Below are 914,637 nucleotides of genomic sequence, written 5' to 3' on the forward strand. Positions count from 1 at the left end.
CATGACCAGCTCGGCGTACTCGCCGGCCAGCTTGCCGAGGCGGGCGAGTACGGCCACCGTACGGTCGCGCATCAGCTCCAGGGAGAGCCGGATCTGCAGCTGCTCGACGTTCTCCGTCAGATCGCGGGAGGTCATGCCCTTGTGCACGTGCTCGTGCCCGGCGAGGTCGTTGAACTCCTCGATCCGCGCCTTCACGTCGTGCCGCGTGACCTTCTCACGCTCGGCGATCGAGGCCAGGTCGACGGTGTCGAGGACCCGCTCGTAGTCGGCGATCGCCGCGTCCGGCACCTCGATCCCGAGGTCCTTCTGGGCCCGCAGCACGGCGAGCCAGAGCTGCCGCTCCAGCTTCACCTTCTGCTCGGGCGACCAGAGCGTGGCGAGCTCGGCGGAGGCGTAGCGTCCGGCGAGGACGTTGGGGATGCGGGGCTTGGCGGGCGCGGCTGAAGTCACGTGTACGGATTCTACTGGCGATTCGTGCAGGCCAGCGCCGCAGGCCTGCACGTGCGAACCTACGAGAGCAGCGTCACGGCTGTGGCAGGTCGGCCAGGTCCGCCAGGACGTCCGCGTGGCAGAGCTCCGGCGCACACCAGCACGCCAGTCTCTTCCCGCGCAGTTCGGACACCAGTTCCAGCAGCTCGGGCCGCTCCAGCAGGTAGGCCCGGTACATCGCCATCACCGCGGCGCGGGTGCCGTCCCGCCGCTTCTTCGGCGTGTCGTAGGCGAAGGGGTTGGAGAGCGGGTGGCGGGGCAGATCCCAGCCGCCCAGGGTCCAGCGGCGGCCCACGTAGACGACGTCCGCGGGGGCGTGTTCCAGCCGGGGGCCGAACTCGTGGATCCGGCCCCTCACATTGATCACCCGCGTACGCACAGGAACGACGCTACGCCTCGTACGGCAGCAGCTCCGGCCGCTTCGGTGCCCGCCCGTCGCCCGAGGAGCGGCCGGTCAGGCGGCGGCCTATCCACGGCAGCAGGTGCTGCTTGGTGAAGCGGACGTCCTCGATCCGGCGCGCCAGCCAACCGGGCGGCGGTGTGGCCGGCATGGGCGTGCGCCACTCGGTGTCCTCGGGCTCGTAGCCGAGGGTCTGCCAGACCGCCTCGGCGACCCGGCGGTGCCCCTCGGCCGTCAGATGCAGCCGGTCCACGTCCCACATCCGGGGGTCGGCCAGCGAGGGTGCCCCGTACAGGTCGACGACGAGGGCGCCGTGGCGTTCGGCCAGCGCGTCGACGATGCCGAACAGTTCCTCCATGCGCGGCCGGAACCGGTCGAGCACCGGGCCCTGGCGGCCGGGGCTGCGCATCAGCACGAGCTGTTCGCAGGCCGGGGCCAGCCGTTCCACCGCCTCGGTGAGCAGATCCCGGACCTGGCCCATGTCGCATTTGGGCCGCAGGGTGTCGTTGAGGCCGCCGACCAGTGTGATCACGTCGGGCCGCATGGCGATCGCCACGTCCACCTGCTCCTCGACGATCTGCCCGATCAGCTTGCCGCGCACCGCGAGGTTCGCGTAGCGGAAACCGGGCGTGCCGGCGGCCATCCGTTCGGCGAGGACGTCGGCCCAGCCGCGGTAGGAGCCGTCGGGCTTCAGGTCCGACATGCCCTCGGTGAAGGAGTCGCCGATCGCGACCAGGCTGGAGTGTGCGGGAAGCACTGGGTTCTTCTGCATGGCGACAGAAATGGTATCCCGGGGCTCATACCCGCCGGTCGGTCGCTCCCCGGGGGCCGGGCATGCGGGCCGGAACAGCTCCCCGGGGGCCAGGCGTGCGGCCGCACCGCTCCCCGGAGGCCTAGGCATGCTGCCCGAACAGCTCCCGCAGCACGTCCTCCATCGTCACCAGACCCGCCAGCCGCCCGTCGTCGCCGAGGACGCCCGCCAGATGGGTGCGGCTGCCGCGCATCGCGGTGAGCACGTCGTCCAGTGGGGCGTCCTCCCGTACCCGCGCGATGGGCCGCATGTCCCGCAGCCGGAACGCCTCGTTTCGGGGCGAGGCGTCCAGCGCGTCCTTGACGTGCAGATAGCCGACGATCCGCCGCCCCTCGTCGACCACCGGGAAGCGGGAGAAACCCGACTCCGCCGACAGCCGCTCCAGCTCCTCCGGGGTGACGCCCACGCGCGCGTAGACGACACGTTCCAGCGGTACGACCACGTCCCACACCGGCCGGCGGCCCAGCTCCAGGGCGTCGTGCAGCCGCTCCTGCGCCCGGTCGTCGATCAGACCCGCCTCGCCGGCGTCCTTGACGATCTCGGCGAGCTCGGTGTCCGTGAAGGTCGCGGCGACCTCGTCCCTGGTCTCCACCCTGAGGAGCCTGAGCAGGGTGTTGGCGAAGGCGTTGACGGTGAAGATCACCGGGCGCAGCGCCCGGGACAGCGCCACCAGGGGCGGTCCGAGGAGCAGCGCGCTGCGCACCGGCTCGGCCAGTGCCACGTTCTTCGGCACCATCTCGCCGAGGAGCATGTGCAGATACGTCGCCAGCGTGAGCGCGATCACGAAGGACACGGCGTGGCCCGCGCTCTCGGGCACGCCGATCGCGTGGAACACCGGCTCCAGCAGATGCGCGATCGCCGGCTCCGCGACCACACCCAGAACCAGCGTGCACAGCGTGATGCCGAGCTGGGCGGCGGCCAGGAGCGCGGACACGTGCTCCAGCCCCCACAGCACGCTCTTGGCGCGCCGGTCGCCCGCCTCGGCATGCGGCTCGATCTGCGAGCGGCGTACGGAGATCAGCGCGAACTCGCCGCCCACGAAGAACGCGTTGACGACCAGCGTCGCGAGACCGATCAGCAGCTGTACCGCGGTCATCGCTCCCCCTCCCGATCCTGCCCGCCGGCGAGCGGCGCGTGCAGCAGCACCCGCGACGCCCGCCGCCCGGACGCGTCCACCACGTCCAGCCGCCATCCGGCGACCTCCACGCCGTCCCCGACCTCGGGTATCCGGCCCAGCTCGGTCGCGACCAGCCCGGCCAGCGTCTCGTACGGCCCCTCGGGCACCCGCAGGCCCACCCGCGCCAGCTGGTCCATGCGGGCTGCGCCGTCCGCCGAGTAGAGCGCGCGGCCCTGTTCGTCGGCGCCGGCGGGAGCGAGGTCGGGCGTCTCGTGCGGATCGTGTTCGTCGCGGACCTCGCCGACGACCTCCTCGACGATGTCCTCCAGGGTGGCGACCCCGGCCGTACCGCCGTACTCGTCGATGACGACGGCCATGGTGCGCCGGCCGCCGAGCCGGTCCAGGAGGCGGTCGACGGTGAGGGACTCGGGGACCAGCAGCGGTTCCCGCATCAGCTGGGCGACCGACGTGTGGGCCCGGTCCTCGGCCGGCATGGCCACGATGTCCTTGATGTGGACGGTGCCGACGACCGAGTCCAGGCTGTCCCGGTAGACCGGGAAGCGCGACAGCCCGGTGGCGCGGGTCGCGTTCGCCACGTCCTCGCAGGTCGCCCGGAGCTCCAGGGCGACGACCTGGACGCGCGGGGTCATCACGTTCTCGGCGGTGAGGTCGGCGAGGTTCAGCGTGCGCACGAACAGCTCGGCGGTGTCCGCCTCCAGCGCGCCCTGCTTGGCGGAGTGCCGGGCCAGCGCGGCCAGCTCCTGGGGCCCGCGCGCGGAGGCGAGCTCCTCGGCGGGTTCCAGGCCAAACCGCCGTACCACCCGGTTCGCGGTGTTGTTCAGATGGGTGATGAAGGGCCGGAAGGCCGCGCTGAACCAGCGCTGGGCGTTGCCCACCCGCTTGGCGACGGCCAGCGGCGAGGAGATCGCCCAGTTTTTGGGCACCAGCTCGCCGACGACCATCAGGAACACCGTGGACAGCGCGGTGCCGATCACCAGGCCCAGCGAGCTCGCCGCCGACGCCGAGACGCCCACCGCCTCCAACGGACCGGCCAGCAGCTTGGCGATCGAGGGTTCGGCGAGCATGCCGACCACCAGATTGGTGACCGTGATGCCGAGTTGCGCCCCGGAGAGCTGGAACGTCAGGTTCCGCACGGCCTTGAGAGCGCCCGCCGCCCCGCGCTCGCCGCGCTCCACGGCACGCTCCAGCTCACCGCGCCCGACCGTGGTCAGCGAGAACTCGGCCGCGACGAAGGCGCCGCAGGCGAGCGACAGCAGGATCGCCACCAGCAGCAGGAGCACTTCGGTCATCGGGTCACCTCCGTCCCATGATCGGACAGGGCGGACGGGACCGCGCGGTGTTGTCGGCGGAGTGGACCGGGAGGCTCGCCCATGGGCGGACGCTCACACACCTTTCATAGAGGAAGTCATCGGAACGCAGAGGACCCCTCAATGGTAAAGGATCGGCAAAGCTCCTCGGTCGGTACCCTCAGTCGGTGGCCGCCGCCAGCGGTTTCACCCATCGCCGCCACTTCTCCTCCGGCTCGTACCCGGCCGCCCGCCAGGCATGGTGCGCGGTCTCGTTGCGCACCAGCACCATGGCGTCCCCGCGTCGCCCGCCCAGCCGTACGAACCGCTCCTCGGCGGCCGCCAGCAGCGCCGAGCCGATGCCCCGGCGGCGTCGCTCCGGATGCACCGCCAGCCGGTACAGATGGCAGCGCCAGCCGTCGAAGCCCGCGATCACCGTGCCCACCAGCTCACCGTCCAGCTCGGCGAGGAGCAGTGCCCCGGGGTCCCGGGAGACCAGACGGTCCATCCCGCCCCGGTCGTCGCTGATGCTGGTGCCCTCGGCCGCCGCCTTCCAGAAGGCGAGCACGGCGTCGATGTCGTCGGGCTCTGCGGCCCGGATACGAAGATCGGTCATGCCGTGATCCCAGCACGGCCGACTGTGCGGATCCGCCCATTCCACTATGCGGACAGGGCGGCGATCACCGGGGCCAGCGCCTCCATGGACGGCTCCAGGACGGTCAGATACGAGAACCCGTAGCGCTCGCGCAGCCCGCGGACCCGTGCGACGACCTCCTCCAGCGTGCCGACCAGGACGACGGGCAGAGCGAGGGCCTGCTCCAGCGTCAGCTGGGGCTGCCGCTCCAGCATCGGTGCCAGCACCGCTCCGGGATCGTCGGTGACCGCCACCGACTGGATCAGCAGGTTGCGTTCGGCGGGTTCCGCGCGGTCGGCCGCGAACTGCCCGTAGCGGCGGACTCGTTCGTCGAGCTCCGCCGCGGAGACCGGCTCCAGGCGGCCCACCGTGCTGCCCGGCACCAGGCGCGCGCCCGTGAACGCCGCGATGTCCGCGTGCTCGGCGGTCAGCCGCAGCATCCGGTCGCCGTTGCCGCCGATCAGCAACGGCACCTCGCACCCCTCCGACTTCAGCAACTCCTCGACCGTGTACCGCAGATGGTCCACCCGCTCGCGCGGCGAGCCGAACGGCAGCCCGGCCCGGTCGTGTTCCGCCTGTACATAGCCGGTGCCCAGACCGAGTTCGAGCCGGCCGCCGGTCAGCGCGTCGGTCGTCGCCACCTCGCGGGCCAGCAACACCGGGTTCCAGAAACCGGCGTTGAGCACGAACGTGCCCAGGCGGGCCCGCTCGGTCGCCTCCGCCGCCGCGACCAGCGCCGGGAAGGGTGCGGGCATCCCGAGATGGTCGGGGACGAGGATCACGTCGTACCCGAGTTCCTCGGCGCGCCGGCATTTCGCGCGCCATTCGCCGGCCGACGCGGGCGTGAGGAGGTTGACCCCGAAACGGAACGGACGCGGCATGAACTCTCCTCGGCTAAAGGTGACTTGAGTGGTCCGTGGGGATTCCGTCACTCGTGCGCGATGGCCGCCAGCACGTTCATGCGCGATGCACGCAACGCCGGCAGCAGCGCGGCCACGATGCCGACGACCGCCGAGCCGATCACGACCGCGACGATCGTGCCCCACGGGACGGCGAGGGCCTTCATGCCCTGGAGCGCGAGGACCTGCTGTGTGCACACGCCCCACACCAGGCCGAGCGCGAGCCCCAGCACCGCCCCGAACACCGCGATCACCACCGATTCCAGCCGGATCATCCGGCGCAGCTGCCGTCGGGCCAGTCCGATCGCGCGCAGCAGTCCGATCTCGCGGGTGCGCTCCACGACGGACAGGGCGAGGGTGTTGACCACACCGAGCACCGCGATCACGATCGCCAGGCCGAGCAGCGCGTAGACCAGGTAGAGCAGCACGGCGATCTGGTCGTGGACCAGTTTCTTGTAGTCGGCCTGGTCACGTACCTGCACCTGCGGGAACGGGGCGAGGGTCCGGTCGAGGTTCTTGCGGAGCTGGTCCGGGCTCGTGCCCGAGGCCCGGTTGACGTACAGCGAGGAGTCCTGGCCGTTCGGCACGTACTTCTCCACGGTGGCGATGCCGAAGAACAGCCCGCCCTGGGTGCCGAACCCGCTGCCGCTGTCCTGGTCGGTGAGGGCGCCCACCTTCATCTCGGCGCTCTTCCCGCCCGGGAACTCGACCGGGAGCACACTGCCGAGCCGCACCTTGTGGTCCTCGGCGAAGTTGACGTCCATGCCGAGACTGCCGTCGGCCAGTGCCGCCGCGGTGTCGCCGCCCTTGTAGGCGACATGGGCGACGGCGTCGACCTGCGGGTCGTACCCGGCGGCGGTGGTGGTGACCCGCTTCCCGTCCGGCAGCCGTACCGCCACGGGCGTGAACCGCTGCCGTACCACCAGGCCCACTCCGTCGGCGGCGCGCACCTTGTCGGTGATCTCGTGGGTGAACGGCAGGAAGTTGCCGTTCTGGATCACGAAGTCGGCGCCGAGGGTCTTGTCGATCTGCTGGTCGAAGGACTTGGACATGGAGGCGCTGGCCACCGACATCCCGCCGACGAGGGCGAGGCCGACCATGAGCGCGGCGGCGGTGGCACCGGTACGGCGGGGGTTGCGCAGCGCGTTGCGCTGGCTCATGCGGCCGACCGAGCCGAAGAGCGCGGGGAAGACCGCGCCCAGGACCCGGATCACGGGGCGGACCAGCAGCGGGCCCGCGATGACCGTCGCGATCAGGGTGAAGACGACTCCGAGGCCGAGCAGTGAGGCGGCGGAGGCCGTCTTCGTGGCCGCCGCACAGCCCGCGAGGGCCGCCGCGCCGATCGCCCCGACGACCGTGCCCACGATCGCCCGCGTCCTCAGCGGTTTGCCCACACCGGCGATCTCGGCGTCCGCGAGCGCCGCCATCGGCGACACCGTGGCCGCGCGCCGGGCCGGCAGATAGGCGGCGACGAAGGTGACGCCGACGCCCACGGCGTACGCGGCGACGGGCGTGCCCCAGCCGATGACCATCTCGGTGGCCTTCAGGTTCATCCCGAACGCGGTCATCAGCTTGATCAGCCCGAGGGCCAGCCCGATCCCGGCACCCAGACCCACCGTCGAGCCGACGAGGCCGAGCAGCACCGCCTCGGTGAGCACGGACCGCCGCACCTGCCGCCGGTCGGCGCCCAGGGCGCGCAACAGGCCCAGTTCGCGGGTGCGTTGGGCGATGAGCATGGAGAAGGTGTTGACGATCAGGAAGACGCCCACGAGCGTGGCGATGCCCGCGAATCCCAGCATCACGTACTTGATGACGTCCAGGAAGCCGCCGAGGTCGGCCGCCGAGGACTTCGCCTGTTCGTCGGCGGTCTTCAGGTCGTAGGTCCCGGTACCGATCGACTCGCCGATACGGTGCTTGAGCTCGGCGTCGGTGACGCCCTTCGCCGCGTCCACCGAGATGCTGGTGGCCCGGCCGGGGGAGCCCAGCAGTTCCTTCGCGGCGACCGACGGGTCGAGGAAGACCAGGGCGGCGCCGGGGTTGGTGGTGGTGAAGGTGGCGATGCCGACGATCTCCACCTCGAAGGTGCCGGGCTGGGCCTGCACGGTCAGCGTGTCGCCGATCCGGACGTGCTTCTTGTCGGCGGTGTCCGCGTCCAGGAGCGCCTGCCCGGCGCCCTGCGGGGCGTGCCCCGAGGTGAGCTTCACGGGGCTGCGGTGGGTGAGGTACCAGTCCGTGGCGATGGTCGGGGCGCCGGTGGTCGGGCCGACCGACTTGTTGTGGCTGTCGACCACCACGATGTTCTGCACGGACACGTCCGCGTGCGTGTCCGCGACCCCGTCGACCTTCGCCACCCGGCCCGCCAGCGTGGCCGGCACGGTCTGGACGGCGCCGGTCGGCACCGACGACTTGAGGTCCTGCTTCGGCTCCACCGTCACATCTGCGGAGGTGGAGGCGAACAGCCGGTCGAAGGTGCGGGTGACGGTGTCGGAGAAGATCAGGCTGCCCGCGACGAACGCCACGGACAGGACGATGGCCAGCGCGGACAGCATCAGCCGTCCCTTGTGGGCCAGGAAGCTCCGCAGGGTCGCCTTCAGCACCGGCTCTCAGCCTTCCTCGGGGTCCGCGGACCCGCGTCCCACGTCGAACCGCTTCATGCGTTCCAGCACGGCGTCCGCGGTCGGATCCGCCATCCGGTCCACGATCCGGCCGTCCGCGAGGAAGAGCACCAGGTCGGAGTGGGCGGCGGCGCCCGGGTCATGGGTCACCATGACCACCGTCTGGCCCAGCTGGTCGACCGCGTCCCGCAGGAAGCCCAGCACCTCCAGGCCGGCCCGGGAGTCCAGGTTGCCGGTCGGCTCGTCGGCGAAGATCAGCTCGGGGCGGGAGGCCAGCGCCCGGGCGCAGGCCACGCGCTGCTGCTGGCCGCCGGAGAGCTGGGCCGGCCGGTGCTTGAGCCGGTCCCGCAGCCCCAGGGTGTCGATGACCTGGTCCAGCCACTTCTCGTCGGGCTTCTTGCCCGCGATGTCCATGGGCAGGGTGATGTTCTCGGCCGCGTTCAGGGTCGGGATCAGGTTGAACGACTGGAACATGAACCCGATCCGGTCCCGGCGCAGCCGCGTCAGCTCGCGGTCCTTCAGACCCGTTATCTCGGTGCCGCCGAGCCAGACCGCACCGGCCGATACCGTGTCCAGCCCCGCCAGACAGTGCATCAACGTGGACTTGCCGGAACCGGACGGGCCCATGACCGCGGTGAAACGGCCGCGCGCGATGTCCACGTCCACCGAGTCGAGCGCCAGCACGGCCGTCTCGCCCGCTCCGTACGCCTTGGTCAGCCCGCGTGCGCGGGCCGCCGGCCCGTCGGCGGCGGGTGCCTCCGCAGCTGCTGTGGACAAGACTGCCTCCCCGATCGCGCGACCTCTTTGTCCGGGTCGAGCGTAGTGTGACCCGTCCCACAGGCGGTATCACTTTTCGATTCCGATGCACACTTGCCGCTGCTAGCGGTTCAGCGCTAGCGTCGTGGTATGGCTAAGACCCAGCTGAACGTGCGGGTGGACGAGGGCACCGCCAAGGTGGCCCGCGAACGCGCCCTCGCGCGCGGCATGAGCGTCAACCGCTACATAGAGGAACTGGTCATGCAGGACACGGGTGAGGCGGGCCGGACATTCGTCGAGGCAGCCGCCGACTTCATGAAGCAGTACGAGTCCGTCTTCGCGGAGGAATTCGGCGAGACGCTCGGTACCGACACGTCTGACAAGACCGAAGGCCGTCACTGATCCCTTGAGCGACCTGACCATCGACCTCGCCTGGCTCCTCATGCTCGCCGAACAGAAGACCCCGGGTGACCCGCAGGTCACCGACTGGGGCGCGCTGATCGCGGCCGTCGCCAGGCACCAGGCCGAGATATTCGACGTCCCCGTCTACGACACCCCGCAGGCCCGTGCCGCGGCTCTGCTCCAACTCCTCATCCACGTACCGGCGTTGGAGCGCTCGAACGCCCTGTTCGCGTCCTCCGTCGCCTATGCGTACCTGGTCGCCAGCGGCCTGAAGGTCGCCACCTCGCCCGAGCAGGTCCGCGACCTTGCCCGGCTGGTCAAGAACGGCCAGGCGGGCGTGGCCGACATCGCCGAGGAACTGCGCAGCTGGAGCCTGTGAGCCGGACCCGGCATTCCCGGGGAATCGGTGATCAGGACTCCGGAGGCCGGCGCGCGACGCCCAGCACACAGTACGAGGACGGCAGCCGCGGCCCGTTCTCCGGAACCAGCACCGGCCGGTAGGGACCGAGTTCGAAGCCGGCCGCGCGCAGCGCCCCGATCGGCTCCCGGGACAGATGACAGCCGCCGCTCAGCAGCGGCCACACCGTCCGGTCCAGGGTCCGCTGGGTGAGCCTCATCGCCGGGCCGCCGCCCGAGCCGTGCTCGAAGAACCGCAGCTCACCGCCCGGCCGCAGCACCCGCCGAGCCTCCGCGAGAGCCCGTGGCACATCCCGGACACTGCACAGCACCAGCGAGAGCACCGCCGCGTCGAAGGCCTCGCTCTTCACCGGCAGCGCCTCCGCCGCGCCCGGCACCACGTCCACCGGGACCTCGGCGCGGACGGCGGCATCCGCCGCCAACTGCCGCAGGGTGCGCTCCGGTTCGATCGCGACGACCTCCGCGACCGAACCGGGATACCGGGCGAAATTGAGCCCGTTGCCCGCGCCGATCTCGATCACGCGCCCGGACAGCCCGGAGAGCAGCCGCTCCCGGATCGCGGCCATACCGAGTCTGGTCTCGGCGGTCACGCTGCAGCGGGCGTAGAAACGGGCGAACAGCGGGTGGTGGACGGGATCCCGCACCGGTTTCCCGGCGCCGGCGGACAACAGCCGCATGACGGACCTCCAGCACGAAAGCAGGTCTACGGTGATTGTCCCCCGCACGGGCCCCGCGCACCCCCCGCCGCGCCATCAAGGCGGAGAACCGCCCCCCGACCGAGGGATGAACGACTAGGCGATGAAGTCGCGCACCTGCTCGTACACGCCGTAGTCGTTGTTCATGTCGGTGTGCGAGATGCAGCCGACGTCGACGTTGGTCGCCCCGCTCAGCTCCGCCGAGGTGTCCGGGTCGATCGCCGCGTCGCAGTCCGACCAGTACGCCGCGTACGAGACACTGCCGGGCGTCTCGTCACCCGAGTTCAGGGCGGTCAGGAAGGAGCTGCCGGTCGTCATCTCCTTGCAGGACGTGTACAGCCACCCGCACAGCGAGGCGACGCTGGTCCCGTGGTTCACCCCGGCGACCGACACGAAGTGGTCCACGTACGACGTGCCGCCGAGGTTCTTGAGGTAGTAGCGGCTGTTGAGAGCGCCCATGGAGTGGACCACCAGGTCGACCTTGGAGGCGCCGGTCTTGGTGAGGACGGACTGGATGTAGGTCGACAGCGTCGAGGCGGTGGTGACGTTCGACTTCGTCCAGTCGTACGAGATGGCGTAGAGCTCGGAGGACGAGTAGCCGTCCGCCTCGAAGTCCGCGATCCAGTCGTCCCAGCTGCTGGAGTCGCTGCTCAGACCGTGCACGAACACGATCGGGTCGTGACTCGCCGCGTGCGCGGGAGTCGTGGCCAGGGGGAGTGACAGAAGGAGCGAACCGGCAATCGCCGACAGAGCCGTAGCGATGCGACGCTTGGCGCGTTGCATGATGCCTCCTGAAACGGGTGGGGTTGTTCAGGAGTGTCAGGACGGGTCTACGCGCGCCGCATCGGCGAAGTCGCCAGTCTTTACGAGTCAACTAACCCGCCAGTAACGTCTTTGGTGTGGTGATACCGGTGAACCCCCCACCTCTTGACCGCAGTTCGCCACCGCAGAGGACCGACGCGGGGCCGTGCGCTGCTTCGGCGCTCCCCGAGGGCGTCCGCGCCCGGGTGCTCCGTGTCGTATACGAGGACCCGCGCGCCGTGGCCGAACTCGTGCCGCGTCTCACCGAACGGCAGGCGACGGGAGTCGACCCGCTGCCCGTCGAACCCGCCGAGCTGGCACCGCGGTTGCTCCAGGCCCTGCGCCGGGAGATCCGCGCACTGCCCGACGACACCCGGCTGCTGCTGCTCCTTGCCGCCGCCGACCAGTACCCGGTCGCCACCCACGCCTTCCTGCGCGCGGTCACGGCCGCCCGGATCGACACCCGCCCGCTGGAGGCCGCCGAGACCGCCGGGGTCGCTCATGCCGGCGCCGGTGGGGTGTTCTTCCGGGACATCTGGACCCGGATCGCCGCCTACGGGACCGCCTCACCGGCCGACCGGCGCGCGGCCCACCAGTTGCTCGGCCGCGTACTGGGCGGCAAGGCCGAGACGACCCGCCGCTCCTGGCACCGGGGCGCCGCCGCGCTCGGTCCCAGCGCCCGGCTCGCCGCAGAGCTGCGCACCGCCGCCGACCGGGCCCGCGCCGAGGGGCGGCCCGCGCTGGCCCGCGCCCTCGCCGAGCGCGCAGCCGACCTCTGCCCGGATCCGGCCGAGGAGGCCCGGCTGCTGGCCCGCGCCGCGGCCGACGCCTGGCGCTCCGGAGAGCCCGACCGGGCCAGACGCCTCGCCGCCCGTACGGACAGCTCCGCCCTGAACGGCGTGCTCGCCCTCAGAGCGGGCGACGCCTCCGAGGCCTTCGACGCGCTGCTCACCGCGGCCGTCCGGCAGGAACGTTCCGCCGACTCCGCGGAACTGCTCGCCCTCGCCACCGAGGCCGCCGTCTACACCGGCGACCTGAGACGCTGCCGTGAGGCCCAGGTCGCCGCCCAGCGACTCGGCCTTCCCCAGTCCGGGGTGCTCGCGGGCCTCGCCGCCGCCGTCGACGGCCGCTACGAGGACGCCCGTCTTCTCCTCAAGGGCACCGCCGGCCGCTGCGGGCCCGGCGGCGAACCCGGGCCGCTGATCCACTCCGGCATCGCCGCGCTGATGCTCGGCGACCACACCCGCACCGTCACCGCCACCCTCCAGGCCGCCGCCTCGGCCCGCGCCCACGGCAACCCGGCGACCGCCGCCCAGGCCATGGAGTTCCGCGCCTACGCCGACTTCTGGACCGGCCGCACCCGGGCCGCCGAGGCCGCCGTCCAGGAGGCCCTGCGCCAGGCCCACGCCACCGGCCAGGAGAACGGGGCCTGCCATCTCCAGGCCGCGCTCGCCATGTTCGCCGCCGTCACCGGCGACGAGGAGGCCTGCCGGGAGCGCGCGGCCGCCGTCCGCTCCCATGCACTCGCGCACGGACTCGGCCTGCCCGCCGCCCTCGCCCAGTGGGCCCTCGCCTTCCTCGACCTGACCCACGGCCGCTTCCCCGCCGCGGCCGCCCGGCTGCGCGCCCTCGCCGGGTTCGGCCCCGGACACGGTCACCGGGCCATCCGGCACCTGGCCACCCCGCACTACGTCGAGGCCGCGGTCCGCACCGGCGACACCCGGGTCGCCCGTGCCGCGCACGCCGACTACCACCACTGGGCCACCGCCGTCCGCAGCGCCGACGACCTCGCCCTCAGCGCCCGCTGCCGGGCCCTGCTCGCCCCCGGCGCCGAGGCGATCCCGCACTACCGCACCGCACTCGATCTGCACGCCCGTGGTACCCGCGACTTCGAACGCGCCCGCACCGAACTGCTGTTCGCCGGCGCTCTGCGCCGGCTTCGACAGCGAACCGAGGCCCGCGACCGGCTGCAGAGCGCCCTGGAGGCCTTTGAGTCCTTCGGTGCCCCGCACTGCGCCGCCCAGGCCCGGGCCGAACTGCGCGCCCTGGGCACACCCTCGGTCCCGAGCTCCGGCGCCGACCCGGCGGCCGTCCTCACTGCCCAACAGCTCATGGTCGCCCGGATGGCCGCCGACGGGGCCACCAACCGTGAGATCGCCGACCGGCTCAACCTCAGCCCGCGCACCATCGACCACCATCTGCGGGGGGTCTTCAGCCGGTTGGGGATCCGGTCCCGGATCGAACTGGTACGACTGCTCGGCGAGTCGCCCTAGGGAGCAACTCCGCGAGGCGGGTGGGCCGTCGGTCGGGTGCGGCTCTGTGGGGGCTGCTCGCGCAGTTCCCCGCACCCCTTCGGGGCGCGCCGCACCCGACCGACGGCGTGCCGCCCTACGGCGCTTCCCGTACCCGGAACGCCTCCGCGTCCCAGGTGCCGTCCAGGCGGGCCGACAGCCAACTCGGCGCCACCGCACGGAAGTCGGTGGGGGCCAACGCCCCTGCCCCGGCGGGCAGGGCACCGAGCAGCGGCGCCCCCGCCACCTCCGGCAGGTCGGCCACATTGCACCGCGAGGCCAGGTCGGGAGAGTCCGGCCAGCTGCCGATCACCACTCCCAGCAACTCCAGCTCACGGAAGCGCAGTTCACGGGCGGTCAGCTCGGTGGTGTTCAGGGTGCCGAGCCCGGCCGACGCCACGAGCAGCACCGGCGCGTTCAGCAGCCGGGCCACGTCCGCCAGGGTGCCGCCCGTCGCGTCGAAGCGGACGAGCAGTCCACCGGCGCCCTCCACCAGCACCAGATCGTGCTCGGTGGCCAGCTTGGCGGCCGCCTCCGCCACGTCCTGGGGGCGGACCGGGGCGAGCCCCGCCCGACGGGCCGCCGTGCCCGGCGCCAACGGCTCGGGGAAACGGGCGACTTCGGCCGCCGTCACGGCACCCGCGAGCCGCGCGACCTCGTCGGCGTCCCCGCGCTCGTCCGGTCGTACCCCGGTCTGCGCTGCCTTCAGGACCGCCACCGAGCGGCCCGCCGCGAGCGCGGCGGCGGCGACCGCGGCCGTGGTGACCGTCTTGCCGACCTCCGTGCCCGTCCCCGTGATCACCAGGATCGGCATGCTCATCCCTCCCGCGCCGCGGCGCACACCGCACGCGCGATCCGTGCCACGTCCGCGTCGTCGGTGACGTACGGCGGCATCGTGTAGACCAGGTCGCGGAACGGCCGCAGCCACACGCCCTCGCGCACCGCGGCCGCCGTCGCGGCCGCCATGTCGACCTCGTGGTCGAGTTGTACGACCCCGATGGCACCCAGAACGCGGACGTCCCGTACGCCGGGGATGTCCCGTGCGGGCGCGAGCCCGTCCCGCAGGCCGGTCTCGATCCGCTTGACCTCGGCGGGCCAGTCCTGCCCGAGCAGCAGCTCCAGCGAGGCACAGGCCACGGACGCGGCAAGAGGGTTGCCCATGAACGTCGGCCCGTGCGCCAGCACCGGCACCTCGCCCCGTGAGATCCCCTCGGCCACCCGGGGCGTGCACAGCGTCGCCGCCATCGTCAGATAGCCGCCGGTCAGCGCCTTGCCCACACACATCACGTCCGGCGTGACGGCCGCGTGGTCCGCCGCGAACAGCGCGCCCGTACGGCCGAAGCCGGTCGCGATCTCGTCGAACACCAGCAGCACGTCATGGGCGTCACAGGCCTCGCGCAGCACCCGCAGATACACGGGGGAGTGGAACCGCATCCCGCCAGCGCCCTGCACCACCGGCTCCACGATCACCGCGGCCAGTTCGTGCGCGTGCCGCTCGATCATGGAGCGCAGCTGGTCCGCGTACGACTCCTCGTACTCCGTCGGCGGCGCGTCCGCGAAGACCTGGCGCGGCAGCACCCCGGACCACAGGTCGTGCATCCCGCCCTCGGGGTCGCACACCGACATCGGCTGCCAGGTGTCGCCGTGGTAGCCGCCCCGCCACGTCAGCAGGCGCTGCTTCGCGGGGCGGCCCAGCGAGCGCCAGTACTGCAGGCACATCTTCACGGCGACCTCGACCGACACCGAGCCGGAGTCGGCGAGGAAGACGTGTTCGAGGCCGTCCGGTGTGATGTCGACAAGCAGCTTCGCCAGCCGGACGGCGGGCTCGTGGGTGAGCCCGCCGAACATCACATGGCTCATCCGGCCGAGCTGCGCGCTCGCGGCCTCGTTCAGCACCGGGTGGTTGTAGCCGTGGATCGCCGACCACCAGGACGACATGCCGTCGACAAGCTCGCCCGAGCCGTCCGCGAGCCGCAGCCGGACCCCGCTCGCCGACTCCACGACGAGCGGTTCGGCCCGGCCCGGCATCGGACCGTACGGATGCCAGACGTGCCGCCGGTCGAGGTCCAGCAGCTCGGGGACGCTCAGGTCAGGCATTGGGCGCGAGATCCGTTCCGGCACCGCGACGGCGGACGGCGACCAGGTCGGTACGCGGTTCGGTGGCGGTGGCGGCGACACCCCCGTGGGAACCGCAGCCCGACCCGCATCCGGCGTCGGCGTGCGATCCGCACCCCGCGTCCGCGTGCGAGCCGCAGACGGAACCCGCGGCCTCGGCTCGGTGCTCCGGCAGCGTCACCTCGTCGGCCCCCTCCACCACGAACCCGGCGTCCGCGATCATCTCCAGGTCGGCCTGGCCGGCCTGGCCCTCGGTGGTCAGATAGTCGCCGAGGAAGATCGAGTTGGCCAGGTGCAGCGCAAGGGGCTGCATGGTGCGCAGATGCACCTCACGGCCGCCCGCGATCCGCACCTCCACGTCGGGGCAGACGAACCGCACCATCGCGAGGATGCGCAGGCAGCGCTGCGGGGTGAGGTTCCACTCCTTGGCCAGCGGGGTGCCCTCGACCGGGATCAGGAAGTTGACCGGCACAGAGTCCGGGTCCAGCTCGCGCAGCGAGAAGACCACGTCGACCAGGTCCTCGTCCGTCTCGCCCATACCGGCGATCAGACCGGAGCAGGCGGACAGGCCCGCCGCGTGCGCCTTGTTGACGGTGTCCACCCGGTCGGCGTACGTGTGGGTGGTCGTGATCTCCCCGTACGTCCCCTCGGACGTGTTGAGGTTGTGGTTGTAGGCGTCCGCGCCCGCCTCCCGCAGCCGCTCCGCCTGGCCGTCGGAGAGGAGACCGAGGCAGGCGCACACCTCGACGCCCTCGTTCTGCTCCTTGATCGCCTTGATGGTGCCGGCGACCCGGTCCACGTCCCGGTCCGTCGGACCGCGTCCGGACGCCACCAGGCAGACCCGCTTGGCGCCCCCGGCGAGCCCCGCGGCGGCCGCCTTCGAGGCCTCGTCGGGTTTCAGCCAGGAGTACTTCAGGATCCCGGTCGAGGAGCCCAGCCGCTGCGAGCAGTAGGAGCAGTCCTCAGGACACAGGCCCGACTTGAGGTTGACCAGGTAGTTGAGTTTCACGCGTCGGCCGAACCACTGCCGGCGCACCTTGCCGGCCGCGGCCACCACATCGAGCACGTCGTCGTCGGAGGTCGCCAGTACGGCGAGCGCTTCCTCGCGGGTCGGCAGCTCGCGCCGAAGCCCCTTGTCCACCAGCGTGTTCAGCAGGTCCATGAGAGCCGATCCTGTACTACAAGGCAGCTCCGGGCCAAGGAGAGTTTGCACAACCCTGTCAGTTCGACGTGTGGGTATTGCCACACACTGGGTGACTGGTCGTCCCGCTAGGGTCTGTCCACTGCCTACAAAATCACCGGAGGGGTCATGGCGTTCGGCTGGATCGACGAACAGGCGGAACTCCGCCGCCGCGCCGGACTCGTACGGACCCTGCGCCCCCGTCCCGCCGACTCGCCGCTCCTGGACCTGGCGAGCAACGACTACCTCGGCCTCGCCCATCACCCGGAGGTCGCCGAGGGCGCGGCCGAGGCGGCCCGGACCTGGGGCGGCGGCTCCACCGGCTCCCGGCTGGTCACCGGCACCACGGAACTCCACACCGAGCTGGAGCGGGAGCTGGCCGAATTCTGCGGGTTCGAGGCGGCCCTGGTCTTCTCCTCCGGCTACGCGGCGAACCTCGCCGCCGTCACCACGCTCGGCCCGCACGGCTCCCTGATCGTCTCCGACGCCCTGAACCACGCCTCCCTGATCGACGGCTGCCGGCTGGCCCGGGGCACCACCCAGGTCGTGGCGCACTCCGACCCGGACGCCGTACGCAAGGCGCTCGGCACGCACGAGGGGACCGCGGTCGTCGTCTCCGACACGGTGTTCTCGGTCGACGGCGACGCGGCACCGCTGGCCGCACTGGCGGAGGCGTGCCGGGAGCACGGCGCCGGGCTGCTGGTCGACGACGCCCACGGACTCGGGGTCCTCGGGGAGGGCGGGCAGGGAGCGCCGTACGCGGCCGGGCTGGCCGGCTCCGACGACGTGGTCGTCACGGCGACCCTGTCCAAGTCCCTGGGCAGCCAGGGCGGTGTGGTCCTGGGCCCGGCCCGGGTGATCGACCATCTGGTGAACGCGGCCCGGACCTTCATCTTCGACACCGGCCTCGCTCCTGCCGCGGCGGGAGCGGCGCTGGCCGCCCTGCGGCTGCTGCGACGCGAGCCCGGGCGCGCGGCCCGGGCCCGCGAGGTGGCCGCCGACCTGCACGCACGGCTGACCGCCGCGGGTCTGGAAGCGGTACGACCGGACGCCGCGGTGGTCTCCGTGCGGGCACCGTCCCCGGATGAGGCCGTGCAGTGGGCGGCCGACTGCCGGACGGCAGGCCTGGCCGTGGGCTGTTTCCGTCCGCCTTCCGTGCCGGACGGCATCTCACGGCTCAGGCTGACCGCCCGTGCCGACCTCTCCGGGGCCGAGATCGAACGCGCTGTACGTGTGATCGGCGAGACACGACCATGAGTCGGCGTGACACGGCCGGGCCTTGCCCATATGCGGATACGGAGTCGGTCGTCAGCTGATCAGTCGGTGAGCGTGGCCACGAAACCCGCCCAGCTCTCGGGGGAGAAGAGCAGCGCGGGTCCGGCCGGGTTCTTGGAGTCGCGCACGGCGAGCAGTCCGGCCGGTGGGCCGGAGTGCGGCCGTGCCGTCTCCACGCAGTTGTTCGCTCCGGTGCTGTAGCTGCTGCGCAGCCACCGCGATCCGTGCAGATCAGCACTTGAAGGTACGTTCCGAGGCAGTGCAGTCATGGTGCCTCCTTACGCGCCGTCACCTATCCCGGCGATGTAATCCAACGAGTCCTCGGGCGAAAGGGCGTGGATCTGAAGGGTGTTGAAGGCCTCCGCGTAGGCCTGGAGGTCTTCTTTCCGTTCCAGATAGAGGCTACTCGTCAACTGGTCGAGAACAACCACATCCAGATCAGAAGTGCTCGGAAATGAGAAGATTACGAAAGGCCCGGTGATGCCCACATGCGCCCCGGCCGCGAACGGCAGTACCTGGAGCCGTACTTGGGGCAGCCGGGCCGCTTCCACCAGCCGCTCCAGCTGCCGGGCCATCACGCCCGGGCCGCCGACCTCGCGGCGCAGCACCGCCTCGTCGAGGACCGCGCTCAGCTCCAGCGGCGGCTCGTTGCGCAGTACGTCCTGCCTGGCCAGACGCACTTCCACCAGGGCGTCCAACGCCTCGTCGTCGAGCCCGTCGGCGGCCACCCGGGTCACGGCACGCGCGTATTCGGGCGTCTGCAGCAGTCCTGGTACGACCGAGGTCTCCAGCGTGCGCATCGCGCTGGCCTGTGACTCCAGACTGATGAAATCCCGGTAGGTCGGGGGCAGTACGCCACGATAGGCGTGCCACCAGTGGTGCCGGCCCGCGGTATCCTCCGACCCCGCCAACACCAGCAGCAACTCCCGAAGTTGTCCCTCGATCACGCCGTACGCGTCGAGCAGTAACCGCACATCGGCCGGTTTCACACCGCTGGCGCCGGTCTCGATCCGGCTCACCTTCGACTGATGCCAGCCCACCAGACGGGCGGCCTCTCCGCTCGTGAGACCCGCGCCGGTGCGCAGCATGCGCAGTTCGGCGCCCAGTTTCCGGCGGCGTACCGCGGGACCGTTCTGCATGGGCTACTCCTTACTCCTTCCGAGCCGCCCAAATACGGTCTGGGGTAGCAGAGTTCACCGCTTCGAGCGACAGATATATGCATATCTTGGTGGATCGCTCCCCGTGACCGGCCCGGTAATGGCAGTCTGACGAAGAAGCACCAGTCCGGGACCGTACTCGAACCATCCGCACCGTGTCGGACTCCGGTCCCGAGGAAAGGGACGACCTCGCCATGGCAGACCATCTGGAAGCATCCGTCACTCTGCCGAGCGATCCCGCCTCGGTCTCCACGGCCCGCTCCTATGTGCTGTGCACCCTGGAGGAATGGGGACTGCCACCGCAGACGGAGACCGCGGACACCATCCGCCTCATCGTCTCGGAACTCGCCACCAACGCCGTACAGCACACCTTCGGGCAGTCACCCACCTTCACGGTGGACCTCGTCCTGGACCGTGACGAACACCTGCGCATCGGCGTCACGGACAGTCATCCGCGCTTCCCCAAGAGACTTCCCGCCGCGGTGCAGCAGGACAACGGACGCGGCATGGTCATCATCCGCTGGCTCACCGCCGAGTGCGGCGGCAAGCTCCGGGTGCGCCCCACCCGGGAGGGCGGCAAGACCGTCTTCATCGAACTGCCCTGGACGGTCCCCGCCGAACCCGTCACGACCGCCGGCCAGCAGGAGCCGTAGCCCTGAGCCCCTGCCGGCCGACCGATCGAGCGGATCAGCTGACCCGGCCGTACCAGACGCTCTTGGTCCAGATCTTCTGGAGCTTCACCACGTCCCCGGTCTTCGGGGCGTGCCAGATCTTTCCCTTCCCGGCGTAGATGCCGACGTGGTACACGCTGGAACCCGAGTGGAAGAAGACCAGGTCCCCGGCCTTGCGGTTGCCGGCCGAGATGTGACGGGTCTTGTTGTACTGCTGGGCCGCCGTACGCGGCAGGGTCTTGCCCGCCTTCTTGAACGAGTACAGCGTGAGCCCGGAGCAGTCGAACCGGTTGGGTCCGGTGGCGCCCCACCTGTAGGGCGCGCCCTTCTTCGAGGCAGCGACCTGCAGTGCCTTCGTCCCCATCGTCGCGGCCGAGGCGTCGGAGGCGACGCCGGGGATCACGATCGAGCCGCCCACTGCGGCGATGGTCAGCGCCGAGGCCGTACCGGCCCGGGCCATGAGCGACGGAACACGATTGAGCGCAGTCATGCGCAACCCTTCGTCAGCCGCCTGTGAAGGATGACCTGTCGGATTCGGGCTGGCGAAGTTGCCCGGCCGTGTCGCCACGGCTTCACCCCAAGGGCAGCTCGGCCCGGTCATGGCGTGACCGTTCCGGCGACCCGTCGTGCTTGGGTCCTCCACTCCTGCCGATGCACTTCTGTCGACGGGTCAATCCGGGCGGCGGCAGGACTCGGCGTCCGCCCGGACCGCCCCGCCGCTGTGGCGGGGGCTTGTCGTCAGACAGGGATCTTCACTCACTCGTGTCCGAAAATCCCAACGGAATCGGGGATTTGTGGGGTTACTCACCACCCACCCGTTCGGGTGGACAGCCCTTTGTTCGATTCTCCGTCAACTCCCCTGCGTAGCCCCGGACCTGCGCCGAAGCGTCATGCGGGTGTCTCCGAACGGGCGTCCTGAGCGACCTCTTCGGTCAGGTAAAACCACGCCACACTCCGCCGAACGGCAGTAACCCCTTTGGGTCGTTTCAACTCCGGCCCGGGCGTGCCGTCGACGCGCCGCCCCGGACTCCTGCGGGCATCACCGTACGCAGTCGGGCGGGAGTGCGACGCGAGCGGTCCGGCGCTCACCGTCGAGCACGCGCAACGCCCGTGCCAGCGTGTCCCCGTGAAGCTCCGTCTCGCCCCGCCGATGCATCAGGGCGAGCGCGTCGCGCAGCTCGGACGCCGCGCGCACCAGCGCCTGCGCGGCGCGCAGCCCTCGATAGGTGTCCTCGTTCTGCGCCGGGTTGATACGGCCCAGCAGGTCGACCACGTCCAGGTAACGGTCGATCAACTCGCCCTCGGCCCGGGTCAGCGCGGGCAGCGGCGGAAGCTCCGGTGGCAGCATCGGCGCCTCACCCCGCGTCCGGCAGACCGAGCGAGGTCCTGCGGCTGGGCACGATCCGGTCCACCAGCCCGTACGCCAGCGCCCCGTGCGCGTCCAGTACCAGGTCCCGGTCCAGATCCTGATGGACCTGCTCCGGTGTGCGCCCGGTGTGCTTGACGAGCATGCTTTCGAGCAGCGCCCGGACCCGGTCCAACTCCGCCGCCTGGATGGCCAGATCACTCGGCTGGCCCTGCACCGGTTCCGGCAGCGACGGCTGCTGGAGCACGATGCGTGCGCCCGGCAGCACGGACCGCTTGCCCGGTGCGCCGGCCGCGAGCAGCACCGCGGCCGAAGCACCGGCCTGCCCCAGGCAGATCGTCTCCACGTCACAGGTGACGTACTGGACCGTGTCGTAGATCGCGGCCATCGCGCTGAACGACCCGCCCGGAGAGTTGATGTACAGCGCGATGTCCTGCTCCGGGGCGGCGTGCTCCAGATACATCAGCTGCGCCATCACGTCGTTGGCCGAGATCTCGTCCACGGGCGCGCCGAGAAAGACGATCCGCCCCTCCAGCAGCTTCGAGTACGGATCCAGGGTGCGCTGTCCGGAGCTGGTGCGCTCCGTGAACTCTGGCAGCACATAGCGGGCGGACGGTCGGGTCATGGCATACCCCTCCTCGCGGCCGAGGCGTCTCGGCGGCCGGACTCTCTGTAAAAAATGTACAGGACGTACAGAGCCTCGGGTGGGTGTTCCGCTGTCGCCGAACAAGATGTGTTGTCCGAGGTGCCCCGTAAGCTGGGTTCATGGCCTACGAGATTCCGGTGACGCAAGCCAGGGCTGAGCTCGCCGAACTGATCAACCGGGTGGTGTACGGCGGTGAGCGCGTCGTGGTGACGCGGCACGGCAAACCCCTGGTCGCCCTCGTCTCCGCCGCCGACCTGGAGCGCCTCGAAGAGCTCTCGGAATCCGCCGAGGACCAGGTGGTCAGCTCGGTCTCCACCGTGCGCGAGACCGCTGCGGTGCGCCCGGAGCGCGGCCGCTTCGGCATCGCGGCGGAGCACCGGGGGGCCGCGGGCTCCTGACCCCGGACATGCCATCGGCCCTCCACCGGAGCATCCGGGGGAGGGCCGATCGGGTGTCATGGGGCGTGCCGCGGGGCGTCGGGCCACGGTGCCGCCTCCGTCGGCGGGCAGGATCGAGCCGGTCATATGGATGACGTCGACGAGACGGCGGACGACGGCGACATCCCCGGGGCGCCCCACCCGTTCGGCCGACACGGTGTCCGCCGCCGGGGCGAACTGCGCCTGCCGCCGCCCGTCGGGCAGGAAGTCATAGCAGTCCGCGTCGACCGCGCCCGACGACACCGCGTTCACCTCTACGGGCGCGAGCCCGGCGGCCGACGGGGACACGATCCGCTCGACGGCGCCGCCGACCGCTGCGAGGGTCACCGCCCCGCGGCACCGCGCGACATCCTCGATCGGACGAGCGCGCGCGGCGAGATCGCCGCCGATGCGGACCCCGGACTCGTCACCGACGTCGTCCACGGGGTGTGCCGAGAGCCGGTCCGGTGTCCCCGTGCGGCGGTCCCGGTGCGGTTAACGTCGTTGAAACTCCGGCGAACTAGCCTGCCCATCCACGCCACCAGCGGTTTTGTGTCCGTACAGGTGGCTGCGGCAACCGGACCCCGCACGGTCCGGAGCGAGGACTGTGAGGTGGGACGTGCAACTGACCCCGCACGAGCAAGAGAGGCTGCTGATCCATGTGGCGGCCGACGTCGCCGAGAAGCGCCGGGCCCGCGGGCTCAAGCTGAACCACCCCGAAGCCGTCGCCCTCATCACCTCGCACATCCTCGAGGGCGCACGTGACGGCCGTACCGTCGCCGAGCTGATGGCCTCCGGACGCAAGCTGCTCACCAGGGACGACGTCATGGAGGGCATCCCCGAGATGATCCATGACGTCCAGGTCGAGGCGACCTTCCCGGACGGCACCAAGCTCGTCACCGTCCACGACCCGATCGTCTGAGGGGGCCGCCGATGATTCCCGGAGAGATCCTCTTCGCCGACGAGCCCATCGTGTACAACGAGGGCCGCGCCGTCACCCGGATGACCGTCCTCAACGCCGCCGACCGGCCCGTCCAGGTCGGCTCCCACTATCACTTCGCCGAGGCCAACCCCGGACTGGAGTTCGACCGGGACGCGGCCCGCGGCATGCGGCTGAACGTCGCCGCCGGCACCGCCGTCCGCTTCGAGCCCGGCATCCCCGTCGACGTCGAACTCGTCCCGCTCACCGGCGCCCGCGTGGTGCCCGGACTGCGCGGCGAGACCGGAGGTGCCCTCGATGCCTGAGATCTCCCGTGCCGCCTATGCCGACCTGTTCGGGCCGACCACCGGGGACCGGATCCGGCTCGCCGACACCGACCTGCTCGTCGAGATCGAGGAGGACCGTTCCGGCGGGCCCGGTCTCGCCGGGGACGAGGCGGTCTTCGGCGGCGGCAAGGTCATCCGTGAGTCCATGGGCCAGTCGCGTGCTACGCGCGCAGAAGGCACCCCCGACACGGTCATCACGGGTGCCGTGATCATCGATCACTGGGGCATCGTCAAGGCCGACGTCGGTATCCGCGACGGCCGGATCACCGGCATCGGGAAGGCCGGCAACCCCGACACCATGGACGGGGTGCACCCGGACCTGGTGATCGGGCCCGAGACCGAGGTCATCGCCGGCAACGGGCGGATCCTGACCGCCGGTGCCATCGACGCCCATGTCCACTTCATCTGCCCGCAGATCGCCGACGAGGCGCTGTCGGCGGGGGTGACGACCCTCGTGGGTGGTGGCACGGGACCTGCCGAGGGTTCCAAGGCCACCACCGTGACACCGGGGCCGTGGCACCTCGCCCGCATGCTGGAGGCGATGGAGCAGTACCCGCTCAACATCGGGTTCCTCGGCAAGGGCAACACCGTCTCCCACGAGGCGATGATCTCCCAGATCCGGGGCGGGGCCCTGGGGCTGAAGCTGCACGAGGACTGGGGCTCGACCCCGGCGGTCATCGACGCCGCGCTGACCGTCGCCGACCGGACGGGTATCCAGGTGGCCATCCACACGGACACGCTGAACGAGGCGGGGTTCGTCGGGGACACGCTCGCCGCGATCGGCGGACGTGGGATCCACGCCTACCACACCGAGGGTGCGGGGGGCGGGCACGCGCCGGACATCATGACCGTCGTCTCCGAGCCGCACGTACTGCCGAGCTCGACGAATCCGACCCGGCCCTACACCGTCAACACCGCCGAGGAACACCTCGACATGCTGATGGTGTGCCATCACCTGAATCCGGCGGTGCCGGAGGACCTGGCCTTCGCCGAGTCGCGGATCCGGCCGTCGACCATCGGGGCCGAGGACGTGCTGCACGACCTCGGTGCGATCTCGATCATCTCGTCCGACGCGCAGGCCATGGGGCGGGTGGGTGAGGTGATACTGCGGACCTGGCAGACCGCGCATGTGATGAAGCGTCGGCGGGGCGCGCTGCCGGGGGACGGGCGCGCCGACAACCGCCGGGTACGGCGGTACGTCGCGAAGTACACCATCAACCCGGCGCTCGCCCAGGGGCTGGCCCGGGAGGTCGGCTCGGTGGAGACCGGCAAGCTCGCCGACCTCGTGCTCTGGGAGCCCGCGTTCTTCGGGGTCAAGCCGCAGCTCGTCATCAAGGGCGGGCAGATCGCCTACGCGCAGATGGGCGACGCCAACGCGTCGATCCCGACGCCCCAGCCGATCCTGCCGCGTCCCATGTACGGGGCGATCGGACGGGCGCCGGCCGCCAACTCCTTCAACTTCGTCGCCCCGCTCGCCATCGAGGACGGGTTGCCGGAGCGGCTGCAGCTCGGCAAGCGGTTCGTCGCCATCGAGTCGACGCGTGCGGTGACCAAGGCGGACATGCGCGAGAACGACGCTCGTCCCTCGGTCCGGGTCGATCCCGACAGCTTCGCCGTGCATATCGACGGGGAACTGGTCGAGGCGTCACCGGCCGCGGAACTGCCCATGGCCCAGCGCTACTTCCTGTTCTGAGAGCAGGTGGTCGTGATGTCTCGGGCGGCGTTGCTGGTGTTGGCCGACGGCCGCTTTCCCGCCGGAGGGCATGCGCACTCCGGCGGGGCCGAAGCGGCGGTCAAGGCCGGGCGGATCAGCGGGGCGGCGGATCTGGAGGAGTTCTGCCGGGGGCGGTTGCACACGGCGGGGCTGATGGCGGGCGCGTTCGCCGCGGCTGCGGTACTCGGTGCGGAGGTACGGGAGCTGGATGCGGCAGCCGATGCGCGGACGCCGTCGCCCGCGCTTCGGGGCACGGCTCGCAAGCTCGGGCGGCAGCTGCTGCGGGCCGCTCGGGTGACTTGGCCGGGGCCCGAACTCGACGCCGTTGCCCGGGAGTTTCCCAAGGGGGCGCATCAGCCGGTGGTGTTGGGGGTGGTCGCTCGGGCGGCGGGGCTTTCGGTGGCGGATGCGGCGTACTGCGCGGCGTATGAGTGCGTGAGCGGGCCGGCCACGGCGGTGGTGCGGTTGCTGAGTCTGGATCCGTTCGAGGCGACGGGGGTGCTGGCTCGGTTGGCGCCGGAGGTGGATCGGGTGGTCGACCAGGCGGTGGAGGCGGCGCGCGGGGCGGCCGGGGGTGGGGTGGATGTACTGCCCGCGGGGTCGGCGCCGTTGCTGGAGATCGGGGCGGAGTGGCATGCGGGGTGGGGGGTGCGGTTGTTCGCGTCCTAGTTTTCTCGCCCCCGCCGCCCCTACCCGTCCCATCACCAGGGGGCTGCGCCCCCTTCGACCCCCGCCGCGCCCTGCCGGGGGCTGCCGCCCCGGACCCCCGTTTCGGCCTGAACGGCCTCGTCCTCAAACGCCGGACAGGCTGGAAGGGGTGCGGACCGGTCTTTGTCCTCAGACGTCGGACGGGCTGGAGGGGGTGCGGGCCGGTCTTCGTCCTCAGACGTCGGACGGGCTGGAGGGGGTGCGGGCCGGTCTTTGTCGTCAGACGTCGGACGGGCTCAGAGTGGGCCAATCATATGAAGGAGCCGTATATGCACCTCGATCACGATCATCACGGTCCCGCCGTCCTGAGCGCCGACGCGCGTCGGCCCGATGGGGCCCGGCGTGCCCTTCGGATCGGGCTCGGTGGGCCCGTCGGGTCCGGGAAGACCGCTACCGTCGCCGCGCTCTGCCGGGCTCTGCGTGACGAGTTGTCCCTCGCCGTCGTCACCAACGACATCTACACGCGCGAGGACGCCGAGTTCCTGCTTCGGGAGGCCGTGTTGCCGCCCGAGCGGATCACCGCCGTCGAGACGGGGGCCTGTCCGCACACCGCGATCCGCGACGACATCTCAGCCAACCTCGAAGCCGTGGAGGACCTGGAGGACGAGGTCGGGCCGCTGGACCTCATCCTCGTCGAGTCGGGCGGGGACAATCTCACCGCCACCTTCTCCAAGGGGCTCGTGGACGCGCAGATCTTCGTGATCGACGTGGCCGGCGGGGACGACATCCCCCGGAAGGGCGGCCCGGGGGTGACCACCGCCGATCTGCTGGTCGTCAACAAGACCGACCTCGCTCCCTACGTGGGTTCCGATCTGGCGCGGATGGCCGCCGACGCCAAGGCGCAGCGGGCGGAACTGCCCGTCGTCTTCCAGTCGTTGCGCGGCGAGGCCGGTGTCGGGGACGTCGCCTCGTGGGTGCGGGAGCGGCTCGCAGCGTGGACGGCGTGACCGCCACCGGTGTGCGGGCGACCGCGCGGATCGTCGCCCGGGAGGACGGGCGGGGCGGGACGTCGTTGCCTGTGCTGGAGGGCCAGGGGCCGCTCGCGCTGCGGCGCACCCGGGGGAGCGGTGCCGAGGCCCGGGTGATGGTCGTCGGGGCGATGAGCGGGCCGCTCGGTGGCGACCGGTTCTCGGTCGAGGCGACGGTGGAGCGTGGGGCACGGCTGTGTGTCGGGTCCGCCGCGGCCACCATCGCTCTGCCGGGGCAGGCGAAGGGCGAGGCCCGGTACGACGTTCGGCTCGATGTCGCCGACGGCGGTGAACTACGGTGGCTGCCCGAACAGTTGATCTCGGCGAAGGGGAGCGATCTGCACGTCACGACCCGCGCCGACGTCGGAGCCGGCGGGCGGCTCGTGCTGCGTGAGGAGCAGGTGCTCGGGCGGGCGGGGGAGGAGCCCGGGCGGCTCACCAGTCGGCTCACCGTGCGCGTCGCAGGGAAGGCCGTACTGGACCAGGAGCTGGCCTGCGGTCCCGGGGTGCCCGGTGGATGGGACGGGCCCGCCGTGCTGGGGGGACATCGCGCGGTGGGGCAACTCGTCGTCGTACGGCCGGAGTTCGAGGCCGAGCCGGTGGCGGCGAGGATGCTGGGGGAGTGCGCCGCCCTCACTCCGCTCGTCGGGCCCGCCGTTCTGGTGAGTGCGGTGGCAGTCGACGCGCTGCGGCTGCGGCGGGTGTTGGACGAGGCGTTGGGTCATCTCTCTGGCTGATCCGCTCAGCGGGACGTGATCGTCCGGTTATCGGATTGGTAACGACGGCTGTCACACCCTGTTCTCAGGAGGTTCACAGCCGGAAGGATCCCCTCTGACTATTCGTCACCATGTACGGGGAGGGGCCCACTTGAGGGACAACTTCAGATCGAGGAGCCGGATGCTGGCGCTCGGTTCCGCGGGCGCGCTCGTCACGGCGACCCTGATCACCGGTGCGCTCGCGGCGCCCGCGTCCGGTGCCGAGGCGCACAAGGGCGGCCAGGACCGTGCACAGTGGGGCGCTTCCGTCGCCGCCGCGCGTGCCGCCAAGGCCGGCATCGACTGGGCGGACTGCCCGGCCGACTGGGGCTTCGAAAAGCCCATCCAGTGCGGCTGGGTCAGCGTGCCGCTCGACTACACGAACCCCTACGGCAAGCAGATCAAGCTGGCCGTCGACCGAATAGGCAACACGGGGACGAAGGCGGAGCGCCAGGGCGCGCTCGTCTACAACCCCGGCGGCCCGGGCGGTTCGGGGATGCGCTTCCCGCGCCGGGTCACCACCAAGAACCCGCTGTGGGTCAACACCGCGAAGGCGTACGACTTCGTGGGCTTCGACCCGCGTGGCGTCGGCCACTCCGCGCCCATCTCCTGCATCGACCCGCAGGAGTTCGTGAAGGCGCCCAAGGCCGACCCGGTGCCGGACACCGAGGCCGACAAGACCGCCCAGCGCAAGCTCGCCAGGCAGTACGCGGACGGCTGCGCCGCGCGCACCGGCCGGGCGATGCTCCAGCAGATGACCACCCCGAACACCGCACGCGACCTGGACGTCATCCGGGCCGCGCTCGGCGAGAAGAAGCTCAACTACCTCGGGGTCTCCTACGGCACGTACCTCGGCGCCGTGTACGGGACGCTGTTCCCGGGGCATGTGCGCCGGATGATCGTCGACAGTGTCGTCAACCCGTCGCGGGAGAACATCTGGTACCAGGCCAACCTGGAGCAGGACATCGCCTTCGAGGGCCGCTGGAAGGACTGGGAGGACTGGGTCGCAGCCAACGACGCCGCCTTCCACCTCGGGACCACCCGCGACGCCGTCCAGGCCAAGTGGCTCCAGCTGCGCGCCACCGCCAAGGCGAACCCGATCGGCGGGGTCGTCGGACCGGCCGAGCTGATCTCCTTCTTCCAGAACGCGCCGTACTACGACTCCTCGTGGGTCCCGGTCGCGACGGTGTTCAGCAAGTACTTCGCGGGTGACACCCAGGCTCTGGTCGACGCCGCCGCCCCGGACCTCACCGACACCGCCGGCAACATCACCTCGGAGAACAGCAACGCCGTCTACACGGCCGTCGAGTGCACCGACGCCAAGTGGCCCACCAGCTGGAAGAAGTGGGACCGCGACAACACCGAGCTCAACAAGCAGTACCCGTTCATGACCTGGGCCAACGCGTGGATGAACCTGCCGTGCGCCACCTGGCCGGTCAAGCAGCAGACCCCGGTCGAGGTCACGACCCACAAGGGGCTGCCGCAGGTGCTGATCGTGCAGTCCACCCGCGACGCCGCCACCCCGTACCCCGGCGCCGTCCAACTGCACAAGCGCTTCAAGGGCTCCCGTCTCATCACCGAGCAGGGCGCCGGCTCGCACGGCGTGACCGGCCTGGTCAACCCGTGCATCAACGACCGCGTGGACGCCTACCTGCTTACCGGCAAGCTGGACAGTGCGGACGTCACCTGCACACCGCACGCGACTCCGAAGCCGTAGCCACAGCCACAGCCGTTTAGCCGGTGCGGGCGGCGGGGAGCATCTCCCCGCCGCCCGCACTCATACCCTCAACTGAGCGGCGCGCGCGGGAACCTGCGTTCCTTCCCGCCCTTCTCCGCGGCCTGATCGGCCTTGACGACGGCCGCGTACTGGTCGACGTACTCCTGCCCGGAGAGGGACAGGATGGCGTAGATGATCTCGTCGGTGATGGCGCGCAGGACGGCCTTCTCGTCCTCCATCCCGGCGTACCGGGAGAACTCGAGGGGCTTGCCGAAGCGGATCACCACGGGGTGGACGTTCGGGATGACCTTGCCGGGCGGCTGCGCCTCGAAGGTGCCGATCATCGCGCACGGGATCACCGGGACCCCGGCCCGCAGCGCCATCACGGCGACACCGACCTTGCCCTTGTAGAGCCGGCCGTCGTGCGAGCGCGTGCCCTCCGGGTAGATGCCGAGCAACTCGCCCTTGCCCAGCACCTTGAGCCCCTCGCGGATCGCGGCCTGGCCCGCCTCCTTGCCGGAGCGGTCCACCGGGATCTGCCCGGCGCTGCGGAAGAAGAACGCGGTCAGCCGGCCCTTCAGACCCGGCCCGGTGAAGTACTCGGCCTTGGCGAGGAAGGTGATGCGCCGCTTCAGTACGGCCGGCATCAGGAAGTGGTCGGAGAAGGAGAGGTGATTGCCCGCGACGATCGCGGGTCCGGAGGCCGGCACGTGCTCCAGACCTTCGATGCGGGGGCGGAACACCAGTCTCAGCAGCGGCCCCAGGAGCACGTACTTGAGAAGGTAGTAGAACACGGCTGGCAGCCCCCAACTCCACGAGGTGACTTCAAACTGACGTTCTCCCAGGCCGGGGCCCACTTGTATGAATAGCACAGTTGGGGGACGTCGCCAGTCCGCTCGGCCCTCCCGCCGAGGAGTGTCACGGCTCTTCCGGGGTCAGCCGGACGATCTGGAAGCCGGCGGTCGCCAGCACGGACGGGAGTGCGCGCACGGCATCGCGGTCCCGGTCCCGTACGGATTCGCCGAGCAGCTCCCATTCCACGAGGTCGGGCCGGGTTCTGGCCGTGTCGTCACGGACATGGCCGTATGTCCAGCCCTCCCGCTGCCGAGCCGCCAGCCAGCGCCGGTGCTCCATGACGGCCAGCCGGCCGATCTCGTCGTCGCGGAAGGCGAACGGCGGCTTCGGCGCCACCCGAGGAGCTATCGCGCAGTCGATGGAGCGCAGCTTGGGGCCGATGTGCCGGGCCGCGGCCCGGTTGTCCTCCTGGAGCCGGCCGGGCAGCCGTTCCCAGGGGACCATGGACGGATTGGCCGCCACGACGTCCCCGTGCCGGCGGCGGGCCAGTACATACTCCTCGTGGAAGGCCCGGGCGAGCTGCTCCATCAGGTCGTCGTCGAGGAGTTCGGGCCGGCAGGCCGCGTCCAGCACCCCGAACGGCCGCAGCCTGCCGCCGAGATCGTCCAGCATCGCCGTGTCGCCGTCGCCGAGGGAGGCGCCGTAGGAGCCGGCCTCCTGCAGTTGGAGGGTCAGACCGTCCGGCGTGGTGGGCCAGGCCCTGACCGCCGTCAGCGCGGTACGCAGGGAGACGTCGTCCGGTCGGCAGCAGACGTAGACGCGTCCGGGCACGGTCGCCGGCTCGGCCGAGCGCAGCTCGGAGAGCAGCTCGTTGACGGCGTGTCCGGTCTCCGGCATGTCCCGTGGGGTGAGCCGGCACACCTCGGCCAGGAACTCGTACCGGGTGCACAGAGCGGTGAGCGCGGCGGTGGCGGAGTCACCGGCCCAGGTCACCGGAAGCGGCCCGGACGGGTGCTCGCGCAGCCGCCAGCGCCGGGCCAGTTCGACGAGGAGGGCGCGGGCGAACGGGGAGACCCCGACGATCAGACAGCCCGCCGGAGCGGCGGCGTCCTGGGCCTCGAAGCCTTCCTCGGCGGCGAGTTGACGGGCCGCGAGGACATCCACGTTGAAGAAGTCGAGGCGTACCCGGCTCTGTGCCGTGCCCACCAGGTGGCGGGCCTGCAGGGCGGTGCACATCTCCTGGTCGGCGACCGCCGCGTGCACCCGCAGCGGCTCGCGGGAACGGGTGGCCAGGTCCCGCACCGCCGCGGCGATCAGGACGTTGGCACCGTAGTCCTCGTCGCACGCGTAGACGGCGGCCGCGCGGACCGCTCCGGCCCTGCGGAGCGTCTCCGGGCGACGGCCGTCCCCGACCACGTTCAGCACCCCGTCGTCGTTGCCGGCGGCGGAGACGACGACCACGGTCTTGCCCGCCGCCCGCAGCCGGGCCGCCAGCATCCGGGCGGTCCCGCCCGACCCGCAGACCACGCAGTGCCCGCGCAGCCGCGCCATCCGCAGCCGCAGCAGTTCACCGGCGCCGAGGATCCGGACCGTCTCGGCGAGCGCGTAGACCGTGGTGAGCGGGGCCGCGTACCGGGCCACGTCAAGTGCCAGGGGGAGCGGACCGCCCCTGTCCAGCGGTGTGGCGGACAGCACGAACAACTGGCAGGAGTAGTAGAGGAGGTCGGCCGGGCCGTGCCCGAACTCCGGGCGTTGCCGCAGATAGGTCCGGAAGCCGACGCAACCGAGCACCACCGCCGCCACGGCCAGGGCGGCGAAGCTCAGCCTGAAGACGGTGAAGGGACGTAAGGGCAGCTCGTCCCGCTCTCGTGTGACCATTGCGCACCCCCGTGAGCAACCGCGCCATGCGCACCCCATGGTCGGTGCCCTCCCGCGGCGCGTCAATGCGCACCATCGCGGCGGGGCGGCCGCGCTCCCGGGCGCGGCCGCCGTCGTACGCCGGCCGGGGGTCAGGCCGTCAGGACCTTCTCCAGCGAGCCCAGCGCGGACCGCAGTTCCTCCGCCGTGATGGTCAGCGGCGGGGCCAGCCGGATCGTGGAGCCGTGCGTGTCCTTGACCAGGACGCCCTCGCGCATCAGCCGTTCGCTGATCTCGCGGCCGGTGCCGATCGCCGGGTCCACGTCGACGCCCGCCCACAGCCCTCGCGAGCGGAAACCGACCACACCCCTGCCGACCAGCTCCGCCAGACCGTCCCGCAGGATCACGCCCGACTCCGCCGCCCTGCGCTGGAACTCGCCGCCCTCCAGCAGCTCGACCACCGCCGTGCCGACGGCTGCCGCGAGCGGGTTGCCGCCGAACGTCGAGCCGTGCTCGCCGGGCCGCAGCACGCTCATCACCTCGCGCCGGGCCACCACCGCCGACACCGGCACGATCCCGCCGCCGAGCGCCTTGCCGAGCAGCAGCACGTCCGGCACGACATCCTCGTGGTCCACGGCGAGGGTACGGCCGGTGCGGCCGAGACCCGACTGGATCTCGTCGGCGACGAACAGGCAGCCCGCCCGCCGGGTCAGTTCACGGACCCCGGTCAGATAGCCGTCGTCGGGGATCATCACCCCGGCCTCGCCCTGGATCGGCTCGATCAGCACGGCCGCCGTCGTCTCGTCGACCGCCGCCTCCAGCGCGGCCAGGTCGTTGTACGGCACGATCCGGAAGCCCGGCGTGAACGGACCGAACCCTGCCCGGGCCGTCTCGTCCGTGGAGAAGCTGACGATCGTGGTCGTACGGCCGTGGAAGTTGTCCGCCGCGACGACGATCGTGGCCTGGTCGGTGGGGACGCCCTTCACGTCGTAGGCCCACTTGCGGGCCACCTTGATGCCGCTCTCCACCGCCTCCGCGCCGGTGTTCATCGGCAGCACCATGTCCAGGCCTGTCAACTCCGCGAGCCGCTCGGCGAATTCGGCCAGGCGGTCGTTGTGGAAGGCGCGGGAGGTGAGGGTGAGCTGGTCGAGCTGGCGGTGCGCGGCCTCGACCAGGGCCGGGTGGCGGTGGCCGAAGTTGAGGGCCGAGTAGCCGGCCAGCATGTCGAGGTAGCGGCGGCCCTCGACGTCCTCCACCCAGGTGCCCTCGGCACGGGCGACCACGACGGGCAGCGGGTGGTAGTTGTGTGCGAGGACCGGTTCCTCCGCCTCGATCAGTTCGGCGGAGGAGCGTGTGTGCGCGGGTGCGGTCATCAGTGGGGTCTCCTGGTCCTCAGCGGATTTCCTGGGTGCAGCACTTGATGCCGCCGCCGGCCTTGTGGAACTCGGACAGATCGACGGGGACGGGCTCGTAGCCCTGGTCGGCGAGGCGGGCGGCGAGCGCCTCGGCCTGCGGCGCGATGAAGACATGGCGGCCGTCGGAGACGGAGTTCAGGCCGAACGCCATCGCGTCGTCGCGGGTGGCGAGCACCGCGTCCGGGTACAGGCGCCGCAGTACGTCCTGACTGCCGGGTGAGAAGGCCTCGGGGTAGTAGACGATGTTCTGGTCGTCGAGGACGAACAGCGCGGTGTCCAGGTGGTAGAAGTACGGGTCCACCAGGGTCAGGCTGATCACCGGGTGGCCGAAGAACTCCTGCGCCTCCCGGTGCGCCTCACGGGTGGTGCGGAAGCCGGTGCCGGCGAGCAGGCAGCGGCCCGTCCAGACCAGGTCGCCCTCGCCCTCGACCACCGAGGCCGGGCGGTGCACGTCATAGCCCGCCGTCTTGAACCAGAGGTCGTAGTGGGTGGACTCGGGGCGCCGCTCGGGCGCGTGGAAGAGGGAGCCGAAGACGCGGCCGCCGACGACGACCGCCGAGTTCGCGGCGAAGACCATGTCGGGCAGGCCGGCGACCGGCTCCAGATGATCGACGCTGTGGCCATGAGCACGGTATGCGCCGATCAGCGCGGTCCACTGCTCCTGGGCCAGGTCGATGTCGACCCTGGTGTCGGGGTTCATCCAGGGATTGATCGCGTACTGCACGGCGAAGTGTCTGGGTTCGCAGACGAGGAAGCGCCGGACGCGCGGCACACGGCTTTCGGACACAGAGGTGTTCCTCCGCTTTCCTGCGGTGTCGACTGAGGGTTGACACCAAGGTAGAAAGCGACAGATCCGCACGACAAGAAATAAATGTTGCGCATCTGTGCAGGAATACTGCGTATCCGATCGTACAAACGCAGCATTGATGCGTTTACTCGGGCACGGGCTGTGTCGCGCCCGCCTCCGGGCTCTCCGGGAGCAGGTGCGACAGCACCATCACGCTGATCGTCTTCCGGATGAACGGCTCGACGCGGATCCGCTCCAGCACCTCCTCGAAGTGGTCCACGTCCCGCGCCCGCACGTGCAGCAGGGCGTCCGCGCCCCCGGTCACCGTCATGGCCGCGGTGATCTCCGGATGGTTGCGGACCACCTCCGCGAGCCTCCTGGGCGGGGCCGCGCCCTCGCAGTACACCTCGACGTACGCCTCCGTGCGCCAGCCGAGCGCCGACGGCTTGACGGTGGCCGTGAACCCGGTGATCACACCGGTCTCGCGCAACCGGTCGACCCGCCGCTTCACAGCGGTGGCGGAGAGCCCGACGGCCGCGCCGATCTCGGCGAAACTGGTCCGCGCGTTCGCCATCAGCGCGGTGGTGATCTTCCGGTCGAGTTCGTCGAACGGGACGGTGCCGCTGTTCATGTGCGCACTGTATCCACGCGCGCAGACGGTTCAGGAGCACCACTTCATCCGGCGCGAACGTCCACGTCCGGTACATGTCCAGCGCCCCGCCGAGCCGCCTACACTCCGTTCATGCTGCGCGCCCTCGCCGTCGACGACGAACGCCCCTCGCTGGAGGAGCTTCTCTACTTACTCAACGCCGATCCGCGGATCGGCAGTATCGAGGGCGCCGGGGACGCCACCGAGGCGCTGCGCCGCATCACCCGCGCCCTGGAGTCCGGACCACAGGGCCCCGAGGCGATCGACGTCGTCTTCCTCGACGTCCAGATGCCGGGCCTGGACGGCCTGGAGATGGCCCGCCTCCTCACCGGCTTCGCCCGGCCCCCGCTGGTCGTCTTCGTCACCGCCCACGAGGACTTCGCGGTGCGGGCCTTCGACCTCAAGGCGGTCGACTACGTCCTGAAGCCGGTACGGAAGGAACGCCTCGCGGAAGCGGTACGCCGGGCCGCCGAACTGCGCGGCGCCGCACCCCGGATATCCGTGCACGAACCCGACCCCGACCACATCCCGGTCGAACTCGGCGGTGTCACACGGTTCGTGGCCGTGGACGACATCACCCACGTCGAGGCCCAGGGGGACTACGCCCGCCTCCACACCGACCGCGGCAGCCACCTCGTCCGCATCCCCCTGTCCACGCTGGAGGACCGCTGGCGCTCCCGAGGCTTCGTCCGCATCCACCGCCGCCACCTCGTCGCCCTGCGCCACATCGGCGAACTCCGCCTGGACGCGGGCACGGTGAGCGTCCTGGTCAGCGACGAGGAACTCCAGGTGAGCCGGCGCCACGCACGCGAACTGCGGGACCTGCTGATGAGGAGGGTCTGACGATGCCCGCGGACCCCGCCGAGCGCCGTGTCACCGTCACCGGCCCGCCGCGCCGCAGCCGCCGTACCTCCGGCTACTACCGGCCGCGCACTGAGATCGACGAGCAGACCACCCTCGGCCACACCTATGTCCGCTCCCTCATGCGCACCCAACTCCGGGCCGCTCTGGTCGTGTTCGCGGTCCTCGTGTTCCTCGTCGGCCCGCTCCCGCTGGTCTTCGCGGCCGCCCCCGAGGCGCGCCGCCTGGAGTGGCTGGTGCTCGGCTTCTGCCTCTACGCCCCGCTGATCCTGCTCGCCCGCTGGTACGTGCGCCGCGCCGAACGCAACGAGGAGGACTTCGTCCGCCTCGTCGAGGACCGATGAGCCGTCGCATGCCAGCACCGGTCCTGAACTCCCGCCGGGACGAGGCCGGATGAACTCCGGATACGCCGTCCCGGCCGTCGCCCTCGTCGTCGTCGCGACCGTCCTGGTCGGCGCCTTCGGCCTGCGCATCTCCCGTACGACATCCGACTTCTACGTCGCCTCGCGCACCGTCGGCCCCCGCCTCAACGCGGCCGCGATCAGCGGCGAGTACCTCTCCGCCGCCTCCTTCCTGGGCATCGCGGGCCTGGTCCTCGTCCAGGGCCCGGACATGCTCTGGTACCCGGTCGGCTACACGGCCGGCTACCTGGTGCTGCTCCTCTTCGTCGCCGCCCCGCTGCGCCGCTCCGGCGCCTACACCCTCCCCGACTTCGCCGAGGCCCGGCTCGCCTCACAGGCGGTACGACGGCTCGCCGGGGCGTTCGTCGTGGGCGTCGGCTGGCTGTACCTGCTGCCGCAACTGCAGGGCGCGGGGCTGACGTTGGCGGTGCTCACCGGCGCCCCGGACGCGCTCGGCGGCCTCATCGTGGCCGTCGTCGTCGTGGCCACCGTGGCCGCCGGGGGGATGCGCAGCATCACCTTCGTCCAGGCCTTCCAGTACTGGCTGAAGCTCACCGCGCTCCTCGTCCCCGCCCTCTTCCTGGTCCTCGCCTGGCAGGGCGCCGGCGCCCCCACCCACGCCTTCGACGAGCCCGCCACCTTCCGCGACCGGCGCACCGTCGACGTCCAGGACACCCTCGCCCTCAAACTCGACCGCCCCCTCACGATCACCGTCACCGGCACGGTGGACGGCCGCCCGCGCGAGGATGCCAGGGTCACCCTCCCCGAGGGCACCCACCGCATCGCCGCCGGCACCCGGCTGACCTTCGCCGAGGGCACCCGCGTCCCCGCCACCGACCGCGGCACCAACGGCGGCATGTCCACCTCGCTCGCCGAGAGCCGCGAGGAACGCCCGCTGTACGCCACGTACGGACTGATCCTCGCCACCTTCCTCGGCACCATGGGCCTGCCCCATGTCGTCGTCCGCTTCTACACCAGCCCGCACGGCGTCGCCGCCCGCCGCACCACGGTCGCCGTCCTCGCCCTGATCGGCCTCTTCTACCTCCTGCCACCCGTCTACGGCGCCCTCGGCCGCCTCTACACCCCGGAACTCACCCTCACCGGAGACGCGGACGCCGCCGTCCTGCTGCTGCCCGACCGGGTCGTCGGCGGCGTCGGCGGCGAGCTGCTCGGCGCGCTGGTGGCGGGCGGCGCCTTCGCCGCGTTCCTCTCCACCGCCTCCGGGCTCACCATGGCGGTCGCCGGAGTCCTCACCCAGGACGTCCTCCCGTCGCGCGGCGTACGGCACTTCAGACTCGGGACCGTGCTGGCGATGGCCGTACCGCTCGCGGCCAGCGTGCTGGTGGGCGGGCTGCCGGTGGCCGACGCCGTCGGGCTCGCCTTCGCCGTATCGGCCTCCTCCTTCTGCCCGTTGCTGGTTCTCGGCATCTGGTGGCGGCGGCTGACCCCGCCCGGCGCGGCCGCCGGGATGCTGGTCGGGGGCGGCTCGGCGTTCTGCGCGGTGGCCGCGACGATGGCCGACTTCCCGGGCACCGGGAACCTGCACGCCCTGCTCGCGTGGCCGGCCCTCTGGTCGGTGCCGCTCGGCTTCCTCACCATGATCCTGGTGTCCCTCGCGACCGCGAGCCGGGTGCCGCCCGGAACGGCCGCGATCCTGGCCCGCTTCCACCTGCCGGAAGAGCTGCACGCGGAGGTCAAGGCGTGACCGCGTCCCTCCGAGGCGAGACCGCGCCGCCGTCTCCCGGGGGGAGGCCGTGACCGGTTTCCTGGCCGGCCTCCTGGTCGCCGTACTCCCGCTGCTCGCCGCTGGTTTCTGGCTGGGCCGCCGCACCGCGCGCCCCGAGGGCCTCGGCGGCGGCCTCGGCACCCCCGTCGAGTACGCCACCTTCGAGACCCTGCACACCGCGTCCCTGGCCGCACCCCCGCTCCGCGCGGGCCTCACCGAGGAGACCGCCCGCCGGTCGGCCCGTCGGCTGCGCACCCTGCTCGGCACCGACGCCCTCTGTCTCACCGACCACGAGAGCCTGCTGGTCTGGGACGGCGTCGGCGGCCACCACCGCACCGAGATCATGGAACGCCTCGCCGGACCGCTGGAGTCCGGCCGCGGCGAGGCCTTCCGGCTGCACTGCGAGGTGCCCGACTGCCCGGTCCGCTGGGCCGTGATCGCCCCCCTCACCGTCGACGACCGGGTCCACGGCGCCCTGGTCGCCTGCGCCCCGCGCGAGTCCGCCGTGCTGGTCCGGGCGGCCGGCGAGGTCGCCCGCTGGGTCAGCGTCCAACTGGAGCTGGCCGACCTCGACCGCTCCCGGACCCGCCTCATCGAGGCCGAGATCCGCGCCCTGCGCGCCCAGATCTCCCCCCACTTCATCTTCAACTCGCTCGCGGTGATCGCCTCGTTCGTACGCACCGACCCCGAGCGCGCCCGCGAACTGCTCCTGGAGTTCGCCGACTTCACCCGCTACTCGTTCCGCAGGCACGGCGACTTCACCACCCTCGCCGACGAACTCCACGCCATCGACCACTACTTGGCGCTCGTCCGGGCCCGGTTCGGCGACCGCCTCACGGTCACCCTCCAGATCGCCCCCGAGGTGCTCCCGGTCACCCTGCCCTTCCTCTGCCTCCAGCCCCTCGTCGAGAACGCCGTCAAACACGGCCTGGAGGGCAAGACCGGCACCTGCCACATCCAGATCACCGCCCAGGACACGGGCGCCGAGGCCCTGGTCGTCATCGAGGACGACGGCGCCGGCATGGACCCCGTGCTGCTGCGCAGCATCCTGGCCGGCGAGACCAGCCCCTCGGGCGGCATCGGCCTGTCCAACGTCGACGACCGGCTCCGCCAGGTCTACGGCGACGACCACGGCCTCGTCATCGAGACCGCCCCAGGCGCGGGCATGAAGATCACCGCCCGGCTGCCCAAGTACCAGCCCGGAGTGCACCGGACCGCCCGCCTGACGACGGACTGAGCGGTCAGCCGCTCTGCTGGGTCATCACCATCGCCAGCGTCAGCAGCCCCAGCACCACCCACCCGAACCACAGCCAGCCGTTGCTGCCGAGCGCCACCGTGTAGGCCGTCACCACCACGAGACCGCCGACGGTGAGCACCCCCATCGCCTTGGTGGAGCCGTTGGAACCGTTCGAACCGTTCGCAGAACCGGGCATCGCGACACCCTCCTCAGGGTCCGTCCCCCTCCATGGTGCCCCCGTTCTGCTTCCGGACGGTGCAGACGGCGAAATGAAAGCCGGCCGTCCACGTGGCCTGACTCGTCCAGGAGTGCGCCTCGTACACGGAAGGATCGAATCCGTACTCCTGGGGCGGTACGTCCCGTGCGCACGCCTGGTCCTGCTGTTTCCCCGCTTTGGCCAGCGTCAGGTCGGCGGCCAGCCGCGTGAACCCGAGCACCTCCTCGTCGTGCGGCCCCGAGCAGGAGACGAGCTCAGCGGTCCGCCTGGGCGGCAGCCGGAGACAGTCCCGCTTCTGCATGGTGGCGTTGCCCACGAACGAGGCCCCCATCGTGCGGTACCCGTCGAGCGGCCCGTAGACGGGTCCGTGCGCCCCCAGCACCAGACAGGCCACCCGCCCTCCGGTCGCCTCGAACCCGTCCCCGCTCGGTACGACGGCGACGGGCCGCACATCCGCGAGCTTGCCGCGCAGCTCCCTGGTCCGCTCCTCGCACCCGGCGGGCCCCTTCTCACGAGCCTCCGAGGCGGAGGCCACCGGCACGAACGTCATCACCTGGCCGTCCGGCGCCCTGTCCGCGCAGGTCGGGTCGACGGTGAGGGTCGGGGTGCCCACGAAACGCGTCCCGCTGGACCACTCGGCGACCACACAGTCACCGCCCTTGAGGGGCTGCGCAAGGCCCACCAGGCTGCCGTACGGCGGCCCGGCCGCTGAACCGTGGCTCTCGTGCGCGATCGCCCACCAGATCCCGGCCCCGGCCAGCACCAGCCCCAGGGCGGCGGCGATGGCGGCACGCAGGGCATGCGGGTACGGACCGCGCCGGTGGCCGGGGCGGTGGCCGGACGGGGGGTCGGCCGGGGCGTCGGGCCGGGGAACGGGCGACGGGACCGGGCTCGACACGACGTCGGGCGCTCCGAAGCCGGGCACCTCCGGTGCGTCGCCCCAGGGCGGTGCGGAACCCGGATCGGTGCGCGTACGGACGTACGCATCCGCCTGCGACGACACGATCAGCGACAGCGCGGCCTCGGCCTCCACCGCCGACATCCGCCGCTCCGGATCCTTGACGAGCAGCGCGAGCAGCACCGGCGCCAGCGCACCCGCCCGCACCGGCGGACAGGGCTCGTCCGTCACCGCGGCGGAGATCTCCGAGTAGTCCGAACCCCGCTCGAACGGCCGCCGCCCCTCCACCGCGTGGTACAGCGTGCACCCCAGCGAGAACAGATCGGCGGCCGGCGTGGGCGGCCCGGCCATGACCCGCTCCGGCGCCACATACCCCGCCGTCCCGACCAGCGCCGACGGCTGCGTGTACCGGGTCTCGCCGCCGTACGGCTGCACCGAGATGCCGTAGTCCGTCAGCAGGACACGGGCATACGGCGCCCCGGTACGGTCGGGCGCCAGCAGGATGTTCGCCGGTTTCACGTCCCGGTGCATCAGACCCCGCTGGTGTCCGGCCGTCAGCGCGTCCAGGACGGCGAGGCCGATCCGGGCGCACTCGGCGGGCGGCAACGGGCCGCCCCGCCCCACCAGCACCCGCAGATCGACCGCGTCCGGCACGTACTCCATCACGATCCACGGCAGCCCGTCGTGCTCCAGCACGTCGTGCACGGTCACCACATGCGGATTCGCGCGCAGCCCGGCCGCGTGCCGCGCCTCCGCCCGGGCCCGCGCCACCCGGTCGGCGCGTTCCTGCTCGTCCGGACCCTGCAGCACCAGCTCCTTCAGCGCGACCTCGCACTCCAGGACCGGGTCGTGAGCGAGCCAGACATGCCCCATACCGCCGCTGCCCAGCTGCTTCAGCAGTACGTACCGGCCGCCGATGACCCGGCCGTCTCCTGACACAGGGGTTCCTTCGCCCATCCAGTCACTCCCGGGTTCGCGTTCGCGTGCGGTGTCACGTGGTGCCGGAGCCGGTACCGTCCGCCGGCACCGGTTCGCCGGGCGCGGCCGGTTCCGTTCCCGACGGAGAAGGGCCGGTGGCGCTGTGGGTGACGGACGGGGAGTCCGGCGGGCGCGCGGAAGCCGAGTCCGGCGGTGGATCCGAGGAGGCCGGCGGGGCGGGGGAGGCCCCCTGGTAGGCGGAGGAGGGCGGGTCCGAGGGCGGCAGCGGACCCGAAGCGAGGGGCGAGGACGCACGGGACGGCGTACCGGAGTCCGACGGCGTGTCCGACGAAGACACCCCCGACGGCGACGAGGACGACGATGACGTGGACCCCGGATCCGGCGACGTGGACCCCGGATCCGATGACGAGGACCCCGGATCCGATGACGTGGACCCCGGATCCGATGACGTGGACCCCGGATCCGATGACGACGAGGACCCCGAGATCTCCCCTCCCACGGATCCGGAGGACGACGATCCGCCGGACTCGTCGCCGCTCGTGCCCCCGGCCACCCGCAGGGTGACGTACTCCCCGAACGTCAGCCGTGTCCCCGCCACCGGGTCCGAGGCCAGTACCCGGGCGTCGTCGGGCGGCGGCTCGGCACTGTCGTAGGCGGCGGCCAGCTCCGCGCCGGAGAGCCGTCCGCTCGCCGCGCCGAAGGACAGGCCGACGACATCGGGGACGGCATGCTGCTCGCCGGTGCTGAACACGGTGTCGTGCGAGCCCGTCGTGCCGACCGGCCGCTCGAAGCCCCGCTCGGGGTCGGCGACATCGACGAGCGCGAGTTGCCTCAGCGGCCGCGCGGCGGGTCGTACCGCCGTCACCTCGTGCTCGTCGTACCCCGGCCACACCTTGTTGCCGTGCTCGAAGTCGACCTTGATGCGGCCGGCGTCGCCCTTGAAAGGCCGCAGCGGATTTCCGCACGAGCACTTCACGGCGGGCTGTCCCTGCTGATCGACGAGAACGGCGATTCCGGCCTGGAGCAGGGAGTCGTAGGACACTGCGGTGCCGCTTTTGTAATCGTGGTTTTTCACGAGGGTGTCGTGACGCAGGAGTACCGGAGTGAGTCGGTCGAGAAAATCAGGAATGTGTTCGGTCGAGATTTTGAAGACACCGGCCCATGCCTGTGCCTTTCGGTGATTCGCGGGATCGGTGAGGAATTTCTTGAGTTTCTCGACGTCGCAGATCGTCGGCTGCCGGGTTCCCCCGTAGAGACCGGGCGCGTCCCCCTGCTGCAGGTTGCCGCGCACCGGCAGTGAAGGGGCCTGTTTGTCGTGGCCGACCCCCTGGCCCTCGTCGAAGAACGGGTCGAGCGCCGGCACACCGACGGCGGCCGCCTTGACGTCGTGCGAGTCCCGCCCGCATCCGCTGAGTATCAGTACCGGCACCAGGACAACAAGCACACATGCCTGGTGCAAGAAAGCGCGAAGTGTCATCACCGCTCCCCCCGGCGGTTATCCCATCGCGCTTTATGCTACTGAACGAAAACCCTTTCAGCCCTTGCGTGCGTTCAGTGAGGCCAAATAGGCGTTGTACGCCTCGAGTTCCTTGTCGCCGTCCCGGTCGGCGGCCCGGTCCGTACGCCGGGCCTGGCGCTGCTCCGAGCCGTACCACTGGAACAACAGCGCGATCAGCACCAGCACGGACGGAATCTCACTGAACGCCCAGGCGATCCCGCCGGCCGCGTTCTGGTCGGAGAGCGCGTCGATGCCGAGCGAGGCGGCCGGGTTCTTGAACGTCTCCACCATCGGTTCCGACGCCATCATCAACGCGATACCGAAGAAGGCGTGGAACGGCATGCCCGCGAACAGCTCCAGCATGCGCATGAGATACCCCGGCCGGTGCGGCCCCGGGTCCACGCCGATGATCGGCCAGAAGAAGACGATACCGACGGCGAAGAAGTGGACCATCATCGCGATGTGCCCGGTCTTCGAGCCCATGAGGAAGTCGAACAGCGGTGTGAAGTAGAGCGCGTACAGGCTCGCGATGAACAGCGGGATCGTGAAGGCGGGGTGGGTGATGACCCGCATGTAGCGGCTGTGCAGCAGGGCCAGCAGCAGCTCACGCGGCCCCTTCCGGCCCTTCCCCGCGACCGGCAGCGCGCGCAGTGCGAGGGTGACCGGGGCGCCCAGCAGGACGAAGATGGGCGACAGCATGCTGATGATCATGTGCTGCACCATGTGCACGCTGAACATGACCATCCCGTAGTCGTTCAGCCTGGTGCACATCACGAGCATGACGGTCAGCACACCGACGACGAACGACACGGTCCGCCCCACGGACCACGAGTCCCCGCGCCGCCGCAGCCGCACCACACCCCACCCGTACAGAGCGAGCCCGGCCACACAGGCGACGAGAAAGAAGGGATCCGCCGACCACTCCAGCCCGCGCCCCAGCGTGAACGGCGGCAGATCCATGGTCATGCCGTGCCCGCTGTGATCCATCCGGCGGCTCCTGATTCGTGGGGGGTTGTGCGTTTCCTGCCGACCCCAGAGTAGAACCGCCCCCGACCGCACTTGCGACCGGGGGCGAGTGTCCCTACCTCCAGGAAGGCGCGGGGTTGTGTCAATATGCGGCTCCGCCGCGTGGGCGCGAGCAACCACGCAGGATCCGCACCCGGCGACGAACCGGCACCCCCTACGGCCCTGCCCCTACAGCACCGTCTCCGCCTCGTCGTACCGCCCGGAGGGAACCGTCTTCAACGTCTCCACGGCCTCGGCGAGCGGCACCATCACGATGTCCGTCCCCCGCAGCGCGGTCATGTGACCGAACTCGCCCCGGTGCACCGCCTCCACCGCATGCCACCCGAACCGCGTCGCCAGCACCCGGTCGTACGCCGTCGGCGTCCCGCCCCGCTGGACGTGCCCGAGGATCACCGGCCGCGCCTCCTTGCCGAGCCGCTCCTCCAACTCGATGGAGAGCTGCCGGGCGATCCCGGCGAACCGCTCATGGCCGTAGATGTCCTTGCCGCCCTCGTCGAACTCCATCGTGCCGGCCTTCGGCTTGGCCCCCTCCGCCGCGACGACGATCGCGAACCGCTTGCCCGCCTCGAACCGCTCGCCGACCCGGCGGGCCAACTCCTCGATGTCGAAGGGCCTCTCCGGTACGACGATGGCGTGCGCGCCGGCGGCCATGCCGGAGTGCAGGGCGATCCAGCCGGTGTGCCGCCCCATGACCTCGACGACGAGCACCCGCTGGTGGGACTCGGCGGTGGTCTTGAGCCGGTCCAGGGCCTCGGTCGCCACGCCCACGGCCGTGTCGAAGCCGAAGGTGACGTCGGTGACAGCGATGTCGTTGTCGATGGTCTTCGGGACGCCGACGATCGGCAGGCCCGCGTCGGACATCAGCCGGGCCGCCTTGAGCGTGCCCTCACCGCCGATCGGGATGATCGCATCGAGGCCGAGCTCGGCGACATGGCCCTTGGCCCGCTCCACACCGTCGCGCAGATGCGAGGGCTGGACGCGGGAGGAGCCGAGGATCGTACCGCCGCGGGCCAGGATGCCGGCCACGGCGTCGAGGTCGAGCTTGAGATAGTCGCATTCCAGGAGGCCCTTCCAGCCGTCCCGGAAGCCGATGACCTCGTCGCCGTGGTCGACGACGGCACGGTGCACGACGGACCGGATGACGGCGTTCAGGCCGGGGCAGTCGCCACCGGACGTGAGGACACCAATGCGCATAGCCCGAAACAACCTTCTTCACGTGGGCCGAGGACCGGACCACGCTGTCCGGCTGACAACGCGGCCACCCTACCGGCGTGAGGGGGTGCCTCCCTAGCGGGCGTCCGCCTGCTGGACGCGCCCGCACATGTGAGCGGACGCGCTGTCAGGCGGGCTCGGAACCGTGCCCGTGACGGCGCCCGGAACCGACCCCGCCGAAACGGTCAGGCAGGCTGCTGCGCGGACGCGATCCGCTCGTTGCGCAGGGCCTCGTACCAGCGGTCGTCGATCGGCGGCAGCGCGTTGACGTCGAGCGCCAGCTTCAGCAGCAGGTCGGCGATGAGCGGGTTGCGGGCGAGCACCGGCCCGTGCATGTACGTGCCGAAGACGGTCTCGTTGTACGCGCCCTCCGTGCCGTCCCCGGTGCCGTTGCCCCGGCCGAGCTGGACCCGGGCGAAGGGGCGGGCGGTGGGGCCGAGCTGGGTGACGCCCTGGTGGTTCTCGAACCCGGTGAGCTGGGGCAGCCCGAGCCGCGGGTCGATGTCGGCGAGGACGTCGCCGACGCACCGCTCCCCGGTGCCGCGCACGGTCGTCACGTCCAGCAGCCCGAGGCCCGGCTCCCGCTGCCCGAGGTCGTTGATGAACTCGTGCCCGAGGATCTGGTACCCGGCACACACGGAGAACACGATCGCGCCGTTCTCCACCGCCCGGTACAGATGCCCGTCGCGGCGCAGCCGCTCGGCGGCGAGCCGCTGCGGACGGTCCTCGCCGCCGCCGATCAGGTAGATGTCGCCGGAGGTCGGGATCGGCTGGTCACTGCGCACATCGAGCCGGGCCACGTCGAGACCGCGCTGCCGGGCCCGGCGCTCCACGACGAGCGCGTTGCCCTGGTCGCCGTAGGTGCTGAGCAGGTCCGGGTAGATCCACACCAGCCGCAGTTGGTTGTCGCTCATGAAGTCTTCGTCCTTCGTGGTCAGTTGCCGACGCGGCGGCGCAGGTCCTGGAACGCGGTGTAGTTCGCGATGACCTCGATACGGCCCGGCGGGCACATCTGCACGGCCTGGTCGAGCGAGTCGCAGACCTGGAAGTGCTGGTTCGCCACCTCCAGACGCACCGCGAGGTCCAGCTTGCGGTCACCCAGCACGAAGATCGGGTGGCCGGTGAGGCGCGTGTAGTCCACGTCCCACAGCCAGGAGGTGTCGGTGCCGTCCGCGCCGCGTGCGTTCACGGAGAGGATCACCGGGGCCGGCGGCGGGTCGATGAGCGAGAACGTCTCCAGCCAGCCGGCCGGATTCTTCGCCAGCAGCAGCCGCAGATCACGGTTCTGGAACTGCACGACGTCGTAGCGTCCCGCGACCGCCTGCACCTGGTACATCCGCTCCAGGGCGACCTGCGGCGGCACCCCGAAGACGGCGGCGACGGCGGCCGAGGAGGCGGCGTTCGCCTTGTTGGCACGGCCCGGCAGCTGCAGATGGATCGGCCAGGCGGAACCGTGCGGGTCGAGCACGTGGTCGCCCGACAGCACCCAGCTCGGGGTCGGCCGCCGGAACCCGCACTCGCCGCAGAACCAGTCGTCGCCCGGGCGCTGCATCACGCCACCGCAGGACGGGCAGGACCAGGCGTCGTCCTTCCACATCTGCCCGGCGGCGACCCAGACCACGTTGGGGGAGGACGACGCGGCCCACACCACCAGCGGGTCGTCGCAGTTCGCCACGATCACGGCCTTCGACCCCGCGAGGCCCTCCCGCCAGTTCTCGGCGAGCATCCGGGTCTCGGCGGCGCGGTCGAGCTGGTCGCGGGAGAGGTTGAGCAGGGCGATGCACTTGGGTGCGGTGTCCCGGGCCACCCCGGCCAGGTACTTCTCGTCGACCTCGATGACACCGAACTTCGAGTCCGAGCCACCGGCCAGCGCCGAGGTGATGCCGGCGGGCATGTTGGCGCCGAGCGCGTTCGAGACGACCGGCCCCGCGGCCTTCAGCGCCTCGGCGATCAGCCTGGTGGTCGTGGTCTTGCCGTTCGTCGCCGAGACGAGCGTGACGTCCAGGTGGGTGGCGAGCCGGGCGAGCAGGTCGGGGTCGAGTTTGAGTGCGACCCGGCCACCGATCACAGATCCGCTGCCGCGTCCCGCCGCCCGGGACGCCGCCGCGACCGCCTTGCCCGCGGTCACGGCGAGCTTGGCCCGCGGCGTGAGCGGGTCCGAGTTGCCTGCCATCAGTTCTCGATCCTCCTTGCGTACGCGCCGCGCCTCAGCCATCCGGCAACGTGGTGTGAGGCCAGCCTATCGAGATCCATTCGCACACCCGAATTCCGGCCCTCGCCTGCGCGGCGGGCAGGGCCTGATCCGAACCGTACCCTTGCGGCCATGCGACACGGTTCCATTCCGGGCTCCCGCGGGCGGGTCCGGCCCCTCACCCTGCTCGGCGACCCCGTTCTGCACGCCCCCTGCGCGGACGTCACCGACTTCGGCCCCGAACTCTCCCGACTGGTGGAGGACTTGTTCGCGACGATGTACGCGGCCGAGGGGGTGGGCCTGGCGGCGAACCAGGTGGGGGAGTCGCTGCGGGTGTTCGTCTACGACTGCCCCGACGACGAGGACGTCCGCCACCTGGGCCACGTGGTGAACCCGCGCCTGGTGGAGGCCGACGGCGTGACGATCCGCGGCCCCGAGGGCTGCCTGTCCCTGCCGGGCCTGGAGGCGGGGACAGAACGCTACGACCACGCGGTGGTCGAGGGCTTCACGGCGACGGGGGAGCCGATCACGATCCACGGCACGGGCTTCTTCGCGAGATGCCTGCAACACGAGACCGACCACTTGGAAGGCCGCGTCTACGCCGACCACGTCACGGGCTGGCGCAAGCGCAAGCTGATGCGACAGGTGGCCAAATCCTCTTGGCACCGGTGAGCGAATGCGCCCCGAAGGGGCGCTGGGCTGTATCGATATGCGGCTCCGCCGCGTGGGCGCGACCAGCCCCCACCGGCCGTGACACGGCGCACGACCGTCAGAACCCCGGACCACCTATTTTGTCCCCCGCCGCAGCCAGCCGCCCCCACAGCAAATCAGCCAGACTCTTGACCAGTTCGGCACGGGAACACGGCTGTTCCCCCAGCCACCAGTCCCCGGCCGCATGCATCATCCCGACGATCCCGTGCCCCCATACCCGGGCCAGCTGCTGGCTGTTCGGCCCCAGATCCAGCCGGTCCTCGATGACCTGAGCCAGTTCCTCACCCATCCTGCGCAGCAACGGAGCCGAGTGCTTCCCCACGTCAAACCCCTGCTCGGCCCCCGTGCTGCCCTCGGCAGGGTGCATCAGGAACCGGTACACCTGAGGCCGCGCCTCGATCGCCGCGAGGTACGTGTCCAACGTCGCCTCGACCCGCTCACGGCGCTCCGCCGGAGCGTCCAGTGCGGCCCGCAGTGAGTTCAGCAGCGCGTCCGTGTGCCGCTTGGCCAGCGCCGCGTACAGCCCGCCCTTGTCGCCGAAGTGGCGATAGAGGATGGGTTTGGTGATGCCGGCCTCGGCCGCGATCGCGTTCATGGAAGCCTGTGGACCGTCGCGCAGTACCACCCGGTCGGCGGCCTCCAGCAGCTCGCGCCGTCGGCGGTCGGCGGACCGCTGTTGTTCGGTCCGCTGTGTGGTGTCCATGTGCTCTCCCCACCCCGTGCTGTTTCGGTACTGCTCGCGCAAACTAACACCTGACAGCCATCCCGTATCGAACTGGCTGCCGAGGTGACCTCGGGAGTTGACTTTTCCTACCGACCAGTAACAGACTCGGGTTACCGCTAGTAACACATTATGCGCCGCCGCTGGAGGGGTCATGGCCGAGTTCACCATGGAGCTCAACGACGAACAGAAGGAGGTCCGGGACTGGCTGCACGGTTTCGCCGCCGATGTCATTCGTCCCGCGGCCGCCGAATGGGACGAGCGTGAGGAGACTCCCTGGCCGGTCATCCAGGAGGCCGCGAAGGTCGGTATCTACTCCCTCGACTTCTACGCCCAGCAGTACTTCGACCCCACCGGCCTCGGCATCCCGATGGCCATGGAGGAGCTGTTCTGGGGCGACGCGGGCATCGCGCTGTCCATCGTGGGCACCGGTCTCGCCGCCGTCGGCGTCCTCGCCAACGGCACCGAGGAGCAGATCGGCACCTGGATCCCGCAGATGTACGGCGACGCCAACGACGTCAAGGTCGCCGCGTTCTGCTCCTCCGAGCCGGACGCCGGCTCCGACGTGGGCTCCATGCGCACCCGGGCCGTCTACGACGAGGCCAAGGACGAGTGGGTGCTCAACGGCACCAAGACCTGGGCGACCAACGGTGGCATCGCCAACGTCCATGTCGTCGTCGCGGTCGTCGACCCGGAGCTCGGCTCCAAGGGCCACGCGTCCTTCATCGTCCCGCCGGGCACTCCGGGACTCGCCCAGGGGCAGAAGTTCAAGAAGCACGGGATCCGCGCCTCGCACACCGCCGAGGTCGTCCTGGACAACGCCCGCGTGCCGGGCTCCTGCCTGCTCGGCGGCAAGGAGAGGCTGGACGAGCGCCTGGCCCGGGCCCGGGAGCGGGCGAAGTCGGGCGGTGAGCGCGTCAAGAACGCGGCGATGGCGACGTTCGAGGCAAGCCGGCCCGCGGTCGGGGCGATGGCCGTCGGCACGGCACGTGCCGCCTACGAGGTCGCCCTCGACTACGCCATGACCCGTGAGCAGTTCGGGCGGCCGATCATCGACAACCAGGGCGTGGCCTTCCAGCTCGCGGACATGCGTACGTCCATCGACGCGGCCCGGCTGCTGGTGTGGCGGGCGTCCTGGATGGCGATCAACGGGAAGCCGTTCACGGCCGCCGAGGGGTCGATGTCGAAGCTGTTCGCCAGCGAGACGGCCAAGAAGGTCACCGGGCAGGCGATCCAGATCCTCGGTGGCAACGGCTACACGCGGGAGTACCCGGTGGAGCGGATGCACCGGGATGCGGCGATCTACACGATCTTCGAGGGTACGAGTGAGATCCAGCGGCTGGTGATCGCCCGGACGCTGTCGGGGATGCCGATCCGGTAGCCGCCGTTCGGGGTGCTGCGCGACACGGTCTGCGGGCGCGTCGTGGCTGGTCGCGCAGTTCCCCGCGCCCCTTTGGGGCGCATCCACTTACCGGAGTTTCAAAGGCGTCAACTGCTCGATGTCGTAGCGCTTGCGGAGTGCCTCGATCGCCTCGTGGTCGGGGGGACCGCCGCTTCCCAGGATCTCCAGCAGCTCCTCGAAGTAGCGCTCGTGATCCGGTGGCGGGGAGGCCTGGAAGAACATCCGTGCCGGGGCCTTTGTCGGGTTGGCGAAGGCGTGTGGGCAGCCGGGCGGTACGACGATCACCGTGCCCGGGGTCGCCCGCATCACCCTGCTGCCCGAACTCGACTGCCACTTCTGCCAGTTGTCGGGGGTGCGGATGCGGGGCTCGAAGGCGAGGACGTCCAGCTCGCCTTCGAGGACGTAGAACAACTCCTCGCTGCGGGTGTGCACATGGGCGCCCACGTCGAAGCCCGGCGGGACCTCCACCTCGAAGGTGGATGCGCTCCGCGAGTGCGTGCCCGTCACCTTGAAGGTGACGCGCTGGGCCGGCGTGTGGACCACACGCCCATGACCAGGTGGCACAAGGAGTCCCTCGGTCGTCGTCATGGGGCGCTCACCACGTCACCGGAAGGGCCTCGGGCCCCCGGATCAACGCCCCCTTCTTGAAGGGGACCTGGTCCGGGGGTACCGCGAGCCGCAGCCCGGGCAGCCGGTCGAGGAGGGTGTCGACCAGCAACTCCTCCTCCAGCCTGCCGAGCTGGCCGCCGGGGCAGTAGTGCGGGCCGAACCCGAAGGAGATGTGCGGGTTGGGACTGCGGGCGAGGTCGATCGTCTCGGGGTCCGCGAAGACCTCCGGGTCGCGGTTGGCGGCCAGGTACGAGACGTAGACCGCATCGCCCGCCCGGATCCGTACGCCCCCGATGTCCACGTCAGCCATGGCGATCCGGGACAGCCCGACCGCGCTGCGGTGCGGGATGTAGCGCAGGAGTTCGTCGATCGCCCGGGGGCGGATCGCCGGCTCGGTGCGCAGCCGGTCGAGGAGGTCGGGCCGGGCGAGCAGCAGGTAGAACATCTGCCCGCTGTTGTTGGTGACCGCCTCGCCGCCGATCTGGAGGAGGACGGCGAGACCGACGGCCTCCTCCAGGGTGATCTCACAGCGGCCCACGGCGGTGCCGAGCAGGGAGGTCACGTCCTCGCCGGCACTGCCGTCGCGCAGCGCGATGAGGTCACCGAAGTAGGCGCTCATCTCACGCTTGGCCCGCTCGCTGACCTCCTTGCCGTGGCTGGAGGACAGGATCAGCTGGGTCCAGAGGTGCATGGTGTGCCGGTCGGCGGCAGGGACGCCCATCACCTCGCAGATCACCGCGATGGGGAACGGGCTCAGGACCGTCGCGGTGAGATCGGCGGGCGGGCCGTCCTGGACGAGTTTGTCGACGAGCTCGTCCAGCATCCGGCGCGCCTTCTCCCGGACCCGCTCCACGCCCTTGGCGGTGAGCGCGGCGGCCACCGAGCGGCGCAGCCGCGTGTGGTCGGGCGGGTCCAGGAAGCCGACCGCACCGCGATCGGGGATGAAGTGCGGGGCGAGCCTGGTGACCGGGTGGTCCAGCACCGCCTTGCGGCTGAACCGGGGGTCGTTGGCCACCGCTCGTACGTCGTCGTACCGGGTGACCAGCCACGCCCAGCCCTCGCCGTTCGGCAGCTGGATGCGGGTGATCGGACCCTCCCGCATGAGTTCCGCCAGGGTGGGGTCGAAGTCCACCCCCGTCAGGTCCGGCACTTCCCAGTACCGGACCGGACAGGCGTCCTCGCCAGGAGCTTCGTCGGCGGGGTCGAGTCGTTCCGTGAGTGTCATCTCGGTCAGTCCGCCCCTTCGTCCGAACGCCGCCAGCGACCCAGCGACATCTCCGCGGTGATGCCGGGACCGAACCCGGCGAGCAGTCCGCGCGCCCGGTGCTCGGCACCGCCCTCGTCGAACATCCGGCGCAGTGCGTCCAGGACGACGGCGCTGGCGATGTTGCCGTACTCGGTGAGCGTGGCCCGGCTGAACCGGAACGCGTGCGGATCGACCTGGAGGAACTTGCTGAGGTCGTCCAGGATCCGTGGGCCGCCCGCGTGGACTATGTAGAAGTCCAGGTCGGAGGCGTCCCAGCCGTGCAGTCCTGCCAGGTCCTGGAGCGCCGGTGCGAGCGGCTCCATGGTCGCCGGGACCCGCTTGTCCAGCAGGAAGTGGAACCCGGTGGCCCGGACGTCGTACATGATCCACTCTTCGGTCTTGGGGATCAGGTACGACCCGTTGCGTTCGAGCTCGACGCCGTCGCCGCCCTTGCCGCGGACCACGGCGGCGGCGATGCCGTCACCGAACAGGCCGTTGGACAGGAGCGAGCCGACACCGAGGTCGGTCGGCTGGTAGCACAGCGAGCAGAACTCGCAGGCCACGATGAGCGCGTTGGCGTCCGGGTACGCCGAGCAGAAGTCGTGCGCCCGGTTGATCGCCGCCCCGCCGGCCGCACAGCCGAGCTGCGCGATCGGGATCTGGCGGGTGGTCGAGTCGAAGTCCATCTCGTTGATCAGCCACGCCGTGAGCGAGGGCATCATGAAGCCCGTGCACGAGACGTAGATGATCACGTCGATGTCGCTGGTGAGCAGTTCGGCGTCGTCGAGTGCCCGCTGGATGACTGCGGGGACCCGGGCCTTGGCCTCGACCTCGTAGAGCTTGTTGCGCTCCTCGAAGCCGGGGTGCTTGAGGGTTTCCTCGATCGGCTGCACGATGTGCCGGGTACGAACGCCCGTGTTCTCGATCAGTCTCAGCGCCAATGGCAGCTGCGGGTTGTTCTCGTGGTGGGAGCGCGCCAGTTCCAGCGTCTCCTCCATCGTGATCACGTACTCCGGGACCGACACTGAGGGCTTGCACAAAGTCGCCATGAACCGTGCCTGCTTTCAGCCTTCCGGCGGGTTTGGGCCCGCCGGCCAGAAGGTGGTTCACCTCAGGAGGTGGTTCCCTCACGATCACCCGTGAGGGCGATGATCTCGCGCCGGACTACTCCGAACCGGTGACCCCGTGTCAGGGTCGGATCAGCACAGAGGTACCTCGACGAGGAGGACGCGATGCCCGGCACGGCCGCGGAAATGCTGAAAACCACCAGGTCAGAGCTTGCCCCGGACCCGAACGCCAATCCATTGGTCCGCTCGTCGCCAGCGGCCGGGCGAGTCTGGGGACACTCGCCGCACTGGCCCTGGAACAACACCGGGTGATCCCCGCCGACCGGCGCGCGTTCCTGCATCTGGCGCAGCGCGCCGACGGGGAGCAGGCGGCCGCAGGGTTCTTCACCATGCTGGCCGAGGGCGAGGAGCTGGCGGCAGAGCGGCTGGGCGCGTTCATGGTGGCGTGCGAAGTGGATCAGCGACGCATGCAGGCGTACGAGCCCCTGCCGGGCTGCCAGGCGTACCCGGCGTACATCTCCTGGCTCGCCCTCAACGCCGCCCCGACGGACGCGGTCCTGGCCATCACGGCCAACTTCGCGACATGGGGGACGTATTGCGCGCGCATCGCCCAGGGCCTGCGCGCGCACTACGGCTTCACGGACGAGGCCTGCGCGTTCTTCGACTTCTTCGCAGAACCGGCCCCGGCGCTGGACGAGCAGGCAGAGGCAGCGGTGCGGGCGGGACTGGACACCGGCCGCCTCGACACAGGCTCGGCGTACACCTACGGCCGTCTGCTCCAGGCCTATGAGGCGATGTTCTGGTCGGCGTTGGGCGAAATTCCCTAGGGGCGCGGGGAACTGCGCGAGCAACCCCCGCCGACCCGCACCCGCCGAACTACCCCTGCTGCCCACTGCTATGGGCGATACAAGCCACGTCGATCCGATCCGCAAGCTTCGCGAGCTCAATGGTCAGAGCGGCAACCGTGTCCTCGTCGAGCCCACTCTCCCCGGCCTCCACAAGCCGCAGCCACCGCCCGCCCATGGTCCGCAACAACTTACTCACGTCGGCCGCAGCCACCTGCAAGGTCCCGCGGTCGTCGACGACCAGAGGCAGAGTCACTTCGCGGTTCACACCCGGATCGTAGCCGCGTAACCGTCACGCACCCTGCCAAACGGTGGTGATGTTGCAGAACTCCCGGATTCCGTGCCCGGACAGCTCACGCCCGTATCCGGACCGCTTCACACCCCCGAAGGGAAACGCCGGGTGGGAGGCGGTCATGCCGTTGACGAACACGCCACCGGCCTCCAGATCCCGTACGAACCGGTCCACCTCGGCCTCGTCCCGCGTCCAGACGTTCGAACTCAGTCCGAAGGGCGAGTCGTTGGCGATGAGCACCGCCTCGTCCAGGTCCCCGGCCCGGTACAGCGTGGCCACCGGCCCGAACGCCTCCTCGCGGTGGATGCGCATGTCGCGGTGGATCCCGGCGAGTACGGTCGGCGGATAGAACCAGCCGGGCCCGTCCGGCCGCTGCCCGCCGCACAGCACCTGAGCACCCGACCGCTTCGCGTCCTCGACCAGCTCCTCCAGATCCTTCCGCCCCTGCTCGCTGGAGAGCGGCCCGACATCCGTCCCCTCGTCCATCGGGTCACCCATGCGCAGCTCCGCCATGCCCGCCACGAACCGCTCGGCGAACGCGTCGTAGACGTCCGTGTGGACGATGAACCGCTTCGCGGCGATGCACGACTGCCCGTTGTTCTGCACGCGCGCGGTGACCGCGATCTTCGCGGCCCGGTCGATGTCGGCGGACGGCATCACCACGAAGGGGTCGCTGCCGCCCAGTTCAAGCACCGTCTTCTTGATCATCTCCCCGGCGGTGGACGCGACCGCGCGGCCCGCCGGCTCGCTGCCCGTGAGCGTCGCCGCCCGCACCCGCTCGTCGCGCAGGATGTCGTCGACCGCGCCGGAGCCGATCAGCAGCGTCTGGAAGCAGCCCTCGGTGAAGCCCGCCCGGTGGAAGAGGTCCTCCAGGTACAGGGCGGTCTGCGGGACGTTCGACGCGTGCTTGAGCAGGCCCACGTTGCCCGCCATCAGCGCGGGCGCGGCGAACCGGACCACCTGCCAGAGCGGGAAGTTCCACGGCATCACGGCGAGCACCGGCCCGATGGGGCGGTAGCGCACCCGCACCCGCGAAGCGCCCGAGTCCTTCACGTCCGTCTCCGCCGGCTCCTCGTCGGCCAGCAGTTCCTCCGCGTGGTCGGCGTACCAGCGCATCGCCTTCGCGCACTTCGCGGCCTCCGCGCGAGCCTGCTTGACCGGCTTGCCCATCTCGGTGGTCATCGTGCGCGCGATGTCCTCCTGGTCCGAGTCCAGCAGGTCCGCGGCCCCGTGCAGCAGCCGGGCGCGCTCGGCGAACGTGGTCGTGCGGTACGTACGGAACGTGGCCTCGGCGAGTTCGAGCCGGCGTTCCAGCTCGTCCTCGTTCATGGCCTCGAACGTTTCGAGCGTCTCACCGTTCGCCGGGTTGACCGTCGCGATGGGCATGGCTGACCTCCCTGGGAGCGGGCTTGCTAAGACCTTCCCGCGCGGCTCCCGGGACCGCAACGCGTGGGCGTCCCTTCAGCCCGAGTGCTCCGCCAGCCGGTCGAGAAACGCGGCCTGCGCCTTGACGATCAGCTCGCGGGCCCGGTCGGGGGTCAGCCAGGCCACCCGGTCCAGCTCCGGGAACTCCTGGATCCGGCCCGACCGCGGCGGCCACTCCATCTCGAAGGTGCCGGGGGCGATGGCCGCCGGATCCAGGTCCGCCTCGATCGCCCACGCCGTCACGATCTTGCCGTTGGTCTGCCGGACCTCGCCCAGCTCGATCGCCTCGCCGTCCGGCGGCGGCAGGCCCAGCTCCTCCTGGAACTCGCGGCGGGCCGCCGCCCAGGCCGGCTCCTCCGGCCCGTACTCGCCCTTGGGGACGGTCCACGCACCCGCGTCCTTCTTCGCGAAATAGGGGCCGCCCATATGGCCGAGCAACACCTCAAGACCCTCACCGGTATGCCGGAACAACAGCAGTCCCGCGCTTCGCTTCGGCTCCGTCAACGCCGTACCTCCGGGTGGGCGGCCAGCAGGGACTCCACCGTATCCGCCTCCTCCGGCCGCTTGTCCTCGCGGTAGCGGACGACCCGGGCGAAGCGCAGGGTGACTCCGGCCGGGTAGCGGGTGGACCGCTGCAGACCGTCGTAGGCGATCTCGACGACGAGTTCGGGGCGTACGGTCACCACCCAGCCGTCGTCCGAGACCTCCAGCTCCTTCAGCCGGGCGGTCTGCCACTCCAGCATCGCGTCGGTCATGCCCTTGAAGGTCTTGCCGAGCATGGCGAAGGTGCCGTCCGGGGCGAGTGCGCCGAGGTGGAGGTTGGAGAGCTTGCCGGTGCGCCGGCCGTGTCCCCATTCGGCAGCCAGGACGACCAGGTCGAGGGTGTGCACCGGCTTGACCTTCAGCCAGGAGGCGCCCCGGCGGCCCGCGCTGTAGGGCGCGTCGAGGGCTTTCACGACCACGCCCTCGTGACCGCGTTCCAGGGTGGCGGCGAGGAACTCTTCGGCCGCCGGCGTGTCCGCCGGCCCCGACACCAGCGCCCGGCGCACCCGCATCGGCTCGGGGACCAGCCGGGCCAGTTCCGCGTGCCGTTCGGCGAAGGGGAGGTCGAGGAGATCGTGGTCGCCGACCGAGAGCGCGTCGAAGAAGACGGGGGAGACCGGGACCTCCTCCGCGGCCTTCGCGACATCCACCCGGGAGCCGACCCGGCCCGCCGTCTCCTGGAAGGAGCGGGGGCGGCCGGCGGCGTCGAAGGAGATCACCTCGCCGTCGAGGATGAACCGGTCACCCGTCAACTCCCGTGCTACTGACGTCACTTCGGGAAGGCGGTCGGTGATGTCGTCGAGCGTGCGGGTGAAGATCCGGACCATGTCGCCGTCCCGGTGGACCTGGACCCGGATGCCGTCCAGCTTCTCCTCGACCACGCACGCGCCCAGCTTCGCCACCGCCTCGGCGACCGAGGAGGCGGTCTGCGCCAGCATGGGCAGCACCGGCCGCCCGACGGTGAGGCGGAAGCGGGCGAGGGCGGGCGGGCCGTCCGCCAGCAGCGCCTCGGCCACCGCCTGGAGCGACCCGGCGAGCATCACGGCCCGCCGGACGTCCGCCGGGTCCGCGTCCGTCGCCTGCGCGAGCCCTTCCACGGCCACCGCGTCCAGGGCGCCCTGCCGAACCTCACCCGTGATCAGGCCGAGCAGGAAGCACTGCTCTTCCGCCGTGGCCGCGCCCATCAACTCGCCCACGATCCTGCCGCGTTCGGCCTGCGAGCCGGGTCCGGAGACCTTACCGAGACCGGTGAGGCGGGCGTCCACCTCGCGCACGGTGAGGGATGGTTCGGCGGCTGCCGCGACCGGTCGGCCCAGCACCTTCCAGCCGACACCGAGGCGGCCCTGCGGGAGCCGCCCGGCCAGGTAGGGGATGACGATCGGCACGTCGTCGGGGGCCGTCTCCCGGAAGAGCTCGGCGAGCAGCGCGGTCTTGCGGGACCTGGCCGCGGTGGCGGCCACCTCCCGGGACACTTCGGCGAGCCGGGTCAGCAGCATGCAGCCATGGTGCTACGGACGGGGCCCGACGACACCCGTACGTCCCCGCACGGCGTCCGCGTGGGGGTCACGCCGAGGCGGTTCCGTACACCTGCGCGGCGTTGGGGCGCGGCGCGGGGCGGTGGTGGGCCGCCGGGCCTTCGGCGAAGGCGCGCAGCAGGTTCTCCGTGGTGCGGGTGACGAAGGCGCGGGTAGCCGCGTCCATGCCATGGTGCCGGCTGCCGTCGCCGGTGGCCGCCATCAGGGCCTCCACCCAGCGCATGGTGCCGGTCGCGAAGACCCCGGCGCCGCTCGGCACGGTGTAGTACGCCGAGTCGCCGTGGCTGCGCCGGCCGTCGCACACCAGGGGGGAGTGGGCCGTGATCTCCAGCGGGCCGGGGGCGGCCGTGCCGGGGAGGACCCGGTCGTACTCGGCGCCCACGAGATGGCCGAAACCCTCGCCCGCGTGGACTCCGGTGCCCTCGTACAGCCAGTGGTCCGGCGCCGTGACGATGTAGGGGGCGTCCACCGGGTAGCCCTCGTAGAGCACTCCGGTGAGCGAGGACTCCGGGTTGGCGCCCGGTGCCGCGCGGAAGTCGGTCGTGACCAGGGCGGGCCGGGCGGGGAAGCAGGGGTCCGCGGTGTACGAGGACTTGTAGCAGACGACGGTACGGCCGGGGCCGGTGTCCGACGCCTCTATCCGGACGCGCCGGAAGCAGGTGTTGGCACCGAGGAAGGCGATGTTGGTACCCGCGTCCCGGGCGGCCGTGACATGGCGGCGCTGCTCGGGCGTCCAGTACTCGTCGTGCCCCAGGCAGACGACGGCGGTGGCCCCGGCCAGCACCCCGGGGTCGGCGTGCACGTCCGTCCCCGTGGTGTAGGCGAGCGGGATGCCCAGCCGCTCGGCCAGTACGACCGCCGCCCACTCGTAGACCAGGAACTTCTCCGCGCCGTTCTGGTCGTAGGGCCGGTCGAAGGTGACGGCCAGCGAGCGGCCCGCGTAGCCGCCGTCGGAGCCGGCGTAGAGGCTGAGCCCGCCCCACCTGTTGTACGCCTGCCAGGTCGCCGGGGCGTGCAGGAGGACGGTACGGCCCGCACCGTGCGTGGAGCGCAGGACCAGCGGGACGTACCGCTGATGGCCGCTCTCGGCCTCCAGACGCAGCAGGTACGCGCCCTCCGGCCAGCCGGTCGTGTCCACGGTGAGCGTGCGCGGCCAGTCGGCGCGCACGGTGCGGGTGGCGGAGAGGATCCCCGGAGACCGCTGGGCGCGGCCCGGGATGCGCGGGGAGAACCAGACACGCCGGGCCTGTTTCCCGCCGTACCAGCCGACCCGCAGCGCCGAGACCCGGAAGGCGGCGGCCGTGGTCGAGACGGACAGGCCGAACTCCTCGCCCGGCGTCACGCTCACCCGGTCGGCGTAACCGGCGATCGCGTCGGGAGCGCCGAGGGACCCGATGCGCCAGTCGGCGGTCCCCGGACGGCCGCGCTCCGCCTCGGGCAGCCGGGCGTCGTGGGCGGCGGACCCATGGGCCGGGGCCAACTGCTCGCAGGCCGCCGCCGCGCCGAGTCCGACGCCCGCGCACAGCCCGAGGAACCGCCTGCGCGCGGGCCCGGACCCGGGCACGGACGACGACTCCTGCCGCTCCGGACCGTCCACACCGCCTCCTCGGCCCCCGCTCGCCGTCACTGTCCCGGGCTCCCCGGTCCCGGCGCGTCGTCACTGTCCCGGGCTCCCCGGACCCGGCGCGTCGTCACTGTCCTGGGCCTCCTGGGCCCGGCTCGTCGTGGGGTCCGGGCCGCCTGGGCCCGGGGCGTCGTCCGCGGTCCCGGCCGCCCCGCCCCGGCTCTCAGGCAGCGGCCCGGCCGCCCTGGACCCGGCTCCCCATCACATTCCCGATCGCCCCTGTCGGCGGCCGGGTGCGCTTCGGTGACCGTAACCCTCGTGGCCCGGCCGTGCACGGCGTGCCGCTGCCGGATTGACAAACGGGGGTTGCCGAAACTGCAATGCCTTGCATGACTACGGACGACGTTCTCGCAGAGGTCGGACCACGGCTGCGCCGGATCCGCAAGGAGCGGGAGGTCACCCTCGCCGCTCTCTCCGAGACCACCGGTATCTCGGTCAGCACCCTCTCCCGGCTGGAGTCGGGGCTGCGCAAGCCCAGCCTGGAGCTGCTGCTGCCGATCGCGCAGGCCCATCAGGTGCCCTTGGACGAACTGGTCGGCGCCCCGCCGGTCGGCGACCCCCGGGTGCGGGCCAAGCCGATGGAACGGTACGGCCGCACCTTCTGGCCGCTCACTCGGCAACCGGGCGGCCTCCAGGCCTTCAAGGTGGTCGAACCGAAGCGGAAACTCGACCCCGAGCCGCGCACCCACGAGGGCTACGAGTGGTTGTACGTGCTGGCGGGGAAGCTGCGGCTGGTGCTGGGCGAGCACGATGTCGTCCTCGCACCGGGGGAGGCGGCGGAGTTCGACACCCGGGTGCCGCACTGGTTCGGCTCGACGGGGGAGGGGCCGGTGGAGTTCCTCAGCCTGTTCGGGCCGCAGGGGGAGCGGATGCATGTCCGGGCGCGGCCCAGAAGCAAGGAGTGACGCTGTTACCTCGGACACGGTTCCCTCGGCGGCAAGCGACCGCTTAGTATGCGGTGGACCCTGACGAAGCAGTCTGTGGAGGCACCGCATGCAGGCATGGCAAGTGCACGAGAACGGTGAGCCGAGCGAGGTGATGCGGCTCCAGGAGGTGGAGCGGCCCACGCCCGGCGACGGCCAGGTCCTGCTGAAGGTGCGTGCCGCCAACATCAACTTCCCCGATGTGCTGATGTGCCGGGGCCACTACCAGGTGCGGCCCCCGCTGCCGTTCACCCCGGGCGTGGAGATCTGCGGCGAGACCGAGGACGGGCGCCGGGTGATCGCCAACCCCGTGCTGCCGTACGGCGGTTTCGCCGAGTACGCCGTCGCGGACGCCGCCGCCCTGCTGCCCGCGCCGGACTCGCTGGACGACGCCGAGGCCGCCGCGCTGCACATCGGCTACCAGACGGGCTGGTTCGGCCTGCACCGCCGGGCCGCGCTCCAGGCCGGCGAGACGCTGCTGGTGCACGCCGCCGCGGGCGGGGTCGGCAGCGCAGCCGTACAGCTGGGCAAGGCGGCCGGGGCGACCGTCATCGGTGTCGTCGGCGGCGCCGACAAGGTCGCGGTGGCCCGCGAGCTCGGCTGTGACGTCGTCATCGACCGGCGTGCCGAGGACGTCATCGCCGCCGTGAAGGAGGCCACCGGCGGCCGGGGCGCCGACGTGATCTTCGACCCGGTGGGCGGGGAGGCCTACACCCAGTCGGCCAAGGTCGTCGCCTTCGAGGGCCGGATCGTCGTCGTCGGCTTCGCCAGCGGCACCATCCCGAGCCCGGCGCTCAACCACGCCCTGGTGAAGAACTACTCCATCCTGGGTCTGCACTGGGGCCTGTACGCCACCAAGAACCCCAAGCTGATCCCGCACTGCCACGAACAGCTCACCGAACTGGCCGCGAGCGGTGCCATCAAGCCGCTGGTGAGCGAGCGGGTGCCGCTGTCCGAGGCCGCGGCAGCCGTGCAGCGGGTCGGTGACGGTGTCACCACCGGTCGCGTCACCGTCGTACCGAAGGGAGCCGCAGCATGACCGACGCTGCCGAACTGGGGCGCCGCACAGCCGAGTTGCTGGCCGCGCACCCGCCCGCCTCGACCGAGAAGCTCGACTTCCTCAAGGCCCGGTTCGATGCCGGGCTGGCCTGGGTGCACTACCCGGAGGGCCTCGGCGGCCTCGGCGCCCCGCGCTCCCTCCAGGTCGTCGTGGACGCCGAGTTGGAGGCCGCAGGCGCCCCCGACAACGACTCGCGCCGCAACGGCATCGGGCTCGGCATGGCCGCGCCGACCATCCTCAAGTACGGCACGGAGGAGCAGAAGCAGCGCTATCTGCGGCCGCTGTGGATCGGGGAGGAGGTCTGGTGCCAGCTCTTCAGCGAGCCGGGGGCCGGCTCCGACCTGGCCGCGCTCGGCACCCGGGCCGTCCGTGAGGGCGACGAGTGGGTCGTCAACGGGCAGAAGGTGTGGACGTCCGGCGCGCACAACGCCCGCTGGGCCATCCTCATCGCCCGCACCGACCCCAACGTGCCCAAGCATGCGGGCATCACCTACTTCATCTGCGACATGACCGACCCCGGCGTCGATGTCCGCCCGCTGCGGCAGGTCACCGGCGAGGCCGAGTTCAACGAGGTCTTCCTCACCGACGTCCGCATCCCCGACTCGCGCCGCCTCGGCGCGATCGGCGACGGCTGGCGGGTCGCGCAGACCACGCTCAACAACGAGCGCGTCGCCATCGGCGGTATGCGGCTGCCCCGCGAGGGCGGCATGATCGGCCCGGTCGCCCAGACCTGGCGCGAGCGCCCCGAGCTGCGCACCCACGACCTGCACCAGCGGCTGCTGAAGCTGTGGGTCGAGTCCGAGGTCGCCCGGCTCACCGCCGAACGGCTGCGCCAGCAGCTGGTCGCCGGACAGCCCGGCCCCGAGGGCGCCGGCATGAAGCTCGCCTTCGCCCGCCTCAACCAGGAGATCAGCGGCCTTGAGGTCGAACTCCGCGGCGAGGAGGGCCTGTTGTACGACGACTGGACCATGCGCCGGCCCGAACTCGTCGACTTCGTCGGCCGGGATGCGGGCTACCGCTACCTCCGTGCCAAGGGCAACAGCATCGAGGGCGGGACCAGCGAGGTCCTGCTGAACATCGTCGCCGAGCGCGTCCTGGGCCTGCCCTCGGAGCCGCGCACCGACAAGGACGTCGCCTGGAAGGACCTCGCCCGATGACCGACCTGCTGTACTCGGAGGAGGAAGAGGCGCTGCGAGCCGCGGTGCGGGATCTGCTGGCCGACCACTGCGACGCGCCCGGTGTCATCGCCCGCACCGAGTCCGACGCCCCGCACGACCTGGCGGCCTGGAAGGCCCTCACGGACGGCATGGGCCTCGCCGGGCTGCTGGTGCCGGAGGAACTGGGCGGCCAGGGCGCCTCGCACCGCGAAGTCGCGGTCGTCCTAGAGGAGTTGGGGCGGGCCGTGGCGCCCGTGCCGTATCTGACCAGTGCCGTGGTGGCGACCGAGGCGCTGCTGGCCTGCGGCGACGAGGAGCTGCTCGGCAAGCTGGCGTCCGGGCGGACGATCGGGGCCCTGGCCGTAGGGCTGCAGGTCGCTCCGGGGGCCGCGTACAAGGCCGTACGCGTCGAAGACGGGCGTCTGTACGGCAAGCTGAGCGGGATCGCGGACGCGGTCGCCGCGGACGTGCTGCTCGTGCCCGGGGACGACGGCGGGCTGTACGCGGTCGCCGCGGACGCGGTGGGCATCGCTCCGCAGGTCGCCTTCGACCTGACCCGGCCGCTCGCCACGGTCACCCTCGACGGGGCGGCCGGGCGTCGCGTGGGTGACGCGGAGCCCGCGGTACGGCGTGCGCTGCGGGCCGGTGCCGGGCTGCTGGCCTCCGAGCAGTTCGGGGTCGCCGAATGGACGCTGACCGAGACCGTGCGGTACCTCAAGGAGCGCAAGCAGTTCAACCGGCCGGTGGGCGGGTTCCAGGCGCTCAAGCACCGGCTGGCGCAGCTGTGGCTGGAGGTCGTCAACCTGCGGGCCGCCGCGCGGGGGGCCGCCGACGCGCTGGCCTCCGGCGAGGATGCGGATGTGTTGGTGGCCGTTGCTCAGGCCTACGCGGCGCCGGTCGCGGTGCATGCGGCTGAGGAGGCGCTGCAGTTGCATGCGGGTATCGGCATGACCTGGGAACATCCGATCCATCTGTATCTGAAGCGGGCCAAGGCGGATTCGATCGCCTTTGGTACGGCGGGGGCACACCGGGAAGCCCTGGCCGCTCTGGTGGATCTTCAGGCGCCGTGATGTGACAGTTTTCGGGTGCGGGTGTGTGGGGGCTGGTCGCGCAGTTCCCCGCGCCCCTTCGGGGCGCCTGTGCCGGGGTTCGTATGACATGAACCGGGGGTGGCAGTCCGGCCAACCTCCTGTGCAGGTGCGCCATTTGGTGCTTGCTCGAACGCATACTCCCTGGGGTCACCTATGGCCCTACAAGGGAGGCAGAACGTGGCCCTCACCACCCGTCGCAGAGCCCTCACCACCCTCGGTGCCGCCCTCGCGGTTGCCGTCGTGCTGCCCGGATCGCAGGCCCGGGCGGTCGGCGGTCACCGCGGCCGGCAGCCGCTGTTGCGTGCCCACGCCCACAACGACTACGAGCACACCCATCCCCTCTTCGACGCCCTCGGCCACCGCTTCGGCAGCGTCGAGGCCGACATCTTCCTCGTCGGCGACCAGCTCCTCATCGGCCACACCGTGGACGACCTCGACCCGAGCCGCACCCTGGAGTCCCTCTACCTCGACCCGCTGGCCGCGATCGTGAAGGCCAACCACGGTTCCGTGTACCGGGGTTGGCGCCGACCCCTGCAGCTGCTCATCGACATCAAGACCGAGGGCTCTTCGACGTACCTGGAACTCGACCGGCATCTGCGGCGCTACCCAAACCTGTTCACCACCTACGTCCACGGCCGTGTTGTCCCCGGTGCCGTCACCAACGTCATCTCCGGTGACCGTGCCGCCCGTACGCCGATGGAGGCGCAGACCGTGCGCCGGGCCTTCTACGACGGCCGGCTCACCGATCTCGGCACCTCGGCGCCCGCCTCCTTCGTCCCGCTGATCAGCGACAACTGGACTCTCAACTTCACCTGGCTCGGCGAGGGCAACTTCCCGGAGGCCGAGCGGCAGAAGCTGCGCGGCATCATCCAGGAGGCGCACGCGAACGGGCAGAAGGTGCGGTTCTGGGCCACCCCGGACGCGGCCGGACCGGCGCGCGACGCGCTGTGGAGCGAACTGTTCGCGGCCGGCGTCGACTACTTCAACACCGACGACCTTGCCGGCCTGGAAGTCTTCCTGGACGCCCACCCGGCGTCGTAAGACCACCCGAACGGGGGACGTGTCTACCGCACGGGCCCACCCTCCGCTGCGCCAGACTTGCGGCCGAACGCCCCGAAACGGGCGTGGCGGAGGAGGTTCGCGATGGCCGTTTCCATCTCTGTGGTGCTGCTGCTCCTGTTCGTGGCGGTGCTCTTCATGCGCCAGGGCGGGCTGAAGATCTCGCACGCCCTGGTCTGCATGGTGCTCGGCTTCTTTCTGGCCAGTACCAGCATGGCGCCCACCATCAGCAGCGGTCTCACCGCGACCGCCGATCTGGTGAGCAGTCTGCGGCCCTGAGCCGGACGCTCAGGGCCGCAGACGGGCGGCTGTCGGTCAGCGGTCGCCGGTCACGGTTTCCAGAAGACCCCGATCCCGTTCGCCACGGCCCGCTCCGGGCTGTCGGTCGGGTGGTTGACCACGCTCACCGTCTTCGCCCCCTCGGCGCGGGCCACCATCGTCGTGGAGCCGCCGCCGTCCAGGCTGAAGGCATCGGCTGCCCCCAACGCCCGCATCTCGGAGGCGACTTCGGCGATGGTCATGCCACTGCGGTAGGCCGCCGCGCCGTCCAGCGCGAGCAGCAGGAGTTCGTGTCCGCCGTTCGCGTAGCCCACGGCCGTGCGCACGGCCGAGGCGGTGTTGTTCAGCCCGGCCAGCGGCTCGCCGTCGCGCAGCACCGGGTAGCCGCCGACCGCGAAGCGGAACGGAATCCTGGACGTGGACGCCTGCATGCGCTCCCACACCCTGACCCGCTCGCCCTTGGTGAGCTCGCGCAGCCGGTCCGCGCCCGCCTCCCGGCCCAGCAGCACGGTCGTACCCGCCGCGATCGCCCCGCTGCCCGGGGTGGTGGAGGTGGCGACGACCCTTCCGTCACGGACCTCCACCTCATAGGTGTCCGTGCTGCATCCGGCCGCCCGGTCGGTGTCCGAGCCGCAGGTGGCGCGTCTGCGGGAGGCCGAGCCCCAGACCGAGGTGTAGGCGCCGACGGAGTCCTGCGCGAGTGCGTACTGGTTGAGGCCCCGCAGGGCGAGGTTCCCCGCGGGGGTGCGGACCGTGCCGATGAGCGCCAGCCGGTCGAGCCGGGCCCGGTGGTCCGCACCGACCCCGAAGACGTCCGTGGTGTCGGTGCCGGGCGGCAGTGCCGGGCCGAACCGCTGGGCCGTCGGCACCGCGGACTTGAGGACCCGGCCGTGGGCGATCGCGGGGCCGACGCTCGCGCCGGTCGCCTCGACACCCGGGTGCTGGGTCTCGCTGATGTTGAAGAAGTCGCCGTTCACGCCCGCGACCGCGCCCGCCGCGTCGGCCATGGTGGACACCCGTGAGCGGGCGGCCACCGCGCCGGGGGAGAGCAGGTCCACCCGGACGTGCGGGTCCATCAGGTCGACGGTCAGCAGATGCGCGTGGACCGTGCCCTTGGCCGCGGGGACGTCGAACTGCCGGTAGGTGATGCCGGACGAGAGCCGCCGGGCGTCCGGCACGGCGCCGGCCGGTGCCGCCCCCGCGAGGGCCGCACCGGCCAGCACGCCGGACGTCGTGAGAATCGTGAACAGAGTTCGGGCCGTCGCTGCAAATCGCCTCTGACGATGCGTCACTACATCCCCTGATGTCTCGTCAAGTTCCTCAGGACACAGGGAAGTGCAGCAGATCCGGGTGACCGGCGGGGCGGCTAGACGTCGACTACACGAGAACGGGTGAGAAAACGCACCCCCTCGGGTGCCTCCAGCGAGAAACCGCTGCCCCGTCCGGGTACGACGTCCACGATCAGCCGGGTGTGGCTCCACACCTCGTACTGGCTGCGGGACATCCAGAACGTGACCGGCGCCTCGACACCGTCCACCGCCAGCTCGGCCAGCAGCACATCCGAGCCGCCGGTGCGGAACTCGCCGTCCGGGTAGCACATGGGGGCGCTCCCGTCGCAGCAGCCGCCGGACTGGTGGAACATCAGCGGGCCGTGCTCGGCGTGCAGCCGGCGCACCAGGTCGGCGGCCTGCGGCGTGAGCTCGACGCGTGGGGGTGAGGTCATCTCGTCCATGGTCACCGTCCTGGGGCCGGGGCGTCGGATCCCCCCAGTCTCGCCTCGGGCGGTCCGACCGTCAAAGGTCTGTTCGGACAAGGCAGTTGTGTCAGAAGTGGTGACCGGTCCTCTGGCCATCACCGGGCATCTGCTGTCGGCGGGGCATCGGCGGATCGTGTTTCTCGGCGGGCTGCCCGGCAATACGGCGCTCGACGCGCGGGTGGCCGGCTATCGGGCAGCGCTTGCGGAGTACGGGCTGCCGGAGGATGCGGCCCGTGTCGTCGACTGCGGGCTGGGCAGGAGCGCCGGGTTGCGGGCGATGACCGAACTCCTCAGGCGGGAGCGGAAGTTCACGGCCGTGGTCGCGGGGGACGACATGGTGGCGGCGGTGGCGCTCCGCGCGATCGCCGATGCGGGGTTGCGGGTGCCTGAGGACATATCTGTCGTCGGGTACAACGACATTCCGCCGGCCGAGGATTTCGATCCGCCGCTGACCGCCGTGCGCACGCCCGCCGAGGAGTTGGGGCGGGCTGCTGTGCGGTTCGCTCTGCGGGATTCCGAAGAAACCGCTGGAGCACGTCACTTGCTCGCAACGCGCATTGTCGTGCGAGGGAGTGTTGCGCCCGTCGAGAGGCCGTCGTGACAGTGCGGGTGCGCTGTGACTGGTCGCGCCCACGCGGCGGCAGCCGCAAGTCGAATGTAGCCCCGCACCCCTGAGGGGCGCGCAACAAGCCGTCGGATGAAGGAGGAACCTTTTTGCTGCTGCCGTCCGACCATGTCCTGTCGCCCGTCACCGGGTGGACCCGCGCTCACTGGGAGGCCATGGCCGGCCGTCTTCTGGACGGTCTGCTGCCTTACGCCTCACCGAAGTTCGCCCAGTACCGGCTGCCAGGACGGACCAGCCACTCCGGGGAATGGTCCGACGGGCTCGAAGGGTTCGCGCGGTCCTTTCTGCTCGCCGCCTTTCGGATCGCGGGCTCCGAGGGACAGGCCGGACCCGCCCTCGTCGAGCGGTACGCCAGTGGGCTCGCCGCCGGTACCGATCCCCGGCATCCCGAACACTGGCCGCCCATCACCGATCGGGGGCAGCCGATGGTCGAGGCCGCCTCCGTCGCCGTGGCGCTGCACGAGTCGCGGGTGTGGCTGTGGGATCAACTCGACGAGCGGGTGCGGGAGCAGGTCGTCGCGTGGCTGGCGGACTTCGTCGGTGCCGTCGTCAACGACTCCAACTGGCGGCTCTTCCAGGTCATCGTGGAGGAGTTCCTCGCCTCCGTCGGAGGGCCGCACCGCCGTGGCGAGATCGACGCGGGGCTGGCACGCCTTGACGACTGGTACCGGTGCGGGGGCTGGTACACCGACGGGGACGGGTGGAAGTTCGACTACTACAACTTGTACGGATGGGCGGCCGGGCGCTGGCCGACGACACGGCGCCCCTGGAGACGGAGTGCGGGTCCGGCTGGGCGCTGGCCCGGCGCGCGGACGGACTGACCACGGTCCTCGCCACCCTCATCGGCCCGGCCGACAGCACCCCTGTCATCGAACGTGCCCGGGGGCACAACGCCTTCGGCGAGCACTCTGCCACCCCTCTGGTCACCGTCCCGCACCCCGGCGGCACCCTGTTGCTGGCCACCCTGGTCGTCCTGACCGCGGATCCGGCCGTCCACGGGGACCCGTACGCCCTGCGCACCGGCACCCGGGCGACACCGACGGCCGGCGGCGGGGCGGAGATCTGCTTCCCGGACGGGACCGAATCGCTCGTGGCACCCCTACCCTGAAAGGGACCGGGGCTCGGGACGGGGGCGGGGCCGGATGCAGTTCATCGAGGTGACCGAGCTGGCGGGGGTGCGCTCCGCCGTCATACGGTTCCGACGGCCGGACTCGGGGCTGGAGTTCCTGCTCTTCCCGATGATTCATCTGGGCGAGGCCGGGTTCTACCGGGAGGTCGCCTCCCAACTGCGCGGTCGCTGTGACCTGGTGATAGCGGAGGGCGTGGGGAAGGGGTCGGCCGGCGCGGACGCGCTGGTGGCCTCGTACGCCCGGCTGGACCGGCACGAACGGCTGGGGCTGGTCGTGCAGGACATCGACTTCGACAGCCTCGGGGTGCCGGTGATCAACCCCGACATGAGCGGGGCGCAGTTCGAACAGGGCTTCCGCCGGCTGCCGTTGAAGGAACGGGTGCTGCTGGCCGCGATGGTGCCCGCGGTCGTGGCCGGCATGCGGATGTTCGGCACCCGCCGTTATCTCGCCCGCCATCTGACGACCGAGGATCTGCTGACCGACGCCGAGGAGGCGGCGGAGGACGCCCTGCCCGGTGTGGACGATCTGGTGGTGCGACGCAGGGACCGGTTGCTCGCGCGGGCCCTGACCGATGCCCACCGGGCCTGGGGCGAGCGGTCCGGGACCTTCACGGCCGGGGTCGTCTACGGCGCCACGCACATGCGTGCCGCGTCCCGCACCCTGAGCGAACTGGGCTACCACGCGGCGGACGCCGAATGGCTCACCGTGTTCCTGCTGGAGCCGCCGGTTTCCGGGTGACCTCGGGATTCCTCGCGCGCACCCATTGACCTGAGCATGCCCGCATCCCTAGCCTCCGTCTCCATACGTAGATGTTGTCTCTGTATGCAGGCGTCATTCAGGCATATGGACGTGACGCCCAGTTCAAAGGGGAACTGGCTTGCCTCTGGTCGTCGTAGGGATCAGCGTGCTGGTCCTGCTCTTCCTGATGACGAAGCTCCGGATGAACGGCTTCGTCGCGCTGCTGCTCGTCGCCGTGGGTGTCGCCGTGGTCCGGGGGATCCCGCTGGAGAAGATCCCGGGCACCCTCTCGGACGGCATCGGCGGGCAGATCGGTGACACCATGCTCACCATCGGCCTGGGAGCCATGCTGGGGCGGGTGATGGGCGACTCGGGCGCGGCCCAGCGCATCGCCGACAAGCTCCTCGCCGTCAGCGGCCCGCGCGGCGTGCAGGTGGCCATGGTGCTCACGGCCATGATCATCGGCGTCACGATGTTCTACGAAGCCGCCTTCGTGATCATCGTGCCGGTCGCCTTCACCCTCGTCCGGGTCACCCGGTCGAACCTGCTCTGGGTCGGCCTGCCGATGTCCATCGCCCTGTCCACCATGCACAGCTTCCTGCCCCCGCACCCCGGGCCGACCGCCGTCGCCGCCACCTTCCACGCCTCGGCCGGACTCACCCTCTTCTACGGCCTGTTCATCGCCGTCCCCGTCGGCGCGCTCATCGCCCTGGTGTGGCCCCGGCTGCCTTTCGTCCGGTCGATGAACCCGGAGGTGCCCAAGGGACTGGTGAGCGAGCGGGTCTTCGAGGACGACGAAATGCCCGGCATCGGCTGGTCGCTGGCCGTCGCCCTGCTGCCCGTCGTCCTCATCGCGGGCTCCGCCGTCACCGACCTGTCCACCTCGGCAGACACTCCGGTCGTGCACTTCGTCGACTTCGTGGGCGCCGCGCCGGTCGCCCTGTTGCTGACCCTGCTCGTCTCCATGTGGGCGTTCGGGCCGCGCGTCGGACGCACCACGGAGGAGGTCGCCCGCTCCTGCCGGGAGGCCGCACAGGCCATGGCGATGATCCTGCTGGTCATCGGGGCCGGCGGCGCGTTCAAGCAGGTACTCGTCGACGGCGGGATCTCCGGCTACATCAAGGACTTCACCGACGGCTGGTCCGTCTCGCCGATCATCCTGGCGTGGCTGATCGCCGCGATCCTGCGGGTCGCGCTCGGCTCGGCGACCGTCGCCGTGGTCACCGCCTCCGGCGTCGTGCTGCCGCTGCTGGCGGGCAGCGGGGTCCATCCCGAACTCATGGTCCTCGCCGTCTCCTGCGGCTCGATCGCCTTCTCCCATGTCAACGACCCGGGCTTCTGGATGTTCAAGGAGTACTTCAACCTGTCGGTCCTCGACGCCATCAAGGCCCGTACGACCTACACGACCGTGCTCGCGATCCTGGGCCTGGGCGGCGTGCTGCTCATGGAACAGATCCTCGACGCCCTCAGTGTGTAAGTTCCCTCTCCCGTAAGGACGTTCGCCCATGAGTGGTCAGCCCGTCGTCACCCGCTTCTCCGTGTACCCGGTGGCCGGCCGGGACTCCATGCTGCTCAATCTCTCCGGCGCCCACGCCCCGTACTTCACCCGCAACGTGGTGGTCGTCGAGGACTCCGAGGGGCGGACGGGGCTCGGGGAGGTGCCCGGCGGGGAGGCGATCACCCGGACTCTGCGGGATGCGGAGCCCCTGGTCGTCGGCGCACAACTGGGCGACTACAAGAGGGTGTTGCGGGTCATGGGGGAGGAGTTCGGCGGGCGGGACGCCGGTGGGCGTGGTGCGCAGACCTTCGACCTGCGGACCACCGTGCACGCCGTCACCGCCGTCGAGTCCGCCCTGCTCGACCTGCTGGGCCAGCACCTGGAGGTGCCCGTCGCCGCCCTGCTCGGCGACGGCAAGCAGCGCGACTCGGTACGCGTCCTCGGTTATCTCTTCTACGTCGGCGACCCCGGCCGCACCGACCTGGACTACCTGCGAGAACCCGACGCCGATGTGGAGTGGTACCGCATCCGCCGCGAGGAAGCGCTCACCCCGGAGGCGATCGTCCTCCAGGCCGAGGCGGCGTACGACCGCTACGGCTTCCGTGACTTCAAGCTCAAGGGCGGGGTTCTCGCGGGCGCGGAGGAGGTGAAGGCCGCACGGGCTCTGAAGGAACGCTTCCCGCAGGCCCGGATCACCCTCGACCCCAACGGCGCCTGGTCGTTGCGGGAGGCCGTCGAGCTGTGCCGGCCGCTGCTCGGTACCCTCGCCTATGCCGAGGACCCCTGTGGCGCCGAGGACGGCTACTCGGGGCGGGAGATCCTCGCCGAGTTCCGCCGGGCCACCGGGCTGCCCACCGCGACCAACATGATCGCCACCGACTGGCGGCAGCTCACCCACGTCCTCGCCCTCCAGTCCGTGTCGATCCCGCTCGCGGATCCGCACTTCTGGACCCTGCGGGGCTCGGTGCGGGTGGCGCAGCTCTGCCATGAGATGGGGCTGACCTGGGGCTGCCACTCCAACAACCACTTCGACATCTCCCTGGCCATGATGGCCCACTGCGGTGCCGCCGCCCCCGGCGAGTACAACGCCCTCGACACGCACTGGATCTGGCAGGAGGGCCGGGAGCGGCTCACCGTCGAGCCGCCGAGGATCGCCGGCGGCGAGGTCGCCGTCACCGACGCCCCCGGGCTCGGTGTCCGGCTCGACATGGACCGGCTGCTCGCGGCCCATGCCCTCCACCAGGAGAAGAACCTCGGCGCGGGGCGGGACGACGCGGCCGGGATGCAGTACCTGGTGGAGGGCTGGAGCTTCGACGCCAAGCGGCCCTGTCTGGTGCGGTGAGCGGCCGTCGGGTGCCCTGCCTCTTCGGGCCGGGCCGTCAGGCGTTCTGCTCGGCCGGGGTCTTCTCGCCCGTGGTGTGTCCCGCCGCCCTGAGCGTCAGCCGCTGCCGGGGTGTGCGCAGCAGGACCGCCGCGACCAGGGCGGCCAGCAGCGTGAGGCTCCCCGCTGTGATCAGGCACAGGCGCAGCCCGTCGAGGAAGGAGTCGCCGAGCGCTCCGAGGGCCTGGCCGGTCCGGGGACCCAGGTCCAGCTGGGCGACCGCGCCGAGGCCGTCCGTCCGCGCGGTCGTCACGATGCGGTCCTGCGCCGCGCCGGTGACGCCCGCGTCGGTGAGGTGACCGGGCAGCGCGTCGACCGCCCGGGTGCTGAGCAGCGCGCCCAGGACGGCCGGGCCCAGGGCGCCGCCGACCTGCCGGAACGCGTTGTTGCCCGCGGCGGCCATGCCGGCCAGCTGGTACGGCACGGAGGCCACCGCCGTCGCCGTCATCGGCGTCATCACGAAACCCATGCCCAGGCCGAGCAGAGCGAGCCGCCAGGCCACCGAGGCGAAGGAGGTGTCGGCGGTCAGGCCGATCAGCGCGAACTGGGAGAAGGCGACCAGCAGCAGCCCGCCGGTGATCATCACGCGTGCCGAGACCCGGTGCATCAACCGGCCGGCGGGGCCGCCGACCAGCAGGGCCGCCCCGGTGACCATCAGCAGCCGCCACCCGGCGTCCAGGGTGTCCAGCCGCTGCACCATGCCGAAGTACAGGCTCAGGACGAAGAAGAACCCGATCATCGCCAGGAAGCTGATCATCGCGACCAGCGTGGTGGCGGTGAAGGCAGGACTGCGGAAGAGGCTCAGGTCCAGCATCGGGCTGTCGCTGCGCCGCTCCGCCAGTACGAAGGCGACACCGGCGGCCACGGCCGTGAACAGCGCCACCAGCACCTTGACGTCGGTGAACGAGTCCGCGCCGCCCTCGATCACGCCGTACACCAGCGCGGTGATCGCGAGCGTGGCGGTGAGCTGGCCCGGCCAGTCAAGACGGCGGCCGTGCGGAGCCCGGGAGTCGGACAGCCGCCGGGCCGCGACGGCGACGGAGAGGAGCGCCACGGGAACGGTCGGCAGGTAGATCCAGCGCCAGGAGAAGTGCTCGACGACCACACCGGCGATCACCGGACCGACCGCCAGGGCCGCCATCAGGCAGGTGGCCCATATACCGATGTACTTGCCACGCTCCCGGTGGTCCGGCACCGCGTGGCTGATCAGCGCCAGGGTCGTGGGCAGCAGCGCGGCCGCGCCGATCCCGGCCAGCGCCTGCCCGGCCCAGACCACCTCGATGGAGTGCGCGCACAGGGCGGTGCCGGCGCCGGCCGCAGAGAAGAGCAGCCCGGCCTGGAACACCTTCTTCCGCCCGTGCACGTCCCCGAAGACACCGGCGGTCAGGATGAAGGCGGCCATGGGCAGCACGAACGCGTCCTGCACCCAGGACAGTTGCGAGGTCGAGGCATTCAGTGCCGCCTGCAGGGCGGGCAGGCTCACGGAGACGGTGGTGACAGGAAGATAGGCGACGAAGACGCCCAGGCAGGCCATGACGATCGTGGCCGCCCGCCGCTCGACCGGCGCGCTCGCCGGTGTCGTGACGTTCACGGAGATTCTCCTTCGCGGCGCGCACCGCGCCGCGGTCGAGGCCACCGGCGTACCCGGCGGCCTGGTGTCGTACGGAGTTCCGACGGGAAGTCCGCCGCCACAGCATCCGGTCCGCACACCCGTAACCGCCAACCAACAGCCACCTCACGTACAGAAGCCTCCATAGGAGGGCGCCAGCTGTGGCACACTTCCGCCATGCTCGACCACGTGGACAGGAAGATCCTCCGCGCCCTGCAATGCGCTCCCCGGCTGCCCTTCCGCAGGATCGGCGAGGTGGCGGGCGTCTCCGAGCAGACCGCGGCCCGCCGCTACCAGGCGCTGCGCCGCGACGGCGTCCTGCGGGTGCTGGGACTCGTCAACTCACGGGTGTACGGCTCCGCGCAGTGGATCGCCCGCATCCGCTGCCGCCCCGACCGGGTCGGCCCGCTCGCCGACGCCCTCGCCCGGCGCCCCGACATCGCCTACGCCCATCTCGCTTCGGGCGGTTCGGAGATCTTCTGCGTGATCCGCGCGCCGCTCGACACCGAGCGCGGCGAACTCCTGTTCCGGCAACTGCCGAGGTCGGCCTCGGTCCTGGACGTCAGCATCGATCTGCTCCTGCACGAGTACGGTGCTCCCGGCACCGCCGAGTGGACCGGCTACGGCGACAACCTCGACGCCGAGCAGGTACGGATGCTCACGGCCGACCGGCCGCCGCTCGCCCCCGGACCCCCGCCGCAGCCCCTGGACGAGGACGCCCCGCTCTTCGACGCCCTCGCCCAGGACGGCCGTACCACCCATACCCGGCTCGCCGAACTCACCGGCTGGTCACCGGCCCGGGTGGCCCGTCGGCTGGAGTCCCTGGAGAGCTCCGGCACCCTCGAATACGAGGTCGAACTGCTCCCCGAACGCCTGGGTCACCCCCTCAACGCCACCCTCTGGCTGAGCGTGGCACCCGCCCAACTGGAACGGGTCGGAGAGGAGTTCGCCGGCCACGAGGAAGTCCCGTTCGCCGGGGCGGTCAGCGGCGAGCACAACCTGATGGTCAGTGTCGTCACCCGCGATCCCGACGACCTCTACCGCTATCTGACCACCCGCGTCGCCGCGACCCCGGGCATCGACGGCTACAGCGTCAGCATGCGGGTCCGGCCCCTCAAGAAGGCCGTGTCCCTCATCTCCCGGGGACGACTGGTGCCGCTGACGTCCGGCTAGGCGGGTTCCCCGGCGGCCACGGCGGATACGGGCGGCCGCCGTACCCCGTGCATCAGCAGGCCCGGGGCCCACTCCAGGTCGGCCTCGGCGACGGCCAGTTCCAGGCTCTCCACCTGCTGGACGAACGCGGTGATCACGACCTCGACCTCCATCCGCGCCGGCGGTGCGCCCAGGCAGTGGTGGACGCCGTGTCCGAAGGCGAGATGGCCGCCTGCCGGGCGTCCGAGGCGGAAGGAGTCCGGTTCCTCGAACCGGGCCGGGTCCCCGTTCGCCGCGGCCAGGGACACCAGCAGCATGTCCCCACGGCGCGCGGGGACATCACCCACGTGCATGTCCTCGGTGGCGAAGCGTTCGGCCGCCGTCACCACCGGGCCGTCCAGGCGGAGGAACTCCTCGACGGCCGTGGGGATCAGACCCGGATCGGCGCGCAGCGCCTTCAGCAGGCCGGGCCGGCGGGCGAGGCCGAGGAGTACGGCGCCGATGAGGTTCGCGGTCGTCTCGTACCCGGCGATCAGCAGCAGGAACGCCATGCCGACCAGCTCCGGGTCGGTCAGCCGGTCGTCGTCGGCCAGCGCGCTCAGCAGGTCGGCTCCGGGCTCGGCCCGCTTGCCCGCGATCAGCTCCGCCAGATACCCGCTCATCCAGACGTAGGCCTCCTCCCGGTCCGCAACGGCGACCGGGGCCACCACCTGCTCCGAGGCCCAGCGGAACCGGTCCCGGTCGTCGAGCGGCACGCCGAGCAGTTCGCAGATCACGGAGATGGCGGGGTGCAGGGCGTTGGAGATGGCGAGGCCGGGGATCGGCTCGTACACCGAGGTGGACAGCACGAATCCGATCACCCCGCCCTCGCCGAGCTGCGCGGCGACGGCCCGAGACAACCGCACCGCGCCCAGGAAGTCCGACTCGAAGGAGGCCCGCCACTGTTCGTCGTCGATGGCGGCCGTGGTGCCCGTCGGCGGCCCGCCGACGCTGATGAGCACACCGTCCAGCCCCGACGCCCTGCGCAGGACTCCCTCGGTGACCTGGGAGCACTACCGGCACGAGGAGGCGGCCGCGTTCGCCGCCGCGGGCGACGCCGCGGTCACCGGCACGCTCGCGGTCTGCGCCGGCAGCTGCCGACCGGGCAACCTCCACCTGGTCAACGGGCTGTTCGAGGCACAGCGCAGCCGTGTCCCCGTCCTCGCCATCGCCGCTCACATCCCCGGGGCGGAGATCGGCACCGGCTACTTCCAGGAGACCCACCCCCAGGAACTGTTCCGGGAGTGCAGCGAGTTCTGTGAACTCTCCTCCACCCCGGAGCAGTTCCCCCGTCTCCTCGACATCGCCCTGCGCACGGCGGTCGAGCGCAACGGGGTGTCCGTCCTCGTGGTCCCCGGCGACGTCCTCCTGCACCGGCTCGACCACCAGCGCACCCTGGCCGCCGTGCGGCCCGCCACGGCGGTGGTGCGCCCCGCCGACGCGGAGATCGACCGCGCGGCCGCCCTCCCGAACGACTCCCGGCGGATCACCATCCTCGCCGGCGCCGGCTGTGCGGGCGCCCACGACCAACTCGTCCGGCTCGCCGAGGCGTTGCGGGCCCCGGTCGTGCACACCATGCGCGGCAAGGAACACGTCGAGTACGCCAACCCCTACGACGTCGGGATGACCGGACTGCTGGGCTTCACCTCCGGCTGCCACGCGATGGAGCGGTGCGACACGCTCCTGATGCTCGGCACCGACTCGCGCGAGCGAGATCCAGGGGCAGTTCGACCAGTACCGTCCGTTCGACGTGATCGCCGAGATCGTCGAGCAGGCCTGAGAGCCCGGGGGGCAGGGGCGGTCCGGCAGCGTTGCGGACCGCCCCTGACGTGGTCCGGAAGCTTGAGATTCCTTGCTTGAGCACGCTATTCTGCTCTGATGACCCCCGAGGATCCGCTGACCGCCCAGGAAGAACGCCTCTGGCGCGCCCTGATGCGCGTCATCGTCGCGCTGCCGCGCTCGCTGGACGACGATCTGCTGCGGTCCACGGGGCTCACGCTCACCGAGTACGTCGTCCTGATGAACCTCTCCGAGGCCGAGAACCAGGAACTCCGGATGACGGACCTCGCCTCGGCCACCGCGCTGTCGGCGAGCCGCATCACCCGTGTCGTGGACGCGCTGCAGAGCCGCGGACAGGTCGTCAAGAGGCGCTACGAGGGTGACGCCCGCGGGAATGTCGCGACCCTCACCCCGGAGGGGCTGAAGCGCCTGCAGGACGCGTACCCCATCCATCTGGCGAGCGCCCGCAAGCGGGTCATCGACCTGCTCGACGGACGGTCGGTGCCGGCCATGGGGCGGCAGTTCGAAGCCGTGGTCGAGAAGCTCGACTGAGCTCCGCCGCCCGGCGCGGAGCATGGGAAAGGTCCTGGATGAGAGGAGTGCGTCCGGGACCTTTCGCGTAGCCCGCCGCTGTTCCCCGGACTGTTAATGTACAAGTGTCAAATAGTTGCCCGAGGCGCAACTCCAGCCCATGCCCCGGGGAGATGTGATGCAGCAGTGATCTCGGCCGGGACCGTCGGCATGACCCCGCGACCGGAGAGACAGCCGAACTGGGCCCGGCTGCGCCGGTAGCTGTGGCGGCCGCCGCGCGCGCACGGGGAGCAGCCGCGGCACCGGGTGGTCGGTCCGCTGGAGCACTTCTACGACCTGATCCTGGTCGTCCTGGTCGCCCAGGCCGCCCACCATCTGGCGGCGCATCTCACCGCCCGTCCTGGACGGGGCACCGGCCCTGAACCGGGGTCAGTGCCTGCGGCGGGCCTCCAGCAGCAGCGGCAGCAGGGACACCACGACGATCACGGCGACCAGCGGCAGCAGGTAGTTGTCGATGTGGGAGACGGACGACCCGAGGGCGTACCCGGCGAGGACGAAGCTCTGCGACCAGAGCAGACCGCCGACCGTCTGCCAGACGGTGAACGTCCGCAGCGGCACCCCCAGCGCCCCGGCCGCCGGATGCAGCACCGACCGCACCATCGGTACGAAGCGGCCGATCACCAGCGCTTTGCCGTACCCGTACCGGGCGAGGAGCTGCTCCGCCCGGACCACCCCCGCCCGCACCCGCGGTCTGGAGCTCCGGGACAGCAGCGGCCGCCCGCCGTGCCGCCCGATGAGATAGCCGACCTGCCCACCCGCCACCGCGCCGACGGCCGCGCACACCAGCACCTGCCACAGCTCCAGCCGGGGCGGCCGGTCCGCGGTCGCCGCGCACAGCACACCGGCCGGGAAGAGCAGCGTGTCACCCGGCAGGAAGAAGCCGACGACCAGCAGCGCGGACTCGGCGAAGATCACCGCCAGGACGCCCAGTGCGCCGAAGGCAGCGAGCAGCGAGGCGCTGTCCGTCGGATTGACGGCGATCACCGCTCTCGCCTCCCGGCCCTGCTCGTCGGTCGCCTTCCCCAAGTGTCACGTGGCGGCGGCCGGGGCGCGCTCCGGCGGGTGCGGGGTTCAGGCCGCGGAGTACCCGAGCTGGCGCCGCATATAGGGCGTCATGAGGTTCTTCGCCTTGGCCACGGCGGTGGTGCGGGTGCCGAGCACCGCGGTCTCGCCGAGCGGCACGGGCAGCATGGTCACGCCGTCGGCCGGGCCGAAGGGCACGATGAGCGGGGTGCGGTGCACGGCCCGGTAGGAGCGCGACTTCTTGCTGTGCCGCCCCGGACTGCGCAGGTAGGACAGGATGTTGTGGGCGGCGACCTCCGCCTGGGCGAGCGCGGCGGGGGTGACCTTGAGCTCGGCGACGTCGTTCACGTCGCCGACCGCGAACACGTCCGGCCTGCCCTCGACCCGGAGCGTCCGGTCGACCTTGACGTGCCCCGATCCGTTCAGCCAGTCGCCGTGCCCGGCCAGGCGCAGCCAGAGGGTGTTGGGGGTGGTGCCCGTCGCCCAGAAGGAGAGGTCGGCCGCCAGGACGCCGCCGTGGGCGTCGCGGTAGGTGGCGAAGTCGTGGCCGGGGGACATGAAGGAGTCCAGGCGTACCGCCACGTCGTGGGACTCCAGCCAGGTCCGGGCCTTGCGGCCGGCGCGGGCGCTGCCCGTGGAGTGCAGCAGTTCCTGCCCGGAGTGCGCGAGGGTGACCCGGGCGTCCGGCCGGGCCAGCCGGATCTCGGCGCTGAGCTCGACACCGGAGGGGCCGCCGCCGACGACGAGGATGTGCTCGGCGGTGGCGATGTTGTGCTGATGCTCGGCGAAGGCCTTGGCGGCCTCGTCGGGGCTGGAGCCGACGAAACGGGCCGGCTCGGGGTAGTCGGCGCCGGTGGCGACGACCAGGACGTCGTACGGCAGCCGGTCGCCCGTCGCGAGGACCACCTGGCGTTCGACGGTGTCGACGCGGACCGCCTTGCCCACGACTACACTCCCGTGCGTCAGCAGCCGGTCGTACGGGATGAACGGGGCCCCCGTCCACTCCGGACGCACACCCGCCCGCAGGGAGGCGATGCGGTGGAAGAAGACCTCCTTGCGGTCGACGAGCGTGACATGCGCCGCCGCGTCCAGCTTCTTCGCCAGCCGTATGCCCGCGTAACCGCCGCCGATCACCACTACATTGCCGTCCCGCACAGTGATTCTCCTGAGCCAGGGTGGGGGGAACGGCCGTGAGCCTAACATTTGAAACATCAAGCATGCGGCGGGTTCTGTGAGAGTGCTGTAAAGAGTACCCGGCACGTGATCCGGGCGGTGCTGGACGAAGGCTGGGTCTGTCCGTGTTCGGCCGTCTTCCGCACTCGTCGGTGGCTAGGGTGAGGCCGTGGCCGGTGACTGGAGGGCGGATCGGATCGGGGCCGCTCTGCGAGGCGAGAACCCGACCGTGCTGCGGCGGCTCGAAGCGGGGTTCGCGGTGATCGGCGATGTCCAGTTCCTGCCGGGGTACTCGGTCCTCCTCGTGGACGAACCCGGTGTCCAACGGCTCTCCGACCTGCCCAGGACCAAACGGCTTTCGTTCCTGGCCGACATGGACCGGCTCGGGGAAGCGGTCGAGCGTGCCTGCCGACGCCTGGACCCGGATTTCCGCCGGGTCAACCTGGAGATCCTGGGGAACACGGACCCGTTCCTGCACGTCCACGTCTGGCCACGGTTCGAGTGGGAGCCGGCCGAGTTGGTGGGCAGGCCCGTGTGGCTGTACCCCGGTGACCGGTGGACCGACGGACGGTTCAGGCTGAGCCCGCGCCATGACGTGGTCCGCGACGAGATCCGGAGCGAACTGGACCGGACGTGACGTCGGTTCGCACCGGCGGCAAAGCGCTCCGCCCCTGTCGGTCGGCAGCGGCCAGCAGCAGCGTCACGGCGAGTGACGCGCCTGCCATGAGCGTCATCGCGTCGGCGGGCGAGGCGAGTTGGGCCACCGAACCCGCCAGCGCGGCGCCCACGCCCTGCATGGTCAGCATGCCGGCCGAGTGCAACCCGAGGGCGTGACCGCTGAGTTCGTCCGGGGTCAGCTTCATGAGCCGCTCCTGCTGGACCAGGCTCGCGCCGAACCCGACCGAGGCGACCGCGGCACAGCCGGCGGCCGGCGCCAGCGGCGGGTGCAGGGCGAACACCAGGTAGGGAGCGGCCAGCAGCAGGAGCAGCGGCGTGGCCATGCGGCTGCGCACGGCGGGCGGCAGCAGCCGGCCGACGGTCACGTCACCGGCCAGCATGCCGAGGGCCGCGCAGGCGAAGAGGGTACCGGCCGAGTCCGGGGCGTACGACACGTACAGCGACTCGCAGCCGACGACCAGCCCGTTGGGCAGCCACAGCCCCAGGTAGGTGAGGCGGCGCGGCCGGGAGGACCACAGCACGGCGTTGGTGCGCCAGGTCGCCGCGACCGAGGGGCGGCCGGCGGAGCGGGGCGGGCGGGCGGTCAGACCGAGCCGCAACACGACCGCGGAGGTCAGATACAGGGCCGCGGCGAGCAGCAGGCAGGCGCGCGGGGAGACGGTGGCGAGCAGGGCGCCGCCGGTGGCGTAACCGGCGATCTGCACCAGCCCGCTCATCATGTTGAACAGCGAACGCCCGGGCAGATAGCCGTCCTTGGCGAGGATCTCGTTCAGCAGCCCCCAACGGACCCCGCCGCCGAGCGAGGCGACGAGCCCCAGCAGCAGCACGACGGTGAGCAGCGCGCCGGCCGGGAGCCCGGGCAGCGCCATGCCGGCGGTGGTGACGGCGAAGGCGAGGGAGATCGCCGCGAGGGTGGTGCGCGGGGGCAGCCGGTCGGCGCCGGAGAGCAGGAAGGTCGCACCCAGAACCTGCGCCAGCGAGGGGCCGAACATGCTCAGCGCCGACAGCAGCGGCGAGCCGGTGGCGCGGTACACGAGCGTGCCGAGGGCGAGCCCGCCGACGGTACCGGCGGCGTTCTGGGCGGCGGAACCGAGGAAGAGCGGGGTGAACTCGGGGGTGCGGAAGAGGGATCGGTAGCTGGTGGCCATGGTGGGGAGTCTGGGGAAGGGCCGGCGCGGTCGTTATTGTTTCGCGTGCGGGCGAAAGGTTCTGACAACTCCGACAACCAACAGGGGGACCCCGTTGGGATGGTGGCAGGTCAACGCGGACACTCTCGCCCGCAGCCGTTTCCTGATCTCCCCTCTCGCCGAGACCTTCGCCGGCCTCAAGCTGCTGCACTCCGGCACTGCCGCCCACCCCGGCGAGCGGCGCTGGCTCGGCGACCATCTGCCCGCCTACCGGGCGCGGCTCGCCGCCGACCCCGTCACCGCCCAGCTCGTCCGCGCCGGTCTCGGCCGCCACTGGATCGCCGACTTCCTCACCCCCACTCCCCGGGACGACGAGAGCGCCGAGGCGGGCATCGCCCGGGTGCGCGCCGCCCGCCCCGACGCGGCCCGCGCCAACCTCCGTACGGCCCTCGCCGGTTCCCTGCCCGCCGCCCTGGACCGCGACGACCTGCCGGACCGTGCGGCGGACCTGCTGACGTACGTGTGGGAGGCGACCCTACGGCCGTACTGGGAGCGCCGGCGGCGGATCCTGGAAGCGGATGTGGTGGCCCGGACCGCGCGGGTGAGCCGGGGCGGCTGGGCCGAGGTGCTGGACTCGCTGCGGCCGGGCCGGACCCGCTGGCTCGGCGCCAACCGGCTCCAGGTCAACCTCCACGAGTACCCGCCCCGCGAGATCTCCGGCGCCGACCTCCTCCTCGTACCGGTCACAGCGCGGTGCGGCTGGGTCTCCTGGGAGGAGCCGGACCGGTACGCACTGGTCTACTCCTGCGCCGGTGCGCTCGCCGACCCCTCGGCGCGGGCCGTTCCGGCCGCCCTGGAAGCGTTGCTGGGCGCCGCCCGCGCCGGGGTGCTGGTGCTGCTGGACGCCCCGATGAGCACGACCCAGCTGACGGCGGTGACCGGGCAGGCGCTGGGCTCGGTCGGCCGCCATCTGAAGGTCCTGCTCGACGCCGGGCTGGTGGAGCGGCGCCGGGCCGGCCGCTCGGTGCTGTACTCCCGGACGACGGCGGGGGACGTGGTCGTCGCGGCCGGGAAGGGCTCCGGCAGCGCGTCCGTCGTCTGACGGTCGTGGCCCCCGCACATTCCCGTTTCCCGGTGCGCGATGGTAGGACGGGGGCTGCGGCCGGCGTCGCGGACAGCAGCCCGCGCAGCCGAACCAGGGTGCAGGGGACGGGAGTTGGGTATGGCGGCGGAGAACATCGACGACGTCGTGGACGGACTTGCCGGGATCGTGCGGGAGGCCGTCGACGCCGGTGACCGGATCGGATACTTCGCGGCGCTGTACCGGCAGGTGACGGTCGAGATCCGCTCGGCCATCCACCGCGGACAGTTCGACGACGGCGCCCGGATGGACCGCTTCGACACACTGTTCGGCAATCGCTACTTCGACGCGTACGACGCCTGGCGCCGTGACCGGAGCGGGCCGCGGTGCTGGCGCGAGACGTTCGGGCTGCTGGACGACGCCGACACCGTCATCGTCCAGCACCTGATACTCGGCGTGAACGCCCACATCAACCTCGACCTGGCCGTCGCCGCCGCGCGCACCGGCCCGGGCGAGGACATCCAGGCGTTGCGGCACGACTTCCTGCTGATCAACGACATCCTCGCGGGGGTGGTGCTGGCGGTGCAGGACTCGCTCGACGCTGTGTCGCCACTCCTGTCGCTGCTGGACCGGGTCGGAGGCCGCACCGACGAGCGGATCCTCGACTTCAGTGTCCGGCAGTCCCGCGAGGAGGCGTGGCACAACGCCGTCCTGCTGGCCGGCCAGAACGAGCAGGAGCGCGCGGCCACCATCGAACGGCTCGACGTCCGGGCCACCGCGCTCGCTCGTCTGATAGCAAGACCGGGCGGCCTCGTCCGGCCGGCCCTGGAACTCATCCGGGGCACCGAGAGCCATGACGTGCCGGCCGTCATCACCCATCTGGACAACGCCATGGAACGGCCCTCCGCCCGGCAGGCGACGGGATGAGGGACGGTGCCGGTGCGACCTTGGGGCTGCCGGCCGCCTGGACGGTGCACGACCTGGAGGAGGTGGCCACGGTGCCTGGCTGGGCACGCGAGCAGGTCCCCGTGCTCAGGCAGCGTTTTCCGCAAGTGCCGGAACGGATGTGGCAGCTGATGGAATCCACCGACGGAGGGGAGTTCGCGGTGGCCGTCGCCGGGATGGCCGTGGTGACCGCCGCAGCTGCCGCCGACGGGTACCGCGCGGGTGGCCGATCCGCGTTCTACCGGGCCGCCCTCAACGGATTCGGGCTGCACGCGCTGGTGCATCTGGCCCAGGCCGCCACCGTGCGCGGTTACACACCCGACGTGGTCACCTCACCCCTTCTGGTCATCCCCTTCACCCGGTGGGCGCGCGGCCGGCTCCGGGGAGCCTGCGTCCTGCGGCCCACACGGCCACGCGAAGCGGTACAGGGGCTGGCGCTGGCCGCGGTGGCGACGGCCGGCTCGCACCTGGCGGCGCGACGGCTCGTGCGCCGGGTGCGGTCGGCGCCCCGCACCTGAGCCCACGGCCCCTCCCTGCCCCGACCGTGCTACACCGGTGCGCGGTCGGCGGCCCGCTCCAGGCGGATGATCACGCTCTTCGAGGTGGGGGTGTTGCTGATGTCGGCGACGCTGTCGAGCGGCACCAGGACGTTGGTCTCCGGGTAGTAGGCGGCCGCCGAACCCCGGGGCGTCGGGTAGGCGACGACACGGAAGGCGTCGGCACGGCGCTCCGAGCCGTCGGTCCAGACGCTGACGAGGTCGACGAGACTGCCGTCGTCGAGGCCGAGTTCGGCGAGGTCGGTGCCGTTGACCAGGACGACGCGCCGGCCGCCCTTGATGCCCCGGTAGCGGTCGTCCATCGCGTACGGGATGGTGTTCCACTGGTCGTGCGAGCGCAGCGTCTGCAGGACCAGGTGGCCCGGCGGTGCCTGGAGCATGGTGAAGTCGTTGACGGTGAAGACGGCCTTCCCGGCGGGCGTACGAAACACCCTCTCGTTGACCGGGTTGGGAAGACGGAAACCGCCGGGGCGCCGTACCCGCTCGTTGAAGTCCGCGAAGCCCTCGACCACCCGGGAGATGCGGTCGCGGACCAGGTCGTAGTCGGCCTCGAAGTCCGCCCAGGGGATGTCCGGTCCGGAGCCCAGGACCTTGCGGGCGAGGCGGCTGATGATGGACACCTCGCTGAGCAGGTGCGCGGAGGCCGGGGCGAGCCGGCCGCGGGTCGCGTGGACCTCGCTCATCGAGTCCTCGACGGTCATGAACTGCTCGCCGCCGGCCTGGACGTCACGGTCGCTGCGCCCGAGTGTGGGCAGGATCAGGGCGGTGCCTCCGCACACCGCGTGGGAGCGGTTGAGCTTCGTCGATATGTGCGCGGTCAGCCGGCAGTTGCGCAGGGCCCGCTCGGTGGCGTCGCTGTCGGGCGACGCCCGGACGAAGTTGCCCGCGACGCCGACGAACAGCTTGGCCCGCCCGTCGAGCATGGCCCGGACGGAGTCGACGGAGTCCAGGCCGTGCCTGGCCGGCGCGGTGAAGCCGAACTCCCGCCCCAGCCGGTCGAGGAACGGCTGGGGCATCCGCTCCCAGATGCCCATGGTGCGGTCGCCCTGCACGTTGCTGTGCCCCCGGACCGGGCACACGCCGGCGCCCGGACGGCCGATGTTGCCGCGCAGGAGAAGAAAGTTGACCACCTCGCGGATGGTGGGCACCCCGTGCTTGTGCTGGGTCAGGCCCATCGCCCAGCAGACGATGACACTGCGGCTGGCCAGCACCCGCTCGTGCACCCGTTCGATCTCGTCCCGGCTCAGGCCGGTGGCCTCCAGGACGGCGTCCCAGGACGTCGCACGGATGTGCTCGGCGAAGGCGTCGTAGCCCGTGCTGTGCGCCTCGATGAAGTCGCGGTCCAGGACGGTGCCCGGCTCCTTGTCCTCCGCCTCCAGCAGCAGGAGGTTCAGTGCCTGGAAGAGGGCCAGGTCGCCCCCGGGCCGTATCTGCAGGAACTGGTCGGCGATGTCCGTGCCGCGGCCGATGATCCCGCGTGCCTTCTGCGGGTGCTTGAAGCGGAGCAGGCCCGCCTCGGGCAACGGGTTGACGGCGACGACATGACCCCCGCGGCGCTTGGTCTCCTCCAGCGCGGACAGCATGCGCGGGTGGTTGGTGCCCGGGTTCTGGCCCACCACGAAGACGAGGTCGCAGTCGTAGAGGTCGTCGAGGCTGACGCTGCCCTTGCCGATGCCCAGCGTCTCGTTCAGCGCGGAGCCGCTGGACTCGTGGCACATGTTGGAGCAGTCGGGGAGGTTGTTGGTGCCGAAGGCCCGCACGAACAGCTGGAGCAGGAAGGCCGGTTCGTTGGCCAGCCGGCCGGAGGTGTAGAAGAGCGCCTCGTCCGGGTGGTCCAGGGCGCGCAGTTCGCCGGCGAGGAGGTCCAGGGCCTCGTCCCAGCCGATCGGCTCGTAGTGGGTGGCGCCCTCGCGCAGCACCATCGGTTCGGTCAGCCGGCCCTGCTGGTTGAGCCAGTAGTCCGACTTCCGGCTCAGCTCGTCCACCGAGTACTGCCGGAAGAAGTCCGCGGTCACCCGGCGGGAGGTGGCCTCGTCACCGATGTGCTTGGCGCCGTTCTCGCAGTACTCGTTGCGGTGCCGATGCCCCGGACCGGGCTCCGGCCAGGCACAGCCCGGGCAGTCGAAGCCCTTGGTCTGGTTGATGTTGAGCAGGGTCAGCGCGGTGCGCTTCGGCGAGGTCTGCCCGAGCGCGTACTGCAAGGCGTGTACGACGGCGGGAGCACCGGTCGCCCAGGTCTTGGGAGCCGTCACCGACAGCTCGGACTCGTCCGGTTCGCCGACATCCCGCATCGCACACCACGCCCTCTTCGTCCCGGGACGAGTACGTTCGCGGCACACCCCCGCCCACTGTTCGCCCTCACTTTTCGGCAGCGCTTCGGGGCGGGTCAAAGCGGAAGTTCCGATCAGCTGACAGGCGCCGCCGATCACAGCAGCTCGGCCGGAGGGCCGCTCCGGGCCGCGTGACCGGCGCCACGCGGCCCGGCGCGGGGGATCATGGACGCGTGCTGCTGCGCCAACTCGAATACCTCGTCGCCCTCGCCCGCGCCCGCCACTTCGCCAAGGCGGCCCAGGCCTGCCACGTCTCCCAGCCCACCCTGTCCGAGGGCATCCGGAAACTGGAGGACGAACTCGGCATCCCCCTCGTCCAGCGGGGCCGCCGATTCGACGGCCTCACACCGGAGGGCGAGCGGGTCGTCCTGTGGGCACAGCGCATCCTCGCCGACCGCGATGCGATGCAGGGCGAGATCCAGGCACTGCGAGCCGGACTGAGCGGCCGGCTGCGCATCGGCACCGTCCCGACCGCGTCCACGGCGGTCGCCCTGCTGACCCAGCCGTTCTGCGCGGCCAACCCGCTGGCGACCGTCCAGGTCTTCGCCGACCTGCAGGCCGAGGACATCGTGAACCGGCTGCGGGCTTACGAACTCGACGCCGCCGTCACCTACCAAAGCTCCATCGCCGGGCACGACTTCACCTTCGTACCGCTGTACCAGGAACGCTACGTCCTGCTGACCCAACGCACCGCGCCCGACCCCGGCCCCGCCGAGATCTCCTGGGAGGAGGCCGCCCAGTACCCCCTGTGTCTCCTGCACCCCGTGATGCAGGGGCGTCAGGTGCTGGACGCCGTGTTCGAGACCGTGGGCGTGACCGTGACACCGCGGGTCGAGACCGACTCCATCGCCTCCCTGTTCGCCCAGGTCAGGGCCGGTCAGTGGGCGAGCATCGTGCCGCACGCCTGGCTGCATGTCTTCGGCGTGCCCGCGGGCATGCACACCGTGCCACTGGTCCGCCCGGTCCGCACGGAACGCATCGTCCTGGTCCTCCCGGCCCGCCGCCCGGTCTCCGTGATCGGGCAGGCGCTGATCGACGTCGTCGGACGGGCGGCGGTCGCCGCCACACTGGAACGGCTGCCCGTCTAGCGATGTATCTCCGGCCGAGCCGTGCGGGGAGGCGGGAGGCAGGATGGTGCCGTGCCCACCATGGTCGTCGAGATCCACGTGCCCCTGCTGCCGGCGTCCGGCCTGCCGGACGGCTCCTACCCGTTTCCCTGGATCGAGGACGTCGAGGACTTCCTGTTCGCTCTCGAAGAGCGAGGCGACGTGGAGATCTTCGACGAGGGAGAGGACGACGACGACATCTACGTCTTCATCGTCACCGGAGCGGGCGAGGAGGAACTGCTGGCGGTGGCGTCCCGCGTGGCCACGCTGCCCGGGGTCCCCACGGGAGCCGTCGCGGTCGTCAGCGACGACGAGGCCGAGGAGTTCGGCCTGGGACGATGGGTGTCGCTTCCGCTGCCGGTTGGGGACTGAACTCAACTCCGCACGCCCGACGGGCCACTACTGTTCCCGCTGTCCCCGGAGAGGAAGCCCTCGCGCAGTTGCAGGGGCGCCATACCGTGCCAGCGGCGGACCGCCCGGCGCAGGGCGCGTTCGTCGGAGAAGCCCGCCTGGCGGGCCACCTCGCGCAGGGTGAGGTGGGGGCGGTGCAGGAGGTGTTCGACGCGTTCACGTCGTACGCCCTCGACGATCGCCTCGTAGGAGGTGCCGCAGTCGGCCAGCCGGCGGCGCAGGGTGCGTTCGCTCGACGCGTGTCTGCGGGCCTGCTCGGCGAAGGAGGGGACGTCCGGGAGGCTCTGCGCGACGGAGATCTCCAACACCTCCAGGAGGTCCTGCTGCCGGCGGCGCGAGGCCATCTGCGCTTCGAGCAGTTCGAGGATCGAGGCGTAGGTGACGGGATCGCGGCCCGGCATCGGCCGGTTGATCCATGCCTGCGGCACCACCATGCGGTTGCGGGCGGCGCCGAAGTGCAGGGGGCAGCGGAAGAGGTCGTGGAACGGCCGGACGTGGTGCGGAGCGGGGAAGGCGAAGCGGACGTCCTGCGGTGCCAGGTCGGCGCCGGCGGCGAGGCGGCCCAGCGTGACGACGCTGGAGAACGCCTCCTCGACGAGGAAGACGGCGACGTTCGGGTCGAGCACCGGATCCGGCAGATCGGCCCGCACCACGTAGTCGGGGCCCTCCCGGCCGGCCGACCAGACCGTCATGGCCCCGGACACGTTCTGGAAGCGCACGCCCGTCTCGATGGCCATCTGGAGGGTGTCGGCGGCGAGCATGGCGAAGCCCAGCAGCCCCCAGGCGGTGAGGTGCTGCGCGGCTCCGACCCGCAGGCCCAGGGTCTCGTCCCCGGTGAGCTCGACGGCGCGCCGGATGACGGCACTGCCCTGGCGGTAGGAGACGCGCAGGGCCGCCGATCGCATCAGGTTCTCGGTGAGGCCGACCTGTGTCAGCTCCGGCCCCAGGTCGACGCCGTACTCGGTGGTGACCTGGCCGAGGTAGCGCAGGATGTTCGGCGAGATCGTCGCCGACGTGCTGCGCGTGGTGCCGTTCTCCGGATCGGGTGCCTCGGGCATGACTTCTCTCCAGGGCCGTACGGCCGTACTGACGACCACCTTAGGCAGCCGCGTCCGGGTTCCGCCTTGTCAGCGGGTGCGGATCCAGACCGTCTTCTCCCTGGTCCACTGGTCGAAGGCGTTGGTGGAACGCTCCGCCCCGCCGAAGCCGGACTGCTTCCAGCCGCCGAAGGGGGAGGTGATGTCGCCCTCGCTGTAGGCGTTGACGGAGACCACTCCGGCCTGGACGCCGCGGGCGAGGCGGAAGGCGGTGTCGAGGTCGCGGGTCCAGACGGAGGCGGCGAGGCCGTAAGGCGTGGCGTTCGCCGTCCGGATCGCCTCCTGCTCGGAGGCGAAGGTCTGGACGGTGACCACGGGGCCGAACAGTTCCTCGGTGAGGACCGTGCTGCCGTCGGGGGCGCCGCCGACCACGGTCGGCGGGTGGTAGGCGCCGTGCGGGTGCAGGCCTTTCGGCAGCCCGGCGGTGTGGGCCACGGCTCCGGCGGCGACCGCCTCGGCCACGGCGTCGGCGACCCGGTCGCGTGCCGCGACGCTGATCAGCGGTCCCGTCCGGGTGTCCGGCTTGGCGGGGTCACCGATGACCAGGGCGCCCGCGGCGGCCGTGAACCGTGCGACGACCTCGGCGGCGATGTCCTCGTGGACCAGGATCCGGGAGCCGGCCGTGCAGTTCTGCCCCATCGTCAGGAACGCGGCCTCGATCATGTCGTCGATGAGTTCGGCGCCGAAGCCGAGCGCGTCCGGCATCAGCACCTGGGGGCTCTTGCCGCCCATCTCCAAGGAGACCCGCTTGAAGTTGGTCTCCGCGGCATCGGCCAGGACCCGCCGCCCGGTCGCCGTCGAGCCCGTGAACGACAGGGCGCCGATCCCGGGGTGGCGGGCGAGGGCCCGGCCGGCTTCCGTGCCGTAACCGGGCAGGACGGTGAGCGTGCCGTCCGGCAGCCCAGCCTCCGCCGCCAGCCGGGCCAGGTGGAGGGCCGAACGGGGTGTTGCCTCGGCCGGCTTGAGCAGCAGGCTGTTGCCCGCGGCGAGCGCGGGGCCGATCTTCCAGGCGGCCATGGCGAGCGGGTAGTTCCACGGGAGGATAGCCGCGGCCACCCCGACGGGTTCCCGGCTCATCAGGCCGAGGTGGTCGTGGCCGGTGGGTGCGATGCGCCCGAAGACCTTGTCGGCCGCCTCCGCGAACCAGCGGATCGACTCGATCGCGCCGGGCACGTCCCCCGTGCGGCAGTCCGTGATGGGTTTGCCCGCGTCCTCGCAGTCCAGCCGGGCCAGGATCTCGGCGTCGCGTTCCATCAGGTCGGCGAGGCGCAGCAGGACCGCGGCCCGCTCCCGGGGCTGCCGACCCGCCCACACCCCGCTGTCGAAGACCCGGGAGGCCCGGCCCACGGCCGTGTCCACCTCGTCGGCGGATGCGGCGGGCAGGGTGTCGAGCGTCTCTCCGGTGGCCGGGTTGACGACCCTGAGCAGCCGGTCGTTCGTGTCCGTGGTCACGGTCATGCCTCCTTCACCAGTTCCCAGCGGCCGTCGACCTGCCGGGCCAGTCCTCTGCGCCGCAGGTCCTCCAGGTACCGGGCCAGGCCACGCTCGCCGCGCCTGCGGAACAGCGGGAGGAGTCTGGGCAGGAGGTTCGGCACCAGCATGGAGAAGCGGACCAGGCGGGATTCGCCCGCGCGTGGATACGCCTCCAGTCGAGGCCGGTCGAGCATGCTCACCACCGCGGTCACGACGTCGGACGGCTGCTGCGGCGGGTCCTGGAACTGCAGGGAGTTGCCGCCGTCGACGGCCTCCTGGCGCAGCATCGGGGTGTCGGTGGCCGACGGCAGGACGGAGCCGACCCGGATGCCCTTGGCGCCCAGGTCCAGGGCGATCGACAGCATGGCACCGCGCAGCCCGAACTTCGACGCCGCGTAGATGGGGGTCTCGCCCTGGGGGAAGATGCCCGCCAGGGACACCGTGGTGATGACCCGGGGGTCGGCGGACGCCCGCAGCAGGGGGATGGCGAGCCGGGTCGCGACGAGCGGGGAGACCAGGTTGAGGTCGATCTCCCGCTCGATGCTCTCCACCGCGCGCACGTCGAACCGCTCGGTGCTGGTCATGCCGACGTTGTTGACCAGCACGTCGAGGCGGCCGAAGGCGAGGGCGACATGTTCGAAGAGGTCCGCCACCCCCGCCCGGTCCAGCAGGTCGCAGCCGAGGCCGAGGTGACCGGCGCCGGGCAGGGCGTCCGCGACCCGCTTCGCACGCTCACCGTCGATGTCGACGACGACGCACACCGCGCCGCCGATCGCGAACCGCCGGCACAGCGCGCTGCCGATGCCGCCCGCGCCGCCGGTCACCAGCATCACCTTGCCGGTGCAGTCGTAGCCGCTCATGCCACGGTCTCCCGGCTCCGGACGACCGGCACCGCCGGCGGGCGTCCCTCGGTGGGCCAGCCCATGGCGGCCGCGACCTTCTTGAGGTACTTGGTGTACGCGGCGCTGTCGACGTAACCGGTGTGGCGCGGGGAGTCCACGAACCTGAGGCCGCCGGACAGGTCCGGGCGGTCACTCCTGATCATCTGCGCGAACCGGTCGGCGTTCGGCATGCCCCGGCGTGTGTCCTGGACGAAGCCGGCGATCAACTGCGCCTGAGCGTCGAACAATTGGTAGGCGCCCGAGTTGGTTTCGATGAAGCCGACGCCGAACAGCCCCTCGTGCTCCCGGGAGAACGACGACAGGTACAGGTCGGGATGCTGCTCGTCGCCGAAGTAGCGCTGGGCGACCGGCACTTTGTGCACGTAGCCGGTCGCCAGCAGGATCAGGTCGAAGTCGTTGCTGCTGCCGTCGGCGAAGCGGACGGTACGGCCCTCGGTGCGCACGATGCCGGGCCGTGCGGTGATGTCGCCGTGCTGCAGGTGGTGCAGGAGCAGCGAGTTGACCGTCGGATGGGTCTCGAAGAGCTTGTGGTCCGGCTTCTGCAGACCGAGGCGGCGCGGATCGCCGTTGACGATCCGCAGAAGTGCGCCGAACAGCTTCTGCTCCAGCCACTTCGGCATCCGGGGACCGACGCCTTCGAGGGTGTCCACGGGCCTGCCGAACACATGCTTCGGGATGAACCAGTAGCCACGGCGCATGCTGATCTCCGCGTGGTCGGCGGCGCGGGCCGCGTCACAGGCGATGTCACAGCCGGAGTTGCCCGCGCCGACCACCAGGACCCGCTTGCCGCGCAGTTCGTCGCTGCTGCGGTAGCCGACGGTGTGCCGGATCTCGCCGCTGAACTCACCCGGAATCTCCGGGATGTTGGGATGCCACTGCGAGCCCGTGCAGACCACGACCTGCCCGTGCCGGCTGGTGCGCCCGTCGGCACGGGTGACCGTCCAGGTGCCGTCCTGGTTCTTCGCCACGTCACGGACCTCGGTGCCGAACTCGATCCGCTCCGTCAGCCCGTAGGCGTCGGCGAAGGACGTCAGATACGACAGGATCTGCCGCCGCGGGGGGTAGTCGGCGAAGTGGTCGGGCATCGGCCAGCCGCCGAAGCCCGAGAGGGTCTTGCTGGAGATGAAATGCGCCGACTCGTACATCGGGCTGCCCGGGTTGTCGATGTCCCACAGCCCACCCGGACCCGTGTGCCGCTCGATGTGTGTGTACGGAAGCCGTCGCTCACCGAGCGCCCGTGCCACTGCCAGCCCCGCGGGACCCGCACCGATGACACATGTGTCGAACTCGGACTCCTTCACGAGTCCACCTCCTCTCGTCGCCACGTTTCGGCGTGGGAGGAACTTAGGCAGCGTGCAGGCACCCGCGGACTGGCCTGTGCGGCCACAAAGAGGACTCCAGCGGCCAGCCCACTGACCGCCCCGGCGCGACACGGGCCGGAGACCTCGCCGCTCGGCCGGTGGTGAAGCGGGGCAGCTCCGCCGGCGGTCCGCCGGTCACCTGAGGTACTACCGCCCGGGTCATCCCGCTCTTGGCCGCGAGGGGCCCCGCCACTGGCCGCCAGGGTCCTTCGTGTGGCCGTCGGTGTCCTCCGTCGGATCGGTCCGCGTTCCTACGGTTGCTCCAATTCGCGCACGCCGGCCCGTCCACGGTCCGTGACAGGACCCGTCCAAGGTCCGCGACAGGACCCGTCCACGGTCCGTGACAGGAAGAGGGGCGTCCCCATGACCGCATCCGTCGGAGCGCCGGCTCCGCCCCGGTCCGTGACAAGTGGCCCGCTCGCGGGAGCCCGCCGCGTCACGGCCACCGTGTTCGCCGCCCAGGGCGCGTCGGTGGCCGCCGTGTCCACCACCGTGCCCGCTGTGGAGAGCCATCTGGGACTGTCGTCCCTGGCGATGACCGCGCTCACGATCGCCCTGACCCTGGCCGCGGGCGCCGGCAGCTTCGCGGGCCTGGCAGCCGTGCGCCGCTCGGGTCCCGTCGCCGTCATGCGCGCGGCGGTGCTGACCGCGGCCGCGGCCCTGCTGGCCGTGGCGTGGGCACCCGGCCGGGCTGTCGCCTCGGCGGCGTACGTCCTCTTCGGGCTGGCGCTGGGTGCCATCGACGTGTCCGTCAACACCCGCGCGGCCACCGTCGAACGCCACTACGGGCGCAGCATCCTCTCCTCCTTCTACGCCGCCTGGAGCGCCGCGGGCGTGGCGGCCGCGCTGCTCACGGCGGGTGTCTCCCGGCTGGGCTTGCCGGTCCAGTACGTCCTGACCGCGCACGCCGCACTCGTGGCCCTCCTGGCGCTGACCGTCCGGCCCCATGTCCTTCCGCCCGCGCTCTCCTCGTCCGGCGACGGTCCGACGCCGGTCGAGGAGGTCCTGGGCCGACGGGTCTGGGCGCGGCTCGCCCCCTTCGGCGTCGTTCTCCTCGTCGCCTACGTCGTCGACTCCACGGTCTCGGCGTGGTCGACCGCCTACCTTCACCAGACCCTCGCCGCGTCCCTGGCGGCCGCGCCGCTCGCGTACGCGGCCTACCAGGCGGGCACGGTGACCGGCAGGGCGAGCGCCGACCTCATGGTGCGCCGAGTCGGGCCGGTGGCGGTGGTCCGGGTTGCCGCCGTGCTCGCGGCCGCCGCCTTGGCCGGTCTGGCAGCGGCCCCGAGTTGGCCGTACGCGGTGGTCGCGGCCGGGTGCGCAGGTCTCGGAGTCGCCGCCCTCACTCCGTTGTGCGTCGCCGCGACGGGCCGGCTGCGGCCCGGTGCCCCCGAGACGGTGCTGGCCCGGCTCAACGTCTTCAACTACGTCGGCGTGCTCGTCGGAGCGGGTGCGAGCGGCGGCCTGGGGGCGACGGGCCACTTCCGTATCGCCTACGCGATACCCGCCGCACTGGCCCTGGTCCTGGTGACCACGGCACGTTTCTTCCGGACCGACGGCACCCGGGCCGCCGCAGGCGCGGACACCACGGCTTCCGGGCTCGGCTGACGTCCGCCCCGTGGGTGTAGAGCATGACCGCGATTCCCGCCGGCCCGCACCTTTTGCCGCCGCGTCCGTCCCCGCTGCCAGGCCGGCGCGGGTCACCGAGTTGCTGGAGACGGTCGGCCTGCCGGGTCTCGCCGACGCCCGCCCCGCCCGCTTCTCCGGCGGCCAGCGTCAGCGCGCCGCCATCGCCCGCGCGCTGGCCGTGGAACCCGACATCCTGCTCCTGGACGAAGCGGTCGCGGCCCTCGACGTCTCCGTCCAGGCCCAGATCCTCAACCTCCTCGCCGACCTGCGCGAACAGGAGGGAACGACGCTGGTCTTCGTGACCCACGACCTGGCCGTCGTCCGCCAGCTCTGCCAGGAGACGGTGGTGATGCGGGGCGGCCGTGTCGTGGAAGAAGGCCCCGTCGCCCGGATCCTCACGACACCGCAGCATCCGTACACCCGGGCCCTGCTGGACTCCGTCCCACGGCCGGGCTGGCATCCGCGCCGGACCCGTCAGACGGACGTGAGCCGGTGACAGCATGACTCCGGGAACGGCGCGGGCGGCCGAGCGGCCGGCGGCCTTCTGGCCGGACCTGGTCGGCGTCCGGATCAGGAAGAGACGAGGCAGTAGGCCATCTCGGCGCCCGCCGGGGACGGTAACGGCCCGGGCGCGAAGAAGGGTGCCCGACGAGAGATTTTCCAGTCCGCGCACCCTTTGCTGTGCCTCTGGAAGAAGCCGAGCTTGCGCGGTGAGTACGAGACCGATCAGTCGCAGCGGAACCGTTCGGACGCTGCGGAGGCGGAAGCGGGAGCGGCAGCCAGGGGCACTAGGCGTTGCTCCACCCGGTCGTGCTGGAATACGAGTCCAGCAGGTCCACCACGAAGACCAGGGTCGAGCCCGCCGGGATCAACGGCGAGGGCGACTGATTGCCGTAGCCGAGACGCGCGGGAACGATGATCTCGCGCCGACCGCCGACCTTCATCCCCCTTACCCCCCGGTCCCAGCCCTTGATGACCTTGCCACTGCCCAGGGCGAACTTGAACGACTCACCCCGGTCCCAGGAGGCATCGAACTCCTTCCCGGACTCGAAGGCCACCCCGACATAGTGGACCCTGACCACCATGCCCGGCTTCACCTCAGCCCCGTCCCCGACGACCAGGTCCCGGATGGCCAGCTCGGTAGGAGCGTCACCCTCCGGAACGTCGACCTCGGGCTTCGTCAGTTCACTCATTGCAGCCTCATCACTCTCCGTCGGAAGCCGTCGCACGGACCAGCCGGACACCTGGACGCTCCATGCAAGACGGTCACGCTACCGAGGATGCCGGTCCCCGGAGCACACCGGATCCAGCGGTCCCACGTGATGATCTTTCGCACAGCCGATGAACGCGACTGGCACGCACAGGTCACGCAGTGATTACGGGACTGCCCTTGGCCCCGGCGGTGAAAGGATCCCGACGAACCAAGAGTCCACGGTCTGGCTGCGCCACCACGCCCGCTTCCGGCAGCAGCGCCACCGTCGGCGGCCCCAACCCCTACTGGCAGACCTGGACCTACGCCGCCGACGGCCAGCGCCAGACGCAGACCGACCACGACACCGCCGGCAACAGCGTCAACGACACCACCACGACCTACCACTACCCGACCGCGGGCTCCGCGACCGACCAGCCGCACACGCTCGGCAGCACCACCGCCACCGGGCCGGCCGCGTCCGCGAACACGGCGTCCTACCACTACGACGCCTCCGGCAACACGACCTCGATCCAGGGCGGAGCACTGGGCGACCAGACCCTGACCTGGAACCACCAGAACCGGCTGGACACCGACACCACGTCGGCCGGCGCCACCAGCTACCTCTACGGTCTCGACGGCGGCCTGGTGCTGCGCACCGACCCCACCCAGGCCACGCTCTACCTGGGTGACGAGGAACTGGTGGAGAACACCGCCACCAAGGCGGTGACCGGCACCCGCTACTACTCCGTCAACGGCACCACCGTGGCTGCCCGTTCCAGCAGCGGGAACATCCAGTACCTGATCCCCAACCGGCAGGGCACCGACTACCTGTCCGTCGACTACCAGACCCAGGCGGTGACACGGCGTCAGTACCTGCCCTTCGGCGGTACCCGCGGCGCGGCCCCGTCCTCCTGGCTCGGCGACAAGGGCTACGTCGGCGGCACCACCGACACCGCGACCAGTCTGGTCAACCTCGGGATGCGCGAGTACGACACTCAGACCGGCCGCTTCGTCAGCCGCGACCCGCAACTGGAGGCCACCGACCCCTCACAGCTGACCGGCTACGACTACGCCGCCAACAACCCGGTGACCGGGAGCGACCCGACCGGACAGCGCTGGTTCAGCTCCCTGTCCAACGCGGTCTCCAGCCTGGCGGACACCGCCCAGCAGGTCATCGACCGGACCAACGCCCCCATGGCCGCACTCGGCTTCGGACAGCTGCTGCTCGGCGCGGCCGCGGACGGCCTGGGTGGCGCGCTCATGGCGACCGGCATCGGGGCACTCGGACCGGGCGAGGCACTGATCCTCGCGGGCTCCGCACTCGCCGTCACCGGCACCGCCACGGTGGCCTTCTCGGTCGCCGCACCGAACATCGCGTATGCCGTGCAGAACGGCGACGGCGGCGGAGGGGGCGATGGGGGTGGGTCCGACAGCTCGTCCTCCGAGGATCCGAGCCGGGACGCGGATGCACAGAAGCTGGCCGATGAGCACGGCGAAAAGGAAGGGCGCGAGGCGCCGCTCACCCTGGACAAGGCGTACCGCTCGCTGGACGGTGCCCCGGAGGGCACACGGGCTCGGGCCATGCCCAAAGAGAACGAACTGAAGGCTGAGCCGGGCGAACAGGTGGAGAACCCGGACATCGAGTACCTCGACCAGCAGGGCAACATCGTCGGCTACGGCGAGATCAAGACGATCATGAAGAACAGCTTCAAGAGCTTCAACGGCCAACTCAGAGAGGCTGTCAAGCAGCTGCGCTGGCGCCAGGACTGGGCAGGGGGCACGGATGTCAACGAGGTCTTCATACAGGTCCCGGACCTGGTTGATGCCTCGGAGGTGAAGGGGTGGGTCCGCCAGTACCGGAATCTGCGGATCAAGAACAACGGCGGCCTCGCCAAGGTCCGCGGGTTCCGTCTGCGGGTCTACAACGAAAGCGGTGACAGTCTGGGCAACTTCGATCTGGGCACCAACGCCGACGAAGGCCATTACGACGAACGTACCCATACCTACTATTCGTCGAACGGGTACTCGTACTGAATCGCCTGCTGTTCTCTGACCGCAGGCTGTGAGCCAGGACAGCGGCGGATGCGTACCGTGAAGGCGCGTCCGCCGCTGGTCCTGTCCGAAAGGCGCGTTTCTTGCCCTCGATGCTTTACCGAGTACGCGAGTTTTTTCCCGACGCGCCGAGTGCGCTGGCGCCGGCGCGGGAGATCTCGCGCGAGCTGGCCGACTGGGTCTCCATGGCCACGCCCCGAATGGAGCCGGTCACCACGGCGGAGCGGTACGCGTACGCCCTCTCCGCTTCGACACCGCCCGCGTCTACGGGAACCAGGCAGAGCCCGGCGTCGGCCCCTGCCTGGACGAACTTCGGCGCCGCACCGTCGTGACGTTCGGCAACGAAGAGCCGAACTCCTGGTTCGCCGGCTACGTGACACTCCGCGCCGACCCGACCGACCTCTGGCCGCTGGGCGAGGGGCTGGCCCTCACTCTCTGGATTCGGCCTCGCCCTTCGGTGGTCCCTACAGCGAGCCGGACCCCGACTGCACCGATGAGGAACCGGATGAGATGGTGTCCCTTCTTGGCCCGCTGTCTCTGGACGTGAGCTGGGACTGCCGCTGGCGGGGTCTGTCGGAGTTCAAGGACTGCGGCGTGCAACTCTGCCTGAGTGGCGTCTGGAGGCGGGAGATCTTCGAGCCGTCCCCGGCGAGTTCGGCATCTGGGTCTCCCTCGGCAACCGCATCGCCTGGACGACCGAAGGCGAGAACTGGGGCCGCGAGTGCGGACTTTCGCTGGGCGAACCCCAGCCGGGTGGGTGACCCGGACGCCCGGATTCGCCAGCGATCAAGCAGCGGGTCCGCAGTTACGGAAGAGCCGCTGGTGCGGTATCAGGTCCGTCAACTGGCTCTCTCTGCGAAGCTACAGCGAAAGCGGCGGCAGTCTGGGCGCCTTGACCACTGGTCCGGAAGCACTGGTCAGGAGGGGCCCAGTCGTGGGAGGAATTGGGAGTTAGCGTGCAAGCCGGACTCGGTCGAGGGCGGGTGAGCGAAGGGCTCCTGACGGGTGAAAACCCAGGTCAGGCGCCATTTCGCAGGTGCTAGAAGAAGCCCAGCCTCTTCGGCGAGTACGACACCAGGAGATTCTTCGTCTGCTGGTGGTACACCATGCAAGGCGCCTTGACCAGGGGAAACGAAGGCCGGACTCACTATGAGTGGGGTCGTGGCCCGTGCATGGTCCGGAGTCCGGAGGCGGCGAATAGACGACTGGTCTACTCGGGTGCTACGGTCCTTGCATGCCAGTCGCCACGCGCACCGCGGACACCCGTCGGATCATCCTCGATACCGCCCAGCGGATCATGGCCCGCAAGGGCTACTCGGCTGTCGGTATCAATGAGGTGCTCGCGGAGGCCGGCGTGCCGAAGGGGTCCTTCTATCACTACTTCGCCTCGAAGGATGCCTTCGGTGAAGCGATCCTCAAGAGCTACTTCGCGGACTACCTCACGGACATGGACGGTATTCTCGCCCGCTCCGGCCAGTCGTCGGCCGAGCGGCTGATGGCCTACTGGCAGCAGTGGCGCGAGACGCAGAGCATCGAGGACTGCCAGGGCAAGTGCCTGGCCGTGAAACTCGGCGCCGAGGTCGCGGACTTGTCCGAGCCGATGCGTCTGGCCCTGAAGGAAGGTACGGGCGCCATCGCCGACCGCATCGAGCAGACGATCGTCCGCGGCCTGGAGGACGGCTCCCTCTCGGTCGACGGTGAGGCCCGCGATGTCGCACAGGCCCTGTACGACATGTGGCTCGGCGCCAGCATCATGGCCAAGATCCACCGTAGTCCGGCCCCGCTCGACACCGCCACAGCGACAACCCGCAGGCTTCTGCACCTGTAGAAGACCCGCACCCCATGTCTGTCCGGTCATGGGGCCCCCGTTTCACCGTTATTAGTAGACTGGTCTACTCGCCCTAGGAGTGTGTCATGAAGGTTCTGATCGTTCTCACCTCGCACGACGAGCTGGGGGACACCGGCCACAAGACCGGGTTCTGGCTGGAGGAGCTGGCGGCGCCGTACTACCGCTTCAAGGAGGCCGGCTGGGAGATCACCCTCGCCTCACCGAAGGGCGGACAGCCGCCGCTGGACCCCAAGAGCAACGAACCCGGCTTCCAGACCGACGACACCCGGCGCTTCGAGGCCGACCCGGAGGCGACCGACGCACTGGCGAACACCGTGCGCCTCGACGTGGTCGCGGTCGGCGGCTTCGACGCGGTCTTCTACCCCGGCGGGCACGGACCGCTGTGGGACCTGGCCGAGGACACCGTCTCCGCGCGGCTGATCGAAACCACTCTCCGCTCCGGCAAGCCGGTGGGACTGGTGTGCCACGCCCCCGGCGTCCTGCGGCACACCGTCAACGAGGACGGCACCCCGCTGGTCTCGGGCAAGAAGGTCACCGGATTCGCCAACTCGGAGGAGGAGGCCGTCCAGCTCACCGATGTCGTCCCCTTCCTGGTCGAGGACGAACTCACCAAGCTCGGCGGCGTCTACTCCAAGACCGGCGACTGGCAGCCCTATGTCCTGCAGGACGGTCTGCTGATCACCGGGCAGAACCCGGCGTCCTCGGCTCCTGCAGCCGACGCCCTGATCGAGATGGTCACCAAGGGCGGCGCGTGAGCGCCTGGGGAACGCCTAGGCGGTCATGCGCCGCGAGCGCGTGACGGACCCGGACCGAGCCGGCCCTCTACGCCGGCTCGGCCCAGGGGAGCCGGGCAGCATGGCGGGGTGACCGACCTGCTGTGGGATGACGTGAGGTGCTTCTTCGACCCGGACTTGATGGGGTCGTTGCCGGACGTACGTGTTCCGGGCGCCTCGGTGGAGGCATGGCAGGCAGTACTCGATCTCCTTGTGGAGAAGGGTTGGAGGTGCCAGTACTCCGAAGGAGAGGTGGTGCTTCCGGTGCCCCGGGCGGAGGCCGTGCTGTCCCGATCGGCGGATGCCGAGTGCCCGGAGCTGCGAGTCTATCTCCCTGCGAACCCAGTCCTCCGGGTCGTGCAGTCTCGTCCGGAAGTTCGTCCAGTCCGGCCCCACGACGGCCAGTAGGAGGTAACTGCGTCGCAGCGCGGTGAGCAGGGAGTCGGGATAGGCCTCGCCGGGAGCGATCGACCGCGACGCACGGAAGACGTGCTGCGGGCCGAAGCGGCGTGACAGCTCCTGGTCGATCAGGGCAGCGTTCTTCTCCCCGTCGCCTGTGCGGTAGTTGATGAAGACCTCTTTCATAGTGGTATCTCCCTCAGGAAGTGGACGAGCGCGATAACGTGCCGAGCCGCGGCCCGAGCTGACGTACGGAAGGATGATCCGAATATCGGGACAGGACGCCGGCCAGACGGCGCAGGTCGGTCGTGACGGTCGCTGAGCGCGCGGTCGCCACGCCGTCGAGCAGTGGCGCCGTCAGCGCACACGCATGGTCGATCTCGCCCGCCGATGCGTAGGCGAGCGCACGACGCACGCCGTACCGGACCTGCATACGCACCGCGTCCGGGCCGACCAGGGCGAGCTGCCGATCGAGTTCCTCACCCGCTTCCCGTGGCCGGCCGAGATCGACCAGGCACCAGCCGGTGACCATGCCGACCGGGTCGGGAAGGTCCATGGAGCCGATCAACGGCCCGTCGGAGCCGTCCTCCTGGCGGGCGAGGCGACGGCTCATGAGCATCGAGCTCTCTTGAAAATCACCTGCGGTGATACGCGTCGGCGCGGTTCACGTGGTCTGTTCGCGTGAGGTGATGGTGACGCCCTTGCCGAGGGCAGCGAGTTGGGCGATCAGGCGTCGGGTGTGGCGTTCTTTGCCGAGGCGGTTGGTGAAGTGATCGGGGCCGAGATCGCGGTAGGGCACGAGGTCGTGGAGGATGTGCCAGGCGGCGACGAGGATGGAGTGTCCGACGGCGAGGGTCGCGCGCTTGGCTCCCCGGTGCGGGACCAGCCGCCGAAATTACGCTCCCAGGTAGGTCGTCTTGCTGTGGGAGGCGCTGGCGCCGGCGATGAACAGAGCGGTCTTGAGCCAGGTGTCGCCGTGGCGGGTGCGTCCGGACAGCCGTCTGCCGGCTGACTCCTTGTTGCCGGGACACACTCCGGCCCAGGAGGCGAGGTGTCCGGCGGTGGCGAAACGGGTCATGTCGATGCCGATCTCGGCGATCAGGACCTGGGCGAGGGTCAGGCTGATCCCGGGAATGGTGATCAGCAGGTCGACCTGCTGCCGCAGGGGCTGCAGCTGGCGGTTGATCTCCTCGCTCAGGCAGGAGATCCGGTTGTCGGCCTCGTCGATGGCCCGCAGCATCGAAGCGATCATGAACGCATGGTGCTCGTTGAAGTCACCGGTCAGGGCGCGGGTCAGCAAGGGGACCTTGCTCTGCGGACTGCCCAGGGCGAGGGACGCCAGCACCTGCGGGTCCCGTTCGCCCGCCACCAAGGCATCCAGCATGGCCCGCGCCGAGCGGCCGGTGATGTCGGTGACGACCGAGGACAGCTTGATCCCGGTGTCCTCCAGGAACATCGCGAGGCGGTTCACGTCGCGGGCCCGGTCCCGGACCGTCTCGGTGCGATACCGGGTCAGGTCCCGCAGCTGACGGATGTCACGCGGGGGAACGAAAGAGGGGCGGACCAGGCCGTGTTCGACGAGCTTGCAGATCCACTGGCAGTCCTTCACGTCGGTCTTGCGGCCGGGAACGGTCTTGATGTGCCGGGCGTTGAGCAGCCACGGCTCGATACCCTCAGTGGCCTCGAGCAGGTAGAACAGCGGTTTCCAGTACGACGCCGTCGCCTCCATGCCGATCCGGGCGATCCTGTTCTCCACCAGCCAGTCCCGCAGCTCCAGCAGGCCGTCGTTCATCGTGGAGAACGTACGGACCTCATAACGGGCGCGCTTGCCGGTGCCCGGAACCCGGATGCATACCTTGACATCCGCCTTGCCCAAGTCGGCGCCCCCGCACCGCTCCTCGATCACATCCATGTCCCGCCCCGCCCTTCCTCGCGTGCACCAGTAGCGGTGCCCGCCCATCAGGGACCACAGGATTCGAAGAAGCTCTCTTGCGTGCTCGCGGCAACACCACTGGACTCCTGCGCTCGGCCCCCGCGTCCGACTACCAAACGGGCTCAACGTTCGGCACCAAGCTCTATCGACGTCCTCCGGACGGGCACCAGCCCCGATTTTCCCGGCCACGGGGCGGGACCGACAGGGCCCGGGATGACTACCAAGGGGCCCTGCACTCATGCATCCACCCGACCGAGATCACCCGGCCAAGTACCGTGTTGGGGTGGGACTATTCGCCTGGGCAGCCCTCATCCTTGCTGCTAACAGGCGCGGTGCTGGTCAGGGAGGAAGCGCCGCAGTGCGTCTCGAACGGGGTACTCAACTTGACCCCCGTCCCGTCCAGTCTGTCGTGCGGTGTGACCCGACGCCGTGCTGGTGGCCGGGCCACAGAAGGTACGCGACCATTGGTACGCCCCTCGGTCTGAAGCGGAGCTGCGCGTAATGTCAGTCGGTGCAGGTAGCGGTGGCGGGCGTCGGACGACCGCAAACCCCATGCCAACAGCATGCCGGTGGACAGTGCTGTCACGTGGCCGACGGGAGTGACCCCCAGCGTGGTCAGGCCGCTCGTGATATGCGGTGCGCGCCCCGCGAGCGCGGCGAACGCGGCCCATCGGTGCCACCGTCGGGCCCCCGCTGCCACCACGGCGGCCAGGGCCGAGACGATCACGTAGGACGGGCCGACGTCCAGCGTCGTACGCAGCGCCGGGTCTGCTTGGCCCGCCGCGATCCGCGCTGCCAGCAGCCCCTCGCTCACCAGTGTGCCGAAGACTTGGCCGGCCGCGATCAGCGCGACCGCCCGCATGTTGCCGAACCGGAAGACGAGGAACGCCAGCACGGCCCCGGCGAAGGCGATGCTGCGCAGACAGGCCCAGGGATCGGCGCCGAACAGGAAGGCGGAGGCGATGAGCGCCTCCACAGGATGATCACCCATATTGGCCAGGTTGGTCGACGCCCAGACGTTCACCGCGTGATCACCGCCGTACGTCAGGGACGACACGGCGGCGAGCAGGGCGAAGCCCCAGGGCACAGGGGAGAACCATCGGCGGGCGGGCGTCCGGGAGAAATCCATGTGGCCGACCCTGGCAAAGGGTGCCCGCCCCGCGGATCTGGCCATGGAATGACCAGCTGATCTCTGTCTCTGGACAGAGGCGGATGATCGCCCTCCCCGCTAGGGTCGGACGCGTGCGAGGCATGACGGTGAGGCATGACGCGGCGTCCTTCGCCCGAGGGCTGACGCTGACTCAGCCGGTCGGGCTGGATGTGCTTTTGGCCATGGTCCTGATGGCGTGGAACGTCTTGTGGTGGACGCTTGGCACGCACCGCACGGGCTGGCCGGCATGGCAGGCCGTGCTGACGTGCTCGTTGGTCCTGGCTGTCGCCGTCCGGCGGCTGCTGCCACTGCCGGCACTGGCGGTGGCGTCGGTGACGATGGCCACCGAGGCCGCAGTCGGCGTGTCGGGGATCCTGGCGACTGCCTTGCTGGTGTACGAGGTAGCGGTCACCCGGCCCGCACGTGTCGCGGCGTACGCGGTCATGGTGGCAGGCGCCGCACAACTCGCCTTGACGATCCCCCTGCAGGGCATAACAGGGCACTCCTGGGGGTGGCCGGGGATGATCCAAGTCCTCATCGTCGAGGGCGCCGCCTGGGCGATCGGATGGTCCATCAGACAGAGCCGCGCCTACACCCGTGGCCTGGTCGAGCAGGCCGAAGAGCGGGCACAGCTCCTCCTCGCCGAGGAACGCATCCGCATCGCCCGGGAGTTGCACGACGTAGTCGCGCACAGCCTGAGCATCGTCGCGGTCCAGGCAGGCGTCGGCCACCACGTCATCGGCAGCCGGCCCGACGAGGCCGCGAAGTCCCTCTCCGTGATCGAAACGACGAGCAGGGCAGCCCTGGGAGAGCTGCGTTCACTGCTGGGCGTCCTGCGCGATCATGACGATGCCGAATGGCTGCCCGGCGGCCTCGACGACCTCAACACGCTCCTCGAACAGACCCGACGGGCCGGCGTCCAGGTCGAGTTGACGATCAGCGGTCACCCGCACGCCCTGCCCCGAGGTCTGGACCGCGCCGCCTACCGCATCTTGCAGGAAGCCCTGACCAACGTCGTCAAGCATGCCCGCACCAGCCACGCCCAGGCGACGGTCGACTACGCACCGGGCGAGGTCGCTCTCACGGTCGTCGATGCCGGAGCCGGCCGCACGTCCACCCCGGTCACCGAGGGCCACGGCCTGACCGGCATGAAGGAACGCGCCGCCCTCTACGGCGGCGAGGTTCACGCGGGCCCGCTCTCGCCGCACGGCTTTCGCGTCAACGCCCGGCTGCTGTACGCCACGGACGAGCGAACAGCCCAGCTCCCCGTGGGCGCCGATCCGGAGGACGCATGACGGTGCGAGTCGTCGTGGTGGACGACGAGACGCTGGTGCGTGCCGGGTTCCGTGTGCTGATCGAGTCGGAAAACGATCTCCAGGTCGTCGGAGAGGCGGCCGACGGGACCCAGGCGGTCAAGGTGATCCGCGAACTGCGCCCCGATGTAGCCCTGATGGACATCCGGATGCCCGGGCTCAATGGCATCGAGGCCATCCGCACGCTGCTCGGCGGCCCGTCTCCGGTGCCCGTCCACGTCCTGGTGCTCACCACCTTCGACCTGGACGAATACGTCTTCGAGGCGCTCCGTGCAGGCGCCGCGGGCTTCCTCCTCAAGGACACTCCACCCGCACGCCTGATCGACGCCGTGCGGGTGATCGCCACCGGGGAGTCGCTGCTGTCACCCGGCGTCACTCGCAGGCTCATCGAGACCTACGTCCGCCGCCCCGGCTACCCCGGCCCGGTCACCCATGCCCTGGACGGGGTGACCGGCCGCGAGCGTGACGTGCTGGGCCTGATCGCACGTGGCCTGTCCAACAACGAAATCGCAGCCGAGCTGTATCTGACCGTTGGCACGGTCAAGACCCACGTCAGCCATCTGCTGACGAAGCTGGGGGCCAGGGACCGGGCCCAACTCGTCATCGCCGCCTACGAAAGCGGGCTGGCCGGGCCCGCACGTCGTTGAAGCAGGACGAGCAGGACCCCTGGCGAGCCGGACGTACCCCACCCGACGCCCTTGAGTTAGCTTCGCAACCCTCGTGCTGCATGGCAGGTCCTGCTTTCATGCGCCCACCTGGCCAAGATTCCCCGACCAGGGACCCCGTTCGATCAGAACCGTCCTCATAATCGATAGGGCAATGGCTTCTGAGCTTGACTCTGTCGGGGATCTTGGAGTTGCCGAGGTCAGGTGCCTAGGGTTCGCCAGGACTTCGGCCGGGGTAGTTCGTGCTGGTCGAGGTAGTTCTGGAAGGCGGTCGGCTGGCGGGGTGTGGGTGCTTCCTCGGTCGGTGTCAGTCCGCTGAGGCGCTCGATGTTCACGGCGATGGCCGTCAAGACGTGCTGGATGTGGGCCTTTCCCTGTCCTCGGTAGCGGCAACGGCGCATGCCGTGGCCGTGGGCGAACTCGTTGACGGTTCCCTCCACCCCGGAGCGCACCGCGTAGCGGGTCTTCCACTCGGGTGTCTGCTGCTCGGCGCGGACGCGGAGTTGCAGGTCGCGAAGTTCTCGCGGGGGAAAGCCCACGGTCCGGGCGCTGTCGGCGGTGGTGGTGCAGCGGGTGCGGGCAGGGCAGGGGCGGCACTGGCTCTTGGTGAACCGGGCCACGATCAGCGGGGCGGCGGTGGGCGAGGAGGTCGGGTAGGGGCCGTGCCAGCCTGCGCTGATCTGGCCCTGGGGGCAGGTGACCTGGCGGCGGTCGAAGTCGATGTGGAAGTCGTCCCGGCCGAAGCCTTCGTTCTTGCGGTGTTGGCGGGTGGGGTTGCTGCGCAGTGGCCCGGAGACGGTGACCTGGTGCTCACGTGCGGCTTGTTCCAGGTGGGGCAGGGAGGTGTAGCCGGCGTCGACCAGGTGCTCGGCGGGCAGTAAGCCGCGGCGCCGCAGTCGGATGTGGATGCCGGGCAGGACCTGGCTGTCGTGGGTGGTGGCCGCGGTGGTGGCCACGTCCGTGATCACGTTGGGGCCGTCAGGAGCACAGGTCTCGGTCAAATGGGCTGAGAACCCCTTCCAGTTGATGATGTGTCCGTGCCGTGCGTAGCGGGCCGAGGTGTCGTAGGGAGAGACGATCGCCCGGGACGAGGGCGGCAGTCCGGGCCCGCCTTCCGTCTCGGCAGTGCGTCAGCGCAGGTGTCCTGCGGCGTCACGGTGGTAGTTCTGCACCATGATCTGGCGCAGGGCCTGGACACGCGGGCCCGACGCGCGGTCCGCTCCGTGACGGTAGAGGTGCTCCAGGAGCCGGACGGCGTCGTTTCCGGTGGCGAGGATCCTGGTCTTGGGTTTGGTGGGGTTCTTGCCCAGACGGACCGGTCGGGCGTAGCGGCGTCCCCAGTCCTCATCGACCAGATCGTCCAGCAGGTGAGGAGAGATACCGGCGACTTCTTCCAGTGCAGCGCGGACCGCCTCGGTGACCAGCTCCATTCGGGTGAGATCCCGTACCGCGGCCAGGACATGGGTGGAGTCGGTGCGCTGCGTGGTGCGTTCGCGCACCAGGCCGGCCTCCTTGAGGCGGGCCAGCGCCAGGTCGAGCAGGTGGTCGGCACGGCCCTCTTCGGCGAGACGGTCGCGGAAGTCGGCCAGCACACTGTGATGGAAGCCTGGGTCGTCCAGTTCCATGGCCAGCGCGTACTTGAAGTCGATGCGGCAGCGAACCGCCTCGGCGGCCTGCCGGTCCGACAGGCCGAGCACGAACTGCAGCACACAGACGGTGGCCAGCTGGGCGGGCGAGAGACCCGGACGCCCGTCGCGCGGGTACCAGTCGGCGAAGTCCTCGTCGCACCACAGCCCGTCGAGCCGGTCGCGCACCCATATCGCCGTCGTGCCGTCCGGATTGCTCGCCCGCGCGATCTGCGCGGTCAGAGACGGGACTTGTTCACCGGAACGGGGACGGAGGGACAACGAGCACCTCGACAATCGCAAGGACCTTTGGAACAGCCCCGAGCATGCCCGTTGATCACGCTGCCGTACCGGGAAACTCCAAGATCCCCGACAGAGTCAAGCTGAGCCTGTCGGCCCAGCGCATCGAGCAGCTCACCGCACAGATCGATGAGCTCAATCAGCGCCTGACCCGCTCGTCGAACGCCACGCCCCGCAGTTGCTCGTGCCGGTGGGCATCGGCCCGGACAGCGCCGTCACGCTCCTGATCACCATGGGAGACGACGTCGAGTGGCTGAACACGGAGGCGTTCCTTCGCCGCTCTGTGCGGGGTCAGTCCCGTCGAGTACTCCTCGGGCCGTCGAACTTCGCGCCGGCTCAACCACGGCGGCGACCGGCAGGCGAAAAACCGCCCTGTACCGGATCGTGTCCACCCGGCTGTGCCACGACCCGCGCACCCAGGCGTACTGCCAACGCCGCACTCAGGAGGGCAAAACCCGGCGTGAGATCATCCGATGCCTCAAGCGATATGCCGCCCGAGAGGTCTTCAACCTGGTCAGACCGGTATCCAGCGTCCCTCCGTTATAGGGGCGTCCGTGATGCCCCGTACTCTGTCCTCCGCATCACCATCACCCACGTGATGATGAACCTGCGCCACTTCACCGTCGGCGGCCTCGAACGCGTCCTGTTCTCCCACGGCCGGTGGACCTGATCGAGAGCCTTCGTCGCGGTTTGGTCACTTCTGCGCCAGCAGGATGTTTGACGGTGGAGAACCCTGCTGAGATGAGTGATCTGACTGCCGCACACCGCGGCTACGAGTACCAGGACTTGATGGAGGCAGGCCGCGTCGTTGACCTGCTGCTCGGCGGGATCGTCAGGGTCCATGTCGACGAGAAGCTGGTGCCGGACGACCGCTTCGACGACCTCACGGTGATCAACGCGGACGGATCCCGTGAGCGGGCGCAGTTCAAGCACTCGGACGAGGACAACCCCCTCGGCTACACCACGTTCACGATCGACGACCGTGGACTGAGGCTGGACCGCCTTGTGGCGGCTGCCGTCGCCGACCGGGACGGACCCGGTGCGAGCGCCACCGCCCACCGGTTGCGCATCGTGATGCGCGATGCGCCTCCGGACGACGACGCACTGAAGGCGGTGATGGTGCCCGCCCGCTTCTCCGACGCGCCGTTCCTTCCGGGGGTGAACACCACACTCCTGCGGTTCGATGGGAAAGCCCTCTGGCGAGGGTTCGACCGCTCCTCGGCCTCGACCGCGACATGACCGCCGCCGCAGACGCCGCCCAAGGCCTGGGCCTGCCCGGCTTCGCACTTACACCCACCCCGTGGCTGCGTGCCGCACTGCCCCTGACGCCCGGAGCCCTGCTGACACTGGAGGACGACCGAGGTCCGGCCCTGCGGCTCGTCTGCTGGCGCACCGAGTACGAGCGGAGTGCCTACCGCCTGCCGTGGCCGCGGACGACCGGCTGTGCCGTCGTGATCCGCCCCGACCTGCTGGACATCCTGTCCGAGCGGGCTTCCGCACCGATCGTCACCCGAGAGGTCTTTATGCGGCTGACGTCGACGACCGCCGGGGCGTAGCCGTGGTCGATGGCGCCGGGCCCCAGGGCCCGCTGCCTCATCGGCGCTCAGCTCAAAGACCACGCGCCACGCACCGTGGCGGTGATGGAGCTCAAGCGGCGACTGGAGAACCTGCTGCGGCAGCAGTCCAAGCACCGACCGGTGCGCAGGCCAAGGCCGAGCGTCACCCCCGCGCGCGGGATGATTCCGTGTCGTCCCGGTGCTCATGTTGGGACCGTGCGTTCCGCTTCAGCGAACGGCCCGACCGGGACTGGAATGAGGCCGGGGTCTGGCAGCGCCTGCACGAGCTGCTGCTCTGCGAGCTGCGGTCGACTCCAGCCACATCCGCGCGATGAAGGGCGGGCCGGCTACCGGTCCGTCCCCGGTGGACCGGGGCAAGACCGGCGGCAAGCACCACCTGATCGTCGAGGCACACGGCATCCCGCTCGCGACGATCACCACCGGCGGCAACCGCAACGACATCACCCAACTGATCCCGCTGATCCAGGCCGTCCCGCCGATCCGCGGCAAGCGCGGCCAGCCACTGCGCCGCCCCAAGCACCTCTACGCCGACCGCGGCTATGACCACGAGGACTACCGGAACAAGGTTCGCCGGTTCCAGATCACCCCGCACATCGCCCGGCGCGGCGCCGGGCACGGCTCCGGCCTGGGCGTCTACCGCTGGGTCGTGGAAGGAGCGATCGCGCTGCTGCACTGGTTCCGCCGCCTGCGTACCCGTTGGGAGATCCGCGACGACATCCACCACGCGTTCGTCACCCTCGGCTGCGCCGTCATCTGCTGGCGACGACTGCGCACCGCACTGTGCTGGGAGTGAGGGCAGGCGATGTGCTTGAGGAGATGGCCCACTCGATGCGTCGACACGCACTCGTAGCAGCCGAGTCCGCACAGCCTCACAGCCGGGATTTCAGCACGTCGACCTCACATCGTCCGCAGGGCCCGCTCGGACGCCGCGTCGCGGCCCGGTTCGTACTCGATGGATGCCGGCTCGGTGTTGCGCGTCAGCGGTGGTCGACGTAGGCGACGAATCCGCCCACTGTCAGACCCACCGCGCATCCGCGGCGGAAGGCCGCGTAGCGCATGCGCGGGGTGTGCTGCGCGTCGGTCATCGCATACGGTGCGCGGATCCCCAGTTCCACGCCGCACAGGCACACGACGTAGCCGTGACGCAGGGCGGCGGCCGCCCACTCGGGGTCGTGCGCGACCCAGGTCCGGGAGTAGATCTCACCGTCGGGCGTCCGCAGTTCCAGCCGGGAGTAGGTGTACCCGAAGCGCTGCCACAGCTTTGGCTGTTCATCGGGTATCTCGTGCAGCTCCCATCCAGGGATCAGGCGCAGGTCGGAGAACTCGGGCGGCAGGCGCCTCATGCCGAACAGGATGGCGCCTTCGATCTGCGGTTCCTCGGGCATGTCGTCGAGCGAGGCTCCCTCCGGCATGACGAACCCGAAGTCGCCCACGGCGCGACGGAACTCGAAGAGGGCAGTGGGCATGTGACGTGTCCGCATGTGATCGAGGGTGACCGTGCCTTCCGCGGTGTCCAGAACCATCAGCACGCGCCCGAGCCGCAGCGCGGGGTCGTCGCTGAACAGGATCCGCCCGTGGTCGTCGACCTGTTCGAACTGATGCCGGCTCATCTCCTACAGCCCTCCCGTTGGTTGCCGCCGTTCCGCGTCCGCGAAGCAGACGATGGGACGTTGAACCATCCTATTGAAGGATCGTTCAACAATCCACGCATTGGAACGCGTGCACCACCAGGCCGGCGGTTTCGTCGAAGGCAGGGGTGAGGATGAGCGCGCACGAAGCAGGCAAAGGGCGGACAGGCGTGGGCCGGCGGGTGCTGGTAGGCGCCGCAAGCACCGGCGCGGCGTTGGCGCTGTGGGCGGTCGTCCGCCTGATCGTGCGCATGGCCTTCGTCGCGCACGCTCCGTGGATCGACGCGCTGTGCGCGCTGGCGCTCCTCCTCGGATGCGTGTTCCTGTGCATGTGCTGGTACTTGGGCATCCGGTGGCTGCTGTGTGCGGTGTGCCTCCTCGGGGTGCTGTTCCTGCAGAACCGGGAGCTGGATCAGCAGGTACTGCACCAGCACGGGCGTACCGAACACGTCAGGGTCCGACAGATTCAGTGGTCCGCCGGCGACGGCATGGGTGACAGCGCCCACCTCTACACGGTCACCGTCCTCGACGGCCCACCGCTGGCTCCGATCGAGGAGAACGGGCTCATGGGATGGAAGTGGGTGGTAGGCGGCACCACCGGGGGCCCGGGCTTGCCCCCCCGCCTGAGCGGGGCACGGCCCTGCGGATAGACGGTCACCGCATTCCCCCGGACCATACACGGACCGTTCCGTACCGATGGGGGACTCACCTGGTGGTCGACGCTCAAACGTCGCCGACGGGCGACGTCCAGGTCGAGGCGATGGCTTTGGCGCCGGTCCCGACCCCGGAAGTCCTGTGGCACAAGCCGCCCGTGCTCGCGATCGCCTCGGCCCCGGGGTGTGATCGAGCGAGGTGGTTGGCACTCGGGCGCGACATCTGTCACTCCTGCGGCGCCCACAACGTGCGCAGTGAGCTGTGACACGACAGTTGGCGCTTTGTCACGAGGACTGGAACCGCCGTGGGTGACAGAAAGCTCGAAAAGTCTGCGTATTTTAGGCCGGTCGTCACGACAGCGAGCGGGACCGGATCAACCGAGACGACGCCGACCATCCGCACTCCCGGGATCAGCGGGTGAGAATGTCGGCGCCCCGGCGCCGTCAGCCAGACCCACTCAGCCATAGGGGGCTGTGACCGAGCGGACGACCGTGCAGTCGCTCAAGGTGCTGACATTGTGACGCATGGTAACTGTCGTGTAGGTTGTCTGGAGACCGATGGCGTCTCCAGACAACCGGTTTGAGTCCTAGAAGAACCCGAGCTTCTGTGGACTGTATGAAATAAGAATGTTCTTGGTCTGCTGGTGGTACATCGCACGCGCGGCGCTGACCTGCGCGAATGCGGGGTTTGCAGAGAGCTGGCGGGAGTTGGTCCGTGTATGGTCCGGAATCTTGATGGTGTCTCCTTGCCGGCCTGCTCCGGCAGGAGCGGCCTGGGAGCGAGCGCACCGATAGGGCGGGGCCATCCTTGTGAGTAACTCCGCGGATGTCCCCGGCAGGCCGGGCGAGTGGCGAAGCTCGCGAAGTGCTGGGGGTCCCGGATCTGGACTCGGTCCCTGACACGGAGCCGAGGGCCGCCACCGGAGACAGCCCCAAGCGCCATCCGTGGAGGTCAGGACCGCGCGGCGACCTCGGCGTGGGCAGCGCGCAGCGAGACCTTGTCGATCTTGCCGACCGGGTTCTTCGGGATGGCATCCACCACGAAGAACGCGGTCGGGCGCTTGAAGCCGGTGAGGCTGCGCGCGCAGAGGGACTGCAGTGCCGACGGATCGACGGCCGAACCCGGTCGGGGCTGGACGTAGGCGACGACGACCTCTCCCCATTTCTCGTCGGGGACGCCGATCACGGCGGCCTCGAGCACCGACGGGTCACCGACGAGGACGTCCTCGATCTCCTTGGGGTAGATGTTCTCCCCACCCCGGATGATCATGTCTTTCGACCGTCCGACCAGGGTCAGGTATCCGTCGGCGTCGAGTCGGCCCACGTCGCCGGTGTGCAGCCAGCCGTCGACGATGATCTTGGCTGTCTCCTCCGGGCGGCCGAGATAGCCCCGCATGACGTTGGGGCCCCGCACGACAACCTCTCCGTCCGCGCCCGGCGGCACCTCGCTGCCGTCGGCGTCGACGATCCGGATCTCCTGGCCGGGGAAGGGCAGTCCCACGGTTCCGGCGCGTCGAGGGCCCGCGACAGGATTGATGGTGGAGCCGCAGGTTCCCTCGGACAGCCCGTACCCCTCGACGAGCGGGAACCCGTAACGGGCCTCGAACCGGGTCAGCAGCTCGGCGGAGGCGGGTGCCGCGCCGCAGACTCCGAAGCGCAGGGACGACGTGTCGGGGCGGACCTGGTCCGGGAGCGCCGCGAGCATGCTGTAGATCGTCGGCACGGCGCTGAAGAACGTGGGGCGCTCGCGCTCGACCACGTCGAAGAACGTCTGGGGATTGAACCGGTCGGCGATGGTGACGCTCGCGCCCGCCAGCAACGGTACGAGAGTGCTGACCACGATGCCGTTGACGTGGAAGAGCGGCAGGATCAGCAGACACCGGTCGGCCGGACCGACCTCCAGCGCCCGACGCCCCATGTCCGCCATGGCGTCGATGTTGGCGTGATCGAGCATCACCCCCTTGGGAACCCCGGTCGTGCCGCTGGTGTAGATGAGCAGGGCCAGCGCGGACGGGTCCGGGAGGGGGGCCTCATCCGGCTCCGCCGCTGCGTCGTCGTGCAGTTCGCCGACGGCGAGAACGGCAGTCCCGTCCGCCACCGCGGCCTCGCCGTCCTCGCTCACCAGAAGGCGTGCACGGGAGTCCTTGACCTGTCGGGCCACTTCGATGTCGGTCATGCTCGGGTTGACCGGCGTGATGGTGGCGCCGAGCCGCCAGGCGGCGAACAACAGAAGCACGAACTCCACGCGATTGGTGAGCTTGAGAGCCACGACATCGCCGGGGCCGATCCCGAGATCCTGGAGGTGACGTGTGGCCGCCTGGACGCGACGCAGCAACTGGACGTTGGTGAGGGCCTGGCGGCCGTCCGAGACCGCGGCCCCGTCGGGGTCGAGGGACGCGCGGCGGTCGGGCAGAGATGCGAAATTCATGGCGAGGGCGTACCTGTCTGGGTGTGATGCGGTCCGGTCACGGAGCTGACGCGGCGGCTGCCGGCTTCAGCTGGCGGGTGAGGAACTCGATCTGGTCGCGCACCAGTACTTCGAAGGTCTCGCCGGTGTAGAAGTCGAAGTGGCCGGCGTCGTACCTCTTGATCTCTCCCTTGGGTGCGGTGCGCGCGTAGCGGAGGGTCTGGGCGGGAGGCGTGACGGAGTCGGTGTCGCTGACGCAGAAGAGGATCGGCATGGCGATCTTCTTGGCCGCACGCCCGGGCCGGTAGGTGAGGATGGTCGGGATGACCCGCGCCGCCACCTCGTTGCGGAACGTCGTTCCCGGAGGCTGGAGCGCCTGGTATCCGGGCAGGGCGTCCGGGGCGTTCATGAGGGCCGACGAGCCGGGGGTGGCGGCGATCGGCACCATCACGGGCGGCTTTCCGCGGCCTCTGGCCGCCAGGTCGCGGGCGACCACGGGGAGGACCTTGAGTGAGGCGACAGGGCCCAGCGCGAGCGCGGAGGCGAGACCGTCGGTGAAGGGGCATTGCGACACCGCCGCGCGCAGTTCGGGGTGGCGGGAGGCGACGGTGATGGCATGGCCGCCGCCGAACGAGCTGCCCCATACGGCGATGCGGGCCCGGTCGACGTCCGTGCGGGCCTTGACGTAGGCGATGGCGGCGTCCCAGTCGGCGAGCTGACGCTTGATCGACAGGAGCTGGCGAGGGTGGCCGCCGCTGTCGCCGAAGTGCCGGTAGGTGAAGGCCACCGCGGCGATGCCGGCCTGCGCGAAGCGCTCGGCGAAGGCGTCCAGGCGCATCTCGCGGACGGCGCCCAGGCCGTGCCCGAGGATGACGACGGGCGCAGACGTGACGCCCGTGGGGAGGTAGAGCCAGCCGGCGCAGTTGCTGTCGCCGGAAGGGAACGTGATGTCGTGACGGGTGAAGGACTGCTGAGTGGTCATCGTCGGTTCACCGCCCGCTCGTCGAGCGACCGCCCGGCACGCTGCCCGAGGCGAGGGCTCGTGCGTAGGTGCCCGGCGTGTAGAGCGGGAGTTCGCCGGTGGCGGCGGTCGTGGCCTGGTAGTCGAGCATCAGCCTCTGGCCTTCCTCTGACATGATCTGGGCGAAGAACTCGGCGCGTTCGACGTGCAGACCGTCCTCCAGTGACATCGAGCCGCCGAAGTACACCGACCTCTTGGCCGCCGCGACCGACCCCTTCGACCGCTTCCCGAAGTGCTCGGCGAGTTCGACCGCCTGCGCGACCACCTTGTCCTGCGCGACGACCTTGTCCACCGCCCCGTTGGCGAGGGCCTCCGCGGGCGTGAACGGCTTGCCTTCGAGGATCGCGGCCAGGGACCGGTGGGTGCCGATCAGGCGGGACAGCCGCTGGGTGCCGCCACCGCCCGGGATGATGCCGAGGAGGATCTCCGGCTGGCCGATGAAGAATTCCCCCTCGGCCATGACCCGCAGATCGCACGCCCAGGCGAACTCCGCGCCGAGGCCGAGAGCGGAACCGTTGAGGGCGGCGACGTAGAGCACACCGCTGGCGTTCATCCGCAGGAAGGTGGTGTGCAGACGTTCCAGCTGCAGGGCCCCTCGCATCGGGGTCCTGCGCAGCAAAGGCGCGAGGAGACGGGACCGGTCCACGTGCTTCGCCATGCGGACGACGGCCGCGGCACCGCGCCGTCCGACCGTGGGGCTCGCGGCGCCCTCCTCCTGCAGCCACCGGACCGCGGCATGACTGACGAACCGCTTGGGATGCGCCCCGGTGAAGACGACGGCACGGACGTTCGGATCGCGGTCGGCTCGGGCCACCAGCCTGTCCAGCTGCTGGGCGATGTCGAGGCCGAACTCCTGGTGCGGGCCGCCGTCGACCCGGACGATCAGGACGGCCCCGCGATCTTCGATCGTCAGACGGCCCTTGTCTTTGTATGGCATGAGTTCTGCTCCCGTGCTGAGTTCATGGCGATGGGAAAGTGCGTCGGGACGGCCGCGGATGCGTGTGGCAGCGATGAGGTCGGGTTCGCCCGACACGCTGTGCCCGCACAGGCGGCAGGAGACTGGACCAGCGCGTGATGACGTGTCCGAAGGCGGACGCGTGTATCGACGGCGGCACGTCACATGCGATGTGTACTATTGCCGTGAAGAATTACATAACCAAGTTATTTCTGGTGTGTCAACGGTGGAGGCGTACGGAACATGGCAGGGCGGGCGAGGCTCGAAGACGCGCCGGAACGACTTGTGCAGGCGGCCATCGGCCTGCTGGCCGAGCAGGGTCCGTCGGCTGTGAAGGCGCGCACGGTGGCCTCAGCGAGCGGACTGTCGACGATGGTGGTCTACAGCCACTTCGGCGGGATCCCCGAGCTGATGAGCGCTGTCGCCGACCACGGGTTCAAGGAACTCGGCGCGGCGTTCGCCCGGGTACCGGTGACGGAGGACCCGATCGCGGATCTCTTCGCCATGGCCCTGACCTGCCGTCGGCAGGCCCGCGAGAACCCTCACCTCTACGACCTGATGTTCGGACTGTCCACTCGGGCGACGTACCGGCCGCTGCCGGATACGGACCGCCGCCTGAGCGGGCATTCCCCGGCCTTTCGGGAAGCCCACGCCCATGTCACCGCGGCATGCGAACGGCTCCTGCGCTCCGGCAGGGTCGAGCGGCAGGAACCCGAAGTCATCGCCGCCCAGCTGTGGAGCTACGTGCACGGTTACATCACCCTCGAACTGGCTGAGCACTTCGTCGAGTTCGACGACGCCGTGGCGCAGGTGCTCGTGCCGATGGGTGTGAACTTCACTGTCGGACTCGGTGACGAGCGCGAACGTGCCGAAGCCTCCCACGAGGCCGGCGCGCGCCTGTACGACTCGATCGTCCAAGGCCGCTGAGAAGCCGGGCGGTTGGGTGCTGCCCCAGGCCCTAGGACGACCTGGTCTCCGCGGCAGGGGCATCTGCGCCCGGCGTGACCTGGTCCTGCCTCCCCAGCGCCGCGACCTCCCGTTCGAGGGACGGCACCGCCCGGGCCGCGAAGCGCCGCGCCCAGGGCCAGGCCAGCGGTGAATTCAGCGCCGCCTTGGCCCAGTTGGCCACGACGACCGCACGCGGGACATACACGCGGCTGCGTCGGCGCACGAGCCCGTCGACGATCGCTGCGGCCGCCCGGTCCGCGCTCGTGGTGACGTTGCCCGGATAGGGCAGCCGTGTGCGCAGGTCCTGGAACGAGGGGAGGTCCGCCTCGGCGCCCCGGACGAGATCCGTGTCGATCCAGGAGGGGTGTACCACGCCGACCGTGACTCCGAGGTGGGCCACTTCCTGTCGGTAGGTCAGAGCGAGCAACTCGGCCCCGGCCTTGCTCGCGCCGTAGGAGGCCATCGCGGCCAGCGGCATGAACGACAGCGCGGACGCCACGACCAGCACATGGCCACGGCTGCGCTCCAGATGGGGCGTCGCGTACTTGAGGGTGCGGAAGACACCATTGAGGTTGATGTCCAGAACCCGCTCGAACGACGCCTCGTCCGTCTGTCGCACCGTCCCGTACGCCACGACGCCGGCGTTGGCGACCACGCGGTCGACGCCGCCCATGACCTCGGCGGCCTCGTCGATCGCCGACCGTAGAGCAGCCCCGTCGCGCACATCGGCCTCACGCCAGCCGGCGCCGGCACCCAGCTCGTCGGCGAGGGCGCGCAACCGATCGGCTTCGAGGCCGATCACGGTCACCTGGGCCCCTCGGGCGGCGGCCAGGCGGGCCACCTTCTCACCGATGCCGCGTGCCGCTCCGGTAACAACCAGCTTCTTGCCCAGCAAGTCACGTTTCATGGCGGCAACATAACTTCGTTATTGATGGAGCACAAGAGACTGCGCACCGGTCGCTGTTCGGTTCACCTGCTGGGTCTCACGACTGGACGAACCTATGCTGGCCGTCATGAGACGGACATCCTTTGCGCAGTGGCCCTGCTCGATCGCGCGCACCATGGACCTGCTCGGGGACTGGTGGACGCCGCTGGTGCTGCGTGAGGCGTTCTACGGGATCCGGCGGTTCGACGCGTTCCAGGAGTCGCTGGGGATCGCCCGCAACACGCTGACGGACCGGCTGCGCCGGCTGGTGGAGGAGGGGCTGCTGGAGAAGCGGCCCTACCAGACGGAGCCGGTCCGCCATGACTACGTGCTCACCGAGAAGGGGCGCGACTTCTATGGCGTGCTGCTGGTGATGAACCGGTGGGGGGACCGCTGGCTCTCCGGCGAAGCGGGCCCGCCGGTGACGATGCGCCACGAGGCGTGCGGGCAGGAGACGCATGCCGAGGTGGTGTGCGCCGCCTGCGGCGAGCCCATGACCCTGGACAACACCCACCCCCGGATGGGCCCCGGCTACCCACCGCACCTGGCCGAACGGCCGGATGTGCGGGCCCGGTTCACGGGCTGACCGGGCAGCGCCCTGCACGGCAGGTCACCCTTGACAAGTGGGTCTACCTACGCAACTTTACTGGTCAGACGCTCATTCGAGCGCTCTTGGCGACAGAGGGGCTGCGGGTTCATGGAGTGGACGGGCGCACGCTATGCGGACAAACCGACGGTTGAGGTCCACACCTGGATCGCCGCACCACCGGCTCAGGTGTGGAGGCTGGTGTCCGACATCGAACTGATGCCGCGCATGAGCTCCGAGCTGCAGTCGGTGGAATGTTTGGACGGCGGCGGGCCTGCTCTGGGAGCCCGGTTCGTCGGCCGGAGCAAGCACGAAGCGTTCGGGGAGTGGGCCACCACGTCCCACATCGTCGGCCCTCACCGGACCCGATCCGTACGAGATGACGGGATCCCTCCTGGCGTGGGGCGCCGCCCACGCGGCTCAGCCGGATGCCGTACTCAAGCCCGGTGCGCACGGCCCGGTCGCCGCCTTCGGCCTCGACACTCTCAGGCTCGGTGCCGCCGAGGCCGGAGTACACGAAGTCGACGGGGCGTCGGCCCGCCGTCGATGACGGCTGAGCGGGCATAGATCACCACGCCGCGGCGCTGAAGCTGACGTTCGGGAAGCCGCCGAGACGGTGGACCATACGGCCGCCTCCACCGGTTCCCCGCGCGGCGGGCGGTGGCGGATGCCGCCGCCGGCGGGTTGGTGAACAGATGGTTCGATCGGGAGTGAGTCCGCCCCTCGCGGGGGCCGGCCGCACCAGTGGAAAGGAAGCCGTCCATGGACGAGCAGGGTGAGCGCTTCGACGTCGTCGTACTCGGCGCGGGCCCCGGCGGGTACGTTGCCGCGATCAGGGCCGCACAACTGGGCAAGCGGGTCGCGGTCGTCGAGGAGAAGTACTGGGGAGGCGTCTGTCTGAACGTCGGCTGCATCCCCACCAAGGCCCTGTTGCGCAACGCCGAACTCGCGCACGTCTTCACGCGCGAGGCGAAGACCTTCGGCATCAAGGTCGACGGCGAGGTCTCCTTCGACTACGGCGAGGCGTTCCGCCGCAGCCGGAAGGTCGCGGACGGCCGGGTCAAGGGCGTCCACTACCTGATGAAGAAGAACAAGATCACGGAGATCAGTGGGCGCGGCACGTTCCTCGACCCCCATACGCTCCAGGTCGTGGACTACGACGGCAACACCCGAACCGTCGGTTTCGACCACTGCGTCATCGCCACCGGAGCGACGCCCAAGCTGCTGCCCGGCACCCGCCGCACCTCGCGTGTCGTGACGTTCGAGGAGCAGATCCTCGCCGAGGACCTGCCGCAGTCGATCGTGATCGCGGGAGCCGGCGCCATCGGCGTCGAGTTCGCGTACATCCTGCACAACTACGGTGTGAAGGTCACCATCGTCGAGTTCCTGGACCGGATCGCCCCGCTGGAAGACGCCGAGGTCTCCGCCGAACTCGCCAAGCAGTACCGGAAGTCGGGCATCGACGTCCTCACCTCGACCCGCGTCGAGTCGATCGACGAGTCGGGCGCGCAGGTCCGTGTCACGGTCACCGGCAAGGACGGCGCCCAGCAGGTCCTTCAGGCCGACAAGGTCCTGCAGGCGATCGGTTTCGCGCCGAACGTCACCGGCTACGGCCTGGAGAACACCGGAGTGCGGGTCACCGAACGGGGCGCGATCGACGTCGACGGCCGCTGCCGCACCTCCGTCCCGCACATATACGCCATTGGTGACGTCACCGCGAAGCTGATGCTCGCGCACGCCGCCGAGGCCATGGGCGTGGTCGCCGCGGAGACGATCGCGGACGCGGAGACCATGGAGCTGGACTACGTGATGATCCCGCGGTCCACCTTCTGCCAGCCTCAGATCGCCAGCTTCGGCTACACCGAGGCACAGGCCAGGGAGAAGGGCTTCGACGTCCAGGTGGCCAAGTTCCCGTTCACCGCGAATGCCAAGGCCCATGGCCTGGGCGATGCGACCGGGTTCGTGAAGCTGATCAGCGACGCCAAGTACGGCGAGCTCCTCGGCGGCCACCTCATCGGCCCCGACGTCACCGAACTCCTCCCCGAGCTGACCTTGGCCCAGCAGTGGGACCTCACGGTCCACGAGGTCGCCCGCAACGTCCACGCCCACCCGACCCTCGGCGAGGCGGTCAAGGAAGCCGTCCATGGCCTCGCCGGCCACATGATCAACATGTAGCGTTATGAGGGCTCGACATGGGTGACGCTCTCGCGGAGGCGTGCTGCCGGCGGCTTTCGAGAACTGCCGGATCGGTGTGTTCCTCGCCTACGCCACCGGCCGCGGACGCACGCTGATCGACCGGCGGCTGTATCTGCCCACCTCCTGGACGAACGACCGCGAGCGCTGCCGACGGTAGGGCGACGTGTCGAAATCCTTGCGGCGTGAACCGGAGGTCCGGAGTTCAGGATCCGGTGCCGTAGCGGCTGAGCATGAGGGCGACCGCTTCGTCCACGATCGCGGCGTCGGTGGGGTTGGGCGGGACGAAGTCGGTCCGTACGAGTTGAGGCCACAGGAACTGACTGCAGATCATGCCGAGGAACTGTTCGGCCACTTCGGATGCCGACAGCGGCTGTCCGTCGGCCGAACGGAAGTCGAGTGTGCCGGCGTGTGCTTCGGCCTCCAGGTAGTCGCGGAGCCGGTCGAAGAAGGGTCCGCGGTCGATGGCGAAGCCGGTGCCGACGATGTCGGCGAGTTCCGGCATCTGGGGAAGCTCGGTGATGATGAGGCGGCACAGCGCCGCCGTGCCGGGCCGCGCGACCAGGCAGGCGTAGTCGCGGCCGATGTGGTCCAGACCGTACCGGGGGTCGCCGGGCGGTGGCGGCGCGGCGTACTCCACATCCAGCTGCCATTGTTCGGAGGTGACGGCCGCGAACAGCGCGGCCTTGGAGGGGTACCGCTTGAAGAGGGTGCCGGTGGAGACGCGGGCCTGCTTGGCGATCTGGGCCAGGGAGGTCTTGTCGTATCCCCGGGCGAGGAAGAGGTCGCGGGCGGCGCGGATGATGCGGGCGCGGTTCTCCGCTTTGATCTGCGCGTGATACCCGGCCTGGCTCGCTTCGCCACCGGTTTCCGCTCGTTCCGCCACCGCCATGCCCTCGCCCCTCGCCCGTTTCCCGGCCGCGTCCTCGCTGTCAGAGGACGGTCTGGCCGCCGTCCAGGATAAGGTCCTGGCCCACCGCGAAGGCGGAGGCGTCGGAGGCCAGGTACACGACGGCTTCCGCGACCTCCTCGGGCAGACCCATGCGGCCCAGCGGGATGCCGGCGCTGATCCTCTCCAGGACCGCCGCCTGGACCGCGGGGTCCTCGATCCCGAGCTTGGCGTAGAGCGGGGTGTCCACCGGGCCGGGGCTGACCGCGTTGAACCGGATGCCGTGCGACTTGAGCAGGTCCGCGTTCCACGACCGCATCAGGGAGCCGACAGCCGCCTTCGTCGCGGCGTAGGCGTTCGAGTTCCCGTAGCCGCCGTGCGCGCTGCTGGACGCGTTGAGGATGACCGAGGACGGGTTGGCCAGCATCGGCACCAGGGCCTGGGTGAGGAAGAAGACGCTCTTGACGTTGATCTCGAAGAGCCGGTCGTAGCTGTCCTCCGTGTGGTCCTCGAAGGGCCGCCAGTCCGAGACGCCGGCGTTCAGGAACGCCACGTCCAGCTTTCCGAAGTGCTCACCCACCTGCTTGGCCAGTGCGCGCTGCGCATCGAGATCGCGGGCGTCGGCCTGCACGACGGGCACCTTGTCTCCGAGGACCTGCCGGGCCCTGTCGATGCTGGCCGGGGTCACGCCGGTGACCAGCACGTCGGCCCCCTCCGCGAGGAACCGCCGGGCGGTCTCCAGACCGATCCCGCTCGTGCCGCCGGTGATGAGGGCGCGCTTGCCCGCAAGACGATTCATGTTCCCTGTTCCTTGCCGAGAAGTAAGGTAAGTCGATGAACTCACCATCGGAAGGTAACTCCCACACCACCCTTAAGGCAAGTCGATCCACTTACCATCGGTGGTCGCGGGGGGTGGTTCTGCTGAGCCGGGAAGGTGGCCGGCACCGGCTCGAATGCCATGTCGCGGCCGCCCGTGAGGAGCCGGGCGATGATGGCCTTCCCGGCGCCGGGCGGTCCTGGACGGTGGCGCTGAGGCGCCGCTGGGCGACCATACGGGCCCAGAAGCGGAGTCGGCGGCCGGGGCCAGGAGGTGGTCCTGCCTGACGATGTCTTCCAGCTTTGCGCGCAGGCGGTCGGCGACTGGCTGGGAGGGCTCCTCGTCGAAGAGCGGCAGGATCGCTACGGTCGCTTCCATCGGCCCCTCGGGCCACAGACGGGCATGCCCGGCGGGGCGGACTGCCGCGCTGCCAAGTATTCGGACCAGTTCCCGCCCGCGAGGGTGGCCCAGGGTTCGGCTGCCTTGGGTTGGATGCCGAGCAGGTCGGTGATGACCATGGGCGGCAGGTCTACGAGGGCGTCCATCATGGCGGTGTTCCGGGCTGCGCGGGCAGGCAGACCGTGCTGGCTCAGGGCGTCGGCGAAGCCGAGGGGGTTGCGCGGGTGCCCAGGCTGTGACCGGGCAAGAGTATCTGCACCCGGCCGTGTTGCTGGGGCGCTCCTGTCCGCAACCGCCACAACGCGCCGTTCACGACCTGCCGGTGTTCCCGCCAAGACCGCCCACGACCATCCGCACCCGGCAGCAGCGGAGCTATCCGCTTTCACGCCGCATCCGGCAACTCACCCCGACCAACCACAAGATCAATTATCAGACACGGCCTAGGTCGGGGAGCACGTCAAGCCCTTTTCGCGCCGCTCTGCTCGCGGACGGCGTCGAACATGGCGGTGAGAGCGGGACTCTCGGCAAGGCTGCTCAGCAGGGCGTGTAGCGAGTGCCGCTCAGTGGTGCCGAGGTCGGGGAGGATTTCGGTGTCGAGGCCGACGAGTGTGCGGTTGAGGTCGGCCAGGACCTTGCGCCCGTCGTCCGTGATGTTGACGGCGTAGCGGCGTCGGTCCTGCGGATCGCGTGTCCGCTCGGCGTATCCGGCCCGCTCAAGGTCGTCGAGACTCGTCACCATCGTTGCCGGGTCGATGCGCAGGAACGAGCCGAGCGCCAGCTGCGGCATGGCCCCGTTGTCGGCCAGGGCCTGCAAGACGCTGTAGTGGCGCACTCGCAGGCCGGTACCGCTGATGCCGTCTTCGGCGATCCTGAAAGCCACCTGCCCGAGTTTGACCAGCAGGCAGATGGTGTGTTCAGCCACTGTCCCCGGTACCAGCGGAGCCTCGGACATCGTTTATCCCGCCTATGGTTAGGCCTGCGTATCGTCTGGGTCCATCCTACGAGAAGGCCTGAGGTGGCCGGACCGGGGCAGCGATCTCGGCGCGCGGAATCGGGGCACGCAGGGCAGGGGATGCGCGGGGCCGTCAGCCGACGATGGTCCGGCCGAAGATCTGCCGGGCGATGACCCACTTCTGGATCTCGTTGGTGCCCTCGTATATCTCGCCGATCTTGCTGTCCCGGTAGATCGCCTCGACAGGGCCGGGGCTGCCGTCGGCACCCAGTTCGCGGGCGAAGCCGAGGCCTCCGAAAGCCTGGACGGCGTCGCGTGCCATGTCCACCGACAGCTTGGTGGCGTAGTACTTCGCCATCGCGGCCTCGGGTTCCGGAGACGGGTTGCCGGCGTCCAAGCGAAGGGCCGCCTTGGTGACGAGGGTGCGGGCGTTGTCGATCTCGGTGGCCCGCTCGGCGAGCAGGAACTGCCAGTGCTGGTTGGCGGCCACCGGCTTGCCGAAGGCGTGGCGCGTCGACAGGTGGGCCACGGTGTGATCGAAGGCGGCCTGTGCCATGCCGACCCCGACGGCCGCGATGCCGATCCGGCCGTAGGTGAGGGTGGTCAGTGCGTGGCGCAGTCCGTGTCCCTCGGTGCCGCCGAGGAGGTCGTCGTCGGACAGGTGTACGTCCGAGAAGCGGATGTCCGCGGTGAGCTGGCCGCGGTTGCCCATCTTGCGGTCGGCGAGGCCGACTTGAACGCCCGGAAGTGCTGTGTCGACGATGAACATGCTCAGCCGCTCGCCGGTGCGGGCGAGAACCACCACGAACGCGGCCACGGGCGAGTTGGAGATCCACCGCTTGTGGCCGTTCAGCACCCAGCCGGTCTCGGTGCGTACGGCCTCGGTTCGAACGGCCTGCGGAGACAGGTCGCTGGAGGCGTCCGGCTCGGTGGTGGCGAACGCGCCGACCACGGAACCCTCCGCGACCTTGGGCAGCCAGCGCTGCTGCTGCTCCTCGGTGCCCTGCCGCAGTGCGTTGCCCGCCAGGATGCAGTGCACGTCGAAGACGGCCGCGACGCTGCTGGAGTAGTAGGCCAGTTCCTCGATCGCCGCGGCGGTGGCGGTCGCCGGGTGGGTCAGACCGTCGCCGCCGACCTCGCCGGGGAAGGGGATCCGGAAGACCCCCGCCGATGCGAGCGCGTCGAACACCTGCCGGGGGAAGCCGTCGGTGCGCTCGTCGCCGTTCGCGATCGCTGCGGCGTGCGGAGCCACTTCTTGCTCCGCGATCCGGCGCACGGCGGCGCGTACGGACTGGGTCTCTTTGGGGGCGAGGAGCTCGTGGTAGAGCCGGTCGCTCTGACGTGCGGGAGTGGAAGTGGAAGTCATGCGCGGACCATATCATTCGTATCGCATATGATTAGTTCACCAATCGATTTTGGAGGTTCGACCATGACACGGACGCTGGCCGGCAAGACCGTCCTGATGTCGGGAGGCAGCCGCGGCATCGGACTCGCCATCGCCCTGCGCGCGGCCCGCGACGGTGCGAACGTGGTGATGCTCGCCAAGACCGCCGTACCGCACCCGAAGCTCGAAGGCACGGTTCACACCGCGGTCGAGGAGATCGAGCGCGCGGGCGGCAAGGGGCTGGCCGTCGTCGGTGACGTCCGCAACGAGGACGACGTACGCACCGCCGTCAACGCCGCGGTCACTGCCTTCGGCGACATCGACATCGTGGTGAACAACGCCAGCGCGATCAACCTGTCGTCGACGGAGCAGCTGGAGATGAAGCGGTACGACCTGATGCAGAACATCAACACGCGCGGCACGTTCCTGCTGAGCAAGGCCGCGATCCCGCACCTGCGGGAAGCGGACAACCCGCACATCCTCACCCTCTCGCCGCCGTTGAACCTCGCGCCGCACTGGGTGGGCAGGCATCTCGGCTACACGCTGTCGAAGTACGGGATGAGTCTGTGCACCATCGGGCTCGCCGAGGAGCTCGCCGCCGACGGCATCGCCGCCAATTCGCTGTGGCCGCGAACGCTGATCGACACGGCCGCCGTACGCAACGTGGTCGGCGGCGCCGGGCAGGCCCGTAGTCCGCAGATCATGGCTGACGCCGCGTACGCCGTCCTCACGCGTGACGCGCGCAAGTGCACCGGCAACCTGTTCATCGACGACGAGGTCCTGTCGGACGAAGGCGTCGCCGACCTCTCCGAGTACAGCCCTGCCGGCTTCGAGGGGGATCTCGCCCTCGACATCTTCGTCGATCCGGCCTGATCCCGCTCCGCTTCGGGGCGTGGGCGGAACTCCCCCTCTCGGACGGCGACGATCCGCGCCCCGGTGCGCAAGGCGTGCGCGACACCCCGCTCACGGCTGCGCTACTCGGTCTGCGCGATCGCAGTCGTGTTGGCGCTGGAGGCGCAGCTCGGGATGACGACGGTCGAGCCGGGGTGCAGGGTTCTGACCGTGCCCGCCGCCCGCGCCACCGTGATTGCTGCGCTAATTGTGCGGGCATTGCCTGCGCCTGTGGCGTGACCTGCCTGGAGGGGTGGTGGGTGCGTGACCGCTTCAGGGCCGTGCTCGGCGGGGGCGGGAACGGGCGTTGTCTGATTCTCGGCGCCGCCTGGTCCACGTCCGGCGACCGACGCCCGCAATCGCCACTGGTGGTCCAGGTCGTCCCGGCGGCGACCGCCAGAACGCGGACCCGGGCCGGACCGGGCGAGCGCGAGCGCACCTGGTCGGACCGAGCCCGTCGCGAGCTCCCGGCGCCACCGCGCTCAGTTCACTCGGCGGGCCTCAGGCGAAAAGCGGGGCCGGGGATGCTCTCGATGTCTTCCGGCTGTACGGCGTGGCCCTGGTCGCAGCGGATCTGGGCGTCGACATGCGCGCCGCATCCACGGTGCCGGGACAGCATGGCCGGGCCCTCCGGGTCGGCGCGGTAGCGGTCCCCCCACTGCAGGAGCCCCATCACGGCCGGGACCAGATCCGCACCCTTGGGTGTGATCACGTACTTCGGCCGACTCCGCGAGCCCGGCTCCTGGTAGGTCTCGGTGGCCAGGATCCCTTCCTCCACGAGCATCTTGAGTCGCGCCGCGAGGAGGTTGCGAGGACAGCCGAGGACGCGTTCGAACTCGCTGAAACGGGACGAGCCGTACCAGACCTCGCGCAGGATCAGGATCGTCCACTTCTCGCCCACGACCTCAAGGGTGCGGGCGATCGAGCAGTTCGACGTGTCCCGGTCGAGATGGGGAAACGTGCCGGCGTCGTCCTGCAGGGCTTCGGTCGTTGCGTCCATGGGGGTGATTCTAACCTCCTCTGAGTTTACTTTTCCATACTCAGCTAGTACTGTCATGATCGGCACGTCAACCCGGCCGCAGACGAGAAGCAGGCGCACAGGGGGACCGTCCCAAGAATCACACCGACCACCGAGACACCCACGCAGAAAGGCGGCCGCCATGAAGGCATTCGTCGTCGAGAAGTACGGCAAGGACGGCGCCCGCGCCGCCGACGTGCCCGAGCCCACCGTCGGAGCCCGCGACGTTCTGGTCAGAGTGAGCGCCGCCGGCATCAACCCGCTGGACAAGATGGTCCGCAACGGGGAGTTCAAGCAGATCCTGAAGTACAAGCGCCCGTTCGTGCTCGGCCACGACGTGGCCGGCGTCGTGACACAGGTCGGCTCCGCCGTACACGGCTTCAAGGTCGGCGACGAGGTCTACGCCCGCCCGCGCGACCTGCGGGTCGGGGGCTTCGCGGAGTTCATCGCGATCGACGCGGACGATGTCGCCCCCAAGCCGGCCTCACTCTCCCTGGAGGAGGCGGCCGCGGTGCCGCTGGTGGCCCTGACCGCCTGGCAGATCCTCGTCGAGCGCGCGCACGTGAAGCCGGGGCAGAAAGTGCTCGTCCACGCCGGAGCCGGCGGCCTCGGGTCGACGGTCATCCAGCTCGCCAAGCACCTCGGCGCCACGGTGGCGACGACCGCGAACACCAGGTCCGAGGAGTTGGTCAGGAGCCTCGGCGCCGACGTCGTCGTCGACTACACCAAGGAAGACTTCTCCAAGGTGCTCTCGGGCTACGACCTGGTGCTGGACTCCCTGGGCGGGGCGAACCTCGAGAAGTCACTGACCGTACTGAAGCCCGGCGGCCTGGCCATCAGTGTCGTCGGCCCGCCCGACGCCGGTTTCGCCAAGCAGCTCGGCGCACCCTCCGTCCTGGGCCTGGTCATGAACACCCTCAGCCGCAAGATCCGCAAGCGGGCCAGGGCGCTGGGCGTGCGCTACGAGTTCCTCTTCATGCAGGCCAACGGCTCCCAGCTGCGCAAACTCGGCGCCCTCTACGACAGCGGGAAGCTCCGCCCGGTCATCGACAGCACCTTCCCCTTCGACCAGACGCTCGAGGCGATGGCGTACGTCGAGCAGGGCCGCACCAAGGCCGGCAAGGTCGTGGTCTCGATGGTGCCCGACGGCGAGTGAAACCGTGCGGGCCGAACCGGTGGCCGTTCACCCATGCGGGGGGCTGATCGTCACGCGAAGGCCGGAGGGGGCTGGTAGCCCTCGACTTCCCGGCCCAGGAGCTCGGCGAACTTGATGGTGGTGAGGTCGCCGCCGCTCGGCCCCATCGCCTGCAGCCCGACGGGCAGACCGTCACGGCCCGTTCGGACGGGGATGGTCGTCGCCGGAGAGCCGGCCACATTGGCGATGGCGCTCCACTTGACCTGATCCCAATAGGAACGGGAATGCCCGTCCACCTGGATCCGCCGGCCGAACCTGTCGATCGGCTTGGTGTGATGAGGCGGCGCCGTGGTCGGAGTCACCGGCATGAGCAGGACGTCGAACTCACGGAAGAACTCGGCCCACCGGTGCCGGAGTTCATGGCGTGCGACGTCCGCTTGCAGCCAGCTGTAGTGGGACTGGAAGGTTCCTCTCACCGCGTCCAGCACCTCTCCACGAGGGTGTTGGACAAGACGCGCGAGGGTCGCGGCGTTGGAGGCCGCTGTCAGTCCGGACCGGTCGTAGGTGAAGGCGCCGAAGAGCAGGCGCTGGAACAGGGCATGACTGGTCGTCATGTCGACGGGCAGGCTGGTGGGCCGTACTTCAACCTTCGTGCCCGCCGCTTTCAGGGCGCTCAAGGCGTCGTCCACTGCGGCAACGACATCGTGATCTATCGGGCATGACGCGTCCTCAGTCCACACCGCCACGCGGAAGGCGCCGAGTTCGTTCGCTCGTGGTGGTGCGAGGGTGTAGCTGAAGCCACCGTCGCGCTCCGGCGGTCCTACCGTCGCGTGGAGGATGGGGACCAGGTCGCGTGCGTCGCGCACTTGGGCGCCGGCACAAGCGAGGTCGATCTCCGAAGGCCGTCAAGGACTTCGATCGCGCCTACGGCGCGAAGTGGCCCAAGGCGGTGAGGAAGGTCACCGACGAGACCGATGAACTCCTGGCGTTCTACGACTTCCCCGCCGAACACTGGGTCCACCTCAGAACGACGAACCCGATCGAATCCACCTTCAGCACCGTCAAGTTGAGGACCCGGGTCACCCGCGGAGCTGGCAGCCCCGCAGCGGCCCTGGCCATGGTGTTCAAGCTCACCGAGTCCGCCCAGGCCCGCTGGCGCGCGATCACCGGGGCCCAGCTCGTCGCCCTCGTCCGCGCGGGAGCGAGGTTCGAGAACGGCGTCCTGATCGAGCGTCAGGACCAAGCCGCATGAGACCCTACGACGCCCGCAGGAAGAGCCGGCTGAGTACCTGCGTTTCGTTGCCCACCTTCGCGAGTTCGTGCAGGTCGCCGGCGGCTGAGGAGACGGCTCTGGTCAAGAAGGTCCTCACCGATCCAGATCAGACCATGGCCCAGTCCGCTGTGCTGCGGCGCCTGGGCCACAGGGCCACCGCCCTCCGCCTCGGCCTCGCCGTTGAACCCGTGGGCCGAGCGCCCCTTGCTCGAAAATCGCGTGATGGTCACCGAGTAGGCCCGCGTTGCAGCGCCTCCAGCCCATCGAGGATGGCCTGAAGGCCGATTTGGAAAGTGTTGTCGGGCGCCGCGCCGTAGTCGGCGCTGTGGGTGTCGAGGCGGGCGCGCAGCCGAGGGAATTGTGCGGCGATCTCGCGAGCCTCGGCCTGGGCTTCGCCGATGGCCTGTTCGGCGTCACCGCTGCCTTCGCGCCGCAGTTTGCGGGTGAGTGAGGCTGTCGCGGCTGGGCCGAGGGCGTTGCCGAGGACGAAGGTGAAAACGGCGGCCGCGGCCTGGTCGGCTGCGGGGCCGGCGAATCCCGCGGCTTCGTAGATGGCGAGGAGGTGGTCGTCGTGGCGGGCCTTGCCGGGGCCGAACATGAGGAGGGAGCCGAAGGACTGCAGCAGCCACGGGTGGCGGGTGAGCATTGCGTACAGGTCGCTGGCCATGATGGTGGCCGCCGTGCGCCAGCCGACCCCGTCAGGGTCGGGCAGCGCGATTTCGTGCCACAGCTGGTCGCCGGCGAGGGCGATGAGGTTGTCCTTGCTGCCCACGTGCCAGTAGACCGCGGTGGCCGCCGAGCCCAGCCGCTGGCCCAGTGCCCGCATGCTCAGGCCCTCCAGCCCTTCGGCGTCCAGCAGGGTGATGGCGGCAGTGAGGATCTGTTCGCGGGTCAGTGTGTTGCGGGGCATGGATTCACGATAGTCCTCGACTTGCACGCCGTTCAACAAACCACTTGCACAGTGTTCAAGTCGTTCGCTAGCCTCCCCTTGAACACAGTGCAAGTCGCCGCGACGCCCGATGGGCAGTTTGGCGCCGTGCGTGAACCACACCGATCGAGGGGGAATCGAGATGTCACACGATGCGCTGGCGGAGTTCGTCGAGGAGAAGGCCAAGGAGCTCGGCATCCCGGGTGCAGCGGTGGGAGTCCGGGTGCACGGACGGGAGCTGACCGTCTGCCACGGCGTGACGAGCATCGACAACCCGCTGGCCGTCGACCGGGACACACTCTTCGTGCTGGGCTCGGTCACCAAGACGTACACGGCGACCGCGATCATGTGCCTGGTCGAACAGGGGCGGGTCGAACTGGAGGCGCCAGTGCGCCGCTACGTTCCCGAACTCCGGCTCCCCGATGAGGACGCGGCCGCGCAGATCACCATCCTGAACCTGCTCAACCACACCGCCGGGCTGGACACCCGGATGGTCTTCGACAGTGGAGACGGAGACGACGCACTGGCCCGCGAGGTGACCAACATGGCCGAGGTGGCGATGATCGGCCCAGTCGGCGGCCGCGCCTCCTACAGCCAGCTCGGCTACAACCTGCTCGGCCGGGTCGTCGAGAACGTCACCGGCGAGACCTACGAGGCCGCTGTCGCCTCACTCGTCCTGGAACAGGCCGGCATGACCGACAGCGTCTTCACCGCCGGACAGGCCATCACCCGCCGGTTCGCCGTGGGCCACAACCTCAGCGAAGGGGCGCTCAAGGTCGCCCGGACTTGGAAGGACACGCGCGGCAACAACCCGGGCGGCGGCCTGGCGTCCTCGGTCTCCGACCAGTTGCGCTGGGCCCGGTTCCACCTCGGCGGCGGTGACCTGGCGCGGCGCATGCAGGAGCCGACGGTGGAGCTGCACGGCTCCACGCTCGGCGACGCCATCGGCCTCGGCTGGTTCCTGCGCGACGTGGACGGCGTGCGCACCATCGGGCACGGCGGATCGACCAACGGCCAGTTCGCCAACCTGCTGCTGGTCCCGGAGCGGGACTTCGCCGTCGTGGCGGCATCCAACGCTGGGCCTGACAACGGCCTGGAGTTCAACCAGGCTGTGCTCCGCTGGGCTCTCGAACACTACCTCGGCGTAGTCGAGCGCGACCCCGACCCGCTCCCGTACGACCCGCAGCGCGCCCAGGAGATCACCGGGCACTACGAGAACGAATTCATGACGCTGATCATCGACACCGACGGCGACACGATGACGGTCGAATGCCGGATCAAGCCGGAGATCCGCGCGGCGGCCGACAGGGAACTGCCAGCGGACCTGCCGCCGGCCAGCCTCGGCCTGCTCCCCGGGAGCGGCGACGAGTACATCGTCACCGGCGGCGGCCTGATCGGCCAGCGCGGTTTCCTCACCCGCGATGCCGACGGCGCCATCATCGGGGCCGACATGGCCGGACGGTTCTTCAACCGGGTCTCCTCGACACCCTCCGAGTGACACCTTGGGAACCCCCGGAGAGCACCGCAGGCGAGGCTGGCACAGCTTCGCCCAGGTCCACAACATTTGACAATTACTCAGATGTTGCGACATGTCACTGCGTGCCAACGGGCCTCCCAGGCTGCGCCCCTGAGCGCCCTTGCCACACGAGTGGGGGCGGCTCACGCCACGGCGACCGGCGCCGGCAATGCCTCGGTGCGCGGGGGAACCCTTCGCCCTACGGGCTCGACCGAACTGTCCCTTCTGCGGCCCGTGCGAAGGCTGCTCGCCTGCTGGTGCAAAGAGTTGACGCGGCGTGCGACGGGAATCGCCGGTCAGGCGTGCCTGGAGATGCGTCCGTTCACTGCCTTCGAGACGACAGGAATGCACACCGTCTGCGGCCGTACGGATCTGAAGAACTACGTACCCGACCAGGCCTCCGAGGCGGTCAGAGGGCTGCGTTCGGCGGGCGCCGTCATCATGGGCAGGAGCAACATGCCGGCGGGCCACCAGGACGTCCAGGCCGACAACCCCGTGTTCGGCCCCTCGTCACACCCGTGGGACACGGCCCGTACGTCGGGCGGGTCCGCCGGAGGCGGTCGTCCCACTTCACCGGCCTGTACGGGTACGAGTCGACAAGGCGATCGATCCCCCTCATCGGACATGTTCCCTACGGCCCGGGGCCGGGACGGTGGACAGAGGCCGACATGGCCTGAGGCGGCGCACAGGTCCGCGACCACGTGACCTCGTCCCGATCCTGCAGGCGGTGGTCGGGCCGGCGGACCACGACGTCGGCTTCACCTGCACACTGCGCCTCCGCGCGCGACCGGACTCGCTGATTTCCGGGTCGCAGTACGGAGTGAGGATCCGGCGTGCCTCATCGACGACGACGTGGCGGAAGCCGTGGCGGAGGCGATCGGTACGGCGGGCAGCGGGGCCAAGGTCGTGATGCAGCGTACGAGCCGTCATTGTCGACAGGGTTTTACGTTGTCCGTTGTCCGTCGCGAGCCGGTTGTCGGTGCCCTCGGGGTGAGGTCCCGGCGGTGTCCGTCAGGAAGGGCGGCTTGGGTCCCGGCGCGGATTCAGATCCAGACGGGCGCGTGGTCCTCGGAGTAGCGGGCGCCGAAGCCGCCGTGTGCAGAATCTCGTCGATCGTGGCGAGGTCGTCGCCCCTGGTCAGAGGGACATCGACGGCGCGGGCGGGCCGGCTGGGAGACGGTGATGCCCTTGGTCGCGGCCAGGTTGCCGAGCTTGCCCACGGCTTGGACGTCCTTCTCGACGTTGCCGGGCTGCCGGCGGGGGTCGACATTGCGCATGTCGGCTACGTCGCGTTCGCCGGCGGGTGTGGCGGTGCCGGTGATGAAGCCGCGGCCGAGAGGTGAGTAGGCGACGAAGCCGACGCCCAGTTCGTCGAGGACCGGGAAGAGCTGCTCGACGTCCCACTCGAACAGGAGTGCCAGCCTGAAGGACGGAGGCCGGCCGCACCACCTGCGCCCCGCGGATGGTCTGCGGGCCGGTCTCGCTCGGGCCGAAGTGCTTGGCCTTGCCCGCATCGATCAGTTCCTTGACAGTGTTCCGGCAAGAGGCCCGGCTCAGCGTCATTCACCAGGCGGATCGGTTGCGATCACTGACTCGACCTGCTTACTCTTACGATCGTAATTTAATGGACCGGGGCCGCGTCGGGTCACGCCATCAGCGCTCTGGTCATCTCCTCTCCACTTCATCGGGAACCTTCATGGACCTCTCCGCCAGCACCGCCCTTGTCACCGGAGCGAACCGGGGCTTCGGCCGGGCCCTCGCCGCCGAACTGCTCAACCGCGGGGCCACCGTCTACGCCGGCGCCCGCAACCCCGACCAGGTCGACCTGCCCGGCGCCAAGCCGATCGCGCTCGACATCACCGACCCCGCCTCCGTCGCGGCCGCCGTCGCGGCCACCGGCGATGTGACCATCCTGGTCAACAACGCGGGATCTTCCACCGGCGCCGACTTGCTCACCGCCGACCTGGACGACATCCGCCTGGAGATGAACACCCACTACCTCGGCACCCTGACGGTGGCCCGCGCCTTCGCACCCCAGATTGCGGCCAACGGTGGCGGGGCCATGCTGAACGTCCTGTCCGGCCTGTCCTGGGTCAGCTTCCCGGAGTTCGGCGCCTACTGCGCCGCCAAATCCGCGGAGTGGTCACTTACCAACACCCTGCGCGTGCAACTGGCCGACCAGGGCATCCGCGTGGCCGGTCTGCACGTCGGCTACATGGACACCGACATGGTCCGAACCGTCGACGCGGCCAAGTCCGACCCGGCCGACATCGCGCGCATCGCCGTGGACGGCATCGCCGCCGGCGCCTACGAGATCCTCGCCGACAACGCGGCCCGCCAGGCGCAGGCGGCACTGTCCGGGGGTGTCTCGGCGCTCTACCCGCAGCTCCCCTGAGGAGGGCCCGCCCTCGCCGGCCAATCGCCAGGCGCGTCCGCCAAGGGGGCGTCCTGACACGGCATCACAAGCAACCGGTTCGGGAGGCAGTGCCGTCGAGGCCGCGGTCATGACCGGGATGGCCGGAGTCATCACCGCGCTCGACAACCTGATCGTCACCGCCACCCTCCCCTCCATCCGCTAAGACCTCGGCGGCGGCCTCGCTCAAAAGCGAGGAGCTCTTCTGCCCGCCTGGCCTTTCCCGCTCTCGTACGCCGCCGGACGGTCTCGACGGCTCGGTTCGCCGGTCGGCCATCCAGGCGAAAACGGCTGGCCGGTGGCTCGCCCCGTGTGTCGGGTCTTGCCTGCTGAGCGTTTCCCGGCCTATTGTATTATGACCGTAAGGTAAATGATGGGAAACGAGCGATGGCTCGCCATCAGCTCGAACGAACAGAGCCCACACCATGCCGCACAGGTGCAGGCGGGGCCGGCCCAGCCGACGCCGCTCCGACGGACAAGTCGGCGAAACCCGCACCCCACCAGGCGCAACAGCTCCGCGGTCGCCGGACGCGATCACGGTCATGCAAGCCCGAGCCCCTATGAAATGGAAACCACGTCATGAGCCAGCCCGGCACGATCCGCCTGGAGCGGACGACCCCGCGGACCGCGAGGATCACGTTCTCGAATCCTCCCGTGAACCTGGTGATTCCCGAGTCCATCGTGACGCTGCACAAGATCGTCTCGGAGCTGGAGAACGACCCGGACATCCAGGTCGTCGTCTTCGCCAGCGAACTTCCCGACTTCTTCATCAACCACTTCGACGCCGCCGCGGCCGCCGACCTTCCCGTGCCCGAGCACGAGGACGACAACCCGCTGTGGACCGACATGGTCCTGCGGCTGAGCAAGGCTCCGTTCGTCAGCATCGCGGCCATCCGAGGCCGTACCCGCGGCGCCGGCAACGAGCTGGCCCTCGCCTGCGACCTGCGCTACGCCAGCCGCGAGAAGGCGTTCTTCGGCCAGCCCGAGGTCGGCCTCGGCCTCGTCCCTGGCGGAGGCGGCGCCGAGCGGCTCCCGCGCTCCATCGGCCGCGACCGCGCCCTGGAGGCCATCCTGACCAGCGCCGACTATGACGCCGACCTGGCCGAACGCTGGGGATGGGTTACCCGGACCCTGCCCGACGCGGAACTCGACGCCTTCGTCGACGCGACCGTCGCCCGCCTCGCCTCCTTCGACCGGCATGCACTGGCGACCGCGAAGTCCCAGGTCAACCGGGCGACACTGCCGCCGGACGCCCACCTGGTCGCCGCCTTCGGCGAGTTCGCGGGCACCCTGACGCAGCCGGGATTCGCCGCGCGTGCGGTCGGACTCGGCGCACTGGTTGCCGAAAGGGGCCTCGACGTCGAGTACCAGCTGGGTGAGTACATCGGCCGGGTCAGCGAAGCCCTCTGATGGCCCCGGCCGCGCCCACGACCGACCGTAGCGCCCCACTGGGGGCCCGTAGGCGCCGCGACAGCCTGGGGCGGTGCCATCCTCGGCGGCCCACCAGGGTCCCTGCGGCGGCCGGGCACGCCCAACGGCAGCCCCGGCCGCCGGCTCCCGGCCGGAGGGCCGCGCCCCGCCCGCCGGGGTCCGAACCTCGAGACTGTGTCCGGCACCTCACCGAGAGGGTCGCTGCCCAGCTCAAGGCGACTCTTCGCTGGGGAAATCAAGCACCGATGGACTTCTCCTTGATCCGGCATCCCGTTCTGGTCGCGTACGGCGAGGACGACCGCAGGCTTCCAACACGAGCATCGTCCGACCTCGCGCATCGCCTGCCCAACGCCTCACTTCGGATCTACCCCGATGTCGGCCATGGCGGCGTCTTCCAGCACCACGAGCACCACGAGCAGTTCGTGCCGCATATTCCGGAGCTTCTTCGATGAGCTGCCAAGCCGGAGGTATCAGAAAGATGCGTCTGAAAAAGCTGGTTCTTGGTTCCGCGGGCCTCGGGATCGCCGTGATCGGGTTGATCTATCTCTTGGCTCCCCACCTCTTGCTCGACGTCTACGGGGTCGACATCCAGTCGCCATCGGAGGCGAACATCTTCAGGAGCGGTTCCGGGTCACTGTTCGTAGCCATGGCGATCTTGTTCTGCCTGGGAGCCTTTAACACGCGTTACACCAGGACTTCGCTCATCACGCTGTTCACCTTCATGAGCGGCCTGGCTGTGGGGCGCCTGGTCAGCATCGTGGCGGATGGGTGGCCCCATGCTCTGCTGATCGCCGTTCTTGTCGTCGAGGCTTCCTACGCCGGGGCTGCGGCCTATGTGTTGCGGGTGGAGGACTCCTCCCCGCAGCTGAAAGAGACCGCCTGACAGTAGTGTCGCGTGATGCCGGCCGCACCATCTGATGGCTCGTTCTCGCAATACAGAGGCGTGACCTGCGAGAACGGGGACCTGCGGCTCGATCGCGCATTGGACCAGCGACACCCGGATCGGCGAGCTAGGGCAGTACGCAATTGATCAGCCGACGTTCCACTGCCACTTCGTCCCGGACCCCGACGGCTCTCGAACAGCCCAGGCCGTCAAGCCCGCCCGCGTGCGCTGCCGGCCTCAACGAAACCGCCGACCATAAAGGACTTCCCAATAGCGGACGTCAAGCCGTAGCCGCGAGCGAGGGGCGGGGTTCGTAGGAGGTCTGGTCGCGGATCATGGCCCAGAGAACGTTGAGGCGTCGGCGGGCCAGAGCGAGGACGGCCTGGATGTGGCTTTTACCTTCGTTGCGTTTGCGATGGTAGGAGCGCTGAGAGACGGGACAGCACCGGATGCTGGCCATCGCGGCGACAAGCTGACTGCCATACCCGGAGTCCTCGGGCTTCACCGATCCTACGAATGGCCGGCGTGAGCCCGCGCTAGAACCGTAGGACAAGCTCAGGCTTCTGGGCTCAGTGCCGCCGGCTGGTCCTCGCTGCCGTGCGCCAGCGAGGCGAGAATTTCCTTGCGGCAGACATCGAGGATTTCGTCCGCCAGCGGAGAACCGTCCGGGCATGCCCGCGACAGCATGACCGCGCCGACCGACTGAGCGAGCATGTCGATCAGCGTGGTGCGGTCCACGCGCTGGTCCGCATCCCCTGGCGTGTCGCTCAGGGCCTGAAGGGCCGTCAACAGGTTCTCGATCCCGGCCGCGAACTCCGTTTTGATATCCGCCGACTGACGTGCGGCATCGCCGCTGAGGGCCGCGATGGTGCCACCGTCACTGCGCCCGTCGCGATGCTCCCGGGAGACATAGCGCTCGACGAACTCGGCGGGGCCCAGACCTTCCGTCCGTGCCGCGATCTGCGAGAGCCCGCTCGCGGACGCTTCGGCCATCAGGTCGGCCTTGGAGCCGAAGTGCTTGTAGAACCCGCCATGGGTGAACCCGGCGGCTGCCATCAGTTCCGCCACGCCGACAGCGTCATAGCCGCGCTCGCGGAACAGCCTGGCAGCTGTCGCGACGATGTGCGCACGGTTCTGTTCCGCCTGGGCCCTGGTGACCCGCATGTCCAGCTCCCTTCCACGGTCGACGCTCGACGGTCAAGCATACATAGATGTCGATCGACATCTATGAGGTTGACTTTTTAAATTACGACCGTCATTGTATTGCTCGCCCCCTCCAGAAAGGCTCAGGTCATGAGTGACACGCATGTGACCGCACCGACCCAGTACATCGAGGTCGACGGTGAACGGTTCGCCTACCGCCGCTGGGGCAAGCCCTCCGACGTCCCGATCTTCCTCGTCCAGCACTTCCGCGGGGGAATGGACAACTGGGACCCCCTGCTCACCGACGGCCTGGCCGAAGGCCGTGAGGTCATCCTGTTCGACGGGCGCGGTGTCGCCTCGTCATCCGGCCTGCCGCGCAACCGGGTCGAGGGCATGGCCGACGACATCGCCGCCGTCATCCGGGCGCTGGGGCTGGAGCGGGTCGATCTGCTCGGCTTCTCGCTCGGCGGTTACCAGGCACAGGAGGTCACGCTGCGCCACCCCCAGCTGGTACGCAAGCTCCTCCTGCTCGGCACCGGCCTCCGCGGCGGGGACCCGACGATGGACCCCAAGGTGCCCGAGGTGGCGCTGAACCCGGTCCCCACCCTGGAGGACTTCCTCTTCCTGTTCTTCGGCCGCTCACAAGCCGCGGTCGAAGCGGGCCGGGCCTTCTGGGAGCGACGCCGCCAGCGGGCCGACCAGGACCCGCCGAGCTCGCCCGCAGTCGGGCAGGCGCAGTTCGAAGCGTCCATGGCCTATGCGGAGCCGCTGCCGGGCGAGAATCCCTACGCCTACCTGAACGCGATCACCCAGCCGACGCTGGTACTCAACGGCGAGAACGACGTGATGATCGCCTCGATCAACTCCTGGCACCTCGCCCAGAACATCCCCAACGCCCAGCTGCTGATCTACCCCGACGCCGGACACGGAGCCCACTTCCAGTACCCCGAGCGGTTCCTCAAGCACGCCCTCCAGTTCCTCGACGAGTAAGTAGCTGCGCGCCAAGGCCGAACGGCACGTCCTCGGCCGACGGCGGTCCCGGTCGTTCCTGCGCCGCCCGCCACCCAGTAAAGTATTACGTACGTAATGTAATTTATCCATGCGCATGGCGGATGCCTCATCGGATTCACAGTCCGGGACGTAGGTCTGCCGGATGTCCGCCACCAACAAAGGAGGGGCGGTCGCGCCGGGCAACAGCCAAGGCCGCCATGCGAGCCCGTGGCCTGCCGTCCGCTGGGAGGCAGATTGACCGCACAATCACCTGTCGATCGTAATATTACGTGCGTCAGGCCATGGATTAGGATGGGATCACGAGGCAATGCCCGGCAAAGTTGAGGGAGACACCCTGTGGCGCGCTACGCCAAAGAGCACAAGCAGGTGACGCGGCAGCGGATCATCGAGCGGGCCGGCCACCGGTTCAAGCAGGACGGCATCGACGGCTCCGGCATCTCCACGCTGATGTCCGACGCCGGACTCACCAACGGAGCCTTCTACGCCCACTTCGAGTCCAAGGACGACCTCGTCGCCAATGTCGTCGCCGAGCAGTTGCGCGCGCAGGTCAAGCAGTACGACACGCTCCGGCCCGGCCGTGAGGGAGTTGAGGATTTCATCCGCGGGTATCTGTCGCCCGAGCACCGGGACAACCCCGGTGACGGTTGCCCGTCCGCGGCCCTGCTCGACGAGATCGGCCGCTGCGGTGACGCGACCAAGGACGTCTACACCGACGGCGCCAGGGCCATCCTGGACGAGCTCGCCGCCCGCCTGGCACCCGAGGATCCGCAATCCGCCCGCGGTCAGGCCATCGGGCTCTACACCATGGCGGTGGGAACGTTGCAGCTGTCCCGGGCGCTCTCCGACCGGAAGTTCTCCGACGAGGTCCTCGAGCAGGGAATCGAGAACGCCCTCACCTTCGCGCAACAGCGGTCGGTACCGGCTGGCTGACCACCTGGCAAGGGCCGGGACGCCGGTGCCGCGCACCCGCGATTTCGGCCGTCAGCGTGAGCGGGCGGTCGCCGGGACAACTGCGATCTCGGAAGCGACACCGATGCGGCGATCCTCCGCTCGTACGGCGCATGACGCTCCACTCATTCGATACGCCGTAGCGGACCGGCGCAGACGGGATATCGACCACGCCGGTCTCCGCATCGCCGTCCGCACAAAAACCGTCTCGGCGCCGTATGACTGAGAAGCGAGCAGCTTCGGTTACGTCGAACAGGTGCCGAGAGCCGTGACGCCCGCCGGGCGTCACGGCTCTGAGTCGGCGTCCTCGGCCCGTACGCAGACCGCACCGCGGCCCTACGGCCGGCCGAAGAACTCGAGCGCCGTCGGCACGAACTGCTCGTGGTACTGGAAGATGCCGCCGTGGCCGCCGTCGGGGTAGATCACCAGCTCGGCGTTGGGCAGTCGCCGGGCCAGGTCGTGCGAGTTCGACGTCGGAACCATGCGGTCGTCGTCGCCGTTGGCGACGAGCACGGGCTGCTGGATGCGGGAGAGATCCTGCGGCTGTGCCAGTCCCCAGCGGTGGATGGCCTTGAGCTGGGAGAAGTAGGAGGTGGGGCGGATCGCCTTGTCCCGGTCCTTGGTGCGCTCCTTCAGGCGGGCCAGGAACTCCTTGCCGGCCCGAATCCCGTTCGGGGTGCGGGTGAAGAAGAGGAACTGCTTCACGTCCTGAAGGGTGAGCAGTGCCCGCAGGGTGTCGTAGTGGGAGATCCGGGTGACGTTCTTGATGCCCTCGCCCCCGGCCGGACCGGTGCCCGCGAGGATCAGCCTGCGGATGAGCTGCGGATCGGTCTGGGCGATCACCTGGGCGATCATGGCGCCCATCGAGAAGCTGAGGACGTCCACCTGCTCGAACCCCAGCGCCCGGATGAAGGTGACGGCGTCCTTGGCCATCTCCTCGATGGTCTTCGGCGTCTTGCCGCTGGACGCGCCCACGCCCCTGTTGTCGAACGTGATCACCCGGTGCTTGGCGGCGATGCCGTCGACGACCCGCGGGTCCCAGTTGTCCAGGACCGCGGCGAGGTGGGTGATGAAGATGACCGGCATGCCGGTCCGGGGGCCGAGGTCGCGGTAGGCGAAGGTCACTCCGTCGGCGGTGACGGTGCGGGTCTGCGCGTTCTTGTACGACGTCACCACGTCGCCGTCGTTTCGTGTTTCGCGTGCGTTCACGGTCGTGCCCTTCGATGTGTGGGTTACCGCCGCTGTGCGCCAATTTCTGCTTCCTCGCGAGTGAGCGCAGAGCGGTTCCCGGTCTCCCGGCTGCGACTGCAGTCCGGAGTCGACGGTCAGAGGAGGCCCAGGAGGTGGGAAACCCCTTGGATCAGGCCTGAACAACCCGCCGACTATTGAAGTATGACCGTACTTTAATCGGGGTGCAAGTGGTGGAGTCGAACTGGATGCACAGCTGTGGAATCCCGAGTTCCGCCAAGCGTCATGGCGCATAGCACAACGCGCCACCAGGGCAGGAGCGGCTCACCTACGCCGACGGCCACGAGACGCTGATCGTGACCGATGAGTCGTGGACGTCCGGCCCCGGAGCGGTGACAACGACGGTCAGGACATCGATGCCGGCGTGACGACGACACCTGGCTGCGCCCCGGAATCCAGGACGAGGGCTGAGCCGGAGCCTGCACCGGCTCGACAACGCCCGCCTCAGCCCCGATCCCGCGCCGCCGGTACGGCGCATGCCCACGTGCACCTGCGGCGGATCTGACGCGGCGCTTCCGGGCCCCCCTTCTCCTCGACTTCGGACAGAACACCGTGGGCCGGCTCAAGCTCCGTGCGCGCGGAGTGGCCGGGACGGCATCACGGCGCGGCCCCCGGGGTCCTTGAGGACAGTGAGGGGTTCTTGAGCGCAGCGAGCTGTGCGTACGGCCGCTGCGTTCGGCCCTGGCGACCAACCACTTCACCGTGAGCGGCTGCGAAGACGCCTTCGAACCGGCCATGGCCTTCCACGGGTTCCGCTGCGCCCAGCTCACGGGCGGGCCCAAAAGGCATCCCGGCCGGTGACGTGGTGGGCGTCGTCGTCATCGACGTCCGCCCCGACCTCGAACTGTCGTGATGTTCACTCCTGCTCCTGCGCAACACCGTCGTGGTGCGCAGATCGGCCGGCTGATCCCCGATCCGGTCGATCCCGCCCGCCAAGGTCGGCGAGGCCGAACTGCCTGAGGCGGTGGCGGTCGCGTCCCAGGCGGACTACGTCGTCGCGGTCGTCCGCGACACCGTCGGTCTGACCGGGGAAAGGCCGCTCCACGGCGACGCTGGAGCTCATGGTGAGTCAGATCGCGCTCCTCGACGCCCTCCAGAAGCTCTCGACCGGCCCCTCGTCGTCGTTCTGATCCAGGGCAATCCCTCGACGCTGCCCGCCTCGGAACTCGGCGCGGACGCCATCATCCAGGCCTTCAACCCGGGATGCGGGGCGGTCGGGCGATCGCCGAGTTCATGCTCGGGTGCATCGAGCCGAGTGGGCGGCTGCCGCTCGGCGTTCCCCGCCCTGCCGGACAGCTGCCGGTCTACTGCGGCCAGGTCCGGGGGCATCACAGCCGCTTCGGCGAGGGCCTCAGCTACACGACGGTGAACCACTCGGAACCGGCAATCCAGAATTGTCACGTCGCTGGTACGCACCGACTGCCCAGCCTCGATGGCGACGCCGGTCAACCATCGTGCAAGCGCCGCCTCACGGCTGTGAGGCGGCGCTTGCACGACTGCCGGCCAGCCGCCGGGGTTCGGGATCGGCGGTGCGGTCGGCGTGCTCAGGCGGCGAGGAAGTCGGTCACCTGCTTGGTGAAGGCCTTGGCGTGCTGGAAGAGGAAGGCGTGGCCGGCGTCGCCGTAGAGGAGGAGGGTGGCGTCGGCCAGGTGCTGGACGGCGACGTAGGACGCGTGGGCGGGGACCATCACGTCGTGCAGACCGTTGGCGTACAGGACGGGGTGCTCGATGGACTCCAGTTCGGCCCGTACCTCGTCGAAGGGGGCCGCCAGCAGCTGGCCGATCGCGGCGAGCATGCCCTGCGCCGTCGCCTCGGTGACCGCGGGGCCGCCGGCGGCGAGCCGGGTCGCGACGTGGGCGAAGTGCCTGTGACCTGAGGCGCGGGCCGCGTCCGTCTCCGGGTAGAACAGGTACAGCATGTCCTCCTGGTCGGCGTCGGGCTTGGCCATGATGCCCAGGACCTTTTCGCTCGCCTCCGGCGCACCGGGCACCCAGCCGGTCGGGCCGCTGCCTGCCACGATGATCTTGCGCACCAGCTCCGGGCGTCGCGCGGCCAGGCGCTGGGCCACGAAGCCGCCCAGTGACCAGCCGAGCAGGTCGGCCTGCGTGAGGCCGAGTGCCTCGATGAACTCGGCGGCGCCCTCTGCGAATCCGTCGAGGGAGTCGCGCGGCTCTCCGGTGGTGTAGCCGACGCCGACGTTGTCGAAGACGATCACGTCGTGGTCGGCGGCCAGGTAGTCCAGGAACTCCGGGTCCCACCAGTCGATGGTCGCGCGGAAACGCTGCAGCAGGACCAGCGGTACGCCGCCCTGCGGTCCCATGCGCCGGTAGGTGAAGGTCGCGGAGGGCCCCTCCATGGTGAGGTTCTCGGCCGTGTCGGCCAGATATGTGCTCATGACGTCCTTCTCTTGTTGGCGGGTGCCCGTCGGTTCTGGCGGGTCTGCTCACGCAGCACACGGGGAGGCGTGCTGGGCCTGTGGGGCCGCTGCCGTTGGCCGGCGCTCGAAGAGGCGAGCCGGAGTTGTGGATCAGGCCGACGATCCGATCCGCTCGGATCGCTCGACACCCTCTCGACCCCTGGGGTCACCCAGGTGGCTTCCGGCGCGCTCCGATCGCCTCGGAATCCACCGTGCCGAGCCGCGAGGCGATTGAATTATGCTCATAATATTAAGCAGGGATGCTTCTGGCGCACAAGGGGGTCCCTGCGGTGAGCGGGGCTCGCGGTCGGCTGTGGAGCCGAATGCGGACCGGCAGTGCAAGCGGTTCAGCGCGACAGGGGCTGAGGGGCTGTGGCCCCGCCCCGGCTGCGAGGGTGCTGGAATCCGGGGCTATTAAATTACGTTCACAATACAATACCTTGGGGGAGCCGATGGAGGGCGAGCTGCCCGCCCGGTACGTAGAGGAGTGTGTGGTGCGATACGGGAGAGAGCACAAGCAGGCCACCCGGCAGAGGATCATCGAGACGGCGGGCCGTCGCTTCAAGGAGGACGGCATCGACGGCTCGGGCATCGCGGCGCTCATGAGGGACGCCGGGCTGACCAACGGCGCCTTCTACACCCACTTCACGTCCAAGGACGAACTGGTGGCCACCACGATCGCCGACCAGCTGCAGGCCCAGAACGCGACTATCGTCGCGCACGCGGAACCGGGCCGCGCCGGCCTCGAACAGATCGTGCGCTGGTACCTGTCCCCCTGGCACCGTGACAGCCGTGACGTCGGCTGCCCCTCCGCCGCCCTGCTCGACGAGATAGGGCGCTGCACACACCCGACCAAGCAGGCCTACACCGACGGCGTACTGGTGGTCGCCGACGGCATCGCCACCCGCCTGGCGCCCGACGACCCGCTCTCGGTCCGCCCCATGGCACTGAGCTCGTACGCCATGATGGCCGGCACACTCCAGCTCTCACGGGCCCTCGCCGACCCGCAGCTCGCTGATCAAGTCCTCGAACAGGGCATCCACAACGCCCTCGCCCTCCTGGGCATCGAGCACGGAGAGGACACCAGGACGGCGCACTGACCGGCGTGCAAGGGGACACCGCGGAGCGGGCGCCGCGCCTAGGCACCGCGCCAACACCTCACCTGCGGCGCGACATCCGTACGGGAAGAGGTGCCCACTCGACACACGGAGCCTGCACGCGGCCTTGTCCACCCCCTACGTACGGGCGCGACGTCGCGGGCCTCGCCTGCCGCGTCGGACCCGCGGTGCACGGGTTCAAGGCGGGCGATGAGGTCTACACCCGACCTCGCGACGCAGCGCCACTCTGCTCGTGGCGGGCACACCAACCCTGAACTCGCTTCCGACCGATCGCCTGCCGGTGACGCTTCACAAATGGCCGTCAGAGCAAAGGCATGAGAACGGCGTCGACGATCGCCACGTGGTCGCAACCCCGGAATCGGTGGTCCGCGCGCCCAAGGGGGCCGACCTGACGGCGGCGTCGACCCTCCTGATGAACGCGCTCACCGCGCGGATGGCGGCGCTGGACGCCCTTGAACTGCCCCCGGAGCGACGGTCGCGGTGACCGGCGCAGCCGGCGCCGTCGGCGGTTACGCGGTGCAGCCGGCCAAGGCCGCCGGGTTGACAGTGATCGCCGACGCGGCGGACAAGGACCGCGACCTCGTCACCGGCCTGGGTCCCGATCACGTGCTCCCCCGCGGGGACCAATTCGCCGAACGAGTCCGTGAACTGCGCTCCGCCGGCGCGGGCGGGATCATCGGCGCCGGGCTGATGAACGCGGCGGTGGCCGCAGGGGTGCGCGACGGCGGAACCATCGTGACCCTTCAGGGGTTGTGAACAGGTGGTGGTCGACGGTGTTTGAGTGTGTTCTGGCATGCATGAGTGAGCCTTCGGGAGGTTGCAGGCACGCCTGTTCCGGGTGGGGAACGAGAGTTCCTGCATCGAATGGGTGACCTTCTGTGGTGGTGGTCGTTGGGTGGGGTGACGGATTTCTGCGACACGGGCCCGGGGGGTGTGAAAAGGGTGGGTGGGCTGCGGGAGGTGGCGGCGCCGTTCGTGGTGCCCGGCCCCTCGGGTGTCACGGTCCGTACCCGGCTCAAGGGCCTGACCGTGGTGGACGAGACGGTGCTGTACCTGGTCGGCGATCTTCTTGGTTCGCTGGCGTCCCGTGATCTGAGGGCGCGGTGTTCGGCCGGGCTGGAGCACGACAGCGGGCAGTGGGCCGAGCGCAAGCGTGTCCTGACCGCAGAGTCCTCCTCGCGCTGGGCGGGGTCGGTCACGAAGGCCATCCACGACCAGTGGGCGCTCGCCCGGCGCGGCCAACTCGCGCACGTCCACAGCCTCCAGGCGGGCGTGCGTACGATCAGGCACCGGCTGTCCCTGCCCGTCGGTGAGAAGGGCTCCAGACATGCGCCGGGCGGCTATCGCAGCAGGAAGGAGTGGTTCGCCAAGTCCCGCCGCCTGCGCGTCCTCGAAGACCGGCTGAGGGCGGCGCGGGCCGACTGGCAGGCCGGGGCCGTGCGTGTGGTGCGCGGCGGCAAGCGGCTGCTGAACACCCGACACCACCTGGAGGCCGCCCACCTCACCCACGAGCAGTGGCGCGCCCGGTGGCAGGCCGGACGCCGGTTCCTCGAGGCCGACGGCGAGTCCGGCAAACGATTTGGTAACGAGACCATCCGCGTCACGCCCGACGGTGAGGTCTCCCTCAAGCTCCCCGCACCACTTGCACACCTGGCGAACGCGCCGCACGGCCGGTACGTCCTCGCCGCGAAGGCCTCGTTCGCGCACCGGGGCGAGCAGTGGGCCGACCGCGTCACCTCCAACCGGGCCGTCGCCTACCACATCCACGAGGACGCGGACCGTGGCCGCTGGTACCTGACCGCATCCTGGACCATCCCACCGACCAGGACGGTGCCGCTGGAGACGGCCCGCGCGAACGGCCTGATCGGCGTGGACACCAACGCCGACCACCTCGCCGCCTGGCGCCTCGACCGGCACGGCAACCCCCTCGGCGAACCACTCCGCTTCGGCTACGACCTGACCGGCACCGCTTCGCATCGTGACGCGCAGGTCAGGCACGCGCTGATCCGTCTGCTGCACTGGGCCAGGCGCCATGGCCTCGCGATCGCGGTCGAGGACCTCGACTTCACCGGCGAGACCAGCCGTGAGAAGCACGGGGGCCGTAAACGCTTCCGTAAGCTGATCTCGGGCATGCCCGTCTCCCGGCTGCGGGCCCGGCTGGTGAGCATGACCGCCGAACTCGGCATCCCCGTCATCGCTGTCGATCCCGCCTACACCAGCCGGTGGGGTGCCCAGCACTGGCAGAAACCCCTCACCGGCAAGACTCGCAAGACCACTCGCCACGACGCGGCAGCGGTGGCGATCGGAAGACGCGCCCTGGGGCATCCGATCCGGCGTCGGACGGCACCGCCCCGCACCCACCAGAGCGATGGGTGCGGGCATCGGACCGTCCAGGCCGAACCGGTGGCCCCAGGACGTGAGGGAAACCGCCCCCGCGTCCCCGGACCACGGACACGATCCGTCGGCGCCGGACGCGGAGCGAACGCGGTCGACCAGAACGCCCAACACCGTCCGGGGCGTTCGGCTGAGCACGAGTCCTGGCAACAGGACTCACTCCCGCTCAGTCTCTAGGAACGGTTTACCGGGACCACGGACCGTGGTGTGCGCCGGCTCCCCTTGTTCGTGGGGGACCGGCTCCGGGACACGGCAGCCCTGACGGAACTACGCGACCAGGCCGAGTCCGGCATCCTCACACTCCGCGTCGCGGCCACGTTCCCAGCCGAACAGGCGGCAGAGGCGCACCGTCTCTTCGAAGTGGGCGGTGTACGGGGGCGCCCCGTACTGCTGTTCTGAGCCAGGCCGTGACCGTACGACGCGGCCAGGACTACACCCCGCGCGTCAGCGCCACCCCAGCGGCACACCGCCAACTCCTCGACCGCTGCCAGCCGCACGCGACAACGCCACAGCGATCCCTCGGCCGTCGGACTGATTCGGACTGATCAGGAACGGCTGACCTCCGGGTACGCCCAGGTCGTCCAGCCGTTGATCCAGATCGCCGAACAGCTCATTGAACTCCCGTATGAATGGGCTCACTTCCCTCGGCCACGCGAGGTCTCGCCGGGTGAAGTGCACCCGCCACCCTGTGATCGACATGACGCTGGACGACAGCCGCGGACAGCTCAACAGCGCATAGCAGAAGATGGACGGTCATACGGCGCGGCCTGCGCGTCGAAGGACAGGGCGGAGAGCCTCGATGACACTCGCGTCGTCGACGGTGGAGGGGATGGGTTCGTCGAGGCCGTCGGCGATGCCGCGCATCGTCTTGCGAAGGATCTTTCCCGATCGGGTCTTGGGCAGGGCGGCCACGACCGCCACGCTCTTGAGCGAGGCGACGGCACCGATGCGGTCGCGTACGAGCTGGACGAGTTCGGCCTCGACCTCGGTCGCCTCGCGGCTGATGCCGGCTTTGAGGACGACGAAACCGCGCGGCACTTGCCCCTTCAGTGCGTCGGCGACCCCGATGACGGCACATTCCGCGACATCGGGATGAGCCGCCAGGGCTTCCTCCATGCTGCCGGTGGACAGTCGGTGTCCGGCGACGTTGATGACGTCGTCGGTGCGGCCCATGACGAAGACGTAGCCGTCGTCGTCGAGGTGGCCGCTGTCGCCGGTGAGGTAGTAGCCGTCGTAGGCGGAGAGGTAGGAGGCGACGTAGCGTTCGTCGTCGTTCCACAGGGTGGGAAGCGCGCCCGGCGGCAGGGGGAGCTTCACGACGATGGCGCCGTCGACGCCCGCGGTCACCGGATCGCCCGAGGGGTCGAGGACGCGGACGTCCCAGCCGGGCAGCGGGCGGGTGGGGGAACCGGGCTTGACGGGCGCGGCCTCGATGCCGACCGGGTTGGCGACGATGGGCCAGCCCGTCTCCGTCTGCCACCAGTGGTCGATCACCGGAATGTCCAGAAGGGTGCTTGCCCAGCGGTACGTCTCGGGGTCGAGGCGCTCGCCCGCGAGGAAGAGGTGGCGCAGGCCGGACAGGTCGTGGTCCGCGGCGAGCAGACCCTTGGGGTCCTCCTTACGGATGGCCCGGAAAGCGGTGGGCGCGGTGAACATCGTCTTGACGCGGTACTCGGCGGCGACGCGCCAGAACTGCCCCGCGTCCGGGGTACCGACCGGCTTGCCCTCGTACAGGACCGTGGTCGCGCCGACCAGCAGCGGGGCGTAGACGATGTACGAATGGCCGACGACCCAGCCGACGTCCGAGCCGGTGAACATCGTCTCGCCCGGGCCCACGTCGTACACGGCGCCCATCGACCAGTGCAGGGCGACCGCGTAGCCGCCGCTGTCACGCACAACTCCCTTCGGTTTCCCGGTCGTTCCGGACGTGTAGAGGATGTACAGGGGCGCGTTCGCCGGGACGGGAACGCAGTCGGCCGGCGGTGCCGCGGCGACCAGGTCGGCCCAGTCGAGATCGTCGGCCCCCAACTCGGCCCGCTCCTGCGGACGTTGCAGGATCACGCTCTTCTCCGGCTTGTGGACCGCGAGTTCGATGGCCCGGTCGAGCAGCGGCTTGTACGCGATGACCCGCTTGCCCTCGATGCCGCAGGAGGCGGAGACGACCACCTTGGGGGCGGCGTCGTCGATGCGGAGGGCGAGTTCGTGCGGGGCGAACCCGCCGAAGACCACCGAGTGCACGGCGCCGATGCGCGCACAGGCCAGCATCGCGATGGCGGCCTCGGGGACCATCGGCATGTAGATCACCACTCGGTCGCCCTGTTCCACACCGAGTTGCGCGAGCCCTCCGGCGAAGGCCGCCACCTCGTCCCTGAGTTGGGTGTAGGTGTAGGTGCGCCGGGTGCCGGTCACGGGTGAGTCGTAGACGAGTGCGGGTTGATCGCCGCGGCCCGCGTCGACGTGCCGGTCGAGCGCGTTGAAGCAGACGTTCAGCCGACCGTCGGGAAACCAGCGGTAGAAGGGTGCGCCGGAGGCGTCCAGGGCGCGTCGCGGAGCGACATCCCAGTCGATGCCTTCCGCCGCCGTCAGCCAGAAGTTCTCCGGGTCTTCGGTGCAGGCGCGGAAGACGTCCTCGTACTTTCCCATTGCGCACTCCTTTGTGGCGTCCAGGGACCGGGGGAGGGGCGGCGTGCAGAACGCTGCCTCAACGCATACCTCAGGTTGGCCGCAATGGCCGAGCAGGATGCCGATGACCCGGATTCCCGGTCACCGGCATCGCGTCACGTCATGGTTGGCGAGCCCTTGTCGGCAGGCCCCGCACTCATGCTCTGGTCAGGCGCCGAGGTGCGTGCGGAGCCACTGCCCCATCCGGTCGATCGCCGCGTTCACCTCGGGCACGCGGCCCGCGCCCAGGACGAACGAGTGCTGACCCTCGGGAACCCCGTGGGTCTCGGAAGTGACCTTGAAGTCGGCGAGCCGGAGCCCGAGCACGGCACCGTCGTCGGCAAGGGTCTCGTACTCGCCGTAGTAGACGAGCGTGGGCGGCAGGCCGGTCAGGTCGGCGTTGGCGATGCTGACCCGGGGGTCGGCGGGCTCGATGGCGGGGTCCTGCACCCAGGCTCCGCGGAAGAGCTCGAGGGTGGCGCGGCTGAGCATCTTGTCGTGCGCCTCGTTGGCGTCCACCGACTTGTTCTGGAGGGTGAGGTCGGTCCAGGGCGAGACGCTGACGATCGCACCGGGGGTGGGCTCGCCCTTGGCCAGCAGACGCAGCGCCAGCATGATCGCGAGCGTGCCGCCGATGGAGTGGCCGGTGCTGCCGATGTTCCGGGGCTCGTAGCCCTGGGAGAGCAGCCACCGGTAAGCCGTCTCGACGTCGTCGAGCTGCGCCGGGTAGGGGTGCTCCGGCGCCAGGCGGAAGTCCACGACCAGGGAGCGGACTCCGGCGGCCTTCGCGATGTGGCCGGCGGCCTTGCGGTCGGAGTGCATCGAGGCGGCGACCGATCCGCCGAAGTGGAAGTGGAGCAGCGCCTTGTCGGGGGCGGCGCCCTCGGGGATGGCCCAGAGGGCGGGTACGCCGTCCGCGTCGACCTCGGCGTAGGTGACGCCTTCCGGTTCGGTCGACGCCTTGTGGTTCGAGTCGACGATGTCGCGGATGACGCTCAGGTCGAGACCCGGTGTCGCGGACTTCGCGCTCACGCCGGCGAGGAACTCCGCGAACTCGTGTGCTTCTTGGCTGACGCCCATGATGGCGCTCCTTCTCAGATGGGTGCCGTGACAGGTGTCCGTGCGGCAGCCGGATCGATGTACCGGTGACGCTACCTTCTGGGTATAGAAAAGTAAACTCAGCTTCGATCGGCGTCAGTCCTGTCGGTGCGCGGACTTCCCGTCCAGGCGCGTCAACGGTGTTGGTGACACGGACGTGACAGATGTTGACCCCCGTCCGTGTGTTTGGGCGGGGGGTCTGCCCCTTGTACCAGGGGTTGTGGATCAGGCCCTGTTCTCGGATCCCTGCCCCGTCACCCGAGGAAGCCCCGGTGGTGCGGAAATTGAGGGTCATGCCGGTCTGGGTGGCGGCGTGGCGGCGGGCGCGTTCCCGGCCCCGGGGCTGCGAGCGGCATCGTACGGGCTCGGTGATCCGGTCCTGCACCGCTTCGGGCGGGTTCTTGCGGGGTCTCCCTGCGGTAGCCGGTCCACCGAGCCCGCGGCAACCCCGATCTCCGCCGCGACCCCGCGGGAAGCACACCATCCGACATGGACGCGTGCCGGGCCCGTCGACCTGGTCGACGGGCCCGGCCGCCTTATCGGCAAGACCGTTTCTTGCGGATTCCGCTACGTGAGTTCCCACTGCGACCTTGCACCCTGCCTTTGCTTGCGGTGGTCGTCCTGGCGTTCTCCGATGTTTCCGGACAGCAACGACCACCCAAGAGGACGCGACCGGGGTGCCCGCGGCGGCCGGTGTTCTGGTGGCACTCGACGGCAAGCTGCCCGGCCCCGGTGCCATCACGCGCAAAGCTGCTGAATCCCGCGGACTTCTTCGCCGCCCTGCGGCTGGTCTCCGTGGGGGGAAGGGCTTGCGAAGCAGTTGCATGAATGCCGAAGGTGCCGGGCCGTCGCAGACACAGTCACTACCGGTTACGGCTGTAACGTCTGTGAGCCTCTGAGTCCATCGAACGGTTGAATCCGGTCTCGGCGTACGGGCGACGCGGATCAAGGCTGCGCTCGGCGAGACTTGGCGGGCCGTGGCGCCCGAGTCGCCGACGGCGATCGCAGATGAGGCACAAGGAGAGGATTCCCACCATGTCCACGAACTTCAGCAGGCGTCGGCTGCTCGCCGCAGGCGCGGGCGTCGCGATCGCCGGGGCCGCTGCCGGCCAGGCGTCGGCCGCACCGGGCGCCCGGAGTTCGGGGGCTTCCCTGCTCGGCGCCCGAGAGGAGACGCGGTCGCTGGAGGAGCTGTACGAGGCCGCGGTCGCCGAGGGCGGCAAGCTCGTCCTCTACCAGGGCGGCGACGTCGACAGCCAGGCCGCGGGCGTCCGGACAGCCTGGGCCGCAGCCTTCCCCGAGGTCGATCTCACGGTCGTCGTGGACTACAGCAAGTACCACGACGTCCGCGTCGACAACCAACTCGCGACCGGCACCCTCGTCCCCGACGTGGTCCAGCTGCAGACCCTCCAGGACTTCACCCGCTGGAAGCGCCAGGGCAAGTTGCTGCCCTACAAGCCCGCCGGGTTCTCCGAGGTCCACAAGGGCTTCAAGGACCCCGACGGCGCGTGGACGGCGCTGATGGTCATCGCCTTCAGCTTCATGTACGACATTCAGGCCGCCGGCGCGAACGCGCCCAGGACCCCGGCGGACCTGGTCGACGTCCGGTGGAAGAACGCCATCGCGTCCTCCTACCCGAACGACGACGACGCGGTCCTCTACCTCTACTCCCTCTACCAGCTCACCTACGGCTGGGACTGGGTCGCTCAGTTCGCCGCGCAGCAGCCGCAGTTCGCCCGAGGCACGAACACTCCCGGCGCCGCGGTCACGGGCGGGCAGAAGACCATCGGCGTCGGCGGCTCCGGCAGCGCGGTCTCCACCTCCACCACCCTGAAGTGGGTGCTCCCGGAGCGGGCTCCCTTCATGGCCTGGGGCCAGCGCGCCGCGATCTTGAAACAGGCCGCCCATCCGGCCGCGGCCAAGCTCTACATGAACTGGCAGCTGTCCGAGGCCCGCCAGAGGGCCGCCTTCAACGGCTGGTCGGTCCGCGAGGACATCACCCCGAACGCGAGCCTCAGGCCCGTCTGGGACCTCCCGAATGCCAACGTCGACGGCTTCCCGAAGTTCATGGAGGACCGCGCCGAGGTCGAGCGGCTGAAGCAGACCTTCGCCCTGTACTTCGGCGAGGTCAAGGGAGATCCGTCGCCGGGATGGCTGGGGCTGCACCCGGGGCGGTGACGGCGGCAGAACGCTGTTTACCGGGGACGTACAGGGCACGCCTTACACTTCTGGCACAGTTGTCAACTGCGTCCGGCCCGTCGCAGGGAGCCAGAGTGTCCCCCACTACCCCCGTCGTGCCCAGTCGGCTGTCCCTGTCGGCGCGGCGGCTGCCCCACCTGGTCTTCCTGGTCCCGGTCGCGGGCACCCTCGTGCGGCTCGTCGAGCTGCACAGGGAGCTGTGCTGGGTGGTCGCACCGCCGATCGCCGCCCTCGGGCTGCTCTACCTCGCCGGGCCGAGCCGCTGGGACCGGTTCGGCGTCGCGGGACGACCGGTCTGGCTGGGCACACTGGTACTGCTGTGGGCGTGGGTGTCCTGGAAGCTCCCGGTACCGCTCGCCTTCGCCTACACATGGCTGGCCGTCCCGCTGGCGGTGCTGGCGCTGCGGATGCCCGGGCGCCGGGTGACGGTGTCGGCGATCGGCGCGATCGCGGCCGGGCTGTTGGCCTCGCTGGTACGGATCGGTGGCGGAATTGACGCCGACGTGCTGGCGCCCCCGCTCGCCGCTTTCTGCGGCACGGTTGTCCTCTACCGTGCCCAGCAGCGCCTGAACGCGCAACTGGCTGAGACCCGGGGTGAGTTGGCGCAGCGTCAGCGCGAGGCCGGGCGACTCGCCGAGCGGACCCGGATCGCCCGGGACCTGCACGACACCCTCGCCCAGGAACTCGCGGGCAGCCGCATGCTCCTGCAGGCCGCCGAGCGGGACTGGGAGCGCGATCCGGACGTGGCCCTGCGTCAGGTCCGCGCCGTCTCCCAGGCCCTCGGCGCCCACCTGGAGGAGACCCGCACCATCATCGGCGACCTCACTCCGCCCGCCCTGGAGCGGGACGACCTGGAATCTGCGCTGCGCGGCCTGTGCACCCGCCCCCGGCCCCTTGCCGGTGCCGCGCACATCACCTTCCGCACCGAGGGAGAGCCGCACCCCCTGCCCACCGATCGGGCCGTCACCCTGCTGCGTGTGGCCCAGGGACTCCTCGCCAATGCCCTCGAACACGCCCGGGCAACGCACGTTCACCTCACGCTGACGTATCAGGACCACATGGTGACCGTCGAAGTCGGTGACGACGGGCGGGGCTTCGACTCGCGGGCCACGCAACCCGCCGGCCTCGACCGGGGCTTCGGGCTCGCCGCCGCCCACGACCGCCTGAGCGCCCTGGGCGGCAGGCTCTCCGTGGACAGTGCGATCGGGCGCGGCACTCGGGTGCGCGCCGAACTGCCTGCTGCCGAAGGCGTACTGGCCAGGACACCGTGACCAGGGGCGCCCTGGGGATCCTGGTCGTCGACGACCACGCCGTCGTACGGGCCGGCCTGCGCGCTCTGTTGGAGGGAGAGCCCGGCTTCGACGTGATCGCCGAGACCGGGGACGGCCGGGATGCCGTCCGCCTCGCTCAACGCCTGCGGCCCGACGTGGTGCTCATGGATCTGCGTCTGTCGGACGCCGCCGCCCCGGACGGCGGCTTCGGTGGCATCGAGGCCACTCGCCGCATCACCGCGGCCGTACCGGGCGCCAGTGTCGTCGTGCTGACCAGCTACAGCGGCCGCGGCGATGTCGTCCGTGCGGTGGAAGCGGGCGCCCGGGGCTATATCCTCAAGGCCGGCCCGCCCGAGGAACTGTTCCGCGCCGTGCGTGCGGCGGCAGCCGGGGGCATGGGGCTGGCCCCCGAGGCGGCGGCCCGCCTCGTCGGCCGGACCGCCGACCCGGGACCGGCGCTCAGCGAGCGGGAGACCGAGGTCGTACGCCTGCTCGCCCAGGGCCACAGCAACCGGGCCATCGCCTCCGCCTTGTTCCTCACCGAGGCCACGGTCAAGACCCACCTGGTTCGGATCTACCGCAAGCTGGGCACCGAGAACCGGGCCGGTACGGTCAGCGAGGCCCTCAGGCTCGGACTGCTTGAACTCGACGCGGGCTGACCGCTCGGGGCGGACTGCCGTGCTTGCGGACGTCGGTGGTCACGGTTCATCGGGCGGCGGGTTCCGACGCCGCTCTCGGCACGGACGTGCTCCACAGGTCGGTCGACCGCGCACAGTCGGCGGACCGGCATGTCGGCGGTCTTCTGGTGCTCATGCTCGTGGCCACGCGGGCTCTACCGCCTGTGGTCGAAGGTGCGGACAGGTCGCCCTGTCGTGTGGGCGATGGTCTCCACGTCGCGGTCGTGGTGGAGCAGGGCGAGTTCCGCCTCTTCCGCGGCGGCCGCCGGAGATCGATTGGGTGTGAGCTGATCACTGAGCTGCAAAGGATCGTGCTGCGAAGCGATGCGGTGCGCGGCGCCGATGACCACTCGTTTTTCGGCCAACTATCTTCAGATTTAGGCAAGTTGGTGGTCGCGACGGGTCTCGACCGGTTCTTGAGTCTTGACGGGTCGGGAGGAAGTCCTCAGTCTTCTTCCGACAGAGTCGCACATCCCTCAACAACATTCCGCAACAGTTTCCCCCGGAAGGGGCCTCAATTCGGGGAGCAGCCATGCCCACTCGCGCGTTCACCCGCAAGTCGGTCATCAGCGGCACGGGCTACAACGACAACGTGACCGGCGTCGGAGCCTCCTCCGCCCTGAACGGCACAGCAGACCGAGACCCACTGGCTCAGTGGGTAACCGTAGGGTTCGTTCAGCGGCTCGAAGGGCGGTCATGTCGGTGACCGTGCCGACGCTGGTCTTCTCCGTCCAGGCGCGGACGGCCTCTTTGAGCCGCACGGTCATCTCGTCCATGGCGGCCGCATCCTGTCCCGAGAATCTCCGCGCGGCAGACGTCGAGGATTTCGTCCGCCAGCGGAGAACCATCCGGGCAAGCCCGCGACATCATGATCGCGCCGACCGAATGGGCGAGCATGTTGATCACCAAGGTGCGGTCGGCGCGCTGGTCTGCGTCCGCCGGCGTGTCGCCGCCGCCCTGAAGCGCAGCCAGCAGGCTCTCGATGCCGGCGGCGAACTCCGTTTTGGCGTCCGCGGGTTGGCGGGCCGCGTCGCCGCTGAGGGCTGCGATGTTGCAGCTGTCGGCGCGGCCGTCGCGGTGCTCCTGAGAGACGTAGGTCTCGACGAACTCGGGGGCGGCGTCACCAGCGGGCGGACCAGGATACGCCGAGCTCGCCCGTGCTGATGATGGCGCGGCTGGAAGCGGTCACGGCCTATGAGAAGGCGCTGCCGGGTGACAATCCCTTCGCCTACCTGAACGCGATCACCCAGCCGACGCTGGTCCTCAACGGCGAGGACGACATCATGATCCCCACGATCAACTCGTGGCACCTCTCCCGGAACATTCCCAACGCCCAGCTGATCATCTACGCCGACGCCGGGCACGGGGCGCAGTTCCAGTACCCCGAGCGGTTCCTGAAGCACGCCATTCAGTTCCTTGATGAGTAGGGTCCACCCCCAACTCGGGTGAGCCGTCACCCATCCGATCGCCGTTTCAGTGCAGCTGGAACGAGCCTGGGGGGCCGCCACTGAGTGGCGGCGGCCCCTCGTGCGGCATCCCGTGGGGACGAGAAGCGACGCACCCCTCAGAGGCTCGGCCATGGCCCCCTGTCGGTGGGAGACGGGTGGCCGAGCTCCGCATGGGCACCGTCCATGCCGCCGTCCATCCTCCTCGTCCCATACCGTGGCGATGATGGCCGACTTCATCACCAGCTGACAGCGAAGTCCCCAGCACCATCTTCGGAGTCACCCCCCGAAGGACTTCCGGAACCGACCACTAAGGCAGTTGCACGCTCTACCCACGCCGGAGTTCGGCCTTCCCCGGTGGGAGCCCATCCGGGAGATGCGCGAGCGCCTGGCCGATTCGTCGGTCCTCCCTCCCGGGGACCATGCGTGGCTCGGTGACAGTGTTGACGAACTCGACGAGCAGCTCGGCGACCTCACCTACCCACTCCCGCACCCGGGCGGGGTCATCCACGGTGACGCCTATATCGGAAACCTGCTCCGCGGTCCCCGTGGCGAACCTGTGTTGTGCGACCTGGACTCCTTGTGCCGCGGCCCCGCCGAATGGGATCTCATCCCGGAGCTGGTGGCCTGCATCCGGTACCGGCGCCCCATAGCCGACTACGACCTCCTGTGCCAGCTCTACGGCGCCGACATACGGACCTGGTCCGGCTGGACCGTCCTCCGCCGACTGCGGGAACTCAAGGTCCTCACCGCTGTCCTGCCGGTCCTCGACAACAGCCCCGGCCTCGCAGAACAGGTCCGCCTCCGCCTTCACGGTCTCCGCGAAGGCTCCGAACCCCCGTGGACCCCCTTCCGCATGACCCACTGACCACCCGCTGAAGGCGAACCGGACAGGCAGGGCACGAGTGGATCTGATCTGACGTCAACGGGCGTACCGCGTCGGCTATCCCCGCTAAGGCTCACACCTCGTCCACAATTGCTCTCGGCGGGGGTTTTGTTCGTGTCCGCGGTTGCTGCCCGTCGTGCTTCGGACCCGATCAGGATCGGGCGTTTCGGGGTAGTTGGGGTGCTGGGTGCGGGCGGGATGGGCGCGGTGTATGCCGCTGTGGGGGAGCGGGTCGAGCGGGCTGCGGTGAAGGCCGTGGATGCCGGGCAGGCGGCGGATGACCAGTTCCGGGCCCGGTTCCGGCACGAGGTACAGGTGCTGCGGCGGGTTTCGGCCCGTGTCTGGTGCCGCTGCTGGACGCCGACCCGGAAGCGGAGATTCCCTGGCTGGCCACCGCTTTCCTACCCGGTCTGACGCTCGGCAATCACGTCGCGGCGCATGGGCCGCTGGCGGGATCCAGTTGCACCTGTTCGCTGCGGAGAAGGCCGGGGCGCTCGCGGCCGTGCACGTCGTCGGGGTGGTCCACCGCGACCTGAAGCCCGCGAGCGTGATCCTGGCGCCGGACGGGCCCCGGGTGCTGGACTTCGGCATCGCTCAAGTCGCCGACGGCACCGCGGTGACCCGCACCGGCATGCTGACCGGTACGCCGGGCTAGGTGAGCCCCGAGTACTACCGGGGCGGCACCGCCGGGCCGTCCGGGGACGTCTTCGCCTGGGGCGCGCTGCTCGCCTTCGCCGCTACCGGCCGCCACCCCTTCGACACCGGCAACGCCGAGGCCGTCGCCTTCCGCGTCCTGAACGCCGACCCGGACCTCGGCGGCGTCCCCGACGACCTGCTCAGCCTGGTGACGACGTGCCTGGCCAAGGAACCTGGCCGCCGGCCCTCATCCGCAGCCGTCGCGCAGCAGAGTGCCGAACTGCTCGGCGAGCAGGCGACCCAGGTCCTCGCCGATGTCCACGACCGGCCTACCGAAGTCCCGAACCTGATCGCCGAGCAGTGGCACCCCCCCGACCGTCGAAGACCCCGTCTGGCCCGCTCCAGCCCCGCGCCGTCCAGGCCGGCGGACCCGGATCGCTGCGGTGGCAGCCGCCGCATTCACCGTGGCCGCCGTCGGCACCTGGGTCGCACTGGCCCCGGACCACGGTGCCCAGGTCCAGCGACTTCGGTCGCTTCTTGCGCGCGTAGTACGCCGACTCCGACAGCCCCAGCACCCGGCAGGCGAACCTCGTTCGCCCGCCTCAACTCCGCGTTTACCCGGCGAAGTTGCCTCAGTTCTTCCTGCTCGGTGGTGGTCAGCCGGTCGTCGCGTTCACCGGTGTCCGCCTCGGCTTGGCGGACCCAGCCGCGCAGGGACTCCTTGTGGATGCCCAGGTCCTTCGCGACGTGCCCGATCGGATGACTGGTGGTGCGGACCTCGCGGACGGTTCGCTCGCGGAGCTCGTCCTGCTTCATGGACTCCACGAAACGGGGTGCAGCTCACCGCAGGTGGGTTATTGGGGGCCGACACCGGGGGAGCCGGGTTGGTGTGCCAAGCGGCGTGATCAGCGCGCGTGGTTGAAGGTCAGCGGAGGGTTGGCGTTGCCGGCGAGGGTGTGGGCGAAGTCCGGCCACCAGGCACCGGCGGGCGGATCCTCGACGCCGCCGTACTCGGGGTCTCCCGGTCCGGCCGTGCCGCGGTGGCAGGTGCCGTCGGACTGGCCGATGGTCTTCACGTACAGGTACGCGTCGGCCAAGGGGGCGCCGGTTTGCGTCGTGGGGCGGTTGCCGACTCCGCGGCCCGGGGCGTTGCACCAGGGTTCGTCGTCGGTGTACTTGCCGGGCGGGGCGGTCCATGCACCCCGTCCGTTTCGGCTGGTGTCCAGGACGTAGTGGGTGAGCCGGTCGGTACGAGGTGTGCCGACGTTGCTGTCGTACCAGGCGTCGGTCCAGTGCCAGGTCGAAGGGTCGTCGAACTCGACCGCGTCGCCCGGGAGCCCGTCGTTGGGGGCAGCCGAGGAGTAGTACTGGCTGGCACACTGGTCGGCCCGCCCAGCGGGGTCAAGGGATTCCGTGGCGTACCAGACGCATTTGGACACCCATGTGCCATAGCGGTTGAGCTGGTCGGTCGGCTGGTAGTTCGAGATGTTGAGGGCGAATCCCTGCGCCTGCCGCAGGCCCGCGTCGATCAGCCGGCCGGTGATCTCACCGACGGGCTGCCACTTGCTGTTGCCGGCGTCCAGGTAGACGGAGGTCGCAGGGTCGGCTTCCAGGGTGCCGACGGCCGATCTGACCTCGGCGATACGGGCGGTGGTGAGCGAACCTGTCGGGTCGGTGTCCGGGCCGCAGTCCTTGGGGAGCAGCGCGAGTGAGTCCGGTTCGACGATGACGACGGCCTTGTAGGTGCCGATGGCTCTGGCGACAGCCTTCACCCAGGCGTCGTAGGCGGCCGAGTCGGCCGCGCCGCCGGCCGAATAGGAGCCGCAGTCCCGGCCAGGAACGTCGTACAGGACCAGCAGTGGGACGGAGCGGGTCGCCTTCGCGGCCTGGACTATGCCTCGGACGCGATCGCCGACTTGCTGGGGGGTTCCGTCGGTCAGCCAGACCGCCTCGGGCCAGCTGGCGAGTTCGGCCATGTTGCGCGCGTCGGCCAGATGGCCGGCCCGCAGGTCGGAGAGGGCCTGGTGAGCGGCTTCGCTGTGTGGATCGACGTAGAAGCGTGTACCGCTGCCCAGTGTTCGGCTCGGTGCTGGTCCGGGGGTGGCTTGTGCGCCGGGGGTGAGGCCTGTCACCACGAGAGCCGCCGCACAGGCCGCGAGGGCCAGCCGGCGGAGCGCTCTGCCATTCATCATGGGGTGGAGTCTCCCTTTCAGTACGTAGGTGTGGGTGAGCCGGGCGACTGCACCGACGGAGCCTCGAATCTCACGGCTCTCCGCCATGCGGCGCACGGTTGGGAGCGCTTCCAGGTTGGTGATGATTGAGCGCACGAGAGCCCGTGTCAAGACTGAAGTGGATGATGTATACGGCTGCATGAGGAACGAAGGCGTGCGGTCGCGTCGTCTCACCTTTGCATTCACGCGCTGAACTCGGTGACCCGCAACGTCCGGCTCGGCACTGCCTTCAGTTCAATCGAGCTCGCTCAACGAAGCGATCGACCCGTTCTCGTTCAACAGTTGAAGTCGAAGCTATTGACAGGAAGTTACGGCGCTGTCATGTTCACCGTCATCGGAGCGAAGTGCCACCTTTGCTGGAAGCGCTTCCAAAATGCATCCACGGCCGAGCAACGGAGCTCACCATGCCAGCTGGTTTCTTCACGTCGGTTCGCAGCGCGGTCACGTTGGTGACGGCGTGCCTGCTGCTGCCCTTCTCCGCTCACCCGGCGCATGCCAGTTCCTGGGGGAGTCCCCAGACCGTCAACTCGTGGAATGTCATCAACGGGAGGTGGACCGCCAACAACGAGCTGGAGACGTACACGCCGAACTGCGTCTGGTACGACGGCGGCACCCTGATGATCAAGACATACAAGGCCGCCGACGGGACGTACTACTCGGGTCGCGTGGAGTCGAAGGCGCTCTACGGCTACGGCACCTACAGCTTCACCGCGAACATGCCCGACGGACGCGGGCTGCTCCCGGCGGTGTGGGCGGCCTACCTGAACCCGTGGCTGCCCGAGTTCGACGCCGCCGAGATCGTCGGCCAGAACAACCACACCGTGTACCAGACACTTCACGACCAGAACAACGGGCAGACTCAGTACTCGAAGAACAACTCCTCGGGGTGGACGAACGCGTTCCACACGTATTCGTTCACGTGGTGGCCCGACCACGTCGACTTCGCGGTGGACGGCACCATCACGGGCTCGAAGCCCTACACCACGCCGGCCGGCACCGGCATGCACTTCATCGTCGACACGGCGGTGGGAGGCGACTGGCCAGGCAATCCGGACAACTCGACCTGGGCAACGGCGGACGGCGCCCGCTACCTGAAGGTCTCCTCGATCACGTACACGCCGTACTACCCGTGACCTGACCGGCGGCCATCCTCCGGGATGGCCGCCGCCCGTGCGGGATCCCGCGAGGGTGGTCCGCACGGTCAGGCGCTGGAACGCACCACCAGATGAGACGGCAGCAGCAGGGGAGTGGGGTCTGCGCCCTCGATGACACCGACCAGCATGCGGGCCATCTCCCGCCCCAGGGCACGGATCGGCTGGTGAACGGTGGTCAGCGGCGGGTGTGCGATCTGCGCCACAGGGAGATCGTCGAAGCCCACGACGGCGACGTCGTGCGGAACCGAGCGGCCGCCTGCGCGCAGTGCACGCAGGGCCCCCGCCGCCATGTTGTCGTTCGCCGCGAACACTCCGTCCACGGCGGGATGTCTCTCGAGCAGCCTGGCCATGGCCAAGGCCCCGCTGGGCTCGTTGAAGTCCCCGGTCTCGGGGGCGTGCGGCCTCCTCCCGGCGAGCAGCAGCGCTTCCCGGTACCCCTGGTAGCGTGCACGGCCCACCTCCGTGTCCAAAGGCCCGCAGATGGTGGCGATGTCGGTGCGTCCGCCGGCGAGCAGATGCTCGGTAGCGCGCCGTGCGCCGGCGACGTTGTCTATGTCCACGTACCAGCGCGGGTCGGCGCCTCCGGGGCGTCCGCCGAAGACGACCGGCAGCTCCGTCTCCGCTGCCAGGTGTGCCAGGGGGTCGTCGGCGTGCAGCGCCATCATCATCACGCCGTCCACGCCTCGGGACCGCAGCAGGTCCCCGACCCGCTTTCGGGCCCGGTCGGAGGCGGCCAGGCAGAGCATGAGATGCAGGTCGGCCTCTTCGAGGACACTGGAGACTCCGGCGATGACCTGTCCGAAGAAGGGGTCCGCGAGCACTGAGGGATCGTGCTGCGAGATGACGAGAGCCGCTGCTCCCGCCTGGCGCGTGGCCAGCGCCCGGGCCTTGGGGTTCGGCACGTATCCAAGTTCCCGTACGGCCCGCTCTACCGCCTCGCGTTTGGCGCGGCTGACATGCGGAGCGTTGTTGAGTGCCCGGGACGCGACGGAGCGGGAGACCTCGGCGAGCGCGGCCACCTCGTCGAGCGTCGGCCGTCCCGACCGTGAGACCTCATTCATCACGTGCCCCTTCATGTCACCGCGTACGTGGAAGCCCTTCCATTCTTGTCTGCTCCGTCCTCCGACGCTTCTCTGCATGCATGGTCTCTACGCTACGAGGGGGTGCGCCACGAGGCGTTGTGATCCGCGTGCGGGTGTCAGACCCGCACCGTCGTTCCGTCGCAGCGGGACGGCAGAAGCAGGGGGTAGCTGGGTCCGGCGAGTCGGCCGGGTCTGGTGCAGAGCAGCCCCGACAACGACGGGACGCCCCGGAACTACCGGACGGTGCGGGTCCGGCAAGCGAGACGGGAAGGTGGACGCGAGGAACCAGCGGTGTAAGGGCGACCGGCAGTAGGCCCTGGAGAGCTGAGTGGCAGCGCGTCAGTCAAGGTGATGTACCCGAGGGCTGAACCGGGGGTTTGGTCCGTGACTGGTCCGGAAGCACTGGTCAGGATGGGTGCAGTCGTGGGAGGAATTGGGAGTTAGTACGCAAGCCGGGCCCGGTCGAGAGCGGGTTGCACGAAGGGCGCCTGACGGGTGAAAACCCAGGTCAGGCGCCTTTCCCCGTGCCTCTAGAAGAAGCCGAGCTTCTTCGGCGAGTATGACACCAGCAGATTCTTCGTCTGCTGGTAGTGCTCCAGCATCATCTTGTGGGTCTCGCGGCCGATCCCGGACTGCTTGTAGCCGCCGAACGCCGCGTGTGCCGGGTACGCGTGGTAGCAGTTGGTCCACACCCGGCCCGCCTGGATGGCGCGGCCCGCGCGGTACGCGGTGTTGATGTCACGGGTCCAGACCCCCGCGCCTAGGCCGTACAGGGTGTCGTTGGCGATCTTGATCGCGTCGTCGAAGTCGTCGAAGGACGTCACCGACACGACCGGGCCGAAGATCTCCTCCTGGAAGATCCGCATGCGGTTGCCGCCCTCGAAGATGGTCGGCTGGACGTAATAGCCGCCCTTCAACTCTCCGTCGTACTCGATGCGTTCGCCGCCGGTGAGGACCTTCGCGCCCTCCTGCCGGCCGATGTCCAGGTAGGAGAGGATCTTCTCCAGCTGGTCGTTGGAGGCCTGCGCGCCGATCATCGTCTCGGTGTCGAGGGGGTGGCCGGGCTTGATGAGGCGGGTACGGGCGACCGCCGCCTCCATGAACTCGGCGTAGTGGCCGCGCTGCACGAGGGCCCGGGACGGGCAGGTGCAGACCTCGCCCTGGTTGAGCGCGAACATCGTGAAGCCTTCGAGGGCCTTGTCGCGGAAGTCGTCGTCGTGCGCCCAGACGTCGTCGAAGAAGATGTTCGGGGACTTGCCGCCCAGTTCGAGCGTGACCGGCTTGATGTTCTCCGAGGCGTACTGCATGATCAGCCGCCCCGTGGTGGTCTCGCCGGTGAAGGCGACCTTCGCCACCCGCGGGCTGGACGCGAGCGGCTTGCCCGCCTCCACGCCGAACCCGTTGACGATGTTCACCACGCCCGGCGGCAACAGGTCCGCGATCAGGCTCATCCAGTAGTGGATGGAGGCCGGGGTCTGCTCGGCGGGCTTGATGACGACCGCGTTGCCGGCGGCGAGGGCCGGCGCGAGCTTCCAAGTCGCCATCAGGATGGGGAAGTTCCACGGGATGATCTGCGCCACGACCCCGAGCGGCTCGTGGAAGTGGTACGCCACCGTGTCGTCGTCGACCTCGCCCAGCGAACCCTCCTGCGCGCGGATCGCCCCCGCGAAGTAACGGAAGTGGTCGATCGCCAGAGGGATGTCGGCGGCCAGCGTTTCGCGCACCGGCTTGCCGTTCTCCCAGCTCTCGGCGACCGCGAGCTGTTCGAGGTGGGCCTCCATCCGGTCGGCGATCTTGAGGAGGATGTCGGAGCGTTCCGTCACCGACGTACGGCCCCAGCCCGGCGCGGCCGCGTGCGCCGCGTCCAGCGCCCGCTCCACGTCCTCGGCGGTGCCCCGTGCGACCTCGGTGAACGGCTGCCCGTTCACCGGCGACGGGTTCTCGAAGTACTGCCCCTGGGCCGGCGGCACGTACTCGCCGCCGATGAAGTGGTCGTAGCGCGCCTGGTAGGAGACGATCGCGCCCTCGGTGCCGGGCGCCGCGTAACGGGTCATGGTGGCCTGCCTCCTTGCAGATGCGCTGCCCGCCGTTGGGCAGCTCTCGGCGCGGAGGGTAGCGACGCGGACGTTGCGCCCACGTTGCGCCGCAGGTCAGCGTCCGGGTGCCGCCAGCTCGGACTCCAGCGCGGCCAACCGGCTCCGTACGACCGCCGTCGGCCGTACCGCCGCGAGCGCCCGCCACACCTCGACGTCGTCCTCGCCCCAGGCGGCGTGCGCCCACCGAGCCAGAAGATCGGGGTCCTGGCACGCGATCAGCGCGGCCCGCAGCCCGTCCGCCAGCCTCTGCCTGAGCCGTACGACCGCGGGCGCCTGCGAGCCCGGCAGCAGGGGCCCGGTGTACGCCCCCACGGCCGCCGTCACCGCCCCGGCCTCCAGCCGTCGCTCCACCACGGCCGCGTCCGACTCCACGGGAGCGGTCAGCCGGTACGGCCGGGAGGCCAGCAACCCCGGGCCCAGCAGCCGCCGCAGCCGGGCCAGTTCGGCCCTCAGCGTCACCGGGGTCACCGACTCGTCCTCGTACAGCGCACACAGCAGCTCGTCGCCGGTCAGCCCCTCCGGGTGCCGGGACAGCAGCACCAGCAGCTCGCTGTGCCGGCGGCCGAGCCTGATCCGGCGGCCGTCCAGCCGGAGCTCGGCCTCGTCACGGCCGAGCGCCGTCAGCGCGGGCGCCTCGTCGGCCGGCGTCGGCGGATCGAGCAGCGCCAACTGCGACTCGGCGGCCCGTGCCACCGCCTGGACGAAGCCCAGGCTGTGCGGATGCGCCAGCCGGTCGCCGCCGGTGATGTCCACCGCTCCCAGCACCCGCCCGGTCCACGGATCGTGCACCGGCGCCGCCGCGCACGTCCACGGCTGCACCCGGCGGACGAAGTGCTCCGCCGCGAACACCTGCACCGGCCGGTCCACCGCTACCGCGGTCCCCGGGGCGTTCGTCCCCACGGCCGCCTCCGACCAGCGTGCGCCCGGCACGAAGTTCATACCGTCCGCCCGTCGCCGGGTCGCCGGATGACCCTCGACCCACAGCAGCCTGCCGTCCGCGTCGCACACCGCCAGCAGATGCTCGCCGTCCGCCGCGAACGTGCCCAGCAGCTCCCGGAACAGCGGCATCACCCTGGCCAGCGGATGCTCGGCCCGGTAGGCCCCGAGATCGCCGTCCGTCAGCTCCACCCGCGCCGCGGCGTCCGGTCCCACCCCGGCCCGCGCCGAGCGCCGCCACGACTCGGCCACCACCGACCGCACCGGGCGCGGCACGGTGCCCACGGTGGTGAACGTCTCGTGCGCCCGGCGCAGTGCCCGGACGCGTTCGGCAGGGTCGGCCCCCGGCTCCAGGGCCACCCATGGATCGGTCAACTCGGCCTCCCGACGGCAATGCGACTGGGGACATCGTCACTCGGGGTGTTCGCATCGACAACCGTTTCGACCGCCCTCAGTCCGAGGACAGGCTCACCAGTCTCATGTAGCGGACCCAGTCCCAGTGCTTTCCCGGATCGGTGTGATCGGTCCCCGGCACCTCCACATGGCCGATGATGTGCCGGCGGTCCTTCGGGATGCCGTATCTGTCGCAGATCGACGCCGTCAGCCGCGCCGACTCCGTGTACATCGTCTCGGTGAAGTACTCCGGCTTGTCCACCCACCCCTCGTGCTCGATGCCGACGCTGCGCGTGTTGTAGTCCCAGCTCCCCGCGTGCCAGGCGACATCGGACTCCCGGACGCACTGCGCGACATGGCCGTCGGCCGAGCGGACCAGATAGTGCGCGGACACCCGCGCCTTCGGGTTCTGGAAGGTGGACAGCGTGCCGGCGTACGACTGCTGTGTGACATGGATGATCACCCGGTCGATCGCGTACTGGTCCGGGCGCTGGGCGGGCGTGCGGTTCTCGCCGCTCGCCGCCTGCCATTCGGCCGACGGATAGTCGACGACTCCGGTCTGCGCGCCCGCGCGGCCCGCGGGGAGCAGCGAGTACGGGACGGCGGCGAGAGCTGCGCCCATCAGGAGCCGTCGCCTGCTGGGGAGCGGTCGTGCCCGGTCCATGGATGGGATGCCTTTCGCGAGCGTGATCGGTGCACGGGGAAGCGCGGTCAGGGGCGAAGTGCTGCCGCCGTCTCGCGCAACCGCGCGTGCAGTCCTCGATAAGTCTCGCCTCCGGGCAGCCACTCCTTGCGCATCTTGGCCACGCAGGTGTAGTTGGTGTCGCACACGTTGGCCAACGGCGATTCCACCGCCTGCGTCACGTACTGGTACGCGTCCAGCTCGCCGAACCCGTAGTCGCGCACCAGCCACTGCACCAGGTCGAGCTGCGATATCCGGAAGGCGTCCTCCAGCGGACGGGCCGAACCCGTCGAGACGATGTGCGTGTCCGACTCCAGCCGGGGCCACGGAGTCGCGATCCCCTTCAGGAGCTCGACGATCACCACCGTGTTCATCGCGCACTCGACGGCCACGCCGCAGGTCTCGCCCTCGCCCTGCCGTGCGTGCCCGTCGCCGAGGCTGAGCAGCGCGCCCTCGACGTTCACCCCGAGGTAACAGGTGACGCCGGCCCGCATCTCGGGTGTGTCCATGTTCCCGCCGTGCGCGTCCGGCACCAGGGCCGAGCGGACCTCCAGGTTCGCGGGCGCCACCCCGACCGTGCCGTGCATCGGGTCCAGCGGCAGCTCCAGCTCGATGTCGCCCTCGCGCGCCCGGAACAGGGCCGTGCGCCGGGTCCGGTCCAGCTGCCAGATCCAGACCGTCTCCGGCAGCGGTGGCTGGAGGGTGGCCGTGGTGTGCGTCGAGGTGAGCGCGCCGAACAGGGGGACCGTGGTCGACGCGGCCCAGTCCCGCGCCGGTTCGATCGACACGAAGTGCACGGCGACCGTGTCGCCCGGCTCCGCGCCCTCGATGTGGAAGGGACCGGTCTGCGGGTTGAGGAACGGGAACTCGCACACCTCGGACACCAGGTCCTTCTCGGACCGCACCCGTCCGGCGAAGCAGTCCTCCGTGTACAGGTCGAGCACCGTGCCGGGCGTGATCCGCGCCACCGGCGGCGCTCCGCCGAACGTCCACGCGTAGTCGTCCGGTCCGGGCCGGACGGTGAGGATCCGGGGGTCGGTCATAGCGGAAGGTCTCCGTTCTCCGGGGTGGTGACGCCGGGGTCGTCCTCGTCGAGATGGACCCGGGCGGTCTCGGCTATGCGCTCGGGGTGACGGCGTATCAGCACCAGGAGCACGACCACTCCGGCGGCCATCCAGACGCCGACCACCGGACCGGCGTACGACACCGGGGCGGTCAGCTTCGTCACGAAGTCGAAGACGGGCAGCCCTGCGGCGGTGAGCAGGGCGGGCACGAACGCCACGATGCCCAGCAACGGAAGGAGGAGGTGCCGTACCGGTTCGAGGGATGCGCGGCCGCGGCGCAGGAAGTAGCCCGCACAGGCGAGGTTGACGACGATGTAGACGCCGATGACGACCGTGACGATCACCGTGGCGAGAAGCAGGAACGCGGTCACCGGGTCGTAGCCGAAGCCCAGCCCCAGCACGGCGCCGACCGCCACGACCGTCTGGACCGCGATGCCGGCGACGGGGGAGCGGTACCGGGGATGGAGCGTGGCGAGGACGCGGGGGAGGACCCGGATGCGGGCCAGCGCGAAGGCCGTGCGCGTGGACACGTTGGTACAGGCGTTGGCGTTGGCGATCGTCGAGTTGACCACCGCGAGGAACACCAGGATCCAGAAGAGCCCGAAGGAGGCCCGGGCGACCCCCTCCCAGGAGGCCGGGCCCGCCGCCCCGAAGGAGGCGAACCGGTCCGGCCCGAAATACACGGTCATCGCGTAGGTCGTCACCACATAGAACAGGCCGATGCCCAGAGCCGCGCCGAGCACCGCGCGGTGCATCGTGCGGCGTGGGTCGCGGGTCTCCTCGGCCAGCGGCGCGGCCGCCTCGAAGCCGGCGAACGCCAGGACGGTGTAGACGGAGCCGGCGAAGACCCCGCTGATGCCCCGGTAGCCCTCCGCGGTGTGCGAAGTACCGAACACGGAGAGGGTGTTGGCGCTTCCCGCCCTGACGATCAGCCACCCGGCGAAGACGAGGAGGACCGCGATCTCGAAGATCCCGAGGGCCGTCCCGAAACGGGCCGAGGCACGGACCCCCAGATACCCGGTGACGGCGATGACGGCGGCGCCGGCGAGCGACCACGGCCACCACAGGTTTGCCGGGTAGGAGGCCCACTCGTCATGAAGGGTCCCCGCCGTGGTGAACCCGAGCTGGAGCAGCAGCAACGGCGGAACCAGCGCCTCCACGAACACATAGCCCCAGCCGACCAGGAACCCCACGGCCGGATGCAGCCCCCGCGCCGCATAGGTGGCCACGGAGCCCGCCGCGGGTAACTCCCGCGCCAGCTCGGCCACACAGGAGGCCGTGAACAGACAGGCCACCAGGGCGATCACCACGGCCAGCGGCAGACTGCCGCCCGCGAAGGCGGCCCCCGAGGGAATTGAGGCGGCGACGGCGGCGGCGGGCGCCATCGCCGTGACGCTCTGGAACAGGACCTCCCGCAGACCGACCGCGTCCCGTCGCAGCCCTGCGGCCACCTCTCCGGCCATACCCACCCCCCGACGTGCGTGAATCCGCCGATCCGACGGATCGCCCCGCGTGCATCACGGTACGGCGCTTGCGGGTTGGGCAGAAGAGCGCCGAGTGCTTCCGTGGACGGGGCGAAGACTGTGGAAAACCCGGCCACCCGAATGAGCGAAGGGGAGCCGGGCGAGTGTCACACGGGCTTGCCTTCCCGCAGGTAGGCGAAGGTGCCCGAGCGGGCGGCGGAGTAGAGCGCGGCGAGCGACGGAAGGTGTGCGGCCAACGGTGTTGCGGCCAGCTCCGCCATGGAGAACAGCGCGTGGTCGTCGTGCTCGTCACTGAGCCGGACCGTCGCGTCGTCCGAGAGGATCCCGCCGTCGAAGAAGCAGTCGAGAACGGGCCCGGTGCCCAGTACATCGGCCCGGTGGTCGATACCCAGCAGCGCGGGCACCGGGCCGAGAGCGATACCGGTCTCCTCCAGCATCTCCCGCCGTGCCGCCGTCCAGGGATCCTCGCCGTGGTCGAGCATTCCGCCGGGCAGCCACCACGTTCCCGCGGCGGGCTGACCGGCGCCGTACCGCAGCATCAGCACGCGATCGCGCTCGTCCAGCATGAACACGCATGACGCGATGAGTGCTTGGGGCTGGGTCCTGATCCATTCCGCGCGGGGCAGCCACTCGGCCACGCCAACCTCCCGGAGTCCGGCGAATTCCCAGGAGTGGCTCCCCGCGGTGGACTCGTCCCGAACCACCGGTCCGAGTGGTTAGGGCCGGGCGGGCCCCGGCGCCGTCAGACCCGCTCCGCCACCGTCGCCGGATCGTCCAGGACGGCACGGACCACCGAATGTGCCGCACCCAGGAGAGGACCCTCGGGGCCCAGGCGGGAGACGGAGACCGGGCAGGCCGGGCCTGTGGTGCGGTCGGCGAGCTCGGTCTCCAAGGAGGGGAGGAGCCAGGGGGCGAGGCCCGCCAGGGCTCCGCCCAGGACGACGGACTCGGGGTCGAGGAGATTGACGGCGCCGGTCAGGGCGATGCCCAGGGCCGTACCGGCGTCGTGCAGGGCGCGTCGTACTCCCTCGTGGGCCTCGCCCGCCTGCTGCGCGAGCAGGCCCACCGCGTCCTCGCGGGACTCGAGGCCGGCCGCGCGCAGCACCGCCTCCTCGCCGGCGTACTGCTCCAGGCACCCACGTCCGCCGCAGGCACAGCGCGGCCCGTCGGGGTGGACCGGCACATGGCCGAGCTCGCCCGCGAAACCGCGCCTGCCGCGCAGCAGCCGGCCGTCGACGACGACCGCGGCGCCGATGCCGATCTCCGCGGACACATGCAGGAAGTCGCGTGGGGTGGCGTCCCCGAGCCACAGCTCGGCCAGGGCACCGAAGTTGGCCTCGTTGTCCACCGTCAGCGGGAGGCCGGCCGGCAGCAGCGTACCGAGGTCGGTGTCGTGCCAGTCGAGGTTCGGGGCGTGGACGACCGTGTGCCCGTCGCGGTCCACCAGACCGGGGACGGCGACCGCGAGCCCGGCCGGCCACAGACCGTCGCGTTCCGCGTCCGCCACAACCCGCCGGACCAGAGCCGTCAGCTCCTCGACCACCGGCCGTGGATCCCGGCCCCGGTTCCTGCCGTGCCGCACGGCACGCGCGCGTACCTCGCCCCGCAGGTCCACCGCGCACACGGCGAGATGGTCGACCCCGACCTCCGCCCCGATACCGGCCGGGCCGCGCCCGCTCACCGCGAGCGCCGAACCCGGCCGTCCGACGCGGTTGGGCCGCTCCGGGCCGAGCTCCTCCAGGAGCCCCCAGCGGACCAGCTCGTCCACCAGGGTCGACACCGCCGCCCTGGTCAGCCCGATGCGCGAGGCCACCGCGGCCCGCGACAGCGAACCCTCGGCACTGACCGCGTGCATCACACGCGCGAGGTTGCGCCGGCGCATGCCCTGCTGGGTGTCCGGCAGGGCACGGCCGGTCGCCGTCGGGCGGGCCTCGTGCAGCGGTGCGGTCATGCCTCCATCAGTCCTCTGGACGGTTCTCTGCCGATCAGCCCTCTGGACGGTCTCTGCTGATCAGCGGTTCTGCGGCGCCCGCTCCAGCAGCGGGGCCGCGTCGGAGAGTACCCCGGAGATCCTGGCCAGCGTCGCGGAGTCCCGCTCCACCGCGTCCAGCACCGGCCCGGCGGCGGTGTTCCAGCGCCGTGCCACCGCCGCCGGGTCCTCGCCGGTCAGCAGCCCGGCCGCCTGCGCGGCGGCGCCCAGCGCGACCAGCTCCTTCGCCTCGGGCACCTGCACCGGACGCCCCGAGAGCCGCCGTACCGTCTCCTGCCAGGCACGGCCGCGGGCGCCGCCGCCGATCAGCAGCAGCGGGGTGGTCCGGTCGGCGTCCTCGTCGAGCACCAGGTCCAGCGCGCCCAGCAGCGCGTGCACGGCGCCGTCGTAGGCGGCCTGGAGCAGCTGGCCGGCGGTGGTGTCGTGACGCAGGCCGTGCAGCAGACCGGAGGCGTTCGGCAGATTCGGGGTGCGCTCGCCGTCCAGGTACGGCAGCAGGGTGACCGACGTGCCGGGCTCGACGGCCTCGCGGTCCAGGCCGAGAAGGGCCGCGACCCGGTCGACCGCGAGGGTGCAGTTCAGGGTGCAGGCCAGTGGCAGCCAGTCGCCGTGCGCGTCGGCGAAGCCGGCGACGGTACCGGTCGGGTCGGCGGGGCGGTGCTTCGAGACGGCGTACACCGTGCCCGAGGTGCCCAGGCTCAGCACCGGGGTGCCCGGGCGCAGCCCGAGGCCCAGCGCGGCCGCCGCGTTGTCGCCGGTGCCGGGGGCCACCAGGGTGCCCTTGGAGAAGGGCAGGTCGTGGCTGTCGCGCACGGTGCCGGCGATCTCGCCGGGCCGGACCACCCGGGGCAGGAAGGCCGGGTCCAGGCCCACGTGCGCGAGGGTCTCCTCGTCGTACGCCTCGGTGGCCGACGCCCACCAGCCGGTGCCGGAGGCGTCGCCGCGGTCGGTGGTGCCCTGCCCGGTCAGCCGCTCGGTGAGGTAGTCGTGGGGGAGCCGTACGGCCCTGGTCGCGCGGACCGCCTCCGGCTCGTGCTCCGCCAGCCAGGCCCACTTGGTGACCGTGAACGACGCGCCCGGCACACTGCCGGTGCGCTCCGCCCATGCCTTCGGGCCGCCCAGCTCCTCGATCAGCCGCTGCGCCTGGGGCGCCGAACGGACGTCGTTCCACAGAATCGCGGGCCGCACCGGCTCGCCCCGCTCGTCCAGCGTGACCAGACCGTGCTGCTGTCCGCCGATCGACACGGCCGCCGCCTCGTGCGCCGCGTCCCCGCACTGGCGCAGCGCCTCGCACAGTGCGTCCCACCACTGGCGGGGATCGCTCTCCCGGCCCGCCCCGGAAGACACGGTGTGCGGCGCCTGACCGCTCGCCACGACCTGTCCGGTGGATGCATCGACCACCAGCGCCTTGGTGGACTGGGTGGACGTGTCCACGCCGACGACGAGCGGACCCTCGGCTGCTGACATCGGTCTCTCTCCCTTTTTTCCGCGCCTCGCGGTTCCCTGACCTGCAGTTTTCCTGGTTCACCGGGGTGTCGCGACCCGGATTTCATCCCTTCGGGACAGGGTGACCCTTCCCAGGGATGCATCGGCATACTAATTTGTAAACGGCCATGACGAAATAGTCGGCCCGACAGTCATTCGCACATTCATCAAGCACAGGCATCAAGCAAGGAGCCGCGGCATGAGCTTCCAGCCCACCCCCGAGGACAGGTTCACCTTCGGCTTGTGGACCGTCGGCTGGCAGGGAAGGGACCCCTTCGGCGACGCCACCCGCCGCGCCCTCGACCCGGTCGAGACGGTGCAGCGCCTGTCCGAACTGGGCGCCTACGGTGTGACGTTCCACGACGACGACCTGATCCCCTTCGGGTCCTCCGACACCGAGCGCGAATCGCACATCAAGCGCTTCCGCCAGGCCCTCGACGCGACCGGCATGACCGTGCCGATGGCCACCACCAACCTCTTCACCCACCCGGTCTTCAAGGACGGCGCGTTCACCGCGAACGACCGCGAGGTGCGCCGTTACGCGCTCCGCAAGACCATCCGCAACATCGACCTGGCCGCCGAGCTGGGCGCGAAGACGTATGTCGCCTGGGGCGGCCGCGAGGGCGCCGAGTCCGGCGCCGCCAAGGACGTCCGGGTCGCCCTCGACCGCATGAAGGAGGCCTTCGACCTCCTCGGCGAGTACGTCACCTCCCAGGGCTACGACCTGCGCTTCGCCATCGAGCCCAAGCCGAACGAGCCGCGCGGCGACATCCTGCTCCCCACCGTCGGCCACGCGCTCGCGTTCATCGAGCGCCTGGAGCGCCCCGAGCTGTACGGCGTCAACCCCGAGGTCGGCCACGAGCAGATGGCGGGCCTGAACTTCCCGCACGGCATCGCCCAGGCCCTGTGGGCGGGCAAGCTCTTCCACATCGACCTCAACGGCCAGTCCGGCATCAAGTACGACCAGGACCTGCGCTTCGGCGCCGGCGACCTGCGCGCCGCCTTCTGGCTCGTCGACCTCCTGGAGAGCGCCGGCTACGAGGGCCCGAAGCACTTCGACTTCAAGCCGCCGCGGACCGAGGACTTCGACGGCGTGTGGGCGTCGGCCGCCGGCTGCATGCGCAACTACCTGATCCTCAAGGAGCGCGCCGCCGCCTTCCGCGCGGACCCGGAGGTCCAGGAGGCCCTGCGCGCCTCCCGTCTGGACCAGCTGGCCCAGCCGACCGCCGCGGACGGCCTTCAGGCGCTCCTCGCCGACCGTGCGGCCTTCGAGGAGTTCGACGCGGACGCGGTCGCCGCGCGCGGGATGGCCTTCGAGCAGCTCGACCAGCTGGCGATGGACCACCTCCTGGGCGCCCGGGGCTGAAGACGCACGCGCGCGTGGGGGCCGCCTTCGCGGCGGACGCCCTCACGCGCGCGTGTCGTCACCTGTACTCGCATGGCCGGTTCTTGCGGGAAATGCTCCGGAATCATGCGGTCCAGGGCATGAGTCCGTATCAACTCCCGCCAGGGGCTCGCGCGATGACCGGTACACGGTGACTCTTGGTGGTATGGCCACGCCGCCCGTACCGCCCCGACCGCCCGGCCCGCCGGGGGGCACTCCACCCTCGGACGGGGGCTACGACCCGCCTCGACACGGGGGTTTCGGCCCGCCGTCGGACGGGGGCTTCGGCCCACCCGCGGGCGGCGGATTCGGACCGCCACCCGACGAGGGTTACGGTCCTCCTTCCGGTGAGGGTTCCGGAACGCCTTCGGGCCACGGGTACGAGCCGCCCCGGCACGGTGGTTTCGGGCCGCCCCCGGACGACCGACACGAGCGGCCCCTCCACGACGGCTTCGGCGCCCCGCCCGGGGACTACGACCCACCCACCGCCGTCGGCTGGACGCCGCCGCCCCCGGAGCCGCCCCGGCGGCGCAGGGGCCCGCTGTTCGCCGTGCTGGCCGTGGTGGTGGCCGCCGTGGCCGTCACCGTCATCGTCCTGATGGCGTCCGGCGGCGACGGCTCACCCGGCAACAAGCCCACCACGAGCAGCCCGAGCACCTCGGGCTCGCCCCGGCCGTCCTTCAGCCTCCCGACCGAACTGCCCAGCAGCCTGCCGTCGCGACTGCCGAGCGGACTGCCCTCGGAGTTCCCCTCGGAACTGCCCAGCGGGTTCCCGAGCGGTCTGGACTCCCTGCTGCCCTCACTGCTGGGGTGACTACAGCCCCTTGGGCAGCCGGACGTACACCAGGGTGGTCTCGATACCGCTGTCGACCAGGCGGCCCTGGGCGTCGAACGCACTCGCCCCGTCCGTCATCCCGAAGTCGTTGTCGTTGATCAGAGCGAGCGTGTCGTGATCCACGCGCGCGATGCCCTCGATCTTCAGCGGCACCCCGGTCACCGTGTTCAGGTCGACCACAAGACGCTTGCCGAGCACCGGCACTCCGGCGGCGGCCGGGTCGTCCAGCTGCTCCAGCGAGGGGGAGGTGGTGTCGTCGTCGTAGGCGCCCCCGAGGATGTTCGACCTGCGGTCCAGCTTCACCTCCTCGAGGCGCGCGGCCTTGTCGGTGCGCTCCTCGACCAGCAGCCGGTCGCCGCCCACCGCCACGATCGACGAGATCTTCAGCTCCGAGGTGTCGTCCTCGCTCGGGTCCACCACGTTCACCGGGTCGAACCGGTAGGCGTACTCGGCTGTGACCGCCTGCCTGCGGGGAGAGAAGCGCAGCAGACGGGTCGTGCGCGAGGCGTCCCCGGCGTCCCCGTCGGGCAGGGACAGCGGGCTCTGCACGGCCATCACGAGATCCCCGTCGGGCAGCAGGGCGAGGCCCTCGAAGCCGCGGTTGATCTTCCGGTGCAGGAAGACGGACGGCAGCGCCTCCACCACCGGGTAGTCGGTACCAGTGAGGTTCAGCCCCTTGGGCACGTAACGGGTGAGCACCTTCCCGCGCGCGGAGACGTGCACCAGCGACGGCCCGTACTCGTCGACGAGCCAGAAGGATCCGTCCGCCGCGCGCACGATGCCCTCGGTGTCCAGACCGTTCGGGTTGTACGACAGCGGGGTCTTGGCGTCGTAGGAGTACGGCGCCTCGTCGCGGCCCGCCTGGTTCGACAGTCCGGTGACGGCCTTGCCCGAGGAGGTGGTGACCGGGATCGCGTCGATCACCTCGAGGCTGCCGCCGCGGACCTGGATCTTCACGATCGCCGGGTCGAATCCGGGCACCGGGAAGGTCCGGCGCTTCTTGCCGTCGACCTTGATCTGGCCGTTGGGGCCGCGGTCGGTGACCGTCCAGTATTCGCCCTTGCGGCCGGCCGGGTAGATGTCGCTGCCGATGCCGCCGAGGTCGATACCCCGGTCGTTGACCACGCTGCCCGGCAGCAGCGTGTTGCTGAAGGCGCCGAGCGGGATGTCGCCGAGGGTCGCCGTGCGGACGACCCGCGCCGCGCCGGACGGGGCGGCGGTGGCGGTGCCCGCCGCCACGAGGGCGGCGGCCAGGGCCAGGGGCAGACCCGTCGCGACGGAACGGTGGACGCGGCGGCTGCCGGCGGCGTGCGGGGACATCGAGCCTCCTGAAGACAAGTCCGTTGGCAGCGGCCAGAGTTGGGCCTCAGGGGGAATGCTTGTCGACGAGTCGGTGAACGCAGGGCGACTGCCACTCGGCGGATCACCGGTTTTCGGCCTCGGGACGGCGGACTGTCGGATTCCGCCGCCCTGGCTGCGCGGTTCTGTCACCCCAGAGCACTGAACCAGCGCACCACCGCGGCGGTTCCGGCCTGCTGGGAGCCCAGGTGCCGGGAACCGCCGTAGTCCGGCGTCCCGAGGTCGACCACTGGGGCGTCGGCCCCTCGGGCGCGCTGTGTGGCGTGACAGTGGGCGTGTTCGCGTTGACGGCCTGCTCGTCCCGGTCGGCGAAATAGAGCCGGACCGGCGCCTTCGGCGCCCAGTCGGTGCACACGCCGTCCGTGATCCTCAGGGTCGCCGCCAGCCGCCCGGTGGGGTGCGCCAGCATCGCCCGGCCCCGGGCGGTCAGCAGCCCGTCGAGGGACTCCGGCGTGCCGGCCACGACCTCCTGACCGGTGTGGGTGCCGTCCAGCAGGCCCTCGATCGTGCCGTCGTACGGTGCCCGGAACACCTGGGAAGGCGCGTCGTACAGGTGGTGCAGGCGGTTGAAGGCGACCAGGGTCAGTGCCGTGTAGATCACGCTCGCCTTCGGCTTCGTCCGCCCGGCCAGCAGCGCGGGAAGCTCGGCGTCCCGGAACGCGTACGCACCGCTGACGGGCGCCACCGCGCGGAGACGGAACCATCCGTCGGCCCTCTCCTGCAGCGACCGGGCCAGTCCCAGTGCCGCCGAGGCCCCTTGGGAGAAGCCGGTGACCAGTACCTCGCGCCGCAGCTCACGGCCCCGCGCCGACACGGCGGTGCGGGACGCGCGCAGCATGTCGAGGGCGGCCGTCGCCTCCGAGGGCACGTCCATCCAGGGATGGGGGCCGGGCCCCAGGCCCAGACCGAGGTAGTCGGGGAGCGCCGCGGCGAACCCGGCCGAGGCACAGGTCAGCGCGGGAGCCTGGTCCCAGACGTCCGCCGAGACGGAGGCGACATCGCCCTTGAAGAGCTCGGTGCCGTGGGTGAAGGACACGGTGCGCAGCCGCCGTTCACCACTGCGGGGCAAGGCCAGCAGCCCGCTGGCGGTGGTGGGCCGGCCATGGGGATCCACCGTGTGGTACACGATCCGGAAGGGTCCAGACCGTAGCGCACGGCGCCGGTGTCCCAGGCGCCCGCCGCGTCTACCGCCAGTTCCGCCGCGACCTCCCGGGCGGTCAGCGTCCGCAGATGCTCGACGGACACGAGCGTGCCTCGCGACACGTCCGCCGTCGTCGGCGCGGGAACGGCGGCCCGGGGGCCGGCCGCTCCCTGCGCAACCACGGCCGTCGCGGTGCTCGCCATCAGTGCCACCGACACGGCCGAAATCACCAGTACCCTGCTCATTCGCTTCATACCGTGACCGTACGAATCCCGGGTGCGGTCGCCCGTCCGGCCAACCGGCCTGTGCGAGTGGGGTTTTCCGCAGGGGCGCGTCGTCGGCCCGGCGGGCGCGGGGCGACCACGTCCCGGCTGGATCGGCCGCAGGCCCACCGGGAATGGCTACGCTGAGAGCCGGAGCACTTCACAATCTGTTCGACCCGGTACCCGGGGGCCAGTAAGGGTCGCTCGTCAGGGATGTCTCAGGGTCGCGCTCCGGAACCGCGGGAAGCGCGCACCCGTTTTCAGATCAGAGAGCGGCAACGGCCGCGAAGGAGGCGACGCTGATGTCGAAGAACGCGAAGATCGCCGCGGGAGGTGTGGCGGTCGGGTTGATCCTGTTGATATGGCTGCCCTGGTGGGTGTCGTTCCTGATCGTGGTGGGCGTCCCGGTGGCGGCGTACCTCACCCTCGACCCCTCGCAGCGGCGCAGGCTGCGCAGGGTCACGCGCAAGGAGATCGGCCACTGAGCCACCGTCCCGAGGCCGCGCCCCCGACCGGCGGGAAGCGGCCCGGGACGGCTCACAGGGGGCGTACGGCCATCTTGTCGAGGGCCTCCAGGAGGCCGGGGAGCTCGGGACCCCGGCCTACGGGCAGCACTTCGCCCGGCTCCTCGTCGAGAAGCACGAAGGCCATGTCGTCGGTGCGGGCCACCATCGACCAGCCGGGCCCGTCGGCGCGCAGCGTACGGGCGTCACCCGGGGCGAACGACGAGCGGACCCGCCCCAGTGGCGGAGGCATCTCCACATAGGCCCATGCCTCGGCCAGGACCCGCCGGATCCCGGCGTGCCCCTTGGGGGCCGCCTCGGTGCCCTCCGAGGCCTCCTCGGGGGCCTCCTCGGAGGCTTCCGAGGTGCCGGCCGCCGCTGGTGCCGCCGCCGGGAAGTGGTCGTCGCTGATCTGCTCCCGCCAGATGGCCCACTGGAGGGCGATCTCGTCCGCGCCGAGCCGCCGTTGTGCCGCACCCCAGGAGCTGGTGTCCGGTGGGGTCAGCGGGGTCCGGTCCGCCACCTCCGGGCCGGGATCGTGCGGCGGGGGCACGTTGGGAGCCGCCACGGCGACGGCGAGCGGCCAGCCGGGCAGTGCGGCGACCACCGTGCGCTCGTCCGGCGACAGGTCGTACTCCATGCCGCAGTCCCAGGACGCGATCGCGACCGCGACCAGCGAGACGTCGTCGATGACGACCGTCCAGCGAGCCCCTTCCCCGTCCTGGCCGAGCACCAGGCCGTATCCGTCGGCGCGCGGCGCCAGCTCCAGCGCCGCGCAGGCCTCCGGATAGTCGTCGCCCAGCACGCTCGGAAACTGCGCCGGCGTCAGCAGCACCGCCGTGAGCACGTACAGCGCCTCGTCCGCGGCGGCGACGACCTCCTCGCCCGTATCGGCCATCACTGTCTCCCAGTCGTTCGTCCAACGGCGCGCACCCTAGTGCGACGGGAAGGCCGTTGTCACGACCGGCAGCACACGCGGAGCTGCAGCTTTCCACCGGGACGGGACGAATCGGCCTCGTCGGCACCGAAGGTTCACACGACCGGCAGCCCCAGGAGGTCACGCGCCACCGTCCGCGGCGACTCGTCGCGCTCTCGCGCCAGTGCGACGACGGCCCGGCACGCCAGCTCGCTCACCCCGAACGACAGCGCCTCCGGCGACACCCAGCCGGACACCTCCTCGATCCGGTCCTGGTCATCCTCCGCGCGGGCCGTCACATAGGCGGCCGCGGCCTCGAACAAGTTGTGCGTGCGCCGCTGCGGTGTCTGTGCGCCCCCGGCGCCACGAAATCTGCCTGCGTACCTGCGGATCCGGTCGAACACGCGGGCCACCTTCCCCTGTCGCTTCCGAACAGTCGGCTTCCTCCACCGAACGCAGGGTTGAAGCTCCGGCAACAGAAGAGGGCGACCCCGCGGCCCTCGCCGCGGCGGTCGCCGGCTAGCGCCCGCGGACCGCCAGGGTCAGGAAGCGGGCGTCCTCGTCCACGTACGACGTCATGCGCCAGCCCGAACCGGCCAGCAGCGGGCCGAGGTTGCCCTCCGCACGCAGGTCGCCCGGGGTGATCTGCCGCCCCTGGCGGGCCGCCAGGGCGGCCCGGCCTATCGGGTGGAACAGGGCGAGCGTGCCGCCGGGGCGGACCACGCGTGCCAACTCCCGCAGATTATCGGCGGGCCGGGGCAGGTGGGCTATCAGGCCCGCGGCGAACACGGCGTCGAGCGACTCCGACCGCACCGGCAGCGCCGCGACGTCGGCGAGCAGCAGGCACCCGGCGCGGTCCCGGCCGGCCCGTACGGCGGCCTGCAGCATCGCCGGGGTCAGATCCATTCCGAGGACCACACCCGACGGCCCCACGGCCGCACGCAACGGCGGCAGTGCGCGTCCCGTGCCGCAGCCCGCGTCGAGCACCCGATCACCCGCGCGCAGCCCCAACTCGGTCACGGCGGACGCGTACGCGGGACCGTCGTCCGGAAACCTGCTGTCCCAGTCGGCCGCCCGCTCGGTGAAGAACTCCTGGACATGTGTGTGGTCGTCGCTCATGTAACGCATGATCTCTCACTGTCACGGAGGACGTCCTTGCGCGCACGTTCGAGCGGGACGCGATCGTTCCGGCGCATATCTGAGTCATATTGCAGCACCTTTCGAAATGCGCCCCCTTTGTGCGCCCATGCCCCCTAGCGTCCCTGGGCCATGGGACACCTGGACCACGCCACCTTCGGCTGGCTGACCCCCGTGCTGTCGTACGTCATGGCCTGCATAGGCGCCGCACTGGGGCTGCGCTGCACCGTCCGCGCACTCGGCAGCACGGGCCGCTCGCGCCGCAACTGGCTCCTCACCGCCGCCTCCGCGCTCGGCACCGGCATCTGGACCATGCACTTCGTGGCCATGCTCGGCTTCAGCGTCAGCGGTACCGACATCCGCTACGACGTACCGCTGACCATCCTCAGCCTGCTCGTCGCCGTGGTCGTGGTCAGCGCCGGCGTCTTCGCCGTCGGCTACAGCCGTGACCGCAACCGGGCGCTCCTGCTCGGCGGACTCACCACCGGACTCGGCGTCGCCAGCATGCACTACCTCGGCATGGCGGCCGTCCGGCTGCACGGCGACGTGCGCTACGACCCGATGCTCGTCGGGCTCTCCGTGCTCATCGCCGTGGTCGCCGCGACCGCGGCCCTGTGGGCGGCCCTCAACATCAGGTCGCCCGTCGCCGTCACCATCGCCTCCCTGGTCATGGGGGCGGCCGTCAGCAGCATGCACTACACCGGGATGTTCGCGGTCAGCGTGCACGTCACGCCCTCCGGCACCCCCCTGACCGGGGCCACGGCGATGCAGTTCATCTTCCCCCTCGCCGTCGGCCTCGGGTCCTACCTGTTCCTCACCTCGGCCTTCGTCGCGCTCTCGCCCACGGCCGGTGAGCGCGAGGAGTCCGCCTCGGCCCAGCGGCCCGTGACGCCCGCCACCCGCTGACCCGGCCCGGCCCAGGGCCCCGATCCACTCCCGAGCGAGGAGGCCATGCGTACACCCCGTAGGACCCCCACAACAGGCCCGGAGACAACGTCCCCGCAGCCGCGGCGCGGCCGCCGTGCACACGCCGGACCACCCGCCGACGAACCCGTCGACGATCTCGCCGACACCGCGGAGGACGGCGCACCCGCACGCCCGGGCGGCTGGCGGATCCGCCCCCGGACCGTCCGGGCCAAGGTCGTCTGCCTGCTCATGGTGCCGGTCATGTCCCTGCTCGCCCTGTGGGCGTACGCCACCGTCACCACGGCACAGGACGTCTCCCGGCTCCGCCAGTCCCAGCGCGTGGACGCCGCATTGCGCACCCCGGTCGCCACCGCCGTGGCCGCGCTCCAGGCCGAGCGCGCCGTCGCCGTCCGCTACGCGACCGACCCGTCTGCCGAACAGTCCGGCGACCTCAAGGCACTCGGCACCCGCACCGACCAGGCCGTGGCCGCGCTGCGACTCGGCAAGGGCAGCACCGTCGCGGACAGCGAGGAACTGCCCGCCGGTGTCGCCCAGCGCCTGGAGACCTTCGTCACCGGCGCCGAGCACCTGCGCACGCTGCGGACGGCGGTCCGGAACCGCAGCGCCCGCTGGGACGAGGCCTACGGGCAGTACACGCAGACGATCGCCACGGCCTTCGCCGTGGACGGCGCCCTCACCGGCATCCAGGCCGACGACATGGGCTCCGACGCGCGCGTACTGCTCGAATTCTCCCGCGCGGGCGAAGCGCTCGCCCAGGAGGACGCGGTCCTGGCCGGCGCCCGGCCGAACGGCGGCCTCGATGGCGAGCGGCTGCGGCTGTTCACCGGGGCCGTCGAAACCCGCCGTGTCCTCACCGACGCCGTCGTCGCCGACCTGCCCGGTCCACAGCGCACCGCCTGGCGCGACCTCGCCGCCGGCGACGACTACAGCGCGCTGGGCACCGCCGAGGACAAGATCCTCGCGAGGGCACCCGGAGCCAAAGGGCCCGACGCGGCCCAGGCGGCCACCTGGAACACCGCTCACGCGCGCGTACAGGACGGTATGCAGACCATCCAGGCCGACACGGCACGCGCGGTCGCCGGCCGCGCCGACCCGTTCGCGCGCGGTCTGCTCACCCCGGCCGGCGCCGCTGTCATCCTCGGACTCCTCGCCGTGGCCGCCTCGCTCGTCATCTCCGTACGCATCGGCCGCGCCCTCGTGGTCGAACTCGTGAGCCTGCGCAACAGCGCACTGGAGATCGCCCGCCGCAAACTCCCCGAAGCGATGCGCAGACTGCGGGCCGGTGAGGAGATCGACGTCCGTGCGGAGGCACCCCCGGGGCCGCCCGCGGAGGACGAGACCGCCCAGGTCGCCGAGGCCCTCGCCACCGTGCACCGCGCCGCCCTGCGCGCCGCCGTGGAACGCGCCGAACTCGCCAGCGGCATCTCAGGGGTCTTCGTCAACCTCGCCCGCCGCAGCCAGATCCTCGTGCACCGCCAGCTGAGCCTGCTGGACAGCATGGAACGCCGCTCCGACGACCCCAACGAACTGAGCGACCTCTTCCGTCTCGACCACCTCACCACCCGCATGCGCCGCCACGCGGAGAGCCTGATCATCCTCTCCGGCGCGGCCCCCGGCCGGGCCTGGCGCATGCCCGTCTCCCTGACCAACGTCGTACGGGCAGCCGTGTCCGAAGTCGAGGACTACGCGCGCGTGGAGGTACGACAGCTCTCCGAGGCGGCCGTCATCGGCGCGGCCGTGGCCGACCTCACCCATCTGCTCGCCGAGATCGTGGAGAACGCGGCCCAGTTCTCGCCGCCGCACACGCGCGTGCGCGTCACCGGGGAACCCGTCGGCAACGGCTACGCCGTCGAGGTCGAGGACCGCGGCCTCGGCATGGGTCAGGAGACCCTCATCGAGGCCAATCGGCGCATCGAGCAGTCCGAGGCCCTCGACCTGTTCGACAGCGACCGGCTCGGCCTGTTCGTGGTCAGCCGGCTCGCCGCCCGCCACGGCATCAAGGTGCACCTGCGCACCTCCCCCTACGGCGGCACCACCGCCGTGGTCCTGCTGCCGAAGGCCCTGCTGCACGGCGGCCCGGCGGAACGTTCCGGCCGCCCGGCGGCCGACACCGGACAGGTACCGGAACGCGAGTACGCGCGCGTGCCCGGCGCCGAGCTCCCGGAGGCCGCCCCCGCCGACCGGCCCGCCCTCGCCGTCACCGCCCGCCCGTCCCCGCACCCGGCGCCCGAGCCGCCGCCTCCCGGAGTCACCACCTTGAGGCCGCACCGCCCACCGCACACCTCCGAGTCCCCGGACGACGACCTCCCACGCCGGGTGCGGCAGGCGAGCCTCGCACCCCAACTGCGCGATCCGCGCGCCGAGGAGCCCGCCCCCGCCCGCCGGCCGGACGAACGCACCCCCGAAATCGTCCGCGACCGTATGGCGGCCTACCGCGACGGCTGGGCGCGCGGCGGCGGCAGACAACCCGGCCGTGGAGCCGCCCCGGAACCCGACGAGGGCACCGACAGCACCGAAGGAGACCGCGCATGATCCAGGACCCGAGCCCGAGGGCAGACCGGCGCTCCGGCGAACTCGACTGGCTGCTGGACGACTTGGTGCTGCGCGTCACCGAAGTACGGCACGCCGTCGTGCTGTCCAACGACGGTCTCGCCGTCGGCGCCTCGACCGGTCTCAAACGCGAGGACGCCGAGCACCTCGCCGCCGTGGCCTCCGGCTTCAACAGCCTCGCCAAGGGCGCCGGACGGCACTTCGGCGCGGGCGGGGTGCGTCAGACCATGGTCGAGATGGACGATGCCTTCCTCTTCGTGGCCGCCGCCGGCGACGGCTCCTGCCTGGCCGTGCTCACCGCCGTCACCGCCGACATCGGTCTGGTCGCCTACGAGATGGCACGACTGGTCAAGCGCGTCGGCGAGCACCTCTACACGGCGCCGCGCGTCACCGCGCGGCCCCCCGCGGCCGGATGACCGGAAGACCGCCACCGATGACCGAGTACACGACCGGCATCCCGCAGGAGCCGGGCAGCCAGTGGTACGACAGCGAGGCCGGGCCCCTGGTCCGTCCCTACGCCATGACCGGCGGCCGTACCAAACCCGGCCCCACCGGGGTGCGGTTCGACCTGATCGCCCTGGTCACCCTCGACCCGAACGCGCCCGTCGCCGACGACGACACCGCGCTCGGTCCCGAACACCGGGCGCTGATCGATCTGTGCCGGGTGGAGACGCAGTCCGTCGCCGAACTCGCCGCCGGAGCCGACCTGCCCGTGGGCGTGATCCGGGTGCTGCTGGGCGACCTGCTGGAACTGGGCTGCGTCACCGTGAGCCGCCCGGTGCCACCGGCCCAGCTCCCCGACGAACGGATTCTGCGCGAGGTCATCGCGGGATTGCGGGCACTGTAGATGAGTATTCGGAACCAACCGGGCGGGAGCAGGTCACAACAGATGTGTTCCGGTCCAACCACCCACGACGCGGCGGCCGTTGTCATGATGCTGGCTTCGCGTCCCGAGCACCGCGAGCGTCCGGACGTCGGCCGAGGTCGGCCCTCCCGAGAGAAGTGATCATGGTCTCCGAGCATTCCGAGCCCGCCACCGACGACACCTCGGCGATGGCGCTCAAGATACTGGTCGCCGGCGGCTTCGGCGTCGGCAAGACGACCCTGGTGGGCGCCGTCAGCGAGATCCGGCCGCTGCGCACCGAGGAAATGCTCAGCGAGGCCGGGCAGTTGGTGGACGACACGGACTGCGTGGACCAGAAGGTCACCACCACCGTCGCCATGGACTTCGGGCGCATCACCATCCGCTCCGGGCTCTCCCTGTACCTCTTCGGCACCCCGGGCCAGGACCGCTTCTGGTTCCTCTGGGACGAGCTGTCACAAGGCGCCCTCGGCGCCGTCGTCCTCGCCGACACCCGGCGCCTGGAGGACTGCTTCCCGGCGGTCGACTACTTCGAGCACCGGCACATCCCGTTCGTCGTCGCCGTCAACTGCTTCACCGGCGCCCGCACTTACGGCGCCCTCGACGTCTGCCGCGCCCTCGACCTGGACCAGGGCACGCCCGTGGTGCTGTGCGACGCCCGCGACCGGGACTCCGGCAAGGAGGTGCTGATCCGGCTCGTCGAGTACGCCGGGCGGATGCACACCGCCCGGCTTCTCGACTCGGTGGGCTGACCTTCAGCCCGTCAGGTCCTTGAGCGCCACCACCTTCTCCACGGTGACCCGGACCAGCAGCTCGCCCGGGACGCCGTTGCGGGCACCGAACTCCTCCGCGCGCTCCTCTCCCATGTAACGAGCCGCGATCCGGGTGGCCGAATCACGCAGCGCGCCCGGCTCCTCCGAAAGCCGGGCGCGCCCGTTCAGCACCACGAAGTGGAAGGGGGGCCGGTCGTCGTCCACGCAGAGGGCGACACGCCCGTCACGGGCGAGATTGCGCCCTTTCACCGTATCCCTGCCGGTGTTGAAGACCAGGTCGTCACCGTCCAGCAGGAACCAGACAGGGGCCACATGAGGGCTGCCATCTGCGTTGACGGTGGACAGCTTGCCGGTGCGGGTGCCGTACGAGACGAACGCCCGCCATTCGTCGTCGGTCATCTTCTGTGCCATGTCCCCATCCTCCTTGCCCGGACGGCGGTGGTGGGGAAGGCTGGCGGGGAGATCCTCCAGCCAGGGGGAGGGGACGGCACACGGGGAGACGCTACGACATGGCGCAGAACCAGGGACTCGGCTGGCTGCTCGACGACCTGACCGAGCGCGTGGAGCACGTACGGCACGCGCTGGTCCTGTCGAACGACGGACTGGTCACGGGGGCGAGCACGGGCCTTCGTCGGGAGGACGCGGAGCATCTGGCCGCCGTCGCCTCCGGGCTGCATAGCCTCGCCAAGGGCTCCGGACGCCACTTCGGCGCGGGCCAGGTCCGCCAGACGATGATCGAGTACGACGACGCGGTCCTGTTCGTCACAGCCGCCGGAACCGGTAGCTGTCTGTGCGTGCTCAGCGCGGCGGAGGCCGACATCGGCCAGATCGCCTACGAGATGACCCTGCTCGTCAACCGCGTCGGCGAACACCTCGGCGTGGACGCCCGGCAACCGGAGCGGTCCTCCATAGCAGACCTCTGACCTGCGGGTTCGCCCCTCGGTGCGGGGTTATCCACAGGCTCGCCACAGGATTCGCCGGAACGGCTACGGTTTTTCCACGGCGAGCGCACCCGGCGCGAGCCACCCGCTCCACGGGGGAGACCGAGCATGCCCGGCACCACGACCATTGCCCAACCCCACCCGCTCAACTACGCGTTCGGCCGCGCGGCCCGTGAACTGGATCTCAGGCGGGGCGAGTTCGACCTCGCGGTGCACCTCGGCCGGATCCGCACAGTGCCCGACGAGGGCGGCGGAGGCCGCCGTGTTCCATGGACCGAGATCGAGCGGCTCCGGGACCGGACCGAAACCCTCCGCGAGAGCGTGAAAGCCGTGGGTACGACCGAGGGCGCGGCCCTCATGGAGATTCCGCCGGGCAGGTTCACCCGCTTCGCGAAACTCGGCCTGGTGACCCCGGTGAAGTGGTACCCGAACCGGTACCGGGCCGTGGTCTGGCTCTATCTGGCGGAGGAGCTACGGCAGTTCGCGGCAGACGAGAAGAACGCGCGGCTGCTCACCGGCCGGACGCCCGAGGAGTTGCGTGACCGGCTGAGGGCGGGAGCGGACCAGCGGGCCCGCAACTGGCGGGGACGGCACTGCGGTTTCCTGCTGAGGCAGACCGAGGGGCCGTGGCAGCGGGCCGGGGTCGTGGCCGGCTTCCTGGACCCCGGTGAGATCGACGACCTCCTCACGGACCCGCACGAGCGCGCGTATGTGCGGGCTTTCCTGCCGGTCCCGCCCGCCCACGGCGCGCCGGGCTCGCCCGTCGCGCTGCTCGCCGAGGAACTCATGACGGCGGACGACCCGGACGAGATCGACTGGTTCCGGAACGACCTGGCACGGGAAGTCGCGGAAGCCCGCACGCTTCGGCCGGCGCCCCGCCCCGCCGCACCGCCGCAGCTCACCGTGCCCGCGGAGCCGCGGCCCGCGCATGCTCCCGCCCGGCCGAAACACCCGCGAGGCCTGCGCGGCTGGCTGCTTCGCAGAAGCCCCCGCCCCACCCACCCACTGACGGGCCCGGACCGCGTCGGCTAGAGCGCCCGGAACAGCCCCTCCTGGACGACCGACACCAGCAGCCGCCCCTCCAGGTCGTAGACCCGCCCGCGGGCCAGGCCCAGACCGCCCGTGGCGACGGGGGACTCCTGCTCGTACAGGAACCAGTCGTCCGCGCGGAACGGCCGGTGGAACCACATGGCGTGGTCCAGTGAGGCGATGTCGAAGTTCCGCTGCCCCCACAGCGGTTCGACGGGCACGCGGACCGCGTCCAGGAGGGTCATGTCGCTGGCGTAGGTCAGCGCGCAGGTGTGCACCAGCGGATCGTCGCCCAGCGGACCCACCGCGCGCATCCACACCGCGCTGCGCGGCTCGGCGCCCGCTATCTCCTCGGGGTGCCAGCGCAGCCGGTCGACATAGCGGATGTCGAAGGGCTGGCGGCGCGCCATCCGCTCCAACTGCTCGGGCAGCTCGCCCAGATGCTTGCGGATCTCCTCGGCGAGCGTCGGCAGCGACTCCGGGTGCGGCACCTCGCGGGCCGGCGGCAGCTGGTGCTCGAAAGCTCCCACCTCAGGCTTGTGGAAGGAGGCGGTCAGATTGAAGATCGTGCGGCCCTGCTGCACGGCGGTGACCCGGCGCGTCGTGAACGAGCGCCCGTCCCGGACCCGTTCGACCTGGTACACGATCGGCACGCCCGGCCGGCCCGGGCGCAGGAAGTACGCGTGCAGCGAGTGCACCGGACGGTCGCCCTCCGTGGTGCGGCTGGCGGCGACCAGCGCCTGGCCCGCCACCTGGCCGCCGAAGACCCGCTGGAGGGACTCCTGGGGGCTGCGGCCGCGGAAGATGTTGACCTCGATCTGCTCCAGGTCGAGCAGGTCGACGAGTCTCTCGGCCGGGTTGGTCATGGGTGGGGTTCTCCTGTGGTGGGAGCCGGTCGGGTCGGGTTCGCCAGGGTCAGAGCTGGCCGACGTCGGTGACGCGGACGACCGCCCGGCCCTCGGCGTCGGAGGCCGTCAGGTCGATCTCCGCGCTGATGCCCCAGTCGTGGTCGCCGTTCGGGTCGTCGAAGATCTGGCGGACCCGCCACAGCGCGTTCTGCGGCTCCTCCTGGATCACCAGCAGCTTGGGGCCGCGCGCGTCGGGCCCGGTACCCAGGTCCTCGTACTCGTCCCAGTACTTGTCCATGGCCTCGCCCCAGGCGTCGGCGTCCCAGCCGGACTCCGCGTCCATCTCGCCCAGCTCGTCGACCTGGTCGAGGGCGGCCAGCTCCACGCGCCGGAACATCGCGTTGCGGACCAGGACCCGGAAGGCGCGCGCGTTGGCCGTGACCGGCTTGACCTCGTCGGCCTTCTCCTGGGCCTGCTCCGCGGTCATCTCCTCCGGGTTGGCGAGCTGCTCCCACTCGTCCAGCAGGCTGGAGTCGACCTGGCGGACCGTCTCGCCCAGCCATTCGATGAGGTCCTGCAGGTCCTCGGACTTGAGGTCGTCCGGGATGTTGTGGTCGAGGGCCTTGTAGGCGCTGGCGAGGTAGCGCAGCACGATGCCCTCGGTGCGGGCCAGCTCGTAGAAGGACACCAGCTCCGTGAAGGACATCGCCCGCTCGTACATGTCCCGGATCACCGACTTCGGCGACAGCGGATGGTCGCCGACCCACGGGTGGCTCTTGCGGTACGTGTTGTACGCGTGGAAGAGCAGCTCCTCCAGGGGCTTCGGGTAGGAGACGTCCTGGAGACGCTCCATGCGCTCCTCGTACTCGACGCCGTCCGCCTTCATCGCGGCCACGGCCTCGCCCTTCGCCTTGTTCAGCTGGGCGACCAGGATCTGCCGCGGGTCGTCGAGGGTGGACTCGACGACGGACACCATGTCGAGCGCGTACGACGGCGACTCGGGGTCGAGGAGCTCGAACGCGGCCAGGGCGAACGTGGACAGCGGCTGGTTGAGCGCGAAGTCCTGCTGGAGGTCGACCGTGAGGCGGACGATACGGCCGGTGGCGTCCGGTGTGTCCAGCTTCTCGACGATCCCGCCGTCCACCAGCGAACGGTAGATGGCGATCGCCCGGCGGATGTGCCGCAGCTGCTGCTTGCGCGGCTCGTGGTTGTCCTCCAGCAGATGGCGCATCGCCTCGAAGGCGTTGCCGGGGCGGGCGATCACCGACAGCAGCATGGTGTGCGTCACCCGGAAGCGCGAGGTCAGCGGTTCCGGCTCGGACACGATCAGCTTCTCGAACGTGGTCTCCGTCCAGCCGACAAAGCCCTCCGGCGCCTTCTTGCGCACCACCTTGCGCCGCTTCTTCGGGTCGTCGCCCGCCTTCGCGAGCGCCTTCTCGTTCTCGATGACGTGCTCGGGCGCCTGCGCCACGACCAGTCCGGCCGTGTCGAAGCCCGCGCGGCCGGCGCGGCCGGCGATCTGGTGGAACTCACGGGCGCGCAGGGTGCGCACGCGGTTGCCGTCGTACTTGGTCAGGGCGGTGAACAGGACCGTGCGGATCGGCACGTTGACGCCCACGCCGAGGGTGTCGGTGCCGCAGATGACCTTCAGGAGACCGGCCTGGGCGAGCTTCTCCACCAGACGCCGGTACTTGGGAAGCATGCCCGCGTGGTGTACACCGATGCCATGGCGGACGTAACGGGAAAGGTTGCGACCGAACTTGGTGGTGAAGCGGAAGTTGCCGATCAGCTCGGCGATCTGCTCCTTCTCCTCCTTCGAGCACATGTTGATGCTCATCAGCGCCTGCGCCCGCTCCACCGCCTGCGCCTGCGTGAAGTGCACGATGTACACGGGCGCCTGCCTGCTGTCCAGCAGTTCGGTGAGCGTCTCGGTGAGCGGGGTGAACTTGTACTCGTAGGAGAGCGGCACCGGGCGGGTCGCCGAGCGGACCACCGACGTCGGGCGGCCCGTACGGCGGGTGAGGTCCTTCTCGAAGAAGGAGACGTCGCCGAGGGTGGCCGACATCAGGATGAACTGGGCCTGGGGGAGTTCGAGGAGCGGGATCTGCCAGGCCCAGCCGCGGTCGCCCTCCGCGTAGAAGTGGAACTCGTCCATGACGACCTGGCCGACGTCCGCCTGCCTGCCGTCGCGCAGGGCGATGGAGGCGAGCACCTCGGCGGTGCAGCAGATGACGGGGGCGTCGGAGTTGACGGAGGCGTCGCCGGTGAGCATGCCGACGTTCTCGGTGCCGAAGATCTTGCACAGCTCGAAGAACTTCTCCGAGACCAGTGCCTTGATCGGGGCGGTGTAGAAGGTGACCTCGTCCCGGGCCAGCGCGGCGAAGTGAGCGCCCGCGGCGATCATGCTCTTGCCGGAGCCGGTCGGTGTCGACACGATCACGTTCGCCCCGGAGACCGCCTCGATCAGCGCCTCCTCCTGGTGGGGGTAGAGCGTGAGACCGCGCTCCTGCGCCCAGGCCTCGAAGGCTTCGTACAGGGCGTCGGGGTCGGCGGTCGGCGGCAGCTGATCGATGAGGGTCACGCCCCCATCTTGCCTGGCCCACCCGCCGAGGGGGGAATCGGCTTCGAGCAGGAAGATCACGACCGCTACGCTGTGGCGCCGACGGAGCGTCAACGCACCCGGTCAACTGGACAGCGGCATACGAGGAATGGGGCGGACAAGGGCCATGATGGGACCAGCACACTCACTGTCGGGAGCCGCCGCCTGGCTCGGCGTCGGAGCCGCGGCCGCCGCGGCCGGCCACCCGATGCCCTGGCCGGTGCTGCTGGTCGGCGCGCTGATCTGCGCCGGCGCCGCGCTCGCTCCGGACCTCGACCACAAGGCCGCCACCATCTCGCGCGCCTTCGGACCGCTCTCGCGCTGGGTCTGCGAGATCGTCGACAAGCTCTCCTACGCCGTCTACAAGGCGACCCGCAAGCCCGGCGACCCGCGCCGCAACGGCGGGCACCGCACACTGACCCACACCTGGGTGTGGGCGGCGCTGATCGGCGGGGGCTGCTCGGCCGCGGCGATCCTCGGTGGCCGCTGGGCGGTGCTGGCGATCCTCTTCGCGCACATGGTGCTGGCGATCGAGGGGCTGCTGTGGCGGGCGGCCCGCGGCTCCAGCAGCGATGTGCTGGTGTGGCTGCTGGCGGCGACCAGCGCCTGGATCCTGGCGGAGATCCTGGACAAGCCGGGCAACGGTTCGGACTGGCTGTTCACCCAGCCCGGCCAGCAGTACCTGTGGCTTGGGCTGCCGGTGCTGCTGGGGGCGCTGGTGCACGACATCGGGGACGCGCTGACGGTCTCCGGCTGCCCGATCCTGTGGCCCATCCCGATCGGCCGCAAGCGCTGGTACCCGCTGGGCCCGCCGAAGGTGATGCGGTTCCGCGCGGGCAGCTGGGTCGAGCTGAAGGTGCTCATGCCGGTGTTCATGGTGCTGGGCGGCATAGGCTGTGCGGCCGCGCTCAACGTGATCTGACCCGGACGCCGACCGGCCCCCGGCGCGCTGCGCGACGACGGCCGGCGGGCCTGTGCCCCGACGTGCTCCGAGGGTCAGCCCGCCGTCCCGGAGCCACCCCCGTAACGGCGCTCGAACGCGGCGACACGGCCTTCGGAGTCCACCGTGCGCGCCTTGCCGGTGTAGAAGGGGTGACTCTCCGAGGAGATCTCCACATCGACCACCGGGTAGGTCTGGCCGTCGTCCCAGTCGATGGTCTGGTCGCTGGTGGCGGTGGACCGGGTGAGGAAGGCGTAGCCGGCGGCGCGGTCACGGAAGACCACGGGGTGGTAGTCGGGTTGCTTGTCCTGCTGCATGGCGGCTCCTCGAACTATGCGGTCGGGGCGGTCGGGCAGGGTGGACCGGCGTCAGCCGTAGGCGGTGTCCTCGTCGACGATGTGCATCGCGGCCTCCTCGGCGGAGGCCCCGGCGCCGTCGATACCGACGTCGGTGGCGACGAGGCCGTTCTCGTCGTCCTCGTGCGCCCCCTCGTTCGGGGCCACGAGCCGGCCGGAGCGCAGATCGCCGACCTCGTTGTCCAGGGGTTCGCCGTCGCTGCCCTGGCAGTCGCCGATGCCGTCGCCGTCGGGGACGGCCGGCTCGGGGAGCTCCTCGGCGAGCCGCTGGTCCAGGGTCTCGCCCCGGTGGCGCTCCGCCGCGGTCACCCCGGTGTGCTCCACGGCCCAGGGCCGCTCGGGCGGGGACCAGCCACGGTCCAGGGGATCGCTGACGCCGTCGGACTCCAGCGTGTCCTCCACGTCGAGCAGCCCCGTGTCCTCACGGATCTCGGATCCGTCGGGCTGGTAGACGTCATCCCCCCATCCGTCGGCGGTGGTCACGGCTACCTCCAGGGAGTGAGGACGCGGTCCGCGGGGCGGGCCGCCGGCACGCTCGGCACGGGTGCGCGGCGCGAACCGTACGGTTCCCGGCCGGTCCCCGAACCGGTGCCGCTCTCCAGCCTTCCACCCCTGCTCGCACCCGCGCAACGGCACGGGGCCCGACCTGCGGCGCGCACCCCGTGCCGCGGCCCGTCACCCGTGCCACGACCGCCACAGCGCCGCGTAGGCGCCGTCGGCGGCCACCAGGTCGTGATGGCTGCCGAGCTCGCTGATCCGGCCGTTCTCGACCACGGCGATGACGTCCGCGTCATGGGCGGTGTGCAGCCGGTGGGCGATGGCGACCACGGTGCGGCCGTCCAGGACCCGGGCCAGGGACCGCTCCAGATGGCGGGCCGCGCGCGGGTCCAGGAGCGAGGTCGCCTCGTCCAGGACCAGCGTGTGCGGGTCGGCCAGCACCAGCCTCGCCAGCGCGATCTGCTGGGCCTGCGCCGGGGTCAGCGCCAGCCCGCCCGAGCCGACCTCGGTGTCCAGGCCCTCCTCCAGGGCCCGCGCCCAGCCGTCCGCGTCGACCGCGGCCAGGGCGGCCCACAGCTCGGCGTCCTCGGCGCCGGTCCTCGCGAGCAGCAGGTTGTCCCGCAGGGAGCCCACGAAGACGTGGTGCTCCTGGTTGACGAGGGCGACATGGGAGCGGACCCGTTCGGCGGTCATCCGGGACAGTTCCGCGCCGCCCAGCGTGATCCGGCCGTCCCGGGGCGCGTAGATCCCGGCGAGCAGCCGGCCCAGGGTGGACTTGCCCGCGCCCGAGGGACCGACCAGGGCCAGCCGGGTGCCGGGCGCGACCTCCAGGGAGACCTGGCGCAGCACGTCGACGCCCTGCAGGTAGCCGAAGCGGACCTCGTCGGCGTGCACCTCCCGGCCGGAGGGGGCCAGCGCGGCGTCCCCGGCGTCCGGCTCGATGTCGCGCACGCCGACCAGCCGGGCCAGCGACACCTGGGCGACCTGGACCTCGTCGTACCAGCGCAGGATCAGGTTGATCGGTTCGACGAGCATCTGCGCGATGAGCGCGCCCGTGGTCAGCTGACCGACGTCGAGCCGGCCGTGCAGGACGAAGACCCCGCCGAGCAGCAGGACCGAGCCGAGCACCGTGGTGTGGGTGGCGTTGAGGGCCGGGAAGAGCACCGAGCGCAGCCACAGGGTGTAGCGCTCCCAGGCCGTCCACTCCTTGATCCGGCGCTCGGACAGTGCGACGCGGCGGGCACCGAGGCGGTGTGCCTCGATGGTGCGCCCGGCGTCCACGGACTCCGCGAGGGCGGCGGCCACGGACGCGTATCCGGCTGCCTCGGAGCAGTAGCCGGCGGGCGCCCGTTTGAAGTACCAGCGGCACACGACCACCAGGATCGGCAGGGCGAGCAGCACGCTGGCCGCGAGCGGCGGAGCCGTGACGGCGAGCCCGCCGAGCAGCAGTACGACCCACACGATGCCGATGGACAGCTGCGGTACGGCCTCGCGCATGGCGTTGCCGAGCCGGTCGATGTCGGTGGTGATCCGGGACAGCAGGTCGCCCGTGCCCGCCCGCTCCAGGACGCCCGGCGGCAGCCCGACCGACCGGACAAGGAAGTCCTCGCGCAGGTCGGCCAGCATCCGCTCGCCGAGCACGGCACCCCGCAGCCGTACCTCGCGCACGAAGACGGCCTGGACGGCGAGCGCGAGCACGAACAGGCCGATGGTCGGCCCCAGACGGAGTTCACGGGCACCGTCGGAGACCCGCTCGACGAGCCCGCCGAGCAGGTACGGGCCGGCCATGGAGGCGACCACGGCCACCGCGTTGACCGCGATCAGCAGGAAGAAGGCCCGGCGGTGCCGGCGGAACAACTCGGCCACGTAGGCACGCACGGTCGCGGTGGCGCCGACGGGCAGGGTGGTGGCCGTCGTCGGGGCCGCCGGGTCGTAGGCCGGTGGCGCGACGCCGATCATGCGCTCTCCTCGATCTCTTCCAGGGCGCCGCTCCGCAGCGCCACTTCCTCGTCCAGGGAACCAGGCAGGGCCGCTTCCTCGTCGGTCTCCCGCGTCACCACGGCCCGGTATCGGGGCTCGGTGCGCACCAGTTCGCGGTGCACGCCGACCGCCACGACCTCGCCCTCGTGGACGAGCACGACCCGGTCGGCCCGGTCGAGCAGCAGCGGCGAGGAGGTGAACACCACGGTGGTACGGCCGGATCGCACCTCCCGGATGCCCTCCGCGATCCGCGCCTCGGTGTGGGAGTCGACGGCGGAGGTGGGCTCGTCCAGGACGAGCACCCCGGGGTCGGTGATCAGCGAGCGGGCCAGGGCGAGCCGTTGGCGCTGGCCGCCCGACAGGGAGCGGCCCCGTTCGGTGATCCGGGCGTCCATCGGGTCGGTGATGTCCAACGAGCCCTGGACCAGGGCATCCAGGACGTCCGTGCACTGGGCGGCGGCCAGCGCGTCCTCGGCCCGCACGGCCCCGGAGGCCGGCACGTCGAGCAGTTCGCGCAGCGAACCGGACAGCAGCACCGGGTCCTTGTCCTGGACCAGCACCGCGGTGCGGGCAGCGGCCAGGGGCAGTTCGTCCAGCGGCACCCCGCCGAGCAGCACGGAGGTGCCGGCCTCGGCCGGGTGGCCGCCGAGGCGTTCGGCGAGGTCTCCGGCCGTGTCGGGGTCGCCGCAGACCACGGCCGTCAGCTGTCCCGTGGGCGCGAGCAGACCGGTGGCCGGGTCGTACAGGTCGCCGGCCGGAACCGTGTCCGCTCGCGAGCCGCCGGTGTCGGTGGCCCGCTCCAGGGAGAGCACCCGCGCGGCCCGTTTCGCCGAGGGACGGGAGAAGGAGTACGCCATGGCGATCTCGGTGAAGTGCTGCAGCGGGTAGTTGAGGATCATGACCGCGCTGTAGACGGTGACCAGTTCGCCGACGGTGACGCGGCCCTGCCGGGCGAGCTGGACGCCGTGCCAGACGACGACGATCAGCAGCAGCCCGGGCACCAGCACCTGGATGGCGGAGATCAGCGCCCACATCCGGGCGCTGCGCACGGCGGCGTGGCGCACCTCCTGGGAGGCGCGGCGGTAGCGGTCGAGGAAGAGGTCCTCGCCGCCGATGCCGCGCAGCACCCGCAGCCCGGCGACGGTGTCCGAGGCCAGCTCGGTGGCCCGGCCGGCCTTGGTGCGCTGGAAGTCGGCGCGCCGGGTCGCCCGGGGCAGCAGCGGCAGCACGGCCAGTGCCACCAAGGGCAGGCCGACGGCGACCACCCAGCCGAGGGCCGGCTGGTAGAAGAGCAGACCGACCCCGACCAGGACGACCGTCACCGCGGCGGCGGTGAAGCGGGAGACCGCCTCGACGAACCAGCCGATCTTCTCGACGTCGCCGGTGGAGACGGCGACCACCTCGCCGGCCGCCACTCGCCGGGTCAGTGCGGAGCCCAGCCGGGTGGCCTGGCGGGCGAGCAGCTGCTGGACGCGGGCGGCCGCGGTGATCCAGTTGGTGACGGCGGCCCGGTGCAGGAAGGTGTCGCCGACGGCGATCGCCGTGCCGCACAGCACCAGCAGACCGCCCGTCAGCGCCAGCCGGGTGCCGGAGCGGTCGACGACGGCCTGCACGGCGAGGCCCACACAGAACGGGAGAGCGGAGACGGAAACGAAGTGCAGCAGGCCCCAGGCCAGGGCCTTGAGCTGGCCGCCCAGCTGGTTCCGCCCGAGCCACCACAGGAACCGGGGACCCGAACGCGCGTCCGGAACGCCAGGGTCGGAATACGGAAGATCTTGAATGTGCATGGCGTCCCAGCGGCTCGTGTCGGGGGAGGTGGCGACAAGCCGTGACAGGTTCGCGTCGGAGCGTGCTCGAAATCAAACGGTTTTCTGTGGTGGCCGCCGAAATCCGCTGCCTTCCGGCCAGGGCCTGCTGCCCAACACGCGCTGACCGTCATGCGATTGAGCCGACGGGCCGATATGCGCTGCCCGGCCGGCCTATGGCCTGGGCGCGCCTCCGGTGGTGGTGCGGGCGTCCACCAGGTCCACGTCGTTCGCCCGGACGTAGGCGAGCCGGTGGCCGAGCTGGATCTCGTAGTACTTCTCGTGGCCCACCACCACTGGTTGCGGTGTGTCGGAGAAGAACGACCTGTCGACGTAGGAACTGCCGACGCCGGCCTGTGTCACATACCGCTGTCCCGCCCGCATGCTGTACGGGAGCGGCGACTCGTCCTCCTCCTCCACTCCCTCCGGGTACGCCTCCTCCTCGGGGAGGGCCCGCCCGAACACCGGGACCTCGTCCAGGCCCTCCTTCGGCGTCACCATGCGGCCGCTCGCGCCGACGGCCGTCGGGTGGTCCGCGGGATTCTTGAACCAGGCCTTCTCTCCCTGGTACCAGATCGCCGTCCACTCGCCGCGCCGCTCGGCGACGGCGAACGTCTGGCCGGTGGAGACGCGTGATCCCAGATCGCTGACGTCCTCCGTGGATTCGTCGCCGTCCGGTCTGCGGCCCGGGTCCTGGATCAGCGGGGAGTTCTCGTCCGGTTCGGTGTACAGGCGGACGGCGCTGGACCCGTGCGGCGCGCACGGCTTGCCATGGCCGTCGCACCCCGTGTACCGCGGCTTGTGGGTGGCGTAGTCCGGAAGGATCATCACCATGGGGCTGTCCGGTCCGGCCGTGGCCTTCAGCGGTGCGCCGAGCAGGTCGAAGTAGTGGCGCCAGTCCCAGTAGGGGCCGGGGTCCTCGTGCATCTCGGGGATGCTGTCGGTGGTCGGGGACGGCACGTTGTCATGGCCGAAGATGTGCTGCCGGTCGAGCGGGACGCCGTACTTCTTGGCGAGGTAACGCACCAGGCGCGCCGAGGAGCGGTACATCTGCTCCGTGTACCAGGTTCCGGGGTGGGCGAGGAATCCCTCGTGTTCGATACCGATCGAGCGGGCGTTCACGAACTTGCTGCCCGAGTGCCAGGCCTCGTCCTTCGTCCTGACGTGCTGGGTGACGTGGCCGTCGCTGGAGCGGATCGAGTAGTGCCACGACGCCTCCGTCGGATCCTGCACGGTCTGGAACATGTTCGGCAGCTTCGCCTCGGTGTCGTGGATGACGATGTACTCGATCCGCTGGTCCCTGGGCCGGTCGGCGAGGTCGTGGTTGCCGTAGTCGCCGTCGTCGTCGATCTGCACGTACGGCGCAGCCAGCCAGTCGCAGGCCAGCTCCGGAGGGCACTCGACGTTCTTCGGCCGGGGGGTGCCCTGCAGGCCGGGGTGCGGTCTGACACCGGGGGCGGCCGGGAGGGTGACGTCCTGTCCTTCGGCGGTGGTCCGGTGCGCTCCCCGGCGGATGAGGCCGAAGACATCGTTGGCGTACGTCGTCGCCGACGTGATGTCAGGTGTACCGGGGAAACGTTCCACCGCCTGCCACCAGTCCGCGGGGTCGGCGCTGAGCGGCTTGCCGAGCCGGCGCTGCGTGGCGGCCAGGATCGCCGCGCCGCCGCGTACGTTGGCTACGGCGTCCGTCCGCAGCTGTCCGGCCGGGATCCGGATCAGCCGCGCGGCGCGTTCCAGGTCCGCCGGCTGCACGGTGTGGGCGCCGGGTGCGCCCGCTCCCACCTCGCCCGGCACGGCCGTACCGCTGTTGGGCGTCGCCGGGCCCGGCGACGGCGACGGGGCCTGCATGCGCGCGGCGTCCACCAGGTGCATCGGCCCGTAACCGCCCGCGACGCTGGGGGTGCCGGGATGGGAGTCCCAACGCGACTGCATGTAGGACACACTCATAAGCACGCTGCGCGGCACATGGAACTCGCGCGCGGCGTCCGTGAAGGCGTTCTGCAGGCGCTGGTCCTCGGCGTCGCCGGAACTGCACGCCGGGAGCATCAGCAGTGGTGGCAGCAGCGCGGCCGTCGCGATCAGGCAAGCCGTCCGGCGGCAGATGCGGACCTTGTCGGGCACTCGTGGAGTGACAGTTCTTCTCATACCAGAGGGTCTCCAACCGCTTGCTGAGGGTCTCCAACCACACTCGTCGCAACCGGGGCAAGGGTGTTGCCCTTCACGTCACCCCTCGTACGTTTCCGTGCCGGGCGCGACCCGGCGCGCCGAGCGTCGACCGGGTGGCCCAGCGACCCGGCACAGGCCACCCGGTCGGCGGCAGCGGCTCGGCGTCCGAGAGGGCGGCCACGAGCCGTGCCGGCTCAGTCCTCGACCGGGTCCACGTGCCAGTCGGGGTGGCCCGGCATCGGCGGGGTGTGGGGCCCGTACAGCCAAGGGGTCAGAAACGGCGTCAGATCCTTGCCCGCGACCCTGGAGGCGAGTGCCACGAAGTCCTTGGTGCCGGCCGCGCGGCCCCGGTACTCGGTCACCCAGGCCCGCTCGATCCGGCCGAACGTCTCGTCACCGACCTTCTCCCGCAGGGCGTACAGCACCAGCGCCGAGCCGTCGTACCGCATCACCTTGAACAGCGTCGGCTCGGTGGGCTCGGCGGGCGCGCCGTCGTCGTGGCGCCACTGGTCGTGCTGTTCGTAGGCCGCCCGCATAGCGTCATCCATGCTGACGCCGCCGTGCTCCTCGGAGTACAGCCGTTCGTAGAAACGGGCGTGACCCTCACTCAGCCACAGGTCGGACCACCGCCGGACGGCGACGCTGTCACCCGTCCAGTGGTGGGTCAGCTCGTGGACGAGATTGCGCTCGGCGTCTACGCGGTCACCCAGCAGGTCGTCCTTCGGCACGAGGGACAGCGACTGCGTCTCCAGCGCCACCGGCAGATCGGTGTCGCCGACCAGCACGCCGTAGCTGCGGAACGGATACGGGCCGAGCCGCTGCTCCAGCCAGGCGAGGTGCTCCGGGGTGAGCGAGCGTTCGGCCTCGGTGTCGGCGACCAGGTCGTCCGGCACCACGTCCCGCACGGCCCGCCCGCCCGGCCCCCGGCCGGCGACGAACGTGAGCTTCCCGATCGCCAGCTGGACCAGCTGGGCCGCGATGGGCTCCTCGGAGTCGTACGTCCACTGCACCCGCCCGCCGGGCTCCCGGACGCGTTCCACGAGCCGGCCGTTGGCCACCGCGCTCAGGCCCGGCGGGGTCGTGATGTGGAAGGTGAAGGGCGCCCGCAGGCTGGGGTGGTCGTCCGCCGGGAAGATCATCTTGGCGCCGTCGGGCTGGGCACAGACCACCGTGCCGTCGGGGGTGGGCACCCAGCCGTACTCCCGGATCGCGTCGTCGCGATGCCGTCGCTGGGTGGGGTCGGCCGTGTAGGCGACGTGGACGGTGAACGTGCCGCCGCGCGGGATCGGCTTCGCGGGCGTGACGACGAGTTCGTCGCCGTCGCGTTCGGCGGTGGCCGGGGCGCCGTCGACGGTGACCTTGTGCAGGGTGTTGCCCGCGAAGTCCAGGTCGAAGCGGGACAGCGCCTGGGTGGCGGTGGCGCTGATGGTGGTACCTGCCGCGAAGGGCGTCCCGGGTGCCTGCCAGTCGAAGTCGAGTGTGTAACGGCGGACTGTGTAGCCGCCGTTGCCGTCCAGCGGCATGAGCGGGTCGCCGATCCCCGGTGCGCCGGGGGAGGGGGCGGGGCCGGCCGAGGCGCCGGGGGCGGGGGAGCCGTGGTCCCGGTGCGGGTCGCCGGCGGAACAGCCGGTGCCGGTGAGCGCGACGGCGCCCGTCAGGGCGAGGGCGGCGCGGAGTACATGGCGCCGATGCCGGGGAGCCGGGTGTGATGGTGGCGGCTTCACCGGACAGGTCCGTCGTGAACTGGGCGCAGGGCTGCGCTGCCATGAGCGGTCGTGATCTCCATGGCAGCACTGTGGCAGTAAGATCGTCTTATAGCACTATATATACCTCTTGTGTTCGTCCGCTCGGGTCATGGGACGGGCGGCCGGTCTCCCCATTGCGGTCGGCGGCCAACTCCCCGTAGAACACCGGCCATGAGAAGACGGATCGTCATGTCCATGCTCGCCGGGGTGACTCTCCTGGCGAGCGCGTTCCTCGGCACGGGTGCCCCCGCCGCCCGGGCCGCCGACGTACCGGCCGAGTTCGGCACCGACTGGCACGACCCGGTGACCGCCGCCCCGCCGGTGTCCGTGCCCAAGGGTGCCAAGTCCTGCCAAGTCACCCTGGCGCAGGCCCAGTTCCGTGACTTCACGCCGTACAAGGGAACGTACACACCCCCACAGGGCTGCGGCGACCGCTGGAGCAAGGTGGTGCTGCGGCTCGACGGCAAGGTGAAGGGCCGTCAGTACGACCGCCTCGGCTATCTGCACGTGGGCGGGGTGGAAGTGCTGCGTACCTCCACCCCCGAGCCCTCGCCGGACGGCATCGAGTGGCATGTGCAGAAGGACGTCACCCGCTACAGCGACACCTTCCGCAGGGCACAGGACGTCGAGATGCTCATCGGCAACGTTGTCGACGACACCTACACCGGCGTCATCGACGTCAAGGTCACGCTCACCTTCTACGAGGGGCACCCTCGGGCCGATGTTCCCGACAAGGTGCTGACCCTCGCCGGCGGCACCACCCTCACCACCCCGCGCAACAGCGAACGCATCGTCGCCGAGGTGTACGCCACCGGATCCGGCGGCGGCTGCGAGGAGTTCTGGTACCTGACCGTGGCCGACCCGGCGTCGTACTCCTGCAAGGCGGACAAGGGGCCCTACCGGGAGGTGCAGATCAAGGTCGACGGCCAACTGGCCGGAATCGCCACGCCGTTCCCGAACGTATGGACCGGAGGCTGGTCCGACCCCTTCCTCTGGTACGTCATTCCGGGCCCCCGCGCCTTTGACGTCAAGCCGATCGACTTCGACCTGACGCCGTTCGCGGGGCTGCTCGACGACGGCCGTCCGCACCAGGTCGAGGTCTCCGTCGCCGGGGTGCCCGAGGGGCAGGCCGGCTGGAGCGCCCCCGTGAACGTACTGGTCCGGCAGGACGCGCACCGCGCCCATGTCACCGGGAAGCTCACCGCGGCCAAGGCCACCGAGCCCGTCAACTCCTCCGTGTACACCCCGGGTTCGGGGGAGTACCGGGTCGACACGGACGCCGGGCACCGGCTCGCCGTGTCCGGATACGTCGACACCTCGCACGGCCGGGTGACCACCACCGTCAGCCGGACGCTGGCCAACACCTCCGTCCACCGCTGGAACGACGGCGAGACGACGGACGCGCTCGACGCCACCTGGACGGACGACCAGAACGTCACGGTGGAGGCGGGCGGGGTGCGCCGGGCGACGCGCACGCTGTGGACGTACACGATGAACGGCGCCACCACCATCGGCACCGACGACCGGCTGCGCACCGAACTCACCCTCGGCGACCGGGCGTCGGTCCATCGGGCCGGGGGCGGCTGGTCGCGGCTCGACGACACCTACAGCGGTGACGCGACGTACACCCTCGGTGTGCCGCGCGACCAGCGGCACGCGGTAGGTACGTCGAGCGAGCGCTACCGGCTGTACGGGTCCGGCGATTGCTACGACCGTTCACTGGCCACCGAACAGGGGGTGCTGACCGAGGACCGCAGCGGCTGCTGAGGCGAGTTGTGTGCGATGCGTCACTCGGCAGGTGATTTACACGGCTGATACACGGCGGTCTCGGACGGGATCAAGAAGGGCTTCAGAGTGACCGATGCGGAAGCCGCTTTCCGCATCGCAGAAGTCCCGCTCGGCTTCCGCGAGTCGACGTCCCCCCACCAGGAGTGCCCGTGCCGCAGTCCGTACCGTCGCTGCCGCGACGCATCGCACGCATACTGCGTACCTCCCTCTTCGCGCAGGTCGCCTGCGCGCTCGTGCTCGGAATCGTCGTCGGGAGGCTGTGGCCCGGCTTCGCCTCGGACCTGCAGCCGCTCGGCGACGGTTTCACCCGGCTCATCAAGACGATCATCTCCCCGCTGGTGTTCTGCGTGGTCGTCGTCGGCATCGCCAAGGCCGGTGATCTGAAGGCCTTCGGGCGGATCGGGCTCAAGGCGCTGATCTGGTTCGAGGCGGCCAGTACGCTCGCGCTGCTCATCGGACTCGTCGCCGCCAACGTCGTCCAGCCCGGCTCCGGGATGCGTGTCGACCCGGCCACGCTGAGCGCCAGGGCGGTCGACGCGAAGACGGGCGGCGGCTCGCTGCCCTCGACGACCGAGTTCGTCCTCAACGCCCTGCCCACCAGTTTCATAGGCGCCTTCGCCGAGAACTCCCTGCTCCAGGTACTCGTCCTGGCCTGTCTGGTGGGCGCGGCCCTGCTCCACCTCGGCCACACCAAGGTGCCGCAGGTGCTCCCCGCGATCGAGCAGGCCCAGGAGATCATCTTCGCGATCGTCGGCTTCGTGATGCGCCTCGCGCCGATCGCCGTCTTCGGCGCGATGGCCGTGCTGATCGGCCAGTACGGCCTCGGCGTCATCGAGACCTACGCCAAGCTGATCGTCCTGTGCTACGCGGCCGCCGCGCTCTTCGTCGCCCTGCTCGCCGTCGCACTCAAGGCGCTGACCGGGCTCAGCCTCTGGAAGTTCGTCCGCTACATCCGTGCGGAACTGCTGCTCGCCCTGGGCACCGCCTCCACGGAGTCCGTACTGCCGCGCGTGATGCAGAAGCTGCGCAAGGCCGGCGCCCGTGACGACGCGGTCGGCCTGGTGCTGCCCACCGGATACTCCTTCAACCTGGACGGCGCCTCGCTCTACCTCTCCATCGGCACCCTGTTCATCGCGCAGGCCGTGGGCGTCGACCTGAGCCTGAGCCAGCAGATCACCGTGGTCCTGGTGCTGATGCTCACCAGCAAGGGCATGGCCGGCATCCCCGGCTCGGCGTTCCTCGCCCTGTCCGCGACCGCCTCCTCGCTCGGGGCGATCCCGGCCGGTGCCGTCGCCCTGCTGCTCGGCGTCGACCGCATCATGGACTCGATGCGCGTCGTCACCAACCTGCTCGGCAACTGCGTCGCCGTGTTCGCGGTGTCCCGCTGGGAGGGTGCGCTGGACATCGAGCGGGCGAAGGCGGTGCTGGGCGGTGAAGTCGCGCCGGCCGAGGAAACGACGGCCGCGACGGCCGAGGAAACGACGGCCGCGCCGGCCGGGGAGTCGGTGCACCGGAGCTAGACCGTACGGCGAAGAGCGGCTCCCCTGCCTCAGAGGCAGGGGAGCCGCTCTTCGTCATGTCACAGCAGCTTCGCCATGTCTCAGCAGCGCTTCGCCGCCACCGGCCCGTCGACCAGCGTATCCAGCAGCCCGCCCAGCACCACCCGCTGCTCTTCCGACAGGGGAGCGAGGATCTCCTCGGCCGCCGATCTGCGTGCCGCGCGCAGCTCGCGCAGGGTCTCGCGGCCTTCGTCCGTGATCTCTATCCGGGTCACCCGGCGGTTCGTCGGATCCGCAACCCGGCGCACCTTGCCGCTCGCCTCCAGGCCGTCGACCAGGGTCGTCACCGCGCGCGGCACCACCTCCAGGCGTTCGGCGAGGTCGGCCATGCGCGGGGGCGTGTCGTAGTGCGCGAGGGTGCGCAGCAGCCGGGACTGGGCCGGGGTGACGCCCAGATCGCGCGCCTCGAGATGGCGTTTCTGGATGCGCCACACCCGGCGCGTGAGGCGCAGCAGCTGCTCGGCGAGCGGGCCGTCGGAGTCGGGGGTGCTCATGCGGGAATAATATCAGGACCTAGTTCATTGTGAGCATAGGTAACAGTGAGCTATGCTCCGTGAGTCCGTACACACCACACCCATCCGTAGGAGCCATGCCCCGAGACGAGATCAACTGGACCCCCGACGGCGCTTCGGCCGGGCAACCCCGCCAGGTGCGCCGCATCCTCGGCCTCTTCCGCCCCTACCGCGGGCGGCTCGCGATCGTCGGCCTGCTGGTCGGCGCCGCCTCCCTGGTGTCCGTCGCCACCCCGTTCCTGCTGAAGGCGACCCTCGACACCGCGATCCCGCAGGGCCGCACCGGACTGCTCAGCCTGCTCGCGCTGGGCATGATCCTCAGTGCCGTCCTCACCAGCGTCTTCGGCGTCCTGCAGACGCTGATATCCACCACCGTCGGCCAGCGTGTCATGCACGACCTGCGCACCGCCGTCTACGGCCGGCTGCAGCGCATGTCGCTGGCCTTCTTCACCCGCACCCGCACCGGCGAGGTGCAGTCCCGCATCGCCAACGACATCGGCGGTATGCAGGCGACCGTCACCTCCACCGCCACCTCCCTGGTCTCCAACGTGACCAGCGTGGTCGCCACGATCGTCGCGATGATCGCCCTCGACTGGCGGCTCACCATCGTCTCGCTGGTCCTGCTCCCGGTCTTCGTGTGGATCAGCCGCCGGGTCGGCAACGAACGCAAGAAGATCACCACCCAGCGCCAGAAGCAGATGGCCGCGATGGCCGCCACGGTCACCGAGTCGCTCTCCGTCAGCGGCATCCTGCTCGGCCGCACCATGGGCCGCGCCGACTCGCTCACCGCGTCCTTCGCCGAGGAGTCCGAGCAACTGGTCGATCTGGAGGTCAGGTCGAACATGGCCGGCCGCTGGCGGATGGCCGTGATCACCATCGTGATGGCCGCGATGCCCGCCGTCATCTACTGGACCGCCGGCATGGCCCTCCAGATGGGCGGCCCGCAGATCTCGCTCGGCACCATCGTCGCCTTCGTCTCTCTCCAGCAGGGCCTGTTCCGCCCGGCCGTGAGCCTGCTGGCGACCGGAGTCCAGATCCAGACCTCCCTCGCGCTCTTCCAGCGCATCTTCGAGTACCTCGACCTGCCCATCGACATCACCGAGCGGGACGAGCCGGTGCACCTGGACCGGGTGAAGGGCGAGGTCCGCTTCGAGAAGGTCGAGTTCAGGTACGACGACAAGGGCGGCCCCGTCCTCGACGGCATCGACCTCACCGTCCCGGCGGGCGGCAGCCTGGCCGTCGTGGGCCCGACCGGCGCCGGCAAATCCACGCTCGGCTACCTGGTTCCCCGGCTCTACGACGTCACCGGAGGCCGGGTCACCGTGGACGGCGTCGACGTCCGGGACCTCGACTTCGACACCCTCGCCCGTGCGGTCGGCGTCGTCTCCCAGGAGACGTACCTCTTCCATGCCTCGGTCGCCGACAACCTGCGCTTCGCCAAGCCGGACGCCACCGACGAGGAACTGCATGCGGCCGCCCGCGCGGCCCAGATACACAACCACATCGCCTCGCTGCCCGACGGCTACGACACGGTCGTGGGCGAGCGCGGACACCGCTTCTCCGGCGGTGAGAAGCAGCGGCTGGCCATCGCGCGCACCATTCTGCGCGACCCGCCGGTCCTCATCCTCGACGAGGCGACCAGCGCCCTGGACACCCGCACCGAACACGCCGTCCAGGAAGCCATCGACGCGCTGTCGGCCAACCGGACGACCATCACCATCGCCCACCGGCTGTCCACGATCCGCGGCGCCGACCAGATCGTCGTCCTCGACTCAGGGCAGGTGGCCGAACGGGGCACGCACGAGGAGCTCCTGGAACTCGACGGACGGTACGCGGAACTGGTGCGGCGCGACGCCCGGCTGGAGCCGGCGAGCGAGTCCGTGGTCGAGTCCGCGGCGGAGCCGGCCGCGGTCGAAGAGACGGCCCGGTGGGAGACGGCGCTTCGGCCGGGGCGGCGAAGGGGCGACCGGGGGCGTCAGCCCACGACTCCGCCGACAAGCTGAAGCCGACGAGCCGAAATCCCCAACGTGACGTCGACAAACTGAAGATATGTCGGGTTTATGGGTATCTGCGGGCTAACGTTCGCGCATGCAGATGAACACTCCGCCACGGAAGACGATCCGACGGAAACCGATTCGACTGACGCGCCGGGGCAGGCTGCTCCTCGGAGTGACCGGCGCCGTCGTGGCCGGCACCGCCGTGGCGGTGCCGCTGCTGTTCCTGGGGCGCTCCGCGCCCACCAGGCCCGCTGTCCTGGTCATCCCGGAGGGCTGGCGTACGTCCCAGGTCTACGACTCGGTCGACAAGGCCCTTGCCCTTCCTGCCGGCAGCACCAAGCAGGCCGTCGGCACCGCGGGCCTGAAACTGCCCGGCGAGGCCCAGGGCAACCCGGAGGGTTATCTCTTCCCGGCCAGCTATCCCCTGGCGAAGGGTTCGACGCCGCAGTCGGTGCTGCGGTCCATGGTCGAGACCGCCAACCAGAAGTTCGAGATGGCGCCCGTCGCGGCCGGTGCCCAGCGCAACGCGATGAACGTCTACCAGGCGGTGACCATCGCCAGCATCGTCCAGGCCGAGGCCGCGAACCCGGCCGACATGGGGAAGGTGGCCCGGGTCGTCTTCAACCGGCTGCAGAACGGTATGCCGCTGCAGATGGACTCCACCCTCAACTACGGCCTCAACCGCAACACCCTGAACACCACTGTGAACGACACCCGCGTCCAGAGCCCGTACAACACCTACCAGCGCATGGGCCTGCCGCCCACGCCGATCGACAGCCCGGGCGAGGACGCCATGCGGGCCGCCCTCAACCCGACGCCGGGCGACTGGCTGTACTTCGTCACGGTCAAGCCGGGAGACACCCGGTTCACCGCCGACTACGCCGAACACCAGCGCAATGTCGCCGACTTCAACGCCGTGCAGAGCAGCAAGGCGCAGCGGTCGCCGCACGCCTCCCCGTCGCCCCGCTGAGCCGGCCGGTGTGTCACGCGGCGACGGGCTCCCCGGCCAGCAGTCGCCTGATGTCCCGTACGGCCTCGCGCCCCGCCCGGTTGGCGCCGATGGTGCTGGCCGAGGGGCCGTACCCGACGAGGTGCACGCGCGGATCGGCGACCGCGCGGGTCCCCTCGACCCGGATCCCGCCGCCCGGCTCGCGCAACCGCAGCGGTACCAGATGATCGAGGGCCGCGCGGAAACCTGTGGCCCAGAGGATGACATCGGCGTCGACCCGGCGGCCGTCGTCCCACTCCACCCCGTCCGGGGTGATGCGGTCGAACATCGGCTGCCGGTCCAGGACGCCGTCCTCCAGGCCCTTCCGGACGGCGTCGTTGAGCGGCAGCCCGGTCACGGACACCACGCTCCTCGGCGGCAGCCCCTGTCGCACCCGCTCCTCGACCAGCGCCACCGCGGCCCGGCCCGCACCCTCGTCGAAGGGACCCTCACGGAAGACCGGCGGCCGCCGGGTGACCCAGGTGGTGGCGGCCGCGTACGGGGCGAGCTCCAGCAGATGCTGGGTGCCGGAGGCCCCGCCGCCGACCACCACCACCCGCTTCCCGGCGAACTCCTCGGGCCCGGCGTACTGCGCGGTGTGCAACTGCCGCCCTCGGAAGGTCTCCTGGCCCGGGTAGCGCGGCCAGAACGGCCGGTCCCAGGTCCCGGTGGCATTGATCAGCGCCCGAGTCGACCAGTTCCCGCCGTCGGTCTCCACGAGCAGCCGCCCGCCCTCGCCCTCGCGCACCGCGCGGACGTCCACGGGACGGTGTACCCGAAGGCCGAAGGTGCGCTCGTAGTCGGCGAAGTACTCGCCGATGACCTCGGCGGACGGCCGCGCCGGATCCGCCCCGGTCAGCTCCATGCCCGGCAGTGCGTGCATTCCGTGCACCTTGCCGTACGTCAGTGAGGGCCACCGGAACTGCCAGGCGCCGCCCGGGGCGGGGGAGTGGTCGAGAACCACGAAGTCGCGGTCCGGCACGAAACCGGTGCGTCGCAGGTGATAGGCGCTGGACAGACCGGCCTGACCAGCGCCTATGACGACTACCTCGACCTCACGCAAGTTGTTCACGCTTCTAGCAACCGAGGGGTGGCCGTGGATCTTCCCGGCACCGCCGCCCGCACGGCCGGCCCGGCCCATGCGCGAGGATGGGGGCATGTCGGACGCCTTCACCACACGAGTGCTCCATGTCGCCACCGGTAGCCGCGAGCGGGTCGTCGACCTGACCGGCGACTGCGAGGCCTTCCTCCGCGAGACCGCGGCCGGCCGCGACGGACTGCTGAACATCTTCACCCCGCACGCCACGGCCGGTATCGCCGTCATCGAGACTGGCGCCGGCAGTGACGACGACCTGCTGGCGGCGCTGCACACCCTGCTCCCAGCCGACGACCGCTGGCAGCACCGGCACGGCAGCCCCGGCCACGGCCGCGACCACGTCCTCCCGGCCATCGTGCCCCCGCACGCCACCCTTCCGGTGATCAACGGCCGCCTGGAACTGGGCACTTGGCAGTCGGTGTGCCTGGTCGACACAAACAGGGACAATCCCGAGCGAAAGGTGCGCTTCTCCTTTATGGCAGGCGCCTGAACCCGGCCCTGGCCTTGGGGTGACGGCTTCGGCGGAGCTGTTCGGTGCATCGCCCCTCCATCGGATACCGACGCTCAGCTGCTGGGCTCCGGAAAGCAAGGCTGTCTTCTGGAGCGCGGATGTGAGGGTGCTGCCTGCCGAACGCAGGCAACTACGCGGCGTGCAACCGGGCAAGAGCCACCACCGCCCCGGCCGATCCCATGGGCGAGGCCGGTCTCGGGCATCGCCGTACGACTTCTCCCGGCACTCGTGGATGAGTCCGGGTGCGCGTCTCACACCGCCGGACCGGGCGTGCAACGCACTGGACGAGGTCCGACGCCGTGTCCAGCCCGGTCTGTGCCGGGGTGCCGACGCAGGGGGCGATCGGCTCCACGACGGGGGGCTGTCACTCTGTGTTAGCCTTGGAGCTTTGTGTACTCGTGACGGTTGGCGATTCCGGCTGTTCGGTTTCCCCTGTTCGTCGGCTGCTCGTTCCTACCGGGCCTTCCTCGGTACGTTCCCCATGCGGAAGGTTCCTCATGAATCACCCCGACCGCCCCGGCACCTCCAACGGCGATCTCGCCCCGCCCGTGGCCACTGCCCCCATGGTGCCCCCGGTCGCTTCCTTCGCCGACCTGGACCTGCCGGCCGAGGTGCTGCGAACGCTTGGCGAACTCGGTGTGCGTGAGCCCTTCCCGATCCAAGCAGCCACGCTGCCCAATGCCCTCGTGGGACGCGACATCCTGGGGCGCGGACGCACCGGATCGGGCAAGACCCTCGCCTTCGGCCTCCCGCTGCTCACACGGACGGCTGGGCGGCACGCGGAACCGAAGCAGCCCCTCGCTCTGATCCTGGTTCCCACCCGGGAGTTGGCCCAACAGGTCACCGAGGCGCTCGCGCCGTACGCCGACGCGCTCCGGCTGCGGATGGCCACGGTCGTCGGCGGCATGTCGATCGGCCGGCAGGCCGCCGCGCTGCGCGACGGGGCCGAGGTCGTCGTAGCCACCCCCGGCCGTCTGCACGACCTCATCGAGCGCAGGGCCTGTCGCCTGGGACGAGTGCGCATCACCGTCCTCGACGAGGCCGACCAGATGTGCGACATGGGCTTCCTGCCGCAAGTCACCGAGGTGCTCGACCAGGTGCACCCCGAGGGTCAGCGGATGCTGTTCTCGGCCACTCTGGACCGCGACGTCGACCACTTGGTCCACCGCTACCTCCACGACCCCGTCGTCCACTCGGTCGACCCTTCCGCGGGCGCGGTCACGACGATGGACCACCATGTTCTGCTCGTCCACGGCCCCGACCGGTACGCCGTCGCCACGGAGATCGCCGCCCGCGACGGCCGCGTGCTGCTGTTCCTGGACACCAAGCACGCCGTCGACCAGCTCACCCGGCACCTGCGGGCCAGTGGGGTGCACGCCACGGCCCTGCACAGCGGCAAGTCCCAGCCGCAGCGCACACGGACCCTTGCGCAGTTCAAGAACGGCCAGATCACCGTCCTGGTGGCGACCAATGTCGCGGCCCGTGGCCTGCATGTCGACGACCTCGATCTTGTTGTCAACGTCGATCCGCCGACCGACCCCAAGGACTACGTGCACCGCGCCGGCCGCACCGCCCGAGCCGGTGAGTCCGGCAGTGTCGTCACGTTGGTGCTGTCGGGCCAGCGCCGCGAGATGAGCCGGCTGATGGCGGAGGCCGGCATCGAGCCGACGATCACCAAGGTGCGCTCGGGCGAGGCGGAGCTGAGCCGGATCACCGGGGCCAAGGCCCCCTCCGGCATCCCGCTCGACGGCGGGCCGGCCGCGCCCCGGCCCAAGAACACCAACGCTCCCTTCCGTGGCCTGGGCACCAGCAAGGACACCTCCCGCGGCGCCGGCGGCAAGTCACGAAGGGCCGGCGAGGCCCGCAAGCTCGCCGAGGCCCGCAGGGCGGCCGAGGTGCGTCGCGGCCGCTGAGCCGTTTTGAACGCTCTCGTGGTGTGCCCGGCCGCGAGGGGCGCCCGCCGAAGCCGGAGCCATCATGTTGCCGGCGCCCCGCACCGCGCCCGGCATGACAAGCTGTGCTTCCCACCGCCGAACCCAGGAGGTCGCCATGACCGCAGAGTCTGCATCCGAAGAAGGTTCGGAGCCGACCGACCCCGAGACGTCCGCTCTGGTGCCCGACAGCGACGGCAACTACGACCTGAAGCGCAAGTTCCGGGAGGCCCTCGCGCGCAAGCGTGGTGAGCAGACGGACTCCGCCGACCTCGCTGCGAACGTCGATGCGTCGAAGGTCCGTAGGGCGAACGGCCCGGCTGCGAGCCAGCGGTCGTTCCGGCGCAAGAGCGGCGGCTGAGTCGATCAGTTCCGCGATCCGGCCGCCCTGCAACACAGCCTCTGGGTGCCGTGGAAGGATGCTCAGGGGCCACGCGGACAGGGACAGACGGTCGAGATCCAGGCGCCCCGGCGCGGCTGCCATGACGACCTTCGTGCCGGGGCCGGTGGCGGCGAAGTTCCGGCCGATCGGGTCGGGAGCTGGGACGGCACTTGCTGTCGTGTGGCTGCCCGGCCCCGACAACCCGGCAGCCACTTCGGCCTCTTGGGCGGCGCGGGCCTTCTTCGGCCAGTCCCGCAGGGACTCCGAAGTGATCCCGAGCTCCCGGGCGGCTTCGGTCGCCGTTCGGCCCGACGACCGCACGAGCTCGATCGCGTCCCGCTTGTGCTCCTCCGAGCACAGCTTCGTGGACTTGCCTCCCACCTGAAACTGTTTCCTCTGGAACCTGAGATGGGCTGGTCGGTGATGCGGCCATGAAAATGGTTGTCGGACCTGTGCGGATCGTGAACCGTCGTCACCCACCCGCGGTCTCACCTCTTGCCCGACCTATCGAAAAACGATAGATTTCCATCGCAACTCGATGGAAGGGTGAGCCATGGGAAAGCTGGCGGTGGGTGCGCTGCGTGTCGTGCTCGGGGTGGTGTTCCTCGGCACCGTGTTCGTGCAGGCGGGGATGGTGTGGGCGTTGGCCGTCAAGCCGGACGACGGGTCGCTCCCGCTGACCCCGCTGCGCGTGATCACGATCCTGGGCATGGCGGCGGTCCAGGTCGCCCTGGTCTGCGTATGGCGGCTGGTGACGATGGTGCGACGCGGAACCGTGTTCTCCCACGCCGCCTTCCGGTACGTGAACGGCGTGATCGGCGCGATCGTGGCGGCCGCCCTCGTGTGGTTCGCGGTCACGGCCATCAACGCGCCGGGCCAGCGGGACGACCCGGGCGTCAGCGTCATCATGGCCGGCATCGGCCTGGCCATCCTGGGGGTCGCGCTCATCGTGCTCGTGCTGCGGATGCTGCTCGTCCAGGCCGTCGCGCGCGACGTCGAAGCGGCGGAGATGCGGGCCGAGTTGGACGAGGTGATCTGATGCCGATCGCCGTCGACATCGACGTGATGCTGGCCAGGCGGAAGATGTCCGTGGGCGAACTCGCGGACCGCGTGGGGATCACACCCGCCAACCTGGCGGTACTCAAGAACGGCCGCGCCAAGGCGGTGCGCTTCGCGACGCTCGCCGCCCTGTGCGAGGTGCTCGAGTGCCAGCCGGGCGACCTGCTGCGCTGGGAGGCGGGGGAGGCGGGGGAGGCCGTGGCCGGATGACATACCCCGGGCGGGCATGAGAACGCATGCCGAGTCCGGTCCCGGGGGTGGCCCGCCGTGTCGCCCGGCCGAGTTCCACCACGACCGCCTGGACCGGCGGGGCGACCGGAGCAGGACGGCCCGCCGGAACCTGGGTTCGGGCGGGCCGTCGGGGAGGTCAGGGATCAGGGATCAGCAGAGACAAGGATCCGTACTCCGGCCCAGGGTGAGGATGTCCCGGTCCCTCAGTGCACCGGAGTAGGCCTGTACCTCGTCCACGTCGCCGTGCAGGTACTCGCCCCAGCCGTCGCCGACCTTGGCCCGGCCGATCTGGAGGGCGCCGGTGCTGTGCCAGCCGTCGGGGAGGGTCGCGGTCGCCTGGGTGTTGGTGTAGCCGTCGAGGTACAGCTTGATCGTGTCGGTGGCGTCGTCGTAGACCACGGCGAGGCGATGGCCCTGGCCCTCGCCCCCGTCCGCGCCCTCGATCTGGGACACCACCCTCTCGGGGGCTCCGGCCTCGTCCTTCTCCGGCATCACCAGTTGCCAGGTGTGCGTGGACGGCTCGTAGCGCACCTCGAAGGCGTCGGTGTGTTCACCGGCCTGCGAGAGCACGGTCATCGGGTGGGCGGGCCCGGAGTCCGCGAGGCGTACGACCACGCCGAGAGTGAAACTGTCCCCGGTGTCCACGACGGGCCCGTCGGCAGCGGCGTACCCGTTCTCGCCGTCCAGACGCAGATGGCCCTCGCCGACGAGCGGCGGCGGTACATAGGTGCAGTCGGGGTCGATGTCCGGGATACAGGAATCGTCGGAGCCCCGGTAGATCGAAGCCCCCGTGCCGAGCCGCAGTGGCGCGCCGCCCGACTGCTCGGGGCTCACGCCGTCCGTCGCGTTCTCCAGCGACCAGTGGCCGAGCAGCTTCGGCTTGCGGTAGGCCAGTTCGGCCACCTCGTTCGGCACCACGACCCGGTCGTGCACCTGTACGTCACCGATGTCCCCGTGCCACCGGTCCCGATAGCCGGCAGCCCCGCGGGCGCGCCCGATCTGGAAGGCGCCCGCCGCCTCGGCGGGAGTCGCGTCGGCCGCGGTCCCGGCCTCGTGGCCGTTGACGTACAGCCGCGCCTTTCCGGTCTCCGCGTCGTAGAGCCCCAGCAGATGGGTCCACTCGCCGGTCTCGGGGGCGCCGCCGGACACCTGCGCGCCGCCGATCGCGAACGACCAGGCGGGCCCGGAGTCCTGACGGCACAGCCCCAGGCTGAAGCCGGGTGCCCCGTCGGCGTCCTGGCTGACGACGGTCATGGTGCGGTCGGTCTCGGCGGGCCGTACCCAGGCGCTCACCGCGAAGGTCTTGCGGATGTCGGTCGCCGGGGCGGCCGGGGTGAGAAAGCCGTGGCCGCTGCCGTCGAGGCTGACCGTGGCGGTGGTCGTGGTGCCCGCGGGTGCCGGGCCGCCGAAGGTCACGCCGGTCCCGGCACGGGCGGCGGTGCCGGTCTCGGCGGCTGCGGAGCGGGAATCCGCCGGGTCGTCCAGCCTCCAGCGGGCGACGGGAGCACGGCCGTCCTTCACGTTGAAGTCGTAACGCGACTCTCCGCTGCTGCGGCCCGACCGGTCGATCGCGTGGACCGTCAGCGACTTGGGTCCCGAAGTCAGGGGCAGGTACGGGATGGTCACGGCCGCGCCCGGCCGCTCCGCGGAGACGGTTCCGTAGGGGCCGCCCAGGAAACCGTACGTGTACGACACCACGTCGTCGGAGGGCGAGTCCACGGTGAAATGGCCGTAGACACCCACTCCGTCCACCCAGAACACGTCCTCGGGCTCGGGGTAGTCGGGCGAGGTGATCGTGGCCTTCTCCGGACTCACGTCGTCGTACACGAACGAGCAGACCGAGCCGTCGCCCTCGTCGCTCCACGGGGAGGTCGACTTGCCGTCGTTCGCGCGGACATGCCAGGAGATAACGGTGTTCGCCGGGATGTCGTTCGGCATCGTCCAGTACTGGCTCTGCCCCGACGTCAGGGTGATGGTGGTGTAGGTGCGCCGCTGTTCCACGCCTGCCGTGTCCGTCCACCAGGCTTCGAACTCGCCGCTGACCGGGCTGGCCTCGGAGGGCTGGTTGTCCTCCTCGGGGTCGTACAGCACTGCGCTGAGCCTGGGCGGCGCCGAGACGTACGGCGTGTTCTCGCCGGTCGAGCAGGCCTTGCCTCCCGATTGGAGGTCTTGGACGAGTGGCTGCTTCGGCGGCAGGTTGTCCACTGCGTGTGCCGTCCCGGCAGCCGTGGCCAACAGCGCCGCCGCACAGCTCCCCACCACCGTCCGTCTGCGTCTGCCCGTCCCGCTGAACCTGGTCAAGTGCCCCTCCCCTGTTCGCTCTTGAGACTCGTGGATCACACGAGCGCACGAAGCTAACAGAGATGACCGACAACGGCGGAAGGGTTTTCGCGGCCGACCTGTCACTCGCGTGGGCCGACGCGGTCGGCGGTGAGGCGGGCCTCGAAGCCGTCCAGAACGCACTGCAGGCCGAACTCGAAGGTGTTGTCGGGCGCCGCGGCGTACTCCTTGGCAGCCGCGGTGTCGAGGCGTTCACGCAGGCGAGGGAAGTGCATGGCGGTCTCGGTGGCGCGTGTCATGGCGTCGGCCATCAGTTGTTCGGCGTCAGTGCCGTTCTGGCCGAGCCGGCGGTTCAGTGACACCTCCGCGGCCGGGCCGAGCGCGCTGCCGAGCACGAAGGTGAACACGGTGCCGGCCGCCCGGTCCGCGTCCGCGGCCTCGAAGCCCGCCTTCTCGTAGATGGCGAGGCCGAGGTCGCTGTGCCGGGCCTGGCCGGGCCCGTGCAGGAGGTGGCTGCCGAATGCCTGGACGAGCCAGGGATGGCGCGTGAGCATCGCGTGCATGCCGGAGGCGTGGGCGGTGGCGGCCGTGCGCCAGTCCGCGGCATCGAGATCGGGCACCTCGACCTCGTGCCAGATCGAGTCGGAGGCGAGCCGGACGAGGTCGTCCTTGGTCTTGATGTGCCAGTAGACCGCTGTGGCGGCCGAGCCGAGCCGTTTCGCCAGGCTTCGCATGTTGAGGCCGTCCAGTCCCTCGTCGTCGAGCAACTCGACGGCTGCACGGACGATCCGGTCTGCGGTCAGTGTGTCTCGCGGCATGCCACGACCCTACTTGAACTTAGTGCATGTCGAGTCTTGCACTTAGTTCGAGTGACGGCCTACGCTGCTTCTCGTACTTAGTTCAAGTCTCTGGAGGGGGAGCAATGCCGCAGGACAAGCTGTCGGAGTTCGTCAAGGCGCAGGCCACCGAGCTCGGTGTTCCCGGTGCCGCTGTCGGAGTGCTCGTGGACGGCCAGGAGATCTACGCCTCACACGGCGTGACGAGCCTCGCCAACCCGTCGCCGGTCGATCGGAAGACGCTGTTCCATCTGGCGTCGGTGTCCAAGACCTTCACCGCGACCGCGCTGATGCGCCTGGTCGCCGAGGGGAAGGTGGACCTGGACGCGCCGGTGCGGCGCTACGTGCCCGAGCTGGAGCTCGCCGACGAGCAGGCCGCGGCGCAGATCACCGTCCTGAACCTGCTCAACCACACCGCGGGCCTGGACTGGAACCTGATCGACGACGGCGAGGGCGACCGCTCCCTGGCCGGGCTCGTGGCGAAGCTGCCCCAGCTGCCGCTGATCGCACCGCCCGGCGCCCGTGCCTCGTACAGCCAGGCCGGATACAACCTGGCCGGGCGGATCGTCGAGAAGGTCACGGGCCTGCCCTTCGAGCAGGCCATGGTCTCGCTCGTCCTGGAGCCGGTGGGCCTCACGGACACCGTGTACGGCCTGGCGGAGGTGATGGTCCGCAAGTTCGCCGTGGGCCACAACCGCGGCGACGACGGTGAACTGCGCCCCGCCCGGCCCTGGGGAGCGTTCAGGGAGGGCGCGCGCGGCGACAACCCCGGTGGCGGCCTCGCCTCCTCGGTGAGCGACCTGCTGCGCTGGGCACGGTTCCAGCTCGGCGACGGTGACGGCGTGTTGCCCGCGGCGGAGCTGCACCGCATGCGGGAGCGGACGATCGAGCTGCGCGCCAGCACGCTCGGCGACGGCTTCGGCATCTGCTGGTTCCTGCACGACCTGGACGGCCTCCAGGGGTTCGGGCACGGCGGCTCGGGCAACGGTCAGTTCGCCGAGCTGCTCATCGTGCCCGAGCGCAACTTCGCGGTGGTCTCCCTGGCCAACGTCGGCCCGGACGGCTACCCCTTCAACCAGTCTGTCGTGCGGTGGGCACTCGAGCACTACCTCGGAATCGTCGAGAAGACGGTGGAGCCGCTCCCGTACGACGAGGGACAGGCCCGGCAGGTCGCCGGCCGCTACGAGATCGACGCGATGAACCTCGACATCGCATCCGACGGCATCCGTCTCGCCCTGGCGGTCGGGATCAAGCCGGAGATCCGCGAGGCGGCGGACGAGGAAATGCCCCCGGACTACCCGGCCGCGGGCATCGGCTTCCTCCCCGGTGACGGCGACGAGTACATCGTCACCGAAGGCGGCCTCAAGGGGCAGCGCGGCTACTTCTCCCGTGACGCCGACGGCGCGGTCACCGGCGTCGACCTCGCCGGCCGCCTCTTCAAGCGGGTGGCGCAGGCATCCTGACCCGACGCGGGCTGGTGCGATCCCACACGGCCGGCCCGGCACCGTGAGGTGCTGCCTGGGTGAAGCCGCCCGTGTCAGCCCTCGAAGCCCTGGTCACGCAGGATCCTGTCGATGCGGGTGCGGTGGGCCTCCTCCCATGCGTCGAGGGTCTCGTCGGCCTCCTCGGCCAGCCGGGCCCGGGCGGCGGACAGGGTCTCCCGTGCGCGGGCGGACGGGACGACCACCACGCCCTCCTCGTCGGCGACGACGACGTCGCCGACGTTCACCGTGACTCCGGCGCAGCGCACTTCGGCGTTGAGCGGCGCGACGGCCTTCTTGCCTCCGGGAACGGGGATCACCCCCCGGGCGAACACCGGGAAGCGCAGGTCCCGGACCTCAGCGAGGTCGCGGATCAGACCGTCGGCGACAAAGGCCGCAACGCCGCGGCGTTGCGCCACGGCGCACACGTTGCCGCCGGCCAGCGCGTAGTCCAGGTCGCCCGATTCGACGACGATGACGGCGCCCGGGGCGGCGCGGTGGATGGCTGCGTGCAGCATGAGGTTGTCGCCGGGAGGACACCTGACGGTGAACGCCGGTCCGGCCACACGCGGCACCGGCGACCACAGCGGGCGGATGCCGATGTCCATGACCTGCTCGCGGCCCAGGACATCGGCGAGGGTGGTGGTCGGAACGTCCGCGAACGGGGAAGCGGCGGCTTCGGTGGCGTCTGCCATGACTCCTGTGTCCTCCAGCGTGGCTGTGCGGCCGCGCCTTTTCCGGGGTCGTAGCAGTGCTGCACCCAGGTGGCGCCGCCGTCCGGCGTCGACAGTACGGTGCCCCCGTCGCCCGCGATGCACCAGTGCCGGTCCGGGGCGGGAAGACGCGCGACGGCTCAGCCTCACGCCCCGGCCATACCGCCACCGGTGAGGCCTGGAGCCAGTGCCGGGACCCAGAAGACGGCGGCGGCCAGGGCGATCGAGGCGATTCCCACGGCACGGGCCACCAGACGGCCGCCCGGAGCCAGCTTCTCGGTGGTGATCACGGCGGCCACCACCGCCATGGCCCACAGGTTCATCGCACCGAACGCCGCCAGCACCACCATCAGCGACCAGCAGCAGCTCAGGCAGAAGGCCCCGTGGTGGGCTCCGGCACGCAGATCGCGCGAGGGCCCCGGGTACGAGGCGTAGCGCAGCATCAGCCCGATCGGAGAGCGGCACTTCGCCAGGCAGCGGTCCTTGAGGGGCGTGAGTTGGAAGACGCCGTTGACCGCGAACACGGCCGCGGCCACTGCGGTCCCCGCCAGGGCGGAGAGGCCGGCCGCCCGGCCCAGGCCGGTGGCGAGCCAGTACGCGGGGATTCCGGCCGCGGCCCAGACAAGCAGGTAGGCGATCGTGAAGACGACCATGCGCGCGGCCCGGTGCACGGTGATGGTGCGTGCGTACAGCGCGGCGACGGGCGCCGTGGCGGGCAGCATCATCGCGGCCATCATCAGCGTCCACACGGCCAGGAAAGCCGGCAGACCCACGCCCATGGTGCCCGGCATCGCCTGCATACCGCCCCAGTGCGTCACCACCCAGATCCAGGCCGCAGCCGCCGCGACCAGCAGGAGTCCGGCGGGCCCCGCCGTGCTGCGGACGGTGACCGGCCGACCGGTCACGCGGACCACGCGAAGGGCGCCGAATGCCCGTTGCCGCCGGAGAAGTCCCAGGACCGGCCGTACACGCCGTCGCCGGCCGCCCGGGTGGAACGGGCGATGGTCAGCGTGCTGTTCACCGGATGGAACATGCCGGTCAGGCCCATGACCGGACCGTCCTCGCCGAACTGCGGGGCGACCTGGTCCTCGATCTCGATGTCGATGGCGTCGCCCACCCGTGCGGCGTGACGACGGCCGTCGTCACGGTAGTCGATGGGCACGCGCTCCACGCCGAGGACCTCTCCGATGAGCGGAGTGAGCGCCGCCATCGGCCCGCCGGCCTGGCCGGAGAAGACCCTGCCCAGCGCCTCCGCCTGGCCGTCGTCGGCCGAAGCGTCGAGGTACAGCGCCACCTGCCAGCCGCCCTCGGCCATCACCCGGGGCGCGTCGATGAAGACGGCGACGCTGCGGTCGGAGACGTCCACGCCGTCCACGCTCCCGCGGTCCACGTGGAACGCGAAAGTCACCTGGCAGCGCTCCTGGTCGGCCGGGGCGGTGAGGCCCGAGGTGGTGCAGGGGCACACCACGTCGCAGTTGCAGCTCTCCAGATACGTGCCGCTCAGATTCCAGGGCATGGCTCTTCGCCTCCCTCTTCTCCGCCCCCTCGGCAAAGGGAATGCATCGGGAGGCTCCGTCCCGTCCCGGTGCCGCTCCTCTCCAGGCTATTCCCGACGACCGCCGTGGCGCAGATCCGCCGCCGCTACGCGTGGATGCCGTACGGCGGTTCCTCGTCGTGGTGGACGGCCAGGAGGTTGGCCACGGCCATCTCGGCCACCCTGGTCAGGGCCTGGGCGCTGTTGAAGGCGCTGTGCGGGGTGATGAGGAGGCGGGTCGGGGCGAAGGAGAGGAGGCCGTGCGGGTCGGCGGTGGGGGGTGGGGTGGGTTCGCTGTAGTAGCCGTCCAGGGACGCTCCCGCGATGGTGCCCTCGGCCAGGGCGGAACGCAGGGCCGAGGGGTCGACGAGTTCGGCGCGGGACACGTTCACCAGGTACCCGGCGGGGCCCAGCGCGCGCAGGTGTTCGGTGCCGATGATCCCGTCGTTCCCGCCCGGTTCATGGGTGAAGCTGACGCTCACCACGTCGGCGGCGGCGAAGAGTTCGGTCAGGGAGGGGACCGTCGTGTACGGCAGGGCGTCCAGCTCGGGACGGGGGGATCGGTTCCAGTAGAGGATCTCCGTGCCGAACGCGGCGTGCGCCATCCGGGCCACTTCGCGGCCGACGTGCCCCATGCCCGCGACGCCCAGTCGGGCTCCGGCCAGGGAAGGGGTGGTCCGTTCGCTCCAGCGGCCGGCGGCGACCTCGGTGGCGGTCCGGGTGACGGACCGGACGAGGTCGAGGATGTGGGCGACGGTCATCTCGGCGACCGCGACGGCGTTGGCGTGCGGGGTGTTGGCGAAACGGATCCGCGAGGGGCCCGTGGGCAGTTCCATGAAGGAGCTGTAGCCGGTGCCGAGGAAGCAGGCGACGGCCAGCTCGGGAAGCCGGTCCCAGGTCCTGGCGGACAGCCGCTCGCTGCCGCCGAGGAGATAGCCCCAGGCACCGTCGAGGGCCTTGACCACCCCTTCCTCGTCGAGGTCGCCGGGGGCGCCGGTGACCTCGATTCCGGCGGCGTGCAGCGTGCGGACGGCGGACTCGGGGAGGGCGGGGCCGGTGACGACGATCCGGCGTCCGGCCTGGGCGGGTGCGGTCACTGCGGGGGTTCTCCCGTGCTGGTGGAGGTGTGCGGGGGCGGGGCGGGGAACGGCGGCGTCACGGCTGTCCTCCCGCCGTGGCCGCCGTGCTGGTCGTCGCCGCGGGGCGGACGGACAGCGCCCGTTGGAAACCGCGGATCGTCAGTGGCAGGAACACCGCTCCGAACAGGGCCAGCGGCACGGTCAGCAGGGCGGTGAGCCGCTGTGGACCGACCGTGCCGCCGACGGCCGCGAGAAGCGCACCGGCGAGGGGGAAGGCCAGGTCGTTGATGATGAAGAACGAGCCCATGACCTTCCCCAGGTGCTCCTGGGCGATGACCCGCACCCGCTGGGTGCGGTTGAAGACGTTGAAGTACGCGGCGGCGACCAGCATCCCGACGAACGCCGACGCATAGGCGGTGAAGGACGACGCGAGGCCGAGCAGCAGCGTCGCCGCGCACATCCCGGCGAAGCCGGTCACGCCCAGCGCACGGACGTCGAACCGCCGTAGCAGCAGCGGGATGAGCAGCAGGTTGACCAGGCCCATGACACCGACGCATGTGTTGAGCAGCGCGAAGGACGACTCGGGTGCCTTGAACACCCCGGTGACGACGGCGGCGTTGGCGGCCAGTGCCACCGACAGCACCAGGTTGATGGCGAAGTTGAAGCCCGCGAGCATCAGGACGGGCCGGTTGCGGACCATCAGCCGCCAGCCCTGCCGTATCTCGGCCACCGAGTCCCGCAGGGTGTTGCCGGCCGGCCGTTCCACCGGATCGGGGCGGAACCGGGGCAGTGGCAGCCAGCAGGCCGCGGCGGCCGCGAACATGGCGCCGGCCAGGCCCAGCAGCCCCACCTTGCCGAGGACCAGCACGGCGCCCACCGCCAGCCCCGGGCCGAGCGCCATGGCGAGCAGCTCCATGTTCTGCACCAGGGACTGGGTCCGGGCCAGCTGCTCGCCCGCGGCCAGCCGCGGCACGACCTTCTCCACGGACAGGTGCACACCGGCCATGGCCGTGGAGAGCAGCGCCCCGTTGGCCATGAGTACCGGCGTCGACCAGCCGGGTCTGGTCAGACAGAGCGTCAGCGCGGCGCCGAGCAGCACGGCGCGGGCCACGTTGGCGCGGGAGAAGAACCGTACACCGCCGTCGCGGTCGACGAGAACCCCCGCGAAGGGGTAGGCGACCAGGTTGGGCAGCCACTCCAGGGCATAGGCCAGACCCAGCGTGGAGACCTCGCCGGTGTCCCGGTAGATGATCAGAGGTACGGCGAACAGCACGAGCTGCTGGGCCAGGAGCCCGGTCAGCACGCCGGCCGAGAAGCACGCGCGCCGGGCACGGTCGCCGGCCATCACACCGCCTGCCGGCCGGGAACGAGCTCCGGCAGCTCCCGCTGTTCGAGCGCGCGGACCAGGGGCAGGACACGGGTGAAGAAGCGCCGCATCTCGTCGCGGGCGGGCCAGCCGGAGAAGATGAACTCGCTGACACCGGCCGCCTTGTACGCGAGGACGGCCTCCGCGACCTCCTCGTAGCTGCCGGCCAGACAGAGCGCCGGCCCCCCGCGGTAGGCGACGACACCGGAGTACAGCACCGGGTTGAGCCAGCCGTGGCCGGCCTCCTCGGCGAGACGGAAGGAGTTCTTCACGGCCTGCGAGTCGCCCTGCTCCACGAACTCGGCGACCCATCTGCGGTGCTTCTCGTCGCCCCCGGCGACGACCGCGGCCAGATCGGTCAGGGCCTCCTCGCGGGTCTCGCGGGCCAGCACCTGCATGCGCAGCCCGACCCGGCAGCCCTGCCGCAGAACGGGTTCGGCGGACCGGGCGATCGCCTCCGGGGTGTCGGCGTACCGGAACCAGCAGTCGCCGTACCGTACGGCGTTGGCCTGGGCGACGGCCGAGGCGCCGCTGATGTAGATCTCGGGCCGGCCGCCCCCGTGGAAACCGAGGCCCAGCCGGGCGTCCTTGACGCGGTAGTGGGCGCCCTCGTAGTCGAAGGGCGTGTCCGGGGTGCGCCAGAACCGGTGGACGACGTCCAGGAACTCGGCGGCACGGGCGTAGCGCTCGTCGTGCGGCAGGAAGTCGCCGTAATAGGCCTGTTCGGCTGGGGAGATGCCGGCGATCACATTGAGCGAGACACGGCCGCCGGACATCCAGGACAGGGTGTTCACGACCTGGGTGAACAGGGTTGGCGACAGGAGTCCGGGCCGGTAGGCGAGGATGAACTTCAGCCGCCGGGTCTCACGTGTGAACACCCCCATGATCGGGAGCGGGTCCGGCAGATCGAAGCTCTGGGCCATCAGCAGGGAATCGACGCCGAGTTCGTCGGCCTCGCGGGTGAAGTCGACGGCTCCGTCGAGGTCCAGGACGTCGGAGGCGTACTTCTGGGCGGTCTTCTCCTGGCCGTCGTCCAGCGCGGAGCCCCAGTGGAAGCGCAGCCGGCTCATGCGCCGACCTCCACGGCGGCGGGCTCGGCCACCAGCCGGTAGCGGGCGACGGCCTCGTGGACGGCCCGGCGCACCGCGGCCTGGCCGGCGCCGCGCAGCAGGAAGCGGCCGCCGGCGTGGTCGTAGCCGCCGTCCCCGTCGAAGACGTGGCCCACGGCGGGCAGCGCCTCGGCGTACACCTCGGGGACCTCGCCGAGCAGGGAGCCGCGGGCGGCGACCCGGGCCGGCAGGGGCCGGGGCTCGGGGAAGACCAGCCAGCCGCCGGAGGCCTCGACACGGCGCAGTGCGGCCTCGTCGGTGAGCGGCGGCAGGCCCACGGCGGCGCGGACGGCCTCGCAGTACAGATCGATGCCGAACAGGTCGCGGTGGACGAACGGCACACCGGCGCCGCCCGGGCGCAGGCCGACCTCGAGGAACACCGGTTCACCGGAGGGCGGGAGGATCAGCTCCAGGTGGAAGGGGCCGTCCCACAGCTCCAGGGCGTCCAGGCAGTCGGCGGCGAAGCCGCTGAGTTGCTCGTGCAGCGGGCCGCGGTCGAGGAGGACGGAACCGAGCGGGGTGCCGCCCGTGAAGTCCAGGCAGGTGTTCACGTACTCCGAGACGCTGGCGAAGTGGAAGCGGCCGTCGGTGCGGATGCCGTCCACGTGGTGGATCCGGCCCTCGACGTACTCCTCGGCCTCGTAGCCGGGCAGGCTCTTGCGGCCGATCTCCTCCAGCGCCGCGGCCAGTTCCGCCTCGGTGCGGACCAGCCGGACTCCCCGGGAGGCGGCGCCGTCGCGCGGCTTGAGGATCAGCGGCAGTCCGGGCAGTCCGGACCCCGGATCGAGCACGGTGCCGGCGGTGGCGTCGGCGTCCAGGGCGAGGTAGCGGGGGGCGCGCAGCCCCGCGAAGGTGACCCAGCGCTTCATGACCGTCTTGTCACGGAAGCGGGTGATATATTCCAGGGTCCAGCCGGGCACGCCCAGGGCCGAGCGGAGCCGGGCGGCGGTGAGCAGGTCGAACTCGGAGGGGCCCACGATCCCGGCGAGCGGCCCGTGCGTCTCGGCGATGCGCCGGGCGTGGGGCAGCAGGGTGGCGTACTCCAGGTCGGGTACGACGACGGTCTCCACGGCCGTGGCACGGTCCAGCGGGGGCAGGCCGTCCTCGGTGGTGAGGTAGGCCAGCCGGTGGGTGTCGCCGGGCAGGAAGCGGTGGTACTCGCCGAACTCGTCGTCGAAGCGGTTGATGACCAGGAGCAGCGGTGGGGATCCGGGCGCGGGCAGGGGGTCGGTGTCACTCAAAGGTCACTCCACGGTCGATGACGTGCCCGAGCTCGACGGCGTCGGCGTACGAGTCGGCGGTGTAGACGGCGTGCCCGATCCGGCAGCGGAAGTCGGGGTCCGGCGGGATCGGCTCGCCCGGCTTCAGGTACAGCTGGACGTCCAGTACGTCGGGCCGCGCCCGAAGGGCCGTCAGGCCCGAGACGGTGCGGTAGTCCGTGCGGCCGGGCGCGATGAGGAAACGGATGCCGGCGTGCTTGGCGCGCGGCGCGCTCGCCGGGACGCCCTGCGGCAGCCGGCCCGGATCGAGGGACAGGCCGGTGTGCGCGGCCACCGCGAGGTGCGGCAGGGACACACCGGTGGCCAGCCGGACCAGGTCCGGAATGTGGTCGCCGCCCATCCGGGCGCCGAGCTCGATCAGGACCGGTTCGCCGCCGGGCAGCCTCAGTTCGCAGTGGAACGGCCCCACCCGCACCCCGAGTGCGGCGACGACATCGGCGACGTACGCCTCGACGGCCTGCCGCTCGACGGTGCTCAGATCGGCCTGGACGATGTGGCCCAGCTCCACGAAGTGCGGTTCGGGGCCGAGGAACTTGCGGGTGACGGCCACGACCACCACCTCGCCCGAGGCGGTCACACAGCCCTCGACCGACACCTCGGGTCCGTCGAGGTACTCCTCCACCAGTACCCGGCCGTCGAGCCGGCGACCGAGGTCGGGGCGGAGGTCGGCGGTCAGCAGGGCGTGGGCCCGGTGGAGTTCGGCGCGGGTGTCGGCCCGGGTGACATGGACGCTGCCGGCCGAGTCGGAGGGCTTGAGCACACAGGGGAAACCCACATGGTCGGCGGCGGCGTCGAGCTCCGCGGCCGACGCTGCCGGGGCCCAGCGCGGTACCCGCAGCCCGGCGGCGTCGATCCGGCGGCGCATCGCGGTCTTGTCACGGACCTGCTCGACCGAGTCCTCCGCGAGCCCGGCCAGCCCCAGCCGCGCGGCGATCCGGGCGACCGCGGGGACGTAGAACTCGAAGCCCGGCAGGACACCGAGGAGGCCACCGTCCTCGTGCAGTCGCAGGGCGGCCCGCGTCAGGGCGGTCTCGTCGGCGGTGTCGACGGTGACCAGGGTGTCGATGTCCGGCCGGACCGAGTCCGGCAGTCGGCGGTCGTCCCGGTCGAAGGATGCCACCACGGTCCTGAGACCCAGGTCACGGGCGGCGGTCAACAGCGCTGTCCCGGACGAGACCGGCTCGACGACCAGCACCCGGTCGCCGGCGTGTGCGTCGCGGAGGTCGGTCGTCATGTCAGACTCCGGCCGGCACCGTCTCGCGGGCCCCGACCGTGGACTCGTACAACTCGGTGAAGTAGTCGCCGATGAGGTTGACGAACACGGTCAGATAGGCCTCAGCCTGCTCGGGCGTGCTGAACTTCTCGACGGCGCGGGAGACGGTGCGGAACATCAGCTCGTCGTGGTCATGGGACTCGTCGAAGGCGATGTGCGCGCGGGTGCCGTGCACGTACTCCTTGCCGAACTCCTGGGCGGCCTTCTCGGTGATGACCGGGTTGTACCGGTCCGAGTACCACTCCACGAACCAGTCCCAGATGGTGGTGGGCGCCGGGCCGGAGCGGTCCGCCTCCAGGCGCAGGTATCCCATGAGCTGGGCGGTGGAGGGGAAGACCGGGGTGGCGTTCAGCTCCTCGATGCTGAGGCCGAACTTCTCCAGGTCGCGGGTGAACATGTTCTCGTGCCCGAACTCCTCGGCGAGGTAACGGGCGAGCTTGGCGGCCAGGGAGTCGTCCTGGGAGCCGACCTTGTAGAGGGCGTAGCTGTCGACCTCGTTGTTGAGACGGATCCGCAGAACCGTTTCGGTGATGTGCCGGACGTAGTAGTCGCGGTCGATCCATTCGCCGCGGTGGAGTTCGCGGAGCTTGGGCACGCGGGCGAACTGCTTCTCGAGGAGTTCGGCGGCCAGGGATTCGAGACGTGCGCGGTCAAGTTTGGACATGGTGAACTGACGACCCTTCTTCACTCTTCACTCGGATTCGCCGTGCTGTCAGCGGCGTCGTGAGAGGGGGATCGAGTGCAACGCACCCGTGCCTGGAAGGTGCCTTGCTTCCCCCGTACTGCGTCACAGGCACATCAAGCCGCCGGTCCTGCCCTTGCTGCGGCTTCGTCCAGACCGTACACAGCTCTTCAGAGGCCAGTCAAGGATCTTCTTGACTGGCCTGGGATGGTTGAACGGACCATGGAAGTGGACGTCATGAGTCCGTGGCGGCGATGTCGGATTCGAGGATAAGGCCAGTTCAAGGCTGCGATGTCAGGCCTGCCGGGGAGCTCACATGTCATGTGTGTGAAGTGTCGAGGGTTTTGATTGACAGTGAATCTTGACTGGGTGAGCGTTGCTTTCGATTCATTGCCGGGGTGCGAGAGACGCCCCACAGGGGGAGGATGAACATGCAGATGACATGGACCCGACATATCCCGGTCGGATTCGCCGTCGCCGTTCTGGCGGCACTCCTGGCACTCTCGCCTCTGGCGGGCGCCCGCGGCACGGCCCTCCGGTCCCAGTCCGACGGCCCCGGCCCCTGCTGCGCGGCCGCCCTCAGCCAGTAGTGGCCACAGGGTGGTTCGGGCGGGTCGCCGGCAGCGGGGTGGGGGGTCTGACATCCGCGCAGTCGGCCATGCGGCGGTAGGACTCCAGAGCCTGGGCGGGGTCGCCGTGGCGGGCATGCAGCTCGGCGAGTTCACGCCAGGCCTGAGCGGCTTCGAGTCGGGCTCCCAGGGACTGGAGCTCCTCGGCGGCCGTCCAGCACTCCTCGACACCCGCGGCGTTCCGGCCGTCCGCCACCATGGCCAGACCCAGCACCCAGCGGGCCCGGCCCGCCTCGACGGCCGTACGCCCCTCCAGCCGGCCCATCGCCCGCAGCGCCATGGCGATGGCGTCGGCCGGGCGGCCCGACAGCAGCTCCAGACGGGCCAGTTCGGTCTCGCAGGACGCCAGGTCGCCGGAGTCCGACGTCCGCAGGAAGACCTCGTGCGCCTGTGCCAGCAGCGGCGCCGCCCGCCCCGGCTCCGGCGGATCGGCACGCAGCAGCAGCCAGCCGTAGGTCAGCCGCAGCCGGGCCAGACTCCGCTCGGAGTCGTCCTCGGCCATCAGGGCGAGAGCCTTGTCCACCAGCTCCAGGGCCAGTCCGAAGTCGCCCCGGGCCTCGGTGACCAGCGCCGCGTTCCAGTACGCCGAACCACGGGCCCAGCGTGAGCCGTTGTGCTCGGCGCGCTCGATCACCCGGGCCGCGAGCCGCTGCGCGGTCGCCAGGTCGCCACGGCCCCAGTAGGCGGCGACCAGCGTGGATGCCAGCCGGATCTCGTCGTCGGTGCCCTCCAGGCCCAGTCGGCGCACCTCCGTCAGGGCCTGTTCCCCCAGCTCGATGCTCCGGCCGAAGTCACCGGCCTCGCTGAGCAACCGGCAGCGCATCATGAGCAGCGGCAGCAGCCCGACCGGCAATGTCTCACCGCGCCGGGCCGCGGCGATCAGCCGCTCCAGCCCGTCCAGCGCCCTGTCGGTCTCGCCCAGCGCCTCGTGCGCCCGGGTCAGCGCCCAGAGCGTGTCCCAGATCAGTTCGTGGTCGCCCTCGCGGGTCAGGTCGAGCAGCCGGTCGCGGGCCTCGGTGGCCGCGCCGTTGGCGAGTGCCAGCTCGGCGAAGCGCAGTTTCAGCAGCCGCTCGTCCAGTTCGGTCCGGTCCCGGCCGGTCAGCAGGTACTCCACCGTCGTGCCCAGACGTTCCGCCAGCAGCTCGACCACCGGCGGCTCCGGGGTGCGGCGGCCGGACTCGATCAACGACACGTAGCTGGCGGAGACGGTGCCCCCCGCCAGATCGGCCTGGCTCAGGCCCCGCTCCCGGCGCAGCGCGCGCACGCGCTGTCCCAGCGTGCTGGCGGACATGGTCATCGCGGGCCTCCTTCGCCGGTACCGAGGCGTGGTGGGACAGCGTAGCGGGTCATGCCGCACAGTCATATCGCCGTGCACAGCAGGGGCGGAGTGTGATTCACCTGTAACGCATGGTCGCGACTGCCCTTCCTCGGCCGCGGCTACGACGGCTTCCGCCACACGGAGATGTGCTTCGTGGAGTCCTGGACGAACGGGGACCCGTCCCAGTCCGCGACGCGCCGTTCCAGTTCGAGGCCCGCGATCCGGGCCATCAAATCCAGCTCCGCCGGCCACGCGTACCGGTGCCGGGAGCCGCCTCGGCGGTAGCGGCCGTCCGCGCCGTCCCGGGTGAGGTGGTGCGAGACCAGGATCTGCCCGACCAGGTCGAAGGTGTCGAAGCCGAGGTGCCCCTCGGAGACGTCGAACGGCACCGCGACCTGTCCGGGCGGCAGCAGCCGCAGCGGCGGCACCCCCAGCTCGATCACGAACCGGCCGCCGGGCGCGAGATGACGTGCCGCGTTGCGGAAGCACTCGACCTGCTCGTCCTGGGTGAGCAGATTCGAGATCGTGTTGTAGACGAGATAGACCAGGGTGAACTCACCGGGCACGGTGGTCGTGGCCATGTCCCCGATCACGACCGGCAGCGTCTCCTCGTCGGCCTTCCGGCGCAGCACCGCCGCCATGTGCTCGGAGAACTCGACGCCCACCACGGGCACTCCGCGCTCCCGCAGCGGGACCCCGACCCGTCCGGTACCGATGGCGAACTCCAGCGCCCGGCCGTCTCCGGCGAGTTCGGCGAGGAAGGCGACGGTCGGCCCGAGCACGGCGGCCGAGTTCATCTCCGTCTCCTCGGCGTCGTAGCGGTCGGCGTCGGCGCGGCTCCACAGCTCACTGCTTGTCACGGGCGGCCACTCTGCCGGGCGGGCCGCGGCGCTGTCCACACGATTACCCGATCGCCGAGCCCCTGACCGTTGTCGTGGCCGGGGCCGGCACCAGTCCCAGCCGCTGGGCGTGCAGGACGGTGCCGAGCCGGTCGCGGGTGCCGAGTTTGCGGTAGATGTTCTCGATGTGCTTGTGCACCGTGCGAGCCGAGATGCCCAGACGCCGGCCGATCGCGTCCGCCGTCAGGGCGTCGGTGAGCAGGAGGAGGACGGTGAGTTCCCGCGGCGTCAGCGCGCAGTCCGCCGCCCGCTCCTCCGGCTCGCCGGCCGTCGCGGCCAACCGGCGCCACTGCTCCAGCAATTGGCGCTGCTGCTCGACGGCGGCGAGCAGCGGCTGCGCGCGCTCGGCGATCCGCACGTGGTCGTCGGTGAAGTCCGCGCCGGACCGGTAGACCAGGCAACCCGTGATCGGCGCGACCGTCCCGGGCAGCGGCAGCGCCAGGACCTGGTTCAGGTCGAGGGCGTCACCGAGGACCCGCGCGGTCTCGCTCACCGGCCAGGCCCCGCCCGCGATCTGACGGGCGGTCGCGGGGGTACGGCCGAGACCGGCCGCGTAGTGGTGGGCGAACGGGTAGCCCGAGCGCAGCACGCCCAGCGCCTCGTCGCCGAGCCGGTCCAACTCGGCGGCGGCTGCGGGCACCAGACCGAGCCTGCCCTTGTCCTCGCTCCAGTCGTCCAGCTTGTAGATCAGCGTCTCCCCGCCGCACAGGCCGGTCAGGGCAGCGGCGAGCAACGGCCACAGCTGCTCGGGGTCGCGTTCGTGCAGCGCGGCCACGGCCAGCTCGGTGAGACGTTCGTAGGCCCTGTCCAGCCCCAATAACGCGAGTTCCTCTCTGCTCCTGCCCCTACGCAGTTATACGCATACCCACACGACGGTCGGCTGTCGCATGCTTCAACCGGGCACCGAGACCGGATCGACGACTCCGGTCGCGCGGGCCGCCGACACGGGGGAGCGGCGGCCCGCATCCGGCCCGCGTCCCAGTCATCCGCCCCAGGCAGCGGCACACAGCGCACGGCCGACCTCGTCCGTGTAGCGCGCCGCCGTCAGCCACGCCCGGGCGAAGCGTTCCCGGTCCGCCGGGAGGAGCCGCCCGAAGGCGTCGCGCGAGCGGTCCGCCGCCGCGGCGAGCAGCGCGTCGAGGATATCGCCGGCCGTGACGAGACCGTGCCGGTCCAGGCGCCGGGCGTCCGCCCCGGAATGGCCCGGGAAGGCCAGCACGCGCCGGCCGCCCGAGGTCGCCTGCTCGACCCGGCGGCGCAACAGGTGCACCGGAGCCTCCTCGGCCGCGGGCACCGCGGTGCCCGCCACCGGACTCGGCAGATCCGCCTGCTGCAGCCGGTCCAGGCCCACGTCGACACGGCTCCCCGCAAGCGTGGGGTGCTCGGCCGCGAGCAACTGCGCGCGGGCGTGCGGAGCCGGAGCGAGACGCGCGATCACCCGCAGCCGGCTGCCCCGGGCCGCCGCCAGCAGCCGCAGGTTGTCGCGGTGCGGCAGCGCCGGATGGTCGTGCGCCGCCGTCAGCCGCAGCGGCACACCTGCGCAGTCGGCCAGCAGACAGTCGCCCGCCGCCTCGCGCACCGCGCCGACCGGAGTCACCTCCAGGAACAGCAGCCCGTGACCGCCGCCCAGGGCTCGCCCGACCTGCTCGGCCACGGGCACCGCCCACAACCGGTCCAGCGGCTCGGCCCGCCAGCCAGCACCCGACGCGCGCACCGCCCGTACCCCCGAGCCCGCGCCCAGCCGTCCGCTCGGCGACACCGTCGCCCCGGACACCGCGAGGCCCGCCCGCGACAACTCGCGGTGCGTCAGCGCCGTGTCACCGATGCGTACGGCGCGGTCGGCGGCGCCCACCGCCCGGCCCGCGCCGCCCGGGGCCACGTCCGAGACGGTGTACAGGCGGCCGTCGGCGTCGGCGGTCCAGGTGACGGCACCCGCGTACCCGCTTGCGGTGAGCACCGGCTCGGAGAACAGGCCGTACAGCCGCAGCGACCCGTCCGGGGCGTACGGCTGCCGTACGGTGCCGCGCAGTTCGGTCAGGTCCGTACCGCCGGCATGCGGGACGCGAAACGCCACGTACAGGCTTTCGGCGAGGGCCGCGACCAGGTCCGGCAGCCGGAACGCCGGGTCTGCGGCGCGGGCCGCGCGCAACGCGGTGACCACGGAGACCGCCGCCGCGGCCGCCCGGGGGAGACCCGCGAGCCGCGCCGTGTGGGCGGCGCGCAGCAACTCCGCCTGGAGCACGGCACCGGAACCGTCCGAACCGGCGTCCAGCACGGCGGCCGCGGCGGCGAAAACGGCCTGGGCCGCGGCGCGCTGAGGAAGAGTCGCGGTCTCATCGGCGGCGGGAGTGGGGGTGGGGGCAGGGCCGGGGGCCTCGGGAGTGGTCGAGCCGGGTGCGGGCTTCTTCTCGACGGACCCGGACGCATCGGCCACCGGATCCACCGGATCCACCGGATCCACCGGATCCACCGGATCCACCGGATCCACCGGATCCACCGGATCCACCGGATCCACCGGATCCACCGGATCCACCGAACCCACCGGAGCTGCCGAAGCCGCCGCCGCGCGGTGCAGGCAGTCCGGGGCCAGCAGACAGCCGCAGCGAATGGCCGCCGCGTCGGCCACGACACCCCCGGGGGCGTGCAGTTCGAGCTCGGAGCCCTCGTCGTCGACGGTGATGCGCACGGTGTCGCCGTCTTGGACGAGCGGGCGGCCGGCGAGCTTGGCGACGCCCGCGTCCAGCCGCTTGCGCAGCCGGGGCGAGAGAGCCGCGACCAACTCGGCGGTCACGGCCGGGGCGACGGCGGGCAGTTCCCGTTCCGTGCTCATGCGATCTTCTCCCCTACCCAGCGGGCGAGTTCCAGCGGGCTGAGCGCCGCGACCGGCATCCCGGCGGCGACCAGCTGCCCGGCGACCCCGGTCGAGTAACGGGGCCGCCCCGAGTCGTCGAGACTCGCGCAGCCCAGGACGTGACAGCCCGCCCCGACCAGCGCCCGGACCTCGGCGAGCAGTCCGCCGACCGGATAGCCCTCCTCGAAGTCGCTGACCACCACCACGAGCGTGCGGGACGGCACGGTCACCAGCTCACGCGCGTGCCGCAGCCCGGCCGCGATATGGGTACCACCGCCCACACTGACCTCCAGCAGCAGCGACAGGGGGTCCTGGACGTGGTCGGTGAGGTCGATGACCTCGGTGGAGAAGGCCAGGAAGTGTGTGGACAGCGTCGGAACCCCGGCCAGTACCGACGCCGTGAGCGCCGTCCAGATCGTGGACGCCTCCATGGACCCCGACACGTCCGTCACCAGGACCAGCCGCCAGTCGGCCGCCCGTCGGGCCCGCGTCCGGAAGACGGGACGCTCCGGGATCACCCGGACCGTGCCGTCCGGCGCCCGGCGGGCGGTGGCCAGGTTGACCCGCAGGGTACGCGGCAGGTCGAGGCCGCCTCCCGGGCGCCGACTGGGGCGCGGCAGGGCGGTGCCGTGCAGCGCGGGACGCAGCCGGGTCGCCAACTCCCGCGTCAGCGCGTCCACCAGACGCCGTACCAGTGGGCGCAGCGCGGCCAGCCGGGCCTCCGGCAGCCCGCCCGCGTGCCGCAGTACCGACCGCAACAGGTCCACGGAGGGGCGCACTCCGTCCGGGTCCAGCTCGGCCAGCACATCCTGGCGGCCCGTCGCGGCGGCCGCAGCCAGCACCTCCTCCCGAATGCCCGGCCCGAACAGCGCCGCCAGTTCCTCGGACCACTCCCGCACCCCGGGATACGGCGCCTCGCGACCGCCCCCGCCGCCGAGGTCACCGCGGCTGCCCTCGCCGCGTCCACCGCCGTACAACTCGTCCAGAGCGGTGGCCAACGCGCGTGCCGATCCAGGTAGTTGATCGGTGCGGCGGCCGAGGAGCAGACGCCAGCGATCCGCGGGCGCCAGCCGGTGGTCCTCCGTCCGTACGGTGGCGGTGGCGGTGGGCTCAGGCTCCGCGTGTGCCCGGGGCGGGGGCAGCAGGCCGAGCGCGCCCAGGGTTGCGCGGGCGGCGAGGTCGGCGCTGGTCCAGATGGCCAGTGCGGCCGGGTCGGTCGCGCCGGTGTCGGCCACCCGGTCGATGCCGAGACGCTCCTCGACACCGGCCAGCAGCCGGCCGCGGTCGGCCGGACTCAGTGTGTCGAAACCGCCGCGCAGGGCCGGGAGCCGATCGAGGAAGTCCCGGTCGGACAGCTCCGACACCCGCTCGACCAGGGGTTCCAACGCCGGGGCTGCCGCCTCCAGCAGGCGCCCGGCGGCCGTCAGCAGCCCGGTGAGACGGGCGGTGAGCGCGGTCCGGGACCCGGCGTCGACCGCCCCGTCCACCCAGGAGACGACCCGGCCGCCGAAAGCAGCCGGCTCCTCCTGCCCCAGCAGCACACGGACGGCTCCGGCGGCGCCCCGCATCAACGGGGAGCCGTCGGCGGCCAGCCGGGCCAGGGCGTCGGCGAGCCGGATGCCGCCCGACAGGTCCGCGCGATGGGCGAGTTCGAGCAGGGCGTGGGCGTCGGCCGGATCCTCGGAACCGGTGAGGCCGTCCACCTGGCGCACCGCCGCGACGGTCAGCAGCTCGGCCACGGCGAAGGCCCTGGCCGTACGGTCCTCGTCCGCCTCCAGGCCCGCGATGTGACCGGCCCGCAGCAGGTCCAACAGGGCCAGCCCGGCAAGGAGTTCGGGCAGGGTGCCGGAGCCCGGGAGCACGTCGGCGGTGGCGTCGAGCCCCTCGTCCACGAGTCCGGGCAGACCGCAGTGTGCCGCCTGTCGCAAGCCGTCGAGCACCTGCGTCGCCGTGGGCCCGCCGGCGTCCCGCTCCTTGCGGCTCCGCTCCCGCAGCAGGCCCTCCGCCGCCTGGGCCAGGGTGACTCCGCGCACCCCGGCCGCCGTCAGCATCGCCGCCGTGGCCGGCGTCCAGCGGACCTCCCAGCGCGAGGTGAGCGCGTCGGCGCCCCCGGTGCCGGTCACCGGCTTGGACTCGGCGTACGGCACCGAGCACAACTCCAGTCGGCGCAGGAGCAGTTCACGGCGGCGGTCGAGATCCGAGCGGAGGGGATCGAGCCGGAGGTCCCGGGCGGCGCGGGAGACGCCGTCGGCGGGGCCGGGCAGGCCGAGGGCGGTGAGCTCCGCTTCCACAGCCGGGGCGAGACCGCTGCGGGGCGCGCGGGGCGCGGGGCGGCCGACGCGGTCGCCGACCAGGACGCTCTCCATCGCCCTGGCTACCGCCCGGCCCCGGCCGTAGGGCTCGCCTTGTGTCAGCACCGTCTGGACGGCCTCGACCAACTCGCCGCGGCCTGCGGCGGGGAGGTTGCGGAGGCGGGCGAGGTCTCCGGCGAGGCGGGTGATCTCCCGTGCGTCGGCGGGGCCCGAGGGGTGGCCCAGCTTTCTCAGTTCGGCGCAGATTTGGACTGAGGCGCTGGTCAACGCGTGTTCCAGGGAACCGGGATCCCCTGCTGCCTCCAGAACCATGTGCTGCCACTCGGGGTCGCGGATGCCGGCGGGGTAGCCGGAACGCTCGTCCAGGAGGGCGTAGGTGTAAGGGATGAGGGAGGTGGTCCATTCGGGTGCCGGTGGGTGGGGGCTGGTGGCGCCCACGCGGCGGTAGCCGCACATCGATTGCAGCCCCGCGCCCCCAAGGGGGCGCACCAGCGCCGGAGTATGGAAGGCGCCGACCACTGCGGCTGCTCGCTCGCCGTTCTTCGTCGAGGCGGCCAGCTGCGAGCGCATCCACTCCTCCCGCCGCAGATCCACCTCCGAAACAGCCGACTCCTCCCGCAACGCCCAACCCGTCAGCAGCGCCGCCCGTCGCAGTGCCTCCGGTGCCGAGCCGGGTGCGGTCGCTTCTACCAGCCGGTCCCAGAGATCGTCACCGGGGCGGCCGGTAAGCCGGGAGCGCAAGGCGTCCGAAAGCCGGCCAGGCTCCTGCGCCGAGGTACCCCTTTCCCGCCACCCCCGGTCCGCCAGCGGCAGATCGCACGCCACGACCGGCACCTGTCGCCGCCCGGCCCACCGCACCGCCGCCAGTTCCGGGGAGAAGTCCGCGAACGGATAGAACGCCGGGCCGCCGCTGCCGTCCGCCGGTGCCGCGGCGAGGGCCACCGGGGCGCGGGTCTCCTCGTGGGCCAGCCACGGCAGCCACTCCTGCAGCTCCGCGGGCAGCTCGACGAGCAGCACGTCCGGCTTCGCCGCGTCCAGCAGCGCGGGCACCGCTGCCGCCAGGGAGGGCGCGTGGTGCCGTACGCCGATCAGATACGGCGCAGCTGGGTCGGTGAGGGCCGCGAGAGCCACCTCGGGGGTGTCGGACATGGGGTCACGCCTCCAGGACCGTGCGCAGGTCCCACAGCGTCCGCCAGGTCGCCGAGCCCTGTTCCGCGCGCCGTCGTACCGGACCGTCCCAGTAGCCGCGCAGCCGGGCCGCGTCGGCGGGATCGTCCTTGCGCACGACACCGAGGAGGTGGCCCGGGAGCAGGCCGAGGACGTCACGGTCACCGGGGAAGTAGGCGGCCGCCAGGGCCAGTGCGCCCGCCACCGAGACGGCCTCCGCCGTGCTCATCACCGTGGAGGGGCGCTCCACCTCCCAGCCCTCGGCCGACCGTCCCTCGCGCAGGTCACGGAACGCGGTGACCAGGGCCTCCAGGACCGCGTCGTCGACCTGGAAGGGTGCCCCGGCCCGCTCCACCGACGCCCGGGCCTGGCCCCGCACCAGGGCGGTCTCGGCGTCGAGGTCCGGGATGGGGCCCACGGTCTCGAAGTTGAAGCGGCGCTTGAGCGCGGCCGACATCTCCGAGACACCCTTGTCCCGCAGGTTGGCCGTGGCGATGAGGTTGAAGCCGGGTGCGGCGTGTGCCAACGCGTCTTCGGTGCCCGCCAGTTCGGGTACCGCGATGCGTCGCTCGGACAGCAACGACACCAGGGAGTCCTGGACTTCGGGGAGACACCGGGTGACCTCCTCGACACGGGCGATGGCGCCCCGGGACATCGCGGTGAGCACGGGGGAGGACACCAGCGCCTGGCGGCTGGGGCCCTGGGCGAGCAACAGGGCGTAGTTCCAGCCGTACTTGAGCTGGTCCTCCGTCGTGCCCGCGGTTCCCTGCACGACCAGCCCGCTGGTGCCGCACACCGCGGCCGACAGCAGTTCGGACAGCATCGACTTCGCGGTGCCGGGCTCGCCGACCAGCAGCAGACCCCGCTCGCCCGCGAGGGTCACCACACAGCGCTCGACGAGGGCCCGGTCGCCGACGAACTTGCCCTCCACCACCAGCCGGCGCGTTACGCCCTCCGGTACGTCGGCGCCGTCGGGGAGCCGCAGCGCCTGGCCGGCGCTGCCCATGACGAAGGTGACGACGGCCCGGGGGGTGAGCCGCCAGGCGGGCGGGCGCGGCCCGTCGTCGTAGGCCGCGAGGAAGGCCAGTTCGGTGGCGTACCGGTCCTCGGGCGGGACGATCTGGCGGAGCGGAGCGGTGCTGGTGGTCATCGGTGGCTGTCCTTCGAGGTGGTGCTGCGAAGCGGTACGGATCGTGGTCATCGGCGGCGGCCTCTGCGCGTCGCGCGCGTCGTCAGCTGCTCGTACGAGGGAGCGTCTCCCGCCAGTACGCGCTCCCAGGCGCGGGCGAACAGCTCCGGCACCGGGACCAGCGGGAGGGTGCGGTCGTTGTCGGAGACCGGGTAGAGGGCTTCCTTCCAGGTCTCCACCGGCAGGGCCGGGGCCTTCAGGTCCCGCCAGCCGCAGGGCAGGAAGAGGGTGCGGCCGGCGCGCGGGCGCTTCGCCTCGACGACCAGGTCGGTCGCCGCCAGTTCGGCGCGCGCCCTCTTCATGCGGGCGGGCCTCCAGCCGGTCCAGCGCGCACAGTTGCGGTCGGTCGGGTCGGGCAGCGCCAGCAACTGGAGGTAGAGCGCGGCCGCGTCCTCCCCGAGACCGTGGGCCGCGGCGACCTCGGCGACCAGCCCGGGCACGCCGACCGAGGGGTCCTGGGCGTACCCCGCGGGCCCCTCGGCGGAGAGGGCGCGGGCCAGGTCGTCACCGAGGATCGTCCGCAGCGTCCGTGGACCGGATCGGCTTCCCGCACCGACCAGGCCTTCGAGGAGCCCGAGGACCGGGTCGTCCGGGCCGCCCAACGCGGCGGGCCGGACCAGTACGGTCTCCATGTCCCGGTACCAGGGGCGCAGCACCAGCGCATCCCCGGCCCGCGTCCAACCGTGCGCGTCACCGCCACCGGTCTGCGGAAGGCCGTACACCTTGCGCAACTCGACCGCCGTCGAACCGCCCTTCTCCGTCCATGCGACACCGAGATCGAGCAGCAGCTCGGGGTCGGTCAGCCGATGGCGCAGCGCGGTGAGTCCCTCCGGCAGCGCGGCCCGCAGCGGATGTCCGTACGGCAGGACGTACGCCAGGGCGGCGAGACTCTCCACCGCGCCGGACAGCGCGTGCCGCGCGGGCACCGCCGAGGGGTCCTCGGGGACCAGGTCGCCGTCCTTGTCGGAGCGCAGCATGGTGGTCCGGCTGAGCCAGGGGGTGCGTGCGGGGTTGAGCACGGCCTCGGCGTACCCGCCGCCGGCTCCGGCGAGTTCGGCGCTCAGGTCCTCGGGCAGCCGTATCAGCGTGCCGAGCCGCTCGGCCCACAGGCGGCCCGCGGTGGCCGTGTCCGGTCCGGTCGTCCACAGGTCGGCCGGGTCGTCGGGCAGCAGTGCGCCGAGCAGCGCCCGCTGTTCCTCGCCGCCCAGCGAGTTCAGCAGCTGGGCGCCGAACTCCCTCTGACGGGGCTTCAGGCCGATCGCGGTGAGGTCTTCGGTGGCGGGCGCGTGCGGGAGGCCGGCCAGCAGCACGGTGGCCTGGAGGGGGCCGAGTCCGCCGCCGGTCGCGGCCACCACAGCCTCGGGGGCGTCGGACCGCCAGGGTGCGGCGCCCTTGTCCCGGACCAGCCGGGCCAGTTCGGCGAGCCGGTCCGCCGGGATCCCGGTGGTGTACCGGGTCTCGCCGGTCAGGGTGAAGTGCCCGACAGGGCCGAACGTGCCGGACGGGTCGTGGTCCAGCGCCAGCCAGTTGATCCGGCCCAGCCGGGGGTCGACGCTCTGGCAGCCGAGGACGACCACCGTACGGCCGTCGCGGCGCAGCACCTGTCCCGTCCGCTGCTGCTTGTGCTGCTCCTCGCTGAGCACGATCTCGCGCAGCGTGTCCCCGAGCGCCGGGAGCGGCCCCTCGGTCAGTGCCTCGAACAGCAGGAGCAGGGGCTCTCGCCGGGCGTCGGTGAGGGTGGGCGACGCGGCGCGGTAGGCGAGCGGCCGCAGGACGCCGAGGAGAGGCGGCCACACCATCCCGATGCCGGGGATCGTGTGCTCGTCGCTCCGCCAGCCGTCGCCGAGGGCGAGCGGTTCGCGGTCGGGCAGCGGCTTGCCGTCGGCGGGCTTCCCGGAGAGCACATGGTTCACCGCGCGGATCTGCCGCAGTGCGGTCCAGTCGCTCTGCCAGGTGTTCTGCAGACCGACAACGCCCGAGACGGCCTGGGACAGGGCGGGGTCCTCGCCGTGCGGCGGCCGGTAGTCGGCGAACATGCCCTCGGTGCGGTGCCGGGGCTGCCGTGGCCGCTCCTCGGGAGGCGTGGCGAGGGTCGCGGCCGACTCCGCGACCCGCAACGCGGCCCGGACGAGAGCGGCGACACCGACCAGTAGCCGCCGGTCGGTCAGTTCCGGCAGCGCCCGTGCCACCGCGGTCACGGCGACCTCGTCGGCGGCCGGCACCGCGGCCCTGGCCCTGTCGTCCTTTCCGGCCCGGGCCAGCGCCTCCCGCCGTTCGGTGAGCGCCGCCGCCGTCGCCCGCATCAGCTCACCGGCCGCCTCGTCGCCCAGGGTGCGCAGCACGGCCGACCCGCGCTCGTCGCGGGGACGCAGCGCGTGCCAGAACGCGACCGGCGGCACCAGCCGGGTGCCGGCCGCGTACGCCCCGCCGGACTCACCGAAGGACACCCGCCCCAGTTCGGTGCCGTCGTCCGCGTGCAGGGCGACGCTCTGGTACGTCTGCGCGGCGATCGGCTCGGCCCCGCCCGGCAGCCGCAGCGAGCCCAGCGGCACCCCCGGCACCCGGCCGTTGCGGCCGGCCTGCAGGGTGACCGTTCGTCCGTCCGGAGTGCCCGCGGCGGTCTCCTCGCCCTCCGTGCGCACCCACCGCCCGAGCACCGTGCCGTCGGTGCCGAACGGGCTGTTCTCCAGCCCGGGTTGCAGGGGCAGCACCTCGCAGGAGCCGTGCAGCAGCTTGGCGTCCTCGCGGACGGCCGAGGCCAGCAGCGCGGGGAGCGAGGCACGTCCGTGCTCGCCGCTCACCGGGTCGTACTCCAGCCACACCGTCTGCTTGCCGTGCCTGCCCTGGCGCCAGTACGTGGTGCCGTCGCCGATGACCGGACGGCTCGGCGGCAGGACCGTGTCCCCGGCATGCAGGGTGCGGCCACCCGTGGCGCGGCCGCCGCCGGGCAGCGGGATCGACGCGTTGGCCGTGTCGGTGCCGGACCGCCAGACCGGGATCTGCTCGCCGCCGGCCGGGAACACCTCGGTCGGACGGGCCGACCAGTAGCCGTACTGCTTGGCCCCCTGCCGCCACAGCACCAGCAACTCGCCGTCGGTGTACCGGAACACGGGCCGCTGCCAGCTGTCCAGATCGGCGGGCAGCCGCAGGTCGTGCGTGAGCAGTACCCCTTGCGGGCCGACGACGACCGCCTTGCGCCCGCGCGCCAGGATCAGTGCGGGCCAAGCCTCCGTGACCGAAAGGGAGTTGTCCTGGTTCTTGCGGACCTCGGCGTCGAGCAGCACCAGCGCCTCGTCCAGCGCGGGCCAGCCCAGCTCGTCCAGGATCCCGGCGCGAAGGGTGCGGCCGAGCACGGGTACGACGTCGTACTCCACGAGGCGCCGTACGGAGAGTCCGCTCTTCTGCATCACCGGACGGAAGGGCCGCAGCCGTTCCAGCTCCGTGTCGACCCCGGGCAGCCCCGTGGCGGAGGTGAACTCCGCCGTCGACACCTGCAGCCATTCGACCAGCACATCGCCGAGAACCGGGTGCTCGGCCACCTTGAGCAGATCCGTCGCCCCCTGCCCCCGGCCGAGCCCGGCGACGGCCCGGAACAGCAGGGTCCGGTAGCGGGATTCGGCCGCGATGGCCGTCAGGTCCCGCTGTCCGGGCCGCTTGTCGCGCAGCCAGCTGCTCAGCGGCAGATACACGTCCGTGTCCGCGTCGGGGACGGCCAGCGGGATCCGCTCCGCCACGCACAGGTCCAGCAGGTCGAGGTCGGCCCCGCTCTGCCAGCGCCCGGTGAAGAGGTCGACGGGCCGGCCGGTCGCGCGCAGCCGGGGCGCCATCCGTTCGACGAGGGCCAGTGTCGCGGGGGAGCGGTGCGGGGCCGCCGCCCCGTGCTTGCGGTGCAGCGTCCAACGGCCCAGCCAGTCCGCCGCGTCGGCCTCCCCGCCCTCGTCCGTCAGCAGCAGGTCCGCGCCGCACTCAGCCAGCAGCGCCAGCCAGAGCTCGTCGTCCTCCACCTGCCGGCCCAGCCCGGCCGGCATGATCTCCAGCAGCCGTGCCCGGACCTCCGGCCGGCGCTCGGCGACGGTCGGCAGCACGCTCCGGTAGGCGTTCCAGAAGGCGGCCGGCGCCCGCACGGCGGCAGGGGAGGCGAGCAGGTCGGCCACCAGCGCGCACTCCTCGGTGACCAGGTCCAGCTTCGCCGCCTTGACCAGCCCGCGCGCGTCCTGCGGGAGCGAGGCGTACGGCGGCATCCCGGCCGCGCAGCGCTCCACCGTCAGCTGCCGGAACTGCGCCCAGGCGGTGGCCGGTTCGAGCCGCCGGGCGAGGTCCTTCACATACTCCTTGAGCGCCTTCACCGTGAGCGCCCCGGCGAATGCGAACTCCAGGAACACCGCCCGCTGCCGCTCCTCGTCCACCGCGAGGGCGTGCACACGCTCGGCCTCGCGGGCCTTGCCGAAGAAGGCGGCCGCGTAGGTCGTGTTCTCGTACTGGAGGAAGACCCGTGCGGCCTGTTCGTAGAAGGTCGGCAGGAAGTGCGGGACCGCACGGCCGAGTTGCCCGCCGAGCGCCTCGAAGCCCTCCTTCGCGTTGCCCGGCTTGGACTTGGCCTGCCGGGCGAGTCGCTCGACGTCCTTGACCAGGGCGAGGGCGTGATGGCCGTTGGCCGGGTCGTGGACCAGCGCCCAGGCCGGGAAGCCGAGGGTCTCCCGGCGCACCTGGCCGACCTCGGGCGCCTCCGGATCACGGGCGAGGCCGAGGAACTCCAGGGCCAGGTCCTCGGCGTCACCGAGGGTGCCCGGCACCAGGCGGACCACCGCGCGGTCGTCCAGGGCCGGGTGGGTGTACGTGCGGGCGGTCAGGACATCGGCGTCCTCCCGCCCGGTCGTGCCCACGGGCAGGATCGCGCCGACGTCGAGCAACGCGGCCGCAGTGATGTCGTCGTACGTGCTCATGCCGCCCGCTCCTCGTCCTCGATGTCCCGCCCGGCGTACAGTGCCGCCGCCATCCGCATCCCCTCCGACCAGGCGACCGGCCCGACCTGACCGAGCTTCAGCGACCGTCCTGCCGGATCGGTCCACACCAACGGGCCGGTCTCGGTCTCGTAGTAGCCGTCGAAGTCGCCGACCCAGACCCGGGCCTCGACCCCGCGGCCGTCCTCCAGTACGGAGCACACCGCGTAGCCCCCGCGCACGCGGTACCCCAGCTGTGTGGCCCTGCCGTGCAGGAACCGCAGCTCCTTGAACACCCCGCCCGCGTACTCGTCGACCTGGCCGGCCTCCGGGTCCAGGGCGGCCGGGCGGTGCCAGACCTCGCGGAAGAGCTGCCGGGCCTTCTGCTCGACGCCGAGTTCGACGGCGAACTCCCGCAGTTCCTCCAGGTCTTCGAGAAGCACCGGGTGCGGCAGCCGGACCAGCTCGGGAGCGATGCGCACGGTGTCGCCGTCGAGGTCGACCAGGCCGAGCCCGCGCTCCGCGTCGGCGTCCCGCAGGAATCCGGCGACCTCGCCGTCGGCGCCGGTGACGACGAGGTCACGCAGCGCGGCCTGCCAGGCCGGATCAGGCCACACTCGGGCGAGAACATCCATCGGCACCGGCAACGACCGGGTCATCCACCGCTCCACGTCGGCCAGGCACTGCCGTTCGTGCCGTTCCAGCCACTCGACGAGCTGCCGCAGCCCCACCACCGCCGGATCGTCCGCCAGCTTCGAGGGCACGGACTTCAGCCGCCGCCCCGCCGCGTTGCGGCAGACCACCTTCCCGTCGTCCAGGGCCACTTCGTAGTCCCCGGCCGTCACCCACCCCATGCGTGCCTCCCCGCACCGCAGTGATCAAGTGATGGGGACTTTAGGGGAGGCCACTGACAACGCCCTCCACGATCACCGCGGGGACGGGAGCAGGTCGTCGAGGGCGAGCGGCTGTGGATGAGACCGATGGACGTCGAGGCCGAGGGGAGGAGCCCAGGGGAGGAACCGAAGGGAGGAGGGGACCGGGACGGATGCGACGGGTGGCGGCGCGGGCCGAGGCCGGAACGGCAACGACTCCGGTACGGCAACGACCCCGGCGCGGACGTGAAGAGCGTCCGGACCGGGGCCGTATGAGGATCGGGCGAGCCGTCAGCCCTGCCCAGACTCCTTCTCCCGCTTCAGGTTCTTCAGCCGTGCGCCCTCCTTGCGGACCTCGGCCTGCGTGGTGCGCTCCTTCTCCAGCCACTCGGGCTGCTCGCGCTTGAGCTCCTCGATCTGCTCGGTGGTGAGCGCCTCCGTCACTCCGCCGCGCGCCAGCCCCGCGATGGACACGCCCAGCTTGGCCGCGACCACCGGACGCGGGTGCGGACCGTTCTCCCGCAGCTCGCGCAGCCACTCCGGCGGGTTTGCCTGGAGCTCGTTCAGCTCGGCGCGCGAGACGACGCCCTCCTGGAAGGATGCGGGCGTGGCGGGCAGGTACACGCCCAGCTTCTTCGCCGCGGTCGCGGGCTTCATCGTCTGGGCGGTCTGGTGCGAACTCATGAGGTCAAGGGTATCGGCCGGGCGCAGAAGCCCCGACCACGGCCGATGACGGGCGGCCGGCCAAGGCCGCGGGCAGGCCGCCCACCGCGGCCGATGCGGGGCAGCCGTCCGCGGCCGGTTAACCTGGCCTGGTGACAGGCTCGGAGGAAACACCGTCGTTCCGGCTCGCGTACGTTCCCGGCGTGACGCCCGCCAAATGGGTACGGATCTGGAACGAGCGCCTGCCCGACATCCCCCTCACGCTCCACCAGGTCCCGCCCGCCGAGGTGTCCGACGTGCTGCGCGCGGGCGACGCGGACGCCGCTTTCGTACGGCTCCCGGTGGACCGTACGTTCTTCAGCGCGATCCCCCTCTACACCGAGACCACGGTGGTCGTCGTACCGAAGGACCACGTGATCACGGCGGCCGAGGAGGTCACTGTCGCCGACCTCGCCGACGAGGTGCTCTTCCACCCCCTCGACGATGTCCTCGACTGGGACGCGCCGCCCGGCGAGCCCGCCTTCGAGCGCCCGGCCACCACCGAGGACGCGGTGGAACTGGTCGCCGCCGGCGTCGGCCTCCTGGTAGTCCCGCAGTCCCTGGCCCGCCTGTACCACCGCCGGGACCTCACCTACCGCCCGCTCACCGACGCCCCCGAGTCGACCGTTGCCCTGTCCTGGCCCGAGGAGGCCACCACGGACCTGGTCGAGGACCTCATCGGCATCGTCCGCGGCCGCACGGTCAACAGCACCCGCGGCCGTCAGCCGGCCCAGGCATCCCCGGCATCGCAGGAGAAGCCCAAACGGGTGCAGAAGCCGGCGGCCGCCAAGGCGGCGTCCGCCGGGCGTACCGCCGGCGCCCGCACCACCGGCGCGAAGTCCGCCAAGTCTGCCAAGACGGCGAAGACCGCCAAGCGCGGAAAGCCCCGCCGCCGGTCGTAACGCCCCGCAGGGCCCCGCATCCGCTCCCGATCTGCTCCCACACGCCCTGATCACCTCCCCGGACTCGGGCCCGTGCGATGTCACGATGCCTCCGGACATCCCGGACATCCACCGCTGGAGGCGCCCGTGAGCCCTGAAGCAGCCCCGGACGAAGCCGTCGACCCCCGTGCGTCGTCCGCGTTCCTCGTCAACGAATCGCTCGGCTACCTGTTCCCGGCCGCTCTGCGCGTCGCCGCGGTCGTCGGTGTGGCCGACCACCTGGCGGGCGGGCCCCGCACCGCGGCCGAACTGGCCGAGGCCACCCGCACCGACGCGCGGAGCCTGTACCGGGTACTCCGGCTGCTGGCCACGCGCGGCATCTTCGTGGAGGACGCCGGCGGCCGCTTCCGGCTTACCTCCGTCGGGGACACCCTGCGCAGCGACGCACCCTGTTCGGCGCGTTCCGCCGTCCTGATGAACACCGACCGCAGCATGTGGCTGCCCGTCGCGGACCTGAGCCGCTGCGTGAGCGAGAGCACGTCGGCGTTCGAGCACCTCTTCGGGCTGCCGTTCTTCGAGTACTTCGCGCAGGATGAGGACACCGCCGATGTCTTCCACACCGGCATGGCCGCGATGTCCGCCGCGGAGAACGAGCCCATCGCCGCCGCCTGCGAGTTCCCGTCCACCGGCACGGTCGTCGACGTGGGCGGCGGCCACGGCGGCTTCCTGCTGGCGGTTCTCGACCACCACCCCGGTCTGCACGGCGTCCTGCTCGACCAGCCGCACGTTCTGGCCGGCCACCTCCTGGACAAGCCGGGGACCGCCGGCCGCTGGAGCATCGAGTCCGGAGACTTCTTCACCGCCGTACCGGAGGGTGACGTCCTCGTGCTCAAGCGGATCCTGCACGACTGGGAGGACGACCAGTGTGTGACCCTCCTCGACCGCTGCCGTGCCGCACTCGCGCCGGGCGGGCGGATCATGGTCGTCGACGCGGTGGTCCCGCCGGGCAACACACCCCATCAGGCCAAGACGCTGGATCTGCTGCTGATGGCGGTCCTGGTGGGCCGGGAACGCACCGAGCCGGAGTTCGCCGCGCTGTTCGAGGCCGCCGGTCTGAAACTGTCCCGGATCGTGCCGACCCCGACCGTGCTCTCGGTGGTGGAGGCGGTGGCCGCCTAGCTCCGGGCCCGGCCGGGCTCAGTCCTCCGGTACGTCCGGCCGCTCCTGCAGATCGGCGACCGCCAGGCCCAGCGCCACCAGGATGAATCCGACGGACGTGAGCAGGCCGAGCTGGAGCGCCTCGGTGGCCGGGCCGTGGTGGGCGAGGTGGGCGAAGTACACCGAGCCCACCACGGCGATCCCGGCCGCCGAGCCGACGCGCTGGCCGGTCTGCAGCACTCCGCCGGCCGCGCCGGCCCGCTGCACCGGGACCCGGGTGAGCGTGAGCGTCGTGTTGGGGGAGACCGTGATGCCGGAGCCGATCCCACCGACGATCATCGGCACCGCGGCGGCCCAGCCGATGCTGTCCGACGGCACCAGCTGTACCACCGCGATGATCCCGATCAGGCCCAGTGCCACCCCGCTGAGCCCGATGACGACGAGCGTGCGCCCGTGGCGCACCACCAGTCGGCCTCCGAGCGCGGCGCCGACCGCCGAGGCGGCGGCGAAGGGCAGCACGGTGACACCGGCGGCCAGCGCGCTGTATCCCGCCGCGTTCTGCAGGAAGAGGGCGAGGACGAAGAAGACCGTGGTGAAGCCCGCGAAGTAGCTGAAGCTGATCAGCGCGCCGAGTGTGAAGGACCGCAGCGAGAACAGGTTCAGATCGATCAGGGGTGCCCGTCCGAGCCGCCCCTGCCGTCGCTCCCAGGTCCAGAACAGTCCCAGCAGAACCGCGCCCACCGGCAGCAGCGCCCACTTCTGCCGGCCGGTCCACTGCTGCTCCTGCACCAGCGGCAGCATGAGCGCGAGCACGCCGGAGCCGAGGAGCAGCACGCCGATCGGGTCGAACTGCTCCCGTCTGCCCGCCGACCCGGGGAACCTGGGCAGCAGCCGTAGTCCTGCGATGAACGCGGCCACCCCGATGGGCACGTTGACGAAGAACACCCAGCGCCAGCCGTCGTCGGTGCCGACCCCGTCGATGATCAGACCACCCGCCAGCGGGCCCACCGCCGTGGAGACCCCGATGACACTGCCGAGCAGACCGAAGGCCTTGGCCCGTTCGGCGCCCTGGAACATCTGCTGGATCAGCCCCGAGGTCTGCGGCGCGACCAGGCCCGCCGCCGTGCCCTGGAGCAGCCGGAACGCCACCAGCAGGTCGGGGCTGGCCGCGAGCCCGCAGGCCGCCGAGGCCAGCGTGAACACGGCGAGCCCGATCAGGAACGCCTGGCGCCGCCCGCGCATGTCTCCGAGCCGACCTGCTGGCACGAGCGCCAGTCCGAAGGTCAGGGCGTACCCGGAGACGACCCAGGACTGGGCCGCCTCCGTGGTGCCCAGTCCCCGCTCCATCGAGGGCAGCGCCACGTTCACGATCGAGGTGTCGAGCAGCGAGATGAAACCGGCCGCGAGACAGACCCCTAGGGCCGGCCACCGCCGTTCGTCGGTGGCCGGCTGCTGCGGCTTTGCCCAGGTCGTGGTCATACGGCCACGCTATGCAGTCATTCCGGTCATCGCACGACCGGCGGAGCGAACGGCTGGCCCACTGCTCCTTCCGGGGGGGCTGCCGGCTTCCGCCCGGCGGCCGACCCGTGGCGACGATCAACGGTGTCGGCGCCACGGTGTCGGCGTGCTATGTCGGGGCGCGGTGTCGGGGCGCTGTGTCAGCGCGCGTACGACGCCTTCCGCGCCGTGGCCACGATCCGGTCGCCGTCCGCCTCGCCCAGCAGCCCGTGCCCTCGCAACAGGTCGTGCCCTGCTTGGGTGTGTAGTCCCGCACATGCCCGGGCGTCAGCCCGATGAAGTACGTGACCAGCGGCTTCTCGGCATCGGCCCGGTCCTGCTTGGAGCCGAGCACCTGGTTGTACAACGCCCGCTCGTAGTAGTCCATGTACGCCGGATCCTGCTCGTGGAAGCACAGCGCCCGGCTCAGCTTCAGCATGTTGTAGGCGCAGCAACTCTCTGCCGTGGTCGCGCCGATGGTCCCGGCGATGACGTCCCGCGCCTTCCAGAACTCGCCCGTACTGGTGCCGCCGATGCCGTACATGCGATGCGGTACGACCATGCCCCAGAAGTTCTTCGCCGCGGTGAGGTAACGCTCCTCGCCGGTCGCGTCGTACAGCCGGACCAGACCGGTGAAGGCCGGGATGTGCTGGTTGGCGTGCAGGCCGTTCAGCGCGTCGGTGTCCGCGGCGCAGGCGTCGATGAGGCTGTCGAGGTCGAACAGCCGGGCCAGCGCGAGATGTTCGGCCTTCCCGGTGAGCTGGTGCAGGTCGTAGACCGCCTCGACGATCCCGCCGAACTCACCGCTGGAGAAGATCCCCCACATCCGCTGGAGGGTGGCGGCGGGCAGCACGGACAGCCGGGAGTACATCCAGTTGCCCATGCCGGAGGCGAGGTCCAGCGCCCGCTCGTCGCCGGTCGCGGTGTGGGCGTCCAGCAGGCCCCGGAGGATCTTGTGCGCGGTGTAGTACGGCGCCCACACCTTCGTGTAGTCGCTGCCGGTCATCGACTCCAGCAGGATGAACTGCATCTCCGGACAGGCCGCGAGGAACCCGGGTGGCTGGGCCCGCCCCAGGTGCGGCGCAGGACCGCGTCGAGGCCGCGCCCCGAGGTGTCCCGAAAACCCGAACGGCGTACGGATAGCCGACCAGAGGATAAGGAGGAGGCGGGTGGGGGTCAACGGTTCCGGAGCGGCGGACTCGGACGACGGCCGGCCGACTCGACGTGGCGGCCCGCTCACCAGGTGTCGACGAACGGGCGGTGCCCCGGCTGCGGAAGCGGGCATCCCTCCAGCGCCGCCAGGATCCAGGCCCGCGACCCGGCCGGGTCGAGCACCGCGTCGATCTCCAGTGCGGCCGCCGTGTTGACGGCCTTCCCGCGTTCGTACAACTCGGCGACCCGCTCCTCGAAGACGCGGGCGCGCTCGGCCGGGTCCGTGATCGCCTCCAACTCCCTGCGGTGACCGAGCCGGACGGCCCCCTCCAGCCCCATCCCGCCGAACTCCCCGCTCGGCCAGGCGGCCGTGGCCAGCGGAGCCCGCGTGGAGCCGCCCAGCATGGCCATCGCCCCCAGCCCGTACGCCTTGCGCAGCACCAGACCCACCAACGGCACCCGCAGATTGGCGCCCGTCACGAACAGTCTCGCGAAGTGCCGTACCGTGGCCGTCCGTTCGGCGTCCGGGCCGACCATGAAGCCCGGGGTGTCGCACAGCGAGACCACCGGCAGCCCGAACGCGTCGCACAACTGCAGGAAACGCGCCGCCTTGTCGGCCGCGTCCCGGTCGATCGCCCCGCCCAGATGCATTGGGTTGCTCGCCAGCAGGCCGAGCGGCCGCCCCTCGACCCGCACCAGACACGTGAGGACACCGACCCCGAACTCCGGCCGCAGCTCCAGCACCGAGTCCGTGTCCGCGAGCCCCGCGACCGCCGCCCGCATGTCGTACGCCCGCCGCCGGTTCTCCGGCACCACCCGCCGCAGCAGCCGCTGGTCCGGCGCCCCCCAACTTCCCTGCCCCGACTGGAAGTACGACAGATAGCGCCGCGCCAGCCGCACGGCCTCCGCCTCGTCCGCGGCCACCAGGTCCACGACCCCGTTCGGTACCTGCACCGACAGCGGCCCCACCTCCTCGGGCCGGAACACCCCCAGCCCGCCGCCCTCGATCATCGCCGGCCCGCCCATCCCGATGGTCGCGTCGGGAGTGGCGATCACCACGTCACAGCAGCCCAGCAGCGCCGCGTTCCCGGCGAAGCACCGCCCCGAGACGATGCCGACCAGTGGAACCGTGCCGCTGAGCCGCCCCATCCGCTGGAAGGTGGCCACATCCAGCCCCGCCACGGCCGTGGTGTCCGTGTCCCCGGGCCGGCCCCCGCCCCCTTCCGCGAACAGCACCACGGGCAGCCGCCGTTCCCCGGCCAGCTCCAGCAGCCGGTCGGTCTTGCGGTGGTTCTGCAGCCCCTGCGTCCCGGCCAGCACCGTGTAGTCGTACGACATCACCACGCAGGGCCGGCCGTTCACCCGCCCGGTGCCGGTGACCATGCCGTCCGCCGGCGTGGAGCGGATCAGGTCGTCCAGGGAACGCCTCCTCCGCTGGGCGGCGATCGCGAGGGCGCCGAACTCGGTGAAGGAGCCGCTGTCGCACAGGTCCTCGATGTTCTCCCGGGCGGTTCGCCGCCCCAGCGCGTGCCGCTTGGCCACGGCCTCGGGCCGGTTCTCGTCCAGCCCGAAGGCGTGGCGCCGCACCATCTCGGCGAGGTCGTCGCGGACGGAGTCCGGATCGAACCCCTGCTCGGCGGGGGCGGCCGCGTGGTCGCCGGTCAACTCGTCCATGATGGCCAACGGCGAGCCCTCGGTGACGGTTTCGCCCACCCGAACGTGCAGCGTCCGCACCGTTCCGGAGCCGGGCGCGCGCACCACGTGCTCCATCTTCATCGCCTCCAGCACCAGCAACTGCTGCCCGGCGCACACCGGTTCACCGTCCGATACATCGACCGAGACGACGGTCCCGCCCAGCGGTGCGACGACGGAGCCCTCCAGAGACGGGGCGGCCACGCCCGTGAAGCCCTGCGCGAGCTCGGCCGCCACACCGGTGTGCGCCCAGAAGCGGGGCCGGGCGAGCACCTCCCGCAGGAGCGGGATCCCCGTCCGCACCCCCTCCACGCCGAACTCGCCCAACGCCCGGCGCGCCCGCGCGCAGGCCGCCTCGACATCGCCGTGCGGGACATGTGCGACCACCTTGGCCAGCAAGGGGTCGTATTGCAGGCCGACTTCGGCCCCGGACCTGACCGCCGTGTCCACCCGCACCCCCGGCCCGGTCGGCACGTCGAAGCGGGTGATCCGCCCCGCCCCCTCGGCATTCACCCGGGCCTGCACGGCGAACCCGCGCGGCGGGGCCGGAGCCCCCGACAGTCCGAGGCCGGCCAGCGTTTCCCCGGCCGCGAGCCGCAACTGCACACCGACCAGGTCGAGTCCGGTCACCTCCTCGGTGACCGTGTGTTCCACCTGGATCCGGGGATTCGCCTCGATGAACCAGAACTCCTGCTCCCTGACCAGGAATTCGAAGGTGGCCAGACTGGAGCAGCGGACCGCACGGGCCAACCGCAGCGCGCAGTCCAGGAGCCGTTCCCGCACCGGCTCCGGGAGGTCCGGAGCCGGAGCGATCTCGACCAGCTTCTGGTGGCGCCGCTGCGCGCTGCAGTCCCGGTCCCACAGGTGTGTGACGGCGCCGGTGGCGTCCCCGACGACCTGCACCTCGATGTGCCGGGCCCCCTCCAGCAACCGCTCCGCGTACAACTCACCCCGTCCGAAGCCCTGCTGCGCCTCCGAACGGCACCGCTCCCACGCTTCGTCCAGCTCCTCGGCCTGCCGCACGACCCGCAGCCCGCGACCGCCGCCCCCACCGACCGCCTTGACCATCACGGGCCCGCCCGCCAGCAACTCCCGTGCCCCGTCCGGACCGTCGGCACCGGCGAGCACCGGAACCCCTGCCCCGGCGGCCAGCTCGCGGGCCCGCGCCTTGTCCCCGAAGACCGCCAGCACCTCCGGCGAGGGGCCCACGAAGACGACCCCGCCCGCCGCGCACCGACGGGCGAAATCCGCGTCCTCGCTCAGAAAGCCGTAGCCGGGGTGGAGGAAGTCGCACCCCGCGCTCCGTGCCGCGGCGAGCAGCGCGTCACCGTCCAGGTAGCCGTTCAACGGCACGGCCTCGTCGGCCAGTTGTGTGTGCCCGCCGTCACCCTCGACGTACACCGCGACCGTACGCAGCCCGGCCTCCGCCGCGGCCCGCAGCACGCGCACGGCGATCTCGCCACGGTTGGCGACCAGCACGGCGGCAGCACCCACGAAAACCCTCCAGGTCACGGACGTCGACAACCGGCCAGGCCATGCTCATCGCCCCCGGCACCGACGTCAATGCGGTCACCGGACCGATCGGAGGAGCCAGTCGAACGCCATCTGTGCCGTGAACTCCGGCTGGCCGCCCGGCAGGAGCAGGTCGGCGTCGGCGAACTCGGGAGCGTCGGCCTGCGCGGCGACGTACGGGATCGCGATGCAGCGCATCCCGGCGGCGTGCGCCGCGGCCGCGCCCGGGGCCGCGTCCTCCAGGACCACACAGTCGGCCGGGGCGGACCCGAGACGGCGCGCCGCCTCCAGGAAGACGTCCGGCGCCGGCTTGCCGTGCGGCACCTCATCGGCCGAGACCGCCGTCCGCAGCTGCGCGTCCAGCCCCGTACCCGACAGGATCGCCGCGATGGCCTCGGGGGAGGAGCCGGAGGCCACCGCCATGGGCACGCCCTCGGCCGTCAGCAACTCCACGAGCTTCCGCATCTCCGGATACGCGGGCGTGCGGGTCCGGGCCAGCTCCAGATAGTGCCGGTTGGTCTCCGCGAGCAACTCCGCCACCGGGGGCCGGAGTCCGTACCGCTCCCGGAACAGGGCCAACGTCTCCAGTGTGCTGATGCCGACGAAGCGCTCGTGCTCCGCCCACGTGTAGTCCGGGACACCGTGCGCGGCCAGGGTCAGCCGGGTCGCCTCGTAGTAGTTCGGCTCGCTGTCCACGAGCGTTCCGTCGAGATCGAAGATGACCGAGAGGCTGCCGAGATGACTCATGGGACCAGCATGCCGTCACCCGCGTGCTGCCCGGCCGACCGACTCCACCAGCGGCAGCAGCCGGTGCGGGACTCGCTCGCGCAGCGCCACCTCCGTGCGGGTGCGCACCACGCCCGGCAGACTGATCAGCTTCTGGATCACGTCCTCCAGATGCGCGTTGTCCCGCGCCACCACCCGCGTCAGCAGATCCCCGCCGCCCGTGATCGAGAACGCCTCCACGATCTCCGGTACGGCGGCCAGCGCGTCCCCCACGTCGTCCAGGTGGCCCTGGGTGACCTCGATGTGCACGAAGGCCAGCACCGGGTGGCCGAGCGCGGCGGGGGAGAGAGTGGGGCCGGAGCCGGTGATCACACCGTCCCGCTCCAGCCGGTCCAGGCGCGCCTGCAACGTGCCCCGGGCGACCCCGAGCACCCGGGCGTACTCGCGCACGCTGGTACGCGGCTGCTCCAGCAGCAACCGCAGGATGCGGGTGTCGAGCTCGTCCACGGCCATGATGAACGACTGTACCAATGGCTCAGGGCACTGTCCGTCCGACCTGGTCCATTGGCCTTCTGGATGACAGCCGCTGTCGGCTATTGCTGGACCATTGGCCCAGCGATTTTGAAGACACTTGAGCCAGTAGCCCCGGCGATGCTCTCATGTCCGTGTCGATGGCGCTGCGGATCCCCGCGGCGCCATTTCTGTGCCGTCCGGTCCGAGTCGTCCGTGAGAGGGGAAGCAGTGCTGAAGAGGGTGTTCACGGCTCCGGACCCGGGGCGGGTGCGGCTGCGCTTCGCCGCGCGGGCCGTACTGGGGATCGGCCTCGCCGTCGTGGTCTGCGGACTGGCCGGGCACTCCCTGGTCGGCGCCGTCACCGGGGGGCTCGCCGCGCTGCTCACCTTGTTCACCGTTGCGGACGCCACGGTCCGCGGGCAGACGGTCACCACCGCGCTGCTGCCCGCCGTGGGTCTGCCGGTGCTCGCCGCCGCGGCCGAACTGCACGACGTACCGGTCGTCCGCGACCTGGTCTTCCTGGCCGTGGTCGGTGCGGGCGTGTACGCGCGCCGGTGGGGACCGCGCGGCCACAGTCTCGGCGTGTTCGCCTTCATGACCTTTTTCGTGGCCCAGTTCCTGCACGCCACCCCGGGACGGCTGCCCGAGCTGTACGCCGCCGTCCTGCTCTCCGTGCTCAGCGCGGCCGCCGTCCGCTTCGGTCTGTGGTGCTACGAGCGCCGGCTGCCCCCGGTGCCCGTGCCCGCCGCACCCGCCGGCACCGGCCTGGCCCGGGTGACCACCCGGCAGGCGGTCCAGGCGACCGCGGGTGCGGGCTTCGCGCTGGTCGTCGGCCAGCTGGTGTCGGGCCAGCGCTGGTACTGGGCGGTCGGCGCCACCTGGTGGATCTTCGTCAACACGGCCTCGCGCGGCGAGACGCTGGTACGAGGCTTCCGCCGGGTCCTCGGCACGGTCATCGGTATCGCGCTGGGCCTGCTCGTCGCCGTCCCCGTGCACGGCGCCCCCGTCCCGACCGCCGTCCTGGTGGCGGTCGCCGTGTTCGGCATCTTCTACACGGCCGCCGTCTCCTACACCTGGATGATGCTCTGGGTGACCCTGCTGGCGGAGCTGCTCTACGGTCTGCTCGGCGTCCTGAGCCCCGGCCTGCTGGCGCTGCGGCTCGCCGAGACCGGGGTGGGCGCCGTCGGTGCCGTACTCGCCGTCCTGTTCGTGCTGCCGGTCACCACCCACCTCACCACCGACGCCTGGATCCAGCGTGCCCTGCGCTGTGTCCACGCCTGCACGGCCGAGGCCGCCGCCCGCCTCGCCGGTGCCGTCACCGCCGACCCGGCACCCCGGGTGGCCGAACTCGAACAACTCCTCGGCCGGGTGCGGCTCTCGGTCGCCCCTCTCGTACACCCGCTCAACCCGATGCCCGGCCGTAAGCGCCGCGCCCGTCTGGTCCTCGCCCTGCTGGACGACTGCGCACGGGAGATCCGCGGCCTGGTCGCCGTCGCCGCCGACCCGGAGGCCTCGCACGACGCCCGCCTGGCCGCCGCCTGCTGGCGTGTCGAGGCGGCCGTGGCCGCCCTGACCAAGGGCTCGGAGCACATCACCGGCCCGGCCGAGCCGCCCACCGAACCCGCGCTCGCCCACCTGCACGGCCTGGAACGCGCCCTGGCCGAACTCGCCGAACCCCTGCGCGCCCCCTCGGGCTCCCCTCTGGTCGGCGCCTGAGACGCGCCGCCCCGGACGCCTTGGTCTAGACCTCAAGCTGCTACCGTCGGCCCGGGACTGGCTTGTACTGACTCGTACCGGCTCGTAGCGAGAGGGGACAGCGGTGGCAGAGGGCGGCAGGCGGCGGAGGGCGTTCATCGGCTCGTTCACGGCGGCGGGCGGCCCCGGGGTCGTCGCGGCAGCGGTCCATCCGTACAACGGCGCCCTGGCCCTCCTGGAGAGCGTCGACGGCGTGCCCGACCCGTCGTATCTCGCGCTCGCACCCGGCGGGCGCACGCTGTACGCGGTCAGCGAGACCGCCGACGGCGCGGTGGCCGCGTACCACGTCCACGACGACAAACCACGGCTCGCCGGACCGCCGGTCCCGGTCGACGCCAGCGGCCCCACCCATCTCAGCGTCCTCGACGGCCATGTCCTGACCGCCAACTACGGCTCGGGCAGCGTCACCGCCGTCCCCGTCCGCCCCGACGGCACCCTCGCCGGCGCCGCCTCCGGGGTCCTCCAGCACACCGGCTCGGGCCCGCACGAGCGCCGCCAGCGCGGGCCGCACGCCCACCAGGTGCAACCGGACCCCAGCGGCCGCTGGGCGGTCAGCGTGGACCTCGGCACCGACTCGGTCCGCGTCTGCACCCTCAAGGCAGGCAGCCTCACCCTCCACCGCGAGATCGCCCTGCGCGCCGGCTCCGGTCCCCGTCACCTGGCCTTCCACCCCGGCGGCGGATACGCCTACGTCGTCAACGAACTCACCCCGACCGTCACGGTCTGCCGCTGGGACGCCGGCACCGGCTCCCTGAAGCCCCTGACCGAGACCCCGGTGCTCCCCGGCGCCCCCGCCGGCGACGCGTACCCCTCCGGCATCGCCGTGTCCCCCGACGGCCGCTTCGTCTGGACGGCGACCCGAGGAGAGGACGTCCTGACGACGTTCGCGGTCGAGCAGGACCACCTGCACCTGACGGCGACGGTGCCTTGCGGGGGCCACTGGCCACGGGCGCTCACGGAGTCCGGCGGCTTCCTGTACGCGGCGAACGAGCGCTCTGGGAACGTCACGTGGTTCGCGGTGGACCAGATCACCGGCCTGCCCCGCTACGACGGCTCGGTGGAGGTCCCGGCGGCGTCCTGCATCGTTTTCGACTGAGGTTGCCTGGAGCGCCCCTGCAGGGGCGCGGGGCCGTATCGATATGCGGCTCCGCCGCATGGGCGCGATCAACCCCCACCGGCCTGCGGTCGAGATCGGTCCGCACCACCCCGGAAAACAGCCGACGGGGCCCTCTCGGAGAAAGGACCCCGTCGGGAAACACCTGCCCGCGTCAGCGAACCGGCGTCCCCTGCGGCTGCTGCGGCGCAATGCCGAGTGCCGTCGTGTACTTGGCCAGCGCCAGCTTGCCGATCGCCGGATACGGCCCCAGCGGTTCGGCGGTGGCACAACCGGCCTCCTCGGCAGCCGCGGCCAGCAGCGCGGCGTCGATCTCCGGCCCTATCAGGTACGGCGCCAGCGCCAGCTGCTGCGAGCCGGAACCGCGCAGCTGCTCGGCGACGGACGCGATCGAGCCCTCCTCGTCCAGCGCGGCGGCCATCACCGGCACGGCGAGGCGCGCGGCGAGCAGCATGCCAGTGATCCCGGCGGCCTGCACGGCCTCGTCGCCGCCCACGGAAGCGAGGACGATGCCGTCCGCGGCCGTCGCCACGGTGAACAGCCGGGCGCGGTCGGCGCGGGCCAGGCCCGCCTCGGAGAGGCGCACGTGCAGGGCCTCGGCGAGCAGCGGGTGCGGGCCGAGGACGTCGGTCAGGTCGGCCGCGACCCGGCTCTCCATGACAGCCTGGCGGAGCCGGCGCAGCAGCGCGCTGTCCGGGCCGGCCAGCAGCGGCACGACGACGGCGACCGGGCCGTCGGGCGCCTTGATGCCCTCGACACCGGCGGCGACGGCCTGCTCGTAGCGGGCGGTGCGCTCCTCGGCGGCATGGGCGAGCACGGACTGGAGGGTGGGGAACTCCCCGTCGTCCCCGTCCAGGTACCCGATCCGGGCATCCAGGCCGGGCAGCTCGGAGCGGGCGATGCTTACGACCTCCTCGGCGAGGCCGCGCGTGGCCGCGCTGGGCGTACCCGGCACCGCGAGGACGAGCGCGGGCGCATCCTCGGGCGCCACCAGCGGCTCGGGGCGGCGGTGCCGTCCGGGCTGGCGGGGGCGCGGCATTCGTACTGGCAGGCCGGCGGGCCCAGTGGGGGAGCTCATGGCGCCGCATGTTACTGGCTATCTGGGCTCCCCTGTTCGGGGAGGGTGCAGGTGAGCGGTATCCGTCCGGTTTTGTCTGATGAGTTACGCATGATTCGGAGGTGATCCCATCAACTGTCGGACACTTCATGTCCCGATGGGATCAATCACCTTTTGTGTGTACCACGGAGAACATCCGCTCATCACTCGGCAGGGTGAGCAGCCCGCTGACCAGGTCACTCGCCAGGCGCACCGCCCCGTGCAGCGGATCGCCCGCCGCCGGGACCTGCCGCGCCTGCGGCAGCAGAGCGGTCAACTTCTCAGCCAGTGGCAGGAGAAGCGGGTCGCCCAGCTGGCGCAGTCCGCCCGTGAGGGCGACTCGGGGTTCGCCGGCCGTGGGACAGACGGCGGCGGCAGACTCGGCCATGTGCCGGGCCGCCGCGCGCAGGATCCCGGCCGCGACCGGGTCGTGTACGGCGCACTCCGCGACCTGCGGGGCGAACGAGGCCAGTACGGCGGGCCGGTCCGTGCGCGGATAGAGCTGGCCGGGCAGCCCGGCCAGCGGCCCGAACCGCTCCTCGGCACACGCCCGCAGCGCGGCCGAGCCGCCGTCCCGCCCGTCGAAGGCACGCAGCGCCGCCTCCAGCCCTGCGCGGCCGATCCAGGCCCCGCCGCCGCAGTCGCCCAGCAGATGCCCCCAGCCGTCCGCCCGCCGCCATCCGGCCAGATCGGTACCGATCGCGATCAGCCCGGTACCGGCGGCCACCACCGCCCCCGGACACGGGCCCAGGGCGCCGATGTACGCCGTCACGGCGTCGGCGGCCAGCGCGACCGTCCGCACACCGAGCTCACGCGCCAGCGCGCCCGGCAGTTCGGCCCGCAGGGCGTCCCCGAGACCGGCCATCCCGGCCGCGCCGACGACGACCGTCTCCACCCGGTCCAGCCCATACTCGGCGATCGACGTCCGTGCCATGGGCAGGAGTTGTTCCAGCAGATGCCCCGGATCGATCCCCCGCGCCCCGGTGCGCACCGGCTCCCGTGAAACGCGCGGCACCGAGGGCTCCCGGCCCGGCAGGCCTACGACGGCCCGCAGCCCGGAGCCTCCGGAGTCGACGGCGAGAAAGCCGGCGGCGGGGGCGTTGCCGCCCGGTCCGCTCACGACAGGCGCCGGTCCGCCGGCATCGGCGAGGGGTGCGCGGACTCCGTCGCCGACCGGGGCGGGTTCACCGTGGGTGCGGGAGTGCCAGGATCCGGGCACCGGCGGCGAGCGGCTCGCCAGGCCCGATGACCATGACGCAGTGGCTCGATCACTGGCTGCAACGGGCTCCCCTCCTTCCCGGTGTCCGGCGGCGCGATCCGCTGGATCGGCTCGATGACCTTGATGCGGAGGAAGGGTAGCGCCGGGGGCGGCGGCCGTGCGCGGGGGCGTCCGCGGTTGTGCGGGACCCCGGTGTGTGCCAGTAGGGTGACGCGCTGTGGCACCACGACCCTTGCATGAACTTGTTGAAGCAGGCTGGGCGAAGGCTCTTGAACCTGTGGCCGAACGCATCGCCGCGATGGGGGACTTCCTCCGGGCCGAGATAGCGGCGGGCCGGACCTACCTTCCGTCCGGGGCGAATGTCCTGCGGGCCTTCCAGCAGCCCTTCGACGACGTTCGCGTCCTGATCGTCGGCCAGGATCCCTATCCCACGCCGGGGATGGCCATCGGGTTGAGTTTCGCGGTCTCGCCCGAGGTGCGCTCCTTGCCGGGCAGCCTGGAGAACATCTTCCGGGAGATGCACACCGACCTGGGGCTGCCCAGGCCCTCCAACGGGGACCTCACGCCGTGGACCGAGCAGGGGGTGCTGCTGCTCAACAGGGCACTCACCACGGCCCCGCGTAGCCCGGGCGCCCATCGCGGCAAGGGCTGGGAAGAGGTCACCGAGCAGGCGATCCGGGCGCTGGCGGCGCGTGGCAAGCCGCTGGTGTCCATTCTGTGGGGCCGCGATGCCCGTAATCTCCGCCCGCTCCTCGGCCAGTTGCCGGCGGTGGAGTCCGCTCATCCCTCGCCGATGTCGGCGGACCGGGGTTTCTTCGGATCGCGGCCGTTCAGCCGGGCCAACGACCTGCTGGTCCAGCAGGGGGGACAGCCGGTGGAGTGGCGCCTGCCGTAGGCCGACGACGTTCCGAGTGAACGTCTCTCGGCAGGTCCAACGGCTGGGCGGCCACGGTTCGTTCCCGATGTGGATGTGATGCTTCGCCCAGTCCGTTGGCCTGTCACAGCACCTCTGACCAGCCCATACTCCAGAACCTGACGAACCGGTAGGGTGGAGTGGCACGATGAGCGCAGCGGCGGCGGCAGGGACCTGGAAGCTCGGGGACCTGGAGGTGAACCGCGTCGGGTACGGTGCGATGCGGCTCACCGGCAACGGCATGATGGGCAACTCCGACGGCACGCCGACCGACCGCGACGCCGCGGTGCGGTTACTGCACAGCGCGTTCGAGCAGGGTGTCAACCACGTCGACACGGCTTCGTTCTACTTCTCGCCGCTGCGCTCCGCGAACGAGCTGATCAACCGCGCCCTCTCGTCCTGGCACGGCGACGTGGTCGTGGTGACCAAGGTCGGCCCGGCACGCGATCCCTCCGGCGAGTGGCTCCACATGGTCCGCCCCGACCAACTGCGTGGTCAGGTCGAGGAGAACCTGCGCCGGCTCGGCCGGGACCACCTGGACGTGGTGAACCTGCGCGCCGGCGGCCCCCGCACAGCCTTGATCGCCGAGCACTTCGGCGCCCTCGCCGAGCTGCGCGACGCCGGCCTCATCCGGCACCTCGGGCTCTCCGCCGTCCGGCCCGAGCACGTGGCCGAGGCCCGGACGATCGCGCCCGTGGTCTGCGTGCAGAACTCCTACGGCCTGGACTGGCGCCGCGCCGACGAGAACGGGCTGGTGGACCTCTGCGGGGAGCAGGGCATCGCCTTCGTCCCGTTCTTCGCGGTCGCCGGCCTGCGCCGGGAGGCGGCCGCGGTCCAGGAGCAGGACGCGCGCGTCCACGCGGTCGCCCGCGCCCATGGCGCGACACCCGCCCAGGTACGGCTCGCCTGGACCCTTCACCGCGGTCCGCACGTACTGGCCATCCCCGGCACCACCGACCCCGCCCATCTCGCCGAGAACATCGCCGCCGGCGCCCTCCGCCTGACCGAGGAGGAGCTGACCCTCCTCGACAGGCCGGGTGTTGCCGACAGCTGAACGCCCCGCCGTTCGCGAGGTACTGGACATCGTTGATCCAGCCGTGCATCAGCTGGCCGCTGCGCGGCCCGGTGCCGGCCAGCACCAGCCGGCGGACCAGCTGCGGGCGGATCAGAGTGAGCTCCCGGGCGACCATCCCGCCGATGGAGAACCCGAGAAGATCGATCCGGTTCGGTTCGAGCGCGTCGACGAAGGCGATGACATCGCGGGCCATCCGGGTGATGGTGGGCGGCACCAGCCCGGACGACAGACCGACGCCGGCGTTGTCGACCGTGATGACCTCACGGTTGGACGCGAGGGAGCCGAGGAGAAGCGGATCCCAGTTGGCCAGGTTGCCGCGGAAGTGCACCAGCATCACCAGCGGGACCGTCTCCGGAGCGGGAGCGCCGAACCGCCGGTAGGCGTATCTCACTCCGTTGGCTGCCTCGGCGAACTGGTTCGGGGCGGTCAGCGCGATGTCGACGGCGGACATGGTCGCTTCCCTTCAGCCGCTCACGGATCCCGCCCCTTCGCAGACGCTTCCTGGGTTCGTGAATACCCGCAGTGCCCCCGGCACGGCGACGCGCGCGGCTCCCGTCCGGCCGTAGACGCAACAGGAGACCCGCACCACGATTCCGCTCTCGCGACGGTGCCGCATCACGTGGGGCGCGTAGTGCCGGCGGGCCGGCAACCACGCGGGACCGGATCGATCAATGGCCCGGCGCTGCTAGAGGAACGGCGTCCCGGCGTCGAGCCCCGACAGCACCCTGCCGTACAGCTCCAGGTTGGCGGCGGGGTTGACGAACGAGTGCAGGCTCAGGGCGTTCAGGTCCCGCACGATCCGCTGGACGGGCACTTCCCGGTGCAGGGACGAGGCACCCGAAGCGGACCCGATCAGGTCGGCGGCCTCCTTGCACAACCGCGTCAGGTACCCGCACTGCGCCCTGATCCGCGCACGCTCCTGCATCGTGCAGGGCTCCCCGTCGGCCGCCCTGGCCTCGATCAGCCCCACGAAGTCGGCGGCGATCAGTTCCGCGGAGGCGACCTTCATCGTGGCCTCGGCGAACTGGAGATGTGTCACCGGGGCCTCGTGCTGGCGCTCGTAGACGGTGTACGTGATGCCCCGCTGATGGATGCGCTCCCCGAACTGCGTCAGAGCCGCCCGTGCCAGACCGAGGGCGTTCGCGGCCGTCCAGGCGCAGAACAGCAGCAGCACCGGCATCCGGTAGAAGGGGTCGGCGCTGTTGCGCCGCGACTCGGACACGCCCGCCAGCAACGGCCCGACCGGCAGGACGCGATGGGCGGGCACATGGACGTCCTGGGCGACGACGGTGTTGCTGCCGCTGGCGGCCAGACCGGAGACGTTCCAGTCGTCCAGCACCTTGAGCTCCGCCATGGGGATCGCCAGCCACAGCATCTGCGGCGGTCCGTCCCCGATGTGGGCCAGCGCGGTCAGCAGATGCCAGTCGGCGTCCTGGCAGCCGGTCGCGAAGGGGGAGCTTCCGCTCACCACGTAGCCGCCGTCGGCCGCGACGGCCCTCGAGCCCGGGATGAGAGTGCCGCCGACCCGTACGTCGGGACCGGTGAAGATCTCGTCCTGGGCCCGGTCGGGGAACAGGGCCGCGATGAACGCGCACCCGGCCTGGATCAACGCCATGAACCCGGTCGACCCGCACGCGGCGGAGACCTCGCTCAGCACGTCGACCTGGGTCCGTAACGAGGTCTGGTAGCCCCCGAAGCGGCGGGGGACATTCATACGGTGGATCCCGGCACCGGTGAGAGCCTGGACGACCTCGCCCGTCACCCGCCCCTGCTGCTCCGCGCGCAGGGCGTGCGAGCGGATGAGCGGCTGCAGCTCGCGCACGCGTTCGACTAGGTCGGTGTCCGATCGAGGTGCTGACGAACCGGCCAAGGGACGACCTCCGGTCTCGCGCCACGGGAGAATTCTCACCGTCGCGCCGATCCCGGCGACTGTCAACGCCCCGCCAGGGCAGCGAAGTCGAACCGCTCTCCGCCTGTGTGTCGAATTTCTCGAACACTTCTGGGCCCAGGCGTGCCGTTGTACAGTGACGGGCGCCTCCGACCTGCAGAAAGCGGGCGGAGAGCCGTCTTCTAGGAGTACGCGATGCTGCGCACCATGTTCAAGTCCAAGATCCATCGAGCCACCGTCACCCAGGCCGACCTGCACTACGTGGGATCGGTGACCATCGACGCGGACCTCCTCGACGCGGCGGACCTGCTCCCCGGCGAGCTGGTCCACATCGTCGACATCACGAACGGCGCCCGGCTGGAGACGTACGTCATCGAGGGCGAGCGGGGCTCGGGGGTCGTCGGGATCAACGGGGCGGCCGCCCACCTCGTCCATCCCGGCGACCTCGTGATCATCATCAGCTACGCTCAGGTCACCGATGCCGAGGCGCGTACGCTTCGGCCGCGGGTCGTGCACGTCGACCACGGCAACCGGGTCGTGGCCCTCGGCGCCGACCCGTCCGAGCCGGTCCCCGGATCGGACCAGGAGCGCAGCCCGCAGGCCGTATCGGCCTGACCGACGGACCAGGAGGGCGACATGAGCGACATCGAGATCCGCGACGACCGGGAGGCCGGCCGTCTGGAGGCGGTCGCCGACGGCGAAGTCGTCGGCCATGTCGAGTACTTCGTGCTGGAGTCGCCCTCCCGGGCCCTCGTGCCCGTCCACACCATCGTGGAACCGGAGCACGAGGGGAAGGGCATCGCGGGCTCCCTCGCCCGTGAGCTGTACGCGATCGCCGAGCGCGAGACCACCCCAGTGGCCCCGCTCTGCCCGTACGTCGTCAGGTGGGCCGAGCGCCACCCCGAGGTGGCCCCGGCGGCCGACCCCGAGCTGCTGCGCGCGGCGAAGGAGTGGCTGATCGCCCACCCCGGCCGCTTCTGAGCATCCGCACCGGTCCGGTCCGTCCCTCCCGTCTTCGACGCCCCGGGCCAGGGCATGGTGGCACCGGGCGGGCGTCGCCGCGGCGCGGAAGCGGGCGGCGGCGGACGGCTTACGCGCGATCCTCCGGCGACGACCGGCGACCGGCGAGGTCGCGGAGCGGGCCGCCACCGAGGCGGCCGTCCCCGACAGTCCGCGGCGATCGCCCGACGGCGGCCCCGGCCCTGACGGCCGCGGTACGGGCGGTGCGGCCACCCGGGGGAGTGCGCGAGCGCTGGTCGGGTACGTGGGGCAATAGGCCCCCAGAGGCGATGTCGAGCCACTGGCCGGAGGACACCATGACCACCCCACACCCCCCGGACCCCTACCCCAGCCCGGTACCCACCCCCGAACCACCCCCGGGTCCCGACCCGACCCCCACCCCACCACCCCCGGGCCCGGGTCCCACCCCGCCCCCGCAGCCCCCGGACCCCTCACCGTCCCCGATCCCCCCGGGTCCGGAACCCACACCCGCCCCGGAACCGGGCCCACCCCTGACCTGACAGCAACAGGCAGCCCATTCAAAACGCGCCTGATCGAACGTACCCCCCTGGGGCGCGGGGAACTGCGCGAAATCCACAGCGCACCCGCACCGGAGCGCCGTGCTCAGCCCCGACGCACCCCCCTGGGGCGCGGGGAACTGCGCAAAATCCACAGCGCACCCGCACCGGAGCGCCGTGCTCAGCCCCGACGCACCCCCCTGGGGCGCGGGGAACTGCGCGAAAACCACAGCGCACCCGCACTGAACCGACGTGCTCAGCCCCCACGCAACTGAGGGGTGCGGGGAACTGCGCGAATCCGCAGCTCCCCGCACCCCTCACCGACGAACGGCCGGGCTCACGCCGTGACTTCGCTCCGGTCTCCGCCCCACAGCGTGTGGAACGCGCCCTCACGGTCCACCCTCCGGTACGTGTGCGCCCCGAAGAAGTCCCGCTGCCCCTGCGTGAGCGCCGCAGGCAACCGCTCCGCCCGCAGCGCGTCGTAGTACGCCAGCGCCGCCGAGAAACCGGGCACCGCCACGCCCTCCCGGGTCGCCGCGATGATCACCTCGCGCCAGTCGTCCTGCGCCGCCGCGATCTCCCGTGCGAACGTCTCGTCCGACAGCAGGCTCGGCAGGTCCGCCCGCGCGTCGTACGCCGCACGGATCCGGTCCAGGAACGCCGCCCGGATGATGCAGCCGCCCCGCCAGATCGCGGACACCGCACCGAGGTCGATGTTCCAGTCGTACTCGTCGCTGCCCGCCTGGATCTCGTGGAAGCCCTGCGTGTACGAAACGATCTTCGACGCGTACAGCGCCTGCTCCACCCGGTCCGCGAACGCCGCCGCCTCCGCCTCGGACAGCGCCGTCGGCTTCGGACCGGCCAGCCCGCGGGACGTGGCCCGCAGATCGGCGTGGCCCGACAGGGACCGCGCGAAGACCGCCTCGGCGATACCCGACACCGGCACGCCCAGGTCGAGCGCGATCTGGACCGTCCAGCGGCCCGTGCCCTTCTGCTCCGCCTGGTCCACGACCACGTCCACGAACGGCTTGCCGGTCGCCGCGTCCACGTGCGCCAGCACCTCCGCCGTGATCTCGATCAGGTACGAATCGAGCCGGCCGGTGTTCCAGGTACGGAAGATGTCCGCGATCTGCGCGGGGGAGTACCCGGCGACATCGCGCAGCAGCTGATAGGCCTCGCCGATCAACTGCATGTCGGCGTACTCGATGCCGTTGTGCACCATCTTCACGAAGTGCCCGGCACCGTCGGGGCCGACATGCGTCACACAGGGCGCGCCGTCCGCCGCCTTCGCCGAGATCTTCTCCAGCATCGGGCCGAGCGAGTCGTACGACTCCCTGGGGCCGCCCGGCATGATGCTCGGTCCGTGCAGCGCGCCCTCCTCACCGCCGGAGACGCCCATGCCGACGAAGTGGATGCCCTGCTCGCGCAGCGCCTTCTCCCGGCGGCGAGTGTCCGCGAAGTGCGCGTTGCCGCCGTCGATGATCATGTCACCGGGTTCCAGCAGCGGCGCGAACTCCTCGATCACCGCGTCCGTCGGACCGCCCGCCTTCACCATGATGACCAGCCGGCGCGGCCGCTCCAGCGCCTGGACGAACTCCTTGGCGGTCTCGGCCGCGATGAAGTCGCCCTCGTCCCCGAAGTTCTCCACCAGCTCGTGTGTCTTTGACACCGTGCGGTTGTGCAACGCCACCGTGTAGCCGTTGCGCGCGAAGTTCCGGGCGAGGTTGCGGCCCATGACCGCCAGACCCGTGACGCCGATCTGCGCCGAAGTGCTCATACCGCCTGCTCCTCAAAGATCAAGTCGATCCCGTAGCACGTGCAAGGGATGCTGCCGCCGCTCATGACCGCCAGTATTGCCCAAAGGCCATCCTGACTCGCCGTCCGACCGGCCGCACTTGCAGATACGGACCAGACGGTGCCGACGCCTCAGTAACCTCGCGAAACGCTTCACGGAGGCACTGAGTGGCCGACAGGAATTGACTCCATGTCAACTCCGTCCGTCGCCCGGCCGGTTCGGTGCGTGACGGCGCGTGACGGCCGTGCGTGGAGGGGCGCGAGGCGGCTGATTGCCGTCTTGTCATGGCCTGTTCGGGGCACTTACTTTTGGCCTTCTTGACGCGCGTGGCGAGGGGGCATCAGACATGGCCGAACGCGGCCGGCACCGCCGGTACCAGCCCAACAGGATCAACCGTGCCTCGCTCACCGTCACGGCGGGCGGTGCCGGGCTGGCGATCCCGCTCGCCGCCGCCACAAGCGCCGACGCGGCCTCCATGTCCACCTGGGAGAAGGTCGCCGCCTGCGAGTCCAGCGGCGACTGGGGCATCAACACCGGCAACGGCTTCTACGGCGGGCTCCAGTTCACCCAGTCCACCTGGGAGGCCTACGGCGGCACCGGATATGCGCCGCGTGCCGACCTGGCCACCAAGGACCAGCAGATAGCCGTCGCCGAGAAGGTCCTCGACGGCCAGGGGCCGGGCGCCTGGCCCGTCTGCTCGGTGCGGGCCGGTCTCACCCGCGGCGGCGGCACGCCCGACGTGCACACCGAGAGCGTCCACACCCGCCCGGCCAAGAGCTCGGTACGGGACGTACGGCCGCAGACCACACCGCAGTCCCGGGCCGGCAAGGCCGAGATGTACACGGTGGTGCGCGGCGACACGCTCTCCGGGATCGCCGAGGAGCACGATGTCGCCGGCGGCTGGCACCGCCTGTACGCGGCCAACCGCGCCACGGTCGGCTCCGACCCCGACCTGATCCTGCCGGGCCAGCGGCTGAGCCTGACGGGCAAGGCCGCGAAGGCCGAGTCCTCGGCGAAGAAGGCCGCCACGAAGACGAAGGCGAAGAACAAGGCGAGAACCACGGAGAAGACCGAGGCGAGGAAGGCCTCCACACACTCCGGGCACTCGCTCGTCGCCCCGGTCGACGCCGCCATCGGCACGCCGTACCACGCGTCCGGCTCGCACTGGTCGAAGGGCTACCACACCGGCGTCGACTTCCTCGTCCCCACCGGGACCTCCGTCAAGGCGGTCGAGGCCGGGGAGGTCGTCACCGCGGGCTGGGGCGGCTCGTACGGCTACCAGGTGGTGATCCGGCACGCCGACGGCCGCTACACGCAGTACGCCCACCTTTCGGCGATCTCCGTGCGGGCCGGCCAGAGCGTGTCCACGGGCCAGCGCATCGGCCGCTCGGGTTCCACCGGAAACGCCACGGGCCCGCATCTGCACTTCGAGGTACGGACGGGGCCCGAATTCGGCTCGGACATCGACCCGGTCGCCTATCTCCGGGCCGGCGGTGTCACGGTCTGAACATCGTCTCCCGGCCGCCGTCCGGATCCGACGGGCGGCTCCCGACCCGGGGAGGCGTCGGGAACCGAACCGGCCAGGGTGTCCCGGCTCGGGTCCGTATCGGGAACCGAGCCCCGTCTCGCGGCCCGGTGTGTCGTCAGGATTTGACCCGTGTGCGGTGTCGGTCCGCCAGCGGACCGTGCACATAGCCGGCGGCGGGCAGCAGCACGTCGGCCACCTCCGCCGTGGACGCGGTGCGCTGCTGCGGCATCTGGAGCAGGGCCGGGCGCGTCTCGCCGTCCGCTGCTTCGGCGAGCATCGCACGGGTCGCCGCCGACCGGGCTCCCGCCACATCCGCATCCGCCAGACCGGCTTCCGCCAGCTCGACCAGCGCCTCCACCAGCGGCTCGGGCGAGGCCCCGGCGATGGGCTCCGGCTCCACCGGGTGCGGGGTGCGCTCGATGCGCTCGGTCGTCAACAGGATCAGGCCGCCCGCCGCCACCACACCGCAGCCCAGTGCGAGCAAGGTGCCGGTGGCGCCGTAGCGGAACGTCTCGCCGAACATCGTGATGCCGACCGCGGCGGCCAGCACCGGGTTGACCACCGTCAGCGTGGCCAGCGGCGCGGCGAGGCCGCCGCCGCGGTACGCGGCCTGGGAGATCAGGACACCGGCGACGGCATAGGCGCCGATCACGCTCAGCCAGAGCACGTCGGCCGTGGCGATGCCGCCGTCCCAGTCGATCGCCACGACCTTGGTGAACACCGAGGACATGCCGAAGGCTATGCCGGACGCGGTCGCGAGCAGCACGCTGCGCACCGCCGGGTGCCGGTGCGCGGCCCGTCCCGCGATCATCAGCGCGACGACCGCCCCGCCGGTGACCATCGCGACGCCGATCCGTCCGGCGGAGTCGAGGGCGTGCGAGTCGGAGGAGCCGACCAGGGAGAGCAGACCGGCCAGCCCCACGGTGGCCATGATCGCGCCCCGCCAGGCGGTGGCACCCGCCCGGCGGCCGACGAACAGGGCCGCCATGGGCAGCGCGAACACGATGGTGAGCGCACCCAGCGGCTGGACCAGGCTCAGCGGGCCGTAGGCCAGAGCCACGACGTGCAGCAGGCCACCGATGCCGTTGAGCGCCATCGCCCCCCACCAGCTCGGGCGGCGCAACGGCGCGTACTGCTCGGCGGGAGAGGAGACCGCGACCTGCTCCTGCACGATCGCTCCGCCGGCGTAGGCGACGGCGGACACGAAGGACAGCAGCACGGACAACGCGAGGGCGCTCATGTACGGCTCCTCTGCGTCGGACAGGACCTCTTGGTCCCGTGCGGTGATCGGTCGGCTTCCATGAGCAACACTCTGCCCGCCCCGCTGCTTCCCGTCGTCGTACCTGAGCACCCAATGCGTCGTACTACCGATGGAGTACGGCAGGACCCTGATCATCCCCAGGGTGGGTAACGCAGGGTGGAGGACCGGGCGGCCGGACTCTCAACAGTCCTGGTACTACTGCTGTTCGTGGATCTGGACCCCGACCTCGCCGCGCTCCGGCCGCTCGGCGGCTTCTTCGTCCTGCGCACGGCCCGATCGGCGGCCGGAGGCCCGGCGCGGGCGCGCATCGACGGGCTGCCGACCCTCGAACAGGCCTACAGAACAGAGATATCGGATGATCAACGGGATGTGGTGACTTTCCGCGTGGAGACGGTCAAACAGCGTCTGCGCGCGTCCGAGCCCCGGGTCGCCGCCTCCATCGCCCAGCAGGGGCTGGCCGCCCGGCTCTGGTCCGTGGCGCTCGGCTGCGCCGTCCGGTACGGCCGCCTCCCGGACCTCGACCCCCGGCTGCTGCACTGGGACACCGGCGCCGGCGCCCCCGACGACCTCTGGCTCGCAGCGGTACGCCCGCTGCCCGGCACCGCCGAACCGGCCACGCTCGCGGCCGCCGTCCTGCACGGTCATCTGCAACCCCTGGGGGAGGCCCTGCGGGCCCGTTACGGCGTCGCCGGCGGCCTGTTGTGGGGCAACGCGGGGTCCGCGCTGGCCGGAGCCGCCCGCGAACTGGACCGCTGGGCGCGCGCCCACGGACGTAGCGACGTCGCCCACCGGACCCGGACCCTCACCGCCGCCCTCTTCGCGCACCCCCTGCTGAGCGCCACCGGCACCCGCACCGGCCCGGCCTTCCGGCGTCGCAGCTGCTGCCTCTACTACCGGGTACCGGGCGGCGGGGTCTGCGGTGACTGTTGTTTCACACAACCGCCGCGCTCTTCCCCGCGCGCCGTATCTGGGTGACCATGGACCAACCGGGCGTGGAGAGCGAGGGGTTGCGGGTGCGAGTCGGACTGCTGACCCGGGAGTACCCCCCGGACGTCTACGGCGGTGCTGGTGTTCATGTCGAGTTCCTCGCCCGGGAGTTGCGGCCCCTGGTCGACCTGGAGGTGCACTGCTGGGGCGAGGGCCGCGGGGTCGGCGTCGTCCGGCACCGCCCCTGGTCCGCGCTGGACACCGCCAACGACGCGCTGCGTACCTTCTCCGTGGACCTCGCCATGGCCGCCGGCCTCGAAGGCCGCGAACTGGTGCACTCCCACACCTGGTACGCCAACCTCGCCGGCCATGTCGCCAAGATGCTGTACGGCGTCCCGCATGTGGTGACCGCGCACTCGCTGGAGCCGCTGCGCCCCTGGAAGGCCGAGCAACTCGGCGGCGGATACGCCCTGTCGAGCTGGGCCGAACGCAGCGCCATCGAAGCGGCCGACGCCGTGATCGCCGTCTCCGGGGCCATGCGTGCGGACATCCTCGGCTGCTACCCGGCGCTGGATCCGGCCAAGGTCCACGTCGTGCACAACGGCATCGACACCTCCCTCTACCGGCCCGACCGCTCCACCGACGTCCTCGCCCGGATCGGTATCGACCCGGGCCGCCCGTACGTACTGTTCGTCGGCCGTATCACCAGGCAGAAGGGTGTGCCCCAGCTGCTGCGCGCGGTACGGGACATCGACCCGGCGGTGCAGGTCGTGTTGTGTGCCGGGGCGCCCGACACCCCGGAGATCGACCGGGAGTTCCGCGAGCTCTTCGAGGAGCTCAGCCGGGTCCGTGAGGGCGTGCACTGGATCCCGCAGATGCTGCCGCGCGCGGACGTCATCCAACTCCTCACGCACGCCACCGTGTTCGCCTGCCCCTCGGTGTACGAACCGCTCGGCATCGTCAACCTGGAGGCAATGGCCTGCGGTACGCCGGTCGTCGCGTCCCGGGTCGGCGGTATCCCGGAGGTAGTCGAGGACGGCAAGACGGGCCTGCTGGTCGATCTCGACGACGACTTCGAGTCGGGCCTGGCGCGGGCGCTGGACGAGATCGTCGGCGACCGGGAGACGGCCCGGCGGATGGGCGAGGCCGGACGGGAGCGCGCCGTGGGGGAGTTCGGCTGGGACGCCGTGGCCCGGCGCACGGTCCGGCTCTACGAGCAGATCCTGAAACCGTCGTAACCAGAGATTCACAGGCAGGCGTAACTAACAGGCCGCCTGTTCGACGAGATCCCGATGCAGGCTTAGCGGGAGTGCTCCGAGGGCAAGGATGGAGCACCAGGGTGAGGGGAGCGGCCATGCGTCGTGGTGGGCCTTCGGTACTCGGGATCGTGCTCGCGGGCGGGGAAGGCAAACGCCTGATGCCGCTGACCGCCGACCGTGCCAAACCAGCTGTGACCTTCGGCGGGACATACCGCCTGGTCGACTTCGTTCTGTCCAACCTGGTCAACGCGGACGTGCTCCGCATCTGCGTGCTGACCCAGTACAAATCGCACTCGCTGGACCGGCACATCACCACCACCTGGCGGATGTCCAGTCTGCTCGGCAACTACGTCACTCCGGTACCGGCCCAGCAGCGGCTCGGCCCGCGCTGGTACCTGGGCAGCGCCGACGCGCTGTTGCAGTCCCTCAATCTCGTCCACGACGAACAGCCCGACTACGTCGCGGTGTTCGGCGCCGACCACGTCTACCGCATGGACCCGCGGCAGATGCTCCAGCAGCACATCGAGGGCGGCGCCGGGGTCACGGTCGCGGGCATCCGCATCCCGCGCGCCGAGTCCTCGGCGTTCGGTGTGATCACCCCGGGCTCGGACGGGCAGACGATAGAGACCTTCCTGGAGAAGCCGGCCGACCCGCCGGGGCTGCCGGGCGCCCCCGACACCGTGTTCGCCTCCATGGGCAACTACATCTTCACCACCAAGGCACTGGTCGAGTCGCTGCACCGGGACGCCGAGGACGACGACTCGGTGCACGACATGGGCGGTTCGATCCTGCCCCAGCTCACCGCCCGCGGCGAGGCCCAGCTCTACGACTTCGGCACCAACCACGTGCCCGGCGAGACCAGCCGCGACCGCGGCTACTGGCGGGACGTCGGCACCCTCGACGCGTACTACGACGCCCATATGGACCTGATCGCCGAGCGGCCCGCCTTCAACCTCTTCAACCGCAGCTGGCCCATCTACACCCACTCCTACCAGCTCTCCCCGGCCCGTTTCAATGCCGGCGGCATGGCGAGCGAGTCCATCATCAGCGCGGGCTGCCTGATCCGCGGTCAGGTCACCCGGTCCGTGCTGTCACCGGGCGTACGCGTGGACCCGGGCGCGGTGGTCCAGGGGTCGGTGCTGCACGACAACGTCATCGTGGGGCGCGGTGCGGTGGTGCGCGGCGCGGTCCTCGACAAGAACGTGGAGGTCCCGCCCGGCGCGACCATCGGCGTCAACCCGGAACGGGACGCCGAGCTCTACACCGTCTCGAAGGGCGGGGTGATCGGCCTCGGCAAGGGGCAGTTGGTCTCGTAGCCCCGCCACGTCCGATTTCACAACCCCACTACGTCCGATTTCACCGCCCCCATCGTCACGGGCCCGGCGCGCTGTTCCCGCGCCGGGCCTGACTTTTGTGCGACGCGCCGCGCGTGAAAACCCCTATTTGCGGGGCTTTTCGGCTTTCCCCCCTCACGATGCAGACAGCGATGTCGAACTTCGGAGGTCATCCGACATGAGAGGGACCCGGCGCACACGGCTGTGCCTCGCCGGGGTGCTGACAGCGTCCGCGCTGCTCACCGCCCCCGCCGCAGGAGCCGCCGAACCGGCCGACGGCCACCTCGCCGACCTGGTGGACCCCTTCATCGGCAGCCAGGACGACGGCAACACCTTCCCCGGCGCGGCCGTGCCCTTCGGCATGGTGCAGCTCTCCCCGGACACCGGACACAGCACCGGCTACGACTACTCCCAGCACCGGATCCGCGGCTTCTCCCTGGTCCACCTCTCGGGCGTGGGCTGCGCCATCGGCGGCGACCTGCCCGTGCTGCCCACCACCGGGTACGTCACTCAGACGGACTACGCCAAGTACGCCGCCGGCTTCCGCCACGCCGACGAGGCGGCGAGCCCCGGCTACTACCGCGTCGGCCTCGACTCCGGAGTCCGGGCCGAGCTCACCGCGACCGCCCGCACCGGCGTGCAGCGCTACACATTCCCGGCCACCACCAAGGCGAACGTCCTGCTGAACGCGGCCCAGGCGCTGCACAAACCGGTGAGCAGCAAGGTCGAGATCCTCGACGACCACACCGTCCGCACAAAGATCACCGGCCACGGCTTCTGCCGGGACACCGCCCCCTACACCGTCTACACGGTCACCCGCTTCAGCCGCCCGTTCACGGCGTACGGCACCTGGCACGGCACCACGGTCACCCCCGGCGCCCGCACCGGAACCGACGGCGCCTACGTCCGCTTCGACACCACCCGCGACCGTACGGTCGAGGCGACCACCGCCCTGTCGTACGTCGACGCGCACGGCGCCGAGGTCAACCTGCGTGCCGAAGGCGGACGTTCGTTCGACAGCGTGCGGCGGCAGGCCCGGGACGCCTGGGAGCGGCGGCTCGCCGGCGTACGCGTCCGGGGCGGCGGTGCCACCCTCCGCCGTACCTTCTACTCGTCCCTGTACCGCACCTTCCTCGCGCCCACCGTCGGCGGTGACGCCGACGGACGCTACACCGGCTGGGACCGCCGGATCCACCGCGCGAAGGGTTTCACCTACTACCAGAACTGGTCGCTCTGGGACACCTACCGCACCCAGGCCCAGCTGCTCGCGCTGCTGGCTCCGCGCGAGGCCCGTGACATGGCGCTGTCGGTGCTGAAGATCGACGAGGAGGGCGGCTGGCTGCCCAAGTGGGGCTACGCCACCGTCGAGACGAACATCATGACCGGCGACCCGGTCACCCCGTTCCTGACCACCGCCTACCAGATGGGCCTGTTGAAGGGGTACGAGGAGCGGGCGTACCGGGCGCTGAAGAAGAACGCCGACGGCGTGCCGCCGGCCGCCAACGCCGGGGTCGGCCGCGAGGCCAACGCCGAGTACCTCGCGAACGGCTTCGCGCCGTACGTCAAGGGCCGTCCGCACACCAAGGTCGGCGACTCCGACTACGACCACGGCGCCTCCGTCACCCTGGAGTACGCCCTCTCCGACGCGATGCTCGCCCAGATGGCCCGGGACCTCGGCCATGTCGCGGACGCGGCCCGCTATGCCACCCGGGCCCAGTACTACCGCAACGTCTTCGACCCCTCCACCGGCTTCTTCCGCGCCCGCGACGCCTCCGGCGCCTTCACCGGGAACCCCGACCCGGCCCGCGGCATCGGCTTCCACGAGGGCACCGCCTGGCAGTACCAGTGGCTGGTCCCGCAGGACCTGCCCGGCGTGATCTCCCTGATCGGCGGGAAGCGCGCGACCAACGCCCGGCTGGACTCCTTCTTCGCCTACGGCAAGCTGCTCGCCGACCCAGCGAAGACCGCGCGCCAGGTGTGGGTGCACGGCAACGCGTACGCCTACTACAACGCGGCCGTCTACAACCCGATGAACGAGCCCGACCTCATCGCGCCCTACGCCTACCTCTCCACCGGCCAGCCCTGGAAGACCACCGACGTGGTGCACGCGGCGCTCACCCTGTTCACCGACGGGCCGAACGGGATGACCGGCAACGACGACCTCGGCACCATGTCCGCATGGAACGTGCTGTCGTCGATCGGTCTCTTCCCGGTCCAGCCCGGATACGACACCTGGGGACTGTCCACGCCCGTCTTCGACCGGATCGACGTCCGCCTGGACCGCCGCTACTGGCCGAGCGGCGGCTTCACGGTCACGGCCCCCGGAACCTCGGCCACCGCCCGCTACATCCAGCGGGCTCGGACCGACGGGAAGGGGTACGGCCGGACCTATCTGACGACGGGTTCGCTGCGTTCCCTGCGCTCACTGGCGTTCACGGTCGGCCCGCGCCCGTCAGAGTGGGGTACGTCACCCGAGGCGGCGCCACCGGCGCTGAGATGACCTCAGGTGTCCCTTGAGCCCCGCCTCTTTCGGAGGAGGCGGGACTTAATCTGCTGTTAACTGAGCGTAGCGTGATCGTACTTGACCGTAATCAGGTGTCGGCGTTTGACTGCTCATCCACACCTTCGTCGACGCGAGGCAAGCCCCTTGACTGCTGACCTGCTCGCTCCTCTCGACCTGGCGTTCTGGAACATCGAGTCCGACCGGCACCCGATGCACCTCGGCGCGCTCGGCGTCTTCTCGGCGCACTCGCCGACCGCCGGCGCCCACGCCGCCGATCTGCTCGCGGCCCGGGCCGCCGCCGTGCCCGGACTGCGCATGCGCATCCGCGACGTCTGGCGGCCGCTCGCGTTCGGCGGCGCCGCCCGCGAGACCGACCCGGACTTCGACCCCCTCAATCACGTCCGGCTGCACGCGCCGACGGCCGACTTCCACGCCGTCGCCGGCCGGTTGATGGAACGCCCGCTGGAGCGCGGCCGGCCGCCCTGGGAGGCGCATGTACTGCCCGGCGAGGACGGGGTGTCCTTCGCGGTGCTGTTCAAGTTCCACCACGCGCTCGCCGACGGACTGCGCGCCCTCAAACTGGCCGCGGGTGTCATGGACCCGCTCGACCTGCCCGAGCGCACCCCCCGGTCGATCGAGCCGCCGCGCCCCATGCTCGCGCTGCCCGACGTACGCAGGGTGCCCGAGCTGGTACGCGGCGCCCTGTCGGACGTGGGCCGGGCCCTGGACATCGGCGCCTCGGTCGCCCTGTCCGCCCTCGGCGTGAGCTCGTCCTCCGCGCTCAAGTCCACGCCCACCGGCACCCGCTCCATCGCCGGGGTCGACCTCGACATCGACGACGTGCACCGAGTCCGCAAGGCCGTCGGCGGCACCGTCAACGACGTCCTGATCGCCGTCGTCGCCGGCGCGCTGCGCCGCTGGCTGGAGGAGCGCGGCGACGGCACCGACGGCGTCGCCCCGCGCGCCCTGATCCCCGTCTCCAAGCGCCGTCCGCGCACCGCCACACCACAGGGCAACCGGCTCTCCGGCTATCTGATACGGCTCCCGGTCGACAACCCCGACCCGCTCGCCCGCCTCGACCGCGTCCGCACGGCGATGGTCCGCAACAAGGACGCGGGCCCCAACCGGGGCGCCGGTGCCGTCGCCCTGCTCGCCGACCATGTGCCGGCGCTCGGGCACCGGCTCGGCGGACCGCTCGTCGGCCAGGCCGCCCGGCTCTGGTTCGACATCCTGGTCACCAGCGTGCCGCTGCCCGGCCTCGGCCTGCGCCTGGGCGGCGACCCGCTCACCGCCGTCTACCCCCTGGCCCCGCTGGCCCCCGGCCAGTCCCTCGCCGTCGCCATCTCCACCTACCGCAACCAGGTCCACTACGGCCTGGTCGCCGACGCTTCCGCCGTCCCGGACCTCGACGTACTCGCCCGCGCGGTGACCGACGAGGTCGACTCGCTGATCGCGGTCTGCGACCAGTGACGGCGGTCCGAAGGAGGGGCTGAGCCCCGCCTGCCCGCGGTGTCCACCGCGGGCAGGCGGGGGGTTTTCGGCCCCGTCCGCGATCCGGCATTCGGGCGGGTTTGGTGCTGGGGCCCGGTGCTCCGTAAAATTCCCCGTTCGAAAGCGGGCGCGAGTCGGAGCGCCGCTGGTTGACCAGGGAAGCGGCAGCGCGATGACGGTGACACAGGACGGCTCGACGGCCGAGGACGCGGTGGACGCGGTGGTCTACGGCCCCGGCATCGACCCCGAGCGGCTCGCCGTCTGCCTCAGCGTGCTCGACGAGCTGGACAAGCTGGACGTCGACCACCCGGACGCCATCGCGGTGCGCCGGGCCACGGCCGGTATCTACCGCACGGTGAAGCAGCGCCGCAGGCAGGAGCGCCGGGCCGCCAAGACCGCCCACGACAAGTCGGTCACCGAGGCCACCGCGACCGGCTCCGCCCAGCGCATCGACGACGAGACCGAGGGCATCCTGCCGTCGTCGGTCACCGAGGCGGGCCGGATCGCGGGGATACTCCAGCGCCCGCGCTCCTGCTACACCTGCAAGACCCGCTATGTCGAGGTCGACTACTTCTACCACCAGCTCTGTCCGGACTGCGCCGCTCTGAACCGCGCCAAGCGCGACGCCCGCGCCGACCTGACCGGCAAGCGCGCCCTGCTCACCGGCGGCCGCGCCAAGATCGGCATGTACATCGCGCTGCGGCTGCTGCGTGACGGTGCGCACACGACGATCACCACCCGCTTCCCGAAGGACGCCATCCGCCGCTTCAAGGCGATGGAGGACTCGGCGGACTGGCTGGACCGCCTGGAGGTGGTCGGTATCGACCTGCGCGACCCGGCGCAGGCCGTGGCGCTGGCGGAGCGGATGACCGAGGCGGGCCCGCTCGACATCCTGATCAACAACGCCACCCAGACCGTACGCCGGCTGCCCTCCGCGTACGCGGCCCTGGTCGACGGCGAGAGCGCCCCGCTGCCCGCCGGTGAACTCCCCGCCCACCACGTGATCGGCGCCTTCAACTCGGGCGCCGTGGACGGCATCGCCGCGCTGCCCATCGGCACCAGCGGCCTGGACGCACAGAAGGTCGCCGACCTCGCCCTCGTCGCGGGCAACGCCAGCGTCGCCCGGCACCTCGACGGCACCGCCATCGACGCGGGCGGGCTCGTCCCCGACGTCGTCGAGTCCAACACCTGGGTGCAGACCATCGACCAGATCTCCCCGGTCGAGCTCCTTGAGACCCAGCTGTGCAACTACACATCGCCGTTCATCCTGATCAGCGCCCTGCGCCCGGCGATGGCGGACGCCGCGAAGAAGGCCGGCAGCGGCCGTGCGTACGTCGTCAACGTCTCCGCGATGGAGGGCGTCTTCGGCCGTGGCTACAAGGGCGCCGGGCACCCCAACACCAACGCGGCGAAGGCGGCCATGAACATGGTCACCCGGACCAGCGCGACGGAGATGTTCCAGACCGACGGCATCCTCATGACCTCCGTCGACACGGGCTGGATCACCGACGAGCGCCCGCACTTCGACAAGCTGCGCCTCGCCGAGGAGGGCTTCCACGCACCGCTCGACCTCGTGGACGGCGCGGCCCGGGTCTACGACCCGATCGTGCTCGGCGAGCAGGGCGAGGACGTGTACGGCGTCTTCCTGAAGGACTACGCACCCGGCAAGTGGTGAGCCCCGCGCTCAGCAGCCCTGACGGAAAAGGGGAGGCTATGGGCGACATCGTTCCGAGGGAGCTCATCTCTCTCGCGGACGACGAGGGGAACAGCGTGAGCGTCGACGTCCTGGGGCGCAGCCCCACGTGGTCCGGCGGGCTCGATGCCGAGATCGTCGTCGCGACACCCTTCGTGTCCGGCCGCTGTCACCTGGTGTTGTCCGTTTCGAAGCTGCAGAGCTGGTCCGACGCACTGAACAGGCTCGACGCCGGCGAGGATGTCGCCTGGATGGAGATGAGCAGGGGGGCGTCCATCTCCATCCGGCTCATCGGCGAGCGTGACTGTCCGGAGGTCGTGGTGGAGGACGAGTCGGGATCCATGGTCACCGTGCGCGTACCGATCGCCCTGCCGGACGGCTGGATCGCCGACCACCGACGGCGTCTGCACCAGCTGATGGAGCACTGGGTTCCCGTACTCTCGGCGTAGGGAGACGAGCCGCCGCCGGCAGATGCGTGCACGTCCTGGGGTCAGGTGCGAAGGCGCGCCCCACGACCTGGCGTGGGTGCCCGATCCCGAGCCGTGCCCGGCGCCGCGGAGCCCGGCGAGGAGAACCTCCGGAGCCGACTGACCGCGATATCCGCTGAATCCGGCAACCCCGTGCCCCTAAGTCGGTGTGCGTGCCGCTCGTACCCGGGTGCCGCCGTCCACCACCACGTCGGCACCGGTCACCCAGCCCGCAGCGTCCGACACCAGCCACAGCACCGCCCCCGCCACGTCCTCCGGCTCTCCGATCCTGCCCATCGGCAGCCCCCGGGCGATCTCCGCCTCCCGCGGCTCCCACATGAAGCGTGCCATCTCCGTGCGCACCAGCCCCGGCGAGACCGAGTTGACCCGTACCCGGGGTGCCAGTTCCCCCGCCAGCTGCTGGGTGAGGTGGAGCAGCGCGGCCTTGCTGGTGCCGTACGCGCCCACGTCGGGGCCGACATGCGCGGCACCCTCCGTGCAGATGTTGACGACCGAGCCGCCGTGTTCGCGCATCCAGCCCCGCCATGCGCACTGCGTCAGCCGCAGCGGTGCCTCGACGTTCACCGTGAACGCCTCCCGCCACACCCCGAGGTCCGCGTCCATGAGCGGTCCGTACGGCCGGTTCGTGGCCGCGTTGTTGACGAGGATGTCGAGCCGCCCGAACTCGGTGAGCGCCAGCCGGGTCAGCTCCCGGGCGTGCTCGGGCTCGGCCACGCTGCCGGCCAGGCCGATCCCGCCGAGCTCCGCGGCCGTCCGCCGGACCTCGTCCGCGTCCCGCGCGCTCACACACACCAGCGCACCGGCCGCCGCGAACGCCTCGGCGACCGCACGCCCGATCCCGCGCGTGCCGCCCGTGACGACGGCCGCCCTCCCCCTGAGCCCGTACGACGACGTCATCGCCGTACCGTCTCATGACGGACCGTCAGTCGACAGCCCCCAGGCGGGAGTTGTGGGCAGCGACCAGTTCGAGCACGGTCCGCCAGTCCTCCAGGACACCGGCGTCGAAGCCCGCGGTGCGGCTCTCCTCGTCGGCCTGGCGTAGCCGCAGCGCATCGTCGTCGGCGCCCCCGCCGACGTCACCGCGGACGAGATGGTAGACGCGTTCTCCGAGCAGGTGCCGTACGGCGTGCGCGGCGCCGTCGGCGGGGCCCAGCAGTTCCTCGATGCCGTGCACCAGGCCCGCGACCTGCAGCTCCTTGTCGGCGGGGCGGCTGCGGCGCAGCAGCGCTGCGGTGCGCAGTGCGCGCTGGTGCCGGCAGGCGTACAGCAGATCCATCAGCTCCTCGACGCTGCGCAGCTCCATGCGTCAGTCCTTCCGCGAGACAGCCGTTGTCCTGCGCCATCGGATCATGTCGAGTTTTCGACCCGGCCAACGCAACCTGAACTGCACAGCCTGTGAAGGGAGCGGCGATCTGCCGACTCGAAGATGTGTTCGTTCGTATAGGCCGGGCGAGTGGATCGCAATCGGGGCATCATGTTACGGACAGGTGCAATTCCGGACCGCTGAAGTACGGAGCGACTCGCGATAGTTACACCAAGTTTGCACTCCCTATCGAGCGGACCCGCGCTCATTTGGTTAATCTATACGGGACGGACAGCAGTACGGGGTCCCACCCACACCCACGGTCCGTCCCGGGACAAGCCGGTAGACAACGGCCTGCTCTCTTCTGAGTTACCGGCGCCACCGCGTCCGAACTGGCCTTCCATCCAGACCCGAGCGGGCGCCCGAGCACCGGAACGCAGGCTGTCCGGCACGCCCCGAGGGTGACCGACACATAAGGAGTGCGCGGTGACACCTGAGAAGACGAATCGCGAGCAGCGCCCCAAGGAACGCACGGAGCGCGTGGGCAATCGGCCCGGACAGCTCGGCAGCCTCGACGTGTGGGCCCGGTCCGCCCCGATCCGCCTCGCGGGTTACGAGGACGACCTCGCCGAGCCCCATATCCTGCCGAGCGTGGACTGACCGGCCGGTCAGTCCTGTCGCGATCGCCGACGCGCATGGGCGTGCGAGACTCACGCCCATGCTGATCAGAGAAGCCACCGCGGCCGACTGGCCGCAGATCTGGCCCTTCTGGCACCGGATCGTCGCCGCCGCCGAGACGTACACCTGGGATCCCGACACGTCGGAGGAAGCGGCCCGCGCCCTGTGGATGAGCCCGGCGAAGCGTGTCTACGTCGCCGAGGACCCCACCGGAGCCGTCGTCGGGTCCGCCTACGTCACCCCCAACTACGGGGGCCCCGCCGCCTGCGTGGCCAACGCCGGTTTCATGGTCGACCCCGACCACGGCGGCCGCGGTGTCGGACGCGCACTCGCGGAGCACATCCTCGCCGAGGCCCGGACGCACGGCTACCGTGCCATGGTCTTCAACGCCGTCGTCGAGACCAATCCTGCCGTGGCCCTGTGGACCTCCCTCGGCTTCACGGTCATCGGCACGGTCCCGCAGGCCTTCGACCACCCGAAGCACGGGCCGGTCGGCCTGCACATCATGTACCGCGCCCTCTGAGGCGGGTCAGCCGACCAGCGCCTCGGACACGGCCCACAGCCGCGCCGCGTTGTCCCGGTCCAGGGCGTACGGCGCGACACCGCCGACCGAACCGGCCCGCTCGGTGACCGGCTTCGCCTCCGCGCAGTCCTCGAAGTAGCCGCCGGTGACGCCCGCCACCGTCGGGGAGGCGGCCAGCAGCACCGAGGTCGCCGCGCCCTGCTCCACCGTCTTCTGCGGAGGCAGGACGAGCTCGCCGGAGGCGATGAAGTCGGCGACCTGCTGCATGTCCATGTGCCGGGCCAGGTTGGTGTCGGCGATGTTGCCCGGCATCAGGGCGTTGGCCGTGATGCCGTCGTCGGCCCAGCGCTCGGCCGCGGCGACCGCGAACAGGATGTTGGCGGTCTTCGACTGCCCGTAGGAGGTCCACGGGTCGTAGGGGCGGAACCGGTAGTCCAGGTCGTCGAAGACGACGGGGGAGAAGAGATGCCCGGTGGAGCTGACCGAGACGACCCGTGCGCCGTCCGCCGCCGCGAGAGCGGGATGGAGTCCGACGGTGAGCGCGAAGTGGCCCAGGTGGTTGACGCCGAACTGCTGCTCCCGGCCGTCCGGGGTGCGGGTGATCTCCGACGGCGCCATCACGCCCGCGTTGTTGACCAGGATGTGCAGCGGGCCCTGCCAGCCGGCCACGAAAGCCGCGACCGTCGACCGGTCGGCCAGGTCAAGCCGTGCCACGGTCAACCTGCCCGACTCGGGCGGCAGTTCGGCCTGCAGACGGGTCACCACCCGGTCGCCGGCCTCGGTGTTGCGCACGGCCAGAGTGACGTCGGCGCCGGCCGAGGCGAGCGCACGGGCCGTCTCCACGCCGATGCCGGAACTGGCTCCGGTCACCACGGCCCTGCGGCCGTGCAGATCGACGCCGTCGACGACCTCGGCGGCGGTGGTGGTCACGCCGAAGGCTCCGGAGTTCGGGGATACGGACATGAGAGGTGTCTCCTGTGGGTGTGGGGGTCTGCGAGTCGGGACGGGCGGTGCCCGGCGGGGTCGTCGGGGTGCCGTCGGGGCTCAGCCGTTCAGGGTGCCCATGTGCTCGGGCGCGTAGCGGTCACCGGCGACCGTGCCGTGCGGGGCGACCGCCTCGATGGCGGCGAGGTCGTCCGCGGTGAGCGTGATGCCGGTCGCGGCGATGTTCTCCTCCAGGTAGCGGCGGCGCTTGGTGCCGGGGATGGCGACCGCGCCCTGGTGCTGGACCCAGGCGAGCGCCAGCTGGGAAGGGGTGACGCCCTTGTCGGCCGCGATCCGGCGGACCTCGCGCACCACGTCGAGGTTGCGCCGGAAGTTCTCGCCCTGGAAACGCGGGTCGGTACGCCGCCAGTCGTCCGCGGCGAAGTCGTCCGGGCGGGTGATCGCGCCGGACAGGAAGCCGCGGCCCAGCGGGGAGTAGGCGACCAGGCCGATGCCCAGCTCCCTGAGGGTGCCCAGGACGCCGTCGTGCTCGATGCCCCGCTCGAAGAGGGAGTACTCGATCTGCAGGGCGGCGACCGGGTGGACCGCGTGGGCCCGCCGGATGGTCTGCGCGGACGCCTCGGACAGGCCGATGTGCCCGATCTTGCCCTCGGCGACCAGCTCGGCCAGCGCGCCGACCGTCTCCTCGATCGGCACCTGGGGGTCGATGCGGTGCAGGTAGTAGAGGTCGACGTGGTCGGTGCCTAGGTGGCGCAGCGAGCGGTCCAGCGCCCGGCGCACATAGGCGGGGGTGCCGTTCAGGCCGACCACCTGGCCGTCGTCGGTGATCTCGACGCCGGTCTTGGTCGCGACCGCGGCGGCTTCCCGGCGCCCGGCCAGCGCCTTGCCGAGCAGCTGCTCGTTGACGAAGGGGCCGTAGCTCTCGGCGGTGTCCAGCATGGTCACGCCGAGCTCCAGCGCCCGGTCGACGGTGGCCAGCGACTCGGTCTCGTCGGTGGCGCCGTAGAAGGCGCTCATGCCCATGAGGCCGAGGCCCTGGACGCCGACGGTCAGCCCCTGGCCGCCCAGTGCGCGTTGTTCCATGAGGTTTCCTCAATTCCATAACTAACTGGATAGATACCTTGACGGTAGACCCGGCGCGGCCTTCATGTCAATAACTAGATAGTTACTTGGTAGGGTAGTGCGCATGTCACGGGATTCCAGTGCCACCAAGGCCCGGCTGCTCGACGCCGCCTTCACCGAATTCGCCGCCTACGGCATCGCCGGTGCCCGGGTGGACCGGATCGCCGAGACCGCCGGGGCGAACAAGCGGCTGATCTACGTCTATTTCGGCAACAAGGAGCAGCTCTTCGACGAGGTGCTGCAACGGGCCATGACGGCGGGCGCCGATGCCGTGCCGTTCGACGTCGAGGACCTGCCCGGATACGCCGGCGCGGTCTTCGACCACCTCGTGGCACGGCCTGACCTGATGCGCCTGCGCCTGTGGAAGCTGCTGGAGCGCCCCTCGGCCACCGGACTCGAACAGGACGCGTTCCGGAACAAGGCCGCGCTCGTGGCCGAGGCGCAGCAGCGCGGCGACCTCGACCCGGCGATGGCACCCGACGACCTGCTGACCCTGGTGCTCGCCGCGGCCCAGGCCTGGTTCTGGGCCGCCGAGGGCGTCGACCCCAAGGAGGCCGGCGAGTCCTGGCCGGAGGAACGGCTGGCCCTGCACCGCTCGGCCGTCGTCGAGGCGGCCCGCCGGATGACCGAGCCCAAGCCCTAGCGGGTCTCAGCCGAGCGGCGCCGTCCGCTGCCACGGCCGCAGGGTCTCCAACTGCTGGGCCACCTCCAGTAGCACCGCCTCCGAACCCGGCCGCCCCACCAGCTGTACGGCGCAGGGGGCGCCCGAGGGCAGGGTGCCGAAGGGGACCGACATCGCAGGCCAGCCGGTGAGGTTCCAGGGCGGGGTGAGCGGCGAGTAGTTGGTGTTGACCAGCACATTGCGCAGCCAGCCGCGCTCGTGCCAGGGGCCCGCCTTGGGGGAGCGGCGGGCCAGGGCGGGGGCCAGCAGGACATCGTGCTCGGCGAAGAACGGGGTGAGCCGGGCCCGTAGCCGGTCACGGGAGTCGCCGCCTCGCACCGCGCCGAGGAAACGGCGTCCGATCGCCGCGTGCACCCGCGTCCGCCGTGCCAGCAGAGCCGGATCCAGCCCCGCCGCGTCCACTGCTGTACCCGCGGTCCAGTGCCGGAGTGAGGTCACGCTCAGCGACATCGGATACGGCGGCTCGGCGGGCCGCGGCTGATGTCCGGCGCCGGCCAGCAGGCCGGCCGCCTCCCGTACGGCGTTCGTATACGGCTTGGTCACGCTCACCCCGGCCAGCGGACTGCGCACCGAGACGGCGATCCGGTACGACGACCGTTCCGCCGCGCTCTCGAACCCCGTCTCCGCCAGGACCGAGAGCATCAGCCGGGCGTCCTCGACGCTGGTCGCCAGCGGCCCGTTCTCGGACATGCCGAACCAGTCGCCGTTGCCGATCCCGGCCGGCACCACCCCGAACCCCGGCTTGATGGTGACCAGGCCGCAGTTGGCCGCCGGGATGCGCAGCGAACCCATGCCGTCGTTGCCGAGAGCGATCGGCACCAGCCCGGCGGCGACCGCGGCCGCGCTGCCGCCCGAGGAGCCGCCGGCGTTGCGTGCGGTGTCCCACGGGTTGCGTGCGGTGCCGTGTACGCCCTCGGTCGTACCGAAGATGCACAGTTCGGGCACGTTCGTCAGCCCGACGACCACCGCGCCCGCCGCCCGGAGCCGCGCCACGGTGACATGGTCGGCATCGGCGGGTGTGTCCGGCGTGGCGGCCGAGCCGTCCCGGTGCGCCTCACCGCGCACCGCCAGATTGTCCTTCACTGCCAACGGCACACCGGCGAGGGGGAGTTCGGCGAGATCGGTGCGGTCCGCGACCTCGTCCGCCTCCGCGAGCGCCGCCTCGGTCCGGACCTTCCGGAACGCGCCGATCCGCCCGTCCAGCCGGGCGATCCGCTCCAGATGCTCGGCCACCACCTCCCGGGGAGTGACCCGCTTCTCGCGTACGGCGGCGGCGATGTCGGTGGCGGTCCGGCCGACCCAGCTGGTCACGGGCGCTCCTAGAGGTGCGGAAAACGGGCTTACTCGTCGGTACGAAAGGGCACTCTGCCCCGCCGTGTGCCCCCGCGTCGAGAGTGGCGGCCGAAGGGGCCGACACCGGGCCCGCCCTCGGCCTCGATGCTTTCCCTGCAGGTCATCCGATCACTGCCTCAACTCCCGCGCGTGCATGCCCCATTGACAGTCCCCTGGACCCGCTCAATCATCAGACATCCGATGAATGGAGCCGCGCATGAGCATGTCTCCTTTTCCGCGACGCCAGGTCCTGGGGGCAGCGGCCGGTGCCGCCGCAGCAGCAGCCCTGCCCCTCGCCGTGACGCCCGAGGCGCACGCCGCCGAGCCCACCGGCGCCGCGGCAGCTGACCAGGCCGCATCGCCATGGGTCCCCGTCCCCGCTCCGATCCCCGTACCGCTCGACTCCCTCTACGACAACGACGGCATCGACACCGCCGCCGCCCGGGGCGGCGACTTCGACGGCTCCGGCTACACCTTCCCGGGCGAGGAACTCCCGTCCGGCCGCGTCGAGGTGGACGGCGTCCCCTTCGACTTCCCCGCCGCGACGGCGGGCGCCAAGAACAACGTTGTCGCGCTCGGACAGCGCGTCGACCTGCCGCAAGGCAGCTACCTGTCCGCCGTCTTCCTCACCGCGGGCAGTTACGGCAACGCATCCGGCACCGCCACCGTCCACTACGCGGACGGCTCGACCACCACCGCCAATCTGAGCGGCGGCGACTGGTATGCGGTGGGCGGCCCGCTGGCCTCGCCGTACCGCTACCGGCCCGACGGCGGCAAGGACGAGCACAGTGTGGGGATCGGCACCTCGGAGGTGTGGATCGACCCGCAGCGCGAGGCCGTCGCCCTCACCCTGCCGGTGACCGGCCCGGCCGAGACCGGCACGACCGCCCTGCACGTCTTCGCGCTCTCCCTCCAGCCCGTCGCCCAGGGGCGGGCGCTGGCCCTGCGTGACGCCCGCTCCATCAGCTCCCTGCTGGCCGCCACCGGCGCCCAGAGCGTCGAGGCCACCGTAGTCAACGCGGGCACCGTCGCGATCCTGGCCGGCGACGCGGTGTCCGTCAGCGTCGACGTCCCTGGCGCCCGCACCGTGGGGCCCGCCCGCATCCGCCGCCTCGACCCCGGCGAACAGGCCCGGGTCCAGGTCGGCATCCGCAACCGCACCGGCACCGCACCCGGGACCGAGCAGGACGGCACGGTGACGGTCCGCGGCCGCGGCAGCCAGGTCGCCACCGGCAGACGCACGCTGACCCTCGGCACCGCCGACTACCAGCCCACCGAGGCCTCGTTGGCCGGCCACCGGGCGCCCTACTGGTTCAACGACGCCAAGTTCGGCATCTTCATCCACTGGGGCGTCTACTCGGTGCCCGCCTGGGCGCCGGTCGGGGTGCAGTACGCCGAGTGGTACTGGGACCAGATGCAGGACCCGAACAACCCCACGTACACCTACCACCGCGACACCTACGGCGAGGACTTCGCCTACGACGACTTCATCCCGCGCTTCACCGCCGAGAAGTTCGACCCCCGTGCCTGGGTGGAGCTCTTCCGGGACGCCGGCGCCCAGTACCACGTACTGACGTCCAAGCACCACGAGGGCTTCGCCCTGTGGGACACCAAGGTCTCCGACCGCAACGCGGTGAAACTCGGCCCGAAGCGGGACCTGGTCAGGGAACTGTTCGAGGCGTCCCGGCGCCACACTCCGGAACTCCACTGCGGCCTCTACTTCTCCATGCCCGAGTGGTTCAATCCCGACAACCCCTGGATGGGCCACGCCCCGCGCAACCCGTACACGCTGGAACCGCTGCCGTACACCGGGTACACCGCCGGCAAGGACTATGTGAAGGACTTCCAGGCCCCGCAGATGCTCGAACTGATCCACGGCTACGACCCGGAGATCATCTGGTGCGACATCGGAGGCGCGAACGACAGCGTCCACGTCCTCGCCGAGTACTTCAACCACGCGAAGAACCGCGCCCGTCCGGTGGACGTGACCGTCAACGACCGTTCGGGCATCGGCTTCCACGACTACACCACGCCCGAGTACACGACGTACGCCGACACCGTGGTCGCCAAGTGGGAGGCCAGCCGGGGCCTCGACCCGCGCAGCTACGGCTACAACCGGGCGACCCCGGACGACGCCTACATGACGACCGAGGAGGTCGTGCACAGCCTGGTCGACATCGTCTCCAAGAACGGCAACTTCCTCCTCGACATCGGCCCGCGCGCCGACGGCACCATCCCGGAGATCATGCAGACCCGGCTGCGCGAGACGGGCGCCTGGCTCGCGGCCAACGGCGAGGCGATCCACGGCACGACCTACTGGTCGCGCATGGCCGGACTCGGCGATGACCTGAGGTTCACGGTCCGCCCGGACGAGGCCTTCTACATCCACTCCCTGACCCGGCCGGGCGCCAAGTTCACCGTCGAGGCGCCGGTACCCGTCCGCAGCGGCGACAAGGTGACCATGCTCGGCCATGACCGGCCGCTGACCTGGACCTTCAGCAAGGGCGCGCTGGTGGTCGACGTGCCCGAGGCGGCCCGAAGGGCGGGACAGCATGTGTGGGTGTTCAAGGTGGCATGGCGTGGCTGACGTCCTACGAAAGGGACTGTTGCGGCTGCTCGGGGTCGTGGCGGTGCTGACGCTGCTGACGGCACCGACCCCGGCGGTCGCACAGGAACCGCAGCGGACACCGGTCACCGTGCCGGCCCTCTCCGACTGGACGCCGGAACAGGGGAGTTACGCATTCGGCGCCGGGACGCGTCTGGTCGCCTCCGGCGCGGCCGCGCGCAGGGTCGCCGACACCCTCGCCGACGATCTCCGCTCGGCCGGGCATGGCACGGTTCCGGTCGTCACGGGCGCCTCCCACCCCGGCGACATCGTTGTTCAGGTCCGCCCGTCGGCCGATGCCGCGCAGGGCCCCGAGGGATACGAACTCCGGTCCGGCGAGTGGCTGTCGGTGACCGGCGCCACCGAGACCGGCGCCTTCTACGGCACCCGCACCCTCCTCCAACTCCTCGCCCAGGGCGACCGAGTCCCGGCCGGGCGCACGGTCGACGTGCCGCGCTACCGCGAGCGGGGCGTCGGCGTCTGCGCCTGCTACATCCACATCTCCCTGCCCTGGCTGGAGAACCTCGTCCGCGAGATGGCGTACCACAAGCTCAACCAGCTACTCCTGGAGCTGAAGGTGAAGAGCGAAGCCCATCCCGAGGCGAACACCTGGGGCTACTACACCAAGGACGAGATACGCCGGCTGGTCGCCCTCGGCGACCGCTACCACGTCGAGATCATCCCCGAGATCAACTCCCCGGGCCATATGGACCCCTGGATCGAGAACCGCCCCGACCTGCAACTGACGGACTCCGACGGCAACAAGCAGCCCGCCAGGCTCGACGTCACCCAGCAGGCGGCCTTCGACTACTACACGAGCCTGATGGACGAGTACGCCCAGGTCTTCACCGCCAAGTCCTGGCACATGGGCGCCGACGAGTACATGCTCGGCTCGGACTTCGTCAAGTACCCGCAGATGTTGAAGTACGCGCAGGAGAAGTACGGCCCCGGTGCCACCCCGCAGGACGCGTACGTCGACTTCATCAACCGTGTCCAGGCCCACGCGGCGAGCAAGGGCCGCCGGCTGCGCATCTGGAACGACGGCCTCACCGGCGCCAACACCGTCCCCGTGACGGCCGGGACGACGGTGGAGCACTGGCTGAACGTTGCCGTGAAGCCGAGCCGGCTCATCACCCAGGGGTATGACGTGATGAACGCCTCGTACTCCCTCTATCTCGTCCGGGGCGGCTTCCACAGCGACACCGAGGCGCTCTACGACCAGAGTTGGGACCCCCGATCCTTCGAGGGCGAGAGACTCACCTCCTCCGCCGGCATCACCGGCGCGAAGATCAGCCTCTGGCCCGACAACGGCCGCGGCGAGACCGAGAACGAGGTCGCGGCCGAACTCTGGCCCGCCCTGCGCCACATCGCCCAGGCGACCTGGGGCGACCCGCATCCCGACGCCACGTACGCGGAGTTCACGGCGCGCGGCGCAGCGGTCGGACACGCGCCCGGCCGACGGGACCTGACCCGGGTTCCGGTGCCGGACGGGACGTACACCTTCCGCGCGGACGGAGCGTCGTACAGGGTGGCCGTGCAGCGCACGGCGGACGGCTACGCGACCCTGCGCGGCACGGACGGCTGTCTGGAGATACGCGGCGGCAAGCTCACGCTCAACGTCCCGCTGCAGCCCGGCGTCGAGGCGACCTGGGAGCCCTGTGACGGCGCGAACACCCTGCAGCGCTGGGAGTTGGAGCCCGCGGCCGGCGGCTACCACCTGATCAACGCGATCACCCGCATGGCGGTGACCGTGACGGACGACGGCCGGCCGGTCCAGTACCCGCCCGACCAGCGTACCCCCGCCCTCTGGCACCTTTCCTGACCCGAGGAGCACCCGCATGGATCTCTCAAGACGTGTCTTCGTCACCTCGGCCGCCGTCGTGGCGGTGACGGCCGGCCTTCCGGCCCTCCCCGCCACCGCCGCGGACACAGATCTCTCCCGTATCCCCGTGGGCTCCGGCGACACCCCGGCCGACCTGGTCCGCAAGGCCTCCCGAGTACGCCCCACCGTACGGCAGATCGCCTGGCAACGGCTGGAGCGCACCGCCTTCCTGCACTTCGGCGTCAACACCTTCACCGGCCTGGAGTGGGGCACCGGCGACGAGGACCCGAACGTCTTCCAGCCGACCGGCCTCGACACCGACCAGTGGGCACAGGCCCTCCGCGACGGCGGCTTCCGGCTCGCCATCCTCACGGTCAAACACCACGACGGCTTCGTCCTCTACCCGTCCCGGTACACCGACCACACGGTGGCATCGAGCAGTTGGCAGAGCGGCCACGGCGATGTCCTGCGCTCCTTCGCGGACTCGATGCGGCGACACGGCCTGAAGGTCGGCGTCTACATCTCCCCGGCCGACGAGAACCAGTACCTGCACGGCGTGTACGCCAACGGCAGCGCCCGCACCACACACACGATCCCGACCCTCACCGAGGGCGACGGCCGCACCCCCGGCCGCCTCTTCGCCCTCGACGCCACCGACTACGGCGCCCATATGCTCAACACCCTCTACGAGGTGCTCACCGAATACGGCCCGGTCGACGAGGTGTGGTTCGACGGTGCCCAGGGCCACATCCCGCCGGACAAGGTGGAGAACTACGACTGGGACAGCTGGTACACGCTGGTGCGCACGCTCGCCCCGGACGCGTCCATAGCCGTCACCGGCCCGGACGTGCGCTGGGTCGGCAACGAGGGCGGCCTTGCACGCGAGGACGAGTGGAGTGTCATCCCGGTCAAGGAGAACCAGTACGGCCGCACCGACTGGGCCCTCTCCTACGACACCGCCGACGAGGGCAGCCGGGCCGCACTGGTCGTGGCGCAGCCCAGGACCGACTACCTCCAGTGGTGGCCGGCCGAGTGCGATGTGTCCATCCGGGACGGCTGGTTCTACCACGCCGACCAACAGCCCAAATCCGTGGACGAGTTGACGGAGATCTACTTCGGATCGGTCGGCCGCAACGCCGTGCTGCTGCTCAACGTCCCGCCGGACACCGACGGTCTGCTGCACGCCACGGACGTGGTCCGGCTGCGGGAGTTCCGGGAGCGGGTGGACCGGGAACTGCCCGAGGACTTCACCTCGGGTGCGCGGAAGACGGTGACATCGGGCGGTGTGACGGTCGACCTGGGCCAGGAGCGGGAGGTCGACCGGGTCCGGCTCGCGGAGGACATCCGGTACGGGCAGCAGGCGGAGGGTGTCGTGGTCGAGGCGTACTCGGCCGGTGCGTGGGCCGAGGTGGTCACGGCCGGCACGGTGGGGGCGAGCAGGATCCTGCGGCTGGCGGAGCCGGTGATGGCCCGGAGGTGGCGAGTGCGGGTGACGGCGGCCCGGGGGGCCGTACGGATCTCGGAGTTCGGGCTGTACCGGTCACGAGGCTGACCGCGACGGCGCGTCGCGGTCGGCGGCGGGTGCCGTGCTGCCCCGTACGGTCAGCCGGGGCACCGGCACCCGCACGGCCCGCGCCGAGCCGCCGTCCAGCAGGGCCGTCAGCTCCCGTGCCGCCGTGCGGCCGAACTCCGCACTGTCCCGGGAGAGCGCCGACAGCCAGGGCTTGACCATCCGGCACAGGGCCGAGTCCTCCCAGGAGACGACGGAGACGTCGTCCGGTACGGAGTAGCCGAGTTCGGCCGCCGCGGCGACCCCGGCCACCGCCATCACGTCGTTGTCGTAGATCAGGGCCGTCGGAGGCGGGGCCGCGCGCAGCACACGGCGGGTGACGGCCGCGCCCTCGGCGTCGGAGTAGTCGGTGGTGACGGAGCGGACCTCGGACAGGCCGCGCCGGTCGGCCTCGGCGCGCAGGGTGCGGACCCGGCGCTGGGTGTGGGCGAGGCCCGGCAGGCCCGCGATGTGCACGATCCGGCGGTGGCCCAGGGCCGTGAGCTCGTCGACCACCGACGCCATCGCGGCCGCGTCGTCCGCCCACACCGTCGACAGCTCGGGGTGGCGTTCGTCGGGGGCGCCGCCGATCACCACGGCGGGCAGGCCGAGTTCGTCGAGGAGGCCGGGGCGGGGGTCGTCGGCGCGCGGGTCCACCATCAGGATGCCGTCGACGCGGTGCTCCGCCCACCAGCGGCGGTAGACCGCGCACTCGTCGGCCACGTCCTCGGCCATCTGGAAGAGCAGACCGAGATGGCGCTCGGCCAGTACCTCCTGGATACCGGAGACCAGTTGGAGGAAGAAGGAGTCCACGCCCAGGGAGTGCGCGGGGCGGGCGAGGACGAAGCCGACCGTGGCAGCCCCCTCGCCCGACAGCGCACGGGCCGCCGTGCTCGGCCGCCAGCCGAGCTGCTCGGCGACCCGGTGGACCCGGGCCCTGGTCGTCTCGGAGACGCCGGGGCGGCCGTTGAGCGCGAAGGAGACCGCGCTCTCGGAGACTCCGGCCCGGCGTGCGATGTCCTTCATCGTCGGCCGGCGCGCGGGTGAGCGTTTCTCCGCCAAGACACTGCCTCACTCGGTTCGGGGCGTGATCCGCTAATGCGCTTGAGCAGAAACAGCCTAAAGCGCATTAGCGATCGGCCGCAATACCTCGCAAGCATCTTGCTGAGCAGGAGCTTTGTGCCACTAATGACTTTAGCTGAGCCGAATCCATTGACTTGTCGTGGAAACGGCGTGCAAGGTCTGGCGCGGCACCTTCGGTCAACCCCACCGCAAAGGAGTCACGGACCATGCACATCTCCCGCAGAGTCTTCGCCCTCGCCGCTGCCGCCCTGCTCGCTCTGCCGCTGAGCGCCTGCGGTTCCGGGGAGGACGGCGGCGGATCCACCGACGCCTCGGGCAAGGTCGAGGGCGACATCACCTTCCAGACCTGGAACCTGCGCGCGAACTTCAAGCCGTACTTCGACGGCCTGATCTCGGACTTCGAGAAGAAGTACCCGGACACCCATGTGAAGTGGATCGACCAGCCGGCCGAGGGCTACGCCGACAAGATCAGCGCCGACGCGGCCGGCGGCACGCTGCCCGACGTCGTCAACGTCTCCCCGGACCTCGTCGCCCCGCTCGCCAGGGCGGGCCTCGCCCTCGACCTCGACAAGGCGGCGGCGAAGTACAGGTCCGAGTACCTGGACGGGGCTTGGGCCAGCCACCGGATACCGGGGATGAGCGGGACGTACGCCTTCCCCTGGTACCTGAACACCGGGCCGCTCTTCTACAACAAGTCCCTGTTCAAGGAGGCCGGGCTCGACCCCGCCCAGCCGCCGAAGACATACGACGACCTCTTCGCCGACGCCCTGAAGATGGCGAAGCAGAGCGGCGGCAAGGTCGCCACCCTCGCCAACGTCCCCACCATCGAGGACTTCGGCCGCTACGGCGTCGAGCTGATGAACAAGGAAGGCACCGGGTTCGCCTTCAACGACGCCAAGGGGGTCGAACTGCTCACCAGGTACCAGGAGTTGTACGACGCCAAGGCACTCGACCCACAGGCGCTGACCGCGACCCCGGAGTCCTCCGGCAAGAAGTTCCTCACCGAGGCCGTCGCCATGAACCCCGGCAGCGCCCTCGACCTCGACAACTTCAAGAAGCAGGCGCCGAACCTGTACAAGAACATCGGCATCACCGACCAGATCACCAGCACCGGGCACGTCAACATGTACGTGATGGGCGTGATGGTCAACACCAAGACCAGGCACACCCCGGCCGCCGTCGCCTTCGCGCACTTCGTGACCGACGCGCAGAACCAGATGTCCTTCGCCAAGCAGGTCGCCATCTTCCCGAGCACCGCCGGCTCCCTCGACGACCCGTACTTCACCGAGGAGGACGGCACCGACGAGACCCGGGTCCGGATCGCCGCCGCCAAGTCCCTGCAGAACGCGGTCAACTACACGCCCGTGCTGTTCAGCGACCAGATGAAGACCGCGCTGCGCAACGAGGTCGCCAAGGCGTTGCTGGGCAAGGAGAGCCCCAAGGCGGCCCTCGACAACGCTGTCAAGGCCTGCGACCAGCTCCTGCAGCAGCAGGGGTGACACGGATGGCCGGTGTGTCGCGAGTGCGGCGTCAACTGCCCACCAGTCCGTGGTTGTTCGCTGCCCCCGGGCTGCTGGTCGTCGGCGCCTTCGTGCTCTATCCGTTCGTCTCGACGGTGGTCAATTCGTTTACTGACCGCCGCACCCTGATCCCCGGCCGGTTCGTCGGCCTCGCCAACTTCCGTGAGCTGATCCACGACGACATGTTCTGGACCGGTCTGCGCAACAGCACGCTGTACATCGTGGGCGTGGTGCCCGCCCTCGTCGTCCTGCCGTTGCTGCTCGCCCTGCTGGTGCAGAAGAACATCCCCGGCATCACCTTCTTCCGGTCCGCCTTCTACACGCCGGTCGTCGCCTCGATCGTCGTGGTCGGGCTCATCTGGGTCTGGCTGCTCGACGAACGCGGACTGGTCAACTCCCTGCTGGAGACCGTCGGGATCGGACGGATCGGTTTCCTCAGCGACCAGTGGCTGCTCCTGCTGAGCGCGATGGCCGTCACGGTCTGGAAGGGCCTCGGCTACTACATGATCATTTACCTGGCCGCACTCGCCAATGTCCCGCGCGAACTGCACGAGGCCGCCGCCGTGGACGGCGCGGGAGCGGTGCGCCGCTTCCTCACCGTCACCGTGCCCGCCGTACGCTCGACGATGGTGCTGGTCGCCGCGCTCTCCTCGGTCGCCGCCTTCAAGGTGTTCTCCGAGGTGTACCTGATGGCGGGCCCGAGCGGCGGCCCGGCCGGCGAGGACACCACCCTCGTCATGCTCGTCCAGCGCACCGGCACCGGACTGACCGGCCGGGTCGGCTACGCCTCGGCGCTCTCCGTCGTCGTCTTCGTCGTCACCGTCGTGCTGATGCTCCTCGTGCTGCGCGCCGACCGGAGGGAGCGCACATGACCGTCACCGAGGAGCGGGTCCAGGCCGTGCCCCGGGCCAAGGATGCACGCGTCACCGACGAGCACGGGCGCCGGATCCGGATCGGCGAACTGCTCTGGCGGTACACCCTGTTGCTGCTCGTCCTCGCCCTCACCGTCGGCCCGTTCCTGTGGCAGCTGTCCACGTCCCTCAAGGGCCCCACCGAGGACATCTTCAGCTCACCGCCGAGCTTCCTGCCCGAACATCCCACCCTGCACAACTACCAGCGGGTCGCCGACACCATCCCCGTCTGGGACTACGCCCTCAACTCGCTGAAGGTCGCGAGCGCGAGCGTGGTGACCAACTGCGTCGGCTCGGCACTCGCCGGATACGCCCTCGCCCGGCTGCGCTACCGGGGCCGCCGGATCGCCACCCTGGTCTTCATCCTCGCGATGCTGGTACCGGTGGAGGGCATCATCATCGCCCAGTTCACCACCATGCGGGAGCTCGGCCTCAACAACACCCTGATCGGGGTCGTGCTGCCCGGTTCCGTCGGCGCCATGAACGTGCTGCTGATGCGCAACGCCTTCCTCAACCTGCCCTACGAGATCGAGGAGGCGGCCTACGTCGACGGCGCCGACGTCTGGCAGCGGTTCCTGCGGATCGCCCTGCCGTCGGTCAAGGGCACGGTCGCCGTTGTCGCGATCTTCGCCTTCATGGGCGCCTGGGACGACTTCCTGTGGCCGCTGATCGTGCTCAGCGATCCCTCCAGGTTCACGCTCACCATAGGCCTCAACTATCTGCACGGCACCTTCGCCAACGACGAGCGCCTCGTCGCCGCCGGCACCGTGATCGCGGTGGCCCCGCTCATCGCCCTGTTCGCCTGCCTCCAGCGGTACTTCTTCCGCGGGGTCGGCGAAGGCGCCGTCAAAGGCTGACCACCGTTCCCGCAAGGAGACCGCATGCCTCCTGCCGCGCCGCGCTTCGGCGTCAACTACACCCCCAGCGAAGGGTGGTTCCATCACTGGCTCGACTTCGACCTGGACTCGGTACGGGCCGACCTGGACTCGATCGCCGCGCTCGGCCTGGACCACATCCGGGTCTTCCCGCTGTGGCCCTACTTCCAGCCCGACCGCACCCTGATCCGCCCACGCGCCGTCGAGCAGCTGGCCGCCCTCGCCGACGCGGCGGCGGAGCGCGGCCTGGACGTCAACGTCGACGGCCTGCAGGGGCACCTGAGCAGCTTCGACTTCCTGCCCGCCTGGACCCGGACCTGGCACCGGCGCAACCTCTTCACCGACCCGGACGTGGTCGACGCGGAGGCCGCCTATCTGCGCACCCTCGCCGCCGCCCTCGCGGACCGGCCCAACTTCATCGGGATGACCATCGGCAACGAGGTCAACCAGTTCGCCGCCGGCCCTCATCCGGACCCGGACCGGATCACCGAGGAGGACGCGGAGCGCTGGCTGGTACGGCTGCTGGCCGCCTGCGCCGAGGGCGCGCCGGCCGGGCTCCACCTGCATGCCTGCTACGACGCCGCCTGGTACCAGGACGACCAGCCCTTCACCCCCGCCCACTCGGCCCGCCTCGGCGACGTCACCGCCGTGCACTCCTGGGTGTTCAACGGCACCGCCCAGCGGCACGGCCGTACCGCCCTCCAGACCGAGCAGCACGCCGCGTACCTAGTGGAGTTGAGCAAGGCCTGGGCCCATCGGCAGCACCGGCCCGTCTGGTTGCAGGAGGTCGGCGCGCCCGCCCCGCTGATCCCGGCCGAGCACGCCGCCGCCTTCGCCGAGGCCACGATCACCGCCGTACTGGACTGCCCCGACCTCTGGGGGGTCACCTGGTGGTGCTCCCACGACGTCAGCCGAGGCCTGGCCGACTTCCCCGAACTCGAATACGGGCTGGGCCTGTTGACCAACGACCGCAAGCCCAAGGACATCGCGCGCGTCCTCGCGGCGGCCGAGCCCAGCACGGCACCTGAGCGCGGTACGGCCCTCGTCGTGCCCTCGGCCCCGGCCTCGCGCTCCCAATGCGCCCCCGGCGGGCCGGTCTTCGACGCCTACTTCCGGCTCGTCGCGGACGGCGTCCGCCCCACCACCGTCCTCGACACGCGCGCGGCCGACCAGGACCATCTGACCGCACGCGGCATCACCGAAGTCGTCACTCCCGATCAGGTACTCCCCACCCCACAAGGAGGCACCCGCTCGTGAACCCCAGCAGACGCACCGTCCTGATCGCCGCCACCGCGGCGGCGTTCCTGCCCGCCCCGGCCCGCGCCGCCGTCCCGAAGGCCGCGGCGGCCGCCACCGCACCGTACGCCTCGTACTGGTACCCGGACTCGTTCCCCTCCGGCAGCCCGGGCACCGGCATCACCTGGCGCAGTCTGAAGAGCTGGACGGCCGCCGGTGACACCGACCTCGCCTTCAACGCGGCCTCCGTACCGCTCGCCGCCCGCTTCACCCCGACTCCGGCCAACACCACCGCCCGCTCCGGGCAGGCCCGCGTCCAGGCACTGGTGTCGTTCGGCCCCACTTCCAGCAACCCCTCCCAGGGCGCGGCCACCGCCGACTACTACGCGCTCACCCACTGGGCCTACCTCGACGAACTGGTCTTCTGGGGCGGCTCGGCCGGCGAGGGCCTGATCCTCGCCCCGAACGCGCCGATCGTCGACGCGGCCCACCGGCACGGCGTGCCCGTCCTCGGCAACATCTTCCTGCCGCCCACCGCGTACGGAGGCCAGCTGCAGTGGACCCGCGACCTGGTCCAGACGGACTCCACCGGGCACCATCCGCTCGCCGCCCAGCTCGTCGCCGTGGCCGCCGCCTACGGCTTCGACGGCTGGTTCGTGAACGCCGAGACCGGCGGCGGCAACACCGTCCTCGGCACCGCCATGCTCGGTTTCGTCAAGGAGCTCAAGTCCCTCGCCGCGGCCCGAGGACAACGGGTGACCTGGTACGACGCGATGACCGTGAACGGCACGGTCAGCTGGCAGGGCGCACTGAACAGCCAGAACCAGGCCTTCTTCCAAGCCGCCGACGACATGTTCGTGGACTTCCGGTGGAGCGCCTCGACGCTCGCCTCGTCGGGCACCAAGGCGGTCCAACTCGGCCGCAGCAGATACGAGTTGTGGGCCGGTGTCGACGTCGAGTCCAACGGGTCCAACACCTCCGTGAACTGGGACGCGATCGTGCCCAGTGGCTCGGCGCACGTCACGTCGATCGGCTTCTACCGGCCCGAGTGGACCCGCAACCACCTCCCCGCGAGCCGCACCCCCGGCGACTTCCACGCCGCCGACGACCGGTTCTGGACCGGGCGGTCACTGGACCCGTCCGGGCCGGACAGCACGGACCCGTGGCGGGCACCGGCGGTGTCGGTGGCGGACCGGTCGACGGTCACGGCGGTGCCGTTCGCGAGCGTCTTCAACACCGGGCACGGGCTGCGCTGGTACGAGGACGGCCAGGTCACCTCGGACACCGCCTGGAACCACCTCGGCCTGCAGGACCGGTTGCCGTCCCGGCGATGGGCGGTCCGGACGGACGGCACCCGCCCCACCGTGACCTTCGACTTCGCCGACGCCTGGCGGGGCGGCAGCAGCGTGCTGGTGGCCGGTGATCCGGGCCGGCCCGTGGTGCTGGACCTGTATGAGACCCGGCTGCCGATCGGCGACCAGACGGTTGTCGAGCTGACGTACCGGACCGACGCCGGGAGCGTGGACGTCGAGCTCGCCGTCGCCACCGCCGAGCCGGGCAGCGCCGGTGCGGCACCGCCGTACACCTATCTGCCGGTGGACCACGGCGACGGCTGGTCGACCGCGACCGTCCCGCTCACCGGACTCTCCGGCACGATCCACGCCCTCGGTGTCCGGCTCACGGCGAGTGACGGGCCCGTCCAGTGGCGGCTCGGCGGCATCGCCGTCCGGGACGCGGTGAGCACCCCCGCCGCGCCCGTCGGCCCGCAGGTCACCGCGGCCACCGGCGGCGACCTGCGCCTCGCCTGGGACGCGGCTCCCGGCGCGGTGCGGCACTACACGCTGCACCGGCTGCTCCCCGACGGCACCCGGCGCTTCCTCGGCGCCACCGGGCAGCGCGCCTACTTCCTGACCGGGCTCCAACCGGAGCAGGGTGAGGACACCGCACGGTTCGAAGTACGTGCCGTAGGGGAGCTGTACACCTCGTCGGACCCCGTGACCGTCACGCACACCTGGTAACCGGTAACGATCAAACGGAGCACCCCACATGCATGACGACCGCAGCCTGATCGAAGCCCGCCTCAAGCGCGTCCTCGACGAGCGCATCCGCCCCGCCGTGTATCCCGAGTCCGTGCCGCTCGACGTCGCCGTGTGGCACGCGCCCGGTGAGCCCGTGCCGGTCGCCGAGGGACTCGCGGCCGAGCCCGAGCCGATCGCGGTGGGCGCCCGGTGGGGTGCTCCGTGGGGCACCAGCTGGTTCCGGGTGACCGGGACCGTCCCCGAGGAGTGGGCCGGGCGGACCGTGGAGGCACTGCTCGACCTCGGGTTCGACGAGAACATGCCCGGCTTCCAGTGCGAGGGACTGGTCTACCGGCCCGACGGCACTCCCGTGAAGGGCCTCAACCCGCGCAACCAGTGGGTCCGCGTCGGCGCCCCGGTGGAGGGCGGCGAGGAGGTGCGGCTGCACATCGAGGCCGCCTCCAACCCCGTCATCCTCGACTACCACCCCTTCCGGCCCACCTCGCTCGGCGACAAGGACACCGCCGGGCAGGAACCGCAGTACACGCTCACCCGGATGGACCTGGCCGTCCTCGACGAGACCGTGTGGCAGCTGGTGATCGACCTGGAGGTGCTCGGCGAGCTGATGGCCGAGCTGCCGGCGGACGCGGCGCGCCGGTACGAGATCCTGCGCGCGGTCGAGCGGGCCCTGGACGCGATCGACCTCCAAGACGTCAACAGCACGGCGGTGCGGGCCCGTTCATGCCTCGCGGACGTCCTTGCCGTCCCCGCCGCTCCCTCCGCGCACCGCATCAGCGCGGTCGGGCACGCGCACATCGACTCGGCGTGGCTGTGGCCGCTGCGCGAGACGGTCCGCAAGGTCGCCCGCACCACCGCCAACATGACCGCGCTCATCGAGGACGAGCCCGACTTCGTGTTCGCCATGTCCCAGGCGCAGCAGTGGGCCTGGGTGAAGGAGCACCGGCCCGAGGTGTGGGCGCGGGTGAAGAAGGCGGTCGCGGAGGGGCGGTTCGTGCCGGCCGGCGGGATGTGGGTGGAGTCGGACACCAACATGCCGGGCTCGGAGGCGATGGCCCGTCAGTTCGTCCACGGGAAGCGGTTCTTCCTGGACGAGTTCGGCATCGAGAACGACGAGGCCTGGCTGCCCGACACCTTCGGCTTCGCCGCCGGGCTCCCGCAGATCATCAGGGCGGCGGGCTCGACACGGCTGCTCACCCAGAAGATCTCCTGGTCCCAGACGAACAGGTTCCCGCACCACACCTTCTGGTGGGAGGGCATCGACGGCACCCGGATCTTCACCCACTTCCCGCCCGTCGACACCTACAACTGCTCCATGAAGGGCAGCGAACTCGCCCACGCGGCCCGCAACTTCAAGGACAAGGGTCGGGCCCGGCACTCCCTCGCGCCCACCGGCTGGGGTGACGGAGGCGGTGGCACGACCCGTGAGATGGTCGCCAAGGCGGCCCGGGTGCGCGACCTGGAGGGCTCGCCGACGGTCGTCTGGGAGATCCCGGAGGAGTTCTTCGACAAGGCGGAGGCCGAATACCCCGATCCGCCCGTCTGGGTCGGCGAGCTGTACCTCGAACTCCACCGTGCCACCCTCACCAGCCAGGCGAAGACCAAACAGGGCAACCGGCGCAGCGAACACCTCCTGAGGGAGGCCGAGCTGTGGGCGGCGACGGCTGCCGTGCGCGCCGGATTCCCCTACCCCTATGAGCAGTTGGACCGGATCTGGAAGACGGTCCTGCTCCACCAGTTCCATGACATCCTGCCGGGCTCGTCGATCGCCTGGGTGCACCGGGAGGCGCGGGCCACGTACCAGCGGATCGCCGCCGAACTCGACGGGATCATCGACGCGGCCCAGCGCGCACTGGCGGGCGAGGGCGACCGGCCGCTGCTGTTCAACGCGGCGCCGCACAGCCGGAACGGCGTGCCCGCCGGGGGTGCGGGGGAGGAGCGGTCACCGGAAGGGGCGACGGTGTCGGAGCGGCCCGAGGGCGGGTACGTCCTCGACAACGGCCTCCTGCGCATCGGGATCGACGCCCGGGGCCTTGTCGTGTCCGTTTTCGACCCGGCCGCCGACCGCGAGACCATCGCCCCCGGCACGGCCGGCAACCTGCTCCAGCTGCACCCGGACTTCCCCAACATGTGGGACGCCTGGGACGTCGACGCCTTCTACCGCAACGCGGTCACCGACCTCACGGACACCGACGGACTGGCCCCCGGCGAGGACGGCCGGTCCGTCCGGATCGTACGGTCCTTCGGCTCCTCCCGGGTCACCCAGGTGCTGTCCCTGCCGCCGGGGGAACGCCGGCTGCTGATCGACACGGAGGTCGACTGGCACGAGACGGAGAAGTTCCTCAAGCTGGCCTTCCCCCTGGACCTGCACGCCGAACGGTACGCGTCCGAGACCCAGTTCGGTCACTTCCACCGCCCGACCCACACCAACACCTCCTGGGAGGCGGCGAAGTTCGAGGCCTGCAACCACCGCTTCGTCCAACTGGGGGAACCGGGCTGGGGCGTGGCGGTGGTCAACGACTCCACGTACGGCCACGACGTGACCCGCAGTGTCCGGACCGACGGCGACCGGGGGACGACGACCACCGTGCGGGTCTCGCTGCTGAGGGCCCCGCGTTTCCCGGACCCCGAGACCGACCAGGGCATCCACCGCTTCCGGCACGCGCTGGTAGCGGGTGCCGGCATCGGCGACGCGGTACGCGAGGGCTGGCGGATCAACCTGCCCGAGCGGCGGGTCACCGGCGCCCACGAGGTCGCCCCACTGGTGACGGTCGACGACGACGCGGTCGTGGTCACGGCGGTGAAGCTGGCCGACGACGGCAGCGGGGACCTCGTGGTCCGGTTCCACGAGGCCCACGGCGGCCGGGCACGAGCCACCCTCACGGCGGGCTTCGCGGTCGCGGACGTCACGGTGACCGACCTCCTGGAGCGGCCGACGGACACCCCGGCGCCGGACCGGGCGGGCGACGCGGTGTCGCTGCGCCTGCGGCCGTTCGAGCTGGTGACCCTTCGGTTCCGGCGGGCCTGAGACGGCGGAGCGCACGTCCGGCCGACCGGGTCCGCCGGGCGTGCGCTCCGAACCCGCTTCCACCCGCGCCGTCCGGCCCGCGATGATGTGGCGATGACACGGAGAACCGTCGCCGACGAGTCCTGGGCCGCCGAGCCGGATCCCCTGCTGGCCCTCGCCCGACGGGAGTTGGGGTTCTACGCGAGGACCTGTGCCCGGGCCCGGCGGCTGCACTACGGCACCGAGGTCGGTGCGCTCGGCACCACGTCGGTGACGGTGGTGGCCGCCGGACTGCACGCACCGGCCTGGCTGACCGCGCTGATCGCGGGCGGTGCCGTCTTCTTCACGGGGCTGCGGCAGCTGTTCGCCCCGGGGGCGCGCTGGGTGCTGGCCGCCCAGGCCCGGGAGACGCTGCGCCGCGCCGTCAACCGGTATCTGCTCGTGCCCGAGCCGGACCGTGACGGGGCGGCCCGCCAGGCCCTCCGGTCGGTGATCGAGGAGGTCGGCGACAACGAGCTGCGCGAGTGGTCCGAGAGCCAGGGGCACAGGCCGGACCCGCCCGTACCCGCGGCCGGGGGCTGAACCGGCGCGCCGGTTCAGCCCCCGGCGCTCACGTCTGTCCGCCCAGCTGGGTCCGCAGCCACTGTTCCACCTCACCCACATGCGCGGCCGCCGCGGCCCTCGCCGCCTCCGGGTCCCGGGCGACGAGGGCCCGGTGGATGGCGGCGTGCTCGCGGCGCGTCCGTGCGAACGCCCCCTCCTCCTCGTACCCCCGCCACACCCGGGCCCGGAACGTCCGCGAGGACAGCCCCTCCAGGATCGCGGCCATCGTGTCGTTGCCCGCTGCGCCCGCGATCACCCGGTGGAACGCGAGATCGTGCGCGAGGATCTCCTCGGGATCGTCCGTCGCGTTCATGGCCGTCAGGTGCTTCTCCACCTCCGCCAGCTGGTCGGCCGTGATCCGCGCCGCGGCCAGCGCCGTCGCCGTCGACTCCAGGACCCGCCGTACCTCCAGCAGCTCCACCAGCCGCGGCCCGCGTGACAGATCGGCGACCACACCGAACGTCTCCAGCAGGTCACCCGCCTCCAGTTGGGTGACGTAGATACCGGAGCCGTGGCGGGCCTCCAGCACGCCCAGGACCGTCAGCGCGCGGATCGCCTCGCGCATGGAGCTGCGGGAGATGCCCAGCTGGACGGCGAGATCCCGTTCCGTCGGCAGCCGCTGGCCCGGCTCCAGCCGGCCCTCCGCGATCATCGCCTTGATCTGCTCGATGGCGCGCTGCGTCACCGTGCCCTTCTGCGGGGCCGTCTCGTCCACACCGTTCCTCCTGTCGCCCGTGAGCCGCAGTCTAATCAGCAAGGTGGTCGGACCACTACGGCTCATTCGACGGTTCTTCGACGGAAAATTGCGGTCCGCAGGGTGTTGAAGGCGTCGAGTGGTCTGATAAGTATGCCGTCATCTGCTCGAACACGCTCGATGAGGAGCTGCCAGATGCCCGGCAGAACACTGAGGAAGCGGAACAGGTCCCGGATCATCGGCGCGACGGCCCTGGCCGTCGGTGCCTCGCTCATGCTGGCCGCGTGCGGCAGCACCAAGGACACCGGCAGCGGCAGCGCGGGGGGCGGCGGCACCGGCAAGGTCGGGGTGGTCCTGCCCCTGCTGACCTCGCCGTTCTGGCAGTCGTACAACGACTACGTGCCCAAGATGGCGAAGTCCGAGGGTGTCGACGCGCTGAAGACGGTCAACTCCAACAGCGACCCCTCGCAGCAGATCACCGACATCAACAACGAGCTCAACCAGGGCGTGAAGGGCCTCGTCGTCGCGCCCCTGGACAGCGCCGCCATCGAGGCGGGCCTCGACCAGGCCGAACGCAAGGGCGTGCCGGTGGTCGCCGTCGACGTGGCCCCCGACAAGGGCAAGGTAGCCATGGTCGTACGCGCCGACAACGTCGCCTACGGCGAGAAGGCCTGCGATTACCTCGGCCAGCACGTCACCAGCGGCAAGGTCGTGCAGATCATGGGCGACCTCGCCTCGGTCAACGGCCGCGACCGCTCGGAGGCGTTCCGCTCCTGCGTGAAGAAGAAGTACCCGAAGCTCAAGGTCCTGGAGATCCCCGCCAAGTGGGAGTCCGACACCGCCGCCTCCCAGCTGGGCACCCTGCTCAACGCCAACCCCGACATCAAGGGCATCTACATGCAGGCCGGCGGTGTCTACCTCGCCCCGACCCTGCAGACCCTGAAGTCCAAGGGCATGCTCAAGACCGCCGGGCAGAGCGGGCACATAGTGATCGTCTCCAACGACGGCATCCCGCAGGAGTTCGACGCCATCCGCAAGGGCGAGATCGACGCGACCGTCTCCCAGCCCGCCGACGCCTACGCCAAGTACGGCATGTACTACATCAAGGCGGCGATGGAGGGGAAGACGTTCAAGCCGGGTCCGACCGACCACGACTCCACGATCGTCAAGCTGTCCAGCGGGATCCTGGAGGACCAGCTGCCCGCGCCCCTGGTCACCAAGGACAACGTGGACGACCCGAAGCTGTGGGGCAACACGGTCAAATGATCACGCCACTTGTTGAGGCCCGGGACGTCGTCAAGCGGTACGGCCCCACCGTCGCCCTCGCCGACGGCCGGCTCACCGTCCTGCCCGGCGAGTCCCACGCCCTCGTCGGCCGTAACGGCGCCGGCAAGTCCACCCTGGTCAACGTCCTCACCGGCCTCCAGGCCCCGGACGAGGGCACGGTCCGCTTCGACGGCGAACCCGCGCCCCCGCTCGCCGACCGGGACGCCTGGCGGCGCAAGGTCGCCTGCGTCTATCAAAAACCCACGGTCGTACCGGAGTTGACGGTCGCCGAGAACCTGTTCATCAACCGGCAGCCGCTGCAACGGGGGTTCATCAGCTGGCGGCGACTCCACAAGGAGGCCGCCGCGCTGCTCGACACCTGGGACGTGCACGTCGACCCCGAGGCGCGCACCGCCGACCTCAAGGTCGAGGACCGCCAGATGGTCGAGATCGCCCGCGCGTTGAGCTTCGGCGCCCGGTTCATCGTCCTCGACGAGCCGACCGCCCAGCTCGACAACCGGGAGATCGAGCGGCTGTTCAGCCGGATCCGGGCCCTCCAGGGCTCGGGTGTGACCTTCCTGTTCATCTCGCACCACCTCCAGGAGGTCTACGAGGTCTGCCAGACCGTCACCGTGCTCCGCGACGCCCGCTGGATCACCACCGCCCCCGTCGCCGACCTGCCCAGGCCCGCCCTGGTGGAGGCGATGGCGGGGGAGGCCGTCACCGGGAGCGCCCAGCAGGCGCGGGACGCGGTTCCCGGGGACGCGCCCGTCGTCCTCGACGTACAGGGGCTGAGTTCCGAGTCGTACGACCACATCGACCTCACCGTCCGCGGCGGCGAGGTGGTCGGGCTCGCCGGCACCAGCGGCAGCGGCAAGATCGAACTCGCCGAGACCGTCGCGGGGTTGCGCACCCCGACCGGCGGTACGGCCCGAGTACAGGAGAAACCGCTCCCGTTCGGCGATGTACGGGCCGTGCTGAAAGCCGGCGTCGGCTTCGTGCCCCGTGACCGGCACGACCAGGGGCTGGTCTCCGGCATGAGCATCGGCGACAACGCCACCATGACCGTGCTCGACCGGCTCGGCCGCCGCGGGTTCGTCGGCACCGACCGCAAGCGCCGCTTCGCCACCGGGCTGATCGAACGCCTCGACATCCACGCCGAGGGCCCCGAGCAGCCCGTCTCCGACCTGTCCGGCGGCAACGCGCAGAAGGTCGTCATGGCCCGCGCCCTGGCCTCCGACCCCCGGCTCCTGGTCCTGGTCAACCCCACCGCGGGCGTCGACGTGAAGTCCAAGGAGTCCCTGCTGGCCCGTGTGGACAGCGCCCGCGAGGACGGCACCGCCGTACTGGTCGTCTCCGACGAACTCGACGACCTGCGCCGCTGCGACCGCGTCCTCGTCCTCTTCCACGGCCGGATCGTCGCCGAACACCCGGCCGGCTGGCACGACCACGAGCTGATCGCCTCCATAGAAGGAGTGGACTCCATGCCCGAAGGAGTGGACCATGGCTGAGACCAAGGCCCCGCCGATCACCCCGGTGCGCTCCCCGGACACGCGCGCGGCCCGTACCGTCATTCTCCGCCGGGCCCGTGAACTCGCCCTCGTCCCGGCCCTGTTGCTGCTGATGGTGCTCGGTGCGGTGGTCAACGACTCCTTCCTCACCGAGCGCAACCTGATCTCCATCCTCGGCGCCTCCGCCGCCCTCGCGATGGTGGTGCTCGCCGAGTCGCTGGTGCTGATCACCGGCAAGTTCGACCTCTCCCTGGAGTCGGTCGTCGGTATCGCGCCCGCCGTCGGCGCCCTCCTCGTGCTGCCGTCGGCCGAATCCGGCTGGGGCACCGGGTTCCCCGCCGCCCTCGCGATGGTGGCGATCCTCGTCGTCGGCGGGGCGGTCGGTGCCTTCAACGGCATCCTGGTCGTCAAGTTCAAGCTCAACGCGTTCATCGTGACGCTGGCGATGCTGATCGTGCTGCGCGGTGTGCTGGTCGGCGCGACCAAGGGCAAGACCCTGTTCGGGATGCCCGACAGCTTCTTCACCCTGGCCACCACCACCTTCCTCAACGTCCCCCTCTCGGTGTGGCTCGCGGCGGTCTCCTTCGCGGTCGCCGGACTGGTGCTGAAGTACCACCGCGTCGGGCGCGCCCTGTACGCCATCGGCGGCAACGCCGACGCGGCCCGCGCCGCCGGCATCCGCGTGGACCGCGTGATGCTCGGGGTGTTCGTCGTGGCAGGCGTTCTCGCCTCGGTCGGCGGGATCATGCAGACCGGTTACGTGGGTGCGATCAGCGCCAACCAGGGCAACAACATGATCTTCACGGTGTTCGCGGCGGCGGTGATCGGCGGCATCAGCCTGGACGGCGGCAAGGGCACCATGTTCGGCGCCCTGACCGGCGTACTCCTTCTGGGTGTCGTACAGAACCTGCTCACCCTGGCGCAGGTGCCGTCGTTCTGGATCCAGGCCATCTACGGCGGCATCATCCTCGTCGCCCTCATGATCGCCCGTGTCACCACGGGAAGGGCGCAGGACTGACCGACGGCGGCACGCCGGCCGCCGACGCGAGCCACCCGCGTCCCGCACTCCCCCCGACGGAAAGGCAATCCGTGTCCCCGAGCCCCGGCCCCTCGTACCGCGTCTCCGCGCTCGAGACCTACGACATCCGCTTCCCCACCTCGCGCGAGCTCGACGGCTCCGACGCGATGAACCCGGACCCCGACTACTCGGCCGCCTATGTCGTGCTGCGCACCGACGCGGGCGACGGACACGAGGGGCACGGGTTCACGTTCACCATCGGGCGGGGCAACGACGTCCAGGTCGCCGCGATCGACGCGCTGCGGACCCACGTGCTCGGCCGACCGGTGGACGAGATCTGCGACGACCCCGGATCCCTCTACCGGGACCTGATCGGCGACAGCCAGCTGCGCTGGCTCGGCCCCGAGAAGGGCGTGATGCACATGGCGATCGGCGCGGTGATCAACGCCGTCTGGGATCTCGCCGCCCGCCGCGCCGGAAAGCCGCTGTGGCAGCTGCTCGCCGACGCCGAGCCCGAGTGGATCGTCCGTCAGATCGACTTCCGCTACCTCACCGACGCCCTCACCCCCGAGGAGGCCCTCGCCCTCCTGCGCCGGGGCCGCGAAGGCGCGGACGAGCGCCGGGCCCGCCTCCTGGAGCGCGGCTTCCCCGCCTACACCACCTCCGCCGGCTGGCTCGGCTACGACGACGAGAAGCTCACCCGGCTCGCCGCAGAGGCGGTCGCCGGCGGCTTCGGGCAGATCAAGCTGAAGGTCGGCGCCGACCTGGACGACGACATCCGGCGCTGCCGGGTCGCCCGCTCGGTCGTCGGCCCGGACATCCGGATGGCCATCGACGCCAACCAGCGCTGGGACGTCGACGAGGCGATCCGCTGGACCAGGGCCCTCGCCGAGTTCGACCCGTACTGGATCGAGGAGCCCACCAGCCCCGACGACATCCTCGGGCACGCGGCGATCCGCCGCGCGGTCGCCCCGGTCAAGGTCGCCACCGGCGAACACGTCCAGAACCGGATCGTCTTCAAGCAGCTGCTCCAGGCCGGCGCCCTCGACATCGTCCAGATCGACGCGGCCCGGGTCGGCGGCGTCAACGAGAACCTCGCCATCCTGCTGCTCGCCGCCAAGTTCGGCGTCCCGGTCTGCCCGCACGCCGGCGGGGTCGGCCTGTGCGAACTCGTTCAGCACCTCTCGATGTTCGACTACCTCGCGGTCGCCGGCACCACCGACGACCGGGTCATCGAGTACGTCGACCATCTGCACGACCACTTCCTCGACCCGGTGGTGATCAGGGAAGGTCACTACACGGCACCCACCGCACCGGGCTTCTCGGCCGCCATGCGACCGGAGGCCGTCGCGGAGTACACCTATCCGGGCGGCACCTTCTGGGCCGCCGACGCGGAAACGCAGAAGGGACAGGCGGCATGACCGACTTCGAGGGTCTCAAGGCCCTGGTCACCGGCGGGGCCTCCGGGATCGGCCGGGCCACGGCCGAACTCCTCGCCGAGCGCGGCGCCCAGGTGGCCGTCCTCGACCTCGACCCGTCCTCCGTCGAGAAACCCCTCCTCGGCTTCCGGGCCGACGTCACCGACGACGCCTCCGTGCGTACGGCCGTGGAGAGCGCGGTCGAGGCGCTCGGCGGCCTCGACGTCCTCGTCAACAACGCGGGCATCGGCGCCCAGGGTACGGTCGAGGACAACGACGACGACGAATGGCACCGCGTCTACGACGTCAACGTCCTCGGCATGGTCCGCGCCACCCGCGCCGCCCTCCCGCACCTGCGCCGCTCGGAGCACGCGGCCATCGTCAACACCTGCTCCATCGCCGCCACCGCCGGACTGCCCCAACGCGCCCTGTACAGCGCCACCAAGGGCGCGGTGTACTCCCTCACCCTGGCCATGGCCGCCGACCACGTCCGCGAGGGCGTCCGGGTCAACTGCGTCAACCCCGGCACGGTGGACACCCCGTGGATCGGCCGCCTCCTCGGCAAGGCCGCCGACCCGGTCGCCGAACGCGCCGCCCTGGAGGCCCGCCAGCCCACCGGCCGCCTGGTCTCCGCCCCCGAAGTCGCCCTCGCCATCGCCTACTTGGCGAGCCCGCTGTCCGGCGCCACCACCGGCACCTCCCTTGCGGTCGACGGCGGCACGCAGGGCCTGCGACTGCGTCCGGTGGGACAGTGAGCGGCCTCGGCCGCAGCGGCGTCCAGGTCAGCCCGCTGGGCCTCGGCGCCGCCGTGATCGGCAACCTGTACACCGAACTCCCCGACCAGCAGGCGCACGACACCGTCACCGCCGCCTGGCAGCAGGGCATCCGCTACTTCGACACCGCCCCGCACTACGGCCTCGGCCTGTCCGAACGGCGGCTGGGCGAGGCGCTGCGGGAGTACGACCGGACCGCCTACACCCTGTCCACCAAAGTGGGCCGGCGTCTGGAGCCGGGGCCCGGCGACGGCGACGACCTCGCCAACGGCTTCGCCGTGCCCGACACCCTCCGTCGCGTCTGGGACTTCACCGACGAGGGCATCCGCCGCACCCTGGAGGCGAGCCTGGCGCGGCTCGGTCTCGACCGGGTCGACGTCGTCTACCTCCACGACCCCGACGACCACGCCGAACAGGCCTTCCGCGAGGGCTACCCGGCCCTGGAGAAGCTCCGCGCGGAGGGTGTCGTGGGCGCGATCGGCGCCGGCATGAACCAGACCGCGATGCTCACCCGTTTCGTCCGCGACACCGACATCGACGTGGTGCTGTGCGCGGGGCGTTACACCCTCCTCGACCAGAGCGCACTCGCCGACCTGCTCCCGGCCGCGGAGGAGCGCGGTACCTCGGTGGTGATCGGCGGCGCCTTCAACTCCGGTCTGCTGGCCGACCCGAAGCCGGACGCCACCTACAACTACGCCCAGGCGCCTGACGAGTTGCTCGCCCGGGCCCTGCGGCTCAAGGAGCTCGCCGAACAGCACGGCACCACCCTCCGGGCCGCCGCCCTCGCCTTCTGCGCCGCCCACCCGGCCGTGGCGAGCGTCCTGGTCGGTGCCCGCTCGGCGGCCGAGATCGAGGACGGCGCACGGCAGTTCGGCACGCATGTACCCGCCGCCTTCTGGCAGGAGCTGCGTGCCACCGGACTCCTGCCCGCCGACGCCCCCGTCCCCACGGAGGAGCCGTCATGAGAGTCGCCCTGCACACCAAGGTCCGCGCGGAACGCATCGCCGAGTACGAGGCCGCCCACCGCGAGGTGCCCGCCGAACTCACCGCCGCCATCCGGGCCGCCGGCGCCACCTCCTGGACCATCTGGCGCAGCGGCACCGACCTCTTCCATCTCCTGGACTGCGCGGACTACGGCCACCTCCTCGCCGAACTGGAGAAGCTCCCGGTCAACCTGGCCTGGCAGGCCCGGATGGCCGAGCTTCTCGACGTCGTCCACGACTACTCCGAAGCAGGCGCGCAGGCCGGCCTGCCCGTCGTATGGGAGCTGCCATGACCGTCGACGCCCACCACCACGTCTGGGACCTCTCCGTACGGGACCAGGACTGGATCGCCGGACCCGAACTCCAGCCGCTCAGAAGGAACTTCACCGTCGAGGACCTCGACCCCGAGGCGCGGGCGGCCGGCGTCACCCGCACGGTCCTCGTCCAGACGGTCACCGCGCCCGAGGAGACCCCCGAGTTCCTGGCCCTCGCCGACGCCCACGACCTGGTCGCGGCGGTCGTCGGCTGGACCGACCTGACCCGCCCGGACATCGCCGACGAACTCGCCCGCCTCCGCGAACTCCCGGGCGGTTCCTACCTGAAGGGCATCCGCCACCAGGTCCAGGGCGAGCCGGACCCGGAATGGCTGCTGCGCCCGGACGTACACCGGGGCCTGGCGGCGATCGCCGACGCGGGGCTCGTCTACGACCTGGTCGTCCAGCCCCACCAGCTCCCGGCCGCCGTCAAGGCGGCGGAGTCCCACCCCCGCCTCACCTTCGTCCTGGACCACCTGGGCAAGCCCCCCATCGCCTCCCGCGCCCTCGACCCCTGGGCCACCGCCGTGCGTACCCTCGCCGCCCTCCCCAACACCGTGTGCAAGCTCTCCGGCATGGTCACGGAGGCCGAACCCGCCTCCTGGACGGTGGACGACCTCCGCCCTTACGCCGACATGGTCCTGGACGCCTTCGGCCCGCAGCGCCTGATGTTCGGCTCGGACTGGCCGGTGTGCACGCTGGCCGGGACCTACGCCGAAGTCTTCGACGCCGCCGCCCGGTTGGTGACCCCGGCCGACCGGACTCACGTCTTCGAGACCACCGCCACCCGGGTCTACGGCCTCTGAGGCACCCGCCGCCGGCAGGCGCCGCGCGTCACGCCGTACTCCCGTGTGAAGCCGCGCCGAAGGCGAAGAACCCCGAGCGGCACCCGACGCGGTGCGCCACGGTCGTGAGCGGAGCGTCCGAGGCGCAGAGCAGCCGTGTGGCCCTGTTCAGCCGCCACCAGGTCGGACAGGCCAGCGGCGGGCGGCCGACCGCAGCGCCGGATACCGGCCGAGGCCGGCCGGCAGATGCACGATCTCCGGGAGCTCGCTCAGCAACGGATGCAGTTGGTCCGGTCCACCCCGGTGTCCTCGTCCCGTCCCAGGCCTTCCCCGCCGAAGACTTCCTCAGCAGCCTGGCCCCCTACGGAGTCCGCTGGAGCGTCGAAGACCCCGGCTGAGTCCGTACGGCGCGAAGCCCCGGCTGAGTCCGCCCGGCGGGTCAGTCGCGCTCGACGGCCGAGGTCGCCAGCCGCGTCGGCGGCATGAACTCGCGCACATACGTCCGCTGCCAGCACGCGCCCGTCTCCCGCAGCTCCCGCCAACCGGTGTAGCGGTAGCGGAAGAGGCGGGCGCGGACGAAGCGCGGGGGCCGGTCGGGCGGGAACGGGGAGCGGCGCAGGAGGCGGAGTGTGTCGCGGTCGTTCTCCAGGAGGCGCTCCACCAGGCCGCCGAACCAGTCGCCGGCGTACGCGGGGGACAGGGCGGCGAACCACATCAGCCAGTCCAGGCGGAGGTGGTAGGGCGCGAACTGGCGCGGCCAGCGCCGGGGGTCGCCCGGCTTGCCCTTGAACTCGTACTCCCGCCAGTCCGAGTCCTCGCGCGGCGAGTCGTCCAGGGTGCCCTCGACCACCACCTCGTACCGGACCCGGCTGACGCTGCCGAACGCACCGTAGGTGTTGACCAGGTGGAGCGGGTCGAAGGAGCGGTTCATGACCTGGCGGCGGGAGACCATGTTCAGCACCGGGTGGTAGCTGAGGTAGACGAGCAGCGCGGCCACGGCGAGGACGACGATCTCGTACCAGAGCGGGGCCGACGGGGCGGTGGTGTGGCCGGTGGGGAGCTGGAGGGCGGACAGGGCCAGGACGATGGTGATCCAGTTCAGCCAGGAGAAGTTGCCGGAGACCACCAGCCACAGCTGGGTGAGGATCATCAGGGACGCGGCCGCCGTCGCGATGGGCTGCGGGGTGAAGAGGAGCACGGGGACCACCAGTTGGGTGAAGTGGTTCGCGGCCACCTCCGCCTTGTGCACCGGCCCGGGGAGATGGTGGAAGAACCAGCTCAGCGGCCCCGGCATCGGCTGGGTCTCGTGGTGGTAGTGGAGGCAGGTCAGTTTGCGCCAGCAGGCGTCCCCGCGCATCTTGATCAGGCCCGCCCCGAACTCGACCCGGAACAGGATCCAGCGCAGCAGGAAGAGGACGACGACCGGCGGGGCCACCTCGTCGTTGCCGAGGAGGACGGCCAGGAAGCCGACCTCCAGGAGCAGGGACTCCCAGCCGAACGCGTACCAGGTCTGGCCGACGTTCACGATGGACAGGTACAGCGCCCAGGGGATCAGCCAGAGCAGCATCCCGGCCCAGAGCGGCAGTTCGGAGTCCGCGCCCGCCAGCAGCGCCGCCGACACCGCACAGCCCGCCCAGGCGCAGGCCGCGAAGAAGCGGTCCGAGTAGTGCAGGTGGAACAGGCTCGGCGCCCGCCTGAAGGGGACCCGGGCGACGAACCCCGGGATCGGCAGCATCCCGCGCTCGCCCAGCAGGGCCCGGAACTGCAGCGCGGCCACCAGGAACGCGAAGAGATACACACCGGCCAGAGCCCGCTGGAAGACCAGCCGGCTCAACCAGTACCCGGGTGCGGTGAACCAGTCCACGGCCGTGCGCTCCTGCCTCTCTCCATTGTGCGGCCCCCCGGTGCGAGAGGGACCTGTCACCCTGTGTACCGCGTCCCTCTGCTTGCGTAACCCGGGCGGGTGAAGTGGACAATATGGGAGGAATTGCCCGGAAAGGGTTCCCCTGGCAAGGTGGCCCCATGGCTGATCGGGGAGCGAGTGCTCCGTCCCTCCCGGACGACTGGCCCGCCCATCCGGAACACCCGATCCTGGCGCTCAACCGCATGGGCACCTTCGACTGGGACCTGGACACCGGTCTGTTCCACATGGACGCCCAGGCGTACGAGGTGTTCGACCTGACCCCCGAGGAGTTCGACGGGCGCCCCGAGGGCCTCGCGCTCCGGGTTCCCCCGCTGGAGTCCAGCAGGCTGGACGCGGTGGTGTCCCAGGCCATCAAGGACGGCAGCGAGAACTACGGGACGTACTTCCGCATCCGCCGCCGCGACGGCGGCCCGCGCTGGACGCACACCCAGGGCTACATCCGGCGCGACGCGACGGGCCGCCCGCGCCGGGTCGTGGGGATCGTCCGGGACGCCACCAAGGAACTGGAGGACAGCGAGGCACGGAGCCTGCGGGACGCCCAGGGGCAGGCGCTGCGCCGGCAGACCGACGTCGTCCAGGTGATCACCGCCGCGCTCGCGCACGCCCGCAGCGTCCAGGACGTCATCGAGGCCCTCAAGGACGCCCACGGCATCCCCAACCTGGGCGCGACCAGCCTGGTGATGGGGTTGGTGGAGGCGGGCCGGATCCGGCTGGTCGCCGAGGGACCGGCGGGCAGCTTCGTACCGGGCACCCGGATAACCCGGATCGAGGAGCCCTACCCGATGGGTGAGGTGGTGCAGACCCTCAGCCCGCGCTTCATCGAGTCACCGGACGAATTCGCCGAGCGCTACCCGATACTGTGGCCGCACATCACCGGCCTGCACATCACCTCGGCCGCCTATCTGCCCCTGATCGCCCAGGCCCGCCCGATCGGCGCCATGGGCCTGCTCTACAACGACCGGCTCGGCTTCTCCTCCGAGGAGCGCGCCGTCCTGGTCGCCATCGGCAGCAGCATCGCGCAGAGCCTGCAGCGGGCCATGCTCTACGAGCAGGAGAAGGACCTCGCCCAGGGCCTCCAGCAGGCGATGCTGCCGCGCACCATCCCCAGCGTGCGCGGCGCCGACATCGCCGTCCGCTACCGCTCCGCGAGCGCCGGCGGCTCGCTGGGCCGGGACATCGGCGGCGACTGGTACGACCTGATCCCGCTGCCCGGCGGCCGGGTCGGCGCGGTCATCGGCGACGTCCAGGGCCACGACACGCACGCGGCGGCCGTCATGGGCCAGCTGCGCATCGTGCTGCGCGCCTACGCCGCCGAGGGGCACACCCCGGCCACCGTGATGGCCCGCGCCTCCGTCTTCCTGGACGAACTCGACACCGACCGCTTCGCCACCTGCCTGTACGCCGAGGCCGACCTGGCCACGGGCGTCGTCCAGGTGGTCCGCGCCGGGCACATCGACCCGCTGGTCCGGGCCACCGACGGGAGCTGCCGTCGTATCCCCGTCGAGGGCGGGCTGCCGCTGGGGCTGTCCGCCGAGTTCGACAGCCTCGACTACCCGGTGTCCACCCTGGAGCTGGACCCGGGCGAGACGATGCTGCTGTGCACCGACGGGCTCGTCGAGCAGCCCGGCACCGACCTCGGCGTGGGGATACGGGCCCTGACCGAGCAGGTCGAGCAGGGCCCGGAGGACGTGCGGGGCCTCGCCGACCGGCTGATCGCGGTCGCCGAGGAGCGCGGCGGCGACGACGACGTGGCCCTGCTCCTGCTGCGCCGCCGCGGCCCGGACACCGCCCAGGCCGTCGGCCGTCTCCAGCAGCATGTGGCCTCCGGCGACCCCGAGGCGCTCGCCCTGGCCCGGCACATGATCCGGGCCGCCGTCCGGGCCTGGGGCGCCGGGGACCGGGCCGACGAGATCGAGCTGGTCGCCGACGAACTGATCACCAACGCGCTGATGCACACGGAGGGCTCCGCGATCGTCACCCTCAGGGTCCTCACCGGCAGCGACCGCCGGCTCCGCGTCGAGGTGGAGGACTCCTCCAGCGCCCTGCCGCGCCGCCGCGACGCCGGGGAGGACGGGGTCTCCGGCCGGGGTCTGCTGCTCGTCGACCAGATCGCCGATGCCTGGGGTGTGGAGGCACGCGGCGGCGGCAAGGCGGTCTGGTGCGAGTTCCGGATGCCGCAGAAGTCCGACGGGGACTGACCCCGGGGGCCCCGGATGGCACTCTGGACCCATGCCCGAACTGCCCGAGGTCGAAGCGCTCAAGGACTTCCTGACCGAGAACCTGGTCGGCCACGAGGTCGTACGCGTGCTGCCGGTCGCCATCAGCGTGCTGAAGACGTACGACCCTCCCGTCGGCGCGTTCGAGGGCAGTGAGGTCGTCGCCGTGCACCGGCACGGCAAGTTCCTGGACATCGAGGGCGGCGGCGGTCTGCGGTTCGTCACCCATCTGGCCCGCGCGGGCTGGCTCCAGTGGAAGGACCGGCTGCCGGACGGGCCGCCCCGTCCGGGGAAGGGCCCGCTGGCGCTGCGGGTGGCCCTGGAGAACGGCGCGGGCTTCGACCTCACCGAGGCCGGCACCCAGAAGAAGCTCGCCGTGTACGTCGTACGGGATCCGCAGGACGTGCCGGGCATCGCACGTCTCGGCCCCGACCCGCTCGCCGCCGACTTCGACGAGGCCCGCCTCGCCGCCCTGCTGCGGGACGAGCGGCGGCAGCTCAAGGGCGCCCTGCGCGATCAGAGCCTGATCGCCGGGGTCGGCAACGCCTACAGCGACGAGATCCTGCACGCCGCGAAGATGTCCCCGTTCAAGCTGGCCGCGGCCCTCACACCCGAGGAGGTGCACGGGCTGTACGAGGCGCTGCGCACCACCCTCACCGAGGCGGTGGAGCGCTCCCACGGCCTGGCGGCGGGCCGGCTCAAGGCGGAGAAGAAGAGCGGGCTGCGCGTCCACGGCCGTACCGGCGAACCCTGCCCGGTCTGCGGGGACATCATCCGTGAGGTCTCCTTCAGCGACTCCTCGCTGCAGTACTGCCCGACCTGCCAGACCGGTGGCAAACCGCTCGCGGACCGCCGGATGTCCCGGCTGCTGAAGTGACCGGCGGTCATTTGGGGTCGATGGTCACGAGGCGCTGCCCGTCCGCGCTGCGTACCTCGTAGTGGTCGATCTCGTCGGGGTGCATCGAGGAGCCGCCCGACATGGTGCTCACCCGGTCGTCGTGGTCCCGCTCGGCCCAGGTGGTGACGATCTGCTCGGAGCCGTCGTTGCCGACGGCGATCAGCCGGCAGGAGCCCGGCCCGTTCGCGTCCTTCACCTTCAGCTCGATCTCGGCGCCCGAGTCCGTGTCCGCCTCCTTCACCTGCGCCCAGACCCCCGACTGCGCGTCGGTGGTCGCGGCGACCTGAACGGTCGGGACGGACTCGTGGCCGACGTACGTCATGATGCCGGGGCCCGCGATCGCAAACACCACGGAGGCGGCGAGGCCGTACAGCAGCTTGCGGCGTTTGGCGCGGTGCCGGCTCGCCACCTCGGCGAGCAGTCGGTCCAGCAGCCGGGGACCCGGCTGGGCCATGGGGTGCACGAAGCGCGGCGTGGCCCGGCGGTACAGCATCAACTGCCGTGCCGCGGGGCCGAATTCGGTCACGTGCGCCGCGCAACGAGGGCACTCCATGAGGTGGTCCTCGAAGCGGAAGGCCTCCGCCTCGTCCAGCACGCCGAGCGCGTACGCGCCGACGTCGCGATGCCTTTCCTGGGACCTCATGCCGAATCCTCGTGCCGAAGGGTGGGGGTGGGGTAACTGATTGCTCCTTGCTCCCACCCGTACGCAGTCGGCAGAGGATTCACTCAAGGCACGTACAGAATCGTAACCAAAGGATTCGGAGCGGCCCGGCCTCCGGATTGGTCCTGAATCAAAAAAGATGGATGGCGAGGTGCCCGAGGGGCAGACCGAGCCGCCAGGCGGGGGTCCACACCTTCGGTCCGTCGTCCTCGCCGAACACCGAACCGCCGCCCGGCACCGCGTCCAGGTCGGGCGCCAGGAGCTCGGTCTCCTCCAGCCAGCGCCAGGCGGCCGCGGCCAGATCCAGGTCCGGTGACGGGCCGCCCGCCTCGGCCGCCTCGGCGTTCACTACGGCCATACGTTCGCCGACCCAGTCCTGCCACGGCTGGTCGTACGCCGTGAGCGAAAGCCAGGTCTCCAACTGGGACACGACCCGGATGCCCGACAGTTCGCCGTCCGTGTCGGAGAGGAAGATGGTCAGCGCCAGCGCGTCACGGCCGGCCCGGAACTCGAAGGACGTCGGTGGCATGAGATCGCCGGTGCGCAGCAGCTCGTCGGCGATGTACTCGGCGTACAACCAGGCCATCGGGACCGCCAGTTCCCCGCTCCCGGCCCCGCCCGTGCTCTCTTGACCTCTGTGCAGCATCCCGTCCTGCCTTCCTCCGGTGCGCGCGTGGCCCCGACCCCGGGTCCGTCCCTCTCCCGGTGCGGAACACGGATGAAGACAGCTGATTGCCCAGACATGGTCCTCAGCAAGGCGCTTTACAAAGGCTTTGCTCTGCCTACGGTTTCATCCCAGGTCGGGTGCGTAACCGGGAAGGACCCGGCGCAGGGCGCGCAGCGCGTAGTAAGCGCGCGACTTCACGGTACCGGGTGGAATCCCGAGGGCCTCGGCGGCTTCCGCAACACTCGCCCCCTGGAAATACACCAGCACCAGGACTTCACGGTGCTCCGGGGTGAGAGTCTTCACAGCCTCCCGTACGTCCAGGGCCGCGGCGGCGCGTTCGGCGTGGTCGCCGATCGCCCTGGTGTTCTCCAGGACGGCGTCGTGCACCTCGGCGGGCCGCGCCTGCCGGGCCCGGCGCGCGTCGATGGCGAGCCGTCGGCCGACGGTCAGCAGCCAGGGCAGCACGGAGTCGAAGTCGTCGGCGCGCAGCGCCTCGGGGTGCTGCCAGGCGCGTACGAGGGTCTCCTGGACGAGGTCCTCGGCCCGCTGCCGGTCCCCGTCGCTGAGCCGCAGCAGCAGCGCGAAGAGCGGTCGGCCGTGCTCGCGCTGGAGTGCGGCGAGCTCGTGCTCGGCGGTCGTCGACCCGTGGGGAGGCCCGTGGGGGAGTCCGGGGGGAAGCCCGTGGGGAAGGGTGGTTCCGGCCGTCATGGCCGTATGGCATCGCAGGGCCGGACCGGGGGACAGGGGGCGTACAGGGATCTGCGGCGGACGGTCGATCGCGTCGGCGAACGGTGCGACGAACGGTCCGTCACACCCCGAACCCGACCCGGATGGGTCAATCGGGGCGCCTGAGTTGTTTGCGGTCCCGCTCACCTTCGTACCCATTGTTCTGTAAATAGGACAAGGCTTGCGACTCTGGGGTGCTCCTGATGATCAATCGCAGACGCCAGGCGGCCCTGGCCCTGACCGCCCTCCTCGCCACCGCGGCCGCCTGCACGAACCACCAACGGCAGGAGGGTGCGGCCCCGCCCGTCCCCCCGGCGCCCGCCGCGGCCGCCGCCGGCGGCTTCACCCTGGTCGCCTCCGGCGACCTCCTGCCGCAGAGATCCGCCGTCGACCACGCGAACCTCGACGCGGGCGGCGGCGGCTACGACTTCCGCCCGATGCTCGCCGGCGTCGCACCCGTCGTCTCCCGCGCCGATCTGGCGCTCTGCCACCTGGCGACCGTCTTCGGCGCCGACGGCTCCGGCCTCACCACACCGCCGCAGCTCGTCACGGGACTCGCGGGCGTCGGCTACGACGGCTGCTCCACCGCCTCCGACCGGGCCCTCGACGGCGGCGCCGCCGGCATCGCGAACACCCTCGCCGCCATGGACCAGGTGGGCCTGCGGCACACCGGCACCGCCCGCACCCAGGCCGAGGCCGGCTCCCTCACGCTGCTCAACGCGGGCCGCGCCCGGGTCGCCGACCTCTCCTACACCTACGACGTCAACGGCAACCTTCTGCCGCCCGGACAGCCCTGGGCGGTCAACCTCCTCGACGAGAACCGCATCCTCGCCGACGCCCGCGCCGCCCGGCAGGCCGGTGCCGACGTGGTCGTCGTCTCGGTGCACTGGGGCACCGACGGGCAGAACGCCCCCGACCAGCAGCAGCTCGACCTCGCCAAGCGGCTCACCGCCGCGCGGACCGGCGGCCGCCCCGACATTGACCTGGTCCTCGGCACTCACGCCCACATCCCGCAGGCGTACGAGAAGGTCAACGGCACCTGGGTGGTCTACGGCCTCGGCGACCAGATCGCCGGCGAGATGAAGGACAGCAAGGGCCGGCAGGACCCGCGCGGCAACGAGTCCACCCTCGCCCGCTTCACCTTCACCCCGCCCGCCCGTCCCGGGGGCCGCTGGGAGGTGGCCAAGGCCGAGTTCATCCCGCAGCTGTACGACCTCGACGCCGGCCGGGTCGTCGACCTCAACGCGGCCATCGAGCAGGGCGCCGACTACACCGCCGTACGCGACACCATCCGCGACGTCGTGCTCAGCCGGGGAGCCGCCAAGGACGGGCTGCTCATGGGGGAGTAGCCGGGGTCACTCCACGTCGACGTGGTCGAACGTCTCCAGCAACTGCTTCAGCACCCGGACGCACGCGGTGATCTCGGCGTCGGTCAGATCGCCGCCGATCTGCCGGTTCAGGGCGTGCTCGCGGGCGAGGACCGCCGTGATGACCGTCCGGCCCTCGTCCGTGAGCCGGATCAGGGAGGAGCGCTGGTGCGCGGGGTTGGGGATGACCTCCGCCCAGCCGCGCGCCACCGCGTCGTTCACCATGCGCTGCACGAACTGCCGGCTCAGCGCCATGATCCGGCCCATCTGAGGCACCGTCATGGGCTCGTACCGGCGCAGCAGATCCAGCACCGAGCGCACGCCGACGGAGGCCCCCTCGATCTGCTCGCCCTGCTCGATCTTGCGGAAGGCGCGCCGGTAGAGCGGGCCGATCAGATCGAACACCTCGGTGATGCGGTCGCCCAGCTCGTCGGGGGCGAGGGGCTTGTCGATGTCGTTCACCCGGCCATCATGCACCCCGGATCATCATGACAACCTAGTTGTCAAAACCCCAAGAAGATGACACCTTGGTTGTCATGAATGGTGATGCGGACGTCCGCTTCCTCCCGTCCTCCGACGGCGACCTCGCCTACCTCGACACCGGCTCCGGCGACCCGGTGGTCCTGCTCCATTCCGGGTATGTCGACCATCGCTTCTGGCACGAGCAGCTCCCCGCGCTCGCCGCCGAGTTCCGGGTGATCGCCCCGGACACGCGCGGCCACGGCCGGTCCGCCAACGCGAGCAGGCCCTTCCGCTGGGCCGACGACCTCTCCGAGCTCCTGCGCGGTGTCGACGCCGGGCCCGCCGTGCTCGTCGGCCTGTCCATGGGCGGGGTGATCGCCACCGACACCGTGCTGGAGCACCCGGAACTGGTGCGCGCGGTTGTCACCTGCGCTGCCGTCACCGGCGACTTCCGGTACACGGACGCCTGGCACGAGGAAATCCGGGCCGAGTACGCCCGCACCCTGGCCGCCGGCGACCTGGAGGGCTGGCTCGACGCCTTCGTGAGGGTCGTACCGGGGTGGCAGCGCACGATGGACGACATCGACCCCGAGATCCCGCGCCGGCTGCGGGAGATGGCTCTCCGCACGATGTCCAAGCACACGCCCGGCGAGCGGGACTGGCTTGTCCCGGTGACCGACTCCTGGCCCCGGGTACCGAAGATCGACGTGCCAGTTCTCGCGATCAACGGCGGCCTGGAACCCGCCGACCTGCTCGCCGCCGCCGAACGCCTCGCCCGCGAGGTCCCGGACGGCCGCGCCGAGGTCGTCGAAGGAGTCGGCCACTATCCGAACCTGGAGAAGCCGGAGGTCTTCAACACCCTCCTGCTCGACTTCCTCCGCGCGCTCTAACGCCCGGCCAGCCGCGACCGCTTGTACGAGTAGCCGAAGTAGACCACGCACCCGATCAGGAACCAGACGGCGAACCGCACCCAGGTCTGCCACTTCAGGAACGTGATCAGCCAGATGGAGAAGACGACACCCAGCGCCGGCAGGAACGGCATCCACGGCGTGCGGAAGCCGCGCGGCAGCTCCGGCTGCCGGTAGCGCAGCACGATCACCGCGCTGCACACCACCACGAACGCCAGCAAGATGCCGATGTTGGTGAGTTCGGCCGCCTCGCCGATCGGCACGAAGCCGGCGAGGAGCGCCGATGCCACCCCGACGATCCAGGTCACCCGGGTCGGCACATGCCGCGTCGGGTGCGTCTTCGCGAACCAGGAGGGCAGCAGCCCGTCCCGGGACATGGCGAACCAGACCCTCGTCACACCCAGCATGAACGTGAACATGACCGTCAGGATGCCGATGATCGCACCCACCGCGATCACATCCGCGAGGCCGCTCAGCCCCACCGACTTGAACGCCGTCGAGAAGCCGCTCTCCGGGTCGATGTCCTTGTAGTTCTGCATACCGGTCAGGACCAGACAGGCCGCCACGTACAGCACCATCGAGATCGCCAGCGAGTAGATGATCGCCTTGGGCATGTGCCGCTGCGCGTCCTTCGACTCCTCGGCCGCCGTCGACATCGCGTCGTACCCGAAGACCGCGAAGAACACGGTCGCGGCGCCCGTGAACGCCCCGCTGATGCCGTACGGGAAGAACGGGTGGTAGTTGGCCGAGTCGATGTGGAACACGCCGACGCCGATCACCAGCAGCACGACCAGCACCTTCAGCGCGACCACGAACGTCTCGAAGCGGGCCGCGCTGCGGATGCCCATGGTGAGCAGATAGGCGATCAGCAGACAGAGCAGGGCGGCGAACAGATCGACCCGGTGGCCGTGCCCGGTGCCGGGGGCGCCGAGCATCCAGTGCGGCAGGTTCGCGCCCATCTCCTCGACCAGGAAGCTGAAGTACCCGGAGATGCCGATCGCGACCACCGCCACGATCGCCGTGTACTCCAGGAGCAGGTCCCAGCCGATGAACCAGCCCGCGAACTCACCGAGCACCGCGTAGCCGTAGGTGTACGCCGAACCGGCCTTCGGGATCATGCCGGCGAACTCGGCGTACGACAGCGCCGCGCAGGCGCTCGCCAGGCCGGCGATGAGGAACGACACCAGGACGGCGGGACCGGCCGTCTCGTTGGCCACCGTGCCGGCGAGGGTGAAGATGCCGGCGCCGATGATGCCGCCCACACCGATCGCGGTCAGCTGCACCAGCCCCAGCGATCTGTCGAGCCGAGGGCCCTCGGTGACCTCCGTCTCCTCGATGTGTTCGATGGGTTTGCGACGGAGAATTCCTTCACCCATGCGGAGCTTGGCCATGTGCCTCACCTCTTCGCCGATCGCGAACGGCTGACGGCCGATCATGATGGCCCAGGCACATAACAGACGGAAGACGCCACGCACGCCCCCCCGCCGAGCCGAAGCCCCGCCAAGGGCCGCCCTCGCAGCCGCGCATACCGGCCATGTCCGGCCAAGCTGCCCGGCCCGGGCGGCGCCCCGGACCGGCATACGCCGGGCCCGCCCGCCACCGACCACACGACCGCTGTCCGCCCACCACCGCGCCGGCCGTCCTGCCGAGTCGCCGACCGCCCGCTTCCGAGGCACGCGCCGTCCCTGCGGTCGTCCTGGTGCCCTGCCGACTGCATGGCCGCGATCCGCCCGCCACCGCTCCCGCCGACCTGCCGAGTCGCCGGACGTCGGCCGCCCGCTTGTGTGCCGCCCGGCGCCGTTCCGGCCGTCGTGTCCAGTCGTCTGCCGTCGGCCGTGCGCCCGCCGGCCGGTCGGTGCGGGCGGTGTTCCTGGTGGGGCGGAGTCGCGTCGTGGAAGTACAACCGGTGGTTGTGGGTGGGTGCTCTGAAGTTGTTTGATCCGGTGGTCACCTGCGCGTTTTCATGTCCCGGGTCAACGGGAGGTTGTGCATGGGGCGGCGGTTCGGGTGGCTGTGGGCCGCGTACTCGGTGAGTGCGCTCGGTACCTATCTCGCCTTCGACGCGTTCTCGGTGATCGCGGTCATCGCGCTGCACGCCGGGTCCGCCGAGGTGGCGCTGCTCGCCGCCGCCGGGCCCGCCGTGGGCGCCGTGGCGGCGGTGCCGCTCGGACCGTGGGTGGAGTTCCGGCGCAAGCGGCCGGTGATGATCGCCATGGACCTGGCCAGGTTCGCCGCACTGCTCACCGTTCCCGTCGCCTACGCGCTCGGCGGCCTCGGACTCGGCCAGATGCTGCTCGTGTCCGTCGTCGTGGCGGCCGCCGACATCACCTTCAACGCGGCCTCCGGCGCCTTCCTGAAGTCACTCGTACCGGCCGACCGGCTGCTCACCGCCAACGCCCGGTTCGAGTCCACCAACTGGACCGCCCTCGTCCTCGGACCGCCCCTCGGCGGTGCCGCGATCGGCCTGTTCGGACCGGTCACCACGGTCGTGGCGAACGCCGTCAGCTTCCTGCTGTCCGCACTCGGTATCCGGGCCGTCGGCGGCGGCGAACTCCGCCCCGAGCGCGGGACCGCGGAACGCCTGCGCGCCGCCGACCTGCTCGACGGCTGGCGGCACATCCTCTCCAGCCCGGCCCTGCGCCCGCTGTTCTTCAACAGCCTCGCGGGCAACGCCCTGATCATGGTCGCCATCCCGCCGCTCGCCGTCCTCATGCTCGGACCGCTCGGCTTCGCCCCCTGGCAGTACGGCCTGGCCTTCGCCGTGCCGTGCCTCGGCGGCCTCCTCGGCTCCCGGATGGCTCGCCCGCTCGTCACCCGCCACGGCCGACGGCGGGTGCTGCACACCGCCGGCACCCTGCGCGCCGTCTGGCCCGTGGGGCTGGCCTTCGTCGGGCCCGGGCTGCCCGGACTGCTGCTGGTGATGGCCGTCGAGTTCGGGGTGATCACCAGCTCCGGTGTCTACAACCCGGTGTTCGCCACACGCCGCCTGGAGTGCACCCCGAACGACCGGGTCGCCCGCACCCTGTCCGCCTGGTCGATCACCGGCAAGGCCACCACGGCGGCCCTGACCGCCCTGTGGGGCCTGCTGGCGACCCTCACCGGCCCCCGCACCGCCATCGCCCTGGCCGGCGTCCTGCTGCTGGCGACCCCGGTGCTGCTCCTGAGGGAACCCCGGGAGGTCACGGCACCACCGTCACCGGCCACCGTCCCGCCTTCACCAGACGGATCGCCACCGAGCCGATGATCCGGTGGCCGGCCTGCTCGGAGGCGCCCACCACGACCGCGTCCGCCTTCAGCTCGTCCGCCGCCTTCACCAGGCCGTTGTAGGCGTCGCCGCGGAAGGTGTGGAACTCCCAGCGCACCTCGAATATCCCCTTGAGCCGCTCGGTCGCCTCCCTGACCTCCTTGATCAGGTCCTCTGCGATCTCGTCGGTCGTCTCCGCCACCGGAGCCCCGAGCGCCGCCCCGGCCGCCAGCACCGGCTGCACGTACACCACGGCCAGCAGCGCGTGCTGCCGCCGGGCCAGACCGCCGGCATAGGAGGCCGCACGCCACGAGGAGTCCGAGCCGTCCACTCCGACCATGATGACCTTGGGCCCGTCTGTGCCCCGCTCGAACCGGTGCTGTTCCGCCACGGTCCGAGGCTATCGGAACACGCAGGTCCGGTGGGTCTCCGGGGGCCGCTCGACGGGCGAGCCGGGCGGGCCCTTCCTACAGTCGGAACATGAGTGCCGCCGTGGAGCCCGCCACGGGCAGGGAGACGGCGGGCCCGATACGCCCGCCCGGCGGCGGGCGACTGACCTGGGTACCGGAGGCCTTCGGGACCTTCTTCGGCGCCCTCGCCCTGCTGTGCGCCCTGCTCTCCTTCATCGCCCCGCTGCGCGTGCTGCTCCACCCGGTCGTGTACTTCCTCGACGCGGTCGTGGTGCCCGTCAGCCCCAACCTCGCCTACGCGGTCTTCCTCTTCCTCCTCGGCGGCGCCACCGCCGCCCGCAAGAAGGTCGCCTGGTGGCTGTTGGTGATCTACTTCGGCCTGCTGGCGCTGGTCGACGTCCTGGCGGTCGCCTTCGGCTTCGACTGGTACTCGTTCAGCTCACTGCTGGTGTGCGGGCTCGCCCTGACCCTGCTGATCGTGGCGAGACGGGAGTTCTACGCCGCCTCCCGCCGGGCCGCCGTACGCAGGGCCCTCGCCGTCCTCCTGATCGGCCTGGTGGTGGCGATCCTGGCCGGCTGGGGCCTGGTCTCGCTCTTCCCCGGCACGCTCCCGCACGGCCAGCACCTGGTCTGGGCGGCCGACCGGGTCTGCGGCGGCCTGGTCCCCGTCCACACCTACGCCGGCCGCCCGCCCCGCTCCGTCGCCTTCCTCCTCGGCCTCTTCGGCGCCCTCGCGCTGCTCAACGCCGCCGCCACCCTGTTCCGTTCACAACGCCTGGAAGCGGCCCTGCACGGCGACGAGGAGGCCCGTATCCGCGCCCTTCTCAAGGCCTACGGCGACCGGGACTCCCTCGGCTACTTCGCCACCCGGCGCGACAAGGCCGTGGTCTTCTCGCCCAGTGGCAAGGCCGCCGTCACCCACCGCGTCGAGGCCGGCGTCTGCCTGGCCAGCGGCGACCCCGTCGGCGACCCGGAGGCCTGGCCGCACGCCATCGCCGCCTGGCAGGACGTGGCCCGCCGGCACGCCTGGGTGCCCGCGGTGATGGGCGCCTCCGAGGACGGCGCCAAGGCCTACGTCCGCGCCGGGCTCGGCGCGCTGCAACTCGGCGACGAGGCGATCCTGCACGTCGCCGACTTCGACCTGGGCGGCCGCGACATGCGGGTCACCCGGCAGGCCGTCAACCGCGTCCGCCGCACCGGCGCGACCACCAGGGTCCGCCGCCACGCCACCCTCACCGAGACCGAGATGGAGGAGATCGTCGACAAGGCCGACGCCTGGCGCGACACCGAGACCGAACGCGGCTTCTCCATGGCCCTGGACCGGCTCGGCGACCCCGCCGACGGCGACTGCCTCCTGGTCGAGGCCATCGCCGAGGACGGCCGGCTGCTCGCCCTGCTCTCCTTCGTCCCCTGGGGCGGCGACGGCATCTCCCTCGACCTGATGCGCCGTGACCGCGCCGCGCCCAACGGGGTCATGGAGTTCATGGTCGCCGACCTGTGCGCGGCCGCCCCCAAACTGGGCGTCCACCGCATCTCGCTCAACTTCGCCGTCTTCCGCTCGGTCTTCGAGGAAGGCGCCCGCATCGGCGCGGGCCCGGTGCTGCGCCTGTGGCGCCGGCTGCTGCTGTTCTTCTCCCGCTGGTGGCAGCTGGAGGCCCTCTACCGCTCCAACGCCAAGTACCACCCCGAGTGGTACCCGCGCTTCCTCTGCTACGGCGACGCCGGCTCCCTCGCCCGGATCGGCCTCGCCTCCGGAATCGCCGAAGGCTTCGTCCCCGTACCGTCCCTGCGCAAACTCTGGGGAAAGGGGCACCCGAAGGCGGGACCGCGGCCCGCCGAGGGGCTGCCGTCCCTGCCGGTGCCCGGTCTCGAAGGAGGGGACGAGACCGGGCCCGGACCGCCGGGCGCGGGCCTGCCGGACCAGTTCCGGGTGCGCCGGCGCAAGCTCGACCGGCTGCGCGCGGCGGGCGTCGACCCCTACCCGGTGGCGACCGTCCGGCCCACGCGTGCCCTCGCCGACGTCCGCGACGGCGAGACGGCCACCGTCGCCGGGCGGATCATGCTGGTCCGCGACTTCGGGGGCATCGTCTTCGTCGTGCTGCGCGACTGGTCCGGCGACCGTCAGCTCGCCCTCACCCGCGACGGGTCGGGACCGGCCCTCGACCGGTTCACCGCGGACACCGACATCGGCGACCAGATCACCGCCACCGGCCGGGCCGGCGTCAGCGACCGGGGCGAGCCGACCCTCTTCGTCACCGACTGGCAGCTCACCGCGAAATGCCTGCGCCCGCTGCCCGACAAGCACCGCGGCCTCACCGACCCCGAGGCCAGGGTCCGCCGCCGCTACCTCGATCTCGCCACCGGTCCCGCCGCCCGCGCCGTCGTCCGCGCCCGCTCCGCCGCCGTACAGGCGCTGCGCCAGGGCTTGCTCGACCGCGGCTACCTGGAGGTCGAGACCCCGATGCTCCAGCAGATCCACGGCGGCGCCAACGCCCGCCCCTTCACCACCCACATCAACGCCTACGACCTCGACCTCTATCTCCGCATCGCCCCCGAGCTGTACCTGAAACGACTGTGCGTCGGCGGTCTGGAGAAGGTCTTCGAACTCGGCCGCACCTTCCGCAACGAGGGTGTCTCCCACAAGCACAACCCCGAGTTCACGATGCTGGAGGCCTACCAGGCGTACGCCGACTACGACGTGATGCTCGACCTCGCCCGTGAGCTGATCCAGGGCGCCGCGACCGCCGCCCACGGCTCGCCGGTCGCCCGCAAGGACGGACGGGAGTACGACATCTCGGGTGACTGGCCGGTCAAGACGGTGCACGGGGCGATCTCCGAGGTGCTGGGGGAGGAGATCGGCCCCGGCAGCGAGCTGCTCCGGCTGCACCGGCACTGCGACCGCGTCGGTGTGCCGTACACCGCCGACGACGGGCCCGGAGACGTCGTACTGGAGATGTACGAGCGGCTGGTCGAGGAGCGCACCCAGCTGCCCACCTTCTACAAGGACTTCCCGACCGAGGTCTCCCCGCTCACCCGGCAGCACCGCACCGACCCGCGGCTCGCCGAACGCTGGGACCTGGTCGCCTTCGGGACCGAACTCGGCACCGCCTACTCCGAACTGACCGACCCCGTCGAACAGCGCCGCCGGCTCACCGCCCAGTCGCTGCTCGCCGCCGGCGGGGACCCCGAGGCGATGGAGCTCGACGAGGACTTCCTCGCCGCCCTCGAATACGCGATGCCGCCCACCGGCGGGCTCGGCCTCGGCGTCGACCGGCTGGTCATGTTCCTCACCGGCCTGACGATCCGCGAGACGCTGCCCTTCCCTCTGGTCCGCCGCCGCTGAGCGTGGCGGCCGAGGGCCGCTGAATCCTTCCGGCTCTGGGCCGTGCGGGTGTTTTCCTCCCGCCACACCGGTGGCGATGTGGTGCGCCGGAGCCCCACCGGGCGACTGATGAGTCATGCAGAAGGATCAGTTGTTCACCCGGCGCCGCCTGCTGCTCGCCGGCGCGGCCGCTCTGGGGGCCGCGGGCACCGCGGGAGTCGTGCTGGCGAGCGACGCCGAGGACGTGGCCCGTACCGTCGTACCCGCCGCCGGACCGCCGCCCCGCTCGGCGCTCAAGTCCTCCGCCTTCCGGCTCCAGCCGCTCACCGGATACGGCCCGCCGCGCACCGAGCCGCGCAAGCTCAAGGTCCGCACGGAACCCATCATGGAGATCCCCAAAAGCGGCAGGCGCATGATGCTCACCTTCGACGACGGCCCCAACCCGAACTACACGCCGCACATCCTGGACACCCTCGCCAAGTACGACGTGCGGGCGATGTTCTTCCTGTGCGGGGAGTGCATCGTCGTCAACCGGGAACTGGTCGCCCGGATGGCCGACGAGGGGCATGTCGTGGGCAACCACACCTGGACGCATCCGCTGCTGACCACCATGAACCGCAGTGAGATCCGCGACGAGATGGCGAGCACCAGCGACGCCATCGAGGACACCTACGGCGAACGCCCCCAGTGGTTCCGCGCCCCCTACGGCGCCTGGAACCGCGCGGCCTTCCAGCTCGGCGCCGAGATGGGCATGGAGCCGATGGCCTGGACCGTCGACAGCACCGACTGGACGACCCCGGGCACCCGCACCATCGTCGACATCGTCGAGCACGGCGCCGCCCCCGGCGTCGTGGTCCTCTCCCACGACGCCGGGGGCGACCGCTCGCAGAGCGTCAAGGCGCTGCGCGAGTACCTGCCCTACCTGCTGGACAACGGCTACCACCTGACCGTCCCACGCCGCCGCACCTGAAGGGGCCCTGGGGGCCGCCCTGCGGATCATGCCGCAGCGTGGGGTCTGGCACGCCCTCCCCCAGGGGGTACCCCCGCGGCGTTGTCGTCACTCGCCGACGTCCCCCAGCCTTGGGCCGCCCGCTCACCTCGGCTGAACAGTCACGGCTGCTTTCCTGCGACTTGATCCGCCGGACAGCCCCCAGCCCGCCCGGTGGTGGCCTCAGTGGGCCCCGACCAGGCGGGCGAACACCACGACGTTCCCGTCGTAGCCGTTCTGTTTCGAGAAGCCGCCGCCGCAGGTGATGACCCGCAACTCCGGTGTGCCCTTGGAACCGTAGACCCGGTCGCCCGGGAAACCGGCCTTCGCGAAGACCTCGATCCCGTAGATCTCGAAGACCGCGGTCCTGCCGTCCTTCCGGTCGACCTCGATCTGGTTTCCCTTCTTCAGGGAACCGAGGCCGTAGAACACCGCCGGCCCCTTCGAGTTGTCGACATGGCCGACGACGACCGAGGTCCCCTTCTCCCCGGGCGAGACGCCCCCGGTGAACCAGCCGGCCAGATTGGGGTCGTCCGGCGGCGGCGCCGCGATCCAGCCGCCCGTGTCCAGCCCCACCCCCATCACGGGCGCGTCGACCCGGATCGCGGGAATCCGGATCCGGTCCGCCGCGGCGAACGGCAGTGCGGCGGGCACGGGTGCCGTGGCGAAGGTGTCCGGAACCGTGGTACGGCTGTCGGGAGCGGCGGCCGAGGCCGGCTGTGGCGGACCGACGTCGAACTCTCCCGAACCGTTCCGAATCAGCGCCAGACCGGTCAGCAGAACAAGCGCTATCACTCCCCACGGGGCACGCTTCCGCCGCCGCTCCTCCTCTTCGGCCAGCTCGGAAAGTCCGGACGCAGACATTCGCCATCCCCTCTCGACGCGGCTGCTCCCATGTCCGTATCGCGCATGGGAAAACGCTAAGTCCCGCGCGCGCGTGCGGCGACGGGGCGACGGGCGAACGGGTGGCCCGAGGGCATTCCGGTGCGCCATCCGAGTTGCCGTTCGCAGATTTTTTCTGACGGTCCGTGACCTGCGGCAATATCCGATTGTGCGCTTTTCTGACGGCGTGTCTGATCACCAGGACGGACCATTCTCGAAATGCGGGCGTGTTCACGGCATCTGAGGGTCTAGTCGGGAGGTGCTTTCTCGCCGATCCACCGGGGACGGTTCCCGGGGCGCCTTCCGCGGAGGAAGAGATGCGAAACTCACGTGCGCTGGCGGCCGCGTGCACAGTGGTCGCCGTTCTCGGTGCCGCCGCCCCCATGGCCGTCGCCGACGGCCTGGGCAACCCCGGCGGCCCGCCCAATACGCAGGCCCCGGTCGTCGGAGGGGCGGGCGTCGCCCCGGGGACCGGTGTCGGTGGAGTGGGTGGTGTCGGCGGTGTCGGCGGTGTCGGCGGCTTCGCCGGTGTCGGCGGCATCGGTGGTGTCGCGGTCCCCGGAGTCGTCGTACCCGGGGTCGGGGTGGGCGGGTTCGGTGGTGACGGGCGTTTCAACAACGGCTACGGCGGGCGGGGCGGTGACGACTTCGGTGGGCGGGGCGGCGAAGGGTTCGGTGGGCGGGGCGGCGAAGGGTTCGGCGGGCGGGGCGGCGAAGGGTTCGGCGGGCGGGGCGGCGAAGGGTTCGGCGGGCGGGGCGATGACGGGTTCGGCAACGGCTCCCGTGGCCGGGGCGACGGCGTGCGCAACATCGTCGTGCAGCCCCGCACGGTCGCGGGCGGCGAGGAGGTCGTCGTCACCGTCAACGGCTGCCGAAGGGGCACGATGGTGTCCTCCGCCTTCGTCGACAGGCCGAGGCTGTTCCCGTTCGGCGGGGACATGGCGCGCGGCTCCGCCAGAATCCGCCGGCACGCCCACCCGGGCCCGTACGACCTCACCGTCATCTGCGACGACGGCCCGTCCCTGACCCGGCCGTCCGCCTTCACCGTGATCGGCGGGACGGAGGGCAACATGTCCAACGAGATGGACAGCGACGACCGCCTCCAGCTCGGCGGGGTGCAGGCCGGGCTCGGCGGCAGCGTGTCCAACGGGGCCACCCCGACCGACATGGCGATCGGCGGCGGGCTGGTGGGCGCGGCCGTGCTCGCGGGGTGCGGGTTCTGGCTGCGCCGGCGTCACGAGAAGCGGTTCTGACCATCGCGAGCCCCGCCGCGAGCCGGGGCGCACACGCCGTCGACGGGTTCTCGCTCCGTTCCCCCGCGGAACCGGGGCGGGAACCCGCGAGGGAATCGGCGGTCGGGGCGCGCTCAGGAGCCGTCCTCGCCGGTGTGCCTGCGTGCGATGCGGTACGCCGTACCGACTGAGCCCACGACGAGCGCCGCACCGAGGCCGATCTCCTTGAGGTCGAACCCGCCGAAGCTGCCGCCCGCACCGGCCTGGACGCCGTGACTCGGCGGGAGGGGCTGCGGGTTGAGCTCCGCGCCGCTGTCGGTGCCGCCGTCCGTGCGTCCGCCGGTGTGATCGCCGGACCCCGCGTCCGTGCGACCGTCGGTACGGCCGTCCGTGCCCGAGCCGGTACGGCCGCCCGTGCCCGCCTCGGTACGTCCGGCGGTCTGGTCGGTACGTCCGGCGGTCTGGTCGTCCGTGCGCCCGGCACCGTTTCCGTCCGTGCGCCCGCCACCGGCTCCGTCCGAACGCCCGGCACCGTTTCCGTCCGAGACGGCCAGTTCGGTCGACGCGCTCGCCCCGTCGCAGTTGAACGTCACCCGGTACGACGCCTGCGATCGCGCGTCCCGGTTGACCGTGGCCGTTCCCGAGTCCTGTCCCGCCGGGATACGGACGGTGTCGAACAGGCCCGAGGAGACCGTCGCGGCGCCCCGGCAGCTGTCGTCGCGATTCAGGTGCAGGCTCACCCGGCCGCCCGCCGCGACGGTGGACGGCGTGACCCGGAATCCGAGGGACGCGCTTTCGCGGCCGGAGTCCTGGCCCCCGTCGTCTCCGTCGTTCGCGAGGATGGCCGGAGCGCAGAGGGCGAGGGCGCCGACGCCCAGGAGTGCGGCCGAAGCGACGCGTATCGCGCGCATGTGGTTCCTCCGGTCTCCGAGGAGCGGCTTGCGGACCTGTTCCGCCAGTGCCGGAAATGCACCTCGATGATCGGAACGCTAGGAACACCCGCACATGCGCGCGAACCCAGTAGCGCGAACGGGGGAATCGGGCGGGCCGCCCGGGTGATGCGGCTACGGCACCCGGGGGACATCCGCGGCGCGCCGCCGATGTCCCCCGCGCCGACTCCCGGGAGCCCTAGCCCTTGATGTGCGGGAAGAGGGCCAGGAAGGGCTGCGACGTCGCCGTGATACCCCGGCTGTAGGGCTCGTCGAAGTCCCAGATCAGGTACAGCATGAACGCGATGGTCGCGGAGAACAGCCCCGCCAGGATCAACTCCCGGCGGGTGCGCCTGATCTGCAGCGCGAAGACCATGCCGATGGTGATCGCGGCTCCGGTCAGCAGTCCGAACCACACCACGTTCGGCATGGTCGCCCCGGTCGAGTCGGCGCGGGCGCTGCGCGCCTGGTCGACGGCGGCCACCTGGTCCACCAGCGGCTGGTAGGCCTGCGCCTGGAAGTCGGTCTTCGGCTGGTAGTCGGTCACGTCCTGACGGATCTTCGCGAGCAGGTCGGCACCCTGCTGCGTGAGGTGCCCCTTCTGGGACATCACCTTCCACTCCTTGCCGACGACCTGTCCGGCGTAGGCGTCGACGTCCGCCCGGATTCGGTCGCGGACGTCCGGCGGGTACACCCGCACCCGCTCATGGATCTCGTGCAGTGCCTGCGCCTCCGCCTGCACATGGTCCTGGGCGGCGCTGCGGGCCTCCCACACCCCGGCCACCGCCAGACCGAGGACGATGGCGTAGATGACGCCGATCCACATGGTCATGTACTCGATGACGTCCGGCGTCTCGGAGGGATCCTCGTCCTCCGCCGCCCTCTTGTCACGTACGAGGGTGATGACGAGCACCACGGCGACGGCCGCGAGCATCGCGAGGACGAGAACAAGCCAATCCGGCAACGGAAGCCTCCAGAAATCAGTGGGCCGGCCGTCAGCGCGCGCGGAACGCGGCGACGGCGATGATCGCGGGTACGGCGATGAGCAGGACGTAGGTGACCGGGGAGGTGCGGTTCGGGGCCGCCGCGCCGGTCGACTGGACGTGGTACGGCGGGTAGGTCACCGGGGTCGGTGAGGGCCGCGGCTTCGGCTTGGGCGACGGGGTGGGTGTGGGCACCGGCCTGGGCTTGGGAGCCGGCGGCGGGGTGGGCGCGGGCTTGGGGGCCGGTGCTCGCCTGGGCGGCGGTGGCGCCGGCTTCGGCGGTGGCGGGGCCGGCTTCGGCGAGGGTTTGGGTGTCGGCTTCGGCGTAGGGGTGGGTTTCGGTGGTGGCGGCGGTGGTGGCGTGGGCGTCGGGGTGGGTGTGGGGCAGGGCGGCGGCGTGGGGGGCGGGCACAGGGGAGTGGGCCAGGAGTCGCCGACGACGGCCACGGCCTGGACGTCGCCGGCCACGGCCACGGCCTGTATGCCGGCAGGGCCCGTCGAGGCGTAGGCGCAGGCGTCGGCCGAGGCCGTGCCGACCGGGCAGCCCACCAGGGCCCACACCAACGTCACCAGGGCCAACGCCCGCGGGACGGGCGTGAGTCGGGTCACTTCGGGTGCATGCACGAGCGAGATCATGAGGCGTCGGGCACCGTCGCACGCCGGAGTAGGGAGGGATTGGCCCGAACGGGGGACAGTCGCCGTAAACCGGTTTGAATCACACCGGTCGGCGAATGGCTCGAAGCGTACGCCCGTGCGGTACGGGACCCGGGAGCACGGTGTCCCGAAAGAAATTTGTGAGCCGGTTGAACACTTCGGCCCCCGGCATCCGTACCTGGTGTCGTGCGGCGGCGCAGAGGCGCTGCAAAATCCAGGCGATTATGGGGAGTTGACGATGAAGACCTCGTGGAGGAGCGCCTCGCTGGTGGCCACGGCCGCGGGGGTGATGGTGTTCGCGACGGCGTGCGGTTCGAACAACGCGACCACTCCGTCCTCGGCGGCCCAGAACGTCGGTGCCACGGCTCCGGCCGGTATCGGCAGCATCACCAACCCCTCCGCCTCGACCGGCGCGGGCAACGGCTACGGCGCCGACGGCAACCAGGCCTCCAGCTCCCCGGCCGCGGTCGCACCCGCCGGCAAGCTGACCGTTGCCAGCAACCCCGACCTGGGCAATGTGCTGACCGACGGCAGCGGCCTCACCCTCTACCGCTTCGACGCGGACACCGCCAATCCCCCCAAGTCGAACTGCAACGGCGACTGCGCCACCACCTGGCCGCCGGTGCCCGCCGACGACGCCTCGGCCGGCGCCGGCATCGACAAGGCGCTGCTCGGCGAGGTCACCCGCGCCGACGGCACCAAGCAGCTGACCGTGGGCGGCTGGCCGGTCTACCGCTACGCCAAGGACGTCAACGCCGGTGACGTCAACGGCCAGGGCGTGGGCGGCAAGTGGTTCGCGCTCGCCCCCACCGGCAAGAAGGCCACGCTGGCCTCCCTGCCCGGCCTGTCGGTCCGCAAGGACGCCAAGCTCGGCGACATCATCGTCGACAAGAACGGCATGACGGTCTACCGCTTCATCAAGGACAAGGCGTGGCCCAAGGTCGTCTCGAACTGCACCGGTGCCTGCCTGGTGAAGTGGCCGGCCGTCGCGGAGGTCGCCTCCAGTGACACCAAGGGCATCGTGAAAAAGGGCCTGATGGGCTTCACCCGGCCCGACAACGGCCAGAAGCAGCAGACGGTCAACTGCTGGCCGATCTACACCTTCTCCGGTGACGCGAAGGCCGGAGACACCAACGGACAGGGTGTGGGCGGCACTTGGTACGCCGTCTCGCCCGAAGGAAAGCTGGTCGGCGCGCCGAGCAATTAGGGATCGCCTCCCCAGGGTTGATCGCCCCGCCCAAGTCCACATTCGCGTATCGCGGAAGGGAGGGCAGAGGCCAGCGAGAGTCCCGGACGACGAACAAGACGGCGCACGACCGCCCGCCCCCTCCACACCGCACGGAGGGGGCGGGCTCTTTGACGTACCGCAGGTGAAGCGCCCCGTAAGGGGCGCGGGGAACTGCGCGAGCAACCACAACGAGCCCGCACCCGACGGAGTACCCGAACACCCCCAAAGCGCTCAGGGAATTCCCTGCTCCTGACCGGGAACGGACGGTCAATTTCCGTTTCGGCTCGCCCCGTTCGCAGGCGATCAGTAGCCTCTGCTCGAACACCGGATCGCCTAAGCCTTGGAGAGATACATGGAGCGTCCCGCCTGGGCCCCACGGAGCATCGACATCTCGGTGCCGAGCGTTTCGCGTATCTACGACTACTACCTGGGCGGTTCGCACAACTTCGAGGTCGACCGGGAAGCGGCCCGCAAGGCGATGACCTACATGCCGGGCCTGCCGAAGATCATGCAGGCCAATCGCGCCTTCATGCGCCGCGCAGTCCGCCACGCCGTGGGCACCGGCATCGACCAGTTCCTCGACATCGGCTCCGGCATCCCCACCTTCGGCAACGTCCACGAGGTGGCACAGACCGCGCACCCCGGCGCACGCGTGGTCTACGTCGACCACGACCCGGTGGCCGTGGCACACAGCCAGGCCGTGCTCGCGGGCAACGAGGACACGGACGTGGTCGCCGCCGACCTCCGCAAGCCCCAGGAGATCCTGTCGAGCCCTCAGGTGGAGCGCCTCATCGACTTGAATCGGCCAGTGGCCTTGCTCCTCGTTGCCATACTTCACTTCGTGGAAGACACGGACGACCCGTACGAGGCAGTGGCACAGCTGCGCGACGCACTCGCGCCGGGCAGCCTCCTTGTTCTCACGCATGCCTCGTACGAGGGAATCCCGCTGCCGGCCGAGCGGGCCGAGGGTGCGGTGGACGTATACAAGGACATTCGCAACCCGCTGATCATGCGCTCACGCGACGAGATCGCAAGGTTCTTCGAGGGGTACGACATGGTGGAACCCGGACTGGTGCCGATGCCCCACTGGCGGCCGGAGTCGGCGCCGGAGGACGAGGATCCGTATGCCTTCTCCGGATTCGCCGGCGTGGGGATCGCGGCGTGAGCGCGGAGCCGGACGGCCCGGAGGACAGACTGCGCCGGTTCGCGACGATCTGGAGCCGGGCGGTGTTCCCGGTGACCTCGACGTCCCTGACCCGGCGGGAGTTCGAGGAACAGCTCCTGCCGCTCGCCCGTCGGCTGAGCGAGGTGCTCCTCGCTCACGGCTTCGACGCCGAGGAGGCCCGGCAGGTGGGCGCCGCGCTGATCGACGCGCACTGCACCGACCCGGAGGCGCTCACCCGCACCCTCGACTGCGTGGACGCCTATCTCGCCCTGTACTGCGGCGCCGACGGCCCCCAGGACGAGCTGCGGATGCGCTCCTCGCGGATCCAGCACGCGATGGCCGCCGGGTTCGCCCAGGCGCTGCGTGAGCGCACGCTGGCCGAGCAGGAGGCCATCGCCCAGGCCGCGTTGCGCGCCCAGGGCGTGGTCGCGCAGGCGCTGCACGCGAGCGAGGCCCGCTTCCGCGCGGTCTTCGAGGGCGCGGCGATAGGGATCGGCATCGCCGACCTCGACGGCAACGTCCTCCAGGTGAACGGCGCGCTGCTGCGCATGTTCGGCGGCTCCGAGCAGACCCTGCGCAGCCGCAACGTCCTGGAGTGGGCGCACCCCGAGGACGCGCCCCAGACCTGGCGGCTCTACGAGGAGCTGGTGCGCGGCGACCGCGAGCACTACCACGTGGAGAAGGCGTTCAACCGCTCCGACGGTACGGTCCTGTGGACCAACCTGACCGTCTCCCTGCTCCGGGACCCGGACGGCGAGCCGCAGTACCAGCTGGCCCTCATGGAGGACACCACCGAGCGCCGGCTGCTCAACCTCCGGCTGCGCTACGAGGCCACCCATGACGCGCTCACGGGCCTGCCCAACCGCACGCTGTTCTTCGAGCGCCTGGAGAAGGCCCTGTCGGCCGGCGAGGGCCAGCGCTTCGGCCTGTGCTACCTCGACCTGGACGGCTTCAAGACCATCAACGACAGCCTCGGCCACTCCGCGGGCGACCGACTCCTTGTGGAGGTCGCCGACCGGCTGCAGTCCTGCGCGACCGCGCCCGGCGAGATGGTCGCCCGGCTCGGCGGCGACGAGTTCGTGGCCCTGACCACCGGACGGGACACCCAGCGCGAGGTCGACGACCTGGCCGACCGCATCATGAACGCGCTCGTCACCCCGATCAGCATCGACGGCCGCGAACTCCTGGTCCGCGGCTCCATCGGTATCGTCGAGGGCCCGGCGGGCGAGCGCACCCCGGCCGAGGTGCTGCGCAGCGCCGACATCACGATGTACCGGGCCAAGTCGGCGGGCGGCAACCGCTCCGAGCTGGCGGACCCGGAGGCGGACGCCCGCGCGATCACCCGGCACGGCCTGACGACGGCGCTGCCCGCCGCGCTGGACCGGGGCGAGTTCTTCATCGAGTACCAGCCGCTGGTCCACCTCGGCGACGGCAGCGTCCGCGGCGCCGAGGCCCTGGTCCGCTGGCTGCATCCGCAGCACGGCGTCCTCGGCCCCGACCGGTTCATCCCGCTCGCCGAACACACGGGTCTCATCGTCCCGTTGGGCCGCTGGGTGCTGGAGGAGTCGATCCGCCAGGCCCGCGAGTGGCGAGAACGCTACGGCGACGACTCCGCCGCCGGCCCGCTGCGCATCAACGTCAACCTGTCCCCGTGCCAGCTCACCCACCCCGGCCTGGTCCAGGACACGGTGGAGATCCTGGAGCGGACCGGGGTGGCCCCCGACGCGCTGTGCCTGGAGGTCACCGAGTCGGCGCTGATCGGCGCGGACGACGACCTCCTCAAACCCCTGCGGCGCCTCGCCGAGATGGGCGTCGACATCGCCCTGGACGACTTCGGCACGGGCTACTCCAACCTCGCCAACCTCCGCCGCCTCCCGGTGAGCATCCTCAAGCTGGACCGCTCCTTCACCCAGAGCATGCAGCAGTTCCCGGCGGACCCGGTCGACCTCAAGATCGTGGAGGGCATCGTCTCCCTCGCCCACAGCCTCGACCTCGCGGTCACGGTGGAAGGCGTGGAAACGGGCGCCCAGGCCGAGCAACTCCGCATACTGGGCTGCGACACGGCCCAGGGCTGGTACTACGCCCGCCCGGGCCCACCGGAACGCCTCCACGAGCTTGCGCTGGTGGACGCGACGGGGTGACCCGCCAGTGACCTGGGTCCGTCGGTGCGGCGCGGGCTGCCGGTGGTTGCTCGCGCAGTTCCCCGCGCCCCTGAAGGGGCGCCAGGTGCACGCCCTGAAAGGGGCGCGGGGAACTGCGCGACCAGCCCCCACGCGCCCGCACCCGACCGCGCTCCGTCAACGCTCCAGCAGCATCCTCTGAAGCTCCCGAGCGGCCCGGGGCGGCGCCACATCACTCCGGTGCGCCAACGCGATCGTCCGATGCAACCCCGGCCGAGCCAACGGAGTGACCCGCAACCCCCGCCCCGACCGCGCCGCCACCATCCGCGGCACCACGGCCACCCCAAGACCCGCCCGCACAAACCCCAGCACCGCGTCCATCTCACCCCCCTCGACAGCGAAACCCGGCTCGAACCCGGCGGAGCGACACGCGGCTACGGTCAGCTCCCGCAGGTCGTACCCGTGCCGGAACATCACCAGCCGCTCCCCCTCCAGGTCGGCGATCTTCACCCCGCCCCGCCCCCGCCCGGGCACCGTCGCCTCGGGTGAGGACACCACGACCAGGTCCTCCCGCAACAGCTCCACCGTGGTCAGCGCGGGCGACGCCGGCGGCAGCGGCAGCACGATGAGCGCAAGGTCCAGCGCCCCGCGCGCCAGCTCCCGTACGAGATCGTGGGACCCGCTCTCCTCGATCAGCAGCTGGATCCCCGGGTAGCGATCATGGAACGACCGCAGCACGTCGGGCAGCAGCCCCGTGCACAGACTCGGTGTCGCCCCCAGCCGCACCCGGCCGCTCCGCAGCTGCACCAGCTCCTGCACCTCGTGCCGGGCCGTGTCCGCGTCCGCGAGGATCCGCCGGGCCAGCGGCAGCAGCGCCTCGCCCGCGTCGGTGAGCGTGATGTTCCCCCGCGCCCGGAGGAACAGATCCGCCCCCAGCTCCCGCTCCAGCGCCTTGATCTGCTGGGACAGCGAGGGCTGGGCCACATGCACCAGCTCGGCGGCCCGGGTGAAGTGCCGGGTCTCCGCCACGGCGACGAAGTACTGAAGCTGCTGGAACTGCATGGTGACACGATAGCTCCTGGCTATCGAATCAAGCCGAACCATGTCTTGGACCGATGGGGCCGTTCGGCCCTACCGTCCTCAGCATGGCTCTGGCAACGCGGACGGACCGACGGCCGTCCATGGCGCGCACGATGTGGGACAGCTCCGTCGGCAAGAAGACCGTGATGGCCGTCAGCGGCCTGATCATGCTGCTCTACCTGGTGGTGCACATGATCGGGAACCTGAAGATCTACTTCGGGGCGGGCGAGTTCAATCACTACGCCCACTGGCTGCGCACCATCGGCGAACCGTTCATGCACTACGAGTGGACGCTCTGGCTCATCCGGATCGTCCTGGTCGTCGCCGTGGTCGCCCACGCCACGTCCGCCTACCAGCTCAGCCGCCGCGACATCAAGGCACGTCCCAGCAAGTACGTGCACAAGAAGCCCCGCGCGTCCTACGCCACGCGCACCATGCGCTGGGGCGGGATCATCCTCGGCCTGTTCATCGTCTGGCACATCCTCGACCTGACCACCGGCACCGTGCACTCCGGCGGCTTCCAGGAGGGCCACCCGTACCAGAACGTCGTGGACACCTTCTCCACCTGGTACGGCGACGTGATCTACATCGTCGCGATGCTCGCGCTCGGCCTGCATGTGAGGCACGGCTTCTGGAGCGCCGCCCAGACCCTCGGCGTCGGCAGCCGCACCCGCGACCGCGCCCTCAAGGCCACGGCCAACGTCCTCGCGCTGCTGCTCACGGCCGGTTTCATCGCCGTACCCGTGGGTGTCATGACCGGAGTGGTGAGCTGAACATGACCGAATACGTGAACTACACGACCGGCGAAGCGGTCGCCGACGGCAAGGCCCCCGCCGGACCGGTCAACGAGCGCTGGGACAAGCGCCGTTTCGAGGCCAAGCTGGTCAACCCCGCCAACCGGCGCAAGCACACCGTGATCGTCGTCGGCACCGGCCTGGCCGGCGGCTCCGCCGGCGCCACCCTCGCCGAACAGGGCTACCACGTCGTCCAGTTCTGCTATCAGGACTCCCCGCGCCGCGCCCACTCGATCGCCGCGCAGGGCGGTATCAACGCGGCGAAGAACTACCGCAACGACGGCGACTCCGTCCACCGGCTGTTCTACGACACCGTCAAGGGCGGCGACTTCCGGGCCCGCGAGTCCAACGTCCACCGGCTCGCGCAGATCTCCGTCGAGATCATCGACCAGTGCGTGGCGCAGGGCGTGCCGTTCGCCCGTGAGTACGGCGGACTGCTCGACACCCGGTCCTTCGGCGGCGTCCAGGTGTCCCGCACCTTCTACGCCCGCGGCCAGACGGGGCAGCAGCTGCTCCTCGGCGCCTACCAGGCGCTGAGCCGGCAGATCGCCGCCGGGAACGTGGAGATGCACCCGCGCACCGAGATGCTCGACGTGATCGTCGTCGACGGGCGGGCGCGCGGGATCGTGGCTCGGGACCTGATCACCGGCAGGATCGACACGTACTTCGCGGACGCCGTTGTCCTCGCCAGCGGCGGCTACGGCAACGTCTTCTACCTGTCGACGAACGCCATGAACTCCAACGCCACCGCGATCTGGCGGGCGCACCGGCGCGGTGCCTACTTCGCCAACCCGTGCTTCACGCAGATCCATCCCACCTGCATCCCGCGCACCGGAGACCACCAGTCCAAGCTCACCCTGATGAGCGAGTCGCTGCGCAACGACGGCCGGATCTGGGTGCCCAAGGCCAAGGGCGACACCCGGCCCGCCAACCAGATCCCCGAGGACGAGCGCGACTACTACCTGGAGCGCATCTACCCGTCCTTCGGCAACCTGGTCCCGCGCGACATCGCCTCCCGCGCCGCGAAGAACGTCTGCGACGAGGGGCGGGGTGTCGGCCCCGGCGGGCAGGGCGTCTACCTCGACTTCGCCGACGCCATCGAGCGGATGGGGCGCAAGGCCGTCGAGGCCAAGTACGGCAACCTCTTCGACATGTACCAGCGGATCACCGACGAGGATCCGTACCAGGTGCCGATGCGGATCTATCCCGCCGTGCACTACACGATGGGCGGACTGTGGGTCGACTACGACCTCCAGACCACCGTCCCCGGCCTGTTCGCGGTCGGCGAGGCCAACTTCTCCGACCACGGCGCGAACCGGCTCGGCGCGAGTGCGCTGATGCAGGGCCTGGCCGACGGCTACTTCGTCCTGCCGGCCACCATCAACGACTACCTCGCCCGCAACCCGCACCAGGAGGCGGTGACGGCCGAACACCCGGTCGTCCAGGAGGTGCTGGCCGAGACCGCGGACCGGCTGAACCTGCTGCTGTCCGTCGACGGCGACCGCACCCCCGACTCCTTCCACCGTGAACTCGGCGAACTGATGTGGGAGTTCTGCGGTATGGCTCGCACGGACGCGGGGCTGCGCAAGGCACTTGAGCGCATCCCGCAGATCCGCGAGGAGTTCTGGCGGCGCATCAAGGTGCCGGGGACGGGCGAGGAGTTCAACCAGTCCCTGGAGAAGGCGAACCGCATCGTCGACTACCTGGAACTCGCCGAGCTGATGTGCCTCGACGCGCTGCACCGCGCCGAGTCCTGCGGCGGCCACTTCCGGGAGGAGTCGCAGACGCCGGACGGCGAGGCGGCCCGCCGGGACGACGAGTTCTCCTACGCGGCCGCCTGGGAGTTCACCGGCACCGGCGAGGCTCCGACCCTGCACAAGGAAGACCTGGTCTTCGAGTACGTCCACCCCACCCAGCGGAGCTACGCATGAAGCTCACCCTGCGCGTCTGGCGGCAGCAGAACGCCGACGCCGACGGCACGATGTCCACGTACGAGGTGGACGGCATCTCCTCCGACATGTCCTTCCTGGAGATGCTCGACACCCTCAACGAGGAGCTCATCCTCAAGGGCGAGGACCCCGTCGCCTTCGACCACGACTGCCGCGAGGGCATCTGCGGCGCGTGCTCCCTGGTGATCAACGGGGACGCGCACGGGCCCGAGCGGACCACCACCTGTCAGCTGCACATGCGGTCCTTCAAGGACGGCGACACGATCGACATCGAGCCGTGGCGGGCGTCCGCGTTCCCGGTGATCAAGGACCTGGTGGTGGACCGGTCGGCGTTCGACCGGATCATCCAGGCCGGCGGGTACATCACCGCGCCGACCGGGTCCGCGCCGGAGGCCCACGCGACGGCCGTGCCGAAGGCCGACGCCGACTTCGCGTTCGAGCACGCGGAGTGCATCGGGTGCGGGGCGTGTGTCGCCGCCTGCCCGAACGGGGCGGCGATGCTGTTCACGTCCGCCAAGGTGAATCACCTGAACGTCCTGCCGCAGGGGGCGCCTGAGCGGGAGACGCGGGTGCTGGACATGGTGGGGCAGATGGATGCGGAGGGGTTCGGCGGCTGCACGCTGACGGGGGAGTGTGCGACGGCCTGCCCGAAGGGGATTCCGCTGGTGTCCATTACGAGCATGAACAAGGAGTGGCTGCGGGCTGCCCGGAAGGCGGGGAAGCGGTAGTGCCGTCGGGGAGTGCGCGTGCGTGGGGGCTGGTCGCGCCCGCGCGGCGGTAGCCGCATATCAAATACAGCCCCGCGCCCCTTACGGGGCGCTGTCGTTCGGGGCGCCGAAAAGTGAAAGACGTTCGCCGGAAGGTGCGGACGGGCGGGGTCGGTGTGGTGCTCACCGGCCCCGTCTCGCGTTTCTTTACGGCCGTTTGATCACGGTAGCGTTACTCTCAGGCGTCTGTGAGTGACCGGAAAGGGTGCGACCCCCGGCATTCAGCAGTCCCACATCCACGGGTCCCGTGCACGTCACGCCGAGTCCAGCCTGCCACGGAAGAAAGCAGGTGCAGATTTCCTCAGCTTCCGCTCGGCGCAGGAGACCTCCATGACCGCCATGCCCGCCTCACCCCCCGCTCTCGCCGCCCCGACCGGGGACTCCGGCTATCTGGTGCAGCTCGCCCGCGACGAGGACGACGTCCGGGCCGCGCAGCGACTGCGCCACCAGGTCTTCGCCGGAGAGATGGGCGCCCGGCTCGACGGGCCGGAGCCGGGTCTGGACGTGGACGCCTTCGACGCGTACTGCGACCACCTCCTCATCCGCGAAGCCCTCACCGGCGAGGTCGTCGGCACCTACCGGCTGCTGCCGCCCGAGCGCGCCGCCGTCGCCGGCCGCCTGTACTCCGAGGGCGAGTTCGACCTCGGCCCGCTCGCCGGCATCCGCTCCGGCCTCGTCGAGGTCGGCCGCTCCTGTGTACACCCCGCCCACCGCGACGGTGCCGTGATCGGCCTCATATGGGCCGGCATCGCCCGCTACATGGTGGACCGCGGCCACGAGTGGCTGGCCGGCTGCTGCTCCGTCCCGCTCGCCGACGGCGGTGCCCTCGCCGCCGCCACCTGGGACAAGGTTCAGGCCAAGCACCTGGCCCCGGAGGAGTTCCGGGTACGGCCCCTGAACCCCTGGGTGCCCACCGGACCCGCCCCCGAGGGCCGTACCGAACTGCCCGCCCTGCTGCGCGGCTACCTCCGCCTCGGCGCCTGGGTGTGCGGGGAGCCCGCGCACGACCCGGACTTCGGGGTCGCCGACATGTACGTGCTGCTGTCGATGCGCCGGGTCAACGCGCGCTATCTGCGGCACTTCCTCTCGCTCGTCCCGGCCTGATGAGCGTCTGGCTGCCCAGCGCGCCCTGCACCCCGGGCGCGTGCGTGGAACGCGTGGGGTCCCTCGCGGCCGTACCCCGGGCCGTGCTGCGGTTCGCCGCCGTCGTGGTCCTGATGCTGACCGCGATCATGCTGGTCCCGCTCGGCGGCCGGATTCCCGCCGAGTGGGTGCGGCGGTTCTGCCGGCTGCTCGTGCGGGCCGCCGGGGTCCGGGTCCGGATCACCGGCAGCGCGCCCGCCACCGGCGGGGTGCTCCTCGTCGCCAACCACATCTCCTGGCTGGACATCCCGCTGCTGGCCGCCGTACGGCCCGCGCGGATGCTCGCCAAGAAGGAGATCCGCGAGTGGCCGGTGGCCGGGGCGCTGGTGGCGGGGGCCGGCGTGCTGTTCATCGACCGGGACCGGCTGCGTGCCCTGCCGGACACGGTCGGCCGGATCGCGGGGGCGCTGCGGGAGGGCGCCGCGGTGGTCGCCTTCCCGGAGGGCAGCACCTGGTGCGGCCGGGCCCAGGGGCGGTTCCGGCGGGCCGTGTTCCAGGCCGCGCTGGACGCCGGCGCGCCCGTGCAGCCGGTGCGGCTGCAGTACCGCCTGGAAGGCGGGACCGCCAGCACCGTGCCCGCCTATGTCGGCGAGGACACCCTGCTGGCCTCCCTGTGGCGAGTGGTGACGACCCGCGGCCTGGTCGCCGAGGTGGACGTACGGCCGCTGATAGCGGCCGGCAGCCACCCGGACCGGCGTACCCTCGCCCACGCCGCCCAGCCGGTGACCCACGAACCGGCCTGGACGCACGCGGCCCTGGTGAGCCCCGACCGGGGTGCTCAGTGGGCGGTCCCCCAATGGAACCTGAGCAAGTCGACGCCGTAGCCGCCGTCGTTGGGCATGTCGTCCGGCGGGTGCGCTCCGCCTCAGGGGGCGGGGACGGCCGTCAGCGGAGGGACCGGGACAGATAGGGCGCCGTCACGCTGCCCGCCGCCCGTGCGACCTCGGCCGGCGGGCCCGCCGCGACGACACGGCCGCCCCGGTCCCCGCCGCCCGGCCCCAGATCGATCACCCAGTCCGCACCGGCCACCACCGTCATGTCGTGCTCGACCACCACAACCGTGTGCCCGGCGTCGACCAGCCCGTGCAACTGCGGCATCAGCACCTCGACATCGGCCGGATGCAGCCCCGTCGTCGGCTCGTCGAGGAGATACAGGGTGTGGCCGCGCCGACCGCGCTGCAACTCGCCGGCGAGCTTGATGCGCTGGGCCTCGCCGCCGGACAGCTCGGTGGCGGGCTGGCCCAGTCGCAGGTAACCCAGCCCCACGTCGAGCAGGGTGCCCAGGCTGCGCGCCACGGCTGGGGTGTCCGCGAAGAACTCCGCCGCGCCCTCCACGGTGAGGTCCAGCACCTGCGCGATGTTCCGTCCCCGGTACGACACTTCGAGCGTCTCGGGGTTGTAGCGCGCCCCGCCGCAGTCCGGGCAGGGCGCATAGGTGCTCGGCAGGAACAGCAGCTCCACGCTGACGAAACCCTCGCCCTGGCAGGTTTCGCAGCGCCCGCCGCTCACATTGAAGGAGAACCGGCCGACGCCGTAACCGCGCTCCCGCGCCTGGTCGGTGGCCGCGAACACCTTCCGCACGACGTCGAACAGGCCGGTGTAGGTGGCCAGGTTGGAGCGTGGGGTGCGGCCGATCGGCTTCTGGTCGACCGAGATCAGCCGGCCGACGCCGGCCTGCTCCTCGGTGATCTCGCCGATCAGCGTCGACTTGCCCGAACCGGAGACCCCGGTGACAGCGGTGAGGACACCGAGCGGGAACTCGGCGGTGACCTCGCGCAGGTTGTGCCGGGTGACCGGGCCGACCGTCAACCAGCCGTCGGCGGAGCGGAGCCGGCGCGCGGGTGCGGGTTCCCGTGCGAACAGGTGGCGGGCCGTGGCCGACTCCGCGACCCCTGCCAGCTCTGCCACCGGTCCGCTGTGCAGTACCTCCCCGCCGTGCTCTCCGGCATGCGGCCCCACGTCCACCAGCCAGTCGGCGCCGCGCACCACGTCCAGGTGGTGCTCCACCACGAACACCGAGTTCCCGGCCGCCTTCAGCCGCTCCAGCACCGTGAGTAGCGCCTCGGTGTCCGCCGGGTGCAGACCGGCCGACGGCTCGTCCAGTACGTAGACGACACCGAAGAGCCCGGAGCGCAACTGGGTGGCCAGCCGCAGGCGTTGGAGCTCGCCTGCCGAGAGCGTGGGGGTCGCCCGGTCCAGACCGAGATAGCCGAGGCCGAGTTCGACGACCGGTGCGATCCGGGAGACGAGGTCCTCGGTGAGCACCCGTGCGGTCTCCGACGGGCTCTCGCCGTCGAGCAGTTCGGCGAGCTCGGTCAGCGGCAGGGCGGCCAGTTCGGCGATCGTACGGCCGCCGAAGGTCACCGCCAGCGCCTCCGCCCGCAGCCTGCTGCCGCCGCACACCGGACAGGGCGCGCTGGTCAGATACCGCTCCGCCTTCGCCCGCAGGGTCGGGCTCTTGGAGTCCGCGTACGTCTTCATCACATACCGGTGGGCGCTCATGTACGTGCCCTGGTAAGGCCGTTGGATGCGGTCGGCGTCCCGGACCGGGTGCACGGTGACCACCGGCTGCTCGTCGGTGAACAGGATCCACTCGCGCTGCTCGGCGGGGAGTTCGCGCCAGGGGCGGTCCACGTCGTGACCGAGCGTGTCCAGGATGTCCCGCAGGTTCTTGCCCTGCCAGGCGCCCGGCCAGGCTGCGATCGCGCCGTCGCGGATCGACAGCGACGGATCGGGGACCAGTGACTCCTCGGTCGTACGGTGGACCCGGCCCAGACCGTGGCACTCCGGGCAGGCACCCGCCGCCGTGTTGGGAGAGAAGGCGTCGGAATCGAGGCGTTCGGCGCCCGGCGGATAGTCGCCCGCGCGGGAGAAGAGCATGCGCAGGGAGTTGGAGAGGTTGGTGACCGTGCCGACCGAGGAGCGGGAGGTGGGGGCCGAGCGGCGCTGCTGCAGCGAGACCGCCGGCGGCAGCCCGCTGATCTCGGCGACCTTCGGCGCCCCGACCTGGTGGATCAGCCTGCGCGCGTACGGCGCGACCGACTCGAAGTAGCGCCGCTGGGCCTCGGCGTAGATCGTGCCGAACGCCAGGGACGACTTCCCCGAGCCGGACACACCGGTGAAGACGGCCAGTACGTCCCGCGGGATGTCGACGTCGACGCCCTTGAGGTTGTGCTCACGGGCACCGCGGACGCGGACGTATGGATCGTGGGGGCTGGGCATCGAGCGGAAACTCCGTGACGGGCGACGCGCGGGACAGCGACTCGCCGGGTACTGGACTCGCGGGGCAGGGACAAACCCCGCGATCCTAGCCCGCCCCCGCCCGTCCGCTTCCTACTGCGGCGGGTTCTGCTGGTTCCGCTGCCGGTCGATGTAGTCGTCGGCCTGCTTCTGCGCCATGTCGACCTGGGACCGGTACTTGTCGCCGGTCCGTTCGTCGATCATGTCACCGCCCTTTTCGACGCCCTGTCTGGCCTGGTCCTCATGGCCCTTGAGCATCCCCTTGAGCTTGTCCAGCATGGACATGGCAGCCCTCCTCGCTGGTTGAGGCTTCCTCCCCAGCGTCACCGGCCGCGGCCGGGTCCGCATCTCGGCGGGCGTCACGGCCGGAGCATCGGGGTCCGCTTTCCGGCGGACGTCCCCGTGCGGGCCGGGCCCGCCTGTGCGAGCTTGGAAACCGCGGATTCCCGCCGACCGCAGAAAGGCACGGCCCCATGAACACTCCCGGTTTCGGATTCGGACGCAGTCCCTTCGAGGAGTTCGACGAGCTGATGTCCCGCTTCTTCGGCGGATCCGGACCGGGCACACCGGCCCGCCGCCCGCAGCGCGTCGACATCGGCAGTCTGCTGTCCGAACGGGCCCGGGAACTGGTCGCCGAGGCCCGGGACCTCGCCGCCGCCGAGGGCAGCGAGGAACTGGACGCCCGCCATCTGCTGGCCGCCGCCACCACCCACGACTCCACCCGGCGGCTGCTCACCGAAGCCGGCGCGGACCCCGACCAGCTCCGCGAGCGGCTCACCGCCGGCCACGGCGCCGGCCAGAAGACCGAGCCCACCACCCTCACCCCGGCCGCCAAACGGGCCCTGCTCGACGCCTACCAGATCTCCCGCGCCGAGGGCGCCTCCTACATCGGCCCCGAGCACCTGCTGCGCGCTCTGGCCGCGAACCCCGAGTCGGCGGCCGGACGGGCTCTCGGCGACAGCGGCTGGGAGCCGACCCGGATGCCCGTCGACGGCGCGGGGGAGCGGAAGAAGCCCAGCACCACGCCGACCGTCGACGAGTACGGCCGTGATCTCACCGAGGACGCCCGGGCCGGGCGTCTGGACCCGGTGATCGGGCGGGACGAGGAGGTCGAGCAGACCATCGAGGTGCTCTCCCGGCGCAGCAAGAACAACCCCGTGCTGATCGGCGACCCCGGTGTCGGCAAGACGGCCATCGTCGAGGGCATCGCCCAGCGGATCGTCGCCGGGGACGTGCCCAAGACGCTGGAGGGCAAGCGGCTGGTCTCCCTCGACCTCGCCGGGATGGTGGCCGGCACCAAGTACCGGGGCGAGTTCGAGGAACGGCTGAAGAAACTCCTCGACGAGGTCCGCGAGCACGCCGACGGACTGGTGCTGTTCCTGGACGAGTTGCACACCGTGGTGGGCGCCGGAGGCGGTGGCGACGGAGCCCTCGACGCGGGCAACATCCTCAAACCCGCCCTCGCGCGCGGCGAGTTGCACCTCATCGGCGCGACCACCATCGACGAGTACCGCAAGCACATCGAGAAGGACGCGGCGCTGGAACGCCGGTTCGCGCCCATCCTGGTCGGCGAACCCACGGTCGACGACACCATCGAGATCCTGCGCGGGCTGCGCGACCGCTACGAGGCCCACCACCAGGTCCGCATCACCGACGAGGCGGTGGTCGCGGCGGCCGAGCTGTCCGACCGGTACATCACCTCGCGATTCCTGCCCGACAAGGCGATCGACCTGATCGACCAGGCCGCCGCCCGGGTCCGGCTGCGCTCCAAGACCCCGCCCACCGACACCCGGGACATCGAGGACCGGATCGCCGCCCTGAACCGGGAGAAGGACCAGGCCGTCGCCGACGAGGAGTACGAGCGCGCCAAGGAACTCCGCGACCGCATCAAGGAGGCCGAGGGCGAGCTGGAGCGGGTGGGCACCGCGGAGGAACACGCGCCGAAGGTGACCGCCGAGGACATCGCCGAGGTCGTCTCCCGCACCACCGGCATCCCGGTCGCCCAGCTCACCGAGGAGGAGCGGGAGCGGCTGATGAAGCTGGAGGAGCACCTCCACGAGCGGGTCGTCGGCCAGGACGAGGCGATCACCGCCGTCGCCCGCGCGGTCCGCCGCGCCCGCGCCGGCATGAGCGACCCCAACCGCCCCGTCGGCAGCTTCCTCTTCCTCGGCCCCACCGGCGTCGGCAAGACCGAACTGGCCCGCGCCCTGGCCGCCGCCCTCTTCGGCGACGAGACCCGCATGATCCGCCTGGACATGAGCGAGTTCCAGGAGCGCCACACGGTGTCCCGGCTGGTCGGCGCCCCGCCCGGCTACGTGGGCCACGAGGACGCCGGCCAGCTCACCGAGGCGGTGCGCAGACAGCCGTACGCCGTGCTGCTCCTCGACGAGGTGGAGAAGGCGCACCCGGACGTCTTCAACACCCTGCTCCAGCTCCTCGACGACGGCCGCCTCACCGACGGCCAGGGCCGTACCGTCGACTTCAAGAACACGGTCGTCATCATGACGTCGAACATCGGCGCCGACCGCATCCTGGCCGCCGGCACCGAGGACTACACCAAGGTCCGCGAGGCGGTCATGCCCGCCCTGCAGCAGCACTTCCGCCCGGAGTTCCTCAACCGCATCGACGAGATCATCGTCTTCCGGGGCCTGGACCGCACCCAACTCCGCGAGATCGTCGACCTGTTGCTGGAACACACCCGGGGCAGGCTGCGCGCCCAGGACGTCACGCTCGAAGTCACCGACACGGCAGCGGAGCTGCTCGCCAACCTCGGCCATGAACCCGACTTCGGTGCCCGCCCGTTGCGCCGCACCATCCAGCGGGAGGTCGACGACCGCCTCGCCGACCTGCTGCTGTCCGGCCAACTCGTCGCGGGTGAACGGGCGGTGGTGGACGCGGCCGACGGCCAGATCGTGATCCGCTCGGACAAACCCGCGACGGTCTAGGAGTTCACGATCGAGGCCAGCCGCCGGTAGGAGTCCAGCAGGGCCGCGCGGTCGTAGGTGCTGGTGGTGACCAGCACCTCGTCCGCGCCGGTCTCCTTGAGGACCGTGTCCAGTTCGTGCGCCACCTGTTCCTCCGTCCCGGCGATGTGCCCGGCGAGCCCGGACTCGTAGAAACCGCGTTCCTTCGCGGTCATCGTCCGGGCCTCGACGTCCTCCGCCGGGGGCAACGGCGGGAACCTGCCGTGCGTGCGGGAGTACGCCATCGACCAGGCCTCCGGGATCAGGAGCCTGCGGGCCGCCTCCGGGGTGCCGGCGACGGCGATGGTCCCCGAGATCACGACGTACGGCTCGGCGGCCCAGGGGGAGGGGCGGAAACGGTCGCGGTAGTGGTCGATGCCGCGTTGCATCCGCTCGCGGCTGCGCAGATCTCCGATGACCATCGGCAGCCCGGCGCGGGCCGCGATGTCCGCGCCCTCGCCCATCGCCAGCACGAACGGCGGCACGCGCAGCCCGTCCGACGGGCGGGCCCGCACCCCGGTCGGCGAGGTGCCCTCGAACCAGCCGAGGAGCTCACCGAGCTGTGCCGCGAAGTCCTCGGCGTCGTCCTTGTCCCGTCCGAGGGCCCTGCGGACCCCGCCGGTGAAGCCAACCGACCGGCCCAGCCCCATGTCGATCCGCCCGGGGTACAGCGACTCCAGCACCCCGAACTGTTCGGCCACGACCAGGGGTTGGTGGTTCGGCAGCATCACCCCGCCGGTGCCGACCCGGATGGTCCGGGTCGCGCCGGCCACGGCGGCGGCCAGCACGGTCGGCGCCGAACCGGCGACTCCGGGCACACCGTGGTGCTCCGACACCCAGAAGCGGTGATAACCGAGTGTCTCCACCTCCCGTGCCAGCGCCACGGTGTCCCGCAGCGCCTCGCCGGGCGCGTGCCCCTCCCGGGTACGCGAGCGGTCGAGGACGGAGAACCGGGTCCGGGCGATGGTTGCGTTCACAGAGGGTTCAACACTCCGGCCGCCGCAGGATTCCCGCCGTCACTCCACGTCAGCGGCGGAAACGGGCCCGGGCGCCCCTCGGCGGGCGGATGAACCGGAGCTCCGGCCGCCCTCCGCCGCGCCGGTCCGCAGCCGTTCCAGCTGCCCGGCGTGGCCGGGGTTCTTGCCGGGGCCGCCGCAGGGGACGGTCCGCGGTGAAGTCGGAGAAAGGCATGGGGAGAGCGTGTCAAGTGCGCTCCGGGCCGACGCTGTTGCCCCGGTCCGGGGCCGCCGCGTGGCGGCTAGGGTTGCCGCGTGACAGAGAGCAGCAAGCGTCCGGTCGCCGTGTTCGACATCGACAACACCCTCGCCGACACCGCGCACCGGCAGCGGTTCCTGGAGAGCAAGCCCAGGGACTGGGACGCGTTCTTCGCGGCCGCGCCCCAGGACCCGCCGATCGCCGAGGGGATCGCGCTGGCCGTGGCGACCGCGGAGGAGTGCGAGATCGTCTATCTCACCGGGCGGCCCGAGCGCTGCCGACGGGACACGCTGGACTGGCTCGCCGCCCACGGGCTCCCCGAGGGGCGCGTGCACATGCGGCGCAACGCCGACCGCAGGCCCGCCCGGCACACCAAGCTGGAGATCCTGCGCCGCCTCGCCGAACGGCGTGAGGTGCGCGTCCTCGTCGACGACGACGAGCTGGTGTGCGACGACGCCGAACGGGCCGGGTTCAGGGTGGTACGGGCCCGCTGGGCCGACCGGTCGGCCGCGCTGGAGCAGGCCCAGGAGGGGGAGGGGCGGACCTGAGGCCGGCTGCGGCCGTCAGCCGTCGTCCGCACTCCCTCGCCGTCCGGCCTCAGTCCTCGCCCTCGATGCGGAAGCCCACCTTCAGGCCCACCTGGTAGTGCTCGATCTGCCCGTTCTCGATCTGGCCCCTGACCTGCGTCACCTCGAACCAGTCCAGGTTGCGGAGGGTCTGGCCGGCGCGTGCGACACCGTTGCGGATGGCCTGGTCGATGCCCTCGTGCGAGGTGCCGACGATCTCGGTGACCCGGTAGGTGTGGTTCGACATACGGGTGCTCCTCTCCGCAGTGACGGGTGTCACGCGTCACTCCACCGTGCCCCATCCGGAAGCGGAGCGCGAGGCGTCGGTTCCGAACTGCTTACAGCCCTTGACCCTCCGCATTGGTCCATACCAAAATCCCGTACACCCGTACGGGCACTCCTGTGCTCGTTCCCCCACGCCGGGCCCCGTCCCCTGTCCGCCAGACAGAACAGGAACCCCGTGAGACGTCGTCGCCCACTCGCCCTCGTCTGTGTGTCCGCCGCCCTGCTGAGCGCCTGTGGAGTAGTGCCGGGCGTCGGCCACGAGCGGCACACCGTCACGGTGTGGCTGATGCGCAACAGCGCGTCCAAGGATTTCCTGCGCCGGTTCACCGAGGACTTCGAAGGTACCCACAAGGACATCCGCCTCGACATCCGCATCCAGGACTGGAACGGGATCGTCGGCAAGGTCCAGGCGGCGCTGAAGAGCGATTCCGGCGACGCGCCCGACGTGATCGAGGTCGGCAACACCCAGGTCCCGCAGTACGTCGAGGGCGGCCGGCTCACCGACCTCACCCTGGAGTCGATGCGCGACTGGGGCAAGGACCAATGGCTGCCCGGCCTCGCCGAACCCGGCCGGGACGACTCCCGCCAGTACGGCATCCCCTGGTACGCGGCCAACCGGGTCGTCATCTACCGCAAGGACCTCTTCGCGAAGGTCGGCATCACCTCCCCGCCGAAGACCCGGAAGGAGTGGCTGGCCGACACCGAGAAGCTCAACTCCGGTGGGAGACAGGGAATCTACCTGGCCGGACAGGACTGGTACACGCTCTCCGGGTTCGTCTGGGACGAGGGCGGCGACCTCGCCGAGCAGACGGACGCCGGCTGGAAGGGCACGCTGGACAGGCCCGCCGCGCTGCGCGGGATGGACTTCTACCGGCGGCTCCAGGCCCTCGGCAAGGGGCCCGTGAACGCCGACGAGGAACACCCGCCCCAGGCCGGGGTGTTCGCGGACGGCAAGGTCGCCCAGATCATCGCGGTGCCCGGGCTCACCCAGTCCATCGTGCAGGTGAACCCCCGGCTCAAGGACGACATCGGGTACTTCCCGGTGCCGGGGCTCACGGCCGGCCACCCCGGTGCCGTCTTCACCGGCGGCTCCGACCTCGTCGTACCGCAGAACGCCGACCGGCCCTACGACGCGACCGCCGTCGTCGGCGCGCTCACCGGTGCCAAGTGGGACACCGACCTCGCCCGCACCATGAACTACGTGCCCAACAAGGCCACGCTGGCGGGCGCGGTCGCCGGGGAGGAGGGGGTCGCCGCCATGGCGGCGGGCGCCGCGCGGGGACGGGCGACCCCCCACACCCCGGACTGGCCGGTGGTCGAGGCCGACAACCCGATCAAGGGCTATATGACCAGGGTGCTCGGCGGTGCGGACCCCGCGACCGAGGCCCGCCGCGCCTCCCGGCGCATCACCGAGCTCCTCGCACCGAACTTCGGGTGACTCAGCGGGCCATACTCAGGGACAGCGCGAAGCGGCCCTGCGAGTCGGTCCACCAGTTGGTCAACTCCAGTCCGGTGGCCGCCAGTTCGGCGGTCACTCCGGCCCGCCGGAACTTCGCCGACACCTCGGTGCGCAGTTCCTCGCCCGCCGCGAAGTCCACGGCCAGATCGAGCGCCGGGACTTTCACGGTCTGCGCGACCCGCGAGCGCAGCCGCATCTCGATCCATTCGTTGTCCGCGTCCCACAGGGCGACGTGGTCGAAGGAGTCCGGGTTGAAGTCGGCGTCCAGCTCACGGTCGACGACGGCCAGGACGTTCTTGTTGAACTCGGCCGTCACCCCGGCCGCGTCGTCGTACGCCCGGACCAGGACCTCCTCGTCCTTGACCAGGTCGGTGCCGAGCAGGAGCGTGTCGCCGGGCGCGAGGAGACGCCGGATCGAGGCCAGGAACCTGGCCCGCTCGGCCGGGAGCAGATTGCCGATCGTGCCGCCGAGGAAGGCCAGCAACCGCGGTCCCGGCGTTTCCGGCAGTTCCATCCGGCCGGTGAAGTCGGCGATCAGGGCGTGCACGGTCAGCCACGGGCGCTCCTCGATGAGCACCTGCCCGGCCTGCGTCAGCGCGCTCTCGCTGACGTCGACCGGGACGTACACCTCGAGACCGGTGAGCGCGTCGATCAGCAGACGGGTCTTCTCGGAGGAGCCCGAGCCCAGCTCCACCAGGGTGCGGGCACCGCTCGCGGCGGCGATCTCACCGGACCGGGCGAGCAGGATCTCGCGCTCGGCCCGGGTCGGGTAGTACTCGGGCAGTTCGGTGATCTCCTCGAAGAGCTCGCTGCCGCGGGCGTCGTAGAACCACTTCGGCGGCAGCGTCTTGGGGGTGGCGGTGAGGCCGTTCAGGACATCGGCGCGCAGCGCGGCGTCCGTGGCGTCCTCGGGAAGGGTGCGGGTGACACGGAGGGGGCTCACGTACAGGGCTCCTTAGGAGATACGGATGCCAGGTCCTCGGCCGGGGCGAGCTCGATGGGGGTGAGTACGACGCCCGCGCGGCTCGCGGTGAGCAGCGTGCGGTCGGGGACCTCCCGCCAGCGCGGGTCGTCGTCGTACGGCTCGGAGGCGACGACGGTGCGGCCGGGTTCCGAGAGGTGGAAGAGGCTGTCGCCCCAGGTGGTGGCGGCGATGGTCGCGCCGTCGGTGAGGAGGAGGTTGAGACGGGCGGCCGGAGCCGCCTCGGCGATCTGGAGAACCGTTTCGGCGAGGGCTGGGCCCGGTTCGGTGCCGGATCGCAGCCGGTGCAGGGCCAGCGCCCAGACGAACGCCGAGTCGGAGCGCGCCTCCATGGACAGCAGGTCGACCGGGGGCAGCAGGGGGACCAGGGGTGCCACGGACTGCGGCCAGCCGGGAATCGCCCCGTTGTGGCTGAACAGCCAGCGGCCCGCGGCGAACGGCGCCGCCGCGGCCTCCCCGTCCGCACCCGCCAGGGTGGCGTCCCGTACGGCGGCCAGCAGCGCGCCGGTGCGGACGACCCGGGCCAGGTCGGCGAAGGACGGGTCGGCCCAGATCGGCACCGCCCGCCGGTACCGGGCCGGCCGCGGATCCTCCGGGGCGTACCAACCGACCCCGAAGCCATCGGCGTTGACCGTGCCGTACCGCTGCCGCCGGGGTGCCCACGACTGCCGGAAGAGGGAGTGCGCGGGCTCCACGAGGAGCCGGCCGAGCGGCTCCTCGGGTCCCAGGCAGGCCAGATGACGGCACATCAGACGGTCTCCGCGGAACGGGCGGTGCGGAAGCCGGAGAAGATCTGCCGCCGGATCGGGTAGTCCCAGTTGCGGAACGTCCCCCGGCAGGCCACCTGGTCCACGGCAAACGAACCGCCGCGCAGCACCTTGTACTCGGGGCCGAAGAACACCTCCGAGTACTCCTTGTAGGGGAAGGCGGTGAAGCCGGGGTAGGGGAGGAAGTCGCTCGACGTCCACTCCCACACGTCGCCGATCAACTGCCGCACCCCCAGGGGTGATTCGCCCTCGGGGTAGCTGCCCGCCGGGGCCGGGCGCAGATGACGCTGGCCGAGGTTGGCGTGGGCCGGGGCGGGGTCGGCGTCGCCCCACGGGTAGCGGCGCGAGCGGTTCTCGCCGGGGTGGTGCCGGGCGGCCTTCTCCCACTCGGCCTCGGTGGGCAGCCGGCGCCCGGCCCAGCGGGCGTAGGCGTCCGCCTCGTACCAGCACACGTGCAGCACCGGCTCCTCGGGCGGCACGACCTCGGTGACCCCGAACCGGCGGCGCAGCCACTGGCCGCCCTCCCGGTGCCAGAACTGCGGCGCCGAGATGGAGTGCTTGCGGATGTGGGCCCAGCCCTCCGGCGTCCACCAGCGCTCGTTCTCGTAGCCGCCGTCCTCGATGAACGCGAGGTACCGGCCGTTGGTCACCGGGGTGGTGTCGATCCAGTAGGCGGCCACCTCCCGCCGGTGCGCCGGGCGTTCGTTGTCCAGCGCCCAGGGCTCGGTGGAGGTGCCCATGGTGAACGGGCCGCCGGGGACCAGGACTTCGGCCGGACCGGTGAACGGCGGCGCCGGGTCCGGGTCGGGGGCGGTGAGGGCCTGGGGGCCCTTGCGCAGCTGATGGGTGATCAGCATCGTCTCGTCGTGCTGCTGTTCGTGCTGCGCGATCATCCCGAAGGCGAAGCCCGCCTCCGTCAGCCGGGTGCCGCTGAACGCCGTGCTCTCCAGCAGGTCGAACGCCCGGCCGCGCACCTCCGCCGCGTACTGCCGGGCCTCGGCGGGCGGCAGCAGCGGCAGCGAGGGCCGCTCGGAACGCGGGTGCTCGAAGGCGTCGTACAGGGTGTCGATCTCAGGGCGCATCGGCTCCCGGCCGCCGACGTTGCGCAGCAGCCAGAGCTCCTCCTGGTTGCCGATGTGCGCGAGGTCCCAGACCAGCGGCGACATCAGGGGGGAGTGCTGGGCGGTGAGATCGGGCTCCTCCACGCAGCTGGTCAGGAGCGTGGTGCGGTCGCGGGCCGTGGTCAGGGACTTGAGTGCCCGCTCACGCAGAGTCTCGATATCGATGTCGGTCTCGGTCTCGGTCATGCGCTGATGTCCTTCCCCTGGGCGCGAGCGGCCGTGCCGCGCAGTCGGTCCAGCAGGTCGTCGGCCGGGCAGCGGCCCTGGCGGACGTACCGGTCCAGGTACTCCGTCACGGCGGCCACGACCTCGGGGGTCGCGCCGAGCCGGGGCAGGGCCTCCACCGCCGCCGCGAAACAGACGACGGCGGCCTCGTGCAGCTCCGGATCCCCGAGCCCGGAGCGGGCGGCGTCGAGCCACAGCGGATTGTGCGGGGCGGGCAGCGACATGGCTCGCTCGGCCAGCGGTTTCACCGTCCGGTACGCGGTCTCGGCGGCCTCCGGGTCGTCGAACAGCGCCACCGTCACCGCCAGCGGCACGATCCACCCGTCGTCACCGGGCTGCGCGTCGATCATCCGCAGCTCCAGATGGCCGCGCGGCCTGACCGGCGGGAACAGCGTGGTGAGGTGGTAGTCGAGATCCTCCCTGGTGGGCACGCCCGACCGGGTCCACTCCCGGAAGGTCAGCCCGTCGGGCACCTCCCAGGGACCGGTGTCCCGCCGTACGCACATCACCGGGGCGTCCAGGACATGCCGGGCCCAGGATGCCCGGGGGTCGCCGTCCAGCGGGGGCGCGCCCGCACGGCCCGAGCCGATCTCCATCCACAGCAGCTGTCGGGTGGACAGCCAGCCGGTGGGCCGGGCGCCCACCAGGGGTGAGTTGGCGAAGGCGGCCACCAGGACGGGGCCCAGCTGATGGGCCAGCCACCAGCGGCGGGTGTGCCCCAGCGGGCCGGGCTCCTCGTGGCCGGCGTCCAGGCAGACCTGCACGGAGGCCGAGGTGCACATCATGTGGCGGCCCGCGGTGCCGGTGCGGTCCAGGCACCTCTCCATCGCCTCGTAGCGCGGTTCGCGCAGGAAGCGGCGGGGTGTGTGCCAGGGATCGTGACCGACGCCCATGAGACCGAGGTCCCGCTCTGCGAGAACCGTACGGACGGCGTCCAGGTCGGCGGAGACGGTGCCGATGCACTCCATCAGGGAGGCGGCGGGCGGCGAGCTGAGCTCCAGCTGGCCGCCGGGTTCGACGGTGAGCGCCGACCCCAGGGGCACCGTGCGCAGTGCGGCGTAGGCCGCTTCGAGTCGTTCGGATGTCACCGGGAGCTGCGGCTGCCGCAGCTCGTGGACCAGCCATTCCACTTCGACCCCGACCGTGCGGGGCGGTCCGGTCTTGAAGCAGATGCCCTTGACCAGGGCTTCCACCTCGGCTTCGGTGACAGCGGTGCGGTCGTCCGAGAAGTCGGTCTTCACCGGCCCGTCGGTACAGTCGCCGCCGTCGGATATCGAGTCGGACATGTCGGGATCCTCCTGAGATTCCACCATGCCGCCGCCCCGGCCTTGGTCGGTCACGGGACGGCATCGTCCGTTCCACCCAAGACCTTCGCGTCCATTCGCACAAGAGTGCCCAAGGGGACGTTCTAGATCGGTAACCTCTGCTTCCTTGCGTGTTTCCGGCCGTTTTGGGTGCAGGAAACTCCGTTGCGTGGCATCACCAGCATCGCCCAGGATGCGTACATGAGCACGACGGGGGAGGCCGCGCGGGGCGCGGTCATGGCGTCCACGGGGGTGGCGCCATGAGCGCGCGCCTGCGCGGAATCGCCCAGCAGACCGAACAGATCGTGGCGGCGGGGGGCTATCGAGCGCCGGACGGCCGGGAAATCCACCTGGCCGCCGATATCGCGGCCGCACAGGACGCCACACGGATGTACGGGCCGCAGCCGGTGCCGGTCGCGCCCGATGCGGACCTGGACACTGTCTTCGAGGTCACCGGCGAGAGCAGCCTGGAGGCCGCCCGCCGACTGGCCGGCGCGCCGGTGGCCGTCCTGAACTTCGCCTCGGCCCGCAACCCGGGCGGCGGCTATCTGAACGGCGCCCAGGCGCAGGAGGAGGCCCTCTGCCGCGCCTCCGCGCTGTACGCCTGCCAACTGCGTGCCCGCGTCTTCTACGACCACCACCGCGCCCACCGCGACCCGTTCTACTCGGACCGTGTGATCCACTCGCCGGCCGTCCCGGTCTTCCGTGACGACCGCGGCGGCCTGCTGGCCGAGCCCTACCTCGCGGGCTTTCTCACCGCCGCCGCGCCCAACGCGGGCGTGATCCGCCGTACGGCCCCGGAGCGGGTCGCGGAGCTGCCCGCGGCCCTCGCCGTACGGGCCGAGCGGGTGCTGGAGGTGGCCGCGGCCCAGGGCTACCGGCGGCTGGTCCTCGGCGCCTGGGGCTGCGGGGTGTTCCAGAACGACCCCGCGCAGGTCGCGGGGGCCTTCCGGGGGCTGCTCGGCCCCGGCGGACGGTTCGGGCGGACCTTCGAGCACGTGGTGTTCGGGGTCTTGGACCGCACGCCGGGATCGGTGGTCAGGGCGGCCTTCGCCGAGGTGTTTCAGACCTCGGCGGCGGGCTGACGCGTCACTTCCAGCCGTAGCGCTCGTGCAGCCGGTTGCGTACGAGGTTGAAGCGGCCCCGGTCCAGCGCGCACGCCTCACGGCGCATGCCGTCCTCGTGCAGTCGCAGGACGCGGTCCACGTCCACCCAGGAGTCGCGCCCGGTCCTGTCCCACGGCCCGCTGCCGATCGCCACCCACTCGCGGTCGTTGTCGTGCCGCTTGCTGGACAGCTGCACGGCGAGCAGGGTGCCGGCCGCCTCGCGGGCGACGACCAGCACCGGCCGGTCCTTGCCCCGCCCGTCGTTCTCCTCGAAGGGCACCCAGGTCCACACGATCTCGCCGGGGTCCGGGTCGCCGTCGTGGGCGGGCGCATACTCGGTGCGCACCTTGCCGACCTCGCGCGGGTCGGCCTCGGTGGTCGCGGTGGGGCCGTAACGGCCGGGGACGTTCTCGTCGTCGGTAAACGCAGTCACCAGGGCACCCTAAGGGGCCTCAGCCTGCGAGAACAGGCGGGGTCCCGGTACTGCGCAGTTCCCCCTCGATCAACTCGGCAGTGACATCGGGGCGTTCGAGCTGCGGAAGGTGACCGGCTTCCGCGATCAGCTCGAACCGGCCCTGCGGGAAGGCCTTCGCGAAGGCGGCTCCGTAGGCGGGGGTGACGATACGGTCGCTCGCTCCCCACACCAGCAGTGCGGGCTGCCGTACGCGTCCCAGCCGTGGCAGCAGCTTCGGATCCGACATGCGCCCGCCGTCGGTGAGGAGCCGCATGGTCGCCATGTTGGCCTGGCGGCGGGCGAGTTCGGCGGCGGGCAGGGTGGCGGGGTCGACGTAGAAGCGGTCCGGGTCGTGCCAGGAGTGCTCGGCGGCGGAGCGCGGATCCAGTGCGAAGAAGTCCGTGACCGGCTCGCCCTCGATGTCCGCGCCGACCGCGTTGACGAGCACCAGGCCGGTGATCACCCCCGCGGTGTCCCGTACGGCCATCTCGGCGGCGAGCCGGCCGCCGAGCGAGGAGCCGACGATCAGCACATCGCTCAACTCGCTGTCCTGGAGCAGGTGGAGGTAGGCCACGGCGAGGTCGTCGACACTCGTGAGCCAGTCCGGGCGCGGTGTTCCGTCCCAGCCGGGGTGGACCGGGGTGATGGTGCGGGCCGACTCGGCGAGCCGGGCGGCCAGGGCGGCGACCGTGGCGGGGCCGCCGCCTCCGTGGAGGACGAGCACCGGGCGGCCGGTGCCGGCCTCGGTGAGGGAGAGCGGGAGGTCGGGATACACGTGGGCGATGCGGTTCTGCGTCATGCCGCACAATCTAACTAAGGATGTTTATATAAACAAGCTTAGTCATCGGTTAGGCTGACCCCATGCACGATGACCTGCAAGTTCTCGGAAGAGCGGTCAAACAGACCCAGTACCGGCAGCACCGGGCGCTGGACAGCGCGCTCTCGGCCGTCGGCACCACCCTCGCGCAGTGGGACGCGCTGCGCGCGATCGACCGGACGCCGGGCGCCTCGGCACGCGAACTGGCCGCGGCCACCTTCCAGAGCGAGCAGGCCTTCGGCACGCTGGTGGGCCGGCTGACCGCACAGGGCCTGGTGGAACGGCGACCGGGCCACGGGCGGCGCATCCAGCACCACCTCACCCCCGAGGGCGAGCGGATGCTGGCGGCCGGGCAGGGAGTGGCCGACGAGGTGCTCGCCGACTGCTTCGCCGGGCTGTCGGCGAGGGAGCGGGCGACACTGCTCGGTCTGCTGGAGCGGCTCAACGCGCGCGAGTGAAACGGCTGTTCTCTGCGGGTCTCGGCGCCGCCTCGGCGCACGGGGGCCGCGGAGCCGGACACGGCTGCTCGCCGTCCTGCTGCACCGGACCTTCTGCGTGGGTCGCCCGCTGCTATGCGGCCGGGGAGTCGGCGGTCACGGTGTGCGGCGGCCAGAGTTCGTGCCAGCGCAGTTCCGACTCCAGCTCCGCGGCGACCGAGACGAGCAGTGGCTCGCTGTTCGCCGGGCCGAGCACTTGCGCGCCCACCGGCAGCCCGTCGCCGACGAACCCGGCGGGCACGTTGACCCCCGGCCACCCGAGCACGTTCCACGGCCAGGCGTAGGGGCAGGCGGCGATCATGGCCCGGTCGGTGGCGAACTGGCCGAGGCCCAGCATCGCGCCGATGGGGGGCGGGGGAGCGGCGGTGGTCGGCGCGAGGATCACGTCGTACGACGTGAAGAAGGAGCCGATCCGCCGCTGCAGACCGGCCTCCGCGCGCCGGGCGGCCCGCAGCGGGGCCCCGCCGAGCAGCCGGCCGAGGCGGGCCGCCTCCAGGGTGCGCCTGTCGAGCAGGCCGGGATGCGGTGCCTCGCGGACGCGTTCGGCGATCCCGACCGTGGCGCGGGGCATGAAGGTGAGCCCGATCTGGCCGTAGGGCGGGTCCGCCGCCTCGACGGTATGGCCCAACGAGGCCAACTTCTCGGCCAGTTCGACGACCCGGGCGCGTACGTCCGGCTCCAGGCGGGCGGGCAGCGCGGTGAACGGCGGTTTGAGGGAGAGCGCGATACGCAGCCGGCCGGGGTCCCGGCCCACTGCCTTGGCGAGCGTCAACTCGGCCGGCCGGTGCGGATCCTCGGGGTGGTTCCCGCTCGCCGCGTCCAGCAGCAGGGCCGCGTCTGCGACCGTGCGGGCCAGGGTGCCGTTGACCGTGATGCCCTGGAAGGACTCGCCGCGCGGCCAGGTGGAGATACGGCCGCGCTGCGGTTTGATGCCGATCAGATGCGTCCAGGACGCCGGTATGCGCACGGAGCCGGCGCCGTCGGAGCCGAGCGCGGCCGGTACGAGCCCCGCCGCGACGGCGGCCGCGGACCCGCCCGAGGACCCGCCCGGGGTGTGCCCGGGGTGCCATGGGTTGCGCGTGTCGCCGAAGGCCGGCCCCTCCGTGAACGGCCACTGCCCCAGCTCGCAGGTGTTGGTCTTGCCGATGATCACCGCCCCGGCCGCGCGCAGCCGTCGCACGGCTTCCCCGTCCTCGCGCACCGGCGGGAAGTCGCCCCGGCAGCCGAATGCGGTCGGCTCGCCGGCCACGTCCATGTCGTCCTTCACCGCTACCGGCACCCCGAGCAGCGGGCGGCGCACTCCGGCGGCCAACTCCCGGTCTGCGGCGTCCGCTTCGGCGAGCGCGGCCGAAGTGCGCACGATCCGGAAGGCGTTGAGGGAACCCTGGGTGGCCTCGATCCGCGCCAGGCATGCCTCGACCAGCTGGCGAGATGTCAATTCCCTGTCGGCCAGGGCGCGTACGGACGCGGCGAGGCCCGCGGAACGGTCGTAGGACATGGAGGACCCACCTTCGGCGGCGCTGCGTCTACCGGAGGGTAACGTCGATCCGGCTCCCGTAGTACAGGTTTCGCACAGCCGGTGTTCAGCTGCGCCCGAGTCCCACCCAAAGCATTGACGTGAACCTGCCGTTCCTCTTACTTTCTGCGCGACTTATCGAACCCAGTTCGAAATACCGGACGCGCCGCTGCGTCCGCGTCCGCACGAGCCACCGGGAGAGCCGCCGTGACCACACGTCCCCCCACCCCGTCCCGCCGCACCCTGCTCCGCGCGCTGGCCGCCCTGCCCGCGTCGGCCCTGGTCCTGGGCGAACTGCCCGGACTGCTCGGCACGGCCGAGGCCGCCGCGCCCGCGAGCGGCTACGCCACGCGCTACACCATCGTCCCGTTCCTCAACAGCGACGACGGCACGGTCAACGTCTACCAGTCCGACGACGCGACGGACTTCCGCCTCCTCCAGTCCTCCGCCTACACCCCGCCCAGCAACCGCATCCGCGACGCCAGCGTCTTCAAGCACACGGACGGTTATTACTACATCACCTACACCACCCACACCTGGGAGGACGAGAGCACCACCATCGGCTTCGCCCGCAGCTCCGACCGGGTCAACTGGACCTTCCTGTACGACTACGCGATCCCGATCACCAACCTGTCCCGCGCCTGGGCGCCGGAGTGGTTCGTGGACAGCGACGGCAGCGTCAACGTCATCGTGTCCTGCTCGACGACGGACGACGAGTGGATCTTCACACCGTACGTCCTGACGGCGAGCAACTCGGCACTCACCGGCTGGAGTTCACCGGTCGCCCTGACCGGCATCGGCTCCAACCACATCGACACGTACATCGTGAAGGTCGGCTCGACCTACCACGCGTTCACGAAGAACGAGAGCGCGAAGTACATCGAGTACGGCACCGCCTCCAGCCTCAAGGGCCCCTACACCATCTCCAAGACCGGTGACTGGGCCGGCTGGGGCAGCTACCGCGAGGGCCCGTCGGTGATCCAGCTCGACAACGGCGGCTGGCGGATCTTCTTCGACGGCTACGGCGACGGCACCTACTACTACAGCGACAGCTACGACACGTTCGCCACGTGGAGCACCCCGACCGCGCTCGCGACCCTCTCGGGCACGGCCCGCCACTTCACCGTGATCAAGGAGACGATCTCGGGCGGCACTTCGGTGACGAAGAACGCGACCCGCTCCTTCCAGTCCGTCAACTACACCACCTGCTACTGGGAGGAGGTGTCCTCCCTCCTCAACCTCCCGGTCGTGACCAGCTCCAGCGCCTCGGCGGACAAAACGGCTGCCACCTTCACGGTCGTGGCGGGCCTGGCCGACTCCAACGGCTACTCCTTCCGCGACTCGTCCGGCAACTACTTGCGCCACTACGACTTCCGCGGCCGCTTCGACGCCAACGACGGCACGACGACCTTCGCCAAGGACGCCACCTTCATCGCCCGCCCGGGTTCGTCCAGCGGCTCGGTGCGCTTCGAGTCGTACAACTACCCGGGTTACTACCTGCGTCACTACAACTACCAACTGCGCGTCGACATCTCGGACGGCACGGACCTGTTCCGGCGGGACAGTTCGTTCCTTCCGGTGGCATCCTGGGCCTGACCTGCACCGATACTGACCTGGGCAAACGTTCTGAGTATCCGTCAGTAGTTCCCGCTAGTTCCCTCGATTTCCCGGGATTTCCCGCAGAAACGTGCAACGGGCGCGGGGTGCGGGAGAGCGGGGTGACCAGGCGTGAGGGCCCCGGCGAGCACCAAAACGCTCGCCGGGTCCTCGACTGGATGGATCAGCGTGGTGGCTCGGCCCGGACGGGGCGAATGCGGGCGAGCCGGCTGCGCACCCCAGCTGATCGCTCCGCCAGCACGACATGGGCCGTTACGTCGTGGGTGTTGCGGGCGGCGGCGCGCCACGGCCTCGCCGAGTGGCGGCTGAGTTCCACGACGGCGGCGGCCTGGTGCGGGACGATGCAGCGACCTGCACCGGGAACGCGGTGCTCGGGCCGAACAGATCCGTCAGGGTCAGCTTCGCGTATGTGCCTCGCCGGGCATGAGGGAGCTGTCCGCCGGCCCCGGTTACGGTCCTGGGCCGTCCGGCTCCGCAGGGGCAGCCGCTCGTACGTCACGCGGGCTCGCGCCGAGTTCACGGCGGCAGGCCTTGTTGAAGGCCTGGAGATCGGCGATGCCCACGGCCGCCGCTATGGCGGTGATGGACAGGGTGGAGGACAACAGGAGGTGGCGGGCGCGTTGAAGGCGTCGGTGCCGGATGTACGACACGACCGTGAGGCCGGTTTCCGCGCGGAACACTCGCGTCAGGTAGGTGTGGGAGATTCCGACGGCACGTGCGACGTCCGGTACGGACAACGGGCCGGCCAGGTGTTCCTCGACGTAGGCCTGTGCGGCGGCCACGAAGGGGTTGCGGCGCCCGGCTCCGTCGCCCCTCGGCAACTCGGCGATGCGCCACAGAGCGGTCCAGACCTCGGCCGTGGCTCGCCGGGGACAAGTCGGCATGGCCGTCACGGCGTGTCGGAGCAGCTCCGCCAGGCGTGTGCTCTCGGCTGCGGCGTCCTGCATCACCGGCAGCACCCGCGCCGTTCCGCCGTCGTGCAGCCGTAGATGGACGTAGAGATGCTCCGACCTGCCCCGGTAGTGAAAGTGCACCTCGGTGTTCGGCGGCACCAGGCTGACGTGGCCGGGGCGTATGGGGTGGACCGACTGCCCGAGGGACAGGGCACCCTCGTAGTTGTAGAGGTGCAGCTGCCACAGGTCGGGCAGCCGGAAGACGTCGTGGGCGGTGGAGACGCCGTGCACGCCGACGCCTGCGTTGACCACGGTGGGCGACTCGTCGAGCCGTAGTGTCACGTGTTTCACGAGGGTGGAAAAATACCAGCACTGGGCGATTCCAGCCCACGACCGATCCGCGCGGGGCGCATACGTTCATCGCATGTCAACCAGCAAGCAACTCCTGACATCGGTTCAGGTGGCGCGCTTCGTCGGGCAGGGATTTCTGCGCCTGGACGGGGTGGTGCCGCAGGAGATCAATGAACGGGCCGTCGCGGCCTTGACCGAGGGTCTGCCGGGAGTGTCCTACGGCACTCCGCTGGGCGCGGCGTTCGCGCCGGACACCTTCGTCCACGAGCTGCTCGCCCTGCCGGTCGTGGCAGGCGCTGTCGAGAGCCTGGTCGGCCCCGAGCCGACCGTCGACCACCACGCGGTTCATGTGCGCGAGCCGCACGAGGGACAGGCGCAGCCGCTCCACGGGGACGCGATCATCGATGTGCGGCCGGATGCGTTCGACATCCAGCTCATGTACTACCCGCACGAGGTGACCGCCGAGATGGGCGGCACCCTCAGTGTGCCCGGAAGCCATCTGCGCAGGATCAACGAGACGGACGTCGGCCGGGTCCAGAACCTCAGGGGGCAGACCCGTCTGACCTGCCCGGCGGGGACGGTCGTTGTCGTGCACCACGGCATCTGGCACAGTGGCCGCCGCAACGACACCGCGGGCCGTCGCTACATGTACAAAATCCGCCTCAACCCCACCGTGCCGCAGGTGCGTCTGTGGGACCTCTCCGACCTGCACGACCCCGCGGTGACCACGGAACTCAACACGTACTTCCCCTGGTACGAGCAGGCCACGGCCCGACTGGAGATCTACAACCGGGTACTGCTGTGGCGGGCCCTGACCGGTGACGACTCGTTCGATGTCGAGTACTGGGTCACACGCGTCAGCAACCGGCCGGCCCTGAGGAGTCACGCATGAGGCAGCAGGTCCTGGTCCTCTATCTCGCAACGTCGGCGCTGGACTCCGACGTCGTGGGCTGGTCCCGCTACGACGGTACCGGCCGTACCCGTCCGACGACCGGCGACAGCGACGAGCCGCCCTATGCCACCGGGCTTGCCGCGTTGCACGACGGGTGGCGCCTGTTCCAGGCCTCCCCACTACTGCCGCCCCAGCCCGGCCACGAGTACGACGTCTCCTTCCTCAAGCACGAGTTCTTCTTCGAGAAGGTGGAGGACGGCTCTGGCCCTTGAACCCGGAGCCGGCCACTCAGGCTGGGTGGCCCGCGGCGGAAGGACCTGCTCCCAGGAGCTGTAGCGCTGGCTCCAGAAGGCCGTGCCCCACGCCTCGTTGAGGGCGGCCAGCGAGCCGTGCCGGGCGCGCAGCCACACCCGGAACGCGGTCGCCGCGTGGTCGCACCAGCAGAGCGTGCCGTACTCGTTGTGCACGTGCCACAGCGCGAGAGCGGGGTGGTCGCCGCACCGTTCGGCCAGGGCGGACGCGATCCGGCCGGCCGCGCGGCGGTAGGCGGGCCCGGTGAGGCAGTAGGTGTCGCGGCTGCCGTGGCTCAGGCGGGTGCCTTCCGGTGAGACCGGCAGCGCGTCAGGGTGCGCGAGGCCGCCCAGGCGGTCGGTGATGCTGCGTGCCGTCATGAGGCTTCCTTGGGTATGGAGAGACGAGTGATTCTCTGACGAGACGTCAGGGCGGGCCCTCGGGCGTTGTTGAAGCGCTTCACCTCGCGGGCGAAGGTAACGGAGAAGTTTCGTGCGAAAAAAGAGTCCATGCGCCAAGAAACTTTCCTATCCTGGCTCACTGTCGGCTGGTTGGCGGCTTCTCAGGGTGGATGGGGGCTGTCGATGCGCTTCGACAAACTGCCTTTGCAGCCCAGATTCTGTCGGGAACGCAGAGCGCCGAAGCCCTGCTGGGTCAGCTACTCCTGAACCAGCAGGGCTTCGGTATGGCGAACGAGGGGGTGTGTCCCGGTGTCCGGTTGGCGCGGGTCGGCCGCGCGATCAGTGCCGGGCGAACTGGACCTGGGTCGATTGCACGACGTTCGGCCGCAGGGCGATCCCGCTGACGGTCAACTGTTCCCCGTAGATGTCCGTGATCCTGATCGTGCTGCCGCATCCAGTGCCGTCGGCGGACAGGAAGTAGTTGTACGAGGTGCGGGGCAACTGCCGCCAACCGCTCCCGGTGCTGACCTCCAGCCGCGTCACCGGATTGCGTTGGCCGATCGTCTGGATGCCGCACCAGTAGGGGCTGGACCCGGTCTTGTACCTGATGGACAGCGTCTGGGACGTGCTCGGGCTGACCAGGCTCCAGGTGATCGGGATCCGGCCGACCTTGAGGTCGGCGAGTTTGGCGAAGGCCTGCTGGCTGAGGTCGAGTTGCCCGGGTGCGCAGGGCAGGGGGCACTCGTTGGTGATCCGTACCGTGATGGAGGCGCCGTTCGCCGCGCGGACGTGGACGTACGCCCCGCACGCCCTGGACGTCTCGTAGTCGGTGGTGTTCATCGCCGCGATCATCATGTCGCTGCTCGGGCCGAACCCGCAGGCGCCGTCTCCGTCACCGGCCTCGTAGGCGGTGGCGACCCCTGTGTGGGTGCTCCCGGGCCGTATCCGCCCTGCCGACACTGCCGTGGTCGACGTCGTTCGTGCGGCCCGCGGGGTGGACGTGCCCGACGGTCGTTTCGACCGGGTGTTTCCGGAAGCCTTCGACGTCGGTGAGGCCGTCGCTGTCGGTGTGCCTGTCGCGGTCGGGGTGCCCGTGGAACTCGGGGTGGCTGTCGCAGGCGTGGCCCCCGCCGGGGTGCCGGCGGCGCGTGCGACCGCGACCGACGTCCCGTCGGTCCCGCGGTCGGGGAGCAACATCATGACCAGGGCGGTGACGACGCCCGCGGCGGCCAGCGCCACCGTGGTGCCCACCAGCTGCCTGTGTCTGCGCCTGCGCTGCCGCGCGGCCTGCCTTGCTGTCTGCATGCCTGTCCGTTCGGATGGTCGAGTCGACGGTGCACTGTTCAGTGGCCACAGGAAGCGCAAAGGTTGCCGACATTTTTTTCGGATTGTTGAGGAGGTGCGGTCGCCGGGTCCTGTCCGGCGCCGCGCTCACGGACCCCGGGGGTGAGTCCCCCGGAACGGCCCGCCGGGAGGTTGCGCAAGCGCTGCGGGCCGGTGGTGTGCAGCACGGCGAGCAGATCGGGCGGGAAACCGGTGCGACCGACACGACCTCGCCGTGCGCACGCCGGAGCCGGCTGCGCACGGCGAGGTCGTGTCGGTCGAAGTGGACGACCATGCGATCTGCTGAAGGGCTCGCTCCACGGAAGAACGGCCGACCGCGGAGCGGGGTCGGTCAGAGGGCGACCAGCCGCCACTGCTGGTTGGTTCCGTCTCCGGCAGGCCACTGGATCACCTTGGCGCCGTCGGCCGCCGATCCGCCCTCGACGTCCGCGCACAGGCCGTTGCGGACGTTGACGAGCCGGACGTATCCGCCGCCCGCGTCGACCACCTTCCAGTGCTGGTTGTCGCTGTTGCCGTCCGGCCACTGGATGAGCTGGGCGCCCTGTCCGGAGCCCCCGGGGCTGTCGACGACCTTGCCGCTGTGGCGGGCGACGAGGCGGAAGGAGCCGTCGGCGTCGGGCTGGAGCCGCCACTGCTGGTTCTCGCTGCCGGACCAGCCCCACTGGATGAGGCCGGCGCCGTCGGCCGTACTGCCGCCGGTGACGTCGAGCACCTTGCCGCTGCGCCGGTTTTCGAGCCGGAAGAGGCCGCTGAGCAGGGAGACGGTGATGTCGGTGCGCTGCCCGGCGGTCAGGGAGACCTCCCTGGCGTGGGTGCCGAGCGAGGAGGGCGTGACGGTCGCGGTCGTGGCCACGGAGGTCATGCCGCGGCGGCTGATCAGCGTGACGTCCTGGCTGACGTCGGAGGTGACGGACAGGGTGGCGGTCCGGGCGTTCAGGTCCCAGGCGAAGCTGTGGATCCGGATCCGGCCTCGGGCCCGTACCCCGGTGATCGTGCCCTTCGGCAGCTGGTCGGGCAGCGCGGGGAGGATCTCCAGCACTCCGGGCCGGCTGTAGATCAGGGCCTCGGCCAGCACGCCGGGGATGGTGTTCGCGGCGTCGGCGTTGTAGATGTCGAGGTTCGGGTTGTGGGAGGTCATCAGCGACTTGAAGACCATGTTGTTGCCGAGGACCTTCCGCAGGTTGCCGTAGACCTGTCCGCCGTCCTTCAGCCGGGCCCAGGCCAGCGCCCGGTGCAGGCTGCCGTGCGCGGAGACGTTCTGGTCGCCGCGCAGTTCGAGGGCCCGCTGCGCCGGGCGGACCAGGGAAGGTGCGCTCTCGGGGTTGATCTCGTGCAGTGGCCAGGCGCCGTACAGGTGCTGGACATGCCGGTGGTTGTAGTTGTCGGTGAGGCTCGGCCAGGACCATTCGGCCAGTGCGTTGTCGCCGTTGACGCGGTAGTCCGGGATCTTCTTCAGCAGTGCCGTCCAGCGGGCGACGCCCTGGCCGCCGCCCTGTTCGACGCCGAGGGTGTTGGCCGCGTCGACGGCGGCCTGGAGGGCGTGCTTGCCGGCCATGATGTCGCCGGTGGCGTTGATCGAGAGGTACACGCCGGTGTTGCGGGGGGCGTTCTCCATCGAGAAGGACGGTACGAAGACCGCCTTGCCGTTCGCGTCGGTGCGGGTGAGGAAGTCCTCGTAGAACAGGGCCAGTTCCATCAGCGCGGGGCCGAGCTTGTCGCGTAGGAACGCCTGGTCGCCGGTGACCTGGTAGTACTCCAGGAGCGGGTGGAGCAGCCAGTCGGCGCCGCCGGTCCAGCACTGGCCGGGGAAGTCGCCGTTGTTGAAGTGGAGCATGTGGCCGTACTCGCCGTCGGTGCGGGAGGGGGCGAGGAAGCCGCGAGCTCCGTAGAGGTTCTTCGCGTTGGTGCGCCAGTCGTCGAGCTGGCCCAGGATCAGGTCGAAGTAGCCCTGCATGGGCTCGGTCAGGTCGAGGATGTTGCCGCCCGCGACCTGGAGGTTGACATTGGCGTCGGTGGTGAAGTCGTCGGCCCAGGCGGCGCCCCACGATCCGGCCCAGATGCCGGTGAGGCGGGGCGGCAGGATGCCGCTGGAGCTGAGGAAGAGGTAGCGGCCGGAGTCGTAGAGCCGTTCCAGCAGCGCCGTGTCGATGACCGTGCGGTCGGCGTTCTGGCGGGCGATCAGTTCACTGGCGGAGAGTTGCCGGTCGGCGTCCGGGACGTTCAGGTCGAGGCGAGAGCGGTCGTAGACAGGGGTGTGCAGGGCGGTGTGCCGCGAGAGCAGCGCGGCGTAGTCGGTGCCGAGCGCGGCCAGTTGTGTGTGCAGCGGCTCGGAGTCCCAGCCCGTGGACGACTCGTAGCGGCCCAGCTTCGTCAGCAGCAGTACCTTGGCCGCCTTGGCCACCACGATTGTGGAGCCGTTGACGGTGACCGTGGCGCCGGTGCCCGAGACGACGACGCGGGTGACGCCCTCGTAGCCGAAGGCGCCCTGCCCCGAGGGGTAGGTGCCGCGCAGATTCAGGTACCCGGAGCCGCCGGTGACGGTGGCACGCGTGGTGAAGCTCATGTTGCTGGGAACCCCGGTGAGCGCGGTGTTGGCACTCAGCGTGGTGTCGACGGTACGGTCCGAAGCGGGTGTCAGCTCATGGACGATCACCTTGTCGGCCCGGGAGACGAACGCCCGCCGGGTCCAGGTGCCGAACGGATCCGTCCAGCTCGAACTCACCTCGCCGGTACGGAAGTCGGTGACCCGTGCGTAGTCGTTGACCGTGGTCATGCCGGGCGTGTCGATCTGCAGTTCGTACGCGGGGTGGTAGGCCTGCGTCCATCGCAGCGACCAGCCCGCGGCGAAGTCCCGGTTGGCGCCCGCGTAGTCACCCGCGAGTGCTTTGTCGCGGGCGCCTTGCAGACGGCCGGAGATCACTGGCGGGGTCAGGTCACGGGTGCCGTTCGGTAGGACCAGCCGGTGGTGGTTGAAGACCACCTTCTCCAGGGCGGGAGCGCCATACAGCACGGCCCCGTATTCGCCGTTGCCGGTGAGGAAGCCGTCGGTCCAGGAGGAGGCCGGGGACGTGTCGTGGATGCCGCGCTCGGGGAGGGTGATCTGCGGAGGGACGGCCGCCTCCGCCCTGCCCGGGAGCAGGCCGCCGGGCAGGGCCGCGGCCCCCGCGGTCAGTGCGGCTGCGGTGAGGAACCGTCTGCGGTCTATGGCGCTGTCCGGCAAGAGGACTCCTGTGTCCGGTCGGCGGTGCGTGGTCGCGGGGGGAGCGGAGCGGTGACCCGTCGTCGTGGTGACCCACCGCCACCCGGTCGACTTGGAGCGGAATCCGGGCGGCGGCGGGGGTTCGCGGGGAAAGGGATCAGACGGCCGTGAAGGACCACAGCAGGTTGGAGCTGCTGCCGTACGTCCACTGCTTGGTGACGGAACCCGACGAGACGTTGCCGCCACCGTCGAGGACCAGGCCGGTGGTGCGGTTGGCGATCGAGTAGCTGTTGCCGCCCCGGGGGGTGATCTTCCACTGCTGGTTGCTGCTGCCGTTCCAGGCGGCCTGTCGGGCTACGGAGCCGTCCGTGGTGGCGCCCCAGCCGTCGGCGACCATGCCGTTGGCGCGGTTGACCAACTTGTAGTAGCCGCCGCCCACATCGACCGCCTGCCACTGGAGGTTGGAGCTGCCGTTCCAGGTCCATTGCTTGAGGTTCGATCCGGAGGCGACGTTGCCGCCGCTGTCCAGGGCGAGACCGTCGGTGACGTTGGTGAGCCGGAAGTACGTCGACGGGTTGAACTGGACCCTCAGCGAGGTGATCTGATCGTTGTTGCCGGTGACTCTGAGGTCGGGGTTGTCGGCGGTGAACGTCCAGGCGGTGCCGGTGAAGTTGTCTGCTGAGTAGCCGATCACCTGGTAGCCGGGGGCCGGCCGGAGGGAGGAGATGCTGCGCGCGCCCACTCCCGCCGAGGTCAGGTCGGCCGCGGTGTAGTCGCCGAGGGCGAACGTGGCGGAGCTGCCCGTGTAGTTGACGTCCGCAAAGGCGGCGGCCCCGGCGAGCGGCGTCATGGCCGGGATGGTGCCGGAGAAGGAGAGCTTCAGGACATAGGCGTTGGCGCTGTACGGCGCGGAGGACGGCAGGGTGACCGTGAGGCCGGAGGCGCTCTGGGTCGGCGTCGGCAGGTCGATGTAGGTGCCGGCGCTGGAGCCGAGAAGTTTCACCGAGGTCAATGACGACAGGTTGATGCTGCCCGAGCCGAGTGTCTTGATCGTCAGCGAACTGCCCGGCCAGCCCAGGACGGTGGCGTACAGGACGTTGTTGTCCTTGTTGCGGGTGAAGCGAATGTCCTGCGCCGTGCCGGCCGTCGGATTGGTGAAGGCGCCGCCGCCCATCTTCGTCGGGCCCTCGCCGTACACGCTCCACGCGCGGGTCGAGTAGATCGACTCGCCGAAACGCTTCAGATGGTCGCCTATGCCGAGCAGGACGTCCTTCTGCGCCTGGGGGATGGTGCCGTCGGCCATCGGCGCGATGTTCAGCAGCATATTGCCGTTCTTGCTGACCCGGTCGATGAACGAGTGCAGCATCTGCTGGATGCTGTAGTAACCGATGCCCTGCGTGTAGCACCAGCTGGAGCTGGAGATGCTGTCGTCGGTCAGCCAGTACGGCGTGGTGATGTCGGCCGGGCCGCCGCGCTCGTAGTCGAAGACCTCGCCCTTGCTGTTCAGGCCGTCCTTGTAGGTGGCGACGACCTCACGGCCCCAGCTGTTGGCCTGGTTGTAGTAGTACGACAGGAAGTTCAGGCGCTGGGTCTCGTCGATGGCGTCCAGCTTGAAGTCCTGCCACAGGATGTCGGGCTGGGCGCGGTCGATGACCTCCTTGAGCTTGTCGTACCAGAGCTGGTTCTCCGCGGCCGAGCCCAGCTGTCCGTAGAGCTTCTTCAGGCTCGGGTCCGTCTGGGCGGGGGCGTACTCGTAGTAGCCGTTGAAGTTGTACGCGTGGTGCATGGCGACCAGCAGCTTGAGGCCCTTGGCGCGAATGGCCGTGGAGAAGAGCTGCAGCAGGTTCAGCCCCGGGCCCTTGTTCACCGAGTTCCACTCGTTGACCTGGCTGTCCCACATCGAGAAGCCGTCGTGGTGCTCGGCGACCGGGCCGGCGAACCTGGCGCCCGCGTCGACGAACAACTGAGCCCACTCGTTGGGGTCGAAGTTCCCGCCGGCAGACTTCAGCGTCGGCGCGAACTTCACGAAGTTGCCCGCCAGGTCCTGCGCTCCGTTGATGAAGTTGTGGTACGGCCATGCCGAGGGCTGGCCGTAGGTCGCGATGTGGTGCTTGTTGGCGTTGCTGCCCGCCTGGTACATGTTGCGCGGGTACCACTCGCTGTCGTAGGCGGGGACGCTGAAGACGCCCCAGTGGAAGTAGATGCCGAACTTGGCGTCCTGGAACCACTCCGGGGCCGGCGGGTGCTGGTCGACCGAGTTCCAGTCGGGCGTGTACGTGCTGGGCGCCGCCTGGGCGATCCCGGCACCGAAGACACCTCCGGCAACGGCCGCAGCGGCGACGCAGGTCGCACCGGCCAAGAAGTGGCGTCTGTTGATCGAACTCGACATGGAGACATCCCTGATGCAGAAGGGGAGGGGGGAATGCAGGGCGCCGCTTGTTACGCATGAAGGTCGGCCATGTCTCCCTGAGATGTCAACCAGTGTGCAGGGATGAAAAGCACTGCATGGCAAGGAAGTTGCACATACTTAAAGCCGATTTGCTGCGATTTATCACTGGCTAAACATGGCATGTCTGTCAGGACGTCGTGACCGATTTGGATGATCCGAACGCGACAATTGATGGGATGGATCTTGTCTTCTTGGCCCCACCCGTGCTCATCCTGGGTGACTCTTGAGCTGGCATTACGGAGATCTATCGACCGCAGGGGTAGACAGGGGGTCGCGGGCGCGCCTATAAACATCCCATCTCTACAGCACGGCGATACACAGCTGTCGTCGAGGCGAAACATCTCCCGCTACGGGACCGGCGCGAGGAAGCACCGATGAGACTCAGAACCGCCCTCTGTTCCGCTGTCTCCGCCCTGTCCGCACTGACTCTGCTCAGTGCGTGCAGCAGCGGCTCCACCACGTCGGCGTCGTCAGGTGACAAGCCGCTGGTCGGCGTCGACTATCCGCGCTCCGACACCGACTTCTGGAACTCCTACATCAAGTACACGCCCCAGTACGGCAAGGAACTGGGCCTGGACCTGAAGACGACCAACTCGCAGAACGACGTCGCCAAGCTAACCGCCAACGCGCAGACGTTCATCAGCCAGGGCGTCAAGGGCATAGCCATGGCTCCGCAGGACACCGCCGCCATCGCGCCCACCCTCGCGCAGCTGGAGGCGAAGAAGATCCCCGTCGTCACCGTCGACACCCGCCCGGACAGCGGCAAGGTGTTCATGGTCGTGCGCGCCGACAACCGCGCCTACGGCGAGAAGGCCTGCCAGTACCTGGGCACCAAGCTCGCCGGCAAGGGCAAGGTCGTGATGCTGGAGGGCGGCCTGGACTCCATCAACGGCCGTGACCGCACCGAGGCGTTCAACGACTGCATGAAGAAGAACTACCCCGGCATCAAGGTGTTCGGCGAGGCCACCAACTGGGACGGCGCCGTAGCCGCCCAGAAGCTGCAGACCGACCTGACGGCCAACCCGGACATCAAGGGCGTCTACATGGAATCCAGCTTCGCGCTCGCCGGCACGCTCCAAGTCCTCAAGCAGAAGGGCCTGTTGGTGGGCCCGAAGGACGAGAAGCACGTGTTCGTCGTGTCCAACGACGGCATCCCCGAGGAGCTCAAGTCCATCGCCGAGGGCAAGATCGACGCCACGGTCTCCCAGCCGGCCGACCTCTACGCCAAGTACGCCCTGTACTACCTCAAGGCCGCGATCGACGGGAAGACGTTCAAGCCCGGCAAGACCGACCACGACAGCACCATCATCCAGGTGCGCGAGGGCGTGCTCGAGGACCAGCTCTCCGCCCCGCTCGTCACCTCCGACGGCGCCACCTACGGCGGCGTGCCCAGCGTCAAGAGCGACGACAAGTCGCTGTGGGGCAACAACCTCGGCTGATCCTTCCTCCGGAACAACGGCCCACAAGATCAAGGCGGTTGAGATGAGCGACGGGGAGCGAGCAGTCACCCCCGCGCCCGCCCCGGCGGACGACGGGCGGGCCCCCTCGGACCCGCCCGTCGTCGAGGCGACGGGCATAGTCAAGCGATTCGGCCCCACGATGGCCCTGAACGGCGCCAGGATCACCATCAGGCCCGGCGAGACCCACGCGCTGGTCGGCCGCAACGGAGCCGGCAAGTCGACCCTCGTGTCGGTCATCACCGGTCTTCAGGCCCCCGACGAGGGAACGGTGACCTTCGGCGGCGAACCGGCCCCCCGGCTCGGCGACCGTGACGCCTGGCGCCGGCGCGTGGCCTGCGTCTACCAGAAGTCGACGATCATCCCCACGCTGACCGTCGCCGAGAACCTCTTCCTGAACCGGCACGACCACGGACAGAGCCGGCTCATCAGCTGGCAGGCCACCCGTCGCCGCGCACAGGACCTGCTGTCGGCCTGGTCGGTGGAGGTCGACCCGCAGACCCCGGCCGGTGATCTGAGCGTGGAGCAGCGGCAGTTCGTCGAGATCGCCCGCGCGCTGTCCTTCGGGGCCAGGTTCATCATCCTCGACGAGCCGACCGCCCAGCTCGACGGGGCGGCCATCAACCGGCTCTTCGACCGCATCCGCGACCTGCAACGCCAGGGCGTGACCTTCCTGTTCATCAGCCACCATCTCCAGGAGATCTACGAGATCTGCGACATGGTGACGGTGTTCCGCGACGCCCGGCACATCGTCACCGCACCGGTCGCGGAACTACCTCGCACCGACCTCGTCGCCGCCATGACCGGCGAGGCGGCGGCCGACCGGCGCGAGGAACGCACGAGCGCCCTCGACTCCGGCGCCGCGGCCGCACTGAACGTTCGCGATCTGCAGGGCGACGCGTACGACGACGTCACCTTCCAGATCGGGGCCGGCGAGATCGTCGGCCTCGCGGGGGCCGCCGGCAGCGGTCGTACCGAGGTCGCCGAGACCGTCGTGGGACTGCGGGCGGCAGCGGCGGGCGAGGTGGAGATCGCCGGGAGCCGGCCCCGGCCGGGCAGTGTGCCCGCGGCGCTCGCCGCAGGCGCCGGGTTCGTCCCCCAGGACCGGCACCACCAGGGCCTCGTGCCCGGCATGTCGATCGCGGACAACGCCACCTTGTCCGTTCCCCGCAGGCTCGGCACCAACGGCTTCCTCAGCCGCAGCCGCCGGGACCGGCTCGCCCAGGGCATGATCGAGAACCTTGCGATCAAGACTCCCGGCCCCGACCTGCCCGTCTCCGCCCTGTCCGGAGGCAACCAGCAGAAGGTCGTCATGGCCCGCGCCCTCGCCGACGACCCCCGGCTGCTGGTCCTGATCAACCCGACCGCGGGAGTGGACGTGCGCTCCAAGGAGTTCCTCCTTGGCAAGGTCGAGGAGACCGCGGCCACCGGCACCGGAGTGCTCATCGCCTCCGACGAACTCGACGACCTGCGCATGTGCGACCGGGTCCTGGTGATGTTCCAGGGCCGTGTGACCTCAGAGATCGCCCGCGGCTGGCACGACCACGACCTCGTGGCGGCGATGGAAGGAGTGGACCTCGATGCCTGAAACCGTCCTCGCGGACACCGCCGCCGCGGGCGGCACGGAGCCGGCGCCCAAGCGGACCGTGCTGCTCGGCGGCCGGATACCCCTGGCCCGCCTGCGCGACCTCGCGCTCGTCCCGGCCATCGTGGTCATCGCGATCGTCGGACAGATCGTCAACCCGGTGTTCCTGCAGGCCGACAACCTCATCAACGTCCTGCAGACCATGTCCGAGATGGCCCTGCTGGTCCTCGCCCAGACGATGATCCTGATCGTCAAGAAGATGGACCTGTCGCTGGAGTCCACCATGGGCCTCGCGCCCGGCGTCGCGGCCTGGCTGGTCGTGCCGGTAGGCGCGGGGCACGGGCTCGGGCTGCTCCCCGGCGCGTGGTCGATTCCCGTCACCCTGGCCGTGGGCGCGCTCGTCGGCGTGATCAACGCCCTGCTGATCATCCGCTTCGGCCTCAACGGCTTCATCGTCACCCTCGGCATGCTGATCGTGCTGCGCGGTGTCCTCACCGGCATCTCCGGTGGCCAGACCTTCTTCCAGCTGCCGCCGTCGATGCTCTACCTCGGCACGGCCGAATGGTTCGGGATGCCCGCGTCGATCTGGGTCTGCCTGGTGCTGTTCGCCGTGGCGATCGTGGTGCTCGGCTGGACCAGCTTCGGGCGTTCGCTGTACGCCATCGGCGGCAACGTAGACGCCGCGAAGGCGGCCGGTATCCGCACCGACCGGGTGCTGTGGATCGTTATCGTCACCGGTAGTGTCCTCGCCGCCCTCGCCGGGCTGCTGCTCTCCGGACGCCTGGCCTCGGTGGCCTCTGCGCAGGGCAACGGCTATATCTTCACCGTCTTCGCCGCCGCCGTCATCGGCGGGATCAGCCTCAACGGTGGCAAGGGCACCATGTTCGGGGCCTTCTGCGGCATCCTGCTGCTCTTCATGATCCAGAACGTCCTCACGCTGGCGGGCGTTCCCGCGCAGTGGATCGGCGCTCTCAACGGCCTGATCATCCTGGTCGCCCTCGCCATCTCGCGTATCACGGGCGGCAAGGTCCAGGAGTGAAACGGGCGGGCGTCCAGGACGCCCGCCATCCTCCGCCGCACCCCCATCTCGTCGCCAGGGGTCGTCTCGCCCCCGCACCTCACAGGAGTTGCCGCCATGTCATCCGCCCTGTCCTCTTCCCAGGCATCCCCGGCCCCTGCCCGCATCACCGCCCTGGATGTGCTGGACGTGCGTTTCCCGACGTCCGAGCACCTGGACGGATCGGACGCGATGAACCCCGAACCCGACTACTCCGCCGCCTACGTCGTCCTGCGCACCGACGCCGGCGACGGACTGGAGGGCCACGCCCTGGCCTTCACCACCGGCCGCGGCAACGATGTCCAGGCCGCCGCCATCGCCGCTCTGGCCCCGCACGTGGTGGGCCTGTCGGTCGAGGAAGTCTGCGCCGACCTCGGCGCGTTCGCCCGCTCCCTCGTCCACGACCCGCAACTGCGCTGGCTGGGCCCGGAGAAGGGGGCCATCCACATGGCCACCGGCGCAGTCGTCAACGCCGCCTGGGACCTGGCCGCCAAGCGGGCCGGCAAGCCCGTGTGGCGCTTCCTCGGCGAGATGTCGCCCGAGGAGCTGGTCGCGCAGGTCGACTTCCGCTGGCTGTCCGACGCCCTCACCCCCGAGGAGGCCCTGGAAATCCTCAGAGGCGCAGAGCCCGGCCGCGCCCAGCGCATCGGCCACCTGCTCGACCAGGGCTACCCCGCCTACACCACCACCCCCGGCTGGCTCGGCTACTCCGACGAGAAGCTGTCCCGCCTCGCCCGCGAGGCCGTCGCCGACGGCTTCACCCAGATCAAGCTGAAGGTCGGCGCCGATCTGGAGGACGACGTCCGGCGCATGCGCACCGCCCGCGAGACCGTCGGGGACGGCATCCGCATCGCCGTGGACGCCAACCAGCGATGGGACATCCAGGCCGCGATCGACTGGATGAGCGCCTTGGCCCCTTACCAGCCGTACTGGATCGAGGAGCCCACCTCCCCCGACGACATCCTCGGTCACGCCGCCGTGCGCAAGGCCGTCAGCCCCATCAAGGTCGCCACCGGCGAGCACATCGCCAACCGGGTCGTCTTCAAGCAGCTCCTCCAGGCCGGAGCGGTGGACATCGTGCAGATCGACTCCGCGCGGGTCGGCGGCGTCAACGAGAACATCGCGATCCTGCTGCTCGCCGCGAAGTTCGGCGTCCCGGTCTGCCCGCACGCGGGTGGCGTGGGCCTGTGCGAGATGGTGCAGCACCTGTCGATGTTCGACTACGTCGCGGTCTCCGGCACGACCGAGGACCGCGTCATCGAGTACGTCGACCACCTGCACGAGCACTTCGTCGACCCGGTGCGCATCGTCGACGGCCACTACCTTGCGCCGACACTGCCGGGGCTGAGCGCGCAGATGCACCAGGCGTCTCTCAAGGAGTACGCCTACCCCGACGGCCCCGTCTGGGTCGCTCGTGTCTGAGGCCCGGGCCCTCGTCGACGCCCACCACCACGTCTGGGACCTGGACGTCCGGCCGCAGCCCTGGTTGGACGAGCCGGGGCACGAGCCGATCCGCCGCAGCTTCAGCCCGAACGCCCTCCGCGCGGCCGCGACCCGGCCTTTGGCCGGGCGGCGACTGACGAGCTCGGTGGTCGTCCAGTGCGTCGCCTCCGTGCCCGAGACCCGCGAGCTTCTCGCCCTGGCCGACATCGACCCGCTGATCGGGGCCGTGGTCGGCTGGGCGGACCTGACGTCCCCCGAGATCGGTGACGTACTCGACGATCTGCGGGCCGGGCAGGCGGGCCGGTACCTGCGATCCGTACGCCACCTCGTGCAGGGCGAGTCCGACCCGCACTGGCTCGGGCGGCCGGACGTGGAAAGGGGGTTGCGAGCGGTCGGGGAGCGCGGGCTCGGATACGACGTGCTGGTACTCAGCCACCAGCTCCCGCAGGCTATCCGTCTCGCGGAACGGCTCCCCGAGCTGCCGCTCGTCCTCGACCACGCCGGCAAGCCGCCGATCGCGCGGCGCGAACTCACCGACTGGACGCAGCAGTTGCGGACGCTGGCCAGGCATCCCCAGGTCCGCTGCAAGGTGTCGGGGCTGATCACCGAGGCGGACCATGACAAGTGGACCGTCGACGACATCCGCCCCGTGTGGGACGTCCTGCTCTCTGCCTTCGGCCCCGACCGCCTGATGTTCGGCTCCGACTGGCCGGTCGCGAACCTCGCGGGCGGCTGGAACCGCTGGGCCGCCACCGTCGAGGAACTCCTGGACGGCTGTTCCGACACCGAGATCCACGCGGTGCTCGCCGGCACCGCGACCGCCTTCTACCACCTCGACCCCGCCCCATGAAGGAGGTGACACCGTGCTCCTGACGGAACTGCTGCACCCCGGGATCCTCGAATCCCTGGCCGGAGCCGGTCACGGCTCCCGTGTGCTGCTCGCCGACGGCCACTACCCCGCGAGCACCGCCACCGGCGAGCGCGCCCGGACCGTCCATCTCAACCTGGCTCCGGGCCTGCTGGACGTCACCACGGTGCTCGACGTCCTGCTGCGTGCCCTGCCCGTCGAGTCGGCGCACGTGATGGTGCCGCCCGAGGGGGAACCGGAGCCGCCCGCCATCGCCGAGTACCGCTCGATGCTGGCGCCCCTCCCAGTAGGCACGCTCGGCCGTTTCGAGTTCTACGACGCGGCCCGCTCGCCCGACCTGGCGCTGGCGATCGTCACCGCCGACACCCGTACCTACGCCAACCTGCTGCTGACCATCGGCGTCCGCGCTGAAGGGACCCTGACGACACGATGACACTCGCCGTCCGTTACGTTTCCGCCCGCTCCCTGGACACGGCTCCCGCGATCGGTGTGCCGCCTGGTCCGGGTGAGGTGGAGCTGGCTCCCGCCTTCGTCGGAATCTGCGGTACCGATCTGCACATCTTCCACGGCGACATGGACGCCCGGGTCCAGACGCCCGCAGTCCTGGGACACGAGATGTCCGGCCGGGTGGTGCGGGTCGGGCCGGGCGTGGAGGGCTGGCAGCCCGGTGACGCGGTCACCGTGATGCCGCTGCGCTGGGACGACACCTGTCCGGCCTGCCGTGCCGGGCATCAGCACATCTGCCAGCACCTGGACTTCATCGGTATCGACTCGCCGGGCGCGATGCAGCAGCGCTGGACGGTGCCCGCTTCGACGCTGATCAGGCTGCCGGAGTCGCTGGCGCTGGACCGGGCGGCGCTCGTCGAGCCGACGGCGGTGGCCGTGCACGACGTGGGGCGGGCGGGGGTGCGTGAGGGTGAGAAGGTCGTGGTGGTCGGCGGCGGCCCGGTCGGCGTCCTGATCGCGCTGGTCGCGCGGGCCGCGGGCGCCGAGGTCCGGGTGGTGGAGCTCAGCGCCCACCGTCGGCTGCTCGCCGAGGAGTTGGGGCTCACTGCCTGGGACCCGGCCACCGAGGACGTGTCCGAGGCGGTGCGGCAGTGGACCGGGGAGGCGGGCGCGGACGTCGCCTTCGAGGTGTCCGGCGCGGCGGCCGGCGTGGACACGGCGGTCGAGGTGCTGGGGGTGCGCGGCCGGTTGTGCCTGGTCGCCATCCACCCTCGCCCGCGTGAGGTGAACCTGCACCGCTTCTTCTGGCGTGAACTGACCCTGGTGGGCGCCCGGTTGTACGACCGCTCCGACTTCGAGAAGGCGGCGGCCCTGGTCGCCGACGGCACCATCCCGGCCGAGCGGCTGATCAGCAAGGTCGTGCCGCTCACCGAGGCGCCCGCCGCCTTCGAGGCGCTGGAGGGCGGCGGCGACGTGATGAAGATCCTCGTCGACTGCACCGGCAATACCGAGGGAGTGGCCGTATGACCGCCTTCGACCTCACCGGAAAGCTCGCCGTCGTCACCGGTGCCCGGCGCGGCATCGGCCGGGCCATGGCCCGCGCGCTCGCCGGAGCCGGTGCGGACGTCATCGGCGTCAGCGCCACCCTGGAGGAGTCCGGCAGCGCGGTCGAGAAGGACGTCCTCGCCGTCGGCCGCACCTTCGAGGCGATCCGGACCGACTTCGCCGACCCCGCCGCCGTACGAGCCCTGGGCGCGGACCTGGCCGGACGGGAGCGTCCGGTGGACATCCTGGTCAACAACGCGGGCACGATCCGACGCGCCCCTGGCACCGAACACACCGACGCGGACTGGGAGCTGGTCCTCCAGGTCAACCTCAACGCACAGTTCGCACTCACCCGGGCCATCGGCGCGACGATGGTGGCCCGCGGCCAGGGCAAGGTCATCTTCACCGCCTCACTGCTCAGCTTCCAGGGCGGCATCACCGTGCCCGGCTACACCGCCGCCAAACACGGCATCGCCGGCCTGACCAAGGCCCTGGCCAACGAATGGGCCCCGCACGGCGTGAACGTCAACGCCCTCGCCCCCGGCTACATCGCCACCGACAACACCCAGGCCCTCCAGGACGACCCGGTACGCAGCAAGGCGATCCTGGACCGCATCCCGGCCGGACGCTGGGGCAACGCCGACGACCTCGCCGGCGCCACCGTCTTCCTGGCCTCCGACGCCGCCGCCTACATCCACGGCACCGTCCTGCCCGTCGACGGCGGATGGCTGGGCCGATGAGCGGCACATCCCTGGACTCCGTACTGGCAGGAGCCCGCCTCCTGCCAGTACTGACCGTCCCGTCCCCCGCGACCGCCGCCCCGCTGGCCGACGCCCTCGCCGCGAGCGGCGCCCGGTGCGCCGAAGTCACCTTCCGCACCCCCGGCGCCGAGCAGGTGCTCAAAGCGATGGCGGCCCATGGTGGGCTCACGGTCGGTGCCGGCACGGTCCTCACGCCCGAGCAGGCGGAACGTGCCGTGGCGGCCGGGGCCCGCTTCGTCGTCTCGCCCGGCTTCGACGACGAGGTCGTCGCCAAGTGCCGTGAGCTGGGTGTGCCGGTGGTGCCCGGCATCGCCACCGCCACGGAGCTGATGCGTGCCCTGAAGGCGGGCCTGGACACCGTCAAGCTCTTCCCCGCCGAGTCACTGGGCGGCCTGCGGACGCTCCGGGCGCTCGCGGCACCCTTCCCCGGGACGCGGTTCGTGCCGACCGGCGGCATCGACGCCTCCCGTCTGGCCGCCTACCTCGCCGATGCGGCGGTCCTCGCTGTCGGCGGCAGCTGGATGGCCACCACCGACCACCTTGTCCGGGGCGACTACGAGGAGATCCGCAGGCTGACCGCCGAGGCGGTGGAGAGGAGCATGACGTGATCGACGTGGTGGCCCTCGGCGAGGTGATGCTGCGTTTCGACCCGGGTGAGGGACGCATCCGCACCGCCCGCACGTTCCAGGTCTGGGAGGGCGGCGGCGAGTACAACGTCGTACGTGGGCTGCGGCGCTGCTTCGGCCTGCGCACGGCCGTCGTGACCGCGCTCGCCGACAACGCGGTGGGCCGGCTCGTCGAGGACCTGATCCTCCAGGGCGGCGTCGACACCTCACTGATCCGCTGGGTGCTGGACGACGGCATCGGCCGCACCGCCCGCAACGGCCTCAACTTCGTCGAACGCGGCTACGGCATCCGCGGCGCGCTGGGCGTCAGCGACCGTGCCCACACCGCCGTCTCCCAGCTACGCAAAGGGGACGTCGACTGGGACACGGTGTTCGCGGCGGGCGTGCGCTGGTTCCACACCGGCGGCATCTTCGCCGGTCTGTCCGACACCACGCTGGACGTCGCCGACGAGGCCATGGCCGCCGCCCGCCGCCACGGCGTCACCGTCTCCTACGACCCGAACTACCGCCCGAGCCTCTGGGCCGGCCGCGGCGGCGCCGAGCGGGCCCGCGAGGTCGACCTGCGGCTCGCCCGGCACGCCGACGTCGTGGTGGGCGCCCTGGGCCTGGCCGGGACACACCCGGGACAGACGCGCATCGCGGCCGACGAAGTGGCCGACGCCCTCGCCGCGGTGGCCGACCTGCTGCCCCAGGCGAGCGTACTGGCGACGACCCTGCGCGAGGTGCCCTCGGCCGGCGTCAACGACTGGTCCTCGGCCGCCTGGTCCGCCGAGACCGGCTTCATCGCCGGCCTCCGGATGCCCGGCCTGCAGGTCCTGGACCGCATCGGCTCCGGCGACGCCTTCGCCGCCGGCCTGATCCACGGACTTCTCAACGACGCCGGACTGGAGCGCGCCCTGGCCTACGGCACCGCCCACGGCGCGCTCGCCATGACCACGCCCGGAGACGTCTCCATGGCCTCGCTCGCCGAGGTCGAGGCCCTCATCGCGGGCCGGTCGGCCCGCGTCAGACGCTGACCGACGCCCGCATCACCCGTATCCCAGGAGCACGACTTGCACCAGCGGAACATCCAGAACACGTCCGTCTCGCTCACCGAGCTCGGCTTCGGGGCCTCCGTGATCGGCAACCTCTACCGCGTCACCCCGGTCGACGACGCGACCGCCGCGATCGACGCGGCCTGGGACGCCGGCATCCGCTACTTCGACACCGCACCGCACTACGGCCTCGGCCTCTCCGAGTGCCGTCTGGGCGCTGCGCTGCGAGACCGTCCGCGCGACGAGTACGTCATCTCCTCCAAGGTCGGCAGGCTGCTGGTGCCCAACGAGGAGCCACGCGGAGTCGACACCGAGGGCTTCGTCGTACGGGACGACCTGCGCAGGCAGTGGGACTTCAGCCGCGAGGGCGTACTGCGCTCCATCGAGGACACGCTGCAGCGCACCGGCCTGGACCGCCTCGACACCGTCTACCTGCACGACCCCGACGACCACTGGCGCCAGGCCGCCGAGGAGGCCATGCCCACGCTCGCGGAGCTGCGCGACCAGGGCGTGATCGGCGCCATCGGCGCGGGCATGAACCAGTCGGCGATGCTCGCCCGCTTCCTGCGCGAGACCGCCGCCGACGTGGTGATGCTCGCCGGGCGCTACACACTCCTGGACCAGTCGGCGCTGGACGACGTCCTGCCCGCCGCGCGGGACCTCGGCAAGAGCGTGGTGGCGGTGGGCGTCTTCAACTCAGGACTGCTCTCCCGTGACCGGCCCGCCGAGGGCATGAAGTACGACTACCAGGACGCCCCGCCGGATCTTGTCGCCCGTGCCCGGGCGATCGCCGAGGTCTGCGCGGAACACGGGACCAGCCTGCCCGCCGCCGCGATCGCCTTCCCGTACACCCATCCCAGTATCATCAACGTCACCCTCGGCATGCGGACTCCGCAACAGGTCGGACGAAACGTGGAACTCCATGATCAGCACGTCCCGGACGGCCTCTGGGACGATCTGAGCGCGCAGGGGCTGATCAGGTCGGACGTGCTCGCGGAGCACGGTGGAGGGAGGGATGCGCAGTGTCTCTGACGGACAAGGCCATCGAGCAGATCCGCGAGCTGATCCGGACCGGTGCTCTTCCTCCGGGCTCGAAGCTCCCACCCGAGCCGGACCTGGCCGCGCAGCTGGGCCTGTCCCGCAACCTCGCCCGAGAGGCGGTCAAGGCACTGGCCGTCGCGCGGGTCCTGGAGGTCCGCCGGGGGGATGGCACGTATGTGACCAGCCTCCAGCCGAGCCTGCTCCTGGAGGGCCTCGGCGGTGCGGTGGAGCTGCTGCAGGGCGACTCGGTCGCCCTGCAGGACCTCATGGAGGTACGCCGGCTCCTCGAACCCATGGCCACGGCCCTTGCCGCCACGCGGATCTCCGATGAGCAACTGGCCGAGGTGAAACAGCACCTGGACGCCATGCGCGAGGCCCGCGAGAACGTCGAACGGCTCAACGCCCACGACGCCGCCTTCCACCGCGCCGTCGTCTCGGCCACGGGCAACGAGACCCTCCTCACCCTCCTGGAAGGGATCTCCGGCCGCACCCTGCGCGCCCGCATCTGGCGCGGTCTGGTCGACGACAAGGCCGCGGGCCGCACCCTCGCCGAGCACGAGGCCATCTTCAACGCACTGTCCACCCGTGACGCCACCCTCAGCCAGGCAGCGGCACTGCTGCACGTGAGCAACACCGAGCAGTGGCTGAGGGAACACCTGCGCTCGGGCGAACCGCTCCCCTTCGGGACAACAGCGGGGAAGTGACGGGCAGGCGCCGGTGCTCTCCCGGGACCGGAGCGCGGAAAGGCCGAGGTCCCGGGAGCAGAGGTCATCCGGCGGTCAGAGTGATCCAGTTCTGGTTGGAGCCGCCGTTGCAGTCCCACAGCTGGAGCTGCGTGCCGTCGGTCGTGGAGAAGCCCGGAACGTCGAGGCAGCGGCCGGAGGCGGGGTTGCGGTAGCCGCCGTTGTACGGCTGCCAGACCTGGTTGGCGCCGCCGTGGCAGGTCCACAGCTGCACCTTGGTGCCGTTGGCGGTGCCCCCGCCTGAGGCATCGAGGCACTTGCCCAGCGAGCGCAGTGTGCCGTCGGTGTAGGCGGACCAGAGCTGGTGGCGCCGTCGCCGCAGCTCCATGTCTGGACGGCGGTCCCGTCAGCGGTGTTGGCGCCGTTGACGTCCATGCACTTGCCGGCGATGCCGGACTGCACGCGTGCGGGGGCGGGGGCCGGGTTCCCCAACCATCCGGCGCTGTCCGCGGCCTGGATGCCGCGATGGAAGGCATCGGCCATCTTCTGGTAGCCCGAGTCGTTGGGATGCAGGGTGTCGGCCAGGTCGGCCGTGGTCAGGCTGCTCATGTCGACGTATGCGACATGCTTGCCCGCGGCCTGTGCGTCCCTGACGATCTGGGGGATGGCCTGGTTGTACGAGGCACGGTACTGCTCCTCCGAGCCGCTGGTGGAGACGACCAGGGAGGCCACGAGGACGGTTGCGTCGGGGGCGGCGGCGGTGACCTGGTCGACCAGCGACCGAAGCCGGGCGGTGGCGGTGGAGACCTGGTAGCTCTCGTTGAGGTCGTTGGTGCCGATATGCAGCGTCACGACGTTGGGCCGGTAGCGGGTCAGCGACGCGTCGGCGAGTGCGGCGATCTGGTGGATCTTGTATCCGGGGTGGCCTTCGTTGTCGGGGTCGGACATCGAACCGTTCCGCCCCGTGCCCACGAAGTCGAGCGGATGGCCGTCCGCCGCAAGCTGGTTCCACAAAGGCCCCCGGTAGCCGCTTCCCGTACTGCTTCCCACACCCCAGGTGATGGAGTCGCCCAACGGCATGACCCGCAAGGGTGTGTTCGAGGCGGCGGAGGCAGGGGTCACACCTGCCGCTGTCACCCCGAGCGCGGCAGCGACAAGCGTGATCAGAGGTAAAGCCCAGGACTTTCTCATCCAGCGTCCTCTTCTGCGGGTGGTTGCTGAGTCAGCGGGGCTGATCGCCGTTCGTGTCAGCAGCTCGGGCGAGCGTTGACCACACGAGCCTGCAGACCTCACAAGCGCACCCGTATAGATACCGCGCTTCACGGCTGGAACATCCCATGAATACAGTCAAATCAAGGATCGGTGGCACGGGTCGGCCCTTGGGCTGCTTCGTTCCAACGGCACTGCTCCTACCGTCTGTTCGGCACCCTCTCCCTGGTCTGTTCGCTGCCCTCCCTCTCTGGTATCGGATCGTTTGCATCCCATGTCTGTGGCTGGTGTTCGACTCGGATACCTGAGTTGATACCGCCGTTGTCGCGAGTGGGCCCAGCGAGGCAATGCAGGGGACGGGAAGGCGCGCACACCTGGTCATCGTCAGGTCGAGCACTGGACGGAGCTCGGCCTGGCGTTCTGGCGAAGACGACGTCCGCGCACGAGTCCCCGGTCCACCGCCGCACCAGTGCGGGCACGTCGTCGTCGGCCGGGTCCCGGGCGGCGAGCCGAGCCCCGACTCCTTCAGGGAGCGTCGACGTGATCCCGAGGTCCGTTACGTACGAGTGAGGCGGTAGAAGGTGGTCGCGGTGCCCGCGAGAATCGCCGAGGTCTCGTCCGCGGAACATCCGGCGAGCAGTTCGTCCACCGTGGCGGCCCAGCGGTTCCAGCCTCCCGCGAGGTTCGCGACCGGCCAGTCGGAGCCGAACATCAGGCGGTCGGGGCCGAAGGCGGAGAGCAGGACGTCCCAGACGGGGCGGATGTCCTCGACGGTCCACTTCTCGTGGTCCGCCTCGGTGATCAGCCCCGACACCTTGCAGACCACGTGCGGGTGTACGGCCAGCAGACGCACATGGCGTTCCCAGTTCGCGAGGTCACCGTCGGCGATCGGCGGCTTGCCGGCGTGGTCGAGCACCTGGGGCAGGTCCGGGAACCGCTCGGCCAGCCGGATCGCCTGGTCGAGCTGGTGGCTGCGGACGAGCACGTCGTAGCAGAGCCCGCGGTCCCGGACCGCCGCCAAGCCGCGTTCGACATCGGGGCGTTGCAGCCATGCCGGATCCGTCTCGCCCTGCACGAGATGACGCAGGGACCGCAGACATGCGCCGCCCGGTCCGGTGAGCAGCCCGTCGAGCTGGTCGCCGGTCCCCGGGGACGTCAGGTCCGCCCAGCCGACCACGGCCCCGATCAGCGGCTCCCGCTCCGCGAGGGCGAGCAGGTCCTCCGTCTCGTGTACGTCCGGCACGCACTGGACGGCCACCGTGCTGTGCAGACGGCGGCCCGCGACGGTCCGGGTGGCGGTGGTACGCAGGTCGTCGGGGGTGAAGGTGCGGCGGATCGTTGCCAGGTTGGGGTCGTGGAGCCAGGGTTGCGGCCGCTGGTCGAGGTCCCACAAGTGGTGGTGGGCGTCGATGAGTGGGGCGGTGGTGGGGGTCACTGGTGGTCCAAGTCGGGTCGGTCCACGTCGGGTGGGGCCAAGTGGTCTGGGGCGAGGTGCATCAGACGGTGGTGGTGTCACCAGGCGGGCTGAGATGCCAGATCTCGGGGAGCTCCGTCCACTGGCGGGAGTCGCCCCGGTCGGGCCAGGGCTCCTGGCAGGGATCGGTGAGCTTCCACCACTGCTGGGTCTCGGGGTCGGCTTCGAGCGTTGCCATGTCGGCCTCGAAGTCGTCGCCGTGGTATTCGAGGTAGGCGAACAGCACATCGCCGTGGAGGTAGATGCTGAAGTTGCGGATGTTCGCCCGGTGCAGGGCGGCTTCGACTCCGGGCCAGACGGCCGAGTGGAGTTCGAGGTACTCCTCGCGGTGCTCGGGTCGGAGCCTGATGGTCTGGGCGACGCGCTTCATGCGGTTTCTTCCTCCGTGTCCGGGGCGGGGCGACCGGCCGGGGTGTCGAACGGTGTGCGGTAGCTGGGGGCGTGGGCGCGCAGTTGGAGGCGCAGGGTGAGCCGGATGCGGGTGGAGGCGGGCAGCCGGACGGTCAGGAAGGTGCTGTCGCAGACCTGCTCCGTCTCGGTGACGACGGGCTCGGTGTGGCCGTAGTCGTACATGTCGCCGATCCAGCTGTCGTCCTGGCAGGTGGTGTACCGGACGGCGGTGATCGCGTGCTCGGCGAAGGCGCCGGCCTGGACGATCACCGTGCGCTCGGCCTCGGGGGCGAGGTTGACCAGTTCGACGGTGGTCGCCTCGGGCTCGATGGAGGTGACCAGTGCGGCCACGTCCTGGGGGAGGCCGGCGCGGCGGGCCTCGGCGTCGTGGTAGCGCAGCCGGGCCTGCTGCAGGCCGCCGTTGTAGAGCACCTGGGGGCCGCCCCAGGTCAGCTGGACGAGGGCCTCGGTGACGACGGGGTTGGACTGCTGCCAGACGTGGATGTCGGCCTCGGGGACGTCCAGGTCGCGGTAGCGGTCGATGCGCCGCAGGCGGTGACGGACCTGGGCCTGGGCCGTGGCGAGGATCCGCTCGGGGTAGCCGGGGTCGTCACCGGCGAGGAAGGCGAACCAGGCCTTCTCGTGCCCCGACTCCTCCTTGGCGCGGAACGGCCGTACGGTGCGCCAGTCGATGCCGTCGGCCTCGCGCAACCCCTCCAACCGGGCGCGGTCGGCATCGGAGGCCGTGTGGTGCCACAGGGCCACCGGGACCGGCGCGGTGGCCGGGTTGTAGTCGAACCAGCCCGAGTCCTTGTACCGGAAGGGGAGGTGGAGCGTGGGTGTGTGGGCGTCGGGGCCGAGTTCGACCGCCCACTTGGAGGGGAGGCTGGAGTTCGCCTCAGTGTGGGGCATCACCTTGGCGTGGCCGATGAGGGTGTCGAGCGAGGTCGTGACCATGGAGAGGTAGTCGTCGTCCCCGGTGACCGTGGCCGCTGCGAGCGCCGCCACACAGGCCGCGTGGCCCACGCTGTGCCAGCCGTGCGGCCAGGACCAGCCGTAGTGGCCGCCGTACCAGCGGCCCTCCAGCAGGCTGCCCACGACGCCGTCCGGGCCGGCGTTGTCCGGGAGGAGACCGCCGTTCGCCTCGGTGCGTTCCCGCCACGCGCCGACGTACTCGACGATCCAGTCGCGGTAGCGCTCCTCGCCCGACAGGATCCAGGCGTTGAGGACCAGCCCGGCCGCGGCGAGGCTGACCGCGGTGTCGCCGACACCCATGCGGTCCCGCATCTGCGCGCCGAGACGCGGGTCCGCGGAGAGCGGGTACGGGCCGCCGTCGGCCTCGGGGATCCAGTCGAGCGGGAAGCCGTACGTCTGCGCTTCCTTGAGCAGCCAGGGATAGACGTCACCGTCGAACAGGCCCGTGCGGTCGGGGTCGCTGCCGTTGTGGGGGCGGGTGATGATGCGGTGCTCGGGGTCGTAGTTGCCCTTGGCCGGGTCGACGTACAACTCGGCGAAGCGCAGGGCGCGTTCGGACCAGCGGTCGGGGGCGGCCATGCTGAGGAAGTAGAGCAGCAGCAGGCTCTCGCCCTGGTGGAACCAGTCGTAGCCGCGCTCGAACTCGTCGTGCAGCATGTCCAGTTCGGTGAGCTGGCGGGTCACGCCCTCCCAGTGCTTCTCACTGGCGGGCAGCAGGTCGTCGGCGCCGCCGAGGAGGTACAGCTGGGGCCAGTTGAAGAACACCTCGTAGAAGTCGTCCACGCCGTCGCGGGTGGTCAGCGGGCCGGAGTAGTTCAGGCGTCCGTCCGGGCCGGTGAAGTCACGGGCGAAGCGCCGCCAGGCGTGGTCGAGGAGGTCGAACAGGGACCGCTGGGCCACGGCCCAGCCGGGTGGTTCGAGCAGCGGCACCCCCGCCTCGATCTCGGGTGGCGCGGCCGAATGATCGCGGGGGGCGTCCTCGGCCGAGGTGCGGTCGGCGGAGCTGTAGGGCATGGGGGATCTCCGTTCGGGTGGGCGGCGGGGTGTCGCACGCCGGGGACTGCGGCCGGACGGGCCGCTATTCCTTGGTGGCGCCGGCGAGCATCCCGCTGACCAGGAAGCGCTGGGCGAAGAGGAAGACGACGAGTACGGGCGTGATGGCGACGAGGGTGGCCAGAGCCAGCTGGGGCCGCTCGATCGCGAGGTTGCCGACGGCCGGGTTGAAGGACGGCACGTTGCTGAGCAGGCTTCCGACTCCCACCTGGATGGGCATCTGGCTGCTCTCGGGGAGCATGACGTAGGGCAGGAAGTAGTTGGTCCAGTTGGCGACGAAGCTGAAGAAGCCCACGAGCGCGATGACCGGTGTCGCCAGCGGCAGCGCGATGTGCCAGAAGACGCGGAGCTCCGAGCAGCCGTCCATCCGTGCGGCCGCCAGCAGGTCCTTGGGGACGGCGGTGGTGAAGTAGATGTACGTCAGGTACACGCCGAAGGGGTAGAACGAGTACGGCAGGATGATCGACCACATGGTGCCGATCAGGTGCACCGCGTTGATCTCCAGGAACAGCGGGACCACGAGTGTGGCGTTCGGCATGAGCATCACGACCAGGGTCGCGATCAGCAGGGTGTGCCGGCCGCGGAACTCGGTCATGGCCAGGGCGTATCCCGCGGGAATGGCGACGGCGAGTGTGATGACCAGTGAGATCACCGCGTAGAGGGCGGAGTTGCCGAGCCACTGCATGACGGCGTTGTCCTGGAACGCCGTGAGGGCGTGCCAGTTGGCCTTCAGCGCGTGGAAGGAGCCGAAGGAGAGCGGGTTGTCGTGGACCAGCTGCTGGTCGGTCTTGGTCGCCGCGAGGACGAGCCACACCACCGGCAGCACGAAGAAGGCGAGGAACGCGGCCAGTACTGATCCGGTCAGCAGCCGGGAGGCCACGTGCTGTGCGGACCTCCGGCGGTGCGGTGGCTGGTGGTGAGATCGGCTCATGAGGGGTGCTTCCCGTTCCCAGCTCGCCGTTGCGGCGACTCGACTGCCAGGGGCCTTAGTCGGCATCGAAGAACCCCGACCGTGCGACGAAGAGGGCGGCGGCCGACACACTGACGACCAGGAGCTCCACCGAGACCGCGGCGGCGCCGTTGATGTTGTTCATCTGGAAGGCGAAGTCGAACGTCAGCTGGTTCAGCGAGTAGTCGCGTCCGGCCACGCCCACACTGGCGAGGGAGAGCAACTGCGGCTCCACGAAGAGCTGGGCGCCGCCCGCGAACGCCAGGATCACCATGTACACGATCCACTTGCGGAGCATCGGGATCTGCACATGCCAGGCGGTCTTCCAGGCGCCCGCGCCGTCGATGCGCGCGGCTTCCATCACATCCGTGGGGATGTTGTTGAGCGCGCCGTACATGACGACGATCCAGCCGCCCGCGCCGGTCCAGAACGCGATGATCGTGAACAGTACGGGCAGGTTGCCGGGCGCGATCACCTCGCCGAAGGTGTGGAACCCCATCGCGCCCAGCAGCGAACTGACCGGGCTCACCGTCGGGTCGAGCATGAACAGCCACACCAGCACACTCGCGGCGCCGGCGAGCGCTCCCGGGATGTAGTAGAGGAAGCGCAGCGCCTTGCTGGCGCCGCCCGAGGCCAGGCGGTGCAGCAGCAGCGCCAGGGCCACCACGAACACGACCAGCGAAACGAGCCAGAAGGCGAGGTAGGTGGCGACATGGCCCACGGCGTCCAGGAAGCGGAAGTCCTGCGCCGTGGTGATGAAGTTGGCGAAGCCGGTGATCTTGCCCCCGGCGTCGGTGAAGGCGAAGTAGATCGCGTACGCGGTCGGGAGGACACCGAACGCGACCAGCAGGACCACGTACGCGGCGACGAAGGCCATACCGGCCCGGCTCTGCCGGGCAGCGCCACGACGGCGCCGGGTGGCAGAGCCGGCCGGGGAGGGGGTGAGGGTCACTGGGAGACCTTGTATCCGTTGGACTTGGCGTACTTGACGATGGAGTCCTGCCAGGCCGGCAGCATCGAGACGACGCTCTTGCCCTGGGTCAGGCCGGGCTTGACGGTGGCGGCCCAGATCGCCTCCTGGCTGAACTGGCCCGAACCCCAGCCCGGCCAGACCTGCGAGGAGGCGTTCTTCAGGGCGCTCAGGTCGGTGGCGAAGTAGCCGGAGGCGTCCTGCCCCTTCAGCCAGTTCTCCGCCGCCGGCGCGTACGCGGGGAAGCCCGGCGCCTTCTCGCCCTGGTAGGCGTTGTCGGTGGTGACCCACTTCAGGAAGTCGGTGGCGGCCTTGATGTGAGTGGAGTGCTGGGACAGCAACCAGGTACCGCCGCCGACGTTGCCCGTGGACGGCGAGGCGTCACCCTGCCACTGGGGGATGGGCGCCGCGCCGATCTGCTTGGCCGGAATCTTGAAGGTGTCCTTGAACACCGCGCCGCCGTACCAGGCTGGGCCGGGCATGAGGAGGACCTTGTCGGCCTCGTTCTTGCCGAAGTCGGTGCTGAAGACCCCGCTGATGGACATGGACTTGTTCTTGATCAGCACATCTATCAGCTTGGCCATCTTGGTGCAGGCCTCGCTGGAGGTGTTCACCGACACCGACTTGGGGCCGGTGATGTGGTTGGCGCCGCACTTGCTCGCCCACAGGTAGATCTCGGGAGTGAAGGAGTCACCGGCGTCACCCACGAGGTAGCCGGGGTGCTCCTTGGCGACCTTCTCGCCGAGCGCCTGGTACTCCTCCCAGGTCGTCGGCACCGAGTAGCCGAACTTCTTCAGCAGCGGCGCGTTGTACCACAGCACCGCCTGGGAGAGGTCGTTGCGCAGACAGTAGACGGTGCCGCCCACGGTGCAGACGTCGTTGGCCCCGCTCGCGAACTTCCCCAAGGCCGCCGAGGGGATCAGGCCCTTGTTGAGCGGAGCGGCGAAGTTCTGGTCGACCGCCCAGGTCACTTCGTTGTTCTGGGAGCTGAAGACGACGTCGGGCCAGCCCTTGCCAGTGCGGTTGAACAACTGGACCTTGGTCTGGAGGTAGTTCGAGCCGTTGGCGTCGCCGTCGTAGGTGACGATGTCCAACTTCACATCCGGATGCTGCTGCTGGTACAGCTTCGCGGCCTCCACGCGGGTCGCGTCCACCCAGACGGTCAACGCACCGTCCTTCTGCGGCGCCTGGGCGAAGCCGTCCTTGTTCGTCGTCCCCGCGGCGCCGCCGCTGCCACAGGCAGTCAAAGTCAGGGCCGCGGTGGCCGCGCAGCCGGCCAGCAACGCCGCACGCCTCTTGCTGGACTGCCTCTCCCGGCCGGACGAAGGCTTGGTGACGGTCATGTGCGACTCCACTGGTTTCACAGGGCGCCTCGAGCGGATGGACAGGTGGCGCCAGGATGGGGCGACGCCGGGCCGTACCGGTCGGGCGTCTGTGACCGCGGACGGCCGTCCCGCTTGCCGTCGCGGAAGAAATTAGGCGCCTTATCGAGGGCTCCGTCAAGGGCTTGTGCGGCCTTCTCTCGCCTCTTCTCGTCGAATTGCGGGTACTGATGCCATTCAGAAGCTCGAAATATTCCATTAATTACCATCTATCCGGTGCAGTCTCCAGCCTCACGATGTGGATCTACCTGGCTGATGAGTACGACTCATCGAGGCTTGAGATACGATGAACTCGGCTCCACAGCGATCAGCCGCTCCAGTTGCGTCAGCCAGGAGGCAGGACAGATGAACGACACGCCCGCGGCCCAGGCGGCCTTGCCGACGCAGGCACCTCTCGTTGCGGCGGCAGCGGCGAACGGCGCGGACGCGCGGGGTGAGTACCGACCCGGCTATGAGGTCGTGGCGGAGCGGATCCTCGAGTTCATCGCCGAGGCCCGTCTGGTGGCAGGTGACCGGCTGCCCACGGAGAACGACCTGGCGCAGAGGCTGAACACCAGCAGGGCGGTGGTGCGGGAGGCCGTGAAGATCCTTTCGGCGCTCGGCCGGGTCCGGGCGCACAAGGGGCGCGGACTGTTCGTCGCGGACGACGAGGGCATGCTCGTCACCAGCCGCTGGGGCGGCTTCTTCCGCCCCGTCGACCTCGATCACGTGCTGATGCTCTTCGAGTTCCGCCGCGTCCAGGAGATGGCCGCGAGCAGTCTGGCCGCCACCCGTGCCACGCCCGCCGAGCTGCGGACGATCGAGGTGGCCATGCAGCAGTGCCGGCACGGGTTCGTCCACAATCAGGTCGAGGTGTTCAACCAGGCGGACGAGGAGTTCCACATGGGCGTGGCCGCGGCCTCGCACAACACGTTCCTCGTCAGCGCCGTGCGGGACGCGCGACGACTGCAGCGGCAGTCCAGCGCGATCGGGATCCACGACGCGCTCGGTGAAGGCACCGAGTCCGCGGTCGAGGAGCACGAGGCGATCTACCGGGCCATTCGTGACGGCAGGCCCGACGAGGCGGCCGAGGCTACGGCGGCACATCTCGACAGGACACTCGAGGACTACCGGCGGGAGATCCAGCGACGCCTGTTCGGATAGCGTTCCGGGCCGGTGTCCGTCAAGCGCCGACAAGGCCCGGCGCTGCACCCGCGAACGCCGGACCGCGCTCACTCCCCAGCGCAGTCTGCTGCCCGAGCGGCTGCCGTCGCGCTGTCCAGAGGCCGGGTCGCGACGGTGGCGGGCGACGGACCATTGCCGACGCCGACTGCGCACGTGACCGTTGCCGTGGTGGTCACCGCTGCTTACGGCCGGACGCCCGCTGACCGGCAGAGTAGCTGCCGCGCAGATTCAGCGGGCCGCCGCCGCTGACCGTGGCCGCCGTGGCGCACGTGACGCTGGACGGGGTGCGACGGCCGGAGGGGAAGACGAGCGGGGGCCGCGCCGTCGCGCGGCACGGCCCCCGCCCGGCGTTGTCAAAGCGCGACGATCTGCCAGTCCTGGTTGGAGCCGCCGGAGGCGGGCCACTGGATGATCGAAGCACCGTCTGCGGTGGAGGCGTCCTTGACGTCGGCGCACCAACCATTGCGGACGTTGACGAGCTGGTGGTAGCCGCTGGTCTGGGAGGGCACCAGCTTCCACGACTGGTTGTCGCCGCCGTCGGCGGTCCACTGGTTCGGTCCGTCGCCCTGGGCGGAGCCGCCCGGGCTCTGAAGGGCCTTGCCGCTGCGGACGTTGGACAACTGGAAGGAGCCGTCGGCGTTGGGCAGCAGCTTCCACTGCTGGTTGGTACCGCCGCTCGACGGCCACTGGATGACGGCGCCGCCGTCGGCGGTCGAGGCGCCGCTGACGTCCAGTACCTTGCCGCTCTTGCGGTTCACCAGCCGGACGGTGCCGATGTCCGCGCTGAAGGGCCGGTCGTAGACCTCCAGGTTGCGGATCGAGGCCCAGGCGCCGCTGGGGAGCCCGGTGACGGTCACCCGCACATAGCGGGCCTGAGCGCGGAACACGGACACCTGCACCTGGCTGGTGCCGGTGGTGGCGGTCAGGTCGGCGAGCGTGGTCCAGGTGCTGTTGTCGGTGGAACCCTCGATCCGGTACCGGTAGTTGGTGGCGGCGGACTCCCAGGCGATACGGGTGCCGGTCAGCGACTTCTCCGAGCCCAGGTCGACCTTCAGCCACTGTCCAGTGTTGCCGTTGTTCGCGGACCAGCGGGTGGCGGTGGAGCCGTCGACGGCCTTGGCGGCGGTGTTGCCCTTGGAGGCCTCCTCGCTGCTGGCCGTGACCGTCCTGCCGACGGCGATGTCGGCCGGCTGCACGGAGCGGTCCAGAGTGACGCCGACGACGCTGTCCTCGGGGACGCGGGTGCGGTTGATGCCGGTGACCGTCACGCTGCCGTCCGCGCCGGTGGTGAACGACAGGTCGGCGCCCGTGTCGACGTCGAAGACGCGGGTGACCTTCGCGTCTCCCGTCGACGGGGTGGTGAAGGAGGTGCCGCTGTAGCCCGGCAGCAGGTGAACGTAGAAGGTGTTGTCCTTGTACGTGTAGCCGTACTTGCCGTCCAGCGGTTCCCACGGCCCGCCGCGTGTGCCATAGACGGCCTGGCCGCAGGTGGACAGGAAGGAGCCGATCTGCCGCAGCAGGCCCGCCTGGCCGTCGGAGACGGTGCCGTGCCGGTCCGGGCCGACGTTGACCATCACGGTCATGTTCCGCGCCCAGCAGTTGACCAGGATGTTCATGGCGGTGCCGTAGCCCATGACAGCGGTGTCGGAGTAGCCCCACGTGCCGATGATGCTGAAGACCTTCTCGACGAGCCTGCCGGTGCGGATCGCCCCGGTCGGGACCGATGGCCCCTCGTCGCTGTCGTAGTCGCCCTTCCAGCCGGAGCGTGAGGTGGCGACGATGTCGGGCTGGTGCTTGCGGACCATGCCCATCGGTCCGAACGGCCTGCCGCTGGCGTCGGTCTCGCCATAAGTGGCGTCCACCGGCCACTGGTTGGCGCCGTCGCGGAACTGGGCGGGCTCCCAGAAGAACGCGCCGTCCGCGTCGCTGCCCTGCTCGGCGATCCAGCCGCCGTCCCACCACAGGTCGTCGATCACGCCGTACTGGGTGACCAGTTCCTTGACCGACTCGTACACTCCGGTCTTCATGATCCGCGCGTTCTCCTTGTGCGCCGGATCGGTGGTGTAATTCCACGGGTTGCTCGCGCAGTTGGTGCCCGTGACGTCGTAGTAGCCGGGGTAGCGCCAGTCGATGGGCGAGTAGTACAGGCCCACCTTCAACCCGGCCGCGCGCACCGCCGCCACGTAGTCCTTGACGAAGTCACGGCTGAGCGGTGCCTGTCCGGAGCTCCAGGCGTTGGGGTGGTTCAGCGGCCACAGCGCGAACCCGTCGTGGTGACGGGTGGTCAGCGTCGTGTACTTCGCTCCGAAGTCCTTCGCCAACTGCGCCCAGGCCGCTGGGTCGTAGGCATCCGCGGTGAACTGTTCGCTCGTCGCGTCGGTGACGTACTTCCGGTAGTCCGCCGGCGTGACCGGTCCGTTGTGCATCCACCACTCGCCCTTGGCAGGTCCCGAGTAGACACCCCAGTGGATGAACATCCCCAGCTTGGCGTCCATCAGCCACTGGATCTTGGAGTCGGACTGCTGCTCCAGGCCCAGGTCGACCTCGGGGATCCGCAGGGGAGGGAGCGGCAGGGGGGTGGTGGCCGCCGCATACGCGGGTGTCGCCAGCACGGCGGAGCCGACCGTTGCGGCCGCCGTCATGGCCGCCATTCCGGCAAGAACTGATCTTCGTGAGATGGATTCCGGCACTGTGTACTCGTCCTGTTCGGTCGTCGGAACCCCGCCCGGAGCCGACCGCTGCGGGCAAGGCGGCAGCGCGGCTCACGCCTCTGAGACATGGGATGTATTAACGAGTACGAGCGTTGCCTTCGTCTAGCGTCGTGACGAAATCCTTTGTGGTTCCCACCACTTACACGCTCGGCGCTCTGGCGGCCATAGTGAACATGGGATGTATTGAACGAGGGTGTGAAAGACGTCGGCCAGCTCGTCACGCGGAAGGTGGCGTCCTGGGCGAACTGGCTGCTGCCGTCGTTGTGGGCGAGCTGGAAGTCGTAGTTGGAGTGGCGCAGGAAGTAGCGGGGGTCGACGTTCGGGTCGATGCGCGCGTCGAATCGTTCGCGGCGGTGACGGCCTGGGCCTGACCTGCGCTGTTGCTGACCTGGGTGAATACTCTGGCGGTCAGTCAGTAGTTCCCGCAAGAAGAGCCTGGCGAGCACCAGAACGCTCGCCAGGTCCTCGATGTCGAGGCCTGGGTGCGTCCTCGGTGCTCGGGGACGCCTTCGAAGCCGACATGGTGGCGGTGGCGGCCGGGACCGGCCAGGCGCGGGCACTCGCGGCCCTGGACCAGATCGGTTCCACGCTCCAGGTCCGGTTTCGTCACCCGCTGGTGCGGTCGGCCTGGCGCGTCGCGGGGCACCGTGGTCTGCCTGTGGGAGGTTGGCGGGCCTCGATGACCTTTGGCTAGGCGCGGCTGACGCTGACGCCGCCGACCAGGCCCCAGGCATCGATCCGGACCGTCGGGCCGCCCGGCTCGCTCGGGCCGTCGTCCTTCACCCCGCCCAGGCGCAGCCCGTGGACCTCCACCCGGACGTCGCGGCGGACCTTGAGGCTGACGCCGCCGATCAGGCTCAGCTTGGTGATGCGCAGCTCGGCGCCGTCCGGGACGGCGATGTCCGTCAGATCGACGTCGGCACCACCGATGAGGGAAGCGGTGACGGTCCTCTCGTGGAGGGTGGCTCCTGCCAGGCGGTGACCGCCGATCAGGCTCACCTTGATGTCGGTCCTCTGCGGGTTCTCCCCGTTGCTCTTCGTCATGGGAAGTACCGTACGGACGTCGGCCCGCGGGCCCCAGTGCTCTGCATCCGGCGTTGCGCATGACAGGTGTCATGCCGGAGCCGGCGCCGAACCCGAGGGGAACGCGGCGGGCGTTCCCGGGCGGAGCAGCAGCAACCGGCCCGAGCAGCTCCCACGTTCCCTCAGGAATTGGTGGGTACCCACTGACGTACACCGTGGCCGTTCGTGCCGTACCAGTAGTGGGGCAGGCCCTTGATGCTGCTGGTGCGGAACGGGTGGCCGTGGTCGTCGATACGGACCGTGCCGGTGCGGCCCTGGGAGGACCAGTCGAGTTCCAGGTACCAGTTGCAGTCGTGGGCCTCGGTCGTCGCGGTGACCTGCAGCACCTCCGGGTCCTCGGCGGAGACGCGGTAGGGGAACTGCACCGCGGGGAAGGGCTTCCCGCTGTCGTTGCCGGGGCGCGCGTGGGCGATCGGGCGGTTGACGTCCAGGTCCACGGAGAAGTTGCGAGGCGGCAGATCGCTGCCGCAGCCCTGGCCCATGGCGTACGCGTTGCCGGTGACCGGGGTGCCGCGGCTGACGATACGGACCCGGAGGGCCGTGAGGACCACGGCCGTGGACGACTTCCCCTGCACCGAGATCTGCACCATCGTCTGCCGCCCAGGTACCGCCTGCTGCGTCGCTGCCCACACTCCGGCGTCCTGCTCTACCGGCGGCGGGGGCACCTGGGCCGGCTCCTTCTCGATGACGTAGTCGTGGCCGCAACCGCCGTCCCAGATCCGCGAGTCGGCGGTCCACGCGAGCGGCACACCGGTTGGCGCGGGGGCGTCGCTCTTCGTGTCCGCCGACGGTCCGCCCTTCGACTCGGGGCTTCCTGAAGCCCGTACTCCTGTGGGGGGCGAGGCCGTAGCAGGGCTGCGGGAGGGGCTGGCCGCAGTGGCCGAGGGGTGGTGTGACGTACCGGTTCCTGTCGTACGGGACTGACCGGGGGCCTTGGCGGAGTCGCCGTGAGACCGGTCGGCCGACAGCGCCGACACAGTGCTCAGCGTCACCAGCAGTACGGTCGCCGCGGCGGCGCCGACGACGGTGCGGCGCCGGCGGTACCAGGGCCGTCCGGTTGAGCGGACCGCAACGCACAGTGCCGTCGGCTCGGGACTGCCCGGTCCGGGAGCGTCGGGGGCAGGCAGCGCGGCGTCGGGTGAGCCCCCGTCGAGTCGCGGTGGTGAACCGCTCGTGCCGCCCCCGTCGCCACCGATGCCGTCAACGCCGCCACCCACACGGCGCGCGCTGCCACCGGCACGCCCCATCGTCCGGCTGTCCGGACCCGAAGCCCGCTCGTCCCCCGTCGGTTCCAGTGCCCCTTCGGTCTTTGCCGGATCCGCTGCCTCCTCACCCGCCCTCGGCCGCTGACGTGCCGTCACCGCGAGCAGCCACAGGCGGTGCAGCTCGAGGCGTTCCTCCGGGGCCGCCCCGCAGAAGGCGGCCAAACGCTCCACCGGGGCGTAGTCCTGCGGGACCGCCTCGCCCGTGCAGTAGCGGTGCAGCGTGGAGGTGTTCATGTGGAGACGGCGGGCCAGCGAGCCGTAGCTCCTGTCCGTGCGGTTCTTCAGCCGGCGCAGCAGCGCCGCGAACTGCTCGACGTCGTCCTCGGTCGACACTGTTCCCCCGTCCTCCGACGTGTCCCCATATCCCAGGCGGTCCATGGAGTTGCACGTCAGATGGGCTGGGATGGTTCCATGGTCGCCGGACGGGCGTCAGGCGTTGCGCGGGGCCGTCGTGACGGCTGATGCTCTTGGTGTCGCACCGGCCAGGACCGGACCGACCAGTCGGCGGCGGGCGACAAACGACACTCATGCACTCATGCACTCATGCACTCATGCACTCATCCACGGGGGCACCCATGCCCAGACTCCGCTGACCGTATGACCGGGGCCGCCCTCCGCCACGGGGGTGCGGAGGGCGGCCCACCGAACGCTGACAGGGCCAAGCCAAGTAACCGATACTCATCTTTGTCACCCCGCCTTCGGCTATCCTCCGAAGGATTCCGCACGGCTGTGCAGGGCCCGCCGGAGCCGGCTTCGCCCCAGGGGCGGGCGGCAACTCGCCGGGCGGAGTCCCGTGTTCTTCTCCTCGTACCCCGATCGTGCCCGACGGCCTTCCCGGATTCTCGAAGGAGCATGAATTGCGAGTGGATGTGCGTGTCCGACGGCGCCCGCAACTGACGGGGTTTCGTGCAGTGGCAACAGTTGCGGTGTCCGCGGCCCTCGTCGTGCCCCTCGCTGCGACCCCGTCGAGTGCGAACACGGTCCACGAGGGTGCGGTGATCCGCGAGAGTGCGGCCGTCGGCCCTCGGACGCTCTCGGCGGTCCGACAGGACGGCACCGCGGAGACACGCGCTCAACTGCGCGAGTTGGCGCGGAAGTTGGTGGAAGAAGGAGTGCCTGGGGTGATCGTGCGGGTGGACGACGGTCACGGCAGGCCCATCGAGATCACCGAGCAGGCCGCCTGGACGAAGAAGGACCATCGGCTCAGTGCGGACGACGAGGTGCGAGAGGCGTCCAACACCAAGACGGTGATGGCCACCCTCGTCCTGCAACTGATCGCTGAACACAGACTCGCCCTCACCGACCCGGTCGACAAGTGGCTGCCCGGCCAGGTGCGCAAGGGCAGAGCGATCACCCTGCGCATGCTGCTCAACCACACCAGTGGGTTGTTCGACTACACCGACGACCCCGCCCTCGCACCGGCCCTGACCGGCTGGGACTCCCACGTATGGACGTCGGCGGAAATCCTGCGCCTGGTGAACAGACACCCGGCACTGTTCGAGCCCGGCACCGAGTGGTCGTACAGCAACACCAACTACATCGCGATCGGCGCCGTCCTGGAGAAGGCCACCGGCAAGAGCCTCGCGGCGCTGGTGCGGGACCGGATTGCCGAACCCCTGGGGCTCCGGCACACCTTCTACGCCACCGGCTCCGCCTGGCACGACCGGCACGCGCACGGCTACGAACCTGACGCCGCCCACATGCCGCCGGACGTCCCCGACGAGTTCAGGAACTACGCCGGACCGCAGCACGACGACCATGTGGACGTCACCGGCGACTACGTCACGGCCGACGGAGCGGATGCCGCGATCGTGTCCACCGCCGGTGACTGGTCCCGTTTCTACGGCGCGCTGATGTCGGGCCGCCTGCTGCCCGCCGCCCAACTGGCCGAGATGCGCACCACCGTGCCGGAGGACGGGCCGGGGGACCCGGACGAGCTCGGCTACGGGCTGGGCATCGAGACGGCGAAGACCTCCTGTGGCACGGTCTGGGACCACGTCGGCATCGTCCCGGGCTATGCGACCTACAACGTCACCGACTCCACCGGCCGTCGCACGGCCGCCTTCTTCTTTGCCACGTCCACTCTCACCAAGCAGGCGCACCAGACCGGCGCGGCCCTGATGGACGCGGTCAACTGCGCCATTCTCGACTGACCTGCGCGTTTCCGTGGAGGAGCCGCCTCCGGATCACGATGTGAAACGCCTGACTGAACGGTTCAACTCGGTTCATCGGAGAGCGAGTTGGCGTTGGGTCGCCGGCCGGTGATGAGTTGTCCGGCCGGGCGGCGCGAGGACGGGCGTGACTGTCAGGAGCTGTGGCGGTGGCCTCCATGGGACTGCTGTGCCTTGGGGGACGCGGGGGCGCTGGCCGACGAGGTGGTCTTGGCGGTGGCGGTGGCGGTGGCGGTGGCGGTGGCGGTGGCGGTGGCGGTGGCCGTGGCCGTGGCCGGACCGCCGGTTGTGCCGGAGGACGGGGTGCTCGGCGACGCGGACGGGGGAGGCGTCTGGCCGAGTGCTGTCAGGACCGCGTCGGCGACCGTTCCGTCCGCGTTTGTGGTGAGGGTGACGGGGTCGGCGGCGCCGAGCAGTTGATCGCAGCCCAGGTTGGTGAACGTCTGGTTGGCGCGTGAGGCGAGGAAACCGAAGAGGTTCGACGACACGCCCGGGTCCGGCGAGGGTGCCTTCTCGAAGAGCGCCTTGTCCCTGAAGACGCGCTGGATGCCGGCCGGGTCGCGGAAGAGGGTGGTGCAGAAGGCCGCTCCGTCACCGTCGGCGCCGGCACCGACCGCGGGCATGTTGACTCCGATGCGGTATGCGTTGGTCTTCGCGACGCTGCCACGGCCGTCGACGAGCGTCATCGGGTCGTTCTGCGGGACCAGCGCGATCGGCGCCTTCTGGCTTGCCGCAGCGGACAGTTCGTCCAACGCGAGGGCGGACGTGGCCCGGCCGTCGCCGGACTGGTCGCGCGCGGTGAACGGCTTGCAGCCAAGAGCGGGGTCCATGAACTGGGTCAGCAGCAGGTTGTCGCTGCCGTTGGCCAGATCCTTGGGGGTGTAGGCGCTCGCCGACTTGGCCTTGCCGTCGGGCCGGTGGTGTCGGTCGCCGCGGTTGTCCAGCCGAGCGGCCTTCGCGAGTGCGGCCCTGCTCGCGGCGTTGTTCTGGGCGATGCGGCCGCGCCCGTCCGCGAGGTAGTGGGTCACCACGTTGTCGCTTCCGTCCTGGTCCACGACGGAGAAGTCCCGCGTGGTCGGACAGGGCAGGCCGTCCTTGGCGGTGCCGAGCGCCGGAATCCTGAGGTGCTTCTTGGCGATCTGCGCGTTGGCCGCCCGGAAGAAGGCCGGCGCGTTGCAGTACGCGAACTGACCGAAGACCGATCCCGGCAGGCCGTTGACACACTTGCCCTGCGCGAGGCCGTTCGTACGACCACTTGTCCGCAGGGTCAGATTGGCGTTGTTGAAACCGAACCAGATGCCCACGGTCGAGCCGCGCGGCACCGAGGCCTTGGCGGGGCGCGCAGCCGGCCTGGTTCCCTTGTCGATCACCAACGGGTTGTAGATGGTCAGCTTGCCGTTCGGGGTGACGATCGCGGCCTCCACGAACGCCGACTGGTTGGGGTCGGCTTCGTGGCAGGGGCCCTGTGCCGGATCGGTCGCGACGAGTCTGTACGGCGTGGCCAGTCCTCTGGCGGTGAGCGGGTTGCCCGGCACCAACAGTGTGCAGTTCGGGTCGGGTTGGCCGGCCGCCTCGGGCTGCGCGGCGGCGGCCTGGTTCCCTTGCGGGCGGTGCTGGTCGTGGCCTTCCGCCGCGAACACCGAACCCGCGACGACGGCGAGAACGACCGGCCCGCCGAGGAGGGCGAGCGACATCTTCGACCGCTTCAGGCGTAGGGCGTGTTCCCGCCGTGAAGCACGCGATGACTGTGTCAGGTTCTTGCGGGCCACTGAGCTGCTCCTCACTGTGCGTCCCTCCATGGGAGTGCCCCACGGTCGCGCGGGCGCACGACGGTCGTGACAGTGCGGACCCTTCTCGGCGTGACGGAGGGGCGATCAACCCGATCGCGCGGCACGGAGGATCCACTCGCGGTACGCGCCGGGCACACAGCATGCTCAAAGGTTGCATCAGCCGTTGCCGAACCTTGCCGAACCTTGAACGAGAGGGCGTTCGGCCTGGTGACAGCGGCGGTCCCGTTCCGGTCTTCCACGGCGTGGCCGGGCTCTGCTTCGTCGGCCTCACCCGGATCGATCGGGCGGCCGGGCATAGACTTGAGCCGCTGTGCCTCGGGCCGGGCATGAAACGGGGAGTTGGTGTCCATGAGCGGGGACTGGGCGGGGGCGGGGCTGCCCCCGGCGGCAGCGGCGCGCATCGCGGAGGTACGGGACAGTGGCACGTGGTCCTCGGCGCTCTCCACGGGGGAGTTCGCCGCACTGCGCGCCGTGGGGTTCGAGCCGGTGGGGCAGGTCATGGGCTCGGCCGTGTACCACGTGGGCCGCAGCGGCCGGTACTGGGGCTATCACGACTGTCTTTACGGGGGCATACAGTACGCCTTCAGCAGCGCCCCGGCGCCCGTCGCCCTCTCCGGACACGGCGCCCCGTCCGCCGGGCTCGTCGAGGTGCTCGACCGGGCGCGTCGTTCGGCCCTCGACCGGATGACCGCCGAGTGCTCGGCTCTCGGCGGCGACGGCGTCGTCGCCGCGCAGCTGACCGTGGCGCCCTTCGTGGCGCAGCCCAACTGCCTGGAGTTCAAGGTGATCGGGACTGCAGTGCGCGCGGCCGGGGCGGTACGGGCGCCGCAGCCCTTCACCTGCCACCTCGACGGCCAGGGGTTCGCGAAACTGGTGACCGCAGGATGGGTCCCGGTGGAACTGCTGTACGGGATGTCCATCGGCGTACGCCACGACGACTACCGCATCCGATCACAGACGCGCTCGTGGAACAACACCGAGGTCAGCGGTTGGAGCGAGCTCGTTCAGGCAGTGCGCTCCGACGCCCGTGCGCACCTGCGGGCGCAGACGGGGCGGCGTGGCGGCGACGGCGTGATCCTCTCCGCGGGCCGCCTGCGCATCTGGGGCGAGTCGTGCATGCGCAGGAGCAACGACGATCAGCGGGACCATGTGGCCGAGGCGACGTTGCTGGGTACCACCGTCGCCCGCTTCACGGTCCGCGAGCAATCCCCCCGCACACTCACCGTGATGCCGCTCGACCCTGAACGACGTCGGCGGATCATGCGTCGCACCGCTACCGATATACGATGAGGGGAACCCGTTCATGAGCGTCTTCAACCCCGCCGATGGCAGCCCCGACGGGATGTCCGCCCAGGGCGTGCCGGCCGACGCGATGCGGCGGCTGGCCGAGTTGCAGCCGGGCAAGCCGGGTTCGATCTTCACCAGTGACCTGTCGGTCAACGAGTTCTTGCTGGTGCGCGAGGCGGGATTCCGGCCCATCGGCCTCGTCCTCGGCAGTTCGATCTACCACGTGGGCATCCAGCTGGGTCGCTGGGGCAAGAACCAGGAGCTGACGACGCTCAGCCAGGCGATGTACCACGCCCGTGAGCTGGCGATGACCCGCATGGAGGCGGAGGCGGCCCAACTGGGCGCGGACGGTATCGTCGGCGTGCGGCTGAGCGTCGAGGCCCGTGAATTCGGCAACGACGTCGCGGAGTTCATCGCGATCGGCACCGCGGTCAAGGCCGATCACCCGGCGCCGGGTGGCAACGGCGGCAGCTGGCGCAACCTCAAGGGCCAGCCGTTCACCTCGGACCTCAACGGTCAGGACTTCTGGACGCTCATCCGCGCCGGCTACGCCCCGCTGGGCATGGTGATGGGCACCTGCGTCTACCACATCGCCCACCAGAAGATGGGACAGATGTTCTCCAACATCGGCAAGAACGTGGAGATCGAGCAGTTCACGCAGGCGCTGTACGACGCGCGGGAGCTGGCGATGGCGCGGATGCAGCACGAGGCGGAGGAACTGCGAGCGGAGGGTGTCGTCGGCGTACAGCTCAACGCGCACAACCACCGCTGGGGCGGTCACACCACCGAGTTCTTCGCGATCGGCACGGCCGTACGGCCGCTGCGCGAGGACCACGTCATCGAGCGACCGACGATGGTGCTCAGCCTGGACGGCTGAGCGTCCGGCCCAGCAGACTCGGACCAACCGCACACCACGAGAGGCCCCGCGATGACCTCCCCACACGACCCCGTCCCGTTCGAGCCCGACGGCGCATCGGACTCCATCGACCTGCTGACGGCCGCGCTGCGCAGGGACGCCGCCGATCTGGACGTCTATGCCCAGGTGGTCACCGTGACACTTGCGGAGGCGCTGCCGCCGGGTTCCGTCGTCGTCGAGCGCAAGCGGAGCATGGCCGATCGGCTCGCGGGCCGTGCCGGCCGCGTCGACCGGCTCGAGGTCTTCCTCGGCGAGCAGCGTCTCGTGCTCGACCTCAAGGGCGGGCAGCCCACGGGCGAGGTGTGCAAGGAGGTCCGCGGCGTGGTGCTCTCGCGGCGCCCGGTGGCGCTCGACGAGTGGGTACGGGAGCTCGCGGTCGCGATCGCGGCCCGTGCACAGTCCGACGCGCGGGCACGGGCGGCGCTGGAGCGGCTGGTACTCGGGGAGTGAGGGCGCAGCCTCCCTGGCCGAGGACCGGCTGCGCATCCTTCTCAAGGCCGTGAGTGACATTCATGACCGCCGAGCCTGAGGTGTTCTTTCAGCCTCAGAGCCGAGCCAGGGGCCGCTCCGGCGGCCCGGCGGGCAGGTGTTGTCAGGGCATGGCGGGCGGCAGTGGTGGGAGGCGTTCGTCATAGAGCCAGGCGTACAGCAGCGGCTCGACCGTCGCAGGCATGGAGCGTCCGGCGTGGGCGACGAAGGCCGCGGTGTCGGCGCTCCTGCCGTGGTGGGCGTGGTGCCAGCCGCGCAGCATCGCGAAGAACCGCTCGTCGCCCGCTGCCAGACGCAGCGCGTGCAGGGTGCACGCGCCGCGGGTGTAGACGCGGTCGTCGAACATGCGGTCCGGTCCGGGGTCGGCGATCCGCAGGCCGTCCTGTTCCCGCGCCAGTGTGTGCCAGGCCGCCCTGGCGATGGTGTCGGCCGAGTCCTCGCCGATGTGCTCCGACCACAGCCACTCCCCGTAGGTGGCGAAGCCCTCGTTGAGCCAGATGTCCCGCCAGTCCTGCAGGCTCACGCTGTTGCCGAACCACTGGTGGACGAGTTCATGGGCGACGAGCGTCTCCGACGTGCGGCCGCCGTCGATGTGGTTGCGGCCGAAGACGGACGCGGTCTGGTTCTCGACGGGCTCGTCCAGGTCGGCATCCACCACGACCGCGCCGTACGTCTCGAAGGGATACGCACCGAACCAGCCGGTGAACGTCTCGAACATCTCGGGCTGGCGGGCCAGGTCGTACTCGGCCTGCCGGGAGAGGCGGGCGGGGTACGCGTCGCGGCCGGTGACCAGGCGGCCGGTCGCGGTGTCGCGGGCCCGCCAGGTCCGGTGGGTGAAGCGGCCCGTGTACAGCGCGGCCAGGTACGGAGCCATCGGCCCGGGGTGGTGGTACGTCCAGCACTCGGTCGTCCCCGTGCTGCTGTGCTCCAGGAGCGTGCCGTTGGCGAGCGCCTGGTGGCCGCGGGGCACGGTCACCCGGAAGGTGAACTCGGCCTTGTCATCAGGCCGGTCGTTGCACGGGAACCACGACGGGGCGCCGAGCGGCTGAGCGGCCACCAGTGTGCCGTCGTGCGGGTCGCCGGTGCGGTCCCAGCCGATGAGGCCGAACGGCGTGCGCACCGGGCCCGGCCGGCCGCCGTAGCCGATCTCCAGGGTGAACGGCGTGCCCGCCCCGATCGGGCGCGGTGCGGGCAGGACCAGCTTGCGTCCAGTCCGGCGCGGGCGCACGGACGCCCCGTCGACCCGGGCGTCGCGCACGCTCAGCCCGGCGAGGTCGAGGTGGACCTGCCGCAGCGTCCGCTCGGCCACCGCGCGGATGTGCGCCCGGCCGTCGAGCGTCGCGGCGGCCGGGTCGTACGTCAGCCGCAGGTCGTAGGCGACGGTGCGGTGATCGTGGGTGCCATGGCTCGCGAAGTAGCGTTCGGCCTGCCGGGGCAGACTGTCCATGGCCGTGACCGCGAGCGGGGCGAGCGCCGCGCCGCGGATCAGCGAGCGTCGGCTGCACCACGTCATGCCGCCTCGCCTTCGCCGAAGCGGGCCGCGCCGTCGGCCGCGGAGACACCGGCGATGGGGTTGCCGGCCCAGCGCGTGCCGTCGGGCACCGTCTCACCACGCATCACGAGGGAGGCCGCGGCGACGGACGCGCCGGCGCCGATCGTGGTGCCGGGCAGGGCGATGCTGTGCGGGCCGAGAGACGCTCCGGCGGCCAGGCGTACGGCGTCCATCCGCATGATCCGGTCGTGGAACAGATGGGTCTGCAGGACGCAGCCGCGGTTGACGCTGACCCCGTCGCCGAGGCTGACCAGGTCGGTCTCCGGCAGCCAGTACGTGTCGCACCACACCCCCCGGCCGACACGCGCGCCGAGCGTGCGCAGCCACCAGTTCAGCGCGGGCGTGCCGAGGTGCGCGCCCGCGCCCCAGGGTACGGCCAGCGTCTCCACGAACGTGTCGAACAGCTCGTTGCGCCACACGAACGACGACCACAGGGGCCGTTCGACCGGCCGGAAGCGGCCCACGAGGAGCCACTTGGCGCCGGTCGTGGTCAGACAGGCCAGCACGGACGCGGCAAGCAGCAGAGGGGCGCCGACCAGTGCGGCCAGCGGAAGTCCGCCGCGGTCCAGGGCCTCCTGCTCGGTGAGGAACACGCCCTCGGCCAGGAGCGTGCCGAGGATCACGGGCAGCAGCCGGCACAGCTCCACGGCCGCGCGGGCCGCCACCAGCCGTCGGCGCGGGGCGAACGTCCGCGCAGGGTCGGCGCTGTCGGCTACGCGCGGCAACGGCATCACGGGCCGGCCGATCCAGGACATGCCCGGCCCGCCGTGGGCCGGTGCGTCGGAGAGCACACCCACGAGCGCCCGGTCGGGGACGTCACGGCCGGGTGCGACGATGCCCGAGTTCCCCACGAACGCGCGCGCCCCGATCCGCACGGGCCCCAACCGCATCCATCCGTCGCGCAGTTCGAACGGCGCGACGAGCGTGTCGTCCGCCAGGAAGGCCCCGTCGTCCACCTGAAGCAGGGACGGCAGCGGCAGCACGGTGGAGATCTCGGTACCGCGGCCGACGCGTGCGCCGAGCAGGCGCAGCCAGTACGGCGTGGCCAGACTCGCGTAAAGAGGGAACAGGCTGCCGCGGGCACCGTCGACCAGTCGGGTCACCAGCCAGGCCCGCAGGGCCACGCCCCCGTCCGCGCGGTGCAGACCGGGCTTGATCGAGCGGCTCAGCAGACGCACGGTGACCGCGGTGACCAGCATCCCGCACACCATGGTCAGGACCGCGAGCAACGGCGCGGCGGCGAGCAGATGCCCGGCCGCGCCCGGCAGCGTCGGCGTGTGGCGCACCAGCAGCCAGGTGACGAGCAGTGCCGGGGCCGCCGCGAGCAGCGACAGCAGGGGCAGCAGGACGAGGCACAGCGCGTAGGCCAGGTGCCGGCCGCGCGAGCGGACCGCCGGCCGTGCGGGCCAGCCGACGCCCGCGAGGCGTTCAGCAGGCTCGGCCGGCCGGGCCGGCGAACCGCTCCATACATGGCCGTCGGGGACCCGGCCGTCGAGACAGCTCCCGGCGGTGAGTTCCGCGCCGCGTCCCAGCACGGCGCCCGGCAGCAGTGTGCTGCGGTGGCCCACCCGGGCGCCCGCGCCGAGGGTGACGGTGCCGATACGCAGCCGGTCGCCGTCGAGCCACCAGCCCGCGATGTCCGCCTCGGGTTCGACGCTGCAACCGTCGCCCAGTTCGGCCAGGCCTGTCACCGGGGGCATGGTGTGAAGCCGTACGTCGCGTCCGGTCCGGCAGCCGAGGGTCCGGGCGTACAGCGCGGCCCACGGGGTGCCGAGCAGGGCGGGAACACCGAACGCGGCCACCGCCCGTTCCGCGGTCCACAGCCGCAGATGGACACGTCCGCCGCGCGGATACGCTCCCGGGGCGATCGAGCCGGCCAGCGTACGGGCGAGGACCGCGCCGACCAGGCCACGCAGTGGCGCGCTGAACAGCACTGCCCAGCCCACCAGGACCAGCCACCACGACGTGTGCGGGGCCCAGCGGTGCGGGGCGATCCAGCCGAGCACGTTGTCCACCGCCGCCAGGCCGACCAGGGCGCGCAGCCCGGTGATGCCGTAACCGGCCTGGGTGACCAGGAACTGGACGACAGCGGTCCGCCGGGGTACCGGCCGGACGGGGCGTACCTTCCGCACGGAGCCGGTCAGGGAGTTGAGATGGTCGGCCATGCTCTGGAGCACAGGGTGCCGGTAGAGGTCGGCGACGGAGAGACCCGGATAGTCCTCGCGCAGTAACGAGGCCATCCGGGCGGCGGTCAGGCTGCTGCCGCCGAGATCCACGAAATGGCTGTCGGGGCCGGGGCGCAGGCCCAGCAGCTGCTCCCAGATGTCCGCCAGCCGTGCGGCCGTCCCCTGCAGCCGCTGCGCGGCGCCGCCCTGGTCGGCGTCGGCCAGGGGCACCGGCCAGGGCAGCGCCTTCCGGTCGACCTTGCCGGACGCACGGGTGGGCAGGTCCGTCACCTCGGCAAGGACCGGTACCAGCGGTGCGGGCAGCCGCTCGCTCAGCAGTGCCCTGGCCTTGGCGGCCTCGAAGGCGGAGCGGCCCTCGGCGTCCTGCTGCGGGATGACGTAGCCGACCAGCACCTGGGTACCGGCCGCGGTCGACTGCACGGCCGCGGCTGCCCCGCGCACGCCCGGCAGGGCGAGGAGGGCCGCGTCGATCTCGCCGAGTTCGATACGGCGTCCGCCGAGCTTGATCTGGTCGTCCACGCGTCCGAGGAAGACCAGTCCCTCGGCGTCGGCGCGCACCAGGTCGCCCGAGCGGTAGGCGCGCGGCGAGTCCAGCGCCGGGCACGGCCGGAAGCGCTCCGTGTCCTTGACGGGATCGAGGTAGCGCGCGGTTCCGGCGCCGGCGATGACCAGTTCGCCTTGCTCGCCGTAGGCCACCGGTTGCCCGGCCTCGTCCACCACCGCCAACTCCCAGCCGGCCAGCGGCAGCCCGATGCGCACCGGCTGCCCGGGCGCCAGCAGGGCGGCGCAGGCCACGACGGTGGTCTCCGTGGGGCCGTAGGTGTTCCACATCTCCCGCCCGGGGCGGGCGAACCGATCGACGAGACCGGGAGGGCATGCCTCGCCGCCGAGGATCAGTAATCGCACCTGGGCCAGCGTCTCCTGGGGCCACATGGCCAGCAGCGTGGGGACGGTGGAGACGACGGTGATCCCACGCTGCGTCAGCCAGGGGCCCAACTCGTGGCCGGCCCGTACCAGGGCCCGTTCGGCCGGCACCAGGCAGGCGCCGGAACGCCAAGCCAGCCACATCTCCTCGCAGGAGGCGTCGAAGGCGACGGACAGCCCCGCCAGCACCCGGTCGCCGGGGCCGAGCGGACGGCCACGCAGGAACAACGCGGCCTCGGCGTCCACGAAGGCGGCGGCGGAACGGTGGGTGACGGCCACGCCCTTGGGCGCACCGGTCGAGCCGGACGTGAAGATGATCCACGCGTCGTCCCCGGGAGCGGGCGCGGCTCCCGCCATCGCTCCGGACGGCGGCGCGAGGCCGGCCGGCTGCGGGTGCGGCCCCAGGACGTGGCACACGCCGGCCTCGCGGAACACCGTGGCGGCGCGCTCCTCGGGATCGTCGGCGTCGACCGGGACATAGGCCGCACCGCAGTGCAGTACGGCGAGGATCGACAGGTACAGCTCGGCGCCACCCGACGGCACTCGAATGCCGACCCGGTCGCCGGGGCCGATTCCCTGCTCGGCGAGGTGGCGGCTGCGTCGGTGGGCCTCGGCGCACAGTTCGAGGTACGACAGCACCTCGGCGCCGGTGTCCAGGGCGGGTGCGTCCGGGTGCAGGGCGGCGGTGGCCTGCAGGACATCGACGAGGGTGCGGGGCGACGCGGCCGCCGCGGAGCGGAAGAGAGCCCGGCCCTCAGGGGGCTCGGGAGACGGTGGCGGGGCATCGAGTGCGGTCGATGTCAAAGTCGTGCCTCTGGATTTCGGTACCTACGGGCTTCAAGCCCCTTATGCACTGTGAGAGGGCTGTGAGCATCGGCACGTTCGCCAACTCCGAGCAATTGATTAACTGCCCCGCCATGGGAGGAAATTGACGAACCATAGACCCTGGCGGTGTGATTCGGTCACCTTGCGCAGACTCTTTTCGATTGAGGAAAGAACTGGACGAGAGTCTGGTTCGTTTCTCCGTGCGGGCTCTGTCGAAGCCTTAAAGGAAAAGGGAGTCGGACCGCAGCCGGGTCGCAGTGCGGTCGCGATGACGGAATAGCCGCCTCGAAGGTTGCCAACGGTGTTTTCGCGGTTTAGTTCGCTGCTCCCGGACGGGCTGCGGCAAACCGATCGCGACCCGCACCACGGACATTGACGGACCGCCGTAAGAGGCGCGGGCGGTGCGGCGGGAGCGCCGTCGTGTGTTCATCAGCGGTCGTTCGCATGGCTCGGACGCGTCGGCAGACGTGCTGCGTCGCCTCGCGCCGAGGACCGGCGGCCTGGCTGCCGCCGCACGTGGCGTCATGTCAGATGTGGTCCCGTTCCCTGCGCCATGCTGCAAGCCGCGCCATTTGCTCACCCATGCCGCGTGCTCCGGCCAGCGGCGTGTGGACGTGGGGCCAGACCGAGCGCACGAGGCTGATGTGTCGTGCACCGCCGAGGGCGACCACGGGGTCAAGGCCGACGATGTCACGCACGGTCGCCTGCTCCAGAAGGACCTGGCTCGTCACCGCGTCGGCAGCGCCATGGGGTGTGTCGTACGGCTCGATGACGTCGTCCAGTTCGAGGAGTCCGTGGCGTGCGGAGAGAATGAGCAGCCGGTCGGGTTGCAGTGCATCGGCCGCCTTGCGGCATGCCCGGTGGTAGGAGCCGACGTACATGTCTGCCGAGCGTGCAGGCACGCCGAGTTTGCGGCTGCCGCACGGGATGACGACGAGTTGTGGCTTGAAGTAGTCGAGATGGTCGTTTGCGGTCATGCGTGTCGTCCTGCCTGTGCGTGTGATGAGGGCGGTACCGATCGTGTGCGCGCCCCGTGCGTCCTGGCGGAGCGGCAGTCCGAGAGAGCGGGGCCGGGCCGTTCCGGGGGCTTGAGCGCCTGCGGTGTCCCGGGAGGTCGGAGGGGTCAGTCCTCTGCCCTCATCCGTCGGCGGGCCCCTGGGTGTGCCCGGTAGGGGCTGACGCTCGGCTCGCCCGGTATCCAGAAGCGCCAGGGGTACAAAGCTGCAGGACCGCCCACTCCCGTCCGCGGCCCTCGGCCTACCCCCGCGGGTGAGACGCCGCCGGCGGGCTCCGCGAGGAACAACTCGGCAGCCGTGTCGCAGGCCGGTTGCCCGTCATGACGTAGATCGGAGATGCCCAACGCCCGGGCGAGGTTGGCCGGGCCACGCGCCAGGTCGCGCGCCCGCACCCGAGGCCCCCGGCGTTCTTGCGCCACGTCTGCCCCCTCCACGACGGTGCCGGCCCGGAGCAGCACCGAAGCGGGACGCCGCCCCGGTCCGCATACGGTGTTCAGGCACCGATGCACCGCGTGCGTCCGGTACACATAGAAGGTCCCCGGCGCCCCGAACTCCGCTTGATTCGTCCGGTTCGGGCCCCGGAACGCGTGCGAGGCCGGATCGTCCGGTCCCTCGTACGCCTCCACCTCGGTGATACGCACGGCCGTCACGCCATGCTGCGAGCGCGAGACCACGAGAGCCCCCAGCAGTTCGGGAGCCACCTCAAGGGCGGGCCGGTCGAAGAAGGGCTCGCGCAGGGCGGGCCGCCCTGCCGACGCAGCCCCCAGCTCATCGAACGCCCGCAACTGCTCGTGATCGATCCCGGCCGGGCCCCGGACCGCCCAGTGCTCTGTCAAGCCGCTGCCTCCTGTCGAGGTTCCGGGGCGCGGGATCCCGCGCCCCACCGTTTCAGCGCTCTCCTTGCGTCACCCCATGGCCCGGGAAACGGCCGTGAGGCCCTCGGATACGGACCTCCGGGCCCGACGCCCGTCATGCCGTTGCGGGAGGGACCGCGAGGCCGCGGGGACTCCCGTGTGCCTCGTCGCTGACACGAGATGCTCGGCCAGGGAGGGGGCATGGTCTCTGCCCGCGGTTCGACCCCGGGTTCCGTCCACCGGTCTCCAGGATCGTGGCCGGCGACCGTCGACGGTGAACCAGTCAGGGGGAGAGCCGCCGGCGCAGCCGCACGTGCGCGGTCTTCTCGGCGTCGGCGAGCCTGGCACGTCCCGTCTCGGTCAGGGTCACCTCGACCGTCCTGCGATCGCCGTCACGGCGATTGCGGTCGATCAGTCCGGCCGCCTGCAGGCTCTTCAGGAGAGCGGACATCCGGGTCCCCGATTCCTGGAGGAACGCCGTCAGGCGGGTCACGGGCACGGGCAGGCCCCCGGCTTCGGCGAGGGCGCCGAGGATGATGCAGTCGTGGAGCGACAGACCGTGCGCAGCCCGCAACTCGCCGTGCAGAAGGCACAGGCTCCACAGGATGGACGGGGGCTGACGTGTGGTGTTCGCCGGATCGCGGTCGGTCATGCTTCTTTCCCGGGGTGGGTCCACCGGCCGCGGACTCGCGGCCACACGTTCACAACCGCGTTCTCCGCAAGGCCGATGGCGGGCCGGGGGACATGAAGCCCTCAGATCAGGACACACGGCCTGTCGCCTGGCGGATGTCCCGATATGAGGCTGATGTGGCACGGAGGGCTGTACGTCCCCGTCCTCTCCCGGATCTAACGTCGTCGACGCGACGTGGTCGCACAGGTCGGTCCGTGCAGCGGGTTCCAGATCCTCGGACACGTGACACGTGGGGCGGGCGACCGGTCAGGACCGCGCCGGGATCGTACGACTTCACACAGGGAAGAAGGCGTTCTACGCCATGGCCTCGCAATCGGACACCGCACGAACCGTGGTTCACGGGCTGGATTTCGGACTCAACGCATGGGTTGTCGACGAGCAGCGGCAGCGTTACCTGCGCGACCCGGGCTCGGTCGAGGAGACGTGGCGGGACTTCTTCGCCGCCCCGGCTGTCGCGGCCCGCCCGCCCGTACCAGCCGCCCGGGGTACATCGGCAGTCCGGTCGGCGCACGCCGTCTCCGGCCCGGAGTACCAAGGCGGCGACGAGGCGGCACTCAAGGCCGTCCGGGTGGCGGCGCTCATCCACGCCTATCGCGTGCGCGGTCACCTGATGGCCGGCACGGACCCGCTCACGCCACAGCCCGTCGCCCATCCGGAACTGGACCTCACCGCGTTCGGGCTCCATGACGCGGACCGGGTGCAGGGCGTCGTGGTGGACGGCTTCGCCGGGCGCGCCACGATGACGCTCGACGAAGTGCTCGGTGCGTTGCGGGAGTTCTACTGCCGTAACGCCGGGTTCGAGTACATGCACATCCAGGACGCCGGCGAACGCCGCTGGATCCAGGAGCGGGTCGAGAACGTGCCGGGCCGGCCGGACCGTGCCCGGCAGCTGCGGATCCTCTACCGGCTGGGCGCGGCGGAGGCCTTCGAGACGTTCCTGCAGACCAAGTACGTGGGTCACAAGCGGTACTCGCTCGAAGGCGGCGAGTCGATGATCGTGCTGCTCGACTCCCTGCTGCTCGGGGCCATGGAGGACGGTGTCGCAGAAGCTGTGATCGGTATGGCGCACCGCGGCCGGCTCAACGTCCTGGCCAACATCATCGGCAAGTCCTACGCCCAGATCTTCGGCGAGTTCGAGGACGCGGAGGACCTCGGGTCCGTGCAGGGTTCGGGGGACGTGAAGTACCACCTCGGCGCGGAGGGCACCTACCGTGCCCTGCAGGGCGGCACGATCGCCGTCTCGGTCGTGGCGAACCCCTCACACCTGGAGATCGTGGGACCGGTCGCCCAAGGAGTGGTGCGCGCCAAGCAGGATGTGGCCGAGGCGCACAGCGGGTGGCTGTCCGTCCTGCCGGTCGTCGTCCACGGAGACGCGGCCTTCGCAGGCCAGGGCGTGGTCGCCGAGACCCTGAACATGTCGCAGCTGCCCGGCTACCGCACGGGCGGGACGGTCCACGTCGTCGTCAACAACCAGGTCGGTTTCACCACGTCGCCCGCCCACGGCCGCTCCAGCACCTACGCCACCGACGTGGCACGCATGGTGGAGGCGCCGATCTTCCACGTCAACGGTGACGACCCGGAGGCCGTCGACCGCGTCGCGCGGCTCGCCTTCGACTACCGCCAGACGTTCCACAAGGACGTCGTGGTCGATCTGGTCTGCTACCGGCGTCATGGACACAGCGAGGTCGACGACCCCTCCATCACCCAGCCGGTCATGTACGACCTCATCGACGCCAGGGCCTCGGTGCGCACGCTGTACGCCCAGGCCCTGGTGGCCCGCGGGGACATCGGTGAGCGGCAGGTGGAGGCGGCCCGCCGCAACTACCAGGACCACCTGGAGGGGGCCTTCGCCGAGACCCGGACGTTGCCCGCTCCCCACTTCGGCCACGGCATGCCTGGTGACGGCGTCGGACGGACGACCGCCCCGCGCGCGGCCCGGCGGGCGGGGACCGCTGTCGACGAGGCGACCGTCCGGCAGGTCATCGCCTCGCAGAGCGACCTGCCGCAGGGCTTCACCGTGCACCCGCGTGTCCTGCCGCAGCTGCAACGGCGCACGGCGGCGCTGGAGACGGGCACGGTCGACTGGGCCACCGCGGAGATGCTGGCGATCGGTTCGCTGCTGCTGGAGGGTGTGCCGGTGCGACTGGCCGGGCAGGACTCGCGGCGCGGCACCTTCGGCCAGCGCCACGCCGTCCTGACCGACCGGCGCACCGGCGCGGCGCACACACCGCTGAACTCCCTCGGCCCGCGGGCCGCAGGTTTCGCACCGTACGACTCGATGCTGTCCGAACTGGCGGCGCTGGCCTTCGAGTACGGCTACGCGCTGGCCCGCCCCGAGGCCCTGGTGCTGTGGGAGGCCCAGTTCGGGGACTTCGCCAACGGTGCGCAGACAGTCGTCGACGAGTACATCGCTTCGTCGGAGCAGAAGTGGGGTCAGCGCTCGGCAGTGACGCTGCTGTTGCCCCATGGACTGGAGGGCCAGGGCCCGGACCACTCCTCCGCCCGGATCGAGCGCTTCCTGCAACTGTGCGCCCAGGACAACATGACCGTGGCCATGCCCTCCCTGCCGGGCAACTACTTCCATCTGCTCAGGCAGCAGGCACTGGGCGGCCGCGGACGGCCGCTGGTCGTTCTCACCCCGAAGTCGATGCTGCGGTCGAAGGCTGCCACCTCCGCCCTGCCCGAGTTCACACAGGGCGGCTTCCGCCCGGTCCTGCCGGATGACACCGTCGACCCCGCCCAGGTCACGCGCGTGCTGCTGTGCTCGGGCAAGGTCTCTTACGACCTTGACGCCCACCGGCACGGCACCGGCTCGACCGGCACGGCGATCGTCCGCGTGGAACGCCTCTACCCGTTCCCCGAGGCGGAGCTCGCGGCGGAACTCGCCCGCTTCCCTGCGGCCGCACACGTGCGGTGGGTGCAGGAAGAGCCGGAGAACCAGGGGGCGTGGTCCTTCGTCGCACGGCGTCTGTACCGGCTGACAGGACGCCTCGTGGAATGCGTGAGCCGGCCTGAGGCGCCCGCCCCCGCGGTCGGCTCCGCCCGTCGGCACGGCCTGGAGCAGAAGGCTCTCCTGGCATCGGCCTTCCGGTGAGCAGTGCCATGAGCCTGCCGGCACGCATCGACCAGCGTGCGTCTCCGCGCCTGAAACGCAATAAAATCCACAAATCATTAAAATGCTTACGTTGTGCGAGCGGCCGGAGGATGCGTCATGGCCGAGATCACCTGCCGCAGAATCGATGAGCAGACGTCTGCCGAGGACGACCGGCTCGGCAAGCGGGTGCGGGTCGACCGGATCTGGCCGGAGGGCATGCGCCGCGAGGGTGCGGCGCCCGACGAGCGGCTGCGGGAGGCCGCACCCGCCGCCGTTACCTCACCGAACTGGGCGACCTGCTGACCGCCACCCAGGACACGGGCCACAGCCACGCCGCCGTCCTCGCGGAATGGCTCACCGAACCCGGCCCTCGCGATGAACGGCGTCCGGATGCCGACCCTCCCGATCCCGGACGTACCGGTCCCGGTCCCCGACCGCCCGGATACCGCGCAGTCGTCTCCGCCGCGGTGACCGGCCTCAACGCGGGCGCGCTCGTATTCGTCATGGGCACCGGCATCGTCTCCATGGCCCTGTACGTCATCGGCGTCGGCGCCGCCTCCGCCGCACTGCTGTGGGTTGCCCTGGCCGGATTCGTGATCCTGGTGCCCGCTTACGGCTGGCGGCTGCTGCGCCGGCGCGAGCGATTCGTCGCGGACCTCGTCGGGCCGCGCGGCTTCGCCTTCCTTACCCTGGCCATCTCCTCCGACGTGCCGGCCGCGCGTCTCGTACCCGACGGCCACACCGCAGTCGCCCCTGAAGCGGGGTCCCTCGCTCGACCAGGTGAACGGCGCAGCGCGCACCCGCCTGCCGGAGGGCGGCGCGGCGGGCCGGCGCTGTGTCCCGCGTCATGCGGAGGGGCACACCTGCCCCGTCACCGTCGGGCGCGCTCACGCTGCCGGAAGGCCGCGTGGCGCAGGGAGTGCCAGGCGACCACCGCCCAGGCGGCGACGAGCAGGGCGTACAGGACGACGGCAGTCCAGGCGAACAGCAGTGATCCGGTACGGGCGGCGAGGGCACTGGTGCCGGTGACAGCGGCGCCGAGGGGGAAGATGAAGGACCACCAGGTGGGTGCGAAGGGCAGCCCCTTGCGCACCTCCCGCACGGTCAGCGCCGTGGCGAGTACCAGCCACAGCAGGGCGAAGCCCCAGATCCCGAGTCCACCCAGGAGCGCCGCGACCGCACTCCCGCGCGCGTACGGGGCGGGCAGCGCGCTCGGTGCCGCCGTGGCCAGCGCACCCAGCGCCGTGACCGCCTGGTCCAGCGCTCCCACGCCGATCCACACCGTGGGCACCGCCGCACCGCTGGGCGCGTCGTGATGCACCAGTCGGCCGTACACCATGGCCAGCACCAGCAGGACCGCGACCAGCCCGAGTCCGAGCATCGCGTAGCAGCCCAGCAGCAGGGTCAGCCGTACCTGCCCGACCGGTGCCCGCGGGACGAGCAGCGCGCCCGTGGCGGCGGAGACCAACGGAGGCACCACCGGCAGCAGCCAGCCGCCGAACGCTGCGTCCGGCGTGAAACGGTGCCGCGTGACCATCAGATAGGGAACCGTGCAGGCGGTGGCAAGACCCAGCACGGTACCGGCCGACCACAGCACCCAGTCCACGTCCGTCGCCGCACGCTCCCCGATCAGCCGCCGGCCGAGCAGCAGCGTCCCGGCCCCGACGGTGAGCAGCGCCACCGGCGGTGCCCCGAAGAATTGGGCCTGTACCGGATCGCCGGCGTGCACCCGCAGCGTCCGCTGCCCGAAGTAGCTGACGATCAGCACGATCAGCAGCAGCGCGGTCCCCGCCCAGACGACTGTGGCGGCCTCGTCGAGCCAGGGGAAACCGCGTGGCAGGGTGGCGGCCGCGACGGCCACGATCCCGCTGCCCATGACGGCCGCGAACCAGCTGGGACCGAGATCTCCCCGCCCCTTGCCGTTCGCCCCGGTCGGACGGTCACGGGCAGGTGAGGACCGGCTCGGAACGGGGTCGTCCTGGGACGGGATCGCCCGGCTGGTACTGGAGTGGGGTGCCACGGTGCGGAGTGCCTTCTCTTGTCGTGTCGGATTCGTCACCGTCCACGATTGGCGACGGTGACCGGCCGACCGGCCGGACCGTGCCCGAAAGCTCACGGGGGCACGGCCGGGACCGTCGGCCCGTTGGTGCCTGCGACGCTATGGCGAAGCCCGGCTTCCGCCACAGAACAGCGCGCGCCATGACACCCTCACACCAGGACATCGAGGCGCCGTGCGGGTTCGTTGCTGGATGACGGCTGATGCCCCGATGTGCCTCTCCGGGCATGTGCCGGCGGCACGCGTGGCCTGGCGAGACGGCAGGCCACCGCTGAAAGTCCGAGCCGCGCGACCAGTTGGGTTTGATAATCAAACCCGCAAAGCCTACTGTGGGACCCGGTCCCTCCGGGAGGCGCACAATGAAGGAGATGCCGTCAGGCAGGAAGCCGCTGCTGGTGACCGTGCTGGTTTTCCCCGGCGTACGACTGCTCGACGTCACCGGCCCGATCGAGGTGTTCTCGACGGCCAACGAGTTCGGTGGTCGCTTCTGCGTACGCATTGTCTCTCCGGACGGCGCCGACGTGGTCACCGCGGCAGGCACAGGACTGCACGTCGATCTGGCTGCCGCGCAGGTGCAGGAGGCCGGCGACGTGGTCGTCATCCCCGGTGGCCCCGAGTGGCCCTCCCTCGTCAAGGACGACACTCTGCTGGACGCTGTGAAGGCGCTCGACGCACGCGGTTGCCGCACCGCGTCCATCTGCACGGGCGCCTTCCTCCTCGCCGCGGCCGGGCTGCTCGACGGACGCAGAGCGACCACGCACTGGCGCTTCGCCGACCAACTCGCCCTGCGCTACCCGCGGGTGACTGTCGAAGCCGACGCCCTGTTCGTACGCGACGGCCACATCATGACCTCCGCAGGCGTCAGTTCGGGCATCGACCTCTCGCTCTCCCTGGTCGAGGAGCACCTCGGCGCCGACGTCGCCCGCGCCGTGGCCAAGGACATGGTTGTGTTCATGCAACGGCCGGGAGGCCAGTCGCAGTTCAGTGTCCGCACCCACACTCCACGCGCGAGACAGGAGATGCTGCGCCGGGTCCTGGACGCGGTCGCCGAAGATCCGTCCGCTCCGCACACCCTTGCCGCCATGGCGCGTCGGGCGGGTGTGAGCCCCCGTCACATGACGCGCCTTTTCCACGACGAGATGGCCACGACACCGGCCCGCTATGTGGAGCAGGTCCGTATGGAAGCCGCCCAGGCGATGCTGGAAGGGAGCGACGACCCCATGGCCACGGTGGCGCGGCGCACCGGCTTCGGCTCGGCGGAGTCGCTGCGCCGGGCCTTCACGCGCAACCTCGGCATCACACCGGGGGCCTACCGGGCACGCTTCCGCACCACGCACACCGCAGTCGACGGCCAGCCTGCCTGACGAGCGGAGACTTCCTGCGAGCACAGGTCATCGCCGAGTTTTGACGGACCCGTCACCCGACCGAGCCGGACAGGCCGACGATCAGGCTTCCTCGATGGTCCACCCCGGCATCGGCTCTGCGAGCGCGGCCCGACACGGGGGTCCGCCGAAAGGGGCGGCGAAGTACTGCGTCTCGTGCAGTTCGTTCGCGGCGGTGGCGGCCTGGGCCTGACCTGCGGCACTGCTGACCTGGCCAGATGTCCTGACGCTCGGTCAGCAGTGCCTGCGAGTTCCTGCGAGTTCCCGCGAGTTCCGATGAGCGTGAGGGTGAAGGCTCACCGGAGCTGACGACTTCAGCTTCCTGAGGGACTCGTACCGCCGTGAGTCACTGCTTGCTCGACCGGGCGCCGCGCAGGAACAGGGTGCTGGTGAGGGCGCCGAAGAGCACGAGGGCCGCGTTCACCGCGATCGCGACCTTCAGACCACCGAGGACGGCCGCAGCACCGGTACCGGTCATCGCGGCGGTGGCGATGGCGCTCATGATCGGTGTGCCCATGGTGATGCCGATCTGCTGGGTCATGGTCGCGAGCCCGGTGGCCAGGCCCTGCTCGTGGTCGGCGAGACCGGAGGTGGCGGTGACCATGAAGCCGACGATGACGAGCATGTTGCCGACCCCGCCGGCGAAGGTGGCCACGAGCAGCAGCCACATCCAGGAGCGGCCGTCGCCGAGGCCGAGCAGGGCGGCCGTGAACACGGTCTGCAGGATGCCACCGGTGATCAGCGTCTGCTTGCTGCCGATCCTCCCGATGACCTTCGGGGCGACCGAGCCGCCGACGACCGTTCCGAGACCCAGCACGCCGAAGGACAGGCCGGCGGTGAGCGGGGAGAAGCCGAGCACCTCCTGGAGGTACAGGGTCAGCAGGAAGACCAGGGAGGTCTCGGTGAGGAACGCGATCAGACCGGCGACATTGCCCCAGGCCACCGATCGCTTGCCGAGCACGCTGAGCGGCACCAGCGGGGCGGCCACCTTGCGTTCGACGGCCCAGAAGACGATCAGCAGGACCATGCCGGCCGCCGGCGACAGCAGCGCGGACGAGGAGGCCCAGCCCTTCTCACCCGCCTGGGTGAGGCCGAGGACGATGGCCAGCAGGCCGAGCGTGACGCTGAGAGCCCCGGGCAGGTCCAGCTTCGGGTGCTCGTCCGGCCGGGACTCCCTGATGACCGTCGGGGCGATGAACAGCACGGCGAGGGCGACGGGGACGTTGACGAAGAATGCCCAGCGCCAGGACAGCAGGTCGGTCAGCAGACCGCCGAGGATCGCTCCGGTGGTGAACCCGGCGGACATCAGTGCCCCGTTGAGACCGAGGGCCTTCTCCCGCAGCGGGCCCTCGGGGAACGACGTCGTCATGAGCGACAGCCCGGCCGGGGTCACCGCCGCGGTGGCCAGACCCTGGAAGACACGGGCCGCGATCAGCACCTCCGGGTTCTGCGCCAGGCCGCCCACCAGCGAGGCCGCGCCCAGCACCACCAGACCGCCGAGGAAGAGCCGGCGTCGGCCGAACAGGTCCGCGACCCGGCCGAACAGCAGGGTGAAGCCCGCCGCGCACAGTGCGAACGCGGTGCCGATCCACTGCAGGTGCGCCAGCGAGAAGCCCAGGCCCTTGCCGATCACCGGCAGTGCCACGTTCAGGATGGAGAAGTCCACCGCCAGCATGAACTGGGCGGCGAGCAGCAGCACCAGGACCAGCCGCAGGCGGGGAGTGAGGACGGCCGGTGAGGTGCCGACGGCTGTGCCGGCTGTTCCCGAGTCAGTGACGGACATGAGGCCGAGACCCTTCTCTTGTGCGCGGGCGTCTGTCACGCACCGCTGGGGAAAGAGGCTCGCCTCGGCTCGGGGCTCCAGCCAGAACCCTGTTGCGCGCAGCCACCGTAAGGGTGGTCATGACATGACCACCCTTACGGCCCTCGGGCCGCCCGGTGGGCGGGCATCATGGGGGATGACTCGCGGCTCGCCAGGCAGGGTGCTCAGGGCCGTGCGGCCGGACATCCGAGAAACCGGAGGCATCGATGCACGCTCCGTCCGAACTCGGAGACTTTCTCAAGTCCCGCCGTGCCGAGGTGTGCCCGGAAGACGTCGGCATCTCGCCGCATCCGACCCGTCGCCGCGTCACCGGTCTGCGCCGGGAGGAGCTGGCCATGCTCGCCGGCGTCAGCATCACCCACTACACCCGTCTGGAACAGGGCCGCGCCATCAGCGCCTCGGACGGCGTACTGGACGCGATCGCACGCACCCTGCGCCTGACCGAAGACGAGACCGCACATCTGAAAACCCTCGCCCGCCCGGCCGCCGCGTCCCGCCCTGCTCCACCCCGCGTCGAGCGCGTCGGCGCATCGGCGCGGCAGCTGCTCGCGGCCATGTCGGACGTACCGGCGCTCGTCCTCGACCGCCGCAATGACGTGCTCGCCTGGAACCGGCTGGGCCATGCGCTGCTCGCCGGGCACCTGCCACCCGACAGCCCCGACAAGCGGGCCGCCCGCCCCAACGTGACGCGGATGCTCTTCCTGGACGAGCACTACCGGGAGCTGTACACGGACTGGGACGAGGAGGCCCAGCTCGCCGTCGCGTCGCTGCGCCTGGTCGCCGGCCGTCACCCCGACGACCGCCGGCTGGCCGAGCTGGTCGGCCAACTCGCCGTGCAGTGCGACGAATTCGCCTCTCGCTGGGCTCGCCATCCGGTGCGCACCTGCACATCGGGAGTGAAACAACTGCGGCATCCACTGGTCGGCACCATGGAGCTCAGCTTCGAGAACCTTGTCATCCCCGGCTCGTCCGGCCAGCGCCTGATCGCCTACACGGCCGAGCCCGGCTCGCCCTCCGAGGCGGCTCTGCGCCTGCTGGGCAGTCTCACCGCGGAGACCGAGGACACCTCCGCGACAGTGTGACCGCTACGTTCGTCCAACTGGGCCGGACTGCCGGCGTTGGCGGCCGACCACGAGTACGCCACGCCGGCCGGGGTGATGGGCCAGGGCGGCGGATCGGCCGCGCTGGAGCCGATGTCGGTGTCCTGCAGAGCCTCCCTCCCGAGCTGCTCGACGAGATCTCGGATCCGACCGGTTACCAAGGCATCGCCGGAACGGAACCCCCACAGTCAAGCGTTCGTGGCGGTGACGGCCTGGGCCTGACCTGCGCCCTGCGTGATGGGGCGAACCCGGAGAGTGTCTCCGGGGCGCCGCCCCGGCCCTGGAGGGTTCCGTCGCCGTTGCTGTGCCTGCGGACGCGGCATGAGCTCGCCGTAGTATCGAAGGACGTTCGACCAGGGTCGGCTCGGGCCGGGAGCTGATATCAGGGACAGGCAAGGATGAGCGAGCACAGCAACCACCCCACCGCCTCGACGGGCGCGACGGCCAAGGAGTTCAGGCTGGACGGTTCCACGCTGCGCCGCCGCCACCGACGGGCGGTAGGGCAATTCGCGCTGTGTGTGTTCGTGCTCGTCCCCTGGACCGTCTTCCTGGCCGTCTCGCTGCCCGATCGCTTCGAGGCCCGGTACTGGCCCATGGTGTGGGTGGGCTTCGATGTCATGCTGCTCGTCTCGCTGGCCGGCGCCGGGGTGGCGGTATTGCTGAAGCGGCAGGCCCTGGTTCCGTTGTCCTTCGTGGCGGCCTCGCTCCTGGTCTGCGATGCCTGGTTCGACGTTTCCCTGAGCTTGGGCCGAGGTGACGTGTGGGTAAGTGCGGCCTCGGCCGTGCTGGTTGAACTGCCACTCGCCTTCCTGCTCGTCATGCGCGCACGCCGGGTACTGAAGCTCTCGGCTCGGCTGGCCTGGCAGCGACTGGGGCTGGCGGGCGAACCTCCCCCGCTGTACAAGCTGCCGCTGTTTGTCGCCCTGGCTTCGTCGGGCAGCGTTCAGTCCGACCTGGACCTGAAGGGCGTCAAGGACGCTTGACAGTGCCGGGTTTGCACGGCGGGCGGCGTCACTGACGGTCACGCTGTGTATGCGTATTGAGGGTCCGCCGGTCGGCCGGCGAGTCACATCACTAGATCATGCGATGCGCCTCAGGAGCGCCCTGGGGCATGCTGCCTGGTCAGGGCTGTCCGGCTGGCGCTCATGGCGTCTGGGGCGCCTGTGGGACACCGGTGAGTCGCCCGTGGCGTAGTCACCCACCTTGGGGCCAGGTTCGGACGGCCCGTCGAATCACTCGATCATGCGATGCGTCTCGGTACCGCTATGAACCAGTCTGTTCTGGTTGGGGAAGAACGCATCCCATTGCGGAAAGAGAAGCGCATCTGTCGGTCAGGGTTCTGATCTGAGCCACAGGTGGCGTGAGACCGCCATGTCTCCGCCTGACGCCTGCTTGCACGCGGTAGCGATGCGATCCCGCCACGCGACAGCCGTATCCGTAGGAACGAGGACCGCAGGATCATGTATCTCGAGTCGCCCCCTATGACGAGTGACCTTGACGAGGCTGTTTCCGTCTTTGTGCAGCACCGGGCGCGCCTCTTCGGGATCGCATACCGGGTGCTCGGCAGCGTGGCCGAGGCTGAGGACGTGGTCCAGGAGGTGTGGCTGCGCTGGCAGAAGACCGACCGCTCCGTGGTGCTGAGCCCGGTGGCGTTCCTGTCGAGCGCGACGACCCGCCTGGCCATCAACGTGGCGCAGTCGGCGCGGGTGCGTCGGGAGACCTACATCGGGCCGTGGCTGCCCGAGCCCGTCGACACCAGTTCGGATCCGGAGGTGGGCGCGCAGCGGGCGGAGGCTCTGGAGTTGGCCCTGCTGCTGGTGCTGGAGAAGCTGAGCCCTGCTGAGCGGGCCGTGTACGTCCTGCGCGAGGCCTTTGACTACACCTATCCCGAGATTGCCGAGATCCTGCAGCTCAGCGTCGTCAACGTCCGGAAGATCGTGAGCCGTTCCCGCAAGCGTCTGTCGGGCGAGTCGCGGGTGAGCGTGGACGAGGTGGAGCATCGACGTCTGCTGGAGGCCTTTGTCTCAGCGGCTCGCACGGGGGATGTGGCCTCGTTGGAAGCCGTCCTCGCCCCTGATGCCGTCAGTCTGTCCGACGGCAACGGTCTCCGAGGTGTCGCCCGGGTCCCCGTGCTGGGCCGTGCTCGCGTGGCGAACCTGGCGACCGCCACCCGGCAGTTCTGGCGGGAGGCGGAACTGCGCCTGGTCCAGGCCAACGGTCGTACGGGCGTGATGATCTGCCGTGACGGTTCCCCCGCCACGATCCTGACGATCGCCGCCTCGAAGGAAGGCATCCACAGGGTGATGTGGGTGTTCAACCCGAGCAAGATCGCCGCATTCCTGGACTCTCGCTCCCGCTGCGCAACTGTTCCCGGTCTTGCGTCGGTTGACGGGTGAGACAGGAAGAGGTCGCGTCGGCGTCGCCGGATCCTAGGGTGCGGTCGTCGCGGTGCGGTAGATCTCGGCTGCGGTGATGTCCGCGGGTACGCCGAGTTCGGCGGCGACCGCCGTGATCGCGGCCTCGCCGACCTCGAGGTCGGCGAGACCGTCGGCGGTGAAATACGGGGCGATGAACGTCTCGTAGTGCGCTCGGGCTTCTTCCGCGGTCTGTCCGCCCAGGAATGTCCGGATGTGTCGCACCGTGGTGTCGGGGTCGTCGTGGATCACCCGCAGGGCGCGCCGGTGGGCTCGTACGACGGCCTGGACCGCGGGGTCGTCGGGGGCGATGTGGGTGGGGTCGACGGCCACGCCCACGGTGGGGATCCGGAAGTGGTCGCCGACCCAGGCCAGGAGACGCCAGCCGTGCTCGGCGGCCACCGCCTCCGGTGCCATGGTGCTGCCCACGCAGGCGGCGTCGATGCCGCCGTCGTGCAGCCCGCGCAGGTCCAGGCGGTAGTCGCCGGGTGCGCGGACGACGGTGTGGAGGTCGCGGTCGGGATCGAGACCGGCCCGGCGCAGCACGATCCGGGCGAAGCATCCGGGTGCGGTGTGGCGGGCGTGCACGGCCAGCCGCCGGCCCGCCAGGTCGGGCAGGGAGGTCAGGCCGGGGCGCGCGAGAAACCAGAACAGCGGACGGTGTGTGTTGACACTGAGGGCGACCCAGGGGGTCCCGTCGGTGAGTCGTGACAACAGCGCCCGGCCCAGCCCGATGGTGGCGCAGCGGCGCAGCCGCTCCTCGTCCCAGGCGCAGCCGTCGTGCAGTGTGACGTGGACGCCCTCGTCGGCGTAGTAGTCGTGCTGGTCGGCGATGTAGGCGGCCAGTTCCTCGTGCAGGCCCCGCCCGACGTAGGCGAGATCGATGGTGTGCATGAACGCGAGCTGTTCCATCGGTTGGTGCCGGGCCCGGGAGAGCTGGACGGCGAGCCCGGACATGGCGTCGTCCAGGTCGACTCCGGGAGTTTCCACGAGTCCGTCGGTGTACAGGGCGAGGACGGTGCCGGGCGGCAGCGGGATCTCGGCGGAGGGATAGTCCGCGTCGGGGTCGATGCCGAGCAGCAGCCCGGGCGGCAGGGGAAGGACCTCGGCCTGTCCGTCCGGGTGGCGCAGGATCGGCGGGGGATGCCCGGCGGTGGCCAGGACGGCCCGGCGGTGTGCGAGATCGAGATGCGCGTACAGGCAGCTGGCGAAGCGGCCCTGGTCCAGGTCGACCAGCTGGCGGTTGGCCTGGGAGAAGGGCCTGCGCCGGCGCGGCTCCGGTGGCGGCGTGGGAGCGGATGGCGGGGCGGATCCGGCCCATGAGCGCGGCGGCGGTGACGCTGTGGCCCTGGACGTCACCGATGAACACGGCCGCGGTGGTCCCGTCCACCCGGACCAGGTCGTAGAAGTCGCCGCCGATGTCCATACCGCGGGCGGCGGGCAGGTAACGGGCGGCCGCATCCAGTCCCGGGACGTCGGGCAGCGAGTCGGGGAGCAGGGCCGCTTCGCTTGCAGGGTCTGCGCGAGCTCCTTGCTGCAGTCGTACAGGCGGGCCCGTTCCAGAGCCTGCGCGATCAGTCCCGCGAGCGCGGTGAAGACAACCCGTTCCTGTTCGGGGAAGGGGTGGGGGTGGTCGAAGGCGAACACGCACGAGCCCACCGGACGCCCGGAGGCGATCAGCGGCAGAAAGGCCCAGGCGTGCACATCTTCCTGATGGACGGCGGGCGGGTAGGCGCGGGACAGTTCCTCGAACGTGGCGAAGAAACTGGGCCGGCCGGTGGCGAGGACCCGGACCGGGGGTGCCGGGCAGGTCAGCGGAGCTCCGTCGAAGTACTCCAGGATTCCGGGGTTGTATCCGCGACGGCCGATGACGCGCATTCTGCCGTCCTCGGCCGCGAGCAGGGCCACGGTCCGGGCTCCGAAGGCCGGCAGTATCTCCTCGGTGATCAGGTCGACCACGTCGCGCACGCTCACCGCTTCGGACAGGGCGGCGGCCAGATGGAGTACCTGATAGACCTCGCCCAGGGGGATCGGCTTGCCCAGGAACGTCTCCGTCCTGGCGGGCCCGGCCCGTGAGGACGGGGACGGGCCGGTCGGCGAGATACGGACGCTCACCCCGGATCCATCGGGGTAGAGCTCGAAGGCGAGCCACTGGTCCGGCGGGCGCTCGGCGGTGAAGTAGGCGGGGCGGCGACTGGCCAGGGCGCTGCGGCAGCAGTCCTCGAAGGCGGAGTCGGTGCACCAGGACAGGGACCGCCACGGATGTGTACCGGTCAGATCGGGGATGCTGCCGCCGGGCAGAAGCGCGGCGGTGGCGCTGACGTAGGTGAACCTGCCCTCCAGGTCGAGCGAGCAGCTGCCCTCCGGGAACCGTTCGACGAGGTCCGCCGCGGCCAGCGCCTCGGCCGGCAGGCGTCTGCGGGCCGGCGGCTGGGGCAGGGTCCGCCGTGCCGTGCCGGTGACGATCGGTGCCGCGGCTGCCGCCCAGTGGTACGGAAGCGCGATCGCCGTGCGGGGATAGCGCCGGGCGAACTCCTCGGGGTCGGACAGCCAGACCAGCCGCCGTCGGTGCAGCGCCTCGGCCACCGGAACAGGACTGGACAGCGCCACCCGGGACCAGGGCGACAGAAACTCCGCCGGCAGGCCGGCGGTCACCTCCAGCCGCAGCGCCTGCCCGTCGGGCGCCAGCAGGAAGACCGCGCCCGCGAGCATCCCCGTGTCGCGCACGGCGAACTCCAGCAGCTGGTCCAGCTCCGCCCGGCGAATCGATCCGGAGGCGGGTGAGGACGGACGGGGGCCCGTAGGGCTGTACCGCGCCGTCTTCCCGCATGGCGCACATACCAGCACCGTACGTCCGCACCGGCCGACCTCGCGCGGGAGGACCGGCCGTGTCCCCATCGGTCCGGCATCCCTTGTCACAGATCTGCGCACTGTCCGGTCAATTGCCTGAAAAGGGGCAAGTAGGGATGAAATCTCGGCCAAATTCAGGTCCGGCATGGAGGACGGAGACAGAGCAGGGCTTGCCGCAGACATCCGCCCCGCCGCCATCTGACCGAGGACGACGATTCGATGATCGACAATGACGAACTGGTACCCGGTGGCCGGCCGAACATCCGCGAGCCCTCGGAGTCGGCGATCGCGATGCTCGACGAGCAGGGGACGGTGGTCGGATGGACACGGGCTGCTGAGCGGCTGGTCGGGTACTCCGCCGGCGATGTCGTGGGCCGGTCGGCCTCGGCCGTACTGCCGCACTCCGAAGAAGCGCCGACGACAGCGGAGTTCGTCGACCGGTGCCGTGCCCGGCGCGGCTGGTCGGGCACGACGACGGTACGGCACAGAGACGGTCACGGGCTCGACGTGAGCCTGCGGGTCTCGATGCTGTGGGGGCGCGGCGAAACGGTCCGGTGGCTCGTCTCCGTGACAGGCATCGGCGAAGCCTCCGGGGAGACGACGAACGGACTGGTACGGGAGTCGCTGCTCGCCCGCGTCCCCATGGGCATCGTCGTACGGGACCCGCAACTGCGGTGCACCTGGGTGAACGACACCATGGAGAGCCACGACGGCATCTCCCGCGAGCGACGGCTCGGACGCCGATTCACCGATGTGCGGCCGGGTGCCGAGGCCGAAACACTCGAGTCGGCGATGCGGGAGGTGATGCGGGGCGGGCCCGCCAAGGTCCAGGACCACCGGACGTGGCTGCCGTCGAGCCCGCGTCGGGAGCACGCGTACGCGGCCTCGATCTTCTGCCTCCAGGACGCCGACGGCCAGGTGCTCGGGGTGTGCGTCATCAGCGTCGATCTCACCGAGAGCAGGCGGGCGCGCGATCGCCTGGCCATCCTCAGCGAGGGCAGCACCCGCCTCGGCAGCAGCCTGGACGTGATGCGGACCAGCCAGGAACTGGCCGACCTGGCCGTGCCGTTGCTCGCCGACTACGTCGCCGTCGACCTCGAACAGTCGGTCCCGTTCGGCGAAGGGCCCCCGGTCCACATCGGCGCCACGGGCCAGCGCCTCCCCGTTTTCCGGCGCGCCGGTCTGGCCTCGATCCACCATGGGGTTCCGGAGTCCCCGTGGGCGCACGGTGAGGTGGTCCCCTGGCCGCCCGACTCACCCGTCACCGACGTCCTGTGCACCGGGATGCCCCACCTGGAGCCGATCCTGGACACCGCTCCGGGCACATGGATCGACCAGGACCCGGCGAGGGCGCAGAAGATCCACGAGAACGGCATCCACTCCATGATGCTCATACCCATCCGTGCGCGGCGTGTCCTGCTGGGCATGGTCCTGTTCGTCCGCACCTCGGACCCGGGACCGTTCCAGGAGATCGATGTGCTCCTCGCCGAGGAACTGGTCAGCCGCGCCGCTCTGGCGCTGGACAACGCGCGCCAGTACGCCCGTGAGCACAGCGCTGCCCTCGCCCTCCAGCGGAACCTGCTCCCGCACCGTCTGAAGGGCGGCGCAGCGGTCGAGACGGCGTCCCGTTACCTTCCCGCCGACCTGGATCACGGCGTCGGGGGCGACTGGTTCGACGTGATCCCGCTGTCCGGCGCCCGGGTGGCCCTCGTCGTCGGCGATGTGGTCGGACACGGGATCAACGCCGCCGCGACCATGGGCCGGCTCCGCACCGCCGTACGCACCCTCGCCGACATGGAGCTGGCCCCCGACGAACTGCTGACCCACCTCGACGACACGGTCCAGCGGCTGGCCGAGGACGACGCCGACGCTGCGGAGCGGTACTCCCCGGCTGTGGGCGCCACCTGTCTGTACGCGGTCTACGACTCGGTCACCCGCCGCTGCGCCATGGCGCGGGCCGGGCACCCACCGCCCGCGATCATCGACGCGCAGGGGCGGGTCGCCTTTCCCGACCTGCCCACCGGAACCCCGCTGGGCATGGGACTGGGCGTCCCCTTCGAGGCCGCCGAGCTGGAACTGGCCGAGGGAAGTCTCCTCGGCCTGTACACCGACGGCCTCATCGAGACCCGCGACCACGACATCGACGTGGGTATGCACCGCCTGGGCACCGCCCTGGCAGAGCCGGGCCGCTCCCTGGAAGACGTCTGCAGCCGCGCGATGGAGACCCTCCCGGGGCAGGCACCCTCCGACGACGCCACGCTGCTCCTCGTCCGGACCCGGACGATCAGCCCTGACCAGGTGGCCTCCTGGACGCTGCCCAGCGACCAGACCGCCGCTCGCAGCGCCCGGTGCATGGCTGCCCGTCAGCTGGACGAATGGGGCCTGGGGGATCTCGAGGACGCCACGAAGCTGATCGTCAGTGAACTGGTCACCAACGCCGTCCGCCACGGCAGCGGCCGTATCACCCTGCGCCTGATCCGGCACCAGGTCCTGACCTGCGAAGTGTTCGACGCGAGCGCATGCTCGCCACGTCTGCGCAGCGCACGCACCAGTGACGAGAACGGCCGCGGCCTCTTCCTGGTCGCCCAGGTGTCCCGCAGGTGGGGTTTCCGCTCCGTAGCGGGTGGCAAGGTCGTCTGGGCCGAAGAAGAACTGGCCCCCGCATCGGCACCCGGACAGAGGCTTGGGGTACCACCCGTCATCGAGAAGCTCCCCGCGCTCGCCCCCACATCGCCGCCGACACCCGCGGACCGCGTCGTCGTCGCGGGACGCGGTCCCGTGCCCCGGTGATGCGTCCGCCCGGGTCCGGGCCTCAGGCGATTCGCCGCCCGAGGAATCCCGTCCCCGTTCCCGGCCGATCACAGGGGGACCGGCGTTGAGGGCCCATGTGGCCTGCGGCATGCTTGCCCCATGCGCAGCACAGCCCCCTCGGGCGCCCTGGACCCCGGGCGCGGTGACCAGGGTGGGACCGGGTTGCGCCTCAGAGGACGGGACCGTGAGATCGCGGCTGTCCGCGAGGCCCTGGCGACGGTGCGTGGCGGACGGGGCGCCTGTGTCGTCGTGGAAGGCGTACCCGGCGTCGGCAAGAGCCGGTTGCTCGCGGAGCTGGACGATCGGGCGCGGCGGTGCGGGTTCGAGGTGGTCTCGGTACGGGCCGACGAGTTCGACCAGTACGCGGCAGGAGCCGCCCTGCAGTCCGCCTTGCAGGCCTTTGGCGGTTCCGCCCGAGCCGCCGCGACCGCGGACGACCAGCGGCTCTGGCTGCTGGACAGCATCGCGGACGCCCTGGAGGACCGGGCTCAGGGCGCCCCGGTGCTCGTGCTCGTGGACGACGCGCAGTGGGCGGACCCGGCCACGCTCTTCGCACTGCGCACCCTGCCGGGACGACTGGCCGCATCGCCGATCCTGTGGGTGCTGGCGGTACGGTCGGAGACCGAGCGGCCGACCGTGGCCAGGGTGCGGGAGGACCTCGAACGCCTCGGAGCCCGCTGGCTGACCCTCGGTCCGCTGCCACAGCAGGAACTGGAGCACATCGCGGCCGACGTGCTCGGGGAGAACCCGTCGCCCGCTCTGGCCAGGATGCTGCGGGGCGTCGCGGGCAATCCGTTCCTGGCGATCGAGCTGGTGCGCTCCGTGGCCGCCGCGGACGCCGGGAAAGCGGAGGGGGGCGTGGCCGGCCGCCTGTACCACGACATCCCGGTCGGCTTCAGGTTGAGCGTCGCCGCACGGCTGGAGCAGCTCCCGGAGGACGCCGTACGCCTGCTCCAGATCGGCTCCGTCCTCGGCCGCGAGTTCGACTTCGGCACGGCCGCCCGCATGCTCGGCAGACAGGTCGGCAGCCTGCTGTCAGGCGTGGAGGCCGCCCTCAACGCCGGTCTGCTCTCGGCGGACGGCCCGCGACTCGCCTTCCGTCACGACCTCATGCGGCAGGCCGTCCACGAGAACCTGCCGCAGGCCGTACGGACCGCTCTGCACCGGGAGGCCGCCGAGAGCCTGCGCGCCACCGGGGCACGATCGGCGGAGGTGGCCTGGCATGTCGTCATGGCGGGCGGCCCGGTCGACGACGACGCCGTGACCACGCTGCACACCGCCGTACGGGATCTGTCGGCGACGGCACCCGACGCTGCCGCGGACTTCGCCCAGCGGGCCGCCGGCCTGCTGTCCCCGCGCGACCGGCGTCGTGTCGGCCTGCTGACCGACGCCGCCGAGTACCTCGGCCGGACCCGCCGGGTGCACGAGGCGCTCGATCTGGTCGACGCCGCTCTGTCGGACGGCCTCGAGCCGCTGCAGGAGGCGAACCTGCGCCTGGTGGCCGCCGAGATCCATCAGGCCGCGGGCGACGACTGCGCCGCGATGAGACACGTCCAGAAGGCCCTCGACCTGCCCGGGCTGCCGTCCGAACTGCGGGTCCGGCTGCTGAAGACCGAGGCGATGGGCCACGTGCACCTCGGGAACATCACCGCTGCCGAGCAGACGGACCCCGGGCTGGTCGAGGCCGCCTACCGGAGCCACGATCCGGCCGTCGTCGTCAGTGTCATGGTGTTCCAGTCGCAGACGTTCTTCTACCGTGGGCGCCTGGCCCGGGCCCTGGAGCTTGCCGAGGAAGCCACCGAACGTGCCCGCACCGAGCCCACCGTGCCCTATCTGCGGCCCCCGAGGATTCCGGCGCTGTGGCTGGCCACGCTGCTGACCACCACCGACCGGCTCGCGGACACCGAGCGGATCCTGCGGCAGGGTCAGCAGGAAGCGGAGGCGCTGGGCCTGGGCTGGTCACTTCCTCATTGGCATGCCCGCCGTGCCTGCGCACTGCTCGAACAGGGTGCTCTGGACGACGCGGCCGTGGAGGCCGAGGCCGGCCTGGCGGTGGCGGACGAACTCGAGATCACCCAGCCGAATCCGCTGGCCCGCTCCGTGCTGGCACTGGTGGAGATCAGGCGCGGTGGCCTCGCCAGGGCGAGGGACCACCTCCGCGCCGCCGAAGCCGGCTCCGGCACGAACGCGCAGCGGTACGGCCTGTGGGTGTCGCTCGCGCGCGCCGGCCTGGCGGACGCGGAGAACCAGGACACGGCAGCGGCAGCGCTCATGGGTGGTTTCGACGACCGTGAGCCGACGCGGCTGCTCGCCCTGTCGCCGTCCCACTGGCCCGGAATCGTGCGTATCGCGCTGCGCGGCGCGGAGCCGTCGATCGCGCAGGCCGTGTCCGGCGCACTGCGCACACTGACCGCCCGGGACGACAGCCAGGAGATCATCGGGGCCGTCCGCGCCCACGTGGACGGCCTTCTCCACAGCGACCCCCGTGCGCTCATGTCCGCCATCACCGGTTACCGGAGCACCGGCAGGCGACTGGTGCTGGCCGCGGCGTACGAGGACCTCGGCGAACTCCTGGCCACATCGGCCGATACGGCGCCCGCGATCCCGAACCTCGAAGAAGCGGGCCGGCTGGCGCTGGCCTCGGGAGCCCTGCGCGACCACGAACGGATCGGACGGCGTCTGCGGCAACTCGGCGTTCCCGCGGGCGCCCCGAGCCATGACACGATCGGCCCTCCGGGGTGGAGCAGCCTGACCGAATCCGAGCGGAAACTGATCCCGCTCGTCGTGGACGGTCTCACCAACCGGGCCATCGCCGACCGGCTCTATGTGTCCGTGCACACCGTCAACACCCACATGCGGCACATCTTCACCAAGCTCGGCATCAACACCCGTGTCGAACTGACCCGGTTGGCCGTCGAGCGGGGCGAGCGGGGCGACATCGCCGACGGGACCGGGTGAGCGGTGCCCCTGCCCCGGACAGGGACGCGTTCACTCAGCCTCCGGGGTCACCGGTTCGACCCCGGGCTCCGGGTTCATCGCGCTCCTGCTCTGCCGGAGGATCTCCTGGACATGCAATTCGACCTGCTTCGGGTCCAGGCCGAGCGCCTTGCCCATGTGCACGGCCCAGACCTCTGCGCGAACGTTGGTCTCGAAAACCAGATCGGCCCGGATGTTCTCCCTCGCGGCCTGCCGGTTCTGGCTCACCATCACGAACGTGGACAGGAAGATGGCCTCCAGGCTCACGATCATGGTGAGAAGCCCGAACGGGTAAGGGTCGAAGACCTCTGCCGGGCCGAACAGGCTCAGGTTGAGGGCGATCCACACCGCGAACCAGACTGTGTGGACGTAGACGAACCCCATCGTGCCCGCGAACGCGGTGATCGCGTCCGCGAACCGGTCCTGCGACGTGCGCATCCTGGCGAACACCAACCGCTCGTGGCGCAGGCGGGGGCCGCGGCGGTGGCCGCCGTCGGGAGCGGAGCTCCGCCGGAAACCGGGGGCATCAGGGTCTGCGGTCATTCCCGGCTCACACGAAGGCGCTCTGCCCGGTGATGGACTTGCCGACGATGAGGGTCTGCATCTGGCGGGTGCCCTCGTAGGAGTAGAGGGCCTCGGCGTCGGCGAAGAAGCGTGCGATGTCGTAGTCGAGGACGATGCCGTTGCCGCCGAAGATCTCGCGGCCGGCCGCGACGACCTCCCGCATCCGGGACGTGGTGAACCCCTTGGCCAGTGCCGAGTGGTCGTCGCGGAAGACGCCCTGGTCCTGCAGCCGGGCGAGCTGCACCAGCATGCCCCACGAGGCTGTGATGTCGCCCAGGCTCTTCACCAGCAGGTCCTGCACCATCTGGAACCCGGCGATCGGACGGCCGAACTGCCGGCGCTCCTTGGCGTAGGCGAGCGCGAGCTCATAGGCGCCGATCATGACACCCAGAGCCTGCCAGGCGACTCCGCTGCGTGTGAAGCGCAGGATCTCCGCGACGTCTCTGAAGGAGTTGATGTTCTGGAGGCGGTTGGCCTCCGGCACATGTACGTCGGTGAGGGTGATCTCGGCGTTCTGTACGATCCGCAGCGCGATCTTGCCCTCGATCTTCACCGGCACGAAGCCGGGGGTGCCCTTCTCCACGACGAAGCCCTTGACCTGGTTGTCGTGCACGTCCCGTGCCCACACCACGACGTGGTCGGCGAAGGTGGCGTTGCCGATCCACCTCTTCGCGCCGTTGAGGACCCAGGTGTCGCCCTTGAGTTCGGCGGTGGTGCGCATGCCACCGGAGACGTCGGAGCCGCCCAGCGGCTCGGTCATGGCGAAGGCGCCGATCTTCTCCATCGAGGCCATGGCGGGCAGCCATCGATCCCGCTGTTCCTGGTCGCCGCCGGTGTGGATGGAATAGAAGCTGAGCCCGTTGTGGACGCCGAAGAAGGTGGCGACCGAGGCGTCGACGCGGCTCATCTCCATCGCGAGCATGCCGCCGAGCAGGTGGCTCACGGCGGGCAGGTGCTCACCGTAACCCTCGTAGGACAGGGCGTTCAGCCCGCTCCCGCGGAACTTCTCTATCAGCTCCACGGGGAACTCGCCCTTGTCCCAGTACCCGTTGACCAGCGGCTTGACTTCGTCGTGCAGGAAGGCGCGGGCCTTGAGCAGTATCTTGCGTTCGTCGTCCGGGAGCAGCGTCTCGTAGCGGTAGAAGTCGGCGCCCAGCAGCTCGTCCGGCGGTGCCGGGGGAGTGGTGGTCAAGTCAGTTCTCCTTTCGGTGGCGGACATGGCGGAGATCCAGGACTCCAGACCACCAATTGACCGACCGGCGAACCCGTTTGTGACGGCCTGGAGGTCAATGGGCCATCAGGAGCATGACCACCGTGCCCAGGGCCGTCACTCCGTCCCAGAAGCGGTTGCAGGCGCCCTTGAGACAGGTGGAGGTGCCGGACGCTTCCGCGGTTTTGCGCAGTGCGGGCATGTCACGGGTCAGCGAGCGAAGCGCACAGGTGAGGAGGTACAGCGCCAACACTCCTGTGACGACGCTGCCGGCCCTCGACTGCCCCAAGGAGTGGCCGAGATGCAGGGCCGGGTCCGCTGTCGGAACGCCCTCGGCCATGGTCTGGTGCGAATGGCCCGCCGCGCGGTACGACATCCAGGTCATCGCCGCCATGCCGACCGCGTACGGGAGTCTCCGCGCGGTCGCCGACAACTGCCGCTCCCGGCCGCTCCTGACGGCGGTCAGCGGGAACCACAGCGCGGCGCAGGCGAAGAAGACCGACTGCGGCAGCCCCGGCAGGGCGCTGCCCCAGCTCCACGGCATCACCGCCATGGCCAGGGCCATGGCGGCGTGCAGCAGATGGTCGATGCGGCTGCGGCAACCAGGAGCACGTGTCAGAACGGCCTGCCGGAGCGCGCGGACGGCGGCGGCCGCGAACAGGGCGGTCAGCATGCAGGGGACGACTTCTGTGGCACTCATGCCGAATCGCGCCCTCCCGCGGAGCGTTCAGGATCCGCCTCGGAACTGCATTGTGTGAGGGGGGTGTTGGTCAACGCGTGGGTCGCGGGGCGCGCAGCTGGGCCCGTTCGGCCAGTTCCTTCTCGTCGACCAGTTCGAGCATGGGCGCGCCCGGCGCGCACATCATGGTCACGACGAACCGGGTCCGGGCATCCGCCAGCGCGTTGCCGTCCTGGTAATGGATCACATCACCCCCCGGCTCCCAGAACGTCCCGCCGGCTTCGATCACGCGCTCGGGCTCGCCCTCTAGCTCGAAGCGGACCGCTCCCTCCAGGACGTACCCGAAGGCCGGTCCCGAGTGGCGGTGCGGCGGCGTCCCCGGATCTCCGGGCCCCCACTCGATATGAAGGGTCATCGCCGACGCACCCTCGGGAACGGTGAACGGTGCGGCGTCCTGAAGCACCGTCGCCGCCGTCTTCCACGCTTCCGACAGGGACTGCTCACCGTGACCGTGCACTGCATCCTTGTCCGGCATTGTGTTGCACCTCCGTAGATCCACCATGCCTTGAGCCAGACATACCTCGCGAAAGGTCCGTCCCGGGGCAGACATACCGTTGGCCGACCGCGTGTTCCCACGTCCTGGTCCCACGCACGTTCATTGGTGATGACCGAGTACACGGGGAATCCGTGACACACCTACGGACTCGGCCGGAGGGCGACGCCCAGCAGTTCCTCGAGCCGTGTCGTGGAGCGCTCTGGGCTGCGGTGCAGGACAGTGGCCATTCCCAGTGCCTCGGCGGGCGGCAGGTTCGCCGCGTTGTCGTCGACGAAGACGCACTCCCCGCCGGGCACTTCGAGCATCTTGAGGATGAGCTCGTACACCGCCGGCTCCGGTTTGCGCAGTCCGTGCCACTCGGAGATGAGCACCGCGTCGAAGGCCGCGTCGAGGTCGAAACCCCGATACATGTTCCACGGCGCCAGGCCCATGCTGTTGGACAGCAGACCGGTTCTCAGTCCGCAGGCGCGGGCCCGAGCCACCACCGACACCATGGCTTCGTCGAGGCGGGAATCCGCGAAGACCCGGCCCAGCAGGCCGGTGCCGTCGATGCCCAGCATCCGGCCCAGGCGGCGGTTCCAGTCGAGCTGAGTGGCCCTGCCGCGTTCGAGGTCGTGAGTGAGCTCGACCATCGCCGGATCCCGATACCAGGTCCGCTCCACCGCTCCTTCGGGAAGGCCTTCACGGATTTCGAAGCCACGCACCGCGTCATCGAGCGATGTGGTGAGCACACCGCCGAAGTCGACTATGAGACATGTTCTCGGCACAGTCGTTCGAACCTCTCGCTCTCTGCCGACCTCCGTTGCCGCGCTGTTCATCGCGGGTGTCTGCCGGCGATCTCCCGGTACTCCTGCGCCGTCGGCTTGGGGATCTGCGCGCCTTCGCCGTAGAGGGCGCGGCTGAACGTGACCCGCAAGCGCCGGGCGAAGCCGGTGCCGGCGCCACGGCCTCCCGCGTTGCCGTTCGAGCCGGGCGCGATCGGCGGGTATTGCTCATGCTGGGTGAGAAGGTGGAGATCCTCCTGGCGGAGAGGCTCGTGCAACTCGACGAACTCGCCGTGCGGCAAGCGCTTGATGACACCGGTCTCACGGCCGTGCAGCACCATGTCGCGGTCTCTGCGTTGCAGGCCGAGGGCACACCGCTTCGCCACGGCATAGGCCGCGAGGGGTGCGGCGAAGAGCCCGACGCGGACCGCCCACGTCACCGATTCGACCGAGACATGGAACCGGGTGGCGATGATGTCGTTCGCTGCGCCGATGAGCGACACCAGATAGAAGCTGATCCAGGCGACACCGAGCGCCGTTCGCACCGGGCGGTTGCGCGGCCTGTCGAGAAGGTGCTGTTCGCGATCGTCCCCGGTCACCCAGGACTCGATGAACGGATATACGCCCATGGCCAGGAAGAGGCCGACGCCCACCGCAAGTGGTATCAGGTTGTCCAGCGCCAGGGTGTGGCCCCAGAAGTCGATCTCCCAGCCGGGCATGACGCGCAGGAGTCCGTCCGCCACGCCCATGTACCAGTCGGGCTGCGATCCGGCCGACACCTGGTCGGCACGGTAAGGGCCGTACAGCCAGATGGGATTGATCTGCGCGAGTGCGGCGACGGTGAAGATGGCGCCGGCGACCAGCAGGAAGAAGCCCGCGGACTTCACCGCCCGCACCTTGACCGGCAGGCCCACGACATTCTTGTTGGTCCGCCCCGGGCCCGGATACTGCGTGTGCTTGTGATGGAGCAGCAGGATCAGATGGGCCACGAGCAGTCCCACCATGATGGCGGGGATGATCAGAACATGGATCGTGTTGAAGCGTGCGACCAGTTCAGCGCCCGGGAACTCACCTCCGAAGAGAAACATCGAGAGGTAGGTTCCGACGATCGGTAGGGAAAGGATCGTTCCGTTCACGACGGCGAGCCCGGTTCCGGAGAGCAGGTCGTCCGGAAGGTCGTATCCGGTCAGCCCTCCGAACATTCCGAGGACCAGCAGGAGGAACCCGAACAGCCACTGGAATTCACGGGGTTTACGGAAGGCGCCGGTGAAGAAGACGCGCAGCATATGGACGAGCATGGCGCCGATGAACACCAGGGCCGCCCAGTGATGGGCCTGCCGGATCAGCAGGCCGCCCCGGACGTCGAAGGAGAGGTGCATGGTCGAGTCGAACGCCTCCGACACCGTCTGCCCCCGCAACGGCATGTAACTGCCGTTGTACTGCACCTCTTTCATCGACGGATGGAAGTACAGGGTCAGATAGACCCCCGTCACGACGATCACGACGAAACTGTAGAGACAGATCTCTCCCAGCAGGAAGGACCAGTGGTCCGGGAAAGCCCTGCGTGCCTTGTTCCGGATCAGGCTGTACGGGCCCAGACGGCCATCTGCCCAGCGGGCGATTCTCTCCCCATCGCCTCCTTCGCCCGCTCCCTTTGTCCGGCTCTGATCATCCATGCCCCTGCAACCATTCCTCATCCGGCCCGAAAGGGGCGCTCTTGGCCTTACGGAATCCATGCCTCTGGGCTTCGCGCAGGCGCATGACTGCTTCCACTCCTATGACCGGACATGAGGCATGGATGTGACATGCGTGGCGGCGAGGTGGTGCTCGCCGCTGTCGCAGTGCCGCGCTCAGACCACGATCTTGCGCGGGTTGAAGTTGCCGCCCGGGTCGGCGGCGTCGAAGAGGCCCGACATGATCGCGACACCCTGCGTCGAGATGTCCTCCTCCAGCCAGGGCGCGTGCTCCAGGCCCACTCCGTGGTGGTGCGAGATCGTTCCGCCGGCGTCGACGAACGCCTGCTGGATCGCCCGCTTGACGGTGTCGTACTCGCCGAGCGGGTCGCCGCCGAACACGAAGGCGAAAGTGAAGTAGAGGCATGCCCCGGAGTGGTACGAGTGGGACATGTGTGACATCGTCCAGCCCTTGTGGCCGATCTTCTCGTAGGCACGGTCGGCCGCCTCGTAGACCGCCGCGTGGATGCCGCGGAGCTTCGACCACGAACCGGCGGTCTCGCTCACGTCGCCGGCGGCACCGTGGTCGAGCAGGAAGTCGCGGATGTACGGCGTGTCGAACTTCTTCTGGTCGTAGAGCGCACCGGGTCCCTTGCCGACGCCGATGCCGTGATGCCTGCGCACGATCCGGTCGACGAGCGACTTCTGCCGTTTCGCGTGCGCCCCGTCGCCCTCGAAGCCGATGAAGGAGAGGCACATCTCGTCGAGGTCCCAGCCACGCCTCTTGAGATACGCCATGAGGCCGGCCTGTGCCTTCTTCCGAATCCCCGTCGACTCCTTGCTCGTCGCCAGGGAGAAGGCCGTCTCGTGCGCGTCCGAGATACGGGTGACCGAGGGCGAGACGTCGCTCTCGGCGATCTCCTGCATCGCGGCGAGCCCGTGGTCGAGGTTCTTGAAGAAGTAGGCCTGGATGGCCCGCTTCTCGGGGAGCCGGTGCACCTGCACCGTGACCTCGGTGATGACGCCGAGCCGCCCCTCCGAGCCCACCACCATCTCCCGCACGCTCGGCCCGGTCGACGCGCTCGGCACGGCACGGATCGCGAGGACCCCGCCGGCCCGCACGACACGCAGCCCCTTGACGATGTCCGCGATGTCGCCGTACTTGTCCGACTGCATGCCGGACGAGCGAGTGGCGACCCACCCGCCGAGCGTCGAGTGCGTGAACGAGTCGGGGAAGTGCCCCATCGTCCAGCCGTCCCGGTTGAGTTGAGCCTCGAGATCGGGGCCCAGGGCACCGGCCTGGATGCGTGCCAGGCCGGAGTCGGCGTCGATCTCCAGCACCCGGTCGAGGCGGCCGAGGTCGAGTGAGACGACCACCCGCGACTCGTCCCGGTGAGGCTCCAGGCTGCCCGCGATATTGCTGCCGCCCCCGAAGGGGATGATCACGGCGTCCGCGGCGACGGCCGCTTCGACGACGCTCCGCACCTCCGTCTCGTCGGCCGGGTAGACGACCACATCGGGAGTGCGCGCGATCTCGCCGGCTCGGATGCGGACCAGGTCACGCAGGCTCTTGCCGTAGGTGTGGACGACCCGGGACAGGTCGTCGACGACGGTGTTCCCGGCTCCGACGACGCCGCTCAGAACCGCGACGAACTCCTTCGGTGCCACCGAGGCCGGCACCATCAGCTGCGAGAAGTAGGGCCGTTCGGTGCGCTCGCCCGCCCGGAGATCGAGACCGATGGCCTGCTGTACGAACGGCGCGAAACCGGGCTTGTCCTCGTGTCGGAAGGCGACACCTTCCACGCCCCAGCCCCACCACTTCATGTGTTTCACCTCACCGGTGCGCATCGCGTCGGTGCGGTCGGCGGGTTCGGTCACGAACGGTCTCCTTCAAGTACACGATGTGAGGTGGCATGCGTGCCGAGGATGCGGTCGGAGTGCTCCTCGGACAGGGCGGCGATCGTCGAGCGGATGCGTTCGGTGAACTCGCTTCTCAACTCTCCGGGAAGCGCGGTGAGCGGTTCGCCGAACACGACCCCGACCGGCAGGCGGCCCGGTTTGGGCCAGTTCGATCCGCGAGGATGCGCCTCATGTGCGCCGATGACCGCGACGGGGAGCACCGGCACCTCGGCCGCCGAGGCCAGCGCCGCCGCCCCCGGCTTGAACGCCCCGAGCGATCCGTCGCGCGAACGGGTCCCCTCGGGAAAGATCAGGAGAGGCACTCCCCGGTTCAGCAAGGCCTTGGCGCTCACGCCGCGCGCGCTCCCTCCGGTGCGGTCGACCGGGAAGGCGTTGAAGAAGAGAGCCGTGAGGCCGCGCCGCCGCCACACGTCGAAGAAGTAGTCGGCGGCGGCTCCCACCGCGAGGTGGCGCGCCAGCCGGCGCGGCAGCGCGCCCATGATGAGTGGTGTGTCGAGGTGCGAGGTGTGATTGGCGACGACGACATAGGCGTCCTCGACGTTCGCCAAGCGCTCGCGCCCCAGTACTGTCACGCTGGTCACGCTCCAGACGAGCGGCTTCAGCAGCCCCCGCTGGGCGACGAAACGCGCCGCAGCGTGAGAGCGTGAGGTGAAACGGTCGCGTATCGCCGCAGGCATCCGCTTCCTTTCCGTGCGGGCTCGCCCGCACTGCTTCTTTCAGTGAGTGGGACTGTCGTTGCGGCTGGACGAGATCCGTCGCGAGATCCACCGGACCGTGCGGCGTGGAAGATGACGTGTGAACCAGATGAGCAACCGGTATCGGAAACTCGGCAGGGAGATCACCCGTCCGCGACGCACGTCGCGCAGACTCGTCTCGACGACTGTCCGGGCGTCGAGCCAGAGGAAGTCCGGAATGCTCGACGACCGGATTCCGGCCCGCGTGTGGAACTCCGTGCGGACCCAGCCCGGACAGAGTGCCGTCACGGTGACGCCCGTTCCGTGGAGCTCGTTCGCCAGGCTCTCCGTCAGCGAGGTCACGAAGGCCTTGACGGCCGAATAGCTCCCCATCGTGACGAACCCGGCCGTGCTCGAAACATTGACGATCGCACCGTGCCCGCGCTCGCGCATGGCCCGCCCGGCGGTGCCGGCGAGCACCAGCACCGCGCGCCCCATGACCTCGATCGCCCGGTCGTGCGGAGCGGTGTCGGCCGAGGTCATCGCCGCGTGCACACCGAAACCGGCGTTGTTCACCAGCATGTCCACCGGACGGGCGGGGTCCTCCAGCCGGGCGGCGACACGCTCGACGTCGGCACGATCGGACAGGTCGGCGGGCAGCACCTCGACAGCACGGCCCCGGGATCCGAGCTCGGCCGCCATCCGGCCGAGCCGCTCCCTGTCGCGCGCCACCAGGACAAGGTCCCAGCCACGGTCCGCCAGCATGCGGGCGAACTCCGCTCCGATACCCGATGTGGCACCGGTGACCAGGGCGACCCGTATGCGGCTCAGCACAGTTTCCTGTGCCATCTGATCGCCACGGTCGTGCGGCAGCCGATGGCTGAGTTCTCGCGCATGACACACCTTTCGTCTCTCGGCTCATTCCGATAGACCGGGCACGCATTCGTCTTGTGACACGAGACTCCGCCGCCACGCGGAGCCAAGTCAGGTGTCACACATGCGCCGGTTGCCCGGTCTCTCGTGACGGCCCCGACGGCTCATCGCACGATCCGGGGCCTCTGCAGAGTCACCCCCGCTCCCGCGCCAGAAAGTCCGTGCATGAACTCGAAAAACGACACGACGACCGCGCCGCCCGATTCAGCGGGCTTCGACGTGCGTGAGTTCGCCCGTACGGCACACGGCAACCACCGCGGAACGCTCGACCTCGATTCGCTCGCCGACGAGCCGCTCGACGCCGAATCCGTCCGGCTCGTCCGCGCGTTGCGCGACATGGAACGTACGACGCTGCACCGGGTGCGCGACCTGCTCGTCACGGCGACACACAAGGACGCCCGGGTCACCGCGTTCCTCACCACGTGGATGTTCGAGAAGTTCTGGATCGCCGACGCCCTCGACGCAGTCCTGGACGCCTCACCCGCCGCCCGCGACCTCCCTGCGAGCGCCGGTCCGGCACGGCGGGTATGGGCGGAGCGCCGCGAGCGCCGTGGCCCGGTCCTGCGTTCCCTCGCAGCCAACTTCACCGGTACGCAGATCGTGGCCGAGCACGTGACGACGGGCCTCGTGGACGAGTGGATCACGCAGGCGGCCTATCGGCGTCTCGCCGGCGTGTCCTGCGCGATGGCGTCGATCATCGACCCCGTGGTGGAGATCAAGCACCGCCACATCCGCTTCCTCGCCGCGGAGGCGGAGCGGCGACTCGGGTACTCGGCCCGCGCCCGGCGCATCACCAACCGAGCCCTGCGGCACAGCGCCTGGCCGCTCGGCTCGGTCGACCGAGCCGAGCACGAACGCACCTTCTTCGAACGTCATGTCTTCGGCGACCAGAGCGGACGAGCCGAGGCGCGCCGTATCCGCGCGATGGTCGCCGCGCTCCCCGGCATCCGTCCCGGTGTCGCATCCACCGTGGAATCGAGGCTCCTTCCGTGACATCGCACACCGCGAAGACCGAACTCGGCACTGCGCACATCCTGCTGACCGGCGCGACCGGCTTCGTCGGCCAGGCCGTGCTCGAGCGGCTGCTCACCGATCACCCGGCCACCCACGTCTGGCTCCTCGTGCGCGGGAAGGGCAGTCAGACCGGGCAGGACCGGCTCCGGCAGCTGCTGCGCAAACCCGTGTTCGCGCGCTGGCGGGACGCCGTGGGCGCCGAAGAGGCCGAGCGCATCGTCCGTGAGCGGATCACCGTGCTCGACGGCAGCATGACCGGCATTCCCGAGCTGCCCTCCCACCTCGACGTCGTCATCCACTCGGCGTCGACCGTCTCGTTCGACCCGCCCATCCACGAGGCGTTCGACACCAACGTCAACGGCGCCGTAAGCCTCTACGAGGCCCTGCTCGCGTCCGGATCCGACCCGCACGTCGTCCATGTGTCGACCTGTTACGTCGGGGGACTCCGGCGCGGTGTGGTGCCCGAGGCCAAGCTGGAGCACGACGTCGACTGGCACACCGAGTGGACCTTGGCGGCGCAGGCGCACGAGCGCACCGAACTCGCCTCGCGGGAGCCGGCGATGCTCGAGCCGTTCATGTCCCGCGCCCGCGGCGACCACGGAAAGGAGGGCCCGATCGCGGCGGCCCGCGCGAGCGAGAACGCGCGGCGCGAGTGGGTGCGTTCCCAACTCGTCGCCGCCGGCCGGCGGCGTGCGCAGAGTCTGGGGTGGACGGACGTCTACACGCTGACGAAGGCACTCGCCGAACGCGCCGCGGAAGACCTCTGGGGCGAGGCCGGACACCGGCTCTCGGTGGTCCGGCCCGCGATCATCGAGAGCGCCCTCCAGCATCCGTTCCCCGGCTGGATCGACGGCTTCAAGGTCGCCGATCCGCTGATCTTCGCCTACGGCCGCGGCGAGTTGCCGGACTTCCCGGGACTGCCCGACTCGATCCTCGATGTCATCCCCGTCGACTTCGTCGTCAACGCCATTCTCGCCGTGGCGGCCAACCCGGCCCCCGCCGACGAGCCGAGGTACTTCCACATCGCCTCGGGCGCGTCGAATCCGCTGCCCTTCCACCGCATGTACGAGAACGTACGCGACTACTACACGCAGCACCCGGTGCCCAAGGGCGACGGCTTCGTCGAAGTGCCGGCCTGGAAGTTCGCGGGCGAGCGCAAGTTCGACCGAGGCCTTCTGCTGGCGCGGAAGAAGGCCGACCTGTGGGACGCCGCGCTGCGGCTGATGCCGAACGACGAACGCAAGCGCGCTCTCGCGACCAGGAACGCCAAGCTGCGCGCCGGCATCGCCACCCTCGGCAACTTCATCGACCTCTACCGCGCGTACGCGCAGACCGAGATCGTCTTCGACGACCGCAACACCCGCGCGCTGAACGCCGCCCTTCCGGCCGAGGTGCGCGAGGACCGCGGCTTCGACGTGGAGCGGATCGACTGGGAGGAGTACCTGCAGAAGGTGCACCTGCCCGCCATCGGCGAGCTGACGGCGGCCTACCGTCGGCGCAAGGCCGCGGCCGCCCGGCCGGCGCACGCCCGCGCGCAACGCGAACTGCCGCGGCGCACCGACGTGGTCGCCGTCTTCGACCTCGAACGGACCGTCGTCGACTCCAACATCGTCGAGCAGTACCTCTGGGTGCGCACCGCGGGCTTCCGCAAGGCGGCCTGGCCGAAGGAGGTGGCGGACCTGCTCGCCTCGCTGCCCGGCTACCTCCGCGCGGAGCGGCGGGACCGCGGTGAGTTCATCCGCGCCTTCCTGCGCCGCTACCGCGGCATGCCCATCGCCCGTCTGGAGGAGGTCGTACGGCGCGGCTACGCCGACACGATGCTGCGGCACACGAGCGCGGACGCCCTGGCGCGTATCCGTGAGCACCGAGCGGCAGGTCACCGTACGGTCCTGGTCACCGGCTCCATCGGCCTGCTCGCCGCTCCGCTCGCCGGCCTGTTCGACGAGGTCGTCGGGAGCTCCATGCACGTGCGGGACGGTGTGCTCACCGGCTACCTCGCGAAGCCGCCGCTCGTCGACGAGGCGAGGGCCGCGTGGCTGCAGCGTTACGCGGAGACGGGCGGCTACGACCTCGCGGCCTCCTACGGCTACGGCGACAGCCACTCCGACCTGCCGTGGCTGTCGCTGCTGGGCAGGCCCTCGGCGATCAACCCCGACGTCGGACTGGCCCGCGAGGCGCACAAGAGGGACTGGGCCATCCACCGCTGGAAGAGCGGCGGTTCGGGTGTGCGCCGCGACGTCATGGCGGCACGGGCGACGATCCCGACGCGCACCGACGAGAAGAGCGGCTGATGGCTTTCGACATAGACAAGTACACGAAGAACTCCACCGGTGTGCAGTGGGCCGACCTCGACTTCGACGAGTTCGAGCGCGACCCGCTGCCCGAGGAGACGCTGCGCACGCTGCGCTACATGTGCGACATCGAGTACCACACGGTCTGCTACCTGCGTGATCTGCTGACGACCCCGTCCCACGACGAGCCCGCGGTGGGCGCCTTCATGACGATGTGGAACCGCGAGGAGTTCTGGCACGGCGAAGCGCTCGCGGCCGTGCTGGAGCGGCACGGCCTCCGAGTCGACTTCGACGAGCTCAAGGCGACCCGTCTGAAGCTCGGCTGGAGGGACCGCCTGGGGACGGTGAAGCAGACGGTGATGGGCCGTCTGGTCGGACACGACTTCGTCGCCGTGCACATGGCGTGGGGAGCGGCGAACGAGTGGTCGGCGACAGCGGCGTACCACCGGCTCGCCGCGCTGGAGAGCCACCCGGTCCTGGTACCGCTGCTGAGGCGGATCGCGCAGCAGGAGACGAAGCACGTCGCCTTCTACGCATCGCAGGCGCGTGACCGGCTCGCGGCCAGCAAGAAGGCCCGCGTGATCGCTCGGCTGGCGCTGGAGAAGGCCTGGGGCCCGGTCGGCTCGGGCATCATGCCCGAGGCCGAGGTCACACACGTCATGACGCACCTCTTCGCGGGCTCCGAGGGCCGCAAACTCATCCGCGACATCGACGCGCACATTGCGAAGCTGCCGGGCATGGAGGGGCTGCACATAGTCGAGGACGCCATGGACGAGCGCGGCATCGCCTCCTGATGCTTTTGCCGAAGCGGCTTCAGCGCGCTGGGGCGTCCTGGCGGTGCAGCGGGCGTCCGACGAGCGAGTCGAGGATGTCGCGAGCGGCGATCAGGCCGTCGATCGCCGCGTCGATCCGGCGGCGCTCCTGCGCCAGGCCGTCGATGAGTTCCGGGCAGCTCCCGGCCAGGACGACCGTGTCGTCGACGACGCAGGGGAGGATCTCCGCGACGGCGGCTGTGCCGAGACCCGCGGAGAGCAGGATCTGGATGCGCTGCACGGTGGTGACGGTGCGTTCGTCGTAGTCGCGGTAGCCGTTCGGCAGGCGCGTCGGGGTGAGCAGTCGCTGCTCTTCGTAGTAGCGCAGGGAGCGCTGGCTCACGCCGGTGCGTCGTGAGAGTTCACCGATCCTCATGGGGGAGAGTCCAGCAGCACTTGACCTTGACGTCAATGTAAGGGTTTAGCGTTCGGCGCATGGTCTCAACCCTTCATGAGAACACTCGCCGCACACCCGTGACCGTCCTCGGTCTCGGCCCGATGGGCCGCGCCCTGGCCTCTGCCTTCCTCGATGCCCGCCACCCGGTGACGGTGTGGAACCGCACGCCGGGAAAGGCCGGAGACCTTCCCGGCCGGGGTGCGGTGGTCGCCGGCTCGGTCCAGGGCGCGGTGCGGGCCGGACACGTGGTCATTGTCTGTCTCATCGACTACGACGCGGTGCGGGCCACGCTCGAACACGCGCCGGCGGACTGGGAAGACCGGCGGCTGGTCAACCTCACCAGCGGAGAACCGGCGCAAGCCCGCCGGATGTCGCAGTGGGCCGCCGCCCGCGGGATCGACTACCTCGACGGCGCCGTCCTGACCCCGACCCCGGCGATCGGCACCCCGGCCGGCGCCGTCCTCCTCAGCGGCTCCCGCCACGTCTACGAGGCCGTTCAGGAGACGATGGCCGCCGTCGGCGGTACCGCGACGCATGTCGGCGACGATCCCGGCCGGGCCTCCGCCTACGAGATCGCGCTGCTGGACATCTTCGCCACCTCGGTCAACGGCATCGTGCACGCCTTCGCGCTCGCCTCCGCCGAGGGAATCGAACCGGAGCGGTTCGCCGCCTTCGCCGCCGGCATCGGCGGATTCCTCCCGGAGATGATCACGCGGTTCGCCGAGCAGATCCGGACGGGCCACTACCCGGGAGACCGGTCCACGATCGCCTCCGCGGCGTCCGGGATCACTCACATCATCAGCACTGCCGCCGGCCACGGCATCGATGTGGGGATGCTCACCGCGGCGAAGACCACCATCGACCAGGCCGTCGCGGACGGCTACGGGCCACAGGGACTGGCACGGCTGACGACCGTCCTCCGCGCTCCGGCACGGGCGAGGGCGTAGCACGGCCGCATCGGCTCCACCCGTTCGCCGTAGGCAAGTTCGCCCTCGCCCGCCGGTTGGCGGGCGAGGGCGGAGAACATCACGCGGTCCGGACCCGAGTGGCGCGGCCGGGTGCCGAGCCGACAGCGCGGCACCGCGTTTTCGTGGCCTCGTACGGATCAGCTGGCGCGGGCCGCGGTGGTGATGAGCCTGGCCACGGCACCGGGATGGGAGACCAGCGAGAGGTGCGAGGAGTTGATCTCCGTCACCTTGGCGTGTGCGACCTGTGCTGCCGCCTCCTGCGCGGCCGCCGGAATGATCTTGTCCTGTCGCCCGATCAGAGCCCACGAGGGGATCGTCTTCCACGCCGGGTCACCCGACGGCTGGTTGACCGCGGAAGCTGCCAGCGGGCGCTGGGTCGCAATGATCCGGTTCTGCTGTTCGGCGGACAGATCCTGGGCGAACGAGGCGCGCACGACCTGCGGCCTGAGGTACAGGTCCGCGTCCCCGTCCGATGCGCCGGGGAAGGGGACGAGGTTGAACACCGTCGTCGGATCCTGCACGATCACCCCCGAACCGGGCTCGGAGGCGGCTATCTTCCCCGCCGACTCCCCCTTCGCGGGAATGAAGGCGTCGATGTACACAAGCGCCTTCACATGGGTGTTGCCGAGGGCGGCGTTCGTGATGACCATGCCGCCGTAGGAGTGGCCGACCAGTACCACCGGGCCCTGGATCGTCTTGAGGTAGTCGGCCAGGTAGGCGGCATCGCTGCTCACACCACGCAGGGGGTTCGGCGGGGCGACGACGCGGTAACCCCGGCTCCTCAGCCGGGTGATGACGCCGTTCCAGCTCGATCCGTCGGCCCAGGCGCCGTGCACGAGTACGACGGTCGGCTTGCCCGCGGCGGCGGACCGGGTGGCCGAGGCCGACGAGCCCGGCGAGGTGGAGGCGCTGGCCGGATCGACCGCGGTGACGAGGAGAGCGGCTCCGACGCTCGTCGCAGCCAGGACGGCGAGCGGAGTGCGGGTGCGGCGGTAGAGAGAACGCCGGTTCATGAAAAGCCCTTTCGAGGCACAGATTGAATTTCTGCCGTTCCCGGAGAGCCGGAACGGCGTTTGTTGCTACAGCGCGCTGCGGGGGTGGCTCCGGCCTCGCGCCAGGAGCCACCCCCGCGGGGGGCCTACTTCTGCTGTTCGAGCCAGTCGGAGAACCGGGTCTCGGCGATGTGCGCGTCAGGACCGGGCACGAGGGTGGTGTCCTCCAACCCGGCACCGGAGTACGGGGCGCTCGGGTCCGTGACGACCGTGCGGGCGTCGTCCTTGTCGGCGAGCACCTGACGGATGAGTTCGTCCAGCTGGAACACGTCGGGGCCGGCGACCTCCAGCACGCCGTTGACCGGGGTGCCGACGGCAGTGCGGCCGACGGCCGCCGCCACGTCGTCGGAGTAGATGGGCTGGAACTTGACGGGGGCCAGACGCACGGTGTCGCCCTCGGTGGAGATGTCCGCGATCCCGCTCACGAACTCGAAGAACTGCGTGGCGTGGACGATGGAGTACGGGATGTCGGAGGCCTTGATCAGCTCTTCCTGCGCCTGCTTGGCCCGGAAGTAACCGCTCTCCTGGAGACGGTCGGTGCCGACCACGGACAGCGCCACGTGGTGCGTCACGCCGGCGTCCGCCTCGGCCTTCAGGAGGTTGGCGGTCGAGGACTGGAAGAAGTTCATGACGTCCTCGTCGACCCACGAGGGGGAGTTGGACACGTCGACCACGACCGACGCGCCCTGCAGGGCCTCGGCCAGTCCTTCGCCGGTCAGGGTGTTGACACCGGTGTTGGGCGAGGCCGCGACCGCTTCGTGCCCGTACTCGTTGAGCTTGCCGACCAGCTTCGAGCCGATCAGTCCGGTTCCGCCGATCACTACGACCTTCATAGTGGTGCCCTTTCGTAGGTTTTCATGGTGCGGCGCGCGACTGCGACGAGTTCCTCGTCGGCGCCGAAGGAATTTCGGTCTGCACTAGGAGAGACCGGACAACAGATCTGTCTGTGACAGGAGTTCGCAAGGTCGAGAAAATGCCTCGCGGCGTTGTGCGAAGTTATTCGGCGAGCTTTCCGTCGGTCGAGACCTCTGCCATGAGAGAGGAAATCTCGTCGGGGACGGCCGGAATGCTCTCGCGGGTGATACCCGTCGTCGGCGACCACACAAGGTTGACCTGCTGAGCGGGGTCCAGGTCGGGGTAGTCGCTGCGGTTGTGGCAGCCGCGGGTCTCACGACGCTCAAGGGCTGCTTCGAGGGTGGCCCGGGCCGACAGGGCCGCGGACTTGAGATCAAAGGCGTGTGCGAGATCCTGGAAGCCGGCGATGTCCGGGTGCACACCGACGTCCTCCATCCGCTTCTCGATCGCCGCGAGTTCCGCGAGCCCGGTGCGCAGGCCTTCTTCGTCGCGTACGACTCCGGCGTGCTCCGTCATGGTGTTGCGGATGGCGCGCTGCAGGGCGCGGACGTTCTCCGGTCCGTCGGCCTCCAGGAGATCGTCGATCTCCGAACGGGCCTGAGCGACAGCCGACGCCGACCGCGGCTGGGCGGTCAGGGACTGCGAGTAGGCGGCGGCCGCCTGCCCCGTGATGCGGCCGAAGACCAGCAGTTCGATCAGACTGTTCCCGCCCAGGCGATTGGCGCCGTGCAGGCCGCTCGACGCCTCACCGATGGCGTACAGGCCGCGCACGTCGGTGCTGTGGTCCTCGTGGCGTACCCACACCCCGCCCATCGAATAGTGCGCGGTGGGCGCGATCTCGATCGGGTCGCGGGTGATGTCCAGCATCTGCAGATCGAGCAGGGTCTGGTAGACGCGGGGGAGACGCGTCATGATCGTCTGCCGGGGCAGATGGGAGACGTCGAGCCACACTCCGCCCTTCGGCGTCCCGCGGCCCTCCTTGATCTCCGTGTACGAGGCCAGGGCCACGCGGTCACGGGTGGACAACTCCATGCGCGCGGGGTCGTAGCGGTTCATGAACCGCTCGCCGAGCGCGTTGCGCAGGATGCCGCCCTCGCCGCGCGCGGCCTCGCTGACCAGGGTGCCGGCCGCGTTCTCGGGCTCGATGATCCCGGAGGGATGGAACTGCACCAGTTCGGGGTCGCGCAGGCGGGCTCCGGCGTCCACGGCCAGACGGAACGAGTCGCCTGTGTTCTCGTCGCGCCGAGAGGAGGTTCGCCGCCAGATGCGGGTGTGGCCGCCGGCGGCGAGAATGACGGCGTCGGCATGGATCAAGTACCGCGTCCCGTGCGTGAGATCGAAGCCGTAGGCACCGAAGACGGCGCCGTCGTGGACCAGCAGCCGGGTGATGTAGACGCCGTCGAGCACCGGAACTTTCAGCTGGTTCGCGCGCCGGATCAGCGTGCGCTGGATCTCCAGTCCGGTGTAGTCGCCGGCGAACGCGGTCCGCCGGAACTTGTGTGCGCCGAAGAAGCGCTGGGAGATACGGCCGTCCTCCTCCCGGGCGAAGGCCATGCCGTAGCGTTCCAGGTCGCCGATGCCCCGAGCGGCGCCCTGGGTGACGATCTCCACGGTGCGGGGATCGGCGAGCAGATAGCTCTCCTTGAGGGTGTCGGCCGCGTGCTGCTGCCAGCTGTCCTCGGGATCCATGGTGCCGAGGGCGGCGTTGATTCCTCCGGCGGCAAGCGCCGTGTGGGCGTCCTCCTTGGGGCGCTTGCCGACCGCGAGGACATCGACACCGGCCTCTGCCAGCTCGATCGCTGCTCGCAGCCCGGCACCTCCGGTTCCGATCACCAGCACCGAGGTGGAAAGACGTTGTTCGGCGATAGCCACGATCTACTCCGATCGCTGAGGGATTGTCACTCAGTACGACCGGGATGTCCCGGAATCTGTGACACCATTCGTGGCCGCTCCCGGCGCTGGTGGCGTGCGCCCGCATCGGCATGGGCGAGCCGTCGTGTGCCGCCATGAGGCACACGACGGCTGGGGGAACGACGTACGGCCGGACATGCGGCCGATGCCGTCGGCTACGAGGCCAGCCTGATAGTTGTCGGCGTTCCCCGTAGCGCCATCTTCGTGTAGGGGCACAGCGAATCGGCCTTCTCCACGAGGGGAGCGGCCACGACTGGATCGATGTCCGGCCACTCGACCCTGAGGTCGACGTGCAACAGGTAGCCGCCGTCTTCCGGGTCCCGCCCGAAAGCCACGGTCGCCTCCACGGAGATCGTCGCGGGGTCGAGCGCGGCCTGCCGCGCGACCAGACTCAGTGCGCCGTGGAAACAGGCGGCAAAGCCTGCGGCGAACAGCTGCTCGGGATTCGTTCCCTGGCCGTCTCCGCCCAGCTCCGGAGGCATGCGCAGATCGAGGTCCAGGACCCCGTCGCCCGAGCGTGCCCTTCCCGAGGCCCGCCCGTGACTCGCCGTACCCCCGCTCACCGTCACGGTCGTGGTGTAGATCGGGGCGAAGGTCTTTCCCTCGAAGTCCTTGTCGATGGACAGATCGGGCAGCCGGGTCCACTCGGTCACGGCATGACTCCGTCGGCGTCGCAGGACACGGCCGGGCGCCGAGCCGAAGCCGACATGGCCAAGCTCGCCTCCGTCGGACTCTCTGCGTGACGCGGCCTCTTCCTGCCGGGCCGCCAAGCGATATCGGACTCCGGGTCATGGGCGGAGCCCAGCGGACCGGTAACGTCGAATGCCATGTTCGGTGCACCTTCGCGTAGGGAGGGTTTCCAGCTGCTGACAGTCAGTTGACCGGCATGTGCCCGCCGTTGTGACAGCCGCCGGCCGCAGCCGGTCGCGCATGGGTGCGGCGAGCATCGATCAAGCTCCGTGCAGGTGAACGCCCAGCCGGGGCCGTCGACCGCTTCGATGATCATGGTGATCGATGCGGTCGACGGCCCCGGGGCCTGGTGCGGATGCGTTCGAGCAAACCCATGGGGCGCCCATATAGTGGCTTATGTCTCACTTCGTACGTACTACCGGCGGAAGGGCATGTCATGAAGTTCGCGGTCATCGGCGGTACGGGACTGATCGGCTCGCAAGTCGTCAAGAAGTTGAACGCCGCCGGGCACGAGGCGGTACCGCACTCGCAGTCCACAGGAGTCGACGTCATCAGCGGTCAGGGGCTCGACGAGGCGGTGGCGGGTGCCGACGTCGTCATCAACCTGACGAACTCCCCGACCTTCGACGACGCCTCCCCCGCCTTCTTCCAGACCTCGATGGACAACCTCCTGGCCGCGGCCGACAAGGCCGGCGTCGGCCACTTCGTCATCCTCTCGATCGTCGGCACGGACCAGGTCCCGGAGTTGGACTACTACCGCGCCAAGGCCCTTCAGGAGAAGATCCTCGCGGCAGGACCGATGCCCTACTCGATCGTCCGAGCCACACAGTTCATGGACTTCATGGACGCGGTGCTGTCCTGGACGGCCGACGAGGACACCGTCCGGCTGCCCGCCACGCCCATCCAGCCCATCGCCTCCAAGGACGTGGCGGACGCGGTGGCGGAGGTCGCCGCGGGCACCCCGCTGAACGGGATCCGCAACATCGCCGGCCCCGAGATCTTCACCCTGGACGAGGTGGGGCGGATCACCCTGTCCCACAAGGGCGACCACCGGACCGTCGTCATCGACCCCACCGCCGGTATGTTCGCCGTCGTCAAGGGCGACGTCCTGACGGACAAGAACGCCCACCTCGCCCCCACCCGCTACACCGACTGGCTCTCCTGACCCGCGTCCTCCCGCGGAGCGGACGTGCTCCGCGGGAAACCGGCCGGTGCGAGCCGGCGGCAGGTCAGTCGGTGGGCCGCGGGGCGCGCAGGTGGGCCCGCTTCTCCAGTTCCTCGTCGTCGACCAGCGTGAGCATGGGCTGGCCCGGCGCGCACATCATGAACACGATGTACTTGGCCGGCACGTCCGACGAGGCATTGCCGTTCTGGTAGTGGATCACCTCACCGCCCGGCTCCCAGAACGTCTCACCGGCCTTGATCACGTGCTCCGGCTCGCCTTCGAGCTCCCACCGGACCGCGCCCTCGAGTACGTAGCCGAAGCACGGCCCGGAGTGGCGGTGCGGGGGAGTCCCGGGGTCACCGGGTGCCCACTCGACGAGGACGGTCATTCCCGAGGCGCCCTCCGGAATGAAAGGCGGCTTGATGTCCGCGAGCATCTTGGGCCCGAAGCCGCCCTCTGAGTGCATTTCGTGCATTGTGCTACTCCTCCGTAGATCTGCCCGGAGCAGACCATCTCGCGTCGGAGATCCCGGGCTCACAACAACTTGCTTTACAGCGAAGACAAAGCTCGGCCCGCGTCCGTGACACACTCCGTGCCTTCTGTCTCGCATACAGTCGGTCCCATATCACCCTGCTCCCTGCCGGCGGCCCCCACAATTCGGCCGGCCGCGGCATCGGGAACGCCGGGCACCGTGGCAATCGCGGCGGAACGTCGTCACGGTGCCGGACGTGAGGCATCACCGTGGAGGGTGTCGGTGCGTGTGCACGCCCGACCACGCCGGCTCAGCCGAACATGCCGACCTTGTAGCCGCCGGCCGGCTGCTGGGTGATGATGTTGATGCGGTTGTAGGCGTTGATGACGGCGATGAGGGTGGTCAGCGCGGCGAGCTGGTCCTCGTCGAAGTGCTGGGCGGCGTTCGCCCAGGCCTCGTCGGTGACACCACCGGCCGCGTCCGCGACGCGGGTGCCCTGCTCGGCCAGCTCCAGCGCGGCGCGCTCGGCCTCGGTGAAGACCGTCGCCTCCCGCCAGGCGGCGATCAGGTTGAGCCGCACCGAGGTCTCCCCGGCGTGGGCGGCCTCTTTGGTGTGCATGTCGGTGCAGAAGCCGCAGCCGTTGATCTGGCTGGCGCGAACCTCCACCAGGTACTGAATGGTGGCCGGCAGCGTCGAGCCCGACAGCTCCTTGCTGGCCGAGAGCAGGTGCTTCAGCACCTTGCCCGCGAAGGGATTGCCGTAGTAGTTGAGGCGTGCATCCATTGGCGCTCCTAGCAGAATTGCTGGTACGCACTGCTGACCGGACAGCCCGGCAAGGTGTGACACCAAGGCCTGTGTGACGTGGGTCTCCAGCGCCGATCGGCGCGGTGTCGAGGGCGGTCACAAAAGTGGCACGAGCGCGGTCCTAGGTGCTGTGAGCGGCCGGCTTCACCCCGCCGCCACCCGCGCACCCCACATGCTGTGACCGAAAGGCTGCCATGAGTGATCCGTCCCGGCCCGCCGAGTTCTCCGCGACGAGCGAACTCGACCAACTACCCGACCGGGACGCCGAGGAAACCGCCGAATGGCAGGCGTCGCTCGATGCCGTCGTGCGGAACGCGGGGCCGGACCGGGCGGTGTACCTGCTGCGGCGTGTGCACGAGTACGCGGCCAGGTCCGGGCTCGCCCTGCCAGGGCTCCTGTCCTCGGACTACATCAACACGATCCCGACCTCGGCGCAGCCCGACTTCCCCGGCGACATCGCCGTGGAATCCAGGATCACCGCCCTGAACCGGTGGAACGCGGCAGCGATGGTGACCCGCGGCTCCCGCCTGGGGCTCGGCGGCCACATAGCCACCTACGCTTCGGCGGCATGGCTCTACGAGGTCGGGTTCAATCACTTCTTCCAGGGCAAGGACGGGGACGGCTCAGGCGATCAGCTGTATGTGCAGGGCCATGCCTCGCCCGGCATCTATGCCCGCGCGTTCCTGGAAGGGCGCCTCGACGAGAAGCAGTTGGACGGTTTCCGGCGTGAGGCCGGCGGCCATGGACTGCCGTCCTACCCGCACCCCCGCCGGCTGCCGTGGCTGTGGGAGTTTCCCACCGTTTCCATGGGACTCGGTCCGCTCGCCGCCATCTACCAGGCTCGGTTCAACCGCTACCTGCACGCGCGCGGCATCAAGGACACATCCGGGTCCCGTGTATGGGCCTTCCTCGGGGACGGGGAAATGGACGAGCCCGAAGCGATGGCCGCGCTGGCGCTCGCCGCCCGCGAGGGGCTCGACAATCTCACCTTCGTGATCAACTGCAACCTGCAGCGCCTGGACGGCCCGGACCGGCCGAACTCCAAGATCGTTCAGGAGCTGGAGGGCCGGTTCCGCGGAGCGGGCTGGAACGTGGTGAAGTCCCTCTGGGGCGAGGCTTGGGACCAGGTGCTGCGACAGGACACCACCGGGGCCCTCGTCCACCGCCTCGGCGAGGTTCCCGACGCCCAGATGCAGACGTACGCCGCGCGGGACGCCGCCTACACACGCAAGGACTTCTTCACCGGCGATGCGCTCTCCGGCGTCGCCGCCCGGCTCGGCGACGCCCAGCTCACCGATCTGTTCGAGAACTCGCGCGGCGGGCACGAACCCCTCAAGGTGTATGCCGCCTACCGGGCCGCGGTGGAGCACCATGGAGCGCCGACCGTCGTCCTCGCCCAGACGGTGAAGGGACACACGCTGGGTACGGGCTTCGAGTCCCGCAACGCCAATCACCAGATGAAGAAGCTGACCACGGCGCAGTTCCGTGACATGCGTGACCTGCTCGAACTTCCCATCCCTGACAGCGCGTTGAACGGCGAGCTGGTGCCGTACTGGCACCCCGGCGAGAATTCGGAAGAGGTGCGGTACCTGCGCGACCGGCGTACGGCCCTGGGAGGCCCCGCCCCGGTACGCAAGGTGGTCGCCAAGCCGCTGCAGCAGCCCCCGGCCGCCCCCTTCGAGGCCCTGGAGAAGGGCTTCGGCAAGCAGGAGGTGGCCACCACCATGGCTCTTGTGCGACTGGTCAAGGATCTGATGCGCGTCGAGGAGACGGGGCGGCGCTGGGTGCCGATCATTCCCGACGAGGCCCGCACGTTCGGTATGGAGTCCCTGTTCCCGACGGCCGGGATCTACTCACCGCACGGCCAGACCTACGAACCCGTCGACGCGGATCAGCTGCTCTACTACCGCGAAGCCAAGAACGGTCAGCTCATCGACGAGGGGATCACCGAGGCCGGATCGATGGCCGAGTTCACCGCCGCGGCGACCTCGTACGCCACGCACGGCGAACCCATGATCCCCTTCTACATCTTCTACGCCATGTTCGGTTTCCAGCGAACCGGTGACCAGTTCTGGGCCTTGGCGGACCAGATGGGGCGCGGTTTCGTCATCGGGGCGACGGCCGGCCGTACGACGATGACCGGCGAGGGACTGCAGCACGCCGACGGGCACTCCCACCTGCTGGCATCCGCGAATCCGGCCGCGGTGAGTTACGACCCTGCCTTCGCGTACGAGATCGCCGTGATCGTCAGGGAAGGGCTGCGGCGGATGTACGGCGACCGGCCCGAAGACGTCTTCTATTACCTGACGGTCTACAACGAGCCCAGGCGGCAGCCCGCCATGCCCACCGAGCCGGCGGTCGAGGACGGGATCCTGCGGGGCATGTACCGGTTCCGGCAGGCGGAGCCACGCGGTGCGGGACCGCGGATGCAGCTACTGGCTTCCGGCACGGCGATCCACTGGGTGCTGGAGGCCCAGGAGGTGCTCATGTCCCAGTGGGGAGTCCAGGCCGACGTGTGGTCGGTGACCTCCTGGACGGAGCTGCGCCGCGACGCCCTGAACGCCGACAGCGCCCGGCTTCGGGGGGAGGAGCGCGTCCCGTATGTGACGGCTGCGCTGTCGGGCGCCCCAGGTCCCGTCCTGGCGGTCAGCGACTGGATGCGGCAGGTGCCCGACCAGATCAGCCAGTGGGTCGAGCAGGAGTACACATCGCTGGGAACGGACGGCTTCGGACTCTCGGACACCCGTGATGCCGTACGCCGCTATTTCCATGTGGACGCCGAGTCGATCGTCGTAGCCGCCCTTGGCCAGTTGGCGCGGACCGGTGCGATCGCCCCGGAGACGGTTGCCCAGGCCCGCGACCGCTACGGCCGGCAGGGGTGAGCGTCGTCGAGGGCCTGGCGCTGCGGAAGTGAACCGTCGACGAACGTGACCGTCTCGTCGAGCGGTGCCCGGCCCGTACGTGTGTAGGGCACTGCGGAGTCCTCGAACCCGATCGACATGCCGCAGAAGAGGATGAGGCCGTCCGGGGGCGACAGGACCTCCGCGACGGTCCTGCGATAGACCGACCACGCCATCTGCGGGCAGCTGTGCAGGCCTTCGGCGCGGAGCAGCAGCATCACGGTTTGCAGGTACATCCCTACGTCGGACCACTGGGGCCGGCCCAGACCGCGGTCGATGTAGCAGAACAGGGCGGCGGGCGCGCCGAAGCAGGTCCAGTTCTCGGAAGCGGCCCTCTGGCGCGCCTCCCAGTCCTCGCGTGCGATGCCGAGTGCGCTGTAGCGCTCCGCACCGAAGGCGGAGCGGCGCTCGCGGTACGGGGACCGCAGTGTGGCCGGGTACATCTCATACTCCCGCTCGTCCCAGGGATCGCATGCGGTCACGCGCCTGCCCGCGAGTTCCTTGAGTTCGGCCAGCGGTCGGCCGGTCAGCACGTAGCTGTGCCAGGGCTGCAGGTTGGACCCGGACGGCGCCCACGCCGCAGCGGACAGCACCCGCTCCAGTACCTCCCTCGGGACCGGCCGGTCGGTGAATCCGCGCACGGCCCTTCGGCTGGTGACTGCCTCGTAGACGTCCAAGATCACCAATCTCCTCGTCGGCTCTACATGCCCACCCCTTCACGATCGGGTGACTACAAAATATGACAAAGTGCGCAAAACGGTGAACGAGCGGCCCTCTGGATGTCAGGGGCCAGGCGTGGCCGGTTGACCCGATACCGGCGAGCCGCTCTCCGGAAGGTGATCCTCCGCCCACAGGAACAGCACGGCCAGGGGGATGAGGAAGGCGTTGCCGTGCGGAGAGAGTGCGTAACGCGTTCGCGACGACTGCCCGGGCCGGACGTCCTGGGCGACCAGGTCGATCGCGGTCAGTTCCCGGAGGCGCTGGGCGAGCATGCGGCTGCTGATACCGGGGACGCTCTCGCGGATCTGCGCGAAGTCGGCCGGGCCTTTGGCCAGAGCCATGAGGATCAGGCCGTTCCAGTCCTTGCTGAGCAGGGCGAAGGCCCGAGTGATGGCCGGAGAGCTGTCAGCCGACTGCGGATGCTGTGGGGTGGTCATGGTGTGTGTCCGCTCCGGCACGGCGAGAGGCATCGCGGTGCAGCGCCTTTCGCCGTACGTCGTGGTCCTGGTCGTGGTCGTCTCAGGAGTCGGCCCGCGCGTCTGCCGGACCGCGTCCCGGGTGGCGGTGCGGCCCCGTGGAGGGGGGTGCACCTCTGTCATGTCGACTCATGCGGACGGCCGTGGCCTCGGTGAGCGGCTCGCCCGCGCAGGGCGCTCGCCGGCAGCCATCAGCCGTCACCGTCGTGGCGACGGGCGTGGGCGTGGGCGTGCGCATGACGCGGAACCGGCGAAGCGGCGCCGGATTCCGGCAAGGCCGGGAGCAGCTCCCCGGAAGCCGTCGGATTGGTCGTCGCGCCGCGAGCTCCCCTGGGTTCCCGCATGACCCAGTGGCCGAACATGACTGCGGTGATCCCGATGACGCTCCACAGAACGAGGACGGCAAGGTGGCCGTCGCCGGCGTTGCCGTCGAAGTACGTGGTGTCGCGAAGCAGGCTGGCTCCGGCGCCGGGGGGCAGCCACTGGCCGATGTGGTCCACGCCCTTGGGGAGCAGCTCCGGGGCGGAGGTGGCGCCGGAGAAGGCGTTCCCGACGAAGACCATGAGCGCGGCGCTGAGCCCGAGGCCCGCCGGCCCGAGAAGTCGGATCACGCCGGCGGCGGTGGCGCTGATGGAGAACAGGTCGAGAGCCAGGATCGCCCACGTGGCCACGTGATGGTGGGGCAGCGCCCCGAGGAAACCCTGGGCCACGAGATAGATGCCCAGGGCCGCGACGGCGCATGCGACGAGAAGGGTCAGCACTCGGTGCCGCGGGCGCGCCAGGCCGCGAGCCATCGTGACGAACGCCCCGATCATGATGCCGCAGATCGTGAGCGGGAAGACCGCCGAGCTGAACACCGCACCCCGGGGGTCCGCCGCCGCGACGGGCACCACGTCGACCGTCGTCGCGAGGAGCTTCACCGAGGGGTCGGTACCGGCGGCTCCCTGCCCGGCGGCCTTCTGCTGGGCAGCGCCCTGCTTGTGCGTCTTCGCCGGGGAGTGTGCACCGGCCTTCAGTTGGGCGGCCTTCGCCTGGGCGGCGATCTGCTGGGTGGCCTTGGCGGCCAGCTGCTGTCCGACATCGGTCAGGACCTGGGCCACGGAGGGGCTGGCGGCGGTGGCCTTCAGCACGGTGATGCCGTGGCCGGAGATGGCGAAAGCACCGTAGACATCCCGGTTCCTGATCGCCGACCGCGCGGCCTGCTGGTCCGGATAGAGGTGGAAGTCGAACGCGCCGGGTTTCGCACGGGTCAGTCCCTCCACCGCGTGCTGGCTGGCCGCCCCGGTGCCGACGATCCCGACCGGGACGTCACGCGGCGCGATCCGCCCCGCGGGCCAGGCGAACGCCAGCACCGCCAGAGTGATCACTATGGGTAGCGCCACTGCGGCAATGACTACCTCCCGCCATGCGCGGTGTCCTGACAAGGGGTTCCTCACAACCCACCCTCTCGTAAAAAGGAATGACCGTTTTCTTGGCTGCCAGTCTGGGCTTCCGCACGGGCAGACGTCAACACGAATGTTCGTTTTCTTTGCTAGGCTGATCTCATGCCCAAGGTCTCCCAGCAGCACATGGACGCCCGCCGCGAGCAGATCCTGGACGCGGCGCGCCGTTGTTTCCTCCGTGACGGTTTCCACTCCACGTCCATGCAGGACCTCTTCGCGGAGTCGGGGTTGTCCGCGGGGGCGGTGTACCGGCACTTCACCAGCAAGGACGAGATGATCCTCGCGATCGCCGAGGAGAACATGAGCGATGTCCTCGACATCACCCTCACCGTCGCCACAGACCGCCAGGGTCAGTCCATGGGGGCGGTCATGGCGGATCTGCTGGACGTGATCCGGGTCAAGTCCGTCGAGGAGGACGTGGCCGGCCTCGCGGTTCTGGTCTGGGGAGAGGCCATGCGCAATCCGTCGCTGGCACGCAAGCTCGACCATCTCATTGGCCGTATACGCGCCAATCTGGTCACCTTGGTCGCAGACCATCAGGAGCGCGGCGGTCTGCCTGCAGACGTTACGGCTGAGGCGATCGCTTCGACGTTGCTGTCCATCCTTCCCGGCTACATCCTCCAGGTGGCTCTGCTCGATCCGGCTGTTGTGGCCGAGGTGCCCGACGCGGTGCGGGCGTTGTGGCCGGGGCCGGCCGGCAGGTGATGCCCGGGTGCCCCAGGGCTGAGCGGACACACGGCGAAGGCGGGCATGCCGGCACTTTTGTTTCAAGCGATACCGTATCGGATGAATGGACGACCGGTAATCTGGATCTGTGACTGCCGATGTTCCTCACCCAGCCGGCGCCTCGCGTGCGACGGACCGCCCCGGGGATGCCTCGCCTTTCGCCCTCGGCCTGTTGTTGCGGCGGGCGCACTGGCGTGCGGCGGGGGTGATGACGGAGGCGCTGCGTCCGCTCGGTGTCGAGTTGCGGCATTTCGCGGTGCTGCTGGTGCTGGTCGACCGGGGGCCGACGGTGCAGCGGGATCTGGCGGCGGCGACGGGGTCGGACAAGGCGGGGATCATGCGGGTCGTGGACGACCTGGAGCGTAGGGGGCTGGCGGTGCGCAGGGCGGTTCCGGGGGACCGTCGGGTGCGGGCGGTGGAGATCACCCCTGAGGGTGTCGAGCTCTTCGATGCGGCTCATGTGGCGGCGCAGCCGCTGGCCGAAAGCATGGTTGCCGAACTGGGGCCCGGTGAGCTTGAGCAGCTGACGAGGCTGCTGACCCGGTTCGCCCACCCTGCGGAGGACGAGGCGTAGGGCGAGTTCCGGGCCGGACCGCCGGCCGGTTCCCCGTCGCCGACCGGGTGTCGCCGCCCTGACAAGGCGTCAGACGAGCACCGGCAGATCGTCCTCGCCGTCCGGCTCCTGGACACCGCCCCGCCCGGCCCGGGCCGCGAGCAGCGTGTCCGCGGCCGCTATGGCCTCAAGCACGTTCCGGGTGCCCATCGTGATGCACAGGGTGTAACTCACGTCCTCGAGCTCGCGTACCCTTTCCCGCCCTCCGCTCTCGGCGAGCGCGATCTGCAGGGACGCGTACCGGGTAAGCAGCCTTCTCACGACCTTCGGATCCGGAACGACAAGCACAGTCGGGCCCTCCCCCTCAACGTTCGAGTCACACCGTTGCCTTGAGTGAGACCGGATACTCCCGACTTCTGTGACGGGACCGGCTGTCCCGCTCCGCCACCGCGGCCGTGTCACACCGTCCTGGTCCGTCCGGTCTATCTGGTGTCGAACAACAAATAGAGGGACCGATGCGCGAGATTCTGATTGTCGGCGGGGGCTACGCGGGTTTCTACACTGCTTGGCGCCTTGAGAAGAAGCTGCGTAAGGGCGAGGCACGGGTCACGGTTGTCGACCCGCGTCCTTACATGACGTACCAGCCCTTTCTGCCGGAGGTGACGGCCGGATCGGTCGAGGCACGTCACGCTGCCGTGTCGTTGCGGCGGCACCTGCGCAGAACCCGGCTGATCGCGGGAAAGGTGACCGAGATCCGCCACGCCGACCGGACGGTGTCCGTCCGAGCCGAGGGCGGAGCGGACTACGAACTTCAATACGACACCCTTGTGGTCACCGCAGGTGCCGTGACCCGCACCTTCCCCGTACCCGGGCTGGCGGAGCAGGCGATAGGGCTGAAGCATGTGGAAGAGGCGGTGGCTATTCGCGACCGGCTCATGACGGCGTTCGATCAGGCGGCGTCGCTGCCGCCAGGTGCCGAGCGACAGCGGCTGCTCACCGTCACGTTCGTGGGCGGCGGCTTCTCCGGCGTCGAGGGATTCGGTGAACTGCTGTCGCTGGCGACCGCGATGGTCAAGTTCTACCCGGAACTCAGCTTCGACGATGTGTCGTTCCACCTGGTCGAGGCCCGAGGCCGGATCCTGCCCGAGGTGGGAGACAAGCCCGGTGCCTGGGTGGTGCGCTCTCTGGAAGAGCGTGGTGCGCACGTCCACCTGAACACGCAGCTGCTCTCCGCCGAGAACGGCCATGTCGTGCTGTCCAACGGAACGGAATTCGATTCCGAACTCATCGTCTGGGCTGCCGGGAACGCTTCGAATCCGGTCGTGCACAACCACACGGACCTGCCCGTCGACGAGCGGGGGCTGATCGTGGTGCGGCCCGATCTGCGCGTGGGCACCGACAGCGATCCCGTGCCGGACGCGTGGGCGGCCGGAGACGACGCGGCCGTTCCCGACCTCGCTTCTTCCGTACCCGGCGCCCGTACGGTGCCGAACGCCCAGCATGCCGTACGGCAGGGCAAGCGCCTTGCGAAGAACATCGCAGCAAGTCTCCAGGGCGGCAGGATCCGGGACTATCGCCACAGCAGTCTGGGAGTGGTGGCGACGCTGGGGCTCGGACGAGGTGTCTTCCAGTACAAGAAAATCGTCATCAAGGGATTTCCGGCCTGGCTCATGCACCGTGGCTACCACGTACTGGCTGTGCCCAGCTGGGAGCGCAAGGTCCGGGTTCTCGCCGTCTGGCTCACCGCCGCGCTGTGGGGCAGGGATCTCGTCTCCCTTGCCTCTGTCCAGCATCCACGGGAGGCGTTCGTCACGAACGGCAATCCGCAATGACGTCCTGGCCGTATCCCGGGGCGGGCTCCACGTGAAGGGAAAGCCTCTCTCCATGCAGGTCGTTGTGATCGGCGGCGGTGGGTCCATAGGGATCGAGACCGTCGCCGGAGTCAAAGAGCACGGGAATGAGGCCGAGTTGGTCTCCGCTTCGAGTGGCGTCGACATCCTTACGGGAGAAGGCCTGTCCGAGGCCCTCGAGAACTGCTCCGTACTGGTCGACCTGTCCGGGCCTCCCTCACTCGGTGACGGGGTTCTCACCGAGGACTGCGGTCTGGTGATCGATGAGGAGGCTGTCACGCAGACGTTGTGCCGTTCCACGGCCAACCTGCTTTCGGCGGCCGCCGCCGCGGGCGTGAACCACTATGTCGCACTGTCCGTGGTCGGCGTCGATCGGTTGAGGGAGAGCGGATACTTCCGAGCCCTGTATGCCAAGGAGGCCTTGATCAGGCAGTCCCGGATGCCCTACTCGATCATCCGGGCGACCCAGCTTTTCGAGTCCGCCGCTGACATCGCCGAAGCTGCCACAGAAGACTGGATCATCTGGGTGGCGCCCGTCCAGATCCGGCCGGTGTCCAGCGCGGAAGTCGCCACACTTGTGGCTCACACCGCTTCTTCCCGGCCGTTGCTCGGCGTTCGTGAGATCGCCGGCCCCGACGAGCTGCGGCTCGACACGTTCGTCCGGGCCGCCCTCACCGACATCGGGGACCACCGCCGTCTGTTCACCGACGACCGCAGTCCTTACTTCGGCGCCAGAATCCGGCGCCATGATCTCCTGCCCGGCGCCGATGCCTGCATCGCGCCCACTCACTACGACGACCGGCGTGACAGCCGGCCCGTTCCCGGTTCCCGGGATCGTCACAACTGACCTTTCCTGCTTTCCCGTCGGAGGACACCATGGACGCGAGCAAGGAGGCCGAACGCGGCCTCACCGACATCGAGGCGTACCTCTACCGAGAGGCTCATCTGCAAGCGGCGCGTCAGCGCGTGGCCGCTTTCACCGCGCGGGCCCCAGGGCTGACCCGGGAGCAGAAGACGGATATCGAGCGCTGGTATCTCGATGAGCAGCAGTACGTCGCGCGTCAGGTCACGGAGCACATCTCGGACCGCATCAGCCTGGCGGAGGAGCAGCACCATGTGCGCTTCAGACACTGGTTGCGGGGAACGGCGACCGCGATGGCTCTGATCACCGCCGTGATGCTGTGTTTCGCCGTGATGCTGGGAACGTTGAACTGAGCGACCGGCCGCTCACACGGCGGCCCGGTCGTGGCCTGTCGGCACGGGCGGTCATCTCCCCGTGATCCAGCCCAGATGGAGAACCGCCACGTCGTCTGCCAGGCCCCCGTAGGGTGCCGCCCTGGACGCGGCACTGTGGACCAGGGCGTCGATGAACTCCTGCCCCGGCAGGTGTCCGTGCCGCATCGCCAGCCGCAGCAGGCCTTCCTCGCCAAGGCGGGTGGAGGGGGCGGTCTTTGCCTCGATCAGTCCGTCGGTGAAGAGGACCACGCTGTCGCGCGGGGACAGCGAGACATCGGTCCGTGTCCAGTCCTCGTATCCCGGAAACAGGCCCAGGGCGATTCCGGCCCGAGGTTCGATCCAGCGGATTTCCTCGTCGCTGCGCAGTAGAAGTCCTGGGTGCCCGGCGCTCACCACTTCCACGGACAGGCCTCCTGGCGGGAAAACCAGCGACACGGCAGTGGTGTAGGTGTCGTCGTCCGCTCTCTCGTCGACCAGGATCTTCTCCAGGATGCGCAGCCGCTCGAACTGGGTCTTGCCGCAGAGAACGGCGGTCCGCCAGGCCACGCGCAGGTGAACCGCCAGTGCGGCCTCAGCCGCCCCGTGTCCGGAGACGTCTCCCAGGATCACGTGCACGGTCGAGTCCTCGGTCTGCACAACGTCGTAGAAGTCACCGCACAACAGCGCGTGAGCCCGCTCCGGAATATAACGCGCAGCGGCCGAGAAATTGTCTTCACGCAGCGCCGGTGCAGGAAGCAGGCCTCGTTCCAGGGATATGTCTTCCTGGGCGATCACCCCACCCTCGATTCATGTGTGTCGCTCCCGCGGGCCCCTCGCCACTGGGCGTAATCGCCTTTTCGTGCAGCAGCCATGGAAATGCAGACCTCCAGGGTTTGTCATTCGGCAGGAGGCTCCGGAAACCGAGAGGTGCCGGGGCCATGACTGAGACCGACCGCCCGGAGCATCTGTGACACGCAGGGCAGCCGCCCCTCGTGCGAACCGGCTGCGCCAGGGCCGAAGGCGCCGGTGAGCGAGAGCGGCTACGGAGGGGCAGGGCCACGACCCGCGTCGGGGCCGCCACTGCGAGACCGAGCGTCCGCGGTCGGCTGTTGTCACAAGTCCTGTGCATGCCCGGTCAAAGGATCGAGCCGAGAAACGAAGGAGGTGTGTCGTGTCGGCACACCGAATTCTCTGTAGCCCTCACGAAGGGCTGTGCCTTGTGAGGGGGAGGACGTCGCATGGACCACGCTGACGCGGTGCCGGTCGCGGAGTTGCTCGATGAGCGTCGGCACCTGCTGGAAGTCGCCTATTGGATGCTGGGCAGCTCCCGTGACGCGGAGAGTGTCGTCGCTCAGACCTACCGACGGTGGTACGGGCTGTCCGACGCGGAGCGCGGGCGTATCACGGCTCCCCGATACTGGCTCGCGAAGACCGCGGGCGGGATCTGTCTGGGCCTGCTCGCCCGTCCCCACCGGAGTGCGGCCGGCCCATGGCAGCAGAGCGAGGAGCACCATGCTTCGACGGAAGACGTCGAGGGGGTGCCGGCGAGCCTGGCGGCAGACGTCAGCCAGGTTCTGCTGAACGCGCTGGACTCTCTGTCGCCGGCCGAGCGGGCGGCGTTTGTGCTCAATGACGTCTTCGGGATGGCCTCCGATTCGGTGGCCGACATCGTGGGACGCACGGAGTCCGAGTGCGTCGAACTCGCCGACCGGGCCCGTCGCAGTCTTCGGAGGCAGCGCTCACGCCGCACCACACCGGACGAGCACGATCTTCTCGCCCGCGCCGTCAGCCAGGCCTGCGTGAACGAGGATGCCGAACTGCTCGAGTCGCTGCTGTGCCCGGACGCCACGGCGTTCTTCGACGGCGGCGGCAAGGTCCGCGCACTGAGCAGGCCCGTACACGGCGCCCGTCAGGTGGCCCACAGCCTGCTGACACTCCTGGCCCGCCACCCCCGCACCACCCTGACCACCCACTCTGTCAACGGGCGCACCGGCCTCATCGCCCGCTACGACCGCCAGGTCGCCGCCGTGATCAGCTTTGACGTCGCCGGCCACCAGGTCGCACAGGTCTGGGTCGTCCTCAACCCCGACAAGCTGCGCTCCTGGAACCAGCCCGCCACTCCCGGTGACCCCGGCGCGCACCGGGGCCCGGCACAGCAGGGTGATCGCTGACGGTCGAGCGTGCCGTGCCCATGGACGCCGACGGTGTCAGCAGCCGTCGACGAACGTGACCGTCTCGTCGAGCGGTGCCCGGCCGATACGGGGCTGGCTTGCCGTGACGTCCTCGTGCCCGATCGACATGCCGCAGAAGAGGAGGAGTTCATCCGGGGGCGACAGGACTTCCGCGACGGTCCTGTGATACTTCGCCCAGGCCATCTGCGTGCAACTGTGCAGCCCTTCGGCGCGGAGCAGAAGCATCACGGACTGCAGATACATCCCCACGTCGGACCACTGGGGCCGGCCCATGCAGCGGTCTATGTAGAAGAACAGGGCGGCGGGTGCCCCGAAGCAGTCCCAGTTCGCGGCAGCGGCTCGCTGCCGCGCCTCCAGGTCCTCACGCGGAATGCCGAGTGCGCCGTAGCGCTGCTCGCCGAAGGCGGACCGGCGCTCCTGGTAGGGGCTCTTCAGCGTAGGCGGGTACTGCTCGTACTCCGGCTCGTCCCAGGAGTCGCCTGCGGCTATGCGCTCGCCGGCGCGCTTCTTGAGCTCGGCCAGCGGCCGGCCGGTCAGCACGTAGGTGTGCCACGGCTGGAGGTTCGATGCGGACGGTGCCCAGGCCGCGCCGGACAGCACGCGCTCCAGGACCTCGCGCGGGACCTGCTGGTCGGTGAATCCCCGCACAGCTCGCCGACTCGCGACCGCCTCGTAGACGTTCATGAGTTGCCTGCACCCCTCTCCGTTCGATGCGCACGTTACCGTCACACACAAGACGGTATCATTCAATACTATCTATTGCCATGGTTCGGAGTGTTCACGCCTCGCCCTCGGGGGGGTGGGCGAACCGGGTCAGCAGCCTCGTCAGCTGCTCAAGCTCACCGGGCCCCAGTTCGGCAACCATGCTTTCGGCCAGCGGCTGCGCCGCCACATGAGCCGCATCGAAGAGCTCGACACCCTCAGGGGTGATCTCCACCGCCCGCACCCGACGGTCCCCCGGAACCGCCCTGCGCACCGCCAGCCCCCTACGCTCCAGGTCGTCCACGACCCGCATGATCCCCGCCTTGTCCGACCCCGTCGCCGCCGCCAGATCCCGCTGCACCGTCGGCCCCCGGTCGACCAGCACCAGCAGCACCGCGAAATGCCGCAACTCGACACCGAGCGGACGCAGCGCCTCCGTCATCACCCCCGCCGCACGCCAGTGCGCCCGCCGCAACAACAGTGCGAGGGCGAAAGGCGAGGCATCCCCGGGGCGGTCCGTCGCACGCGAGGTGGTGCAGGGGGTGGTTGTCTGAGGTGTCTGAAAAGCTCCGGTGGTCACGGGGTCACATTACAGTCATAGGTGCATTCGATACGGTTTCAGTCGAAACTGGTCATGTGCTGCTGCTCTCTCGCACCCAGGAGGCCCGTCCGCCCGTAGTCACTTGACTGATGTGTCAGGTCTCGGTCGGCCCCCAGGCTCTTGGTAACCCGATCCACCTCCGTGGTGGTCGCGGCGGGAAGACGAGAGAGGACGAATCATGAGTGGGAAGGTCTTCGGCACCGATGACGGGCCCGGGTGTGCTCGCGAAGATCGCAGACACCGGCGCGATGGCAACACACGGCGGGATGTTCATTCCGGGCCTGTGACATGCCGGACGGTCGTGGCACTCCTCGAAGAGGAGGCGCCTCTGCCGGTCGTGACAGATCTCCGGTACGACAGCACGGACCCGTTCTCGGTGTTCATGGTGTTCAACGCGGGCACCGACATGGTCATCGAGTGGGAATTCGGGCGTGAGCTCCTGGATTCCGGCCGACGGCGGCTGACCGGTCTCGGCGATGTCCAGATATGGCCTGCCGAGATCCGAGGTCATGGGCTGGTGTACATGTCGTTCAGGTCGGGCTGGGAAAAGTTTGTCGTGGCTGCATCTGCGGTAGCGATCGACGAATTCATGGAACGCACTGCCGAGGTCGTTCCCCTTGGAGAGGAAAGAAGTTTTCTGGGCGTTGAAGGCTTCGTCCGTTGATCGGCTGCGGGCCGCTGAGACTCTCCGTTCGCCGCGTCGTCCGAGAGTCGTTCGACTGATGGTTGAGCCTCGCCGATGTGGGAGCGCACCTGACAGGTACGATGGTGGTCGGAACGCCCCCTTGACGGAGAGAAGCTTCACGTGTCGTGCCCGATGCCTGCTGTGCCGATGCGGGCACGTCCGGCCCTGCCCGAGCATTCCCCGCAGAAGGCGGGATCCGCACGCCTGCGATGATCGGGCGGGATGGGGAGCTGCGCACCCTGCGTGGGCTGCTGGCGGACACTGCGGGTGGGAACGGCAGCACCCTGCTGGTCCACGGCGCCGCCGGGGTCGGCAAGTCGGCTCTGCTGCGCACCATTGGGGCCGAGGCCACCGAAAGCGGCTTCAAGGTGCTGCGCACATCCGGGGTGGAGCCCGAGCAGTGGCTGCCGTTCGCCGCGCTGCAGCTGCTGCTGCAACCGCTCGCCCGTGGTGTCGAGGACCTGTCGGCTCCGTACCGCTCGGCACTGAGCGGCGTGTTCGGCGTCAGGGACACCGAGCCCGAGATCTACCAGGTCGGACTGGCCGTGCTCGAACTGCTCGCCGACGCGGCCAGCCGGCAGCCACTCCTGCTGCTGGTCGACGACCTGCAGTGGATCGACACCTCCAGCCGGGACGTCCTCAAGTTCGTGGCCCGACGTACCCGCGACCTCGCCGTACAGGTCATCGCCGCCGCCCGGATCCAGTACTCCGACTCGTATGTGCACCTGGACCTCCGCTTGAAGCCGCTCGGCCCGCAGGCCGCCGCCGAATTGCTCGATGCCGGCGCGCCGGACCTGCCGGCGCCGTTGCGGGCGCTCATCCTCGAGCGTGCCGCGGGTTTTCCGCTGGCCCTGGTGGAGCTACCCAAGGCGGTGCAGGGCATGACCGCGCAGATGGACGACCTGCCGCTGACCCAGCGGCTGGAGGACGCTTTCTCCGCGCGTACCGATGCGGTGAGCCGGGCCTGTCGCACGTTGCTCCTGGTCCTGGCCGCCGAGCCGGCCGCGCCACTGAACCTGCTGTTGGACGTGGCGAGTCGGCTCTCCGGTTCGGCGGTCTCCGTCGACGCGGTGCAGGAGGCGGTCGACGCGGATCTGGTCACACTGGTCGGCTACACCCCCGAGTTCCGCCATCCGTTGATGCGCACGGCGATCTACACCCACGCCACGATCGCCGATCGGCTGGCCGCTCACCGTGCCCTCGCATCGGTGATGGACGACGCCCCCGAGCGCCAACTGGCCCACGAGGCGGCGGCCACGATCGGGCCGGACGAGGAACTGGCCGCCCGGCTCGAGCGTTTCGCCGCTGCGGCGCAGGCCCGGGGGAAGGTGGCGGCTGCTGTCCCGGCGCTGCGTCAGGCGGCCGACCTCGTCCTCGATGCGCAACGGCGGACCGGGATCCTGGTCCGGGCGGCCGAGCTGTCCAGCGAGATCAACGACCGCATCAGCGTCCAGCTGCTGCTGGACCGTATCGACACCAGTGTGCTGGGCCCGGTGGAGCGGGCTCGCCTCATGGTGGTGTCCGACAGCTCCGCCTTCGAACCGGACGAGCCGCAGCGACGGATCCAGGACATGGTCGCCGCGGCGGCCGGAGCCTTCGACGCGGGAGCCGGAGACGTCGCGGAGGACCTGTTGTGGCGTGCCAGCGCGCGATGCTTCTTCCAGGACGGCGACGCACAGGTACGCGCTCAGGCCGCGGCGGAACTGGATCGCTGGAAACCTGATCCGGACGCTCCCCATGTGCTCGCGGTGCGGGCGTACTCCGAGCCGTACCGGCACGGGGCCGACGTGATCGCGCGGCTCGACGGAATCAGGGCAGACCGTCAAGACGGCCGGATCCTGCATTTTCTCGGTAGCGGAGCCCTGGTCATCGGCGACATCAGTCGCGCCGCCCACCACCTCGCGCTGGCAGCCGCGGCGTGGCGGTCGCAGGGCCGACTCGGGCTGCTCGCCCGTTCGCTGGCGGCCAGCTGGCCGCAGGTGTACCTCGGCCGGCTGGAGCGAGCTCGCGAGGAGTCCGCCGAGGGGCTCGCCCTGGCCGAGGAGACCGGGGAAGGGATCGTCTGGCTGGGGCTGAAGGGCACCGCCGGCCTGGTGGCGGCGCTGCGCGGAGAAACCGAGCAGGCAGCGCGGATGATCCGCGAACTCCGCATGCACAGCCTGTTCCCCGGTATGCCGTTCGTCACCGTGATGGCGCAGCAGACCGACGGCCTGCTCGCCCTCTTCGACGGCCGCGCCGAGGAGGCGTACGACGTTCTCTCGCGCGCGTTCGATCCGATCGACCCCCACTACCACTCGGTGAGCCGCTGGCTGCTCGCGCCGGATCTGGCGGATGCCGCAGTCGCCGCGGGCACCGTGCAGCAGGCCCGGGAGCTGCTGGCCGATCTTCCGGAGCTGGCCGGACGGCTGCCTTCGGAAATGATGGTCGTGGCTCATGCCTACACCGACGCGGTGCTGGCTCCGGACGACGTCGCGGAAGAGCGCTACGCCGCGGCCCTTACCGCACTGCCGGCCGACTGGACGCTGTCGCGTGCCCGCCTGCAGCTGCACCAGGGCCGCCGGCTGCGCCGCCAACGCCGCAACGCGGACGCCCGGCAACCGCTTCGACTCGCCCGTGACGAGTTCGACCGGGCCGGTGCGCGGCCCTGGGCCGAGATGGCCCGTGAGCAGCTGCGTGCCACGGGTGAGTCGAGCGGCCGACGGCACGCGAACACCGGCGAGCAACTGTCCGCCCAGGAAATGCAGATAGCCGTGCTCGCGTCACAGGGGCTGAGCAACCGGGAAATCGGCCAGCGCCTGTTCATCTCGCACCGCACCGTCGGAGCGCACCTGTACCGCATCTATCCACGCCTCGGCATCACCGGCCGGGGCAAGCTCGCCGCGGCGCTGGCCGCACTGCACGACGAACAGCCCACGCCTGACGTCTTCGGCGCCTCGGACTGACGGACCGGTCGGCAGGCGCCGTGCCCAGCCATGGCAGTCCCGAGAAAGCGGCGGAGGGCGCGGGCGATGGTCGACCCACTGGGGTGAATCGTCCTACGGCGGCAGGGAGTTGCTGTCAGTATGAAGTGTGACGACGAGCCCGCGTACTGATCCCCCCTCCCTCTCCGAACTCCTCGGACCGGCGGTCCGGTCGGGCGAGGAGGAACAGATCGAAGCGGTGGCGCGGGAGTGGGGAGCGGTGTTCCCGCCCGATTTCGTCGCCGTCGCGGCGGCGTACGGCGATGTCACCATCTGCGAGTACATCTTCTTCTGTGGCGCTCGCAATCTGCGCTCCTACGCGGCGGCCATGGGCCGGAGGATGGAGGATTCGCCGACCGTTCCGCACCGGGTACTGCCGTCTTCCGGAGGAGCACTGGTGTGGGGCAACACCATCGAGGGCGACCAGCTGTTCCTGGTCGACCGGGGCGGCGGCCGCTGGACGGTGTCGGCGTTCCGGCGCGGCTGGGCGGACTGGCACGACACCGACCTGGAGTTCGGCGAGTGGTTCCCCCGGATGCTCGCGGGGGAGATCGAGACCGACTGGATGCCCGAGTGGCCGGCCCCGCCGTACGAACTGGGAATGGTCGACTAGGGTCCGTCGTCAAACGGATCCCGGCGCGTCACCGACAGCGGTTTCACCGGGGCCTCGGCGCGCTCGGGCCGGTCCTGCGGTGCCGGGCGGCCGCTCGTCAGAGGGAGCTGGCCCGCCACCCGGTGGGACGGAACGGCGGTCGCCGAAGAGGAGCCGATTTCATGAACCGACGCCCGGAAATACGCTGGCACCACGCGGTGGCCGAGCTGGTGGACTTCGCGCTGATCAGCTGGGAGGCGGAGCCGGAGCGGGTCGCCGCGTTGCTGCCGCCGGGCTTCGAGCCGGATGTGCGGAACGGGGCGGTCCTGGTCTCCTTGGTAGCCTTCCGGGACCGCCACTTCCACTTCCGCTTCGCCCCACGGGTGCGGTTCTCGGCCGGTCAGGTCAACTACCGGACGTATGTCCGCCGGGGCGCGGAGACAGGTGTCTGGTTCTTCGGCACCTCGTTGAGCAGCCGGCTCGTACAACTCCCGCGCACGGGCTGGCAGATGCCCTGGTACCACGAGTCGGTGCGGGTGGCAGGCACCGCGTCCGACTGGCAGTTGCGGACCGAGGGCCGCTGGGGCGCGGCCGATGTCGGACTTCGCGGCACCGGGCGACCCCTCGACACCCCGCCCGGATTCCCGGACCCCGGCGAGGCGAGCCGGATCCTTGTCGACCCCGCCGTGGGCTGGTACCCCCGGCGCGACGGGCGGGGCGTGGGCCGGTACTCGGTATGGCACGAACCGCTGCGCCTGGAGGCCGCCGAGGTGCGGCACGCACACAGCCAGGCCCTGACCGACCTGAGGCTGGTCGCGCCCGGCCAACTCCCCTGCCACGCCGGACTTCAGCGCAGCACCATGTTTGACGTACACACTCCGCCGTCCCGGCTGCTCCGTCCCGCGGGCTGACCCGCCGCCTCGCGGGGGACATCGGCGCGGCGGTGCTCAGGTCAGATTCAGCCCGCCGTCCAGCACGACGACCTCGCCGGTGATGTATGTGCCGGCGACCAGCGACGCCACCAGATCGGCCACGTCGGCGGGCTGGGCGGGACGGCGCATGGGCGCGCGCTCCCGCCACAGTTCCTGTGCCTGCGTCCAGTCCTTCGTCATCGGAGTGTCCACCAGCCCAGGCGCCACCGCGTTGACCCGCACCTCGGGCCCGAGCGCGGCCGCGAGCAGCCGGGTCACGTGATTGAGCGCGGCCTTGCTCGCCGCGTACGGCACCGACGAGCCCTTGGGGCGTACCCCGGCGTGGCTGGTGATGTTCACGATGCTGCCGCCCCCGGGGGAGGTACGCAGCGCCGGAAGTGCCGCCGTGCACAGCACCCATGGCGCGATCAGGTTCACCTCCAGCAGCCGCCGCCAGTCAGCGGGTGTCGCCGCGGCCAGGTCGTCGTGCGGGATGGGCCGGCTGATGCCCGCGTTGTTCACCAGCACGTCCAGCCGTCCGTACCGGCCGAGCGCCGTCTCGACCAGCCCCCGGGCCTCGTCCTCCACCGCCAGGTCCGCCCGCACGTACGCCCCGCCGAGCTCCGCCGCGAGCGCCTCCCCGGCCTCCGTACTGCGTCGTGAGTGCACGACGACCCGCATCCCGTCTGCCGCCAGCCTCCGCGCGACGGCCTCCCCGATTCCCGACGTGGACCCGCTGACCAGGGCGACGGGCCGATCCGCTTGTTCGATGCTCATGCCAGCGGATCCTGTCACGGCGGAGGAGGCACGGCAGCGCGGCCTGCGTCCGGTGCTCGACGTCGTCGCATCCGATGCAGCAGCAGCCGGTCTCCCGGCTCGGCCGAACGTATCGCTGGGTTGGGCGACTTCCTTCTGTCGGGACAGCGCGGGCCTTCTGGCAGCCCTTCGATGACGTCCGCGTCCCACGGGACAACCCCCCACGGTCCCGGCGGTGTTCGCGAACGTTCTCGAACACGCAGGTCAGGCACTTGTGACCGGAGTCCTGTTGATCGATGTTCGAGAAGCGTTGTCGAACACCCCTCGGTCGTCTGCTCTTGTCCCAGAGCCGACCGCCGATCTGCCGGAGCCCCGTGTGCGCTCGGCGGCCTCGTCAACCGGACCACAGCCCCGCGGCGGGAACGACCCGAGCCGGTCGTCCACACCCGCCGCGGACGAAGAAGGAGGACATATGACACGCAACGCGCCGAGCGGGATCCTTCGGCGGTGGCCCAGGCCGCTGATCGCCACGCTGGCCGCGATCGCCGCGACCGGCCTCGGAACGGCGGCGCCCGCCACCGCGACCACGACCGTCCCGCACACGACCGCGTCCAGAGCCTCGGTGACCGCCGCTGCCGCCGCGACGCAGAAGCACGTCTATCTGCGGTCCGCGCTCGGCAACGAGCCTTATGTCACGACCGAGAACGGCTGGTCGGGGAGCACCGGCATGCACGCCAAGAACGTGATCCGGGCGCGTGCCGCGACCCCGGGACCCTGGGAGGGGTACCGCATCGACTACCTGGGCCCCTCGTCCGGCAACGCGGTGCACCTGTGGTCCGATGCGGCCCAGGCCTACGTGACGGCGGAGTTCGCCTGGGGCGCCACCTCGTCCGGCCTGGACCAGCGCGGCACCCTGCACGCCCGCCCCGGGCAGACCAGCACCGGCCCGTGGGAGACCTTCTACCTCGACCAGACCGGCGCGCACACCTTCACGCTGTCCGTACGCGACTCCGGTGGCAAGCTGTGGTACGTCACCGCAGAGCAGAACTACCCGGGCGACGAGGCGGGCCTGCTGCGCGCCAGGGCCACCAAGCCCGGCCCCTGGGAGCAGTTCACCACCGGCCCCGGCCCGCAGAACCTGATCGGCGGCGACGACTACCCCGCGAAGTGGAAGTCCCCGGCCCAGGACTCCTTCGCGAACGTCTTCGGGCTGAACCGGGAGTGCGTGTCCTACGTCGCCTGGAAGATCTACGAGAACAGCGGCGGTACGCAGGTGCCAGGCGGTCAGGCGGCGCCCTCGGACTGGGCCCGCTACAGCGTCCGCGTCGATCCCACCTCCGGCTCCGGCGCCTGGAGCTACGCCTACAACTGGGGCTACGCGGCCGCCTCCCACCACGTCACCGTCAACCACACCCCGACCCCCGGTTCGGTCGCCTGGTGGGACCGGAAGGGGGTGTGGGCAGCACACGGCACCGGCCATGTCGCGTACGTGACCGCGGTGCAGAAGAGCGGCTCCGCCGTCACCGGCTTCGACATCGCCGAGTACAACATCGAGGGCAAGGACGGCGCCTACTCGACGATCCACTTCACCGTCAGCAACGGCAAGCTGGTGCGACGCGCCGCCAACACCACACCGTCCGGGCCGATGGCCGGCGTGGATCTCGGCTGGGTACCGATCCCCGACGGCTTCGTCCACATCAACGGTTTCTGATCCCGGGGACCGGGGTGGACGGCGAGGGGGCCGCCCACCCCGGTGTCGTGACCGGCACAGTCGGAGACATCGCGCAAGGCATTCCACAGGGGGGGCGTGCGGTCGCGGTGCTCGGCGGGGTCGGTGGGAGGCCGGGAGCAGCCGCAGGGGTTCGTGCCGGCGGAGGTGCTCCGCCGGCACGACGGCGGCCCCGGGCGCGGTCAGCGCACCGGCAGCGACCGGGTGTGCTCGATGCGCACCGCGTCCAGGTCCCTCGGGTTCAGGCCCAGCAGCCGCAGCATCGTCGGCGCGATCTGCGTGGTCCGCACCGGAGCGTTGACGCGCACGTCGTGCGGGGTGGCGGCGCCGTAGACGACGAGCGGCACGTCGAGGTCGTCGGCGTGGGCTCCGCCGTGCTCGGCGATCTTGCTCTTGCCGCCGGTGTAGACCACGCCGTACCGGCTGATGCCGAACACGTCGGGCACGCGCGAGTCGCCGGGCCGGGCGTGGAAGTACCGGGCGGCATCCGCACCGGCGTACACGGTCTTCAGACCGCTCGCCGTGAACGGCTTGGCGGCCCCGTCGATGCCGTTGCCGGTGCCGGACTGGGCCAGCAGGTAGGTCTTGGCGAACTCGGCGGCGGCCTGGGAACGGTCGGTGAGCCACAGCAGCATGGCGTCGTCGTCCACGGCGTGGGCGACCAGGTCACCCGCGCCGGGGTGGGCGGCCTTCCAGGCGGAGTTGAGGCCGTCGAGCAGCGGCCCGTCGTCGATGCGGGTCAGCGACTCGGGGTCGGTGGGGGACTGGCCGTGCTTGGCCGACAGGATGACGGTCGTGCTGCCGTCGAGGCCCCGCTTGTGGAGCTCGTCGAGGAACGCGCCGACCTCCTGGTCGACGAAGTCGAGGTTCTTCGCCAGCAGCGGTCCGGGCGTGCCGGGTGTGGTGTAACCGCCCGTCAGGCCGTCGGAGGAGGGCAGTTTCTGGGCCGTGGACACGGACTGGAAGTTCATCCCGAAGACCGCCGGGACGCCCGTCTGGTGGGAGCCGCTGTGGTCGTGACCGTCGATCTCGTTGAGGACGGCCTTCACCTTGTACGCGTCGTACTGCTCGGTCGCGGCGTTGTCCTTCGTCCAGTCCTTGCCGGCCGGGTAGCCGATGGCCTGGCTGTTGATCTCCGGGGCGAACAGGTCCTGGATGCCGTTGCCGGACGGCCCGTCGAGGATCTCGTAGGCGGCGTGCTTGTCCGACCACGCGGTGCGCAGCCCGGCCTTGCGGGCGACGTCGAAGACCGTGTTCACCTTGAGGTAGGAGTGCGGGTAGACGGGCTTGCAGGTCTTCGGGTCGACGGGCAGCTTCGCCGGGTTGATGAGGCCGGCGGGGTCGCCGGTCATGTTCAGGATGCTGTCGGGCAGGCCGGAAAGGCCCTGGCCCGCGTCGAGGGAGTCCTGGTTCTTGTCGAGGTCCTCGGTGAGGTCGACCTCGGCGCCCGGCTTGACGCCCGCGCAACTGGTGGTGCCGGCCGGGAGCAGGGCGTTGCTGTAGGTGTCGTCGTAGTACACGCCCGTGACGCCCGGGTCCCCGCCGGTCAACTGGCCCACCATGCCTGGGAAGGAGTCGGAGGGAACGGTGGTTCTCGCGTGGGTGTACTCCACACCGCCGCCGACCAGCCGGGCGAGCGCGGAACGCGGGTGCCGGGCCACGTACCAGGCCAGGTCGGACTGGTGCAGACCGTCAACCGACAGCAGCAGGACGTGCCGGGAGCGGGATGCGGGGGAGGCCGCGGCGGGGCCGGTGGTCGCGGCGGTCAGACCGCCGACGGCGGCGAGCGCCGCGGCGGCGGCCGCGACGGGACGGAGCGGGTGTCGGAACACGATGGTTCTCCTCACGCTGTGCGGAGCTTGTGACCCTGCGGATCATGCACCGACATTCGAGAGGGAGAACGTGTACGGAACCGGACTTGCGGCCCGGATTCTGCCCAAGAACTTCATCGCGGCGCGCAAAGTCCGGTCCCTCGGGCGTCCTGAATAAGCTCGGAGGCGGGGGGAAGACTGACTGCCTGATGGCGCGGGCGAGGGGATGGGTATGGGTGAGGTGTTCTTCCGGAAGCTGACCCGGTGGCAGGCCGACGGGGACCGGGAAGAGCTGGCGGACCTGTATGTGGCTGCGTACCAGGAACCCCCGGGCGAGGAATACCGCAATCGCGAACGGTTCCTGGCCGTACTGGCGGACGATGTCCAACGGCCGGGCTTCGACATGGTGGTGGCCGACGACGTGGAGGGCGAGGACGACGAACCGGCGGGACTGGCTTACGGGTATCCGTTGCACCGCGACGGCTCATGGTGGCGCGGTTTCGTCGGTGTCCTTCCCGGCGAGGTCGAGGAACTCACCGCATCCGGGAAGGTGTTCGCCCTCGCGGAGTTGATGGTGCTTCCGGAACACCGCCGACGCGGGACAGGCAGCCGCCTCCAGGACAGACTGCTCTCCGACAGCGACGCGGAACTGGCGGTCGCACTCCTCGACCCCGCCAACTCCGCGGCGCTGGACGCCTTTCGGGCATGGGGCTGGGAGCGGCTCGGGCAATTCCGCGACGACACCGGGGAATCCGCCCTGGAGGTTCTCACCCGGGCCCTGCCGGGGTGAGAACCAGCGGGGCGGTTGCACGGCCCGGGTCCGGTCTTCTCAACGCGCTCTCGAACACCCCGCCGTCGGGGTGCCCCGGCGTTCCCGGTGTGCGTGACTCTCGGTGCGCCGGAGGCGGACGACGGCTTCGAGCCCGCCGCCCGGGGCCGTCTCCAGGGTGACCTCGCCACCGCTGGCGCGGGTGAGTTGCCGGACCATCGGCAGACCGAGGCCCGTGCCGTCGTGGTCGGCGCCGGCAGCCCGCCAGAACCGGTCGAAGGCCCTGCGCCGTTCGGCCTCGGTCATGCCGGGACCTTGGTCGATGACGTGCAACTCGGCTTCAGGCGCCGCCCGGTCCGCTTGTCCAGGGGCGTCGACGACGGCCAGGGTGACGGCGGTTCCCGGCGGGGACGCGCGCAGCGCGTTGGAGAGCAGGTTGTCGACGATCTGCTCCAGGGCGCCCGGAGCCGCCCACACCCGAACGGTGGTGGCTCCCGAGACGACGATGTCGACGCGTTGCTCCTCGGCGAAGGCCGTCCAGATGGCGGCGCGATCGGCGACGACGGCGTCGAGGTCGACCGGCTCCGGCCGGATCGCGGAGTTCTCCAGCCGGGCGAGCGCCAGCAGCCCCTGCACCATACGGCCGAGCCGTTCCAGTTCCCCCAGCGCCTTGTCGAGACTGTCCTGGGCGCACGGGTCGAGGTGCGGCTCGAAGTTCTCCAGGCGCAGGCGCAACGAGGTCAGCGGAGTCCTCAGTTGGTGCGACACATCGGAGGCGAACGCCTGCTGCTCCTGCAGCAGGTGCTGGAGCCGGGTCGCGGTGGCCGTGAAGGACGCGGCCAGACGGCGCAGTTCCGGCGGCCCGTGATCGGTGGCCGGCGGGTCGGTGATCCGGCCGTCGGCGAGCTGCGCGGTCGCCAGTTCCAGGGCCCGCACGGGACGCGTGATCGAGCGGGCGAGCGCGAAGCCGATCAGGGAGACGGCGGTCAGCACCCCCACGCCGACGAAGCCGAGAGCCAGCCAGGTGGCATGGACCTTCGCCTCAAGCGGGCCCAGCGCGTACACGGTCCGTACGACGCAGGGAACGACGGCGTCCGAACCACCGGGCACCGTGGTGAGGAGGAGGTCCCCGCCCGCGGACGGGGCACTCCGGCCGGTGACGACGGGGTGACCGTGCAGCGCGGTGGAGATGTCCGGTTCGGTGGACAGGTCCTCGCCGACCGGGGCGAGGGCGGCGGTGTCGGTGAGGACGACGCCCCGGTGATCGGTGACGACCACACGACTGCCGGTTCGCCGCCCGTAGGCGCGAGCCAGTTCGGGGAGGTCACCGGCGACCCCGCGCTCCATCTTCTCCTCGCAGACCTCGGCCAGCGTCATCGCCCCCTGCTGCGCCGCGTGGGAGAAACGGGCCAGCTCGCTGCGCGCGTAGAAGAGCCCGAACGGCACTTCGAGCGTGAGCAGGACGAGCAGTATGAGGCTCAGATGGCTGAGCAGGATGCGCCGGGTCACCGAGGCCCTCCGCCGGGTACCGGCGCTGTCGCGGAGGCGGTGTCCTCGTGTGCCGGGGGGACCAGGCGGAAGCCGATGCCGCGGATGTTCTCGATCCAGGCGGAGTCCCCGAGTTTGCGGCGCAGCGCGGCGATGTGGACGTCCAGGGTCTTGGTGGGACCGAAGAAGTTCGGTTCCCATGCCGTGTCGAGAATCTGCCGACGGGAGCAGACGGCTCCGGGATCCTCCGCGAGGCAGGTGAGCAGATCGAACTCCTTGGGCGCGAGGGCGATCGGCGACCGGTGCAGGTGCACCTGCCGGGTACGGCGGTCGATGGTCAGCGGGCCGACCCGCTGGACGTCGGGTGTCCCGGGCGGTGCCACGTCGTCCGGGGGCCCCGGTTCGTGACCGTGCGGGTCCAGGACGGCGGGGCGGGCGCGGCGGGTGACGGCGCGGATGCGGGCGACGAGTTCCCGTACGCCGAACGGCTTCGAGACGTAGTCGTCGGCGCCCAGCTCCAGACCGAGCACCCGGTCGACCTCGTCGTCCCTGGCGGTGATCATGATGATGGGCACGGACGAACGGGTTCTGAGCGCACGGCACACATCTAGGCCGTCCATGTCGGGCAGCCCCAGGTCAAGGAGCACCATCGCCGCCTCCGGCGCGGCGAGGCCGTCGGCCCCCGTTCTGGCGTGCTCCACGGTGAACCCGAATCGCCGCAGACCCTCCGTCAATGGTCCGGCCACCCGGTCGTCGTCCTCGATCAGCAAGACACGCATGCCGGAAAGGCTCACAGACCTCGCCTCGAGAGCGCGGCGCAAACGCCGGAACCTCCCCCTAGCCGGTGATCCTGACCCGGTTGGCGTAGACACCGAACGCGGTATGACTGCGACATCCAGCACCGGGACAGCGTGAAGGAAGGAGAGAGTGAAGACCTTCGAACGCCGAGTGAGCCCGCCTGCCGCCCGGCAGTGGCCCGCTCGTCCCACCGGCCCGATCGCAGTCGAAAACTGATCCAGGGTCAGGTTGCGTCGATCGACGAGTGCGCCGCGGAACCGGCCGGATTCCGCAGCGGCAAAACGCTTCATCAGAGGGATCCGGAATCACCGGCTGTCATTGCTCTGGCAATCCGCTTGACCGTCGTGTCCTAGCGTCGGTTGCACGGCCGGTGCCACGGGGGCACCGAGTGACAAGCGCCCGCACAAGCACCTGGGACACCCCATGCCCATTGACGAACTACGTCGCATCCGACCGGACCTGGTGGAACCCTTCACGGCCGAGCTCCCGGGAGCACGGGCGACCGTGCTGGCCCGGCTGTGGGGCGCCTTCGCACGCGAACCCCTGCCCGGCGTGACCGGGCACCGCCGCGAGTCCGACGACCTGGTGATCGAGCTGCGGCGGGGCGGATCGCTCTCGGCGCCCGCGTCCGGCGCGCGGTCGTTCGCCGAGGTGCCCGACGACTTCGCCGTGTCCGGGTCGGACGGGCCGATCGACGGACCGGCGCAACTGCTGGCGCAACTCGGCCTGCGTACCCGCGCCGCGCAGCGGCTGGCGGCCGAGCTGGACAACAGCGTGGTCAACCTGGCCCTGGCCAGGGCCGCGAACGCAGGCCGGGCGGTCGCACCCGACGACTCTGCGGACGCGGAGCAGACCGTCGTGGACGGCCATCCGCAGCATCCCTGCTGCCGCACACGTACGGGCATGTCGATCGCCGACGTGCTCGCCTACGCTCCCGAGCACCACCCCGTCGTCCGACTGGCGCTGCTCCGTGTCCCGGCCGACCGCTGGCAGAGCGCCGGCGCCTGGCCGCGGCGACTGCGGGACGGCGACACCATCCTGGTCCCGCTGCACCCCTGGCAGCGGGACCACGTACTCGCACACCACCCCGGCCTCGCCGGCTCCGGCTCCGTCTCCGTCTCGGAGGAAACGATCCCGGCCCGGCCGTTGCTGTCGCTGCGCACCCTGGCACCGCTGGGCACCCTGCCGGGCTGTCACCTCAAGACGGCGCTCGACGTACAGGTCACCAACTACCGGCGCACCATCTCCCCGGCCGAGGTCGCCGACGGGCCCCCGCTGTCCGACCTCGTCTCGGCCCTCATCGACAAGGCCGGGTACGGCGACAGCCTGCGCGTCATGCGTGAGCTGGGCGGCGGTGCGGTGTGCGTGGACGGACAGCCCTCCGCGAGCCTGGCGGCGATGATCCGGGAGTCGACCGAGTGCCACCTCGACCCGGGGGAGATCGCGGTTCCGCTCACCGCCGTCCACGCGACGGGAGCGACCGTCATCTCGGGAGACCCGGTGCGCTGGCTGGCGGACTTCGCCGCACTCGTCCTGCCGCCCGCACTGACGCTGCTGTCCATGGGGGTGGCACTGGAGGCGCACGGCCAGAACACCCTGGTCGTGCTGCGCGACGGGCGGCCGGTGCGGGTGCTCTACCGCGACCTGGACGGCGTACGAGTCAGCCCGCGCCGCCTGGCCCGGTGCGGCATCACGCTGCCGCCGTTGCTCGGCACCCGTGCGGGGGACGATGTGGACGCGCTGCACACCAAGTTGTTCGGCGGCCTGATCAGCGGCGTCTTCGGCGAACTGGTCGACGTCCTCGGCCGGACGCGGGATGCCGACCCCCGAGCGCTGTGGGGCGCGGTGGCCGAGGCGGGCCGCCAGGTGTACGCCGGCCTGGCGAGCGACGAGGACGCCGCGGCGTTCTTCGGCGACACGATGCCGCTGAAGGCGACCATCGCCATGCGCCTGGCCGACAACCCGGGGAAGGCGCAGTGGACGCCGGTCCCCAACCCGCTGGCCCTGTGCCGCTGAAGTCCGACACCGATCGCCGCGCCACTGGAGTGACCGAATGACCACCGGCACCGCCACCACCGCCGTTACCGACACCGCCCCCACCGCCCCCACCGCCCCCACCGCCCCCACCGCCGTCACCGCCGTCACCGGCACCGCCCCCACCCTCGCAGCAGTCACCGGACCGACGGAGACGGCCGACGCCGTCACCGCCCACACACTGCTCAACTGCCTGATCCGCGAGGTGTCCGCCCCCGAACACCAGGTGACGGTCGCCGACGGCCACCTCCTGCTACGACTGCCCCGCCGGGGCCTCCTGCTGCGTTCCCGGCTGCGCCGGATCTCCCTGGTCGCGGCGCACCGCTTCCAGGGCCCGGTGCAGCGGCTCGACGACGACACCTGGGTGACCGTGGACTGGCGGGAGCTGGCGGACTGCATCCAGGACGAACTGGAACTGCGCACGGGTGTCGCCAACGAGGAGTTCCTGGCCCAGGTCGCCGACAGCCGGGAGACGATCCGCACCGCACTGGAGGAGCGGACGAGCCGCACACCGCACCCCGACCCGTACGTGGCGTCGGAACAGTCCCTGGTGTTCGGCCACCGCTTCCACCCCACCCCCAAGGCCCGCACCGGCGACCCGGAGGACTGGCTGGCGTACGGTCCGGAGACCGGCGCCCGCTTCCGCCTGCGCCACCTGGCCGTGCGCAGCCACCTCGTCCGCGAGGAGGGCGAGCTGCACGAGATGGACGCGCTGTGCCCGGCGGCCGACCCGGGGTTCGCGATACTGCCGGTGCACCCCTGGCAGTACCGGCTGCTCCAGGACCATGACCGGCTGCGCGAGGTGATGGCCGCCGGGGAGGTCGTCGACACCGGCACGCACGGACCGGAGCTGGTGCCGACCGCATCCGTGCGCACGCTGTACCACCCGGACACCGACACCTTCCTGAAGTTCAGCCTGAACGTCCGTCTCACCAACTGCGTCCGCAGGCACGCCAGTTACGAGCTGTCCGGCGCCGTCGCCCTCAACCGGCTGCTCCAGCCCGTCTTCGCCCGGCTGACCGGCCGCTACCCGGGATGCGCGCTCCTCGCCGAACCCGGCTACCGCACCCTCGACACCGACGGCGATCTTCTGGAGGGCCTCGGCGTCATCGTCCGCTCCGGCCTGCGCCACCACCTGCGCCCCGGGGTGACCCCGCTGCTCGCCGCCGCGATCGCGGACGAGTACCCCTCCGGCGCGGCCCACGTCTCCCGGCTGCTCGCCCGCGGCGACGGGGACGTACTGGCCTGGTGGGACGCGTACCTGCACCTGCTGCTGCCACCGGTACTGGCCGCCTACTTCGAACACGGTGTCGTACTCGAACCCCACCTGCAGAACGTCGTCGTCGGTGTCGACGCCGACGGCACCCCGGCGCAGATGCTCTTCCGCGACCTGGAAGGCACCAAGCTCCTGCCCGGACCCCACCGACACACCCTCGCCGACCTCCCGGAGCACGTCCGGCAACCCCTCACCTACGAACCCGAGCACGGCTGGAACCGGGTCGCGTACTGCCTCCTGGTCAACCACACGGCCGAAGTGCTCGGCGCCCTGGCCGACCTCGCCCCGACGCTGGAGCCCGCCCTCTGGGGCCTGGTCCGCGACCACCTCAAGGCCTATGCCCGCACCGCCGCCGAACCGCCACGCCTGCGCGCCCTGCTGTCCGGCGTACCGCTGCCCGCCAAGGCCAACCTTCTGCTGCGCTGGGCCCGCAAGGCCGACCGGCACGCCACCTACGTCCCCCTGACGAGCCCGCTCGGTGCGGACTTCCCCCACGAGGTGATCCGGTGAGGTCCGCACTCCTCGAACACGTCGGCCGACTCACCGACGACGACCTGCCCGCGTACGTCTACGACCTCCCGGAGCTGCGTGAGCACCTACACGCCATCCGGACCGCACTGCCGAAACGTGTCGAGCTGCTGTACGCGGCCAAGGCCAATTCCGACCCGCGGATCCTGCGGACGCTGGCCGAGCACGTCGACGGGTTCGAGGTGGCCTCCGGCGGCGAGCTGAGTCACGTCCGCGGGCTCGTCCCCGATGCGCCGATCGCCTTCGGAGGCCCCGGCAAGACAGAGAAAGAGCTGGCCCGGGCACTGGACGCCGGAGTGCAGCGGCTGCACATCGAGAGCGAACAGGAACTGCGCCTGGTCACCGCCCTGCTGGGCCACCGGACCGTGGATGTCCTGCTGCGCGTCAACCTGCCCGTCGTAGTCGGCCGGGTCGCGCTCGCGATGGGCGGGCACCCCAGTCCCTTCGGCATGGACCCCGCCCAACTGGACCGCTGTCTGGAGGTGTTCGCCTCCGCCCCGCGCCTGCGACTGCGCGGACTCCACTTCCATCTGGCCAGCGGACTCGAGGAACGACCCCACCTGGCCCTGATCGACGAGATCCTGACCTGGGCCGAGGACTGGGCACACCACCGCGCCGTCGACCTGACCGAGGTCAACGTCGGAGGCGGGATGGGCGTCGACTACACCCATCCGCGACGGAAGTTCGACTGGCGCGCCTTCGGTGCCGGACTGCGCCCGCTCCTGGCCCGCCACCCTCGCCTCACCCTGCGGATCGAACCCGGCCGCTCGGTCACCGCCTACTGCGGCTGGTACGTCACCCAGGTCCTGGACATCAAGTTCAGCCGCGGGCATGCGTTCGCCGTACTGCGCGGCGGCACCCACCATCTGCGTACCCCGGCGGCGAAACAGCACGACCAGCCCTTCGAGGTGATCCCCGACGGCCGCTGGGCACGGCCCTGGCAGCGCCCGGAGGCCCGTGACGAGCCGGTGACGCTGGTCGGACAGCTGTGCACCCCCAAGGACGTCCTGGCCCGCGGGGCCATGGTCGAGCGGCTGCGCGTCGGCGACCGGGTCGCCTTCGCGATGGCCGGCGCCTACGCCTGGAACATCTCCCACCATGCGTTCCTCATGCACCCCCACCCGACGTTCCATCATGTCGACGACGCGGAGTCGCCGGCCTCGGGCGGGTACGCCCACCAGCCGTCATGAACGGCGGTACCCGCATGCGGATGACGGCCGTACTCATGTCCCGGAACTTCCGTCGCTACCTGCTCGGGCAGCTGACCTCCAACATCGGCACCTGGATGCAGCGCGCCGCCCAGGACCTGCTCGTCCTCCACCTCACCGGCAACAGCGGCAGTGCGGTCGGCCTCGTGACCGCACTGCAGTTCCTGCCGCAGACCCTGTTCGGCCTCACCGGAGGCGTCCTCGCCGACCGGTACCCCAGGCGGCGACTGCTGCTCCTGACCCAGACGGCCATGGGAGCGCAGTCCCTCCTGCTCGGACTGCTGACCGTCACCGGGGCGGTGAACCCGCTCTCCGTCTACGCGCTGGCCTTCGTCCTCGGCACGGCCACCGCGGTGGACGGCCCCGCCCGCAGCGCCTTCATCTGCGAACTGGTCGCCCGCGAGGGCGTGGCCGTCGCGGTCAGCCTGAACGCCGCCCAGTTCAACATGGCCCGCGTCCTGGGCCCCGCCCTCGCCGGCCTCACCGTCGCCGCCTTCGGCACCGGTCCCGTGTTCCTCGCGAACGCCGCCTCGTACCTGGCTGTCCTCTACGGCCTGATCACCATCCGCACGGCCGGCCCCGGCCGGCCCAGCACAGACCGGGCTCGACTGCGCGACGCCTTCCACGACATCGCCTCCACCCCGGAGCTGCTCCTGCCGGTCTGTCTCATCGCCGTCGTCGGCACCTTCGGCCTCAACTTCCAGGTCACCATCTCGCTCGCGGCCATGACCGTCTTCCACTCGGGCGCCGCCGCCTTCGGGTACCTCTCCGCCGCCTACGCCGTGGGCAGCCTCGTCGGCGCGATCCACGGGGCGAGCCGCGGCAAGCCCCCCACGGTCCGACGCCTGACCACCACCACCGTGGTCTTCGGAGTGCTGGAGGCGGCACTGGGCCTGATGCCGGGCTACGGCACCTTCATGGCCCTGCTGATCCCCACCGGTTTCGCCGCGGTCACCGTGACCACCACCGCCAACGCACTGACCCAGCTCCACGCCGACCCGCAGCTGCGCGGTCGTGTCATGTCCGTCTACTTCCTCGTCCTCCTCGGCGGCACCCCTGTCGGCGCCCCACTGGTCGGCCTGGTGTCGGACACCCTCGGCGCCCGCTCCAGTCTGGTCCTGGGCGGCGTCGTCTCCGCGTCCTGCGCACTCGCGCTGTCCGCTGTGATCGGACGGCGCGTCCGACGGCTCCCCCCGATCACCCGCCCGGCCCCCATGACCGGCCCAGCCCTCACACCGGCTCGCCCGGCCGATCCGTGACGCCTCCATGGAAGCCGGCGACGAGGGCGCCGAACTCGTCGGGCGTGGCGAGCCGGACGCCGAGTTGTTCGGCCTTGGCGCGCTTGGAGCCCGCGCCCTCTCCCGCCACGACGAGGGTGGTCTTCTTGGAGACGCTGGAGGAGGAGCGGCCGCCGGCCCGCTCGATGAGCTCGTTCATCTCGTTGCGGGAGAGCTTCTCCAGGGCACCCGTCATGGCGCCGGTGACGACCACGGTCATCCCGGCCAGCGGGCCCGCCTCCGGCGCGGCCGCGGGCGCCTCGCCGGGAGATGCCTCGCCGTCGGGTGCCGCGGCGTCCGCGGGGGAGGGCGGGGTGGCGCCGGGCTCGGTCATGTTGACGCCCGCGGCGGCCAGTCGTTCGATGAGCGGGGCGAGTTCGGCCAGTTCCGCGACGATCGAGGGGGCCTTCTCCACGCCGATGCCCTCGACCTGCTGCATCGCCTCGGCGTCGGCGGCGCGCACGGCGTCCATGGTGGCGAAGTGGCGGGCGATACGCCGGGACATGGACCGGCCGGTACCGCGCACACCGAGCGCGCACAGCACCCGGGACAGCGGCTGCTGCCTGGCCTTGGCTATCGCGGCGAGGAGGTTGTCGGTGCTGGTCTCGCCCATCCGGTCCAGCCCGAGCAGCTGTTCGCGGGTGAGAGCGAACAGGCCGGCGAGATCGGTGACGAGGCCGGCGTCGACGAGCTGGACGACGCGGGTGGCGCCGAGGCCTTCGATGTCGAGCTGGTCGCGGCCGGCGGCGTAGGAGAGCGAGGCGACCAGGTGGCAGTTGCGGCCCTGCGCGCACCGCCAGCGTTCCTCGCTCCTGTCGATGGCCGATCCGCAGCGCGGGCAGGTCTCGGGGAAGGCGATGGGCTGTTCGTCGCCGGTACGCAGGTGGGCGACCGGGGCCTGGATACGGGGGATGACGTCGCCCGCGCGGTGCACCATGACCTGGTCGCCCAGACGCAGGTCGCGGCGGGTGATGTCGGCCGGGTTGTGCAGGGTGGCGTAGGTGATGGTGGAGCCGTCGATGACGACCGGTTCGAGGACGCCGCGCGGGGCGATGATCCCGGTGCGGCCCACGTTCCACTCCACCTCCAGCAGCCGGGTGATCTTCTCCACGGCCGGGAGCTTGTAGGCGATCGCCCATCTGGGTGCGCGCGAGCCGGATCCCGCGGCCTGCTGGTCGGCGGCGAGGTCGGCCTTGATGACGATGCCGTCGATGCCGAACGGCAGCCCGGCACGGACCGCGGCGATCTCCGCCACCCGGGCCAGTACCTGCTCGACGGTCTCGGCGACGGTGTCCGGGATGTCGGTGCGGGCGCTGGTGTGCACACCGAACTCGGCGACCAGACGCATGAGATCGCCGTGCGCGGACGTGTTCAGCCGCTCGGTCAGCGTGGGGTCGGTGGCGGGCAGGGGCAGCAGTCCGTAGCCGAAGAACGTCATCGGCACCGTGTAGACGCGCTCCTTGGCCCGCAGGGTGCCGGCCGCGGCGTTGCGGGGGTTGGCGAACGGCTGCCCGCCGTGCTGGGTGCGCACCTCGTTGGCGTACTCGAACTGCGCGTTCGTCATGAGGACTTCGCCGCGCACCTCCACGGTGACCGGCTCGGCCAGCTGCTCGGGCAGTCCCTCGATGGTGCCGATCGCGTGCGAGACGTCCTCCCCGGCCGTCCCGTCGCCCCGGGTGATCAGCCGGGTGAGTCGGCCGGCGGTGTAGCGGGCGGCGATCGCCAGGCCGTCCAGCTTCGGCCCGACGTGGAAGCGGGTCACCTCGTGCCCGACACGACGGGCCAGGGACTCGGTCCAGGCGGTGAACTCCTCGGCGGAGAACACGTTGTCCAGGCTCAGCATCGCCGCCGAATGCGGGACATCGCCCTCCACCGCGCCGCCGGCCACCTTCCCGGTGGGGGAGCCGGACAGCACCTGTTCGGGGTGTACGGCCTCGTATGCGGCGATCCCGCGCACCAGCCGGTCGTAGGCGTCGTCGTCCAGCGGCGAGGTGCCGCCCGCGTAGTACGCGGCTGCTGCCTCTACGGCGTCCTCGACCGCCTGTGCGTAGGCGGCGGCATCCACGATCACTGCTGCAGGTGTTGTCATACGCCGCATCCTGCCGCCCACCACTGACAACGGGACCGGACGCAGGGGCTGCAGGGCCGTCGCCTTGTTACCGGATACGGACAGAGCCGGGTGAACAACGCCCGCCCCGGGGCCATCTCACGGGGTGCAGCGAAACAGCCGATGCGGTCGGTCGCCCTGCGGGAGCAGGGGGAGATGCCGCGTCCTGACCGCCCATGGGGGAGCTTTCATCATGACCACGAACCGTGCCCGCCGTACCGCCCGTGCCGCCGGCCTGGTGGCCGTCGCCGCCGCCGCGGCACTGTCGCTGACCGCCTGCCAGAGCGGGGGCAAGGACGCCGCCGCCGGCTGGGAGAAAAAGGTCTCCGCCTCCCCCTCCACCGGTGAGGGCGGTGGGCTCGGTGGGGCCAAGACCAGCGGCGCCGGGACCGGTCTGCGGACGCAGACGACCGCCGCGCACCGTTCCACCACTCCCGCCGCCACGCCCAGGACGGCATCCCCCAAGACGGCATCCCCGGTCCGCACCCAGACCCTGCCCGACGGGAGCAAGGCCGAGATCCGCAAGCTCGGTACCGAGCACTACCTGCTCAAGATCGTCAACCATGGTGACGTCCTGGGCACGATGGAGACGAACCACCGGGACGCCGGGCTCGACGCCAACGACATGTTCATCCTGCTCACCCGCGACGGCCGGGTCCAGGCCTGGATGGGCGGCGGACACGAGGGACCGGGCACCTCCGAGCTCATGGGCGGCTGGACGGCCAAGGTCACCAAGGTCGGTGAGGACCACTACCGCGCGCGGATCCTCGGCGACGCCGGCGGCGTGTCCGCCACGCTGGACGCGAACGGGCAGGACGTCGGTGCCGAGGTCGACCGCGTCTACATCGTGCTCAGCGCGGGCGGCGTGATCAGCGCCCACGCGTAGCCGCGGGCCCGGCAGCGCGGCGGAGCGCCTCGCAGGCCGTACGCGATGCCGATGCCGGTGACGGCGTGCGCGTCCCCGGGAGGCGCACGCCGCCGGCAGGGCTCAGCGCAGGACGACGTTGTGGGCAGGCGAGACGTCCGGCCGGACATCGCCGTAGCCCAGGTCGGTGAGGACGGGGCCGAGGATCTTGGCGAAGGCCTCGAACGACTCGGGAGACTCCCATACGTCGGTGACGCGCCAACAGCCGCCGACCGGCCCGGCGATGTGGGCGAGCAGCCCGGGCGCGGGCAGGTCGGCCGGCGAGGCGAAGCCCCGGCCTTCGGTGACGCGGTCGATGCAGGTGTCGTACAACTCCTGGGCGGCAGGCGTGTTCTCGAGGTCGAAGGTCACGATGACGGGCATGGTCGGGTGCTCCTGTCCGTTGTCCGCCGGATCCGGCGGATGCCGCCCCACGGTCTCCCCGCTCCGACGGCGGCGGCAACGGCGCACGGTACGGCTCGCCGGAGCGCCGGGAGCTGTGGCATGTGCGGGCGCTCACCGCGCGTGCCCCGCACGCTCCTTGTGCCGTGTCCCCCGGGCATCGTTTTGGCCCATGCGTTCCACGACGCGCGCCGATTCGGTCCTCCCGGAGGCCGGCGGGCCCTTCGGTCCGCCTGCGGCGACCGGCTCGCCTCTGTGCGCCGTACCCCCGCGCGGTAGGGCTCCGGCCGGGTAGGGCAGCATCTCCTCAGCCGTTGCCTGACCATGAGAGGCCGTCATGACGTCCACCCGCCGCGCCGCTTCGATAGCGGTGCTGTCCTGCCTGATACTCGCGGGCTGCAAGTCCGGATCGCTCGGCGGTTCGTCACCGTCTCCGGGCGGGAGCGCATCCGCCCCGGCGTCCGGTGCGGCCGGTGGTGCCGGTCGGAAGATAGCGGTCGGGGCCGGTCCGCAGAAGAACTACACGGTCCAGCAACAGCCGTCGGCGGGGTCGTGCCACTACCGGTACGAGAAGGGTGAACCGCTCCAGGATCCGGCGTGCACGCCGGGCGCGATCTCCCCGGCCGTGACGCAGGCGAACATCGCGTCGACGATATGCCGCAAGGGCGGCTACACCTCCGGGGTACGCCCCTCCGCCTATGTGACGGGCAAGGAGAAGCGGCTCAACGCGGCCTCCTACAGCGATACCGGCAGTCTGAGCAATGACGAGTACGACCACTTGATCAGCCTGCAGCTCGGCGGCGACCCCAACGACCCGCGGAACCTGTGGGTGGAGCCGGCCGACCCCGGCCACAAGAAGGGCTCCGGGGTGAACAACGCGAAGGACCCGGTGGAGACGAAGCTGCACACCGCGGTCTGCTCCGGAAAGGTCACCCTCGCCGCCGCGCAGCAGGCCATAGTGACGGACTGGACCACCGCGCTCAGCCGCCTCGGCCTCAGCTGACCCGAGTGCTCTTCGGCGGTCCCGTGGCCGTCCGGAGGGAGCTGTCCGGAGGGAGCGCCGGAGTCGCCGGGCCGTCTCCTGGATGCCAGCCTGGAGTCCTGCTGGAGTCCTGCTGGAGTCCTGGTCGTGGGAGGGATGGAAGCCGATGACCTCCGACATCTCCGGCCCGGTCGTCTCCCGGCAGGAGTTCGACGAGCTCTTCATGTCGCTGCGCACTTGGGGGCGCTGGCCGGCGGCCGGTCGCGGGGCCTTCAACCGGGTGACCGCCGAGCACGCACGTCGGGCTGCCGCCCTGGTGCGGTCCGGGACCGTCGTACCCACGGCCCTGCCCTGGAACACCCGCTCCGGCCCGGACAACCCCAGGCCCGCCCTGCACCACATGACCGACCTGGGTGACGTGGAGAGCCCGGAACCGGCCACCCACAAGGACTTCGTCGCCGCCGACTACCACGGCAAGGGCATCTCCCACCTCGACGCGCTCAGCCACGTCGCCTACCGGGGGGAGCTGTACGACGGCCGCTCGGCGCGCGGTCACATCGATGCGGGCGGCGCCCGCTTCGGAGCGGTGTCGGAGCTCGGTCCGCTCGTCACGACGGGCGTGCTGCTCGATCTGCCCGCTGTCCTCGACGTCCCTTGGCTGGAGCCGGGGCGGGCGGTACGCGCGGCGGACGTGCTCGCGGTCGAGCGGGCGCTCGGTGTGACCGTCGGCGAAGGCGATGCCGTGCTGCTGCGCTCCGGGCACGCCAGGCGCCGACGCGAAGTCGGTGCCTGGGACTCGGGGGCGTTGAGCGCGGGCTTTCATGTGGACGCCGTACCGCTGCTGGCCGAGCGCGGCATCGCCTTGCTCGGTGGCGACGGCGACAGCGACGTACGGCCCTCGCCCGTGCCCGGCGTGCACTCGCCGGTGCACGCCCTGGCCGTGGCCGCGCTGGGGGTGCCGCTGCTGGACAACCTCGACCTGGAGGCCCTGTCCGCGGCGACCGCCGAGGCCGGCCGGTACACGTTCATGCTGGTCGTGGCCCCGCTGAACATCCCTGGCGGGACGGGATCGCCCGTCAACCCGGTAGCGGTGCTGTGACTCTCGCCGCCGATGTCCGTATCCTCACTTATATGAGGTTTTTACGTAATGCCGGTTGTTGCGAATGTGAGCGAGGCAAGGCGTGATTCGGTCCGGCAGGCAGTCAGTGCCTGCGAGGTATCCGAAGGGTGACTCGGGACCCGTTCGTTTCCGTGAGCGGTTCCTTCAGGGCGAGCCGGTCGAGAACGGGGTACGGACGTCGATCCTGGACTCCTGGCTGCGCTGCCGTTCCCTCGGTCTCTCGCCGGACCGGTCCGACCTGCCCTTCCGCGACGACTTCGATCCCGGCGGGCGGATCGTGCGGGCGGCGGCGCCGGTGCTCGACCGGCTCCAGGCCCGGTTCTCGGGCAGCCGGATCAACATCTCCCTCGCCGACGCCAACGGCATCGTCCTGCTGCGCCGCTTCGGTGACCCGTCGATGGTCCGCAGCCTTCCCGCGATCCAGGTGGAGCCGGGCTTCGTCTTCGCCGAGCGGTTCGCCGGCACCAACGGAATCGGTCTCGCCCTCGCCGAGCGCGGCCTCGTCCGGGTCTTCGGAGCCGAGCACTTCGCGGAACGCGCCCAGGGCAACGCCTGCATCGCGCTGCCCGTCCGCGACCCGCTCAGCGGGCGAATGGAGGGCGTGCTCTGCTTCGGCTACCAGCGCAGCGCCGAGGACCCGGCCCTGGCCGACGTCATCCGCCGGGCGGCACAGGCCGTGGAGCGCCGGCTGCTACGGCAGAGTTCCGCACGCGAGCGAGTCCTCCTGCGGGCATACCAGTCCGCCGCCGGCCCCGCCTCCGCCCTCTCCATCGACGAACCCGCCCTGGATCTCCGCGCCGACGACCGGGCCGCCCTCATGGAGAAGGCCGCCGAGTTCATCTCCCACGCCGAGCAGGGCAGCGCGCGGGTCTTCTTGTCCGACGGCCGCTGTGTCACGCTCGTCAGCCGCCCGGTGACCGGCGCCGCGGGGGTGCAGGGCCTCGCAGTCGAAATGACGCTGCCGGGGGCGGCGGCAGGGGCGTCGTTGATCGTTTCGCATCGGCGGACGTTGCCGGGCGGGGCCCTCGGGAGCCCGGCTGCGCGGGCCGGGCCCGGATCGCCGGGCCGTGTGGTGGCGGGACGTTTGCTGGACATCTCCGCGGACGGCGCGGCGAGTGCCGGACAGCCCCGCGAACGGGCGCCCGATCTCCTCGTGGGCTGTGCCGCGGCCCCGGCGGTGCGGCGCGGGCCCGACGCCGAAGCCGACACCCGCGCCGACACCCTTGCGGCGACGGACTGCGCGACCGGTGCCGCGACCGACGCCCCCGAGCAGGCCGTGACCGGCCACAGGGCCTCTGCGGCCGGCCGTATCGCGCCTGCGACCGCTCACAAGGCTTCTGCGACTGACCGTATCGCCCCGGCGACCGGCCACAAGGCTTCTGCGGCCGGCCGTATCGCCCCGGTGACCGGCCACAGGGCTTCCACGACTGGCCGTATCGCCCCCGCGACCGGCCACAGGGTCTCTGCGACCGGTCGTACAGCCCCCGCGACCGGCCACAAGGCCGCCCCCGCAACCGGCCGGGACGCCCCCGTGACCGGTCGCAGCACCGCGCCCGGGACCCCCGACATCTCAGGCGCCCCCGGAACCTCCGCTCCACCCCGCCGTCTCGTTCTCTTCGGTGAGCCCGGGGTGGGTGCCTACGCCCTTGCCGCGCGGCGCAGGCTGGAGCTGTTGTCCGAGGCCGGCGCCGGCATCGGAACCACGCTCGATGTCCGCCGTACCGTCGAGGAACTGGCCCAGACGGCCGTGCCGAAGCTGGCCGACTTCGTGACCGTCGACCTGCCCGATGCCGTGTTGCGCGGCGAGGAGTCCGACGATCCGCTGGGTGATCTGCGCCGGACGGTGGTGCATGGGGTCCGCAACGGGCTGCCGTTCACGCCGGTCGGCAAACGGATCGAATTCGGCCCGACCACCCCCCAGTTGCGCTGTCTGACCCACGGCCGGGCGGAGCTGGAGCCGGACCTGCAGGTCGCCGCGGGCTGGCTCGCGCAGGATCCCGAGCACACCGAGCAACTGCTGGCCCATGTGCACTCGCTGATCGCCGTACCGCTGGTGGCCCAGGGGGTCGTGCTGGGCATCGCCAGTTTCTACCGCGCGCAGGGCTCCGCCGCCTTCGGCGACGACGACCGCTCGCTGGCGCAGGAACTGGCCGCACGTGCGGCCCTCTCCATCGACAACGCCCGCCGGTACACCCATGAGCGCTCGATGGTCCTGGCCCTCCAGCGCAGACTCCTGCCGCACCGGCTGCCCGACCAGGACGCCGTGGAGATCGCCCACCGGTATCTGCCCGCCGAATCGGACGTCGGCGGCGACTGGTACGACGTCATCCCTCTCCCGGGTGCCCGGATCGGGCTGCTCGTCGGCGATGTCGTAGGGCACGGCATGCTCTCGGCCGCCACCATGGGCCGGCTGCGTACCGCCGCCCGCAGCTTCGCCGAACTGGACTTCCCGCCGGACGAGGTGCTCAGCCATCTGGACGACCTGGTCGGCCGGCTGGACCGCGACGACCCCGACGGCGAGGGCTCCGGCATCATCGGCGCAACCTGCCTGTACGCCGTCTACGACCCGACCACGCAGCGCTGCGTCATGGCCCGCGCCGGCCACCCGCCGCCCGCGCTGGTCCGACCCGACGGCAGCGTCTCCTACCCCGACCTGCCCGCCGGTCCTCCGCTAGGTCTCGGCGGGCTGCCCTTCGACTCCGCGGAGGTCGACCTGCCGGAGGGCAGCCAGCTCGTCCTCTACACCGACGGACTCATCGAAGACCGCCACCGCGATGTGGACGCCGTCCTGGAACAGCTGCGCAGCGCCCTGGCGGACCGCCCGGAGCGCACCCCCGAGGAGACCTGTCAGGCGGTCCTCGACAGCGTGGCGCCGGCGCACCCGTGCGACGACGTCGCCCTGCTGGTCGTCCGCACCCACGCCCTGGGGCCCGACCGGGTCGCCACCTGGGAGCTGCCCGCCGATCCGGCCCTGGTCGGTGAGGTCCGCGCCGCCGCCCTCGGCAGGCTCCGTGAGTGGGGCCTCGACGAGACCGCGTTCGTCATGGAGCTGATCCTGAGCGAGCTGGTCACCAACGCCATCCGGCACGGCGCCGGCCCCGTCCGGGTACGGCTCCTGCACCACCGCACCCTGATCTGCGAGGTCTCCGACACCAGCAACACCGCCCCGCACCTGCGCCGGGCGGCCAGCACCGACGAGGGCGGCCGGGGCCTGTTCCTGGTCGCCCAGCTCTCCCGGGCCTGGGGCACCCGGCACCTGGCGGAGGGCAAGGTCATCTGGGCCGAATGCGGAGTCGACGGCGTGTGAGGCCCCTTCGGCGCTCCATATCGTATGGATTGATGTAATTTTTTCCCGTGTGTGACGCTCCCGGCCAGGATGCGGCTCCCGCCTCCGCGGCGGAACCCGTGGTCAGCATCCGCGGGCTCGTGAAGAGGTTCGGCGGGACCGTCGCACTGGACGGCGTCGACCTCGACGTCCACGCCGGCAGCGTCCTCGCCCTGCTCGGACCCAACGGTGCCGGAAAGTCCACGCTCATCAAGGTGCTCGCCGGCGTCCACCGTCCCGACGCCGGGCGGATCACCGTCATCGGACACCCTCTCGGCAGCCCCGTGGCCACCGGCGCGATGTCCTTCATCCACCAGGACCTCGGGCTCGTCGACTGGATGACGGTGGCCGAGAACGTCGCCCTGGGCACCGGATACCCGCGCCGTGCCGGCCTGATCTCCTGGCGCCGCACCCGCGAGCGCTGCGCCGACGCCCTGCGGACCATCGCCGTACACCTCGACCCCGACGAACCGGTCGCCCGGCTGGCCCCCGCCGAGCGTTCCCTGGTCGCCATCGCCCGGGCACTCGCGGCCGACGCACGGCTCATCGTCCTCGACGAGCCCACCGCGCGCCTCCCGGCCGCCGACTGCGCCCGGCTCTTCCGCAGCCTGCACGACCTGCGCGACCGCGGCCACGCGATCCTCTACGTCAGCCACCGCCTCGACGAGGTCCACCAGGTCGCCGACACCTTCGCCGTCCTGCGCGACGGCCGGCTCGTCAGCCGCGGCCTCCTGGCCGGGTACAGCCCCGCCCGTCTCGTCCACGACATCGTCGGCGAGCAACCCTTCGGCCGTCGTCCCACCGCGCCGGTCCCTGCCGGGGCACCGGCCGTCCTCACCCTCGAAGGACTGCGTACCACCGGCGTCGGCCCGGTGAGCCTCGTACTGAGGGCCGGCGAGGCCGTCGCCCTCGTCGGCCTCTCCGGCGCCGGGCACGTCGAGCTGGGCCGTGCCCTCGCCGGTGCCCTGCCCGTGCTCGGCGGAACCGCCACGCTCGACGGCCGGCCCTATCGCCCCCGCACGGTCGCCGACGCCGTCGCCCGCGGCGTCGGCCTGGTCCCCGGCGACCGGCTCCGGGAGGGTTGCCTCCCCCAGCTGACCGTGCGCGAGAACCTCCTCGCCAACCCCCGCGCCGACGGCGTCCCGGCCCTGCACCGGATCCGCCCGCGCCGGGAACGGGCCGAGGCCGCCGAGCTGGTCGACCGGTTCACCGTGCGCCCGCGCGACACCGAGGCGCCCGTCGCCACGCTCTCCGGCGGCAACCAGCAGAAGGTGATGATCGGCCGCTGGCTGCGCGCGGGCCCCCGACTGCTGATCCTGGAGGAGCCCACCGCGAGCGTCGACATCGGCGCCAAGGGTGCGATCCACCGACTGCTCGACGACGCCCTCGGCCAGGGCCTCGCGGTCCTGCTCGTCTCCAGCGACTTCGAGGAGGTGGTGGACGTGTGCCGGCGCGCCGTCGTCCTGGTCCGCGGGAGGGTGACGACCGAACTGAGCGGCACCGCCCTCACAGCCGCCGAACTCACCCGGGCGGCCTCGGCTGTACCCCCTCCCGGAACCGGTGGTGGACGGGGACCGGATTCCGGGACGGGCGGCGGTCGGGGACCGGGTCCCGGAGCGGGTGGCAGACCATGACCGGCCTCCGGAGCCGGTTGCGGGTCGTGACCGGCCGTGCGCCCCGGCCGGGCGGCCACCTGATCGGCTCCTACGGGCTGCCGGCCCTCACGCTCCTCCTCGTCCTGGTCTTCTCGCTGGCGCTGCCCCGGACCTTCCCCACGCTGGACAACGTCGACTCGATCCTGTCCACCCAGGCGATCCCGGCCGTCCTCGCGCTCGCCGCCATGGTCCCCATCGTCACCGGCGCCTTCGACCTCTCCCTCGGCTACGGCCTCGGCCTCGCCCACGTTATGGTGATGAAGCTGATCGTCGACGTGGGCTGGCCCTGGCCGCTCGCCTGTCTCACCGTGGTGGCGGGCGGTGGCCTCGCCGGGGTCCTCAACGGGGCCGTCGTGGAGTTCGGCCGGATCGACTCGTTCATCGCCACCCTCGGCACCGGCAGCATGATGTACGCGATCACCGGCTGGGTCACCGGAGGCGGCCGGATCGTCCCCGGCCCGCAAGGCCTCCCGGCACCCTTCACCGACCTCTACGACTCGAAGTTCCTCGGCCTGCCGCTCCCCGCCTTCTACGTCCTGGCCCTCGCCGCCGTCCTCTGGCTCGTGCTGGAGCGGCTGCCGCTCGGCAGGTATCTGTACGTCGTCGGCTCCAACCCGCGCGCGGCCGAACTCGTCGGCATCCGCACCCGCACCTGCACGGTGTACGCGTTCACCGCGTCGGGGCTGATCGTCGGCTTCGCAGGGGTGCTGCTCGCCGCCCAGCAGGAACTCGGCAACCCCAGCGTCGGTCTCGACTACCTGCTGCCCGCCTTCGCCGGTGCCCTCCTCGGCTCGACGGCGATCAGACCCGGCCGCCCGAACGTCCTCGGCACGGTCGTCGCGGTCGCCGTCCTCGCCGTGGGCCTCACCGGCATCGGCCAACTGGGCGCCGACTTCTGGACCGTCCCCCTCTTCTACGGCGGCACCCTCCTGGTCGCCGTGGGCCTCGCGGGCTACGCGTCCCGTCGCCGCCTGCGCACCGGCAGCGGCCTGCCGCCCGACCCGCCGACGCCGACGGAGGGGAGCGCCGAATGACGCCTTCTCCGTGGCGGGTCCGCCGACACGGGCAGGCAGCCCCCTTGCCCGCCGGAGCGGTCTCTCCGGGAGACAGGGTGCGCCCGGTCGCCGTGACGTGGGAGGCGGGGGCCCGCGGCCTGTCCCACGCCCCGACCGACGTGTCCTCCGGCGATCCGGGGTACGGCATCCGCACCGCCCGCCCCGGTGTCCGGCCAGGCCGGTTCGCCCGCCGCACCGCCGCACTGCTGGCCACGATCGTCGTTCTCGCCGGCTGCGAACGCGGCTCCCCGCGCACCGGGCCGGGGGAGTCGACCACCGGCCCGATCGGCTGCCCCGCCGTCTACGACACCGCCCGCGCCGCCGTCGAGCGCGCGGAACGCACCGATGTGCCCTGGGGCGGGCCGACGACCGGCCCGCGCGCGGTGACGGGCAGATCCCTCGTCTATGTGGCCCAGACGATGACCAACCCCGGTGTCGCCGGCGCCGCGCAGGGCGTGCGGCAGGCGGCACGGGTCGTCGGCTGGAACGTCCGTGTGATCGACGGCGGCGGCACCCCGGCCGGCATCCAGGCCGCGATGGACCAGGCGGTCGATCTCAAGCCCTCCGGCATCGTCATCGGCGGTTTCGACCCCGGTTCCACCTCGCAGCAGGTCTCCCGGGCCGCCGCCGAGAAGATCCCGCTGGTGGGCTGGCACGCGGTCGCCGCGCCGGGTCCCAGCCGGCGGCCCCCGCTCTTCAGCAACGTCACCACGCACGTCCAGGACGTGGCCCGCATCAGCGCCCAATGGGTCATCGAGCACTCGCGCGGCAGGGCCGGGGCGGTGCTCTTCACCGACGCCTCGATCCCGTTCGCCCTCACGAAGTCCGAGCTGATCAGGAAGGAGCTCGCCACCTGCCCGGACGTGCGCGTCCTGGCGTACGAGAACATCCCGATCCCGGACGCGAGCAGCCGCACCCCGCGCGAGGTCGCCTCGCTCCTGTCCCGTTTCGGTGACCGCTGGACCCACTCCGTCGCCATCAACGACCTCTACTTCGCCGACGCCGCGCCCGCCTTCCGCGCGGCCGGCGCACCGGGTACGGGACCGCCGTACAACATCGGTGCGGGCGACGGCGATCCGTCCGCCTTCCAGCGCATCAACAGCGGGCAGTACCAGTCCGCCACCGTCCCCGAGCCGCTGACCCAGCAGGGCTGGCAGATCGTCGACGAGTTCAACCGCGCCTTCTCCGACAGCCCGGCCAGCGGATACGCGGCACCCGTCCATGTCTCCACCGCCGCCAACACCGGCGGCGCGACCTCCTGGGACCCGTCGGGCTACCGGGAGGCCTACCGAAAGATCTGGGGCAGGTGACGCACCGTCAGGGGGCATGTCGTGCGGCGGTCGTGACATCCGGCACCCGTACCGTCATCGAGGGCAGAGCAGCTGGTCGGGAACGGAGGCCACACGGGTCCGCCAGTCGGTCGGGGGCACTTCGCCGAGGCGCGCGCAGACCTTGGCGGCCACCTCGCGAGGGCTGATCCCGAAGAGCTGGAGCGGTACGTGCTCGCCGGAGGCATGGAGAGTGCGGCTGTCCGGTCCGAAAGCCAGGGCCAGCACCGTGTCGCCGGACGTCGGCAGTGACGACCCCAGCCGTTGGTTGGAGGTGTTGTCCCACAGGCGCAGCGTGCCGTCCTGCTCGGCCGTGGCCAGCGTGCGGTCGTCCGGTGAGAAGGCCAGCGCCGACACGGTGCCGGATGCGCCGTCGTCGGGTCGGTCAGGGGCGGCCGGGAGTACGACCCGGCGCCGGCGGACGCTGCCGTCCCAGACGGTGACCTGCCCGGACTCGTCGCCCGCGGCCAGGTACCTGCCGTCGGGACTGAACGTCAGGGCGGTGACGCTGCCCGAGGTGAGGACCTGGCGGGTCACCCGGCCGGTGCGCAGGTCCAGCAGCTGGCCGTGCGAGGTGACAAGGAGACGCCGGTCGGGACGCACCGCGAGGATCTCACCACCCACGCCGGCCGTCCGCCCGACCACGGTCTTCCGGCTCAGGTCCCAGGATTCGATCTCCTCGTCCGCCGGGATGCGCGAGGTCAGCAGCGTCCCGTGCGGGCCGAACGCGATGCCGTTGACCGCGTTTGAGGGGAGGCCGGGATGCTCGCGGTTCGTCTCAGCCGTGGGCAGGGTGGCGATGACCCGGTGTGCCGCGATGTCCCACAGGGCAACGTGCTCCGGCGGCACGGATTCGTATGGGTGGCTGACTCCGTAGGCGAGGACGCGGCTGTCGGGTCGGAAGGTCAGGAAGACCGTGCAGGGCGCGGGAGCGCGGTGTTCTCCGGGCGGAGCTGGACAGGAGACGGGCGGGAGGTCGGTCACCCGGTCGCCGGTGCGTACTCGGAACCTGGTCCGCCCGGAGGCGCGGTCCATCCGGGCGGTGGCGAGGGTCCGGCCGTCCGGGCTGAAGGCAGCCGCGGTGACGGGCGTGTTCTGCCAGTTCGCGGTCGCGCCGTGCAGGGTCAGGGACCGCACGACATCCTCCGTGCTGCCACCCAGGTAGCTGATCCGCTGTGCTTTCAGGTCGATCCGGAGTTCACTGGCGGTTTCGTCGGGCAGCGGATACCGGAGGACGAGGGCCGGGGCGGTCGAGGCCCCCGAGCCGACCCGCCACAGCAGGATCTCGTCCGCATCGGATGCGACCAGGTAAGTTCCGTCGCGGCTGAACTCCACTTCCCGCAGCCCCTTGTGCGAGATCCCGGGCAGGCGCTTTCCCGACGCGATGTCCCAGATCCGTACGCCGGACGTGGTCAGGAGGACGAGCCGACGGCCGTCCGGGGTCAACCGCACGTTCTCCTCAAGGCAGTCGTCGGCCGTCACGGTGGGCGCCCAGGCGGCCGAGAGCCGCCGTCGCCCGGTGACAGTCCACAGCTCTACCGGCCTGCCCGGACGGCACAGTGCCACCAACTTGTCGTCCGCGCTCACCGCCGCGTCGGGGAACGGATAGTCCGAGAGGCTGCGTTGACGTAGTACGCGATGCGTGTTCCAGTCCGAGAGCGGGATCGGCCCTGCGCCGGCACCATGCGACACGGTGTCCAGACGCAGCCGCAACAGGACGCGCCGGCTCGCCACATCCACCAGCCGGACCACATGCCGTCCGCCGGCCGTCCCGTACAGCAGCACCGTACGGCCGCTCGGACCGAACTCGGCACCGTCGGCGGCGGAGAAGGCCGGGCGTTCGACCAGCCCGGCCCGTATGTCCCACACCCGTATCTGATCGGCTCTCCGTGCCTGATCGCCTCCCCGTGGCAGATCGCCTCCCAGCAGCGTGAGCCGGCGGTTGTCTGAGCTCAGCGCCCCCGCCTGGCTGAGTTCCTCTCCCAGACCGGGGTAGGTGGCGATCTTCCGGTGCGTACGCACGTCCCAGAGCACCACGCGCCGGCTGTCGGCGCTGAGCAGCGTACGGCCGTCGGCTCCGAGGTACCGCTCGGCCGCCGGATCGGCGTTCGGATCGACGAAGGCGTCCTGTTCCTTCTGCGTCATGGCACCGATCAGTGCCGAGCGGGTTTCGGGGAGGTCGGCGAGCCGCCATGAGGCGAGGCTGAGTTCCATCGCCGTGGCCGGGTCGGTCGCGCGCAGCGCATCGGCCAGCGCCGCCGTTCGGCGGGCCTCGGCCAACGCCTGCTCATGGTCCCGGGAACGGCTCTGCTGCCACGCCAGCGTGGCGGTGACCAGGATCAGCGCGGCGGCCAGGGACAGGGCCGTCCGAAGTCGGCGCAGCCGCCGGGACGCGCGGGTGGCCGCACGCCGTTCTTGTTCGCGCGCGGTGACACTCGCGGTCAGGAAGGACCGTTCGGCGGAGGTGAGGTGGGCCGGTGCCAGGTGTTCCTCGACCGCGGTCAGCCGGCTGCCCCGGTACAGCGCACCGGCATCACGGCCGAGGTCGGCCCAGGTCCGGGCCGCGTCGGTCAACGCGTGGTGCAGGCGTATCAGTTCGCGATCCCGCTCGATCCATTCACGTAGCCGGGGCCAGCCCGTGATCAGTGCCTCGTGCGCGAGGTCGACGGTGCCGTCTTCGAGGGTGAGCAGGCGGGCGCGGGCCAGGTGTTCGAGGACCGTGGCCGTGTCCACGGGGTCACCGAAGTCGAGTTCCGAGCGGGGGGCGGGGCGTCGCGTGTCGGGGGTTCCCTCGCCCGGGGTGATGAGGCGCAGCAGGATACGGCGGGCGAGGTCGGACTGCGACGGGGTCAGACGGGCGTGGACGGCTTCTGCGGTGCGGGCAATGGCACCGCTCAGACCGCCGGCCCCATCGTAGGCCTCTGCGGTGAGGGCTCGGCCTTTGCGGCGGCGCCACGTCTCCAGCAGGGCGTGTGACATCAGCGGCAGCGCCCCCGGTTCTCCTTCGACCTCGTCGAGAATGCGGGTCGTCAGCCCGCGTTTCACGTTCAGGCCGGCGGCCTGTGCCGGCCTGACGACGGCCTCGCGCAGTTCATCGCGGCTCATCGGCCCGGCGAGCACGGTGCCGTCCTGCAGGGCCGCGGTCAGCCGGCGGTGTTCGGCGCAGCGGCCCAGAAAGTCGGCGCGTACTGCGATGACGACGCGTAGCCGGCTCGCGGAGTCGGTGGCGGTCAGGAGGCGGTCGATGAACTGCTCGCGTTCGGCAGGGTCTGTGCAAAGGGTGTAGAGCTCTTCGAACTGGTCCACGATCAGCCATGTGTCCTCATGCCCGCCGGCGGGCATGAGGCGCTGTTCATGGGTGCGCTGTGGGTGTTCGCCGGGGGTGAGCACCCGTACGGTGGCCGGGCGCGGACCGGTCGGACCCGCGTTGCGGAGACGGGGGATGAGGCCGGCGCGCAGCAGAGAGGACTTGCCGCTGCCCGAGGGGCCGAACACCGCCGTGAAGCGGCGCGAAGAAGCCTGCTGGAAGAGGTGCTCGGTGAGCTTGCCCCGTCCGAAGAACAGATCGACGTCTGCGGGCTCGAAACGGGCTAGTCCCCGGTAGGGCGGCTGAGCGTCCTCGCCGTCCGTGCGCGGCTCGCCGGCCGCCTTGGCGGCAGCCTCATGCCACCGTTCCTCCCACTCGGTCTGGTCGCCGCCGCAGGCACGCACGTAGGCCAACGCGACCGGCAGGGTCGGCATCCGCTCACCCGCGGCCGCCTGTGACAGGGTGCTCGCCCCGTGCCCTGTGCGCTGCGCCATCGCTCGGTACGTCGGACTGCCGGCTTCCGTCCGCAGCTTGCGCAACTCGAAAGCGAACTGCGCGACCGGACCCGCACCCGGATCAAGTGGACTTTCCCGACGCCCCGCCATCGGCAGTTCCCCCGTCCTGACTCCCCGCGGATGTGGCGCTGTGGCTCGCGAAGCTACGCGCATCCGCGGCAGGGCGGCAAACCAGAAGCACGTGCTTCGGTCAGTGCGCCCCACTGCGCTCGTGACCTGCACGGTCGCCATTGATCAGGGTGGCGGAACCGGCTGCCCATTCAATGCCCGGCCCGCTGAACTCGATGACGTGAACGCAGCAGAGGGCGCGAACCGCTGTTCCGCCGTCCGTTGCGCACGGCAGACCGACCGATGGAAAAGAGGAGTTCATGCTCAAGAAGAAGATCGGTGTTCGGCTGGGCGCGGGAGGAGCCGCAGCGCTCCTGGGCGTCGTCGGTGCCTTGGCCGGCCAGGCGAGCGCCGGCCCCCTGAGGCCGGGACTCGGTCACCGCGCGGGCATCGTGCATCCCGACGACTTCGAACCCACCTCCGTGGTGACCGACGCGAGCTGCAAGGGGTGGATGAACACGGAGAAGCAGAACGGCAACTGGTTCGCGCAAGGGCTGGTCCAGTCGTGGAGCGGTCAGACGTGCCGCATGTTCCTGGAGCGTTACCACAACGGCACGTGGACGATGGTCTCCTCGGTGCACAACGTGGTCGACGAGGCGGACAACACCGGCTGGTACTGGGACGACTCGGGCTACAAGTCGCGTGTCTGCATCTACAACTACAGCGGCTCGCAGACGTGGAAGTGCGGCGGTGCCGTGTGAAGGGAGCTCCGTGTGGTATTGGCTGCCCGGTGACCTCGTAGGCTCGCGGGTCTGATCGAACCGCGGCCGCCCTTGCGGGCCGCGGCTGCCGACAGGACGGCGGCCGCGGTCCACCTGATGCTCCGTAGCTGGGGCTGCCGTCGCCACAGATGACGGTGGTCCAGGTGTGCCTCAGCCTCGTGCGGGTCGGGGCCCGTCCGCTCTCGCGGTGTCGGGCCCCGAGGGCGAAGCGGTCACACCGGTTCCGGCAGCCGCTCGTCCTCGTGCATCGACAGCTCCGGCGGCGCCTTGCGGAACAGGCGGGTGAGCCAGGCCAGCTGGACGATGCCGAGCGCGAGCCAGATCAGGCCCAGGGTGATGGCCTTGCCGTCGAGATGGGCGAGCAGCCAGATGTCGACCGCCGCGCCGATCGCCGGGACCACGACGTACGACAGGACACCGTGGCGGGTGCCGTTGCGGCGCTCCCGGACGAACGTGGCGATGACGCTGATGTTGACGAAGGTGAAGGCGGTGAAGGCGCCGAAGTTGATGAAGGACGTCGAGGTCGCGACGTCCAGCCGCAGGGCGATGAGGCCGACCGCGCCGGTGAGCAGCACGTTGAAGGCTGGAGTGCGGAACCGCGGGTGGATACGGCCGAAGATCCTGCGCGGCAGCACCGAGTCACGGCCCATCGCGTACACCAGCCGGGCGGCGCTGGCCTGCGCGGCGATGCCGGACGCGGCCTGCGCGACGACCAGCCCTGCGAGGAAGAACGAGGAGAACAGGTCGCCGCCGATGGTCTTGGCGATCTCGAAGGCGGCCGAGCTGACGTCGTTGAAGTGGGAGCCGGGGTGGGCGAGCTGGGTGGTGTAGGCGACGACGACGAAGATCGCGCCGCCTATCAGCGCGGTCAGCAGGATGGCCCGGGGCATCGTCCGCTCGGGCTCCAGGGTCTCCTCGGTGAGGGTGGTGACCGCGTCGAAGCCGAGGAAGGAGTAGGCGGCCAGCGCCGCGCCGGCGGAGATGCCCGTCGCGGTCGTGGCGCTGTTGGCGAACGGCGTGGCACTCGCCAGGGCGCCGGCCCCGTCCGCCGACACGACGTGCCGCAGGGACAGCAGCACGAAGATCCCGATGACCAGGATCTGGAAGATCATGAGCAGGTCGTTGACGCGCTCGGCGGTCTTGATGCCGCGCACGTTCAGCGCGGTCGTCACGGCGATGAAGGCGACGATCCACACCCAGTTCGGGACGCCCGGGTACTGGGCGTGCAGATAGGCGCCGCCGATCAGCCAGATCACCATCGGCAGGAAGAAGTAGTCGAGCAGCGTGGCCCAGCCGACGAGGAAGCCGACGCGCGAGTCGATGGCCCGCCGTACGTAGGTGTAGGCGGAGCCGGCCACCGGGTGGGCCGCGGACATCCGGCCGTAGCTGTGCGCGGTGAACAGCATGGCGGCGAGGGCGACGAGGTAGGCGCTGGGGACCGCGCCGCCGGTCTCGTCGGCGACCACGCCGAAGGTACCGAGCACGATCAGCGGGGCCATGTAGGCCAGGCCGAACACGACGACCGATCTCAGGGTCAGGGTGCGGGCCAGCGCGGGGGCGGGTGAGTTCACGATGCGGCTCCAGGGGACGGGGCGGGGTGCCAGCGGCGGGGATCGATACGGCCGCCGTACAGCGGCAGTTCTATGGGGCGGTCGGTGTCGGTGAAGTGGGCCCACATGCGGGTGACCCCGGCGGTGCCGTGCTCCCGTACGCGGGTGACGTCGTCCAGGTCGATGACGTCGGCCAGGACCGTCGCCTCCGTGGACGGCGCCTCGGTGCGCACCCGGCCCTCCGGGTCGACGACCAGGCTGTGGCCCGTGCCGACCGGGCCCGCGGTGTTCACGCTGACGACGAAGACCTGGTTGGCGATGGCGTTCGCACGGGCCAGAACCAGTTCCTGCTCCCGGTCGGGCGTCGTCGTCATCACCGGGTTGACGATGACCTCGGCGCCCAGCCACGCCAGATGGCGGGCGACCTCCGGGAACCAGGCGTCGTAGCAGATGGCCAGGCCGATCCGGCCGGTGCCGGGCGCGTCGAACACGACGAAGCGGTCGCCCGGGTCGTACGGCTCGGTGGGGCGCCACGGGAAGACCTTGCGGTACGACGCCACCAGGCGGCCCTCGGGTGAGAAGGCGAGCGCGGTGTTGTAGAGCTCGCCCTTCGGGCCCCGTTCGGGGACCGTGCCGGGCAGCAGCCAGATGCCCAGGTCACCGGCGAGTTGCGCCAGCTCCCCGACCCGTGGGCCGGCCAGCGGCTCGGCGGCCTCCCGCAGCACGCCCGCGGCCTCGTCGGGCGGGCCGGTCACCCCGAACAGATGGAGTTCGGGGAAGACGGCCATCCGGGTGCCGGGCGAGTCGAGAAGCATTCGCTCGACCTCGGCGGTGAAGCCGGACAGCGGTGCGCCGGCCGGACGGGGAGGCAGCTGGCCGAGGGCCAGGGGTAGTGCACGGGGCATGGCGACGAAAATAGGTCAGGATGAGCACTTAAACAAGACTGATCATCCTGATCAGTTTTAGATGACGTCCTGCGGATGGTTAAGGTGGCGCCATGCCTGGCCGCCGTACCGAAGCCGCTGCCCCGACCGCGCAGCTGCAAGCTCCCCAGCTGAGCGGCATCCGGCGACTGTCCGCACTGGAGGCGGTGCGCGCCCGGATCGCCCTCGCCGTGGACCTCGGCCTGCTCGCCCCCGGCGAGCGCCTGCCCGGCACCGACCGGATCGCCGCCGCGCTGGGCGTCGGCGAGATCACCGCCCGGCGCGCCCTGGTCTCCCTGTGCGAGGACGGCGTACTGGAGCGCCGCCGCGGCCGCAACGGCGGGACGCTGGTCGCCGAGCAGCCCGCGAAGGGCGTCATCGACACGACCACCGCCTACCGCGCCGACACGGCCGCCGTGCACCGGCTGATCGACCACCGGCTGGTCCTGGAGTGCGGCATCGCCCACCTGGCGGCCGAGCACGCCGACGACGCGGCCCTGGCGGAGCTCCAGCAGCTGGTGGACGCCATGGACCGGGCGGAGAGCTGGGCCGAGTTCCACGGCCTCGACGAACGGTTCCACCTGGCGACGGCCGCGGCCACCGGCGTCCCCGGCACCGACGTCCCCTACGCCACCGTCCTGCGCGAGCTCTACCGTTACTACCTGCCGTACCCGATGGCCGCCCTGCGTGAGTCGAACGCCGAGCACCGGCGGCTCGTCGAGGCCCTCCGTGCCCGGGACACCGCCGCGGCCGGCGCGGTCGCCGCGCGGCACGTCGAGACCCTGCACCGGACGATGTACGTCGGCCTGCTCACCGACTGAAGCGCCGCCCCCGAGTCCCCCGGGGACACTCCGCACGCACGGTCAGCCGCGGCTGTTCGTGGACACGGGCGGGACGGACGCGTCGGCCTGGCGCAGCTCGGCGAGGAGCACGTTCTGCCCGTCGAGCAGCTCGGTGAGGATACGGCGGGCCGCGCGCAGCAGGTCGGCGACATCGCCGCCGGCCAGTGCGTAGCTGACGGTGGACCCCTCCCGGATGGACACCACGATGCCCGACCGGCGCAGGACGGCCAGCTGCTGCGAGAGGCTGGACGGCTCGATCTCGATGTCGGCGAGCAGCTCCCGTACCGGGACGGGCCCGTGCTGGAGCAGTTCCAGGACCCTGATGCGTACGGGGTGCCCGAGCATGCGGAAGAAGTCCGCCTTGGCCTGGTAGAGGGGGACTTGCATGACCGCTCGCTCTCTGCCGGGTCGAGTGGGGTGGGCCGCCGGGGTGCGGCGGTGCCTCGCGGCACCGCCGCATTGGCCCTGTACAGCCGATCCTTGCCGTCCGGGGCCGTGCGCAGGCATGACTTGGGATCATGCTGATGTGGTCACTTGAAGAAGTTTTCACATCGTGGGCGCACGAAGCCCCGGACCCAGGACGGCGGCTAGACCTCCAGCTGTTCCTCGACCCGCTTCAACTGGTGCCGGGCCATGGCGAGGTTCGAGCGTTCCTTGTCGAGGACCAGGTAGAGGAACAGGCCGTTCCCGCTGCGGCCGGTGATCAGGCGGATGAGGTGGTACTGCTTCTCCAGTGTGATCAGGATGTCCTCGATCCGGCTCTTGAGGCCCAGCTCCGACATGGTGCGCACCTTGGCCCGGATGACGTCCGTGTTCCCGGCCGCGGCCACCGTCAGGTCGAGGTCCTTGCCGCCGCCCAGCGTTCCCAGGGCCATGCCGCTGGTGTAGTCGACGACCGCGGCTCCCAGCGACCCCTCGACCCCGGCCATCATTTCCTTCAGCGACACTTCCACGCTCGCCATAGCGGCGCCTCCCCTTTGGTTGTCGGTTGCGACGGACCGGCGGTCGCCGTCCCGTCCGATGCATGGACCGTAGGTCGGGGGGAGCCGTGCCGGGACGGCGTCTCCGGGTCTGACGGATGATGACCGGACAGCCGCGTCGCCCGTCCGTTTGAGCGACGGAAATCGGTGCGAGGGAGAGCGAAGTTGACGCTGTGCCGCGGGACGACGGTCGGCACGACGGCACGACCGGTCCCGGCGGCGAGCGGACGTCAGGGCAGCACGACGATCTTGCGCCCCTGGCCGGCGGCGAACCGCTCCAGCGCCTGCGGGTACTCCGCCAGCGGCAGCCGGTGACTGATGAACACCTGCGGATCGAGGACACCGGTGGCGAACAGCTCCGCGGCGCGTTCATAGCTGTGGAGCACGGCCATGGAGCCGGTGATGGTGATCTCCTGGTTGTAGATGCGGTACGGGTCGATCGTCACCCGGGTCGCGTAGTCGGCGACCCCGAACTGCAGGAAGGTGCCCGCCTTGGCGACCCGGTCCAGGCCGTCCTGGATGGCGGCCGCGTTGCCCGTCGCGTCGACCACCACGTCCCAACCGCCCGGTCGTTCCAGCCCGTCGGCCGAGAGCGCCGTCCGCGAGGAGCCCAACTTCGCGGCCGTGGCCAGCCGTTCCGGATTGACGTCGACGACGTCCACGGCAGCGGCACCGGTGCGCTTGGCCAGCTCCAGCATCATCAGGCCCATCGTGCCGCTGCCGTAGATCAGCACATGGGAGCCGAGCCTGCTGTTGAGCACGTCGTAGCCGCGCACCGCGCAGGACAGCGGCTCGATCAGGGCCGCGTCCTGGACCTCGATGTGGTCCGGCAGCCGTACGCAGTTGGCGACGGGTGCCACCGCGAACTCGGCCGCGCCGCCCGCCACGGTCACCCCGATCGCCTGCCAGCGGTCGCACAGGTTGTTGCGTCCGGCCCGGCAGTAACGGCACTCGTTGCAGTACAGCGAGGGGTCCACGGCGACCCGGTCGCCGACGGCCAGTTCGGTGACCTCGCGCCCGAGACCGACGACCACCCCGGCGAACTCATGGCCCGGCACGACCGGCAGGGTCGGTGCGAACTCGCCCTGCAGGATGTGGAGATCGGTCCCGCACAGTCCGCAGGCCGCCACCTCGACCACGACCTCGCGCGGCCCGGGAGCGGGATCGGGCACCGTGGTGACGGTGACCTTGCCGGGGGCTTCGATGACGGCGGCTTTCACTTGACTGCTCCTAGGGACAGGCCGCGGACCAGTTTGTCCTGGGCGGCGAAACCGGCGATGAGGACCGGCAGGGAGACCAAGGTGGCGGCGGCGCAGAGCCGGGCGAGGAAGAGTCCCTCGCTGGTGATGAACCCGACGAGGAAGACCGGCGCCGTCGACGCGTTGGTCGCGGTGAGGTTCACGGCGAACATGAACTCGTTCCAGCTGAAGATGAAGCAGATCAGCGAGGTGGCCGCCAGTCCGGGGGCCGCGACCGGTGCGACGATCCGCCACAGCACGGTGAGCAGGCCCGCGCCGTCGACCTCCGCTGCCTCCAGGATCTCCTTGGGTACCTCGGCGAGGAACGAGCGCATCATCCACACCGCGATCGGCAGGTTCATGGCGGTGTAGAGGACGATCAGCGTCCACACGTTGTCCAGCATCCCGGCGTCCTTGACGATCAGGTACACCGGCAGCAGGGCCGCGATGGCCGGCAGGAACTTGGTGGAGAGGAAGAAGAACATCACGTCGGTCCACTTCTGGACCGGCTTGATGGACAGCGCGTAGGCCGTCGGCACCGCGAAGGCCAGCACCAGCAGGGTCGAAATCACGCTGGCCATCGCCGAGTTGAGCAGGAACGGGGTGATGTCCCGGCTGAACAGCAGCCGGTACTGGTCGAAGGTGAGGGAGGCGAAGGGGGTCGGCGGGTTGGTCGCCGCGTCCGCCTCCTGGTGGAAGGAGGTGAGCACCATCCACGCCACCGGCGCGAAGAACGCCAGCGTGGCGAGCCAGGCGACGAACGTCCACAGCGGGGACAGCCGCGCCGCGGCCTCCTGGTCGTCCTGACGCCGGCGCAACAGTTTCCTGAGTCCAGTACCGGGCACGGCGACGGCTGCGCGCGTCACAGGGACGTCTGTCATCGGGACACCTCCTCGCGGAACAGCGACGCGATGGTGCGCAGCGCGAACGTCGCGATCACGATCGAGCCGAGCACGACGACCACTCCGGCGGCGGCCGCCTGGCCGTACTCGTACTTGCGGAACATGGTCAGGTAGATCTCGTAGGGCAGGTTGGTCGTCTGCGAGCCGGGGCCGCCCTGGGTGATCGTGTAGACCGCGTCGAAGGTCTGCACGACGTAGATCGTGCCGAGCAGGATGCCCAGTTCGATGTACTGGCGCAGATGCGGCAGGGTGATGTGGCGGAAGGTCGCCAGCGCCGACGCCCCGTCCACCCGGGCCGCCTCCAGGACGTCACCGGGCTGCGCCTGCAGACCGGCCAGCAGGATCAGCATCATGAACGGCGTCCACTGCCAGACCAGGGAGACGACGACGGCGGGCATCGGATACGACGAAACCCAGTCGACCGTAGGGCCGTTGGCGGCGCCGAACAGCCGGTACACGGCGTTGAGGGTGCCGTTGAGCAGGCCGTAGTCGGGGTTGTAGATGGCGTGCTTCCACAGCAGCGCCGCCGCGACCGGCATCACGAGGAACGGCGCGATCAGCATCGTCCGCGCCAGGCCCCGGCCGACGAACCGGCGGTCGAGCAGCATCGCCAGACCGAGGCCGAGGAGGACGCTGATCAGCACCACCGACGCGGTGAGCACGACGGTGTTGAGGACCGCGGTGCGCAGCCGTTCGTCGGTGAAGACGAACGTGAAGTTGGACAGGCCGACGAAGTGCCGGTCGCCCGGCTTGAGGATGTTCCACTGGAACGTGGAGATCACGATGGTGGCCACGAAGGGCAACTGCGTGACGACGATGGTGAAGACGAGCGCCGGGAGCAGTGGGAGACGGCGCTTCCACTTGCCGGCGCCGCCGGACGAGCGCGTGCGGCTGGGTGGTGGTGCGGTCGTGGGCGGAGCGGTGAGCGTGGTCATGGAGAGTTCCTCTGCCGGTGACAGCCGGGGTGGGGGAGCGGGTGCCCGGCCGGCGTCGGGGCCGGCCGGGCGGTGACGGTCACCGGTAGTTCTTGGCGACGTCCTCGGCCTGCTTCTGGCCGTCGTCGAGCGCCTTGTCCACGCTGGTCTTGCCGGCGATGGCGGCGGAGATCTCCTGGGTGACCTTGGTGCCCAGGTCCTGGAACTCGGGGATGGCCACGTACTGGACGCCCACGGTCGGCCTCGGCTGGACGCCGGGGTCGGCCGGGTCGGCCTGCTCGATGGACTTCAGGGTGATGTCACCGAACGACCCGGCGGCCTTCTGGTACGCGGGGATCGCGTAGGTGCTGGCCCGCTTGCCGGCCGGGACCCGCGACCAGCCGAGCTTCTCGCCGACGAGGTTCTCGTACTTCTTGCTCGACGCCCACAGCATGAACTTCGAGGCCGCGTCGGCGTTCTTGGTGGTCTTGGGCATGGCCCATGCCCAACTCCACAGCCAGCCGCTGCTCTTGGTCTCGGCGGTCGGCGCGTAGGCGTAGCCGACATGGCCGGCGATCTTGCTGGCGCTGGGGTCCTCCAGCGACCCGGCCGCGCTGGTCGCGTCGTACCACATCGCGACCTTCTTCTGGCTCATGGCGTTCAGGCACTCGGTGAAGCCGGACTGTGCCGCCCCCGCCTCGCCGTGCTTCTTGACCAGGTCGACGTAGAAGTTCGTCGCCTTCTTGAAGGCCGGGCTGTTCACCTGGGCCTGCCAGTCCTTGGTGAACCAGGTGCCGCCGAAGGTGTTGACCACGGTGGTCAGCGGTGCCCCCAGCTCGCCCCAGCCGGCCAGGCCGCGCAGACAGATGCCCCGCATCCCCGGCTCCGCGCCGTCGACCTTGGCCGCGATGTCGGCGATCTGCTGCCAGGTCGGGTGCTCGGGCACCGTGACGCCCTTCGCCTCCATGACGTCCTTGTTGTACATGAGGAAGGACGACTCGCCGTAGAACGGCAGGGCGTAGAGCTTGCCGTCGGAGCCGGACAGCGAGGTGACCACCGGCTTGAGCAGATCGGCCGAGTCGAAGGCGGTGTCCTTGTCGGCGTACGAACCGAGCTCGTGCAGCCAGCCGTTCTTCTGCCAGATCGGCACCTCGTAGGCGCCGATGGTGGCGACGTCGTACTGGCCGGCCTGGGTGGCGATGTCCTGGGTGACCTTGTCGCGCAGTTCGTTCTCGGGAAGGATCGTGAAGTTGACCTTGATGCCGGTGTCCTTGGTGAATGTGCTCTTCGTCAGCTTCTGGATGTCCTCCATCTGCGGGTTGCCGACCATCAGTACGTTGATGCTCTTGCCGCCGCCCCCGGAGGCGGAGGTGCCGCCCGCCCCGCTGCAGGCGACCAGCAGGGAGCCCGCGGCCGTGGCCGTGAGCAGGACATGGATCATTCTTCTGGTGTGCATGACTGACTCCAACAGGAGGGTTCGAGGGCGTGCGGAACCAGGGCCCCGGCCTTACGGGGGGTGGTGGGATGGGGAGTTGGACTGCGGCTCAGGCCTGGATGACCTGGGGGCCCAGCAGGGCGTAGCGGCGGGCCTCGGACGAATGCAGCCCGGTGTCGGTGACGATGGCCTCGAAGTCCGTGACGTTCGCGAACCGGCAGAAGCTCACGGCGCCGAACTTGGTGTGGACGCCGGAGAACACCCGGCGTTTGGCGATCCGCATGACCTCGGCCTTCACCTCGCTGACCGCGGGGTCGGGGGTGGTGAGTCCCCACTGGCGGGAGATGCCGTTCGCGCCGACGTACGCCAGGTCGATGACGAAGTCGGACAGCATGCGGCGCGCCCAGTGGTCGACCGTGGCCAGCGTCCCGCCGCGCACCCGGCCGCCGAGCAGCAGCACGGTGATGTTCTCGGCCGAGGCCAGGTCGCCCGCCGTGGCGAGCGAGGAGGTGACCACGGTCAGCGGCCGGTCGCGGGGGAGTGCGGCGGCGATGAGCTGAGGGGTGTAGCCCTCGTCGAGGTAGACGGTCTCGGCGTCCCCGAGCAGGGCGGCCGCGGCGGCCGCGATCCTGGACTTCTCGGGGATGTGTTCGGTGGTACGGAAGGCGAGCGTGGTCTCGAAGCCCGCGCTCTCGACAGGGTGGGCACCGCCGTGGGTACGACGGACCAGCCCGTGTGTCTCCAGGAGGTTGAGGTCCCGGCGCACGGTCTCCTTGGAGACCCCGAGGTCGGCGGCGAGCATGCCGACGTCGACGGATCCCGAACGGCGTGCCGTTGCGAGGATCCCGCGTCTTCGTTCCTCGGCGTCCACGGCGGCACCTCCGTTTCATGGCTCTGTTGCAGGGCGCTGCGCGGTGGTGCCCGCGGCGGCCGATGTCCCGGAGTCCGGCCCGTTCGGCCTCCGGTGGCCAAATTTGTACAAGGCGATTGCGCGTACTGACCAGGTTCGCCGTAGCCCAGTTCATGACCGAATGTGCCCGCTTTCCGGAGGGCGGAATGCCTGGACGACGCGCCGGAGGGCCGCCCGCCGAGGGGCGACGCTGCCCGCTCCATGACCGGCGCACGCCCGCTTGCCGCCCGCATGCCCGCGCCGACCCGGGAGAGCCCGCCCCGGATCCGGGTCAGCCGCGCGTCCGGTCGGCCCGGGAAGGCCGACCGCGACCGCGCGTGGGGGCCGAGAACCTCTGGGACGGTCAGACCGGCGATCGGATCGCGCTGCGCGGCCGTACCGCTCAGCGAGCCATGTGCCGCGCGAGCTCCTGCGCCTTCTCACGGACTCCCGCACCCCAGGCGCGTCCTTCGGCGGGAGCGGACATCCCGGTCCCGACGGAAACCTGTACGTCTGCGAACGGTCCCTCCGGAGCGGCTTCGAACTGCGCGCACCACGGCTACTACGGCGCCGAACGAACGGTCTGACGTCCTCTCACCGACACCGGTGCCACCTTCACTTGTGCAAGCCTCATGCTCGGGCCGCTGAACCTGCCTTGTCCAGATGTTTCTACGTCGTCGGGTGGTGTCCGGCGCGCGCCGTTCCCGCTCTTCCGCCGCAGAGGCGCAGCGCGCTGTCCAGGCACAGCGCGGCTGCCGCCTGGGCGGTGAGTCGTCGGGTTCCGACTTGTGCCACGGCGGTGTGCTGGAGCCCGAGGACGGCGGCGGCGAGTCAGGCCGCGGGGAGTGACGGGGCGAAGTCGCCCGTGTGCCGGCCTCGCTGGATGAGCCGTTCGAGTCGCGGGGGCACGAAGTCGTGCGGGTCGTTCTCGGGCCGCGGAATCCGCGCCGCAGGGGCGGTGAGCAGAAGAGAGTAGCGGTCGACGAACCGCCAGCCGGCGTCGAGGAAGCGGGCCAGCGCGTCCGCGGGCGGGGCGGTGTCCAGGCCTGCGTCGTCCAGCAGGGTGGCGTATTCGGCGGCTGCGTCCTCGACGAGGGCGGCGACGGCCGGCAGACACGCGAGCCGTGTGGCGTCCTCCTGATCGGAGACGGCGGTTTCGCCTCGACCGCAACCGAACTGCGGAGCCGGAACGACAGTCGTGGACTGTGTGTGCTCTTTCAGCCATGCTGGCTGAATTCGAATTACTGCAACCTGAAATTCCCGGGCATCCGCCACAGCAACCCATAGGCAAGGCCGAGTGCCGCTCGATGCCATCCATAGCGGCGGCTGGTGGAATTTGTCTCGCCCAGACAACGGGCAGGAAAGTTCGGGACGGCGGCTCTCGCCGGATAGTGCGTATTCATGTGCCAGGGTCGGGGGAAATCCGATGGCCTTATGCATGGCAACAGTTCCCGGAGTTCCTCTGCATTCTCTTCAGAAAGGGACCGTCAAGGTGTCAGAAATCAACACCCACCGCAGGACGAAGAGCAAGTGGAAGCGGGCGGGCGTGGCCCTCGCCGCGGGGACTGCGCTGCTCTTCGGGGCCGTCTACGTCAACGCCAACGCCGCGACCACCGGCGACTCCTCGGCCGGCGCCGCCGCCGACGCCACAACGACCACGACCGCGGCCTCCTCCTCCGTCTCGGACGTCGTCACCGCGGCCAACGCGTTTCCTGGACACCCTCGACAGCGACCAGCAGTCGTCCGTGCTCCTCGACTTCACCCAGGCGAACGCCACCGCCTGGTCGAACCTCCCCTGTGGTTCGACCTGCCGGGTCGGTATCGAGTTCAGTTCCCTCAGCGACGAGCAACTGACCGCCGCCAAGGCGGTGATCGAGGCGGCCACCGGTACCGGCAGCGGCAGCGGGTACGACCAGATCAGCCAGATCCTGAAGGCCGACGACTACCTCGGTGAGACCGCCAGCGGCTACGGCAGCGGCAACTACTACCTGGCGTTCCTCGGCACCCCGAGCACGACCGGCACCTGGCAGCTGCACTTCGGCGGCCACCACCTCGCGCTCAACCTCACCTACAAGGACGGCGAGGTCGAGGGCACGACCCCGTTCTTCGTCGGGGTGGAGCCGACCAGCTGGACCGGCGACGACGGCACGTCGTACGCACCCCTGTCCGGGATGTACGACGGGATGAAGGCCATGGTCGACAGCCTGACCGACGACGAGCTGACCGAGGCGAAGCTCTCCGAGTCGTTCAGTGACGTGCTGCTCGGCCCGGACGACGACGGGGACTTCCCCGAGACCAAGGAGGGCCTCAAGGTCGGTGAACTCACCGACGACCAGCAGGCGTTGGTCCTCGCGGCCATGAAGCCCTGGGTCGACGTGGCGGACGACACCACCGCCGCCTCCGTACTCAGCACCTACAAGTCGGAACTCGACGACACCTACATCTCGTACTCCGGCAGCACCGATCTGAGAGCCCAGGGCGACTACGTGCGCATCGACGGACCGGGTGTCTGGATCGAGTTCGTCTGCCAGGACGGCGTGGTCTACACGAGCAAGATCCACTACCACACCGTCTACCGCGACCACACCACCGACTACGGCCGAGAGTTCTCGTTCTGATGAACCGTCTGCCGATCTCACTGTCACATGCGCTGCGCATGCTGGCCGGGATCGCGACGGCGGTGACGGCGGCGCTGCTCCTCGCGGCGCCGCCCGCTGCCGCGCATCCCATGCCGCACTCCGTGCTCCTGCTCGACGTGCACGAGACGTCGGTGGCCGCCGAACTGGTCCTCCCGGTCAGCGACTTCTCAAGGGCCAGCGGTATCGGCCTGGACGACGACACCACGGCCGAGCAGTTGTCGGCGCGGAAGGCCGCGATCCGCCGCTATCTGGCCGCCCATGTGCACGCCACCACCCGCCGGGGCAAGGCCTGGACCGTCACCTTCGGTGCCATGGCCCTGGGCCGGACCCAGCAGACCTCGACCGGTCCCTACCGCGAACTGACCGTCCGGGCCGTGCTCACTCCGCCCGCCGGCGGGGACCCGCGCCGCTTCGTCCTCGACTACGACGCCATCGTCCACCAGGTCGTCACCCAAACCGTCCTGTTCTCCGTCCGCCAGGACTGGGCCACCGGAAAGGTGGCCGGATCGGGGCAGGACAGCGCGACCCAGGTCGGGGTCATCCGCACCGGCACCCGGACCATGACCGTCGCTCCGCTCACCGTCGACCTGGAGAGCGGGAGCATCTGGAGCGGCACCTACGCCATGTTCCGGCTCGGCGCCCACCATATTCTCGAAGGCACCGACCATCTGCTGTTCCTGCTCATCCTGCTGCCCGCGCCCCTGCGGGCGACCGGACCCCCGACGGCACCGGAGCCTTCGGCTCGGCCGCTGTGACCCTCGGCGCCGCCAACGACTGCGGCAGCGGCATCTCGGCCACGGCCTGGCCGGGCAGCAGCTCGGTCACCACCGCCGACGCCAAGAACGCCTTCGGCTCCGACATGAGCGGCCTCTACCAGGAGGGGAGCGTGATGTGGGCGGCACAGAACAGCGGCAAGCTCTGGCGACTGGTCCCGAACGGCATCACCGCCTGGAAGGCCGACACCAGTAACGGCTGGACATCCGGCAAGACCCTCAGGTTCCCGAGCGGCTCCGGCACACCCGACGACGAGGGCGTCACCCTGACCGGCGCCGGCTCCGCCGGCGGCGTGTACGTCAGCAGCGAGCGCAACGCGGACTCCTCGGGCACCAGCCGGCTGTCCGTCCTGAAGTACAACGTGAGCGGCACCAGCACCACCGTCAACGCCTCCGCCGAGTGGAACCTCACCTCCGACCTGCCGGCCGTCGGCTCCAACCTCGGCCTGGAGGGCATCACCTGGGTCCCCGACGCCACCCTGACCGCCGCCGGCTTCAAGGACGAGTCCACCGGCGCGGCCTACGCCTCGAGCACCTACGCCTCCCACACCGGCGGCGTGTTCTTCGTCGGCGTCGAGGGCACCGGCATGATCTACGGTTACGTCCTGAAGGACGACGGCACCTTCACCCGTGTTGCCTCCATCAGCAGCGGCATGGCCGGTGTCATGGAACTCCAGTGGGAACCGCAGGCCTCCCGCCTCTGGGTCGTCTGCGACGACACCTGCTCCGGCCAGCACCGCACCATGCAGATCAACTCGTCCGGCGCCTTCGCCACCACGGCGATCTACAACCGCCCCACCGGCATGGACAACTTCAACAACGAGGGCTTCAGCGTCTCCGGCTCCGACGCGTGCAGCAGCGGCACCAAGCCCGTGTACTGGTCCGACGACAGCAACGACAACGGCTACGCACTGCGCAGGGGCACGATCACCTGCTGACCCGCTGTATCGTACGCGCGGCACCTCACGCACCACCGGAACACGCGCCAACTCTCGTACCGGTGCGTCGAGTTCATCGGCGTGCCGGTTCCTTTCGCCGCCCCCGGAGGAACCGTGGCAACCAGCCGCCCCGGCCGCTCGCGCGCGCCGCTCGCCCGACGCAGATTCCTCGCCCTGACGGCCGCCCTCGCCGCCGTCGGCTGCCTCGCCCTCAACCGGCCGGCCCCCGCACGCGCGGCCACCGCCGACGACCGCGCCGCCCTCGCCCAGTGGTGGGCCCCGGTCAACTTCCAGGACGTCGACTCCACCGGCGAGACCGCCCTCGGCGGCAAGTCCGACTACATCACCTCGTACGACTACGACGGCGACCTCAACGGCCGCAACAACTGGGAGAACACCAGCCAGTACCCGCTCGCGGCGCACGTCTACTACTCGGTCGTCCAGACCCCGTCCTTCTCCTACCTGCTGTACATGTACTTCCACCCGCGCGACTGGTCCGACGGAATCCTCGACAACTACCAGGAGGACCTGACCGAGCACGAGAACGACTCCGAGGGCGTGCTGGAAGTGGTGGCCAACGACGGCTCGGCACACGGGCAGTTGAAGGCCGCCATCACCGTCGCACACAGCAACTTCTACTCCTGGGTGCCCTCGGGCAGCGACTTCACGAGCGGCCGGGAGAGCGTCGACGGCACACTGAAACTGCAGGGCGACCCGCACGACGACGGCCACGGCCGCCCGTTCACCACCCAGCAGCCCAACACCCACGCCGCATGGGCCGAGGGGTACCTGTCCAGGGAACGCGACCAGTATGCGAACGGCGACGGCATCGTCTACTACCCCGGCTCCACCGCCGAGGTCCCGTCCGGGTCCGACGACCGCGATGTCCAGTACACGCTGACCGACATCTTCGCCCCGAACGGGATGTGGGCGAACCGCACCCTGACAACGTTGTTCGCGACGCCCGACAACTTCGCCGGCGACGACAGCTCCGACCCCTACGGCGCCGAGTGCGGTGAGGGCGGAGTCCTCGGCCCCGCCAACGGCGCCTGCGCCACAGACGCCGCCAACCCGCCCTGGGCCTGGGACGACGCCGACGACCTGCCCGGCCGGGGCTACCTCGCCACCGACCCCGCCGAACTCGTCTGGGACTACTTCGACTGGACCGGCAAGCCCTCCGCCCCCGACCTCGCCTACACCTGGGACCAGTACAACGGCATCACCTCCTGATCAGGGCTCGACGCGCGTGATCGGCCCGGAGCTGGTGTGCTGGGTGAAGGGGTTTTCGGACCGTTCCGTCGTACCCGTTCCGGGAGTGACGTCATGAGTACCTACCGAGTCGCGCAGGTGGCCGCTGCGGGCGGCCCGTTCGAGATCGTCGAGCGGGAGGTGCCACGGCCGGGACCCCGTCATGTGCGGATCGCGGTGGAGGCCTGCGGCATCTGCCACAGCGACTCCCTCTTCGTGGACGCCGCCGTACCGGGCCTCACGTTCCCCGTGGTGCCCGGGCACGAGATCGCCGGGCGGATCGAGGAACTCGGCGAGGGCATCGAGGACTGGGGCTGGGCCGTCGGCGACCGGGTGGCGGTCGGCTGGTTCGGCGGCAGCTGCGGCCACTGCAAGCCCTGCCGACAGGGCGACTTCATCGTGTGCGAGACCATGAAGACGCCCGGCTGGGCCTACGACGGCGGCTTCGGTACGAAGGTGATCGCGCCGGTCGACGCCCTGGCCCGGATCCCCGACGGGCTGACCGCGGCCGACGCAGGGCCCATGGCCTGCGCGGGCGTGACCACCTTCAACGGGCTCAGGCGCAGCCCCGCCGAACCCGGCGACCTGGTCGCCGTCCTCGGTCTCGGCGGGCTCGGTCACCTCGGCGTCAAGTACGCGGTGGCCATGGGCTTCGAAACGGTGGCCATCGCCCGCGGCCCCGAGAAGGCCGACTTCGCCAAGCAGCTCGGCGCCCACCACTATGTCGACTCCACGGCCAAGACCCCCGTCGCGGAGGCCCTCCAGTCGCTCGGCGCCGCCGAGGTCGTCCTCGCCACCGCGGGCAACTCGCAGGCCATCTCGGCGACCGTGGACGGGCTGGCGCCGCGGGGCGAACTGGTGGTGATCGGCGCCGACCCCGAGCCCCTCGGGATCACCCCGTTCCACCTGATCATGGGTGCCCGGGTGGTCCGCGGCCACCCCTCCGGCACGGCGCAGGACGTGCAGGACACCATGGAGTTCAGCGCCCTGCACGGCATCCGCCCGACGATCGAGACCGTACCGCTGGAGCAGGCGGACGCGGCCTACCAGAAGATGATGGCCGGGGCCGCGCGCTTCCGGATGGTGCTCACCTACGACTGACGGTACGACTGCAGTGGGCGGAATGTGACATGGCACTGGTCTGCAGTGCTGGTCTGGAGCGGCTGGTCTGGAGCACTGGTCCGGATCACGTCCGTACGGCCCGCGCCGCGAGCAGCGCGATGTCGTCCTCCGAACCGGTCGCCAGGCGGGCGAGGACCGTGTCGACGATCTTGTCCAGCGGGTCGGTGGGGCACAGGGACAGTGCCGTCAGGCGGTCCAGGCCCAGGTCGATGTCCTCGCCGCGCCGCTCCACCAGCCCGTCGGTGTACAGGAGCAGCACACCGCCGCGTTCCGGGAAGACCCGCTGCTCGTACCGGCCGAGCCCGCTGCCCAGCGGCGGGCCGACCGGCACCGGGACCAGCTGCATCTCGCCCCCGGGCGTGAGCCAGGCCGGCGGCAGATGGCCGGCGCTGGCATAGGTGAGGGTGGCGACCTCGGCGTCACCGAGGACCAGGAAACAGGTGGCCACCCGCTCGAAACCGGAGTCGGCGACCATCCGGTCCGCGCGCTGCAGGATGCGGCGCGGCGAGAGCCCCGCGAGGGCCAGGGCACGCAAGGTCGAACGGTAGTGGCTCATGGCCACTGCCGCCTCCACGCCGTGGCCCATCACATCCCCGATGACCAGCATCGTACGGCCGTCGGGCAGGGCCAGGACGTCGTACCAGTCGCCGCCGATCAGTGAGCCGTCGTCGGCGGGCCGGTAGCGTGCGATGGTCTCCACACCGGCGCGCTGCTGCAGCTGGCCCGGCTCGGAGAGCACGGCCCGCTGCAGCTCCAGTGCCATGGTGTGCTCGCGCTCGAAGCGGACCGCACGGTCCAGGGCGCGTGCCGCGCGGGCGGCGAGTTCCCGGGCCACCGTGGCGTCCTCGTTCGAGAACGGCGCCGACTCCCCGGCCCGGGCCAGCATCAGGATGCCGAGGACCCGGCCGTCCGAGACCAGGGGCGCGAGGAGCACCGAATGGACACCCGCGGTGATGCACGCACGGGCCGGCGCCCAGCGGGGGATCAGCGACCGCCACTGCGCCTCGGTGATCGCGTTGCGCCGCCAGATCCGGCCCGCCGCGAGGTTTTGCCGGGTCCCGGTGCCGCGCGGCCAGCCGACCAGCTCACCGCGCGCGTCCAGCGCCGCCAGCCCGGTGACCAGCCCGGGACGCGTGGCGTACGCCGCGAGCCGGGTCGGCGCCCGCCGCGCCGACTCCGTGTCCGTGGGACTGAGCTCCACGCCGGCCGCGTCCGCCAGCTCCGGTACGACGAACTCCGCCAGCTCCCGGCAGGTCCCGGCGACATCGGTGCCCGTCCCGATCCGGGACGCGGCCGAGTCCAGCAGCGCCAGCCGCCGATGGGCGCGCTCCAGCTCGTACAGGTACTGCTGCGGCTCGCTGATCTCCAGGCCCACCCCGGCGACGCCCACGACCCTGCCCGTGCTGTCGACCATCCGGTGGTACACACAGCGCCACTCCCGGACCTGGTGCGGCGAGTCCACCCAGGTCCGCCCGGTCACGACGATCTCGCGTGGCTGTCCGTCGCGCAGGATGTCCCGCAGCACCTGCTCCGACCGCCGTATGTGCGGCAGCACCTCGTGCAGCTTGTGGCCGATGTACGCGGCGGCGGGCAGGCCCGTCATCCGGGCCGTGTGCGGATTGACGTACAGATAGCGCAGATCGGTGTCGAGGACCACGAACACGGCGGCCGAGTCCTCGACCATGCCGCGCAGCAGGTCGAAGTAGCCGATGTCCACGGTGGGCGCGGCCGGACCGACCGGTGGTGCCGGTCGTCCCGAGGAGGTGTCCCTGTCCACCCGGACCTCCTCGCCTGCCCCCGCCCTCGGCCGCCCTCATCGTCCATCAGGTCGCTGTGCGGCGCATCTCGGACGCTCCCGCTCACATCGCCCGGGGCCGGTCTGTGCGGCGGCCTTAACCCCCGTTGATCAGGAGCGGTGACGCCGGCGTAATCACCCGTACCTACCGTCGAGGTCGGATGGAAGAGGCTGACCAGCAAGAACAGGGGGCGCCCGTGGCAGCGCCGGACTCGCGCAGCACCGACACCGGAAAGGTGCGGACCGTGTGCTCGTACTGCGGGGTCGGCTGCGGCATGGTCCTGGACATCGGCCCGGGCCCGGACGGCCGCCGTAGCGTCCTCAAGGCCTCCGGCGACAAGGAGCACCCGGCGAACTTCGGGCGGCTGTGCACCAAGGGCGCCACCACCGCCGACATGCTCTCCGCTCCCGGCCGTCTGACCACCGCCCTGCTGCGGCCCGAGCGGGGCGAGGAGGCCGTGCCCACTTCGGTGGACACGGCGGTCGCCGAGACCGCGCGGCGGCTGCGCGCCATTCTCGACGAGCACGGCCCGGACACGGTCGCCCTCTATGTCTCCGGCCAGATGAGCCTGGAGGCCCAGTACCTCGCGAACAAGCTCACCAAGGGCTATCTGCGCACCAACAACATCGAGTCGAACTCCCGGCTGTGCATGGCCAGCGCCGGCACCGGCTACAAGCTCTCCCTGGGTGCCGACGGCCCGCCCGGCTCGTACGAGGACCTCGACAAGGCGGACGTCTTCCTGGTCATCGGCGCCAACATGGCCGACTGCCACCCCATCCTCTTCCTGCGCCTGATGGACCGGGTGAAGGCGGGCGCGAAACTGATCGTCGTCGACCCGCGCCGTACCGCCACCGCCGCCAAGGCCGACCTCTTCCTCCAGGTCAGGCCCGGCACCGACCTCGCGCTGCTCAACGGCCTGCTCCACCTGCTGTACGAGAACGGGCATACCGATCCCGAGTTCGTCGCCGCGTACACCGAGGGCTGGGAGGCGATGCCGGAGTTCCTCGCCGACTACCCGCCCGCGACCGTCGCGGAGACCGCCGGCATCCCCGAGGCCGACCTGCGCGCGGCGGCCCGGCTGATCGGCGAGGCGGGGGAGTGGACCAGCTGCTGGACCATGGGCCTCAACCAGTCCACGCACGGCACCTGGAACACCAACGCGCTGATCAACCTGCACCTGGCCACCGGAAAGATCTGCCGTCCGGGCAGCGGCCCGTTCTCCCTCACCGGCCAGCCCAACGCCATGGGCGGCCGGGAGATGGGTTACATGGGACCCGGGCTGCCCGGCCAGCGGTCGGTCCTGGTCGACTCCGACCGAGCCTTCGCCGAGGAGGTGTGGGGACTGGAACCCGGCACGATCCGCGCCGACGGCGTCGGCAAGGGCACCGTCGAGATGTACCGGAAGATGGCCGACGGCGAGATCAAGGCCTGCTGGATCATCTGCACCAACCCGGTCGCCTCCGTCGGCAACCGCAAGACGGTCATCGAGGGCCTGGAGGCCGCCGAGTTCGTCGTGACCCAGGACGTCTTCACCGACACCGAGACCAACGCCTACGCCGACGTCGTCCTGCCCGCCGCCCTGTGGACCGAGACCGAGGGCGTCCTCATCAACAGCGAGCGCAACCTCACCCTCGCCCGCCCGGCCGCCGACCCGCCCGGCGAGGCCACCGCCGACTGGCGTCTGATCGCCGGGGTGGCCCGGGCGATGGGCTTCGAGGACGGCTTCTCCTACGACAGCGCGGAGGAGATCTTCGAGGAGATCAAGCGCTTCCACAACCCGCAGACCGGCTACGACCTGCGGGGCGTGACCTACGACCGGCTGCGCACCACCCCCGTCCAGTGGCCCGCCGCCACCGCCGACGGACCCGAACGCAACCCGGTCCGGTACGTGAACGCCGACGGGTCCCTCACCTTCGCCACCGCCTCCGGCCGTGCCGCCTTCCACGCCCGGCCGCACCTGGACCCCGCCGAGATGCCGGACGACGACTACCCCTTCGTCCTGAACACCGGGCGCCTCCAGCACCAGTGGCACACCCTGACCAAGACCGCGAAGGTCGCCAAACTGAACAAGCTCAACCCCGGCCCGTTCGTCGAGGTCCACCCCGAGGACGCGGCCGCGCTCGGCCTCGCCGACGGCGACTCCGTCGAGGTGGCCTCGCGACGCGGCCGGGCCGTGCTGCCCGCGGTCGTCACGGACCGGGTGCTGCCCGGGGCCTGCTTCGCGCCCTTCCACTGGAACGACCTGTTCGGCGAGTACCTCAGCGTCAACGCCGTGACCAGCGACGCGGTCGACCCCCTGTCCTTCCAGCCCGAGTTGAAGGTGTGCGCGGTGTCGCTGACCAGGGTGTCCACACCGGTGACCGTGCAGCCCCCGGGCGCCGAGGCGACCCCGGCCGCCGCCGTCGTGTCCCCTGCCGTCGTCGTGCCCGCTGCCGCCGTCGTCGCTCCCACCGCCGTGCTGGCGTCCGCCGCCTCCGTCTTCGGCCTCCGGCCCGCCCCGCCGCCGGTCCTGACCGAACGCGAACGGCAGTACCTCGTCGGCTTCCTGGCCGGCATCCCGGCCGGTGCCCCCGGTGTTCCCGTGCTGCCGCCGGACGCGCCCTTCAGCCCCGAGCACGCCCTGTGGGTCAACGGCACCCTCGCCGGTATGTACTCCCGGTCGGCGTCGGCCCCCGTGACGGCGCAGACGCCCGGCCGCCAAGTGGTCATCCTGTGGGCCTCGCAGACCGGCAACGCCGAGGACTTCGCCGCCGCCACCGCCGAGCGCCTCACCGCGGGCGGCCACGCGGCCTCCCTCGTCGCCATGGACGAGGCCGACCCGGCCGCCCTGCCCACCGGCGCCGACCTGCTGCTGATCACCAGCACCTTCGGCGACGGCGACGCCCCCGACAACGGCGCCGGCTTCTGGGACGGCCTCACGACCCTGGACACCGGGCGCCTGGCGGGCCGCCGGTTCGCCGTGCTGGCCTTCGGCGACTCCAGCTACGACGACTTCTGCGGACACGGACGGCGTCTGGACAGCCGTATGGACGAACTCGGCGCGGTCCGGCTCGCACCGCGCACCGACTGCGAACCGGACTACGAGACACAGGCGGAGGCCTGGCTGGACCAGGTGCTCATCGCTCTCAAGGACGAGCCCGCCCCCGCTCCCGCCGCCCTCCCGGCCCCCGCACCCGCCAGGTCCCGGCGGCCGGCCCCCGTCACCGCCCGGCTCGTGGGCAACCAGTTGCTCAGCCTGCCCGGTGCCGGCAAGGAGGTCCGCCGCTTCACCTTCGACACCCGCGACAGCGAGACCCCGCTGGTCTACGAGGCGGGCGACGCGCTCGGCGTACGACCGCTCAACTCCCGTGATCTGGTGGAAGAATGGCTGACAGTCACCGGAGTCGACGCCGCAACCGCCGTAGAGCTCAACGGAGTCGGTGAAGTCCCCTTCGCCGAGGCCCTGTTGCGGCACCTGGACATCACCCGGATCACCCCGGACCTGCTCCGGTTCGTCGCCGAACGCGCCCGTGACCCGCGCGAGCTGCGCAAACTGCTGCGCCCCGACAACAAGGACGAGCTCGCCAAGTGGTCCTGGGGGCGGCAGGCGGCCGACATCGCGGCCGAGTTCGGGATCCGCGCGCAGGCGGGGGAGTGGGCGGGGGTGCTGGGCAAGCTGCAGCCGCGCCTCTACTCCATTTCGTCCAGCCCGCTCACCGACCCCCACCAGGTCTCCCTCACCGTCTCGGTCGTCCGCTACGAGAACCTGCACGGCAAGCCCCGGCAGGGCGTCTGCTCCCCGTTCCTCGCCGACGCCGAGCCGGGCACCGAGGTCCCGGTGCACGTCCAGCGCTCCCCGCACTTCCGGCCGCCCGCCGACCCGGTCACCCCGATGGTGATGGTCGGCCCCGGCACCGGAGTGGCTCCGTTCGTCGGCTTCCTGGAGGAGCGCCGCGCCCGCGGCCACCGCGGCCCCAACTGGCTGTTCTTCGGCGAACAGCACCGGGCCACCGACTTCTACTACCAGGAGGAGCTCACCGCCCTGCTCTCCGACGGCACCCTGAGCCGCCTCGACACCGCCTTCTCCCGCGACCAGCGCGCCAAGGTCTACGTCCAGGACCGGATGCGCGAACACGGCCCGCTGCTGTGGTCCTGGCTCCAGGACGGTGCCCACTTCTACGTCTGCGGCGACGCCTCCCGCATGGCCAAGGACGTCGACAACGCCCTGAAGGACATCGCCACCCTGCACGGCGGACTGACCGAGGACGAGGCGAGGGCCTATGTGAAACAGCTGGCCACGGAGAAGCGTTACGTCCGGGACGTCTACTGATCCGTTGACCGGTTCCGCATCAGCTGCCGCATGGTGAGGGCAAGTTGCAGCCGGAACCGGCCCTGCGGGGTGCGCACCGGCCAGCCCAGCAGATGCTCCGCGTGCGTCAACCGGTCCTGGAGCGTGGAGTGATGGACGTTGACCTCGACGGCCGCCGCCCGCAGACTCGCCGTCGACGCGACCGCGTGCAGCGTGCGCAGCATCCAGGGCGCATCCGCCGCCGCGGCCTCCACGGCACGGACGTCCGGCGCCGGTTCGGCTCCGGGTACGACGAGACCGGCGAGCAGCGCGACACCGCCCAGATCGTCGCTGTGCACGACCGGCCGGCCGCCCGGCTCCTGCGCGCCGCCGTCGGAGCTGAACCGCAGCGCGGTGCGGGCCGCCGCCCAGGAGTCGGGGAGATCCGCGACGGCCACGGCCGGGCCCACACCGGCACGTTCCGCCGACGGCGCCGGACGTCCGTCGGCCGCGATCCCGCGCGGGCCGCCGCCGACGATGTGTTGCGGGCTGCCGCCCACGATCTGCTGCGCAGCGTCGGCCACGAGCCCACGCGGACCGTCCGCCACGCCCCGGGGCGGACCGTCGGTCACGGTGCGGGGCAGGCCGTCGGTCAGGATGCGGGGCAGGCCGTCCGCCACCGCCACCGCCCGGAACCGCGCCGCCGGGTCGGTGGTGTCCAGGCCGAGCCGGCGGGCCGCATACAGCCGGGCCGGTAGTGGGGCGTCGGCGTCCAGGACCGTCTCCACCAGCGCGGGATCGTCCACCGGCGGCGCCGGGGCCCGCCCCCGGGTGCGGTCGAGCACGGACCGTACGGCCGCCGAGGCCCGCTCCAGGATCACCGCGTCCACGACGCTCGGCCCGGCGTCCCCGGCCCGCTCCAGCCAGAGCGCGGGCGGCCCGCCCGGCACCAGCGGCGCGCAGGGCCAGCCGGGCTCGGGGGCGCCCTCGCTGTCCTTGCGGCGGCCGTCCGGTTCCACCCGCAGCCGGACCCGCCGTTCCTCGTCGGCAAGGCGCGCCGCACAGCCGGCGAGCACGGCGGCCCCGCGCACCAGCGCCTCCAGACCGGCCCGGGCCTCGGCCAGCCGGTCGAAGTAGGCGATGACCGCGACGGCGGCCCCGGCATCCGGGTCCACCGCGGCCAGCCGCCCCGCCAGCTCTTTCATACCGCCATGATGCGCCATCCGGCGGTACGCGGGGGAGGCAGGCAACCCATGCCGGCCCTCGTCCCTCATAGCTGTCAGGACACGGCTGTCGAGACACAGCTCTGACACAGGAACCGACCGACAGGAGCCCTCGCTTGGACCGCAACGAGCCCGTGCGGGACGCCGGACCGTCCCGCCGGAGATTCATGGTCTACACGGTGGCCGCGACCACCCTCACGGTCGCGGCCCCGCTCGGCTGCGACACCCAGCGGGCCGACGGCGCCACCCAGGCCTCCGACGTCCTGGTCACCGGCACCGACGACGAGATGCTGGTCCTGGAGGTCACGGCCGCCAACGAGGTCGTCGTACGGCTGCCCCGGGTCGAGGTCGGCCAGGGCATCACCACCGCCGTCGCCATGATGATCGCCGAGGAACTGGACGCCCGTCTCACCGACGTACGGATCCCGCTCGCCGACGCGCGCAGCAAGGGCAACCAGTACACCGGCGGGTCCAGTTCGGTCAGCTCCCTGTACGACCCCGCCCGGCAGCTCGCCGCCACCGCGCGCGCCCGCCTGGTGACCGCGGCCGCCCGCCGCTGGAGGCTCCCCGCGCACTCCCTGCGCACCTGGAACACCCGGGTCGTCGCCCCGGACGGCCGGATGGCCACCTTCGGCTCGCTCACCGCGAGCGCCGCCCGGATCCGGACCCCCGACGTGTCGAGCAAGCCCAAGCCGGCCGCCCGGCACAAGGTGATCGGGAAGCCGACGACCAGGATCGACGCCCGGGACATCGTCACCGGCGCCGCGAAGTACACGGGTGACCTGGCGGTGGCCGGGGCGAAGCCGACCGTGGTGGCCCGGCCGCCGACGCTGCGCGGCAGGCTGGTCTCCCTCGACGACACCGCGGCCCGCGCCCTGCCCGGCGTACAGGCGGTGGTGAGGATCCCCGGCGGAGTCGCGGTCGTGGCCGACACCTTCCACCACGCCTTCCAGGCCCGGGACGCGCTGAGGATCACCTGGGCTCCCGGCCCGCTGGCGCCCCTGTCCGACAAGGAGATCCGCTCCCGGCTGCGCGCCGCGGTACCCCGCCTCGGCACCCCACCCCACGGATCGGCGCAGATCGAGGGCGAGTTCGCGTTCGCCTTCGTCAGCCACGCCCCGATGGAGGTGCTGACCGCCATCGCCGACGTCCGCTCCGACCGGGCCGAGCTGTGGTTCTCCACGCAGACGCCGATGGACGCCCGCGACACCGTCGCCGACCTGCTCGGACTGGCGAAGTCGGCGGTACGGGTCCATGTGATGCGCGGTGGCGGCTCGTTCGGGCGGCGGCTTGAGTTCGACGCGGCGATCGAGGCGGCGCTCATCTCCAAGGCGGCCCGCAAACCCGTGAAGTTGATGTGGAGCCGCAACGACGACACCCGGCACGGCAGGATGCGCCCCGCGAGCCACCACCGGATCCGGGCCAGCGTCGCGGGCGGCCGTGTCGTGGCGTTCCAGCACATGACGGCCTCGGTCGGGGAGTCGTCCGACAAGGCCGGCCTGACCGCGCAGACCGGCGGGGTACGGCCGTTGCCCAGCGACAGCGGGCTGTACAACTTCGGCCGCGTGGGCGGCGATTCCGGCGGCATCGAGCTGCCGATCCCGCTCGGCGCCTGGCGCTCGGTGGACTCCGGGACGAGCCGCACGGCGGAGGAGATCGTCGTCGACGAGGTGGCACGCGGCCTGCACCAGGACCCGGTCGCGTTCCGCCGCACCACCCTGCGCAGCAAGGCGGTGAAGGCCGTACTCGCCAAGGCGGCCGCCGCCGGGCACTGGGGCCGCCCCATGCCCTCCGGTACGGCCCAGGGCGTGGCCGTCCACGAGGAGTACGGATCCGCCGTCGCCTGCCTCGCCGAGATCGACGCCACCGACCCGAAGAACCCCCGGGTCACCAAGGTCGTGATGGCCGCAGACGTCGGTACGGCCGTCAACCCGCGCGGCCTGGAGGCACAGCTCATGGGCACGGCCGTCGACGGCATCTCCACGGTGCTGCGGGCCGGGCTGCACATCGACCGGGGCGCGGTGCGCGAGGGCAGCTTCGCCGACTTCCACTACGCCCGCCAGCGGCACGCGCCACTGGAGTTCGAGGCGCACATCGTCCCTTCGGGCCGGGAGCCGGGCGGCGCCGGCGAACTCGGCGTTCCCGCGGCGGCGGGCGCGGTCGCCAACGCCTACGCCCGCGCCACCGGCACCAAGCCCCGAAGCTTCCCCCTCGACTTCTGACCCACCGCCTCCCGACTCCCAGAAGGCACCGATGCGTTCGTACTCCTTCGTCCTCAACGGCAAACGGGTCACCGTCGAGGCCCCCGCCGACATGCCCCTCCTCTGGGTCCTGCGCGACCTGCTCGGCGTCACAGGACCCAAGTACGGCTGCGGGGTGGGCGTCTGCCGCGCCTGCACCAGCCACCTCGACGGCGAGGAGATCCAGCCGTGCACGGTCCCGGTCGCCGACTGCGCGGACCGCACGGTCACCACCATCGAGGGCCTGGCCGACGGCGACACTCTGCACCCCGTCCAACAGGCCTGGCTGGACTGCGACGTGGCCCAGTGCGGCTTCTGCCAGCCCGGCCAGATCATGGCGGCCGCCGCCCTTCTCGAACGCACCCCGCACCCGACGGACGCCGACATCGACCGCATCGAGAACGTCTGCCGCTGCGGCACCTACTCCAGGATCAGAGAGGCGATCAAGAAGGCGTCGGCGAACGGGGGTTGAGAGCGGGACGGCAGCCTCAGCCCTCAGCCCGCCAGCAGCCGCCGCAGCCAGTCCACATGGGCCGCCCTCGCCGACTGGGACAGGGCCGCCTGCGGGGCGAAGCCGTCGAAGCCGTGGAAACCGCCCGGCCAGACGTGGAGTTCGGCGATGCCGCCGGACTGCCAGATGCGGGAGGCGTAGGTGACCGTCTCGTCGCGGAAGGTCTCGGCGGAGCCCACGTCGAGGAAGGCCGGGGGGAGGTTCGTGAGGTCGGTGGCACGGGCCGGGGCCGCGTAGGGGGAGACGTCGGGGCCACCCCGGGCCGCGCCGAGGAGGGCGGTCCAGCCGGTCTCGTTGGCCGTGCGGTCCCAGACGCCGAGGCCCTTCATCTGGTGGCCGGAGGGGGTGTCGTTGCGGTCGTCCAGCATCGGGCAGAGCAGCATCTGGCCGATGACCGACGGACCCTGACGGTCCCTCAGGAGAAGGGCCAGGGCCGCGGTGAGGCCGCCGCCCGCGCTGGCGCCGGCGATCACGATCCGGTCCGGGTCGCCGCCGATCTCCTTCGCGTGTTCCGCCGTCCACAGCAGCCCGGCGTACACGTCCTCGACCGGCGCCGGATGAGGATGCTCGGGCGCCAGCCGGTACTCCACCGACACCACCACCGCACCGAGTTCCCTCGCCCAGGCCAGCGGGACGTCCATGCCCACCCGGTTGTTGCCGATCACCATGCCGCCGCCGTGCACGTGGTAGATCACCGGGAGCGGGCCGGCGGCGGCCGGGGCGACCGGGCGGCAGATCAGGAGGGAGATCTCGGGCGAGCCCGCGGGGCCGGGCACGGTGCGGTCCGCCACCTCGAACGTCCCGTCCATCGTGAGGTCCAGCTCTGCGAGCAGGCGGATCCCCTCGCCCTGCCGGATCGTGGCGATGTCCTCCATCGTCATCGCCGGCGAGATCACGTCCTTGATCAGCTCCAGGGCGGCGGAGAGTTCGGGGTCGAACGGGGGTGGTACGGAGGTCATGGCTGCTCCTCGCGGCGGGGTACGGCGGCTCGTACAGCCATGATCCGCGCGACCGCGCGTGCACCGGGGCCGCCGGACGGCGGAAGCTCCCCGCCATCCGGCGGGTGCGGGTCCGGAAGCCGCTGGGCGGCTTGACTTCGAGCGCGCTTCAAGATCTAGCGTCGGAAGGGCAGACGACGATCCCGGCGGAACGGAGAACGGCCATGCGTGTGGGCGTGCACATCAACCGGTTCAACCACCCCGGCGGCGGACCCGCCCTCGGTGCCGAGCTCGCCGCCGCCGGTGCCGCGGCCGAGGCGGCGGGCGTCAGCTGGGTCTCGGTGATGGACCACTACTTCCAGATGGAGTTCAACGGCGGCGCCGAGGACCCCATGCTGGAGGCCTACACCACCCTCGGCTACCTCGCCGGCCGTACCTCCACGGTGCGGCTCGGCGCCCTGGTGACCGGCGTGACATACCGCCATCCCGGGCTCCTCGCCAAGATCGCCACCACCCTCGACGTGGTGTCCGGTGGCCGGGCCACGCTCGGCATCGGTGCCGCCTGGTACGACCGTGAGCACCACGGTCTCGGTGTGCCGTACCCGCCGCTCGCCGAGCGCTTCGAGCGGCTGGAGGAGACGCTCCGGATCTGTCTGCAGATGTGGGACCCGGAGGACAACGGGCCCTTCGAGGGCAAGCACTACAAGCTCGCCGAGACGCTGTGCGTGCCGGCGCCGGTCAGCGCGCCGCATCCCGAGATCATGATCGGCGGCGGCGGGGAGAAGAAGACCCTGCGGCTCGTCGCCCAGTACGCGGACGCCTGCAACCTCGTCCCCAATTCCCCGGAGGAACTGCGGCACAAGCTCGAAGTGCTGCGCGGTCACTGCGACACCGTCGGACGTGACTACGACACCATCCGCAAGACCATCGCGTACGGCGCAGAGCCGGCCACCGCGGGCGACCTGGACGCCTTCACCCGGGACATCGAGGGTTACGCGAAGCTCGGCGTGGACACCGTCATCCTCGCGCCGCGCCTGGGCGAGACCTCTGGGTGGATGGAGAGCTTCGCGGCCCCGGCCGTGGAGCGGCTCGCCGCGATCGACTGACCGACGGCATGACAAAAGGGGCCGGGGTCTCCGGCCCCTTTCAGGCGGTGCCTCAGGCGGCGACGCCCACGTTGCCGTGCAGACGGGCGACGACCTCGGCCAGGTCGGCGGCGACCTCGGCGTCGTCGGACGGGTGGGTCTCGGCGAAGCGGACCACGGAGCCGGCGATGGAGAGCTTGACGTCCTCCAGCACCTTGCCGCCGGCGATGCCCACGGCCTTGCGGGTCTCGTCCTGCGCCCACACGCCGCCGAACTGGCCGAACGCGGTGCCGACGACGGCGACCGGCTTGCCGCCGAAGGCGCCGGCGCCGTACGGGCGGGACAGCCAGTCGATGGCGTTCTTCAGGACGGCCGGGATCGTGCCGTTGTACTCGGGGGAGAAGAGCAGGAACGCGTCGGCGGCCTGGGCGGCCTCACGCAGCTTCGCGGCGGCGGCCGGGACGCTGCCCTCGACGTCGATGTCCTCGTTGTAGAACGGGATGTCGGCGAGGCCCTCGAAGATGACGACCTCGGCACCCTCGGGGGCGAGCTTGACGGCCGCCTCGGCGAGCTGGCGGTTGTGCGAACCGGCGCGAAGGCTGCCGACGAGCGCAAGGATGCGGACAGACATGGGGAACTCCAGAGGGGGGCTGTTAACACTGCCGTTGCAAACCGGACCGAGGTCCGGATGAATTTCTAACACCTTAAACGGACCGCGGTCCAGTTCTGTTCCCGATGCTTTACGCTGTCTTCATGTCCAGCGCCCTGCCGCCCTTCCCGCAGCCCCAGGAGCCCTTCGGCACCCCTCAGTTGCTGGAGGTGGGCCCCGGCCCGGAAGAGCCGTGCCTGCGCGCCGACGCGGCCCGCAACCGCGCCCGGCTGCTGGAGGCCGCCACCCGGCTGATCGCCGAGCACGGGGTGGAAGGGGTCACGATGGAGGCGGTGGCGGCCGCGGCCGAAGTGGGCAAGGGCACCGTCTTCCGTCGCTTCGGCGACCGCACCGGCCTGCTGACCGCGCTCCTCGACCACTCGTCCCGGCAGCTCCAGGCCGACTTCCTCGGCGGGCCGCCCCCGCTGGGCCCCGGCGCCCCGCCGGTCGACCGGCTGCGGGCGTTCGGCATCGCCGTGCTGTACCGCACGGCCGAGCAGCTGGACCTGCGGCTGGCCGCCCAGCCGGAGCCGAACCGGCGCTACTCCCACCCCTCGGTCCAGGCGCTGCGCACCCATCTCACGGTGCTGCTGCGGCAGATCCAGCCGGACGCGGACTGCGAACTGCTCGCCCAGACGATGCTGGCCTATCTCGACCCCGCCCAGATCCACCATCTGACCCAGCAGTGCGGGATGCCGATGGAGCGCCTGGAGGCCGGCTGGGTCGACCTGGTCGCCCGTGTCACTCGGACGGAGCCGCCCCGCTGATCTCTCCCCGGTGGCCGGCGAACATGTCGACCAGCCCCTGTGGGGCGTCGGCGCGGAACAGCATGGCGCCGCCCTCCGTGGACTCCGCCGCGGCGGACTCCGCGCGCGGGAACATCGTCGCCTCGTAGGCGGCCAGCGCGGCCTCCGGATCACCGGGCCGCGCCACGAGCGCGAGGCCCAGGTCGGCGGCGTCGATGAGGGCCAGGTTGGCGCCTTCACCCGCGAACGGCGACATCAGATGGGCCGCGTCACCGAGCAGTGTGACCCCGGGCACCCGGTCCCAGCGGTGGCCGACCGGCAGGGCGTGGATCCTCCGGGGGACCAGCGCGCCGTCGGCGTCCGCGACCAGCGCCCGCAGGCTCTTGTCCCAGCCGTCGAAGTGCTCCAGCACGGCCCCCTTGGCCGCCTCGGCGTCGGTGAAGTCGATTCCGTCCAGCCACTCCTCGGGCGCCTCCACCGCCGCGTACACATGCAGGCTGCCGTCGCTCTCGCGGTGGGCGAGGAAGCCCCGGCCCGCGCCCAGCGCGAACAGCATGCCGCCGCCGACCACTTCGGCGCTCACCGGATGCCGTACGTCCGCGTCCCGCAGGTCCGCCTCCGCGAACGACACCCCGCAGTACGCGGGCCGGGCGTCCGAGACCAGGCGCCGCACCCGTGACCAGGCGCCGTCCGCGCCGACCAGCAGGTCGGTCGTGAAGCTGCCGCCGTCCTCCAGGGTCACCTCGTGCCGGCCGGCGCCGAGCGGACGGGCATCGGCGACCTTCGCCCCCCAGCGGATCAGGCTCTCGGGCAGTGAGTCGAGCAGCACCCGGCGCAGATCGCCCCGGTCGATCTCCGGGCGTCCGCCGCTGCCGTCGTCGGACTCCGCGAACCGGACGCCGGCGTCCCGGTCCAGCACCCGCACCGCCTGGCCGCCGCTGTGGACCCGCGCCAGGAACTCGTCGTACAGCCCGGCCGCGCCCAGCGCCGCCTGACCGGACTCCTCGTGGATGTCGAGCATGCCGCCCTGGGTGCGGGCGGCGGGGGAGGCGTCGAGGTCGAAGACGGCCGCCTCGATGCCGTGGACATGGAGCACCCGGGCGAGCGTGAGCCCGCCCAGACCGGCACCGATGATCGCGATGGGGAAGTGGGGAGTGGACATGATGGTCTCCTGGGCGTGCGGATCTGGATGTGTGGATCCAGGCGTGTGGATCTAGGCGTGTGAATCGGGTACGGCGGTGTGCTCGATGCCGCTGATCAGCGCCTGGAACGCCCAGGACGCGCGGGCCTCGGGAGCGCCCGCCAGGAGCAGCCCGGAGGCGGCGGCGATGTGCGGGTGCGTGTGCTCGGACACCTCGCCGAGGGCCCGGCCGAGCGAGTTCCAGTCCTCCTGGGACCCGCCGCCCGCGTGCTCGGCGGCGGTCGCGGTGGCGCGTTGCAGCAGCAGGTCGACGCCCCAGGCGGCGCGATCTCGCGGCACCCCGCCCTCGTAGAGCAGACCCAGCAGGGTCTCGATCAGGTTCAGGTAGTGCGGGCCGCTGGGCCAGGTGGTGAGCGCGGAGCGGGCCAGGCTCGGGTACTCCAGGAGCATCCGGGTGTAGCCGATGAGTACCCGCTCCAGCCGCTCCCGCCAGTCGCCCTCCGTGGGGACCGGGCCGACCGTGCCGAGCAGCTCGTCCAGGACCGCCGCGTGCAGTTCGTCGGTGTTGCGGACGTAGACGTACAGCGAGGCCGGGCCCGTGTCGAGTTCCTGGGCCAGGCGCCGCATGGTGACCTTCTGCAGACCCTCGGCGCGCAGGACCTCCAGGGCGGCGGCGACGATGCCCTCCCTGGTCAGGGCGGGCTTGGCGGGGCGCTCCCGGCGGGAGCGTGGGGTGGTGGGCATGACTCCACATTAACAAACACGTTCGTTGCGAACAAGGTCGTCACGAACATGTTCGTTCGATGCCATGGTGGACCCAATTCGTCCAACCGTGAACCATCTTGCCCCGGCGGTCCCCCCTCCCCGGCCTTCTGCCAAGATGCGGTACGTCATGGTGCAGATACCGAAACCGCCCTCGGCGGCGTCGCCGACACCGCGCTCGATCCCCACGAGCGCCGATGTGGCCCGTCTGGCCGGCGTCTCCCGCGCGACCGTCTCCTACGTCCTCAACAACACCAGCGCCGTACGGATCAGTGAGCCCACCCGCCGCCGCGTCCACCAGGCCGCGAAGGAGCTCGGATACGTCCCCCACGCGGCCGCCCGCAGCCTGCGCGCCGGACACAGCCGGATGGTCCTGATGTCCGCCCCCGCCATCCCGGTGGGCCTGCTGTACGCGCAGTTCCTCAACGACCTCCAGTGGGCCCTCAGCCGCCTCGACTACACGGTCGTCCAGTACGGCACCGCGGGCCTGCGCGGCGACGAAGCCGCCCGTGCCTGGGCCGAGTTGAGGCCCGTCGCCGTGCTGGTACCCGGCGCCGAGCTCGGTCCCGAGGGTGTCGCCGTCCTCAAGCGGGCCGGAGCCCGCGCCGTCGTCACCTTCGGCCCCGAGCGGGTGGAGGGCGCCCATGCCCTGCTGATGGACCACGACGCCGTCGGCCACTGCGCGGGCGCCCATCTCCACGCCCGCGGCCGGCGCCGGATCGGCGTGGTCGTGCCCGAGGGGTCCGGCCTGGAGACCTACTCCCGGCCCCGCCTCGAAGGCGTCCGCCAGGCCCTGCGCGGCACCGACGCCACCGTGACCGAGCTGCCGCTCGCCCCCACGGAGGAGTCCGCGGCCGAACTCGCGGCGCGCTGGCGGACGTTGGAGGTCGACGCGGTGTTCGCCTACAACGACGAGTACGCGATGCTGTTAATGCGCGCGCTCCAGGACGAGGGGGTGCGCATCCCCGAGGACATCGCCGTGGTCGGCGCCGACGACCTGATGCTCGGCCGGCTGCTGCGGCCCCGGCTCTCCACCATCCACATTGACCTGCCGTCCGGCCGCGACCTCGCCGAACTGGTCGACCGCGTGGTGCGCGACCCCGGCTGCGAGCCGGAGACGCACAAGGTGCTGGGCGCCTCGGTGGTGCAGCGCGACTCCAGTTGATCGGTCACCCTGGTCGGGGGAGGTGCTTTTCCGGCCCCCCTGGCTAGGATGTTGCGCGCTCAACCAAACGGCTCATGGGTGCGTCGTGGGCCGCGTAACCCTGGTGATCGATCGGAGAGCCGTCATGCCGCTGCTCGACCCGAAGAACTGGCAGGACCCGAAGATTTCGCAGACCGGGCCCCTGTCCGGCCCCCGGTACGCCGTCACCGAGCCCGCCACCGGCGACACGCTCGGCTCCGTCACCCTCGCCGCCCCCGCGGATGTCTCCCCGGCCGCCGCGGCCGCCCGCGCGGCACAGCGCGACTGGGCCCGGACACCCCACTTCGCCCGGGCCCAAGTCCTGCGCAGGGCAGGCGACTTGTTCACGGAGCACGCCGACGAACTGCGCGAGTGGATCGTTCGCGAGTCCGGCTCCATACCCGGCAAGGCGGACTTCGAACTGCACGTCGCCGCCCAGGAGTGCTACGAGGCCGCCGCCCTCGCCTCCCGCCCGGCCGGCCAGGTCCTGCCCAGTGAGGCGCCCCGGCTGTCGTACACCCGCCGGGTCCCGGTCGGTGTCGTCGGCGTGATCGCGCCGTTCAACGCCCCGCTGATCCTGTCCATACGCTCGGTCGCGCCCGCCCTCGCCCTGGGCAACGGGGTCGTCCTGAAGCCGGATCCGCGCACTGCCGTCTGCGGCGGGCTCTCCCTGACCGCGGTGTTCGCCGAGGCCGGGCTGCCCGAGGGGCTGCTGCACGTACTGCCCGGCGGCGCGGACGTGGGAGCCGCCCTGGTCGAGGACCCGCAGGTGCCGGTCATCTCCTTCACCGGTTCGACGGCGGCCGGCCGCGCCGTCGGTGAGGCCGCGGGACGCCATCTGAAGCGGGCCCATCTCGAACTCGGCGGCAACTCCGCCCTGATCGTCCTGGAGGACGCCGACCTCGACGCGGTGATCTCCACGGCCGCCTGGGGATCCTTCTTCCACCAGGGCCAGATCTGCATGACCACCGGACGGCACCTGGTCCACCACTCCCTGGCGGCGGAGTACGCCGAACGCCTCGCCGCCAAGGCCGACTCGCTCGCCGTCGGCGACCCGTTCCGCGAGCAGGTCCACCTCGGCCCGATCATCGACGCCGGCCAACTCGCCAAGATCCACGGCCTGGTGGAGTCGAGCACGGCCCAAGGCGCCCGGCTCGCCGCCGGCGGCACCCACGAGGACCTCTTCTACCGGCCCACGGTCCTGACCGGCGTCGACGACCGCACCCCCGCCTACGCGGAGGAGGTGTTCGGACCGGTCGCGCCGGTCCGCGCCTTCGCCGACGCGGACGAGGCCGCCGCCCTCGCGGCCGACAGCTCCTACGGTCTCTCCCTCGGCATCGTGACCCGCGACACGGCACGCGCACTCGACCTCGCAGAACGCATCCCGACCGGCATCGTCCACGTCAACGACCAGACCGTGAACGACGAGGCCGTGGCCCCCTTCGGCGGAGTCGCCGCCTCCGGCACCGGGGCCCGGTTCGGCGGCGAGTCCAACCTGGAGGCGTTCACCGACGTGCGCTGGACGACCGTACGCGGGGACGCGGCGCAGTACCCCTTCTGAGCTCCGCCAAAAGGGGTCACTCGCCCTGGGGGCTGCCCTGCTGCTCGGCGATGCTCTTGCGGACCTCGTCCATGTCCAGCTTGCGGGCCTGGCCGATGACGTCCGTCAGGGCCGCCTCCGGCAGGGCGCCCGGCTGGGCGAACACGGCGACCTGGTCGCGGACGATCATCAGGGTCGGGATCGACTGGATGCCGAAGGCCTGGGCCAGCTCCGGCTGGGCCTCGGTGTCCACCTTGCCGAACACCAGGTCCGGGTTGTCCTGCGCGGCCTTCTCGTAGACCGGGGCGAACATACGGCACGGGCCGCACCAGGACGCCCAGAAGTCGATGAGGACGAACTCGTTCTCGGTGACCGTCTGGTCGAAGTTCTCCTTGGTGAGCTCCACGGTGCTGCTCATGCGTGCTTCCCTCTTCCTGGTGTGGGGGCGTCCCGGTGCGGGGCCGAACCGCTCCCGACAACATGTCCGACCGGGCAGGTATTCCGCCCCCATACCCGTGTGGCCCGAGCGCACACCACCCGCAAGACTGGCCCCATGACGGAAACGGAATCCATCGCTTACGACGTCGTGGTGCTCGGGGCCGGGCCCGTGGGGGAGAACGTGGCCGACCGCACCCGTGCGGCCGGTCTCACCACCGCGGTAGTGGAGAGCGAGCTCGTCGGCGGCGAGTGCTCGTACTGGGCGTGCATGCCCAGCAAGGCTCTGCTGCGCCCGGTCATCGCCCAGGCGGACGCACGCCGCCTGCCCGGTCTGAGCCAGGCGGTCCAGGGCCCGCTCGACACCCCCGCGGTCCTCGCCCGCCGGAACTACTTCACCTCGAACTGGAAGGACGACGGCCAGGTCACCTGGCTGGACGGCATCCACGCCGACCTCTACCGCGGCCACGGCCGCCTCGCCGGACCCCGTACGGTCACCGTGACCGGCCCCGACGGCACCCTGACCACCCTCACCGCCCGGCACGCGGTCGCCGTGTCCACCGGCACCCGCGCCCAGCTGCCCGACCTGCCGGGACTCGCCGAGGTCAAGCCCTGGACCAGCCGCGAGGCCACCAGCGCCCAGGAGGCACCCGGTCGGCTCATTGTCGTCGGCGGCGGTGTCGTCGCGACCGAGATGGCCACCGCCTGGCAGGCCCTCGGCTCCCGGGTCACCCTCCTGGTCCGCGGCAAGGGCCTGCTCAACCGTATGGAGCCGTTCGCCGGCGAACTCGTCGCCGAGGCGCTCACGGAGGCCGGCGTCGACGTCCGTACCGGCACGTCCGTCCGGTCGGTGACCCGCGAGAACGGCACCGTCGTGGCCGTGACCGACCGCGGCGACCGGATCGAGGCCGACGAGATCCTCTTCGCCACGGGGCGCGTCCCGCACACCGACGACATCGGCCTCGGCACGGTCGATCTGGAACCGGGCTCCTGGCTGTCGGTCGACGACACCCTCCTGGTCGAGGGCACCGACTGGCTCTACGCCGTCGGGGACGTCAACCACCGGGCCCTCCTCACCCACCAGGGCAAGTACCAGGCCCGGATCGCGGGCGCCGCGATCGCCGCGCGCGCGGCCGGCACGCCGCTTCTGGACGCGCCGTGGGGTGCGCATGCGGCCACCGCAGACCGTCACGCCGTACCGCAGGTCATCTTCACCGACCCCGAGGCGGCGGCCGTCGGGCTCTCCCTCGCGGAGGCCGAGCAGGCCGGCCACCGGGTGCGGGCCGTCGACGTCGAGTTCTCGTCGGTCGCCGGAGCGGGGCTGTACGCCGACGGATACAAGGGCCGCGCCCGCATGGTCGTCGACCTGGACTCGGAGACCCTGCGGGGGGTCACCTTCGTCGGCCCCGGTGTCGGCGAGCTGATCCACTCGGCGACGATCGCGGTCGCCGGGGCGGTACCGGTCAGCCGGTTGTGGCATGCGGTGCCGTCCTATCCGACGTTGAGCGAGGTGTGGCTGCGGCTGCTCGAGGCGTACCGGGGATAGGTGCGGTGGGGCGCGTGGGTTGTGTGCGGCGCCGTTGTGGCTGGTCGCGCTCACGCGGCGGAGCCGCATATCGATACAGCCCCGCGCCCCTGACGGGGCGTTGTTGCTCAGGTCAGTTCGAAGCCCAGCTCCGCTGCCGCTGTCGCGGGCGTCGGCTCGGTCCAGCGGCGGGCCATCGCCTCGTTGGACGACAGTGACCGCAGCTCCGCCCGGTCCAGGTACAGCATGCCGTCGAGGTGGTCGGTCTCGTGCTGGACGATTCGGGCCGGCCAGCCCGTGAACAACTCGTCGACCGCGTGGCCGTGTTCGTCCTGGCCGCGCAGGCGGACCTCGGCGTGCCGGGCCACCACCGCCTGCCAGCCCGGCACGCTCAGGCAGCCCTCGAAGAAGGCGGCGCGGGCGGGGCCGACGGGCTCGTAGGCCGGGTTGACCAGTACCCGGAAGGGCTGCGGGACCCGGCCGCGGGCCACCGCCACCTCCTCCGGTACCGGTGCCGGATCCTCGATGACCGCGATCCGGAGCGGGACGCCCACCTGGGGCGCGGCCAGGCCCACGCCGGGTGCCGCGTGCATGGTGATGCGCAGCGCCTCGATGAAGCGGGCCAGCAGCTCGGGGCCCAACTGGCCGTCGTACGGCTCGGTTCCGCGGCGCAGGACCGGGTCGCCGGCCGCGACGATGGGCAACGGGCCGTCGGCGGCGAGGAGTTCCTCGACCCGCTCGACAAAGGGTGCGCGATCGCTGGGTGATGCCATTGCGCCAGCATCCCATGACGGCGAGTGTGACGCGGGTCACTTTGACTGTCGGGAACTCGGTCCCCGCCCCCTCCGACTACTGGACCGTCACCGCTCAGCCACGAGTCCCCGGAGAACCCCGCCGATGGCCACCACCCCCTCGACCTCCCCCGATCTCGGTTCCGCTCGATCGGGGGGACCCCCATCGGACGAGGCCCCGCAGCCCACCGTCCCGGCCGCGCCCCCGAGCCGCTGGGCCCCGCTGCGCCCCCTCGTCCTGCGCCTGCACTTCTACGCCGGCGTCCTGGTTGCCCCCTTCCTGCTGGTCGCCGCCGTCACCGGCCTGCTGTACGCCCTCTCCTTCCAGGCCGAGAAGCTCATGTACGCCCATGAGCTGACTGTCCCGGTGGGCAAGACCGAGCTGCCGGTCTCCGAGCAGGTCGCCGCGGCCCGCAAGGCCCACCCCGAGGGGAACGTCTCCGCGATACGGCCCGCTCCGGAGGCGGACGCGACCACCAGAGTGCTGCTGTCGGGGGTGAAGGGCGTCGACCCGGACCACACCCTCGCCGTGTTCGTCGACCCGTACACCGGCAAGGTGCTCGGCGCGCTCGAACAGTACGGCTCCACCGGTGCGCTGCCGCTGCGCACCTGGATCGACGAGCTCCACCGCGATCTCCACCTCGGCGACACCGGCCGGCTCTACAGCGAGTTCGCGGCCAGCTGGCTGTGGGTGATCTCGGGCGGCGGCCTGGTGCTGTGGTTCTCGCGGCGGCGCGCTCTGCGCAAGGTGCGCGGCACCAACGGGCGGCGGCGCACGCTCGGCCTGCACGGCAGCGTCGGCGTGTGGGCCGCCGCCGGGTTCATCTTCCTGTCGGCGACCGGTCTGACCTGGTCCACCTACGCCGGTGCCAACATCGACGAACTGCGCACCTCCCTCGGCCAGGCCACCCCGTCCGTGTCGGCGGCCGCGAGCGGCGGCGAGCACGCGGGCCACGACATGGCGTCCATGACCGGTGGTGCCGCCGAACACGGGGTCGGCCTGGACAAGGTGCTGGCCGCCGCCCGCGCCGAGGGACTGGGCGACCCCGTCGAGATCGTCCCGCCCGCCGACGCGAACAGCACGTACGTCGTCAAGCAGGTCCAGCGCAGCTGGCCCGAGAAGCAGGACGCCGTCGCCGTCGACCCGGCCACCGGCAAGGTGACCGACGTGCTGCGGTTCGCCGACTATCCGGTCCTCGCCAAACTCACCCGCTGGGGCATCGACCTGCACACCGGCATCCTCTTCGGCATCGTCAACCAGCTCGCCCTGGCCCTGCTCGCGCTCTCCCTGATCCTGCTGATCCTGTGGGGCTACCGCATGTGGTGGCAGCGCGGCCGCGGCTCCGCCTTCGGCCGGCCGATCCCGCGCGGGGCCTGGGCGGAGGTCCAGCCGTACCTCCTGGTCCCGGCGATGGCGCTGATCGCGGTGCTGGGCTACTTCGTGCCGCTGCTCGGGATCCCCCTGGCCGCCTTCCTCGCCGTCGACATCGTGCTCGGCGAGATCGCGCACCGGCAGGGACGGCGGACGTACGGGGGCCGGGCCGGCGTGAAGTAGCGTGGTGAGACACGCAGACGGGCGTGTCACGACACGCCTACGCCGGAGGGAGACGGGACCATGGCGCGGGTCCGGCGCGGGCAGGGGGAGCTGGAGGGGCAGGTGCTCGGCGCGCTGAGCGAGGCCGACGGTCCCGTCAGCGCCGCCTGGGTGCAGCAGCGGCTCGGCGACGACCTCGCCTACACCACCGTGGTGACCATCCTGACCCGGCTGCTCGCCAAGGACGTCGTCGCCCGCGAGCGGCAGGGTCGCTCCTTCCTGTGGACACCGACCGCCGATGTGGCCCGGCTCGCCGCCCTGCGGATGCGCCGGCTCCTCGACGGCGAGCGGGACCGGGAGGCCGTCCTGGCGAGCTTCGTGACCGCTCTGCCGCCTGGTGACGAGCGGGTGCTGCGGGCCCTGCTGGAGGACGCGGAGCCGGGGCCGGCCAACACCCGGAACACCTCGCCCGCGGACCGGAGCGGTACACAGTGCTGAGGGCCCCTGGAAAAGACCAGGGGCCCTCAGCGACCGTCGCTCACTCTTCGGGGAAGTCTCCCGCCAGCGCCGAGGCGATCCGCAGATGAGACTCGGCCTCCTCGTGCCGGGCCTGCCGCTGGAGCGTGCGGCCCAGCATCAGCCGGGCGTAGTGCTCCACCGGGTCGCGCTTGACGATCTCGCGCAACTCAGCCTCGGCGCGCTGCAGTTGGGCCGAGTGGTAGTAGGAACGCGCCAGCAGCAGCCGGGGTCCGGTCTGCTCCGGCACCTCCTCGACCAGCCCGGCGAGCACCCGCGCGGCGCCCGCGTAGTCCTTGGCGTCGAAGAACAGCTGAGCACGGTCCCAGCGCTCGGCGGCGGTTCCCTGCTCGTAGTACATCGTGTCCACTCGTGACCTCCTTCGGGGCCGTCAACAGAGCGGTGTAGTTGAATATTCCACTACTCTCTGAGGGGTGCCGGGATGCGCTCCAGGACCCCGCCCGCGAACACGTCGTACAGCGGCAGTGTCTCCAGGTGGACATAGCCGATATGGCAGTCGCAGCTGGTCAGCGGGCAGGCGCGGGGGCGCAGGGCGGCGCGGTAGGAGCCGTCGTACAGGTTGCCGAGCGGGGCGGGGACGAAGTGGCAGCGGCGGACCGTGCCCTCGCCGTCCACGGAGACGACCGACTCACCGGTCCGGCAGGGCAGCCCCGCGCTGGCGTGCGGATGGCGGCTGTACGGGAAGAGCGGGTCGAGTGCCGTCCACAGGGCGGCCTCCGGATCGGTGTAGGCATGGCCCTCGGCCGCGTTGACCCAGAGGTAGACGTGCTCGGGCAGGTCCGCGCGCAGCCGGCGGGCCGCCTCCAGGTGCTCGGGGAGGCCGACGATCCCCACGCTGAACCGGACACCCTGGTCGGCGAGGTCGCGGCACTTGCCGAGGAACCGGTCGTAGGGGGTCTGGCCCGGGTGGTACGTGCACCACAGGGCGAGCGTGGCCGGATCGGCGTCCGCCAGCCAGTCGGTGCGGCAGCTGAGGTTGGTCTGGATCGCCACCCGCCGGATGTGCGGGAGACGGGACAGCTCGGCGAGGGTGCGCCGGTACCAGGAGCGGACCAGGCCCTCGCCCCACGGTGTGAACAGGATCGAGAGGCGGTCCTCCGTCTGATCGGCCGCCCAGTCCGCGAAGCGGGTCAACGCGGCGCGGTCCGCGCGGAGCTGGTCCGCCGTGTCGCGCCGCTTGGCGAACGGGCAGTACGGGCAGTCGTAGTCGCAGGAGGCGAGTGGGCCCCGGTAGAGCAGGGTCAGGTCCATGGCCGGGTGGTCACTTCCGCTCGTAGCCGGCCATGGCGGCCCGGACCGCGGGGGAGAAGAGGACGGGACCGATCGCGTCGGAGTGGGCGAGCCCCTCGGGGGTGAGCCGGAGGAGGGTTCCGTCGTCGGCCAGCCAGCCGCGGTCGGCGAATCGGCCGAGCTCCGGGCCGAAGTGGTCGGCCGGGGCGGCATCGAAGCGGGACCGGTAGTCGTCGTGGCGCAGACCCTCCGCCTGGAGCAGGGACTGCAGAAGATGCCGGCGCCGCGCCTCGTCGGCGTCGATACGGCGGCCGATCTCGGCGTACCCGAAGTCCCCGGCGGGGCGGGAGACGTAGTCGTCGATGATGCCGCGTATCTCGTGCATGGCCACGGCGTAGTCGAACGAGTAGTGCAGCCCCGAGGTGTACGACCGGGCACCACAGCCCAGTCCGATCATGCCGTCGGTCTGGCAGGCGTAGTCGTCGGCCCCCTGCGGCGGGGCGTCGGCGCGACGGAACATGCGCATGGACTGCTGGGTGTAGCCGTGGGCGAGAAGGTGGTCGCGACCGGTCCGGTAGAGGTGCAGCCGCTGGGCGTCCCAGGCCGGGTCGGGGTCCGCGGCGGCGCGGCGGCCGAGTCCGGTCAGGGGGCGGACATAGAGCGGGTAGAGGTACAGCTCCTCGGGGTGCCAGGCGAGGGCCGCGTCCAGGGAGCGCAGCCAGGTCTGCTCCGTCTGGCCGTCGATGCCGTAGATCAGGTCGATGTTGAGCACCGGGATGCCCGCCTCACGGATCCGGGCCAGGGCGGCCTCCACGTCCGCGCGGTGCTGCGGGCGTACGGCCGCCCGCGCCTCGGAGTCGACGAAGCTCTGCACACCGAGGCTGAGCCGGGTGGCGCCGCGCTCGGCGAGGACGGTGAGCCGGTCGGCGGTCGCGGTGGCGGGCGAGGCCTCCACCGAGAGGGGGATGGCGCGTAGGTCGGCGCCCATCCGCTGCTCGGCGACGTCGCAGAGCCGGGTCAGTTCGGCGGCGGTGAGGAAGGTGGGGGTGCCGCCGCCGAAGGCCGCGGTGGCGAACCGTACGTCGTCCGTGTGCCCGAGGGCCTCCCGCACGGCGGTCGCCTGGCGCTCCAGGGCGTCCAGGTAGGCGCCGGTCAGGTCGTCGGGGGCGCCGATGCGGGTGAAGAGGTTGCAGAAGCCGCAGCGGACCTCGCAGAACGGGATGTGGAGATAGAGGGAGAGGGCGTTCTTCGGCTCGGCGGCCCACAGGTCGCCGAGCGCGGGGCGGTCGGGCAGCCGGCGATAGGCGGTCTTGTGGGGGTAGGCGTAGACATAGCTCTGGTAGGGGCTTGCCGCGGTCGCGGTGGTCATCGGGCGGCCTCCGCCGGGTCCAGGAAGAAGTGGGCGTACGGCACGGTCCACACGGACTCGTGGCCGAGGCGGTGGCCGGTGTAGCCGTCGTCGCCGTAGGCGGTGCCGTGGTCGGAGCAGACGATCGCGAAGCAGCGGCGCCTGCTGCTCGCGGCGGCGAACAGACGGCCGATGTGCCGGTCCACATACTCCAGCGCGGCGGCATGGGTGGCCCGGCTGTCGCCCGCCTCACGGGTCGCGCCCGGCAGATGGAACCAGTTGGGCTGGTGCAGGGCGGAGACGTTGACGAAGAGGAACAGTCGCTGTTCGTGAGGGAGTTCGCGCACGATCTGCTCGGCGCGGGCCACCTGGTTCTCGAAGGAGTGGGGCGAGGTGACGCCGAACTCCTGCTCCCAGTGCGCCTCGTCGAACATCCCGGGCAGGACGGAGCCCAGCGGGCCCCGCTTGTTGAAGAAGCCGACGCCGCCGATGCACACGGTGCGGTAGCCGGCCTCGGCCAGACCTGAGACCAGGTCCGGGGTGTCGTAGACGAAGGTGCCGGTGGCCGTGGTCTCGCTGCCCGCGAAGCTGGCCGCGAACAGACGGGGGTGCGGGCCGGGGGCGGCCGGGGTCGGCAGGAAGCCCGCGAAGATCGCCTGGTGGGAGGCGTAGGTGAAGCTGCCCGGGGCGTGCCGCTTCTCCCAGCCGCCGCCGGGGAGATGACGGGCGAGGTGGGGCAGACGGCCCTCGGCGGCAAGTTCCACGGCGACGTCGTGGCGCAGGGTGTCGAGGGTGACGAGGAGCAGGTCGTGGCTGCCGACCACCTCGTTCATGTCCGGCTCGTTCATGTCCGGCTCAGCGGCCGGGGCGGGCGAGGGCATGCGGGGTTCCTTCTGGGTACTGGAGAGCAAAGTGGTGCAGGGCGGCGCGGACTTGGGCGGCATAGGTGTCCAGACCCTCCGCACCGCTGCCGGGCAGGCCGGTGAGGCGGGGCAGCAGGTCGCCGAAGGCGTTCACCTCGCCGACGGCCGCCCGGCGCCAGTCGACGGCCGGGAGCAGGTCGACGCCGACGCACAGGGTGCGCGGGAAGCAGGCGGCGGCCCGCTCGCACACGCCGAGCACGTCGGACCAGAGGGCCCCGGCCGCTTCGACCGCCTGCCGGGCCGCGTCCAGGTCCCCCCGGCTGCCGCCGAGGTGCAGGTTGGTCAGCGGGGAGCGGCTGGTGCGGACGACCGCATGCGTGGCCCGGCCGCCGACCACGACGACCCGCAGATCGGCGGCCCGTCCCTGCTGGGCGGCCTTCGGCAGCCAGCGCTCCAGGTGCAGCCCGTCCGGCGCGAGCGCGTCGACGATCGCCGCGATCTCCGGCTCCCGGTCGTAGCGGCGTACCTTGAGGGAGTTGTGCAGCGTGCCGTCGGCCGCGCGCTCCACCGAGGTGGTCGCCCGGATCCGGCCGCCGCCCGCCGACTCCACCGCGAGCACGCCGGACGCGGACGAGCCGTGCGCGGGCTTGACGAAGAGCCGGGGCATCCGGTGCTCCCGCATCAGCGCCCGCACGTCGTCCCAGCCGCGCACCGGCGCCGCTCCGGGACCCGAGGTGGGCGAGGCCGGCACCGGTATCCCGGCGGCGTCCAGGACGGCGTGGCAGCGGCGCTTGTCGAAGAGCACGGCGAGGTCGTCCGGGTCGTCGAGGCGCAGGCCGCCGCGCAGGGTGCCGAGCGCGGCGACGAACCCGGCGTACCAGCGGGCCGAGCCCGCCACCCGGGTCGGCTCGCTCTCGCCGCGCAGCAGCAGGTCGACCTCCGCGTCCTCCCCGGGCGAGTCGATCCGGACGATCTCCCCGGCGTCGAACCCGGCCCCGCCGTCGCGCAGTACGTCCCGCCAGGCGACCACCCGGGGCCCGGGAAGCCCGGCGGCCCGGACCGCGTCCGCGAAGAGGGTGACGCGACGGTTCCCGGGGTTGCCGACGACCGCGAACCGCGCGCTTGCCGCAGACATCGACGCACGACGGTCGCCGGAGCCCATGGGTACGTCCGTCACTCGCCCACGGCGACGTACCGCCACACCGTGCCGTCGTCGTCCTTGTCCTCGTCGGCGTCGTCGCGGTCGAGGTCCACCTCGACACCGGCGGGTATCAGGGTCGCGCGGACCCGCTCCTGGAGCGGCTCGGTGAGGTAGTTGTGGTGCAGGTCCAGCTTCTTGAGGTGGGTGAGCGGCCGGCCGTCCAGGAGTGCCGTGGCGCCGTCGTCGGTGAGGACGCCCATGGACAGGTCCAGCACCTCCAGGCGGTCGAGGACCGGGGAGTCGGCCACGGAAGCCGCGACGTCGTCCTGCATCTCGCTGTTGCGTAGCGCCAGATGACGCAGCGCCGGCAGCCTTTCGCCGGACAGGATGCCCGCCAGGTCGGCCACCTCGCTGTCGCCGCCGTACTCGGGGGTGCCCAGCCACAGGTCGAGGTACTCCAGGGCGGGCAGGTCACTGGCCCCCACCCCGCGCACCACCGCGGCGGGCAGTCCGCCGGCCTCCATGGTCAGCCGGCGCAGCGCGGTGTGCCGCAGCCCGGTGAAGCCCAGCCCAGAGCCGCCGCGCACCCCGAACTCCGCCAGCTCCGGGAAGCCTTCGAGCAGCGGGGTGACATCGCTCTGGTTGATCCAGGAGATCTCGCACTCCTCCACCACCATGTCGCCGAGGAACAGCGCACGCAGGGCCGGGAGCCGGTCGCGCGCGGCCAGCAGCGCCTCGATCACGGCGGACGGATCCGTGTCGTACGCCTCCTGCCAGGCGCCGACTATCAGCGCCCGGACCCGGGTGGTGTCGACGGCGGTGAGGAAGCGGGCGAACGCGTCGGTCCAGTCCTCGTCGGCGTCGTAGACGTCACTGGTGACCCGCCAGGCGACCGAGTCGGCGTCGGGCAGGCGGTCCGTCGACGCGCCGGGGCCGGGAAAGGCGTACGCGGGCAGCCCGTAGAGGGTGGAGAGGTGCTGATTGACGGTCATACGGCCGCTCCTGGGACGCGTTCGAGGGCGTTCGGTGATGATCGCAGTTGTACCAAGCGGCACTGACAACGCGACGTCCGGCTGGTGAATCCCCTCTTGTTCGACCCTACGAACTTTCTGTGTGACGGGTACACAACTCCGGCCATCACTGGTAGGAAACCTTCCTATCAGTAGCAGCGATCCACCCCCCACCACCTTCTGGAGCCCCCATGAGGCATCCGAACGACGCCGCGACGAACCCCGCCCCCGTCCTGACCTCCCGCCGCACCGTGCTCGCCCTGCTCGGCGTGTCCGCGGCGGGAGCGGGAGCCGTGCTGCTCCGCCCCGCACATGCCGCCGCCTCGACTGCCGCGAGCTGTGCGGGCCTCGACGACCCGGCGAAGAAGGAGATCGCCATGAAGCTGGTGTCGAGCGCGGAGAACTCCTCGCTCGACTGGAAGGCGCAGTACAAGTACATCGAGGACATCGGCGACGGCCGCGGCTACACCGCCGGGATCATCGGGTTCTGCTCCGGCACCGGTGACATGCTCGACCTCGTCCAGCTCTACACCGACCGCAAGCCCGGCAACGTGCTCGCCAAGTACCTGCCGGCGCTGCGCCGGGTCAACGGCACCGACTCCCACTCGGGCCTCGACCCGAACTTCCCCTCGGACTGGCGCAAGGCGGCCCAGGACACCGCGTTCCAGCAGGCGCAGAACGACGAGCGCGACCGCGTGTACTTCAACCCGGCGGTCCAGCAGGGCAAGACGGACGGCCTGGGCACGCTGGGTCAGTTCACCTACTACGACGCCATCGTCATGCACGGCGACGGCGACGACCCCACCAGCTTCCGCAACATCCGCAAGCGCGCCCTCGCGAAGGCGAAGCCGCCGGCGCAGGGCGGCAACGAGACGACGTACCTCAACGCCTTCCTCGACGCCCGCGTCTGGGCCATGAAGCAGGAGGAGGCCCACAGCGACACCACCAGGGTCGACACGGAGCAGCGGGTCTTCCTGCGCAAGGGCAACCTGTGCCTGAACACCCCGCTGGACTGGAAGGTGTACGGGGACAGTTACCACATCGGCTGACCTGCCCGGGGCTGTCGTACCGTCACCTCACCGTGCGGTACGACAGCCCGGGTGCCTCACGGCTTGATGCCCACCCCGGTCCACAGGCTGACCTCCGCGTCGGTGGCGGTCGGTTCGGAGTCCGGACGCCAGCGGTGGCCGACCGAGACGCCCGGGTCGAGCAGCTCCAGCCCGTCGAAGAAACGCGCCACGTCCTCGCGCGAGCGGAACTGCACCGGGGTCCCTGCGTTGTTGTAGATGTCGGTGACCTTCTGCCAGGTCGACGGGTCGAAGTCGGGCGTGCAGTGGCTCAGGGCGAGCGCGCTGCCCGAGGGAAGCACGTCCAGCAGCCGCGTGACTATGCCGTACGGGTCCTGGGCGTCCGTGACGAAGTGCATCAGGGCGTTCAGGGACAGCGCCACCGGCCGGTCCAGGTCCAGCACCTCGGCCAGCTCGGGGGCGTCGAGCAGCGACTGCGGGTCGTTGACGTCCGCCTCGATGTAGGTGGTGCGGCCCTCCGTCGTGCTGCGCATCAGACGTTCGGCGTACTTGAGGACGAGCGGGTCGTTGTCGGCGTACACCACCCGTGCCTCGGGGACCACGGACTGGGCCACCTGGTGCAGGTTCGGCTCGGTGGGGATGCCGGTGCCGACGTCGAGCCACTGCCGGATGCCGTGCTCCCGGGCGAGGACCCGGGTGGCGCGGTGCATGAAGGCGCGGTTCTCCCGGGCGCAGACGAAGATGCCCGGGTAGACGGCCGCCACGGTCTCGGCGGCCTTCGTGTCGATGTCGAAGTGGTCCTTGCCGCCGAGGTAGTAGTCGTACATCCGGGCGGAGTGGGGCCTGCTGGTGTCGATGTCCCGCGCCGCGTGCGAGGTGGTCATCGTGTCCCTTTCGGTGGGTGCGTGGGGGAGAGGGGAAGGGGAGAGGAATCAGCCGGTGGTCAGATGGTCGGCGAGGCCCCGTTTGACCCCGGCGACGAACGCCGTGATCTCCTCGGGGGTGTAGATCAGCGCGGGGCCGCCGGGATCGGTCGACTGGCGCAACGCCACCCGGCCGTCGGCGAGTTGCTTGGTCTGTACGCACTGGCCTCCGTTGGGACCGCTCCAGGGAGACTCCCAGCCCTGCTCCCCGAGGTCCGATGCGGGCATGCCGTTGTACACGTCGCGGGCACTGCCGTCGATGATGGTCATGCGTACTCCTTGCGCATGCGGTTCAGCAGACCCCTGCTCTGCGCGTCGGAGGTCAGCAGGGACATGCGGTTGTGCGCCTCGAGATGGGCCACGACGTCGGAGCGCTGGTCGAGGTACATGGCGCCGGAGAGGATCTCGCTGTAGACGACGTCCGGAAGCTCGGGCTCCTCGAAACGGAAGTACGTGAACGGGGCGCACGCCCCCACATGGGCACCGGCGGTGAACGGGACGACGTCGACGCTGACATGGTCCAGCTCCATGACCTCCAGGAGCCGTTCGATCTGGGCCCGCATCACCTCGGGGCCGCCGACCACCCGGTGCAGGACGGCCTCCTCCATGACCACCCACAGCGTGGGCGCGTCCGGCCTGTCCAGCAGGGCCTGGCGGCGCAGCCGCAGGTCCACCCGCCGGTCCAGCTCCTCGTCACGGTCGTTCGGGAAACCGCCGCCGAGCACGGCACGCGCGTACTCGCGGGTCTGCAGCAGCCCCGTGACGTAGTGCGGTTCGTAGGTGCGCAGGGTCTTCGCCCCGGTCTCCAGGCTCACATAGGCGCTGAACCAGGTGGGCAGCACATCGCGGTAGGTGTGCCACCAGCCGGGCTCGTTGGCCCGCTCGGCGAAGGCGACGAACTCCTCCGTCTCCTGCCGGTCGGCGCCGTAGGTTTCGAGGAGTTTCTCCACGTAGAGGGGCTTGAGCGCGACCTCCGCCTTCTCCAGCCGGCGGATGGTCAGGGGGGCGACCCGAAGCGCCCGCGCAGCGTCCTCCAGTGACACGCCCGCTTCCTGGCGGCGCTCCTGGAGCCTGCGGCCCAGGATCATGCGCAGCACGGTGGGCGCACTGCTGCTGCCCGCGTTCGACCGGCCTTCGCTCACGCCCTACCTCCTGAGGGACTATCACCACGACGAGTGTGACAGGCACTTGATGAAGCGACCACACCGACACCGGCATTCTGAAATTATCAGAGAGCCGGTTGCAGGTTGAACTTGGGTGCGCGCATAGTTACTTGAGCAATTCGCGTGCACGACCACGAACAACGTCCGGTCCCCGTAGGGACGTTGTTCAGCTCTGCCTGCTCCCCGCCGCGCCCGCCTCACGGAAGGCAACCATCGTGTCCCCCCACGCGACTTCCCACCGCGACCTGTTGGACGTAGTAGACCCTGACCAGTCCCATTGGATCGAGCTGCCCTCGCACCGCTCCAGCGTGAGAGTGGCCCGCCGCTCCATGCGGGAGCGGCTGAGCGCGTGGGGGCTGCCCGGCGAGCTGTGCGAGGACGCGGTGCTGCTCGTGTCCGAGCTGGCCACCAACGCCGTCCGCCACACGTTCAGCGTTCGCATCCTGTGCGGCATGGGCCTCATCGCCGACGGCTGTCTGCGGCTGGAGGTCCACGACCACGACTACTCGCGGCGGAGCCTGCTCCGGCGCGAGCCGGGCCCCGACGACGAGGGCGGGCGGGGACTGCTGCTCGTCGAGCAGCTCGCCGACTCCTGGGGTGTGGACCGCTCCAGGCTCACCAGCGGCCATGCGGTCTGGGCCACATTGACAGCCTGACACGGCGCCGGGCACCCAGGGGGCTTCCAGGGTGCCGGTCGGGCGGGCATGGGGGGCTCGCCCGGACCGTCCCCGCGGGGGAACCGCGGGGACGGCGTCGGCCCGGGTGGGTGCGGTCGTCGCTTGGGGGAGGGGCGACCGCACCCACGCCGAGGTGGCGGCGGACCGCCGTCAGCACAGCCCGCGCCACACCCCCCAGGTTCGGCTTCTTCTGCATGGACGACAGGCCCGGCCGCCTCGACTCGGCGCAGAAGGCACTCGGCGGTTCCCGGTACTCCACGTGGAACACCGCCCTGTGCGCCCTGACGAACGGGGTGAGGAGCGCGCACTCGTCGTACTGCGAGCAGCAGCGCCGCCGCCAGGACCGCCGCCAGTGCCTTACGCGCACTCATCGGTCCGTGCCTGTCAGCGCCGGTGTCAACCGGACCCAGGGATTGGGCGGTTCGGCCGTCACCGGACCGCAGACCGCCGCACCGCGCTCGTGCGCCGTGCGCACGGCGAGCGGAACGAGGGCCTCGGGCACACCGTAGACCAGATGGCACAGCCGCTCCGGCGGCTGTCGGGCGGCCCACGCCGGTCTGCTGAACGCGCGGACGTACGTCGACCAGTGCCCCTCGAAGGTGACGGTCAGGTCGGCGAGCCGGACGTACCCCGGCGCCGGGTGGACGGCCTGCCCCCCTGCCGCCGGCTGGTGCGCGCCGTACGGAGGGCGGGCGCCGGGACGGTGGTGCTCAACCCGGGCGGCAAGCAGCCAGCAGCAGCGGGCGGGGCGGGAGGCGAGGAAGCACGCCTACGGGAGGCGCCCCGGGGCGACGCGACCGGTACACAGAGTGACCGAGAGTGCGCACACCGTGATGATCGTGTATCCAGTGCGTGAAGGCGTAATCGGGCGGCAAAACGCGCACGTGCCCGGCGACGCCGAAGCGACCCGCGTAGACCCGGCGACGGTCGCCTCCCGTCCGCCGCCTACGGCGGCTATTGGCGCGTATCGGCGCGCGATACAGGCACCCGCCGCTCCGCCCCTGGGGGTTCTCGGCCAACCGCCGGTTTCCGGCCCCGCCGTGCCGGACAGGGCCTCGCCCATGACGGACAGGGGCCCGCGCGGGCCGCATGAGCGGCGCCGCCGGGGGGCACCACATAACTATGGAAGGCGTGCCTGTGATCGTGCAGCCGCCGGAGCCCGACGGCGGCAGACGGGTCACGATCCGTGGAGAGTACGTCGGCACCGCGTATCACCTGCTCGACGTCGTCGAGTTCCTGCGCAGAGCCGGCCTGCCCGAGACCGACACGACGGTCGACGACCCGGACCTGATCGAGTGGCGCGGCCTCGGGCCGAAGGCCTGGACCGCGGCGGGGTGAACCGCGGCGGAGCGCACTGCGCCGGTCAGGAGCCGGGCAGGAGGTAGTGGCTCCACAGGCTGCCGAGGAAGAACTGCCCGAAGCGGGCCAGGGCCGCCGGGCCTCCGGGGCCGGTCGTCCGGAAGGTCGTGAGCATCCGGGCCAGGTCGACGGGGCGCAGCCGCACGACGCCCGCACCGAGGACCCGTGCACGGAGGTCGTCGTCATCCGCGGTATGGCCGTGCAGCAGCCGGAACGGCAGGATCATCGTGTCGGACCAGACCCGGACCGGTGCCCCGCGGGAGATGACCTTGTGCCCGGCGAGGGTGCGGCTCCGGCCCTCCGCGTCCGTGGTGTACAGCCGGTAGCGCAGGGCCGGTGCGTCCTCGTCGAACAGGTTGACGGTGCCCCGTGGCACGGGGCGTCGCCCGCCCAGACAGGGGCTGTCGATCCAGCCGTCGACGCGGGCGGTGTGGTCCGGTTCGTCGAGGAAGCGGTCCACGTCGTCGGCGGTGACGGTCAGCCGGAAGGAAAGGGGCTCACGCCGGCCGGTGCGGCGCGCCGTGAGCGGATCGGCCGACCCCGGTGCGCAGAAGCCGTGCATCTCCTCGGTGAACTGCACCGTGGTCCGTGCCGGGTAGGTGCTCGTCGGGCGCGGCACGCGATGTGGGGTGGCGGGAGGGTGTTCCAGCAGCCGGGTGCTCAGCCGGTCGGACAGGGCGGCGATGGTGAGGGAGGGGTTCACCCCTACGGAACCGGGCAGTACCGAGCCGTCCGCGATGTACAGACCGGGGTGGCCGAAGACCTCGCCGTAGGGGTCGCACACCGCGGTGGCCGGGTGCCGTCCCATCGGGGCGCCGCCGAGGGGATGCACGGTCATCGCCCGCCCGCGGCGCCACAGCGGATGGTCGGCGTATCCCGCCCCCAGCGCCTGTGCGACCTGCTTCATCGCCGCGCGCAGTGGCTCGAAGTGCTCGGCGCTGCCCTGCGCGGTCCAGGTGGCGTCGAGTCTGCCGTTGCGCAGCCGCAGTTCCCCGTCGGGGACGTCCCTGCCCATGCCCAGCAGCGGCATCGAGGTGCTGGACAGCGCACCCCGGCCGAGCAGTTCGGAGACCGCCCCGGAAAGCCGGGGATCCGGCGCCCCGGCCGCGCGGTCCAGAAGCCGGCCGAGCATGAACCGCACGGTCCGGGTGAGGGTGCCGGGCACCCGGGCCCCTTCCACGAGCCACTCCACGAAGGCCGGATATCCGGCGTCCTGGATGTACGCGCCGCGCCCGGCACCGTCGACGCCGTCGAGTTCGCCGGGCAGCCGGACGGAGCTGGTGATCACCGGGCCGCGATGCGGGAGCAGCGGTCGCCCACCGTGGCCCTGCCCGGCCCGGAGGACGAAGGCGAGGTGGTCGCCGTTGGTGGAGAACCGGGTGCCGACCGCCGGACTCAGCGCGGTCAGGTACCTGCGGGAGCGCAGCAGAAGACGGACGGTGTTGTAGGTGCCCGCGGCCAGGACCAGCCGGTCGCAGTCGATCGTGGCCGCATGCCCGGCGTTCCGGCCGTCGTCGTCGGCGTGGTGCCGGACGTGGTCGACCGCGTAACCGCCGCCGTCGAGGGGGCGCAGAAGGGTGGCTTCGTGTCCCGTGCGCAGATCCGCGCCGTGCCGCCGGGCCGCGGACAGATAGGTGAGGTCGAGGCTGTTCTTGGCGCCTTCGTTGCAGCCGAGGTTGCACTCGCCGCACAGCCGGCAGGTGGTCCGGGCGGCGCCGTGCAGATTGCCCTCCGGCGGCTGGGCGAGCGGCCGGCCGGGGCTCGGCTCGGCACCGGGTTCCGGTGCGAAGCTCACCCCGAGCGGCGGCCGTTGGACCTCCAGGCCGAGCAGCCGCGCCGCGTCGTGCATCGCATGAGCCCTCGGGGTGTCGGCGTAGCCGGGGTGGTCCAGGGGGTACGGGGTGGCGCCGAGCATCTCCTCCACCGCGGTGTAGTGGGGGTCGAGATCGGCGCGGCCGACCGGCCAGGCCTCCCATCCGCCCTGCGGCAGCGGCCGTTGTTCGGCGAACCAGCGCTCGTCCTTGCGGAGCAGGACATTGGCGTAGATCAGCGACCCGCCGCCCAGGCCGCTGGCGACCACGGAGTCGAAGCGGTCGAAGCTCCACACCTCGAACAGGCCGTGCAGACCCGCTCGCGGATCCCACAGCGACCGGCCGAGTTCGGCGGGAGTGCGCGGGAAGCTTCCGGGCGGATGGGCGCGGCCGCGCTCCAGCACCACCACCGACTTCCCGGCCCGGGCCAGCCGGTACGCGGCGACGGCACCGCCGAAGCCGGAGCCGATCACCACGGCGTCGACATGCTCGCGGGGCGCGGTGTGCCGCGTCATCTCAGACCGCCCTGCGCCTGAGGAAGTCGAGAACGTGCGGAAACACGTCGAGGTGCGCGTTCTTGCCGATGATGCAGTCCAAGTAGCCGTAGCCGGGCGCCACATACAGTTCGTACCGGTCGGGGTGCCGGGAGCGGCCCGTGAGTTCACGATGGCAGCGCACGCACGAGTCGCCGAACACGTTGTTGTGGTCCCCGGTGAGGAACAGCACGGGCGTGTCCGCCTCCTCGGCGTTCGCGAGGTAGTCGTCCGGCAGCGAGGCATGGCGGGGCGCGGTGCTGTCGTACTTCACGGCGCGGCCGGCCCGCACGATCTTCCGGATGTGCCGGTGGTACTGCAGTCCGGTCGGGCCCAGGAGATCGGCGATGCGGTCATGGGTGACCGGGTCGAGGTTGGCGTGGCTGTACAGCGCCGGCCAGCCGCTGCCCCACATGAAACTCACCATGTGGCAGGCGGGGTTGTCGCACTCGGGGTGGGCCAGCGACACCAGCCGTGCCAGGGCCCGGCCGCGGGTGAGGGCGGGCGCCCGGTCGAACCGCGGATCGAGGTGGGAGAGCCCGATCACCCGCTCGATCAGTTCCCTGCCGTAGTCGAGCTTCCACCGCGACCAGGTCGGTACGTGCATCACCAGGCCGACGGCGTTGACCACCACGCTGGTGATGTTCCGTACGACGTCGCCGAACAGGCTCATCAGGAAGGTCATCGATCCCAGGCAGTGCGCGACGACATGGACGCGCCGGTCGCCGATGTGCCGGCGCAACTCGGCCAGCGCCGCCGGGTAGTCGTACAGCGCGACGTCGTCGAGGGTGTGCCGATGGGGTTCGGTGTTGTACGGGAACCTGTTGCTCATCCGCATGTCGAGCGTCCAGACGTCGCCGAAGCCGTTGTCCAGCAGATAGCCGGCCATGTTCCGGTGCTCGGGCATGATGAAGAGGTCACTGGACGCGGTGAGCCCGTGCAGCAGGACCACCACGTCGTCGCAGTCGAACCGCCGGAACCGGGTGAGACACAGACCCAGGCCGTCCTCGGTCGTGAACGGGCGAGTGGTCACCGCGGCGTCCGCCACACCGGCCGGCGTGTACCTGGGAATCCTTCGCTGCATGTCCGCGCATCCTCCGACGTCCTCGATCCGTCGTTCCCGTCGTTCCCATCGCTTCCGTCGATCCCGTCGATGACAAGGATGTCGTGGCAGAAGGAGTTCGGGTAGCGCCGCCGTGCCGTGCTCGTGTGGGGTCCGGTGATTCCGTGTGAAGAGCGAAATGCCCTGATGCGCAAACGAGTTGGTGCCAAGGGCGGCTCGATCCGTATCGGCGTGCGCGCGTGCGTCCGGCACATCGTCGACCCCGGTGCATCACAGACCGCTCCACCGGTGCCCCCGGGCGGACCGCCCGGCCACCGGAGGACCGCGGCCGCCGTTCGGGCGGCCGGGGAGCGCAGCCGGCTCCCGCCGCCTTCGCGGACCGCGCCCGGACCGGGACCGGCGGCGCTTCCGGACCGGACGTGAAGTGCGGGTCCGTATGGACGGCCGGGTGCGCGGAGGCGCGTCCCGACTTCACCGGAGCCGTGGGCTGCCGGATGGGGGACCGCCGTACGAGTGATGGGCGCGCTCCCGTCCCGGCGTGAACCCCGGGGGATACGGCCCGGCACGTCGTTCCCGGCACGCGGCCAGGGCATCGACAAAAGTGGCAGGCATGTCCTCATCTGGACAGACTGAATCCGCCGGTTCGTGATCAGGAACATCCACGTTCTCCAGGAGATCGCATGGTGGAGCAGTCCTCCGAGGTCGCGTCGGAGCCGGACGCATCTGTCGTCGCCATGAGCGACACCGGCCCCGACGGAGCGGACACCGAGCGGGAGCTCGCGCAGACTCTGGCCGATCTCCTGGGTGCCGAACGCGTTCCCGCCGACAGCCACTTCTTCACCGACCTCGGCGCCAACTCGCTGGTCATGGCCCAGTTCTGCGCCCGCATACGCAAGCGGCCGGACCTGCCGTCCCCGTCCATGAGGGACATCTACCGGCACCCCACGATCCACAGCCTGGCGACGGCCCTCGGGGAGGTCGTGCCCGTTCCCGCCGATCCGGTCGACGCCCCGGCACCGACCCCGCCGCCGCCCGGGAACCGGTGGAGCCATCTCCTGTGCGGAACGCTCCAGTTGCTGGTGTTCCTCGGCTACTCCCTCGTCTCCGGATTCGCCACCGCCATGGGCTACGAGTGGATCGCCACCGGCAAGGGCCTGGCCGACGTCTATCTGCGGTCGCTGCTGTTCGGAGGCATCGCGTTCGTGGCGCTGTGCGCGTTCCCGGTCGCGGCCAAATGGGTTCTCGTCGGCCGCTGGCGACCTGGTGAGTTCCCCGTCTGGAGCCTGAGATACCTGCGCTTCTGGCTCGTCAAGGTGCTGCTCCACGCGAACCCGATGGTCCTCCTCATCGGCACCCCGCTGTACGTGCTGTATCTGCGGGCCCTCGGCGCCCGGGTCGGGAAGGGGGTCACGATCCTCTCCCACTCCGTCCCGGTCTGCACCGACCTGCTGACGATCGGCGCCGGCACGGTGATCCGCAAGGACTCCTTCTTCCTGGGCTACCGCGCCTGTGCGGGACACATCCAGACCGGCCGGATCACCCTCGGCGCGGATGTCTACATCGGCGAGAAGACCGTCCTGGACATCGATACGGCCATGGGCGACCGAGCCCAGCTCGGCCACTCCTCCGCCCTGCACCGCGGCCAGAGCGTCCCGGACGGCGCGCACTGGCACGGATCCCCGGCGGAACCCACGTCGACCGACTACCTCAGGGTCGCACCCGCCCGGTGCGGCACCGTCCGCCGGGCCTGGTTCGCCCTCGGCACGCTGGTACAGCTCTTCCTCCTGTACATACCGCTGTTCGTCGGCGGAATGTACATGCTGTTCACCGAGGTCCCCGCGATCGGCAAGCGACTGGACCCCCAGACCGCCGCACTGAGCCGGTCGGCGCTCGTCCCCGACGCGCTGCTGCTCTCCCTGGTGCTGTTCTTCGGGTTCCTCGTCCTGGGCCTGGCGGCCCTGTGCACCCTCCCGCGCCTGGTGGGCCTGGTCATCAGACCCGACAAGGTGTATCCGCTCTACGGATTCCACTACGCGCTGCACCGGGCCACGGCCCGTATGACGAACATCAAGTTCTTCGCCTGGCTCTTCGGCGACAGCTCCTACATCGTGTACTACCTCCGCGGAATCGGCTACGACCTGTCACGGGTCGAGCAGACCGGGTCGAACTTCGGCACCGAAGTCCAGCACGAGACACCCCTGTTGGTCTCCGTCGGCAGCGGCACGATGGTGGCCGACGGCCTGTCCGTCGTCAACGCCGACTACTCCAGCACGTCCTTCCGGGCGTGCAGGGTGTCGATCGGCCCGCACAACTTCCTCGGCAACAACATCGCCTACCCGGCGGGTGGCAGGACCGGTGACAACTGCCTGCTCGCGACGAAGGTGATGATCCCCCTCGACGGCGAGATCCGGGAAGGCGTGGGCCTCCTCGGCTCGCCGTGCTTCGAGATCCCCCGCTCGGTGGAACGCGACGCGCGCTTCGACCACCTCAGGACGGGCGACACACTCCACCAACGGCTCGCCGCGAAGAACCGCTACAACCTCCGCTCCATGGCGCTCATGCTGCTCGTGCGCTGGCTGCACACCTTCGCGCTCACCCTGTTCGGCCTCGCCTCCGTGGACCTGTACGGCGTGGTCGGACAAGTGGTGATAGGCGGATACCTGGCCTTCACGCTCGCGTTCACCACCCTGTACTTCATCCTGGTGGAGCGCTGCCTCACCTCGTTCCGCGCGCTGCGCCCCCGGCTGTGCTCCATCTACGACCCGTACTTCTGGTGGCACGAACGGGTGTGGAAGGTACCGGACCACTACCTCAACATCTTCAACGGAACCCCCTACAAGAGCCTGGTCTGGCGGCTGCTGGGCGTGCGCATCGGACGCCGGGTGTTCGACGACGGCTGCTACCTGACCGAGCGGACACTCTCCACCATCGGCGACGACTGCACCCTCAACGCCGGCAGCAAACTCCAGTGCCACTCGCAGGAGGACGGCACCTTCAAGTCCGACGGCACCACGCTCGGAGCCGGCTGCACGCTGGGCGTCGCCGCCCATGTGCACTACGGCGTGACCATGGGCGACGGCTCGGTGCTGGCACCCGACTCGTTCCTCATGAAGGGCGAGGAAGTCCCCCCGAACGCACAGTGGGGCGGCAATCCCGCGGTGGAGATGCCGGAGTCCGGCAGCGGTTCCGCCGGCCCCGGCAGGGCAACGTCAGCAGCCGACGCCGCTTCGGCGACCTTGAGTTGAGGAAGGCCATTCGATGGGAACGCGCGTGGAAGCGGACCGGGAGTTCTGGAGCCGGGTACTGACCGCCGGCGGTGTCACCACCGTGCCCCGGTGGGTCCGGGAGCCTGTTCCGGGAACGGCCGAACACGAGATACCGGTGCCGGACGACGTGACGCGGACGGTGCGTGACCTGGCCGGGCGTCAGGGACTGCCGGCCGACACGCTGATGCTGGCCGCGCACATCAAGGTGCTGGCCGTGCTCTCCGGCGAGCCCGACGTGGTCACGGGGTACGCCACCGGTACCCGCGGCGAGCCGCTGCCGTGCCGGCCGGCCGTCCCCCCGGGCTCCTGGCAGGCCCTGCTGTCGGCCGCCCGGCACGCCGAGGCGGAGGTGCTGGCGCACCGGGACTTCCCGGTGGAGAAACTGCGGCGGGAGCTGGGGCTGACCGAGCCGTCGTACGAGATCGTGTGCGGGCCACTCGGAGCCGCCGAGCCCCACACTGACGACGGCGTTCTGCAGGTGCGCTGGTCCGACCAGGGCGGGCGGCTGACACTGCGCCTGCGCCACCGCACGGACGTGCTGGACGCAACGGCCGCGGCCCGCATCGGCCGCTACCACCTCACCGCACTACGGAAGATGACGGTGGATCCGGACGCCGACCACACGCGGGGGAGCCTGCTCTCGGCGGAGGAGGAACAGGAGCAGCTGGAAGGTCTGGCCGGGCCGCACCGGACCTTGCCGGACGCGCGGGCGCACGAACTGTTCGAGCAGCGGGCGCGGGCCCATCCGGAAGCCGTGGCCGCCGTACACGGCGGGCGGGAGTGGACGTACGGCGAACTCGACCGGCGCGCCAACAGGTTGGCACGCGCCCTGCTGGCGAGAGGCCTGCGCCGGGAGGACGTCGTCGCCGTCGTCACCGAGCGCAACCTCGACTGGCCGGCTGCGGTCCTGGCGGTGTTCAAGGCGGGCGGCGTCTACCTGCCGATCGAGCCGCACTTCCCGGCCGGCCGTATCCAGGCGACGCTCTCGCGAGCGGGCTGCAGGCTGGTCCTCACCGAATCCGGCAGCACCGACACCCTCGACCGGGCGCTGGCCGCCCTGCCGGAGGTCCAGAAGCTCCGGATCGACTCGGCCTACGCCGAATCGCACGCCGACGACAGCCCCGGCGTCCGGGTCGACCCCGGCCAACTCGCCTACATCTACTTCACCTCCGGCTCCACCGGCGAGCCGAAGGGCGCGATGTGCGAGCACGCGGGCATGCTCAACCATCTCCACGCCAAGATCGACGACCTCGCGATCGGCGAGGGGTCCGTGGTGGCGCAGACGGCCCCGCAGTGCTTCGACATCTCGCTGTGGCAGCTCATCGCCCCGCTGCTGGTCGGCGGCCGGACCCTGCTGGTCGAACAGGACGTGATCACGGACGTCGAACGGTTCGTGGACACCCTGGAGCACGGCCGGGTCGGCGTGGCCCAGGTCGTCCCCTCCTATCTGGAGGTCGTGGTCACCTACCTGGAGCAGCGCCCGCGCCCGCTGCCCGACCTGCGGTGCGTGTCGGTGACCGGCGAGGCGCTGAAACGGGAGCTGGTCCAGCGCTGGTTCGCGGTCCAGCCGGGCATCGGGCTCCTCAACGCCTACGGGCTGACGGAGACCTCGGACGACACCAACCACGAGGTCCTGCGGGAGGTGCCCGACCGGGTGCTGCTCGGCCGGCCCGTCAACAACGTGCGCGTGTACGTCGTGGACGAACATCTGTCGCTGGTGCCGCTGGGCGCCCCCGGGCTGATCGCGTTCTCCGGTGTCTGCGTGGGCCGGGGGTACGTCAACGACCCGGAGCGCACCCGGGAGGCGTACCGGACGGACCCGTACCGGCCCGGCGAACGGCTCTACCTGGGCGGGGACTGGGGGCGCTGGCACCCGGACGGCAAGCTGGAGTTCCTCGGCCGCCGCGACAGCCAGGTCAAGATCCGCGGCTTCCGCATCGAGATCGGCGAGATCGAGAACTCCCTGCTGCGGGTCGACGGAGTACGGGACGGAGCGGTGGTCGTGGCCGAACGGCCCGGCGGCGCCAAGCAGTTGATCGCCTTCTACGCCGGTGGACAGCAGCGGCCCGAGGCACTGCGCGAGGCGCTCGGCGCGGTGCTGCCCGCCTATATGGTCCCGTCGGCCTTCCACCGGCAGGACAGCCTTCCGCTGACCGCAAACGGCAAGATCGACCGGAAGGCCCTGACCGCTCTGGCCGAGGAGTCGGCCCCGCAGCGGGAATCCGGGGACGAGCTCAACCCGGCCGAGCGGCGGCTCGCCGCGGCCTGGGCCGAGCTGCTAGGGGTGCCCGAGCGGCAGATCGGCCGCACTGACCACTTCTTCGACTCCGGCGGCACCTCCCTGACCGCGGTCAAGCTCAGCCTCGCGCTGGACCGCGCGGTGTCCCTGAAGGACATCACCCGGCACCCGGTCCTCGCCGACCTGGCCGCCCTGCTCGACCACGGCGGCGGCAACGGCGGCGGCGCCGGTACGGCCCGGCGGCGCCCGGAGCTGCTGCTGGCCCTGTCGGGCGGGAGCGGCACACCGGAGTGCGCCCTGGTGTGCTTCCCGTACGCCGGCGGCAACGCCGTCAACTACCTGCCGATGGCGACCGCGCTGGCGGACAGCGGCCTGGCGGTCCTCGCCGTGGACCCGCCCGGCCACAACCTGGCCGCACCCCCGGAACCCTTCGCATCGATCGAACAGGTGGCCGAACAGGTCGCCGCCGAGATCATGGCGCGCGGCCTCACCCGGGTCATGCTCTGGGGCCACTCCTCAGGCACCGCCCCCGCCGTCGAGACGGCCCGCAAGCTCCAGCAGCGGGGCGTCGCGGTGACACGGGTCTTCCTCGCCGCACAGCTGCTCGGCACCGCCACCGAGCGGCACACCGCCGTCGCCGAGCTGACGAGCCGCAGCGACGCCGAGCTCGCCGCGCGGCTGGCCGCGGACGGCGGCCACACCGAACTCGCGGAACTGAACACACTGCACGCCGGACACATCGCCGCCGCCTACCGGCACGACTGCGTCTCGGCGCACCGCTACTTCCACGAGGCCCTGACAGCCCCACCCCCGGTGAAGCTGTCCGCGCCGGTCACGGTGGTCGTCGCCGACGACGACCCGTACACCGCCGGCCACGCCCGGCGCCACCGGGACTGGTTGCTCCTGGCCGACCACGTCGAACTCCACGAACTCGCCGACGGCGGCCACCACTTCCTGCGCACCCGTCCGGCCGAGGCGGCGCGGGCCGTCCTGCGCACCGTCGTACCACTCGCCTCCTCCTGAGCACCGTCGCACACCGGACGGTCGACCGAAAGGAACCCGAGATGCCGTTCTCATCCCTGGCATCACCGCTCGACGTGGAGCTGCGGCCGGACAAGCCGGCCCTGCTGCGCGTCGATCCACCCGACGACGCCCCACGATGGGCCGCCGAACACCGTGAGGCGCTACGCGCGCACGTCACGGAGCACGGGGCCCTGGTCGTCCGCGGCCTGGGGCTGCGGGACACCGGCCAGGCCGGTGCCGTCCTCGCCCGGCTGGCCGGTGAACTCATGCCCGAGCTGGAGGCCTTCGCCCCCCGCGAGGCCCACGGCCCCGGGCTCTACGCCTCCACACCCTGGCCGGCCAACCAGCCGATGTGCATGCACCACGAGCTGAGCTACCGGCTCGAAGTGCCCGGCCTGATGCTGTTCGCCTGCCTGACCGCACCCGGACAGGGCGGGGCCACGGCGGTCGCCGACGCCGAAGAGGTGCTGCAGGCGCTGCCCGGCGGGCTCACCGAACGGTTCGAGCGGGACGGCTGGATCCTGACCCGCACCTACAACGACGAGATCGGGGCGAGCCTGACGGAGTCGTTCGGCACCGCCGACCGCGCCGGGATCGAGCGCTACTGCCGGGCCAACGCCATCGACTTCACCTGGCAGCCCGACGGTTCGCTGCGCACCGAACAGCGCCGCAGCGCCGTCGTCCGGCACCCGGTCACGGGCCGCCGCTGCTGGTTCAACCAGATCGCCTTCCTCAACGAGTGGACGCTCGCCCCCGAGGTGCGCGAATACCTCGTGGACGTCTACGGCGCGGACGGACTGCCGTTCAACACCCGCCACGGCGACGGCACCCCGATCGGCGAGGACATCGTCCAGCTGATCAACTCCACCTACGAGGCACACGCCCGGCGCGAGCCCTGGCAGGCCGGTGACCTGCTGCTGGTGGACAACATCCGCACCGCGCACAGCAGAGAGGTGTTCACCGGAGAGCGGCAGGTGCTGGTCGGCATGGGCGAGCCGCTGCGGCCGGCCGACGACTGCCCGGCGACGGAGGCGAGCGAGCGATGACCGATGTACTGCCGTCGGCCGCCCGGTCGGCCACGCCCGGGCGGGGCTCCGCACCTTCCTTCGCGGTGATCACCGGAGAGCAGGTGCAGCGCGCGCTGAGCGGGCGCGAGAAACAGCTCAAGGAGCTGGTCGAGACCGTCTACCGGGTGCACGACGCCGGAGACTCGGTCAACCCGCCGTCGTACTTCCTGCGCTTCACCGACCGCCCCACCTCGCGGATCATCGCGCTGCCGGCCTCCCTCGGCGGGCAGGTGCAGGTGGACGGCCTGAAGTGGGTCTCCAGCTTTCCGGGGAACGTGAGTGCAGGGCTGCCGCGGGCCTCCGCGGTGCTCATCCTCAACGACCGGGAGACGGGCTACCCGTTCGCCTGCCTGGAGAGCTCGATCATCAGCGCCACCAGGACGGCCGCGTCCGCGGCACTCGCCGCCGACTGGCTCAGCCGCGGCCGGTCCCGCCCCACCCGGGTCGGGTTCTTCGGCACCGGCCTGATCGCCCGCTACATCCACACCTTCCTGGCCGGCACCGGCTGGGACTTCGACGAGATCGGCGTGCACGACCTGTCCGCCGACAGCGCCGCCGGCTACCAGGGCTACCTGCGGCAGACCGGCACCACCGCCCGGATCACCGTCCACGACAGTGCCGAGGACCTCATCCGCGCCAGCGACCTCGTGGTCTTCGCCACCATCGCCGGCCAACCGCACGTCACCGACCCGGCGTTGTTCACCCACAACCCGCTGGTCCTGCACGTGTCCCTGCGCGACCTCGCCCCCGAGGTCCTGCTGGGCTCGGCCAACTTCGTCGACGACGTCGAGCACTGCCTGAAGGCCGACACGTCACCGCATCTGGTCGAACAGCTCACCGGCAACCGGGACTTCCTGAACGGAACGCTCGGCGACGTCATGGCCGGACGGGCCGCGCCGCCCGCCGACCGCCCGGTGATCTTCTCGCCCTTCGGGCTCGGCGTCCTGGACCTCGCCGTCGGCAAGTACGTCTACGACGAGGTGTCCCGGGCTGGAGACCTGCGTCTCATCGATGACTTCTTCCACGAACTGCGCCGGTACGGCTGAGACCGTCGTCCTCGGCCCGGCACCAGGAGGCCCGCCGTGCCCGTCATATCCGCTCCCCACGCCTTCAACGAGGGCGACCTCTTCGTCGATCTCGCGTCGATCTGCGGATACCCGCTCTATCTCAAGTGCGAGGCCTTCAACTTCGCCGGCTCCATCAAGTTGAAGGCCGCGAACGAGATGGTGGAGAGCGCCGAGCGGGACGGAATCCTGACCGCGGATTCCGTCCTGGTCGAGTCCTCGTCCGGAAACCTGGGCGTCGCGCTCAGTATGATCGCCGCGAGCAAGGGTTACCGGTTTCTTTGCGTGACGGACTCCCGGTGCAACCTGTCGACCAGACTCCTGATGGAGGCACTCGGCAGCGAGGTGCACATCGTGGCCGACCAGGACTCCAACGGCGGGTTCCTCGGCACCCGCATCGAGTACGTCCGCAACCTGTGCGCCTCCGACGACCGGTACGTCTGGCTCAGCCAGTACACCAACGCCGGCAACTGGCTGGCCCACTACCGTACGACCGCCCCCGAGATCACCCGGCGCTTCCCCGACCTCGACGTCCTGTTCGTCGGGGCTGGCACCACCGGGACCCTGATGGGGTGCGCACGCTACTTCCGCGAGTACCATCGGCCGGTGCGGATCGTCGCCGTGGACGCCGTCGGCTCGGTGGCGTTCGGCGGCGAGCCGGGCCGCCGGATGATCCCCGGGCTCGGGATGAGCATGCGCCCGCCCCTGCTCGACGAGTCCTTCGTGGACGAGGTGATACGGGTGGAGGAGACGGACACCATCCGGATGTGTCACCGACTGGCCAGACACGGCTTCCTGTTCGGCGGCTCCACTGGCACGGTGGTCAGCGGCGCGACGGACTGGCTGTCCCGGCACGGCACCCGCAACATCACCGCGGTGGCCATCGCACCGGACCTCGGCGAGCGCTACCTCGACACCATCTACCAGACCAACTGGCTGCAGGACCTGTACGGCGACCAGGTGCTCGACACCGAGGAGAGCGTACGGCCGAAGCCCCTGCCCCGGGAGGCCAAGCCGGCCTCGTCACGCGCACCGGTCCGCAGACGCAGCCCCTGACCCCACGGCCACCCCGCAGGAGAGCCCCTCGGAACCGCCCGCACGGCGGCACCCGAGGGGCGGGCCACCCGTATCCGAGCGGGGCGCTAAGCGGCCCCTTCCTCATCCGGCCCCGTCCGACGGACCACGCACCCAGCCCCCCAGCACTGCCGTCCCGGCCGCGTAGACGGGCAGCCACAGGGTCGTGGTGGCGGACAGGCAGTTCGCGACGGCGGTATGGCCCTGGACCTGCTGCGCACGCGTCGCCTACGAGAATCTCCGCACGAAGGCCGCGTTGGCGGACCTGGCTCACCACCGGCCCGGCGCCATGCGGGACGGCCGTGCGCCTGGCCCGGTTGGCGGGCGCGTTCCGGCGGCCGGACGCGGTCGAGCCGCCGCACGTCCGAACGGCTGGTGGACAGCAACGGCCCCGGCGGCGAGAATGTCCGCGATTCACAGCCATCGACAGCACATCAGAACCTCTGCCCGGTGACGGAGTCGGCGCGGGGCGCGTGTCCCCTCTCCGCGCCACCACTGGACGGTTCCAGGCGGCGACCACGGGTCGGTACTTCCGGGCACCGACGACCCAGGCGGGGCCGTCCCGCCGGGCAGCGAAAAGGACTCGCCGTGCCCTCGGCGAACTACCGTTCCCTGCTGCGCACCCCGGGCGCCGCGGCCTTCTTCCTGCCGGCATCGTTCGGACGCGTCGGCGTCGCGATGACCGGCCTCGGCATCGTCTGGCTCGTGCACAGCCGCACCGGCACCTTCGCCACGGCCGGCCTGGTCGGCGGCGCGTTCGCGGTGTCCGAGGCGCTCGCGGCACCACAACTGGCCCGGCTCGTCGACCGGTTCGGGCAGACCCGTGTGCTGCCGCCCGCACTGCTCGGCCACGCCGTCGCGGTGGCCGTCCTGGTGTCCCTGGTCACCGCGGGCGCCTGCGACGCCCTCCTGGTCGCGGGCGGTGCGCTGGCCGGGGCCGGGGCGCCCCAACTCGGCGCCATGTCCGCGGCCCGCTGGGCGGCGCTGCTGCGCCCCGGCCGAGCGGCGGAACTGCCCACCGCCTTCGCACTGGAGTCCGTCAGCAACGCGGTGGGCTACCTGGTCGGCCCGGCGTCGGTCAGCGCACTCGCCGCGGCCGGACACGCCCTGACCGGCACCGTGCTGGCCGCCTCCGTATCGGTGACCGGCGGTCTGGTCCTCGCGGCACAGCGCGGCAGCGCGCCCGCCCCGGCGGCCGACGGAGCCGCGCACATCCATGAGAAGCCGTCCCTGTTCCGCGGCGAATCCCTCGTACCGATGGGCCTGCTCATGGGCCTCAATCTCGCCATCGGGGTCTTCTTCGGCGCCATGCAGGTGTCCGTGACCGCCTTCGTGATGGCGCACGGCGCACCGGGCGCCGCGGCCCCGGTCTTCGCCGTCTCCAACTGCAGCGGACTGCTGGCCGGTTGGCTGTACGGGCTGCGCCGATGGCGGGCCGCACCGCCGGTGCACCTGCCGGCGGCGACCGGTGCGCTGCTGCTCGGCACCCTGCTGCTGCTCACGGTCGACTCACCGGTCGGCCTCGGAGTGGTCGTCGTACTGACCGGGGCCACGGTCCCGCCCCTGCTGGCGCTCTTCTCCGTACTCACCGAGTCAGTCGTCCACCAGTCCGTCCTGACCCAGGCGTTCTCCTGGCTCGGCTCCGCGAGCGCGGCGGGCTCGGCCGTCGCCGCGGCGCTCTCCGGCTGGGCGGTCGACTCGCTCGGGCCGCGCGGCGGGTTCGCCGTCGCCGCCGCGGCCGCCGCCGCGCTGACACTCCAGAGCCTCGCCGGCCTACGCCTGCCGCGCACACCGCAGCCGGCCGGCGGGACACCGGTCACCCGGAGGCCGGGGCGCCGCCGGCCGCGTCGGCGGAGTGCAGCAGACGCAGGAACGCCTTCACGCCCGCGATGATCTCCTGGTTGTCGGTGAGACGGTTCACCGTGGACTCGAACTCCCTGCCCAGCGCGGCGATCCTGCGGTCCGCCCCCTCGGCCCGTTCGTATGTGCTCATGGCCAGCGCGTCCACCGCACGGCGCAGTTCGGCGAGGGCCCGGTACTGTTCCTCCGCCTTCTCCTCCAGGACCCGTGTCCCGGTCTCGGCGCGGTTCAGCCGGGCATGCAGCTCGACGACATCGTCCCGCGGATACGTGACGTCCTTCAGGAGGGTTCCCAGGCGCCGTCGGAGCTGGCCGAAGTACGCGCCGGCCGGGCGGAAGAAGGTGCTCAGCAGGAAGAACGCGGCGAACCAGTAACCCGTGAACTCGCCCGTCGCCCAGGTGACCGCGAGGACGACCGCCGTCGTGAGGACGTGACCCGCGACCGCCGCCCGGAGCATCGTGCGGGCGATACGCGCGGCCTCGGCATCCCGGGCGGCGGAGACCTGCATGCCCTTCTCACGGCTCACCGCGATCTCGGCGAGCACGGCGTGCGCACGGAAGTACAGGTTCCAGGGCAGCGTGAGCAGGAGCAGCAGCCACAGCAGGCTCAGCACCCCCGCCCCGACGCCGAACACCACAGCGGGCGGTGCCCCCGCCACATATGCGAAGACCAGTGCCGCGGCCGCGGCCACGACGGCTGCCACCGCCCCCAGAAATCTCCCCATGCCCCCGTCTCCTGTCCGTACGCCGACTCAGCCCATCGTCCCCGGCCAGGGGCGGACGGGCATGAGTAGGCGTACTCAGCGGAGCGTGCGTTGAGGTCCCCCGACGGTACGGGTGCGGTGCGGGATACCCGGCCGAGAGGCCTGTCGCGGCGCGGGGAAGCCGATACCCTGAAAGGCAGCCATGAACCGGGGCAAACTGGGGGCGGGGCGTGGATCCGCGGATGCGGTTGTCGGTGGACGGTTACGTCTGCGAGCGCGAGCTCGGCCGGGGCGGGCAGGGCGTGGTGTGGCTCGCCCGGGACCGGGCGGGGCAGCAGGTCGTGGTGAAGTTCCTGCTGCCGGGCAAGGAGTACGACGAGGTCGCGCTCGCCCGGGTGCGCCGGGAGTTCGGCGCGGCGAGCCGGGTCGGAGAACTGGCCACGGCACGGGTTCTCGACGCCGACCTGGCCGGCAGACGCCCGTACATCGTCAGCGAGTTCATCCCGGGTCCCACGATCCACCAGCACGTGGCCGCCAACGGCCCGTTGCCCGCCGGGCGGCTCCAGTCCATGGCGCTGACCGTCGCGCACGCGTTGGCACAGGTGCACCGCGTGAGTGTGGTGCACCGCGACATCAAACCGTCCAACATCCTGCTCTCCCCGGACGGACCGCGGATCATCGACTTCGGTATCGCCCGCGACGACCGGTTGCTGGAGTCGGCGCTCACCACACCGGGCAGTGTGCTCGGCTCGCCCGCCTACATGTCGCCCGAGCAGGTCCAGTCGCTCCATGTCACCGCCGCCTCCGACGTGTTCTCGCTCGGCGGCACGCTGTACTTCGCCGCCACGGGCCGGCACCCCTTCGAGGGGGAGAGCGACTACGAAGTGCTCGTCGCCGTGTGCACGCGCGACGCGGATCTCACGGCGGTGCCGGAGCCGGTCCGTTCGGTCATCGCCGACTGTCTGCGCAAGGACCCGGCCGAACGTCCCACTGCCGCTCAGCTCGTCGCCCGGCTTGCGGAGACCACGGAGGGCGCGCAGACGGAGCCGGATGCTCCGCAAGCGCAGCCGCAGTCACCGCCGCAACCGTTGCCGTTACCGTCCGAACGCGGGAGCGGTGGTGCCGGCCCCGGCTTCGCCACGAGCGCCAGGCAGCTGCGGTTGTGGGGGTTCGCGGTCGGCAGCGCCGCGGTGGCGGTACTGCTCGCCGTCGTGCTCACCACCACCCCGGGGGGATCGGCGGCCGGTGGAGGCCAGAGGACCCTTGGCTCGGCTTCCGTGTCCTCGCCCGCGCCCCCCGCGGACTCCCAACCCCTCTCGTACACCGATGACTTGACCGACTCCGGCGACTGGCTCCACAAGGACCCGGCCCTGGCGAAGATCACGCACAAGGGCGGGACCATGCTGGTGGATCCCAGGACCGAGCTGGAGGTGTGGCCGCAGGCGCCCTTCGAGCCGTCCTCGTTCGCCGTACAACTGAGCACCCGGACGGAGTGGTACGGGGGCGAGGGCGGGGTCGGGCTGTGGTGCAACGGCTCGGGGGACTACTGGAAGGGTTCCCGCTGGGCAACCTATCTGACGACGGGCCAGGAGGCGCTGATCGTGCGCGAGTTCCGGTACAAGGGGACCTTCCAGCACGACCGGGTCGTCGAGGTCGACCTCGCGGACCTGGGCCTACAGGTGGAGAGCCGGCAACAGGTCGACATGTCGATGACCTGTTCCCCGGCCGGTGAGGGCCGGATCGAGGTGGAACTCGCCGTCGACGGCAACAAGGTCGCCTCGTACACCGGAGCCGCCTTCGACGCCCGGGGCTGTGGTGTCGCCGCCTTCCACTACAGCGCGACCGACCCACAGGGCACGGCCTTCCACGCGGGTTTCGAACGGTTCACCGCGTCCGAGCTGCCGACGCGCTGACAGCTCGGAGCACGTCGGTCCTCAGCTCGCGGTGGTCTCGGCCGTGAAGGAAGGGGCACGGCCGCCGGGGATCGCCGCGAGCAACTCGCGGGTGTACTCGTGGCGCGGCTCGGTGAACAGATCCTCGGGCGGGCCCGTCTCGACCACGCGCCCGGCGCGCATCACCGCCACCTGGTGCGCGATCTGGCGTACGACGGCCAGGTCGTGGGAGATGAACAGATAGGCCACGCCGGTGTCGGCCTGCAACTCGGCCAGCAGATCGAGGACCTGGGCCTGGACGGAGACATCGAGCGCGGAGACCGGCTCGTCGCACACCACCAGGTCGGGGGAGAGGGCGAGGGCACGCGCGATGGCCACCCGCTGGCGCTGTCCGCCCGACAGCTCGGCCGGGCGACGCTCCAGGGTCGTGGCGGACAGAGCCACCCGGTCCAGGAGTTCGCGGGCCCGGGCGAGGCGGGAGGCGCGGTCGCCGACCCTGAAGGCACGCAGCGGCTCGGTGATGACGTCGCCGATGGAGAAGCGCGGATCCAGGGAGGCGTACGGGTTCTGGTAGACCAACTGGGCGCGGCGGCGCAGCGCCCGGGCCCGGGCGCCCTTGGCGGTGGTGACGTCGGCGCCGTCGAACCGGACCTGTCCGGAGGTGGCGTCGGTCAGCCTTAGCACCAGGCGGGCGGTGGTGGACTTGCCCGAGCCCGACTCGCCGACCAGGGCGAGGGTCCGGCCGCGGTGGAGGGTGAGGCTGACGTCGTCCACCGCGCGCAGGGTCCGGGACTCGCCGCCGGCGCGGGGCAGCCTGAACTCCTTGACCAGGTTGCGGGCTTCGACCAGGGGAGTCGCGTCCGCGGGCGCTGCGGGCTTCGCGGGCGCTGCGGGCGACGCGGGCTTTGCGGGCTTCGCGGGTGATGCGAGCGTGGAGGGCGTGGCGGGCACCGGGGTGCGGGGGCGGGCCGTGGTCAGGCTCGGTGCGGCGGCCAGCAGGCGCCGGGTGTACTCGTGCCGCGGGTCGGCCAGCACGGTCCGGGTCTCGCCCGCCTCCACGACCCTGCCCTGGGACATGACCACCAGGCGCCGGGCGCGGTCGGCGGCCACCCCGAGATCATGGGTGACCAGCAGGATCGCGGTGCCCGACTCCTCGGCGAGGTGCTGGAGATGGTCGAGGATGACGCGCTGCACGGTGACGTCGAGCGCGCTGGTCGGCTCGTCGGCGATGATCAGCTCGGGTCCCGCGGCGATGGCGACGGCGATCAGTACCCGCTGCCGCATGCCGCCGGAGAGTTCGTGCGGATACTGCCGGGACCGTACCGCCGCGTCGGGCAGACCGGCCCGGTTCAGCACCTCGACCGCCTCGGCCGCCGCCGAACGCCGGGTCGCCAGACCATGGATGCGCAGCACCTCGGCGACCTGTTCGCCGATCCGCTTGACCGGGTTGAGCGAGACCGTCGGATCCTGGGGGACAAGCCCGATCCGCGCGCCGCGCACGGTCCGCAGCTCGGCCTCCGACAGGGTGGCCAGATCGTGCCGGCCGAAGCGGACCGTGCCCGCGTCGATGGTGCCGTTCGCGGCCAGCAGCCGGGTGACGGCGTGCGCGGTGGTGCTCTTGCCGGAGCCGGACTCGCCGACCACGGCGGTCACCTGCCCGGGCCATACGTCCAGGTCCACGCCCCGCACGGCCGGTACGGCGCCGGCCCGGGTGCGGTACGACACGGACAGACCGCGGATTTCCAGCAGTGGTGTGGTCACGTCCTCACCGTTCTCGTGTGCGTCGCTCATCGCTGCCGGGACCATTCGCCGTCCAGCGCCCGCGCGATCCGGTTGGTGGCCAGTACGGTCGCGGCGATCGCCAGACCGGGCAGCGCGGTCAGCCACCAGGCGTTCGCCAGGTAGTTGCGGCCGTCGGAGATCAAGGTGCCCCACTCCGGGGCGGGCGGCGGCGCTCCGTAGCCGAGGAAGCTCAGCGCCGACACCGCCAGGATCGAGGAACCGAAGTCCAGGGTGGCCAGGACGACTACGGGGCCGGCCGCGTTGGGCAGGACATGCCGGCCCAGTACCGAGTACCAGCGGGCCCCGCAGGAGCGGGACGCCTCCACGAACACCGCCTGCCGCACCCGCAGCACCTCGGCGCGCGCCACCCGGGCGAAGGAGGCGACGCTGGCGATGCCGACCGCGACCGCCACCTTCACCGTCCCGTACCCGAGCGCGGTGACCAGGGCCAGCGACAGGAACAGCGCGGGGATGGACAGCAGGACGTCGACGAAGCGCATCAGCACGTCGTCCACCCAGCGGCCCACGAACCCGGCGACCACACCGAGCAGTCCGCCCACCACGAACGCCACCAGTACCGCGATCAGCGTGGCCTTCAGGGAGAGTTGGGCGCCGTGGACCACCCGGGAGAACACGTCACGGCCCAGTTCGTCGGTGCCGAACCAGTGACCGCCGCTCGGGCCGCGGAAGTTCCGGGACGGCACGCCCTTCAACGGGTCCTGGGAGGTGAACAGGTCCGGCCGGAACGACGCCAGCACCACCAGCACCACGACCGCGACCGACAGCAGCAGCCCGGGGCGGCGCACCAGGAACCGCAGCACCCTTCGTACGTCGGCACGGCGGCCCGGTCCGGATGCGGGTCCCGCCACCGGCGGCCGGGCAAGGCCGAGGGCGGTCTCCGCCGCGTCGGCCGCGTCAGCCGTCTCGTCTGTGTCGTCTGTGCCATCGACAAGGCTCTGGCTCATGCGAAGCTCGCCCTCCGGTCCGAGGCCACCACGATGCGCGGATCCAGCAGCGGATAGACGAGGTCGACGATCAGGTTCGTCGCCACGAAGATCAGCGCACCGAACACCACCACCCCCTGGACCAGCGGGATGTCCTGAGCGGTGACGGCCGCCGCGGTCACCCGGCCGAGGCCGTCGCGGGAGAACACCGTCTCCACGACCACCGAACCGGCGATGAGCTGCCCGACCAGCAGACCGACGACGGTCAGCGCGGGCAGCGACGCGTTGCGCAGCGCGTGCCGCAGATGGACCCGCCGACGACCGGCGCCCTTGGCCCGGGCGGTCTCCACATAGGCCTGGTCCAGTGCCGTGAGCAGGCTCTTGGCCAGCACCTGGGCCACCTGCGCGCCGGTCGGGACGGCCAGGGTCAGCGCCGGCAGCACCAGGCCCCGCAGCCCGTCGTTGCCGAACGCCGGGAACCAGTGCAGCCGGAAGGAGAACGTCTCGACGAGCAGCAGCCCCACCCAGAACGTGGGCACCGACACCCCCAGCGGGGGCAGCGACAGCAGCAACTGCCGCAGCCACCGCCGCGAGGTGTATGTCGCCACCATTGCGAGACCGCCCCCGAGCACCACCGCGAGCAGCAGCGCGGCACCCGTCAGCTGGAGCGTCTGCGGCAGCGCGTCGCCGATGACGGAGGTGACCGGGCGGCCGCTGGAGACCGCGTCACCGAAGTCGCCGCGCACCGCCCGCCCGAGATACTCGGCGTACTGCACCAGCACCGGCTTGTCGAAGCCGTACTCGTGCCGCAGCGCGGCGAGTTGGGCCGGGTCGACCTGCCCCGAGTCCATTCCGGCGCCGGCCATCGCGGTGACCGGGTCACCGGGCAGGAAGTCGAGCACCAGGAACGACACCGTGTAGGCCGCCCACAGCACCCCGACCGCCTGCGCCAGGCGCTTGATCACATAGCGGCGCATGCGCTAGCCGATCCAGGTGTCGTGCAGCTGGACGCGGCTGCCCGAGTCGAATGCGAGGTCGTGCACCTTCTTCGACACGCCGAGCTGGGTCTGCAGCTCCACCACCGGCACGTAGTACGCGTTCTGCACGAGCAGTCGCTGCGCCTCGGCCACCAGCTTCCCGCGCTTCGCGGTGTCGGTGGCCGCGGCCTGCCCGGACAGCGCCGTGTCCAGCGAACTGGCGGGCAGGTGGTAGAAGTTGCCCAGCCGGGTGGAGAACGAGCTGCGCAGGATGTCCGGGTCGGAACGGGTCACGTTCCCCCACACCACGTCGAAGTCACCGGACTGGAGCGTCGTCGCGAACTGGGTCACCTGGAGCTGCTTGAGCACCACGTCGATCCCGACGGCCTTCAGTTGCTGCTGGACCAGTTCCAGTGCGGGCTGGTTGGTGGCCGAGTTGGGGAACCAGGTGATGGTCAGGCTCAGCCTCTTGCCGTCCTTGGTGCGGATGCCGTCACCGCCCGCCTGCCAACCGGCCTGGTCCAGCAGGGACTTCGCCTTGGCCGTGTCGGTGGACAGGTCCGAGGAGAGGTCGCTGTAGTCCGGAGTGGTGTGTGCCAGCACGCTGGTGGCCGGCCGGGTGCCGGTCGGGAAGACGGTGTCGGCGATCTGGCTGCGGTCGACGGCGACCTGGATCGCCTGCCGCACCCTGGCGTCCTTCAGCAGGGGCCGTGCGTTGTTGAGCCCCAGGCCGAACACCACACCGGGGTTGGCCCGGCGCTGGAGGGCGACCTGACCGCCCTTGAGCGCGACCTCGTTGGCCTTGCCGACGCTGCTGATCGCGTCCACCTGCCCGGACTGGAGGCTGCCGGCCCGCACGCCCGCCTCCGGCACCACCTTGAACACCAGCTTGTCCAGGTAGGCCTCGCCCTTCTTGGACCACAGCGCGGATCCCCAGGCGTACCCGGTCCGCTTGGCGAGGGTGATCGACTGGTTCTGCACATACTGCTTCAGCACGAACGGCCCGGACCCGACGATCCCGTCACTGCACTTCTGCTGCGGGGTCTTCCGCACGCTCGCGGACGACTCGATGCCCAGCGTGTGGGTCGAAGTCGCCTGCAGAAACTGGGTGTTGGGCTGCTTGAAGGTCACCTTGACGGTGAGCGGGTCGACCACGGTGGTGCTCTGGACGCCGCTGAGGTAGCCCTCGGCAAGGGTGCCGAGGGCACCGAGCTTCGGTACCGCGTCGAAATTGTCCTTCACCACCTGCGCGGTCAGCGCGGATCCGTCGCTGAAGGTGACGCCCGAGCGGAGGTGGAACGTGAACCGGGTGGCGTCGGAGTTGATGTCCCAGCTCTTGGCCAGCCACGGCACGATCCTGCCGGTCGCGGGGTCCTGGTCGGTGAGGGAGTCCACGGTCTGGCGGACCGAGTAGATGGTGTCGTTGCTGCCGACCTGCTGCGGATCCACGCAGCCGGCGTCGGAGCCCACCGCGAAGGTCAGCGTGCCGCCGGACTTCGGCCGGCCGCTTCCGCCGCCGGAACCGCCGTCGCCCGACCCGCAGGCGGTCAATAGAACACTGGTGGTCAACAGGGCGGCCAGCGGCGCCCAACGGGATGGTCTGAGAACCGGAAGTGCAGTCACGGGAGGGCTTTCTCCTACTCGTGTCACCAGGCACAGGGTGCCGGGCGTCGGGGGCGCGCGGCACGGCCGTGCACGGCCGTGCATGGGCGTGCGGGCCCAGGGGACTTCGAGGGGGTGGTGTCTGATGCGGTCGGTCGACGAAGGCCGGTCGGCAGGGAACGGCCGAACCGGGTCGGCCGACACGGTGGCCGGTCGGTCCGTCGTCGTCAGCCGACGGCAGGCGGGCTCGTCAGCGACAGGCGATCGCGCGACAGAGACAGCTCGTCGAGCGCTTGAGGTCGATGTGGCGCCGGCGCGAGAGCCGGGAGAACGGCATGGCGCCGGCGAAGGAGGCAGCCACGTCACCGCTGTGCCGCATACCGGTCCCTCCCCGTCTCCGGCCCCGCCACCGGGGCCACGCGCTTGCGGGGATCATCGGTGATCCCGCCGGGCTTTCACCTGGAGCACCCCACCGCGCGGGAGGGTTGCCGGTCAGCGAGCCAGGGCTTGACGCTGACACTCAATGCCGGTCGCGATCGTACGGAGCGGTTTTGTCGTACGTCAATGCCACGCCCCGCGGGCCCAGTTCGACGAGCCGGACGCTCGACGCCTTCCGAGTGGGCCGCCACGCCGACCGGTTCGCCCTCGTCGGTCGTCGCCGCGGTTCCCGTCGCCGGCGTGCTCGGCGCGCCGGCCGGCGGCGCGGATGCGGCGGACGCGGCCGGGCTGCCCGGCTTCGAGCCGGTGCCCCCGGCGTCGATGGGTCCGGCACTCAACGCGGACGGCTACCACGTCGGCCGGATCGAGGGGAACCTGTACTGGGTGACCGACGCCTACTACCAGGCGATGTTCCTCAGCACCCGGCACGGCGTGGTGCTCGTCGACGCCCCGCCGACCATCGGGACCAACGTCCTGCGCGCCATCGAGGACGTCACCAGGGCCAACGGGAGACCGGGCAAGGTGACACACCTCGTCCACTCGCACGCACACGCCGACCACATAGGCGCGTCCGTCCTGTTCGGCGACGACGTCGTGCGCATCGGGCACCGGGCCAACCGCGAACCGCTGCTGCGTGCCGACGACCCCAACCGGCCGGCGCCGAAGGTGACGTTCGACAGCCGGTACACCCACTCCGTCGGCGGGGAGCAGTTGGAGCTGGCGCACCACGGGCCGAACCACACGCCGGACAACATCTATGTCCACGCCCCGGCCTACCGGACCCTGATGCTCGTGGACGTGGTCTTCCCCGGCTGGGTCCCCTTCAAGAACCTGGCCATCTCCCAGGACATCCCCGCCTGGATCAAGGCGCACGACGTGGCGCTGTCCTACCCCTGGACCACCCTGGTCGCAGGCCATCTCGGCCGGCTCGGGGTCCGGGCCGGCGCCGAGCTGCAGAAGTACATGGCGGACCTGGAGGCCGGCGTCCGAGCTGCCGTCAAGTCGGTGGACCCCACGCCGTACTTCCAGGAATACGGGCCGGGTGGCAACGCCTGAGCCATGTTCAGAACCTATCTCGACGCGGTGGCGCGGACCGCGGCCGATCCGGTCACCGGCAAGTACCTCGGCAGGCTGGCGGCCGCCGACGTCTTCACCCACGACAACGCCGCCACCCTGCTGGAGTCGCTGCGCGTCGACGCCGGCGTACTGGCCCCTTCGGCATTCGGCCGTGACCCGCTGACGGCGATGCGGGCGACAGCCGCCGATCGCCCACCCGTCCGCCGCCCGCATCGCATCCCACCGTCGGACTTCGCCGCCCTGCCACCGGTGGCGGGGCACGGACACGCGCGCATAGTCTCGCGGCCATGGCAGAGATGTTTGCGGACGTCCGGCTGCTCGGCCCGCCGATGACCGACGGCGAGTACATCGCGTTGAGCGAGCACGAGATGGTGCATCTGCACAAGTGCACGCGGATCTACGCCGTGCCCGGCCTCTATGAACATGTCGTCCAGGATCGGCTGCAGTGCAGATCACCGCAGGTCGCGGCGGAGGGCTTGCTGCGCGCGGTCGCCCGCATGGGCCTGGAGCCGGGCTCGCTGACGGTCCTCGACATCGGCGCCGGCACGGGCCTGGTCGGTGAACTCGTACGTCGTGGTGGCGTCGGCCGGGTCGTCGGGGCCGACTCGCTGCCGGCGGCGCGCCGGGCGAGTCTGCGCGACCGGCCAGGTGTCTACGCCGACTACGTGGTCGGTGACTTCCTGCTCGGCGACACGCTCGGTGAGTCCCTGCGCCCTTACGCGTTCGGGGGACTGGTGTCGGCCGGCGCGTTCGGAGGTACGCACGCCACACCGCGGGCGCTCGAGAACGCCCTCAAGGTCCTGCTGCCCGGCGCGCCCGTGGCCTTCACGATCGATGAGCGGTGGATGGACGCATCGGATCCGGACGGGTTCGCAGCCGCCGTCGAGCGGCTGGTGGCCGGCGGAGGTCTCACTGTGCTGGAGCGAACGCGGTTCCAGCACAGGGTGACGACGACCGGCGAGCCGATCTTCTACCAGCTCGTCGTGGGCCAGACCGGGTGATGCGCGGCAAGGAGGGGTTCGGCGAGACGCCGACCGCGGTGCGCCGCTTCCTTGAGAACTACGTCCACGGCAACCCGGTGACGGCTGGTTATCTGGCCCTCCTGCTGGCCACCCACGCCTGGCTCGTGACGGCCTCGGCCCCGACGCGCCGCCGCCTGCTGGAGACGGTGAGCACCAACGTCGACAACCTTCCCCGGCATCCGTTCCTCGCCCTGGCGGGCAGCGCGCTCTTCTTCGACGGGACCCTGACCCAAGTGAAGTCCCTTTACTTCGTGGGGACTTTGATCACGCTGGGGGCCGGCACAGCTGTCTGTCTGGCCCTCCTGGAACGCCGCTACGGCGCGTTACGGGCGTTCGTCGTCTTTGCCGTCGGCCATGTGCTGGCAACCGCGCTGACCGCCGCCTTCATCGTGGCCGCCGTGGTCCGCGGCTGGTATCCGGCCGGCGTCCGGGACGCCCTGGACTACGGCATCAGCTACGGCGCCGAGGCGGCCCTGGCGGCCGGAGCCGTGGTGTTCCTCACGTCGGTGCGGCGGATCGCGGCGATCACGGCGGTGGTGGCATGGCCCGTCATCGGCGCCGACTTCAGCCGTGGTCTGCCGGACTTCACCACGATCGGCCACCTTCTGGCCGCGGCCATCGGCTTCGCTCTCGCAACAACCCTGCGCCACAGGCTCCCCACGCCCGCGGGCATGGTTCCTCCGCCCGGCCCGTCGCTGTGACGGCCCCGGAGGACACGGGCCGGGGCGCGCGCGATGTGCCGTACGAATGCCGGGTGCGGCCTGTGCCGGGGGCTTCATGTGCCTCGGCAGGCGGACGCTGATCGTCCGGCCGAGCGCACAGAACGGAAGCCGACGCCCGGCCGACGTGTGCCCGCGAACGCCGACGAGGGGCCGGGCTGCCTCGGCAGGCCTCCGGCCGTTCACGTCGACCGCACGCCGGACGGGCGTCGACCGGGGGTCAGCGGAAGTCGACGTCGGCGACGCTGACGAAGAACTCGCCCGCGAAGTCGTGCCCGGCGTCGCCGCCGCCCCAGATGTTGACGATGGCGTGCCGTCCCCGGCGGTTCACCAGCGCCTCGGTGGTGTACTGCAGTTCCTGGTCGCCGTGCGTGCCGCCGCCGTGGTGCTCGACCATGAAGGGAGTCGGCTCCAGCACGTCCCAGGAGATGCGCCGAGCTGGGTCCCAGCCCTCTTTGGTGATGAACCACTGGTGCGTCCACTTCGGGCCCATGTGGTTCTGCCGGTAGTTGTACGTGAAGGTGTGCCGGCCGTCGACGGCCTCCAGGGTGCTGATCGGCCAGTCACCGTGGCCGTCGCCGCCCGCCAGGTCCAGGCCCTTGAAGGCCGGGTTCGCCGCCGAGGCCACGTCGGCGCCCTGGAAGAACTTCCGGTACTCGAGGTAGCCGCGTTCCTCGTTCCACGGGGGATCGGCGACCGTGCCGGGAGGCACCACCTCCTGCCACGTGGTGGACGTGTTCAGCCGGCGCGCTTCCTGGCAGATCCGCGCGTCGTCCTCGTCGCGGATCGCCCGGATGGCCCGGCTGACCGGGAACTCCAGGCTCCCGTGCCGCTCCCGGCCGCCCTCTGCGCTCTCCGCGGCGCGTTGGGGGATGAACTGCTTGTAGGGCTGGGATGTGGACGTGTCGACGGTGACCTCGTTCGTGAACGGTCCCCAGGGGCCGTCGGCGTGCCGGGCCCGGATCTTCACCCGGTACTGGCCGGCCGGAGTCTCCCCGAGGCACACCCAGTGCCGGTTCGCCGCCTGCCAGTGCGGATACCACGTCGCCCAGTACACGTCCACCGTCTGCGTCGGCCGCCCGTCCAGCCAGACCTCGTAGTGGTGCGGGTAGGCCGGCCGGCCGTTGTTCCAGTCGGGCGGCTGTGTCTCGCCCTGGTCGGGGGCGTTCTGGCCGATCTGCCAGGTGAGGGAAATTCCCTCAAGCTTGATCTCACCGTCGTCGCGGTAGGTCGCGTCCGCACGCAGGTCTTCCGGGTAGGGCTGCATCCGCGTACTCCTCCAGTCGCACAGAACGGGTGGTCCCGCAGCGCCCGTGTCGCAAAGAGCCACGAAACCACTCGAATGTCACTACTCACTGTATTCGGGCATATGCGTTCCGCAAGTGACCGGGTTGGTGCCTTCGGCGGTACCGGCGTCACCGCGGCGGCGGTGCCGGGCTCCTCCGGCGGGCAACAGGCCGTCATGCGGCGGCCGGACGCAGCGAGGTGAGGCGTGCCAGCTCCTCCTTGGAGAGCCGCAGTGCGCCGGCCGCCACGTTCTGTGCGAGGTGGCCCGGATCGCCGGTCCCCGGGATCGCCAGCACATGCGGTCCCTGCTGCAAGGTCCAGGCCAGCCGGACCTGCGCGGGGGACGCACCGTGCGCACGGGCGACCGCGCACACCTCCTCGCTGTCACCGGCGGCCGGACCCGCCTCGCGGCCGGCACCGGCGATCGTGAAGAAGGGAACGAAGGCGAGGCCGAGTTCACCGCAGAGCCGCAGAAGTGCCCGGTCCTCGCTCGCCGCACCGATCCCGTACGGGTTCTGCACGCAGACGACCGGGGCGATGGCCCGGGCCTCGGCCAGTTGCCGGGCGGTGACGTTGGATACGCCGAGGTGACGGATCAGCCCGGCGTCGCGCAGCTCGGCCAACGCTGCGAAGTGCTCGCTGATCGATCCGGTCCGTCGGCTCGGCGGCACGCGCAGGTTCACCACATCCGGGTGATCGCGGCCGAGTTGACGCAGGTTCTCCTCGACCTGGCCACGCAGCTGCTCCGGAGCGGCCCACCACCACGCGCCCGAGGGGTCGCGGCCCGGCCAGACCTTGGTGGCGATGACCAGGTCCTCCGGGTACGGCGCCAGCGCCCGGTTGACCAGTTCGTTGGCGGAGCGCGTCGCGGAGAAGTAGAACGCGGCGGTGTCGATGTGGTTCACGCCGAGTTCGACCGCCCGCCGGAGCACGCCGATCGACTGCTCGCGGTCGCGCGGCACACCGCGGTCGAAGGGTGCGGTACCCGTCAGGCGCATCGCGCCGAACCCGACACGGTTGACGTTCAGGTCACCGAGTCGCCAAGTTCCGGTGGCTGCTGTGGTGTTCGGCTGTGGGCTCATGGCATGGCTCTCCTCTTGCGGGCCGGGAAACGAGGAACCGACCGGTGGGTGCGGCGGGTTCCGGCCGCCCGGCGGGGCGGGCAACTCAAACCGGGCCACCGGTACCGGGGCAGGACCCCGGGCATGAAAAAAGCCTCCCCGGCGGATCGGAATCCGCGCCGAGAAGGCTCTCCAGCTGGCCAGGAGTCTAGCAGGGAGGGGCACTTGAAGCGGTCGCCGCAAGGTCATCGGTCACGGGGGCCGCGGGGCGGGTGCCCGGCCGCCGCTCGACTCCGGCCCGACCGGAACGGTGAGGTCAGCGGACGGCCGCTCGCAGCGCCGCCTCGATTGCGTTGGTCAGGGTTTCCAGGTACTCGTCGTCGCTGCTGCCCTGTATGACCAGTACCCGGAATGCGAGCGGCGCGATCAGCAGGTCGGTGCCGAGATCCAGATCCAGCCCGGTGGGAAGTTCGCCGCGGTCGATCGCGCCCTGGAGTATCGCGCGCGCAGCAGCCCGCCGCGGTGCGGTCACTCCGGCGTCGAGCCCCTCCGCCAGGGCCTGGTCGTGAGCGGCTTCGGCGAGCAGTCCGGCCGCGATCCGGGCGAGCAGCGGATTGGCCAGTTGGCCGCGGAAGGTGGCGAGCAGCTCGCGCAGGTCGGTGTGGAGCGCGCCGGTGGCCGGTGTGGGCGGGAGGGCATCGGTGACCTTGCTGCGGATCAACTCGGTGACCATCGCCTGCTTCGAGGGCCAGCGCCGGTACAGCGCGGCCTTGCCCACGCCGGCGCGCCGGGCCACCGATTCCATCGACATCCGCGCATACCCGGACTCGGCGAGTTCGGCGAAGACCGCCTCGGTGATCGCCTCGGTCACCCGCTGCCGCAGGACCGCCCCGCCGGTCGCCGGCCGGTCCTTCTTCTGCTGCACTGTCATGCTCCCGAGCATAGCGAACGGAACGGTAGCGTTCCATGTGCTACTTTCGAGAGAGACGGAACGAATCCGTTCCGTTCCATTCATGGAAGGGAGCCGACGATGAAATTCCTCTACGACGACGAGTCCTTCTCCTTCGAGGCGCTGCGTGCCGCGGGGTATGCCGTCCATGGCGGCGCCGACCTGGGCGAGGTCCTGGTCACCTGCCGGCAGATCCCGGAGGGGGACGAGGAGGCCTGGTCGGCCCAGTGGGCCGCGACAGCGGCGCGCATCGAGCGCATCGGCCGGGACGCGCTGGCCGGCGGTCACAGGGTCAGTGCCAGGGAGGCGCTGCTGCGCGCGTCCAACTACTACCGGACCGCCGACTTCTACCGCCGTGAGAATCCGGCTGCCGACGCCGAGTCGGCGCGGCTCGCCAGGGCCTCCCGGCAGACGTTCGCCGACGCGGCGGCCCTCCTCGACACACCGGCCCGCGCCCTGCGTATCCCGTACGAGGACACCACGCTGCCCGGCTACCTGTTCCTCGCCGACGATTCGGGCACCCCGCGCCCGACCGTGCTCTTCCACGGCGGATACGACTCCACCCTCGAGGAGGACTACTTCGCGCTGGCCGCCGGTGCGCTGCGGCGCGGCTACAACGTCATCGCGTTCGACGGCCCCGGCCAGGGCAGCACCGTCCGCGAGCAGGGCCTGCACTTCCGCCCGGACTGGGAGGCCGTGGTCACCCCCGTGGTCGACTTCGCGCTCGCCGTGCCCGAGGTGGACGCCGAGCGACTCGTGCTGATCGGTATGAGCCTCGGCGGCTACCTCGCCGCGCGGGCGGCCGCCTTCGAGCACCGCCTCGTCGCGTGCGTGCTGTACGACGGCGTCTACGACTTCCATGAGGTCGTGGCCGCAAGCGCCGACCGGGCTGCTTCGACGCCCGGCGGGATGGAGGCGCTGATGGCGCAGAACACCATGGTGCGATGGGTGGTGCGCAACGGCCGGTGGACCCTCGGTGCGTCCGGCATCGACGAGTTGGTCAAGGCGGCCGAGGCGTACACCATGGCAGGTGTCGCGGACCGGATCACCTGCCCGACACTGGTGCTCGAAGCCGAGAACGACCAGTTCTTCAAGGGGCAGCCGCAGCGTCTCCTGGCTGAGCTGACCTGCGAGAAGGAGCTGATCTCCTTCCGGGAGGACGAGGGCGCCGGCGAGCACTGCCACGAGGGTGCGATGCTCCTGTTCCACCAGCGCACCTTCGACTGGCTCGACACCCTGCTCGCCCGCTGACCTCGCAGCCTGCCGCCGTACGGGGCCTGCCCGGGAGACGGGTCATTCGCCGGTGGCGCCGTCGGTGGCTTCGCGGAGGGGTCCGCGTGGCCGACGTGGCGGGCGTACTCCTCGATGACGTGCTGGAGGGCGAACCGCACATCGGTGTCGCCGAATTCCGGGTTCGGCACGAGACGTGCCGGATCGCCGGTCGCCCGTGCGAACACCTGCCGGGACTCCTCGCACGCCTTCAGACAGTCCTCGTACACGAGCCCGGCCGGTGTGGGGTCCGACTCGTCGTACCACTCGTCGCCGGCAGCGGTGACGTAGGTCCGGTAGGGGAAGAACCGCGGGGCAGCGGCCGCCAGGGTGCACTGGAACCAGGCCCGCTCGACTCCCTGCAGATGGCGCATGAGGCCCAGCAAGGTCAACTCCGATGACCGCACCGGCCGTTGTCGCAGCTGTGCCTCCGACAGGCCCTCGCACTTCCGGAGAAAGGCCGCCCGGTGGCAGTCGAGGTTCGAAGCGATCACCTCCGCGCCCCGGGATTTACAGGAGTCAAGTCAAAATCTTGCAAGATTGCGCCGGAATTATTCTTTGATCCGTCCGAATCTAGCGGTGGAGATGGGCTCTGTTCAGTCGACCGTGACCGGCAACACCGTGGTCCGCTCCGGCGGCAACGCCTACAGCCAGGGCCGGCCCGCGGCGTGGATCTGGAGAACACCTCGGACACCGGCGGCGGTTACGACCTGGGCTGGACCGGCGGCGGCCAGCGGTTCTGCTGCACCGTGGACGTCGCCACGGCCGGCACCTACACCCTCGGCCTGCGCATCGCCGCTCCCTCCGCGGTGGCGGGCGCGGCGCACCTGTCGGACGCCGCCGGCACCGACCTCATCGGAGCCGTCGACCTGCCCGCCACCGGCGACTGGCAGTCCTGGGCCGGCGTGACCACCCAGGTGGCCCTGCCGGCCGCTCGGCAGACCCTGACAGTCGACCAGGACAACGGCGGCTGGAACATCAGCTACCTCGGCTTCAGCGCGGACGAGCCCACCAGCTGGGGCCGTCCTGCTTCACGGTGCCGCCGGGCACTCCGCCCGGCGGCACCGCCATGTGCGCGGCCGGAAGCAGCACATTAGATCTTGCGGGCTGCATTTTTATTGTTGCAAAGCTCTGTCTTGTTCTTGCGCGTTCATATCGCCGATATTACGGTCCCCCTTGCGTCATCGGCACCCCCCTGGCTCCCCCCGCCTCCGGCGGCGTCGACGGACTAATTCCGGCATTTCATGACGTAAGGAGTGGTACGTGCTCCATTCCATCCGAGATCTGAGACGCTCCCTCGTCTGGGCGGTCAGCACCGCGATGCTGGCCGCCGTAGGCGTCTTCGCTCTGGCCGTCCAACCGGCGTGGGCGGCGGCCGCCGCCACCGGCGGCAGCGGCGCGAGCCTTCCGTACGTCGAGGTGCAGGCGGAGAACTCCGCCACCAACGGCTCGACCATCGGCCCGAGTTACACCCAGGGCCAGCTTGCCGACGAGGCGTCGTACCGCAAGGCGACGACGCTCCAGGGCACCGGCGAGTACGTCACGTTCACCACGCCGGTGGCGACCAACTCGATCAACTTCCGGTACAGCATCCCCGACACGTCGGGCGGCTCGGTCTACACAGCCGCGCTGTCCCTCTACATCGACGGCGTCAAGCAGCCCGACTTCACCCTGACCAACGCCTACAGCTGGTACTACGCCAGCTACCCCTTCACCAACACCCCGGGCAGCAACCCGCACCACTTCTTCGACGAGGCCCACCGTCTGTTCTCCACCACCTATCCGGCGGGCACGACCTTCAAGCTGCAGATCGACTCGGGGGACGCCGCCTCCTCGTACACGATCGACTTCGCCGACTTCGAGCAGGTCGGCGCCGCGCTGACCGCGCCATCCGGGTCGGTTTCGGTGACCAGCAAGGGCGCCGACCCGACCGGTGCGACCGATGCGACCAGCGCGTTCAACGCCGCGATCAGCGCGGCCGGACCCGGCGGCACCGTGTGGATCCCGCCGGGCACCTACAACATCCCCGGCCACATCAGCGTCAACGGCGTCACGATCGCCGGCGCCGGCATGTGGTACTCGACCGTCACCGGCACCGCACCCGGCTTCTACGGCAACTCCGCACCCTCGCCGAGCACCGGCGTGCACCTGCAGAACTTCGCGATCTTCGGCGATGTACAGGAGCGCAACGACAGCGCCCAGGTCAACGGCATCGGCGGCGCGATGAGCAACTCGACGGTCTCCAACCTGTGGATCGACCACATGAAGGTCGGCGCCTGGATGGACGGGCCGATGGACGGGCTGACGTTCAGCGGCATGCGCATTCGTGACACCACCGCGGACGGCATCAATTTCCACGGCGCCGTCACCAACTCGAAGGTGACCAACAGCGACATCCGCAACACCGGCGACGACGGTATCGCCACCTGGGCGGACTCCGGGATCGGCGCCGACGCGAACGACACGATCTCCAACAACACCGTGTCCCTGCAGATCCTCGCCAACGGCATCGCGATCTACGGCGGCCACGACAACACCGTCAGCGGCAACCGGGTGGTGGACTCCGGCATCACCCAGGGCGGCGGCATCCATGTGGGGCAGCGCTTCTCGTCGACGCCGGTCGGCACCACCACCATCTCCGACAACACCCTGGTCCGGGACGGCAGCCTCGACCCGAACTGGCAATTCGGCGTGGGCGCGTTGTGGTTCGACGGCAGCCAGGGCGCGATCACCGGCCCCATCAACGTGACCAACGCGCTGATCCAGCAGAGCCCGTACGAAGCCGTCCAGTGGGTCGAGGGCACCATCAGCGGCGTCAACCTCGACAACGTGACCATCGCCGGCACCGGAACCTTCGCCCTCCAGGAACAGACCGGCGGCGCCGCGAAGTTCACCAACGTCACCGCCACCGGCGTCGGGTACTCCTCGCCGGTGTACAGCTGCTCGGCCGGGAGCTTCACGGTGACCGACGGCGGCGGCAACTCCGGCATCAGTGGCACACCGTACTGCGGTGGCTGGCCGGCCCCGGTCTACCCGCCCTACCCGTCCGAAGGCGTGACGGCTACCCCCGGCGCGCTCAACTTCGGTTCGGTCCCGACCGGTTCGACCAGCGACGCACAGACCGTGACCGTCTCCAACCCGACCAAGTCCGCCGCGTCCGTCTCGTCCATCTCCACCAGCGGCGACTACTCCCAGACCAACACCTGCGGCTCGTCGATCGCGGCGAACGGATCGTGCACCGTCAGCGTGAAGTTCGCGCCGACGGCGACCGGCAGCCGTAGCGGCGCGCTGACCGTCAACGCGGGCGGGATCACCGACACGGTCACCCTCTCCGGCACCGGCGCCGCGCCGGGCCCGGTGCTGAACACCGACCCGGCGAGCCTGTCCTTCGCCGCCACGGTGGTCGGCTCCTCGGCCACCGCACAGACGGTGAAGGTGACGAACTCCGGCACCACCTCGGCGACCGTCTCCGGCGTCTCTGCGACCGGTGACTTCAGCCAGACCAACAACTGCTCCACCCTCGCGATCGGTGCGTCCTGCACGGTGACCGTCGGGTTCAAGCCCACCACGGGCGGCTCCCGCACCGGCAACCTGACCGTCACCAGCAACGCCAACAACAACCCGACCGTCGTCACCCTCGCCGGCAGCGGCATCGACAGCACCACCGACATCGCCGCCGGACGGCCGGCGTCGGCAAGTTCGAGCAACAGCCCGTACGTCGCCTCGAACCTCACCGACCCGGACGCCTCGACGTACTGGGAGAGCACGAACGGTTCGTTCCCGCAGTGGGCCCAGGTCGACCTCGGCCAGAACTACAGCGTCGGCAAGGTCGTGCTCAAGCTCCCGCCGGCGACGACCTGGTCGGCCCGCACCCAGACGCTGTCGGTGCAGGGATCCACGGACGGCTCCAGCTTCTCCACGATCAAGGCGTCGGCCGGGTACACCTTCGACCCGAACGCCAACGGCAACACGGTGACCATCACCTTCAGCGCCGCCACGGCGCGCTACGTGCGGGTGAACATCACCGCCAACACCGGTTGGAACGCGGCCCAGTTGTCGGACTTCGAGGTGTTCCCCAGCGTCGGCGGCTCCTCGCCGGCGACCTTGTCGGCCAGCCCGACGTCGCTGTCGTATCCCACCCAGGCGCTCAACACCGCCAGCAGTGCGCAGACGGTCACGGTGACCAACACCGGTACCGCGGCCGCGACCGTCTCCGGCATCTCCGTCACCGGTGACTTCTCGCAGTCCAACACCTGCGGGACGTCGATCGCGGCAGGGGCCTCCTGCACGGTCGCCGTCACGTTCACGCCCACCGCCTCCGGCACCCGCACCGGCGATCTCAGCATCGCCGGCAACGCGTCGAACGGCACGACCACGGTCGCGCTGACCGGCACCGGGGCCGGCACGGTCAGCAGGAACCTGGCGGCCGGTGCGGCCACCACCGAGTCCAGCCACACCGACGTGTACCCGTCGTCGAACGTGACGGACGGGAACCAGGGCACCTACTGGGAGAGCGCCAACAACGCCTTCCCGCAGTGGGTCCAGGTCGACCTCGGTTCCGCGCAGGGCGCCAGCCGCGTCGTCCTCCAGCTCCCCGCGACCTGGGGCGCCCGCAACCAGACGCTGTCCCTGTCGGGCAGCACCGACGGCTCCTCCTTCACCACCATCAAGTCGTCGGCCATCTACACCTTCGACCCCACCACGAACAACACGGTCACCATCACGTTCACCGCGACCACCCAGCGGTACTTCCGGGTGAACATCACGGCGAACGACGGCTGGCCGGCCGGGCAGGTCTCGGAGTTCCAGGTCTGGAGCACCTGATCCGAACTCATGGTGCCGCCGGGCGCGTTCGCGCTCGGCGGCACCGACCACCGAAGAGGAGTCCAGATGGGTGTCACACGAAGAGTCTTCTCACGGGCCGCGATCGCGGCCACCGCGGTCGGAACCGCGGGAGTCACCGAGACCGTACTCGCCCAGACCGCGTCGGCGGCCAGTTCGCCGGACGACGTGGTCGGCAGGATCAGCGTCGGCTACCAGGGCTGGTTCGCCCGCATCGGCGACAGCGCGCCCATCGACGGCTGATGGCACCGGAGCCAGAACTGGAGCCAGTTGCCCTCCTCGTCCAACACCGCCATCAAATGCTGGCCCGACGTGCGTGACTACACCAACACGTACCAGACGTCGTACCCGGCCCTCGGCAACGGCCGCCCCGCCACCCTGTTCTGCGGGCCGGGGTGCAGGGCATCCACATCTCGATGTTCGACGAGTTCAACGAGGGCAACCAGATCGCCAAGACCGCCGAGACCCAGGACTGGGTGCCCACCGACTCCGGGTTCCTCGCCCTCGACGAGGACGGCACCGCCTGCTCCGCCGACTACTATCTGCGCCTGACCGGCGACGGCGGCCGCATGCTCAAGGGCCAGATCGTGCTCACCGCCACCCGCCCCACCCAGCGCACCTTCACCGCCAACAACGGCTGGCCGGCCGGACAGGTCTCGGAGTTCCAGGTCTTCGGGGCGTGATGCCCGGCGTGGCTCAGAAGTCGTCCGCTCCGTTGCGGAGTTCGGGGGTCCAGTAGCCGGTGAGGGCCTTCGCCGGGTCGACGGCGACGCCGCCGCTGCCCGGCGCGGTGACGGCGATGACCGTGGAGTCACCCTCCAGCATGACGGAGAACGCCGACACGGGTTCGTTGTCCTCGTCGACCCCGCCGTCCGACAGCTTCACCAGGGCATAGGCGGGCGCTCCCGCCGTGAGGACGACCGGCGCGGCCGGCTTGCTCTTGGCGACGGCGGGGACGTCCTGCTTGTGGCTCTCCAGGAACTGGATGTGCGGCGCACCGGCAAGCCGGCAGGAGTGTCCGGAGGTGTTCTTCGCCGTGAGGACGATATGGGTGTGGGGAGGGCCGTCCTGCGGGGCGGCCGTGACGGTGACGTCCCGCGCGGTGCAGACCCGGGTGGTGGCGGACGCCTGCCCGCCGGTCGAGCCCGCGGCGTCGCCGGCAGTGCCGTCCGCGGGGCTCTTGGACGCCGTCGAGTGCGCCGGACCGGTCGAGTCCGTCGCGCCCGACGCATCGGCCTGTCCGCCGTCCGCCGTCTTCCCGTCCGCCGAAGAGCTCGCCGAAGAGGCGGCCGCGGAAGCCGACTTGACGGGTGCACCGCTCTGACAGGCGGTCAGGGACAGGGCAAGGGCCGTGCCCGCGGTGGCGAGCAGCAGGGAGCGGTGACGCATGAGGTTCATGGAGAGTTTCCCGTGAGTGGTGCGGGGCCGCGGCGGGTGCCGTCGGCCGAGGTCGTTCCGGTGGAGTGGTGCGGTTGGTCAGTTGCCCGTGCCCGGCCGGTAGTCGGACGGCAGGGTGTACACGAACTCGCGCGGATCCGCGTGCGCGGGCTCCAGCAGCTCGGGGACGCTGTGATAGCCGAGGGCGTACAGGTTCCGGCTGGGGTCCCACGTGTTGTAGGCGTAGATCGCGTTGCGCTTGATGTCCATGTGGGCGCTGGGGATGTCGAGCACGTAGGCCGCGCCGTCCGCGCGCTGCTCCCAGGGGCGCCGGTAGGCGTAGACGTGGTTGAAGCGCACGTCGGAGATCGTGCCGTCGTTCATCAGGCGGTAGGCCACGTCGCTGCACGCCTTGTGGGCCTCGGTGCGCTCCAGCCAGCCGGCCGTGAACTTGTGCGACGCGCCGGGGTACTGCGCGGCGAGCGCCCTGACCTTCGCTTCGATCCGGTCGACCAGCTTGTCGTAGGCGGACGTGCCGGCGGCCCCGTCGTCCACGATCTTGAAGTTGATGACCTTGTCCACGCCCACCGCCTTCGCGGACGCCATGAACTCGGCCGTCCGGCCGGCGACGATCATGGAGGTCCCGTCGGTCGGCCAGTTCAGGTTGTGCCGGCCGCCCGCGGCGCACGGGTGCGGGGTGGCCCAGGTGGTCAGGACGCACGGGTCGGCGTTCATGCGCACGGCCAGATCGGGGTTCTTGCCGTTGGTCACCAGTACGAGGAAGACGGGCCGTCCGGCCGCCTTGTGCTCCAGGATCGATCCGGCCAGGCCGATCGCGTCGTCGTCCTGGTGGGGGGAGTAGAAGATGGCGGGTCTGGCGGCGGCGGACGCGGCGGGGGCCCGGCCTGCCTGGTACGCCACGGCGCCGGCGGTCAGCGCACCCGCCGCCAGAACGCTCCGTCTGGAGATTCCGGTGGTCTGCTCGTTGCCGCTGTCCATATGAGGTTTCCCCGATTCATGATCGTCGCTCGTGGCGCGTCGGTCGTGCGCCGGTCGCGCGTCCTCGGTGGGTGTTCGTCGGCGGGTGGTCGGTGCCCGTCCCCAGTCCGCACAGGGTCCGTGGTCCGGCGGCACCGTCCGTCGAGGACCGGCCGTCCGGACTCCGTCCGTCTGGGAGGAGGCGTCCCGCGCCTGTCCTCAGTCGATCACCAACGGCCGTCGCGTCCCAGGCGGTTCCACCAGCAGAACTACGGTCCGTCATACTGCTGCCGGGGGCTCGCGTCCGGACGAGCCGGATGATCGGGGGACGTCGACGTGCGCGGTGGCACGCCTTCCACGGAGGACTTCGGGCAGCGGCTGCGCTTTCTGCGGGCTCGTGCCGGACTGAGCCAGGAGGCGCTGTCGCACGCCGCCGGGGTGAGCGTCAGGGCACTGGCCGACATGGAACGCGGGCGTACCCGGGGGCCGCAGCGCCGTACCGTCGAGGCGCTGGCCGAAGCTCTGGGACTGGACGGCGACGAGGCGTCGGGCCTGGAGGCGTCCGCCGCGCAGGGCCGCCCCCGCCCTCGCCCGGTCGAAAACCCGGCCGAAGGCCCCTCTGTGCCCGTCCCGTTGGCCCTGCCGCGTGACATCCAGGACTTCACCGCCCGTGACACGGCTCTTGCCCGGCTGCTGGACCTGGCGCAGGACGCCGGCGCGAGCCGGCCGATGGTCACCGTCGTCGCCGGACAGCCGGGACTGGGCGAGACCGCGTTCGCGGTGCACGCCGCGCACCGTCTCGCCCCGCACTTCCCCGACGGGCAGCTCGCCCTGGACCTGCACGGCATGGATACCGAGCCGACCACCCCCCGGGATGCGCTGGCCCGGCTGCTGAGCGCCATGGGAGTCACCGACGCCGCGATACCGGCCGGCACCGACGACCGGGCGAGCCTGTGGCGCTCCCTGGCCGCCGGCCGGCGGCTGCTCCTGCTGCTGGACAACGCCACCGACGAGACCCAGGTCGGCCCGCTGCTGCCCGGCGCCGGCCCGTCGCTGACCATCGTCACCAGCCGCCAGGCCCTGGCAGGTCTGACCTCCGTTCACCGCTGCGATCTGGCTCTGCTGCGGCGCGAGGAAGCGGTGGAACTGCTGACCCGCATCGTCGGCCCCGAACGGGTGCGGGCGGAAGCGCAGGCCGCACGCGACCTGGCCGACCTGTGCGGGTATCTGCCCCTCGCCGTCCGGATCGCCGGACAGCGCCTCCTCAGCCGGCCGCACGAGCGCCTGGGCAAGCTCGTCGCCCGACTCGTTGCCGAGGGCCGACGACTGGACGGCCTCCAGGCCGGAAGCCTGCAGGTGCGCGCCGCCTTCGCCCTCTCGTACCGTCAACTGTCCGCGGACTCACGGACCTTCCTGCGGCGCGCCGCACTGGCCGCCGGGGCGGACTTCAGCCCGGAGACCGGCGCGCTCCTGGCCGGGCTGTCCTACGAGAGGGCGGTCGCCTGCGCCGAGGAACTGACCGACGCCGGACTGCTCCAGAGCGATCCCACCGCCGAGCGCTACCGATTCCACGACCTGCTGAGGCTCTACGCGGCCGAACAGGTCGAGGCCGAGGACGGCCCCGAGGCCCGCGCCGCGGCCCTCGACCGGACCACGGAGTGGATGCTGCGCCGGGCCACCGCCGCCGCGCTGCACTTCGACATCGAACACGACCGGACGGCGCCGTCCGGCGACCCGGACCCGGACACCGCACCCACCGGCCGGGAGGAGGCGCGGGCCTGGCTGGAAGCCGAGCGTGCCCAGTGGCTCGCGGCGCTGCGCCGGGCCGATGACACCGGCCGGCACCGGCAGGTCCTGGACACGGCCAAGGCGATGCACTGGTTCTCCGACCGCACCCAGCACTGGGAGCAGTGGGTGGAGGTGTTCCGGCGTTCCGCCGACTCCGCCCGCGCACTCGGCAGCAGGCGGGAGGAAGCGGCCCACCTCAACTACCTCGCCTGGGCGCACAACCTCTGCGTCCACGACCCCCGGTCCGCCCTGGTGTCCGCCGACGCCGCGCTCGTGGCCGCCCGCGACAGCGAGGACGGACTCCAGGAGGGCTGGGCGCTCGGCTACGGCGCGGGCGCACTGCATCGACTGGGCCGTATGGAAGAGGCCCGGACACGACTGCGCGCGGCGGCCCGCTGCCTCGCCTCGCAGGGCTCCCCGCAGGCGAGGCTGGCCGAGCTGACGATCCTCAACTCCCTCGGCACCCTGCTGCGTCAGATCGGCCGGCCGGCGGAAGCCCTGGACATCCACCGCCGCAGCGAACAGATCTGCCGGGCGGGTGTCCCGGGCCGTACGGACGAACTGTTCGCGCTGTACCACGCGGTCGCCCGACAGCAGATCGGCAACGACCTGGCGGCCCTGGAGCGCTGGCCCGAAGCCGAGCCGCCGTTGCGGCAGGCCCTCGCCTCCTTCGAGACCGCGCAGATGCCGGCCTGGACCGAACAGGCGCGGCTCGACCTGGGCCTGGTGCTCCGCGCCATGGGCCACCCGGAGGCCCGGCAGACCCTGATCGCCGCCCGTGACGCCCTCGCCGCGCTGAGAAGCCCACGACAGGACGAAGCCGCCACCGCACTCGCCGCGCTGGATCGGACCATGACGGACAGGTGACTGCAGGGGGCTGGGCGCCGTCAGGGCCGCTGCCGCTCTGCCACCACGGTCACGGGCACAGCGGGGCGTTCTGCGAGACGTTGCAGCTCACCTGCCAGGGGCTCCACGAGCCGTTGGAGTCGCGCAGCCGGAACCAGACGTTGCCGTCACCGCCGATGGCTTCGATGGTGAAGTACGAGAGGCTCCCCCCTTGGAAATGGCCGATGGTGACCTGGCTCTGGACCCAGCCGCCCATGGACACCCAGCCGTTCCAGGAGCCGTCGGGGTAGCTCCAGTTCGTCCACACCGCGTGATCACTGCCGACGACGAACTGCTCCGTCGTCCCGTTGTCGAGCTGCGTGGACGCGATGCCGTACGCGCAGAAGTACTTCTGGCCCTTGGTCGTGCAGTAGGTCGCCGCCTGTGCCGGCGCCGCCGCGGCACCCACCCCTGCGAAAGCGGCCAGGGCCGCTACTGCCGTGAGGGCACTCCTGAATCTGCGCATGTGCATGTTCCTTTGCCGAGGGGCGTGGTCGTGTCGGGGAAGGGAGAGAACCGGCGTCCCCGGCGCCACGACGAGTCGATCACGGGCAGGTGGACGCGGACCATGCAGAACGACCGGCAGAAGTGACTCAGGGCCGTATCCGCGGCGGGTGTGTGCCTCCCGCCACGGTCAGGTCCTCGAAACGGCTCTCCTCACCGCAGGCGGCGCAGTCCGCCCGGGCGTGCAGAACGACACCGCACCGGTGTTGGAACTCCGCTGTGGCGACGCCGTCCCGGCAGTAGGTGTCGCCCCGCTCCTTGAGGGCTGCGAGCACGGTGAGCCTTCGTGTTCCACGACCGGTTCCGGGTGGCGGACGGACGAGCGGTCGAGCACTGGGACGTCAGGGTCCCGCGCTGAGAGGGCGGCGGCGACGGGCGTGGGATGCGACCGATCGCGCCCGCGTCATCCGGCGCGCAGGCTGGACGTATGGACACCATCGTGTTGGGCGAGGTGGAGATCACCCGTGTGGTGGAGCTGCCCGCCAAAGGGCGCGCCCGCGACTATGTCTTCCCCGATGTGCCCGTCGAGCACTGGCAGGAGCATCGGGACTGGCTCGCCCCCGATTTCCTGGACCCGGCCGCCGACGAGGTCCCGATGATGATCCAGACCTGGCTGGTCCGCAGCGAGGGCCGAACGATCCTGATCGACACCGGCGTCGGCAACGACCGGGAGCGCCCGGCCATGCCCTCCTTCCACCGGCTGCACACCCACTACCTCGAAGAGCTGGCCGCAGCAGATGTCCATCCGCCGGACGTGGACACGGTGATCTGCACCCACATCCACAGTGACCACGTCGGCTGGAACACCTGCCTGACGCCCGAGGGGGAGTGGCGACCGACTTTCCCGAACGCTCGGTACGTCCTCTCACGGGCGGACTTCGACTACTGGAATCCGGCCAACGGACACCGGACCCGGTCCGGCCCTCGGATGGCCAACGTCTTCGAGGACAGCGTCGCCCCCGTCCACCAGGCCGGCCGGACCGTGCTGTGGGAGGGCGACCACTACGAGATCGACGGCCGACTCCGCATCGAGCATGCCCCCGGCCACACGCCCGGTTCCTCCGTCGTATGGCTGCGGTCGGGCACTGACCGGGCGGTGTTCGCCGGGGATCTGCTGCACAGCCCACTGCAGATCGTGGAACCGGACGACTGCCCCAGTTTCGACGAGGACGAGTCCCGCGCACGGCGCAGCCGACGGCGGGTGCTGGGGGAGGCCGCGGACCGGGGCGCCGTGCTGTTCCCCGCGCATTTCCCCGGGCCGGGCGCGGCCGAAGTACGACGCGTAGGCGACCGGTTCGCGGTGAAGGAATGGGCGGCCTGGGGTTGACCGCCTGGAGTTGACCGCGTCCCGCGGGTGCATCCGCGCGGGTCGGCGGTGTGGCCGACCGCGATGCCCGCAATGGCCGACCGCGGCGCCCAGTAATGGATCATGTCCTGGCCCACACCCCGGACGGCTGTCTGCCGGAACGGCACTCCTCTCGCCTTCCGTCTCGTGACTCGACCGCCGGCATTCGTCTGCTTGACGATTGCCGTCACGGAAATGGCGTATTTTCCGGGGCAGCCGCAGCATGCGCTCGCCCCGGGCCTACGCTATGCCGGTGACCAGTGCCGATGTCGCCGCCGGGCCCGCCGCCGAAAGCGGTCCCGAGCCGCGTACCCAGTCCCTGATGCTGACCTTCTTCGGCATTCATGTGCTGGGGCGGCCCATCGCGGTGTCGTCCGGCAGTGTGATCGCTGTTCTCGGGAGGCTGGGCAGTACGGAGGAGGCGGTGCGGACCACCTTGAACCGGATGGTCAAACGCGGTCTGCTGGAGCGTCGTCGTCAGGGCCGGAAGACCTACTTCGGGCTGACGCCGCACGCCGTCCAGGTACTGACGGACGGCAGGGACCGCATCTGGCGCACCGGCGCGGTGAACCGGGACTGGGACGGTCGGTGGACGATGGTCGGCTTCTCGCTGCCCGAGGCATGGAGCCGTGAACGGCACGACCTGCGCTCCCGGCTGATCTGGGCGGGCTTCGGCCCCCTGCAGAACGGCCTGTGGGTGGCCCCGGCGCGCGTCGACGTCCGTGAGATGGTGGCGGGTCTCGGCATGGAACCGTACCTGCGCGTGTTCCGGGCGGAGGTGGAATCGCCGACCGACGTCCGTGAGGTGCTGGAGCAGGCCTTCGACCTGCCGGCCATCGGCGCACGGTACCGGGCGTTCCTGGAGCGCTGGGACCGCACCGACCCGCTGCCCGCAGCGCTCTCCGGCGACGAACTCGCGGGCCAGCTCCTGCTGCACACCGACTGGCTGGACCTGGTGCGACGTGATCCGCATCTGCCCGCCGAGCACCTTCCGGGGGACTGGCCCGCCGCCGAGGCGGAGACCGTCTTCCGTGGCCTGGCCAGCCGCTGGGAACGCCCGGCCACGCACGTGGCCGCCCGACTGCTCGACACCCTGACGCTGGACTGATCCGCACCGGGGCCCCGCGCACCCAGACGCGGAGCCGCCTGTCTCAATATTGGGCAGTATGTTGACGGCGATGAAAAAAGAGCCCTACATTCGCAGCGCTCTTACCGCTCGCTCCCTCACTCGGTCCCCCTCGACTCGCGGAGCCGCCGTCATGCCCCGACCCCGTTTCTCGACCCTCGTCGCCGTCTGCGCGACCGCCCTCGCCACCACTGTGATCGGGCCGGCGGCCGGCGCCCAAGCCACGACCGCCGACCACTACTCCGGGACGCTGTCCGACGGCGCCACCTGGATCGCGGACAAACCCGCGCAGTGGAACGGCAGCCTGCTGCTCTTCAGCCACGGCTTCGGACCGACCGTCGCTGCCGACGCCCCGTCGACCGCGGCGCGCCAGGCCCTGCTGGACGCCGGCTACGCACTCGTCGGCTCCTCCTACGACCCCAACGGCTCGATGTGGGCACTCGACTCGGCCGAACGGGATCAGTTCGCGGCGCTCACCGCCTTCCGCCGAGAGGTCGGGACACCGACCCGGGTCATCTCGGTGGGCCAGTCCATGGGCGGCCTCATCAACGCCCAGATCGCCCGTGACGGCGCAGGACGCGTCGACGGCTCACTCGGCCTGTGCGGCCTGGTCGCGGGCGGCGTCGATCTGGACAACTACCAGCTCGACGCCGAGTACACGCTGGCCACGTTCTTCGACCCTGCCGACGCCGACAACCTCGTGAACCTGGACAGCCAGGCCGACGGCGCGGCCCTCGCCGACCGGCTCACGAAGGCTGTGGAAGCGGCACAGCAGAACCCCACGGGGCGTGCCCGGATCGCCCTGGCCGCCGCCTTCCTCAACCTGACCGACTGGGCTCCGGGCCAACAGCCGCCCGCGCGTGACGACTTCGAGGGCCAGGAGAAGCAGCAGTACGCGTGGCTGGCTCAGGGCCTTCTCGGATTCATCGTCCCGGCGCGCTGGTCGGTGGAGCAGTCCGCCGGCGGCAACACATCCTGGAACAAGGGCGTCGACTACGCCGGCCTGCTGCACAAGTCCAGCCATGCCAGGCAGATCAAGGCGCTCTACCGCGACGCCGGGCTCGACCTGCGGACGGACCTGAACCGGCTCACCCGCGGCGCGGACATCTCGGCCGACCCGGCCGCGGTGGCGCATCTGAAGCGGACCTCCACGGCCGGCCAGGGACTGACCGTGCCGCTGCTCGACATCCACACCACCGCCGACCAACTCGTGCCCGTCGAGCAGGAGTCGGCCTTCGCCGGGCGGGTGCGCAGGGCCGGAGACTCCGGGCTGCTGCGACAGGCTTATGTGGCACGCCAGAACCACTGCAACTTCACCACCGCCGAAGTGGTCGCCGGGCTGCACGCCGTGGAGCACCGGCTGGACACCGGGCACTGGGACAACTCCGCCACCGCCGCCGAACTCCAGCGCAGCGCCGACGAACTGGGCCTCGACGGTGCCGCCTTCACCGACTACCGGCCGAATCCTCTCAGCGGTACCCGCTGATCCCGAAGCGTCCCCTCCCCATCCCAAGCTCGCGCGCCCCAGGAGCACCCCGTGTCAATGACGACCGAATCCTCCGCCAGAACCGCCGTCGGCCGCGGTCTGACCACCGGCACCCTGGTCGCCGGTCTCCTCGCCGTCTGCCTCGCCCAGATAGGCCTGGCCATACCGGCCACACTCAACGGGCTGTTCCAGTCCGACCTGCACCCGGTCGGCTCGCAGCTCACCTGGATCTCCGACGCCTTCCTGCTACCGGTCGCCGTACTGGAGCTGACCTTCGGCCTGCTCGGCGACCTCTTCGGCCGCAAGCGGCTGCTGATCGGCGGCGCTTCGCTGCTGGCCGTGGGCGAGCTGGTCAGCGCCACCGCCTCCGGCGTCCACCAACTCTGGGTCGGACAGGCCCTGGCAGGTCTGGGCGCCGCGAGCCTGTTCCCGACCTCGCTGGCCATCCTGGCCGCCGGCACCACCTCGCCCGCGCAACGGGCCCGGGTCATCGCGATGTGGGCAGCTCTGCTCTCCACCGGCGGGTTCCTCGCTCCGCTGCTCGGGGGCATCACCGCCACCTACGGCTCCTGGCGATGGTCCTTCGTCGTGGTCACCGCCGTAGCCGCGGCGAGTGCCGCCGTCAGCGCCCTGTTCGTCGTCAACTCCAGTGCTCCCGAAGGACGCTCACTGGACGTGGCGGGCCAACTGACCATCGGCCTGGGCCTGTTCTCGCTGCTCTACGCCATCATCCAGGGCCCCACCGACGGATGGGCCTCGCCCGCGATCGTCGTCGCCTTCGTCCTGGCGGCCGTTTTCCTCGCCGCCTTCGTCCTCGCCGAGAACCGCGCCAAGTCCCCGCTCCTCCGGCTGGACCTGTTCCGCAACCGCGCCTTCGCGGTCGCCTCGGTCGTGGCCGTGGTGGGGATGTTCGCCTTTCTGGGCACCGCCTACTCCGTCAGCATCCGGCTCGGCCCGGTGCAGGACCAGGCCCCGATGCGGACGGCCCTGGCATTCGTCCTGCTCAACGGCATCACACTGGTGATGCTGCCGCTGACGGAACGGCTGCTGAGAAGTGTGGCACCTGGGCTGCTGCTGGGCACGGGACTGCTGTTGATCGCGGCGGGCGACTACTGGGCGGCCACGCTGCCGATCACCGACACCTCCTTCACTTCGCTGATCCTGCCGCTCGGTCTGGTCGGGCTGGGCTTCGCGATCACCGTCTCGTCGATCACGGCGACGGCCGTCAACACCGTGCCGGTGCGCTTGGCCGGCATGGCGAGCGCCACCACCAACCTGCTGCGGGACTTCGGCTTCACCCTCGGCCCGGCCGTCATCGGCGCCGTGGCCCTGAGCCGCGCGGCGAGCAGCTTCTCCGACTCCCTGCACGGCTCCGCGCTGCCGCAAGCGCTGAAGGGCGCAGGCACGGCCGTACTGGAAGAGGGCGGCCCGCTCGCGGTGAACGGTGCCTCGGCGGCGTCACCCAAGCTGGCGGACCTGCATCCACTCGCCCTGGACGCCCTCGGCCACGGCTACTCGATCGGCTTCGTCGTCTGTGGCTCGGCCGCACTGTTCTCCGCACTGCTGGCCCTGGTGACGCTTCGCGGCCGAGCCGCTCCACGTGACGATTCCTCAGAGCAGCAGTAGGGAAAGAGCCGGACCGGCTGTGTCCGCAGGGCATCGATGGCTGCAGCGGCGGCCGTCGCGGTCGGGTGAGCCGGCACAGCGGCCCCGGTCGCGGAAACACCGCGACCGGGGCCTGGGCTCAGCTACCGAGGAAGGCGCCGACCGCCGCTAGTTCCGGTACCGGAACACGATCCGCCCGCGCGTCAGGTCGTACGGCGGGAGCTCCACCAGCACCCGGTCCTCCAGCATGATCTTGATGTAGTTCTTGCGGATCTTCCCGCTGATGTGCGCGAGCACCTGGTGGCCGTTCTCGAGCTGCACGGTGAACATGGCGCTGCGCAGGCACTCGACGACCCTGCCCTCGACTTCGATGACGTTCTTGTTCCTGGTCATCGCACCAGCTCCAGGTTGCTGCTCATCGGCCGGGCGCAGATGCCCTCGAGCAGCGTCGAGGCCGCCTGGTTGGACTCGTGGACTTCGGTCCAGGCCTCGGCGAACCCGGAGCGGTGCAGCGTCCCCAGCGCGTGGGCCAGCAGTGCTCGCGCGATGCCGCGGCGCTGCTCGCCGGCCCGGACCGCGACCAGCCCGATGCGCGGCCGGATCGCCGTCACCACCCGGATCAGACCGAGATAGCGGTCCGGCGCCGCGGCCACCGCGTACTTCGACGGGTCGACGATGGTGTCGCCCTCGGGGAAGGGAATTACCTCCGCGGGCATCGACTGCCACCACCCGGCGGTCGCCTCCACCTCGTCACGGATCGTGCGGTCCACCGCCCGTAGCAGACTCTCGTCCGCCTGACCGGCGGGCACGATGGTCACGCCCGAAGGCGGCAGGACCGCTTCGAGCCCTGTGACCCGCGGGTCGGTCGGCACGACGTACTCCCACTCGCGGCGCCGGACCGTGAAACCGGCCCGCCGCCAGCCGGCCGTCAACTCGACGTCGGCTTCGTCGACCACCGTGTACAGCGGCACCGGCAGTTCCGCCAGCATCGCCTCGGCGAGCCGGTCGAAGGTGGCGTCGTGCCAGGCGTCGATGCCGACGAACAGGCGTCCGTCGGACCGGTGCTCCGCGTACCCGCGGCCGACCACCAGGTCGTCATCCAGTGCATGCCATTGCCGGTCCGCGACGCGCGTGATCATCACCGCGTTCTCGCGCAGGCCGGATGAGAAAGGTTTTGTGTTCATCGGAGTCTCCCTCCAGGAGTGCCTCGATCTCAGGCGCTCCTGGCGACACCGAACGTCAGCCGCCGGACCGTGACGGGTTGAGGGAGCACCCACGGGTAACTGTGTTCACGGGGCTCACCTCCATACGACGACTTCACGGTCCGCCACGAAAGTAGCGGCAGGGCGCCGCCTCGTTCAAACCCTTTTCCCGTCGGCGGAGCGCGAGGCGGGTCGCGAACACGCGACGGGCCTTGGTAGACCGATTCGTCTGCTCGTAGTGATCGAGGCTGACATGGTGCGCCCCGCGCAATTACGTTCAGACCATTCGGTCTATGGGCCGATCGGTCTGGCATGGGGGCCAGAAGTGCGGGCTACAGGCCGACCCCGGGCAGGGCCCGTCGGATCACTTCTTCGGCGAACGCCACGTCGGCGGGTGCCGCCCCCTCGCGGCCACGGGCGGCACATGGCCGTCTCGTCGTGGATCTTCTCGCAGTCCCGTTCGTACTGCCCGCTGTCGGTTTCCGCCGCGGGGGTGAGTAGTTCGCCGCGCTCGGCGAGCACGAAGACGCGACGCAGATGGGTCAGATGGCTGTGCGGGAAGCCCGCGGAGACAGCGGGGACGGCGGGCGGATCGCCGATCTCCGGCTCCTGCCAGGTGATGCCGTCGACCGCGAGGGCCTCGGAAAGGCGCGCGAACGCGCGACGGTGGTACGCCAGTCCCTCGGCGTCGTTGCGCGCCTGGTCGTCCAGGAGCCCTACGGTGATGGAAAGTCCCATGGCCGCACAGGGTAACGATCACCGCTGACAGCGGCCGAGAGGGGACGGGAATGCGCGTACTTCTACGCGCCCCGGGCACCCGCCGCCGGGAGAAGCTCTCTCAGGGCCGGTACCCGTTCTCGCCTACCCCGTCAGGTGCCGACGCTTTCGCCGTCATCGTCGGCGGGATCCGCGATCAGCCCGGTCTCCACGGCGAGTTCGCCCGGAAGCTCCCAGGTGTTCCGTCGGGACGGGAAGTGGGGCACCAGAGGGCGGCCCCGGCGTTGGGCGCGCTGCGGTGGTGGGCGATGACCGCGCTGGTCATCGGGCCGATGGTCAGCCAGGGGAGCTGTCCAGGGTCGGTCCAGCGCAGCATGATCCCCTCGGTGAGCGGCACCGAAGCGGGGTCGCCGCGCCAGGTTCCGGCGTAGACCTGGACCCGTCCGGTCAGCCGGCCCTCGGGTCCGGTGTCCTCGACGACGGCGAACGGGGCCAGATCGGCGATGCGCAGGTCCGCCTCCTCCAGCAGCTCGCGGGCGACCGCCGCGTCAAGACTCTCCCCGGGTTCGGGATGGCCACCCGGCAGTGACCACTGCCCGGCTCTGGAGATGGGCTTGTTCGCATCCCGTAGATGCAGCAGATAGCGGTCATCGGGGTGGACCAGAAGGGCGACCACGTTGGTGTGCGGGGGCGGTTCGGCCATGCGAATGCGGGTTCTCCATGCGGGCAGGCGAGATGTGAGGAGGACCGGGGCGCCGCCGTCTTTGGCCCCGGCAGCGGCGGCGCCCCGGGTTTCAACGGGTGGTGGACAGCGCCAGGAGCTCAGCGAAGAGGCCCCCGCCGGCCGCGAGGTCGTCGTAGGCGCCCTGCTCGGCGATCCGGCCGTTCTCCAGGACGAGGATCTGGTCGGCGATCTGGCAGTTGACCAGCTGGTGGGTCACCACGATCGTGATGCAGTCACCGGCGAGGGCCTTGATCTTCTGGAGGATCGTGTGCTCGCCACGGGCGTCCATTTCCGAGGTCGGCTCGTCCAGGATCAGCAGACCTGCCTTGCGGTACAGGGCCCTGGCGCAGGCCAGCCGCTGCCACTGGCCGCCGGACAGCTCGCTGCCGCCCCACAGTTCCCGGGCGAGCAAGGTGTCCAGTCCGGCCGGGAGGTCCTCGACGGCCTCTCTCAGGCCGACCGCGTCGATCGCCTCCCAGACGAGAGCATCACCGTCTTCGTGGGGCTGGCCGAGCGTCACGTTGTCCCGTACGGACAGCGGCCACTGCGCGAAGGACTGCGGGACCAGTCCGGACATGACCCACAGGCTCTCGGGGTCGAGACCTGCCACGTCCTTGCCGTTCCAGCTGACCTTGCCCTTGTCGGTGAGGTAGATGCCGGCGAGCAGCCGGGCGAGGGTGGACTTGCCCGACCCGTTCTCGCCGACCAGGGCGACGATCTCGCCCCTGCCCGCCCGCAGCGACACCCCGTCCAGAGCCGGCTTCTCCTTTCCCGGATACCGGTAGCCGACCTCCTGCGCCCGGACCTCCTGCACCGGAGCGGAGAGGGCCGACTGGCCTCGCTTGGGGGCGCGGTCGGCGGCGAAGGCGAGGAAGGCGTCCATGTCGGCGAGGTAGAGCGAGGTGTGGAACATGGCCGCGCCGTAGATGACGACCTGGCTGAGCGCGGCGAGGCTGGTCTGCACGGCGATGACCGCGGTCCCCGCGACCGCAGGCTCGATCCTGCCCGTGGCGGCGAGCCAGGCCAGCGCGGCCCAGGTGACGACCAGGAAGATTCCCCCGATCGCCGAACTGGTCAGGACGATCCTGAGCATGCTGGGCGCGGCGGCCAGGGTACGGGCGTCGATCCGCTCGGAGATCGACCGGTACCAGAAAGTCAGGTAGCCGGTCATGGTGTTGGCGCGGATCTCGTCGGTGAACTTCACGCTGGTCGCCCAGCCGCGCAGATTGTGGCGGACGTTGCGGTCGCCCACGTTCGCATAGTGCGTCTGATAGGTGACCTTCGCATGCAGCACGGCACCGACACCGGCGGGCACGACGGCGAGCAGCAGCAGGGGCAGCAGCAGCGGATGCAGGACGGTGAGCACTCCGCTCGCGGCGACCAGACGGATGAGGGCAGCGGTCAGACGGGTGGCGTCCTGCACCATCACATGACCACGGACCGCGCCCATCTCCGCGGCCTCCTGCCGGTCCGCGCAGCCGTCCTCGGCGCGGGCGGCGGCCTCGATGCCGCACACCGCCTCCACCAGACTGCTGTCCGCCTCCGTGGTCAGCCGCGGTGTGATCCTTCCGTCCGCGTAGGAGGACAGCGCGGTCGCCGCCTTTCCGGTCATCGCGGCCAGCGCGATCACGACCAGGGCGGGCAGTGCCTGGTGGAGCCTGCCCGCGACCGGTCCTGCGGCGAGGACCTGACGCATCGCGTGCGCGGTGCCGGTCAGCTGGACGGCAGCGCTGACCCCGATGGCCAACTGGCAGCCGGCGAGCAGCATGACGGCACGGCGGTCGATGGCCCACGCGATCCTGGCGGTTCGCGCGAGCACTGCGGGCAGTTTGCCGACCATGGCCGTGAACCCGGCCTCTTCAAGCGGGTTCTTGCTGTGCTTGCCGGTGTAGTGCAACTGGGCGGGCGGCGGAGGCGGTACCCGACCAGCTCCTACTGCGTTCCCTGCCCGTGGCGGGGAGGCGGCGTTCACCGGCGTCCTCCCCGAGGCAGTCCCGTTCGGGCAACGGACAGCCTCACCACGCATGTCGGGGATGATGTCGGCCTCATACCGGTACCTCTTTCGTGAGGCGGGCCAGCACAGCATGGGCGTCTTCGGCCGTTTGGCGATGACCGGGTTCCTTGCCGTCGGCGGCCAGCCTGCGTACGGCGTGCAGGGCCGTGAGAGCGCGCAGGGCCAGCCGCTCGTCTCCGCTCAGGCCGCGGCCGTAGCCGTTGAAGAAGTCAAGGCGCAGGTGCGGTTGAGCCAGCCACGGACCGCAGGCCAGACGGGCAAAGTCCACAACGACCGGGGCGAACCCGGCTGTCTCGAAGTCACGCAGGGACAGGTGCGCCTGGGGACCTTGGACCAGGCCGCGTTCGAGGCAGCCGTGGACGAAGCCCAGTGGCAGGCCGCCGAGAACACTCAGGCGGTCCGCGAGATGCGCGACGAGCTTCTGCTCCTCCACCGACAGCCGGTCGCCGACCACGTCCAGGTGGAGGCGTGCGTCTTGGGCCAGCCGCAACACGGCCGTGTCCGCCTCCTGGCGGTTGCCGGCGGTCGCCTCGCCGGCCTGGTGCAGCTTGGCGACGAGGACCCCACTGCGCCAGTGGATCCGCCGCAGAGCGGCGACCTTCACCTGGAGGTCAGGAAGGGGAATGCCCTGCAGGTCGGTCAGGAGCAGTGCCAGGTGGGACGGGAGGGTGGCCAGCAGACGCGGCGCGCTTCCCGCTCCGAGGGCCGAGACCACGTGCCGGTGGACGAACGTCTCCTGGGTGAAGCCCTCGGACGTCCGGGCGATCTTGATGACGAAGCGTGCGTTGTCGGCAGCCCGGACAACGTGCCACGAACTTCGCAGGGTTACGTCGAGCGAGGCGTCACGTACGGGGACGAGGGCGCCCAGCGTCTTCTCGGCCCAGATGCGTACCGGTTCGGGCAGCAGGAACGGGTCAGTCATGCCCCCCACCTCGGTGTCATACGTGATCGATCCGCGCCGGCCACCGAGACGCTTGCGGCGATGTACGAGGGCCGGCCCGGGGCGCGGCGCGCCGAAGCAGGAGGGAAAGGGACAGGGGCGGGGGCGGGAACGGGATTCATGAATTCCTCCAGTGGTCGTCGAACAGCAAGGTGAGCCGGCGGTCATCCCCCAGGGACACGGCTCCGACTCGGCTGGTGTCAACAGCCGTGCATGCGCGCCGCGTTGGGGATGACTGATGATGACCGGCACAACGACCCGGCCGCCCGACTCGAACGCGCGTGTTTGAGTCGCATCTCCAGCCCCGTGATTCCGGGGCCGGCGTGGTGCCGACCGCTTGCCTGTGCGGACCCACGAGCGCGGAGAGTGGCCGAATCGCCGCGACCCGATACAGGAGTGACGCACGCGTTTCCGTACGGCGCGACCTCGGACGAAGGGGACGGACGAAGCCGGGGCCCGGCACAGCGAGATCAGCAGGTCTACCGTCCTGTCCACCGGGCCGGGCGCCGCAGCTCGGCGAGCATGGGCAGCATCTCGTGCCGCTCCTACGGGCGGTTCAAGACCTCGGTGCCGACGGCGGTCAGGGACGCGTCGACGAACGAGGTGGAACGGCGCTTCCACGCCCGCGTGCCGCCTACGTCCCCGACGAGGGAGGCGCGGACCACGTCCACATGCCATTGCCGACGGCGCCGCACGGGCCGGCCGACGACAAGCGGGCTCACCCGCAAGCTCGTTCACTGCGCATGGTCCGCTCCCAGGTGGAACGCGGGATCCTGTCCCGCAGGGACGAGGCCGCCCTTGCCCGGGATCAAGCCTCCGCCGCATGCTGTGAACTGGACCCGTTGGCAAGGGGTTCGACCATCAGTGCACACAGTCGGGTGCGATCGCGGGGCAGCTTCTCCCATTCGAGGGTCGTCGGCACCATGAGCGACTCAGGCTGCTTTGCCCCGGGCGCAGTTGGCGATCGCGAGCGACGTGGTCGTCGTCCACTGCACACGCACGCTCCATTCCGTGCCTCCGACGAACACGTTCTTCCAGTCGCGTTCCCGGGCGGTGAGACCGGGACGGGGAATGCCGTGTTCGAAGCGGTGCCGGACGAACGCGCCGTACTGCTGGGCTGCGGTGTCGATATCCACGAGACGCACGGTGGCGTCGGGCAGCGGCAGACCCGTGACTTTCTCCACATACGGCGCCGCCGCGTGGAGAAGCTCGGCCATCTGGCTGGCAAAGACGTCGTTTCCTCTGGCGCCCGGCGGCCGTCAGCCTTGTGTCGCGGTGTGCGAGTGTCCAGGTACGAGTTACGACTTGGCCGTGTGGGAAGGAGAGCGACCGGCGAGTGACAGGACCGCCGCTCGAGTCTTCACGGACCTCTTCGACCGCTACCTGGAGACAGAGGTGCGCGATCCACCGACCGAGCGCGTCACGGCTTACGTTGCCGCGCTTGTGGAGCGGTGGGGTGACGTGACTGAGGACGTGGAGGACGCTTCGCCCTGGACGGCTGGGCCGTTGATCGGCGGGGCCGGTGGCCCGCTGGTCTGCTTCGATCCTCAGCAGAATCGGCTCAGGCCGCCCTCTTGGTCAGACGGCGGTATCCAATCAGAAGCGCCGCCCCGCCGACGAAGGCGAGGAAGTGTTCCGGCTTGCGTTCGTGGCGGCGGTGAGCGTCGGGGGGAAATCCAAGGCCCTGGCCGCAGTTCCGTGACGGGCTGCGCACCTCATGCCGAGTGCTGATGCTTGTGCAGGGCTGTGCTGGCCCGGAAGCGGATTCGTCCCCAGCGATCCTTGTGTTCGTCTGTTGCGTCGTCGAAACAACAGCAATGCCGCGCCAGCCAGTGCAAGTCCTCCGGGTCGAGCCATAGAGCGATACGACCTTGTGCGGCTTCGGCTTGCGGATCCGTGGGCTGCGGCGGCTTCATGGGGCATGACTGTATGCCCAACTCTCGGCACTTCGTGGCTGGGTGAGGATCCGGGGGAGGGCGGAGGAGTTCGAACGAAGCTCGGCCGGCGACCGCGGACACAGCGGGCTGCCAGTCCGTGGGAGAGCAGGTCTCGTGACGCCGGCGGCCGAGAACGTCGTCGGCCCCGCAGGAGAAGGCTCGGCGATGACGCCGAACGCGTCCTTCTCGTAGCCGTCGCCGCCACGTTCGACGGTCGCGCCGCCACTGTCGCCCTCTCGAACGCGGCGGCTCACCAACGGAGGGAGCCACTGGCCAACGCCTATGGTTCCCTCCGCTGTGTCCAGGCCCGATACCGGCTCCGCAACCGCGCCGGCCCGTGGGCGCCAGATGTCTGTCAGCGGGTTGAGTCGGGATACATCCGGATGCTTCCGGCGCGCCACTCGGTGCTGCCGTGGATCAGAGGTGTGGGGCGGGCCTTCTACATGCGGGCGAGGATCTCCGCCTTCTTGGTCGTGAACTCTTCCTCGGTCAGGATGCCGGCGTCTCGCAATTGTGCGAGCTGCTGCAGTTGTTCGACGGCGCCGCCTGCCTGGGGGCTGACGGCTGAGCAGGCGGGGGAGGGGTGTGCCCGGGCGCAGGCACCTTGCCGAGCACCAAGTCGGTCAGCAGCGATTTGATTGCGGGCGCCGAGTCGTGCGGCACGCGGAAGTCAATGGTGTTGCCTGTCGCGACCACCACGACCTCGGTGTACATCAGGCCGTCCCGCTTCGTCACCACACTCGAGATCCTCTTCAGGAGGAACGGGCCCTGTTCGACGTCACGTTCTCCGCCGGACTGGACAAGGCGGAGCACGCGGGCGTCGCCGCCGCCTCCTGCTGCGCATTGCCTCCGCCGCCTACGGCATCGAGGTCTTTCTGCGACAGGGCCTGTTCGGGGTCTCCGCGGATGCCCTCGACCAGACCTCGACCCGCGCCGCCCGGACCGCCCGGGACATCCCCCGGAACAGCCCCGGTTCCGCCACCGACTGACGGACGCACCAGCTGACACGGGCCGACGTTGCGACGACGCAAGGCACCTGGCGCGAGGAACACGCCTGGCCTCGGGAGGGAATCTTGTACGTCCTCTACCAGGACATCGCCTGGCAACTCCTGTACCTGGAGATGGGGTTCGGCTCCGGACAGACGTGCTGGCGCCGTCTGGACCGATGGCGGAAGGCCGGCGACCACGGGTGCCGGCAGCCGTCCGGATGGGGGCGGATCCCGTGAACCGGAGGAAGACTCAGTGCGGGAATGCCCGCGGCGGACGTTGACGGGGCAGTGTGGTGCGGAACTCCTCGATCACGGAACTCACCTGCCGCATCAGCGAAGTCCGTTCCAGCAGACCGAGGTAGAGATTGCGGCGGGCCAGTCCAGGCAGGTCCACACAGAAGTACAGTGCCATCAGCGGGTTGACGAACAACTCGCCGTCCTTGGTCCTTTCCGTGAACCGGACGTCGCCGAAGTCACCGCGCACGGCGGCGGCGACTGATCCGTTCACGATGCTCGGGTGGCTCGTGGTGTGGCGCTGGGCGTGCGCCACCGCGTCGAGATAGAGCGCGCCCTCCCGCGCCGCCCCGAGCAGCGAGAACGCCCCGAGATAGGCGCCGTCCCGGTCCAGGGCGGCCAGGTTCTCCAGTACGAGCGAGTGGTTCACGCCGTGATACGCGTCCACCCCGAAGCCGATGCAGGCCACCAGTCGGTGCGGGACCTCGTCGAGCCCGCTCACGGCGGCCAGGCTTGCCATGTCCTCCTCCGGGGTGCCGAGACCGTGTTCGTCGCCGCGCATCAGGATGTCGGTCCCGCCGTCCACCAGCACGACCGCGTCGACACCGCCGAGATGTGTGATCAGCGTCCGGTAGGCCGCCCGCAGCGGACCGACCCCGATGCTGGGGAAGGCGAACACGGTCGACGGCAGATCCTGCGTCGCGAGCCACCGGGCGAGTGTCCGTTCGGGGAAGTAGTCGCCGCGCAGGGGGGTGTCGGGCCCGACGGCCGCGACGTCCTGGTCCACCCACACGTCGAGGTCCAGGCCGTACAGGTCGGCGAAGGACAGGTTGGCGAGGTGCACCTCCTTGCCCGCCGACCGCAACGCGAGTGCGAGCGGCAGCCCGGCGTACACGTCGAAGCCCCCGCCCGCACCGGCGATGAGCACCCGTCGCGCGTCGCACAGGCGGGTGAAGAACGCAGGTTCCCCCAGAGTGATCACCGCAAGACGCTAGCAGGAGAGCGAGCTGGCGGCGGGCCGATACCGGCGGTGCGGTGCTCCGCGTACCTACTGGTGCTCGGTGAGCAGCTGACTGCGCTGCAGGGCAGGGTCGACTGACGCCAGGACGTCGTACGCGTTTGACGTTCCGACGGCTTCGGGTGCGGGCAGAGGCTCGGTGGTCCGAGGGGATGTTCCGTCTCACCGGGCGCCGCAACGTGCCTTGACCGCCCGAGGAGGGCAGTGGAGTTTGAAGTCCCGGCATGGGTCAATGAGTGGCGGGGGCCACGGCCGCCCGCTGCACGCCGCCCGCTAGCATCCCTCGCATGACGAGGCGGGGGTGGCGACTGGGTGTCGTGGCGGTGCTGGTGGCGATCTGTGTCTCCGGTCCCGAGCGTCCGGACGTCATCCGCACAGCGTCCGACCTCGGCCCCCTGCCGGCCGACCGCTACGACTACACACCGCAGGACTACCAGCGGTCGCAGCGGGCATCGGCGTTGCTGGTCCGGCAATGCATGGCGGAGCGCGGCCACCGGGACTTCCCGCTCGACCCCCGCTACCCCAGTGACCCCGTCGTCGCCACCGCGGTCAGCACCGACTACGGCGCCCTGGATCTCGCCACCGCCAGCCGTTGGGGCTACGGCTGGGACCCGGACAAGTCCCTGACCCTGCGGCCGAAAGGCCGTCGGATGACCGACGCCGAGTATGCGGACTTCCCCGCCTGCAACGCTGAGGCGAGCCGGCGGCTGCTGCGCGGCATCGACCTCAAGCGGGACTGGCTCTACGCAAGCACACGGGCGGTCGAGGTCGACGAGGGGGTCAAGCGCGACCCGCGCCTCCGTGCGGCTTGGGCCGTGTGGTCCCGCTGTGTGGCAGACCAAGGATTCACGCGCTATCCCGACCCCGTCGCGGCATACACGGACCCCGCCTGGCATCGGGGCAGTGACGGCAACACCCGGCATACGGAGCGGGAGCGGGCCACTGCCGTCGCGGACGTCACCTGCAAACGCCGCCACCATACGGCCGAGCTCTGGCACGCTGCACGGGCGCAGCAGCAGGCCGCAGACATCGCACGGCACCGCGACCGCTACGCCGCCGGGCTGCAGGCGCTGCGGACGTACCGGGCCACCATCGCCGAGGTACTGGGGAAGCTCGGTTAGCGGGCCACCGACGACGCATCACTGCGAGTCGCTCCGGGAAACCAGCAGCCTCGCACGGCCCTGAACTCGGAGTCGGCGTCAGTCCGATCAAAGCTGACTGCGGTCGGCGAAACCTGCACTTCGAGGCGCGGTGGAACGGGTGGTGTGACGGGGGCCCCTATGTCTTTCGTCAGGCTGTTGTGATGATGGCCGGCATGACGGATGAGGTTCAGGGCTCAGGCCGTGAGAGCCGCCGGGTGGACGCCGCTGCACTTCGCGGCGGATGAGCAGGATGCCGAGGCTGTCGGCTCTCTCCTGGCGGCGGGTGCGGGAGTGGATGTCCCCGATGAGCAGGGCAATACGCCTTTGTGGCAGGCGGTGTTCACGTATCGAGGTGATGGCGCGGTCTTGTCGCTGCTGGTCGCCGCCGGTGCCGATCCGGACATGGACAACCTTCACGGTGTGAGTCCGCGGCGCCTTGCCGACTGGCGTATCGGTTCAGCTGCCGCGGTGCATCTCGCCGCATCGGGGAATGGACAACCAGTGGCGGCGGATCAGGGCAACGGGCAAGGTGGACATCCCTGAAGGGATGGTCCGTTACGGCACCCGCCACTTCTACGCGTCGAACTGCCTGAGCAACGGCATCCCGATCACGGACGTCGCTGAGTGGATGGGGCACAAGAGCGTCGACGTCACGTTCAAGATCTCGCGGCTTGAGGTGAGGTGTGATGCCTGGCCGTGCCGGCGGCCAGGAATCGAGTGTGGCGTGACTCAGCCGAGCCTCTGCTGCTGAGCCCAGGCGTGCACATCGGTGATCTTGAACTGCAGTTTGGCGCTACGGCCGTTCCCGACGACCTGAGCCTCCGGTGCAGACCGGCTCCGGCGACGGCCGGTCTGACGTAGGCCAGCCGGTGGTTCCGGCCTGTTGTTCTTCGCGTTGTGGTGGTGTGGTCGTGTGGCGGGGCGGGGGGATCCTCTGGGCGAGCTTGTCGCCCTCGACGTCCAGGTCGGGCAGGAGCCGGTCCAGCCAGGCGGGGATCCACCAGGCCCTTTCCTGGGCGAGTGCCATGGTGGCCGGGATGAGTGTCATGCGGATGACGAAGGCGTCGATGAGGATTCCGGCCGCCAGCGCGAAGCCGGCCTGCTTGATCATGGGCTGGGCGTTGAAGACGAACCCCGCGAAGACGGAGACCATGATGGTGGCGGCCGCGAGGACGACGGAGCTCGCGCGTGCGAAGCCGGTGACGGTGGCGCTGCGCGCGGTCAAGCCGTGCACATGTGTCTCTCGAATGGAGGTCACGAGGAACATCTGGTAGTCCATGGCGAGGCCGTAGAGGACGCCGGTGATGATGATGGGCAGCAGGCTCACAACCGGAGCGGTGGCGTCGAGGCCGATGAGGCTCTGCAGCCAGCCCCATTGGAATACGGCCGTGGTGAGGCCGAAGGTGGCGGCGATGCTCAGGAGGAAGCCGAGGGTGGCCATCACGGGGACCATGAGGGAGCGGAAGACCAGGAGGAGGACGATCAGGGAGAGTCCGAGGACGGTCGCCAGGTAGACGGGCAGGGCGTCGGCGAGCCGGTCGGAGACGTCGATCGCGAGTGCCGTGAAACCGGTGATGCCGATGACCGCGCCGTGGGCTTTGCCGATCTCCGTGCTCTTGCCGCGTACGGCGGTGACGAGGGCCTTGGTCGCGTCGTCGTTCGGACCGCTGCCGGGTACGAGGCTGAGGCGTTGTCACGTTGTTGGCAGTGTGACTGCCTGACGGTGCGTCGGGGCAGGGTGAGCTTGGGAGCCGGGCCTGTGCTCAGGCCGCGGTGGCGAGGCCGGCGACGCCGGTGATCTGGTCCCAGATGGCGAAGCGGATGGTCATCTCGGCTCGGTAGTCGTGGGCGGGCATCAGATGGCGGCGTGGCCGGAAGTGGGGCGAGATACCGCTGAACGCGGACAGGAACCGCTGGGCCCCGCCGATGCTGTGGAAGCCCTTCATTGCGCGTTCACGCTGCCTCGTGGGCTGGTGGCTGTTCTCCGCCCGGCTGTTCAGGCCCTTGTGCGAGCGGTGTTCCACCGAGGACATGACCTCGCGGTGGGCGGCGCCGTAGGAGCGGAGCTTGTCGGTGACGATCACCCGCGGCACCGCACCCGTCCTCTTCAACAGGCGGCGGAAGAAACGCCTGGCCGCGGCCTTGTCCCGGCGGTTCTGCACCAGAATGTCCAGCACCATCCCGTCCTGGTCGACGGCCCGCCACAGGTACTTCTGCTCACCGTTGATCTTGATGAAGACCTCGTCCAGGTGCCACTTGCCCCCAGGCCGAGGCTGCCGGCGGCGCAGCGCGTTGGCGTAGGCCGGCCCGAACTTGGCGCACCAGCGGCGCACCGTCTCGTAGGAAACGGTCACGCCGCGCTCGATCATCAACTCCTCGACCTCGCGGTAGGACAGCGGGAAGCGGTGATACAGCCACACACAGCGGGAGATGACCTCGACCGGGTACCGGTGCCCCTTGTACGACAGCGACACGGACCCCACAGACAACCCCCTCCAGCACGATCAACCAGAAGATCATCCCACCGGTCAGCCAACGTGACAGTGCCGTCGGCGGAACTCCCCGATCATCCCCGTCGACCAAGCTGCCGCACCGGGAAACTCCAAGATCCCCGACAGAGTCAAGCTAAGGTCGCCGACACGATCCGCACCTGGGACCGCGACTACCGAGGCCACGAGGCCACCTTCGAGATCCAGCACCTCGACGCTTCCGCGACCAAGCCGCGCCCAGGCCGCTTCGTCCTCGACACGCCGCTCAACCGCAACCTCGTCGAATGGAACTGACAACGGCCCGTAAAGACAACTGCCCATAGGCGAGGGGCAGTGCCCGTCGGCCGTTGCGACGGGCACCGCCCCCGCTCGTCCACCCAACATCACGTCAACGTCGCCCGAGGGGACCACGGATCCAAACGGCCCAATAGCACGACGTTTTCCGCTAGTTGCTCGATTCCGCCCCGCCTGCCTCCCGCTGCCGGAGCGGGTGGGGTCCGTGACCGCGCTGGCCTCAAGAGCTGTGGAGCAGAGTGACCAGGGACTGGCCTCCACCGTCTTCAACCAGACGGCGCTCATCGCCTCCGACCTCGACCTTCCAGATCTCGCCCGAACGATCTGCCACCGGCACGCTGCGGCCTACCTGAATGCCTGTCCGCTCCCTGCCATGGCCGCCATCCGCGCACTGGAGCCCCTGGTCAACCTCGCCCGCCTGCAGATCCGCGCCGGCCGGACAGACGGCCGTGAACGGCTGCTGGACTTGTACGAGGCCGTCGGCACCGGTACCGCAGTCTCCTTCGAAGGCATCACCGTGCCGGCCGACCTCACCTCCATCGAGGGCGAGCGACAAGAGGTGCGGGCATGGATATGGCGTGTACTCCTCGCTGACGGCATACGCAGCCTCACCACCGCAAGGCGATGGTCTGAGGCACTGGCACACATCGAAAAACACCGGGGTGTGGGCATCAGGATGCTGGACGGGCGCCAAGTCGCCGTCATGGTGGCTCTCACTTCCGGCCAGATCAACCATGCTCACGAGCTCCTCACTGCTACGGCACCGGGGGAGCCATGGGAACAGGCCGTCACGGCCTGCCTGACGATGCTGTGCCGCCGCGACGCGGGCCAACCAGTCGACGACTCCTTGGCGTCCTTGACGAACACCTTCCTGAATCACAAGGCGAACCCGGGTACGACTGTCTTCGACGTCCGCCTCGGTCTCACCGTCCTGGACGCCGTCGCCCCGGCCGAACACCCTGAGGCCCGCCTCCTCGTCGATGATCTGTGCCGGCGAACAATGGAGACGCGAAACGGGTATGCGGCCCGCGAGATACTGGCCGACCCCGTGTTCGGCGCGCTCGTCAAGGACAGCGAGCGGCAGGACTGCGAGGACCTGCGCCTGAGCTGCGCGCTCGACTCTGGGGTGCTACCAGAAAGGCCCTACCGAGCTCTCGCGATCGCTCTGGGTGCTGCCGAGACGGTGCTCAGCACCTCATTGACAGAAGCGTGGTGAATAAGGGAAACGGCGCACCAGCAAATTGCCCCGCTCCGCCGCGTACCCGTTGACAGTCCAGCAGAGCGTTCGGCGCACTCGCGGACTGAGTCGGTTCACGTATTCAGATCCCCCACGGGAGGATCGCGCAGTTCTGTCTGGGGATCAGCCGGGCCAAGTGGTGGCCGACCTCGCACGTTGCCCAGGGCGGGCAGACGCCGGTCCAGAGCGACGTTACGGCTCCATGAGTTGGTCCTCGCGGCGGCTTCCCGAGCCGTCGTCCGGGGGGCGCTGTTCGCGGGTGCGCGGACATCCCAGGCCTACATCGGGACTTCCCAGGCATGTGCCACGCGCCGTCCTTGTGGAGACTCCACAACCGGGAGTGTGGTGAGTCTTCTTCCTAAGAGGGCGGGGATCTGCCATTGCCGAGGGATGGCCGACTCGGCGGCGACTCGCGGCGCGAGTTCGGAAGCGCGGAAGCGAGGGGGACGCGGGTAGGGCGAGCGGAGCCCTCTGCAAGGACCTGACTACCCGTCAGTAAAGTCAGCATTGGGTCAGCAGGTCAGCGGGCATCAGGGCTGCCGCTGGTCAGCAAAAGGTCAGCATCGGTCGTGGGGAGTCGGTTCGGCGTGGCGCAGAGTTCGTTGCCCAGGGGGATGGGGTCGTTCTTCAAGGAGTGCGGGCATCCGCAGTCGCGGTGGGCGAAGTGCCCCCACCCCTACGCGGTCCGGTACCGGTCGGCCGGTCATGTCCCGCGAGGTGGTGTAGTCACGGCAGCTGTTTCGGTTCCGGTTGTGGGGTGATTTCGGGTTCGGCCGGCTTGGTGGTGAAGAGCTCGGCCATGGAGGCTTCGGAGAAGTAGCGGCGGTCGAAGACCTGCCATTCGTCGTGGAGTTCGGCCAGGACCGCGGCGGCGAGCCGGTCAAGGGCGGCGGGGTTGGGAAAGACCTGGACGACGTCGGCCCGCCGTTTGATCTCCCGGTTCAGCCGCTCCAGCGGGTTGGTCGACCAGATCTTCTTCCAGTGCGCCGGCGGGAAGTCGGCGAACGCGGTGATGTCCGTTGCCGCATCCAGCAGCATCGTCTTGACCTGCGGGAACTGCCGTCCGAGCATGTCGGCGACCACGTTCAGTTGGGTGCGCACCTGCTCACCGGTGGTCTGCGCGAAGATGGTGCGGATGGTCGCGGCGACCATCTCCCCGGAGCCCCTTTCGATCACCGAGAACACGTCCCGGACGAAGTGAACCCGGCACCTTTGCCAGGCCGCACCGAGGAAAACGGTGCGGATCGCGGCCACCAGACCGCTGTGGCTGTCGGAGATGACCAGCTGGACGTTCTCCAGGCCGCGGGCCCGCAGCGAGCGCAGGAACTTCGTCCAGAACGGCTTCGACTCACTGTCGCCGACCATCAGCCCGAGGATCTCGCGGTGTCCGGTGGCGGAGATCCCGGTGGCGATGACCACGGCCTGGGAGACGATCCGGTGGTTGACCCGGGCCTTGCAGTAGGTGGCGTCCAGGAAGACGTAGGGGAAGACGGTGTGCTCCAGCGGCCGCTCCTTGAACGCGGTCAGTTCTTCGTCCAGCTCACCGCAGATGCGGGAGACCTCGGACTTGGAGATCCCGCTGTCCGCACCGAGTGCTTTGACCAGGTCGTCGACCGAGCGGGTCGAGACACCATGCACGTATGCCTCCATCACCACGGCGAACAACGCCCGGTCGATCCGCCGCCGGCGTTCCAGCAGCGACGGGAAGAATGACCCGCTCCGCACCTTCGGGATCTTCAGGTCCAGATCGCCGGCCTGCGTGGTCAGCACCCTGTCCCGGTGCCCGTTGCGCCAGGTCGTGCGCGTCTGGGAGTGCTCGCGCGGCGCGGCACCGATCACCTCGGTGGCCTCGGCCTCGATCAGCTCCTGCAGGATGCGCTCGCACACCACCCTGATTGCTTCAACTCCATCGGCCCGACGTAGTGACTCAAGCAGCCGCATCAGCTCAGACTGGGACAAGGCCATCGCGTGCTCCTCCGGTCGAACTGCCCGTTCACCAGAGAGACTTGCGCGATGGCCTGCCCTTGTTCAGGGAGCATGCACCGCCGGCGGATGCACGCCCCGAGCAGACACCCGCGCGTTCCGGGACCCTGCCCGGCTACACCACTTCACGGGACGCCATCGGTCGGCCGCCGGCAAGCAGGTGGAAGAGTCCGGGTTCGCGAACAAGGACTTGGCCATCGAGCGCTTGACGGAGGTCTACAAGGAGAAGCGGACGGCGAAGCAGGGGCGGCCGAAGGCGGAGCGTATCCGGAAGTACGGGGCGATGCGCTTCGCGGACTACGCTGAGGAGTGGAAGGTTGGCCAGCGGCATTTGGCTGTCCAGTCGGTCAAGCACCTCGACTCGCTGCTGGAGCACCATCTCTACCCCGCACTTGGCAGCCGGCGGATGAACTCCGTCGACCACAAGGTCGTCGACGGATTTATCCGCACCATGGAACGCAACGGGTCGGTCTGGCCACCCAGTCCAACGCCTTCGACAAACTGCGCGCGATCCCCCTCGATGCTCAACGTCTCGGCATCTACCCTGAGAACCCCGTGGCCGGGGTCAAGGCGCCGCAGTACGACCCCGCGCGCGCCGTCATCACCTCCCCGGAGCAGTTGCGCGGGATACGTACCGCCGGCGACGACGCGTTCATGCTGATCGTCGACTTGATGAGCGGCTGCGGCCTGCGCAACGGTGAAGCGGCCGCGGTGAACCTCGGCAACATCGTGGCCGACGACGTGTACCGGGTCAGCGAACAGGTCATGATGGCCACCCGGGAGTACGGACCGCTCAAACACCGGAAGCCGGGGGAGTACCGTGACGTTCCCCTGCCGGCCCGGGTCAGGGAGACGATCGAGTGGTATGCCGAGAGGCACGGAACGGTCGACGGCTACCTGCTGCGCCAGGCAACCGATCCCAGCCGGCCGTACCAGCACTACGCGATGGACAATCAGTGGCGGCGGATCCGGGCGCCAGGCACGGGGCCGGCCAGCGTCTCGCACCCGACCGGTCCGTGCTCGCCTGTCGGGTCCTCGAACCCGACCGGTGGTGCCGCCGCTGCGGTGGCGAGGGGACCGTGCGTGACACGGTGACCAGGCGGCTCGCACATGAGCCGCTCGGCTGGCGGCCCACGACGTTGACGGTCACGATCCGCCGCTGCATCGCGTGGTCCCTGTCGCTCGAGGTCCCGACAGCGGATGACAGTTGCTGACCGGTCTCGTGTCGCCGGACGAGGACGGCGATCACAGCGATCCGGATTTCCCTCAGCCAGGACCTTCTGCGTTTTCGAGCTTGGCCCAAATCCGGGTGATGGCAGCAATGTCATCGTCGTCGAGGGGATCGACAAAGTATTTCTTGACCGAATCCTCGAAAGTTCGTCTGACCGACTCGGCGAACTGCCGTCCGCTTTTGGTGAAGCTGATGAGCGACACCCGCCCGTCGCCTTGGTCGGCGCCACGCTGGAGGTGCCCGGCATCGATCAGATTCTGGACCAACCGTGATGCTCGAGTGGGGCTCACGCTGACAAGTTCGCCAGACAGAACTCGAACCGACTGAGGCTCGGTTTCCAGGAGCCAGCACAGGATCTCGACGGTGCTGAACGAGATCTTGTGCTGGTCCATCAGCGCGGCGTCGATCCGCCCGGTAACTGTGGAGTGGGTGAGCAGCAGCGCAAACCAGCCCTTGACCTGGTCCGGGGAAATGATGCGCGGTTGCGACACGGGTGCCTTCACACCCAGCAGCATACCCGAAAACTGAGTGCCCTCCCACTTAGGTGCGCGCGCACGCATCTGATATGGTGAGCATGTAGTCGCGAGCGGGAGAACAGTCCCGTTTGCGGAGCGCTTCGCACAACCGGCGCGTACTCGCCGGCCCGCGTGCCCCGCAGGGTCGGCGCACCGTTCGGCCGTTCGGCCGACAGAAGGATGAAGGTCAACATGCCCAAGCTTGATGGCAAGGTCGCCGTGATCACTGGAGCAACCTCTGGGATGGGCTTGGCGACGGCCAAGTTGTTCGTGGCCGAAGGCGCCGACGTGCTCATCACCGGACGAGACAGGCGCAGGCTGGATGAGGCGGTCGCCTCCATCGGCCACAACGTGACGGGCGTCCAGGCGGACTCGGGAAATCTCGACGACCTGGCTCGCTTGGCCGAGACCGTGCGGGAGCGTCACGGACGAGTCGACGTCCTCTTTGCGAGCGCCGGCCTCGGATCGGTTTCGGACCCGCTGGGAAGCATCACCCCGGATACGTTCGATGCGCTGGTGGGCGTGAACTTCCGCGGCACTGTGTTCACCGTTCAGTACCTGCTGCCGCTGATGAGCGACGGTGCGTCGATCATCCTGAACGGCACGACCAGCGCGACCAAGGGCATTCCCGGTGCCGGGGTCTACTCGGCGAGCAAGGCCGCCGTGCGTTCACTCGCCCGCACCTGGGCCGCGGAGCTGAAGGTCCGCGGCATCCGGGTGAATGTCGTCAGTCCCGGTTCGATCGACACCGCGCTCTTCAGCACCGTATCCCCCGAGATTCGGGAGCAGATCACCGCCGCCATCCCGCTGGGACGGCTGGGAAGCAGCGAGGAGATCGGGGCTGCTGCGCTGTTCCTGGCCTCCGCGGACGCCAGCTTCATCACCGGCGCAAACCTGGTCGTCGACGGCGGGTTCAGCCAGATCTAGCAGCGAGCGACGACCAGAGAGGCGCCTCATGTCGGCGCTCCGACCTGGCTACTTCCAGGGCGTGCTGCGTTACTCGCCGATCACGACTGGCGTCGCGTTCCTGCCGCTGATGCTCTGCGGCGCCCTGATCCGCGGCGGCACCAGCCTTCATCACGAGGCCGGCCAGCCCGAGCCTCTCGACGGAATCGTCAGCGCCCTGATCTGACGACACGCCGTCGGCGACGACGTCGCGCGTCGCGGCTGACCACACACGAACGACTGAAGGAGACGTCGATGCCTGACTATGGTCATCCCCTGCGTTTCGCAACATTCATCGGTCCCACGAACTCCCCGGCGACCCGTCCGGTCGAGTTGGCGCAGCTCAGTGAGCGGCTCGGTTTCGACTTCGTGACCTTCCAGGATCATCCCTACCAGTCGAGCTTTCTCGATACCTGGACTCTGCTGAGCTGGGTGGCCGCGCGGACCGAGCGCATCGGTCTGTCTGGCAATGTGCTCAACTTGCCGCTGCGTCAGCCCCCCGCCGTGCTCGCCCGCGCGGCCGCCAGCCTCGACCTGCTCTCCGGTGCTCGGATCAGTCTCGGGCTCGGGGCCGGCTTCTACTGGGATGCGGTGCAGGCGATCGGCGGACGTCGATTGACCCCGTTGCAGTCAGTGGCGGCGTTGGGCGAGGCGATCGACGTGATCCGCGGGGTGTGGGACGCCGACGGGCCCGGACGACTGGATGTCGACGGGGAGTTCTATTCGGTCCACGGCGCCGAGCGCGGACCCGCGCCCGCACACGAGATCCCGATCTGGCTCGGAGCCCACAAGCCGAAGATGCAGGCCCTGGTGGGACGCAAGGCCGATGGCTGGTTGCCGTCGCTGCCGGTCCTGGAGCCAGGCGGCCTCCAGAAGGGAAACGCGATCATCGACGACGCCGCGCGGGCCGCTAACCGCGACCCCCGCGAGATCACCCGGCTGCTGAACATCTTCCCGAGTCAGCAGACCGTGGAGGCACTGGCCCAGATGGCCGTCGAGGACGGTGTCAGCGTCTTCATCCTGGCCAGCGACGACCCGGACGTACTCGAACGCTTCGCCGCGGAAACGATCCCCGCCGTACGCGAACACGTCGCCCGCGAACGCTCTTAGCACTCCGCCCCGCGCGGCCAGTGCTCTCGACGCAGCCCACCACACCGGCAAGACCCCTATGACCCAGCAGTTGATCGATAGACAGCAAAGGAAAACGTCATGACCACCATCAGCATCATCGGCTCGGGCAACATGGCCACCGCCATCGGCACCCGGGCGGCGAAGCACGGCCACACCATCGAGCTCATGAGCCGCAACACCGTCAAAGCTCAGGCGCTGGCCGACCAGATCGGCAATGGAGCCACCGTGGGCGTGTTCGGTGCAACGCCGGCAGGTGACATCGTCATCGTGGCCGTCCCGTACACCGGCGCAGTCGACGCGGTCATTCGCTACGACGGCGCGTTGGCCGGCAAGATCCTCGTCGACATCTCCAATCCCTTCAACGCCGACGCCGACGGGCTCGCGACCGTCTCAGGCCGCTCGGCGGCCCAGGAGATCGCCGCTGCCGCCCCCGAGGGCACACCGGTCGTGAAGGCGCTGAACTCGATATTCGGCCACGTCCTCGCTCACGACAAGCCCCTGGACGCGTTTCTTGCCGGCGACGACGCCGAGGCGAAGGCCCAAGTCGCGGCGTTTCTGGAGAGCATCGGCTTGCGGCCTCTCGACGCCGGAGGGCTCCAGATGGCGTCGGTCCTCGAATGGACCGGCCTCCTGCTCATGGGGCTGGCCCGCCACGGCGCCGGCTTCGACATCGCCCTCGGCGCAGAAGTCAACTGAACACATGGCTGTCTCGGCTGCCCCGTGCTGATCGGGTGAGGCAGATGGACGGACGTGTGACTGGTACGGCCTCTGTGATTCGAGGGCGACCGGTGTTCAAGGACGTCGTTCCTAGCCTCGCGCTTTCATGAAGCGGGCTGTCCGGCAGGCGGTCAGGAAAGCAGAAAGTGCCTCTGGCCAGCAAGAATGAGGATTGTCGAGGTCCTTGTTCCTGCCACCGCCGGAGGCACTTCCCAGGTGAAGCACTCTATCGGGTCCTACCCCCGCGTCCGTGTCCAGGACGACGGCCGCCAGGTCGTCTCCCAGGCAGGGTCGGTCCAGCTCGTCGAATCGGTCCGCAAGACCGGTCTTGACCAGGCCATATCCAAGGCTCTGGCTCCGTGGCGCAAACCGCGGGCCGTCCACGGCCCCGGCAAGGCCCTCCTGGACGTCACCCTGGCGGTCGCACTGGGCGGGGACTGCCTCGCGGACGTCGCGATGCTGCGGTGTGAGCCGGCCGTCTTCGGCCCGGTCGCCTCCGATCCGACCATCTTCCGCCTGATCGACACCCTCGCCGCCTCCGGCGACAAAGCCCTGCAGGCCATCCGGTCCGCACGCTCCGAAGTGCGCCAGTGTGCCTGGTCGTTGGCCGGTAAGGACGCCCCGGACGCCGACGGCCAGGTCGTCATCGATCTCGACGGTGTCCTCGTGATCGCCCACTCCGACAAGGAAGACGCGGCCCCGACCTGGAAGAAGACCTTCGGCCATCACCCCTGACGGCCTTCCTCGACCACGGACCAGACAGAACCGGTGAACCCGTCGCCGCCCTCCTCAGGCCGGGAAACGCGGGCTCGAACACGGCAGCCGACCACATCACCACCGCCCAACTCGCCCTGGCCCAACTGCCGAAGCACCACCGGCGGGGACGGCAGACCCTGATCCGCACGGACTCCGCCGGCGGCACCCACGACTTCGTTTCCTGGCTCGCCCAGCGGGGGCGCTGGCTGTCGTACTCGGTCGGCATGGTGATCACCGAAGCGATCCACGAACACGTGCTGAAGGTCCCCGCCTCAGCCTGGACACCGGCCGTCGAGACCGACGGTGAGTCCCGTGACGGGGCCTGGGTGGCCGAACTCACCGGCAAGCTCCTTAACGGCTGGCCCAAGGGCATGCGTCTGATCGTCCGAAAGGAACGCCCCCATCCCGGCGCCCAGTTGAGGATCACGGACGCGGACGGCATGCGGATCACATGCTTCGCGACCACCCCCCCCGACCGGCCGATCGCCGCCCTCGAGTTACGTCACCGGCTGCGGGCCCGGGCCGAGGACCGGATCCGGGCCGCCCGGGCCACCGGCCTGCGCAACCTGCCCCTGCACACCACAGCCCAGAACAAGGTCTGGCTGGAGATCGTCCAGATCGCCCTCGAGCTGCTGGCCTGGATGTCCATGCTCGCCCTCACCGGCAAGGCCCGCCTCTGGGAACCCCGCCGACTGCGATTCCGCCTGTTCTCCGCGGCCGCTCAGCTCGTCACCACCGGCCGGCGCAGGATTCTCCGCCTCACCCGGCACTGGCCCTGGACCCGCGAGATCACCGCAGCCCTCGAACGGCTCGCGCTGCTGGCCACCCTCGGCTGACCAGCAACGTCCACCGTCCCGACGACAACATCGCCCGTCCCGGGCAGTGGAACCCGGCGCCCACCCGATGCGACGACCGGGCCGCTGGCCTGCCCACGGTCAGCTCCGGAAAGCGACAGGGCCCACCGACTCCGTCGGCGGACCCTCAGGAAAGATCGAGGCTGACATCCCTGCGGGTGCGGGGAGCAGCAGTACAGCGAGCCCTTCCGCGGAACGGCCTTGGGAACATCCCCGCGGGTGCGGGAATGTTCCCTACGCGGATGCCCACGGGTACTGCTGGCCTGGCCCCGCGCCGCGGGGATTTTCCCGACAAGACCGCCTACCGGGTCGTCGAGCGGGTCTGCTGCTCCCTGCGCCCGCGGGGATGATCCCCATGGCGGCCTGGCGATGGCGTACACGAAGGCATGCTCCCCGCCCCCGCGGGGATGATCCCAGCGGAGTGGCAGACGGCTGGCCATCTGCTCCCCTTGCCCGCGGGCATGTTCCCTGGAGAAGGCGTTCACGGCGAAGGGGTACGCATTGCTCCCCGCGCCCGCGGGGGATGTTCCCGATCCGGCCTGGGGTCTGGCCGCCTGATTCTCCTGCTCCCGGACCCGCAGCGATGATCCCAGCCCGGCCAGCAGGTCTCCTGCGCAGGTTGCCTGGTGTCACGAGCGGGGACCGTCGGAGTGTTGCGTTTGTGGAGACCCGATAACTGGGTCTGCGGTCAGCATGGTTCCCAGGGGGGTGGGGATTTTCGCGCGCTAGGAGGAGCGGTTCGTAGGTGGCTCGCGGTGCGAGTCCGAGAGCGCCGAGGTCAGCGTGGCGCGTGACGCGAGGGTGGAGCCTTCCCGGAGAACCTGATGACCCGTCAGTAAAGTCAGCATTGAGTCAGCATCAGTCCGATCAAAGCTGACTACGGCTGGCGAATCCTGCACTTCGAGGGGCGATGGAACGGGCGGTGTTATGTGGTTTTGCTCTCGCTATCTTGATGAACCGGGCGGGGCGTCTTTCGCCTCGCCCGGTGGTGCGTTTGCAGGGTCGCGAAATCCCAGCTCAGCGCACTCTTCCCCGTGGTTTCAGCGGCACCGGCGGCAGTTCGGGGGCGGGTAGAGGCGCTCCGTCGTAACCCTTTACTTCCCCAAATCTCGACCCGCTCATCCAGTCCTCGCGGGCCTGTTTGATGTCGTCCTCGGTACGCCCGACGAAGTTCCACCACATCACGAGCTCCTCCTCGAACGGCTCGCCGCCCAGGAGCATGATCGCCGCGTCCGAATCGGCGCGCAGGGGGAGCTCGGAGCGGCCGCAGCCCAGGTAGAGCATCGAGCCGGGGAGTACGGGCACGCCGTCGACGTGTACCTCGCCGGACATCGCCAGTACGCCGTACTCGAAGTCGGGCTCAAGCGGCAGCCGCAGCTCCGCGCCGTTCGTGAGCGCCAGGTCCGCGCCGACGATCGGGGTGAACGTCGTGCCCGGGGAGGGCGCGCCGTCGAGGGAGCCGAGGATGACCGTGGCGGTGAGGCCGGGGGCGGTGACCTTCGGCAGGTCGGCGTGGTGTTCGAACCTCGGGTCCGTGTGCCGGTGGGAGTCCGGGAGCGCCACCCACAGCTGGGCCCCGTGCAGGAACCGGGCGTGCGACCTGGGGCTCTCCTCGGAGTGGCTGATCGCCCGGCCCGAGGTCATCAGCCCGAGCTCGCGGGGGCGGATCGTCTGCAGGCTGCCGGTCGAGTCGCGGTGCAGCACCTCGCCCTGGTGCAGCCAGCTCACCGTCTGCAGCCCCATGTGCGGATGCGGCGGCACCTGCATCCCGGGCTCGTCGGCGATGTCGTCGGGGCCGTAATGGTCGACGAACGCCCAGGCGCCGATCATGCGGCGGCCCAGGTTCGGCAGCAGCCGGCGTACCTCGGTCGACTCGCCGAGTTTCACGTGGCGGGGGCTCAGCAGCTCGCGGACGGGTTCGGCGACGACGAATCCGCGGCCGCCGCACACGCTCGGTACGGGCGCGCGGTCAAGGTTGCTCATGCCGCCAAACTTAGCGGCCGGAGGTCCCGGTTGCCGAGCGGTCAGCCGGTCGTACGGAACCCGTCCCGCACGTTGTCGAAGACCGGCCGGTAGGTCTCCCACTTGGCGTCCGGCGCGGAGAGGTAGATGTCGTACTCCCGGCCGCCCTCGCGGCCGTAGCCCAGGTCGATGGCGCGGAAGACGCGGACCCGGCCCTGGAAGGTGAACTCCCAGATCGCGGCCGGCTGCCCGCGGAAGGCGGTCCGCTGCATCCGCAGTCTGCGGTAGGTCGAGTAGTTGACCTTGGTGTTGGCCTCGATGTCGGCGAAGTGCGTGATCGGGTCGGCGCCGGCCGGTTCCACCGTGCCGACGGTGACGCCGGCCAGACCGGTCGGGTCCTTGTAGGTGACCTCGTCGGTGGCCCGGGTGCCGGCCGTCCAGCCGTCGGGGACCGGGAAGGAGACGCCGAGCTCTTTGTCGGTGATGAGGCGGTAGCCCTGGGGGAGGGGAGAGGGCGAGGTGCTCGTCGGCGCGGCGGCCGGGTGCTTCTTCGCCGCCGAGTGCGGACCGGGTCCGTGCAGAAGCGTTACTGCCGTCACCGCGGCCGCCGTCGACACCACGATGCCGGCCGCCAGGGCGACGCGCCGACCACGCCGGGCGCGCCGTCGGCCCCGGCCACCCCGCTCCTGCACGGGCTCGGCCGGCCGCACCACCTCCGTCTCGGCTCCCGACCAGGTCGCCAGCAGGGCCCGTTCCACCTGTTCGGCAGCGGGCCGCTGCGCCGGATCCTTGGAGAGCAGCAGCTCGACAAGCGGCTCCAGCGGACCCGCCTGCTTCATCGGCTCGACGGGGTCGGTGACGATGGCGTACACCGTCTCCATCGCCGTGTCGCGCTTGAACGGCGGCCGTCCCTCCACCGCCTGGTACAGCGTGGACCCCAGGGACCACAGGTCCGAGGCCGGTCCCGGGGTCAGCCCGCGCAGCCGCTCCGGCGCCATGTAGGGGATCGAGCCGACCATCTGACCCGTCTGGGTGAGTGTCGACGAACCGGCGGTCAGGGCGATGCCGAAGTCGGTGAGCACCACCCGGTCGTCCGGGCCGAGCAGTACGTTGCCGGGTTTGACGTCCCGGTGCAGGACACCGGCGGCGTGCGCGGCGCGCAGGGCGGCGACCATGCCGAGGCCGATCCGGGCGGCCTCCTCGGGCGGCAGCGTCCGGCCGCCTTCCAGGAGGTCGGCGAGGGCGGGCTCGGGCACGTACTCCATGACGATGCAGGGGCGGCCGTCGTCGTCCACCACGTCGTGCACGACGACGACATTGGGGTGGACGACCCGAGCGGCACTGCGCGCCTCGCGGCGGGTGCGTTCGTACAGGGTGGCCAGTTCGTCGTCGGAGAGGTGGGGGCGGGCCTGGATCAGCTTCAGCGCGACCTGCCGGGCCAGTACCTCATCGTCGGCCCGCCACACCGTGCCCATGCCGCCGCGGCCGATCCGTTCGGTCAGCCGGTACCGCCCGGCGACCAGCCGCCCTTCGTCCGACACCGCCCCGTCCTCCGCCAGCTCTGTCCGTGTTCGACGAGTCCCGTCACGATAACCGCCCGTTCCTGATCACCTGCACGGATCTGCCGGAGGCCCGGGCGTCCTGCCTGTGAAGGCACGGCCGTCCGGGCTCCTTCCCTTGCGAATCGACAGGGGAGGCCTTCGGGCGGCTGCGATTCACGGCCCTGGCTTCTCCTGGGTGTGCGCCGGTTCACTGTGGCGTGGTGCGGCACCGGCGTCGTACGTCAGCGCGCCGTCAGCTTCCACAGGTGGTCGGCGGTGCCGTTGTCGTCCCACTGGAGGACCTGGGCGCCGGACGAGGTGCTCATGCTGTTCACCCCGAGCAGCAGCCCGCTGTTGTAGTTGGCGATCTTGTAGTAGCCGTCGCCGGACGGGACCAGTTGCCACAGGTGGTCGGCGGTGCCGTTGTCGCCCCAGATCAGGGCCGTGCCGCCGTCACTGGTGCTCATGCTCGTGATGCCGAGGAGCAGCCCGCTCGCCTGCTGCTGGATCTTGTAGAGGCCGTTGCCCGCCGCCACCAGGGTCCAGTTCTGGTCCGTGCCGGTGGTGGAGGTGGCCTGGACGACGGCGGTGCCCTGGGCGGTGCCCGCGCCGCTGGTGTCCAGGGCGAGGCCGCTGTTCTTGTTGGTGATCTGGTAGCGCCCGGCCAGCGAGGTGGCGGTGCCGCTCGGGGTGATCGTCAGGTGGTAGCCGTCGGAGGCGTTCATCGTGACGGGCACGGTGATCGAGCCGCCGCTGACCGTGTAGGCGGTGTCGGAGATGGTGACGGGGCCCGAGACGGCGGTCGTACGGCCCTTGGACGGTGTGTACTCCAGCTTGACGTGCACGGTGCTGCCGAAGGCGGAGAGCGACGACAGTCCGTTGACGGTCACGGCACAGGAACCGGCGCAGCCGCCGGTGACTACGCTGATCTGGTTGCCCGAGCCGTTGAGGGAGGCGAAGCCGTCGATGCCGGTCTGCGCCGGAGGCGTGGTGACCAGCATGTTGCCGGACATGTCGCCGTACCACTTGTAGAGCCAGTACGCGCCGTTGGGCGAGCCACCGGTGTCGGTGAGGGTGTCGCCGAGGGTGCCGTAGTGGTTCCAGAAGGCCAGCTCGGCGTCATGGACCCCCGCCCGCTCGAACTTGGCGACATAGCTCGCCAGCGGTCCGGGGACGCCGACCTCGCTGGTGGTGCCGTACTCCTCGATGGCGATCGGGCGGGCGCTGAGGCCGAGGCTCGACTCCAGCGCCCGGTAGTCGGCCACGTGCGCGGCGATGTTCGCGCTGCTCTGGAGCTCGTGCCAGCTGATGATGTCGGGCACCGCGTTGTTCGCGATGGCGTCCTGGAGGAAGGACTTCATCTTGCTGTCGGTGTACGTCGCGAAACTGGGCCCCTGGATGGGCGTGCCGGTGTCCTTCGCCCGCACCTCCTTGTACGTCCGCGACCAGCCGTCGTCGAAGGCGCCGGCCGCCGAGGTGTCCCAGGTGCCCTCGGGCTCGTTCCACAGTTCGTAGGCGCTGATATTGGTGGCGCTCGACGCCTTCACGGACGCGACCTGCTTGTCCACGGCGGCCAGCCAGTCGCTCCAACTCACCCACTTGTAGGGGAAGTCGGGATACCAGTCCGGCATCCGCACGACCACCTTGGCACCGGCCTTGGCCGCCTCAGGGGCGACGACCAGGGCGTCACCGCCGGGGCTGGACTCGCCGTTGGGCAGTTGGCTGCCGCCGGGCGCCATCTGCACGAACGTGTTCGGCTTCAGCGGCTCCACCAGGCTGTCCGCCGGGACGCTCGCGGTGTCCAGGCCGTACAGGCTGCCCGTGGCCACGTGGGTGACCGAGCGCAGGGTCTGGTTCGCGTTCACCACGAGGGTGGTCGACGAGGTGGGTGCCGCCTGGGCGGGGGCCGTGGTGCCGAGGGCGGCGGTGAGGGCCACGGCGCCCAGGGCGGCTCTGAAAGGGGTGCGGCTCATGACATGGGTCTCCTCACGGAGTTAGGGGAATCAAGCGGTGAGCAGGGAGGAATCCGGCGGTGATCAGTCCTTCACCGCGCCCGAGGTGACGCCCGCGGCCACGTAGCGCTGGGCGAGGACCAGGAGGACGGCCGCGGGGACCGACGCGACGACGGCGGTGGCCATGATCGCGTTCCACTCCTGGTTGTTGTTGCCGATGTACTTGTAGATGCCGAGGGTGATCGGCTTCCAGTCGCCGCCGCCGTCCAGGGTGTTGGCGAAGACGAAGTCGGACCAGGCCCACAGGAAGCCGAACAGCGAGACGGTGACGATCGCGTTGCGGCTCAGCGGGAGGACGACCGAGCGGAAGGTGCGCCAGGTGCCGGCGCCGTCGATCCGGGCGGCCGAGATCAGCTCGCCGGGGATGCCCGACATGAACGCGGTGAAGATCATGACGCCGAAGGGCACGGCGATGGTGGAGTCCGCGATGATCAGCCCCCACCAGGAGTTGAGCAGTCCGAGGTCCAGGAAGATGCCGTAGAACCCCATCGCCATGACGATGCCCGGGATCATCTGGGCGATGAGCAGGGCCAGACTCAGGGCGCCGCCGGCTCGCGGCCGCAGCTTCGCCAGTGCGTAGCCGGCCGGGGCGGCGATCAGGAGCGTGAGGGCTACCGTGCCGAGCCCGATCAGCAAGCTGGTGCCCAGGTAGGGGAGTTGGTCGTCGAGGACCGCCCGGTAGCCCTCGAAGGTCGGATGCAGCGGGAGCAGGTCCGGCGGGTCCTTGCGCATGTCCTGCTGGGGGGTGAGGGACACGTTGAGCATCCAGTACACCGGGAACAGCATCAGCGCCGTGAGGAGGAGACCCAGCACGGTGTAGCCACGGGACTTCATGTCTCCTGCCTCCTCTGGACGCGGACGTAGAGGAGGCCGAAGACCAGTGCGATGAGGATCAGGATGTTGCCGACGGCGGCACCGGGACCGAACTTGGGCAGCAGCGTGCCGAAGCCCAGCTGGTACGACCAGGTCGCCAGGGTGGAGGAGGCGTCGCCCGGACCGCCCTTGGTCATGATCCAGATCAGGTCGAAGACCTTGAGGGTGTAGACGAGCCCGAGCAGCAGGGTGATCGCCGACACCGGGCGCAGCAGCGGGAAGGTGATCCGGCGGAACTGCTGCCAGGCGCCGGCCCCGTCGAGGGCGGCCGCCTCGTACAGCTCACCGGGGATGTTCTGCAGTCCGCTGTACAGGATGACCAGGTTGAAGGGGATGCCGATCCAGATGTTGGCGACGATCACCGAGGCCAGCGCCCAGTCCGGCGAGGTCAGCCAGCCGACCGGGTCGATGCCGAAGAAGTGCAGGAAGTAGTTGACCACCCCCGACTCGCTGTTGAACATCCACGACCAGGTCGACGCCGACACGATCAGCGGCAGCAGCCAGGGGATCAGGAACAGCGCCCGCAGCACGGTCGACAGCCGGAAGTGCCGGTTGAAGAAGACCGCCAGGGCGAGACCGGCGGCGTACTGGAAGACGATCGAGACGAAGGTGAAGACCATCGTGTGCCGCATCGCGGGGCCGAAGGTCGGATCGTCAAGCACCGTCCGGAAGTTGTCCCAGCCGGAGAAGGGCGCGTCGCCCGCCACGAAGGACCGGACGGTGTAGTCGCGCAGGCTCAGATCGAGGTTGCGGTAGAGGGGGTAGACGTAGAAAGCGGCGAGGTAGGCGAGCAGGGGGAGGACGAAGGCAAGCGCGGTCAGCCGATGCCGAAGGGCGGGGGACATGCGAACTCCCAGGTGTGTACCGCCCCGATAGGGGCGCGGGGAACTGCGCGACAAGCCCCCACCGACCCGCAGATTGACAGCCACCGTCAGCCCTTGTGCGCCGCAGCCTGCGCAGCTTCCAGCGCATCCTGCGGGCTCTTGCTGCCGGACAGCGCCGCCTGCACCGCGGTCCACATCGGCTGCGAGATGGTCGGGTACTTGGTGCCGAGACCGCCGCTGGTACGGCCCCGGGCCGCCGCGACCGCCGCCACCCAGGGCTTCAACTCCTGGTTCTTCTTCACCTGTTCGGCCTGTACGGCGGCGGTGGGCGCCACGTACATCAGCGTGGTGTCGGTGGGCAGCAGGTTGGAGTCGCTGGTCAGACAGCCGACGATCTTCTTGCTGAAGTCGTAGCGCGAGGTGTCCTTCTGCACGGGCACGGTCACGAACTCGCCACCCGTCGGTACCGGCGCCGAACCGCCGCTCTGCCCGGGGATGTTGACGACCCCGTACGGGAAATCGGCCTTGTCGGCGTTGCCGAGCTGCCAGGTGCCGTTCTCGCTGAACGCGTAGTCCCCGGTGGCGAACTCCTGCCAGCTGGTGGTCTGGGTGTTCTGCAGCACGTCCTTCGGCGCGTACCCCGCGTCCACCCACTGCTTCCACAGCGACAGCGCCGCAACCCCCTTGGCGGAGTCCAGCTTGGTGAGGTCGCCGCCCGCGCCCCAGAACCAGGGCAGGAACTGGAAGCTGCCCTCCTCCGTGTTGATCGCCGAGAACGTGATCCCCTTCTTCCCGGCCGCCTTGACCTTCTTCAATGCGGCCGTGAGCGACGCCCAGTCCTTGACCGAGGCCGGATCGACACCGGCGGCCGAGAGGACCTTCTTGTTGTAGTAGAGCGCGAGGGTATTGGCCCCGATCGGAACGCCGTAGGAGGCGCCGTCGATCGTGCCGGCGCCGATGATGTTCTGCTGGATCGACGAGGTGTTCAGACCGAGGTCGCTCGTCTTGTTGAGGATCCCCGCCTCCACCAGCGTCGAGACCACCGGGTTGTCGACCAGCATCACGTCCGGCGCGTTGCCCTGCTGCGCGGCCAGCAGCGCCTTGTTGCCCAGGTCGGTGGTGTCGTACGCGGTCCGCTTGAGCTTCACCCCGGCCGCGGTGCCGCACGCGGTGACCCGCTTGCCCCAGTCCGAGGAGGCGTCGAACTGCGGGTACGGGTCCCAGAAGGTGTACGTCCCGCCGGCCGAGGACGACGATCCCGAGGAGCCGGAACCGCCACCGCAGGCGGTGAGAGGGAGAAGGGTCGCCATGGCGACGACCAGGAGGGTACGGCGGATGGGTATCACGGGGTGACCTCGTTGTCGTAGTGCGGGGGTGGGTCAGGAGGTGGGGAGCCAGACGCGCATGCTGCCGTCTTCGCGGTTGGCCCAGACGGGGTACGGGACCGCGGTCAACTCGACCGGCTCGCCGTCGGGTTCGGGGTCGGAGCCGGACGCGGTCGGGTACGGCCACCAGCCCCGGTCGGGGATGCGGCGCCGTCGCCCGGCGGCCACCACGGTGGTGACCCCGCCGAGCAGGTCCGGGCGGTGCTTCACGGCGAGCGGACGGGACGGGTCGAGGACGATGTCGTCCAGACCGCCGCCCGGATGATCGGCTTGTTCCAGGCAGTGGACGAGCGGCCCGCGCTCGATCGCCACGCAGCCGCGTACGGCGTCCACGCGTGGGTCGGCGGCGGTGAGCCGGGGCTCCAGGACGAGTTCCAGGACCACGCGGTCGCCCGGCGTCCAGGTCCGCGACAGCCGCAGCCAGCCGTCGTCCACGGGGAAGTCGTACGTCTCCTCGCCGCACCGCACCCGGAACTCGCGGCACCACTGCGGGATGCGCAACGACAGCGTCCAGGGGCTGTCGGCCGGGGTCTCCTCGACGGTGAAGGCGATGGTGCCGTGCCAGGGATAGTCGGTCTCGGCGCGTACCCGGACCTGGTCGGTCCCGTACGTCCCGGTGACGAACTGGTGGATCTGCAGGCCCTGTTCGTCGCTCGACGCCAGGTAGTGCTGCAGGCTCGCCAGCAGCCGCATCACGTTGGGCGGGCAGCAGGCGCAGCGGAACCAGCGGGTGCGGCGGGCCGACTGGTCGCCGCCGGTGTCGGTGTGGCCGTCGCGGACCTGGAGCGGGTTGACGTACAGCCACCGCTCCCCGTCCAGGGAGACCCCGGCCAGGAAGCCGTTGAAGAGGGTGCGTTCGATCAGGTCGGAGTAGCGGGCCTCGCCGGTGAGCAGGGCCAGCCGCCAGCTCCACTGGACGGAGGCGATCGCGGCGCAGGTCTCGCAGTAGGCACGCTCGTTGGGGAGTTCGTACGGGTCGCCGAAGTCCTCCTTGTCGTGGTGCGCGCCGAGCCCGCCGGTGAGATGGGTCTTGGTGGTGGTCATGGCCCGCCACAACCGCTCGCCCGTGGACCGGAGTTCGGCCTCCCCGGTCTCCGCGGCCAGGTCGGCGGCCGCCGCGAGCAGATACAACTGCCTTACGGCATGGCCCTCGACGTCGGTCGCCTCGCGCAGCGGGACGCGGTCCTGGCAGTAGGCCTCACCGCCGAGCAGGCCATGGCCGTGCCGGTCCACGAAGTAGCCGGCCAGGTTCAGATAGCGTCGCTCACCGGTCTCCCGGTACAGCTCCACCAGAGCCGTCTCGACCTCCGGATGGCCGTCGATGCCGTCGAGAGGCTTGCCGCTGCCGGGCAGGCCGAACACGGAGTCGAGATGGTCGGCGAACTTCCGTGCCACGTCGAGGAGTTCGGGGCGGCCGGTGGCGCGGTGATGGGCGACGGCGGCCTGGATCAGATGGCCCGCGCAGTACAACTCATGGCCCCAGCGCAGGTCCTGGTACCGCTCACCGCCCTTGACCAGTTGGAACCAGGTGTTGAGATAGCCGTCGGGCTGCTGAGCGGCGGCCACCAGGGCGACGATCCGGTCCACCTCCGCGGCCAGCGCTTCGTCGTCCTCCTGGGCGAGTTGCCAGGAGGCCGCCTCCAGCCACTTGTAGACGTCCGTGTCGACGAACGGGTACGCGCCCCGGAACTCGCCCTCGGCCGTGCCGGCCGCCAGCCGCAGGTTGTGCAGGTTCCCGGCGGACTCCAGCAGGTCCGGGCCCTGCGGGAGGGAGACCCTGGCATTGGTGGTGCGACGCTCGTGCCAGAAGCCCGCGCCGATGGTGGCGGCCGCCGGGCGCAGCGCCGTACGGGCGTCGGGGGTGAGACGGACGGGGCCGACGGGGGAGGGCAGGGCGGAGCGGGTGCGGGGCATGGCTCTCCGGGGTGAGGAGGGGACTGGGCGCCTCGGCGCCAGTGCTGTCGATATGTCGAACACCGTCTGGAGCATCGTGCGTGACGCGGCGAGGAACTATTTTGCGCAACCGTTTTCTCGCCGAGAAGTACAGGGCAGGCGAGGGGAGGGGTCAAGACGCCCGGCACAGATTTTTCAAGTTGCCCGGCAGGTCTGGCACTGCACTCGGCAGGCTGCGAGGATGTCAGGCGGCTTTGCCGCCGTGAGACGGTCGGCCCAGTCGAGAAACCGTCTAGGAAAAGGTTTGCCCGTGACCTCTGCTGCAGGCTCTCCGCCCACCGGCCGGGCCAGGCTCGCCGATGTCGCCGCACTCGCCGGCGTCAGCGTGGGCACGGCGTCCAAGGCACTGAACGGAGCCGGCAGGATGCGCCCGGAGACCAGGCAGCGGGTGCTCGACGCGGTGGAGGAGCTCGGCTTCCGGCCCAACCAGCACGCACAGAGCCTGCACAGTGGCCGCAGTTGGACGGTCGGCCTGATGACGACGGACGGCATCGGCCGCTTCAGCACCCCGGTCCTGCTCGGCGCCGAGGACGCCCTCGGCGCCGGGAAGATCTCCGTCCTGCTCTGCGACACCCGCGGTGACGCCATCCGCGAGCAGCACCATCTGCGCAACCTCACCGACCGGCGGGTGGACGGCATCATCGTCACCGGCCGTCGTACCGACCCCCGCCCGCCCCTCACCGGCATCGACCCGGCGATCCCCGTCGTCTACGCCCTCTCACCGTCCACCGACCCCGCCGACACCTCCGTCGTCACCGACGACCGCGGCGGAGCCCATCTCGCGGTGGAACACCTGCTGGCCACCGGCCGTACCCGGATCGCCCATGTCACCGGGCCCGAGCACCACCAGGCCGCCCGCGACCGAGCCCGGCACGCCGTCGAGCACCTGGCCGGGGCCGGCCTCGAACTCGCCACCGGGCGGGTGCACTTCGGGGAGTGGAGCGAGGCCTGGGGACGGCGGGCCGCCGACGCCGTGCTGCGGACGGCGCCCGACACGGACGCGGTCTTCTGCGGCAACGACCAGATCGCCCGCGGCGTGGCGGACGCACTGCGCGAGCGCGGCAAGGAGGTGCCGGGGGACATCGCCGTCGTCGGCTACGACAACTGGGACACGATGGCGCTCGCCTGCCGCCCGCCCCTCACCACCGTCGACATGAACCTGGCCGAGATCGGGCGGATCGCCGCGCTGCGCCTGCTCCAGGCCATCGACGCCGAGCCCGATCCGGGCGTGCACACCGTGCCGTGCCGACTGGTGGTGCGCGAGTCCAGCTGACCCGCAGTTCACCCGAGGGGGGTCAGTCGGCTGTTGGCTGCCGGGCCGCCCACAGGCCGCGGACATGGCCCAGGTGACGGGTCATGACCTCGCGCACGGCCGCCTCGTCGCGGGCCAGCAGGGCGTCCAGGAGCTCCAGGTGCTCCTCGGCGGAGGCCTTCAGACGCCCGGCCGCCACCAGCGCCGTCAGCCCGTACAGCCGCGAGCGCTGCCGCAGGTCCCGTACGACCTCGACCAGATGGTCGTTGCCCGCCAGAGCCAGCAGCCCCAGATGGAACGTCAGGTCCGCCTCGACGTAGGCGATGAGGTCACCCTTCACGGCCGAGGCGACGATCTCCAGGGCGACCGGGCGCAGCGCCTCCAGGTCGGCGGTGTCGGCGGTGGCCGTGAGGCCGACGGTCGTCGGGATCTCGATCAGGGACCGGACGTGGGTGTACTCGTCGAGCTGCTTCTCGGAGACGGCGGTGACCCGGAACCCCTTGTTCGGAACGATCTCGACCATGCCCTCCTTCACCAGTTCGAGCATCGCCTCGCGCACCGGGGTCGCGGAGACGCCCAGACGGGGTGCGAGCCCCGGCGCCGAGTACACCTCGCCGGGGCGCAGCTCACCGGAGATCAGCGCGGCGCGCAGTACATCCACGACCCGTTCCCGGAAGTTGGGTTTCCGGCCGCCGAGCGCGGGGATGGCGGGAGCGGGGACGGGCGGGCTGCTGGGCCGGTCGGCCATGGCGGAACTCCTGGGAAAAACGGGAGAGACGGGAGGTACGGGAGAGACGGGAGAGACGGAGAGATACAGGGCGATCAGAGTACGAAGCCCGCCGGGAACGGGTCGGTGGGGTCCAGCAAGTACTGGGCGGTTCCGGTGATCCATGCGCGGCCCGTGAAGCTTGGCAGGACAGCGGGGACGCCCGCGACCTCGGTGGTGCCGAGCAGCCGGCCGGTGAAGCGGGTGCCGATGAAGGACTCGTTGACGAACTCGGCTTCGAGGGGGAGTTCGCCGCGGGCGTGCAACTGGGCCATCCGCGCGCTGGTGCCGGTGCCGCACGGGGAGCGGTCGAACCAGCCGGGGTGGATCGCCATCGCGTGCCGGGAGTGACGGGCCGTGGAACCCGGCGCGATCAGGTGGACATGATGGCAGCCCCGGATGGACGGGTCCTCCGGATGCACCGGCTCCCCCTCGGCGTTGATCGCCTCCATCAAGGACAGCCCGGCGGCGAGGATGTCGTCCTTGCGGGCCCGGTCGAAGGGCAGACCGAACTCGTCGAGCGGGAGGATGGCGTAGAAGTTGCCGCCGTATGCCATGTCATATGTCACCGTCCGCCCGTCGGCGAGGGTGATCTTGCGGTCGAGTCCGACGGCGAAGGACGGCACGTTCCTGAGGGTCACGTGCCTCGCGGCGCCGTCCTCCACCGCGACCTCGGCGACGACGAGACCGGCCGGGGTGTCGAGCCGGATGGTGGTGACCGGCTCGACGACCTCCACCATCCCGGTCTCGACGAGGACGGTCGCCACACCGATCGTGCCGTGCCCGCACATCGGCAGATAGCCGCTGACCTCGATGTAGACCACGCCCCAGTCGCAGTCCGGCCGGGTGGGCGGCTGCAGGATCGCGCCGCTCATCGCCGAGTGCCCGCGCGGCTCGTTCATCAGCAACTGCTTGATGTCGTCGCGGTGTTCACGGAAGTACAGCCGCCTCTCGTTCATGGTCGCGCCGGGGACGGTCCCGATCCCGCCGGTGATCACGCGGGTGGGCATGCCCTCGGTGTGCGAGTCGACGGCGTGCAGGACGAGTTTGCTGCGCATGACACTCCTGGAGAGTAGGTCGGGGGCCGGCTACGTCAGTCCGTTTCGGCTACCGCCGTCCGTGTCGGTCACGACAGTCCGGCCGCGACGGCCTTCTCGGTGGCCGCGCGGATCACGGCCTCCTGCTCGGGCAGCAGCGGCACCCGTGGCGGGCGGCAACTGCCGCCGTGGCGGCCGACGACGTCCATGGACAGCTTGATGGCCTGTACGAACTCGACCTTGGAGTCCCAGCGCAGCAGCGGATGCAGCTGCTCGTACAGCCGCTTGGCGGTATCCAGGTCCCCGCTGACAGCCGCGTGGTACAGCTCCACCGTCGCGGCCGGCAGGGCGTTCGGATAGCCGGCCACCCAGCCCTTGGCGCCGGCGAGTGCGAGCTCCAGCAGGACGTCGTCGGCACCGATCAACAGGTCCAGATCCGGGGCCACTTCGGCCAACTGGTAGGCGCGCCTGACATCGCCCGAGAACTCCTTGACGGCGTGGATGTACCCCTCGCCGTGCAGCTTCGCGAGCAGTTCCGGTACGAGGTCGACCTTGGTGTCGATGGGGTTGTTGTACGCCACGATCGGCACCCCCGCCTTCGCGACCTCCGCGTAGTGCGCCAGCACCGACCGCTCGTCGGCGCGGTAGGCGTTGGGCGGCAGCAGCATCACGGCCTGGCAGCCGGCGTCCCGGGCCTGCTCCGCCCAGCGGCGGGCCTCGGCCGAGCCGTAGGCGGCGACCCCGGGCATGACCCGGGCCCCGCCGATCGCGGCCACGGCGGTCTCCACGACCCTGGCGCGCTCCTCGGGGGTGAGTACCTGGTACTCGCCGAGGGAGCCGTTCGGTACGACGCCGTCACAGCCGTTCCCGACCAGCCAGTCGCAGTGCTCGGCGTACTTGTCGTAGTCCACGGTCAGGTCGTCGGTGAGCGGGAGCGCGGTGGCGACGAGGACACCGTGCCAGGGGCGGGTCTGGGGGGTGATGGTCATCGGGCTCCTTCGGTGTGATGTGACATATCACTGATGGTCAACGTCAACGTCAACGTCAACGGCATCGGCTTCGGCTTCGGGATCGGGATCGCCATCGGGATCGGCTTCGGGATCGTCTCGGCCGGCCCGGGCGAGTACCCCGAGCGGTACCGGCCGTGCGAACGGTCTGCGGGCCGCCGTCTCCGGGCAGCCGGCGAGCCCGGCGACCGCCGGCCCGCACACCCGGCCCTGGCACCAGCCCATGCCGGCCCGGGTGAGCAGCTTGACGGTCCGTACGTCCGCGGCTCCCAACTCGGTGACGGCACGGCGGATCGTCCCGCCGGTGACCTCCTCGCAGCGGCAGACCACCGTGTCGTCGGTGACCTGCTCGGCCCAGTGGGCGGGCGGTGCGTAGGCCTCGTCGAGTGTGGCGAAGAACCTCCGCAGCTCGGCACGGGCCCCGGCGGCCCCCGCCCACCCGTTCGGATCCGGCGCCGCACCCGACAACCTCGCGGCGGCCGACCGCCCCGCGATGTGCCCCTCGGCGAGGGCCAGGACCGCACCGCCGATGCCGGTCGCCTCCCCTGCCGCCCACACCCCCGGCACGTCGGTGCGCTGCTCGTCGTCCACGTGCACCGCGACGCCGTCGACACGACAGCCGATCCCCAGGGCGAGATCGGTGTGCGGCAGCATGCCGTGCCCGACGGCCAGGGTGTCGCAGTCGATACGCCGCCGGGTACGGGGGCGTACCCGGCCCTCGGCGTCGAGCGCGGCGACGGTCACCGCCTCCAGACGCTGGTCGCCGTGCGCTTCGACGACGGTGTGGTGGACCAGGGTGCGCACCCGGTGCCGTACCAAGCGGGCCGCGTACCCGGCGCCTTCGGCGAGCTTGGCGGGCCGCGCCGCCAGCGCCGGGAACCGCCGGACGAAGGACCGAGGGTCGGCGGACTCCACCAGGGCCGCCACCCGCGCGCCCGCCGCCGCGAGTCCGGCCGCGACCGGCAGCAGCAGCGGTCCGGTGCCGGCGACGACGGCCGTACGGCCGGGCAGCACCAGCCCGCCCTTGAGCATGGCCTGCGCACCGCCCGCCGTGACGACACCGGGCAGCGTCCAGCCGGGGAAGGGCAGCACCTTCTCGTAGCCGCCGGTCGCCAGCAGCACCCCGGCCGCCGCACGCACCTCGACCGGCCTCTCCTGTTCCGGCCCGAGCAGCGCGTGCACGGTGAAGCCCTCCGGCCGCCGCTCCACGAACCACACATGATGGTCCCGGAGATGGTGCACGTGACCGGTCGCGATGTGCCGGTCGAGCCCCTCGCGCAGTCGCTGCCAGCTGCGCCACTGGTGGTGCAGCGCCTGCGGGCGGCGCGCCCCGAGCCCGGCGGCGGGCTGCCGGTAGAACTGGCCGCCCGCCTCGGGCGCCGCGTCGATCAGGGTGACGCGCAGGCCGTGCCGGGCGGCGGCCAGGGTGGCGGCGAGTCCGGCCGGGCCGGCGCCGATGACGGCGATGTGCGGTCGTTCAGTCATCGTGGCCCGTGCTCTCCTGGGTGCGGATCGCGTCCCCCGGGCGCAACGGCACCAGGCAAGCCCGTTGATTGGGGCGGTCGTTGACGGTGACCAGGCAGTCGAAGCAGACACCGATCCCGCAGAAGACCCCACGGGGACGGCCCTCGCCGCGGGTGGACCGCCAGGACATGACCCCGGCCGCCCAGAGCGCGGCCGCGACCGTCTGACCGGGCAGTGCCGCCATCTCCCGGCCGTCGAAGGTGACGGTGAACGCGGGGCCCGGCCGTGCCCGGGCCAGCTCCAGGGGGTTCACGCGGCCTCCTCGGCGAAACGCTCGGGACGGAACGGTGTCAGGTCCAGCGCGGGGTCTGCGCCGCTCAGCACCTGGGCGATCAACTGCCCGGTGCCGGTGGCGAGTCCGATGCCCGCGCCCTCGTGTCCGCAGGCGTGGAAGAGGCCGGGGACGCGCGGGTCGGGGCCGATCGCGGGGAGATGGTCCGGCAGGTACGGGCGGAAGCCCAGGTAGCTGCGCATCGCCCGCACCTCGGCCAGGAACGGGAACAGCCGGGTCGCGCCCGCCGCCAGCGCCCGCAGCACCGGTAGCGAGAACGACCGGTCGAAGCCGACGCGTTCACGGCTCGCGCCGATCAGGACCGGCCCGGCCGCCGTGCCCTCGACGACCGGCGAGGTCTGCAGGGCGGCCGAGTCGCTGGCCACGTCGGCCACATAGTCGGCGGCGTACACCTTGTGCCGTACCCGGCGCGGCAGTGGCTCGGTGACCAGCACGAAGCCGCGCCGGGGGAGCACGGGGAGGTGCGCACCGGCGAGTGCGGCCAGTTCGCCGCCCCAGGTACCGGCCGCGTTCACCACGGCCGGGGCGTGGATCTCGCCGCGGTCGGTACGGACACCGCGTACGGCGCCGTCGGCACCGCGCAGCACCTCCGTCACCGTCCGCCCGGTCGCCAACCGGGCGCCCGAGGCCCGTACGAGGTGCGCGGCGGCCAGCGTCGGCATGACCTGGGTGTCCTGGGGGTAGAACACCCCGCCCGCCAGCCCGGGTGCCAGGTACGGTTCCAGCTCGTCGAGTTGATCGGCGGCCACACCCGACGCGGTCACCCCGGCGGCCCGTTGCCCGGCCGCGAACACCTCCAGGGCGGCGAGCCCCTCGGGCTCCGCGGCGACCACGAGCCCGCCCTTGGGCTCGTACTCGATCCGGCCACCGAGCTCGCCGGCCAGGTCGGTCCACAACCGGGCGGACAGCAGGGCGAGTTCGAGCTCGGGCCCCGGCTCCTTGTCGGAGACGAGCAGATTGCCCTCGCCCGCTCCCGTCGTACCGCCGGCCACCGGACCACGGTCCACCACGACGACGTCCAGCCCCGCCCGGGACGCGTACAGGGCGCATGCGGCGCCCATCATGCCCGCTCCGATGACCACGACATCGCAGGTCAGTCGTACGCTCACATCAGTAATATGTCACATTGCACACTGCCGGAACAGGGCCTGAGGAACATCCGTGTCAGATGGTGCACCAGGAGGGGATCTGGTCGTTGCTCATGACGCCGTGGGCGAGTTATCCGTTTCAATTCGCCAGGCTGTCGTGGATTCTCCGGCGAGTTCGCGACACAGTGTGTGAGCCATCGCTTGGGCAGGGGTTGGCCCCCGTAGGCGAGGGCCGCTGGACAACGACCTGCCCGACGGCAGGCACAGCGCCTATGTGTTCCGCCATACGGGCTGAGCCGTGGGCAGGATGGTCAGCTCGCTGATGTCGACGCGTCGGGGAAGGGCGGCGACGAAGGCAACGGTCGGTCCCCGCGATGTCGGTGCTGCGCAGGCACTCGATGTCGTGGTCGGCGGGCTTTCCATGCTCGGCGCCGGCGGTCAGATGCGGGAGGAAGGCAACGATCACATTCGATCTGACACGGATGTTCCTCGGACTCCGGACACCGGCGACGAGGCAACCGCTCCGAAGCCTCCCCTTCCGGACGAATGGCGCTCCCGGCTTGACAGGCAGACGATGGAGTGGTCGAAGGAAGGACACAGTCATGCTGGAGATAAAGACGGTCGACAAGCCGGACGAGCGGCGTGACTTCCCCCGCGGCCATCTGGAGGCTGTGCACATGACCGGCCTCGACTTCGCCGTCGCCACTTTCGAGCCGGGCTGGCGCTGGACGGAGTCGGTGGCACCGATCGCGGGCACCGAGAGCTGCATGGTCCACCACAACGGCTATGTGGTGCAGGGCAGGATGCATCTGGCGATGGACGACGGCGGTGAAGGCGAGGTAGGCCCCGGCGACGTCTTCGTCTGCCCGGCCGGGCACGACGCCTGGGTCGTGGGCGACGAGCAGGTGATCGTGTACGACTTCGCCGGCGGCATGGCGACGGACTACGCGAAGGCCAAGGAGAGCTGAGGACAGTCATCGGGTGCCGTCACCGCGCGTGGGTGACGGCACCCTCTCCTGTGTGCACCTACACCGGCAGCAGCCGCGCGATCAGCCCACTGAGCTGGCGGGCCGTGCGGCACTCGTGCATCTCGACCAGTTCCGCGTAGTCGGGCGCGGCGGAGTCGCCGGTGCCCCAGAGGGAGCGCTGCTCGGGGTTCAACCAGTAGAAGCGGCGGGCCTGCCGGGCGAGGTTCCGGACGGCGGCGACGTTCGGGTCGAGGTTGTTGGTGCGGGCGTCACCGAGCACGAACACCGTGGTTCGCGGGCCCACCGCGGCGCCGTACCGCTCCGCGAACTCGCCCAGCGCCATGCCGTAGTCGCTGCTGCCGTGCCAGCCGGTGAGCGTCGCCTCGGCGCGGATCCGGGCGCCGAGCCCCTCGGGGTCGGCCCGGCCGTGCTCCAGCAGGCCGGTCACCTCGTCGATGCGGTTGACGAACGCGAACACCCTGACCTTGCTGAACTGGTCGTGCAGCGCCTGCACCAGCAGCATCGTGAAGTCCGAGAACCCCGATACCGAGCCCGAGACATCACACAGCAGCACCAGCTCGGGGCGGACCGGCCGGCGGCGGCGCAGCACCGGCCGCATCGGTACCCCGCCGGTCGACAGCGAGCCGCGCAGGGTGCGGCGCAGATCGATCGTGCCCCGTGCGGCCCGGCGGCGGCGCGCGGCCAGCCGGGTCGCCAGCTTGCGGGCCAGCGGCTGAACCGTCCTGCGCAGCTCGGTGAGTTGGTCCCGCCCGGCGAACAGGAAGTCCACCCGGTCGGCGCTCGGCGCCACCGCCCGTCGGGCGATCTCGTCCCGCCCTCGCCGTTCGGCCACCCGTCGCCGGGCCTCCGCCGCGACCATGCCCCGGAACGCCTCGATCCGCCGCCGGATCTCGTCGTCGAGCAGCCGGTCCGTGAACTCGGCACCGCTCCCGTCCCGCGCCCGGACGTCCGCCCGGACCCGGGCGAGGAGCGTCTGCGGCCGCAGCCGGTCCAGTGTCTGGTACGACGACCAGCCGTCCGATCCCGGTGAACTCCCGTATCCGCCCAAGCCGTTCACGGCCTCGGCCGCCAACTGCCGCAACAGCGCCGTGTCGTCGTCGGCCAGCGCGGCCGCCAGCCGCTCCCGCAGCTCGTCCCGGTCGCCGGGTCCGGTCCCGGGTCCGCCCGTTCCGCGCGGAAAATAGAGGTCGAAGACCTGGTCGAACACGGCCCGTTGGCCGGTGCCGTGCAGCAGGGTCGCGGCCAGCCCCTCGCGCAGCGGCTCCCGCTCGGCCAGGCCCAGCGCCTCGATTGCCCGGCCCGCGTCCACGGTCTCCCCGGTGCCGATCCGTACACCGTGCGCCCGCAACGCCCCGACCAGCCCCGTCAGGCGGTCGGCGAGGTCGGCCAGGGCGTCGGCCCCGGTGCTCACAGCGCGTCCAGGTCCAGCTTGGCGGCCGCCTTCTGGATGTCGTCCTGGTGCTTGAGGATCACGCCCAGGGAGTCCCGTACGACCTGCTCGTCCAGGGTGTCGGCGCCCAGCGCCAGCAGGGTGCGCGCCCAGTCGATCGTCTCGGCCACCGACGGCACCTTGCGCAGGTCCATCGCCCGCAGCGCCCCGACCACCCGTACCACCGACTCGGTGAGCGCCTCGGTCAGCCCCGGCACCTTCAGCCGTACGATCCGGCGCTCCAGCTCCTCGTCCGGGAACCCGATGTGCAGGAACAGGCAGCGGCGGCGCAGCGCCTCGGAGAGCTCACGGCTGGCGTTGGAGGTGAGGACGACGAAGGGACGGCGGGTCGCGGTGACCGTGCCCAGCTCGGGGACCGTCACCTGGAAGTCGCTGAGCACCTCCAGGAGCAGGCCCTCCACCTCGACGTCGGCCTTGTCCGTCTCGTCGATCAGCAGCACCTTCGGGTCGTCGCCGCGGATCGCCGTGAGCAGCGGGCGGGGGAGCAGGAACTCCTCGCTGAAGATGTCGGTGCGGGCCTCGTCCCAGGTCTCGTCCCGGCCCGCGCTGATGCGCAGCAGCTGCTTGGCGTGGTTCCACTCGTACAGCGCCCGGGACTCGTCCACGCCCTCGTAGCACTGCAGCCGTACCAGACGGGCCCCGGCGACCTCGGCCACGGCCTTGGCCAGCTCGGTCTTGCCGACCCCCGCGGGGCCCTCGACGAGGAGCGGTTTGCCCAGCCGGTCGGCCAGGAAGACGGTGGTGGCGACGGCGGGGGAGGCGAGATAGCCGGTCTCCGCGAGGCGCGCGGAGACGTCGTCGACGGAAGTGAACAACGGGGCCTCCGGCTGATCAGGTTCGTGGAACGTATGCGGGAACAGGTCCGGCTTCCTATCTAAGCGCTTGTTCACCTCGCCTGCCACCCTGTATACCGATCGGTTTCCTCACGGTGTCCCGCGCGGTAACCTCGGCCCTATGGCCACCACTGACAAGGCGTCTCCCCGGGACCGGCTCCTCGACGCCGCTGCCGAGCTCTTCTACCGCGACGGCGTCTCCATCGGCGTCGAGGCGCTGTGCAGGTCGGCCGGGGTCTCCAAGCGCTCCATGTACCAGCTCTTCGACAGCAAGGATGAGGTGCTGGCCGCCAGCCTGGAGCGCCGCAGGCCCTGGTACGAGGCCCAGCTCAGGTCACCGGACGCCGAGGCGGCCACCCCTCGCGAACGGATCCGCTATGTGTTCCGGCGGGTGGAGGAGAACGCGGCGGCACCCGGCTACTGCGGCTGTCCGTACCTCGCCGTCCTGGTCGAGCTGAAGGACATCGAGCATCCGCCCGGACGGATCACCACAACGCGCCGAGCCGGTCGGCCACCGGATGCAATGGACGCGTGACCGCGCCCCCGAACGACTGCCTCGCGCGCAACGAGTGGATCTGCGGCGCCTATCTGTCCAGCCGCCGCCAGATCCTCCTCGACGCGGTGGGCCAGCACCTGCGGCTCACCGCCGTCTCGGTGCTCATCGGGCTGGCCGTCGCCGTCCCGCTGGCCGTGCTGGCCCGCCGCCTGCGCTGGTCGGCCGGTCCCGTCCTCGGTGCCACGACCATCCTCTACACCATCCCGTCCCTGGCGATGTTCTCGCTGCTCCTGCCCCTCTACGGCCTCTCGGCCACCCTCGTCGTCGCCGGGCTGGTGCTCTACTCGCTCACCCTGCTCGTCCGGAACATCCTCGCGGGCCTGCGGGCCGTCCCCGAGGAGACCCGGCAGGCCGCCCGCGGCATGGGCTACGGCCCGATCCGGCTCCTGCTCACCGTCGAACTGCCCCTCGCCCTGCCCGCCGCGATGGCCGGGCTGCGCATCGCGACCGTCTCGGCGGTCTCCCTGGTCACGGTCGGCGCGATCGTCGGATTCGGTGGGCTCGGCAACCTGATCTACGCCGGCATGAACACCTACTTCAAGGCCCAGGTCCTCACCGCATCCGTGCTGTGCGTGGTGATCGCCGTCGCCGCGGACCTGCTGCTGCTCGGGGTGCAGTGGCTGATCACCCCGTGGACGAGGGCGGCCCGGGCATGAGCACCCTCGCCGACGCCTGGGCCTGGCTCACCGCCCCCGCGCACTGGGCGGGCGACGACGGCATCGGGCACCGGCTGCTCCAGCACCTCGTCCTCACCGTCGTCTGCCTTGTGATCAGCTGTCTGATCGCACTCCCGGTCGCGCTGGTCCTGGGCCACCTCGGCAGGGGCGGCGCGCTCGCCGTGAACGTCTCCAACGTCGGCCGGGCCGTCCCCACCTTCGCCGTCCTGGTCCTGCTGCTCCTCACCCCCATCGGCACCTGGGGCGAGGGCCCCACCGTGGTCGCCCTGGTGCTCTTCGCCGTACCGCCCCTGCTCACCAACGCCTACGTCGGGATGCGCGAGGTCGACCGGGGCATCGTGCAGGCGGCACGCGGGATGGGGATGACCGGGCGACAGATGTTGTTTCACGTGGAACTGCCCCTTTCGCTCCCCATGGTCCTCACCGGTGTGCGGATCGCCGCCGTCCAACTCGTCGCCACCGCCACCATCGCCGCACTCGCGGGCGGCGGCGGACTCGGCAGGATCATCACCGCAGGCTTCAACCTGGCCAGCACGCCCATGGTGGTCGCCGGAGCGATCCTGGTCGCCGTCTTCGCCCTGATCGTCGAGGGCCTCTTCGAACTCGCCGAACGGCTCGCCCCGGTCCGGGCGCGAGGCTCGCGGTGAGATGCCGTACGGCGGGACCGGCCGCGCTCCTGCTCACCCTCACCGCCTGCACCACCGGCCCCTCCCTGGAGAACCGCGGAGAGGTCACCGCATCCCCCGGCGACAGCAAGCACCTGACCATCGGCTCCGCCGGATTCACCGAGAGCGACCTGCTCGCCCAGATGTACGCACAACTGCTCGGGCAGGCCGGCTACCAGACGTCCCTCATCACCGTCGCCAACCGCGAGATCTACGAACCGGCCCTGGAATCCGGGCAGATCGACGTGGTCCCCGAATACGCGGCCACCTTCGCCGACTGGCTCAACGCCAAGACCAACGGCCCCGACGCGCCCCCCGTCGGCTCGCCCGACCTCGCCGCCACGATGACAGCGCTGCGCCGCCTCGCCACACCCCGCGGCCTCACGGTCCTCGGCCCGGGCAGGGCCGTCGACCAGAACGCCTTCGCGGTCACCGCCGCCTACGCCCGGCAGCACCATCTCAGAACCCTCAGCGACCTCGGCGCCTCGAAACTGAAGGTGCGGCTCGCGGCAGGCGACGAATGCGTGCAACGGCCGTACTGCGAACCGGGGTTGAAGAGGGTCTACGGCATCGACATCACCGGTGTGGACCCCAAGGGCGTCGGGACCACCCAGGCCAAGCGGGCCGTGCAGAACGGGCAGGACCAGATGGTGCTGACCACGACCACGGACGCCACCCTCGACCAGTTCGGCCTGGTCCTCCTGGCCGACGACAAGCACCTGCAGAACGCGGACTACGTCGTCCCGGTCGTCAATCGTTCCCGCGCCGGCAGCGAGCGCGTGACCAAGGCGCTCGGCAAGCTCAACGACGTCCTGACGACCGCCGACCTGGCCACCATGAACCAGGAGGTCGACAGCTGGCGGCGGCTCGCCTCGGACGTCGCCCGGACCTATCTGAAGGACAAAGGCCTGGTGAAGTGAGGTCCGGGGCCCGTTGTCAGTGGCGGGCGGTACGTTTCGGGGCATGGGGATCTATCTGGTGAGTGTCAGCGCGGGGGACTGGTTCGGCGACGCCGAGGGCTACGACGAGGGCGGCCACGGCGCCCTCGCCGTAGCCCTCGACGCGGAGTTGCGACAGCGCGGTCTCGCGCCCTACACGTCGGTGCCCGAGAAGACCGACCTCGTGCGCGGTTCCGGGCAGTCGTTCGAGGAGAAGCTGGCGCCGCCCATGGACGGGTTCGGCGCACTGTGCCGGGAACACCTGTCGGAGCAGGAGTCGGGGCTGCTGCTGACCTGGTCGGTGCTGGTGCCGCTGTCTCTCGACGAGGCGCTCCAACTGCCCGTCGAAAACGCCTACGCCGATGAGACGACGGTCGCCGGCGCACCCCAGGTGCTCGCTGTCGCCGAACGGCTGGCGGCGGCGATCCGGCTGCCCGTCGACGTGATACCGGAGGCCTGCGACAACCTCGATCTGACGATGTGGTTCCTGGAGGGCGCGGCCGAGGAAGCCGCTGCCGCCCGCCCCGGCCCGTGGGCCGAGGACCTGGACGCCGCCTTCTACGTCGCGCTGTACCTGCGGGCCGCCCAGCACTCGCTGCGGCGCGGCTGCCCGATCACCTACTGCTGACGCGGATCCGGCCGCTGCCGGTCAGGCGTCGGACACCGAGTCGAACGGCACCTGGCCCCGCGAGATCCCGCGCGCGTCCGCGTCCACCGAGCGGCGCAGCGCCTCGTGCAGTTTGGCCGGGGTGAGTACCCCGAGAAAGCGTGAGCCGTCGAGGACCGCGACCCATCCCGCGTCATGCTGGAGCATCACACCGAACGCCTGCTTCAGCGGGGCGCCCACCGGCACCCATGCGGTCATTCGGTGGGCGAGTACCCGGACCGGGCCGCCCACCGCCAGTTCGTCGAGACCGACCCAGCCGTGCAGATCGCCGTGCGCGTCCAGGACCACGGCCCACCGGGCACCCTCGTCCCGCATCCGCGCGGCCGCGCCCTCGGCGGACTCGTCCAGCCGGACGACCGGCGGCTGCTCCAGGTCGTCCGGCTCGACATCGGTCACCGACAGCCGCTTGAGCCCCCGGTCGGCGCCCACGAAATCCGCGACGTACGCAGTGGCCGGGGTCCCCAGTACGGCCCCGGGCGTGTCGAACTGCTCGATGCGCCCCGGCCCGTACACCGCGATCCGGTCACCGAGCCGCACCGCCTCCTCGATGTCATGGGTGACCAGCAGCACCGTCTTGCGCACGGCCGCCTGCATCCTGAGGAACTCGTCCTGCAGCTGCTCCCGCACCACCGGGTCGACCGCGCCGAACGGCTCGTCCATCAGCAGGACCGGGGGATCGGCGGCCAGCGCCCGGGCGACGCCCACCCGCTGCCGCTGACCGCCGGAGAGCTGGTCGGGATAGCGTGGACCGTACGTCTTCGGGTCCAGACCCACCAGATCGAGCAGTTCGGCGGCGCGCTCGCGGGCCCTGTCCCGCTTCCAGCCGAGCAGAGCCGGGACGGTCGCGGTGTTGTCGAGGACGGTGCGGTGCGGGAACAGGCCCACCTGCTGGATCACGTAGCCGATCCGGCGGCGCAGCCGCACCGGGTCGGCCTGCGCGATGTCCTCGTCGTCGACGAAGATCCGCCCCGAGGTCGGTTCGATGAGCCGGTTGACCATCATCATGGTGGTGGTCTTGCCGCAGCCGGAGGGTCCGACGAGAGTGACGAGTTCGCCCTCGGCCACCTCGAAGGACAGACCGTCCACAGCGGTCGTACCGTCCGGATACCGCTTGGTGACCTGCTCGAACCGGATCATTCCCTCACGCTAGCCGCGGCCGTCGCCGGATGCTCGACGACCCACCCCGGCCGTGACCTGCCAGGGCCACCGCTTCAGGCCGCTACGATTCGGCCGCCGTGCTCGGCCGATCGCCGCTGACGAGCACCACCTCCAGGGTGCGCGGACCGTGTACCCCCTCGACCCGGTCCAGTTCGATGTCGCTGGTGGCCGACGGCCCGGAGATCCAGGTCGACGGGCGGGTCGGGTCGAGGCGATCGAGGGCCTGCGGCACGGAGGACACGACCTGGTCCGGCACCCGGACGACACAGATGTGGTGGTCGGGGACCAGCGTGATCCGGCGACGGCCCTGGTCGGGGCCCCCGTCCAGCACGATCGTCCCGGTCTCGGCCACGGCCACGGCACAGCCGGTTACCACACTGTCGACCCGGTCGAGCTCGTCAGGCGTGCTCTCGGCATGGTCGGGGACCTGTTCGGCATCGGTCGCCGCGAGCCAGTCCACGGGCAGCCCCGCAGGCGTGACCACCTTCTTCGCACCACGCTCGGCGAGCAGCCGACCGACCACAACTGCCAGTTCACCCTCAGTGCAGCGGTGCACGATCGCCCGGTAGTCCGCCAGGTTCTCGGCCAGCAGATCCACCGTCTCCTCGACGCTCCGCTCCCCATGCTCCCGCAGGTACGCCCGCTCGACCGGCCCGTCCTCGCCCCGCACATCGGCCAGCGCCCGCCGCACCCGGCCCAGGATCCGCTCCCTGCTGCTCACTTCGCACCGCCCTTTCCGCCGTTCGTCCGCTGCCACCAGTCACGGAACGGCTCCGCCGGTACCGCCGGCAGATCCCGCGTCCCGCTCCACGCCCTGCCGGGACCCGGCAGCGTACGGGGATGGAGGCGGCGGCTGCGGGAGGCGAGCCGCTGGCCGGTGCGCAGGGCGGCCGGGTGGGAGAACGCCCAGCGGGCCGCGCGCATCGCCGCCCGTTCGGCCGCGTGTCCCTTGGCCGGCTTGAGCAGCACCTTGTTGCCGTTGCGGACCGCCTCCCCGCCCTCGACGACCCGCTCCCGCAGATGCACCAGCACCTCGGGGATGTCGATGGCGACCGGGCAGACCTCGTAGCAGGCCCCGCACAGCGACGAGGCGTACGGCAACGAGGCGTCGATCTCGCTCTGCGTGCCCCTCAGCTGGGGGCTCAGGATGGCGCCGATCGGGCCGGGGTAGACCGAACCGTAGGCATGGCCGCCGGCCCGCTCGTACACCGGACAGACATTGAGACAGGCCGAGCAGCGGATGCAGCGCAGGGCCTGGCGGCCGACCTCGTCGGCGAGGGTGTCGGTGCGGCCGTTGTCGAGGAGCACCAGGTGGAACGTCTGCGGGCCGTCGCCGTCCGTGGTGCCGGTCCACATCGAGGTGTACGGGTTCATGCGCTCGGCCGTCGACGAGCGGGGGAGCGTCTGGAGGAACACCTCCAGGTCCCGCCAGGTCGGCACGATCTTCTCGATGCCGACGACCGAGATCAGCGTCTCGGGCAGGGTCAGGCACATTCGTCCGTTGCCCTCGGACTCGACGACGACCAGGGTGCCGGTCTCGGCGACCATGAAGTTGGCCCCGGAGACTCCGACCTTGGCCCGCAGGAACTTCTCGCGAAGGTGCAGCCGGGCCGCCTCGGCGAGTTCGGCCGGGGTGTCGGTCAGCCCCTCGGGGGCCGGGCGTCCCCACTCGCCCATCTCACGCCGGAAGATGTCCCTGATCTCACCCCGGTTGCGATGGATGGCCGGGACGAGGATGTGCGAGGGCCGGTCCTTGCCCAACTGGACGATCAACTCGGCGAGATCGGTCTCGTAGGCCCGGATGCCCTCCGCTTCGAGGGCCTCGTTCAGCCCGATCTCCTGCGTGGCCATCGACTTGACCTTCACGACCTCCGGCTCACCGGTCTCCTTCACCAGCCGGGTCACGATCCGGTTGGCCTCGTCGGCGTCCGCCGCCCAGTGGACCGTACCGCCCGCCGCCGTCACCGACTCCTCCAACTGGACCAGGTAGCGGTCGAGATGACGGAGGGTGTGGTCCTTGATCTGCTTGCCGGCCTCCCGCAGCGCGGCCCAGTCCGACACCTCCGCGACGGCCTTGGCCCGCTTCGCGCGGATGGTGTGGGTGGCATGACGCAGATTCCCGCGCAGGGTCTGGTTGTTGACGGCCTCATGCGCGGCGGCCGGAAAGGCCGGCATCCCCACGAACGTCCCGCTCATACGGCCGGCTCCTCCTCCGTGCTCGCCAGGATCTCCGCGATGTGCACCGGACGCATGCCGGTGCCGAGCCGGGTCATGGTGCCGCCGATGTGCATCAGACAGGAGTTGTCGGCCGCGCACAGCACCTGAGCGCCGGTCGACTCGGCGTTGCGCACCTTGTCGGCACCCATCGCCGCCGAGACGTCGGGGTTCTTCAGCGCGAACGTCCCGCCGAACCCACAGCACTCCTCCGCCCCCGGCAACTCCGCCAACTCCAGCCCCTTCACGGCCTGGAGCAGCCGACGGGGGCGGTCGCCGAGCCCCAGACCGCGCAGACCGTGGCAGGTCGGGTGGTATGTGACATGGTGCGGATAATATGCCCCGACGTCGATCACCCCCAGCACGTCCACCAGGAACTCGGTCAGCTCGTACGTCTTCGGCACCACCGGCGCCAGCGCATGGGCGAGGCCGCTCCCACGCCCCTCCGCCCGCGCCCGCTCGCCCATCCGCGGATACAGCTCCCGCACCATCGCCCCGCATGACCCGGACGGGGTCACGATCGCCTCGTACTCCCCGAAGACATCGGAGAAATGCCGGGCCAACGGCTCTGCGTCATGGCGGTACCCGGTGTTGTAGTGGGCTTGCCCGCAGCAGGTCTGAGCCATCGGGAAGTCGACCTCGACACCCAGCCTGGTCAGGAGTTTCACCACGGCGCGGCCGGTGTCCGGATAGAGCGTGTCGTTGACGCAGGTCAGGAAGAGAGCGACACGCATCGCGGCTCCTTGAGGTCGATCATCCGATGAGTGCAGCGTAGTGGGCGGGTGCGAGGAGCGGGAGACCCGGTCACCGCCTGGCGAGTCGTGCCTCGGCCGCCTCCCAGCGGGCGGTGTCGCCGCGCGGTGCGTACCGGGTCAGCGGCTGGGTACGGGTGAGCAGCCGCCGTATGTCGGCGAGGTCGCCGACGAGACCGTGCGCCCGGGCCTGGACCAGCACGTTCCCGAGGGCCGCCGCCTCCGTCGGACCTGCCACCACCGGCAGCCCGCAGGCGTCGGCGGTGAGTTGGCAGAGCAACGCGTTACGGGTGCCACCGCCCACCACGTACACGGTGTCGACCGGGTGATCGGCCAGTCGCTGCGCGTCCGCGACCGCCCGCCGGTGAGCGAGCGCGAGGGAGTCGAGGATGCACCGGGTGATCTCCCCGGGCGTCCGCGGCACCGGCTGCCCGGACTCCCGGCACGCCTCGGCGATCCGCTCCGGCATCCGGCCGGGGGCCAGGAACACGGCGTCCCCCGCGTCCACCACCGACCGCAGGGCCGGCACGGTGGCCGCCTCGCGCAGCAGGCCGCCCAGGTCCGGGTCGCCCCAGGCCCGTACGCACTCCTGCAACAGCCACAGCCCCATGATGTTGCGCAGATAGCGGACCGTGCCGTCGAGCCCCAGCTCGTTGGTGAAGTTGGCGGCCCGGCTCTCCTCGGTCAGCACGGGCGCGGCCAGCTCCAGACCGGCCAGTGACCAGGTGCCGGTGCAGATGTAGGCGAACCGCTCGCCGAGCGCCGGTACGGCGGCCACGGCCGACGCCGTGTCGTGCGAGCCGACCGCGGTCACCGGCACCGGCCCGGTCAGCCCCGTCTCCTCCAGCACCCCGGGCCGCAGCAGCCCGGCCGGGTCCCCGGGCTGCCGCAGCGGCGCGAACAACCCGAGGTCGATGCCGACCCGTTCCGCGACCTCGTACGACCAGTCGCGCGTCCGGGGATCGATCAGCTGCGTCGTGGAGGCATTGGTCAGCTCGGTGCCCTGCTCGCCGGTCAGCCAGTACGACAGCAGGTCCGGGACGAGCAACAGCCGCTCGGCGTGGGCGAACTGGGCGCTCGACCGGGCGGCCACCAGTTGGTAGAGGGTGTTGAAGGGCGCGTACTGCAACCCGGTGCGGGCGTACAGCTCCGCGGCCGGCAGGGTCGCCCACACCTTCTCGGCTACGCCCTCCGTCCTGGCGTCCCGGTAGTGCACCGGGTTGCCGAGCAGCGCCCCCCCGGCGTCCAGCAGCCCGTAGTCCACGGCCCAGCTGTCGAGGCCGACGGAGTCCACCTGTCCTGCCGCCCGCAGCCCCTCCAACACCCCCGCGTACAGGGCGAGTACGTCCCAGCGCAGCCCCTCCGGCACCCGCACCGGCCGGTTCACGAACCGGTGCGCCTCGGACAGCTCCAGCGAGTCCGTGCTCACCCGGCCGACCATGACCCGCCCACTGGACGCGCCCAGATCGACCGCGGCGTACGCCCTCAGACCAGCGCTCATCGCAGGAACGCGGCCGCCACACCCGCGTCGACGGGGACGTGCAGCCCGGTGGTGTGGGTGAGTTCCCCGCCCGTCAGCGCGAACACGGCGTTCGCCACATGCTCGGGCAGCACCTCGCGCTTGAGGATGGTCCGTTGAGCGTAGAACTCGCCCAGCTTCGACTCCTCCACCCCGTACACGGCGGCCCGCTGGGCGCCCCATCCGCCGGCGAAGATCCCCGACCCCCGCACCACACCATCGGGGTTGACCCCGTTGACCCGGATCCCGTGCTCGCCCAACTCGGCGGCCAGCAAGCGCACTTGGTGAGCCTGGTCCGCCTTGGTGGCCGAGTAGGCGATGTTGTTGGGCCCGGCGAACACAGCGTTCTTCGAGGCGATATAGACGATGTCACCGCCCAGCCCCTGCGCGATCATCACCCGGGCCGCCTCCCGCGACACCAGGAAGGAGCCGCGGGCCATGATGTCGTGCTGCAGGTCCCAGTCCTTCGCGGAAGTCTCCAGCAGCGGCTTGGAGATGGAGATCCCCGCGTTGTTGACGACGAGGTCGACCCCGCCGAAGGCGAGGGCGGCGGCCCGGAAGGCGGCGGCGATCTGCTCCTCGTCCGTCACGTCGACGGTGACGGCCACGGCCTTGTCGGACCCGCCGAGCTCCTCCGCGACCCCGGCCGCACTCTCGGTGTTCAGATCGGCGACGACGACACACGCCCCTTCGGCCGCCAGTCGATGTGCGATCGCCTTCCCGATCCCGCTGCCGGCCCCCGTCACCAGCGCCACCCGGGTCGCGAGCGCCTTGGGCTTCGGCATCCGCTGCAGCTTGGCCTCCTCCAGCGCCCAGTACTCGATCCGGAACTTCTCCGACTCCTCGATCGGCGCGTACGTCGACACGGCTTCGGCCCCGCGCATCACATTGACGGCGTTGACATAGAACTCGCCCGCGACCCGGGCGGTCTGCTTGTCCTTCCCGAAGCTGAACATGCCGACGCCTGGTACGAGCACGATCGCCGGGTCGGCCCCGCGCATGGCGGGGGAGTCGGGCAGGGCGTGCCGCCGGTAGTAGGAGGCGTACTCCTCGCGGTAGACGGCGTGCAGTTCCTTCAGCCGGGCGACGGCCTCGTCGAGGGGCGCGGTCGGCGGAAGGTCGAGCACGAGCGGCCGTACCTTCGTCCGCAGGAAGTGGTCCGGGCAGGAGGTGCCCAGGGCGGCGAGCCGCGGGTGCTCGGCCCGCGCCAGGAAGTCCAGGACCACCTCGGCGTCGGTGAAGTGCCCGACCTGCGCCCGGTCCTGGGAGGCGACGGCACGGACGTACGGCGCGAGGGCGGCAGCCCGCTCCCGCCGCTCGGCCTCGGGCAGCGCGCCGTACCCCTCGATCACGGGCCCGAAGGGCTCCGCCTTGCCGCGCTCGGCGAGGAGGGCCTCGGCGGTACGGATGATGCGCAGCGAGTTCCGCTCGCACTCCTTTGAGCTGTCGCCCCAGGCGGTGATCCCGTGCCCGCCGAGGATGCAGCCGACCGCCTGCGGGTTGGCGGCCTTGACGGCGGCGATGTCCAGCCCCAGCTGGAACCCCGGCCGCCGCCACGGCACCCACACCACGCTGTCCCCGAAACACTCGGCGGTCAGCTTCTCCCCGTCGGCGGCACACGCCAGCGCGATCCCGGAGTCCGGGTGCAGATGGTCGACGTGCGGGGCGTCGACGAGCCCGTGCATGGCGGTGTCGATGGAGGGAGCGGCCCCGCCCTTGCCGTGCAGGCAGTAGTCGAAGGCGGCGACCATCTCGTCCTCGCGCTCGACACCCGGGTAGACACCGGTGAGCGCCCGGAGCCGGTCGAGCCGCAGCACGGCAAGCCCGGCCTCGGTGAGCGTCCCGAGATCCCCACCGGACCCCTTCACCCACATCAGCTCGACATCGCCCCCGGTCACGGGGTCGGTGGCGGTGCCTTTGGCGGAGGCGTTCCCGCCGGCGTAGTTCGTGTTGCGAGGATCAGCACCGAGCCGATGGGAACGAGAGAGAAGAGCGGCGGCTTCGGGGTGTGTGGTCATGAAGTTTCCCAATTTCTTGAAGGAGGGGGACACCAGTGCGCCCCGTCAGCGGCTCTGGGGGTACCCCCGGTCGAAGGCTGGGGGAGGAACTGCGCGACCAGCCACATCCGGCCCGCACTCCGCGTCGAAACAGATCAGGGCAGACGCTTACGCCCCCCACCCCGCCTGCTGTCCTCCAACACGCTCAGCGACAATCTTCTCGGCCCACCCAGACCGGCGGTACGCGGCAAGCGGGTCGGGGTCCAACCCCATCTCCGCCCGCACCTCCCGCAGCAACGGCCGCACATCCGTGTCGTACGCGTCCATCAGCACCGCGTTCGCGGCCAGAACATCCCCCGCGGCCTGGGCCTCGCCCAATGCCCCCCGGTCCACCAGCAACGCCTTCGCCGTCGCCTCCTGCACGTTCATCACCGACCGGATGATCGCCGGGATCTTCGCCTCGATGTTGTGACACTGGTCGAGCATGAAGGCGACCTCGGAGGTGAACCCGCCCCCGCCCACCACCTCGAACATGATCCGGAACAACTGGAACGGATCCGCGGCCCCGACCATGAGGTCGTCGTCCGCGTAGAACCGGGAGTTGAAGTCGAAGCCGCCGAGCTTCCCCTCCCGCAGCAGCGTGGCGACGATGAACTCGATGTTGGTGCCCGGCGCGTGGTGCCCGGTGTCGACGACGACCTGCGCCTTCGGCCCCAGCTTCAGACAGTGCGCGTAGGCCGTGCCCCAGTCCGGCACATCGGTCGTGTAGAAGGACGGCTCGAAGAGCTTGTACTCCAGCAGCATCCGCTGCCCGTCGCCCAGCCGTGCGTACACCTCCGCCAGGCCCTCGGCCAGCCGGTCCTGCCGCCCCCGGATGTCGTCCTGCCCGGGGTAGTTCGTGCCGTCGGCGAACCACAGCTTCAGGTCCTTCGACCCTGTCGCGTCCATGATGTCGACGCACTCCAGCAGATGACCGACGGCCTTGCGCCGCACCGCCGCGTCGGGATGGCAGATGCTGCCCAGCTTGTAGTCGTCGTCCTGGAACGTGTTGGAGTTGATCGCCCCCAGCTTCAGCCCGCGCTGCTCGGCGTGCTTGGCCAGGTCCGCGTAATCGTCCACCTTGTCCCAGGGGATGTGCAGCGCCACCGTCGGCGCCACCCCGGTCACCGCGTGGACCTGCGCCGCGTCGTCCAGCTTCTCCTTCGGCGAGCGCGGCACGCCCTGCTGGGCGAACACCTTGAAGCGGGTCCCCGAGTTTCCGTACGCCCACGACGGCGTCTCGACGGCCTGGGTCTTCAGCGCGGCCTTCACCGCGACGAGGTCGGTCACTTAGGGGCTCCCGGGGTGAATGATGAAACGATTCAGAACGGCAAAGTATGAGTCCGTCGAAGGGGTGTCAAGGACTCCGGCCAACCCCGTTTTCCGTGACTCCGCCGTGACCTTCGACTATCGAAATTTTTTCGACACGGACCCATTGACGTGACATGCCCGTGGTGCCTACGGTCCCGGCAATCCAGTTGAAACCTTTCACGACGCCGTGGGGTCGGTACGTACCGTCTCGCCGGTGTCGTCGAGGAGCCCCCATGACCCACCCGTCCGACACGGGACCGGCCCCGGTGCTGGCGCTGAAGGACGTCTCCAAGTCCTTCGGTGCCGTACGCGCCCTGCGGGACGTCTCCCTGGAGCTGTTCCCCGGCGAGGTACACGCCCTCGCCGGGGAGAACGGCGCGGGCAAGTCGACGCTGATCAAGACCCTCGCCGGAGTGCACCGACCGGACGCCGGCCAGGTGCTGCTCGACGGTGAACCCGTCGTCTTCCACGGCCCCGGCGACGCCCGCGACGCCGGAATCGCCGTGATCTACCAGGAACCCACGCTCTTCCCCGACCTGTCGATCGCCGAGAACATCTTCATGGGCCGTCAGCCCCGGCGGGCGCTGGGCCGGATCGACCACAAGGCCACCCACGCGGCCACCGCCGCCCTGATGAAGCGGCTCGGTGTCGCCCTCGACCCCGACCGCCCCGCCCGCGGCCTGTCGATCGCGGACCAGCAGATCGTCGAGATCGCCAAGGCGCTCTCCTTCGACGCCCGGGTCCTGATCATGGACGAGCCCACAGCGGCCCTGACCGGCAGCGAGGTCGCCCGTCTCTTCGGAGTCGTCCGCACCCTGCGCGAGCAGGGCGCCGCCGTGCTCTTCATCTCGCACCGCCTTGAGGAGATCTTCCAGATCTGCCGGCGGGTCACCACCCTCCGGGACGGCGCCTGGATCGCGAGCGAGCTCCTCGACGGCATGAGCGAGGACGACCTCGTACGCCGGATGGTCGGCCGGGACCTGGACGAGCTCTATCCCAAGCAGGACGTCCGCCCCGGCGAAGTGGCGCTCAGCGTACGGCGGTTGACCCGGGAGGGCGTCTTCACCGATGTCTCCTTCGAGGTGCGGTCCGGCGAGATCGTCGGCCTCGCCGGACTGGTCGGCGCCGGCCGGACCGAGGTCGCCCGGGCCGTGTTCGGCGTGGACCGCTGGGACGCGGGCGAAGTCGAGGTCAGGGGAAGGAAGTTGACGAACGGTGCGCCGTCCGTCGCGATGAACGCGGGTCTCGCCCTCGTCCCCGAGGACCGACGCGCCCAGGGTCTGGTGATGGGGATGTCCATCGAGCGGAACATCGGCCTGACCGGGTTGCGTACGACCGTGAAGGCGGGCCTCGTCGACCGGGGCGCCGAACGCAGCCGGTCCCTCGACTGGGCGGTCAGGCTCCAGGTGAAGTACGCCCGGATCGCCGACGCCGTCTCCACCCTCTCCGGCGGCAACCAGCAGAAGGTCGTCCTCGCCAAATGGCTCGCCACCGGACCGAAGGTGCTGATCGTCGACGAGCCGACCCGTGGCATCGACGTCGGCACGAAGGCCGAAGTGCACCGGCTCCTGGGCGAGTTGGCGGCCGACGGGGTCGCCGTGCTGATGATCTCCTCCGACCTGCCCGAGATCCTCGGCATGGCCGACCGCGTGCTGGTGATGCACGAGGGCCGGATCACCGCCGAGATCCCGCGCTCCGAAGCCAGCGAGGAAACCGTGATGGCCGCAGCGACCGGGAGGGCCGCAGCATGACGGCGACCACGTCCGAACAGACCCCCGTCGCAAAGGCGCCCGAGACCAGCGGGACCCGGCTCGTCGACCGCGTCTTCAAGATGCGCGAACTCGCCATCCTGGTCGTCTTCCTGGTGATGATCGCCGTCACCCAGGCCGGCAACAGCGAGTTCCTCTCCGAGCAGGGCATCAAGGACCTGCTGCTCAACGCGACCATCCTGGTGCTGGTCGCCACCGGCCAGTCCCTGGTGGTGATCACGAGGAACGTCGACCTCTCCGTCGGCTCCACCCTCGGCATCACCGCCTTCGCCGCCGGCGACTATCTGCACGGCGGCGGCAACCCGGTCGTCGCGATCGTGCTCGCCGTGCTGCTCGGCATCGGCTGCGGACTCCTCAACGGCCTGCTGGTCAGCCTCGGCCAGGTGCCCGCGCTCGTGGTCACCCTCGGCACGCTGTACATCATCCGGGGCGTCGACTCCATCTGGGTCGGCTCCCGGCAGATCACGGCCGCCGATCTCACCGGCTCCTTCGTCGACTTCGGCTCCGGCGGACTGTCGGCGGTCCCCTGGCTGGCGCTGATCGCCCTCGCGGTCCTGGTCGCCACCGCCTACTACCTCAAACACTTCGGCAGCGGACGCGAGTTGTACGCGCTCGGCTCCAACCCCGAGGCCGCCCGGCTGGCCGGCATCCCGGTCCGCAAGCGGATCCTGACCGCGTACACCTTCTGCGGTGCCCTCGCGGGGCTGGCCGGCGCCATGTACCTGGCCCGGTTCGGGAACGTCGATTCCGGCACCGGCTCCGGCTACGAACTCACCGTCGTGAGCGCCGTGGTGGTCGGCGGCGTGGTCTTCACCGGCGGCTCCGGGAGCGTGTACGGCGCCGCGCTCGGCGCGCTGCTCCTGACCTCCATCAACAGTGTGCTGCCCGCCCTCGGGGTCAGCTCCGTGTGGGTCCTCGCCATCAACGGCTTCCTGCTGCTGCTCGCCATCGCCGTCGACCGGGTCGTCGCGCTGCGGGTGGCGGCCGCGCTGAAGAAGAAGTCGGCCCTCAAGAGGACCGCGATCAGCAAGGAGAACACCAGCCATGCCTGAGTCGTTGGCGCGTGCGATTCGCTGGGACACCGTCGTCGGCACCCTGTTGGTCGTCCTGCTGCTGTTCTCCTTCGGTTTCGTGGACGGCTTCGGGAACTCCCTCAACCTGTCGTTCCTCATCGGCAACACGCTTCCGATCGCGCTGATCGCCCTGCCGATGACCCTTCTGATCGTCGCCGGCGAGATCGATCTGTCGGTCGCGTCGACCGCCGGGCTCTCGGGTGCGGTCATGGGCAAGCTCTGGAACGAGGGCATGGCCATCGAGACGATCATCCCGCTGTGCCTGCTGCTGGGCGTTGTCTGCGGGCTGGTCAACGGCCTGCTGGTGACCCGGCTCGGCCTGCCGTCGCTCGCCGTCACCATCGGCACGCTCGCCGCCTACCGGGGCATCGCGCAGATCGTGCTCGGCTCGGACGCGGTGACCGACTTCCCGACGCAGTACCAGAACTTCGCGGCGGGGAGGCTCGGCGACACGTTCCTGCCGCAGGCCTTCCTGCCGTTCCTGGTGCTCCTTGTGATCGCCGTGGTGGTGCTGCACGCCACGCCGTTCGGGCGGTCGCTGTTCGCGGTGGGGGCGAGCGAGGAGGCGGCGCGGTTCGCGGGGATCCGCGTCAAGCGCAACAAACTGATCCTGTTCGTCGCGACCGGGTTCATGGCCTCCCTGACGGGGGTCTTCTGGGCCCTGCACTACGCGAGTGCGCGGTACGACAACGCGACCGGGCTCGAACTGAGTGTCGTGGCCGCGGTGTTGCTGGGAGGCATCGACTTCGACGGGGGCAAGGGGACGCTCGGTGGGGCGATCGCGGGGGTGTTCCTGCTGGGGGCGCTCCAGAACGTGATGAGTCTGCTGAACGTGTCCGCGCAGTCCCAGATCGTCGTGACCGGTGTGTTGCTTGTCGTCTCGGTGCTCGGGCCTCGGGTTGCCCGTCAGGTCTCGTTGGCCCGGCACAGGGGTGCGAAGGCCGTCTGACTGCTGCGGGCCGTGTGTGGCTGGTCGCGCAGTTCCTCCCCCAGCCTTCGGCCGGGGGTACCCCCGGCGCCTCCAGGAGGGGGCGCTTCCAGAGCCGTTACTCAAAAAAGGAACCCGTCATGCGTAAGTCGTCCCTCCGGCGTGTCTGCGTGGCCGTCGCCGCCGTCTCCTCCCTCGCCCTCTCCGCCACCGCTTGCGGCGGCACGACCAAGAACAACTCCGGCAGCGACGAGTCGTCGGCTGCCACCTCCACCGCCAAGGCCGATCCGAACGCGGCGCTGAAGAAGGGGCTCACCGTCGGGTTCCTGCCCAAGCAGGTCAACAACCCCTACTTCACCTCCGCCGACAAGGGCGGCGAGACGGCGCTCACCGAACTGGGCAGCAAGTACAAGGAGGTCGGTCCCTCCAGCGCGACCGACACCTCCGGGCAGGTCTCCTACGTCAACACCCTCACCCAGCAGCAGGTCAACGCCATGGCCGTGTCCGCTCAGGACCCCGGCGCCCTGTGCACCGCGCTCAAGCAGGCGATGAGCAATGGCATCAAGGTCGTCACCTATGACTCCGACACCAACGCCGGCTGCCGCAACGCCTTCGTCTCGCAGGCCAGCGCCGAGGACCTCGGCCGTACCGAAGTGCAGTTGCTCGCCGAGCAGATCGGCTACAAGGGCGAGATCGCGATCCTCAGCGCCGCGCAGACGGCCACGAACCAGAACACCTGGATCGGGTTCATGAAGGACGAGCTGAAGGACCCGAAGTACAAGAACGTCAAGCTGGTCAAGATCGCCTACGGCAACGACGACGCCCAGCAGTCCTTCCAGCAGACCCAGGGCCTGCTCCAGCAGTACCCGAACCTGAAGGGGATCATCTCCCCGACCACCGTCGGCATCAAGGCAGCCGCCCAGTACCTGTCCGGTTCCAAGTACAAGGGCAAGGTCAAGCTGACCGGCCTGGGCACGCCCAACGACATGCGCCAGTACGTCAAGAACGGCACCGTCGACGCCTTCGAGCTGTGGGACCCGGCCAAGCTCGGCGACCTCGCCGCCCGCACCGCCGTAGCGCTCGTCTCCGGGCAGATCACCGGCAAGGAGGGCGAGACCTTCAAGGCCGGCGACACGACGTACACCATCGGCAAGGACGGCGTGATCAACCTCGGCAAGCCGACCGTGTTCGACGCGAAGAACATCGACCAGTTCAACTTCTAGTTCTCGGGCGGTACTTCATGCAGCGCGTCTGTTTCCTTCTCAAGGTCCGGCAGGACCGCCTCGCCGAGTACCGCGAACGCCACGCGGCCGTGTGGCCGGAGATGAGCGAGGCGCTCTCGGCCACCGGCTGGCACAACTACTCGCTCTTCCTGCGCGACGACGGCCTGCTGGTCGGCTATCTGGAGACCGAGGACTTCGAGGCCGCCCTCGCCGGCATGGAGGCCACCGAGGTCAACGCCCGCTGGCAGGCCGAGATGGGTCCCTTCTTCGAATCCCTCGACGGCACCCGGCCCGACGAGGCGATGAGACCGCTCACCGAAGTGTTCCACCTCGCCTGACCCGTCCCCCTCAGGAGCCGCTCGTGAAAAGACGTACCGCGCTCGGTGCCGCGCTCGTCGGCGCCATGGCCACCCCCGCCCTCGCCGCCGGCACCGCCCGCGCGGCCGACCCCGGACCGTCGGTGAACAAGCAGCAGAGCACCCGACTCGACGCCCAGGCGATCTTCTTCGTCTCCTACGACGGCCTGGTCAACAACAACTCGTTCCAGAAGAACGGCCTGTTCACGTACAAGGGCTACCAGTACGCCGGCTGGTACACCTCGACCGGTTACGCGGTGATCGGCCGCCGCGTGCTCGGCGGCTCGTCCTGGTCGACCGTCATCCTCTCCCACCAGCTCAAGTCCAGCGACTCGCACAACGTCATCTCCATGGGCGTGTCCAAGGTCGACGGCCGGCTCCACATCAACATGGACTCGCACAGCGACGGCTTCTTCTACGTCAAGTCGGTCGCCGGGCTGCTGGACAACCCCGGCTCCACGTCCTGGACCTCGGCCGTCTTCGGCTCCATACAGACGTCCCTGGACGGGGTGCCGCTCACCTCGCAGTTCACCTACCCGCAGTTCATCTCCACGCCCGAGGGCAAGCTCCAGCTCAGCTATCGGGTCGGGATCTCCGGCAACGGCCGCAACGCCCTCGCGGAGTACGACCGTTCGGGCTGGACCGCACTGGGGGAGTGGACCAGCTCGACCGGGACGTACACCAGCTCGCACGGCTCCAGTACCGCCCGCAACATGTATCTGCACGGCATCGACTACGACGTCAACGGGCGACTGCACTCCTTCTTCACCTGGCGCGAGCAGTCGTCGTCCGTCATGTGCAACAGCGGCGGCATCACCAACCACGACACCGGCTACGTCTACTCCACCGACCGCGGCCGCACCTGGCGCAACGACACCGGCACCCTGGTCGCCACCACCGGCACCTCGGACACCGTCGCCGTCACCGACTCCGGACTGGTCGTCGACTCCCTCAACCCTGACCACTCCCTGATGAACCAGGAGAGCCAGTGGACCGACTCCGCCGGCCTTCCGCACGCGATCATCAGCTATGTCCCCGGCCGCTTCGGCCAGTGCACCACCGACTACGTCGCCGACCGCACCGCGGGCGGCCGCGCCTTCCACGTCCGCAAGAACTCCTCCGGCACCTGGCAGAAGACCGAGATCCCCGTCGTACTCGACTCCAGCCAGCGCACCAAGCTCCTCCTGGACAAGTACGACAACGCCTATGCCGTCTTCCCCTACGGCCGGATCGCCGGCGCGTCCAAGTCCTCCGGCTACACCGACTGGGCGCTCCTCTACGACGGCAGCGATCTCAACGCCTTCGGAGAGGTCGTGATCGACGAGATGCGGGTCAAGGCGGACAACGTGCTGTCGTTCATGTACCAGGAGGCATCGAGCGGTACGACCCCCTCTACGCTCCATGTCGTCGACTTCGCCCTGCCCGCCTGACCCGGCCCTGTGTGCGAGTCATGTCGTAATGTGAAGCCCTTCCCGTGGTGGTCCGCCCGCCCGGTGTGAAGGGTTTCCCGCCGCCCGCGTTTCCCTGGAGGTCTCTGCCCGATGGCCCAGTCGGTGGGTATCAAGGACGTCGCCCGCGCCGCCGGAGTCTCGGTGGGCACGGTCTCGAACGTCATCAACCGCCCGGACACGGTCGCCAGTGAGACGCGGGCGCGGGTCCAGTCGGCGATCGACCGGCTCGGCTATGTCCGCAGCGAGTCCGCGCGCCAGCTGCGGGCGGGCCGCAGCCGGATCATGGGCCTGCTCGTCCTCGACATGGGCAACCCCTTCTTCGTGGACGTGGCCCGGGGCGCCGAGCGGGCGGCCCGGGATGCCGGCCTCGGCGTGATGGTCTGCAACAGCGCGCAGAACGCCGGCGAGGAGGCCGAGTACCTCTCGCTCTTCGCCGAGCAGCGGGTCCGCGGCGTCCTGCTCACCCCCGCGGACGCGACCGGCCGCAACATCGAGAGCTTCCGCCGGCACGGCATCCCCTTCGTGCTGGTCGACCGGGTCGCCGAGGGCACCACCGAGTGCTCGGTCAGCGTCGACGACGTGGCGGGCGGCGCGCTCGCCGTCCGCCACCTCGTCGACGCCGGGCATCGGTCCATCGCGTATGTCAGCGGACCGCCCGGGTTCAACCAGGTCCGCGACCGGCGCACCGGCGCCCTGAACGCCCTCGCCGAGGCCGGGCTCGGCCCCGACGCCCTGCGCGAGCTGCCGACCGAGCGCCTTGACGTGGCGGCCGGCCGGGACGCGGGGGCCCGCCTTCTGGGGCTCGCCGACCGGCCCACCGCCGTCTTCTGCGCCAACGACCTCCTCGCGCTCGGCGTCCTCCAGGCCATGTACGCGGCCGGGGTGGTCGTCCCGGACGACCTCGCGATCGTCGGCTACGACGACATCGAGTTCGCGGCCGCGGCCGCCGTACCGCTGACCTCCGTACGCCAGCCCGCCGTCACCATGGGCGCGATGGCCGCCGACCTCCTCCTGGAGGAGACCGAGGAGCGGGAGGGACCGGGCGGCCACGAACACCGCCGGGTGGTGCTCCAGCCGGAGCTCGTGGTCCGCCGCTCCAGCCTCGCCGCCCGCTGATCGGGGATTCAGTAACGATTTCATGATCCCGGGGGCGGCCGGGCCCCGGACATGTGCTGAACTGGGACGCGACCGTCCGTCCGTCCCGGGAGAACCGTTGAGCCTCAGCTACCGCCAGCCCGGCGTCGTCCTCACCGACCGCCACTTCACCGTCCCTCTGGACCACGCCGACCCGGACGGCGAGTCCATCGAGCTGTACGCCCGGGAGGCGGTCGCGAGCGACAAGGCGGACAAGGAGCTGCCCTGGCTGCTGTACCTCCAGGGTGGGCCGGGCTTCGGGGCGAATCGTTTCGTCGGGCGGCAGGTCTGGCTCGACCGTGCCCTTCAGGAGTACCGCGTACTCCTCCTGGACCAGCGCGGCACCGGCCGCTCCACGCCGGTCAACCGGCAGACGCTGCCGCTGCGCGGCGGGCCGGCCGCCCAGGCCGACCACCTGGCCCGGTTCCGCGCCGACTCGATCGTCCGGGACTGCGAGGCGATCCGCCCGCAGGTCACCGGCGGCGCCCCATGGACCACCCTCGGCCAGAGCTTCGGCGGCTTCTGTACGGTGACGTACCTGTCGTTCTTCCCGGAGGGCCTCAAGACCTCCGTGATCACCGGCGGCCTGCCGTCCCTGGACGCCCACGCCGACGACGTCTACCGGGCCGCCTACCCGCGTATCGAGCGCAAGGTCACCGCGCACTACGAGCGCTACCCGCAGGACGTCGAGCGGGTCCGCCGGATCGCCGAGCACCTCCTCGACCACCCGGTGGTCCTGCCGAACAGCTACCGGCTCACCGTCGAGGCCTTCCAGTCCCTCGGCCTGATGCTCGGCACCAGCGACGGCAGCCACCGCCTCCACTTCCTCCTGGAGGACGCCTTCGTCCGCACCCCGGCCGGCGCCGAGCTCTCCGACGCCTTCCAGGAACAGGTCCAGGGCCTGCTCTCGTACGCGAGCAACCCGCTCTACGCCCTCGTCCACGAGCCGCTCTACGGCCAGGACAGCCGCCCCACCGCCTGGGCGGCCGAGCGGGTGCGTGGCGAGTTCCCGCAGTTCGACGCCGCCAAGGCGCTGGCGGGCGAGGCCCCGGTGCTGTTCACCGGCGAGACCGTGCACCCCTGGGTCTTCGAGACCGACCCGGCCCTGCGCCCCCTGCGCGAGACCGCCGAACTGCTCGCCGCCCGCACCGACTGGCGGCCGCTGTACGACCCGGCCCGTCTCGCCGTCAACGAGGTCCCGGTCGCCGCGGCCGTCTACCACGACGACATGTACGTCGACACCGGGCACTCCCTGCAGACCGCCCGGGCCATCCGGGGCCTGCGCACCTGGGTCACCGACGAGTTCGAGCACGACGGGCTGCGCGTCGGCGCGCCCCGGGTCCTGGACCGGCTGCTGGCGCTCGCCCGCGACGAAGTGTGACGTCCCGTAAAAGAAGTTGCGGGCGGGGTGAGCGCGCATAGTCTGCGGCCATGACCGCGCCGGCGATCAGCCGGCTCGTATTCATGCCTGACCAACGGGGGCCATGAACATGGACACGGAGCTGCTCGCCGACCGCTTCCAGGAACACCGCGACCATCTGCGCGCGGTGGCCTACCGGACGCTCGGCTCGGTCACCGAGGCCGAGGACGCCGTCCAGGAGGCCTGGCTCCGGCTCGGGCGCACCGACACGGACGAGATCAGGAACCTCGGCGGCTGGCTGACCACGGTGGTCGGCCGGGTCTGTTTCGACATGCTGCGATCGCGGTCGGCGCGCCGTGAGCAGCCGATGGACGAGACGTTCGTCCCGGACCCGGTGATCCGGCCGCTGTCGAGCATCGACCCAGAGCACGAGGTGCTCGAAGCCGACTCCGTCGGTCTCGCCCTCCTGATCGTCCTGGAGACGCTGGAGCCCGCTGAGCGGCTGACGTTCGTCCTGCACGACATGTTCGCGGTGCCCTTCGACGACATCGCCCCGATCGTGGAACGCAGTTCGGCGGCGACCCGTCAGCTGGCCAGCCGGGCCCGCCGCCGGGTGCAGGGTGCCAGCCCGTCGGCGGACCGGGACCTGGGCAGGCAGCGCCAGGTCCTCGACGCCTTCCTGGCCGCCTCCCGGGGCGGCGACTTCGAGGCGCTGGTCGCCCTGCTCCACCCGGACGTGGTGCTGCGCGTCGACTCGGGCGCGCTGGTGCGCGGCGCGGCCGCCTCCAAGGTGGTACGCGGTGCGAAGACGGTGGCCGAACAGGCGCTCACCTTCCGGCAGTTCGCGGACATGGCGCGGCTCGCGCTGGTCAACGGCACCGTCGGCATGGTCACCGCGCCCGAGGGACGCCCGATCTCGGTCATGGCGGTCACCGTCGCCGACGGCCGGATCACCGAGATGTACATCCTCGCCGACCCCGAGCGACTCGACCGCCTGGACCTGCCCGTCGAGGATGACTGACAGGCGGTCGGACGGGTGGTCAGACGGCGGCGGCCGGGGGCCGATGAGGGCTCACGGTCCGTCCGTCGGGCAGGAGTTCACCGGTGTCGTCGAAGACGATGGTGCCGTCGCACAGCAGACTCCAGCCCTGTTCGGGATGGGCCGAGACGATGACGGCCGGGTGGTGGTCGGGCTGCTCGGGGTGGCCGGCGTTGGGGCACGGGGGCTGATGCCTGCACATGGTTCGTCTCCTGTCCTGCGGGCTCCTGCTCCTGTCTCCGTGGTAGCCGAGCTTGTTTTCCGTTGGATGAGAGGACGCCCACAAGGCCGGAAACTCATCGGTGAGTTTCCGGGCGACCGTCCCCGGCGGGAGATGTCACACTCGGCGCGGCCCGGACCCTCTCAGCTGACAGGACCGACAGAGAGGGGCCGACCATGAAGATTGTGATATTCGGGGCGAACGGGCCGACCGGACGGCAGGCCACCCGGCAGGCGATCGCCGAAGGGCACACGGTCACCGCCGTGACCCGCCGCCCAGGGGAGTTCCCGCTGAGTGATCCGCTGCTGCGAGTGGTCGGTGCGGACGTGCACGACCCGTCCGCCGTGGCACGGGCCGTGGCCGGCCAGGACGCGGTGATCTCGGTGCTGGGGGTGCCGTACGGCCGCAGCCCCGTCACCGTGTACTCCGAGGGCATCACCCACATCGCCCAGGCCATGACGAAGCACGGCGTGCGGCGCCTGGTCTGTGTGAGCTCGACCGTGCTCTTCGGCGTACCGGCGCCCGGCGAGACGCTCTTCTTCCGGAAGGTGCTCGAACCGTTCATCGCGCGCACCATGGGGCGCACTGTGTACGACGACATGCGGCGCATGGAGGAGATCGTGCGCGAGAGCGATCACGAGTGGACGGTCGTCCGTCCCGCCGGTCTCTTCGACGCGGACGCCGTCAGCGACTACCGGGTGGCCACCTCGCGCCTGCCCGGCCGGTTCACCTCGCGCGCGGATCTGGGGAACGCGCTGCTGCGCGAGGCGGCCGGCACTCCGCATGTGCGCGACTTCGTCGACGTCCGCACCACGGAAGGGGTGCCGAGCTTCTTCGCGGTCATACGGAAAGAAGCGTTCGGTGGCTGAGGAGCAGGACCGTCTCATCGGGTCCGTACCCGAAGACAGCCCGGTACCGGGTGGAGCGGAGGCGGCCCACACCGTGACCCGGCTCTTCCTCGACCACCGCGAGCTGCTGTTCTCCGTCGTCTACAACATGCTCGGCAGCGTCGCCGACACCGAGGACGTGCTCCAGGAGACCTGGCTGTCCTGGTCCGGCAAGAACCGCCGGGCGCCGCTCGCGGAGATCGGCAACCCGCGCGCGTATCTCGTGCGCATCGCGGTCAACCACGCGCTCGCCCGGCAGTCGGCCGTCGCGGCCCGCCGTGAGACGTACGTCGGTCCCTGGCTGCCCGAGCCCCTGGTCACCGATGCCGCCACCGGCCTCGCCCCGGACACCGCCGACGACACGGTGCGCACCGACTCGGTCTCCATGGCGATGCTGGTGGTGCTGGAGACCCTCACCCCGCTGGAACGGGCGGTGTTCGTCCTCCACGAGGTGTTCGGCTACCGCCACACCGAGATCGCCGGCATGCTCGGCCGCAGCCCCGCCTCCGTGCGCCAGCTGGCCCACCGCGCCCGCGCCCATGTGCACGCCCGCCGCCCCCGCTACCGCACCCACCCCCGCGTCCGGAGGGAGGCGACCGAGCGGTTCGTGGCGGCCGCCCTCGGCGGTGACCTCCACGCGCTCATGGAGATCCTCGCCCCGGACGTGACGGTCTGGATCGACGGCGGAGGCGCACGGCAGGGGGCCGGGCTGCGCCCGGTGCACGGCCGGGAGAAGGCCGCCCGCATGCTGGCCGGCTACGCCACGCGCCGCGCCGCGGGTCTGGACGTCAGCTACCGCCGCGTCAACGGCGACGACGCAGCGGTGCTGTTCGAGGGTGACTCCCCGTACGCCGTGATGGTCATGGACCTCACCCCCGACGGCGACCGGGTCTCCGGCGTCTACGTCGTCACCAACCCCGACAAGCTCACCCGCGTACGGCAGGAAGGGGACTCGGCCTCGGGACCGGATCAGTAGCGCGCGCTGCTCGCCAGCAGTGGCGGGTACACGGCACTCGGTACCCCGTCGACCGTCGCGCCCGCGTACTTGAGCATCGCGCCGACCCGGCGGTTGAGGTCGTAGGGGAAGTTGAGGGCCGGGGCCGACACCTCGTCGAGCCTCGCCGTGTGCTCGGGGGGCAGATGGACCTCCAGGGCTGCCACGTTGGACTCCAGGTGGGCGAGGGTGCGCGGGCCGATGAGGGTGGAGGTGACTCCGGGGCGGTGCCGGACCCAGGACAGGGCCACGGCGGCGGGGCTCGCGCCGATCTCCTCGGCGACGGCGGCCACGGTCTCGATCACCGTGAACTGGTCGTCCGTGGGCTGCCCGAGGACGGCCGCCCGCTTCGCGTCCGTGGGCGCCGCCTGCCCCCGGCGGTACTTCCCGGACAGGTAGCCGTTCTTGAGCGGGCTCCAGGGCAGCAGTCCCATGCCCGCGTCCTGCGCGAGCGGGATCAGCTCGCCCTCGATGGTGCGCTCCAGCAGCGAGTACTCCATCTGCAGCGCGGTCACCGGCGTCCAGCCGCGCAGCAGGGCCATGGTGTGGGCCTTGGCGGTGAACCAGGCCGGGGTGTCGGAGAAGCCGACGTAGCGGATCTTGCCGGCGCTCACCAGGTCGTCCAGGGTGCGCAGGGTCTCCTCGACCGGCGTGGCCCAGTCGTGGTTGTGCAGCCAGTACAGGTCGACGTGGTCGGTGCGCAGCCGGCGCAGTGAGTCCTCCAGCTGGCCGACGATCGCCTTGCGGCCCGCGCCGCCGCCGTTGGGGTCGCCGGGGTGGAGGTTGCCGAAGAACTTGGTGGCCAGCACCAGCCGGTCGCGCTGCCCCGGCCGGGCGGCGAGGAAGTCGCCGAGGATCGCCTCCGAGTGGCCGTTGGTGTAGAAGTTCGCGGTGTCGACGAAGTTGCCGCCGAGGTCGAGATACGTCTGGAGGATCTTCTCCGAGTCCTCGACCGAGCAGCCGAAGCCGCCGTCCTCGCCGAAGTTCATCGCGCCGAGGCAGAAGGGGCTCACCTTGAGCCCGGACCGGCCGAGACCGACGTACGAGTCGAGTGCCATGGAATGCTCCGTGGAAGGTGGGTGGGGATTCCGTCTCTTCGAGCAAACCAGCCTGAGCTGCGGGAACGTTAGGGCGATCGCACCGGAGGCTTGCACGATCCTGTCGATGTGGGCGGGAGGGCGTTGCGGCCCGCTTGCCGTCGGCGTTTGAATCGAGCGTGTCCCTCGACGAACTGCGCACCCTGATCGACCGGCACGCCCCGCGTGACGCCGACGCCGTCCCCGCGATCGACGGCCTCATGCTGACCCGCGCCGAGCGGCCCACCGGACCCCGCTCCGGTATCACCGACCCCGTGTTCGCACTGCCCGCCCAGGGCGCGAAACGACTGACGCTCGGCGGCCGGATCTACGACTACGAAGCCGGCCAGTACCTCGTCGTCTCGGTCGATCTGCCGGTCTCCGGGCACTGCACCCGGGCGACCCCCGAAGAGCCCTTCCTGGGTTTCGGACTGCGTCTGCGGCCCGCCCGGCTGGCCGCGCTGCTCCTGGAGTCCGGCATCGACCCGCACGCCGGTGCCGCCCGCCGCCGTACGGACGACCTGCCCGCGCTCGCGGTCGGCGAGGCCGGCGCCGACCTGGTCGACGCCGTGGTCCGGATGGTCCGACTGCTCGACCGGCCCGCCGACATCCCCGTCCTCGCCCCGATGACCGAGAGGGAGATCCTGTGGCGGCTGGTCACCGGCGCGCAGGGGCCGCTGGTGCGGCAGATCGGGCTCGCCGACAGCCGCCTCACCCAGATCAGCCGGGCGATCCGCTTCATCCGCGACCACTACACCGAGCCGCTGCGCGTCGAGGAACTGGCCCGGCTCTCGGGCATGAGCGCGTCCCCGTTCCACCGGCACTTCCGGGCGGTCACCGCCCTGACCCCGATCCAGTACCAGAAGCACATCCGCCTCCAGGAGGCCCGGCTGCGGCTGATGAGCAGCACCGACGACGTGGCCGACGTCGGCTACGCGGTCGGCTACGACAGCGCCTCCCAGTTCAGCCGCGAGTACCGGCGGCAGTTCGGCCGGCCGCCGGGCGCGGACGCGGTCCGGCTCAGAAATGCGGACGAGGAAGTCCTCCCAGGTCAGTAGGGTGGACGGATGCCAGAACAGATATCCGAACGGACTCGGCTGCGCGGCGACTGCGCCCGCTGCTTCGGGCTCTGCTGTGTCGCCCTGCCCTTCACCGCCTCGGCGGACTTCGCGGTCACCAAGCCCGCCGGGACGCCCTGCCGGAACCTCGGCGGCGACCACCGCTGCGGTATCCACACCGAGTTGCGGCAGCGCGGCTTCGGCGGCTGCACGGTCTACGACTGCTTCGGCGCCGGGCAGCGGGTCTCCCAGGTCACCTTCGGCGGGCAGGACTGGCGGACCGGGTCCAAGGAGCACGCCCGCCGGATGCTGGACGTCTTCCCGGTCGTACGGCAGCTGCACGAACTGCTCTGGTATCTGACGGAGGCCCTGAGCCTGGCTGCCGCCCGGCCCGTCCACACCGAGCTCGGCGAGCTGCTGGAGCGGACCGAGGAGCTCACCTTCGGTTCACCCGACGAACTCGCCGCCCTGGACGTGGCCGCGCATCGGCAGGAGGTCAATGTGCTGCTGCTCCGGACGAGTGAGCTGGCCCGCGCGGGCGTCCGGGGCCGGAAGAAGGACCGCCGGGGCGCGGACCTGATCGGCGCCGGGCTCCGGGGCGCCGACCTGCGGGGTGCGAGTCTGCGTGGGGCCTACCTGATCGCCGCCGACCTGACCGGCGCCGATCTCAGGGACGCGGACCTGATCGGCGCCGACCTGCGTGACGCCGACCTCACGGACGCGGACCTCACGGGCGCATTCTTCCTGACCCAGCCGCAGCTCGACGCGGCCCGGGGGAGCGCCGGGACCCGGCTGCCGGCGTCAGTCACCCACCCCGTGCACTGGACAGCCGCCGCCCTCTGAGGCAGCCGTATCGGGGACGGGCACCGGCGTCTGCGCGGGTGCCGGGGTGCGCCTCTCCAGCCGCAGCCGCAGGCCTTCCGGCATCAGCGTCAGCCGCTCGGTCACCTTCAGGCGGTAGTCGGGGTCGGCCTTGAGGCCGTAGCGGCGCAGCAGCAGGCCGAGGACCAGGGTTGCCTCGTGCAGGGCGAACTGGCGGCCGATGCACGCCCGCGCGCCGGTGCCGAACGGCTTGAAGGTGTGCGGGGCCCGGGCGCGTACGGCCTTGGCGTCGAAGCGGTCCGGGTCGAAGCTCTCCGGGTCCGGGCCCCACACCTCGGGGTCCCGGTGCAGCATCGCCGTGAGGACCAGGGCCCAGGCGCCCCGGCGCATCGGGTGGTCCCCGGCCAGCACGGTGTCCTGGCGGGCCTCGCGGGCGAAGGCGGGGGCCGTGGGCCACAGCCGCAGCGACTCGTCGAGGACCCGGCGTACATAACGGAGCTTGGCGACCTGGTCGTAGCTCGGCGTTGCCGTGTCGCCCCAGACACGGTCCACCTCCGCGGCCGCTCTGGCGGCGACCTCGGGGTGCAGGGAGAGGTAGTGCAGGGCGAAGGAGAGCGCGCCCGAGGTGGTCTCGTGGCCTGCCACCAGGAAGGTGATCACCTGCCGTCGTACGTTCTCGGCGGACAGCCGCTCGCCGGTCTCCGGGTGGGCCGTCTCCAGCATCCGGTCGAGCAGGTCGCCGTTCCCGCGACCGGTCCCGCGCCGCTCCTCGACCAGGTCGTCGACCGTGCGGTTGAGGTAGTCGATGTCGGCCGCGTTGCGCCGGGCGGCCTGCCGCAGCATCAGCGGGGCCAGCGGCGCGGGCACGCTGTTGAGGCGCTGCGCGTAGACGAGCGTGCCGATCATCGCGGTCACGAAGGGGTGCGGCCGGTCCCGCTCGAACGACCCGAAGTCGTGCCCGAACCCGGTCCGGGCGATCGTCTCCAGGGTCAGCTTGGTCATGTCGCCGGGCACGTCGACCCACTGGCCGGCCGCCAGCTCCCGGTCCCAGCGGTCGGTCAGCCGCCCGGCCACCGACAGCATCATCGCGTGATAGCCCTCCATGGCCTCCCGGCTGAAACCGGGGGCCAGGACGTCGTGCGCCAGCTGCCAGTTCGACTCGTGGTTGTACGCGGTGAACAGGCCGTCCCCGGCGATCGGGCGCAGATTGGCGACGCCGAGGCCCACGTGCTTGGCGAACCGTGCCTCGTCGGCCATGTCGGCGGCCGGCTCGGCGCCCCACACGAACACGAACTCGTTGCCGAACGCCTTGCGCCGGAAGATCGGGCCCAGCTGGGTGGCGAAGCGCATCGAGTCCTGGAGGGGGGTGCGCCGGTTGACGCCCAGGATGTCGCCGAGGAGGGGCAGTCTGCGCGGCGGGTGGGGTATCCGGTGCAGCTCGGGCCAGCCCTGCTCGGCCCCGCGGAACCCCTTCGGCAGCGGCCCGTCCGTCCCCGTCGCCGACTGCGTGACCGTCTCCGCCATGACGCGATCTCCCTCGATGCTGCGGCAGGTTGAGCTAGTTGTACGTGGGTTCAATAAGCGCTCTCAGTCTCGTCCCGTTGTTGAATCCGCGTCAAGTAAAGTGCGGACATGGTCGCGAACCAGAGTGAGCGCAGCCGCCGCAGGATGAGCACCGCGGAACGCCGTGAGCAGCTCCTCTCGGTCGGGGCCGGGCTCTTCTCGGAGAGCCCGTACGACGACGTGTGGATCGAGCAGGTCGCCGAGATCGCGGGCGTCTCCCGGGGCCTGCTGTACCACTATTTTCCGACCAAACGTGATTTCTTCGCGGCGGTGGTGGAGCGGGAGAGTGAGCGGATGCTGCGGATGACGGCGGCCGAGCCCGGCGTGCCCGCCCGTGAGCAGCTCACCGCGGGCCTCGACGTCTACCTCGGGTACGTCCACACCCATGCGCACGGCTTCCGTGCCTTCCACCGTGCCGAGGCCTCCGGCGACCAGGTCGTGCGGCGTGTCTACCGGCGGGCCCAGGACGCCCAGGAGCGTCAGATCCTCGCCGCCCTGGCCGCCGATCCCGAGTTCGGCCCCGCCCTCGAACAGCGTCCCGACACCCGGCTCGCGGTGCGCGGCTGGCTTGCCTTCACCACGCATGTCTGCCTGGAGTGGCTGCGCACCGAGGAACTGACGCGGGAGCAGGTGCGGGATCTGTGTGCGCGGGCGCTGCTGGGTGTCCTCGCCTGACGCTTCCGGCGCCGCCGCCGCGGCCGTCGGCCGTTGCGTTCTTCACGCACGTGACGCATCCCGTGCTTGGCGTACTCCCCGATCTTCGATAAGTTAGGTGAGGCTTACCTAAGGAGGTTTCGGGATGGGTGACGAACAGGCAGCCTGGGCCGCCGGACCCGGCGCGGCCGAACAGGCCCGGTCGCTGCTGGCCACCACGTGGTCGTGCAGGGTGACCGCGGACGGCGGACGCGAGGAGTTCGTCGGCGCACACGGCGTCGCCGACGACGGCCGGGTGCTGCTGCACGTGCCCGAGGACAGCGCTCTGCTCGTGGCCGCGATCTGTGCCCCGCGCGGCGAGCGGTCCGCGGTGCTGGAGTTCGCCGATGTCGCGCCCGTCCCGGTGCGGGGCCGGATCCGGGCCCGGCTCTGGATGGCCGGCTGGTTCGCCCCCGCTGACGACCACCTCGTCTTCCACCCCACCCGGGTGGTGCTGCGCCGGCCGTCCGGCGCGGTCGTCGTCGACCTCGACGAGTTCGCCGCCGCGAACCCCGACCCGCTGGCCGCCGCCGAGGCCAGGCTGCTGACCCACCTCGCCGACGCCCACCCGGACGCCGTCGAGCGGCTCACCCGGCTCGTCGAACCCGAGAGCCTGCACGCCGCCACCCGCGTCCAGCCCCTCGCCGTGGACCGGCACGGAATCACCCTGCGCATCGAGCGCACCCGCGCCCACGGCGACGTACGGCTGACCTTCCACGCGCCCGCCGACGACGTCGCCCAGCTCACCGAGCGCATGCACGTCCTGCTCGCCCAGGCCGGCGCCACCGCCTCCTGCCCGCGGGCGCTACAGCGGCAGCGCGCAGACGGCGACCGGTGAGGCGAACGGCTCGCCCGCGAGCCGGAGTTCACCACTGCGCGCGTCGACCGTGAAGACACTCACGGTGCCGGACCGCTGGTTCGACGCGAACAGCAGCCGGCCGTCGGGGGAGAAGGCGATCTGCCGGGGGAAGTCCCCGTGCACCGGCACCGTGTCCAGCAGTCGCAGCCGGGCTCCCTCGGCCTCGACCGCGTACCGCGCGAGCGTGTTGTCGCCCCGGTTGGCCAGATAGGCGTAGGCGCCGTCCGCGGTGACCAGGAACTGGGCCGGGTAGTTGGTGGTGCCCGGGGTACTGCCGGTGGACTGCGGTTCGCCGATGGTGAGGCGGCCGGTGGCCCTGTCGTAGCCGCAGGCTGCGACCGTGTTGCCCACCTCGTCGGCCAGATAGGCGTACCGCCCGCCCGGGTGGAAGGTCAGATGGCGCGGACCCGCCCCCGGCTTCGTGTGCGCCTGGGCGACCTCGGTGAGCGTGCCCTTCGCGAGGTCCAGGCGGTAGCTGTAGACCGTGTCGGTGCCGAGGTCCACGGCGAGGACATGGCCGCCGTCCGGGCTGGTGATGAACTGGTGGGCGTGCGGGCCCTGCTGACCGGGCCCGGGCGCCGGGCTGGAGTGCGCGACCAGGTCCGTGCGCTCACCGAGGGCGCCCGTGGCGTCGATCGGGTGCACGGCGACACTGCCCGAGGTGTAGTTGGCGCTCAGCAGCCAGCGGCCCGAGGGGTGCACCGAAAGATGGCAGGGGCCCGCCCCGCCCGTGCTCCGGCTGCCGAGTATCTTCCGGTCGGCGAGGCGTACGGCGGTCACGCCCCCGTCCGTGCGTTCGTTCACCACGTACAGCGTGCGGCCATTCGGATGAACGGCCAGATACGACGGGTCGGCGACCCCAGTGAGCGTGCCGGTGCCGGTGATCTCGCCGGTCGCGGGGTCGTAGGCGGCGAGTCCGATGCCGGTGCCGCCGCCGTCCACGGAGGTGTAGGTGCCGATGTAGAGCGGGCGGGGGGCCGAGGGCGCCTTCGGCGGGGTCTCGGCCACCGGTGCCGGTGCGTTGTGCGGCCGCTGCCGGAGCGGCGCCGCGGGCGCCGGGACCGCCACCACCGCGGCGGCACCCGCCAGCGCACCGACGAACCGGCGCCTGCTCCAGCCGCCGCCCGTCACTTCCGTACCACTGTCCATGCCCGCACCTCAGGTCGTCGGTCACCCCGGTCGTGACAGCAACCTTGGCGCGACCTCACGGTCAAAGGCAAGACGGGCAACGGCCATTGCACACAATGCAATGGAGTGTCGACGGTGGTGGCCCCGCGGTCACCAGTCGCCGTCCTCCACCGGCTTGCCCGGGGTGTCCTTGAGCGGGATCACCTGTCCCGGCGACGGCTGCTGCCAGGGCTCCAGGTCGTCGCCGAGCCAGTCGCCGACCGGCTTGACCGCCTCCAGGGCCTCCGTGGGGGCGAGATCCTCGGCGTCCTCGTCGTAGTAGTCGAACCAGGGCAGCCCCGCGCGGGTGTACGCCGCCCGGTCCACCGGCGACGGCGGGGGCGCCTCGCCCGTGATGCGGCGCCACTGCGGGGGCGTGACCAGGTGGACGAAGACGCGCCCGGCCGGAGTCTCGGACCAGTCCCGCAGGGGCCGGTCGTCCTGGTACACCTCCTGGTGCATCGAGCCACCGACGCCGAGACCCATGGCCGTCCCGGCCGTCCTGGCCGACCTCCTGCTCCTGGCCACCGGGGCCCCGCCCGGCGCGGGTGCCGCCATCTGCGGCGCCATGCCGAAGGCACCGACCGCCGGCACCCTGCGCATCCGCTCCCGCCGTCGCCGCTCCTGACGGTGGTACTCGGCGAGTGCCTCCTCGGTCAGCGGGAACGTCTGGAGCTGCACCCCGCCCCACACCTCCTCGCCCGTCACCTGGCCCTCCACGGTGGCGCCCAGTCCGAGCGGCACGGCCACGAACTGGCGGACCGTACCCTCTCCGGAGTTGATGCCGTCCAGCCAGGGCTGCCGGGGGAGTACGAGGTAGTTCTGAGGCTGCTGCGCGAGCCGGTCGCTCCACGGCCTGCCGGACACCGCGCACACCTTGCCGACGCCGACCTGGAGCGCGGCGGGCCGCGTCGTACCCGCGAAGTTCAGCCACATCGCCTCGCGCAGGTACACCGGCAGCAGCACCCCGCCGCGCGCCCGCCACTCCTCGGGGACCGTGTCCGGGAAGTCGGCCACCCGCCGGACCGGGAACGTGCCGAGTCCCGGCGGCAGCGCGTGCGTGCCCGTCTCCGGCAGCCGCAGCGTGCGCATGAACTGGACCGCCACCCCGCCTGGCAGCCGCAGCGTGTCCCCGTCGATCCTCACCGCCGTGTCGGTCACCGGCGTGCCCCCTTTCCGTACTTCACCGCTTCACCGCTTCACCGTTTCACCGCTTCATCTCTTCACCGAGAACGTCCCGCGCCGCCCGTCCGGTTCCGCCGCAGCTTCTCCGGAACGCCCACCCGCTCCCGCAGCCAGGTCAGCCGCGGCAGCTTGGCGCGCTGCTCGCCGGAGACCCGGTCCAGCTCCTCCAGCAGCCGGCGGGTGCGGTGCTCGGTGTCCAGCTCGTCCAGGAGCCGGTTGACCTCGGTCAGTACGGCGCCGAGCAGCTGCCAGTTCCGGTCGTCGTGGCGGATCTCCTCCTGGAGCAGTTCGGCGAGCTTGTCGCGGGTGCCGGCCGCCGTGTGCAGCTCGGCGGCGAGCCGGGACTCGGCCGACTCGGCGTTCTCGCTGATGCTGGTGGTCACCAGCACCGCGAAGCTGACCACCGCGTCGGCGATCTGGGACAGCAACTGCTCCACGGCCGCCCCCGCGTCCGACGCGAACAGCGGCTCGGGCTCGCGGGCCTTGGCCAGGTCGGTGAAGGTACGGGCCAGCACCCGCAGCACGACCGTGCAGATCTCCAGCGTGTCCAGGCCGGTCCGCAGCACCACCCGGTGCAGCAGCCCCTCCCTGACCCTCGGATTGAGCCGCAGACTGTCCTCGGCCTGCCGCAGCGCTGCGTCCACCTCGACGATGGCGTGGTCCAGCCTGCGGGCCTCGTGCAGCCGCTCCGCCGCCCGCTGCCACGGGGTGATCTCCACCGCCTCCTCGCCCATCCGCAGCATCAACTGCCGCAGCCGGCGCGCCAGCCCCTCGATCGACTCCCCGGCCTCGTCCACCCACACCGGGGGCGGGAGCAGCAGATTGCAGCCCATCCCGACGACCGCGCCGATCAGGGTCTCCACGATCCGCGCCCAGGCCGTACTGCTGATGGTGGTGACCCCGAGCACCAGCATCGCGCTGATCGCCACCTCGGGGATGTACTCGTCGACCCGCACCAGATGCCCCACCGCCAGCGAGGCCACGATCAGCAGCGCCAGGCTCCACCAGGTCAGCCCCACCAACTGGCTGAAGGCGATGGCGACCAGCACACCGGCCACCACCGAGTTGACCCGGCGGAAGCCGTTGGTGAGGGTGGCGTACAGGGTTACCTGGACGACCAGGAGCGCGGTCAGCGGGGCGGTGAGCGGCGCCGGTTCCGGACTCAGACGGAGCGCGACGACGTAGGCGATCGTGGCCGCGGTGGCCGACCGCAGCGTCTGGACGACCACCGGGTCCCGATGGCGCCGCAGCAGTCGCTCCAGCCCCTGGGCCCACTTCCGTACGTCTTGCATCCCTTGGCCTGTTCCCGTTCATGTGTCACGTCGAACGTATTGTCCACGGATCACTCGCGCGCGCTAGTGGTGAGACGACCTCGCTGACCTCGCCGACCTCGTCCGAGACCGCCCCGCCCCGCTCCGCCCCGCTCCGCCCCGCTCCGCCCCGCTCCGCCCCGCTCCGCCCCGCTCCGCCCCGCTCCGGGAATAGGGAGATCCAGGCGCGGGTTCCCGACGTCGGAACGGCCGGAGACGATCACGGTGACCGACGGCCGCGGTCCGACAGCACAGGGGGACATATGCGGGCAATCGCATTCAAGGAGACCGGCGGACCGGAAGTACTGCGCCCGGTGGAGCTGCCCGACCCGCAACCCGGCCGGGGCGAGGTACTGATCCAGGTGTCGTACGCCGGCGTCAACTATGGCGAAGTACAGCACCGCCTGGGTGACTTCGGCGTGCCCGAAGGCGAGACGGTGACGGGTCTGGAGGTGTCCGGGACGGTGGTGGAGTCGGGTGCGGACGTGACGGGCCTGAAGCCCGGCGATGAAGTCGCCGCGTATCTCCCGGACGGCGGCGGCTATGCGGAGTACGTGCTCGCGCCCGCGCCGTTCGTCTTTCCACTGGAAGGACTGGGCCTCGACCTCCGTACGGCTGGTGCCGCGCCCCTCGTCCTGACCACGGCGTACGGGGTCCTGGCGGGCGCGGGCCGGATCGCCTCCGGCGACACGGTGCTGATCCATGCGGCGGCCGGCGGGGTCGGGTCGGCCGCGGCACAGCTTGCCCGGTCGCTGGGGGCGGCGGCGGTGTACGGGACCGTGAGCACGCAGGAGAAAGCGGAGTACGCGAGGCGCTTCGGCTACGACGACGTCTTCCTGCGGGACGGCTTCGCCGATGCGGTGCGAGACGCGACTTCCGGCCGGGGCGTGGACCTGGTCCTGGACCCGGTCGGCGGCCCCACCCGGCTGGCGAGCTTCGAGGTGCTGGCCCCGTTCGGCCGGGTCGCGGTCTACGGCGAGGCGGCCCGCCACCCGGACCTCACCACCCTCCCGGTCCTCCCGCTGTGGAAGAACAACCGTGCCCTGACCGGCTACAACATCGGTGACCTCGCCCGCCGGGCCCCCGAGACGCTCCGCCGGCACACCCTCGCCGCGCTGGGTGAGGTCGCATCAGGTGCCGTATGCATCGACATCACGGCCGAGTACGACCTGGCCGACGCGGCGAAGGCCCAGCGACTGCTGGAAGCGGGCGAAAACAGGGGGAAGGCAGTGCTGAGGGTCCGGCGCTGAGCGGCGAAGCGGCCGAGCTCCGACGGGCCGACCCCGCGGTGAAATGGCCATGACCCGGCCGACCATGATCGGCTGACGTCGGCCGAGACCGGGCGAGAGGAGAGGGGGAATCGATGGGACTCGGGGACATCGAGGCGGCGCGGGCCGCGGCCGCGTTGCGTCACGTGGCCGCGCTCTCCTCGGGACCGGCCCTGGACCCCGGTCTGCGCATCACCCTGAACTTCCACCCCGACCGGGTGTCGGCCGGGCTGCCGGTCCTCGACGCGCTGGCCCGGGACGGCGTCTACCACTCGCAGTTCGTGACCGGAACCAGCAACGGCGGGCTCACCGCGCACCCGGGCGGTGACCGCTGGCGCTGGGAGAGCCGGATCTTCGCCGGGATCTACGACGACGCCGACCCGGCCGAGCGACCGGTGTACGGCGCGCTGAACTTCCGCCGCCAAGTCGTCGGCGCCGCCCCGCGGTTCGGCTCCTCGCACCTCCGTCTGACCGGCCCGGCACTGCACCGCGCCACCTTCTGCTACCCCGACAGCGCGGCCGAGCCGACCGACTTCGGCGTCGCCGCCGGAACGCATCTGCTCGGCCTGGCCGAAGCCGACGAGCAGGACGCCCTCAACGACTACGTCGAGACACAGGTGCACGGCGGTGTGCGGCTCGACCGGGATGTGGAGGCGCTGGTCCTGGACGCCGGGTACCGGAACACCCGCGTGGAGGCGGCGGCCCGTCGGCTGCCCTTCCCGGTGGAATGGCACCCCGGCTACCGGCTCACCGTGCCGGAGCTGCGCCGCCACGCCGACTACCGGGGTCCGGAGTACGCCGAACTCGGCGCCCTGATCGCCGAGAAGGGTGTGGTCGATCCACGGATCATCGGGGACGCGGCCCGCACCGGCCGGTACGAGATCCAGGACCTCAAGATGGTGTGGCACACCCTTGCCCGGTTCGGCGCCCCGGAAGGCGCGGGCACCGCCTGTTCCGCCGGGTCCGACTACTCCGCCGACTCGGCCTGTTCCGTCGGCGCCGGCGGCCAGACACCGGGGGTCAGCACCCCCAAGGCGTAGGCGCGGGCGACCAGTTCGGTGCGGTTCGCCGCGCCCCAGCGGGCCGACAGCCGACGCAGATGGTAGGTCACGCCGTCCTTGCTCAGGCCCAGCTGGCGGGCCGCGTGCGCCGTGGTGGCGCCCCGCGCGAGGAGTGCCAGCACCCGCCCCTCGACCGGGGTGACCCGCGCGGGCTCCGACCCGGACGCCTCGCGCTCGCCCGCCACCCGCAACATCACCAGCAGCGCCGGCGTCTCGCCGACGGACTCGCTCACCGGGTCCGCCGCCAACTCCCCGTACCGCTCGGTGCCGTCGGGCGCCCGCCACCGTACCGACACCTGGTAGCGCGAACGGTGCCGCAGCCGCAGCGCCTCGGCGATCCGCTCCACCAGGAACGTCCGAGCGCCCAGCAGCTGTCCCTCCTCGCCGACGCCAACCCCTGCCCGCCCGAGAAGGCCGCCCTCGCCTCCCTGGGCGACGACCCGCGCACCCTCGTCGAGATCATCGAGGACCACCCGGCGCTGCGCGGCGCCCTGGACTGGCCCCGGCTGCTGGAGCTCCTGACCCCGCTGAAGCCGCGCCACTACTCGATCTCCTCGTCCCAGGCCACCGACCCCCGCCACGCCGACCTGATGATCTCCCTCCTGGAGGCTCCCGCCCACTCCGGCAAGGGCACCTACCGGGGTACCGGCTCCGGCCACCTCACCTCGCTCCGCCCCGGCGACACGCTGTACGCCCGCGTCCAGCCGTGCCGGGAGGCGTTCCGCATCGACGACAGCGCACCGGTCGTCATGATCGCCGCGGGCACGGGCCTGGCCCCCTTCCGGGGCGCGGTGGCCGACCGCACCGCAGCCCTCGCGGCAGGCAACCAACTCCGGCCCGCCCTCTGCTACTTCGGCTGCGACGCGGCCGAGGCCGACTTCCTGCACGCCGAGGAGTTGTACGCCGCCGAGTCCGCCGGGGCCGTATCGCTGCGCCCGGCCTTCAGCACCGACGGCACCTTCGTCCAGCACCGCATCGCCGCCGAGGCCGACGAGGTGTGGGCCCTGCTGGCGGCGGGTGCGAAGGTATATGTCTGCGGGGACGGCGGCAGGATGGCACCGGGCGTGCGCGAGGCGTTCCGCACGATCTACCGCGACCGCACTCCGGGAGGAAACGCCGAGGAATGGCTGAACACGCTGGTGGCGGACGGCCGATATGTGGAGGATGTATACGCGGCGAACTGACCGGCGCCGTCGTCCTGCAGCGCCCCGTCAGGGGCGCGGGGAACTGCGCGATCGGCCCCCACCGGTCGGCAGCTCGCGCACTACCCGTACCCGCCACCCTCGAAGCCCTTAGCTCACAGCGTGAACTAAGGGTTGGGGAAATATCGCTTCCGGCCCCCCGAAGGAGTATCTTGCAGGTCGGGAAGGGTTCGTGAAGGGAGCCACATGGCGGGGCGGAACGGGCGCACGGTACGCGACCTCAGGAGGGCCAACCGCACGGCCGTGCTGCAGCGGCTCTATTTCGACGGCCCCCTCAGCCGCTTCGAACTGGGCCCGGCGACGGGCCTGAGCTCCGGCTCGGTGAGCAACGTGGTCGCCGACCTGGTCGCCGACGGCCTGGTCGAGGAGGCCGGCAGCGTCGACTCCGACGGCGGCCGCCCCCGCACCCTGCTGCGCGTCGCCCCGCACAGCGGTCACATGATCGGCGTCGACGTCGGCGAGACCCGGGTCCGAGTCGAGCTGTTCGACCTCACCCTCACCGAACTCGCCCGCGTCGAGCGCCCGCTGGCCCAGCAGGGCTACGACGTCGATGTGATCGTCGGCCACATCCGGGACGGCATCGACGAGGTCCTCGCCACCGAGGGTGCCTCACCCGAGCTGCTGCTCGGCGTCGGCGTGGGCGTCCCCGGCATCGTCGAGCACACCGACGACCGGGGTGCCGTCGTGCATGGCCAGACCATCGGCTGGGACGCCGTCCCGCTGGAGGAACTGCTCCGCTCCGGCTGCCAACTCCCCGACTCCGTGCGGTACTTCATCGACAACGGCGCCAAGACCCTGGGTCAGGCCGAGATGTGGTTCGGCGCCGGACGCGGCGCGGACAACGCGGTCGTGGTCCTGTTCGGCTCCGGCGTGGGCGCCTGTCTGGTGACCGCGGAGGTGGAGCACGGCCGGGCCGTCGAATGGGGGCATCTGACCGTACGGGTGCGGGGCCGCCGCTGCCGCTGCGGCGCGCTCGGCTGCCTGGAGGCGTACGCCGGTGCGGAGTCGCTGCTCGCCCGCTGGCGCGAGGAGGGCGGCCGTCCGGCCGAGGGCCTCGACGAGGAGAGCGCGCTCACCGCGATGCTCGCCGCCGCCTACCCGCCCGAGGGCACCGAGCCCGACCCGGTCGCGCTGGCCGTACTGGAGGAGACCGCCGAGTACCTGGGCGCCGGCCTCTCCGACCTGATCAACCTCTTCCAGCCCGAGCGGATCCTCATCGGCGGCTGGGCCGGCCTCCAGCTCGGCGCCCGCTTCCTGCCCGCCGTACGCCGGTACGCGACCACGTACGCGCTGCGCCACCCGGCCGAGCGGGTCACCATCGACCTGGGCCGGCTCGGCCCGGACGCGGTCACCGTCGGCGCCGCGATCCTGCCCCTCGCCGACTTCTTCAGCCGCGGCGGCCGTCGCGCCGAACCGGTGACCGAGGACCGGCTCCCCGCCTGGCGTACGGCACTGGAGGAGCGCTCCCCGCGCTGAGACGCACCCCGTTTCGGGACTCCGGGAGGAGGTACTCGCGTAGCACCCGGATCGACGCGAGGGGAGTAAGCCGTGGGCGACCGACGGGACGGCAGGCCCGTACCCCGGGACATGCAGGACCAGCAGGCCCGGCCGGACGGCCGGGACCCGTGGGAGGCGGCCGAGGGCCGTCGCCCGGACGACAGGGGCGAAGACGCCGACCTCCCCGACACCGACGAGGCCGGGACAGGACCCCGGGGTGCACCGCGCTCGGGGGCTGTACACCCCGGGGATCCGGTGCCCGACGAGCCGTCCGGCTGAGCGCGGGGCGGCCATGACCCGGGAGGTAATCGACCCGGGTGCACCGGCGCCGTGAGGATGAGGGCCGTAGGAAGTCCGCAGGACCACCCCGGGAGGCCCCCATGCCGTACTACGAGAGCCCTGCCGACGGCACCCGCCTGTACTACGCCGACCACGGTCCGGCGACCGGGCCCGTCGCCGTGTTCACCGCCAGCGCCTACGTGGGCCACGAGATGTGGGAGTACCAGATGCTGCCGCTGGCGGAGGCCGGGTACCGCTGTGTCGCCCTCGACCGGCGCGGGCACGGGCGGTCCGAGGAGAGCTGGGACGGGTACGACCTCGACACCCTCGCCGACGACCTGTACGGGCTCCTCGACCACCTGGACCTGCGGGGGACCGCCCTGATCGGGCACTCCGTCGGCACCGCCGAGGTGGTGCGCTGCCTGACCCGGCACTGTCACGGACGGGTCGCGCGGGCCGCACTCGTCGCCGGTGTCGCCCCCGGCGTCGTGCGCTCGGCCGCCAACCCGGACGGTGTCGACCCGGCCGTCGTACAGGCCGACAACGAGCTCTACCGCCGGGACCGGGCCGCCTACTACACGGCCTTCGCCGACGACTTCTTCGCGCTCCACCTGCCGGGCAACGAGGTGTCGGCGGAGTACGTCCGGTACCTCGTCGACCGCTGCCTGGTGTCCACCCCGCGCGCCGGCACCGCCGTCCGGGACACCGTCGCCGCGCTGGAACTCGCTCCCGAACTGGCCGCGCTGCACCTGCCGTTGCTCGTCGTGCACGGCACGCACGACGCCTCGGCGCCGCTGGAGTCGTGCGGTGCCCGCGCGGCCCGGCTCGCGCCCGACGCCACGCTCAGGGTCTACGAGAACGCCGGGCACGGCCTGTTCAGGACCCACGCCGGGCAACTGACCGAGGATCTGCGCGAGTTCATTGACGCCGGGCGCGGGGTACGGCGCGCGGCGGCCTGAGCGCGGCCGTGCGTCAGGCGAAGGCGTTCACGTCCGTCAGCTCCGCCGAGAGGTCCCACAGCCGGGCCGCCTGCTCCCGGTCGACCGCCCAGGCCTTCACACCGGTGGGCTCGCCCTCCACGGCCGTCCCGGCGATGTCGCAGTCCTCCAGGTACACCCCGCCCATGCCCACCAGCTGCGGGGAGGTGGCCGCCCAGGTCTGGGTGGCCGCACCCTGCGCGGGCGTCTTGAAGCCCTGGGGGCTGAGCACCGTGCCGTTCTCGTCGATCCAGCCGCGCTCGATCATCTCCTCGCGGGGGATGTGCCGCTGGAGCGGGGTCATGATGCCGCCGGGGTGCAGGGAGAAGGCCCGCACGCCGGAGCCCTGGCCGAGCCGGTCGAGATGCACGGCGAACAGCACGTTCGCGGTCTTCGCCTGGCCGTAGGCCTGCCACTTGTCGTAGCCGTGCTGCCACTGGACGTCGTCCCAGTGCATCCCGGAGAAGTGGTGGGCACGGGACGAGACCGACACGACCCGGGCGCCGCCGCGCTCGATGGCCGGCCAGAGCCGGTTGACGAGGGCGAAGTGGCCGAGGTGGTTGGTGGCGAACTGGGCCTCCCAGCCGGGCCCGACCCGGGTCTCGGGGCAGGCCATGATCCCGGCGTTGTCGATCATGAAGTCGACGGTCCGGCCGGAGGCCAGGAACCGCTCGGCGAAGCCGCGCACACTGTCCAGGTCACCGAGGTCCAGCTGGTCCACCTCGACCCGGTCCAGGCCGGACAGGGCCTCCCGGGCGGCCTCGGGGCGCCGTGCGGGCACCACGACCTGGGCGCCCGCCCCGGTGAGTGCCTTGGTGGTCTCCAGACCGAGCCCGGAGTAGCCGCCGGTGACGATGGCGAGCCGGCCGCTCAGGTCGAGGCCCGCAAGGACGTCTTCGGCCGTGCTCTCCGCGCCGAAACCGGAACCGATCTTGTGCTGAGGAGTCGTGGTGTTCATGGCTTGAACGCTACGAATTGGAGTGCGCTCGAAGTCAAGCGGAGATCTTGAATTCCCGCGAAAGGTCTCGAAAGGGGCGGAGCGGGCAACGGAGAGCCCCGGCCGCGACGGGGGATTCGCGGCCGGGGCGGCCAGGTGGTGGGTGCGAATGGCGGTCGCCTCTCGGCGAAACGCTCCACAGGGCTTCAGCCGAACGATCGTCCCTGTGGGCAAAAGGTGAGGCCCGGGGACACTGTCCCATCCGCACCCACGGCTGGTTCAACGGACAACCACCCGGGACTGTTCCATGCCGGTACGTGATCCGCATCACCCCCTGGTCGGAGGGCTGCCCGGCAGTGAGCCGGGCGGGTGAGCGGTTCGCCCGCATCTTCATCAAGCGTGCGCAAATATCCGGGCAAATCCTCGGTCGGTGACGCGCCGTCCATCCGGGTCTTCTCCGGGGCCATGCCTTTGACGGACTCCAGGTGCCAGCGCCGTACCAGCAGGAAGACGAGCCGTTCCGGCGCCTCGACGGGGGTCGGGAGCACCTTCACCGTCAGGGGGCTCTCGCAGGTCACTTCCGCCCGGGAGATCTACCCTCGATTGCATGACCGAGATAGCGAGCCCCCACATCTCCCAGCCGCGGATCCTGGTGCTCGGGGTCATGACCGGCAAGCCGGGGACCCTTCCCTTCCGCATCGTGGAGATCGACGGCGAGGTGGTCGCGGAGGCGAGGGACATCACCGAGGTGCTGTCGGTCGCCGCGGCCTACGGCATCACGGTCCATGACCTCGACGACCCGGGCGTGGTCTGCTGGGTGGGCGGGGACAAGTTCACCTGGACGCCCCGCCCGACCCGTCGCTAGAGCACTGCTCTCAGCCGACCGTCCACTTCTGGTTGGCGCCGCCCGAGCAGGTCCAGATCTGCAGCCGGGTGCCGTTGGCCGAGTTGTTGCCGGTGACGTCCAGGCACTTGTTCGCCTGTGGGTTCACGATGTCGTTCGCCGACGAGACGGCCCACTTCTGGGCGGCGCTGCCGTTGCAGTCGTAGAGCTGGACCGCTGTCCCGTCCGCCGTGCCGCCGCCGGTGACGTCCATGCACTTGCCCAGCGCGCGGATCGTGCCGTCGCTGCCGACCGTCCACTGCTGGGCGGCGCTGCCGTTGCAGTCGTAGAGCTGGACGGCGGTGCCGTTGGCGGAGTTGGCCCCGGCCACGTCCACGCACTTGCCGGCCAGGCCCTTGATCGCGACTCCGGTCGCCGTGTTGCTGGTCGTCACCGACACCGAGTCCACGACCAGCTGGGCCGGGAAGGAGGTGGAGCTGTCCGGGTCGCCGGGCCAGTAGCCGCCGACGGCCAGGTTCAGGATCAGGAAGAACGGCTTGTTGTTGTAGACCCAGGTCTTGCCGTTCAGGTCGGCGGGCGTGCGGGTCTCGTAGACGTTCCCGTCGACCGACCAGGTGATCGAGTTCGGCGCCCAGTCGACCGCGAAGGTGTGGAAGGCGTCAGCGAAGGCCTGGCCGTTCGGCAGCGAGTAGGCCGCGCCGATGCCGCCGGAGCCGGAGTAGCCGGGGCCGTGGATGGTGCCGTGCACGGTCGACGGCTCGAAGCCGACGTTCTCCATCACGTCTATCTCGCCCGAGTCCGGCCAGTTCACCGGGGTGCCGAGCATCCAGAACGCGGGCCACATGCCCTGCCCGCGCGGGATCTTCATCCGGGCCTCGACGTGCCCGTACTGGGCGTTGAACTTCCCGGAGGTGTTCAGCCGGGCCGAGGTGTACTGACAGGTGCCGTACCAGCACTGGTAGTTGGCGGGATTCTCCTTCTTGGCCGTGATGACCAGGTGGCCCTGGCCGTCGAGGGCCGCGTTGTTGGTGCCCGAGGTGTAGTACTCGCGCTCGTGGTTGTTGACGTTGTCGCCGGTCTCCATGTTCCACTTCGAGGAGTCCACCGCCGAACCGGCGGGGCCGTCGAAGTTGTCGGAGAAGGTCGTCACGGCGGCCGCGGCGGTGCCGGCGGCCTCGGCCCGGTGCGCGGGGCCTACCGCGACGGACCCGAGCAGTGCGGCGGACAGGGCGGCGAACAGGCATCTGCGGAGCAGTCGTGGGGAGGCCACGGCTCATCCTTCCGTACGGCGGCCGGACGCGGGGAGGCGGCCGGCCGAGGTGGGGGGGTGAAGGCGTCGCCTCTTGATTTAAGAAGTGAGATAAGTGGCGAGTCAAGAGTTTGGTAACGGACCAGTATCGAACGGTCGCATGACTGGCGACTTGGCGACTTGGCGACTTGGCGACTTGGCGACTGGCGGCCTCGACGGCCGACGAAGGGCGGCCGATGGCTGCCGACCGCCGACCGCCGACCGCCGAGCCGGGTCGTGCCGGGGCTACGCCTTGGGCTTTCGCGCGTGCACCGCCCGGCCGAGCCGCCGGCCCAGCAGCAGCCAACCGATCAGCGCGCCCGAGGTGTTGAGGATGACGTCGTCCACGTCGAAGGCCCGGCCGTTGACCAGCGCGCCCTGCGCCATCTCCACCAGCAGCATCACGATCGCGGTGAGCGCCAGCACCCGCAGGATCCCGCGGGCGTTGGGCGCGAGAACCGGCACGAGGATCCCGAAGGGGAGGCCGAGCATGACGTTCCCGCCGATCTGCTTGACGGTGTCACGGACCGAGGGCTGGTCCAGATAGAGCTTGATGGTGGTGCCCGGGTGCAGATTCGTGTGCGCGATCGACGCCGACGCCGGGGACGGCTCCAGGGTCAGCCGGGCCAGTACGGCGGCGAACGCCACCATCGCGGCGAAGGCGATCGCCATCGCCAGCAGGCGCAGCGGGAGGGGGAGCGGGCGACGCTCGGCGCCGGTCCTGGCGGGGGCGGTGCCTTTCTTGCCGGTGTCGCTCCTCTTGGAGGTGTCGCTCCTTTTGGCGGCACTGCCCGGCTTGCCGGTGCCGCCGGGCTTGCGGGTCCTGGCCGTGCCGCCCGGTTTGCCGGTGCCGGCCGCCTTGCCGGTGACGGTCTTCTTCCCGGTGCCGGCCGGCTTGGCGGCCTTCCCCTTCCCCGGGGTGGCGGCCGGCTCGGCCCCGCGGGCCTTGACGACGCGTACGGCCTTGGCGAACACCCCGGGCTTCTTGCCGGTGTCCCCGTCCTTCTTCGTCTCCTCGGTGGTCTCGCCCTTGGTGAAGCGCAGGCGCGAGGCGGCGCTGGCCATTGGTCCTCCACTCTTCAACTTTCCGGCGTGATAAGCCAGTTACCCGCGAAAGGCCCGTCGATGCCGGATCGGGGAGCGCCCCGGCCGCCGTCCACTGAACGGCGGCCGGGGTCCTGCTGCGAGCCGATCACACCGTGCCGTAGGACACATGCACCTCCGTGAAGCCGAGGGAGTGCAGCAACCCCTCCAGCATGCTGGTGGTGTTGGTCTCCGCCCGGGTGGTCAGTCCGCTGTCCTTGGCCGCGTCGGAAATGTGCTTCACGGCCAGCTTCTGCACCGCCTGCTCGCTGTTGGGGTTGTCCGAGAACAGGTCGCCGAGCCGGTCGAGGAGACCGCGCTGCTTGGAGACGGCGTAGGAGTGGTCGGCGTCCAGGGTCGCCTTGCCGAGCTGGGCGTGCGGCAGCCGGATGGTGGCCTCGGTGCGGTCGCCGTTGACCGTCACGTCCTTCTGGCCGATCTGCCCGAGGTCGACGTAGGCCTCCACGGTGCCCGCCCCGACGTACAGGGTGCGGGTGCCGCGGATCGCGCTGGGCAGGTACTTGGCGTCCTTCTCCAGGTCGACGACGACCTGGAAGTTGCCGGCCGCGGCATCGTAACGACTCATGTTCTGGATGGACTTGAGCAGCGCGGGACCCGTGTTGTCGCGGGACTCCGTGCCGAACAGGTCCTTGATGCCCGGCAGTACCGCCAGTTTGATCCCGGCGAACAGCACCACGAGCACCAGTACGAACGCCGTGACCAGCTTCGCCCAACCGGGCATGCGCCGGGGCCGGGCCTTGACCGGAGTCCGAGTCTCCTTCGTGGAGCTCTCCTTGGTGGAACTCGCCATGTGACGGCCCTCCTTTCAACGACACGAATGCCCGGCAAAAGCCTTGCCAGACCGTGTTGTTGGCTGATTGAGACAGCTGACGCAGGACTGATACACGCTTTAGCGTGGAGTGACTGCCCGTCGGCGTGCCAGGAGCCCCGGATGACCGCAGACAGCACCTCCCGACCCTTATGTCCCATGCACCGCATGGTGTATCCCGAGTCCGGTCCGCCGCGGCTCGCCGCCCTGGCCACCGGCACCCCGGTATGGCTCGTCACCCGCTACCACGACGTCCGCCAGGTGCTCATGGACGCCCGTTTCGACCGGAGTTCCCTGCACGCCGAGGACGCCCCGCCGCTGTTGGCCGTACCGAACCTGCTGAGCGACCCGGACGGATTGGTGAACCAGGACGGTCCCGGCCACCAGCGGCTGCGCGGCACGGTCCAGCGGGCGTTCACCCCGCGTGCCGTCGCACGCTGGCGCCCCTGGGTGGCATCGGTGGTCGAATCACTCCTCGACGAACTCGCAGCCACCCCTCGACCGGCCGACATCGTCGAAGGGTTCACCCGGCCCCTCCCCGTATCGGTGATCTGCCGGCTGATGGGGCTCGACCACATCGACAGCGAACGCATCCGGCACTGGGCCGACCACGCGCTGTCCGGGGGAGCGCACAGCGCGGAGGAAGTCAAGGCCGCCATGGGGGAGTTCGCCGACTTCGGGGCGGAACTGGTGGCACAGCGGCGGGCGCGGCCGGGTGACGACCTGGTCAGCGGACTGGTGGCGGCGGGTGACTCGCTCGGCATCGAGGAACGCCAACTGGTCGCGCTGGTCTGCGGCCTGGTGGTGGCCGGGCACGAGACGACGATGTCCGCGCTCGGCAACATCGTCGTCTACCTCCTCACCGACGGGCATGCCGACTGGCCCTCTCTCGCGGTGGACGAGGAGGGTGCGGCCACCGCGGCCGAGCAACTGCTGCGCACCGTGCCGATCAGCGAGGGCCGGGTGCTGCCCGGGCTGCTGCGCAGGGCCGTCCAGGACACCGTGGTGGGCGGCGTCACCATCCCGGCGGGCAGTGTCGTCGCCGTCCAGACCAACTCGGCGAGCCGTGACCCGGACGTCTATCCGTCCGGACCGCCCGACCTCACCGCACCCCTGCCCGTGCCCGGCGTGATCTTCGGCGCCGGACCCCACCACTGTCTGGGCGCCTGGCTGGCCCGTCTGGAGATAACCCTCGCCCTGCACCGGCTCGCCGTCCGCTTCCCGGGTCTGCGCGCCGAGTTCACCCCCGCGACGATCGACTGGCGCGAGGGCCAGCTGACCCGGAGCCCGCGGTGTCTTCCCGTGTCGTGGTGAGGGTCGCCCGGTACACGAACGCGGGCGGCAGGTTCGGCCACACCACCCGGGTCCGCCGCACCGTGGCGAACCTGTCGTGGAGCGCCGCGGCGAGCCGGCGGCCCGGCGGGGTCCAGGCCGCGTGCAGATAGGCGAACGTCGTGAAACAGCCGCCGGGCACGAGCGCCCCGGCGACCGCGTCGAGGGTACGGTCCCGTTCGGCCGTCGCCATCACGGTCCACGGCAGCCCGGACACCACCGCGTCCACCGGCGCCCCGGCGGCCTCGGCCAGCTCCGCGGCCGCCCCCTCGACCACCGTGAGCCGTTCGTCGCGGTGTGTGACGAACAGCCCGGCCGCGAGCACGGGGTTGAGCTCGATGGCGACCAGCCGGCCGTCCACCGGCAGCTGCCGCAGTATCTCCCGGGTGAACACGCCTGTACCAGGACCGAGTTCGACGACGAGCCGGGCCGTTTCGAGGCCGGTGTGCTGGGTCATGGCCCGGGCCAGCCGACGCGAGCTGGCGGCCACTGCCCCGGTGGTGAGAGGGCGCCTGAGGAACTGAGTGGTGATCGACACGACCGCCACACTCCGCGGCGCCCGGGTAACTCCGCGTCCTGCCCCGGGCCGCACCGGGTGACACTTCCGGCCCGCCCCGGGTCGTACTCCGGGTCCCGACGGGTCGTCCTGTGGGAGGAGTTCCGTGCCGTCTGTGGGCTGACGCCTGCGCCGGCCCCGCCGGCGTAGCGTGAATCGGTGCTTCGCCTGATCGAGAACCTGCCGGGGTGGCGGCTGCGTCACCCCTGGCTGACCGACGCCCTGCTGATCGCCCTGGTCGTGGGACTGCCCGTGATCCGCGCCCAGCCCGGCTGGCGGCCGGTGTGGGCGCAGCTCGTCGTCTACGCCGGCTTCGTGGTCCCCCTGTTCTGGCGGCGCACCCGGCCGGTGCTCGCGGCCTCGGTCGTCACGGCGGCGTTCTGGGCGCAGTACCTGGGCGATGTGTGGGGACGGGAACCGGGGCGCGGGGTGATCGCGCTGAGCGCGGTCCTCTACACCCTGGTGGTGCGCGGCCTGCGCAGGACGGCCACGGTCGTCGCGGTCTGCGCCGCGTCCTGTGTGCTGCTGTGGGTGCCGGACTGGCTGTCCGACTCCGCGACGGCCGGCTCCGAGACCTGGTTCACCCCGGCGCTTGTGGTCCTCTGGCTCGCCGGCTCCTGGATGCTCGGCGCCTATGTGCGGGCCCGCCGCGCCTATCTCGCCGAGTTCGCCCGCCGCGCCGAGCTGACCGAGTCCCGCCGGGCGGCGCTGGCCCGTGCGGCGGCCGCCGAGGAACGCGCCCGGATCGCCCGAGAGATCCATGACGTGCTGGCTCACGGCGTCTCGGTGATGGTCCTCAACGCCGAGGGCGCCCGGCTCGCCCGCGCCACCGACCCGACCGCCGCCGACCGGGCCCTCGCGGCGATCGGCACGACCGGCCGGGAAGCACTCGGGGAACTGCGCCGCCTGCTGGACGTCCTCGGCCCAGACGGCGAGCAGGAGCAGGTCCGCGCCCCGGACCTGGCGGACCTGCGCACCCTCGCCAACCGCTGTGGTGCCCGCCTCGACGTGTGCGGGGACCCGGCCGGGGTGTCCGCCGACGCGGTCGAGCAGACGTACCGGATCGTGCAGGAGGCGTTGACCAACGTGGCCAAACACGCCTCGCCCGGCGCCCGGACCAGGGTGCGGATCGACCTCGGCAGCCCCGGTCCCGGCCGCCGGGTCCGGGTCCGGGTCGACAACTCGGCCGGCACCGGCACCGCACCTGTGGCGCTGCCGGTCTCGGCCGGACGCGGTCTGGCCGGGATGCGGGAGCGGGCGGCCCGCTACGGGGGAACGGTGGCCGCGGGACAGCGACCCGGTGGCGGCTACCGGGTGGACGCCGTCCTGCATCCCGAGGCGGTGACCGCGTGAGCGGGGAGCCGGCCGCGCCGTACCGTGTCCTGCTCTGCGACGACCAGGAACTGATCCGCACGGGGCTGCGCATGGTGATCGGCAGCCAGCCCGACCTCATGGTGGTCGGGGAGGCCGCCGACGCGCACACCGCGCTGGAGCTGAGCGCCCAACTCCGGCCCGACCTCGTCTTGATGGACATCCGGATGCCCGGCCTGGACGGGCTGGCGGCCACCCGTGAGCTCTGCTCCCGCAGTCCGGCGCCGAAGGTGCTGGTCGTGACCACCTTCGACCTCGATGAGTACGCCTACGGCGCCCTGCGTGCCGGGGCCGCCGGCTTCCTGGTGAAGGACGCGGTGGGCGAGGAGATCCTGGTGACGGTCCGGGCGGTGCTGCGCGGCGAGGTGATGATGGCGCCCTCGGCGGTACGGCGGATGGTGGAGCGGTTCGTCCTGCCCACTGCGCCCGCAGCCGAACGGGACCGGCTGGCCCTGCTGACCGGGCGCGAACGGGAGGTGCTCGCCCTGGTCGCCCAGGGGCTGACCAACGGCGAGATCGCGGCGCGGCTGTTTCTCGGTGAGACCACGGTGAAGACCCATCTCGGCCGGGTCCTGGGCAAGTTGGACCTGCGGGACCGGGTGCACGCGGTGATCTTCGCCTACGAGAGCGGACTCGTCACGGTAGGCGGCTGAGGGACCGGGGCGTGGCCGATCACCGTCCCGGGTGCCGGTCGCGCGGCAGCCGCCCGACGGCCGGTCGTCCGCCGGCGTACGGCGACCCGCTCCCCGGTCGCTCAGACCCGCGCCGCCAGCTCCGCGATCCTGCGTGCCGACGGTGAGCCCGGATCCGCCGTCACCAGGACGACCTCCTGGTCGTCCTCCGGTACCAGCAGGACGTCGCAGTTCAGCCGCAGCCGCCCCAGCTCCGGATGGTCGACGACCTTGGCGCGATGCCCCGGGGCATGCACCGGATGCGTCGCCCAGATCCGCCGGAACTCCTCGCTTCCCGCGCGCAACTCGCCCAGCAGGGCGGCTAGTTGAGTGTCATGCGGATAGCGTTCGGTGGCCCGTCGCAGCCGGGCCACCACGATGTGCCCGAACTCCTCGGCGCTGGAGCTCTCGTACATCCGTCCCTGGCCCAGGAAGCGTCGTCGCGCCAGGTTGGTCGTGCCGCGCCCCAGGTCCCCGCCGAGCAGCAGCTGGGCGAGGGGGTTCCAGGCCACCAGGCCGTAGGCCGCGTCGGTGACGATCGCCGCGGTGTCGGGCAGCCGCTCCAGCATCCGGGCCACCTGCGGGCGCACCTGCCGCGCTGCCGAGGTGCCGGGCGGCGGCGCGGCCGAGCCGGCCAGCCGGAAGAGGTGGCTGCGCTCGGCCGGGGCCAGCCGCAGGGCCCCGGCCAGGGCGTCCAGGACCCGCGGAGAGGGCCGCGGGCCGCGGGCCTGTTCGAGCCGGGTGTAGTAGTCGACGGACATATGGGCCAGCTCGGCGACCTCCTCGCGCCGCAGACCGGGCGTGCGGCGCGGGACGGGTCCCGTCGGCAGCCCCACCGTCCGCGGGGTCAGTCCCGCCCGGCGCTCCCGCAGGAAGCGGGCCAGTTCCTGCCGTGCCATACCGTCGCCTCCCTGGTCCGCCTGGTACAGGTGGTCCCTGGCAGGACGGACGCGGCCGGGGAACCGTGGCTGTCATGAACGATCGCACAGCACTCGTCACCGGTGCCAACAAGGGCATCGGCCTGCATATCGCCCGGCTCCTCGCCGGGGAGGGCTTCACCGTCCATGTGGGCGCCCGGGACGCCGGGCGCGGGGAGCGGGCCGTCGAGGAGATCGGCGCAGGCGCCCGGCTCCTCGTCCTCGACGTCACGGACCCGGGCAGCGTCGAGCACGCCGCCGCCCGGGTCGAGCGCCTGGACGTCCTGGTCAACAACGCCGGTGTCCAGCCGGTGACCGGCCCGCCCGCCGAGACCGGCGTGGCGGACTTCCGGCGCACGTACGAGACCAACGTCCTCGGCGTCGTCGCGGTCACCAACGCCTTCCTGCCCGCCCTGCGCCGCTCCGCCCGCCCCCGTGTCGTGAACGTCTCCAGCGGCACCGCCTCCCTCACCTGGAGCACCCACCCCAATCCGCAGTTCGCCCACGGCAGCCCCAGGTCAGCCGCCTACCGCTCCTCGAAGGCCGCCCTCAACGCGCTGACCGTGTTCTACGCCCAGGAACTGGCCGGCGACGGGATCAAGGTGAACGCCCTCGCCCCGGGGCGCCGGGCCACCGACCTGGTCCCCGGGATCACCGGCGGCGGGGATCCGGCCGAGGCCGCGCGCGGGGCCGTACGGCTGGCGCTGCTGCCCGACGACGGGCCGACCGGCGGGTTCTTCTCCTGGGACGGCACACCCGTTCCATGGTGAGGGCCCCACGGTCCGTAGCATGAGGCCGTAGCCCGTGATGATCATGCGAGGAGCGGATCGTGCGAGACATCGCCGTCTTCAGCGGCAGCGCCCACCCCGAGCTGGCCGAGGAGGTCTGTGCGCACCTCGGGGTGCCGCTCAGCCCGACCCGGGTCAGCAGGTTCGCCAACGACTGTCTGGAGGTGCAGCTCCAGGCCAACTGCCGGGAGCGGGACGTCTTCCTGATCCAGCCCCTGGTCCGGCCGGTGCAGGAGCACCTGGTGGAGCTGCTGATGATGTGCGACGCGGCCCGGGGCGCCTCGGCCGGCCGGATCACCGTCGTCATGCCGCACTACTCCTACGCCCGCTCCGACAAGAAGGACGCCCCGCGCATCTCGCTCGGCGGCCGCCTGGTCGCCGACCTGATGGTGGCCGCGGGCGCGAGCCGGGTCCTCGCCATGACCCTGCACGCCCCGCAGGTGCACGGCTTCTTCTCGGTGCCGGTCGACCATCTGCACGCGCTGCGGGAGCTGGCCGCGCATTTCCGGCGGTACGACCTCTCGCGCACCACCGTCGTCTCACCCGACCTCGGCAACGCCAAGGAGGCCGCCGCCTTCGCCCGGCTGATCGGTGCCCAGGTGGCGGCCGGCGCCAAGCAGCGGTTCGCCGACGACCGGGTCACCATCAGCTCGGTGATCGGCGATGTGGCCGGGCGGGACGTCATCGTGCTCGACGACGAGATCGCCAAGGGCAGCACGGTGCTGGAACTTCTGGACCGGCTGCGGGAGTTGGGGCCCAGGTCCATTCGAGTGGCGTGCACGCACGGGCTGTTCGCGGCCGGGGCGCTGAAGCGGCTGAGCGAGCAGCCCGACGTGCTGGAGATCGTCTGCACCAACACCGTGCCGGTGCCCGCCGAGGAGCACACCGACAAGTTGCGCATCCTGTCCATCGCCCCGGCGCTGGCCGAGGCCGTACGCCGGATTCACAACGGCGAGTCCGTGAGCGCCCTGTTCGACGAGCCGCGCAACCTCTAGACAGGAAGGAGGAGTTGTAGCGCTGAACCGCGCTCGGTGGCACCGAGGCGGACGGGAGGCACCCAGTGGCGAAGGCCAGGTTCGAGCGGACGAAACCGCATGTGAACATCGGCACCATCGGGCACATCGACCACGGCAAGACGACACTCACCGCGGCGATCACCAAGGTGCTGCACGACAAGTTCCCGCAGCTCAACCCCTTCACCCCGTTCGACCAGATCGACAAGGCGCCCGAGGAGCGGCAGCGCGGCATCACCATCTCCATCGCGCATGTCGAGTACCAGACCGAGCGCAGGCACTACGCGCACGTCGACTGCCCGGGGCACGCCGACTACATCAAGAACATGATCACCGGGGCCGCCCAGATGGACGGGGCGATCCTGGTGGTCGCGGCCACCGACGGGCCGATGCCGCAGACCAAGGAACACGTTCTGCTGGCCCGTCAGGTTGGCGTTCCCTGCATCGTCGTCGCCCTCAACAAGACCGACATGGTGGACGACGAGGAGATCCTGGAGCTGGTGGAACTGGAGGTGCGCGAACTGCTCACCGAGTACGAGTTCCCCGGTGACGACGTCCCGGTGGTCAAGGTCTCCGCGCTCAGGGCCCTGGAGGGCGACCCCCGGTGGACCGCGGCCCTGCTCGAACTCCTCGACGCCGTCGACGAGTTCGTGCCCGAGCCGGTGCGGGACGTGGACCGGCCGTTCCTGATGCCCATCGAGGACGTCTTCACCATCACCGGGCGGGGGACGGTCGTCACCGGCCGGATCGAACGCGGCACACTGCGGGTCAACAGTGAGGTCGAGATCATCGGTATCCACCCGCAGAAGACGAAGACCACGGTCACCGGCGTCGAGATGTTCCGCAAGCTGCTCGACGAGGGCCGGGCCGGGGAGAACGTCGGACTGCTGCTGCGCGGGGTCAAACGGGACGACGTAGAGCGCGGCCAGGTCGTCATCCGGCCGGGATCGGTCACCCCGCACACGGACTTCGAGGCGCGGGCGTACATCCTCTCCAAGGACGAGGGCGGCCGGCACACCCCGTTCTTCCAGAACTACCGCCCCCAGTTCTACTTCCGCACCACCGACGTCACCGGAGTGGTCACCCTGCCCCCGGGTACCGAGATGGTGATGCCGGGCGACAACACCACCATGCGCGTCCAGTTGATCCAGCCGATCGCGATGGAGGAGGGCCTGAAGTTCGCCATCCGCGAGGGCGGACGGACGGTCGGCGCCGGTCAGGTGACGAACATCCTCAAGTAGCCGACCCGGCAGGCATGGTGGGGAGCGGTCATAACGTCCCGGACGTGGCCTCCGGCTGGCCCAGGGCCGCGTCCAGGGTCGCCAGCGGAGGCAGCAGCCGCGACAGTCCCGTCACCTTCAGCACCCGCAGGGTCAGCGGGTGCGCGCAGACCAGCTGGAGCTGTCCGTCGCGCTCCAGCACCCGGCTGCGCGCCCGGTACAGCAGCCGCAGCCCCGAGCAGTCGAAGAACTCGACGTGCAGCAGGTCGATCACCACCCGGGCGCCGCCCCGCGCGGTCACCAGGTCCAGGCAGGGCATGATCTCCGTCGCCGCCGCGATGTCGATCTCGCCCCGGAACTCCAGCACCGTGTGGCCGCGGTCCTCGCGGACACGCAGGTGCCGGGTGAGTGGCGCGGGATCCTTTCGGGGTTCCTGGCGCACGACGGCATCACCTCCCACCCCTGCCGGTCAATTCCGTTCCCCGCCCTGCAAGTTACCCTCGATGGAGGGAATTTGAGCATGTTCGATTGACATATGTCTGCTGCTTCGGCACGCCATTTTCTGTGGCGTGCGCGACAGTCGGAGAACGTGCACGTGGGAACGGTAGCGCGCGCTAGGAAAGTGCGTGCCACGCCTTGCTCAGTGCCTGGCGGAACTGTTCCTCCTGATGCGCGGTGAGCTCGCGCACCATCCGCTCCTCCAGTTCCCGAACCGGCCCGGCGACCCCGGCGAGCAGCTCGCGCCCGGCGTCGGTCAGCAGGATCAGCAGCTCGCGCCGGTTGCGCGAGTTGCGCTCCCGCCGGATCAGCCCGCGGCTCTCCAGCGACCGTACGAGGTCCGCCATCGACTGGGCGGTCACGAAGGAATCCCGCGCCAACTGTGCAGCCGAAAGCCCGTCATGACGCTCCAGGACAGTCAGGGCCGTGTACTGCAGCGCCGTGATCCCGGCGGGCCTGACCAGCTCGTCGAGATGGGAGCGCACCACGAGCTCCACCTGCTTGACCATGTACAGCAGCGAGGGGCGTGTCTTTGTACCGACCATGCGTGCACCCTAGACCATTGACAGGAATCCTGTCTGTAATCAGACTGCGGACCAGACGCGGGACCAACAGGATTCCTGTTTGTTGAAAACTTGGTGACCGGGGCTGTGGGTGCCCTCGACGCCATCAACACTGGGAGTGGGCCAATGACGACCACCTTCGAGACCGGGCCGGGGCAGCTGTTCATCGGCGGACAGTGGCGGGAAGCCGCCGACGGGGCCCGGACGGAGGTCACCGACCCGGCCACCGGCCAGGTGATCACCACCGTCGCCGAGGCCGGGGCCACCGACGTCGACGCGGCCGTACGCGCCGCCCGCGAGGCCTTCGACGCGGGGGAGTGGTCGGGGCTCAGCGGCCGGGAGCGCGGCCGGGTGCTGCACCGGATCGCCGAACTGATCCGGGAGAACGCCGAGGAGATAGCCGCCCTGGAGAGCCTGGACGTCGGCAAGCCCATCACGCTGGCCGGAGCCGTCGACGTCACCAACGCGGCCAACGACTACGAGCACTTCGCGGCCCTCGCCCACTCCCTGGACGGCGCAGTCCGCGACGTCCCGCTCAACGCCCTCGCCTACACCCGGCGCGAGCCCATCGGTGTGGTCGCCGCCATCACCCCCTTCAACTTCCCGCTCATCCTGGCCGGTTCGAAGATCGGCCCGGCCCTCGCCGCCGGCAACACGATCGTCCACAAGCCCGCCGACGAGACCCCCCTCAGCGCCCTGTACATGGCCCGCCTCTTCCAGCAGGCGGGCGTGCCCGACGGCGTCGTCAACGTCGTCACCGGCGCCGGACCGGTCGCCGGCGAGGCACTGCTGCGGCACCCGGGCGTCGACAAGGTCGCCTTCACCGGCTCCACCGCCATCGGCCGGCACGTGGCGAGCACCGCGGGCCAGGCGCTCAAGCCGGTCACCATGGAACTCGGCGGCAACGCGGCCCACCTGGTCTTCGAGGACGCCGACCTGGAGAAGGCCGTCGGCGCGGTGATCAAGGCGTTCGTCTTCAACACCGGCCAGTTCTGCATGGGCGGCCCCCGGCTCCTGGTCGCCCGCTCCGTCTACGCCACCCTGCTGGGCATCCTCGCCGAGGCCGTCCCCGGTGTCCCGGTCGGGGACCCGCGCGACCCGGCCACGGTTGTCGGCCCGATGGCGGGGGAGAAGCATCTGCGCAAGGTCGAGGAGTACGTCGAACTCGCCCGCAAGGAGGGCGGCCGTATCGTCTGTGGCGGTGAACGCCTCGACCTGGACGGCGGGTTCTACTACCGGCCGACGGTCGTCGCCGACCTGCCGAACGACTCCCGGGTGATCCAGGACGAGATCTTCGGACCCGTACTCACCGTGCAGCCCTTCGACTCCGAGGACGAGGCCGTCGCCCTCGCCAACTCCACCCCGTACGGACTTGCTTCGGGCATCCAGACCGGCAGCCTGGCCCGCGCGCATCGCGTTGCCGCCCGTCTCCAGGCCGGCATCGTCTGGGTCAACGACTGGGCGATGCTCGACCCCGCCGTCCCCTTCGGCGGCGTCAAGGCCTCCGGCTACGGCCGCGAGTACGGCCCCGAGGCCCTCGATTCCTACACCAAGGCCAAGTCCGTCGTCGTCTCGCTCGACTGAGCCCCGCAGACCAGGAGTCCGTACGATGCCCATCACCACCCGAGCCGCCGTCGTCGAGTCCGGCGGCGCGCCTTTCACCCTCGCCGACGTCGAACTCGACGCGCCAGCGCCGTACGAGGTGCTCGTCCGCATGGTGGCCGCCGGTCTGTGCCACACCGACCTCGGCGTGGCGAGCGGCGGGCTGCCCTTCCCGCTGCCCGGAGTTCTCGGCCACGAGGGCGCCGGTGTCGTCGAGGCCGTCGGCTCCGCCGTCACCGGAGTGGCCCCCGGCGACCATGTCGTCCTGTCCTTCACCTCCTGCGGCAACTGCCGCAACTGCCACGGCGGTCACCCCGCCTACTGCACCACCTGGCTGCCGCTCAACCTCATCGGCGGCCGGCGCGCCGACGGCACCGTCACCGTCAGCCGGGACGGCGAGCCGCTCGGCGGCCACTTCTTCGGCCAGTCGTCCTTCGCGGAACGCGCGTTGGTCGACGAGCGCAGCCTGGTCAAGGTCGACCCCGACGTCCCGCTGGAGTCGATCGCCCCGCTCGGCTGCGGGGTGCAGACCGGGGTCGGCGCCGTGTGGAACGTACTCGAGCCGACCACGGGCAGCACGATCGTCGTCCTGGGTGCCGGGGCGGTGGGCCTGTCGGCGGTGATGGCGGCCGCGCTCACCCCGGCCACCACGATCGTCGCCGTCGACCGGGTGGCCGAACGCCTCGAACTGGCAAAGGAGTTGGGTGCCACACACACCGTTGACGCCACCCGGGAGAGCCTCCCCGAGGCCATCGGGCGCATCTCGGGCGGAGCCGGCGCCGACGGCATCGTGGAGACCACCGGGAACGTCGGTGTGCTCCGCCAGGGCGTCGACGCGCTCGCCGCCCGCGGCACCCTGGTGGTTGTCGGCGCCCCGCCCTTCGGCACCGAAGTGCCCCTGGACGTCAACGGGTTGCTGGCCGGCAAGCGGATCGTCGGCCTGACCCTCGGCGACAGCGAGACCCAGGCATTCATTCCGGCCCTGGTCCGGTTGGTCCGCGAGGGACGGCTGCCGCTGCACCGGCTGATCTCCACCTATCCGTTCGCCGAGATCGACCGGGCCGTGCAGGACATGAGCACGGGCAAGGCGATCAAGCCCGTGCTCACCTTCTGAGCCCGTTTCCTGAACCCGTCTTCTGAACCCGGCGCGCGGACGTCAGTCCGTCACCAGGACCAGCTTCCCCGTGGTCCGGCCGGTGCCGCCCAGCTCGTGCGCCTTGGCGGCATCGGCCAGCGGGAACGTCCCCGCCACCGTGGCCCGGAGCTTTCCCTCCTCGGCCAGGGAGGCGATCGCCCGCATCCCCGCCCGGTCGGCGTCCACCAGCATCCGCACCGCCCGCACGCCGAGCCGATCGGCCTCCTCGTACAGGCTCGCCGAGCCCACCGGCAGGATCGACACCAGGACCCCGCCGGGCCGCAGCATGCGCAGTGAGGCCACCGAGGTGTCGCCGCCCAGGGTGTCGAGCACGACGTCGACGTCCCGCACCGCCTCCGTGACATCCACGGACCGGTAGTCGACCGGCTCGTCCACGCCGATCTCCCGCAGGAAGTCGTGCTTGGCGGCGCTCGCCGTGCCGATCACATACGCCCCGCGCGCCTTGGCGATCTGCACCGCCACATGCCCGACCCCGCCGGCCGCCGCATGGATCAGCACCCGCTGCCCCGGCCGTACGTCGGCGTACTCCACCAGCGCCTGCCAGGCCGTCAGCCCCACCAGCGGCAGCGCGCCCGCCTGGACGTGGTCGATCACCTCCGGCTTCGGCACCAGGGCGCGGGCGGGGACGATCACGTACTCGGCGTGCGTGCCGTGGCCGAACGGGTAGGGCACCATCCCGAAGACCTCGTCACCGGGCGCGAAGGCGGCGACGCCGATCCCGGTCTGCTCGACCGTGCCGGAGACGTCCCAGCCGAGGACGAAGGGCGGCTCGCCCAGGAAGATGCCGAGCTCCCGGTGCTTCCAGTCGGTCGGATTCAGCCCGGCGGCCCGCACCCGGACCAGCACCTCGTTGGGCCGCGGCTTCGGCCGCGCCACCTCGACCACCTTCAGCACCTCGGGACCGCCGAGGACGTCCTGGCTCACCACACGCATCGTGTTCACATCGTTCATGGTCACCCAGCCTGCCGGGGCGCGCCCGCCCGGGAAATGGCACGATTGCCAATATCCGATGGAATCGTGCCAGTCAATCATGCCGGCCCGGCCCCGGGCGGCTCAGCGGCTCATGTGCAGGGCGACCAGCAGCTGCCACACCTGGTTCGCCACGTCCTCCGGGCCGGCGTCGAGCAGGCCGTGCAGCCAGTCGGCCAGTACCCCGGCGAAGGTGGCCGCCACCGCCGAGGCCACCAGCGGCGCGTCCGCCGCGCCCACCAGCTCCCGCTCGGCCAGGCTGCGCGCCCGCAGGTCCCGGTGCAGCACCCGGCCCAGGGGACCCCCGCCGCCCGGCGCGAGCAGCTCCCGGTACAGGGCCGCGTGCGGGGCCAGCCCCGCGAAGAACCCCAGGAGCGCGGGCGGCGCGTGCACCGGATCGGGCCGCCCCCGCCAGGCGTGCAGCGCGTCCACCGCCTCCCGTACGACGTCCGCACAGGCGTCGACCGCCAGCGCCTCCAGGCCGTCGTAGTGCACGTAGAAGGTGGCCCGCCCGACCCCGGCCCGGCGCACCAGTGCAGCCACGCCCACCTCCGCGAGCGGCCGTTCGGCGCACTCCTCCAGCAGGGCCGCCCGGAGTCGCGCCCGGGTGCGTGCGGCCCGCGGGTCCTCCAGGGCCGGGCGGCCGGTCACCCCGCGGCGAGGACGGCGGCCAGAGCGAGCGCGCCCGGCAGCGCCTGAGCGAAGAGGATCCGCCGGTTGGCCGTGACCGCGCCGTACAACCCCGCGACCACCACGCACGACAGGAAGAACACCTGGGCCCGGAAGCCCGTCGGATCGGCCGCGACCAGCCCCCACACCAGACCGGCCGCCAGGAAGCCGTTGTACAGGCCCTGGTTGGCCGCCAGCGGTGCGGTGCGCCGCGCCAGTTCCGCGTCGAAGCCGTGGAAGCGCATCCCTGGCGTCTTCTGCCACAGGAACATCTCCATCACCAGGATGTACGCATGCAGCGCGGCCACCAGGCCGACCAGCACGTTCGCCACGATGTCCATGATCGCGGACCCTCCCCATCTCTTGAACAGGTGTCCACTATAGCTGGACAGGTGTCCAGTAGGCGGGTGGGTGGCAATGGGTATTTGTTGATTTGCCACCAACTGGCGGAGCGTGACGGAATCCTCACTTCCTCTGCCTGCCGAGGTTGATCCTTTCGGGTTCAAACCCGATAAGCTCCATGCAGTCACAGCGAGTTGACGCTCCCCACGGTGGGTTCGTCCCGCCGTGCGTGCTCGTGAGTGCGGCCTTCGCACACTGCCCTTGTTCGCTGTTGTTCGATTGTGTTGTCTCGAAGGATGCAGATGGAACTCGCCACTCCGCCGCCGGCGGCGCGGGCCCCTGTCGCCTGGTACAGCTGGTGGCTGATGCCGCTGGCCTTAGGGGGAGGGACGGTCGCCGCCACGTTCATGAGCTCCGAGCGAATAACCGCGGCCGTCGCCGGCGCCGCGGCCACCGCCGCCAGCTCTGTGTGTGTACGGCTCCTGATCCGCTCGCAGCGTCAACTGCGCAGCGCCGAAGGGTCGTTCCGCAGCTCGCAGGCCGAGCACTCCCAGCAGTGGCAGCAGCATGTCTCGGGCCTGGAACGGAAGTTCTCGGCCGAGCGCGCCACGCTGGAGGCCCAGCTGGCCGAGCAGTCGGCCGCGTTCGACGCGCAGCTCGGCGAGCGGGCGGCCGCCTTCGACGCCCGGCTCGGTGAGCAGACCGCCCACTACGACGGTCAACTGGCCGAGCAGGCAAGGGCGTACGAGGAGCGGCTCGCCGACCTGGTGAAGGCCTCCGACGCGCAGCTCGCCGACCAGGCCGAGGTCTGGCAGGACCAGGTCGAGCACCAGCGGTCCGCGATCGCCCGGCTTGCCGACGAGCAGCTGCCCGAGGCGCTGAAGCGGCTGCGCGAGGGCGACGCCATCGACGACCTGCTGCCGGTGACCGAGCAGTGCGCCAAGGTCGACAAGGACCTCCAGGCCAACCTGCGCCGTATCCTGCGCACCTCGCTGATCGGTGTGGAGGAGGAGTTCAACCGCTCCACCTCGGCCGAGCAGGCCGTGATCAGCATCGGCAACCGCATCCACGTCCTGACCAGCAAGCTGCGCGGCCGACTGCACGAGATGCAGGGCGAGCACGGCCGGCTGCCCGCCGTGGCCCGCGGTCTCATGGAGCTCGACCAGGAGCTCGGTCCCGCCGACTCGCTCGCCGGCAGCATCGGCGTGCTGGGCGGCTCGGACCGGCCCGGCCGCCAGTGGCAGGAGCCCCAGCGACTGCTCAGCGTGGTGCGCGGCGGTATCGGCCGGATCAAGGACTTCCATCGTGTCGAGGTCCGGCACCTGCCCGAACTCGGCGTCGACGGCGGTCTGGTGGACCACCTCACGCTGATCTTCGCCCACCTGCTGGACAACGCGGCCCGTTACTCGCCGCCCACCGAGCCGGTCGTCGTGTCCGGCAAGGAGGTGCCGAACGGCGTCGGCATCGAGATCCAGGACTCCGGCAAGGGCCTGAGCGAGGAGAAGAAGCGCGAGGCCCAGCACTCCCTGGCGGGCACCGAGGCCGGTCCCGGTATCGGCGGCATCTCCGAGGACGCCAGCATCGGCCTGCGGGTCGTCGGCATCCTCGCCCGCCGCTACGGCATCCGGGTCACCTTCGCGGACTCGCCCTGGCTCGGCACCTCAGTGGTGGTCGTGGTCCCGCACAAGTACTTCAGCCCGCTGCCCGCGGCCCCCGCCGCCCAGGCCCCCGCGACGGCCGCCCCCGCCGCCGCGTCCCCGGTGCAGGCACACGGCCCGGTCGCCGTCGAAACCGTCACTCAGCCGGAGTCCGGCGAGGCCCCGGACACCACCCCGGGCGGACTGCCGCGGCGGCGCAGCCGGCGCCGCGACGAGGAGCAGCCCGAGGAGCGCACCGCCCGCACGCAGGGCGCCGCGTTCCCCGCGGTCCCGCCCGATGAGTCCTTCGCGGGCCTGGCCGCATTCGCCACCGCGGGCCGTGCGCCCGTGGCGGACGAAGCGGCGGACAGCGAAGCCGAGTTGACCGGAGACGAAGACGACGTGGCACCCGCGACCCCGGACGGCGCCGATGACGCCGCCGCCGGACGCGAGTCCGCCGAGCACCGCACTGAAGAGAGCGACTAGTCCACATGACGCAACAGGGAACCGACGTGAGCTGGGCGCTCCGTGATCTGGTGGAGAGCATCCCGGAGATCCGTTTCGCCCTCGTGGCCTCCAGCGACGGCAAGGCCATCACCTCCTTCGGTGCGGAGGACCCCGACGACGTGGACCGCTTCGCGGCCGTGGTGGCCGGGCTGCAGGCCCTGGCCCAGCCGGTCGCCGAGCAGTTCCCCAAGTACGCGGGGCAGCTGCGGCTGGCGATGATCGAGGTCGACGGCGGTCACCTCTTCGTCGTACGGGCCGGTGTGGAGACGTATCTCGGGGTCCTCGCCCGCGAAGGACTCGACCAGGGGTTGCTCGGGCACCAGATGAGGGACCTGTCACGGCGGATGGGCGAGCTGCTCGGCACCTCTCCGCGCCTGGAGGAGCACTCTGGATGAGTGCTCCCCGTCGGCCCACGGACCCGTCCGGTCTTGAGCGCTACTACGTCCTCACGGGAGGACGCAGCGGACCGGGCGGGTCGGCGTCGAGCCTCGACGTGGCCACCCTCGTCGTCTCCCGTACCGCCCCCTTACCGGGGATGCAGCACGAGTACGAGGAGATAGTCCGGCGCTGCCGTGATCCGCTGTCGGTGGCCGAACTCACCGCTCATCTCGGATTGCCCTTCAACATTCTCGCGGTGCTGTTGGCGGATCTGCTGGACGCAGGCCGTATTGAAGCCCGTGATCCCATTCCGGCGCACCACTCCGGACGCGGGCCTGACCTCGCGCTCCTCCAGGAGGTACTCAGTGGACTTGAAAGGCTTTGACCATCCCGGCGACCCCGGTGCCGGGGGGACCCGCTCGGTCAAGGTGATGATCGCCGGGGGGTTCGGCACAGGGAAGACCACCATGGTCCGCTCCGTCAGCGACATCAAGCCGCTCACCACCGAGGAGACGCTCACCCAGGCGACCGTCGGCGTCGACAACCTCATCGGTGTCGCGGACAAGTCCGAGACCACGGTCAGCCTCGACTTCGGCAAGATCAGCCTCAACGAGAGCCTGATGCTGTACCTGTTCGGCACCCCTGGACAGGAACGGTTCTGGTTCCTGTGGAACGGCCTGTTCAAGGGCGCGCTCGGTGCGATCGTCCTGGTGGACACCCGGCGGCTGGCCTCCAGCTTCCGGGCGATCGAGGAGATGGAGCGGCAGAACGTGCCCTTCGTCATCGCCCTGAACGTCTTCCCGGACTGCAAGGAACACCCCATCGAGGAGATCCGGGACGCCCTCGACATCTCCCCGCACACCCCGATCGTGGCCTGTGACGCCCGTGACCGCGCTTCCAGCCGTGACGTGCTGATCGCCCTGATAAGTCATTTGAAGGAACGCTCCGCCGTCGCACTGGAGCCCCGATGAACGACCAGAGCCCCGGCAGTCCCGACGCCCCGCGCGGCTGCCCGGTCGCACACGGTTCGCCCGAGCTGGCCCGGCTGTACGGACCCGAGGTGGCGACCGACCCGTTCGGCGTCTACGAGCGGCTGCGCAAGGAGCACGGCTCCGTCGCGCCGGTGCTGCTGGAGGGCGACGTCAACGCCTGGCTGGTGCTGGGTTACCGGGACAGCCGGCGGGTGCTCGACAATCCCAGCCAGTTCCCCCGGGACGCGCGGACCTGGCGGGACTACCGGGAGGGGCGGATCGAGGAGACCTCTGCCCTGATCCCGATGCTCGCTTGGCGTCCCGACTGCGTGTCCCAGGACGGCGAGCCGCACCGCAGGCTGCGCGGCGCCGTCAACGACGTGCTGCAGGCCGCCGTCGGCCGTGGTATCCGGCGCCACGCCACGCACTTCGCCAACAGACAGATCGACCGGTTCGCGGCCGTCGGCCGCGCCGATCTGGTGGCGGACTACGCCGACTTTGTGCCGATGCTCGTGATGAGCCGCGTTCTCGGGCTCGCCGAGGTGGAGGGGCGCCGGCTGGTCGAGTCCTGCGCCGAGCTGCTCAAGGGCGGCGAGGACGCCGTGATGCACGACGGCAGGATCAGGGAGATCTTCGGCGAACTCGTCGAGCGCAGGCGGACCGAACCCGGCTCCGACCTCGCCACCGACCTCCTGGACCATCACGCGGCTCTCGACCACGACGAGGTCGTCGATCACCTGCGCATGGTGATGATCGCCGCGGCTGTCACGACCAACCTGCTGGCCCGGGTGCTGCGGCTGGTCCTGACCGACGCCTCCCGGCTCTCCGGGCTGACCAGCGGGCAGCTGAACATCTCGGCGGTGATGGAGGAGGCCATGTGGAACTCTCCGCCGCTGACCGTCCTGCCGGGGCGCTTCGCCGCCAGCGACGTCGAACTCGGCGGGCATCTCATCGGGGCGGGTGACCTGCTCGTGCTCGGTCTCGCCCCGGGCAACCTCGACCCCGAGGTCCGGCCCGACCCGGGTGTCTCGGTGGAGGGTAACCAGGCGCACCTGGCGTTCGGCGCGGGCCCTCACGAGTGCCCCGGGCAGAATATGGGTCAGTCCATGATCGAGATTGCGGTGGACGTCCTGCTGCACCGGCTGCCGGGCCTGCGGCTCGCCGTGGCGGCGGACGAGCTCACCTCGACCGCCTCCACCTGGGAGTCCCGGCTGGACAGCCTGCCGGTCGAGTTCCCGGTGTGAGCACGCTGCTGCCCGGCCGGAGGACCGGCCGGGCAGCAGCGTCGTCGGTGGTTCCGGAACAGGATCGAGGCGTCAGCCGTCGAGCCAGTCGCCGGTGACGGTCGTGGGCTGGTATCCCGTGGCGTTCCAGATGAAATGCGGGTGGGCGCAGCCGAACATGTAGGAGAGCAGTGCGGTGTCTTCCCTCCCGGTCTGAGGGTCGTACAGGGTGGAGAACTTTTCGGATCCGACTGCGCCGGCGTCCTGTTGGATCTGCCGAGCGCGGTCCGGAGACGGTGCATCCATGGATGCCTCCACAGCGGCGACGTAGGTCCGGCGCAGGATCTCCCATGTGCTGTCGGTGTTGCCCTGCCAGGGGCCGTGCAGTGCTTCGAAGGCATGGAGCTCGGCGTCGAAGAGGGCCCATGTCCGGGGGAATTGGGCTCGGCAGAGTGCGGACAGCTCGGCGGTCCGGGAGCTCAGTGCCGGTGCGGTGGGGCGCGGGCCGATGGTGAGGGTGGTGCCGTGGGTGAGGATGCCGGTGCACGGGTTGGGCTGCAGGTCGCACAGCGGGCAGTCCTCGGCCGGGGGGAGGCCCTCGGTGATGCCGTCGAACCACAGGGCGTGGCGGCCCGTGAGTCCCATCCAGACGATGGTGCTGCTCATCAACCAGGTGTTCCACATCGGTTCATGCGCCTCGGGCATGCAGCCGTACTTGATGAGGGCGATCGTGCAGGCAGCGTAGAGGGCCTTGGTGTGGGTGGGTAGGTCGGCGAGCCAGAAGTTGCTGATCTCGCCGGTGAGGGAGTCGACTCGTACGTCGGCCATGTCGTCGATGACGCGGCACAGCAGCAGGGAGGCGAGGTGTTCTTCCTGCCAGAGTTCCGTATCGGGTGAGACGTGCCAGAACAGGCAGTCCAGCATCTGCAGGGCTGAATAGGTGCTCTGGCCGAGCGGGTTGGTCTGGGGGAGCGTGACGCTGCCCGCGTGGTGCTGTTGGAGCCAGTGCTCGTCGACGGATCGCTTATGGGCTGCGTAGAGTCCGCAGACCAGGGCCCGTGCGCTGTTGGTGCTGAAACTCTCGGCCAGGCGGCCTTCGACGAGTTGGGTGACGTGCGTGGTGTCGATGGTGTCGATCACGCGCTTGTACTCGTGGAAGACGAGGATGTCGTCCTCGAAGCGGTGGCGGAGGCCAAGGTCTCGTTCAAGGTCGTTCAACTGCCGGACCCAGATCCATCCAGCGGTGAGGACGCTGTCGAGTTCCCGGCGGTAGGGCCAGGCCTTGACGGTGAGGGGACGACCGGCGCTCTGCCGCCAGCTGTAGTCGCCCAGCGTGCGTGCGGGGGGCGTGGGCAGCCGACGGCACAGCGGGCAGGCGCAGGCTGTTGCCCGCTCTTCGTCGCGCGGTGGGGTGAGTGCCCGGCTCCGCCAGGCCCCCTCCAGCATCGTGCTGGTCAGTCGGCACATCTCGACATCGGTGCTGACCTGGGGGAAGGCTGCTTCGATCATGCGCAGGCTGGTGTCGAGGCGCCTCAGCCTCGCGTAGCCCTCCTCGTCGGGCGGGAGGAACGCGGTCTGCGCCAGATGGAGGGCTCCCTCGACATGCAGCGTGGTACTGGAGTGGGGGGATCCGAGTGCGTCCAGCCGCTGCTGAGCGGCGGTCTGCCGGCTTCGGTACTGCTCCGTGCTCCCGTTGATGCGGTTCACCAAGAGGCGGGCCAGGGCGTTCCCCGCCTCCGTGGGCTGAAGCTCGGCGCTGGGCTGCGCCAGGAGCAGGCTGTCGGCGGACGCCGTCGGAACAGCACCTGCGATGCGGGATTTCACACCGGTCTCCTTCAAGTTGTGGTCATGACAACGGAATCGACCGGCCGTGGTCGTTGGCCGGTCGTGTCCGGGAATCTTCTGGCCCTGTCGCGACGGTCTCGCCGAGCAGCCGGACGCACGCGACCGGCTCCGGCTCCTGCTGCGAACGACCGCGAGGGGTACGGCCGCTGCGTCGACGGCCGAAGAGGCGGAGCGGGTGGTCCACCCGCCCTTGTCGAAGTGCTTCTCGCTACCTGACGAGCACCCGCACGGCCGCCTCAGCTGTGTCGAACAGAAAGCACTCGCGGCCCGTCAGGCGTGGCGCGACCGCCGGATCCGAGGTGCCTGGCCGCTCCGGGAAGGCCGGAGGGTCCGACGGCATGTGGGGATCCCCACGGAAATACGACCGCCTGCCCTGCTTCGATCGAGCAGGGCAGGCGAAGCCTGCGGTCCGGCCGGTTCGCGTCGAACCGGCCATCGAACAGGAAAGCCGGTGGGAACCGGTTCATCAGGACGATCATGTCCTCGACCGAGGCGTGCGGACGGGTCCGGGCGGCCGCCTGCGGCAGGGCCTGCGAGACGTGCTCCTCCGACCCGGCTTTGCCGCCCACCAGGTCCATGTCCGGGAGTCGGCGCAGATGTCGGGCCCGGGCGTACTCCGGATGCTCACTGGCAGGGGTGTCGAAGGGCAGGTCGAAGGTGACGTCCTGGGGCATGTGTTTCCTTTCGGGCGACAGTGCGCAGAGTCCCCCCGTCCCTGCGAATGGGTGGCCGGTCGGCCACCCGTGCACTCGAACTGGCCTTCGTGGCTCGAAAGTTGAGCCGTGAAGCGCTACGAGGCTGCCCAGAGCGTAAATGATCTACGCGTGACCCCATCGTGATGTGTGTTACTGCTCACGCCTCCTGAGTTGAGTACACTCGCGCGCCCCCCACGTACGTGTGCGTCACGCGCGCGGCCGCGATGTCCTCCGGGTCTCCGGCGAACGGATCGCGGTCCAGGACCACCAAGTCCGCGAGCGCCCCGACCGCCACGCGCCCGGTGTCGTCGAGATGGTTCACGTACGCCGATCCCGCCGTGTACGCGGTCATCGCATCCACCAGGCCCAGCCGCTCCTCGGGCAGGAACACCGGCGCGCCGCCGCCCGGTTCGACCCGGTTCACCGCGACATGGATGCCCTGGATCGGGTCGGGACTGCTCACCGGCCAGTCGCTGCCGGCCGCGAGCCGCGCCCCGGAGCGCAGCAGCGACCCGAACGGGTACTGCCACCCGGCCCGTTCGGACCCCAGGAAGGGGATCGTCAGCTCGTCCATCTGCGGCTCGTGCGCGGCCCACAACGCCTGGATGTTCGCGGTGGCGCCGAGCCGGGCGAAGCGCGGTACGTCATCGGGGTGCACGACCTGGAGATGCGCCAGATGGGGCCGCGTGTCGCTCGGACCGTTCGCGGCCCGTGCCGCCTCGACGGCGTCCAGCGCATCGCGTACGGCCCGGTCGCCCAGCGCGTGGAAATGGCACTGGAAACCAAGCGCGTCCAACTCGGTCACGTACTGGGGAAGTTGCTTCGGGTCGATGAAGCTCTTGCCGCGATTGGCGGTGGCGCAGCCGCAGTTGTCCAGGTACGGGTCGAGCAGCGCGGCCGTGCCGTTCTCGGCGACCCCGTCCAGCATCAGCTTCACCGTGCCCGCCCGGAACCGCCCGTGGCTGAACGCGGCGCGTTTCTCGACCAGTTCGGGAATCTGCTCGGCGCCGCGCTCCCGGTCCCACCACAGCGCCCCGACCACCCGCGCGGTCAGCGAACCGTCCCGGGCCGCCGCGAGATAGGCCTCGGCCGGGTTGTCCATGCCGAGGAACTCCCCGACCAGCGCGTCCTGCCAGGCCGTGATGCCGAGCGCGTGCAGATGCCGCTGGGCGTGCAGCAGCGCCGCGAGCCGGTCCGCCGGGCCGGCCGGCGGCGCGAGCCGGCCGACCAGCTGCATCGCCCCCTCCTGGAGCGTCCCGCTCGGCTCGCCCGAGGCGTTCCGCTCGATCCGCCCGTCGGCCGGGTCGGGCGTGTCGCGGTCGACCCCGGCCAGCTCCAGGGCCCGGCTGTTGACCCAGGCCCCGTGATGGTCCCGGTTGGGCAGATACACCGGACGGTCCGGTACGACGGAGTCGAGCAGTTCCTTCGACGGCGTACCGCCCGCGAACGACTCCATGGACCAGCCCCCGCCCAGCACCCACTCCCGCTCCGGATGCGCCTCGGCGTAGGCGCGCACGGCGGCCACGGTCTCCTCGGCGGTGCGCAGTCCGGTCAGGTCGCACCGGGCCAACTCCAGCCCGGCCGGCACCGGATGGACGTGCGCGTCCTGGAACCCGGGCAGCAGCAGCCGCCCCGCGAGGTCGACCACCTCGGTGCGCGGCCCGGCGAACTCCCGCACTTCCTCGGCGGATCCGACGGCGGTGATGCGCTCACCGGTGACGGCGACGGCACTGGCCGTCCGGCCCTCGGGGGTGAGGACGGGGCCACCGGTGAAGAGCAGATCTGCGTGCATGTTTCTTTTTCCCTACTTGGAGGTCGTGAGCAGCTGGGGTGCGTCGGCATCCGTGCCCTCGCCGGTGCGGAAGTACGGCGAGCGGCGCACGTACTTCGCCCAGCCGGCGGCGACGAACCCGGACGCGATCATCGCCAGCGGGGTGGTCAGCAGGAACCAGCCGTTGTCCGCGCTGACCTCGAAGTGGTCCGTCGAGGTGTAGAAGGACCAGCCGAGGTAGCCGCCGAGCCCCAGCAGTGCGAGGGCGCTCAGCGCCGGCAGCACCACGGCCCGTACGCCCTGCCGCCAGTCCTCGCGCAGCAGCGAACGGAAGCGCGCGGCGGCGGCGAGCGCGGTGAGCGCGTACGACAGGGCGACGACGATGCCGACGGCGTTCACCGTCGCCATGATCATGTCGGCGAGCCTGGGGATCACCAGGGCGAGCCCGGCGACCGCCGCGGCCAGCGCCCCGATCAGCAGCGTCCCGGCCGCCGGGGTGCCGTACCGGGCGCTCACCCTGGACCACACCGGCCCGAGGGTACGGTCCCGGCTCATCGCGAACATGCCACGGGCGGTCGGGATCACGCCGGCCTGGAGCGAGGCCACCGCCGAGAACATCAGCGCCACCAGCGGCAGCGCGGCCCACGGCTGGGCGGCCAGCCGGTCGCCGAAGAACGCCAGCCCCTCGGCCCCGTGCCCGGCCAGCTCCTTCTCGGACAGCACCCGCTGGAACGCCACCGAGCCCAGCAGGAACAGCCCCAGCATCGTCACCAGCGTGATCAGCCCGGCCCGGGAGGCGTCCCGGGGGTCGCGCACCTCCTCGTTCACGCTGAACGCGGCCTCGAAGCCCCAGTAGCAGAACACCGACAGCAGCATTCCCTGCGCCAGTGCCGTCGCCGAGGGAATCGCGAACGGGTCGAACCAGCTCAGGCTGAAGGCGTGCGGTCCGGTGACGATGCCGTAGCCGCAGAACCCGAGCAGCACGACGTACTCGAAGACCAGCAGCCCGGTCTGGAGCCGGGCCGCGGTACGGATGCCGGTCACGGCGGTGAGGGTGACGGCGACCAGGACGACGATGCCGACGGCCGTGGTCTGCGCCGTCGAACCGGGGTCCAGGGCGAGCCCGCCGACACGGTGCACCCCGGCCTCTCCCGCCAGCTGCAGCATCGCGGACCCGGTGACCGCCGTGGTGTACGCGAGGAAGGCCACCGTCGCCACGATGTTCACCCAGCCGACCATGAAACCGAGCCACGGGTTGAGCGAACGGCCCACCCACACATATCCGTTGCCCGCGTTCGGCTCCACCCGGTTCAGCCGCGAGTAGGCACCCGCGATACCGAGGACCGGCAGGAACGCCAGCAGCATGATGGCCGGCAGATGCAGCCCGACCATCCCGGCCGTCACACCGAGACCGATGCCGATGCTGGTGGTGGCGGCCGTACTGGACGCGGCCACCGCGACGCCGTCCAGGACGGAGAGGGATCTGCGCAACTCCGGTGGGTCTGCTGTGTAGGGCTGGTCGGTCATGGCCGGCACACTCCGCTCGCACCTGGGGGCCGACCCGACCGGCCCCGGTGACCGGCCATGAAACTGCCGGTGCACTTCACAGGTCAACAGTGTTGTCATAAGGTGCCGACACATCGCGAGGGAGGCCCCATGAGCGAACGCGTCGTCCCGGCCACCGGCCGGCAGCGCAGGCGCCCCACCAAGCAGGGCGTGGTCCTCTCCGAGGAACTGATCGTGGAGACCGCGCTCCGGCTGATCGAGGAGCACGGCGCAGACGCCCTCTCCGTGCGCCGCCTCGGCCGCGCCCTGGGCGCCGACCCCAGCTCCCTCTACCGCTACTTCGAGCACACCGACGACCTGATGCTCGCCATCGCCGACGAGCTGATCGGCCGTACCCTGCGCACCTGGCGGCCCACCGGCGACTGGCGCGCCGACCTGCGCGACCTGGGCCTGCGCATACACGCCGGCGCCCTCGCCCACCCCAGGGCCGCGGTGCTCAGCGCCCACCGGGTGACCGGACGGACACACGAGATCCAGGCGGTCGAGACCATCCTGGGGGTGCTGCGCAGCACCGGTTTCCCCGACGCGGAGGCGGTCCGCGTCTACCACGCCTTCATCGACCAGGCCCTCGCGTACGGCGCCCTCGACTCCGCCAATACCGCCCTGCCGAAACCCGCCCGTGAGGCCGAGGCGGACGTGTGGCGGACGACCTACGCCCGGCTGCCCGCCGCCACCCACCCGAACATCGCGGCCACCGCCCATCATCTCGTGGCGTCGATGCGGGGAAGTTCCTACCCGGCGGCCCTGGAACTGCTGCTGACGGCGGCCGGGGCCCGGCTCGCGGAACTCGGCGCCGGGTCACATTCCACGCCGCCTGTCCGTCATCTCCGCGACACCGATCACGAGGAGGCCGAACGACCATGACCCGACCGCCCGCACGCAGCGCCGAGCAGCGCAAGAAGGACACCCTGGACCGGCTGGAGCGGGACGAGGACGTCTGGGTGGCCACCGCGGGGGAGGAGGGCGGCGCGCCGTACCTGGTGCCGCTGTCCTTCCGGTGGGACGGCTCGACCCTGCTGCTGGCCACCCCGGCCGCGAGCCCCACCGGCCGCAATCTCGTGGCGACCGGCACCGCCCGGCTGGCTGTCGGGCCGACCCGGGACGTGGTCATGATCGAGGGAGAGGTCCGTGCGGTGACCCCGGAGGAACTGCCCGTCGAGGAGGGCGACCGGTTCGCCGCCAGGTGCGGCTTCGATCCGCGCCGACTCGCCACCCGTTACCTGTACTTCAAGGTCACCCCGAGGCGGGTCCAGGCCTGGCGGGAGGCCGACGAGATTGCGGGGCGCGAGCTGATGGGCGACGGGAAGTGGCTGGTGGCCGACTGAATCCCGTGATCGGGGACGGACGCACCGTGCGGACCTGGACGAGGCGGAGCACCGGGTGGCCGGCCTCGGCGGGCTGAGGGTCGAGGCGCGGGGTCCGGCCGGGCCGTACGAGGAGCGCCGGGTGGTCGGCCTCGGCGGGTTGAGGGTCGGGGCGCGGGGTCCGGCCGGGCCGTAGGAGGAGCGCGGTTGCGCCGGCCCGGCCGGAGACTCCTTCACGCTGCGTCCGACCCCGCCGACGGCGGGCCGACCCGGTCCCGGCCGCCCTTCCGGGCCGTCGGCCACACTCCGGTGGAACGCTCTATGGCCGTGGCGCCGGTGCGGTCCACGGCGCTGCGCGCCACCGCGAAGACGGCGCCCTGGAGGGCCGCGCCGAGCAGCACCTCGCCCCAGCCGCGGTTGCGGTCCAGGGCGTCCGGCGCGTCCTCCTCGCCGCGCAGCGCCATCCAGGTCCGGCGGAAGACCAGCGCGCCCAGCGCCCCGCCGGCCCAGCTCAGCACGAGGCCGAGGGGCGCGTAGACGAGGGGGAGCTTCAGTTTCTTCCTGCTCTTGGCCATGCCTGCCTCCGCGTGGTCAGGGCCGCCCCGTGACCGGCACCTCCTCGCCCGCCGGCACCGGGCCGGGCGGTGTCCCCTCCCCGAAGGGCCGGCCGCCCAGCTCCTCGCGGTGATGGGGCGTCAGCCACCCGGCGAGGTCCGGGCCGAGGGGCACGACGGCGGTGGGGTTGATCCCGGTGTGGACCTGGTAGTAGTGCCGCTTGATGTGGTCGAAGTCGACGGTGTCACCGAATCCCGGCGTCTGGTAGAGGTCCCTCGCGTACGCCCACAGCACCGGGTTCTCGGTGAGCTTCCAGCGGTTGCACTTGAAGTGGCCGTGGTAGACGGCGTCGAACCGGACCAGCGTGGTGAACAGCCGGATGTCGGCCTCGGTGATCGTGTCCCCGACCAGATAGCGTTGCCCGGCCAGCCGTTCGGCGAGCAGGCCGAGCCGCCGGAACACCGCCGTGCACGCCTCCTCGTAGTCCTGCTGCCCGGGCGCGAAACCGGCCCGGTAGACACCGTTGTTGACGTCCGAGTAGACCTCCGCCATCACCGTGTCGATCTCGTCCCGCCGGCCGGCCGGATACAACTCGGGCGCTCCCTCCCGGTGCAGTGCCGTCCACTCGGTGGCCAGGTCCAGGGTCAGTTGCTGGTAGTCGTTGGTGACCAGCTGCCCGCTCGGCACGTCCACGACCGCGGGCACGCTCACCCCGCCCGGGTAGCCGGTCTCCCGCCGGTCGTAGGCCTCGCCGAGGAACCGGATGCCGAGCACCGGGTCCCGGCCGCCCGGGTCCAGGGTGAAGCGCCAGCTGCGGTCGTCCTGGATCGGGTCGGCGACGGCCAGGGAGAGGGCGTTCTCCAGGCCGAGCAGCCTTCGTGAGATCACCGCCCGGCTCGCCCACGGACAGGCACGGCTGACCACCAGCCGGTAGCGCCCGGCCGCCACCGGCCAGCCGTCCCGTCCGTCCGCCGTGATCCGGTCCGCGAAATGACTGGGGGACCGGGAGAACGCCTTGTGCCCCAACGAGGCGTTGCCGCCACCGCTCATGGTTCCTCCTTGCCGAGGGGACGTCGCCCCGACGACCGGCCCTCATGCACCGGTCCATGAGGGCCGGTACGCGCCGATGCACCGGGTTCCCCCGATGTTCCCCGATTTGCGCCGACCGTACGGTGTGATCGGCGCGCGTCGGGGCAGTCGGCGGGCGTGAGCGGGACCGAATCGGAGAAGCGGCCGGAGGCCGACCGCAGGACACGCGTGACCGTGCTCGTGGCGCTCGCCGCCAATCTGGTGATCGCCGTCGCCAAGGCCGTCGGCGGGGTCGTGGCCGGCTCGCCCGCGCTGCTGTCGGAGGCCGCGCACTCGGTCGCCGACAGTTTCAACGAGGTGTTCCTGCTCGCCGCCCTGCGCCGCAGCCGGCGCCCGCCCGACGAACGGCACCCCTTCGGCTACGGCAAGGAACGCTTCTTCTGGGCGCTGCTCGCGGCCGTCGGGATCTTCGTCATGGGCGGCTGCTTCTCCGTCTTCCAGGGCATCGAGGCGCTGCGCAACGGCGCCGAGGAGAAGTTCAGCGGCTATGTGGCCGGTCTGATCGTCCTGGGCGTCGCCCTCTGCGCGGAGGGCATCTCCCTGATCCGGGCCCTGCACCAGGTGCGCCGGGAGCAGCGGGGGCTGCGGGATCCGGCGCTGCGCACGGTCGTCGCCGAGGACGGCACCGCGGTGCTCGGCGTGCTCCTGGCGATCGCCGGCATGGCCCTGCACATGATCACCGGCCAGGTCGCCTGGGAGGCGTCCGCCTCGCTGGCGATCGGCGCGCTGCTGGTGTTCGTCGCCTACCGGCTCGGGGCCGACGCCCGCGACCAGCTGATCGGGGAGGCCGCCGATCCCGAGCTGAGCCGCAGGATGCGGGCGCAGCTGGCGGCGGAATCCGAGATCGACAGCGTGGAAGCGCTGCTCACGATGCGGACCGGCCTGGAGTCGACCCTGGTCGCGGCCCGGGTCGATCTGGTGCCCGGCCTGGACAGCGAACGGGTCGAGGAGGTCCTGGTGCGCATCAAGCGGTCCCTGGCCCGGACGTTCTCCGAGGCCGACCAGATCTTCCTTGACGTCACCGACCGCTCCGCGCACGAGACAGCGGAAAGCCCCGCCGCGACGGGGGAACGCGGCGGGGCCTGACCTTCGACTGCCCGGCCCGGACCCGGCTCATGCCTGCCGGAAACAGATTTTTCTAAATTCCGACGGTTCCAGGCCGGAAAGGATTCCCGGAACCGTCAGTTCCCCCCGACCGGCTCCAGCACGAACACCGGGATCTCCCGGGACGTCTTCTTCTGGTAGTCGGCGTACGGCGGGTACGCGGCGACCGCGCGCTCCCACCACTGCTCCTTCTCCGCACCGGTGACCTCACGGGCTGTCATGTCCCGCTTGACCGCCCCGTCCTGGAGCTCGACAAGCGGCTCCGACTTGACGTTGAAGTACCAGACCGGATGTTTGGGCGCACCGCCCTGCGAGGCGACCACCGCGTACTTCCCGTCGTGCTCCACCCGCATCAGGGGCGTCTTGCGGATCTTCCCGCTCTTCACCCCCAGGGTGGTCAGCAGGATGACCGGCATCCCGGTGTCCATCAGGGTCGTGCCCTTCGTCCCGCCCGAGCTCTCGTACAACTCGACCTGTTCGCGCACCCAGGCGGTCGGGCTGGGCTCGTACTCGCCCTCAAGAGGCATGAGGTCCGTCCCCTCGTCGCTGCCAAGACTGACGCCACGATTCAACACCCGGTGCGGCCCGGATCATCCACGCGACACCGAACCCCTTACCCCACACGTAATCGCCTACCCCGCGCGTTCCGGGCATGGTCGTACGCGCACCGCATCCGGCCGACATACAAGGCAGGTCACCCATGTCCCGCACCCGCGCCGTCGTCGAGGAACTGCTCCGCCGCATCGGCGCGGGCGACCCCGGGCCGATCGCCGAGCTGTACGCCGAGGACCTCGACTGGCGGCTGAACTGGCCCGAGGACGAGCACGACCGTCCCGCCACCCCGTGGATCACCCACCGTACGGGCCGCGCCGGCGCCGCCGCCCACTTCCGGGACCTCGCCGCACACCACGTGCCCGGACAGGCGGACACCCGGATCGAGCGCGTCCTCGTCGATGGCCTCGACGCGGTCGTGCTCGGCGAGATCCGGCAGACCGCGAAGCCCACCGGGCGTCCCTATCGAGCCAGGTTCGCCTTGCACCTCACCGTCCGGGACGGTCTGGTCGTCCGGCACCACGTGTACGAGGACAGCCTCGCCGTCGCCCGGGCCTTCGCGTCCTGACGTCCTTCGCGTCCTGACGTCTTCGGCCGTCAGCCCGGCGACAGCGCCATGCGGGCCGCGAGTCCCAGCATCACGCAGCTCGACAGCAGCGCCGTGACCAGGCGCCCCCGGTGGCCGGTCAGGCCCCGGCCGAGGAGCGCCCCGCCGCCCGCCAGCAGCAGCTGCCAGCTCGCGGACGCGGCGAAGGCCGCCAGCACGAAGACACCCTGCTCCAGCGGCCGTACCGCCGTGCCCGCCCGGGTGCCGACCACCAGGGCCGCGAAGTAGATGACCGTGGTGGGGTTGAGCAGCGTGATGCCGAGGAGGCCGAGATACGCCCGTGCGGGGCCGGGTATCGGCCGCTCGGCCCGGACCGCCAGCCGCCGCTCCCGGAACTGGCGCAGCGCGACCGCCGCACCCCGCACGGCGAGCGCGACCAGAACCGCGGCCGAGGCCCAGCGCAGCGGCCCCAGAACCGGCTGCAGCGCCGCCGCCAGCGCGGCGCCGCCGACCATGGCGAGCAGGGCGTAGAGACCGTCCGCGCTCGCGACGCCGAGGGCGGCGCAGGCGCCGGTCCGCAGGGACGTACGAGCCGTGAGAGACACTAGATATGTGCCGACCGCGCCGACCGGGACGGCGATGCCGTACCCGGCGAGCAGGCCGGCGACGAGCGCGGCCGTCACCGGCGTGCGGGCTCGGGCCTCCAGGAGCGCCCCGGCTGCTGCTGGCCCCGCACCGGACGGACGGTCGCGGAGGTCAGCGTCGCACAGGCGTGAGGAGTCGTCATGGGCAGATCCTCCGGCCCGCCTCGCCGCCCCGGCAAGCGAATTTCGGCGTGGAAACGTCCCCCGACCGCATGCCGTTCGGCCAGATCACGTACTTCACCGATCTGGCTGAACTTGCGGTCGCCCCATAGGTGCCCCGGGCATCTAATGAAGATCGGCACGACGTACCGCATTCGTCTGCGAGGTCTTCCATGAACGAACTGACGGACCTGACGGAACCCACGACTTCTGCCCATCCGGCCGATCCCGTGGCCTGGCCGCAGGACCGGACGTGTCCCTACCACCCGCCCACCGGCTACGACCCGCTGCGCGACGGAAGCCCGCTGTCCCGTATCCGTCTCTACGACGGCCGTACCGCCTGGGCGGTCACCGGCCACGGCGCGGCCCGGGCGCTGCTCGCCGACCCCCGGCTCTCCAGCGACCGCCGGCGGGAGGACTTCCCGATGCCGAACGCCCGGTTCGCGGCGGTCCGGGAGCGCCGCAACGTCGCCCTGCTCGGTCTCGACGACCCGGAGCACCAGAAGCAGCGCCGGATGCTGATCCCGGACTTCACCCTCAAACGAGCGACCGGAATGCGGCCGGCCATCCAACGGATCGTGGACGGGCTGCTCGACAGGATGATCGCCGCGGGACCGCCCGCCGACCTGGTGAGCTCCTTCGCCCTGCCCGTGCCGTCCATGGTCATCTGCGACCTGCTCGGTGTCCCGTACGCCGACCACGAGTTCTTCGAGGCGCAGTCCCGGCGGCTGCTGCGCGGTCCGGAGCCCGCCGACTCCCTGGACGCGCGCGAGAAGCTGGAGGTCTATCTGGGCGACCTGGCGGACCGCAAGAGCCGGGACGAGGCGCCCGGCGACGGCGTCCTCGACGACCTCGTCCACGAGCGCCTGCGCGAGGGCGCCCTGGACCGGGGCGAGGTGGTCGCACTCGCCCTCATCCTGCTGGTCGCCGGACACGAGACCACCGCCAACATGATCTCGCTCGGCACCTTCACCCTGCTCCAGCAGCCCGAGCGGCTCGCCGAACTGCGCGCCGACCCCACGCTGGTGCCCGCCGCCGTCGAGGAACTGATGCGGATGCTGTCCATCGCCGACGGGCTGCTGCGCGTCGCGCTGGAGGACATCGAGGTGGCCGGCACCACCATCCGCAAGGGCGACGGAGTCCTCTTCGCGACGTCGGTCATCAACCGCGACGAGTCCGTGTACGACGACCCCGACAGCATCGACTGGCACCGTCCGACCCGTCACCACGTGGCCTTCGGTTTCGGTATCCACCAGTGCCTGGGCCAGAACCTGGCCCGCGCCGAGCTGGAGATCGCCCTCACCACCCTCTGGGAGCGGCTGCCGGACCTGCGGCTCGCCGCGCCGCCGGAGGAAATCCCCTTCAAACCCGGCGACACGATCCAGGGGATGCTGGAACTCCCCGTGACCTGGTAAGAGGCTCCTGCCATGCACATCGAGATCGACCAGGACGTCTGTATCGGCGCCGGCCAGTGCGCCCTGACCGCCCCGAACGTCTTCACCCAGGACGACGACGGCTTCAGCACCCTGCTCCCCGGAAAGGAGGACGGCGGGGGCGACCCGCTGGTCAAGGAGGCGGCCCGGGCCTGCCCGGTACACGCCATCACGGTCAAGGAAGCGACGGGCTAAGCAGCCGACGGCGCGTCCAGTACCGCCAGCTCCAGCCCTCGCAGCAGCGCCGGGTCGGCGACCACCTCGTAGGCCGCCACCCGGTCGCCCTCGACGGTGACCCGCAGCACGTACAGCAGGCGTCCCCGCGGGGCGACGGCGAGGCCGACCCGGCCGTCGACCAGGACCGGTACCGCGAACCGGGCGCGCCGGCGCAGCAGCACGGTGCCCTCCGCGACCGCCCGGGCTCCCCGCAGCTCCGCCGGCACGCCCGGCGGCCGGGCCGCGGGGTCGGCCCGGCGGACCACGTCCGGGGCGAGCAGTTCGAGCAGCGCGCCCATGTCACCGCCCCGGGCCGCGGCCAGGAACGCCTCCACCACCCCGCGGTGCCGGTCCTGCTCGGCGGCCGGCAGCGCGGGCGTGCCGCGCACCTTGTGCCGGGCCCGGCTGGCGAGCTTCTTCGCGGCCGGCAGCGAACGGTCGGTGATCGCCGCGATCCGCTCGAACGGCACCGCGAACAGATCGTGCAGTACGAACGCCACCCGCTCGGCAGGGCCGAGCCTGTCCAGCACCACCAGCAGGGCGACGCCCACCGACTCGGCGAGCACCGCCTCCTCCTCGGGCCCGTCCCCGGCCGCGCGCTCCGCGAGATCCTCGCCGTACGGTTCCTCACGACGAGCGGTGCGGGCGCGCAACATGTCCAGGCAGATACGGGAGATGACCGTCGTCAGCCAGGCGCCGAGGCTGTCGATCCCGGTACCGCCCACCCGGCTCAGCCGCAGCCAGGCCTCCTGGACCGCGTCCTCGGCGTCGCCGGCCGAGCCCAGCATGCGGTGGGCGATCGCCCGCAGCCGCTCGCGCCGGGCCTCGAACTCCGCCGCCAGTTCGTCGTGCCCGTCCATGGGTCACCTTTCCGCTCCGTGCTCCGTCACCCCGTCGACGAACCCGAACCGACCGAGGTGACCACCCCATGCTGCTGCACATCGACTCCAGCGCCGACACGACCGCCGACTCCGTGACCAGGCGCCTCACCGCGGACTTCGCGCGGGAATGGCGCGCGCTGCACGGTGCGGCGGACTACCGCCACCGCGACCTGACGGCCACGCCGGTGCCCCCGCTCACCGGCGCCTACGCCAGGCTGGGCCGCCGGGTGGAGCGCGAGGGTTTCGTCCCGCCCGCCAAGGTGGCCGCGCTGATCGAGAGCCCCGCCGAGGCCCGTGAGTGGGAACTGACCCTGCCGCTCACCACCGAACTGGCCGCCGCGGGCACGGTGGTGCTCGGCGTTCCGATGTACAACTTCTCGGTGCCCGCGGCCCTCAAGGCGTGGATCGACCGGGTGACCTTCCCCGGCGCCTTCGCCCACCCGGACACGGGGGAGAGCCTGCTGGCCGACGCCCGGCTGGTGGCCGTCCTGGCGCGCGGCGGTGCCTACGGCCCGGACACCGGCCGGGCGGCCCTGGACTTCCAGCTGCCGTATCTGAAGGCCTGGACTGCTCGGCTGGGCGTCCGGCCCGAGCACTTCCACCCGGTGGCCGCCGAACTGACCCGCGTCGACGTGCTGCCCCTGCCGGCCGGTCAGGAGGAGACCGCCGCCGCCTCCCTCGCCACGGCGCGCGCCGAGCTCTCGCGGCTCGTCGCCGCCGTGGGCTGACCTCACCCGGCGCGCAGCAGCACCCGGGCCGCCTCACGCGCCTCGGCCGCCGGTGCCGTGCTGCCGGTGATACCGGCGGTGACCATCGCCCCCTCGGCGAGCAGGAACAGCGGCCCGGTGACCCCGGCGTCCAGCCCGGCGCCGGCCACCAGCTCCGCGAGGTAGTCCCGGAACGCCCGCTTGTGGCCCCGCACCTGGGCCACCACCCGCGGGGAGGTGGCGCCGAGCTCCCCGTACGCGTTGATCCACGCGCACCCCCTGAAGTCCTCCTCACCGAACCAGGTCTCCAGCCAGTCGAAGACGGCGAGCAGCCGCTCCCGAGGATCCTCGTGCCGCTGGACGTGTTCGGCGAGCCGCTGCCGCCAGCGCGCGTCCCGCCGCTCCAGATAGGCCTCCACGAGCTGCTCCTTCGCGGGGAAGAGCTGGTAGAGCCGCTTGAGGGAGACCCCGGAGGCGCCGCGTATGTCGTCCATGCCGACGGACTGCACCCCGCGCCCGTAGAACAGCCGCTCGGCGGCGTCCAGGGCCTGCTCACGGGCCACCACGCTGTCCATGGACCACTCCTTGACGAGAGAACGTGCGTTCTCCTACGTTAGCAAGCGACCGAGAGAACGCACGTTCTCCACCGAAGGAGGAGACCATGACCATCCGTCCGCCCCTGCCGCCGTTCACCCGGGAGACCGCCGCCCAGAAGGTCCAGGCCGCCGAGGACGCCTGGAACTCCCGCGATCCGCAGCGCGTGGCGCTCGCCTACTCCGAGGACTCCGTCTGGCGCAACCGCGATGCCTTCGTCACCGGACGGGCCGAGATCGTCGAGTTCCTCACCGCCAAGTGGAACCGCGAACTCGACTACGCGCTCCGCAAGGACCTGTGGGCCTTCGACGGCAACCGCATCGCGGTCCGCTTCCAGTACGAGTGCCGCGACGCGGACGGGCAGTGGTGGCGGTCGTACGGCAATGAACTCTGGGAGTTCGACGAGCACGGGCTGATGACCCGGCGCGAGGCGAGCATCAACGACGTCCGGATCGAGGAGCACGAGCGCCGTGTCCACGGTCCGCGCCCGGAGTCCGAACACGGCCTGTCGTTCCCGCTCCGGTAGAACCCGCATAGGGTTCCCGGATGACCGATGAGACCGCGAAGCCCTTCCTCTACCTGGTCGTCTGCGCGGCCGGCATCGCCGCCGGCGTCGGCAAACTGGTCACCGCGGCGCAGGAGCGCGGCTGGGAGGTCGGGATCATCGCCACACCGGTCGCCATGAACGGCTTCTTCGACACCGCCGAGGCCGAGGCGCGCACCGGCCGCCCGGTACGGTCGGCCTGGCGCAGGCCCGCCGACCCGCGCCCCTTCCCGCCGCCGGACGCGGTGGCCGTCGCCCCCGCCACCTTCAACACCGTCAACAAGTGGGCCGCCGGACTCGCTGACACCCTGGCCGTCGGCACCCTGTGCGAGGCCCTCGGTCTGGGCGTCCCGATCGCCGTGCTGCCCTGCGTCGCGGACGCCCTGTCCGCCCACCCCGCCTACCAGGAGAGCCTGGCCCGGCTGCGCGGACTGGGCGTCCGCTTCGGCGACCCGTACGCCGGCGAGCCCGAAGCGGACGGCGGGCGCCCCGAGTTCGCCTGGACACGGGCACTGGACCTGCTGGAGCGGGGCTGACGGCGTCCGATTGCACCGCCATCCCGAGAGACCGGCCGGCCCGTCGACGTACGCTCGGCTCTGTACGACGTGATCTCGACGGCGGGAGACAACGATGGAGTACGTGAAGCTCGGCCGCACCGGTCTGGACGTGTCCCGGATCTGCCTCGGCTGCATGACCTACGGCCTGCCCGACCGCGGCACCCACGAGTGGACCCTGGACGAGGAGGCGTCCCGCCCGCTGATCCGGCAGGCGCTGGACGCGGGCATCAACTTCTTCGACACCGCCAACGTCTACTCCGACGGCACCAGCGAGGAGATCGTCGGCAAGGCGCTGCGCGACTTCGCCAGGCGCGACGAGATCGTCCTGGCCACCAAGGTGCACGGCCGGATGCGCCCCGGCCCCAACGGCGGCGGCCTGTCCCGCAAGGCGATCCTCTCCGAGATCGACCACAGTCTCGGCCGCCTCGGCACCGACTACGTCGACCTCTACCAGATCCACCGCTTCGACCACGACACGCCGATCGAGGAGACGATGGAGGCGCTGCACGACGTCGTCAAGGCCGGCAAGGCCCGCTACATCGGCGCGAGTTCGATGTACGCCTGGGAGTTCTCCAAGGCCCAGTACACAGCCGAGCTGGGCGGCTGGACCAAGTTCGTCTCCATGCAGAACCACTACAACCTCCTCTACCGCGAGGAGGAGCGCGAGATGCTGCCGCTCTGCGCCGACCAGGGCGTGGGCGTGCTGCCGTGGAGCCCGCTGGCCCGGGGCCGCCTCACCCGGGACTGGGGCACGGTCACCGAACGCAGCGCCACCGACAACTTCGGCAACCGCCTCTACCAGGACGGCGACCGCGCGATCGTGGAGGCGGTCACGCGCATCGCCGATGACCGTGGCGTCCCCCGGGCCCAGGTGGCCCTGTCCTGGCTCCTCCACCAGAACACGGTGACGGCCCCGATCATCGGCGCGTCAAAACCGAACCACCTCAAGGACGCGGTGGCGGCAGTGGAACTCGAGCTCAGCGACAAGGAACTGGAAGAGCTGGAGCAGCCCTACGGCCCCCATCCCGTCTCCGGCCACTGAGGCGCGTTCCTGCTTTTTCGCTTTCAGGGGCGCGGGGCTGTGTTTGATGTGCGGCTACCGCCGCGTGGGCGCGACCAGCCCCCGCCCGCCCGCACCCGAATCACAACCGTTCGGTCCCGCACGGACCAGCTCCCTCGCTCTCCAGCAGAGGAACCCGCTCCCCACCCATGCTCAACGTCCGGTAATACCCCCCGATCCGCACCGCGGACCGCCCCACATAGTGCCCGATGAACGACCGCCGGAACCGTCCGGCGGAGCGGTTCGGCTGTGAGCCGTGCACCAGGCTCCCGTTGAAGAACAGCACATCACCGGGCCCCATATCGACCGGCACCGCCGCCAGCCCCTCCGGCGGTGCCACGTACTCCCGGGCGAACGACAGCTCCGCGTCCGACTCCTCCGGGCAGAACAGGTCCATCCGATGCGTCCCCGGCACCACCTGGAGACCGCCGTTCTCCCGGTCGATCGCCTCACAGGCGACCCACGCCGCGACGCACGTCCCCGGCTCCACCCGCAGATAGAAGTTGTCCTGGTGCAGCGCCTGCCCCCGGGCCCCCGGCGGCTTGAAGTAGAACATGCTCTGCGCGGCCAGCACCTCCTCCCCGAACAGCGCCTCCAGGATCACCCGCAGCCGCGCGTCCAGCAGGAACCGCCGGGCGAGCGCACTGATTTCGTGCGGCTGCATCACCCGGGGATACCGGTGCAGCGGATCCGCCGTCGGCCCCGGCTCGAAGTGCCCCGGCACGGCCCGCCCCGCCGCGTGCAGCGCCGCGAACTCCGCGCACAGCCGGTCGATCTCGTCGTACCCGAACAACTCCCGTACGACGGTGAACCCGTCCTCCTCGAACTGTCGCAGGACGGTGGTGTCGCTGCCCGTGGCTGTCATACCCGCGCTCCTCGGTCCGGTGCCCTGGGCCTGTCACGCTAGGACGACGCACCCGCGGAGAGGATGCCCATGAGTGCTGAGGAACTGCCCGGGACTGCTGTCCCGGCACCACCGCGGGGCATGGTGGTCACCGGCCGCTACGACCAGGGGCCCGGCTACCGGGTCAACCGCCCGAAGGGGTCGAGCAGTTGGCTGCTCACCTGGACCACGGACGGCCGCGGTCTGCTCCGGCAGGGCGCTACCCGGATCCTCGCGCGTCCCGGAGACCTCGTCGTCCTCGCCCCGGGTGTCCCGCACAGCTACACGGTCGGGCCCGGCGCCGACCGCTGGCGTTTCTGGTGGACCCACTGCGAAGCCCGCCCCGCCTGGGCACAGTGGCTGGGGCCGGGTGCCGTGGGCGACGGCGTCTACGCCGTCGGCGCCCCGGGCGCCCTGCACGCCCGGATCGAGGCCGCGTTCCACCGTGTGCTCGCCGACTCCCGCTGGACCGGCACCGGCGCGCCGCCCGCCCCGGCACCCGGCGACGACCCCGTCGCCGTCGCGCACGGCAGCGCCGCGCGCGAACTCGCCCTGTGCGCTCTGGAGGAGGTCGTCCTGCTCGCGACGGCCGGCGCCCACCGGACCCCGCCCGGCCCGGACGACCGGGTGCGGCGCGCCGAGGAACTGATCGCGGCCGACCCCGGCGCCCCGCACACCGTCGGCTCGCTCGCCGCGCGTGTCGCGCTGTCTCCGTCCCGGTTCGCCCACCTCTTCACCCGTCAGACCGGCGTGGCACCGATGCGCGCGTTGCGCGAAGCCCGGCTGCGACACGCCGTTCGGCTGCTGGAGAGCACCGACCTGACCGTCGAGCGGGTCGCCGCCGCGTCCGGATTTCCCAGCCCGTTCCACTTCAGCCGGGTTTTCCGTGAAAGATACGGGGTCCCGCCCGGTGCCTACCGCTCCGGTGAACGTCCGTAATCCATCCGGCTATTGGTTCATGAGAGCCGAGGGGCCGGCGGCTTGTGCAGGTCGGGCCGTGGTTCAATGGTTCGTGTCGATCGTTGGGCGGCCGGCGGTGAATCCCCACGCCAATTGCGGTGTCGATACAGCGACACAGCGCGAACTCGCTCATTGACGATTCGTCAAATCGACCCGCGGTACGGGCAATGCGCAAAACCCCGGGATCCCTTGTTCTGCCCTGCTGGCCTGTGCAAAGGTGTGGCGTGTCGGCATGCGGACAATTATTTTCACCCGCATGCGCGAGGCCGCTCCCGTTCGCCCCCCACGCTTCAAAAGAGCAGCCGACGGCGGACACGCGAGCGCCGAACCCCCAACAGACCCATCCGATCAAGGTATCGGCCGGGTCGTATACCGGTTGCATACCAAACGGTATGGGCCGAATCCCGCGTTGCGTCTGGAAGGAATGCAGCCGTGAATGACGCAGGCCTGGGGAATTCCCCTACCCCCGCCCGGCCGTTCGACGTCACCGACGAGCAGCTCAGCACCGAGCTCAAGCAGTGGACGGGCACCGCGCCCGCCCTGCACCCCGTCGGCGAACTCCTCGACCGGCACTGGGAAGCGGCCTTCGCTTACGCCCGTCTGTGCACCGACGGGACGCGCGGCGCGGGAATGCTCACCACCGCCGCATTCACCCGGCTCTTCGGCGAATCCCTCCGCCAGGCCGGCCCGACCGCTGCTTGGCGCCCCCAAATCCTCGTCACCGTCCGCCGTATTGCCGCCGAATGGGACAACGACGGGCGCGGCGAACTGCTGCACCCCGAACTGCGCGCCGGAAAGGGGGAGCGGGCCGCTTCCCGGCTGCTCCCGCCCGCGAACCGGCGGCTGCTCTCCCGCGCCTTCCAGCGGCTGACCCAGTCCTCGCGCGCCGTGCTGTGGCACACCGAAGTCGAGTCCGAGCCGCTGTCGACCCCCGCCGGGCTGCTGGGCCTCGACGAGCAGGACGCGGAGGTCGAGTTGCGCCGGGCCCGCGAGCGGCTGCGCGAGGAGTGCCTCCAGGTGCACCGCGAGCTCGCCCACGAGGACGAGTGCCAGCGCTACGTCCGGATGATCGACGTGACCTTCCGGCGCGGCGGGGTCGACGTCGACCGGGACCTCCAGCAGCACCTGAACGGCTGCAAGCACTGCCGGTTCACCGCCGACCAGCTCCACCAGTTCAACGGGGGCCTCGGTATCGCCCTCGCGGAGGCCGTGCTCGGCTGGGGTGCCCGTGCCTACCTGGAGTCCCGGGCGGGCCTCATGTCGGAGCCCGCCGAGCCGGCGGCCGCGCCCGTCGGCGGACCCGCGGGCGGATTCGCGGGCGGTGAGGCCTTCGCGCCGGCGACGCCCGCGCCGGGCAAGGACCTGAGGGTGCACCCCGTCGCCTCCCGGCGCGCCGCGCAGCGCGCCGCCCGCCGGGTCCGGGTCCGGCGCCGCAACCTCGCCGTGGCGGTGGGCACGGTGAGCGGACTGGTCGTGCTGCCGCTGGTGCTGTGGGCGGTGCTCGGCTCCGGCGACGACTCCGGTTCGTCCGCCTCCGCCAAGCCCTCCGCCACGCCCGGTACCGGCAAGTCCACCTCGGGCCCGTCCTGGATCGGCACCAGCCAGACCACCCAGGGCACCCTCCGCGGCCGGCTGCACAACATCGCCTCCGGCCTCTGTATCGGCGTGGTCGGCAAGAAGGCCGTCAAGGGCGCCGAGACCGAACTCGCGGAGTGCTCCTCGGCGGCCGGCCAGCAGTGGACGTACGACAGCGACGGGCTGCTGCGCAACGGCGACGACCCCGGCCTCTGCCTCGACTCGCACCTCGGCTACTCCGTCCAGCTCGCCCCGTGCTCGTCCGCCACCGCGTCCGGCGGCCGGAGCATCCGCTACGACTTCACCCTCCAGGGCGTCCTGGTGCCCCGCTGGGACCAGGACCTGGCGCTCGCCCCGGCCGCCACCGACGGCGGTGGCGCCCTGGTGGTCAAGACCCGGACGAACGTCAGCGCCCAGCGCTGGGTGATGGACACCTCCCAGCCCGACCTGCAGATGCAGATCGTCAACTGGGACGCCGAGACCACCCCGACCCCGACCGCGGCCGCCACCCCCACGACCAAGTCCGCGAAGACCCCCACCGCGACGCCCACCCCGTCGGCGTCGCAGACGACCGCACAGCCGACGCCGTCGAGCACCACCGGCTACAACCCGTGCGCCGACTACCCGGGCTACTGCTACGGGGGCGGCCAGTACGGCGGCTGGGGCTACGGCGGCGGAGGTTACGGGGGCGGCTACGGCGGAGGTTATGGCGGCGGTCACCGCGGTCACTGAGCCCGCGGGCTCAGTGGTGGTGGGGCGGCGGGGGCGGCATCGTGGTCAGATCCGGCGCCCCCTCCGGCCACACCAGCAGCACCGGGCAGGGCGCGTGGTCGACGGCGAACCGCACCGCCTTGCCCAGGCTGTGCGGCCCGAGCCGGGACCGGTCGCCGTCCCGGGCCAGGATCAGCAGATCGGCCCCCTCGGCGGCGGCCACCACCTCCCGCTCCACCCGGCCGGCCCGCTCCAGCCGGGTGCACGCCCGCCCCAGCCGCGCCTCGGCCGCGTCGAGCAGTTCCGCCGCCGACGCCCTGCCGAGCTCCACCAGCCGTCCTTCCGGGTCCGGCTCCGAACCGGCCCGGCCCAGCAGACCGGCGAACGCGCCGTGCGCCAGCCCGGCCACCCCCGGCCCGGACACATGCAGCAGCACGACCTCGGACGCGGCCGGCGCATGGGCGCGCGCCGCGTCCACACAGGCCGGCCAGGTCCCCTCGTCCAGCCAGACGATCACCCGCATACGGCCTCGGCCTCCCGGTCAGCTCCCGACCACCTGTAGCGCTCCCCACAGTGCCACCACCGCCGCGCCCAGCGCAGTCGGCACGGCGAGCAGCCCCAGCCGGGTGAACTCCCGCAGATCCACCCCGTGGTCGTGCTGGTGCACGATCCTGCGCCACAGCAGCGTCGCGAGCGACCCGGCGTAGGTGAGGTTCGGTCCGATGTTCACCCCGAGCAGCACCGCCAGCACCGCACCCGGCCCGGTCGGCGCGACCAGCGGCAGCAGCACCAGTACGGCCGGGAGATTGTTGATGAGATTCGCCAGTACGGCGGCGAGCGCGGCGACACCCAGCAGCGCCGGCAGCCCGGTCCCGCCCGGCAGCACCCGCCCGAGGGCGTCGGCGAGCCCGTTGTCGACGACCGCCCGCACCACGACCCCCAGCGCCAGCACGAACGCCAGGAAGGCCGGGGCCGCGGCCTTCACGACCGTCACAGGGGTGGCCCGGCGCCGTACCAGCGCGCGTCCGGCCAGCGCCAGCGCACCCGCGCACGCGGCCCATGCCGGATCGATGCCGACCGCGGAGGCGAGCACGAACCCGGCGAGCGTGCAGCCGACCGTCACCAGGGCGAACAGCGGCAGCCGCGGCGGCTCGCCGGTGTCCCTCGCCCCGGGCGCCGCGGTCGACAGGTCCCGGGCGAAGAACCACCGGAACACCAGGTATTCGGCGCCGATCGCGACCAGCCAGGGCAGCACCATCAGCGCCGCGAACCGGGTGAAGCTCAGCCCGCTGGCGGCGAACGCCAGCAGGTTCGTCAGATTGGACACCGGCAGCAGCAGCGAGGCGGTGTTGGACAGATGCGTGCACGCGTAGACGTGCGGTTTCGCCCGCACCCCGGACCGGGCCGCCGTCGCGAACACGACCGGCGTCAGCAGCACCACCGTCGCGTCCAGGCTCAGTACCGCCGTGATCACCGACGCCAGCGCGAACACCGCCGTCAGCAGCCGGGCCGGCCGGCCGCCCGACCAGCGGGCCGTCCACGCCCCGCAGGCCTGGAACAGCCCCTCCACATCGCAGAAGTGGGCGAGCACAAGGACGGCGGCGAGGAAACCCACCACCGGCCCGAGCTGCTCGACCTCCGCCCGGGCGTGGTCGAGCGAGATCGCCCCGGTGGCGACGACCACCCCCGCCGCAGGCACGGCAAGCACCGCCTCCGCCCAGCCGCGCGGCCGGATCACGGCCCAGGCGAGGACGGCTGCGAGCAGGAGGACGGACAGGGTCTCGGCGAGAGGCGTACTCAGGGTGTGTTCCTCGGGGCGTGATCAAATGCTGTCCGCCCATGAAAGCAGACGGACCCGGTTACGAGGACTGCGTACCCGCCGCGCCCAGGAACTCCGCCCAGCCGCCCGTCGGCTCCTGCCCCGGGTTCAGCGTGCGCAGCTTGCGCAGCACCGCCGGGTCCTGGGCCTCCAGCCACGCCACCAGCTGCTTGAAGGATACGAACCGCACATCGTCGTGCTCGGCCATCTTGCCGATCGCCTCCTCGACGGCGTCCATGTAGATGCCGCCGTTCCAGCGCTCGAAGTGGTTGCCGATGAAGAACGGTGCCCGGTTGGTGCTGTACGCCCGCTCGAAGCCCGCCACGTAGCTGTCACGGGCCTGGGTGCGCCAGGCGTCGTACTGGGTCTTGTCGCCCAGCGGGTTTCCGGCGGACTGGTTGTACATCATGTTGTAGTCCATCGACAGGACCTGGAAGGAGTGCCCGGGGAACGGTATGGACTGCAGCGGGAAGTCCCAGATCCGGTTGCCCTGCACCTTGCCCGGCCAGATCTGCAGGCCGCCGGGGGAGCTGGCGTCGTACTTCCAGCCGAGCGCGGCCGCGGTGGGCAGCAGGTTGGACTGGCCCTCCAGGCACGGGGTGCGGCCGCCGATCAGCTCCTTGCGGTAGTCGAAGGGCAGCGGCTCCAGGTCGGTGAAGCCGGTGTTGGTCTTCCACTTGGTGACGAAGTCCATGGCCTGGTCGATCTCGCTGCGCCACTCCGCGGGGGACCAGTTGCGCACACCGTCGCTGCCGCAGAAGTGCCCGTTGAAGTGGGTGCCTATCTCGTGGCCCTCCAGCCAGGCGGCGCGCACCTGCTGGATCGTGGAGTGGATGTGGCGGTCGGACAGGTAGCCGATGGCGGAGGCGCCGACCGCGTGCTGCGGCGGCCGGTACAGGTCCTTCTTCGACTCGGGCAGTGTGTAGATGCCGGACAGGAAGAACGTCATCTTCGCGCCGTGGTCGGCGGCCACCTTGCGGAAGCGGGAGAACAGCTGGTTGCTGAGCTCTCCCGCGCCGTCCCAGGAGAACACCACGAACTGCGGCGGCTTGGTGCCGGCCTTCATACGGGTCGCCTTCGGCTGGTGCGGCTGGGCGCCCGTGTCGGCCGTCGAACCGTCGCCGATGAGCTTCAGTGGCTTGGCCGGCGCGGCGTCCTTGCCGCCGTCGGCCGAACCGCTGCCGTTCAGCGTCCAACTGCCCTTCGAGCACGCGGAGAGGGCACCCAGCGCCCCCGCCGTCGCGCCCGCCGTCAGCACCCGCCTGCGAGAGATGCCGCTCATGTCCGTCCCCGATCCGTCGTCCCGGCCCCCCGAGGAGCCGCTTTTCTGCGTGGTCGACGGGTTCGATGGCAGGCCCGGCCAAAAAGATCGGAGCCGGCTGTGCGTGTTGCACGTCTGTGACAGTTGTGGCCCGGACATGACGAACCCCGCTGCCCGGGGGAGTCGGCAGCGGGGTTCGCTCAGGGGAGTGGTCGAGGGAATGATCGGGGGGAGTGCCGGGGGAGCGCTCAGACGCCGGTGCCGGCGCTGAACACCGTCAGACGTACCGAGGAGGAGTTCCCGGAGACCGGGACCGCGCCGTTCTTCCAGGTCACCTTCAACGGGTCCCGCTCGTCGGGCGGGGTGACCACCAGCGCGGCCGGGGTCGCCGTCTTGGCGCCGCTGATCTCCGGGTTGGAGAAGGTCAGCCCCGCCCAGGCGCTCTGGCCGGGCTTGAGGGTGACCGTCGCGGGGGAGCTCCCCGACTCACGCACGGGGTCGGGGCCGAGCTGGGCGCCGGACGCGTTGACGAACGCGGCGCCCGGGAAGCCGCGCACGGTGCAGGTGCGGCCCGACTTGTTCGTGAGCACGATCGGGAAGTTCTCCTGTCCGGCCCCCGGGTTGTTGCCGCCCACCGAGGCGGACAGCTCGGAGGTGTGGCAGCGCGTGCTGCTCGCGGCGGAGGTCGTCGTGCCACTACCGCTCGTGGCGGAGCCGGTGCTCTGGGACGACGAGGACGTCGTGTTCTTGCCGGACGGGGCGGAGCCGGTGTCCGACGTGTCCGAGCCCGCCGAGCCGCCCGTCGCGGGCGCCGCCGTGCCCGACACGGACTCCGGGGACTTCCCCGGGCTGTCATTGCCGCAGGCCGTCAGGAGGCCCAGGGCGGCGACCGTGCTCGCGAGCAGGGCCGCCCCGCGCCGCAAGGACTGGGACGTGTGCGCCATGTCTCTCCACACTCCTGGTTGTTCATGGCACGCGGGTGAGGCGTGCCTGCGGCGCTCCGTGCGCCGTCTCTCTCTCATCCGATGCGCGAAGCGGCGGAAAAGTTCGGGGCCACGCCGGAATTCGTCCGGTCAGGTGACCTTCAGGGAGCGAAGTATGCCGTCCGTCGTGTCACGGTCGGCCGCGCCCTTCTGCCGTATCTGGACGTACACCTGGGGCTGGGAGTCCCCGCCGGCCGGGCCGAGGGCCGCCTCCTGGATCGAGCCGCCGGTTCCGGAGCAGTCGCTCCAGGTGCGGATCCGGCCCTTCCAGGCGGTGCCGGAGAACGCACGGCTGCCGTCGTAGTGGCAGTCGTCGTGGGACAGCGCGGTCACCTTGGCCGTAAGGTCGCCGTGCTCGCTCACGCCGATGAACACACCGTTCACCGCGGCCGTCAGGTCCTGCCACTTCGACACGTCGTCGGCGACCTCCAGACCCGGCTCCTGCCCCGAGGTCAGACCGAGCGCCTGCGGATTCCAGCCGGAGTTGCGCAGCTCGCCCGCCCACGCGGAGGGCACCTGGGCCACCACCCGCCCCGTGGAGTCCGTGACCCGGGTCTCCTGGCCCGCCGACCCGTGCCGGTCGACCATGGTGACCGCGACGGCCGTGCCCCCGGCCGCCAGCACCGCGGCGACGGTCAGGGTGACCGCGTTCAGCCTTCTGCGGACCCCGTCCAGCCGCTTCGGCCGGCGCGCCGTGGCGACCGCCGCCAGCCGGTCCAGTTCGTCGGCGAAGGCGTGCGCGGTGGGCCAGCGCCGCTGCCGGTCCGGCTCCAGGGCCCGCATCAGCGCCCGCTGCACATCGTCCCCGAGATCCGGCCGCAGCCGCTCGGGCCTTACGACCTGCCCGGGCGCCGCCGGCACCGTCCCGGTGACCAGCTCGTAGCCCACCGCGCCCAGCGCGTAGACGTCGGCGCGCGCGTCGATGCCCTCGCCGGGCTGGGCCTGCTCCGGCGGCTGGTACCCCGCCGAACCGGCCGCGAGGGTGAGCCCCGACGCCTGCGCCAGGCTCTTCGCCAGCCCCAGGTCGGCCAGCAGTACCCGCCGGGTGCCGTCCTGCGCGGTGCGCAGCAGCACATTGGTCGGCTTGATGTCCCGGTGCACGATCCCCGCCCCGTGCAGATCCGCCGCGCCGCGCGCCGCCAGCGCGGTCAGCCGCAGCGCGTCCGGGACCGGGAGCGGGCCACCGGCGAGCAGATCGGCGAGGGTGCCCGCGTCGGCGTACTCCATCACGAAGTACGGCCGCCCGTCCGGGAGTTCGCCGATGTCGTAGACCTGCACCACACGCTTGGAGTCGGCCCGGCGCAGCAGCCGCGCCTCGGACAGGAACCGGTCGTGGATGTCCAGCCGGTGGGACCAGTTGTCGGCGAGTACCTTCACCGCGACCGAGGCGTCCAACTGGTCGTCGTGGGCGAGCCAGACCGTACCGAAGGCGCCGGTGCCCAGGCGCCGTTCCAGGCGATAGCGGCCGATCCGCTCGAGGGGTTGCATACGACTATCATGCCTGCCCTGAGATCGACTTCGAGGGGGACCTCCCGTGCCGGACGCCACGCTGACCGAAGACCTCGCCCGGCGGGCCGCCGCCGGTGACCAGGTGGCCCTGAACCAGCTGCTCAGCGAGGTGTGGCCCGACGTCGTACGACGCTGTGGCCGGTTCCTGCCGTGCCGGGAGGACGCCGAGGAAGCGGCCCAGGACGTGCTGCTCCAGGTCTCCCGGAAGATCTCCACCTTCGAGGGCCGCAGCCGCTTCAGCACCTGGCTCTACACGGTCATCGCCAACTGCTCCCGGCAGAAGTACCGGGACCTGAAGCGACGGGCCGCGGAGCAGCCGGCCACCATCGAACCCACCGCGCATGTCGACCCGCGTACGACGAGTGTGATCGCGGGCTCCCGGATCGATCTGCTGGAGGCGCTGGACCGGCTGGAGCGCGAGCACCCGCAGCTGGTCGCGCCGCTGGTCTACCGGGACATCTGCCAGCTGGACTACGCCGAGGTCGCCGAACGGGTGGGGATTCCGCTGGGGACGCTGAAGTCCCGGCTGCACGAGGCGCGCAAGCAGGTCCGGCCCTGGCTGAGCGCGCCGTAGGAACAGCGACGGCCGCGTCTCCGCGGCCCGCACACACATAAGGCGAGAAGTTCGTCCACTCCCCGCCACTCTCAACTTATAGCGCACTGGGGGGCTTGCGGCAAGGCCCCCCTCGTCCCGCAGAATCGCAGGCCGAAGCCAGGAACCGCGGTATTTGGGGGATGTACGTCATGCGTGTGCTGTTGATGGGATACGGGTCGCGCGGGGACGTGGAACCACTGGCGGGGCTCGCGGTGGCGCTGCGGGAGAACGGCGCCGAAGCACGGGTGTGTGCGCCGCCGGACCAGGAGTTCGTGGAGCTGCTGGCACGGGCCGGGGTGCCGCATGTGCCGTTCGGGCCGTCCGTGCGCGCGCTGGTGACCAGGCCGAAGCCGTCTCCGGGGGATGCGTTCAAGCTTGCGCCCGAGTTGGTCGCCGCGCACTTCGACACGGTCGGCCCGGCGGCCGAGGGATGCGATGCGCTGGTGGCGAGCGGCCTGATGCCGGCCGGCGCGCGGTCGGTGGCGGAGAAACTGGGCATCCGTTACGTGCTGGCGAGCTTCCACCCGTTCGGAATGCCGTCCTCGCACTTCCCGCCGCCGGGGAGGCCGGGTCCCCCGGCCCCGGCCGGTGCCGATCTGCGGACGCTGTGGAAGGTGGACGCCGAGCGGGTGAACGCGCTGTACGGCGAGGCCCTGAACACCCACCGGGCCGCGCTCGGCCTGCCGCCGGTGGACAACGTCCGCGATCATGTGTTCACCGAGCGGCCGTGGCTGGCGGCGGACCCGAGCCTGGCCCCGTGGCAGGACATGACGGATCTCCACCTCGTGCAGACCGGAGCGTGGCTCCTGCCGGACGAACGACCGCTGGCGGCCGAGGTGGAGGCATTCCTGGAGGCCGGCGAACCGCCGGTGTACGTCGGCTTCGGCAGCATGGCGATGCGCGGCGCGCCGGACGCGGCCCGCGTGGCCGTCGAGGCGGTACGCGCTCAGGGGCGCCGTGTCCTCGTCGGGCGAGGCTGGGCGGACCTGGCCCCGGTCGACGGCAAGGACGACTGCCTGGCGATCGGCGAGATCAACCACCAGGCCCTGTTCCGCCGGGTGGCCGCCGTCGTCCACCACGGCGGCGCGGGCACCACGACGGCCGCCGCCGTGGCCGGCGCGCCGCAGGTGGTCGTCCCCCAGTTCGTGGACCAGCCGCACTGGGCCGCTCGGGTGGCGGCACTGGGCATCGGCGCGGCCCACGACGGCCCGACCCCGACCTTCGACTCCCTCTCGGCCGCGCTCGCGACGGCCCTCGCCCCCGAGACCCGGGCCCGCGCGGCCGCGGTGGCCGCCACGATGTGCACGGACGGAGCGACGACCGCGGCCAGGCTGCTTCTCGACGGGGCCTGAGCATGGCGTGACGCACCGCCTGACGGCCACTGTGGCGCCCCGCAAGGGGCGTGGGGCTGTTTCGCTGTGCGGCTACCGCCGCGTGGGCGCGACCAGCCACGACGGCGCCGCAGCCTCCCACGCACCGCGACCTCTGAGTTCTGGATGACGGTCGCCGTCCGAGTCCCCCAGGGGCCGACCCCCTTCACGGATCACGATCCCCAGCCCGCCTCCTGCGGCACCTCCCGCCCAGCCCCCATGCTCGTCCTGCCCCCGTACGCGCCCCCGGGCCGCACGGCCTCTCCACGGAGCTGATGCATTGCACCCCCTGACCACCAGCGCCTTCGACCTCCCCGAACGCCTCTCCGTCAAGGCCGCCCCCGCCCTGATCGCCGACGACGAGCGGCACTTCGCCGCCATCGCACGCTGCCTCGACGAGACGATCGCCGAGCTGTCCGCCCGCCTCGACGCCGAGCTCAGGGCACCCGGCGGCACCGGCCGGGCCGCGATGGACCGGGACATCGAGGTCCACCGGCTCACCGGGCGGCTCCGCACCCTGCGCCGCTTCGGCCTGGACCTGTGCCTCGGGCACATCGTCGGCGCCGACGACCCCGAGCCCGTGTACATCGGCCGGCTCGGCCTCACCGACAGCGAGGGCCGCCGGCTGCTGCTCGACTGGCGTTCCCCCGCGGCCGAGCCCTTCTTCGCGGCGACCCACGCCGACCCGATGGGGCTGCGCAGCCGCCGCAGGTACCGCTGGACGAACGGCCGGATCGGCGACTACTGGGATGAGGTGTTCACCGCCGACGGGCTCGACGGGCATGTCGCGCTCGACGACCAGTCCGCGTTCATCGCCAGCCTGGGCGCCGACCGGTCGGAACGGATGCGCGATGTGCTCGCCACCATCCAGGCCGACCAGGACGCCATCATCCGCGCGGGATCCCGGGGCGCCCTCGTCGTCGACGGCGGCCCGGGCACCGGCAAGACCGTCGTCGCCCTGCACCGCACCGCCCACCTCCTGTACTCCGACCCGCGCCTCGGTCACCGCCGCGGTGGCGTGCTGTTCGTCGGCCCGCACCGGCCCTATCTGAACTACGTCTCCGACGTGCTGCCCAGCCTCGGCGAGGAGGGCGTGCAGACCTGCGTGCTGCGGGACCTCGTCGACGAGGGAGCCGACGCGACACCCGAGACCGACCCGGAGGTGGCCCGTCTGAAGTCGTCCGCCGACATGGTGCGGGCGATCGAGACGGCCGTCCGCTTCTACGAGGAGCCCCCCGCCGCGGGGATGACGGTCACCACCGACTGGGCCGACCTGCGGCTGACCGCCGAAGACTGGGCCGACGCGTTCCGGGCGCCGGGGCCGAGCACACCGCACAACGAGGCCCGCGACCAGATCTGGGAGGAGCTGGCCGCCATCCTGCTGGACAAGTACGACGGCGACGACGTCACGCCCGAGGAGTTCCGCAGGTCCCTGCGGCAGGACGGGGAACTGGTCGACGCCCTCCACGGCGCATGGCCGCTGCTGGAGGCGTCCGACCTGGTCGGAGACCTGTGGTCGGTCCCCGCCTATCTGCGGATGTGCGCCCCCTGGCTGGACCGCGACCAGGTCCGGACGCTGCAGCGCGCGGACTCGCGCGCCTGGACGGTGTCCGACCTGCCGCTCCTGGACGCGGCCCGGCAGCGGCTCGGCGACCCGGAGGCGGCGCGGCGCAGACAGCGGCAGGAGGCCGTCCTCGCCGCCCAGCGCGAGCGCATGGCACAGGTCGTCGACAACCTGATCGGGGCGGTCGCCGACTCCGGCGCCGACGGCGACGAGGGCGAGGGCCTGGTGCGGATGCTGCGCGGCGCGGACGCCAAGGTCAGCCTGGTCGACGAGTCCGAACTCCCCGCCCTCGCCCCGGACCTGCTGGCCGGCCCGTTCGCGCACATCGTCGTCGACGAGGCCCAGGAACTGACCGACGCGGAGTGGCAGATGCTGCTGCTGCGCTGCCCGTCCCGGAGCTTCACCATCGTCGGGGACCGCGCCCAGGCCCGGCACGGGTTCACGGAGACCTGGCAGGAACGCCTGGAGCGGGTCGGGCTCGACCGGATCACCATGGCCTCGCTGAGCATCAACTACCGGACGCCGGAAGAGGTCATGGCGGAGGCCGAGCCGGTCATCCGGGCCGCGCTCCCGGACGCCAACGTGCCGACCTCGATCCGCGCCGGCGGCCTGCCCGTCGTGCATGGATTCCTGGACGAGCTGGACCAGGTCCTCGACGCCTGGCTCGCCGCCCATGCCGAAGGCGTCGCCTGCGTGATCGGCGACCCCGGTTTCACACCTACGTCCCGTGTCCGGTCGCTGACGCCGGAGCTGTCGAAGGGGCTCGAATTCGACCTGGTCGTCCTCATCGACCCGGAGAAGTTCGGCGAGGGCGTCGAGGGCGCGGTCGACCGCTATGTCGCGATGACCCGGGCGACACAGCAGCTGGTCGTCCTCACGAGCGTGTCCTAGACGGTCCTGGACGGTCCTGGAGGCCGTCCTCCTCCTCGAACAGGGACAGCTCCGCCCAGATCGTCTTGCCCTCGGCCGTGTGCCGGCTGCCCCAGCGCTGGGTCAGCTGGGCCACCAGCAGCAGGCCCCGGCCGCCCTCGTCCCAGGTCTTGGCCCGGCGCAGGTGCGGGGCGGTGTGACTGCTGTCGGAGACCTCGCAGATGAGGGTGGGCGTGTCATGGATCAGCCGCAGACGGATGGGATGGGCGCCGTAGCGGATGGCGTTGGTGACCAGTTCGCTGACCACCAGCTCCGCCGTGAAGGCGGCCGTGCTCAGACCCCACTCGTCCAGTTGCTTCACGACCTGTTTGCGGATGGGCGCGACCAGGGCGGGGTCGACGGGAACGTCCCAGCTCGCCACCCGGGACGGCGGCAGGCCCTGGGTGCGGGCCAGCAGCAGGGCCACGTCGTCGGCCGCGCCGCCCGAGGGCAGCAGGGCGTGCAGGATGCGGTCGCAGGTCTCGTCCAGGGAGTCGCTGTACGCCGCGAGCGCCTCGTGCAGGAGCCGGAGACCGGCGTCCGGGTCGCGGTGCTGGGACGTGATCAGCCCGTCCGTGAACATGGCCAGCACGGTGCCCTCGGACAGCTCGATCTCGGTGGACTCGAACGGCAGCCCGCCCAGGCCCAGCGGGGGACCGGCAGGCAGGTCCACCTCGTGCAGGCGGTGGCCCGGGCGCAGCACGACGGGCGGCGGATGGCCGGCGCGGGCCAGCGTGCAGCGCCGGGACACCGGGTCGTAGACGGCGTACAGACAGGTCGCGCCGACCTCGCCGGGGCTGGCTTCGCCGCCCTGCTCCTCCGAGAGCCGGACCACCAGGTCGTCGAGGTGGGTGAGCAGCTCGTCCGGGGCCAGGTCGATGTCGGCCAGGGTGCGCACGGCGGTGCGCAGCCGGCCCATGGTGGCCGAGGCCTGCACTCCGTGGCCGACGACGTCCCCGACGACCATCGCGACCCGCAGCCCGGACAGCGGGATCACGTCGAACCAGTCGCCGCCCACTCCGGCCCGGGCGGCCGGCAGATAGCGGGAGGCGGCCTGCAGGGCGGCGGTGCGCGGCAGCGTCCGGGGCAGCAGACTGCGCTGCAGGGCCAGGGCGGTCTCGCGCTCGCGCGAGTAGCGGCGGGCGTTGTCGATGCAGACGGCGGCCCGGGCCGTGATCTCCTCGGCCAGCAGCACGTCGTCCGGGCTGAACGGGTCGGGCCGCCGGTGCCGGTTCAGCACCGCGACCCCCAGGGTCACCCCGCGCGCCTGGATCGGCACCGACATCGTGGCGTGGACACCGAAGTCGCGCACCCGCTCCGCGCGCGCCGGGTTCCAGTGCACCCACTGCTGCATCTCGCCGGAGGGCATGGAGGCCACGATCGTCCGTCCCCCGATGAGCGAGTCGGCCTGCGCCGAGGAGCCCGGGTAGGACTCGGTGTGCCCCGGCTTCACCACCGCCTCGGGGACGCCGGGCAGTACGGACTGGTGCGCGGTGCGGCGCAGCGTGACCGGCGCCGTCAGCCGCGCCGGGAGATCGCCGCCGTCCTCCGGCGGGTCCAGCAGGTCGACGGTGACGAAGTCGGCGAGCGCCGGTACACAGACGTCCGCGAGCTCCTGTGCCGTCCGGGTGACGTCGAGGGTGCTGCCGATGCGCACGCTCGCCTCGTTGACCAGTTGCAGCCGTTCCCTGGCCAGGTAGTTCTCGGTGAAGTCGTGCGCGGCCAGGCACACGCCCCGCACCCGGCCCGCCGTGTCCGTGACCGGTGCCATCCGGGCCAGCCAGGCGTGCGCCTGCTCCTCGCCGCCGGTGCGCATATAGGTCTGGACGTCCAGCGGGCGGCCCGAGGCCAGCACCTGGAGCATGTTCTGCTCCAGTTCCGCGCTCTGCACCATGCCGCCGATCTCCGCGATCCTGAGTCCCTGGATCCGCTCCTCGGGCAGTCCGATCACCTCGGCCATCGCGTCGTTCACCCGGCGCAGCCGCAGTTGCTCGTCGTAGACCGCGACCGCGCACGGCGACTGGGTCAGCGCGGCCGTGGCCAGCGGGTCGTCCGGGGTGCGCGGGCCGCCGCCCGCCAGCGGGGAGACCACCAGCCAGTGCCCGGGACGTTCGTCATGTGCCGCCCGGTGGTGGGCGAGCAGCCAGACCGGGATCGTACGGCCGTCCCGGTGCCGGAGTTCGAGGACGCCGTCCCAACGGGCGCCCGCCGGCGTGGGCGGTGCGGTGTCACCGGCGAGCAGCAGCGCGGCGGGGCGGCCCACGACCTCGCGGGCCGGGTGGCCGAGGAGCCGTTGCGCGCCCTCGTTCCACTCGGCCAGTGTGCCGTCCTCGTCGACGACGGCCCGGGCCGTCGCCGCATCGTCGAACGGATAGACCCGGCTCATCGTCGCACTCCCAAGCGCACACTTCACAGTCAACAGGTGCACCACCGCCGTTCAGCCTAGTGCGTCGGGCCCCGCTGTGAACGGCAACCCTGTTCGGCCGGTCGGCCGTGACCGCGTTCGCTCCGAGGGGCCGAACGCGAACCGGCCGACAGGACGAAAGCGGTGTCCGGCGGCTTCCCGGCCCTTGACGGCCACAAGTGTCACACCGTCAGAATCTGTTCGGTCACGATCAGTTGTGAGTAGTTCTGGGCCCTGATGAGGGAGAGCCGCACCATGACGGTCACTCGCAGATCGGTTCTGGCAGCCGCCACGGCAGCCCCGACGGCCGGAGCGCTGCTCGGCGCCCCGGGCGCCTGGGCGGTCCCGGAGGCCGGTACGTCCGCACACGTCACCGGCCGCCGCACCGTCGCCCTGCGCGACGGCTGGCGGTTCGCGCTGGTCAACCCCGGCGGGATCACCGACCCGACCGGCGCCTACGCGAACGCCGCCGACCCCGGCTACGACGACTCGGCCTGGCGCCAGGCCGCCGTACCGCACGACTGGAGCATCGAGCAGACCCCCACCACCGACCACGGCACCACCAGCGGCACCGGCTTCTTCCCCGGCGGCCTCGGCTGGTACCGGCTCGCCTTCACCCTGCCGCCCGGGTACGCCGGCAAGCGGATCTCGGTGGAGTTCGATGGCGTCTACATGGACTCCTACGTCTACTGCAACGGCACCCAGGCCGGCCACCACCCCTACGGTTACACCGGCTTCGCCTTCGACCTCACCGATCTGCTGCACACCGACGGCAGCACCGAGAACGTCCTCGCGGTCAAGGTGCAGAACCAGTTGCCCAGCAGCCGCTGGTACTCGGGCAGCGGCATCTACCGTGAGGCCCGCCTGGTGGTGACCGACCCGGTGCACGTGGCGCGCTGGGGGACGTACGTCACCACGCCGGACATCACCGCCGAACGCGCGGTCGTGCGGGTGCGGACGGCCGTCGTCGACGAGTCCGGCGAGGGCGCGGACGTGACGGTGGTCTCCAGGATCGCCGGTCCCGACGGACGTACGGTCGCCCGTACCTCCTCCACGGTCACCGTCACCGGCTCCGGAGGGAGCGCCGAGACCCATGAACTGACCGTCGACGAACCGAAGTTGTGGGCCATCGAGAGCCCGCACCGCTACACCCTGCACACCGAACTCCGCGTCGGCGGCACCACCACCGACACCTACCGCACGGTGTTCGGCATCCGCAGCTACCGCTTCGACCCCGACGAGGGTTTCTCCCTCAACGGCGTGCACACCAAGATCAAGGGTGTCGACCTCCACCACGACCAGGGTGCCCTCGGCGCGGCGATCAGCGCCGACGCGGTGCGCAGACAGATGACGATCATGAAGTCGATGGGTGTCAACGCCTTCCGCACCTCGCACAACCCGCCCTCGCCGCAGATGATCGAGGTCTGCGAGGAGCTGGGCATCGTGATGATGGTGGAGGCCTTCGACTGCTGGAAGACCGGCAAGACCAGGTACGACTACGGCCGGTTCTTCGACGAGTGGTGCGAGAGCGACGCCACCGAGATGGTCCTCGCCGCCCGCAACTCGCCCGCGGTCGTGCTGTGGTCCATCGGCAACGAGATCCCCGACTCCACCTCGACGGCCGGCCTCGCCATGGCCGACCGGATCATCACCGCCATCAAGGCCGCGGACGACACCCGGCCGGTGGTCATTGGTTCGAACAAGTACCACGGCGTGCCCGCCAGGGGCTCCGCCTCCGACCTGATGCTGGCCAAGCTCGACGGTCTCGGCCTCAACTACAACACCGCCAAGTCCGTGGACGCGCTGCACGCGGCCTACCCGCACCTGTTCCTCTTCGAGTCCGAGTCGTCGTCGGAGACCTCGACCCGCGGCGCGTACCAGGAACCGGAGCACCTCAACACGGGCGAGAACCAGACGCCCGGCCGGCGCGCGACCTCGTCCTACGACAACAACCTGGCCTCGTGGACGATGAGTGGCGAGTACGGCCACAAGAAGGACCGGGACCGTAAGTGGTTCGCGGGCCAGTTCCTGTGGTCGGGCATCGACTACATCGGCGAGCCGACACCGTACGACGTGTTCCCGGTGAAGTCGTCCTTCTTCGGAGCGGTCGACACGGCCGGCTTCCCCAAGGACATGTACCACCTCTTCCGCAGCCAGTGGGTGAGCGAGCCGATGGTGCACCTGCTGCCGATGAGCTGGAACCACGAGGCCGGGGACACGGTGGAGGTGTGGGCGTACGCCAACGTGCCGTCCGTCGAGCTGTTCCTCAACGGAAAGTCCCTGGGGACAAGGGAGTTCGACACCAAGACGACCACCGACGGCCGCACCTACCTGGAGACCACGGAGGCCTCCGGCGACGACAAGACCGTCACCTCCGGCGCCTACCCGGGCAGTTACACCAGTCCCAACGGCAGCGCGGGCAAGCTGCACCTGATCTGGAAGGTGCCGTACCAGCCGGGCGAGTTGAGGGCGGTGGCCCGGCGCGACGGCAAGGTGGTCGCGACCGACGTGCTGCGCACCGCCGGCGACCCGCACGCCGTACGTCTGACCGCCGACGGCGGGTCCCTCGCCGCCGACGGGCGTTCGCTGGTCTTCGTGACCGCCGAGATCGTCGACGCGCACGGCGTGCTGGTGCCGGACGCCGAGCACCTCATCTCCTTCGACGTGACCGGCGGCTCGCTCGCCGGGCTCGACAACGGCCGCGAGGAGAGCGCCGAGCGCTACCAGGCGAGCACCCGTACCGCCTTCCACGGCAAGGCACTCGCCGTCATCCGCTCCGGTGTGAAACCGGGTGGACTCAAAGTGACAGCACGGGTGGACGGGCTGCGCAAGGGCACCGTCACCGTGCCCACCACCCCTGCCCGGTCCGTGGCGAGCACCCCCGCCCCCGACTTCGGCCCGGACTACCCGGCCCCGCCGGACTACCCCTACGCGGACGCCAGTTACTCCGGCCGCGTGGACACCCTCCCGGCCGCCATGCTCGACGGCGACGCGACCACCGGCTGGTCCAACGCCTTCGCCAAGTCGGCCACCGCCCTGCTGCCCGCGTTCGCCGGGGCCCGCGCCGAGGACTGGGTGTCGGTCGACTTCGGCCGCGCCCGCACCCTCGACCGGGTGGTCGTCTCCTTCACCGTGGACACGGCCCACGCGCTGCCTGACTCGGTCGAGGTGGCGGTCTGGGACGGCGAGGTCTACCGGCCCGTGGACGGCACGACGGTGGACTGGTCGACGGCCTCGGACACCCCGACCGTCATCACGTTCACCCCGGCGCGCGGTTCCCGGATCCGGCTGACGCTGGCCAGCGCGCACCCGGGGGAGACCTCCGGGGCGGTGCGGATCAGCCGGCTCGACATCTGACATCGGCCCGAACGGTCCGGACGGGGCGACCGCCACTGGTCCCGTCTCGTCCGGACCGTCGGCGCGAGGACCCCGGAGGTACCGTATGCCATCGGTGCTGACCTGCGGATATTTACGGTCGAGTACCCACGCGGTACCGTGAAGGGCATGCCAGCTCTCAACGTGGAGTTCAGCGACCGCGAGCTAGAGGACCTCAGGCAGATAGCCAAGGAGCGCGGTACGTCGATGAAGGCCCTCGTCCGTGACGCGGCCGCCGCCGACATCGCCCGGCACCGGGCCCTGCAGGAGGGGGCGGAGGAGTTCCGCCGCTTCTTCGCGGCCCATGCCGCCGAGTTCGCGGCCGCGTTTCCCGATGACGAGCAGCCCACGAAAGGCGAGGCCGCCTGAGCCATGCCGCCGGTCATCCATATCGACGTGCCCTGGCTGCTCCAGCGCCATGAGGAAGTGCTGCCGGAGCAGCCCACCGTGAACGACTTCTCCGCGCTGGTCGCCGCCGTCGCCCGGCACCGCGTCGATCCGCCCCGGCTAGGTGTGGACTCCGACCCGGCCTGGCGGGCCGCCGCCCTGCTGCACACCCTCGCCCAGCTCAAGCCGCTGCCCTCGGCCAACGCCCGGTTCGCCTGCGCGACCGCGGTGGCGTACATGTTCGTCAGTGGCGCCGGCATCGACCCGCCGTACGGCGCCCTCGTCGACCTCGCCCGCGACCTGATGACTGGTAAGGCCGACGTCTACGCCGCGGCGGACCGGCTCCGTTCCTGGCAGCTCTGACACCCGCCCGGACTTGCGGGGCAGGCCGCCACCGCCCTCGGAGGCCGCCGGCCGAGGGCGGGAGGAACGGGGCCGGCGGCCTGTTTCGCGCAGAAGAGCCGCCGTTCTGCACGGGGCCTTGCGAGGAGGGCCGGGCACCAGTTGACTACCCCGGCGGACGGGCCGGGAGGGTGCGCGCGGGACCGGGGTGGGCGCACGGTTCACACGGGGTGTGCGGAAAGTGAATACGGCTGTTACCGGACAATGGCGGCCGCCGTCTTTCTGACTTTCTGTCAATGCTGTCGATGTTGTACGGGTGTCTTGTTGCTTGTGTGAGACTTGTGCCAGGGTGAATCACCTGCGCGGGGGAATGGCCGGGACCTATTCGGCAGTTGGGGTATGAGACCGACACCGCGTCGGCGAATTCCCGCACCCCGCCAGCGCACCGAAGAGGTACGCACCACCGCACCAAAGGAATCCGCTCAGTGCCCACCCCCCACCCGCCTCGACCTCCCTATCCGCCGCCGGGCGGTGGTCCGGGCGAGTCCGACGAGTCCCTCGCCGCCCCGCTGCGAGCCGGCTCCGACATCGAGGCCTCCCGGTCCGCCGCGCTGCTCATGGCCCGGCACTGGCGCCCCGTACAGGAATACGCGGTCATCTGCCTGGCCGCCGGCGGGCCCGTCGCGCACATGGTCGCGGCCGCCGCGTTCCATCAGGTCCTCGACCGGGTGGCCCTCGGCGAGACCGCCGACGCCCTCCGGCCACGGCTGCTGGTCTCCGTACGCGACACGGTCGCCAACTGGTCCGCCGAGGACCGAATAGCGGAGGTTCTTCCCGACCTCGGGAAACCGGCCGGCGGCCGCGGTATCCGCACCAAGAAGACCATGACGCCGGAAAACCGCGCCCTCGCGGAGCGTTCATTCATGGGCCTTCCGGCGCTCGCGCAGAGTCTGCTCTGGCACGCCGAGGTCGAGGCCGAACCCATAACCGTACCGGCCGGTCTGTTGGGCATGGACACGACAACTGCATCGGCCGCTCTCGAGGACGCCCGGGAGAAATTCCGGGAGGGCTGTGTCCGCGCCCACCGGGATCTCGCACCCTCCCAGGAGTGCCGCTACTACAACCGGCTGCTGGACGTTCCGATCCGCCGCGGCGGCGCCCTGCTGCCGGATGTCCAGGAACATCTCGCCCAGTGCCCCTACTGCCGGGCCGCCGCCGAACAACTCGGCCATGTCGAGGGCGGACTGGGCGTACTGCTCTCCGAAGCGGTGCTCGGCTGGGGAGCCCGCCGCTACCACGACTCGCGCCCGGGCCGCAAGGGCTCCGAAGCTCCGCACGGCCGCGCCGCCAACCGGCGCTCCGGCGGCGGAGGGCGCCGACGCGCCGCCGCCCGGACCCGGATCCTGGCCCGTATCCCCGTCGCCGTGCGCCGCCCGCCCGGCTCCTGGTCGTCGAAGACGCTGCTCACCAGTGTCGGCGTCGCCGGGGCGGGGCTGCTGACCTCCGTGCTGGCGATCAGCGCGATGTCGGGCGGCGGCGACGGCAGCGACGCGGTCGCGACCGCCGGCCAGATACCCGGCGACACCGACCCGGACGCGACGCCCACACCCACCTCCAGCACGGCCGGGCTGCCTGCCGCCGACCATGTGACCCGGCTGCGCAACCAGGCCGCCCAGCTCTGCCTGGACATCAAGGGCGCGCCGAAGGCCGGGGCGAGTGTGGTCCTCGAGGTGTGCTCGACGTCCTGGACCCAGCAGTGGACGTACGAGAGCGACGGCGAGGTGCGCAGCGCGGCCGACCACGACCTCTGCCTGGACTCACATGCGGACGGCGGGGTCGTCATCCTCGGCACCTGCGCCGCGGCCGACGCCGAGCGCGGCAAGGACGTGCGCTACGACCTCACCGGCCAGGGCGAGTTGCTGCCCAGCTGGGACGAGACCCTCGCCCTCGCCACGGCCGGTGAGCAGGAGGGCGCGGACGTCGTCGTCAAGGTCCGCGACCACACCAGCGGTCAGCACTGGCTGACCGACTCGCCGATACCGTCCCCGAGCCGCGGCTCACTCTCCATCGCGGGCACCGGGGCGGCCTCGGCGCAGCCCGCGGAGCTGTCCGGGAACTAGGGACGGGACGGACATGCCCCGGGGCGGACACGCCCCGGGGGCGGACGGCCGCTAGTTCACGACGTCCCGGGGAGCGCCGCCCGCCAGGAAGTCCAGCACGTTCTGCACGGCGGCCAGCGCGATCCGGATCAGCGTCTCCCGGGTGACGCCCCCCACGTGCGGTGACAGCACCACGTTGGGGGCGCGCAGCAACCGCAGGGCCGGGGTGGGCGGTTCGGGGTCGAAGACGTCGAGGCCCGCCCCCGCCAGGGTGCCCTTCTCCAGCGTGTCGGCCAGCGCCTCCTGGTCGATGAGCGCACCCCGGGCCGTGTTGACCAAGAACGCCGTCGGCTTCAGGAGGGCGAGGCGGCCGGCGTCCAGCAGGTGCCGGGTCTCGTCGGTGAGCGGACAGTGCAAGGTCACATAGTCCGCGGCGGGCAGCAGCTCCTCCAGCGGGACGTACCGCGCGTCGCCGTACCGCGCCTCGGTCTCCTCCGACGCCCGGCGCCGCTGCGTGTACAGGACCGTCATGTCGAACGCCGCGGCACGCCGTGCGACCTGCTGTCCGATCTGGCCCAGCCCCACGATGCCGAGCGTCTTGCCGGACAGCTCCGTGAGCGAGCGCTGCAGCCGGGGGAGCGCCCAGTCGCCCTCGGCCAGTGCCTGGTGCGCGGGGACCAGCTGCTTGGCGAGGGCCAGCATCAGCGCGAAGGTCTGCTCGGCCACGTTCTGCGCCTCGGCGCCGCTGGAGCCGATCGTGCACACGGACACCCCCTTCGCGCGCGCCGCGACGGTGTCCACATAGTCGAAACCGTGGCTCGCGCACTGCACCAGCTCCAACTCCGGTGCGGCGGCGAGGTGTTCGGCGCTCACCGGGGCGAGCGCGGTGATCACGACCTGCGCCGCGCGCAGCGCGGCCGGATCCTCGCCGGCCGACTCCACGACGGTGACCTGGGCGTCGGCGGGGAAGAGGGACGCCATCCCGGCGCCGGCCGTGCGACCGCCGACGTGCGGCGGGATGACGGCGAGGACGTTCTTCGGGGCGGTCACACGGACTCCTCGACGAGGTCGGCCGCGGTGATCGCGGCGGGGGTGGAGTGCCCGGACAGGGCGAGGGTGAGGTCGAACTCGGCGAGGAGCGAGCGGATCACGTGGTCCACACCGGCCTGCCCGTCCAGGCCGAGCCCGTAGACGTACGGCCGTCCCAGCAGGACCGTCCGCGCGCCCAGGGCTAGGGCCTTGAACACGTCGTCGCCGGTGCGCACCCCGCTGTCGAACAGCACGGTCAGCCGGTCGCCCACCGCCTCGGCGACCCGCGGCAGCGCGTCGAACGCGGCGACCGAACCGGCCACCTGACGGCCGCCGTGGTTGGACACCACGACCCCGTCCATCCCGGCGTCGGCGGCCAGCCGGGCGTCGTCGGGATGGAGCACGCCCTTGAGGACGATCGGCCCGTCCCAGTGGTCCCGCAGGAAGGCGAGGTCCGGCCAGGTGTGGCTCGGGTTCCCGAACAGGCCGAGGAAGTGCAGCACGGCCGCGTTCGGGTCCTCGTGCACCGGCTTGGCGAGCCCCGCCCGGAACGCCGGGTCGGTGAAGTAGTGGGCGGTGCCCACCCCGTTGAGGAACGGCAGATACGCCTGGTCGAGGTCGCGCGGACGCCAGGACAGCAACGGCGTGTCGAGCGTGACGACCAGCACCGAGAACCCGGCCGCCCTCGCCCGCCCGAGGAAGCTCTTCGTCACCTCGCGGTCCCTGCCCCAGTACAGCTGGAACCACCGCTCGGCGTCGCCCATGGCCTCCGCCACCTGCTCCATCGGCGTGCTGGACGCCGAGGACAGGATGAACGGCACGCCCTGTGCGGCGGCGGCCCGGGCGGCCGCCGACTCGGCGTCCGGATGCATGATCGACAGTACGCCGACGGGCGCCAGCGCCAGCGGGGCCGGAAGCGAGCGGCCCAGCACCTCCACCGCCAGGTCCCGCTCGCCGACGTCCCGCAGCATGCGCGGCACTATGCGGCGCCGCTCCAGGGCGGCCCGGTTGGCGCGCATGGTGCTGCCGTCGCCGGCGCCGCCCGCCACATAGCCGACCGGACCGGGCCCCAGCCGCCGTTCGGTCAGCTCCTCCAGCCGGGTCAGATCGGTGGGCAGCCGCGGCACCGCCCCCGTCATCCCGTTGAGATAGATCTCGTACTGGAAGTCCGCCCAGTGCTTCGCCATCCGTACGTCCCGCCTCTCACCGTCGAGTACGCGTCGTGGCGACCATACTCGGCGGTATGTACGGGGCCTTACACCGGCCTTCGGGTCAGCTCGCGGCGGTCGCCGCAGGCCGGGAGGTGTCCGGCTCGGCGCCCGGGCCGGTGATCGGCGGCACCGGGACCTCGACGGTCCGGGCCAGCCGGGGACCCTCGGGGCCGTACACCGCACGCGGCTCCGGGAAGACCCACAGCAGTGTCAGGAACAGCACCGCGGCCACCGCGAGGGACAGCGGCAGGCTGATGTCGACGCCGCCCGCGAGGTCGCCCAGCGGGCCGACGAACTGGCCCGGGATGTCGGTGAAGAGCACACCGATCACCGCCGAGACCCACCAGGCCGTCATACCGCGCCAGTTCCAGCCGTGCGTGAACCAGTAACGGCCGCCGCGCTGACGGCGGTTGAAGACCTGCAGGGCGTCCGGGTCGTACCAGCCGCGCCGGGTCCAGAAGCCCAGCATCATCACGACCATCCACGGCGTGGTGCAGGTGATGATCATCGTGGCGAAGGTGGAGATGGACTGCACCAGGTCCAGGCCGAACCGGCCGATGAAGATGAACGCGATGGACAACACGCCGACCAGGAAGGTCGCCTGCACCCGCGACAGGCGCGGGAACACCGACGAGAAGTCCAGGCCGGTGCCGTAGAGCGAGGTCGTGCCGGTCGACATGCCGCCGATCAGGGCGAGCAGACAGACAGGCAGGAAGAACCAGCCGGGGGAGATGGCCAGCAGCCCGCCGACGAAGTCCGGGGCCGACGGGTCGACGTACTTCGGTGCCTTCGCGGCGATGACGCTCGCGGTGGCGAGGCCGAAGACGAACGGCAGCAGGGTCGCGATCTGGGAGAGGAACGCGGCGCCGACCACTCGGCGGCGCGGCACGTCGGCCGGGATGTAGCGCGACCAGTCGCCGAGGAACGCGCCGAACGACACCGGGTTGGAGAGCACGATCAGCGCCGCGCCGATGAAGGACGGCCAGAACATCGACTTGGTCGCCGCGTCCGCCGAGGCCGTGAACACCCCGGCGTACGACGGGTTGAAGTCCCCGGCGAACGCGAACGCGCCGAGCACGAACAGCACGCTCGCCGAGGCCACCGCGACCTTGTTGACGAACAGCATGAACCGGAAGCCGTACACGCACACCGCGAGGACCAGACACGCGAACAGCGCGTACGCGACGACGTACGACAGCGTGCTCCGCTCCAGGCCGAACAGCCGGTGTGCGCCGCCGACCAGGGCGTCGCCCGAACTCCAGACCGAGATCGAGAAGAACGCGACGGCCGTCAGGAGGGACAGGAACGAGCCGACCACCCTGCCGTGCACGCCGAGGTGCGCGGAGGAGGCGACGGCGTTGTTGGTGCCGTTGACCGGGCCGAACACCGCCATCGGGCACAGGATCAGCGCGCCCGCGACCACCCCGAGCAGGGTGGCGGCCAGGCCCTGCCAGAAGGACAGGCCGAACAGGATCGGGAACGCGCCGAGGACACAGGTCGAGAAGGTGTTGGCGCCGCCGAAGGCGAGCCGGAACAGGTCGAGCGGGGTCGCGGTGCGGTCCGCGTCGGGGATCCGCTCGACACCGTGGACCTCGACTTCGGTGAGGGACGGCGCGGCGGCGGGGGAGGGCTGCGAGGGCAACGGGGGCTCCAGCGGAGGACGGCGGTGGAGCGCGGGGTCGGCGCGACGGCGGGCGGACGGCCGTGGCGCGCCGCGGGGTGTGCGGCGGTCCATGGGCCGTCCTGACAGGGTTCCGCCGACGCTAAAGCCCGGGTCAAGTCCGCGACCAGGAGACTATTCATCCCACTTTCGCAGCCGGAGTGGATGATTCGCCCATGTCCGGACGGCCGGTCTCAGTCCTCCTCGGCGTCCGGCCCCTGCGCCCGCACCTTCTCGACGTGCTCCAGCGATTCACGCAGTTCGGTCAGCCAGTCGTCGGTGTGCTTCTGGACCAGTCGCACACACCAGGCCAGCGCCTCGCTGCGGCTGCGCGCCACACCTCCGGCGATCAGCGTGTCCAGCACCTGGCGCTCGGGCTGGCGCAGCCGGGTCATCACCGGCGCCGCCACATGCGTGAACAGCGCCCGCTGCCCCGCGCACTCCACACCCCAGGACACCTTGCGCCGGAACTGGTGCTCGGCCTCCCGCGCCACCCCGATCCGGGTTTCCCGGGTGCGCTCCCGGAACTCCTGGATGCGCCCCTGCACGGCCGCCTCGCTCTCGGCGTCCGAGACGCCCTCCGCGAGCTTGGGTCCGGGGATGCGTCCGACGACGGTCACCTCCTCGCGGTCGACCGTCACCTCGACCAGTTCCTCGAAGAGGTCGTCAGGGAGTCGGCCGGCGAACCAGCCGCGCAGCTTGTCTCGTTGCTCTTGAGTAATCATGTAATGACGATTACTCCGTTGCAGCGCAAAGGCAAGGGCTTGCCGCGACGTCCGCCGACAGCGGAAGCGGAATGTTTCAGGACGATTAACGAGGCGATGGAATCAGGCCATCCGGCCGCTTCGAGCGATCAAGAACCGCTCCGTTGAGCGGTCGACGCGACCGATTTCCGTGACTTCACGCCACTGTTTCAATACGCAAGGTTACTGAATTAGATGGGTTCGATGTGTGTTTCGGCGGCGGACTCGGCAGAGTGGCGCCCGCCGCCCCGGCACCCACCGGGCCGAGGGCGGCACCCGTCGAATCGAGCGGAAGGATGCACACAATGCGAACCACCGCGCGCTGGGCAGCGACCCTCGGCCTCACGGCCGCCGCCGTCTGCGGACCCCTGACCGGGGCCGCCGTCGCCACCCCGAGCTCGCTCTACGCCCCCTCGGCCCTGGTGCTCACCACCGGCCACGGCAGCGAGGCGGCCACTGCCACGCCGGAACGCGCCGTCACCCTCACCTGCGCCCCGACCGCCTCCGGCACTCACCCGGCCGCCGCCCAGGCCTGCGCCGAACTGCGCGGCGCCGGCGGCGACTTCGATGCCCTTACGCCCAGAACCGACGTGTGGTGCACCAAGCTCTACGACCCCGTCGTGGTCACGGTCGAGGGAGTCTGGCAGGGCAAGCGTGTCTCCTATGAGCGCACCTTCGGCAACGCCTGCATGAGGGACACCTACGGCGCGAGCGTCTTCGCGTTCTGAGACCCGGGATCGCACGGTCCTCGTGACTGCCGGACAGGTCCGCAACTGGGGAGTGCGGCCAATGGCGCGGGGAACCAGCGATCTCGCTGCGGGGGTCGGACGGGCGGAGTGGGGCCGCCCGCCGACCCCTGTTATCACCGCCGCTCCCCGGAGCTCCCGTCCCGGGGAAACCCGGGGAGCGGCGGAAAACGTCCCAACAGTCCCGAGGCCCTGAGCAGCCGTGGAATCCGGGGCCCTTCGCACACCAGCCGCAGTCGCCCGCCCCGCTCCTTGGCCCGCGCCTCGGCCCTGCACAGCACCCGTAACCCCGAGCAGTCGAGAAAGTCCAGCCGCCGCAGATCGACGAGCACATCGGGCTCGGGCCCGGCGGTGGCGGCGAGCAGGTGCTCGGCGAGCAACTCCTCGGTGGCGATGTCCACCTCGCCGAAGGCCTCGACGACCAGGTACGACCCGCACCGCCGAGTACGCGCACAGGAGTTGGCGACGGGCAGCCCACGGTCAACGGCTTCCGGCGTCATCTTGGCTCCACCTGGCATGGGGCGCATACGGGCCCGGTTGTTACCCACTGGGAGCGCGCCCCATCCCTGTCACGAGCAGCGCAAGATCAGGTTCACTCGACCGTGCGAATATCTTTAAAGAGGCTTGACCTGGCGCCCCAAAGGGGCGCGGGGAACTGCGCGACCAGCCACAACGCACCCGCAGTCGAAAACGGCGAGGGACCGCCGTCTCCCTGCTGACGGCGACCCCTCAGGCCTTCAATCCCTGCGGCTCTGCAAGGAACTACATGTGCACGACCGGCGCCGCATCGGCGTCCTGCTCCGGCACTCCTCGCCGGAAGAGCAGGAAGGCGATCACCGCGCCCACCACGAACATGCCGGCCGACCACCAGAACGCCGTGGTGTAGCTCTCGATCGTCGCCTGCGCCTGCACCAGCTTGCTGGTCGCGTCCTTGCCGGCCAGGTAGTCGGACGCCGCGCTCGCGGCCAGCGTGTTGAGCAGCGCCGTACCGATCGAACCGCCGACCTGCTGCATGGCGTTGACCGTCGCGGAGGCGACACCCGCCTCGTCCGCCGTCACCCCGCCGGTGGCGAGCTGCATGGCCGCCGGCATGACCAGACCGAGACCGAGACCGGTCACGATCAGCTGCGGGAGCACCGCGCTGACGTAGCTGGAGCCGACGCCGATCCCGGTCAGCCAGGCCATACCGGCCGCGGAGACCGCGAAGCCCAGCGGGACGACCGCCTTCGGTCCTATCCGCGGCACCAGGACCTGGGTGCCCACCTGAGCAGTCACCATCAGGGCGCCGATCATCGGAAGGAACGCCACACCGGTCTTGGTCGGGCTGAAGCCGAGGTTCAGCTGGAGGTAGTAGGTGAGGAAGAGGAACACACCGAACATGCCGCCGGCGGAGATCAGCACGGCGAGGAACGAGGCGCCCCGGTTGCGGTCGAGCAGGATACCCAGCGGCAGCAGCGGGTGTGCGGACTTGGTCTGCCACCAGGCGAAGGCCGCCAGGACGAGAACACCGGCGATCAGGAAGCCCCAGGTCAGCGGCGAACCCCAGTCGTGCGTCTCGGCGTTGGAGAAGCCGTAGACCAGCGAGAACAGACCGGCGGCGACCAGCACCGTGCCCGGCACGTCAAGCTTGGAGTTGGCGGCGTCACGGTGGTTGGTCAGCAGCATCAGGCCGCCCACGAAGGCGACGACGGCGATCGCGACGTTCACGTACAGCGTGTAGCGCCAGTCGAACGCGTCGGTCAGGGCGCCGCCGAGCAGCAGACCCACCGCGCCGCCGGCGCCCGCGATGGCGCCGTAGACACTGAACGCCCTGGCCCGCTCACGGGCGTCGGTGAACGTGGTGTTGAGGAGGGAGAGCGCGGCCGGTGCGAGCAGTGCGCCGAAGGCACCCTGCAGGGCGCGCGCGGTGACCAGCATGCCGAAGCCGTTCGCGGCACCGCCCAGTGCGGAGACGGCGGCGAAGCCGACGACTCCCACGAGGAAGGCCGTCTTGCGGCCGAACAGGTCGGCGATCCGGCCGCCGAGCAGCAGCAGGGACGCGAAGGCGAGAGCGTAGCCGGTGACGATCCACTGCCGGTTGCCGTCGGAGAATCCGAGGTCGGCCTGGGCGGACGGCAGGGCGATGTTCACGATGGTCGCGTCGAGCACCACCATGAGCTGGGCGACGGCGACGACCGCGAGGATCCACCACCGCTTCGATGAGGAGGCGGCCGGCGGCGCCTCCACGGCACCGACGTGGACGTCGTCGGTCAGGGTCTTCTCAGACATTGGCGAACCATTCCAGGGAAGCCGTTCGGGATTTACCAAAGAAGCCGCCTCGAACGACGGCCTCGCGAGGCGGCGAACGAAACGGTTTCGTACACGTCGAGCCTAGACCACGTTCAGCGAAACGGCAACGTTTCGCTGTAGAGGGGGTGCGGTCGCCGTGAAGCCTGCGTATGCCTTGACGGGAATATAACCAGTCAGGCATATTGAAACCATGTCCGAAGACACCCTCTGGACCGCCCTCGCCGACCCTCATCGAAGAGCCATAGTCGGCCTGCTCCTGACGCGCCCCCGGCCCGTCGGCGAGATCGTGGACGCATGCGGCCTCAGCCAGCCGAGCACCTCCAAGCACCTCAAGGTGCTGCGAGAGGCCGGCCTGGTCCGGGTGCGGCAGGACGCCCAGCGCCGTGTCTACGCACTCGACCCCGCCCCGATCGCCGAGCTGGACGCCTGGCTGGCCCCCTACCGCCGACTGTGGAACCGCAGTCTGGACGCCTTGGGGCGCCGCCTCGACGAGACGACGTACGACCCGGAAGAACCCCCTTCGAAGCCCAAGGACTGATCCCCATGCCCGCCGAACTCACCGGCACCTACGTCACCCTCGACGACGGCCGCCCGGCCGTCCGCTTCAGCCGCCTCTACGGCCACCCGATCGACCGCGTCTGGCACTTCGTCACCGACCCCGACGAACTCGCCGGGTGGTTCCCCTCCCGCGCCGAGATCGATCTGCGCCCCGGCGGCGCCGTCAAGTTCACCGGCGACCCGAACATGCCCGAGTCGTACGGCACCGTGCTCGCCGTCGACCCGCCCCGCCACCTGACCTTCGACTGGGGCGGCGACGAGCTCCGCTTCGAGCTCGCGCCGGACGGCGAGGACCGCACCCGCTTCACCCTCACCCACGTCCTGGGCGAGGAGAACACCGCCGCCCGCAACAGCGCCGGCTGGGAGGTCTGCCTCACCGCCCTCGACGCCAAGGCCCACGGCGAACGCTTCGAAGGGCCGCACGCCGGGGTCAACGCGCCCTGGAGGGAGTACTACCAGGGCTACCTCGACGCCGGCCTGCCCTCCGGCGCCCCCGTTCCCGGCCTCGACACCTGAGCGCTCACGCCAGCTGCCGCCGCACCAGTTCGTGCAGCCGTCCGCCGGTGTCGGCGAGCAACTGGGCCGGCGGGCCCTGCTGGGCGACCTTGCCGTCCTCCATCACGATGACGCGGTCGGCGTCCATGACCGTCGACAGGCGGTGGGCGATGACGATCCGGGTGGCGTTCAGCTTGCGCGTGCTCTCGATGACCGTGCGCTGGGTGTCGTTGTCGAGCGCGCTCGTCGCCTCGTCGAAGAATAGGATCCGGGGCCGCCGGATCAGCGCCTGGGCGATCATCAGGCGCTGCCGTTGCCCGCCCGAGATCGCGCCGCTCCCGGCGACGATCGTGTGCAGCCCCATCGGCATCCGCTTGATGTCCTCGGCGAGCCCCGCCATCTCGGCCGCCGCCATCGCCTCTTCGGGGGTGTACGGCTCGGTGCCGCAGATGACGTCCAGGATGGAGCCGGTGAACGGCTGCGCGTGCTGGAGCACCACACCGCACTGACGGCGTACGGCGGACTGGTCGAGCGCGCCCAGGTCCTGACCGTCGTACAGGACGATCCCCGACACCGGCTTGTCGAAGCCGATCAGCAGGCGCAGCAGCGTCGACTTGCCGCAGCCGCTGGGGCCGACGACCGCCACGAACTCGCCGGGGCGGATGTCGAAGGAGACGTCGTCGAGGACCAGGGGGCCGTCGTCCGCGTAGCGGAAGGACAGCCGACGGGCCTCGACCGCGCCGGACAGCGGCCCCGGGCGGGTGCTGGCGGTGCGTACCTCGGGGGCTGCCTCCAGGACCGGCTTGATCTCCTCGAACAGCGGCAGCGCGGCCACCGCCGACACGAAGGAACCGGTGAGCTGGGTGACCGAGGTGAGCAGCATCGTCACCGACGTGTTGAAGGTGAGGAAGGCCGCCGCGTCCAAGGCGCCCCTCGCCGGGCCGGCCAGCAGCATGAACATCAGCAGGGTGCAGACCGGGAGGTAGACCGAGCCGAGGACCGTGGTGAGGTTCTTGATCCGGCCGACCTTCTGCTGGAGCTCCCGGCTGCGCGCGAACTCGCCCGCCCAGGCCGCGTACGCGTAGTTCTCGGCCGCCGCCACCCGCAGCTTGGGCAGGCCCCGCAGGGTCTGGAAGGCCTGGTTGTTCAGCTTGTTGCCGAGCACCACAAGGCGGCGCTGCCAGCGCACCTGCCACAGCCCGAGTCCCAGGAACAGGGCGGCGATGACCACGAGCATGCCCAGCGCGGCCAGTGCCATCGGGACGCTGTACCAGAACAGCAGGCCCAGGTTCATCGCTCCGACCGTCACCGACTGGGCGACCACCGGGCCGACGCCCGCCAGCAGCCGGCGGATCGCGCTGATGCCCATCGCCGCGCTCGCCAGCTCACCCGTCGAACGCTGTGTGAAGAACTTCGTCGGCAGCCGCAACAGCCGGTCCCAGACGGCGGGTTGGAGCGTCGCCTCGATACGGCCCTCCAGACGGAGGATGGTCAGGTTCTCCAGGAGCGTGAAAGCGGCCGACACCACCGCGCTGATCATCACCGCGAGACAGACCTGCACGATCAGGTTCGTCTGGGCCTTCGGCACATAGTCGCCCAGCACCTTGCCGGTGGCGATCGGCACCAGCGAGCCGATCGCCACGGTCACCAGACCGGCGAGGAGCAGACTGCCGAGGTCGCCACGCGTGCCCTGCAGACTGAACCGGAGCAGGCCCAGCGGACTGGGCGCCTTGTCGGGCAGCGGGCGGTAGAACATCACCGCGCGCGGCTCGAACTCCTCCGCGTTCGCCTTCTCGATCGGTGTCTCCCGGCCGGTCGCCGGATGGACGGCCACATAGCCGCCGCGCCGCCACAGCAACGCGACCGGCGCCCCGGACAGGGCCCGGTGGCCGACCAGCGGGCCGACGTTGTCCCGCCACCAGCTGCCGTCGAGCCGTACCGCCCGGGTCCGTACCCGGGAGGCCAGCGCCACCCGTTCGACCGGATCGATGCGGTCGCTCTCGGTGCCGCTCTGCGCGGGCTCGGCGAGGGTGATGCCCGCCGCCTGGGCGACCAGTTTGCAGGCCGCGTAGGAGGCGTCGGCGTCGGCGGCAGTGGTGCGCTTGGACCCCTTGCCGATCGAGGCGAGAAGGGTGCGGTCGGCCTGGGCGCGGACCGCCTCACCGGCCTTGATACCGGCCGCGGTCCGGGACTCGTGGGTGCGCTCCAGCTGCTCGATCCAGCGGTCCAGCGTGGTGAGCAGCCGGTACTCCTGGTCCACCATGCTCTGCCACACGGCCGGGTCCATCAGCAGATCCGCGGCCGCCTCCGCGCCGTACAGCGAGCCGTACTGGACACTGCCCGGCGGCACCTGCATCCAGAGGACGTCGTCGTCGGTCGGGGCCGCGGCCCGCTCGCCGGCGGTCATCGGCGCCTGGAAGAGGATGGACAGGCCACGGCCGACACCGAGGGCGAGGGCGTACTCCAGGGGGCTCGTCGTCGGCGGTACGTACTGGGGGTTGCCGTACTCGTCGTAGGACCAGGTCTGGGTGCTGGCGGGCTGGTACAGCTCGCGCAGGCCGATGCGGTGGACGACGCAGTCGCGCAACGGGCGTGCCACCAGCGTGTGCTGGGGCCCGGCGACCGGACCGAGCAGCAGCGAGCCGGCCTCCAGCCGCCCCAAGTGATGCCAGTGGCCCTGCTGTTCGGCGTCCACCGCGAACAGGTCCAGCGCGCCGGACGCCACCAGCCACAGGACCTGCGGACCTTCGAGGTCGAGCCGGTTGAAGCCGGTGCAGTCGATCCGGGCGCCCAGCGAGCCGAGCGCGCCGAGAACGAGGTCGCCTCCGTCTACGGTCGTCATCTCATCGCTCCCTGACCAGCGCGGCGTACGCCCCGCCGTGTGCCACCAACTCGTCGTGCCGTCCGCGCTCCACGATCGTGCCGTGCTGGAGCACGACGATCTCGTCGCTGTCGCGGACCGTGCTCAGCCGGTGCGCGATCACCACGCAGGCGCAGCCGCGCCGGCGCAGGTTGTCCATCACGGTCAGCTCGGTCTCGGCGTCCAGCGCGCTGGTCACCTCGTCGAGCACCAGGATGCTCGGCCTGCGCACCAACGCCCGTGCGATCTCCAGGCGTTGCCGCTGGCCGCCGGAGAAGTTGCGGCCGTCCTGCTCGACCCTGCTGTGGATACCTCCGGGCCGGCGCATCACCACGTCGTACAGGGCCGCGTCCTGCAGCGCCTCCACGACGGCCTCGTCCGGGATCGACGGGTCCCACAGCGCCACGTTGTCGCGCACCGAGCCCTCGAAGAGGAAGACGTCCTGGTCGACGAAGGAGACGGAGGCGGCGAGCGCGCCGCGCGGGATGTCCTCCAGACGCTGTCCGTCGATGCGGATCACACCCTCCCAGGGGGAGTAGAGACCCGAGATCAGCCGGGAGACCGTGGACTTGCCGCTGCCCGAGCCGCCTACCAGAGCCACCTGCCGGCCCGGTCCGACGGTCAGGTCGAAGCCGGTGAGCAGGGGCTTGTCCAGTGGGCTGTAGCCGAAGGAGATGTTCTCCAGCTCGACATGGCCCTGGAGCCGTCGGGTCGACCCGTCCGCGCCGGGGCGGGCGTAGATGGGGTCCGCCTGGAAGTTCTCCACATCCTTGAGGCGGGCCACGTCGGCCGCGAAGTCCTGGATGCGGCCCGCGACACCGTTGAGCCGGGTGAGGGGGGCGGTGAAGCGGGTGACCAGGGACTGGAAGGCCACCAGCAGACCGACCGAGATACCGCCCTCGACCGCCCGCATACCGCCGATCCACAGGATCAGTGCGCTGTTGAGGGTGGCGAGGGTCGGGGCGACCACGCCGAGCCAGGCGCTCGGCACACCGAGGCGCTGCTGTTCCTCCAGGGTGGCCGCGTGCTGCCCGGCCCACTTGCGGAAGTAGCCGTCCTCGCCGCCGGTCGCCTTCATCGTCTCGATCAGCTGAAGGCCGGTGTAGGAGGTGTTGGTGAGCCGGGCGGTGTCCGCGCGCAGCTTGGCGGTCCGGGTCGCGCGCAGCCGTACGACGAACCGCATCGCCACGATGTTCAGCAGCGCCACGCCGATGCCGAGGAAGGTGAGCTGGGCGTCGTAGGTATAGAGGAGTACGGCGTAGAGGACGACGACCACCGCGTCCACGCCCGCCGCGGCGAGGTCGCGGGCGAGGGTCTCGGCGACCTGGTCGTTGGACTGGAGCCGCTGGACCAGGTCGGCGGGGCTGCGCTGGGAGAAGAAGGTCACCGGCAGCCGCAGCAGATGGCGCAGGAAGCGGGCGCTGGAGAGGGTGGAGGAGACGATCCGGCCGTGCAGCAGGTTCGCCTGCTGCAACCAGGTCAGCACCAGCGTGAGCAGGACACAGGTGCCCATCGCGGCGAACAGCACGGAGAGCAGCGAGGTCTGGCCGCCGATCAGGAACAGGTCGATGTACTGCCGGCTGAGCGCGGGCAGTGCCGCGCCCACGACCACCAGCAGCAGGCTGGCCAGGACGGCCGCGGGCATGGTGCCGGCGGTGCCGCGCAGCCGGGCCGGCATCGCGCCCAGGACTCCGGGACGGCGGCCACCCTTCTCGAAACCGTCGCCCGGCTCCAGGACCAGCACCACACCCGTGAAGCTGCCGTCGAACTCCTCCATGGGCACGAACCGGCGGCCCTTGGCGGGGTCGTTGATGTAGACGCCCCGGCGGCCGAAGCGGCGGCCCATGCCGTCGTAGACGACGTAGTGGTTGAACTCCCAGAACAGGATCGCCGGGGCCTGGACATCGGCGAGGGCGGCCAGGTCCATCTGCATGCCCTTGGCCGTCAGGCCGTAACTGCGGGCCGCCTTCAGTAGGTTGCTGGCGCGCGAGCCGTCGCGGGAGACACCGCAGGCGATCCGCAGCTCCTCCAGCGGGACATGACGGCCGTAGTGGCCGAGGATCATCGAGAGGGAGGCGGCGCCGCACTCGACCGCCTCCATCTGGAGCACGGTAGGCGTGCGGACCGTGCCGCCGCGGCCCTTGGGCACCGGACGCTTGGGCGGGGCGGCACGCCGGCGGCCGCGGGTCTCCTGGGCGGTGGTCACGGGAGCAGCCAATCGACGGGACGCTGGTCGGCCAGCCGGATCGAACCCGAGGCCAGGGTCATGGAGTCCAGCCGGAACGGCGGCCCGTCGGCCGAGGACCACTTGTAGCCGCTCTTCGTCCTCTTCGACGTGTCCAGCCGGACCAGTACGGCCACCGGGCGGCCCTTCTTGCTGAACTGCTCGCCCAGCTGGCTGTCCCCGAGGAACGCGGCGATCGACTGGGCCGACTGGGCGGAGCGGTCCACCGACTTCACCTGGCCGCGCAGCACTCCGTACTCCTGGGTCGACACCGACGACACGGTCAGATCGACCTGGGCGTTCGCGGGTATGGAGGAGGCGTTCTCGGCGGGGACGTAGACCGTCGCGTACAGCGGGTCCGAGGCGTGGGCGATCTTCTCCACGGCGGCGACGTTCGCGCCGGTCTGGATGATCTGCCCGATGGTCGCGGCCAGCGCGCTGATCCGCCCGGCGGCGACCGTCCGGACGATCGAGTCGCCCTGGGGGGTACGGACCTTCAGGACGGGGGAGTTCGCCGGGAGCCGTTCGCCCTGCTCGGCGAGGACGGCCGTGACCTGGCCGGCGACGGGGCTCTGCAGGATGTAGCTGCCCTGCCCGTGGGTGAGGATGGCCTGCGCGCTCACCGTGGAGGCGACCGAACCGGTCACCGCCCACACCGAGGCCGCCGCCATCACGACGACCGAGACGGACAGCGCGAGCCAGCCCTGTGGACGGGCGAACCGCACCGGGAGATCGAGCTCCTCCGGTGACTGGAGCTTGGCGAGGGCCTGTTGGCGGAACTGCACGGAACTTCCCTCACCTGTGGGAGAGACGCTGATGAAAAGGCGTTTCAGAACGCCCGAGAGCCCCGGCGCCGGGATCCGGCTCCGGGACTCAGCGGTAACGAGGTGCGATCAGAGACCGGCGACCAGGTTGGTGACCGGCTGGGTGTTCAGGCCGGTGACACCCTCGACGGTGCCGATAGCGGTGTTGACCAGGCCGGAAACCGGGGCAACGCCGTCCACCAGGCCGGTGACGGTGCCGAGGGCGTTCACGGACAGACCGCCGGAGACGTTGTCGAGCTCGGCGTCGGAGATCTCGACGGTCTCAACCTGGGGGGTGGAGTTCATGATGGAACTTCCCTTCATATGGATATTCACAAGGGGGGAACGGCCCCCTACGGCCCTTCGGGACGGAACAACGGCCCTGCGGGGACGAGCGGATGGCCGCGACCGCGGGTGCCGGGCGCCCGTTTCCGGGAACCCTTCGCGGTCCCTGCGGTGCGATGGATCAAAGCACGCCCGCGGTCCGCGCTTCCAATCAACCAGGCGTCTCACCTGGGAACTTGAGCCTGAGAAGGTCTTATCCGTGCAGGCGTGCGCACGTCTTGTCGGCGACTCCTTCACAAGCCGCACGACTTCGCCGCGGTGGCGAGGCTTGCCCGCCCGGTGGCGAATCCGGCACACCGCGCCAAAGGCGCGGCAGGGGGCGTGCGGTTGTGCAGATCCGTCGCTTCCCGTGACTTGCTTGGGTATTCGATGTGCAGATTCCCTGAAGCAAGGATTCCGGTCCGTGATCGCAACGGAACGTCAGTGATCGATTGCCGACCGTGTCGGTTCGGGGGTGTGGGTCTTCATCCCAGGAGTGCGTAGACAGCGCTTGCCCGGGCGGCGAGCGCGCCCGAACTCTCGTCGCGCATGGTGATGTCGGCGAACGCCATCCGGCGGCCCAGTTTGGTCAGCACCGCTTCGATCAGGACATCCGCGCCGAGCACCGGGCGCTGGAACGACGTCGACTGCTGCACCGTCGTCATCGGTACGAAGGAGCCCCGGGCCGCCGAGACCGCGATCACCGTCGCCGTATCGGCGGCCGCCATCAGGGCCTGCCCCGACAGCCCGCCGCCCTCCCGGGACAGCCGCTCCGACCAGGGCAGACGCAGTGTCGCCCGGTCCTCGCCCACCGCCTCGGCGGTCAGCCCGAGATCGAGCACCCAGGGGGCGAAGTTGGCGGAGAGGATCTTGTCGGCTTCGGCGGTGGTCATCGTCATATGGCGGATTCTTCCCGGGCCCTGGGCGCACCACGCGCAGCCGCGCCGCGACACGCACGTGCATGGTCGATTTCCGGCCGGTCCAAGGAAGTTGGGAACCGGAATTGAACGCACCACGTGACCCGCCCGTACCTATGAGCATCCAGGCGCCGCTCACGAACGACTGCCCTACTACGGCAGACACTCCGTCCCTTGGAGGTCGAGAAGTTTGAGTCACAAGCGAATTCCGAAGCGCAATGCCGCGATTGCGGCGGGCGGTGTGGTGGCGCTCGGAGCTGCGGCCTTCCTGCTGCCGAACGCCAACGCGTCCCAGGACAACGCCTCCGGCGCCACTGCCGCGCCCAAGACCCTGAAGGCGACGCAGGCTTCGAATCTCTCCTCGCAGCTGCAGAGCCTCCTCGGCCAGGCGTTCGCCGGGTCCTATTTCGACAGCTCCAAGCAGCAACTCGTCGTCAACGTCATCAACGGCGACAACAACGTGATCGTCCAGGCGCAGAAGGCCGGCGCGGTCGTCCGTCAGGTCGCCAACAGCACCAAGGACCTCGAGGCCGCCGCGGCCACCCTGAAGACCAAGGCGACCATACCGGGCACCGCCTGGGCCATCGACCCGAAGACCAACAAGGTCGTGGTGAGCGCCGACAGCACCGTCACCGGCAGCAAGTGGGATACGCTGGAGTCGACGGTCCAGGGCCTCGGCTCCAACATGGCCACCCTGAAGAAGTCGTCCGGCACCTTCAAGACCCTCGTCTCCGGCGGCGACGCGATCTTCTCCCAGGTGGCCCAGGGCACCGTCCGCTGCTCCCTCGGCTTCAACGTCAAGGCATCGGACGGCAGCCCCGCCTTCCTGACGGCCGGTCACTGCGGGGTCGCGGCCAAGGACTGGTCCGACTCCCAGAACGGCCAGCCCATCGCCACCGTGGACCAGGCCCAGTTCCCCGGCAACGGTGACTTCTCGCTCGTCAAGTACAACGACGCCACCACCCAGGCGCCGAGCGAGGTCAACACCGGCCAGCAGACCGTCCCCATCACCCAGGCGGTCGACGCCACGGTCGGCGAGACCGTCTTCCGGATGGGCTCCACCACCGGTCTGCACGATGGCCAGGTCACCGGCCTCGACGCCACGGTCAACTTCGCCAGCGAGACCGTCCCCGGCGGCACCGACACCGTCACCGGTCTCATCCAGACCAACGTCTGCGCCGAGGCCGGCGACAGCGGCGGCTCGCTGTTCACCCAGGACGGCGGCGCGGTCGGCATGACCTCCGGCGGCAGCGGCGACTGCACCGCCGGCGGCGAGACCTTCTTCCAGCCGGTGACCACCGCCCTGCAGGCGACCGGCGCGACCCTCGGCGACGGGGGAGCGGGCGCGGGCGCCGGTGACGCCGGTGCCACGGCCGACCCGTCCGCCACCGCCAGTGACCCGGCGGCGGGCGGCGACCAGGTCGGCGGCGTGGCCGACCCGTCCGCCACGGCTGCCGACCCGTCCGCGACCGCTGCCGACCCGTCGGCCACGGCCGGCGACCAGAGCGGCACCGGCACCGGTGACGTGAGCGGCACCGGTGACCAGACGGGCACCGGCGACCAGACCGGGACCGCCGCGAACGGCACCAGCAGCAAGCACCACCACAAGAAGGGCTGATCGGCCCCACCAGCGGTTCCGTTCGGCAGCGGACGGCCCGGCCCTCCCGAGGGAGGGCCGGGCCGTCCGCTGCCCGCGGAGTTCAGCCGTCCGACTGGGCTCGCAGCAACAGCACCGCCACATCGTCGACACGCTCCTGCGCCGCCGCACTGTGCCGCACGAGCGTGTCGGCGAGCCGGTCCAAGGGCTGGTCGCCGTTCTCCGCGAGCAGTTCGCCGAGACCGACGAGCGCGTCCTCGATGTCCACGCCGGGTGATTCGACCAGGCCGTCGGTGTAGAGGGCGAGCACCGAACCCGGCGCCAGCGAGACCTCGGTGGTCGGGTACGTCGCCTCCGCGTCGATGCCCAGCAGCGGACCGCCGGCCAGGTCCAGCACCCGTACCCGGCCGTCCGGACGTCTCAGCAGTGGCGGTGGATGCCCGGCCCGGGCCATCACCGCCCGCCCCTGTTCGGGATCCAGCCGCAGATACAGACAGCTCGCGAACAGGTCCGCGCCGAAGTCGATCAGCAGCCGGTTGGTGCTGCGCATCACCTCCTCGGGCGCCTGCCCGACGGTGGTGAAAGCTCGTACACCGGTACGGATCTGGCCCATCAGCCCGGCCGCCGTCACGTTGTGCCCCTGCACGTCCCCGATCACCGCCGCGGCCAGTGGCCGGGTCGGCACCAGGTCGTAGAAGTCGCCGCCGATCTCCATGCCGTGCATGGCCGGCAGATAGCGTGCGGCCGCCTCGACACCGGGCGGCGGGGTCAGCGAGTGCGGCAGCAGGGCCGCCTGCAGACCGTGCGCCAGCTGGTTCTTCGCGTCGTAGAGCAGGGCGCGCTCCAGGGCCTGCGCGATGAGCCCGCCGAGACTGGTCAGCACGGCGCGCTCGTCGGCGGGGAAGGCATGCGGCTCGGCGTAGGCGAGGACACAGGTGCCCACCGGCCGCCCCGACGCGATCAGCGGCAGGATCGCCCAGGCGGCGAACCCGTCCGGGGAGTCGCGCCGTCCCGGATACAGCCGTTCCAGCTGCTGCCGTGACTCGAAGAACGCGGGCACACCGGTGTTCAGGACATGGGTGCGAGGCGTCCGCTCGGCCAGCGGGAGACCGTCGAACCGCTCCACGACCTGAGGATCGTCGTACCCGCGGTGCCCCAGGACATGCAGCCGCCCGCCCTGTGACCCGAGCATCACCAGGGCCTGGCTGCCGACGGCAGGGGCGACCTCGTCCGCCACCAGCTGCACCACGTCCTGCACTCCGACGGCCTCGGTCAGCGCCCCGGCCAGGCTCAGCACCTGCGAGATGGTGACCAGCCGGGGGGAGGCCGCCGCGTCGGCGCGCGGCAGCGCACCCACCATCTCGGCGGCCGCCCGCGCCCGGGTGATCCGGGTGGTCAGCCCGGTCTTGCTCGGATACATCCGGAACGACAGCCAGTCGCCCGGCGGCTTCAACGCCACGAACGACGTCACATGCTGGCTGATCAGCGCAGCCCGGTAGCGGTCCTCGTACATCGGGTCGTTCAGCCAGGGCACCGACACCCACGGCTGGGTGCCGAGCAGTTCGCCGGTCTGGACGCCGAGCAGTTCGGCCGCCGCCGCGTTGGCGAACGCGACCCGCCCGTGCAGATCGAGCGAGGCCAGCCCGTACGGCAGCCGTGCCACCATCCGCGCCGCCTCCACCGTGCCCGGCGTGCCCGCCCCCGACGCCGGCGCCGCCAGCAGATCCGGCTCGGCCCGCAGCGCACGGTTCTCCCGGGCGGCCCGGTCGAGCCGCACCGCCAGCCGTTCGCACGCCGCCGTGAGCGCCTGCCGCTCCCTGTCGGACGGCACCGTCGGATGCGAACCGGGCCAGGTCACGTACACCGCCCCGTACACGGTGTCGGCCGTCGCCACGGGCAGCGCGGCCAGCGCGAACGGATACGGCAGCACCACCGCGATCCGCGGATACCGGCGCGCCATGTCCTCCTCACCGCCCACCCACACCAGCCGACGCTCGCGCACCGCCTCCGCCACCGGGATCGGCGCGCTCAGCCCGACCCGCTCCCAGGGCGCCGCGAACGCCCGGGGCAGCCCCGCCGTCACCGCCATCTCCAGGACCGGCTCGTCGGCCGCCACCAGATAGACCGCGCCGGAGTGCGCCTGCACCTCTTCCATCATCGAGGCCAGCGCGAGCGACAACAGCGGCCGGCCGGACCCGACGTCGTCGGCCGCCGGCTCCGCCACGGTCGGCTCCACCGGCGCCGGAGGGGCCCCCATCGCGTCGGTCACGCCCGACCACCTCCTCGCCCGGCCGCGCGTCGCGTCCTCGGGATCAAGGCTCCCGCGCGGCGGCGACCGGCGCACGGCGAGAGCGGTAGGAGCTCCTGCACCGAGCGCCCTCCGTGTACCCCGTTCACGCCCGCACATGCCCCGCAATCGATGCGCGCGGCGGCGTACGAGCGCCTGGCGTGCGCCCCCGCGCACCCTGATGTCCGGAACTCCGCGCCCACGACGGATGGCGGACGCCAACAATGGGGCACGCGTTCAACACCTTGAACCGAAGAACCGAAGGACGGCTGGCTGAGGGGGCGGCGGTGATCCGGGTACTTCTGGTGCACGACGCATGTCTGGTGAGATCGGTCCTGGCGGAGTGGTTACGCCGGGAACCGGGGCTCCGCGTGTACGACACGCCGTGGCACGGCGCGCGGGGGCGGGTCCGGGCGGTACGGCCGGACGTGTGCGCGGCGGATCTCGACAGCTCCGGCACCCACGGTGTGCCACCGCTGGCCGAACTGCGCCCGGCGGAGGCCGGCACCCCGTCGCCGAGGCTGGTCGTGCTTGCCGGTGCGAACAGACCCGGGCTGCTGAAGCGGGCGGCCGAGGCGGGGGCGCTGGGTTACGTCGACAAGGAGGGCGCGCCGGAACGGCTGGTGCGGGCGATCCGGCGTGCTGCCGAGGGGGAACGTTTCGTCGACGACTCCCTGGGCTTCGGTTTCCTCAAGGCCACCGAGATCCCGCTCACCCGACGGGAGTTGAGCGTGCTGGAGCTGGCGGCCGGCGGGGCGTCCATCGCGGAGATCGCCGGGAGCCTGCACCTGTCCCACGGGACGGTGCGCAACTACATGGCGGCGATCACCCGCAAGACCGGCGCCCGCAACCGCGTCGACGCGATCCGCATCTCACCGGGCGAAGGGTGGCTGTGACGGTGCCGCCAAGTCCTGGTAGAGCGCGCAGGTGCGCAGCAGGTCCTGGTGGGTGCCGTAGGCCGTGCGGGGGCCGTCCATCACCAGGATCCGCTGGGCGCGGCCGGCGGAGGCGATCCGGTGCGCGACGACCACCAGCGTGCCGCCCGGCCGTGCAGCGAAGGCGCGCTCCGCGCGGGCCTCGGCCTCCGCGTCGAGATGGCAGGTGGCCTCGTCGAGCAGGGCGAGCGGCGCGGGGGAGAGATACGCGCGGGTGAGTGCGATCAGCTGGCGCTCGCCGGCCGACAGCGCCGCAGGGCGCACCGGGGCGTCCGGCCCGCCCAGCCGCTCCAGGACCGGGGCGAGCCCGACCGCCGCGGCGGCGGCCAGCAGCTCGGGCTCCGGGACGGGGTCCGGCCGCAGCAGTCCGAGGTTCTCGGCGAGGGTGCCCGTGCTGACGTACGCCTCCTGCGGGATCAGCACCCGCAGCGCGGCCGCCCGCGCCCCCGGCACGGGGTGCCCGCACACCCGGATCTGGCCGTGCGCCGGGGCCAGCAGCCCGGCGGCCACCGCGGTGAGCGTCGACTTGCCGATCCCGCTCGGCCCCACGACGGCGAGGTGACCGCCCTGTGGGACACACAGGTCGAGGCCGTCGAGGACGGGGGCGCTCGCGGGTCCGTAGGCGAAGGACACGGCAGCGAGCGCGAGGGCCGGGACACCGACGTCCGGGCGTCGCCCGGGGACCTTGCGGGGTGTGGTGGACCTGGGGGTGTCCGGGGTCTCGTGAGGTGTGCCGGTGCCGGTGCCGGGGTTCGGGGGCGGGTGCAGTCTGCGCAGGACGACCGTGAGGCGGGCCCCGCTGGTGCCGAGGCCGTGCACCAGGTTCTGCAGGGCGGGGAGCAGGGACTGGGTGACGTAGGCGAGCGCGCCGACCAGGGCACCGGCGGTCACGCCGTGGGCGAGCAGCCAGGGGGCGGTGGCGAGCAGCAGCACCAGGGGCATTCGGCCGCCGACCACCAGGGCCGCCACCCGTACGACGCTCCAGCGGGCCAGCGCCCGGGCGGCCCGGAATTCGGCGTCGACGCGCTCCCCGGCACGTGTGCCGGCGTACTGCTCGGCGCCCGCCGCCGTGACGTCCCGCAGCCCCGGGCACATCTCGCCCAGTTCTCCCGCGAGGGCCTCATCGGCCACGAGGAAGGCCTCCTGCCGGCGGGCCAGCGGGCGCAGGGTCGCCGCGAAGAGGCCGAGCCCCGCGAGCAGCGGGGGTACGACGACCAGCAGCAGCGGGGGCGCGAGGGTGCACAGCCCGGCGAGGGCACCGCCGACCGCGAACACGAAGGAGCGGGACACCATCACCAGCCCGGCGAGGGTGTCCCGGGCGATCTCCACCTGCTGGGTCAGCCGGGAGAGCGCTGCCCGGTCCGCCTCCCGCACCCCACGTGCGACCACCCCCGACACCAGCCGGTCCCGCACCGGTTCGACCAGGTCGGCGACCACGCCATACACCCGCCGGGTCCCGTACGCCCCGAGGACCACCCCGCCCCCGGCCGCCGCGAGCCACAGCAGGCCCGCCCGGACGTTCCCGGCCAGGAACCCGACGTCGAGCGCGCGGGCCAGGGCGTATCCGAGGAGAAAGGTCTGCCCGGCCTCCAGCAGAGACCAGCCCGCGAGCCGCGCCGACACCGGCCGTCCAGCCCGCAGCAACCCCATGGCCTGCCGCCGCCGGGACCGGCTCGTCACCGTGTCCCCCGGTCCCTCGCCGCCGGACGGGGCACGTCATCGGCCCGCGTCGGCCGGGCGGCTGCCGCATCCTTGCTCGCATCGGGTGTTGCCTCGGCGGCCGGGGCGAGCTCGCTTGCGTCCTGCGCCGCCCCCACGTCCCCGAACACCGCCCGGTACCCCGCGTCGCGCCACAGCTCCGTATGTGTCCCCACCGCCCGGACCCGCCCCCCGTCCAGCCATGCCACCGCGTCGGTCCGGGCCGCCGTGGTCGCGCGGTGGGCGACGATCAGGCGGATCGGGCCGGGGCCGGACAACAGGGACTCGGTGATGTGGTGTTCGGTGACCGTGTCCACGCTGGAGAGGGCGTCGTCGAGGATCAGCAGCCGGCCGGGGTGGGCGAAGGCGCGGGCGAGGCCGAGACGCTGGGACTCGCCGCCGGAGTGCGGGGCGTCGGCGATGCGGGTCGCGTAGCCGTCGGGCAGACGGCGGATGTACGCGTTGGCCTGGGCTCTGCGGGCGGCGGCCCGGATCTCGGCGCACGAGGGGGCGGTGAGCCCGAGGGCGACGGTGTCCTCGACGGTCGTACCGAGGAGGGCCGGGCGGGCGAAGGCATAGGTGACGGTCCGGCGCAGGTCGTCGTGGCGGAGGGCGGGCAGCGGAACGCCGTCCAGCACGACCTCCCCGGCGTCCGGGTCGGTCAGGCGGCCGGCGAGTTCGGCCAGCAGGGACTTGCCCGAACCGGAACGGCCGACGACGGCGAGGGCGGTGCCGCCGGGAACGGTCAGGTCGACGCCGTCGAGCACCGCCCGCCCGCCCCGGTGGGCCGTGACCCCGCGCAGTTCCAGGCGGCCGGGGCCCGGCGGGAGCGGGTGGGTGCCATGGGCGGGTGCGGGGTACGACACGATCTCGGCGAGGCGCGCCGCGGACGCGCGGGCCCGGGTGACTGCGGCGAGCTGTCCGACCAGCACGCCGACGCCGGTCGCGAGGACCGCGTAGCGGGAGGCGGCCAGCACCTCGCCGACCGAGATCCGGTGGCGGGCGAGCAGCAGACCGGCCACCGCCATGACGCCGAGCTGGAGCAGCGGGCCCACGGTGACCGCCTGGGCGGCGGCCCGGCCCTGCACCCGCCACATCCGGCGCCCGGCGCCGGCGAGTTCGGGCAGCGGGCGCAGGATCCGGGCCGTCTCCCGGTCCTGGAGGCCCGCCGCCGCGATGGTTCGGTGTCCGTCGACCGCCTCCGCCAGCGCGCTCGCGATCCGGCCCTGCACCCGCTGGTACTCCGTCATGCACGCCGAGGTGTCCCGGGTGAACGCCCGCAGCAGCAGGGCGAGTACGGGCGCCCCGGTGAGGAACACGGCCGCCAGCCAGGGGTCGATGAGACCCAGCGCGACCACGCCCCCGACCGGACCGGCCAGTGCGGCGAGCAGTGCGGCGAGCGCGGCAGGCCCGGTCCCGGCCTGGGCGGCGTTCCCGACCAGCCGGGCGACCAGGTCCCCGGCGCCGAACCGGGCCCCCGCGCGCGGCCCGAGGGCCAGTACATGCCCCGTGACCCGCTTGCGCAGTACTGCCGTTGCCCGCGCGTCGACGGTCCCGGCGACGACGCTCGCGCAGCCGTCCAGCACGGCGAGCAGCAGTACGAGGCCCGCTGCCCGGCCCACCCAGCCGACCGCCGGGGCGCCCGCCAGCAGCAGGTCCAGTGCACGGCCCAGTACGGCGGGCAGCAGCAGCCCCGCCGCCGTGGCGGCCGTACTCACCAGGCACAGGACGGCGCAGCGCACCCCGGCGTGGCGCAGGGCGGTGCGCATCGGATCACGGTGCGGAGGCGGGGTCATCGTGGCAGCCCTCGTATCGGCGAAGGCCCCGGACGGGCCCCCTCCCGAAGGAGAGGGCCGCCCGGCGCCCGGTTCGCGGTGCCGGTCAGAGACAGAGCAGAATGCTCGCTGCCGACACGCACGACAGCAGGCTCACCGTGCTGGCGCCGCCGCCGTCGTGACGCTCTTCGGACTCCATCGTCTGCAGGTCGAGAAGTGCCATGTCTTGTCCTTTCCGGGGACCGAGCGGTCCCCCCGGCGTTGTCGGGGACGGGGTTGCGTCACGGCTCCGTCAGAGTGCGGAGCCGTGTTCGGGGGCCGCCGGTGGCGGCGGGAGGAACGGCAGGTGGGCGACGGGGTCGCCGTCGAGGGCGGCCGTCAGCGCGAGCAGACACCCGGCGGTTCCGGTGGCGAGGTCCATGGAGAGCCGCATCATCTGGTGCCCGGGGAAGGCGAGTTGGCCCTGGTAGGCCATCGCGAACCAGCCGAGCCCGGCGACCTGGGCGGCGAGCCGCTCGGGGGCGGCGCCGGTGCGGGCGAGATGCAGGATCATCCCGGCGCGGCCCTGGAACAGGCCCGGCTGGGCGTAGAAGCGTGAGGTGGCGGCGGTCAGGATGGCGGCGCGGGCGCGCTCGAAGGCGCCGGTCCCGTCGGTGCCGTGCGCCAGCCAGTCGTCGAGGACCAGCCCGATCCCCGCACTGCCGTCGCCGAGGTACGGCAGGGTGCGCCAGCCCTCGTCGACCTCCAGGCCGCCGCCCTGCTGCACCACACAGCGGTCCAGGTCCCGGCGCAGCGCCTCGCCGGCCGCCGTCAACAGCCGGGCCTCGCCGGTCCGTTCGTACCGCCGCAGCAGGAACAGCGCGGGCCCGGTCGCACCCCGCAGCAGCCCGGCGCGCCGCCGGGGCGTGTCCGGGAGCGGTTCGGCGAGGCGCCGTACGACGATCTCCCTGGCCAGTCGGGCGACGGCGTCGGCGCCGTCGGCCGCGAGCCCCGCGTGCGGCCGCCCCTCCTTGAGCACCACCCGCCGCCCGTCCCGCGTGTCGGTCCCGGCGTAGACCCCGCCGCCGTTGGAGAAGTGCAGCGCCTTCTCGATCCGGTACGGCAGTTCGCCCACCGTCGTGGCGTCCCGCGCCGCCAGCTGCGGCCGCAGGAACTCCGGGAGCGTCAACCATTCCGGGACCTGGAAGGAGGGCGCCCGCCGGTCCGGCACCAGCTTTCCCGCGCCGTCCCGCACCGCCGAAACCAGCGAACCGCGCTCGTCCACCACGTAGGAGCGGGCGAACGCGCCGTACCGCACGTACAGCGGACCGTCGTTCCAGCGCAGGTCGGTGAGGATGACGGCCCCTCGAAACCCTCCAGGAGCGCGCCCAGTTCGCGCAGCACCTCCTGCAGCCGGCCCTCGTCGGACGGGTAGACCGTGACGAACTTGCCGCTGGTGTCGCGGCCCGCGTACTTGGCGTTGCGCAGGTGCAGCAGATGCGGTCCGGGCACGAACTTGAACGGGATGCGGCGGGGCACGCAGTAGTCCCACACGACCGCCGCGATCCGCTCCGCGTTCGCCCGGGTCGCCGAGGAGTGGATCTTCCAGCCCTGGGCCGGTGAGGGCAGCGGCGCCCCGTCCGCGCCGAGCGGGGTCATGGTCAGCCAGTCGCCGGACCGTGCCGCGTGCCAGTCCTCCGGCACCGCGCGGCGCGCCGTGGCGAACAGGGGCTCCGACTGCGCCCCGCCCGACCCGAGCCGGTCGGGCGTGTCGTAGAACTGCCCGTCGGCGAGCGCGTACACCTCGTACCGCCTGTCCATCCGTCCCCCTCCGTGGCCAGGTCCCGACACTCCCAGGCGCCGAACGGCCGCGGACAGTCATGTCTGTCATGAGATCGCCGTGCGGAACGCACGGGTCAAGACATGTTCGGTTCGTTTCGAGCGCATCGGCCTACGGACCTCCACGGAACGGTCACAGGGGCTGCGCATACGCGTCATAAGCGCTGTAATGGCGGCGTGGTCAGTGAGGGCGCTGCGGTACGCGGAACGAGAACGGATCGCGCCGAAATCGCCCTCGAAACGCTCACGGGCGATCCCGGCGCACCCGACTGGCTCCGTCGCGTCCTCGAACAGGCGCTGGTGTTCGCGGGCGCGGCGTTCGCCGGTGTGTACACGCCCGGGGACGACGGGGCCGTGTTCTGCCTCGCCGAGTCGGCCGGCCTGCCCCGCACCCTGTACGGGCTGCGGGACTCCTATCCGGCCGTGGGGCGCTCATGGGTCGCAGAGGTGTACGGCACCGGGCGGCCCGTCTGGCTCGGCCCCGAGGAGCTGGCCGACTGCCCGGAGGCGCGGCGGACCCCGGCCCAGGAGTTCTCGCTGGCCGTCCTGCCGGTGCCCGGCCGTGCCGGACTCCTGGTCGCCGTCAGCGAGCGGGACGAGGGATTCGGCCCCGAGGACCGCGCCTGCCTGCACCTGGTCGCCGACGCGATCGCCCTGCCCGCCCCGTTCCCCGGTCCCACCGACACCGGTGAGCTGCCCGCCGACGCGTTCAGCCTCGCCATGGACACCGGCCGGATCGAGGTCGGCAACAGCATCCTGGACCTCTTCGGCATGGACCGGGACGAGTTCGACGGCAAGGTCGAGACGCTGCTGGGCCGTACCGTGCCCGAGGACGTGCCCGCACTGATGTCCGTCGTCGAGGCCGACCACATGTCCATCGGCGAGCGCGAGCTGGAGTTCCGGATCCTGCAGCCCTCCGGCGCGCCCAGATGGCTGCGGCTGCGCGGCCGTCTGATGCCCGGCGGCGAGGGCCGCCCGGCCCGGCTGGCCGGCACCGTCGCCGACGCTTCCACGCTCCGCTCGGACGTCACCGACGTGGCCCGTGTGCAGCGGCTCGCCGCCGCCCTGGCCACCGCCCTCACGGTCAAGGACGTCAGCCAGGCCGTCGTCACCGCACTGCGCGGGCCCCTCAAGGCCGACCGGATCGCGCTCGCGGAGCTGGAGAACGACCGTCTCGTGGTCACCGTCCTGGACCCGCCCGACGCCGAGTCCTGGCCCGAACTGTGGCGCACCGAATGGCGCACCGAATGGCCCGACGCGCCCGTACGCGCCATGCCCACCCTCGCCGCCGCCCTGCGGGACGGCCGGGTGCAGATCTGGCCCGCCCAGAGCGCCCTGGAACCCGCCCTCGCCGAGGTCGGCCCCGGCGGCCTCGCCGTCCTCCCGCTGCCCGCGGGCGGCCGGATGGCCGGCGCCTGCCTGATCGGCTGGGACAGCCCGTACGACTTCGGCCCCGACGAACGCGCCCTGCTCACCGCCTCCGCGGGCCTCGCCGGCGAGGCCCTGATGCGCGCCCACGCCTTCGACGCCGAACACGAACTCGTCGGCATGCTCCAGCGTGCCCTGCTGCCCCGCCGGCTGCCCACGCTGCCCGGCGCGGTCGCCGTCGCCCGCTATCTGCCCACCACCGAGGGGCTGGAGGTCGGCGGCGACTGGTACGACGTGATCCCCCTGCCCGAGAACCACGTCGCCCTCGTCATCGGCGACGTCCAGGGCCACAGCGCGGCCGCCGCCACCCTGATGGGCCAGATGCGCACCGCGCTGCGCGCCTACGCCGCCGAGGGCCACACCCCCGACGTGGTCGTGTCGCACGCCAACCGTCTCCTCATGGACATGGAGAGCGACCTCTTCGCCACCTGCTGCTACGTCGACGTCGACATGGAGGACGGCACCGCCTGGTGCGTCCGCGCCGGGCATCTGCCGCCGGTCCTGCGTCACCCGGACGGCGCCACGGAGATCACCGAGACCGAGGGCGGCCCCCCGCTCGGTGTGCTCGGCCAGGCCGACTTCCCCATGACCCAGCTCAGCCTCCGCCCCGGCACCCTGCTCGCGCTCACCACCGACGGCCTGGTCGAGTCCCCCGGCGAGGACATCGACGACGGCATGGCGCGCTTCGCGCACGACCTCGCCGTCTCCGACCCCGCACACCTCGGTCTGGTCGCCGACGCCCTGCTCGGCAACGCCCACCGCGCCGACGACGTCGCCCTGCTGCTGATGCGCTACGACGGCATGGCCGTACGCCCGCTGCGCGAGAGCTGGACCGTGTGGCGGGTCCCGGAGGCCGCCCGGCACGCCCGCCGCTTCAGCAAGCGCACCCTGCGCTCCTGGGGCGTCACCGACGACGCCATGGACACCGCCCTGCTGATCGTCTCCGAACTCGTCACCAACGCCCTCATCCACACCGACGGCCCGGTCCGGCTCGATCTGACCCAGGTCGACCACCGGCTGCGGATCGCCGTCGCCGACGCCTCGCCGCGCAGTCCGGTGAAACCCCCCAACATCGGCTGGGAGGCCACGGGCGGCCGCGGCATCCTCCTCGTCGAGGCCATGTCGGCCGCCTGGGGGACCGTGCCGGTCAGCGGCGGCAAGCAGGTGTGGGCGGACCTGGTCGAGGACGCCGAGGACGCCTGAGGACGGCTGAGGGCGGGTGAGCCGTTCGAGCGCCGCACGGGTGAATGTGCGGCCGTCTCGGGAGGCGGTGCGGGCCGAGGCTTCTTAGGGTCTTGACGTGGCACACACCTTCGAAGAACTGGTGGCGAAGCACCGCGCCGCCGAAGCGGCCCACGAACAGGTCCTGGAGCTGCGGGACGCCTACGGCCCCCCGGCCCAGCAGCAGGAGCCGGGCGGCGCCCAGTCGGAGACCTACGAGACCGCCCTGCGCGCCTGGCGCGACCTCGCCCGCGACGAACTGACAGCGGTGAACGAGTACGCCCGTGACGAGGGCCTCCCCCGGTCCGAGGTCGAGGCGGAGGTGGAGCGTGCTGCGGCCTGGCCGGAGGACGCCTGAAGCGCGGCCGCGCGGCCGCTGAATACATCGGGCATAACGGGCGGGATGCCGGTAGGAGGCACCTCGTGGTCACATGCCATCCGCACCAGGGCCATACTGTCGTAACCAATCGTGAAAACAGAAGAACGTCTAAATCAGATGTTCACCTATAAGGTGTAGTGAATGAAGGCTTTGGTGCTCTCCGGCGGTGCCGGAACCCGGCTGCGGCCGATCACCCACACATCGGCGAAGCAGCTCGTGCCGGTGGCGAACAAACCCGTGCTGTTCTACGGGCTCGAATCCCTTGCCGCCGCGGGCGTCACCGACGTCGGGATGATCGTCGGCGACACCGCCGCCGAGATCGAGGAAGCGGTCGGCGACGGGTCGAAGTTCGGCCTGCGCGTCACCTACATCCCCCAGGAGCACCCGCTGGGCCTCGCCCACGCGGTGCTCATCGCGCGGGAGTTCCTCGGTGACGACGACTTCGTGATGTACCTCGGCGACAACTTCATCGTCGGCGGCATCAGCGGACTCGTCGACGAGTTCCGCGAGACCCGTCCCGACGCCCAGATCCTCCTCACCCACGTGCCCAACCCGCGGGCCTTCGGTGTCGCCGAGCTGGACGCCGACGGCCAGGTGGTCGGCCTGGAGGAGAAGCCGCAGGAGCCCAAGAGCGACCTCGCCCTGGTCGGCGTCTACCTCTTCACGCCCGCCATCCACGACGCGGTGCGCGCCATCAAGCCGTCCTGGCGCGGCGAGCTGGAGATCACCCACGCCATCCAGCACCTCATCGACCAGCGCGCCGACGTGCGCTCCACGGTGATCAAGGGCTACTGGAAGGACACCGGCAACGTCGTCGACATGCTCGAGGTCAACCGGACCGTCCTGGAGAGCCAGGAGCCGCGCATCGACGGCGAGGTCGACGAGGCCAGCCAGATCGTCGGCCGCGTGGTCGTCGAGCCCGGTGCGCGTGTCACGGGTTCCCGGATCGTCGGACCGGTCGTGATCGGTGCCGGTACTGTCGTCAGCGACTCGTACGTGGGCCCCTTCACGTCGGTCGCGGAGAACTGCCGGATCACGGACAGTGAGCTGGAGTTCTCCATAGTGCTGCGGGACTCCTCCATCGACGGGGTGGGCAGGATCGAGTCCTCGCTGATCGGCCGGCACGTCGAGGTGACCCCGGCACCCGGCACCCCCAGCGCCCACCGCCTCGTTCTCGGAGACCACAGCAAGGTGCAGATCCGTTCATGAATCTCCTCGTCACCGGCGCGGCCGGCTTCATCGGCTCCACGTACGTCCGCGGCCTGCTCGCCGCCGACGGCCCCGACGCGCCGCACATCACCGTGCTGGACAAGCTCACCTACGCGGGCACGCTGACGAACCTGCCCGCCGAGCACCCCCGGCTGACCTTCGTCCAGGGCGACATCTGCGACGCCGAGCTGGTCGACAAGCTCATGGCGGACGCCGACCAGGTGGTGCACTTCGCCGCCGAGTCGCACGTCGACCGCTCCATCGACGGTGCGGGCGCGTTCGTCCGCACCAACGTGGTCGGCACCCAGACCCTCCTGGACGCGGCCCTGCGCCACGGCGTCGGCCCGTTCGTGCACGTCTCCACCGACGAGGTCTACGGCTCCATCGAGACCGGCTCCTGGCCCGAGAGCCACCCGCTCCAGCCGAACTCGCCGTACTCCGCCTCCAAGGCCTCCTCGGACCTGCTGGCGCTGGCCTTCCACCGCACCCACGGCATGGACGTCCGCGTCACCCGCTGTTCCAACAACTACGGGCCGCACCAGTTCCCCGAGAAGGTCATCCCGCTCTTCGTGAGCAACCTCCTCGACGGCAAGAACGTCCCGCTCTACGGCGACGGCAGCAACGTCCGCGACTGGCTGCACGTCGAGGACCACTGCCAGGGCATCGACCTGGTCCGCACCGGCGGCCGCGCCGGTGAGGTCTACAACATCGGCGGCGGCACCGAGCTCAGCAACAAGGAGCTCACCGGGCTGCTCCTCGAAGCCTGCGGCGCCGACTGGGAGCGCGTGGACCGGGTCGCCGACCGCAAGGGCCACGACCAGCGCTACTCGGTCGACTGGAGCAAGATCCACAACGAGCTGGGGTACACCCCCAAGCACGACTTCACCTCCGGCCTCGCCGACACCGTCGCCTGGTACCGCGACAACCGGGACTGGTGGGAGCCGCTGAAGGAGCGCGCCGCCCTGGAGTCGCGCAAGGAGCAGGGGAAGCACTGATGAAGTGGCTCGTCGCCGGAGCGGGCGGAATGCTCGGCCACGACGTGGTCGAGGAGCTCACCCGCCGGGGTGAGGAGGTCGTGGCCCTCGGCCGCGGCGACCTCGACATCACCGGCGCCGACTCGGTGGAGTCGGCGCTCGCCGGGCACACGCCCGACCTGGTGGTCAACTGCGCCGCGTACACGGCCGTCGACGACGCCGAGACCGACGAGGAGCGGGCCCTGCTGATCAACGGCGAGGGCCCGCGCCTGCTGGCCCGCGCCGCGGCCCGGCACGGCGCCCGTCTCGTCCACGTCTCCACGGACTACGTCTTCGACGGCGAGGCCCGCACCAGCCCGTACCCGGAGGACCACCCCACCGACCCGCGCACCGCCTACGGGCGGACCAAGCTCGCGGGCGAGCGGGCCGTCCTGGCGGAGCTCCCGGGCGCGAGCGCGGTCGTCCGCACGGCCTGGCTGTACGGCACGCACGGGAAGAACTTCGTGCGCACGATGATCGAGCTGGAATCCCGCCGGGACACCCTCGACGTCGTCGACGACCAGCGCGGACAGCCCACCTGGAGCGCCGACCTGGCCGCCCGGATCGCCGACCTCGGCCCCCGCCTCGGCCGGGACGAGAGCGCGCACGGCGTCTTCCACGGCACCAACTCCGGCGCGGCCACCTGGTGCGAGCTGGCCCGCGAGGTCTTCCGCCTGCTCGGCGCCGACCCGGAGCGGGTGCGCCCCACCACCAGCGAGGCGTTCGTCCGCCCGGCCCCCCGCCCCGCCTACAGCGCCCTCGGGCACGACCGGTGGTCACAGGTCGGCCTGGAACCGCTGCGGGACTGGCGGGAGGCCCTGCGGGAGGCACTGCCGCTGATCCGCAAGGAGATGTCCGCCTAGGGCTCGCCCAGGGCGCGACGTACCCGCACCGCCGCAGGGCGGCCGACGGCTCACCGAGCTCGTCGGCCGCCCTGCGGCGTTTCGCGGCACACCGGGGCTCGCCGATCCTTGTGGCGGAGCTCAGCCGTGGGTCTTGGCGAGCAGTTCCAGGACCTCGGCCGTGGTGCCGGACTCGCCGAGTCGCGGGAAGATCCGCTCGACGCTGCCGCGGTGCGCCTCGGGGTCGGCGTCGGCCATGGCGTCGGTGGCGAGCGTGACGTGGTAGCCGTGGGCGTAGGCGTCGCGGGCGGTGGACTCCACGCCGATGCTGGTGGCGACGCCGGTCAGCACGATCTGGGTGATGCCGCGGCGGCGCAGCTGGACGTCGAGGTCGGTGCCGTGGAAGGCGCTCCAGTTGTGCTTGGTGACGTGGATGTCGCCGTCGTGGCCGGACAGCTCGTCGACGACGACGTCCCAGCCCTCCGGGAAGGCCAGGCCGCGCGCCTGGCGCTCGGTACGGCCCGGGACGGCGTCGGCGAAGTCGGCCGCGAAGGAGACCCGGACCAGGACCACGGGCAGCTCCTGGGCGCGGAAGGCGTCGGCGAGCTCGGCCGTGCGGGCCACCACCTCGGCGCCGGAGTACGGCTGGGTGGGCATGGCCACGATGCCCTGCTGGAGGTCGATGACGACAAGAGCGGTACGAGGGTCGAGGGTGCTCAGAGACATGGGGTGGATCAGGCCTTTCCGGAGGCTTGACGGGGTTGGGGGGTGAGCCGGGCCAGGGAGCGGTCCGGCAGCGTGATCGCCAGCAGCAGTGCGGAGCCGGCGAGCATGAACAGGGCCAGGCCGTGCAGCCCGCCCGTGTCGGCGCGGTGCGGGAAGAACGCCGCGGTGGCGGCGGAGGCACCCAGCGCGCCGAGGTACATGAAGGTGCGCAGCAGCCCGGCGGCGGAGCCGATGCGCTCCGGGTCGGCCTGCCGGTACAGCGCGGTCTGTCCGGCGAGCCCGAGCAGGCCCTGCGGTATGCCCAGCAGCGCGCCGACCGCGAGCAGCAGCCACACCGGGCTGCCCGCGCCGACCGGCAGCAGGGCCGCGCAGCCGGCGATCTGCAGCGCCGAGCCGACGAGCAGCTTGCCGCGCACCGCCTCACGGCGTCCGGTGAGCGTGGAGACGGTGAGCGCGGCGACCGACAGTGGCAGCAGCGCGAGTCCTGCGGTGGAGGCGCTGAGCCCGCGGCCCTGCTCCAGCCACTGCGTGTAGCCGTACAGGAAGGCGTACGAGGTGGTGTACGCGAGGAGCTGGCGCAGATAGGTCAGGATGAGCGGGACGTTGCCGCCCAGGACGCGCAGGTCGACGAACGGGCCCGCCACCCGCAGCTCCCGGACCGTGAAGACGGCGGCCGCGACGAGGGTCAGGACCGGCAGGTACCAGCGGTCGAGCCGCGGGCCCATCAGGAACAGCATCAGCAAGACCAGGAGGACGGCGAACAGGGCCATCCCCGGCAGGTCCATGCTCTGGCGCCGTTGCGAGGTCTTCGTCCGCGGCAGCCACTTGACGCCTAGTACTGCAATCACAGTTATGGGTCTGGTGTGATTGAGTGTCCTGGTGTCTGTGGATCTTGGTGTGTGTCAAGTCGAGTCATGGCGTGAGGTGTTGTCGGGGTTACACGCGCGGTTCGCTGCGCGGTTTGCCCGCTCGGAGCCGCGGGGCCGGGCGCTGGAGTACATGGCCGGGCTGATTGCGCCGTTGGAGCGAAAGAATGGCTGGTCGCTGGCGGAACGAGCCGGTGAGGCACATCCGATCGGGATGCAGCGACTGCTCGGCGAGGCTGACTGGGACGCTGATGGGGTCCGCGATGACGTGCGGGACTTCGTCGTGGAGAGCATCGGCGACAAGGACGCGGTGCTGATCGGTGACGACACCGGGTTCTTGAAGAAGGGCACCAGGTCGGCCGGCGTGCAGAGGCAATACTCCGGCACTGCGGGGCGGACGGAGAACTCCCAGATTGGCACCTTCCTCGCCTATGCCTCCCGGCGGGGGCGGGCGTTGATCGATCGGGAGTTGTATCTGCCGAAGTCCTGGACGGACGACCGGGTGCGGTGCCGGGCTGCCGGCATCCCGGACGATGTGCCGTTCGCTACGAAGATCGAGCACTTCCAGGCCATGCTCCAGCGGGCACTGGACGCGAAGGTGCCGTTCGCGTGGGTGACCGCGGACGAGGCATACGGACAGGTCAAGCGACTGCGGTACTGGCTGGAGCAGCGCGCGGTCGCGCACGTGCTGGCGACCAAGGTCAACGACACCGTCATCACCACCCGGGGCGCGGAGGTCCGGGTCGATGCCCTGGTGGCCGGCCTGCCGCGGCAGGCGTGGAAACGCGTGTCGGCAGGGGCCGGCGCCCATGGACAGCGGTTCTATGACTGGGCCCGGGTGCCGATCCGGATCTGGTGGGAGAACGGCTTCGGCCACTGGGTACTGGCCCGCCGCAGCCTCACCGATCCCACCGAGATCGCCTACTACGTCTGCTACGGCCCGGTCGGCACACGGCTGAGGGACCTGGCCCGGGTGGCCGGAGCCCGGTGGCAGGTCGAGGAATGCTTCCAGGCCGCAAAGAACGAGTGCGGCCTGGACCACTACCAGGTCCGCCGCTACGACGCCTGGTACCGGCACATCACCCTGTCCATGGCCGCCCTCGCCGCACTGACCGCCATCCGCGCCCAGGAACTGCCAAAGGGGGCAACGATCTTGGACAAACCCGCCTGATACCGCTGTCCGTCGCAGAGATCCGCCGCCTAATCGGACTGCTCCTCCACCCACAACACCTCACCCCGACGCACCATCTGCACTGGTCATGGTGGAGACGGCTCAGCCAGACACGCGCTCGCCACAGCCACTACAAACGCCGAGGCCAGACCCCATAACTGTGATTGCAGTACTAGGACCAGGCAGGCCGCGGACAGGGGCACGTTGAGGGTGAACACCAGGCGCCAGCCGCCGGCGCCGATCAGCAGCCCGCCGAGCGTGGGGCCGATCACGGCCACGGTCTGGCCGGACACGGCGAGCGCGGTCAGCACCCCGGCCGGGCTGTCCTGCCCGGTGCGCTCGGCCTCGCTCCGGGTCAGCCGCATCGCCGCCGGATACGCCGCCGACGTGCCGAACCCGAGCAGTACCCGGGCCGCGATCAGCACGCCCAGCGAGGGCGCCAGCGCGCCCATCAGGCCCGCGATGCCCACCAGACCCGTACCGGCGAGGTAGAGCCGGCGCGGCCCGTACAGGTCCACGAGCCGCCCGATCACCGGCTGGCCCACGGCGGTCGCCAGGTACAACGCGGTGACCAGCCACACCGTCTCGGCGGGCGGGGCCCCGAAGGCGATGCCGATCGGCACCAGGGCCACCGCGATCATCGAGGAGTTGATCGGGTTCAGCACGGAACCCAGGACCATCGGCGCGATCAGCCGCCGGTCGAACCCCGCGGGGGCCGTGCGGGTGGCCTCGCCGGCGTGTCCGGTGAGCCTCGGTATCACGGGCGTGACAGCCGTTCGAGCAGCTCGATCGCGGTGACGAGGGTCTGCCGTTCTTCCTCGGTGTACCGCTCCTGGAAGGCGCGGGCCAGCCACTCGTCACGTGCCTGCCGGTTCCCCTCGACGCGTGCCTGGCCCGCCTCGGTCAGGGTGACCAGCTGTCGACGGCCGTCGGTCGGGTCGGGACTGCGGCGGATCAGCCCCTGCTGGTCGAGCGCGGCCAGGGTGGCGGCCATCGACTGCGGACGCACCCCTTCGGCGGAGGCCAGCGCGCTGGCCGTGGCCGCGCCGTGCTTCGACACCAGCGTGAGCGCCGACTCCTGCGACGGGGTGAGGTCCGCGTCCCGGGCGACCTCCCGGATACGGCGGCGCAGCCTGCTGAACATCACGCGCAGGTCGCGCGCGGCGCGGGTCGCGGAATCGGTGATCTCTGCCATGCGGTTCACCCTAGAACCGTCAGCGGAAACTGTCCAGGCAAAACTGTTAAGTCCGAACTGAAGATCTCGTACGAGGCGGCGGCTGGCTACGCTGGCCGGGTGCGCCTCCTCCTGACCTCCGACACGCACCTGCCCGCGCGGGCCAGACGGCTCCCGGACCAACTCCTCGCCGAACTCCCACGCGCGGACGTCGTGCTCCACGCCGGCGACTGGATCGACGAGGCCACCCTCGACCTGCTGGAGAGCCACAGCCGCCGGCTGATCGGGGTGTACGGCAACAACGACGGCCCCGGACTGCGCGCCCGCCTTCCCGAGATCGCGTACGCCGACCTGGGCGGCCTGCGCTTCGGGGTGGTCCACGAGACCGGCCCCGCCCAGGGTCGCGAGGCCCGCTGCGCCGCCCGCTTCCCCGACCTGGACGTCCTGGTCTTCGGGCACAGCCACATCCCCTGGGACACCACGGCACCGGGCGGCCTGCGGCTGCTCAACCCCGGCTCGCCCACCGACCGGCGCCGCCAGCCGTACTGCACCTACCTGACCGCGACCGCCGCCGACGGCACGCTCACCGAGGTCACGCTGCACCGGCTGCCGCCCCGCTGAGCGGGCAGTGCCCTGGCCCTGGCCTCGCTGATGCTCACCAGCGGCACCGCGGGGGACCGGTACGGGCACCGGCGGGTCGTCCTGGCCGGCCTCGTCGTCCTCGGCGCCGGATCGCTGCTGTGCGGGCTCGCCCCGGGGTTGCCGTCACCGGTGTCGCCGGGTGCGCCTCCTTCGCTGTCGTCGCGCGATCAGCCAGGCGAGCAGGGCCACCGCCAGCAGGGTGGCCGCCCGTTTGGCCACCGGGAGTCCCGCCGTGCGCAGCAGGTCGAGGGGCTCTGGCTCCTCCTCGTCGAGGACGGGCTCGTCCTGCGGCCGCTCGGTCAGCCGTTCCGCCAGGCACGCCGCGAACTGGCCCACCAGCCGGTCGCCCACCTCCGCCAGCACCCCGCGGCCGAACTGGGCGGGACGTCCGGTCACCGTCAGGTCGGTGCGGACCGACACCGCCGTACCGCCGTCGCATTCGCTCAGCGTGCCGGTGACCGTCGCCCTGGCCGTGCCCTGCCCCCGGGTCTCCCGGCCGCTCGCCGCCAGGACGATCCGGTGTGCCGACTCGTCCTGCTCCTCGAAGACCGCGGTGCCCCGGTAGGTCACGGTGACCGGGCCGACCTTGACCTTCACCGAGCCGGTCACGGTCTTGCCGTCGTACTCCTCCACGACCGCGCCGGGCAGGCAGGGCGCGACCCGTTCGATGTCGAGGAGTGCGTGCCAGGCGTCGTCGACCGGCACGGGGACGGTGAACTCGTGGTGCAGCTCCATGGCTTGCTCCTCCTCGCACTCAGGGCGCGACCGGGTGGTGGATGGCCCCGGCGGTCTTGGCCAAGGGCGTACCGCTGCCGCCCCAGCGCAGGGCGACGATCTCGGCGGCGACGGACACCGCGACCTCCTCCGGAGTGCGGGCGCCGAGGTCGAGGCCGAGGGGCGAACGCAGCCGGGCCAGCTCGGCCTCGGTGAGACCGGCCTCGGCCAGCCGGGCGCGCCGCTCGTCGTGGGTACGGCGGCTGCCCATCGCCCCGATGTAGGCGGCCGGCCGGCGCAGCGCCTCCTCCAGCAGCGGCACGTCGAACTTGGGGTCGTGGGTGAGGACGCAGATCACCGTGCGGTCGTCGGTCTCCGTACCGCTCAGGTAGCGGTGCGGCCAGTCGACGACGACCTCGACGCCGGCCGGGAACCGCTTGGGCGTGGCGAAGACCGGGCGGGCGTCGCACACGGTGACCCGGTAGCCGAGGAAGTCGCCGATCCGGGCCACCGCGGCCGCGTAGTCGATGGCCCCGAAGACCAGCATGCGGGGCGGCGGCGCGAACGACTGGAGGAAGACGGTGACCGCGTCCTCACGGCGTTCCCCGTGCGGGCCGTAGTGCCGTAGCACCGAGGCGCCGAGGGCGAGTTCGCCGCGCGCGTCGGCGGTGACCGCGACATCGAGCTCGGCCGTGCCGAGGGTGCCGGCCTCGGTGTCCGGCCAGACGGCCAGCGCGGCCCCGCGCGGGGCGGGCCCGTCGACCACCGTGGCGACGGTCACCGGCTCGCCCTCGGCGACGGACGCGGCGACCGCGCCGAACACCGGGTCCGTCGCCGCAGTGACCGGCCGCACCAGCAACGTGATCTCGCCGCCGCAGGTCAGCCCGACCGCGAACGCGTCCTCGTCGCTGTAGCCGAACGTCGCCAGCCGCGCCTCCCCGCTCGCCACCACCTCCTGCGCGAGCTCGAACACCGCCCCCTCCACACAGCCGCCGGAGACACTGCCCACGACCTCGTCGTCGCCCCCCACCGCCATGGCGGCACCGGGCTCGCGCGGCGCGCTGCGGCTGACCGAGACGACCGTGGCCAGCCCGAACGGGACCCGGTCCGCATACCAGCGCGCCAGCGCCGGGAGGATCTCACGCACGCTCCGCTCCTCTCGCCCGCCCCACGGCGAACCCGTCGGCCTCCGCCCCGCGCACCACCGCCGCCAGCCGCTCCAGCGCCGCCAGGCTGTGCCCCTCGACGAACGCGTCCACGCTGGGCAGCGCCGCCGCCATCCCGGCCGCCAGCGGTGCGTACCCCGGGCGTGCCTTGCGCGGGTTGGCCCAGATCACCCGGTGCGCAAGGCCGTGCAGCCGGCGCATCTGCGCACCGAGCAGCTCCGGACCGTCCCGTTCCCAGCCGTCCGAGAGCAGTACGACGACGGCGCCGCGCGCCATGCCGCGCTGTCCCCAGCGGTTCAGGAACTCCCGCAGCAGCTCGCCGAGCCGGGTGCCGCCGCGCCAGTCCGGCACCGCCGCCGCCAGTGCCGCCATCGCCAGGTCGGGGTCCCGGTGCGAGAGTTCACGGGTCACCCGGGTCAGCCGGGTGCCGATGGTGAACACCTCCGTCCGGCCGCCGCGCACCGCGGCATGCGCGAACCGCAACAGCGCGTCGGCGTACGGTGCCATCGAGCCGCTCACGTCCACGAGCAGCACGACCCGGCGCGGCCGCGCCACGCGCGCGCGGCGCCGCAGCAGGGCCGGTTCCCCGCCTTGCCGCAGCAACTCCCGTACGGTGCGGCGCGGGTCGACGTCCCCGCGCCGGGCGGGCCGCCGACGGGCGGAGCGCCGGGTCTGCCCGGACAGCGCGAACGCGGCCAGCAGCCGGTTGAGCTGGGCACGTTCGGCGGCGTCCAGCGTGCCGACGTCACGGTGCCGCAGCACCTCGGTGGCGCTGGCGAGCGCGGCCGTCGGCGGCCCGGGCCGCTCCCCCTCGTTCCGGGAACGGCTCCCGGCCGGGGTGTCCCGCGCGACGAACCGCAGCCGGGGCGCGGGAGCGCGCCGCGCCGGCTGCCGGGCGGGCCCGTCCGACGGCCCGAAGTAGGCGGCGAAGACCCGCTCGTACCGCTCCAGGTCGTCGTGGCCTGCGCACAGCGTCGCCCGCCCCGCCCAGTACACGTCGGCACGCACCCCGGGCCGCAGCACCTCCACCGAGCGCAGGAAGGCGTACGCCCGCTCGGTGCTCGCCTCGACCCCCGCCGCCCGCAGCGCCCGGACGAACCCGAGCAGCACGGCGTCCGCCCGCGCCGTCCCCGCGGGGCCCCGCTCTCCCGCCCCGGCCACGGCGGTCACGCTCCCCGGCTCGCCAGGACCGCCGCCAGATCGAGGCCCCGTGCCCGGTCCGCGTCCTCCCGGTACTTCAGCACCGAGCCCAGCGTCTGCACGGCCAGCTCCGCGTCCACCTCGTCCGCGCCCAGCGCGTCCAGGGCCTCGGCCCAGTCGATGGTCTCGGCCACACCCGGCGGCTTGAGCAGGTCCGCGCCGCGCAGCGCCTGCACCAGTGCGGTGACCTGTTCGGCGAGCCGCGCCGACACCCGCGGCAACCGGGTGCGCACGATGGCCAGTTCGCGGGCGAAGGAGGGATGGTCGAACCAGTGGTAGAGGCAGCGCCGTTTCAGGGCGTCGTGCACCTCCCGGGTCCGGTTCGAGGTGAGGACGACCACCGGCGGCACCTCCGCCCGCAGCGTGCCCAGCTCGGGGATGGTGACCGAGTACTCGGAGAGCAGCTCCAGCAGGAACGCCTCGAACTCGTCGTCGGCCCGGTCGATCTCGTCGACCAGCAGGACCGACGGCTGCGTCTGCAGGGCCTGCAGCAGTGGCCGGGCGATCAGGAAGCGCCGGTCGTACAGCTCGCTCTCCAGGCGGTCGGCGTCGCTGACCCCGGTGGCTTCGGCGGCCCTCAGATGCAGCAGCTGGCGCGGGAAGTCCCAGTCGTACAGGGCCTGGGAGGCGTCGATGCCCTCATGACACTGGAGCCGGATCAGCGGTGCGCCGAGCGCCTCGGCCAGGGCGGAGGCGAGCGCGGTCTTGCCCACGCCCGCGTCGCCCTCGCAGAACAGCGGCCGGTGCAGTCTCAGCGCCAGGAAGCAGGTGACGGCCAGCCCTTCGTCGACGAGGTACCCCGTCTCCTCCAGACGGTCCCGCACCTGATCCGGGTCGTGCATGCGGGTGATCGGCGCTCACCCCATTCCGCCGGCCGTCAGCACCGCCCGCCGGGTCAGCACCCGTGCCAGGTGCTCCCGGTACTCGGGCGAGGCCGACAGGTCCTGGGACGGCCGGGTGCCCTCGGCCGCCGCCTCTGCCGCCCGCGCCACGGCCTCGGGGCCGTCGGCACCGGCGAGGGCCCGCTCGGCGGCCGTGGCCCGCACCGGGGTCGAACCCATGTTGGTGAGCCCGATACGCGCCTCGGCGATATGCCCGTCGGCACGCCGGACCAGCGCCGCCACGCCGACGATCGCCCAGGCCTGCGCGACCCGCTGGAACTTCTCGTAGTGGAAGCCCCAGCCCTCCGTCTTCGGGATCCGCACCTCCACCAGCAGTTCGTCGGGCGACAGGGCGGACTGGAGATAGTCCAGGAAGAACTCCCGCGCCGGGATGGTGCGTCGGCCGGCCGGGCCGACCGCGACCAGTTCGGCGTCGAGGGCGAGGGCCACGGCGGGCAGGTCTCCCGCCGGGTCGGCGTGCGCGAGGGAGCCGCCGAGGGTGCCGCGATGGCGTACGGCGGGGTCGGCGACCGTGGCCGTGGCGCCCGCCAGAAGCCCGGCGTACCGGCGCACCAACGGGTCGTGGATGACGTCGTGATGCGTGGTCAGCGCACCGATGGCGAGCGCTTCGCCGTCCTCGCGGACCCCGCGCAGCTCCGGGATCCGCCCGACGTCCACAACCAGTTCGGGGAAGGCGAGCCGCAGCCGCAGCAACGGCAGCAGGCTCTGCCCGCCGGCCAGCACCTTGGCTTCCTCGCCCGCATCGGCGAGCGCGCGCACCGCCTCGTCGACGCTCGCCGGACGGGCGTACTCGAATGCCGGGGGAATCATGCCGACGCCTCCTTCACCGCTCGCCACACCCGTTCCGGGGTGCAGGGCATCCGCACGTCCGTCACGCCCAGCGGACGCAGTGCGTCCACCACGGCGTTGACCACCGCCGGCGTCGACGCGATCGTCCCGGCCTCGCCGACGCCCTTGACGCCCATGGCGTTCGAGGACGCCGGGGTCTCCGTCCGGTCGGTGACGAAGTCCGGCAGGTCCGCCGCCGACGGCACCAGGTAGTCGGCCATGGTGCCGGAGACGAGGTTGCCCTCGTCGTCGTACACGGCCTCCTCGTAGAGCGCCTGGGCGATGCCCTGCGCGAGGCCGCCGTGCACCTGGCCCTCGACGATCATCGGGTTGACGACGCGGCCGACGTCGTCGACGCAGACGTACGACCTGATCCGCGTCCGCCCGGTCTCCGTGTCCACCTCGACCGCGCACAGGTGGGTGCCGTGCGGGTAGGAGAAGTTCTCCGGGTCGACCACGGTCTCGGCGTTGATGGACGGTTCGACGCCGTCGGGCAGGTCGTGGCTGGTGAACGCCTCGAAGGCGATCTCCTGGATGGTCCTGCGGGCCTCCGGGGAGCCCTTCACGGAGAACACGCCGTCCGTGAACTCCAGGTCCTGCTCGCTCGCCTCCAGCAGATGCGCGGCGACCTTGCGGGCCTTGGCGACCACCTTCGTCGCCGCCCGGTGCACGGCCTCGCCGCCGACCGCCAGCGACCGCGAGCCGTAGGTGTCCATGCCCTGCGGGGCGGCCCTGGTGTCGCCGTGCACCACCTCTACGTCGTCGAACGGCACCCCCAGCACGTCGGCCGCGATCTGGCTCCAGCAGGTCACATGCCCCTGCCCGTGCGGGCTGGTGCCGGTGACCACCTCGACCTTGCCGGTGGGCAGCATCCGGATGCTCGCCGCCTCCCAGCCGCCGGCCGCGTACCTGAGGTCCCGCAGCACCCGGCTGGGTGCGAGGCCGCACATCTCCGTGAAGGTCGACACGCCGATGCCGAGGCGTACGGCGTCACCGCGCTCGTTGCGCTTCTGCTGCTCGGCGCGCAGGTCGTCGTACCCGAACAGGGCGAGGGCCTTGCCGGTGGCCGCCTCGTAGTTGCCGCTGTCGTAGGTCAGCCCGGCGATGGTGGTGTACGGGAACTCCTCGTGCCGGATCCAGTTCCGGCGCCGCAACTCCACCGGGTCCAGGCCGAGTTCGGCGGCCAGCTCGTCCATGATCCGCTCGATGGCGAAGGTCGCCTCCGGGCGGCCGGCGCCGCGGTAGGCGTCGGTGGGGGTACGGGTGGTGAAGACGCCCGTGCAGGTGAAATCGTAGGCGTCCATCTTGTAGATACCCGGGTACATGAACGCGCCGAGGATCGGGATGCCCGGGGTGACCAGCATCAGATAGGCGCCCATGTCGGCGAGCAGGTCCACCTTCAGGCCGAGCAGCTTCCCCTCGCGGGTGGCGGCGATCTCGACGTCCTGGATCATGCCGCGGCCGTGGTGGGTGGCCAGATAGCCCTCGGAGCGGGACTCGGTCCACTTCACCGGGCGGCCCAGCCTGCGGGCGACCGCGAGGGCGATCGCCTCCTCGCCGTACACCTGGAGCTTGGAGCCGAAGCCGCCGCCCACGTCCGGGGCGATCACCCGGAGCTTCTGCTCGGGGATCCCGGTGACCGTGGCCAGCATGATCCGCAGGATGTGCGGGATCTGGGTCGCCGAGTAGACCGTGTACTCGCCGGAGGCGGCGATCGGCGTCACCACGACCGCGCGCGGCTCCATGGCGTTGGGGATCAGCCGCTGCTGGTGGTAGCGGCGCCTGAGCGTGACCTCGGCGCGCTGCCGTACCGAATCGAAGCTCTCGCCGGTGGCGAGCGGCCAGGTGTAGCAGCGGTTGGTGCCCTTGTCGGAGTGGACCAGCGGGGCGCCGTCGGCGAGCGCGGCCTCCAGGCCGAGGACCGGGGGCAGCGGGTCGTAGTCGACCTCGATCGCCTCCAGCGCGTCGGCGGCCGCGTACCGGTCGCGGGCGACCACGACGGCCACCGGGTCGCCGGCGTAGCGGACCTCGTCGACGGCGATGGGCGGGTGGTCCGGCAGGACGATGTCCTCGGTCACCGGCCAGGCGCAGGGCAGCGAGCCCAGCCCCTCGGCGAGGTCGGCGCCGCTGAACGCGGCGACCACACCGGGGCGTTCGAGGGCGGGGGAGACGTCGACACGGGTGATGCGGGCGTGCGCCATCGGGCTGCGCAGCACGGCCAGCTGGAGCAGTCCGGCGACCTGGATGTTGTCGGTCCAGTTGGTCTGGCCGGTGATCAGCCGGGCGTCCTCCTTGCGCAGCCGGGCGCGGCCGACCTCGTGTTCGACGGCCTGGTCGGTCATGCCGTGACCTCCTCGCCGACCTGGCGCCCGGAGGCGTCCTGCCGTCCGGGGCCGTCCTGCTGTCCGGCGGCGGCCAGCACCGCGCGGACGATGTTCTGGTAGCCGGTGCACCGGCACAGATTGCCCTCCAGGGCCTCCCGCACCTCGTCGGAGGTGGGGTGCGGGTTCTCGCGCAGCAGATCCCGTGCGGCCATGATCATGCCCGGGGTGCAGTAGCCGCACTGCAGACCGTGCCGTTCGTGGAAGGCGTGCTGGAGCGCGGTCCACTCGCCGTCCTTCGCCAGCCCCTGGACGGTGGTCACTGTGGAGCCGTCCGCCTGTACGGCGAGGACCGAGCAGCTCTTGACGGTCGTCCCGTCCAGTTCGACCGTGCACGCACCGCAGTTCGAGGTGTCGCAGCCGATCGGGGTGCCGGTCAGACCGAGACGGTCGCGAAGGTAGTGGGCCAGCAGCAGACGGGGTTCCACCTCGTCCTCGTAGGGCGTGCCGTCCACGTTCACCTTGATGTGGGTCATATGCCCTCCAGGCCGTGCGGGCGTGAATGAGGAAAACGAGGCAAAAGGGTCACCGTCGCGTGATGTAGGTCACTCTAAGACCGGGCTCTGGAGGCGGCGAGTGCTGCGGCGGCGATTTTGTTGACCATTAATCCATTGCTGTCGAGTGAGCGCCCCTGCTGCACTGCTCCCTGCCCGACGTCACACGGAGAGGACCACCGATGCGCGCTGCGTGCATGTCCACCCAGGAAGGAATCCCGCCCATGCCGAAGGACATCACGCTCAGTGCAACTGCTCAATCTCGGAATTCTCGCGCATGTCGACGCAGGTAAGACCAGTCTGACCGAACGGCTGCTGCACACGGCCGGGGTCATCGACGAGCTCGGCAGTGTCGACGACGGCAGCACCCGGACCGACACCCTCGCCCTCGAACGGCAGCGCGGGATCACCATCAAATCGGCGGTGGTGTCGTTCCCGCTCGACGGGGTGACGGTCAACCTCATCGACACCCCGGGCCACCCGGACTTTATCGCCGAGGTGGAGCGCGTCCTCGGTGTGCTCGACGGTGCCGTCCTGGTCGTGTCGGCAGTGGAAGGGGTCCAGGCGCAGACCCGTGTCCTGATGCGGACGCTGCGGCGGCTGGGTATCCCGACGCTGATCTTCGTCAACAAGATCGACCGGCGGGGCGCCCGGGACGAGGCCGTGCTCGCCCAGTTGGCCCGCAGGCTCGCCGTACCGCATGTCCCGATGGGCCGGGCCGCCGCACTCGGCACCCGGGCCGCCCGGTTCGTGCCCGGCCTCGGCCCGGCCGCGCCGGACACTCTCGCCGACCACGACGACGCGCTGCTCGCCGCCTACCTGGACGGCGGCGTCCCCGACGGCCGGCTGCGCGCCGCCCTCGCCGACCAGACCCGCCGGGCCCTGGTCCATCCGGTGTACTTCGGCTCCGCGGTCACGGGCGCCGGGGTGCCCGAGCTGATCGCGGGCATCGAGCGGCTGCTCCCGGTCGCCGACGGCGACCCGAGCGGCCCGTTCTCCGGCACGGTCTTCAAGGTGGAGCGGAGCCCGGCGGGCGAGAAGGTCGCCTATGCGCGCATCTTCTCCGGCACCCTGCGGGTACGTGAGCGGATCCCGTTCGGGAGTGGTGGAGGGGAAGGCGGCGCTGCCGGCGTCCGTGCGAGGGACGGCGTCGGCGACCGCGACGACGGGCAGGCGGGTCGGCGCCCTGTCGGCCGGCGAGTCACCGGCGGCCCGGCGGAAGGCCGGGTCACCGGGCTCGCCGTGTTCGACCGGGGCGGCGAACTCCGGCAGGACAGTGCCCGGGCCGGGCGGATCGTCAAGCTGTGGGGGCTCGGTGGTATCCGGATCGGTGATGCACTCGGACAGCCGGGACAGGCGTACCGGCACCACTTCGCGCCCCCGACCCTGGAGACCGTCGTCGTCCCCGGGTCCGGCACCGACCGGCGCTCGCTGCATGTCGCCCTCACCCAGCTCGCCGAGCAGGACCCGCTGATCGACGTCCGGCACGACGAGGTACGGCAGGAGACCTCCGTCTCCCTCTACGGCGAGGTGCAGAAGGAGGTCGTCCAGGCGACCCTCGCCGACGAGTACGGCCTCCATGTCACCTTCCGGGAGACCACCACCATCTGCGTCGAGCGGATCAGCGGTACGGGGGCCGCGGTCGAGTTCAACAAGAAGGACGGCAACCCGTTCCTGGCGACCGTCGGCCTGCGGGTGGAGCCGGCCCCGGTCGGCGCGGGCGTCGGCTTCCGGCTGGAGGTGGAGCTGGGCTCGATGCCGTACGCCTTCTTCAAGGCCGTCGAGGACACCGTGCGCGAGACCCTCGGCCAGGGGCTGCACGGCTGGCGGATCCCCGACTGCTCGGTCACCATGACCCACTCCGGCTACTCGCCCCGGCAGAGCCATGCCCACCAGGGCTTCGACAAGAGCATGTCGAGCACCGGACACGACTTCCGGGGGCTGACCCCGCTCGTGCTGGTCGAGGCGCTGCGGCGGGCCGGTACCGGGGTGTACGAGCCGATGCACCGGTTCCGGCTGGAGGCCCCGGCGGACACGCTGGGCGCGCTGCTGCCCGTGCTCGCCCGGCTCGGCGCGGTGCCGCAGCGGACCGGGACGCAGGGGCCGCTCGCCGTCCTGGAGGGCGCGGTCCCCGCGGCCCAGGTGCACGAACTGGAGCAGCGGCTCCCGGGGCTGACCCGCGGCGAGGGCGAGTTGGAGAGCGCGTTCGATCACCACGCGCCCGTGTCACGCGGTGCGGTCCCCGGTCGCGCACGCACCGACCACAATCCGCTCAACCGCAGGGAGTACCTGTTGAAGGTGACCGGTCGAGTGGCCGGCTGAGCACCAAGTGCCAGGCAGGTATTCAACTTACTCATGAGTCAGAAGTATTGACGGTATCCGGAAAGCACCTGACTGTAATGAGCATGACGAGTATCCGGGCGCGTTTGGTCGTTGTCCTGGTTGTCCTCTGTGGATTCCTCGCGGTGGCGGGCGTCCCGTCCGCCACCGCTGCCACCCCGTCCGACTCCCTCTGGTTCGACGGCACCTCCCTCACCGTGCAGAACGGCCGTTTCGTCGACGGCCAGGGCCGTGAAGTGGTGCTGCGCGGCTACAACGTCTCCGGCGAGACCAAGCTGGAGGAGAACAGCGGCCTGCCGTTCGCCTCCGTCGCCGACGCGAAGAAGTCCGCCACCGCGCTGCGCGCCCTCGGCGGCGGCAACGCGGTCCGCTTCCTGCTCTCCTGGGCGCACGCCGAACCCGTGCAGGGCCAGGTCGACACCACCTACCTGGCCGCCGTGACCGCGCAGATGCAGGCGTTCCTCGACGCCGGCATCCGCGTCTTCCCCGACTTCCACCAGGACCTGTACTCCCGCTACCTGTTCAACTCGGGCAGCTGGTACACCGGCGACGGCGCCCCCAAGTGGGCGGTGGCGCTGGGGAACTACCCGGCCGAGTCGTGCGGCATCTGCCTCTTCTGGGGCCAGAACATCACCCAGAACGCGGCTGTCCAGGACGCCCAGTACGACTTCTGGCACAACAACTACGGCCTCCAGGACTACTTCCTGGCCACCGCCCAGACCACGATGACGTACCTGGCCGGGCATCTGACGTCCGACGAGTTCGCGGGCGTCGTCGGCTTCGACCCCTACAACGAGCCCTACGCCGGCTCCTACGACTCCGGGGAGACCTCCCGCACCTGGGAGCAGAACCGGCTGTGGCCCTTCTACCAGAAGTTCCGGGCCCGGATGGACGCCGCCGGCTGGACCGGCAAGCCCGCCCTCATCGAGCCCAACCTCTACTGGAACGGCAACGTCACCAACCAGGAGGGCGGCCTGCTGGACGTGGGCACGCTCGGCTCGCGCTATGTCTTCAACACCCACTTCTACGACCAGAAGGCGATCTCCGGCATCCTGATGTGGGGCAACGCCTCCGACGGCCAGTACTCCACCGACTTCGGCACCATTCGCGACCGTGCCTCGGCCTCTGGCACCACGGCGGTCGTCAGCGAGTTCGGGCATCCACTGTCCGGCACCACCTCCGGCAAGGCGCCCACCGTCGACAAGGCCATGTACCAGGCCCTCGACTCCCGCCTCCCCGGGTCGACCTGGTGGTCCACCCCGGCGTCCTCCGGTCCGGTGCTGTCCGGCACCCAGTGGCAGTGGGACATCTACAACGGCCGGCACCACGAGCTGATGAACGACAACGCCGGCAAGGTCCTCACCTCCGGTGACGCCTGGAACGACGAGGACCTCTCGGCCGTGAACATGAACGACTCCGGTACGGTGACGCTCCGTCAGGACGCCCGGCTGCTCGACCGGATCTACCCCGGCGCCACCTCGGGCTCCACCCTCGCCTTCACCTACGAGGACCGCTCCCGGGACGGCTCCACGACCCTGACCTGGAACCCGGTGCCCAGCTCGCTGCCGAACGTGGCCGCGCTGGTCGGCTCCGGACAGTACGCCGTCCAGGTCTGGCGCTCCAGCAGCGCCACCGCACCCACCGAACTCCACCTCCCCGCCTCCTTCCCGACCGCGTCCACCACCGTCGTCTCCGACCTCGGTACGGCGTACGCACCCCCGTCGTACACCTCCTCGACCCCGGTCGGTGTGGCGGTCGAACCGGGCGGAACGGGCAGCCGCCGACTGCTGCTCACCGACTCGGACTCCGGCGTGCTGCACTTCGCGCTGGTGACCAACGGGGCGACCTCGCCCAGCTCCACCGCGCTGAACGCGGCCAAGTCCGAGCTGGCCGCCTGGGTCGCGTCGAAGTTCTGAGCGTTCTGAGTGCTCTGAGCGTTCTGGGCAACGCTTCGGCCTCCGGGGTGCCGCGCATCCCGGAGGCCGAAGTCCGTGCGGGTCCTGCCGGACCGTCAACTCGTGGACGCACCGGTCCAGTCGGCCGGTACATGGCCGAGCCGGACGCGCTGCGGGTGGTCGCCCACCGGGACCGAGAGCACCTTCTCGCCCGTCGCGAAGTCGATGGCCGTCACCTGGTCGGCGCCCGCCTCGGAGATGATGCAGTCCTTGCCGTCACCGCTCACCGTCGCCCAGTACGGGGTCGACGCGGTGATGAGCGGGCCCTCCTGGAGGGTGGCCCGGTCGACGACGGTGGCGTAGTTGTCCATCGTCCCCGCGACGCACAGCTTGGTGCCGTCCGGCTTCATCGAGATGCCGTGGTGGCGGGAGTCGAGGAGCCAGGTGGTGCGGTCCGTGCTGGTCGCCGGGTTCACCGGCAGCGTCTTCACCCGGGTGATCTTGTCGCTGGCGATGTCGTACTCCAGGAAGCCGTTGAAGAACGACACCTGGAAGTACATCTTCGACCAGTCGGGGGTGAAGGCGGCGGGCCGCACCGCGTCGGAGAAGTCGGTCAGACCGATCGCGTCCAGCCGGGAGCGCATGTCGATGGTCTTGACCTGCTTGTAGGTGGTGGCGTCGGCCACGGTGATGTGGCGGTCGCCCTTGGTCCAGTCCCAGGCCGGGTCGTCGAGCGAGGTGGTGACCTCGCCGATCGCCATGTTCCAGATGTACTTGCCGTCGGGGCTGAAGACGTTCTCGTGCGGCTTGTCACCGGTGGCGAACTCGCCCAGTTCCTTACCGGTGTTGATGTCCAGCACCTGCACCTTGTTCGCGGTGGACGCCGAGACCGCGACCTTGCTGCCGTCGGGGGAGACGGCCATGTGGTCGGCCCGGTAACCGGCCACCGGGAAACGCCAGTTGACCTTGTCGGTGGCCAGGTCGATGGAGACGACGTCCGCGAAGCTCGGCCGGGAGACCACCACGGACTTCCCGTCCGGTGTGGAGTACATGTCGTCGGCGTACTGGTCGTGGCCCTGTCCGACCTCGTTGCGGATCGACGTGTAGTAGATCCACTTGATCGGGTCGGCGTTGATCTCCGCGATCCGCGCGTCCTTGTCCGGGATCACGTTGATCTGGCCCACCTTGGCGAAGTCCCCTGAGGACTTCAGCACGGTCGCGGTGCCGTCCCAGTTGTTGCCCACGAACAGCACCTCGCGCAGCGAGGCGTCGGCGGAGTGGGCGGCGGTGGCGGGCGCGGCGACGGTCAGGGCGAGGGCGGCGGCTACGGAGCAAAGGTGCCTGGGTCTGAAGGCAGGCATGACTGCTCTCTCCTCTGATGGGGGGTGTGGGGGCGCGCGTGCAGTATCGGGTCGCGGAATCTGAACACGGGCGCGTTCAAAACGAACTTACTGAAAAGTAAGGAGGGGTGGGCCTACTCCACAAGAGGCGTACACGACAAAATTGGCCAACGGGTGGACGACGGAGGGGGCGGTCTTGGCGGGCAGGATCAAGGCACCGACGGGTCGTTACGGCGGCCGGTCCGCCGAGGAACGCAAGGCCGAGCGGCGTTTGCGCTTCCTGGAGGCGGCGCTCCGGCTCTTCGGTGACGCACCGGGATTTCGCGCTACCACCGTCGCCGCGCTCAGTCAGGCGGCGGGGCTGTCGACCCGTCAGTTCTACGAGGAGTTCCAGACCCTGGAGGATGTGCTCGCCGCGTTGCACCTGGAGGTCAACGGGTGGGCCGAGCGGGCGGTGGTGGAGGCGTTCGCCGAGGCGGAGCCGCTGCCGCTGGTCGAGCGGGTGACGGTGCTGTTCCGGGCCTACGCCCGTGACGTCACCTCCGACCCCCGCCGTATCCGTATCGCCTTCGTCGAGATCATCGGGGTCAGTCCCCGGCTGGAGGAGCAGCGGCTGGCGCGGCGGGCGCGGTGGGTGGAGCTGATATGCACCGAGGCGAACGCGGCGGTGGCGCGGGGCGATGCGGCGCCGCGTGACTACCGGCTGGCCGCGACGGCGTTCATCGGCAGCGTGAACGGGTTGCTGCACGACTGGAGCGCGGGGTGGGTGGACGCGAGCCTGGACGAGGTCGTGGAGGAACTGGTGCGGCTGTTGCTGGGGATCCTGCGGCCGGACGGGTGGACGCCGGGGGGCTCCCGGTAGTCCTTCGGGCGCGGATGCGAACGGCCGCTGGAGAAGGGCGACTTCACGCCTGTCACATCCGTTGACTTCACCCTCTGGCGGCTCTACGGTCGGCGCGCGACTTGTTCGGGACACCGACATCCGTTCGGAATGTCGAACGCGGTTGAGTCGCAACCCCTCTCGTGCACCCCCGTGGAGGAGCCGCATGTACCCCCCGCCCCGATCGACCGGCAGCAGTCTCGTACGACACCTGTGGACCGCTGCCGTACGCACGCTCGCCCTTGCCCTGACGGCCGCCGCCGCGCTCCTCTTCGCCACGCCGGGACCGGCCCGGGCGGCGACGGTCGCCCAGGTCTCGGTTCCCACCGCTCCGATGGGCTGGGCCTCCTGGAACAGCTTCGCGGCGAAGATCGACTACGACGTCGTCAAGGCGCAGGTCGACGCGTTCGTCGCGGCCGGTCTCCCGGCCGCCGGCTACAAGTACATCAACATCGACGAGGGCTGGTGGCAGGGCACCCGCGACAGCGACGGCAACATCACCGTCGACACCAGTGAGTGGCCGGGCGGCATGAGCGCCATCGCCGACTACATCCACAGCAAGGGCCTGAAGGCCGGTATCTACACCGACGCCGGCTACAACGGCTGCGGCTACTACTACCCGACCGGCCGTCCCGCCGCCGCCAACACCGGCAGCGAGGGGCACTACGCGCAGGACATGCTCCAGTTCTCCAAGTGGGGCTTCGACTTCGTGAAGGTCGACTGGTGCGGCGGCGACGCCGAGGGCCTGGACGCGGCCACCACCTACAAGTCGATCAGCTCGGCCGTCACCACGGCCGCCGCCACCACCGGCCGTCCCCTCACCCTGTCCATCTGCAACTGGGGCTACCAGAACACCTGGAACTGGGCGACCGGCCTCGGCAGCATGTGGCGGACCAGCACGGACATCTACTACTACGGCGGCACGGCGTCGCAGGCGGCGGTGCTGTCCAACTTCGACCAGACCCTGCACCCGGCGGCCCAGCACACCGGCTACTACAACGACCCGGACATGCTGACGGTCGGCATGACCGGCCTCACCGCCGCCCAGAACCGCACCCACATGGCCCTGTGGGCGATCTCCGGCGCGCCGCTCCTGGCCGGCAACGACCTCACCACGATGACCAGTGAGACCGCCGCCATCCTCAAGAACTCCGACGTCATCGCCGTCGACCAGGACGCGCGCGGGCTACAGGGCGCCAAGGTCGCCGAGGACAGCACCGGTCTGCAGGTCTACAGCAAGGTCCTCGCCGGCACCGGCAACCGCGCGGTCGTGCTGCTCAACCGCACCTCCGCCGCCGCGAACATCACCGCCCGCTGGTCCGACCTCGGCCTGACCGGTGCCTCCGCGACGGTCCGCGACCTGTGGGCCCAGTCGAACCTCGGGTCGTACAGCACCAGTTACACCGCCAGCGTCCCGGCCGGCGGCTCGGTGATGCTCAAGATCAGCGGCGGCACGGAGGCGTCGAGCACCAGCTACAGCGCCTCCTCCACCGGCAAGTACACCGGTGTGAGCGCCGCGAGCACCGGCCTGAACGTCGTCGACGTCGCCTACACCAACACCGGCTCCACCGCCGTCACCGGCACCCTCCAGGTGAACAGCCAGACCGCCACCACGGTCTCCTTCCCGCCGACCGGGTCCTCGCAGGGCACGGTCTCGGTACAGGTCGACCTGAGCAAGGGGTCGAGCAACTCGCTCACCTTCACCGGGAGTTCGCTGCCGACGCTCGGCTCGATCGCGGTCAGCCCGATCCCCGGCACCAACGGCACCCTCCTCGTGGGCGGGGCTTCCAGCCGCTGCGCCGACGTCTACAACAACACCATCACCAACGGCACCCAGGCGGAGATCTGGGACTGCAACGGCGGCCAGAACCAGGCCTGGACGTACACCTCCCGCAAGGAGTTCGTGGTGTACGGCAACAAGTGCCTGGACGCGTACAACAAGGGCACGACCAACGGCACCAAGGTCGTGATCTGGGACTGCAACAGCCAGACCAACCAGCAGTGGACCGTCAACTCCAACGGCACGATCACCAACGTCAACGCGGGTCTGTGCCTGGACGCCTACAACGCGGGCACCAGCAACGGCACCTCGCTGGTGCTGTGGACCTGCAACGGCGGGACCAACCAGCAGTGGAGCCAGAGCTGATCCGGTAGCTCCGCGGGCGCGGCCGGACACTGTCCGGCCGCGCCCGAGCGCGTCCCGGACGGAGCCGCGACGGGCCTTCGGCGGCCGAGAGTTCACATCTCGACCGAAGAGTGTCCCGCCCCCCTCGCCTCACACCCCGAGCTGCCGGGCGGCCGCGTCGACGGTCTGCTCCAGCAGCAGCGCGATGGTCATCGGACCCACGCCGCCCGGCACCGGTGTGATCAGCGAGGCGCGTTCGACGGCGGTGTCGAAGTCGACGTCGCCGACGTTCCCGTCGTTGTAGCCCGCGTCGAGCACCACCGCGCCCGGCTTGATGTCCTGCCCCCGGATCAGCCGGGCGCGGCCGACCGCCGCGACCACGATGTCCGCCTCGCGGACGACCGCCGACAGGTCCCGGGTGCGGGAGTGGCAGTAGGTCACCGTGGCGTCGCGGGCGAGCAGCAGCATGCCGGCCGGCTTGCCGAGGATCGCGCTGCGGCCGACGACCACCGCCCGCTTTCCGGCCGGGTCGACGTCGTACGCGTCCAGCAGGCGCATCATGCCGCCGGGGGTGCAGGAGACGAAGCCCGGCAGGCCGAAGCTCATCGTCGCGAACGACGCGAAGGTCACGCCGTCCACGTCCTTCTCCGGGGCGATCGCCTCGAACGCGGCCCGCTCGTCGATGTGTTCGCCGACCGGATGCTGGAGCAGGATGCCGTGCACGGCCGGGTCGGCCGACAACTCCCGCAGGGCGGCGACGAGTTCCCCGGTCGTCGTGGTGGCGGGCAGGGCCACGTGCCGGGAGGCGATGCCGGTCTTGCGGCTGCGGTTCTGCTTCATCCGGACGTAGGTGACGGAGGCGGGGTCCTCGCCGACCAGCACCGTCGCCAGACACGGCGTGACACCGGTCCGTGCGGTGAGGGCGGCGGCCCTCTCCGCGGTCTCCTCGACGATCCGGCGGGCGACTACGGTTCCGTCCATGATGCGGGCCTGGGCCATGCGGCACACTCCTGAGCTGGTTGCCCTCGATCGCCCAGGCGCACGGCATCCACGGTGCGGACCGCTCCCCGGTGGTGCTCCACCTCAGCGCCAGTCACGGCCCGCCCCCAGGGTAACCGAGCCGCTCAGCGCTTCCGGTGGCAGCGTACGGTCCGCAGGATCGACTGCAGCAGCACTACGGACGCGCGTGGACGCGCCCGGCGGCTGTGTCCCAGCGCGGCCCGCGCCGAGAAGGTCCAGGTCACTCGGGAGCTGACCTGGACCCTCGCGGTCCTTCCGACTATTCGTCGTCCCATGCCTGGATCATGATCTGCTCGGAGATCTTGCCGTCGCGCAGCGTGATCATCGACTCGGCGAGGACCCGGACGCCGTCCCCGTACTGGCAGGACTCGCTGAAGGCGGCCTTGTCGCCCTGCACGATGCACTGGTCCAGCTTGTGCGTCATGTCGCGGCTGTAGACGTCGTCCAGCATCGCGGCGATGTCCTGGCGGCCATGCAGGACCTTGGGATGGCTGGGCTGGGTGTTGCGGTCGACGATACGGATCTCCGCGTCGTCGGCGTAGAGCGCCAGAAGGCTGTTCCCGGTGTTTCCTTCTATGGCCCGGCGCAGTGTCTCGGTGTCGAAGGCGGAACCTGTCGCGGTGTCCATGGTGACCTCCTGCGGGCGCCCGCGACCCGATGCGGAGGGGTCGCGAGAACCCTCACTCCGAGCGTCCTCCGCCCCGCCGGGCTCGGCAAGCGCAGCCCGGGCGCTCCTCCTGACGGGTGAGGCGGAGCGGCCGCCCGTGTCCGGTCCGGCGCCGGGGCCGTTGCTGGAGACATGATCTCAACACGACGTATCGTCGCCGCCGTCGGCCTGGCCGTCGGGGTCACCGGCCTCGCCGCGCCGCTGGCGAACGCGGCCGGCGCGAGCCCGCAGCACACCGGGAAACTCACCGCGCTCGGCGTGCTCGACTCGCTCTCCCGCAGCGACATCCCGGCGCAGTACAAGGACGAGATCCCGAAGGTCTCGGAGCAGGTGCAGGGGCTGAACGGAGTCCACAGGCTCAGCGAACTGCACCAGATCACCGACCTGGCCGCGCCCGTCATGGGCCTGGTGCCGGGCATCGAAGCCTGACCCCGCCCGCACCGTGAGGGCCGTCCCGCAAGGGGGCGGCCCTTCGTCGTACTCAGTGCTCCGAGGCCAGGAACTGGGTCGCCGCCAGCTCCGCGTAGAGCGGGTCCGCCGCCACCAGTGCCCGGTGCGTGCCCACCGCGCGGACCCGGCCCGCGTCCATGACCACGATCCGGTCCGCCATCGTCACCGTGGAGAGCCGGTGCGCGACCACCAGCACCGTGGTCGACCGCGCCACGTCGGCGACCGTGTCCCGCAGGGCCGCCTCGTTCACCGCGTCCAGTTGCGAGGTCGCCTCGTCCAGGAGCAGCAGCCGGGGCCGGCGCAGCAACGCCCGTGCGATCGCGACCCGTTGCCGCTCCCCGCCCGACAGCTTGGTTCCGCGGTGGCCGACCAGCGTGTCCAGCCCCTGCGGCAGCCGCGCGACCAGACCGTCAAGGCGGGTCGTCTTCACCACCCGGGTCACCGCGTCCTCCTCCGCCGCCGGGTTGCCGAGCAGCAGGTTGTCCCGCAGCGAACCGGACAGCACGGGCGCGTCCTGCTCGACGTACCCGATCGCCGAACGCAGCAGGGACAGGTCCCAGTCGGCGAGCGGACGGCCGTCGAGGGTGATGGCGCCGGACTCGGGGTCGTAGAACCGCTCGATCAGCGAGAAGACGGTGGTCTTGCCGGCGCCGGAGGGGCCGACGAACGCCGTCATGCCCCGCGCGGGGACCGCGAAGCTGACCCCGTGGTGGACGTACGGCAGGTCGTCGGCGTAGCGGAAGCGTACGTCGGTGAAGGCGAGGGCGGCCGGTTCGGCGCCGGCCGACGGCAACTCGACGGGTTCCGCCGGGGGTTCGGCGGGCAACTGCAGCGCCTCCTGGATCCGGGCCAGCGCGCCGGCACCCGTCTGGTACTGCGTGACCGCGCCGACGACCTGCTGGATCGGCGACATCAGATAGAAGACGTAGAGCAGGAACGCCACCAGCGTGCCCACCCCGATCGCGCCGGTCGCCACCCGCGCCCCGCCCACCGCGAGCACCGTGATGAACGCCAACTGCATCGCGAGCCCTGCCGTGTTGCCCGCCGCGGCCGACCACTTGGCGGCGCGTACGCTCTGCCGCCAGGACTCCTCGGCGGCCGCGTGCAGCGCGAGCTCCTCCCGGTGCTCGGCGCCCGACGCCTTCACGGTCCGCAGCGCGCCCAGGACCCGCTCCAGCGAGGCACCCATCACCCCGACCGCGTCCTGCGCCCGGCGGCTGGCCCGGTTGATGCGCGGCACGATCGTGCCCAGCACCGTGCCCGCCGCGGCGATCACCGCGAGCGTGACGCCGAGCAGTACCGGATCGACCACCCCCATCATCACCACCGTGGCGACCAGAGTGAGTCCGCCGGTGCCGAGCGCGACCAGCGAGTCCGTGGTGACCTCGCGCAACAGGGTGGTGTCCGAGGTGATCCGGGCCATCAGGTCACCGGGCTCGGTCCGGTCCACGGCGGCGATCCGCAGCCGCAGCAGATACGACGACAGGGTCCGCCGCGCCCCGAGCACCACCGACTCGGCGGTGCGCCGCAGCACGTACGAACCCAGCGCGCCCAACCCGGCGTTGCCGACCACCAGCCCCGCCATGGCGAGCAACTTCCCGGTGATGGAACGGCCATGGGACAGGTCTTCGATCAACCCCCGTGCCACCAGCGGCAGCAGCAGTCCGGTCGCACCCGTCAGCAGTGAGAGCAACGCGCCGGTCAGCAGGGCCCAGCGGTGCGGCCGTACATAGGAGAGGAGCAGCCGGAAGACGGACGGACCGGTCCGCTCGCTCGTGTCTCCCGGGTCTTCCGGGTCTCCCGTGTCTCTCGTCACTTTCGTCGCCGGAACTGCGTCTGCGGTGGTCACGGTGCTCCTCGTCCGGGAGGTGGGCGGCGCCCCCCAGGCTACGACGGCCGCTCCCGGGTCCGGGGCCCGCTCATCTACGGGCGGAACCGATCTGCGCGAGGGTCGCGTCGAGGTCGGCGGGGCGGGGCCGATTGTGGGGCAGCTTCGACAGGACCGCGGCCATCCCGCAGGTGTCGGTGAGCGCCGAGAAGACCAGGCCGCCCGCGACCCCCGCCGACAGCAACAGCCAGGCCGGGTGCAGCTGCCCGAGGGCGAGGCCGGCCAGGACGGCCGAGCCGGCGGTGAGGCGGACCTGGCGCTCCATGGCCCATGTCGCACGGGACCCGCCCCGCGGGCGGTGCAGTGCGTGACCGCGCTCGGCCCAGCCGCGGGTGCCGCCGGTGAGGGTGGCCGCCGGGATGCCGTGCTCGGCGAGGACCGCCCGGGCGTTCTCGGCACGGGCGCCGGAGGCACACACCAGGAGCAGCTCGCCGTCGGCGGCGCGGAGCGCGGGCAGGGCCCGGCGCAGGGCGTCCAGGGGAATGTTGTGGGCGCCCTGCACATGGCCGGAGGCGTACTCGCCCGGCGTGCGGACATCGACGACGGTCAGCTCGGGCAGGCGGGTGAGGGCCTGGTCGGGGGTGAGATCGGGGTTCGGGGGAGTGGTGGGCATCGCGGGTGCGATCCTTCCTTGTGGTGATGAGTGACGGGGTTGCCCGAGGGGCGGGTAAAATACCCCTACGGGTATGTAAGGAGTGGTGTGGTCGTGGAGCTTCAGTTCGAGGGCGATGAACTCAAGTCGGTCCTGAACCGGCTGCGCCGGGCGCAGGGGCAGATCTCCGGAGTGATCAAGATGATCGAGGAGGGCCGTGACTGCGAGGACGTGGTCACCCAGCTCGCCGCCGCCTCGCGCGCCCTGGACCGGGCGGGCTTCGCGATCATCGCGACCGGGCTCCAGCAGTGCATCATCGACCCCGCCCGGAACGGGGCGGACGGCGAGACGACCGAGCAGATGAAGGCCCGGCTGGAGAAGCTGTTCCTCTCGCTGGCCTGAGCGCTCTGTTGGCAGTACCGCGATGTGCCGTCTGCCGTCTGCCGTCTGCCGTCTGCCGTCTGCGGCGCCGTCGTGGCTGGTCGCGCGGTTCCTCCCCCAGCCTTCGGCCGGGGGTACCCCCAGCGCCCCTCCGGGGGCGCTGTCGCTTGGCGCGTCAGGCGACCGCGTCGGCCAGCATGAACGCGGCGACCGCGAGCAGCGCGTACGCGAAGACGCGCTGGAGGGTGCCGGCGGACAGCCGGGCGGCGAGCCGCTTGCCGTCCCAGGCGCCGAGGATCGCGGTCGCGGCGAACGGACCCACGGCCGACCAGTCGACGTCCGCCGCCGAACCGGAGCGAGCCGCGAGCGCGGTGAGCGAGTTGATGGTGATGACCAGCAGGCTGGTGCCGATCGCCATGCGCATCCGCAGTCCCACGACGTTCACCAGGGACGGTACGGCGAGAAACCCGCCGCCCACCCCGAGCACCCCGGTCACCGCGCCGAGACCGGCGCCCGCCCCGGCCACCCGGGAGGCCCGGACCGGTACCGGCCCGCCGGACCGGGCGGCCGACGGCCGCAGCATCCGCAGCGCCGCCACGGCCGCGAGCACCGCGAACGCCCCGGTCAGTGACGCGGCCGGCAGGTGCCGTGAGACCAGTCCGCCGAGCGCGGCGGGTACGATCCCGGCCGCCGCGAACACCGCACCCGCCCGCCACCGCACGGTGCCCGCACGAGCGTGCGCGACGAGCGCGGTGGCCGAGGTGACGGTGACGACGACGAGGCTCGCGGTGGTGGCCGCGGCCGGGGTGAAGCCGAGCAGATAGATCAACGCGGGTACGGCCAGCACACTGCCGCCGCCGCCCAGGGCCCCGAGCGCCAAGCCGGTGACCGCCCCGGCGCCGAGGGCGAGAAGAAGCGCGGTCATTCGGGGGTGCCCTCGACGCTCACCGCGAGTCCCGCCGCACTCCAGGCGCCCATGCCCCCGACGACGTCCACCGCGTCCAGGCCCCGGGCCGTGAGCAGCGCCGCCGCCTGACGGGACCGCCTGCCCGAGCGGCAGATCACGACGATGGGACGGTCCTCGGCGACGGGCGGGAGCGGCGCCCCGGCCGTCAGCGCGGACAGCGGGGTGTGCAGGGCCTGAGGCGCGTGCCCGGCCGCCCAGTCGGCGGCCTCGCGGACGTCCAGCAGGACGGCACCCGCGTCGGTGCGCTCCTGCGCCTCGGCCGGGGTGAGCCGGGCCATCGGCAGCCCGGCCTCGCGGGCCGCGCCGAACCCGTCGTCGACGGCGACCACGTCCCGCCCGGTCGCGTCGAGGAGCGACGCGGCGACCGCGGCCCGCATCCCGCCCGCGCAGTGCACCCACACCGTGCCGCCGGGTATCTCGCCCAGCCGCTCCCGCAGCTGGTGCAGGGGTATGTGGAGGGAGCCGCGGATGTGGTCGCCGGCCCGCTCGGAGTCCCGGCGCACGTCCAGGACGACGACCCCGTCCGTCCCGTGCGCGGCCAGCTCCGTGAACGTGGCCCGGGGGAAGGTGCGCGGGGCTTCCCCCGGCCGGAGCCAGGCCCCGGGTGCGCCGGTGGCGGCCGCGGCCGGGCGGTCGATGCCGACGCGGGCCAGTTCCCGCTGGGCGGCGGCGAGTTGGGCCGCCGACTCGGCGAGGAGGCTCACCGGTCTGCCCCAGGGCAGCAGCCAGGCCAGATAGGTGGCGAGCTGCCCCTCGGCCTCGAAGTTGAACGTCCCGGACACATGCCCCTCGGCGAACGCCACCCGGTTGCGCAGGTCCACGACCCACTCCCCGGCGGCCAGCCGCGCCGCGATCTCCTCGGCATCCGCCGGGCGCGGCGGGGTGAGGTCCACGGGGGCGGGTCCCCTGGAGTTCAGCGGAGCCATGTGCGCGTAGTACGCCGGTATGTCGTCGAGCCCGGCCAGCAGCTCGGCCACGAACGTGTCGACGTCCTTGACCAGTGCCTCGTTGACCGCACGCTCCCGGCCGATGGTGGTCGCGGTGCCCGACGCGTCTCCGGCCGAGCAGAAGCTGCCGAAACCGTGCGTCGGCAGCACCGCCGTCTCCTCCGGCAGCTCGGCGGCCAGCCGGTGCGCCGAGGCGTGCTGCGCCCGGGCCAGCTCGCCGGTCAGCCGGGGCTCCACCAGGTCGGGCCTGCCGACCGTACCGATCAGCAGCGAGCCGCCGGTGAAGACGGCCGTCGCCCGGCCGTTCTCCTCCAGGACGTACGACGTGTGGTGCGGGGTGTGCCCGGGGGTGGCCAGCGCCCGCAGCGCCAGGCCCTCCTCGATCTCCAGTACGTCCCCGTCGGCCACCGCCGTGCGCTCGTACGCCACCCGCGCCCCGGTCGGCACCAGGTACGAGGCCCCGGTCAGGCGGGCCAGCTCCAGCCCGCCGGAGACGTAGTCGTTGTGCACATGCGTCTCGACGACATGGGTGAGCCGCACTCCGCGCCGGGCGGCGGCCTCGATCACCCGGTCGATGTCCCTGGGCGGATCGACCACGACGGCGCTGTGCACCCCGCCCGCCAGATAACCCCGGTTGCCCAGTCCGGGCACTTCGACGGTGTCGACGAAGGACACGGCGGCACTCCTCTCTCGAACCCCGGCTCGGATTACCCCCGGGGGTATGTTCACCACCGTAGCAGAGGTACCCCTGGGGGTATCTGACGGGTGTCGACGGCGCATCGGCGGCGGGTGCGGTGGCCGGCCGGAAAGATCAGGAACGGTCGACGTGCTCCGTGCGGTTACCGATCGGTCACACGTAGGGTCGGGAGGCAGCACGTCAATAGATCGACGGAAGGGTCAGGAGCATGGCGCAGGAAGTACGCGGCGTGGTCGCACCGGGTAAGAACGAGCCCGTGCGGGTCGAGACGATCGTGGTGCCGGACCCCGGGCCGGGCGAAGCCGTCGTACAGGTGCAGGCCTGCGGGGTCTGTCACACCGACCTGCACTACAAGCAGGGCGGAATCAATGACGAGTTCCCGTTCCTGCTCGGCCATGAGGCCGCCGGTGTGGTGGAGTCGGTCGGCGAGGGCGTCACGGACGTCGCGCCCGGCGACTTCGTGATCCTCAACTGGCGTGCCGTGTGCGGGAACTGTCGAGCGTGTCTGCGTGGGCGCCCCTGGTACTGCTTCAACACGCACAACGCGAAGCAGAAGATGACCCTTGCCTCGACCGGGCAGGAGCTCTCCCCGGCGCTCGGCATCGGCGCCTTCGCCGAGAAGACGCTGGTCGCCGCCGGGCAGTGCACCAAGGTCGACCCGGCCGTGTCGCCCGCCGTCGCCGGCCTGCTCGGCTGCGGGGTGATGGCCGGCATCGGCGCCGCGATCAACACGGGCAACGTCGGCCGGGGCGACACGGTCGCCGTGATCGGCTGCGGCGGTGTCGGTGACGCGGCGATCGCAGGGTCCAGGCTGGCGGGCGCAGCGAAGATCATCGCCGTCGACATCGACGACCGGAAGCTGGAGAAGGCGCGCGCCCTGGGCGCCACCCACACGGTCAACTCCCGTGAGAACGACGCGGTCGAGGCGATCCGCGAGCTGACCGGCGGCTTCGGCGCCGACGTCGTCATCGAGGCGGTCGGCCGCCCGGAGACGTACCAGCAGGCCTTCTACGCCCGCGACCTCGCCGGCACCGTCGTCCTCGTCGGCGTGCCCACGCCCGAGATGAAGCTCGAACTCCCGCTGCTCGACGTCTTCGGCCGCGGCGGCGCGCTCAAGTCGTCCTGGTACGGCGACTGCCTGCCCACCCGGGACTTCCCCATGCTGATCGACCTGCACCTGCAGGGCCGGCTGCCGCTGGACGCCTTCGTGACCGAGACCATCCAACTCGACGAGGTGGAGAAAGCGTTCGAGCGGATGCACGGCGGCGACGTGCTGCGTTCGGTGGTGGTGCTCTGATGACCACCCGCATCGAACGCCTCGTCACCGCCGGGCAGTTCACCCTCGACGGCGGCACCTGGGACGTCGAGAACAACGTGTGGATCGTGGGCGACGAACGCGAGGTGATCGTCATCGACGCCGCCCACGACGCCCAGGCCATCGCGGAGGCGGTCGACGACCGCACCCTGAAGGCGATCGTGTGCACCCATGCCCACAACGACCACATCGACGCCGCGCCCGCCCTCGCGGACCTCACCGGCGCCAAGATCTGGCTGCACCCCGACGACCTGGCGCTGTGGAAGCAGACCCACCCCGACCGGGACCCGGACAACCACCTGGCCGACGGGATGGTCATCGAGGCCGCGGGCACCGACCTGACCGTGCTGCACACGCCCGGCCACGCGCCCGGCGCCGTCTGCCTGTACGACCCCGGCCTGGGTACCGTCTTCACCGGCGACACCCTCTTCCAGGGCGGCCCCGGCGCCACCGGACGGTCGTACTCCCACTTCCCGACGATCATCCACTCCATCCGGGAGAAGCTGCTCACCCTCCCGGCGGAGACGAAGGTCCTGACCGGCCACGGCGACCCGACCACGATCGGCGCCGAGGCGCCCCACCTGGAGGAGTGGATCGCCCGGGGCCACTGACGGCACCGGCCGAAATCCGCAGGCGCGTGGTCGTAGGCCCTCCTAGGATCACGCCCATGACCACCACCGCCACGCTCGTGACCCTGCACACCACCCGCGTCCTGCGCTGCGCCCCCGAGGGGCCGGCGCTCGACGGCGAGAGCGCCGCCCTCGATCTCGTCGGCGACGCGATGGGCCAGGACGCGGAGTTGGTCGCGGTCCCCGCCGAGCGGGTCGGGGACGACTTCTTCCGGCTCCGCTCCGGGGTCGCGGGCGCGGTGGTGCAGAAGTTCGTGAACTACCGGATGCGGCTCGCCGTGGTCGGCGACATCTCCCGGCACCTCGCCGACAGTTCCGCGCTCCGTGACTTCGTGTACGAGGCGAACCGGGGCCGCCACCTCTGGTTCGTCGCCGACGACGCCGAACTGGAAGAGCGACTGCGCCCCGCCGGGTGACTCACGCCTCCGGCAGCGGCAGGCGGCCCGAGTGGCCGGGGGGCAGGGTCAGGTCCTCGCGTACGGCCGCGTAGAAGGCGTCGCGGCCGTCGCGCTGCCGCTCCAGCAGGGCCCGCCAGGTCTCGGGGTCGTGCCGTTCCTCGCGCAGGAAGCGCTCCATCTCCATCACCGTGACGACCCACTCCTGGGCCTTCGCGACCACCGCCGGATCGCCCAGCATGATCAGCTTCTCCGCGTACGGGTCCCGTTCCGACTGGGCCGCCGCCAGCTGGGGTTCGGCCTCCTGCGGGGAGAGCGGGTGGGGATGCGGGTCGTTGCCCAGATGCGCGGCCACCCGGTAGTCCACGGAGACGGTCTTCTTCAGCGCCTGCGCCCACTCCGCGTACACGGACAGCCGCCGCTCGTCCCAGCGCGCCTCCTGCTCCCGCCGGAACCGCGCCCGGTCACCCCGCACCACGGCGAGATACGAACCGAGCGCGCCGATCACGACGCCTATGAGAGCCGGGAGTTGCTGCAAGAACGCGGACATGTGCGCACGCTATCTGTCCTGTTGATCGTAGCGCCCGTACGGTCGTTGCCATGACCGGACTCAACCGCTTTGCGGGACACGGGGTTCTCGTCACTGGCGCGGCCCGCGGCATCGGCGCGGCCGTCGCCCGGCGGCTGGCCGAGGAGGGCGGCCGGGTGCTGGTGACCGACCGGGACCTGCCCGCGGCGACTCAGACGGCGGCCACCCTGCGCGAACAGGGGCTGGCGGTCGAGGCGTTCGCCTGTGACGTGGCCGACCGGGCATCCGTGGAGGCGGCCGTCGCCCGTGCCGTCGACGCCTTCGGCACCCTCGACGTACTGGTCAACTGCGCCGCGCACTGCACCCCGGACCTCCCGCTCTTCGAGGACCAGCCCGACGACGGGTGGGCCCTGGACCTCGACATCACGCTCACCGGTGTCCACCGCTGCTGCCGCGCCGCCCTCCCGCACCTGGCCGCCTCCGGCAGGGGCGCGATCGTGAGCATCGGTTCCGTCAACGCCGAGGCGGACTTCGGCAACCACGCCTACAGCGCCGCCAAGGCGGGCCTCGTCTCGCTGACCCGTACGCTCGCCGGGCACGCGGCCGCGCGCGGGGTCCGGGTCAACCTGGTGGAGCCGGGCACGGTCCGCACCTCGGCCTGGGAGGGGCGCGAGGACGAACTCGACGCCCTCCAACCGCTCTATCCCCTCGGCCGGGTCGGGGAGCCGGAGGACGTGGCCGCCGCCGTCGCCTTCCTCGCCTCCCGCGACGCCGCCTGGATCACCGGTACCGCCCTGCGTGTGGACGGCGGGCTCACCGCCGTCCACAGCGGATTCCACGCGGCGCTGCGGCCGCACCGGGAGGCCCGGCACGCGTCAGAGAGCCGCTGACGCCTTCGTGAGCACGTCCAGCACCCGCCGGGTGTCGTCCTCGGTGGTCCGCCAGTTGCTGAACGCCGCCCGCAGCGCCGGCACCCCGGCGTAGACGGTCGGCGTGAGGAACGTCTCCCCGGACGCGGCGACCGCCCGCGCCAGGGCATCCACCCGTTCCTGCGTGGGCCGCTCGGCGAGTGTGAAACAGACCACGTTCAGCCGGACCGGGGCGAGCAGGCGCAGGGCCGGGAGGGCGTCGATGCCAGAGCCGAGACGGCGGGCCTCGGTGACGTTTCGCTCGACGATCTCGCGGTGCCCGGCCCGGCCGTACGCCGTCAGCGAGAACCAGGCGGGCAGCGCCCGCATCCGGCGGGAGTTCTCCGGGGTGAGGTGCACGAAGTCGGGCTCGCCCGTGGGCATGCCGAGGTAGGCGGAGGCGTTGTGGAACACGGCCACCTGGAGATCGCGGCGCCGGGTGAACTGGACGGCCGCGTCGTAGGGGACGTTCAGCCACTTGTGCAGGTCCACACAGACCGAGTCGGCCGCGTCCAGGCCCGCGACGAGCGGGGCGTGGGCGGGGGAGAGGGCGGCGAAGGCACCGAACGCGGCGTCCACGTGCAGCCAGAAGTCGTACCGCTCCTTCAGGGCGGCGATCGCCCGCAGGTCGTCGAAGTCGACGGTGTTCACCGTGCCCGCGTTGGCGACGACGATCGCCGGCCGCCCCTCCAGAGCGGCCAGCGCCGCGTCGAGCGCGGTCACGTCCACCGCCTCCCGGTTCCCGGGCAGCAGCGGCACCTGCCGCAGCCGGTCCCGCCCGATGCCGAGGACCGAGAGCCCCTTGCCGACGCTGGAGTGCGGGCTGCCGGAGAGCACGTCGACCGGGCCGAGCGCGGCGGCACCCGCCCGGGAGACATCCACCCCGAGCCGCTCGCCGAGCCATTCCCGGGCGATCGCCAGACCGACGGTGTTCGATGTCGTCGCCCCGGTCACGAACGCACCGCTGTGCGCCTCGCCGAGCCCGAACAGCTCGGCCAGCCAGGCCACGGTCTCATGCTCCAGGGCGGCACCCCAGGAGCCGACGGCCCCCGACAGGTTCTGGTCGTAGGCCGAGGTCAGCCAGTCGCCGGTGAGGGAGGCAGGTGTCGCACCACCGGTGACGAAACCGAGGTAGCGTGGCCCGGCCGAGGCGGACATACCCGGCGCCCACCGCTCGGTGAACCGGGCCAGCGCGCCGGCACCGCCCTCCCCCTGCTCGGGCAACGACGCCCGCGCGGGTGCGGGTCCGGGCGCGACCACCGGCCGCCCGGCCGGCCCGGCCACCTCACCGGCGGCCAAGTCGCAGGCGGACTGGAGCAGTTCGGGAAGCCGGGCGAGATCCTCGGCGAGCACGGGGTCCATGGTCCGCAGACTAGGACGGCCGTGACGCGGTGGCGCGGGCCACTCCGGGGAAAGTGGACTGATGCCGCCCGCGGAGGCGGCGGCGCCCAAAGCAACCGTTTCGTCACAGGCCGACCCGGGCTACAACCAATGCCCGCCAGTGGGTGGTCTAGGACCACGAGATCGCAGGACACAGGAAAAGGAGACAGACGCCACATGGGGGTCATAACCAGACGAAGTGCCGTGGTGCTCGGTGTCACCGGGATGGTGGCGCCGCTCGCGCTCGCCTTCACCGCCGTACCGGCACAGGCCGCGAGCAGCTGCACCACACAGGCCGGCCCGTACCAGAAGCAGGTCGAGAAGTTCCTCGGGCGGCCGGTCGACGGCAAGCAGTCCACCGCCGACTGCAAGGCGATCCAGGCGTTCCAGAACAAGCACGGCATCACGCCCGCCGTCGGGTACGCGGGGTCCGTCACCTGGGGCGTGATGGATCTCATGAACAAGCAGAAGGCCGTCGGGAACAACCCCAACAAGGACGGCAAGTGCCCCACCAACAAGGGGCGCATCGCCTGTGTGAACCTGACGCTCCAGCTGTCCTGGATCCAGGACGGCAACAAGCTCGTCTACGGCCCGGTCCCGGTGCGTACCGGCCGCAAGGGGTTCGTCACCCGCACCGGCCTGAAGAAGATCTACTGGCGGGACATCGACCACGTCTCGTCCGTCTACAACGTGCCGATGCCCTACAGCCAGTTCTTCGACGGCGGCCAGGCCTTCCACTCGGTGAACCTCAGCATGTGGAACCCGCCGGGCTCGCACGGCTGCGTCAACATGACCCCCGGCGTCGCCAAGAAGTACTGGTCACTGCTGAAGACCGGTGACGACGTGTTCGTCTACGGCCGCAAGCCGGGCACCTGACGGCACCCGGCCTCCGGCCTCCGGCCCGCGGCTTCGGGCTCAGCTCTCCGGGGCGTCCCCGAAGTCCGGGATCTCCAGCCTGGCCCCACCCTGCCGCGCGGACTCGTGCGCGATGATGCCCGGCAGGGTGTAGCGGGCGGCGACCCACGCGTTGACCGACGGCAGTGTGCGCGCGTTCACAGCGGTCACGAAGTCGTCGACCAGGAAGTGGTGGCTGCCCTCGTGCCCGTTGTGCAGCGCGTCGAACTCCCGCGGCAGCCGCGCCCGGTCGTGCACCGGCGCCGAACCGGACGTGAAGGCCGCCCGCAGCTCCGGTGCGATGTGCTGCAGTGACGGGTCGTCCGGGGACATGGTCGGCTTGGGCTCGAGGAGCTCGCTGATGTCCTTCACGCCGTTCTTGTCCTGCCACAGCGCGACCGTCGCCAGCTGCTCCATGCTCGCCTCCGTGCCGAAGAACCGGAAGCGCGACTCACGGATGTGGGAGGGGTAGCCCACCCGCCGGAACTCGTTCGTACGGAACGAGCCCCCGCCCGCCACCTCGAACAGCGCGGTGGCGTTGGACATGTCGTTGCCGAACTGGCTGACCTCCTTGTCGAAGACGCCGTCGCCCCGGTCGTCGGTCACACCGATCGCCGACACGCTCACCGCGTGCGTCTGCCAGGCGCCGAGCACCCCGCCCACCGAGTGCGTCGGATAGAGCAGCGGGGGGTAGCTGGCGGTCGCCTTCCAGTTCTCGCCGCCGCTGTAGCGGTAGGCGTCGTAGAAGCCCAGGTCCATGTCGTGGACGTAGTCGCCCTCGGCGTAGAACAGCCGCCCGAAGGCGCCCTCGGCAATCTGGTTGCGGGCGTGCACGGTCGCCGGGTTGTACTGGCTCGTCTCGCCCATCATGTACGTCAGTCCGGTCGCCTTGACCGTGTCGATGATCGCCGCGATCTCCTCGGTGGCGATCGCCATGGGGACGGCCGAGTACACGTGCTTGCCGGCGTTCAGGCCCTGCAGGACCAGCGGCCCGTGCGTCCAGCGCTGGGTGAAGATCGCGACCGCGTCGACGCCGGACTCCAGCATGGCCTCGTACGACGGGAAGGTGCCCGCCAGTCCCTGGGCGGCGGCGAGTTTCTCCGCGCGCTCCGGCAGCAGGTCGGTGACGTACACGTCGCCGACGCCGGGGTGGGCCTGGAACAGCGTGGCGAACTGGCCGGAGAACTGTCCGGCGCCGACGATGCCGAGTGAGAAAGTCATGGTGGTTACTTTTGCTGCGAAAGAATCTCGAAGTCAAGGGGCGGAAGGAAGTAGGAAAGGTGGCAGGAGGGCGCTTCTGCGGCGCACCGGGCGCACAGTAGGCTTGTCAGGTTGCTTCAGCTCCGGAAGAAAAGGGATGCCGTGACCGACTGGCTGCCGCTGAGCCCCGCGGTGCGCTCCGTGGCGATCGAGGTACTCGTCCACGGCCCGCTGTCGCGCACCGAGCTGGCCCACCGGCTGAACCTCTCCCAGGGCAGCCTCACCCGCCTCACCAAGCCGCTCATCGAGTCCGGACTGCTCGTCGAGACCCCCTGGTCGGGCGCCCCGGCGGAGGCACGCCAGGGGCGCCCCTCGCAGCCGCTGGACGTGGTCGCCGAGTCCCGCTCCTTCCTCGGCTTCAAGGTCACCGACGAGACGGTGTACGGCGTCGTCACCACCCTCAGGAGCGATATCGTCACCCGCCTCGAACGGCCCCTCACCAGCCACGATCCCGATCGGGTCGCCGGCCTGCTGGCCGCCATGACCGCGGAGCTGGCCGACCGGCACCCCGCCGTCGCCGGTATCGGTATCGGCGTCGGCGGGTATGTGCGCGAGCACGCCGTGGTCGGCGAGTCGCCGTACCTGCGGTGGCGGGACGTCCCGCTGGCCGACCTGGTCCGCGAGCGCACCGGGCTGCCGGTCGTCGTCGAGAACGACGTGGCCGCCCTGGTCGAGGCGGAGACCTGGTTCGGCGCCGGCCGTGGCCTGGACCGCTTCGTCGTCCTCACCATCGGCGCCGGTATCGGCTACGGGCTGGTGCTCGGCGGCAAGCGGGTCCCGTACGCCGAGGAGGACCGCGGCTTCGGCCGGCACTGGATCATCGACCCGCAGGGCCCGCTCACTCCTCAGGGCGAGCGCGGCAGCGCGGTCTCGCTGCTCACCATCCCGAGCATCCGCTACCAGATCAGGGCCGCCACCGGCCATGACGCGTCGTACGAGGAGATACTCGCCCGGGCCGCCGAGGGCGAGCCGATGGCCGCGCGGGTGATCGGCGAGGCCGGCCGGGCGCTGGGCACCCTGCTCGCGCAGATCGCCAACTTCGCCATGCCGCAGAAGATCCTGCTCGCCGGGGAAGGGGTCGGCCTCATGGACGTGGCCGGGGACATGGTGCGGGACGCCGTCGGTGCCCACCGTCATCCGCTCGCCGAGCCGATCCGTCTGGAGACCAAGGTGTCCGACTTCCACGACTGGGCGCGCGGTGCCGCCGTACTGGCCATCCAGGTGCTGGTGCTCGGCGGGGCCGGGGACTGAACTCCCGCTTCTCCTTGACACATTGACGTGATGAGTAACACGGTCCGAAATGTCTATATCGGTCGTACTTACTCACGGCGCCTTCACGCCGATCGGCATATGCTTCACACCATGTCCACCACTGTTGAAGCCGTCACCGAGCGATCGGCCGACGAGGTCAACGAGGAGATCCGGGCCCTGTGGCTCCGGTCGGGCGGGACACTGAGCACCGAGCAGCGCGAGGAGTACCAGCGGCTCGTCCTCGAATGGGCGGCAGCGGCCCCGCAGTAGCCGGATCAGGCGGCCTGACCGTCCGTCCCGGGCACCCGTGAACGGGTGCCCTTCTCGTAGGCCCGTGGGTCCGTGACCCCTCCCGGTCTCCCCGTCAGCCCCAAGTCGCCGAGTAGTAGCGCTGGTAGGCCTTGCGGTCCTGTTCCGCGCGGAAGTAGCGGGTCCCGACCAGGGCGATCAGGCTGCCCCCGATCACCAGCAGACCCGGACCGACGTTGCGGGTGTCCGTGAGCCGGGCGACCAGGCTGGTGTCGGAGGAACCGACCGCCGCCGTCGATCCCGGCGAGGCGGCGCTCGGCGCGATGGTGCTGTGGGTGGCCGACGCGGACGGCGCGGCCGAGGCGCCCTGCGTCCCGGTGGCGGCCTGCGTCCCGGTGGCGGCCTGCTTCGTCACGATCAACTGGACGTTCAGCGCGGCCATCGCCCGCGTCACCGGCTGGAAGAACGTCACCCCGCCCGTGGTGCAGTCACCGCTGCCGCCCGAGGTCATGCCCAGCGCGATGCCCTCGGAGAACAACGGGCCGCCGCTGTCGCCCGGTTCGGCGCACACGTTCGTCTGGATGAGCCCGGTGACCGTGCCCTCCGGGTAGTTGACGGTCGCGTTGAGCGCCGTCACCGTGCCGTCGTGCAGACCGCTGGTGCTGCCGCTGCGGAACACCTTCTGCCCGACCGTCGGATCGGCGGACCCGGTGATCCGCACGCCCTGGCCGTTGCCGATCGCGACCACGTCGGCGTTGTCGCCTGCCTTGCCGTTCGCGTACTGGATGAGCGAGAAGTCATTGCCCGGGAACTGGGTGTTGATCGTGGTGCCCAGTTGCTGGTTGCCGCCCTGGCCCTCGTCGAACCAGATCGTGTTGGCCGGACCGCAGTGACCGGCGGTCAGGATGAAGTCGGTCTGCCCGTTGGTGACGTTGAACCCCGCCGAACAGCGGCCGCCCGTCGACAGGATGGGCTGCGCGCCGTTGAGCCGGGGCGTGAACGTGCCCCCGGTGCGCTGCATCTGCACGAACCCGCCGATGCCGGCGGCGACCTGCTTCAGGGCCGCCCAGTCGGAGGCGGAGACCGTGCTGTCGGCCTCCACCATCACCCGGTTGGTCCGGTAGTCCACCGCCCACGCGGTGCCGGCCACCCGCGGCGCCGCACGCAGCGTGGCGGTTGCCGCCTTCAGTGCGTTCATGCTGTGCGAGACCATCTTGGGCTCGGCGCCCGCCTGCTTGACCATCGCGGCGGCCTGTTCGTCGGTCACCGCGACCACCGGCTTCCCATCGGCGCCGATCCAACTGCCCGCCGTGCGGGCCGTGCCGAGCTTGGTGACCAGTGCGGTACCGGTGTCACCGGCCTCCGTCGCGGAGCTGAACGGCACGGCGGACGTGCCGGGAGTCTCGCTCGCCATGGCCGTGGTGACCATCGCACCTCCCAGAAGGAGTCCGCCGACCGCCGCCAGCTGTGTCCCTCGCCGGACGACCCGTCGTCGTGCGTGCCTCATCCATGGCTCCCGAAACCCCGAACGCGCGGTGTCGACACCGCGGGGCCCTCCGGTCGTCGAGCGCCCTGCTCTTCATACGCGGACGGAGCACGGGGCGTTCACGGCGTCGGTGATCTTTGCGATCCCATGGCAGTACGACGTTGCCGTCCGCCTCGTTCCCGGGCGGTCGGCAGCCGCCTATCTTGACAGCCATGACCAGCATCCCGCAGGAGAACCCGGACGAACCGAACCCGCTGCGCGCCCTCACCCTCGACCGGTTGCGATGTCGTACCAGCATGAAATGGCGCACCTACCCGCAGGACGTGCTCCCGGTGTGGGTGGCGGAGATGGACGTACCGCTCGCCGAACCGGTGATCCGCGCGGTCACGGACGCGCTCGCGCTCGGGGACACCGGCTACCCGGCGGGCACCGCCTACGCCGAGGCGCTGGCCGCGTTCGCCGCTAAACGCTGGGGCTGGGACGGGCTCGACGTGGCCCGCACCGCGATCGTGCCCGATGTGATGCTCGGCGTGGTCGAAATGCTCAAACTGGTCACCGGGCCCGGTGACCCGGTGGTGGTCAACTCGCCGGTGTATCCGCCGTTCTACCAGTTCGTCGAGCACATGGACCGCCGGGTGGTCGAGGCCCCGCTCGGCGCCGACGGACGCATCGACCTCGACGTGCTGGAGGACACCTTCCGGGGCCTCGGCGGCGGACCGGCCGCCTTCCTGCTCTGCAGCCCCCACAACCCGACCGGCACCGTCCACACCGTCGAGGAGCTCACCGCCGTCACCGCCCTCGCCGAGCGCTACGGCGTGCGGGTCGTCGCCGACGAGATCCACGCCCCGCTGACCGCCCCGGGCGCCGGCTTCGTGCCGTATCTGAGCGTGCCGGGCGCCGAGCGCGGGCTGTCGCTGATGTCGGCGTCGAAGGCCTGGAACCTGGCGGGCCTCAAGGCCGCGCTCGCCATCGCCGGACCCGGGGCCGCCGCCGACCTCGCCCGGATGCCGGAGGAGGTCAGCCACGGCCCGAGCCATGTCGGCGTCATCGCCCACACGGCCGCCCTGACCGACGGCACCGCCTGGCTGGACGCGCTGCTCACCGGCCTCGACGAGAACCGGCGCCTGCTCGCCGGCCTGCTCGACCGCCACCTGCCCGCCGTCCGGTACCGGCCCGCCGAGGCCACCTACCTCGCCTGGCTCGACTGCCGCGCCCTCGGCCTCGGCGACGACCCGGCCGAGGCCTTCCTGAAGCGCGGGCGGGTGGCGGTCAACTCCGGGATCCCCTTCGGGACGGGCGGCGCCGGGCATGTGCGGTTCAACCTGGCCGCCTCGCCCGAGGTGATCACGGAGGCGGTACGGCGGATGGCGGCGGCGCTCGGGTGAACCGCGGCGGCTGACATCATGGCCGTATGCGTGTGCTGATGCCCGTCCCCGACCATGACTTCGACGTGACCGAGGTGGCCGTGCCCTGGCGGTTGCTGACCCGGGCCGGCCACGAGGTCGTGTTCGCCACCGAGCGCGCCGGCACCCGGCCCGCCGCCGACCCCCGGCTGCTCACCGGCGTCCTGTTCGGACAGCTCGGCGCCGACGACGAACCCAAGACGTTCTACGAACAGCTCACCGCCGCACCGGAGTTCGCCGCCGCGCTCGCCTGGTCCGACCTCGACGTCACGGAGTACGACGGCCTGCTGCTGCCCGGCGGCCACGCGCCCGGCATGCGCCAGTACCTCGGCTCGGCCGAACTCCAGGAGCAGGTGCGGAAGTTCTGGGCGCTCGGCCGCCCGGTCGGCGCGATCTGCCACGGTGTACTGGTCCTCGCCCGCACCCGGGACCCGGCCACGGGCCGCAGTGTCCTGTCCGGCCGCCGGACCACCTGCCTGCCCAAGTACATGGAACGCACCGCCTACTTCGCGACCGCCTGGCGCCTCGGCCGGTATTACCGCACCTACCCCGCCTACGTCGAGGACGAGGTGCGCGCCGCGCTCGCCGACCCGGCCGCCCAGTTCGAGCGCGGGCCCCGCGAGCTCTCCCGGCGCGGCACCGAGACCGACGACACCGCCGCCTTCGTCGTCGAGGACGGCACCTATCTCTCGGCCCGCTGGCCCGGCGACGCCTATCTCTTCGCCCGCCGCTACCTCGACCTCCTCGCACGGCCGACGGACGCCTAGACTTCCGGCATGGACGACACCACCGGGACGGACCTCGACCGGCTCGGCGCCGGCAAGTATCTGCTGGTCACCAGCTACCGCAAGGACGGCACGCCCGTGCCCACCCCGGTGTGGGTGGTGCGGGACGGGGACGGGCTCGGCGTCTGGACGACCACCGACAGCTGGAAGGTCAAGCGGATCCGTCGCCGCGCCGACGTCCGGGTCGGCCCCTGTGACCTGCGCGGACGTCCGACCGGCGACCCGGTCCCGGCCACCGCCGAGATCGCCGACGCGGCCACCACCGCCCGCTACCGCGGCCTCATCGCCCGCAAGTACGGCATCACCGGCCGCCTCACGCTCCTCGGCAGCAGGCTGCGCCGGGGCCTGGACGGCACCGTCGGCATCCGGGTGACCCTGACGCCCTGAGGAGGCCGCGACCTCCCCAGGGCGCACAGGGCGCTACGAGGCGTCCAGCACCGTTCCGGTGAGCACCAGCCCGCCGGGCAGCGGTCTGCCGGCGTCGTCGGTCTGCTGGAGGCTCACCGTCTCGGCGGACTCCCTGACCTGGTCCTTCACCGTGGGTATGGTCACGTCGAGACTCGTCCTCCCGGCGGGGACGTCCAGATACAGGTACAGGCCGTCCACCTTGGACAGCGGCCGCTCCGGGTCCGGCTCCGCGCCGGACACCCCGGCCAGCCACTGCGGGTCGACGTCCTTGGTGGACAACTCCGGGCCGCTGACCGGAACCGGGACGAACAGCGCGGTGATGTCCGTGTCCGCGGCCTCGGACAGCGAGATCCGCCACTTCAGGGCCTCACCCTCGGTCACCCGGTCGGCGAGCGGGGTCACGGTGACGGTGGGCGCCGGGTCGTCGTTGCGCACGGTCAGCCCGCCCCGGTAGGAGCCGACGACCGCTCCGTGGACGGCCTTGACCAGCACGTCGTGCGGCACGTCGGTGCCGTAGCGCGTGTTGCCCTTCACTTCGATCGGGACGTCGATGTCGTGGCCCCCGGGCCGCACGGTGACCAGGCGGTCCCTGGCCTCGCCGGTGACCGGGTCGACGACGTACACCCGGACCCGGCCGCTGCCCTGCCCGGACACCCGGACCGGTACCCGGTAGGTGCGCACGCCCGAGTCGCCCTCGTCGACCGTCAGCCGGCCGATGTCGACGCGCGGCAGCGCGGCCGCCCGTACCGCGGGGGTGCCCGGCCGCCAGCCCCAGGCGTCCATCAGCCAGGCTTGTCCGGACGCCGAACGCGAGGTCAGATCAAGGGACTTGACCGACCGCAGGTCGACCCCGGCGCGGCGCGCGGCGGTCAGCGGCACCCGGACCTCGCGGGCCCAGTAAGACGCGGTGCGGTCGCTGCCGGGCAGCCCGTCGACGCCGACCCGGCCGAGCGTCGCCTTGCGGCCGTGGGTGTCCGTGACGGAGACGTCGAGCTTCGTGCCCCGGGAGTTCGGCGGCACGAAGAGCCGCAGGGCGAGCGCCTCGCTGCCGTGGAGGGAGACCGGCTGCGTCACCGCGACGCGGGTCCGTGCTCCCGTGGACGTCCAGCGCAGTGCGACCGCGTGCCGGCCGGCCTCCCGTCCCGTCTCCCACTGCGCGAAGTGCGGCGAGACGCCCTCGGCGCCCCGGCCCAGGCAGGCCCTCGCCGGGGCGGGGTCGACCGCGGCGCACAGCCGGCCGCCGGTCACGGTCACCCCGCCGTCCGGCAGGAAGCCGGCGCCACGGTTCGCGCCGACCGCATGGCTGAGCACCCGCGCGGGATCCGCCGAGGGCGCCCGCCGCCCCGAACCGTCCAGCAGCGGACGCACCTTGTCGTCACCGGCCACGAACAGCCGGGCCGCCGCCGCGATGTAGGTCGAGCCCGCCCGGTGCTGCTGGTCGGCGGTCAGCCGGGTCGCGGCATGCTTCCCGCACACCGGGTCCGGGTGGTCCCCGTCGTCGTAGAAGTCGTCCTCCGCCGGGGCCTGTGCCTGCCCGGGCGTCCACTCGGTGTTGAAGAAGTTGTGGTTGGCACCGATGACGAACACCGCGCTGTGCAGGGCCTTGCCGGCGCTGACCGCGCGGGTGCCGTCGACGTACACCTCGCCCTGGAGGTCGGAGACGTCACCGTCGCAGCCCGGCAGGATCGTGAGCGACGGTACGTCCGGCACCGGGTTCTGGCCGAAGACGGTCGGACCGATCAGCACGGTCCCGCTGATGTGCCAGCGCACCGTGCCGTGGTAGCCGTCCTGGTCGGCCGGTGGCGGGTAGAGGCTGTCCAGCGCGGCCCGGCTCACGCCCTCGCCGCCCCGCGAGTGACCGATCAGCAGGACCCGGGACAGGTCGGCGCGGGGCGCTTCACGGACGATCCGCGGGGCGCGCCCCGGGTGCTGAGCCCAGGCGGCCCACTGCGCCAGGTGCAGCCGTACCAGCGACGAACGGGCCTGCGCACCGCCGTCCTCGGCCTGCCAGTCCTGGCCGTTGATCCCGTTCGCCGAGACCGACACGGTCACATAGCCCTGCGAGGCGAGCAGCCGCTGGTCGCGCAGATAACCCCGGTCGCTCGGCACCGCGATCGACCCGGTCGGGCACGGCCAGGCGCCGGACGCCTCACCGTCGTCGCCGTGCGGGGTGTAGCAGGTGGCGTGGCGGCCGTGCAGGAACAGCGCGAGCGGGCGCGGACCGGAGATCCCGGTGGGCGCGACCACGACGGCGCTCATCTCCACGGGGACGGAGAACCCGGGCAGACGAACGGACTTGAGCTGGTACGAGCCGGTGGTGGTGCGGTAGCGGCCGGGCTTGCCCGGGTCCACCGGATTGGCGGGCAGCGGAGCAGGGGGCCGGGCGGCCGGCGCCGGTGTCGTGGTGGCGGGGGAGCGGGTGTCCAGCCGCCGTCCACCGGACCAGACCTGGAGGTCCTTGAGGTCACCTGTGCGCGATGCTTCGAGACCGAGCCGGAAGGTGTGCCCGTCGCGCTCGGGCTTCGGCACCCCCAACAACCGTCCGTCCGAACGGAATTCGACCCGGGCGTCCCCCATCGGCACCTGTCTGCCGGACCGCCACACCAGCTCGGGCGCCGACCGCCCGTCGTCGATGCGCCAGCCCGGCGGCAGCTTCCCGCCGGCCTCGGTGGCCGCCGGGGCCTGTCGAGCGTGTGCGGTGGTACCGGACACCCCTCCCGCCAGCGCGAGCACCGCGGCCGCGGTGACCCATATTCGCCGGGTACGGACCAATGTTCCCCTCCTCGGAAGGCGAGTACGGGCACCCCGGCCGTCCCGGGATGCCTCTCGCGTTCCGGAGGACGGAGAGGTGAGTCTGTGGGTTGCCTGTGAGAGGGGAGTGGCTGGTTATGGGGCAGTGGCCGGTGGTACGGGATCGACGCCGGGCGGTACGACCGTGGCCTGGTGGTAGTACATCCGCCAGTCGCTCTGCCCGTCGCGCCGGCGCCACAGGGAGCTGTGCCGGGAGCGGCGGTCGCCGAGCCTCGCCTCGAACGTCACCTGCACCAGGCCCGGGGCCAGGAGCACCCCGGTCATGCCGGAGGGATCGTAGCGCGGGCCGTCCTTCGACGCGCCCGGCTTGTCCGGCAGTTCGGCGAGCAACTGCTCGTACCCGTACCGGCGGCCGGACGCGCCCACCTCCACGAACTCCGGGTCCAGCAGCTCGCGCGCCAGTGCCCGCGAGGCGCGCACCTCGGGGTCCATGAGCCGCAGCTCGCCCGCGATCGCCGCCGCCACCTGGGCCGATTCATCGTCCATGGCCGTATCCTCGCCCAGGCCGCCGGCTGCCGCGCAACCGGGTTTCCGACCGTCAGCTCCAGGCCCGGTAGGGCTCGTCGAGCAGCTGGAAGACCGGCTCACCGCGCACCGGGTCCTTGGTCGTGGACAGCTTGACCCGGTCGCCGCTGTGGATGCCGATCGGCGGGCCCATGACCCTGCCCCGCACCACGAACCCCTCGGCCATCTCGATCAGCGACACATTGCGCGCGGCGGGTGTGTTGCGGTGCACCACCGACGAGTGGCGGACCGTGCCCACACCTTCGCTGCGCTCCGTGCGCAGCTCGCTGCCCTGGCACACCGGACACAGCAGCCGGTGGTACATGGCGGTGCCGCACCAGGTGCAGCGCTGGAAGACGATGGCGTCCTTGTGGTGGTCCGCGGGCGCGGGGTCGAGAACGCTCGTCGCGAATCCGACCGCCGACTGTGCGGCGCTCGCCGAGTGGTGGTACACGCTGGTCAACTCCCTGCGCTCGCCCGGAATCCCGAATCCGGCGTGCCCGGACCCGGCCGGACACGCAGGTGCCCGGTTCACCGTGCCACCGCGCACGTCGACAGAGTATGGCACTCAGTGCCACTCGTAAAGGCACTGCGTACCCCAAATTTTCGCCGGTCTTCCGGCGGTCAGGTACGGCCGAACGCGGTCTCGATCTCCTGCACCACCCGCCACAGCGGGGCGTCGCGCCGGGAGACGAGGACGACCACGTCGTCCGGGTGCTCGGCCGGGCCGCCGAACAGCGCGGCCGACGCTCCGTCGGACGTGACCTCTGTCCCGACCCCGACCTCGACTCCGCCCCCGGCGTCGGTGGCCGGGGTGCCGAACGCGTCCTGCACATAGCGCAGGGCGTGGTCGACGGTGGCGCCCGCGTCTGCCCGGCCGTCCGAACGCAGCCAGGAGCGGAGCGCGTTGTTGTGCGCGGCGACCACGGCCGCCGCGATGACGTCCGCCCGCAGCGTCCCGTCCCGGCGGCCGGCGAAACGGTCGCGCAGATACTCGGCCAGCGCGCGCTCGTAGCGCCACACCACCGAAAGCTCGTACGCGCGCAGTCCGGGCACCTGCTTGGTGAGCCGGTAGCGCTGCACGGAGAACGTGGGGTTCTCCGCGTACATCCGCAGCACCAGCCGAGCTGCGTCGCACACCCGCCGCACCGGCTCGTGCTCCGGTGCGCTCGCCGCCAGGAAGGCGGTCATGTCGGCCAGGCAGCCCTCGTGGTCGGGGAAGACCACGTCCTCCTTGGACGGGAAGTAGCGGAAGAAGGAGCGCCGCCCGACCCCGGCCAGGGCAACGATGTCGTCGACCGTCGTCTGCTCGTAACCGCGCTCCAGGAAGAGCTGGAAGGCCGCCGCGACCAGGGCGTCCCGCATGGCCGGTTTCGCGGGCGGTGCCGTGCTGCTGGAGCTCATGGACGCGAACGTAGCATTCCGTCCGCCCTTCTGGCACTCAGTGCACTGATGTGGGGGACTGAGTGCTCTTCGAGGCTCGGTCCGTCCGCTCGGTCCGCCCGGGCTGAACCGTCGTACCGGTCCTCCCGTATCTGTTCTCGGGGATCGCGGACACCCGTGCGCACGGGACGTAGAAGGAGAGCAGTGTGTCGACACCGTCCGACCCTGAACAGTCGCACCGCGGACCGGTCCTGGAACCGGTCCGGGTTCTGCGCCCCCGCCGACTCGACGCCCTCGCGGAGCTGATGCGCGAGATCCGAGAGGAGGCGGAGGCCGACGAGAGAGCACGGGAACAGAAGAACGAGCAGAAGAACGGGCAGAAGGACCAGCCGGCCCCGGCGGAGTTCGACGTCTTCGGCACGGCATCGTGGACCGGCGCGGGAACCGAGGACGAGACCCAGGAACTGCCACCCGTCACCGACGGCCCGCGCACCGTGCCGGGCGGTCATGCTTACGGCCACGGTTACGGCCAGGGCGCCCACGCGTCCCGCGCCTTCGGCTTCGGCCCGGGACTGCGCCGGGCGGCCGCCGCCGTGGCCGTCGGGGCGGCCGCCCTGGTCGGCTTCGGCTGCGCCCTGCTGCTGCCCGGCCGTGAGGGCACCGCCGAGGCCGCACAGCCGTCCCCGTCCGCCACCACGGCACCGGCCACCACCGCCCCGGCGGCGTCCGGCTCAGCCGACCCCGACGGCGCCGGCACCCTGCGCCAGGGTGACAGCGGTCCCCAGGTGGTCGAACTGGAGCAACGCCTGCTGCGCATCCCGGACGTCTACCGCGACGGCTCCACCAGCGGAACGTACGACGCCACCCTCGCCGCGGCCGTGGAACGCTTCCAGATCTGGTACGGCATCAGCGGCGACGAACGCGGTGTCTACGGCGACGACACCCGCAACTCCCTGGAGTCCCGCACCAGCCTCGGCGACGGCTGACCCCGCACCCTCGAACGCCGGGCAACGGATCGGGAAAGCACCGGAAAGTCCGCTGGGCGGGCGCCACGATGGGCAGCCACCCGGCGGTTCCGTGCCGCCCTGCTCCCGTCGTACGACCCCCGAAGGCCATGCCGATGAACGGCTCCCGCGTCCCGGGCCTGCTGGTGCCCGCCGTCTTCCTGCTGGCCCTCGTGGCAGGCCTGTTCTGGTACTGGCGGCACCGTGACGACGACTGACCGGTCCGGCTACTCCTCGTCCGCCACCGGCACCCGGATGTCCAGCACGCAGACGTCGTCCCGCCGCTCGCCCTCCAGCATCGCGGCGAGGAGCGCGTCCAGGGAGCCGGGGCCGGCGGCGCGGACGGCCTCGGACAGGCGGGCCAGGCCCGTGTCGATGTCCTCGCCCGGCCGTTCGACCAGGCCGTCGGTGTACATCAGCAGCCGGTCACCGGGCTCCAGCCGGCACTCGGCGGACTCGTAGACCGGGTGCGCCGAGGCGCCGAGCAGCATGCCGTCCGGGCGGTCGAGCAGCTGGACCTCGCCCGCGCGGACCAGGAGGGGCGGCAGATGACCCGCCTGGGCCCAGGCGAGACGGCGCTCCGCGGGCTCGTAGCGGGCGAGGACGAGCGTCGCGGTGGCCTGGGCGTCGCGTGAGTGCAGCAGCAGGAAGTTCAGCCGGGCGAGCGCACCGGTCAGGGAGGAGCCGGTGGTCACCATGCCCTTCGCGGTGAACCGGAGCTGGGCCATCGTCGCCATCGCGTCGACGCCGTGGCCCGCCACGTCGCCGACCACGAACAGCGCCGCGTCGTCGGGCAGTTCGATGGCGCTGAACCAGTCGCCGCCGACATGCACCCCCGCCTGCGCGGGCAGATAGGCGACCTCGACGCGCAGCCCGCGCAGCCGCACCGGCCTGCTGGGCAGCGGCAGCAGCGCGTGCTGGAGCCGGGCGGCCAGCGCGCGCTCGGCCTCCAGGACACCGCGCTGCATCAGGATCGCCCGCTCGCTGTCCACCAGGGCGAGTTCGGCGCTGCGCTGCGCGGTGAGGTCCTGCACGAAGCCGTGCACCTCGACGACCATGCCGTCCGGGGCGGTCACCGCCTCGGCGACGGCTCGCAGATGCCGTACGGCGTTCCCGGACCTTATCCGGAACGGGACGTCGAACTGGTTGCCGTTGCGGGCGAGTTCGGAGACGGCGCGGGCCAACGCGTGGGCGTCCTCGGGCAGCACGAGATCCGGCAGCAGGTCCAGCGGGACCGCTCCGCGTCCCGGGTCGCGGCCCAGGATGGTGTAGACCTGCGAGGACCAGGTGACCTGACGGGTGACCAGGTTCCAGGTCGCCCAGCCGAGGTTGCCCAGCCGCTGCATGTCCGCCAGCCGCTGTTCCTGCCGCTCCTCGGTGTCGTGCCGCAGCCAGGTCACGAGCAGCCCGTCACCGAGCCGCGCGGCCCGTACCGAGTAGGTGGCCGTCACGGTGACCCCCGCGACGACCTCCTCGTAGACGAACGGCTCGCCCTCGTACGGCTCTCCGCCGAGCGCCTTGAGGTATCCCTGCCACAGCGACTCGCCGGCGACGGCGGGGTAGCTCTCCAGGATGCGCGCGCCGACCATCTCGCGGCCCGTGCGGCCGAGGATGTCGAAGGCGTCCGGGGTGGCCGCCTCGACGAGGTAGTCCTCCACCTCCCCGGTGGCGGCGCGCAGCGGGGTCAGCAGGACCGCCGCTCCCGGCAGCGCGTCCAGCACCCGCTGCACCGTCCGGGAGAAGCCCGAGGTCTCCGGTTCGGGAGGGCCGCCGAGGGCGGTGAGCCGGCCGGCGCACAGCCGGGTGACGGCCCGCAGCAGCTCACGGGCCGCGGGACCGAAGACGGCCTCGTCCCGGCGCAGTACCCCGAGGGCCGTGGCGGCCGGACCGTCACCCGGGACCGGCAGCCAGGCCCGGGACCGCCAGCGCCCGGGCGGCTCACCGATCAGCTGGAACTCCTGCCGGTCCTCGGCGAAGCGCTCCAGCCAGAGCGGCTCACCGGCCTTCAGCGCCTGCAGCGGGGCGATGCCGTCCAGCGGCGGCACCTGGTGCCACTGGACGGCGAGCGTCGCGTCGATACCCGCGTGCCCGATGAGTTCGAGCCCGTCGGCGGGCAGCCGCCGGTACAGCAGTACCGCGTCGGCGTCGAGCTTGGGCGCCAGGTGCTCCAGCAGCGCTCCGGCCAGCTCCTGCGGGGAGCCCACGTGCACCAGGGCCCTGCCGATGCGGCCGAGGGTCTCGGTGGTGCCGGGCGCCGCGACCGGCTCCCGGGGGTCTGCCGGGGCGGGTGTTTCGGCGGTGGTGGCGGCCGGGGGTGTGGTGGGCATCAGCGCGCCGAGGGTGAGCCAGCACTCCTCCAGCAGCGTGCGGTTCCCGGCTTCGGCCCGCTGCCGCAGTGCTTCGTGGGCGGCCTCGGGAGAGCAGCCCGTGGTGGCCATCAATGCGCCTGTGGCCCGCTCCACCAGGGCCGAGGTGGCCGTCGTCTCCCGCAGGCGGTCCAGCTCGGCGCGTTGCCTGGACACGATCTTGGCGAGTGCTGCCAGCTCGGCGACCGCGCCGGTGCCCACAGGAGATGCGTGCTCGCTCGTCACGGGTCGAGCATCGCACAGGAAGGTGCCTCTGATCACACCCGTGCCGGATCCGTGAAGGACCTGCGCAGACGTAGGCCGATATGGTCAGCGGCCGGTGCTGTGCCCGACGAGTGCCTCGGTGACCGCACGTACGCTGCGCGCGATGTGCTGGAGCTGCATGACCTCCGCCGCGTACAGCTTGATCGTGTGCTCGATGACCGACTCCGGCAGGCCCAGCAGGGGCAGTTCGGCCCGCGCGGTCTGCAGTGCGGTGCGCGCCACCCGGACCTCGTGCTGGACCTGGATCTGCGCGTGCCGGGCGAGCAGTACGGGGTGGCGGATCAGCGCCGGGTAGCTGGCGTAGCGGGCCGGCACCAGTTCGCGCAGCCACTTGGTGGCCGAGCGCTCCCAGTCGTAGCTGCCCGGCGCCTTGACCTGGCAGGGCCAGTCGGGGCTGATGCGCGTGGTCGTCGTCAGGGTCATGATCATCGCTTCCGGGTGCGGCGTCGTGAGGGTGGTCGACGGAGGTCTCGGCGGCTCCGGCCTAGGGGATGGCCGGAGCCGCCGCGGGCGAATCGCGCAGGCGATGCCCGTTCGAACACCCGGGGCGCCGACGCGGGTAGGAGACGGCGGCAGAGGGTGTCCGTGCAGAGGCCCCGGGCGTCGGCCGCCGGCACTGCGGGTGGTGCTGCGTGCGCATGGGCGGTCCGTCGGCTTTCTCGGGGCGGGTGCGTGTGCGTCCTCGGTTGCGGAACGTGCCCGGGGTGTGCCGGGGTGATCCGTGAGCAGTATTTATATATGCCGTCCGCTTTGCAAGACGTATGAAAACATTCATGCGTGGAATGCGGTGAATGGTCCCCTTACGCGGCCATGCGGTGGGAGGAGGACGGGACGGCCGGGACGCCGGACCCCGGGGTCAGTCCTTGAGGAAGAACTGGTGCTGCTCGGCGACCTGCTCGTACTCCTCCAGGCGCGCCTGGGTGCGCTCGGGGTCGGCGTCGGTCATGGCCTGCAGCAGCGCGGCGGCCATCAGACCGGGCACCGCGTAGGTGTCGAAGACCAGGCGGGCCCCGATGCCGGTGCTGAAGGTGACGTCGGCCTCGTCGGCCAGCGCGCCGAGCGCGAGGTCGGTCACGAGGGCGACCCGCAGACCCGCGGTGCGCGCCACCCGGATCGCGGTGAGCGTCTCCTGCGCGTGCCGGGGCATGCCGAACGCCAGCACCCAGGTGCCGCCCGCCTCACGCGACTGCAGCAGCGCGTCGTAGGCCACGCTGCCGCCCCGGGTCACCAGCCGTACGTCGGGGTGGATGCGGCGGGCTGCGTAGGCGAAGTACTCCGCAAGCGAGACGGAGATACGCAGGCCGAGCACGGTCAGCGGGGACGACTTCGACAGCTCGCGGCCGATCCAGATCACCCGGTCCGGATCGGCGAAGTCCCGGCGCAGGTTCTCCAGGTTCTCGATCTCGGCGTCCACGGCCGCCTGGAGCTCGTTGCTGCGCTGCTCGGTGGCCGCCCCGGTACCGCCCGCCAGGGTGCGCAGCGCGATCGACTGGAGCCGCTCCCGCAGCGCCGGGTAGCCGCTGAAGCCGACCGCGGCCGCGAACCGGGTCACCGACGGCTGGCTGACCCCGACCCGGTCGGCGAGGTCGGTGATGGAGAGAAAGGCCGCCTCGGTGATGTGGTCGATCAGGTACTGGGCGATGCGCCGCTGCCCGGGGGAGAGCCGGGGGCCGTCGAAGAGCTCGCGGAGCTGGGAGGTGGGCGCGGCCTCCGCCTCCGGCACGGTTTTGCCCGAGGTGATCGCGGATGCCTGAGCGCGAGCCTGCTGCGGCGATGGCACCGAAGCGCCTCCTTTGTCTCCCACGAGGACTCAACATAGCTCACGGACCGTGGTGACCAGGGGGTGTGCGCTACGCCGGACCGCCCCGGCGGCCGGACTCCCGGAGAGCGGAACCGGCGCCGGAGTCCCGGTGATCGTCACCGCCGATAGATGGTGATCGAATGCCCGACATCATCGACCGGACGGCTGCTGTGGATCAATTCGGCCAGTTCACCCCGGGCTTTGGCGACCCATGAGTCCGAGACGACCAGCAGCCCGTGCACCTTCCCGGCCGGCACCTTGCGGGGGTCGGTGGCATGGATGCCGTAGTACGCCGGAACGCCACTGCCCTTGTACACCAGCCAGATCCGCTCGCCCGGATAACGCTCCTTCAGCCGGTCGGCGAGCCTGCCCAGGTCCTGGCCCCAGTCCACGTTGGAGTCGTGCAACCGCAGATGCGTCTTCGCCGGACCGCCGAACGCCTCGTTGGAGTACGGCAGATACAGCGGGAACGTCCGCAGCGAACTCACCGCGACAAACAGCACCAGCGCCCCGGTGACCGGCCGCGCCCACCGTCGGCGCAGCGCCAGCACCGAGGCCGCGCCCACCGCCAGGAACATCGGCATGAACAGCGCGTACCGCGTCCCGAAGTCCCGCGACCCGGTCATCGCCGAGGCCAGCAGCACGGCAGGCGGCACCAGCACGTACGGCGCGGCCGGCCGCAGCCGTCGTACCGCCACCACCGCCACCGCGCCGGCCGCCCAGAGTGCCAGCATGCCGAGCGGGGTCTTCACCAGCAGGGCGGCCGGCAGGTAGTACCAGCGGGACCCGGTGTAGAGGTGCCCGAACAGATAGCCCTGCCAGGGCAGGTCCTCCAGGGCGAACTGCACCCGCATACCGTCCCGGTAGGCCCGGGGCAAGGGCATCAGATCGACCAGGGCTCCGCGCAGGCCGTGCACCGCCGGCACCGGTTCGGCGGGCAGGAAGCGCAGCCGGGGATCGACCGCCAGGTAGGAGAGCCAGACCACGGCGACCGCCGTCACCGCCACCACCGCGGCGGCCGCCAGGGCACGCAGCGCACGGCCCGGTCGCGCGCCCCACACCGACACCACCGCCAGCGCCGTCAGCACCGGGATCGCCGGCAGCGCGCTCATCTTCGTCGCCACCGACGCCCCCAACGCGGCCCCCGCCGGCGGCAGATACAGCCGGGGCCGCAGCCGGGCCCGCCACACCAGCCAGGCCGAGGTCAGCACGAACCCGGCCGAGGGCACGTCGAGCGTGGCCAGCGAGCCGTGTGCGATCAGGTCGGGGGAGAAGGCGTACAGCGTGAGCGCGAGCAGCCCGGCGGTCCTGCCCAGGATCTCGCGGGCGAAGGCGAAGGCGACCAGACCGAACAGCAGCGTCAGCACGATCACCGGCAGCCGGGCCCACAGCATCACCCGCCAGGGGTCGTTGCCCGACGCGTACAGCAGATGCCGGCCCACCTGCCCCTGGTTCCCCTTGTAGGACGGGTCGTAGTGCGGGTCGGCGACCGCGATACCGGCCATGATGACGAGCTTGCCCAGCGGCGGGTGCTCGGGGTTGTAGCGGATCCGGTGCTCGTGGAGGTAGTCGGTGGCCGTGGCCACGTAGACCGGTTCGTCGATGGTGGGCGTCTGCTGCACGGCGGTGGTGACCATCGCCGCCGCCATCTGGGCGAGCAGCAGCACCACGAGGGCCGGCACCAGCCACCGGCGGCGGGCGCGCAGGGCGGCGACCAGCCGGGCCGCGCGGGTGGGCCGTGCGACGGGCCTGGGGACGTCGGGTACGTCGGGTTCGAGAACCGACTGCTGTTCGCTTGCCATCATCCGCCCCGCGGGGACACCGGGCCCGCGGTGACGGGAACGATCACTGGCCGCCATGGGCCTACTTTCGCATCGCTCCCGCCACCGGGCGCGTCACCGCTTCACGAGTCGTACCGACAGACCGTCTGCCGTGTACACGGGTACGGCCCGCAGCGTGGCGGAGTTCAGCTCCACCTTGTCGAACTGACCGCGCAGTCGCGGCACGTCGATCACGGCGAGGGTACTGCCCGCGGCCGGCGGGTGCTCGGTGTCGAGGTTCAGGGTGAGCGTGGTGCCCTTGCCCAGGGCCGCGAGGTGCTTCACCGTGAGCGGCGCCTTGCAGCCCCTGCTCAGCGTGACCTCCAGAGTGCCCGCGTCCTGCGCGTACGCACCGCGCACGAACAGCCGGTCCGTCACCCGCAGGGTGCCGGCCGAGACCCGGACGTCGCCGTGGCCCAGCGCGTCGTCCGAACCGGCGGCCAGGGTGCCCGCAGCCAGCATGGTCCCGCCCGAGTAGCGGTTGCGGCCGGTCAGTGTGAGCGTGCCGGTGCCGAGCTTGGTCAGACCGCCCCGGCCGTCGATGTCGTTGCGCCAGCTGTCGGCCGCCGCGAAGCCGCCGGCCGCCGCGTCCAGGGTGACCGTGACGTCCGCGTCGAAGGAGCCGTAACCGTCCGCCGCGGCGAAGAGGTTGAGACGGCCCCACTGCTCGACGCCGTCCAGCAGCACGTAGCCGGAGGGCAGGCCGGTGGTGCGCAGCACCTCGCGGCGCTGGTCGGCGGTGAGGTACGGCTGGCGGGTCTCCAGGAGCACCTCCGCGCCCTTGGGCACGGTGAGCGGCAGGTCGCGGCCCTGGCGGGGGAGCACGTACGTCAGCCGGGGGGTGGCGGCGCGCTCGTTGGCCTCGCGGTCGGTGTACGGGTCGGTGGCCGCGCCGGCCGAGTGCGCGTAGGCGTACAGGGTGTCGGTGCTGGTGCCGGTCTGCGCCTCGAAGTAGGCGAGGGCCTGGGCGCGGGCGGCGGCCTTGAGGTCGGCGTTGGCCGGGTCGGCGAGGGTGGCGGCGGCCAGCGCGGTGGCCATGATGCGGCCGCCGATCACGTCGACCGTGTTGTGCATGCCGGCGACGATGCGGGTGTCGGCGAGCTCCAGGGCGCGGGTCACCAGCTCCTGGAAGCGCTCCGGCACCGCGTACGCGTAGGCCAGGCCCGCCAGGTGGAAGGCGTTGGTGTGACCGGACGGGAAACCGCCGTCGTCGGTCGGGGAGGTGCCGCGCTGGCGCAGCAGCTGCGGGGCGACGACCACGTCGGACTCGTAGACCGGGAAGCCGAACGCGTCGGTCGTGCCGGTGTCGACGACCTGGTTGTCCTCGTTCATCCGCCACGGACGCGGGTACTGGTAGGCGTACTTGGACGGGTTGCCGGACGCGTAGTTCCCGCGCACGGTGTCGACCAGTTCGGCCACCTTGCCGAGCGCCGAGCTGTGCGAGCCCGCACCGAGCGCCGAGCCCGCCGGGGCGCCCGCCGGGACGGCGTCGCTGATCGTGGTGGCGGGGGTGGAGTCGGGCGCGCTGGTGATCGAGGTGACCGCGAGGGAACCGGCCTTGTAGAGGTCGGCCAGCGGGCCCAGGCCGGCGATCATCGCGTAGCTCTGGTGCTGCCGGTCGTAGAGGAACGCCTTCTTCGCCTCGGCGTCGGTGCGCCGGGTGGTGACGCGGGCGCAGTAACGCATGTTGGCGCGCAGGATGTCGGCGCGCAGCACGGTGCCGGTGTTCCAGGCCGAACCGGTCTTCCATATCTGCGCGAAGCCGCCGAGGATCCGGACCACCGCGTTGGTGTCGGCCGTCAGGTTGGTGCTGATGTTCGTCTTGTAGTCGTCGACGAACGCGAGGGCGGTGGCAGCCTTGGCGTCGGCGGCGGCCAGCCAGCTGACGAGGGTCGGGGCGGCCACCATGCCCGCCGACGCGCCGAGCGAGGTCTTCAGGAATCCCCGTCGGCCGACGGCGAGTCCACGGGCCGGAGAAGAGGAGTGGTGCCCGGCAGGTGACGGCATGGGTGTGCCTCTCTTGAGTTCTACGGGGAGTTCACACGAACGGCCGGTGCGCCCGATGTGCGTGAGCGTGTGGGTTCGCGTGGGAAAAGTGTTGAACGAGCGAAGTTCTAGGACCGGCCCGTGTCCCGACGGTCATGGTCCGACGACCGCCACATGGCCCGGAGTTGAACGGAAGTCCGGTGGTTCACAGGAAGCAGGGCCGGGACCTGCGTGTTCGCAGCGTCGAACGGCCCGTGGTCGGCGGGCCCGTAGGTGAACGGGCCCGCGGACGGATTCCTCACAGGATCGAACGCGCGAGTGCCACCGCGCCCGCCACGGGCGGACTGCGCAGCGGCTGCGGCCGGGCGCCGGGTACGGCCTCGGCGAGCGCGGCGGCGAAGGCGTCGTACAGGCGCGGCTGGGAGAGGATCGTGCCGCCCGCCACCACCACGTCGTCCACGGCGAGACCGCGGGCGGCGAGCCGGGTCACCAGGGCGGCGAGCGCGCGGCCGCCGTCGGCTATCACGTCCCGGGCGATCAGAGAGCCCGCGTCGGCCGCCGCGAACAGCACCGGGGCGTGCCGGCCCCACTGGGCCGAGACGTCGGTGGCGCTCTCCAGGGCGGCGCCCAGCGCGGGCACCTCGGCCACCTCGAAGGAGGCGACCAGTCCCGTCGCGAGCGCGTCGGGTGCCTCGCCGCGGTCGTGTGCGGCCCAGGCGGCGCGGGCGGCCTCCCGGACGAGTCCGGCGGCGCCGCCCTCGTCGCCGAGCACCGCACCCCAGCCGCCCACCTGCACGGGGCTGCCGTCGGCGAGCCGGCCGACCGCCACCGAGCCGGTGCCGGCGACCAGACCGACCCCCTTGTCCAGGCCGGCGGCGGGGACGAGGAGTTCGGCGTCGCCCACCACCCGGACCGGTACACCGAGGGAGTCCCGCAGCGCGTCGGCGATCCCGGCGCACTGCCGGGGCGTCTCACAGGCATGCCCGCCGACGGCCAGTGCGGCCGGGCGGGCGTCTGCGGGCAGAGCTTCGTGGACCAGCGCGGTCAGCCAGCGGGCCGCGGCGGCAGAGTCGTGCGGCCGCCAGCCGCTGCTCGGGCGGACGTGGTCGGCGACCTGCTCCGCGCCGGCGAGCGCGCGGAGGTGGGTCTTGGTGCCGCCCACGTCGACACCGACCACGAGCGGGGAAGAAGGAACGACCGGCACGGATCCTCTTTCGTCGTCTGGGCACGGAGCGCCGAAGATCATGGCACTCAGGGCCTGGCCGGCGGATCCAGCCGCAGACGCGGACAGCCGCCGCTGTTTTTCTGCGACTTGATCCGCCGGCCAGGCCCTAGCTGCGACGGCGGGCGAACCGCGCCTGGCCGAACAGGAGTTGAGCTAGTCGGGAAGCCCCGGGACGGGCTTCTTGCGGAGCACGGCAGGCGAGTACCGTGTACTTCGTTAGGAAGTTAACTAACGAAGTACAGTGCGTCAAGAGTTGTCGCGCTCTCGATCGACGGGCCGCTGTCGAGGGCAGAACCGCGCGGCACAAGGGCACCGCATCGCCGCATCCCACGACACCCGGGAGCGCGGCCCCTGACCCATGGGGGAACTGTGGAACACGTCGTGGCTGAAGCCCCCCGTCTCACCGAGAGCGCCGGCGCGGTGTTCGCCGTGCTGGCCCAGGCCGGCAGCGCCACCCGGCCGCAGCTGGCGAGCCTCGCGGGCCTGTCCAAGCCGACGGTCTCCGCCGCCGTCGCGGAACTGGAGGGGGCGCGGCTGGCCACCCACTCCGGTACCGCGTCCAGCGGCACCGGCCGCTCCGCCGCCGTGTACGGCCTCGGCCCCGCCGCCGGCTCGGTGCTCGCCGTCGACCTCGGCCCGGCCCGCACCCGGGTGCGCTGCTGCGCCCTGGACGGCACCCTGCTCGCCGAGGCCAGCACACCCAGGGCCCGGGCCGCGGACGCCGTCCGTGAGGCGCTGGACGCGCTGCCGGCGGACGCACCGCTGCGGGCCATCGTGGTCGCCGTCGGTGACGTCACCGAGCCCGACCGGACGAGCGGCGGCATGCGCCCGGCCACCGCCAAGGCCGGACCCGTCTTCGACGCGGTGTCCGTCGCGCTGCCGCCGGGCGTCCCCGTCCACCTGGAGAACAACGTGAACTGCGCGGCCCTCGCCGAACTCCACGAGGGGGCCGCCCGGGGCCGGCGCACCTTCGGCTATCTGCGGATCGGCGTCGGTATCGGTCTCGGCATCGTCATCGGCGGCCAGGTGCTGCGCGGCGCCAACGGAGCCGCCGGTGAGCTCGCCCGGCTGCCCTACCCCTGGGACGACGACCGGGAGCCCCGCCAGGAGGCCCTGGAGGCCTACGTGGGCTCCCAGGCCCTGCTGCGCAGGGCCGCCCAGGCCTGGCGGCCCGCCGACGGCCCACGCCCGCGTACCGTCGACCGGCTCTTCGCGCTGGCCGCCCAGGGCCGGGAGCCCGCCCGTTCCCTCGTCGCCCGGCACGCCGCCGACGTGGGCCGGCTGGCCGCCGCCGTGACCGCCGTACTGGACCCGGGGCTGCTCGTACTGGGCGGCAGCACGGGCGCCGATCCGCAGCTGCTGCCCGGCGTGCGGGCCGAGCTGGGGCGGCTGAGCTGGCCCACCGAGGTGGTGAGCAGCCAGATCGGCGATCTAGGTACCGTCGTAGGGGCTGCCCGGCTAGCCGTGGCCAAGGGAGTCCAAAACGTGACCGAAGGAGCGCAGGTGAAGGATTGACGGCCTCCGACTTGGTCTGCCAATGTCCGGACAAGCGCTTTCTAAGCCGGTCGGGACACCGGCTTGGGGTGAGCCTCCCAGCCCGTACACGACGTACGGCAACCGCACGAGGGCGTGTCCGTGCGGTGACGGCCAGGACGGCCGGGGATCTCCCCCCGCGTGGACGATGCGGCCGGGCGAGGCCGCGCCCCCGGAAAGTGACTTTCCTCAAAAATGCACCTGTGCCGCCTCAGCCGGCGCCGTGCTCCGTCCCTCCGACGAAATGGGATCGAAGATGACCACTGTGGGTGTGCGGCGCTCCCGCCGACTCGGCCGCGGCGGTATGCGCCGCCTGGTTCCCCTCGCTGCCGTGGCCTCGGCAGGTGCTCTGCTGCTCTCCGCCTGCGGGTCGGGCTCCGGCTCGGGCGGGACCGCCAAGTCGCTGACGTTCTGGATCTCCACGGTTCCGGGGCAGGACGCGGGCTGGAAGAAGCTGGTGGCGCAGTACAAGAAGGAAACGGGCGTCAACGTCAAGCTCGTCAACATCCCCTACGACGGCTACCCGACGAAGCTGCACAACGCCGCGCAGGCGAACTCGCTGCCCGACGTCGCCGACGTGCCGGCCCTGGACCCGATCTGGTCGAACAAGCTGATCGACCTCAGCTCCATCGCCAACAACAAGAGCTACAACATCAACGGCAACTTCCTCGCCAAGGACACGTCCGGGAAGGTGCTGTCCATCCCCTCGGACGTCACCGCGTCCGGCCTGTACATCAACAAGACGCTGTTCAAGAAGGCCGGCGTCGCCGTCCCGACCTCGCCCTCGAACACCTGGACCTGGGACGAGTTCATCGCCGCGGCGAACAAGGTCCGCGAGAAGACCGGCGCCAAGTACTCCCTGACCTTCGACCAGTCGCCCTCCCGGCTGCGCGCCATGGTGTACGAGATGGGCGGGCAGTACGTCCACGCCGACTCCTCCGGCAAGTTCTCGGTGGACGCCGCGACCAAGAAGGCCGTGAAGTACTTCGTCGGACTGAACGACGACAAGGTCATGCCGAAGTCGGTGTGGACCAGCGGCGCCGACCCGTCGGCCCTGTTCCAGAGCGGTGACGTGGTCGCCTACTGGTCCGGCGTGTGGCAGGTCGCCTCCTTCGCGGACAGCATCAAGAAGTTCGACTGGGCGAGCGTCCCGACCCCCGCCCAGCCGGTGCAGGCCAGTGACGTCAACAGCGGCGGCATGATGGTCGGCTTCAACAACAACAGCGACGCGGCCACCGCCGCGAAGAAGTTCATGTCCTGGGTGTACGACCCGAAGCAGTACACCGAGCTGGTCGAGTCCTCCGGGTTCCTCCCGGTCGAGAGCGGTCTGAGCCCGAAGTACCCCTTCACCTCCGAGGCGGCGCAGGCGGCCTTCAAGCTGTACAACGAGGAGATCCCGCTCTACGCCCCGATCTCGGGTTACTTCAACAACGCGCAGACCGCGTGGGTGCTGAAGGGCAAGAGCCTCACCACCGACCCGACCAAGACGGAGCTCGGCAAGGCGATCAACGGCCAGCAGTCGGCCGACAAGGCCCTCCAGAACATCGTGGACGGCTACAACCAGCAGGTCGGCGGCTGATCGCAGGCCGGTGGGCCGGGCGGCGGTGTCTCGACCCCGCCGCCCGGCCCCGGCCGGCCACATGATCACGGGCTCATGGCCCGAGCCCATGGCAATCCATCCCCACAGCACGGAGTCAGGAAGATGACAAAACGCGCCTCGGACGTGTCCGGGAGCCCGCCCAGGCGACGCAGCACCTACACCCTTGCGCCGCTCGTCCTCATCGCGGCCAATGTCGTGCTCTTCGCCCTGTTCTTCGTGTGGCCGGCGGTGATCGGGCTCGTCTACTCCTTCACGAACTACACGGGTGTGGGGGCGTTCCAGTTCGTCGGACTGGACAACTATCACAACCTGTTCGGGGACTCCGCCTTCTACGACGCGCTGACCCGGACGCTGCTGTACGCCGTCCTCTTCGTGCCGCTGAACTTCGCGGTCTCGCTGCTCATCGCCAATGTGCTGGTGAGCAAGCACGCCAAGGGCACGTCGGTCGCACGGATCATCTTCTTCATCCCGTGGCTGCTGTCGCCCATCGTCGTGGGTGTCCTGTGGCGGTGGCTGTTCGGTGAGAACTTCGGACTGGTCAACTACTTCGTCGAGAAGCTCGGCGGGCACGCCATTCCGTGGCAGTCCAACGCGGACCTGTCGCTGCTGGTGGTGGTGATGGCGGCGTCCTGGGCCTGGACGGGCTTCTCGATGCTGCTGTTCATCGCGGCGATCAAGAACGTGCCGGTGTCGTACTACGAGGCGGCCTCGCTCGACGGCGCCGGTCCATGGCGCCAGTTCTTCAGCATCACGCTGCCGAGCATCGCGCCCACCTCGTTCATCGTCATCCTGCTCAACACGATCAACGCGATGAAGGAATACCCGGTGTTCGTCTCGCTCAACAACGGCGGACCCGGAACGTCGAACAACCTGCTTGTCCAGTACATCTACCAGACCGGATTCCAACGGGGCCAGATCGGCTACGCGAGCGCCGCGTCGTTCGTGCTCATGCTCATCCTGATGGCCGTCGCGATCATCCAGCTGATCGTCAACCGACGGGTGGAGAACCGATGACAACCACAGACACGCCACGCCGGATCGACGCCGATCCCGGACGGCCCGTCTCCAAGAAGCGGTCCCGCGGCGCGAGCAGCGGCGGGCTCCGGCGGGCGGTCCCCGCGACGACACTTCTGTGGATCCTGGCGTGCCTCTACGGGCTGCCGGTGCTGTGGTTCATCCTCAGCTCCTTCAAACCGGCCGGGGACCTGTTCTCCTATCCGCTGACGATGGTTCCGCACCACCCCACCCTGTCCGGTTACCTCACGGCGTGGCGCAGTGCCAACTTCTCGCAGTACTTCATCAACACGACCCTCGTGTGTGTGATCACGACGATCCTCACGGTGGGAGCCAGCTGCTGCACCGGGTACGCGCTGGCCAAGTACGACAACAAATGGCTCAAGGCGTTCTTCATCTGCATCCTGGCCACCACGATGCTGCCCGGCGAGGTCATGCTCGCCCCCGAGTTCCTGGTGGTCCGCAACCTCGGCCTCTACAACTCGTTCGCCGGCGTCATCCTCCCGGCCGTGCTCACCGCGACCGGATGCTTCATGTTCCGCCAGTTCTTCCTGACGGTTCCCGACGAACTCGTGGAAGCCGCCCGCATCGACGGCGCCCGTGAACTGTCGATCTTCCTGCGGATCATGGTGCCGCTCTCCCGGCCCATCATGCTGACCCTCGCCATCCTGTCCTTCCAGTGGCGGTGGAACGACTACATCTGGCCGCTGCTGATGCTGAACGACCCCGACAAGTTCACCGTGCAGATCGGCATCCAGAGCATCGTCGGCGCGCAGAACATCAACTGGTCGGTACTGCTCGGCGCATCGGTCATCTCCATGATCCCGCTGATCGTCATCTTCCTGGTCTTCCAGCGCTATGTGATGGGCGCCGACATCAACGCAGGACTGAAGGACTGACCGTGTCCACCCCGCTCGACCACGAGTTCGTCCGCGCGGCGGCCCGCGCCGCCGACCGGCCGGCCGCCCCGCTGGCGGCCGGCCCCGGCGAGGAACCCGCCGGGGTGCCGCACCGCGCTCTGGCACGCCGGGTGAAGACTCTGGTCGCGGCGTACCGGTCCCCGGACTCGGCACTGCACGGCAGCGGGCAGGCCGTCGCCGCCGCGACGACCCACCTCCGCGCCCTGAGGGCAGCGCAGACACCCACCGGCCTCTTCGCCGGCGGCGACAACGTGCAGTCACCGCCGGACTCCGCGTTCACCGTCAACGACGTGTGCGACACGCATGTCCTCGCCAGCGGCGCCGGGCCGGAACTGCGCGACGTCACGGCCGCGCTCGCCGAGATCGCCGGCGCCGCCACCGGCGCCCTCCTGACCGGCGGGGTGCACACCCCGAACCACCGCTGGGAGCTGTGCGCGGCGCTGGCCCGGCTGCACCGGTCCTTCCCGGACGACCGGCTGCCGGCCCGCGTCGAGCAGTGGCTGGCAGAAGGCGTCGACATCGACGCGGAGGGCCTCTACTCGGAGCGCAGCGCCGTCTACGCGTCCCACGTGACCAACCCGTCGCTGCTGCTGCTGGCCGACGTGCTCGGCCGCACCGACCTGCGGGACGCCGTCGAACGCAACCTCGCCGCGACCCTGGACCTCATCAGGCCGGACGGCACGGTGGAGACCGTCCACTCACGACGGCAGGACCAGAACCACCCGTTCCCGCTGGCGCCCTATCTGCCGCACTACCGGCTGCTCGCGATCCGCACCGGCCGGGGCGACTTCAGCAGGGCGGCGCGACTGGCGGCCGCCGACGGCATCGACGACCCCGACCTGCTCGCCCAGACCATCCTCATCCCCGACCTGTGCCGCGCACTGCCGGCACCGGCGCCGGAACCCCTGCCCCGCGACCGCTACCTCACCACCGCACGCCTCGCCACCCGCGCCTCCGCCACCGCGCACAGCGTCCTGTACGGCGGCTCGGACGTGCCCGAGCACCGGCGCATCCGCTCGGGCCTCGCCTGCAATCCCACCTTCCTGCGCCTGTTCGCCGGCGACGCCGTCCTCGACGCGGTCCGCCTCTCACGGGGATTCTTCGACCTCGGCCCGTTCCGCGCCGCCGGCATGGAACAGCTCGCCGGCAACCGGTACCGGCTCACCGAGACCCTCACGGCCGCCTACCACCAGCCGCTCCCGCCGGACCGGCGACGGGCCGACGGCGCCTACCGGATGGCGGACGAGGGACGCTTCTCGGCCGCGATGGCCTTCCCGGACCGCCCCCGGGACGAGGTCTCCCAGACGACCCGCGTCGACGTGGACCTGCGGGAGGACGGCGCCGACCTGCGGATCGACATCGGCGGACCACCGGTGCCCTGGGCCCTCGAACTGACCTTCCGGCCGGGCGGCGTGCCCGAGGGCGCCGAACCGATCGGTGACGGACGCTGGTGCCTGACGACCGGGCCGCTGACCTACCGGGTCGGTGACGACGAGATCCGGGTCGAGACCGACGTCGAGGCGGGCGAACCGCTCGCCGGGCCGGACCGGAGCGACGTACTGCGGTACGACCCGGGCCAGGACCACACCGTGGTGGGCGGCACCGACGCGACGACGGGAAACCGCGTCTACATAGGCGGTCAGGGCCCGCAGACCCTGACCGTCGCGCTGCGCGCCCACCGACCCGCGCCTGTCCTAGGACCCCGACGACCCACGCCATGGCCACCTCCGGCATGAAGGGCTGACCTCCTCCGATGCATCTGCCGCGCCAACTCGGCCCGCTGCACAACCTGCCGTCCACCCCCGAGGCGTACGACGCGGTCCTCGCCGACGTCGTGGAGCAGGCCCTGGCCCGCCTCACCGCCGAGGGCAACCTCGAACACCCCGACGCCGACGACGACATCGGCGACACCTCCCTCGGTATCACCTCCCTGCTGGCCCTCGCCTGGCAGCGCTCCAAGGACCCGCGCCTGCCGGAGGCCGTGCACCGCAGTCTCGCCTTCCACCTGCGCGAGCGGGTGTACACCGAGGACAACCCCGGCTACCCGAACCTCACGGTCCGCGACTCCGGTCTCCCGTACGCGCGTTACGTCCTGGCGGCGGGCGCGCATCCGATCGGGGACTGGCCGAGCACCGTGTGGGCGCTGCTCCAGGCCGTGAACGTCCTGGACCTGTCGGACGGTCTGGTCGACGACGGACAGCGCGCCGAACTCCTGGCGCTGGCCAAGGGCTACTGGAGCTGGCTCACCGAGGCCACCTTCTTCAACCCGCAGGAGGCCGGCAACCAGGCGATCGGATGCGTGGTCGGCGGGCTGATGCTCGCCCGCCATCTGCCCACCGGGGAAGGGGAGCCGGTCCGCGAGCGGGCCCTGACCCTGTACGCCGACGAGATCCGCGCCCACCGCGTCCTCGACCGGGGTGCCCTGCTGCCGCCCGAGCACGGCGGCGCCTACGACAACAACTACGGCCCGATCTCCCTCTCCTTCCTCGCCCAGGCGCACCGGATCAGCGGCGCGGAGATGTTCGCCGAGGACGGCGACGCGCTCGCGCGGTACATCGACGCCCGCCTGACGAACGGCGGCTTCGACAACGGCGGCCCCCGCTACAGCGAACAGCACTCCGCCTTCGAGTCGGTGCTCGGCCTGCGCTACTTCGGCGCCCGGATCGGCTCGGACCTGGGCCGCTACCGCGGCGACACCAACTGGGGGCGGCACGCGGTCAAGCCGGACGGCGGTGTGGACGGGCACTTCGCCTGGATGCTGGTCTGGCAGATCCAGGACACCACCCCCTGGCACCGCACCCCGTCGACCACCCCGGCCCGCCATCAACTCCGCGCGGGATCCGTCTCGGTGGCCTTCGACAGCCGGATGACCCCGGCTCTGGTCGAGACGGCCGGCACCTACTACCTCCCGGCGGCGGTGAACCGGCAGCACGGCTTCGGCCCGGTCCTGGACGGCTTCCTGTTCTGCCGGCCGATGGGCGAGGTCCGCGTCCGGGACATGAGCGCCTACCACCTGACCGCCAAGCTCGTCAGCAAGCCGGTCGTGGGGCGCGACCACGTCCTGCGGCATGTGCGCTCCCTGTACGTCACGGACGGCACCAGCCTGTGGGTGACCGTGGCCGTGGAACGCTTCGACGGGACGCCTTACCTGCTGGCCGGGCTGCCGTACGCGGCGGACGACGGTGACCGGGTGCGCCGGGTCGCCGAGGGGGAGGTCGCGGCGGCGGGTGCGCTGCGGCTCACGCACCCCTCCGTACAGGGCGCCGACCACTTCGACGCGCGCGCCGAACTCACCCAGGAACAGGCCGCGTTCGCCCTCGCCGCCGACCCGCGCGGCTACGGGAACCCGGACGAGGGCTGGAGCCACCTGGTGACCTCCAGCGCCTACGAGGCCGAACCGGCGCCGGGCGCACCGGAGCACCTGCAGGTGTTCGCCGTACGGTACGGGGCCGGCGGTGACTTCGCGCCGTCCTTCGAGGGCGACCTCACCGTGCGCACCGAGGCGTTCACGGCCGTCATCGGGCCCGAGGATGCCCACGGCGTGCCCGAACTCGCCCTCGCCGCCTGCTAGTTCAACATATCCCTCAGCGGCTGCCCGCGTCGTACGGCGCGGGCAGCGCCGTCTGCGGCACCACCAGGTCCGCCCGGTCCCGGGTGGCCGCGACCAGGTCGGCGTTGAGCTGGTCGGTGCCGGCCACCCAGACCACGGCCTGCTCGTGCCCCTTGCCGAACTCCTCGTGCCGGGCGACCAGTCGGCGTACCCGTTCGGTCTCGTCGATCTCGCAGAACCACACCTCGTCCAGGGCCGGCCGCACCCGCGCCCACAACCCGTCCGCCAGCAGCAGGTAGTTGCCCTCCGTCACCACCAGCCGGGCCGTCGGCGGCACCGGGACCGCACCCGCGATCGGCTGTTCCAGCACCCGCTCGAAGCCCGGCGCGTACACCACGTCGTCCCGGTCCTCGCGCAGCCGCCGCAGCAGCGCCGCGTACCCGCCCGCGTCGAAGGTCGCGGGCGCGCCCTTGCGGTCCCTGAGGCCAAGCCGTTCCAGCTCGACGTCGGCCAGATGGAAGCCGTCCATGGGCACATGCGCCACCCATGGCTCACCCGTGCCGTTCAACTCCCGCACCAGTCGCTCGGCGAGGGTCGTCTTCCCGGCGCCGGGGCTGCCCGCGATGCCGAGGATCGCGCGCGGACCGCGTCCGGCGAGTGAACGGGCGCGGTCGAGGAGGTCGTCGAAAGTCAGCGGCACGCAAAAAGTGTGACACCGGCCCCGGGATGTGGCGGAGGCCACCCCCTCAAGGCCGCGCGATGGGGAAGATGCCGGACATGACTGCACTCGGTCTGCCCGACACCATCCAGGCCTGCCTCTTCGACCTCGACGGGGTCGTCACCAAGACCGCCGTCGTGCACGCGGCGGCCTGGAAGGAGACCTTCGACGCCTTCCTGCGCGGCTACGACGGCCAGCGCCCCTTCGACGCGGTCGCCGACTACGACGAGTACGTCGACGGCCGCCCGCGCGCCGACGGGGTCCGCGCCTTCCTCGACTCCCGGGGCATCCACCTGCCCGAGGGCACCCCGGACGACCCACCCGACGCACCCACCGTGCACGGCCTCGGCAACCGCAAGAACGTACTGCTCCTGGAGAAGATCCGCACCGAGGGCGTCGAGGCCTACGACGGCACCCTGCGCTATCTGGAGGCGGTCCGCGCGCACGGACTGCGCACCGCGATCGTCTCCTCCAGCGCCAACTGCCGTGACGTGCTGCGCTCGATCGGTGCCGAGCACTTCTTCGACGTCCGTATCGACGGGGTCGTGGCCGCCGAGCGCCGGCTGCCCGGCAAGCCGCACCCGGACACCTTCCTGGCCGCCGCCCACGACCTCGGCGTCGAGCCGTCCCGGGCGGCCGTCTTCGAGGATGCCCTCGCCGGGATGGACGCGGGTCGCGCGGGCCGTTTCGGGTACGTCGTCGGAGTCGACCGCGTCGGACAGACCGACGCCCTGTACGCGCACGGCGCGGACACGGTCGTGAAGGACCTCGCCGAACTGGGAGGCAAGCAGTGATCACCCACCGGTCGTACGCCGTGGAGCCCTGGGCGGTCCGCGAGACCGAGCTCGACCTCGACGTGCTCGCGCAGAGCGAGTCGGTGTTCGCGCTGTCCAACGGACACGTCGGCTGGCGCGGCAACCTCGACGAGGGCGAGCCGCACGGCCTGCCCGGCAGCTACCTCAACGGCGTGCACGAGGTGCACCCGCTGCCGTACGCCGAGGCCGGCTACGGCTATCCGGAGTCCGGGCAGACGGTCATCAACGTCACCAACGGCAAGATCCTGCGACTGCTGGTCGACGACGAGCCCTTCGACCTGCGCTACGGCCGGCTCGTCGCCCATGAGCGGGTCCTTGACCTGCGCCGGGGAGTCCTGGAGCGGACCTGCGAGTGGACCTCGCCCGCCGGATCCACCGTGCGGGTGCGTTCGACCCGGCTGGTGTCGCTGACCCAGCGGGCGGTGGCCGCTGTCTCCTACGAAGTGGAGGCGGTCGACCGGCGCTGCCGGATCGTGATCCAGTCCGAGCTGGTCGCCAACGAGCAGCTCCCCGAGTCGGACGGCGATCCACGCGCGGCGCTGGCGCTGCAGTCGCCGCTGGAGCAGGAGGACGGCTTCGCCTCCGGGCAGCGGCTGCGGCTCGTGCACCGCACCCGGCGCAGCGGCCTGCGGGTCGCCGTCGCCGCCGACCACACGGTCTCCGGGCCCGAGCGGACCTCCACCCACGCCGAGAGCGGTGCGGACATGGCCCGGCTGACCGTCACCTCCGTGCTGGAGCCGGGGGAGCGGCTGCGGGTGGCCAAGTTCGTCGCGCACGGCTGGTCCGGGGTGCGCTCCCTGCCCGCGATGGCCGACCAGGTGGACGCGGCCCTGGCGGCCGCCTCGCACGAGGGCTGGCAGGGACTGCTCGACGAACAGCGCGGCTACCTGGACGACTTCTGGTCCCGGGCCGATGTGGAGGTGGACGGCGACGAGGAGGTCCAGCAGGCCGTCCGCTTCGCGCTCTTCCATGTCCTGCAGGCCGGGGCCCGCGCCGAGCAGCGGGCGATACCCGCCAAGGGCCTGACCGGCTCCGGATACGACGGGCACGCCTTCTGGGACACCGAGATGTTCGTGCTGCCCGTCCTCACCCACACCGCCCCCGGCGCCGTCGCCGAGGCGCTGCGCTGGCGGCACAACACCCTGCCCGCCGCCCGCGAGCGCGCCACCCAACTGGGCCTGGACGGGGCCGCGTTCCCCTGGCGGACCATAGCGGGCTCGGAGGGCTCGGCGTACTGGCCGGCGGGGACGGCGGCCTTCCACGTCAACGCCGACGTCGCCGACGCGGTGGTCCGCTATGTCGCCGCCACCGGCGACACGGACTTCGAACGGGACACCGGCGTCGAACTGCTCGTGGAGACCGCCCGGTTGTGGCGTTCGCTCGGCCACCACGACGGCCGGGGCGCCTTCCACATCGACGGCGTCACCGGCCCCGACGAGTACAGCGCGGTCGCCGACGACAACACGTACACCAACCTGATGGCCCGGGCGAACCTGCTGGCCGCCGCCGACGCCGTCGAACGCCACCCGCGCCAGGCGGCCCGGCTCGGCGTCGACGCGGAGGAGAGCGCCGCCTGGCGGGACGCGGCCGAGTCCATGCACATCCCCTACAACCACGAACTCGGCGTCCACGAACAGAACGCCGGGTTCACCCGCTACCAGCGCTGGGACTTCGAGAACACCCGCCCCGAGCAGTACCCGCTGCTGCTGAACTTCCCCTACTTCGACCTCTACCGCAAACAGGTCGTCAAACAGGCCGACCTGGTGCTGGCGATGTACACCTGCGAGGCCTTCTTCGACGAGGAGCACATCGCCCGCAACTTCGCCTACTACGAACCGCTGACCGTCCGCGACTCCTCGCTGTCCGCCTGCTGCCAGGCCGTCGTGGCCGCCCAGGCCGGCCACCTCACCCTCGCGCACGCCTACACCGCCGAGGCCGCGCTGATGGACCTCGACGACCTGGAGCACAACACCCGCGACGGACTGCACATCGCCTCCCTCGCCGGCACCTGGATGGCCCTGGTGGCCGGATTCGGCGGGCTGCGCCACTACGACGACGGAGCCCGCTTCGCCCCCCGGCTGCCGGAACGGCTGCGCCGGCTGGCCTTCAGCCTGCAGCTGCGGGACAGCAGGCTGCGCGTGGAGATCGGCTCCGACAAGGCGACCTACACCCTCCTCGACGGCCCACCGCTCACCGTCCACCACCACGGGGAGCCGGTGACGGTCGGCACCGACGGCCCCGCCGTGCGCGCGGTGCCCCCGGCCCGCCCGGGCCCGGCTCCGCAGCAGCCACCGCACCGGGCACCGAACCGGCCGGCCTGAGGGCAGCGTCACCTGATGCGGACATATCGGGGCGAATCTAGACTGGCGAGGCCCGGAAGATGACGGAATCAGGGAGATGTGTGCCATGGCCAAGCGAGGGAACAAGCGACGCGCCCGCAAGAAGAAGAAGGCCAATCACGGCAAGCGCCCCAACGCCTGAGCCGATCTGAGCGGTCGCCGTCAGGGCTGCAGCAGCCGGAAGTCGACAGCATCGAACTGGTGGCCGTTGACCTGGAGTTGCACCTGGTGGGCGCCTGGGTAGTAGACGCGGGTACTGATCGGCCGGAACGAGTGCTCGCGTGTGACCTCGGTCGACCGGCCGGGGTCCAGGGTGCGTTTGGCGAGCTTGAAGACTTTCGGTGCGGTCCTGCCGTTCGCCTTCATGTGATGGATGACGTAGTCGATGGAGAGAGTGACCGGTCGCCCGGAGATGTTCGTGATCCGGGCGGTGAAGGTGAGCGCGCCTCCGAACGGGATGTCGGTCTCTTCCGGCAGCGGTCCGACGACCGTGAGGTCGTCGCGGCTGCCGTGGAAGCCGACCAGCTGCAGGGCGTTCGGGTCGCCCTTCCTGACCAGGGTGCGCATCGCGTGGCGGATCAGGGCCGGTGTGGTGTCCTGCGGGGTGCCGGCCCAGCGCGCGGCGGTGCGGCCGGCGAGGCCGGCGTCCAGGCGGGAGACGTCGTTGAGGTGGTTGGCGACCGAGCGGCGTACGAACGCGGAGCTGTCCGGGTAGAGGGCGTCCAGGATCGGGATGGTCAGGGCGGGGTTGTGGTTGAGGGCGGGGACCTGGCGCGCCCAGGGCAGTTTGGGCCGGGTGCCTTCGCTGGCCAGGCGACGCACGGCCTCCTCGGGTGAGGTGGTCCAGGTCCGGGCGGCGGCAAGGGTGCGTTCCAGGTCCGCGTTCAGGAAGGTACGCAGCGCGAATTCGCTGGTCAGCCGAGGTGTGAGGGCGGCCATGAGGGTCAGGCCGTCATCGAGGTCCTGGCCCGTGCCGGAGTCGGCGGCCGCGGTGGCGACGGCCTCGGTGACCGGCCAGAGCATCCAGCCGGTCAGGTCCGCCCGGGGCAGGGCCGCGCGGACCGCGCGGGACAGACGGCGGTAGTCGTGCCCGGCGTCGGCCAGCAGCGCCTCACCGACCGTACGCGCGCGTTCGCTCAGGCCGAGCGATGCCAGTGTCCGTGCGCTCTCGGCTACGGTCTGCCACGACGAGGTCCCGGGTGAGGTCTCCTGCAGGATCAACGCCAGGCTGCGGATGCTGCCGGGGCTGATCAGCTCGTCGGCGGTGGGCACTGATCCTCCAGGAGAACGAGATGTGGGGCTGCTGCTCAGGGGGTGCGCGCTCGGGCTACGCCGCTCGGGGGAAGTCCGCGGCCCGGGAGGCGGTCTCCTGGGCGCGCAGTTCGTCCAGGGCGCCGCGCAGTTGGTCGTGGACGCGGTCGTATCCGCGGTTGCCCAGCACGATACGGCGGGGCGGCGCGTCCTGGCTCATGGCGTCGACCACGGCCTTGACGCCGCGGTGGGGATCGCCGGGCTGACGGCCGTCCTGGCCGACCATGCCCACCCGCACCGTCTCCACGAACGCCCGGTAGGCCTCCACGGTCTCGGTCACCGGCTCCTCGACGAAGGCGGCATAGGCCCGGGTGCGGAAGGCACCCGGCTCCACGGCGAGGACCTGGATCCCGAACGGCTCCACCTCGGTCCGCAGCGCGTCCGTCATGCCCTCCACCGCGAACTTGGCGGCACTGTAGAAACCGAAACCGGGCACGCTCGCGATCCCGGCGACCGAGGACATGTTGACGATCCATCCGCTGCGCCGCTCCCGCATTCCGGGGAGCACCGCGCGGACGAGGTCGACGACGGAGAAGAAGTTCAGCTCGAAGGAACGGCGGACATCGGCCTCAGGAGAGCCCTCCACCGATCCGTACCAACCGCGGCCGGCATTGTTGACCAGCACATCGATCCCGCCGAAGTGCGCTTCCGCGGCCCGGACCGCGGCCCGGACCTGCTGGGGGTCGGTGGTGTCCAGCTCCAGCAGCAGGATCCGCTCACGCGCCTCGGCGCCGTGCAGGTCGGCCCATTCCTTCAGCTGCCCGGCCGGCGGGCGGTCAGCACGACGTTGTCGCCCTGCTCCAGCGCGACGTCGGCATAAGCCCTGCCGAAACCACCGGTACCGCCGGTGATGAACCATGTCTTCACAGTGCTCCTCCTTGGAGCGGGTAAGGCGGCAGCGGGTCAGGGGGCGATGACCAGGCTGCTGATCAGCGTGCCGTCGAGGGTGAAGCGGTAGCCGAGGTCGACGCTGCCGCCGGGGAAGTCGCCCTCCAGGTGCTGGGTGAGGGTGAACCGATGGGTGCCGGTGCGCTCGGCGGCCACCGGCGTGGTGGTGTAGGTGAACTCGGAAGCGGCGTTCGCCATCCACTCGGTGATCGAGGGTATGCCGGTGTGGGTGTGGCCCTCGTCGGTCACGCTCGCCTGCGGGGTCAGGATCCCGGCCAGCGCGGTGGTGTCCCGGGTGTCGAGCGCGGTGAGGAACTGCCGGACGGCCGCGGGCAGATCGGTGATGTCGATACGAACGGTGCTGTCGGTCATGGGGTGCCTTACGTGAGGTGATCGGATGGGAGGGGGAGGGCACGGTCGGCGGGTGAGCCCTGCCGGGACGACGCCGGCCCGCGAGGGCCCTCGTTCCGCGCTCGCGACCAGCTCACGGACCTGCGCCGCGGCGACGGCGGTGCCGGGGTCCCGCAGAGACCACTGCCACGGTTCCTCGGGCCCCGGTCCGGCGGGCGCCTCCCCGCGGTAGGGCTCGACGCAGACGGGGGCGTTCGGTTCGCTCTGCCGGCTGTCCGCGAGCGTGCCGATGTCCACCGCGTCGTATCCGAGGACGTCCAGCGGGCGGCCGGCCTCCTCCTTGGCCTTCGTGCTGTCGCCGGCGATGGGCAGGGCACTGCGGTCGGGTGACCCGGCGGGCCGGGCAAGAGCGAAGAGCCGGCCGGAACCTGTGCTCGGAACCTGTGCTGTTGAACGCCTTGACCACGGTCGATCTCGGCAGGTGCCGCTGCAGCAGGCCGCTGGAGGTGATCTCGTCGGCGTCGAGCTCGGCCGGCCGGCCGTCGCGCTGGGGATGGCAGTTCCCCGTGTCCAGCACGATCTTGTCGTTCAGCGCGTCCACGGGGAGCAGGCCGGGGGCCGTCGGCGGGACGGACACCACCACCAGGTCGCCGGCCCGTGCCGCTGCCGCCGGCGTGGCCGCGCGAGCGTGACTGCCCAGGGTGTCGACCAGCTCGCTGAGGGTTTCGGGCCCTCGGGAGTTGCTGAGGACGACGTCGAGTCCCGCGGCGACGGCCGGACGGGCGAGGGAGGTGCCGATCGCTCCGCTGCCGATGAGTCCGAGTGTGAGAGGCACTGCACTGTCCGTTCGTGATGTCGAGGAGTTCAAAGGCTTGAGGGGGGAACCACCGACCCTGCGTGAACCGGCGCGGACCGATCGGGGCATCGGCCGGCGGAGCCGGGCCGGGCGGGCAGCTCATGTCGATCACGATGGGGCCTCCCCCGGGGAGAGGGTCAAGCGCGGCGGATGCACACTGGGGGGATGGCCTGCGGATTGACGATCGGCGAGTTCGCGCAGCTGACGCACCTGAGCGTGCGGACCCTGCGTCGTTACCACGAGTCCGGGCTGCTGGAGCCAGTCTCGGTGGACCCCGTCAGTGGCTACCGCTGCTACTCCGGCGACCAGATCCCCACCGCGCAGGTCATCCATCGGCTGCGTGAACTGGACGTGCCGCTGGCCGATGTGGCCAAGATCCTCGCCACCGAGGACGCCGCGGAGCGCGCGGACCTGGTCGGTGAACACCTGCAGCGGCTGGAGGCGGAACTGGACCGCACACGAGCCGCCGTGGTCTCCCTGCGGAACCTGCTGCGCCCCGACGCCGGCGGCCTGCAGGTCGAGCTCCGCCCGGTGGCAGCCAGAACGGTCGCCGGGGTCGAGGACGTCGTCGGCTACGACGAGGTGATCTCCTGGTACGACGGGGCGATGGCCGAACTCGGCGCCGCGGTCGCCGGTCTGCCGGCACAGGGGCCGCCGGGTGGGTGCTACGCCAACGAGCTGTTCACCCGCGGCCGGGGAACGGCGCTGGTCTACCGGCCGGTGGCCGACCCGCCGACCCGAGGCCGGGTGCGACCGGTGGACCTCCCGGCCGGCGAGCTTGCCGTGGTCGTCCATCCCGGACCGCACGACGACATCGACGTCACCTACGGCCGGCTCGGCGCCTGGGTGGTCGACCACGCCCTCGTGGTCGATGGCCCGGTGCACGAGACATATCTCGTCGGCCCGCGCGACGACCCGGATCCCGCAGCCTGGCGTACCGAGATCGGCTGGCCGGTGTTCCGGCTCGCGCCCACCCCCGGGTGACCCCGTTCACGGGCAGAGCTCAGGGAGTCTCGCTGTCCGCCTCCTGCGGTCGCATGAAGTCGAGGTCGTCGCCCCATGCGTCCAGCACCTCGCCGTGTCCGGCCTCTCGGGCCGCCCTCTCGACAAGGGTGAACAGGTGCCGCTGCAGGGACACCTCGCCCGTCGCCGAAATGCGGTCCACGGCGCGGAGCAGCATGTCGGTGTCCCAGCCCGGCAGCGGGTACCGGGCCAGCTCCCACTCCAGGTACTTGTTGTAGGGGCGGGGGCGACGGTCTAGAGCGAAGAGCGACTCGAGCAGGAGCCGCATGCTGTCGGCCGCGTCGAGGCGGGCCGCCAGAGACCTGCCGTCCCGGTGGTTCTTGAGCGAGCGGTAGAGGGAGTTGACGTAGGCGTCGAGCCGGCCGCCGGAGTCCCGGAACGCCTCATCGGCATCCAGCCGGGCCCGGTCGGCAAGGATGCGGGCGATGCCTCCGTCGAGCCGGTCGAGCACGATCCGGGCACGGGCGAGGGCATAGCGTTCCCAGCCAGGTGTCCCGGCCCCGCAGAACTCGGCGAGGGTGACGACAACGAGGTCGAGCTCGGGGCCGCGGTGGCCGGAGAACCGGGTCGGATCGGTCCCGGCGTCATCGGCGACGACCACGTACAGGTCGTGGTCGGAGTACGGGGTGACCATGCCGTCGTGGGCCTGGGAACCTTTGAGGACGAGGCCGACGACGGCTGGATCGGCGGCGGCGAGCTCGACGAACGCGTCGTAGGCGGGGGGCTGCTGAGCAGTCATGATGGGGATCTCCGGTGAGGTGATGACGGGTATGCCCGCGGGGGCGCCCCTGTTGCGAGGCGCCCTGCACCGTCCGCGGCCGCGCATGGCTGCCGCCCGGAAGATCAACGCACTTCTGGACCCTATCGCCCGGCCGGACCATGGGGTAGGGCACGCGGAGACGTCAGGACACCGAGCGTCGCGCAGCGCGCATCACGAAGCCCCGCCGGGAGAGGTCATACGGCCGCGAAAGACCCCGGACGGGCTGCCGGTCAGGTCAGCGCGTTCCACAGCAGCCCCACCAGATCGCTCGTGGCGTCGGCCGCGAACAGCGCGGCCAGCGCGCCCAGCGCGAGAACGGCCGCGGCGGCGGACCACAGATGCGGGGGCGGGGCGGTCTGCAGCGCCGCGATCCTGCGGGTGACCGCGCGGTCCGTGAAGCTCAGAGCACAGGACCGGCGGGCGCGGCCCGCGTTGAGGGCGGCGCGGGCAAGCGCGCGGGCCGTGGTCACCCGGTCCCCGACGGCCGACGCCGCCTGCTCGTCCGCCCAGCGCTCCACCAGGAAGGACACGGTGGCACGGACCGGGCCGAGCAACGGGTTGGCGGCCTCGGCGAGTGTCGCCGCCGTCACCAGACGGCCGTGCCGGTGGGTCAGATGGGCCCGTTCGTGGGCCAGCAGCACCCGCCGTTCCGCCGGTGCCAGCGCGCTCAGCATCGCCGACGTGACCAGGATCCGGCCCGGCCGGCCCGGGATCGCGAACGCCTGCGGTACCTCGGAGGCGGCCACCACCAGCTCGACATCGCGCGGATGCCCCTCGCACAGCCGCCGCAACGCCCGCCGGGTACGGCGCTCGGCCCGCACCGCCCGCTGCACCCGCCGGACCACCACGGCCAGCGCGAGGCACGCGGCCACGCCGATCACCTCGGGCACCGGGTCGGCCAGATGCCGGCCTGCCGCCCGGGCTTCCCGGATCACCGGTGGGGCGTCGCCCACCAGAGCGGTCGTCAGCAGGATCAGGGACCAGGTGGTCGCGGCGGCGGTCAGCACGGCGGCGGACGTGAGCACGCGGGCGGCCAGCGCCGGGGCGACCCGCCGGCCGATCACCGGGCCGACCAGGGGCAGCAACAGGGAGACCAGCAGCGGGGTGTAGACGTCGAACATCATGCGCCGCCCCCGGCGAACAGATTCCGCAGCGCCCGCTCCTCCTCCGGACTCAGCCCGGACACGAACTGCTGGAGCGCCGCGATCGGATCCGGACCCCGGTCCAGGGCCTCGTGCATGGCCTGGGCGGTCAGCTCGGCCGCGTTCTTCGCCGGCCGGTACGCGCCACGCCGGCCGTCCGCGTCCCGCAGCACCAGGCCCTTGTCGTACAGCCTTTTCAGGATCGTGTGGACCGTGTTGTACGCGAGGCCGCCGCCGATCTCGGACTGGATCTCGGCCGGGGTCAACGGGCGTTCGGTCGCCCACAGGGCTGCCAGTACTTCGCTCTCCAGCTCTCCGGCACTGCGCCGCTCCGCTCTGCCATGGGCCCCTGTACCAGCCATGGCACAACCTTACAGGCTGTAGTGCCGCTGTCCGGGTGGGCGTACCGGCGCTGCCTCGACCCACAATCTCGGTTAATTTGTCACTGTTTGTCCCCTAAGTCCATGGACGGTCCTACGAGCTGTAGGGGAAGCAGGGGTGGGTGCCTCGATGGTCCCGAACGTGAACGCCGCGCCCGCCATGAGCCGCCGAGGGGTCTACTGGCATGCCGCCGCCTGTCTCGCCGTGCTGCTCGGTGCGGGCTGGCTGCTCCGGCGGCACTGGCCGGTCGTGGAACACGGGGCGCTCCGGCTCGCCGTCGCCGATCAGGGCTGGCTGCTCGTGGCGGCCCTGGCGGCGGTCGGGACCTGGGCGTCATCCGCGCTCGCCCAACAGGGCGCGGTCGCCCGCCGGCTCCCCGGCGGGCGTCTGGTGGCCGCGCAGTTCGCCGCCTCGGCCGCCAACCATGTGCTGCCCGCCGGGGTCGGCGCGGGCGCGGTGAACCTGCGCTTCCTGATGCGCTGCGGGCTCCCGCCGGGCCGCGGTGCGTCGGCCCTCGCGGTGAAGGCCGCCGCCGGGGCCGTGGTCCGGCTGGCCCTCGTGGCCGCCCTCGCGCCCGCCTGTCCGGGGCTGCTGCGGGCCCCGCACCTGCCCACGGCCGTACTCCTGGCCGGGGCCGCCGTGGTCGCCCTGGCGGGCGTGCTGCTGCTGCGGGCCAGGGTGTGGCCCCGTTGCCGGGGCGCGGTGGCCGCCGTGGTGGCCGACATCAGGGCCCTGCACTCCCGGCCGGCCCGTGCGGCCGCGCTGTGGGGCGGTTCCCTCGCCTTCACCGGGCTGCACGCCCTGGTGCTCATCTCCGTGGCCCGGGCGGTCGAACTGCCGCTGTCCCCGGCCCGGGTGGCACTGCTCTACCTCGCCGCCAGCGGTGCCGCCGCGCTGCTGCCCACCCCGGGCGGCCTCGGTTCGCTGGACGCGGCTCTCGCGCTGGCCCTCACCGCCTCCGGAACGCCGGCCGCCGCGGCCGCCTCCGCCGTGCTCGGCTACCGGCTGCTCACCGTGTGGCTGCCGTTGCTGCCGGGCCTGCTCCTGCTCGGGGTGCTGATCCGGCGCCGGGCGCTGTGACCCGCGAGGCGTTTCCCGGCGGCCCGCATCAGGTAGGAGTCCGATGTCGTCGGCCGACTCAAGGGGCCTGCACGGGAGGGGAGTGGCATGGCAGCGAACGACTACGACAGCGGTGGCCGCCTGGGGGAGGAGTTCTTCACGCCCGGGACCTCGTCCTTCACGGGGTTCCTCGCCGCCCACCGGCCCGGACTGCTGCCGACTCGCAGCCCCCTGCCCGCCGGCACGGTGGCCGGACCCGACGCCTTCCCGCACGGCACGACCGTCCTCGCGCTTGCCTACCGCGACGGCGTGCTGATCGCCGGCGACCGCCGCGCCACCATGGGCAATCTCATCGCCCAGCGCGACCTGGAGAAGGTGCACCCCGCCGACGACCACACGGCGGTCGCCTTCGCCGGCACCGTCGGGCTCGCCCTCGACATGGTCAAGCTCTACCAGGTCGAGCTGACCCACTTCGAGAAGATCGAGGGCATCCCCATGACCCTCGACGGCAAGGCCCGCCGCCTCGCCGGGATCATCCGGGAGAACCTGGGCCAGGCCATGCAGGGCCTCGCCGTCGTCCCCCTGCTCGTCGGCTACGACACCAAGGCGCCCGAGGGCGAACGCGGCCGTATCTTCAGCTTCGACGTCGCCGGCGGCCTCTACGAGAAGCGGGAGTTCCACGCCGAGGGCAGCGGGTCGCCGTACGCCCGGGGTGCCCTGAAGAAGCTGTACCGCCCCGGCTTCACCCGCCGCGAGGCCGCCCTCGCCGCGCTCCAGGCGCTCTACGACGCGGCCGACGACGACTCGGCGACCGGCGGCCCCGACACCAACCGCCGTATCTTCCCGCGGGTCTCGGTCATCACGGACGACGGCTTCGAACGGCTGCCGGAGCCCGAGACGGAGGAACTCACCCGGGAGATGGTCGAACAGCGCCGCACCCGCCCGGACGGACCGGGCGCCACGCCCTGACTCAGGGAGCGGTCACCGGTCTCTCCGGTACGCCGTTGCGGGTTCCCGGGGCCGGAACCCACCGGGCACCCACGCACAGCCAGATCCCGAGCCAGCCGGCGGCGAACAGCCAGCCGCCGAGCACATCGGTGACCCAGTGCACGCCGAGAAACACCCGGGTGGCCCCGACGGCGAGCCCCCAGCAGGCGGCGGCCGCGCACCATGCCGTACGACCGTGCGGGGCCCGTACCCACAGGGCGAGGATCACCAGGCCGGCGGTGAGCGCTGCCGTGGTGCTGTGCCCGGACGGGAACGACAGGCCGCTGGCCTGTGTCTGCCAGTCGGCCTGCGGCGGCCGGGCGCGGGCGACCAGTTCCATCACGCCGACCCGGGCCGTCTGGCCCAGTCCCAGGCAGGTGACGCCGAGGAGCGCGGCGATCAGCCGCTGCCGTCGGGTGCGGCCCGCCAGCAGCCCCGCGGCCACGACCAGGGCGTACGGGACGAACCCCGTGCCGGTCGCGGTGAGCCCCCGGGCCACGGCCACCGCCACGTCCGGGCGATGGCCGAGGGACCAGGCGAGCAGTGTGCGGTCCAGGGGGAACGGGGCGCCGTGGCGGCCGGTCACGACCAGGGCCAGCACGGCGAATGCCGCCCAGGCGCCGAGGCCGACGCTCCCCGCGAACTCCGCGATCCTCTTGCGGTTCATCACGCAGGCAGCGGCCCTTCCGGTGACTACTTCGGTGACGACTTCGACGATGACTTCGACGACGACGAATGTGTAGACGGTCTACTCGACTGTAGACGATCGTGGCCCGGTCCGCGGTTCTGGGTGTGCGCGCCCCCGTTCGGTCACGGCTTTTGCCGCACCATTGCCATTTCATGACTTTCTGACTACATGGGTGTAGTCATCATGGTCGGCGGAAGTAAGGCATGCCTTCACTAAGTTCGAGCCATAGGGCGGGGACGGGCCTGCCGGGGAGGGCTGCGGCGGATGTGGGACGACGCGTTTCCGAGTTTCCTGATCGGACTGAGGGAAGGTCTTGAGGCCGGGCTGATCGTCTCGATCCTCGTCGCCACCCTGGTGCGGGCCGGCGCCAGAAACCGGCTGGCGCAGGTGTGGACCGGTGTCCTGGCCGCGATCGCGCTGGCGATGAGCTTCGGCGCGGTCCTCACCTTCACCGCAGCCTCCCTCTCTGCGACCGCCCAGGAGGCCTTCGGCGGCACCCTCAGCGTGATCGCGGTCGCCTTCGTCACCGCGATGGTCTTCTGGATGCGCCGCTCGGCCCGCAGCCTCTCCGGCGAGATCAAGGAGAAGGTGACCGGCGCCCTGGCCATGGGCTCGGGCGTGCTGATCGTCACCTCGTTCCTCGCCGTCGGCCGCGAGGGCCTGGAGACCGCGCTGTTCCTGTGGACCACGGCCCGGGCGGCCGGTGAGTCCGCGGGTCCGCTGACCGGCGCCGGGATCGGCCTGGTCCTGGCGGCCGGCCTGTGCTGGGGTCTGTACCGCCGCGTCCTGAAGATCAACCTGACGAAGTTCTTCACCTACACCGGTGCCGTCCTCATCGTGATCGCGGCCGGCGTCCTCGGCTACGGGCTGCGCGACCTCCAGGAGGGCCGGGTCTTCCCGGGCAACACGGCATACGCCCTCGACCTCAGCGGCAGCATCGACGCGGGCTCCTGGTACAGCACCCTCCTCCAGGGCGTCCTCAACATCACACCGACCATGACCTGGCTCCAGACGGCCGGGTACGTCGGCTACCTCGCCGTCGTCATGACGCTGTTCGTGCGGGGAGTGCGCGCATCCGCACCGAAGCCGGCCGCCGAGCCGAACGCGCCGCAGTCCGCGGCTGAGAAGTCCGAGGTGCCGGAGGACCCCGCCGCCGACCGTCCTGAGTCGAAGACCGCCGTCGACGGGCCGGAACCGACGTCCGGCGCTGAGGAGCCGGAGCCGGAACCCGCGTCCAGCGCCGAGAAGCCGCAGTCGCAGTCGGAGCCGGAGCCGGAGCCGCAGTCCGCTGCCGGAGAGCCGGAGCCGCGGCCCGCCGCCCCCGTTCCCGCCCCCGCCGCCGACCGTCCCGAGCCGCAGCCGGCCAGGGGACCGCGTCGCCGTCCCGCCTGGGTCGTCCCCGTCGCCGTGGTCGCCGTTCCCGTCGTGGTCGCCGGGGTCGTCGTCGCGGTCGCCCGGCCCAAGCCCAGCAGCGGGCAGACCGTCGCCGTCTCCGAGACCGAGTGCGGCAAGGGCTTCACCGCGCCCAAGGCGGGCCGCCAGACCTTCCAGATGCAGAACACCGGCAGCAAGACCTCCGAGGTGTACCTGATCGACCCGGGCACCAACGCGGTCTACGGCGAGATCGAGGGCCTCGCGCCCGGCACCACCCGCGACCTGGTCGCCACGGTCGCCGGCGGCACCTACGCCTGGCGCTGCGTCCCGTCCAGCGGCAAGGCCGTCACCTCCAAGTCCGTCACCGTCACCGGCGGCGGAAGCAGCGCCAAGGCGGTCGTACCGGTCTCCGAGAACGACCTCGCCGCGCCGCTCAAGGCGTACAAGGAGTACGTCGACCAGGGGCTGGCCACCCTTGTCGCCCAGACCCGCACGCTCGACGCCGACATCGAGGGCAACCACCTCGACCAGGCCCGCACCGACTGGCTGACCGCCCACCTCGCCTACTCCTCCCTCGGCGCCGCGTACGGCACCTTCGAGGACTTCGACAAGAAGATCAACGGCCGCGCCGACGGCCTCGCGGGCGGGGTCGCCGACCCGGACTTCGCCGGGTTCCACCGGATCGAGTACGGGCTGTGGCACGGCCAGTCCGCCGACGAGCTCAAGACCCCGGCCCAGGCGCTCGTCGACGCGGCCGCCGGACTCCAGAAGGCCTTCCCGACCCAGGACTTCGACCCGGGCGACCTGCCGCTGCGCGCCCACGAAATCCTGGAGAACACCCTGCAGTTCGAGCTGACCGCCGACACCGACTTGGGCAGCGGCACCAACCTCGCCACCGCGAACGCCAACCTCGCGGGCACCAACGAGCTGCTCACCGTACTCAGGCCGCTGCTCACCGCCCGTGCGCCGAAGCTCCTGCCGACCGTCGACGCGGACATCGCCCGTCTGCAGAAGCTGCTGGACGCCGAGCACCAGGGTGTCGTGTGGACCTCGGTCGAGACGCTCGACGCGGCCACCCGGCAGCAGCTGAACGGGGCCACCGGTCAGCTGCTGGAGGACCTCGCCCCGGTGCCGGACCTCCTGGAGATCAGGAAGTCCGCCTGATGACCGCCGCAGACCACGCGCACCCGTACGACGAAGGGAACCCTCCGATGTCCGCTGCCGACACCCCGTCCTGCCCGATGGGCGCGGGCCGCCGTTCCTTCGTGCGGACGGCGCTGGGCGCCGGTGCCGCGGGCGCGGTCCTGGCCGGCGGCGGCTTCGCGCTCAGCCAGGCCGGCGGCACCGCCGAGGCCCGGGCCGCTGACGCGACTGGCACCGCCAAGGTCCCCTTCCACGGCGTCCACCAGGCCGGCATCCTCACGCCGGCCCCGGCCGCCGCGACCTTCGTCTCCCTCGACGTCATCGCCGGCAACCGGCAGGAGCTCGCAGACCTGCTGAAGACGATCACCGCGCGGGCCCGTTTCCTCACCTCCGGCGGCACGCCCGAGGACCTCGGTGTCGGCGCGCCGCCCTCCGACAACGGCATCCTCGGCCCCGACGTCCCCTCCGACGCGCTGACCGTCACCGTCGGCGTCGGCGCCTCCCTCTTCGACGACCGCTACGGCCTGGCGAAGGCGAAGCCCGTCCGGCTGACGCCGATGCGGACCTTCCCGAACGACAACCTGAACGCGGCCGAGTGCCACGGCGACCTGTCGCTGCAGATCTGCGCCAACAGCACGGACACCGTGCTGCACGCCCTGCGGGACATCGCCAAGCACACCCGCGGTGCCATGCAGATCAAGTGGCGGATCGACGGCTTCCAGAACGCCCCGCGACCGACCGGCGCCCAGCGCAACCTGCTCGGCTTCAAGGACGGCATCGCCAACCCGGACGTCACCTCGGCCCGCGAGACCGACCGGCTGATCTGGGTCGGGGAGGGCCAGGGCGAACCGGCCTGGACGACGGGCGGCAGCTACCAGGTGATCCGGATCATCCGGATGCTCGTCGAGTTCTGGGACCGGGTCTCGCTGAGCGAGCAGGAGCTGATGTTCGGCCGCCGCAAGGACACCGGCGCCCCCCTGGACGGCGCCAAGGAGACCGACATCCCCAACTACGCCAAGGACCCGAAGGGCAACGCCATCCCGCTGGACGCCCACATCCGGCTCGCCAACCCGCGCACCTCCAAGAGCGACAGCACCCGCATCCTGCGCCGCGGCTACAACTACGACCGGGGCGTCGACAGCGTCGGCAACCTCGACATGGGCCTGGCCTTCTGCTGCTACAACCAGGACGTCCAGCGTCAGTTCGAGGCCACCCAGACCCGGCTGATCGACGAGCCCCTCGTCGACTACATCTCCCCGACCGGCGGCGGCTACTTCTTCGCACTGCCCGGTGTGAAGAACGGCAAGGACTGGCTGGGCAGCGGGCTGCTGTCTCCCTGACCGCCTTACCTTCCCTTTACCTTCTCATGAGAAAGGCCTGTCGCCGACTTTAGTGCGAACGATTTGCAAGTACGGGATGATGGCACAAGGCTGTCGATCGCAGCTGCCCATGCTCGACCGAAGGATGTCACCTCCCGATGACGGCCGCCCCTGGTTCCGCCCCGTCCCTCCCCGCCCAGGCCGACGCCAAGCGCTCGGCCTGGGGCCGTGTCCGGGCCTCCATGACCCGGCAGGAGTGGACCAGGGTCGGCGGGATGGCCGCGTTCGTACTCGCCCTGCATGTCATCGGCTGGGGGACCCTGGTCGGGATCATCGCCCCGCAGCACTTCAGCGTCGGCAAGGAGTCCTTCGGCATCGGCATCGGCGTGACCGCCTACACGCTGGGCATGCGGCACGCCTTCGATGCCGACCACATCGCGGCGATCGACAACACCACCCGCAAGCTGATGGGGGAGGGGCAGCGCCCGCTGTCGGTCGGCTTCTGGTTCTCCCTCGGCCACTCCAGCATCGTCTTCGGGCTCTCCCTGCTGCTGTCGTTCGGCATGAAGGCCCTGGCCGGACCGGTCGAGAACGACGGCTCGAACCTCCACGACGTCACCGGCCTGATCGGTACGACGGTCTCCGGCACCTTCCTCTACCTCATCGCCGGCATCAACCTCGTCATCCTGGCCGGCATCTGGAAGGTCTTCCGGCAGATGCGCTCCGGCGCCTACGACGAGGCCGCCCTGGAGACACAGCTCAACAACCGCGGCTTCATGAACCGCTTCCTCGGCCGGGTCACCGGTTCGATCAGCAAGCCCTGGCAGATGTACCCGCTCGGCCTGCTGTTCGGCCTCGGGTTCGACACCGCCACGGAGATCGCGCTGCTGGTCCTGGCCGGCTCCGGCGCCGCCTCCGGTCTGCCCTGGTACGCCATCCTCTGCCTGCCGGTGCTCTTCGCGGCCGGCATGTCCCTGCTCGACACCATCGACGGCTCGTTCATGAACTTCGCGTACGAGTGGGCGTTCTCCAAGCCGGTCCGCAAGGTCTACTACAACCTCACCATCACCGGCCTCTCGGTGGCCGTCGCCCTCATCATCGGCACCGTGGAACTCCTCGGCCTGCTCGCCGACAAGCTGGACCTGCACGGCTTCTTCTGGGACTGGATCGCCGGCCTCGACCTCAACACCGTCGGCTTCGTCATCGTCGGCCTCTTCTTCGCCACCTGGGCGATCGCCCTGCTGGTCTGGAAGGCCGGCCGCATCGAGGAGAAGTGGACGACGGGCCTCGCCCGGCCCGCCGAGCAGACTGAGGGCTAGGGGCCCCCAGCCCGCCGGCCTCAGCTCAACCCCGTACCTTCAGATCCGCACGCCACTTGACGATCTGCTTCTCCGGGTCGCCGGTGTACGACCAGGGGGTGCGGGTCGCCCGTCGGCCCTGGAGGCGCAACAGGTCCGCCGCGATGTCGGTGACGCCCGCCTGACAGGCCGCGTGCGTCAGGTAGTTGAGGTCGCGTAGTTCGCCCGGGGCGATCGGGCCCTCGCCGCGCTGGGCGATCCAGCGCTCCCAGGTGCGCCGTACGTCGCTGACCGCGCCGTCGTGCTTCCAGTGCTGGCTGAGGCCCACCGAGGTCTGCTGCCCCTTCGCCCCGTCGAGGATGAAGCGGAACTCCTCGACACGGGCGTACTGCACCAGGACCGGCAGCGCACAGCCGGGCGGGGCGACCCCGGCCGCGTCGCGGGCGAAGTCGTACATCAGGCCGTGCGTACCGTGCCAGCGCGCGGAGTAGTAGTGGAGCACCTGGAGATGGCCCTCCACGTTGTACGGGTCGCGCCGGTGCAACTCGTCCCACCAGCGGGCGAGTTCCTGCCGGCGCACCCCGGTCGGGTAGAGGCGGGCCACCGAGATCAGGGAGACCCAGGGGGTCGGGTCCTGCGGGTACGCCTCCGCGGCCGCCAGGCAGGCCAGTACGGCGGTGTCGATCCTTGCCCGGTCCATCGGGGCGCCCCGGCCCGCCGAGATGGCCAGGGTGAACGCCCGGGCCGTCTCGGTCGCCGCCCGCAGCACCAGCGCGTCGGCGCTGTGCGGCTCGGCGGCCAGCCAGGACTCCGACGTCGAACTGCCCGCGCAGGCCTGTGCCAGCAGCCGTACCCGGTGGCCCCGGACGAGCCAGTCGGGGCCGGTGTCCCGTAGCAGTGCCCGCAGACCCTGCCAGCGGCCGATGACGATGTCCTGTCGGGCCGAGGTCAGGGGTTCGTCCCCGCAGTCCGGGGCGAAGTCGGGGGCGAAGCGGTCTCGCGCCATCGGACTCGTACCTCAGAAATCGGTGGGGAGGCCTTCGTAAGCCTGCGCATGGGCGGTGGCATGGTCGTCGGGGACCCAGTCGGCCTCGACCGTACGGGTGGCGTCCAGCTTGGCCGGCCGGTAGTAGTCGCTGCCCTGCTTCCAGTACCAGAGCATCGGGATCAGACCGATGGCCAGGCCGCCGATGCCGATCGTGATCGCCGCGGTGCTCAGCTCGCCCAGCGACTCGACGAAGATCCAGAACATGAACACCGCGCCGAACAGCGGCCACAGCCCGCCGAGCAGGAAGTTGCCCGCGGACTTGAAGAGCATCTTGCGGTAGGCCACGACCACCGCGAGGCCGGCGAGCCCGTAGTAGACGGCGATCTGCAGACCGATCGCCGAGATGGCGTCGGAGAGGATCTCGCGCACCGAGCGGAGGGCGTTGGAGGCGACGAACATCACCAGCGCCACCCCGCCGACCGCGGCGATCGCCACGTGCGGAGTGTTCCAGGTGCGGTGCACCTTGCCCAGCGCGGCCGGCATCGTACGGTCCCGGCCCATCGCGAACAGCGAGCGGGTGACCTGGATGAGGGTCGTCTCCAGGGTGGCGATGGTGGACAGCATCACGGCGACGATGAGCAGTTTGCCGCCCCAGCCCGGCCAGACCTCCTCGCCCAGCACACCGAGCACGTTGGCGTCGTTCGCGGCGATCTGGTCGGAGGACAGGATGACGTTCGCGGCGATGGTGAACACCTCGAAGAGGAGGAAGACGATGCCGATGCCGACCAGGCCCGCGAGGCCGGTCGTACGGCGGGAGTTGCGGGTCTCCTCGCTGAGGTTGCTGGTGACGTCCCAGCCCCAGTAGTAGAAGGCGGCGATCAGGGCGCCCGAGGCGAAGCCGGAGACGCCGTCGAAGTGGGAGAAACCGAGCCAGGACCAGTCGAAGGTACGGGCGTTGTTGGTGTGGAAGAAGGCGAGTACCGCGAACAGCAGCAGGATCGCCAGCTCGATGCCGGACATCAGCAGCTGGGCGCGGACGGTGAGGCGGGCGCCGCCGAGCACCACCGCCAGCATGATCACGAACCAGGCGGCGCCGACCACCGTCGACAGAGCCACGTTGTCGGCGAGATCCGCGTCGAACAGGGACAGCGTCATCGACCCGGCGGGCAGTGAACCGGCCACCATGAAGATGGTCGCGGACACCACCAGCGCCCAGCCGCTGACGAAACCGAGGAACGGGTGCAGGGTGCGGCCCACCCAGGAGTAGCTGGCCCCCGCGTTGACGTCGATCCGGCCCAGGTAGCTGAAGGCGAGCGCGATGCCCAGCATCGGTATCGCGCACCACAGCAGCGCGGCCGGACTGGCCAGCCCCACCGACCCCACCAGCACGGCCGTCGTCGCGGCCAGCGAGTACGCCGGTGCGCTGCCCGCGACGGCCATGACCACGGTGTCGAACGTACCGAGGGCGTTGGCCTGCAGCCCTCGGCCCCTGTTGTTGCTCATGGTTGTGCTGCTTTCCGGTCGTGCAGGGCGCACGGGAGTGCAGGCCCGCGATGGTACGGGTGGGGGGTGCACGACCCGCCTCGTACCCGGAGAGGGATGGCCTCGGGCAAGACGCCGGTCAGAAAGAAGAAAGAACTGGTGAAGGCCGCATGCCGAGCGTCGGCGAACGGTCACACCGCGTGTGTGGGTGTGACTATAGCGGCCCTCTTTGAGCTTTCAAGCTGACTGACCGGTAATCACATATGCCACTTGAGTGAGCCAACTGTCACGACGGAAGCACCGGTTCCGGAAGCTCTCAGTCCTCCAGCCGGTCGAGCTGGCGCAGCTTGTTCGTGGCGTCCAGGGCCGCGACCTTGTACGACTCCGCGAGCGTCGGGTAGTTGAACACTGCATCCACCAGGTAGTCGACGGTGCCACCGCAGCCCATCACCGACTGACCGATATGGATCAGTTCTGTCGCACCCGTTCCGAAGCAGTGCACCCCGAGCAGCCGCCGGTCCTCGGGGGACACCAGCAGCTTGAGCATGCCGTGCGAGTCGCCGATGATCTGGCCCCGGGCCAATTCCCGGTAGCGGGCCACCCCGACCTCGAACGGCACGCACTCCTCGGTGAGTTGGTCCTCGGTGCGGCCCACGAAGCTGATCTCCGGGATGGTGTAGATCCCGATCGGCTGGAGGTTGTCCATCTCCCCGACCGGCTCCCCGAAGGCGTGGTACGCGGCGACCCGGCCCTGTTCCATCGAGGTCGCGGCGAGCGCCGGGAAACCGATGACATCGCCGACGGCGTAGATGTGCGGCACCTCGGTGCGGAAGTGCTCGTCCACCTTGATCCGGCCACGCGGGTCCGCCGACAGCCCCGCCTTGTCCAGGTCGAGTTCGTCGGTCAGGCCCTGCCGGCCCGCCGAGTACATCACCGTGTCCGCAGGTATCTTCTTGCCGCTCTCCAGCACGGTCAGCGTGCCCCGCGGATGCCGTTCGACGGCGGCGACGGTCTCGCCGAACCGGAAGGTGACGGCCAGATCCCTGAGGTGGTACTTGAGCGACTCGACGACCTCGATGTCGCACATGTCGAGCATGGCCGCGCGCTTCTCGACCACGGTGACCTTGCTGCCCAGCGCGGCGAACATCGAGGCGTACTCCATGCCGATGACGCCCGCGCCCACGATGACCATGGAGCGCGGGACCCGCTCGAGCGACAGCACGTTGTCCGAGTCCATGATGGTGCGGCCGTCGAACGCGACGCTGTCCGGCCGGGCCGGCCGGGTGCCGGTCGCGATGACGATGTGCTCGGCGCTCAACAGCCGTTCGTCGCCGTTCGGTTCGCGCAGGGCGACGGTGTGCGGGTCGACGAACCGGCCGGTGCCGGAGCAGAGGGTGACGTGGTTGCGGGAGAGCTGGTTGCGGATGACGTCGACCTCGCGGCTGACCACGTGCTGGGTGCGTGCGGTCAGGTCGGCGACGGTGATGTCCTCCTTCAACCGGTAGCTCTGGCCGTACAGATCGCGCTGCGTGAGACCGGTCAGGTAGAGGACGGCCTCGCGCAGGGTCTTGGAGGGGATGGTGCCGGTGTGGATGGACACACCGCCGACCATCTCGGGGTTGTCCACTACGGCGACCCGGCGGCCGAGCTTGGCCGAGGCGATGGCGGCCTTCTGGCCGCCGGGTCCGGATCCGATGACGAGCATGTCGAAGTCTGGCACCTTGCGGAGTCTGTCAGCAGGCGCCCCCGCACCGGAAGGGTGAACAGGCAACCTTCCCGTGAAATCCGGTATGGACCTGGGGCGTTGCCCGTCCCGAGAGCCGCGCCCGCGGTGCCGAGCGGTCCGAGGAGGCGGCGCCTGTCCAACGTCATCGGTTCTCCCGCGGCGGTGCCTGATCGGCGAGGTAGTCCTGTACGAGGGAGAGCGGACTCGGGTCGGGCTCCAGGCCGAGCGCGGCGGCGCGGGTGTTGTCGAAGTCGGCGGGCCACGAACCCACGATGGCCTCGACCGCCGGGTCGGGGACGACGGTCACCAGGTCGGCCGCGCGGTCCCCGGCCACCTCCCGGACCGTGGCGAGCAGGTCGGCGACCGAGACCGTGACCCCGGGAAGGTTGACCGGCACATGGCCTTCGAGGCGGCCCGGCCCGGTGCCGCGCTCGGCCTCCGCGATCCGCAGCAGCCCCTGGACGGTGCGGCGCGGTGAGGCCAGCGCGACCTTCAGGTCAGGGCTGACCGGGCAGGTCGCGGGGAGTCCCGCGAGCGGCTCGCGGACGATCGAGGAGAGAAAGCCGGAGGCAGCCGCGTTCGGGCGGCCCGGCCGTACCGCGACCGTCATCAGACGGGCGACGCGCCCGTCCACGAAGCCGCGGCGGGTGCAGTCCGCGATCAGGTGCTCGCAGACGAGCTTCTGGGTACCGTAGCTCGACCGCGGCAACGGCGGGGTCGCCTCGCTGACCACGGGCGGCAGTGGTAGCGCCGGGTCGACACCGTAGACGGCGATACTGCTCGCGAACACCAGCAGCGGCACCGGCCCGCCGTCGCAGGACTGCGCCCGGGCGGCGTCCAGCAGGGCGCGGGTGGTGTCCACGTTGGCGCGCATGCCGAGGTCGAAGTCGGCCTCGCACTCGGCGGACACCGCGGCGGCGAGATGGAACACCGCGTCGACCGGGTGGGCGAACACGTCGTCGAGGCGGTCGGTGAGGTCGCCCCGCACCACCTCCACCAGCCGATCTGCCGCCGCCGGGGAGCCGGGCGGTGCCGTACGGTCGGCGAGGACCAGCCGGTCGATCGGTGCGCCTCGTAAGGTCCGGGTCCGCAGCAGGGCGCCGGTCAGCCGGCCTCCCAGGAAGCCGGACGAGCCGGTGACGACGACCCTCACGTCTTCTCCTCGAACGAGCGCAGGCGTGGCGAGCGCCGGTCCCGGCAGCCCCGTACGGGCTACCCGCGCCGATCCGCTCGCCAAACGCCACGCGCCGCCGGGCAGGGTGCCGTCGGGCCTGGACCCGCCGGATTCAGGGCAGGAGCCGTTCGATGCAGTTCGGCCCCTCGCGCTCCATCTTCTTCCTGGCCCATTCCAGCGTGGCCGGGGTGACGTCCCGGCCGGACGCCATCACCAGGTCTTCGGGCGCCACCCCGGTGCCGGGGGCGCTGTGCAGCAGGGAGTCCGGGGTGGCGCGGTCGTCGGACGGCCGGGACGCTTCGGGTTCTGAGGTCGACATGGGGCCCTCCTTCACGGAGCGGGGTGCACACTCTCACGATTGCCCGCCCGGACGCGGCCCGCATCCCGAACGGGCTAAGACCCTCGTCCGAGCCGGTAGCCGGTGCGGAAAGGAGAGGGGCGCTCCTAAGCTGGTAGGTGCTCGTACGCACATCCGGGGAGGCCGCGCCATGGCCGAACAGCAGTTCTATCAGAATGCGCCCGGCAGCCCCCGCTACCTGCCGATCGCCGAACACGGCCTGATCGGCGACCTGCGTACCGTCGCCCTGGTCGGCAGCAACGGAACGATCGACTGGTACTGCTGCCCGTCCTTCGACTCGCCCAGCGTCTTCGCGGCCGTGCTGGACGCCGAGCGCGGCGGCTTCTTCGCGCTCGCCCCGGCCGTACCGGCGCGCACCAAGCAGTTCTACTTCCCCGACACCAATGTGCTGATCACCCGGTTCTTCACGGACGACGGCGTCGGAGAGGTCCAGGACTTCATGCCGGTCACCGGCCAGTCCGACGAGTGCGAGCGGCACCGGCTGATCCGCCGGGTGCTCTGCGTGCGCGGGACCGTCCCCTTCCGGGTCCGGGTGGCGCCCCGCTTCAACTACGGAGCCGACCCGCACGCCCTGCGCATGGGCGGTGACGTCGCGCTGTTCGAGTCCGAGTCGATGTCCCTGGCGCTCACCTCCACGGTGGTCATGGAGAGCGACGGCCCGGACGCCCGCGCCGACTTCAAGCTCGCCGAGGGCGAGTCCGCCGTCTTCGCCCTCGACCAGGCCGGCGAGCACATCGCCCCGCGCGGCTGCGCCCGCACCGAGGCCGAGCTGCAGTTCGAGGACACCGTCTGCTACTGGCGCCGCTGGCTGCACAAGTCCCGCTACCGAGGCCGCTGGCGCGAGATGGTGCACCGCTCCGCGCTGACCCTGAAGCTGCTCACCTTCGCGCCCACCGGCGCGATCGTCGCCGCGCCCACCACCAGCCTCCCCGAGCAGTTCGGCGGCGAACGCAACTGGGACTACCGCTACGTCTGGATCCGGGACGCCGCTTTCGCCGTCTACGCCCTGCTGCGGCTCGGCTTCAGCGGCGAGGCCGAGGCCTTCATGAAGTTCGTGACGACCTTCATCAGCCCCGGCGACGGCTTCGCCTCCGGCCCGCTGCAGATCATGTACGGCATCGACGGCCGCTCCGAGCTGCCCGAACGCGAGCTCCCGCACCTGGAGGGCTACTGCGGATCGGCTCCGGTCCGGGTCGGCAACGGCGCGGCCGGCCAGCTCCAGCTGGACATCTACGGCGCCCTCATCGACTCGATCTACCTCTACGACAAGTGGGCCCAGCCCATCTCCAGCGCCCAGTGGGACGACGTCACCCGCCTCGTCGGCTGGGTCTGCGACCACTGGGACCAGCCCGACGAGGGCGTCTGGGAGACCCGTGGCGGCCGAAAGAACTTCCTCTACTCGCGGCTCATGTGCTGGGTCGCCATCGAGCGCGCGATCCGCCTCGCCAACCGGCGCGGCCTGCCCGCCGACCTGCCCCGCTGGCTGCAGGCCCGCGACACCATCTACCGGCGGATCATGGACCGCGGCTGGTCGGAGCGGCGCGGCGCCTTCGTCCAGCACGAGGGCGGGGACGTCCTGGACGCCTCGCTCCTGATGATGCCCCTGGCCAAGTTCATCGCTCCGACGGACCCCAAGTGGCTGTCCACCCTGGACGCCCTCACCGAGGACCTGGTCTCCGACTCCCTCGTCTACCGCTACGACCCGCAGGCCAGCCCCGACGGACTCCGCGGCGACGAGGGCACCTTCTCCATCTGCTCCTTCTGGTACGTCGAGGCCCTGGTGCGGGCCGGACGCCTGGACGACGCCCGGCTCGCCTTCGAGAAGATGCTCACCTACGCCAACCATCTCGGCCTGTACGCCGAGGAAATCGGCCGCACCGGCGAGCAACAGGGCAACTTCCCGCAGGCGTTCACCCACCTCGCCCTCATCAGCGCCGCGTTCAACCTGGACCGGGCGCTGGGCTGAGCGTCAGGCGAACCTGGAACTGCGCACCGGCCCGGATGACTTGACCCGGGCCCGGTCGCCCCGGAGCCAGGTGTCCCGGACGGAGCCGGCGAACGCGGCGAACGCCTCGTCCGTGTCGGCCGGGCCCTCGCCGTCGCCCTCGTCGGGGGTGGCGTCGGCCCCGGCGATCTCGTCGGCCAGCTCCTCCTCCGGGCGGTCGTCGGCCGGCTCCTGATGCCTCTCGCCGTCCTCGCCGAACCGCAGCCGCTCGCCCCACGGGGCCACCACCACCTGGTGCAGCAGCCCCACGCTGTCGGCTGCGACGGCCGGGGTGTCCGTCCAGGAACTCGCGTGCTCGTGCAGCACCTGACCCGGGGCGCGCTCGAAGAGACTGCCGATGATCTCGGGGCCCGCGGGATGCCCGGCCAGCTCGTCGAGGTCGTACGCCACGACGACGGTGTCCGGGCGCCCCGCCTCGAACGGCACGGCCGGCAGCCGCAGCACCTCGGCGGCGGCCAGACCCAGGACGCGTGAGCCGCGGTCGGGCAGCAGGGACACCGAGCGCGGGCCCGCCCCCGTAGCGGACAGGACGGTCTTCAGCCGGCGCAGGCCGCGCAGACACAGCTCCGGGGTGTCCTGGAGGTAGGCGTACCGGCCCGCCATGCCGGCCTCGAAGCCGAACGGCGAGAGCGTGCCGAGCACCTGACCGCCGATCACGTACTGCCAGTCCCGCAGCCCCGACGGCTCACCCAGGGCGGCGACGCGCTCCAGCATCCGGGTCTGGCGCGCCTGCGGGGGCCGCCACTGCTCGTCCTCGGGGTCCGGCAGCAGCGCGTGCTGACGGCGGGCCAGATCCAGGTCACCGGCCATGATCGCGTTGTGGACCAGCAGATACCGGTCCGGCCAGTCGGTGAACTCTCCCTCACGCAGGGCCAGTGCGGCGGCAGCCTCCTGGTGGCGCTCCTCGCGCTCGTACGCCGACACCAGTTCCCGCAGGACCATGAGGGAACCCGGGTTGTGACCCAGCACCGTACGCAGCGGCGGGATCGCCAGGAAGGACAGTCCGCGTTCGACGCACGCGTACCCGAAGGCGAAGAGGCTGTTGGCGTCGCCGGGCTTGGCGGCCAGCGCGGCGGCGGCCTGTTCGAGGTCGTCGAAGCCGGCGCCCCGGGCGGCCCGTTCCACCACGAGGGCCACCTCGGCGATCGGCGCCTCCTCCCCGGCGGCCCGCAGCTGCCGTACGGCCCCTGGGAGATCCCCGGAGTCCAGGCACTCCCAGGCCTTGGTGAGTCCGGCGGACTTGGGACGACGGGCGCGGCGCGAGAACATGCCGGAGATCATCACCCATCAGGTGACGTGTCCTCAACACATTTGTGCGCGGGGTGTCGCCCCGGCTCAGGGCAGCGGCTGCTCCGCCCAGATGACCTTGCCGGCGGGCGTGTACCGGGTGCCCCAGCGCTCGGCCATCTGCGCGACCAGGAACAGGCCCCGGCCGCCCTCGTCGGTGCTCGCCGCGTACCGCAGATGCGGCGAGGTCGTGCTGCCGTCGGAGACCTCGCAGATCAGCGTCCGGTCGCACAGCAGCCGTACCCCGATCGGCTCGCGGCCGTAGCGGATGGCGTTGGTGACCAGCTCGCTGAGGATCAGCTCGGTGATGAACGACAGCTCGTCCAGGCCCCAGTGCGCCAGCTGCCGGGTCACCTTGGACCGCACCTCGGAGACGGCCGCCGGGTCGGCCGGCACCTGCCACTCGGCCACCCGGTCCGCGGTGAGCGCCCGGGTGCGGGCGACGATCAGCGCCACGTCGTCGTTGGGGTGGGCCGGGAGCCGCTCCAGGACGGCCGCGCAGGTCTCCTCGGGTGTGCTGCCCGCCGCCGACTCCAGGGCGCCGGCGAGCAGATCGAGCCCCTCGTCGATGTCCCGCCGCCGGTCCTCGACCAGTCCGTCGGTGTACAGGACCAGACTGCTGCCCTCGGGCAGCTCCACCTCGGCCGTCTCGAAGGGCAGTCCGCCGAGGCCCAGGGGCGGAGCCGCCGGGACGTCCAGGAACTCCACGCTGCCGTCCGGCTTGAGGAGGGCCGGCGGCGGATGACCGGCCCGGGCCACCGTGCAGCGCCGCGAGACGGGGTCGTAGATCGCGTACAGACAGGTCGCGCCGGTGATCGTGGCCGCGTTGTCCGCCGGGGTCTCGTCCTGGTCGATACGGCCCACCAGCTCGTCCAGCAGGCCCAGCAGCTCGTCCGGCGGCAGGTCCAGCGCCGCGAAGTTGTGCACGGCCGTGCGCAGCCGCCCCATGGTCGCCGCCGCGTGCAGCCCGTGGCCCACGACGTCCCCGACCACCAGCGCCACCCGGGCCCCGGACAGCGGCAGTACGTCGAACCAGTCGCCGCCCACGCCCGCCTGCGCCGGCAGATAGCGGTACGCGATCTCCAGGGCGCTCTGCTCGGGCAGGCGGCGCGGCAGCAGACTGCGCTGGAGGGTCACCGCCATGCTGTGCTCGCGCGTGTAGCGGCGGGCGTTGTCGATGGAGACGGCGGCGCGGGCCACCAGCTCCTCCGCGAGGGCCTGCTCCTCCGTGTCGAACGGCGTGAGCTTCTCCGAGCGGCAGAAGTTGGCGAGACCCAGCACCAGGTTCCCGGCCCGCAGCGGCACGCTGATCAGCGAGTGGATGCCGAACTCCAGGATCCGCCCGGTCAGTTCCACGTCCTGGGCCCGCCAGCCGGGCGAGTCCCGCAGCCGGGGCTCGATCACGGACTCGCCGGTCTCCAGACTGCGGCCCTGCGGCGAGGCCGGCACGAACCGGATCCGCTCGCCGACCGGGTACAGCGGAGCGTCCTTGCGGATCCCGGTGACCGCCACCCGGCGCAGCGCGTCCCCGGGCTTCGGCTCCTCGCCCTTGAGGACCGCGTCGTACAGGTCGATGGTGGCGTAGTCCGCGAACCGGGGCACGGCCAGCTCCGCCAGTTCCTCGGCGGTGCGGGTGACGTCCAGGCTGGTGCCGATGCCCACGCCCGCGTCGTACAGCATGTTCAGACGCTCGCGGGCCACCTCGGCGCGGCCGGACAGGGCGCGCAGCTCGGTGGAGTCGCGCAGGGTGATGACGCTGCCGGGAGGGCCGCCGTGCACCGCGATGGGCCGCTGGTTGACCGCCAGCAGCCGGTCCTTGACCAGGTGCACCTCGTCGGTGGCCACCCGGCCCGAGGCGATCAGCTGCGCCGTGTCGCTGTCCAGCCCGAGGTCCAGGACCCGGCGGCGCTCGGCGTCCGCGGGCAGGTCGAGCAGGCGTTGCGCCTCGTCGTTGGCGAGCATCAGCCGGCCGTCGCCGCCGACGATCAGCACGCCCTCCCGCACGGAGTGCAGCACCGCGTCGTGGTGCTCGTACATGCGGGTCATCTCACCCGGGCCGAGACCGTGCGTCTGGCGCAGCAGCCGCCGGCTGACCAGCGCCGTCCCCGCCGTCGCCAGGGCCAGACCGGCCGCGGCCGCGGTCAGCAGCAGCGGCAGCTGCTGGTCGGCGGCGCCGCCCACGTGCGCGGTGGTGATGCCGGCCGACACCAGGCCCACCACCTTGCCGGCGGAGTCCTTGACCGGCACCACGGACTGCACCAGCTCCCCGATGGTGCCGTGCACCTCCTGGGAGACCGTCCCGCCGGCCAGCGCGGGTCCGATGTCCCCGACGAACTTCTTGCCGATGCGGTTCGGCTTGGGGTGCGTGTACCGGATCCCGTCGGTGTTCATGACAACGATGAAGTCCACGCCGGCCGCCTTGCGGGCCGCCTCGGCCTTCGGCTGCAGCACGGACGTGGGGTTCGGCAGTTGCAGCGCCGCCGCCGTGCCGGGTGCGTTGGCGAAGGTCTGGGCGACCGCCAGGGACCGGTTGCGGGCCTCGTTGCTGCTGTCGTGCCGCACCTGGAGCACCTGGGCCACCACGGCCGACAAGACCAGCAGCAGCACGATCACCACCTGCAGCATGAACACCTGTCCGGCCACGCTGCGTCCGCCGACGACCGATTTCATCCGTCCGGCCCGGCCCCGGCCCGATGTCTGCTCATGCTCGGTGAGCGGGACGTGCGGGCTCCCGGAACCACGGGGCGGCCGAATGTCGGACCGGCCGGGCTGACGGACCATGAGCACATGTCTACACTGCCAGGCCCCGCGAGGCGAGAGTGTCTCAAGAGGTAACCGGCTTGATACCCCGTTGTGCCGTGTCACCGGCGCTGCGCGGGCGGCGGGTGGCGAGCAGCAGCGCCACGTCGTCCGGGCGGTCGGTGGCGTGCCGGGCCCCGGCGGTGAGCCGGTCCGCCACCCCGGCGAGCGAGCGGCCGCCGCGCCGTCCGGGCAGCGCGCCGGCCTTCGCCAGCGCCACCCGCAGCGCCGTGATGCCGTCGTCGATGTCGGCACCGGGCCGCTCCACCAGCCCGTCCGTGTACAGGGCGAGGATCGCGTCCGGTGCCAGTTCCAGTTCGGTCACCGGGTACCGGGCCCGCGGGTCCACGCCCAGCACGACGCCGCCGGGTATCTCCAGGACCCGGGTGCGGCCGTCCGGTGCACGCAGCAGGGGCGGCGGATGACCGGCCCGGGCGACCCGGGCGTGCCCGGTGGCGGGGTCGAGGCGCAGATAGCAGCAGCTGGCGAACTGACCCGGGTCGAGGTCGATGAGCAGACGGTTCGTGCCGCTCAGCACCTCGTCGGGCGGCCGGTCACCGAGCGCGAACGCACGCACCGCGCTGCGTAGTTGGCCCATGGTGGCGGCCGCCTGCACCCCATGCCCCTGCACGTCGCCGATGACCAGGGCGAGACCGTCGCCCGCCTCCACGACGTCGTACCAGTCGCCGCCCACGTCCATGCCCTGGGTGCCCGGCAGATACCGGCCCGCGGTCTCCACCAGCGGATGTGTCGACAGCCGGCGGGGCAGCAGCGCCTGCTGGAGCCCGCGGGCGAGGGCGGCCTCGGTGTCGTAGCGCTGGGCCTTCTCCATCGCGTGCGCTATCAGGCCCGCGAGCGCCGTGAGGACCGTGCGCTCCTCGGTGCTGAAGCCGCGATCGACGTCGAAACCGAGGATGCAGGAGCCGACCGGACGGCCGGAGGCGATCAACGGCAGGAAGGCGCGGGCGCCCTCGGAGGCGTCCATCGGGATGCCGGGGTAGGAGTCCGCCAGCTGCCGCATCGACTCGAAGAACAACGGTTTCCCGCTGGTGAGGGTCTCGACTCCGGGCAGGTGGGCGTCCAGGCCGACGCCGTCGAAGGGGGCGAGGAAGCCCGGCGGGAAGCCGTTCTCCCAGGCCAGGTAGAAATGCCGGTCCTGGAGCAGGTAGATGGCCAGCCGGCCGCCGCCGAACGCCGGCAGCAGCTCTTGCGTCACCACCTCGGACACCTGCCGGGCGGTCACGGCGTCGGTCAGCGCGATGGCCAGGGCGATCGGCCGGTACAGCGGAGCCATCGAGGGCCGGCCGCCCGGGACGGGCCGGCCCGCCTCGCCGGTTTCGCCCGCCACTCCCACTTCTCCCGGCTCGCCGGCCTCGCCCGGCTCGGGCCGACGGGGCAGGTGCAGGGCCGGGTCGATGCGGTTGGCCGGGACGACCGTGCAGGTGACCAGGTCCGGGCCCGGGTACAGGGACAGGGCGAGCCAGTCGCCTTCGCCGGTGTCCTCGTGGCGGACCTGGAAGTGCACCGGGCCCGGGGCGAGCAGCGCGCCGCGCCAGTGGTCGTCGTACGGCGGCCCGCTCAGCCACGGCATGCTCTCCCACACGGGCCGGCCGAGCAGCTCGGCGCGCGGCCGGCCCGCCAGACGGGCGGCGGCCGGGTTGACGTAGAGGACGAGCCCCGTGCGGTCCAGGCAGAACACGCCATGGGGGAGCAGATCGGCCGCGCCGTCGGCGGAGGCGGCCGGGCCCGGGTCGACGACGATCCCGGAGACCAGGGTCGGATCGGCGGCACCGGGCGGCGGCCACAGCTCCAGCAGCCGCGCGGCGCCGTCCCCGGCCCGCACCCGCAGCGGGGACACCGGGGGCTTGCCGGCCGCGGTCTCGCGCAGCGCGGTCAGCACATGGGGGGCGTCGGCGGGCGCCACGGCCGCCGCCAGTTCGGCGCCGGTGCCGGGGAAATCCTCCGGTGCCATGCCGAGCAGGGCGTGCAGCCGGTCGTCCGCGTGCACCGCCGAGGTGGCCGGGTCCCAGGTGAAACGGCCGACCCGGGCCGGCCCTGGATGCCTGGCAGGCGGCCGTACGCACACCGGCTCGCCCTCCCAGGCGACCGCCGCTTCGCCCTCCTCGGCCACCAGCTCGCGCAGCCCCGCTCCCAGGTCCTCGGCCAGCCGGCACAGCCGGTCCAGGTCGGGCAGCTCGTCCACCGTGTCCGGGGTCGCCGGACGCAGCACGGTGAGCACCCCGAAGGACGGGTCGGCCCCGGGCACGGGTGTGTACACCGACCCGAACTGGAACGGCAGACCGGCTGCGAACTGGGGGTAGCGGCGCACCATCTCGGTGGCGTTGGGCAGCACCACCCGGACCCCGAGCCGGTAGGCGTCCGCGACCGGGAACGGCCGGTCCACCTGCAGCCGCCACCACGGCCGGAACAGCTGGCCGGGCAGCCCGAGGAGCGTCGAGAGCCGCAGCAGGCCGGGCGTGCCGGTGCGCAGGTACACCCCGGCGACGTGGCCGCCCGCCGCGCCCAGGGCGCCGGTCGAGGCGTCGACCAGCAACGCGGTCAGCCGTTCACGCGCCCGGCCCACGTGCTCCCCGCTCCCAGTCATCCGGTCCTACCTCGTCCGCGCACCGCCGGGTGGGTGACACAGCAAGAATGCGTCAAGACGGCCTGGAATCGCACCTCCGCGGCACGGATTCGATACAGGCAGTCGGCGTCGAAGGTCAGGGAGGTGTACACCAGCGGCTCATCCGAGGGGGTCGAATGCGGCCGGATCGCCGGAAACCGGGCGAAGCGCCAGGTGTCCGTCCTCCCGGGCGGCAGCCATCGCGAACGGGAAGGTGTCCGCCTCCAGGCACAGCGATACGTCCTCGGAGTCGACGCCCTCCCAGCCGAGCCGCACGCCCTCGGCGAGCCGCGCGGCCGCGCCGGAGTTCCGCGCCCGCTCCACGAACGGGTCCGGGGCCACCGTGTCGTCGGCGACGCGCTCCGCGATGTACTGGGCGCAGGCCAGGTCCTCGTCGGCCTGCCCGCCGTCCCCGGTGACGACGAAGGTGACTGCGTCCGGCCGCTCCTGCCGCAGTACGGCGGCGGTGGCCTCGGCGACCACGAAGCTCGCGCACAGCAGCAGCCGGGCGCCCGCGACGGCCAGCGCCCCGACCGTCCCGGCGGTCGTCTTCTGTACGACCGTGCGGCCCGCGACGTCCAACGAGCGCAGCCGGGCCGGTGAGTTGGCCAGATCGAAGCCCGGCACCACCGGACCGTCCTGGAAGGCCAGCCAGCCGGGGTGACGGGCCTTCAACTCAAGGGCCTCGTCGAGGGTTTCGGCGAAGACGATCCGCTCGGCGCCGCGCCGGAAGGCCCAGGCGGTCACCGTGAAGGCGCGCATCACGTCGATGACGACGGCGACATCGGGCGTCGAGGAGAGACCGGAGACACCCGTGAAGGTGGATCGCATCGCCCCATCATGCCCTGGACGCCTCGGAGTTCAGAGTTCGGGGTCCTCCGTGGGCAGCACCCGGGCCGCCCGCATCGAGCGCAGGGCCAGCAGCAGGACGCCGATGTCGTCCAGGTAGATCGGGTCGGGCAGCAGGTCGGTCGGCAGCACCAGATACAGGACGGCACCCCAGAAGATCCAGCGCGGGCCGGTCGGCAGCCCGGCCCGGCGCAGCGTGCGCCGGGTGCGGACCAGCCGTACCAGCACGGCGATCGCCCCGGCGAGCAGCGCCGTGGCGACGAGCGCGCAGATCAGGAGCACGGTCGTGGTGGTGTCCATGGCTGTCCTGTCGTCCGGCCCCGATCCGGCCCGGGGTCTGTCACTGGTCCGTCTTCCCGGTTTCGTCCTCGGGCATGGCAGCCGGCCCGGCACTGTCCTTCGGAGGCCGCAGTCCCTTGAAGACGCGGGTCAACTGCTGCAGCGCCGAGGCGGTTTGGGGCAGGGATGCGCTGGGGGCGGGGGAGTCGCGGAGGGCAGCGAGCGCCTCATGGGCACGCTCGGCGGACTCCCGGTACAGATCCCGCGACCTGGTCATCGCCTCCAGCGCCTCGGAGTACTGCGCGACGAGCCTGCGCTGGCGGTCGAGCTGCTCCTCCATCGTCATCAGGGTCCAGTTGTCGCGCAGATCGGCCAGCGCCTCCTCGGCACCCTGCGGGGCCGGCTTGGGGAGGGCGGCGAACCGGCTCACGGCGGCGATCAGTTCGGTGGGCTCCGAGCCGTCCAGGAAGACGCTGCGCACCGCGAACTCCTGCGCGTCGTACCCGGACGGTGCCGGGTCCGGGGGCAGCAGGACGGCGCCACCGCGCGGCACCTCGACACCGAGGTCACGCACCGCCCAGTTCACGGCACGGAACTGCTGGGGCGTGGCCCGGTGTTCCACGACGCGGTGGGCGAGACCGGGCGGCAGCCGCCGGACCAGCGGCAGCCGGCCGAGCGTGTCGGGCGTCATCGCCTCGTGCACGACGAGGTTGACGCACCAGGCGTCCTTCGCGGCGTCGCGCAGGTCCCGGCGCATGTCCTTGTCGTCGGCGGGCAGCGGGTTGACCGTGCGCAGCCGCAGGCCCGCGACGGCCGGGTGGTAGTCCCAGGCGGCCTCGCCGCCGTCACCGGCCTCGTCCCCGTCGGGCCAGAACATCGTCGCCGGAGAGGGCCAGGCGTCGTCCCAGGGCCGCTCGGCCTCGGCGACCAGCTGCCACTCCCGCCCGGCCGCCTGCCGGCCGAGCGACGACACGAGCGTCAGCCGGGCGCGGACCGTGACCGCGCCGTCGTCGACGCGCCAGCGGGCCTCGAAGACCCGCCGGTCGGGATCCTCGGGCACGGGGGGTTCTGCGAAGTCGTCGAGGGCGCCGGTCTCCTTGCGGCTGCGCAGGATCCGGCGGATCACCTCCTCGGAGTCCGGGCCCGTGTGGCGCCCGCGGGCGGGCCAGACGGTCGGCGGAAGGACGGCACGGTCGGTGGCGGAGTTCGACATGGGCCAATCTGCTGGTCGGAGCGGGGTGCGTCCTCCAGTATCACCGCTCGGGAGCATGTCTCACAGAGCGGGGGCGCCCGCGCACGGGGAGCACGCCCCACACCCGGGGTGTGAACGGAGCGCGCGATACGACGCCGGTTCACCCGTGCCCATGATCCGCGGCACCCCGCACAATGGTGCGGCGAACGGGGCCCGCCCGCCCATCCGCTCAGGGGCGGGCCCCGTTCACCAGGGCTTCGGCTGCCTTCGCGCAGGTCACCGGCCCCTTCGTGCCGAAGGCCTCGCCTGTCATGAGCTCGCGGTGCACCGGCCGCCGACCTCCGTGGTGCGGTTCGCCTCCCCGGGCGGTCGCGAGCGAGCCGCGGCCGCCCGCCCGGGAACGCGGAAAGGGCCGGCGCAGATCCGCCGGCCCCCTCTGTCAGTGCGTCACGCGCCGCTCTCCCGGAGCATGTCCTCGCGCTCGACGAGCTTCACACGCTCGCGGCCCTGAGGCTCGCCCAGCGCCTTCTCGGCGGCGTCCAGCTTGTACCAGCCCTCCCAGGTGGTGAAGCGGACGTTGCGCTCGGCGAGGAAGGCGTCGACGGCCTCCGGCGCGGGCGTCTCGGGGGTGTGCAGCCGGCCGTTGGTGTAGTCGTCCAGCAGGTTGGACACCGTCTCGTTGGCGTCGCCCTTGGTGTGGCCGATCAGACCGACCGGGCCACGGCGGATCCAGCCGGTGACGTACGTCGACCGGAGGTGGTTGCCGCTCTCCTCGATGACCCGGCCGCCCTCGTCCGGGACCGTGCCCGACTCGATGTCCCAGGGCAGCTTGGGCAGCTTGTCGGAGAGGTAGCCGACCGCGCGGTAGACCGCGGTGACGTCCCAGTCCTTGAACTCGCCGGTGCCCTTGACGTTGCCGGTGCCGTCGAGGGCGGTGCGCTCGGTGCGCAGGCCGGTGACCTGGCCGTCCTCGCCGAGAATCTCCGTCGGGGACTCGAAGAAGTGCAGGAACAGCTTGTGCGGGCGGTCGCCGGCGTCGCGGATTGCCCAGTTCTCCAGGGTCTTGGCGACCATGTCGGCCTGCTTGTTGCCGCGCCGGGTCTCGATCGAGCCCTTGTCGTAGTCGATGTCCTCGGGGTCGACGATGACCTCGATGTTGGGGGAGTGGTCGAGCTCCCGCAGCTCCATCGGGGAGAACTTCGCCTGGGCGGGGCCACGGCGGCCGAAGACGTGCACCTCGAGGGCCTTGTTGGCCTTGAGGCCGTCGTAGACGTTCGGCGGGATCTCCGTGGGGAGCAGCTCGTCGGCGGTCTTGGCGAGGATGCGGGCCACGTCCAGGGCCACGTTGCCGACGCCGAGGACGGCGACCTTCTCGGCCTCCAGCGGCCAGGTGCGCGGCACGTCCGGGTGACCGTCGTACCAGGAGACGAAGTCGGCGGCGCCGTAGGAGCCGTCCAGCTCGATGCCGGGTATCCGCAGCTCGCGGTCGGCGGTCGCGCCGGTGGAGAAGATCACCGCGTCGTAGAAGGAGCGCAGGTCGTCGAGGCTGATGTCGGACGGGTAGTCCACGTTGCCGAACAGCCGGATCTGCGGCTTGTCGAGCACCTGGTGCAGGGCCGTGATGATGCCCTTGATGCGGGGGTGGTCGGGGGCGACGCCGTAGCGGATCAGGCCGAACGGGGCGGGCATCCGCTCGAAGAGGTCGATGGACACGCCGGGCTCGGCGGCCACCTCGGACTTGAGCAGGGCGTCGGCGGCGTAGATCCCGGCCGGGCCGGCTCCGACGATGGCTACCCGCAGGGGGCGCGGCATGATCAGGTTCCCTTCGAGCGGAGACAATCGATCGAGTGAAGACAATCGATCTCGAACGGGAAGCCTAAACTAAGGCAGTCCTAAGTTGGTACGCGGGTCCGGTCTATGACCCCATAAGCTGATCTTATGCCCTCTGTCGGGCCCGGCTTATGCCCCGAAGACGTTACCGGTGCCCTCCCGGTGCTTGGCGCCCACCCCGGGCATGCACCAGCCTGTCCTCTGCGGTGCACCGAGGCGCGGTGGCCGGAGGGCGAGGGGTGAGAGCGTGGACGCACGCGGGGAGACGGCCGTCGCGGTGACCGGCGGCAGCGGATTCGTCGGCAGCCATCTGGTCCGGCGACTTCTGGAGCGGGGGTACGCGGTCCGCGCGACCGTCCGCAGAGCCGCCGACGCGACGAAGGTCCGGCCCCTGTGGGAGCTCCAGGAGGCCTTCCCCGGTCGACTCGCCCTGTTCGAGGCCGACCTGCTCAAGGAGGGCTCCTTCGACGAGGCCTTCCGCGGCTGTGCGACCGTCTTCCACGTGGCCTCGCCGTTCCTGATGCCCGAGCGGATCAAGGACGGCCAACGGGACCTGGTGGACCCGGCGTTGCTCGGCACCCGCAATGTGCTCGGCAGCGTGGAGCGCACCCCCGAGGTCGAGACCCTGGTCTTCACCTCCACCGTGGGCGCGATCTTCGGCGACTACGCGGACGTCCGCGAGATGGCCGGTCAGCTGCTCACGGAGAAGTACTTCAACACCAGCAGCACGGTGGCGAACAACCCGTACCACTACGCCAAGACGGTCGCCGAACGCACCGCCTGGGACGCCGAGGCCGCCCAGGACCGCTGGCGCCTGGTTTCCGTCAACCCCGGCCTGATACTGGGCCCTTCCCTCACCCCGGCCTCCGAGTCCGGCAGCCTGTTCCTGCTGGACGAGCTGTTCAAGGGCTACTTCTGCTACGGAGCCCCGGACTTCAGCTTCACCACCGCCGACGTCCGCGACGTGGCCGACGCGCACATCGCGGCGGCGGAGAACCCGGCGGCCAAGGGCCGGTACATCGTGGCCAACGAGACGATGACGTCCTTCCACGAGATGTCACGCATCATCCGCACCCGCCATCCCCGCGACCTGCGCCTGCCCCGCACCGCGCTTCCGCACTGGCCGGTACGGATCCTGGGCCCGCACTTCGGCCTGACCCAGGACTACACAGAGAAGCACCTCGGCATCCGCTTCCGCGTCGACAACAGCCGCAGCGTCGACGAACTGGGCCTCGTCTACCGGCCGATCGAGGAGACCCTCCTGGACCACCACGAGAGCTGGCGCACGCGGCGGCGGAGAGTCTGACCTCGACGTACGGCGGTCGTACGACGGTCGTACGGGCTACGCGGGGCGGACCACCCGGTGGATGGCCGACTCCCCGGCGTTGTAGATCGACTCCTCGCGGATGGTCGCCCCCGGGCTCGGCGCGTGGATCATCATGCCGCCACCCGCGTAGATCCCGACGTGGCTGTCGTTGTCGAAGAAGAAGATCAGGTCGCCCGGCTCGATGGCGGCGAGCGTCAGCGGGGTGCCGGCGAACGTCTGGTCCGGCGCGGTACGCGGCAGCGTGACGCCCGCGGCGCGCCAGGCGGCCTGGGTCAAGCTGGAGCAGTCGTACGACTCCGGACCGGTCGCTCCCCAGACACACGGCCGCCCGATCTGTGCCCGTGCGAACGCCAGCGCCTTCATGGCCTTCCCCGGCTCGGGCACGGCGCCCGGCTGGGGGAGGGTGCCGGTGTCGGCGAAGGTGCCCGGGGCGAAGGTGCCGGTGGCGTAGAGGGGGTCGGCCACGGGGGGAAGCGGAGCAGCGGCGACCGGGGGCGCGGCGAGGGGCGTCGCAGCCGGGGCGGCCGGGGGTGCGACGGGCATCGCTGCAGGGGCAGGGGCCATGGTGCCGACGGCCATGGCCATGCCCGCTGGCATGCCCGCAGGGGCAGGCGCAGGGGCCATGGTCGCGGCGGCCATCGCCATGGGGTCAGCGGGCGCCGTCATAGGGGCGGCGTAGGCGGTGCCGGCGGGCTGCGCGATGCCCGGATAGGCGTTCGGGGCGGGCTGCGCGGCGTAGGTGTCGGCCGGCGGCATGGGGGCCATCTGGGGCATGGGAGCGGCGGCGGTAGCGGGTGCTCCCATGGCGTACGTGCCGGTGGCGTAGGCGGGTCCGGCGGCGGCCGGGGGGGCTGCGGCGTAGGCCGTGGGGGCCGCGGCCGCGCCCGGGGTCATGACCCGGAACGTGCCGGTGTCCATCGGGTTCTGGGCGGGGAGGACGGCGGTGGCGGCGAGAGCCTCGGCCTGGGCGGCACCGGCGTTCGCGTCCGGTATCGGGGCGTAGGCGGTGGACGCACCCGGGGTCATGACCCGGAACGTGCCGGTGTCGGCCGGGTTCGGGGCCGGAGCGGCGCCCATGTCCATGGGGGGCACGGCCGGGAAGCTGCCTGTGCTGCCCGGGGTCATCAAGCGGAAGCCGCCGGTGTCGGCCGGGGACGGGGCGGGGGCTGCGCTGCCCGGGGTCATGACCCGGAACGTGCCGGTGTCCATCGGGTTCGGGGCCGGAGCGGCGCCCATGTCCATGGGGGGCACGGCCGGGAAGCTGCCTGTGCTGCCCGGGGTCATCACGCGGAAGCCGCCGGTGTCGGCCGGGGACGGGGCGGGGGCTGCGCTGCCCGGGGTCATGACCCGGAACGTGCCGGTGTCCATCGGGTTCGGGGCCGGAGCGGCGCCCATGTCCATGGGGGGCACGGCCGGGAAGCTGCCCGTGCTGCCCGGGCTCATCACGCGGGCGCCCGTGTCCGCCGCGGTCACGGTCGGGAACGCGCCCGTGCCGGTGAGGGCGTCGGTCCGGAAGGAGCCGCTGTCGGTGCGCTGGGCGGGGATGCCGACGAGGGGCGCCTGCCACTGCTGCGCCGGGGCCTGCATCTGGGGCTCGGGGGTGGGCCAAGGGGTCTGCGCGACCGGGGCGGGCTGCGGCATCGGAGACGGCTGTGCGGCGGGGGTCGGTTCGAGCGCTGCGACCGCGCGCTGCCCGGTCCGCTGGGACAGCAGCTCACGCGCCTTGGCGACCTTGAGCTGGCTCTTGGTCTTGGAGGTGCCGGGTGCGTGCCGCTGCGGCACGGTGGAGGAAGGGGCCTTGGACGCGGGCGCGCTCGACGAGCCCGGCGGCAACGCCGCGCTGGGCCCCGCGGTCAGCTCCAGCTTCGGGCGCTCCGCCGGCAGCTCGCGGACGACCTCGATGTCGCTCTGCGCGGACGTTCCCGCGGGCAGCGCCAGACGGGCCGGGCCGGAGTCCTCCAACTGGCTGAGCAGGTCGGCGGCCATGGCGCTGACGGGCCGTCGCGGGCCCGAACGGTCGGGCATCCGGTCGGTCGGCAGCGCGGCGGGGACACTCGGTCCCAGCTTCGTGCGCGCCCCCTCGAACCACTCCCTGGCGATGTTGTCGAGGCCCGGGTCGTCACGACGCTGCCGCTTGAACAAGGGGACACCGCGCGAGCGCGAACCCCCGCTCATCGCACGTGTGGCGTTGTAGTTCCCGGTGGCGTTCTCGGCCTGGTCGTAGAGGTTGTTGATCCGCTGTCGAACCTCGTCACGGCTCTCGGACGCCATGGGGGTCGTGCTCCTTCCGTACTCCGCCTACCGGGTTAGCTGTCGGGTTCGGGCGTCGAATCCGGAAGGTATGCCCTACGGCCCTTGCCCTGGTGGGCAGTCGGCCGATTCACCCCAGTGGTCGGTTGGGTCCCCGGCTCCGGATCACCTTGGGAGGCCCGGACTCGGCGGAGGCCGCGCGGCCCGACGGGATTCGCCGGGGGGAGCCGAGCGGCTTAAACGTCAACTTAGCCAACTTGTGTCACTCGTGTGAAGGTTGAAGTGCGTAATGTCCGATACGTATTTGTGATGTTCGTCGTACTGTTCGGAACTCGACCGTGAGGGACGGCATTTCGCGCGTTGATCGATCACAGTCGTACGACCACCAGGGCGGTGTCGTCGGTGGCCCCCTCCGGGGGCAGCAGCTCCCGCAGGACGGCGTCGGCGAGTGTCTCCGGATCCAACTCGCGGTGCAGGGTGAGGGATCGGGCGAGGCGGTGCAGTCCCGTGTCGATGTCCTCGCGGCGCCGTTCGATCAGTCCGTCGGTATAGAGGACCAGTGTGGCGCCGTCGTCGAACGCGGTGACGGCCTGCGGGCGCGGCAGCGGATCGGGGCGGGCGTCGAGCGGGGGATCGGTGGCCCGGTCGAGGAACTCCACGCGGCCGTCGGCGTGCAGCAGTAGGGGTGGCGGATGCCCGGCGCTGCTGTAGGTGACCGTGTGCCGGTCGAAGTCGACGAACGTCGTCACCGCCGTGGCCGACTCGGCGCCGTCCACCACGTGCGCGTACCGTCCCAGCACGTTGAGCGCCTGGGCGGGCCCTTCGGCGACCCGGGAGGCCGCGCTGAGTGCGCTGCGCAACTGTCCCATGACACAGGCGGCTTCGAGTCCGTGCCCGACGACGTCGCCCACCGAGACGCCGATGCGGTCGCCGCCGACCAGGTCGACCAGGTCGTACCAGTCGCCGCACACGTTCAGCGCTCCCACGGCGGGTCGGTAGCGTACGGCCGCCAGGTGGTGGGCCGGCTGCCGGGGTGCGGGCAGCATCGCCTCCTGCAGGGCGACCGCCACCTCGCGTTCCCGGGCGTGTGCCTGCCGAAGCCGCTCGTTGACCGCCTGCAGCTCGCCCGCGCGCCGGTACAGCTCGGCCTCCAGGACCCGTGTCTGCCCGTCGTCGGCGGCCTGGCGCGCCCGGATCAGCTCGGTGACGTCCTCGACCCGGTGCACCAGCAGGACGACCTTCCCGTCCGCGCCGAGCACCGGCACGTTGACCGGGCTCCAGTAGCGCTCCTCCCAGTGTCCGGGCCGGTCGGGGATCTGTACGTCGTACCGCTGGAGGGCCATGGTGTCCCGCTCGCCCGTGGCCAGGGCCCGCAGCAGCGACGTCTCCAGGTTGCGCATGCCGGTCGCGTCGTCGTGGTTCGGATTGTCGGGAAACACATCGAACAGGTACCGGCCGATCAGGTCCTCGCGCTTGCGCCCGGACATGCGCAGGAACTCCTCGTTGGCGTCCGCGTACACCAGGTCGGGGGTCAACAGCGCCACCATCCCGGGCAGGGTCCGGAACACCGTCGCGTAGTCGATCTCCGTGCCGGTCATGACAGGGCCACCTCCCCGCCTTTTTCGCACCAGTTTCTCATGGAAAGTCTTCATCGCGCGGTGTGAATGGCCCCGGCCGGCGAGTGCGCACCGTGTTCGCCCGATTACCTGGCGGAGTGGCAATCTGTGAGGTCGCCGTGAATTCCCGGGGTTGTTGAACACGGCGGTGCCACGGCCCGTATCAGGCAGGGGATTTCCATGCCCGGCCGCCCACGACCACGCAGGGGTACGACCGTGAGTACGACCTTGAGACGCAACAGGCGCAGGCGCCCGACCGGCGCACGACGCGCGACCTTCGCAGCGGTCGCGCTGATGCTCGGAGGGGGAGGGCTGGTCGCGGTGAACGTCTACGCCTCGGCCACCGAAGGCGGCTCGGACCAGCAGTCCTGGCCGAACGTCCAGGTGCTGTCCGCGCCCACGGTCTACTGCCCCGACGTCGGCAGCAGACTGACGGCCGTGCCCGACGGGGCCCGGTCCGACGTCGACGGCGAACTCGCCCAGCTGGACCAGCAGATCGCGGCCGCCTACCAGCAACTCAAGGAATCGGGACAGGCGCTCCAGCAGGACCCCGGGTTCGCAGACCGGGAGATCATGAACCCGCTGAAGGAGAAGCGGTCCGCGACGCTCCAGCGCATCGCCGACGCCATCGGTCGTGAGGGTGACCGCCCTCAGGGCCTCGACGGCCTCGCCGCCTGCACCCTGCACTCCTCGAACCAGGACGGCCGGCAGTCGACGGCACCCCAGGACAGCGCCACGCCGAGCCAGGGCGGCGCCGCGCCGAGCCAGTCCGCCGGCGCCGGCGCCGGTGGCCAGGGCGGCAACGGCCCCGTCGTCGGCGACTACGCCGACATCACCACGGTCCAGCCCGACGTCTCCACCCCGGCCGAGCAGCCCGGCGGTTCCACCGGCACCTTCAGCTCCAGCTGCGGCGTCAACGCGAACGGCCTGTTCAACTCGGACAACGTGATCGTCGCGCCCGGTGTCTCCAACGGCGCCCACCACTTCCACGACTACATCGGCAACCAGTCCAACAACGCCTTCGCCAGCGACCAGGACCTCGCGAACGCCGACACCAGCTGTGCCGACAAGGGTGACAAGTCCACTTACTACTGGCCTGTCCTGCGGCTGCAGAACGGCAAGCAGGAGCGGGACGCCGACAAGCCGGGCGGCGGCACGGAGGGCAACGCCGGCCAGATCGTCACGGCGAAGCAGGTCACGCTGACCTTCGAGGGCAACCCGACGTCCAAGGTCACCGAGATGCCCCGGCTGCTGCGCATCATCACCGGCGACGCCAAGGCCTTCGTCAACGGCCCGAAGAACGCCAACGCCTCCTGGAGCTGCACCGGGTTCGAGGACCGGCAGCTCAAGGACAAGTACCCGCTCTGCCCCTCGGGCAGCGATGTCGTGCGCACCTTCAGGTTCCAGAGCTGCTGGGACGGGCGGAACATCGACAGCGCCAACCACCGCACCCATGTGGCGTTCGAGGGCCCCGACGGCAGCTGCCCGGAAGGCTTCAAGGCCATCCCGCAGCTGGTCCAGCGCATCGTCTACGACGTGGCCGCGCCGAGCCTCCAGGACGGCGGCCGTACGGTCCCGCTGTTCGCGGTGGACTCGTTCCCCGAGCAGCTGCACAAGCCGGTCACCGACCACGGCGACTTCATCAACGTCTTCGACGAGAGCCTGATGCGGGACATGGTCGACTGCATCAACTCCGGCCGGACCTGCGGGGCGGGTGCCGCCCAGCAGCCGCCGTCGCAGAGCGCCGAGCCGGACCCGACACAGACGTCTTCGAGCCCGGCCGCCCCGCCCAGCGACACGCCGGCCCCGCCCGCCGACACGTCGACCCCGCCTAGCGACACGGCTGCGCCGCCTGCCGAGACCGAGAGCGCCGAGCCGTCCTCCGAGCCCCCGGCCGACACGCCGACGACGGAGGCCGCCCCCGGCACCGTGACCGAGCTGCCGAAGGTCGACGCGAGCGTGTCGCCCAAGAAGTCGTCCACCACCTCGGGCGGCGGTGACATCAGCCGACCCACCGAGCGGCCCGACACCCAGGCACCGACCGCGTCGACCAGCACGGCCGCGGCCGCCCCGGCCGGGCAGCAGGAGAACCCGTCCACCGCACCCCAGACCGAACCCCAGACCCAGCCCCAGGCCGTCCAGGGCGGTCTCGCCGAGACCGGCGCCCACCTCTGGCCCGCCGCCTTCGGCGCGCTGCTGCTGGTGTCCGGGTTCGTGCTCCTGTGGCGCACCCGGTGGCGGAACTCGGCCTGACCCTTCCTAGGTCATGTGCAGCGTCTCCTGGGCGAGCTCGAACGCGGGGAGCATCTCTTCGTGCTCCTCGCTGTCGAGCCCGCCCAGGTGCAGTACGACGGGGCCGCGAGGCGTGATCACGGCCAGGGCCGACTCCTTCTTGCTCTCGCCGAGGAGCCTGCTGCTGCAGACGTAGTCGGCCCGCACTCCGGAGAGGCCGTTCGTCCTGAAGTTCCGGTACCTCGCTTGACCGGCGCAGTCCTCGGCGGCCACGAACGCCCGCAGCACCGCGCCCGCGTCACCGCTGCCCGGCTCTCCGGTCGACACCCGCAGGAACCCGATGGCCCCGGCGGGCTTGGCGTCCAGCTCGCAGACGAGGGTCACCGGGCCCTGCCGCAGCAGGCTGCCGGCGCTGTCGCCGTCCGTACCCGGCGAAGCGACGGCGGCGAGTCCGTCGACCGCCTCCGCCTTCCAGCCCCTGGCGATGCCGAACCCGACCGGCAGTTCACAGGCCGAACCGGCGGCGCCGACCGTGCCCGCGCTCCCGGCCGCACCGCTCGACCCGTGCCCCGACACCGCGACGTCGACCGAACGCGGCGACATGTCGCACCCGGTCAGCGCCCCCGTCGGCCCCGTCAGCAGCGCGAGCCACGCCACCCATCTCCGTGCGGTCCCCATCCCGTGCCTCCCCCTCGGCTCGTTGACCCACCGTCATATTACTGAACCGTAACCAAACGGCCGCTACCGCCGGTAACGCATCGCTCGTTACCGTCGAGTAAATCGCGCATGCCCCACACACGCACCGCGCATGTACCGCACTCGCATCGCACACGCACACGTACCGCACACGCCCCGTCGGCCGCTCCGGGGACTCCCCGTACCACCTCCCACGTCCAGCACGTCCAGGAGGTTCCCCATGCCCGTACGCATCCGTCTGCTGGCCACCGCCGTCGCCGCTGCCGCCTGCCTCTGCGTCCAGACGCTGCAGGCCACGGTCTCCCAGGCGGAGGTCTCCCGAGGTGTCACCATCCCCGCCTTCTACGACCCTCCGGCCACCCTGCCCACGGCCGACGGCACCCTCATCCGCACCGAACCCCTCCCGCTGGCCCTGAGCCTGCCGAGCCTGCCGGGCCCGCTGCCGGGCAGCGCGACCCGGCTCATGTACAAGTCCACCGACTCGGCCGGCGAACCCGTGGCGGTCACCGGCGCCTACATCGAGCCGACGCTCCCCTGGCTGGGACCCGGCGCCCGCCCGCTGGTCGCTCTCGCCCCCGGCACCATGGGCCAGGGCGACCAGTGCGCCGCCTCCATGGGTCTGCAGCACCCGCTGGTGCTCAACGGCCAGACGGTGTCCGTCGGTTACGAGGACCTGTCGATCTACCGGCTGCTCGCCGAGGGGGTCGCGGTCGTCGTCACCGACTACGTCGGCCTCGGCGCGACCGACCGGCTGCACACCTACGTGAACCGGCTCGACGGCGCCCACGCGGTCCTGGACGCCGTACGTGCCGCCCGGAGCGTGCCCGGCACCTCGGTCACCGCGGCCTCGCGCGTCGGCCTGTTCGGCTACAGCCAGGGCGGCGGCGCGACCGCCGCTGCCGCCGAACTCCAGCCGGGATACGCCCCCGATGTCACTCTCTCCGGCAGCTATGCCGGGGCGCCGCCCGCCGCCCGCCGACCTCACCGCCGTCACCGCGGCCATCGACGGCAGCGACCTGGCCGGCGCCCTGGGCTGGGCGGTGAACGGCTTCGTCCAGTCCGACCCGGCGCTCCGGCCGATCGTCGCCGCCCACCTCAGCGCGGCGGGCCGGGCCGCGCTCACCGACCTGTCGACGATGTGCGTCGGCGACGCGATCCTCGCCTACGGCTCCACACACAGCACCGCCTGGACCACCGACGGCAGCTCCGTCTCCGACATCATCGGCGAGGAGCCCGCCCTCCAGGCTTTCCTGGACGACCAGCGCATCGGCACGACGGCACCCGCGAGCCCGGTCCGGCTGGCGACCGGCGTCAGCGACGACCTCGTCCCGCACGCGCAGGCGCGGCGGCTCGCCGTCGACTGGTGCGACGAGGGCGCGAACGTCACCTACGTCCCGGTCGTCCTGCCGGACGCGGGCCGAGCCCTGCTGAACCACCTGGAGCCGTTGATCACCGACCAGGGCGATGCGGTCGCCTGGCTCACCGCCCGGCTGTCCGGCGTACCGGCCGTCTCCGACTGCTGGACCATGCCCGCACAGCCCTGACCACCGGCCCGCCGACGTTTGCCGTCGGCGGGTCCTGCACAGCAGGGTGCCGGTGTGCCTGGCTTGCTGATCGTCCATCACACCGTTCCTGTGGACTGAGCAGGATTGAGCCCCCTCAGCCGCACGCCCCGAACGGTCTTGGGCGCACTGGTCGCCAGCGTACTCAACCCCGGGGCAGCGACACGGATCCTGTCCGTGGTCCGATCCCGGGAGGCCGGTTCCCTCACGACCTGGCCATGTGGATGTGGCCAGAGGCGACGGGGAGGCCCTGAACCATCACTCCGGTGGAGCAGGGGCCCCGCACGCTGGCGCCACACCCGGCGTCCCAGATCGCACGATCACCGTAGCCCGAATGGCCCAGGCCACCGCAAGCCCGCCCCCGACCATCACACGATCGAGTTAAAGCGCACTCGTGCGTGCTCCCTGGCGACCAGCCTGCAACCCCTGCCTGGAAGAGACCCGCGGCTGCCCTTTCGGCGCCTACATGCACGGCGGCCCCGGCCACCGGGCCCGGCACGGGTGGGCACCGTACCGGCGGACACGCTCCACCCGGATGGACGAAGGTGCGCGCGCCCGGTCCAGGGCACACGATGGGACCAGGCCATGTCGTCGATCCGAGGGAGCGTCGGATGGCAGCGCATCGCCGCGCCTCCGGGCCGCCCACTAAGGAACTGCTGCGCGAGTGCGCCCATGATGTGGTGGACGTCGCCGAAGGCATCCGCGGGGTATGCGCACGGACCAGCTCCGTCCTGTTCGCCCCGGCGCTGACAAGCTCCGCGCACCGCCGTCCGCGCACCGGCCTGGCCGCCCGCTGGGCGCTGCTGCGGGCGCTGACCAACAAGCAGGGACTCGGCGGTTCGGCGATCGTCGCGCCGGACGGGGTGGGCCATCTGCTCGGCGCGGCGGGCGAGGCGCTGGGCCGGGAGAGCCTGGCCGCGCAGGTGGCGGTCACCTCGCTGCGGCTCCGGATCGCCGCCGTGCTCCTCGACCACCCCGAGTTCGAGCACGACCCGGGGATACGCCGGCTGACGGAGGCCGTCACCGCCGCCCGCGACCCGGAGGCCGTACGGGCACTGCGTACCCTCTTCAAGGACCAGGGCGCCCAGCACGCGCTCGCCGGACTCACCCCGATCCTCGCCGAACTCCTCGCCGTCCGGGGCCTGCTGGACGAGGACCCGCTGAACGACGAGACCGCCTGGGCGCTCGCCGTCGGCCGTGACCTCACCGCCGACCCGGTGACGGGCCTCGGCACCTCCCGGCTCTTCGCCGTGGACCAGGGCGAAGGCGCCACCGCCCGGTCCGTCGAACTGTCCGTGCGGGAGCGCCAGGGCATCGCCGACGAGGGCTCCTTCCTCGGCTTCCTGCGCAACATCGACCTGCTCTCCGTCGACGGCCGTGTCCTCGTCCAGGAGGTGCGCGGCCCCGACGGCGTCCTCCGGTACGTCGTCCAGGCGCCCGGCACGGCCCCCGGGCGCCCCCGGCACGACTCCCCGCAGGACTTCGCCGACGCCTGGCGCAACCTGTTCATGGCCGACTCGCCGTACACCCGCTCGGTCCTGCTGGCGATCCGGCGCCATGGCATCCCGCGCGGTGCCGACCTCGCGCTGCTCGGGCACGGCGAGGGCGGCACCGCGCTGATGAACCTCGCCCAGGACGACGAGTTCTGCCGCGCCTACCGGGTCACCCATGTCGTCGCCGTCGGCTCGCCGGTCGGCGACAAGAGGCCCGCCGACCCGCGCACCTGGGTCGCCGGCATCACCAACCGGTACGACATCGTCCCCGGGCCCGACGGCCGGGGCGCGGGCGCCCTCGCCCCGCACCCCAACCGGTATGAGGCCGACTACGCAGGACCGGACCGGGAGTTCCCGCTCTGCCACATGCTCCGCGTCTACATAGAGCACCTGGAGACGGTGATCCCGCGGACCGCCCAGGACATCGACCTGGCCCTCACCCCCTACCGGGGCCCGGTCGAACTCACCCGCGTCTACCAGCTCCAGGATCGCGCCCACCCGCCCGAGGGCTACCCCTTCCTGGCCGTGCCCACCACCAGCCTGCCCACCTCGGCCGGTCCGGTCGACGTGCCGGTCCGCTACTACGACTCCTCCGCCGCCCACCTGTGCTACCCGGTCGACACCGACGTGGCCCGCAGTCTGCTGCCGGACGTGACCTGGATGGTCCCGACCCGGCTCGGCCGCCGCGCCCTGGCCGTGCTCTCCCTCTACGAGCACCGCTGCACCACCATCGGCCCCTATACCGAGCTCGGCCTGTCGATCCTGGTCGACGACCTGTGGCGGCCGCACGCGTACGACATCGCCGTGGACCTGCTGCGCCGCGTCGACCTGCGCCGCACCGGACGGTACGTCGTCTCGCTCGCGGTCGGCACCGAGGAGGCGCGGGCGGTGGCGGCGGAGGTGTGGGGCCAGCCGGCCGTGCATGGATCCGCCGCGGTCGATCTCCAGGGGCGCGAACTCCATGTCGAGGCACCTGAGCTGGGTCTCAGCGTGGAGGGCGGTCCGGGGCCCGGCGTGCGCTGTCCGGAGGTGGACTGGGTGCTCTACGGCCGTCGCGGCGACAGCACGGTCCGCACCCTCGTCCGCGCCCACGGGAGGCTGCAGCTCCATGGCCGGCCCCGGGTGCGGCTGCGGCTCGACGGCGCCCACGGGCCGCTGGCCCGCCACCTCCAGATCCTCGAACTCGACACGGTCCGGCCCAGGTTCGTGCTGTCCAGCCGGCGCTTCATGGCCCGCAGAAGCGCCGGCGCGGTACTGCCCCGCTGAGAACAGGTGAGCCCCCATGGCGACCGAATCCCGTCCCGCCACCGCGTCCCCGGAACTCCTCGCCTACGTCGACGACCTGAGAGTCGACGCCGACCGGATGGACGGCTATGCGCAACGGCTGCGCGGCGCCGCCGCGACCCTGGGCGGCTGCGCCGGGACGCCGGAGTGGAGCGGCGCCGCGCTGGAGCGGCAGGCGGTCGCCTGTACGGCCGCAGCAGCACAACTGCGCTCCGCGGCAACCGCATTGCTGGCGCATGCGACAGAACGCAACGCCCGGCCCCGCCGCCCGGGACATAATCACGAAGGCACCGACACACGCTGACACCCCGGAGGAAGCCTCTCGGGGGCGCGGGGGACTGCGCGCCCAGCCCCCACCGGCCTGCGGTGGCGGGAGGTCTGGGCGTATGGCGTGCCCGCCTTCAGGTGGGACCGGTGGACCCACCTTCTCGGGGGCGCGGGGAACTGCGCGACCAGCCCCCACCGGCCCGCGGTGGCCGGAGGCCCGAGCGCGCTCCGCGGCTGTCCGGCCGGAGGCCTGGGCGCACTCCGTGCCCGCGCGCTGCATCCCTGCACTTCGCGGGCGGCGTTCGCACTTCCGGGTGGTAGCGGACCGTCCGCCTGGGCCGAACGAGGCGTGGCGGCCGGTAACCGCCGGTCGTGCGGCGCATAATCACCGCCCATGCAGCTCGTGAACACAGGCGACGCACGGCGCGCTCGGGTGGCAGTCACCGGCCTCGGACTGGTGACACCGGCCGGCATCGGCAGGGACGCGGCCTGGGAGGGACTGTGCGCGGGCGACTCGACGGCGCAGCCCGATCCGGAGCTGGCAGGGCTGCCGGTGGCCTTCTCCTGCCGGGTGCCCGACCTGGACGCGACCACCCTGCTGGGGCGCCGGCTGAGCCGCCGGCTCGACCGCTTCACCACCTTCGCCCTGCTGGCCGCCCGGGAGGCGGTCGCCGACGCCCGGCTCGACCCGGACGCCTGGGACGGGGCGCGGATCGGCGTCGTGATGGGGGTGGGCACCGGATCCATGCAGGGCTGGCAGCCCGAGTTCGACCGCCTTGCGAACCACATCCCCGAACGTGTCTCCCCGCTGGCCCTGCCGCGCAGCGTGCCCAACATGGCCGCCGCCGAGATCGCCCTGGACCTCGGCGCCACCGGCCCCAACATGGTCGTGAGCACGGCCTGCGCCTCCGGCACCAGCGCGATCGGGCTCGCCCGGGACTGGCTGCTCGCCGGCCGCTGCGACCTGGTGCTGGCCGGGGGCAGCGAGTCGGCCCGGCTGCCGATGACCGCCGCCTGCTTCGCCCAGATGCGGGCGCTGTCCCGTCGTAGCGGCGAACCGCACAGCGCCTCCCGGCCGTTCGACCGGGACCGGGACGGCTTCGTCCTCGGTGAAGGTGCGGGAGTACTGGTCCTGGAACGCGTCGCGGACGCCCGTGCCCGGGGCGCGCGGCCCGAGGCGTACCTGGCCGGGTTCGGTGCCTCCTGCGACGCCCACCACTTCACCGCCCCACACCCGGACGGCGACGGCGCCGCCCGGGCCCTGCGCGCCGCCCTCGCCGACGCCGGGCTCGCCCCGGCGGACGTCGATCACGTCAACGCCCATGGCACCGCCACCCCGCAGGGGGACGCGGCCGAGCACAACGCGCTGCACCAGGTTTTCCACCGCCCGCCCCCGGTCACCGCCGTCAAGGGCACCATCGGGCACGCCATCGGCGGCGCCGGCGCCATCGAGGCCGCCTGCACCGTACTGAGCCTGCGCCACCAGCTCGTCCCGCCCACCGCCAACCTCGATGTGCTCGACCCGGCGCTGGACCTCGACGTCGTCACCAAGGTGCCGCGCGCCCACCGGATGCGCGCGGCCGTCAGCAACTCCTTCGGGTTCGGCGGGCAGAACGCCGTACTCGCCTTCACCGCCGTCGACTAGCGGCGCCCCCGTCCCCGGCCGAAAGACAGGCATGTACCAGGAAGCCAGCACCACCCCGGCCCGCGGGCGCGCCCTGCCGACCGCCGAACAGTTCATGATCGGCGTCTTCGTCGCCGTACCGTTCCTGGCGCTGCTCGCCGCCGTGCCGCTGGCCTGGCGGCACGGGCTGAGCCCGGTCGACCTGGCCCTCGCCGTCGTCTTCTATCTCGTCAGCGGGCTCGGCATCACCGTCGGCTTCCACCGACACTTCACGCACGGCTCGTTCAAGGCGCGGCGGCCGCTCAGGATCGTGCTCGCGCTGGCGGGCAGCATCGCCGTGCAGGGCCCGCTGATCACCTGGGTCGCCGACCACCGCAAGCACCATCAGTTCTCCGACAAGGACGGCGACCCGCACTCGCCCTGGCGGTACGGCCGTTCACCCGGCGCCCTCGCCAAGGGCATGCTCTACGCCCACCTCGGCTGGCTGTTCGAGACCGAGCACGCCTCGCCCCGGCAGTACGCTCCCGACCTGGTCAAGGACCGGACCCTGATGCTGATCTCCCGTCGCTTCGGGCTCCTGGTCCTCGCCTCGCTCGCCCTGCCCACGCTGCTCGGCGCAGGGCTGACCCGGTCCTGGCAGGGGGCGCTGACCGCGCTGTTCTGGGCCGGTCTGGTTCGGATCTGCATGGTCCACCATGTCACCTGGTCGATCAACTCCATCTGTCACGCGGCCGGTTCACGGCCTTTCCACAGCCGGGACAGGTCCGGGAACGTGTGGTGGCTGGCCCCGCTGTCCTTCGGCGAGTCCTGGCACAACCTCCACCACGCCGATCCCACCAGCGCCCGCCACGGCGTGCTCACCGGCCAACTGGACGCCAGCGCCCGGCTGATCCGCTGGCTCGAACGGCTGGGCTGGGTCTACGAGGTGCGCTGGCCGGACCGGCGCAGGGTGGACGCCAAGCGCACCGGGGCACGTTGAACGCGCGTCGGGCGTCAGCCGCGCAGCGCGGCCTCCAGCACCAGCAGGCTCGCCGCGCCCGGTGCCGAGGAGTCGTCGGGCAGCGCGTACAGCCGGAGCCGGTCGGCGCCGGCGACCTCGAAGTCCGTGGCCCCGACGGAGACCGCGCGCCCGGTGGGGGAGAGGACGGCGACGGCCACGCAGTCGTGGAGGCCGACGCGGCGGCCCGGCACCGCGGTCTTGCCGACGGGTTCACCGTCGGTGCTCAGCACCAGGATGCGCCGGCCGCCCCAGGTGACGGTGTGCAGCAGCCCGGTCTCCGGGTCCCGGGCGATGCCGGCGAGGTGGTCGGGATACCGGAACATCTCCTCGACCTCACCGCTCGCCGGGTCCAGGCGGTAGACGATGGACCGCGAGTCGGGCCGGTCCTCGGCCACGGTGACCCAGACGAACTGTCCGTCGTGGGTGAGCCCGCCGGCGTGGTGGAGCGCGTCCTCTCCCAGGTCCCAGTGGCGCAGCAGACGGCCGCGCGGGCTCATCTCGAAGAGGTGCGCACGGCCCCGGCCCGCGCCGTACGACGTGCCGTCCGCACCCCGGACGGCCCCGGCAGGCTCCAGGATCTCCGAGCCACTCACGAAGAAGGTGCCGTCGGCCCGGTCGATGCCCCGGGGGTGGTGGCAGACGAAGTCCAGCGGAACCGTGTCCACGAGCACCCACCCGGCGGCCCTGTCCACCCGGGCGATGGCCTCGTCGACCGTCGTAGTCATGGGGCTGCCGCCTTCCACCACGGGCCGTTCCACCCTCGATCATGCGGTGCGGCGACCGGGACCGCATCCCGTGCCGCCGCCCTGCCAGGGGTGCGGTTCGCCGGGGCGGGCGCACGGCGGCCCGGCCCTCTTCCCGAGGGCCGGGCCGTGAGGCCGGTGCGGTGGGCAGCCGACCGGCGTGGTGCGGGATCAGCGGGCCGGAGCGGTGTGGGGTTGATCCGGGCCGGGTTTCGGGCGGGTGCGTGTCCAGGACGGGTCGGCGGCGGGGTCAGGAGTGGGGGGACGGTCCATGGGTCGACGGGCCTCCTGAGTAGTGCGGGGTGGTGGGGGGTTCGTCCGGTGCCGTCGACAGTTCGGCCCAGACGACGCGTACCGAGGGGCCCTCCGGTGCGATCGCGACGCCCCAGTCGAGACTGAGCGCGTCGACCAGGAACAGCCCGCGCCCGTTCTGCTCGTCGGGTCTGGCCTGCCGGGGCGCCGGGAGCGTGAAGCCCCCGTTCTGGTCCTCGACCTCGATACGGATCCGGTCGCTGCCGGCGTGCACCCGGCACACGATCCGCCGGCCCGCCGAGTGGACGATCGAGTTGGTGACCAGTTCGGAGGTGACCAGGACCGCATTGTCGCGGGCCTCCTCGCCCACGCCCCACGAGTCCAGCAGTTCGCCCACGCTCCGGCGGGCGTTGCCCACCGCCCGCGGCGTCGGCGCCAGGTCGAAGGCCCGGCTGTGGACAAGGGTGGTGGGTCCGTCCCCGGAGGCGAACCGATCGAGGCCTTGCGGCCCAGGGAGTCGACCTAGGCGTTCGCCTCCGGGTGGTCTGGGGACGTTGCCCGTCACGTCGGACGAGCGGTGCGGGCCCTCGGCACCGGCCGTCAGAGCCGGGCGGGGCAGGCCGGGTATCCGGTCCTCGGGGAGTCGGTCGAGCGGCTGGGGGAGAGAGGGCGGTGCCATCGCCGTACGCCTTTCGTCCGGCTTCGCAGCGTGGGGGGCTGAGCGGTCGCGGTCCGCCCCGGAGCTCCCGCAGGGCAGACGACGGCCCGTGCCTGGACGGCACCGGGTCACAGCTCAGTCTCCCCCAACTGGACTGCTTCGCCTGCTCCTTGGTCGACCGGAGCATTGAGCCCACTCTGACATCTGCCAACATCGCCTCGCAACCAGCAAGTTGAAAATTGCAAGAAGTGAAGTGCATGCTGCTCGCGACAAGAAGTGATCGAAAGAGTCCGTGTGCCGATCACCACTGCGTGAGACGGTGACCCTGAAACCTGGTGTGAGGGGGTAGGGCGTGACCTCGGAGACCGACTGGGGCGGTGCCCCTTCCGTCCTGCGCATGATCCTGGGCCGGCAACTGGAGGAGCTGCGGACCCGGGCCGGCCTGACCTATGAACAGGCCGGCGCCGCGATCGGCGTCAGCCACTCCACGATCCGCCGGATGGAGGCCGCCAAGGTGGCCCGGCTGCGGCTCGCGGACGCCGAGAAACTGCTGCAGACCTACGGGGTGACGGACCGCCAGGAGCTGGACACCTTCCTGCAGTCGGTGCGCGAGGCCAACAAGCGCGGCTGGTGGCACACCTACCGCGATGTGATGCCGGACTGGTTCGCCGCCTATCTGAGCCTGGAACAGGCGGCGTTGCAGATCCGCGCCTACGAGAACGAGTTCGTGCACGGCCTGCTGCAGACCCGCGAGTACGCCGCCGCCCTGCTCGGCGCCGGCAACCCGCACGCGCCGACCGAGGCCACCGAGCGCATGGTGGCGCTGCGCATGCGCCGCCAGGAGCTGATCACGCGGGAGGCGCCGCCGCGGCTGTGGGTCGTGATGGACGAGACGGTGCTGCGCTGGCCGGTCGGCGGCTCCGGGGTGATGCGCGCCCAGATCGACCATCTGATCGAGCTCAACCGGCTGCCCAACGTCACCTTGCAGATCATGCCGTTCGCCAACGGCCCGCACCCGGCCATGCGCGCGGGCGCGTACCACCTCTTCCGGTTCAAGGCCCCGGAACTGCCCGACATCGTCTATCTCAACGGCCTGGTGGGCGCGGTCTACCTGGACAAGGGCGACGACGTCGTGGTCTATCGCGAGGCCCTGGACCGGTTGGGCGCCCAGGCGGCGCCCGCCAGAAGGACCGAGGCGGTCCTCGGTGCGATTCGCAAGGAGCTCTGACGTGCACCACCCGATACACAACGGCATTCCCTCCCGGCAACTCGGCGCGCGCGGCTGGTCCAAGCCGTGGAGCGACGACGCCGGCGGCGCCTGCGTGGAAGTGAAGAAGCTCGCCGACGGCCGGGTCGCGGTACGCCAGTCGACCGACCCCGACGGTCCCGCGCTGGTCTTCACGCCCCGTGAGATGACGAGTTTCCTGTCAGGTGTGAAGGCGGGTGACGCCGACTTCCTGATGTGACCCCTGTTCCTGGAACTTCCTTGCTATAGCTGATCGTTCAACCACCCCCCACACCAGACGCACCACCCCCGCAGTCCCTCCGAACACCCCCGCATCCCCCCTCACCTGAATGGGAGACACGGCGTTGCCCGACAACGGATGGCCGGCCGACCGCATCGACACCGAGAACGCGCACTCCGCGCGGATCTACGACTACATCCTGGGCGGCAAGGACTACTACCCCGCCGACCAGGAGGCGGGTGACGCGATGTCCCGGGAGTGGCCCGCGCTCCCGATCCACATGCGCGCCAACCGCGACTGGATGAACCGCGCCGTGCGCTGGCTCGCCGAGGAGGCGGGCATGCGCCAGTTCCTGGACGTCGGGACCGGCATCCCCACCTCTCCGAACCTCCATGAGATAGCCCAGGCGGTGTCCCCGGACTCCCGGGTCGTCTACGTGGACAACGACCCCATCGTCCTCACCCTGTCCCAGGGCCTGCTCTCCAGCACGCCCGAGGGCAGGACGGCGTACATCGAGGCCGACTTCCGTGATCTGACGGACCTCTTCGACGCCCCCGAACTGCGCGAGACCCTCGACCTGGACAAGCCGGTCGCGCTCACGGTGATCGCCATCGTGCACTTCATGCTCGACGCGGACGACGCGGTCGGTGTCGTACGACGCCTCCTCGAACCGCTGCCGTCGGGCAGCTACCTGGCGATGTCCATCGGCACCGCCGAGTTCGCGCCCGAGGAGGTGGGCCGGGTCGCCCGCGAGTACGCGGCCCGCAACATGCCGATGCGGCTGCGCACCATCGACGAGGCCCACGAGTTCTTCGAGGGCCTGGAGCTGGTCGAGCCGGGCATCGTCCAGGTCCACAAGTGGCACCCGGACGGCACCGGCGAAGCGGGCATCCGCGACGAGGACATCGCGATGTACGGAGCGGTCGCCCGCAAGCCGTGACACGGTCTCCGTGCCGGGGCCCGGCTCACCTTCCCGGCCCCGGCACGGTCGTTCCCACGGGTACCGGCCGGCTCAGGCGTTCGGGTCGAACGAGATCCCGGACGGCATGGAGTACCCCAGGTTGGCGTTGAACGAGCCGTCCTTGATCTTGATGGTGGCGTCGCCGAAGTCCGCGTTCATCAGCTTGTCGCGGTAGCCCGCCGGGTAGCCGTCCCAGCCCACCAGACGCGGGTAGAACCAGCCGCCGGTCACGTTCTCCGGCGGGTCGTCGTTGGAGTTGGCGAAGCGGAAGTCGTGGGTGGACAGGCCGTCCTTGTGGTACACGATCTTCGGGTGGGTGCCGTCGAACCGGATCGCCGAGGCCGCCGCCACCTGGTAACTGCTGTGCTGCGACACCGAGACGTACTGCACCTGGTTGTTCTGGATCCACACGATGACGTGTTCCCAGTCGTGCCGGTGCCCGATGGCCAGCGGCCCGTACGTCGCCTGGTCCTTCTCGAAGTAGCTGGCGTACATCACGGCGCACCAGCCGTTGTTGCACTTCTCGCGCGAGTACGTGTTGGCGTTGGCGAGCTGCGCGTAGTCGTGGCAGTGGCCGTTGACGTCACCGCCGAGCTTCAGGCCCGGGTTGATGGTGCCGTCGGCGCCGATCGCCGCGGTGGCGTAGCAGCCGTCCCCGTCGTAGTCGTAGGCGGGGGAGAAGGTCTGCTCCAGTCCGTCGGCGTTCTGCGGCAGCAGTGTCAGGACGTCGGCGTGCGCGGTCGCGGGCACGGCGACGACCAGCGCGAGCGCACCGAGGGCCGCGGCGAGGGCTTTGCGGAACGGCCGTCTGCGGGTGGGGGGTTGCAGGTCGGGCATGTCGGCTCCCTGTCTGTGAAAGGCGAAGCGGAGTCTGGCAGTCAGCCCATGGTCGAGAACACCCTCACGACTTAACTTTGACCCAAAGACAATTGAACAGCCGAGCCAACTCCCTTCCTTTCGGCACCTGTTGACCTGCTGTGAGTAGCCGGGATGTGCTTGCCGCGCGCTCCGGAACGGCGCCAGGCTTCCGTCGGCTCGTCCCCCCACCCCCGAGAGGGAGCCCCGTGAGCGACAGAGACATGCGTTCCGCCGCGCTGAACCGGCGTGGCTTCCTCGGCGCGGCCGCCGCTGCCGGACTGCTCGGCGCGCTGGCTACCCCCGCTGAGGCAGCACGGAGCGCGGCCGCCACCCCGGTCACCACGGAGTCCGGCCAGGTCACCGGAGCCCAGGGCGGCCTGCGGGGTGTCACCGTCTACAAGGGCATCCCCTACGCCGCCTCCACCGCCGGCGCGGGCCGCTGGCGCCCGCCGCAGCCGGCCCCGTCCTGGGACGGCGTCCGCGCCGCCGACTCCTTCGGCCCCGCCTGCCCGCAGCCCGTCACCGGCATCCCCAGCGACCAGGTGCCCGAGCTGAGCGAGGACTGCCTGAACCTCAACATCTGGACGGCTGCGACCAGTTCGAGCGACGCCCGCCCCGTCCTCGTCTGGCTCTACGGCGGCGACCGGGCCCTGTGGTCGGGCCAGGAGCTCTACGACGGCTCCCTGCTCGCCGCCAAGGGCCTCGTCGTCGTCACCCCCAACTACCGCGTCGGCGTGCTCGGCGGCCTCGCCCACCCCGAACTGACCGCCGAGTCCGCGTACGGCGGTTCCGGCAACTGGGGGATCCTGGACGCCGTCGCCGCACTGGAGTGGGTCCAGCGGAACATCGGCGTGTTCGGCGGCGACCCGGACCGGGTGACCCTGGGCGGCTGGTCGCAGGGCGCGTCCTTCGTCGACATCCTGCTCGCGTCCGGGTGCGCGAGGGGCCTCTACCACCGTGCCCTGCTCTCCTCCGGCGTGCGGTACACCAAGGACCCGGCGATCGCCCGGGGAACCTCCCGCTACCGGACCCTCGCCGACGCCGAGGCGAACGGCACCGCCCTCGCCGCCGACCTGGGCGCCGACGGCCTCGCCGCACTGCGCGCGCTGGACGCCGACGACCTCGTCACCGGAGCCGCCGCGGACACCGCCGCTGACTTCGGCAACGTCCTCGACGGATACGTCCTGCCGGACACCTACACCGCCGTACTGGAGGCCCGCACCGAGACCGATGTGCCGGTCCTCACCGGCGTCTGCAAGGACGCCAACGGCGCCTCACCCGACCTGGCGATGACACTCGACGCGTACAACGCGTACGCCGAGTCCGAGTTCGGCCCCCTGGGGCTCACCGACACCTTCCTGGCGCTGTACCCGGCGGACAGCGACACGGCGGCCGCCCGGCAGTACTGCGCCTACGCCCGCGACCAGGAACGTGTCTCCGCCTTCCTGTGGGCCGCGCAGTTCAAGGACACGGCCGGCAACTCCGGCCCGGTCCACACCTACTTCTGGACCCGCGTCCCGCCCGGGTACGACAACACGAACCCGGTCATCGGCACGGCCGCGACCGGCGCCTTCGAGGGCTCCGACGTCTACTACCTGCTCGGCTTCCTCTACAGCACCGACCGCCCGTGGACCGCGCAGGACTACGCCGCCGCCGACACCGCCGCCTCGTACGTCGCCCGCTTCGCCGTCACCGGCGACCCGAACGGCTCCTCCCTGACCGCCTGGCCCGCCCTCAGCACCGACACCCCGCAGACGATGCAGCTCGGCGCGGCCTACGGCACGCTCGCGGTGGCCGACAGCGACGCCAAGTTCACCTTCCTGAAGACGTATCTGAAGGCACAGACCGAAGCCTTCTGAAGCCTTCACGCATGGGTCGCGCCGTGTCCGAGGATGCCGTGATGGTGCCGGCGGTGCACGGTCGGGGTGCGGTGCAGGGCGATCAGGGCCGCGTCGTCGCCGAGGCGCCCGCCGACATGGGCCAGCAGATCGCGCCGGATGTGGTGCATCAGCGACTCGGGAGCGGCGTCGGTCCACTGCGCGACCCGCTCCGCGAGCGGGTAGAAACGGCCCTGCGCGTCCCGTGCCTCGACGACACCGTCGGTGTAGAGCAGCAGGGTGTCGCCCGGCTCGAAGGAGAAGACGTCAAGGGTGTGCTCGGCGCCGTCCGCGCTGGGCACACCCAGCGGTGGCGCCGGATGCACACTCGGGACCGTGACCGCGTGCCCCGGGCTCAGCAGCAGGGGCGGCGGATGGCCCGCGCTGGTCATCCGGGTGAGCGGGTCCTCGTCGGGGATCTCGATCAGCAGCGCGGTGACGAACCGCTCGCCCATCTCCTCCGGGGTCTCCAGCTCCGCCCCGTAGCGCTGCACGCTCTGCTCCAGGGACGCCGCCAGCTGCGGCAGGGCGACATTCCGGTGGGCGGACTCCCGGAAGGCGCCCAGCACCAGCGCGGCCTCGCCGATCGCGGACAGCCCCTTGCCCCGGACATCGCCGATCAGCACCCGGACCGCGCCGTCGCACCGGGTGGCCGCGTACAGATCACCGCCGATTTGTGCCTCGTCCTCGGCCGCCAGATACAGCGAGGCGATCCGCAGCGGGCCGATGTACTCCGGCAGCGGCCACATCAGCACGTGCTGCGCGGCCTCGGCGACGGTGCGCACCTGGGCCAGCTGGGCCCGCCGCCGCTCCCGGACCGCGCTGTAGACCACCACGATCACCGAGAGCACCGCCAGGGTGACGATCTGCACGATGTGGTTGGCGGTGGTCAGCCCGCCGTGGAAGACGGCGATCAGCACCTGGGCAGCCACCGCCAGCGCCCCGACCAGCGCGGTCGCCCGGGGGCCGGCGAACGACGGGGTGAGCGCGGGGGCGATGACCAGGGCGGGGCCCAGATGGATGTCCTTGGGTGTGCGCAGGTCCGCCACCGTGATCACCAGGATGAGTGCGATCGGGAGCAGCAGCAGCGCGTGCGACTGCCATGACCGCCGTAGACCCGCCGCACCGATCCACCGCGTCACCATGCCACCAGCGTGCGCCAACCCCGTCCGAGCGGCCACCGCGCGCGGAACCCTAGAGATTCACGGAGCGCATCCCGTTCTCGTCGTACCGCTCGCCGGCCGCCCTCGGCACCTCCGCGTCGATACGGGCCAGGTCCTCCTTGGTCAGCTCGACGTCGACGGCGCCCGCGTTCTGCTCCAGGTAGCTGCGGCGCTTGGTGCCCGGGATCGGCACGATGCCGTCGCCCTGGGCCAGCACCCAGGCGAGGGCCAGCTGCGCCGGGGTGACGTCCTTCTCGGCGGCGATCTCCTTCACCTTGGCGGCCAGCCGCAGGTTGGCGTCCAGGTTGTCGCCGGTGAAACGAGGACCGCTGCGCCGGAAGTCGTTCGCGTCGAGCTCGTCGGGGGAGGAGAACCGGCCGGCGAGGAAGCCACGGCCCAGCGGCGAGTACGGGACGAACCCGATGCCCAGCTCCCGGCAGGTCGGCAGCACCCCGTCCTCCGGGTCGCGGGACCACAGCGAGTACTCGGTCTGCACCGCGGTGATCGGGTGGACCGCGTGGGCCCGCCGGATCGTCTCCGGGCTCGCCTCGCTCAGTCCGATGTGCCGCACCTTGCCCTCGGCGACCAGCTCGGCCATGGCGCCGACGGTCTCCTCGATCGGCACGTTCGGGTCGACCCGGTGCTGGTAGTACAGGTCGATGTAGTCGGTGCCGAGCCGCTCCAGCGAACCGTGGACCGAGCTGCGGACGTGCTCGGCCGAACCGTCCTGCCGGCCGATGGTGCTCATGTCGCCCGGGACGGCGTGGTCCATCCGGTAGTTGAACTTCGTGGCGATCACGTACTCGTCCCGGTGCCCCCGGACCGCCTCGCCGACCAGCGTCTCGTTGGTGAGCGGGCCGTAGAGCTGCGCGGTGTCGAGGAACGTGACGCCCAGTTCCAGCGCGCGGTGGATGGTCTGCACGCCCTCGTCCTGGTCGGTGGTGCCGTAGAAGGCGGACATGCCCATGCAGCCGAGGCCGATGGCGGAAACCCGCAGATCCCGCAGATTGCGCTGCTCCATGTGACTCCCAGCCTTTCCTGCTGACTAGTGCTGTGCTTCGGACGCTACGACTTGAAGAGCACTCGAAGTCAAACGGGTGCCGCGGATCCGGTACACGTAGACCCGGGGACCGTGACCGCCGCCCGAACCCCCGGGGAGCCCGCATGCTGTTGCGCCGGCTCGAATATCTTGTCGCGCTCGCCCGGGAGCGGCATTTCGCCCGGGCGGCGGCCGCCTGTCATGTCTCGCAGCCCTCGCTGTCCGCCGCGATACGACGACTCGAACACGAACTCGACGTGCCGATCGTACGCCGGGGCCGCCGCTACGAGGGACTGACACCCGAGGGCGAGGTCGTGCTGGCGTGGGCGCACCGCATCCTCGCCGAGGGGGACGCGTTGCGGCAGGAGCTGTCGGTGCTGCGGGACGGACTGACCGGCACCCTGCGCCTCGGGATCGTCCCCACCGCCGTCCCCGTCGCCTCGCTCCTCACCGGTCCCTTCTGCGACCGGCATCCACACGCCCGGGTGGCCATGGAATCCCTGTCGTCCGCCGACATCCGGCGCGGCCTCGCCGAGTTCGAACTGGACGCGGCCATGACCTACCTGGACGACGACGAGCTACGGCAGGTGCGCCGCTTCCCGCTCTACGAGGAGCGGTACGTCCTGCTCACCCCGGCCGACGGCCCCCTCGGCGACGCGGCCGCCGCCACCTGGTCCCAGGCCGCCGCCCTCCCGCTGTGCCTGCTCGGACGGCGGATGCGCAACCGGCGCATCGACGACTGCTTCGCCGCCGACGGCGCGGCCCCCGTCCCGGCCATCGAGTCCGACAGCGTGGCCGGGCTCTACGCCCACCTCCCCGGCGGCCGCTGGTCCAGCGTGATCTCGCACGCCTGGCTGCACATGTTCGGGGTGCCGCAGGGCATGCGCGTGGTCCCCCTGGAAGGCCCGGCCCACGGGCCCCGCGTCGGGCTCGTCGTCGCCCGCAGCGAGCCCCGGTCGGTGCTCGCCCAGGCCCTGCTGCAGGTCGCCCGGGAGGCGGGCCTCAGGGACGCCCTGGACAGCCGGCTGCACGCCGTCCTGGACGGCCGCGGCTGATAGAGACCGGCTATCACGACATAGCAACGTTCGCTTTGACCTGCGTAGTTGCTGCCATGGATCGTGAAAGGCGCCCATCCGCAGCGGAGTTGAGGAGCCGCCACCATGGCCAAGGTGCTCTGCGTCCTGTACGACGACCCGACCGACGGATACCCGAAGAGCTACGCCCGCGCATGCACGTCGGGACCGTCGCCGCCGGCCGGATCGGCCTCGCGGCGCTGCGCCGCCTGGCACCCTTCGACGTGAAGCTCCACTACACCGACCGCACCCGGCTGCCGAGTCCGTCGAGCGCGAACTCGGTCTGACCTTCCACGAGAGCGCGGCCGCCATGGTCCCGCACTGCGACGTCGTCACCGTCAACGCGCCCCTCCACCTCGAGACCGAGGGCCTGTTCGGCGACGAACTGATCGGTGCGATGAAGCGCGGCGCCTATCTCATCAACACCGCACGGGCCCGGATCGCCGACCGCGACGCCGCCGAACGGGCCCTGCGCAGCGGTCGGTTGGCCGGTTACGCGGGCGACGTCTGGTTCCCGCAGCCCGCGCCCGCGGACCACCCGTGGCGCACCATGCCGCACCACGGGATGACCCCGCACATCTCCGGCTCCACCCTCTCCGCGCAGGCCCGCTACGCGGCGGGCACCCGGGAGATCCTGGAGTGCTGGCTCGCCGGCCGGCCGATCCGCGACGAGTACCTGATCGTCGTCGGCGGTCGGCTGGCCGGCACGGGAGCCAGGTCGTACTCCGTGAACGCCGGTTAGGGGTTCAGCCGGACCGGCAGCTCGAAGAGGTCGTTCTGCGTGACCACCGGCTTGTTGCGCAGCTCCGACGCCGGTACCGCCAGGTCCAGGTCGGGGAAGCGGCCGTAGAGCGCGGGCAGCGCCACACCGGCCTCCAGCCGGGAGAGCGCCGCACCCGGGCAGACGTGCGGGCCGTGCCCGAAGGAGATGTGCCGGTTCTGCGTCTCCCGGGTGATGTCGAACTCCCCGGCGCTCGGCCCGTGAGCGTTCTCGTCACGGCCTATCGCGGCGTACGACACGATCAGGGCGTCCCCTGCCGGGAGCACCTTGTCGCCGACCTGGACGTCCTCGGTGGCGAACCGGATCAGCACGTGCGAGGTCGGGGTGGACCAGCGCAGGGTCTCCTCGACCACCGCCGACCAGTCCACCTCGCCGGCGAGCACCTTGGCCCGCTGGCCGGGGTGGGTGGAGAGGTTGACCACGGCGTTGACGATCAGGGAGATCGTCGTCTCGTGACCGGCCGCCACCATCAGCTGGAGGGTGGAGACGATCTCCTCGTCGGTGAGGTGGTCGCCGTCCTCGGAGGCCAGGATCAGCGCGCTCGTCAGGTCGTCGCCGGGCTCGGCCCGCTTGGCGGCGACCGTCTTCGCCATGATCCCGGCCAGCTCGGTGAGGGTCGCGATGACCTCCGCGGGCGGGGTCTGGGTGGAGAAGAACTTCTCGAACAGCACCTTCAGACGCGGCAGTTCGGCCTCGTCGATGCCCATCAGGTCGGCGACCACGTACATGGGCAGCGGATAGGCGAAGGCCGCCTTGAGATCGACGCTCTCCTCGTCCCCGGGAAGTCCGTCCAGCAGGTCCTGGGTGAGCTTCTCGATGCGCTCCCGCATCGCCTCCACCCGGCGCGGGGTGAGCGCCTGCGCCACCAGGGTGCGCATCCTGCGGTGGTCGGCGCCGTCCACGGTGAGCATGGAGCGGCCGGGGTTGGCGAGACCGATCAGCGGCCAGTCTGGCGCGATCTCCCCGCGCTGCCAGGCGCCCCACACGTTGATGTCCTTGACCAGACGCGGGTCGGTGAGCAGCGCCTTGGCTTCGGCGTGCCGGGTGACCGCCCAGACGGGCACCCCGCCGGGCAGCTCGACGGCTGCGAGAGGACCGGCGGCGCGCAGCCGCGCGCTCTCGCCCTCCAGGTCGGTGACGAAGGGGTCGAGGGCGATCCGGGCTTGTTCGGTACCGGTCGTCATCGTGACGTGCCTCCCAGGGCAGGGTCGGGTAACTGCGCCATGCGGTGCTGCGCCTGTCTGTCGGTGCGGATCAGAGGGCGGGGACGGGGGTGAACCGGACGGGCAGCGCGGTCAGGCCGCGCAGCCACGGCGAGGGCCGACGGGTGAGGGAGTCGGCGGGCACCGCCAGGTCGATGTCCGGGAGCCGGTCGAGGACGACCTCGATCCCGGTCCGGGCGACCACCTCGGCGACCTCCTGGGCGGGGAACGGGCAGCGGTGCTCGCCGTGCCCGAAGGAGAAGTGCGCGTTGTTGCCGCCAGTCAGCGCGGAGGCGTCGGTGCGCACCTGCGGATCGGAGTTGGCGCCCTGCAGGCCGAGGATCAGCAGGTCACCGGCGCGGATCCGGCGGCCGCCCAGCTGGGTGTCGCGGGACGCCCAGCGGCCGGCGATGTTCTGGCTGGGGGTGTCCTCCCACAGCACCTCGTTCATCGCCTCGGCGACACTGTTGCGCCCGCCGAACAGGGAGGCGGCGAACCGGGAGTCGGTGAGCATCAGGCGCAGCGAGTTGCCGATCCAGTCGGCGGTCGGCTGGTGCCCGGCCGCCATCATGACCATCAGGTCGTTCATCATCTCTTCGTCGGTGAACCCGCTCTTGTCCTGGAGCATCCGCGACACCACGTCGTCGGCCGGGTCCGCCTTCCGGTCGGCCAGCAACTGGGCCATGGACGTGGCCAGATGGGTCTGCCCGGCGATCGCCCGCTCACGCCCGTCGATCATGTCGTTGAGGGCGGTGACCAGACCGGGGCCGTCCTCGTCGGAGAAGCCGTACAGGCGCGCCAGCACCCGCACCGGGAGCAGCATCGCGTACTGGCCGATCAGGTCGGCCTCGCCGGCGGTGCACAGCCCGTCGATCAGCTCGTCCGCGAACCGCTCGGCGTGGCCCCGCAGTTCGAAGGGGTCGATGGCCTCCAGGGCGTCGCTGATCATCCCCGCGCGCTCACGGTGCCGCTCCCCGACGGTGTACAGGATCGACGGCTGTTTGCGGCCGATCATCGGCAGCAGCGGCCAGTCGTCGGGGATCATGTCCCACTGGTTCCAGAGGTCCGAGTCCCGGCTGAACAGCACCGGGTCCCCGGTCACCTGGTGCAGCTCGCGGTAGCCGACGACCAGCCAGGCCGGCACGTCCCCGTCGAGCACGACGGGGGTGACGGCGCCGTGGTCGCGCCGCATCTCGCGGTACAGACGCGCCGGTTCGGTCTGGAACCGGGGGCCGCCGAGCGGCACGGCATCGGGGGTCACACGAACTCCTGTCGGGGCAGGTCCGCCGGTGCGGACGGGCCGGCGTACCGGTTCCTGACGTGCTGGACCAGGGTGATCAGCACCTGCTTGCCGGACTCCCTGGACCGGGCGTCGCAGTTCAGCAGCGGGACCTGCGGGTCCAGGTCGAGCGCGTGGCGGATGTCCTCGGGCGTGTGGACCGTACCGCCGAAGTCGTTGCAGGCCACGATGAAGGGCGTGCCGTACTTCTCCAGCCGGTCGATGGCGTACCAGGAGTCGTCGATCCGCCGGGTGTCGACGAGCACGACCGCCCCGAGGGTGCCGGAGAACAGCCGGTCCCACAGGAACCAGAACCGCTCCTGGCCCGGGGCCCCGAACAGGTACAGCACATTGCGGGCGTCCAGGGTGATCCGGCCGAAGTCGAAGGCGACGGTGGTCGCGGACTTGCCGCGCACCTCCCGGATGTCGTCGATATCCTCGCCGGCCTGGGTCATGGTCTCCTCGGTGTTGAGGGGACGTATCTCGCTGACGGAACGGACCAGGGTGGTCTTGCCGACGCCGAAACCGCCCACGACCACGATCTTGAAACCGTTGTCGGCGGTCGCACCCAACGGGGTGCGCGCGTCAGAGGTTGCGGAGTCCAACGAGCACCTGCTCCAGGATGTCGGGGTCGGTGATGGCCGGCCGGTGGGGATGGCGGGCGCTGACCCGGCCGGCCACCAGCAGGTCGCCCAGCAGGATCTTGGTGATGCTCACCGGCAGCCTCAGCTCCGCGGCGACCTCGACCACGGAGACCGGGAACTCGGCGAGGCGCAGGATCGCCGCGTGCTCCGACTGCATGCCGGTAGCCGGCTCGGACTCGGCGACGACCAGCGTGACCAGGTCGAAGGGGTTGTCCGGTCCGGCGCCGCTGCGGCCGCCGGTGATGGTGTACAGGCGGTCGGGAGCGTCGTCCCTTCCTGGCCGGCTCATGACGTCCGGGGCTGCGCGGTGAGGTGTTCGCCGAGCTGCTCGACCAGTTCGCTCATGTTGTGCCCGACCAGCCCGGGGTCCGCGTCCTCGCTGGTCACCACGGCCAGATGGGCACCCTCGCCGGCCTCCACGATGAACAGCACGCCGCCGTAGAACTCGGTCATCGCCGACCGAACGCCGCCGCTGCCGTCGCCGAACTCGACGGAGGCCCCGTGCGACAGCGACTGGATGCCGGCGGCGATCGCCGCGAGCTGGTCCGCCTGGTCGACGGAGAGCTCGGGCGTACGGCAGAGCTTCAGCCCGTCACGAGAGAGCACCAGGGCGTGTCGCGCGCCGGGGGTGCGCTCCAGAAGGCCTTCGATGAGCCAGGTCAGCTTGTCGTCGGCGGTGGTCCTGCCGGTCATGAAGTGGTGTCGCCTTCCGGGTACGCGTGCTGGTGGGAGGGGGCCTTGGGGTCGGACTCCGGGTGGGGCGCGGGGACCGGGTCGTGCGTGGGGGCGGGAGCGTAGCGGGCCGTCTCGTCGGCCGCGCCGGAGGTCCCGTGGGCCTCGGAACCGGCGTCGGAGTCGGGCCCGGCCGGGCGGACGGCCTGCCGGAAGCTGTTGAAGCGGGCGGCGCGGACCCGGGCGTCCTCGGCGGCCGGCGCCGGGCGCGGCTCGGCCGGCTGGTGCGCCGCCTTGCGCTCGGCCTCGGCGAGGGTCCGGCCGCGGCGCCGCCTGGGCAGTCCGGTGGGGCCGTCCGCGTCCTCGTCCTCGGTGGCGGCGTCGTCCGGCTCGGCGGACTCGTGCACGGGGTCGGCCTGGGCCGGCACCGGCTCGGGCGACGGTGTCCCGTTCGGGAGGGCGGGCTCTTCGGCGACCGGGCGGGCCAGCAGGTCCTGCGGGACCAGCATCAGCACCCCGGTGCCGCCGCGGGCCGACGGCCGGAACGACACCTTCAGACCGTGCTTGGCGGCCAGCCGGCCGACCACCGCGAGTCCGAGCCGGGTGCCGGTGAGACCGCCCAGTCCGGAGGTGTCACCCGCGACCGCCTGCTCGGCGCGGCGCAGCTGCA

The 914,637-nt window shown here is 71.1% G+C and carries 786 protein-coding genes, 34 pseudogenes and 4 riboswitches (2 of these 824 only partly in view); of the genes and pseudogenes, 394 read left to right on the forward strand and 426 right to left on the reverse strand.

Annotated elements, in window-relative coordinates:
- The 9 genes from purB to EDD90_RS44740 form a co-directional block, all read right to left on the reverse strand.
- Positions 1–450, reverse strand: the 5' end (the start) of a protein-coding gene (gene purB / locus EDD90_RS44700; protein ID WP_123978773.1) for an adenylosuccinate lyase. Its footprint begins 996 nt before the window's first position; the window shows 450 of its 1,446 coding nt (coding positions 1–450); the start codon lies at positions 448–450; its stop codon lies off the left edge, out of view.
- A 73-nt stretch (positions 451–523) separates the two neighbouring features.
- The gene (locus EDD90_RS44705; RefSeq protein WP_123978774.1) at positions 524–868 is read right to left on the reverse strand and encodes a DUF4326 domain-containing protein; all 345 of its coding nucleotides are present in this window, start codon (positions 866–868) and stop codon (positions 524–526) included.
- 10 nt (positions 869–878) lie between these two features.
- Entirely contained in the window at positions 879–1,661 is a 783-nt protein-coding gene (locus EDD90_RS44710) for an SGNH/GDSL hydrolase family protein (RefSeq protein WP_123978775.1), read from the reverse strand.
- Between the two features lie 121 nt (positions 1,662–1,782).
- A complete protein-coding gene (locus EDD90_RS44715; RefSeq protein ID WP_123978776.1) occupies positions 1,783–2,796 on the reverse strand; it encodes a hemolysin family protein in 1,014 nt (337 codons plus the stop codon).
- Positions 2,793–4,127, reverse strand: coding sequence for a hemolysin family protein (locus EDD90_RS44720; RefSeq protein ID WP_123978777.1), 1,335 nt, complete (start codon positions 4,125–4,127; stop codon positions 2,793–2,795). The genes EDD90_RS44715 and EDD90_RS44720 overlap by 4 nt, the downstream gene beginning before the upstream one ends.
- A 178-nt stretch (positions 4,128–4,305) precedes the next feature.
- On the reverse strand, positions 4,306–4,740 hold the full coding sequence (locus EDD90_RS44725) for a GNAT family N-acetyltransferase (RefSeq protein ID WP_123978778.1): 435 nt from the start codon (positions 4,738–4,740) through the stop codon (positions 4,306–4,308).
- A gap of 44 nt (positions 4,741–4,784) precedes the next feature.
- The gene (locus EDD90_RS44730; RefSeq protein ID WP_123978779.1) at positions 4,785–5,639 is read right to left on the reverse strand and encodes a TIGR03621 family F420-dependent LLM class oxidoreductase; all 855 of its coding nucleotides are present in this window, start codon (positions 5,637–5,639) and stop codon (positions 4,785–4,787) included.
- Between the two features lie 47 nt (positions 5,640–5,686).
- The gene (locus EDD90_RS44735; RefSeq protein WP_123978780.1) at positions 5,687–8,254 is read right to left on the reverse strand and encodes an ABC transporter permease; all 2,568 of its coding nucleotides are present in this window, start codon (positions 8,252–8,254) and stop codon (positions 5,687–5,689) included.
- A gap of 6 nt (positions 8,255–8,260) precedes the next feature.
- Entirely contained in the window at positions 8,261–9,049 is a 789-nt protein-coding gene (locus tag EDD90_RS44740; protein ID WP_123978781.1) for an ABC transporter ATP-binding protein, read from the reverse strand.
- A 129-nt stretch (positions 9,050–9,178) separates the two neighbouring features.
- Between EDD90_RS44740 and EDD90_RS44745 the strand changes: the two genes are divergently transcribed.
- Both EDD90_RS44745 and EDD90_RS44750 read left to right on the forward strand, forming a co-directional pair.
- Complete coding sequence (locus EDD90_RS44745) at positions 9,179–9,430, forward strand: toxin-antitoxin system HicB family antitoxin (protein WP_123978782.1); 252 nt, start codon at positions 9,179–9,181, stop codon at positions 9,428–9,430.
- A 4-nt stretch (positions 9,431–9,434) separates the two neighbouring features.
- Complete coding sequence (locus EDD90_RS44750) at positions 9,435–9,809, forward strand: fic family toxin-antitoxin system, toxin component (protein WP_123978783.1); 375 nt, start codon at positions 9,435–9,437, stop codon at positions 9,807–9,809.
- A gap of 31 nt (positions 9,810–9,840) precedes the next feature.
- On the opposite strand, the gene EDD90_RS44755 is transcribed toward EDD90_RS44750, so the two are convergent.
- Positions 9,841–10,524 (reverse strand): class I SAM-dependent methyltransferase, encoded by a 684-nt coding sequence (locus tag EDD90_RS44755; RefSeq protein ID WP_123978784.1) that lies wholly within the window; start codon positions 10,522–10,524, stop codon positions 9,841–9,843.
- Positions 10,525–10,638: 114 nt separating this feature from the next.
- Positions 10,639–11,325, reverse strand: a complete 687-nt coding sequence (locus EDD90_RS44760) for a triacylglycerol lipase (RefSeq protein ID WP_123978785.1) — start codon at positions 11,323–11,325, stop codon at positions 10,639–10,641.
- A 116-nt stretch (positions 11,326–11,441) separates the two neighbouring features.
- Here EDD90_RS44760 and EDD90_RS44765 point away from each other — a divergent pair, with 116 nt between their 5' ends.
- The gene (locus tag EDD90_RS44765) at positions 11,442–13,616 is read left to right on the forward strand and encodes a LuxR family transcriptional regulator (RefSeq protein WP_123978786.1); all 2,175 of its coding nucleotides are present in this window, start codon (positions 11,442–11,444) and stop codon (positions 13,614–13,616) included.
- A 115-nt stretch (positions 13,617–13,731) separates the two neighbouring features.
- Here EDD90_RS44765 and bioD read toward each other — a convergent pair whose 3' ends face one another.
- From bioD to bioB, 3 genes are read right to left on the reverse strand one after another with little or no spacing between them, the layout of a single operon-like run.
- Positions 13,732–14,448 (reverse strand): dethiobiotin synthase, encoded by a 717-nt coding sequence (gene bioD / locus EDD90_RS44770; RefSeq protein ID WP_123982290.1) that lies wholly within the window; start codon positions 14,446–14,448, stop codon positions 13,732–13,734.
- Positions 14,449–14,450: 2 nt separating this feature from the next.
- Positions 14,451–15,731 carry an adenosylmethionine--8-amino-7-oxononanoate transaminase gene (locus tag EDD90_RS44775; protein WP_123978787.1) on the reverse strand — a complete coding sequence of 427 codons (1,281 nt, stop codon included), beginning with the start codon at positions 15,729–15,731 and terminating at the stop codon, positions 14,451–14,453.
- Positions 15,724–16,911: a biotin synthase BioB gene (bioB, locus tag EDD90_RS44780; RefSeq protein WP_123978788.1), complete on the reverse strand. Its 1,188-nt coding sequence runs from the start codon at positions 16,909–16,911 to the stop codon at positions 15,724–15,726. Before bioB ends, EDD90_RS44775 begins: the two co-directional genes overlap by 8 nt.
- Before the next feature lie 147 nt (positions 16,912–17,058).
- Here bioB and EDD90_RS44785 point away from each other — a divergent pair, with 147 nt between their 5' ends.
- Positions 17,059–18,186, forward strand: a complete 1,128-nt coding sequence (locus tag EDD90_RS44785) for an 8-amino-7-oxononanoate synthase (protein ID WP_123978789.1) — start codon at positions 17,059–17,061, stop codon at positions 18,184–18,186.
- Positions 18,187–18,245: 59 nt separating this feature from the next.
- On the opposite strand, the gene EDD90_RS44790 is transcribed toward EDD90_RS44785, so the two are convergent.
- Together EDD90_RS44790 and EDD90_RS44795 are read right to left on the reverse strand one after the other, a co-directional pair.
- A complete protein-coding gene (locus tag EDD90_RS44790) occupies positions 18,246–18,473 on the reverse strand; it encodes a DUF397 domain-containing protein (RefSeq protein WP_123978790.1) in 228 nt (75 codons plus the stop codon).
- A gap of 9 nt (positions 18,474–18,482) precedes the next feature.
- Complete coding sequence (locus tag EDD90_RS44795) at positions 18,483–19,343, reverse strand: helix-turn-helix transcriptional regulator (protein ID WP_123978791.1); 861 nt, start codon at positions 19,341–19,343, stop codon at positions 18,483–18,485.
- A 212-nt stretch (positions 19,344–19,555) separates the two neighbouring features.
- Here EDD90_RS44795 and EDD90_RS44800 point away from each other — a divergent pair, with 212 nt between their 5' ends.
- On the forward strand, positions 19,556–20,014 hold the full coding sequence (locus EDD90_RS44800) for an ATP-binding protein (RefSeq protein WP_123982292.1): 459 nt from the start codon (positions 19,556–19,558) through the stop codon (positions 20,012–20,014).
- A gap of 34 nt (positions 20,015–20,048) precedes the next feature.
- Here the strand turns inward: EDD90_RS44800 and EDD90_RS44805 are convergent, their stop codons facing one another.
- The 3 genes from EDD90_RS44805 to EDD90_RS44815 form a co-directional block, all read right to left on the reverse strand.
- Positions 20,049–20,522: a C40 family peptidase gene (locus tag EDD90_RS44805; RefSeq protein WP_123978792.1), complete on the reverse strand. Its 474-nt coding sequence runs from the start codon at positions 20,520–20,522 to the stop codon at positions 20,049–20,051.
- A gap of 3 nt (positions 20,523–20,525) precedes the next feature.
- Positions 20,526–20,710, reverse strand: a riboswitch (cyclic di-AMP (ydaO/yuaA leader).
- 361 nt (positions 20,711–21,071) lie between these two features.
- Positions 21,072–21,380: a hypothetical protein gene (locus EDD90_RS44810; protein WP_046730013.1), complete on the reverse strand. Its 309-nt coding sequence runs from the start codon at positions 21,378–21,380 to the stop codon at positions 21,072–21,074.
- Positions 21,381–21,387: 7 nt separating this feature from the next.
- Positions 21,388–22,023, reverse strand: coding sequence for an ATP-dependent Clp protease proteolytic subunit (locus EDD90_RS44815; protein WP_123978793.1), 636 nt, complete (start codon positions 22,021–22,023; stop codon positions 21,388–21,390).
- Between the two features lie 140 nt (positions 22,024–22,163).
- On the opposite strand from EDD90_RS44815, the gene EDD90_RS44820 reads away from it, so the two are divergent.
- The 8 genes from EDD90_RS44820 to EDD90_RS44855 all read left to right on the forward strand — a co-directional run bounded on the left by EDD90_RS44820 (position 22,164) and on the right by EDD90_RS44855 (position 29,588).
- Positions 22,164–22,442: a type II toxin-antitoxin system Phd/YefM family antitoxin gene (locus EDD90_RS44820; protein WP_123978794.1), complete on the forward strand. Its 279-nt coding sequence runs from the start codon at positions 22,164–22,166 to the stop codon at positions 22,440–22,442.
- 637 nt (positions 22,443–23,079) lie between these two features.
- Positions 23,080–23,382 carry an urease subunit gamma gene (locus EDD90_RS44825; RefSeq protein WP_010355509.1) on the forward strand — a complete coding sequence of 101 codons (303 nt, stop codon included), beginning with the start codon at positions 23,080–23,082 and terminating at the stop codon, positions 23,380–23,382.
- 11 nt (positions 23,383–23,393) lie between these two features.
- Positions 23,394–23,705, forward strand: coding sequence for an urease subunit beta (locus EDD90_RS44830; protein ID WP_123978795.1), 312 nt, complete (start codon positions 23,394–23,396; stop codon positions 23,703–23,705).
- Positions 23,698–25,419: an urease subunit alpha gene (locus tag EDD90_RS44835; RefSeq protein WP_123978796.1), complete on the forward strand. Its 1,722-nt coding sequence runs from the start codon at positions 23,698–23,700 to the stop codon at positions 25,417–25,419. Before EDD90_RS44830 ends, EDD90_RS44835 begins: the two co-directional genes overlap by 8 nt.
- A 15-nt stretch (positions 25,420–25,434) precedes the next feature.
- The gene (locus tag EDD90_RS44840) at positions 25,435–26,109 is read left to right on the forward strand and encodes an urease accessory protein UreF (RefSeq protein WP_123978797.1); all 675 of its coding nucleotides are present in this window, start codon (positions 25,435–25,437) and stop codon (positions 26,107–26,109) included.
- A 308-nt stretch (positions 26,110–26,417) separates the two neighbouring features.
- Positions 26,418–27,095, forward strand: a complete 678-nt coding sequence (gene ureG / locus EDD90_RS44845; protein WP_123978798.1) for an urease accessory protein UreG — start codon at positions 26,418–26,420, stop codon at positions 27,093–27,095.
- Positions 27,092–27,853: an urease accessory protein UreD gene (locus EDD90_RS44850; protein WP_123978799.1), complete on the forward strand. Its 762-nt coding sequence runs from the start codon at positions 27,092–27,094 to the stop codon at positions 27,851–27,853. The genes ureG and EDD90_RS44850 overlap by 4 nt, the downstream gene beginning before the upstream one ends.
- A gap of 160 nt (positions 27,854–28,013) precedes the next feature.
- On the forward strand, positions 28,014–29,588 hold the full coding sequence (locus EDD90_RS44855) for an alpha/beta hydrolase (RefSeq protein WP_123978800.1): 1,575 nt from the start codon (positions 28,014–28,016) through the stop codon (positions 29,586–29,588).
- A gap of 68 nt (positions 29,589–29,656) precedes the next feature.
- Here the strand turns inward: EDD90_RS44855 and EDD90_RS44860 are convergent, their stop codons facing one another.
- The 5 genes from EDD90_RS44860 to EDD90_RS44880 all read right to left on the reverse strand — a co-directional run bounded on the left by EDD90_RS44860 (position 29,657) and on the right by EDD90_RS44880 (position 35,073).
- Positions 29,657–30,382 carry a 1-acyl-sn-glycerol-3-phosphate acyltransferase gene (locus EDD90_RS44860; RefSeq protein WP_123978801.1) on the reverse strand — a complete coding sequence of 242 codons (726 nt, stop codon included), beginning with the start codon at positions 30,380–30,382 and terminating at the stop codon, positions 29,657–29,659.
- Positions 30,383–30,506: 124 nt separating this feature from the next.
- A complete protein-coding gene (locus EDD90_RS44865; protein WP_185149445.1) occupies positions 30,507–32,261 on the reverse strand; it encodes a RyR domain-containing protein in 1,755 nt (584 codons plus the stop codon).
- A gap of 131 nt (positions 32,262–32,392) precedes the next feature.
- Positions 32,393–33,613: an ornithine--oxo-acid transaminase gene (gene rocD, locus EDD90_RS44870; RefSeq protein ID WP_123978803.1), complete on the reverse strand. Its 1,221-nt coding sequence runs from the start codon at positions 33,611–33,613 to the stop codon at positions 32,393–32,395.
- A gap of 19 nt (positions 33,614–33,632) precedes the next feature.
- Positions 33,633–34,442, reverse strand: coding sequence for a dimethylargininase (gene ddaH / locus EDD90_RS44875; RefSeq protein WP_123978804.1), 810 nt, complete (start codon positions 34,440–34,442; stop codon positions 33,633–33,635).
- Between the two features lie 145 nt (positions 34,443–34,587).
- Positions 34,588–35,073 (reverse strand): Lrp/AsnC family transcriptional regulator, encoded by a 486-nt coding sequence (locus EDD90_RS44880; RefSeq protein ID WP_123978805.1) that lies wholly within the window; start codon positions 35,071–35,073, stop codon positions 34,588–34,590.
- A gap of 111 nt (positions 35,074–35,184) precedes the next feature.
- On the opposite strand from EDD90_RS44880, the gene EDD90_RS44885 reads away from it, so the two are divergent.
- The 4 genes from EDD90_RS44885 to EDD90_RS44900 are packed head-to-tail and all read left to right on the forward strand — an operon-like array spanning position 35,185 to position 39,316.
- Entirely contained in the window at positions 35,185–35,934 is a 750-nt protein-coding gene (locus tag EDD90_RS44885; protein WP_123978806.1) for a LytTR family DNA-binding domain-containing protein, read from the forward strand.
- 2 nt (positions 35,935–35,936) lie between these two features.
- Positions 35,937–36,296, forward strand: a complete 360-nt coding sequence (locus EDD90_RS44890) for a hypothetical protein (RefSeq protein WP_123978807.1) — start codon at positions 35,937–35,939, stop codon at positions 36,294–36,296.
- Between the two features lie 49 nt (positions 36,297–36,345).
- Positions 36,346–38,058: a cation acetate symporter gene (locus EDD90_RS44895; protein ID WP_123978808.1), complete on the forward strand. Its 1,713-nt coding sequence runs from the start codon at positions 36,346–36,348 to the stop codon at positions 38,056–38,058.
- A 49-nt stretch (positions 38,059–38,107) separates the two neighbouring features.
- Positions 38,108–39,316, forward strand: coding sequence for a sensor histidine kinase (locus EDD90_RS44900; protein WP_123978809.1), 1,209 nt, complete (start codon positions 38,108–38,110; stop codon positions 39,314–39,316).
- 4 nt (positions 39,317–39,320) lie between these two features.
- Here EDD90_RS44900 and EDD90_RS44905 read toward each other — a convergent pair whose 3' ends face one another.
- From EDD90_RS44905 to EDD90_RS44935, 7 genes are all read right to left on the reverse strand, one after another.
- On the reverse strand, positions 39,321–39,512 hold the full coding sequence (locus EDD90_RS44905) for a hypothetical protein (protein WP_123978810.1): 192 nt from the start codon (positions 39,510–39,512) through the stop codon (positions 39,321–39,323).
- A 13-nt stretch (positions 39,513–39,525) separates the two neighbouring features.
- Entirely contained in the window at positions 39,526–41,388 is a 1,863-nt protein-coding gene (locus EDD90_RS44910; RefSeq protein ID WP_123978811.1) for a serine/threonine-protein kinase, read from the reverse strand.
- Positions 41,389–41,422: 34 nt separating this feature from the next.
- Positions 41,423–42,799: a PASTA domain-containing protein gene (locus EDD90_RS44915; protein ID WP_260328496.1), complete on the reverse strand. Its 1,377-nt coding sequence runs from the start codon at positions 42,797–42,799 to the stop codon at positions 41,423–41,425.
- A gap of 105 nt (positions 42,800–42,904) precedes the next feature.
- Positions 42,905–43,855: a cytochrome c oxidase assembly protein gene (locus EDD90_RS44920; RefSeq protein ID WP_123978813.1), complete on the reverse strand. Its 951-nt coding sequence runs from the start codon at positions 43,853–43,855 to the stop codon at positions 42,905–42,907.
- 207 nt (positions 43,856–44,062) lie between these two features.
- Positions 44,063–45,088 (reverse strand): 6-phosphofructokinase, encoded by a 1,026-nt coding sequence (locus tag EDD90_RS44925; RefSeq protein WP_123978814.1) that lies wholly within the window; start codon positions 45,086–45,088, stop codon positions 44,063–44,065.
- A 203-nt stretch (positions 45,089–45,291) separates the two neighbouring features.
- Positions 45,292–46,020 (reverse strand): type 1 glutamine amidotransferase, encoded by a 729-nt coding sequence (locus EDD90_RS44930; RefSeq protein WP_123978815.1) that lies wholly within the window; start codon positions 46,018–46,020, stop codon positions 45,292–45,294.
- Positions 46,021–46,040: 20 nt separating this feature from the next.
- Positions 46,041–47,279, reverse strand: a complete 1,239-nt coding sequence (locus EDD90_RS44935; protein WP_123978816.1) for a MurT ligase domain-containing protein — start codon at positions 47,277–47,279, stop codon at positions 46,041–46,043.
- A 150-nt stretch (positions 47,280–47,429) separates the two neighbouring features.
- Between EDD90_RS44935 and def the strand changes: the two genes are divergently transcribed.
- Positions 47,430–47,969: a peptide deformylase gene (gene def, locus EDD90_RS44940; protein WP_123978817.1), complete on the forward strand. Its 540-nt coding sequence runs from the start codon at positions 47,430–47,432 to the stop codon at positions 47,967–47,969.
- A 97-nt stretch (positions 47,970–48,066) separates the two neighbouring features.
- On the opposite strand, the gene EDD90_RS44945 is transcribed toward def, so the two are convergent.
- Entirely contained in the window at positions 48,067–48,711 is a 645-nt protein-coding gene (locus EDD90_RS44945; protein WP_123978818.1) for a TetR family transcriptional regulator, read from the reverse strand.
- A 172-nt stretch (positions 48,712–48,883) separates the two neighbouring features.
- Between EDD90_RS44945 and EDD90_RS44950 the strand changes: the two genes are divergently transcribed.
- Positions 48,884–50,110, forward strand: coding sequence for an acyl-CoA dehydrogenase family protein (locus EDD90_RS44950; protein ID WP_123978819.1), 1,227 nt, complete (start codon positions 48,884–48,886; stop codon positions 50,108–50,110).
- 87 nt (positions 50,111–50,197) lie between these two features.
- On the opposite strand, the gene EDD90_RS44955 is transcribed toward EDD90_RS44950, so the two are convergent.
- The 3 genes from EDD90_RS44955 to EDD90_RS44965 are packed head-to-tail and all read right to left on the reverse strand — an operon-like array spanning position 50,198 to position 53,035.
- Positions 50,198–50,719: a cupin domain-containing protein gene (locus EDD90_RS44955; protein ID WP_123978820.1), complete on the reverse strand. Its 522-nt coding sequence runs from the start codon at positions 50,717–50,719 to the stop codon at positions 50,198–50,200.
- 7 nt (positions 50,720–50,726) lie between these two features.
- Positions 50,727–51,974, reverse strand: a complete 1,248-nt coding sequence (locus tag EDD90_RS44960) for a cytochrome P450 (RefSeq protein ID WP_398928755.1) — start codon at positions 51,972–51,974, stop codon at positions 50,727–50,729.
- Positions 51,971–53,035 carry a type III polyketide synthase gene (locus EDD90_RS44965; protein WP_123978822.1) on the reverse strand — a complete coding sequence of 355 codons (1,065 nt, stop codon included), beginning with the start codon at positions 53,033–53,035 and terminating at the stop codon, positions 51,971–51,973. The genes EDD90_RS44960 and EDD90_RS44965 overlap by 4 nt, the downstream gene beginning before the upstream one ends.
- Positions 53,036–53,361: 326 nt before the next feature.
- On the opposite strand from EDD90_RS44965, the gene EDD90_RS44970 reads away from it, so the two are divergent.
- Positions 53,362–53,880, forward strand: a complete 519-nt coding sequence (locus EDD90_RS44970) for a transcriptional regulator (RefSeq protein WP_311737253.1) — start codon at positions 53,362–53,364, stop codon at positions 53,878–53,880.
- 49 nt (positions 53,881–53,929) lie between these two features.
- Here the strand turns inward: EDD90_RS44970 and EDD90_RS44975 are convergent, their stop codons facing one another.
- The 5 genes from EDD90_RS44975 to EDD90_RS44995 all read right to left on the reverse strand — a co-directional run bounded on the left by EDD90_RS44975 (position 53,930) and on the right by EDD90_RS44995 (position 59,290).
- Positions 53,930–54,166, reverse strand: a complete 237-nt coding sequence (locus tag EDD90_RS44975) for a DUF6213 family protein (RefSeq protein ID WP_123978823.1) — start codon at positions 54,164–54,166, stop codon at positions 53,930–53,932.
- 24 nt (positions 54,167–54,190) lie between these two features.
- A complete protein-coding gene (locus tag EDD90_RS44980) occupies positions 54,191–55,576 on the reverse strand; it encodes an NADP-dependent succinic semialdehyde dehydrogenase (RefSeq protein ID WP_123978824.1) in 1,386 nt (461 codons plus the stop codon).
- Positions 55,577–55,651: 75 nt separating this feature from the next.
- Positions 55,652–56,119 (reverse strand): NUDIX domain-containing protein, encoded by a 468-nt coding sequence (locus EDD90_RS44985; protein WP_123978825.1) that lies wholly within the window; start codon positions 56,117–56,119, stop codon positions 55,652–55,654.
- Positions 56,116–57,654 (reverse strand): ATP-dependent DNA ligase, encoded by a 1,539-nt coding sequence (locus tag EDD90_RS44990; protein WP_123978826.1) that lies wholly within the window; start codon positions 57,652–57,654, stop codon positions 56,116–56,118. Before EDD90_RS44990 ends, EDD90_RS44985 begins: the two co-directional genes overlap by 4 nt.
- A gap of 67 nt (positions 57,655–57,721) precedes the next feature.
- Complete coding sequence (locus EDD90_RS44995; protein WP_260328497.1) at positions 57,722–59,290, reverse strand: N,N-dimethylformamidase beta subunit family domain-containing protein; 1,569 nt, start codon at positions 59,288–59,290, stop codon at positions 57,722–57,724.
- 356 nt (positions 59,291–59,646) lie between these two features.
- Between EDD90_RS44995 and EDD90_RS45000 the strand changes: the two genes are divergently transcribed.
- The 6 genes from EDD90_RS45000 to EDD90_RS45025 all read left to right on the forward strand — a co-directional run bounded on the left by EDD90_RS45000 (position 59,647) and on the right by EDD90_RS45025 (position 64,886).
- On the forward strand, positions 59,647–60,222 hold the full coding sequence (locus tag EDD90_RS45000; protein ID WP_123978827.1) for a helix-turn-helix domain-containing protein: 576 nt from the start codon (positions 59,647–59,649) through the stop codon (positions 60,220–60,222).
- 88 nt (positions 60,223–60,310) lie between these two features.
- Positions 60,311–61,279: an NADPH:quinone oxidoreductase family protein gene (locus tag EDD90_RS45005; RefSeq protein WP_123978828.1), complete on the forward strand. Its 969-nt coding sequence runs from the start codon at positions 60,311–60,313 to the stop codon at positions 61,277–61,279.
- Complete coding sequence (locus EDD90_RS45010; protein WP_123978829.1) at positions 61,276–62,457, forward strand: acyl-CoA dehydrogenase family protein; 1,182 nt, start codon at positions 61,276–61,278, stop codon at positions 62,455–62,457. Before EDD90_RS45005 ends, EDD90_RS45010 begins: the two co-directional genes overlap by 4 nt.
- The gene (locus EDD90_RS45015; RefSeq protein WP_123978830.1) at positions 62,454–63,527 is read left to right on the forward strand and encodes an acyl-CoA dehydrogenase family protein; all 1,074 of its coding nucleotides are present in this window, start codon (positions 62,454–62,456) and stop codon (positions 63,525–63,527) included. Before EDD90_RS45010 ends, EDD90_RS45015 begins: the two co-directional genes overlap by 4 nt.
- A gap of 198 nt (positions 63,528–63,725) precedes the next feature.
- The gene (locus tag EDD90_RS45020; RefSeq protein ID WP_123978831.1) at positions 63,726–64,589 is read left to right on the forward strand and encodes a phosphatidylinositol-specific phospholipase C/glycerophosphodiester phosphodiesterase family protein; all 864 of its coding nucleotides are present in this window, start codon (positions 63,726–63,728) and stop codon (positions 64,587–64,589) included.
- Positions 64,590–64,691: 102 nt separating this feature from the next.
- Positions 64,692–64,886: a hypothetical protein gene (locus tag EDD90_RS45025; RefSeq protein ID WP_123978832.1), complete on the forward strand. Its 195-nt coding sequence runs from the start codon at positions 64,692–64,694 to the stop codon at positions 64,884–64,886.
- A 50-nt stretch (positions 64,887–64,936) separates the two neighbouring features.
- Here EDD90_RS45025 and EDD90_RS45030 read toward each other — a convergent pair whose 3' ends face one another.
- Together EDD90_RS45030 and EDD90_RS45035 are read right to left on the reverse strand one after the other, a co-directional pair.
- Positions 64,937–66,109 carry a phosphodiester glycosidase family protein gene (locus EDD90_RS45030; RefSeq protein WP_123978833.1) on the reverse strand — a complete coding sequence of 391 codons (1,173 nt, stop codon included), beginning with the start codon at positions 66,107–66,109 and terminating at the stop codon, positions 64,937–64,939.
- A 143-nt stretch (positions 66,110–66,252) separates the two neighbouring features.
- Positions 66,253–66,618 carry a DUF779 domain-containing protein gene (locus EDD90_RS45035; RefSeq protein WP_123978834.1) on the reverse strand — a complete coding sequence of 122 codons (366 nt, stop codon included), beginning with the start codon at positions 66,616–66,618 and terminating at the stop codon, positions 66,253–66,255.
- 100 nt (positions 66,619–66,718) lie between these two features.
- Between EDD90_RS45035 and EDD90_RS45040 the strand changes: the two genes are divergently transcribed.
- The 6 genes and pseudogenes from EDD90_RS45040 to EDD90_RS45065 all read left to right on the forward strand — a co-directional run bounded on the left by EDD90_RS45040 (position 66,719) and on the right by EDD90_RS45065 (position 71,975).
- The gene (locus EDD90_RS45040) at positions 66,719–67,243 is read left to right on the forward strand and encodes a substrate-binding domain-containing protein (RefSeq protein WP_260328498.1); all 525 of its coding nucleotides are present in this window, start codon (positions 66,719–66,721) and stop codon (positions 67,241–67,243) included.
- 179 nt (positions 67,244–67,422) lie between these two features.
- Positions 67,423–68,055: pseudogene (locus EDD90_RS45045) on the forward strand (DUF2264 domain-containing protein); the annotation flags it as partial.
- Positions 67,998–68,375 carry a hypothetical protein gene (locus EDD90_RS45050; protein ID WP_123978835.1) on the forward strand — a complete coding sequence of 126 codons (378 nt, stop codon included), beginning with the start codon at positions 67,998–68,000 and terminating at the stop codon, positions 68,373–68,375. The pseudogene EDD90_RS45045 and the gene EDD90_RS45050, both read left to right, overlap by 58 nt.
- A 34-nt stretch (positions 68,376–68,409) precedes the next feature.
- Entirely contained in the window at positions 68,410–69,135 is a 726-nt protein-coding gene (locus tag EDD90_RS45055; protein ID WP_123978836.1) for a hypothetical protein, read from the forward strand.
- Between the two features lie 139 nt (positions 69,136–69,274).
- Positions 69,275–70,612, forward strand: coding sequence for a gluconate:H+ symporter (locus EDD90_RS45060; RefSeq protein ID WP_123978837.1), 1,338 nt, complete (start codon positions 69,275–69,277; stop codon positions 70,610–70,612).
- Positions 70,613–70,640: 28 nt separating this feature from the next.
- Positions 70,641–71,975, forward strand: coding sequence for an enolase C-terminal domain-like protein (locus tag EDD90_RS45065; protein WP_123978838.1), 1,335 nt, complete (start codon positions 70,641–70,643; stop codon positions 71,973–71,975).
- Positions 71,976–72,012: 37 nt separating this feature from the next.
- Here the strand turns inward: EDD90_RS45065 and EDD90_RS45070 are convergent, their stop codons facing one another.
- Positions 72,013–73,605 carry an MFS transporter gene (locus tag EDD90_RS45070; protein ID WP_185149447.1) on the reverse strand — a complete coding sequence of 531 codons (1,593 nt, stop codon included), beginning with the start codon at positions 73,603–73,605 and terminating at the stop codon, positions 72,013–72,015.
- Between the two features lie 195 nt (positions 73,606–73,800).
- Between EDD90_RS45070 and EDD90_RS45075 the strand changes: the two genes are divergently transcribed.
- Complete coding sequence (locus EDD90_RS45075; RefSeq protein WP_123978839.1) at positions 73,801–74,796, forward strand: Lrp/AsnC family transcriptional regulator; 996 nt, start codon at positions 73,801–73,803, stop codon at positions 74,794–74,796.
- On the opposite strand, the gene EDD90_RS45080 is transcribed toward EDD90_RS45075, so the two are convergent.
- Positions 74,793–75,776, reverse strand: a complete 984-nt coding sequence (locus EDD90_RS45080) for a cytochrome P450 (RefSeq protein ID WP_260328499.1) — start codon at positions 75,774–75,776, stop codon at positions 74,793–74,795. The genes EDD90_RS45075 and EDD90_RS45080 overlap by 4 nt on opposite strands.
- On the opposite strand from EDD90_RS45080, the gene EDD90_RS45085 reads away from it, so the two are divergent.
- Together EDD90_RS45085 and EDD90_RS45090 are read left to right on the forward strand one after the other, a co-directional pair.
- Positions 75,769–76,674, forward strand: a complete 906-nt coding sequence (locus tag EDD90_RS45085) for a thiamine pyrophosphate-binding protein (protein WP_260328500.1) — start codon at positions 75,769–75,771, stop codon at positions 76,672–76,674. The genes EDD90_RS45080 and EDD90_RS45085 overlap by 8 nt on opposite strands.
- A gap of 18 nt (positions 76,675–76,692) precedes the next feature.
- A complete protein-coding gene (locus tag EDD90_RS45090; RefSeq protein ID WP_123978841.1) occupies positions 76,693–77,145 on the forward strand; it encodes a MarR family winged helix-turn-helix transcriptional regulator in 453 nt (150 codons plus the stop codon).
- A gap of 408 nt (positions 77,146–77,553) precedes the next feature.
- Here the strand turns inward: EDD90_RS45090 and EDD90_RS45095 are convergent, their stop codons facing one another.
- Positions 77,554–78,168, reverse strand: coding sequence for a DedA family protein (locus tag EDD90_RS45095; RefSeq protein WP_123982298.1), 615 nt, complete (start codon positions 78,166–78,168; stop codon positions 77,554–77,556).
- An 87-nt stretch (positions 78,169–78,255) separates the two neighbouring features.
- Positions 78,256–79,362: an NAD(P)/FAD-dependent oxidoreductase gene (locus tag EDD90_RS45100; RefSeq protein WP_123978842.1), complete on the reverse strand. Its 1,107-nt coding sequence runs from the start codon at positions 79,360–79,362 to the stop codon at positions 78,256–78,258.
- Between the two features lie 187 nt (positions 79,363–79,549).
- Here EDD90_RS45100 and EDD90_RS45105 point away from each other — a divergent pair, with 187 nt between their 5' ends.
- Entirely contained in the window at positions 79,550–80,017 is a 468-nt protein-coding gene (locus tag EDD90_RS45105) for an HIT family protein (RefSeq protein ID WP_123978843.1), read from the forward strand.
- Here the strand turns inward: EDD90_RS45105 and EDD90_RS45110 are convergent.
- A complete protein-coding gene (locus tag EDD90_RS45110; protein ID WP_260328501.1) occupies positions 79,953–81,206 on the reverse strand; it encodes an MFS transporter in 1,254 nt (417 codons plus the stop codon). The genes EDD90_RS45105 and EDD90_RS45110 overlap by 65 nt on opposite strands.
- 94 nt (positions 81,207–81,300) lie before the next feature.
- Between EDD90_RS45110 and EDD90_RS45115 the strand changes: the two genes are divergently transcribed.
- The 3 genes from EDD90_RS45115 (at position 81,301) to EDD90_RS45125 (ending at position 83,729) form a co-directional block, all read left to right on the forward strand.
- Positions 81,301–82,287 (forward strand): helix-turn-helix transcriptional regulator, encoded by a 987-nt coding sequence (locus EDD90_RS45115; protein ID WP_123978844.1) that lies wholly within the window; start codon positions 81,301–81,303, stop codon positions 82,285–82,287.
- 120 nt (positions 82,288–82,407) lie between these two features.
- Positions 82,408–83,193 (forward strand): DUF5995 family protein, encoded by a 786-nt coding sequence (locus EDD90_RS45120; RefSeq protein WP_123978845.1) that lies wholly within the window; start codon positions 82,408–82,410, stop codon positions 83,191–83,193.
- Positions 83,190–83,729: an HXXEE domain-containing protein gene (locus EDD90_RS45125; protein ID WP_123978846.1), complete on the forward strand. Its 540-nt coding sequence runs from the start codon at positions 83,190–83,192 to the stop codon at positions 83,727–83,729. Before EDD90_RS45120 ends, EDD90_RS45125 begins: the two co-directional genes overlap by 4 nt.
- A gap of 29 nt (positions 83,730–83,758) precedes the next feature.
- On the opposite strand, the gene EDD90_RS45130 is transcribed toward EDD90_RS45125, so the two are convergent.
- The gene (locus tag EDD90_RS45130; RefSeq protein ID WP_123978847.1) at positions 83,759–86,059 is read right to left on the reverse strand and encodes an FdhF/YdeP family oxidoreductase; all 2,301 of its coding nucleotides are present in this window, start codon (positions 86,057–86,059) and stop codon (positions 83,759–83,761) included.
- Between the two features lie 212 nt (positions 86,060–86,271).
- Here EDD90_RS45130 and EDD90_RS45135 point away from each other — a divergent pair, with 212 nt between their 5' ends.
- Together EDD90_RS45135 and EDD90_RS45140 are read left to right on the forward strand one after the other, a co-directional pair.
- Positions 86,272–87,186: a LysR family transcriptional regulator gene (locus EDD90_RS45135; protein ID WP_123978848.1), complete on the forward strand. Its 915-nt coding sequence runs from the start codon at positions 86,272–86,274 to the stop codon at positions 87,184–87,186.
- A 60-nt stretch (positions 87,187–87,246) separates the two neighbouring features.
- Positions 87,247–87,576: a hypothetical protein gene (locus EDD90_RS45140; RefSeq protein ID WP_260328800.1), complete on the forward strand. Its 330-nt coding sequence runs from the start codon at positions 87,247–87,249 to the stop codon at positions 87,574–87,576.
- Between the two features lie 2 nt (positions 87,577–87,578).
- Here EDD90_RS45140 and EDD90_RS45145 read toward each other — a convergent pair whose 3' ends face one another.
- From EDD90_RS45145 to EDD90_RS45160, 4 genes are all read right to left on the reverse strand, one after another.
- Positions 87,579–88,673 (reverse strand): AraC family transcriptional regulator, encoded by a 1,095-nt coding sequence (locus EDD90_RS45145; RefSeq protein WP_123978850.1) that lies wholly within the window; start codon positions 88,671–88,673, stop codon positions 87,579–87,581.
- A gap of 69 nt (positions 88,674–88,742) precedes the next feature.
- Positions 88,743–90,170 (reverse strand): aldehyde dehydrogenase family protein, encoded by a 1,428-nt coding sequence (locus EDD90_RS45150; RefSeq protein ID WP_123978851.1) that lies wholly within the window; start codon positions 90,168–90,170, stop codon positions 88,743–88,745.
- Positions 90,167–91,045, reverse strand: coding sequence for an SDR family NAD(P)-dependent oxidoreductase (locus tag EDD90_RS45155; protein ID WP_123978852.1), 879 nt, complete (start codon positions 91,043–91,045; stop codon positions 90,167–90,169). The genes EDD90_RS45150 and EDD90_RS45155 overlap by 4 nt, the downstream gene beginning before the upstream one ends.
- Positions 91,042–92,388 (reverse strand): NAD(P)/FAD-dependent oxidoreductase, encoded by a 1,347-nt coding sequence (locus EDD90_RS45160; RefSeq protein WP_123978853.1) that lies wholly within the window; start codon positions 92,386–92,388, stop codon positions 91,042–91,044. Before EDD90_RS45160 ends, EDD90_RS45155 begins: the two co-directional genes overlap by 4 nt.
- A gap of 423 nt (positions 92,389–92,811) precedes the next feature.
- Here EDD90_RS45160 and EDD90_RS45165 point away from each other — a divergent pair, with 423 nt between their 5' ends.
- Both EDD90_RS45165 and EDD90_RS45170 read left to right on the forward strand, forming a co-directional pair.
- A complete protein-coding gene (locus tag EDD90_RS45165) occupies positions 92,812–94,056 on the forward strand; it encodes an MFS transporter (protein WP_123978854.1) in 1,245 nt (414 codons plus the stop codon).
- Positions 94,057–94,066: 10 nt separating this feature from the next.
- Positions 94,067–94,573: an ABC transporter ATP-binding protein gene (locus EDD90_RS45170; protein ID WP_123978855.1), complete on the forward strand. Its 507-nt coding sequence runs from the start codon at positions 94,067–94,069 to the stop codon at positions 94,571–94,573.
- A 292-nt stretch (positions 94,574–94,865) separates the two neighbouring features.
- Here EDD90_RS45170 and EDD90_RS45175 read toward each other — a convergent pair whose 3' ends face one another.
- Positions 94,866–95,270, reverse strand: a complete 405-nt coding sequence (locus EDD90_RS45175) for an FKBP-type peptidyl-prolyl cis-trans isomerase (protein WP_123978856.1) — start codon at positions 95,268–95,270, stop codon at positions 94,866–94,868.
- A gap of 209 nt (positions 95,271–95,479) precedes the next feature.
- On the opposite strand from EDD90_RS45175, the gene EDD90_RS45180 reads away from it, so the two are divergent.
- The 5 genes and pseudogenes from EDD90_RS45180 to EDD90_RS55960 all read left to right on the forward strand — a co-directional run.
- Positions 95,480–97,303, forward strand: coding sequence for an RHS repeat protein (locus EDD90_RS45180; protein WP_123978857.1), 1,824 nt, complete (start codon positions 95,480–95,482; stop codon positions 97,301–97,303).
- A gap of 110 nt (positions 97,304–97,413) precedes the next feature.
- Positions 97,414–97,653: a hypothetical protein gene (locus tag EDD90_RS57910; protein ID WP_260328502.1), complete on the forward strand. Its 240-nt coding sequence runs from the start codon at positions 97,414–97,416 to the stop codon at positions 97,651–97,653.
- A 902-nt stretch (positions 97,654–98,555) separates the two neighbouring features.
- Positions 98,556–99,149, forward strand: a complete 594-nt coding sequence (locus tag EDD90_RS45190; protein WP_123978858.1) for a TetR/AcrR family transcriptional regulator — start codon at positions 98,556–98,558, stop codon at positions 99,147–99,149.
- A gap of 86 nt (positions 99,150–99,235) precedes the next feature.
- Positions 99,236–99,925: a type 1 glutamine amidotransferase domain-containing protein gene (locus EDD90_RS45195; protein ID WP_123978859.1), complete on the forward strand. Its 690-nt coding sequence runs from the start codon at positions 99,236–99,238 to the stop codon at positions 99,923–99,925.
- A gap of 108 nt (positions 99,926–100,033) precedes the next feature.
- A pseudogene (locus EDD90_RS55960) lies at positions 100,034–100,294 on the forward strand (hypothetical protein); the annotation flags it as partial.
- Between the two features lie 247 nt (positions 100,295–100,541).
- Here EDD90_RS55960 and EDD90_RS45205 read toward each other — a convergent pair.
- From EDD90_RS45205 to EDD90_RS45215, 4 genes are all read right to left on the reverse strand, one after another.
- Entirely contained in the window at positions 100,542–100,955 is a 414-nt protein-coding gene (locus tag EDD90_RS45205) for a hypothetical protein (protein WP_260328503.1), read from the reverse strand.
- 51 nt (positions 100,956–101,006) lie between these two features.
- On the reverse strand, positions 101,007–101,141 hold the full coding sequence (locus EDD90_RS57915) for a hypothetical protein (protein ID WP_260328504.1): 135 nt from the start codon (positions 101,139–101,141) through the stop codon (positions 101,007–101,009).
- A gap of 96 nt (positions 101,142–101,237) precedes the next feature.
- Positions 101,238–102,254, reverse strand: a complete 1,017-nt coding sequence (locus tag EDD90_RS45210; protein ID WP_260328505.1) for an IS110 family transposase — start codon at positions 102,252–102,254, stop codon at positions 101,238–101,240.
- Between the two features lie 310 nt (positions 102,255–102,564).
- The gene (locus EDD90_RS45215; protein WP_123978861.1) at positions 102,565–103,362 is read right to left on the reverse strand and encodes a rhomboid-like protein; all 798 of its coding nucleotides are present in this window, start codon (positions 103,360–103,362) and stop codon (positions 102,565–102,567) included.
- Between the two features lie 164 nt (positions 103,363–103,526).
- Between EDD90_RS45215 and EDD90_RS45220 the strand changes: the two genes are divergently transcribed.
- Positions 103,527–104,720, forward strand: a complete 1,194-nt coding sequence (locus EDD90_RS45220; RefSeq protein ID WP_185149448.1) for a sensor histidine kinase — start codon at positions 103,527–103,529, stop codon at positions 104,718–104,720.
- Positions 104,717–105,385: a response regulator transcription factor gene (locus EDD90_RS45225; RefSeq protein WP_123978863.1), complete on the forward strand. Its 669-nt coding sequence runs from the start codon at positions 104,717–104,719 to the stop codon at positions 105,383–105,385. The genes EDD90_RS45220 and EDD90_RS45225 overlap by 4 nt, the downstream gene beginning before the upstream one ends.
- A 218-nt stretch (positions 105,386–105,603) precedes the next feature.
- Here EDD90_RS45225 and EDD90_RS57920 read toward each other — a convergent pair whose 3' ends face one another.
- Together EDD90_RS57920 and EDD90_RS57925 are read right to left on the reverse strand one after the other, a co-directional pair.
- Positions 105,604–106,404, reverse strand: coding sequence for a transposase (locus tag EDD90_RS57920; protein ID WP_260328506.1), 801 nt, complete (start codon positions 106,402–106,404; stop codon positions 105,604–105,606).
- A gap of 129 nt (positions 106,405–106,533) precedes the next feature.
- On the reverse strand, positions 106,534–107,310 hold the full coding sequence (locus EDD90_RS57925; RefSeq protein ID WP_260328507.1) for a transposase: 777 nt from the start codon (positions 107,308–107,310) through the stop codon (positions 106,534–106,536).
- A 299-nt stretch (positions 107,311–107,609) separates the two neighbouring features.
- Here EDD90_RS57925 and EDD90_RS57930 point away from each other — a divergent pair, with 299 nt between their 5' ends.
- From EDD90_RS57930 to EDD90_RS45250, 4 genes and pseudogenes are all read left to right on the forward strand, one after another.
- Complete coding sequence (locus EDD90_RS57930) at positions 107,610–107,792, forward strand: hypothetical protein (protein ID WP_260328801.1); 183 nt, start codon at positions 107,610–107,612, stop codon at positions 107,790–107,792.
- 277 nt (positions 107,793–108,069) lie between these two features.
- Positions 108,070–108,567 (forward strand): hypothetical protein, encoded by a 498-nt coding sequence (locus tag EDD90_RS45240; RefSeq protein ID WP_123978864.1) that lies wholly within the window; start codon positions 108,070–108,072, stop codon positions 108,565–108,567.
- Complete coding sequence (locus EDD90_RS45245; RefSeq protein ID WP_123978865.1) at positions 108,564–108,884, forward strand: hypothetical protein; 321 nt, start codon at positions 108,564–108,566, stop codon at positions 108,882–108,884. Before EDD90_RS45240 ends, EDD90_RS45245 begins: the two co-directional genes overlap by 4 nt.
- Before the next feature lie 194 nt (positions 108,885–109,078).
- Positions 109,079–109,698, forward strand: a pseudogene (locus EDD90_RS45250) (IS5 family transposase); the annotation flags it as partial.
- A 184-nt stretch (positions 109,699–109,882) separates the two neighbouring features.
- Here the strand turns inward: EDD90_RS45250 and EDD90_RS45255 are convergent.
- Positions 109,883–110,515, reverse strand: a complete 633-nt coding sequence (locus tag EDD90_RS45255; RefSeq protein WP_123978867.1) for a hypothetical protein — start codon at positions 110,513–110,515, stop codon at positions 109,883–109,885.
- 152 nt (positions 110,516–110,667) lie between these two features.
- On the opposite strand from EDD90_RS45255, the gene EDD90_RS45260 reads away from it, so the two are divergent.
- Positions 110,668–111,183, forward strand: coding sequence for a hypothetical protein (locus tag EDD90_RS45260; protein ID WP_123978868.1), 516 nt, complete (start codon positions 110,668–110,670; stop codon positions 111,181–111,183).
- A gap of 955 nt (positions 111,184–112,138) precedes the next feature.
- Here the strand turns inward: EDD90_RS45260 and EDD90_RS45270 are convergent.
- The 3 genes from EDD90_RS45270 to EDD90_RS45280 are packed head-to-tail and all read right to left on the reverse strand — an operon-like array spanning position 112,139 to position 115,551.
- A complete protein-coding gene (locus EDD90_RS45270) occupies positions 112,139–113,614 on the reverse strand; it encodes a class I adenylate-forming enzyme family protein (RefSeq protein ID WP_123978869.1) in 1,476 nt (491 codons plus the stop codon).
- Positions 113,615–113,651: 37 nt separating this feature from the next.
- Positions 113,652–114,575, reverse strand: a complete 924-nt coding sequence (locus tag EDD90_RS45275; protein WP_095851139.1) for an alpha/beta hydrolase — start codon at positions 114,573–114,575, stop codon at positions 113,652–113,654.
- A 7-nt stretch (positions 114,576–114,582) separates the two neighbouring features.
- Positions 114,583–115,551 (reverse strand): enoyl-CoA hydratase/isomerase family protein, encoded by a 969-nt coding sequence (locus EDD90_RS45280; protein ID WP_123978870.1) that lies wholly within the window; start codon positions 115,549–115,551, stop codon positions 114,583–114,585.
- A 261-nt stretch (positions 115,552–115,812) separates the two neighbouring features.
- Between EDD90_RS45280 and EDD90_RS45285 the strand changes: the two genes are divergently transcribed.
- Positions 115,813–116,496 carry a TetR/AcrR family transcriptional regulator gene (locus EDD90_RS45285; RefSeq protein ID WP_123978871.1) on the forward strand — a complete coding sequence of 228 codons (684 nt, stop codon included), beginning with the start codon at positions 115,813–115,815 and terminating at the stop codon, positions 116,494–116,496.
- 31 nt (positions 116,497–116,527) lie between these two features.
- On the opposite strand, the gene EDD90_RS45290 is transcribed toward EDD90_RS45285, so the two are convergent.
- Positions 116,528–117,424: an SDR family oxidoreductase gene (locus EDD90_RS45290; RefSeq protein WP_123978872.1), complete on the reverse strand. Its 897-nt coding sequence runs from the start codon at positions 117,422–117,424 to the stop codon at positions 116,528–116,530.
- Positions 117,425–117,530: 106 nt separating this feature from the next.
- Here EDD90_RS45290 and EDD90_RS45295 point away from each other — a divergent pair, with 106 nt between their 5' ends.
- From EDD90_RS45295 to EDD90_RS45315, 5 genes and pseudogenes are all read left to right on the forward strand, one after another.
- A complete protein-coding gene (locus EDD90_RS45295; protein ID WP_097257703.1) occupies positions 117,531–118,028 on the forward strand; it encodes a helix-turn-helix domain-containing protein in 498 nt (165 codons plus the stop codon).
- A 111-nt stretch (positions 118,029–118,139) separates the two neighbouring features.
- A pseudogene (locus tag EDD90_RS59200) lies at positions 118,140–118,277 on the forward strand (SRPBCC family protein); the annotation flags it as partial.
- Between the two features lie 130 nt (positions 118,278–118,407).
- On the forward strand, positions 118,408–118,578 hold the full coding sequence (locus tag EDD90_RS45305; RefSeq protein WP_221305235.1) for a hypothetical protein: 171 nt from the start codon (positions 118,408–118,410) through the stop codon (positions 118,576–118,578).
- Positions 118,579–118,790: 212 nt separating this feature from the next.
- Positions 118,791–120,203: a dihydrolipoyl dehydrogenase gene (gene lpdA, locus EDD90_RS45310; RefSeq protein WP_037705104.1), complete on the forward strand. Its 1,413-nt coding sequence runs from the start codon at positions 118,791–118,793 to the stop codon at positions 120,201–120,203.
- 58 nt (positions 120,204–120,261) lie between these two features.
- Positions 120,262–120,375: pseudogene (locus EDD90_RS45315) on the forward strand (IS701 family transposase); the annotation flags it as partial.
- 51 nt (positions 120,376–120,426) lie between these two features.
- On the opposite strand, the gene EDD90_RS45320 reads toward EDD90_RS45315, so the two are convergent.
- From EDD90_RS45320 to EDD90_RS45340, 5 genes and pseudogenes are all read right to left on the reverse strand, one after another.
- Positions 120,427–121,113 carry a TetR/AcrR family transcriptional regulator gene (locus tag EDD90_RS45320; protein ID WP_123978873.1) on the reverse strand — a complete coding sequence of 229 codons (687 nt, stop codon included), beginning with the start codon at positions 121,111–121,113 and terminating at the stop codon, positions 120,427–120,429.
- Between the two features lie 40 nt (positions 121,114–121,153).
- Complete coding sequence (locus EDD90_RS45325) at positions 121,154–121,909, reverse strand: SDR family oxidoreductase (protein ID WP_123978874.1); 756 nt, start codon at positions 121,907–121,909, stop codon at positions 121,154–121,156.
- Between the two features lie 691 nt (positions 121,910–122,600).
- Positions 122,601–122,702, reverse strand: a pseudogene (locus EDD90_RS59205) (transposase); the annotation flags it as partial.
- Positions 122,703–122,783: 81 nt separating this feature from the next.
- Complete coding sequence (locus EDD90_RS45335; protein ID WP_185149449.1) at positions 122,784–123,206, reverse strand: MarR family winged helix-turn-helix transcriptional regulator; 423 nt, start codon at positions 123,204–123,206, stop codon at positions 122,784–122,786.
- 205 nt (positions 123,207–123,411) lie between these two features.
- The gene (locus EDD90_RS45340) at positions 123,412–124,644 is read right to left on the reverse strand and encodes an acyl-CoA dehydrogenase family protein (protein ID WP_095851126.1); all 1,233 of its coding nucleotides are present in this window, start codon (positions 124,642–124,644) and stop codon (positions 123,412–123,414) included.
- Positions 124,645–124,707: 63 nt separating this feature from the next.
- On the opposite strand from EDD90_RS45340, the gene EDD90_RS45345 reads away from it, so the two are divergent.
- Positions 124,708–125,535 (forward strand): NAD(P)-dependent oxidoreductase, encoded by an 828-nt coding sequence (locus tag EDD90_RS45345; protein ID WP_123978875.1) that lies wholly within the window; start codon positions 124,708–124,710, stop codon positions 125,533–125,535.
- A gap of 505 nt (positions 125,536–126,040) precedes the next feature.
- Here EDD90_RS45345 and EDD90_RS45350 read toward each other — a convergent pair.
- Positions 126,041–126,553 carry a helix-turn-helix domain-containing protein gene (locus EDD90_RS45350; protein ID WP_123978876.1) on the reverse strand — a complete coding sequence of 171 codons (513 nt, stop codon included), beginning with the start codon at positions 126,551–126,553 and terminating at the stop codon, positions 126,041–126,043.
- Between the two features lie 160 nt (positions 126,554–126,713).
- Between EDD90_RS45350 and EDD90_RS45355 the strand changes: the two genes are divergently transcribed.
- Positions 126,714–127,727, forward strand: coding sequence for an NADP-dependent oxidoreductase (locus EDD90_RS45355; RefSeq protein ID WP_097256921.1), 1,014 nt, complete (start codon positions 126,714–126,716; stop codon positions 127,725–127,727).
- Between the two features lie 50 nt (positions 127,728–127,777).
- Here EDD90_RS45355 and EDD90_RS45360 read toward each other — a convergent pair whose 3' ends face one another.
- On the reverse strand, positions 127,778–128,572 hold the full coding sequence (locus EDD90_RS45360) for an amidase family protein (protein ID WP_221305151.1): 795 nt from the start codon (positions 128,570–128,572) through the stop codon (positions 127,778–127,780).
- Positions 128,573–128,607: 35 nt separating this feature from the next.
- Here EDD90_RS45360 and EDD90_RS45365 point away from each other — a divergent pair.
- Positions 128,608–128,958: pseudogene (locus EDD90_RS45365) on the forward strand (transposase); the annotation flags it as partial.
- A gap of 247 nt (positions 128,959–129,205) precedes the next feature.
- Here EDD90_RS45365 and EDD90_RS45370 read toward each other — a convergent pair.
- A complete protein-coding gene (locus EDD90_RS45370) occupies positions 129,206–129,889 on the reverse strand; it encodes a TetR/AcrR family transcriptional regulator (RefSeq protein WP_123978878.1) in 684 nt (227 codons plus the stop codon).
- Positions 129,890–130,049: 160 nt separating this feature from the next.
- Between EDD90_RS45370 and EDD90_RS45375 the strand changes: the two genes are divergently transcribed.
- Both EDD90_RS45375 and EDD90_RS59210 read left to right on the forward strand, forming a co-directional pair.
- Positions 130,050–131,405: a serine hydrolase gene (locus EDD90_RS45375; protein WP_123978879.1), complete on the forward strand. Its 1,356-nt coding sequence runs from the start codon at positions 130,050–130,052 to the stop codon at positions 131,403–131,405.
- Positions 131,406–131,735: 330 nt separating this feature from the next.
- Positions 131,736–132,128: an amidase family protein gene (locus tag EDD90_RS59210; protein WP_221305152.1), complete on the forward strand. Its 393-nt coding sequence runs from the start codon at positions 131,736–131,738 to the stop codon at positions 132,126–132,128.
- Positions 132,129–132,466: 338 nt separating this feature from the next.
- On the opposite strand, the gene EDD90_RS45385 is transcribed toward EDD90_RS59210, so the two are convergent.
- On the reverse strand, positions 132,467–132,937 hold the full coding sequence (locus EDD90_RS45385) for an aldo/keto reductase (protein ID WP_260328508.1): 471 nt from the start codon (positions 132,935–132,937) through the stop codon (positions 132,467–132,469).
- A 182-nt stretch (positions 132,938–133,119) separates the two neighbouring features.
- Between EDD90_RS45385 and EDD90_RS45390 the strand changes: the two genes are divergently transcribed.
- The 4 genes from EDD90_RS45390 to EDD90_RS45405 all read left to right on the forward strand — a co-directional run bounded on the left by EDD90_RS45390 (position 133,120) and on the right by EDD90_RS45405 (position 136,150).
- The gene (locus tag EDD90_RS45390; RefSeq protein ID WP_123978880.1) at positions 133,120–133,818 is read left to right on the forward strand and encodes an SDR family oxidoreductase; all 699 of its coding nucleotides are present in this window, start codon (positions 133,120–133,122) and stop codon (positions 133,816–133,818) included.
- Positions 133,819–134,415: 597 nt separating this feature from the next.
- Complete coding sequence (locus EDD90_RS45395) at positions 134,416–135,246, forward strand: enoyl-CoA hydratase/isomerase family protein (RefSeq protein ID WP_123978881.1); 831 nt, start codon at positions 134,416–134,418, stop codon at positions 135,244–135,246.
- A 266-nt stretch (positions 135,247–135,512) separates the two neighbouring features.
- Positions 135,513–135,719 carry an alpha/beta fold hydrolase gene (locus tag EDD90_RS45400; protein WP_185149450.1) on the forward strand — a complete coding sequence of 69 codons (207 nt, stop codon included), beginning with the start codon at positions 135,513–135,515 and terminating at the stop codon, positions 135,717–135,719.
- A 26-nt stretch (positions 135,720–135,745) separates the two neighbouring features.
- A complete protein-coding gene (locus EDD90_RS45405) occupies positions 135,746–136,150 on the forward strand; it encodes a DUF4345 domain-containing protein (protein WP_179851845.1) in 405 nt (134 codons plus the stop codon).
- A gap of 280 nt (positions 136,151–136,430) precedes the next feature.
- On the opposite strand, the pseudogene EDD90_RS57940 reads toward EDD90_RS45405, so the two are convergent.
- A pseudogene (locus tag EDD90_RS57940) lies at positions 136,431–136,619 on the reverse strand (IS110 family transposase); the annotation flags it as partial.
- 86 nt (positions 136,620–136,705) lie between these two features.
- Positions 136,706–137,314, reverse strand: coding sequence for a TetR/AcrR family transcriptional regulator (locus tag EDD90_RS45415; protein ID WP_123978883.1), 609 nt, complete (start codon positions 137,312–137,314; stop codon positions 136,706–136,708).
- Positions 137,315–137,443: 129 nt separating this feature from the next.
- Between EDD90_RS45415 and EDD90_RS45420 the strand changes: the two genes are divergently transcribed.
- Positions 137,444–138,283, forward strand: coding sequence for an alpha/beta fold hydrolase (locus tag EDD90_RS45420; RefSeq protein ID WP_123978884.1), 840 nt, complete (start codon positions 137,444–137,446; stop codon positions 138,281–138,283).
- Positions 138,284–138,640: 357 nt separating this feature from the next.
- Complete coding sequence (locus EDD90_RS45425; protein ID WP_123978885.1) at positions 138,641–139,234, forward strand: TetR/AcrR family transcriptional regulator; 594 nt, start codon at positions 138,641–138,643, stop codon at positions 139,232–139,234.
- A 354-nt stretch (positions 139,235–139,588) separates the two neighbouring features.
- Here EDD90_RS45425 and EDD90_RS45430 read toward each other — a convergent pair whose 3' ends face one another.
- Positions 139,589–140,461, reverse strand: coding sequence for an alpha/beta fold hydrolase (locus EDD90_RS45430; protein WP_099940035.1), 873 nt, complete (start codon positions 140,459–140,461; stop codon positions 139,589–139,591).
- 693 nt (positions 140,462–141,154) lie between these two features.
- Between EDD90_RS45430 and EDD90_RS59215 the strand changes: the two genes are divergently transcribed.
- The gene (locus tag EDD90_RS59215) at positions 141,155–141,301 is read left to right on the forward strand and encodes a family 78 glycoside hydrolase catalytic domain (RefSeq protein WP_185149665.1); all 147 of its coding nucleotides are present in this window, start codon (positions 141,155–141,157) and stop codon (positions 141,299–141,301) included.
- A 743-nt stretch (positions 141,302–142,044) separates the two neighbouring features.
- Here EDD90_RS59215 and EDD90_RS45440 read toward each other — a convergent pair.
- On the reverse strand, positions 142,045–142,896 hold the full coding sequence (locus tag EDD90_RS45440) for an alpha/beta fold hydrolase (RefSeq protein WP_123978886.1): 852 nt from the start codon (positions 142,894–142,896) through the stop codon (positions 142,045–142,047).
- Between the two features lie 512 nt (positions 142,897–143,408).
- Here EDD90_RS45440 and EDD90_RS45445 point away from each other — a divergent pair.
- The 6 genes from EDD90_RS45445 (at position 143,409) to EDD90_RS45465 (ending at position 146,828) form a co-directional block, all read left to right on the forward strand.
- Positions 143,409–144,017: a TetR/AcrR family transcriptional regulator gene (locus tag EDD90_RS45445; RefSeq protein WP_123982300.1), complete on the forward strand. Its 609-nt coding sequence runs from the start codon at positions 143,409–143,411 to the stop codon at positions 144,015–144,017.
- Positions 144,018–144,022: 5 nt separating this feature from the next.
- The gene (locus EDD90_RS59220; RefSeq protein ID WP_099940034.1) at positions 144,023–144,289 is read left to right on the forward strand and encodes an alcohol dehydrogenase catalytic domain-containing protein; all 267 of its coding nucleotides are present in this window, start codon (positions 144,023–144,025) and stop codon (positions 144,287–144,289) included.
- An 86-nt stretch (positions 144,290–144,375) separates the two neighbouring features.
- Positions 144,376–144,519 carry a hypothetical protein gene (locus EDD90_RS56500; RefSeq protein WP_221305153.1) on the forward strand — a complete coding sequence of 48 codons (144 nt, stop codon included), beginning with the start codon at positions 144,376–144,378 and terminating at the stop codon, positions 144,517–144,519.
- A complete protein-coding gene (locus EDD90_RS56505) occupies positions 144,516–144,791 on the forward strand; it encodes a hypothetical protein (protein WP_221305154.1) in 276 nt (91 codons plus the stop codon). Before EDD90_RS56500 ends, EDD90_RS56505 begins: the two co-directional genes overlap by 4 nt.
- Before the next feature lie 186 nt (positions 144,792–144,977).
- Positions 144,978–146,606 (forward strand): IS200/IS605 family element transposase accessory protein TnpB, encoded by a 1,629-nt coding sequence (locus tag EDD90_RS45460; protein WP_123977491.1) that lies wholly within the window; start codon positions 144,978–144,980, stop codon positions 146,604–146,606.
- Positions 146,607–146,636: 30 nt separating this feature from the next.
- Entirely contained in the window at positions 146,637–146,828 is a 192-nt protein-coding gene (locus EDD90_RS45465; protein WP_123978887.1) for a zinc-binding dehydrogenase, read from the forward strand.
- Between the two features lie 354 nt (positions 146,829–147,182).
- Here the strand turns inward: EDD90_RS45465 and EDD90_RS45475 are convergent, their stop codons facing one another.
- A complete protein-coding gene (locus EDD90_RS45475; RefSeq protein ID WP_123978888.1) occupies positions 147,183–149,072 on the reverse strand; it encodes an AMP-binding protein in 1,890 nt (629 codons plus the stop codon).
- A gap of 186 nt (positions 149,073–149,258) precedes the next feature.
- Positions 149,259–150,170, reverse strand: a complete 912-nt coding sequence (locus EDD90_RS45480; RefSeq protein WP_095851111.1) for an alpha/beta hydrolase — start codon at positions 150,168–150,170, stop codon at positions 149,259–149,261.
- Positions 150,171–151,223: 1,053 nt separating this feature from the next.
- On the opposite strand from EDD90_RS45480, the gene EDD90_RS45485 reads away from it, so the two are divergent.
- From EDD90_RS45485 to EDD90_RS55980, 7 genes are all read left to right on the forward strand, one after another.
- Entirely contained in the window at positions 151,224–152,366 is a 1,143-nt protein-coding gene (locus EDD90_RS45485) for an ABC transporter substrate-binding protein (protein WP_123978889.1), read from the forward strand.
- A 95-nt stretch (positions 152,367–152,461) separates the two neighbouring features.
- Complete coding sequence (locus tag EDD90_RS45490) at positions 152,462–153,658, forward strand: sensor histidine kinase (RefSeq protein ID WP_260328509.1); 1,197 nt, start codon at positions 152,462–152,464, stop codon at positions 153,656–153,658.
- Complete coding sequence (locus EDD90_RS45495) at positions 153,655–154,317, forward strand: response regulator transcription factor (RefSeq protein ID WP_123978891.1); 663 nt, start codon at positions 153,655–153,657, stop codon at positions 154,315–154,317. Before EDD90_RS45490 ends, EDD90_RS45495 begins: the two co-directional genes overlap by 4 nt.
- A gap of 714 nt (positions 154,318–155,031) precedes the next feature.
- On the forward strand, positions 155,032–155,499 hold the full coding sequence (locus tag EDD90_RS55975; RefSeq protein WP_185149451.1) for a hypothetical protein: 468 nt from the start codon (positions 155,032–155,034) through the stop codon (positions 155,497–155,499).
- Positions 155,499–155,762 (forward strand): alpha/beta fold hydrolase, encoded by a 264-nt coding sequence (locus EDD90_RS45510; protein WP_123982302.1) that lies wholly within the window; start codon positions 155,499–155,501, stop codon positions 155,760–155,762. The genes EDD90_RS55975 and EDD90_RS45510 overlap by 1 nt, the downstream gene beginning before the upstream one ends.
- Before the next feature lie 337 nt (positions 155,763–156,099).
- Positions 156,100–156,648, forward strand: a complete 549-nt coding sequence (locus tag EDD90_RS45515) for a phosphotransferase family protein (RefSeq protein ID WP_123978893.1) — start codon at positions 156,100–156,102, stop codon at positions 156,646–156,648.
- Between the two features lie 478 nt (positions 156,649–157,126).
- Entirely contained in the window at positions 157,127–157,321 is a 195-nt protein-coding gene (locus EDD90_RS55980) for a hypothetical protein (RefSeq protein ID WP_185149452.1), read from the forward strand.
- Between the two features lie 440 nt (positions 157,322–157,761).
- Here the strand turns inward: EDD90_RS55980 and EDD90_RS59225 are convergent, their stop codons facing one another.
- Together EDD90_RS59225 and EDD90_RS45530 are read right to left on the reverse strand one after the other, a co-directional pair.
- A complete protein-coding gene (locus EDD90_RS59225; protein WP_123982304.1) occupies positions 157,762–158,118 on the reverse strand; it encodes a transposase in 357 nt (118 codons plus the stop codon).
- A gap of 89 nt (positions 158,119–158,207) precedes the next feature.
- A complete protein-coding gene (locus EDD90_RS45530) occupies positions 158,208–159,494 on the reverse strand; it encodes a glycoside hydrolase family 6 protein (RefSeq protein ID WP_260328510.1) in 1,287 nt (428 codons plus the stop codon).
- A gap of 443 nt (positions 159,495–159,937) precedes the next feature.
- Here EDD90_RS45530 and EDD90_RS45535 point away from each other — a divergent pair, with 443 nt between their 5' ends.
- Positions 159,938–160,666, forward strand: coding sequence for a family 16 glycosylhydrolase (locus EDD90_RS45535; RefSeq protein WP_123978894.1), 729 nt, complete (start codon positions 159,938–159,940; stop codon positions 160,664–160,666).
- Positions 160,667–160,734: 68 nt separating this feature from the next.
- Here EDD90_RS45535 and EDD90_RS45540 read toward each other — a convergent pair whose 3' ends face one another.
- The 9 genes from EDD90_RS45540 to xylB all read right to left on the reverse strand — a co-directional run bounded on the left by EDD90_RS45540 (position 160,735) and on the right by xylB (position 171,881).
- Entirely contained in the window at positions 160,735–161,748 is a 1,014-nt protein-coding gene (locus EDD90_RS45540; protein WP_123978895.1) for a LacI family DNA-binding transcriptional regulator, read from the reverse strand.
- Between the two features lie 551 nt (positions 161,749–162,299).
- Entirely contained in the window at positions 162,300–163,823 is a 1,524-nt protein-coding gene (locus EDD90_RS45545) for an aldehyde dehydrogenase family protein (protein ID WP_123978896.1), read from the reverse strand.
- Between the two features lie 96 nt (positions 163,824–163,919).
- Positions 163,920–165,176: a GAF domain-containing protein gene (locus tag EDD90_RS45550; RefSeq protein WP_123978897.1), complete on the reverse strand. Its 1,257-nt coding sequence runs from the start codon at positions 165,174–165,176 to the stop codon at positions 163,920–163,922.
- 76 nt (positions 165,177–165,252) lie between these two features.
- Positions 165,253–165,858, reverse strand: coding sequence for an N-acetylmuramoyl-L-alanine amidase (locus tag EDD90_RS45555; RefSeq protein WP_123978898.1), 606 nt, complete (start codon positions 165,856–165,858; stop codon positions 165,253–165,255).
- A 47-nt stretch (positions 165,859–165,905) separates the two neighbouring features.
- Positions 165,906–166,919: an acetamidase/formamidase family protein gene (locus EDD90_RS45560; protein WP_123978899.1), complete on the reverse strand. Its 1,014-nt coding sequence runs from the start codon at positions 166,917–166,919 to the stop codon at positions 165,906–165,908.
- A complete protein-coding gene (locus tag EDD90_RS45565; RefSeq protein ID WP_123978900.1) occupies positions 166,916–168,403 on the reverse strand; it encodes an APC family permease in 1,488 nt (495 codons plus the stop codon). The genes EDD90_RS45560 and EDD90_RS45565 overlap by 4 nt, the downstream gene beginning before the upstream one ends.
- A 167-nt stretch (positions 168,404–168,570) precedes the next feature.
- Positions 168,571–169,062, reverse strand: a complete 492-nt coding sequence (locus EDD90_RS45570; protein WP_260328511.1) for an NUDIX hydrolase — start codon at positions 169,060–169,062, stop codon at positions 168,571–168,573.
- A gap of 104 nt (positions 169,063–169,166) precedes the next feature.
- A complete protein-coding gene (locus EDD90_RS45575; RefSeq protein ID WP_123978901.1) occupies positions 169,167–170,375 on the reverse strand; it encodes an ROK family transcriptional regulator in 1,209 nt (402 codons plus the stop codon).
- 60 nt (positions 170,376–170,435) lie between these two features.
- Positions 170,436–171,881 (reverse strand): xylulokinase, encoded by a 1,446-nt coding sequence (gene xylB, locus EDD90_RS45580; protein ID WP_123978902.1) that lies wholly within the window; start codon positions 171,879–171,881, stop codon positions 170,436–170,438.
- A 217-nt stretch (positions 171,882–172,098) separates the two neighbouring features.
- Here xylB and xylA point away from each other — a divergent pair, with 217 nt between their 5' ends.
- Positions 172,099–173,265: a xylose isomerase gene (gene xylA, locus EDD90_RS45585; RefSeq protein ID WP_123978903.1), complete on the forward strand. Its 1,167-nt coding sequence runs from the start codon at positions 172,099–172,101 to the stop codon at positions 173,263–173,265.
- Between the two features lie 184 nt (positions 173,266–173,449).
- Positions 173,450–174,097, forward strand: a complete 648-nt coding sequence (locus EDD90_RS57945) for a hypothetical protein (RefSeq protein ID WP_260328512.1) — start codon at positions 173,450–173,452, stop codon at positions 174,095–174,097.
- Here EDD90_RS57945 and EDD90_RS45595 read toward each other — a convergent pair whose 3' ends face one another.
- Both EDD90_RS45595 and EDD90_RS45600 read right to left on the reverse strand, forming a co-directional pair.
- Entirely contained in the window at positions 174,098–175,438 is a 1,341-nt protein-coding gene (locus tag EDD90_RS45595) for an esterase-like activity of phytase family protein (protein WP_123978904.1), read from the reverse strand.
- Between the two features lie 103 nt (positions 175,439–175,541).
- Complete coding sequence (locus EDD90_RS45600; RefSeq protein WP_260328513.1) at positions 175,542–176,603, reverse strand: S9 family peptidase; 1,062 nt, start codon at positions 176,601–176,603, stop codon at positions 175,542–175,544.
- Between the two features lie 580 nt (positions 176,604–177,183).
- On the opposite strand from EDD90_RS45600, the gene EDD90_RS45605 reads away from it, so the two are divergent.
- Positions 177,184–177,366 carry a hypothetical protein gene (locus EDD90_RS45605; RefSeq protein ID WP_123978905.1) on the forward strand — a complete coding sequence of 61 codons (183 nt, stop codon included), beginning with the start codon at positions 177,184–177,186 and terminating at the stop codon, positions 177,364–177,366.
- A gap of 52 nt (positions 177,367–177,418) precedes the next feature.
- Here EDD90_RS45605 and EDD90_RS45610 read toward each other — a convergent pair whose 3' ends face one another.
- The 3 genes from EDD90_RS45610 to EDD90_RS45620 form a co-directional block, all read right to left on the reverse strand.
- Positions 177,419–178,282 carry a hypothetical protein gene (locus tag EDD90_RS45610; protein ID WP_123978906.1) on the reverse strand — a complete coding sequence of 288 codons (864 nt, stop codon included), beginning with the start codon at positions 178,280–178,282 and terminating at the stop codon, positions 177,419–177,421.
- Between the two features lie 134 nt (positions 178,283–178,416).
- The gene (locus EDD90_RS45615; RefSeq protein WP_123978907.1) at positions 178,417–178,704 is read right to left on the reverse strand and encodes a hypothetical protein; all 288 of its coding nucleotides are present in this window, start codon (positions 178,702–178,704) and stop codon (positions 178,417–178,419) included.
- A 115-nt stretch (positions 178,705–178,819) separates the two neighbouring features.
- A complete protein-coding gene (locus EDD90_RS45620) occupies positions 178,820–179,428 on the reverse strand; it encodes a class I SAM-dependent methyltransferase (RefSeq protein ID WP_185149453.1) in 609 nt (202 codons plus the stop codon).
- A gap of 141 nt (positions 179,429–179,569) precedes the next feature.
- Here EDD90_RS45620 and EDD90_RS45625 point away from each other — a divergent pair, with 141 nt between their 5' ends.
- The 5 genes from EDD90_RS45625 (at position 179,570) to EDD90_RS45645 (ending at position 184,528) form a co-directional block, all read left to right on the forward strand.
- Complete coding sequence (locus tag EDD90_RS45625) at positions 179,570–180,343, forward strand: MHYT domain-containing protein (protein WP_123978909.1); 774 nt, start codon at positions 179,570–179,572, stop codon at positions 180,341–180,343.
- Positions 180,344–180,388: 45 nt separating this feature from the next.
- Entirely contained in the window at positions 180,389–182,896 is a 2,508-nt protein-coding gene (locus EDD90_RS45630; RefSeq protein WP_123978910.1) for a sensor histidine kinase, read from the forward strand.
- Positions 182,893–183,330: a roadblock/LC7 domain-containing protein gene (locus EDD90_RS45635; protein ID WP_123978911.1), complete on the forward strand. Its 438-nt coding sequence runs from the start codon at positions 182,893–182,895 to the stop codon at positions 183,328–183,330. Before EDD90_RS45630 ends, EDD90_RS45635 begins: the two co-directional genes overlap by 4 nt.
- 17 nt (positions 183,331–183,347) lie before the next feature.
- A complete protein-coding gene (locus EDD90_RS45640) occupies positions 183,348–183,761 on the forward strand; it encodes a DUF742 domain-containing protein (protein WP_123978912.1) in 414 nt (137 codons plus the stop codon).
- Positions 183,762–183,922: 161 nt separating this feature from the next.
- Positions 183,923–184,528 (forward strand): ATP/GTP-binding protein, encoded by a 606-nt coding sequence (locus tag EDD90_RS45645; protein ID WP_123978913.1) that lies wholly within the window; start codon positions 183,923–183,925, stop codon positions 184,526–184,528.
- A gap of 3 nt (positions 184,529–184,531) precedes the next feature.
- Here EDD90_RS45645 and EDD90_RS45650 read toward each other — a convergent pair whose 3' ends face one another.
- Positions 184,532–184,960, reverse strand: a complete 429-nt coding sequence (locus EDD90_RS45650) for a PPOX class F420-dependent oxidoreductase (RefSeq protein ID WP_123978914.1) — start codon at positions 184,958–184,960, stop codon at positions 184,532–184,534.
- Positions 184,961–185,058: 98 nt separating this feature from the next.
- Between EDD90_RS45650 and EDD90_RS45655 the strand changes: the two genes are divergently transcribed.
- Together EDD90_RS45655 and EDD90_RS45660 are read left to right on the forward strand one after the other, a co-directional pair.
- The gene (locus EDD90_RS45655; RefSeq protein ID WP_123978915.1) at positions 185,059–185,472 is read left to right on the forward strand and encodes a roadblock/LC7 domain-containing protein; all 414 of its coding nucleotides are present in this window, start codon (positions 185,059–185,061) and stop codon (positions 185,470–185,472) included.
- Positions 185,473–185,598: 126 nt separating this feature from the next.
- The gene (locus EDD90_RS45660) at positions 185,599–186,522 is read left to right on the forward strand and encodes a DUF6397 family protein (protein ID WP_123978916.1); all 924 of its coding nucleotides are present in this window, start codon (positions 185,599–185,601) and stop codon (positions 186,520–186,522) included.
- Here the strand turns inward: EDD90_RS45660 and EDD90_RS45665 are convergent.
- Together EDD90_RS45665 and EDD90_RS45670 are read right to left on the reverse strand one after the other, a co-directional pair.
- A complete protein-coding gene (locus EDD90_RS45665) occupies positions 186,519–187,385 on the reverse strand; it encodes an acyl-CoA thioesterase II (RefSeq protein ID WP_123978917.1) in 867 nt (288 codons plus the stop codon). The two genes, EDD90_RS45660 and EDD90_RS45665, sit on opposite strands and share 4 nt — an antisense overlap.
- A 49-nt stretch (positions 187,386–187,434) precedes the next feature.
- A complete protein-coding gene (locus EDD90_RS45670; protein WP_123978918.1) occupies positions 187,435–189,948 on the reverse strand; it encodes an RNA helicase in 2,514 nt (837 codons plus the stop codon).
- Between the two features lie 145 nt (positions 189,949–190,093).
- On the opposite strand from EDD90_RS45670, the gene EDD90_RS45675 reads away from it, so the two are divergent.
- Positions 190,094–190,888 carry a metal-dependent hydrolase gene (locus tag EDD90_RS45675; RefSeq protein ID WP_123978919.1) on the forward strand — a complete coding sequence of 265 codons (795 nt, stop codon included), beginning with the start codon at positions 190,094–190,096 and terminating at the stop codon, positions 190,886–190,888.
- 74 nt (positions 190,889–190,962) lie between these two features.
- On the opposite strand, the gene EDD90_RS45680 is transcribed toward EDD90_RS45675, so the two are convergent.
- The 6 genes from EDD90_RS45680 to EDD90_RS45705 form a co-directional block, all read right to left on the reverse strand.
- On the reverse strand, positions 190,963–191,223 hold the full coding sequence (locus EDD90_RS45680; RefSeq protein WP_123978920.1) for a type B 50S ribosomal protein L31: 261 nt from the start codon (positions 191,221–191,223) through the stop codon (positions 190,963–190,965).
- Between the two features lie 51 nt (positions 191,224–191,274).
- Entirely contained in the window at positions 191,275–191,745 is a 471-nt protein-coding gene (locus EDD90_RS45685) for a DUF5709 domain-containing protein (protein WP_123978921.1), read from the reverse strand.
- Between the two features lie 192 nt (positions 191,746–191,937).
- The gene (locus EDD90_RS45690; protein ID WP_123978922.1) at positions 191,938–193,719 is read right to left on the reverse strand and encodes an ABC transporter ATP-binding protein; all 1,782 of its coding nucleotides are present in this window, start codon (positions 193,717–193,719) and stop codon (positions 191,938–191,940) included.
- Positions 193,716–195,527, reverse strand: a complete 1,812-nt coding sequence (locus EDD90_RS45695; RefSeq protein WP_123978923.1) for an ABC transporter ATP-binding protein — start codon at positions 195,525–195,527, stop codon at positions 193,716–193,718. Before EDD90_RS45695 ends, EDD90_RS45690 begins: the two co-directional genes overlap by 4 nt.
- Before the next feature lie 192 nt (positions 195,528–195,719).
- Entirely contained in the window at positions 195,720–197,690 is a 1,971-nt protein-coding gene (locus tag EDD90_RS45700) for an N-acetylmuramoyl-L-alanine amidase (RefSeq protein WP_185149454.1), read from the reverse strand.
- A gap of 215 nt (positions 197,691–197,905) precedes the next feature.
- Positions 197,906–199,435 carry a M1 family metallopeptidase gene (locus EDD90_RS45705; protein WP_260328514.1) on the reverse strand — a complete coding sequence of 510 codons (1,530 nt, stop codon included), beginning with the start codon at positions 199,433–199,435 and terminating at the stop codon, positions 197,906–197,908.
- A 192-nt stretch (positions 199,436–199,627) separates the two neighbouring features.
- On the opposite strand from EDD90_RS45705, the gene EDD90_RS45710 reads away from it, so the two are divergent.
- The gene (locus EDD90_RS45710; RefSeq protein WP_260328515.1) at positions 199,628–201,223 is read left to right on the forward strand and encodes a peptide-N4-asparagine amidase; all 1,596 of its coding nucleotides are present in this window, start codon (positions 199,628–199,630) and stop codon (positions 201,221–201,223) included.
- A 170-nt stretch (positions 201,224–201,393) separates the two neighbouring features.
- Positions 201,394–202,764: a cation:dicarboxylate symporter family transporter gene (locus EDD90_RS45715; protein WP_123978924.1), complete on the forward strand. Its 1,371-nt coding sequence runs from the start codon at positions 201,394–201,396 to the stop codon at positions 202,762–202,764.
- 80 nt (positions 202,765–202,844) lie between these two features.
- Here the strand turns inward: EDD90_RS45715 and EDD90_RS45720 are convergent, their stop codons facing one another.
- Positions 202,845–203,297, reverse strand: coding sequence for a MarR family winged helix-turn-helix transcriptional regulator (locus tag EDD90_RS45720; RefSeq protein ID WP_123978925.1), 453 nt, complete (start codon positions 203,295–203,297; stop codon positions 202,845–202,847).
- A gap of 95 nt (positions 203,298–203,392) precedes the next feature.
- On the opposite strand from EDD90_RS45720, the gene EDD90_RS45725 reads away from it, so the two are divergent.
- A complete protein-coding gene (locus tag EDD90_RS45725) occupies positions 203,393–205,318 on the forward strand; it encodes an ABC transporter ATP-binding protein (protein WP_398927617.1) in 1,926 nt (641 codons plus the stop codon).
- A gap of 85 nt (positions 205,319–205,403) precedes the next feature.
- Entirely contained in the window at positions 205,404–206,282 is an 879-nt protein-coding gene (mltG, locus tag EDD90_RS45730; RefSeq protein WP_123978926.1) for an endolytic transglycosylase MltG, read from the forward strand.
- A gap of 13 nt (positions 206,283–206,295) precedes the next feature.
- On the opposite strand, the gene EDD90_RS45735 is transcribed toward mltG, so the two are convergent.
- Entirely contained in the window at positions 206,296–207,372 is a 1,077-nt protein-coding gene (locus EDD90_RS45735) for an NAD(P)-binding domain-containing protein (protein WP_123978927.1), read from the reverse strand.
- An 85-nt stretch (positions 207,373–207,457) separates the two neighbouring features.
- Here EDD90_RS45735 and EDD90_RS45740 point away from each other — a divergent pair, with 85 nt between their 5' ends.
- The 3 genes from EDD90_RS45740 (at position 207,458) to EDD90_RS45750 (ending at position 210,199) form a co-directional block, all read left to right on the forward strand.
- A complete protein-coding gene (locus tag EDD90_RS45740) occupies positions 207,458–207,886 on the forward strand; it encodes a secondary thiamine-phosphate synthase enzyme YjbQ (RefSeq protein WP_123978928.1) in 429 nt (142 codons plus the stop codon).
- Positions 207,887–208,404: 518 nt separating this feature from the next.
- Positions 208,405–209,820 carry a DEAD/DEAH box helicase gene (locus EDD90_RS45745; RefSeq protein ID WP_123978929.1) on the forward strand — a complete coding sequence of 472 codons (1,416 nt, stop codon included), beginning with the start codon at positions 208,405–208,407 and terminating at the stop codon, positions 209,818–209,820.
- A 136-nt stretch (positions 209,821–209,956) separates the two neighbouring features.
- Positions 209,957–210,199 carry a DUF5302 domain-containing protein gene (locus tag EDD90_RS45750; protein ID WP_123978930.1) on the forward strand — a complete coding sequence of 81 codons (243 nt, stop codon included), beginning with the start codon at positions 209,957–209,959 and terminating at the stop codon, positions 210,197–210,199.
- 243 nt (positions 210,200–210,442) lie between these two features.
- Here the strand turns inward: EDD90_RS45750 and EDD90_RS59230 are convergent.
- A pseudogene (locus EDD90_RS59230) lies at positions 210,443–210,712 on the reverse strand (transposase); the annotation flags it as partial.
- 61 nt (positions 210,713–210,773) lie between these two features.
- Between EDD90_RS59230 and EDD90_RS45760 the strand changes: the two are divergent.
- Together EDD90_RS45760 and EDD90_RS45765 are read left to right on the forward strand one after the other, a co-directional pair.
- Positions 210,774–211,259, forward strand: a complete 486-nt coding sequence (locus tag EDD90_RS45760; RefSeq protein ID WP_123978931.1) for a DUF2975 domain-containing protein — start codon at positions 210,774–210,776, stop codon at positions 211,257–211,259.
- A complete protein-coding gene (locus tag EDD90_RS45765; RefSeq protein WP_123978932.1) occupies positions 211,259–211,489 on the forward strand; it encodes a helix-turn-helix transcriptional regulator in 231 nt (76 codons plus the stop codon). Before EDD90_RS45760 ends, EDD90_RS45765 begins: the two co-directional genes overlap by 1 nt.
- 171 nt (positions 211,490–211,660) lie before the next feature.
- Here EDD90_RS45765 and EDD90_RS45770 read toward each other — a convergent pair whose 3' ends face one another.
- Together EDD90_RS45770 and EDD90_RS45775 are read right to left on the reverse strand one after the other, a co-directional pair.
- A complete protein-coding gene (locus EDD90_RS45770) occupies positions 211,661–213,772 on the reverse strand; it encodes a LamG domain-containing protein (protein WP_123982317.1) in 2,112 nt (703 codons plus the stop codon).
- Between the two features lie 140 nt (positions 213,773–213,912).
- The gene (locus EDD90_RS45775; RefSeq protein ID WP_123978933.1) at positions 213,913–214,608 is read right to left on the reverse strand and encodes a TetR/AcrR family transcriptional regulator; all 696 of its coding nucleotides are present in this window, start codon (positions 214,606–214,608) and stop codon (positions 213,913–213,915) included.
- A 104-nt stretch (positions 214,609–214,712) separates the two neighbouring features.
- Between EDD90_RS45775 and EDD90_RS45780 the strand changes: the two genes are divergently transcribed.
- Complete coding sequence (locus tag EDD90_RS45780) at positions 214,713–216,089, forward strand: serine hydrolase (RefSeq protein ID WP_123978934.1); 1,377 nt, start codon at positions 214,713–214,715, stop codon at positions 216,087–216,089.
- A 74-nt stretch (positions 216,090–216,163) separates the two neighbouring features.
- Here the strand turns inward: EDD90_RS45780 and EDD90_RS45785 are convergent, their stop codons facing one another.
- The 9 genes from EDD90_RS45785 to EDD90_RS45825 all read right to left on the reverse strand — a co-directional run bounded on the left by EDD90_RS45785 (position 216,164) and on the right by EDD90_RS45825 (position 225,125).
- Positions 216,164–216,802: an RraA family protein gene (locus tag EDD90_RS45785; RefSeq protein ID WP_123978935.1), complete on the reverse strand. Its 639-nt coding sequence runs from the start codon at positions 216,800–216,802 to the stop codon at positions 216,164–216,166.
- 164 nt (positions 216,803–216,966) lie between these two features.
- Positions 216,967–217,725 (reverse strand): DUF2182 domain-containing protein, encoded by a 759-nt coding sequence (locus EDD90_RS45790; RefSeq protein ID WP_123978936.1) that lies wholly within the window; start codon positions 217,723–217,725, stop codon positions 216,967–216,969.
- The gene (locus EDD90_RS45795; protein ID WP_123978937.1) at positions 217,722–218,336 is read right to left on the reverse strand and encodes a DUF1326 domain-containing protein; all 615 of its coding nucleotides are present in this window, start codon (positions 218,334–218,336) and stop codon (positions 217,722–217,724) included. The genes EDD90_RS45790 and EDD90_RS45795 overlap by 4 nt, the downstream gene beginning before the upstream one ends.
- A 125-nt stretch (positions 218,337–218,461) precedes the next feature.
- Positions 218,462–219,451, reverse strand: a complete 990-nt coding sequence (locus tag EDD90_RS45800) for a 2-hydroxyacid dehydrogenase (RefSeq protein WP_123978938.1) — start codon at positions 219,449–219,451, stop codon at positions 218,462–218,464.
- Between the two features lie 58 nt (positions 219,452–219,509).
- Complete coding sequence (locus EDD90_RS45805) at positions 219,510–220,778, reverse strand: MFS transporter (protein ID WP_123978939.1); 1,269 nt, start codon at positions 220,776–220,778, stop codon at positions 219,510–219,512.
- Positions 220,778–221,869 carry an LLM class flavin-dependent oxidoreductase gene (locus EDD90_RS45810; protein ID WP_123978940.1) on the reverse strand — a complete coding sequence of 364 codons (1,092 nt, stop codon included), beginning with the start codon at positions 221,867–221,869 and terminating at the stop codon, positions 220,778–220,780. Before EDD90_RS45810 ends, EDD90_RS45805 begins: the two co-directional genes overlap by 1 nt.
- Complete coding sequence (locus tag EDD90_RS45815; RefSeq protein ID WP_123978941.1) at positions 221,866–223,149, reverse strand: acetyl-CoA carboxylase biotin carboxylase subunit family protein; 1,284 nt, start codon at positions 223,147–223,149, stop codon at positions 221,866–221,868. The genes EDD90_RS45810 and EDD90_RS45815 overlap by 4 nt, the downstream gene beginning before the upstream one ends.
- Positions 223,142–224,422, reverse strand: coding sequence for an ATP-grasp domain-containing protein (locus tag EDD90_RS45820; RefSeq protein WP_123978942.1), 1,281 nt, complete (start codon positions 224,420–224,422; stop codon positions 223,142–223,144). The genes EDD90_RS45815 and EDD90_RS45820 overlap by 8 nt, the downstream gene beginning before the upstream one ends.
- A 1-nt stretch (position 224,423) precedes the next feature.
- Positions 224,424–225,125: an iron-containing redox enzyme family protein gene (locus EDD90_RS45825; RefSeq protein WP_123978943.1), complete on the reverse strand. Its 702-nt coding sequence runs from the start codon at positions 225,123–225,125 to the stop codon at positions 224,424–224,426.
- Positions 225,126–225,580: 455 nt separating this feature from the next.
- On the opposite strand from EDD90_RS45825, the gene EDD90_RS55990 reads away from it, so the two are divergent.
- A complete protein-coding gene (locus tag EDD90_RS55990) occupies positions 225,581–225,733 on the forward strand; it encodes a hypothetical protein (protein ID WP_185149455.1) in 153 nt (50 codons plus the stop codon).
- On the opposite strand, the gene EDD90_RS45830 is transcribed toward EDD90_RS55990, so the two are convergent.
- The 9 genes from EDD90_RS45830 to EDD90_RS45870 form a co-directional block, all read right to left on the reverse strand.
- The gene (locus tag EDD90_RS45830; protein ID WP_185149456.1) at positions 225,723–227,069 is read right to left on the reverse strand and encodes a helix-turn-helix domain-containing protein; all 1,347 of its coding nucleotides are present in this window, start codon (positions 227,067–227,069) and stop codon (positions 225,723–225,725) included. The two genes, EDD90_RS55990 and EDD90_RS45830, sit on opposite strands and share 11 nt — an antisense overlap.
- A gap of 140 nt (positions 227,070–227,209) precedes the next feature.
- A complete protein-coding gene (locus EDD90_RS45835; RefSeq protein WP_123978945.1) occupies positions 227,210–227,950 on the reverse strand; it encodes a class I SAM-dependent methyltransferase in 741 nt (246 codons plus the stop codon).
- Positions 227,951–227,993: 43 nt separating this feature from the next.
- Positions 227,994–228,806 (reverse strand): LuxR C-terminal-related transcriptional regulator, encoded by an 813-nt coding sequence (locus EDD90_RS45840; protein ID WP_123978946.1) that lies wholly within the window; start codon positions 228,804–228,806, stop codon positions 227,994–227,996.
- 165 nt (positions 228,807–228,971) lie between these two features.
- A complete protein-coding gene (locus EDD90_RS45845) occupies positions 228,972–230,819 on the reverse strand; it encodes a hypothetical protein (protein WP_123978947.1) in 1,848 nt (615 codons plus the stop codon).
- Positions 230,816–234,301: a DUF5682 family protein gene (locus EDD90_RS45850; RefSeq protein WP_123978948.1), complete on the reverse strand. Its 3,486-nt coding sequence runs from the start codon at positions 234,299–234,301 to the stop codon at positions 230,816–230,818. The genes EDD90_RS45845 and EDD90_RS45850 overlap by 4 nt, the downstream gene beginning before the upstream one ends.
- Before the next feature lie 4 nt (positions 234,302–234,305).
- The gene (locus tag EDD90_RS45855) at positions 234,306–235,469 is read right to left on the reverse strand and encodes an AAA family ATPase (protein WP_123978949.1); all 1,164 of its coding nucleotides are present in this window, start codon (positions 235,467–235,469) and stop codon (positions 234,306–234,308) included.
- A 47-nt stretch (positions 235,470–235,516) separates the two neighbouring features.
- On the reverse strand, positions 235,517–240,451 hold the full coding sequence (locus EDD90_RS45860; protein ID WP_123978950.1) for a hypothetical protein: 4,935 nt from the start codon (positions 240,449–240,451) through the stop codon (positions 235,517–235,519).
- A complete protein-coding gene (locus tag EDD90_RS45865) occupies positions 240,448–241,302 on the reverse strand; it encodes a DUF4132 domain-containing protein (protein WP_123978951.1) in 855 nt (284 codons plus the stop codon). The genes EDD90_RS45860 and EDD90_RS45865 overlap by 4 nt, the downstream gene beginning before the upstream one ends.
- 309 nt (positions 241,303–241,611) lie before the next feature.
- Positions 241,612–242,004, reverse strand: a complete 393-nt coding sequence (locus EDD90_RS45870; RefSeq protein WP_123978952.1) for a DUF5997 family protein — start codon at positions 242,002–242,004, stop codon at positions 241,612–241,614.
- Positions 242,005–242,135: 131 nt separating this feature from the next.
- On the opposite strand from EDD90_RS45870, the gene EDD90_RS45875 reads away from it, so the two are divergent.
- Both EDD90_RS45875 and EDD90_RS45880 read left to right on the forward strand, forming a co-directional pair.
- Positions 242,136–242,924 (forward strand): LysR family substrate-binding domain-containing protein, encoded by a 789-nt coding sequence (locus tag EDD90_RS45875; protein WP_185149457.1) that lies wholly within the window; start codon positions 242,136–242,138, stop codon positions 242,922–242,924.
- Between the two features lie 126 nt (positions 242,925–243,050).
- Positions 243,051–244,082, forward strand: coding sequence for a methyltransferase (locus EDD90_RS45880; RefSeq protein WP_123978953.1), 1,032 nt, complete (start codon positions 243,051–243,053; stop codon positions 244,080–244,082).
- Positions 244,083–244,100: 18 nt separating this feature from the next.
- Here the strand turns inward: EDD90_RS45880 and EDD90_RS45885 are convergent, their stop codons facing one another.
- The 5 genes and pseudogenes from EDD90_RS45885 to EDD90_RS45905 form a co-directional block, all read right to left on the reverse strand.
- A complete protein-coding gene (locus EDD90_RS45885) occupies positions 244,101–245,540 on the reverse strand; it encodes an MFS transporter (RefSeq protein ID WP_123978954.1) in 1,440 nt (479 codons plus the stop codon).
- A gap of 244 nt (positions 245,541–245,784) precedes the next feature.
- Positions 245,785–246,680 (reverse strand): annotated as a pseudogene (locus EDD90_RS45890) (beta-L-arabinofuranosidase domain-containing protein); the annotation flags it as partial.
- Between the two features lie 114 nt (positions 246,681–246,794).
- On the reverse strand, positions 246,795–249,896 hold the full coding sequence (locus EDD90_RS45895) for a carboxyl transferase domain-containing protein (RefSeq protein WP_123978955.1): 3,102 nt from the start codon (positions 249,894–249,896) through the stop codon (positions 246,795–246,797).
- Between the two features lie 75 nt (positions 249,897–249,971).
- Positions 249,972–250,661 (reverse strand): HAD family phosphatase, encoded by a 690-nt coding sequence (locus EDD90_RS45900; protein ID WP_123978956.1) that lies wholly within the window; start codon positions 250,659–250,661, stop codon positions 249,972–249,974.
- Positions 250,662–250,676: 15 nt separating this feature from the next.
- Entirely contained in the window at positions 250,677–251,153 is a 477-nt protein-coding gene (locus EDD90_RS45905) for an Lrp/AsnC family transcriptional regulator (RefSeq protein ID WP_123978957.1), read from the reverse strand.
- Between the two features lie 228 nt (positions 251,154–251,381).
- On the opposite strand from EDD90_RS45905, the gene EDD90_RS45910 reads away from it, so the two are divergent.
- Positions 251,382–252,869 (forward strand): FUSC family protein, encoded by a 1,488-nt coding sequence (locus EDD90_RS45910; RefSeq protein WP_123978958.1) that lies wholly within the window; start codon positions 251,382–251,384, stop codon positions 252,867–252,869.
- 103 nt (positions 252,870–252,972) lie between these two features.
- Positions 252,973–254,004, forward strand: coding sequence for a lactonase family protein (locus EDD90_RS45915; protein ID WP_123978959.1), 1,032 nt, complete (start codon positions 252,973–252,975; stop codon positions 254,002–254,004).
- Positions 254,005–254,176: 172 nt separating this feature from the next.
- Here the strand turns inward: EDD90_RS45915 and EDD90_RS45920 are convergent, their stop codons facing one another.
- On the reverse strand, positions 254,177–255,100 hold the full coding sequence (locus EDD90_RS45920; RefSeq protein ID WP_123978960.1) for a sirohydrochlorin chelatase: 924 nt from the start codon (positions 255,098–255,100) through the stop codon (positions 254,177–254,179).
- Between the two features lie 142 nt (positions 255,101–255,242).
- A complete protein-coding gene (locus EDD90_RS45925) occupies positions 255,243–256,238 on the reverse strand; it encodes an N-acetylglucosamine kinase (protein WP_260328516.1) in 996 nt (331 codons plus the stop codon).
- Positions 256,239–256,554: 316 nt separating this feature from the next.
- Here EDD90_RS45925 and EDD90_RS45930 point away from each other — a divergent pair, with 316 nt between their 5' ends.
- Positions 256,555–257,232, forward strand: a complete 678-nt coding sequence (locus EDD90_RS45930) for a uracil-DNA glycosylase (protein ID WP_123978962.1) — start codon at positions 256,555–256,557, stop codon at positions 257,230–257,232.
- Positions 257,233–257,398: 166 nt separating this feature from the next.
- The gene (locus EDD90_RS45935; RefSeq protein WP_123978963.1) at positions 257,399–258,304 is read left to right on the forward strand and encodes an oxidoreductase; all 906 of its coding nucleotides are present in this window, start codon (positions 257,399–257,401) and stop codon (positions 258,302–258,304) included.
- On the opposite strand, the pseudogene EDD90_RS45940 reads toward EDD90_RS45935, so the two are convergent.
- Both EDD90_RS45940 and EDD90_RS45945 read right to left on the reverse strand, forming a co-directional pair.
- Positions 258,282–258,776: pseudogene (locus EDD90_RS45940) on the reverse strand (alpha/beta fold hydrolase); the annotation flags it as partial. The gene EDD90_RS45935 and the pseudogene EDD90_RS45940 sit on opposite strands and share 23 nt — an antisense overlap.
- Before the next feature lie 234 nt (positions 258,777–259,010).
- Positions 259,011–260,147, reverse strand: coding sequence for an acyl-CoA dehydrogenase family protein (locus EDD90_RS45945; protein WP_311737255.1), 1,137 nt, complete (start codon positions 260,145–260,147; stop codon positions 259,011–259,013).
- 261 nt (positions 260,148–260,408) lie between these two features.
- Between EDD90_RS45945 and panD the strand changes: the two genes are divergently transcribed.
- Positions 260,409–260,828, forward strand: coding sequence for an aspartate 1-decarboxylase (panD, locus tag EDD90_RS45950; protein WP_093506059.1), 420 nt, complete (start codon positions 260,409–260,411; stop codon positions 260,826–260,828).
- Positions 260,829–260,849: 21 nt separating this feature from the next.
- The gene (locus tag EDD90_RS45955; protein ID WP_123978965.1) at positions 260,850–261,194 is read left to right on the forward strand and encodes a GNAT family N-acetyltransferase; all 345 of its coding nucleotides are present in this window, start codon (positions 260,850–260,852) and stop codon (positions 261,192–261,194) included.
- A gap of 873 nt (positions 261,195–262,067) precedes the next feature.
- On the opposite strand, the gene gndA is transcribed toward EDD90_RS45955, so the two are convergent.
- On the reverse strand, positions 262,068–263,507 hold the full coding sequence (gndA, locus tag EDD90_RS45965) for an NADP-dependent phosphogluconate dehydrogenase (protein WP_123978967.1): 1,440 nt from the start codon (positions 263,505–263,507) through the stop codon (positions 262,068–262,070).
- Between the two features lie 364 nt (positions 263,508–263,871).
- Between gndA and EDD90_RS45970 the strand changes: the two genes are divergently transcribed.
- The gene (locus EDD90_RS45970; protein WP_123978968.1) at positions 263,872–265,032 is read left to right on the forward strand and encodes a transglycosylase family protein; all 1,161 of its coding nucleotides are present in this window, start codon (positions 263,872–263,874) and stop codon (positions 265,030–265,032) included.
- A gap of 136 nt (positions 265,033–265,168) precedes the next feature.
- Here EDD90_RS45970 and EDD90_RS45975 read toward each other — a convergent pair whose 3' ends face one another.
- Positions 265,169–266,293 (reverse strand): DMT family transporter, encoded by a 1,125-nt coding sequence (locus tag EDD90_RS45975; protein WP_123978969.1) that lies wholly within the window; start codon positions 266,291–266,293, stop codon positions 265,169–265,171.
- A gap of 228 nt (positions 266,294–266,521) precedes the next feature.
- Here EDD90_RS45975 and EDD90_RS45980 point away from each other — a divergent pair, with 228 nt between their 5' ends.
- The 7 genes from EDD90_RS45980 to EDD90_RS46010 all read left to right on the forward strand — a co-directional run bounded on the left by EDD90_RS45980 (position 266,522) and on the right by EDD90_RS46010 (position 275,970).
- Positions 266,522–267,289 (forward strand): (2Fe-2S)-binding protein, encoded by a 768-nt coding sequence (locus tag EDD90_RS45980; protein WP_123978970.1) that lies wholly within the window; start codon positions 266,522–266,524, stop codon positions 267,287–267,289.
- Positions 267,290–267,327: 38 nt separating this feature from the next.
- Entirely contained in the window at positions 267,328–268,479 is a 1,152-nt protein-coding gene (glgA, locus tag EDD90_RS45985) for a glycogen synthase (RefSeq protein ID WP_123982321.1), read from the forward strand.
- A 116-nt stretch (positions 268,480–268,595) separates the two neighbouring features.
- Positions 268,596–269,816 (forward strand): glucose-1-phosphate adenylyltransferase, encoded by a 1,221-nt coding sequence (gene glgC / locus EDD90_RS45990; RefSeq protein WP_123978971.1) that lies wholly within the window; start codon positions 268,596–268,598, stop codon positions 269,814–269,816.
- A gap of 196 nt (positions 269,817–270,012) precedes the next feature.
- Positions 270,013–272,334, forward strand: coding sequence for a GH92 family glycosyl hydrolase (locus EDD90_RS45995; protein ID WP_123978972.1), 2,322 nt, complete (start codon positions 270,013–270,015; stop codon positions 272,332–272,334).
- 147 nt (positions 272,335–272,481) lie between these two features.
- Positions 272,482–273,807 carry a wax ester/triacylglycerol synthase family O-acyltransferase gene (locus tag EDD90_RS46000; protein WP_123978973.1) on the forward strand — a complete coding sequence of 442 codons (1,326 nt, stop codon included), beginning with the start codon at positions 272,482–272,484 and terminating at the stop codon, positions 273,805–273,807.
- 193 nt (positions 273,808–274,000) lie between these two features.
- Positions 274,001–275,503 carry an SDR family NAD(P)-dependent oxidoreductase gene (locus EDD90_RS46005; RefSeq protein WP_123978974.1) on the forward strand — a complete coding sequence of 501 codons (1,503 nt, stop codon included), beginning with the start codon at positions 274,001–274,003 and terminating at the stop codon, positions 275,501–275,503.
- A gap of 38 nt (positions 275,504–275,541) precedes the next feature.
- Positions 275,542–275,970 (forward strand): DUF5959 family protein, encoded by a 429-nt coding sequence (locus EDD90_RS46010; protein WP_123978975.1) that lies wholly within the window; start codon positions 275,542–275,544, stop codon positions 275,968–275,970.
- 177 nt (positions 275,971–276,147) lie between these two features.
- Here EDD90_RS46010 and EDD90_RS46015 read toward each other — a convergent pair whose 3' ends face one another.
- Together EDD90_RS46015 and EDD90_RS46020 are read right to left on the reverse strand one after the other, a co-directional pair.
- Positions 276,148–276,906 carry an SDR family oxidoreductase gene (locus EDD90_RS46015; protein WP_123978976.1) on the reverse strand — a complete coding sequence of 253 codons (759 nt, stop codon included), beginning with the start codon at positions 276,904–276,906 and terminating at the stop codon, positions 276,148–276,150.
- Positions 276,907–276,931: 25 nt separating this feature from the next.
- Complete coding sequence (locus EDD90_RS46020; protein ID WP_123978977.1) at positions 276,932–277,312, reverse strand: hypothetical protein; 381 nt, start codon at positions 277,310–277,312, stop codon at positions 276,932–276,934.
- A 486-nt stretch (positions 277,313–277,798) separates the two neighbouring features.
- Between EDD90_RS46020 and EDD90_RS46025 the strand changes: the two genes are divergently transcribed.
- Both EDD90_RS46025 and EDD90_RS46030 read left to right on the forward strand, forming a co-directional pair.
- Positions 277,799–277,972 (forward strand): hypothetical protein, encoded by a 174-nt coding sequence (locus EDD90_RS46025; RefSeq protein WP_123978978.1) that lies wholly within the window; start codon positions 277,799–277,801, stop codon positions 277,970–277,972.
- 58 nt (positions 277,973–278,030) lie between these two features.
- The gene (locus EDD90_RS46030) at positions 278,031–278,513 is read left to right on the forward strand and encodes a GNAT family N-acetyltransferase (RefSeq protein WP_123978979.1); all 483 of its coding nucleotides are present in this window, start codon (positions 278,031–278,033) and stop codon (positions 278,511–278,513) included.
- 6 nt (positions 278,514–278,519) lie between these two features.
- Here the strand turns inward: EDD90_RS46030 and EDD90_RS46035 are convergent, their stop codons facing one another.
- Both EDD90_RS46035 and EDD90_RS46040 read right to left on the reverse strand, forming a co-directional pair.
- A complete protein-coding gene (locus EDD90_RS46035; protein ID WP_123978980.1) occupies positions 278,520–279,476 on the reverse strand; it encodes an SDR family NAD(P)-dependent oxidoreductase in 957 nt (318 codons plus the stop codon).
- Between the two features lie 81 nt (positions 279,477–279,557).
- Positions 279,558–280,541 (reverse strand): aldo/keto reductase, encoded by a 984-nt coding sequence (locus EDD90_RS46040; RefSeq protein WP_123978981.1) that lies wholly within the window; start codon positions 280,539–280,541, stop codon positions 279,558–279,560.
- 103 nt (positions 280,542–280,644) lie between these two features.
- Here EDD90_RS46040 and EDD90_RS46045 point away from each other — a divergent pair, with 103 nt between their 5' ends.
- Positions 280,645–281,223 (forward strand): TetR/AcrR family transcriptional regulator, encoded by a 579-nt coding sequence (locus EDD90_RS46045; protein ID WP_123978982.1) that lies wholly within the window; start codon positions 280,645–280,647, stop codon positions 281,221–281,223.
- Between the two features lie 6 nt (positions 281,224–281,229).
- Here EDD90_RS46045 and EDD90_RS46050 read toward each other — a convergent pair whose 3' ends face one another.
- The gene (locus tag EDD90_RS46050; RefSeq protein WP_123978983.1) at positions 281,230–282,573 is read right to left on the reverse strand and encodes an amidase; all 1,344 of its coding nucleotides are present in this window, start codon (positions 282,571–282,573) and stop codon (positions 281,230–281,232) included.
- A gap of 244 nt (positions 282,574–282,817) precedes the next feature.
- Between EDD90_RS46050 and EDD90_RS46055 the strand changes: the two genes are divergently transcribed.
- Genes EDD90_RS46055 through EDD90_RS46065 form a run of 3 tightly spaced genes read left to right on the forward strand, consistent with a single transcriptional unit; the run spans position 282,818 to position 288,573 of the window.
- The gene (locus EDD90_RS46055; protein ID WP_123982323.1) at positions 282,818–285,181 is read left to right on the forward strand and encodes an alpha-L-fucosidase; all 2,364 of its coding nucleotides are present in this window, start codon (positions 282,818–282,820) and stop codon (positions 285,179–285,181) included.
- Positions 285,174–287,021 (forward strand): family 20 glycosylhydrolase, encoded by a 1,848-nt coding sequence (locus EDD90_RS46060; RefSeq protein ID WP_260328517.1) that lies wholly within the window; start codon positions 285,174–285,176, stop codon positions 287,019–287,021. Before EDD90_RS46055 ends, EDD90_RS46060 begins: the two co-directional genes overlap by 8 nt.
- 16 nt (positions 287,022–287,037) lie before the next feature.
- The gene (locus tag EDD90_RS46065) at positions 287,038–288,573 is read left to right on the forward strand and encodes an alpha-L-fucosidase (RefSeq protein ID WP_123978985.1); all 1,536 of its coding nucleotides are present in this window, start codon (positions 287,038–287,040) and stop codon (positions 288,571–288,573) included.
- Here EDD90_RS46065 and EDD90_RS46070 read toward each other — a convergent pair.
- A complete protein-coding gene (locus EDD90_RS46070; RefSeq protein ID WP_123978986.1) occupies positions 288,562–289,596 on the reverse strand; it encodes a LacI family DNA-binding transcriptional regulator in 1,035 nt (344 codons plus the stop codon). The two genes, EDD90_RS46065 and EDD90_RS46070, sit on opposite strands and share 12 nt — an antisense overlap.
- A gap of 263 nt (positions 289,597–289,859) precedes the next feature.
- Here EDD90_RS46070 and EDD90_RS46075 point away from each other — a divergent pair, with 263 nt between their 5' ends.
- The 7 genes from EDD90_RS46075 (at position 289,860) to EDD90_RS46105 (ending at position 299,820) form a co-directional block, all read left to right on the forward strand.
- Positions 289,860–291,152 carry an ABC transporter substrate-binding protein gene (locus EDD90_RS46075; RefSeq protein ID WP_123978987.1) on the forward strand — a complete coding sequence of 431 codons (1,293 nt, stop codon included), beginning with the start codon at positions 289,860–289,862 and terminating at the stop codon, positions 291,150–291,152.
- Positions 291,153–291,157: 5 nt separating this feature from the next.
- On the forward strand, positions 291,158–292,045 hold the full coding sequence (locus tag EDD90_RS46080) for a carbohydrate ABC transporter permease (RefSeq protein WP_123978988.1): 888 nt from the start codon (positions 291,158–291,160) through the stop codon (positions 292,043–292,045).
- Positions 292,042–292,941: a carbohydrate ABC transporter permease gene (locus EDD90_RS46085; RefSeq protein ID WP_123978989.1), complete on the forward strand. Its 900-nt coding sequence runs from the start codon at positions 292,042–292,044 to the stop codon at positions 292,939–292,941. Before EDD90_RS46080 ends, EDD90_RS46085 begins: the two co-directional genes overlap by 4 nt.
- Positions 292,942–292,965: 24 nt before the next feature.
- Positions 292,966–294,216: a glycosyl hydrolase gene (locus EDD90_RS46090; protein WP_123978990.1), complete on the forward strand. Its 1,251-nt coding sequence runs from the start codon at positions 292,966–292,968 to the stop codon at positions 294,214–294,216.
- The gene (locus EDD90_RS46095) at positions 294,213–296,213 is read left to right on the forward strand and encodes an endo-beta-N-acetylglucosaminidase (protein ID WP_123978991.1); all 2,001 of its coding nucleotides are present in this window, start codon (positions 294,213–294,215) and stop codon (positions 296,211–296,213) included. Before EDD90_RS46090 ends, EDD90_RS46095 begins: the two co-directional genes overlap by 4 nt.
- A 28-nt stretch (positions 296,214–296,241) precedes the next feature.
- A complete protein-coding gene (locus EDD90_RS46100) occupies positions 296,242–299,259 on the forward strand; it encodes a glycoside hydrolase family 38 C-terminal domain-containing protein (RefSeq protein WP_123978992.1) in 3,018 nt (1,005 codons plus the stop codon).
- Between the two features lie 93 nt (positions 299,260–299,352).
- Complete coding sequence (locus tag EDD90_RS46105; RefSeq protein WP_123978993.1) at positions 299,353–299,820, forward strand: DUF4231 domain-containing protein; 468 nt, start codon at positions 299,353–299,355, stop codon at positions 299,818–299,820.
- A 28-nt stretch (positions 299,821–299,848) separates the two neighbouring features.
- On the opposite strand, the gene EDD90_RS46110 is transcribed toward EDD90_RS46105, so the two are convergent.
- Positions 299,849–300,556, reverse strand: coding sequence for a FadR/GntR family transcriptional regulator (locus EDD90_RS46110; RefSeq protein WP_123978994.1), 708 nt, complete (start codon positions 300,554–300,556; stop codon positions 299,849–299,851).
- A gap of 174 nt (positions 300,557–300,730) precedes the next feature.
- Here EDD90_RS46110 and EDD90_RS46115 point away from each other — a divergent pair, with 174 nt between their 5' ends.
- The 8 genes from EDD90_RS46115 (at position 300,731) to EDD90_RS46150 (ending at position 308,624) form a co-directional block, all read left to right on the forward strand.
- On the forward strand, positions 300,731–301,801 hold the full coding sequence (locus EDD90_RS46115) for a sugar ABC transporter substrate-binding protein (protein ID WP_123978995.1): 1,071 nt from the start codon (positions 300,731–300,733) through the stop codon (positions 301,799–301,801).
- Positions 301,798–303,312: a sugar ABC transporter ATP-binding protein gene (locus tag EDD90_RS46120; protein ID WP_123978996.1), complete on the forward strand. Its 1,515-nt coding sequence runs from the start codon at positions 301,798–301,800 to the stop codon at positions 303,310–303,312. Before EDD90_RS46115 ends, EDD90_RS46120 begins: the two co-directional genes overlap by 4 nt.
- Positions 303,305–304,330 carry an ABC transporter permease gene (locus EDD90_RS46125; protein WP_123978997.1) on the forward strand — a complete coding sequence of 342 codons (1,026 nt, stop codon included), beginning with the start codon at positions 303,305–303,307 and terminating at the stop codon, positions 304,328–304,330. Before EDD90_RS46120 ends, EDD90_RS46125 begins: the two co-directional genes overlap by 8 nt.
- A gap of 71 nt (positions 304,331–304,401) precedes the next feature.
- Entirely contained in the window at positions 304,402–305,751 is a 1,350-nt protein-coding gene (locus EDD90_RS46130) for an L-fuconate dehydratase (RefSeq protein ID WP_123978998.1), read from the forward strand.
- Positions 305,748–306,503, forward strand: coding sequence for an SDR family NAD(P)-dependent oxidoreductase (locus tag EDD90_RS46135; protein ID WP_123978999.1), 756 nt, complete (start codon positions 305,748–305,750; stop codon positions 306,501–306,503). The genes EDD90_RS46130 and EDD90_RS46135 overlap by 4 nt, the downstream gene beginning before the upstream one ends.
- Positions 306,500–307,486: an aldo/keto reductase gene (locus EDD90_RS46140; RefSeq protein ID WP_123979000.1), complete on the forward strand. Its 987-nt coding sequence runs from the start codon at positions 306,500–306,502 to the stop codon at positions 307,484–307,486. The genes EDD90_RS46135 and EDD90_RS46140 overlap by 4 nt, the downstream gene beginning before the upstream one ends.
- Positions 307,483–307,797, forward strand: a complete 315-nt coding sequence (locus EDD90_RS46145; protein ID WP_123979001.1) for an L-rhamnose mutarotase — start codon at positions 307,483–307,485, stop codon at positions 307,795–307,797. The genes EDD90_RS46140 and EDD90_RS46145 overlap by 4 nt, the downstream gene beginning before the upstream one ends.
- Positions 307,794–308,624, forward strand: coding sequence for an amidohydrolase (locus EDD90_RS46150; RefSeq protein ID WP_123979002.1), 831 nt, complete (start codon positions 307,794–307,796; stop codon positions 308,622–308,624). Before EDD90_RS46145 ends, EDD90_RS46150 begins: the two co-directional genes overlap by 4 nt.
- Positions 308,625–309,042: 418 nt before the next feature.
- Here EDD90_RS46150 and EDD90_RS46155 read toward each other — a convergent pair whose 3' ends face one another.
- Positions 309,043–310,467 carry a lipase maturation factor family protein gene (locus tag EDD90_RS46155; protein WP_123979003.1) on the reverse strand — a complete coding sequence of 475 codons (1,425 nt, stop codon included), beginning with the start codon at positions 310,465–310,467 and terminating at the stop codon, positions 309,043–309,045.
- A 158-nt stretch (positions 310,468–310,625) separates the two neighbouring features.
- Here EDD90_RS46155 and EDD90_RS46160 point away from each other — a divergent pair, with 158 nt between their 5' ends.
- Together EDD90_RS46160 and EDD90_RS46165 are read left to right on the forward strand one after the other, a co-directional pair.
- Positions 310,626–312,725, forward strand: coding sequence for a SpoIIE family protein phosphatase (locus EDD90_RS46160; RefSeq protein WP_123979004.1), 2,100 nt, complete (start codon positions 310,626–310,628; stop codon positions 312,723–312,725).
- A gap of 31 nt (positions 312,726–312,756) precedes the next feature.
- Positions 312,757–313,620, forward strand: coding sequence for an Fpg/Nei family DNA glycosylase (locus tag EDD90_RS46165; RefSeq protein WP_123979005.1), 864 nt, complete (start codon positions 312,757–312,759; stop codon positions 313,618–313,620).
- Between the two features lie 7 nt (positions 313,621–313,627).
- Here the strand turns inward: EDD90_RS46165 and EDD90_RS46170 are convergent, their stop codons facing one another.
- The 3 genes from EDD90_RS46170 to EDD90_RS46180 form a co-directional block, all read right to left on the reverse strand.
- Positions 313,628–314,284 (reverse strand): zf-HC2 domain-containing protein, encoded by a 657-nt coding sequence (locus EDD90_RS46170; protein WP_123979006.1) that lies wholly within the window; start codon positions 314,282–314,284, stop codon positions 313,628–313,630.
- A gap of 148 nt (positions 314,285–314,432) precedes the next feature.
- Positions 314,433–314,948, reverse strand: a complete 516-nt coding sequence (locus EDD90_RS46175) for a hypothetical protein (RefSeq protein ID WP_123979007.1) — start codon at positions 314,946–314,948, stop codon at positions 314,433–314,435.
- A 144-nt stretch (positions 314,949–315,092) separates the two neighbouring features.
- Entirely contained in the window at positions 315,093–315,677 is a 585-nt protein-coding gene (locus EDD90_RS46180; RefSeq protein WP_260328518.1) for a sigma-70 family RNA polymerase sigma factor, read from the reverse strand.
- Positions 315,678–315,898: 221 nt separating this feature from the next.
- Between EDD90_RS46180 and EDD90_RS46185 the strand changes: the two genes are divergently transcribed.
- Complete coding sequence (locus tag EDD90_RS46185; protein ID WP_123979008.1) at positions 315,899–317,044, forward strand: CapA family protein; 1,146 nt, start codon at positions 315,899–315,901, stop codon at positions 317,042–317,044.
- A 6-nt stretch (positions 317,045–317,050) separates the two neighbouring features.
- Here EDD90_RS46185 and EDD90_RS46190 read toward each other — a convergent pair whose 3' ends face one another.
- On the reverse strand, positions 317,051–317,524 hold the full coding sequence (locus tag EDD90_RS46190; protein ID WP_123979009.1) for a MarR family winged helix-turn-helix transcriptional regulator: 474 nt from the start codon (positions 317,522–317,524) through the stop codon (positions 317,051–317,053).
- Between the two features lie 74 nt (positions 317,525–317,598).
- On the opposite strand from EDD90_RS46190, the gene EDD90_RS46195 reads away from it, so the two are divergent.
- Positions 317,599–318,414: an alpha/beta fold hydrolase gene (locus tag EDD90_RS46195; RefSeq protein WP_123979010.1), complete on the forward strand. Its 816-nt coding sequence runs from the start codon at positions 317,599–317,601 to the stop codon at positions 318,412–318,414.
- On the opposite strand, the gene EDD90_RS46200 is transcribed toward EDD90_RS46195, so the two are convergent.
- A complete protein-coding gene (locus EDD90_RS46200) occupies positions 318,411–319,823 on the reverse strand; it encodes an amino acid permease (RefSeq protein ID WP_123979011.1) in 1,413 nt (470 codons plus the stop codon). The two genes, EDD90_RS46195 and EDD90_RS46200, sit on opposite strands and share 4 nt — an antisense overlap.
- Before the next feature lie 599 nt (positions 319,824–320,422).
- On the opposite strand from EDD90_RS46200, the gene EDD90_RS46205 reads away from it, so the two are divergent.
- Positions 320,423–321,676 (forward strand): MFS transporter, encoded by a 1,254-nt coding sequence (locus EDD90_RS46205; RefSeq protein ID WP_260328519.1) that lies wholly within the window; start codon positions 320,423–320,425, stop codon positions 321,674–321,676.
- Here the strand turns inward: EDD90_RS46205 and EDD90_RS46210 are convergent.
- The gene (locus tag EDD90_RS46210) at positions 321,612–322,016 is read right to left on the reverse strand and encodes a universal stress protein (RefSeq protein WP_123982327.1); all 405 of its coding nucleotides are present in this window, start codon (positions 322,014–322,016) and stop codon (positions 321,612–321,614) included. The two genes, EDD90_RS46205 and EDD90_RS46210, sit on opposite strands and share 65 nt — an antisense overlap.
- A gap of 140 nt (positions 322,017–322,156) precedes the next feature.
- Here EDD90_RS46210 and lysX point away from each other — a divergent pair, with 140 nt between their 5' ends.
- Together lysX and EDD90_RS46220 are read left to right on the forward strand one after the other, a co-directional pair.
- Positions 322,157–325,429, forward strand: a complete 3,273-nt coding sequence (gene lysX / locus EDD90_RS46215; RefSeq protein WP_123979013.1) for a bifunctional lysylphosphatidylglycerol synthetase/lysine--tRNA ligase LysX — start codon at positions 322,157–322,159, stop codon at positions 325,427–325,429.
- Between the two features lie 115 nt (positions 325,430–325,544).
- The gene (locus tag EDD90_RS46220; RefSeq protein WP_123979014.1) at positions 325,545–326,378 is read left to right on the forward strand and encodes a polysaccharide deacetylase family protein; all 834 of its coding nucleotides are present in this window, start codon (positions 325,545–325,547) and stop codon (positions 326,376–326,378) included.
- A 201-nt stretch (positions 326,379–326,579) separates the two neighbouring features.
- On the opposite strand, the gene EDD90_RS46225 is transcribed toward EDD90_RS46220, so the two are convergent.
- Complete coding sequence (locus EDD90_RS46225; RefSeq protein ID WP_123979015.1) at positions 326,580–327,260, reverse strand: class F sortase; 681 nt, start codon at positions 327,258–327,260, stop codon at positions 326,580–326,582.
- 335 nt (positions 327,261–327,595) lie between these two features.
- Here EDD90_RS46225 and EDD90_RS57950 point away from each other — a divergent pair, with 335 nt between their 5' ends.
- A complete protein-coding gene (locus EDD90_RS57950; protein WP_260328520.1) occupies positions 327,596–328,531 on the forward strand; it encodes a hypothetical protein in 936 nt (311 codons plus the stop codon).
- Positions 328,532–328,644: 113 nt separating this feature from the next.
- On the opposite strand, the gene EDD90_RS46240 is transcribed toward EDD90_RS57950, so the two are convergent.
- From EDD90_RS46240 to EDD90_RS46250, 3 genes are all read right to left on the reverse strand, one after another.
- Positions 328,645–329,421, reverse strand: coding sequence for a hypothetical protein (locus EDD90_RS46240; protein ID WP_123979018.1), 777 nt, complete (start codon positions 329,419–329,421; stop codon positions 328,645–328,647).
- Positions 329,422–329,638: 217 nt separating this feature from the next.
- On the reverse strand, positions 329,639–330,403 hold the full coding sequence (locus EDD90_RS46245; RefSeq protein ID WP_185149459.1) for a DUF4239 domain-containing protein: 765 nt from the start codon (positions 330,401–330,403) through the stop codon (positions 329,639–329,641).
- Positions 330,404–330,434: 31 nt separating this feature from the next.
- Complete coding sequence (locus EDD90_RS46250; RefSeq protein ID WP_221305236.1) at positions 330,435–331,046, reverse strand: hypothetical protein; 612 nt, start codon at positions 331,044–331,046, stop codon at positions 330,435–330,437.
- 268 nt (positions 331,047–331,314) lie between these two features.
- Here EDD90_RS46250 and EDD90_RS46255 point away from each other — a divergent pair, with 268 nt between their 5' ends.
- From EDD90_RS46255 to EDD90_RS46265, 3 genes are all read left to right on the forward strand, one after another.
- Entirely contained in the window at positions 331,315–332,283 is a 969-nt protein-coding gene (locus tag EDD90_RS46255) for an SCO0930 family lipoprotein (protein ID WP_123979020.1), read from the forward strand.
- 373 nt (positions 332,284–332,656) lie between these two features.
- Positions 332,657–333,469, forward strand: a complete 813-nt coding sequence (locus tag EDD90_RS46260) for an SAM-dependent methyltransferase (protein ID WP_123979021.1) — start codon at positions 332,657–332,659, stop codon at positions 333,467–333,469.
- A complete protein-coding gene (locus EDD90_RS46265; RefSeq protein WP_123979022.1) occupies positions 333,466–335,610 on the forward strand; it encodes a bifunctional diguanylate cyclase/phosphodiesterase in 2,145 nt (714 codons plus the stop codon). The genes EDD90_RS46260 and EDD90_RS46265 overlap by 4 nt, the downstream gene beginning before the upstream one ends.
- A gap of 156 nt (positions 335,611–335,766) precedes the next feature.
- On the opposite strand, the gene EDD90_RS46270 is transcribed toward EDD90_RS46265, so the two are convergent.
- On the reverse strand, positions 335,767–336,651 hold the full coding sequence (locus EDD90_RS46270; protein ID WP_123979023.1) for a LysR family transcriptional regulator: 885 nt from the start codon (positions 336,649–336,651) through the stop codon (positions 335,767–335,769).
- 119 nt (positions 336,652–336,770) lie between these two features.
- Here EDD90_RS46270 and EDD90_RS46275 point away from each other — a divergent pair, with 119 nt between their 5' ends.
- From EDD90_RS46275 to EDD90_RS46295, 5 genes are all read left to right on the forward strand, one after another.
- A complete protein-coding gene (locus tag EDD90_RS46275) occupies positions 336,771–337,442 on the forward strand; it encodes a succinate dehydrogenase (protein WP_123982330.1) in 672 nt (223 codons plus the stop codon).
- A gap of 2 nt (positions 337,443–337,444) precedes the next feature.
- Positions 337,445–339,394, forward strand: a complete 1,950-nt coding sequence (locus EDD90_RS46280) for a fumarate reductase/succinate dehydrogenase flavoprotein subunit (protein WP_123979024.1) — start codon at positions 337,445–337,447, stop codon at positions 339,392–339,394.
- Entirely contained in the window at positions 339,391–340,140 is a 750-nt protein-coding gene (locus EDD90_RS46285; RefSeq protein WP_123979025.1) for a succinate dehydrogenase/fumarate reductase iron-sulfur subunit, read from the forward strand. Before EDD90_RS46280 ends, EDD90_RS46285 begins: the two co-directional genes overlap by 4 nt.
- A gap of 369 nt (positions 340,141–340,509) precedes the next feature.
- Positions 340,510–341,283, forward strand: a complete 774-nt coding sequence (locus tag EDD90_RS46290; RefSeq protein WP_123979026.1) for a GNAT family N-acetyltransferase — start codon at positions 340,510–340,512, stop codon at positions 341,281–341,283.
- Positions 341,283–342,146 carry a 1-acyl-sn-glycerol-3-phosphate acyltransferase gene (locus EDD90_RS46295; protein WP_123979027.1) on the forward strand — a complete coding sequence of 288 codons (864 nt, stop codon included), beginning with the start codon at positions 341,283–341,285 and terminating at the stop codon, positions 342,144–342,146. Before EDD90_RS46290 ends, EDD90_RS46295 begins: the two co-directional genes overlap by 1 nt.
- 61 nt (positions 342,147–342,207) lie before the next feature.
- Here the strand turns inward: EDD90_RS46295 and EDD90_RS46300 are convergent, their stop codons facing one another.
- Positions 342,208–344,544 (reverse strand): excinuclease ABC subunit UvrA, encoded by a 2,337-nt coding sequence (locus tag EDD90_RS46300; RefSeq protein ID WP_123979028.1) that lies wholly within the window; start codon positions 344,542–344,544, stop codon positions 342,208–342,210.
- Between the two features lie 111 nt (positions 344,545–344,655).
- Positions 344,656–344,847 carry an antitoxin gene (locus EDD90_RS46305; RefSeq protein WP_123979029.1) on the reverse strand — a complete coding sequence of 64 codons (192 nt, stop codon included), beginning with the start codon at positions 344,845–344,847 and terminating at the stop codon, positions 344,656–344,658.
- A 188-nt stretch (positions 344,848–345,035) separates the two neighbouring features.
- On the opposite strand from EDD90_RS46305, the gene EDD90_RS46310 reads away from it, so the two are divergent.
- Positions 345,036–347,507: an ATP-dependent Clp protease ATP-binding subunit gene (locus tag EDD90_RS46310; protein WP_123979030.1), complete on the forward strand. Its 2,472-nt coding sequence runs from the start codon at positions 345,036–345,038 to the stop codon at positions 347,505–347,507.
- Here the strand turns inward: EDD90_RS46310 and EDD90_RS46315 are convergent.
- Positions 347,504–348,502, reverse strand: a complete 999-nt coding sequence (locus EDD90_RS46315; RefSeq protein ID WP_123979031.1) for an LLM class flavin-dependent oxidoreductase — start codon at positions 348,500–348,502, stop codon at positions 347,504–347,506. The genes EDD90_RS46310 and EDD90_RS46315 overlap by 4 nt on opposite strands.
- 294 nt (positions 348,503–348,796) lie before the next feature.
- Between EDD90_RS46315 and EDD90_RS46320 the strand changes: the two genes are divergently transcribed.
- Positions 348,797–349,288: an HAD family acid phosphatase gene (locus tag EDD90_RS46320; protein ID WP_123979032.1), complete on the forward strand. Its 492-nt coding sequence runs from the start codon at positions 348,797–348,799 to the stop codon at positions 349,286–349,288.
- Positions 349,289–349,337: 49 nt separating this feature from the next.
- Here EDD90_RS46320 and EDD90_RS46325 read toward each other — a convergent pair whose 3' ends face one another.
- Positions 349,338–349,553, reverse strand: coding sequence for a dodecin (locus EDD90_RS46325; protein WP_123979033.1), 216 nt, complete (start codon positions 349,551–349,553; stop codon positions 349,338–349,340).
- Positions 349,554–349,766: 213 nt separating this feature from the next.
- Here EDD90_RS46325 and EDD90_RS46330 point away from each other — a divergent pair, with 213 nt between their 5' ends.
- On the forward strand, positions 349,767–351,029 hold the full coding sequence (locus EDD90_RS46330) for an extracellular solute-binding protein (RefSeq protein ID WP_260328521.1): 1,263 nt from the start codon (positions 349,767–349,769) through the stop codon (positions 351,027–351,029).
- Between the two features lies 1 nt (position 351,030).
- Here the strand turns inward: EDD90_RS46330 and egtD are convergent, their stop codons facing one another.
- The 4 genes from egtD to egtA are packed head-to-tail and all read right to left on the reverse strand — an operon-like array spanning position 351,031 to position 355,431.
- Positions 351,031–351,993 carry an L-histidine N(alpha)-methyltransferase gene (gene egtD / locus EDD90_RS46335; protein ID WP_123979034.1) on the reverse strand — a complete coding sequence of 321 codons (963 nt, stop codon included), beginning with the start codon at positions 351,991–351,993 and terminating at the stop codon, positions 351,031–351,033.
- Complete coding sequence (gene egtC / locus EDD90_RS46340) at positions 351,990–352,781, reverse strand: ergothioneine biosynthesis protein EgtC (protein WP_123979035.1); 792 nt, start codon at positions 352,779–352,781, stop codon at positions 351,990–351,992. The genes egtD and egtC overlap by 4 nt, the downstream gene beginning before the upstream one ends.
- Positions 352,781–354,106, reverse strand: coding sequence for an ergothioneine biosynthesis protein EgtB (gene egtB, locus EDD90_RS46345; protein ID WP_123979036.1), 1,326 nt, complete (start codon positions 354,104–354,106; stop codon positions 352,781–352,783). Before egtB ends, egtC begins: the two co-directional genes overlap by 1 nt.
- Positions 354,103–355,431, reverse strand: coding sequence for an ergothioneine biosynthesis glutamate--cysteine ligase EgtA (gene egtA, locus EDD90_RS46350; RefSeq protein WP_123979037.1), 1,329 nt, complete (start codon positions 355,429–355,431; stop codon positions 354,103–354,105). The genes egtB and egtA overlap by 4 nt, the downstream gene beginning before the upstream one ends.
- Before the next feature lie 278 nt (positions 355,432–355,709).
- Between egtA and EDD90_RS46355 the strand changes: the two genes are divergently transcribed.
- Positions 355,710–356,534 carry a TIGR02452 family protein gene (locus tag EDD90_RS46355; RefSeq protein ID WP_185149460.1) on the forward strand — a complete coding sequence of 275 codons (825 nt, stop codon included), beginning with the start codon at positions 355,710–355,712 and terminating at the stop codon, positions 356,532–356,534.
- Positions 356,535–356,538: 4 nt separating this feature from the next.
- Here EDD90_RS46355 and EDD90_RS46360 read toward each other — a convergent pair whose 3' ends face one another.
- Together EDD90_RS46360 and EDD90_RS46365 are read right to left on the reverse strand one after the other, a co-directional pair.
- Positions 356,539–356,988 carry a type II toxin-antitoxin system PemK/MazF family toxin gene (locus tag EDD90_RS46360; protein WP_123979039.1) on the reverse strand — a complete coding sequence of 150 codons (450 nt, stop codon included), beginning with the start codon at positions 356,986–356,988 and terminating at the stop codon, positions 356,539–356,541.
- Between the two features lie 19 nt (positions 356,989–357,007).
- Positions 357,008–357,808, reverse strand: a complete 801-nt coding sequence (locus EDD90_RS46365) for an alpha/beta fold hydrolase (RefSeq protein WP_123979040.1) — start codon at positions 357,806–357,808, stop codon at positions 357,008–357,010.
- A gap of 62 nt (positions 357,809–357,870) precedes the next feature.
- Between EDD90_RS46365 and EDD90_RS46370 the strand changes: the two genes are divergently transcribed.
- Positions 357,871–358,284 carry a MarR family winged helix-turn-helix transcriptional regulator gene (locus EDD90_RS46370; protein ID WP_123979041.1) on the forward strand — a complete coding sequence of 138 codons (414 nt, stop codon included), beginning with the start codon at positions 357,871–357,873 and terminating at the stop codon, positions 358,282–358,284.
- A 112-nt stretch (positions 358,285–358,396) separates the two neighbouring features.
- On the opposite strand, the gene EDD90_RS46375 is transcribed toward EDD90_RS46370, so the two are convergent.
- Positions 358,397–359,821 carry an amidase gene (locus EDD90_RS46375; RefSeq protein ID WP_123979042.1) on the reverse strand — a complete coding sequence of 475 codons (1,425 nt, stop codon included), beginning with the start codon at positions 359,819–359,821 and terminating at the stop codon, positions 358,397–358,399.
- A gap of 225 nt (positions 359,822–360,046) precedes the next feature.
- Here EDD90_RS46375 and EDD90_RS46380 point away from each other — a divergent pair, with 225 nt between their 5' ends.
- A complete protein-coding gene (locus EDD90_RS46380) occupies positions 360,047–361,435 on the forward strand; it encodes a glycoside hydrolase family 43 protein (RefSeq protein ID WP_123979043.1) in 1,389 nt (462 codons plus the stop codon).
- Positions 361,436–361,905: 470 nt separating this feature from the next.
- Here EDD90_RS46380 and EDD90_RS46385 read toward each other — a convergent pair whose 3' ends face one another.
- Positions 361,906–362,691, reverse strand: coding sequence for an AraC family transcriptional regulator (locus EDD90_RS46385; RefSeq protein ID WP_123982334.1), 786 nt, complete (start codon positions 362,689–362,691; stop codon positions 361,906–361,908).
- Positions 362,692–362,773: 82 nt separating this feature from the next.
- Here EDD90_RS46385 and EDD90_RS46390 point away from each other — a divergent pair, with 82 nt between their 5' ends.
- Positions 362,774–363,592: a phytanoyl-CoA dioxygenase family protein gene (locus EDD90_RS46390; protein ID WP_185149462.1), complete on the forward strand. Its 819-nt coding sequence runs from the start codon at positions 362,774–362,776 to the stop codon at positions 363,590–363,592.
- Positions 363,589–363,864, forward strand: coding sequence for a hypothetical protein (locus EDD90_RS46395; RefSeq protein ID WP_123979044.1), 276 nt, complete (start codon positions 363,589–363,591; stop codon positions 363,862–363,864). The genes EDD90_RS46390 and EDD90_RS46395 overlap by 4 nt, the downstream gene beginning before the upstream one ends.
- Before the next feature lie 21 nt (positions 363,865–363,885).
- On the opposite strand, the pseudogene EDD90_RS46400 reads toward EDD90_RS46395, so the two are convergent.
- The 4 genes and pseudogenes from EDD90_RS46400 to EDD90_RS46415 all read right to left on the reverse strand — a co-directional run.
- Positions 363,886–364,227: pseudogene (locus EDD90_RS46400) on the reverse strand (beta-galactosidase); the annotation flags it as partial.
- Between the two features lie 396 nt (positions 364,228–364,623).
- Positions 364,624–365,589 carry an expansin EXLX1 family cellulose-binding protein gene (locus tag EDD90_RS46405; RefSeq protein WP_123979045.1) on the reverse strand — a complete coding sequence of 322 codons (966 nt, stop codon included), beginning with the start codon at positions 365,587–365,589 and terminating at the stop codon, positions 364,624–364,626.
- A gap of 370 nt (positions 365,590–365,959) precedes the next feature.
- On the reverse strand, positions 365,960–368,848 hold the full coding sequence (locus EDD90_RS46410) for a glycosyl hydrolase family 95 catalytic domain-containing protein (protein ID WP_123979046.1): 2,889 nt from the start codon (positions 368,846–368,848) through the stop codon (positions 365,960–365,962).
- Between the two features lie 136 nt (positions 368,849–368,984).
- Positions 368,985–371,216, reverse strand: coding sequence for an alpha-L-fucosidase (locus EDD90_RS46415; protein ID WP_123979047.1), 2,232 nt, complete (start codon positions 371,214–371,216; stop codon positions 368,985–368,987).
- A gap of 434 nt (positions 371,217–371,650) precedes the next feature.
- Here EDD90_RS46415 and EDD90_RS46420 point away from each other — a divergent pair, with 434 nt between their 5' ends.
- The 12 genes from EDD90_RS46420 to EDD90_RS46475 all read left to right on the forward strand — a co-directional run bounded on the left by EDD90_RS46420 (position 371,651) and on the right by EDD90_RS46475 (position 383,343).
- A complete protein-coding gene (locus EDD90_RS46420; RefSeq protein ID WP_123979048.1) occupies positions 371,651–372,715 on the forward strand; it encodes a sugar ABC transporter substrate-binding protein in 1,065 nt (354 codons plus the stop codon).
- A 43-nt stretch (positions 372,716–372,758) separates the two neighbouring features.
- Positions 372,759–374,321 carry a sugar ABC transporter ATP-binding protein gene (locus EDD90_RS46425; protein ID WP_123979049.1) on the forward strand — a complete coding sequence of 521 codons (1,563 nt, stop codon included), beginning with the start codon at positions 372,759–372,761 and terminating at the stop codon, positions 374,319–374,321.
- The gene (locus EDD90_RS46430; RefSeq protein ID WP_123979050.1) at positions 374,314–375,357 is read left to right on the forward strand and encodes an ABC transporter permease; all 1,044 of its coding nucleotides are present in this window, start codon (positions 374,314–374,316) and stop codon (positions 375,355–375,357) included. The genes EDD90_RS46425 and EDD90_RS46430 overlap by 8 nt, the downstream gene beginning before the upstream one ends.
- A 96-nt stretch (positions 375,358–375,453) precedes the next feature.
- Positions 375,454–376,797 carry an L-fuconate dehydratase gene (locus tag EDD90_RS46435; protein WP_123979051.1) on the forward strand — a complete coding sequence of 448 codons (1,344 nt, stop codon included), beginning with the start codon at positions 375,454–375,456 and terminating at the stop codon, positions 376,795–376,797.
- Entirely contained in the window at positions 376,790–377,668 is an 879-nt protein-coding gene (locus EDD90_RS46440) for an amidohydrolase (protein WP_123979052.1), read from the forward strand. Before EDD90_RS46435 ends, EDD90_RS46440 begins: the two co-directional genes overlap by 8 nt.
- Positions 377,669–377,681: 13 nt before the next feature.
- Positions 377,682–378,119, forward strand: a complete 438-nt coding sequence (locus EDD90_RS46445) for an RbsD/FucU domain-containing protein (protein WP_123979053.1) — start codon at positions 377,682–377,684, stop codon at positions 378,117–378,119.
- Positions 378,116–379,159 carry a zinc-binding dehydrogenase gene (locus EDD90_RS46450; RefSeq protein WP_123979054.1) on the forward strand — a complete coding sequence of 348 codons (1,044 nt, stop codon included), beginning with the start codon at positions 378,116–378,118 and terminating at the stop codon, positions 379,157–379,159. Before EDD90_RS46445 ends, EDD90_RS46450 begins: the two co-directional genes overlap by 4 nt.
- Positions 379,156–379,917: an SDR family oxidoreductase gene (locus EDD90_RS46455; protein WP_123979055.1), complete on the forward strand. Its 762-nt coding sequence runs from the start codon at positions 379,156–379,158 to the stop codon at positions 379,915–379,917. The genes EDD90_RS46450 and EDD90_RS46455 overlap by 4 nt, the downstream gene beginning before the upstream one ends.
- Complete coding sequence (locus EDD90_RS46460) at positions 379,914–380,546, forward strand: bifunctional 4-hydroxy-2-oxoglutarate aldolase/2-dehydro-3-deoxy-phosphogluconate aldolase (RefSeq protein WP_123979056.1); 633 nt, start codon at positions 379,914–379,916, stop codon at positions 380,544–380,546. The genes EDD90_RS46455 and EDD90_RS46460 overlap by 4 nt, the downstream gene beginning before the upstream one ends.
- Complete coding sequence (locus EDD90_RS46465) at positions 380,543–381,580, forward strand: sugar kinase (RefSeq protein WP_123979057.1); 1,038 nt, start codon at positions 380,543–380,545, stop codon at positions 381,578–381,580. The genes EDD90_RS46460 and EDD90_RS46465 overlap by 4 nt, the downstream gene beginning before the upstream one ends.
- 36 nt (positions 381,581–381,616) lie before the next feature.
- Entirely contained in the window at positions 381,617–382,630 is a 1,014-nt protein-coding gene (locus tag EDD90_RS46470; protein ID WP_123979058.1) for an aldo/keto reductase, read from the forward strand.
- Positions 382,621–383,343 (forward strand): FadR/GntR family transcriptional regulator, encoded by a 723-nt coding sequence (locus tag EDD90_RS46475; RefSeq protein ID WP_123979059.1) that lies wholly within the window; start codon positions 382,621–382,623, stop codon positions 383,341–383,343. Before EDD90_RS46470 ends, EDD90_RS46475 begins: the two co-directional genes overlap by 10 nt.
- Positions 383,344–383,407: 64 nt before the next feature.
- On the opposite strand, the pseudogene EDD90_RS46480 reads toward EDD90_RS46475, so the two are convergent.
- The 7 genes and pseudogenes from EDD90_RS46480 to EDD90_RS46510 all read right to left on the reverse strand — a co-directional run bounded on the left by EDD90_RS46480 (position 383,408) and on the right by EDD90_RS46510 (position 391,685).
- Positions 383,408–384,513, reverse strand: a pseudogene (locus EDD90_RS46480) (ricin-type beta-trefoil lectin domain protein).
- A gap of 574 nt (positions 384,514–385,087) precedes the next feature.
- Positions 385,088–385,966, reverse strand: coding sequence for an amidohydrolase (locus EDD90_RS46485; RefSeq protein WP_123979060.1), 879 nt, complete (start codon positions 385,964–385,966; stop codon positions 385,088–385,090).
- 61 nt (positions 385,967–386,027) lie between these two features.
- The gene (locus EDD90_RS46490) at positions 386,028–386,375 is read right to left on the reverse strand and encodes an L-rhamnose mutarotase (protein ID WP_123979061.1); all 348 of its coding nucleotides are present in this window, start codon (positions 386,373–386,375) and stop codon (positions 386,028–386,030) included.
- On the reverse strand, positions 386,372–388,384 hold the full coding sequence (locus EDD90_RS46495; RefSeq protein ID WP_123979062.1) for a hypothetical protein: 2,013 nt from the start codon (positions 388,382–388,384) through the stop codon (positions 386,372–386,374). Before EDD90_RS46495 ends, EDD90_RS46490 begins: the two co-directional genes overlap by 4 nt.
- Positions 388,385–388,448: 64 nt before the next feature.
- The gene (locus tag EDD90_RS46500; RefSeq protein WP_260328522.1) at positions 388,449–389,354 is read right to left on the reverse strand and encodes a carbohydrate ABC transporter permease; all 906 of its coding nucleotides are present in this window, start codon (positions 389,352–389,354) and stop codon (positions 388,449–388,451) included.
- 55 nt (positions 389,355–389,409) lie between these two features.
- On the reverse strand, positions 389,410–390,324 hold the full coding sequence (locus EDD90_RS46505; RefSeq protein ID WP_123979063.1) for a carbohydrate ABC transporter permease: 915 nt from the start codon (positions 390,322–390,324) through the stop codon (positions 389,410–389,412).
- Positions 390,321–391,685, reverse strand: a complete 1,365-nt coding sequence (locus EDD90_RS46510; protein WP_123979064.1) for an ABC transporter substrate-binding protein — start codon at positions 391,683–391,685, stop codon at positions 390,321–390,323. The genes EDD90_RS46505 and EDD90_RS46510 overlap by 4 nt, the downstream gene beginning before the upstream one ends.
- 384 nt (positions 391,686–392,069) lie before the next feature.
- Here EDD90_RS46510 and EDD90_RS46515 point away from each other — a divergent pair, with 384 nt between their 5' ends.
- Positions 392,070–392,867: a FadR/GntR family transcriptional regulator gene (locus tag EDD90_RS46515; RefSeq protein WP_123979065.1), complete on the forward strand. Its 798-nt coding sequence runs from the start codon at positions 392,070–392,072 to the stop codon at positions 392,865–392,867.
- 374 nt (positions 392,868–393,241) lie between these two features.
- Here the strand turns inward: EDD90_RS46515 and EDD90_RS46525 are convergent, their stop codons facing one another.
- The 4 genes and pseudogenes from EDD90_RS46525 to EDD90_RS46540 form a co-directional block, all read right to left on the reverse strand.
- On the reverse strand, positions 393,242–395,530 hold the full coding sequence (locus EDD90_RS46525) for an alpha-L-fucosidase (RefSeq protein WP_260328523.1): 2,289 nt from the start codon (positions 395,528–395,530) through the stop codon (positions 393,242–393,244).
- A gap of 290 nt (positions 395,531–395,820) precedes the next feature.
- Positions 395,821–395,952, reverse strand: a pseudogene (locus tag EDD90_RS46530) (AbfB domain-containing protein); the annotation flags it as partial.
- A 337-nt stretch (positions 395,953–396,289) separates the two neighbouring features.
- Entirely contained in the window at positions 396,290–396,643 is a 354-nt protein-coding gene (locus EDD90_RS46535) for a hypothetical protein (RefSeq protein ID WP_123979068.1), read from the reverse strand.
- Positions 396,644–396,804: 161 nt separating this feature from the next.
- Entirely contained in the window at positions 396,805–398,325 is a 1,521-nt protein-coding gene (locus tag EDD90_RS46540; protein WP_123979069.1) for a helix-turn-helix transcriptional regulator, read from the reverse strand.
- A 533-nt stretch (positions 398,326–398,858) separates the two neighbouring features.
- Between EDD90_RS46540 and EDD90_RS46545 the strand changes: the two genes are divergently transcribed.
- Positions 398,859–400,100 carry a serine hydrolase gene (locus tag EDD90_RS46545; protein WP_221305155.1) on the forward strand — a complete coding sequence of 414 codons (1,242 nt, stop codon included), beginning with the start codon at positions 398,859–398,861 and terminating at the stop codon, positions 400,098–400,100.
- Between the two features lie 152 nt (positions 400,101–400,252).
- On the opposite strand, the gene EDD90_RS46550 is transcribed toward EDD90_RS46545, so the two are convergent.
- A complete protein-coding gene (locus EDD90_RS46550) occupies positions 400,253–401,812 on the reverse strand; it encodes a hypothetical protein (protein WP_185149463.1) in 1,560 nt (519 codons plus the stop codon).
- 444 nt (positions 401,813–402,256) lie between these two features.
- On the opposite strand from EDD90_RS46550, the gene EDD90_RS46555 reads away from it, so the two are divergent.
- The 3 genes from EDD90_RS46555 to EDD90_RS46565 are packed head-to-tail and all read left to right on the forward strand — an operon-like array spanning position 402,257 to position 404,561.
- Positions 402,257–403,198: a heavy metal-binding domain-containing protein gene (locus tag EDD90_RS46555; RefSeq protein WP_123979071.1), complete on the forward strand. Its 942-nt coding sequence runs from the start codon at positions 402,257–402,259 to the stop codon at positions 403,196–403,198.
- 13 nt (positions 403,199–403,211) lie between these two features.
- A complete protein-coding gene (locus tag EDD90_RS46560; protein ID WP_260328524.1) occupies positions 403,212–404,072 on the forward strand; it encodes a heavy metal-binding domain-containing protein in 861 nt (286 codons plus the stop codon).
- 51 nt (positions 404,073–404,123) lie between these two features.
- Entirely contained in the window at positions 404,124–404,561 is a 438-nt protein-coding gene (locus tag EDD90_RS46565) for a hypothetical protein (protein WP_123979072.1), read from the forward strand.
- A 142-nt stretch (positions 404,562–404,703) separates the two neighbouring features.
- Here EDD90_RS46565 and EDD90_RS46570 read toward each other — a convergent pair whose 3' ends face one another.
- The 5 genes from EDD90_RS46570 to EDD90_RS46590 form a co-directional block, all read right to left on the reverse strand.
- Positions 404,704–406,113 (reverse strand): M1 family metallopeptidase, encoded by a 1,410-nt coding sequence (locus EDD90_RS46570; protein WP_123979073.1) that lies wholly within the window; start codon positions 406,111–406,113, stop codon positions 404,704–404,706.
- On the reverse strand, positions 406,110–410,066 hold the full coding sequence (locus EDD90_RS46575; RefSeq protein ID WP_123979074.1) for a Pls/PosA family non-ribosomal peptide synthetase: 3,957 nt from the start codon (positions 410,064–410,066) through the stop codon (positions 406,110–406,112). Before EDD90_RS46575 ends, EDD90_RS46570 begins: the two co-directional genes overlap by 4 nt.
- A gap of 548 nt (positions 410,067–410,614) precedes the next feature.
- A complete protein-coding gene (locus EDD90_RS46580; protein WP_123979075.1) occupies positions 410,615–411,064 on the reverse strand; it encodes a DUF6884 domain-containing protein in 450 nt (149 codons plus the stop codon).
- Between the two features lie 146 nt (positions 411,065–411,210).
- A complete protein-coding gene (locus EDD90_RS46585; protein ID WP_398927703.1) occupies positions 411,211–411,939 on the reverse strand; it encodes a DNA-3-methyladenine glycosylase in 729 nt (242 codons plus the stop codon).
- Positions 411,940–412,240: 301 nt separating this feature from the next.
- Positions 412,241–412,609: a MarR family winged helix-turn-helix transcriptional regulator gene (locus EDD90_RS46590; protein ID WP_123979076.1), complete on the reverse strand. Its 369-nt coding sequence runs from the start codon at positions 412,607–412,609 to the stop codon at positions 412,241–412,243.
- A gap of 340 nt (positions 412,610–412,949) precedes the next feature.
- Between EDD90_RS46590 and EDD90_RS46595 the strand changes: the two genes are divergently transcribed.
- The gene (locus EDD90_RS46595; RefSeq protein WP_123979077.1) at positions 412,950–415,742 is read left to right on the forward strand and encodes a multifunctional oxoglutarate decarboxylase/oxoglutarate dehydrogenase thiamine pyrophosphate-binding subunit/dihydrolipoyllysine-residue succinyltransferase subunit; all 2,793 of its coding nucleotides are present in this window, start codon (positions 412,950–412,952) and stop codon (positions 415,740–415,742) included.
- A gap of 117 nt (positions 415,743–415,859) precedes the next feature.
- Complete coding sequence (locus EDD90_RS46600; RefSeq protein ID WP_311737256.1) at positions 415,860–416,045, forward strand: hypothetical protein; 186 nt, start codon at positions 415,860–415,862, stop codon at positions 416,043–416,045.
- Positions 416,046–416,613: 568 nt separating this feature from the next.
- Here EDD90_RS46600 and EDD90_RS46610 read toward each other — a convergent pair.
- Positions 416,614–417,762 (reverse strand): TDT family transporter, encoded by a 1,149-nt coding sequence (locus EDD90_RS46610; RefSeq protein WP_260328525.1) that lies wholly within the window; start codon positions 417,760–417,762, stop codon positions 416,614–416,616.
- Between the two features lie 404 nt (positions 417,763–418,166).
- On the opposite strand from EDD90_RS46610, the gene EDD90_RS46615 reads away from it, so the two are divergent.
- The gene (locus tag EDD90_RS46615) at positions 418,167–419,162 is read left to right on the forward strand and encodes a GlxA family transcriptional regulator (RefSeq protein WP_185149464.1); all 996 of its coding nucleotides are present in this window, start codon (positions 418,167–418,169) and stop codon (positions 419,160–419,162) included.
- A gap of 364 nt (positions 419,163–419,526) precedes the next feature.
- On the opposite strand, the gene EDD90_RS46620 is transcribed toward EDD90_RS46615, so the two are convergent.
- Positions 419,527–420,963, reverse strand: coding sequence for an MFS transporter (locus tag EDD90_RS46620; RefSeq protein ID WP_123979078.1), 1,437 nt, complete (start codon positions 420,961–420,963; stop codon positions 419,527–419,529).
- Positions 420,964–421,208: 245 nt separating this feature from the next.
- On the opposite strand from EDD90_RS46620, the gene EDD90_RS46625 reads away from it, so the two are divergent.
- The 3 genes from EDD90_RS46625 (at position 421,209) to EDD90_RS46635 (ending at position 424,498) form a co-directional block, all read left to right on the forward strand.
- The gene (locus tag EDD90_RS46625) at positions 421,209–422,084 is read left to right on the forward strand and encodes a helix-turn-helix transcriptional regulator (RefSeq protein ID WP_123979079.1); all 876 of its coding nucleotides are present in this window, start codon (positions 421,209–421,211) and stop codon (positions 422,082–422,084) included.
- 416 nt (positions 422,085–422,500) lie between these two features.
- On the forward strand, positions 422,501–423,085 hold the full coding sequence (locus EDD90_RS46630) for a hypothetical protein (protein WP_123979080.1): 585 nt from the start codon (positions 422,501–422,503) through the stop codon (positions 423,083–423,085).
- A 498-nt stretch (positions 423,086–423,583) separates the two neighbouring features.
- Complete coding sequence (locus EDD90_RS46635) at positions 423,584–424,498, forward strand: RNA polymerase sigma-70 factor (RefSeq protein ID WP_123979081.1); 915 nt, start codon at positions 423,584–423,586, stop codon at positions 424,496–424,498.
- 33 nt (positions 424,499–424,531) lie between these two features.
- On the opposite strand, the gene EDD90_RS46640 is transcribed toward EDD90_RS46635, so the two are convergent.
- From EDD90_RS46640 to EDD90_RS57960, 3 genes and pseudogenes are all read right to left on the reverse strand, one after another.
- Entirely contained in the window at positions 424,532–425,875 is a 1,344-nt protein-coding gene (locus tag EDD90_RS46640; RefSeq protein WP_260328804.1) for a SpoIIE family protein phosphatase, read from the reverse strand.
- Positions 425,832–425,942 (reverse strand): annotated as a pseudogene (locus tag EDD90_RS57955) (hypothetical protein); the annotation flags it as partial. The pseudogene EDD90_RS57955 and the gene EDD90_RS46640, both read right to left, overlap by 44 nt.
- 143 nt (positions 425,943–426,085) lie before the next feature.
- Positions 426,086–427,564: pseudogene (locus tag EDD90_RS57960) on the reverse strand (GAF domain-containing protein); the annotation flags it as partial.
- Between the two features lie 21 nt (positions 427,565–427,585).
- Between EDD90_RS57960 and EDD90_RS46650 the strand changes: the two are divergent.
- Complete coding sequence (locus EDD90_RS46650) at positions 427,586–430,156, forward strand: SpoIIE family protein phosphatase (protein ID WP_123979082.1); 2,571 nt, start codon at positions 427,586–427,588, stop codon at positions 430,154–430,156.
- A gap of 120 nt (positions 430,157–430,276) precedes the next feature.
- A complete protein-coding gene (locus EDD90_RS46655; protein ID WP_123979083.1) occupies positions 430,277–433,135 on the forward strand; it encodes an AAA family ATPase in 2,859 nt (952 codons plus the stop codon).
- Between the two features lie 30 nt (positions 433,136–433,165).
- On the opposite strand, the gene EDD90_RS46660 is transcribed toward EDD90_RS46655, so the two are convergent.
- From EDD90_RS46660 to EDD90_RS46700, 9 genes are all read right to left on the reverse strand, one after another.
- Positions 433,166–433,696, reverse strand: a complete 531-nt coding sequence (locus tag EDD90_RS46660) for a DUF1003 domain-containing protein (protein ID WP_123979084.1) — start codon at positions 433,694–433,696, stop codon at positions 433,166–433,168.
- Between the two features lie 7 nt (positions 433,697–433,703).
- Positions 433,704–434,909 carry an acyl-CoA dehydrogenase family protein gene (locus EDD90_RS46665; protein WP_260328526.1) on the reverse strand — a complete coding sequence of 402 codons (1,206 nt, stop codon included), beginning with the start codon at positions 434,907–434,909 and terminating at the stop codon, positions 433,704–433,706.
- Between the two features lie 94 nt (positions 434,910–435,003).
- Complete coding sequence (locus tag EDD90_RS46670; protein WP_123979086.1) at positions 435,004–435,627, reverse strand: DUF5134 domain-containing protein; 624 nt, start codon at positions 435,625–435,627, stop codon at positions 435,004–435,006.
- A gap of 70 nt (positions 435,628–435,697) precedes the next feature.
- The gene (locus EDD90_RS46675; protein WP_123979087.1) at positions 435,698–436,141 is read right to left on the reverse strand and encodes a cupin domain-containing protein; all 444 of its coding nucleotides are present in this window, start codon (positions 436,139–436,141) and stop codon (positions 435,698–435,700) included.
- A gap of 161 nt (positions 436,142–436,302) precedes the next feature.
- A complete protein-coding gene (locus EDD90_RS46680) occupies positions 436,303–436,980 on the reverse strand; it encodes an HAD family phosphatase (RefSeq protein ID WP_123979088.1) in 678 nt (225 codons plus the stop codon).
- Positions 436,977–438,602: a cytochrome b N-terminal domain-containing protein gene (locus EDD90_RS46685; RefSeq protein WP_123979089.1), complete on the reverse strand. Its 1,626-nt coding sequence runs from the start codon at positions 438,600–438,602 to the stop codon at positions 436,977–436,979. Before EDD90_RS46685 ends, EDD90_RS46680 begins: the two co-directional genes overlap by 4 nt.
- A 174-nt stretch (positions 438,603–438,776) precedes the next feature.
- Complete coding sequence (locus tag EDD90_RS46690) at positions 438,777–440,477, reverse strand: FAD-binding oxidoreductase (protein WP_221305156.1); 1,701 nt, start codon at positions 440,475–440,477, stop codon at positions 438,777–438,779.
- Positions 440,474–441,196, reverse strand: a complete 723-nt coding sequence (locus EDD90_RS46695) for a 1-acyl-sn-glycerol-3-phosphate acyltransferase (RefSeq protein ID WP_123979090.1) — start codon at positions 441,194–441,196, stop codon at positions 440,474–440,476. Before EDD90_RS46695 ends, EDD90_RS46690 begins: the two co-directional genes overlap by 4 nt.
- 39 nt (positions 441,197–441,235) lie before the next feature.
- On the reverse strand, positions 441,236–442,042 hold the full coding sequence (locus tag EDD90_RS46700; RefSeq protein WP_260328528.1) for an SDR family oxidoreductase: 807 nt from the start codon (positions 442,040–442,042) through the stop codon (positions 441,236–441,238).
- A 249-nt stretch (positions 442,043–442,291) separates the two neighbouring features.
- Here EDD90_RS46700 and EDD90_RS46705 point away from each other — a divergent pair, with 249 nt between their 5' ends.
- From EDD90_RS46705 to EDD90_RS46715, 3 genes are read left to right on the forward strand one after another with little or no spacing between them, the layout of a single operon-like run.
- A complete protein-coding gene (locus EDD90_RS46705) occupies positions 442,292–443,119 on the forward strand; it encodes a hypothetical protein (protein ID WP_123979091.1) in 828 nt (275 codons plus the stop codon).
- Positions 443,116–445,431 (forward strand): HAD-IB family phosphatase, encoded by a 2,316-nt coding sequence (locus EDD90_RS46710; RefSeq protein WP_123979092.1) that lies wholly within the window; start codon positions 443,116–443,118, stop codon positions 445,429–445,431. The genes EDD90_RS46705 and EDD90_RS46710 overlap by 4 nt, the downstream gene beginning before the upstream one ends.
- Entirely contained in the window at positions 445,431–446,225 is a 795-nt protein-coding gene (locus EDD90_RS46715) for a ferritin-like domain-containing protein (RefSeq protein WP_123979093.1), read from the forward strand. Before EDD90_RS46710 ends, EDD90_RS46715 begins: the two co-directional genes overlap by 1 nt.
- Before the next feature lie 19 nt (positions 446,226–446,244).
- Here the strand turns inward: EDD90_RS46715 and EDD90_RS46720 are convergent, their stop codons facing one another.
- Positions 446,245–446,619, reverse strand: a complete 375-nt coding sequence (locus EDD90_RS46720; protein WP_123979094.1) for a MerR family transcriptional regulator — start codon at positions 446,617–446,619, stop codon at positions 446,245–446,247.
- 59 nt (positions 446,620–446,678) lie between these two features.
- Here EDD90_RS46720 and EDD90_RS46725 point away from each other — a divergent pair, with 59 nt between their 5' ends.
- Positions 446,679–447,587 carry an NAD(P)-dependent oxidoreductase gene (locus EDD90_RS46725; protein WP_123979095.1) on the forward strand — a complete coding sequence of 303 codons (909 nt, stop codon included), beginning with the start codon at positions 446,679–446,681 and terminating at the stop codon, positions 447,585–447,587.
- 158 nt (positions 447,588–447,745) lie between these two features.
- Here EDD90_RS46725 and EDD90_RS46730 read toward each other — a convergent pair whose 3' ends face one another.
- From EDD90_RS46730 to EDD90_RS46745, 4 genes are all read right to left on the reverse strand, one after another.
- Positions 447,746–448,621 (reverse strand): alpha/beta fold hydrolase, encoded by an 876-nt coding sequence (locus EDD90_RS46730; protein ID WP_123979096.1) that lies wholly within the window; start codon positions 448,619–448,621, stop codon positions 447,746–447,748.
- Positions 448,622–448,746: 125 nt separating this feature from the next.
- Positions 448,747–449,493, reverse strand: a complete 747-nt coding sequence (locus tag EDD90_RS46735; RefSeq protein ID WP_123979097.1) for an SDR family oxidoreductase — start codon at positions 449,491–449,493, stop codon at positions 448,747–448,749.
- Between the two features lie 163 nt (positions 449,494–449,656).
- On the reverse strand, positions 449,657–451,387 hold the full coding sequence (locus tag EDD90_RS46740; RefSeq protein WP_123979098.1) for an FAD-dependent oxidoreductase: 1,731 nt from the start codon (positions 451,385–451,387) through the stop codon (positions 449,657–449,659).
- A gap of 194 nt (positions 451,388–451,581) precedes the next feature.
- The gene (locus tag EDD90_RS46745) at positions 451,582–452,010 is read right to left on the reverse strand and encodes an Ohr family peroxiredoxin (protein ID WP_260328806.1); all 429 of its coding nucleotides are present in this window, start codon (positions 452,008–452,010) and stop codon (positions 451,582–451,584) included.
- A 542-nt stretch (positions 452,011–452,552) separates the two neighbouring features.
- On the opposite strand from EDD90_RS46745, the gene EDD90_RS46750 reads away from it, so the two are divergent.
- Positions 452,553–453,281, forward strand: coding sequence for an SDR family oxidoreductase (locus EDD90_RS46750; protein ID WP_123979100.1), 729 nt, complete (start codon positions 452,553–452,555; stop codon positions 453,279–453,281).
- A 64-nt stretch (positions 453,282–453,345) separates the two neighbouring features.
- On the opposite strand, the gene EDD90_RS46755 is transcribed toward EDD90_RS46750, so the two are convergent.
- Both EDD90_RS46755 and EDD90_RS46760 read right to left on the reverse strand, forming a co-directional pair.
- On the reverse strand, positions 453,346–453,756 hold the full coding sequence (locus tag EDD90_RS46755) for a cupin domain-containing protein (RefSeq protein ID WP_123979101.1): 411 nt from the start codon (positions 453,754–453,756) through the stop codon (positions 453,346–453,348).
- A 307-nt stretch (positions 453,757–454,063) separates the two neighbouring features.
- On the reverse strand, positions 454,064–454,537 hold the full coding sequence (locus EDD90_RS46760; protein WP_123979102.1) for a carboxymuconolactone decarboxylase family protein: 474 nt from the start codon (positions 454,535–454,537) through the stop codon (positions 454,064–454,066).
- A 215-nt stretch (positions 454,538–454,752) separates the two neighbouring features.
- Here EDD90_RS46760 and aceE point away from each other — a divergent pair, with 215 nt between their 5' ends.
- Entirely contained in the window at positions 454,753–457,440 is a 2,688-nt protein-coding gene (gene aceE, locus EDD90_RS46765; protein WP_123979103.1) for a pyruvate dehydrogenase (acetyl-transferring), homodimeric type, read from the forward strand.
- Here aceE and EDD90_RS46770 read toward each other — a convergent pair.
- The 3 genes from EDD90_RS46770 to EDD90_RS46780 form a co-directional block, all read right to left on the reverse strand.
- Positions 457,422–458,135: a nitroreductase gene (locus EDD90_RS46770; RefSeq protein ID WP_123979104.1), complete on the reverse strand. Its 714-nt coding sequence runs from the start codon at positions 458,133–458,135 to the stop codon at positions 457,422–457,424. The genes aceE and EDD90_RS46770 overlap by 19 nt on opposite strands.
- Positions 458,136–458,240: 105 nt before the next feature.
- Positions 458,241–458,777, reverse strand: a complete 537-nt coding sequence (locus EDD90_RS46775; RefSeq protein WP_123979105.1) for a helix-turn-helix domain-containing protein — start codon at positions 458,775–458,777, stop codon at positions 458,241–458,243.
- Between the two features lie 68 nt (positions 458,778–458,845).
- On the reverse strand, positions 458,846–460,036 hold the full coding sequence (locus EDD90_RS46780) for an ABC transporter permease (protein WP_123979106.1): 1,191 nt from the start codon (positions 460,034–460,036) through the stop codon (positions 458,846–458,848).
- Between the two features lie 162 nt (positions 460,037–460,198).
- Here EDD90_RS46780 and EDD90_RS46785 point away from each other — a divergent pair, with 162 nt between their 5' ends.
- A complete protein-coding gene (locus EDD90_RS46785; protein WP_123979107.1) occupies positions 460,199–460,801 on the forward strand; it encodes a TetR/AcrR family transcriptional regulator in 603 nt (200 codons plus the stop codon).
- 109 nt (positions 460,802–460,910) lie between these two features.
- Positions 460,911–461,396, forward strand: coding sequence for a MarR family winged helix-turn-helix transcriptional regulator (locus EDD90_RS46790; protein ID WP_123979108.1), 486 nt, complete (start codon positions 460,911–460,913; stop codon positions 461,394–461,396).
- A gap of 69 nt (positions 461,397–461,465) precedes the next feature.
- On the opposite strand, the gene EDD90_RS46795 is transcribed toward EDD90_RS46790, so the two are convergent.
- Positions 461,466–461,723, reverse strand: coding sequence for a DUF5133 domain-containing protein (locus EDD90_RS46795; RefSeq protein ID WP_123979109.1), 258 nt, complete (start codon positions 461,721–461,723; stop codon positions 461,466–461,468).
- Between the two features lie 167 nt (positions 461,724–461,890).
- On the opposite strand from EDD90_RS46795, the gene EDD90_RS46800 reads away from it, so the two are divergent.
- Genes EDD90_RS46800 through EDD90_RS46810 form a run of 3 tightly spaced genes read left to right on the forward strand, consistent with a single transcriptional unit; the run spans position 461,891 to position 464,440 of the window.
- Positions 461,891–463,207: an NAD(P)/FAD-dependent oxidoreductase gene (locus tag EDD90_RS46800; RefSeq protein WP_123979110.1), complete on the forward strand. Its 1,317-nt coding sequence runs from the start codon at positions 461,891–461,893 to the stop codon at positions 463,205–463,207.
- 52 nt (positions 463,208–463,259) lie between these two features.
- Positions 463,260–464,072 (forward strand): SDR family oxidoreductase, encoded by an 813-nt coding sequence (locus EDD90_RS46805; RefSeq protein ID WP_123979111.1) that lies wholly within the window; start codon positions 463,260–463,262, stop codon positions 464,070–464,072.
- A 29-nt stretch (positions 464,073–464,101) separates the two neighbouring features.
- On the forward strand, positions 464,102–464,440 hold the full coding sequence (locus tag EDD90_RS46810) for a hypothetical protein (RefSeq protein WP_123979112.1): 339 nt from the start codon (positions 464,102–464,104) through the stop codon (positions 464,438–464,440).
- A gap of 51 nt (positions 464,441–464,491) precedes the next feature.
- Here the strand turns inward: EDD90_RS46810 and EDD90_RS46815 are convergent.
- A pseudogene (locus tag EDD90_RS46815) lies at positions 464,492–465,235 on the reverse strand (PP2C family protein-serine/threonine phosphatase); the annotation flags it as partial.
- 443 nt (positions 465,236–465,678) lie between these two features.
- Here EDD90_RS46815 and EDD90_RS46820 point away from each other — a divergent pair.
- On the forward strand, positions 465,679–466,611 hold the full coding sequence (locus EDD90_RS46820) for a sigma factor-like helix-turn-helix DNA-binding protein (RefSeq protein ID WP_123979114.1): 933 nt from the start codon (positions 465,679–465,681) through the stop codon (positions 466,609–466,611).
- 36 nt (positions 466,612–466,647) lie between these two features.
- On the opposite strand, the gene EDD90_RS46825 is transcribed toward EDD90_RS46820, so the two are convergent.
- A complete protein-coding gene (locus tag EDD90_RS46825; RefSeq protein WP_123979115.1) occupies positions 466,648–467,316 on the reverse strand; it encodes a nitroreductase in 669 nt (222 codons plus the stop codon).
- 94 nt (positions 467,317–467,410) lie between these two features.
- Positions 467,411–467,914, reverse strand: coding sequence for a MarR family winged helix-turn-helix transcriptional regulator (locus tag EDD90_RS46830; protein ID WP_123979116.1), 504 nt, complete (start codon positions 467,912–467,914; stop codon positions 467,411–467,413).
- A 322-nt stretch (positions 467,915–468,236) separates the two neighbouring features.
- Between EDD90_RS46830 and EDD90_RS46835 the strand changes: the two genes are divergently transcribed.
- The 4 genes from EDD90_RS46835 (at position 468,237) to EDD90_RS46850 (ending at position 473,083) form a co-directional block, all read left to right on the forward strand.
- Positions 468,237–468,599, forward strand: a complete 363-nt coding sequence (locus tag EDD90_RS46835) for an SsgA family sporulation/cell division regulator (protein WP_185149465.1) — start codon at positions 468,237–468,239, stop codon at positions 468,597–468,599.
- Positions 468,600–468,829: 230 nt separating this feature from the next.
- Positions 468,830–471,562, forward strand: a complete 2,733-nt coding sequence (locus tag EDD90_RS46840) for an AAA family ATPase (RefSeq protein WP_123979118.1) — start codon at positions 468,830–468,832, stop codon at positions 471,560–471,562.
- A 127-nt stretch (positions 471,563–471,689) separates the two neighbouring features.
- Entirely contained in the window at positions 471,690–472,193 is a 504-nt protein-coding gene (locus EDD90_RS46845; RefSeq protein WP_123979119.1) for a hypothetical protein, read from the forward strand.
- 161 nt (positions 472,194–472,354) lie between these two features.
- The gene (locus tag EDD90_RS46850; RefSeq protein WP_123979120.1) at positions 472,355–473,083 is read left to right on the forward strand and encodes a DUF2071 domain-containing protein; all 729 of its coding nucleotides are present in this window, start codon (positions 472,355–472,357) and stop codon (positions 473,081–473,083) included.
- Positions 473,084–473,119: 36 nt separating this feature from the next.
- Here the strand turns inward: EDD90_RS46850 and EDD90_RS46855 are convergent, their stop codons facing one another.
- Entirely contained in the window at positions 473,120–473,860 is a 741-nt protein-coding gene (locus EDD90_RS46855) for an SDR family NAD(P)-dependent oxidoreductase (RefSeq protein WP_123979121.1), read from the reverse strand.
- A 451-nt stretch (positions 473,861–474,311) separates the two neighbouring features.
- On the opposite strand from EDD90_RS46855, the gene EDD90_RS46865 reads away from it, so the two are divergent.
- On the forward strand, positions 474,312–475,550 hold the full coding sequence (locus tag EDD90_RS46865) for a CHAP domain-containing protein (protein ID WP_123979122.1): 1,239 nt from the start codon (positions 474,312–474,314) through the stop codon (positions 475,548–475,550).
- 200 nt (positions 475,551–475,750) lie between these two features.
- Here the strand turns inward: EDD90_RS46865 and EDD90_RS46870 are convergent, their stop codons facing one another.
- On the reverse strand, positions 475,751–477,400 hold the full coding sequence (locus tag EDD90_RS46870) for an alkaline phosphatase family protein (RefSeq protein ID WP_123979123.1): 1,650 nt from the start codon (positions 477,398–477,400) through the stop codon (positions 475,751–475,753).
- A 211-nt stretch (positions 477,401–477,611) separates the two neighbouring features.
- On the opposite strand from EDD90_RS46870, the gene EDD90_RS46875 reads away from it, so the two are divergent.
- A complete protein-coding gene (locus tag EDD90_RS46875) occupies positions 477,612–478,169 on the forward strand; it encodes a GNAT family N-acetyltransferase (protein WP_185149466.1) in 558 nt (185 codons plus the stop codon).
- Positions 478,170–478,208: 39 nt separating this feature from the next.
- Here the strand turns inward: EDD90_RS46875 and EDD90_RS46880 are convergent, their stop codons facing one another.
- Both EDD90_RS46880 and EDD90_RS46885 read right to left on the reverse strand, forming a co-directional pair.
- Complete coding sequence (locus EDD90_RS46880; RefSeq protein ID WP_123979125.1) at positions 478,209–479,657, reverse strand: HAMP domain-containing sensor histidine kinase; 1,449 nt, start codon at positions 479,655–479,657, stop codon at positions 478,209–478,211.
- A complete protein-coding gene (locus tag EDD90_RS46885) occupies positions 479,654–480,415 on the reverse strand; it encodes a response regulator transcription factor (RefSeq protein ID WP_123979126.1) in 762 nt (253 codons plus the stop codon). The genes EDD90_RS46880 and EDD90_RS46885 overlap by 4 nt, the downstream gene beginning before the upstream one ends.
- 442 nt (positions 480,416–480,857) lie before the next feature.
- Here EDD90_RS46885 and EDD90_RS46890 point away from each other — a divergent pair, with 442 nt between their 5' ends.
- The 4 genes from EDD90_RS46890 to EDD90_RS46905 are packed head-to-tail and all read left to right on the forward strand — an operon-like array spanning position 480,858 to position 486,739.
- Positions 480,858–482,450, forward strand: coding sequence for an IucA/IucC family siderophore biosynthesis protein (locus EDD90_RS46890; RefSeq protein WP_123979127.1), 1,593 nt, complete (start codon positions 480,858–480,860; stop codon positions 482,448–482,450).
- 37 nt (positions 482,451–482,487) lie between these two features.
- Positions 482,488–484,254 carry an IucA/IucC family siderophore biosynthesis protein gene (locus EDD90_RS46895; RefSeq protein ID WP_123979128.1) on the forward strand — a complete coding sequence of 589 codons (1,767 nt, stop codon included), beginning with the start codon at positions 482,488–482,490 and terminating at the stop codon, positions 484,252–484,254.
- A complete protein-coding gene (locus tag EDD90_RS46900; protein ID WP_123979129.1) occupies positions 484,251–485,462 on the forward strand; it encodes a type III PLP-dependent enzyme in 1,212 nt (403 codons plus the stop codon). The genes EDD90_RS46895 and EDD90_RS46900 overlap by 4 nt, the downstream gene beginning before the upstream one ends.
- Before the next feature lie 20 nt (positions 485,463–485,482).
- Positions 485,483–486,739: an MFS transporter gene (locus tag EDD90_RS46905; protein WP_123979130.1), complete on the forward strand. Its 1,257-nt coding sequence runs from the start codon at positions 485,483–485,485 to the stop codon at positions 486,737–486,739.
- On the opposite strand, the gene ligA is transcribed toward EDD90_RS46905, so the two are convergent.
- The gene (ligA, locus tag EDD90_RS46910; protein ID WP_185149467.1) at positions 486,711–488,846 is read right to left on the reverse strand and encodes an NAD-dependent DNA ligase LigA; all 2,136 of its coding nucleotides are present in this window, start codon (positions 488,844–488,846) and stop codon (positions 486,711–486,713) included. The two genes, EDD90_RS46905 and ligA, sit on opposite strands and share 29 nt — an antisense overlap.
- Positions 488,847–489,057: 211 nt before the next feature.
- Here ligA and EDD90_RS46915 point away from each other — a divergent pair, with 211 nt between their 5' ends.
- Entirely contained in the window at positions 489,058–489,750 is a 693-nt protein-coding gene (locus tag EDD90_RS46915; RefSeq protein ID WP_123979132.1) for a hypothetical protein, read from the forward strand.
- Between the two features lie 102 nt (positions 489,751–489,852).
- Here EDD90_RS46915 and EDD90_RS46920 read toward each other — a convergent pair whose 3' ends face one another.
- Positions 489,853–490,152 (reverse strand): hypothetical protein, encoded by a 300-nt coding sequence (locus tag EDD90_RS46920; protein WP_123979133.1) that lies wholly within the window; start codon positions 490,150–490,152, stop codon positions 489,853–489,855.
- Positions 490,153–490,507: 355 nt separating this feature from the next.
- Here EDD90_RS46920 and EDD90_RS46925 point away from each other — a divergent pair, with 355 nt between their 5' ends.
- The 6 genes from EDD90_RS46925 to EDD90_RS46955 all read left to right on the forward strand — a co-directional run bounded on the left by EDD90_RS46925 (position 490,508) and on the right by EDD90_RS46955 (position 499,617).
- The gene (locus EDD90_RS46925; protein ID WP_123979134.1) at positions 490,508–491,173 is read left to right on the forward strand and encodes a hypothetical protein; all 666 of its coding nucleotides are present in this window, start codon (positions 490,508–490,510) and stop codon (positions 491,171–491,173) included.
- A 145-nt stretch (positions 491,174–491,318) separates the two neighbouring features.
- Entirely contained in the window at positions 491,319–492,251 is a 933-nt protein-coding gene (locus EDD90_RS46930; protein ID WP_123979135.1) for a cyclase family protein, read from the forward strand.
- Positions 492,252–492,333: 82 nt separating this feature from the next.
- Positions 492,334–495,579: a SpoIIE family protein phosphatase gene (locus EDD90_RS57965; RefSeq protein ID WP_398927740.1), complete on the forward strand. Its 3,246-nt coding sequence runs from the start codon at positions 492,334–492,336 to the stop codon at positions 495,577–495,579.
- Between the two features lie 47 nt (positions 495,580–495,626).
- Complete coding sequence (locus EDD90_RS46945) at positions 495,627–497,231, forward strand: sugar ABC transporter ATP-binding protein (protein ID WP_123979136.1); 1,605 nt, start codon at positions 495,627–495,629, stop codon at positions 497,229–497,231.
- Complete coding sequence (locus EDD90_RS46950) at positions 497,228–498,286, forward strand: ABC transporter permease (protein ID WP_123979137.1); 1,059 nt, start codon at positions 497,228–497,230, stop codon at positions 498,284–498,286. Before EDD90_RS46945 ends, EDD90_RS46950 begins: the two co-directional genes overlap by 4 nt.
- A 167-nt stretch (positions 498,287–498,453) precedes the next feature.
- Positions 498,454–499,617 carry a substrate-binding domain-containing protein gene (locus EDD90_RS46955; RefSeq protein ID WP_398928766.1) on the forward strand — a complete coding sequence of 388 codons (1,164 nt, stop codon included), beginning with the start codon at positions 498,454–498,456 and terminating at the stop codon, positions 499,615–499,617.
- A 54-nt stretch (positions 499,618–499,671) separates the two neighbouring features.
- On the opposite strand, the gene EDD90_RS46960 is transcribed toward EDD90_RS46955, so the two are convergent.
- Positions 499,672–503,436: a hypothetical protein gene (locus tag EDD90_RS46960; protein WP_123979139.1), complete on the reverse strand. Its 3,765-nt coding sequence runs from the start codon at positions 503,434–503,436 to the stop codon at positions 499,672–499,674.
- A gap of 389 nt (positions 503,437–503,825) precedes the next feature.
- Here EDD90_RS46960 and EDD90_RS46965 point away from each other — a divergent pair, with 389 nt between their 5' ends.
- Positions 503,826–504,266 (forward strand): hypothetical protein, encoded by a 441-nt coding sequence (locus EDD90_RS46965; protein WP_123979140.1) that lies wholly within the window; start codon positions 503,826–503,828, stop codon positions 504,264–504,266.
- Positions 504,267–504,499: 233 nt separating this feature from the next.
- On the opposite strand, the gene EDD90_RS46970 is transcribed toward EDD90_RS46965, so the two are convergent.
- Both EDD90_RS46970 and EDD90_RS46975 read right to left on the reverse strand, forming a co-directional pair.
- On the reverse strand, positions 504,500–505,861 hold the full coding sequence (locus tag EDD90_RS46970; RefSeq protein WP_123982354.1) for an APC family permease: 1,362 nt from the start codon (positions 505,859–505,861) through the stop codon (positions 504,500–504,502).
- On the reverse strand, positions 505,855–506,742 hold the full coding sequence (locus tag EDD90_RS46975; RefSeq protein WP_123979141.1) for a carbon-nitrogen hydrolase family protein: 888 nt from the start codon (positions 506,740–506,742) through the stop codon (positions 505,855–505,857). Before EDD90_RS46975 ends, EDD90_RS46970 begins: the two co-directional genes overlap by 7 nt.
- A gap of 92 nt (positions 506,743–506,834) precedes the next feature.
- Between EDD90_RS46975 and EDD90_RS46980 the strand changes: the two genes are divergently transcribed.
- The gene (locus EDD90_RS46980; protein WP_123979142.1) at positions 506,835–507,581 is read left to right on the forward strand and encodes a FadR/GntR family transcriptional regulator; all 747 of its coding nucleotides are present in this window, start codon (positions 506,835–506,837) and stop codon (positions 507,579–507,581) included.
- Positions 507,582–507,623: 42 nt separating this feature from the next.
- On the opposite strand, the gene EDD90_RS46985 is transcribed toward EDD90_RS46980, so the two are convergent.
- The 8 genes from EDD90_RS46985 to EDD90_RS47020 all read right to left on the reverse strand — a co-directional run bounded on the left by EDD90_RS46985 (position 507,624) and on the right by EDD90_RS47020 (position 515,400).
- Complete coding sequence (locus tag EDD90_RS46985) at positions 507,624–507,989, reverse strand: helix-turn-helix transcriptional regulator (RefSeq protein WP_123979143.1); 366 nt, start codon at positions 507,987–507,989, stop codon at positions 507,624–507,626.
- A gap of 200 nt (positions 507,990–508,189) precedes the next feature.
- On the reverse strand, positions 508,190–508,564 hold the full coding sequence (locus EDD90_RS46990; protein WP_123979144.1) for a hypothetical protein: 375 nt from the start codon (positions 508,562–508,564) through the stop codon (positions 508,190–508,192).
- Positions 508,565–508,812: 248 nt separating this feature from the next.
- The gene (locus EDD90_RS46995; RefSeq protein WP_123979145.1) at positions 508,813–509,802 is read right to left on the reverse strand and encodes a zinc-dependent alcohol dehydrogenase family protein; all 990 of its coding nucleotides are present in this window, start codon (positions 509,800–509,802) and stop codon (positions 508,813–508,815) included.
- Entirely contained in the window at positions 509,799–510,701 is a 903-nt protein-coding gene (locus tag EDD90_RS47000) for a carbohydrate ABC transporter permease (RefSeq protein WP_123979146.1), read from the reverse strand. The genes EDD90_RS46995 and EDD90_RS47000 overlap by 4 nt, the downstream gene beginning before the upstream one ends.
- On the reverse strand, positions 510,698–511,657 hold the full coding sequence (locus EDD90_RS47005; protein WP_123979147.1) for a carbohydrate ABC transporter permease: 960 nt from the start codon (positions 511,655–511,657) through the stop codon (positions 510,698–510,700). Before EDD90_RS47005 ends, EDD90_RS47000 begins: the two co-directional genes overlap by 4 nt.
- Positions 511,658–511,736: 79 nt before the next feature.
- Positions 511,737–513,092 (reverse strand): sugar ABC transporter substrate-binding protein, encoded by a 1,356-nt coding sequence (locus tag EDD90_RS47010; protein ID WP_123979148.1) that lies wholly within the window; start codon positions 513,090–513,092, stop codon positions 511,737–511,739.
- 88 nt (positions 513,093–513,180) lie between these two features.
- Complete coding sequence (locus EDD90_RS47015) at positions 513,181–513,942, reverse strand: DeoR/GlpR family DNA-binding transcription regulator (protein ID WP_123979149.1); 762 nt, start codon at positions 513,940–513,942, stop codon at positions 513,181–513,183.
- 849 nt (positions 513,943–514,791) lie between these two features.
- The gene (locus EDD90_RS47020) at positions 514,792–515,400 is read right to left on the reverse strand and encodes a hypothetical protein (protein ID WP_221305237.1); all 609 of its coding nucleotides are present in this window, start codon (positions 515,398–515,400) and stop codon (positions 514,792–514,794) included.
- A gap of 305 nt (positions 515,401–515,705) precedes the next feature.
- On the opposite strand from EDD90_RS47020, the gene EDD90_RS47025 reads away from it, so the two are divergent.
- From EDD90_RS47025 to EDD90_RS47040, 5 genes and pseudogenes are all read left to right on the forward strand, one after another.
- Positions 515,706–516,578, forward strand: a complete 873-nt coding sequence (locus EDD90_RS47025) for a DUF3500 domain-containing protein (protein ID WP_260328531.1) — start codon at positions 515,706–515,708, stop codon at positions 516,576–516,578.
- Positions 516,578–517,354 carry a hypothetical protein gene (locus EDD90_RS55995; protein WP_185149712.1) on the forward strand — a complete coding sequence of 259 codons (777 nt, stop codon included), beginning with the start codon at positions 516,578–516,580 and terminating at the stop codon, positions 517,352–517,354. Before EDD90_RS47025 ends, EDD90_RS55995 begins: the two co-directional genes overlap by 1 nt.
- Positions 517,300–518,310, forward strand: a pseudogene (locus EDD90_RS47030) (hypothetical protein); the annotation flags it as partial. The gene EDD90_RS55995 and the pseudogene EDD90_RS47030, both read left to right, overlap by 55 nt.
- A 114-nt stretch (positions 518,311–518,424) precedes the next feature.
- Positions 518,425–519,540 carry a hypothetical protein gene (locus tag EDD90_RS47035; protein WP_185149468.1) on the forward strand — a complete coding sequence of 372 codons (1,116 nt, stop codon included), beginning with the start codon at positions 518,425–518,427 and terminating at the stop codon, positions 519,538–519,540.
- Positions 519,541–519,633: 93 nt separating this feature from the next.
- On the forward strand, positions 519,634–520,659 hold the full coding sequence (locus EDD90_RS47040; protein ID WP_123979152.1) for an alcohol dehydrogenase: 1,026 nt from the start codon (positions 519,634–519,636) through the stop codon (positions 520,657–520,659).
- 85 nt (positions 520,660–520,744) lie between these two features.
- Here EDD90_RS47040 and EDD90_RS47045 read toward each other — a convergent pair whose 3' ends face one another.
- Positions 520,745–522,457 carry a SpoIIE family protein phosphatase gene (locus EDD90_RS47045; RefSeq protein ID WP_123979153.1) on the reverse strand — a complete coding sequence of 571 codons (1,713 nt, stop codon included), beginning with the start codon at positions 522,455–522,457 and terminating at the stop codon, positions 520,745–520,747.
- Positions 522,458–522,672: 215 nt separating this feature from the next.
- On the opposite strand from EDD90_RS47045, the gene EDD90_RS47050 reads away from it, so the two are divergent.
- Positions 522,673–526,785 (forward strand): bifunctional nitrate reductase/sulfite reductase flavoprotein subunit alpha, encoded by a 4,113-nt coding sequence (locus EDD90_RS47050; RefSeq protein ID WP_260328532.1) that lies wholly within the window; start codon positions 522,673–522,675, stop codon positions 526,783–526,785.
- On the opposite strand, the gene EDD90_RS47055 is transcribed toward EDD90_RS47050, so the two are convergent.
- Positions 526,779–527,948: a helix-turn-helix domain-containing protein gene (locus EDD90_RS47055; protein ID WP_123979155.1), complete on the reverse strand. Its 1,170-nt coding sequence runs from the start codon at positions 527,946–527,948 to the stop codon at positions 526,779–526,781. The two genes, EDD90_RS47050 and EDD90_RS47055, sit on opposite strands and share 7 nt — an antisense overlap.
- A gap of 185 nt (positions 527,949–528,133) precedes the next feature.
- On the opposite strand from EDD90_RS47055, the gene EDD90_RS47060 reads away from it, so the two are divergent.
- Entirely contained in the window at positions 528,134–530,188 is a 2,055-nt protein-coding gene (locus tag EDD90_RS47060) for a molybdopterin cofactor-binding domain-containing protein (protein ID WP_123982356.1), read from the forward strand.
- 31 nt (positions 530,189–530,219) lie between these two features.
- Positions 530,220–530,678 carry a (2Fe-2S)-binding protein gene (locus EDD90_RS47065; RefSeq protein WP_123979156.1) on the forward strand — a complete coding sequence of 153 codons (459 nt, stop codon included), beginning with the start codon at positions 530,220–530,222 and terminating at the stop codon, positions 530,676–530,678.
- Between the two features lie 23 nt (positions 530,679–530,701).
- Here the strand turns inward: EDD90_RS47065 and EDD90_RS47070 are convergent, their stop codons facing one another.
- The gene (locus EDD90_RS47070; RefSeq protein WP_123979157.1) at positions 530,702–531,676 is read right to left on the reverse strand and encodes an alpha/beta hydrolase; all 975 of its coding nucleotides are present in this window, start codon (positions 531,674–531,676) and stop codon (positions 530,702–530,704) included.
- Between the two features lie 203 nt (positions 531,677–531,879).
- Here EDD90_RS47070 and EDD90_RS47075 point away from each other — a divergent pair, with 203 nt between their 5' ends.
- On the forward strand, positions 531,880–532,761 hold the full coding sequence (locus EDD90_RS47075; RefSeq protein ID WP_123979158.1) for an LLM class F420-dependent oxidoreductase: 882 nt from the start codon (positions 531,880–531,882) through the stop codon (positions 532,759–532,761).
- Positions 532,762–532,813: 52 nt separating this feature from the next.
- Here the strand turns inward: EDD90_RS47075 and EDD90_RS47080 are convergent, their stop codons facing one another.
- A complete protein-coding gene (locus tag EDD90_RS47080; RefSeq protein ID WP_123979159.1) occupies positions 532,814–533,371 on the reverse strand; it encodes an NAD(P)H-dependent oxidoreductase in 558 nt (185 codons plus the stop codon).
- Positions 533,372–533,475: 104 nt separating this feature from the next.
- Between EDD90_RS47080 and EDD90_RS47085 the strand changes: the two genes are divergently transcribed.
- Positions 533,476–534,156 carry a TetR/AcrR family transcriptional regulator gene (locus EDD90_RS47085; RefSeq protein ID WP_185149469.1) on the forward strand — a complete coding sequence of 227 codons (681 nt, stop codon included), beginning with the start codon at positions 533,476–533,478 and terminating at the stop codon, positions 534,154–534,156.
- On the opposite strand, the gene EDD90_RS47090 is transcribed toward EDD90_RS47085, so the two are convergent.
- On the reverse strand, positions 534,131–535,297 hold the full coding sequence (locus EDD90_RS47090) for an NAD(P)/FAD-dependent oxidoreductase (protein WP_123979160.1): 1,167 nt from the start codon (positions 535,295–535,297) through the stop codon (positions 534,131–534,133). The two genes, EDD90_RS47085 and EDD90_RS47090, sit on opposite strands and share 26 nt — an antisense overlap.
- A 51-nt stretch (positions 535,298–535,348) precedes the next feature.
- Positions 535,349–536,020 (reverse strand): TetR/AcrR family transcriptional regulator, encoded by a 672-nt coding sequence (locus EDD90_RS47095; RefSeq protein WP_123979161.1) that lies wholly within the window; start codon positions 536,018–536,020, stop codon positions 535,349–535,351.
- Positions 536,021–536,156: 136 nt separating this feature from the next.
- On the opposite strand from EDD90_RS47095, the gene EDD90_RS47100 reads away from it, so the two are divergent.
- Positions 536,157–537,203 carry a LacI family DNA-binding transcriptional regulator gene (locus EDD90_RS47100; protein ID WP_123979162.1) on the forward strand — a complete coding sequence of 349 codons (1,047 nt, stop codon included), beginning with the start codon at positions 536,157–536,159 and terminating at the stop codon, positions 537,201–537,203.
- A gap of 124 nt (positions 537,204–537,327) precedes the next feature.
- The gene (locus EDD90_RS47105) at positions 537,328–538,782 is read left to right on the forward strand and encodes an aldehyde dehydrogenase family protein (RefSeq protein ID WP_123982360.1); all 1,455 of its coding nucleotides are present in this window, start codon (positions 537,328–537,330) and stop codon (positions 538,780–538,782) included.
- A 16-nt stretch (positions 538,783–538,798) separates the two neighbouring features.
- Here the strand turns inward: EDD90_RS47105 and trxA are convergent, their stop codons facing one another.
- Complete coding sequence (trxA, locus tag EDD90_RS47110) at positions 538,799–539,179, reverse strand: thioredoxin (protein WP_123979163.1); 381 nt, start codon at positions 539,177–539,179, stop codon at positions 538,799–538,801.
- Between the two features lie 135 nt (positions 539,180–539,314).
- Between trxA and EDD90_RS47115 the strand changes: the two genes are divergently transcribed.
- Positions 539,315–540,742, forward strand: a complete 1,428-nt coding sequence (locus EDD90_RS47115; protein ID WP_123979164.1) for an NAD(P)/FAD-dependent oxidoreductase — start codon at positions 539,315–539,317, stop codon at positions 540,740–540,742.
- Positions 540,743–540,849: 107 nt separating this feature from the next.
- On the opposite strand, the gene EDD90_RS47120 is transcribed toward EDD90_RS47115, so the two are convergent.
- A complete protein-coding gene (locus tag EDD90_RS47120) occupies positions 540,850–541,494 on the reverse strand; it encodes a peptide deformylase (RefSeq protein WP_123979165.1) in 645 nt (214 codons plus the stop codon).
- A 124-nt stretch (positions 541,495–541,618) separates the two neighbouring features.
- Between EDD90_RS47120 and EDD90_RS47125 the strand changes: the two genes are divergently transcribed.
- Both EDD90_RS47125 and EDD90_RS47130 read left to right on the forward strand, forming a co-directional pair.
- Positions 541,619–543,067, forward strand: coding sequence for a PepSY domain-containing protein (locus EDD90_RS47125; protein WP_123979166.1), 1,449 nt, complete (start codon positions 541,619–541,621; stop codon positions 543,065–543,067).
- A gap of 60 nt (positions 543,068–543,127) precedes the next feature.
- A complete protein-coding gene (locus EDD90_RS47130) occupies positions 543,128–543,544 on the forward strand; it encodes a BlaI/MecI/CopY family transcriptional regulator (RefSeq protein ID WP_123979167.1) in 417 nt (138 codons plus the stop codon).
- 40 nt (positions 543,545–543,584) lie between these two features.
- Here the strand turns inward: EDD90_RS47130 and EDD90_RS47135 are convergent, their stop codons facing one another.
- From EDD90_RS47135 to EDD90_RS47160, 6 genes are read right to left on the reverse strand one after another with little or no spacing between them, the layout of a single operon-like run.
- Positions 543,585–543,932 carry a tetratricopeptide repeat protein gene (locus EDD90_RS47135; RefSeq protein ID WP_123979168.1) on the reverse strand — a complete coding sequence of 116 codons (348 nt, stop codon included), beginning with the start codon at positions 543,930–543,932 and terminating at the stop codon, positions 543,585–543,587.
- Between the two features lie 50 nt (positions 543,933–543,982).
- A complete protein-coding gene (locus EDD90_RS47140; protein WP_123979169.1) occupies positions 543,983–544,834 on the reverse strand; it encodes an STM4011 family radical SAM protein in 852 nt (283 codons plus the stop codon).
- 10 nt (positions 544,835–544,844) lie between these two features.
- Positions 544,845–546,182 (reverse strand): STM4012 family radical SAM protein, encoded by a 1,338-nt coding sequence (locus tag EDD90_RS47145; RefSeq protein WP_123979170.1) that lies wholly within the window; start codon positions 546,180–546,182, stop codon positions 544,845–544,847.
- Entirely contained in the window at positions 546,179–546,994 is an 816-nt protein-coding gene (locus EDD90_RS47150) for an STM4013/SEN3800 family hydrolase (protein WP_185149669.1), read from the reverse strand. The genes EDD90_RS47145 and EDD90_RS47150 overlap by 4 nt, the downstream gene beginning before the upstream one ends.
- Positions 546,995–547,016: 22 nt before the next feature.
- Positions 547,017–548,159, reverse strand: coding sequence for an STM4014 family protein (locus EDD90_RS47155; protein WP_123979171.1), 1,143 nt, complete (start codon positions 548,157–548,159; stop codon positions 547,017–547,019).
- A 38-nt stretch (positions 548,160–548,197) separates the two neighbouring features.
- Positions 548,198–549,157, reverse strand: a complete 960-nt coding sequence (locus EDD90_RS47160) for an STM4015 family protein (protein WP_123979172.1) — start codon at positions 549,155–549,157, stop codon at positions 548,198–548,200.
- 209 nt (positions 549,158–549,366) lie between these two features.
- Between EDD90_RS47160 and EDD90_RS47165 the strand changes: the two genes are divergently transcribed.
- Positions 549,367–550,224 carry a chitosanase gene (locus tag EDD90_RS47165; RefSeq protein ID WP_123979173.1) on the forward strand — a complete coding sequence of 286 codons (858 nt, stop codon included), beginning with the start codon at positions 549,367–549,369 and terminating at the stop codon, positions 550,222–550,224.
- A 56-nt stretch (positions 550,225–550,280) separates the two neighbouring features.
- Here EDD90_RS47165 and EDD90_RS47170 read toward each other — a convergent pair whose 3' ends face one another.
- Genes EDD90_RS47170 through EDD90_RS47180 form a run of 3 tightly spaced genes read right to left on the reverse strand, consistent with a single transcriptional unit; the run spans position 550,281 to position 552,268 of the window.
- Positions 550,281–551,087 (reverse strand): SAM-dependent methyltransferase, encoded by an 807-nt coding sequence (locus EDD90_RS47170; RefSeq protein WP_123979174.1) that lies wholly within the window; start codon positions 551,085–551,087, stop codon positions 550,281–550,283.
- A 48-nt stretch (positions 551,088–551,135) separates the two neighbouring features.
- Entirely contained in the window at positions 551,136–551,396 is a 261-nt protein-coding gene (locus tag EDD90_RS47175) for a DUF397 domain-containing protein (RefSeq protein ID WP_123979175.1), read from the reverse strand.
- The gene (locus EDD90_RS47180; RefSeq protein WP_123979176.1) at positions 551,393–552,268 is read right to left on the reverse strand and encodes a helix-turn-helix transcriptional regulator; all 876 of its coding nucleotides are present in this window, start codon (positions 552,266–552,268) and stop codon (positions 551,393–551,395) included. The genes EDD90_RS47175 and EDD90_RS47180 overlap by 4 nt, the downstream gene beginning before the upstream one ends.
- A 236-nt stretch (positions 552,269–552,504) precedes the next feature.
- Here EDD90_RS47180 and EDD90_RS47185 point away from each other — a divergent pair, with 236 nt between their 5' ends.
- Positions 552,505–552,945, forward strand: a complete 441-nt coding sequence (locus EDD90_RS47185) for an ATP-binding protein (RefSeq protein ID WP_123979177.1) — start codon at positions 552,505–552,507, stop codon at positions 552,943–552,945.
- On the opposite strand, the gene EDD90_RS58725 is transcribed toward EDD90_RS47185, so the two are convergent.
- Together EDD90_RS58725 and EDD90_RS57975 are read right to left on the reverse strand one after the other, a co-directional pair.
- The gene (locus EDD90_RS58725; protein WP_123979178.1) at positions 552,905–553,333 is read right to left on the reverse strand and encodes an endo alpha-1,4 polygalactosaminidase; all 429 of its coding nucleotides are present in this window, start codon (positions 553,331–553,333) and stop codon (positions 552,905–552,907) included. The genes EDD90_RS47185 and EDD90_RS58725 overlap by 41 nt on opposite strands.
- Positions 553,334–553,612 (reverse strand): annotated as a pseudogene (locus tag EDD90_RS57975) (hypothetical protein); the annotation flags it as partial.
- A gap of 485 nt (positions 553,613–554,097) precedes the next feature.
- On the opposite strand from EDD90_RS57975, the gene EDD90_RS47205 reads away from it, so the two are divergent.
- The gene (locus EDD90_RS47205; protein ID WP_384567185.1) at positions 554,098–554,304 is read left to right on the forward strand and encodes a hypothetical protein; all 207 of its coding nucleotides are present in this window, start codon (positions 554,098–554,100) and stop codon (positions 554,302–554,304) included.
- A gap of 25 nt (positions 554,305–554,329) precedes the next feature.
- Here EDD90_RS47205 and EDD90_RS47210 read toward each other — a convergent pair whose 3' ends face one another.
- Together EDD90_RS47210 and EDD90_RS47215 are read right to left on the reverse strand one after the other, a co-directional pair.
- Positions 554,330–556,651, reverse strand: a complete 2,322-nt coding sequence (locus tag EDD90_RS47210) for an FAD-dependent oxidoreductase (RefSeq protein WP_123979181.1) — start codon at positions 556,649–556,651, stop codon at positions 554,330–554,332.
- 1 nt (position 556,652) lies between these two features.
- The gene (locus tag EDD90_RS47215; protein ID WP_123979182.1) at positions 556,653–557,753 is read right to left on the reverse strand and encodes an alpha/beta hydrolase; all 1,101 of its coding nucleotides are present in this window, start codon (positions 557,751–557,753) and stop codon (positions 556,653–556,655) included.
- A 659-nt stretch (positions 557,754–558,412) separates the two neighbouring features.
- Here EDD90_RS47215 and EDD90_RS47220 point away from each other — a divergent pair.
- The 6 genes from EDD90_RS47220 to EDD90_RS47245 all read left to right on the forward strand — a co-directional run bounded on the left by EDD90_RS47220 (position 558,413) and on the right by EDD90_RS47245 (position 569,358).
- Positions 558,413–560,977, forward strand: a complete 2,565-nt coding sequence (locus EDD90_RS47220) for a Pls/PosA family non-ribosomal peptide synthetase (RefSeq protein ID WP_123979183.1) — start codon at positions 558,413–558,415, stop codon at positions 560,975–560,977.
- A gap of 13 nt (positions 560,978–560,990) precedes the next feature.
- Positions 560,991–564,260, forward strand: coding sequence for an amino acid adenylation domain-containing protein (locus EDD90_RS47225; protein WP_123979184.1), 3,270 nt, complete (start codon positions 560,991–560,993; stop codon positions 564,258–564,260).
- Between the two features lie 41 nt (positions 564,261–564,301).
- The gene (locus EDD90_RS47230) at positions 564,302–565,306 is read left to right on the forward strand and encodes a TauD/TfdA family dioxygenase (RefSeq protein WP_123979185.1); all 1,005 of its coding nucleotides are present in this window, start codon (positions 564,302–564,304) and stop codon (positions 565,304–565,306) included.
- Positions 565,303–566,373 (forward strand): 2,3-diaminopropionate biosynthesis protein SbnB, encoded by a 1,071-nt coding sequence (gene sbnB, locus EDD90_RS47235; protein WP_123979186.1) that lies wholly within the window; start codon positions 565,303–565,305, stop codon positions 566,371–566,373. The genes EDD90_RS47230 and sbnB overlap by 4 nt, the downstream gene beginning before the upstream one ends.
- A 36-nt stretch (positions 566,374–566,409) precedes the next feature.
- Positions 566,410–567,447, forward strand: a complete 1,038-nt coding sequence (sbnA, locus tag EDD90_RS47240) for a 2,3-diaminopropionate biosynthesis protein SbnA (protein ID WP_123979187.1) — start codon at positions 566,410–566,412, stop codon at positions 567,445–567,447.
- 606 nt (positions 567,448–568,053) lie between these two features.
- Positions 568,054–569,358 (forward strand): MFS transporter, encoded by a 1,305-nt coding sequence (locus EDD90_RS47245; RefSeq protein ID WP_260328536.1) that lies wholly within the window; start codon positions 568,054–568,056, stop codon positions 569,356–569,358.
- Here the strand turns inward: EDD90_RS47245 and EDD90_RS47250 are convergent.
- A complete protein-coding gene (locus EDD90_RS47250; protein WP_123979188.1) occupies positions 569,282–570,049 on the reverse strand; it encodes a hypothetical protein in 768 nt (255 codons plus the stop codon). The two genes, EDD90_RS47245 and EDD90_RS47250, sit on opposite strands and share 77 nt — an antisense overlap.
- Before the next feature lie 221 nt (positions 570,050–570,270).
- Between EDD90_RS47250 and EDD90_RS47255 the strand changes: the two genes are divergently transcribed.
- Positions 570,271–571,941 (forward strand): serine/threonine-protein kinase, encoded by a 1,671-nt coding sequence (locus EDD90_RS47255; RefSeq protein ID WP_123979189.1) that lies wholly within the window; start codon positions 570,271–570,273, stop codon positions 571,939–571,941.
- A gap of 21 nt (positions 571,942–571,962) precedes the next feature.
- On the opposite strand, the gene EDD90_RS47260 is transcribed toward EDD90_RS47255, so the two are convergent.
- From EDD90_RS47260 to EDD90_RS47275, 4 genes are read right to left on the reverse strand one after another with little or no spacing between them, the layout of a single operon-like run.
- Positions 571,963–573,711: an ABC transporter ATP-binding protein gene (locus EDD90_RS47260; protein WP_123979190.1), complete on the reverse strand. Its 1,749-nt coding sequence runs from the start codon at positions 573,709–573,711 to the stop codon at positions 571,963–571,965.
- Positions 573,708–574,667, reverse strand: coding sequence for an ABC transporter permease (locus tag EDD90_RS47265; RefSeq protein ID WP_123979191.1), 960 nt, complete (start codon positions 574,665–574,667; stop codon positions 573,708–573,710). The genes EDD90_RS47260 and EDD90_RS47265 overlap by 4 nt, the downstream gene beginning before the upstream one ends.
- Positions 574,664–575,623 carry an ABC transporter permease gene (locus tag EDD90_RS47270; RefSeq protein ID WP_123979192.1) on the reverse strand — a complete coding sequence of 320 codons (960 nt, stop codon included), beginning with the start codon at positions 575,621–575,623 and terminating at the stop codon, positions 574,664–574,666. Before EDD90_RS47270 ends, EDD90_RS47265 begins: the two co-directional genes overlap by 4 nt.
- 3 nt (positions 575,624–575,626) lie before the next feature.
- A complete protein-coding gene (locus EDD90_RS47275; protein ID WP_123979193.1) occupies positions 575,627–577,246 on the reverse strand; it encodes an ABC transporter substrate-binding protein in 1,620 nt (539 codons plus the stop codon).
- 393 nt (positions 577,247–577,639) lie between these two features.
- A riboswitch (SAM riboswitch) is annotated at positions 577,640–577,753 on the reverse strand.
- 150 nt (positions 577,754–577,903) lie between these two features.
- On the opposite strand from EDD90_RS47275, the gene EDD90_RS57980 reads away from it, so the two are divergent.
- The 4 genes from EDD90_RS57980 to EDD90_RS47290 are packed head-to-tail and all read left to right on the forward strand — an operon-like array spanning position 577,904 to position 580,463.
- Positions 577,904–578,719 (forward strand): MBL fold metallo-hydrolase, encoded by an 816-nt coding sequence (locus EDD90_RS57980; protein ID WP_260328537.1) that lies wholly within the window; start codon positions 577,904–577,906, stop codon positions 578,717–578,719.
- 3 nt (positions 578,720–578,722) lie between these two features.
- Complete coding sequence (locus EDD90_RS57985; RefSeq protein WP_260328538.1) at positions 578,723–579,073, forward strand: hypothetical protein; 351 nt, start codon at positions 578,723–578,725, stop codon at positions 579,071–579,073.
- Entirely contained in the window at positions 579,028–579,741 is a 714-nt protein-coding gene (locus EDD90_RS47285) for a hypothetical protein (RefSeq protein ID WP_260328539.1), read from the forward strand. The genes EDD90_RS57985 and EDD90_RS47285 overlap by 46 nt, the downstream gene beginning before the upstream one ends.
- On the forward strand, positions 579,741–580,463 hold the full coding sequence (locus tag EDD90_RS47290; protein WP_123979194.1) for a rhomboid-like protein: 723 nt from the start codon (positions 579,741–579,743) through the stop codon (positions 580,461–580,463). The genes EDD90_RS47285 and EDD90_RS47290 overlap by 1 nt, the downstream gene beginning before the upstream one ends.
- Before the next feature lie 238 nt (positions 580,464–580,701).
- Here the strand turns inward: EDD90_RS47290 and EDD90_RS47295 are convergent, their stop codons facing one another.
- The 3 genes from EDD90_RS47295 to EDD90_RS47305 all read right to left on the reverse strand — a co-directional run bounded on the left by EDD90_RS47295 (position 580,702) and on the right by EDD90_RS47305 (position 583,760).
- On the reverse strand, positions 580,702–581,748 hold the full coding sequence (locus tag EDD90_RS47295) for a lytic polysaccharide monooxygenase auxiliary activity family 9 protein (protein ID WP_123979195.1): 1,047 nt from the start codon (positions 581,746–581,748) through the stop codon (positions 580,702–580,704).
- Positions 581,749–581,941: 193 nt separating this feature from the next.
- On the reverse strand, positions 581,942–582,850 hold the full coding sequence (locus EDD90_RS47300; protein ID WP_123979196.1) for an aldo/keto reductase: 909 nt from the start codon (positions 582,848–582,850) through the stop codon (positions 581,942–581,944).
- A 295-nt stretch (positions 582,851–583,145) separates the two neighbouring features.
- Complete coding sequence (locus EDD90_RS47305) at positions 583,146–583,760, reverse strand: TetR/AcrR family transcriptional regulator (RefSeq protein WP_123979197.1); 615 nt, start codon at positions 583,758–583,760, stop codon at positions 583,146–583,148.
- A gap of 99 nt (positions 583,761–583,859) precedes the next feature.
- Between EDD90_RS47305 and EDD90_RS47310 the strand changes: the two genes are divergently transcribed.
- On the forward strand, positions 583,860–585,029 hold the full coding sequence (locus tag EDD90_RS47310; RefSeq protein ID WP_123979198.1) for a S9 family peptidase: 1,170 nt from the start codon (positions 583,860–583,862) through the stop codon (positions 585,027–585,029).
- 140 nt (positions 585,030–585,169) lie between these two features.
- Here the strand turns inward: EDD90_RS47310 and EDD90_RS47315 are convergent.
- Positions 585,170–585,541, reverse strand: a pseudogene (locus tag EDD90_RS47315) (DUF664 domain-containing protein); the annotation flags it as partial.
- Between the two features lie 174 nt (positions 585,542–585,715).
- Here EDD90_RS47315 and EDD90_RS57990 point away from each other — a divergent pair.
- From EDD90_RS57990 to EDD90_RS47330, 3 genes and pseudogenes are all read left to right on the forward strand, one after another.
- Positions 585,716–586,144, forward strand: coding sequence for a carbohydrate-binding protein (locus EDD90_RS57990; protein WP_260328540.1), 429 nt, complete (start codon positions 585,716–585,718; stop codon positions 586,142–586,144).
- Between the two features lie 166 nt (positions 586,145–586,310).
- Positions 586,311–589,871: a choice-of-anchor D domain-containing protein gene (locus EDD90_RS47325; protein WP_123979200.1), complete on the forward strand. Its 3,561-nt coding sequence runs from the start codon at positions 586,311–586,313 to the stop codon at positions 589,869–589,871.
- Positions 589,872–589,937: 66 nt separating this feature from the next.
- Positions 589,938–590,503 (forward strand): annotated as a pseudogene (locus EDD90_RS47330) (hypothetical protein); the annotation flags it as partial.
- A gap of 82 nt (positions 590,504–590,585) precedes the next feature.
- Here EDD90_RS47330 and EDD90_RS47335 read toward each other — a convergent pair.
- Positions 590,586–591,287: a DUF4232 domain-containing protein gene (locus EDD90_RS47335; RefSeq protein WP_123979201.1), complete on the reverse strand. Its 702-nt coding sequence runs from the start codon at positions 591,285–591,287 to the stop codon at positions 590,586–590,588.
- Between the two features lie 78 nt (positions 591,288–591,365).
- Positions 591,366–592,265 (reverse strand): PIG-L deacetylase family protein, encoded by a 900-nt coding sequence (locus EDD90_RS47340; RefSeq protein WP_123979202.1) that lies wholly within the window; start codon positions 592,263–592,265, stop codon positions 591,366–591,368.
- 315 nt (positions 592,266–592,580) lie between these two features.
- On the opposite strand from EDD90_RS47340, the gene EDD90_RS47345 reads away from it, so the two are divergent.
- Positions 592,581–594,899: a helix-turn-helix domain-containing protein gene (locus tag EDD90_RS47345; RefSeq protein WP_123979203.1), complete on the forward strand. Its 2,319-nt coding sequence runs from the start codon at positions 592,581–592,583 to the stop codon at positions 594,897–594,899.
- A gap of 49 nt (positions 594,900–594,948) precedes the next feature.
- On the opposite strand, the gene EDD90_RS47350 is transcribed toward EDD90_RS47345, so the two are convergent.
- Together EDD90_RS47350 and EDD90_RS47355 are read right to left on the reverse strand one after the other, a co-directional pair.
- A complete protein-coding gene (locus EDD90_RS47350) occupies positions 594,949–595,383 on the reverse strand; it encodes a hypothetical protein (protein WP_123979204.1) in 435 nt (144 codons plus the stop codon).
- 127 nt (positions 595,384–595,510) lie between these two features.
- Complete coding sequence (locus tag EDD90_RS47355; RefSeq protein ID WP_123979205.1) at positions 595,511–595,696, reverse strand: hypothetical protein; 186 nt, start codon at positions 595,694–595,696, stop codon at positions 595,511–595,513.
- Between the two features lie 152 nt (positions 595,697–595,848).
- Here EDD90_RS47355 and EDD90_RS47360 point away from each other — a divergent pair, with 152 nt between their 5' ends.
- The 4 genes from EDD90_RS47360 (at position 595,849) to EDD90_RS47375 (ending at position 601,004) form a co-directional block, all read left to right on the forward strand.
- Positions 595,849–596,748 (forward strand): MBL fold metallo-hydrolase, encoded by a 900-nt coding sequence (locus EDD90_RS47360; RefSeq protein ID WP_123979206.1) that lies wholly within the window; start codon positions 595,849–595,851, stop codon positions 596,746–596,748.
- Between the two features lie 265 nt (positions 596,749–597,013).
- Positions 597,014–597,874: a PaaX family transcriptional regulator C-terminal domain-containing protein gene (locus EDD90_RS47365; protein ID WP_123982366.1), complete on the forward strand. Its 861-nt coding sequence runs from the start codon at positions 597,014–597,016 to the stop codon at positions 597,872–597,874.
- A 151-nt stretch (positions 597,875–598,025) separates the two neighbouring features.
- On the forward strand, positions 598,026–599,378 hold the full coding sequence (locus EDD90_RS47370; protein ID WP_123979207.1) for an alpha/beta hydrolase: 1,353 nt from the start codon (positions 598,026–598,028) through the stop codon (positions 599,376–599,378).
- Positions 599,379–599,435: 57 nt separating this feature from the next.
- The gene (locus tag EDD90_RS47375; RefSeq protein ID WP_123979208.1) at positions 599,436–601,004 is read left to right on the forward strand and encodes an MFS transporter; all 1,569 of its coding nucleotides are present in this window, start codon (positions 599,436–599,438) and stop codon (positions 601,002–601,004) included.
- A 147-nt stretch (positions 601,005–601,151) separates the two neighbouring features.
- On the opposite strand, the gene infA is transcribed toward EDD90_RS47375, so the two are convergent.
- From infA to EDD90_RS58000, 11 genes are all read right to left on the reverse strand, one after another.
- Positions 601,152–601,376: a translation initiation factor IF-1 gene (infA, locus tag EDD90_RS47380; RefSeq protein WP_123979209.1), complete on the reverse strand. Its 225-nt coding sequence runs from the start codon at positions 601,374–601,376 to the stop codon at positions 601,152–601,154.
- The gene (locus EDD90_RS47385) at positions 601,373–602,167 is read right to left on the reverse strand and encodes a GNAT family N-acetyltransferase (RefSeq protein WP_123979210.1); all 795 of its coding nucleotides are present in this window, start codon (positions 602,165–602,167) and stop codon (positions 601,373–601,375) included. Before EDD90_RS47385 ends, infA begins: the two co-directional genes overlap by 4 nt.
- A 309-nt stretch (positions 602,168–602,476) precedes the next feature.
- Positions 602,477–602,923, reverse strand: a complete 447-nt coding sequence (locus EDD90_RS47390) for a hypothetical protein (RefSeq protein ID WP_123979211.1) — start codon at positions 602,921–602,923, stop codon at positions 602,477–602,479.
- Positions 602,924–603,098: 175 nt separating this feature from the next.
- Entirely contained in the window at positions 603,099–603,605 is a 507-nt protein-coding gene (locus EDD90_RS47395; protein ID WP_123979212.1) for an NUDIX domain-containing protein, read from the reverse strand.
- A 91-nt stretch (positions 603,606–603,696) separates the two neighbouring features.
- Entirely contained in the window at positions 603,697–605,652 is a 1,956-nt protein-coding gene (locus EDD90_RS47400) for an ABC transporter ATP-binding protein (protein ID WP_123979213.1), read from the reverse strand.
- Between the two features lie 19 nt (positions 605,653–605,671).
- Positions 605,672–606,562, reverse strand: coding sequence for a phosphotransferase (locus tag EDD90_RS56000; protein ID WP_185149470.1), 891 nt, complete (start codon positions 606,560–606,562; stop codon positions 605,672–605,674).
- 563 nt (positions 606,563–607,125) lie between these two features.
- Positions 607,126–607,302 (reverse strand): hypothetical protein, encoded by a 177-nt coding sequence (locus tag EDD90_RS56005; protein ID WP_185149471.1) that lies wholly within the window; start codon positions 607,300–607,302, stop codon positions 607,126–607,128.
- Between the two features lie 210 nt (positions 607,303–607,512).
- Positions 607,513–607,797 (reverse strand): hypothetical protein, encoded by a 285-nt coding sequence (locus EDD90_RS47415; RefSeq protein WP_123979216.1) that lies wholly within the window; start codon positions 607,795–607,797, stop codon positions 607,513–607,515.
- 498 nt (positions 607,798–608,295) lie between these two features.
- Entirely contained in the window at positions 608,296–608,496 is a 201-nt protein-coding gene (locus EDD90_RS47430; RefSeq protein ID WP_123979217.1) for a hypothetical protein, read from the reverse strand.
- Positions 608,497–608,956: 460 nt separating this feature from the next.
- Complete coding sequence (locus tag EDD90_RS59235) at positions 608,957–609,028, reverse strand: SHOCT domain-containing protein (protein WP_398928772.1); 72 nt, start codon at positions 609,026–609,028, stop codon at positions 608,957–608,959.
- Complete coding sequence (locus tag EDD90_RS58000; RefSeq protein ID WP_260328541.1) at positions 609,007–609,252, reverse strand: hypothetical protein; 246 nt, start codon at positions 609,250–609,252, stop codon at positions 609,007–609,009. Before EDD90_RS58000 ends, EDD90_RS59235 begins: the two co-directional genes overlap by 22 nt.
- 266 nt (positions 609,253–609,518) lie before the next feature.
- Here EDD90_RS58000 and EDD90_RS59240 point away from each other — a divergent pair.
- Positions 609,519–609,698, forward strand: a pseudogene (locus EDD90_RS59240) (transposase); the annotation flags it as partial.
- 58 nt (positions 609,699–609,756) lie between these two features.
- On the opposite strand, the gene EDD90_RS47450 reads toward EDD90_RS59240, so the two are convergent.
- Positions 609,757–610,722, reverse strand: coding sequence for a DUF1152 domain-containing protein (locus tag EDD90_RS47450; RefSeq protein ID WP_123979219.1), 966 nt, complete (start codon positions 610,720–610,722; stop codon positions 609,757–609,759).
- Between the two features lie 323 nt (positions 610,723–611,045).
- Between EDD90_RS47450 and EDD90_RS47455 the strand changes: the two genes are divergently transcribed.
- On the forward strand, positions 611,046–611,879 hold the full coding sequence (locus tag EDD90_RS47455; protein ID WP_260328542.1) for a hypothetical protein: 834 nt from the start codon (positions 611,046–611,048) through the stop codon (positions 611,877–611,879).
- Between the two features lie 222 nt (positions 611,880–612,101).
- A complete protein-coding gene (locus tag EDD90_RS47460; protein ID WP_185149473.1) occupies positions 612,102–612,443 on the forward strand; it encodes an ankyrin repeat domain-containing protein in 342 nt (113 codons plus the stop codon).
- Between the two features lie 250 nt (positions 612,444–612,693).
- Here EDD90_RS47460 and EDD90_RS47470 read toward each other — a convergent pair.
- Both EDD90_RS47470 and EDD90_RS47475 read right to left on the reverse strand, forming a co-directional pair.
- Positions 612,694–613,551, reverse strand: a pseudogene (locus tag EDD90_RS47470) (MMPL family transporter); the annotation flags it as partial.
- Between the two features lie 112 nt (positions 613,552–613,663).
- Complete coding sequence (locus EDD90_RS47475; protein ID WP_123979222.1) at positions 613,664–614,383, reverse strand: IS6 family transposase; 720 nt, start codon at positions 614,381–614,383, stop codon at positions 613,664–613,666.
- 141 nt (positions 614,384–614,524) lie between these two features.
- Between EDD90_RS47475 and EDD90_RS58010 the strand changes: the two are divergent.
- Positions 614,525–614,683, forward strand: a pseudogene (locus EDD90_RS58010) (methyltransferase, FxLD system); the annotation flags it as partial.
- Between the two features lie 196 nt (positions 614,684–614,879).
- Positions 614,880–615,899, forward strand: a complete 1,020-nt coding sequence (locus EDD90_RS47485) for a hypothetical protein (protein WP_185149474.1) — start codon at positions 614,880–614,882, stop codon at positions 615,897–615,899.
- 747 nt (positions 615,900–616,646) lie between these two features.
- Here EDD90_RS47485 and EDD90_RS47490 read toward each other — a convergent pair.
- Positions 616,647–617,885, reverse strand: a complete 1,239-nt coding sequence (locus EDD90_RS47490; protein ID WP_123972384.1) for an IS256 family transposase — start codon at positions 617,883–617,885, stop codon at positions 616,647–616,649.
- A gap of 399 nt (positions 617,886–618,284) precedes the next feature.
- The gene (locus EDD90_RS47495) at positions 618,285–618,704 is read right to left on the reverse strand and encodes a hypothetical protein (RefSeq protein ID WP_123979224.1); all 420 of its coding nucleotides are present in this window, start codon (positions 618,702–618,704) and stop codon (positions 618,285–618,287) included.
- Positions 618,705–618,892: 188 nt separating this feature from the next.
- On the opposite strand from EDD90_RS47495, the pseudogene EDD90_RS47500 reads away from it, so the two are divergent.
- A pseudogene (locus tag EDD90_RS47500) lies at positions 618,893–619,063 on the forward strand (ISL3 family transposase); the annotation flags it as partial.
- A 106-nt stretch (positions 619,064–619,169) separates the two neighbouring features.
- Here EDD90_RS47500 and EDD90_RS47505 read toward each other — a convergent pair.
- The gene (locus EDD90_RS47505; protein ID WP_260328543.1) at positions 619,170–619,649 is read right to left on the reverse strand and encodes a MarR family winged helix-turn-helix transcriptional regulator; all 480 of its coding nucleotides are present in this window, start codon (positions 619,647–619,649) and stop codon (positions 619,170–619,172) included.
- A gap of 192 nt (positions 619,650–619,841) precedes the next feature.
- Here EDD90_RS47505 and EDD90_RS47510 point away from each other — a divergent pair, with 192 nt between their 5' ends.
- From EDD90_RS47510 to EDD90_RS47525, 5 genes and pseudogenes are all read left to right on the forward strand, one after another.
- Positions 619,842–620,576 carry an SDR family NAD(P)-dependent oxidoreductase gene (locus tag EDD90_RS47510; RefSeq protein WP_123979225.1) on the forward strand — a complete coding sequence of 245 codons (735 nt, stop codon included), beginning with the start codon at positions 619,842–619,844 and terminating at the stop codon, positions 620,574–620,576.
- A gap of 28 nt (positions 620,577–620,604) precedes the next feature.
- Positions 620,605–620,781, forward strand: a complete 177-nt coding sequence (locus EDD90_RS56010; RefSeq protein ID WP_185149475.1) for a hypothetical protein — start codon at positions 620,605–620,607, stop codon at positions 620,779–620,781.
- 68 nt (positions 620,782–620,849) lie between these two features.
- Positions 620,850–621,704: an LLM class flavin-dependent oxidoreductase gene (locus tag EDD90_RS47515; RefSeq protein WP_123979226.1), complete on the forward strand. Its 855-nt coding sequence runs from the start codon at positions 620,850–620,852 to the stop codon at positions 621,702–621,704.
- Between the two features lie 99 nt (positions 621,705–621,803).
- Positions 621,804–622,421, forward strand: coding sequence for an NADPH-dependent F420 reductase (locus EDD90_RS47520; RefSeq protein ID WP_123979227.1), 618 nt, complete (start codon positions 621,804–621,806; stop codon positions 622,419–622,421).
- A gap of 237 nt (positions 622,422–622,658) precedes the next feature.
- A pseudogene (locus EDD90_RS47525) lies at positions 622,659–624,034 on the forward strand (IS1380 family transposase).
- Positions 624,035–625,069: 1,035 nt separating this feature from the next.
- Here EDD90_RS47525 and EDD90_RS47530 read toward each other — a convergent pair.
- The 7 genes from EDD90_RS47530 to EDD90_RS47560 form a co-directional block, all read right to left on the reverse strand.
- The gene (locus EDD90_RS47530) at positions 625,070–626,035 is read right to left on the reverse strand and encodes a pirin family protein (protein WP_123979228.1); all 966 of its coding nucleotides are present in this window, start codon (positions 626,033–626,035) and stop codon (positions 625,070–625,072) included.
- 41 nt (positions 626,036–626,076) lie between these two features.
- Positions 626,077–627,555 carry a serine/threonine-protein kinase gene (locus EDD90_RS47535; protein ID WP_123979229.1) on the reverse strand — a complete coding sequence of 493 codons (1,479 nt, stop codon included), beginning with the start codon at positions 627,553–627,555 and terminating at the stop codon, positions 626,077–626,079.
- Between the two features lie 242 nt (positions 627,556–627,797).
- Complete coding sequence (locus EDD90_RS47540; protein WP_123979230.1) at positions 627,798–629,528, reverse strand: RICIN domain-containing protein; 1,731 nt, start codon at positions 629,526–629,528, stop codon at positions 627,798–627,800.
- 63 nt (positions 629,529–629,591) lie between these two features.
- Complete coding sequence (locus EDD90_RS47545; protein ID WP_123979231.1) at positions 629,592–630,401, reverse strand: carbohydrate ABC transporter permease; 810 nt, start codon at positions 630,399–630,401, stop codon at positions 629,592–629,594.
- Positions 630,398–631,375 carry a carbohydrate ABC transporter permease gene (locus EDD90_RS47550; protein ID WP_398928775.1) on the reverse strand — a complete coding sequence of 326 codons (978 nt, stop codon included), beginning with the start codon at positions 631,373–631,375 and terminating at the stop codon, positions 630,398–630,400. The genes EDD90_RS47545 and EDD90_RS47550 overlap by 4 nt, the downstream gene beginning before the upstream one ends.
- Entirely contained in the window at positions 631,372–632,574 is a 1,203-nt protein-coding gene (locus EDD90_RS47555) for an extracellular solute-binding protein (RefSeq protein ID WP_123982374.1), read from the reverse strand. Before EDD90_RS47555 ends, EDD90_RS47550 begins: the two co-directional genes overlap by 4 nt.
- 69 nt (positions 632,575–632,643) lie before the next feature.
- Positions 632,644–634,563: a glycoside hydrolase family 127 protein gene (locus EDD90_RS47560; protein ID WP_123979232.1), complete on the reverse strand. Its 1,920-nt coding sequence runs from the start codon at positions 634,561–634,563 to the stop codon at positions 632,644–632,646.
- 289 nt (positions 634,564–634,852) lie between these two features.
- Here EDD90_RS47560 and EDD90_RS47565 point away from each other — a divergent pair, with 289 nt between their 5' ends.
- Complete coding sequence (locus EDD90_RS47565) at positions 634,853–635,875, forward strand: LacI family DNA-binding transcriptional regulator (protein ID WP_123979233.1); 1,023 nt, start codon at positions 634,853–634,855, stop codon at positions 635,873–635,875.
- 22 nt (positions 635,876–635,897) lie between these two features.
- Here the strand turns inward: EDD90_RS47565 and EDD90_RS47570 are convergent, their stop codons facing one another.
- The 6 genes from EDD90_RS47570 to EDD90_RS47595 all read right to left on the reverse strand — a co-directional run bounded on the left by EDD90_RS47570 (position 635,898) and on the right by EDD90_RS47595 (position 641,589).
- Positions 635,898–636,602: a GntR family transcriptional regulator gene (locus EDD90_RS47570; protein ID WP_123979234.1), complete on the reverse strand. Its 705-nt coding sequence runs from the start codon at positions 636,600–636,602 to the stop codon at positions 635,898–635,900.
- A gap of 74 nt (positions 636,603–636,676) precedes the next feature.
- Positions 636,677–637,678: a proline racemase family protein gene (locus tag EDD90_RS47575; protein ID WP_123979235.1), complete on the reverse strand. Its 1,002-nt coding sequence runs from the start codon at positions 637,676–637,678 to the stop codon at positions 636,677–636,679.
- Between the two features lie 68 nt (positions 637,679–637,746).
- The gene (locus EDD90_RS47580; RefSeq protein WP_123979236.1) at positions 637,747–638,646 is read right to left on the reverse strand and encodes a dihydrodipicolinate synthase family protein; all 900 of its coding nucleotides are present in this window, start codon (positions 638,644–638,646) and stop codon (positions 637,747–637,749) included.
- Between the two features lie 27 nt (positions 638,647–638,673).
- Positions 638,674–640,149: an FAD-dependent oxidoreductase gene (locus EDD90_RS47585; RefSeq protein ID WP_123979237.1), complete on the reverse strand. Its 1,476-nt coding sequence runs from the start codon at positions 640,147–640,149 to the stop codon at positions 638,674–638,676.
- Positions 640,142–640,441, reverse strand: coding sequence for a (2Fe-2S)-binding protein (locus EDD90_RS47590; protein WP_123979238.1), 300 nt, complete (start codon positions 640,439–640,441; stop codon positions 640,142–640,144). The genes EDD90_RS47585 and EDD90_RS47590 overlap by 8 nt, the downstream gene beginning before the upstream one ends.
- Positions 640,438–641,589, reverse strand: a complete 1,152-nt coding sequence (locus EDD90_RS47595) for an FAD-binding oxidoreductase (protein WP_123979239.1) — start codon at positions 641,587–641,589, stop codon at positions 640,438–640,440. Before EDD90_RS47595 ends, EDD90_RS47590 begins: the two co-directional genes overlap by 4 nt.
- 581 nt (positions 641,590–642,170) lie before the next feature.
- On the opposite strand from EDD90_RS47595, the gene EDD90_RS47600 reads away from it, so the two are divergent.
- The gene (locus tag EDD90_RS47600; RefSeq protein ID WP_123979240.1) at positions 642,171–642,536 is read left to right on the forward strand and encodes a cupin domain-containing protein; all 366 of its coding nucleotides are present in this window, start codon (positions 642,171–642,173) and stop codon (positions 642,534–642,536) included.
- A 58-nt stretch (positions 642,537–642,594) separates the two neighbouring features.
- On the opposite strand, the gene EDD90_RS47605 is transcribed toward EDD90_RS47600, so the two are convergent.
- Together EDD90_RS47605 and EDD90_RS47610 are read right to left on the reverse strand one after the other, a co-directional pair.
- Positions 642,595–643,947, reverse strand: a complete 1,353-nt coding sequence (locus EDD90_RS47605) for a VWA domain-containing protein (RefSeq protein ID WP_123982376.1) — start codon at positions 643,945–643,947, stop codon at positions 642,595–642,597.
- Positions 643,948–643,964: 17 nt separating this feature from the next.
- Complete coding sequence (locus tag EDD90_RS47610) at positions 643,965–644,822, reverse strand: MoxR family ATPase (RefSeq protein ID WP_123979241.1); 858 nt, start codon at positions 644,820–644,822, stop codon at positions 643,965–643,967.
- A 139-nt stretch (positions 644,823–644,961) separates the two neighbouring features.
- On the opposite strand from EDD90_RS47610, the pseudogene EDD90_RS47615 reads away from it, so the two are divergent.
- The 5 genes and pseudogenes from EDD90_RS47615 to EDD90_RS47635 all read left to right on the forward strand — a co-directional run.
- A pseudogene (locus EDD90_RS47615) lies at positions 644,962–645,315 on the forward strand (TetR/AcrR family transcriptional regulator); the annotation flags it as partial.
- Positions 645,316–645,371: 56 nt separating this feature from the next.
- A complete protein-coding gene (locus tag EDD90_RS47620) occupies positions 645,372–646,052 on the forward strand; it encodes an ABC transporter permease (RefSeq protein WP_123979243.1) in 681 nt (226 codons plus the stop codon).
- The gene (locus EDD90_RS47625; protein WP_123982378.1) at positions 646,049–646,720 is read left to right on the forward strand and encodes an ABC transporter permease; all 672 of its coding nucleotides are present in this window, start codon (positions 646,049–646,051) and stop codon (positions 646,718–646,720) included. The genes EDD90_RS47620 and EDD90_RS47625 overlap by 4 nt, the downstream gene beginning before the upstream one ends.
- Entirely contained in the window at positions 646,717–647,658 is a 942-nt protein-coding gene (locus tag EDD90_RS47630; RefSeq protein WP_123979244.1) for an ABC transporter substrate-binding protein, read from the forward strand. Before EDD90_RS47625 ends, EDD90_RS47630 begins: the two co-directional genes overlap by 4 nt.
- A 43-nt stretch (positions 647,659–647,701) precedes the next feature.
- Positions 647,702–648,304 carry a hypothetical protein gene (locus EDD90_RS47635; protein ID WP_123979245.1) on the forward strand — a complete coding sequence of 201 codons (603 nt, stop codon included), beginning with the start codon at positions 647,702–647,704 and terminating at the stop codon, positions 648,302–648,304.
- A 21-nt stretch (positions 648,305–648,325) separates the two neighbouring features.
- Here EDD90_RS47635 and EDD90_RS47640 read toward each other — a convergent pair whose 3' ends face one another.
- The 7 genes from EDD90_RS47640 to rhaI all read right to left on the reverse strand — a co-directional run bounded on the left by EDD90_RS47640 (position 648,326) and on the right by rhaI (position 657,312).
- Complete coding sequence (locus tag EDD90_RS47640) at positions 648,326–649,480, reverse strand: ABC transporter ATP-binding protein (protein WP_123979246.1); 1,155 nt, start codon at positions 649,478–649,480, stop codon at positions 648,326–648,328.
- Positions 649,481–649,562: 82 nt separating this feature from the next.
- Positions 649,563–650,222 carry a lactate utilization protein C gene (locus EDD90_RS47645; RefSeq protein ID WP_123979247.1) on the reverse strand — a complete coding sequence of 220 codons (660 nt, stop codon included), beginning with the start codon at positions 650,220–650,222 and terminating at the stop codon, positions 649,563–649,565.
- Complete coding sequence (locus EDD90_RS47650) at positions 650,219–651,697, reverse strand: LutB/LldF family L-lactate oxidation iron-sulfur protein (protein WP_123979248.1); 1,479 nt, start codon at positions 651,695–651,697, stop codon at positions 650,219–650,221. The genes EDD90_RS47645 and EDD90_RS47650 overlap by 4 nt, the downstream gene beginning before the upstream one ends.
- A complete protein-coding gene (locus EDD90_RS47655; RefSeq protein ID WP_123979249.1) occupies positions 651,694–652,449 on the reverse strand; it encodes a (Fe-S)-binding protein in 756 nt (251 codons plus the stop codon). Before EDD90_RS47655 ends, EDD90_RS47650 begins: the two co-directional genes overlap by 4 nt.
- Before the next feature lie 70 nt (positions 652,450–652,519).
- The gene (locus tag EDD90_RS47660; protein ID WP_123979250.1) at positions 652,520–653,968 is read right to left on the reverse strand and encodes a rhamnulokinase family protein; all 1,449 of its coding nucleotides are present in this window, start codon (positions 653,966–653,968) and stop codon (positions 652,520–652,522) included.
- Positions 653,965–656,004: a bifunctional aldolase/short-chain dehydrogenase gene (locus EDD90_RS47665; RefSeq protein ID WP_123979251.1), complete on the reverse strand. Its 2,040-nt coding sequence runs from the start codon at positions 656,002–656,004 to the stop codon at positions 653,965–653,967. The genes EDD90_RS47660 and EDD90_RS47665 overlap by 4 nt, the downstream gene beginning before the upstream one ends.
- Before the next feature lie 147 nt (positions 656,005–656,151).
- Complete coding sequence (gene rhaI / locus EDD90_RS47670; RefSeq protein ID WP_123979252.1) at positions 656,152–657,312, reverse strand: L-rhamnose isomerase; 1,161 nt, start codon at positions 657,310–657,312, stop codon at positions 656,152–656,154.
- Between the two features lie 254 nt (positions 657,313–657,566).
- Here rhaI and EDD90_RS47675 point away from each other — a divergent pair, with 254 nt between their 5' ends.
- From EDD90_RS47675 to sigJ (EDD90_RS47715), 9 genes are all read left to right on the forward strand, one after another.
- Entirely contained in the window at positions 657,567–659,084 is a 1,518-nt protein-coding gene (locus tag EDD90_RS47675) for a sugar ABC transporter ATP-binding protein (RefSeq protein ID WP_123979253.1), read from the forward strand.
- Positions 659,081–660,154, forward strand: coding sequence for an ABC transporter permease (locus EDD90_RS47680; RefSeq protein ID WP_123979254.1), 1,074 nt, complete (start codon positions 659,081–659,083; stop codon positions 660,152–660,154). Before EDD90_RS47675 ends, EDD90_RS47680 begins: the two co-directional genes overlap by 4 nt.
- Positions 660,147–661,124 carry an ABC transporter permease gene (locus tag EDD90_RS47685; protein WP_123979255.1) on the forward strand — a complete coding sequence of 326 codons (978 nt, stop codon included), beginning with the start codon at positions 660,147–660,149 and terminating at the stop codon, positions 661,122–661,124. The genes EDD90_RS47680 and EDD90_RS47685 overlap by 8 nt, the downstream gene beginning before the upstream one ends.
- A gap of 119 nt (positions 661,125–661,243) precedes the next feature.
- A complete protein-coding gene (gene rhaS, locus EDD90_RS47690) occupies positions 661,244–662,326 on the forward strand; it encodes a rhamnose ABC transporter substrate-binding protein (protein ID WP_123979256.1) in 1,083 nt (360 codons plus the stop codon).
- A 17-nt stretch (positions 662,327–662,343) separates the two neighbouring features.
- Positions 662,344–662,664, forward strand: a complete 321-nt coding sequence (locus tag EDD90_RS47695; RefSeq protein ID WP_123979257.1) for an L-rhamnose mutarotase — start codon at positions 662,344–662,346, stop codon at positions 662,662–662,664.
- A 23-nt stretch (positions 662,665–662,687) separates the two neighbouring features.
- A complete protein-coding gene (locus tag EDD90_RS47700) occupies positions 662,688–664,112 on the forward strand; it encodes a BNR repeat-containing protein (protein WP_185149476.1) in 1,425 nt (474 codons plus the stop codon).
- A gap of 111 nt (positions 664,113–664,223) precedes the next feature.
- Positions 664,224–665,249, forward strand: coding sequence for a LacI family DNA-binding transcriptional regulator (locus EDD90_RS47705; protein WP_123979258.1), 1,026 nt, complete (start codon positions 664,224–664,226; stop codon positions 665,247–665,249).
- Positions 665,250–665,346: 97 nt separating this feature from the next.
- On the forward strand, positions 665,347–666,648 hold the full coding sequence (locus EDD90_RS47710; protein WP_123979259.1) for an alpha/beta fold hydrolase: 1,302 nt from the start codon (positions 665,347–665,349) through the stop codon (positions 666,646–666,648).
- 103 nt (positions 666,649–666,751) lie between these two features.
- Complete coding sequence (sigJ, locus tag EDD90_RS47715; protein ID WP_123979260.1) at positions 666,752–667,648, forward strand: RNA polymerase sigma factor SigJ; 897 nt, start codon at positions 666,752–666,754, stop codon at positions 667,646–667,648.
- 19 nt (positions 667,649–667,667) lie between these two features.
- On the opposite strand, the gene EDD90_RS47720 is transcribed toward sigJ (EDD90_RS47715), so the two are convergent.
- Entirely contained in the window at positions 667,668–667,868 is a 201-nt protein-coding gene (locus EDD90_RS47720; RefSeq protein WP_123979261.1) for a DUF5999 family protein, read from the reverse strand.
- Positions 667,869–668,062: 194 nt separating this feature from the next.
- Between EDD90_RS47720 and EDD90_RS47725 the strand changes: the two genes are divergently transcribed.
- Positions 668,063–668,755, forward strand: coding sequence for an NAD(P)-dependent oxidoreductase (locus EDD90_RS47725; RefSeq protein ID WP_123979262.1), 693 nt, complete (start codon positions 668,063–668,065; stop codon positions 668,753–668,755).
- A 16-nt stretch (positions 668,756–668,771) separates the two neighbouring features.
- Positions 668,772–669,749 carry an RNA polymerase sigma factor SigJ gene (gene sigJ, locus EDD90_RS47730; protein WP_398928779.1) on the forward strand — a complete coding sequence of 326 codons (978 nt, stop codon included), beginning with the start codon at positions 668,772–668,774 and terminating at the stop codon, positions 669,747–669,749.
- Here sigJ (EDD90_RS47730) and EDD90_RS47735 read toward each other — a convergent pair.
- A complete protein-coding gene (locus EDD90_RS47735; protein ID WP_123979264.1) occupies positions 669,743–670,825 on the reverse strand; it encodes an aldo/keto reductase in 1,083 nt (360 codons plus the stop codon). The two genes, sigJ (EDD90_RS47730) and EDD90_RS47735, sit on opposite strands and share 7 nt — an antisense overlap.
- 158 nt (positions 670,826–670,983) lie before the next feature.
- Here EDD90_RS47735 and EDD90_RS47740 point away from each other — a divergent pair, with 158 nt between their 5' ends.
- Together EDD90_RS47740 and EDD90_RS47745 are read left to right on the forward strand one after the other, a co-directional pair.
- On the forward strand, positions 670,984–671,901 hold the full coding sequence (locus EDD90_RS47740; protein ID WP_123979265.1) for an AraC family transcriptional regulator: 918 nt from the start codon (positions 670,984–670,986) through the stop codon (positions 671,899–671,901).
- Between the two features lie 9 nt (positions 671,902–671,910).
- A complete protein-coding gene (locus tag EDD90_RS47745; RefSeq protein ID WP_123979266.1) occupies positions 671,911–672,744 on the forward strand; it encodes a pentapeptide repeat-containing protein in 834 nt (277 codons plus the stop codon).
- On the opposite strand, the gene EDD90_RS47750 is transcribed toward EDD90_RS47745, so the two are convergent.
- Complete coding sequence (locus EDD90_RS47750; protein WP_123979267.1) at positions 672,703–674,247, reverse strand: cytochrome P450; 1,545 nt, start codon at positions 674,245–674,247, stop codon at positions 672,703–672,705. The genes EDD90_RS47745 and EDD90_RS47750 overlap by 42 nt on opposite strands.
- Before the next feature lie 108 nt (positions 674,248–674,355).
- Here EDD90_RS47750 and EDD90_RS47755 point away from each other — a divergent pair, with 108 nt between their 5' ends.
- Together EDD90_RS47755 and EDD90_RS47760 are read left to right on the forward strand one after the other, a co-directional pair.
- A complete protein-coding gene (locus tag EDD90_RS47755; protein WP_123979268.1) occupies positions 674,356–674,961 on the forward strand; it encodes a TetR/AcrR family transcriptional regulator in 606 nt (201 codons plus the stop codon).
- A 124-nt stretch (positions 674,962–675,085) separates the two neighbouring features.
- Positions 675,086–675,817, forward strand: coding sequence for a DUF2470 domain-containing protein (locus tag EDD90_RS47760; RefSeq protein WP_123979269.1), 732 nt, complete (start codon positions 675,086–675,088; stop codon positions 675,815–675,817).
- Here the strand turns inward: EDD90_RS47760 and EDD90_RS47765 are convergent.
- From EDD90_RS47765 to EDD90_RS47775, 3 genes are all read right to left on the reverse strand, one after another.
- The gene (locus EDD90_RS47765; protein WP_185149477.1) at positions 675,785–676,987 is read right to left on the reverse strand and encodes a lactonase family protein; all 1,203 of its coding nucleotides are present in this window, start codon (positions 676,985–676,987) and stop codon (positions 675,785–675,787) included. The genes EDD90_RS47760 and EDD90_RS47765 overlap by 33 nt on opposite strands.
- Positions 676,988–677,116: 129 nt before the next feature.
- Positions 677,117–678,166, reverse strand: coding sequence for a hypothetical protein (locus EDD90_RS47770; RefSeq protein WP_123979270.1), 1,050 nt, complete (start codon positions 678,164–678,166; stop codon positions 677,117–677,119).
- A 62-nt stretch (positions 678,167–678,228) separates the two neighbouring features.
- A complete protein-coding gene (locus EDD90_RS47775) occupies positions 678,229–679,482 on the reverse strand; it encodes an aromatic acid exporter family protein (RefSeq protein ID WP_185149478.1) in 1,254 nt (417 codons plus the stop codon).
- A gap of 281 nt (positions 679,483–679,763) precedes the next feature.
- Between EDD90_RS47775 and EDD90_RS47780 the strand changes: the two genes are divergently transcribed.
- On the forward strand, positions 679,764–680,750 hold the full coding sequence (locus EDD90_RS47780; protein WP_123979271.1) for a zinc-binding dehydrogenase: 987 nt from the start codon (positions 679,764–679,766) through the stop codon (positions 680,748–680,750).
- 113 nt (positions 680,751–680,863) lie between these two features.
- The gene (locus EDD90_RS47785; protein ID WP_185149479.1) at positions 680,864–681,808 is read left to right on the forward strand and encodes a DUF3626 domain-containing protein; all 945 of its coding nucleotides are present in this window, start codon (positions 680,864–680,866) and stop codon (positions 681,806–681,808) included.
- Here EDD90_RS47785 and EDD90_RS47790 read toward each other — a convergent pair.
- A pseudogene (locus EDD90_RS47790) lies at positions 681,736–682,176 on the reverse strand (response regulator transcription factor); the annotation flags it as partial. The gene EDD90_RS47785 and the pseudogene EDD90_RS47790 overlap by 73 nt on opposite strands.
- On the opposite strand from EDD90_RS47790, the pseudogene EDD90_RS47795 reads away from it, so the two are divergent.
- The 4 genes and pseudogenes from EDD90_RS47795 to EDD90_RS47810 all read left to right on the forward strand — a co-directional run.
- A pseudogene (locus tag EDD90_RS47795) lies at positions 682,096–683,013 on the forward strand (reductase); the annotation flags it as partial. The pseudogenes EDD90_RS47790 and EDD90_RS47795 sit on opposite strands and share 81 nt — an antisense overlap.
- A 204-nt stretch (positions 683,014–683,217) precedes the next feature.
- Positions 683,218–684,507 (forward strand): ROK family transcriptional regulator, encoded by a 1,290-nt coding sequence (locus EDD90_RS47800; protein WP_123979273.1) that lies wholly within the window; start codon positions 683,218–683,220, stop codon positions 684,505–684,507.
- Between the two features lie 111 nt (positions 684,508–684,618).
- Complete coding sequence (locus EDD90_RS47805; RefSeq protein WP_123982388.1) at positions 684,619–684,807, forward strand: hypothetical protein; 189 nt, start codon at positions 684,619–684,621, stop codon at positions 684,805–684,807.
- 101 nt (positions 684,808–684,908) lie between these two features.
- Positions 684,909–685,766 (forward strand): alpha/beta fold hydrolase, encoded by an 858-nt coding sequence (locus EDD90_RS47810; protein WP_123979274.1) that lies wholly within the window; start codon positions 684,909–684,911, stop codon positions 685,764–685,766.
- Positions 685,767–685,779: 13 nt separating this feature from the next.
- On the opposite strand, the gene EDD90_RS47815 is transcribed toward EDD90_RS47810, so the two are convergent.
- The gene (locus EDD90_RS47815; RefSeq protein ID WP_123979275.1) at positions 685,780–686,742 is read right to left on the reverse strand and encodes an SDR family NAD(P)-dependent oxidoreductase; all 963 of its coding nucleotides are present in this window, start codon (positions 686,740–686,742) and stop codon (positions 685,780–685,782) included.
- A 586-nt stretch (positions 686,743–687,328) separates the two neighbouring features.
- On the opposite strand from EDD90_RS47815, the gene EDD90_RS47820 reads away from it, so the two are divergent.
- The gene (locus tag EDD90_RS47820; RefSeq protein WP_123979276.1) at positions 687,329–687,586 is read left to right on the forward strand and encodes a hypothetical protein; all 258 of its coding nucleotides are present in this window, start codon (positions 687,329–687,331) and stop codon (positions 687,584–687,586) included.
- Between the two features lie 10 nt (positions 687,587–687,596).
- Here the strand turns inward: EDD90_RS47820 and EDD90_RS47825 are convergent, their stop codons facing one another.
- The 3 genes from EDD90_RS47825 to EDD90_RS47835 all read right to left on the reverse strand — a co-directional run bounded on the left by EDD90_RS47825 (position 687,597) and on the right by EDD90_RS47835 (position 690,747).
- Entirely contained in the window at positions 687,597–688,835 is a 1,239-nt protein-coding gene (locus EDD90_RS47825) for a glycoside hydrolase family 16 protein (protein ID WP_123979277.1), read from the reverse strand.
- Positions 688,836–689,099: 264 nt separating this feature from the next.
- Positions 689,100–689,828 carry a VanZ family protein gene (locus EDD90_RS58015; RefSeq protein ID WP_398928783.1) on the reverse strand — a complete coding sequence of 243 codons (729 nt, stop codon included), beginning with the start codon at positions 689,826–689,828 and terminating at the stop codon, positions 689,100–689,102.
- A gap of 217 nt (positions 689,829–690,045) precedes the next feature.
- The gene (locus tag EDD90_RS47835; RefSeq protein ID WP_123979278.1) at positions 690,046–690,747 is read right to left on the reverse strand and encodes a DUF4230 domain-containing protein; all 702 of its coding nucleotides are present in this window, start codon (positions 690,745–690,747) and stop codon (positions 690,046–690,048) included.
- Positions 690,748–690,888: 141 nt separating this feature from the next.
- Between EDD90_RS47835 and EDD90_RS47840 the strand changes: the two genes are divergently transcribed.
- Positions 690,889–692,079 (forward strand): cytochrome P450, encoded by a 1,191-nt coding sequence (locus EDD90_RS47840; protein ID WP_123979279.1) that lies wholly within the window; start codon positions 690,889–690,891, stop codon positions 692,077–692,079.
- On the opposite strand, the gene EDD90_RS47845 is transcribed toward EDD90_RS47840, so the two are convergent.
- Positions 692,006–692,635 (reverse strand): class I SAM-dependent methyltransferase, encoded by a 630-nt coding sequence (locus EDD90_RS47845; RefSeq protein WP_221305157.1) that lies wholly within the window; start codon positions 692,633–692,635, stop codon positions 692,006–692,008. The genes EDD90_RS47840 and EDD90_RS47845 overlap by 74 nt on opposite strands.
- A 177-nt stretch (positions 692,636–692,812) precedes the next feature.
- Between EDD90_RS47845 and EDD90_RS47850 the strand changes: the two genes are divergently transcribed.
- Complete coding sequence (locus EDD90_RS47850; RefSeq protein WP_123979280.1) at positions 692,813–694,006, forward strand: sensor histidine kinase; 1,194 nt, start codon at positions 692,813–692,815, stop codon at positions 694,004–694,006.
- Positions 694,003–694,677 carry a response regulator transcription factor gene (locus EDD90_RS47855; RefSeq protein ID WP_260328547.1) on the forward strand — a complete coding sequence of 225 codons (675 nt, stop codon included), beginning with the start codon at positions 694,003–694,005 and terminating at the stop codon, positions 694,675–694,677. The genes EDD90_RS47850 and EDD90_RS47855 overlap by 4 nt, the downstream gene beginning before the upstream one ends.
- A 101-nt stretch (positions 694,678–694,778) precedes the next feature.
- Here EDD90_RS47855 and EDD90_RS47860 read toward each other — a convergent pair whose 3' ends face one another.
- Complete coding sequence (locus tag EDD90_RS47860; protein WP_123979281.1) at positions 694,779–695,594, reverse strand: helix-turn-helix transcriptional regulator; 816 nt, start codon at positions 695,592–695,594, stop codon at positions 694,779–694,781.
- A 74-nt stretch (positions 695,595–695,668) separates the two neighbouring features.
- On the opposite strand from EDD90_RS47860, the gene EDD90_RS47865 reads away from it, so the two are divergent.
- The 3 genes from EDD90_RS47865 (at position 695,669) to tuf (ending at position 698,654) form a co-directional block, all read left to right on the forward strand.
- On the forward strand, positions 695,669–696,382 hold the full coding sequence (locus tag EDD90_RS47865; protein ID WP_123979282.1) for an SDR family oxidoreductase: 714 nt from the start codon (positions 695,669–695,671) through the stop codon (positions 696,380–696,382).
- 59 nt (positions 696,383–696,441) lie between these two features.
- Positions 696,442–697,395 carry a ribose-phosphate pyrophosphokinase gene (locus EDD90_RS47870; RefSeq protein WP_123979283.1) on the forward strand — a complete coding sequence of 318 codons (954 nt, stop codon included), beginning with the start codon at positions 696,442–696,444 and terminating at the stop codon, positions 697,393–697,395.
- A 65-nt stretch (positions 697,396–697,460) separates the two neighbouring features.
- Entirely contained in the window at positions 697,461–698,654 is a 1,194-nt protein-coding gene (gene tuf / locus EDD90_RS47875) for an elongation factor Tu (RefSeq protein ID WP_123979284.1), read from the forward strand.
- Between the two features lie 28 nt (positions 698,655–698,682).
- Here tuf and EDD90_RS47880 read toward each other — a convergent pair whose 3' ends face one another.
- The gene (locus tag EDD90_RS47880; protein WP_260328548.1) at positions 698,683–699,075 is read right to left on the reverse strand and encodes an anti-sigma factor antagonist; all 393 of its coding nucleotides are present in this window, start codon (positions 699,073–699,075) and stop codon (positions 698,683–698,685) included.
- Between the two features lie 172 nt (positions 699,076–699,247).
- Positions 699,248–699,676 carry a MarR family winged helix-turn-helix transcriptional regulator gene (locus tag EDD90_RS47885; RefSeq protein ID WP_123979286.1) on the reverse strand — a complete coding sequence of 143 codons (429 nt, stop codon included), beginning with the start codon at positions 699,674–699,676 and terminating at the stop codon, positions 699,248–699,250.
- Between the two features lie 144 nt (positions 699,677–699,820).
- On the opposite strand from EDD90_RS47885, the gene EDD90_RS47890 reads away from it, so the two are divergent.
- Both EDD90_RS47890 and EDD90_RS47895 read left to right on the forward strand, forming a co-directional pair.
- Complete coding sequence (locus EDD90_RS47890; protein WP_123979287.1) at positions 699,821–701,278, forward strand: aldehyde dehydrogenase; 1,458 nt, start codon at positions 699,821–699,823, stop codon at positions 701,276–701,278.
- 25 nt (positions 701,279–701,303) lie between these two features.
- The gene (locus EDD90_RS47895) at positions 701,304–702,410 is read left to right on the forward strand and encodes an NAD(P)-dependent alcohol dehydrogenase (RefSeq protein ID WP_123979288.1); all 1,107 of its coding nucleotides are present in this window, start codon (positions 701,304–701,306) and stop codon (positions 702,408–702,410) included.
- Between the two features lie 42 nt (positions 702,411–702,452).
- On the opposite strand, the gene EDD90_RS47900 is transcribed toward EDD90_RS47895, so the two are convergent.
- From EDD90_RS47900 to EDD90_RS47910, 3 genes are all read right to left on the reverse strand, one after another.
- Positions 702,453–703,403: an NADP-dependent oxidoreductase gene (locus tag EDD90_RS47900; protein ID WP_185149480.1), complete on the reverse strand. Its 951-nt coding sequence runs from the start codon at positions 703,401–703,403 to the stop codon at positions 702,453–702,455.
- Between the two features lie 102 nt (positions 703,404–703,505).
- Positions 703,506–704,072 carry a TetR/AcrR family transcriptional regulator gene (locus EDD90_RS47905; RefSeq protein ID WP_123979290.1) on the reverse strand — a complete coding sequence of 189 codons (567 nt, stop codon included), beginning with the start codon at positions 704,070–704,072 and terminating at the stop codon, positions 703,506–703,508.
- Positions 704,069–704,431, reverse strand: coding sequence for a DUF1304 domain-containing protein (locus EDD90_RS47910; protein ID WP_123979291.1), 363 nt, complete (start codon positions 704,429–704,431; stop codon positions 704,069–704,071). The genes EDD90_RS47905 and EDD90_RS47910 overlap by 4 nt, the downstream gene beginning before the upstream one ends.
- Before the next feature lie 303 nt (positions 704,432–704,734).
- Between EDD90_RS47910 and EDD90_RS47915 the strand changes: the two genes are divergently transcribed.
- From EDD90_RS47915 to EDD90_RS47935, 5 genes are read left to right on the forward strand one after another with little or no spacing between them, the layout of a single operon-like run.
- The gene (locus EDD90_RS47915) at positions 704,735–706,555 is read left to right on the forward strand and encodes an ATP-binding protein (protein ID WP_123979292.1); all 1,821 of its coding nucleotides are present in this window, start codon (positions 704,735–704,737) and stop codon (positions 706,553–706,555) included.
- A 5-nt stretch (positions 706,556–706,560) separates the two neighbouring features.
- On the forward strand, positions 706,561–706,971 hold the full coding sequence (locus tag EDD90_RS47920) for a roadblock/LC7 domain-containing protein (RefSeq protein WP_046733906.1): 411 nt from the start codon (positions 706,561–706,563) through the stop codon (positions 706,969–706,971).
- Positions 706,968–707,339, forward strand: a complete 372-nt coding sequence (locus EDD90_RS47925) for a DUF742 domain-containing protein (protein WP_123979293.1) — start codon at positions 706,968–706,970, stop codon at positions 707,337–707,339. The genes EDD90_RS47920 and EDD90_RS47925 overlap by 4 nt, the downstream gene beginning before the upstream one ends.
- A complete protein-coding gene (locus EDD90_RS47930; RefSeq protein WP_123979294.1) occupies positions 707,320–707,925 on the forward strand; it encodes an ATP/GTP-binding protein in 606 nt (201 codons plus the stop codon). Before EDD90_RS47925 ends, EDD90_RS47930 begins: the two co-directional genes overlap by 20 nt.
- Complete coding sequence (locus EDD90_RS47935) at positions 707,922–709,169, forward strand: cytochrome P450 (RefSeq protein ID WP_123979295.1); 1,248 nt, start codon at positions 707,922–707,924, stop codon at positions 709,167–709,169. Before EDD90_RS47930 ends, EDD90_RS47935 begins: the two co-directional genes overlap by 4 nt.
- A 72-nt stretch (positions 709,170–709,241) precedes the next feature.
- Here the strand turns inward: EDD90_RS47935 and EDD90_RS47940 are convergent, their stop codons facing one another.
- The 4 genes from EDD90_RS47940 to EDD90_RS47955 all read right to left on the reverse strand — a co-directional run bounded on the left by EDD90_RS47940 (position 709,242) and on the right by EDD90_RS47955 (position 714,986).
- A complete protein-coding gene (locus tag EDD90_RS47940; protein ID WP_260328549.1) occupies positions 709,242–710,972 on the reverse strand; it encodes a hypothetical protein in 1,731 nt (576 codons plus the stop codon).
- Positions 710,973–711,229: 257 nt separating this feature from the next.
- Positions 711,230–711,667, reverse strand: coding sequence for a hypothetical protein (locus EDD90_RS56015; protein WP_185149481.1), 438 nt, complete (start codon positions 711,665–711,667; stop codon positions 711,230–711,232).
- Between the two features lie 178 nt (positions 711,668–711,845).
- Positions 711,846–713,480: an amidohydrolase gene (locus tag EDD90_RS47950; protein WP_123979296.1), complete on the reverse strand. Its 1,635-nt coding sequence runs from the start codon at positions 713,478–713,480 to the stop codon at positions 711,846–711,848.
- 12 nt (positions 713,481–713,492) lie between these two features.
- A complete protein-coding gene (locus EDD90_RS47955; RefSeq protein ID WP_123979297.1) occupies positions 713,493–714,986 on the reverse strand; it encodes an APC family permease in 1,494 nt (497 codons plus the stop codon).
- Between the two features lie 129 nt (positions 714,987–715,115).
- Between EDD90_RS47955 and EDD90_RS47960 the strand changes: the two genes are divergently transcribed.
- Positions 715,116–715,889 carry a TetR/AcrR family transcriptional regulator gene (locus EDD90_RS47960; RefSeq protein WP_123979298.1) on the forward strand — a complete coding sequence of 258 codons (774 nt, stop codon included), beginning with the start codon at positions 715,116–715,118 and terminating at the stop codon, positions 715,887–715,889.
- Complete coding sequence (locus EDD90_RS47965) at positions 715,886–716,350, forward strand: pyridoxamine 5'-phosphate oxidase family protein (RefSeq protein WP_123979299.1); 465 nt, start codon at positions 715,886–715,888, stop codon at positions 716,348–716,350. The genes EDD90_RS47960 and EDD90_RS47965 overlap by 4 nt, the downstream gene beginning before the upstream one ends.
- A 212-nt stretch (positions 716,351–716,562) precedes the next feature.
- On the opposite strand, the gene EDD90_RS47970 is transcribed toward EDD90_RS47965, so the two are convergent.
- Positions 716,563–716,904 carry a DUF4235 domain-containing protein gene (locus EDD90_RS47970; protein ID WP_123979300.1) on the reverse strand — a complete coding sequence of 114 codons (342 nt, stop codon included), beginning with the start codon at positions 716,902–716,904 and terminating at the stop codon, positions 716,563–716,565.
- A gap of 16 nt (positions 716,905–716,920) precedes the next feature.
- The gene (locus EDD90_RS47975) at positions 716,921–717,934 is read right to left on the reverse strand and encodes a glutathione S-transferase family protein (protein ID WP_123979301.1); all 1,014 of its coding nucleotides are present in this window, start codon (positions 717,932–717,934) and stop codon (positions 716,921–716,923) included.
- Positions 717,935–718,090: 156 nt separating this feature from the next.
- Between EDD90_RS47975 and EDD90_RS47980 the strand changes: the two genes are divergently transcribed.
- A complete protein-coding gene (locus EDD90_RS47980; protein WP_123979302.1) occupies positions 718,091–719,059 on the forward strand; it encodes a cation diffusion facilitator family transporter in 969 nt (322 codons plus the stop codon).
- A gap of 95 nt (positions 719,060–719,154) precedes the next feature.
- Here the strand turns inward: EDD90_RS47980 and EDD90_RS47985 are convergent, their stop codons facing one another.
- The gene (locus EDD90_RS47985; protein ID WP_123979303.1) at positions 719,155–719,604 is read right to left on the reverse strand and encodes a nitroreductase family deazaflavin-dependent oxidoreductase; all 450 of its coding nucleotides are present in this window, start codon (positions 719,602–719,604) and stop codon (positions 719,155–719,157) included.
- Between the two features lie 173 nt (positions 719,605–719,777).
- Here EDD90_RS47985 and EDD90_RS47990 point away from each other — a divergent pair, with 173 nt between their 5' ends.
- A complete protein-coding gene (locus EDD90_RS47990; RefSeq protein ID WP_123979304.1) occupies positions 719,778–720,197 on the forward strand; it encodes a nuclear transport factor 2 family protein in 420 nt (139 codons plus the stop codon).
- 29 nt (positions 720,198–720,226) lie between these two features.
- Here the strand turns inward: EDD90_RS47990 and EDD90_RS47995 are convergent, their stop codons facing one another.
- Positions 720,227–720,859, reverse strand: coding sequence for a LysE family transporter (locus EDD90_RS47995; RefSeq protein WP_123979305.1), 633 nt, complete (start codon positions 720,857–720,859; stop codon positions 720,227–720,229).
- A gap of 293 nt (positions 720,860–721,152) precedes the next feature.
- Here EDD90_RS47995 and EDD90_RS48000 point away from each other — a divergent pair, with 293 nt between their 5' ends.
- Together EDD90_RS48000 and EDD90_RS48005 are read left to right on the forward strand one after the other, a co-directional pair.
- Positions 721,153–722,394 carry a cytochrome P450 gene (locus tag EDD90_RS48000; RefSeq protein ID WP_123979306.1) on the forward strand — a complete coding sequence of 414 codons (1,242 nt, stop codon included), beginning with the start codon at positions 721,153–721,155 and terminating at the stop codon, positions 722,392–722,394.
- 12 nt (positions 722,395–722,406) lie between these two features.
- The gene (locus EDD90_RS48005) at positions 722,407–722,607 is read left to right on the forward strand and encodes a ferredoxin (RefSeq protein ID WP_123979307.1); all 201 of its coding nucleotides are present in this window, start codon (positions 722,407–722,409) and stop codon (positions 722,605–722,607) included.
- Here EDD90_RS48005 and EDD90_RS48010 read toward each other — a convergent pair.
- The gene (locus tag EDD90_RS48010) at positions 722,604–723,488 is read right to left on the reverse strand and encodes a sigma-70 family RNA polymerase sigma factor (RefSeq protein ID WP_123979308.1); all 885 of its coding nucleotides are present in this window, start codon (positions 723,486–723,488) and stop codon (positions 722,604–722,606) included. The two genes, EDD90_RS48005 and EDD90_RS48010, sit on opposite strands and share 4 nt — an antisense overlap.
- 68 nt (positions 723,489–723,556) lie before the next feature.
- On the opposite strand from EDD90_RS48010, the gene EDD90_RS48015 reads away from it, so the two are divergent.
- Positions 723,557–724,237, forward strand: coding sequence for an FMN-dependent NADH-azoreductase (locus EDD90_RS48015; protein WP_123979309.1), 681 nt, complete (start codon positions 723,557–723,559; stop codon positions 724,235–724,237).
- 2 nt (positions 724,238–724,239) lie between these two features.
- Here EDD90_RS48015 and EDD90_RS48020 read toward each other — a convergent pair whose 3' ends face one another.
- The gene (locus EDD90_RS48020) at positions 724,240–724,791 is read right to left on the reverse strand and encodes a TetR/AcrR family transcriptional regulator (protein ID WP_123979310.1); all 552 of its coding nucleotides are present in this window, start codon (positions 724,789–724,791) and stop codon (positions 724,240–724,242) included.
- Between the two features lie 86 nt (positions 724,792–724,877).
- Here EDD90_RS48020 and EDD90_RS48025 point away from each other — a divergent pair, with 86 nt between their 5' ends.
- From EDD90_RS48025 to EDD90_RS48035, 3 genes are all read left to right on the forward strand, one after another.
- A complete protein-coding gene (locus EDD90_RS48025; RefSeq protein ID WP_123979311.1) occupies positions 724,878–725,336 on the forward strand; it encodes a nuclear transport factor 2 family protein in 459 nt (152 codons plus the stop codon).
- 20 nt (positions 725,337–725,356) lie between these two features.
- On the forward strand, positions 725,357–725,890 hold the full coding sequence (locus EDD90_RS48030; protein ID WP_123979312.1) for a flavoprotein: 534 nt from the start codon (positions 725,357–725,359) through the stop codon (positions 725,888–725,890).
- A gap of 94 nt (positions 725,891–725,984) precedes the next feature.
- Positions 725,985–726,953, forward strand: coding sequence for an aldo/keto reductase (locus tag EDD90_RS48035; RefSeq protein ID WP_123979313.1), 969 nt, complete (start codon positions 725,985–725,987; stop codon positions 726,951–726,953).
- Positions 726,954–727,053: 100 nt separating this feature from the next.
- Here EDD90_RS48035 and EDD90_RS48040 read toward each other — a convergent pair whose 3' ends face one another.
- Positions 727,054–727,836, reverse strand: coding sequence for a phytanoyl-CoA dioxygenase family protein (locus tag EDD90_RS48040; RefSeq protein WP_123979314.1), 783 nt, complete (start codon positions 727,834–727,836; stop codon positions 727,054–727,056).
- A gap of 69 nt (positions 727,837–727,905) precedes the next feature.
- Here EDD90_RS48040 and EDD90_RS48045 point away from each other — a divergent pair, with 69 nt between their 5' ends.
- Both EDD90_RS48045 and EDD90_RS48050 read left to right on the forward strand, forming a co-directional pair.
- Positions 727,906–728,793 carry a helix-turn-helix domain-containing protein gene (locus EDD90_RS48045; RefSeq protein ID WP_123979315.1) on the forward strand — a complete coding sequence of 296 codons (888 nt, stop codon included), beginning with the start codon at positions 727,906–727,908 and terminating at the stop codon, positions 728,791–728,793.
- Positions 728,794–729,246: 453 nt separating this feature from the next.
- Entirely contained in the window at positions 729,247–731,121 is a 1,875-nt protein-coding gene (locus EDD90_RS48050; RefSeq protein ID WP_260328551.1) for an RICIN domain-containing protein, read from the forward strand.
- Positions 731,122–731,131: 10 nt separating this feature from the next.
- On the opposite strand, the gene EDD90_RS48055 is transcribed toward EDD90_RS48050, so the two are convergent.
- The 5 genes from EDD90_RS48055 to EDD90_RS48075 all read right to left on the reverse strand — a co-directional run bounded on the left by EDD90_RS48055 (position 731,132) and on the right by EDD90_RS48075 (position 736,651).
- Entirely contained in the window at positions 731,132–731,623 is a 492-nt protein-coding gene (locus EDD90_RS48055) for a universal stress protein (protein WP_123979317.1), read from the reverse strand.
- 18 nt (positions 731,624–731,641) lie between these two features.
- Positions 731,642–732,901: an SLC13 family permease gene (locus EDD90_RS48060; RefSeq protein ID WP_123979318.1), complete on the reverse strand. Its 1,260-nt coding sequence runs from the start codon at positions 732,899–732,901 to the stop codon at positions 731,642–731,644.
- Positions 732,902–732,959: 58 nt separating this feature from the next.
- Complete coding sequence (locus EDD90_RS48065) at positions 732,960–734,201, reverse strand: hypothetical protein (RefSeq protein ID WP_185149482.1); 1,242 nt, start codon at positions 734,199–734,201, stop codon at positions 732,960–732,962.
- A gap of 227 nt (positions 734,202–734,428) precedes the next feature.
- Complete coding sequence (locus tag EDD90_RS48070; RefSeq protein WP_123979319.1) at positions 734,429–735,124, reverse strand: DUF4232 domain-containing protein; 696 nt, start codon at positions 735,122–735,124, stop codon at positions 734,429–734,431.
- Between the two features lie 129 nt (positions 735,125–735,253).
- Positions 735,254–736,651 carry a serine/threonine-protein kinase gene (locus tag EDD90_RS48075; RefSeq protein ID WP_123979320.1) on the reverse strand — a complete coding sequence of 466 codons (1,398 nt, stop codon included), beginning with the start codon at positions 736,649–736,651 and terminating at the stop codon, positions 735,254–735,256.
- Positions 736,652–736,697: 46 nt separating this feature from the next.
- On the opposite strand from EDD90_RS48075, the gene EDD90_RS48080 reads away from it, so the two are divergent.
- From EDD90_RS48080 to helR, 3 genes are all read left to right on the forward strand, one after another.
- On the forward strand, positions 736,698–737,246 hold the full coding sequence (locus EDD90_RS48080; protein WP_123979321.1) for an RNA polymerase sigma factor: 549 nt from the start codon (positions 736,698–736,700) through the stop codon (positions 737,244–737,246).
- Positions 737,247–737,416: 170 nt separating this feature from the next.
- Positions 737,417–738,619 (forward strand): glycosyltransferase, encoded by a 1,203-nt coding sequence (locus EDD90_RS48085; protein ID WP_123979322.1) that lies wholly within the window; start codon positions 737,417–737,419, stop codon positions 738,617–738,619.
- A gap of 298 nt (positions 738,620–738,917) precedes the next feature.
- Entirely contained in the window at positions 738,918–741,092 is a 2,175-nt protein-coding gene (gene helR / locus EDD90_RS48090; RefSeq protein ID WP_123979323.1) for an RNA polymerase recycling motor ATPase HelR, read from the forward strand.
- Here helR and EDD90_RS48095 read toward each other — a convergent pair.
- Positions 741,076–743,496, reverse strand: coding sequence for a SpoIIE family protein phosphatase (locus EDD90_RS48095; protein ID WP_123979324.1), 2,421 nt, complete (start codon positions 743,494–743,496; stop codon positions 741,076–741,078). The genes helR and EDD90_RS48095 overlap by 17 nt on opposite strands.
- Positions 743,497–743,769: 273 nt before the next feature.
- On the opposite strand from EDD90_RS48095, the gene EDD90_RS48100 reads away from it, so the two are divergent.
- From EDD90_RS48100 to EDD90_RS48115, 4 genes are all read left to right on the forward strand, one after another.
- Positions 743,770–746,871 carry a glycoside hydrolase family 2 TIM barrel-domain containing protein gene (locus EDD90_RS48100; protein WP_123979325.1) on the forward strand — a complete coding sequence of 1,034 codons (3,102 nt, stop codon included), beginning with the start codon at positions 743,770–743,772 and terminating at the stop codon, positions 746,869–746,871.
- A 147-nt stretch (positions 746,872–747,018) separates the two neighbouring features.
- The gene (locus tag EDD90_RS48105; RefSeq protein ID WP_123979326.1) at positions 747,019–747,258 is read left to right on the forward strand and encodes a hypothetical protein; all 240 of its coding nucleotides are present in this window, start codon (positions 747,019–747,021) and stop codon (positions 747,256–747,258) included.
- 3 nt (positions 747,259–747,261) lie between these two features.
- Positions 747,262–747,639 (forward strand): toxin Doc, encoded by a 378-nt coding sequence (locus EDD90_RS48110; protein ID WP_123979327.1) that lies wholly within the window; start codon positions 747,262–747,264, stop codon positions 747,637–747,639.
- A gap of 464 nt (positions 747,640–748,103) precedes the next feature.
- Positions 748,104–749,738, forward strand: coding sequence for an RICIN domain-containing protein (locus EDD90_RS48115; protein ID WP_123979328.1), 1,635 nt, complete (start codon positions 748,104–748,106; stop codon positions 749,736–749,738).
- Between the two features lie 51 nt (positions 749,739–749,789).
- Here the strand turns inward: EDD90_RS48115 and EDD90_RS48120 are convergent, their stop codons facing one another.
- From EDD90_RS48120 to EDD90_RS48135, 4 genes are all read right to left on the reverse strand, one after another.
- Positions 749,790–750,767: a 2-hydroxyacid dehydrogenase gene (locus tag EDD90_RS48120; protein ID WP_123979329.1), complete on the reverse strand. Its 978-nt coding sequence runs from the start codon at positions 750,765–750,767 to the stop codon at positions 749,790–749,792.
- Positions 750,764–751,933, reverse strand: a complete 1,170-nt coding sequence (locus EDD90_RS48125; protein WP_123979330.1) for a lactate 2-monooxygenase — start codon at positions 751,931–751,933, stop codon at positions 750,764–750,766. Before EDD90_RS48125 ends, EDD90_RS48120 begins: the two co-directional genes overlap by 4 nt.
- Before the next feature lie 85 nt (positions 751,934–752,018).
- Positions 752,019–753,692 carry a cytosine permease gene (locus tag EDD90_RS48130; protein WP_260328552.1) on the reverse strand — a complete coding sequence of 558 codons (1,674 nt, stop codon included), beginning with the start codon at positions 753,690–753,692 and terminating at the stop codon, positions 752,019–752,021.
- Positions 753,693–753,811: 119 nt separating this feature from the next.
- Positions 753,812–754,342, reverse strand: coding sequence for a hypothetical protein (locus tag EDD90_RS48135; RefSeq protein ID WP_123979331.1), 531 nt, complete (start codon positions 754,340–754,342; stop codon positions 753,812–753,814).
- A gap of 323 nt (positions 754,343–754,665) precedes the next feature.
- Here EDD90_RS48135 and EDD90_RS48140 point away from each other — a divergent pair, with 323 nt between their 5' ends.
- A complete protein-coding gene (locus tag EDD90_RS48140; protein WP_123979332.1) occupies positions 754,666–755,088 on the forward strand; it encodes a subtilase-type protease inhibitor in 423 nt (140 codons plus the stop codon).
- A gap of 134 nt (positions 755,089–755,222) precedes the next feature.
- Here EDD90_RS48140 and EDD90_RS48145 read toward each other — a convergent pair whose 3' ends face one another.
- Both EDD90_RS48145 and EDD90_RS48150 read right to left on the reverse strand, forming a co-directional pair.
- Positions 755,223–755,606, reverse strand: coding sequence for an STAS domain-containing protein (locus tag EDD90_RS48145; RefSeq protein WP_123979333.1), 384 nt, complete (start codon positions 755,604–755,606; stop codon positions 755,223–755,225).
- Between the two features lie 262 nt (positions 755,607–755,868).
- Entirely contained in the window at positions 755,869–757,374 is a 1,506-nt protein-coding gene (locus tag EDD90_RS48150; protein WP_123979334.1) for an MFS transporter, read from the reverse strand.
- A 211-nt stretch (positions 757,375–757,585) separates the two neighbouring features.
- Between EDD90_RS48150 and EDD90_RS48155 the strand changes: the two genes are divergently transcribed.
- Both EDD90_RS48155 and EDD90_RS48160 read left to right on the forward strand, forming a co-directional pair.
- Positions 757,586–757,933, forward strand: coding sequence for a helix-turn-helix transcriptional regulator (locus EDD90_RS48155; RefSeq protein WP_123979335.1), 348 nt, complete (start codon positions 757,586–757,588; stop codon positions 757,931–757,933).
- A gap of 5 nt (positions 757,934–757,938) precedes the next feature.
- The gene (locus EDD90_RS48160; RefSeq protein WP_123979336.1) at positions 757,939–758,469 is read left to right on the forward strand and encodes an SRPBCC family protein; all 531 of its coding nucleotides are present in this window, start codon (positions 757,939–757,941) and stop codon (positions 758,467–758,469) included.
- A 4-nt stretch (positions 758,470–758,473) separates the two neighbouring features.
- On the opposite strand, the gene EDD90_RS48165 is transcribed toward EDD90_RS48160, so the two are convergent.
- The 5 genes from EDD90_RS48165 to EDD90_RS48185 form a co-directional block, all read right to left on the reverse strand.
- On the reverse strand, positions 758,474–761,290 hold the full coding sequence (locus EDD90_RS48165) for an NHLP bacteriocin export ABC transporter permease/ATPase subunit (protein ID WP_123979337.1): 2,817 nt from the start codon (positions 761,288–761,290) through the stop codon (positions 758,474–758,476).
- Between the two features lies 1 nt (position 761,291).
- Positions 761,292–763,514: an NHLP family bacteriocin export ABC transporter peptidase/permease/ATPase subunit gene (locus EDD90_RS48170; RefSeq protein ID WP_123979338.1), complete on the reverse strand. Its 2,223-nt coding sequence runs from the start codon at positions 763,512–763,514 to the stop codon at positions 761,292–761,294.
- Complete coding sequence (locus EDD90_RS48175; RefSeq protein WP_123979339.1) at positions 763,511–764,317, reverse strand: HlyD family efflux transporter periplasmic adaptor subunit; 807 nt, start codon at positions 764,315–764,317, stop codon at positions 763,511–763,513. The genes EDD90_RS48170 and EDD90_RS48175 overlap by 4 nt, the downstream gene beginning before the upstream one ends.
- Positions 764,318–764,425: 108 nt before the next feature.
- Positions 764,426–764,641 carry a type A2 lantipeptide gene (locus EDD90_RS48180; RefSeq protein WP_123979340.1) on the reverse strand — a complete coding sequence of 72 codons (216 nt, stop codon included), beginning with the start codon at positions 764,639–764,641 and terminating at the stop codon, positions 764,426–764,428.
- Between the two features lie 503 nt (positions 764,642–765,144).
- A complete protein-coding gene (locus EDD90_RS48185; protein ID WP_123979341.1) occupies positions 765,145–765,558 on the reverse strand; it encodes a PaaI family thioesterase in 414 nt (137 codons plus the stop codon).
- 208 nt (positions 765,559–765,766) lie between these two features.
- Between EDD90_RS48185 and EDD90_RS48190 the strand changes: the two genes are divergently transcribed.
- The gene (locus EDD90_RS48190; RefSeq protein ID WP_185149483.1) at positions 765,767–767,194 is read left to right on the forward strand and encodes a S1 family peptidase; all 1,428 of its coding nucleotides are present in this window, start codon (positions 765,767–765,769) and stop codon (positions 767,192–767,194) included.
- A gap of 82 nt (positions 767,195–767,276) precedes the next feature.
- Here the strand turns inward: EDD90_RS48190 and EDD90_RS48195 are convergent, their stop codons facing one another.
- Positions 767,277–769,430 (reverse strand): GAF domain-containing SpoIIE family protein phosphatase, encoded by a 2,154-nt coding sequence (locus EDD90_RS48195; RefSeq protein WP_123982402.1) that lies wholly within the window; start codon positions 769,428–769,430, stop codon positions 767,277–767,279.
- 317 nt (positions 769,431–769,747) lie between these two features.
- Between EDD90_RS48195 and EDD90_RS56020 the strand changes: the two genes are divergently transcribed.
- Positions 769,748–770,356 carry a response regulator transcription factor gene (locus tag EDD90_RS56020; RefSeq protein ID WP_260328554.1) on the forward strand — a complete coding sequence of 203 codons (609 nt, stop codon included), beginning with the start codon at positions 769,748–769,750 and terminating at the stop codon, positions 770,354–770,356.
- Here the strand turns inward: EDD90_RS56020 and EDD90_RS48200 are convergent.
- From EDD90_RS48200 to EDD90_RS48215, 4 genes and pseudogenes are all read right to left on the reverse strand, one after another.
- Positions 770,333–772,075, reverse strand: coding sequence for an ABC transporter ATP-binding protein (locus EDD90_RS48200; RefSeq protein WP_260328555.1), 1,743 nt, complete (start codon positions 772,073–772,075; stop codon positions 770,333–770,335). The two genes, EDD90_RS56020 and EDD90_RS48200, sit on opposite strands and share 24 nt — an antisense overlap.
- Entirely contained in the window at positions 772,072–773,889 is a 1,818-nt protein-coding gene (locus EDD90_RS48205) for an ABC transporter ATP-binding protein (RefSeq protein WP_123979342.1), read from the reverse strand. Before EDD90_RS48205 ends, EDD90_RS48200 begins: the two co-directional genes overlap by 4 nt.
- Positions 773,890–773,974: 85 nt before the next feature.
- Entirely contained in the window at positions 773,975–774,091 is a 117-nt protein-coding gene (locus EDD90_RS48210) for a SapB/AmfS family lanthipeptide (RefSeq protein WP_123979343.1), read from the reverse strand.
- A 69-nt stretch (positions 774,092–774,160) separates the two neighbouring features.
- A pseudogene (locus EDD90_RS48215) lies at positions 774,161–775,668 on the reverse strand (hypothetical protein).
- A gap of 195 nt (positions 775,669–775,863) precedes the next feature.
- Here EDD90_RS48215 and EDD90_RS48220 point away from each other — a divergent pair.
- The 5 genes from EDD90_RS48220 (at position 775,864) to rfbD (ending at position 781,799) form a co-directional block, all read left to right on the forward strand.
- Entirely contained in the window at positions 775,864–778,317 is a 2,454-nt protein-coding gene (locus EDD90_RS48220) for a SpoIIE family protein phosphatase (RefSeq protein ID WP_260328557.1), read from the forward strand.
- A 97-nt stretch (positions 778,318–778,414) separates the two neighbouring features.
- On the forward strand, positions 778,415–778,693 hold the full coding sequence (locus EDD90_RS48225) for a hypothetical protein (RefSeq protein ID WP_123979345.1): 279 nt from the start codon (positions 778,415–778,417) through the stop codon (positions 778,691–778,693).
- A gap of 162 nt (positions 778,694–778,855) precedes the next feature.
- Positions 778,856–779,923: a glucose-1-phosphate thymidylyltransferase gene (locus tag EDD90_RS48230; protein ID WP_123979346.1), complete on the forward strand. Its 1,068-nt coding sequence runs from the start codon at positions 778,856–778,858 to the stop codon at positions 779,921–779,923.
- Positions 779,920–780,918: a dTDP-glucose 4,6-dehydratase gene (rfbB, locus tag EDD90_RS48235; RefSeq protein ID WP_123979347.1), complete on the forward strand. Its 999-nt coding sequence runs from the start codon at positions 779,920–779,922 to the stop codon at positions 780,916–780,918. Before EDD90_RS48230 ends, rfbB begins: the two co-directional genes overlap by 4 nt.
- Positions 780,918–781,799, forward strand: a complete 882-nt coding sequence (gene rfbD, locus EDD90_RS48240) for a dTDP-4-dehydrorhamnose reductase (protein WP_123979348.1) — start codon at positions 780,918–780,920, stop codon at positions 781,797–781,799. The genes rfbB and rfbD overlap by 1 nt, the downstream gene beginning before the upstream one ends.
- Positions 781,800–781,919: 120 nt before the next feature.
- Here the strand turns inward: rfbD and EDD90_RS48245 are convergent, their stop codons facing one another.
- Both EDD90_RS48245 and EDD90_RS48250 read right to left on the reverse strand, forming a co-directional pair.
- Positions 781,920–782,504 carry a hydrolase gene (locus EDD90_RS48245; protein WP_123979349.1) on the reverse strand — a complete coding sequence of 195 codons (585 nt, stop codon included), beginning with the start codon at positions 782,502–782,504 and terminating at the stop codon, positions 781,920–781,922.
- 8 nt (positions 782,505–782,512) lie between these two features.
- Positions 782,513–783,343, reverse strand: a pseudogene (locus tag EDD90_RS48250) (MFS transporter); the annotation flags it as partial.
- Between the two features lie 58 nt (positions 783,344–783,401).
- On the opposite strand from EDD90_RS48250, the gene EDD90_RS48255 reads away from it, so the two are divergent.
- A complete protein-coding gene (locus tag EDD90_RS48255; RefSeq protein WP_185149485.1) occupies positions 783,402–784,541 on the forward strand; it encodes an IS701 family transposase in 1,140 nt (379 codons plus the stop codon).
- Between the two features lie 173 nt (positions 784,542–784,714).
- On the opposite strand, the pseudogene EDD90_RS48260 reads toward EDD90_RS48255, so the two are convergent.
- Positions 784,715–785,221 (reverse strand): annotated as a pseudogene (locus EDD90_RS48260) (MFS transporter); the annotation flags it as partial.
- Positions 785,222–785,298: 77 nt separating this feature from the next.
- Positions 785,299–785,736, reverse strand: a complete 438-nt coding sequence (locus tag EDD90_RS48265; protein WP_123979351.1) for a MarR family winged helix-turn-helix transcriptional regulator — start codon at positions 785,734–785,736, stop codon at positions 785,299–785,301.
- Between the two features lie 99 nt (positions 785,737–785,835).
- Between EDD90_RS48265 and EDD90_RS48270 the strand changes: the two genes are divergently transcribed.
- Positions 785,836–786,336 carry a metallophosphoesterase gene (locus tag EDD90_RS48270; RefSeq protein ID WP_123979352.1) on the forward strand — a complete coding sequence of 167 codons (501 nt, stop codon included), beginning with the start codon at positions 785,836–785,838 and terminating at the stop codon, positions 786,334–786,336.
- 144 nt (positions 786,337–786,480) lie between these two features.
- Here EDD90_RS48270 and EDD90_RS48280 read toward each other — a convergent pair whose 3' ends face one another.
- The 7 genes from EDD90_RS48280 to EDD90_RS48310 are packed head-to-tail and all read right to left on the reverse strand — an operon-like array spanning position 786,481 to position 794,024.
- Positions 786,481–787,092, reverse strand: coding sequence for an SRPBCC family protein (locus tag EDD90_RS48280; protein WP_123979353.1), 612 nt, complete (start codon positions 787,090–787,092; stop codon positions 786,481–786,483).
- A gap of 19 nt (positions 787,093–787,111) precedes the next feature.
- Positions 787,112–788,218, reverse strand: a complete 1,107-nt coding sequence (locus EDD90_RS48285) for an XdhC family protein (RefSeq protein ID WP_123979354.1) — start codon at positions 788,216–788,218, stop codon at positions 787,112–787,114.
- Positions 788,211–789,407, reverse strand: coding sequence for a VWA domain-containing protein (locus tag EDD90_RS48290; protein WP_260328558.1), 1,197 nt, complete (start codon positions 789,405–789,407; stop codon positions 788,211–788,213). The genes EDD90_RS48285 and EDD90_RS48290 overlap by 8 nt, the downstream gene beginning before the upstream one ends.
- Positions 789,404–790,279: a MoxR family ATPase gene (locus tag EDD90_RS48295; RefSeq protein ID WP_260328560.1), complete on the reverse strand. Its 876-nt coding sequence runs from the start codon at positions 790,277–790,279 to the stop codon at positions 789,404–789,406. The genes EDD90_RS48290 and EDD90_RS48295 overlap by 4 nt, the downstream gene beginning before the upstream one ends.
- A 15-nt stretch (positions 790,280–790,294) precedes the next feature.
- On the reverse strand, positions 790,295–791,149 hold the full coding sequence (locus tag EDD90_RS48300) for a xanthine dehydrogenase family protein subunit M (protein WP_123979355.1): 855 nt from the start codon (positions 791,147–791,149) through the stop codon (positions 790,295–790,297).
- Positions 791,146–793,509, reverse strand: coding sequence for a xanthine dehydrogenase family protein molybdopterin-binding subunit (locus tag EDD90_RS48305; protein ID WP_123979356.1), 2,364 nt, complete (start codon positions 793,507–793,509; stop codon positions 791,146–791,148). The genes EDD90_RS48300 and EDD90_RS48305 overlap by 4 nt, the downstream gene beginning before the upstream one ends.
- A complete protein-coding gene (locus EDD90_RS48310) occupies positions 793,506–794,024 on the reverse strand; it encodes a (2Fe-2S)-binding protein (RefSeq protein ID WP_123979357.1) in 519 nt (172 codons plus the stop codon). Before EDD90_RS48310 ends, EDD90_RS48305 begins: the two co-directional genes overlap by 4 nt.
- Before the next feature lie 264 nt (positions 794,025–794,288).
- On the opposite strand from EDD90_RS48310, the gene EDD90_RS48315 reads away from it, so the two are divergent.
- Together EDD90_RS48315 and EDD90_RS48320 are read left to right on the forward strand one after the other, a co-directional pair.
- On the forward strand, positions 794,289–796,364 hold the full coding sequence (locus EDD90_RS48315; protein WP_123979358.1) for a translation factor GTPase family protein: 2,076 nt from the start codon (positions 794,289–794,291) through the stop codon (positions 796,362–796,364).
- A 77-nt stretch (positions 796,365–796,441) separates the two neighbouring features.
- Entirely contained in the window at positions 796,442–798,298 is a 1,857-nt protein-coding gene (locus EDD90_RS48320) for a cellulase family glycosylhydrolase (RefSeq protein WP_123979359.1), read from the forward strand.
- A 95-nt stretch (positions 798,299–798,393) separates the two neighbouring features.
- On the opposite strand, the gene EDD90_RS48325 is transcribed toward EDD90_RS48320, so the two are convergent.
- Positions 798,394–799,638: a YncE family protein gene (locus EDD90_RS48325; protein WP_123979360.1), complete on the reverse strand. Its 1,245-nt coding sequence runs from the start codon at positions 799,636–799,638 to the stop codon at positions 798,394–798,396.
- A 175-nt stretch (positions 799,639–799,813) separates the two neighbouring features.
- Here EDD90_RS48325 and EDD90_RS48330 point away from each other — a divergent pair, with 175 nt between their 5' ends.
- Both EDD90_RS48330 and EDD90_RS48335 read left to right on the forward strand, forming a co-directional pair.
- A complete protein-coding gene (locus tag EDD90_RS48330) occupies positions 799,814–800,479 on the forward strand; it encodes a TetR/AcrR family transcriptional regulator (protein WP_123979361.1) in 666 nt (221 codons plus the stop codon).
- Between the two features lie 184 nt (positions 800,480–800,663).
- Entirely contained in the window at positions 800,664–802,643 is a 1,980-nt protein-coding gene (locus tag EDD90_RS48335; protein ID WP_123979362.1) for a ricin-type beta-trefoil lectin domain protein, read from the forward strand.
- Positions 802,644–802,772: 129 nt separating this feature from the next.
- Here the strand turns inward: EDD90_RS48335 and EDD90_RS48340 are convergent, their stop codons facing one another.
- Both EDD90_RS48340 and EDD90_RS48345 read right to left on the reverse strand, forming a co-directional pair.
- Positions 802,773–803,621: a bifunctional 5,10-methylenetetrahydrofolate dehydrogenase/5,10-methenyltetrahydrofolate cyclohydrolase gene (locus EDD90_RS48340; RefSeq protein WP_123979363.1), complete on the reverse strand. Its 849-nt coding sequence runs from the start codon at positions 803,619–803,621 to the stop codon at positions 802,773–802,775.
- A gap of 25 nt (positions 803,622–803,646) precedes the next feature.
- A riboswitch (ZMP/ZTP riboswitch) is annotated at positions 803,647–803,729 on the reverse strand.
- Between the two features lie 172 nt (positions 803,730–803,901).
- Positions 803,902–804,270: a nuclear transport factor 2 family protein gene (locus tag EDD90_RS48345; protein ID WP_123979364.1), complete on the reverse strand. Its 369-nt coding sequence runs from the start codon at positions 804,268–804,270 to the stop codon at positions 803,902–803,904.
- A 171-nt stretch (positions 804,271–804,441) separates the two neighbouring features.
- Here EDD90_RS48345 and EDD90_RS48350 point away from each other — a divergent pair, with 171 nt between their 5' ends.
- A complete protein-coding gene (locus EDD90_RS48350) occupies positions 804,442–804,738 on the forward strand; it encodes a hypothetical protein (RefSeq protein WP_123979365.1) in 297 nt (98 codons plus the stop codon).
- A gap of 52 nt (positions 804,739–804,790) precedes the next feature.
- Here EDD90_RS48350 and EDD90_RS48355 read toward each other — a convergent pair whose 3' ends face one another.
- Entirely contained in the window at positions 804,791–806,575 is a 1,785-nt protein-coding gene (locus EDD90_RS48355) for an ABC transporter ATP-binding protein (RefSeq protein ID WP_123982410.1), read from the reverse strand.
- 103 nt (positions 806,576–806,678) lie between these two features.
- A complete protein-coding gene (locus EDD90_RS48360) occupies positions 806,679–807,260 on the reverse strand; it encodes a rhodanese-like domain-containing protein (RefSeq protein ID WP_123979366.1) in 582 nt (193 codons plus the stop codon).
- A 93-nt stretch (positions 807,261–807,353) separates the two neighbouring features.
- Between EDD90_RS48360 and EDD90_RS48365 the strand changes: the two genes are divergently transcribed.
- Complete coding sequence (locus EDD90_RS48365) at positions 807,354–807,641, forward strand: metal-sensitive transcriptional regulator (RefSeq protein WP_123979367.1); 288 nt, start codon at positions 807,354–807,356, stop codon at positions 807,639–807,641.
- A 154-nt stretch (positions 807,642–807,795) separates the two neighbouring features.
- On the opposite strand, the gene EDD90_RS48370 is transcribed toward EDD90_RS48365, so the two are convergent.
- Both EDD90_RS48370 and EDD90_RS48375 read right to left on the reverse strand, forming a co-directional pair.
- Positions 807,796–808,545: a sulfite exporter TauE/SafE family protein gene (locus tag EDD90_RS48370; protein WP_123979368.1), complete on the reverse strand. Its 750-nt coding sequence runs from the start codon at positions 808,543–808,545 to the stop codon at positions 807,796–807,798.
- On the reverse strand, positions 808,542–810,209 hold the full coding sequence (locus EDD90_RS48375; protein WP_123979369.1) for a rhodanese-like domain-containing protein: 1,668 nt from the start codon (positions 810,207–810,209) through the stop codon (positions 808,542–808,544). The genes EDD90_RS48370 and EDD90_RS48375 overlap by 4 nt, the downstream gene beginning before the upstream one ends.
- A 230-nt stretch (positions 810,210–810,439) precedes the next feature.
- Between EDD90_RS48375 and EDD90_RS48380 the strand changes: the two genes are divergently transcribed.
- Genes EDD90_RS48380 through EDD90_RS48390 form a run of 3 tightly spaced genes read left to right on the forward strand, consistent with a single transcriptional unit; the run spans position 810,440 to position 812,591 of the window.
- Positions 810,440–811,528 (forward strand): S-(hydroxymethyl)mycothiol dehydrogenase, encoded by a 1,089-nt coding sequence (locus tag EDD90_RS48380; RefSeq protein WP_123979370.1) that lies wholly within the window; start codon positions 810,440–810,442, stop codon positions 811,526–811,528.
- Positions 811,528–812,157, forward strand: a complete 630-nt coding sequence (locus EDD90_RS48385; RefSeq protein WP_123979371.1) for an MBL fold metallo-hydrolase — start codon at positions 811,528–811,530, stop codon at positions 812,155–812,157. The genes EDD90_RS48380 and EDD90_RS48385 overlap by 1 nt, the downstream gene beginning before the upstream one ends.
- Positions 812,158–812,213: 56 nt before the next feature.
- Positions 812,214–812,591: a DUF4180 domain-containing protein gene (locus EDD90_RS48390; protein WP_123979372.1), complete on the forward strand. Its 378-nt coding sequence runs from the start codon at positions 812,214–812,216 to the stop codon at positions 812,589–812,591.
- Between the two features lies 1 nt (position 812,592).
- Here EDD90_RS48390 and EDD90_RS48395 read toward each other — a convergent pair whose 3' ends face one another.
- The gene (locus EDD90_RS48395; protein ID WP_123979373.1) at positions 812,593–813,120 is read right to left on the reverse strand and encodes a hypothetical protein; all 528 of its coding nucleotides are present in this window, start codon (positions 813,118–813,120) and stop codon (positions 812,593–812,595) included.
- A 50-nt stretch (positions 813,121–813,170) separates the two neighbouring features.
- Here EDD90_RS48395 and EDD90_RS48400 point away from each other — a divergent pair, with 50 nt between their 5' ends.
- On the forward strand, positions 813,171–813,989 hold the full coding sequence (locus EDD90_RS48400; RefSeq protein WP_123979374.1) for an SDR family NAD(P)-dependent oxidoreductase: 819 nt from the start codon (positions 813,171–813,173) through the stop codon (positions 813,987–813,989).
- Here the strand turns inward: EDD90_RS48400 and EDD90_RS48405 are convergent.
- A complete protein-coding gene (locus tag EDD90_RS48405) occupies positions 813,975–815,369 on the reverse strand; it encodes an aminotransferase class I/II-fold pyridoxal phosphate-dependent enzyme (protein ID WP_123979375.1) in 1,395 nt (464 codons plus the stop codon). The genes EDD90_RS48400 and EDD90_RS48405 overlap by 15 nt on opposite strands.
- A gap of 195 nt (positions 815,370–815,564) precedes the next feature.
- Here EDD90_RS48405 and EDD90_RS48410 point away from each other — a divergent pair, with 195 nt between their 5' ends.
- Positions 815,565–816,263, forward strand: coding sequence for a L,D-transpeptidase (locus tag EDD90_RS48410; protein ID WP_123979376.1), 699 nt, complete (start codon positions 815,565–815,567; stop codon positions 816,261–816,263).
- Positions 816,264–816,302: 39 nt separating this feature from the next.
- On the opposite strand, the gene EDD90_RS48415 is transcribed toward EDD90_RS48410, so the two are convergent.
- A complete protein-coding gene (locus EDD90_RS48415; protein ID WP_123979377.1) occupies positions 816,303–817,502 on the reverse strand; it encodes a Gfo/Idh/MocA family protein in 1,200 nt (399 codons plus the stop codon).
- 141 nt (positions 817,503–817,643) lie between these two features.
- On the opposite strand from EDD90_RS48415, the gene EDD90_RS48420 reads away from it, so the two are divergent.
- Both EDD90_RS48420 and EDD90_RS56025 read left to right on the forward strand, forming a co-directional pair.
- Positions 817,644–818,792, forward strand: coding sequence for an ROK family transcriptional regulator (locus tag EDD90_RS48420; protein WP_260328561.1), 1,149 nt, complete (start codon positions 817,644–817,646; stop codon positions 818,790–818,792).
- A gap of 111 nt (positions 818,793–818,903) precedes the next feature.
- Positions 818,904–819,062, forward strand: a complete 159-nt coding sequence (locus tag EDD90_RS56025) for a hypothetical protein (RefSeq protein ID WP_185149713.1) — start codon at positions 818,904–818,906, stop codon at positions 819,060–819,062.
- A gap of 94 nt (positions 819,063–819,156) precedes the next feature.
- On the opposite strand, the gene EDD90_RS48425 is transcribed toward EDD90_RS56025, so the two are convergent.
- Positions 819,157–820,548 (reverse strand): S1 family peptidase, encoded by a 1,392-nt coding sequence (locus tag EDD90_RS48425; RefSeq protein WP_123979378.1) that lies wholly within the window; start codon positions 820,546–820,548, stop codon positions 819,157–819,159.
- A gap of 191 nt (positions 820,549–820,739) precedes the next feature.
- Here EDD90_RS48425 and EDD90_RS48430 point away from each other — a divergent pair, with 191 nt between their 5' ends.
- From EDD90_RS48430 to EDD90_RS48440, 3 genes are read left to right on the forward strand one after another with little or no spacing between them, the layout of a single operon-like run.
- A complete protein-coding gene (locus tag EDD90_RS48430) occupies positions 820,740–821,912 on the forward strand; it encodes a MalY/PatB family protein (protein ID WP_123979379.1) in 1,173 nt (390 codons plus the stop codon).
- Between the two features lie 26 nt (positions 821,913–821,938).
- Complete coding sequence (locus EDD90_RS48435; RefSeq protein ID WP_123979380.1) at positions 821,939–822,697, forward strand: type 1 glutamine amidotransferase domain-containing protein; 759 nt, start codon at positions 821,939–821,941, stop codon at positions 822,695–822,697.
- Between the two features lie 9 nt (positions 822,698–822,706).
- Entirely contained in the window at positions 822,707–823,102 is a 396-nt protein-coding gene (locus EDD90_RS48440) for a PPOX class F420-dependent oxidoreductase (protein ID WP_123979381.1), read from the forward strand.
- 33 nt (positions 823,103–823,135) lie between these two features.
- On the opposite strand, the gene EDD90_RS48445 is transcribed toward EDD90_RS48440, so the two are convergent.
- From EDD90_RS48445 to EDD90_RS48460, 4 genes are all read right to left on the reverse strand, one after another.
- Positions 823,136–825,895 carry a hypothetical protein gene (locus EDD90_RS48445; RefSeq protein WP_123979382.1) on the reverse strand — a complete coding sequence of 920 codons (2,760 nt, stop codon included), beginning with the start codon at positions 825,893–825,895 and terminating at the stop codon, positions 823,136–823,138.
- Positions 825,896–826,009: 114 nt separating this feature from the next.
- Entirely contained in the window at positions 826,010–826,420 is a 411-nt protein-coding gene (locus EDD90_RS48450) for a DUF4440 domain-containing protein (RefSeq protein ID WP_123979383.1), read from the reverse strand.
- Positions 826,421–826,472: 52 nt separating this feature from the next.
- A complete protein-coding gene (locus tag EDD90_RS48455; RefSeq protein ID WP_123982415.1) occupies positions 826,473–826,892 on the reverse strand; it encodes a Zn-ribbon domain-containing OB-fold protein in 420 nt (139 codons plus the stop codon).
- A gap of 170 nt (positions 826,893–827,062) precedes the next feature.
- Positions 827,063–827,842: a TetR family transcriptional regulator gene (locus EDD90_RS48460; RefSeq protein WP_123979384.1), complete on the reverse strand. Its 780-nt coding sequence runs from the start codon at positions 827,840–827,842 to the stop codon at positions 827,063–827,065.
- A 185-nt stretch (positions 827,843–828,027) separates the two neighbouring features.
- On the opposite strand from EDD90_RS48460, the gene EDD90_RS48465 reads away from it, so the two are divergent.
- Positions 828,028–828,807, forward strand: coding sequence for a peptidoglycan-binding protein (locus tag EDD90_RS48465; protein ID WP_185149486.1), 780 nt, complete (start codon positions 828,028–828,030; stop codon positions 828,805–828,807).
- Positions 828,808–829,052: 245 nt separating this feature from the next.
- On the opposite strand, the gene EDD90_RS48470 is transcribed toward EDD90_RS48465, so the two are convergent.
- The 6 genes from EDD90_RS48470 to EDD90_RS48495 all read right to left on the reverse strand — a co-directional run bounded on the left by EDD90_RS48470 (position 829,053) and on the right by EDD90_RS48495 (position 838,308).
- Positions 829,053–831,416 (reverse strand): SpoIIE family protein phosphatase, encoded by a 2,364-nt coding sequence (locus EDD90_RS48470; protein WP_260328562.1) that lies wholly within the window; start codon positions 831,414–831,416, stop codon positions 829,053–829,055.
- A gap of 84 nt (positions 831,417–831,500) precedes the next feature.
- A complete protein-coding gene (locus EDD90_RS48475; protein ID WP_185149487.1) occupies positions 831,501–831,884 on the reverse strand; it encodes a hypothetical protein in 384 nt (127 codons plus the stop codon).
- 427 nt (positions 831,885–832,311) lie between these two features.
- Positions 832,312–833,235, reverse strand: a complete 924-nt coding sequence (locus EDD90_RS48480) for a MurR/RpiR family transcriptional regulator (RefSeq protein WP_123979386.1) — start codon at positions 833,233–833,235, stop codon at positions 832,312–832,314.
- Positions 833,236–833,372: 137 nt separating this feature from the next.
- Positions 833,373–835,061 carry a glycosyltransferase family 39 protein gene (locus tag EDD90_RS48485; RefSeq protein WP_123982421.1) on the reverse strand — a complete coding sequence of 563 codons (1,689 nt, stop codon included), beginning with the start codon at positions 835,059–835,061 and terminating at the stop codon, positions 833,373–833,375.
- Positions 835,062–835,151: 90 nt separating this feature from the next.
- Entirely contained in the window at positions 835,152–837,083 is a 1,932-nt protein-coding gene (locus EDD90_RS48490; protein WP_123979387.1) for a phosphatase PAP2 family protein, read from the reverse strand.
- A gap of 277 nt (positions 837,084–837,360) precedes the next feature.
- Complete coding sequence (locus EDD90_RS48495) at positions 837,361–838,308, reverse strand: N-acetylglucosamine kinase (protein ID WP_123979388.1); 948 nt, start codon at positions 838,306–838,308, stop codon at positions 837,361–837,363.
- A 360-nt stretch (positions 838,309–838,668) separates the two neighbouring features.
- Here EDD90_RS48495 and EDD90_RS48500 point away from each other — a divergent pair, with 360 nt between their 5' ends.
- The 6 genes from EDD90_RS48500 (at position 838,669) to EDD90_RS48525 (ending at position 846,925) form a co-directional block, all read left to right on the forward strand.
- Entirely contained in the window at positions 838,669–839,802 is a 1,134-nt protein-coding gene (locus EDD90_RS48500; RefSeq protein ID WP_260328563.1) for an ROK family transcriptional regulator, read from the forward strand.
- 274 nt (positions 839,803–840,076) lie between these two features.
- Entirely contained in the window at positions 840,077–841,399 is a 1,323-nt protein-coding gene (locus EDD90_RS48505; protein WP_123979390.1) for a sugar ABC transporter substrate-binding protein, read from the forward strand.
- A 123-nt stretch (positions 841,400–841,522) separates the two neighbouring features.
- Positions 841,523–842,434: a carbohydrate ABC transporter permease gene (locus EDD90_RS48510; protein WP_123979391.1), complete on the forward strand. Its 912-nt coding sequence runs from the start codon at positions 841,523–841,525 to the stop codon at positions 842,432–842,434.
- Positions 842,431–843,333, forward strand: a complete 903-nt coding sequence (locus EDD90_RS48515) for a carbohydrate ABC transporter permease (protein WP_123979392.1) — start codon at positions 842,431–842,433, stop codon at positions 843,331–843,333. The genes EDD90_RS48510 and EDD90_RS48515 overlap by 4 nt, the downstream gene beginning before the upstream one ends.
- Before the next feature lie 2 nt (positions 843,334–843,335).
- Positions 843,336–845,090 (forward strand): hypothetical protein, encoded by a 1,755-nt coding sequence (locus EDD90_RS48520; protein WP_123979393.1) that lies wholly within the window; start codon positions 843,336–843,338, stop codon positions 845,088–845,090.
- Positions 845,091–845,107: 17 nt separating this feature from the next.
- The gene (locus tag EDD90_RS48525) at positions 845,108–846,925 is read left to right on the forward strand and encodes a hypothetical protein (protein ID WP_123979394.1); all 1,818 of its coding nucleotides are present in this window, start codon (positions 845,108–845,110) and stop codon (positions 846,923–846,925) included.
- Between the two features lie 13 nt (positions 846,926–846,938).
- Here the strand turns inward: EDD90_RS48525 and EDD90_RS48530 are convergent, their stop codons facing one another.
- Positions 846,939–847,604: a nucleoside/nucleotide kinase family protein gene (locus tag EDD90_RS48530; protein WP_185149488.1), complete on the reverse strand. Its 666-nt coding sequence runs from the start codon at positions 847,602–847,604 to the stop codon at positions 846,939–846,941.
- Positions 847,605–847,681: 77 nt separating this feature from the next.
- On the opposite strand from EDD90_RS48530, the gene EDD90_RS48535 reads away from it, so the two are divergent.
- The 3 genes from EDD90_RS48535 (at position 847,682) to EDD90_RS59245 (ending at position 850,918) form a co-directional block, all read left to right on the forward strand.
- Positions 847,682–848,416, forward strand: coding sequence for an HAD family phosphatase (locus EDD90_RS48535; RefSeq protein WP_123979395.1), 735 nt, complete (start codon positions 847,682–847,684; stop codon positions 848,414–848,416).
- Positions 848,413–850,758, forward strand: coding sequence for a glycoside hydrolase family 65 protein (locus EDD90_RS48540; RefSeq protein ID WP_123979396.1), 2,346 nt, complete (start codon positions 848,413–848,415; stop codon positions 850,756–850,758). Before EDD90_RS48535 ends, EDD90_RS48540 begins: the two co-directional genes overlap by 4 nt.
- Before the next feature lie 85 nt (positions 850,759–850,843).
- Positions 850,844–850,918 carry a 50S ribosomal protein bL37 gene (locus tag EDD90_RS59245; RefSeq protein WP_100661309.1) on the forward strand — a complete coding sequence of 25 codons (75 nt, stop codon included), beginning with the start codon at positions 850,844–850,846 and terminating at the stop codon, positions 850,916–850,918.
- A 20-nt stretch (positions 850,919–850,938) separates the two neighbouring features.
- Here EDD90_RS59245 and EDD90_RS48550 read toward each other — a convergent pair whose 3' ends face one another.
- The 4 genes from EDD90_RS48550 to EDD90_RS48565 all read right to left on the reverse strand — a co-directional run bounded on the left by EDD90_RS48550 (position 850,939) and on the right by EDD90_RS48565 (position 854,251).
- A complete protein-coding gene (locus EDD90_RS48550; RefSeq protein WP_123979397.1) occupies positions 850,939–852,048 on the reverse strand; it encodes a DNA alkylation repair protein in 1,110 nt (369 codons plus the stop codon).
- A 55-nt stretch (positions 852,049–852,103) separates the two neighbouring features.
- Positions 852,104–852,946 carry an SDR family NAD(P)-dependent oxidoreductase gene (locus EDD90_RS48555; RefSeq protein WP_260328564.1) on the reverse strand — a complete coding sequence of 281 codons (843 nt, stop codon included), beginning with the start codon at positions 852,944–852,946 and terminating at the stop codon, positions 852,104–852,106.
- Between the two features lie 44 nt (positions 852,947–852,990).
- Positions 852,991–853,347, reverse strand: coding sequence for a nuclear transport factor 2 family protein (locus EDD90_RS48560; protein ID WP_123982425.1), 357 nt, complete (start codon positions 853,345–853,347; stop codon positions 852,991–852,993).
- A 112-nt stretch (positions 853,348–853,459) separates the two neighbouring features.
- Positions 853,460–854,251, reverse strand: coding sequence for an NAD(P)-binding domain-containing protein (locus EDD90_RS48565; RefSeq protein ID WP_311737258.1), 792 nt, complete (start codon positions 854,249–854,251; stop codon positions 853,460–853,462).
- Positions 854,252–854,347: 96 nt separating this feature from the next.
- Between EDD90_RS48565 and EDD90_RS48570 the strand changes: the two genes are divergently transcribed.
- Complete coding sequence (locus EDD90_RS48570; RefSeq protein ID WP_123979398.1) at positions 854,348–855,166, forward strand: MerR family transcriptional regulator; 819 nt, start codon at positions 854,348–854,350, stop codon at positions 855,164–855,166.
- 19 nt (positions 855,167–855,185) lie between these two features.
- Here the strand turns inward: EDD90_RS48570 and EDD90_RS48575 are convergent, their stop codons facing one another.
- From EDD90_RS48575 to EDD90_RS48585, 3 genes are all read right to left on the reverse strand, one after another.
- Positions 855,186–855,944 carry a hypothetical protein gene (locus EDD90_RS48575; protein ID WP_123979399.1) on the reverse strand — a complete coding sequence of 253 codons (759 nt, stop codon included), beginning with the start codon at positions 855,942–855,944 and terminating at the stop codon, positions 855,186–855,188.
- 251 nt (positions 855,945–856,195) lie between these two features.
- Positions 856,196–857,089 (reverse strand): M56 family metallopeptidase, encoded by an 894-nt coding sequence (locus tag EDD90_RS48580; protein ID WP_123979400.1) that lies wholly within the window; start codon positions 857,087–857,089, stop codon positions 856,196–856,198.
- A complete protein-coding gene (locus EDD90_RS48585; protein WP_123979401.1) occupies positions 857,086–857,469 on the reverse strand; it encodes a BlaI/MecI/CopY family transcriptional regulator in 384 nt (127 codons plus the stop codon). Before EDD90_RS48585 ends, EDD90_RS48580 begins: the two co-directional genes overlap by 4 nt.
- 148 nt (positions 857,470–857,617) lie before the next feature.
- Here EDD90_RS48585 and EDD90_RS48590 point away from each other — a divergent pair, with 148 nt between their 5' ends.
- Together EDD90_RS48590 and prcB are read left to right on the forward strand one after the other, a co-directional pair.
- Positions 857,618–858,568, forward strand: a complete 951-nt coding sequence (locus EDD90_RS48590) for a lysylphosphatidylglycerol synthase domain-containing protein (protein WP_123979402.1) — start codon at positions 857,618–857,620, stop codon at positions 858,566–858,568.
- An 87-nt stretch (positions 858,569–858,655) separates the two neighbouring features.
- The gene (gene prcB, locus EDD90_RS48595) at positions 858,656–859,516 is read left to right on the forward strand and encodes a proteasome subunit beta (protein WP_123979403.1); all 861 of its coding nucleotides are present in this window, start codon (positions 858,656–858,658) and stop codon (positions 859,514–859,516) included.
- 1 nt (position 859,517) lies between these two features.
- On the opposite strand, the gene EDD90_RS48600 is transcribed toward prcB, so the two are convergent.
- The gene (locus tag EDD90_RS48600; protein WP_123979404.1) at positions 859,518–860,201 is read right to left on the reverse strand and encodes a phosphatase PAP2 family protein; all 684 of its coding nucleotides are present in this window, start codon (positions 860,199–860,201) and stop codon (positions 859,518–859,520) included.
- Positions 860,202–860,486: 285 nt separating this feature from the next.
- Here EDD90_RS48600 and efeU point away from each other — a divergent pair, with 285 nt between their 5' ends.
- The 3 genes from efeU (at position 860,487) to EDD90_RS48615 (ending at position 865,377) form a co-directional block, all read left to right on the forward strand.
- The gene (gene efeU, locus EDD90_RS48605) at positions 860,487–862,760 is read left to right on the forward strand and encodes an iron uptake transporter permease EfeU (protein ID WP_123979405.1); all 2,274 of its coding nucleotides are present in this window, start codon (positions 860,487–860,489) and stop codon (positions 862,758–862,760) included.
- A 47-nt stretch (positions 862,761–862,807) separates the two neighbouring features.
- Positions 862,808–864,079, forward strand: coding sequence for an iron uptake transporter deferrochelatase/peroxidase subunit (gene efeB, locus EDD90_RS48610; RefSeq protein WP_123979406.1), 1,272 nt, complete (start codon positions 862,808–862,810; stop codon positions 864,077–864,079).
- Between the two features lie 137 nt (positions 864,080–864,216).
- A complete protein-coding gene (locus EDD90_RS48615) occupies positions 864,217–865,377 on the forward strand; it encodes a HoxN/HupN/NixA family nickel/cobalt transporter (protein ID WP_185149489.1) in 1,161 nt (386 codons plus the stop codon).
- 25 nt (positions 865,378–865,402) lie between these two features.
- Here the strand turns inward: EDD90_RS48615 and EDD90_RS48620 are convergent, their stop codons facing one another.
- The 5 genes from EDD90_RS48620 to EDD90_RS48640 all read right to left on the reverse strand — a co-directional run bounded on the left by EDD90_RS48620 (position 865,403) and on the right by EDD90_RS48640 (position 871,045).
- Entirely contained in the window at positions 865,403–866,362 is a 960-nt protein-coding gene (locus EDD90_RS48620) for a hypothetical protein (protein WP_123979407.1), read from the reverse strand.
- Between the two features lie 12 nt (positions 866,363–866,374).
- Positions 866,375–867,847: an APC family permease gene (locus EDD90_RS48625; RefSeq protein ID WP_123979408.1), complete on the reverse strand. Its 1,473-nt coding sequence runs from the start codon at positions 867,845–867,847 to the stop codon at positions 866,375–866,377.
- A gap of 295 nt (positions 867,848–868,142) precedes the next feature.
- Positions 868,143–869,546, reverse strand: a complete 1,404-nt coding sequence (sthA, locus tag EDD90_RS48630; RefSeq protein WP_123979409.1) for a Si-specific NAD(P)(+) transhydrogenase — start codon at positions 869,544–869,546, stop codon at positions 868,143–868,145.
- 148 nt (positions 869,547–869,694) lie between these two features.
- A complete protein-coding gene (denD, locus tag EDD90_RS48635; RefSeq protein WP_123979410.1) occupies positions 869,695–870,705 on the reverse strand; it encodes a D-erythronate dehydrogenase in 1,011 nt (336 codons plus the stop codon).
- Between the two features lie 133 nt (positions 870,706–870,838).
- On the reverse strand, positions 870,839–871,045 hold the full coding sequence (locus EDD90_RS48640; RefSeq protein WP_123979411.1) for a hypothetical protein: 207 nt from the start codon (positions 871,043–871,045) through the stop codon (positions 870,839–870,841).
- 169 nt (positions 871,046–871,214) lie between these two features.
- On the opposite strand from EDD90_RS48640, the gene EDD90_RS48645 reads away from it, so the two are divergent.
- Positions 871,215–873,050: a glycoside hydrolase family 15 protein gene (locus EDD90_RS48645; RefSeq protein WP_123979412.1), complete on the forward strand. Its 1,836-nt coding sequence runs from the start codon at positions 871,215–871,217 to the stop codon at positions 873,048–873,050.
- 3 nt (positions 873,051–873,053) lie between these two features.
- On the opposite strand, the gene EDD90_RS48650 is transcribed toward EDD90_RS48645, so the two are convergent.
- The 7 genes from EDD90_RS48650 to EDD90_RS48680 form a co-directional block, all read right to left on the reverse strand.
- A complete protein-coding gene (locus EDD90_RS48650; protein WP_185149490.1) occupies positions 873,054–874,358 on the reverse strand; it encodes a hypothetical protein in 1,305 nt (434 codons plus the stop codon).
- 66 nt (positions 874,359–874,424) lie between these two features.
- Positions 874,425–877,046, reverse strand: a complete 2,622-nt coding sequence (locus EDD90_RS48655; RefSeq protein ID WP_260328812.1) for a SpoIIE family protein phosphatase/ATP-binding protein — start codon at positions 877,044–877,046, stop codon at positions 874,425–874,427.
- 154 nt (positions 877,047–877,200) lie between these two features.
- Positions 877,201–879,780: a SpoIIE family protein phosphatase gene (locus EDD90_RS48660; RefSeq protein WP_123979415.1), complete on the reverse strand. Its 2,580-nt coding sequence runs from the start codon at positions 879,778–879,780 to the stop codon at positions 877,201–877,203.
- 138 nt (positions 879,781–879,918) lie between these two features.
- Positions 879,919–880,629 (reverse strand): 2-phosphosulfolactate phosphatase, encoded by a 711-nt coding sequence (locus EDD90_RS48665; RefSeq protein WP_123979416.1) that lies wholly within the window; start codon positions 880,627–880,629, stop codon positions 879,919–879,921.
- 30 nt (positions 880,630–880,659) lie between these two features.
- Positions 880,660–880,947 carry a DUF1232 domain-containing protein gene (locus tag EDD90_RS48670; RefSeq protein WP_123979417.1) on the reverse strand — a complete coding sequence of 96 codons (288 nt, stop codon included), beginning with the start codon at positions 880,945–880,947 and terminating at the stop codon, positions 880,660–880,662.
- A gap of 40 nt (positions 880,948–880,987) precedes the next feature.
- Entirely contained in the window at positions 880,988–882,139 is a 1,152-nt protein-coding gene (locus EDD90_RS48675) for a hypothetical protein (protein ID WP_123979418.1), read from the reverse strand.
- 426 nt (positions 882,140–882,565) lie between these two features.
- Positions 882,566–883,930, reverse strand: coding sequence for an FAD-dependent oxidoreductase (locus EDD90_RS48680; protein ID WP_123979419.1), 1,365 nt, complete (start codon positions 883,928–883,930; stop codon positions 882,566–882,568).
- Positions 883,931–884,195: 265 nt separating this feature from the next.
- Here EDD90_RS48680 and EDD90_RS48685 point away from each other — a divergent pair, with 265 nt between their 5' ends.
- Positions 884,196–885,254, forward strand: coding sequence for an NAD-dependent epimerase/dehydratase family protein (locus EDD90_RS48685; RefSeq protein WP_260328565.1), 1,059 nt, complete (start codon positions 884,196–884,198; stop codon positions 885,252–885,254).
- A gap of 36 nt (positions 885,255–885,290) precedes the next feature.
- On the opposite strand, the gene EDD90_RS59250 is transcribed toward EDD90_RS48685, so the two are convergent.
- Together EDD90_RS59250 and EDD90_RS48695 are read right to left on the reverse strand one after the other, a co-directional pair.
- Complete coding sequence (locus EDD90_RS59250) at positions 885,291–887,546, reverse strand: NlpC/P60 family protein (RefSeq protein WP_398927918.1); 2,256 nt, start codon at positions 887,544–887,546, stop codon at positions 885,291–885,293.
- Between the two features lie 8 nt (positions 887,547–887,554).
- Positions 887,555–887,726, reverse strand: a riboswitch (cyclic di-AMP (ydaO/yuaA leader).
- 167 nt (positions 887,727–887,893) lie between these two features.
- Positions 887,894–889,123 carry a PP2C family protein-serine/threonine phosphatase gene (locus EDD90_RS48695; RefSeq protein WP_123979421.1) on the reverse strand — a complete coding sequence of 410 codons (1,230 nt, stop codon included), beginning with the start codon at positions 889,121–889,123 and terminating at the stop codon, positions 887,894–887,896.
- A 312-nt stretch (positions 889,124–889,435) separates the two neighbouring features.
- Here EDD90_RS48695 and EDD90_RS48700 point away from each other — a divergent pair, with 312 nt between their 5' ends.
- Complete coding sequence (locus EDD90_RS48700) at positions 889,436–891,394, forward strand: DUF1996 domain-containing protein (RefSeq protein WP_123982431.1); 1,959 nt, start codon at positions 889,436–889,438, stop codon at positions 891,392–891,394.
- A 6-nt stretch (positions 891,395–891,400) separates the two neighbouring features.
- Here the strand turns inward: EDD90_RS48700 and EDD90_RS48705 are convergent, their stop codons facing one another.
- Positions 891,401–892,051 (reverse strand): lipoprotein, encoded by a 651-nt coding sequence (locus tag EDD90_RS48705; protein ID WP_123979422.1) that lies wholly within the window; start codon positions 892,049–892,051, stop codon positions 891,401–891,403.
- A gap of 238 nt (positions 892,052–892,289) precedes the next feature.
- On the opposite strand from EDD90_RS48705, the pseudogene EDD90_RS48710 reads away from it, so the two are divergent.
- The 5 genes and pseudogenes from EDD90_RS48710 to EDD90_RS48735 all read left to right on the forward strand — a co-directional run bounded on the left by EDD90_RS48710 (position 892,290) and on the right by EDD90_RS48735 (position 899,278).
- A pseudogene (locus EDD90_RS48710) lies at positions 892,290–893,613 on the forward strand (lipase family protein).
- Between the two features lie 629 nt (positions 893,614–894,242).
- Positions 894,243–896,390: an acetoacetate decarboxylase family protein gene (locus EDD90_RS48720; RefSeq protein ID WP_123979423.1), complete on the forward strand. Its 2,148-nt coding sequence runs from the start codon at positions 894,243–894,245 to the stop codon at positions 896,388–896,390.
- Positions 896,391–896,406: 16 nt separating this feature from the next.
- A complete protein-coding gene (locus EDD90_RS48725; RefSeq protein ID WP_123979424.1) occupies positions 896,407–896,712 on the forward strand; it encodes a hypothetical protein in 306 nt (101 codons plus the stop codon).
- A 357-nt stretch (positions 896,713–897,069) separates the two neighbouring features.
- Positions 897,070–898,320, forward strand: coding sequence for a beta-ketoacyl synthase (locus EDD90_RS48730; protein WP_123979425.1), 1,251 nt, complete (start codon positions 897,070–897,072; stop codon positions 898,318–898,320).
- Between the two features lie 31 nt (positions 898,321–898,351).
- On the forward strand, positions 898,352–899,278 hold the full coding sequence (locus EDD90_RS48735) for an acyl-CoA desaturase (RefSeq protein WP_123979426.1): 927 nt from the start codon (positions 898,352–898,354) through the stop codon (positions 899,276–899,278).
- A 14-nt stretch (positions 899,279–899,292) separates the two neighbouring features.
- On the opposite strand, the gene EDD90_RS48740 is transcribed toward EDD90_RS48735, so the two are convergent.
- Complete coding sequence (locus EDD90_RS48740) at positions 899,293–900,024, reverse strand: DUF6454 family protein (protein WP_123979427.1); 732 nt, start codon at positions 900,022–900,024, stop codon at positions 899,293–899,295.
- Between the two features lie 268 nt (positions 900,025–900,292).
- Positions 900,293–900,973 (reverse strand): ATP-binding protein, encoded by a 681-nt coding sequence (locus tag EDD90_RS48745; RefSeq protein WP_123979428.1) that lies wholly within the window; start codon positions 900,971–900,973, stop codon positions 900,293–900,295.
- A 331-nt stretch (positions 900,974–901,304) separates the two neighbouring features.
- On the opposite strand from EDD90_RS48745, the gene EDD90_RS48750 reads away from it, so the two are divergent.
- The 3 genes from EDD90_RS48750 (at position 901,305) to EDD90_RS48760 (ending at position 903,358) form a co-directional block, all read left to right on the forward strand.
- On the forward strand, positions 901,305–902,180 hold the full coding sequence (locus tag EDD90_RS48750; RefSeq protein WP_123979429.1) for a helix-turn-helix transcriptional regulator: 876 nt from the start codon (positions 901,305–901,307) through the stop codon (positions 902,178–902,180).
- Position 902,181: 1 nt separating this feature from the next.
- A complete protein-coding gene (locus tag EDD90_RS48755) occupies positions 902,182–902,418 on the forward strand; it encodes a DUF397 domain-containing protein (RefSeq protein WP_174856016.1) in 237 nt (78 codons plus the stop codon).
- Between the two features lie 124 nt (positions 902,419–902,542).
- Positions 902,543–903,358: an SAM-dependent methyltransferase gene (locus EDD90_RS48760; protein ID WP_123979430.1), complete on the forward strand. Its 816-nt coding sequence runs from the start codon at positions 902,543–902,545 to the stop codon at positions 903,356–903,358.
- A 72-nt stretch (positions 903,359–903,430) separates the two neighbouring features.
- Here EDD90_RS48760 and EDD90_RS48765 read toward each other — a convergent pair whose 3' ends face one another.
- A complete protein-coding gene (locus EDD90_RS48765) occupies positions 903,431–904,216 on the reverse strand; it encodes an NPP1 family protein (RefSeq protein ID WP_123979431.1) in 786 nt (261 codons plus the stop codon).
- 227 nt (positions 904,217–904,443) lie between these two features.
- Between EDD90_RS48765 and EDD90_RS48770 the strand changes: the two genes are divergently transcribed.
- The gene (locus tag EDD90_RS48770; protein ID WP_260328566.1) at positions 904,444–906,096 is read left to right on the forward strand and encodes a carboxylesterase/lipase family protein; all 1,653 of its coding nucleotides are present in this window, start codon (positions 904,444–904,446) and stop codon (positions 906,094–906,096) included.
- A 5-nt stretch (positions 906,097–906,101) separates the two neighbouring features.
- On the opposite strand, the gene EDD90_RS48775 is transcribed toward EDD90_RS48770, so the two are convergent.
- Positions 906,102–907,259, reverse strand: coding sequence for a PP2C family protein-serine/threonine phosphatase (locus EDD90_RS48775; protein WP_123979432.1), 1,158 nt, complete (start codon positions 907,257–907,259; stop codon positions 906,102–906,104).
- A gap of 49 nt (positions 907,260–907,308) precedes the next feature.
- A complete protein-coding gene (locus EDD90_RS48780; RefSeq protein WP_123979433.1) occupies positions 907,309–908,298 on the reverse strand; it encodes an aldo/keto reductase in 990 nt (329 codons plus the stop codon).
- Positions 908,299–908,441: 143 nt separating this feature from the next.
- Between EDD90_RS48780 and EDD90_RS48785 the strand changes: the two genes are divergently transcribed.
- Positions 908,442–909,371, forward strand: a complete 930-nt coding sequence (locus EDD90_RS48785) for a LysR family transcriptional regulator (RefSeq protein ID WP_123979434.1) — start codon at positions 908,442–908,444, stop codon at positions 909,369–909,371.
- A 173-nt stretch (positions 909,372–909,544) separates the two neighbouring features.
- Positions 909,545–910,131 (forward strand): annotated as a pseudogene (locus EDD90_RS48790) (NAD(P)-dependent oxidoreductase); the annotation flags it as partial.
- Here the strand turns inward: EDD90_RS48790 and EDD90_RS48795 are convergent.
- The 6 genes from EDD90_RS48795 to EDD90_RS48820 all read right to left on the reverse strand — a co-directional run.
- Complete coding sequence (locus EDD90_RS48795; RefSeq protein WP_123979435.1) at positions 910,128–911,354, reverse strand: cytochrome P450; 1,227 nt, start codon at positions 911,352–911,354, stop codon at positions 910,128–910,130. The pseudogene EDD90_RS48790 and the gene EDD90_RS48795 sit on opposite strands and share 4 nt — an antisense overlap.
- A gap of 70 nt (positions 911,355–911,424) precedes the next feature.
- Positions 911,425–912,633, reverse strand: a complete 1,209-nt coding sequence (locus EDD90_RS48800; RefSeq protein ID WP_123979436.1) for a cytochrome P450 — start codon at positions 912,631–912,633, stop codon at positions 911,425–911,427.
- Positions 912,630–913,256: an ATP/GTP-binding protein gene (locus EDD90_RS48805; RefSeq protein ID WP_398927932.1), complete on the reverse strand. Its 627-nt coding sequence runs from the start codon at positions 913,254–913,256 to the stop codon at positions 912,630–912,632. The genes EDD90_RS48800 and EDD90_RS48805 overlap by 4 nt, the downstream gene beginning before the upstream one ends.
- Positions 913,237–913,584, reverse strand: a complete 348-nt coding sequence (locus tag EDD90_RS48810) for a DUF742 domain-containing protein (protein ID WP_123979437.1) — start codon at positions 913,582–913,584, stop codon at positions 913,237–913,239. Before EDD90_RS48810 ends, EDD90_RS48805 begins: the two co-directional genes overlap by 20 nt.
- Positions 913,581–913,988, reverse strand: a complete 408-nt coding sequence (locus EDD90_RS48815; RefSeq protein ID WP_123979438.1) for a roadblock/LC7 domain-containing protein — start codon at positions 913,986–913,988, stop codon at positions 913,581–913,583. Before EDD90_RS48815 ends, EDD90_RS48810 begins: the two co-directional genes overlap by 4 nt.
- Positions 913,985–914,637, reverse strand: partial view of a sensor histidine kinase KdpD gene (locus tag EDD90_RS48820; RefSeq protein WP_123979439.1) — the 3' portion only. The gene runs 940 nt beyond the window's last position; only the last 653 of its 1,593 coding nucleotides appear in the window; its start codon lies beyond the right edge, outside the window — the gene reads right to left on this strand; the stop codon is at positions 913,985–913,987. Before EDD90_RS48820 ends, EDD90_RS48815 begins: the two co-directional genes overlap by 4 nt.

The organism is Streptomyces sp. Ag109_O5-1 (assembly GCF_003814875.1).
In the GTDB taxonomy this organism is placed as follows: domain Bacteria; phylum Actinomycetota; class Actinomycetes; order Streptomycetales; family Streptomycetaceae; genus Streptomyces; species Streptomyces sasae.

What these genes read in the sequence shown, in the direction of transcription:
- EDD90_RS44710 (WP_123978775.1), bottom strand. Translation starts at nt 1,661, where the DNA reads ATGCAGAAGAACCCAGTGCTTCCCGCACACTCCAGCCTGGTCGCGATC.
- EDD90_RS44715 (WP_123978776.1), bottom strand. Translation starts at nt 2,796, where the DNA reads ATGACCGCGGTACAGCTGCTGATCGGTCTCGCGACGCTGGTCGTCAAC.
- EDD90_RS44720 (WP_123978777.1), bottom strand. Translation starts at nt 4,127, where the DNA reads ATGACCGAAGTGCTCCTGCTGCTGGTGGCGATCCTGCTGTCGCTCGCC.
- EDD90_RS44725 (WP_123978778.1), bottom strand. Translation starts at nt 4,740, where the DNA reads ATGACCGATCTTCGTATCCGGGCCGCAGAGCCCGACGACATCGACGCC.
- EDD90_RS44730 (WP_123978779.1), bottom strand. Translation starts at nt 5,639, where the DNA reads ATGCCGCGTCCGTTCCGTTTCGGGGTCAACCTCCTCACGCCCGCGTCG.
- EDD90_RS44745 (WP_123978782.1), top strand. Translation starts at nt 9,179, where the DNA reads ATGGCTAAGACCCAGCTGAACGTGCGGGTGGACGAGGGCACCGCCAAG.
- EDD90_RS44755 (WP_123978784.1), bottom strand. Translation starts at nt 10,524, where the DNA reads ATGCGGCTGTTGTCCGCCGGCGCCGGGAAACCGGTGCGGGATCCCGTC.
- EDD90_RS44760 (WP_123978785.1), bottom strand. Translation starts at nt 11,325, where the DNA reads ATGCAACGCGCCAAGCGTCGCATCGCTACGGCTCTGTCGGCGATTGCC.
- bioD (WP_123982290.1), bottom strand. Translation starts at nt 14,448, where the DNA reads ATGCCGATCCTGGTGATCACGGGGACGGGCACGGAGGTCGGCAAGACG.
- EDD90_RS44775 (WP_123978787.1), bottom strand. Translation starts at nt 15,731, where the DNA reads ATGCCTGACCTGAGCGTCCCCGAGCTGCTGGACCTCGACCGGCGGCAC.
- bioB (WP_123978788.1), bottom strand. Translation starts at nt 16,911, where the DNA reads ATGGACCTGCTGAACACGCTGGTGGACAAGGGGCTTCGGCGCGAGCTG.
- EDD90_RS44785 (WP_123978789.1), top strand. Translation starts at nt 17,059, where the DNA reads ATGGCGTTCGGCTGGATCGACGAACAGGCGGAACTCCGCCGCCGCGCC.
- EDD90_RS44790 (WP_123978790.1), bottom strand. Translation starts at nt 18,473, where the DNA reads ATGACTGCACTGCCTCGGAACGTACCTTCAAGTGCTGATCTGCACGGA.
- EDD90_RS44795 (WP_123978791.1), bottom strand. Translation starts at nt 19,343, where the DNA reads ATGCAGAACGGTCCCGCGGTACGCCGCCGGAAACTGGGCGCCGAACTG.
- EDD90_RS44800 (WP_123982292.1), top strand. Translation starts at nt 19,556, where the DNA reads ATGGCAGACCATCTGGAAGCATCCGTCACTCTGCCGAGCGATCCCGCC.
- EDD90_RS44805 (WP_123978792.1), bottom strand. Translation starts at nt 20,522, where the DNA reads ATGACTGCGCTCAATCGTGTTCCGTCGCTCATGGCCCGGGCCGGTACG.
- EDD90_RS44810 (WP_046730013.1), bottom strand. Translation starts at nt 21,380, where the DNA reads ATGCTGCCACCGGAGCTTCCGCCGCTGCCCGCGCTGACCCGGGCCGAG.
- EDD90_RS44815 (WP_123978793.1), bottom strand. Translation starts at nt 22,023, where the DNA reads ATGACCCGACCGTCCGCCCGCTATGTGCTGCCAGAGTTCACGGAGCGC.
- EDD90_RS44820 (WP_123978794.1), top strand. Translation starts at nt 22,164, where the DNA reads ATGGCCTACGAGATTCCGGTGACGCAAGCCAGGGCTGAGCTCGCCGAA.
- EDD90_RS44830 (WP_123978795.1), top strand. Translation starts at nt 23,394, where the DNA reads ATGATTCCCGGAGAGATCCTCTTCGCCGACGAGCCCATCGTGTACAAC.
- EDD90_RS44835 (WP_123978796.1), top strand. Translation starts at nt 23,698, where the DNA reads ATGCCTGAGATCTCCCGTGCCGCCTATGCCGACCTGTTCGGGCCGACC.
- EDD90_RS44840 (WP_123978797.1), top strand. Translation starts at nt 25,435, where the DNA reads ATGTCTCGGGCGGCGTTGCTGGTGTTGGCCGACGGCCGCTTTCCCGCC.
- ureG (WP_123978798.1), top strand. Translation starts at nt 26,418, where the DNA reads ATGCACCTCGATCACGATCATCACGGTCCCGCCGTCCTGAGCGCCGAC.
- EDD90_RS44855 (WP_123978800.1), top strand. Translation starts at nt 28,014, where the DNA reads ATGCTGGCGCTCGGTTCCGCGGGCGCGCTCGTCACGGCGACCCTGATC.
- EDD90_RS44865 (WP_185149445.1), bottom strand. Translation starts at nt 32,261, where the DNA reads ATGGTCACACGAGAGCGGGACGAGCTGCCCTTACGTCCCTTCACCGTC.
- rocD (WP_123978803.1), bottom strand. Translation starts at nt 33,613, where the DNA reads ATGACCGCACCCGCGCACACACGCTCCTCCGCCGAACTGATCGAGGCG.
- EDD90_RS44880 (WP_123978805.1), bottom strand. Translation starts at nt 35,073, where the DNA reads ATGAACAGCGGCACCGTCCCGTTCGACGAACTCGACCGGAAGATCACC.
- EDD90_RS44885 (WP_123978806.1), top strand. Translation starts at nt 35,185, where the DNA reads ATGCTGCGCGCCCTCGCCGTCGACGACGAACGCCCCTCGCTGGAGGAG.
- EDD90_RS44890 (WP_123978807.1), top strand. Translation starts at nt 35,937, where the DNA reads ATGCCCGCGGACCCCGCCGAGCGCCGTGTCACCGTCACCGGCCCGCCG.
- EDD90_RS44895 (WP_123978808.1), top strand. Translation starts at nt 36,346, where the DNA reads ATGAACTCCGGATACGCCGTCCCGGCCGTCGCCCTCGTCGTCGTCGCG.
- EDD90_RS44905 (WP_123978810.1), bottom strand. Translation starts at nt 39,512, where the DNA reads ATGCCCGGTTCTGCGAACGGTTCGAACGGTTCCAACGGCTCCACCAAG.
- EDD90_RS44910 (WP_123978811.1), bottom strand. Translation starts at nt 41,388, where the DNA reads ATGGGCGAAGGAACCCCTGTGTCAGGAGACGGCCGGGTCATCGGCGGC.
- EDD90_RS44920 (WP_123978813.1), bottom strand. Translation starts at nt 43,855, where the DNA reads ATGGATCACAGCGGGCACGGCATGACCATGGATCTGCCGCCGTTCACG.
- EDD90_RS44925 (WP_123978814.1), bottom strand. Translation starts at nt 45,088, where the DNA reads ATGCGCATTGGTGTCCTCACGTCCGGTGGCGACTGCCCCGGCCTGAAC.
- EDD90_RS44930 (WP_123978815.1), bottom strand. Translation starts at nt 46,020, where the DNA reads ATGAGCGACAACCAACTGCGGCTGGTGTGGATCTACCCGGACCTGCTC.
- EDD90_RS44935 (WP_123978816.1), bottom strand. Translation starts at nt 47,279, where the DNA reads ATGGCAGGCAACTCGGACCCGCTCACGCCGCGGGCCAAGCTCGCCGTG.
- def (WP_123978817.1), top strand. Translation starts at nt 47,430, where the DNA reads ATGCGACACGGTTCCATTCCGGGCTCCCGCGGGCGGGTCCGGCCCCTC.
- EDD90_RS44945 (WP_123978818.1), bottom strand. Translation starts at nt 48,711, where the DNA reads ATGGACACCACACAGCGGACCGAACAACAGCGGTCCGCCGACCGCCGA.
- EDD90_RS44950 (WP_123978819.1), top strand. Translation starts at nt 48,884, where the DNA reads ATGGCCGAGTTCACCATGGAGCTCAACGACGAACAGAAGGAGGTCCGG.
- EDD90_RS44955 (WP_123978820.1), bottom strand. Translation starts at nt 50,719, where the DNA reads ATGACGACGACCGAGGGACTCCTTGTGCCACCTGGTCATGGGCGTGTG.
- EDD90_RS44965 (WP_123978822.1), bottom strand. Translation starts at nt 53,035, where the DNA reads ATGGCGACTTTGTGCAAGCCCTCAGTGTCGGTCCCGGAGTACGTGATC.
- EDD90_RS44980 (WP_123978824.1), bottom strand. Translation starts at nt 55,576, where the DNA reads ATGCCCATCGCGACGGTCAACCCGGCGAACGGTGAGACGCTCGAAACG.
- EDD90_RS44990 (WP_123978826.1), bottom strand. Translation starts at nt 57,654, where the DNA reads ATGCTGCTGACCCGGCTCGCCGAAGTGTCCCGGGAGGTGGCCGCCACC.
- EDD90_RS45000 (WP_123978827.1), top strand. Translation starts at nt 59,647, where the DNA reads ATGACTACGGACGACGTTCTCGCAGAGGTCGGACCACGGCTGCGCCGG.
- EDD90_RS45005 (WP_123978828.1), top strand. Translation starts at nt 60,311, where the DNA reads ATGCAGGCATGGCAAGTGCACGAGAACGGTGAGCCGAGCGAGGTGATG.
- EDD90_RS45010 (WP_123978829.1), top strand. Translation starts at nt 61,276, where the DNA reads ATGACCGACGCTGCCGAACTGGGGCGCCGCACAGCCGAGTTGCTGGCC.
- EDD90_RS45015 (WP_123978830.1), top strand. Translation starts at nt 62,454, where the DNA reads ATGACCGACCTGCTGTACTCGGAGGAGGAAGAGGCGCTGCGAGCCGCG.
- EDD90_RS45025 (WP_123978832.1), top strand. Translation starts at nt 64,692, where the DNA reads ATGGCCGTTTCCATCTCTGTGGTGCTGCTGCTCCTGTTCGTGGCGGTG.
- EDD90_RS45035 (WP_123978834.1), bottom strand. Translation starts at nt 66,618, where the DNA reads ATGGACGAGATGACCTCACCCCCACGCGTCGAGCTCACGCCGCAGGCC.
- EDD90_RS45050 (WP_123978835.1), top strand. Translation starts at nt 67,998, where the DNA reads ATGGGCGGCCGGGCGCTGGCCGACGACACGGCGCCCCTGGAGACGGAG.
- EDD90_RS45055 (WP_123978836.1), top strand. Translation starts at nt 68,410, where the DNA reads ATGCAGTTCATCGAGGTGACCGAGCTGGCGGGGGTGCGCTCCGCCGTC.
- EDD90_RS45065 (WP_123978838.1), top strand. Translation starts at nt 70,641, where the DNA reads ATGAGTGGTCAGCCCGTCGTCACCCGCTTCTCCGTGTACCCGGTGGCC.
- EDD90_RS45075 (WP_123978839.1), top strand. Translation starts at nt 73,801, where the DNA reads ATGCTCGACCACGTGGACAGGAAGATCCTCCGCGCCCTGCAATGCGCT.
- EDD90_RS45085 (WP_260328500.1), top strand. Translation starts at nt 75,769, where the DNA reads ATGAGCACACCGTCCAGCCCCGACGCCCTGCGCAGGACTCCCTCGGTG.
- EDD90_RS45090 (WP_123978841.1), top strand. Translation starts at nt 76,693, where the DNA reads ATGACCCCCGAGGATCCGCTGACCGCCCAGGAAGAACGCCTCTGGCGC.
- EDD90_RS45110 (WP_260328501.1), bottom strand. Translation starts at nt 81,206, where the DNA reads ATGGCCACCAGCTACCGATCCCTCTTCCGCACCCCCGAGTTCACCCCG.
- EDD90_RS45120 (WP_123978845.1), top strand. Translation starts at nt 82,408, where the DNA reads ATGGCGGCGGAGAACATCGACGACGTCGTGGACGGACTTGCCGGGATC.
- EDD90_RS45125 (WP_123978846.1), top strand. Translation starts at nt 83,190, where the DNA reads ATGAGGGACGGTGCCGGTGCGACCTTGGGGCTGCCGGCCGCCTGGACG.
- EDD90_RS45130 (WP_123978847.1), bottom strand. Translation starts at nt 86,059, where the DNA reads ATGCGGGATGTCGGCGAACCGGACGAGTCCGAGCTGTCGGTGACGGCT.
- EDD90_RS45140 (WP_260328800.1), top strand. Translation starts at nt 87,247, where the DNA reads ATGGTCGTCGAGATCCACGTGCCCCTGCTGCCGGCGTCCGGCCTGCCG.
- EDD90_RS45145 (WP_123978850.1), bottom strand. Translation starts at nt 88,673, where the DNA reads ATGCCCGAGGCACCCGATCCGGAGAACGGCACCACGCGCAGCACGTCG.
- EDD90_RS45150 (WP_123978851.1), bottom strand. Translation starts at nt 90,170, where the DNA reads ATGACCGTGACCACGGACACGAACGACCGGCTGCTCAGGGTCGTCAAC.
- EDD90_RS45155 (WP_123978852.1), bottom strand. Translation starts at nt 91,045, where the DNA reads ATGAGCGGCTACGACTGCACCGGCAAGGTGATGCTGGTGACCGGCGGC.
- EDD90_RS45165 (WP_123978854.1), top strand. Translation starts at nt 92,812, where the DNA reads ATGACCGCATCCGTCGGAGCGCCGGCTCCGCCCCGGTCCGTGACAAGT.
- EDD90_RS45175 (WP_123978856.1), bottom strand. Translation starts at nt 95,270, where the DNA reads ATGAGTGAACTGACGAAGCCCGAGGTCGACGTTCCGGAGGGTGACGCT.
- EDD90_RS57910 (WP_260328502.1), top strand. Translation starts at nt 97,414, where the DNA reads ATGCTTTACCGAGTACGCGAGTTTTTTCCCGACGCGCCGAGTGCGCTG.
- EDD90_RS45190 (WP_123978858.1), top strand. Translation starts at nt 98,556, where the DNA reads ATGCCAGTCGCCACGCGCACCGCGGACACCCGTCGGATCATCCTCGAT.
- EDD90_RS45195 (WP_123978859.1), top strand. Translation starts at nt 99,236, where the DNA reads ATGAAGGTTCTGATCGTTCTCACCTCGCACGACGAGCTGGGGGACACC.
- EDD90_RS45205 (WP_260328503.1), bottom strand. Translation starts at nt 100,955, where the DNA reads ATGAGCCGTCGCCTCGCCCGCCAGGAGGACGGCTCCGACGGGCCGTTG.
- EDD90_RS45210 (WP_260328505.1), bottom strand. Translation starts at nt 102,254, where the DNA reads ATGGATGTGATCGAGGAGCGGTGCGGGGGCGCCGACTTGGGCAAGGCG.
- EDD90_RS45220 (WP_185149448.1), top strand. Translation starts at nt 103,527, where the DNA reads ATGACGGTGAGGCATGACGCGGCGTCCTTCGCCCGAGGGCTGACGCTG.
- EDD90_RS45225 (WP_123978863.1), top strand. Translation starts at nt 104,717, where the DNA reads ATGACGGTGCGAGTCGTCGTGGTGGACGACGAGACGCTGGTGCGTGCC.
- EDD90_RS45240 (WP_123978864.1), top strand. Translation starts at nt 108,070, where the DNA reads ATGAGTGATCTGACTGCCGCACACCGCGGCTACGAGTACCAGGACTTG.
- EDD90_RS45245 (WP_123978865.1), top strand. Translation starts at nt 108,564, where the DNA reads ATGACCGCCGCCGCAGACGCCGCCCAAGGCCTGGGCCTGCCCGGCTTC.
- EDD90_RS45255 (WP_123978867.1), bottom strand. Translation starts at nt 110,515, where the DNA reads ATGAGCCGGCATCAGTTCGAACAGGTCGACGACCACGGGCGGATCCTG.
- EDD90_RS45260 (WP_123978868.1), top strand. Translation starts at nt 110,668, where the DNA reads ATGAGCGCGCACGAAGCAGGCAAAGGGCGGACAGGCGTGGGCCGGCGG.
- EDD90_RS45270 (WP_123978869.1), bottom strand. Translation starts at nt 113,614, where the DNA reads ATGAATTTCGCATCTCTGCCCGACCGCCGCGCGTCCCTCGACCCCGAC.
- EDD90_RS45275 (WP_095851139.1), bottom strand. Translation starts at nt 114,575, where the DNA reads ATGACCACTCAGCAGTCCTTCACCCGTCACGACATCACGTTCCCTTCC.
- EDD90_RS45280 (WP_123978870.1), bottom strand. Translation starts at nt 115,551, where the DNA reads ATGCCATACAAAGACAAGGGCCGTCTGACGATCGAAGATCGCGGGGCC.
- EDD90_RS45285 (WP_123978871.1), top strand. Translation starts at nt 115,813, where the DNA reads ATGGCAGGGCGGGCGAGGCTCGAAGACGCGCCGGAACGACTTGTGCAG.
- EDD90_RS45290 (WP_123978872.1), bottom strand. Translation starts at nt 117,424, where the DNA reads ATGAAACGTGACTTGCTGGGCAAGAAGCTGGTTGTTACCGGAGCGGCA.
- EDD90_RS45295 (WP_097257703.1), top strand. Translation starts at nt 117,531, where the DNA reads ATGAGACGGACATCCTTTGCGCAGTGGCCCTGCTCGATCGCGCGCACC.
- EDD90_RS45305 (WP_221305235.1), top strand. Translation starts at nt 118,408, where the DNA reads ATGACGGGATCCCTCCTGGCGTGGGGCGCCGCCCACGCGGCTCAGCCG.
- lpdA (WP_037705104.1), top strand. Translation starts at nt 118,791, where the DNA reads ATGGACGAGCAGGGTGAGCGCTTCGACGTCGTCGTACTCGGCGCGGGC.
- EDD90_RS45320 (WP_123978873.1), bottom strand. Translation starts at nt 121,113, where the DNA reads ATGGCGGTGGCGGAACGAGCGGAAACCGGTGGCGAAGCGAGCCAGGCC.
- EDD90_RS45325 (WP_123978874.1), bottom strand. Translation starts at nt 121,909, where the DNA reads ATGAATCGTCTTGCGGGCAAGCGCGCCCTCATCACCGGCGGCACGAGC.
- EDD90_RS45340 (WP_095851126.1), bottom strand. Translation starts at nt 124,644, where the DNA reads ATGACTTCCACTTCCACTCCCGCACGTCAGAGCGACCGGCTCTACCAC.
- EDD90_RS45345 (WP_123978875.1), top strand. Translation starts at nt 124,708, where the DNA reads ATGACACGGACGCTGGCCGGCAAGACCGTCCTGATGTCGGGAGGCAGC.
- EDD90_RS45350 (WP_123978876.1), bottom strand. Translation starts at nt 126,553, where the DNA reads ATGGACGCAACGACCGAAGCCCTGCAGGACGACGCCGGCACGTTTCCC.
- EDD90_RS45355 (WP_097256921.1), top strand. Translation starts at nt 126,714, where the DNA reads ATGAAGGCATTCGTCGTCGAGAAGTACGGCAAGGACGGCGCCCGCGCC.
- EDD90_RS45370 (WP_123978878.1), bottom strand. Translation starts at nt 129,889, where the DNA reads ATGCCCCGCAACACACTGACCCGCGAACAGATCCTCACTGCCGCCATC.
- EDD90_RS45375 (WP_123978879.1), top strand. Translation starts at nt 130,050, where the DNA reads ATGTCACACGATGCGCTGGCGGAGTTCGTCGAGGAGAAGGCCAAGGAG.
- EDD90_RS59210 (WP_221305152.1), top strand. Translation starts at nt 131,736, where the DNA reads ATGCGTCCGTTCACTGCCTTCGAGACGACAGGAATGCACACCGTCTGC.
- EDD90_RS45385 (WP_260328508.1), bottom strand. Translation starts at nt 132,937, where the DNA reads ATGCGGGCAAGGCCAAGCACTTCGGCCCGAGCGAGACCGGCCCGCAGA.
- EDD90_RS45390 (WP_123978880.1), top strand. Translation starts at nt 133,120, where the DNA reads ATGGACCTCTCCGCCAGCACCGCCCTTGTCACCGGAGCGAACCGGGGC.
- EDD90_RS45395 (WP_123978881.1), top strand. Translation starts at nt 134,416, where the DNA reads ATGAGCCAGCCCGGCACGATCCGCCTGGAGCGGACGACCCCGCGGACC.
- EDD90_RS45400 (WP_185149450.1), top strand. Translation starts at nt 135,513, where the DNA reads ATGGACTTCTCCTTGATCCGGCATCCCGTTCTGGTCGCGTACGGCGAG.
- EDD90_RS45405 (WP_179851845.1), top strand. Translation starts at nt 135,746, where the DNA reads ATGCGTCTGAAAAAGCTGGTTCTTGGTTCCGCGGGCCTCGGGATCGCC.
- EDD90_RS45415 (WP_123978883.1), bottom strand. Translation starts at nt 137,314, where the DNA reads ATGCGGGTCACCAGGGCCCAGGCGGAACAGAACCGTGCGCACATCGTC.
- EDD90_RS45420 (WP_123978884.1), top strand. Translation starts at nt 137,444, where the DNA reads ATGAGTGACACGCATGTGACCGCACCGACCCAGTACATCGAGGTCGAC.
- EDD90_RS45440 (WP_123978886.1), bottom strand. Translation starts at nt 142,896, where the DNA reads ATGAGCACATATCTGGCCGACACGGCCGAGAACCTCACCATGGAGGGG.
- EDD90_RS45475 (WP_123978888.1), bottom strand. Translation starts at nt 149,072, where the DNA reads ATGGGAAAGTACGAGGACGTCTTCCGCGCCTGCACCGAAGACCCGGAG.
- EDD90_RS45480 (WP_095851111.1), bottom strand. Translation starts at nt 150,170, where the DNA reads ATGGGCGTCAGCCAAGAAGCACACGAGTTCGCGGAGTTCCTCGCCGGC.
- EDD90_RS45485 (WP_123978889.1), top strand. Translation starts at nt 151,224, where the DNA reads ATGTCCACGAACTTCAGCAGGCGTCGGCTGCTCGCCGCAGGCGCGGGC.
- EDD90_RS55975 (WP_185149451.1), top strand. Translation starts at nt 155,032, where the DNA reads ATGTCGGTGACCGTGCCGACGCTGGTCTTCTCCGTCCAGGCGCGGACG.
- EDD90_RS45510 (WP_123982302.1), top strand. Translation starts at nt 155,499, where the DNA reads ATGATGGCGCGGCTGGAAGCGGTCACGGCCTATGAGAAGGCGCTGCCG.
- EDD90_RS59225 (WP_123982304.1), bottom strand. Translation starts at nt 158,118, where the DNA reads ATGAAGCAGGACGAGCTCCGCGAGCGAACCGTCCGCGAGGTCCGCACC.
- EDD90_RS45530 (WP_260328510.1), bottom strand. Translation starts at nt 159,494, where the DNA reads ATGATGAATGGCAGAGCGCTCCGCCGGCTGGCCCTCGCGGCCTGTGCG.
- EDD90_RS45535 (WP_123978894.1), top strand. Translation starts at nt 159,938, where the DNA reads ATGCCAGCTGGTTTCTTCACGTCGGTTCGCAGCGCGGTCACGTTGGTG.
- EDD90_RS45540 (WP_123978895.1), bottom strand. Translation starts at nt 161,748, where the DNA reads ATGAATGAGGTCTCACGGTCGGGACGGCCGACGCTCGACGAGGTGGCC.
- EDD90_RS45545 (WP_123978896.1), bottom strand. Translation starts at nt 163,823, where the DNA reads ATGACCCGTTACGCGGCGCCCGGCACCGAGGGCGCGATCGTCTCCTAC.
- EDD90_RS45555 (WP_123978898.1), bottom strand. Translation starts at nt 165,858, where the DNA reads ATGGACCGGGCACGACCGCTCCCCAGCAGGCGACGGCTCCTGATGGGC.
- EDD90_RS45560 (WP_123978899.1), bottom strand. Translation starts at nt 166,919, where the DNA reads ATGACCGACCCCCGGATCCTCACCGTCCGGCCCGGACCGGACGACTAC.
- EDD90_RS45565 (WP_123978900.1), bottom strand. Translation starts at nt 168,403, where the DNA reads ATGGCCGGAGAGGTGGCCGCAGGGCTGCGACGGGACGCGGTCGGTCTG.
- EDD90_RS45575 (WP_123978901.1), bottom strand. Translation starts at nt 170,375, where the DNA reads ATGACCGCACCGCTGCACGAGGCCCGCCCGACGGCGACCGGCCGTGCC.
- xylB (WP_123978902.1), bottom strand. Translation starts at nt 171,881, where the DNA reads ATGTCAGCAGCCGAGGGTCCGCTCGTCGTCGGCGTGGACACGTCCACC.
- xylA (WP_123978903.1), top strand. Translation starts at nt 172,099, where the DNA reads ATGAGCTTCCAGCCCACCCCCGAGGACAGGTTCACCTTCGGCTTGTGG.
- EDD90_RS57945 (WP_260328512.1), top strand. Translation starts at nt 173,450, where the DNA reads ATGGCCACGCCGCCCGTACCGCCCCGACCGCCCGGCCCGCCGGGGGGC.
- EDD90_RS45595 (WP_123978904.1), bottom strand. Translation starts at nt 175,438, where the DNA reads ATGTCCCCGCACGCCGCCGGCAGCCGCCGCGTCCACCGTTCCGTCGCG.
- EDD90_RS45605 (WP_123978905.1), top strand. Translation starts at nt 177,184, where the DNA reads ATGTCGAAGAACGCGAAGATCGCCGCGGGAGGTGTGGCGGTCGGGTTG.
- EDD90_RS45610 (WP_123978906.1), bottom strand. Translation starts at nt 178,282, where the DNA reads ATGGCCGATACGGGCGAGGAGGTCGTCGCCGCCGCGGACGAGGCGCTG.
- EDD90_RS45620 (WP_185149453.1), bottom strand. Translation starts at nt 179,428, where the DNA reads ATGCGTTACATGAGCGACGACCACACACATGTCCAGGAGTTCTTCACC.
- EDD90_RS45625 (WP_123978909.1), top strand. Translation starts at nt 179,570, where the DNA reads ATGGGACACCTGGACCACGCCACCTTCGGCTGGCTGACCCCCGTGCTG.
- EDD90_RS45630 (WP_123978910.1), top strand. Translation starts at nt 180,389, where the DNA reads ATGCGTACACCCCGTAGGACCCCCACAACAGGCCCGGAGACAACGTCC.
- EDD90_RS45635 (WP_123978911.1), top strand. Translation starts at nt 182,893, where the DNA reads ATGATCCAGGACCCGAGCCCGAGGGCAGACCGGCGCTCCGGCGAACTC.
- EDD90_RS45640 (WP_123978912.1), top strand. Translation starts at nt 183,348, where the DNA reads ATGACCGAGTACACGACCGGCATCCCGCAGGAGCCGGGCAGCCAGTGG.
- EDD90_RS45645 (WP_123978913.1), top strand. Translation starts at nt 183,923, where the DNA reads ATGGTCTCCGAGCATTCCGAGCCCGCCACCGACGACACCTCGGCGATG.
- EDD90_RS45650 (WP_123978914.1), bottom strand. Translation starts at nt 184,960, where the DNA reads ATGGCACAGAAGATGACCGACGACGAATGGCGGGCGTTCGTCTCGTAC.
- EDD90_RS45655 (WP_123978915.1), top strand. Translation starts at nt 185,059, where the DNA reads ATGGCGCAGAACCAGGGACTCGGCTGGCTGCTCGACGACCTGACCGAG.
- EDD90_RS45660 (WP_123978916.1), top strand. Translation starts at nt 185,599, where the DNA reads ATGCCCGGCACCACGACCATTGCCCAACCCCACCCGCTCAACTACGCG.
- EDD90_RS45665 (WP_123978917.1), bottom strand. Translation starts at nt 187,385, where the DNA reads ATGACCAACCCGGCCGAGAGACTCGTCGACCTGCTCGACCTGGAGCAG.
- EDD90_RS45675 (WP_123978919.1), top strand. Translation starts at nt 190,094, where the DNA reads ATGATGGGACCAGCACACTCACTGTCGGGAGCCGCCGCCTGGCTCGGC.
- EDD90_RS45680 (WP_123978920.1), bottom strand. Translation starts at nt 191,223, where the DNA reads ATGCAGCAGGACAAGCAACCCGACTACCACCCCGTGGTCTTCCGTGAC.
- EDD90_RS45690 (WP_123978922.1), bottom strand. Translation starts at nt 193,719, where the DNA reads ATGATCGGCGTCGCGCCACCGGCCTACGACCCGGCGGCCCCGACGACG.
- EDD90_RS45695 (WP_123978923.1), bottom strand. Translation starts at nt 195,527, where the DNA reads ATGCACATTCAAGATCTTCCGTATTCCGACCCTGGCGTTCCGGACGCG.
- EDD90_RS45700 (WP_185149454.1), bottom strand. Translation starts at nt 197,690, where the DNA reads ATGAGAAGAACTGTCACTCCACGAGTGCCCGACAAGGTCCGCATCTGC.
- EDD90_RS45710 (WP_260328515.1), top strand. Translation starts at nt 199,628, where the DNA reads ATGAGAAGACGGATCGTCATGTCCATGCTCGCCGGGGTGACTCTCCTG.
- EDD90_RS45720 (WP_123978925.1), bottom strand. Translation starts at nt 203,297, where the DNA reads ATGAGCACCCCCGACTCCGACGGCCCGCTCGCCGAGCAGCTGCTGCGC.
- EDD90_RS45725 (WP_398927617.1), top strand. Translation starts at nt 203,393, where the DNA reads ATGCCCCGAGACGAGATCAACTGGACCCCCGACGGCGCTTCGGCCGGG.
- mltG (WP_123978926.1), top strand. Translation starts at nt 205,404, where the DNA reads ATGCAGATGAACACTCCGCCACGGAAGACGATCCGACGGAAACCGATT.
- EDD90_RS45740 (WP_123978928.1), top strand. Translation starts at nt 207,458, where the DNA reads ATGTCGGACGCCTTCACCACACGAGTGCTCCATGTCGCCACCGGTAGC.
- EDD90_RS45745 (WP_123978929.1), top strand. Translation starts at nt 208,405, where the DNA reads ATGAATCACCCCGACCGCCCCGGCACCTCCAACGGCGATCTCGCCCCG.
- EDD90_RS45750 (WP_123978930.1), top strand. Translation starts at nt 209,957, where the DNA reads ATGACCGCAGAGTCTGCATCCGAAGAAGGTTCGGAGCCGACCGACCCC.
- EDD90_RS45760 (WP_123978931.1), top strand. Translation starts at nt 210,774, where the DNA reads ATGGGAAAGCTGGCGGTGGGTGCGCTGCGTGTCGTGCTCGGGGTGGTG.
- EDD90_RS45765 (WP_123978932.1), top strand. Translation starts at nt 211,259, where the DNA reads ATGCCGATCGCCGTCGACATCGACGTGATGCTGGCCAGGCGGAAGATG.
- EDD90_RS45775 (WP_123978933.1), bottom strand. Translation starts at nt 214,608, where the DNA reads ATGCCGCGAGACACACTGACCGCAGACCGGATCGTCCGTGCAGCCGTC.
- EDD90_RS45780 (WP_123978934.1), top strand. Translation starts at nt 214,713, where the DNA reads ATGCCGCAGGACAAGCTGTCGGAGTTCGTCAAGGCGCAGGCCACCGAG.
- EDD90_RS45785 (WP_123978935.1), bottom strand. Translation starts at nt 216,802, where the DNA reads ATGGCAGACGCCACCGAAGCCGCCGCTTCCCCGTTCGCGGACGTTCCG.
- EDD90_RS45795 (WP_123978937.1), bottom strand. Translation starts at nt 218,336, where the DNA reads ATGCCCTGGAATCTGAGCGGCACGTATCTGGAGAGCTGCAACTGCGAC.
- EDD90_RS45805 (WP_123978939.1), bottom strand. Translation starts at nt 220,778, where the DNA reads ATGGCCGGCGACCGTGCCCGGCGCGCGTGCTTCTCGGCCGGCGTGCTG.
- EDD90_RS45810 (WP_123978940.1), bottom strand. Translation starts at nt 221,869, where the DNA reads ATGAGCCGGCTGCGCTTCCACTGGGGCTCCGCGCTGGACGACGGCCAG.
- EDD90_RS45820 (WP_123978942.1), bottom strand. Translation starts at nt 224,422, where the DNA reads ATGACGACCGACCTCCGCGACGCACACGCCGGCGACCGGGTGCTGGTC.
- EDD90_RS45825 (WP_123978943.1), bottom strand. Translation starts at nt 225,125, where the DNA reads ATGTCCAAACTTGACCGCGCACGTCTCGAATCCCTGGCCGCCGAACTC.
- EDD90_RS55990 (WP_185149455.1), top strand. Translation starts at nt 225,581, where the DNA reads ATGACATGGACCCGACATATCCCGGTCGGATTCGCCGTCGCCGTTCTG.
- EDD90_RS45830 (WP_185149456.1), bottom strand. Translation starts at nt 227,069, where the DNA reads ATGACCATGTCCGCCAGCACGCTGGGACAGCGCGTGCGCGCGCTGCGC.
- EDD90_RS45845 (WP_123978947.1), bottom strand. Translation starts at nt 230,819, where the DNA reads ATGAGCACGGAACGGGAACTGCCCGCCGTCGCCCCGGCCGTGACCGCC.
- EDD90_RS45850 (WP_123978948.1), bottom strand. Translation starts at nt 234,301, where the DNA reads ATGTCCGACACCCCCGAGGTGGCTCTCGCGGCCCTCACCGACCCAGCT.
- EDD90_RS45855 (WP_123978949.1), bottom strand. Translation starts at nt 235,469, where the DNA reads ATGACCACCAGCACCGCTCCGCTCCGCCAGATCGTCCCGCCCGAGGAC.
- EDD90_RS45860 (WP_123978950.1), bottom strand. Translation starts at nt 240,451, where the DNA reads ATGAGCACGTACGACGACATCACTGCGGCCGCGTTGCTCGACGTCGGC.
- EDD90_RS45865 (WP_123978951.1), bottom strand. Translation starts at nt 241,302, where the DNA reads ATGGGGTGGGTGACGGCCGGGGACTACGAAGTGGCCCTGGACGACGGG.
- EDD90_RS45870 (WP_123978952.1), bottom strand. Translation starts at nt 242,004, where the DNA reads ATGAGTTCGCACCAGACCGCCCAGACGATGAAGCCCGCGACCGCGGCG.
- EDD90_RS45885 (WP_123978954.1), bottom strand. Translation starts at nt 245,540, where the DNA reads ATGACCACGACCTGGGCAAAGCCGCAGCAGCCGGCCACCGACGAACGG.
- EDD90_RS45900 (WP_123978956.1), bottom strand. Translation starts at nt 250,661, where the DNA reads ATGAGTCATCTCGGCAGCCTCTCGGTCATCTTCGATCTCGACGGAACG.
- EDD90_RS45905 (WP_123978957.1), bottom strand. Translation starts at nt 251,153, where the DNA reads ATGGCCGTGGACGAGCTCGACACCCGCATCCTGCGGTTGCTGCTGGAG.
- EDD90_RS45920 (WP_123978960.1), bottom strand. Translation starts at nt 255,100, where the DNA reads ATGAGCTCCCCCACTGGGCCCGCCGGCCTGCCAGTACGAATGCCGCGC.
- EDD90_RS45935 (WP_123978963.1), top strand. Translation starts at nt 257,399, where the DNA reads ATGAGCGCAGCGGCGGCGGCAGGGACCTGGAAGCTCGGGGACCTGGAG.
- panD (WP_093506059.1), top strand. Translation starts at nt 260,409, where the DNA reads ATGCTGCGCACCATGTTCAAGTCCAAGATCCATCGAGCCACCGTCACC.
- EDD90_RS45955 (WP_123978965.1), top strand. Translation starts at nt 260,850, where the DNA reads ATGAGCGACATCGAGATCCGCGACGACCGGGAGGCCGGCCGTCTGGAG.
- gndA (WP_123978967.1), bottom strand. Translation starts at nt 263,507, where the DNA reads ATGAGCACTTCGGCGCAGATCGGCGTCACGGGTCTGGCGGTCATGGGC.
- EDD90_RS45970 (WP_123978968.1), top strand. Translation starts at nt 263,872, where the DNA reads ATGGCCGAACGCGGCCGGCACCGCCGGTACCAGCCCAACAGGATCAAC.
- EDD90_RS45975 (WP_123978969.1), bottom strand. Translation starts at nt 266,293, where the DNA reads ATGAGCGCCCTCGCGTTGTCCGTGCTGCTGTCCTTCGTGTCCGCCGTC.
- glgC (WP_123978971.1), top strand. Translation starts at nt 268,596, where the DNA reads ATGCGTCGTGGTGGGCCTTCGGTACTCGGGATCGTGCTCGCGGGCGGG.
- EDD90_RS45995 (WP_123978972.1), top strand. Translation starts at nt 270,013, where the DNA reads ATGAGAGGGACCCGGCGCACACGGCTGTGCCTCGCCGGGGTGCTGACA.
- EDD90_RS46005 (WP_123978974.1), top strand. Translation starts at nt 274,001, where the DNA reads ATGACGGTGACACAGGACGGCTCGACGGCCGAGGACGCGGTGGACGCG.
- EDD90_RS46010 (WP_123978975.1), top strand. Translation starts at nt 275,542, where the DNA reads ATGGGCGACATCGTTCCGAGGGAGCTCATCTCTCTCGCGGACGACGAG.
- EDD90_RS46015 (WP_123978976.1), bottom strand. Translation starts at nt 276,906, where the DNA reads ATGACGTCGTCGTACGGGCTCAGGGGGAGGGCGGCCGTCGTCACGGGC.
- EDD90_RS46020 (WP_123978977.1), bottom strand. Translation starts at nt 277,312, where the DNA reads ATGGAGCTGCGCAGCGTCGAGGAGCTGATGGATCTGCTGTACGCCTGC.
- EDD90_RS46030 (WP_123978979.1), top strand. Translation starts at nt 278,031, where the DNA reads ATGCTGATCAGAGAAGCCACCGCGGCCGACTGGCCGCAGATCTGGCCC.
- EDD90_RS46035 (WP_123978980.1), bottom strand. Translation starts at nt 279,476, where the DNA reads ATGTCCGTATCCCCGAACTCCGGAGCCTTCGGCGTGACCACCACCGCC.
- EDD90_RS46040 (WP_123978981.1), bottom strand. Translation starts at nt 280,541, where the DNA reads ATGGAACAACGCGCACTGGGCGGCCAGGGGCTGACCGTCGGCGTCCAG.
- EDD90_RS46045 (WP_123978982.1), top strand. Translation starts at nt 280,645, where the DNA reads ATGTCACGGGATTCCAGTGCCACCAAGGCCCGGCTGCTCGACGCCGCC.
- EDD90_RS46055 (WP_123982323.1), top strand. Translation starts at nt 282,818, where the DNA reads ATGTCTCCTTTTCCGCGACGCCAGGTCCTGGGGGCAGCGGCCGGTGCC.
- EDD90_RS46065 (WP_123978985.1), top strand. Translation starts at nt 287,038, where the DNA reads ATGGATCTCTCAAGACGTGTCTTCGTCACCTCGGCCGCCGTCGTGGCG.
- EDD90_RS46070 (WP_123978986.1), bottom strand. Translation starts at nt 289,596, where the DNA reads ATGAAGGACATCGCACGCCGGGCCGGAGTCTCCGAGAGCGCGGTCTCC.
- EDD90_RS46075 (WP_123978987.1), top strand. Translation starts at nt 289,860, where the DNA reads ATGCACATCTCCCGCAGAGTCTTCGCCCTCGCCGCTGCCGCCCTGCTC.
- EDD90_RS46080 (WP_123978988.1), top strand. Translation starts at nt 291,158, where the DNA reads ATGGCCGGTGTGTCGCGAGTGCGGCGTCAACTGCCCACCAGTCCGTGG.
- EDD90_RS46085 (WP_123978989.1), top strand. Translation starts at nt 292,042, where the DNA reads ATGACCGTCACCGAGGAGCGGGTCCAGGCCGTGCCCCGGGCCAAGGAT.
- EDD90_RS46090 (WP_123978990.1), top strand. Translation starts at nt 292,966, where the DNA reads ATGCCTCCTGCCGCGCCGCGCTTCGGCGTCAACTACACCCCCAGCGAA.
- EDD90_RS46100 (WP_123978992.1), top strand. Translation starts at nt 296,242, where the DNA reads ATGCATGACGACCGCAGCCTGATCGAAGCCCGCCTCAAGCGCGTCCTC.
- EDD90_RS46105 (WP_123978993.1), top strand. Translation starts at nt 299,353, where the DNA reads ATGACACGGAGAACCGTCGCCGACGAGTCCTGGGCCGCCGAGCCGGAT.
- EDD90_RS46115 (WP_123978995.1), top strand. Translation starts at nt 300,731, where the DNA reads ATGCCCGGCAGAACACTGAGGAAGCGGAACAGGTCCCGGATCATCGGC.
- EDD90_RS46120 (WP_123978996.1), top strand. Translation starts at nt 301,798, where the DNA reads ATGATCACGCCACTTGTTGAGGCCCGGGACGTCGTCAAGCGGTACGGC.
- EDD90_RS46125 (WP_123978997.1), top strand. Translation starts at nt 303,305, where the DNA reads ATGGCTGAGACCAAGGCCCCGCCGATCACCCCGGTGCGCTCCCCGGAC.
- EDD90_RS46135 (WP_123978999.1), top strand. Translation starts at nt 305,748, where the DNA reads ATGACCGACTTCGAGGGTCTCAAGGCCCTGGTCACCGGCGGGGCCTCC.
- EDD90_RS46145 (WP_123979001.1), top strand. Translation starts at nt 307,483, where the DNA reads ATGAGAGTCGCCCTGCACACCAAGGTCCGCGCGGAACGCATCGCCGAG.
- EDD90_RS46150 (WP_123979002.1), top strand. Translation starts at nt 307,794, where the DNA reads ATGACCGTCGACGCCCACCACCACGTCTGGGACCTCTCCGTACGGGAC.
- EDD90_RS46160 (WP_123979004.1), top strand. Translation starts at nt 310,626, where the DNA reads ATGGCTGATCGGGGAGCGAGTGCTCCGTCCCTCCCGGACGACTGGCCC.
- EDD90_RS46165 (WP_123979005.1), top strand. Translation starts at nt 312,757, where the DNA reads ATGCCCGAACTGCCCGAGGTCGAAGCGCTCAAGGACTTCCTGACCGAG.
- EDD90_RS46170 (WP_123979006.1), bottom strand. Translation starts at nt 314,284, where the DNA reads ATGAGGTCCCAGGAAAGGCATCGCGACGTCGGCGCGTACGCGCTCGGC.
- EDD90_RS46175 (WP_123979007.1), bottom strand. Translation starts at nt 314,948, where the DNA reads ATGCTGCACAGAGGTCAAGAGAGCACGGGCGGGGCCGGGAGCGGGGAA.
- EDD90_RS46180 (WP_260328518.1), bottom strand. Translation starts at nt 315,677, where the DNA reads ATGACGGCCGGAACCACCCTTCCCCACGGGCTTCCCCCCGGACTCCCC.
- EDD90_RS46185 (WP_123979008.1), top strand. Translation starts at nt 315,899, where the DNA reads ATGATCAATCGCAGACGCCAGGCGGCCCTGGCCCTGACCGCCCTCCTC.
- EDD90_RS46195 (WP_123979010.1), top strand. Translation starts at nt 317,599, where the DNA reads ATGAATGGTGATGCGGACGTCCGCTTCCTCCCGTCCTCCGACGGCGAC.
- EDD90_RS46200 (WP_123979011.1), bottom strand. Translation starts at nt 319,823, where the DNA reads ATGGCCAAGCTCCGCATGGGTGAAGGAATTCTCCGTCGCAAACCCATC.
- EDD90_RS46205 (WP_260328519.1), top strand. Translation starts at nt 320,423, where the DNA reads ATGGGGCGGCGGTTCGGGTGGCTGTGGGCCGCGTACTCGGTGAGTGCG.
- EDD90_RS46210 (WP_123982327.1), bottom strand. Translation starts at nt 322,016, where the DNA reads ATGGTCGGAGTGGACGGCTCGGACTCCTCGTGGCGTGCGGCCTCCTAT.
- lysX (WP_123979013.1), top strand. Translation starts at nt 322,157, where the DNA reads ATGAGTGCCGCCGTGGAGCCCGCCACGGGCAGGGAGACGGCGGGCCCG.
- EDD90_RS46220 (WP_123979014.1), top strand. Translation starts at nt 325,545, where the DNA reads ATGCAGAAGGATCAGTTGTTCACCCGGCGCCGCCTGCTGCTCGCCGGC.
- EDD90_RS46225 (WP_123979015.1), bottom strand. Translation starts at nt 327,260, where the DNA reads ATGTCTGCGTCCGGACTTTCCGAGCTGGCCGAAGAGGAGGAGCGGCGG.
- EDD90_RS57950 (WP_260328520.1), top strand. Translation starts at nt 327,596, where the DNA reads ATGCGAAACTCACGTGCGCTGGCGGCCGCGTGCACAGTGGTCGCCGTT.
- EDD90_RS46240 (WP_123979018.1), bottom strand. Translation starts at nt 329,421, where the DNA reads ATGCGCGCGATACGCGTCGCTTCGGCCGCACTCCTGGGCGTCGGCGCC.
- EDD90_RS46255 (WP_123979020.1), top strand. Translation starts at nt 331,315, where the DNA reads ATGAAGACCTCGTGGAGGAGCGCCTCGCTGGTGGCCACGGCCGCGGGG.
- EDD90_RS46260 (WP_123979021.1), top strand. Translation starts at nt 332,657, where the DNA reads ATGGAGCGTCCCGCCTGGGCCCCACGGAGCATCGACATCTCGGTGCCG.
- EDD90_RS46270 (WP_123979023.1), bottom strand. Translation starts at nt 336,651, where the DNA reads ATGCAGTTCCAGCAGCTTCAGTACTTCGTCGCCGTGGCGGAGACCCGG.
- EDD90_RS46275 (WP_123982330.1), top strand. Translation starts at nt 336,771, where the DNA reads ATGGCGCGCACGATGTGGGACAGCTCCGTCGGCAAGAAGACCGTGATG.
- EDD90_RS46280 (WP_123979024.1), top strand. Translation starts at nt 337,445, where the DNA reads ATGACCGAATACGTGAACTACACGACCGGCGAAGCGGTCGCCGACGGC.
- EDD90_RS46285 (WP_123979025.1), top strand. Translation starts at nt 339,391, where the DNA reads ATGAAGCTCACCCTGCGCGTCTGGCGGCAGCAGAACGCCGACGCCGAC.
- EDD90_RS46290 (WP_123979026.1), top strand. Translation starts at nt 340,510, where the DNA reads ATGACCGCCATGCCCGCCTCACCCCCCGCTCTCGCCGCCCCGACCGGG.
- EDD90_RS46295 (WP_123979027.1), top strand. Translation starts at nt 341,283, where the DNA reads ATGAGCGTCTGGCTGCCCAGCGCGCCCTGCACCCCGGGCGCGTGCGTG.
- EDD90_RS46300 (WP_123979028.1), bottom strand. Translation starts at nt 344,544, where the DNA reads ATGCCCAGCCCCCACGATCCATACGTCCGCGTCCGCGGTGCCCGTGAG.
- EDD90_RS46305 (WP_123979029.1), bottom strand. Translation starts at nt 344,847, where the DNA reads ATGTCCATGCTGGACAAGCTCAAGGGGATGCTCAAGGGCCATGAGGAC.
- EDD90_RS46310 (WP_123979030.1), top strand. Translation starts at nt 345,036, where the DNA reads ATGAACACTCCCGGTTTCGGATTCGGACGCAGTCCCTTCGAGGAGTTC.
- EDD90_RS46325 (WP_123979033.1), bottom strand. Translation starts at nt 349,553, where the DNA reads ATGTCGAACCACACCTACCGGGTCACCGAGATCGTCGGCACCTCGCAC.
- egtC (WP_123979035.1), bottom strand. Translation starts at nt 352,781, where the DNA reads ATGTGCCGTCATCTGGCCTGCCTGGGACCCGAGGAGCCGCTCGGCCGG.
- egtB (WP_123979036.1), bottom strand. Translation starts at nt 354,106, where the DNA reads ATGACCGAGACCGAGACCGACATCGATATCGAGACTCTGCGTGAGCGG.
- egtA (WP_123979037.1), bottom strand. Translation starts at nt 355,431, where the DNA reads ATGTCCGACTCGATATCCGACGGCGGCGACTGTACCGACGGGCCGGTG.
- EDD90_RS46355 (WP_185149460.1), top strand. Translation starts at nt 355,710, where the DNA reads ATGAGCGCGCGCCTGCGCGGAATCGCCCAGCAGACCGAACAGATCGTG.
- EDD90_RS46365 (WP_123979040.1), bottom strand. Translation starts at nt 357,808, where the DNA reads ATGACGCAGAACCGCATCGCCCACGTGTATCCCGACCTCCCGCTCTCC.
- EDD90_RS46370 (WP_123979041.1), top strand. Translation starts at nt 357,871, where the DNA reads ATGCACGATGACCTGCAAGTTCTCGGAAGAGCGGTCAAACAGACCCAG.
- EDD90_RS46375 (WP_123979042.1), bottom strand. Translation starts at nt 359,821, where the DNA reads ATGTCCTACGACCGTTCCGCGGGCCTCGCCGCGTCCGTACGCGCCCTG.
- EDD90_RS46390 (WP_185149462.1), top strand. Translation starts at nt 362,774, where the DNA reads ATGTCAACCAGCAAGCAACTCCTGACATCGGTTCAGGTGGCGCGCTTC.
- EDD90_RS46395 (WP_123979044.1), top strand. Translation starts at nt 363,589, where the DNA reads ATGAGGCAGCAGGTCCTGGTCCTCTATCTCGCAACGTCGGCGCTGGAC.
- EDD90_RS46405 (WP_123979045.1), bottom strand. Translation starts at nt 365,589, where the DNA reads ATGCAGACAGCAAGGCAGGCCGCGCGGCAGCGCAGGCGCAGACACAGG.
- EDD90_RS46415 (WP_123979047.1), bottom strand. Translation starts at nt 371,216, where the DNA reads ATGTCGAGTTCGATCAACAGACGCCACTTCTTGGCCGGTGCGACCTGC.
- EDD90_RS46420 (WP_123979048.1), top strand. Translation starts at nt 371,651, where the DNA reads ATGAGACTCAGAACCGCCCTCTGTTCCGCTGTCTCCGCCCTGTCCGCA.
- EDD90_RS46425 (WP_123979049.1), top strand. Translation starts at nt 372,759, where the DNA reads ATGAGCGACGGGGAGCGAGCAGTCACCCCCGCGCCCGCCCCGGCGGAC.
- EDD90_RS46430 (WP_123979050.1), top strand. Translation starts at nt 374,314, where the DNA reads ATGCCTGAAACCGTCCTCGCGGACACCGCCGCCGCGGGCGGCACGGAG.
- EDD90_RS46435 (WP_123979051.1), top strand. Translation starts at nt 375,454, where the DNA reads ATGTCATCCGCCCTGTCCTCTTCCCAGGCATCCCCGGCCCCTGCCCGC.
- EDD90_RS46450 (WP_123979054.1), top strand. Translation starts at nt 378,116, where the DNA reads ATGACACTCGCCGTCCGTTACGTTTCCGCCCGCTCCCTGGACACGGCT.
- EDD90_RS46455 (WP_123979055.1), top strand. Translation starts at nt 379,156, where the DNA reads ATGACCGCCTTCGACCTCACCGGAAAGCTCGCCGTCGTCACCGGTGCC.
- EDD90_RS46460 (WP_123979056.1), top strand. Translation starts at nt 379,914, where the DNA reads ATGAGCGGCACATCCCTGGACTCCGTACTGGCAGGAGCCCGCCTCCTG.
- EDD90_RS46490 (WP_123979061.1), bottom strand. Translation starts at nt 386,375, where the DNA reads ATGAAGCGCGTCGCCCAGACCATCAGGCTCCGACCCGAGCACCGCGAG.
- EDD90_RS46495 (WP_123979062.1), bottom strand. Translation starts at nt 388,384, where the DNA reads ATGCCCTACAGCTCCGCCGACCGCACCTCGGCCGAGGACGCCCCCCGC.
- EDD90_RS46500 (WP_260328522.1), bottom strand. Translation starts at nt 389,354, where the DNA reads ATGAGCCGATCTCACCACCAGCCACCGCACCGCCGGAGGTCCGCACAG.
- EDD90_RS46510 (WP_123979064.1), bottom strand. Translation starts at nt 391,685, where the DNA reads ATGACCGTCACCAAGCCTTCGTCCGGCCGGGAGAGGCAGTCCAGCAAG.
- EDD90_RS46515 (WP_123979065.1), top strand. Translation starts at nt 392,070, where the DNA reads ATGAACGACACGCCCGCGGCCCAGGCGGCCTTGCCGACGCAGGCACCT.
- EDD90_RS46525 (WP_260328523.1), bottom strand. Translation starts at nt 395,530, where the DNA reads ATGACGGCGGCCGCAACGGTCGGCTCCGCCGTGCTGGCGACACCCGCG.
- EDD90_RS46535 (WP_123979068.1), bottom strand. Translation starts at nt 396,643, where the DNA reads ATGACGAAGAGCAACGGGGAGAACCCGCAGAGGACCGACATCAAGGTG.
- EDD90_RS46540 (WP_123979069.1), bottom strand. Translation starts at nt 398,325, where the DNA reads ATGGACCGCCTGGGATATGGGGACACGTCGGAGGACGGGGGAACAGTG.
- EDD90_RS46550 (WP_185149463.1), bottom strand. Translation starts at nt 401,812, where the DNA reads ATGTCGCTCGCCCTCCTCGGCGGGCCGGTCGTTCTCGCCGTCGTCGCG.
- EDD90_RS46555 (WP_123979071.1), top strand. Translation starts at nt 402,257, where the DNA reads ATGAGCGGGGACTGGGCGGGGGCGGGGCTGCCCCCGGCGGCAGCGGCG.
- EDD90_RS46560 (WP_260328524.1), top strand. Translation starts at nt 403,212, where the DNA reads ATGAGCGTCTTCAACCCCGCCGATGGCAGCCCCGACGGGATGTCCGCC.
- EDD90_RS46565 (WP_123979072.1), top strand. Translation starts at nt 404,124, where the DNA reads ATGACCTCCCCACACGACCCCGTCCCGTTCGAGCCCGACGGCGCATCG.
- EDD90_RS46570 (WP_123979073.1), bottom strand. Translation starts at nt 406,113, where the DNA reads ATGACGTGGTGCAGCCGACGCTCGCTGATCCGCGGCGCGGCGCTCGCC.
- EDD90_RS46580 (WP_123979075.1), bottom strand. Translation starts at nt 411,064, where the DNA reads ATGACCGCAAACGACCATCTCGACTACTTCAAGCCACAACTCGTCGTC.
- EDD90_RS46590 (WP_123979076.1), bottom strand. Translation starts at nt 412,609, where the DNA reads ATGACCGACCGCGATCCGGCGAACACCACACGTCAGCCCCCGTCCATC.
- EDD90_RS46595 (WP_123979077.1), top strand. Translation starts at nt 412,950, where the DNA reads ATGGCCTCGCAATCGGACACCGCACGAACCGTGGTTCACGGGCTGGAT.
- EDD90_RS46600 (WP_311737256.1), top strand. Translation starts at nt 415,860, where the DNA reads ATGGCCGAGATCACCTGCCGCAGAATCGATGAGCAGACGTCTGCCGAG.
- EDD90_RS46615 (WP_185149464.1), top strand. Translation starts at nt 418,167, where the DNA reads ATGCCGTCAGGCAGGAAGCCGCTGCTGGTGACCGTGCTGGTTTTCCCC.
- EDD90_RS46620 (WP_123979078.1), bottom strand. Translation starts at nt 420,963, where the DNA reads ATGTCCGTCACTGACTCGGGAACAGCCGGCACAGCCGTCGGCACCTCA.
- EDD90_RS46625 (WP_123979079.1), top strand. Translation starts at nt 421,209, where the DNA reads ATGCACGCTCCGTCCGAACTCGGAGACTTTCTCAAGTCCCGCCGTGCC.
- EDD90_RS46630 (WP_123979080.1), top strand. Translation starts at nt 422,501, where the DNA reads ATGAGCGAGCACAGCAACCACCCCACCGCCTCGACGGGCGCGACGGCC.
- EDD90_RS46635 (WP_123979081.1), top strand. Translation starts at nt 423,584, where the DNA reads ATGACGAGTGACCTTGACGAGGCTGTTTCCGTCTTTGTGCAGCACCGG.
- EDD90_RS46650 (WP_123979082.1), top strand. Translation starts at nt 427,586, where the DNA reads ATGATCGACAATGACGAACTGGTACCCGGTGGCCGGCCGAACATCCGC.
- EDD90_RS46655 (WP_123979083.1), top strand. Translation starts at nt 430,277, where the DNA reads ATGCGCAGCACAGCCCCCTCGGGCGCCCTGGACCCCGGGCGCGGTGAC.
- EDD90_RS46660 (WP_123979084.1), bottom strand. Translation starts at nt 433,696, where the DNA reads ATGACCGCAGACCCTGATGCCCCCGGTTTCCGGCGGAGCTCCGCTCCC.
- EDD90_RS46670 (WP_123979086.1), bottom strand. Translation starts at nt 435,627, where the DNA reads ATGAGTGCCACAGAAGTCGTCCCCTGCATGCTGACCGCCCTGTTCGCG.
- EDD90_RS46675 (WP_123979087.1), bottom strand. Translation starts at nt 436,141, where the DNA reads ATGCCGGACAAGGATGCAGTGCACGGTCACGGTGAGCAGTCCCTGTCG.
- EDD90_RS46680 (WP_123979088.1), bottom strand. Translation starts at nt 436,980, where the DNA reads ATGAACAGCGCGGCAACGGAGGTCGGCAGAGAGCGAGAGGTTCGAACG.
- EDD90_RS46685 (WP_123979089.1), bottom strand. Translation starts at nt 438,602, where the DNA reads ATGGATGATCAGAGCCGGACAAAGGGAGCGGGCGAAGGAGGCGATGGG.
- EDD90_RS46695 (WP_123979090.1), bottom strand. Translation starts at nt 441,196, where the DNA reads ATGCCTGCGGCGATACGCGACCGTTTCACCTCACGCTCTCACGCTGCG.
- EDD90_RS46700 (WP_260328528.1), bottom strand. Translation starts at nt 442,042, where the DNA reads ATGGCACAGGAAACTGTGCTGAGCCGCATACGGGTCGCCCTGGTCACC.
- EDD90_RS46705 (WP_123979091.1), top strand. Translation starts at nt 442,292, where the DNA reads ATGAACTCGAAAAACGACACGACGACCGCGCCGCCCGATTCAGCGGGC.
- EDD90_RS46715 (WP_123979093.1), top strand. Translation starts at nt 445,431, where the DNA reads ATGGCTTTCGACATAGACAAGTACACGAAGAACTCCACCGGTGTGCAG.
- EDD90_RS46720 (WP_123979094.1), bottom strand. Translation starts at nt 446,619, where the DNA reads ATGAGGATCGGTGAACTCTCACGACGCACCGGCGTGAGCCAGCGCTCC.
- EDD90_RS46725 (WP_123979095.1), top strand. Translation starts at nt 446,679, where the DNA reads ATGGTCTCAACCCTTCATGAGAACACTCGCCGCACACCCGTGACCGTC.
- EDD90_RS46730 (WP_123979096.1), bottom strand. Translation starts at nt 448,621, where the DNA reads ATGAACCGGCGTTCTCTCTACCGCCGCACCCGCACTCCGCTCGCCGTC.
- EDD90_RS46735 (WP_123979097.1), bottom strand. Translation starts at nt 449,493, where the DNA reads ATGAAGGTCGTAGTGATCGGCGGAACCGGACTGATCGGCTCGAAGCTG.
- EDD90_RS46750 (WP_123979100.1), top strand. Translation starts at nt 452,553, where the DNA reads ATGAAGTTCGCGGTCATCGGCGGTACGGGACTGATCGGCTCGCAAGTC.
- EDD90_RS46755 (WP_123979101.1), bottom strand. Translation starts at nt 453,756, where the DNA reads ATGCACGAAATGCACTCAGAGGGCGGCTTCGGGCCCAAGATGCTCGCG.
- EDD90_RS46760 (WP_123979102.1), bottom strand. Translation starts at nt 454,537, where the DNA reads ATGGATGCACGCCTCAACTACTACGGCAATCCCTTCGCGGGCAAGGTG.
- aceE (WP_123979103.1), top strand. Translation starts at nt 454,753, where the DNA reads ATGAGTGATCCGTCCCGGCCCGCCGAGTTCTCCGCGACGAGCGAACTC.
- EDD90_RS46775 (WP_123979105.1), bottom strand. Translation starts at nt 458,777, where the DNA reads ATGACAGAGGTGCACCCCCCTCCACGGGGCCGCACCGCCACCCGGGAC.
- EDD90_RS46785 (WP_123979107.1), top strand. Translation starts at nt 460,199, where the DNA reads ATGCCCAAGGTCTCCCAGCAGCACATGGACGCCCGCCGCGAGCAGATC.
- EDD90_RS46800 (WP_123979110.1), top strand. Translation starts at nt 461,891, where the DNA reads ATGCGCGAGATTCTGATTGTCGGCGGGGGCTACGCGGGTTTCTACACT.
- EDD90_RS46805 (WP_123979111.1), top strand. Translation starts at nt 463,260, where the DNA reads ATGCAGGTCGTTGTGATCGGCGGCGGTGGGTCCATAGGGATCGAGACC.
- EDD90_RS46810 (WP_123979112.1), top strand. Translation starts at nt 464,102, where the DNA reads ATGGACGCGAGCAAGGAGGCCGAACGCGGCCTCACCGACATCGAGGCG.
- EDD90_RS46820 (WP_123979114.1), top strand. Translation starts at nt 465,679, where the DNA reads ATGGACCACGCTGACGCGGTGCCGGTCGCGGAGTTGCTCGATGAGCGT.
- EDD90_RS46825 (WP_123979115.1), bottom strand. Translation starts at nt 467,316, where the DNA reads ATGAACGTCTACGAGGCGGTCGCGAGTCGGCGAGCTGTGCGGGGATTC.
- EDD90_RS46840 (WP_123979118.1), top strand. Translation starts at nt 468,830, where the DNA reads ATGATCGGGCGGGATGGGGAGCTGCGCACCCTGCGTGGGCTGCTGGCG.
- EDD90_RS46850 (WP_123979120.1), top strand. Translation starts at nt 472,355, where the DNA reads ATGAACCGACGCCCGGAAATACGCTGGCACCACGCGGTGGCCGAGCTG.
- EDD90_RS46855 (WP_123979121.1), bottom strand. Translation starts at nt 473,860, where the DNA reads ATGAGCATCGAACAAGCGGATCGGCCCGTCGCCCTGGTCAGCGGGTCC.
- EDD90_RS46865 (WP_123979122.1), top strand. Translation starts at nt 474,312, where the DNA reads ATGACACGCAACGCGCCGAGCGGGATCCTTCGGCGGTGGCCCAGGCCG.
- EDD90_RS46875 (WP_185149466.1), top strand. Translation starts at nt 477,612, where the DNA reads ATGGGTGAGGTGTTCTTCCGGAAGCTGACCCGGTGGCAGGCCGACGGG.
- EDD90_RS46885 (WP_123979126.1), bottom strand. Translation starts at nt 480,415, where the DNA reads ATGCGTGTCTTGCTGATCGAGGACGACGACCGGGTGGCCGGACCATTG.
- EDD90_RS46890 (WP_123979127.1), top strand. Translation starts at nt 480,858, where the DNA reads ATGCCCATTGACGAACTACGTCGCATCCGACCGGACCTGGTGGAACCC.
- EDD90_RS46895 (WP_123979128.1), top strand. Translation starts at nt 482,488, where the DNA reads ATGACCACCGGCACCGCCACCACCGCCGTTACCGACACCGCCCCCACC.
- EDD90_RS46905 (WP_123979130.1), top strand. Translation starts at nt 485,483, where the DNA reads ATGACGGCCGTACTCATGTCCCGGAACTTCCGTCGCTACCTGCTCGGG.
- ligA (WP_185149467.1), bottom strand. Translation starts at nt 488,846, where the DNA reads ATGACAACACCTGCAGCAGTGATCGTGGATGCCGCCGCCTACGCACAG.
- EDD90_RS46915 (WP_123979132.1), top strand. Translation starts at nt 489,058, where the DNA reads ATGACCACGAACCGTGCCCGCCGTACCGCCCGTGCCGCCGGCCTGGTG.
- EDD90_RS46920 (WP_123979133.1), bottom strand. Translation starts at nt 490,152, where the DNA reads ATGCCCGTCATCGTGACCTTCGACCTCGAGAACACGCCTGCCGCCCAG.
- EDD90_RS46925 (WP_123979134.1), top strand. Translation starts at nt 490,508, where the DNA reads ATGACGTCCACCCGCCGCGCCGCTTCGATAGCGGTGCTGTCCTGCCTG.
- EDD90_RS46930 (WP_123979135.1), top strand. Translation starts at nt 491,319, where the DNA reads ATGACCTCCGACATCTCCGGCCCGGTCGTCTCCCGGCAGGAGTTCGAC.
- EDD90_RS46950 (WP_123979137.1), top strand. Translation starts at nt 497,228, where the DNA reads ATGACCGGCCTCCGGAGCCGGTTGCGGGTCGTGACCGGCCGTGCGCCC.
- EDD90_RS46960 (WP_123979139.1), bottom strand. Translation starts at nt 503,436, where the DNA reads ATGGCGCAGCGCACAGGGCACGGGGCGAGCACCCTGTCACAGGCGGCC.
- EDD90_RS46965 (WP_123979140.1), top strand. Translation starts at nt 503,826, where the DNA reads ATGCTCAAGAAGAAGATCGGTGTTCGGCTGGGCGCGGGAGGAGCCGCA.
- EDD90_RS46975 (WP_123979141.1), bottom strand. Translation starts at nt 506,742, where the DNA reads ATGCCCCGTGCACTACCCCTGGCCCTCGGCCAGCTGCCTCCCCGTCCG.
- EDD90_RS46980 (WP_123979142.1), top strand. Translation starts at nt 506,835, where the DNA reads ATGCCTGGCCGCCGTACCGAAGCCGCTGCCCCGACCGCGCAGCTGCAA.
- EDD90_RS46985 (WP_123979143.1), bottom strand. Translation starts at nt 507,989, where the DNA reads ATGCAAGTCCCCCTCTACCAGGCCAAGGCGGACTTCTTCCGCATGCTC.
- EDD90_RS46990 (WP_123979144.1), bottom strand. Translation starts at nt 508,564, where the DNA reads ATGGCGAGCGTGGAAGTGTCGCTGAAGGAAATGATGGCCGGGGTCGAG.
- EDD90_RS47000 (WP_123979146.1), bottom strand. Translation starts at nt 510,701, where the DNA reads ATGACAGACGTCCCTGTGACGCGCGCAGCCGTCGCCGTGCCCGGTACT.
- EDD90_RS47005 (WP_123979147.1), bottom strand. Translation starts at nt 511,657, where the DNA reads ATGACCACGCTCACCGCTCCGCCCACGACCGCACCACCACCCAGCCGC.
- EDD90_RS47010 (WP_123979148.1), bottom strand. Translation starts at nt 513,092, where the DNA reads ATGCACACCAGAAGAATGATCCATGTCCTGCTCACGGCCACGGCCGCG.
- EDD90_RS47020 (WP_221305237.1), bottom strand. Translation starts at nt 515,400, where the DNA reads ATGCATAAGGCCATCGGATTTCCCCCGACCCTGGCACATGAATACGCA.
- EDD90_RS55995 (WP_185149712.1), top strand. Translation starts at nt 516,578, where the DNA reads ATGAACCGTCTGCCGATCTCACTGTCACATGCGCTGCGCATGCTGGCC.
- EDD90_RS47040 (WP_123979152.1), top strand. Translation starts at nt 519,634, where the DNA reads ATGAGTACCTACCGAGTCGCGCAGGTGGCCGCTGCGGGCGGCCCGTTC.
- EDD90_RS47055 (WP_123979155.1), bottom strand. Translation starts at nt 527,948, where the DNA reads ATGAAAGAGCTGGCGGGGCGGCTGGCCGCGGTGGACCCGGATGCCGGG.
- EDD90_RS47060 (WP_123982356.1), top strand. Translation starts at nt 528,134, where the DNA reads ATGGTCTACACGGTGGCCGCGACCACCCTCACGGTCGCGGCCCCGCTC.
- EDD90_RS47065 (WP_123979156.1), top strand. Translation starts at nt 530,220, where the DNA reads ATGCGTTCGTACTCCTTCGTCCTCAACGGCAAACGGGTCACCGTCGAG.
- EDD90_RS47070 (WP_123979157.1), bottom strand. Translation starts at nt 531,676, where the DNA reads ATGACCTCCGTACCACCCCCGTTCGACCCCGAACTCTCCGCCGCCCTG.
- EDD90_RS47075 (WP_123979158.1), top strand. Translation starts at nt 531,880, where the DNA reads ATGCGTGTGGGCGTGCACATCAACCGGTTCAACCACCCCGGCGGCGGA.
- EDD90_RS47080 (WP_123979159.1), bottom strand. Translation starts at nt 533,371, where the DNA reads ATGTCTGTCCGCATCCTTGCGCTCGTCGGCAGCCTTCGCGCCGGTTCG.
- EDD90_RS47085 (WP_185149469.1), top strand. Translation starts at nt 533,476, where the DNA reads ATGCTTTACGCTGTCTTCATGTCCAGCGCCCTGCCGCCCTTCCCGCAG.
- EDD90_RS47090 (WP_123979160.1), bottom strand. Translation starts at nt 535,297, where the DNA reads ATGTCCACTCCCCACTTCCCCATCGCGATCATCGGTGCCGGTCTGGGC.
- EDD90_RS47095 (WP_123979161.1), bottom strand. Translation starts at nt 536,020, where the DNA reads ATGCCCACCACCCCACGCTCCCGCCGGGAGCGCCCCGCCAAGCCCGCC.
- EDD90_RS47100 (WP_123979162.1), top strand. Translation starts at nt 536,157, where the DNA reads ATGCGGTACGTCATGGTGCAGATACCGAAACCGCCCTCGGCGGCGTCG.
- EDD90_RS47105 (WP_123982360.1), top strand. Translation starts at nt 537,328, where the DNA reads ATGCCGCTGCTCGACCCGAAGAACTGGCAGGACCCGAAGATTTCGCAG.
- trxA (WP_123979163.1), bottom strand. Translation starts at nt 539,179, where the DNA reads ATGAGCAGCACCGTGGAGCTCACCAAGGAGAACTTCGACCAGACGGTC.
- EDD90_RS47115 (WP_123979164.1), top strand. Translation starts at nt 539,315, where the DNA reads ATGACGGAAACGGAATCCATCGCTTACGACGTCGTGGTGCTCGGGGCC.
- EDD90_RS47120 (WP_123979165.1), bottom strand. Translation starts at nt 541,494, where the DNA reads ATGGCATCACCCAGCGATCGCGCACCCTTTGTCGAGCGGGTCGAGGAA.
- EDD90_RS47125 (WP_123979166.1), top strand. Translation starts at nt 541,619, where the DNA reads ATGGCCACCACCCCCTCGACCTCCCCCGATCTCGGTTCCGCTCGATCG.
- EDD90_RS47130 (WP_123979167.1), top strand. Translation starts at nt 543,128, where the DNA reads ATGGCGCGGGTCCGGCGCGGGCAGGGGGAGCTGGAGGGGCAGGTGCTC.
- EDD90_RS47140 (WP_123979169.1), bottom strand. Translation starts at nt 544,834, where the DNA reads ATGGACCTGACCCTGCTCTACCGGGGCCCACTCGCCTCCTGCGACTAC.
- EDD90_RS47145 (WP_123979170.1), bottom strand. Translation starts at nt 546,182, where the DNA reads ATGACCACCGCGACCGCGGCAAGCCCCTACCAGAGCTATGTCTACGCC.
- EDD90_RS47150 (WP_185149669.1), bottom strand. Translation starts at nt 546,994, where the DNA reads ATGAACGAGGTGGTCGGCAGCCACGACCTGCTCCTCGTCACCCTCGAC.
- EDD90_RS47155 (WP_123979171.1), bottom strand. Translation starts at nt 548,159, where the DNA reads ATGTCTGCGGCAAGCGCGCGGTTCGCGGTCGTCGGCAACCCCGGGAAC.
- EDD90_RS47160 (WP_123979172.1), bottom strand. Translation starts at nt 549,157, where the DNA reads ATGACCGTCAATCAGCACCTCTCCACCCTCTACGGGCTGCCCGCGTAC.
- EDD90_RS47165 (WP_123979173.1), top strand. Translation starts at nt 549,367, where the DNA reads ATGAGGCATCCGAACGACGCCGCGACGAACCCCGCCCCCGTCCTGACC.
- EDD90_RS47170 (WP_123979174.1), bottom strand. Translation starts at nt 551,087, where the DNA reads ATGACCACCTCGCACGCGGCGCGGGACATCGACACCAGCAGGCCCCAC.
- EDD90_RS47175 (WP_123979175.1), bottom strand. Translation starts at nt 551,396, where the DNA reads ATGACCATCATCGACGGCAGTGCCCGCGACGTGTACAACGGCATGCCC.
- EDD90_RS47210 (WP_123979181.1), bottom strand. Translation starts at nt 556,651, where the DNA reads ATGACGCGGCACACCGCGCCCCGCGAGCATGTCGACGCCGTGGTGATC.
- EDD90_RS47215 (WP_123979182.1), bottom strand. Translation starts at nt 557,753, where the DNA reads ATGCAGCGAAGGATTCCCAGGTACACGCCGGCCGGTGTGGCGGACGCC.
- EDD90_RS47220 (WP_123979183.1), top strand. Translation starts at nt 558,413, where the DNA reads ATGGTGGAGCAGTCCTCCGAGGTCGCGTCGGAGCCGGACGCATCTGTC.
- EDD90_RS47225 (WP_123979184.1), top strand. Translation starts at nt 560,991, where the DNA reads ATGGGAACGCGCGTGGAAGCGGACCGGGAGTTCTGGAGCCGGGTACTG.
- EDD90_RS47230 (WP_123979185.1), top strand. Translation starts at nt 564,302, where the DNA reads ATGCCGTTCTCATCCCTGGCATCACCGCTCGACGTGGAGCTGCGGCCG.
- sbnB (WP_123979186.1), top strand. Translation starts at nt 565,303, where the DNA reads ATGACCGATGTACTGCCGTCGGCCGCCCGGTCGGCCACGCCCGGGCGG.
- EDD90_RS47250 (WP_123979188.1), bottom strand. Translation starts at nt 570,049, where the DNA reads ATGGGGAGATTTCTGGGGGCGGTGGCAGCCGTCGTGGCCGCGGCCGCG.
- EDD90_RS47255 (WP_123979189.1), top strand. Translation starts at nt 570,271, where the DNA reads ATGCGGTTGTCGGTGGACGGTTACGTCTGCGAGCGCGAGCTCGGCCGG.
- EDD90_RS47260 (WP_123979190.1), bottom strand. Translation starts at nt 573,711, where the DNA reads ATGAGCGACGCACACGAGAACGGTGAGGACGTGACCACACCACTGCTG.
- EDD90_RS47265 (WP_123979191.1), bottom strand. Translation starts at nt 574,667, where the DNA reads ATGAGCCAGAGCCTTGTCGATGGCACAGACGACACAGACGAGACGGCT.
- EDD90_RS47270 (WP_123979192.1), bottom strand. Translation starts at nt 575,623, where the DNA reads ATGCGCCGCTATGTGATCAAGCGCCTGGCGCAGGCGGTCGGGGTGCTG.
- EDD90_RS57985 (WP_260328538.1), top strand. Translation starts at nt 578,723, where the DNA reads ATGTTCAGAACCTATCTCGACGCGGTGGCGCGGACCGCGGCCGATCCG.
- EDD90_RS47285 (WP_260328539.1), top strand. Translation starts at nt 579,028, where the DNA reads ATGGCAGAGATGTTTGCGGACGTCCGGCTGCTCGGCCCGCCGATGACC.
- EDD90_RS47290 (WP_123979194.1), top strand. Translation starts at nt 579,741, where the DNA reads ATGCGCGGCAAGGAGGGGTTCGGCGAGACGCCGACCGCGGTGCGCCGC.
- EDD90_RS47295 (WP_123979195.1), bottom strand. Translation starts at nt 581,748, where the DNA reads ATGCAGCCCTACCCGGAAGACCTGCGTGCGGACGCGACCTACCGCGAC.
- EDD90_RS47300 (WP_123979196.1), bottom strand. Translation starts at nt 582,850, where the DNA reads ATGAGCCCACAGCCGAACACCACAGCAGCCACCGGAACTTGGCGACTC.
- EDD90_RS47305 (WP_123979197.1), bottom strand. Translation starts at nt 583,760, where the DNA reads ATGACAGTGCAGCAGAAGAAGGACCGGCCGGCGACCGGCGGGGCGGTC.
- EDD90_RS47310 (WP_123979198.1), top strand. Translation starts at nt 583,860, where the DNA reads ATGAAATTCCTCTACGACGACGAGTCCTTCTCCTTCGAGGCGCTGCGT.
- EDD90_RS47335 (WP_123979201.1), bottom strand. Translation starts at nt 591,287, where the DNA reads ATGAACCTCATGCGTCACCGCTCCCTGCTGCTCGCCACCGCGGGCACG.
- EDD90_RS47340 (WP_123979202.1), bottom strand. Translation starts at nt 592,265, where the DNA reads ATGGACAGCGGCAACGAGCAGACCACCGGAATCTCCAGACGGAGCGTT.
- EDD90_RS47350 (WP_123979204.1), bottom strand. Translation starts at nt 595,383, where the DNA reads ATGCGCAGATTCAGGAGTGCCCTCACGGCAGTAGCGGCCCTGGCCGCT.
- EDD90_RS47360 (WP_123979206.1), top strand. Translation starts at nt 595,849, where the DNA reads ATGGACACCATCGTGTTGGGCGAGGTGGAGATCACCCGTGTGGTGGAG.
- EDD90_RS47365 (WP_123982366.1), top strand. Translation starts at nt 597,014, where the DNA reads ATGCCGGTGACCAGTGCCGATGTCGCCGCCGGGCCCGCCGCCGAAAGC.
- EDD90_RS47370 (WP_123979207.1), top strand. Translation starts at nt 598,026, where the DNA reads ATGCCCCGACCCCGTTTCTCGACCCTCGTCGCCGTCTGCGCGACCGCC.
- EDD90_RS47375 (WP_123979208.1), top strand. Translation starts at nt 599,436, where the DNA reads ATGACGACCGAATCCTCCGCCAGAACCGCCGTCGGCCGCGGTCTGACC.
- infA (WP_123979209.1), bottom strand. Translation starts at nt 601,376, where the DNA reads ATGACCAGGAACAAGAACGTCATCGAAGTCGAGGGCAGGGTCGTCGAG.
- EDD90_RS47385 (WP_123979210.1), bottom strand. Translation starts at nt 602,167, where the DNA reads ATGAACACAAAACCTTTCTCATCCGGCCTGCGCGAGAACGCGGTGATG.
- EDD90_RS47390 (WP_123979211.1), bottom strand. Translation starts at nt 602,923, where the DNA reads ATGGGACTTTCCATCACCGTAGGGCTCCTGGACGACCAGGCGCGCAAC.
- EDD90_RS47395 (WP_123979212.1), bottom strand. Translation starts at nt 603,605, where the DNA reads ATGGCCGAACCGCCCCCGCACACCAACGTGGTCGCCCTTCTGGTCCAC.
- EDD90_RS47400 (WP_123979213.1), bottom strand. Translation starts at nt 605,652, where the DNA reads ATGCGTGGTGAGGCTGTCCGTTGCCCGAACGGGACTGCCTCGGGGAGG.
- EDD90_RS56000 (WP_185149470.1), bottom strand. Translation starts at nt 606,562, where the DNA reads ATGACTGACCCGTTCCTGCTGCCCGAACCGGTACGCATCTGGGCCGAG.
- EDD90_RS47415 (WP_123979216.1), bottom strand. Translation starts at nt 607,797, where the DNA reads ATGGCCGAGCTTCTCCACGCGGCGGCGCCGTATGTGGAGAAAGTCACG.
- EDD90_RS47430 (WP_123979217.1), bottom strand. Translation starts at nt 608,496, where the DNA reads ATGAAGCCGCCGCAGCCCACGGATCCGCAAGCCGAAGCCGCACAAGGT.
- EDD90_RS47455 (WP_260328542.1), top strand. Translation starts at nt 611,046, where the DNA reads ATGACGAGGCGGGGGTGGCGACTGGGTGTCGTGGCGGTGCTGGTGGCG.
- EDD90_RS47490 (WP_123972384.1), bottom strand. Translation starts at nt 617,885, where the DNA reads ATGGCCTTGTCCCAGTCTGAGCTGATGCGGCTGCTTGAGTCACTACGT.
- EDD90_RS47505 (WP_260328543.1), bottom strand. Translation starts at nt 619,649, where the DNA reads ATGCTGCTGGGTGTGAAGGCACCCGTGTCGCAACCGCGCATCATTTCC.
- EDD90_RS47510 (WP_123979225.1), top strand. Translation starts at nt 619,842, where the DNA reads ATGCCCAAGCTTGATGGCAAGGTCGCCGTGATCACTGGAGCAACCTCT.
- EDD90_RS56010 (WP_185149475.1), top strand. Translation starts at nt 620,605, where the DNA reads ATGTCGGCGCTCCGACCTGGCTACTTCCAGGGCGTGCTGCGTTACTCG.
- EDD90_RS47515 (WP_123979226.1), top strand. Translation starts at nt 620,850, where the DNA reads ATGCCTGACTATGGTCATCCCCTGCGTTTCGCAACATTCATCGGTCCC.
- EDD90_RS47520 (WP_123979227.1), top strand. Translation starts at nt 621,804, where the DNA reads ATGACCACCATCAGCATCATCGGCTCGGGCAACATGGCCACCGCCATC.
- EDD90_RS47530 (WP_123979228.1), bottom strand. Translation starts at nt 626,035, where the DNA reads ATGAGCAACCTTGACCGCGCGCCCGTACCGAGCGTGTGCGGCGGCCGC.
- EDD90_RS47540 (WP_123979230.1), bottom strand. Translation starts at nt 629,528, where the DNA reads ATGAGCCGCACCCCTTTCAGAGCCGCCCTGGGCGCCGTGGCCCTCACC.
- EDD90_RS47545 (WP_123979231.1), bottom strand. Translation starts at nt 630,401, where the DNA reads ATGAAGTCCCGTGGCTACACCGTGCTGGGTCTCCTCCTCACGGCGCTG.
- EDD90_RS47555 (WP_123982374.1), bottom strand. Translation starts at nt 632,574, where the DNA reads ATGGCGACCCTTCTCCCTCTCACCGCCTGCGGTGGCGGTTCCGGCTCC.
- EDD90_RS47560 (WP_123979232.1), bottom strand. Translation starts at nt 634,563, where the DNA reads ATGCCCCGCACCCGCTCCGCCCTGCCCTCCCCCGTCGGCCCCGTCCGT.
- EDD90_RS47570 (WP_123979234.1), bottom strand. Translation starts at nt 636,602, where the DNA reads ATGGCCGACCGGCCCAGCAGCCCGCCCGTCCCCGCTCCCGCCATCCCC.
- EDD90_RS47575 (WP_123979235.1), bottom strand. Translation starts at nt 637,678, where the DNA reads ATGCGCAGCAAACTCGTCCTGCACGCCGTCGACTCGCACACCGAGGGC.
- EDD90_RS47580 (WP_123979236.1), bottom strand. Translation starts at nt 638,646, where the DNA reads ATGACCATCACCCCCCAGACCCGCCCCTGGCACGGTGTCCTCGTCGCC.
- EDD90_RS47585 (WP_123979237.1), bottom strand. Translation starts at nt 640,149, where the DNA reads ATGACTGAACGACCGCACATCGCCGTCATCGGCGCCGGCCCGGCCGGA.
- EDD90_RS47600 (WP_123979240.1), top strand. Translation starts at nt 642,171, where the DNA reads ATGCTGGAGATAAAGACGGTCGACAAGCCGGACGAGCGGCGTGACTTC.
- EDD90_RS47625 (WP_123982378.1), top strand. Translation starts at nt 646,049, where the DNA reads ATGAGCACCCTCGCCGACGCCTGGGCCTGGCTCACCGCCCCCGCGCAC.
- EDD90_RS47635 (WP_123979245.1), top strand. Translation starts at nt 647,702, where the DNA reads ATGGGGATCTATCTGGTGAGTGTCAGCGCGGGGGACTGGTTCGGCGAC.
- EDD90_RS47640 (WP_123979246.1), bottom strand. Translation starts at nt 649,480, where the DNA reads ATGATCCGGTTCGAGCAGGTCACCAAGCGGTATCCGGACGGTACGACC.
- EDD90_RS47650 (WP_123979248.1), bottom strand. Translation starts at nt 651,697, where the DNA reads ATGAGCGGGACGTTCGTGGGGATGCCGGCCTTTCCGGCCGCCGCGCAT.
- EDD90_RS47655 (WP_123979249.1), bottom strand. Translation starts at nt 652,449, where the DNA reads ATGCGTGTCGCTCTCTTCCTGACCTGCGTCAACGACACGCTCTATCCG.
- EDD90_RS47660 (WP_123979250.1), bottom strand. Translation starts at nt 653,968, where the DNA reads ATGAGCGCTGGTCTGAGGGCGTACGCCGCGGTCGATCTGGGCGCGTCC.
- EDD90_RS47665 (WP_123979251.1), bottom strand. Translation starts at nt 656,004, where the DNA reads ATGACCACACACCCCGAAGCCGCCGCTCTTCTCTCTCGTTCCCATCGG.
- EDD90_RS47675 (WP_123979253.1), top strand. Translation starts at nt 657,567, where the DNA reads ATGACCCACCCGTCCGACACGGGACCGGCCCCGGTGCTGGCGCTGAAG.
- EDD90_RS47680 (WP_123979254.1), top strand. Translation starts at nt 659,081, where the DNA reads ATGACGGCGACCACGTCCGAACAGACCCCCGTCGCAAAGGCGCCCGAG.
- EDD90_RS47685 (WP_123979255.1), top strand. Translation starts at nt 660,147, where the DNA reads ATGCCTGAGTCGTTGGCGCGTGCGATTCGCTGGGACACCGTCGTCGGC.
- rhaS (WP_123979256.1), top strand. Translation starts at nt 661,244, where the DNA reads ATGCGTAAGTCGTCCCTCCGGCGTGTCTGCGTGGCCGTCGCCGCCGTC.
- EDD90_RS47695 (WP_123979257.1), top strand. Translation starts at nt 662,344, where the DNA reads ATGCAGCGCGTCTGTTTCCTTCTCAAGGTCCGGCAGGACCGCCTCGCC.
- EDD90_RS47705 (WP_123979258.1), top strand. Translation starts at nt 664,224, where the DNA reads ATGGCCCAGTCGGTGGGTATCAAGGACGTCGCCCGCGCCGCCGGAGTC.
- sigJ (WP_123979260.1), top strand. Translation starts at nt 666,752, where the DNA reads ATGAACATGGACACGGAGCTGCTCGCCGACCGCTTCCAGGAACACCGC.
- EDD90_RS47720 (WP_123979261.1), bottom strand. Translation starts at nt 667,868, where the DNA reads ATGTGCAGGCATCAGCCCCCGTGCCCCAACGCCGGCCACCCCGAGCAG.
- EDD90_RS47725 (WP_123979262.1), top strand. Translation starts at nt 668,063, where the DNA reads ATGAAGATTGTGATATTCGGGGCGAACGGGCCGACCGGACGGCAGGCC.
- EDD90_RS47735 (WP_123979264.1), bottom strand. Translation starts at nt 670,825, where the DNA reads ATGGCACTCGACTCGTACGTCGGTCTCGGCCGGTCCGGGCTCAAGGTG.
- EDD90_RS47745 (WP_123979266.1), top strand. Translation starts at nt 671,911, where the DNA reads ATGCCAGAACAGATATCCGAACGGACTCGGCTGCGCGGCGACTGCGCC.
- EDD90_RS47750 (WP_123979267.1), bottom strand. Translation starts at nt 674,247, where the DNA reads ATGGCGGAGACGGTCACGCAGTCGGCGACGGGGACGGACGGGCCGCTG.
- EDD90_RS47755 (WP_123979268.1), top strand. Translation starts at nt 674,356, where the DNA reads ATGGTCGCGAACCAGAGTGAGCGCAGCCGCCGCAGGATGAGCACCGCG.
- EDD90_RS47760 (WP_123979269.1), top strand. Translation starts at nt 675,086, where the DNA reads ATGGGTGACGAACAGGCAGCCTGGGCCGCCGGACCCGGCGCGGCCGAA.
- EDD90_RS47765 (WP_185149477.1), bottom strand. Translation starts at nt 676,987, where the DNA reads ATGGACAGTGGTACGGAAGTGACGGGCGGCGGCTGGAGCAGGCGCCGG.
- EDD90_RS47775 (WP_185149478.1), bottom strand. Translation starts at nt 679,482, where the DNA reads ATGCAAGACGTACGGAAGTGGGCCCAGGGGCTGGAGCGACTGCTGCGG.
- EDD90_RS47780 (WP_123979271.1), top strand. Translation starts at nt 679,764, where the DNA reads ATGCGGGCAATCGCATTCAAGGAGACCGGCGGACCGGAAGTACTGCGC.
- EDD90_RS47785 (WP_185149479.1), top strand. Translation starts at nt 680,864, where the DNA reads ATGGGACTCGGGGACATCGAGGCGGCGCGGGCCGCGGCCGCGTTGCGT.
- EDD90_RS47800 (WP_123979273.1), top strand. Translation starts at nt 683,218, where the DNA reads ATGGCGGGGCGGAACGGGCGCACGGTACGCGACCTCAGGAGGGCCAAC.
- EDD90_RS47805 (WP_123982388.1), top strand. Translation starts at nt 684,619, where the DNA reads ATGCAGGACCAGCAGGCCCGGCCGGACGGCCGGGACCCGTGGGAGGCG.
- EDD90_RS47810 (WP_123979274.1), top strand. Translation starts at nt 684,909, where the DNA reads ATGCCGTACTACGAGAGCCCTGCCGACGGCACCCGCCTGTACTACGCC.
- EDD90_RS47815 (WP_123979275.1), bottom strand. Translation starts at nt 686,742, where the DNA reads ATGAACACCACGACTCCTCAGCACAAGATCGGTTCCGGTTTCGGCGCG.
- EDD90_RS47820 (WP_123979276.1), top strand. Translation starts at nt 687,329, where the DNA reads ATGACCGAGATAGCGAGCCCCCACATCTCCCAGCCGCGGATCCTGGTG.
- EDD90_RS47835 (WP_123979278.1), bottom strand. Translation starts at nt 690,747, where the DNA reads ATGGCGAGTTCCACCAAGGAGAGCTCCACGAAGGAGACTCGGACTCCG.
- EDD90_RS47840 (WP_123979279.1), top strand. Translation starts at nt 690,889, where the DNA reads ATGACCGCAGACAGCACCTCCCGACCCTTATGTCCCATGCACCGCATG.
- EDD90_RS47860 (WP_123979281.1), bottom strand. Translation starts at nt 695,594, where the DNA reads ATGGCACGGCAGGAACTGGCCCGCTTCCTGCGGGAGCGCCGGGCGGGA.
- EDD90_RS47865 (WP_123979282.1), top strand. Translation starts at nt 695,669, where the DNA reads ATGAACGATCGCACAGCACTCGTCACCGGTGCCAACAAGGGCATCGGC.
- EDD90_RS47885 (WP_123979286.1), bottom strand. Translation starts at nt 699,676, where the DNA reads ATGGTCGGTACAAAGACACGCCCCTCGCTGCTGTACATGGTCAAGCAG.
- EDD90_RS47890 (WP_123979287.1), top strand. Translation starts at nt 699,821, where the DNA reads ATGACGACCACCTTCGAGACCGGGCCGGGGCAGCTGTTCATCGGCGGA.
- EDD90_RS47895 (WP_123979288.1), top strand. Translation starts at nt 701,304, where the DNA reads ATGCCCATCACCACCCGAGCCGCCGTCGTCGAGTCCGGCGGCGCGCCT.
- EDD90_RS47900 (WP_185149480.1), bottom strand. Translation starts at nt 703,403, where the DNA reads ATGAACGATGTGAACACGATGCGTGTGGTGAGCCAGGACGTCCTCGGC.
- EDD90_RS47910 (WP_123979291.1), bottom strand. Translation starts at nt 704,431, where the DNA reads ATGGACATCGTGGCGAACGTGCTGGTCGGCCTGGTGGCCGCGCTGCAT.
- EDD90_RS47915 (WP_123979292.1), top strand. Translation starts at nt 704,735, where the DNA reads ATGGAACTCGCCACTCCGCCGCCGGCGGCGCGGGCCCCTGTCGCCTGG.
- EDD90_RS47920 (WP_046733906.1), top strand. Translation starts at nt 706,561, where the DNA reads ATGACGCAACAGGGAACCGACGTGAGCTGGGCGCTCCGTGATCTGGTG.
- EDD90_RS47925 (WP_123979293.1), top strand. Translation starts at nt 706,968, where the DNA reads ATGAGTGCTCCCCGTCGGCCCACGGACCCGTCCGGTCTTGAGCGCTAC.
- EDD90_RS47935 (WP_123979295.1), top strand. Translation starts at nt 707,922, where the DNA reads ATGAACGACCAGAGCCCCGGCAGTCCCGACGCCCCGCGCGGCTGCCCG.
- EDD90_RS56015 (WP_185149481.1), bottom strand. Translation starts at nt 711,667, where the DNA reads ATGCCCCAGGACGTCACCTTCGACCTGCCCTTCGACACCCCTGCCAGT.
- EDD90_RS47950 (WP_123979296.1), bottom strand. Translation starts at nt 713,480, where the DNA reads ATGCACGCAGATCTGCTCTTCACCGGTGGCCCCGTCCTCACCCCCGAG.
- EDD90_RS47955 (WP_123979297.1), bottom strand. Translation starts at nt 714,986, where the DNA reads ATGACCGACCAGCCCTACACAGCAGACCCACCGGAGTTGCGCAGATCC.
- EDD90_RS47960 (WP_123979298.1), top strand. Translation starts at nt 715,116, where the DNA reads ATGAGCGAACGCGTCGTCCCGGCCACCGGCCGGCAGCGCAGGCGCCCC.
- EDD90_RS47965 (WP_123979299.1), top strand. Translation starts at nt 715,886, where the DNA reads ATGACCCGACCGCCCGCACGCAGCGCCGAGCAGCGCAAGAAGGACACC.
- EDD90_RS47970 (WP_123979300.1), bottom strand. Translation starts at nt 716,904, where the DNA reads ATGGCCAAGAGCAGGAAGAAACTGAAGCTCCCCCTCGTCTACGCGCCC.
- EDD90_RS47975 (WP_123979301.1), bottom strand. Translation starts at nt 717,934, where the DNA reads ATGAGCGGTGGCGGCAACGCCTCGTTGGGGCACAAGGCGTTCTCCCGG.
- EDD90_RS47985 (WP_123979303.1), bottom strand. Translation starts at nt 719,604, where the DNA reads ATGCCTCTTGAGGGCGAGTACGAGCCCAGCCCGACCGCCTGGGTGCGC.
- EDD90_RS47990 (WP_123979304.1), top strand. Translation starts at nt 719,778, where the DNA reads ATGTCCCGCACCCGCGCCGTCGTCGAGGAACTGCTCCGCCGCATCGGC.
- EDD90_RS48000 (WP_123979306.1), top strand. Translation starts at nt 721,153, where the DNA reads ATGAACGAACTGACGGACCTGACGGAACCCACGACTTCTGCCCATCCG.
- EDD90_RS48005 (WP_123979307.1), top strand. Translation starts at nt 722,407, where the DNA reads ATGCACATCGAGATCGACCAGGACGTCTGTATCGGCGCCGGCCAGTGC.
- EDD90_RS48010 (WP_123979308.1), bottom strand. Translation starts at nt 723,488, where the DNA reads ATGGACGGGCACGACGAACTGGCGGCGGAGTTCGAGGCCCGGCGCGAG.
- EDD90_RS48015 (WP_123979309.1), top strand. Translation starts at nt 723,557, where the DNA reads ATGCTGCTGCACATCGACTCCAGCGCCGACACGACCGCCGACTCCGTG.
- EDD90_RS48020 (WP_123979310.1), bottom strand. Translation starts at nt 724,791, where the DNA reads ATGGACAGCGTGGTGGCCCGTGAGCAGGCCCTGGACGCCGCCGAGCGG.
- EDD90_RS48025 (WP_123979311.1), top strand. Translation starts at nt 724,878, where the DNA reads ATGACCATCCGTCCGCCCCTGCCGCCGTTCACCCGGGAGACCGCCGCC.
- EDD90_RS48030 (WP_123979312.1), top strand. Translation starts at nt 725,357, where the DNA reads ATGACCGATGAGACCGCGAAGCCCTTCCTCTACCTGGTCGTCTGCGCG.
- EDD90_RS48035 (WP_123979313.1), top strand. Translation starts at nt 725,985, where the DNA reads ATGGAGTACGTGAAGCTCGGCCGCACCGGTCTGGACGTGTCCCGGATC.
- EDD90_RS48040 (WP_123979314.1), bottom strand. Translation starts at nt 727,836, where the DNA reads ATGACAGCCACGGGCAGCGACACCACCGTCCTGCGACAGTTCGAGGAG.
- EDD90_RS48045 (WP_123979315.1), top strand. Translation starts at nt 727,906, where the DNA reads ATGAGTGCTGAGGAACTGCCCGGGACTGCTGTCCCGGCACCACCGCGG.
- EDD90_RS48055 (WP_123979317.1), bottom strand. Translation starts at nt 731,623, where the DNA reads ATGCGGGTGATCGTCTGGCTGGACGAGGGGACCTGGCCGGCCTGTGTG.
- EDD90_RS48065 (WP_185149482.1), bottom strand. Translation starts at nt 734,201, where the DNA reads ATGAGCGGCATCTCTCGCAGGCGGGTGCTGACGGCGGGCGCGACGGCG.
- EDD90_RS48070 (WP_123979319.1), bottom strand. Translation starts at nt 735,124, where the DNA reads ATGGCGCACACGTCCCAGTCCTTGCGGCGCGGGGCGGCCCTGCTCGCG.
- EDD90_RS48075 (WP_123979320.1), bottom strand. Translation starts at nt 736,651, where the DNA reads ATGCAACCCCTCGAGCGGATCGGCCGCTATCGCCTGGAACGGCGCCTG.
- EDD90_RS48085 (WP_123979322.1), top strand. Translation starts at nt 737,417, where the DNA reads ATGCGTGTGCTGTTGATGGGATACGGGTCGCGCGGGGACGTGGAACCA.
- EDD90_RS48095 (WP_123979324.1), bottom strand. Translation starts at nt 743,496, where the DNA reads ATGAGCCGGGTCTATCCGTTCGACGATGCGGCGACGGCCCGGGCCGTC.
- EDD90_RS48100 (WP_123979325.1), top strand. Translation starts at nt 743,770, where the DNA reads ATGACGGTCACTCGCAGATCGGTTCTGGCAGCCGCCACGGCAGCCCCG.
- EDD90_RS48105 (WP_123979326.1), top strand. Translation starts at nt 747,019, where the DNA reads ATGCCAGCTCTCAACGTGGAGTTCAGCGACCGCGAGCTAGAGGACCTC.
- EDD90_RS48110 (WP_123979327.1), top strand. Translation starts at nt 747,262, where the DNA reads ATGCCGCCGGTCATCCATATCGACGTGCCCTGGCTGCTCCAGCGCCAT.
- EDD90_RS48125 (WP_123979330.1), bottom strand. Translation starts at nt 751,933, where the DNA reads ATGGCGAAGCACTGGGCGGACTTCCAGTACGAGATCTATCTCAACGGG.
- EDD90_RS48130 (WP_260328552.1), bottom strand. Translation starts at nt 753,692, where the DNA reads ATGGACCGCCGCACACCCCGCGGCGCGCCACGGCCGTCCGCCCGCCGT.
- EDD90_RS48135 (WP_123979331.1), bottom strand. Translation starts at nt 754,342, where the DNA reads ATGATTACTCAAGAGCAACGAGACAAGCTGCGCGGCTGGTTCGCCGGC.
- EDD90_RS48140 (WP_123979332.1), top strand. Translation starts at nt 754,666, where the DNA reads ATGCGAACCACCGCGCGCTGGGCAGCGACCCTCGGCCTCACGGCCGCC.
- EDD90_RS48145 (WP_123979333.1), bottom strand. Translation starts at nt 755,606, where the DNA reads ATGACGCCGGAAGCCGTTGACCGTGGGCTGCCCGTCGCCAACTCCTGT.
- EDD90_RS48150 (WP_123979334.1), bottom strand. Translation starts at nt 757,374, where the DNA reads ATGTCTGAGAAGACCCTGACCGACGACGTCCACGTCGGTGCCGTGGAG.
- EDD90_RS48155 (WP_123979335.1), top strand. Translation starts at nt 757,586, where the DNA reads ATGTCCGAAGACACCCTCTGGACCGCCCTCGCCGACCCTCATCGAAGA.
- EDD90_RS48160 (WP_123979336.1), top strand. Translation starts at nt 757,939, where the DNA reads ATGCCCGCCGAACTCACCGGCACCTACGTCACCCTCGACGACGGCCGC.
- EDD90_RS48165 (WP_123979337.1), bottom strand. Translation starts at nt 761,290, where the DNA reads ATGACGACCGTAGACGGAGGCGACCTCGTTCTCGGCGCGCTCGGCTCG.
- EDD90_RS48180 (WP_123979340.1), bottom strand. Translation starts at nt 764,641, where the DNA reads ATGAACTCCACCCCCCAGGTTGAGACCGTCGAGATCTCCGACGCCGAG.
- EDD90_RS48185 (WP_123979341.1), bottom strand. Translation starts at nt 765,558, where the DNA reads ATGACGATGACCACCGCCGAAGCCGACAAGATCCTCTCCGCCAACTTC.
- EDD90_RS48195 (WP_123982402.1), bottom strand. Translation starts at nt 769,430, where the DNA reads ATGGGGGCCCCTCCGGCGCCGGTGGAGCCGACCGTGGCGGAGCCGGCG.
- EDD90_RS48205 (WP_123979342.1), bottom strand. Translation starts at nt 773,889, where the DNA reads ATGACCCCGCCTCCGCACCGTGATCCGATGCGCACCGCCCTGCGCCAC.
- EDD90_RS48210 (WP_123979343.1), bottom strand. Translation starts at nt 774,091, where the DNA reads ATGGCACTTCTCGACCTGCAGACGATGGAGTCCGAAGAGCGTCACGAC.
- EDD90_RS48230 (WP_123979346.1), top strand. Translation starts at nt 778,856, where the DNA reads ATGAAGGCTTTGGTGCTCTCCGGCGGTGCCGGAACCCGGCTGCGGCCG.
- rfbB (WP_123979347.1), top strand. Translation starts at nt 779,920, where the DNA reads ATGAATCTCCTCGTCACCGGCGCGGCCGGCTTCATCGGCTCCACGTAC.
- rfbD (WP_123979348.1), top strand. Translation starts at nt 780,918, where the DNA reads ATGAAGTGGCTCGTCGCCGGAGCGGGCGGAATGCTCGGCCACGACGTG.
- EDD90_RS48245 (WP_123979349.1), bottom strand. Translation starts at nt 782,504, where the DNA reads ATGTCTCTGAGCACCCTCGACCCTCGTACCGCTCTTGTCGTCATCGAC.
- EDD90_RS48265 (WP_123979351.1), bottom strand. Translation starts at nt 785,736, where the DNA reads ATGGCAGAGATCACCGATTCCGCGACCCGCGCCGCGCGCGACCTGCGC.
- EDD90_RS48280 (WP_123979353.1), bottom strand. Translation starts at nt 787,092, where the DNA reads ATGGAGCTGCACCACGAGTTCACCGTCCCCGTGCCGGTCGACGACGCC.
- EDD90_RS48295 (WP_260328560.1), bottom strand. Translation starts at nt 790,279, where the DNA reads ATGCACGACCCGGATCAGGTGCGGGACCGTCTGGAGGAGACGGGGTAC.
- EDD90_RS48300 (WP_123979355.1), bottom strand. Translation starts at nt 791,149, where the DNA reads ATGATTCCCCCGGCATTCGAGTACGCCCGTCCGGCGAGCGTCGACGAG.
- EDD90_RS48305 (WP_123979356.1), bottom strand. Translation starts at nt 793,509, where the DNA reads ATGACCGACCAGGCCGTCGAACACGAGGTCGGCCGCGCCCGGCTGCGC.
- EDD90_RS48310 (WP_123979357.1), bottom strand. Translation starts at nt 794,024, where the DNA reads ATGACCCACATCAAGGTGAACGTGGACGGCACGCCCTACGAGGACGAG.
- EDD90_RS48320 (WP_123979359.1), top strand. Translation starts at nt 796,442, where the DNA reads ATGAGCATGACGAGTATCCGGGCGCGTTTGGTCGTTGTCCTGGTTGTC.
- EDD90_RS48325 (WP_123979360.1), bottom strand. Translation starts at nt 799,638, where the DNA reads ATGCCTGCCTTCAGACCCAGGCACCTTTGCTCCGTAGCCGCCGCCCTC.
- EDD90_RS48335 (WP_123979362.1), top strand. Translation starts at nt 800,664, where the DNA reads ATGTACCCCCCGCCCCGATCGACCGGCAGCAGTCTCGTACGACACCTG.
- EDD90_RS48340 (WP_123979363.1), bottom strand. Translation starts at nt 803,621, where the DNA reads ATGGCCCAGGCCCGCATCATGGACGGAACCGTAGTCGCCCGCCGGATC.
- EDD90_RS48345 (WP_123979364.1), bottom strand. Translation starts at nt 804,270, where the DNA reads ATGGACACCGCGACAGGTTCCGCCTTCGACACCGAGACACTGCGCCGG.
- EDD90_RS48350 (WP_123979365.1), top strand. Translation starts at nt 804,442, where the DNA reads ATGATCTCAACACGACGTATCGTCGCCGCCGTCGGCCTGGCCGTCGGG.
- EDD90_RS48360 (WP_123979366.1), bottom strand. Translation starts at nt 807,260, where the DNA reads ATGCCCACCACTCCCCCGAACCCCGATCTCACCCCCGACCAGGCCCTC.
- EDD90_RS48370 (WP_123979368.1), bottom strand. Translation starts at nt 808,545, where the DNA reads ATGACCGCGCTTCTTCTCGCCCTCGGCGCCGGGGCGGTCACCGGCTTG.
- EDD90_RS48380 (WP_123979370.1), top strand. Translation starts at nt 810,440, where the DNA reads ATGGCGCAGGAAGTACGCGGCGTGGTCGCACCGGGTAAGAACGAGCCC.
- EDD90_RS48385 (WP_123979371.1), top strand. Translation starts at nt 811,528, where the DNA reads ATGACCACCCGCATCGAACGCCTCGTCACCGCCGGGCAGTTCACCCTC.
- EDD90_RS48390 (WP_123979372.1), top strand. Translation starts at nt 812,214, where the DNA reads ATGACCACCACCGCCACGCTCGTGACCCTGCACACCACCCGCGTCCTG.
- EDD90_RS48395 (WP_123979373.1), bottom strand. Translation starts at nt 813,120, where the DNA reads ATGTCCGCGTTCTTGCAGCAACTCCCGGCTCTCATAGGCGTCGTGATC.
- EDD90_RS48400 (WP_123979374.1), top strand. Translation starts at nt 813,171, where the DNA reads ATGACCGGACTCAACCGCTTTGCGGGACACGGGGTTCTCGTCACTGGC.
- EDD90_RS48405 (WP_123979375.1), bottom strand. Translation starts at nt 815,369, where the DNA reads ATGGACCCCGTGCTCGCCGAGGATCTCGCCCGGCTTCCCGAACTGCTC.
- EDD90_RS48410 (WP_123979376.1), top strand. Translation starts at nt 815,565, where the DNA reads ATGGGGGTCATAACCAGACGAAGTGCCGTGGTGCTCGGTGTCACCGGG.
- EDD90_RS48415 (WP_123979377.1), bottom strand. Translation starts at nt 817,502, where the DNA reads ATGACTTTCTCACTCGGCATCGTCGGCGCCGGACAGTTCTCCGGCCAG.
- EDD90_RS56025 (WP_185149713.1), top strand. Translation starts at nt 818,904, where the DNA reads ATGTCCACCACTGTTGAAGCCGTCACCGAGCGATCGGCCGACGAGGTC.
- EDD90_RS48425 (WP_123979378.1), bottom strand. Translation starts at nt 820,548, where the DNA reads ATGAGGCACGCACGACGACGGGTCGTCCGGCGAGGGACACAGCTGGCG.
- EDD90_RS48430 (WP_123979379.1), top strand. Translation starts at nt 820,740, where the DNA reads ATGACCAGCATCCCGCAGGAGAACCCGGACGAACCGAACCCGCTGCGC.
- EDD90_RS48435 (WP_123979380.1), top strand. Translation starts at nt 821,939, where the DNA reads ATGCGTGTGCTGATGCCCGTCCCCGACCATGACTTCGACGTGACCGAG.
- EDD90_RS48440 (WP_123979381.1), top strand. Translation starts at nt 822,707, where the DNA reads ATGGACGACACCACCGGGACGGACCTCGACCGGCTCGGCGCCGGCAAG.
- EDD90_RS48450 (WP_123979383.1), bottom strand. Translation starts at nt 826,420, where the DNA reads ATGGACGATGAATCGGCCCAGGTGGCGGCGGCGATCGCGGGCGAGCTG.
- EDD90_RS48460 (WP_123979384.1), bottom strand. Translation starts at nt 827,842, where the DNA reads ATGAGCTCCAGCAGCACGGCACCGCCCGCGAAACCGGCCATGCGGGAC.
- EDD90_RS48475 (WP_185149487.1), bottom strand. Translation starts at nt 831,884, where the DNA reads ATGATCATGACCCTGACGACGACCACGCGCATCAGCCCCGACTGGCCC.
- EDD90_RS48485 (WP_123982421.1), bottom strand. Translation starts at nt 835,061, where the DNA reads ATGATGGCAAGCGAACAGCAGTCGGTTCTCGAACCCGACGTACCCGAC.
- EDD90_RS48490 (WP_123979387.1), bottom strand. Translation starts at nt 837,083, where the DNA reads ATGCCGTCACCTGCCGGGCACCACTCCTCTTCTCCGGCCCGTGGACTC.
- EDD90_RS48495 (WP_123979388.1), bottom strand. Translation starts at nt 838,308, where the DNA reads ATGATCTTCGGCGCTCCGTGCCCAGACGACGAAAGAGGATCCGTGCCG.
- EDD90_RS48505 (WP_123979390.1), top strand. Translation starts at nt 840,077, where the DNA reads ATGACCACTGTGGGTGTGCGGCGCTCCCGCCGACTCGGCCGCGGCGGT.
- EDD90_RS48510 (WP_123979391.1), top strand. Translation starts at nt 841,523, where the DNA reads ATGACAAAACGCGCCTCGGACGTGTCCGGGAGCCCGCCCAGGCGACGC.
- EDD90_RS48515 (WP_123979392.1), top strand. Translation starts at nt 842,431, where the DNA reads ATGACAACCACAGACACGCCACGCCGGATCGACGCCGATCCCGGACGG.
- EDD90_RS48525 (WP_123979394.1), top strand. Translation starts at nt 845,108, where the DNA reads ATGCATCTGCCGCGCCAACTCGGCCCGCTGCACAACCTGCCGTCCACC.
- EDD90_RS48535 (WP_123979395.1), top strand. Translation starts at nt 847,682, where the DNA reads ATGACTGCACTCGGTCTGCCCGACACCATCCAGGCCTGCCTCTTCGAC.
- EDD90_RS48555 (WP_260328564.1), bottom strand. Translation starts at nt 852,946, where the DNA reads ATGGTTCATCACCGGCGGTACCGGTGGTTTCGGCAGGGCTTATGCCGA.
- EDD90_RS48560 (WP_123982425.1), bottom strand. Translation starts at nt 853,347, where the DNA reads ATGACCGACAGCACCGTTCGTATCGACATCACCGATCTGCCCGCGGCC.
- EDD90_RS48565 (WP_311737258.1), bottom strand. Translation starts at nt 854,251, where the DNA reads ATGCCCCGATCGGTCCGCGCCGGTTCACGCAGGGTCGGTGGTTCCCCC.
- EDD90_RS48570 (WP_123979398.1), top strand. Translation starts at nt 854,348, where the DNA reads ATGGCCTGCGGATTGACGATCGGCGAGTTCGCGCAGCTGACGCACCTG.
- EDD90_RS48575 (WP_123979399.1), bottom strand. Translation starts at nt 855,944, where the DNA reads ATGACTGCTCAGCAGCCCCCCGCCTACGACGCGTTCGTCGAGCTCGCC.
- EDD90_RS48580 (WP_123979400.1), bottom strand. Translation starts at nt 857,089, where the DNA reads ATGATGTTCGACGTCTACACCCCGCTGCTGGTCTCCCTGTTGCTGCCC.
- EDD90_RS48585 (WP_123979401.1), bottom strand. Translation starts at nt 857,469, where the DNA reads ATGGCTGGTACAGGGGCCCATGGCAGAGCGGAGCGGCGCAGTGCCGGA.
- EDD90_RS48590 (WP_123979402.1), top strand. Translation starts at nt 857,618, where the DNA reads ATGGTCCCGAACGTGAACGCCGCGCCCGCCATGAGCCGCCGAGGGGTC.
- prcB (WP_123979403.1), top strand. Translation starts at nt 858,656, where the DNA reads ATGGCAGCGAACGACTACGACAGCGGTGGCCGCCTGGGGGAGGAGTTC.
- EDD90_RS48600 (WP_123979404.1), bottom strand. Translation starts at nt 860,201, where the DNA reads ATGAACCGCAAGAGGATCGCGGAGTTCGCGGGGAGCGTCGGCCTCGGC.
- efeU (WP_123979405.1), top strand. Translation starts at nt 860,487, where the DNA reads ATGTGGGACGACGCGTTTCCGAGTTTCCTGATCGGACTGAGGGAAGGT.
- efeB (WP_123979406.1), top strand. Translation starts at nt 862,808, where the DNA reads ATGTCCGCTGCCGACACCCCGTCCTGCCCGATGGGCGCGGGCCGCCGT.
- EDD90_RS48615 (WP_185149489.1), top strand. Translation starts at nt 864,217, where the DNA reads ATGACGGCCGCCCCTGGTTCCGCCCCGTCCCTCCCCGCCCAGGCCGAC.
- EDD90_RS48620 (WP_123979407.1), bottom strand. Translation starts at nt 866,362, where the DNA reads ATGGCGCGAGACCGCTTCGCCCCCGACTTCGCCCCGGACTGCGGGGAC.
- EDD90_RS48625 (WP_123979408.1), bottom strand. Translation starts at nt 867,847, where the DNA reads ATGAGCAACAACAGGGGCCGAGGGCTGCAGGCCAACGCCCTCGGTACG.
- EDD90_RS48640 (WP_123979411.1), bottom strand. Translation starts at nt 871,045, where the DNA reads ATGTCGACCTCAGAACCCGAAGCGTCCCGGCCGTCCGACGACCGCGCC.
- EDD90_RS48645 (WP_123979412.1), top strand. Translation starts at nt 871,215, where the DNA reads ATGGCCGAACAGCAGTTCTATCAGAATGCGCCCGGCAGCCCCCGCTAC.
- EDD90_RS48650 (WP_185149490.1), bottom strand. Translation starts at nt 874,358, where the DNA reads ATGTTCTCGCGCCGCGCCCGTCGTCCCAAGTCCGCCGGACTCACCAAG.
- EDD90_RS48655 (WP_260328812.1), bottom strand. Translation starts at nt 877,046, where the DNA reads ATGAAATCGGTCGTCGGCGGACGCAGCGTGGCCGGACAGGTGTTCATG.
- EDD90_RS48660 (WP_123979415.1), bottom strand. Translation starts at nt 879,780, where the DNA reads ATGACTGGGAGCGGGGAGCACGTGGGCCGGGCGCGTGAACGGCTGACC.
- EDD90_RS48665 (WP_123979416.1), bottom strand. Translation starts at nt 880,629, where the DNA reads ATGCGATCCACCTTCACGGGTGTCTCCGGTCTCTCCTCGACGCCCGAT.
- EDD90_RS48670 (WP_123979417.1), bottom strand. Translation starts at nt 880,947, where the DNA reads ATGGACACCACCACGACCGTGCTCCTGATCTGCGCGCTCGTCGCCACG.
- EDD90_RS48675 (WP_123979418.1), bottom strand. Translation starts at nt 882,139, where the DNA reads ATGTCGAACTCCGCCACCGACCGTGCCGTCCTTCCGCCGACCGTCTGG.
- EDD90_RS48680 (WP_123979419.1), bottom strand. Translation starts at nt 883,930, where the DNA reads ATGCCGCGCCCCCTGCGGGTAGCCATCGTCGGAGCCGGCCCGGCCGGG.
- EDD90_RS59250 (WP_398927918.1), bottom strand. Translation starts at nt 887,546, where the DNA reads ATGGCGTCCGAGAGCCGTGACGAGGTTCGACAGCGGATCAACAACCTC.
- EDD90_RS48695 (WP_123979421.1), bottom strand. Translation starts at nt 889,123, where the DNA reads ATGACCGGCACGGAGATCGACTACGCGACGGTGTTCCGGACCCTGCCC.
- EDD90_RS48700 (WP_123982431.1), top strand. Translation starts at nt 889,436, where the DNA reads ATGCTCGGAGGGGGAGGGCTGGTCGCGGTGAACGTCTACGCCTCGGCC.
- EDD90_RS48705 (WP_123979422.1), bottom strand. Translation starts at nt 892,051, where the DNA reads ATGGGGACCGCACGGAGATGGGTGGCGTGGCTCGCGCTGCTGACGGGG.
- EDD90_RS48720 (WP_123979423.1), top strand. Translation starts at nt 894,243, where the DNA reads ATGGCAGCGCATCGCCGCGCCTCCGGGCCGCCCACTAAGGAACTGCTG.
- EDD90_RS48725 (WP_123979424.1), top strand. Translation starts at nt 896,407, where the DNA reads ATGGCGACCGAATCCCGTCCCGCCACCGCGTCCCCGGAACTCCTCGCC.
- EDD90_RS48730 (WP_123979425.1), top strand. Translation starts at nt 897,070, where the DNA reads ATGCAGCTCGTGAACACAGGCGACGCACGGCGCGCTCGGGTGGCAGTC.
- EDD90_RS48735 (WP_123979426.1), top strand. Translation starts at nt 898,352, where the DNA reads ATGTACCAGGAAGCCAGCACCACCCCGGCCCGCGGGCGCGCCCTGCCG.
- EDD90_RS48740 (WP_123979427.1), bottom strand. Translation starts at nt 900,024, where the DNA reads ATGACTACGACGGTCGACGAGGCCATCGCCCGGGTGGACAGGGCCGCC.
- EDD90_RS48745 (WP_123979428.1), bottom strand. Translation starts at nt 900,973, where the DNA reads ATGGCACCGCCCTCTCTCCCCCAGCCGCTCGACCGACTCCCCGAGGAC.
- EDD90_RS48765 (WP_123979431.1), bottom strand. Translation starts at nt 904,216, where the DNA reads ATGCCCGACCTGCAACCCCCCACCCGCAGACGGCCGTTCCGCAAAGCC.
- EDD90_RS48775 (WP_123979432.1), bottom strand. Translation starts at nt 907,259, where the DNA reads ATGGTGACGCGGTGGATCGGTGCGGCGGGTCTACGGCGGTCATGGCAG.
- EDD90_RS48780 (WP_123979433.1), bottom strand. Translation starts at nt 908,298, where the DNA reads ATGGAGCAGCGCAATCTGCGGGATCTGCGGGTTTCCGCCATCGGCCTC.
- EDD90_RS48785 (WP_123979434.1), top strand. Translation starts at nt 908,442, where the DNA reads ATGCTGTTGCGCCGGCTCGAATATCTTGTCGCGCTCGCCCGGGAGCGG.
- EDD90_RS48795 (WP_123979435.1), bottom strand. Translation starts at nt 911,354, where the DNA reads ATGACGACCGGTACCGAACAAGCCCGGATCGCCCTCGACCCCTTCGTC.
- EDD90_RS48810 (WP_123979437.1), bottom strand. Translation starts at nt 913,584, where the DNA reads ATGAGCCGGCCAGGAAGGGACGACGCTCCCGACCGCCTGTACACCATC.
- EDD90_RS48815 (WP_123979438.1), bottom strand. Translation starts at nt 913,988, where the DNA reads ATGACCGGCAGGACCACCGCCGACGACAAGCTGACCTGGCTCATCGAA.